789 protein-coding genes, 6 tRNA genes, 1 other RNA gene, 5 pseudogenes and 2 riboswitches (1 of these 803 running past the window's edge) are annotated in these 852531 nt (G+C 63.4%); of the genes and pseudogenes, 348 read left to right on the top strand and 453 right to left on the bottom strand.

Going from position 1 to position 852531, the window contains the following annotated elements; genetic code table 11:
* The coding region (locus AC1DYJ_RS08670; protein WP_477426026.1) for a YncE family protein at positions 1–971 on the top strand (971 nt) is incomplete at its 5' end.
* A 99-nt stretch (positions 972–1070) separates the two neighbouring features.
* Here AC1DYJ_RS08670 and AC1DYJ_RS08665 read toward each other — a convergent pair.
* Complete coding sequence (locus tag AC1DYJ_RS08665) at positions 1071–2816, bottom strand: adenylate/guanylate cyclase domain-containing protein (RefSeq protein ID WP_477283407.1); 1746 nt, start codon at positions 2814–2816, stop codon at positions 1071–1073.
* 494 nt (positions 2817–3310) lie between these two features.
* Positions 3311–3395 (bottom strand) — tRNA-Leu (locus AC1DYJ_RS08660).
* A gap of 205 nt (positions 3396–3600) precedes the next feature.
* Here AC1DYJ_RS08660 and AC1DYJ_RS08655 point away from each other — a divergent pair.
* Both AC1DYJ_RS08655 and AC1DYJ_RS08650 read left to right on the top strand, forming a co-directional pair.
* Entirely contained in the window at positions 3601–4185 is a 585-nt protein-coding gene (locus tag AC1DYJ_RS08655; RefSeq protein ID WP_477283409.1) for a YqaA family protein, read from the top strand.
* A gap of 30 nt (positions 4186–4215) precedes the next feature.
* The gene (locus tag AC1DYJ_RS08650) at positions 4216–4734 is read left to right on the top strand and encodes a disulfide bond formation protein B (protein ID WP_477283411.1); all 519 of its coding nucleotides are present in this window, start codon (positions 4216–4218) and stop codon (positions 4732–4734) included.
* Positions 4735–4896: 162 nt separating this feature from the next.
* On the opposite strand, the gene AC1DYJ_RS08645 is transcribed toward AC1DYJ_RS08650, so the two are convergent.
* Both AC1DYJ_RS08645 and AC1DYJ_RS08640 read right to left on the bottom strand, forming a co-directional pair.
* Positions 4897–5454, bottom strand: coding sequence for an HNH endonuclease (locus AC1DYJ_RS08645; protein ID WP_008874122.1), 558 nt, complete (start codon positions 5452–5454; stop codon positions 4897–4899).
* A gap of 128 nt (positions 5455–5582) precedes the next feature.
* Positions 5583–6224, bottom strand: a complete 642-nt coding sequence (locus tag AC1DYJ_RS08640) for a DNA-3-methyladenine glycosylase family protein (protein WP_477283413.1) — start codon at positions 6222–6224, stop codon at positions 5583–5585.
* Between the two features lie 75 nt (positions 6225–6299).
* Between AC1DYJ_RS08640 and gluQRS the strand changes: the two genes are divergently transcribed.
* Complete coding sequence (gene gluQRS, locus AC1DYJ_RS08635) at positions 6300–7175, top strand: tRNA glutamyl-Q(34) synthetase GluQRS (RefSeq protein WP_477283945.1); 876 nt, start codon at positions 6300–6302, stop codon at positions 7173–7175.
* A 78-nt stretch (positions 7176–7253) separates the two neighbouring features.
* Here gluQRS and AC1DYJ_RS08630 read toward each other — a convergent pair whose 3' ends face one another.
* A complete protein-coding gene (locus AC1DYJ_RS08630) occupies positions 7254–7541 on the bottom strand; it encodes a hypothetical protein (RefSeq protein WP_112562263.1) in 288 nt (95 codons plus the stop codon).
* Between the two features lie 223 nt (positions 7542–7764).
* Here AC1DYJ_RS08630 and AC1DYJ_RS08625 point away from each other — a divergent pair, with 223 nt between their 5' ends.
* Complete coding sequence (locus tag AC1DYJ_RS08625; protein WP_477283415.1) at positions 7765–8640, top strand: DMT family transporter; 876 nt, start codon at positions 7765–7767, stop codon at positions 8638–8640.
* 75 nt (positions 8641–8715) lie between these two features.
* On the opposite strand, the gene AC1DYJ_RS08620 is transcribed toward AC1DYJ_RS08625, so the two are convergent.
* A complete protein-coding gene (locus tag AC1DYJ_RS08620; RefSeq protein WP_477283416.1) occupies positions 8716–9567 on the bottom strand; it encodes a YihY/virulence factor BrkB family protein in 852 nt (283 codons plus the stop codon).
* Positions 9568–9627: 60 nt separating this feature from the next.
* Here AC1DYJ_RS08620 and AC1DYJ_RS08615 point away from each other — a divergent pair, with 60 nt between their 5' ends.
* The 7 genes from AC1DYJ_RS08615 (at position 9628) to AC1DYJ_RS08585 (ending at position 15061) form a co-directional block, all read left to right on the top strand.
* On the top strand, positions 9628–10494 hold the full coding sequence (locus AC1DYJ_RS08615) for an SDR family oxidoreductase (RefSeq protein WP_477283418.1): 867 nt from the start codon (positions 9628–9630) through the stop codon (positions 10492–10494).
* 23 nt (positions 10495–10517) lie between these two features.
* A complete protein-coding gene (locus AC1DYJ_RS08610) occupies positions 10518–10709 on the top strand; it encodes a twin transmembrane helix small protein (RefSeq protein ID WP_477283420.1) in 192 nt (63 codons plus the stop codon).
* A gap of 19 nt (positions 10710–10728) precedes the next feature.
* Entirely contained in the window at positions 10729–11310 is a 582-nt protein-coding gene (locus AC1DYJ_RS08605) for a cob(I)yrinic acid a,c-diamide adenosyltransferase (RefSeq protein ID WP_477283422.1), read from the top strand.
* 31 nt (positions 11311–11341) lie between these two features.
* Positions 11342–12142: a rhomboid family intramembrane serine protease gene (locus AC1DYJ_RS08600; protein WP_477283424.1), complete on the top strand. Its 801-nt coding sequence runs from the start codon at positions 11342–11344 to the stop codon at positions 12140–12142.
* Between the two features lie 217 nt (positions 12143–12359).
* The gene (locus AC1DYJ_RS08595) at positions 12360–13109 is read left to right on the top strand and encodes an electron transfer flavoprotein subunit beta/FixA family protein (RefSeq protein WP_477283426.1); all 750 of its coding nucleotides are present in this window, start codon (positions 12360–12362) and stop codon (positions 13107–13109) included.
* Positions 13110–13132: 23 nt separating this feature from the next.
* Positions 13133–14062, top strand: a complete 930-nt coding sequence (locus tag AC1DYJ_RS08590; protein ID WP_477283427.1) for an electron transfer flavoprotein subunit alpha/FixB family protein — start codon at positions 13133–13135, stop codon at positions 14060–14062.
* Between the two features lie 120 nt (positions 14063–14182).
* Positions 14183–15061 carry a 3-hydroxybutyryl-CoA dehydrogenase gene (locus AC1DYJ_RS08585; protein WP_477283429.1) on the top strand — a complete coding sequence of 293 codons (879 nt, stop codon included), beginning with the start codon at positions 14183–14185 and terminating at the stop codon, positions 15059–15061.
* Between the two features lie 31 nt (positions 15062–15092).
* Here AC1DYJ_RS08585 and AC1DYJ_RS08580 read toward each other — a convergent pair whose 3' ends face one another.
* The 3 genes from AC1DYJ_RS08580 to AC1DYJ_RS08570 form a co-directional block, all read right to left on the bottom strand.
* Positions 15093–17042: a PAS domain S-box protein gene (locus AC1DYJ_RS08580; protein ID WP_477283431.1), complete on the bottom strand. Its 1950-nt coding sequence runs from the start codon at positions 17040–17042 to the stop codon at positions 15093–15095.
* Positions 17043–17246: 204 nt separating this feature from the next.
* Positions 17247–17885 (bottom strand): NrsF family protein, encoded by a 639-nt coding sequence (locus AC1DYJ_RS08575; protein ID WP_477283433.1) that lies wholly within the window; start codon positions 17883–17885, stop codon positions 17247–17249.
* A 1-nt stretch (position 17886) separates the two neighbouring features.
* Positions 17887–18423, bottom strand: a complete 537-nt coding sequence (locus tag AC1DYJ_RS08570; RefSeq protein WP_112562252.1) for a sigma-70 family RNA polymerase sigma factor — start codon at positions 18421–18423, stop codon at positions 17887–17889.
* 204 nt (positions 18424–18627) lie between these two features.
* On the opposite strand from AC1DYJ_RS08570, the gene AC1DYJ_RS08565 reads away from it, so the two are divergent.
* The 3 genes from AC1DYJ_RS08565 to AC1DYJ_RS08555 all read left to right on the top strand — a co-directional run bounded on the left by AC1DYJ_RS08565 (position 18628) and on the right by AC1DYJ_RS08555 (position 22440).
* A complete protein-coding gene (locus AC1DYJ_RS08565) occupies positions 18628–19635 on the top strand; it encodes an iron ABC transporter substrate-binding protein (protein WP_477283435.1) in 1008 nt (335 codons plus the stop codon).
* A 154-nt stretch (positions 19636–19789) separates the two neighbouring features.
* The gene (locus tag AC1DYJ_RS08560) at positions 19790–21361 is read left to right on the top strand and encodes an ABC transporter permease (protein ID WP_477283437.1); all 1572 of its coding nucleotides are present in this window, start codon (positions 19790–19792) and stop codon (positions 21359–21361) included.
* Positions 21358–22440: an ABC transporter ATP-binding protein gene (locus AC1DYJ_RS08555; protein ID WP_477283439.1), complete on the top strand. Its 1083-nt coding sequence runs from the start codon at positions 21358–21360 to the stop codon at positions 22438–22440. The genes AC1DYJ_RS08560 and AC1DYJ_RS08555 overlap by 4 nt, the downstream gene beginning before the upstream one ends.
* Before the next feature lie 66 nt (positions 22441–22506).
* Here the strand turns inward: AC1DYJ_RS08555 and AC1DYJ_RS08550 are convergent, their stop codons facing one another.
* The 5 genes from AC1DYJ_RS08550 to AC1DYJ_RS08530 all read right to left on the bottom strand — a co-directional run bounded on the left by AC1DYJ_RS08550 (position 22507) and on the right by AC1DYJ_RS08530 (position 27759).
* Positions 22507–23310, bottom strand: coding sequence for a phosphodiesterase (locus AC1DYJ_RS08550; RefSeq protein WP_477283441.1), 804 nt, complete (start codon positions 23308–23310; stop codon positions 22507–22509).
* 73 nt (positions 23311–23383) lie between these two features.
* A complete protein-coding gene (gene ugpC / locus AC1DYJ_RS08545; RefSeq protein WP_477283443.1) occupies positions 23384–24484 on the bottom strand; it encodes a sn-glycerol-3-phosphate ABC transporter ATP-binding protein UgpC in 1101 nt (366 codons plus the stop codon).
* 10 nt (positions 24485–24494) lie between these two features.
* Positions 24495–25409: an ABC transporter permease subunit gene (locus AC1DYJ_RS08540; protein WP_477283445.1), complete on the bottom strand. Its 915-nt coding sequence runs from the start codon at positions 25407–25409 to the stop codon at positions 24495–24497.
* 7 nt (positions 25410–25416) lie between these two features.
* Positions 25417–26301 (bottom strand): carbohydrate ABC transporter permease, encoded by an 885-nt coding sequence (locus AC1DYJ_RS08535; RefSeq protein ID WP_477426025.1) that lies wholly within the window; start codon positions 26299–26301, stop codon positions 25417–25419.
* 105 nt (positions 26302–26406) lie between these two features.
* A complete protein-coding gene (locus tag AC1DYJ_RS08530; protein WP_477283449.1) occupies positions 26407–27759 on the bottom strand; it encodes an extracellular solute-binding protein in 1353 nt (450 codons plus the stop codon).
* Between the two features lie 281 nt (positions 27760–28040).
* Between AC1DYJ_RS08530 and AC1DYJ_RS08525 the strand changes: the two genes are divergently transcribed.
* Both AC1DYJ_RS08525 and AC1DYJ_RS08520 read left to right on the top strand, forming a co-directional pair.
* Positions 28041–28211 carry a hypothetical protein gene (locus tag AC1DYJ_RS08525; protein ID WP_477283451.1) on the top strand — a complete coding sequence of 57 codons (171 nt, stop codon included), beginning with the start codon at positions 28041–28043 and terminating at the stop codon, positions 28209–28211.
* Between the two features lie 125 nt (positions 28212–28336).
* Positions 28337–30784, top strand: a complete 2448-nt coding sequence (locus AC1DYJ_RS08520; RefSeq protein WP_477283453.1) for a bifunctional diguanylate cyclase/phosphodiesterase — start codon at positions 28337–28339, stop codon at positions 30782–30784.
* A 98-nt stretch (positions 30785–30882) separates the two neighbouring features.
* On the opposite strand, the gene tlpA is transcribed toward AC1DYJ_RS08520, so the two are convergent.
* Entirely contained in the window at positions 30883–31563 is a 681-nt protein-coding gene (gene tlpA / locus AC1DYJ_RS08515; RefSeq protein WP_477283455.1) for a thiol:disulfide interchange protein TlpA, read from the bottom strand.
* Between the two features lie 33 nt (positions 31564–31596).
* On the opposite strand from tlpA, the gene argH reads away from it, so the two are divergent.
* The 6 genes from argH to AC1DYJ_RS08485 all read left to right on the top strand — a co-directional run bounded on the left by argH (position 31597) and on the right by AC1DYJ_RS08485 (position 38751).
* Positions 31597–32997: an argininosuccinate lyase gene (gene argH / locus AC1DYJ_RS08510; RefSeq protein ID WP_477283457.1), complete on the top strand. Its 1401-nt coding sequence runs from the start codon at positions 31597–31599 to the stop codon at positions 32995–32997.
* Positions 32998–33067: 70 nt separating this feature from the next.
* The gene (locus AC1DYJ_RS08505) at positions 33068–33274 is read left to right on the top strand and encodes a hypothetical protein (RefSeq protein ID WP_477283459.1); all 207 of its coding nucleotides are present in this window, start codon (positions 33068–33070) and stop codon (positions 33272–33274) included.
* Positions 33275–33339: 65 nt separating this feature from the next.
* Positions 33340–34608 carry a diaminopimelate decarboxylase gene (lysA, locus tag AC1DYJ_RS08500; RefSeq protein WP_477283461.1) on the top strand — a complete coding sequence of 423 codons (1269 nt, stop codon included), beginning with the start codon at positions 33340–33342 and terminating at the stop codon, positions 34606–34608.
* Positions 34609–34648: 40 nt separating this feature from the next.
* Positions 34649–35587, top strand: a complete 939-nt coding sequence (locus AC1DYJ_RS08495; protein ID WP_477283463.1) for a threonine/serine dehydratase — start codon at positions 34649–34651, stop codon at positions 35585–35587.
* 137 nt (positions 35588–35724) lie between these two features.
* Entirely contained in the window at positions 35725–38337 is a 2613-nt protein-coding gene (locus AC1DYJ_RS08490) for a TIGR02302 family protein (protein ID WP_477283465.1), read from the top strand.
* Positions 38338–38379: 42 nt separating this feature from the next.
* Entirely contained in the window at positions 38380–38751 is a 372-nt protein-coding gene (locus AC1DYJ_RS08485) for a glyoxalase superfamily protein (RefSeq protein ID WP_477283467.1), read from the top strand.
* Positions 38752–38773: 22 nt separating this feature from the next.
* Here AC1DYJ_RS08485 and AC1DYJ_RS08480 read toward each other — a convergent pair whose 3' ends face one another.
* Positions 38774–39637, bottom strand: a complete 864-nt coding sequence (locus AC1DYJ_RS08480; protein WP_477283469.1) for a LysR substrate-binding domain-containing protein — start codon at positions 39635–39637, stop codon at positions 38774–38776.
* A 281-nt stretch (positions 39638–39918) separates the two neighbouring features.
* Between AC1DYJ_RS08480 and AC1DYJ_RS08475 the strand changes: the two genes are divergently transcribed.
* On the top strand, positions 39919–40869 hold the full coding sequence (locus tag AC1DYJ_RS08475) for a DMT family transporter (protein ID WP_477283471.1): 951 nt from the start codon (positions 39919–39921) through the stop codon (positions 40867–40869).
* Positions 40870–40973: 104 nt separating this feature from the next.
* On the opposite strand, the gene AC1DYJ_RS08470 is transcribed toward AC1DYJ_RS08475, so the two are convergent.
* From AC1DYJ_RS08470 to AC1DYJ_RS08460, 3 genes are all read right to left on the bottom strand, one after another.
* Positions 40974–41345 carry a response regulator gene (locus AC1DYJ_RS08470; protein WP_477283473.1) on the bottom strand — a complete coding sequence of 124 codons (372 nt, stop codon included), beginning with the start codon at positions 41343–41345 and terminating at the stop codon, positions 40974–40976.
* Positions 41346–41409: 64 nt separating this feature from the next.
* Entirely contained in the window at positions 41410–41952 is a 543-nt protein-coding gene (hpt, locus tag AC1DYJ_RS08465) for a hypoxanthine phosphoribosyltransferase (RefSeq protein ID WP_477283475.1), read from the bottom strand.
* Between the two features lie 79 nt (positions 41953–42031).
* Entirely contained in the window at positions 42032–42670 is a 639-nt protein-coding gene (locus AC1DYJ_RS08460; protein ID WP_477283477.1) for a hypothetical protein, read from the bottom strand.
* A 180-nt stretch (positions 42671–42850) separates the two neighbouring features.
* Here AC1DYJ_RS08460 and ftsE point away from each other — a divergent pair, with 180 nt between their 5' ends.
* The 3 genes from ftsE to AC1DYJ_RS08445 all read left to right on the top strand — a co-directional run bounded on the left by ftsE (position 42851) and on the right by AC1DYJ_RS08445 (position 45345).
* Entirely contained in the window at positions 42851–43510 is a 660-nt protein-coding gene (gene ftsE, locus AC1DYJ_RS08455) for a cell division ATP-binding protein FtsE (protein WP_477283478.1), read from the top strand.
* Positions 43503–44492 carry a cell division protein FtsX gene (locus tag AC1DYJ_RS08450; RefSeq protein ID WP_477283480.1) on the top strand — a complete coding sequence of 330 codons (990 nt, stop codon included), beginning with the start codon at positions 43503–43505 and terminating at the stop codon, positions 44490–44492. Before ftsE ends, AC1DYJ_RS08450 begins: the two co-directional genes overlap by 8 nt.
* A gap of 133 nt (positions 44493–44625) precedes the next feature.
* Positions 44626–45345: a YdcF family protein gene (locus AC1DYJ_RS08445; protein WP_477283482.1), complete on the top strand. Its 720-nt coding sequence runs from the start codon at positions 44626–44628 to the stop codon at positions 45343–45345.
* A gap of 5 nt (positions 45346–45350) precedes the next feature.
* Here the strand turns inward: AC1DYJ_RS08445 and AC1DYJ_RS08440 are convergent, their stop codons facing one another.
* Entirely contained in the window at positions 45351–45983 is a 633-nt protein-coding gene (locus AC1DYJ_RS08440) for a pyridoxamine 5'-phosphate oxidase family protein (protein ID WP_477283484.1), read from the bottom strand.
* A gap of 115 nt (positions 45984–46098) precedes the next feature.
* Between AC1DYJ_RS08440 and AC1DYJ_RS08435 the strand changes: the two genes are divergently transcribed.
* Together AC1DYJ_RS08435 and AC1DYJ_RS08430 are read left to right on the top strand one after the other, a co-directional pair.
* A complete protein-coding gene (locus AC1DYJ_RS08435) occupies positions 46099–47004 on the top strand; it encodes a LysR family transcriptional regulator (RefSeq protein WP_477283486.1) in 906 nt (301 codons plus the stop codon).
* A 90-nt stretch (positions 47005–47094) separates the two neighbouring features.
* Positions 47095–47895 (top strand): lysophospholipid acyltransferase family protein, encoded by an 801-nt coding sequence (locus AC1DYJ_RS08430; RefSeq protein ID WP_477283488.1) that lies wholly within the window; start codon positions 47095–47097, stop codon positions 47893–47895.
* A gap of 19 nt (positions 47896–47914) precedes the next feature.
* Here AC1DYJ_RS08430 and AC1DYJ_RS08425 read toward each other — a convergent pair whose 3' ends face one another.
* The 3 genes from AC1DYJ_RS08425 to AC1DYJ_RS08415 form a co-directional block, all read right to left on the bottom strand.
* The gene (locus AC1DYJ_RS08425; protein ID WP_477283490.1) at positions 47915–48541 is read right to left on the bottom strand and encodes a LysE family translocator; all 627 of its coding nucleotides are present in this window, start codon (positions 48539–48541) and stop codon (positions 47915–47917) included.
* A gap of 93 nt (positions 48542–48634) precedes the next feature.
* Entirely contained in the window at positions 48635–49582 is a 948-nt protein-coding gene (locus AC1DYJ_RS08420) for an aldo/keto reductase (RefSeq protein ID WP_477283492.1), read from the bottom strand.
* A gap of 158 nt (positions 49583–49740) precedes the next feature.
* Positions 49741–50709: a GlxA family transcriptional regulator gene (locus tag AC1DYJ_RS08415; protein ID WP_477426023.1), complete on the bottom strand. Its 969-nt coding sequence runs from the start codon at positions 50707–50709 to the stop codon at positions 49741–49743.
* A 159-nt stretch (positions 50710–50868) separates the two neighbouring features.
* Here AC1DYJ_RS08415 and AC1DYJ_RS08410 point away from each other — a divergent pair, with 159 nt between their 5' ends.
* Positions 50869–51849 carry a quinone oxidoreductase family protein gene (locus AC1DYJ_RS08410; RefSeq protein WP_477283496.1) on the top strand — a complete coding sequence of 327 codons (981 nt, stop codon included), beginning with the start codon at positions 50869–50871 and terminating at the stop codon, positions 51847–51849.
* On the opposite strand, the gene AC1DYJ_RS08405 is transcribed toward AC1DYJ_RS08410, so the two are convergent.
* Entirely contained in the window at positions 51839–52369 is a 531-nt protein-coding gene (locus AC1DYJ_RS08405) for a gamma-glutamylcyclotransferase (RefSeq protein ID WP_477283497.1), read from the bottom strand. The two genes, AC1DYJ_RS08410 and AC1DYJ_RS08405, sit on opposite strands and share 11 nt — an antisense overlap.
* A gap of 124 nt (positions 52370–52493) precedes the next feature.
* Between AC1DYJ_RS08405 and AC1DYJ_RS08400 the strand changes: the two genes are divergently transcribed.
* Positions 52494–53492, top strand: coding sequence for a DUF2125 domain-containing protein (locus tag AC1DYJ_RS08400; RefSeq protein ID WP_477283499.1), 999 nt, complete (start codon positions 52494–52496; stop codon positions 53490–53492).
* 60 nt (positions 53493–53552) lie between these two features.
* The gene (locus AC1DYJ_RS08395; protein ID WP_477283500.1) at positions 53553–54476 is read left to right on the top strand and encodes a sugar kinase; all 924 of its coding nucleotides are present in this window, start codon (positions 53553–53555) and stop codon (positions 54474–54476) included.
* Positions 54477–54482: 6 nt separating this feature from the next.
* Here AC1DYJ_RS08395 and AC1DYJ_RS08390 read toward each other — a convergent pair whose 3' ends face one another.
* Both AC1DYJ_RS08390 and hisC read right to left on the bottom strand, forming a co-directional pair.
* Entirely contained in the window at positions 54483–55406 is a 924-nt protein-coding gene (locus AC1DYJ_RS08390; protein ID WP_477283502.1) for a prephenate/arogenate dehydrogenase family protein, read from the bottom strand.
* Positions 55407–55442: 36 nt separating this feature from the next.
* On the bottom strand, positions 55443–56552 hold the full coding sequence (hisC, locus tag AC1DYJ_RS08385) for a histidinol-phosphate transaminase (protein ID WP_477426021.1): 1110 nt from the start codon (positions 56550–56552) through the stop codon (positions 55443–55445).
* Between the two features lie 128 nt (positions 56553–56680).
* Positions 56681–56758, top strand: a riboswitch (SAM riboswitch).
* 60 nt (positions 56759–56818) lie between these two features.
* On the opposite strand from hisC, the gene metX reads away from it, so the two are divergent.
* From metX to AC1DYJ_RS08370, 3 genes are all read left to right on the top strand, one after another.
* Complete coding sequence (gene metX, locus AC1DYJ_RS08380) at positions 56819–57988, top strand: homoserine O-acetyltransferase MetX (RefSeq protein WP_477283506.1); 1170 nt, start codon at positions 56819–56821, stop codon at positions 57986–57988.
* On the top strand, positions 57985–58599 hold the full coding sequence (metW, locus tag AC1DYJ_RS08375) for a methionine biosynthesis protein MetW (RefSeq protein ID WP_477235979.1): 615 nt from the start codon (positions 57985–57987) through the stop codon (positions 58597–58599). Before metX ends, metW begins: the two co-directional genes overlap by 4 nt.
* Before the next feature lie 531 nt (positions 58600–59130).
* Entirely contained in the window at positions 59131–60000 is an 870-nt protein-coding gene (locus AC1DYJ_RS08370) for an N-acetylmuramoyl-L-alanine amidase (RefSeq protein WP_477283508.1), read from the top strand.
* Positions 60001–60088: 88 nt separating this feature from the next.
* Here the strand turns inward: AC1DYJ_RS08370 and AC1DYJ_RS08365 are convergent, their stop codons facing one another.
* Positions 60089–60409: a DUF1330 domain-containing protein gene (locus AC1DYJ_RS08365; RefSeq protein WP_477283510.1), complete on the bottom strand. Its 321-nt coding sequence runs from the start codon at positions 60407–60409 to the stop codon at positions 60089–60091.
* 241 nt (positions 60410–60650) lie between these two features.
* Here AC1DYJ_RS08365 and AC1DYJ_RS08360 point away from each other — a divergent pair, with 241 nt between their 5' ends.
* On the top strand, positions 60651–61586 hold the full coding sequence (locus AC1DYJ_RS08360; RefSeq protein ID WP_477283512.1) for a glycosyltransferase family 2 protein: 936 nt from the start codon (positions 60651–60653) through the stop codon (positions 61584–61586).
* A gap of 28 nt (positions 61587–61614) precedes the next feature.
* On the opposite strand, the gene AC1DYJ_RS08355 is transcribed toward AC1DYJ_RS08360, so the two are convergent.
* From AC1DYJ_RS08355 to AC1DYJ_RS08345, 3 genes are all read right to left on the bottom strand, one after another.
* On the bottom strand, positions 61615–62409 hold the full coding sequence (locus AC1DYJ_RS08355) for a DUF1194 domain-containing protein (protein ID WP_477283947.1): 795 nt from the start codon (positions 62407–62409) through the stop codon (positions 61615–61617).
* Positions 62410–62573: 164 nt separating this feature from the next.
* The gene (locus tag AC1DYJ_RS08350; protein WP_477283514.1) at positions 62574–64397 is read right to left on the bottom strand and encodes an ABC transporter ATP-binding protein/permease; all 1824 of its coding nucleotides are present in this window, start codon (positions 64395–64397) and stop codon (positions 62574–62576) included.
* Between the two features lie 129 nt (positions 64398–64526).
* Positions 64527–65309 carry a class I SAM-dependent methyltransferase gene (locus AC1DYJ_RS08345; protein ID WP_477283949.1) on the bottom strand — a complete coding sequence of 261 codons (783 nt, stop codon included), beginning with the start codon at positions 65307–65309 and terminating at the stop codon, positions 64527–64529.
* A gap of 134 nt (positions 65310–65443) precedes the next feature.
* On the opposite strand from AC1DYJ_RS08345, the gene gloB reads away from it, so the two are divergent.
* The gene (gene gloB, locus AC1DYJ_RS08340; RefSeq protein WP_477283516.1) at positions 65444–66211 is read left to right on the top strand and encodes a hydroxyacylglutathione hydrolase; all 768 of its coding nucleotides are present in this window, start codon (positions 65444–65446) and stop codon (positions 66209–66211) included.
* 20 nt (positions 66212–66231) lie between these two features.
* Positions 66232–66684, top strand: coding sequence for a cupin domain-containing protein (locus AC1DYJ_RS08335; RefSeq protein ID WP_477283518.1), 453 nt, complete (start codon positions 66232–66234; stop codon positions 66682–66684).
* Here the strand turns inward: AC1DYJ_RS08335 and AC1DYJ_RS08330 are convergent.
* From AC1DYJ_RS08330 to AC1DYJ_RS08320, 3 genes are read right to left on the bottom strand one after another with little or no spacing between them, the layout of a single operon-like run.
* Positions 66659–67333, bottom strand: a complete 675-nt coding sequence (locus AC1DYJ_RS08330) for a lysoplasmalogenase (RefSeq protein ID WP_477283520.1) — start codon at positions 67331–67333, stop codon at positions 66659–66661. The genes AC1DYJ_RS08335 and AC1DYJ_RS08330 overlap by 26 nt on opposite strands.
* Positions 67330–68217, bottom strand: a complete 888-nt coding sequence (yddG, locus tag AC1DYJ_RS08325) for an aromatic amino acid exporter YddG (protein ID WP_477283522.1) — start codon at positions 68215–68217, stop codon at positions 67330–67332. The genes AC1DYJ_RS08330 and yddG overlap by 4 nt, the downstream gene beginning before the upstream one ends.
* 45 nt (positions 68218–68262) lie before the next feature.
* On the bottom strand, positions 68263–69063 hold the full coding sequence (locus tag AC1DYJ_RS08320) for a DUF3108 domain-containing protein (RefSeq protein ID WP_477283524.1): 801 nt from the start codon (positions 69061–69063) through the stop codon (positions 68263–68265).
* A gap of 263 nt (positions 69064–69326) precedes the next feature.
* On the opposite strand from AC1DYJ_RS08320, the gene rpmB reads away from it, so the two are divergent.
* From rpmB to AC1DYJ_RS08305, 3 genes are all read left to right on the top strand, one after another.
* Positions 69327–69623 carry a 50S ribosomal protein L28 gene (rpmB, locus tag AC1DYJ_RS08315; RefSeq protein WP_023670682.1) on the top strand — a complete coding sequence of 99 codons (297 nt, stop codon included), beginning with the start codon at positions 69327–69329 and terminating at the stop codon, positions 69621–69623.
* Between the two features lie 122 nt (positions 69624–69745).
* The gene (locus tag AC1DYJ_RS08310) at positions 69746–70426 is read left to right on the top strand and encodes a queuosine precursor transporter (protein WP_477283526.1); all 681 of its coding nucleotides are present in this window, start codon (positions 69746–69748) and stop codon (positions 70424–70426) included.
* Between the two features lie 4 nt (positions 70427–70430).
* Entirely contained in the window at positions 70431–71102 is a 672-nt protein-coding gene (locus AC1DYJ_RS08305) for a hypothetical protein (protein WP_477283528.1), read from the top strand.
* Between the two features lie 5 nt (positions 71103–71107).
* On the opposite strand, the gene AC1DYJ_RS08300 is transcribed toward AC1DYJ_RS08305, so the two are convergent.
* From AC1DYJ_RS08300 to AC1DYJ_RS08285, 4 genes are all read right to left on the bottom strand, one after another.
* The gene (locus tag AC1DYJ_RS08300) at positions 71108–72133 is read right to left on the bottom strand and encodes an esterase-like activity of phytase family protein (RefSeq protein WP_477283529.1); all 1026 of its coding nucleotides are present in this window, start codon (positions 72131–72133) and stop codon (positions 71108–71110) included.
* Positions 72130–74028: a cobaltochelatase subunit CobT gene (gene cobT / locus AC1DYJ_RS08295; RefSeq protein WP_477283531.1), complete on the bottom strand. Its 1899-nt coding sequence runs from the start codon at positions 74026–74028 to the stop codon at positions 72130–72132. Before cobT ends, AC1DYJ_RS08300 begins: the two co-directional genes overlap by 4 nt.
* An 11-nt stretch (positions 74029–74039) precedes the next feature.
* The gene (gene cobS / locus AC1DYJ_RS08290; protein ID WP_023670677.1) at positions 74040–75026 is read right to left on the bottom strand and encodes a cobaltochelatase subunit CobS; all 987 of its coding nucleotides are present in this window, start codon (positions 75024–75026) and stop codon (positions 74040–74042) included.
* A 123-nt stretch (positions 75027–75149) separates the two neighbouring features.
* Positions 75150–75779, bottom strand: a complete 630-nt coding sequence (locus AC1DYJ_RS08285) for a J domain-containing protein (RefSeq protein ID WP_477283533.1) — start codon at positions 75777–75779, stop codon at positions 75150–75152.
* Between the two features lie 168 nt (positions 75780–75947).
* Here AC1DYJ_RS08285 and AC1DYJ_RS08280 point away from each other — a divergent pair, with 168 nt between their 5' ends.
* Positions 75948–76250 carry a BolA family protein gene (locus AC1DYJ_RS08280; protein WP_477283535.1) on the top strand — a complete coding sequence of 101 codons (303 nt, stop codon included), beginning with the start codon at positions 75948–75950 and terminating at the stop codon, positions 76248–76250.
* A 6-nt stretch (positions 76251–76256) separates the two neighbouring features.
* Here the strand turns inward: AC1DYJ_RS08280 and AC1DYJ_RS08275 are convergent, their stop codons facing one another.
* The 5 genes from AC1DYJ_RS08275 to AC1DYJ_RS08255 form a co-directional block, all read right to left on the bottom strand.
* Positions 76257–77810, bottom strand: coding sequence for an acetolactate synthase large subunit (locus tag AC1DYJ_RS08275; RefSeq protein ID WP_477283537.1), 1554 nt, complete (start codon positions 77808–77810; stop codon positions 76257–76259).
* A gap of 175 nt (positions 77811–77985) precedes the next feature.
* On the bottom strand, positions 77986–78786 hold the full coding sequence (locus AC1DYJ_RS08270) for an alpha/beta hydrolase (protein ID WP_477426019.1): 801 nt from the start codon (positions 78784–78786) through the stop codon (positions 77986–77988).
* 375 nt (positions 78787–79161) lie between these two features.
* Positions 79162–80052: an HlyC/CorC family transporter gene (locus AC1DYJ_RS08265; RefSeq protein WP_477283541.1), complete on the bottom strand. Its 891-nt coding sequence runs from the start codon at positions 80050–80052 to the stop codon at positions 79162–79164.
* Position 80053: 1 nt separating this feature from the next.
* Positions 80054–81184, bottom strand: coding sequence for a 3-dehydroquinate synthase (gene aroB / locus AC1DYJ_RS08260; RefSeq protein WP_477283543.1), 1131 nt, complete (start codon positions 81182–81184; stop codon positions 80054–80056).
* Complete coding sequence (locus AC1DYJ_RS08255; RefSeq protein WP_477283545.1) at positions 81181–81792, bottom strand: shikimate kinase; 612 nt, start codon at positions 81790–81792, stop codon at positions 81181–81183. The genes aroB and AC1DYJ_RS08255 overlap by 4 nt, the downstream gene beginning before the upstream one ends.
* Positions 81793–82007: 215 nt before the next feature.
* On the opposite strand from AC1DYJ_RS08255, the gene AC1DYJ_RS08250 reads away from it, so the two are divergent.
* The 5 genes from AC1DYJ_RS08250 (at position 82008) to AC1DYJ_RS08230 (ending at position 85938) form a co-directional block, all read left to right on the top strand.
* The gene (locus AC1DYJ_RS08250) at positions 82008–82160 is read left to right on the top strand and encodes a histidine kinase (protein WP_477283547.1); all 153 of its coding nucleotides are present in this window, start codon (positions 82008–82010) and stop codon (positions 82158–82160) included.
* A 43-nt stretch (positions 82161–82203) separates the two neighbouring features.
* Positions 82204–83115: a site-specific tyrosine recombinase XerD gene (locus AC1DYJ_RS08245; protein WP_477283549.1), complete on the top strand. Its 912-nt coding sequence runs from the start codon at positions 82204–82206 to the stop codon at positions 83113–83115.
* 98 nt (positions 83116–83213) lie between these two features.
* A complete protein-coding gene (locus AC1DYJ_RS08240) occupies positions 83214–84164 on the top strand; it encodes an acetyl-CoA carboxylase carboxyltransferase subunit alpha (protein WP_477283551.1) in 951 nt (316 codons plus the stop codon).
* A 240-nt stretch (positions 84165–84404) separates the two neighbouring features.
* A complete protein-coding gene (locus AC1DYJ_RS08235) occupies positions 84405–85700 on the top strand; it encodes a L,D-transpeptidase family protein (protein WP_477283553.1) in 1296 nt (431 codons plus the stop codon).
* A 4-nt stretch (positions 85701–85704) separates the two neighbouring features.
* A complete protein-coding gene (locus AC1DYJ_RS08230; RefSeq protein ID WP_477283554.1) occupies positions 85705–85938 on the top strand; it encodes a sulfurtransferase TusA family protein in 234 nt (77 codons plus the stop codon).
* Between the two features lie 15 nt (positions 85939–85953).
* On the opposite strand, the gene AC1DYJ_RS08225 is transcribed toward AC1DYJ_RS08230, so the two are convergent.
* On the bottom strand, positions 85954–87075 hold the full coding sequence (locus tag AC1DYJ_RS08225) for a CobW family GTP-binding protein (protein ID WP_477283556.1): 1122 nt from the start codon (positions 87073–87075) through the stop codon (positions 85954–85956).
* A gap of 4 nt (positions 87076–87079) precedes the next feature.
* Complete coding sequence (locus AC1DYJ_RS08220) at positions 87080–88252, bottom strand: D-alanyl-D-alanine carboxypeptidase family protein (protein ID WP_477283558.1); 1173 nt, start codon at positions 88250–88252, stop codon at positions 87080–87082.
* A 234-nt stretch (positions 88253–88486) separates the two neighbouring features.
* Here AC1DYJ_RS08220 and AC1DYJ_RS08215 point away from each other — a divergent pair, with 234 nt between their 5' ends.
* From AC1DYJ_RS08215 to AC1DYJ_RS08205, 3 genes are all read left to right on the top strand, one after another.
* On the top strand, positions 88487–89650 hold the full coding sequence (locus AC1DYJ_RS08215; protein WP_477283560.1) for a M20 aminoacylase family protein: 1164 nt from the start codon (positions 88487–88489) through the stop codon (positions 89648–89650).
* 107 nt (positions 89651–89757) lie between these two features.
* Positions 89758–89834, top strand: a tRNA-Arg gene (locus AC1DYJ_RS08210).
* Positions 89835–90004: 170 nt separating this feature from the next.
* A complete protein-coding gene (locus AC1DYJ_RS08205; protein ID WP_477283562.1) occupies positions 90005–90652 on the top strand; it encodes a class I SAM-dependent methyltransferase in 648 nt (215 codons plus the stop codon).
* A 63-nt stretch (positions 90653–90715) separates the two neighbouring features.
* Here AC1DYJ_RS08205 and AC1DYJ_RS08200 read toward each other — a convergent pair whose 3' ends face one another.
* From AC1DYJ_RS08200 to AC1DYJ_RS08165, 8 genes are all read right to left on the bottom strand, one after another.
* Positions 90716–91735, bottom strand: coding sequence for a methyltransferase (locus tag AC1DYJ_RS08200; protein ID WP_477283564.1), 1020 nt, complete (start codon positions 91733–91735; stop codon positions 90716–90718).
* A gap of 27 nt (positions 91736–91762) precedes the next feature.
* Entirely contained in the window at positions 91763–92689 is a 927-nt protein-coding gene (locus AC1DYJ_RS08195; RefSeq protein ID WP_477283566.1) for an ATP-grasp domain-containing protein, read from the bottom strand.
* 146 nt (positions 92690–92835) lie between these two features.
* Positions 92836–93912 carry an ABC transporter ATP-binding protein gene (locus AC1DYJ_RS08190; RefSeq protein ID WP_477283568.1) on the bottom strand — a complete coding sequence of 359 codons (1077 nt, stop codon included), beginning with the start codon at positions 93910–93912 and terminating at the stop codon, positions 92836–92838.
* A 28-nt stretch (positions 93913–93940) separates the two neighbouring features.
* Positions 93941–96049, bottom strand: a complete 2109-nt coding sequence (locus tag AC1DYJ_RS08185; protein ID WP_477283570.1) for an ADP-ribosylglycohydrolase family protein — start codon at positions 96047–96049, stop codon at positions 93941–93943.
* Between the two features lie 51 nt (positions 96050–96100).
* Positions 96101–96934 carry a carbohydrate ABC transporter permease gene (locus AC1DYJ_RS08180; protein WP_477283572.1) on the bottom strand — a complete coding sequence of 278 codons (834 nt, stop codon included), beginning with the start codon at positions 96932–96934 and terminating at the stop codon, positions 96101–96103.
* Entirely contained in the window at positions 96931–97776 is an 846-nt protein-coding gene (locus AC1DYJ_RS08175) for a carbohydrate ABC transporter permease (RefSeq protein WP_477283574.1), read from the bottom strand. The genes AC1DYJ_RS08180 and AC1DYJ_RS08175 overlap by 4 nt, the downstream gene beginning before the upstream one ends.
* Before the next feature lie 70 nt (positions 97777–97846).
* The gene (locus AC1DYJ_RS08170) at positions 97847–99166 is read right to left on the bottom strand and encodes an ABC transporter substrate-binding protein (protein ID WP_477283575.1); all 1320 of its coding nucleotides are present in this window, start codon (positions 99164–99166) and stop codon (positions 97847–97849) included.
* A 33-nt stretch (positions 99167–99199) separates the two neighbouring features.
* Complete coding sequence (locus tag AC1DYJ_RS08165) at positions 99200–100207, bottom strand: LacI family DNA-binding transcriptional regulator (protein ID WP_477283577.1); 1008 nt, start codon at positions 100205–100207, stop codon at positions 99200–99202.
* 212 nt (positions 100208–100419) lie between these two features.
* Here AC1DYJ_RS08165 and AC1DYJ_RS08160 point away from each other — a divergent pair, with 212 nt between their 5' ends.
* Both AC1DYJ_RS08160 and AC1DYJ_RS08155 read left to right on the top strand, forming a co-directional pair.
* The gene (locus AC1DYJ_RS08160; protein WP_477283579.1) at positions 100420–101394 is read left to right on the top strand and encodes an ABC transporter substrate-binding protein; all 975 of its coding nucleotides are present in this window, start codon (positions 100420–100422) and stop codon (positions 101392–101394) included.
* A 163-nt stretch (positions 101395–101557) separates the two neighbouring features.
* Entirely contained in the window at positions 101558–103159 is a 1602-nt protein-coding gene (locus AC1DYJ_RS08155) for an ABC transporter permease (RefSeq protein WP_477283951.1), read from the top strand.
* A gap of 59 nt (positions 103160–103218) precedes the next feature.
* Here the strand turns inward: AC1DYJ_RS08155 and AC1DYJ_RS08150 are convergent, their stop codons facing one another.
* From AC1DYJ_RS08150 to AC1DYJ_RS08135, 4 genes are all read right to left on the bottom strand, one after another.
* The gene (locus AC1DYJ_RS08150; protein WP_477283581.1) at positions 103219–104262 is read right to left on the bottom strand and encodes an ABC transporter ATP-binding protein; all 1044 of its coding nucleotides are present in this window, start codon (positions 104260–104262) and stop codon (positions 103219–103221) included.
* 139 nt (positions 104263–104401) lie between these two features.
* A complete protein-coding gene (chrA, locus tag AC1DYJ_RS08145; protein WP_477283583.1) occupies positions 104402–105793 on the bottom strand; it encodes a chromate efflux transporter in 1392 nt (463 codons plus the stop codon).
* A complete protein-coding gene (locus AC1DYJ_RS08140; protein ID WP_477283585.1) occupies positions 105790–106608 on the bottom strand; it encodes a chromate resistance protein ChrB domain-containing protein in 819 nt (272 codons plus the stop codon). Before AC1DYJ_RS08140 ends, chrA begins: the two co-directional genes overlap by 4 nt.
* Before the next feature lie 154 nt (positions 106609–106762).
* A complete protein-coding gene (locus AC1DYJ_RS08135) occupies positions 106763–107551 on the bottom strand; it encodes a 3-hydroxybutyrate dehydrogenase (protein WP_477283587.1) in 789 nt (262 codons plus the stop codon).
* 220 nt (positions 107552–107771) lie between these two features.
* On the opposite strand from AC1DYJ_RS08135, the gene AC1DYJ_RS08130 reads away from it, so the two are divergent.
* Both AC1DYJ_RS08130 and AC1DYJ_RS08125 read left to right on the top strand, forming a co-directional pair.
* Positions 107772–108554, top strand: coding sequence for an acetoacetate decarboxylase (locus AC1DYJ_RS08130; protein ID WP_477283953.1), 783 nt, complete (start codon positions 107772–107774; stop codon positions 108552–108554).
* Positions 108547–109707, top strand: coding sequence for a patatin-like phospholipase family protein (locus tag AC1DYJ_RS08125; RefSeq protein WP_477283589.1), 1161 nt, complete (start codon positions 108547–108549; stop codon positions 109705–109707). Before AC1DYJ_RS08130 ends, AC1DYJ_RS08125 begins: the two co-directional genes overlap by 8 nt.
* 345 nt (positions 109708–110052) lie before the next feature.
* Here AC1DYJ_RS08125 and AC1DYJ_RS08120 read toward each other — a convergent pair whose 3' ends face one another.
* A complete protein-coding gene (locus tag AC1DYJ_RS08120) occupies positions 110053–111654 on the bottom strand; it encodes an inorganic phosphate transporter (RefSeq protein ID WP_477283591.1) in 1602 nt (533 codons plus the stop codon).
* A gap of 38 nt (positions 111655–111692) precedes the next feature.
* Here AC1DYJ_RS08120 and AC1DYJ_RS08115 point away from each other — a divergent pair, with 38 nt between their 5' ends.
* On the top strand, positions 111693–111905 hold the full coding sequence (locus tag AC1DYJ_RS08115) for a hypothetical protein (RefSeq protein ID WP_477283593.1): 213 nt from the start codon (positions 111693–111695) through the stop codon (positions 111903–111905).
* Positions 111906–111982: 77 nt separating this feature from the next.
* On the opposite strand, the gene AC1DYJ_RS08110 is transcribed toward AC1DYJ_RS08115, so the two are convergent.
* The 6 genes from AC1DYJ_RS08110 to AC1DYJ_RS08085 form a co-directional block, all read right to left on the bottom strand.
* Entirely contained in the window at positions 111983–142189 is a 30207-nt protein-coding gene (locus AC1DYJ_RS08110) for an LEPR-XLL domain-containing protein (RefSeq protein ID WP_477283595.1), read from the bottom strand.
* Between the two features lie 107 nt (positions 142190–142296).
* Complete coding sequence (locus AC1DYJ_RS08105) at positions 142297–143079, bottom strand: SapC family protein (RefSeq protein ID WP_477426017.1); 783 nt, start codon at positions 143077–143079, stop codon at positions 142297–142299.
* 98 nt (positions 143080–143177) lie between these two features.
* Positions 143178–144116: a radical SAM protein gene (locus AC1DYJ_RS08100; RefSeq protein ID WP_477283599.1), complete on the bottom strand. Its 939-nt coding sequence runs from the start codon at positions 144114–144116 to the stop codon at positions 143178–143180.
* An 18-nt stretch (positions 144117–144134) separates the two neighbouring features.
* Positions 144135–144998, bottom strand: a complete 864-nt coding sequence (locus tag AC1DYJ_RS08095) for a hypothetical protein (protein WP_477283601.1) — start codon at positions 144996–144998, stop codon at positions 144135–144137.
* Positions 144991–146427, bottom strand: coding sequence for a nucleoside/nucleotide kinase family protein (locus tag AC1DYJ_RS08090; protein WP_477283603.1), 1437 nt, complete (start codon positions 146425–146427; stop codon positions 144991–144993). The genes AC1DYJ_RS08095 and AC1DYJ_RS08090 overlap by 8 nt, the downstream gene beginning before the upstream one ends.
* Positions 146424–147446 carry a methyltransferase gene (locus tag AC1DYJ_RS08085; protein WP_477283604.1) on the bottom strand — a complete coding sequence of 341 codons (1023 nt, stop codon included), beginning with the start codon at positions 147444–147446 and terminating at the stop codon, positions 146424–146426. The genes AC1DYJ_RS08090 and AC1DYJ_RS08085 overlap by 4 nt, the downstream gene beginning before the upstream one ends.
* Positions 147447–147670: 224 nt before the next feature.
* Between AC1DYJ_RS08085 and AC1DYJ_RS08080 the strand changes: the two genes are divergently transcribed.
* The 6 genes from AC1DYJ_RS08080 (at position 147671) to AC1DYJ_RS08055 (ending at position 156503) form a co-directional block, all read left to right on the top strand.
* The gene (locus AC1DYJ_RS08080; protein WP_477283606.1) at positions 147671–148975 is read left to right on the top strand and encodes an outer membrane protein; all 1305 of its coding nucleotides are present in this window, start codon (positions 147671–147673) and stop codon (positions 148973–148975) included.
* Between the two features lie 279 nt (positions 148976–149254).
* A complete protein-coding gene (locus tag AC1DYJ_RS08075) occupies positions 149255–149578 on the top strand; it encodes a DUF3467 domain-containing protein (RefSeq protein WP_477283608.1) in 324 nt (107 codons plus the stop codon).
* Positions 149579–149589: 11 nt separating this feature from the next.
* The gene (locus tag AC1DYJ_RS08070) at positions 149590–151473 is read left to right on the top strand and encodes an efflux RND transporter periplasmic adaptor subunit (protein WP_477283610.1); all 1884 of its coding nucleotides are present in this window, start codon (positions 149590–149592) and stop codon (positions 151471–151473) included.
* Positions 151474–151512: 39 nt separating this feature from the next.
* Positions 151513–153666 carry a PqqD family peptide modification chaperone gene (locus tag AC1DYJ_RS08065; RefSeq protein ID WP_477283612.1) on the top strand — a complete coding sequence of 718 codons (2154 nt, stop codon included), beginning with the start codon at positions 151513–151515 and terminating at the stop codon, positions 153664–153666.
* Positions 153659–155647: a preprotein translocase subunit SecA gene (locus AC1DYJ_RS08060; RefSeq protein WP_477283614.1), complete on the top strand. Its 1989-nt coding sequence runs from the start codon at positions 153659–153661 to the stop codon at positions 155645–155647. Before AC1DYJ_RS08065 ends, AC1DYJ_RS08060 begins: the two co-directional genes overlap by 8 nt.
* Positions 155648–155675: 28 nt before the next feature.
* Positions 155676–156503 carry an efflux RND transporter periplasmic adaptor subunit gene (locus AC1DYJ_RS08055; RefSeq protein WP_477426015.1) on the top strand — a complete coding sequence of 276 codons (828 nt, stop codon included), beginning with the start codon at positions 155676–155678 and terminating at the stop codon, positions 156501–156503.
* A gap of 1 nt (position 156504) precedes the next feature.
* Here the strand turns inward: AC1DYJ_RS08055 and AC1DYJ_RS08050 are convergent, their stop codons facing one another.
* Complete coding sequence (locus AC1DYJ_RS08050) at positions 156505–157041, bottom strand: TetR/AcrR family transcriptional regulator (RefSeq protein ID WP_477283618.1); 537 nt, start codon at positions 157039–157041, stop codon at positions 156505–156507.
* Between the two features lie 149 nt (positions 157042–157190).
* Between AC1DYJ_RS08050 and AC1DYJ_RS08045 the strand changes: the two genes are divergently transcribed.
* Together AC1DYJ_RS08045 and AC1DYJ_RS08040 are read left to right on the top strand one after the other, a co-directional pair.
* On the top strand, positions 157191–158495 hold the full coding sequence (locus AC1DYJ_RS08045; RefSeq protein ID WP_477426013.1) for an efflux RND transporter periplasmic adaptor subunit: 1305 nt from the start codon (positions 157191–157193) through the stop codon (positions 158493–158495).
* The gene (locus AC1DYJ_RS08040) at positions 158492–161575 is read left to right on the top strand and encodes an efflux RND transporter permease subunit (RefSeq protein WP_477283620.1); all 3084 of its coding nucleotides are present in this window, start codon (positions 158492–158494) and stop codon (positions 161573–161575) included. Before AC1DYJ_RS08045 ends, AC1DYJ_RS08040 begins: the two co-directional genes overlap by 4 nt.
* Before the next feature lie 163 nt (positions 161576–161738).
* Here the strand turns inward: AC1DYJ_RS08040 and AC1DYJ_RS08035 are convergent, their stop codons facing one another.
* Together AC1DYJ_RS08035 and AC1DYJ_RS08030 are read right to left on the bottom strand one after the other, a co-directional pair.
* Positions 161739–162200 (bottom strand): L,D-transpeptidase, encoded by a 462-nt coding sequence (locus tag AC1DYJ_RS08035; RefSeq protein WP_477283621.1) that lies wholly within the window; start codon positions 162198–162200, stop codon positions 161739–161741.
* A 58-nt stretch (positions 162201–162258) separates the two neighbouring features.
* Positions 162259–162732 (bottom strand): hypothetical protein, encoded by a 474-nt coding sequence (locus AC1DYJ_RS08030; protein WP_477283623.1) that lies wholly within the window; start codon positions 162730–162732, stop codon positions 162259–162261.
* Between the two features lie 178 nt (positions 162733–162910).
* Between AC1DYJ_RS08030 and AC1DYJ_RS08025 the strand changes: the two genes are divergently transcribed.
* Positions 162911–163081 (top strand): hypothetical protein, encoded by a 171-nt coding sequence (locus tag AC1DYJ_RS08025; protein WP_477283625.1) that lies wholly within the window; start codon positions 162911–162913, stop codon positions 163079–163081.
* A 71-nt stretch (positions 163082–163152) separates the two neighbouring features.
* On the opposite strand, the gene AC1DYJ_RS08020 is transcribed toward AC1DYJ_RS08025, so the two are convergent.
* Entirely contained in the window at positions 163153–163857 is a 705-nt protein-coding gene (locus AC1DYJ_RS08020; protein ID WP_352766275.1) for a response regulator transcription factor, read from the bottom strand.
* A gap of 45 nt (positions 163858–163902) precedes the next feature.
* Between AC1DYJ_RS08020 and AC1DYJ_RS08015 the strand changes: the two genes are divergently transcribed.
* Positions 163903–164679, top strand: a complete 777-nt coding sequence (locus AC1DYJ_RS08015; RefSeq protein WP_477283627.1) for a response regulator — start codon at positions 163903–163905, stop codon at positions 164677–164679.
* Between the two features lie 115 nt (positions 164680–164794).
* The gene (locus tag AC1DYJ_RS08010; protein ID WP_477283629.1) at positions 164795–166882 is read left to right on the top strand and encodes a PAS domain S-box protein; all 2088 of its coding nucleotides are present in this window, start codon (positions 164795–164797) and stop codon (positions 166880–166882) included.
* Between the two features lie 258 nt (positions 166883–167140).
* Here the strand turns inward: AC1DYJ_RS08010 and AC1DYJ_RS08005 are convergent, their stop codons facing one another.
* A complete protein-coding gene (locus AC1DYJ_RS08005) occupies positions 167141–167521 on the bottom strand; it encodes a hypothetical protein (protein WP_477283631.1) in 381 nt (126 codons plus the stop codon).
* Positions 167522–167757: 236 nt separating this feature from the next.
* Here AC1DYJ_RS08005 and AC1DYJ_RS08000 point away from each other — a divergent pair, with 236 nt between their 5' ends.
* Positions 167758–168000 (top strand): hypothetical protein, encoded by a 243-nt coding sequence (locus AC1DYJ_RS08000; protein ID WP_477283633.1) that lies wholly within the window; start codon positions 167758–167760, stop codon positions 167998–168000.
* 26 nt (positions 168001–168026) lie between these two features.
* Positions 168027–169229, top strand: coding sequence for an aromatic ring-hydroxylating oxygenase subunit alpha (locus AC1DYJ_RS07995; protein WP_477283634.1), 1203 nt, complete (start codon positions 168027–168029; stop codon positions 169227–169229).
* 205 nt (positions 169230–169434) lie between these two features.
* Here the strand turns inward: AC1DYJ_RS07995 and AC1DYJ_RS07990 are convergent, their stop codons facing one another.
* The gene (locus AC1DYJ_RS07990) at positions 169435–170847 is read right to left on the bottom strand and encodes an aminotransferase (protein WP_477283636.1); all 1413 of its coding nucleotides are present in this window, start codon (positions 170845–170847) and stop codon (positions 169435–169437) included.
* A gap of 148 nt (positions 170848–170995) precedes the next feature.
* Between AC1DYJ_RS07990 and AC1DYJ_RS07985 the strand changes: the two genes are divergently transcribed.
* The 4 genes from AC1DYJ_RS07985 to AC1DYJ_RS07970 are packed head-to-tail and all read left to right on the top strand — an operon-like array spanning position 170996 to position 174027.
* A complete protein-coding gene (locus AC1DYJ_RS07985; RefSeq protein ID WP_477283638.1) occupies positions 170996–171166 on the top strand; it encodes a hypothetical protein in 171 nt (56 codons plus the stop codon).
* Positions 171163–172080, top strand: a complete 918-nt coding sequence (locus tag AC1DYJ_RS07980) for an ABC transporter permease (protein WP_477283640.1) — start codon at positions 171163–171165, stop codon at positions 172078–172080. The genes AC1DYJ_RS07985 and AC1DYJ_RS07980 overlap by 4 nt, the downstream gene beginning before the upstream one ends.
* Positions 172077–172901 carry an ABC transporter permease gene (locus AC1DYJ_RS07975; RefSeq protein WP_477283642.1) on the top strand — a complete coding sequence of 275 codons (825 nt, stop codon included), beginning with the start codon at positions 172077–172079 and terminating at the stop codon, positions 172899–172901. The genes AC1DYJ_RS07980 and AC1DYJ_RS07975 overlap by 4 nt, the downstream gene beginning before the upstream one ends.
* 52 nt (positions 172902–172953) lie before the next feature.
* A complete protein-coding gene (locus AC1DYJ_RS07970; RefSeq protein ID WP_477283644.1) occupies positions 172954–174027 on the top strand; it encodes an ABC transporter ATP-binding protein in 1074 nt (357 codons plus the stop codon).
* A 40-nt stretch (positions 174028–174067) separates the two neighbouring features.
* On the opposite strand, the gene AC1DYJ_RS07965 is transcribed toward AC1DYJ_RS07970, so the two are convergent.
* The 5 genes from AC1DYJ_RS07965 to AC1DYJ_RS07945 form a co-directional block, all read right to left on the bottom strand.
* Positions 174068–175363, bottom strand: a complete 1296-nt coding sequence (locus AC1DYJ_RS07965) for a flavin monoamine oxidase family protein (RefSeq protein WP_477283646.1) — start codon at positions 175361–175363, stop codon at positions 174068–174070.
* Complete coding sequence (locus tag AC1DYJ_RS07960; protein WP_477283648.1) at positions 175360–176436, bottom strand: extracellular solute-binding protein; 1077 nt, start codon at positions 176434–176436, stop codon at positions 175360–175362. Before AC1DYJ_RS07960 ends, AC1DYJ_RS07965 begins: the two co-directional genes overlap by 4 nt.
* A 115-nt stretch (positions 176437–176551) precedes the next feature.
* Complete coding sequence (locus AC1DYJ_RS07955) at positions 176552–177634, bottom strand: ABC transporter substrate-binding protein (protein ID WP_477283650.1); 1083 nt, start codon at positions 177632–177634, stop codon at positions 176552–176554.
* A 51-nt stretch (positions 177635–177685) separates the two neighbouring features.
* Positions 177686–178351: a transcriptional regulator BetI gene (betI, locus tag AC1DYJ_RS07950; RefSeq protein ID WP_477283651.1), complete on the bottom strand. Its 666-nt coding sequence runs from the start codon at positions 178349–178351 to the stop codon at positions 177686–177688.
* Between the two features lie 27 nt (positions 178352–178378).
* Positions 178379–179779, bottom strand: a complete 1401-nt coding sequence (locus AC1DYJ_RS07945; protein ID WP_477283652.1) for a GNAT family N-acetyltransferase — start codon at positions 179777–179779, stop codon at positions 178379–178381.
* Positions 179780–179951: 172 nt separating this feature from the next.
* Here AC1DYJ_RS07945 and AC1DYJ_RS07940 point away from each other — a divergent pair, with 172 nt between their 5' ends.
* The 4 genes from AC1DYJ_RS07940 to AC1DYJ_RS07925 are packed head-to-tail and all read left to right on the top strand — an operon-like array spanning position 179952 to position 184635.
* Positions 179952–181571, top strand: a complete 1620-nt coding sequence (locus tag AC1DYJ_RS07940; protein ID WP_477283654.1) for a phytoene desaturase family protein — start codon at positions 179952–179954, stop codon at positions 181569–181571.
* Positions 181558–183123, top strand: a complete 1566-nt coding sequence (locus tag AC1DYJ_RS07935) for a phytoene desaturase family protein (RefSeq protein ID WP_477283655.1) — start codon at positions 181558–181560, stop codon at positions 183121–183123. Before AC1DYJ_RS07940 ends, AC1DYJ_RS07935 begins: the two co-directional genes overlap by 14 nt.
* A gap of 4 nt (positions 183124–183127) precedes the next feature.
* Positions 183128–184384 (top strand): aminomethyl transferase family protein, encoded by a 1257-nt coding sequence (locus AC1DYJ_RS07930; protein ID WP_477283657.1) that lies wholly within the window; start codon positions 183128–183130, stop codon positions 184382–184384.
* A 2-nt stretch (positions 184385–184386) separates the two neighbouring features.
* Positions 184387–184635: a hypothetical protein gene (locus AC1DYJ_RS07925; protein WP_477283659.1), complete on the top strand. Its 249-nt coding sequence runs from the start codon at positions 184387–184389 to the stop codon at positions 184633–184635.
* Here AC1DYJ_RS07925 and AC1DYJ_RS07920 read toward each other — a convergent pair.
* The 4 genes from AC1DYJ_RS07920 to AC1DYJ_RS07905 form a co-directional block, all read right to left on the bottom strand.
* A complete protein-coding gene (locus tag AC1DYJ_RS07920; RefSeq protein ID WP_477283661.1) occupies positions 184632–185690 on the bottom strand; it encodes a dipeptidase in 1059 nt (352 codons plus the stop codon). The two genes, AC1DYJ_RS07925 and AC1DYJ_RS07920, sit on opposite strands and share 4 nt — an antisense overlap.
* A gap of 280 nt (positions 185691–185970) precedes the next feature.
* Positions 185971–186270: a GNAT family N-acetyltransferase gene (locus AC1DYJ_RS07915; RefSeq protein WP_477283663.1), complete on the bottom strand. Its 300-nt coding sequence runs from the start codon at positions 186268–186270 to the stop codon at positions 185971–185973.
* On the bottom strand, positions 186263–186895 hold the full coding sequence (locus AC1DYJ_RS07910; protein ID WP_477283665.1) for an alpha/beta hydrolase: 633 nt from the start codon (positions 186893–186895) through the stop codon (positions 186263–186265). The genes AC1DYJ_RS07915 and AC1DYJ_RS07910 overlap by 8 nt, the downstream gene beginning before the upstream one ends.
* 4 nt (positions 186896–186899) lie before the next feature.
* Positions 186900–187832, bottom strand: coding sequence for a VOC family protein (locus AC1DYJ_RS07905; protein WP_477283667.1), 933 nt, complete (start codon positions 187830–187832; stop codon positions 186900–186902).
* Positions 187833–188052: 220 nt separating this feature from the next.
* Here AC1DYJ_RS07905 and AC1DYJ_RS07900 point away from each other — a divergent pair, with 220 nt between their 5' ends.
* Positions 188053–189597, top strand: coding sequence for an alkaline phosphatase family protein (locus AC1DYJ_RS07900; protein ID WP_477283669.1), 1545 nt, complete (start codon positions 188053–188055; stop codon positions 189595–189597).
* Positions 189598–189696: 99 nt separating this feature from the next.
* On the opposite strand, the gene AC1DYJ_RS07895 is transcribed toward AC1DYJ_RS07900, so the two are convergent.
* Positions 189697–191025 (bottom strand): PRC-barrel domain-containing protein, encoded by a 1329-nt coding sequence (locus tag AC1DYJ_RS07895; RefSeq protein WP_477283671.1) that lies wholly within the window; start codon positions 191023–191025, stop codon positions 189697–189699.
* Positions 191026–191276: 251 nt separating this feature from the next.
* On the opposite strand from AC1DYJ_RS07895, the gene AC1DYJ_RS07890 reads away from it, so the two are divergent.
* Complete coding sequence (locus AC1DYJ_RS07890) at positions 191277–192197, top strand: diacylglycerol/lipid kinase family protein (RefSeq protein WP_477283673.1); 921 nt, start codon at positions 191277–191279, stop codon at positions 192195–192197.
* Positions 192198–192223: 26 nt separating this feature from the next.
* Here the strand turns inward: AC1DYJ_RS07890 and AC1DYJ_RS07885 are convergent, their stop codons facing one another.
* On the bottom strand, positions 192224–192412 hold the full coding sequence (locus AC1DYJ_RS07885; protein WP_477283675.1) for a hypothetical protein: 189 nt from the start codon (positions 192410–192412) through the stop codon (positions 192224–192226).
* 157 nt (positions 192413–192569) lie between these two features.
* Between AC1DYJ_RS07885 and AC1DYJ_RS07880 the strand changes: the two genes are divergently transcribed.
* The gene (locus AC1DYJ_RS07880; RefSeq protein ID WP_477283677.1) at positions 192570–194096 is read left to right on the top strand and encodes a sensor histidine kinase; all 1527 of its coding nucleotides are present in this window, start codon (positions 192570–192572) and stop codon (positions 194094–194096) included.
* A 21-nt stretch (positions 194097–194117) separates the two neighbouring features.
* Here the strand turns inward: AC1DYJ_RS07880 and AC1DYJ_RS07875 are convergent, their stop codons facing one another.
* The 3 genes from AC1DYJ_RS07875 to AC1DYJ_RS07865 form a co-directional block, all read right to left on the bottom strand.
* Positions 194118–194579 (bottom strand): hypothetical protein, encoded by a 462-nt coding sequence (locus AC1DYJ_RS07875; RefSeq protein WP_477283679.1) that lies wholly within the window; start codon positions 194577–194579, stop codon positions 194118–194120.
* A gap of 12 nt (positions 194580–194591) precedes the next feature.
* A complete protein-coding gene (locus AC1DYJ_RS07870) occupies positions 194592–194918 on the bottom strand; it encodes an ElaB/YgaM/YqjD family protein (protein WP_477283681.1) in 327 nt (108 codons plus the stop codon).
* 121 nt (positions 194919–195039) lie between these two features.
* Entirely contained in the window at positions 195040–195801 is a 762-nt protein-coding gene (locus tag AC1DYJ_RS07865) for a Crp/Fnr family transcriptional regulator (protein ID WP_477283683.1), read from the bottom strand.
* A gap of 351 nt (positions 195802–196152) precedes the next feature.
* Here AC1DYJ_RS07865 and AC1DYJ_RS07860 point away from each other — a divergent pair, with 351 nt between their 5' ends.
* On the top strand, positions 196153–196470 hold the full coding sequence (locus AC1DYJ_RS07860; RefSeq protein WP_477283957.1) for a response regulator: 318 nt from the start codon (positions 196153–196155) through the stop codon (positions 196468–196470).
* 51 nt (positions 196471–196521) lie between these two features.
* On the opposite strand, the gene AC1DYJ_RS07855 is transcribed toward AC1DYJ_RS07860, so the two are convergent.
* Together AC1DYJ_RS07855 and AC1DYJ_RS07850 are read right to left on the bottom strand one after the other, a co-directional pair.
* Positions 196522–197073 carry a sigma-70 family RNA polymerase sigma factor gene (locus AC1DYJ_RS07855; RefSeq protein ID WP_023670095.1) on the bottom strand — a complete coding sequence of 184 codons (552 nt, stop codon included), beginning with the start codon at positions 197071–197073 and terminating at the stop codon, positions 196522–196524.
* A 3-nt stretch (positions 197074–197076) separates the two neighbouring features.
* On the bottom strand, positions 197077–197280 hold the full coding sequence (locus tag AC1DYJ_RS07850) for a NepR family anti-sigma factor (protein ID WP_352759402.1): 204 nt from the start codon (positions 197278–197280) through the stop codon (positions 197077–197079).
* 212 nt (positions 197281–197492) lie between these two features.
* Between AC1DYJ_RS07850 and AC1DYJ_RS07845 the strand changes: the two genes are divergently transcribed.
* From AC1DYJ_RS07845 to AC1DYJ_RS07820, 6 genes are all read left to right on the top strand, one after another.
* Entirely contained in the window at positions 197493–198287 is a 795-nt protein-coding gene (locus AC1DYJ_RS07845; RefSeq protein ID WP_477283684.1) for a response regulator, read from the top strand.
* Positions 198288–198497: 210 nt separating this feature from the next.
* On the top strand, positions 198498–198665 hold the full coding sequence (locus AC1DYJ_RS07840; RefSeq protein WP_023670098.1) for a DUF1328 domain-containing protein: 168 nt from the start codon (positions 198498–198500) through the stop codon (positions 198663–198665).
* 166 nt (positions 198666–198831) lie between these two features.
* Positions 198832–199872, top strand: coding sequence for a sensor histidine kinase (locus AC1DYJ_RS07835; RefSeq protein WP_477283686.1), 1041 nt, complete (start codon positions 198832–198834; stop codon positions 199870–199872).
* Between the two features lie 134 nt (positions 199873–200006).
* Positions 200007–200189: a hypothetical protein gene (locus AC1DYJ_RS07830; RefSeq protein WP_477283688.1), complete on the top strand. Its 183-nt coding sequence runs from the start codon at positions 200007–200009 to the stop codon at positions 200187–200189.
* A gap of 154 nt (positions 200190–200343) precedes the next feature.
* Positions 200344–200670, top strand: coding sequence for a hypothetical protein (locus AC1DYJ_RS07825; protein ID WP_477283690.1), 327 nt, complete (start codon positions 200344–200346; stop codon positions 200668–200670).
* Positions 200671–200753: 83 nt separating this feature from the next.
* Positions 200754–200996: a YMGG-like glycine zipper-containing protein gene (locus AC1DYJ_RS07820; protein ID WP_112559509.1), complete on the top strand. Its 243-nt coding sequence runs from the start codon at positions 200754–200756 to the stop codon at positions 200994–200996.
* Positions 200997–201036: 40 nt separating this feature from the next.
* On the opposite strand, the gene AC1DYJ_RS07815 is transcribed toward AC1DYJ_RS07820, so the two are convergent.
* The 4 genes from AC1DYJ_RS07815 to xylF all read right to left on the bottom strand — a co-directional run bounded on the left by AC1DYJ_RS07815 (position 201037) and on the right by xylF (position 206271).
* On the bottom strand, positions 201037–202683 hold the full coding sequence (locus AC1DYJ_RS07815; protein ID WP_477283691.1) for a CHASE domain-containing protein: 1647 nt from the start codon (positions 202681–202683) through the stop codon (positions 201037–201039).
* Between the two features lie 163 nt (positions 202684–202846).
* Positions 202847–203656 (bottom strand): ATP-binding cassette domain-containing protein, encoded by an 810-nt coding sequence (locus AC1DYJ_RS07810; RefSeq protein ID WP_477426010.1) that lies wholly within the window; start codon positions 203654–203656, stop codon positions 202847–202849.
* Positions 203657–203671: 15 nt separating this feature from the next.
* Positions 203672–204988: a sugar ABC transporter permease gene (locus tag AC1DYJ_RS07805; protein ID WP_477426008.1), complete on the bottom strand. Its 1317-nt coding sequence runs from the start codon at positions 204986–204988 to the stop codon at positions 203672–203674.
* Positions 204989–205230: 242 nt separating this feature from the next.
* The gene (gene xylF / locus AC1DYJ_RS07800) at positions 205231–206271 is read right to left on the bottom strand and encodes a D-xylose ABC transporter substrate-binding protein (protein ID WP_477283697.1); all 1041 of its coding nucleotides are present in this window, start codon (positions 206269–206271) and stop codon (positions 205231–205233) included.
* Positions 206272–206542: 271 nt separating this feature from the next.
* Here xylF and AC1DYJ_RS07795 point away from each other — a divergent pair, with 271 nt between their 5' ends.
* Positions 206543–207778: an ROK family protein gene (locus AC1DYJ_RS07795; RefSeq protein ID WP_477283699.1), complete on the top strand. Its 1236-nt coding sequence runs from the start codon at positions 206543–206545 to the stop codon at positions 207776–207778.
* A gap of 24 nt (positions 207779–207802) precedes the next feature.
* On the opposite strand, the gene phoB is transcribed toward AC1DYJ_RS07795, so the two are convergent.
* The 7 genes from phoB to AC1DYJ_RS07760 all read right to left on the bottom strand — a co-directional run bounded on the left by phoB (position 207803) and on the right by AC1DYJ_RS07760 (position 219043).
* Positions 207803–208492 carry a phosphate regulon transcriptional regulator PhoB gene (gene phoB / locus AC1DYJ_RS07790; RefSeq protein WP_010911896.1) on the bottom strand — a complete coding sequence of 230 codons (690 nt, stop codon included), beginning with the start codon at positions 208490–208492 and terminating at the stop codon, positions 207803–207805.
* Positions 208493–208508: 16 nt separating this feature from the next.
* Complete coding sequence (gene phoU / locus AC1DYJ_RS07785) at positions 208509–209213, bottom strand: phosphate signaling complex protein PhoU (protein WP_477283701.1); 705 nt, start codon at positions 209211–209213, stop codon at positions 208509–208511.
* 41 nt (positions 209214–209254) lie between these two features.
* Positions 209255–210079: a phosphate ABC transporter ATP-binding protein PstB gene (gene pstB, locus AC1DYJ_RS07780; protein WP_112393380.1), complete on the bottom strand. Its 825-nt coding sequence runs from the start codon at positions 210077–210079 to the stop codon at positions 209255–209257.
* A 17-nt stretch (positions 210080–210096) separates the two neighbouring features.
* Entirely contained in the window at positions 210097–211413 is a 1317-nt protein-coding gene (pstA, locus tag AC1DYJ_RS07775; RefSeq protein ID WP_477283703.1) for a phosphate ABC transporter permease PstA, read from the bottom strand.
* Positions 211410–212870, bottom strand: coding sequence for a phosphate ABC transporter permease subunit PstC (gene pstC, locus AC1DYJ_RS07770; RefSeq protein ID WP_477283705.1), 1461 nt, complete (start codon positions 212868–212870; stop codon positions 211410–211412). The genes pstA and pstC overlap by 4 nt, the downstream gene beginning before the upstream one ends.
* Before the next feature lie 96 nt (positions 212871–212966).
* On the bottom strand, positions 212967–213995 hold the full coding sequence (locus AC1DYJ_RS07765; protein WP_477283707.1) for a substrate-binding domain-containing protein: 1029 nt from the start codon (positions 213993–213995) through the stop codon (positions 212967–212969).
* A gap of 494 nt (positions 213996–214489) precedes the next feature.
* Positions 214490–219043 carry a PAS domain-containing hybrid sensor histidine kinase/response regulator gene (locus tag AC1DYJ_RS07760; protein WP_477426006.1) on the bottom strand — a complete coding sequence of 1518 codons (4554 nt, stop codon included), beginning with the start codon at positions 219041–219043 and terminating at the stop codon, positions 214490–214492.
* Positions 219044–219232: 189 nt separating this feature from the next.
* On the opposite strand from AC1DYJ_RS07760, the gene AC1DYJ_RS07755 reads away from it, so the two are divergent.
* Positions 219233–219589, top strand: coding sequence for a hypothetical protein (locus AC1DYJ_RS07755; RefSeq protein WP_477283711.1), 357 nt, complete (start codon positions 219233–219235; stop codon positions 219587–219589).
* A 79-nt stretch (positions 219590–219668) separates the two neighbouring features.
* On the opposite strand, the gene AC1DYJ_RS07750 is transcribed toward AC1DYJ_RS07755, so the two are convergent.
* A complete protein-coding gene (locus AC1DYJ_RS07750) occupies positions 219669–220574 on the bottom strand; it encodes a DUF2865 domain-containing protein (protein ID WP_477283713.1) in 906 nt (301 codons plus the stop codon).
* Positions 220575–220861: 287 nt separating this feature from the next.
* On the opposite strand from AC1DYJ_RS07750, the gene AC1DYJ_RS07745 reads away from it, so the two are divergent.
* Complete coding sequence (locus tag AC1DYJ_RS07745) at positions 220862–221077, top strand: hypothetical protein (RefSeq protein ID WP_477283714.1); 216 nt, start codon at positions 220862–220864, stop codon at positions 221075–221077.
* Between the two features lie 165 nt (positions 221078–221242).
* Here the strand turns inward: AC1DYJ_RS07745 and AC1DYJ_RS07740 are convergent, their stop codons facing one another.
* The 3 genes from AC1DYJ_RS07740 to AC1DYJ_RS07730 are packed head-to-tail and all read right to left on the bottom strand — an operon-like array spanning position 221243 to position 223038.
* A complete protein-coding gene (locus AC1DYJ_RS07740) occupies positions 221243–221566 on the bottom strand; it encodes a hypothetical protein (protein ID WP_477283716.1) in 324 nt (107 codons plus the stop codon).
* A gap of 11 nt (positions 221567–221577) precedes the next feature.
* The gene (locus tag AC1DYJ_RS07735) at positions 221578–222429 is read right to left on the bottom strand and encodes a glutathione S-transferase family protein (protein WP_477426004.1); all 852 of its coding nucleotides are present in this window, start codon (positions 222427–222429) and stop codon (positions 221578–221580) included.
* Between the two features lie 27 nt (positions 222430–222456).
* Positions 222457–223038 carry a VOC family protein gene (locus AC1DYJ_RS07730; RefSeq protein ID WP_477283720.1) on the bottom strand — a complete coding sequence of 194 codons (582 nt, stop codon included), beginning with the start codon at positions 223036–223038 and terminating at the stop codon, positions 222457–222459.
* Between the two features lie 101 nt (positions 223039–223139).
* Here AC1DYJ_RS07730 and AC1DYJ_RS07725 point away from each other — a divergent pair, with 101 nt between their 5' ends.
* Together AC1DYJ_RS07725 and AC1DYJ_RS07720 are read left to right on the top strand one after the other, a co-directional pair.
* On the top strand, positions 223140–223289 hold the full coding sequence (locus AC1DYJ_RS07725; protein ID WP_477283722.1) for a hypothetical protein: 150 nt from the start codon (positions 223140–223142) through the stop codon (positions 223287–223289).
* A gap of 421 nt (positions 223290–223710) precedes the next feature.
* The gene (locus tag AC1DYJ_RS07720) at positions 223711–224421 is read left to right on the top strand and encodes a pentapeptide repeat-containing protein (protein ID WP_477283724.1); all 711 of its coding nucleotides are present in this window, start codon (positions 223711–223713) and stop codon (positions 224419–224421) included.
* Between the two features lie 24 nt (positions 224422–224445).
* Here AC1DYJ_RS07720 and AC1DYJ_RS07715 read toward each other — a convergent pair.
* From AC1DYJ_RS07715 to AC1DYJ_RS07705, 3 genes are all read right to left on the bottom strand, one after another.
* Positions 224446–224520 (bottom strand) — tRNA-Glu (locus AC1DYJ_RS07715).
* A 193-nt stretch (positions 224521–224713) separates the two neighbouring features.
* Positions 224714–225121, bottom strand: a complete 408-nt coding sequence (locus AC1DYJ_RS07710) for a VOC family protein (RefSeq protein WP_477283726.1) — start codon at positions 225119–225121, stop codon at positions 224714–224716.
* 54 nt (positions 225122–225175) lie between these two features.
* The gene (locus AC1DYJ_RS07705) at positions 225176–225559 is read right to left on the bottom strand and encodes a fimbrial protein (protein WP_477283728.1); all 384 of its coding nucleotides are present in this window, start codon (positions 225557–225559) and stop codon (positions 225176–225178) included.
* 26 nt (positions 225560–225585) lie between these two features.
* On the opposite strand from AC1DYJ_RS07705, the gene AC1DYJ_RS07700 reads away from it, so the two are divergent.
* Positions 225586–226626 carry an RluA family pseudouridine synthase gene (locus AC1DYJ_RS07700; protein ID WP_477283730.1) on the top strand — a complete coding sequence of 347 codons (1041 nt, stop codon included), beginning with the start codon at positions 225586–225588 and terminating at the stop codon, positions 226624–226626.
* Between the two features lie 188 nt (positions 226627–226814).
* Positions 226815–227726 carry an RNA polymerase sigma factor RpoH gene (rpoH, locus tag AC1DYJ_RS07695; RefSeq protein WP_477283732.1) on the top strand — a complete coding sequence of 304 codons (912 nt, stop codon included), beginning with the start codon at positions 226815–226817 and terminating at the stop codon, positions 227724–227726.
* A gap of 293 nt (positions 227727–228019) precedes the next feature.
* Here the strand turns inward: rpoH and AC1DYJ_RS07690 are convergent, their stop codons facing one another.
* The 4 genes from AC1DYJ_RS07690 to AC1DYJ_RS07675 form a co-directional block, all read right to left on the bottom strand.
* The gene (locus tag AC1DYJ_RS07690; RefSeq protein ID WP_477283734.1) at positions 228020–228892 is read right to left on the bottom strand and encodes an MBL fold metallo-hydrolase; all 873 of its coding nucleotides are present in this window, start codon (positions 228890–228892) and stop codon (positions 228020–228022) included.
* Positions 228893–229135: 243 nt separating this feature from the next.
* On the bottom strand, positions 229136–229795 hold the full coding sequence (locus tag AC1DYJ_RS07685) for a peroxiredoxin (RefSeq protein WP_477283736.1): 660 nt from the start codon (positions 229793–229795) through the stop codon (positions 229136–229138).
* Between the two features lie 199 nt (positions 229796–229994).
* On the bottom strand, positions 229995–230360 hold the full coding sequence (locus tag AC1DYJ_RS07680; protein WP_023670127.1) for a cell division protein ZapA: 366 nt from the start codon (positions 230358–230360) through the stop codon (positions 229995–229997).
* A 12-nt stretch (positions 230361–230372) separates the two neighbouring features.
* The gene (locus tag AC1DYJ_RS07675) at positions 230373–230645 is read right to left on the bottom strand and encodes a DUF4164 domain-containing protein (RefSeq protein ID WP_023670128.1); all 273 of its coding nucleotides are present in this window, start codon (positions 230643–230645) and stop codon (positions 230373–230375) included.
* Positions 230646–230907: 262 nt separating this feature from the next.
* Here AC1DYJ_RS07675 and tkt point away from each other — a divergent pair, with 262 nt between their 5' ends.
* From tkt to AC1DYJ_RS07625, 10 genes are all read left to right on the top strand, one after another.
* Positions 230908–232899, top strand: a complete 1992-nt coding sequence (tkt, locus tag AC1DYJ_RS07670; RefSeq protein ID WP_477283738.1) for a transketolase — start codon at positions 230908–230910, stop codon at positions 232897–232899.
* Between the two features lie 157 nt (positions 232900–233056).
* On the top strand, positions 233057–234067 hold the full coding sequence (gene gap / locus AC1DYJ_RS07665) for a type I glyceraldehyde-3-phosphate dehydrogenase (protein WP_477283740.1): 1011 nt from the start codon (positions 233057–233059) through the stop codon (positions 234065–234067).
* 195 nt (positions 234068–234262) lie between these two features.
* Positions 234263–236140: a potassium/proton antiporter gene (locus tag AC1DYJ_RS07660; protein WP_477283742.1), complete on the top strand. Its 1878-nt coding sequence runs from the start codon at positions 234263–234265 to the stop codon at positions 236138–236140.
* Between the two features lie 124 nt (positions 236141–236264).
* Positions 236265–237461, top strand: coding sequence for a phosphoglycerate kinase (locus AC1DYJ_RS07655; protein WP_477283744.1), 1197 nt, complete (start codon positions 236265–236267; stop codon positions 237459–237461).
* Positions 237462–237589: 128 nt separating this feature from the next.
* Positions 237590–238615 (top strand): class I fructose-bisphosphate aldolase, encoded by a 1026-nt coding sequence (locus AC1DYJ_RS07650; RefSeq protein WP_477283746.1) that lies wholly within the window; start codon positions 237590–237592, stop codon positions 238613–238615.
* 178 nt (positions 238616–238793) lie between these two features.
* A complete protein-coding gene (locus AC1DYJ_RS07645) occupies positions 238794–239534 on the top strand; it encodes a DUF899 domain-containing protein (protein WP_477283748.1) in 741 nt (246 codons plus the stop codon).
* 144 nt (positions 239535–239678) lie between these two features.
* On the top strand, positions 239679–240392 hold the full coding sequence (locus AC1DYJ_RS07640; protein ID WP_477283750.1) for an SGNH/GDSL hydrolase family protein: 714 nt from the start codon (positions 239679–239681) through the stop codon (positions 240390–240392).
* A 215-nt stretch (positions 240393–240607) separates the two neighbouring features.
* Positions 240608–241282, top strand: a complete 675-nt coding sequence (locus AC1DYJ_RS07635) for a hypothetical protein (protein ID WP_477283752.1) — start codon at positions 240608–240610, stop codon at positions 241280–241282.
* A 156-nt stretch (positions 241283–241438) separates the two neighbouring features.
* Complete coding sequence (locus AC1DYJ_RS07630; RefSeq protein ID WP_477283754.1) at positions 241439–242296, top strand: hypothetical protein; 858 nt, start codon at positions 241439–241441, stop codon at positions 242294–242296.
* Positions 242293–243927 carry a Dyp-type peroxidase gene (locus tag AC1DYJ_RS07625; protein ID WP_477283756.1) on the top strand — a complete coding sequence of 545 codons (1635 nt, stop codon included), beginning with the start codon at positions 242293–242295 and terminating at the stop codon, positions 243925–243927. The genes AC1DYJ_RS07630 and AC1DYJ_RS07625 overlap by 4 nt, the downstream gene beginning before the upstream one ends.
* 61 nt (positions 243928–243988) lie before the next feature.
* On the opposite strand, the gene AC1DYJ_RS07620 is transcribed toward AC1DYJ_RS07625, so the two are convergent.
* Positions 243989–244150 carry a hypothetical protein gene (locus AC1DYJ_RS07620; RefSeq protein WP_142869984.1) on the bottom strand — a complete coding sequence of 54 codons (162 nt, stop codon included), beginning with the start codon at positions 244148–244150 and terminating at the stop codon, positions 243989–243991.
* 203 nt (positions 244151–244353) lie between these two features.
* Between AC1DYJ_RS07620 and AC1DYJ_RS07615 the strand changes: the two genes are divergently transcribed.
* The 3 genes from AC1DYJ_RS07615 to AC1DYJ_RS07605 all read left to right on the top strand — a co-directional run bounded on the left by AC1DYJ_RS07615 (position 244354) and on the right by AC1DYJ_RS07605 (position 245904).
* Entirely contained in the window at positions 244354–244524 is a 171-nt protein-coding gene (locus AC1DYJ_RS07615) for a hypothetical protein (RefSeq protein ID WP_477283758.1), read from the top strand.
* 183 nt (positions 244525–244707) lie between these two features.
* The gene (locus AC1DYJ_RS07610; RefSeq protein ID WP_477283759.1) at positions 244708–245118 is read left to right on the top strand and encodes a hypothetical protein; all 411 of its coding nucleotides are present in this window, start codon (positions 244708–244710) and stop codon (positions 245116–245118) included.
* 66 nt (positions 245119–245184) lie between these two features.
* A complete protein-coding gene (locus tag AC1DYJ_RS07605) occupies positions 245185–245904 on the top strand; it encodes a helix-turn-helix transcriptional regulator (RefSeq protein ID WP_477283761.1) in 720 nt (239 codons plus the stop codon).
* A gap of 56 nt (positions 245905–245960) precedes the next feature.
* On the opposite strand, the gene AC1DYJ_RS07600 is transcribed toward AC1DYJ_RS07605, so the two are convergent.
* From AC1DYJ_RS07600 to AC1DYJ_RS07590, 3 genes are all read right to left on the bottom strand, one after another.
* Positions 245961–246656: a DUF1013 domain-containing protein gene (locus AC1DYJ_RS07600; protein WP_454573094.1), complete on the bottom strand. Its 696-nt coding sequence runs from the start codon at positions 246654–246656 to the stop codon at positions 245961–245963.
* Positions 246657–246985: 329 nt separating this feature from the next.
* Positions 246986–247126: a DUF1127 domain-containing protein gene (locus AC1DYJ_RS07595; protein ID WP_112393407.1), complete on the bottom strand. Its 141-nt coding sequence runs from the start codon at positions 247124–247126 to the stop codon at positions 246986–246988.
* Positions 247127–247424: 298 nt separating this feature from the next.
* Positions 247425–248435, bottom strand: a complete 1011-nt coding sequence (locus AC1DYJ_RS07590; protein WP_477283764.1) for an NAD(P)H-quinone oxidoreductase — start codon at positions 248433–248435, stop codon at positions 247425–247427.
* Positions 248436–248582: 147 nt separating this feature from the next.
* On the opposite strand from AC1DYJ_RS07590, the gene AC1DYJ_RS07585 reads away from it, so the two are divergent.
* From AC1DYJ_RS07585 to AC1DYJ_RS07570, 4 genes and pseudogenes are all read left to right on the top strand, one after another.
* Positions 248583–248777: a DUF1192 domain-containing protein gene (locus AC1DYJ_RS07585; RefSeq protein WP_477283766.1), complete on the top strand. Its 195-nt coding sequence runs from the start codon at positions 248583–248585 to the stop codon at positions 248775–248777.
* A 96-nt stretch (positions 248778–248873) separates the two neighbouring features.
* Positions 248874–250139, top strand: a pseudogene (locus tag AC1DYJ_RS07580) (MFS transporter); the annotation flags it as partial.
* 32 nt (positions 250140–250171) lie between these two features.
* Positions 250172–250435 carry an ArsR/SmtB family transcription factor gene (locus tag AC1DYJ_RS07575; RefSeq protein WP_477283768.1) on the top strand — a complete coding sequence of 88 codons (264 nt, stop codon included), beginning with the start codon at positions 250172–250174 and terminating at the stop codon, positions 250433–250435.
* Positions 250436–250501: 66 nt separating this feature from the next.
* Positions 250502–250891, top strand: coding sequence for a hypothetical protein (locus AC1DYJ_RS07570; protein WP_477283770.1), 390 nt, complete (start codon positions 250502–250504; stop codon positions 250889–250891).
* An 18-nt stretch (positions 250892–250909) separates the two neighbouring features.
* On the opposite strand, the gene AC1DYJ_RS07565 is transcribed toward AC1DYJ_RS07570, so the two are convergent.
* Together AC1DYJ_RS07565 and AC1DYJ_RS07560 are read right to left on the bottom strand one after the other, a co-directional pair.
* Entirely contained in the window at positions 250910–251566 is a 657-nt protein-coding gene (locus AC1DYJ_RS07565; protein WP_477283772.1) for a glutathione S-transferase family protein, read from the bottom strand.
* A 92-nt stretch (positions 251567–251658) separates the two neighbouring features.
* Entirely contained in the window at positions 251659–252492 is an 834-nt protein-coding gene (locus AC1DYJ_RS07560) for an alpha/beta fold hydrolase (protein ID WP_477283774.1), read from the bottom strand.
* A gap of 102 nt (positions 252493–252594) precedes the next feature.
* Between AC1DYJ_RS07560 and AC1DYJ_RS07555 the strand changes: the two genes are divergently transcribed.
* The 3 genes from AC1DYJ_RS07555 to AC1DYJ_RS07545 all read left to right on the top strand — a co-directional run bounded on the left by AC1DYJ_RS07555 (position 252595) and on the right by AC1DYJ_RS07545 (position 254049).
* The gene (locus tag AC1DYJ_RS07555) at positions 252595–253122 is read left to right on the top strand and encodes a winged helix-turn-helix transcriptional regulator (protein WP_477283776.1); all 528 of its coding nucleotides are present in this window, start codon (positions 252595–252597) and stop codon (positions 253120–253122) included.
* Between the two features lie 79 nt (positions 253123–253201).
* Entirely contained in the window at positions 253202–253441 is a 240-nt protein-coding gene (locus AC1DYJ_RS07550) for a hypothetical protein (protein ID WP_477283778.1), read from the top strand.
* 176 nt (positions 253442–253617) lie between these two features.
* On the top strand, positions 253618–254049 hold the full coding sequence (locus tag AC1DYJ_RS07545; protein ID WP_477283780.1) for a GlcG/HbpS family heme-binding protein: 432 nt from the start codon (positions 253618–253620) through the stop codon (positions 254047–254049).
* Between the two features lie 12 nt (positions 254050–254061).
* On the opposite strand, the gene AC1DYJ_RS07540 is transcribed toward AC1DYJ_RS07545, so the two are convergent.
* The 4 genes from AC1DYJ_RS07540 to AC1DYJ_RS07525 form a co-directional block, all read right to left on the bottom strand.
* The gene (locus AC1DYJ_RS07540) at positions 254062–254463 is read right to left on the bottom strand and encodes a hypothetical protein (RefSeq protein ID WP_477283782.1); all 402 of its coding nucleotides are present in this window, start codon (positions 254461–254463) and stop codon (positions 254062–254064) included.
* 162 nt (positions 254464–254625) lie between these two features.
* Positions 254626–255573 (bottom strand): agmatinase, encoded by a 948-nt coding sequence (locus tag AC1DYJ_RS07535; protein WP_477283784.1) that lies wholly within the window; start codon positions 255571–255573, stop codon positions 254626–254628.
* Positions 255574–255785: 212 nt separating this feature from the next.
* Entirely contained in the window at positions 255786–255968 is a 183-nt protein-coding gene (gene rpmF, locus AC1DYJ_RS07530) for a 50S ribosomal protein L32 (protein WP_008834724.1), read from the bottom strand.
* A 153-nt stretch (positions 255969–256121) separates the two neighbouring features.
* The gene (locus AC1DYJ_RS07525) at positions 256122–256829 is read right to left on the bottom strand and encodes a biosynthetic peptidoglycan transglycosylase (protein ID WP_477283960.1); all 708 of its coding nucleotides are present in this window, start codon (positions 256827–256829) and stop codon (positions 256122–256124) included.
* 131 nt (positions 256830–256960) lie between these two features.
* Here AC1DYJ_RS07525 and AC1DYJ_RS07520 point away from each other — a divergent pair, with 131 nt between their 5' ends.
* Complete coding sequence (locus AC1DYJ_RS07520; protein WP_477283786.1) at positions 256961–257878, top strand: polyprenyl synthetase family protein; 918 nt, start codon at positions 256961–256963, stop codon at positions 257876–257878.
* Positions 257879–257917: 39 nt separating this feature from the next.
* On the opposite strand, the gene AC1DYJ_RS07515 is transcribed toward AC1DYJ_RS07520, so the two are convergent.
* Together AC1DYJ_RS07515 and AC1DYJ_RS07510 are read right to left on the bottom strand one after the other, a co-directional pair.
* On the bottom strand, positions 257918–258919 hold the full coding sequence (locus tag AC1DYJ_RS07515; RefSeq protein ID WP_477283788.1) for an NADP-dependent oxidoreductase: 1002 nt from the start codon (positions 258917–258919) through the stop codon (positions 257918–257920).
* Positions 258920–258987: 68 nt separating this feature from the next.
* On the bottom strand, positions 258988–259803 hold the full coding sequence (locus AC1DYJ_RS07510; protein WP_477283790.1) for an oxidoreductase: 816 nt from the start codon (positions 259801–259803) through the stop codon (positions 258988–258990).
* A 103-nt stretch (positions 259804–259906) separates the two neighbouring features.
* On the opposite strand from AC1DYJ_RS07510, the gene AC1DYJ_RS07505 reads away from it, so the two are divergent.
* The gene (locus tag AC1DYJ_RS07505) at positions 259907–260491 is read left to right on the top strand and encodes a TetR/AcrR family transcriptional regulator (RefSeq protein WP_477283792.1); all 585 of its coding nucleotides are present in this window, start codon (positions 259907–259909) and stop codon (positions 260489–260491) included.
* A gap of 38 nt (positions 260492–260529) precedes the next feature.
* On the opposite strand, the gene AC1DYJ_RS07500 is transcribed toward AC1DYJ_RS07505, so the two are convergent.
* The 3 genes from AC1DYJ_RS07500 to AC1DYJ_RS07490 all read right to left on the bottom strand — a co-directional run bounded on the left by AC1DYJ_RS07500 (position 260530) and on the right by AC1DYJ_RS07490 (position 262949).
* Entirely contained in the window at positions 260530–261423 is an 894-nt protein-coding gene (locus AC1DYJ_RS07500; RefSeq protein ID WP_477283794.1) for an aminoglycoside phosphotransferase family protein, read from the bottom strand.
* Positions 261424–261612: 189 nt separating this feature from the next.
* Positions 261613–262470, bottom strand: a complete 858-nt coding sequence (locus tag AC1DYJ_RS07495) for a sigma-70 family RNA polymerase sigma factor (protein WP_477283796.1) — start codon at positions 262468–262470, stop codon at positions 261613–261615.
* Positions 262470–262949, bottom strand: a complete 480-nt coding sequence (locus AC1DYJ_RS07490) for a carboxymuconolactone decarboxylase family protein (RefSeq protein ID WP_477283798.1) — start codon at positions 262947–262949, stop codon at positions 262470–262472. The genes AC1DYJ_RS07495 and AC1DYJ_RS07490 overlap by 1 nt, the downstream gene beginning before the upstream one ends.
* Positions 262950–263138: 189 nt before the next feature.
* Between AC1DYJ_RS07490 and AC1DYJ_RS07485 the strand changes: the two genes are divergently transcribed.
* On the top strand, positions 263139–265481 hold the full coding sequence (locus tag AC1DYJ_RS07485; protein WP_477283800.1) for a response regulator: 2343 nt from the start codon (positions 263139–263141) through the stop codon (positions 265479–265481).
* Here AC1DYJ_RS07485 and AC1DYJ_RS07480 read toward each other — a convergent pair.
* The 6 genes from AC1DYJ_RS07480 to AC1DYJ_RS07455 all read right to left on the bottom strand — a co-directional run bounded on the left by AC1DYJ_RS07480 (position 265478) and on the right by AC1DYJ_RS07455 (position 270760).
* Complete coding sequence (locus AC1DYJ_RS07480) at positions 265478–266233, bottom strand: Stf0 family sulfotransferase (protein WP_477283802.1); 756 nt, start codon at positions 266231–266233, stop codon at positions 265478–265480. The two genes, AC1DYJ_RS07485 and AC1DYJ_RS07480, sit on opposite strands and share 4 nt — an antisense overlap.
* 74 nt (positions 266234–266307) lie before the next feature.
* The gene (locus AC1DYJ_RS07475; RefSeq protein WP_477283804.1) at positions 266308–267444 is read right to left on the bottom strand and encodes a sterol desaturase family protein; all 1137 of its coding nucleotides are present in this window, start codon (positions 267442–267444) and stop codon (positions 266308–266310) included.
* Between the two features lie 168 nt (positions 267445–267612).
* Positions 267613–268164: a chloramphenicol phosphotransferase CPT family protein gene (locus AC1DYJ_RS07470; protein ID WP_477283806.1), complete on the bottom strand. Its 552-nt coding sequence runs from the start codon at positions 268162–268164 to the stop codon at positions 267613–267615.
* A gap of 15 nt (positions 268165–268179) precedes the next feature.
* A complete protein-coding gene (locus AC1DYJ_RS07465; RefSeq protein ID WP_477283808.1) occupies positions 268180–269040 on the bottom strand; it encodes a transglycosylase SLT domain-containing protein in 861 nt (286 codons plus the stop codon).
* 3 nt (positions 269041–269043) lie between these two features.
* Entirely contained in the window at positions 269044–270297 is a 1254-nt protein-coding gene (gene ispG / locus AC1DYJ_RS07460; RefSeq protein WP_477283810.1) for a flavodoxin-dependent (E)-4-hydroxy-3-methylbut-2-enyl-diphosphate synthase, read from the bottom strand.
* Between the two features lie 289 nt (positions 270298–270586).
* Positions 270587–270760, bottom strand: a complete 174-nt coding sequence (locus AC1DYJ_RS07455; protein ID WP_477283812.1) for a YdcH family protein — start codon at positions 270758–270760, stop codon at positions 270587–270589.
* A 238-nt stretch (positions 270761–270998) separates the two neighbouring features.
* Here AC1DYJ_RS07455 and AC1DYJ_RS07450 point away from each other — a divergent pair, with 238 nt between their 5' ends.
* Positions 270999–271202, top strand: a complete 204-nt coding sequence (locus AC1DYJ_RS07450) for a YdcH family protein (protein WP_112559568.1) — start codon at positions 270999–271001, stop codon at positions 271200–271202.
* Positions 271203–271226: 24 nt separating this feature from the next.
* On the opposite strand, the gene AC1DYJ_RS07445 is transcribed toward AC1DYJ_RS07450, so the two are convergent.
* Positions 271227–272030, bottom strand: coding sequence for an IclR family transcriptional regulator (locus AC1DYJ_RS07445; RefSeq protein ID WP_477283814.1), 804 nt, complete (start codon positions 272028–272030; stop codon positions 271227–271229).
* 116 nt (positions 272031–272146) lie between these two features.
* Here AC1DYJ_RS07445 and AC1DYJ_RS07440 point away from each other — a divergent pair, with 116 nt between their 5' ends.
* The 13 genes from AC1DYJ_RS07440 to AC1DYJ_RS07380 all read left to right on the top strand — a co-directional run bounded on the left by AC1DYJ_RS07440 (position 272147) and on the right by AC1DYJ_RS07380 (position 283325).
* Positions 272147–273016, top strand: coding sequence for a transporter substrate-binding domain-containing protein (locus tag AC1DYJ_RS07440; RefSeq protein WP_477283815.1), 870 nt, complete (start codon positions 272147–272149; stop codon positions 273014–273016).
* Positions 273017–273124: 108 nt separating this feature from the next.
* Positions 273125–273790 carry an amino acid ABC transporter permease gene (locus tag AC1DYJ_RS07435; RefSeq protein ID WP_477283817.1) on the top strand — a complete coding sequence of 222 codons (666 nt, stop codon included), beginning with the start codon at positions 273125–273127 and terminating at the stop codon, positions 273788–273790.
* 1 nt (position 273791) lies between these two features.
* Positions 273792–274442, top strand: a complete 651-nt coding sequence (locus AC1DYJ_RS07430) for an amino acid ABC transporter permease (RefSeq protein WP_477283819.1) — start codon at positions 273792–273794, stop codon at positions 274440–274442.
* A 4-nt stretch (positions 274443–274446) separates the two neighbouring features.
* Complete coding sequence (locus AC1DYJ_RS07425; protein WP_477283821.1) at positions 274447–275241, top strand: amino acid ABC transporter ATP-binding protein; 795 nt, start codon at positions 274447–274449, stop codon at positions 275239–275241.
* Between the two features lie 90 nt (positions 275242–275331).
* The gene (locus AC1DYJ_RS07420; RefSeq protein ID WP_477283823.1) at positions 275332–275793 is read left to right on the top strand and encodes a RidA family protein; all 462 of its coding nucleotides are present in this window, start codon (positions 275332–275334) and stop codon (positions 275791–275793) included.
* Positions 275794–275813: 20 nt separating this feature from the next.
* Positions 275814–277019 (top strand): aminotransferase class V-fold PLP-dependent enzyme, encoded by a 1206-nt coding sequence (locus AC1DYJ_RS07415; protein ID WP_477283825.1) that lies wholly within the window; start codon positions 275814–275816, stop codon positions 277017–277019.
* Between the two features lie 378 nt (positions 277020–277397).
* Entirely contained in the window at positions 277398–277937 is a 540-nt protein-coding gene (locus AC1DYJ_RS07410) for a sigma-70 family RNA polymerase sigma factor (protein WP_477283827.1), read from the top strand.
* The gene (locus AC1DYJ_RS07405; protein WP_477283829.1) at positions 277934–278824 is read left to right on the top strand and encodes an anti-sigma factor family protein; all 891 of its coding nucleotides are present in this window, start codon (positions 277934–277936) and stop codon (positions 278822–278824) included. The genes AC1DYJ_RS07410 and AC1DYJ_RS07405 overlap by 4 nt, the downstream gene beginning before the upstream one ends.
* Before the next feature lie 78 nt (positions 278825–278902).
* Positions 278903–279892 carry a sugar phosphate isomerase/epimerase family protein gene (locus AC1DYJ_RS07400; protein ID WP_477283831.1) on the top strand — a complete coding sequence of 330 codons (990 nt, stop codon included), beginning with the start codon at positions 278903–278905 and terminating at the stop codon, positions 279890–279892.
* Entirely contained in the window at positions 279889–280764 is an 876-nt protein-coding gene (locus AC1DYJ_RS07395) for a MurR/RpiR family transcriptional regulator (protein WP_477283833.1), read from the top strand. Before AC1DYJ_RS07400 ends, AC1DYJ_RS07395 begins: the two co-directional genes overlap by 4 nt.
* Entirely contained in the window at positions 280761–281654 is an 894-nt protein-coding gene (locus AC1DYJ_RS07390) for a ribokinase (RefSeq protein ID WP_477283835.1), read from the top strand. The genes AC1DYJ_RS07395 and AC1DYJ_RS07390 overlap by 4 nt, the downstream gene beginning before the upstream one ends.
* 100 nt (positions 281655–281754) lie before the next feature.
* Entirely contained in the window at positions 281755–282252 is a 498-nt protein-coding gene (gene purE / locus AC1DYJ_RS07385; protein ID WP_181057916.1) for a 5-(carboxyamino)imidazole ribonucleotide mutase, read from the top strand.
* Positions 282249–283325 (top strand): 5-(carboxyamino)imidazole ribonucleotide synthase, encoded by a 1077-nt coding sequence (locus tag AC1DYJ_RS07380; protein WP_477283837.1) that lies wholly within the window; start codon positions 282249–282251, stop codon positions 283323–283325. The genes purE and AC1DYJ_RS07380 overlap by 4 nt, the downstream gene beginning before the upstream one ends.
* 48 nt (positions 283326–283373) lie before the next feature.
* On the opposite strand, the gene AC1DYJ_RS07375 is transcribed toward AC1DYJ_RS07380, so the two are convergent.
* Positions 283374–283802, bottom strand: coding sequence for a lysozyme inhibitor LprI family protein (locus tag AC1DYJ_RS07375; protein WP_477283839.1), 429 nt, complete (start codon positions 283800–283802; stop codon positions 283374–283376).
* Between the two features lie 243 nt (positions 283803–284045).
* Here AC1DYJ_RS07375 and ykgO point away from each other — a divergent pair, with 243 nt between their 5' ends.
* From ykgO to AC1DYJ_RS07355, 4 genes are all read left to right on the top strand, one after another.
* On the top strand, positions 284046–284171 hold the full coding sequence (gene ykgO / locus AC1DYJ_RS07370) for a type B 50S ribosomal protein L36 (RefSeq protein ID WP_006327841.1): 126 nt from the start codon (positions 284046–284048) through the stop codon (positions 284169–284171).
* A gap of 113 nt (positions 284172–284284) precedes the next feature.
* Positions 284285–284884, top strand: a complete 600-nt coding sequence (locus AC1DYJ_RS07365) for a tetratricopeptide repeat protein (RefSeq protein ID WP_477283841.1) — start codon at positions 284285–284287, stop codon at positions 284882–284884.
* A gap of 210 nt (positions 284885–285094) precedes the next feature.
* A complete protein-coding gene (locus tag AC1DYJ_RS07360; protein WP_477283843.1) occupies positions 285095–286162 on the top strand; it encodes an alpha/beta fold hydrolase in 1068 nt (355 codons plus the stop codon).
* 5 nt (positions 286163–286167) lie between these two features.
* A complete protein-coding gene (locus tag AC1DYJ_RS07355; RefSeq protein WP_477283845.1) occupies positions 286168–286632 on the top strand; it encodes a hypothetical protein in 465 nt (154 codons plus the stop codon).
* Positions 286633–286640: 8 nt separating this feature from the next.
* Here AC1DYJ_RS07355 and pyk read toward each other — a convergent pair whose 3' ends face one another.
* Positions 286641–288086: a pyruvate kinase gene (pyk, locus tag AC1DYJ_RS07350; RefSeq protein ID WP_477283847.1), complete on the bottom strand. Its 1446-nt coding sequence runs from the start codon at positions 288084–288086 to the stop codon at positions 286641–286643.
* Positions 288083–288571 carry a DUF1036 domain-containing protein gene (locus tag AC1DYJ_RS07345; RefSeq protein WP_477283962.1) on the bottom strand — a complete coding sequence of 163 codons (489 nt, stop codon included), beginning with the start codon at positions 288569–288571 and terminating at the stop codon, positions 288083–288085. The genes pyk and AC1DYJ_RS07345 overlap by 4 nt, the downstream gene beginning before the upstream one ends.
* A 245-nt stretch (positions 288572–288816) precedes the next feature.
* Between AC1DYJ_RS07345 and AC1DYJ_RS07340 the strand changes: the two genes are divergently transcribed.
* From AC1DYJ_RS07340 to AC1DYJ_RS07330, 3 genes are all read left to right on the top strand, one after another.
* Positions 288817–289614, top strand: coding sequence for an N-formylglutamate amidohydrolase (locus AC1DYJ_RS07340; protein WP_477283849.1), 798 nt, complete (start codon positions 288817–288819; stop codon positions 289612–289614).
* A 10-nt stretch (positions 289615–289624) separates the two neighbouring features.
* The gene (locus tag AC1DYJ_RS07335) at positions 289625–289933 is read left to right on the top strand and encodes a DUF1244 domain-containing protein (protein WP_477283851.1); all 309 of its coding nucleotides are present in this window, start codon (positions 289625–289627) and stop codon (positions 289931–289933) included.
* 325 nt (positions 289934–290258) lie between these two features.
* Positions 290259–291434, top strand: coding sequence for an MFS transporter (locus AC1DYJ_RS07330; RefSeq protein WP_477283853.1), 1176 nt, complete (start codon positions 290259–290261; stop codon positions 291432–291434).
* Here the strand turns inward: AC1DYJ_RS07330 and AC1DYJ_RS07325 are convergent.
* The gene (locus AC1DYJ_RS07325) at positions 291398–292306 is read right to left on the bottom strand and encodes a LysR family transcriptional regulator (RefSeq protein WP_477283854.1); all 909 of its coding nucleotides are present in this window, start codon (positions 292304–292306) and stop codon (positions 291398–291400) included. The genes AC1DYJ_RS07330 and AC1DYJ_RS07325 overlap by 37 nt on opposite strands.
* A gap of 96 nt (positions 292307–292402) precedes the next feature.
* On the opposite strand from AC1DYJ_RS07325, the gene AC1DYJ_RS07320 reads away from it, so the two are divergent.
* The 5 genes from AC1DYJ_RS07320 (at position 292403) to AC1DYJ_RS07300 (ending at position 297517) form a co-directional block, all read left to right on the top strand.
* Complete coding sequence (locus AC1DYJ_RS07320; RefSeq protein ID WP_477283856.1) at positions 292403–293359, top strand: SDR family oxidoreductase; 957 nt, start codon at positions 292403–292405, stop codon at positions 293357–293359.
* A 259-nt stretch (positions 293360–293618) separates the two neighbouring features.
* On the top strand, positions 293619–294479 hold the full coding sequence (locus AC1DYJ_RS07315) for an FAD binding domain-containing protein (protein WP_477283858.1): 861 nt from the start codon (positions 293619–293621) through the stop codon (positions 294477–294479).
* Positions 294479–294955 (top strand): (2Fe-2S)-binding protein, encoded by a 477-nt coding sequence (locus AC1DYJ_RS07310; protein ID WP_477283860.1) that lies wholly within the window; start codon positions 294479–294481, stop codon positions 294953–294955. Before AC1DYJ_RS07315 ends, AC1DYJ_RS07310 begins: the two co-directional genes overlap by 1 nt.
* Before the next feature lie 5 nt (positions 294956–294960).
* Positions 294961–297231 carry a xanthine dehydrogenase family protein molybdopterin-binding subunit gene (locus AC1DYJ_RS07305; protein WP_477283862.1) on the top strand — a complete coding sequence of 757 codons (2271 nt, stop codon included), beginning with the start codon at positions 294961–294963 and terminating at the stop codon, positions 297229–297231.
* Positions 297232–297271: 40 nt separating this feature from the next.
* A complete protein-coding gene (locus AC1DYJ_RS07300; RefSeq protein WP_023828363.1) occupies positions 297272–297517 on the top strand; it encodes a MoaD/ThiS family protein in 246 nt (81 codons plus the stop codon).
* Between the two features lie 127 nt (positions 297518–297644).
* Here AC1DYJ_RS07300 and AC1DYJ_RS07295 read toward each other — a convergent pair whose 3' ends face one another.
* On the bottom strand, positions 297645–298538 hold the full coding sequence (locus tag AC1DYJ_RS07295) for a LysR family transcriptional regulator (RefSeq protein ID WP_477283864.1): 894 nt from the start codon (positions 298536–298538) through the stop codon (positions 297645–297647).
* A 117-nt stretch (positions 298539–298655) separates the two neighbouring features.
* Between AC1DYJ_RS07295 and AC1DYJ_RS07290 the strand changes: the two genes are divergently transcribed.
* From AC1DYJ_RS07290 to AC1DYJ_RS07275, 4 genes are read left to right on the top strand one after another with little or no spacing between them, the layout of a single operon-like run.
* Positions 298656–300092, top strand: coding sequence for an MFS transporter (locus tag AC1DYJ_RS07290; protein ID WP_477426002.1), 1437 nt, complete (start codon positions 298656–298658; stop codon positions 300090–300092).
* A gap of 16 nt (positions 300093–300108) precedes the next feature.
* A complete protein-coding gene (locus AC1DYJ_RS07285; protein WP_477283867.1) occupies positions 300109–301101 on the top strand; it encodes an aldo/keto reductase in 993 nt (330 codons plus the stop codon).
* 47 nt (positions 301102–301148) lie between these two features.
* A complete protein-coding gene (locus AC1DYJ_RS07280) occupies positions 301149–302303 on the top strand; it encodes an aldo/keto reductase (protein WP_477283869.1) in 1155 nt (384 codons plus the stop codon).
* A complete protein-coding gene (locus tag AC1DYJ_RS07275; protein WP_477283871.1) occupies positions 302303–302920 on the top strand; it encodes a flavodoxin in 618 nt (205 codons plus the stop codon). The genes AC1DYJ_RS07280 and AC1DYJ_RS07275 overlap by 1 nt, the downstream gene beginning before the upstream one ends.
* 98 nt (positions 302921–303018) lie before the next feature.
* Here AC1DYJ_RS07275 and gloA2 read toward each other — a convergent pair whose 3' ends face one another.
* Together gloA2 and AC1DYJ_RS07265 are read right to left on the bottom strand one after the other, a co-directional pair.
* Positions 303019–303423 carry an SMU1112c/YaeR family gloxylase I-like metalloprotein gene (gene gloA2 / locus AC1DYJ_RS07270; RefSeq protein ID WP_477283873.1) on the bottom strand — a complete coding sequence of 135 codons (405 nt, stop codon included), beginning with the start codon at positions 303421–303423 and terminating at the stop codon, positions 303019–303021.
* A gap of 348 nt (positions 303424–303771) precedes the next feature.
* Complete coding sequence (locus AC1DYJ_RS07265) at positions 303772–304734, bottom strand: cupin domain-containing protein (protein WP_477283875.1); 963 nt, start codon at positions 304732–304734, stop codon at positions 303772–303774.
* Between the two features lie 214 nt (positions 304735–304948).
* Here AC1DYJ_RS07265 and AC1DYJ_RS07260 point away from each other — a divergent pair, with 214 nt between their 5' ends.
* Positions 304949–305719: an alpha/beta hydrolase gene (locus AC1DYJ_RS07260; protein ID WP_477283877.1), complete on the top strand. Its 771-nt coding sequence runs from the start codon at positions 304949–304951 to the stop codon at positions 305717–305719.
* Between the two features lie 72 nt (positions 305720–305791).
* On the opposite strand, the gene AC1DYJ_RS07255 is transcribed toward AC1DYJ_RS07260, so the two are convergent.
* A complete protein-coding gene (locus tag AC1DYJ_RS07255; protein ID WP_477283879.1) occupies positions 305792–306100 on the bottom strand; it encodes an EthD family reductase in 309 nt (102 codons plus the stop codon).
* Between the two features lie 96 nt (positions 306101–306196).
* Entirely contained in the window at positions 306197–307078 is an 882-nt protein-coding gene (locus AC1DYJ_RS07250) for a metal-dependent phosphohydrolase (RefSeq protein WP_477283881.1), read from the bottom strand.
* A gap of 180 nt (positions 307079–307258) precedes the next feature.
* Here AC1DYJ_RS07250 and AC1DYJ_RS07245 point away from each other — a divergent pair, with 180 nt between their 5' ends.
* On the top strand, positions 307259–308326 hold the full coding sequence (locus tag AC1DYJ_RS07245; protein WP_477283964.1) for a cyclic nucleotide-gated potassium channel: 1068 nt from the start codon (positions 307259–307261) through the stop codon (positions 308324–308326).
* A gap of 70 nt (positions 308327–308396) precedes the next feature.
* On the opposite strand, the gene AC1DYJ_RS07240 is transcribed toward AC1DYJ_RS07245, so the two are convergent.
* The 7 genes from AC1DYJ_RS07240 to AC1DYJ_RS07210 all read right to left on the bottom strand — a co-directional run bounded on the left by AC1DYJ_RS07240 (position 308397) and on the right by AC1DYJ_RS07210 (position 317312).
* Entirely contained in the window at positions 308397–308810 is a 414-nt protein-coding gene (locus AC1DYJ_RS07240; protein WP_477283883.1) for a DOPA 4,5-dioxygenase family protein, read from the bottom strand.
* A gap of 279 nt (positions 308811–309089) precedes the next feature.
* Positions 309090–309248 carry a DUF3309 family protein gene (locus tag AC1DYJ_RS07235; protein WP_477283885.1) on the bottom strand — a complete coding sequence of 53 codons (159 nt, stop codon included), beginning with the start codon at positions 309246–309248 and terminating at the stop codon, positions 309090–309092.
* A gap of 120 nt (positions 309249–309368) precedes the next feature.
* Positions 309369–312536 (bottom strand): efflux RND transporter permease subunit, encoded by a 3168-nt coding sequence (locus AC1DYJ_RS07230; RefSeq protein ID WP_477283887.1) that lies wholly within the window; start codon positions 312534–312536, stop codon positions 309369–309371.
* Positions 312537–312609: 73 nt separating this feature from the next.
* On the bottom strand, positions 312610–313794 hold the full coding sequence (locus AC1DYJ_RS07225; RefSeq protein WP_477283889.1) for an efflux RND transporter periplasmic adaptor subunit: 1185 nt from the start codon (positions 313792–313794) through the stop codon (positions 312610–312612).
* 175 nt (positions 313795–313969) lie between these two features.
* A complete protein-coding gene (locus AC1DYJ_RS07220; protein WP_477283891.1) occupies positions 313970–314578 on the bottom strand; it encodes a hypothetical protein in 609 nt (202 codons plus the stop codon).
* Positions 314575–316848 (bottom strand): xanthine dehydrogenase family protein molybdopterin-binding subunit, encoded by a 2274-nt coding sequence (locus tag AC1DYJ_RS07215; RefSeq protein WP_477283893.1) that lies wholly within the window; start codon positions 316846–316848, stop codon positions 314575–314577. The genes AC1DYJ_RS07220 and AC1DYJ_RS07215 overlap by 4 nt, the downstream gene beginning before the upstream one ends.
* A 2-nt stretch (positions 316849–316850) precedes the next feature.
* Entirely contained in the window at positions 316851–317312 is a 462-nt protein-coding gene (locus AC1DYJ_RS07210) for a (2Fe-2S)-binding protein (RefSeq protein WP_142869292.1), read from the bottom strand.
* Positions 317313–317431: 119 nt separating this feature from the next.
* Between AC1DYJ_RS07210 and AC1DYJ_RS07205 the strand changes: the two genes are divergently transcribed.
* Entirely contained in the window at positions 317432–318028 is a 597-nt protein-coding gene (locus AC1DYJ_RS07205) for a TetR/AcrR family transcriptional regulator (protein WP_477283895.1), read from the top strand.
* Here the strand turns inward: AC1DYJ_RS07205 and AC1DYJ_RS07200 are convergent.
* Together AC1DYJ_RS07200 and AC1DYJ_RS07195 are read right to left on the bottom strand one after the other, a co-directional pair.
* Positions 318019–319149 (bottom strand): patatin-like phospholipase family protein, encoded by a 1131-nt coding sequence (locus tag AC1DYJ_RS07200; RefSeq protein WP_477426000.1) that lies wholly within the window; start codon positions 319147–319149, stop codon positions 318019–318021. The two genes, AC1DYJ_RS07205 and AC1DYJ_RS07200, sit on opposite strands and share 10 nt — an antisense overlap.
* A gap of 363 nt (positions 319150–319512) precedes the next feature.
* Positions 319513–320601, bottom strand: a complete 1089-nt coding sequence (locus AC1DYJ_RS07195; RefSeq protein WP_477283899.1) for a citrate synthase/methylcitrate synthase — start codon at positions 320599–320601, stop codon at positions 319513–319515.
* Between the two features lie 92 nt (positions 320602–320693).
* Between AC1DYJ_RS07195 and AC1DYJ_RS07190 the strand changes: the two genes are divergently transcribed.
* Complete coding sequence (locus AC1DYJ_RS07190; RefSeq protein ID WP_477283901.1) at positions 320694–321833, top strand: citrate/2-methylcitrate synthase; 1140 nt, start codon at positions 320694–320696, stop codon at positions 321831–321833.
* A gap of 21 nt (positions 321834–321854) precedes the next feature.
* Here AC1DYJ_RS07190 and ftrA read toward each other — a convergent pair whose 3' ends face one another.
* Positions 321855–322853 carry a transcriptional regulator FtrA gene (gene ftrA / locus AC1DYJ_RS07185; RefSeq protein WP_477283903.1) on the bottom strand — a complete coding sequence of 333 codons (999 nt, stop codon included), beginning with the start codon at positions 322851–322853 and terminating at the stop codon, positions 321855–321857.
* A 90-nt stretch (positions 322854–322943) separates the two neighbouring features.
* On the opposite strand from ftrA, the gene AC1DYJ_RS07180 reads away from it, so the two are divergent.
* Positions 322944–323363 (top strand): rhodanese-like domain-containing protein, encoded by a 420-nt coding sequence (locus AC1DYJ_RS07180; protein ID WP_477283905.1) that lies wholly within the window; start codon positions 322944–322946, stop codon positions 323361–323363.
* Between the two features lie 71 nt (positions 323364–323434).
* Positions 323435–323890 carry an N-acetyltransferase family protein gene (locus tag AC1DYJ_RS07175; protein WP_477283906.1) on the top strand — a complete coding sequence of 152 codons (456 nt, stop codon included), beginning with the start codon at positions 323435–323437 and terminating at the stop codon, positions 323888–323890.
* 46 nt (positions 323891–323936) lie between these two features.
* Here the strand turns inward: AC1DYJ_RS07175 and phaR are convergent, their stop codons facing one another.
* On the bottom strand, positions 323937–324551 hold the full coding sequence (gene phaR, locus AC1DYJ_RS07170) for a polyhydroxyalkanoate synthesis repressor PhaR (protein ID WP_477283908.1): 615 nt from the start codon (positions 324549–324551) through the stop codon (positions 323937–323939).
* A 300-nt stretch (positions 324552–324851) separates the two neighbouring features.
* On the opposite strand from phaR, the gene AC1DYJ_RS07165 reads away from it, so the two are divergent.
* The 6 genes from AC1DYJ_RS07165 to AC1DYJ_RS07140 all read left to right on the top strand — a co-directional run bounded on the left by AC1DYJ_RS07165 (position 324852) and on the right by AC1DYJ_RS07140 (position 332986).
* Entirely contained in the window at positions 324852–326036 is a 1185-nt protein-coding gene (locus AC1DYJ_RS07165; protein WP_477283910.1) for an acetyl-CoA C-acetyltransferase, read from the top strand.
* An 88-nt stretch (positions 326037–326124) separates the two neighbouring features.
* Positions 326125–326850 carry an acetoacetyl-CoA reductase gene (gene phbB / locus AC1DYJ_RS07160; RefSeq protein WP_477283912.1) on the top strand — a complete coding sequence of 242 codons (726 nt, stop codon included), beginning with the start codon at positions 326125–326127 and terminating at the stop codon, positions 326848–326850.
* Between the two features lie 709 nt (positions 326851–327559).
* Positions 327560–331003, top strand: a complete 3444-nt coding sequence (locus AC1DYJ_RS07155) for a helicase-related protein (protein WP_477283914.1) — start codon at positions 327560–327562, stop codon at positions 331001–331003.
* A 102-nt stretch (positions 331004–331105) separates the two neighbouring features.
* Positions 331106–331492, top strand: a complete 387-nt coding sequence (locus AC1DYJ_RS07150) for an RNA-binding S4 domain-containing protein (protein ID WP_477283916.1) — start codon at positions 331106–331108, stop codon at positions 331490–331492.
* Between the two features lie 149 nt (positions 331493–331641).
* Positions 331642–331980 (top strand): ferredoxin FdxA, encoded by a 339-nt coding sequence (gene fdxA / locus AC1DYJ_RS07145; RefSeq protein WP_142869280.1) that lies wholly within the window; start codon positions 331642–331644, stop codon positions 331978–331980.
* A gap of 424 nt (positions 331981–332404) precedes the next feature.
* Positions 332405–332986 carry a CarD family transcriptional regulator gene (locus AC1DYJ_RS07140; protein ID WP_111544498.1) on the top strand — a complete coding sequence of 194 codons (582 nt, stop codon included), beginning with the start codon at positions 332405–332407 and terminating at the stop codon, positions 332984–332986.
* Between the two features lie 166 nt (positions 332987–333152).
* On the opposite strand, the gene AC1DYJ_RS07135 is transcribed toward AC1DYJ_RS07140, so the two are convergent.
* The 3 genes from AC1DYJ_RS07135 to AC1DYJ_RS07125 form a co-directional block, all read right to left on the bottom strand.
* Positions 333153–333917 carry an amino acid ABC transporter ATP-binding protein gene (locus tag AC1DYJ_RS07135; protein ID WP_477283918.1) on the bottom strand — a complete coding sequence of 255 codons (765 nt, stop codon included), beginning with the start codon at positions 333915–333917 and terminating at the stop codon, positions 333153–333155.
* Positions 333914–334594 (bottom strand): amino acid ABC transporter permease, encoded by a 681-nt coding sequence (locus AC1DYJ_RS07130; protein ID WP_477283920.1) that lies wholly within the window; start codon positions 334592–334594, stop codon positions 333914–333916. The genes AC1DYJ_RS07135 and AC1DYJ_RS07130 overlap by 4 nt, the downstream gene beginning before the upstream one ends.
* Before the next feature lie 141 nt (positions 334595–334735).
* Positions 334736–335509 (bottom strand): amino acid ABC transporter substrate-binding protein, encoded by a 774-nt coding sequence (locus AC1DYJ_RS07125; protein WP_477283922.1) that lies wholly within the window; start codon positions 335507–335509, stop codon positions 334736–334738.
* A 343-nt stretch (positions 335510–335852) separates the two neighbouring features.
* On the opposite strand from AC1DYJ_RS07125, the gene AC1DYJ_RS07120 reads away from it, so the two are divergent.
* The gene (locus tag AC1DYJ_RS07120; RefSeq protein WP_477283924.1) at positions 335853–336716 is read left to right on the top strand and encodes an RNA polymerase factor sigma-32; all 864 of its coding nucleotides are present in this window, start codon (positions 335853–335855) and stop codon (positions 336714–336716) included.
* Between the two features lie 167 nt (positions 336717–336883).
* Positions 336884–339178, top strand: coding sequence for a caspase family protein (locus tag AC1DYJ_RS07115; protein WP_477283926.1), 2295 nt, complete (start codon positions 336884–336886; stop codon positions 339176–339178).
* 95 nt (positions 339179–339273) lie between these two features.
* Here the strand turns inward: AC1DYJ_RS07115 and AC1DYJ_RS07110 are convergent, their stop codons facing one another.
* The 4 genes from AC1DYJ_RS07110 to thiB form a co-directional block, all read right to left on the bottom strand.
* Positions 339274–340680 carry a M48 family metalloprotease gene (locus AC1DYJ_RS07110; protein ID WP_477283966.1) on the bottom strand — a complete coding sequence of 469 codons (1407 nt, stop codon included), beginning with the start codon at positions 340678–340680 and terminating at the stop codon, positions 339274–339276.
* Between the two features lie 336 nt (positions 340681–341016).
* On the bottom strand, positions 341017–341778 hold the full coding sequence (thiQ, locus tag AC1DYJ_RS07105; RefSeq protein WP_477283928.1) for a thiamine ABC transporter ATP-binding protein: 762 nt from the start codon (positions 341776–341778) through the stop codon (positions 341017–341019).
* The gene (gene thiP, locus AC1DYJ_RS07100) at positions 341775–343340 is read right to left on the bottom strand and encodes a thiamine/thiamine pyrophosphate ABC transporter permease (protein WP_477283968.1); all 1566 of its coding nucleotides are present in this window, start codon (positions 343338–343340) and stop codon (positions 341775–341777) included. The genes thiQ and thiP overlap by 4 nt, the downstream gene beginning before the upstream one ends.
* A gap of 193 nt (positions 343341–343533) precedes the next feature.
* On the bottom strand, positions 343534–344541 hold the full coding sequence (thiB, locus tag AC1DYJ_RS07095) for a thiamine ABC transporter substrate binding subunit (RefSeq protein WP_477283930.1): 1008 nt from the start codon (positions 344539–344541) through the stop codon (positions 343534–343536).
* 44 nt (positions 344542–344585) lie between these two features.
* A riboswitch (TPP riboswitch) is annotated at positions 344586–344700 on the bottom strand.
* A 104-nt stretch (positions 344701–344804) separates the two neighbouring features.
* Between thiB and AC1DYJ_RS07090 the strand changes: the two genes are divergently transcribed.
* From AC1DYJ_RS07090 to AC1DYJ_RS07075, 4 genes are read left to right on the top strand one after another with little or no spacing between them, the layout of a single operon-like run.
* Complete coding sequence (locus tag AC1DYJ_RS07090; RefSeq protein ID WP_477283932.1) at positions 344805–345464, top strand: thiamine diphosphokinase; 660 nt, start codon at positions 344805–344807, stop codon at positions 345462–345464.
* A gap of 1 nt (position 345465) precedes the next feature.
* A complete protein-coding gene (locus tag AC1DYJ_RS07085) occupies positions 345466–347286 on the top strand; it encodes an ABC-F family ATP-binding cassette domain-containing protein (protein WP_477283934.1) in 1821 nt (606 codons plus the stop codon).
* Positions 347287–347343: 57 nt separating this feature from the next.
* Positions 347344–347586 carry a type II toxin-antitoxin system CcdA family antitoxin gene (locus AC1DYJ_RS07080; RefSeq protein WP_477425998.1) on the top strand — a complete coding sequence of 81 codons (243 nt, stop codon included), beginning with the start codon at positions 347344–347346 and terminating at the stop codon, positions 347584–347586.
* Positions 347586–347885, top strand: coding sequence for a CcdB family protein (locus tag AC1DYJ_RS07075; RefSeq protein ID WP_477283938.1), 300 nt, complete (start codon positions 347586–347588; stop codon positions 347883–347885). Before AC1DYJ_RS07080 ends, AC1DYJ_RS07075 begins: the two co-directional genes overlap by 1 nt.
* A gap of 28 nt (positions 347886–347913) precedes the next feature.
* Here AC1DYJ_RS07075 and AC1DYJ_RS07070 read toward each other — a convergent pair whose 3' ends face one another.
* Together AC1DYJ_RS07070 and AC1DYJ_RS07065 are read right to left on the bottom strand one after the other, a co-directional pair.
* Positions 347914–349578, bottom strand: a complete 1665-nt coding sequence (locus tag AC1DYJ_RS07070; protein WP_477425996.1) for a hypothetical protein — start codon at positions 349576–349578, stop codon at positions 347914–347916.
* Positions 349579–349654: 76 nt separating this feature from the next.
* A complete protein-coding gene (locus tag AC1DYJ_RS07065; RefSeq protein ID WP_477286664.1) occupies positions 349655–350953 on the bottom strand; it encodes an adenylosuccinate synthase in 1299 nt (432 codons plus the stop codon).
* Positions 350954–351165: 212 nt separating this feature from the next.
* Between AC1DYJ_RS07065 and AC1DYJ_RS07060 the strand changes: the two genes are divergently transcribed.
* Complete coding sequence (locus AC1DYJ_RS07060; protein ID WP_477286662.1) at positions 351166–352068, top strand: DMT family transporter; 903 nt, start codon at positions 351166–351168, stop codon at positions 352066–352068.
* 54 nt (positions 352069–352122) lie between these two features.
* Here the strand turns inward: AC1DYJ_RS07060 and serA are convergent, their stop codons facing one another.
* From serA to glmM, 5 genes are all read right to left on the bottom strand, one after another.
* Entirely contained in the window at positions 352123–353724 is a 1602-nt protein-coding gene (serA, locus tag AC1DYJ_RS07055; protein ID WP_477286660.1) for a phosphoglycerate dehydrogenase, read from the bottom strand.
* A 59-nt stretch (positions 353725–353783) separates the two neighbouring features.
* Entirely contained in the window at positions 353784–354959 is a 1176-nt protein-coding gene (locus AC1DYJ_RS07050) for a phosphoserine transaminase (RefSeq protein ID WP_477286658.1), read from the bottom strand.
* 202 nt (positions 354960–355161) lie between these two features.
* Entirely contained in the window at positions 355162–355935 is a 774-nt protein-coding gene (locus AC1DYJ_RS07045) for an outer membrane protein (protein ID WP_477286656.1), read from the bottom strand.
* A 228-nt stretch (positions 355936–356163) separates the two neighbouring features.
* Positions 356164–357000: an outer membrane protein gene (locus AC1DYJ_RS07040; RefSeq protein WP_477286654.1), complete on the bottom strand. Its 837-nt coding sequence runs from the start codon at positions 356998–357000 to the stop codon at positions 356164–356166.
* Positions 357001–357377: 377 nt separating this feature from the next.
* Positions 357378–358730: a phosphoglucosamine mutase gene (gene glmM, locus AC1DYJ_RS07035; RefSeq protein ID WP_477286652.1), complete on the bottom strand. Its 1353-nt coding sequence runs from the start codon at positions 358728–358730 to the stop codon at positions 357378–357380.
* A gap of 374 nt (positions 358731–359104) precedes the next feature.
* On the opposite strand from glmM, the gene AC1DYJ_RS07030 reads away from it, so the two are divergent.
* Positions 359105–360094, top strand: coding sequence for a hypothetical protein (locus AC1DYJ_RS07030; RefSeq protein ID WP_477286650.1), 990 nt, complete (start codon positions 359105–359107; stop codon positions 360092–360094).
* A gap of 239 nt (positions 360095–360333) precedes the next feature.
* A complete protein-coding gene (locus AC1DYJ_RS07025) occupies positions 360334–360786 on the top strand; it encodes a hypothetical protein (protein ID WP_477286648.1) in 453 nt (150 codons plus the stop codon).
* Positions 360787–360859: 73 nt separating this feature from the next.
* Here AC1DYJ_RS07025 and ppk2 read toward each other — a convergent pair whose 3' ends face one another.
* The 10 genes from ppk2 to ybgC all read right to left on the bottom strand — a co-directional run bounded on the left by ppk2 (position 360860) and on the right by ybgC (position 371988).
* The gene (gene ppk2 / locus AC1DYJ_RS07020) at positions 360860–361789 is read right to left on the bottom strand and encodes a polyphosphate kinase 2 (protein WP_477286646.1); all 930 of its coding nucleotides are present in this window, start codon (positions 361787–361789) and stop codon (positions 360860–360862) included.
* Between the two features lie 180 nt (positions 361790–361969).
* Positions 361970–363895, bottom strand: coding sequence for an ATP-dependent zinc metalloprotease FtsH (ftsH, locus tag AC1DYJ_RS07015; protein WP_477286644.1), 1926 nt, complete (start codon positions 363893–363895; stop codon positions 361970–361972).
* 119 nt (positions 363896–364014) lie between these two features.
* A complete protein-coding gene (tilS, locus tag AC1DYJ_RS07010; protein WP_477286642.1) occupies positions 364015–365397 on the bottom strand; it encodes a tRNA lysidine(34) synthetase TilS in 1383 nt (460 codons plus the stop codon).
* A 52-nt stretch (positions 365398–365449) separates the two neighbouring features.
* Positions 365450–366532, bottom strand: coding sequence for a tol-pal system protein YbgF (gene ybgF, locus AC1DYJ_RS07005; protein WP_477286640.1), 1083 nt, complete (start codon positions 366530–366532; stop codon positions 365450–365452).
* A 213-nt stretch (positions 366533–366745) separates the two neighbouring features.
* Positions 366746–367252, bottom strand: coding sequence for a peptidoglycan-associated lipoprotein Pal (gene pal / locus AC1DYJ_RS07000; RefSeq protein WP_477286638.1), 507 nt, complete (start codon positions 367250–367252; stop codon positions 366746–366748).
* Positions 367253–367515: 263 nt separating this feature from the next.
* Positions 367516–368820, bottom strand: a complete 1305-nt coding sequence (gene tolB, locus AC1DYJ_RS06995) for a Tol-Pal system beta propeller repeat protein TolB (RefSeq protein WP_477286636.1) — start codon at positions 368818–368820, stop codon at positions 367516–367518.
* Positions 368821–368860: 40 nt separating this feature from the next.
* On the bottom strand, positions 368861–370018 hold the full coding sequence (locus AC1DYJ_RS06990; protein WP_477286634.1) for an energy transducer TonB family protein: 1158 nt from the start codon (positions 370016–370018) through the stop codon (positions 368861–368863).
* Positions 370019–370025: 7 nt separating this feature from the next.
* Positions 370026–370478, bottom strand: a complete 453-nt coding sequence (gene tolR, locus AC1DYJ_RS06985; RefSeq protein ID WP_181057782.1) for a protein TolR — start codon at positions 370476–370478, stop codon at positions 370026–370028.
* Positions 370479–370489: 11 nt separating this feature from the next.
* Positions 370490–371200: a protein TolQ gene (gene tolQ, locus AC1DYJ_RS06980; RefSeq protein ID WP_477286632.1), complete on the bottom strand. Its 711-nt coding sequence runs from the start codon at positions 371198–371200 to the stop codon at positions 370490–370492.
* Between the two features lie 314 nt (positions 371201–371514).
* The gene (ybgC, locus tag AC1DYJ_RS06975; protein WP_477286630.1) at positions 371515–371988 is read right to left on the bottom strand and encodes a tol-pal system-associated acyl-CoA thioesterase; all 474 of its coding nucleotides are present in this window, start codon (positions 371986–371988) and stop codon (positions 371515–371517) included.
* A gap of 65 nt (positions 371989–372053) precedes the next feature.
* On the opposite strand from ybgC, the gene AC1DYJ_RS06970 reads away from it, so the two are divergent.
* Positions 372054–373304 (top strand): glycoside hydrolase family 5 protein, encoded by a 1251-nt coding sequence (locus AC1DYJ_RS06970; protein ID WP_477286628.1) that lies wholly within the window; start codon positions 372054–372056, stop codon positions 373302–373304.
* A gap of 11 nt (positions 373305–373315) precedes the next feature.
* Here the strand turns inward: AC1DYJ_RS06970 and AC1DYJ_RS06965 are convergent, their stop codons facing one another.
* The 7 genes from AC1DYJ_RS06965 to AC1DYJ_RS06935 form a co-directional block, all read right to left on the bottom strand.
* Positions 373316–374224, bottom strand: a complete 909-nt coding sequence (locus AC1DYJ_RS06965; RefSeq protein ID WP_477286626.1) for a metallophosphoesterase — start codon at positions 374222–374224, stop codon at positions 373316–373318.
* A 133-nt stretch (positions 374225–374357) separates the two neighbouring features.
* Positions 374358–375392, bottom strand: coding sequence for a Holliday junction branch migration DNA helicase RuvB (gene ruvB / locus AC1DYJ_RS06960; RefSeq protein WP_477286672.1), 1035 nt, complete (start codon positions 375390–375392; stop codon positions 374358–374360).
* Between the two features lie 39 nt (positions 375393–375431).
* Positions 375432–376556 (bottom strand): RNA ligase, encoded by a 1125-nt coding sequence (locus AC1DYJ_RS06955; RefSeq protein ID WP_477286624.1) that lies wholly within the window; start codon positions 376554–376556, stop codon positions 375432–375434.
* Positions 376557–376793: 237 nt separating this feature from the next.
* Positions 376794–377414, bottom strand: a complete 621-nt coding sequence (gene ruvA / locus AC1DYJ_RS06950; RefSeq protein ID WP_477286622.1) for a Holliday junction branch migration protein RuvA — start codon at positions 377412–377414, stop codon at positions 376794–376796.
* 10 nt (positions 377415–377424) lie between these two features.
* A complete protein-coding gene (ruvC, locus tag AC1DYJ_RS06945; protein ID WP_477286620.1) occupies positions 377425–377934 on the bottom strand; it encodes a crossover junction endodeoxyribonuclease RuvC in 510 nt (169 codons plus the stop codon).
* 68 nt (positions 377935–378002) lie between these two features.
* On the bottom strand, positions 378003–378533 hold the full coding sequence (gene rcdA, locus AC1DYJ_RS06940) for a protease adaptor protein RcdA (protein ID WP_477286618.1): 531 nt from the start codon (positions 378531–378533) through the stop codon (positions 378003–378005).
* Positions 378534–378919: 386 nt separating this feature from the next.
* Positions 378920–379300, bottom strand: coding sequence for a hypothetical protein (locus AC1DYJ_RS06935; protein WP_477286616.1), 381 nt, complete (start codon positions 379298–379300; stop codon positions 378920–378922).
* Between the two features lie 307 nt (positions 379301–379607).
* Between AC1DYJ_RS06935 and AC1DYJ_RS06930 the strand changes: the two genes are divergently transcribed.
* The gene (locus AC1DYJ_RS06930) at positions 379608–380159 is read left to right on the top strand and encodes a DUF2269 family protein (protein ID WP_477286614.1); all 552 of its coding nucleotides are present in this window, start codon (positions 379608–379610) and stop codon (positions 380157–380159) included.
* Between the two features lie 43 nt (positions 380160–380202).
* On the opposite strand, the gene AC1DYJ_RS06925 is transcribed toward AC1DYJ_RS06930, so the two are convergent.
* Positions 380203–380973 carry a sulfite exporter TauE/SafE family protein gene (locus tag AC1DYJ_RS06925; RefSeq protein ID WP_181062220.1) on the bottom strand — a complete coding sequence of 257 codons (771 nt, stop codon included), beginning with the start codon at positions 380971–380973 and terminating at the stop codon, positions 380203–380205.
* Between the two features lie 197 nt (positions 380974–381170).
* Here AC1DYJ_RS06925 and AC1DYJ_RS06920 point away from each other — a divergent pair, with 197 nt between their 5' ends.
* The gene (locus tag AC1DYJ_RS06920; protein WP_477286612.1) at positions 381171–381629 is read left to right on the top strand and encodes an N-acetyltransferase family protein; all 459 of its coding nucleotides are present in this window, start codon (positions 381171–381173) and stop codon (positions 381627–381629) included.
* Between the two features lie 12 nt (positions 381630–381641).
* On the opposite strand, the gene AC1DYJ_RS06915 is transcribed toward AC1DYJ_RS06920, so the two are convergent.
* The gene (locus tag AC1DYJ_RS06915; RefSeq protein WP_477286610.1) at positions 381642–382079 is read right to left on the bottom strand and encodes an Lrp/AsnC family transcriptional regulator; all 438 of its coding nucleotides are present in this window, start codon (positions 382077–382079) and stop codon (positions 381642–381644) included.
* Positions 382080–382213: 134 nt separating this feature from the next.
* On the opposite strand from AC1DYJ_RS06915, the gene AC1DYJ_RS06910 reads away from it, so the two are divergent.
* The 3 genes from AC1DYJ_RS06910 to AC1DYJ_RS06900 all read left to right on the top strand — a co-directional run bounded on the left by AC1DYJ_RS06910 (position 382214) and on the right by AC1DYJ_RS06900 (position 385044).
* Positions 382214–383125: a DMT family transporter gene (locus tag AC1DYJ_RS06910; protein ID WP_477286608.1), complete on the top strand. Its 912-nt coding sequence runs from the start codon at positions 382214–382216 to the stop codon at positions 383123–383125.
* A gap of 145 nt (positions 383126–383270) precedes the next feature.
* Complete coding sequence (locus AC1DYJ_RS06905; RefSeq protein ID WP_477286606.1) at positions 383271–383918, top strand: thiamine phosphate synthase; 648 nt, start codon at positions 383271–383273, stop codon at positions 383916–383918.
* A gap of 46 nt (positions 383919–383964) precedes the next feature.
* Entirely contained in the window at positions 383965–385044 is a 1080-nt protein-coding gene (locus AC1DYJ_RS06900) for a tetratricopeptide repeat protein (protein ID WP_477286604.1), read from the top strand.
* Between the two features lie 9 nt (positions 385045–385053).
* Here the strand turns inward: AC1DYJ_RS06900 and AC1DYJ_RS06895 are convergent, their stop codons facing one another.
* Positions 385054–386070: a zinc-dependent alcohol dehydrogenase family protein gene (locus AC1DYJ_RS06895; protein WP_477286602.1), complete on the bottom strand. Its 1017-nt coding sequence runs from the start codon at positions 386068–386070 to the stop codon at positions 385054–385056.
* Positions 386071–386170: 100 nt separating this feature from the next.
* Here AC1DYJ_RS06895 and AC1DYJ_RS06890 point away from each other — a divergent pair, with 100 nt between their 5' ends.
* From AC1DYJ_RS06890 to AC1DYJ_RS06860, 7 genes are all read left to right on the top strand, one after another.
* Positions 386171–387031, top strand: a complete 861-nt coding sequence (locus AC1DYJ_RS06890; RefSeq protein WP_477286600.1) for a LysR family transcriptional regulator — start codon at positions 386171–386173, stop codon at positions 387029–387031.
* Between the two features lie 162 nt (positions 387032–387193).
* Entirely contained in the window at positions 387194–387760 is a 567-nt protein-coding gene (efp, locus tag AC1DYJ_RS06885; protein WP_112559678.1) for an elongation factor P, read from the top strand.
* A 25-nt stretch (positions 387761–387785) separates the two neighbouring features.
* Positions 387786–388586 carry an inositol monophosphatase family protein gene (locus tag AC1DYJ_RS06880; RefSeq protein ID WP_477286598.1) on the top strand — a complete coding sequence of 267 codons (801 nt, stop codon included), beginning with the start codon at positions 387786–387788 and terminating at the stop codon, positions 388584–388586.
* A gap of 98 nt (positions 388587–388684) precedes the next feature.
* A complete protein-coding gene (gene trhA / locus AC1DYJ_RS06875; protein ID WP_477286596.1) occupies positions 388685–389389 on the top strand; it encodes a PAQR family membrane homeostasis protein TrhA in 705 nt (234 codons plus the stop codon).
* 177 nt (positions 389390–389566) lie between these two features.
* The gene (locus AC1DYJ_RS06870; protein WP_477286594.1) at positions 389567–390592 is read left to right on the top strand and encodes a MotA/TolQ/ExbB proton channel family protein; all 1026 of its coding nucleotides are present in this window, start codon (positions 389567–389569) and stop codon (positions 390590–390592) included.
* Between the two features lies 1 nt (position 390593).
* A complete protein-coding gene (locus tag AC1DYJ_RS06865) occupies positions 390594–391625 on the top strand; it encodes a peptidoglycan -binding protein (RefSeq protein ID WP_477286592.1) in 1032 nt (343 codons plus the stop codon).
* A gap of 238 nt (positions 391626–391863) precedes the next feature.
* A complete protein-coding gene (locus AC1DYJ_RS06860; protein ID WP_477286590.1) occupies positions 391864–392292 on the top strand; it encodes a hypothetical protein in 429 nt (142 codons plus the stop codon).
* A gap of 179 nt (positions 392293–392471) precedes the next feature.
* Here AC1DYJ_RS06860 and AC1DYJ_RS06855 read toward each other — a convergent pair whose 3' ends face one another.
* Positions 392472–392825 carry a DUF1304 domain-containing protein gene (locus AC1DYJ_RS06855; RefSeq protein WP_477286588.1) on the bottom strand — a complete coding sequence of 118 codons (354 nt, stop codon included), beginning with the start codon at positions 392823–392825 and terminating at the stop codon, positions 392472–392474.
* Positions 392826–392976: 151 nt separating this feature from the next.
* Between AC1DYJ_RS06855 and AC1DYJ_RS06850 the strand changes: the two genes are divergently transcribed.
* The 4 genes from AC1DYJ_RS06850 to AC1DYJ_RS06835 all read left to right on the top strand — a co-directional run bounded on the left by AC1DYJ_RS06850 (position 392977) and on the right by AC1DYJ_RS06835 (position 398323).
* Positions 392977–394461, top strand: a complete 1485-nt coding sequence (locus AC1DYJ_RS06850; protein WP_477286586.1) for a carboxypeptidase M32 — start codon at positions 392977–392979, stop codon at positions 394459–394461.
* 167 nt (positions 394462–394628) lie between these two features.
* The gene (locus AC1DYJ_RS06845; RefSeq protein WP_477286584.1) at positions 394629–395291 is read left to right on the top strand and encodes a GntR family transcriptional regulator; all 663 of its coding nucleotides are present in this window, start codon (positions 394629–394631) and stop codon (positions 395289–395291) included.
* A gap of 81 nt (positions 395292–395372) precedes the next feature.
* Positions 395373–396056, top strand: a complete 684-nt coding sequence (locus AC1DYJ_RS06840) for a nitroreductase family protein (protein ID WP_477286582.1) — start codon at positions 395373–395375, stop codon at positions 396054–396056.
* Between the two features lie 257 nt (positions 396057–396313).
* Positions 396314–398323, top strand: a complete 2010-nt coding sequence (locus AC1DYJ_RS06835) for a DUF3857 domain-containing protein (RefSeq protein ID WP_477286580.1) — start codon at positions 396314–396316, stop codon at positions 398321–398323.
* Positions 398324–398344: 21 nt separating this feature from the next.
* Here AC1DYJ_RS06835 and AC1DYJ_RS06830 read toward each other — a convergent pair whose 3' ends face one another.
* A complete protein-coding gene (locus AC1DYJ_RS06830) occupies positions 398345–400147 on the bottom strand; it encodes an ABC transporter transmembrane domain-containing protein (protein ID WP_477286578.1) in 1803 nt (600 codons plus the stop codon).
* Between the two features lie 204 nt (positions 400148–400351).
* Between AC1DYJ_RS06830 and rpmE the strand changes: the two genes are divergently transcribed.
* On the top strand, positions 400352–400573 hold the full coding sequence (gene rpmE / locus AC1DYJ_RS06825; RefSeq protein ID WP_112559687.1) for a 50S ribosomal protein L31: 222 nt from the start codon (positions 400352–400354) through the stop codon (positions 400571–400573).
* Between the two features lie 183 nt (positions 400574–400756).
* Here the strand turns inward: rpmE and AC1DYJ_RS06820 are convergent, their stop codons facing one another.
* Entirely contained in the window at positions 400757–401398 is a 642-nt protein-coding gene (locus tag AC1DYJ_RS06820; RefSeq protein WP_477286576.1) for a TetR/AcrR family transcriptional regulator, read from the bottom strand.
* 117 nt (positions 401399–401515) lie between these two features.
* Between AC1DYJ_RS06820 and AC1DYJ_RS06815 the strand changes: the two genes are divergently transcribed.
* Together AC1DYJ_RS06815 and AC1DYJ_RS06810 are read left to right on the top strand one after the other, a co-directional pair.
* The gene (locus tag AC1DYJ_RS06815) at positions 401516–402343 is read left to right on the top strand and encodes an NAD(P)H-binding protein (protein WP_477286574.1); all 828 of its coding nucleotides are present in this window, start codon (positions 401516–401518) and stop codon (positions 402341–402343) included.
* Position 402344: 1 nt separating this feature from the next.
* Complete coding sequence (locus tag AC1DYJ_RS06810) at positions 402345–402821, top strand: anthrone oxygenase family protein (RefSeq protein ID WP_477286572.1); 477 nt, start codon at positions 402345–402347, stop codon at positions 402819–402821.
* 32 nt (positions 402822–402853) lie between these two features.
* On the opposite strand, the gene AC1DYJ_RS06805 is transcribed toward AC1DYJ_RS06810, so the two are convergent.
* The 8 genes from AC1DYJ_RS06805 to ssrS form a co-directional block, all read right to left on the bottom strand.
* A complete protein-coding gene (locus AC1DYJ_RS06805) occupies positions 402854–403183 on the bottom strand; it encodes an Rdx family protein (protein ID WP_477286570.1) in 330 nt (109 codons plus the stop codon).
* Positions 403180–403935 (bottom strand): RDD family protein, encoded by a 756-nt coding sequence (locus tag AC1DYJ_RS06800; protein WP_477286568.1) that lies wholly within the window; start codon positions 403933–403935, stop codon positions 403180–403182. The genes AC1DYJ_RS06805 and AC1DYJ_RS06800 overlap by 4 nt, the downstream gene beginning before the upstream one ends.
* A gap of 93 nt (positions 403936–404028) precedes the next feature.
* Positions 404029–404778, bottom strand: coding sequence for a YebC/PmpR family DNA-binding transcriptional regulator (locus AC1DYJ_RS06795; protein ID WP_112559692.1), 750 nt, complete (start codon positions 404776–404778; stop codon positions 404029–404031).
* A 200-nt stretch (positions 404779–404978) separates the two neighbouring features.
* Positions 404979–405740, bottom strand: a complete 762-nt coding sequence (locus AC1DYJ_RS06790) for a TerC family protein (protein ID WP_477286565.1) — start codon at positions 405738–405740, stop codon at positions 404979–404981.
* 68 nt (positions 405741–405808) lie between these two features.
* A complete protein-coding gene (locus AC1DYJ_RS06785; RefSeq protein ID WP_477425993.1) occupies positions 405809–406633 on the bottom strand; it encodes a TIGR00282 family metallophosphoesterase in 825 nt (274 codons plus the stop codon).
* A gap of 55 nt (positions 406634–406688) precedes the next feature.
* Complete coding sequence (locus AC1DYJ_RS06780; RefSeq protein ID WP_477286561.1) at positions 406689–407216, bottom strand: hypothetical protein; 528 nt, start codon at positions 407214–407216, stop codon at positions 406689–406691.
* A gap of 120 nt (positions 407217–407336) precedes the next feature.
* Positions 407337–407915, bottom strand: coding sequence for a 5-formyltetrahydrofolate cyclo-ligase (locus AC1DYJ_RS06775; protein WP_477286559.1), 579 nt, complete (start codon positions 407913–407915; stop codon positions 407337–407339).
* Positions 407916–408010: 95 nt separating this feature from the next.
* Positions 408011–408166, bottom strand: a non-coding RNA gene (gene ssrS, locus AC1DYJ_RS06770) — 6S RNA.
* Positions 408167–408317: 151 nt separating this feature from the next.
* Between ssrS and AC1DYJ_RS06765 the strand changes: the two genes are divergently transcribed.
* Both AC1DYJ_RS06765 and AC1DYJ_RS06760 read left to right on the top strand, forming a co-directional pair.
* Entirely contained in the window at positions 408318–409157 is an 840-nt protein-coding gene (locus AC1DYJ_RS06765; protein WP_477286557.1) for an AAA family ATPase, read from the top strand.
* A 2-nt stretch (positions 409158–409159) separates the two neighbouring features.
* Positions 409160–409510, top strand: a complete 351-nt coding sequence (locus AC1DYJ_RS06760) for a hypothetical protein (RefSeq protein WP_477286555.1) — start codon at positions 409160–409162, stop codon at positions 409508–409510.
* Between the two features lie 75 nt (positions 409511–409585).
* Here the strand turns inward: AC1DYJ_RS06760 and AC1DYJ_RS06755 are convergent, their stop codons facing one another.
* Positions 409586–411130 (bottom strand): MFS transporter, encoded by a 1545-nt coding sequence (locus tag AC1DYJ_RS06755; protein ID WP_477286553.1) that lies wholly within the window; start codon positions 411128–411130, stop codon positions 409586–409588.
* A gap of 145 nt (positions 411131–411275) precedes the next feature.
* Here AC1DYJ_RS06755 and AC1DYJ_RS06750 point away from each other — a divergent pair, with 145 nt between their 5' ends.
* The 5 genes from AC1DYJ_RS06750 to msrB all read left to right on the top strand — a co-directional run bounded on the left by AC1DYJ_RS06750 (position 411276) and on the right by msrB (position 415139).
* A complete protein-coding gene (locus AC1DYJ_RS06750) occupies positions 411276–412139 on the top strand; it encodes a LysR family transcriptional regulator (RefSeq protein WP_477286551.1) in 864 nt (287 codons plus the stop codon).
* A 55-nt stretch (positions 412140–412194) separates the two neighbouring features.
* A complete protein-coding gene (locus AC1DYJ_RS06745; protein WP_477286549.1) occupies positions 412195–412641 on the top strand; it encodes an N-acetyltransferase family protein in 447 nt (148 codons plus the stop codon).
* Positions 412641–413438 (top strand): hypothetical protein, encoded by a 798-nt coding sequence (locus AC1DYJ_RS06740; protein ID WP_477286547.1) that lies wholly within the window; start codon positions 412641–412643, stop codon positions 413436–413438. The genes AC1DYJ_RS06745 and AC1DYJ_RS06740 overlap by 1 nt, the downstream gene beginning before the upstream one ends.
* A gap of 2 nt (positions 413439–413440) precedes the next feature.
* A complete protein-coding gene (locus tag AC1DYJ_RS06735) occupies positions 413441–414631 on the top strand; it encodes a vWA domain-containing protein (protein ID WP_477286545.1) in 1191 nt (396 codons plus the stop codon).
* Between the two features lie 103 nt (positions 414632–414734).
* Positions 414735–415139 carry a peptide-methionine (R)-S-oxide reductase MsrB gene (msrB, locus tag AC1DYJ_RS06730; protein WP_142869739.1) on the top strand — a complete coding sequence of 135 codons (405 nt, stop codon included), beginning with the start codon at positions 414735–414737 and terminating at the stop codon, positions 415137–415139.
* Between the two features lie 121 nt (positions 415140–415260).
* Here msrB and AC1DYJ_RS06725 read toward each other — a convergent pair whose 3' ends face one another.
* From AC1DYJ_RS06725 to AC1DYJ_RS06675, 11 genes and pseudogenes are all read right to left on the bottom strand, one after another.
* The gene (locus tag AC1DYJ_RS06725; RefSeq protein ID WP_477286543.1) at positions 415261–415569 is read right to left on the bottom strand and encodes a hypothetical protein; all 309 of its coding nucleotides are present in this window, start codon (positions 415567–415569) and stop codon (positions 415261–415263) included.
* Positions 415566–416012, bottom strand: coding sequence for a hypothetical protein (locus tag AC1DYJ_RS06720; protein ID WP_477286541.1), 447 nt, complete (start codon positions 416010–416012; stop codon positions 415566–415568). The genes AC1DYJ_RS06725 and AC1DYJ_RS06720 overlap by 4 nt, the downstream gene beginning before the upstream one ends.
* A 53-nt stretch (positions 416013–416065) precedes the next feature.
* Entirely contained in the window at positions 416066–416326 is a 261-nt protein-coding gene (locus AC1DYJ_RS06715) for a DUF2312 domain-containing protein (protein WP_477286539.1), read from the bottom strand.
* 357 nt (positions 416327–416683) lie between these two features.
* On the bottom strand, positions 416684–420142 hold the full coding sequence (pyc, locus tag AC1DYJ_RS06710) for a pyruvate carboxylase (protein WP_477286537.1): 3459 nt from the start codon (positions 420140–420142) through the stop codon (positions 416684–416686).
* A 293-nt stretch (positions 420143–420435) separates the two neighbouring features.
* A complete protein-coding gene (locus tag AC1DYJ_RS06705; RefSeq protein ID WP_477286535.1) occupies positions 420436–421557 on the bottom strand; it encodes a branched-chain amino acid ABC transporter substrate-binding protein in 1122 nt (373 codons plus the stop codon).
* A 137-nt stretch (positions 421558–421694) separates the two neighbouring features.
* The gene (locus AC1DYJ_RS06700; protein WP_477286533.1) at positions 421695–422042 is read right to left on the bottom strand and encodes a DUF6867 family protein; all 348 of its coding nucleotides are present in this window, start codon (positions 422040–422042) and stop codon (positions 421695–421697) included.
* Between the two features lie 17 nt (positions 422043–422059).
* Positions 422060–422788: an ABC transporter ATP-binding protein gene (locus tag AC1DYJ_RS06695; RefSeq protein ID WP_477286670.1), complete on the bottom strand. Its 729-nt coding sequence runs from the start codon at positions 422786–422788 to the stop codon at positions 422060–422062.
* A gap of 11 nt (positions 422789–422799) precedes the next feature.
* Positions 422800–423906: pseudogene (locus AC1DYJ_RS06690) on the bottom strand (ABC transporter ATP-binding protein); the annotation flags it as partial.
* Positions 423906–425501 carry a high-affinity branched-chain amino acid ABC transporter permease LivM gene (gene livM, locus AC1DYJ_RS06685; protein ID WP_477286531.1) on the bottom strand — a complete coding sequence of 532 codons (1596 nt, stop codon included), beginning with the start codon at positions 425499–425501 and terminating at the stop codon, positions 423906–423908. The pseudogene AC1DYJ_RS06690 and the gene livM, both read right to left, overlap by 1 nt.
* A 4-nt stretch (positions 425502–425505) precedes the next feature.
* The gene (locus tag AC1DYJ_RS06680; RefSeq protein ID WP_477286529.1) at positions 425506–426408 is read right to left on the bottom strand and encodes a branched-chain amino acid ABC transporter permease; all 903 of its coding nucleotides are present in this window, start codon (positions 426406–426408) and stop codon (positions 425506–425508) included.
* A 447-nt stretch (positions 426409–426855) separates the two neighbouring features.
* Entirely contained in the window at positions 426856–427242 is a 387-nt protein-coding gene (locus AC1DYJ_RS06675; protein WP_477286527.1) for an ectoine synthase, read from the bottom strand.
* A gap of 113 nt (positions 427243–427355) precedes the next feature.
* Here AC1DYJ_RS06675 and AC1DYJ_RS06670 point away from each other — a divergent pair, with 113 nt between their 5' ends.
* Entirely contained in the window at positions 427356–428261 is a 906-nt protein-coding gene (locus AC1DYJ_RS06670) for a LysR substrate-binding domain-containing protein (protein ID WP_477286525.1), read from the top strand.
* Here AC1DYJ_RS06670 and AC1DYJ_RS06665 read toward each other — a convergent pair.
* From AC1DYJ_RS06665 to AC1DYJ_RS06655, 3 genes are all read right to left on the bottom strand, one after another.
* On the bottom strand, positions 428254–429255 hold the full coding sequence (locus AC1DYJ_RS06665; RefSeq protein WP_477286523.1) for a 4-hydroxyproline epimerase: 1002 nt from the start codon (positions 429253–429255) through the stop codon (positions 428254–428256). The genes AC1DYJ_RS06670 and AC1DYJ_RS06665 overlap by 8 nt on opposite strands.
* Positions 429256–429270: 15 nt before the next feature.
* Complete coding sequence (locus AC1DYJ_RS06660) at positions 429271–430521, bottom strand: NAD(P)/FAD-dependent oxidoreductase (protein WP_477286521.1); 1251 nt, start codon at positions 430519–430521, stop codon at positions 429271–429273.
* Between the two features lie 182 nt (positions 430522–430703).
* Positions 430704–431597, bottom strand: coding sequence for a dihydrodipicolinate synthase family protein (locus AC1DYJ_RS06655; protein WP_477286519.1), 894 nt, complete (start codon positions 431595–431597; stop codon positions 430704–430706).
* Between the two features lie 69 nt (positions 431598–431666).
* Here AC1DYJ_RS06655 and AC1DYJ_RS06650 point away from each other — a divergent pair, with 69 nt between their 5' ends.
* Positions 431667–432356 (top strand): GntR family transcriptional regulator, encoded by a 690-nt coding sequence (locus AC1DYJ_RS06650; protein ID WP_477286517.1) that lies wholly within the window; start codon positions 431667–431669, stop codon positions 432354–432356.
* Positions 432357–432359: 3 nt separating this feature from the next.
* Here AC1DYJ_RS06650 and AC1DYJ_RS06645 read toward each other — a convergent pair whose 3' ends face one another.
* Entirely contained in the window at positions 432360–432755 is a 396-nt protein-coding gene (locus AC1DYJ_RS06645; protein ID WP_477286515.1) for a winged helix-turn-helix transcriptional regulator, read from the bottom strand.
* Between the two features lie 79 nt (positions 432756–432834).
* Here AC1DYJ_RS06645 and AC1DYJ_RS06640 point away from each other — a divergent pair, with 79 nt between their 5' ends.
* Positions 432835–433164, top strand: coding sequence for a nuclear transport factor 2 family protein (locus AC1DYJ_RS06640; protein WP_477286513.1), 330 nt, complete (start codon positions 432835–432837; stop codon positions 433162–433164).
* A 55-nt stretch (positions 433165–433219) separates the two neighbouring features.
* Here the strand turns inward: AC1DYJ_RS06640 and AC1DYJ_RS06635 are convergent, their stop codons facing one another.
* Entirely contained in the window at positions 433220–434716 is a 1497-nt protein-coding gene (locus AC1DYJ_RS06635; RefSeq protein ID WP_477286511.1) for a CoA-acylating methylmalonate-semialdehyde dehydrogenase, read from the bottom strand.
* 376 nt (positions 434717–435092) lie between these two features.
* Between AC1DYJ_RS06635 and AC1DYJ_RS06630 the strand changes: the two genes are divergently transcribed.
* Positions 435093–435974: a LysR family transcriptional regulator gene (locus AC1DYJ_RS06630; RefSeq protein WP_477286509.1), complete on the top strand. Its 882-nt coding sequence runs from the start codon at positions 435093–435095 to the stop codon at positions 435972–435974.
* A 4-nt stretch (positions 435975–435978) separates the two neighbouring features.
* On the opposite strand, the gene AC1DYJ_RS06625 is transcribed toward AC1DYJ_RS06630, so the two are convergent.
* The gene (locus AC1DYJ_RS06625; RefSeq protein ID WP_477286508.1) at positions 435979–436542 is read right to left on the bottom strand and encodes a hypothetical protein; all 564 of its coding nucleotides are present in this window, start codon (positions 436540–436542) and stop codon (positions 435979–435981) included.
* A gap of 212 nt (positions 436543–436754) precedes the next feature.
* Here AC1DYJ_RS06625 and AC1DYJ_RS06620 point away from each other — a divergent pair, with 212 nt between their 5' ends.
* Positions 436755–437195, top strand: a complete 441-nt coding sequence (locus tag AC1DYJ_RS06620; protein ID WP_477286507.1) for a hypothetical protein — start codon at positions 436755–436757, stop codon at positions 437193–437195.
* Positions 437192–439351, top strand: a complete 2160-nt coding sequence (locus AC1DYJ_RS06615) for a phospholipase D-like domain-containing protein (RefSeq protein WP_477286505.1) — start codon at positions 437192–437194, stop codon at positions 439349–439351. Before AC1DYJ_RS06620 ends, AC1DYJ_RS06615 begins: the two co-directional genes overlap by 4 nt.
* 157 nt (positions 439352–439508) lie before the next feature.
* Here the strand turns inward: AC1DYJ_RS06615 and AC1DYJ_RS06610 are convergent, their stop codons facing one another.
* The 8 genes from AC1DYJ_RS06610 to rsfS form a co-directional block, all read right to left on the bottom strand.
* Positions 439509–440765 carry a D-amino acid dehydrogenase gene (locus AC1DYJ_RS06610; protein ID WP_477286503.1) on the bottom strand — a complete coding sequence of 419 codons (1257 nt, stop codon included), beginning with the start codon at positions 440763–440765 and terminating at the stop codon, positions 439509–439511.
* A gap of 84 nt (positions 440766–440849) precedes the next feature.
* Entirely contained in the window at positions 440850–442001 is a 1152-nt protein-coding gene (gene alr / locus AC1DYJ_RS06605) for an alanine racemase (RefSeq protein ID WP_477286501.1), read from the bottom strand.
* Between the two features lie 87 nt (positions 442002–442088).
* A complete protein-coding gene (locus AC1DYJ_RS06600) occupies positions 442089–442604 on the bottom strand; it encodes an RNA pyrophosphohydrolase (protein WP_477286499.1) in 516 nt (171 codons plus the stop codon).
* A gap of 50 nt (positions 442605–442654) precedes the next feature.
* Positions 442655–443833, bottom strand: a complete 1179-nt coding sequence (locus AC1DYJ_RS06595; protein WP_477286497.1) for a divergent polysaccharide deacetylase family protein — start codon at positions 443831–443833, stop codon at positions 442655–442657.
* Between the two features lie 181 nt (positions 443834–444014).
* Positions 444015–445340 carry a S41 family peptidase gene (locus AC1DYJ_RS06590; protein WP_477286495.1) on the bottom strand — a complete coding sequence of 442 codons (1326 nt, stop codon included), beginning with the start codon at positions 445338–445340 and terminating at the stop codon, positions 444015–444017.
* A 1-nt stretch (position 445341) separates the two neighbouring features.
* Positions 445342–446685, bottom strand: coding sequence for a murein hydrolase activator EnvC family protein (locus AC1DYJ_RS06585; protein WP_477286493.1), 1344 nt, complete (start codon positions 446683–446685; stop codon positions 445342–445344).
* A gap of 122 nt (positions 446686–446807) precedes the next feature.
* Positions 446808–447290, bottom strand: a complete 483-nt coding sequence (gene rlmH / locus AC1DYJ_RS06580; RefSeq protein ID WP_477286491.1) for a 23S rRNA (pseudouridine(1915)-N(3))-methyltransferase RlmH — start codon at positions 447288–447290, stop codon at positions 446808–446810.
* 27 nt (positions 447291–447317) lie between these two features.
* Positions 447318–447695 (bottom strand): ribosome silencing factor, encoded by a 378-nt coding sequence (rsfS, locus tag AC1DYJ_RS06575; RefSeq protein ID WP_112559829.1) that lies wholly within the window; start codon positions 447693–447695, stop codon positions 447318–447320.
* A 253-nt stretch (positions 447696–447948) separates the two neighbouring features.
* Between rsfS and AC1DYJ_RS06570 the strand changes: the two are divergent.
* Positions 447949–448803 (top strand): annotated as a pseudogene (locus AC1DYJ_RS06570) (mechanosensitive ion channel family protein).
* A gap of 15 nt (positions 448804–448818) precedes the next feature.
* Here AC1DYJ_RS06570 and AC1DYJ_RS06565 read toward each other — a convergent pair.
* The 5 genes from AC1DYJ_RS06565 to obgE form a co-directional block, all read right to left on the bottom strand.
* Positions 448819–450099, bottom strand: a complete 1281-nt coding sequence (locus AC1DYJ_RS06565) for an MFS transporter (RefSeq protein ID WP_477286489.1) — start codon at positions 450097–450099, stop codon at positions 448819–448821.
* Positions 450100–450362: 263 nt separating this feature from the next.
* Positions 450363–450950, bottom strand: coding sequence for a nicotinate-nucleotide adenylyltransferase (locus tag AC1DYJ_RS06560; RefSeq protein WP_477286668.1), 588 nt, complete (start codon positions 450948–450950; stop codon positions 450363–450365).
* Between the two features lie 250 nt (positions 450951–451200).
* Complete coding sequence (locus AC1DYJ_RS06555; protein ID WP_477286487.1) at positions 451201–452487, bottom strand: glutamate-5-semialdehyde dehydrogenase; 1287 nt, start codon at positions 452485–452487, stop codon at positions 451201–451203.
* 3 nt (positions 452488–452490) lie between these two features.
* Complete coding sequence (gene proB / locus AC1DYJ_RS06550) at positions 452491–453633, bottom strand: glutamate 5-kinase (protein WP_477286485.1); 1143 nt, start codon at positions 453631–453633, stop codon at positions 452491–452493.
* A 2-nt stretch (positions 453634–453635) separates the two neighbouring features.
* Positions 453636–454667 carry a GTPase ObgE gene (gene obgE / locus AC1DYJ_RS06545; protein WP_477286483.1) on the bottom strand — a complete coding sequence of 344 codons (1032 nt, stop codon included), beginning with the start codon at positions 454665–454667 and terminating at the stop codon, positions 453636–453638.
* Between the two features lie 170 nt (positions 454668–454837).
* On the opposite strand from obgE, the gene AC1DYJ_RS06540 reads away from it, so the two are divergent.
* A complete protein-coding gene (locus tag AC1DYJ_RS06540) occupies positions 454838–455701 on the top strand; it encodes an endonuclease/exonuclease/phosphatase family protein (RefSeq protein WP_477286481.1) in 864 nt (287 codons plus the stop codon).
* A gap of 207 nt (positions 455702–455908) precedes the next feature.
* Here AC1DYJ_RS06540 and AC1DYJ_RS06535 read toward each other — a convergent pair whose 3' ends face one another.
* From AC1DYJ_RS06535 to AC1DYJ_RS06525, 3 genes are all read right to left on the bottom strand, one after another.
* Positions 455909–456496: a GNAT family N-acetyltransferase gene (locus tag AC1DYJ_RS06535; RefSeq protein WP_477286479.1), complete on the bottom strand. Its 588-nt coding sequence runs from the start codon at positions 456494–456496 to the stop codon at positions 455909–455911.
* 133 nt (positions 456497–456629) lie between these two features.
* Positions 456630–456899 carry a 50S ribosomal protein L27 gene (gene rpmA / locus AC1DYJ_RS06530; RefSeq protein WP_015315190.1) on the bottom strand — a complete coding sequence of 90 codons (270 nt, stop codon included), beginning with the start codon at positions 456897–456899 and terminating at the stop codon, positions 456630–456632.
* Positions 456900–456999: 100 nt separating this feature from the next.
* Entirely contained in the window at positions 457000–457713 is a 714-nt protein-coding gene (locus tag AC1DYJ_RS06525; protein WP_477286477.1) for a 50S ribosomal protein L21, read from the bottom strand.
* 369 nt (positions 457714–458082) lie between these two features.
* Between AC1DYJ_RS06525 and AC1DYJ_RS06520 the strand changes: the two genes are divergently transcribed.
* A tRNA-Ser gene (locus tag AC1DYJ_RS06520) sits at positions 458083–458172 on the top strand.
* An 87-nt stretch (positions 458173–458259) separates the two neighbouring features.
* Here AC1DYJ_RS06520 and AC1DYJ_RS06515 read toward each other — a convergent pair.
* Complete coding sequence (locus AC1DYJ_RS06515; RefSeq protein ID WP_477286475.1) at positions 458260–458907, bottom strand: hypothetical protein; 648 nt, start codon at positions 458905–458907, stop codon at positions 458260–458262.
* 193 nt (positions 458908–459100) lie between these two features.
* On the opposite strand from AC1DYJ_RS06515, the gene AC1DYJ_RS06510 reads away from it, so the two are divergent.
* The 3 genes from AC1DYJ_RS06510 to AC1DYJ_RS06500 all read left to right on the top strand — a co-directional run bounded on the left by AC1DYJ_RS06510 (position 459101) and on the right by AC1DYJ_RS06500 (position 460489).
* On the top strand, positions 459101–459430 hold the full coding sequence (locus AC1DYJ_RS06510) for a hypothetical protein (protein ID WP_477286473.1): 330 nt from the start codon (positions 459101–459103) through the stop codon (positions 459428–459430).
* Positions 459431–459519: 89 nt separating this feature from the next.
* Entirely contained in the window at positions 459520–459981 is a 462-nt protein-coding gene (locus tag AC1DYJ_RS06505) for a hypothetical protein (RefSeq protein ID WP_477425991.1), read from the top strand.
* The gene (locus AC1DYJ_RS06500) at positions 459926–460489 is read left to right on the top strand and encodes a sunset domain-containing protein (protein WP_477286469.1); all 564 of its coding nucleotides are present in this window, start codon (positions 459926–459928) and stop codon (positions 460487–460489) included. Before AC1DYJ_RS06505 ends, AC1DYJ_RS06500 begins: the two co-directional genes overlap by 56 nt.
* A gap of 16 nt (positions 460490–460505) precedes the next feature.
* On the opposite strand, the gene AC1DYJ_RS06495 is transcribed toward AC1DYJ_RS06500, so the two are convergent.
* From AC1DYJ_RS06495 to AC1DYJ_RS06470, 6 genes are all read right to left on the bottom strand, one after another.
* Complete coding sequence (locus tag AC1DYJ_RS06495; RefSeq protein ID WP_477286467.1) at positions 460506–461753, bottom strand: hypothetical protein; 1248 nt, start codon at positions 461751–461753, stop codon at positions 460506–460508.
* A 184-nt stretch (positions 461754–461937) separates the two neighbouring features.
* The gene (locus AC1DYJ_RS06490; RefSeq protein WP_477286465.1) at positions 461938–462678 is read right to left on the bottom strand and encodes a hypothetical protein; all 741 of its coding nucleotides are present in this window, start codon (positions 462676–462678) and stop codon (positions 461938–461940) included.
* 2 nt (positions 462679–462680) lie between these two features.
* Positions 462681–463364, bottom strand: a complete 684-nt coding sequence (locus tag AC1DYJ_RS06485) for a hypothetical protein (RefSeq protein ID WP_477286463.1) — start codon at positions 463362–463364, stop codon at positions 462681–462683.
* Between the two features lie 487 nt (positions 463365–463851).
* On the bottom strand, positions 463852–464115 hold the full coding sequence (locus tag AC1DYJ_RS06480; RefSeq protein WP_477286461.1) for a hypothetical protein: 264 nt from the start codon (positions 464113–464115) through the stop codon (positions 463852–463854).
* A gap of 246 nt (positions 464116–464361) precedes the next feature.
* Positions 464362–464571 (bottom strand): hypothetical protein, encoded by a 210-nt coding sequence (locus AC1DYJ_RS06475; protein WP_477286459.1) that lies wholly within the window; start codon positions 464569–464571, stop codon positions 464362–464364.
* A 12-nt stretch (positions 464572–464583) separates the two neighbouring features.
* Positions 464584–464763, bottom strand: coding sequence for a hypothetical protein (locus AC1DYJ_RS06470; RefSeq protein WP_477286457.1), 180 nt, complete (start codon positions 464761–464763; stop codon positions 464584–464586).
* Positions 464764–464899: 136 nt separating this feature from the next.
* Here AC1DYJ_RS06470 and AC1DYJ_RS06465 point away from each other — a divergent pair, with 136 nt between their 5' ends.
* Complete coding sequence (locus AC1DYJ_RS06465) at positions 464900–465160, top strand: hypothetical protein (protein WP_477286455.1); 261 nt, start codon at positions 464900–464902, stop codon at positions 465158–465160.
* Between the two features lie 260 nt (positions 465161–465420).
* Here the strand turns inward: AC1DYJ_RS06465 and AC1DYJ_RS06460 are convergent, their stop codons facing one another.
* Positions 465421–466134, bottom strand: coding sequence for an SOS response-associated peptidase (locus tag AC1DYJ_RS06460; RefSeq protein ID WP_477286453.1), 714 nt, complete (start codon positions 466132–466134; stop codon positions 465421–465423).
* 83 nt (positions 466135–466217) lie between these two features.
* Here AC1DYJ_RS06460 and AC1DYJ_RS06455 point away from each other — a divergent pair, with 83 nt between their 5' ends.
* Positions 466218–466691, top strand: a complete 474-nt coding sequence (locus AC1DYJ_RS06455) for a hypothetical protein (protein WP_477286451.1) — start codon at positions 466218–466220, stop codon at positions 466689–466691.
* Between the two features lie 395 nt (positions 466692–467086).
* On the opposite strand, the gene AC1DYJ_RS06450 is transcribed toward AC1DYJ_RS06455, so the two are convergent.
* The 5 genes from AC1DYJ_RS06450 to AC1DYJ_RS06430 form a co-directional block, all read right to left on the bottom strand.
* Positions 467087–467671 (bottom strand): recombinase family protein, encoded by a 585-nt coding sequence (locus AC1DYJ_RS06450; protein ID WP_477286449.1) that lies wholly within the window; start codon positions 467669–467671, stop codon positions 467087–467089.
* 314 nt (positions 467672–467985) lie between these two features.
* Positions 467986–469020 carry a hypothetical protein gene (locus AC1DYJ_RS06445; RefSeq protein WP_477286447.1) on the bottom strand — a complete coding sequence of 345 codons (1035 nt, stop codon included), beginning with the start codon at positions 469018–469020 and terminating at the stop codon, positions 467986–467988.
* The gene (locus tag AC1DYJ_RS06440) at positions 469020–470864 is read right to left on the bottom strand and encodes a DUF3696 domain-containing protein (protein ID WP_477286445.1); all 1845 of its coding nucleotides are present in this window, start codon (positions 470862–470864) and stop codon (positions 469020–469022) included. The genes AC1DYJ_RS06445 and AC1DYJ_RS06440 overlap by 1 nt, the downstream gene beginning before the upstream one ends.
* 81 nt (positions 470865–470945) lie before the next feature.
* Positions 470946–472277 (bottom strand): DUF6538 domain-containing protein, encoded by a 1332-nt coding sequence (locus AC1DYJ_RS06435; RefSeq protein ID WP_477286443.1) that lies wholly within the window; start codon positions 472275–472277, stop codon positions 470946–470948.
* A 176-nt stretch (positions 472278–472453) separates the two neighbouring features.
* Positions 472454–474433 (bottom strand): putative bifunctional diguanylate cyclase/phosphodiesterase, encoded by a 1980-nt coding sequence (locus tag AC1DYJ_RS06430; protein WP_477286441.1) that lies wholly within the window; start codon positions 474431–474433, stop codon positions 472454–472456.
* 266 nt (positions 474434–474699) lie between these two features.
* On the opposite strand from AC1DYJ_RS06430, the gene AC1DYJ_RS06425 reads away from it, so the two are divergent.
* Positions 474700–475746, top strand: a complete 1047-nt coding sequence (locus AC1DYJ_RS06425; protein ID WP_477286439.1) for a class I SAM-dependent methyltransferase — start codon at positions 474700–474702, stop codon at positions 475744–475746.
* Between the two features lie 197 nt (positions 475747–475943).
* The gene (locus tag AC1DYJ_RS06420) at positions 475944–477548 is read left to right on the top strand and encodes a caspase family protein (protein WP_477286437.1); all 1605 of its coding nucleotides are present in this window, start codon (positions 475944–475946) and stop codon (positions 477546–477548) included.
* Positions 477549–477600: 52 nt separating this feature from the next.
* Here AC1DYJ_RS06420 and AC1DYJ_RS06415 read toward each other — a convergent pair.
* Together AC1DYJ_RS06415 and AC1DYJ_RS06410 are read right to left on the bottom strand one after the other, a co-directional pair.
* Positions 477601–477711 (bottom strand): annotated as a pseudogene (locus AC1DYJ_RS06415) (LysR family transcriptional regulator); the annotation flags it as partial.
* A 453-nt stretch (positions 477712–478164) separates the two neighbouring features.
* Positions 478165–479058, bottom strand: a complete 894-nt coding sequence (locus AC1DYJ_RS06410; RefSeq protein ID WP_477286435.1) for an SDR family oxidoreductase — start codon at positions 479056–479058, stop codon at positions 478165–478167.
* A 130-nt stretch (positions 479059–479188) separates the two neighbouring features.
* On the opposite strand from AC1DYJ_RS06410, the gene AC1DYJ_RS06405 reads away from it, so the two are divergent.
* Positions 479189–480130, top strand: coding sequence for an AraC family transcriptional regulator (locus AC1DYJ_RS06405; RefSeq protein ID WP_477286433.1), 942 nt, complete (start codon positions 479189–479191; stop codon positions 480128–480130).
* 20 nt (positions 480131–480150) lie between these two features.
* Here the strand turns inward: AC1DYJ_RS06405 and AC1DYJ_RS06400 are convergent, their stop codons facing one another.
* Both AC1DYJ_RS06400 and AC1DYJ_RS06395 read right to left on the bottom strand, forming a co-directional pair.
* The gene (locus AC1DYJ_RS06400) at positions 480151–480789 is read right to left on the bottom strand and encodes a glycoside hydrolase family 25 protein (RefSeq protein ID WP_477286432.1); all 639 of its coding nucleotides are present in this window, start codon (positions 480787–480789) and stop codon (positions 480151–480153) included.
* A 323-nt stretch (positions 480790–481112) separates the two neighbouring features.
* Complete coding sequence (locus AC1DYJ_RS06395; protein ID WP_477286430.1) at positions 481113–482159, bottom strand: alpha/beta fold hydrolase; 1047 nt, start codon at positions 482157–482159, stop codon at positions 481113–481115.
* 234 nt (positions 482160–482393) lie between these two features.
* Here AC1DYJ_RS06395 and AC1DYJ_RS06390 point away from each other — a divergent pair, with 234 nt between their 5' ends.
* From AC1DYJ_RS06390 to AC1DYJ_RS06380, 3 genes are all read left to right on the top strand, one after another.
* Positions 482394–482807 (top strand): organic hydroperoxide resistance protein, encoded by a 414-nt coding sequence (locus AC1DYJ_RS06390; protein WP_477286428.1) that lies wholly within the window; start codon positions 482394–482396, stop codon positions 482805–482807.
* Positions 482808–482941: 134 nt separating this feature from the next.
* Complete coding sequence (locus AC1DYJ_RS06385) at positions 482942–483679, top strand: response regulator (protein WP_477286426.1); 738 nt, start codon at positions 482942–482944, stop codon at positions 483677–483679.
* Positions 483680–483684: 5 nt separating this feature from the next.
* Positions 483685–485022 (top strand): ATP-binding protein, encoded by a 1338-nt coding sequence (locus tag AC1DYJ_RS06380; RefSeq protein WP_477286424.1) that lies wholly within the window; start codon positions 483685–483687, stop codon positions 485020–485022.
* On the opposite strand, the gene recQ is transcribed toward AC1DYJ_RS06380, so the two are convergent.
* The 9 genes from recQ to uxaC all read right to left on the bottom strand — a co-directional run bounded on the left by recQ (position 485023) and on the right by uxaC (position 494300).
* Complete coding sequence (gene recQ, locus AC1DYJ_RS06375; RefSeq protein ID WP_477286666.1) at positions 485023–486855, bottom strand: DNA helicase RecQ; 1833 nt, start codon at positions 486853–486855, stop codon at positions 485023–485025. It abuts the gene before it with no gap.
* A 264-nt stretch (positions 486856–487119) separates the two neighbouring features.
* Positions 487120–487458 carry a cupin domain-containing protein gene (locus AC1DYJ_RS06370; protein WP_477286422.1) on the bottom strand — a complete coding sequence of 113 codons (339 nt, stop codon included), beginning with the start codon at positions 487456–487458 and terminating at the stop codon, positions 487120–487122.
* Between the two features lie 10 nt (positions 487459–487468).
* The gene (kduD, locus tag AC1DYJ_RS06365; RefSeq protein WP_477286420.1) at positions 487469–488236 is read right to left on the bottom strand and encodes a 2-dehydro-3-deoxy-D-gluconate 5-dehydrogenase KduD; all 768 of its coding nucleotides are present in this window, start codon (positions 488234–488236) and stop codon (positions 487469–487471) included.
* On the bottom strand, positions 488233–489090 hold the full coding sequence (gene kduI, locus AC1DYJ_RS06360) for a 5-dehydro-4-deoxy-D-glucuronate isomerase (protein ID WP_477286418.1): 858 nt from the start codon (positions 489088–489090) through the stop codon (positions 488233–488235). The genes kduD and kduI overlap by 4 nt, the downstream gene beginning before the upstream one ends.
* A gap of 19 nt (positions 489091–489109) precedes the next feature.
* A complete protein-coding gene (locus tag AC1DYJ_RS06355; RefSeq protein WP_477235250.1) occupies positions 489110–489886 on the bottom strand; it encodes a FadR/GntR family transcriptional regulator in 777 nt (258 codons plus the stop codon).
* Positions 489887–489927: 41 nt separating this feature from the next.
* Positions 489928–491208 carry a TRAP transporter large permease gene (locus AC1DYJ_RS06350; protein ID WP_477286416.1) on the bottom strand — a complete coding sequence of 427 codons (1281 nt, stop codon included), beginning with the start codon at positions 491206–491208 and terminating at the stop codon, positions 489928–489930.
* A gap of 3 nt (positions 491209–491211) precedes the next feature.
* Complete coding sequence (locus AC1DYJ_RS06345; protein WP_477286414.1) at positions 491212–491802, bottom strand: TRAP transporter small permease; 591 nt, start codon at positions 491800–491802, stop codon at positions 491212–491214.
* Positions 491803–491873: 71 nt separating this feature from the next.
* Entirely contained in the window at positions 491874–492851 is a 978-nt protein-coding gene (locus AC1DYJ_RS06340; protein WP_477286412.1) for a TRAP transporter substrate-binding protein, read from the bottom strand.
* Positions 492852–492890: 39 nt separating this feature from the next.
* Positions 492891–494300, bottom strand: a complete 1410-nt coding sequence (gene uxaC, locus AC1DYJ_RS06335) for a glucuronate isomerase (protein WP_477286410.1) — start codon at positions 494298–494300, stop codon at positions 492891–492893.
* 185 nt (positions 494301–494485) lie between these two features.
* On the opposite strand from uxaC, the gene AC1DYJ_RS06330 reads away from it, so the two are divergent.
* Positions 494486–495988 (top strand): mannitol dehydrogenase family protein, encoded by a 1503-nt coding sequence (locus AC1DYJ_RS06330; protein WP_477286408.1) that lies wholly within the window; start codon positions 494486–494488, stop codon positions 495986–495988.
* 44 nt (positions 495989–496032) lie between these two features.
* Here AC1DYJ_RS06330 and AC1DYJ_RS06325 read toward each other — a convergent pair whose 3' ends face one another.
* The 8 genes from AC1DYJ_RS06325 to AC1DYJ_RS06290 all read right to left on the bottom strand — a co-directional run bounded on the left by AC1DYJ_RS06325 (position 496033) and on the right by AC1DYJ_RS06290 (position 502929).
* Positions 496033–496413, bottom strand: coding sequence for a hypothetical protein (locus AC1DYJ_RS06325; protein WP_477286406.1), 381 nt, complete (start codon positions 496411–496413; stop codon positions 496033–496035).
* A 553-nt stretch (positions 496414–496966) separates the two neighbouring features.
* Entirely contained in the window at positions 496967–497374 is a 408-nt protein-coding gene (locus tag AC1DYJ_RS06320) for a F0F1 ATP synthase subunit epsilon (RefSeq protein WP_477286405.1), read from the bottom strand.
* Positions 497374–497637 (bottom strand): hypothetical protein, encoded by a 264-nt coding sequence (locus tag AC1DYJ_RS06315; protein WP_477286403.1) that lies wholly within the window; start codon positions 497635–497637, stop codon positions 497374–497376. Before AC1DYJ_RS06315 ends, AC1DYJ_RS06320 begins: the two co-directional genes overlap by 1 nt.
* Positions 497637–499220, bottom strand: coding sequence for a F0F1 ATP synthase subunit beta (gene atpD / locus AC1DYJ_RS06310; protein WP_477286401.1), 1584 nt, complete (start codon positions 499218–499220; stop codon positions 497637–497639). Before atpD ends, AC1DYJ_RS06315 begins: the two co-directional genes overlap by 1 nt.
* Positions 499221–499290: 70 nt before the next feature.
* The gene (locus AC1DYJ_RS06305; RefSeq protein ID WP_477286399.1) at positions 499291–500175 is read right to left on the bottom strand and encodes a F0F1 ATP synthase subunit gamma; all 885 of its coding nucleotides are present in this window, start codon (positions 500173–500175) and stop codon (positions 499291–499293) included.
* A 33-nt stretch (positions 500176–500208) separates the two neighbouring features.
* Positions 500209–501738 carry a F0F1 ATP synthase subunit alpha gene (gene atpA / locus AC1DYJ_RS06300; RefSeq protein WP_477286395.1) on the bottom strand — a complete coding sequence of 510 codons (1530 nt, stop codon included), beginning with the start codon at positions 501736–501738 and terminating at the stop codon, positions 500209–500211.
* On the bottom strand, positions 501738–502298 hold the full coding sequence (locus AC1DYJ_RS06295) for a F0F1 ATP synthase subunit delta (protein WP_477286393.1): 561 nt from the start codon (positions 502296–502298) through the stop codon (positions 501738–501740). The genes atpA and AC1DYJ_RS06295 overlap by 1 nt, the downstream gene beginning before the upstream one ends.
* Before the next feature lie 235 nt (positions 502299–502533).
* A complete protein-coding gene (locus AC1DYJ_RS06290) occupies positions 502534–502929 on the bottom strand; it encodes an AGROH133_08824 family phage infection protein (RefSeq protein WP_477286391.1) in 396 nt (131 codons plus the stop codon).
* Positions 502930–503290: 361 nt separating this feature from the next.
* Here AC1DYJ_RS06290 and AC1DYJ_RS06285 point away from each other — a divergent pair, with 361 nt between their 5' ends.
* The gene (locus AC1DYJ_RS06285) at positions 503291–506269 is read left to right on the top strand and encodes a hypothetical protein (protein WP_477286389.1); all 2979 of its coding nucleotides are present in this window, start codon (positions 503291–503293) and stop codon (positions 506267–506269) included.
* A gap of 21 nt (positions 506270–506290) precedes the next feature.
* Here the strand turns inward: AC1DYJ_RS06285 and AC1DYJ_RS06280 are convergent, their stop codons facing one another.
* Positions 506291–506986: an aspartate/glutamate racemase family protein gene (locus AC1DYJ_RS06280; protein WP_477286387.1), complete on the bottom strand. Its 696-nt coding sequence runs from the start codon at positions 506984–506986 to the stop codon at positions 506291–506293.
* A 65-nt stretch (positions 506987–507051) separates the two neighbouring features.
* Between AC1DYJ_RS06280 and AC1DYJ_RS06275 the strand changes: the two genes are divergently transcribed.
* Together AC1DYJ_RS06275 and AC1DYJ_RS06270 are read left to right on the top strand one after the other, a co-directional pair.
* The gene (locus AC1DYJ_RS06275; protein WP_477286385.1) at positions 507052–507297 is read left to right on the top strand and encodes a type II toxin-antitoxin system Phd/YefM family antitoxin; all 246 of its coding nucleotides are present in this window, start codon (positions 507052–507054) and stop codon (positions 507295–507297) included.
* Between the two features lie 76 nt (positions 507298–507373).
* On the top strand, positions 507374–507742 hold the full coding sequence (locus AC1DYJ_RS06270; RefSeq protein ID WP_477425989.1) for a PIN domain-containing protein: 369 nt from the start codon (positions 507374–507376) through the stop codon (positions 507740–507742).
* 107 nt (positions 507743–507849) lie between these two features.
* Here AC1DYJ_RS06270 and AC1DYJ_RS06265 read toward each other — a convergent pair whose 3' ends face one another.
* From AC1DYJ_RS06265 to AC1DYJ_RS06250, 4 genes are read right to left on the bottom strand one after another with little or no spacing between them, the layout of a single operon-like run.
* Positions 507850–509184: a lysine N(6)-hydroxylase/L-ornithine N(5)-oxygenase family protein gene (locus tag AC1DYJ_RS06265; protein ID WP_477286381.1), complete on the bottom strand. Its 1335-nt coding sequence runs from the start codon at positions 509182–509184 to the stop codon at positions 507850–507852.
* The gene (locus AC1DYJ_RS06260; protein ID WP_477286379.1) at positions 509168–511000 is read right to left on the bottom strand and encodes an IucA/IucC family protein; all 1833 of its coding nucleotides are present in this window, start codon (positions 510998–511000) and stop codon (positions 509168–509170) included. Before AC1DYJ_RS06260 ends, AC1DYJ_RS06265 begins: the two co-directional genes overlap by 17 nt.
* A complete protein-coding gene (locus AC1DYJ_RS06255; protein ID WP_477286377.1) occupies positions 510997–512061 on the bottom strand; it encodes a GNAT family N-acetyltransferase in 1065 nt (354 codons plus the stop codon). Before AC1DYJ_RS06255 ends, AC1DYJ_RS06260 begins: the two co-directional genes overlap by 4 nt.
* Positions 512058–513836, bottom strand: coding sequence for an IucA/IucC family protein (locus tag AC1DYJ_RS06250; protein ID WP_477425987.1), 1779 nt, complete (start codon positions 513834–513836; stop codon positions 512058–512060). The genes AC1DYJ_RS06255 and AC1DYJ_RS06250 overlap by 4 nt, the downstream gene beginning before the upstream one ends.
* Positions 513837–513940: 104 nt before the next feature.
* Between AC1DYJ_RS06250 and AC1DYJ_RS06245 the strand changes: the two genes are divergently transcribed.
* A complete protein-coding gene (locus tag AC1DYJ_RS06245; RefSeq protein WP_477286373.1) occupies positions 513941–515107 on the top strand; it encodes an MFS transporter in 1167 nt (388 codons plus the stop codon).
* An 11-nt stretch (positions 515108–515118) separates the two neighbouring features.
* On the opposite strand, the gene AC1DYJ_RS06240 is transcribed toward AC1DYJ_RS06245, so the two are convergent.
* The 4 genes from AC1DYJ_RS06240 to AC1DYJ_RS06225 form a co-directional block, all read right to left on the bottom strand.
* Entirely contained in the window at positions 515119–516405 is a 1287-nt protein-coding gene (locus AC1DYJ_RS06240; RefSeq protein WP_477286371.1) for a RhtX/FptX family siderophore transporter, read from the bottom strand.
* Positions 516402–516782, bottom strand: a complete 381-nt coding sequence (locus AC1DYJ_RS06235) for a hypothetical protein (RefSeq protein WP_477286369.1) — start codon at positions 516780–516782, stop codon at positions 516402–516404. Before AC1DYJ_RS06235 ends, AC1DYJ_RS06240 begins: the two co-directional genes overlap by 4 nt.
* Positions 516783–516791: 9 nt before the next feature.
* Positions 516792–519011, bottom strand: coding sequence for a TonB-dependent receptor (locus AC1DYJ_RS06230; RefSeq protein ID WP_477286367.1), 2220 nt, complete (start codon positions 519009–519011; stop codon positions 516792–516794).
* Between the two features lie 266 nt (positions 519012–519277).
* On the bottom strand, positions 519278–521461 hold the full coding sequence (locus AC1DYJ_RS06225) for a primosomal protein N' (protein WP_477286365.1): 2184 nt from the start codon (positions 521459–521461) through the stop codon (positions 519278–519280).
* Positions 521462–521551: 90 nt separating this feature from the next.
* On the opposite strand from AC1DYJ_RS06225, the gene fsa reads away from it, so the two are divergent.
* A complete protein-coding gene (gene fsa, locus AC1DYJ_RS06220; RefSeq protein ID WP_477286363.1) occupies positions 521552–522208 on the top strand; it encodes a fructose-6-phosphate aldolase in 657 nt (218 codons plus the stop codon).
* Between the two features lie 75 nt (positions 522209–522283).
* On the opposite strand, the gene AC1DYJ_RS06215 is transcribed toward fsa, so the two are convergent.
* The 3 genes from AC1DYJ_RS06215 to leuS all read right to left on the bottom strand — a co-directional run bounded on the left by AC1DYJ_RS06215 (position 522284) and on the right by leuS (position 528367).
* The gene (locus AC1DYJ_RS06215) at positions 522284–524815 is read right to left on the bottom strand and encodes a DNA translocase FtsK (RefSeq protein WP_477286361.1); all 2532 of its coding nucleotides are present in this window, start codon (positions 524813–524815) and stop codon (positions 522284–522286) included.
* Positions 524816–525174: 359 nt separating this feature from the next.
* The gene (gene lptE, locus AC1DYJ_RS06210) at positions 525175–525753 is read right to left on the bottom strand and encodes an LPS assembly lipoprotein LptE (RefSeq protein ID WP_477286359.1); all 579 of its coding nucleotides are present in this window, start codon (positions 525751–525753) and stop codon (positions 525175–525177) included.
* Positions 525740–528367, bottom strand: coding sequence for a leucine--tRNA ligase (leuS, locus tag AC1DYJ_RS06205; protein WP_477286357.1), 2628 nt, complete (start codon positions 528365–528367; stop codon positions 525740–525742). Before leuS ends, lptE begins: the two co-directional genes overlap by 14 nt.
* 148 nt (positions 528368–528515) lie before the next feature.
* Here leuS and AC1DYJ_RS06200 point away from each other — a divergent pair, with 148 nt between their 5' ends.
* Positions 528516–529178: a YggS family pyridoxal phosphate-dependent enzyme gene (locus tag AC1DYJ_RS06200; RefSeq protein ID WP_477286355.1), complete on the top strand. Its 663-nt coding sequence runs from the start codon at positions 528516–528518 to the stop codon at positions 529176–529178.
* Positions 529179–529289: 111 nt separating this feature from the next.
* Positions 529290–530339 carry an aldo/keto reductase gene (locus AC1DYJ_RS06195; RefSeq protein WP_477286353.1) on the top strand — a complete coding sequence of 350 codons (1050 nt, stop codon included), beginning with the start codon at positions 529290–529292 and terminating at the stop codon, positions 530337–530339.
* Positions 530340–530387: 48 nt separating this feature from the next.
* On the opposite strand, the gene AC1DYJ_RS06190 is transcribed toward AC1DYJ_RS06195, so the two are convergent.
* Positions 530388–531296, bottom strand: a complete 909-nt coding sequence (locus AC1DYJ_RS06190) for a LysR family transcriptional regulator (RefSeq protein WP_477286351.1) — start codon at positions 531294–531296, stop codon at positions 530388–530390.
* 126 nt (positions 531297–531422) lie between these two features.
* Here AC1DYJ_RS06190 and AC1DYJ_RS06185 point away from each other — a divergent pair, with 126 nt between their 5' ends.
* Positions 531423–532604 (top strand): MFS transporter, encoded by a 1182-nt coding sequence (locus AC1DYJ_RS06185; RefSeq protein ID WP_477286349.1) that lies wholly within the window; start codon positions 531423–531425, stop codon positions 532602–532604.
* Between the two features lie 38 nt (positions 532605–532642).
* Entirely contained in the window at positions 532643–533677 is a 1035-nt protein-coding gene (locus tag AC1DYJ_RS06180; RefSeq protein WP_477286347.1) for an aldo/keto reductase, read from the top strand.
* A gap of 155 nt (positions 533678–533832) precedes the next feature.
* On the opposite strand, the gene AC1DYJ_RS06175 is transcribed toward AC1DYJ_RS06180, so the two are convergent.
* Complete coding sequence (locus AC1DYJ_RS06175; protein WP_477286345.1) at positions 533833–534105, bottom strand: usg protein; 273 nt, start codon at positions 534103–534105, stop codon at positions 533833–533835.
* A gap of 302 nt (positions 534106–534407) precedes the next feature.
* Here AC1DYJ_RS06175 and acs point away from each other — a divergent pair, with 302 nt between their 5' ends.
* Both acs and AC1DYJ_RS06165 read left to right on the top strand, forming a co-directional pair.
* A complete protein-coding gene (gene acs, locus AC1DYJ_RS06170; protein WP_477286343.1) occupies positions 534408–536363 on the top strand; it encodes an acetate--CoA ligase in 1956 nt (651 codons plus the stop codon).
* Between the two features lie 33 nt (positions 536364–536396).
* Positions 536397–537149, top strand: coding sequence for an MOSC domain-containing protein (locus tag AC1DYJ_RS06165; RefSeq protein ID WP_477286341.1), 753 nt, complete (start codon positions 536397–536399; stop codon positions 537147–537149).
* Between the two features lie 24 nt (positions 537150–537173).
* On the opposite strand, the gene AC1DYJ_RS06160 is transcribed toward AC1DYJ_RS06165, so the two are convergent.
* From AC1DYJ_RS06160 to AC1DYJ_RS06150, 3 genes are all read right to left on the bottom strand, one after another.
* Positions 537174–538442, bottom strand: coding sequence for a class I SAM-dependent methyltransferase (locus AC1DYJ_RS06160; protein ID WP_477286339.1), 1269 nt, complete (start codon positions 538440–538442; stop codon positions 537174–537176).
* Positions 538443–538807: 365 nt separating this feature from the next.
* Positions 538808–540169 carry a TadE/TadG family type IV pilus assembly protein gene (locus AC1DYJ_RS06155; RefSeq protein WP_477286338.1) on the bottom strand — a complete coding sequence of 454 codons (1362 nt, stop codon included), beginning with the start codon at positions 540167–540169 and terminating at the stop codon, positions 538808–538810.
* 293 nt (positions 540170–540462) lie between these two features.
* Entirely contained in the window at positions 540463–541332 is an 870-nt protein-coding gene (locus tag AC1DYJ_RS06150) for a transglutaminase-like domain-containing protein (RefSeq protein WP_477286336.1), read from the bottom strand.
* A 184-nt stretch (positions 541333–541516) separates the two neighbouring features.
* On the opposite strand from AC1DYJ_RS06150, the gene AC1DYJ_RS06145 reads away from it, so the two are divergent.
* Positions 541517–542182 carry an HAD-IA family hydrolase gene (locus AC1DYJ_RS06145; protein WP_477286334.1) on the top strand — a complete coding sequence of 222 codons (666 nt, stop codon included), beginning with the start codon at positions 541517–541519 and terminating at the stop codon, positions 542180–542182.
* Between the two features lie 8 nt (positions 542183–542190).
* Here the strand turns inward: AC1DYJ_RS06145 and AC1DYJ_RS06140 are convergent, their stop codons facing one another.
* The gene (locus tag AC1DYJ_RS06140) at positions 542191–542397 is read right to left on the bottom strand and encodes a DUF1674 domain-containing protein (RefSeq protein WP_477286332.1); all 207 of its coding nucleotides are present in this window, start codon (positions 542395–542397) and stop codon (positions 542191–542193) included.
* A 105-nt stretch (positions 542398–542502) separates the two neighbouring features.
* Between AC1DYJ_RS06140 and htpX the strand changes: the two genes are divergently transcribed.
* The 4 genes from htpX to purH all read left to right on the top strand — a co-directional run bounded on the left by htpX (position 542503) and on the right by purH (position 548692).
* A complete protein-coding gene (gene htpX / locus AC1DYJ_RS06135) occupies positions 542503–543525 on the top strand; it encodes a zinc metalloprotease HtpX (protein WP_477286330.1) in 1023 nt (340 codons plus the stop codon).
* Positions 543516–544901 carry an RsmB/NOP family class I SAM-dependent RNA methyltransferase gene (locus AC1DYJ_RS06130; RefSeq protein WP_477286328.1) on the top strand — a complete coding sequence of 462 codons (1386 nt, stop codon included), beginning with the start codon at positions 543516–543518 and terminating at the stop codon, positions 544899–544901. Before htpX ends, AC1DYJ_RS06130 begins: the two co-directional genes overlap by 10 nt.
* A gap of 344 nt (positions 544902–545245) precedes the next feature.
* The gene (locus tag AC1DYJ_RS06125) at positions 545246–546970 is read left to right on the top strand and encodes a heparinase II/III family protein (RefSeq protein WP_477286326.1); all 1725 of its coding nucleotides are present in this window, start codon (positions 545246–545248) and stop codon (positions 546968–546970) included.
* Between the two features lie 105 nt (positions 546971–547075).
* Positions 547076–548692 (top strand): bifunctional phosphoribosylaminoimidazolecarboxamide formyltransferase/IMP cyclohydrolase, encoded by a 1617-nt coding sequence (gene purH, locus AC1DYJ_RS06120; protein WP_477286324.1) that lies wholly within the window; start codon positions 547076–547078, stop codon positions 548690–548692.
* A 136-nt stretch (positions 548693–548828) separates the two neighbouring features.
* On the opposite strand, the gene AC1DYJ_RS06115 is transcribed toward purH, so the two are convergent.
* Entirely contained in the window at positions 548829–550208 is a 1380-nt protein-coding gene (locus tag AC1DYJ_RS06115; protein ID WP_477289503.1) for an MFS transporter, read from the bottom strand.
* A 190-nt stretch (positions 550209–550398) separates the two neighbouring features.
* On the bottom strand, positions 550399–555189 hold the full coding sequence (locus AC1DYJ_RS06110) for an NAD-glutamate dehydrogenase (RefSeq protein ID WP_477288865.1): 4791 nt from the start codon (positions 555187–555189) through the stop codon (positions 550399–550401).
* Positions 555190–555320: 131 nt separating this feature from the next.
* On the opposite strand from AC1DYJ_RS06110, the gene AC1DYJ_RS06105 reads away from it, so the two are divergent.
* On the top strand, positions 555321–555884 hold the full coding sequence (locus AC1DYJ_RS06105) for a peroxidase-related enzyme (protein ID WP_477288863.1): 564 nt from the start codon (positions 555321–555323) through the stop codon (positions 555882–555884).
* Between the two features lie 147 nt (positions 555885–556031).
* Here the strand turns inward: AC1DYJ_RS06105 and AC1DYJ_RS06100 are convergent, their stop codons facing one another.
* Complete coding sequence (locus AC1DYJ_RS06100; protein WP_477288861.1) at positions 556032–556643, bottom strand: LysE family translocator; 612 nt, start codon at positions 556641–556643, stop codon at positions 556032–556034.
* 246 nt (positions 556644–556889) lie between these two features.
* Between AC1DYJ_RS06100 and AC1DYJ_RS06095 the strand changes: the two genes are divergently transcribed.
* From AC1DYJ_RS06095 to AC1DYJ_RS06085, 3 genes are all read left to right on the top strand, one after another.
* On the top strand, positions 556890–557399 hold the full coding sequence (locus AC1DYJ_RS06095) for a toll/interleukin-1 receptor domain-containing protein (RefSeq protein ID WP_477288859.1): 510 nt from the start codon (positions 556890–556892) through the stop codon (positions 557397–557399).
* On the top strand, positions 557375–558463 hold the full coding sequence (locus AC1DYJ_RS06090; protein ID WP_477288857.1) for a cobaltochelatase CobT-related protein: 1089 nt from the start codon (positions 557375–557377) through the stop codon (positions 558461–558463). Before AC1DYJ_RS06095 ends, AC1DYJ_RS06090 begins: the two co-directional genes overlap by 25 nt.
* A 332-nt stretch (positions 558464–558795) precedes the next feature.
* Complete coding sequence (locus tag AC1DYJ_RS06085) at positions 558796–559416, top strand: DUF1062 domain-containing protein (protein WP_477288856.1); 621 nt, start codon at positions 558796–558798, stop codon at positions 559414–559416.
* A 60-nt stretch (positions 559417–559476) separates the two neighbouring features.
* On the opposite strand, the gene typA is transcribed toward AC1DYJ_RS06085, so the two are convergent.
* Entirely contained in the window at positions 559477–561306 is a 1830-nt protein-coding gene (gene typA / locus AC1DYJ_RS06080; protein ID WP_477288854.1) for a translational GTPase TypA, read from the bottom strand.
* A gap of 197 nt (positions 561307–561503) precedes the next feature.
* Between typA and AC1DYJ_RS06075 the strand changes: the two genes are divergently transcribed.
* Complete coding sequence (locus tag AC1DYJ_RS06075; protein WP_477288852.1) at positions 561504–561782, top strand: hypothetical protein; 279 nt, start codon at positions 561504–561506, stop codon at positions 561780–561782.
* 211 nt (positions 561783–561993) lie between these two features.
* Here AC1DYJ_RS06075 and AC1DYJ_RS06070 read toward each other — a convergent pair whose 3' ends face one another.
* Together AC1DYJ_RS06070 and AC1DYJ_RS06065 are read right to left on the bottom strand one after the other, a co-directional pair.
* Positions 561994–563568 carry an alkaline phosphatase D family protein gene (locus AC1DYJ_RS06070; RefSeq protein WP_477288850.1) on the bottom strand — a complete coding sequence of 525 codons (1575 nt, stop codon included), beginning with the start codon at positions 563566–563568 and terminating at the stop codon, positions 561994–561996.
* A gap of 253 nt (positions 563569–563821) precedes the next feature.
* Positions 563822–565105 carry an MFS transporter gene (locus tag AC1DYJ_RS06065; RefSeq protein ID WP_477288848.1) on the bottom strand — a complete coding sequence of 428 codons (1284 nt, stop codon included), beginning with the start codon at positions 565103–565105 and terminating at the stop codon, positions 563822–563824.
* A gap of 73 nt (positions 565106–565178) precedes the next feature.
* Between AC1DYJ_RS06065 and AC1DYJ_RS06060 the strand changes: the two genes are divergently transcribed.
* Both AC1DYJ_RS06060 and AC1DYJ_RS06055 read left to right on the top strand, forming a co-directional pair.
* Positions 565179–565796: a TetR/AcrR family transcriptional regulator gene (locus AC1DYJ_RS06060; protein ID WP_477288873.1), complete on the top strand. Its 618-nt coding sequence runs from the start codon at positions 565179–565181 to the stop codon at positions 565794–565796.
* Between the two features lie 44 nt (positions 565797–565840).
* Positions 565841–566434, top strand: a complete 594-nt coding sequence (locus tag AC1DYJ_RS06055) for a hypothetical protein (protein ID WP_477288846.1) — start codon at positions 565841–565843, stop codon at positions 566432–566434.
* A gap of 238 nt (positions 566435–566672) precedes the next feature.
* Here the strand turns inward: AC1DYJ_RS06055 and ppa are convergent, their stop codons facing one another.
* From ppa to AC1DYJ_RS06020, 7 genes and pseudogenes are all read right to left on the bottom strand, one after another.
* Positions 566673–567206, bottom strand: a complete 534-nt coding sequence (gene ppa, locus AC1DYJ_RS06050) for an inorganic diphosphatase (protein WP_477288845.1) — start codon at positions 567204–567206, stop codon at positions 566673–566675.
* Positions 567207–567335: 129 nt separating this feature from the next.
* The gene (locus AC1DYJ_RS06045) at positions 567336–567842 is read right to left on the bottom strand and encodes a GNAT family N-acetyltransferase (RefSeq protein ID WP_181062087.1); all 507 of its coding nucleotides are present in this window, start codon (positions 567840–567842) and stop codon (positions 567336–567338) included.
* Positions 567843–568006: 164 nt separating this feature from the next.
* Positions 568007–568645: a TPM domain-containing protein gene (locus tag AC1DYJ_RS06040; protein WP_477288842.1), complete on the bottom strand. Its 639-nt coding sequence runs from the start codon at positions 568643–568645 to the stop codon at positions 568007–568009.
* Positions 568646–568651: 6 nt separating this feature from the next.
* Positions 568652–569551, bottom strand: a complete 900-nt coding sequence (locus AC1DYJ_RS06035) for a TPM domain-containing protein (RefSeq protein ID WP_477288840.1) — start codon at positions 569549–569551, stop codon at positions 568652–568654.
* Positions 569552–569586: 35 nt separating this feature from the next.
* A pseudogene (locus AC1DYJ_RS06030) lies at positions 569587–570099 on the bottom strand (TPM domain-containing protein); the annotation flags it as partial.
* A gap of 1 nt (position 570100) precedes the next feature.
* The gene (locus AC1DYJ_RS06025; protein WP_477288838.1) at positions 570101–570949 is read right to left on the bottom strand and encodes a TPM domain-containing protein; all 849 of its coding nucleotides are present in this window, start codon (positions 570947–570949) and stop codon (positions 570101–570103) included.
* Positions 570950–571127: 178 nt separating this feature from the next.
* Positions 571128–571760, bottom strand: coding sequence for a LemA family protein (locus AC1DYJ_RS06020; protein WP_477288836.1), 633 nt, complete (start codon positions 571758–571760; stop codon positions 571128–571130).
* A gap of 151 nt (positions 571761–571911) precedes the next feature.
* Between AC1DYJ_RS06020 and AC1DYJ_RS06015 the strand changes: the two genes are divergently transcribed.
* From AC1DYJ_RS06015 to AC1DYJ_RS05990, 6 genes are all read left to right on the top strand, one after another.
* Complete coding sequence (locus AC1DYJ_RS06015; RefSeq protein WP_477288834.1) at positions 571912–572163, top strand: hypothetical protein; 252 nt, start codon at positions 571912–571914, stop codon at positions 572161–572163.
* A gap of 8 nt (positions 572164–572171) precedes the next feature.
* Positions 572172–573056, top strand: a complete 885-nt coding sequence (pdxY, locus tag AC1DYJ_RS06010; RefSeq protein WP_477288832.1) for a pyridoxal kinase PdxY — start codon at positions 572172–572174, stop codon at positions 573054–573056.
* Positions 573053–573823 (top strand): DUF429 domain-containing protein, encoded by a 771-nt coding sequence (locus AC1DYJ_RS06005; RefSeq protein WP_477288830.1) that lies wholly within the window; start codon positions 573053–573055, stop codon positions 573821–573823. Before pdxY ends, AC1DYJ_RS06005 begins: the two co-directional genes overlap by 4 nt.
* Before the next feature lie 284 nt (positions 573824–574107).
* On the top strand, positions 574108–574752 hold the full coding sequence (locus AC1DYJ_RS06000) for a carbonic anhydrase (RefSeq protein ID WP_477288828.1): 645 nt from the start codon (positions 574108–574110) through the stop codon (positions 574750–574752).
* Positions 574753–574757: 5 nt separating this feature from the next.
* The gene (locus AC1DYJ_RS05995) at positions 574758–575171 is read left to right on the top strand and encodes a nuclear transport factor 2 family protein (protein WP_477288826.1); all 414 of its coding nucleotides are present in this window, start codon (positions 574758–574760) and stop codon (positions 575169–575171) included.
* A 151-nt stretch (positions 575172–575322) separates the two neighbouring features.
* Positions 575323–577377 (top strand): M3 family metallopeptidase, encoded by a 2055-nt coding sequence (locus AC1DYJ_RS05990; protein WP_477288824.1) that lies wholly within the window; start codon positions 575323–575325, stop codon positions 577375–577377.
* Between the two features lie 166 nt (positions 577378–577543).
* Here AC1DYJ_RS05990 and AC1DYJ_RS05985 read toward each other — a convergent pair whose 3' ends face one another.
* From AC1DYJ_RS05985 to AC1DYJ_RS05970, 4 genes are all read right to left on the bottom strand, one after another.
* Complete coding sequence (locus tag AC1DYJ_RS05985; RefSeq protein ID WP_477288822.1) at positions 577544–579094, bottom strand: M81 family metallopeptidase; 1551 nt, start codon at positions 579092–579094, stop codon at positions 577544–577546.
* A 78-nt stretch (positions 579095–579172) separates the two neighbouring features.
* Complete coding sequence (locus tag AC1DYJ_RS05980; protein WP_477288820.1) at positions 579173–579997, bottom strand: carbohydrate ABC transporter permease; 825 nt, start codon at positions 579995–579997, stop codon at positions 579173–579175.
* The gene (locus AC1DYJ_RS05975) at positions 579994–580863 is read right to left on the bottom strand and encodes a carbohydrate ABC transporter permease (RefSeq protein ID WP_477288818.1); all 870 of its coding nucleotides are present in this window, start codon (positions 580861–580863) and stop codon (positions 579994–579996) included. The genes AC1DYJ_RS05980 and AC1DYJ_RS05975 overlap by 4 nt, the downstream gene beginning before the upstream one ends.
* 389 nt (positions 580864–581252) lie before the next feature.
* A complete protein-coding gene (locus tag AC1DYJ_RS05970; protein WP_477288816.1) occupies positions 581253–582485 on the bottom strand; it encodes an ABC transporter substrate-binding protein in 1233 nt (410 codons plus the stop codon).
* Between the two features lie 179 nt (positions 582486–582664).
* Between AC1DYJ_RS05970 and AC1DYJ_RS05965 the strand changes: the two genes are divergently transcribed.
* From AC1DYJ_RS05965 to AC1DYJ_RS05955, 3 genes are read left to right on the top strand one after another with little or no spacing between them, the layout of a single operon-like run.
* The gene (locus tag AC1DYJ_RS05965; protein WP_477288814.1) at positions 582665–583435 is read left to right on the top strand and encodes an SDR family NAD(P)-dependent oxidoreductase; all 771 of its coding nucleotides are present in this window, start codon (positions 582665–582667) and stop codon (positions 583433–583435) included.
* A gap of 2 nt (positions 583436–583437) precedes the next feature.
* Positions 583438–584505, top strand: a complete 1068-nt coding sequence (locus tag AC1DYJ_RS05960) for an ABC transporter ATP-binding protein (protein ID WP_477288813.1) — start codon at positions 583438–583440, stop codon at positions 584503–584505.
* Between the two features lie 27 nt (positions 584506–584532).
* Positions 584533–585414: a MurR/RpiR family transcriptional regulator gene (locus AC1DYJ_RS05955; RefSeq protein WP_477288811.1), complete on the top strand. Its 882-nt coding sequence runs from the start codon at positions 584533–584535 to the stop codon at positions 585412–585414.
* 118 nt (positions 585415–585532) lie between these two features.
* Here the strand turns inward: AC1DYJ_RS05955 and AC1DYJ_RS05950 are convergent, their stop codons facing one another.
* Positions 585533–585841: a DUF167 family protein gene (locus tag AC1DYJ_RS05950; protein WP_477288809.1), complete on the bottom strand. Its 309-nt coding sequence runs from the start codon at positions 585839–585841 to the stop codon at positions 585533–585535.
* 7 nt (positions 585842–585848) lie between these two features.
* The gene (locus AC1DYJ_RS05945; protein WP_477288807.1) at positions 585849–586139 is read right to left on the bottom strand and encodes a YggT family protein; all 291 of its coding nucleotides are present in this window, start codon (positions 586137–586139) and stop codon (positions 585849–585851) included.
* 164 nt (positions 586140–586303) lie between these two features.
* Between AC1DYJ_RS05945 and AC1DYJ_RS05940 the strand changes: the two genes are divergently transcribed.
* Positions 586304–586379, top strand: a tRNA-Ala gene (locus AC1DYJ_RS05940).
* 62 nt (positions 586380–586441) lie between these two features.
* Here the strand turns inward: AC1DYJ_RS05940 and AC1DYJ_RS05935 are convergent.
* From AC1DYJ_RS05935 to AC1DYJ_RS05925, 3 genes are all read right to left on the bottom strand, one after another.
* The gene (locus AC1DYJ_RS05935; RefSeq protein ID WP_477288805.1) at positions 586442–588406 is read right to left on the bottom strand and encodes an acyltransferase family protein; all 1965 of its coding nucleotides are present in this window, start codon (positions 588404–588406) and stop codon (positions 586442–586444) included.
* A gap of 87 nt (positions 588407–588493) precedes the next feature.
* Positions 588494–590455 (bottom strand): acyltransferase family protein, encoded by a 1962-nt coding sequence (locus tag AC1DYJ_RS05930; RefSeq protein WP_477288803.1) that lies wholly within the window; start codon positions 590453–590455, stop codon positions 588494–588496.
* A 103-nt stretch (positions 590456–590558) separates the two neighbouring features.
* Positions 590559–591167: a TetR/AcrR family transcriptional regulator gene (locus AC1DYJ_RS05925; RefSeq protein ID WP_477425984.1), complete on the bottom strand. Its 609-nt coding sequence runs from the start codon at positions 591165–591167 to the stop codon at positions 590559–590561.
* Positions 591168–591275: 108 nt separating this feature from the next.
* On the opposite strand from AC1DYJ_RS05925, the gene AC1DYJ_RS05920 reads away from it, so the two are divergent.
* From AC1DYJ_RS05920 to AC1DYJ_RS05910, 3 genes are all read left to right on the top strand, one after another.
* Positions 591276–591962: a PspA/IM30 family protein gene (locus tag AC1DYJ_RS05920; protein ID WP_477288800.1), complete on the top strand. Its 687-nt coding sequence runs from the start codon at positions 591276–591278 to the stop codon at positions 591960–591962.
* Between the two features lie 94 nt (positions 591963–592056).
* Positions 592057–592344 (top strand): YiaA/YiaB family inner membrane protein, encoded by a 288-nt coding sequence (locus AC1DYJ_RS05915; protein ID WP_477288799.1) that lies wholly within the window; start codon positions 592057–592059, stop codon positions 592342–592344.
* Between the two features lie 93 nt (positions 592345–592437).
* Entirely contained in the window at positions 592438–595863 is a 3426-nt protein-coding gene (locus tag AC1DYJ_RS05910) for an acyl-[ACP]--phospholipid O-acyltransferase (protein ID WP_477288798.1), read from the top strand.
* A gap of 69 nt (positions 595864–595932) precedes the next feature.
* Here the strand turns inward: AC1DYJ_RS05910 and AC1DYJ_RS05905 are convergent, their stop codons facing one another.
* The 14 genes from AC1DYJ_RS05905 to exbB all read right to left on the bottom strand — a co-directional run bounded on the left by AC1DYJ_RS05905 (position 595933) and on the right by exbB (position 611025).
* Positions 595933–596931: a nitroreductase family protein gene (locus tag AC1DYJ_RS05905; RefSeq protein WP_477288796.1), complete on the bottom strand. Its 999-nt coding sequence runs from the start codon at positions 596929–596931 to the stop codon at positions 595933–595935.
* A gap of 1 nt (position 596932) precedes the next feature.
* The gene (locus AC1DYJ_RS05900; protein ID WP_477288794.1) at positions 596933–598144 is read right to left on the bottom strand and encodes a hypothetical protein; all 1212 of its coding nucleotides are present in this window, start codon (positions 598142–598144) and stop codon (positions 596933–596935) included.
* Entirely contained in the window at positions 598141–599034 is an 894-nt protein-coding gene (locus tag AC1DYJ_RS05895; RefSeq protein ID WP_477288792.1) for a ThiF family adenylyltransferase, read from the bottom strand. The genes AC1DYJ_RS05900 and AC1DYJ_RS05895 overlap by 4 nt, the downstream gene beginning before the upstream one ends.
* Positions 599022–599972, bottom strand: coding sequence for a hypothetical protein (locus AC1DYJ_RS05890; RefSeq protein ID WP_477288790.1), 951 nt, complete (start codon positions 599970–599972; stop codon positions 599022–599024). The genes AC1DYJ_RS05895 and AC1DYJ_RS05890 overlap by 13 nt, the downstream gene beginning before the upstream one ends.
* 417 nt (positions 599973–600389) lie before the next feature.
* Entirely contained in the window at positions 600390–602156 is a 1767-nt protein-coding gene (locus AC1DYJ_RS05885) for an ABC transporter ATP-binding protein (RefSeq protein ID WP_477288788.1), read from the bottom strand.
* A 163-nt stretch (positions 602157–602319) separates the two neighbouring features.
* The gene (locus AC1DYJ_RS05880) at positions 602320–603264 is read right to left on the bottom strand and encodes an acetamidase/formamidase family protein (RefSeq protein ID WP_477288786.1); all 945 of its coding nucleotides are present in this window, start codon (positions 603262–603264) and stop codon (positions 602320–602322) included.
* Positions 603254–604897, bottom strand: coding sequence for an ABC transporter substrate-binding protein (locus AC1DYJ_RS05875; RefSeq protein ID WP_477288784.1), 1644 nt, complete (start codon positions 604895–604897; stop codon positions 603254–603256). The genes AC1DYJ_RS05880 and AC1DYJ_RS05875 overlap by 11 nt, the downstream gene beginning before the upstream one ends.
* 43 nt (positions 604898–604940) lie before the next feature.
* On the bottom strand, positions 604941–605861 hold the full coding sequence (locus AC1DYJ_RS05870; protein ID WP_023815305.1) for an ABC transporter permease: 921 nt from the start codon (positions 605859–605861) through the stop codon (positions 604941–604943).
* Positions 605862–605874: 13 nt separating this feature from the next.
* The gene (locus AC1DYJ_RS05865; RefSeq protein WP_477288871.1) at positions 605875–606741 is read right to left on the bottom strand and encodes an ABC transporter permease; all 867 of its coding nucleotides are present in this window, start codon (positions 606739–606741) and stop codon (positions 605875–605877) included.
* Positions 606742–606760: 19 nt separating this feature from the next.
* A complete protein-coding gene (locus AC1DYJ_RS05860; protein WP_477288780.1) occupies positions 606761–607375 on the bottom strand; it encodes an ANTAR domain-containing response regulator in 615 nt (204 codons plus the stop codon).
* On the bottom strand, positions 607372–608466 hold the full coding sequence (locus tag AC1DYJ_RS05855) for a transporter substrate-binding protein (protein WP_477288778.1): 1095 nt from the start codon (positions 608464–608466) through the stop codon (positions 607372–607374). Before AC1DYJ_RS05855 ends, AC1DYJ_RS05860 begins: the two co-directional genes overlap by 4 nt.
* Positions 608467–608665: 199 nt before the next feature.
* Entirely contained in the window at positions 608666–609604 is a 939-nt protein-coding gene (locus AC1DYJ_RS05850) for an energy transducer TonB family protein (protein WP_477288776.1), read from the bottom strand.
* Positions 609601–610062 (bottom strand): TonB system transport protein ExbD, encoded by a 462-nt coding sequence (gene exbD, locus AC1DYJ_RS05845; RefSeq protein WP_477288774.1) that lies wholly within the window; start codon positions 610060–610062, stop codon positions 609601–609603. Before exbD ends, AC1DYJ_RS05850 begins: the two co-directional genes overlap by 4 nt.
* Positions 610063–610068: 6 nt before the next feature.
* Entirely contained in the window at positions 610069–611025 is a 957-nt protein-coding gene (gene exbB, locus AC1DYJ_RS05840) for a tonB-system energizer ExbB (RefSeq protein ID WP_477288772.1), read from the bottom strand.
* A gap of 344 nt (positions 611026–611369) precedes the next feature.
* Here exbB and AC1DYJ_RS05835 point away from each other — a divergent pair, with 344 nt between their 5' ends.
* A complete protein-coding gene (locus tag AC1DYJ_RS05835) occupies positions 611370–612038 on the top strand; it encodes a cysteine hydrolase family protein (RefSeq protein WP_477288869.1) in 669 nt (222 codons plus the stop codon).
* 199 nt (positions 612039–612237) lie between these two features.
* Here the strand turns inward: AC1DYJ_RS05835 and AC1DYJ_RS05830 are convergent, their stop codons facing one another.
* Positions 612238–613194, bottom strand: a complete 957-nt coding sequence (locus tag AC1DYJ_RS05830) for an LLM class flavin-dependent oxidoreductase (RefSeq protein WP_477288770.1) — start codon at positions 613192–613194, stop codon at positions 612238–612240.
* A gap of 163 nt (positions 613195–613357) precedes the next feature.
* Positions 613358–613513: a hypothetical protein gene (locus AC1DYJ_RS05825; protein ID WP_477288768.1), complete on the bottom strand. Its 156-nt coding sequence runs from the start codon at positions 613511–613513 to the stop codon at positions 613358–613360.
* 233 nt (positions 613514–613746) lie between these two features.
* Here AC1DYJ_RS05825 and AC1DYJ_RS05820 point away from each other — a divergent pair, with 233 nt between their 5' ends.
* A complete protein-coding gene (locus tag AC1DYJ_RS05820; RefSeq protein WP_477288767.1) occupies positions 613747–614514 on the top strand; it encodes an SDR family NAD(P)-dependent oxidoreductase in 768 nt (255 codons plus the stop codon).
* 210 nt (positions 614515–614724) lie between these two features.
* On the opposite strand, the gene AC1DYJ_RS05815 is transcribed toward AC1DYJ_RS05820, so the two are convergent.
* The 8 genes from AC1DYJ_RS05815 to AC1DYJ_RS05780 all read right to left on the bottom strand — a co-directional run bounded on the left by AC1DYJ_RS05815 (position 614725) and on the right by AC1DYJ_RS05780 (position 624014).
* A complete protein-coding gene (locus AC1DYJ_RS05815) occupies positions 614725–615669 on the bottom strand; it encodes an ABC transporter permease (protein WP_477288765.1) in 945 nt (314 codons plus the stop codon).
* Positions 615666–616721, bottom strand: a complete 1056-nt coding sequence (locus AC1DYJ_RS05810) for an ABC transporter permease (RefSeq protein WP_477288763.1) — start codon at positions 616719–616721, stop codon at positions 615666–615668. Before AC1DYJ_RS05810 ends, AC1DYJ_RS05815 begins: the two co-directional genes overlap by 4 nt.
* Positions 616721–618211, bottom strand: coding sequence for an ABC transporter ATP-binding protein (locus AC1DYJ_RS05805; protein WP_477288867.1), 1491 nt, complete (start codon positions 618209–618211; stop codon positions 616721–616723). Before AC1DYJ_RS05805 ends, AC1DYJ_RS05810 begins: the two co-directional genes overlap by 1 nt.
* A 213-nt stretch (positions 618212–618424) precedes the next feature.
* Positions 618425–619450, bottom strand: a complete 1026-nt coding sequence (locus AC1DYJ_RS05800) for a BMP family protein (RefSeq protein ID WP_477288645.1) — start codon at positions 619448–619450, stop codon at positions 618425–618427.
* 109 nt (positions 619451–619559) lie between these two features.
* Positions 619560–620507 (bottom strand): ABC transporter permease, encoded by a 948-nt coding sequence (locus AC1DYJ_RS05795; protein WP_477288643.1) that lies wholly within the window; start codon positions 620505–620507, stop codon positions 619560–619562.
* A 2-nt stretch (positions 620508–620509) separates the two neighbouring features.
* A complete protein-coding gene (locus AC1DYJ_RS05790; RefSeq protein WP_477288641.1) occupies positions 620510–621481 on the bottom strand; it encodes an ABC transporter permease in 972 nt (323 codons plus the stop codon).
* 1 nt (position 621482) lies between these two features.
* Positions 621483–622952: a sugar ABC transporter ATP-binding protein gene (locus tag AC1DYJ_RS05785; RefSeq protein WP_477288640.1), complete on the bottom strand. Its 1470-nt coding sequence runs from the start codon at positions 622950–622952 to the stop codon at positions 621483–621485.
* Positions 622953–623000: 48 nt separating this feature from the next.
* On the bottom strand, positions 623001–624014 hold the full coding sequence (locus AC1DYJ_RS05780; RefSeq protein ID WP_477288638.1) for a substrate-binding domain-containing protein: 1014 nt from the start codon (positions 624012–624014) through the stop codon (positions 623001–623003).
* A 204-nt stretch (positions 624015–624218) separates the two neighbouring features.
* On the opposite strand from AC1DYJ_RS05780, the gene AC1DYJ_RS05775 reads away from it, so the two are divergent.
* From AC1DYJ_RS05775 to AC1DYJ_RS05745, 7 genes are all read left to right on the top strand, one after another.
* Positions 624219–626633, top strand: coding sequence for a glucan 1,4-alpha-glucosidase (locus tag AC1DYJ_RS05775; RefSeq protein WP_477288636.1), 2415 nt, complete (start codon positions 624219–624221; stop codon positions 626631–626633).
* Positions 626634–626665: 32 nt separating this feature from the next.
* The gene (gene gnd / locus AC1DYJ_RS05770; RefSeq protein ID WP_477288634.1) at positions 626666–627679 is read left to right on the top strand and encodes a phosphogluconate dehydrogenase (NAD(+)-dependent, decarboxylating); all 1014 of its coding nucleotides are present in this window, start codon (positions 626666–626668) and stop codon (positions 627677–627679) included.
* 23 nt (positions 627680–627702) lie between these two features.
* Positions 627703–629076: a glucose-6-phosphate dehydrogenase gene (gene zwf / locus AC1DYJ_RS05765; protein WP_477288632.1), complete on the top strand. Its 1374-nt coding sequence runs from the start codon at positions 627703–627705 to the stop codon at positions 629074–629076.
* Between the two features lie 118 nt (positions 629077–629194).
* Positions 629195–629899, top strand: coding sequence for an ROK family protein (locus AC1DYJ_RS05760; protein ID WP_477288630.1), 705 nt, complete (start codon positions 629195–629197; stop codon positions 629897–629899).
* A gap of 215 nt (positions 629900–630114) precedes the next feature.
* Entirely contained in the window at positions 630115–630579 is a 465-nt protein-coding gene (locus tag AC1DYJ_RS05755) for a Ros/MucR family transcriptional regulator (RefSeq protein WP_477288628.1), read from the top strand.
* A 127-nt stretch (positions 630580–630706) separates the two neighbouring features.
* Complete coding sequence (locus AC1DYJ_RS05750; protein WP_477288627.1) at positions 630707–631807, top strand: aminotransferase class I/II-fold pyridoxal phosphate-dependent enzyme; 1101 nt, start codon at positions 630707–630709, stop codon at positions 631805–631807.
* 159 nt (positions 631808–631966) lie between these two features.
* The gene (locus AC1DYJ_RS05745; RefSeq protein WP_477288625.1) at positions 631967–633208 is read left to right on the top strand and encodes an MFS transporter; all 1242 of its coding nucleotides are present in this window, start codon (positions 631967–631969) and stop codon (positions 633206–633208) included.
* Between the two features lie 71 nt (positions 633209–633279).
* On the opposite strand, the gene AC1DYJ_RS05740 is transcribed toward AC1DYJ_RS05745, so the two are convergent.
* Entirely contained in the window at positions 633280–635013 is a 1734-nt protein-coding gene (locus tag AC1DYJ_RS05740; RefSeq protein WP_477288623.1) for an adenylate/guanylate cyclase domain-containing protein, read from the bottom strand.
* A 491-nt stretch (positions 635014–635504) separates the two neighbouring features.
* On the opposite strand from AC1DYJ_RS05740, the gene AC1DYJ_RS05735 reads away from it, so the two are divergent.
* Positions 635505–636608 (top strand): efflux RND transporter periplasmic adaptor subunit, encoded by a 1104-nt coding sequence (locus AC1DYJ_RS05735; protein WP_477288653.1) that lies wholly within the window; start codon positions 635505–635507, stop codon positions 636606–636608.
* Entirely contained in the window at positions 636605–639808 is a 3204-nt protein-coding gene (locus tag AC1DYJ_RS05730) for an efflux RND transporter permease subunit (protein WP_477288621.1), read from the top strand. Before AC1DYJ_RS05735 ends, AC1DYJ_RS05730 begins: the two co-directional genes overlap by 4 nt.
* Positions 639809–639834: 26 nt before the next feature.
* On the opposite strand, the gene AC1DYJ_RS05725 is transcribed toward AC1DYJ_RS05730, so the two are convergent.
* The 8 genes from AC1DYJ_RS05725 to hemC all read right to left on the bottom strand — a co-directional run bounded on the left by AC1DYJ_RS05725 (position 639835) and on the right by hemC (position 647109).
* Complete coding sequence (locus AC1DYJ_RS05725; protein WP_477288619.1) at positions 639835–640470, bottom strand: LolA family protein; 636 nt, start codon at positions 640468–640470, stop codon at positions 639835–639837.
* A 57-nt stretch (positions 640471–640527) separates the two neighbouring features.
* Positions 640528–640791 carry a YMGG-like glycine zipper-containing protein gene (locus AC1DYJ_RS05720; RefSeq protein WP_477288617.1) on the bottom strand — a complete coding sequence of 88 codons (264 nt, stop codon included), beginning with the start codon at positions 640789–640791 and terminating at the stop codon, positions 640528–640530.
* A gap of 188 nt (positions 640792–640979) precedes the next feature.
* On the bottom strand, positions 640980–641696 hold the full coding sequence (locus tag AC1DYJ_RS05715) for a glutamine amidotransferase (RefSeq protein ID WP_477288615.1): 717 nt from the start codon (positions 641694–641696) through the stop codon (positions 640980–640982).
* A 14-nt stretch (positions 641697–641710) separates the two neighbouring features.
* The gene (locus AC1DYJ_RS05710; RefSeq protein WP_477288613.1) at positions 641711–642190 is read right to left on the bottom strand and encodes a tellurite resistance TerB family protein; all 480 of its coding nucleotides are present in this window, start codon (positions 642188–642190) and stop codon (positions 641711–641713) included.
* Between the two features lie 76 nt (positions 642191–642266).
* A complete protein-coding gene (locus AC1DYJ_RS05705) occupies positions 642267–643874 on the bottom strand; it encodes a heme biosynthesis HemY N-terminal domain-containing protein (protein ID WP_477288611.1) in 1608 nt (535 codons plus the stop codon).
* Positions 643875–643884: 10 nt separating this feature from the next.
* Positions 643885–645363, bottom strand: a complete 1479-nt coding sequence (locus AC1DYJ_RS05700; protein WP_477288609.1) for a COG4223 family protein — start codon at positions 645361–645363, stop codon at positions 643885–643887.
* A gap of 113 nt (positions 645364–645476) precedes the next feature.
* Positions 645477–646184, bottom strand: coding sequence for a uroporphyrinogen-III synthase (locus AC1DYJ_RS05695; RefSeq protein WP_477288607.1), 708 nt, complete (start codon positions 646182–646184; stop codon positions 645477–645479).
* A 1-nt stretch (position 646185) separates the two neighbouring features.
* Positions 646186–647109 carry a hydroxymethylbilane synthase gene (gene hemC / locus AC1DYJ_RS05690; protein WP_477288605.1) on the bottom strand — a complete coding sequence of 308 codons (924 nt, stop codon included), beginning with the start codon at positions 647107–647109 and terminating at the stop codon, positions 646186–646188.
* 120 nt (positions 647110–647229) lie between these two features.
* On the opposite strand from hemC, the gene tsaD reads away from it, so the two are divergent.
* Both tsaD and AC1DYJ_RS05680 read left to right on the top strand, forming a co-directional pair.
* Entirely contained in the window at positions 647230–648315 is a 1086-nt protein-coding gene (gene tsaD, locus AC1DYJ_RS05685) for a tRNA (adenosine(37)-N6)-threonylcarbamoyltransferase complex transferase subunit TsaD (protein WP_477288651.1), read from the top strand.
* Complete coding sequence (locus AC1DYJ_RS05680) at positions 648312–649328, top strand: NAD(P)H-dependent glycerol-3-phosphate dehydrogenase (RefSeq protein ID WP_477288603.1); 1017 nt, start codon at positions 648312–648314, stop codon at positions 649326–649328. The genes tsaD and AC1DYJ_RS05680 overlap by 4 nt, the downstream gene beginning before the upstream one ends.
* Here AC1DYJ_RS05680 and AC1DYJ_RS05675 read toward each other — a convergent pair.
* The 6 genes from AC1DYJ_RS05675 to AC1DYJ_RS05650 are packed head-to-tail and all read right to left on the bottom strand — an operon-like array spanning position 649325 to position 655178.
* A complete protein-coding gene (locus AC1DYJ_RS05675) occupies positions 649325–651034 on the bottom strand; it encodes a DUF7056 domain-containing protein (RefSeq protein ID WP_477288601.1) in 1710 nt (569 codons plus the stop codon). The genes AC1DYJ_RS05680 and AC1DYJ_RS05675 overlap by 4 nt on opposite strands.
* A complete protein-coding gene (locus AC1DYJ_RS05670) occupies positions 651027–652193 on the bottom strand; it encodes a glycosyltransferase family 4 protein (RefSeq protein WP_477288599.1) in 1167 nt (388 codons plus the stop codon). The genes AC1DYJ_RS05675 and AC1DYJ_RS05670 overlap by 8 nt, the downstream gene beginning before the upstream one ends.
* Complete coding sequence (locus tag AC1DYJ_RS05665; RefSeq protein ID WP_477288597.1) at positions 652190–652858, bottom strand: methyltransferase domain-containing protein; 669 nt, start codon at positions 652856–652858, stop codon at positions 652190–652192. Before AC1DYJ_RS05665 ends, AC1DYJ_RS05670 begins: the two co-directional genes overlap by 4 nt.
* On the bottom strand, positions 652855–653247 hold the full coding sequence (locus AC1DYJ_RS05660) for a GtrA family protein (RefSeq protein ID WP_477288595.1): 393 nt from the start codon (positions 653245–653247) through the stop codon (positions 652855–652857). Before AC1DYJ_RS05660 ends, AC1DYJ_RS05665 begins: the two co-directional genes overlap by 4 nt.
* Positions 653244–653933 (bottom strand): class I SAM-dependent methyltransferase, encoded by a 690-nt coding sequence (locus AC1DYJ_RS05655; protein ID WP_477288594.1) that lies wholly within the window; start codon positions 653931–653933, stop codon positions 653244–653246. Before AC1DYJ_RS05655 ends, AC1DYJ_RS05660 begins: the two co-directional genes overlap by 4 nt.
* Positions 653934–653942: 9 nt before the next feature.
* Positions 653943–655178 (bottom strand): glycosyltransferase family 2 protein, encoded by a 1236-nt coding sequence (locus AC1DYJ_RS05650; RefSeq protein WP_477288592.1) that lies wholly within the window; start codon positions 655176–655178, stop codon positions 653943–653945.
* 390 nt (positions 655179–655568) lie between these two features.
* Here AC1DYJ_RS05650 and AC1DYJ_RS05645 point away from each other — a divergent pair, with 390 nt between their 5' ends.
* The 4 genes from AC1DYJ_RS05645 to AC1DYJ_RS05630 all read left to right on the top strand — a co-directional run bounded on the left by AC1DYJ_RS05645 (position 655569) and on the right by AC1DYJ_RS05630 (position 657501).
* A complete protein-coding gene (locus AC1DYJ_RS05645; protein WP_477235464.1) occupies positions 655569–655865 on the top strand; it encodes a YciI-like protein in 297 nt (98 codons plus the stop codon).
* A gap of 29 nt (positions 655866–655894) precedes the next feature.
* Complete coding sequence (locus AC1DYJ_RS05640; RefSeq protein WP_112621800.1) at positions 655895–656320, top strand: EVE domain-containing protein; 426 nt, start codon at positions 655895–655897, stop codon at positions 656318–656320.
* Positions 656275–656973 (top strand): class I SAM-dependent methyltransferase, encoded by a 699-nt coding sequence (locus tag AC1DYJ_RS05635; RefSeq protein ID WP_477288590.1) that lies wholly within the window; start codon positions 656275–656277, stop codon positions 656971–656973. Before AC1DYJ_RS05640 ends, AC1DYJ_RS05635 begins: the two co-directional genes overlap by 46 nt.
* Before the next feature lie 105 nt (positions 656974–657078).
* Positions 657079–657501, top strand: coding sequence for a DUF1761 domain-containing protein (locus tag AC1DYJ_RS05630; RefSeq protein ID WP_477288588.1), 423 nt, complete (start codon positions 657079–657081; stop codon positions 657499–657501).
* Between the two features lie 24 nt (positions 657502–657525).
* On the opposite strand, the gene gcvA is transcribed toward AC1DYJ_RS05630, so the two are convergent.
* Complete coding sequence (gene gcvA / locus AC1DYJ_RS05625) at positions 657526–658476, bottom strand: transcriptional regulator GcvA (protein ID WP_477288586.1); 951 nt, start codon at positions 658474–658476, stop codon at positions 657526–657528.
* Positions 658477–658606: 130 nt separating this feature from the next.
* On the opposite strand from gcvA, the gene AC1DYJ_RS05620 reads away from it, so the two are divergent.
* Positions 658607–658864: a DUF1127 domain-containing protein gene (locus AC1DYJ_RS05620; protein ID WP_477288584.1), complete on the top strand. Its 258-nt coding sequence runs from the start codon at positions 658607–658609 to the stop codon at positions 658862–658864.
* Between the two features lie 141 nt (positions 658865–659005).
* On the opposite strand, the gene AC1DYJ_RS05615 is transcribed toward AC1DYJ_RS05620, so the two are convergent.
* Entirely contained in the window at positions 659006–659542 is a 537-nt protein-coding gene (locus tag AC1DYJ_RS05615; protein WP_477288649.1) for a L,D-transpeptidase family protein, read from the bottom strand.
* Between the two features lie 145 nt (positions 659543–659687).
* Here AC1DYJ_RS05615 and AC1DYJ_RS05610 point away from each other — a divergent pair, with 145 nt between their 5' ends.
* Together AC1DYJ_RS05610 and AC1DYJ_RS05605 are read left to right on the top strand one after the other, a co-directional pair.
* Positions 659688–660371: a response regulator transcription factor gene (locus AC1DYJ_RS05610; protein WP_112561232.1), complete on the top strand. Its 684-nt coding sequence runs from the start codon at positions 659688–659690 to the stop codon at positions 660369–660371.
* 119 nt (positions 660372–660490) lie between these two features.
* A complete protein-coding gene (locus AC1DYJ_RS05605) occupies positions 660491–660946 on the top strand; it encodes a cyclic nucleotide-binding domain-containing protein (protein ID WP_477288582.1) in 456 nt (151 codons plus the stop codon).
* Positions 660947–660990: 44 nt separating this feature from the next.
* On the opposite strand, the gene AC1DYJ_RS05600 is transcribed toward AC1DYJ_RS05605, so the two are convergent.
* The 7 genes from AC1DYJ_RS05600 to tesB all read right to left on the bottom strand — a co-directional run bounded on the left by AC1DYJ_RS05600 (position 660991) and on the right by tesB (position 669451).
* Positions 660991–661629 carry a GNAT family N-acetyltransferase gene (locus tag AC1DYJ_RS05600; RefSeq protein WP_477288580.1) on the bottom strand — a complete coding sequence of 213 codons (639 nt, stop codon included), beginning with the start codon at positions 661627–661629 and terminating at the stop codon, positions 660991–660993.
* Positions 661630–661653: 24 nt separating this feature from the next.
* Complete coding sequence (locus AC1DYJ_RS05595) at positions 661654–662460, bottom strand: exodeoxyribonuclease III (protein WP_477288578.1); 807 nt, start codon at positions 662458–662460, stop codon at positions 661654–661656.
* Between the two features lie 179 nt (positions 662461–662639).
* The gene (locus AC1DYJ_RS05590) at positions 662640–663320 is read right to left on the bottom strand and encodes an outer-membrane lipoprotein carrier protein LolA (RefSeq protein ID WP_477288576.1); all 681 of its coding nucleotides are present in this window, start codon (positions 663318–663320) and stop codon (positions 662640–662642) included.
* A gap of 151 nt (positions 663321–663471) precedes the next feature.
* Positions 663472–666144, bottom strand: coding sequence for a DNA translocase FtsK (locus AC1DYJ_RS05585; protein WP_477288574.1), 2673 nt, complete (start codon positions 666142–666144; stop codon positions 663472–663474).
* A gap of 485 nt (positions 666145–666629) precedes the next feature.
* Complete coding sequence (locus tag AC1DYJ_RS05580; protein WP_477288572.1) at positions 666630–667988, bottom strand: ammonium transporter; 1359 nt, start codon at positions 667986–667988, stop codon at positions 666630–666632.
* Positions 667989–668019: 31 nt separating this feature from the next.
* Positions 668020–668358, bottom strand: coding sequence for a P-II family nitrogen regulator (locus AC1DYJ_RS05575; protein WP_023670499.1), 339 nt, complete (start codon positions 668356–668358; stop codon positions 668020–668022).
* A 217-nt stretch (positions 668359–668575) separates the two neighbouring features.
* Positions 668576–669451 (bottom strand): acyl-CoA thioesterase II, encoded by an 876-nt coding sequence (gene tesB / locus AC1DYJ_RS05570; RefSeq protein WP_477288570.1) that lies wholly within the window; start codon positions 669449–669451, stop codon positions 668576–668578.
* A gap of 210 nt (positions 669452–669661) precedes the next feature.
* Between tesB and AC1DYJ_RS05565 the strand changes: the two genes are divergently transcribed.
* Positions 669662–670918, top strand: coding sequence for a ubiquinone biosynthesis hydroxylase (locus tag AC1DYJ_RS05565; protein ID WP_477288568.1), 1257 nt, complete (start codon positions 669662–669664; stop codon positions 670916–670918).
* Between the two features lie 248 nt (positions 670919–671166).
* Here AC1DYJ_RS05565 and AC1DYJ_RS05560 read toward each other — a convergent pair whose 3' ends face one another.
* The gene (locus tag AC1DYJ_RS05560; protein ID WP_477288566.1) at positions 671167–671697 is read right to left on the bottom strand and encodes a hypothetical protein; all 531 of its coding nucleotides are present in this window, start codon (positions 671695–671697) and stop codon (positions 671167–671169) included.
* Here AC1DYJ_RS05560 and AC1DYJ_RS05555 point away from each other — a divergent pair.
* From AC1DYJ_RS05555 to AC1DYJ_RS05510, 10 genes are all read left to right on the top strand, one after another.
* Positions 671696–672022, top strand: a complete 327-nt coding sequence (locus AC1DYJ_RS05555) for a hypothetical protein (protein WP_477288564.1) — start codon at positions 671696–671698, stop codon at positions 672020–672022. The two genes, AC1DYJ_RS05560 and AC1DYJ_RS05555, sit on opposite strands and share 2 nt — an antisense overlap.
* A 40-nt stretch (positions 672023–672062) precedes the next feature.
* Positions 672063–673082 carry a substrate-binding domain-containing protein gene (locus AC1DYJ_RS05550; RefSeq protein ID WP_477288562.1) on the top strand — a complete coding sequence of 340 codons (1020 nt, stop codon included), beginning with the start codon at positions 672063–672065 and terminating at the stop codon, positions 673080–673082.
* Positions 673083–673149: 67 nt separating this feature from the next.
* Positions 673150–674682: a sugar ABC transporter ATP-binding protein gene (locus AC1DYJ_RS05545; protein WP_477288560.1), complete on the top strand. Its 1533-nt coding sequence runs from the start codon at positions 673150–673152 to the stop codon at positions 674680–674682.
* A 17-nt stretch (positions 674683–674699) separates the two neighbouring features.
* Positions 674700–675686 carry an ABC transporter permease gene (locus AC1DYJ_RS05540; protein ID WP_477288647.1) on the top strand — a complete coding sequence of 329 codons (987 nt, stop codon included), beginning with the start codon at positions 674700–674702 and terminating at the stop codon, positions 675684–675686.
* Between the two features lies 1 nt (position 675687).
* Complete coding sequence (locus AC1DYJ_RS05535) at positions 675688–676668, top strand: sugar-binding transcriptional regulator (RefSeq protein ID WP_477288558.1); 981 nt, start codon at positions 675688–675690, stop codon at positions 676666–676668.
* Entirely contained in the window at positions 676658–677653 is a 996-nt protein-coding gene (locus tag AC1DYJ_RS05530; RefSeq protein ID WP_477288556.1) for an aldo/keto reductase, read from the top strand. Before AC1DYJ_RS05535 ends, AC1DYJ_RS05530 begins: the two co-directional genes overlap by 11 nt.
* A 76-nt stretch (positions 677654–677729) precedes the next feature.
* A complete protein-coding gene (locus tag AC1DYJ_RS05525) occupies positions 677730–679538 on the top strand; it encodes a glycerol-3-phosphate dehydrogenase/oxidase (protein ID WP_477288555.1) in 1809 nt (602 codons plus the stop codon).
* The gene (locus AC1DYJ_RS05520) at positions 679450–680292 is read left to right on the top strand and encodes a class I fructose-bisphosphate aldolase (protein ID WP_477288553.1); all 843 of its coding nucleotides are present in this window, start codon (positions 679450–679452) and stop codon (positions 680290–680292) included. The genes AC1DYJ_RS05525 and AC1DYJ_RS05520 overlap by 89 nt, the downstream gene beginning before the upstream one ends.
* On the top strand, positions 680285–681802 hold the full coding sequence (locus AC1DYJ_RS05515; protein WP_477288551.1) for an FGGY-family carbohydrate kinase: 1518 nt from the start codon (positions 680285–680287) through the stop codon (positions 681800–681802). Before AC1DYJ_RS05520 ends, AC1DYJ_RS05515 begins: the two co-directional genes overlap by 8 nt.
* Complete coding sequence (locus AC1DYJ_RS05510) at positions 681799–683403, top strand: GMC family oxidoreductase (protein ID WP_477288549.1); 1605 nt, start codon at positions 681799–681801, stop codon at positions 683401–683403. Before AC1DYJ_RS05515 ends, AC1DYJ_RS05510 begins: the two co-directional genes overlap by 4 nt.
* A 38-nt stretch (positions 683404–683441) precedes the next feature.
* Here AC1DYJ_RS05510 and AC1DYJ_RS05505 read toward each other — a convergent pair whose 3' ends face one another.
* Together AC1DYJ_RS05505 and AC1DYJ_RS05500 are read right to left on the bottom strand one after the other, a co-directional pair.
* On the bottom strand, positions 683442–683798 hold the full coding sequence (locus AC1DYJ_RS05505) for a YciI family protein (protein ID WP_477288547.1): 357 nt from the start codon (positions 683796–683798) through the stop codon (positions 683442–683444).
* Positions 683795–684016, bottom strand: a complete 222-nt coding sequence (locus AC1DYJ_RS05500; RefSeq protein WP_477288545.1) for a hypothetical protein — start codon at positions 684014–684016, stop codon at positions 683795–683797. The genes AC1DYJ_RS05505 and AC1DYJ_RS05500 overlap by 4 nt, the downstream gene beginning before the upstream one ends.
* 221 nt (positions 684017–684237) lie before the next feature.
* Here AC1DYJ_RS05500 and AC1DYJ_RS05495 point away from each other — a divergent pair, with 221 nt between their 5' ends.
* Entirely contained in the window at positions 684238–684663 is a 426-nt protein-coding gene (locus AC1DYJ_RS05495) for an OsmC family protein (protein ID WP_477288543.1), read from the top strand.
* Between the two features lie 211 nt (positions 684664–684874).
* Here the strand turns inward: AC1DYJ_RS05495 and AC1DYJ_RS05490 are convergent, their stop codons facing one another.
* The 8 genes from AC1DYJ_RS05490 to AC1DYJ_RS05455 form a co-directional block, all read right to left on the bottom strand.
* Positions 684875–685504, bottom strand: a complete 630-nt coding sequence (locus AC1DYJ_RS05490; RefSeq protein WP_477288542.1) for a YceH family protein — start codon at positions 685502–685504, stop codon at positions 684875–684877.
* Entirely contained in the window at positions 685501–686313 is an 813-nt protein-coding gene (locus AC1DYJ_RS05485; protein WP_477288540.1) for a nucleotidyltransferase domain-containing protein, read from the bottom strand. The genes AC1DYJ_RS05490 and AC1DYJ_RS05485 overlap by 4 nt, the downstream gene beginning before the upstream one ends.
* Before the next feature lie 7 nt (positions 686314–686320).
* On the bottom strand, positions 686321–687100 hold the full coding sequence (locus AC1DYJ_RS05480; protein WP_477288538.1) for a succinate dehydrogenase iron-sulfur subunit: 780 nt from the start codon (positions 687098–687100) through the stop codon (positions 686321–686323).
* The gene (locus tag AC1DYJ_RS05475; protein WP_477288536.1) at positions 687100–687537 is read right to left on the bottom strand and encodes a DUF3052 domain-containing protein; all 438 of its coding nucleotides are present in this window, start codon (positions 687535–687537) and stop codon (positions 687100–687102) included. The genes AC1DYJ_RS05480 and AC1DYJ_RS05475 overlap by 1 nt, the downstream gene beginning before the upstream one ends.
* Before the next feature lies 1 nt (position 687538).
* Positions 687539–689371 carry a succinate dehydrogenase flavoprotein subunit gene (sdhA, locus tag AC1DYJ_RS05470; RefSeq protein ID WP_477288534.1) on the bottom strand — a complete coding sequence of 611 codons (1833 nt, stop codon included), beginning with the start codon at positions 689369–689371 and terminating at the stop codon, positions 687539–687541.
* 2 nt (positions 689372–689373) lie between these two features.
* The gene (sdhD, locus tag AC1DYJ_RS05465) at positions 689374–689772 is read right to left on the bottom strand and encodes a succinate dehydrogenase, hydrophobic membrane anchor protein (RefSeq protein ID WP_477288532.1); all 399 of its coding nucleotides are present in this window, start codon (positions 689770–689772) and stop codon (positions 689374–689376) included.
* Complete coding sequence (gene sdhC, locus AC1DYJ_RS05460) at positions 689772–690191, bottom strand: succinate dehydrogenase, cytochrome b556 subunit (RefSeq protein ID WP_477288530.1); 420 nt, start codon at positions 690189–690191, stop codon at positions 689772–689774. The genes sdhD and sdhC overlap by 1 nt, the downstream gene beginning before the upstream one ends.
* Before the next feature lie 384 nt (positions 690192–690575).
* Positions 690576–690935, bottom strand: coding sequence for a hypothetical protein (locus AC1DYJ_RS05455; protein ID WP_477288528.1), 360 nt, complete (start codon positions 690933–690935; stop codon positions 690576–690578).
* A gap of 300 nt (positions 690936–691235) precedes the next feature.
* Between AC1DYJ_RS05455 and AC1DYJ_RS05450 the strand changes: the two genes are divergently transcribed.
* Positions 691236–691607, top strand: coding sequence for a hypothetical protein (locus AC1DYJ_RS05450; protein ID WP_477288526.1), 372 nt, complete (start codon positions 691236–691238; stop codon positions 691605–691607).
* Here the strand turns inward: AC1DYJ_RS05450 and AC1DYJ_RS05445 are convergent.
* The 9 genes from AC1DYJ_RS05445 to rplS form a co-directional block, all read right to left on the bottom strand.
* A complete protein-coding gene (locus tag AC1DYJ_RS05445; protein ID WP_477288524.1) occupies positions 691591–692814 on the bottom strand; it encodes a GGDEF domain-containing protein in 1224 nt (407 codons plus the stop codon). The two genes, AC1DYJ_RS05450 and AC1DYJ_RS05445, sit on opposite strands and share 17 nt — an antisense overlap.
* A 166-nt stretch (positions 692815–692980) precedes the next feature.
* On the bottom strand, positions 692981–694177 hold the full coding sequence (locus AC1DYJ_RS05440) for a GGDEF domain-containing protein (RefSeq protein ID WP_477425982.1): 1197 nt from the start codon (positions 694175–694177) through the stop codon (positions 692981–692983).
* 162 nt (positions 694178–694339) lie between these two features.
* Positions 694340–695749: a 3-isopropylmalate dehydratase large subunit gene (gene leuC / locus AC1DYJ_RS05435; RefSeq protein ID WP_477288521.1), complete on the bottom strand. Its 1410-nt coding sequence runs from the start codon at positions 695747–695749 to the stop codon at positions 694340–694342.
* A 563-nt stretch (positions 695750–696312) separates the two neighbouring features.
* Entirely contained in the window at positions 696313–696948 is a 636-nt protein-coding gene (locus AC1DYJ_RS05430) for a class I SAM-dependent DNA methyltransferase (protein ID WP_477288519.1), read from the bottom strand.
* A 58-nt stretch (positions 696949–697006) separates the two neighbouring features.
* A complete protein-coding gene (locus AC1DYJ_RS05425) occupies positions 697007–697822 on the bottom strand; it encodes an amino acid ABC transporter permease (protein WP_477288517.1) in 816 nt (271 codons plus the stop codon).
* Between the two features lie 169 nt (positions 697823–697991).
* On the bottom strand, positions 697992–698792 hold the full coding sequence (locus tag AC1DYJ_RS05420) for a transporter substrate-binding domain-containing protein (protein WP_477289399.1): 801 nt from the start codon (positions 698790–698792) through the stop codon (positions 697992–697994).
* 237 nt (positions 698793–699029) lie between these two features.
* On the bottom strand, positions 699030–699527 hold the full coding sequence (locus AC1DYJ_RS05415) for a MarR family winged helix-turn-helix transcriptional regulator (RefSeq protein WP_477289397.1): 498 nt from the start codon (positions 699525–699527) through the stop codon (positions 699030–699032).
* Positions 699524–699955 (bottom strand): organic hydroperoxide resistance protein, encoded by a 432-nt coding sequence (locus tag AC1DYJ_RS05410; protein WP_477289395.1) that lies wholly within the window; start codon positions 699953–699955, stop codon positions 699524–699526. Before AC1DYJ_RS05410 ends, AC1DYJ_RS05415 begins: the two co-directional genes overlap by 4 nt.
* A 155-nt stretch (positions 699956–700110) precedes the next feature.
* Entirely contained in the window at positions 700111–700662 is a 552-nt protein-coding gene (gene rplS, locus AC1DYJ_RS05405; protein WP_477289393.1) for a 50S ribosomal protein L19, read from the bottom strand.
* A gap of 339 nt (positions 700663–701001) precedes the next feature.
* Here rplS and AC1DYJ_RS05400 point away from each other — a divergent pair, with 339 nt between their 5' ends.
* Complete coding sequence (locus AC1DYJ_RS05400; RefSeq protein WP_477289402.1) at positions 701002–701754, top strand: sulfite exporter TauE/SafE family protein; 753 nt, start codon at positions 701002–701004, stop codon at positions 701752–701754.
* Between the two features lie 15 nt (positions 701755–701769).
* On the opposite strand, the gene AC1DYJ_RS05395 is transcribed toward AC1DYJ_RS05400, so the two are convergent.
* From AC1DYJ_RS05395 to rimM, 3 genes are read right to left on the bottom strand one after another with little or no spacing between them, the layout of a single operon-like run.
* Positions 701770–702204 (bottom strand): DUF4279 domain-containing protein, encoded by a 435-nt coding sequence (locus tag AC1DYJ_RS05395; RefSeq protein WP_477289391.1) that lies wholly within the window; start codon positions 702202–702204, stop codon positions 701770–701772.
* On the bottom strand, positions 702197–702895 hold the full coding sequence (gene trmD / locus AC1DYJ_RS05390; RefSeq protein WP_477289389.1) for a tRNA (guanosine(37)-N1)-methyltransferase TrmD: 699 nt from the start codon (positions 702893–702895) through the stop codon (positions 702197–702199). The genes AC1DYJ_RS05395 and trmD overlap by 8 nt, the downstream gene beginning before the upstream one ends.
* Positions 702892–703491, bottom strand: a complete 600-nt coding sequence (rimM, locus tag AC1DYJ_RS05385) for a ribosome maturation factor RimM (protein WP_477425980.1) — start codon at positions 703489–703491, stop codon at positions 702892–702894. The genes trmD and rimM overlap by 4 nt, the downstream gene beginning before the upstream one ends.
* A gap of 118 nt (positions 703492–703609) precedes the next feature.
* Here rimM and AC1DYJ_RS05380 point away from each other — a divergent pair, with 118 nt between their 5' ends.
* Positions 703610–704548 (top strand): tyrosine recombinase XerC, encoded by a 939-nt coding sequence (locus tag AC1DYJ_RS05380; RefSeq protein WP_477289387.1) that lies wholly within the window; start codon positions 703610–703612, stop codon positions 704546–704548.
* A gap of 61 nt (positions 704549–704609) precedes the next feature.
* Positions 704610–705677: a TraB/GumN family protein gene (locus AC1DYJ_RS05375; RefSeq protein ID WP_477289385.1), complete on the top strand. Its 1068-nt coding sequence runs from the start codon at positions 704610–704612 to the stop codon at positions 705675–705677.
* 801 nt (positions 705678–706478) lie between these two features.
* Here AC1DYJ_RS05375 and lpdA read toward each other — a convergent pair.
* The 11 genes from lpdA to mdh form a co-directional block, all read right to left on the bottom strand.
* Entirely contained in the window at positions 706479–707912 is a 1434-nt protein-coding gene (gene lpdA / locus AC1DYJ_RS05370) for a dihydrolipoyl dehydrogenase (RefSeq protein WP_477289383.1), read from the bottom strand.
* Positions 707909–708664, bottom strand: a complete 756-nt coding sequence (locus AC1DYJ_RS05365; protein WP_477289381.1) for an SDR family oxidoreductase — start codon at positions 708662–708664, stop codon at positions 707909–707911. Before AC1DYJ_RS05365 ends, lpdA begins: the two co-directional genes overlap by 4 nt.
* Positions 708661–709113, bottom strand: coding sequence for a hypothetical protein (locus AC1DYJ_RS05360; RefSeq protein ID WP_477289401.1), 453 nt, complete (start codon positions 709111–709113; stop codon positions 708661–708663). The genes AC1DYJ_RS05365 and AC1DYJ_RS05360 overlap by 4 nt, the downstream gene beginning before the upstream one ends.
* 65 nt (positions 709114–709178) lie before the next feature.
* Entirely contained in the window at positions 709179–709760 is a 582-nt protein-coding gene (locus tag AC1DYJ_RS05355; protein ID WP_477289379.1) for a hypothetical protein, read from the bottom strand.
* Between the two features lie 10 nt (positions 709761–709770).
* Complete coding sequence (gene odhB, locus AC1DYJ_RS05350; RefSeq protein WP_477289378.1) at positions 709771–711054, bottom strand: 2-oxoglutarate dehydrogenase complex dihydrolipoyllysine-residue succinyltransferase; 1284 nt, start codon at positions 711052–711054, stop codon at positions 709771–709773.
* Positions 711055–711085: 31 nt separating this feature from the next.
* Complete coding sequence (locus AC1DYJ_RS05345) at positions 711086–714073, bottom strand: 2-oxoglutarate dehydrogenase E1 component (protein ID WP_477289376.1); 2988 nt, start codon at positions 714071–714073, stop codon at positions 711086–711088.
* Positions 714074–714275: 202 nt separating this feature from the next.
* Positions 714276–715178 carry a succinate--CoA ligase subunit alpha gene (gene sucD / locus AC1DYJ_RS05340; RefSeq protein ID WP_477289374.1) on the bottom strand — a complete coding sequence of 301 codons (903 nt, stop codon included), beginning with the start codon at positions 715176–715178 and terminating at the stop codon, positions 714276–714278.
* 12 nt (positions 715179–715190) lie between these two features.
* Positions 715191–715688 carry a DUF1579 family protein gene (locus AC1DYJ_RS05335; RefSeq protein ID WP_477289373.1) on the bottom strand — a complete coding sequence of 166 codons (498 nt, stop codon included), beginning with the start codon at positions 715686–715688 and terminating at the stop codon, positions 715191–715193.
* Between the two features lie 3 nt (positions 715689–715691).
* Positions 715692–716063: a cupin domain-containing protein gene (locus tag AC1DYJ_RS05330; protein WP_477289371.1), complete on the bottom strand. Its 372-nt coding sequence runs from the start codon at positions 716061–716063 to the stop codon at positions 715692–715694.
* 4 nt (positions 716064–716067) lie between these two features.
* Positions 716068–717261, bottom strand: a complete 1194-nt coding sequence (sucC, locus tag AC1DYJ_RS05325) for an ADP-forming succinate--CoA ligase subunit beta (protein ID WP_477289369.1) — start codon at positions 717259–717261, stop codon at positions 716068–716070.
* Between the two features lie 31 nt (positions 717262–717292).
* Positions 717293–718261, bottom strand: coding sequence for a malate dehydrogenase (gene mdh, locus AC1DYJ_RS05320; RefSeq protein WP_112560100.1), 969 nt, complete (start codon positions 718259–718261; stop codon positions 717293–717295).
* 233 nt (positions 718262–718494) lie between these two features.
* On the opposite strand from mdh, the gene AC1DYJ_RS05315 reads away from it, so the two are divergent.
* A complete protein-coding gene (locus AC1DYJ_RS05315; RefSeq protein ID WP_477289367.1) occupies positions 718495–718923 on the top strand; it encodes an N-acetyltransferase family protein in 429 nt (142 codons plus the stop codon).
* A 204-nt stretch (positions 718924–719127) separates the two neighbouring features.
* Here AC1DYJ_RS05315 and zapE read toward each other — a convergent pair whose 3' ends face one another.
* The 3 genes from zapE to AC1DYJ_RS05300 all read right to left on the bottom strand — a co-directional run bounded on the left by zapE (position 719128) and on the right by AC1DYJ_RS05300 (position 722627).
* The gene (gene zapE / locus AC1DYJ_RS05310; protein ID WP_477425978.1) at positions 719128–720321 is read right to left on the bottom strand and encodes a cell division protein ZapE; all 1194 of its coding nucleotides are present in this window, start codon (positions 720319–720321) and stop codon (positions 719128–719130) included.
* A 178-nt stretch (positions 720322–720499) separates the two neighbouring features.
* Complete coding sequence (locus AC1DYJ_RS05305; RefSeq protein WP_477289363.1) at positions 720500–721039, bottom strand: AprI/Inh family metalloprotease inhibitor; 540 nt, start codon at positions 721037–721039, stop codon at positions 720500–720502.
* A 169-nt stretch (positions 721040–721208) separates the two neighbouring features.
* On the bottom strand, positions 721209–722627 hold the full coding sequence (locus tag AC1DYJ_RS05300; RefSeq protein WP_477289361.1) for a hypothetical protein: 1419 nt from the start codon (positions 722625–722627) through the stop codon (positions 721209–721211).
* 152 nt (positions 722628–722779) lie between these two features.
* Here AC1DYJ_RS05300 and AC1DYJ_RS05295 point away from each other — a divergent pair, with 152 nt between their 5' ends.
* The 8 genes from AC1DYJ_RS05295 (at position 722780) to AC1DYJ_RS05260 (ending at position 730155) form a co-directional block, all read left to right on the top strand.
* On the top strand, positions 722780–723790 hold the full coding sequence (locus AC1DYJ_RS05295; protein WP_477289359.1) for an MBL fold metallo-hydrolase: 1011 nt from the start codon (positions 722780–722782) through the stop codon (positions 723788–723790).
* Positions 723791–723853: 63 nt separating this feature from the next.
* Positions 723854–724015, top strand: a complete 162-nt coding sequence (locus AC1DYJ_RS05290; RefSeq protein ID WP_112397876.1) for a DUF1328 family protein — start codon at positions 723854–723856, stop codon at positions 724013–724015.
* Positions 724016–724088: 73 nt separating this feature from the next.
* Complete coding sequence (gene dapF / locus AC1DYJ_RS05285) at positions 724089–724973, top strand: diaminopimelate epimerase (RefSeq protein WP_477289358.1); 885 nt, start codon at positions 724089–724091, stop codon at positions 724971–724973.
* Positions 724973–726277 (top strand): tRNA (N(6)-L-threonylcarbamoyladenosine(37)-C(2))-methylthiotransferase MtaB, encoded by a 1305-nt coding sequence (gene mtaB / locus AC1DYJ_RS05280; RefSeq protein ID WP_477289356.1) that lies wholly within the window; start codon positions 724973–724975, stop codon positions 726275–726277. The genes dapF and mtaB overlap by 1 nt, the downstream gene beginning before the upstream one ends.
* A 12-nt stretch (positions 726278–726289) precedes the next feature.
* A complete protein-coding gene (gene ftsY / locus AC1DYJ_RS05275; RefSeq protein ID WP_477425976.1) occupies positions 726290–728215 on the top strand; it encodes a signal recognition particle-docking protein FtsY in 1926 nt (641 codons plus the stop codon).
* A 60-nt stretch (positions 728216–728275) separates the two neighbouring features.
* On the top strand, positions 728276–728950 hold the full coding sequence (locus AC1DYJ_RS05270) for a septation protein A (RefSeq protein ID WP_477289213.1): 675 nt from the start codon (positions 728276–728278) through the stop codon (positions 728948–728950).
* A gap of 11 nt (positions 728951–728961) precedes the next feature.
* Positions 728962–729582, top strand: a complete 621-nt coding sequence (locus AC1DYJ_RS05265; RefSeq protein ID WP_477289207.1) for a pyridoxamine 5'-phosphate oxidase family protein — start codon at positions 728962–728964, stop codon at positions 729580–729582.
* Between the two features lie 42 nt (positions 729583–729624).
* A complete protein-coding gene (locus AC1DYJ_RS05260) occupies positions 729625–730155 on the top strand; it encodes an NADPH-dependent FMN reductase (protein ID WP_477289205.1) in 531 nt (176 codons plus the stop codon).
* Positions 730156–730318: 163 nt separating this feature from the next.
* Here AC1DYJ_RS05260 and AC1DYJ_RS05255 read toward each other — a convergent pair whose 3' ends face one another.
* Both AC1DYJ_RS05255 and AC1DYJ_RS05250 read right to left on the bottom strand, forming a co-directional pair.
* A complete protein-coding gene (locus AC1DYJ_RS05255; RefSeq protein WP_477289203.1) occupies positions 730319–730525 on the bottom strand; it encodes a tautomerase family protein in 207 nt (68 codons plus the stop codon).
* 180 nt (positions 730526–730705) lie between these two features.
* Positions 730706–731626, bottom strand: a complete 921-nt coding sequence (locus tag AC1DYJ_RS05250; protein WP_477289201.1) for an SMP-30/gluconolactonase/LRE family protein — start codon at positions 731624–731626, stop codon at positions 730706–730708.
* Between the two features lie 287 nt (positions 731627–731913).
* On the opposite strand from AC1DYJ_RS05250, the gene AC1DYJ_RS05245 reads away from it, so the two are divergent.
* The gene (locus tag AC1DYJ_RS05245) at positions 731914–732081 is read left to right on the top strand and encodes a hypothetical protein (RefSeq protein ID WP_142867213.1); all 168 of its coding nucleotides are present in this window, start codon (positions 731914–731916) and stop codon (positions 732079–732081) included.
* A 156-nt stretch (positions 732082–732237) separates the two neighbouring features.
* Here the strand turns inward: AC1DYJ_RS05245 and AC1DYJ_RS05240 are convergent, their stop codons facing one another.
* The 4 genes from AC1DYJ_RS05240 to ccmA all read right to left on the bottom strand — a co-directional run bounded on the left by AC1DYJ_RS05240 (position 732238) and on the right by ccmA (position 734547).
* Complete coding sequence (locus AC1DYJ_RS05240; protein ID WP_477289199.1) at positions 732238–732816, bottom strand: DsbE family thiol:disulfide interchange protein; 579 nt, start codon at positions 732814–732816, stop codon at positions 732238–732240.
* Positions 732813–732980, bottom strand: a complete 168-nt coding sequence (gene ccmD / locus AC1DYJ_RS05235; RefSeq protein WP_477289197.1) for a heme exporter protein CcmD — start codon at positions 732978–732980, stop codon at positions 732813–732815. The genes AC1DYJ_RS05240 and ccmD overlap by 4 nt, the downstream gene beginning before the upstream one ends.
* A gap of 105 nt (positions 732981–733085) precedes the next feature.
* A complete protein-coding gene (gene ccmB / locus AC1DYJ_RS05230; protein WP_477289195.1) occupies positions 733086–733751 on the bottom strand; it encodes a heme exporter protein CcmB in 666 nt (221 codons plus the stop codon).
* A gap of 193 nt (positions 733752–733944) precedes the next feature.
* Positions 733945–734547, bottom strand: a complete 603-nt coding sequence (gene ccmA, locus AC1DYJ_RS05225) for a heme ABC exporter ATP-binding protein CcmA (protein WP_477289193.1) — start codon at positions 734545–734547, stop codon at positions 733945–733947.
* 285 nt (positions 734548–734832) lie between these two features.
* On the opposite strand from ccmA, the gene acnA reads away from it, so the two are divergent.
* The 3 genes from acnA to AC1DYJ_RS05210 all read left to right on the top strand — a co-directional run bounded on the left by acnA (position 734833) and on the right by AC1DYJ_RS05210 (position 739597).
* A complete protein-coding gene (gene acnA, locus AC1DYJ_RS05220; RefSeq protein WP_477289191.1) occupies positions 734833–737523 on the top strand; it encodes an aconitate hydratase AcnA in 2691 nt (896 codons plus the stop codon).
* A 334-nt stretch (positions 737524–737857) separates the two neighbouring features.
* Positions 737858–738637 carry a DUF1223 domain-containing protein gene (locus AC1DYJ_RS05215; protein WP_477289189.1) on the top strand — a complete coding sequence of 260 codons (780 nt, stop codon included), beginning with the start codon at positions 737858–737860 and terminating at the stop codon, positions 738635–738637.
* A 570-nt stretch (positions 738638–739207) separates the two neighbouring features.
* Complete coding sequence (locus AC1DYJ_RS05210) at positions 739208–739597, top strand: DUF2794 domain-containing protein (protein ID WP_477289187.1); 390 nt, start codon at positions 739208–739210, stop codon at positions 739595–739597.
* Here the strand turns inward: AC1DYJ_RS05210 and AC1DYJ_RS05205 are convergent, their stop codons facing one another.
* From AC1DYJ_RS05205 to AC1DYJ_RS05190, 4 genes are all read right to left on the bottom strand, one after another.
* The gene (locus tag AC1DYJ_RS05205) at positions 739598–740170 is read right to left on the bottom strand and encodes an N-acetyltransferase family protein (protein ID WP_477289185.1); all 573 of its coding nucleotides are present in this window, start codon (positions 740168–740170) and stop codon (positions 739598–739600) included. It abuts the gene before it with no gap.
* Between the two features lie 120 nt (positions 740171–740290).
* Entirely contained in the window at positions 740291–741031 is a 741-nt protein-coding gene (locus AC1DYJ_RS05200) for a Bax inhibitor-1/YccA family protein (RefSeq protein ID WP_477289183.1), read from the bottom strand.
* A gap of 240 nt (positions 741032–741271) precedes the next feature.
* Positions 741272–743821 carry an ABC transporter permease gene (locus tag AC1DYJ_RS05195; RefSeq protein ID WP_477289181.1) on the bottom strand — a complete coding sequence of 850 codons (2550 nt, stop codon included), beginning with the start codon at positions 743819–743821 and terminating at the stop codon, positions 741272–741274.
* Entirely contained in the window at positions 743821–744519 is a 699-nt protein-coding gene (locus AC1DYJ_RS05190; RefSeq protein WP_477289179.1) for an ABC transporter ATP-binding protein, read from the bottom strand. The genes AC1DYJ_RS05195 and AC1DYJ_RS05190 overlap by 1 nt, the downstream gene beginning before the upstream one ends.
* A gap of 103 nt (positions 744520–744622) precedes the next feature.
* Between AC1DYJ_RS05190 and AC1DYJ_RS05185 the strand changes: the two genes are divergently transcribed.
* Positions 744623–745267 (top strand): arylesterase, encoded by a 645-nt coding sequence (locus tag AC1DYJ_RS05185; protein WP_477289211.1) that lies wholly within the window; start codon positions 744623–744625, stop codon positions 745265–745267.
* Between the two features lie 137 nt (positions 745268–745404).
* Complete coding sequence (gene thpR, locus AC1DYJ_RS05180; protein WP_477235534.1) at positions 745405–746001, top strand: RNA 2',3'-cyclic phosphodiesterase; 597 nt, start codon at positions 745405–745407, stop codon at positions 745999–746001.
* On the opposite strand, the gene AC1DYJ_RS05175 is transcribed toward thpR, so the two are convergent.
* Positions 745905–746417 carry a low molecular weight protein-tyrosine-phosphatase gene (locus tag AC1DYJ_RS05175; protein ID WP_477289177.1) on the bottom strand — a complete coding sequence of 171 codons (513 nt, stop codon included), beginning with the start codon at positions 746415–746417 and terminating at the stop codon, positions 745905–745907. The two genes, thpR and AC1DYJ_RS05175, sit on opposite strands and share 97 nt — an antisense overlap.
* A gap of 102 nt (positions 746418–746519) precedes the next feature.
* Here AC1DYJ_RS05175 and AC1DYJ_RS05170 point away from each other — a divergent pair, with 102 nt between their 5' ends.
* Positions 746520–746816 carry a 4a-hydroxytetrahydrobiopterin dehydratase gene (locus AC1DYJ_RS05170; RefSeq protein ID WP_477289175.1) on the top strand — a complete coding sequence of 99 codons (297 nt, stop codon included), beginning with the start codon at positions 746520–746522 and terminating at the stop codon, positions 746814–746816.
* A gap of 132 nt (positions 746817–746948) precedes the next feature.
* On the top strand, positions 746949–747362 hold the full coding sequence (locus AC1DYJ_RS05165; protein ID WP_477289173.1) for a YkvA family protein: 414 nt from the start codon (positions 746949–746951) through the stop codon (positions 747360–747362).
* Here the strand turns inward: AC1DYJ_RS05165 and AC1DYJ_RS05160 are convergent.
* Entirely contained in the window at positions 747347–747496 is a 150-nt protein-coding gene (locus AC1DYJ_RS05160; protein WP_477289171.1) for a hypothetical protein, read from the bottom strand. The two genes, AC1DYJ_RS05165 and AC1DYJ_RS05160, sit on opposite strands and share 16 nt — an antisense overlap.
* A 121-nt stretch (positions 747497–747617) precedes the next feature.
* Between AC1DYJ_RS05160 and AC1DYJ_RS05155 the strand changes: the two genes are divergently transcribed.
* The 4 genes from AC1DYJ_RS05155 to AC1DYJ_RS05140 all read left to right on the top strand — a co-directional run bounded on the left by AC1DYJ_RS05155 (position 747618) and on the right by AC1DYJ_RS05140 (position 750574).
* Complete coding sequence (locus AC1DYJ_RS05155) at positions 747618–748121, top strand: invasion associated locus B family protein (RefSeq protein WP_112560070.1); 504 nt, start codon at positions 747618–747620, stop codon at positions 748119–748121.
* A gap of 119 nt (positions 748122–748240) precedes the next feature.
* A complete protein-coding gene (rlmN, locus tag AC1DYJ_RS05150) occupies positions 748241–749476 on the top strand; it encodes a dual-specificity RNA methyltransferase RlmN (RefSeq protein ID WP_477289169.1) in 1236 nt (411 codons plus the stop codon).
* A complete protein-coding gene (locus AC1DYJ_RS05145) occupies positions 749473–749934 on the top strand; it encodes a hypothetical protein (RefSeq protein WP_477289167.1) in 462 nt (153 codons plus the stop codon). The genes rlmN and AC1DYJ_RS05145 overlap by 4 nt, the downstream gene beginning before the upstream one ends.
* Before the next feature lie 136 nt (positions 749935–750070).
* The gene (locus AC1DYJ_RS05140) at positions 750071–750574 is read left to right on the top strand and encodes a hypothetical protein (protein WP_477289165.1); all 504 of its coding nucleotides are present in this window, start codon (positions 750071–750073) and stop codon (positions 750572–750574) included.
* On the opposite strand, the gene AC1DYJ_RS05135 is transcribed toward AC1DYJ_RS05140, so the two are convergent.
* On the bottom strand, positions 750546–751187 hold the full coding sequence (locus AC1DYJ_RS05135) for a LysE family translocator (protein ID WP_477289163.1): 642 nt from the start codon (positions 751185–751187) through the stop codon (positions 750546–750548). The genes AC1DYJ_RS05140 and AC1DYJ_RS05135 overlap by 29 nt on opposite strands.
* Before the next feature lie 172 nt (positions 751188–751359).
* Here AC1DYJ_RS05135 and AC1DYJ_RS05130 point away from each other — a divergent pair, with 172 nt between their 5' ends.
* Positions 751360–752583: an argininosuccinate synthase gene (locus AC1DYJ_RS05130; RefSeq protein WP_477289161.1), complete on the top strand. Its 1224-nt coding sequence runs from the start codon at positions 751360–751362 to the stop codon at positions 752581–752583.
* Between the two features lie 150 nt (positions 752584–752733).
* Positions 752734–753162: a hypothetical protein gene (locus AC1DYJ_RS05125; protein ID WP_477289159.1), complete on the top strand. Its 429-nt coding sequence runs from the start codon at positions 752734–752736 to the stop codon at positions 753160–753162.
* Between the two features lie 114 nt (positions 753163–753276).
* Here AC1DYJ_RS05125 and AC1DYJ_RS05120 read toward each other — a convergent pair whose 3' ends face one another.
* Entirely contained in the window at positions 753277–754074 is a 798-nt protein-coding gene (locus AC1DYJ_RS05120; protein WP_477289157.1) for a lytic murein transglycosylase, read from the bottom strand.
* Between the two features lie 141 nt (positions 754075–754215).
* Here AC1DYJ_RS05120 and AC1DYJ_RS05115 point away from each other — a divergent pair, with 141 nt between their 5' ends.
* From AC1DYJ_RS05115 to rpsP, 8 genes are all read left to right on the top strand, one after another.
* Entirely contained in the window at positions 754216–755463 is a 1248-nt protein-coding gene (locus AC1DYJ_RS05115) for a flavin monoamine oxidase family protein (protein WP_477289155.1), read from the top strand.
* A 104-nt stretch (positions 755464–755567) separates the two neighbouring features.
* Positions 755568–756665, top strand: coding sequence for a zinc-binding metallopeptidase family protein (locus AC1DYJ_RS05110; protein WP_477289153.1), 1098 nt, complete (start codon positions 755568–755570; stop codon positions 756663–756665).
* A gap of 64 nt (positions 756666–756729) precedes the next feature.
* Entirely contained in the window at positions 756730–757329 is a 600-nt protein-coding gene (locus AC1DYJ_RS05105) for a DUF1236 domain-containing protein (RefSeq protein ID WP_477289151.1), read from the top strand.
* Between the two features lie 117 nt (positions 757330–757446).
* The gene (locus AC1DYJ_RS05100) at positions 757447–758421 is read left to right on the top strand and encodes a lysostaphin resistance A-like protein (protein ID WP_477289149.1); all 975 of its coding nucleotides are present in this window, start codon (positions 757447–757449) and stop codon (positions 758419–758421) included.
* A gap of 36 nt (positions 758422–758457) precedes the next feature.
* The gene (locus AC1DYJ_RS05095; RefSeq protein ID WP_477289147.1) at positions 758458–759399 is read left to right on the top strand and encodes a glycosyltransferase; all 942 of its coding nucleotides are present in this window, start codon (positions 758458–758460) and stop codon (positions 759397–759399) included.
* A 291-nt stretch (positions 759400–759690) separates the two neighbouring features.
* The gene (gene ffh, locus AC1DYJ_RS05090) at positions 759691–761286 is read left to right on the top strand and encodes a signal recognition particle protein (protein WP_477289145.1); all 1596 of its coding nucleotides are present in this window, start codon (positions 759691–759693) and stop codon (positions 761284–761286) included.
* Between the two features lie 7 nt (positions 761287–761293).
* Positions 761294–761620 carry a chorismate mutase gene (locus AC1DYJ_RS05085; protein ID WP_454575617.1) on the top strand — a complete coding sequence of 109 codons (327 nt, stop codon included), beginning with the start codon at positions 761294–761296 and terminating at the stop codon, positions 761618–761620.
* Positions 761621–761669: 49 nt separating this feature from the next.
* The gene (gene rpsP / locus AC1DYJ_RS05080) at positions 761670–762071 is read left to right on the top strand and encodes a 30S ribosomal protein S16 (RefSeq protein ID WP_112560130.1); all 402 of its coding nucleotides are present in this window, start codon (positions 761670–761672) and stop codon (positions 762069–762071) included.
* Positions 762072–762136: 65 nt separating this feature from the next.
* On the opposite strand, the gene AC1DYJ_RS05075 is transcribed toward rpsP, so the two are convergent.
* From AC1DYJ_RS05075 to AC1DYJ_RS05060, 4 genes are all read right to left on the bottom strand, one after another.
* On the bottom strand, positions 762137–762400 hold the full coding sequence (locus AC1DYJ_RS05075) for a glycine zipper domain-containing protein (protein ID WP_477289143.1): 264 nt from the start codon (positions 762398–762400) through the stop codon (positions 762137–762139).
* Between the two features lie 123 nt (positions 762401–762523).
* Entirely contained in the window at positions 762524–763051 is a 528-nt protein-coding gene (locus AC1DYJ_RS05070; RefSeq protein ID WP_477289142.1) for an SRPBCC family protein, read from the bottom strand.
* A gap of 17 nt (positions 763052–763068) precedes the next feature.
* On the bottom strand, positions 763069–763479 hold the full coding sequence (locus tag AC1DYJ_RS05065) for a DoxX family protein (protein ID WP_477289140.1): 411 nt from the start codon (positions 763477–763479) through the stop codon (positions 763069–763071).
* Positions 763480–763596: 117 nt separating this feature from the next.
* On the bottom strand, positions 763597–764502 hold the full coding sequence (locus AC1DYJ_RS05060) for a bestrophin family protein (protein ID WP_477289138.1): 906 nt from the start codon (positions 764500–764502) through the stop codon (positions 763597–763599).
* A 188-nt stretch (positions 764503–764690) separates the two neighbouring features.
* On the opposite strand from AC1DYJ_RS05060, the gene AC1DYJ_RS05055 reads away from it, so the two are divergent.
* Positions 764691–765098 carry an ACT domain-containing protein gene (locus AC1DYJ_RS05055; protein WP_477289136.1) on the top strand — a complete coding sequence of 136 codons (408 nt, stop codon included), beginning with the start codon at positions 764691–764693 and terminating at the stop codon, positions 765096–765098.
* Positions 765099–765225: 127 nt separating this feature from the next.
* Here AC1DYJ_RS05055 and AC1DYJ_RS05050 read toward each other — a convergent pair whose 3' ends face one another.
* The 3 genes from AC1DYJ_RS05050 to AC1DYJ_RS05040 all read right to left on the bottom strand — a co-directional run bounded on the left by AC1DYJ_RS05050 (position 765226) and on the right by AC1DYJ_RS05040 (position 767006).
* Entirely contained in the window at positions 765226–765555 is a 330-nt protein-coding gene (locus tag AC1DYJ_RS05050) for an N-acetyltransferase family protein (RefSeq protein ID WP_477289134.1), read from the bottom strand.
* A 183-nt stretch (positions 765556–765738) separates the two neighbouring features.
* On the bottom strand, positions 765739–766773 hold the full coding sequence (locus AC1DYJ_RS05045) for an aspartate-semialdehyde dehydrogenase (RefSeq protein WP_477289132.1): 1035 nt from the start codon (positions 766771–766773) through the stop codon (positions 765739–765741).
* Between the two features lie 107 nt (positions 766774–766880).
* The gene (locus tag AC1DYJ_RS05040; protein WP_477265864.1) at positions 766881–767006 is read right to left on the bottom strand and encodes a hypothetical protein; all 126 of its coding nucleotides are present in this window, start codon (positions 767004–767006) and stop codon (positions 766881–766883) included.
* A gap of 191 nt (positions 767007–767197) precedes the next feature.
* On the opposite strand from AC1DYJ_RS05040, the gene AC1DYJ_RS05035 reads away from it, so the two are divergent.
* Positions 767198–769039, top strand: coding sequence for a DEAD/DEAH box helicase (locus tag AC1DYJ_RS05035; protein WP_477289130.1), 1842 nt, complete (start codon positions 767198–767200; stop codon positions 769037–769039).
* Positions 769040–769184: 145 nt separating this feature from the next.
* A complete protein-coding gene (locus AC1DYJ_RS05030; protein ID WP_477289128.1) occupies positions 769185–769916 on the top strand; it encodes a DUF805 domain-containing protein in 732 nt (243 codons plus the stop codon).
* Here AC1DYJ_RS05030 and AC1DYJ_RS05025 read toward each other — a convergent pair.
* The 6 genes from AC1DYJ_RS05025 to leuD all read right to left on the bottom strand — a co-directional run bounded on the left by AC1DYJ_RS05025 (position 769913) and on the right by leuD (position 774273).
* Positions 769913–770404 (bottom strand): N-acetyltransferase family protein, encoded by a 492-nt coding sequence (locus AC1DYJ_RS05025; protein ID WP_477289126.1) that lies wholly within the window; start codon positions 770402–770404, stop codon positions 769913–769915. The genes AC1DYJ_RS05030 and AC1DYJ_RS05025 overlap by 4 nt on opposite strands.
* Positions 770397–771500: a 3-isopropylmalate dehydrogenase gene (gene leuB, locus AC1DYJ_RS05020; RefSeq protein WP_477289124.1), complete on the bottom strand. Its 1104-nt coding sequence runs from the start codon at positions 771498–771500 to the stop codon at positions 770397–770399. Before leuB ends, AC1DYJ_RS05025 begins: the two co-directional genes overlap by 8 nt.
* Before the next feature lie 87 nt (positions 771501–771587).
* Positions 771588–771938: a VOC family protein gene (locus AC1DYJ_RS05015; RefSeq protein ID WP_477289122.1), complete on the bottom strand. Its 351-nt coding sequence runs from the start codon at positions 771936–771938 to the stop codon at positions 771588–771590.
* 13 nt (positions 771939–771951) lie between these two features.
* Complete coding sequence (locus tag AC1DYJ_RS05010) at positions 771952–772335, bottom strand: RidA family protein (RefSeq protein WP_112393842.1); 384 nt, start codon at positions 772333–772335, stop codon at positions 771952–771954.
* A 306-nt stretch (positions 772336–772641) separates the two neighbouring features.
* A complete protein-coding gene (locus AC1DYJ_RS05005; RefSeq protein ID WP_477289119.1) occupies positions 772642–773595 on the bottom strand; it encodes a hypothetical protein in 954 nt (317 codons plus the stop codon).
* A gap of 72 nt (positions 773596–773667) precedes the next feature.
* On the bottom strand, positions 773668–774273 hold the full coding sequence (gene leuD / locus AC1DYJ_RS05000; RefSeq protein ID WP_477289117.1) for a 3-isopropylmalate dehydratase small subunit: 606 nt from the start codon (positions 774271–774273) through the stop codon (positions 773668–773670).
* 152 nt (positions 774274–774425) lie between these two features.
* On the opposite strand from leuD, the gene AC1DYJ_RS04995 reads away from it, so the two are divergent.
* Positions 774426–774851 (top strand): GNAT family N-acetyltransferase, encoded by a 426-nt coding sequence (locus tag AC1DYJ_RS04995; RefSeq protein ID WP_477289115.1) that lies wholly within the window; start codon positions 774426–774428, stop codon positions 774849–774851.
* 177 nt (positions 774852–775028) lie between these two features.
* Here AC1DYJ_RS04995 and AC1DYJ_RS04990 read toward each other — a convergent pair whose 3' ends face one another.
* From AC1DYJ_RS04990 to AC1DYJ_RS04975, 4 genes are all read right to left on the bottom strand, one after another.
* Complete coding sequence (locus AC1DYJ_RS04990) at positions 775029–776195, bottom strand: NAD(P)/FAD-dependent oxidoreductase (RefSeq protein ID WP_477289113.1); 1167 nt, start codon at positions 776193–776195, stop codon at positions 775029–775031.
* 85 nt (positions 776196–776280) lie between these two features.
* Entirely contained in the window at positions 776281–777876 is a 1596-nt protein-coding gene (locus AC1DYJ_RS04985) for a sensor histidine kinase (RefSeq protein WP_477289111.1), read from the bottom strand.
* On the bottom strand, positions 777864–778559 hold the full coding sequence (locus AC1DYJ_RS04980) for a response regulator (RefSeq protein ID WP_477289109.1): 696 nt from the start codon (positions 778557–778559) through the stop codon (positions 777864–777866). The genes AC1DYJ_RS04985 and AC1DYJ_RS04980 overlap by 13 nt, the downstream gene beginning before the upstream one ends.
* A gap of 4 nt (positions 778560–778563) precedes the next feature.
* The gene (locus AC1DYJ_RS04975) at positions 778564–780087 is read right to left on the bottom strand and encodes a DUF4153 domain-containing protein (RefSeq protein ID WP_477289107.1); all 1524 of its coding nucleotides are present in this window, start codon (positions 780085–780087) and stop codon (positions 778564–778566) included.
* A 568-nt stretch (positions 780088–780655) separates the two neighbouring features.
* On the opposite strand from AC1DYJ_RS04975, the gene AC1DYJ_RS04970 reads away from it, so the two are divergent.
* Complete coding sequence (locus tag AC1DYJ_RS04970) at positions 780656–781552, top strand: HpcH/HpaI aldolase/citrate lyase family protein (RefSeq protein WP_477287967.1); 897 nt, start codon at positions 780656–780658, stop codon at positions 781550–781552.
* Positions 781553–781611: 59 nt separating this feature from the next.
* Complete coding sequence (locus AC1DYJ_RS04965; protein WP_023699283.1) at positions 781612–781818, top strand: DUF1737 domain-containing protein; 207 nt, start codon at positions 781612–781614, stop codon at positions 781816–781818.
* Positions 781819–781834: 16 nt separating this feature from the next.
* Here the strand turns inward: AC1DYJ_RS04965 and AC1DYJ_RS04960 are convergent, their stop codons facing one another.
* Together AC1DYJ_RS04960 and AC1DYJ_RS04955 are read right to left on the bottom strand one after the other, a co-directional pair.
* The gene (locus AC1DYJ_RS04960; protein ID WP_477287981.1) at positions 781835–782116 is read right to left on the bottom strand and encodes a helix-turn-helix domain-containing protein; all 282 of its coding nucleotides are present in this window, start codon (positions 782114–782116) and stop codon (positions 781835–781837) included.
* 269 nt (positions 782117–782385) lie between these two features.
* Complete coding sequence (locus tag AC1DYJ_RS04955) at positions 782386–782808, bottom strand: metallopeptidase family protein (protein ID WP_477287964.1); 423 nt, start codon at positions 782806–782808, stop codon at positions 782386–782388.
* Positions 782809–782960: 152 nt separating this feature from the next.
* Between AC1DYJ_RS04955 and AC1DYJ_RS04950 the strand changes: the two genes are divergently transcribed.
* From AC1DYJ_RS04950 to AC1DYJ_RS04935, 4 genes are all read left to right on the top strand, one after another.
* Positions 782961–783593, top strand: coding sequence for a LysE family translocator (locus AC1DYJ_RS04950; RefSeq protein WP_477287962.1), 633 nt, complete (start codon positions 782961–782963; stop codon positions 783591–783593).
* Positions 783594–783713: 120 nt separating this feature from the next.
* Entirely contained in the window at positions 783714–784754 is a 1041-nt protein-coding gene (locus tag AC1DYJ_RS04945) for an ImuA family protein (protein WP_477287960.1), read from the top strand.
* Positions 784696–786168: a DUF6504 family protein gene (locus tag AC1DYJ_RS04940; RefSeq protein WP_477287958.1), complete on the top strand. Its 1473-nt coding sequence runs from the start codon at positions 784696–784698 to the stop codon at positions 786166–786168. Before AC1DYJ_RS04945 ends, AC1DYJ_RS04940 begins: the two co-directional genes overlap by 59 nt.
* The gene (locus AC1DYJ_RS04935) at positions 786165–789443 is read left to right on the top strand and encodes an error-prone DNA polymerase (RefSeq protein WP_477287956.1); all 3279 of its coding nucleotides are present in this window, start codon (positions 786165–786167) and stop codon (positions 789441–789443) included. The genes AC1DYJ_RS04940 and AC1DYJ_RS04935 overlap by 4 nt, the downstream gene beginning before the upstream one ends.
* A gap of 225 nt (positions 789444–789668) precedes the next feature.
* On the opposite strand, the gene AC1DYJ_RS04930 is transcribed toward AC1DYJ_RS04935, so the two are convergent.
* From AC1DYJ_RS04930 to AC1DYJ_RS04915, 4 genes are all read right to left on the bottom strand, one after another.
* A complete protein-coding gene (locus tag AC1DYJ_RS04930; protein ID WP_477287954.1) occupies positions 789669–789923 on the bottom strand; it encodes a Trm112 family protein in 255 nt (84 codons plus the stop codon).
* A 30-nt stretch (positions 789924–789953) separates the two neighbouring features.
* Entirely contained in the window at positions 789954–790625 is a 672-nt protein-coding gene (locus tag AC1DYJ_RS04925) for an LON peptidase substrate-binding domain-containing protein (RefSeq protein WP_477287952.1), read from the bottom strand.
* A gap of 214 nt (positions 790626–790839) precedes the next feature.
* Positions 790840–791835, bottom strand: coding sequence for a thioredoxin (gene trxA / locus AC1DYJ_RS04920; RefSeq protein ID WP_477287950.1), 996 nt, complete (start codon positions 791833–791835; stop codon positions 790840–790842).
* A gap of 86 nt (positions 791836–791921) precedes the next feature.
* The gene (locus AC1DYJ_RS04915; RefSeq protein WP_477287948.1) at positions 791922–792419 is read right to left on the bottom strand and encodes a prolyl-tRNA synthetase associated domain-containing protein; all 498 of its coding nucleotides are present in this window, start codon (positions 792417–792419) and stop codon (positions 791922–791924) included.
* Between the two features lie 211 nt (positions 792420–792630).
* On the opposite strand from AC1DYJ_RS04915, the gene AC1DYJ_RS04910 reads away from it, so the two are divergent.
* Positions 792631–792705: transfer RNA gene (locus AC1DYJ_RS04910), tRNA-Gly, on the top strand.
* A gap of 192 nt (positions 792706–792897) precedes the next feature.
* Here AC1DYJ_RS04910 and AC1DYJ_RS04905 read toward each other — a convergent pair.
* The 3 genes from AC1DYJ_RS04905 to AC1DYJ_RS04895 all read right to left on the bottom strand — a co-directional run bounded on the left by AC1DYJ_RS04905 (position 792898) and on the right by AC1DYJ_RS04895 (position 797584).
* Complete coding sequence (locus AC1DYJ_RS04905) at positions 792898–793371, bottom strand: hypothetical protein (RefSeq protein WP_477287946.1); 474 nt, start codon at positions 793369–793371, stop codon at positions 792898–792900.
* A 14-nt stretch (positions 793372–793385) separates the two neighbouring features.
* Positions 793386–794957 (bottom strand): peroxidase family protein, encoded by a 1572-nt coding sequence (locus AC1DYJ_RS04900; protein ID WP_477287944.1) that lies wholly within the window; start codon positions 794955–794957, stop codon positions 793386–793388.
* A 140-nt stretch (positions 794958–795097) separates the two neighbouring features.
* A complete protein-coding gene (locus AC1DYJ_RS04895; RefSeq protein ID WP_477425973.1) occupies positions 795098–797584 on the bottom strand; it encodes an adenylate/guanylate cyclase domain-containing protein in 2487 nt (828 codons plus the stop codon).
* Positions 797585–797658: 74 nt separating this feature from the next.
* Between AC1DYJ_RS04895 and AC1DYJ_RS04890 the strand changes: the two genes are divergently transcribed.
* Both AC1DYJ_RS04890 and AC1DYJ_RS04885 read left to right on the top strand, forming a co-directional pair.
* Entirely contained in the window at positions 797659–798912 is a 1254-nt protein-coding gene (locus tag AC1DYJ_RS04890) for a YcaO-like family protein (RefSeq protein WP_477287940.1), read from the top strand.
* A 254-nt stretch (positions 798913–799166) separates the two neighbouring features.
* Complete coding sequence (locus tag AC1DYJ_RS04885; protein ID WP_477287938.1) at positions 799167–801335, top strand: SAM-dependent methyltransferase; 2169 nt, start codon at positions 799167–799169, stop codon at positions 801333–801335.
* A 13-nt stretch (positions 801336–801348) separates the two neighbouring features.
* Here AC1DYJ_RS04885 and AC1DYJ_RS04880 read toward each other — a convergent pair whose 3' ends face one another.
* Positions 801349–802029, bottom strand: coding sequence for a redoxin domain-containing protein (locus AC1DYJ_RS04880; protein WP_477287936.1), 681 nt, complete (start codon positions 802027–802029; stop codon positions 801349–801351).
* Between the two features lie 18 nt (positions 802030–802047).
* Positions 802048–805326, bottom strand: a complete 3279-nt coding sequence (locus tag AC1DYJ_RS04875; RefSeq protein ID WP_477287979.1) for an adenylate/guanylate cyclase domain-containing protein — start codon at positions 805324–805326, stop codon at positions 802048–802050.
* A 223-nt stretch (positions 805327–805549) separates the two neighbouring features.
* On the opposite strand from AC1DYJ_RS04875, the gene AC1DYJ_RS04870 reads away from it, so the two are divergent.
* Entirely contained in the window at positions 805550–807322 is a 1773-nt protein-coding gene (locus AC1DYJ_RS04870; protein ID WP_477287934.1) for an adenylate/guanylate cyclase domain-containing protein, read from the top strand.
* A gap of 98 nt (positions 807323–807420) precedes the next feature.
* Here AC1DYJ_RS04870 and AC1DYJ_RS04865 read toward each other — a convergent pair whose 3' ends face one another.
* The 3 genes from AC1DYJ_RS04865 to AC1DYJ_RS04855 all read right to left on the bottom strand — a co-directional run bounded on the left by AC1DYJ_RS04865 (position 807421) and on the right by AC1DYJ_RS04855 (position 810217).
* Positions 807421–808749 (bottom strand): hypothetical protein, encoded by a 1329-nt coding sequence (locus tag AC1DYJ_RS04865; protein WP_477287932.1) that lies wholly within the window; start codon positions 808747–808749, stop codon positions 807421–807423.
* Between the two features lie 50 nt (positions 808750–808799).
* Complete coding sequence (locus AC1DYJ_RS04860; RefSeq protein ID WP_477287931.1) at positions 808800–809318, bottom strand: GNAT family N-acetyltransferase; 519 nt, start codon at positions 809316–809318, stop codon at positions 808800–808802.
* 74 nt (positions 809319–809392) lie between these two features.
* Positions 809393–810217, bottom strand: a complete 825-nt coding sequence (locus AC1DYJ_RS04855) for a hypothetical protein (RefSeq protein ID WP_477287930.1) — start codon at positions 810215–810217, stop codon at positions 809393–809395.
* A 205-nt stretch (positions 810218–810422) separates the two neighbouring features.
* Here AC1DYJ_RS04855 and AC1DYJ_RS04850 point away from each other — a divergent pair, with 205 nt between their 5' ends.
* Positions 810423–811838, top strand: coding sequence for a DUF5939 domain-containing protein (locus AC1DYJ_RS04850; protein ID WP_477287928.1), 1416 nt, complete (start codon positions 810423–810425; stop codon positions 811836–811838).
* Between the two features lie 30 nt (positions 811839–811868).
* Here the strand turns inward: AC1DYJ_RS04850 and AC1DYJ_RS04845 are convergent, their stop codons facing one another.
* From AC1DYJ_RS04845 to AC1DYJ_RS04810, 8 genes are all read right to left on the bottom strand, one after another.
* Positions 811869–812348 (bottom strand): class I SAM-dependent methyltransferase, encoded by a 480-nt coding sequence (locus AC1DYJ_RS04845; RefSeq protein WP_477287926.1) that lies wholly within the window; start codon positions 812346–812348, stop codon positions 811869–811871.
* Between the two features lie 147 nt (positions 812349–812495).
* Positions 812496–813677, bottom strand: coding sequence for an ABC transporter permease (locus AC1DYJ_RS04840; RefSeq protein WP_477287924.1), 1182 nt, complete (start codon positions 813675–813677; stop codon positions 812496–812498).
* Between the two features lie 8 nt (positions 813678–813685).
* Positions 813686–814684: an ABC transporter permease gene (locus AC1DYJ_RS04835; RefSeq protein ID WP_477287922.1), complete on the bottom strand. Its 999-nt coding sequence runs from the start codon at positions 814682–814684 to the stop codon at positions 813686–813688.
* A 2-nt stretch (positions 814685–814686) separates the two neighbouring features.
* Positions 814687–816585 carry an ABC transporter substrate-binding protein gene (locus AC1DYJ_RS04830; protein WP_477287920.1) on the bottom strand — a complete coding sequence of 633 codons (1899 nt, stop codon included), beginning with the start codon at positions 816583–816585 and terminating at the stop codon, positions 814687–814689.
* Positions 816582–818477 carry an ABC transporter ATP-binding protein gene (locus tag AC1DYJ_RS04825; protein WP_477287918.1) on the bottom strand — a complete coding sequence of 632 codons (1896 nt, stop codon included), beginning with the start codon at positions 818475–818477 and terminating at the stop codon, positions 816582–816584. Before AC1DYJ_RS04825 ends, AC1DYJ_RS04830 begins: the two co-directional genes overlap by 4 nt.
* Before the next feature lie 155 nt (positions 818478–818632).
* Positions 818633–819973 carry an adenylate/guanylate cyclase domain-containing protein gene (locus tag AC1DYJ_RS04820; protein WP_477287916.1) on the bottom strand — a complete coding sequence of 447 codons (1341 nt, stop codon included), beginning with the start codon at positions 819971–819973 and terminating at the stop codon, positions 818633–818635.
* Positions 819974–820204: 231 nt separating this feature from the next.
* Positions 820205–821548: a nucleotide sugar dehydrogenase gene (locus tag AC1DYJ_RS04815; RefSeq protein ID WP_477287914.1), complete on the bottom strand. Its 1344-nt coding sequence runs from the start codon at positions 821546–821548 to the stop codon at positions 820205–820207.
* A 113-nt stretch (positions 821549–821661) separates the two neighbouring features.
* Positions 821662–822840 (bottom strand): DUF3095 domain-containing protein, encoded by a 1179-nt coding sequence (locus AC1DYJ_RS04810; RefSeq protein WP_477287912.1) that lies wholly within the window; start codon positions 822838–822840, stop codon positions 821662–821664.
* A 74-nt stretch (positions 822841–822914) separates the two neighbouring features.
* Between AC1DYJ_RS04810 and AC1DYJ_RS04805 the strand changes: the two genes are divergently transcribed.
* Positions 822915–824003 carry a glycosyltransferase family 4 protein gene (locus tag AC1DYJ_RS04805; protein ID WP_477287910.1) on the top strand — a complete coding sequence of 363 codons (1089 nt, stop codon included), beginning with the start codon at positions 822915–822917 and terminating at the stop codon, positions 824001–824003.
* Positions 824000–824791, top strand: coding sequence for a polysaccharide deacetylase family protein (locus AC1DYJ_RS04800; protein ID WP_477287908.1), 792 nt, complete (start codon positions 824000–824002; stop codon positions 824789–824791). Before AC1DYJ_RS04805 ends, AC1DYJ_RS04800 begins: the two co-directional genes overlap by 4 nt.
* Positions 824792–824835: 44 nt before the next feature.
* Here AC1DYJ_RS04800 and AC1DYJ_RS04795 read toward each other — a convergent pair whose 3' ends face one another.
* Genes AC1DYJ_RS04795 through AC1DYJ_RS04785 form a run of 3 tightly spaced genes read right to left on the bottom strand, consistent with a single transcriptional unit; the run spans position 824836 to position 828902 of the window.
* Positions 824836–825690 carry an MBL fold metallo-hydrolase gene (locus tag AC1DYJ_RS04795; RefSeq protein WP_477287906.1) on the bottom strand — a complete coding sequence of 285 codons (855 nt, stop codon included), beginning with the start codon at positions 825688–825690 and terminating at the stop codon, positions 824836–824838.
* A gap of 16 nt (positions 825691–825706) precedes the next feature.
* A complete protein-coding gene (locus AC1DYJ_RS04790) occupies positions 825707–826153 on the bottom strand; it encodes a cyclic nucleotide-binding domain-containing protein (RefSeq protein WP_477287904.1) in 447 nt (148 codons plus the stop codon).
* A gap of 34 nt (positions 826154–826187) precedes the next feature.
* Positions 826188–828902 (bottom strand): ABC transporter transmembrane domain-containing protein, encoded by a 2715-nt coding sequence (locus AC1DYJ_RS04785; protein WP_477287902.1) that lies wholly within the window; start codon positions 828900–828902, stop codon positions 826188–826190.
* A 272-nt stretch (positions 828903–829174) separates the two neighbouring features.
* Here AC1DYJ_RS04785 and AC1DYJ_RS04780 point away from each other — a divergent pair, with 272 nt between their 5' ends.
* The gene (locus AC1DYJ_RS04780; RefSeq protein WP_477287977.1) at positions 829175–829861 is read left to right on the top strand and encodes a class I SAM-dependent methyltransferase; all 687 of its coding nucleotides are present in this window, start codon (positions 829175–829177) and stop codon (positions 829859–829861) included.
* A gap of 37 nt (positions 829862–829898) precedes the next feature.
* On the opposite strand, the gene AC1DYJ_RS04775 is transcribed toward AC1DYJ_RS04780, so the two are convergent.
* From AC1DYJ_RS04775 to AC1DYJ_RS04765, 3 genes are read right to left on the bottom strand one after another with little or no spacing between them, the layout of a single operon-like run.
* Complete coding sequence (locus AC1DYJ_RS04775) at positions 829899–831050, bottom strand: glycosyltransferase family protein (RefSeq protein WP_477287900.1); 1152 nt, start codon at positions 831048–831050, stop codon at positions 829899–829901.
* The gene (locus tag AC1DYJ_RS04770) at positions 831047–832291 is read right to left on the bottom strand and encodes a glycosyltransferase (protein ID WP_477287898.1); all 1245 of its coding nucleotides are present in this window, start codon (positions 832289–832291) and stop codon (positions 831047–831049) included. The genes AC1DYJ_RS04775 and AC1DYJ_RS04770 overlap by 4 nt, the downstream gene beginning before the upstream one ends.
* Position 832292: 1 nt before the next feature.
* Complete coding sequence (locus AC1DYJ_RS04765; RefSeq protein WP_477287896.1) at positions 832293–833507, bottom strand: glycosyltransferase family protein; 1215 nt, start codon at positions 833505–833507, stop codon at positions 832293–832295.
* Between the two features lie 541 nt (positions 833508–834048).
* Here AC1DYJ_RS04765 and AC1DYJ_RS04760 point away from each other — a divergent pair.
* Positions 834049–834843, top strand: coding sequence for an NYN domain-containing protein (locus tag AC1DYJ_RS04760; protein ID WP_477287894.1), 795 nt, complete (start codon positions 834049–834051; stop codon positions 834841–834843).
* 282 nt (positions 834844–835125) lie between these two features.
* Entirely contained in the window at positions 835126–836406 is a 1281-nt protein-coding gene (locus tag AC1DYJ_RS04755) for a M15 family metallopeptidase (RefSeq protein ID WP_477287892.1), read from the top strand.
* 323 nt (positions 836407–836729) lie between these two features.
* Here AC1DYJ_RS04755 and AC1DYJ_RS04750 read toward each other — a convergent pair whose 3' ends face one another.
* Positions 836730–837170: an Lrp/AsnC family transcriptional regulator gene (locus AC1DYJ_RS04750; RefSeq protein ID WP_477287890.1), complete on the bottom strand. Its 441-nt coding sequence runs from the start codon at positions 837168–837170 to the stop codon at positions 836730–836732.
* A gap of 142 nt (positions 837171–837312) precedes the next feature.
* On the opposite strand from AC1DYJ_RS04750, the gene rocF reads away from it, so the two are divergent.
* Positions 837313–838248, top strand: a complete 936-nt coding sequence (gene rocF, locus AC1DYJ_RS04745) for an arginase (RefSeq protein WP_477287888.1) — start codon at positions 837313–837315, stop codon at positions 838246–838248.
* Positions 838245–839303 (top strand): ornithine cyclodeaminase, encoded by a 1059-nt coding sequence (locus AC1DYJ_RS04740; protein ID WP_477425971.1) that lies wholly within the window; start codon positions 838245–838247, stop codon positions 839301–839303. The genes rocF and AC1DYJ_RS04740 overlap by 4 nt, the downstream gene beginning before the upstream one ends.
* Positions 839304–839481: 178 nt before the next feature.
* On the opposite strand, the gene AC1DYJ_RS04735 is transcribed toward AC1DYJ_RS04740, so the two are convergent.
* The 4 genes from AC1DYJ_RS04735 to AC1DYJ_RS04720 all read right to left on the bottom strand — a co-directional run bounded on the left by AC1DYJ_RS04735 (position 839482) and on the right by AC1DYJ_RS04720 (position 844055).
* Positions 839482–840483, bottom strand: coding sequence for a LacI family DNA-binding transcriptional regulator (locus AC1DYJ_RS04735; RefSeq protein WP_477287884.1), 1002 nt, complete (start codon positions 840481–840483; stop codon positions 839482–839484).
* Positions 840484–840494: 11 nt separating this feature from the next.
* The gene (locus AC1DYJ_RS04730) at positions 840495–841511 is read right to left on the bottom strand and encodes an ABC transporter permease (RefSeq protein WP_477287882.1); all 1017 of its coding nucleotides are present in this window, start codon (positions 841509–841511) and stop codon (positions 840495–840497) included.
* Positions 841508–843010: a sugar ABC transporter ATP-binding protein gene (locus AC1DYJ_RS04725; RefSeq protein ID WP_477287881.1), complete on the bottom strand. Its 1503-nt coding sequence runs from the start codon at positions 843008–843010 to the stop codon at positions 841508–841510. The genes AC1DYJ_RS04730 and AC1DYJ_RS04725 overlap by 4 nt, the downstream gene beginning before the upstream one ends.
* Positions 843011–843146: 136 nt before the next feature.
* Positions 843147–844055: a substrate-binding domain-containing protein gene (locus tag AC1DYJ_RS04720; RefSeq protein WP_477287975.1), complete on the bottom strand. Its 909-nt coding sequence runs from the start codon at positions 844053–844055 to the stop codon at positions 843147–843149.
* A 272-nt stretch (positions 844056–844327) separates the two neighbouring features.
* Here AC1DYJ_RS04720 and AC1DYJ_RS04715 point away from each other — a divergent pair, with 272 nt between their 5' ends.
* The gene (locus AC1DYJ_RS04715; RefSeq protein WP_477287879.1) at positions 844328–845077 is read left to right on the top strand and encodes a COG4280 domain-containing protein; all 750 of its coding nucleotides are present in this window, start codon (positions 844328–844330) and stop codon (positions 845075–845077) included.
* Positions 845074–845289 carry a hypothetical protein gene (locus AC1DYJ_RS04710; protein ID WP_477287877.1) on the top strand — a complete coding sequence of 72 codons (216 nt, stop codon included), beginning with the start codon at positions 845074–845076 and terminating at the stop codon, positions 845287–845289. The genes AC1DYJ_RS04715 and AC1DYJ_RS04710 overlap by 4 nt, the downstream gene beginning before the upstream one ends.
* A 70-nt stretch (positions 845290–845359) precedes the next feature.
* Here the strand turns inward: AC1DYJ_RS04710 and AC1DYJ_RS04705 are convergent, their stop codons facing one another.
* Complete coding sequence (locus AC1DYJ_RS04705; protein ID WP_477287876.1) at positions 845360–845992, bottom strand: methyltransferase family protein; 633 nt, start codon at positions 845990–845992, stop codon at positions 845360–845362.
* Positions 845993–846178: 186 nt separating this feature from the next.
* On the opposite strand from AC1DYJ_RS04705, the gene AC1DYJ_RS04700 reads away from it, so the two are divergent.
* The 5 genes from AC1DYJ_RS04700 to AC1DYJ_RS04680 all read left to right on the top strand — a co-directional run bounded on the left by AC1DYJ_RS04700 (position 846179) and on the right by AC1DYJ_RS04680 (position 850571).
* Positions 846179–846973, top strand: a complete 795-nt coding sequence (locus AC1DYJ_RS04700) for a COG4705 family protein (RefSeq protein WP_477287874.1) — start codon at positions 846179–846181, stop codon at positions 846971–846973.
* A 93-nt stretch (positions 846974–847066) separates the two neighbouring features.
* Complete coding sequence (locus AC1DYJ_RS04695; protein ID WP_477287872.1) at positions 847067–847744, top strand: winged helix-turn-helix domain-containing protein; 678 nt, start codon at positions 847067–847069, stop codon at positions 847742–847744.
* Positions 847745–847801: 57 nt separating this feature from the next.
* Complete coding sequence (locus AC1DYJ_RS04690; RefSeq protein WP_477287870.1) at positions 847802–848182, top strand: YkvA family protein; 381 nt, start codon at positions 847802–847804, stop codon at positions 848180–848182.
* A gap of 4 nt (positions 848183–848186) precedes the next feature.
* Entirely contained in the window at positions 848187–849566 is a 1380-nt protein-coding gene (locus AC1DYJ_RS04685; RefSeq protein WP_477287868.1) for a HAMP domain-containing sensor histidine kinase, read from the top strand.
* Between the two features lie 696 nt (positions 849567–850262).
* Positions 850263–850571: a DUF1236 domain-containing protein gene (locus tag AC1DYJ_RS04680; RefSeq protein ID WP_477287866.1), complete on the top strand. Its 309-nt coding sequence runs from the start codon at positions 850263–850265 to the stop codon at positions 850569–850571.
* 418 nt (positions 850572–850989) lie between these two features.
* Here AC1DYJ_RS04680 and AC1DYJ_RS04675 read toward each other — a convergent pair whose 3' ends face one another.
* A complete protein-coding gene (locus AC1DYJ_RS04675) occupies positions 850990–851859 on the bottom strand; it encodes a helix-turn-helix domain-containing protein (protein ID WP_477287864.1) in 870 nt (289 codons plus the stop codon).
* Positions 851860–851965: 106 nt separating this feature from the next.
* Here AC1DYJ_RS04675 and AC1DYJ_RS04670 point away from each other — a divergent pair, with 106 nt between their 5' ends.
* Positions 851966–852531, top strand: partial view of an ABC transporter substrate-binding protein gene (locus tag AC1DYJ_RS04670; RefSeq protein WP_477287862.1) — the 5' portion only. 703 nt of this gene lie beyond the right edge of the window; the window shows 566 of its 1269 coding nt (coding positions 1–566); the start codon lies at positions 851966–851968; the stop codon falls past the right edge of the window.

Below are 852531 nucleotides of genomic sequence, written 5' to 3'. Positions count from 1 at the left end.
TCTATGTGCCGAACCGCTCCTCCAACAGCGTCACGGTGATCGACACCCTGACGCTCAAGGAAGTCGACAGGATCTCCGTCGGCAGCAAACCGCAGCACGTGGTGCCGTCCTGGGATATGAAGACGCTCTGGGTCGCCAACAACGGCACCGGCAAGAACGGCAGCCTGACGCCGATCGACCCGATGACCGGCAAGCCCGGCCCGCAGATCGCGGTGGACGATCCATACAATTTGTACTTCATGCCGGATGGCAGCGCCGCGATCGTCGTCGACGAAGCCCTGGAGCGGCTCGATTTTCGCGATCCCCACACCATGGCGCTGAAGTCGACCCTGTCGACGCCCAACTGCCCCGGCATCAACCACGCCGATTTCTCGGTCGATGGCTCCTATGCGATCTTCACCTGCGAGTACGGCAATGGCGGAGTGACCAAGATCGACCTGAAGAACCAGAAGGTGCTTGGCCATCTCGACTTCTCGAGAATGGGCATGCCGCAGGACATCCGCCTCTCGCCCGATGGCAAGGTCTTCTACGTCGCCGACATGATGAATGACGGTATCTTCCTGGTCGATGGCGACAGCTTCAAGGAGATCGGCTTCATCCCGACCGGCATCGGCACGCATGGCTTCGTCGTCAGCCGCGACGGCAAGCGGCTCTATGTCTCGAATCGCGGCTCGCACAAGATGGAGCAGGGCAAGGCAAAGGGTCCGGGCAGCGTGACGGTGATCGACTTCGCCACCCGCGCGGTCGTCGCGCAATGGCCGATCCACGGCGGCGGCAGCCCCGACATGGGCAATGTCAGCGCCGACGGCAAACAACTGTGGCTGTCCGGCCGCTTCGACAGCGCCGCCTACATGATCGACACGACCTCAGGCGCCGTCACCAAATTCCGCGTCGGCGCCGAACCGCACGGCCTGACAGTCTGGCCGCAGCCGGGGCGGTACTCGCAGGGTCATACGGGGAATATGCGGTAAGGTGCGTCTACGGGAAAAATAGCGCTTTTAGCCAGACCATAAACACATGAAGTCGAGCACCTACAAAAAGTGGAACAAGTAGGTTAGCAACCGCGACGATCACTCCGGCACACCGGCGATGCCCAGCGCCTCGACGTAGCGCTCGGCGAACACCTTGTCCCGCCATGGGTTGATCTGTCTCTGCAGGGTGAGCGTGAAGGTCGGGAACGCCTCCATCAGCCGCCGCGCCGCAGCCTGCGCCTCGACCAGCCGGTTGAGTTTGACCAGCGCCATGATCACCACCCGGTGCGAGGAGCCGTAGTTCGGCATTTCGTACAGCGCGCGCTCTCCCCATGCCAGCGCTTCGTCGTAACGCTCGAGCATCAGGTAGCTCATCCCGATGCCGGAGAGCGCGATGCCCTTCTCCGGGTCGACCGGGCTCAGCCGCATTGCCCTGTGAAAGTGCTCTATCGCGACGAGCGGGCGGCTGGAATGTGCGTTCACCCAGCCGCTGCTCGTATGGCCCTGCGCCGAATTGGGGTTGAGCAGCAGGGATCGTTCTATCGTGCCCAACGCCATCTCGTAGTCCTTCGCGCTGTAGGCGAGCACCTGCGCGGCGAAGCGCAGGCTCGTGGGGTCGTCGCGCGCTTCGGCTAGTACCTCGCGCGCCATGCGCACGGCGACCCGGCCATCGTCCGGCTCATGCCAGCACTGGCTCACGGATACGCTGCGGATATAGGCGCCGAGCCCCTTTGCCAGGTTGAAGCCAGGGTCGATGCTGAGCGCCTCGTTGGTGAGCCGGCGCACGTCGGCGAAGCCTTCGCGCGTCATGCTGTAGAAGCGCGGCAGCGCGCGAAGATAGAGGTCGTAGGCGCTCATGTAGTCGGTCGGCTTCATGCGCGCCTGCTTGATCTGCTCCAGCCGGATGCTCGGCTCGACAGCGCCGACGACGCTCTCGGTCACCTTGTCCTGCAGGTCGAAGATGTCGCTCAGGTCGCCCTCGAAGCGGTCGGTCCAGACATGGTGCCCGCTGATCGCATCCACCAGCTGCCCACTGATGCGCACCCGCGATCCTGCTCTGCGGATGCTGCCTTCGAGCACGTAGCGGACGCCCAGCTCGCGCCCGACCTGGCGCAGGTCCACCGCCCGGCCCTTGTAGGTGAAGGACGAGTTGCGGGCGATCACGAAGAAGGAGTTCACACGGCTCAATCCGGTGATGATGTCCTCCACCAGCCCATCGGCAAAGTATTCCTGGTCGGGGTCTCCGCTCATGTTGGTGAAAGGCAGGACGGCGATCGAGGGTTTCTCGGGCAAGGGAGGCGGCGCAGCCACCGCGGCGCTGGCGTCGGTCTCGACGCGATAGGCGCGCACAGGCCGCTCGATATTCTTGAGGCGCAGTTCGCCGAGCGGTGTGAACCCGAAGTCAAGCTTGCCCTGAAGGTGGTCGTAGGCCGTGCCCGAGACGATCACGGTGCCGGGATCGGCGATGCTTTCGAGTCGGGCGGCGATGTTGACCCCGTCGCCGTAAAGGTCGCCGTCCTCCTCGCAGACCACGTCGCCGAGATTGACGCCGATGCGGAAGCGAATCCGCTCGTCCTCGGGCGTCTCCGCCTCATGGTCTGCCAGAGCCTGCTGGATCGCCATCGCCGAGGTCACCGCGTTGACGACGCTAGCGAACTCGCACAGCATGCCATCGCCGGTAAGCTTGACGATCCGGCCATGGTGCCCGGAGACCAGCGGTTCGAGGAGGTCCTTGCGGTAGATCTTCAATCGCTCGAGCGTGCCGCGCTCGTCGCGCTCCGTCAGGCGCGAATAGCCGACCACGTCGCAAGCCAGAATCGCGGCGAGGTGGCGCTGCGTGATCATTGCACCGCTCAGCCGAGCGCCTGCACGGGAATCGTCCCGCGTCGATGTCCTGCCAACCTCCAGACGCCTCACCTGCATGGTATCCCATCTCTCCCTGTCTCCGCCCGTTGCCGATACAGGACGGAGAACGCAGCTTGACGTTGCCTTCACGAGATTTCGCTATGCGCTTGACAGGCGTGGAGCGTTCCAGTCGAGGCGCTAACAGCCAACCGACGACACGCTCACGCAGCCTCTGGGGACACTGACACGCCACTCCCAGAAGGCTGGAGATATTTCCTGTTTTTGTAACCGGCTGACGTCACCGTGGCGGTGCTTTTGTATCGGGCATCACCCCAGACGCTTGCGCTTGGAGGGTAGTGAGGCCAGCAAGTGGGGTAAGCGGGACTGGTCAATCTGATGACCGACGCCTTCGCCCTGTCGGCCAAGGCACGGGCTGGACGCGACCCCTCATAGTGGTGGCCAACACTGGAAATAAGCATGTCCAAGAGAGAAAATGGTGCCCCTAGCCGGAATCGAACCAGCACTCCTTGCGGAACTCGATTTTGAGTCGAGCGCGTCTACCAATTCCGCCATAGGGGCTCAGGCCGCAGGGCCTGGATGGGCGCGGACTATACGGTTGGAGGCCTGTTCGTCAACTGGCCAAATGCGCCGCCCTGCCCTGTTGCGGCAAAAGCCCGCCTTTCGGTTTCATGAAGCTCCTGCCATTGTGCAGCGCGGAAAATCTTTCTAGACAGACGCGCATCAAAGCGCGTTGCGTCTGGGCAACATGCATCCAGGAGAGCCGATGCTTCGCGGACTTTACGATTGGACCTTGTCGCTGGCGGCCCGCAAATCCGCCGAATGGTGGCTGGCCTTCATCGCTTTCGTCGAAAGCTCGGTGTTTTTCATACCTGCCGACGTTCTGTACCTGCCCATGGCGTTGGCGCGGCCCGAACGCGCCTATCGCTACGCGCTGACCGCCACCGTTGCGTCCGTGCTTGGCGGCATTGCGGGGTGGCTCATCGGTTACTATGCCTACGACACGATAGCACGGCCGATGCTGGAGCACTTCGGCGGCCTCGACACGTTCGAGAGATGGCAGTCGGCCGGCACCGGGCTGATGCTGGTGCTGCTCGTCACATCCGGCGCCGCCCACTTGCCGCCGATCAAGGTGGTCACCATTCTGGCCGGCGCGCTTCACGTCAATCTTGTCGTCTTCATCGTCTCGGCCATCCTGGCGCGCGGCGCTCGTTTCCTGCTTCTCGCCTGGCTGCTGCGCCGCTATGGCGAAGAGATCAAGGAATTCATCGAGAAGCGTTTGGGATTGATCGTGGGCGCCGGCGCCGCCGCCCTGATTTTGCTCTATATCGTCGTCAAATACGCCTTCTAGACGGGCGGCGAGCGCAACGGACGAAGACCCATGACAGCGACCATGAATGCCGATACCGGACGCCAGCGGACGCGCGCCGCTTTGTTTCTCGCCGTCGCCATGGCCGCCACGGTCGGCTCCGCGCTCGCCTTTCAGCACATTGGCGGCTACATCCCTTGCCATCTCTGCCTGGAGCAGCGCACACCCTATTACATCGGTGCGCCGCTGATGCTTCTGGCGGTGATAGCCTCGATGCTCAGCGCGCCGGCCTGGCTGACGCGCGGCCTGCTCGCCATTGGCGGCCTGCTGATGCTCTACGGGCTTTATCTCGGCGTCTATCACTCCGGCGTCGAATGGGCCTGGTGGCAAGGTCCGGCCGACTGCACGGCCGGCGCCGGCCCGGTCGACACCGGTGGCAAGGGCGTGCTCGACGCGCTCGACAAATTCGTGCCGCCGTCCTGCGACAAGGCAGCACTGCGCATCCTCGGCCTGTCGCTGGCCGGCTGGAACGCCATCGCCAGCTTCATCCTCGCCGCCGTCGCCTTCCGCAGTGCCTTGGCCCGCGATTAATCAGGTCTCAAGCGCCGACGCGAGATCGTTCACAGAATTCGGCAGGCTGAGTCGGATGAAGTGATTTTCGAGAACCGGAGCGCAGCGGACATTTGAGTCCGAGAGCACCGGAAGCGCAGAAAATCGCTTCAGGCGGCCAGCCTCCCGAATTCTCGAACGATCTCAGGGTTCCAGTTCGACATCCCAGTAGAGATAATCCATCCAGCTTTCATGCAGATGGTTGGGCGGGAACAATCGGCCGTTGTTGTGCAGATCGTGCACCGTCGGCTGGTAGGGCTTCTGCAGCGGCCACATTTTGGCGTGCGCCGGCATCATGCCGCCCTTCCTCAGATTGCAAGGCGAGCAGGCGGCAACGACATTCTCCCAGGTCGTCGCCCCACCACGATGGCGCGGGATGACATGGTCGAAGGTCAAATCCTCGGGCGTGCCGCAATACTGGCACTGGAAGCGGTCGCGCAGGAAAACGTTGAAGCGGGTGAACGCCGGGTGCCTCGACGGCTTCACATAGGCCTTCAGGCTGACGACGCTGGGCAGCTTCATCGAGAAAGTCGGCGAAGACACCGCGTGCTCGTATTCGGCGACAATGTTGACCCTGTCGAGGAACACCGCCTTGATGGCGTCCTGCCAGGACCAGAGCGACAAGGGGTAATAGCTGAGCGGACGATAATCCGCGTTCAGCACCAGCGCAGGAAGCCCATCCGGAGATACGGCAACCGTCACCTTGTTGACCTCCTCGTTCTAGAACCGATCGGCGCGGATACTGTAAGCCCGACATGACAGGGATGTGAAGCGGATTGTCGCTCGCCAAAAGCGGCAAAAATGCAGGATTTTCATGCTTTTTTGCGGTTTCAGGCGGGAGGTGCTGCGTCCCTGCCCCTGGTTTCGCGGTAATAGGACCAGAAAAGCCGCGATGCGACACCTCGCCACGGGCTCCATGATTCGGCCAGGGCGATGAGTGTTTTCTCCGGCGGACGCGGTTCGATGCCCAGCGCATGGCCGACCGCGCTCTGCAGCGCGACGTCGCGCGCGGGGAAAATATCGGGGTGGCCGGCGGCGAACAGAAGGTAGACTTCCGCCGTCCACGGGCCGATGCCCGGCACCGCTGTCATCGCCGCAATCGCCTCCTCGGCATCGAGCGAACAGAGGTGGTGTAGGTCGAGCCCGTCGACCACGGCCTGGGCAACCGCGATCAGGCCGCGCTGCTTCGGCCGCGACAGGCCGGCCTCGCGAAACATGTCCTCACTGGCGGCAAGGATGGCCTGCGGCGTCAGCGGATCGACCAGTTTCACCAGCCGGCCAAAAATGGCATCGGCGCTGGCGCGGGAGACCTGCTGCGAGACGATGATCGAGGCGAGGCTCCTGAAGCCGGGTTCGGAGAGCCGCAGCGGCACCTCGCCGGCCATGCCGCGTACCTTTTCCAGGCGCGGATCGATCGTGCAAAGCGCATCCAACCCCCGCGCAATGTCGTCCAGTGTCGCGATGCGTTGCATGGTATCCTTGTCCGCCGATGAGCAGCAAAGTAGCAATTGGCAAAACCGCTGCACAACCGGATTGCCGCCACAGAGATGACGCTCCTGACATTTCGCTTCGCGCCGAGCCCGAATGGCGAACTGCATCTTGGCCATGCCTATTCGGCGCTGCTCAACCAGCAAATGGCAAATGCAGTGGGTGGCCGCCTGCTGCTGCGCATCGAGGACATCGACACGACGCGCTGCACGCCGGAATTCGAGGCCGGCATTTTTCGCGACCTCGAATGGCTTGGCCTCGAATGGGAACAACCGGTGCGGCGTCAGGCCGACCATTTCGCCGACTATCAGGCCGTGCTCGACCGGCTGATCCGCGAAGAACTCGTCTACCCCGCCTTCATGAGCCGTGGCGAGATCAGGGCCTTCATCGCCGACAGCGAAAAGCGCGGCCGCGACTGGCCGCGCGACCCCGACGGCGTGCCGCTCTATCCCGCTGCCGACAAGGCGCTGCCGGTCGGCGAACGCAACCGCCGGATATCAGACAATGCGCCCTTCGCCTGGCGCCTTGACGTCGATGCCGCGCTGACCCGCGTCGGCACCGATCTGTCCTGGCGCGAATTCACCGACGAGACGCTGTCGGCGACGCGAACTGTCGAGGCGCGTCCGCAGGACTGGGGCGACGTTATCCTGGCGCGCCGCGACATTCCGACCAGCTATCACCTGGCTGTCGTCACTGACGACGCCCTGCAAGGCGTCAGCCATGTCGTGCGCGGCCGCGACCTCTATTCGGCGACCGGCATCCAGCGCCTGCTGCAGGAACTGCTTGGGCTGGCCCAGCCGGACTATTTCCACCACCGTCTCGTTCTCGGACCGGACGGGCGCAAACTGTCGAAGAGTCTTGGCGATACCGGCCTTGCCGCGCTCAGGCAGGCAGGCGCTTCGCCGGACGATGTCCGGCGGCTGGTCGGCCTCTAGCTATAGCAATTCCAGGAAAAGTGTGAGCGGTTTTCCCGGGAAAAGCGCGTAGCGCTTTCCCTTGGGAATTGCGTTACTCTAAAGTCGGGCAAGCCCCGCCTTGAGCAGCGCCAACGCGGCGATAAACGCGAAGGCGCCGCCCAGTCCCCAGGCAACCGCAAGCTTCAGATCTCTAAGGACGATGCCATGTTCGTTCGCGACCATGATCGCGACGAAAAAGCCGAGCGTGAACAGCAGCGTGTTGCCGGTCGACCCAAAACCGTCCTCCTGCATGATGGCGTCGAGCGCCGAGCCGAAGAAGAAGCCGAACACGGCCACGCTCGCAACCGTCATCAACAGCCAGCTTGTGTCGAGATGCAACAGCATGCGCGCTCCCTGTCGAAGCCGAAACGCCGTATCGCCGGATCGATCGACAGAGGTCGATTGCCCCCGGCGCCGCCCTTTGAATTCGGCCGCCCATTACATTCCGGCAAGCTTATGTATCAATTGTTTCGCTTTGCTTGCCGGATTGAACCGCATTAGAGCAATTGCCGTAGTTGACTCTTCACCCAATCGGGCCTCCTCACCGACACGAACGGCTTCCCCAAAAATGCACAGTCTCAAGCGGTTCATCCCCGCCTCCTTCGTCGTCCTGTGGGCGACCGGCTTCATCGGTGCGCGTTATGCCATGCCATGGGCGGAGCCCTTCACCTTCCTGGCGGCCCGCTTTGTCATCGCCGCCTTGCTGCTCGCCGGCCTGATGCTCGTGCTTGGCTCCAAGCGAGCCACAAGGGCCGAAGCGCTTCACGCCACCGTCGCCGGCATCCTCATGCATGGCGTCTATCTCGGCGCGGTGTTCTGGGCGATCCACAGAGGCATGCCGGCCGGGCTTTCAGCGCTGATCGTCGGCCTGCAGCCGCTGATCACGGCGGTGCTTGCCGGCAAGTTCCTCGGCGAGGCTATCTTGCCACGGCACTGCGCCGGCCTGGCCGTTGGCCTGATCGGAGTGGTCATCGTGCTGTGGCCGAAGCTCGGCGCGCTCGGCGGCGGCGTCACCCCGGAAACGCTGACAGCGTCGCTGGTCTCGGTGCTGGGCATGAGTGCCGGCACCATCTGGCAGAAACGCTATGCGTCGGGCGGCGACCTGGTGGCGGCGACGATGTGGCAATATGTCGGTGGCGGCGCGCTGATGATCCTGGCCTCGCTTGCCCTTGAGACGCACACGGTCGTCATCAACGGTGAACTGATCTTCGCCATGGCCTGGCTGGTGCTGGTGCTGTCGATCGGCGCCATCTTCCTGTTGATGGTGATGATCCGCGACGGCGAGATGTCGAAGGTCGCATCGCTGTTCTACCTGGTGCCGGCCGTCACCGCTGTGATCGCCTGGGCGCTGTTCGGCGAACAGCTCAACCTCCTGCAGATCGTCGGCATGGCCATCGCAACGCTCGGTGTCGGCCTGGCCACGGCCCGGCCGGCCAAAGCATGATCCCGAAAAGTGGGTACCGGTTTTCTCGGACAAACGGGAACCGTTTTGTCCAAGGATCATGCTCAAGAAAATGCCTTAGCTACCGACCCGCGCCCTCGCTTCGAGATAGCGGCTGATCGCGGCGTTGAGTTCGCCGCCGAGGATGAAGATCGCCGACAGCATATAGAGGAAGACCACCGCGATCATGATCGACGCCAGCCCGGCATAGGTCGTGACATAGGACGAGAAGTGATCGAGATAGGTGGCAAAGACGGTTGATCCGATAAGCCATGCGGCAAGCGTGAACAGGATGCCCGGCACGATCGAGACGAGACGGCGCTTGCCCGCCGGCAGCCAGAAATGCACGGCAAACAGCCCACCGACAATGACGGTCGAAGCGATGACGAACCGCCATAGCGTGATCGTGCCCATATAGGGCTTGATCCCTTCGATATGTGCTTCGGCGAGCCGCGCGAGCAGCGGCGCGAACACCAGAAGCACGCTGATCGCCAGGAAGCCGGCCGTGGCGATCAGGACGAAGATGATGCTCTGCACCCGACGGTAGATGATGCCGCGCGTCTCGGCGACGCGGTAGGCGCGGTTGAGCGAGGTGCGCAGCGCCTCGATGCCGTTGGAGGCGAAATAGGCGGCAAGCAGCACGCCGTAGGTCAAAAGATCGGTGCGCCGCACGGTCAGCACGTTGAGCACCTCGTGCGCGATCGGCTTGGCGATCTGATCGGGCCAGGTGTCGAACACAAGGTGCACGGCGGTATCGGCGAACGCCTGCGCGCCGAGGAAGCTCGCCAGCGTGGTGGCAAAGATCAGGAACGGAAACAGCGCCATCAGCGAGGTGATCGCCAGATGGCTGGCCATCGCCCAGCCGTCGTCGGTGTTGAAATGGCCCAACGCGTCATAGAGGACGCGGCGCAGCACGACGATATTCCGCATCAAGAGCCGCGTTCCCTTCGATTGTCTCGACGCCGCGAATATGGGAAGGGATTGTGGCAAATGGCAACCCTTGCTCAAACCACGATCCCGCCGGCGAAAGCGATGCGCACCATCATCGTCACCGGCGCTTCGTCCGGAATAGGCGCCTATTGCGCCCGCGCGCTGAAGGCGGATGGCTGGCGCGTGTTCGCGACGGCGCGCAAGCCTGAAGACATCGCCGCACTCGAGGCCGACGGCATCGAGGCGTTTTACCTCGACTACCGCGAGCCGGAGTCGATCGCCGCCCTTGCGGCATCGGTGCTGGAGCGGACAGGCGGACGCCTCGACGCCCTGTTCAACAACGGCGCCCACGCACAGCCGGGTGCGGTCGAAGACCTGCCGGTTGCGGCATTGCGGGAGCAGTTCGAGGCCAATTTCTTCGGCTGGCATGACCTCACCCATCGCATCGTGCCGGTGATGCGCCGCCAGGGGCACGGTCGCCTCATCCATTGCTCCTCGATCCTCGGCCTGGCGCCGGTGCGCTTTCGCGGCGCCTATTCGGCCTCCAAGCATGCGCTCGAAGGGCTGATGCTATGCATGCGGCAGGAATTGCAGGGCAGTGGCATCCATGTCTCGCTGATCGAGCCGGGGCCGGTGACATCGAAGATCGCCAGCAACGGGCTGTTCTGGTTCCTGAAGAACATCGACCACGAGAATTCCGTCCACCACGTCGCCTATGCCGCGCAACTGGCGCGGCTGCGGGCCGGCGGCAGCTCTTCGCGGCTGAAAAAGGGGCCGGAAGTGGTCTATGCGGCCTTGCGCCATGCTCTTCTGTCGCGGCGCCCACGCCCGCACTATGTGGTAACAGTGCCGGCTAAGATCGGCGTGGTGCTGAAACGCATCTTGCCGGCGTCCTTGCTCTATCGCGTGCTTGCCAGGCGCGCCTGAGCGAAACGAACTGGAGCCGCCAGATGGTCACCGTCCTCAAAATCCTCGCCGTTGTGGCCATGGCCGCGGTCCTGATCGTGCTGGTCCGCGGCCTCATCAACATGATGCGCGGCGGCGACGGCGTCACCTCCAACAAGCTGATGCAGGCCCGTGTGCTATTGCAGGCCCTGGCCTTGGCGCTGATCCTGCTGGTGGTGTATTTCACCCGCAAGTGACGGCCGTTCGGGAGGCGACGTGGTCAAGCTCAACAAGATCTACACCCGCACCGGCGACGACGGCACCACCGGCCTCGGCACCGGCGAACGCAGGCTGAAATCCGACCTGCGCGTCGACGCCTATGGCACGGTCGACGAAGCCAACGCCTGCATCGGCATCGCCCGCCTGCACACCGCGGCAACCCATCCCGCGATCGACGCCATGCTGTCCCGCATCCAGAACGACCTGTTCGATCTCGGCGCCGATCTCGCCGTTCCAGACAACGGCAAGCCGCTCGGCTACGAGCCGCTGCGCATCATCGCCTCGCAGACCGACCGCGTCGAAAAGGACATCGACCTTCTCAACAAGGATCTGCAGCCGCTCAAATCCTTCGTGCTCAATGGCGGCACGCCGGCCGCGGCCGCTCTGCATCTTGCCCGCACCGTGGCGCGGCGGGCCGAGCGGATCATGGTGGCGCTGGCCCAGGACCCGGCCGAGCACGTCAACCGCGAGGGGCTGAAATACATCAACCGCGTCTCCGACTTTCTGTTCGTCGCCGCCCGTGCGGTCAATGACAACGGAAATGCCGACGTGTTATGGGTGCCCGGCAAGAACCGCTGAATTTGCTCGAAAGCGGACGAGGGACCGGGGCATGTTCATCCCGCTTTACGACACCAACAGGCTGCGCCACATAAGGCTGCAATATGTGACGATCGGCCTGATCGCGGCCAACGCGCTGGTCTTTCTCATCACCACGGTCGGCGGCGAGAATTTCAACAACGCCGCCGTGCTCGGCCTCGGCTTCATTCCTTCGGTCGTCCACAACACGGCCGAGCTCTCGCCCCAGTTCGTCATCATTCCGGAGAGCCTGAGCTATATCACCTATGCCTTCCTGCATGCCGATATCTTCCATCTCGGCGGCAACATGCTGTTCTTGTGGGTGTTCGGCGACAATGTCGAGGATGCGCTCGGCCATATCCGCTACCTCATCTTTTACCTGCTGTGTGCCATCGCCGGCGCCGCTTTTCAGGGGCTCGTCGCCTGGGATTCGCAAACGCCGCTGATCGGCGCCTCCGGCGCCATCGCCGGCGTCGTCGCCGCCTATCTGGTCCTCTATCCCCGGGTGAAGGTGTGGGTGCTGGTCTTCGCCCGCATTCCGCTGCGCATCCCGGCCTTCATCCCGCTGATCCTGTGGATTGGCTTCCAGGTGGTGATGTTTGCCGCCGGTGGCGAAAACCAGATCTCCTGGGCCTGCCATATCGGCGGCATCATTGCCGGCGGCGTGCTGGTGCTGATCATGCGCAGCCGCGGCGTGCCGCTGCTTGCCGGCGATGACGGCGAGCCTGAACCCGCCGATCAGCCGCCCGTTTCCACCGGGCCGGCGCCAACCGAGCCCGCGCCCACGCAGCCGGAGACGCGCTGGGGTCGGGGTGGCGCTTCCGGTCAGAACTGAACCGATTTGAGTGGTTTGCCTCTTGCCGTGGCATATTGACGTGTTGCGCTGCCACAACTAGGGAGGACGCCACCGTTAGGCGGCACAACATAAGAATTCCGTCTGGCCAGAAATTCCGTTTGGCCGGATTTCAGTCAGGAATGTCGGCTTTCGACAACTCTGCACAGGCGCACGCTGCTATAGCGCGCCCGAATATCTCAGGAGAGGTGACAGGCAAATGAAGATCCTTGTACCCGTGAAGCGGGTTGTGGATGCGAACGTCAAGGTTCGCGTGAAGGCTGATGGTTCGGCGGTGGAACTCGCCAACGTCAAGATGGCGATGAACCCGTTCGACGAAATCGCAGTGGAAGAGGCGCTGCGGCTGAAGGAAGCCGGCAAGGCCGAAGAGATCATCGTCGTTTCCATCGGCCCGCAGCAGGCGCAGGAAACCTTGCGCACCGCGCTCGCCATGGGCGCCGACCGCGCCATCCTGGTCAAGACCGACGAGCAGACCGAGCCGCTCGGCGTCGCCAAGGTGCTGAAGGGCGTCGTCGAGGCGGAACAGCCCGGCCTCGTCATCCTCGGCAAGCAGGCGATCGACGACGATTCCAACCAGACCGGCCAGATGCTGGCCGCCCTGCTCGGCTGGGCACAGGGCACCTTCGCCTCCAAGGTCGTGCTCGACGGCGACAAGGCCAAGGTGACGCGCGAAGTCGACGGCGGCCTGCAGACGGTCGAGCTGAAGATGCCGGCGATCATCACCGCCGACCTTCGCCTCAACCAGCCGCGCTATGCCTCGCTGCCCAACATCATGAAGGCCAAGAAGAAGCCGCTCGACGAAAAGAGCCCGGCCGATTACGGCGCCGACGTCAAGCCGCGCCTCAAGGTCATCAAGACCGAGGAGCCCAGCGGCCGCAAGGCGGGCGTCAAGGTCAAGAGCGTCGCCGAACTGGTCGACAAGCTCAAGAACGAAGCCGGCGTATTGTAAGCGATCGGGAAAGGAACAGAAAAATGACCATTCTCCTCATCGCAGAACACGACAACGCAACCCTTTCCGATCAGACCGCCAAGGCGCTCTCGGCGGCCCTGCAGATCGGCTCGGACGTGCATGTGCTGGTTGCCGGCAAGGGCGCCAAGGGCGCTGCTGACGCCGCCGCCAAGCTGAAGGGTGTCAGCAAGGTACTGCTCGCCGAAGCCGACGAGCTGGTCGAACGCCTCGCCGAACCGACTGCGGCACTCGTTGTCTCGCTGGCCGGCGCTTACGACACCATCATCGCGCCGGCGACCTCGTCGGGCAAGAACGTCGCCCCGCGCGTCGCGGCCCTGCTCGATGTCGCGCAGGTGTCGGAAATCATCGAGGTGGTTTCGCCGGACACTTTCAAGCGTCCGATCTATGCCGGCAACGCCATCCAGACGGTGCAGTCGAGCGACGCCAAGAAGGTGATCACCGTGCGCACCGCCTCCTTCCAGGCGGCACCCGAAGGCGGTTCGGCCGCAGTCGAGACCGTCAACGCGGCGGCCAACCCAGGCCTGTCCACCTTCGTCGAGAACAAGCTGTCGGAGACCGATCGTCCGGAACTGACCTCGGCCAAGATCATCATCTCGGGCGGCCGCGCGCTCGGCTCGGCGGAGAAGTTCCAGGAAGTCATCCTGCCGGTCGCCGACAAGCTCGGTGCCGCCGTCGGCGCTTCCCGCGCTGCCGTCGATGCCGGCTATGCGCCGAACGACTGGCAGGTCGGCCAGACCGGCAAGGTCGTGGCCCCGGACCTCTACATTGCGGTGGGCATTTCGGGCGCCATCCAGCATCTTGCCGGCATGAAGGATTCGAAGGTCATCGTCGCCATTAACAAGGACGAAGAGGCGCCGATTTTCCAGGTTGCCGATTACGGCCTGGTCGGCGACCTGTTCGTCATCCTGCCGGAGCTGCAAAAGGCGCTTTGACGCTTTCTGCCAAAGCGTATTAAATTGTGAAAGGGTGGGGTAGACGAAGCTGCCCCACCCTTTTAGTTTGCACTGCACAAAAAGCAGGCCGCAAAGGCCTTTTCGACGGGATCGCTGTAAATGGCCAAGATCGAGACGATCGGCATTATCGGCGCCGGCCAGATGGGCGGCGGCATCGCGCATGTGTCAGCGCTTTCGGGCTTCAAGGTGCTGATCTACGACCTCTCGCCCGACCGTATCGAGAAGGGCATTGCCACCGTCAGCGGCAACATGGCCCGCCAGGTCGGTTCCGGCAAGCTTGACGAAAAGCTGCGCAACGACGCGATGGCGCGCATTTCGGCGGCTCCCGCCATGGCCGATCTCGCCGGTGCGGATCTGGTGATCGAGGCGGCGACCGAGGACGAAACCGTCAAGCGCAAGATTTACGCCCAGCTCTGTCCGCAGCTCAATCCGGAAGCCATCCTGGCGACCAACACGTCTTCCATTTCGATCACCCGGCTGGCGGCGCAGACCGACCGTCCCGAGCGTTTCATCGGCATACATTTCATGAACCCGGTGCCGGTGATGAAGCTGGTCGAACTGGTGCGCGGCATCGCCACCGAGGACCAGACCTTCGAGGCCGCCAAGGCCTATGTGAAGCAGCTCGACAAGACGATCACCGTCTCTGAGGATTTCCCCGCCTTCATCGTCAATCGCATCCTGCTGCCGATGATCAACGAGGCGATCTACACGCTCTATGAGGGCGTCGGCTCGGTCGACGCCATCGACACCGCCATGAAGCTCGGCGCCAATCATCCGATGGGGCCGCTGCAGCTCGCCGATTTCATTGGCCTCGACACCTGCTTGTCGATCATGCAGGTGCTGCATGACGGCCTGTCGGATTCGAAATACCGCCCCTGCCCGCTGCTGGTGAAATATGTCGAGGCGGGCTGGCTCGGCCGCAAGACCGGGCGCGGCTTCTACGACTATCGCGGCGAGCATCCGGTCCCGACGCGCTAACCCGTTAGAACGCTAAAGTTCCCGTTCCCCCTCAGGACGCCGCCGCAAGCGGCGGCTCAGCTTGGCCTTTTGACCCGCTGTCGTCAGGCGCCACGGAAACACAGCCGCGGCCGGCGGCCTTGGCCGCATAGCAGGCGGCATCGGCCCGGGCGATGATCTCGTCGACTTCGCCCCTGCGGATCGGCGCTACCCCGATGCTGGCGTCGATCGCATGCGGCCGGCCGTCCCAGGTGAACTGCAGGCCGCGGATGGCGTCGATGATCGAGCGCGCGGCAATCCTGGCGCCGGCGCCCGATCCGGATTTCAGGATGACGGCGAATTCATCGCCGCCGAGCCGGGCGACGATATCCTCCGGACCAAGCGCGCCGCGAATGGCCACGGCAACCCGCTTCAGCAAGGCGTCGCCGGCGGCGTGACCGCCCGTGTCGTTGACCAGCTTGAAATGATCGAGATCGATGAACATGAAGTGATGCTCGCCGGTCGACCCGGTCGTACCGCCCGCCGGCTTTGCCGCGCCGGCCTTGCGGTTCCGATCGACCAGCTCCTCCATGGTGCGGATGAAGCTTGAGCGGTTGGCAAGGCCGGTCAGCGCATCATGCGCGGCGGCGTAGGCGAGCTGGCGCTGCAAGGCGCGCGCATCGGTGAAATCCTGAAAGACGATGACCAGGCCGCCGAACTCCTGGCGCTCGTTCATGATCGGCGACATCACCTGGCGGATGCTGCAGCGCGTGTCGTCGCGGCGGATCAGCACGGCGCGGCTGTTCTGATCGGCGGGGCTGGAGCCGCCGAGCGCCGGCCGCGTCATGCCGATCCTTTGCCCGGTTTCCTCGTCCACTGCCCAGTAGACATGGCCAAGCGTCTTGCCGAGCGCCTCTGCGCCGGCTACGCCGGTCAGCTTTTCGGCGATCGGGTTCATGAAGGTGATGCGATTGGCGGCATCGGTGCAGATGACGGCGTCGCCGATCGACTGCAGCGTCACCCTCAGCCGCTCCTTCTCGTCCGCCAGCGCCGCCGCCGATGCGATCAGGCTTTCCTCGGCCTGCTTGCGCTGGGTGATGTCGGTCAGGCTGCCGATGGCCCGGATCAGCCGGCCCTCCCTGTCGCGTTCGAGCGTCTTGCCGCGATCGAGGATCCAGACCCAGTGGCCGTCCTTGTGGCGCATCCTGAACTCGGCCTCGAAAAACGGCGTCCTGCCCTCAAGATGCGCGCGGTCGGCTTCGGCCACGTTTTCGCGATCGTCGGGGTGGATCATCGTCAGCCAGCGGTCGGGGTCGCCGTCGAGCTCGCCCTCGTCATAGCCCAGCATCTTCACCCAGGTGGCGGAATAGGTGGTGCCGCCCTTGCGCATGTCGAGGTCCCAGACGCCCTGTCCGGCGCTGGCCAGGGCAAAGTTCCAGCGGGTTTCGGCTTCGGCTATGCGCGCCTCGGATTGCTTGCGCGCGTCGATATCCTCAATCTGCGAGACGAGGTAGAGTGGGCGGCCGCTCTTCTCGTCGCGAATGACGGAACCGGCAAGATGGGCCCATACCGGCGTGCCGTCCTTCTTGAGGTAGCGCTTTTCGAAGTGGAAGGCGTTGACGGTGCCCGCCCGCATGCCGTCCATCGTTTCGCGGCCGATCTGCACATCGTCGGGATGGGTGATCTGGAAGAAGGTCAGCGCCTCGATCTCTGCCTTGCTGTAGCCGAGCATGGCGGCGAAGGCCGGATTGGTTTCGTGGATACGGCCATCGAGGCCGACAATGGCGATGCCGATCGCCGAATCCTCCATGGCGCGGCGGAAGCGCTGCTCGCTCTCGGCGATCTGCCGGCGGTCGTCGAGTATCCGGTAAATGAACAGCGCGGCGAGCATCAGCGCCACGGCGGCGACCGGCACCGATATCTGCAGGCAGAGCTTCAGCACATCGGCGCTGACGTCGAGCCGCGACAGCAGCAGCGCCATGACGGCGGCGCAGAAGCCGCCGGCGGCGAGCACCAACGCCACTTGACTGTCAGCCCGCAGGCTTTTGCGTTTCCATCGCATCACTGTGCATGCCACCCCGTGCGCAACACATTTCTGCAAAAAACACTGGATGATCGATTTTAAGGAAAGGTTGCGCCAGAGCCACCGGCAACACGGTTAACCCGCAAACAATTGCCAGCATGATTAAGGATCGGTGATTATTGCGGGCTATCTCAGGCGGGCCGGTTACCAGCGCACGAAGAACCGCCCGCCGAGCGCGCCGAGCCCGGCAAGGACGGCGATCGCGAGCGTATACCAGGTGGCGACGAACAGCGGCGAATCGTCGAAGCAGTGCGCGGCGTAGAAGGTCGCCGCCAGGCCGCCGGCCAGCAGGCCTGCGACCGCGCCGGCAAGCACCGGCCGCGTCGGCGCGCCATAGCGCAGCATCCACAGAAAGACGGCAAGCGGCCCGATGCCGATCAGCGGGATGAAGCCCATGCAGATCATCATGTTGGAGCCGACCATGCGCGTGCTCCACATCGGCTCCGGCACCATGAACAGTTCGAGCGCCACGGCCACGGCCACCAGCAGCGGCGCCGCAAGCATCCAGGCTGCGGCTCTCGCCGTCGAAGCGCCCGGCGTCGACAGCGCCCGGATCAGGCCAAAGGCGGTGATGGCAAGCACGAGGGTGAAGACGAATTTCGCCAGGAACCGCATCGTGTGCATGGCGATCATGATGTCGGGGCGTGGGCCGATGGTGAGAAAGAACACCACCGCTGCGATCACCACCGCGGCTGCCGCAGCCATCCACCAGGCCGAGCGCAGCGGCATCGCCTTGCTGCTGATATCAGCGTCGAGTGCCTTGATGAGATCTTCGGTTCTCATGTCACTGCCGCCCGAACCGTTTGGCGATCGCGGCAAGCCCGCGATGCAGCGATACCCTGACCGCCGTCTCGCTGACGCCGAGCTTGGCCGCCGTCTCGCCGATCGAGCGGCCGTCGACAGAGATGGCCGAGACCACGGAACGCTGCGCCGGCGGCAGGCCGTCCAGCGCCCGGTTGATGTCGCGTTCGCTGACGGTCTCGGTTTCCGGCTCGGCAAAAGTCTCGGCGATCTCGTCGATCTCGATCTCGATCCGCCGGCCGCGCCGCCGGAACGCATCGATCAGCTTGAAGCGGGCAATCGCATAGATCCACGGCAACACCGGCGCATCCTGGCGCCAGGTATGCCGTTTCACATGAATGGCCAGCAAGGTTTCCTGCACGACATCCTCGGGGTCGACCCCGCCCTGTACGATCTTGCGCCTGACGAAGCCGCGAACCAGCGCGGCGATCCGGTGCAGAAAGTCGGCGTAAGCCCTTTCATCTCCCGCAATCGCGGCCCGCATCAGCCGGGAAAGCTCGGCCTCATCCTTGCCGCTCACAAGAGTTCACTCCCCGATCTTCGCGCTTCGGCGCTGATTTGTTACGTGGCCAACGAAATAATGTCCAAGCCAAAGTGCCGCAAAATCACGAAAGTTTGCGGCCCGGCGACGGATTGAAGCAGTCCACCAATGTTGACTATGGTATTCAGGTATAGGTAGGTGCGGCCGTGCAAAACCAGAACCGCCGAGATTGAGGATGACGCCATGAAATACACCCTTTCCACCCTGGTCGGCGCCACCGCGCTGGCAATCGGCATGATCGCCGGTCCCGCAATGGCCAAGGATGCCGGCATCATCGTCTACAACGCCCAGCATGAGAGCCTGGCCAAGGAATGGGTCGAAGGTTTCACCAAGGAAACCGGCATTAAGGTCACGCTGCGCAATGGCGGCGACAGCGATTTCTCCAACCAGATCGTCGCCGAGGGTGCTTCTTCGCCGGCCGACGTGTTCCTGACAGAAAACTCCCCGGCCATGACCCTGGTCGAGGCTGCGGGCCTTTTCGCGCCGGTCGACGCCGATACGCTGGCCCAGGTTCCGGCCGAATTCCAGCCGAGCAGCGGCAAATGGGTGGGTGTCGCGGCGCGCAGCACCGTCTTTGCCTACAACAAGACCAAGCTCACCGCCGACCAGTTGCCCAAATCGATGCTCGATCTCGCCGATCCCGCCTGGAAAGGCCGCTGGGCCGCCTCGCCCTCCGGCGCCGATTTCCAGGCCATCGTCAGCGCGCTGCTTGAGCTCAAGGGCGAAGCCGCCACCGCCGACTGGCTGAAGGCCATGAAGGAGAATTTCACCGCCTACAAGGGCAACGGCACGGTGATGAAGGCGGTCAATGCCGGCGAGATCGAAGGCGGCGTCATCTACCACTATTACTATTTCGGCGATCAGGCCAAGACCGGCGAAAACAGCAAAAACGTCGAACTGCACTACTTCAAGAACCAGGATCCCGGCGCTTTCGTCTCGATTTCAGGCGGCGGCGTGCTGGCCTCGAGCAAGCATCCGAAGGAAGCCCAGGCGTTCCTGAAATGGGTAACCGGCAAGGGCGGCCAGGAGGTGCTGAAGACCGGCACGTCCTTCGAATACGCGGTCGGCAAGGGCGCTGAGTCCAACCCGAAGCTGGTGCCGTTGGTCGATCTTCAGGCGCCGAAGGTCGATCCGGCGACCCTGAACTCCAAGAAGGTGACCGACCTGATGACGGCAGCCGGCTTGCTTTAGTCCGGGTTCGTCCTAAAAGGGCAACGTTTGCGCTCCTGCGAGGTTTTCCGCAGGAGCGCTCTGTTTTCGAGATCGCACCGTCCATGACGACACATTGCGTTTCCGGCCGCACTCGCGGCGCCCCCGCCCCGGCGGCAGTGGCGCGGCCGAGCTGATGCAGTCTGCGGTCGATCTCGCACGTTCAGGCCAGGCAGCCGGGCGGTCCCGCCGGCAGCCCATGTCCTGGATCGCGCTTGCCGCCATCATCGTCTCGCTGCTGTCGTTGCTGCCGCTTGCCTTCATCATCTGGATCGCGGTGCAGACCGGCTGGGATACCGTCTCGGCCCTGGTTTTCCGGCCGCGCGTCGGCGAACTCCTGGTCAACACCGTGCTTCTGGTGGCGCTCGCCGTCCCCATCGCCATCGTGCTGTCGATGGCGCTGGCCTGGCTGACAGAGCGCAGCGACCTGCCCGGCGCTCGCCTCTGGGCCTGGCTGTCGGTGGCGCCGCTCGCCATCCCCGCCTTCGTCCATTCCTATGCCTGGATTACCCTGGTGCCGGGACTGCACGGCCTGTGGGCCGGCGTGCTGGTGTCGGTGCTTGCCTATTTCCCCTTCCTCTATCTGCCGATCGCGGCGTCGCTGCGCCGGCTCGATCCCGCTTTGGAAGATGCTGCCGCAGCGCTCGGCCTCGGACCGTGGCGCGTGTTCGCACGTGTCGTGCTGCCGCAGCTGAGACTCGCCATTTGCGGCGGCGCGCTGCTGGTCGGTCTGCATCTGCTTGCCGAATACGGCCTCTATGTCTTCATCCGCTTCGACACTTTCACCACCGCGATCGTCGACCAGTTCCAGTCGACCTTCAACGGCCCCGCCGCCAACATGCTGGCCGGCGTCCTGGTGACCTGCTGCTTCGTGCTGCTTGCTCTGGAGGTGCTGGTACGTGGCGAAGAGCGCTATGCCCGCGTCGGCTCAGGTGCGGCGCGCCACCGGCAGCGCTCGAGGCTCGGGCGCGCCACGCTGCCTTGCCTTGCTCTGCCTGTCATCACCACGCTGCTCGCCATCGGCGTGCCCTTCGTCACCATCGGCCGCTGGCTGGTCGCCGGCGGCGCCGATGTCTGGCGTTTCGACGAGATCGGCCTCGCGCTTGGCCAGACGCTGTTCCTGGCGCTCGCCGGCGCCCTGCTTGCGACCGTGGCCGCCATGCCGATGGCCTGGATCTCGATCCGCGCGCCGGGGCCGCTGCAGCGGCTGCTCGAGGGCTGCAACTACATCGTCGGCTCGCTGCCCGGCGTCGTCATTGCGCTGGCGCTGGTCACCATCACCGTGCGCATCGCCATGCCGCTCTACCAGACGCTGTTCACCATCCTCGTCGCCTATGCGCTGATGTTCCTGCCACGCGCCTTGATCAGCCTGAGGGCGTCGATCGCGCAGGCGCCGGTCGAGCTCGAACGCGCCGCCGCCAGCCTTGGCCGGCCGCCGCTGAAAGCGCTGTGGTCGACGACGATCCGCCTGTCGGCGCCTGGCGCCGCCGCTGGCATGGCGCTGGTCGCGCTCGGCATCATGAACGAACTGACCGCCACCCAGATGCTGGCGCCCAACGGCACGCGCACGCTGGCCATGGCGTTCTGGTCCTACAGCGGCGAGATCGACTATGCCTCTGCAGCGCCTTACGCCTTCATCATGGTGGCGATGTCGCTGCCGCTGACCTGGCTGCTCTATGTCCAGTCGAAACGGATGGCCGGACGATGAGCTTTCTCGAAATCAGCGGCCTCACCAAGCATTACGGCCCGGTCGCCGCCCTTGCCGGCGTCGACCTCAGCGTCGCCAGCGGCAGCCGCACCGCGATCGTCGGCCCGTCCGGCTGCGGCAAGACCACCTTGCTGCGGCTGATCGCCGGCTTCGAGGCGCCCGACCAGGGGCGCGTCGTGCTCGACGGCGAGGTGCTTGCCAATGGCGGCCATGCGGTGCCGGCGCATCGCCGCGGCATCGGCCTGGTGGCGCAGGACGGCGCGCTGTTCCCGCATCTCAGCATCGGCGACAATATCGGCTTCGGCATGGCCCGCGGCGAGGACCAGCGCACTGAGCGCATCGCCGAGCTCGCCTATACGGTCGGGCTCGACAAGGCGATCCTCAAACGCCGCCCACACCAGCTCTCCGGCGGCCAGCAGCAGCGCGTGGCGCTGGCCCGCGCCATGGCGATGAAACCCAGGCTGATGCTGCTCGACGAGCCGTTCTCGGCGCTCGACACCGGCCTGCGCGCCTCGATGCGCAAGGCGGTCGCCGAATTGCTCGAAGCCGCCGGGATCACCACCATCCTGGTCACCCACGACCAGGCCGAGGCTCTGTCCTTCGCCAGCCAGGTCGCGGTCATGCGCGAAGGCCAGTTCTCGCAGGTCGGCACGCCGCGCGAGCTTTATCTGCAGCCGAAGGACCGCATGGTCGCCGAGTTCCTCGGCGACGCCATCATCCTGCCGGCAAAGATTTCAGGCGGCTTCGCCACCTCCTCGCTTGGCCGCATTGCCGTCGACTCGAAGGAGCGCCGCGATATAGCCCGCATCATGCTGCGGCCGGAGCAGGTGCAGGTGAACCGCACCGCGCGCGAAGGCATGTCGGGTCCACCGGGCACGATCTTCGCCGAGGTGACGGAATCGGAGTTCGCCGGCTCGATGTGCACCATTGCGGTGCGGCTGTTGAACAACCCCGATCCGCCCGACGCCGCGGCCATCGGCAACACGCCGCTGATGCTGCGCAAGCCGGGCATCGATGCGCCGGCGGTCGGCGAGATCGTACGGCTGACCGTCTCAGGCAAGGCGCATGTCTTCGCCTGACCAGAGCAATTCCAGGAAAAGTGTGCAGCGGTTTTCCTGAGAGAATTGCGGCAAGCAAAATTTTTCCTATCGGACTCTCTGACCCGTCGCCGGTGACCAGAGCGGCCAAGTCTCAAGGAAGTCGTTGTTGTGCACGACCACGCGTCGGGCGGCAGCGTCGATGAGAACGATGCCGTAGGTCGGCGGCGCCTGCTCGACAACCTCATCGCCGACGAGGTCGAGCATGAAGCGGGCATGCAGGCCGCGCTGCGCGGTGAACGGAATTCCGGCGACCGTGCCGGCAATGTCGCGATGGACATGGCCGAAGAAGATATGGCCGACATTGCCATGGCGCGTCAGCACTTCGAGGAAGCGCTGCTTCTGTTCCAGGCCGAGCGGGTCGAGCAGCGGCAGACCGAGCTCGACCGGCGGATGATGCAGGAAGATGTAGGCCTGCCGTCCCGCCGCCTCAGTAAGCCGCGCGTCGAGCCAGGCGAGCCGCTTGTCGCAGAGTTCGCCGGTGACGCGGCCTTCGGCCAGGCTGTCGAGGAGCAGCAGCGATGCCTCCGGCGTATCGAAGACCGACTGCACGAAGCCGCTTTCGTCGGTCGGATTTTCAGGGAAGGCCGAAATGAGATTGGTGCGCCGGTCGTGATTGCCCGGCAGCAGCCGATATGGCAGCGAAAGCCGGCTCAATGCCTCTTTGAGATCGGCATAGCTTTCCGGCGCTCCGGTCTCGGTCAGGTCGCCGCTGAAGACGCAAAGCGCGGCATCGCCATGCCGGGCATTGATGTGGTCGATGCAGCGGTCGAGCCGCTCATGCAGATCGACGCCAAAGCGGATCTCGCCGCGCCGGCCCAGATGGACATCGGTGACCTGGATGATTTTCATGCGACATTTCCTTGGGAACTGCTTTCCGTCCATCCGAAGCGGACGGCAACTTGCTAGCCGATGGTTCTGAAAATCAGAGCGCCGGTTCCGGCACCGAAGCCTTGAACACGTCGAGGCGGCTGCCGGTCTCCGACGAGAAGAAATGCAGGTCGGCTTCCGAGAACTGCAGGCCGACTGTGCTGCCCGGCACCGGGTGGACCGTCTCCGACGTCACCACCGAGAACGACGCGCCGTCGAGATCGACATAGACAACGCGTCCGGCGCCGAGTTCCTCGACCAGATCGACGGTCGCTTCGAGAGCGCCCGGCGTGCCGGCCGCGACCAGCCGTACGGACTCCGGCCGGATGCCGACCGCGACCTTGCTGCCGACCGGCAGGCCGGCGCGTGAAACGTTGAGCTTGCGGCTGTCGCCAAGCAGCGACAGGCCGTCGAGCGTCACGGTGCCCTCAAGTATGTTCATCGCCGGCGCGCCGACGAAGGTGGCGACGAAGCGGCTCGCCGGGCGGCTGTAGACTTCGGCCGGCGTGCCGACCTGTTCGACGCGGCCGCCATTCATCACCACCAGCCGGTCGGCCAGCGTCATCGCCTCGACCTGGTCGTGGGTGACGAACACCGAGGTGGCGGCGAGCCGGCGGTGCAGCTTGCGTATTTCCGAGCGCATCTGCACGCGCAGCTTGGCGTCCAGGTTGGACAGCGGCTCGTCGAACAGAAACACCTTCGGCTCGCGGATCATGGCGCGGCCCATGGCGACGCGCTGGCGCTGGCCGCCGGACAGCGCCATCGGCTTGCGGTCGAGCAGATGCTCGAGCTCCAGCGTGCGCGCAACTGCCTGGATGCGCTGTGTGCGCTCGGCGGCGGGAACGCCCGATACTTTCAGCGAATAGCCGATGTTCTGCGAAACACTCATATGCGGATAGAGCGCGTAGTTCTGGAACACCATGGCGCAGCCGCGCTCGCGCGGCTCGAGCTTGTTGACCACGGTGCCGTCGATAGCGATCGTGCCGCCGGAAATGTCTTCCAGGCCGGCGATCATGCGCAGCAGCGTGGACTTGCCGCAGCCGGATGGCCCGAGAATGACGACGAACTCGCCGGACGCGAAGTCGAGGTCGACACCGTGCACGACCTGCGTCTTGGCGTAATTTTTCTTGACGCCGCGGATGGTGATGGAAGCCATTGCTTGCTCCTTATTTCTCGGTGGCGATCAGGCCGCGCACGAACCAGCGTTGCATGAGCACCACGACGACCAGCGGCGGCAGCATGATGATCAGCGTGCCGGCCATGGCGATGTGCCATTCAGGGGCGCCGCCGACATTGGGGATGAGCTGCTTGAGTTCGGTCACCGCTGTCGCGTGCGACTGGTCGGTGGTGATGAGCAGCGGCCACAGATACTGGTTCCACGCCCACAGGAACATGATGGTGCCGAGCGCGGCCATATTGTTTCGCGACAGCGGCAACAGAATATCGATGAAGAAGCGCAGCGGACCGGCGCCGTCCATGCGTGCGGCCTCGGTCAGCTCGTCGGGAACGGTCAGGAAGAACTGCCGGTAGAGGAAGGTGCCGGTGGCTGTCGCGATCAGCGGCAGGATCAGGCCGGGATAGGAATTGAGCATCCCCAGATTGAGCGCCACATGCACGCCCGAAACCTTCTCGATCAGCCAGGATAGACCGGTCAGATCCATGATCGTCTGGTAGGGTTCGAGCACATTGGCGACGACCGCATAGGTCGGCACTATTCGCACTTCCAGCGGCAGCATCAGCGTGATGAAGATCAGCCAGAAGATGAAGGTGCGTCCGGGATAGCGGAAATAGACGAGAGAGAAGGCGGTGAGGGCCGAGATGATGACTTTGCCGGCGGCGACGCCGGTCGCCATGACGAAGCTGTTGAAGAGCTTCGGCCCGAGGTCGGCCGTTACCCACGCCGTCTTGATGTTGACCCAGAAGTCGCTGCCCGGCAGCAGCGACATCGGCACGTCGTTGACGTCCTTGATGTTGTGCGACGCGGCGATGGCCACGATGACGAACGGCGCGATGCAAAATACGAAGCCGACGAACAGGATCACATGCGTGAAGAAATTCAGGAACGGGGTGCGCTCTACCATGGCCATCTCACCTGTAGTGCACGCGCCGCTCGATGAAGCGGAACTGGAAGATGGTCAGCACGACGATGAGCAGCATCAGGATGATGCTCTGTGCGGCGGCACCGGAATAGTCCAGCCCTTTGAAGCCGTCGGAATAGATCTTGTAGACCATCAGATTGGTGGCGTTCGCCGGCCCACCAGAGGTCATGATGTCGACGATGCCGAAGGAATCCTGGAAGCTCTCGGTGATGTTGATGACGAGCAGGAAGAAGATCGTCGGCGTGATCAGCGGGAACTGGATATCCCAGAAGCGCCTGATGACGCCGGAGCCGTCCATCGCCGCCGCTTCGATCAGCGAACGCGGAATGGCCTGGAACGCGGCCAGGAAGAAGATGAAGTTGTAGCCGACATATTTCCACGAAAAGGCGACGATGATCGAAGCCATGGCATCAGCGCCGTCAAGGCCGGGATCCCAGAAGCCGGGCCACATCTGGTTAACGACGGCCATGAAGCCGGCTTCCGGCGCCAGGATGAAGCGGAACGCCAGCGCCAGCGCGGGCGCGGCGATGCCGTAGGGCCAGATCAGCACCACACGGTAAAGGCGCGAGCCGGCAAGCTGGCGATCGGTGAGCGCGGCAAGCACAAGCGCGATGAACATCGCCAGGCCGGTGCTGATGCCGGCGAAGATGAGGCTGGCGCTGATCGAATTCCAGTAGTCTGCGTTGGACAGGATCGAGCGAAAATTGTCGAGCCCGACCCAAATGTTACCGCCGCCCCAGGGCTGCTGCAGCGTCAGCGACCAATACACGGCCTGGCCGGCAGGCCAGTAGAAGAAGGTGAAGATCAACAAGAGCTGCGGCACCGCGAAGAGAATGCCGATAGTCCACCTGCTGAAGGTAACGCGCTTTTCCATCGATCCGCCGATGCCGTTGAACCGCCGGCCCGTTTTCCTGGGTGAGACTAGATACGAAATGGCCGCCCGTCGATTCTTGGCGGGCGGCCATACCGGTATCCGGGGTTAGGGCAGGGTCTTGCCCGGATAGGTCTGCTGGAAGCGCTCGAGAATGGCGTCGCCATTCTTGACCAGCGTGTCGAGGCCTTCCTGGACGCTGACCTTGTTGGCGAAGATCGCCTGCATCTGGGTGCCGAACTCGGCGCGGATCTGGGTGAAATTGCCCAGGCGGATGCCGCGGGTGATTTCGCTCGGCTCGGACGCGGTCAGGCTGGCGATCGCGACTTCACGGCCCTTGTAGGGCGCCTTGTCGTAGAAGCCCTGGGACTTCAGGTAGTCGAAGCCCGACTTGGTCACCGGGATGTAGCCGGTGTTGGTCGACCAGAACAAAGCGGTCTTGGGGTCGTGGATGAAGTTCAGGAACGCGGCTGCGCCCTTGTATTCCGCATCCGACTTGCCGGAGAGCACCCACAGCGAAGCGCCGCCGACGAGCGAGTTCTTGCGCTCGGTGCCGGCATAGACCGGCAGCTCGGCGACATCCCAGTTCATGCCTTCCTTCTGCGTGCGGCCAACGGTGCCGTGGTCACCGACCGAGGTCAGGATGACCTGGCAGGTGCCGGTGGCGAAGGACTGCACCATATCCTGACCGAGGTCCTTGGACTTGATCTTGACCAGGCCGGCGTCATACCACTTCTTCAGATCGGTGACGTACTGGACGAACTTGGTCTTGTTGACTTCCAGACGGGCGTCGAGACCGTCATAGCCATTGTTCTTGGTGGCGATCGGCTGGTTGTGCAGCGCCGAGAACTGCTCCATCAGCTGCCAGCTTTCATTGGCCGAGATGTTGATCGCCATCGGGCACTCATAGCCGGCGGCCTTCAGGGCCTGGAGATCGGCGGCGACATCTTCCCAGGTCTTGGGCGCTTCGGTCTTGCCGATCTTGGCGAAAGCGTCCTTGTTCCAGTACATCAGCGGCGTGGACGAATTGAACGGGAACGAGAGCATCTCGCCCTTCGACGTCGCATAGTAGCGGGCGATGCCGGGGAAATAGTCGGCGTAGTCGATCTTGTAGCCGTTTTCTTCCATCAGCTTGTCGGCGGGCTTGTACGCGCCCGACAGCATCATGGTGGCGGTGCCGACGTCATAGACCTGGACGATGGCGGGCTGTTTGCCGGCGCGGAAGGCGGCGATGGTGTTCTGCAGCGTGGCGTCATAATTGCCCTGGCTGGTGCAGACGACTTCATAGTCGGCTTGCGAAGCGTTGAAGTTCTTGCACAGCGTATCGACGACGCGGGCGAGATCGCCCGACAGGCCGAACCAGAAATCGAATTTGACCGGCTCCGCGGCAGCCGGCTGCGCCAGCGCAATGCTGAAGGCCCCGGCGGCAAGGGCCGCAAGGCCCTGCTTGAAGATCGACATGGATTTTATCCCTCTTGAGTGGCTGATGACATCAGGCTTTGCGCAAGTCCCTTGCCGCTCTCATAGAGAAGGTATGTGACAGTTCTGTTGTGCCCTTTCGGGCCTGTGGACAGCCCGTCTCTCCTCCTCGACGGCCACGCCGGCATGAAACCGTCACATCGGCGCTCTAGGTAGCTAGGGCGCTTCGGAACGGCGAAAAGGCCCGGCCGAAAGAATGATTATCCGGCTAATGTGTCTTGCCGGATGACGGGCCAGATGACAGGCCTGGAGTGGAGAGACGAATGCTGGTCCGGCAATTGACGCATGTGCCCGTCGCCGACCGCCAGGCGATGCGCGAAGGCCCGCTCGACAGCGCCACCCATCTGCGTCATGCAGCCGCCATTCCCGCGCTCGGCCAGATCGAGGTCGGCGGCACGGCGTCGCGCGAGAAGGCCGGCGAGAGCCTGGAGTGAAGAAGATCGCCGCAAGGTACAACCCGAAAAACCCGCTGTAGTTGTGGTGCGCATAACTGATTCTTCAAGCGCCCCGTACTAATCAAGTCGATGGCTTGATTGCCGGGGAGAGCAGGTGGGGCGAGATGCTGACGGTCTATAATTGCATCGTGCACGAGCACGATCTGAGACTGGTCGCACTGGCAGCCCTTATTTGCGGTATTTCTTCCTTCTCGGCGGTCAATCTGCTTCGCCATGTCGACCGCTCAAGCGAGCGCAACCGCTATACCTGGCTGATGATATCAGCCACTTCCACCGGCTTCGGCATCTGGGCGACGCATTTCATCGCTATGCTTGCCTTCTCTCCGGGAATACCAAACGCCTACAATGCCGAACTGTCGGCCCTTTCGCTTGCCGCTTCCGTTGCCCTGACCGCCGCCGGCATGTGGATTGCCACCTTGCGCCGGAGCATCGACTACGCCCTGGTCGGCGGCGCGATCCTCGGTGCCGGCATCGCCGCCATGCATTATATCGGCATGGCCGCTTTCGAGGTCGAAGGGCGCATCGTCTGGAACCCGCTGCTGGTCGCCGTCTCGCTGCTGGCAGGTATCACCCTCGCCGCGCTGGCGCTGCTGGTCGTGCTGCGGCGCCCGTCGATGCAGGCGACCATCGGCGCCGCCATCCTGCTGACGCTGGCGATCTGCACCCTGCACTTCATCGCCATGGGCGCGGTGTCGATCTTCCCGGACTCCTCAATCGAGATATCGCAGTTCACGGTCGAACCGGTGTCGCAGGCCTTCGCCGCCGCTGCGGTCAGCCTGGCGATCCTGGTGCTTTCGGCAGCGGCGCTGTGGATCGACCTGCGCTTCCGTCGTCACAAGCTCGAGGCCGAGCGCATGCACGGCCTCGCCAACGCCGCCGTCGAGGGCCTGATCGTCTGCGACGGTGCCCGCATCGTCAGCGCCAATGACAGCATCGCCGCGCTGACGGGCATGGCGCCGGAAGTATTGAACGCGATGCTGCTCGGCGACCTCTTCGGCGAACGCATCGCGGCGGGCATATCCGACTGCACAGGACAGGCATTGGAGGCAGAGCTCAGAGCCCATGACGGCACCGCCATCCCCGTCGAACTGATCGCCAGGAGCATCGACTATTGCGGCAAGCCGCACAATGTCGTCGCCGTGCGCGACATCCGCGAACGCAAAAAGGCCGAGCAGGAGATCCTGCGCCTCGCCCATTTCGACCCGCTGACCGGGTTGCCCAACCGCCGCAGTTTCTCCGGCCGGCTCGAGGCCGAAATTTCCGCAATGGGCCGCAGCGGCAAGCGCGAGCATCTAGCACTGCTGTTGCTCGACCTCGACCGCTTCAAGGAGGTGAACGACCTGTTCGGGCACGGTGCCGGCGATGCCATGCTGCAGAAGGTGGCGCTATGCGCCTCCGGCGTGCTCCGCCAGGGGCAGATGCTGGCGCGTCTCGGCGGCGACGAGTTCGCCATCATTGTCCCTAACCTTCCCGATCCGCAGGCGGCCGGCCGAATTGCCGAGCAGGTGTTGGCGGCGATGCGCGAAGAAAACCGGCAGTCGGTCGGTGGCGGCCTGGTGTCGGCCAGCATCGGTATTGCGCTTTATCCGCTCGACGCCGACGAGCCGACAACCCTGGTCAGCCATGCCGACACCGCGCTCTATCGCGCCAAGGCCGAAGGCAAGGACACCTACCGTTTCTTCGAGGCCTCGATGGGCGCCGAGGCGCGCGACCGGCGCGTGATGGAGCACGAACTGCGCCAGGCCATAGCGCGCAATGAGTTTCGCCTCGTCTACCAGCCGCAGAAGGAGATCAGCAGCGGGCGGATGCTCGGGTTCGAAGCGCTCATCCGCTGGCGCCATCCGCAGCGCGGCGACGTGTCGCCGGCGACCTTCATCCCGGTGGCCGAAGACAGCGGCGTCATCATCCAGATCGGCGAATGGGTGCTGGCGACCGCCTGCGCCGAGGCTGCGCGCTGGAAGAACCCTTTGACCGTCGCGGTCAATGTTTCGGCGGTGCAGCTCCACAACCCCAATTTCAGCCGCAATGTGCATGAAGTCCTGCTCCGCTCCGGCCTGTCACCCGGCAGGCTCGAACTCGAGATCACCGAAACAGCGCTGGTCAAGGACATGCCGCGCGCGCTCGCCACCTTGCGGCAGGTCAAGGCGCTGGGCGTGCATGTGGCGATGGACGATTTCGGCACCGGCTACTCCTCGCTGTCCAACCTTCGCGCCTTCCCCTTCGACAAGATCAAGATCGACGGCTCGTTCATCAAATCGGTCGACAGCAACGGCCAGGTGGCGGCCATCGTGCGCGCGGTGCTCGGCCTTGGCCGTGGTCTCGGCCTGCCGGTTCTGGCCGAGGGCGTCGAGACACTGGGCGAGTTGAAATTCCTCGACGCCGAGGCCTGCGAGATTGGCCAGGGCTATTATATTGGCCGGCCGAGCCCGATCGAGGCGTTCAGCGAACTGACCGGCGTCACTGCACCGCCAGTTGAGACCGACACCCCGGTCAAACCGCGCGGCGGCAGCATCCTGATGCTCGAACCGGCGGCGGCGCTTCGCTCGGCCTAGAGCAATTTCAGGAAAAGTGTGAAGCGGTTTTCCGTCCGGAATTGCGTCAAAACAAAGAGTTAGGGTGGGTCGCCGTTTCCATGAAACGGTGAACCGCCCTAATGGGCGAGTGCGGCCTCTACGAGCCGCTTGGCATCCGGCCCCGACCATTCGGCGGGCCCGTTCATGTGCGCGACCAGGCAGCCTTCGCCGTCGATCAGCATGGTGACGGGAAGGCCGAGCGCCAGGCCACGCGTCTTGACGTCGTTGAACAGCGCCAGCGTCGAATCCCGGTAGTAGCCGAGCGACCCGATGCCGATATCGGCGAGGAACTTCTTCGGCTTCACATCGTCGCCGGCATCGACATTGACCGCGACCACCTCGAAGGCGTCGCTGCCCTTTTCCTTCTGCAGCGCGTCGAGCGCCGGCATTTCGGCACGGCAAGGCGCGCACCACGTTGCCCACAGATTGAGCAGCACCGTCTTGCCGGCGTGGTCGGCGATCGTCATCGGCTTGCCGTCGGGACCGTTGAAGGCGAGGCTTTTCAGCGATTGCGGCGGATCGGCCGGCAACAATGCGGCAACCTGGCCCGTAGCCGCGGCGGCGACCTTCTTGGCGCGGTCGCTCTTGGCGGCGCAGGCGACATCATCCTTGCTGGCGCCGGCGGCACCGCCAGAGGCTGCGTTGTTGCCAGAACCGCTCTCGCTGACATATACCGCGACCGCGCCGGCCAACACGCCCGCCACCAAAGCGGCGAGGATCAGGCGCGGGGCCGGGAAGTATCTATTGCCGTCTGCCATTTTCTAAACTGCTCCGGAGCACGGGTTATAGCGATGAGCGACAAGAAGGCCAGCAACCAGATGTGGGGCGGACGTTTTGCCTCGGGTCCGGCCGCAATCATGGAAGCGATCAACGCGTCGATTTCGTTCGACCGCAAACTCTATGCGCAAGACATAAGAGGTTCGATCGCTCACAGCGAAATGTTGGCGCAAACGGGCATTATTTCGGCGGCCGATCAAGAAAAAATCGCTCACGGCCTGAACACGATCCTGAAAGAGATCGAGGCCGGGACGTTCGAATTCTCGACCCGGCTGGAAGACATTCACATGAATGTCGAGGCACGCCTCGCCGATCTGATCGGCCCGGCCGCCGGCCGCCTGCACACCGCCCGCTCGCGCAACGACCAGGTGGCGGTCGACTTGAGGCTCTGGGTCAAGGACGAGTGTTTTCGCGTTGCCGCGGCGCTGAAGGGGCTGATCGCTGCTTTCCTCGATCGAGCCGAGGAACATGCGGCGACCGTCATGCCGGGCTTCACCCACATGCAGGCAGCGCAGCCGGTAACCTTCGGCCACCACTGCATGGCCTATGTCGAGATGTTTGCGCGTGACCTGTCGCGCGTCCGCGACGCCATCGAGCGGATGGACGAAAGCCCACTCGGTGCGGCAGCCCTGGCCGGCACCAGCTTCCCGATCGACCGTCACCAGACCGCCAAAGCGCTCGGCTTCCGCGAACCGATGCGCAATTCGCTCGACAGCGTTTCCGACCGCGATTTCGCGCTGGAGTTTTTGAGCCTGGCAGCGATCTGCGCCACGCATCTGTCGCGGCTCGCCGAAGAGATCATCATCTGGTCGACGCCGCAATTCGGCTTCGTCAGGCTGTCGGATTCCTTCTCCACCGGCTCCTCGATCATGCCGCAGAAGAAGAACCCGGACGCCGCCGAACTGGTGCGTGGCAAGACCGGCCGCGTCACCGGCCATCTGGTCGGCCTGCTGACCGTGATGAAGGGCATGCCGCTGACCTATGGCAAGGACATGCAGGAAGACAAGGAATCCGTCTTCGACGCCGCAGAGACGCTCGACCTGATGCTGGCGGCGATGACCGGCATGGTGCGCGACATGACGGTGAACGCGGCCGCCATGAAAAAGGCCGCCGGCTCCGGCCACGCGACCGCAACCGACCTCGCCGATTGGCTGGTGCGCACGCTGGGCCTGCCCTTCCGCGAGGCGCATCACGTGACCGGTCGCGCGGTGGCACTTGCCGAAGAGAAGAAGGTCTCCCTGGAGAAGCTTTCGCTGGAGGAGCTGCAGTCGATCAATCCCGGCATCACAACGGATATCTTCTCGGTGCTTGCCGTGCAGAATTCTGTGAAGAGCCGCACCAGTTTCGGCGGCACCGCGCCATCGGAAGTCAGGAAGCAGATCCGCTACTGGAAAAAGCGCATTCCAAAGGCATGATGCCGGGGTGCAATGCACCGAAAACTCGGTTAAAAGCTGCAGCACGTAAAAGTTTCGGACGGATGGATCGATGACCGCACGCAGGATTTTGGTGACGCTGACCCTGCTGGCAGCGATGGCTGCCGTGACCGCCTGCGGCCGCAAGGCCGGTCTCGACACGCCCTATGAAGCGGCCGTCCAGGCCCGCAAGGACGCCGCGCGGGCCAAGCAACCGGTGCCGCCGGAGCCGGAAAAACCGGTCGTGGACAAGAAGTTCATCCTCGACCCGCTGCTCTAGAGTCGATGAGACCGGCTTAGGTCCGCTAAGCCAGGTCTCCTGCTCCAACTTCCGGAAACACTCTCGTGAACCATTTCGATTACCGCGACGGCGTGCTCCATGCCGAGGACGTGGCAATACCAGACATCGCCGCAAGCGTCGGCACGCCGTTCTATTGTTATTCGACGGCCACGCTGACCCGGCATTTCCGCGTCTTTGCCGATGCCTTCGCCGGGCTCGACACGCTGGTCTGCTACGCCTTGAAGGCGAATTCCAACCAGGCGGTGCTGCGCACGCTGGCAAAGCTGGGCGCCGGCGCAGACACCGTCTCTGAAGGCGAAATGCGCCGCGCGCTCGCCGCCGGCATCCCCGCCAACAAGATCGTGTTTTCCGGCGTCGGCAAGACCGCGCGCGAAATGGATTTCGCGCTCGAGGTCGGCATTCTCTGCTTCAACGTCGAATCCGAGCCGGAGCTGGAATTGCTGTCGGCCCGCGCCACGGCACTCGGCAAGGTGGCGCCGGTCTCGCTGCGCATCAACCCGGATGTCGACGCCAGGACGCACCGGAAGATCTCCACCGGCAAGGCCGAAAACAAGTTCGGTATCCCCTGGCAAAGGGCGCGCCAGGTCTATGCCCGCGCCGCCGGCTTGCCGGGCATCAAGCCGATCGGCATCGACACCCATATCGGCAGCCAAATCACTGAGCTGCAGCCCTTTGACGACGCCTTCGCGCTTCTGGCGGAACTGGTCGGCGCGCTGCGCGCCGATGGCCACGCCGTCGAGCACGTCGATGTCGGCGGTGGCCTCGGCATCCCTTACCGTACCGACAACAGCCCACCGCCCTTGCCCGATGCCTATGCCGAGATCGTCAGAAAGCAACTCACCAAGCTTGGGGTAAAGGTGATGTTCGAGCCGGGCCGGCTGATCGTCGGCAATGCCGGCATCCTGGTCTCGGAAGTGATCTTCGTGAAGGAAGGCGACGCCAAGAATTTCCTCGTCGTCGATGCCGCCATGAACGATCTGATCCGGCCGACGCTCTACGATGCCTTCCACGACATCAAGCCGGTGGTGCAGCCGCCGGCCGACACGCCGCGCATGGCGGTCGATGTCGTCGGCCCGGTCTGCGAGACCGGCGACTATCTCGGCCTCGACCGTGACTTGCCGAAACTCAGGTCCGGCGACCTGATCGCCGTCTCGACGGCCGGCGCCTATGGCGCGGTGCAGTCCGGCACCTACAACACAAGGCTTCTGGTGCCCGAGGTTCTGGTCGACGGTGACCGTTTCCATGTCGTGCGCCAGCGCCAGACCTATGACGAGCTGATCGGCCTGGATTCGGTGCCCGACTGGCTGAAATAGGCGGCGCCCGCCCGACCTGCGCCGCTCCAAGGAGAACGCAATGCCACACAGCAACATCACGCGCGAACGCATCGCGGCGATGGAACCGCGCATCCGCCCCTACATCAGGCACACACCGGTGCTGCGGGTCGACATGGCCGATTTCGACCGGCCGCCGCTGGCGGTCGACCTCAAGCTCGAATGCCTGCAGCATTCCGGCTCGTTCAAGGCGCGCGGCGCCTTCACCAATCTGCTCGAACGGCCGGTGCCCGCGGCCGGCGTCGTCGCGGCTTCAGGCGGCAACCATGGCGCCGCTGTCGCCTATGCCGCCATGCGGCTCGGCCACAAGGCGACGATCTTCGTCCCCGAAGTCAGCCCGGCGGCCAAGCTGCAGCGCATCCGCGGTTACGGCGCCGAACTGGTCGTCGGCGGCGCCCGCTATGCCGAAGCGCTCGCCGCCAGCGAGGCTTTTGCTGAAAAGACCGGCGCGCTGCAGATCCACGCCTTCAACCAGGAGGAGACGCTGGTCGGCCAAGGCACGCTCGGCCTCGAAATCGAGCAAGACCTGCCTGAGATCGACACGCTGCTGGTCGCCGTCGGCGGTGGCGGCCTGATCGGCGGCATCGCTGCCTGGTTTGCCGGCCGCATCAGGATCGTCGCCATCGAGCCTGAGGGCGCACCGACGCTGCATCGCGCCTTCGAGGCCGGCCATCCCGTCGATGCGCCGGCCGAAGGCGTCGCCGCCGATTCGCTGGCGCCCAAGCGCGTCGGCGAAATGATGTTCCCGATCGCCGAGGCCTTTGTCGAGCGCTCCATCCTGGTCACCGACGACGCCATCATCGAAGCGCAAAAAACGCTGTGGGAGCGGGTGCGGATCATCGCCGAGCCAGGCGGCGCCGCAGCCTTTGCGGCCCTTTTGTCCGGCCGCTACACGCCGGCGCCGGGCGAACGGATCGCTGTCCTGGTCTGCGGCTCGAACACCGATCCGGCGAAATTCTGAACCTTGCTTTGACTGAATTGCTGGTGGAAACCCGCCAAAGCTCTTCAAGTTTTCCGGAACCGCCTCGCCTTTGCCGTGTTTGCTGGTAAACTTGCATTGGTTGAGTCCGGGCTATCCCGCCCGGGCAGGAAGGGCCGATGACGGAAAGCCCCATTTCCAGCGGCGATCGCAGCCTGGCCGGGCGGCTTGCCCTGAGCCGGCTGGCAACACGCCTCTCGATGACGGTCGAGCGCGGCTGGCCGCTGCTTCTGCCTCTGGTCATCGTCGCCAGCCTGTTCCTCAGCCTCTCCTGGCTCGGCCTCTTTCCTCGCCTGCCTGACGTTGCGCGCATTATTCTGGTCGCGGTGTTCGGCATTGCCACGCTCGCTGCGCTCTATCCGCTGCGTTTCTTCAAGCTTCCGTCCGCCGCCGAAGTCGACCGCCGCATCGAGGCCGCCAACCAGTTGCAGCACAGCCCGGTGCTGGTGCAGACCGACCGTCCGAGCGGCAAGGAAAGCATCTTTTCCCAGGCGCTGTGGCGCGAACATCAAAAGCGCATGGCCGACAAGCTCGGCAGCCTCAGTGGCGACCTGCCGCGCACCCTCGTGCCGGAACGCGACCCATGGGGGCTGCGCGCCATCGCGGCGCTGCTTCTGGTTACCGCTTTTGCCTTCTCCTTCGGCCCGTCCGGCGGCAGGCTCTCCGATGGCTTCCGCGCCCATGCGGCACGCGACATCGTCCCGCCGCGCATCGATGCCTGGGTGACGCCGCCGGCCTATACCGGCAAGCCGCCCATCTTCCTGACCACGCCAGTGCTTGATAACAATGCCAAGCAGGCGACCGCCACCTTCACCGTGCCGCAGGGCAGCGACGTCTCGCTGCGCGTCACCGGCGGCTCCGGCGAGGAAACGCTGAGCTTCGCCGACAAGGGTGGCAATGCCCGCACCATCGACCCGACGGGTCCGCAGGCGGCCGCGATCAAGGCAGCTGCAGTGAACCCGGCGACGCCCAAGTTGCGCCAGTTCACCGGCAAGCTGACGGCCGACGGCACGTTGACGCTGAAATCGGGCGAAGCCGATCTCGGCCAGTGGGCATTCGCGGTGATCCCCGACAAGCCCCCGACGATCCGCTTCGTCGGCGAGCCCAAGCGCGCCGTCAACGGCTCCTTCGAGCTCAACTACCAGATCGACGACGACTATGGCGCGGCGACCGCCAAGGCGGTTTTCGCCCTGGCCGATCCGGCAGCGCCCGATGCGCATCCGCTCTACGGTCCGCCTGAAATGCCATTGGCGCTACCGCGCCGCGGCGGCAAGGCGAACGCCGCCAAGACCACCAAGGACCTCACCGAACACGTCTGGGCCGGCGCCAGCGTCAAGCTGTCGCTGGTCGCCACCGACGATGCCGGACACACCGCGACCAGTGAAACCAAGACCATCTTGATGCCCGAGCGGCCCTTCGCCAATCCGCTGGCGCGGGCGGTGATCGAGCAGCGCCGCCTGCTGGCGCTCGATGCCAACGCAAAGCCGCGCGTGCTCGACCTGATGGACGCGATCACGCTTCGGCCCGAAGACACGTTCGACAACATGTCGCATTACCTCGCCATCATGAGCGCCCGCAGCCGGCTGAAGATGTCCGACAGCGACGACCAGCTGCGCAGCGAGGTTGCCTATCTCTGGGAAATCGCGCTCGGCATCGAGGAAGGCAACCTGTCGGCCGCCGAAAAGCGCCTGCGCCAGGCGCAGCAGGCGCTGCAGGACGCCATCAAGCGTGGCGCCAGCGACGAAGAGATCGAAAAGGCGATGAAGGAACTGCGCGAGGCGATGAACGAATTCCTGCAGGAATTCGCCGAGCGCGCCAAGCAGAACCCGAACGCGCCGCAAATGCAGCAGAATGGCCGCGAGCTGCGCCAGAGCGACATCGACCGCATGATGGACCAGATCGAGAACCTGGCGAAATCAGGCGACCGCGACAAGGCGCAGGAGCTGCTGTCGCAGCTGGAAAACATGATGAACAACCTGCAGGCCGGCCGTCAGCAGCAAGGCGGCGAGCAGGACAGCGAGATGCGCCAGCAGATGGACAAGCTGGGCGAAATCATGCGCCGTCAGCAGGAGATGATGAACGACACCTACCGCATGGACCAGATGCAGCGCGGCCAGGGCCAGCGAGATCAAGACCAGCAACAGGATGGCGACCAGCAGCTCGGCGGACAGGATCAGGACAAACCCGGCCCCGGTGACGATCGCGATCCACTCGCCCGCAAGAAGCCGATGACGGCGCAGGAATTCGCCGAGGCGATGAAGCAGCTGCAGGAAGGTCAGGGCCAGCTGCAAAGCGAGCTCGACAGACTGAAGAAGGGCCTGGAGGGCATGGGCATGCAGCCCAATGAAGGGTTCGGCGAAGCCGGCAAATCCATGGGCAATGCCGAAGAGTCGCTTGGCGAAGGTGAAGGCGACCAGGCTGTCGGCCATCAGGGTCGTGCGTTGGAAGCGCTGCGCAAGGGCGCCAAGGAGATGATGAAGCAATTGCAGGCGATGCAGGGCGACCAGGGCGGTAGCCAGGAAGGCGGCCGCCAGCAGGACGCCGACCGCGATCCGCTGGGCCGGCCACGCGCCAGCCGCGGGCCTGATTTCGGCGATTCGGTGAAGGTTCCCGACGAGATCGACGTGCAGCGCGCCCGCCAGATCCTCGAAGCTATCCGCAAGCGGCTCGGCAACGCGCTCAGCCCCGACATCGAGCGCAGCTATCTCGAGCGGCTGCTCGAACTGAAGTAGCGTCGCCCGGGGCGATCCGAATCCAACCGAAATGGTGACGCCATGCCCAAACTCGGTGCTGTAACGCCCATCTTGCGCATCTTCGACATTGCCAAGGCGCGCGAGTTCTACCTCGACTTCCTCGGTTTCGAGGTCGAGTTCGAGCACCGCTTCGACGACAATGCGCCGCTCTATATGGGCGTAATCCGCGACGGCTGCGTGCTGCATCTGAGCGAACACCACGGCGACGGCGCGCCGGGCGTGGCCATGCGCATCCAGGTCGAGGACATCGCGGCGCTTCATCGCGAACTGATCGGCAAGAAGTATCGTTTCGCCCGGCCGGGTCTCGAAACCACGCCCTGGCAAAGCCGCGAAGTATCGGTCGCGGACCCCTTCGGCAATCGCCTGCATTTCTACGAAGATACGGCAGGCTAGGCAGTTCCGGGAAAGAGCCGCTCTAATCGGACCTGTTGACGAACGCTTCGCGGATCGCTTCCTGCATGCCGTCGATCGCCTCACCTGAGGCATTGGGGTTGCGATGCATCACCACATTCGAGGAATCGATGTGGCCGAACCCGTCGGCGGCGGTGAGCTCGCGGCAGCCGTCCGGAATGTTGCTGTGCGAGATCGGCGCGATCGCCAGGCCAGAGGTGACGGCGAGCTTCAGGCCGCCGGTGGTGTCGCTGGTATAGGCGACACGATAGGCCAGCCCGCGCTGCTCCAGCGATTTGATGGCAAAATCCTTGCACCAGCCGGCCCGGTTGTAGAGCGCGATCGGCACCGGCCGCTCCTCATGCATGTGATGCAGGCTCGATGTCACCCACACCGTCGGATCGTGCATCAGCACCTCGCCGCCACCTGGATCCTGCCATTCGAAGACCACGGCGAGGTCGAGCTCGCCGGCGGCAAGTGCGGCCAGTTGCGCGCCCGAATGCGCATAGCGCACCGTGACCTCGACCTTGGTGTGGCGCTTGGAGAAAGCGCCGAGCGCGCGCGACAGGATGGCGTGGCCATATTCCTCCGGAATGCCGATACGAACCGGCCCGCCGAGCGGCGCCGCCGCCATTGAGGCGGCCGTCTCGTCGAGCAGCGAAACGATGCGGCGGGCATTGACGATCAGCTCGCCTCCGCGGCGCGTCAGCGCGACGCCGCGCGAGCCGCGTTCGAACAGGCTGTCGCCGACCAGCTCCTCGAGCTTCTTCATCTGCATCGACACAGCCGACTGGGTGCGGCCGGCCTGCTCCGCCGCCCGGGTGAAATTGCCAGCTTCTGCAATGGCCACGAAGGTGCGCAGAAGATCGCTGTCGAGGGTTGGTCGCATCGAATCCGTCATAAGCAAATTTGATTGCTGGTATCATTCCAATTCGTTTGCAACATGTCAAACGCCGGACGATAGTCAGCCTACCCATTGGATATGCGACCGCGAAATCGGTTGCGGGCCAATCGAAGAGTCCTCACTCATACCCGCTGCCCGAAACGGTGGCGGGTTCTTTTTACTCCGCGGCCGGGCGGTGGCGGGCAGTTCAAATGGAAAGAGCACGATGTCGTCCGAAAACCGCTTCGCACTTTTCGGCATCATGCTCTAGGGGCCGGCAACAACGCATGCGCAACCGGATCGTTCTCGGCATCATCAGCCTGTGCCTTGGCGTGCTGGTGTTCTCGCTCCAGGACCCGCTCGTCAAGGCGGTGTCGGGCGGCTATCCCGTCACCGAAGTGATGTGGATCCGCTCGATCGTCGCTCTGCCGATCCTGATCGTTCTCGTCCATGCCGATGTCGGCTTGCGGGCCATCGCCTCGAAGCGGTTCGGCCTGCTGACGATCCGTGCCTTCATCCAGTTCAGCTCCTATACCGTCTACTACCTGGCGATCGCCGCCTTGCCGCTCGCCGACGCGGTGGCGCTCTACTTCATGGCGCCGCTGTTCATCATGGCGATGGCGGGACCCTATCTCGGCGAGCGCGTCTCCTGGCAAACGCTCGCCACTGTGCTGATCGGCATGCTGGGTGTCGTGGTGATGCTGCGCCCGGGCGCCGGCCTGTTCGACTGGGCGGCTTTCTTGTCGCTGGGTTCGGCGCTGCTCTACGGCTTTTCGCAGCTGATGGCGCGCAAGATCGGCGACACCGAATCCTCCACCGTCATGGCCTTCTACCAGAACGGCGCCTACCTCGTCGGCGCCGCCGCGGTTGCTGGCACATTCTGGCTCGCCGGCATTACCCACGCTGTCCACCCCAGCCTCGAATTCCTGGTGCGGCCATGGGTCTGGCCGACGACACCGGATTTCCTCAAGATGGCAGCCTGCGGCTTCGTCGCCTCGGCCGGCATGATCCTTCTATCGCAGGCCTATCGGCTGGCGCCGGCCAACCGCGTCGCCACCTTCGAATACACCGGGATCATCTGGTCGCCATTGTGGGGCTTCCTGTTCTTCGACGAAGTGCCGCGCTCAACCACCGCCATCGGCGCCGCGCTGATCATCGGCGCCGGGCTGCTCGCGCTCAACACCGAGCGGCGCAAGGGCGTCACCCCAGTCCTTGCAGCAAGCCAGGATGCGGCTTGAAGCTAGAGCAATTCCAGGAAAAGTGTGAAGCGGTTTTCCGTCCGGAATTGCGTAAAAACAAAGACATAGAGCAGTTCTGCGTTTCCGTGAAACGATGAACTGCTCTATGCGAAGCAGGCCAGTGCCTGTTCGACGCGGGAGCGGATTTCGGCCAGCGTGAACGGCTTTTGCACGACATCGATAATGATGCCGTTCAATTCCTCGGCGCGTTCGCGCTGATCGGCATAACCGGTCATCAGCAGGATCTTCATATCAGGGAAAAGCCTGGCCGCCGCGATCGCCATCTCGATGCCGTCCATCTCCGGCATGCGGATGTCAGAGACGACGAGGTCGTAACCGCCGCCTGCGGCACTGATCATCGCCAGTCCTTGCGCACCGTCGGCGGCAATGTCGATTGAATGCCCGGCGCGTTCGAGCGCGCGGGCGGCGAGGGTGCGGACGGACTCATCGTCCTCGACGATCAGAAGCTTTGCCATGGGCCGGAATTTGGCGGGCAAAAGTTGACTTTTTCTGAAAATTTGAAGCGTCGGACGCCTTTTCTCAGGCATCCCCTTTGACGACGCCGACGAATGGCAGTTCGCGAAAAGCGTGGGCGACGTCCATGCCGTAACCGACGACGAAATAATCGGGACAGTCGAAGCCGACATAGTCGGCATTGAGCTCGGTCTGGCGGCGCATGCGCTTGTCGAGCAGCACCGCGATGGAACAGCTTTTGGCGCCGCGGGACAGCATCAGGTTGCGGGTGAAGGAGAGCGTCTTGCCGGATTCGAGGATATCGTCGATCAGCAGCACGTCGCGGCCGGCAACCTCATTGTCGATGTCGCGCAGCACCCTTACCTCGCCGCTGGTGGTGCCGGCGCCATAGCTGGAAATGAAGATGAACTCGACCTCCGGCGACAGCCCGACATCGTGCATGGCGCGGATCAAGTCGGCGGCGAAGATGAACGAGCCCTTCAGCACCGAAATCACCAGCAGGTCGTGATAGTCGTGCTCGGCAATCTCCTTGGCGAGTTCGAGATTGCGCCGCGCGATCGCGGATGCCGAAAACAGGACCTCGATGTCCTTGCCGCGCACAACTGGCATTTATTGCCCCTTCAGAATGGAACACCGATCTTGGTGCGTTGAGAGGCCACGGGCCAATCTCACCTGAATATCAACAAAACTAGCCGGCGAAAGTGACCGCGACAGCTTTGACGCCGGTTCTAGGCACATCGAGGCGGCTGGAAAAGCCGAATCTTTCGCCGGGCGCCAGCGAACGGTTGGATGTCCCCAACGTATAGCGGGTGATGCGGCTGTCATTGCCGGTGACGCGGATTTCCAGCGGCGGCAACGGCCCGGCTCTCACCCCGTCATTGACGGCTTCGCCATCGACGAACAGCACCGGAGTGGCGCCAGACGTGTCGACACGCGAGGTGACGCCGGCAATGCTGAGTACGGTGCCCGCCGGCTGGTCGACCGTCCAGAACGGCGTCTGGCGCACCAGAGCGTGGCCGCCCGAGACCCAGAAGGCGGCGAGCGCCGCACCGACGCCGGCGATCCAGAAGACCGGCCCGCCACGCGACGCCGGCGGCCGCACGGTTGCGGCTTCCGGCTTGCGCAGCATCTCCATGCCTTCGATCGACGGTGTGGCCATGCTGCGCGCAGGCGGCTGGATGGCATCCGCCCTTGAGACACCACGTGGCAGCACCTCATAATCGGCATCGACGATGTCGGTCGCCAATGGACGCAATTCCGGCGCGACACTTGTCCCGGTCATGATTTCGCCGGAAACCGGGCGCGCGGTTCGTTGCTCAGCCATCATGGCCCCGCTGTTCGCTCTTCGTTTCTTTTGCGTAAATGGAAATGGTTAACGCTTCCCCACCGGAACCCTTGTGACGCATTCAAAAACAGCGAAAATTAACCGACGGTTAACCATGGCGGCCGATGGTCGTTTGACAGAAAGGGCTGGCACGCCGCCGCCACAGATTCCAGGTCGTCGCACGTGATCCGCTTCGAAAATGTCGGCCTCCGCTATGGCATGGGTCCGGAAATCCTCCGCGACATCTCCTTGCACATCCCGGAGAGCTCCTTCCAGTTCCTGAGCGGGCCCTCCGGCGCCGGCAAGACGACGCTGCTGCGCCTCTTGTTCATGTCGCTGAAGCCGACGCGCGGGCTGATCACCATCTTCGGCAAGGATCGCTCGCGCATCTCGCGCGCCGAACTGCCGCATCTCAGGCGCCGCATCGGCGTGGTCTTCCAGGATTTCCGCCTGCTCGACCACATGACCACCTATGAGAATGTCGCCCTGCCGCTGCGCGTGCGCGGCCGCGAGGAATCAAGCTACCGCACCGACGTCACCGAACTTTTGAAATGGGTTGGTCTGGGCGAGCGCATGCATGTGCTGCCGCCGGTCCTGTCGGGCGGCGAAAAGCAGCGCGCCGCGATTGCCCGCGCACTGATCGAGCAACCCGAAATCCTGCTGGCCGACGAGCCGACCGGCAATGTCGACCCGCCGCTGGCGCGCCGTTTGCTAAGGCTGTTCATCGAACTCAACCGTCTCGGCACCGCGGTGGTTATCGCCACCCACGACCTCGGCCTGATGGAGCAGGTCGACGCGCGCCGCATGATCCTGGCCGGCGGAAGGCTGGATATCTATGACTGAGCTATCCGCCGAACAATTGCATGAAGAGGCTGCGGAGCCGGCGGCGACGACGCAGCGCGTCCAGCGCCGCATGGCGCCGATCGTGCCGGCGCAGAACATTGCTGGCCGCGCTCTGGTGCTGGTCATCGCCATCATGACCTTCCTGTCCTGCCTGACCTTCGGCGCCGTCACGCTGGTGCGCGATACCGCCTCGGTCTGGGAGAACCAGATCTCGCGCGAGGCGACCATCCAGATCAAGCCCGTCGACGGCCTCGACATGGAGGCAGCCCTTGCCCAGGCCTCGCAGATCGTCGGCGAATTCCCCGGCGTGAAAGAGACCAAGATCATCGACCGCGACGCAACGGCGCGCCTGCTGGAGCCGTGGCTGGGCACCGGCCTCAACATCGACGAACTGCCGGTGCCGAGGCTGATCATCGTCACGATCGACGAAACCAGCCCGCCCGACTTTGCCGCCATCCGCGCGGCGATCACGCCCAAGCTGCCGAGTGCTTCGCTAGACGATCACCGCACCTGGGTCGACCGGCTGGTCGCCATGGCCCGCACCACGGTCACCATCGGCATCGCCGTCTTGGTGCTGATGCTGTCGGCGACAGTGCTGACGGTGGTGTTCGCCACCCGCGGCGCGATGGCCGGCAACGGCCACATCATCGAGGTGCTGCATTTCGTCGGCGCCGAGGCACGCTTCATCGCGCGCGAATTCCGCTGGCATTTCCTGGTCACCGGCATGAAGGGCGCTGCCGCCGGCGGCGCCGCGGCGATCCTGGTTTTCATCGTCTTTTCCTGGTGGTCGTCGCGCAACATGGCAACGCCGCAGGCCGACCAGGCGACCGCTTTGTTCGGCAATTTCGCCATCGGATCGGCAGGCTATCTCGGCGTCGGCCTGATGGTGCTGGTGATCGGCGGGCTGACGGCGGCGACATCGCACGCCACCGTCGTCGCCTATCTCAGCGACATCGATGTCCGTCAGCCGGATGCGGGCTGAGCAATGACGGCAGAAGCGAAACAGCCTAGCGAGGCAAGGACAGGAACAAAGGGGCGATCACGGATCGAAAACTGACGTAACGCAATGTGCGCTTTTTTCCTTATCAAGGCGGCATTTCAGGATTAACCATAGGATGATGAACGCGCGGGAATCGACCGGAACGGCTGGGCAGATGCCAGTGGTGGGTGCGCGTGTGCGCACCGGGCCGAGCCGTTTGCGCACCGCCCTTCGTCTCGCCTCCCTGTGTCTGCTCCTGCTGGTGGCGCTGTTTGCCGGCGGCTTCGGCTGGTTCGCCAGCAAGGTCAGTCACATGACCACGCCTGCCAATCCGGCCAAGGCCGACGCCATCATCGTCTTGACTGGCGGCCAGGCGCGCCTCGACGCCGCACTCGACCTGCTTGCCTCGGGCAAGGGCGAGCGGCTGCTGATCTCAGGCGTGCATCCCTCCGCCAGCCGTCGCCAACTGCAGGCTGCAACCGGCGGCGACAAGGCGCTGTTTTCCTGCTGCGTCGACATCGACCGCGCCGCGCTCGACACGATCGGCAATGCCCAGGAGAGCGCCAAATGGGTGGAGAGCCACGCCTATGGCAGCGTCATCCTGGTCACCAACAATTATCACATGCCGCGCAGCCTGCTGGAGATGGGCCGCCTGCTGCATGGCGCCAGGCTCGAACCCTATCCGGTGGTCAACACCAATCTCGACAATGGCGACTGGCTGACCAAGCCGGAAGCGCTGCGCGTTCTCCTGACCGAATACAGCAAATACCTGCTGGCGCTGGCGCGCGGCATCGTCCCGATCCGCCAGACCGCCGGCAGCGTCGCGCTGGCCGAGGTTTCGACCGCCAAGGACTGAACCTGTTACCCCTTGACCGCGCCGTCCGAGGCGCCACGCAGCCGGGCAATTTCCTGTTCAAGCTTCTCAATCCGCTTGTCGCGTTCGGCAAGTGCGGCCGCCACGTCGGCGGCCTCGAAACGCTGCGGTATGTGTTGCGGGCAATTGGCATCCCAGGCCGAGACGGTGAACAGGATGACCTGCTCGGGACGCGCCTTGTAGTCCTGCGGCATCAGCTTTGCCAAAAGCTCGGCATCGTCCTCGACGACGCGCGCCGTGCCCCAGATCTTGACGCGCTGCCGATGCGCATAGTCGATCAGGAACAGGAACGCCTGGTTGTTGTCGGCAAGATTGCCCTGGGTGATGAACTGCCTGTTGCCCGAGAAGTCGGCAAAGCCGATGGTCTTCTCGTCCAACACCTTGAGGAAGCCGGCAGGCCCGCCGCGATGCTGGATATAAGGCTGGCCCTCGCCATTGGCCGTCGACAGGAAGACACTGGTTTGCGCGCCGATGAAGCCGGCAAGATCTGGCGTGATAACGGCACTCCATCCACCGCGCTCCTCGGCGCTGGCATAACCCCTGCGCGATCCTTTACGGGTCTGGATTGCCTTGACCGTCGGCGTGAAGGCGACATCGCTGGTGAAGGTGTGAGCGTTCATGGAAACCTCCTCGAGGCCAAACCTCTGGCCACCGTAGCCTCTGATGTAGAGGCTTCCATCTTCCGGATGTAGATGGCATATTCGTAACCTGTCCTTCCATTTTCTGGAACAAGTGATGGATCGCTTCGAAGCCATGTCGCTGTTCGTCGCCGCGGTGGAAGCCGGCAGCCTTTCCGCCGCCGGTCGCCGCTTCGGCATTCCGCTGGCGACGGTCAGCCGCAAGGTCTCCGACCTCGAGAAGCATCTGAACACGCGACTGCTGAACCGCTCGACAAGGCAGCTGACGCTGACCGATGCCGGCCAGGCCTATCTCGCCGCCTGCCGCCGCATCCTGGGCGAGGTCGGCGAGGCCGAGCGCACCGCCGCCGGCGAATACAGCGCGCCGACCGGCGACCTGTTCATCACCGCGCCGGTCGTCTTCGGCCGACTGCACGTGCTGCCGGTGGTCACCGAGTTCCTGGCCGCCTATCCCCAGGTGAACATCCGCCTGACGCTGGTCGACCGGATCACCCAGCTGACCGAGGAGCATCTCGATCTGGCCCTCCGCATCGGCGAACTTGCGCCGTCGAGCCTGGTCGCCATCCGCGTCGGCGCGATCCGCCGCGTGGTGTGCGCCAGCCCCGCCTATATCGCCGCGCACGGCATTCCACAGGAGCCGGAGGATCTGGCTGCGCATGAATGCATCAGTTTCGAAGGGCCCTCCGCCCTCGCCAGTTGGAGCTTTGCGGGCGAAAAGCGGGAGATCATCGTACCGATCCGCTCACGCCTTCGCATCAACACGGCGGAAGCGGCGATCGATGCCGCGATTGCGGGCACCGGCCTGACGCGGGTGCTGTCCTACCAGATCGCGGATGCGGTGCGTTCGGGCGCGCTTGTCCCCGTCTTGCAGTCGTTCGAGCCGCCGCCCTGGCCGGTGAGCCTCGTCCATGCCGGCCAGGGCTTGCTGCCGGTGAAACTGAGGGCATTCCTCGATTTCGCCGCTCCCCGGCTGAAGCAGCGGCTGCTGCAGGCGGCGTGGTAAACTGAGGGCTGGCTGCGGCCATTGCGGCGTTTCCTTTTTGCCCGCGCTTGGTGTAACCAACGCACACCTCCTCAACGGGCCTTTCCCCGCATGCTCTATATCCGCTCGCTGGCGTTCAACTTCGTCTTCTACGTCAACCTGATCGTCCAGATGATCTTCTGGACCCCGTATTATTTCCTGTCGCCGCGCCACCGCGCCTGGTTCGTGCCGAAATTCTGGTCGGGCACCTGCATGTGGCTCTACGACAAGATCGCCGGGACGAAGAGCGAGATCACCGGCCTGGAGAACCTGCCCGAGGGCTCCTTCATCCTGGCGCCGAAACACCAGTCGTTCTGGGACGCGATCGCCTTCTTTCCGTTTCTTCAGGACCCGCTTTACATCCTGAAGCGCGAGCTCACCTGGATCCCCTTCTTCGGCTGGTACATCCTGAAGATGCGGATGATCCCGGTCCACCGCGGCAGCCGCTCCAAGGCGTTGAAGCAGGTCGTTGCCTCGACAAAGCAGGAGATGGCACGCAATCCGCGCCAGCTGATCATCTATCCCGAGGGCACGCGCCGGGCGCCGGGCGACGAGCCGGCCTACAAATACGGCATCGTCGAAATCTATGCGCAGCTTGGCGTTCCGGTGGTGCCGGTCGCCCATGTCGCCGGCCTCTATTGGCCGCGCCGGAAGTTCCTGCGCTTTCCCGGCACGGTCAAGGCGCGCTTCCTGCCGCCGATCCCGCCTGGCCTAGGCAAGGATGAGTTCATGCAGCGGCTGATCGGCGACACCGAAGCCGCCTGCGACCAGTTGCTCATCGAGGCATCGCAGGCACCGAACGCGCCACCAATGCCGCCAACGGCGGTGAAGCGGCTGGCCGAACTCGCCGAAGCTACAAAAACCAAGGCCTGATCTCCGGCGCCGCTTGGGCTCAAGGCCACGCCGCCAATGCCGTTGTCACCACCAGCGTTGCGGCGAACACCAGGTTGATGATCCGCGACGCCAGCGGCTGGCGCAGATACCGCGCGAAGGCAGCACCCGCCAGTAACCACAGCACATGGATGGCGACGATCATCAGGGTGAGAACCGCGAGCCTCGCTGGGACACCGAGAGCGTCAGTGCCGGCCGCTGTCGCGGAGCCGGCAAGCACGGCTGCAATCGCCACATAGGCCTTTGGGTTGGCGACAGCGAGCAGGAAGCCCCCGAGGAAGGTTGGCAGCACCGCCCCGCTCTCGCGTGCCGCCAGCGGCGGCGCCGTCGCTATTTTATAGGCGAGATAGAGGATGTAGGCGGCGGAAGCGACCGCCAGCACCGGCGCCACTCCCGGCATCGAGGTGAGGATAGCCGTGATGCCGGTGGCCACCACCAGCAGCACCGCGACCGTGCCGAGAATGATCCCTAAGGCGTAGCGCAGCGAATTGCGCAGGCCAAAGGCGGCGCCTATCGCCGTAACGCTGATCGTCGCCGGGCCTGGACTACCCATGACGACGCTTGCCGCCAGCACCAGCGCCAGCAATTGCTGCCAGGGCTGCACCTGCGAAAGGATTTCTGTGGCCATGCTGCTCCCTCTCCCACGATAGTGGAGAGCAGTGTGGCGAGCCGGACTTCCGTCGTCTTGAACGATCGTGCCGAACCTGATCGGCAGCCTTCGCTAGGCGCTGGCCTTGTCCAGCGCCGCGATATCCTCGGCAGAAAGCTTCAGCGATGCGGCGCGCACCAGGCTGTCGACCTGGTCCAGCGTCGTGGCGCTGGCGATCGGCGCGGTGATGCCGGGCTGCGCCATCACCCAGGCGAGCGCCACTTCCGCCTGGCTGGCCGAATGCCGCGCCGACACAGCGTCGAGCGCCGCCAGGATGCGCATGCCGCGCGCATTGAGATAGCCCTTCACGCCACCGCCGCGTTCACTTTTGCCAAGATCGGCCTCGCTGCGGTATTTGCCGCTCAAAAACCCTTTGGCGAGAGCGAAATAGGTGATGACGCCGATATCCTCCGCCGCGCACAGATCATGCAGCGGCCCGTCGAAGGACGAGCTATCGTAGAGATTGTATTCCGGCTGCAGCACGGCATAGCGCGGCAGGCCACGCAGGCTGGCCACATCGAGCGCCGCACGCAACTGGCCGGCGTCGAGGTTCGAGGCGCCGATATGGCGGACCTTGCCGGCGGCGAGCAGCTTCTCGTAGGTGCCGAGCGTTTCCTCGTAAGGCGTGGTCGGGTCTGGCCAATGCGACAGATAGAGGTCGATCACATCGGTCTGCAGCCGCTTCAGCGACGCCTCCACCGCCCTTTCGATATGGGCGGCCGACAGGTCCTTCTTGCCTTGCCCCATATCCGAGCCGACCTTGGTGATGACGACGATCTTGTCGCGGTTGCCACGGCTTTTCATCCATTTGCCGATGATCGTTTCGGACTCGCCGCCCTTGTTGCCGGGCACCCAGCGCGAATAGGCATCCGCCGTGTCGATGGCGTTGAGGCCGGCGCCGGCGAAGCGGTCGAGCAGGTCGAAGGAAGTCTTCTCGTCGGCGGTCCAGCCGAACACATTGCCGCCCAGAACCAGCGGCGCGATGGAAAGGTCGGTTTGACCGAGACGGCGTTTCTGCAAGATTGGCTCCGTGGGGCTAGGGGCGGCAGGCGAACCCGAATGCTTCGGGCCGCAGCTAAGCTAGGTCTCGCCGTGCCGAGGTCAAAGGCCTCAGCGAATTTTCCAGCGGACCAGCGCTTCACAAAGGCGCGACCGTTTCGCCCAAAACCTCGCCATTTCTACTGGCTTTGACGCCGGTATTCACCGGGTGGCAGTCCAACTGTGCGGTTGAAAAGCCGGCTGAACGAGGCCGCATCCTGGTAGCCGACCTGATAGCATATCTCCGCAACACCAAGCCTGGTGCCTTCGAGAAGCGACTTGGCGGCCTCGAGCCGTTGGTCCTGGATCCATCGGCCGGGAGTCGTGTGCAACTCATCGGCAAACCGGCGCGCCAGCGTTCGCGGCGACAGGCCGAGATGCGCGCCAAGCAAGGCAAGGTCGAGCGTTCTGAGTTGGCTTCTTGCCAAGACTTCGAGGCGGTCACGCAACGGCTCATGCAAGGGCAGCAGGTCGGTCAGCGGGAATTCATAGGGCGCCTGGCTCTGGCGCGACGGCGGCAGCACCAGGAGTTTACGGACCAGCCGCTCCTCCTTGGCGAAGCCAAGATCCTTAAGAAGCGCCTTGCCGAGCTCGAGGCCTGAAAAGCCTCCGCCGCACGTATAGATCCGGCCGTCCCCGACCAGGACACGGGACGCGTCCCAGCGCACTTTCGGAAAACGGCGCTGGGCATCGGCCTTCAGCCACCAGGAGATCGTCGCGCGTTTTCGATCGAGAAGGCCGGCATCGGCCAGGAAATAACCAGCACCGCAATGCGCGGCGATAATGGCGCCGTCACGCTGCGCCCTGGCGATCAGCGGCGCGGCATGACGGCTCTCTTCCTCCAGTGCTGTAACCAGCTCCGGTATTTGCATGCCGGGCATGGCAAGCAGGATCAGCAGGTCCATCCGCTGCGAGGGTTCGCGTCTGGTGTGAAAGGAAATTCCCGGCGTCGTCGTGGCGTCTGCCTGCCGTGCCACGAATTCGAAGGAAATCGCCGGCGCACCGCGAAGGGTGTTCACCAGATCGAACATTTCGACGAGCGTGGCGGCGACCGCCGAATAGAAAGTCGATGGCAGCCAGATCACGGCGTGAACAGGGCGTTTTTCCACAATTCGTCCTCGAACCAATGATATGGCAAGTTTAGCACATAGATTGTCAATTCTGCCAATTCTGGTTTTTGCCGGCCGAACCTAGGTTCCGCGGCGCCGATGCAAATGTCGGCGCTCGCGGTCTGGTCGCCTCCAGACCGCTGCCATTTGGAGACCGGCATGAAAGCAATTCTATTCGACGAGATCGGCTCACCGCGGGACGTGCTCTATCTCGATGATGTCCCCTCCCCGCGCGTCGGCGATGGCGAAGTGCTGGTCAGGATGGTGTCGGCCTCGGTCAACCCGGGCGACTTTCTGTTCATCCAGAACCTCTATCCCGAACCAAAGAAGCCGCATTTTCCCCGGCAGATCGCCGGAAACCATGGCGCCGGTATTGTCGAAGCGGCAGGGGCAGGCGTCGCCCTGGAACCCGGCACGCTGGTCGCGTTCAGCTACTACAACAGCTGGGCCGAGTACGCGGTCATCCCCGCCGAATGGCTGATCCCTTTGCCCGCCGACTATCCCGCCGAACGCGCCGGGCAGATGGTGAACCCGATCACCGCCTGGGATCTGTTGGGGGATTCCAGGGTGCAGCCTGGCCAGTGGCTGGCGGTCACGGCCGGCTACTCATCGATTTCAACCATGGTGATGCAGTTCGCCCAACGGCGCGGCATCAACGTCATCGCGGTGGTGCGACGCCAGCATCAAAGGCTGGACTTGAAGGCGCTTGGCGCCACCGCCATCCTCGACCTGTCGGACGTGAAGGGCGGCATAAGGGAAGCTGTCATGGACATGACTGCCGGCGCGGGACTGAACGGCATCATCGACAATGTCGGCGGGCCGGCCAGCGGCGAGTTGATCCGCACCCTTGCTCTTGGCGGGCAGATGGTCATCAACGGCGGCATGAGCGCCGAGCGTTTCGAACTGCACAATTTCGACGTGCTGCTGAGCGGCGCCGAAATCAGGGCAAACATCTATCGCTACTTCTTTTCGCCGCCTGTCGAAGCCGACCGGCCGATGCTACGCGAGATTGTCGACATCTTCGGCCAGCCTGGCTTCCACATCCCTGTCGGCGGCATCCATCCGCTGAGCGAGTTCAAGCTTGCCGTCACAAACAGCTTGGATCGCGCCGATCTCGGGAAACAGATCTTCACGATGTAGCGTTGGGCGCGACCCGTCTCGCCACCTCTTCCAGCCAGTGATCGCTGATACCGAGCGCTTCGAGGTGTTCGACCGTGCTCACCACATAGTCCTCATTGTTTCCGGACTGGCCGACGGCGCCGCGGATGACGCTCGCCGCATGTTCTGCATCGAGCCCGCCGGCATACTGCTCATGCTGGCGGTCGACGATGTAGGCGACCGCCGGAACCGTTTCGCCGCCGTCGAGGCGGATGTCGAGCACACGCTCGAGATAGACGCTGGTCACCAGTTCGCGCTCGCGCAGATAGGCAAGCACCTCATCGCGCAACTCGCCGGGCACGCGAAAAGCCAGCCCGATGCAGGAGCCGCCGAGGTCGAGGCCGAGCACCAGGCCCGGCCGCTCACGCGTGCCGCGATGCACGAAGGAATAGACGCAGAGCGACCGCCGGTAGCCGTAAAGGCGGGCGCGCCGGGTCTCGACATGCGCAAATCCGGGCCGCCAGATCAGCGAGCCGTAGCCAAAAACCCAAAAATCGCCCATATCGCCAAGCCTGATTGCACGAGAGTGACGCCGCCGCATCGGAATCGGTGCTCTCTTCTGTCTTTTTGCTTGTTGCGTAAACCACAGTCCACCCGCAACACGCCGCGTTAATGAAAGCCGCAGCATGACGTCAACTGACGAGCGTCCGTCAAAATTTCGCCGCCGGCTGTTCTGGCTCACCGCTTTCGTCGTCATGCTGTTCGGCGTCTACAGCGCCGTCTGGTTCTATGTCGCAGGCCGGGTCAGAAGCGAGGCTGACAAGGCGGTGGCGCAGCTCAACGCCAAAGGCATCGAGGCCGGCTGCGCCAATCTCACCGTCAGCGGCTACCCCCTGAGCTTCGTCGTCTCCTGTGACACGCTGGCCTACGAGGATGACACCAGGAACGTCGCCGCCTCGACCGGCAGCTTCAATTTCGTGGCCGAACTCATCCGCCCCCTGTCGCCCGCCGCCGAGTTGCGCGGACCGCTACGCACATCGGTGCCGGGAATGACGCCGCTATGGATCGACTGGGACAATCTGCAGGCCGGTGCAAAGCTGTCCTGGCCCGTGCCCCGCAGCATTTCGCTGCAGGCCGAAGGCCTGTCCGGCCAGACCGACCCGGCCGACGACACCGACCCGGTTTCGCTGTTCAGCGCGGGAACCGCGGCGGGCGAGCTGCGGCCCGACGGGCAGGACCTCGGCTATGTCGGCAGCTTCACCGATCTTGAGATCGACGCCGACGCGATCGGCGGGCGCGTGCTGCCGCCGCTCGACGGCAGCGGTGACGCAACGCTGAAGAACGGGGTGGCGCTGATGCAGACCGAAGCCAGGAGCCTGCGTGGCCAGGCCGCCGACATCCACAAGCTCGACCTGTCGTCGGGAACCGCGCGCATCACCGTCTCCGGCCCGGTGTCGGTCGACGCCAATGGCCTGATCAATGCCGATTTGACGATCAAGCTGCAGGACCCGAAAGCCGTGGCGGCAATCCTCGCCACCGCAATCCCGGAGCAGAAGAGCCAGATCGAGCAAGGCTTTGCCGGCCTGGCGCTGCTCGGCAACGAACCGTCGATGCCGCTCAAGGTGGTCAAGGGCAAGGCCTCGCTCGGCTTCATTCCGCTGGGCAAGATCAAGCCACTCGACTAGACCATGATCCCAAGGCGGGAACCGCTTTTGGGGGAAGATCATGCTTAGCCAAGCCAATCCATGAGCCTGCCGATAAAATTGCTGAGCGTTGGTGCGCTGACGCTGGACACAATTCTGCGCGTCGAAACCTTGCCCACGCATCAGGGCAAGTTCATCGCCTCGGACGGCGTCCAGATCGCTGCCGGCATGGCGACGAGTGCGGCCTGCGCCGCACGCCGTCTCGGCGCCGAGGTGTTTTTGTGGGCAAGCGTGGGTGACGATGGCGTCGGCGACCAACTGCTGGCAGGCGTCGAAGCCGAGGGCGTCGATTGCAGCTTTGTCCGCCGCGTCAAAGGCGCGCGTTCGGCGCTGGCCTCGATCGTGGTCGACGCCCATGGCGAGCGCATCATCGTGCCCTTCTACGACCCGAACGCCCAGGCCGACCCCGAGGCGCTGCCGGCCACCGACCTCGCCGCCTTCGACGCCGTGCTGGTCGACGTGCGCTGGCCGGGTGCTGCGGCGTTCGCCTTGACCGCCGCGCGCAGCGCCGGCCGTCCGGCGATCCTCGATGCCGACACCGCGCCGCTCGATGTGCTGGAGCGTCTGTTGCCGCTGGCCTCGCACATCGTCGCGTCGGAGACGGCGGCGCGCATCGTCTGCGGCCACGCGCTCGATCCCGAAACCGCCTGCGCCGACCTCGCCAGCCGCACCGATGCCTTCGTCGCGGTCACCGGCGGCGCGGCGGGAAGCTGGTGGCATGACCGGTCCGCCGGCTGCGTTCGCCACATCGCGGCGCCGAAGGTCAAGGCGGTCGACACGCTTGCCGCCGGCGACGTTTTCCACGGCGCCTTTGCCGTTGGGCTTGCCGAAGCCATGCCGCTCGGGCAGGCCCTGCGCTTTGCCAGTGCGGCCGCCGCGCTCAAGTGCCAGCGTTTTGGTGGCCGGCTGGGCGCGCCAAACAGGGACGAGACGCTGGCCATGGTCGCAGCGACCTGGCCCGCCTGAGGAGACTTAGCCCTTCGCCGGATGCTCCACGGCCTGACGGCCGAAGTCCGGCACATCAATATCCTGGCCGGCTTCGATGATCGAGCGGCGCACGGCGCGGGTGCGGGTGAACAGGTCGAACAGCTTGTCGCCATCGCCCCAGCGGATTGCCCGCTGCAGGAAGGCCAGATCCTCCGAGAAGCGTGCCAGCATTTCCAGGATGGCGTCCTTGTTGTGCAGGCACACGTCGCGCCACATGGTCGGGTCCGAGGCGGCAAGACGGGTGAAGTCGCGGAAACCCGAGGCCGAATATTTGATGACCTCGGTCTTGGTCACCGATTCCAGATCGTCGGCGGTGCCGACAATGTTGTAGGCGATGATGTGCGGCAGATGCGAAACGATGGCCAGCGTCATGTCGTGATGCTGCGGGTCCATCGTGTCGATGTTGGAGCCGCAGTGCCGCCAGAACTCCGACAGCTTCTCCAGCGCGGCAGGGTCGGTGCCCGGCAGCGGCGTGAAGATGCACCAGCGGTTTTCGAACAGCTCGGCGAAGCCGGCATCGGGGCCCGACTTCTCGGTTCCCGCCAGCGGATGGCCCGGGATGAAATGCACGCCTTCCGGCACGTGGGGCTGCATCTGCGCAATCACCGAGGCCTTGGTCGAACCCACATCGGTGAGGATGGCGCCCTTTTTCAGCGCCGGCGCGATCTCTTGCGCCACCTCGCCCGACGATCCCACAGGCACCGAGACGATGATCAGGTCGGCGTCACGTACTGCCTCCTTGGCGTCGGTGGTGTAGGACTCACCGAGACCGAGTTCCTTCGCCCGCGCCAGCGTGGTCGGGCTGCGCGTCGCGATGGCGACATGGCGGGCCAGGCCCTCGCGGCGGATGATGCGGGCCAGCGACGAGCCGATCAGGCCGATGCCGACCAGCGCGATCTTTTCGAACATCGGTGATGCCTCATGCTTCGATGAAGTCATGGTGTCTCAGCTTTTCAGGAATGTCGTGAGGGCGTCGATGACGCCGCGATTGGCTTCTTCGGTACCGACGCTCATGCGCAGCGCATTGGGGAAGCCATAGCCGGTAACCCGCCGCAATATATAGCCGCGCTGGGTGAGATAATCGTCTGCCGCCTCTGCCGAATGCTTCTTGTCCTCAGGGAAATGGATGAGAACGAAATTGCCGACGCTCGGCGTCACCCTGAGACCAAGCTTCGTCAGCTCGTCATTCAGCCAGGTCAGCCATGTCTCGTTGTGCACGGCGCTGCGCTCGACATGGGCGCGGTCGCGGATCGCGGCAATACCGGCCTCGATCGCCGTCGCGTTTACATTGAAAGGGCCACGGATGCGATTGATGGCATCGACGATGTGCAGAGGACCGTACATCCAGCCGATGCGCGCACCGCCAAGGCCGAGCTTCGAAAAGGTGCGGGTCATGACCACGTTCTGGGCGCTGCCGGCCAGCTCGATGCCGGCCTCATAGTCGTTGCGCCGGACATATTCGGCATAGGCGCCATCGAGCACCAGAAGCACGTTGCCAGGCAGGGCGGCATGCAGCCGGCGGACCTCCTGGAACGGCAAATAGGTGCCGGTCGGATTGTTGGGATTGGCGAGGAAGATGATTTTGGTCCGCGGCGTCACCRCGGCCAGGATCGCGTCGACATCGGCGCGCTCGTTGGTTTCCCTGACCGTCACCGGGACCCCGCCGGCCGACTGGATGTAGATCTTGTAGATCATGAAGGCGTGTTCGGTGATGATGGCCTCATCGCCGGTCGCCAGATAGGTCTGCGCCAGCAGGCCCAAAATCTCGTCGGAACCGTTGGAGCAGATGATGTTTGCCGGGTTGAGGCCATGCACCTCGGCGATCGCCTCGCGCAGCCGGCGGGCGGTGCCGTCGGGATAGACGTCGAGCTTGGCGGCAACTTCACGAGCCGCCTCGATCGCCTTCGGCGACGGGCCGAGCGGGTTCTCGTTCGACGACAGTTTATGGACCTTGGCGATGCCAGCCGGCGCCGTGCTCTTGCCGGGCACATAGGCGGCGATGTCCATGATGCCCGCGCGGGGCGTTGGCCGTGCCTTGTCCGCTGTCTTGTCCATGTCACAAATCCGTCGAGAATGCCTCCGTCCGGAGGCCGCAGCGGAAATACAAGCCGTGGCTGCGAATGTCGAGAGGCCCGGGCAATAGCTTGCCGTTGACGCCGGGCGGCGCGAGTTCTAGAAGAACGTAACAGTTCCGTGGTGATTTGGCCGGTCGGCTTGCAGCCACGTTAAACAACTCGCTAAAGGGCCGTTTGCGTGACGTAACCGGCTTTGCGATCGCATTGCCGGTTTTTTATTGCCTGACGGCGGGCAAGGAGAGTCACATGACCGCGCTCCGCGCTGCAAAAACCAACAACGAGGCCGACAATCCGTCGAGCCCTGTGTTGCGTTTCGGCCCCGACAAGCCGCTGAAGCTCGACGCCGGCTCGCTGCTGTCGCCGTTCCAGATCGCCTACCAGACCTACGGCACACTGAACGACGCCCGCACCAACGCCATTCTGGTCTGCCACGCACTGACCGGCGACCAGCATGTCGCCAACACCAATCCGGTGACCGGCAAGCCCGGCTGGTGGGAAGTGCTGATCGGGCCCGGCAGGATCATCGACACCAACCGTTTCTTCGTCATCTGCTCCAATGTCATCGGCGGCTGCCTGGGCTCCACCGGCCCGGCCTCGACCAACCCGGCCACCGGCAAGCCCTACGGGCTCGACCTGCCTATCATCACCATCCGCGACATGGTGCGGGCGCAGCTGATGCTGGTCGACCATTTTGGCATCGAGAAACTGTTTTGCGTGCTCGGCGGCTCGATGGGCGGCATGCAGGTGCTGGAATGGGCCTCGTGCTATTCGGATCGCGTCTTCTCGGCGCTGCCGATCGCCACCGGCGCGCGCCATTCCTCGCAGAACATCGCCTTCCACGAGGTTGGCCGCCAGGCCGTGATGGCCGACCCGGACTGGCATGGCGGCAAATATTTCGAGCATGGCGCGCGCCCGGAAAAGGGGCTGGCGGTGGCGCGCATGGCCGCCCACATCACCTATCTCTCGGAAGCCGCCTTGCATCGAAAATTCGGCCGCAATCTGCAGGACCGCGAAGCGCTGACCTTCGGTTTCGACGCCGATTTTCAGATCGAAAGCTATCTGCGCCACCAAGGCATGACCTTCGTCGATCGCTTCGACGCCAATTCCTATCTCTATATGACCCGTTCAATGGATTATTTCGACCTCGCCGCCGACCATGGCGGCCGGCTGGCCGATGCCTTTGCCGGCACAAAGACGCGCTTTTGCCTGGTGTCCTTCACCTCGGATTGGCTGTTCCCGACCGAGGAGAGCCGCTCCATCGTGCACGCGCTCAACGCCGCCGGGGCCTCGGTCTCTTTCGTCGAGATCGCCACCGACCGCGGCCACGATGCCTTCCTGCTCGACGAACCGGAATTGTTCGCCGCCATCAATGGCTTCATCGGCTCGGCCGCGCGCGCCAGGGGGCTCGCCTCATGAGCGTCAACGGCAGCCAGCGCGTCGACCTCGAGGTCGTCGCCAACCTCATCCCGCCGCAGTCCAGGGTGCTCGATGTCGGTTCCGGCGACGGCCTGCTGCTCGAACTCCTGCAAGAAACCAAGCAGGTCGACGGCCGTGGGCTGGAGCTGTCGCAGCGCGGCGTCAATGAATGCGTGGCGCGCGGCCTGTCGGTCATCCAAGGCGATGCCGACACCGACCTCGAATTCTATCCCGACAAAGGCTTTGACTTTGTCGTCCTGTCGCAGACCTTGCAGGCGACCCGCAACCCGAAGCTGGTGCTCGACGAGCTGTTGAGGATCGGCAACCGCGCGATCGTCTCCTTCCCCAATTTCGGCCACTGGCGGGTGCGGCTGTCGCTGTTCTTCAAGGGACGGATGCCGGTGACCGAGGACCTGCCCTATTCCTGGTACGACACGCCCAACATCCATTTCTGCACCATCCGCGACTTCGTCAACCTGGTCGAGGAGCTCGGCGCCTCGGTCGAGAAAGCCACCGCGCTCGACGGCAACGGCCAGAAGATCGGCCTGTCGATGCCATGGTGGTTCTGGAATTTCTTCGGCCAGCAGGCAGTGTTCTTGCTGAAGCGCTGATTTCGAAAGCGAAGCTGACACACGTATTCGACAAGGTGTGATCTTCGCCGGCAAGCTCGTCCTCGCTGCTTTGTCGACAGCGCGAGACCTTTGCCCATCGCGCACAGGTCGGCTGATTTGCTTTTCGTACGTCCGTTGGGACATTGTGCTGCAGCATCTTCGACATTTGAGTCACACTCAGACTGCATCGCAACTTGGAAGTCGGCGTTAACCAAAGTTCAGTGGCATGACCTTGCGTCACCTGTCCTTGCTTTTCGTTAAACTTCATGAGAGTGTTCTGCGCCTGGGTCGCAGCTCGACTATCTGATTACTGCGAGCGCTGGGGGAGATTAAAGGTGATTCTATGCTCTCGCGAGCTGGTCGCAAGCAGCGGCCGGCGGCGGTTGGCTATTATCGCGGCCGGGCTCGTCCCGGCCGGCGCGCCACCCGTGCTCGTCTTCACCGGCGAAAGAAAACCGGGAGCAGAGGTCTTCACCGCCGAATGCAAAGGAAAACTGCCCAACCGTAAATGATTGTGCCTTGGGAGGGACCATGACGATCACGAACAACTTCATCGTCGGATTGCCAATCCAGAAGCTGAAACACGTCGGCACGACCCAGACGCCGCGTCTGCTCGTGATCCATTACTCCGTGACAAACACCGTCGCTCAGGCAGTAACCGCACTGAATGGACCGCCGGCGCTCGGCTATCACATCCTGATCGAAAAGAACGGCAAGGCGTTCCAGACACGAGAATTCACCGAACACGCCGCGCATCCCGGCCGCAGCAACTGGAAGCCCGAAGGCGGGCTGACGATGGGGTCGTCGTTGCAGCGCGGCTCAATTGGCATCTGCTTGATGAACAAGGGCTTCGCCGGCGACCCTGGAGTTCCCAAGAAGAGAGCCAAACTCATCTACAATCCGGATGACCCGTCCATGCAGGAATGGGAGGTCTACCCGGCCGCACAGATAAAAGCCTGCATGGACATCGCACGCGAGATCCTCGGCGCCTATCCAATCACCGAGGTGGTTGGCCACCACGACATCGCGATCAATGGAAAGTTCGATCCCGGGCCATTGTTTGACTTCGCCCCCCTCAACGCACTCACGCCATCGCCGAAGCCGCTAGGGTTCGAGACCAAAGTGAAGACGGGGACCGCTACTTTGAGTGTCCGACGCCTGCCCAACGCCGGCGCAACGGAAGTGGCGGCGCTGCCGAACGGCACGAAGATTCACATTCGCACCGTCGTGTACACCGGCAAGAAGGCCGATTCCCTTGACCCATCTACCGAGACGAACAAGCGCTATCTGTCGCGCTGGGCATCGGTGGATATCGACGGCAGCAACAAGCACGCAGGCTTCGTGAACATGAAGTTCCTCACGAAGACGCCACTCTCTCCGGCCCTGGCCGCAAATCTGTAGGGGAGCGCTCGATCGTCAAGCCAAGCTGGGTTTTCCATAGCGGTCGCAGCAGTCAACCTTTCCAGCGTTGGCGCCAATCTGCCGCAGCCTATCCCAGCACGTCGGTAGCCTTGTGCGGATGCCGGACACCCTCGGCGAGGACCACGTCGGCGTAGGAGTTGTCGGTGCGCAAGGCCAGTATCTGCCGGTAGGCGGGTGAATTGTACCAGCCGCGCGCATTTTCCCTGTCCGGAAACTCGATGACGATCAGATGGCCGGGCCATTCGTTCTCGAGCACGTCCATGTCGCCGCCATGGACAAGAAAGCGCCCGCCAAACGGCTCCAGCGTGGCGTCGATCCTCTGCAGATATTCGACGATCTGCGGGCCCATTGTGACTTGGCGCATATGGGCGACGGCGTAGGCGGTCATGGCTGAACTCCCTGTTCGATCGAGGCCGAACAACCCGGCTTCATGCTGCAATCTGTCGGGATACTGGTGGCCGGTCGATTACGTCAGGAGTAATCGAATGCCTTACACACGTCCGCCTCGACAGTTTGTGATGACATTCCCGTTGCTTTTTTGTAGCGTCGAATCGAACGCAATCCTGAGGCGGGGCAAGGAAGCGGCCGTCCATAGGCCGCTGCGATATCCGGGGCACAGCCGAAGCAACATGTCAAAAACCGCCGACCTCGCTCCGCTGATCTCGGTGATCACGCCGACGCACAATCGCCGCAGCAAGGTGGTGCGCGCCGTCGAGAGCGTGCTGGCGCAGAATTTTGCCCGGTTCGAGCACATCGTCGTCGATGACGGCTCGACCGACGGCACAGCCGCCGCACTCGCCGAAATCCGCGATCCGCGGCTGATCTATGTCGGTTCGAAATGGCGTGGCGCCAATGCCGCCCGCAACGCCGGCATCGAGCGGGCGCGGGCGCCGGTGGTGACGTTCCTCGATTCCGACGACGTCTATTTGCCGGACCGGCTGGTGCGGACGCTGGAGCAGTTCGACAACAATCCCTCGCTCGAAGTGCTGATCAGTTCCTTCGTGTCGGTGAAGGGCAATCGCCGCACCAATTGCGTCAACCGCGAGGCTCTCCTGAGCCGCGACTCGCTGGAACGGGCGCTTGTCGCGCAGACCATTTTCATTGCAGGCTCCGCAATCACCGCCCGGCGCGAGTCGCTGCTGGCCATCGGCGGCTACGACAGCGACGTCACGCGCATGCAGGATCGCGAACTGTTGCTGCGCTTTGCCCGGCGCAGCGGCGCGCAACTGTCCGAAGTGATCGACTGGAAAAAGTACAATTCGGAGAATTCGATCTCCGGCCGCCGCGACGGCTATGTCGAAGCCTATGCCAGTTTGATCGACAAGCACCCCTATATCGCCGACCGCTACCCCCACATTCCGCCTTACATGATCGCCCGGCAGCTCATCGCCGACGCGCTCAAGGGCAGGGTTTCGCAGGCGTTCTCCGGCTATCTGGCCAACCGTTCGTCGAAGGCGCTCGGCTATTCGCTGCCGCAGCTGTTTCGCGGCTATGTCGGCGGCCGGCGCTGGCGCCGCGATCTCTACGCCGAATTTCGCGACAAATACGGTGCGCGGCCAGCTTAGAGCTCCCCTCGGGAACTGTCCCAAAACCTCATTTATCGAGCTCCGGGAAATACGGGTCGGAATAAAGCCGCCGGTCGCGTTCGCCCTGCAGGCAGTCCATCGGCGCTGCCGCGTCGATCGGGACCACGGTCGCATCGGCAATGCCGCTCACCTCCAGGATCAGCTTGCGGCGTATGGCGGTGGCGAATTCCGAGGCCGCGTAGATCGGCAGCACGAAGGAGCCGGGTCCGCCGGTGACGCAGTCGTCATAATACTGGTCGAGATGGCTGAAGGTCGGCGAAGGGCTGATCAGGATCGGCAGGCCGTTGATGACGATGCCCTTGGCCACCGCCGCATCGCGTGTGATGGCGACCGGCAGCCCGGTGTTGTTGGGGCCATCGCCGGAAATGTCGATCACGCTGCGTGGCGCATCGAAGCCGGTGCCGTCGAAAAGCCCGGCGCCGAAGGCCAGCGCGCCGGAAATCGAGGTGCCGCGAAAGCTGCGGAACGGCCGCGCGGCGATCTTGTCGGCGAAGGCGTTGGCGCTCTCCGCGCTGTCGATCACCTGCCAGGCAATGACGCCATCCTCGCGCACGACGCCTGCCCATTCGAAATAGGCAAGCGCGATCCGGCCGGTCGTGCCCGAGCGCACAGCCCTGATGAAATCGGGATGCCTCAGCGCCTCGACATAGCCGGCGCGCTGCAAGGCGAACTCCCGCTCATCCATCGACTGGGAGATGTCGACGGCCAGCACCAGTTCGACATCGACGGCAACGGTATTGGCCGGAGCAGCCACGGGCGTGGTGCAGGCGAGGCAGGCAAGCAGGCTGAGCGCGTCGAGCATGGCCGGACCCACGATGTTTCCATCGGAATCTTGGCCGCGATCGCGGCGAAATAAAGCCTAATGCATGTCGCCCAAAAGTGGCCCCGGTTTTGAGAAAACGACATGCATAAAATTGAGACCTAAAGCGCGTCGCGTGGATCCGCTCAGATGCTACGCGCTTTAGGCTACTTCTTTCGCCGGTTGGTCGGCTTTGGCGGCGGGTCGATGGCGCCGGCCCTGACGTGGGCGCGCTTCAGCGCCGGCGCGCCCGTATCCTTCACGATGCTCAGCGCGCGGGGAAAGAAATGACTATTGTGCAGGCCGCGCCCAATGTTGAGGATCGTGGTGTCGGGCAGGCGTTTTTCCAGCATCGACAGCACGCGCCGCAGCGACGGACCGTCGAACGCATCCATCGCCTCGTCGATGATCACCCATTTCGGCTGCCGCAAGGCAAGCCTGGCGAAGGCGAGCGCACGCTGCTCGTCATCGCCCAGTTCGTGATCCCACCGCGCCGTGCGGCCGAGTGAGGACGACAGCCGCTCGAGACCGACCTCGGCGAGCACCGCCGAAATGTCGGCATCGCTCGCCGGCGCCGGTCCATTCGGGTGGTCGAGGACCTCGCGCAACGTGCCGACCGGGAAATACGGCACGCGCGGCACGAAGATCGGGACCTCTCCCGCCGGCAGGCCGATGCGTCCGCTGCCCCATGGCCACAGGCCGGCGATGGCGCGGAAGAACAATGTCTTGCCGGCGCCTGGATCGCCGGTGATCATGACGCGCTCGCCTGGATGGATTTCGACATGGCTGTCGGCAAGCTTGGTGCAGCCCTCCGGCGAGGCCACCTGGAGCTTTTCGAACGTCAGGCTGCCATTGGCATTGTCGCCGAATTCGATGCGCCTTTCCTTGTCGTGCAGCACATCGGTTTCATCGAGCGCGATGCGGAAGTCGGCGACACGCATCAGCGTGGCGCGCCAGTCGGCGATGCCACCGATATTGTTGATGAACCAGCGCAGCGACGAGTGCACCTGGTTGAAGGCGCCAACCGCCATCATCAGCCCGCCGAAGCTGATATCGCCCGAGAAATAGACCGGCGATGCCACCAGGATGGGCGCCACCACGGTGATCCAGCCATAGGTGTCGGTCACCCAGGACAGGTTGATCTGCGCGGTGTAGATGCGCCGCATGGCGCCCAGCACCGTACCGAGGTCGATTTCGAGCCGTCGTTTGGCATCGGCTTCACCATGGTAGAGCGCAATGGCGTCGACATTTTCGTTGACCCGCACCATCGAGGAGCGCAGCTCGGCCTCACGCGTATAGCGATCGCTGTTGAGGCGGATCAGCGGCCGCCCGACCAGCCAGCTGAGCCATGAGGCGATTCCGGCATAGAGGAACGCGGCCCAGACCATGTAGCCCGGTATCGCCAGCGACCAGCCATTGATGTGGAAGACGAAGCCCGACGACAATTGCCACAGCACCCCGACGAAGGACACCAGCAGGATGAAGGACTGCAGCAAGCCAACGCCGAGGTCCGTCGTCAGGTCGGACAGATGCGCGGCATCCTGCTGCATGCGCTGGTCGGGATTGACGCCGATGGCGCCGGCATTGGCGAGGCGAAAGGCCCGCGCCGGCCGCATCCACTGATCGATCAGGTCGAGCGTCAGTGCCTCGCGCAGCTTCAGCCGGATCATCTGGTTGAGCCAGGTCTGAGCGATGTTGAGCAGCAGCAGCGTACCGGCGATCATCGCAAAGATCATGAGCTGGTGCAGGAAGGCCGCCATGTCACGACGCGCCAGCGCATCATAGAAAGGCTGGTTCCAGCGGTTGAGCAGAACCTGGCCGATCGACGTCGCGACGATGACCGCCATGATGCCGACCGACGTCCACACCAGCCATTTGCGCACCGGCGAGCTTAACAGCGCGCGTTTGATCGTCGCCACCTGGTCACGCAGGCTGCTGGCTTCGACGGTTACCGGCTGGGCTGCGGCGTTCGTGTCCAGTTGATCAGCCATGGCCTGGGTCCTTGCGTTCAAAAGCGGTGCCGAAGCCGGATGGAGAGACTTGAAGGCATCCGCCGCTCAAACGGCTCGCGAATGCGTCTGCGACAGATAGGTGGGAAAACCCAGCGCAACACCCCATGATCACGAATGTGTCACCTGGCGCGTGGTCGAGGTCACCGCTTCGGCCTGGCGGCCAAGCCTTGTCGCGCCGTGCGGCGACAGCACCGGCACGAAGACGCGCCGCGAAGCGCGCTGTGCGACCGGCACGCCCTGATAGAGCCGCTTTTGCGCCTCGACCACGATGACGCCGGAAAAGATCGGCCAGAACCGCCGGCCGGCGCGCTCCAGCACATTGTGGAACCGCATCATGAAGCGCCGCGGCGATGGCGGGAAGAACAGCGCGTCGGACCAGGAGGCCGGCGTGAAGTTCGCCTCGCGCAGCAATTCGGTGAGCTGGCCGCGCGAGAACGGCCGGCCATTGCCGAACGGCGTGTGCTCGAACCGGGCCCAGACGCCGCGCCGGTTGGGCACGACGATGACGACGCGGCCCGCCGGCGACAGCACCCGCCAGATCTCGTTCAACGTCTCGCGCGGGTTTTCGACATGTTCGAGCGAATGGACCAGCAGCATGCGGTCGATGCAGGAATCGACCAGCGGCAGTTCCTCGTCGAAGACCAGCGCCGTCGACGTCGGTCCGTTCGCCGGCCAGACCACCGCACCCTGGGTGGCCGGCATGAAGGCAAAGACCCGCTCGGCATCGGTGCCGAACCGCTCCAGCCACGGCAAGGTATAGCCGAGCCCGACCAGCCGCTCATTGGGCACGGTCGCCCATAGCGACGACAGCGCCATGGTGATCGAGCGTTCGGCCAGGCGGCCGAGCGTGGTCGAATAGAAGGAACGGAGATCGACGATATCGGAATGCATGCGCCGGACGGTAGCTGCGATGCCGCTCAAGTTCAACAAAGGCGCCGAGCCGAACAGAAGCTAAGTTCAACAAAGCCGGATGACATCAGGGGCCAAGCGCCCTATGTCTGCGGCGACAGATGGAGAGATCAGAAATGCCGGTCGAAATCGAACAGTTCATGTGCCGCAGCGACAATTTCGGGGTGCTGGTGCACGACCCCAAGAGCGGCGAGACCGCCATCATCGACGCGCCCGAAGAGGCGCCGATTCTGGCCGCGATCGAGCGTACCGGCTGGAAGCCGACGCTGATCCTGACCACCCACCACCATGTGGACCATGTCGAAGCCAATCTGGCGCTGAAGGAGCGCTTCAAGCTGCGCATCGTCGGACCGGAGGCGGAAAAGGAAAAGATTCCCGGCATCGACGAGACCGTCGGCCAGGGCTCGGTCGTCCACCTCGGCGGCGAGCGGATCGATGTCATCGCCACGCCCGGCCACACGGCGGGCCACGTATCCTATCATTTTCCGGCCTCGAAAGTGGCGTTCACCGCCGACACGCTGTTCGCGCTCGGCTGCGGCCGGCTGTTCGAATGCAAGCCGCCGGTGATGTATGACTCGCTGAAGAAGCTCGCCGCACTGCCGGCCGACACGGTCATCTATTGCGGCCACGAATACACGCTTTCCAATGCCCGCTTCGCGCTGACCGTCGACCCGAGCAATTCTGCGCTGAAGGAGCGGGCGGCGAAAATCGAGACGCTGCGCGCCGACAACAAGGCGACGCTGCCGACCACGATCGGCGAGGAACTGTCGACCAATCCGTTCCTGCGCTGGCACGACCCGGCGATCCGCAAACATCTCGGCATGGAAAAGGCCAGCGATGCCGACGTGTTCGCCGAGATCCGCAAGCGCAAGGACAATTTCTGAGCATCGTTGCGGGAACAGCCATGACCAGCGCCGCTGAAATCATCGCCACGCTTGGCCTCAAGCCGCATCCGGAAGGCGGCTGGTATGCCGAGACCTTTCGCGATGGCGCCGGCGGCGCGCGTGGCCATTCGACAGCGATCTATTTCCTCCTGGAACAGGACCAGATTTCGGCCTGGCATCGGGTCAAGGACGCGGCCGAGGTCTGGCATTTCCATGCCGGCGCGCCGCTGGCGCTGTCGATGTGCGAGGAAGGCAGTCCAAGGGTTAACCAGGTGATCGAGCAGGTGCTCGGCATTGAACTTGCGGCGGGCGAGCGGCCGCAGATCGTGGTTCCGGCCGGCTGGTGGCAATCGGCGCGCAGCCTCGGCGAATGGACGCTGGTCGGCTGCACCGTGGCGCCAGGCTTCGACTTCGCCGCCTTCGAAATGGCCGAACCCGGCTGGGAACCTAGCCCAGCAAAAAGCCAAGCGTGATTGCCAACTGAGCGGCATAGTACAGCACCCAGACCGTATAACGGATACCGGCGCGATAGGGCGCTATTGCCGGCACCAGGAATTTTTCCGTGGCAAGCAGTCCGTCCGACGCCATGAACAGGACGGCGCCGGCGATGACCCACCGATTGTCGAGCGTCAGCGCCGAAATGCCCATCGCCAATATGGCTGCGATATAGACGGCGATTGGCACCCGCAGGCTTGGGCCGACACGGCGCCAGAGTGCTGCCAGCATGACGACCACGAAGGCGGCCATGGCGAGTGCGATGGCGCCGCGCCATGTTTCGGTGCCCAGCACATCCAGCCCGCCGCCGCTGCGCAGGAAGAGCGGCACATAGAGAATATGCGCCACCAGGAAGCTGGCCAGACCGCCGAGGAAAGCCTGTTCGCCGTCACGCGACAGGAAGGCGTCGCCGACGGCGCTGAGCGCCAGTGCCGCGACAAGCAGCAATGGCCCGCCTTGCATGAAGGCGAGCACGGCAAGCATGCCGACCGCCAGCGTCTTTGCCGCCGAACGGGCCAGCGTCGGCCGCATATCCAGGGTGAAGGCGTAGATCACCGCCGCCACCAGCGAAAAAATCAAAGTCGCATTGGCGTTGGCGTCGATGCCGCCGGCAAACGGCATCGTCATGCCTTGGCTCCGATCTCAGCCGGCTTGCGCAGGAACAGCGACTTCGCCGCAAGGGCTGCTCCGCCGGTTATCAGCACACAGGCGGCGAGGATGCGCAGCGATGGTTCGGCGACGCCGGCCGCGATCAGCACCAGCGTCGACAACAGCGGCGCCGCATAGCTCGCCGCGCCGAGCACCTGGATGTTGCCGCGCTTGACGCCGATATCCCAGGCGTAGAAGGCCGCACCCACCGGCATCAGCCCCAGACCAAGCACGGCCAGCCACTGGCCCGGACCGTCGGGCAGCACTGTCTTTTCCAGCAACAGATGGCAGACGAGGGACAGGGCTGCGGTGGCTGCGCAGAACCAGGTGACGATCGAGGTCGGCACCGCCGGAAAACGCCGCGACAGCAGCGAATAGGACGACCATAAGAGCGCGCAGACCGCCGCCATCGCATAACCGAAGGCATAGCGCGCATCGAAGGCAAGCCCGCCGCCCTTGGTGACGATGAGGACCGTGCCGGCCAGCCCGAGCAGCGCGCCGACGACATGGTTCCAGGCCAGTTTTTCGCCCGGCATCAGCGCCGAGCCGAGCACGATCAGCAGTGGCCACAGATAGGCGATCAGGCTTGCCTCCACCGCCGGCGCGTTGCGCAGTGCGGTGAAGTAGAAGAAGTGGTAGCCGAACAGGCCGGCAATGCCGATCAGCCAGACCTGGCGCGGGATCTGCTGGCTTTTGTCAGTCGCCGGCATGAACAGCCGGGCGACCAGCCCGACCGCGGTGCCGATGGTGAAGGTGATGGCCGACAAAAGGAATGGCGGGACAGCGCCCGACGCGTCGGTGAGCAACGCCAGCAGCGCCCACATGGCAACCGCCGAGAAGCCGATCAGTGTTGCGCGCCCCATGCCCGTCTCCGGCGGCGCGCCCCATTTCTATTCGGGTGGGAGCGCCTATTCTGTTGCTTCGAACCGCCCCGCGCTGACGGTCAAGGTGCCGATCTGCGTCCCGACCGTGGCGTGGATCGGCGCATATACGCCGGTTTGGCCGAGCGGTGCAAACGTCACCATCATCTTGCTCTTGTTCTTCAGGTAATTCAGCGCCTTGCGGCCCTTGCGGTAGCCCGCCACCGGCTCGAAGCTCATCTTGCAGGTGATGGTGTCACCCTTGTAGCCCTTGACCGAGATCGAGCCTTTCGAAGCGTAGGTCAGCGTCAGGTCGGCGCGCATCTCGCCGTCATAGAACTTCACCTTGCGGCCGCACACCTGGTCGAGGCTGTCGGCATGGATGACGGTGGCGGCCATCGGATCGAGCACCGACCTCAGATCGTTGCCGCCCAGCGGTATCCAGGTCTTGGGGTTGCGCTTTTTCGGCTCGGGGATGACCTGGGTGGCGGTAACCGCGCCATTGGCAAAGCGGATGTCGACGACGGAGGCCTTCTTGCCGGACTTGTAGTCGGCGCGAAACGCCTGCGGCTGCATCTGCTTGCCCAGGATCTTGCCCTTCGACGAGATCGTGCCGCTCGTATCGTCGAACAAAGTGGCGAGACCAGCGGCCGCGACGGTGCCGTCGATGGCATAAGTGTCCCCCTGGTATCGGCTGGAGAATGTCGCCTTGGCCACCGAGAGGCCGAGGAACGACACCGTGTATTCGCCCTTGAAGGACTGTGGGGCAGCTGCCGGCGCGGCTGCAAGGGTTGAAGTCGGCAAGGCAACGGCAAGCATGGCGACAACGGCATGTGACGGACGAAGCATGGCGGGGATCGGTCCTTGATCTTTAAAAGCCGGAGGCGGGCGACCCCGGCTTGCAATGTCCCTGTGCGACCGCTTATAGGCTGAATTCCGGCCTTTATGTGAAATGCCCGTCACAGGCATGGGCAAGCCGGAGCTTGACGCCCCGGCGAAATGCAACTATGGAACGCCAACTTTTTCCATAAGGCCGCCTGACTAAAACCGCGCGCCGCCCGGCGCGGGCGAAAATGGTTTGGCAGGCTTAGAAAGAACTGAAGGTTAGAACCATGTCCCGTACCTGCGAACTCACTGCCAAGGCAGTCCAGACCGGCAACAATGTGAGCCACGCCAACAACAAGACCAAGCGCCGCTTCCTGCCGAATCTCGTCAATGTGACGCTGATTTCGGAAGCGCTGAACCAGAATGTGCGCCTGCGCATTTCGGCCAACGCCCTGCGTTCGGTCGAGCATCGCGGTGGCCTCGACGCCTTCCTGGCCAAGGCCGACGCCAAGGAACTGTCGCAGCGCGCGCGCCTGTTGAAGAAGCAGATCGCCAAGAAGCTGGCCGACCAGCCCGCAGCGTAAAGACTTTAAGGCGGGGGACGACCGCCTTTTGAGCATCGGAGCAATCCGGTGCTCAAACTATTAGGCAGCGCGATCCTGATTTCGGATAGCGGCTGGCTGGTTCCATTACCCAGGATAAAAAAATGATTTCCTTCTCGCGATATCTGCCCTTTGTGGCCGCCATGGCGCTTGTCGTCGTGGCATCGAACATCCTCGTGCAGTTCCCGATGCAGGGCCAGGTCGGCGGCCTGTCGCTGGCCGACATCCTGACCTGGGGCGCCTTCACCTACCCCTTCTCCTTCCTGGTCACCGACCTTGCCAACCGTCGCTACGGCCCGACCGTCGCGCGCCGCATCGTCTTCGTCGGCTTCATGACCGCAGTGATCTGCTCGATCCTTATCCCGCCCTTCCTGTTTCGCCACGGCCTGATCGAGTTCGAGACCGCTGCCGACCGGCTGGTGCGCATTGCGGCGGCTTCGGGTGCGGCATTCCTGTGCGCGCAATTGCTCGACGTCACCGTGTTCAACCGGCTGCGCCGGCAGAGTTGGTGGCGCGCGCCGATCGTCGGCACGCTGGTCGGCTCGGTGTTCGACACCGTCGTGTTCTTCAGCATCGCCTTTTCGGCCCTGTTCGCCTTTGCCGGGCCCAACGACAGCTTTGCGCTGGAGACGGCGCCGCTGATGGGCGTGCTGCCGGTGGAAACCATGCGCTGGGTCTCCTGGGCGCTGGGCGACCTCTCGGTGAAGCTGATCATCGCCGTGGTGGCGCTGATCCCCTACCGGCTGCTCGCCGCCCGCTGGAGCCAGCCGGCCGTGGCCGCTTAACGCTGTGATCCCCTGGGTCCAGCTCGACTCGGCCAAAACGCCTGACGGCGGGCAAGAACTGCGCCTCAAGCAGCGCGGCAGCGAATTCTCGATCATGCTCGGCACCAACGAGCTGATGAACAGCCGCCTCAGCGGTTCCGAGGAAGCGCTGGCAAAACTCTCCTGCGACAGGATTGCTGGACACAGCCGACCGAAAATCCTGATCGGCGGCCTCGGCATGGGCTTTACGCTGCGCGCCGCCCTTGCCGAACTTGGCAATGACGCAGGCATCACCGTCGCCGAGCTTGTCCCGGCGGTCATTGCCTGGGCACGCGGCCCGATGGCAGCACTTTTCGCCGGCTCTCTCGACGATCCCCGTGTGATCGTCCGCGAGGCCGATGTCGGGCACATCATAAGATCCGACAAGGCGACCTGGGAGGCCATCCTGCTCGATGTCGACAATGGCCCCGAAGGCATCGTCTACAAGGCAAACGATGCCCTCTATGGCGCCGCCGGCCTCGGCGCGGCGCGTGCCGCGCTGAAGCCCGGCGGCGTGCTGGCGGTGTGGTCGCAGGGGCCTGACAGCGGCTTTACGCGGCGGCTGAAGCAGGCAGGTTTTGCGGTCGAGGAGGTCAAAGTGCGCGCGCATGGCAAACGCGGCGCGCGCCATGTCATCTGGATCGCGACCAATCCTTAGTACGTTCAATCCTTGTGCAGGATGAATTCCAGATAGAGGTTGCGCTGCAGGATCGAATGGTTGTCGTCCGAGATCAGCGACACCATCACCGCGCCGTCGTCGCGGGTCCAGACGTCGAGCCCTTCCATATTGTCGATCTGGTAGCCCATGTCGGCTTCCATCAGCACCGGTCCGTCGGCGACAGCGCCCTTCTCGACGCTTTCGCCATAGATGCGTCTGAGCCGCATCTTCACGCCGCCGGCCATCGAAAAGCTACGCTCCAGGAGCAGCAGGTCGCCATCCGGCAGGAAGGCGCCGTCGGTGATGTCGAAATCGCCATTGCGCTTGACGGTGAAGACGCCCTTGTGCGGCCCTTCGATAATGGCGGCATAGATGTTGCCGGCCTTGTCCAGGCTCTTTTCCGAGACAACGACCAGCCCGCCCTCGTGTTGGCCGTAAGGATTGGCATGGGTGACGGTCTCGAAGCCGCGGTTCTGCCGGAGCTCCCGGGCCGGAACCAGGAAGTTCAGCTGCTTGAACGGCGCCTTCATATTGTCGGGATCGATCTTGAACTGGGCGACGCGGTGGTTGCGCTCGAAGCCTACCGTGGCGATGCCGTCCTGGACGGCCAGGCCCTCGGCGTCGACCTGCCATTTCTTGTCGATCGGCCGGCCCTGCTCATCGACCATCTGCTGCATGCGGAAATTCTGGACGCCCGACGGTCGCTTGTCGGCATCGTGGGTGATGGTGCCAAAAAACCAGAAGCCGGTGTCGGCGACGCCGACGAAATCACCGCCAGGCTTGAGGAAGCGAAATGCGGACAGCGCGCCGAAATCGCGCGTCGGCGAGGTCATTTCCAGCCCACCGACAAATTCCAACGGCCCGAACTGTTTGTCGGTGCTGCCGATATGGAAGACGGTGATCGGCCGTGCCGAGACTTCGACCGGCTCGACCGCGTTCGGCCCGGCGGCGATAGCCGGCGTCAAAGCCAGACCGAGCAGCGCCGTTGCGGCGAAAAGCGTCTGCCGGAGGCAGGCTGGCAAAAGGATCATCCGGCGCGCCGATAGCCGCCGCGGCGTGTGTCGCGCGCGTTTTCCTCGGCAAACAGCGAGGCCAGTTGCTCGGTCATGGCGCCGGCCAGTTCCTCGGCATCGACGATGGTGACGGCGCGGCGGTAGTAGCGGGTGACGTCGTGACCGATGCCGATGGCCAAAAGCTCCACCGGCGAGCGCGTCTCGATCAGTTCGATGACGGCGCGCAGATGGCGCTCGAGATAATTGCCCGGATTGACCGACAGCGTCGAGTCGTCGACCGGCGCGCCGTCCGAGATCATCATCAGGATCTTGCGCTGTTCGGGCCGGGCGATCAGCCGGTTGTGCGCCCACAACAGCGCCTCGCCGTCGATGTTTTCCTTGAGCAGGCCCTCGCGCATCATCAGGCCGAGATTGCGCCGGGCGCGCCGCCACGGGTGGTCGGCGGACTTGTAGATGATGTGGCGCAGGTCGTTGAGCCGGCCAGGGTTCGGCGGCTTGCCGTCCTTCAGCCATTTTTCGCGCGCCTGGCCACCTTTCCACGCCCGCGTGGTGAAGCCGAGGATTTCCACCGAAACACCACAGCGCTCCAGCGTGCGCGCCAGAATGTCGGCGCAGGTGGCGGCGACCGTGATTGGCCGGCCGCGCATCGAGCCCGAATTGTCGAGCACCAGCGTCACCACCGTGTCGCGGAACTTGGTGTCGCGCTCCTGCTTGAACGACAGCGGCTGCATCGGGTCGATGACGACGCGCACCAGTCGTGCCGGATCGAGATAGCCTTCCTCGAGGTCGAAATCCCAGGAGCGGTTCTGCTGCGCCATCAAGCGCCGCTGCAAGCGGTTGGCGAGCCGCCCGACGACGCCGGAAAGATTGGCCAGCTGCTTGTCGAGGAAGGCGCGCAGCCGGTCGAGTTCTTCCTCTTCGCACAGCTCTTCCGCGCCGACCGTCTCGTCGAAGGCGGTGGTGAAGATCTTGTAGTCGATCTCTTTCGGCAGATTGGTGAAGGGGTTGTCGTTGCGGCGGGCTTCGCCCGGCGTCTCGGCATCCGCATCGTCATCGTCGGACAAATCGTCGGCGGTGGCGTCTGAGGCCTCCGTCTCGGATGACTGTTCGTCGTCGGCTGATGCCTCGGCATCCTCGGACTGCGACTGCTCGGAGCCGGAATCGTCTTCGCCGCCCTCCTCGCTCTGCTCCTCGCCCTGCGGCTGGTTCTCGTCATTGTCCTCGGAGTCTTCGGTCTCCTGGTCGTCGCCGAGTTCCTCGGCCATCTCCATGGACGCCAGCATCTCACGTACGACGCGAGCGAAGGCCTGCTGATCGCCGAGCTTGGCCGACAGTCCGTCGAGATCGGCCTTGGCCTTCTCCTCGACCCAGGACCGCCAGAGTTCGACCAGCCGCTCGCCGCTCTTCGGGATCGGCCGTCCCGTCAGCTTCTCACGCACCATCAGCGCAAGCGCTTCCTCGATCGGCGCGTCTGCCTTGTCCCTGACGTCGACGAGATTGGCCTTGGCGTATTTGTCCTCCAGCATCGAGCCGATATTGTCGGCGACGCCCTGCATGGCGCGGCTGCCGATCGCCTCGACGCGGGCCTGTTCGACGGCGTCATAGATCGAGCGCGCCAGCTTGCCTTCCGGCGCCAGCTTGGTGTGGATGCGCTGATCGTGGCAGGCGCGCTTCAGCGCCATGGAATCGCCGAGACCGCGGGTGATGGCGATGTCCTCTTTCGAGGCTTTCTTCGGCAATTCCGGCAACCGGGCGCGGCTGCCGGCGAGTGCCGGTCGGTCCTTAGCGAAACCGACTTCAAGCTCCTTGTCGCCGGCAATGGCCCGCATGCAGACGGTGACGGCGCGCTTGAAGCTGTCGGCCTCAGACCCCGTCTTCGACTTGTTGCGCGTGTTGTCGCCCGGACCCGCCATTGAGGCTCTGCTTAGCCCAGCACCACGTTGGCGGCGCTCTCGGGCAGATCCTCGCCGAAGGCGCGCTGGTAGAACTCGGCCACCACCGAGCGTTCCAGTTCGTCGCACTTATTGAGGAAGGTCAGCCGGAACGCCATGCCGATATTGCCGAAGATCTCGGCATTTTCGGCCCAGGTGATGACAGTACGCGGGCTCATCACCGTCGACAGATCGCCGTTGATGAAGGCCGAGCGCGTCATGTCGGCGACACGCACCATCTTGTTGACGATATCCTTGCCCTTGCCGTCGCGATAGTGCTTGGCCTTGGCCAGAACGATGTTCACTTCATTGTCATGCGGCAGATAGTTCAGCGTCGTGACGATCGACCAGCGATCCATTTGTGCCTGGTTGATCTGCTGCGTGCCGTGATAGAGGCCGGTGGTGTCGCCGAGGCCGACCGTGTTGGCGGTCGAAAACAGCCGGAACGCCGGATGCGGACGGATAACCCGGCTCTGGTCGAGCAGCGTCAGCCGGCCCGACGATTCGAGCACGCGCTGGATGACGAACATCACGTCCGGGCGGCCGGCGTCATATTCGTCGAAGCACAGCGCGACATTGTGCTGGTAGGCCCAGGGCAGGATGCCGTCGCGGAATTCGGTGATCTGCAAGCCGTCCTTGACGACGATGGCGTCCTTGCCGACGAGGTCGATACGGCTGACATGGCTGTCGAGGTTGACGCGCACGCAAGGCCAGTTGAGGCGGGCGGCGACCTGTTCGATATGGGTCGACTTGCCGGTGCCGTGATAGCCCGACACCATGACGCGGCGGTTGTAGGCAAAGCCGGCGAGGATGGCCAGCGTCGTCGCCTTGTCGAACAAATAGTCCGGATCGATGTCCGGCACATGCTCCGATGTCACCGAATAGGCCGGCACCACCATTTTGGACTCGAAGCCGAATTTGTCCTTCACCGAGACTGTCGTGTCGGGCAAATTGGCGATGTCGCGATCGACCTTGTTCATCTCTATCCACGTCTCCACGGGCGAAATGCCTCATTTCGCCGGCAATCGATTTTGTCCGGGGGCGGTCTTAGAGCCTTTTCCACCCTTATGAAAGTTGGAAAACGACACGAACCGTTGGGTCGCTCAGCACAAACCCGCCTGCTTGAGCACGCGATAGGCCTGCAGCACATCGCGGAACCGATCTTCCGAACCTCTGTCGCCGCCATTCGCATCCGGATGGTGACGCTTCACAAGTTCCTTATAGCGCGCCTTGATATCCTTGCCAGTCGCCTTTGTATCAAGGCCAAGCGTTTCCAGCGCCTTGGCCTCAAGCGGCTTAGCCTTGCGTTCGCGCGCCTCGCGCGGGTCTTTCGGCCCCTTGAACAGGTCGAAAGGGTCGCGCATGCGGTTGTAATAGCCGGCGCGGCCGGAGCGCATCTGCGCCATATCGGGCGAGGAGCGAGTCGAGGCGCCGGCCAGGCCCATCTTCCAGGTCGGCCGGTGGCCGGTCATCGCTTCCTTCTGGAAGCGGGCGACCTCGGTATCCGGCACGCCGGAGAAGTAGTTGAAACCCTTGTTGTATTCGCGCACATGGTCGAAGCAGAACTGAAAGTACTCGCCTTCCTTCATGCGGCCGACCGGTGCGCGATGGGTGCCGGCCTCCTTGCAGCCGTCCCACTGGCAGATCGGCGAGCGCGATTTCAGCTCCGCGTCCTTTTCGGGACGGATCCGAATCTTCTCGAAATATTTGGGGTACGGTTTCATCTCACCCATTTATGGGCTGTTCGCACGTGCGAAACAAGAATTGACATTTTCGCGATGATCGCTCTAACCGCTGAATCGCGGCATAAAGCAGGGCGAATGGTGATTTTTGAGGCGGCCCGGCGAGATCGATCCCGATTTCCCGATCACGCCATGCAGATATGGTGAAGGGAGACCGCGATGTCCATACAGGCGACGATGGAAGACAAGCTGAACAAGGCGTTTTCGCCGGAGCGGCTGGTGATCGTCAATGAAAGCCATCTTCATGCCGGTCATCACCACCATGGCTCCGACCATCACGGCGCCTATGACGGCACCGGCGAGACGCATTTTCGCGTTCGCATCGTCTCGCCCGTCTTTGCCGGCATGAGCCGCATCAACCGCCACCGTGCCGTCAACGAATTGTTGGCGGCTGAGTTGCAAGCCGGCGTTCATGCGCTGGCCATCGAACCTGCGGCACCCGGCGAAAAGACCCGCTGGTAGGCCGTCTCAGATCACCGCTTCGATCAGAAACGGTCCGGGCCTCGAGAGTGCGCTGTCGAGCAGCGCGTCGAAGCGCTCGCACGTGTCGGCGCGGGCCGCTTCCACACCCATGCCGTTGGCCAGCGCAACCCAGTCCAGCGCCGGGTGGTCGAGATCGAGCATGCGTCTGGCGTTCTCGCCGATCGCATTGACGCCGACATTCTTCATCTCGCCATGCAGGATGGCGTAGGTCCGGTTGGAAAAGATGATCGTGACCACATCGAGCTTTTCCCTGGCCTGCGTCCACAGGCCCTGCACCGTATACATCCCACTGCCGTCAGCTTCGAGATTGATCACCTTGCGGTCCGGGCAGGCAATCGCCGCCCCGGTCGCCATCGGAATGCCGCCGCCGATCGATCCGCCAGTGCCCATCATGTAATCGTGCGGCGCCGCATAGGCCGACAGTGCGAAGAACCGCCTCGCCGAGGTGACCGCTTCGTCGCAGACGATGGCATTCGCGGGCAGTTTGCGCGCCACCGAAAGAGCGATCGCGTCGTCCGTCAGTGTTCCGCTCGGCGTCGGTTCGTCTGGAAAGGCTGTTGCGGCGGTGAATTGCTGCGTCGGCCTGATACCAAGCTCGTCGGCAAGCTCCTCCAGCGCCGCCTTCAGATCCTGGCCATGCGCCGCCAGCGAAAGCACCTGACAATCGTCCCGGACCAGCCGTCCCGGCTTGCCCGGATAGGCAAAGAAGGCGACTGGCTCCTTGGCGCCAACCAGCACCAACACGTCGATATCCGTGAGCGTGGCCGTCGCAGCATCGACCGGATAGGGAATGCGTGTCGGCGCGAACCGCCCGCGACCGCGCTGCATGCGGGCAATCAGCACCTCGCTGAACAGGCTGACATGGCCAGCCGCCGCGATTTTCCCAGCAATTTCAAGCGCATCGGCCCGCGCTGCCAGCCCGCGCACGACCATACCGACGCGGCCCGGACGGGCACGGATCGCTTCAGCGACCTTGCGCACGGCATCTCTATCGACGGCGGGCGGCGGCGCCAGCTTGACCTTACCAGGCGAAACCGCGTCGACCTCGCCCCAGGCGGCATCCGCCGGCAGGATCAGCGTCGTGACGCCAGGTGGTGTCAGCGAAGCACGGAAAGCCGCCTCCGCGGCAGGTGCGATGTCGGCCGGACCCTTGACGCGGCCAACCCAGTTCGACATCGGCGCCGCCAAGCCTTCGATATCGCTGGTCAGCGGCGCATCGAGCGGCAAATGGTAGGAGGCGTGGTCGCCGACAATGTTGATCATCGGGCTGCGCGCGCGCCTTGCGTTGTGCATGTTGGCAAGGCCATTGGCCAGACCCGGTCCGGTATGCAGCAGCGTCGCCGCAGGGCGGTCTGTCATGCGCGCATAGCCGTCGGCGGCACCCGTCACCACGCCTTCGAACAGGCCGAGCACGCAACGCATCTGAGGCTTGCGATCCAAGGCAGCGACGAAATGCATTTCTGAGGTACCGGGATTGGCGAAGCAGACCGTGACGTCATTGGCCAGCAGCACGTCACACAGCAGGTCGGCGCCATTCATGAAAATTCTCTCCCGTCGACAGTCAGGAGCAATTCCAGGAAAAGTGGGAAGCGGTTTTCCGCCCGGAATTGCGTCTAAACAAACAGATTGTGCAATAGCACCTGCAAGTGCCGACGCGGCAATATCCCGCCGGCGCTTTTGGTCTGATCCAGGACTTCTCGCGGGGGTTAGGCGACTAGGCGACCGTCGATTTCAGGAACGCCAGGGCGGCGGCGGTCAAAGCATCGCCGTCTTCACCAAAGTCATGATTGATCGACATATGCGTGTAGGCGCTGCCGTCGAACAGCGTCACCGCAGTGCCGGTGGCGCGCAGGCGCTCGGCAAAGGCCGTCGATTGCTCGTCGCGCCCATCGGCGCGCGAATAGGCGATGAAGGTCGGCGGATGCTTGCGCCCATCGACATAGCTGGCCGGCGACAGGGCTGCCCATTGCGTGGGGTCGGAAAAAACGCGGGCATAAGCCCGGACCATGCCGCCACTTTTCTCAAGTGCCACAAGGTCATAGGCCCTGGTGTCGTCGAGGATTAGCCCGGCAACCCCGGGCAGCCCGCCGCGCATGCCGGTCAGTGCGATCAGATGGCAGCCGGCCGAATGGCCCATGCCGACAATGCGGTTGGGATCGCCGCCATGCTCGGCGATGTTGGCCCTGACATAGGCATATGCCTTTTCGACATCGCCGGCCTGGGTGGCGACATCGGCTTCGGGCAGCATGCGATAGTCGATGGAGACGAAGCAGAAGCCGTTGGCGAGCAGAAAGGCCGGCTTGGCGCCGACCTGGCTGCGTTTGCCGAACTGCCAGGTGCCGCCATGGACGAAAAACACCACCGGCAGGCCGCTGGCGCCCTCGGGCGCATAGATGTCGAGCTTGGCCGGTCCGTAGTCGAATGTCTGGGGAGACGACCGCTCCGAGGCTGCGAAGGCGCCCGTCGGCAGAAAAGCTGCCGTGGAAGCCAACAGCAATGTTCGCCTGTCGATCATTATCATCTCCTACTCGCCCGTCGCAGAATGCATCGTGACGCCGCGGAGTTCCAATGAAGGATTGGTAACCTAGGTCCTCGGCACGGAAGTTGGATGGGGTCGCATCCCTTGGCGATTGGCCGTCGCGCCCCATCGCTTCGTCATCCTGGGGCGTAGCAAGGAGCGAAGCGACGCAGCGAAGACCCCGGGATCCATGCCGGGACTCCTGAGCGATGCCACGGTGCAGAATTCTGCTCCGCTGCACCTTACGGCAAACGTCACGGCATGGATCCTCGGGTCTTCGCGACGCCGCTTCGCGGCTGCTCCGCCCGTGGATGACGAAGTTAAGGGCTGCGCCAATCCCAAGTGCGCCTATGGTGGCGCTGGTCGCCGTAGTTAGGCGTCGCCCGCCGGCCTGATCCTGATCCTGGCGATCCGGTTCTTGTCGCGCTTCATCACCACGAAGCGCTTGCCGTGGAAGGTAAAGGCCTGTTTTTCCTCGGGGATCGACTGCGTCTCGTGGATGACCAGGCCGGCAATGGTGGTGGCTTCCTCGTCCGGCAGGTTCCAGTCGAGCGCCCGGTTGAGATCGCGGATCGGGACGGTGCCATCGACCACAACGGAGCCGTCGGCCTCCTGCTTGACGCCCTGAATGTCGACATCGTGCTCGTCGGCGATCTCGCCGACGATCTCCTCGATAATGTCCTCCAGCGTCACCAGTCCTTCGACCTCGCCGTACTCGTCGACGACGATGGCGAAATGCGCCTTGGCGCGCAGGAAGGCGTTGAGCTGTTCCTGCAAGGTCGTGGTGTCGGGCACGAACCACGGCTTCGACGCGATCTTCATCACGTCGATTTTGGTAAAATCGTTGCCGACCTCGTTCAGCGCCCGCAGCAAATCCTTGGCGTGCAGCACGCCGACAATGTTGTCGAGCGAGCCCTTCCATAGCGGCATGCGGGTGTGTGGGCTCTGCAGGATCTCACGCACCACGGCTTCCGGCGCATTGTCGGCATTGACCGAGCGCATATTGGTGCGATGGACCATGATGTCGGAGACTTCGAGCTCGTCAAGGTCGAACAGGCCGCCGACACGGTCGCGCTCCTCGCGCACCATCTGGCCGTCACGGCGGAAATCGTCGACCGCGCCGCGCAACTCGTCCTGGGTCGAGCGCTGCGGCTCGATGCGCGACAGCTCGTAGCCGAACAGGGCAAGCAGGCGCGTGCGCACGGACATGAAAAACAGGATGAGGATGGCGAGGACGGCGACAACGATCCAGCCGGTATCCATCTCAGCCGGCTTTCCTGCTGGCCGGATGATTTTCCCTGAGGAAGGACAGCACTTCCGACGCCGGCACGTCCTTGGCGATAAAAGCCTGGCCGATGCCGCGCGTCAGGATGAAGGTCAGCGCGCCGCGCGACACTTTCTTGTCCTGGGTGATGAAGCCAAGCAGCGCCTCGGCGTCGGGCAGTTCACCAGGGATGTCGGACATCCGCCACGGCAGGCCGACGGCACGAAGATGCGCCTCGACCCGTGCCGCGTCATCCGGGCTCGCCAGATTGAGCCGCGCGGAGAACCGGTGCGCCAGCGCCATGCCGATGGCGACGCCTTCGCCATGGACGAGACGGGAGCCGTCATACTGTGTGGCCCCTTCCAGCGCATGGCCGAATGTGTGGCCGAGGTTGAGCAGCGCGCGGTCGCCGGTTTCGAACTCGTCGCGGGCGACGACATCGGCCTTGGCGCGGCAGGCTTCTGCGATGGCCTCAGCCCGCTCCGCACCGCCGGCGAATACTTTTGTCCAGTTCTCTTCCAGCCAGGCGAAAAACGCCGGCCGGTCGATCAGCCCGTATTTGGCGAGTTCGGCATAGCCGGCGCGAAATTCACGGATCGGCAGCGTGTCGAGCACTTCGGTGTCGGCCAGCACCAGCTTCGGCTGGTGGAAGACGCCGACCAAATTCTTGCCGCGCGGGCTGTTGATGCCGGTCTTGCCGCCGACCGAGGAATCGACCTGCGCCAGCAGCGATGTCGGGATCTGCACGAAATTCATGCCGCGGCGCACAATGCCGGAGGCGAAGCCGGTGAGGTCGCCTATGACCCCGCCGCCGAGCGCGATGACGACGTCGCCGCGCTCGAGTTTCGCGGCAAGCACGCCGTCGACCACCTCTTCGAGATGGGCAAAGCTCTTGGTCTTTTCACCGGCCGGCAAGGTGATGACCGCCGGCTGGATGCCGCCTTTTTCGAGGCCAGCCTTCAGCGCTTCGAGATGTACCGACGCTACATTGTTGTCGGTGACCACGGCTGCCCTCGTGCCCGGCAACCGGCGCGATATCTCGGCGCCGGCACGCGCCAGAAGGCCGGGGCCGATCAGGATGTCATAGGCGCGCTCGCCAAGACCGACCTCGACTATGACTGGTTCGCTCATGGCCTCACCTCGTCCGGCGCCGTGGTGACAGGAATGCCAAAATGCCCGCACAGCGAGTCGACGACCTCGGCCGCAATGACCTCCTTGCGGTCGTCGCGCGTCGGCACTGTGACGTCGGACGTGGCATAGACCGGATAGCGTTCGTCCATCAACCGCTCCAGCACGGCGCGCGGATCGGGGCTTTTGAGCAAGGGCCGGTTCTGCTTCTTGGAGACGCGCTCCATCAGCAGATCGAGCTCGGCCTTCAGCCACACCGAAACACCATGCGACGCGATCGCCTCACGCGTCTGCGCATTCATGAACGCGCCGCCACCGGTCGAAAGCACCTGCGGGCCGTGTTCCAACAGGCGCAGGATGACGCGCTGCTCCAGCGCCCGGAATTCGATCTCGCCATAACGCTCGAACAGTTCCGGCACGGTCATGCGCGATACGCTTTCGATCTCCTGGTCGCTGTCGATGAACGGCAGCGACAGCATGGTCGCCACCTTGCGGCCGATCGCAGTCTTGCCGGCGCCCATCAGGCCGACAAAGACAATCGAACGACTGCCCAGACTGTCGAGCAGCGCGGCATGGCTCTCGCCAGGAGGATTTGGTGGTAACCCGTTCATGAGTCCATGCTGTTTTCAAGCCGTCTTTGCCGGCGTATCGACATCAAAAGCCCGTTTGCGTCAAGCATGGCGCCCTGGGCAGGTCCCGGAAAGTGCAGCGGTTTTCGCGTCGGGACCGGCGTCGAACAACACCCTTCGTCCTTGAATTGGCCGGATTGGCGTCCCATAAGGGCGCAGGGTTTGGAATCGCAGAACAAGAAGACGGGCGAAAATTGATGCCGACACTGTTCCGCTTTGTCGTGACGATGATGATTCTTGCCGGCATTGCCTATGGTACGATGGTGGCGCTGGCGATGTTCGTTGAGCCGAAACAAGCGGAAATCACCGTGCGCATTCCGCCGGAAAAGCTGAACCCCAAGAAGAACTGAACAACAAGAAAACTGACCCAAAAGCAGGCTGACTTCAGGAAAAATGAACAGCGCGGCTCGCATCGAAGCCTTTCTCGAAATGATGAGCGCCGAACGCGGTGCCGCCGAAAACACGCTGTCTTCCTATCGCCGCGATCTCGAAGATGCCTCGCAGCAGATTGGCGGCGGGCTTGCCGGTGCTGCCGCGGCCGACATCCGAGCCTATCTCGACGACATCGCCGCACGCGGTTTTGCGCCGACCTCGCAGGCGCGCAAACTGTCGGCGATCCGCCAGTTCTTCAAATTTCTCTATGCCGAGGGCCTGCGCGGCGACGACCCGACCGGCACGCTCGACAGCCCAAAAAAGGGCCGGCCGCTGCCCAAGACGATGAGCGAGGCCGATACCGGCCGGCTGCTCGACCGCGCAGCAATTGAGGCCGCCGATGAGGGCGACGGCGACCGGTTGGCGGCGCTGCGCCTGCACGCGCTGGTCGAAGTGCTCTATGCCACCGGCCTGCGCGTCTCCGAATTGGTCGGCCTGCCGGTGACCGTTGCCCAGCGCGACGACCGGTTCTTCATGGTGCGCGGCAAGGGCGACAAGGAGCGCATGGTGCCGCTGTCGGCCAAGGCGCGCACGGCGATGCGGGCCTGGCTCACGGCCCGGGCGACGGTGCCGGCTTTCGCCGACAGCCCGTTCCTGTTTCCGGCGGCCGGCGACAGCGGCTATCTCTCCCGGCAGGTCTTTGCCCGCGACCTGAAGGGCCTTGCGGCACGGGCCGGCATATCGGCGGTGAAAATATCGCCGCATGTGCTGCGCCATGCTTTTGCCAGCCATCTCTTGCAGAACGGCGCCGATCTCCGGGCGGTGCAGCAGCTGCTTGGCCATGCCGATATCTCGACCACGCAGATTTACACGCATGTGCTGGAGGAGCGGCTGGTGCGGCTGGTCAACGATCATCATCCGCTTGCCGACTAGGCCTCATATCGTTATGTGAGGGCGACGTTCCACCCCACGGCGCCCCGGTTTTCAGGTTCCGTCAGTCTTTGCCTTCCGACGCATCGGTCCGCTCAAGAATGTACAATTACCTCGATTTCGAAAAGCCGGTGCAGGACCTTGAACTCAAGATCCTTGAGCTGAAGAAGCTTGCCGAAAATGGCGAGGCGGTCGATGTCGGCGACGAAATCAGCCGGCTCGAGAAGCGCGTGCGCGACGCGCTGCGCGACATCTACAAGGCGCTGACGCCGTGGCAGAAGGTGCAGGTGGCGCGTCACACCGACCGGCCGCATTGCCTCGACTACATCAAGGGCCTGTTCAGCGATTTCACGCCGCTGGCCGGCGACCGCAATTTCGGCGAGGACCAGGCGATCATCGGCGGCTTCGCCCGCTTCCGCGGTGAACCGGTGGCCGTCATCGGCCAGGAAAAGGGTTCGGACACGGCGAGCCGGCTCAAGCATAATTTCGGTTCGGTGCGGCCAGAAGGCTACCGCAAGGCGGTACGGCTGATGGAGCTTGCCGACCGCTTCAAGATCCCGCTTCTGACGCTGGTCGACACCGCTGGCGCCTATCCCGGCGTCGGTGCGGAGGAACGCGGCCAGGCCGAAGCCATCGCGCGTTCGACCTCGGCCTGCCTCGGCCTCAAAGTGCCGTCCATCTCGGTCGTCATCGGCGAAGGCGGCTCGGGCGGCGCCATTGCGATTGCCACCGCCAACCGCGTCTACATGCTGGAACATGCCATCTATTCGGTGATCTCGCCCGAGGGCGCCGCCTCGATCCTGTGGCGCGACACCACGCGTTCGAAGGATGCGGCGACCAACATGAAGATCACCGCGCAGGATCTTCTGGAGATGAAGATCATCGACGCCATCATTCCCGAACCGCTCGGCGGCGCCCAGCGCGCCCCCGAAACGGTGATCGCCGCCACCGGCGACCTCATCGCCAAGACGATGAAGGAATTTGCTGGCGCCAACACCGATTTTCGCGAGCAGCGCCGCGAAAAATACCTGGCGATGGGCCGCAGCCTCTGATTTCAGGCCGGCCGCGGGCCGCAATGTGGCGTCAGCGAGCAATTTCGCCACAAAAATGCCGCCGCGTTCGGCTCAATGAAAACTCCGTGAGACGGAACGAATTGCCGCGGGGGAAGCCGCCCGGAGCTTGCGGTAAGGAATTTTCAAGGTTAACGGGCTTAGGGTTCGTGAAGGTTTAGTGTGCTGGCACTGCGGCTGCGAAGCTCCAGGTGCCCCGAGAAAAAAGACATAGCCGTAATCATGTTCGCCAAGCTTGCCCGCACCGGAATCCTGATCGCCGCCCTTGGCGTCGCCGGCTGCAACGATTCTTCGATGAAGGATTTCGCGCCGGAGGCCAACAAGCCGCTGCCGGACAAGATCCTCGCCGATATGAAGGCCAAGGGCATGGTCCGCACCTCGTCGGTGATGGCCCGCATCTTCAAGGAAGAGGGCAAGCTCGAGATCTGGAAGGCCAAGACCACCGGCCGCTACGAGATGGTCGCCAGCTACGACATCTGCAAATGGTCGGGCAAGCTCGGGCCGAAATACACCGAGGGCGACCGCCAGGCGCCGGAAGGTTTCTACACGGTTCGCCCGTCGCAGATGAACCCGCGCTCGAACTATCATCTGTCCTTCAACATCGGCTACCCCAACGCCTACGACAAGGCCAATGGCCGTACCGGCGCCAATCTGATGGTGCACGGCGCCTGCTCGTCGTCGGGCTGCTATTCGATGACCGATCCGCAGATCGAGCAGATCTACGCTTTCGGCCGCGACGCCTTCCAGGGCGGCCAGACCGAGTTCCAGATCCAGGCCTTCCCGTTCCGCATGACCGCCGCCAACATGGCGCGCTATCGCAACGACCCGAACTACGAGTTCTGGAAGATGCTGAAGGTCGGCTACGACAATTTCGAGATCACCAAGGTGCCGCCGAAGGTCGACGTCTGCGAGAAGCGCTATGTCTTCAACCAGGTGGCCCCCGAAGGCACAACCTTCAATCCGACCGGCGCCTGCCCTGCGACCACGCAGCCGGATTCGCTGAAGAGCGCCTACAACGCCTATCAGAGCAGCTATGACGCGGCCTTCACCGGCGCGGTCAAGGCCAGCGTGCCGGCGCCCAAGCCGACCATTGCCGGCATCAAGGAAGCCAGCATCGTTTCCGACTGGTCGAAGCGGCGCGCCCGCGGCGAGCGCGTGCCGATCGATCCGCCGTCGCTGAATTCCGACGGCACGGTGACCGAGACGGCGCGCATGGGCCGCATCGATTCGCCGGCCGGCCGCAAGATGGCCGCGCTCGACGCCGAGAAGGAAGCCAAGCGCAAGGCCGAGGAACAGCGGCTTGCGGCCATCGAGGCCGCGAAAGCCGCCAAGGCCCAGGCGCTGGCTGAAAAGGAAGCGGCCAAGGCTCAGGCGCTGGCCGATGCGGCCGCTGCCAAGCAGGCCGCCCAGCAGCCGGTCGCAACCGCCAGCGTCGAGGCGGCGCCTGCCGAGCCGCCGGCCGACGAAAGCCGGATGTCAAAGATCAAGAACAAGCTGCTCGGCATGTTCGGCGGCTGAGCTTTTGGCCAAACGCGCTTCCGTCTACGATCTCAAGGGGCTGAACTGCCCCCTGCCCGTTCTCAAAGCAAAAAAGCGCCTGGCGGCGATGCAGCCGGGCAGCCGGCTGTGGCTGGAGACCACCGACCCGCTGGCGGTCATCGACATCCCGGCTTTTTGCGCCGACGCCGGCCACCAGCTGGTTGAAACTGCGGCCGTCAGCGGCGGTCATCGTTTTCTTGTCGAGCGCGGCGCGTAGCGCCTTAGGCCTGCTCTAGCCTCCGGCAATCGCCAGCGGATTGTTCTCCAGCGCCGCACGATCGGGCGTGTCGATCGACGGCCGGTTGGTGAAGGCGACAAACAGCCGGCGCACATAGTCTTCCGGCATGTCGAGCGTGATCAGCACCAGCCTTGTGCCGCGCTGGCCGTCCGGCCAGGAAGGCAGCCGCGCCGGCGGATGCAGGATTTTCTGCACGCCATGGACGACCAGCGGCCGCGACGGGTCTTCCGCAAGCTCGATGACGCCCTTCATGCGCAAGAGCTTGTCGCCATGCGCCGAGCGCAGCAGGTCGAGGAACATCTCGATCGCCGAAAACGGCACCGGCCCGTCATGCACCAGCGAATAGGAGCGCACACGGGAATCGTGGCGATGCGCATGATCATGATCGCCGTGCCCATGCTGGCCGTGATGGTGGTCGCCGTGACCATGGTGGTGGTCATGGGCAGCTTCTTCGCCGAGCCAGCGCTGGACGTCGGCGGATTTGGTCGCCGGATTGTAGAGGCCGCAATCGAACAGCGCCGCGACGCCGGTTCCGCTATCGCCAGCTTCGAGCACCACGGCGCCCGGATTGAGCTGACGCAGCCGCGCCCGCAGGGCCTCGAGATCGGCGGGATCGCCTGCCAGATCGACCTTGGTCAGCACGATGCGGTCTGCCACCGCCACCTGCTTGACCGCCTCGACGTGAACGTCGAGCGTGGCATTGCCGTTGACCGCGTCGACCAGCGTGATGACGCCGTCGAGCCTGAACGCCTGGACAAGGGCTGGATGCGCCATGATCGACTGCAGCACCGGCGCCGGATCGGCGAGCCCTGTGGTTTCGACAACAACGCGGGCAAGGCGGGCGATGCGGCCAGTCTGCAGCCGGTCGACGAGGTCGGCCAGCGTGTCGACCAGTTCGCCGCGCACCGTGCAGCACAGGCAGCCATCGGACAGCTGGATGATGCCGTCGGAGGCCTGTTCGACCAAGAGATGGTCGATCGCCACGTCGCCGAATTCGTTGATGATGACGGCGGTGTCGACCAGCGCCGGGTCTTTGAGCAGCCGGTTGAGCAATGTCGTCTTGCCGGCGCCGAGGAAGCCGGTGAGCACCGTGACGGGTATCGGAAAGCCCGCCATCGCCCTAGTTCGCGGCCTTGACCGGCTGGTCGCCCTGGACCGGGGTTGCCGAACCCACCACGACCGGTTCCGACCCCTTTGGTGCCGGGATATCGGGCCGCCAGCTCGGCAGCGGCACATCGGCGAATTCCTGGCCGCCCTGGTCGAGCATCGCCTTCGGCGCCGGCCCGGTGGCGCCGCCAAGGCCGACGGCGACCAGCGTCGGCACGTGGTCCAGCTTTTCCTGATAGGGCGATTTCGGCACGTCCTTCGCGGCGACCGGCGGCGCCGCCTCGGACTGCTCTTCGGGCGCCTTCTTCTTGCAGATTTCGTCATGCATGTCGTTCACCGACATGGTGTCGCCATAGGAAGGCATGGCCGCGACCGTAAGCCAGTTCGGCTCGGGCGCGGCAAAACCCTGGTCGAGCAACTTAGCGGCTGTCTCGGCGCGGCTAACCGCCGATTTTTCGCCAAGCACGACAGCGACCAGCGTGCGGCCATTGCGCGTCGCCGAGCCGATCATGTTGAAGCCCGAGGGACAGACGAACCCGGTTTTCATGCCATCCGCGCCGGGATAGCGGCCGATCAGGAGATTGTAGTTGGGGAGCGCCTTCTTGCCGACGGCAAGGCCTTCTATCGAGAACCAGGGCGCGTATTGCGGGAATTCCTTGCGGATCGCCATCACCAGCAAGGCAAGGTCGCGCGCCGTCGTATACTGCTCCGGCGAAAACAGCCCGTTCGGGTTGACGAAATGCGTTCCGGTCATGCCGAGGCGCGCGGCTTCAGCGTTCATGCGATCGGCGAAGGCGGCCTGCGAGCCGCCTATATTCTCACCGATGGCCATGGCGATGTCGTTGGCCGATTTGACCAGCATCATCTTCAGCGCATTGTCGAGCCGCATCACCGAACCCGGCTTGAAGCCCATCTTGCTCGGCGGCTCGCCGGCCGAATGCTTGGTCACCTTGATCGGCGAATCAAGCTGGACCTCGCCGGCCGCAATCGCCCGGAAGGTGACATAGGCGGTCATCAGCTTGCTCAGCGAAGCCGGATACCAGCGGCTGAAGGCATCCTGATGCTGCAGGACCTTGCCGCTGTTCAGGTCGAACAGGACTATCGGATTGGCCGAAGCCGGCCCGGCCAGCATCGGCAGCGCCAAGGCGCCCGTTAGCAGTAATTTGAGGATATGGCTGTGCCGCATCATGGAATCCGAAATCGCCTCTTGCCGTAGTCGCCCCTGGCTCCGTAAGATTTCGTTACGCGATGGCCAGCATAATGAGATCCGGCCCTCAATTTCCGGATCACGTTGTTTGCGGTGCTATTTACCCTATGTGACGCCAAGATGGCAAAGTGCCAAGATGGCAAAGAGCTTGGCAATCGCAATTGCAAAAGCAGCAGGCCAGACCGTCTGCTCCAACAGCGAAATGGAACCATTATGCCGATTCTCAACCGCGCCGCCGAGATGCAGGATGAAGTTGCCGGCTGGCGACGTCATCTGCACCAGACGCCAGAACTGAATTTCGATGTCTTCAAGACCGCCGCCTTCGTCACCGAGAAGCTGAAGGAATTCGGCTGCGACGACGTGGTGACGGGCCTCGGCAAGACCGGCGTCGTCGGCATCATCCATGGCCGCAAGGGCGAAGGCGCGACCATAGGCTTGCGCGCCGACATGGACGCGCTGCCAATCAACGAGATCACCGGCAAGTCCTACGCCTCGACCGTTCCCGGCAAAATGCACGCCTGCGGCCATGACGGCCACACGGCAATGCTGCTGGGCGCCGCCAAGTACCTGACCGAAACGCGCAATTTCGCCGGTTCGGTGGCGGTCATCTTCCAGCCGGCCGAAGAAGGCGGCGGCGGCGGCAACGAGATGGTCAAGGACGGCATGATGGAGCGTTTCGACATTTCGAGGGTCTTCGGCATGCACAATATGCCCGGCCTGCCTGTCGGCCAGTTCGCCATCCGGCCGGGCCCGATCATGGCGGCGACGGCCGAGTTCACCATCACCGTCAAAGGCCGCGGCGGCCACGCGGCCATGCCGCACGGCACGATCGATCCGATCGTCATCACCAGCCAGCTTGTCGGCGCCTTGCAGACGGTTGCCTCGCGCAGCACCGACCCGGTCGAGGCCGTGGTGGTGTCGGTGACCAAGTTCCACGCCGGCGACGCCTACAACGTCATTCCCGAGACCGCCGAGATCGCCGGCACGGTGCGCACGCTGAAGAAGGAGATCGCCAAGAAGTCGGAGGAGCGCATCCGCGCCATCTGCGACGGCATTGCCATCGCTTTCGGCGCGACGATCACCGTCGATTATGACGCCAATTACCCCGTGACCTTCAACAATCCGGAAGAAACCGTCTTTGCCGGCGATGTTGCGGCAAACGTGGCCGGCGACACCCAAGTCCACCGCGCCATCCAGCCGGTGATGGGCGGAGAGGATTTCTCCTACATGCTGGAAGCCCGCCCCGGCGCCTTCATCTTCATCGGCAATGGCGAGACCGCCGGCCTCCACCACCCGGCCTACGACTTCAACGACGAAGTCATCCCGCACGGCATGAGCTACTGGGTGAAACTGGCCGAAACAGCGCTCGCCGCCTGACCTATGCCGCCAAGAGGCCGGTCGAGTTTCCTTCGGCCGGCCTCTTGATTTGCCTTCGGCGAGCCTCTTGGCGAAACGATCCGAAGCGGCTATGTGTCGGGCCGCGTGGTCCCGTAGCTCAGTAGGATAGAGCGGCAGATTCCTAATCTGTAGGTCACAGGTTCGATTCCTGTCGGGATCGCCATTCGGTAGGTAGACCGCATCCGCGAAGTTCAGGCCACCTGATCGCCGGCCGGCCGACAGCGCCTCATGGCACCCGATCGGTCGCTTTCGGACCTTGCAAACCGCCGATATCCGAGATCATAGCGAAGCCGGAACGACAATCACGAATACACTGAAGGGGCGTCTGATCGAATGGATTTTGATTGGCAGAGCATCAACGCTTCCGGTTCGTTTGCCGAGCGCGACTATGTGACGAACAAGCTCCCGACCTGGATGCCCATTCTTGAACCGCTGCGGGATACGCCGCTTTCAATTCTGGAAATCGGCTCCATGGAGGGCCGCTCCGCGCTTTTCTTTGCCAGCTATTTGCGAAAGGCTGTCATCACCTGCGTCGATCCCTTCCACAAACGGGGGCAAAGGTTCGACAGGAATTTGAAGCGCTACGCCGATCGGGTGACGAAGATTCGCGACTTCTCGCTGCCTGCGCTGATCAGGTTGCGCCAGGCAGGAGCGGAATTTGACCTGGTTTATGTCGATGGTTGTCACGAGCGCGAGAGCGTCATGATGGATAGCGTCCTGGCATGGGGCATGCTCAAGCTTGGCGGCATGCTCATTTGGGACGACTACACCGACTACAAGGACGACAAGGCGAACTGGGAGCGTCCCACGTCCGCCGTCGATGGCTTCCTGGTCGCCTACGCGCATGAGTTTCAGGAGATCTCGCGCACCAAACAGCTCATCGTGAAGAAGACTGCCGATACCCCGCGTTGCCCGGTAAGGGGAAAGATCGGCTCACGCCGCCTCCGGACCTTGGTGCAATCCATCCAGGGTTGGCTCTGAAAGCCACGGCGACGGGACGCCTCGGACAGGCTTTCCGTCCGAAAACCAGCCATTCCGCCGCGATCAGCCCGCAAGCCGTCCACGAAACAAGGTGGTGCCGTCCGCCAGGCGCGACCTGGAGATATCCCGGAATCCAGCCTCGGTCATCCACGCGCGATACTGACCTTCCGTGTAGGATTCGCCTGCGCGATAGAGGTTCAGGAAGGTGAGATTGAGAAAGACACCGTCATGCGGGCCGAGGCGGTCGTCATCGACGACGCCCCACCCCGCAATTGCGATCTCGCCTCCTTGTGTCAGGCAGCGCGCCGCGTTCAGGATCGAACTGCGCGCCTGATCCGGCGGCAGCACCTGGACGACGGCCTTCAGGATCGCCAGATCATGCCGGCCGATCGACGGCGCGACCGTGATGTCACCCTCTTCGACAACAACGTCGCCGGCGCCGTATTCCGCCAGGATGGCTGGCGCGACCGCTGCGACCGTCGGCAGTTCCATCAGCGTCGCGGCAATATGCGGCCAGCGCTCGCGAAGTCCGACGAGAATGGTCCCGGCGCCGCCGCCGATGTCGATCACCGAACCGATCGCCTGGAGGTCCAACGCGCGGGCCAGATGTCGGCCGAAAATCACCCCGCCCGGGGCGAGCATGCGGCTGAAGGCCGCCGCGGATTCAGGCCCCGCCTCGGAAAAGTCGTGCAGCGCAGCCGGCCGGTTCTGCCGCAGCGAGTCCGCGGTCAAAAGGTCGGCTCCCCAGAGTTCGCGCAGCAGCGCGTGATCGCCGCCGCGATAGGTCGGCTTGGACGCGTCGAGGAACTCCGCCGCTTCGGCGCCGTTGCGAAATTGACCATCGTCGACGTCGAGGAGACCGATGCTGGCGAGCGCATAGAGGAGCCGCGACAGACGATCGGGCCCGACTTTGAGCGCGGCCCCAAGGCTGTCGGCAGTCATTGCGTCGCGGCCGAGCTGGGTGAAGATGCCAAGGTCCAGCCCGGCGCGAAGCGCGAGCGCAGGAGGCACCCCTGCGATCAGCTTGTCGATCCGCTCAGAATCCACCATGTCACGTCCCTTTGCTCGCCAGGCGATGCGCATCGCCGGTGCCGAGAACTCCTGTCCCCGTCACGGAAATATTTCAACCGCCTTCCTGGCGATAGCCCGGCCGATGGCTGCCATGAGGTCGAACTGACTCTCGTAGTTGATCCCGTTCGCCTTCTGGATCGAGGCCTGGATTGCGCTCGAGAACGGCCAATAGGGAAAGTACGGATGACATTCGAAAATGCCAATCTCACCGGTCTCGATGTCCCTGGCCATGTCGAAGGTCAGCAGCGGAACGTCGGGGAAAGCGGAGCGGTGGGCTGACCTGGCGGTTTCCATCATCTCTGGATTGGCGTCCAACACAACTTCCATACTTCGCGTGTTGGAGACTATGGCCGTGCCGCCGCCCTTGCCGAAGTCCCATCTCGCCTTCAGCGGCTCACCGCGCCGCGTGATTTGCCGGATGCAAAGGACGACTTCCCCGAAGACGGTGATCACACGATAGCTGACTGGCCATTCGCCCGTGTAGACGAATTTCTGAACAATCATCGGTCCGCGCCGGCCGAGATGGTCCGGCGGGTATGAAGCGCGGTCAGCAAACTTCACCCGTCCGATCTTCCTGATCCTGATATTGGCGCCTGCCCGTCCGACAGACGGCTTTTCGACGACGTAAGGCCCCCATTCGGCCGGGTCGAGCTTGGTATCCGGGCGCAGCTCTTCCCACCGCGGCACCGATACACCGGCAGCGGAAAGCGTCCGGTATTCGTCTATCTTGTTGCCTATCACACCTGAAAAGAACTTGCCTGGGAGCAACTTGCGGTCGGTCCGTCGAACCATGGCGATGGACATGGATCGAGAAAGCCAAAGGGGCAAAAGTGGAATCTGCTCCGATCGTTTGTGACGGACAAGGCGGGCAGAAATTCCCTGTGACCTGATTGCCGCTGCGATGCGATGAAAATCCTGCTTCGTCTTCGGATTCTCGTCCGGTACGACCAACACCACCGTCGTCAAAGCCGTTCCCCCGCGTCCCTACCGCGGCGATATTAGACGACATTCAATTTGCCGAACAACTGATGCCCCTTTCAGGGCAGTGCCTCATGCGCGGGCATTCGATGGCCGACCGTGCTTTGCCGTACCGATCCGCCGACGGCGTCAAATCACCTTTCCAGCGCCCGCCCGCTCTCGGCGTCGAACAGGTTCAGCTTGGCGGTGTCGGGTTCGACGTAAAGCGTATCTCCCGGACGCGCGCTGATCCTTTCGCGAAACACGGCAACCGCCGGCACGCCGGCGATCGTCAGATGAACCTGGGTTTCGGAGCCCATCGGTTCGACCACGTCGATCGTCGCGGCAATCCCCTTGCCGGAGGGAGATATGCTGAGATGTTCCGGCCGGAAGCCGTAGCGCACCCGCATCCCTTCCGCTGCGCTGAACCCCGGTGCGACCGGCAAGAGCGTGCCGTCGCCCGCCCGCACAACTGGCGCGCCATTGTTGCGCGCGACCACCCCGTCGATGATGTTCATTGACGGCGAGCCGATAAAGGTCGCGACGAACAGATTGGCCGGATGATCGTAAAGCTCGAGCGGGCTGCCGATCTGCTCCACCCGACCGTCATTCAGGACGACAATCTGGTCGGCCATGGTCATGGCTTCGACCTGGTCGTGCGTGACATAGACCGTGGTGGTGCGCAGACGCTGGTGCAGCGCCTTGATCTCGGCACGCATGGCTACGCGCAGTTTGGCGTCGAGGTTCGACAGCGGTTCGTCGAACAGGAAAACCTGCGGGTTGCGCACGATGGAGCGGCCCATGGCGACGCGCTGGCGCTGGCCGCCTGACAACTGCCTGGGGTAGCGGTCGAGCAGCGGCGTCAGGCCGAGGATTTCCGCCGCTTTCGCCACCCGCTCGTCCTTCTCGGCCTTGGGCGCCTTGGCAAGCGTCATCGAGAACGCCATGTTCTCGGCGACCGTCATATGCGGGTAGAGCGCATAATTCTGGAACACCATCGAGATATCCCGCTTCTTCGGCGGCAGGTCGTTGACGACCTTGTCGCCGATGCTGATCGTGCCGCCCGAAATGTCCTCCAGCCCGGCAATCATGCGCAGCAGCGTGGACTTGCCGCAGCCGGACGGGCCGACCAAAACCACGAACTGGCCGTCCGGTATCTTGACCGAGACGCCGTGCAGTACGGCGTGCCCGGCGTAGGATTTCAGGACATTGGCGATTTCGACTGAAGCCATCGAGGTCTTCCCTATGATCGTGGGGCGGTCAGGCGCCGCTCACATGCAGTTCGTCGGTGGACAGCGCGCCTTCGGCGATCAGCAGTCCGATGCCGCCATCGCTCAGCGCTTCAGCAGTCGCGTCGTCTGCCTCGATCGCCACACCACCGAACAGCGCCTCGATCCGGCTGCCCTTGACGGTCAGCGTCACCGGGATCTTCTTCTCGAAGACGAGGTCGTACGCCGTCTCCGCCAGCACGACCGTGTCGGCATCCCGTGTGCGCACGATCTGCAGCTTGCCGTCGCGGGTGGCGCGTACGGCGTAGTAGCGCCGCAGGCCCTGGACGCGAGCGCAGACGCCGCCGTAGTTGCCGAGGTGAATGGCGATGTCGGCGGAGACCTTGTAGTCGGTCCATTGCCGCGTGCCGTGAATGACGATGCCTTCGTCGTGGCTTTGCGAAATGCGGAAGCTCGGCGGATAGCGCTTGGAAAAGAAGCTGACGCCGTTGACCCAGGCCATGCGCCAGAAATCGCTTTCGCCGGCAGGACGGTGCAGCGTGAGTTCCGGCGCCCCATCCCACCTGAGATAGTCTAGCAACACACGGCCATCGGCGCGCTTGCCCTCGCTGGCCAGAACGATGCCGATCTCGGCGATCGGCTGGCCGGCGAGATCCGGCAGGCGCCATGACAGGACGCGCTCTTCGCCCGCCTTCAGGATGACCGCATCGCCATCGATGTCGCGCAGCCGGTCCTCGCTATCATAGGCGCGGATGCGCAGCCGCACCGACACCGCGCCCTTGTTGTGGCGATCGGCGACGACACGCGCCTTGACCACTTGCCCGGGATAGACCAGCGGCGTCGCCATAAGATCGTAGGTGCGCATCGACAGCACTTCGCGCGGCGAGAAGGTCGGCGTCGTCACCGCGGCGCTCAGGCCGGGCGCCAGCGCCTCGTAGTTTATGGTCAGCGCACGCGCATTCTCGAACTCGACATTGCCGACGCGAACATGGTTGGCAGCGCCGTGACCTTCAACCGGCCGAAAACCCTGCTGGCTGCCGGAGAGCGAGAAATGGAACTGCGCGCCGGCCTTCGGCGCATCGAGCGGAGTGCCGCCGGCGAGCGTCATGCCGAGATTGGCGATGTAATAGGCGGTGCGTACCGCGTCGTTGATCGAGTTGCCGCCATCGGCCGAGGAGATCAGCAGCCGGTCGGCGATCGGGCCGCGCCAGTCCGGGCCGGCCTCGATGCCGTCCAGGCCGAGCATCAGCGCGAGCAAGCAGCCGACATTGCCGGCGTTGCAGTCGGTGTCCCAGCCCGACGTGTTGACGATCATCTGCGCCTTCTGGAAATCGTCGGGCGCATAAAGCACGGCCATCACCATCAGCGCGTGGTTGGGCACGACATGGCAATTGCCGGGATATTTGTCGTAGCCGTATTTGTCCTCGATCTTCTGGCGCGTGTCGTGCCAGTCGGGGTGTTGTTTCACCCAGCCTCTGATATCGGCGATCAGCTTGGCGATCAGGCTTTCGCGCGGGATAACCGACAGGCCGGTGTCGATGAGATGGTCGATGTCGCTGGACACGAAGGCCTCGGCCTCCATCGCCGCCCACAGCATCGCCGCATAGACGGATTCGCCGTCATGCGAGACCTTGCCGGCCTGCTCGGCAAGTTTTGCCGCCAGAAGCGGCTGCCCCGGCGCCACCATGGCCCAGCCGTCGATGAAGATCTGTGCGCCGATCTGTTCGGCCACCGTCGCGCCATTGGTGGCGATCGAACCTGAATGCGGGGCGGCAATGCCCTTCTTGAGATTGAGCCAGGCGGTGTGCTCGGTCGAATTGCCTGAGCCGCCCCACCACAGGATCGACCGCTCCTCGACGATATAGTTGAGCCATGCCTTGCCGATGGCCTCGGCCGACAGGTCCGGCGAGATGCCGTAATCCTCGAGCGCGCGGATGAAGGTGAAGGTGCCGGCGACATCGTCGTCGGTCACCACCAGCGGCTGGTTCAGCCGCTCATGCACGTAGTAGTCGATCGGGCCGAGCTCTTTCATGATCTTCTGGTAGGTCCAGCCCTCGAACGGCCGGCCGAGATAAACCCCCACCAGCTTGCCAAGCACGCCGGCATAGACCCGTTCCAGATAGTCATTGGGTAACTGCATGTTCTGCTCCAGATACTCGTAAAATTTCAGCCCGGGTTTCAGCCCCAGGTTTCAGCCCTTGACCGAGCCGCCCGCCATGCCTTCGATGAACCGCTTCTGCATGGCGACGAACAGCACCACCACCGGCACCACGATGATCAGCGCAGCGGCCATGATCTCACCCCAGTCGGAGCTGTATTGCCCGCTGAGCAGGTAGAAGCCGATGACGGCGGTGACCTTGTCCGCCTTCTGCAGGAAAGTCGTCGCGATCAGGAATTCGTTCCAGGAATTGAGCCCGATGATCAGCGCGACTGTCAGAATCCCGGGAGACACGATCGGCAGCATGACCTTGGAAAACACCTGCCAATGGGTGGCGCCGTCGATCAGCGCGGCTTCCTCGAGCTCCTTCGGCACGGCGATGAAATAGGTCCTGAGCAGCATCACCGCGAAGGGGCTGTAGAGCGCGGTATAGATCAGCGCGACGCCGAAGACATTGTTGATCAGCCCGAGCTTGGCGAAGCCGAAATAGAGCGGGAAAATGTAGAGCTGGATCGGCGCCGTGGTCGTTGCCAGGAGGTAGAACGTCCAGATCTTCCACGAGGCGACTTTCTTGCGCGCCAGCACATAGGCCGACAGCGAGCATGTCGTGCAGACGAGGACGATCGTGGTGCCGGACAACAGCAGCGAATTGATGAAGGTTTTCGAAAACTTGGCGTGCGTCCAGGCGTTGGTGAAATTCTCCCAGCGGATCGGGTTCGGCAGTGACAGCGGGCTCTGCACGATCTGCGCCGCCGGCTTCAGCGCATTGAGCACCAAAAGCGCAATCGGGAACAGCGCGATGAAGGCGCCGATGCCGAGCACGATGTAGGAGACGGTAAGCGTCGCCCGGCTTTCGACCATTCTCATTGTTCGCCCTCCTGCGTCTGCAGGCGGACATAGAAGAAGGTGCCGACGAGGCCGAACAGGCTGATCACCAGGGCGGCCGCCGCTGCCTGGCCGACATTGAGGTCGTAGAAGGCGTGGCGATAGGCGAGCGTCGACAGCACCTCACTGGAAAACGCCGGGCCGCCCTGAGTCAGGATGTAGACGAAGTCGAAGGCGAGAAAGCTCCAGATCACCGTCATGATCAGCATCAGCATGATGGTCGGCCGGATCGCCGGCAGCAGCACATAGCGCATCATCTGCGCGTAGCTGGCGCCCTCGATGCGCGCCGCCTCGATCTGCTCCTGCGGCACTTGCCTAAGTGCGGCAAAGAAGATGACGCACAGAAATCCCCACCAGTGCCATAGGTCGACGGTCGCCACACCGAACAGCGCGGTCGATGGCTGCGCCAGCGGGTTGGCGACCGGCAGGCCCATGCGCTGCAGCATGCCGAACACACCGGTGACCGGGCTGTAGATCATGCCTTGCCAGACGCGCGCGGTGATGACCGTGGCGATGACGACCGGCAGGAAATAGACGACCTGGAAGAAATTGCTGCCGCGCCGCACGATCAGCAGCATCGAGGCCGCCAGCAGCCCCATGGCGATCGGCACCACAAGGAAGATGCCGGTCCAGATGATGTTGTTGGTCAGCGCCGACCAGAACACGCCGTCGGCAAGCAGCGCCCGGAAATTGTCTAGGCCGGAGAAAGTCGGCGTCGAAATGCCGTCCCAGCTGCAGAACGCCAGGACAACCGTCAGCAGTGCCGGAACCAGCACGATGACGAAATTGATGATCAGCGTCGGGACGAGATAGAGCCGGTGCATGGACATTGCCCTGGGTTTTGGAGGGCGCCGGTCAGGCGCCGCTCCGTCGTTGGTTCGCGGGTGTTATCCCTCAGGCCCGCTTCGGCACCGCCGGCACCTTGCCGGCCGCCTTTTCCTGCTGGAAGGTTTCGTCGAGCTTTTTCAGATAGTCCTTCGAACTGATCTTCTTCAGCCAGACCTCTTCCATGCCGCTGACCAGATAGGTGTCGGTGGCGGGCGGCAGGAAGGTCCATGTCGTGTAGCCGTACTGGCCGGCGCCGACGGCGGTCGACAGGTTCTTCATCGACTCGATGTAGAGCGGCAGCACCTTGTCGGAGAGCTTCGCCCCCGACAGGTCCTTCAAAGGCAGGTTCCATTCGCCCTGCCAGGCCGAGTTCATGGCGCCGTAGAATGTGTCGCTAAAGATATAGTCGAGCACCGCCGCCGCGCCGTCTGGATTTTCGGATTTCGCGTTGACCGAGAGCGTCGAGCCGATGCCGAGCGCATAGACCGGCGGGCCGCTCGTGCTCGGGAAACCAACGAAGGCCGGCTCGGCATTGTTGGGCGGGAAATAGGTCGGGACGTTGGTAAAACTCCAGGTTCCGCTCGGCGCCATGCCGGCCTGGCCGGTCGCCACCTGGGCGAAGGCCTGCTCCAGCGTCAGCGAGAAATAGTTGGGGCCGAAATAGCCCTTCTGCCACCACTCATCGAGCTTATCGATGGCTGCCTGGATGGACGGGTCGGTCCACGGAATGGCGCCGGTCAGCGCCTTGTAGACATTGTCCGGACCAGCCACCGAATTGAGCACGATCGAGACATGGTGTTCGTTGGCGGGTCGCCAGTCGGCATTGCCGGCGCCGAACGGAACCAGGCCTTTGGCCTTCATCTCGTCGGCCAGCGCCTCGAGTTCGGCGATGGTGGTTGGAGCCTTCCAGTTGTTCTTGTCGAACAGCGTCTTGTTGTAGAACAGGCCGAGCGTCTCGTAGGTCTTGGCGAGCGCATAGAGCTTGCCCTCATATTTGCCCAGCTCCATGAACAGCGGCAGCAGCCGGTCGTTCCAGCCGAGCTTTGCGGCGTAATCGTCGAGCGGCAGCAACTGCCCGGCCTGCGCCATCGACGCGACATAGCTCGGGCCGGCGGTGAAGACGACATCCGGGCCATTGCCCGACAGCATGGCGATGCGCAACTGCTTGTCGAGGTCGGAGCCGCGGAAGTCGATCGACAGATCATCCTGCGGGTGCGCCGCATTGAAGGGATCGATCAGAATGTTTTTGAGACTGTCCTGATTTTCCGGCGAGGCGGATTCGTACCAGAAACCGACCGGCTTCTTGTCGTCGGCAAAGGAAAGGCGCGGCAGCAGCGGCAGGGCGGCAAGCCCGAGGCCGGTCTTGAGCAATGTACGGCGTTGCATGGTGTTCTCCTCCGATATCGTTTCTTATGGCAGTCAGGTCGAACCGCGTTCGATCAGGCTGTAGGGCATTTCGAGCGCGGTCCCCGCGCCCGGTGAGGCGCCGCGCAGGCGCTCCATCAGGATCTGTGCAGCCTTGACCCCCATGTCGCCCTGGAATTGCGCGACCGTGGTCAGCGATGGCGTCACCAGCCGTGCCGCCGAAATGTCGTCGAACCCGGCAACGGCGATATCGCCAGGAATGGCGATGCCGCGATCGCGCAGCGCCTGCATGACGCCGATGGCCATCAAATCATTGGCGGCAAAGATCGCCGTCGGCGCATAGCCGCTGGCCAGCACCGCCTCGGCTGCCCGGGCGCCGCCGGTCTCGCTGAATTCCTCGTCGACGACGATGTAGGGCGTGCCGCCGGCCTCGGTCAGCGCCATGCGATAGCCTTCGACCCGCACGCCCTGGGGGCCACCGCGGCCGGCGACCATGGCGATGCGCTTGTGGCCACGGCCGATGAGAAACTGCGTCACCGAAAAGGCGGCGGCGTAGCTGTCGACGAAGATGTCGTCGATGGCGATGTCGCCGCCGCGCTTCTTGCTCGATTCGATGCGCACCACCGGCACGCCGGCATCGAGCAGCGGCTTGAAGTCGACGGCCCGCAAGGTGAAGAACACGCCGATCACGCCGTCGACCCGGCCCTGCCGCGACCAGTCGAGAAAATGCCGCTCGCGCTCGGCCGAGCCGTCGGTGCTGACCGCGATGACATCATAGCTGAGGTTTTCGGCCACCGACTGGATGCCGCGCATCAGCGCCGGATAGAACGGATTGGTGATGTCCGGCACGACGCAGGCGATGGTCATGGTGCGATTGGTCTTGAGCGCCTGCGCGAACCGGTTCGGCGTATAGCCAAGTTCAGCCGCCGCCTTGGTGATCCGCTCCCAGGTCTCCGACGATATCGCCGGCGAGCCGCCGCCGCTCATCACCATCGACACGCTCGCCTGCGACACACCCGCCAGGCGCGCAACGTCCTTCTGTGTGGCCCGCGAGCTTTTCATAAGGTTCCTTATACGTATCACTTATACGTATCAACACCAATTAAGAGCATGGAGTCAAGAGCTCTGTTGACGAGGTCGTCGCTGAGGAAAGTCCCCAGCCCTTGCCGTCCACCGTCCTGTCACAATAGGTTTATCCTGCAGCGATACGGAAAACGCTCTCTCGTCCGGTGCCGTTCACGCCGGTGCTCATTTCATCCATTTTGAGGTTTCCCATGCGCAAGATCCTTTTCGCCGCCATGTTGCTGGTCTCGGCCGCCTCCGGCGCTTTGGCTGCCGACGGCAGACTGGTGCTCTATACCAGCCAGCCCAACACCGACGCCCAGCAGACCGTCGATGCCTTCATGGCCAAGAACCCCGGCATCAAGGTCGAATGGGTGCGCGACGGGACGCCGAAGATCCTGGCCAAATTGCGCGCCGAGATCGAAGCCGGCCAGCCACAAGCCGACGTGCTTCTGATCGCCGACGTCGTGACCATGGAAGGGCTGAAGAAGGAAGGCCGCCTGCTCGCCTATCCCGGCGCCGACGTTTCCGGCATCGATGCTACCCTCTACGACAAGGACAAGACCTATTTCTCGACCAAGCTGATCACCACCGGCATCGTCTACAACACCAAGGCGCCGTTCGTGCCGACGAGCTGGGAAGATTTGACCAAGCCGGAGGCCAAGGGCCTCGTCGCCATGCCGAGCCCGCTGACCTCGGGCGCGGCGATGATCCACACGGTGACGCTGACCGGCAATCTGGCTGAAGGCTGGGATTACTATAGCGCGCTTGCCAAAAACGGCGCCCAGGCAAGCGGCGGCAATGGCGATGTGCTGAAGGCCGTCAGCGGTGGCGACAAGCTGTTCGGCATGATCGTCGACTACATGCCGATCCGCGAGAAGGCCAAGGGCGCTCCGGTCGAGTTCGTCTTCCCCAAGGAGGGTGTCTCGGCCGTCACCGAGCCGGTCGCCATCCTGTCCACCGCCAAGGACACCGATTCCGCCAAGGCCTTCGTCGACTTCCTGCTGTCGAAGGACGGCCAGGAGGTTGCCGCCAAGATGGGTTATATCCCGGCGCGCGCCGATGTCGCTCTGCCGGCCGGCTATCCAGACCGCGCGTCGATCAAGGTGCTGCCCTATGACGCCTCAGCCGCGCTTGCCAATGACGCCGCCAACAAGGAAAAGTTCGGCGCCGTGATGAGCCAGTAAGCGCTCCAGCAAACCCGAAGTGACATCGGCGCAGGACATCTTCCCAGCACCAGACCGGGCCGCTTTGGCCCGGTACGGACGAGTGTCAGGCGCCGGAACGCCCGGCCTCCGCGCGGCTTCGCTGGCGGTGCTTCTGATAATTGCGCTGCTCAGCCTCTTGCCGATGCTGCGGCTGCTTGTGGCGGCGGTCGCACCGGGCGGCGAACTGGACTTCGCCGCCTTCGCCGACCGCCTCGCGAGACCCGCCGCCTTGCGGGCGATGTGGCACACGCTGGACACCGCCGTCTTCGGCGCCGTGTTTGCCGTCTGCCTCGGCGCGCCTTTTGCCGTCGCCGTCACCATGACCGATCTGCCGGGCCGCAAGCCGCTCGGCTTCCTCTTGCTTTTGCCGCTGATGATCGCGCCGCAGGTCACGGCGCTGTCGTGGCTGCATCTGTTCGGCCCCTCCTCGACGCTGCTCGGCATGTTTGGTGTGGCGCCGCCGCCGGGAACGCCAAACCCGATGCTCGGCCGCAACGGCATCATCCTGCTTTATGCCGTCCAGCACGCGCCGATCGTCTTCATCACGCTGCGTGCCGGCCTGTCGCGTGTGCCGCGCGATCTCGTCGAGGCCGCGCGGGCTTCCGGTGCAACGCCGCTCCTCGTCTTGTGGACCATCGTGCTGCCGGTCGTGCGCCCCTACATCGTGGCCGCCGCCGCCCTCGCCTTCGTCTCCGGCGTCGGCAATTTCGGCATTCCCGCTCTGCTCGGCATGCCGGTCAACTATCTGACGCTGCCGACCCTGATCTACCAGGACCTGTCGAGCTTCGGTCCCGGCGTGCTGCCGCAGATCACAGCACTTTCGGTGCTGGTCGCCATGCTGGCGTTGGCCGGCGTCGCCTGCCAGTCGTTGGCCTTGCGCGGCGCCGGCCACCGTTTTGCCGCCGGCACGCCGGCGCGCTTTTCGCTTGGGCGTGCCAGCCTGCCGCTCGCCGGCCTTGGGTGGTTGGTCATCGGCCTCATGCTCGTGCTGCCGGCCTGCGCGTTGCTGGCGACCTCGCTGGTGCCGTCCTTCGGTGTGCCGCTTGGGCTGAAGACGATGACTGCTTCCAACTATGCGGAAGTTCTGGTTCGCCAGGCCTCGACGGTTCGCGCTTTCCGCAACTCCCTGCTTTTCGCCGGCAGTGCTGCGCTGATCCTGGCCGTCGGCGTCATTCCGGTGACCGCGGTGCTCGAGCGCTTCAGCAAGCGCTGGCAGCGGCTGTTGAGCGGCATTGTCGACCTGCCCTATGCCGTCCCCGGCGTCGTGCTGGCGATTGCCTGCATCTTGCTGTTCCTGCGCCCGCTGCCGCTGATCGGCAGCCTCTACGCCACCGCCGCGATCATCCTGATCGCCTATGCCATGCGCTTCTTCACGCTGGCCATGAAACCGGTGGCGACCGCGGTCGGCCAGATTCCACGCGACCTCGACGAGGCAGCGGCGGTGTCGGGAGCCGGAATCCTTCGCCGGCTAATGACGATCACTGCACCATTGGCGGCGCCCGCGGCGGTGGCCGGCGGATTGCTGGTGTTCATGAGCGCCTTCAACGAGCTGACGGTCTCAGCCCTGCTCTGGTCGAGCGGCAACGAGACGCTGGGCGTCGTGCTGTTCAGCCTCGAGGAGGCCGGCCTGGGAACGCAGGCCGCCGCAATCGCGGTCTCGACGATCGTGGTCGTCATCGTCCTGCTGCTGGTGCTCGACCGCTTCGGACGGCGGCTTCCGGCAGGCGTGCTGCCCTGGCGCTAAAGCAATTCCAGGAAAAGTGCGCAGCGGTTTTCCGTCCGGAATTGCGTCAACAAGAGACTCTAGGCGTTCGGGATCACCCAGGCATCCGAGACCGCCACATGCACCGTCTCGCCCGCTGCAACCGCCTCGGTGCTGTCGAGCAGCAACTCCTGCCCTGGCGTAGCCAAGGCCAGCCGCACCTCATGCACCGGGCCGCGATAGATGCTGCCCAACACTTTTGCCGGCAGGCCTTCCGGCGCAAGCCGCAGCGCTTCCGGCCGCAACAGGATTTTCACCGGTCCAGCCAGTGCTCCGGTGCTTCTCGCCGCGATGCGATGGCCGGCTATCTCGACCGTCGCAGCGCCATCGGCATGGCCGATCGCCGTTCCCGAAACGATGGTTCCGCGGCCGACGAAACCGGCGACCGTCGCATTGGCCGGCGCGCGATAGACCTCCTGCGGCGGTGCCGCCTGCAACACCTTGCCCTGGCTCAGCACCGCGACGCGGTCGGCGAGCGCCAGCGCTTCGGCCTGGTCGTGGGTAACGTAGACGATTGTTGCGCCGGTGCGACGATGGATGTCCCTGAACGCCTCAACCATCGACGCGCGAAGATGCATGTCGAGATTGGCCAGCGGCTCGTCGAACAGGATGATTTTTGCGTCGGCGATGAGGCAGCGCGCCAATGCAACGCGCTGGCGCTGGCCGCCCGACAATTCCTCGATGCGGCGCTTTTCAAAACCGCTGAGGCCGACGACCTCGAGAACCGCACTGACGCGGCCTGGGATCTCGCCCTTTTTGACGTGCCGGGCCTTCAGTGGATAGGCGACGTTTTCAGCCACATCCATATGCGGCCACAGCGCATAGGACTGGAAGACGACGCCGACACCGCGCGCTTCCGGCGGCACCTGCCGCCGCGGATCGGCCATCACCGTCTCGCCGAACAGCACGCGGCCTTCGCTCGGCGCCTCGAAGCCGGCAATCAGCCGCAGCATCGTCGTCTTGCCGCAGCCCGAGGGGCCGAGCAGCGCGGTGAAGGAGCCGGCCGGGAAATCCAGCGAGACAGCGTCCAGTGCGGTCGTTTCATTGAACCGCTTGCTGAGGCCTTCGACCCTGATTGCGCTCATGCCTGTTCCATCGTCATGTCACTGCACTTGTCCGGTACTCACGTCCGTCATGCGTCGGCCCGGCAATACGTTGGAAATCCGGCCGTGACAATGAGCGTGGTCGAGCATGGTTGCCGATCGAGTTTTGCTTGCGCCGGCGCTACGCAGGCAAAGCCAGCAGCGCCAGTCCGGCCAGCGCCGAGCCGGCTAATGTCGGCAGCATACCGATCTTCAGTCTCAGCATGGCGACCATGGCGGCCGCCGCCAGGAGCGCGGCGCGCCAGTCCAGCGACGACAGCACCGGCACCTCCATCCCGAGGCCAACGGTCTGCACCGCGCCGAAGACGACATGCAGTGCGAACCACAGCGCAAGGTTCATTATCACCCCGACGACGGCCGCGGTGATGGCGCCGAGCGCTGCCGACAGAGCCCGGTTCTGCCGCAACTGCTCGATGTAGGGCGCGCCGAGGAAGATCCAGAAGAAGCAGGGCACGAAAGTCACCCACAGCGTCAGCAGCGACCCCAGCGATCCGGCAAGCAACGGGTTCATGATGCCGGCGTGCCGATAGGCGGCGACGAAGCCGACGAACTGCAACACCAGGATGAGCGGCCCAGGCGTTGTCTCGGCAAGGCCGAGGCCGTCGACCATCTCGCCCGGCGCCAGCCAGCCGAAGGAGGTGACGGCTGCTTGCGCGACGTAGGCGAGAACCGCGTAAGCGCCGCCGAAAGTGACGACCGCCATGACACTGAAGAAGCTACCGAGTTGCGTCCAGACACTGGCCGAGCCGGTCAGCGCCCAAATCAGCAGAACCGGCGCGAGCCAGATCGGCAGCCAGATCGCGATGGTGCGCGGCGCGTGCCATTTCGTCGGCCTGGTATGGGCAAGTTCGCCGCGCTCGAACATCAGGTCGACCGCGCCTCTGAGATCGGGCAAATTGTCCTTGCCATGTGCGGCTCCGGAAAACCGCCCCGGCGCCAGGCGGTTGCCGATCCAGCCGGTCAGCCCCGCAGCCAGGATGATCAGCGGAAACGGCAGCCTGGCGACATAGATGGCAAGGAAGGCGGCCACCGCGATCGCCACCATCACCCGGTTCTTGAGCGCCCGTTTGCCGATGCGGATGACCGCTTCGACGACAACGGCCAGCACCGCTGCCTTGATGCCGAAGAACAGCGCCTCGATGACAGGCGCATCATTGTAGAGCACGTAGAAGGTGCTGAGGCCCAACATGACCAAGGCGCCGGGCAGCACGAACAGGATGCCCGCAACAAGGCCGCCGGCTGTGCGGTGCAACAGCCAGCCGATATAGATCGCCAGCTGCTGTGCCTCGGGTCCGGGCAACAGCATGCAATAGTTCAGCGCATGCAGAAAACGCTGCTCGCCGATCCAGCGCCGTTCCTCGACCAGTTCCTTGTGCATCAGCGCGATCTGCCCGGCCGGCCCGCCGAAGGAGAGCAGGCCGATCTTCGCCCACAGTTTCGTGGCTTGTCTGAAGGTCGGGGCGGCAGGTGGATCGACAGGACGCGCCTTGTCGTCCGCTGCAAGGGCGCTCATGGCGTTTTGCCCCCGCTCGGCCAGTTATGCGTTTCGTCGGTGGCGTCGCGACACCACCTGAAAAACGCGTCATAGACCAGCATGCCGGCCTCGAGCTGCTCGAGATCGTCGCGGAACATACGCGACAGTCCGAGCGATACCGCGAGGAACCCTGCCGCCTGCGGTATGAGATCGAGGCGCGCCGTGTCGGCCGCACGCACGATCAAAGCAAGACGGTCGAGCGCCTCGGAGCGCAGCCCGAATTCCTCGATCATGGTGTCGAAGGTGCAGCGCTCGCCGCGATGGCTCCAGAACACATCGTCGATGTCGAAGGGAATCGCCGCGAAGCGGTCGGCGGCAGCCAGCACTTCGGCCGGTTCGACGAACAGGAACACCGCCGAAGGATCGATGAAGCGGCGGATCAGCCATGGGCAAGCAATGCGGTCGACCTTGGGGCGGGCGCGCGTCACCCAGACCGTGCGGCCCTTGTCGTCGCGGCGCGGCATCGTCTCGGCCTTGACCAGAACCCCCTTGGCCGCCAGCCAGGCCTCGAAACCGCCTTCGAGCGATTCAGCGGCGATGCCCTCATGGCGCAGCCAGGCGGCAACGCCTTGCGAGAGCTTTTGGCCCCTTTGACAGATGACGACGACGTGGCGTCCGGCGAACTCGGCCGCCCAGGTCGAAACGGACTTGAAGTCGCGCCGGGATGAGGCCGGCAGCAGGCGCGGATCGGCGTCATAATCCTCGTCGATGCGGACATCGACAAGAACAGGCGCGTCCGGCAGGCCGACGAGACGGGAGAGCTGCGCTACGGTGATTGCGGTTGTTGACGGCATGGCGTCCACCTCCAGAGTGAGAGTTTGGACGCGATCATTGGGCTGACGCCTCACGGGGTCGTCGCGAAGGAACCCCTTATCACTATGCTGGAGCGATCCTTCGCACTTGTCAAGGAAGCGCTGCGTTCCGCGGCAGACGTGCCGGCCTCGGCATCTACTGCGCCGTCCAGCCGCCATCCATCGGCAAGGTCGTGCCGGTGATCTGCCTGGCCGAATCCGAGCACAGGAACAAGGTCAGCGCCGCGAGTTCCTCGACGGTGACGAATTCCTTGGTCGGCTGTGCCGCCAGCAGCACGTCGTGCTTGACCTGCTCCTCGGTCATGCCGCGCGCCTTCATGGTGTCGGGGATCTGCTTTTCGACCAGCGGTGTCCAGACATAGCCGGGCGCGATCGCATTGACGGTGATGCCGTCCTGCGCGACTTCGAGCGCCACCGTCTTGGTCAGGCCGGCGATGCCGTGTTTGGCCGAGACATAAGCCGACTTGAACGGCGAGGCGACCAGCGCATGCGCCGACGCGGTGTTGATGATGCGGCCCCATTTGCGTGCTTTCATGCCCGGCACCACAGCCTTAATCGCGTAGAAGGCGGCCAGCAGATTGATGCGGATGATGGCTTCCCACTTGTCGTCAGGGAAGTCTTCGATCGGCGCGACATGCTGTATCCCGGCATTGTTGACCAGAATGTCGAGGCTGCCGAAGGCAGCTTCAGCCTCGTGCACCATGGCGGTCACTGCCGCGCCGTCCATCATGTTGGCGCTGGAATAGCGGCACTTGACGCCGAAATCCTTCTCGATGCCGGCGCGCTCCTGCTCGATCGCGGCGGCATCGCCGAGCCCGTTGATGGTGACGTTGGCGCCCTCGGCGGCAAAGGCGCGGGCTATGGCCAGGCCGATGCCGCTGGTCGAGCCGGTGACGAGCGCATTCTTCGAAGACAGGGAACCCATGGAGATCTCGCGACTGGTGGGAGGAGCTTTGACGCAGATGGTTTGTGCATCGCAACATAACAATGGCATGACCATATGTCATTGCGATTACAATGTTGTGATCCTTCACACGCGCCTTGCGCTGGCGTCGAAGTGACACGACATGGCACTGTCATGCTGCCGTGCAACATAATCGTACTGCACGTCCGCAAGATCATTCCTGAACCGATGGGTGGGCAATTTGGAAATCGCCGATGTCGTGAAGCGCGCCTATGCGATGCCGCTGACCAACCCGTCCTTCCCGCCCGGCCCGTATCGCTTCTTCGACCGCGAATACGTCATCATCACCTACCGCACGACGCGCGAGGCGCTTGCGGCCGTGGTGCCGGCGCCGCTGGAGATCGACGAGCCGCTGGTCAAATACGAATTCATCCGTATGCCTGATTCCACCGGCTTCGGCGACTACACCGAGACCGGCCAGGTCATTCCGGTGAAGTACAAGGGCCAGCATGGCGGCTACGTCCATTCCATGTATCTCGACGACGATGCGCCGATCGCCGGCGGCCGCGAGCTCTGGGGTTTTCCCAAAAAGCTCGCCAGCCCCAAAATCGTGCATGAGGGCGAAGTTATCGTCGGCACCTTGCATTACGGCAGCGTTCTCTGCGCCACCGGCACAATGGGTTACAAGCATCGCGAGGCCGACCACGATCAGGTGCTGGCCTCGCTCGCCGCGCCAAACTTCCTGATCAAGATCATCCCGCATGTCGACGGAACCCCGCGCATCTGCGAGCTGGTGCGCTATTACCTCACCGACATCACGCTGAAGGAAGCCTGGACGGCGCCAGCCGCGCTCGATCTTCGCCCGCACGTCATGGCCGACGTGGCGAAACTGCCAGTGCTAGACATCGTCTCGGCCGTTCACTTCAAAGCCGATCTGACACTTGGCCTCGGCGAAGTCGTGCATGATTACCTCGCCGACCAGTCTGCTGCCGGCGCGACCAGACTGGAGAAAGTCAGTGCTTGAGCGTAACCGCAGCAAGGCAGCTGCCGCCACGATCGCGGAGATCACCGCGCAATACGATCGCATCGCTCTGGTGTTCCAGGGCGGCGGCGCGCTCGGCGCCTATCAGGCCGGCGTCTATCAGGCGCTGGCCGATGCCGGCTGCGAGCCGACCTGGCTGTCCGGCGTCTCGATCGGCGCCATCAATGCCGCCATCATTGCCGGCAACGAACCAAGCCGCCGGCTGCAGCGGCTGGAGCAGTTCTGGCAGACGGTCTCGGGCCGCAAGATCTGGCCCTATACGCCCGAAGGCGACATCTACCGCGACATCCGCAACCAGACCTCGTCATTCATGACCATGGCGATGGGCCAGCCCGGCTTCTTCAAGCCGCGCTCGCCCAATCCCTGGCTCCAGCTGTCGGGCGCCGAAGGCGCTACCTCCTTCTATGACACCGCCGAGCTCAAGGACACGCTGGAAAGCCTGATCGATTTCGACGTGCTGAATGACGGCAAGAAGCGGCTGAGCGTCGGCGCGGTCAATGTCCGCACCGGCAATTTCGTCTATTTCGACACCGACAAGGTGCGCATCGAGCCGGAGCACATCATGGCCAGCGGCGCGCTGCCGCCGGCGTTCCCGTCGATCCGCATCGAGGGTGAATATTACTGGGACGGCGGCATCGTTTCCAACACGCCGCTGCAATATCTGCTCGACCAGGAGGAGGACCGCTCCTCGCTGGTGTTCCAGGTCGACCTGTTCAGTGCCCGCGGCGTGCTGCCGCGCGGCATGGCCGACGTGCTGTCGCGCCACAAGGACATCATGTATTCAAGCCGCACGCGCCAGAACACCGACAATTTCGAGCGCATCCATGCGCTGAAGATGAAGCTGCTCGATGCGCTGAAGCGCGTGCCGCCCGAGCAGCTGAAGGACGGCGAGAAGGAATTGATCGCCGACTATTCGGATGCCGGCGTGGTCAACATCGTTCACCTGATCTATCAGCACAAAGGCTACGAAGGCCACGCCAAGGACTATGAGTTCTCCGGCACCTCGATGCGCGAGCACTGGGAGATGGGGCAGGAGGACACGGAACGCACGCTGCGCCACAAGAAGTGGCTGATGCTGCCGACCAATGCCGACGGCGTCACCATCCACGATTTGCACCGCGAGGATCCGACTTAAGGTCGAGCCTGTCAGCCCGGTATCGAGCCCTTTGGCGTCGAGTTCCGTCACCCCCTCTGTCCTGCCGGACATCTCCCCCTCAAGGGGGAGATTGGCTGGCGCGATCGCTTTCGCCAATCGCCAATGTTGCAGGGAAAGCGCCTTCGAACGAACCGCTGATCTCCCCCTTGAGGGGATCGAGGAGTGGTCCGCGTAGCGGACGGGAAGCCAATTGCTTGGCTTTCCGAGCGACGAAAGCCGGCAGGCCAGAGGGGGGTGCTGTCCCGCCGACATTTCCCAATGAGCAACAAAAAAGGCAGCGCCGGTCGCCCGGCGCTGCCTTTTGTTTGAGAACTCCTGCTCCGCTCAGAACACCTGGCGGAAGATGATGAACAGCACGAAGGCGAGCGTGATCGAGCACGGCAGCGTCAGCACCCAGGCAAGCAACAGGTTGCGGACCGTCGACCATTGCAGGCCCGACCCGTTGGCCGCCATGGTGCCGGCAACGCCCGAGGACAGCACATGCGTGGTCGACACCGGCAGACCGAAACGGTCGGCCATGCCGATGGTGATCATGGCAACGAGTTCGGCGGCGGCACCCTGGCCATAGGTCAGGTGGCTCTTGCCGATCTTCTCGCCGACCGTGACGACGATGCGCTTCCAGCCGACCATGGTACCGAGGCCGAGCGCCAGCGCGACCGCGATCTTGACCCAGAGCGGGATGAACTTCGTCGCGTTGTCGACGGCCTTGTGATAGTCGGTCACCGCCTTGAGATCGGCCTCCTGCATCGGCAGCAGCTTCTTCTTGTCGATCAGCTTCAGCGCCTCGCCGATCAGATAGATGTCGTTGCGCGCGTTGCTGACCAGGTCCGTCGGCACATTGTCGACCGAGGCGTAGGGCTGCAGCGAAGTCGTGGTGTTGTGGATGTAGGTCTGCAGCGCAACGGTCGTCTGGTCGCTCCAGCTCCGGGTGCGCACCGCGTCCTGGACGGCCGCCTTGGCATCGGTGACGGTGACGCCCGGCTTGGCGTATTTGCCGAGCGCCGTCTCGACGCTGACCGAGGCCGCCTTGTAGGCCTCGAGATAGTTGATGTCGGGCGTGCGGTTGAGCGCATAGGCTGTCGGCACGACGCCGATCAGGATCAGCATGATCAGGCCCATGCCTTTCTGGCCGTCATTGGAACCGTGCGCGAAGCTGACGCCGGTGCAGGTGAAGATCAGCAGGCCGCGGATCCACCATGGCGGCGGCGTGTTGCCCTTCGGCGCCTCATAGAGAGCAGGATTACGGACCAGCAGCTTCATCGCATACAGCAGGGCGAAGGCGGCGAAGAAGCCGACGATCGGCGACACCAGAAGCGTGATGCCGACATTGGTCGCCTGACCCCAGTCGACGCCGCTGGTGGCGCTGCCGGCCGGCGCCATGAACTGGTTGGCGAGGCCGACGCCGATGATCGAGCCGACCATCGTGTGCGAGCTGGACGCCGGCAGGCCGAGGAACCAGGTGCCGAGGTTCCACAGGATCGCCGCCACGAGCAGCGCGAACACCATGGCGAAACCCGAGGAAGAACCGACCTGAAGGATGAGCTCGACCGGCAGCAGCGACAAGATGCCGAACGCCACCGCACCGCTCGAGGTCAAAACGCCGAAGAAGTTGAAGACACCCGACCACATGACGGCAAATTCGGCCGGCATGGAGCGCGTGTAGATGACGGTTGCCACCGCATTGGCGGTGTCGTGGAAGCCGTTGACGAACTCGAAGCCCAACGCAATCAGCAGGGCAATGCCGAGCAGGATCCACGGCACGGTCTTGGCCACCGCCAGATCCTGGCTGAGCGCGTAGCCGACATAGATGACACCGACGAGCACCAGCACGCCGAAGGCCGGCAGGAACCACTTCGCGCCGCCCGATTGATTGAGCGGATGGTCCGGTCTCGGAATCCCCGCTTCGCTAGAAACAACGTCCACCATCGTCCCACTCCGTTTTGCACTGCAGCAAAGAACTCGGAATGACGCTATGGCTGGTCGATGAAGCTGATGTGACGGCTATGGTCTTTTTGATCGCGCAAGGAGCGCTGCAGCCTTTGCTTCGGCGCGCGATGCGGATCACGTTTCTTTGCCGGCGCAAAAGCAATGCCAGGAAAAATGCGAAGCGCTTTCCCTTAGGAATTGCGAAAAAACAAAAAGAGATAGAGCGTTTCGCCGTTTCAGTGAAACGGTGAAACGCTCTAGAGACGAGTGAGGAGAAGATCGCCGATCCGGTTCATCAGCCCAGAGGCGGATGAACCGGATTGCGGATCTAGTGGAACGCTATGTCATCGTCAGCGTCGGCATGCGTTTCGAACCGGCCTGTCTCGGCATCGAAGAGCAGCACGTCCAGATCGACGTAAGGTGTCTCCTCCGAAACCTTGACCGCGACCTTGTCGACGCCGCCGATGAGGTCGGACCAGTTGGTCCAGGCAAGGGTCGTGCCCTTGATGGCGATGTCGCCATTGCGGATGCCCGATATCAATTCGGCGGGTCCGGCAGCACTTTTCTTCGCCTGCGGAGCGGTGGCGGCAAACGCCATGAACAGCCCGGCATCGCCTGCGTCCGGCGCCAGCGCCATCCGCATGAACGGCACAACATCTCCGCCGGGCAAGGTCGTCTGGTCGAAGCCCTTGATGAAGTTCAGATCCGTCGTGGGCCGGAGCAGCGCCTGCGCGACGGTATTGATCACTTTGGGCGTTGCACTGATGCCCGCGGCCAGTGCTGGCGCGGCGCCGACCCTGACCGAAGCCAGTCCGGTCGGATCGAGCGTTGCCGCGGCGGTCCTGGCGTTTGCGCCAAGCAGCGTCATCAGCGGGCTGACCCAGGAGCTGCCCAACACCAGGCTGGAAGACCCTGCATCCAGCGACTGGCGAACCACATCCGTGCCGCCGCCGGCCTGGACCGTGTCGCGCGTCCGGTCGAAGGCATAGATGTTGGTGCCGGTGCCGCCATTGACGATATCGAAGCCATTGCCACCGGAGAGCTGATCGTTGCCGTTGCCGCCCAGAATGTAGTCGGCGCCGAGCAGGCCATAGAGGATATCGTCGCCGTCATTGCCGATCAGCCAGTCAGCATCGACCAGGAACGACGAGCGCACGTTCACATCCGACGTGACGACGCCATGCAGCGGGCCGTACGCTCCGTAGTTGTAGACGTAGCGCAGCGTCGCGGTCAGCGTTGCGGCAGTCTCGCCGACGGGCAGCACCCGCATGCTCTGGATCATGCCGGCGCCGGTGGTGTTGGTGATGATCGGGATGACGGCCGCCATGTCGCCGAACACCAGGTCATTGCCGATGCCGCCATCTGCGTAGTCGCTGTTGAGAACGATATAATCGGCGGCGGGTCGCTGTGCCTGGCGCTTGTCCTGGGTGTCGAGCAGCCACGAGCTGACCGAACCGTTTTTCGACCAGTCGGCGGCGTTCGATGCGGCGAGCGTCGATTGCACGCCCCAGGCCTCGGCACGCGCCTGCGCCGCGCTGATGGTGCCGAGATAGAGCCGGTCGATGGTCTTGAAGAAGGAGTTCTGCAGCCCGTCGGCTATGGACTTGGTGGTCGCGGTCGTGCTGGCGATCGTCAGCATCGGCTGCTCGATCAGCCCGACATCGCCGATCAGCACGTCATTGCCTTCGTCGCCGTAAAGCTGGTCGTTGCCGACAGAGAGCGAGTAACCCAGACCGTTGCCGAACAGCCAGTTGCCAACCTTGTTGGCATTGGCGTTGATGGCGTGATCGCGGCTTATGTGGCCCGTCAGTGCCGCTGTGCGCGCGTTGTCCTGCGCGGCGAGCGCGGCATTGACGGCCGCGAGTTCGGCGGTGGAGATGCCGGCAAGCGTGGCGGAGTTCGCTGCGCTCACCACCGGCAACACGACAACGCCATGGTCGCCGACGACAAAGTCGTTGCCGAGGCCGCCACGGATATAGTCGTTGCCGATGTTCAGCCGATGCGTGGCAGGCCGCAACACGGACTGGCCGGCTACGAAGGTAGCGTTCGTCGTGCCAGTCTTGACGCCGTAGTCGGCGATGACCTGTTCGCCCGCCGCATGCGCGGTATACGACGTGTCGGCAACGATGGTCTGGAAGTCCATCAGCCAGTTGTGCAGGCTGAGCGCGCCTGCGGTAAGGTTGGCGCCGACCACGGTCAGCGCCGTCGCAGGAACCACGATGGTCCCGGTGTCGCCGAAGATGGTATCGTCGCCGTCGCCGCCAACGATCCAATCGGCGCCTACCGTCACGCTGACAACTGGCGCATTCGGCGCTGTATCCAGCGCATCCTTGGCAAATCCCAGCGACGACAGGTCGCGCAGCAGGTCGCTCAACGAGACCGAGAGGCCGGCAACCTCCTTGTCGATGACCGCCAGACCGGTTTCGGGGATGCTGGTGATATGTCCGTCGTCGCCGAAGATGCTGTCATTGCCGGAACCGCCGTCGATGCCGTCATTGCCATAGGCAAGGTCCTTCAGCCGCGTCACGTCGGCCAGCACCGAGGCAAATACCTGGAAGTGGTTGCCGTTGCCGCGCAGCATCGTGTTCTTCGCCGAGAACTCACCGAGGAATCCGGCTGCGCCGGGCATGATCTCGATCTGCGGCAACGCATTGGTCAGTTCCGAAGGCAGCAGATTGACGCCGGGCACCACCACCAGTCCGTCGATGGGAACCGTGACGTTAACGGTGGGATCGGTCACCGCGATGATCCGGAAAGCGTTTACGATCTTGGGCAGATCGGTCTGGAAGCCGCTGCCGTTGGAGGCGCGGTCACCGAAGATGGTGTCGTTGCCGGCGCCGCCGAGCAGCGTATCGTCGCCGCGCTGGCCGAACATCACGTCGTCGCCGTCGCCGCCATCGATAAAGTCGTTGTAGGCGGCTTCAAGATCGATGCCGAGGGCCTTCGTATTCCACGCCGGACCGTTGATGACCGGGACGTTGTTGGGATCGTACACGCCTGCGAGCAGCAGCATGTCGGGATCCAGCAACTGGGATGCGAGCTGCGTGCGCGGCACGCCCGTGTTGGAATAGAGGGTGACCATGCTGACGATGGTTGCCACTTCTTCCAGCACCACGTCGCGATGCCATCTGCCATCGCTGTTGAGCAGAGCCGAACCGTCGGCATTGAACGCCCGCAGGATCTGGCCCTCGTCGCCGAGCAGATAGTCGAACCCTGCGCCGCCTTCGATGTGGTCGGCACCCAATCCGCCGACAATCTCGTCGATGCCATTGTCGCCGTACAGCCGGTCGTCGCCGCGCTGGCCGAAGATGCGGTCATCGTCGTCGCCGCCATGGACCTCGTCCTTGCCGCCGACACCATCTATGAGATCGAAACGGATCACGTCGCGCATCAGCGATGGCGCTTTGCCCGGAACCGCCGGATTGAGCTGCCAGATCGTGCTCCGCCAGTCGGTGCCGCCCACGACCTTGCGCGCGATCAGGCCATTGTCGCCGAGCACGACGTCTTCGCCGGTCCCGCCTTCGATGTAGTCGTCGCCATCGGCGCCGCCGACCACATTGTGACCGCCGGTGATGTCGTCATCGCCGTCGCCGCCGAACAGGCGGTCATTGCCTTGCTGGCCATCGATGATGTCGTTGCCGGCATCGCCGTAGATCTTGTCGTTGTCGGCGCCGTCGGCATCGGTGGTGTAGATCGAGATGACGCGCTGGTTGTTTGGCAGCGCCCGGTCGAACAGGGCATGGTCGCCGAACAGGCGATCGTTGCCTGCGCCGGCATGGATCTCGTCTGCGCCGGTGCCACCGGCGACGACGTCGTTGCTGCCGCCGGAATTGATGAGGTCGTTGCCGCCGTCGAGCGGGCTGATCGTGAAGCCGCGTTGCAGATAGCCGAAGAGGAATTCGAACCGCGCATTGTCGCCGAAGATGATATCGGAGCCATTACCGGTGGTGATGATATCGCCAAAGGCGCCGCCGGCGACGATATTGTCGCCGTCACCTGTGGTGATCGTGTCGACGCCGCCCTTTGCAGTGTCGATGGAATAGGCCAGCGTCGGCAGGCCGTTAGCGAATTCGCCATGGCCGCTGTCGCCAAACACCACGCTGTTGCCGGTGCCGATCGTCACCTTGTCGCCGGCGCCGCCGCCGAACACGACATGGCTGCCATTGCCGGCCTGGATGTCGTCAATGCCGTCATAGTCTGTCCACTCGCTGCGCACCTTGGTCATCTTGCCGTCGACGTAAAGCGCAATGCCGTTGTCGCCCAGGATGACGTCGTTGCCGCCGCCGGCTGTGATCTTGTCGGCGAACGAGCCGCCCATCAGCACGTGGTTGCCGCTGGCGATGGTGATGGTGTCGTTGCCGCCATAGGCAATGTCGGTCGTCTCGACCGAGACGCGCAGGCCGGTGGCGCCGAAGATCGCCAGCCCGTTGTCGCCGAGGATGACGCTGTCGCCGTCGCCGGCAGTGATGTCGTCATCGCCATTGCCGCCGAACACGACGTTGCGGCCCGATCCGGCCTTGATCGTATCCTTGTAGCCGATGATCACCGGCACGCCGTTCAGCGTCGGTGCGAAATCGGCGAATGTGCTCTCGATCCGGCGCAGGATGTTGTTTTCGAACGTTGCCTTGCCATTGTCGCCGAGGATGACGTCGTCGCCGCCTTGCGAGGTCACCTTGTCGTTGCCCGAGCCGGCAATGACGATGTTGTCGCCGGCGCCCGTCTCGATGACATCGTCGCCGTAATAGATCGGGTCCGTGCTTTCGATGCTGGTGACGTTGCCAAAGGCGTCGAACAGGATCACGCCATTGTCGCCGAGCACGACGTCGCCGATGTCGAGCACGCTGCCGCCAAGCACCTTGATCGAGTCGGCGGCCGAACCGCCGACCAGTATGTTGCGGCCGCCGGCGCTGGTGATCTGGTCGGCGCCGCCGAACTCCGGCGACGTGGTCTTGATGATCGTCGGCAGGCCATTTGCAAATTCGGCGCTGCCATTGTCGCCGATAACCAGGTCCTGGCCGCCGGTGCTCTTGATGATGTCGGCGCCAAAGCCGCCGAAGACGATGTTGGGCCCTTTGCCGGCGTCGATCTGGTCGTCGCCGCCGACCGACGGGTTCGATGTCTCGACCTTGATGACCGCGCGGTCGAGCATCATGTCGAGTGTGCCGGGCACCAGCACCAGCGTCGAACCATTGACCGTCGCCACCTGGGTGATGGTGCCGTGATCGCCGATGATGACGTCACCGGTGTCGCCGCCAGTGATGATGTCGGCGCCGGCGGTTTCGGTGATCCCTTGAGCGTTCTTGCCGTCATGGTCGATGATGACGGTACGGTTGCGATAGTCGACGTCGAACGACGAGTCGCCGATGATCCAGTTCTTGCCGGTGATGCCGCCGAAGATGTGATCGGCATCGGCGCCGCCGGCGATGAAGTTGGTGCCGTGGCCGCCGGTCAGCGTGTCCGTGCCGGCGCCACCGTCGATGACCACGACGCCATGGGCGCCCGAGGCATCGATGATGTCGTTGCCGGTGTTGAGGAACGAATAGGCGGTGCCGTTCGGCGTGCCCGGCGTCGAGGAGTAGCGCAGGCCGTTGGCGGACGTGTCGCCGAACAGGACGACCGGTCCGGTGCTGTTGTGGACAGTCAGCGTATCGCTGCCGCCGCCGCCATGCACGACCGTCAGCGTCTGGTCCTTGGTGCTCTCAATGGTGAAGTTGTCGTTGGCGACGCCAAGCAGGACTTCGACCACTTGCAGATTGGTGTAGGTGATGCCGCGCGCAACATCGACCGGCGGATTGCCGTCATTGTAGTCGACCGACAGCGGGTTGGATGGCATGCCGAGGCCCGAAATATGGGTGTCGGTCAAAACGCCCGTCAGCGGCGCCTGTGCGGTGTCGCTGAACACGACCAGCTGGTCGACATCGGTGCCGTCATCGACCTCGATTTGCCGGACAACTTGCGGGTTGAATTCGTCCGGCAGTGCCACTGAAGGCGTGAGCGAACGGTCTTCCGGTCCGACGCCGCCCTCGACGAACAACGGCCCGCCGATGCGCGTCAGGTCATGCGGCTGCTGCGAGAACACGCGGATGCCTTCGGGCGGCGCCTGCACGGTGCCGTCGAAGACGAGATTGACGGTGACCGGCTGGTCCCAGTTGGTGCCGTCGAAGACGACGAAGTAGCCGGTGGCGTCCTGCTGCACACCGGGTGAGGCGCCGAGATCGACGCTGGCCTGGCCGTCAATGGTGATGTGGACCGTCACCGGCGCAGTCGGCTGTGTCGACAGCACGATCTGGTAGCTGTCGGTTTCGCCGGCCTGCGATACCGTGGTGTTGCCATTGGTCTCGATGATCCGGACAGCGGCGGTGTCGGAATCGACCACCTCGACGCTGACCTTCTGGCTGTCGACATCGGCATAGACGCCATCCGCCTTGTCGGAGGTGACGGTGTTGCTGATGGTAGCGACGATGCGGTTTTCGGGCGTGCCGTCGCTCGGAGAGGAGACGAGCACGGTTTGTGCGTCGTCCCAGGCAAAGATGCCGTTCGGGATATCTGCGACCAGCCCGAACTTGATCGTCGTGCGCGACAGGTTGACCTGGTTGCTGCTGGAGGCGAGCGTCACGGTGACGATCTCGCCGGCGGCCGGCGCCTTGCTCAGCACAACTGTGTAATCGTCGGTGGCGCCACCTTCGAACACGCTGGTCGAGCCGCCGCTTTCGGTGATGATGGCGTCCGGCTTGTCATCGTCGATGATGGTGACCAGCACGTTCGGGATCTCGTAATTATCGAGCGGCTGGGTGACGCCGTTGCTGTCGACATTGATGACCGAATGGCTGATGGCGACGACCGTCTTGCCTTCCTCGGCGCTGTCGGAGATCGCCTTGACGTAGATGCGTTGTCCAGCAGCCCAGTTGACGTCGTCGAAGGCGACGGTGACGGCTTCGGCGAAGTTGATGCCGTCCAGCGAAACCAGGATGGTCTGGCCCTGCTTGGCGCGCTGCTGGGCCGAAGCCTGCGCGGCCGAGACAGTGACATAGGCGATGGTGCCGGCAACCGGCGCCATCGGCAGCGTCAGCGTGTAGCTGTCCACCGATGTCGCATCGTCTTCCTTCACCTGCAGGCCGTCGTCGATATCGACCGCAACGGCGGTGCTGCCCTTGGTGGTCAGATCGATGCCGGGCGTGAACAGGCCGTTGAAGCGCGGGTCGGCGCTGCTTACCGTATGGGTGATCGTGCCGCTGTCGCCATTGGCGTCGTCCGACACCACGGTCTGCGTCACATCGCCCGCGACATTGAACGTGTCGCTGCCAAGGCCGCCGATCAGCGTGGTGACGATATCGTCGGCGGTCGACAGCACATAGAACGTGTCGTCGCCTTCGAGGCCGTCGACGTCCATCGCCTCGGCATTGCTGATCTTGATCGTCAGCCCGGCGCCGTAGACGCCGTCCTTGGTGATGACGAAGGTGTCATCAAGTTCAGTGCCCAGCACCACGACCCGGTCGAAGCCGGCGCCGCCGTCGATGTTGACCGGTGCGTTGACATTGTACTGGATGACGTCGTCGCCATTGCCGCCATTGACCTTGACGTTGACGCCCTCGGCCAGCGCGAAGGCGCGGATGACGAACTCGTCATTGTCGTCCTCGCCCTCGAGCCTGAGGTCGGCATGGTTGGAATAGACGACGAACATGTCCTCGCCGCTGCCGCCATAGAGCACGGCCGGAACGGTGATGCCTTGCGACAGGTAGCCGAGGGTCGTCTCGATCGTCGCGAAGCGGTCTTCTTCCGAGATGATGGCATAGGCGCCGTTCGGATCGAGCTTGCCATCGGCATCGACCTTCTGGTCGCGCGAGCTGCCGAAGATCTGGCCAACCTGGAAGAAGTCGTTGCCGACGCCGCCGTCGACGGTGAGGATCGCCGCATTGTCGTCGAAATAGAAGCGGTCGTTGCCCTCATTGCCCTCGACGATGACGCGTCCGTTGCTGCTGGCGTCATAATTGATGCGCTCGACTGCAGGCAGGTAACCACCGGTGCCGTCCGGCACCATATGGGCGATGAAATTCTTGCGGAACAGGAAGGTGTCCGCAATGTTTGTGCCCTCGATGGTCAGCGTGTCGACGCCATCGTCGCCGGCGCCGCTGTCATGGATGTTCATGACATAGTCGGCGTCGCCCTCGATGTTGACGACAACGGCATCGGTGCCGCCCTCACCGTCGATCGTCAGTTCGTCGCGGATGATGCGGCCGGCAGCATTGCGGCCGAAGGCCGGCAGGCCGTTGGCGCCCGGCGCTACGTCCTGACCCAGATAGGTGGTCATCGACGGCAGCTTGTTGACCGTGATGAGGTCCTCGCTCTCGCCGCCATGGACAAATGTGTTGCCGCGCAGCGCGGCGACGTCGATCAGGATGCTGTCCCTGTCGAGGCCGCCGACGATCTCGATCTGCGGCGCCTGCAGCGCGCCGTGCAATTCGATGTAGGTGCCGACGCCCGGATCGGGGTCGGTGACGCCTGAGGCCTGATAGTCGCCGGCAATCAGGATCTTGGTTGGCGAGATGATGACCGAGGTAGCGTTGGTGTGGACGTCGTCGCCTGCAAGAAGGCGCACATCGCCCAGCGACGCTTGCAGCGTCACGCCGGCTGCAACGGTGATGTCGTCGGGAAGGTCGTCGTCGCCGATATGCGTGCCTTCAAGGTCGTCCTCGGCCCAGAATTCAAGCTCGGCTTGCTCGGCAATGCTGCTTTCGGTGATCAGGATCGGGCTCGATGCCTTGATATAAGCGCCGCCGCCGGCATTAACGCCGGAGGTCTCGGCCCGCACGCCGCCAACTTCCAGCGCGCCGAGATTTTCGACCCAGGTGTCGTTCGCAAACGACCAGGATTCGAGATTGGCGACTGCCGTGGTGAGACGCTTCGAGCTGGTGCCGATGCTCTTGGAGGCGAACAGATAGGTTTTCTTCGAGACAACGTTGGCAAAGCCATCGGTGCGGCCGTTGAGGATGCTGCCATTGACCGCGGTGATGAAGGCCACCGCATCGGCGAACGCCGCCGCATTGGCGGTACCCGCGCCGACTTCGTTGAGGATCAGATCGCCCGCGGTCTCGATCAGATAGATGCTTTCGAGGTCGGTGTGCGCGCTGACCGTGCCCGCTGCTGAAGCGGAACTGTCGATGTCGAGTTCGTTGGCGACGGAACCGATGCCGATATGGGCCGTCAGGTTGACATTGCGGCCGATTACGTCGGCCTTCGGCAACACCAGCGCCCGCGTCGGATGCAACGGGTCGTTGTTGGAGTCCGGAATGCTGAGGTTGTAGTTCGGATCCGGCAGTTCGGCGTCGACGATCGATCCTTCTTCCGCCACCAGCGTGACGTCGCCATTGATCGACTGGATGCCGCGGAGATTCATGTCGCCATGCGTCTCGGTCAGGAAGATCGAGCCGCCCGCCACCGCGATGATCGTGCCGCGGTTGGTGGCGTTGATGGCCGGATCGCTCGACAGGCTGCCGGTGACATCGATCTCGAGCGCGTTGGTGCTGGTGCCGATGCTGCCGCCGGCGCTGAGCCAGATATGCTGCGCCTGCACCTTGGTTGCGGTCGAGCCGGGCAGCGCGTCGACGATCGACTGGGCAGTCGCGGTCAGATACGCGTTGCCGCCCTTGGAATAGACGGATTCGATCCTGAGATCGCTGGTCGGAGCGGTGATGCGAACATTGTCTTGGGCCCTGGCGATGAGGCCGCCGTCGCCGCGCATGGTGACGGTGACGGCTTTGCCGTCCTCGCCGATATGGCCCTTGCTGGCTTCCAGCAGGATGTTGGCGCCGTCGAGATTGACGCCGCTCGCCGCCGCATTGACCAGACTGCCGCTGGTCTTGATGCGGATGTCGTCGCCATTCGCCGTGCCCTCGCCGGCGACCACATTGTTGAGCTTGATGGTCGCTTCGGAGCCGAGATAGATGGCGCCGCCGGCCTTGGCCGTCAAAAGCTCGCCGACCGTCAGGTCGACGTCCTCGCGGCGGTTGACGATGACGCGGGTGATGCGCTCGGTCGTGCTCATCGGGTCGTCGACCACCTTGGCCAGCGCGACCGTGCGGCCGAGCTCGGTGACGAACGACTGATCCGGGCCCACACTGACCGTGATGACGTTGCCGATCACCGAAACGACGGTGAAATAGGCATTGTCCTCGGTCGTGTTCTGGGTGTTGCCGGCGATGTAGAGCAGGTCGCCGGCCTTGAACATGCCGGTCGGCCAGTTGGCGCCGCCGGTGATGGTGCCTTGCGTGCCGCCCGCCAGCGCGGTGAAGTTGACCACCGTCGAGGCGATGTATGAGCTGGCGACGACGCCGGGCGAGGTCTCGTAGCCGCCGACATAGACGATGTCCTGCCGCTCGGCGGCGGCAAGCGCCACCCGCTGGTCGTCGGTCAGGATGATGTGCTGGTTGCCGTCACCGAGGTCGAGCTGGAGCTCGGCCTGCACGGTGCCGATGTTCTGCTTGGCGTGGATCTCGACATTCTTGCCGACGATGTTGGCGCTTTCGATCACCACTTCCGTGTCGGTCACCGACTTGGTCAGGCCCGACCCGAACGCATTGAGCAGCTCTTCCTCGGACCAGACCTTGATCGTGCTGGTGAGCTCGGTCGCTTTGTTGCCGACGGCAAACAGGAGCCTGTAGCCGAAGGTCCGCGCGGCGTCCTTCTGCGTTTCGTTCAGCGTGCCGAACTGCTCGTTGAGCTTGCGGTAGTCTGCGGTGCGGATATCGCGCTCAGTCTGGATGCCGTCCGCCACATAGGCGCTGAGCGCGCTGCCGGACAGGCCGCTGAGCGTCCCTTGCGTGGTCAAGGTGGCGGTGAGCGTGGTCAGCTCGGAGCCGGTGATGGCTACGACATATTCGGGGTCGAACTTGGTCGGATCGGTCTGGCCGCTGCGGTAGCTCCAGTACTGGTCGTAGTCGGCCTTGATGTCGGCGCTCATGAACAGCGTCGCATCCTGCTGGGTCTGGCCGAGGCGGCCGAACATCTTGTCGAGGTCGGCATAATCGGCGGTCAGCCTGTCGGATTCCGAGTCGAGCGCATCCTGCAGATGGGCGTCGACATAGGCCTGCAGCCCGGCATCAACATAGGCGCCAATGTGATCGGCGATATAGGACTTGATGTAGGATTCCAGGGCGTCGCCCGCAAGCGGATCGGTGGCAGCGTCGTTGAGGTCGTTCGCCTCGGCACGCAGGTCGATCGCGCCCTGCGCCTGCAGGGCCGCGGTGCCGCTGGCAGTTACCTTATCTGCTACAGCTGCGCTCTGGCCGGCCGTCAGCACGATCTGGTGGTTGGGGTCGAATGCCGTCGGATTGGCCTGCGTGTTGCGGTAAGCCCAGTACTGCTTGTAGGCCGCCTCGATGTCCGGACGGTAGGTGGAACCGTAACCGGCATAGATGGCGCTTAGGTTGATGTACTGGGCCGTGCGATTGGCTTCCAGCGTCGCGATCGCGGCGGCGGCATCCGCTGGCGAAAGCGTGTCTTCGTAGTACTGGCGTTCGGCGTCGCTCAGCTTCACCGTGCCCGAGACCGGGTCGAGGCTCGACTTCAGACGCCAGTAGGTGTCGTACTCGCCGCGCTTCAGCATCTCGTAGCCGAGCAGCGTCGCGTTGATCTTGTCCTGTGCGCCGGTGGTTCCGGTCAGCTGCAGGTCGGTCCAGACGCCTGCCTTCAGCTCGTCATAGGTGCGCTTGTCCTTGACCGAGATATCGTCGGAATCGATCAGTGAGCCGTTCTGGACCTCGATCCAGACATTGCCAAGCGTGGTCAACCGCTCGAGATGCATGTTGCCAGCAGTCTCGGAGACAAAGACATCGCCCTGCGCGGTGATGTTGACCTTGTCGTCATTGCCGTCGCCGGAATCGATCTGCAGCGCATGTGTCGTCGAATTGCCGACGCCGCCCTGGGCGCCGGCCGGCAGTGCGCCTTGGCCGTCGACATAGGTGTCGGCGGTCAGCGTGATCTTGGCGCCTTTGACCAGGCCCTGCAGGTAGGTGCCGGGGCCCGAATCGGCAACGACGATGCCGGCTTGCCCGATCAGCGTCACATTGCCCTTGTCGGCGACGACCGACTTGATCGACATGTCGCCGGTGCGTTCCTTGATGTAGATGTCGCCATTGGCGGAGTGGCCGGTCAGGTAGGCATAGGCGGTCGACTGGCCGGCGACGCCCTTGTAGCCCTCGGGATATTTATCGACGAGGTCGATCTGCAGCGGCCGCTCGTCGGTGCCGATGCCTTGCTTGCCGTCAAGCGTGACGCGCACGCCCTGGACGACCGAATTGTCGTTGCTGGCCTCGATCACCGTGTTGGAGACGACCTGGGTCAGGCCGGTGTCGTTGTAGATGCCGTTGTCGACGATGACCTTGCCCGAGCCGGTCGAGTTGATCTTAACCGTGGCTTCCTCGTAGCCGATGAAGCTGATCTGCACCGGCAGGTCGGCCTTGATCGAATTGGTCGCCGTCGTCTGCGTACGGCGCTCGACCGTGAACTTCTGGTAGTAGGTCTTCTTGCCGTACCAGGTGCTGGTCGTCCACTTGTCGCCCGGCACTGGATCGGTCTGGCTCAGCGTAACGGTCGCCGAGCTATGCGCATACGGGTCGGAGACGTTGCTCTGGTAGAAATAGTCGCTGCCGGGAACCAGCGTCGGCTGTTCGAGCAGCTTGTATTCCGTCTTGACGACGTTGTTCGGATCCAGAGCGAGGGCATCGATGCCGAGCCAGGCTGACGTACCGTAGGTGGTCGTCACGCTCTCCAGCGTCTTGGTGGCCACCGACCAGCCGTAGCGCCATCCGGCCTGCGGATTGTACTGCGTGACGTAATCCCAGCTGCCATTGTGCTGGCCGGTAACGGTGTTGAGCGTGACCGCCCCGGTCTCGACCATCTGCTTGGTCGCCACCGGCTGGCCGTTTGCGCCGAGCGCGCCCACTACCGGCTTGAAATCGACGACGCGCACGTCGACCGTGCCGTCGATCTGCGTCTGGTACCAGGTCTGCGTATAGCCGCCGTCGCTGCGCTTCGACTTGTCGTTGAGGATGATCGTGCCGAGACCGCGCTCCGTGACATCGATGCGCTTGATCAGAACGTCATAGTTCGAGGCGTTGTTGACGGTGACGTTGACATAGGCGCCGAGCGCCTTGATCTGGCCTTTGCCGGTGTTCATCAGCTTGCCGGTGATGGTGATCGACCCGGCCGGCGTGCGGAATTCCTGGATGACGATCTTGCCGAGGTCCGAATCCCAATACGCCTTGAACTCGTTGTACTGGGCGGTCTTCAGCATGATCTTGCCGGGCTGGATCTTGCCGCTGGCAATGTCCTTCTTGATCTGCTCAATTTCGGCGATCGTGTCGGCGCCGATGTTCAGCACATAGTCGCTCGAGCCGCTCTGGATCAGGCCGTTGAGGTTCACATATTCGGCGTTGATCGAGATCAGGCTGGCATAGATGCCACTGGTCGGTGCTTTTGCGAGTTCGGCATCGCGGTCGGCATTGGTCGCCGCACCCATTCCGTCCGGATTGGTGATCTGCTTCCACGCCAGATAGGGGTCGCCGCCGGTGTTGAGCACGCTGCCGGGCGGCAGGTCGATCACCACCATGCCGGCAGTGATGACATGCAGCGAGGCGCTGTGGATGTTGCCGGTGATGGTGATGTCGCCGGAACCGATGCTGTTGTCGAGCGTAACGCTGGCCGAGATCGCATCGATATCGCCGGAGACGGTGATTCCGGGCCACGGATTGTGGGATGTGTCGACGATCAGCGTGTTCTTGATCAGCACCGTGTTGACCGGCGCAACGCCGAAGGTGCGGGTGATGTCGAGATTGACCAGGCCCGGAACCAGCACCGGCTCGCCGCCGCGCTGGTCGTCCGAATTGTCGTCATTGGCGTTGGCCTGGTTCTGCCCGGCGATCACGCCGTTGAGCAGGCCGCGCACGATGGCCGGATCGGTTTCCGCGCTGTCGATCTTCGAGATCTCGTTCTGGAAGCCGTTGAAAAAGACGCCGCCATTGTTCTCGGGGATGTAGATGCCCTGAATGTCGAGGAAGGCGGTCGTGTTGTTGGTGATCTTGACGCTGACATTACCGGGCGCGTCGAGCTTGCCCGAGCCCTGCAGCACGTCGCCATTGATGTTGATATAGCCAGCTGCGGCCAGGATCGGTTTGACGTGGATGGTCAGCACATTCTTCTGGACCGGCAGCAGCCCGGTCTGGGGCACGCCGTTGATGACCACCTGGTGGCCCTGGGCATCGAGAATCGGCATCACCTCGACCAGGCCGAGGAACTGCAGCTCGCTGACCATCCGCTTGATCTCGCGATTGTAGAAAGCGACGAGGTCGGGATTGGAGGAATATTCGAGCTTCTTGGCTTCGGCGTCGGCGATCAGGTCGAAATAGCTGGAAACCAGCGGTGCCTGGTCGATGCCCAGTTCGACGGAATCCGAGCCGGCCCCGCTATAGGTGACGGTCGGTTTCGCCGTCGTCCCGCCGATCGCGGTGATGGTGATGTCGATGTTGCGGTTGAGGCCCGTGCGCACGGTGCCGTCAACGGTGACAATCGCATGCGAATCGGTATGCGCCAGGCCGTCGAACTGCGCATAGGCGTTGCCGCCCAGCGCCTTGTCGATGGCGCCCGACAGCGCCGAGGCCCAGTTCACCGCCTTGCCTTGCGACGTCATGTTGGCGAAGGCCGACTTGTCGGCGAACAGCCTGACATTGCCGCCGGTCTCGACCAGCGCGCCGGCGAAGATGGTGATCAGGTTCTCCTGGTAGAGCAGCGCGTCGGACACGACATGGTCGATCGGGATGACGCTGCCGGCGAACGTGTCGCTGTAGACGGCGACGCGATAGACGTCGTGGTTGGAATTGGCATCCATGCCGACCAGCACATTGACGTCGCTCAGCGCCTTGATGTGCGAGCCGTTGCCGACGAGCACGCTGTTGGTCGGGCTGAGGTCGATCGTGGCATCCGCCACCGACACGGTGACGCCGCCGTAATTGTCGACGCTGACATGCAGCTCGGCATCGGCATTGGTGTCGGCCTTGAGGTCGATCTCGCCGACCGTGTTCAGCTCGACATTGTTGTCGACCGCCGTATTGGTTCCGATCTGGACGGTGGCGAAGACATTGTCGGCATCGAATTTGCTCGATGCCCCGATGCCGGAACCGAGGCCGCCGCCCTTGTAGGAGACGTTCTCGTAGAAGTGGATGTCGTTGCGCGCCGCCAGCGTGAACTCGCCGGCGGTAAGGGAGGTGCCGATGACCGTGAGCTGCGCGTTGTTCTTGACCAGCGTCTTGGTGTTCAGCGTCAGATGCGTGTCGCTGCTGACGCCGGCGCCGGCGACCAGGCCGCCCGTGCTGCCATTGACGTTGTCGCCGATGTTCGGCTTGTCGAAGCGGTTGAGCGAGGTGGCGTTGATGGCGTAGGCGGTGACCTTGGCGCCGTCGCCGACAATCACGTTGGAGGTCGAAGTGATGTTGTTGTCGGCCTCGGCGCCCGAGCCGGAAAGCACGCCATAAGCGCTGGTGACGATCACCGTATTGGCGCGCGCCAGATGATCTGACGTCATGGCGAAACGGCCGGCGTTGGCTTTGTAGAGGGTGAAATTCGCCGCGCTCTCGCCGGCAAGCTGCGTCGCCGCATTGGTGAGTGTGATCTGCGCATTATCGCCCAGTACGGCCTGGGTCACCGCATTGGAAGTCGTATCCGCCACCGCCGCGGCGATGCCGACAAGGCCGCCGGCGCCGGGCGAACTCGTCGCCTGGTTGTCGTCGCTGCCCAGCGCCGAAATGCTCATCGTACCGGCATTGATGGTGATGCCATTCGCCACCTGGGCTGTGGTGTTGGCGACGGCAACGCCATTGTCGAAATGCTGCAGCGACTGCGCCTTGGCCTTGGTGGCGCCGGCAGCGACCAGGCCGTAGGCGGCGCTGTTGGAATCGGCGCGCTGGCGGCTGTCGTTCTGCGCCGCGACGCTGACGCCGCGTGCCGCGGTGATCAGCGTGCCGGTGCCGATCAGCGCCACCACCGTGCTGGTGTTGATCGCTTCGGTGATTGTCGCGTCGACGCCGATCAGGCCGCCGGCAAGGCCTTGCGCCTTGGCGTTCGCGGTATCGCCGACGCTGGGCAGCGTCTGGCTGGCGGAGACGCGCAGGCTGTCGACATTGAACGTCGTGCTGCTTGTCTCGGCGCTGATGTGGGTGTCGACATTGGCCTTGGCGACCGAAACGCCGACCGCGGCGGTGCCGGCATTGACGCCCTTGGCTTCGGACCGCGCCTTGGGTGTTGCCACGGCCTCGATCACGACCGCGCCGGCCGTGACGTTCGATCCCGAAACATCGGCCGAAACGGTCGAGCCGATGTTGGATGTAGCCGATGCGCCACCGGCCGCCAGGCTGAAAATGCCGATCGCCAGCGAAATGGCGTCGACCGTGGAGACGACTTTGGTCACGTCATGCGCGCTGATCGTCAGCGTACCGTTGACGTTGAGCGTGCTGTCGGTGATCCGCACCCCGGTGGTGGAAGAGACCGTGTTGGTGACCACCGCGCCGCCGCCGGCGACAGTGACGCCAAGATCCGTCGACGCCGCAAGCGATGCCATGATGGCGCGCGACGTCAGCGTGGCGCTCTCATTCGCGGTGATCGACATCGAGCCGCTGTTGGCGGCATAGGCGGGCATGACGCGCGGCAGGAAGGTCGGCCCCGCGCCCGGCACGGTGTAGATATAACCATTGGCCCGCACCGGAATGTCGCCGGTGACGGTGATGTTGGCATCCTCGGCGTAGGCGGAAATATCGTTGTCGATCAGATTGTCGGCAAGCGCGACGCCAAGCGCGATCGCGCTGCTGCCGGTGGCAAAGCCGACCGAGATCGCCACCGCAGCAGCACCGGCGAAGGCATCGATCTTCGACGTATCCTGCGCCTGGACGGTGACGTCGCTGGCCTTGATGGTGCCGCCGTCGATGAAGGCGCTGGCGTCGACGCCCACTTTGTTGACCGTCACAGCCGCCGCTCCGGCGGCACTGAAGGCAAAACCGCCGACGGCAAGCGCGACCGAGGCCGCCGCCACATTGGCGTCGATCGTCTGGCTGGATGTCGACGACACGCCGAGCGCGCCGTAGCTGTCGACATCGGTGTCCTGGAGATAGGCAGAGACCTCGACGCCCGAACGCGTGCCGTCGCCCTTGAACCCTATATTGTTGAGCGCGACGCCGAAACCGAGCGAGGCGCCGACCGCAACGCCACCGATCGCTACGCCGACTGCAGCCGCGAGCACATGGGCGTTGATGACAGAGGTATTCGACGCGCTGAAGCCGATGGCGCCACCGGCATCCAGCACGCTGTCCGTCGCATAGGCACGCGTTCCGCCGAGAATGGTGTTTAGCGCTACCGCGCCGCCGCCGGCGACCGACACCGACACCGCACCGCCGGAAATGGCGACGGCAGCGGCAGCCGTAATCGCGTCGATGGTGGCGCCTTCGCTGGCCGAGACAGTGATCGTGCCCGGTGCTGCCGCATGTGCCGGCACATTGGTCTCGACGCCGGCGGTGTAGGTCGGATTGTGGACCGGTATGTCGGTCACCTCAACGTCGGCGAAATCGAGATAGGCGCTGACATCATTGGCGATGGTGTTCTTGGCGACCGCGACGCCGAAGCTGACGCCGACGCCGACCGAACCAATGGCCGCCGAGATCGCGGCAGCGCCGGCATTGGCGGTGATGTGCGAGACGTCTTCCGCGCTCACATTCACATTGGCTGCGCGGATCGTTGCCTTGTCGAAAGAAGACGCGCCGGTGATGGAAGCTTCGGTCAGAACGCCGATCATGTTTTCGGTGTAGACGCCGGCGCCGGCGACGCCGACGCCGACAGTGCCGGCGCCAAGCGCCACGGCGCCGGAGATCACCAGCGCATCGATGGTCTGCCCTGCCTTGGCGTGAACCGTGAGCGTATCGTCCGCCGTCACGCCGCTATTGATGATCGTGGCGCTGACGCCGCCGCTGTTGGCCGCGTTGAAGGTCGGCGCCCGGGTCGGATCGGGCGTGCCGTCCGCCTTGACGGGATTGACGGGAACCGTCCAGTTGCCGATCTGGTTGATCGCAACCGACACGCCGATGGCGGCGCCGACGCCTGGCCCCGCCGAGGCGCCGACCGCGAGCGACAGCGCGGCGATCTTCGCGGTGATCTTGGAGGTCGAGATCGCTTCCACGGTGACGGCGCCGTCACTGTCCAGCGTGCTGCCGACGACCGTGGCGATGGTGTTGTCGTTGATCGTGTTCTTGGCCGTGGCGCCCGCGCCTGAGAACGCGATGCCGGCGCTGGCGCCGATGCCGATGCCGATCGACGCCGCTACCGAGAGCGCATCGATCGTGGCGTCTTGTGTCGCCTTGACCGAGAGAGCGCCTGACGTCGAGGTCAGCGTCTGGCCGTCCAGTACGCCGGCATAGGTCTCGTTGTGGATGTCGTTGAGCGCTATCGAAACGCCGATGGTGACAGCGACACCCGTGGCGCCGAAGCCTGCGGCCAGCGAGGCTGCCCCGACATTTGCGGTGATGTGAGAGGTGTCGGTGGCGCCGATGGCGGCCGAACCGACGGTGATGACGGATCCGGTCTGGTCGTCCGGATCGTCGAGGAAGGCCGCGGTGCGCACCGCAATCGTGTTGCGGGCGCCGGCGCCAGCGCCACTGATGCCGACACCCGTGCTGCCGGCGCCGATCGCCGCCGATCCGGCCGCCACGAGGGCGTCGATGATCTCGGTGGAGGTCGCGTCGACAGTGAGTGCGCCGGTGGCTTCGATGGAGCTGCCGCGCACATAGGCCTGGACCTGGTCGCGATCGGCTTCGCCATGGCCGATCTCGTTGATCGCAACGGCCGCGCCGAACGACGCTGCGCCGCCGACAGTGCCGCCGACGCCGAGCGACAGCGATACGGCAAGTGTATCGGCCTTGATGGTCGAGGAGGCCTTCGCGGTGACCGAGACGGTATCAGCTTCGGTGATCGTGCTTGCCTCGATGAAGGCGTTGGTGTCGGTGGCGATGTTGTTGAGCGCCACCGCGCCGCCGCCGCTGAACGAAATGCCGTTGGTGCCGCCGATGGCCACCGAAATCGATGCGGTGGCGACGGTGGAGTGGATCTTGGCGCCGTTCTCGGCGCTGACTTCGATGGCGCCGCTCGCTTCGGCGTCGTCGATATCTTTGAGATAGGCGGCGACATTGTTCTGGATCTTGTTTTGCGCCATGGCAAAGCCGATCGACACCGCAACGCCATTGGTGCCGGCCATGCCGGCGGCAACGCTGGCCGCGCCCGCCAGCACATCGATGCTGCTTTCGTCGAGAGCCCCGACATCGATCGATCCGACATTGATCTCGCCGCCGCTCGGCGTGTCGGTGATGTAGGCCTGCGTCGCCACGGCGACGAAATTGAGCGTGTAGACGCCGCCGACGCTGACGCCGAAGCCGGTCGTACCGCCGCCGGCGATCGCCACCGAACCGGCGGCCACAAGGGCATCGATATCCTGCTTGGAATGGGCGTCGACCTTCACCTGGCCGTCGCTCTCCACGCTGGTTTTGCTGATGAAGGCACGCACGCCCGTGGTGCCGTCGGTGGCAAGCGTTGCATTGCCGGTGGGCAGTTTGCGGCCGCTCGTTGTGTCGACCGCTTCTCCGATCGTCCAATCGCCGATCCGGTTGATCGCGACCGCGGCGCCGATCGAGGCGCCGATGCCGGTCGTGCCACCGCCGCCGACCGCTGCCGAAGCCGCCAGAACCGTGGCGGCGATGGTCGACTGGCTGAGCGCCTCGACGGTAACGCTGGCGCTGTCGAGGATGCTCGAGTCGGTGATCGACGCCTTCGTGTCGACGCCGATAAGGTTGGAGATCCCTGCACCAGCGCCGCTGATGGCCATCGAAGACGTGCCGGAGAAGGCAACCGTCATCGACGCCGCCGCGCCCTTGGCATCGATCAGCGCGTGATTGTCCGCCTTGACCGTGATGGCGCCATCGGTGGCGGTAAGGTCGGCATGATCAGCATTGGCTTCGACGCTGCCCTTGATGTCGTTGAGCGCTACCGCAAGGCCTATCGCGATCGCCTTTGCATTGGTGGAGGCAAACGAAGCCGCAACCGTTGCGGCCGCGGCAAACGAATGGATCTGGCTGGTGTTGAGCGCCTCGACATCGATGCCGCCGGCACCGCTGGTGATGGTCGATCTGTCGTCGGCGACGGTGCCGCCGTCGATCAAGGCCGTGGTGTCGGCGGCGATGCTGTTCTGCGCAAAGACGCCGCCGGCGCTGAACGCCGTGCCGTTGCCGGACGCCGAAAGACCGACTGCGACGGATGCCGCCACGGTGAGTGCATCGATGGTCTGGTTGGAGGTCGCGGTAACCCCGACCTTGTTGCCGCCGACCGTCGAATGACGGATGCGCGCTTCGGTCTTCAGCGGCGTCGCAACGCCAGGCGCTTCGATGCTGCCGGCATAGCCGACATAGTTGAAGGCAAGCACGATGCCGACCGCAATCGCGGTGCCGTTGGCCGAGAACCCGCCGGCGAGCGAAGCGGCCGCCGCGGCAATCTTGGCGTCGATGTCGGCTGTGTTCGTCGCCGAAACGGTGACGTCGCCGGTCGCGCCGACGTCGCTGTCCAGGATCAGTGCGTCGACCGCGCCCAATATGGTGTTGAAGGCGATGGTGCCGGCGACGCCGACGGCCAGCCCGCTGCCGGTGCCGGCAGCCACCGACACGGCGGCAGCCGCAGCCGTGGCGTCGATCTTGCCAGCCTGCGAGGCGCTGACGGAGACACTGCCGGCATTGAGGTCGGCGACATTGTCGATGGTGGCGGAAACCGTGGCGTCGACCGCATTGCGCGACACCACCAGCCCGATCGAGACGGATTTGCCGTTCGGATTGGCGCCGTATGTATAGTTGATGGAAATCACCGGCGCGATGACATGCGAGGTGATCTCGCTGGTGTTGCTGGCCGAGACGGTCAGTGCACCATCGGCATCGATGTTGGCGGAATCCTCGATCGAGGCGCCCACCACCATCTGCACGCGGTTCAGCGCAAAGACGCCGCCGACGCTGACTGAGTTCGGCGCGCCGCCGCGCAACGTCTTGACGTAATTGGAGATTTCCGAATTGATTTTCTGCGAAGCGGTAGCCGACACCGTCACAGCGCCGGTCATGTCGACCTTGGAATTGTCGATCTTGGCCTCGATCGCCGCGTTCTCGTCATGGCCGTAAATGGTGTCGACGAGATCGGTGCCGACCAGGGCGTCGACGGTGTTGAACAGGAAGTTCTGGCCGGCAATGCCGATCGTGTTGAAGGCGAGCGTGATACCGACCGCCGTCGCCTTGGCGATGGTGTCGGCGTCGATCGACGCGTCGATGTCGGCCGAGCTCTCGGCCTTCACGCCGAGATCGGCGCCGGAGATATCGCTGTCGATGACGTTCGCCTTGGCGTGGCTCACCACATTGTTGGTGGCGATGACGCCGTTGACGGCGATCGACTTGCCTTTAGCGCTGCCGGTGACTTCGACGCGTGCCTTGATGTCCGCCAGGATGGCGCTGGTCTGCAGCGCCGAAACCAGCACATTGCCGGTGGCGATGATCGTCGCCGCATTGATGGTCGCGGCCGCGCCGCTGTCGATGTCGTTGCGGATCGCCATGCCGCCGACGCCCACGGCGTCACCGCCGGCCAGGCTCGGCACGATGTTGTCGTTCACCCAGTCGATGACATCGTTGACGATGTATTTCGACCACTCGCTGCCGGTGAAATCCTCGGTCGAGAAGTCGACGACGGCGCCGTCCGGGCCATCATAGACCCAGGTCTCGCCGGCGGTCGCATCGCCCTTGTCGGCGTCGATATAGACCAGGTCGCCGTCATTGAGCGTCTGCACCCCGGACTTGGTGGTGAACTGGTAGCTGCCCAGCGCCGTCTTGGCCAGATTGGCCAGCACGCTGATGCCGTAGTCGTTCTTGATCTCGGCCAATGCCAGCAGATTGCCGTGCGAGGTGATCGACGCATCGTCGGTCGCGGAGACCTCGACGCTGGCGCCGTTGACCTCGAGGTCCGCCCCGCCGCTATTGTCGATCTTGGCGGTCGCTTCGCTGGCGACCTTGTTGGAGGCGATGATCAGGCCGACGGCCTTGCCGTTGGTGCCCGAGATCGAGGTAGCCGAGGACGTCGCCTCATTGCTGACCGTGGCATCGATCGACGCCTTGTTGTCGGATGTGACCGACACCGCGCCGTCGGCGTCGATTTCGGAATCGATGATCGAAGCCGATGTCATCGCCGGGTTGCGGCCGCCGAAAGCGTCGGCGATCAGATCGTCGCCGAGTAGCGCATCGACGCCGTTGAACAGGATGTTGGTCGCCCGCCAGCCGATCGAATTGAAGGCCATCGTCACGCCGACGGTGTCGCCGCCGCTGGAATAGGCCGAGCTCTTGGTGTCGGCGACGATCGACGACACATTCTGGGCCGCGACATCGACGTCGCCACCGCTGGTCACATCGCTGTTTTCGATGGTGGCGGTGGCGCTCGACTGCACGATGTTGGTGGCGATGGTGCCGTTGATGGCCAGCACCTTGTCCTTCACCGTCTCCTGCTTCGGGTCGGTCGGCGTTTCCGGTGTCGTCGGATCGGGCGTGGTGGTGCCGGGCGTCGTTGCCGGATTGGTGTCGGCCGCACCGGTCTTGCTGTCGCCGTCCCAGTCGACCGAGCTGCCGCCGGATGCCGAAACCGATGTGTCGACCTTGGCTTTGATGTCGGCGCTTTCCAGCGCCACCACCTGGACGTCGCCGGCGGTGCTGGTGACGGTTGCGTTCTTGATCGAGGCGTTGGAGCCGCCACGCACGTCGTTCATGACGATCAGGCCGCCGACCGCCTTAGCGGGCGCCGCCGACAGGTTGAGGTCCTGCAACAGGATCGTCGCTTCCGGCGCTTCCTTCCAGAAGCCGAGATTGGTGAAATCCGTGTTCGCGAGGTCGAGGCCCTGCCCGCTCGCATTGTCACCCATGTAGATGTAGATGCTGCCGGCATTGCCACCGACACGGGTCCAGTCGGGATCGGTATCGAGGTTTTCCGTGCCGTCGGCGATCGCCGCCACCAGCGCCTCTAGATCGATGACGCTGTTTTCGCCATTGTACTGGTAGACCGGACCGCTTTCCTCGTCGCCCGTCGCTTCGAACTGCACCATGTCGCCGGTCTTGATCGGGAACTTCGACGGCGGCAGCATCTGGTCGAGATTGATGACGACGTTGCCGGCATAGTCGTCGGCGAGCCGTATGCGGTCACCGAACTTGACGTTGCGGATCTTGGTGCCCCCGCCGGCATCCGGCTTGGTGTCGTAGTCGGCATCGTAGAGATCGTTCAGCGTCTCCTGGATGATGGCCGCGCCGCCGTCGCTGCTGACCGTGGTGTCCGAAACCAGCTTCGAATTGGAGTAGACGCCCGACGAATCGTTGGCGGTGACCTGGATGCCGTCGCCCGCGACGATGGTCTTGCCGGTGGACCCGGTGTTGTCGATCGTCGCCTTGGCGACACCCGACACCTTGTTGGAAGAAATGATGACGCCGTAGGACGAACCCGAGGCGCCGTGGATGGCGGCGGATTCCGTCACCGCCGCATTGCTGACGGTGGCGTTGATCTGGGCGTTGCTGAGCGCCGACACGTCGATCGCGCCGTCGACGTCGACCGAACTCGTCAGGATCGACGCGGTGGCGCCGGCGCCGATATTGTCGCCAAAGCCCTGGTCGGAGATGTAGGGCGCGCCGATCAGCGTATCGATGGTGTTGAACAGCAGGTTCTGCGCGTCCCAGCCGACCGAATTGTAGGCCAGCGTGACGCCGACGGCAGTCGCGCCCGAAGAGCCGGACGAATACATGCGCGCGTCGATGCGTGCCTCATTGTCGGCGGTGACGTCGATATCGCCGCCGCCGGTAACCGTGCTGTCCTGGACAGTCGCGGTGGTCTTGCCTAGCACGACATTGGTGGCGATCTGGCCGCTGAAGCCGAGCACCTTGCCCGAACCGTCTATGCCGCTGCCGCCCGAGGCCGACACGGTGTTGGTGGTGTAGGCGGTGATTGTCGAAACGCCCTTGGCAGCGACCTTCACGTCGCCGGCCGCGGCGTCGACCGTGGCTTTCTTGATGTAAGCCTGGGAATCGCCGCGCACGTCATTGTAGGCGATGCTGAGCCCGATCGACTTGGCATTGGTGGTGACGACATTGCCGACATTGGGGAAGAAGATGTCCTCGAAGTCCGAGGTCTTCAGCTGCTGCCATTTCGTCGTGTCGGAATAGTCGATGACCAGCGGGTCGTGGCTGCCGAGATTGACGTCGGTAAGCGGCGTCTCACCGATATATTTGTAGACCTCGCCCGAATTGACGTCGAGCGCCTTCCACGTCGCCGTGTCGGTCAGCACGATGCCGGTATTGGCCGTGATCGGATCGGCCCCGAGATAGCGGTACACGGTGCCGCCCTTCTCGACGAGATCGCCATGGACGATGTCGAGCGGACCGTCGGCCGCGACGGTATCGAGGTCGACCTCTGCCTTCAGATAGTCGAGCGCAACACGAACCTTGTCGTCTTTCTCAACCGTCCGAACGCCGGACTTGGTGGTGAAATCATAGTCGCCGGCGCCGAGCTCCTCGGCCGCCCTGCCGACAGCACCTTTCAGCGCGTCGAGCGTGTTTTCCGGCAGTGCGGTCGACACCACGGTGATGTCGGCCGATATCTTTGCCGCATTGGACGAATTGACGTCGATGGACCCGTCCGCCTCGACCTGCCGGGTCGTGGTCCCGCTGTTGTCGATATAGGCCGAGGCGCCGGCGCTGACCTTGTTGCTGGCGAGGATGACGCCGGCAGCCATGCCCGAAGCGCCATACTTGGCGGAAACGCCAAAGCCGTTGTTCCACTCCTGCTTGGCCTCGCTGCCGGTGATCGCCGAGATCTCGGCAGTGGTGTCGGCCGAAAGCGCGATGCTGCCGGCAATGTCGACATCCGAATTCTTGATGAACGCGGTCGTCTGGAACGGATTTTCGCCACCCAGCGCCTCGCTGACTTCGGGCGAACCGATCAGCGTGTCGGCGGCGTCGAAGAAGATGTTCTGCGGCTCCCAGCCGATGGCGTTGAACGACAGCACGAAACTGGCCGCCTTGCCGCCGGCATAAGCGGCGCTGAGCGCAGTCGAATCGATCTTCCCGTCGTTGATCGCACTAACGATAAGGTCGTTGCTGGCAGCAGCACCGGTGCCCTTGGCGATCGTGCTGTCCGTCACGGCGGCGGTGGTGCTGCCCAAAATGGTGTTGGCGACCGAGACGCCGCTGGCGGCCAGCGACGCATTGCCGGAATCGTTGAGCGATTCAAAATGGCTGGTGTCGATGGCGGTGATCTTGGCGCTCTGCTTCGCGGTCACCGAGACCGCGCCGGAGGTGGTGACGCTGGTCGAGACGAGTTCGGCGTCGACCGTCGTATTGATCTGGTTGCGGGCGAAGATGCCGCCCAGCGCCTTGCTCTTGCCGTCGATGATCTTCTTGCTGACGCCGGCCGCCAGCAGCCCGGTCTTGACCAGTTCGGCCGGCAGCAGGGCTTCGGTGTTGATCTTCTTCCACAGGCCGAAATCGGTGAAGTTGGTCGTACCGAGGTTCACCGCCGTGCCGTCGGCGCCCATATATGCATAGACCGCGCCCGGCTCGCCTGTCGTCTTCACCCAGTTGGCATTGGTGGCAAAGTTGATGCCGGTCAGATCGGTGAGTGTGCCGCCGCCGGTGTAGCGGTAGATGACGCCGTCCTTCTGGACACGATCGCCCGTCGTGATCTGGACGCCGGTCGCGACAGCGCCTTCTTCGTCGAGATCCACTTCCGGCGTTTCGACCCTGACGCGGTCGCCGAGGATCATGGCCGGCGTGCCGGACTTGCTCGTGTATTTGATGTCGTCGAGGACGTTGCCGGCGATGGTGTTCAGGACGTCGGTGCCAAGCGTGTTTTCCACCTTGTTGTCGGCGCCGAGATTGGTCGTCGCTTCGATCGACGCGGCATCCTGGGCATGGACGTCGACGCTAACTGCGTCCGTCGAGCCGCCGGTGATCGTCGCCGTCGCGCCACTGCTGACCTTGTTGCCGGAGATGACCAGGCCGAGCGTCGACGACGACGCTTGCGCCAGCGCCTCGAATGCTGCCGAGGCATTGGCGTCGGCTGTGGCCACGATCTTTGCGCTCGAGATCGCCTCGACGACGAGCGCGGCGTCCGAAACAATGCTGGAACTGGCGATCGAAGCCTCGACCACGAACGGGTGCTGCTCGCGCAGCTGGGTATCGCCGGCGCCGACCGGTTCGGCGATGTTGTCAACCACGTCGCCGAGCAGCGTTTCGAGCGTGTTGAACAGCAGGTTGCTGCGCTCCCAGCCGATCGTGTTGTTGGCGATCTGCAGGGCTGCCGCCTTCTTGGCGCCCTCGCCGGTCGCGACCGTCGAATTCTCGGAATTGATGAAGGAGCTGTTCTCGGCGTGCACGGTGACGGCGCCGACCTTGTCGGCAACGGTGCCGACCGTGGCATCGACGATCTTGGCCGAGGTCTCGCCCTGGATAAGATTGGTGGTGACGACCGCGCTTTGCGACTTGGTTCCGCCGGCGGACGCAAGTTTCTTGAAGATGAAGCCCTTCGCACCCTTGGGCGCGATCTGCTCCATCAGCTTGTCCTGGTCGAACGGCCCGCCGCCCTTGGCGCTGTTGTAGACGTCGGCATTAGCCTCGATCGTGCCGGCCGAATCGGCTGAAACCGTAACCGTGTCGGCATGCACCGTCGCCCGCGTCAGCAGCGCCTTGGCGCCGCCGCGCACATCATTGAGCACGATGGCGATGCCGGTCGAGCCGGCGCTGGCCTGGCGCAGATTGTACTTGTCGGTGATCACCGAATAATCGAGATCCGGCTTCCACAGATCCTTGTCGGTGAAATCGACCTTGGTCAGGTCGAGCGACGGGTTGTCGGCGCCGAGATAGGTATAGACATCGCCCGGTTCGCCGGGAATCTCCTCCCAGTAGGTCTCGTCTGTGAAATCGTTGGCCGGGTCGGAAACCTTGAAGTCGACATGGTGCGGTCCGACGCCGACATATTTGTAGAGATGGCCGATGCTGCCCGGCGAGGACAAAAGCACGATGTCGCCGGTGTTGACGTCGAGCGGTGTCTTCTTGCCGTCGGTGACCAGATCGTAGTCGAGGCCGACCGTTGTGCCATAGGCAACGGGCTTGATGATGCCATCGGTGACCTTGCGGTCGGATTCGAGTTGCACGCCGAGCCCGTCTTCGACGAACCGCTCCAGGCTGTGCAGGCCGCCGTCGCTGCTGGCTTCGGCCGAGCCGGTGATCTTGATGTTCGAATGCACCGTCGAATCGTCGTTGGCCGAAACAGTGATCGCGCCGCCGGCGCTGACGGATTTCTTGGTCACGCCGCCATCGATCGTCGCGGTGGCCAGACGGTTGACCTGGTTGTTGGCGAGCACTGCGGCCATGTTCTTGGCGGCCGCCTTGAGGATGCCGACATCCGTCGTGTTCTTCGAGATGTTGGTGACGGTGGTGTTGGCGACGCCCTTCGACATCGCGCTGACCAGCAGCGCACCCGCGGCCGCAACGACAGAGTCGGTGACGTTGGCGCTGACCAGCACCGGCGTTTCATTCTGGAAGAACTGCGTGCCGATCAACGCATCGAGCGTTGCCTTCTGCAAGGCCAGCGTGTTGCCGTTGAGCGTCGGCCCGGCGCCGAGCGTGAAGCCGATGATGTTCATCGCTTCGAGGCCGGTCGTCGACTTGGTGCCGCCCTTGAACAGCCTGCCGAGCTTGCCGCGGCTGTCGATGTTGACGAAGATCGTGGCGTCGATGAACGTGTCGTCGGTCGCCGAAACCTTGACGTCGGCCGCATTGCTGGTGGTCACGGTGCTTTGCGATACCGAGGCCGTGGTCGAGCCGTTGACCACGTTGGCGGCAAGCACGCCGCCCATGATCTTCTTGGCGCTGAGCGGATCGGTCAGGTCGTCGGCGGCATCGTCCTCGAGCGGGATCGACTGCGCATAGGCGGCAATGTTGGTGGCATTGATCGCCGCGACGCTGACGGTTCCGGACGACGTGATGGTCGACTGCTCGATCGAAGCGGTCGTGTTCTTCAACACCTCGTTGATGACGCTGACCCTGGCGATCAGCTTCTTGGCCGGTGCATCGGCCGGCGTGATGTTGGGCTGGAACGGCTCGGCATAGGCCGCCATGGTGGAACGGTCCGCCGCCGCGACGGTGACGCCGCCCGCGCCCGCGGTGATTACGCTCTCATCGATCCCGGCCGATGTATCGCCGGTCACCCGGTTTTCGGCATCGAGGCTGCTCGACGTGTAGGTGGTGTTGCTGTCGGCGGTGACGCTCAAGCCGCCTGCCAGCACGGCGACGCCGCGCACCAGCGCCTTGGTGCCTTCCGACGCTTCGTTGGTGACCGAGCCGACCGAATCGGAAACCACCTCGTTGCGCACTTCGCCGCTGTTGGCGGCGGCGATCGAGGCATTGCCGTCGGCATCGATCACCGTCGGATGCGTCGACACCACGGCGCTTTCCGGACCGACGATAACGCCGGTCGTGCGCTGAACCAGCGTGTCGGAATCAAGCGCCGAGAACACCACGATCGTCGATAATGTCGGCAGGAACGCGTCTTTTTCGGTCTGCAGCGAAACGCGCACGAGGCTGTTGTCGCTCGCCGCCAGCGTCACTTCGGCGGTGCCGGTCGCCGTACCGCCATTCTGGATGATCTTGGCGGCGCCATCCACCGTCACCGTGGTGATGTTGGTGACGTTGACGTCGGAATGAACCTGCGAATTGCTGAACCCGGCGACGACGTTTTTCGCCATCGTCTCGAGGTCCTGCTCCACGATCTCGCCACGCGCCAGCGCGTCGGTGAAGGCCTGCGAAGCGGTGCTGAAGGCGCCGGTGGGATTGGTTGGCGAGACCGCCTTGATCTCATTGATGAGATCGGTCGAGATGCTCGTGAGGTTAAGGACGCTGTCGGGGATCTCGACCTCGGTCAGTCCCAGGAAATTGGGGATCGGCACACGGGTGACGATGATGTCGACATCGACGTCGGTATCGGCCGTGGCGCTCACCGTCGAACCTGTCAGCGAAGCGGTCGCTGCCAGCGACACCGTCGATGTGTCGGCCAGGGTTGCAACGATGGTGCGCAGCGTCGTCTGGGCGACGCCATGCGCCTTCACCGTATTGACGGCGAGTGACGAAACGGTGATCGCCCCGGTCGCGGTCAGCGAGCCGGCGATGTTGACGGTTGCAGCCGCGCCGACGACCGCATTCAGCGCATTGCTGACCGTGGCCGCGTCGATCGACGTGCGCGCCCAGTCGATGGCCTCGAAGTCGATCGACTGCGCGCTGATGACAGCCGAAGCGCCGATGTTGATGTCCTCGGCGCTGAGGCCGAGGCTGCCCGCGGTCGACACGGCTGAATTGACGGCGATCTCCTCACCGGCATCCAGCATCAGCGAGAAGCCGGCATTGCTGGGCAGCGACGACAGCGTCGTCACATTGGCGCTGTCGCCGAGGTAGAGCCAGACTTTGCCGGTCGCAGCGGAATCGTAGTTGGTCCCGTCGATGATCACGCGCAGCGAGTTCGCGCCATTCGCCTGCACGGCGACGTTCTTGTTGGCCGCACCCGCCACAGTCGCCGAGCGATCGACGACAAGCACGTCGCTGCTGACGGCGAAGGGCTCCATGTTCTCGAAGGCCAGCGTCGAACCATTCGGATTGGCGAAGGTGACTTTTCCGGAGCCGTTGGCGCCGAGCGTGGCGCTGCTGGCGGCCAGGCCGCCCGAATAGACGATGGTATCGTGGCCGCCAAAGCCGCCATCCATCGTGCCGCTGAGCTTGCCGGCAGCCGCGATCGTAAACGTGTCGGTGTTGCCGTCTGCGCCCTTCAGGTTCTCCGTGCTGGAGAAATTCACGTCGACATGGGCACCATTGATGCTGCCGGCATTGTTGCCGCTCAGCGTCCAGGCGGCGTTGGCGGAGCTGTCGAACACCACCTTGTCGCTGCCGCCGGCGCCATTGAACGAAATGACCGGCACCAGCGTGTGGGTGCCGAACGAATCCTCGTCGATCTTCAGCGTGTCGTTACCGGCACCGCCGGCTATCGAAATGCTGTTCATCGTGCTGAGGTCGCCGAAGGCCAGCACCTTGCCGCCCTCGGTCTGATCGATGATCTGGACCTGCTGGATGGTGGTGGCGACGTTGTTGACCGTCTGCACCTCTTCGAGCAGCCGGACCAGGATTTCATGGTCGACGCTCGGGCCGTCGGTTGCCAGGTTGACGTTGAGGTCGGCGTTGAGCAGCAGGCGCGGCTCAAGCGGGTCGAAAATCAGCCGCACGCGGTCGGCAAGCTCGCGCTGCACGCGCGAGCCCTTGGCCAGACGCGCCAGCTTGGCTTTCAGGATTTCGGAAAGCTTCGCCCGCCTATGCGAGATTGGCCGACCGGAAATGCCTTCCGACTTGAACGGAAATGCCATCTTGGCTCACCCCCCGTCCGCCGGCCGCTTTGCAGCCGTCGAACGCCCCTGCCCAATGCCCAATGCCCAAGCACTAAAAAGGGCGCAACGCTGCGCCCTTCCTCAAATCACGCGTCCGCAGGTTCCGGAGCTGTTTCCGGTTCAGGCACGTCATCCTTGCCCTTGAGCGCCCCCGCACCCATTCGTTCGGCTGTCGCCGACAGATGACGCATCGACTGCAGATGCAGATAGATCAGTTCCAGGTCGTCTGACCTGGCAAGCTCCGCCAGCTGGTCGCCCGACAGCGCCTTCAGCCGCTCCCGGTTGACCGCGAAGAAGCCGGACAGCGTCAGCACCTTGCCGTCACGCAAGGTGAAACGCGCCTGCATGGATTCGAAAAGATTGAGGTCGTTGAGGCGCTTGGTCAGCGCCTGCGTGCGCTGGAATTGCACCTGGTAGGCCTGCAGGAAGCCGAGCACGTTCTGCAGATAGAGCGTGCGCTCACCGTCGCCATCGAACAGCCGTTCGCCACGGCCCTTGCGGTTGCAGCCATCGAACTCCTCATCGACGCACAGCGTGAAGTTCATGCCGTCATCGGTGCTGGAGAACACGAAGGGATAGCGGCGCAGGAACGCCGGCACGTAGCGTCCGGCCCAGGATCCGTCTTGGTTGACGAACAGATTTTCGCCATCGCGCACGCCAAGCAAGACGACTGGAATGATGTTGTCGCCCTGGCCGGCGAACACCACCGAATATTCGGCGGCGGCATTGTCGAATTCGGCGGCCATCAGCGGCACCGAATTGACCTCGCGCGCAAATGAAAAATTGTTGCCGGTCCTGACCGACAGGTCGCCATGGCTTCGTTGCGATACTGGTACCGCACGCTCATATATTAGTAATTGCTTAACCATTAGCCGACCTCGAAAGCACATCGCCCTTAAAAAGGAATGCCATCAAGCGCCCCCGCCTGATTCATTTCTCCTGCGATTCAGGATATTCTTAATTAGGATTAGACTATGGTTTCCCCGAGGGCAACACCTCGTTTTGAACAATCATTCAGCGGCATCAACCTATCGGCGTGGTCACCATGTCTTTTGACATAGGCGGTGTTGAGCCCAAGGCATTGAGTAGAGGCGCAATTGTCCCTGTAGGGGCACTGATAGAAGCCGTTCTTGGCAAATTCGTCCCAGAACGCGGGATCGATGTAAAGTTGCGGTTGATCGTTAACCAGAAGTAAAGAATCTTCGCCGAGCAAGCATTCGGGGAAGTTCTTTATTTCCACCGAACGGCCAAGTGCCTGGGCCCGGCGCACCGCTTCCTTGAGGAACGGCAGTACATCCAAGTAGTTGGCAGCCAACCCTTTTTCGTCGGTTTCGGCCATCGGCCAGTACAGCCAGAACTCCATCTGCGTCAGCCGCTTCAGATGCGCCAGCCTGTCGACGACGGCCGGCAAAAGTCGATAGCTGGCTTCGGTCACGACGGTGTTTGTGATGGTCGCAACATCTGGATACTCGTCGAGAATCTCGAGTCCACGTACGGTCTTGTCGAATGATCCTTTGACCGTCGTAATCGTGTCATGGCTTATAGCGTCGCTTCCGGCGACGCTCACAAAAAATTCATCGACCCCGGCTTCGACGAGGCTGTGGCTGTAGGCCCGCCGTCCCAGATGCATGCCGTGGGTCTGAATCCGGACATGTTCGAAGCCCGCCGCGCGCGCCTGCCGGGCGAGATCGGGAAGGTCGCGCCGAAGCGTGATTTCCGAGCCGGTGAGGATCAGGCCGGTCCATTGCCGCGTGCGGCTGTTGTGGGCGAGCAGATCGTGAAAGCTTTCGTCGCTTTCGGGCGCCAGGCGATCCATCGTGCCCTCGATCATGCAATGCACGCATTTGAGGTTGCAGCGGAACTCCATCGTCAGCGAGACGTATTTGCTGTGGTCGTAGATCGACATCAAGCGCCCATCGGAAATCTACACCACGCCGTAATAGGCGCTCTTGAGGATTTCCACCCTGCCGTCGATCATACGATAATCGATGCCGACATCATAGAGCATGTGGTCGAGCCGCGTCCGGTGAGCGACGAGGAAGGCGCGGATGGCTTCGGGATAGCCCAGCCTCTCGACGAACCAGATCAGCTGGTCGATGCGGATACGGGAGAAATAGACGCCGTCATTGTACTTCTTGTTGGCGACGACGATGATGCCGCAATCCGTCAGCTCCGGCCACAGCACGGACGAGACGTCGAGCCCGTCGAGATCGAGATGCGCCGATGCCGCCACCTTGCCGACAATGTCCTCCCAATCGTCCTCGGCGTCGAAGAAGTAATAGAGGTTGTCGAAGCGCAGGCCGGCCGCGCTGAGCTGGTAGCAGAGGCCGGATGACACCATGCTGCTTGGGTTGCCGAGATAGACGCTGATTTCTTCGATGCCCCGCTTGCGTTCGCCAAGGGCCTTATCGAGATCGATCGAGAACATGAAATAGGGGCGCTTCGGCGAGAGGGCGAGCGCCGACGGCGCATAGGGCTCCAGGGCACCCATCACCCGCTCGATCGAGACCTCGCGCTCCAGCCGCTCATAGTCGTAGAAATAGAGCTCCCAGCTGAAATCGGCGCCCTTCTGCTTGACCCCCCAGACAGTCTTGAACGGACCGATCTCGGCGCCGATCGCATTCACCATCTCGGCAAGCAGCGGCGGCGCGCCGAGCACGTCGAACGACTGCCAGAGCAGGGTCGAGGAGCGCAGCTTGCCGACGGTGGCGGCCACCGGCTTGTAAGGCCACAGGCAGTAGTCGAAGAGCGGGTCGTCCGGCAGGGTCCAGTCGAGACGGTCAGCCACGGCCAGCCCCCTTTCTGGCTGCGGCGCCGAAATAGAGCGTGGCGAAATCCTGGCCGTTTCGGCCGAGACCCCCGGACAGATGGCCGAGCGGCTGGCGTGCGATGCGCGACAGGAACGCGCCTAACTTAGCCGGCTCGATATCGTAGGCGTTGCCCAGGCGCCTGATCGCCGGCTCAACCGCCTCGACCTCGAGGCCGGCGGAATAGAAGTTGATGTCGAAGGACTGCCGCGGCGAGCCGTCCTCGCGCACCTCCATGAAGAAGATCCGGTCTTCCGGACAATGGGGAAGCGCCGCCTCGATCATGTCGAACGCCGCATCGACGGAAGGCAGCGTGCCGTTGTCCGGATGCAGCTTGCCGAGCCGGTTCCTGATCGCCGCGACGCCGCGCGCCTCCGCCGGCCAGAAATAGCGCGAGACCCGTGCCGATTGCGGATCGTCGGGCCGCCATTTGACGGCGACATGGACCAGTTCGGTGGCGGTCACGGCACCTTTCGCCAGGCCGCGCCGGACCCGTCCGGAAAACTCCACATAGATCTTGTAGAGGCCGGCCTTGCCACCCTCATAGCCGAAATGCACGATCTCGGCCTCGCCCAGGTGCTCGCTCAACATGGCCAGCATGGCCTCCGGCAGCGCCAGCGCGCGGGCGATGCGGGTAAGCCCGGCCTTGGCATCGGGGCCGAGCGAATCCTTGTGCACGATGGCAAGGAAGCGATCCTCATTGATCTCGCCATCGCCGAATTTGGCCGAGCGCTCCAGCCCGAACGGGCAATTCAGCGCCTCGATCAGCGACAGCATGCGCCTGCCCGGCGCTTCGATCGGCGTCTGCTTCGGATCCCCCGCCTTGGCGAACAGGTCGATCCGCTGCAGGATCGCAACCATCGCCTCGTCGGCCAGCTGCTGCACCGGCGCGCGGCCATCCAGGATGATGTCGGCGGCCGGCCGCACACGCTCGCTCTGGACGGCATAGGTGCCGGCGATGAAATCCGTGTAGTGCCGAAGATAGGAATCCAACCAGCCCATGAAGGCCGGCGCTTCGCCCGGCGTCGCGCGCGCCCTGCCGGCGGCCTCGCCGATCTTGCGGGCCAGCGCGATGTCGGGTGGCGTGTCGACCCAGATCAACGTGTCGATGAGCTTGCCGGTGGCGGCGTGCGCGCGCCCGAGCAACGTGTCTAGCAGCACGCATTTCGGCCGCGGCGTCGCCTCGGCAAGCCGGATCAACTCCCGCACCAGCGGCTCCAGCATGATCTCGTCATAGTCCGAACCGCGCTCGATCCAGTCCCTGATCCTTTCCGGCGGCAGGCTGGTGACCATTTCGAAATCGTCATAGTGCAGCGCCGGCACGCCGAGCCGTTTCTGCAGCGCCTTGGTCAGCGAGGTCTTGCCGCTGCCTGGATGGCCTGAGATCGCGACGATGGGCGCGCGCGTCATGGCTTTCTCGCGGTGATGAGGGCGAACGGCATCTCCATGCCGACGGACTGGACGGCGATATCTGCGAAGCCGTGCCTGCCGAGTTCGCCCACGTAGAAATCCGGGCTGCGGAAGAATGGCAGGAAGACGAGGTTGGCGACCATCGAATAAGGCAGTCTGGCGCCTTTCAGCTCGATCGGCATGCGCTCGAAGATCACCATCCTGCCACCGGGATCGAGCGCATCGGCTGCCTTGCCGATGAAAGCGGCGGCATCGTCCTGCGGCCAATCATGCAGGACCGATTTGAAGCTGATGAGGTCGTGGCCAGCCGGCAGCGGATCGCGCCGGAGGTCRCCCTCGCAAAATGCGATCCTCGCCGCCTGCGGCGACCCCTGGACATGGCGGCGCCCGAGTGCGCAGACGACGGGCAGGTCGAAAACCGTCGCCTCAATAGAAGGGGTGCGCTCGCAGATCTGCCGGGCGAATTCGCCGCTGTTGCCGCCGACGTCCAGCACGCGGCTGCTCTGCGCGAGATCGAGCCGGTCGAGACAGGCCGGCGCCTCGTATCGGCTGAGCGTCGTCGTGTAGCCCACCCATTGCGCCGCGGCATCAACGTTTTCCGGCGTCACCTCGAGGCAGCGGTCATAGCGGAAAAGCTCGAACACTGCGGCGCGCGCCATGAACTCGGGGATGTCGGACAAAAGCTCGGCAAAAAGCCCGTGCACGTCCGGTGCGACCAGATTGGCGAACCAGAGCTTGGCCTCGAGCAAGGCGCGATGGGCGAGCGCGTCGCGGAAATCCGCGGTCAGGCGAACCGGGTCGCCACCGCGAATCACGCCGTTGCCTGCCAGCAACTGCAGAAAGAAGCCGAAAGCGTTTTCAGGCATCCCGGCCAACCCGGCAAGCTCGCTACGATCGACCGATTGGCGGCCGATGAGCCGGTCGATCAGCCCGCACGAAAAGGCAAGCGCCAGAGCCCGCGCCTCGATCTCGGTTTCGAGGAAGCGATCGACCTGCCGTATGGGATCGGAACGGCTCACGTCCGCTTCCTGCCTGATTTCGCGCCGACCAACCGTCATCCGTTTTCAGCTTTCCGTCGTCGTGTGCCAGCGGCGCTGCCAGGCAAGATAAGCAATCGTATTGTGGCAGATACGACACAGTACAAGGCAAGCTTATACAATCGGCCCGATCCCCGTGCCAATTTTTTGGCACATTTCAGTATCGCGTGATACTCGCAAGATGGCGCTTATGGGGAGAGACTTGAATGGTTCGCAGTCTGTTTGCAGCATCGGTCGCGGTCGCTGCGCTCCTTTGCGCCACCTCGCTGTCACAGGCTGCCGACACCGTCGCGCCGGCGGCGGAGATCAGCGGACCGTCCTGGACCGGGTTTTTCGTCGGTGTTCACGCCGGCGAGGCCTTCGGCAATATGGGCTACGATCAGCTTCCCGTGCTCCCCGGTGACTCCACGGTCAGCTATAATTTTGGCGCCGAGGACTTTGCCTACGGCGTGCATGGCGGCTTCGACTACCAGTTCTCCAATCGCTGGGTCGCCGGTTTCGAACTCGACTACACGCAAATCGACTCTGATTACTCCCCGTTCTCGTCTGGCGGTCTCGGAACCTTGGTCAAGGCCGACTCGATCTATTCGGCGTCGGGCCGCCTCGGCTATTTGATAACGCCGCAGACATTGATCTATGGCCGCCTCGGCTACGCCGGCATCAAGCTCGAAGCCGAACAGGGTTTTGCCGGCACCGCAAGCAAGACGGTTGGCGCAACCGAAATCGGTGTCGGCGCGGAAACCTTCCTGTTCGGCAACCTGACCGGCCGCATCGAGGCCAACTACTACCAGGCGACCGACAAGTTCACCCTTGCTACCGACGGCGAAGCCTTCGATCCGCACTATCTCCTGGTGACGGCCGGCCTGTCCTACCGCTTCAACGCGGACAGGGGCTCCGCCTATCCTGTCGAGGCAGCGCCCGACATGAACTGGAACGGCTTCTATGCCGGCCTCGACGGCTCCTACAATTTCGGCGTCATGCATCTCGACGTCGCCGTGGCCGGCTCGACCTCCGGCCCGTACGGCGCGCAGAGCTTCGGCGGCGGCGTCTTTGCCGGCTACAATTTCGTGCTTGGCTCGTCCTATCTGCTCGGTGTCGAAGCCGGTGCCGACTATGTCGATTTGAAGTTCGAGGATCCGGCGCAGAATTCGTCCGATCCGACCGCGCCAAAACTGTTCGGCACCGTCGAGGGCGTCTTCGCGCTGACGGCGCGCGCCGGCTACTTCGCCACGCCCTCGACCCTTGTCTATGCCAAGGGCGGCTTTGCCGGCCTGAAGGTCAAGGCCAATGAAGCGTTCTTCGGCCTTGATGGTGGCGGCAGCAAGACGTTGTCGGGCTACCAGGTCGGCGCCGGCGTCGAAGCCGCCTTGACCGACAAGCTCAGCCTGCGCGTCGAAGGCCTCTACACCAAGGCGGTCGATGGCTTCACCGTTGCCAACAGCCAGCCGAACCAGAACGAGCTGAAGCCGTCGCTGCTGACCGGCACGGTCGGTCTCGCCTATCATTTTTAGCGCGCGATCCCGGACAAGCCGGGTCATGCGCAAGATCAAAATACTGGCGCGCAATCCCGGTAACTGTAACCGCTAACTGTAGCGGCTGGTTTTGGCCCACGCGCCGCGAAGACAGCTTTCGGTCCAGTTCTATTTGAACTATTGTTTGCCCGGGCGCGCCGCCTGAATCAGGACCGGCGCCTTTCTCGGGGCGAGAAAAGATTAGAAACGGCAGTGCATGCGACAACCGTGGTTTCGGCCGCGGTTTTCAGGCAACGGCGACAAAGCGTGGGAGAACAAATGGCCAAGGCAGTATCGGCAAAGGCGGCAAAATCCGCGGCACCCGCCAAAGACGGCGGCAAGGAGCGCAAGGGCGTCCAATGGCTGGAAGACCAGATGGCCACGCATTTCGCCAATGTCGTCAATGTTCAGGGCACGCGCGAGCAGGTCGACCTGTTCTTCGGCACCAACCGCACCTGGAACGTCGAGGACGGCGGCTCGGTTTCGGTCGAACTGTCCAACCGCATCATCCTGACGCCGCTCGCTGCCAAGCGCCTGTGGACCGTGCTCGGCGGTGTGCTGCGCGAGCATGAATCCCGCTACGGATCCCTCATCGTCGAGTAGCAGCCCGGACAATGGCCAAGGTCACGCAGAGCGACGATGCAGGCATGGCGGAGGATGCCTCGTCCGCCAGCTCTTTGACCTTGCTGGCGCCAGCGCTCTGGAAGCGGCTTTCCGAAGCCGGCACGTCTGAAGACCTCGCCACCGCGTGGTTGGCCCTGCAATGCAGCATGATCCCCGGCGCGACGAAGGGCATTGTGCGCGTCGAGGCGCCCGGCGGGTACCGGCTTTTGTCGTCATGGCCCGAAGTTGGTGACGAAGCCGCCGACCTCAAGGCCACGACCGAACTGGCGCTCACCGAACGCCGCGCCGTGGCGCGTGGCGCCACCGCCGAATCCGGCGCCAGGCCGTCGGTCGCCTTTCCGGTGCTGCTCGACGACACCATCATCGCCGTGGTCGCGGTCGGCATCGACGTCGCCAAGCAGTCGCAGGCCAAGGACGCGATGCGGGCCGCCATCCGCCAGATCCAGTGGGGCTCGGCCTGGCTGCGCGACCATCTGCGCGGCCAGCGCGCCAGCACCAATGTGCGCCAGCTCGACCGCTCGCGCGCCACGCTCGACCTGATCGCCTCGGTTCTCGATCATCAGCGCTTCGGTCCGGCTTGCATGGCGGCCGCCACCGAGCTGGCCATCCGCTTCGACTGTGCCCGCGTCAGCATCGGCTTTGTTCGCCGCGGCGCTGCCCGTGTCGCCGCCATTTCACACACCGCGCAATTCGGTCGCCAGATGGGCCTCGTGCGCGCCATCGGCGCAGCCATGGACGAAGCCATCGACCAGCGCTGCTCGATCCTCTATCCGACCCGCGCCGACGAACCGATTGCCACCCACGCTCATGGCGAGGTTTCCCGGCTGCAGCATGGCGGACAGGTTCTCACCGTACCCATGTTCGTCGTCGATGCCTTCATCGGCGCCGTCACCTTCGAGCGCCGGAACGGCCACGCCTTCGAGGCGGAGATCGTGCAGATCCTCGACATGATCGCCACCGCCATCGGTCCGATCCTCGACGAAAAACGGCTGAACGATCGCTGGCTGATCACCAAGGCCGCGGAATCGCTGTGGCAGCAGATCAAGCGGCTGCTTGGGCCGGGCTATACCGGGCGCAAGCTGGCCGCGATCGCCCTGGCGGCAGCCGTCGCCTTCGGCTACTTCGCCACCGATACCTACCGCGTCAACGCCGACGCCCAGATCGAAGGTTCGGTCCGCCGCGCCGTCATCTCTTCCTATGACGGCTTCATCCAGGAGGCCAAGGCGCGCGCCGGCGATGTGGTGAAGTCCGGCGACGAACTGGCGACGCTCGAGGATCGCGAACTGGCGCTCGAGCGGCTGCGCTGGGCAACCCAGCGCCAGCAATACAGCTTTGAATACGACAAGGCGCTGGCGACCCGCCAGCCGGCCACCATCAATGTCGTCAAGAGCCAGATCGACCAGGCCGACGCGCAGCTCAAGCTGATTGACGAGCAGATCGCCCGCACCCGGATCGTGGCGCCGTTCGACGGCCTCGTCGTCTCCGGCGATCTCAGCCAGCGCATCGGCGGCTCGGTCAGCCGCGGCGAGCTGCTTTACGAGATCGCGCCGCTGACCGACTACCGTGTTGTCATGCAAGTGGACGAGCGCCAGATCGCCGACGTCAGCGAAGGCCAGAAGGGAGAGGTCATCTTCGCCTCGCTGCCGGAAGAGCATTTCGATGTCGTCATCGCCAAGATCACGCCGGTCGCGCAGGCCAAGGACGGCAAGAACCTGTTCCAGGTCGAGGGCAGCCTGACCAAGGCGTCGCCGCGGCTGCGCCCCGGCATGATCGGCGTCGCCAAGATCGCGGTCGACGAGCGCCGGCTGGTCTCGATATGGATGCGGCCGGTGATCGAATGGTGGCGTCTGGCCAGCTGGCGCTGGATGCCGTGACCATGAGCCGCGCCGCGCAACGAATCGCCGGGTGCTGACGTGGCCAAGTCGCTGTTCAGCCCATCCTGGTACCGCGTCGCCGAGCTGAAGCTGAGGCTGCGCCGGCACGCCGAGATCCACAGGCAGAAATTCCGCGGCGAGATCTGGTACGTCCTGCAGGACCACCAGACCGGACGTTTCCACCGCCTGTCGGCGTCGGCCAATCTGATGATCTCGCTGATGGACGGACGGCGCACGCTGCACGAGATCTGGGACCTCGTCGGACGCCGCGCCGGCGACGATCCGCCGACGCAGGACGAAGCTATCCACCTGCTGGCCGAACTGCATGCGTCCGACCTTCTGCAGGGCGAACTGCCGCCCGACTTTCAGGAGCTGAGCGACCGCTCGGCCAAGCAGGCGCGCAACGAGGTCATGAACAGGCTGCGCAACCCGATGGCGCTGCGCCTGCCGCTGTTCGATCCCGACCGCTGGCTCGATCTGACCATGCCGCTGGTGCGGCCGCTGTTCACCATCTATGGGCTGCTCGCCTGGCTGGCGCTGGTCGGAACCGGCATTGCGCTGGCGGTGCTGCACTGGGCCGAGCTTACCTCCGACGCGTCGGACCGCCTGCTCAGCGCCGGCAATGTCGCTTTGATCATCGCCATCTATCCGCTGGTCAAGACATTCCACGAAGCCGGCCACGCCTATGCCACCAAGGCCTGGGGCGGCGCGGTGCACGAAGTCGGCATCATGCTGCTCATCTTCGTGCCGGCGCCCTATGTCGACGCCACCTCGTCGACGGCGTTTCGCGAGAAATGGCGCCGCATCGTCGTCAGCAGCGCCGGCATCATGGTCGAGTTCGCGCTGGCCGCAGCCGCCATGATTTTCTGGGTCAACGCCGAGCCCGGCCTGGCCCGCGCCGCAGCCTTCAACGTCATGGTGATCGGCGGCGTCTCGACGCTGTTCTTCAACGGCAATCCGCTGCTGCGTTTCGACGGCTATTACATCTTCGCCGACCTGATCGAGGTTCCCAATCTCGGCACCCGCGCCAACCGCTACTTCTGGTACCTGGTGCAGCGCTATTGCCTGGGCATCGCCAACATCGACAATCCCGCCTCGGCGCCGGGTGAGCGCAAATGGCTGTTCGGCTATGCCGTGCTGTCCTTCTGCTACCGCATCATGCTCAGCCTCACCATCGCGCTGCTGGTCGCCACCAAACTGTTCTTCATCGGCACCTTGCTGGCGCTGTTCACCGTGTTCGGCACCGTGGTGATGCCTATCTTCAAGGGCCTCAAATTCCTGACCACGACGCCGCGCCTGCAGGGCCAGCGCGGCCGCACCATAACGCTGGTCGGCACCGCTGTCGCCGGACTGGCGACGCTGATCCTGCTGGTGCCAATGCCATACGGAACGGTGGCGCAAGGTGTCGTCTGGATACCTGACCGCGCCGAAGTCCGAGCCGACACAGCCGGCATCGTCGCCGAGATCCTCAGCCCGCCGGATTCGATGGTGTCGGCTGGAACGCCGCTGCTGCGGCTGGAAGATCCCGGCATCAGCGGCCGCGTCGCGCTGATCGAAGCACAGCGGCACGAACTGCAACTGCGCTACGAGGCGGTGCGGTTTTCTGATCGTGTCGAGGCCGACGTCGTGCTCGAGCAGATCAAGAACATGGACGGCGTGCTCGCCTCGGTGAAGCAGCGCCGCGATGGCCTGATTGTCAGCGCCCACGATGCCGGGCGCTTCATCCTGCCGAAGGCGGCAAACCTGCCCGGACGCTTCCTCAACCAGGGTGACCTGGTCGGCTATGTCGTGTCCAGCGCCACGCCGCAATTGCGGGTGATCGTGCCGCAAAGCGAAGTCGACCTGGTGCGCGCCCGCACCGACAGCGTCGACGTCCGCTACGCCGGTGAGACTGGAGCGCCTGTGCCGGCCCATATCAGCCGCGAGGTGCCGGCCGCGCAGTTCGACCTGCCGAGCCTGGCGTTGTCCGTCGAGGGCGGCGGCAGCGTCGCCATGCGATCGGGAAACCAGGCCGGCGACAAGCCCAAGACACTCGAAGGGCTGTTCGTGTTCGACGTCGCACCGGAGCGGGCCGAAAAGCATCTTCTGCTCGGCAGCCGCGTCTTCGTCCGCTTCGGCCATGGCAGCGAGCCGCTGATCTGGCGCTGGGTGCGCAGCGTGCGCCAGACCTTCCTGAGCCGCTTCAATGTCTGACGCCGCTTTGATCAGGCCGCCGCTGCCGGTCCTCTACGCCGAGCGCGAATACATCAAGAAGGCGCCGCTCGACGACTATGCCTCACGCATCCTGGCCTTCGGCGTGGTGGCGGGTGCTTCGCGCCGCGCCCGCCGGCTGGCCGACATTGTGCCCAAGGCGGATGCCTTCGACGCCGAAATGCGGGCACTGTCGGACGAGGCGCTGCGCCTGCGGGCAAGACAGATATCGCTGTCGCTGAGACGCAAGCGCGGCTTTCCCGAAGCCCTCGTCGCCGAATGCTTTGCCGTCATCCGCGAGCTTTCGGCGCGCTTAAGCGGCAGACGCCATTATCCGGTGCAGATGATTGGCGCCTACGCGATGATCCGCGGCTACCTCGCCGAGATGGCGACCGGTGAAGGCAAGACGCTGACGGCCGCCCTTGCCGCCGGCACCGCCGCCCTTGCCGGCATGCCGGTGCACGTCGTCACCGTCAACGATTACCTCGCCAAGCGCGACGCCGAACTCACCCAGCCGATCTACGATGCGCTGGGACTGTCGGTCGGCGTCGTCATCGGCGGCCAGTCGATGCAGGAGCGGCAGGCCGCCTACCGCGCCGACATCACCTACTGCACCAACAAGGAGCTGGCCTTCGATTATCTGCGCGACCGCATAGTGTTGGGACAGCGTGACGGAAACCTGCGGCTGAAGATCGAAGGTTTGCAGGACGAGACGCCGCGGCTGACGAAACTGCGCCTGCGCGGCCTGCATTTTGCCATTGTCGACGAAGCCGACAGCGTGCTCGTCGATGAAGCGCGCACGCCGCTGGTCATCTCCGGCGAAGCCAAGGGCGAGATTTCGGCCGAAGCCGCGCAGGAGGCGCTGGAGCTTGCCGCCACGCTCGAGGCCGGCACCGACTACCACATGCTCAGCGAACAGAAGCGCATTGTGCTGACCGACGCTGGCCGCGAGAGGATCGCCGACTTCGCCGAGTCGCATGGCAAGGAATGGCGCGGCGTCATCGTGCGCGAGGAATTTGCCCGCCAGGCGCTGTCGGCCTTGCATCTTTTCCATCGCGGCGAGGAATATCTGGTGCGCGACGGCAAGGTGCAGATCATCGACCAGCACACCGGCCGCCTGATGCCCGACCGTGCCTGGACCGACGGCCTGCACCAGATGATCGAGGTCAAGGAAAGCTGCAAGCCGTCAGCGCGGCGCACCACCATCGCGCGCATGACCTATCAGCGCTTCTTCCGCCGCTACGGCCACCTCTCGGGCATGACCGGGACGGCGCGCCAGGTGGCGCGCGAATTCTGGAACGTCTACCGGCTGCCGGTGGTGACGATCCCGACGCACCGGCCCAGGCAGCGCAAAAACCTTGTCGACCGCGTGCTGCCTGACGAAGAGACGAAATGGCAGGTCGCCGTCAAGCGCATCGCCGAACTGCACGCCAAGGGCGTGCCCGTTCTGGTCGGCACCGGCTCGGTGGCCTGCTCGATGGTGGCCAGCGAGCATCTTGACCGCGCCGGGCTTCCGCACCTCGTGCTGAGCGCGGCGCAGGACAGCACCGAGGCTGCCGTCGTCGCCCAGGCCGGCGAGCTCGGCCGCATCACAGTCGCCACCAACATGGCCGGACGCGGCACCGACATCCATCTCGCCGACGGCGTCGAGGAACTTGGCGGACTGCACGTCATCATGATGGAGCGGCACGAGGCGCGGCGCATCGACGATCAGCTCGCCGGCCGCAGCGGCCGGCAGGGCCAGCCCGGCTGCTTCCAGGCGATCCTGTCGCTGGATGACGCGCTTGTCGATTTCGCCGCCAGCCGGCCGCTGAGGAGCTTGTGCCGCGCGGCCGCCACCATCCTTGGCGAAGGCCCGTCGCGCTGGTTGCTGCGCCATGCGCAGCGGCGCGCCGAACGCATTCACGCCGGCATGCGCAACGACCTCTTGCGCTCCGACGAAAAACAGAGCCGTACCCTTGCCTTCTCCGGCCGTCCGGAGTGAGCAACGTCAATCCATGAAGCATGACCCCATGAAGCCGATCGCAGCTATTGCCACCGTCATCCTTTCTCTTGCCGCCACTGCCGCGCGCGCCGAGGAGATGACGTTCGACTGCCTGGCCGAGCCGACGCAGCGCGTCCAGATCGGCAGCCCGGTCACCGGGCTGCTGGCGTCGGTCGATGTCGGCCGTGGCGCCCGCGTCAAGCCGGGCGACGTGGTGGCGCGGCTGGAATCGACGGTCGAGGAAGCCAATGTCGCGCTGGCCCAGGCGCAGGCCGAAGCCGACGAGGCGATGCAGGCGCAGCAGACGCGGCTGACGCTTGCCGAAGCCGATCTGGCGCGTTCGAAGAAGCTGGTCAACTCAGGCAACGTCGCCACCTCCAAGGTCGAGGAGCTGGAGGCCAATGTCGAGATCGCCAAGCGCGACCTCGATACCGAGAAGCGCAAGATGCTGCTGGCCGGGATCGAGCTTCGGCGCCAGCAGGCCTTGCTCGACCGGCAAAGCATCCGCAGCCCGATCAAGGGCTTCGTCGCCGAACAGAGCCTGCGCGCCGGCGAGTTCGTCCGCCAGGACAGCCCGATCATGACGATCGTGCAGATCGATCCGCTCTATGTCGAGGCCTATGTGCCGGTCACGCTTTGGGGAAAGATCGTCGTTGGTTCACATGGCGGCGTTGTTTTGGACCAGCCGGACCACAAGCGCCGCGATGCCTTCGTCACCGTCGTGGACAAGGTTTTCGATGCCGCCAGCGGCACCTTCGGCGTGCGCCTTGAACTCGCCAATCCCGACGATTTGATCCCGGCCGGCCAGCGATGCCAGCTCTCTTTCGACGCCGCGCCAGCGGGCACGACGCCCTGAGCTAATCCGCAATCTCAAGCAGCGCCGATACCAGCAGGCGGCGTTCGTCGGCGGAAAGCACGTCGGAATCGAACAGGTTCATGCTGCGCAGCCCTTCGATGGCCAAAAAGCAGACCAGCAGCGCCTTGAGATCCGGCGTCTCGCTCTTCAGCCGCTGCAGCAGCTGCGACTTGAAGGCTTTTATCGGCGTCAGGAAATCCGGATCCTCGGCGATCGCCGAGAAGATCCATGAGGCGGTCGGCTTCGGCTCCTCGCAGTCATCCGCCGAGAGCCGGATATAGGTGGCAAGCAGGCTCTCGCCGCTGGCGCCGGCGACGCGGCCCGATTCCAGCGCCAGCTCGAAGGCGCGCAGGTAATTCTCCACCAGGCCCTGCATCAATTTGGCCTTGGTCGGAAAGTTGTAGAGCAGGCCGCCTTTCGACACGCCGGCGCGGCTGGCGACGGCATCCAATGACAGGCTGCCAGGCCCAGCCTCGCGTGCTACGTCGGCAGCTGCGGCGAGTATCTTTTCGCGTGAATTTGCCCTTCGGGTTTTCATCGTTCCCTTCCCCCGCATGAGCCTAGGCGGAATTGACAAGACCGTCCAGACGGTACAGTAAGTTCGCCGTCATTTGTAATCGGGACCCGCCCGCGGATAGGTGTCCCGATATACGGCTATTTTGCCGGACACCGCCGAGGGGACTGTTCGTGAAGCGCTTCTTCATCATCGCCGGAATTCTGCTGCTGCTCATCCTGGTGTGCGGCGGCGTTGTCGGCTTCAACCTGTTCCGCGACCACATGATCAAGGAATTCTTCGCCACCATGAAGCCGCCGGCGACAACCGTGTCGACGGTTGTCGTCAAGCCTTCGGACTGGACGCCGGGCGTCGAGGCGATCGGCACGGTGCGCGCCGTGCGCGGCGTCGACCTGACTGTCGAGACCAGCGGCATCGTCAAGGACATCCTTTTCCACGCCAACCAGAAGGTGCCTGTCGATTCGGTCCTGCTGCAGCTTGACGATGCCGTCGAGCGCGCGGATCTCGCCTCGGCGCAGGCGCAATCCGTATCCGACCAGACGGCGCTTAAACGCGCGCTGGAACTGCAACGGCGCGGTGTCGGCACGGATGCCACACTGGACACGGCGCAGGCAGCCGCATCGGCCTCCGCTGCGCAGGTCAACAAGCTGCAGGCTGTGCTTGATCAGAAGCAGTTGACGGCGCCATTCGCCGGCACGGTCGGCATTCCCAAGATCGACCTCGGCCAATATCTTTCGCCCGGCACGGCGGTGGTGACCTTGCAGGATCTGGACACGATGCGGGTCGACTTCTCTGTGCCCGAACAGCAACTGCCGCTGCTCAAGATCGGCCAGACCGTGCGGCTCGGCATCGGCGGCAGCGGCGGCGGCGCCGACATGCCGTTTGCCGGCGCCATTCGCGGCATCGACCCCAAGATCGACGCTTCGAGCCGCCTGGTCTCCGTCCGCGGCGAAGTCGCCAACCCTGACGGCAAGCTGACGCCCGGCCAGTTCGTCCAGGTTCGCGTCGAGCTGCCGCAAGAGAAAAATGTCCTGTCCTTGCCGCAGACGGCATTGACGTCGAGCCTCTACGGCGACTTCGTCTTCGTCGTCGTTCCGGCGAAGCCGGCGGAAGGCGCCCCGGCCGCGGAGCCCACGGAAAAGCCTGCTGCAGGGGCCGACGCAGCAAAGCCGGCGGCAGATGCAAAGCCGGCCGACGCGAAGCCGGCCGCCGAAGACGCCGCGGCGAAGCCTGCGGACAAGCCGGCTGTCGACCCCGCGAAGCCCGCGGCAGAACCGGAGAAGCCGGCGCTCGTCCTGTCGCAGGTGTTCGTGAAGCCCGGCCGCCGCAACGACGGCATGGTCGAGATCATCGAGGGCATCAAGGCCGGCGACGAGGTCGTCACCGCCGGCCAAAACCGTCTCTTCAACGGCATGTCCGTTGCTGTCGACAACACCATTGACCCCAGCAAGTCGGCTAACCAGCAGGCTCAGCAATGAACGTTTCCGACATCTTCATTCGCCGGCCGGTGCTCTCCACCGTGCTGGCCTGCATGATCCTGCTCCTGGGTTTCCAGGGCATCTTCAACCTGTCCATCCGGCAATATCCCAAGGTCGACGAGACGGCGATCACCATCACGACCGCCTATCCCGGCGCCAGTGCCGACCTGATACAGGGCTTCATTTCGGCGCCGATCGCCCGCGCCGTCGCCTCGACCGAAAACATCGACTACGTCACCTCGTCGAGCCGGCCGTCTTCGAGCACCGTGGTCGTGCAGATGAAGCTCGGCTCCAACCCCGATGTCGCGCTGACCGAGGTGCTGTCCAAGGTGCAGGGCGTGCGCGGCACCTTGCCTGATGCCTCGAAGGACCCGGTCATCGTCAAGGGCACGGGTCAAGAGTTCGCGATGATGTACATCTCGATGCAGAATCCGAACATGAGCAAGGAGCAGCTCACCGAATATATCGAGCGGGTGGTGCGGCCGCGCATATCGACGGTGGAAGGCGTCGCCGACGTGCAGATCTTCGGCGCCGAGGAATATTCGATGCGGGTCTGGATCGACCCGATCAAGCTCGCCGCGCGCGGCGTGACAGCGGCCGAAGTGCTGACTGCGATCAACAACTCCAACTTCCTGTCGGCGCCCGGCAACACCGAGAACGAATATGTCGTGTCCTCGATCACCGTGCGCTCGACATTGCAGACGCCGGAGGCCTTTGCCGAGCTGCCGCTGCGTTCGGTCGATGGCCAGGTGGTACGGTTGCGCGACGTCGCGCGCGTCGAACTCGGCGCGGAGAGCACCGACACCAGGGTGAGCTTCAACGGCAAGCCCGGCACCTTCCTTGCCATCTTCCCGACGCCGGCCGCCAACCCGCTGACCACAGCTGCGGCGATCACCAAGATCGTGCCGGTGATCCAGGACACGCTGCCGAAAGGCATGACCATCGAGGTCGTCTACGATTCCACCGAGCAGATCAGCGCCTCGATCGACGAGGTGTTCAAGACCATCGCCGAGGCGGTTGCCATCGTCATTGTCGTCATCCTGCTCTTCCTCGGTTCGTTCCGCTCGGTGATGATGCCGATCGTGACCATCCCGCTGTCGCTGATCGGCGTCTGCTTCCTTTTGTTTGCGGTGGGATATTCGATCAATCTTCTGTCGCTGCTGGCCATGGTGCTGGCCATCGGCCTTGTCGTCGACGACGCCATCGTGGTGGTGGAGAACATCCATCGCCACATGGAGGAAGACCACATGTCGCCGATGCAGGCCGCCTTCAACGGCATGCGCGAGATTTTCTCCGCCATCGTCGCCATGACCATTACGCTCGCCGCCGTGTTTGCGCCGCTGGCCTTCACCGGTGGCCTGACCGGCGCGTTGTTCCGCGAGTTCGCGGTCACGCTGGCCGGCTCTGTGGTGCTGTCCGGCGTCATTGCCGTCACCATCACGCCGATGATGTCGGCGCGCCTGCTGAAGGCCGGCGCCCCCGGCCGCTTCCAGCGCATCGTCGACGGCACCTTCAGCCGTGTCGAACATGTCTACGAGCGGGCGGTCACCGCCTCCTTGAGAAATCGGCCGGTGACGCTGCTGATGGTCGTGGCGCTGGTTGCGCTCACCGGCTTCATGTTCACCAAGACCTCGAGCGAACTGGCACCGGAAGAGGACCAGGGCTTCCTGCTGTCGATCGTGACAGCGCCGCGCTATGCAACGTCCGACTACACCGAAACCTACGTCAACCAGATCCTCGGCCTGGTGAAGGACATTCCCGAAACCCGGGCGCAGTTCTCCGCCGTCGCCTTTGGCGGGGCGACCAACAGCGCCTTTGTCGGCTTCGCCTTCAAGGACTGGGCCGAACGCACGCGCAGCTCGAAGCAAATCCAGGAAGACATCCAGGGACGCCTCGCCAAGGTTGCCGGCGTCGAGGCCTTCGTCTTCGCGCCGCCGACGCTGCCCGGCTCCGGCGGCGGCTTGCCGATCTCCATGGTGGTGCGCTCTACCGGCAACTCCGCCGAGGTCTACGAGGCGGCCGAGCAGATCAAGAACAAGGCGCAGGCCTCCGGCCGCTTCATCGTCGTGCAGAACTCGATGTCCTTTGACGCGCCACAGGTGACGGTGACCATCGACCGCGACCGTGCCGCGGCTCTCAACCTGCCGATCGCCGACATCGGCCAGACGCTGACGCTGCTGGTCGGCGGCGCCGAAGTGGCGCAGTTCGACCGCGACTCCAACAGCTACGACATCATTCCGCAGGTGCCGAAGGAATTCCGCGCCAATCCCGAAAAGCTCGGCGAGTATTTCGTGCGCAGCGTGACCGGCGAGATGGTGCCGCTTTCGGCCGTGGTGAAGATTTCGACCAACGCCTCGCCGGCCGCGATCGAGCAGTTCAACCAGCTGAATTCGGCAACTATATCGGCGCTGCCGCTTCCCGGCGTCACCACGGGCGACGGGCTGCAGACCCTGGAGAACCTTGCCAAGGAGAGCCTGCCCGAAAACTTCTTCATCGATTATTCCGGCCAGTCCCGGCAGGAGAAGGAGCAGGGCAACACGATCCTGATCGCGTTCGCGGCCGCCGTTATCGTCATCTACCTGGTGCTGGCGGCGCAGTTCGAAAGCTTCCGCGATCCGCTCATCATCATGATGGCGGTGCCGCTGTCGATCTTCGGCGCCATCGTGCCGCTCAATCTGGGGCTTGGAACGCTTAACATCTACACGCAGGTCGGCCTCATCACGCTGATCGGCCTCATCACCAAGCACGGCATTCTGCTGGTCGAGTTCGCCAATCAACAACGCGACAAGCACAAGATGTCGCGCAGGGACGCCATCATCGCCTCGGCCAAGGTGCGCCTGCGGCCGATCCTGATGACGACGGCCGCAATGGCGCTCGGCGTCGTTCCGCTGATCGTGTCCAGCGGTGCGGGTGCGGCGGCGCGCTATTCGATGGGCCTGGTGATCTTCACCGGCATCCTGGTCGGAACCATGTTCACTTTGTTCGTGGTGCCGATGTTCTACACCTACATCGCCAGCAAGGACCTGCCACACCATGCCGAGAAGCCGGACCCGAAACTGATGCCGGTCCCTGTGGATTAAGCACTCCGTGGAACTGCCAAGCGCAAAAAAAAGAGGCCGGAAATTTCCGGCCTCTTTTTTTGACTGGATTGATTACCGCGAAGCCCTATGGAGCTTCAGGCGGGAGCTTGCGGTGCGGCACGGCCGCCTGGCTGCGTCGCACAACCGCTCCAACCGCAGTCTGCTACTTGACGATGACAATGCTGGTGTTGGTCGGGCCGAAAGTTTGGACCAGCTGGTAGAAGTCGGCGGCGTTGTCGGGATGCAGCCGCACGCAGCCATGCGACGCCGGCTGTCCCAGGCGCTTGATGGCATAGGTCGCATGCACGGCATAGCCGCCGCTGAAGAACACCGAATGCGGCATCGGCGCGTTGTCGTATTTCTTCGAATACCACATCTCGTGCATGCGGGTCGGCTTGAACGAACCGGTCGGCGTGACATGCGCCCTGTCGCCGGTCGAGACCTTCCAGGCGAAGGTCGGCCGGCCGTCGACCAGCACTTCCATGGTCTGCTGCGACAGCGAAACACGCGCCACGATCTGGTTTGCCGCGGCATGGGCCACGCTGTTGGCGGCGCCAAGCAGGAGCGTTGCGCCGGCAGCGGCAGCGGTGACGTTGATGAGTTTGGCGGAAATGGCTTTGTACATGGTGGCTCCCCTTTGCCGGCCCGGCCGGCGTCAATTCGATGACCGCCTTATCCCTGCGTCATGTTTCAGCCTGACTTCGCTTGATGCTCGTTTGTGTTTCGAATCTGTTTCCTCTGGTTAACGAGCAAGAGGTCGAGGGGAGAAACCAAGGAGGAGCTTCCCGTCTTTCCTGGGCACTCCCGGCTGCGACCAGACTGTCAAATGAAAGTGCGGATATCCTTATATGAAAGCCGTTTGAGTTCGCTCGAAACCCACCTGCAACAAAGCACGGCGCGGGCGGCATGATCTGGTTACAGGCCAACGGCACAGTCATCCCAACGAGAACAGCCGGCGCGAAAACGAAAATGAGCATCAGATCGATCACCCTGTCCTGGCTTTTCAGGATCAGCATTGCCGCGCTTGTCGTCGGCGGCATCGGCACAGTCGCCGGCACCCCGATGACGAAACTGGCGGTGATGAATTCGGGTGAGATTTCGACGCTGCATGCCGCGCTGTTCATAGCCTTGGTCTGGATCGTCTCCAGTCTGCGCATCAACCGTCTCCGGGCCTTCTGGCGGGTCGGCCTTGGGTTGAAGTGGATGCGCGGCCCTCCGGCAACTTGCTGCCGAGAGGACCGAAGGCCCGCGCCGCAGCGGGGGGCTCCGTGGGCGGCGCGGGCACTTCGGGTTTATCCTGAAGCACCCGCGATTTTGATTTTTGGGGAATAACCGATGAAGACGAAATCTGCTGCCACGGTGCTTTCGGCACTGCTCTACGCACAGGGCCTGCTCGGCTTTGCCGGTCTCGTCACCGTTCTCTTGAAGGACCGCGCACAGGCCTCCAGCGAAATCGTGGTCGCCAGCGAATTGCCGCCGGGGCCATCGCTTCTGGTGGTGCGCTGACGCCTATGCATGCCGCCCAAAATTGCACAGCGGTTTTGGGCAAGCCGCGTAACAATCCAGCCTTGTTGCTCTCAGTCGGCGCGCTGCGTCGGCGGGTCGAACCGGTAGCCGGCGCCGCGTATGGTGATGATGGTTTCGGTGTCGAGCTTGCGACGCAGCCGCACGATGCGCGAATCGATCGAGCGGTCGAAGGCATCGGCATTTTCAGCCGGCGCCGCCGCAATGATGTCGTCGCGCGTCAGCACCTTGCGCGGGCTGGCCAGAAACAGCCTGAGCAGCGCCACCTGACCCGGCGACAGCTGCTCTTCCGCACCCGAGCGGTGCATGACGATGGCCGACCGCAAATCGACGGTGGCATTTTCCAGCACGATCAGTTCCTGGGCGGACCTGCCGCGCCGTGTCAGCAGGCCGCCAATGCGCGCGGCAAGTTCCCTGACATTGAGCGGGCTCTCGACGACGTCGGCCGCGCCAAGCTCGAGCGCCAGCACCTTGTCGACCAGATCGGCCGGCCGGCAGATCAGGATGAAATCCGGCCCGGCTTTCCCGTCCACGCTCTGGCCGCCGCCATAACGCCTGAGCAGGTCCCGCCCCTCCGCCTGGCTGACGCTGTCGCCGACGATGACGACATCTATGCCCCCGGCCGAAAGCAGGGATTCGGCTTCCCAGGGCTGCCTCGCCTCGCGCACGTCATGGCCACGCCGGTCGAGATGGTCGGCGAGATCGCCGGCCACGACATCGGCGACGGAAACCAGCGCGATGACGGATCGTGCAGCCATATTTTCTTCCCCTGCCCCTGCAACCGGATATGAGTGCTGGACATCATGTTTATACCCAATCTACTTTCTGCTGAAAGCGGGAGCGAGGCCATAGTGCGGGCACGAATTGTCATCGTCGAGGACGAGCCCGATCTCAGGGACGCGGTCGCCGAGTATCTCGGCGCCAATGGTTACGATGTGACCCAGGCCGGAAGCGCTGCCGAGGCGCGCACCTTGCTGGAGACCGAATCATTCCATCTGGCCATCCTCGACATCGCCATGCCCGGCGAGGACGGCCTGTCGCTCGGCCGCTGGCTGCGCTCGAAAATGCCGATCGGCATCATCTATGCCACGGCTGCCGGCACCGCGCTCGACCGCATTGTCGGGCTGGAGCTCGGCGCCGACGACTACATCGTCAAGCCCTATGAGTTGCGTGAGGTGCTGGCCCGTGTCCGCTCCGTGCTGCGCCGCGTCCCGCAACCGACCCCGCCTCAGGCCGCGAAGGCGCAGGCCGATGGCGGTCGCCGCATGAGCTTCGGTCAATTCCAGGCTGACCTCGACGGCAGGCTTGTCACAGGCGCCAATGGCGCCGTCATCGACATGGCCAAGAGCGAGTTCGACGTGCTGGAGGTTTTCCTGACCCGCGCCAACCGGCTGTTGACGCGGGCGGCGATCTCCGAGGCGATCGGCTTCGTCGAAGACCCGGAATCGTCGCGTGCCGTCGACATCCGCATCATGCGGCTGCGCAAGAAGATCGAAGCCGACCCGGCCAATCCGAAATTTTTGCGCACGGTGCGGGGCGAAGGCTATATCTTTTCGCTGCCGACCGGCGACGGACACTAGCAATTCCAGGAAAAGTGCGTAGCGGTTTTCCGTCCGGAGTTGCGTCGGAACAAAGAGATGGAACGGTGCACCGTTCTAGAGCCCTACCACCCACGGCCCTGTACAGATGGCTGAGATGACCGCTGACCCAGCACGCATGGACCTGAAGGGCGTTCGCCAGGGCGCCGCGATGGCGGCAGTGCGTGTCGTGCGCCGGCTGCGCGAGGCCGGCGACTGGCAGCGCGAGATGGACACCATCCTGGAGACGCTGTGCATCGCCATGCACTGCCAGCGCGGCATTCTGTTCAGGCTGCGCGAATTGCCCGGCCAGGGCTTTGCCCAGTCGGTCGCCGCCTACTGGATCGACCCGCGCTTCGGCGGCGAACTGGCCTCGCCGACGGTGATCATGCAATCGATCGTCGACAACGACCCGCTGCTGGAGCGAGTTGCGGAGGACGAACGGCAAGGCAAGATTTTCGCCGGCCACACACGCAACCTCGACGGCTTCCTCAGGACCGATTTCGAAAAGCAGCACATCAAATCGTTCCTGTCGGTGTCGGTATTCGCCCACGGCCATCTGTGGGGCACGCTTGCGGTCAATGACTGCGTCAGTGAGCGTGAGTGGACCGACGAGGAAGAGGCGGCGCTGCACATCGTCGCGCTTGCCATCGGCGACGCCATCGAGCGGTCGCCGTCGGATGCCCATGCCAGCGAAGTCATCCGCCGCACCATGCTGCAGGCCTCGCTCGACGCCATCATCGTCATCGATGAGACCGGATCGATCATCGAATTCAATCCGGCCGCCGAAAAGATGTTCGGCTTCCAGCGCAGCGACATCCTCGGCAAGGACCTGCTCGATACGGTGGTGCCGGAATATTACCGCAAGGGCTATGTCTCGGGGGCAGAGTATATGTCCGGCCGCGGCGCGCCGATGGTCGGCCAGCGGCTGGAGACGGTGACCCAGAATGCCGCCGGCGAGGTGTTTCCCATCGAATTGACCGCGACCGAGATGCGGGTTGGCGACCGCCACCTCATCTTCGGCTCGATCCGCGATCTGCGCGACAAGCTGCGCGCCGAAGAGGAGATCAACCGCCAGCGCGAGAAACTGCACCAGAACGAGAAGATGGCGGCGATGGGTTCGCTGCTGGCGGGCGTTTCGCACGAGCTCAACAACCCGCTCGCCGTGGTCGTGGCGCAATCGACACTGCTGCATGAATTCGCCACCGACCCGCAAACCAAGGTGCGCGCCGAAAAAGTGCGCGCCGCCGCCGAGCGCTGCGGCCGCATCGTCAAGAGCTTCCTGTCGATGGTGCGCCTGCACCCGGCGGCCCAGGCCGAGACCGATCTCAACCAGGTCATCCGCGCCGCACTCGAAGTGACCGCCTATGGCGCGCGCTCGAGCGGCATCATCATCGACACCGATTTCGCGCCCGGCCCGCTGCTGGCGATGGCCGATGCCGACCATGTGACGCAGGTGGCCGCCAATTTTCTCATCAACTCCCAGCACGCTCTGGCCGGCATCGGCGGCGACCGCCTGATCAAGGTGCGGACGTTCCGCAGCGACCGCGGCAATCCCGGCTTTTCGGTCGAGGACAATGGACCGGGCATTCCGGAGGCGATCCGCGGCCGCATCTTCGAATCCTATTTCACCACCAAGCCGGTCGGCGTCGGCACCGGCATCGGCCTGTCGATCTCGAAGTCGATCATCGAGCGGCACAATGGCAATGTCTGGTTCGAGGAGGTGCTACCGCGCGGCGCGCGCTTCGTCGTCCAGCTGCCGGCGATCACCAGCGGCGCGGCCGCGGTTGGCGACAGCCCGACCCGTTCCAGCGGCTTGCGCCATGCACTGATCATCGACGACGAACCCGACGTCGCCGGCTCGCTCTCAGACATCCTGGAATTGATGGGCATCAAATCGCGGATCGTGCCGGCCTGGACGTCCGCGGCGGCGACCTTGACCGGTCATATGCCACCCGACATCGTCTTCTCCGACCTGCGCATGCCCGGCACCAGCGGCATTGCCATCTACCGCGAATTGCTCGCCGAAAACCTGGCGCTGGCCAAGCGCTTCGTGCTGGTCACCGGCGACCTGATCGGCGCCAAGGCCGAGATCGAAGCCTTGCCGGTCCAGCAGCGCCCGCAGATCCTGGAAAAGCCGTTCTCGACGCTCGACGTCCGCGGCGTCCTCTCGGCAATCGCCGACCAGGTCGCCGCCGCCGGCTGAACTCTTCGAGCTGCGGGCTGAGTTCTTGTCGAGGCGCCGCCCGGGGGCAGCCGAGATTCAGGTCAGGCCGCGGCGAGAATGGTTGATACCGAGAACCGGAGCGGAGCGTACTTAAGTACGTGAGCACCGGAAGCGCAGGTATCAGCCATTCGCAGCCTGGCCTCACCTGAATATCGACTGCCCCCAAAAAAAGAGGCTCCCGACCGGCAGGGGCCGTCGGGAGCCAAGAAAGAGCGCGGGAGGAAGCGCTCGGGAGGTTCAGAAAACGTTCGGTGTCGTGGTCAGCGGCGCCGCGTTGGCGGTCATGCGGATGGCGCGCGCCTTGTGCACGCCGGACTGGGCGGCGATGACGCGCAGGCACTCCGCGCTCTCGGCGCCCCAGGCCTGGCCCTTGCAGGCAACATCGATTTCCGGCTCGGGCAGCCGGGCGGTCTTGATGGTGGTCGGCGCACCCTCGACGACATTGGCCGGCGGGTTGAGCGAAGCGAAGGCCGGGCCGGAGGCCGGCGTCAGGAACAGGACGGCAAGCGCGCAGGCGCCCAGCATCGAGAACATCGCGACCGGATGGTCGCTGGCGCGCTGGCGCAGCGCCAGTTTGGCGCGCTGTTCATTGCTGGCGATCTCGGCTTTCGTATACATGTTGCTCCCCTTCGATTTCTTATGAAACGAACTTAAACGCGCCTGGTAACGGGCGAATGATGCGCTTGGCTTGCCCGCGTAACAGGTTTGAAACAAGAAATTCGGGCATGTCCGGGCAGATCCGGTCATGTGCCGACGGCAGGGTTCGTTTGCGGTGCTGTTTCATGCGCGCAATCAAAACGTTGACGACAGGCGGGCCGTGAACGCAGCAAAGCCTATTGCTGGCCAGTCGAACTATGAACAAGCTCACACTGCGGATTGAATTTGCGACGGCAGGCATTTTTTCGTCCCTGGGCGGGCCGCTTTTGCACGCCCAGCGGGGCAAGATCCACACGCCGAATAGCGATTTCAGGACCTCGGTTAACGCCCGGATTTTCCGGGATTTTCTGCCTTCGGATTGGCTCATTTGCACCATCATGGAAAATCCTGTTTTCCACAAACCATTGCATTTCAATGCAAAATATGATTTTATTGAATGAGTATTCAACAAAAAGAAGAGCTTTCCATGAACCCGCACCTCCGTGACGTGGCGATCCCCAATGATTGGGACCGGCGGGGCCTGCCAGGCTGGGCTTATCACTCCGACGCGCTTCTCGAACTTGAGAAAGAATACGTCTTCCGCAACCATTGGCAGATCGCCGGACACGTCTCCGACGTGCCGAATGCCGGCGACTATCTGACCATGGACGTGGTCGGCGAGCGGGCACTGATCGTGCGCGGCAAGGACGGCGTCGTGCGCGCCTTCAACAATATGTGCCGGCATCGCGGCAGCCGCGTCGTCGCCGACAGCCAGGGCAGCTGCAAGAACGCGCTGGTCTGCCCGTTCCATGGCTGGGTCTACAATCTCGACGGCACGCTGCGCGGCGCCGCCCGCCCGCGCTCTTTCCCCGAACTCGACAAGACCGAGTTCGGCCTGATGCCGCTCGACCTCGAGATCTGGATGGGCTTCATCTTCATCCGCTTCCGCAAGGGCGGACCTCAAGCCTCGGTGGCCGAGCTGTTGAAGCCGATCGAGGCCGAGATGGCCCACTACAATGTCGCCGAGATGGTGCCGTCCTGGGGTATCTGGACGCAGAAATCGCCGGTCAACTGGAAGTCGGTGCGCGACGTCGACAATGAAGGCTACCACGTCGCCATGGCGCATCCGGCGCTGCAGGATCTCTATGGCGCGACCTATTTCGACGAGCCGTTCATCAACGGCGTGTCGCGTTCCTTCGCCACCTACAATCCGCATGCCGGCCGGCGCTGGAGCGTGCGCGAATACATCAAGCTCACGCCCGATGCGTCGCATTTGCCGGAGCATCTGCGCCGGGCCTGGATCTATTACGGCATCTTCCCCAACAACGCCCTGTCGATCATGCCGGAATCGGTGCAGTTCTACCAGGAGTTCCCGCTGTCGACCGGCGAGACGCTGCTGCGCGGCGCCATCTACCGCTACCCCGACGAGACCAGGGAACAGGCCGCGGCCCGCTACCTCGCCTACCGCATCGATCGCGACACCATGAACGAAGACGTGCAGCTTTCCGTGTGGTCGAACGAGTCGATGATTTCAGATGCCTTCGAGGGTTTTTATCTCTCCGACCTCGAATACGGCGTGCGCACCCACCACGACCATCTGCGCAAGCAGATCCCGGTGCTGGGCCTGGAAACGGCGCCAGAGGAGAAGGACATGTGGAACCTCAACGAGGCCATGCGGTCGCAGGTGTAGGGCGGCGGGTTGAGAGCGCCCCTCTCCCCGTTCTACGGGGAGAGGATGCCGGCAGGCAGGTGAGGGGCAGCGCCGGCTTGTGAGGTTGTCACCTCAAGCAAATGGCAGCGGACCGTGACGGCACTGCCAATCACGAACGTCAGCGCCGCCCCTCATCCGCCCTCCGGGCACCTTCTCCCCGTGAAACGGGGAGAAGGGAGAAACCTCACCCCTGCCAGACCCCTTCTTTCCTCAGATCATCCATGGTCCGCGAAATGCCCTCGCGCAGGATCGCCACCATGTCGTCGATCTGCTCGCGCGTGATGATCAGCGGCGGCGACATCACGCACATGTTGATCAGCGGCCGCACCAAAAGGCCAAGCTCGTGGCAGTGCGCGTCGATGCGCTTGCCGACATCCTTGTCGAGCTGCAGCGGGTCCTTGCTTTCGCGGTCGGCGACGCATTCGACGCAGCCCATCAACCCCATGCCGCGGACTTCGCCGACCAGCGGCAGTTCCTCCAGCGTCTTCAGCTGCGCCTGGAAATAGGGCGCGACATCGCGCGTATGGGCAAGCACGCTGTCTTCGAGGATGTCGAGGTTCTTCAGCGCCACCGCGCAGCCGATCGGATGGCTGGTGTAGGTCAGGCCATGGCCGAACAGCGCGTCGGGATGGTTGGAGCGGCGCATGTCCTGAAGCAGCCGTTCCGAGATGATGACGCCGCCGAGCGGGAAATAGCCCGAGGTGACGCCCTTGGCGAAGGTGATCATGTCGGGGTCGATGCCGAACGCATCGCCCGAGGCAAAGACATGGCCGAGCCGGCCAAAGCCGGTCACCACCTCGTCGGAGACATAGAGGATGTCGTTCTCGCGGCAGATCTCGCGGATGCGCTTGAGATAACCATCCGGCGGCACCACGACGCCGCCCGAGGCCTGCACGGGCTCGCCGACGAAAGCGCCGATCTTCTCAGGCCCGACGCGGGCGACCGTGTCGCGCAACTGATCGACCAGGAAATCGCAGAAGGCGGCGATATCCATACCCTTCGGCCGCCGGAACGGGTCGGGCGAGGACAGTTTGACCACCAGATCGTCGGCGCCGTCCATCCAGTCGCGGTCGCGCGGCCGGCCATTGAGTGAGGCCGACAGATAGGTCGAGCCGTGATAGGCGCCGCCGCGGCTGAGGATCAGCTTCTTTTCCGGGCGTCCGCGCACATTGTTGTAAAACTGCATGAAACGCAGCGCCGTCTCGACAGCCGACGAACCACCGGTGGTGAAGAAGGTATGGCTGAGATCACCCGGTGCATGATCGGCGATGCGCTTGGCAAGCTCCGCCGACGGCGCGTTCATCGTGTACCACGGCGTGTTGTAGGACAGCATCATCGCCTGGTCGTACATCACTTTGGCCAGTTCCTCGCGGCGATGGCCGACATTGATGCACCACATGCCGGCGGGACCGTCGATCAGCCGCTTGCCCGTGACGTCGGTGATATAGATGCCGTCGCCTTCGCCGATCAGCGCGCGTGCTTCATTGCCGACCGAGCCGGCATAAGGCCAGGGTTGGACGAGATGGCGCTTGGCCAGTTCGACCGAATCGGCGTCGCCATCCAGTTCAATCGCTCTTAGGTCTCTTGCAGCCGCCATCATTGCCTCGCAGGTCTGGAACGTAATTTTCGCCGGACACGAAACGAAGCGCGAAGCCTTGAAAAGCGGGCTTTCTTCACTTCATTTTGAATGTCCGTTCAATCAATATTACAGAAATAGCGCTTGATTTCAATCCACGGATGCGCTCATGATGAAAGAAAGCCGGCAAGCTTGGAGCGCGACCAGCAAAAGCGGTCATCGGTTTGGTTCGATCGCGCTCCGCAAGAATTGGGAACAGGCAGCCGGCCCGGTCAATGGGAGCATCATGGCGGGACAGTTCGAGCCAGCAACCGAGATCACGCCCGGAGCGCTGCAATGACAGCGGCTGCCGAAGGGTCGCCCGTATTCGGCATGACGCGGGCCAGGCGAAACGCCCTTCTGCAGTCCGAATCCGTCCAGGGCTTTGCCCTGATCAGCCCGACGTTTCTCTATGCTCTGATCCTGCTGGTGCTGCCGATCCTTGTGGTCTTCGCCCACTCCTTCTGGTCGCAGGATTACCTCACCATCGATCACACCTTCACGCTGGAAAACTATCGCATCGCGCTGACCGAGCCGATCTACCGCGATCTGCTCTGGCGCTCGCTCTACATCTCGCTCACGGTAAGCTTCTTCACCGTCATCCTCGCCTATCCCATTGCCTATTTCATTTCCTTCCATGGCGGCCGACACAAGAGCCTGTGGCTGTTCCTGATCACCATCCCGTTCTGGACCAGTTACCTCCTGCGCGTGATGTCGTGGAAGGTGATCCTCGGCTACAATGGCGTGCTGAATTCCGGCCTCATGGGCCTCGGCATCATCGATGAGCCGTCGACCGCACTGCTCTACAATTCCAGCGCCGTCATCATCACGCTGACCCACGCCTGGGCGGCCTTCGCCATCCTGCCGATCTTCGTTTCGCTGGAGAAAGTCGACCGCACTCTGGTCGAGGCCGCCACCGATCTTGGCGACGGCCCGCTGCGCTCCTTCCTGCGCGTGACCTTGCCCTTGTCGGCGCCGGGCGTCCTGTCGGCGGCGCTCATCGTCATGATCCCGACGGTCGGCGACTACGTCACGCCGAAGCTGGTCGGCGGCAAGGACGGCGTCATGATCGCCAACGCCATCCAGGCGCAATTCGGCAAGGCATCGAACTGGCCGCTGGGCGCGGCACTGTCCGTCACCACCATGCTGGTCGTCTCACTGATGGCCGGCGCCACGGTGCTGATCATCCGCGCGCTGCAGAGGCTGGCGCGATGACGGCGATGCGGCGCTTCTTTTCCGGCGGCTGGCTGACCGCCTACGCCTTCCTGTACGTCGTCTTTCTCTATCTGCCCGTGATCTTCCTGCCGATCTTCTCGATCAACACCGCGCCGACGCCGAAATTTCCCCTCACCGGCTATACGCTGAAATGGTACGAAGATCTGCCCAAGACGCCGGCGCTGCTCGACGCCGCCTGGAACAGCCTGATCGTCGGCGTCTCTGCGTCGGTGCTGGCGACGCTGCTGGGCATCCTCGCCGCCCGTTCGATCACCCGCTACCGCTATCCCGGCCGCCGCACCATCAACGGCCTGATCATGGCGCCGCTGGTGCTCCCGGAAATCATCCTCGCCATCTCCATGCTGCTGGTCATGCTGCAGCTCGGCCTCAGCCTGTCGCTGTTCACCGTCGTGCTCGGCCACGTCCTGATCTGCATTCCCTATTCGATGACGGTGCTGACCGCGGGTTTCGAAGGTTTCGACCGCAGCCTTGAAGAGGCCTCCGCCGATCTCGGCGAGAGCGCCTTCGGCACCTTTCGGCGGGTGACGCTGCCGATGGTGGCGCCGGCGATCATTTCCAGTCTGCTCGTCTGCTTCACCATCTCGCTCGACGAGTTCGTCATCGCCTTCTTCCTCACCGGTACCGAGACGACGCTGCCGATCTATATCTGGGGCCAGTTGCGCTTCGCTGCCAAGCTGCCGGGCGTGCTGGCGCTGGGCACGCTGCTCTTGGTCGCATCCTTTGTCTTGATGACCGTTGCCGAGATCCTGCGCCGCCGTGCGGCTAGGCGCACCCAGAACGAGGGAGGCCTCTATGCCTGAGCCAACCCAGGCCGAACGGCCCCAATCCGAGCGGACCCAATCTGATCGGTCTATGATCGAGATCCGCAGCGTCACCCGCAGCTACGGCGCCTTCAAGGCGCTCGACGACGCGACGCTGACCATCAGGGAAGGCGAGTTCTTTTCGCTGCTCGGTCCCTCCGGCTGCGGCAAGACCACGCTGCTGCGCATGATTGCCGGTTTCGACAACCCGACCAGCGGTTCGATCTCGGTCGGCGGCCAGTCGATGGAAGGCATCCCGGCCAACCGCCGGCCGACCAACATGGTGTTCCAGAGCTACGCCATCTTCCCGCATCTCAATGTCGAGCAGAATGTCGCCTATGGGCTGAAGCGGCTGAAGCTGGGCGCGGTGGAAGAAAAGCGCCGCGTCGAGGAGGCGCTGGCGCAGGTGTCGCTGACCGGCCTCGGCAAGCGCCTCGCCACCGAGCTTTCCGGCGGCCAGCGCCAGCGCGTCGCGCTTGCCCGCGCTTTGGTGATGCGGCCCAAGGTGCTGCTGCTCGACGAGCCGCTGTCGGCGCTGGACAAGAAATTGCGCGAGCAGATGCAGGTCGAACTGCGCCGCCTGCAACAGGCGGTCGGCATCACCTTCGTGCTGGTCACTCACGACCAGTATGAGGCGCTGGCAATGTCGGACCGCATCGCGGTGATGTTCGGCGGCAAGATCGCCCAGGTCGCCTCGCCCAAGGAAATCTACCAGCGGCCGGTCAACCGGCAGGTCGCCGACTTCCTCGGCGGCATGAATTTCGTCAAGGCTCAGATCGTCGAGGAGAATGCCGCCTCGCTGGTCGTCGACACGCTGGGCTTCGGCCGCGTCCGAACCGACAAGCCGAAGGCCTTCGTGCGCAATGGCGGCGGCGCCACGCTGGGCATCCGGCCGGAGCGGCTGCGTGTGCTGTGGGACAATGCGACGGCGAAGTTCGAGGTCGCCGGCAAGGTGGTCGAGCGCCACTATTTCGGCGAGATCACCCATCTGATCGTCGAGATACCCGGACTGGAAAAGCCGCTGTCGGTGACCGAGACCAATGATTTCGGCGCCGATGACATTCCGGTCGGCACCTCCATCCGCCTCGCCTACGATCCCGAGGCCCTGGTGGCTATGGCGGACTGAGCATGATCCCGAAAAGTGGGAACCGGTTTTCGGAAAAAGATCATGCTCTGCTAAGAATCTGAAGCTCGGCCACGATCTCTTTGGCAGCGATGCGCCCCATCACAATCGCACCCTCGACATAGCCCGGAAAGGACGGCGACAGTTCCGATGATGCGAAATGGACAGGGGCCGCGCCGGCACGGATCGTGCGCTCGGCATCCCGTGCCGTCACATCGACAATGAGGTCGCTGTAGGCACCACCGCTCCAGCGGTCCTGGATCCAGTCGCGCTGGCTGAAATCGATAATGTCGGCAGCATTCGGACCAAGGGCGCTCATCAGCCTTGCCGTCACTTCCGCGCGCAGCGCAGCATCGTCGAGTGGGCGCCAGCGTAGCGCCAGCGGTCCGCCGACGAAGACGACCAGCGCGGCGTAATCGATATCCTTGCTGGCGTCACAGGCAAACAGGCCCGGCAAATCGCGCCACATCACCATGCCACACAAGTCACGATCGCGCCAAAACGGCGTGGGATAGCGCACCAGAATCTTGATCACCGCGCCGCTTTCCCAGACGCCAAGCGCCTTGTCGAGGGCCGCCGGCAAGGCCGGCGCGAAATCGAGCTTCGCGGCCGTCACCGGCGGTACAGCAACCAGCACTTTTCGCGCTTCGACGGCGCTGCTTGCCGAGACGACACGAACCCCGTGCGGCCCGTGCTCGATGCGCGTCACCGGTTCGTTCAACCGCACCCGGTCGCCCAGATCGCCAGCCAGATCCTCGGCCAGCGACTGCATCGTCTCACGCAAGGAATATTGCAGCTCCGGCACCTCGTTGGTGATGCGGCGGTCATTGTCGATCAGGTGCCACAGCGGCACTCTGTCCATCGCCAGGCACCACAGGCCTTCGATCATCGACCGGAAGGCCGTCTTGGCGTCGGTGGGATCAGGCTGGCGTTCGAGCCAGGTGGCAACGCTCATGCCGGCGATCGAAGGGTCGTCCGGCTCGATCGCATTCATGCGCTCGCGGATCGCCATCGCGCCGTAATAGGTCCGCTCGGCCTGCTCGACCGACAGTGACGGATGGGTGATGAAATCGCCATCCACATAGGTCTCGACGAAGGCCTTGCCGCGGGCCGCGGCCAGCGCCGTCACCTCCGGCATGTCTTCGCAGAAAAACTGGCCGCCGCTGTCGATCCGTTCGCCAAGGCCGTTGCGAACCGCTTCGACCCTGCCACCGACACGGTCGCGCGCCTCGAGCAGCACGACATCGATGCCGGCCTTTCTCAGCGCAAGCGCCGCCGACAGGCCGGTGAAGCCGGCGCCGACGATGACGACGTCGGTTCTTTCGATCTTGTCGCTCAATAGCCGGCCTTGATCTTCTCGAACTCCGTGACCATGCGCTGCTTGAGCTCGGGCGGCACCGGCTGCTGGAACAGGGTTTTGTCGAGGAACTTGTCGAGATTGTCGAAGCCGCGGTCGGTCAGCACCTGATGGTCGATCGCCGCCATGCCGGCGCTGTTGCCGTGACCGTAGCCGAAGGTCTTGACCAGATAGTCGGACACGGCATGCGCGTTGACCGCGCTGAGGAAATCATAGGCCTGATCAAGCTTGCCCGGCGCGTCCTTCATCAGCACATAGCCGCACACCCAGGTCGAAATGCCTTCCTTGGTGTCGCGGTTCATGGCGATCGGCATGCCTTGTCCCTTGAGCGTCACGAAGGTCTCGTTCCAGCCCCAGACGAGGTCGACCTCATTGCCGGTAAAGGCCTGGTTGAGATCGGTGTCGTCGGTCCAGTAGAAGCGGATATTCTTGTGCACGTCGCGCAGGAAGGCGGACGCCTCCTGGAACTGCGCGTCCGTCATCTTGGTCCAGTCCTTGAGGCCGATGACCAGGCTTGCCAGCGCGTAGGCGTCGTCGACATTGTCGCCGATGGTGACGCGGCCCTTGAACTTAGGGTCGGCGAAAATCCTCAGCGACTGCGCCTCGTCAGCCGTCACCTTGTCGGTGCGGTAGAGCAGCGATGTGTTGCCCCAGTCGAACGGCATGAACCAGGCCTTGCCGTCGGCGGTGGTGGCGAGATCCTTCATCGCCATGATGCCGGGATTGAGATCCTTCCAGCCGGCAATACGGCTGGTGTCGAGCGGCTGCAGAATGCCGGCCTCGCGCCACTTGACCACGCTCTGCGAACAGGGATGCGCGATGTCGGCCTTGAAGCCGGCCCGCATCTTCTGGAAGGCTTCTTCCTCGTCGCCGAAGAAAGCGAAGGTCGGCTCGGCGCCGTATTTGGCGGTGTAGTCGGGATGCAGCAGCGGATCCTCATAGCCCGACCAGTCGAACACGACGAGGTCGCCACCGCCCTCGGCATAAGCCAGCACGGCGCCGGCGCCCACTGTTATGGCAGCGGCGAAGGCAAGGCGGCGAAGCATGGAATTCATGGCGCGAAACTCCTCATCGCTGAAAGCGGCCGGGCGACGTTACGGAATTTCAGCGGCCTTGGCGAGACCGTCTGCCCGCCCGAGCGACGGGCAGACGGATGAGGCCGGACGGGCTTTAGTAGCCCGCTTTGATCTTCTCGAATTCGGCGATCATCTTGAGCTTGAGCGCAGACGGGACAGGCGACTGAAACAGCGTCTTGTCGACGAATTTCTGCACGTCGTCATAGCCCTTTTCTTTCAGGATCGCCTGGTCGACACCGGCCATGCCCTTGGCATTGGCCTGGCCATAACCCCAGTCCTTAACCAGCACCTTGGCGGTTTCCGGATCGTTGACGGCGTTCAGAAAGTCATAGGCCTTATCGATGTTGCCGGGCGCGTCCTTGAACAGGACGTAACCGCAAACCCAGGTCGAGATACCTTCGTCAGTGTCTTTCTTGGCCTTGATCGGCACACCGGCCGCCACGGACTGGACCGTCGCATCGTTCCACGCCCAGGCGAGATCGACCTCGCCGCCGGAGAGCAACTGCACGACGTCGGTGGTGTCGGTCCAGTAGGAGCGGACATTCTTGTGCACCTGGCGCAGGAAGTCGGAAGCCTGCTTGAACTGGTCGTCCGTCATCGTGGTCCAGTCCTTCAGCCCGATGGCAAGGCTGGCCAGCGCATAGGCGTCGTCGACATTGTCGCCGATCGAGACCCGGCCCTTGAATTTGGGATCGGCGAAAGCCTTCAGCGACTGCACATCCTTGGCGTCGATCTTGTCGGAGTTGTAGGTGAGCTGGGTGTTTCCCCAGTCCCAGGGCATGAACCACGCCTTGCCGTCCGACGTGGTGGCCAGATCCTTCATCGCCATGATGCCGGGATTGAGGTCTTTCCAGCCGGTGATCTTCGACGTGTCGAGCGGCTGCAGCAGGCCTGCCTCACGCCACTTCGTCACGCTCTGCGAACAGGGATGGCCGAGGTCGGCCTTGAAGCCGGAGCGCACCTTCTCGAAGGCTTCGTCCTCATCGCCGAAGAAGGCGAAGGTCGGCGAGTCGCCGTCCTTCTCGACATATTTCGGGTGGAAGCTCGGGTCCTCATAGCCGGACCAGTCGAACACGGTCAGATCCTTGTCGGCGGCAACAGCCAGCGCTGCGGCGGAAGCCGCCAGCGTTGCCGTCAGTGCCAATGTCAGTGTCAGGCGTCGGGTTATTCTTTTCATGCTGTTCCATCCTCTTTGTCGTTGTTGCCGGCTCGACTGGCCGGCTTCTGGTTATCCGTAGTGCTTGGGAAAGGCCGCCGCGAGGAACACATTCGCCGCCTGCAGGGCGGTTTCGCGCGTGGTGTCTTCGGTTCCCATCATCAGCCGCAGCCACAAGCCTTCCAGCATGGCCGACAGCGCCAGCGCCATCACCTGTGGCTCATAGGCATAGCCGCCGCTCTCTTTGAGCGTTGCACAAAGATCGATGAAGACCTGCTGGTAGTAAGCGTCGCGGGAACTGCTCAGCGCCTGATAGACCGGCCGCGACTTGGCCTCGCCCCAGAAGGCGAGCCAGGCGGCAAGCTTGCGCTTGTTGCAGATCGAGCGGTCGAAGTCGGCCCAAACCAGCACCTGCAGTTGTCGGGCCGGATCATCACCGGCTTTCTGCAGAGAAGCACGCCAATGCGCCGAATACTCGTCATACATGTGCTGCAGCGTCGCTATCAGCAGCTTCTCCTTGCTTTCGAAGTGAAAGTTGACGATGCCGCGCGACAGGCCGGCGCCATCGGCGACATCGGCCATCGTCGTCTCTGCGTAGCCGCGCTTGGCCAGCGAATCGATGGTCGCCTCGATCAGCTGCAGCTGCCTGACCTCCTTCGACGCCTTGCGGCCGCGTTTTTCCGGTTCGATTTTTCCAGACGTGTCGGAGGATCGCTCTTCGCGCGCTGCAGCTTTCATCGGTGCCGTCATGCTCCACATTGCCGGCTATCCCACCATAGCCGGCTTCCACCCGCGAAGATGAGTGGGACGGTGCTCGCCACTGTCAAGCACCTTCTGCATGGCTTCCCAGGTCTTGATGTTCTTGTCGACATAGGCGGCCCCGACCGCGGCAGCCGCCGTCTGGTAGAGCGGGCCTTTCAGCCTTTCGAGCTCACCGCGCGCGACCTCGCGATACCACGGGTTGCGGTCTTTGACGGCGACATCGGCAAAGCCGGCGCGACGCATCGCTTGCGCATAGCGCTCAGGCGACGCCATGGCGAAGGACAGGCCTTCGGCCGCGACATAGGCCTTCATCTCCGACGATGGCTCGCCGTCATGGCCGATCAGCCAGTCGGACGCGGCAAAGACACCGCCCGGTTTCAGCACGCGAAAGATATCGGCAAACAGTGCGTCCTTGTCGGGCACGTGCAGCAGCGCATCCTTGGAGAAGATGACATCGAACGAAGCGTCGGCAAAAGGCAGCGGCCCCGGCGGGGCCTGAACGAAACTGGCGCGGTCTGAAAGCCCGCGTGCGGCGGCGCGCTTCCTGGCGGCATCGATCACCGGCCGCTCGATGTCGAAGCCGGTGGCATGGGCTGCGCCGTGGCGCTCAAGCAGATGCAGCGCGATGCCGCCTGAGCCGCACCCAATATCGAGGATGGTTTTGCCCTTCAGCGAGAGCCCTTCGATCACCCGGTCGACTTCGTCCGGCCCGCCCGGCGACAGATAACCTTCGCCCCACAGCGCCTCGAGGAAGCGGATGGCAGCGTCGTCGTACTCGGCTTCGTCATGGGACGTGGTCGGGCTTTTCAGAGGGGGAATTTCGGGAAGCGAACGCGCACCCGTCAGTCGATCGAATTCCATGACATGGCCAAACTCCTTGCCGTCGCCCCACTCGAATTCCATCCGCGCGATCTTCCTGAAGCCATGCTTGACATAGAAGGCGATGGCGCGGTCGTTGCGATGCCAGACATTGAGCCAGACGCGGCGGACAGCAAGCCTGTCGGCTGCGCCGAAGACCTCGGCCAGCAGCGCTTTCGCCAGACCCGTCCCCTGCCAGGTTCGATCGACATAGATGCGCTGCAACTCGACCGATTCCCCTTCCTCCTCCAGATGATGCGAGAAGCCGACGATCGGATGCTGTCCGCCGGCCTCGGCAGGAGCGGAACGGTCCTCCGCCAGCAGGATGGTTGCTTTGGGATCGGCGATCTCGGCCGCCTGCAGCCCGGGACCATAGGATTCACCGACATAGCGATCCATGTCCTCGGCCGTCGCCGTGTGGGCGAACGTGTCGCGGAAGACACGCGCTGCGAAGGCGGAGAGCCGGTCGGCATCCGTCGACTCGGCCCTGCGGAATCTTACCTTCGCCAGCGACCGTTCGGTGACGGCCCCTCTTCGGTTAGACACGAAATCCAACTCCGGTTCTCTGCAAAGCCTAGCTCAACATGGCGAAATTGCAATATCATTTGTTGAACATTCATTCAGAATGACTGGACAAGATAATCATCGCCATGCCAAATTCCGCGCATTCGGGAACAAGATCACGCAAAAATGAACGCGGATCGCAAGGGAACACTGAATGAAAGCTTGGGATGCGATCATCATCGGCGGCGGACACAATGGCCTGGTCAACGCCTGCTACCTGCAGCGCGCCGGGCTCGACGTGCTGGTGGTGGAGAAGAACGACTGGGTCGGCGGCGCTGCCACATCTAGAGAACTGACGCCGGGTTTCCTCTACTCCAACTGCTCCTATGTCTGCTCGCTGTTCCGCCCCGAAATCATGCGCGACCTCGAACTGCCGCGCTTCGGCCTGCAGGTCATCTCCTATGAGGGCGGCGCGGTGTTTACCCGCGACGGCGACTACCTCGCCAACTACCGCGACCATGATGCTCACCGGCGCGAATTCGCCCGCTTCTCCAAGCGCGACGCCGAAGCCTATGACCGCTATTCGCGCGACGTGACGCGGCAGTGCCGCTTCATCCAGCCGCTGCTGATGCGCACCGCCCCCGACCCGACCAGTTTTCGGCCACGCGATATCGGCGAGTTGCTCTATCTCGGCAAGAAATTTGCCGGCCTGTCATCCGAGGAAATGGCGCTGACCCTGCGCTTCTGGACCATGTCGATCTCGGAGTTCCTCGACGAGTATTTCGAGACCGACGTCATCAAGGCGAACTTCGCTCTGTCCGGCATCATCGGTACCGCGCTCGGGCCGATGTCGCCCGGCACGGCCTATGTGCTGCTGCACCACTATATGGGCGAGGTCGACGGCTCGGTCGGCGCCTGGGGCTATGCGCGCGGCGGCATGGGCGCTGTCACCAAGGCGCTTGCCGCCTCGTTCAAGGCGAGCGGCGGCACCATCCGAACCGGCGCCGAAGTCGACCATGTGCTGGTTGGCAGGGGCAAGGCCAAGGGCGTCGTGCTGGCTGGCGGCGAGGAGATTTACGGCAAGCTCGTCGTCTCCAACGCCGACGTCAAACGCACCTTCCTGAAGCTGGTCGAGGAAAAAGAACTGCCCGACATTTTCCTGCGCCGGGTCAAAAACTTCAAGATTCGCGGCTCCTCCGGCAAGGTCAACATCGCGCTGGACTCCCTGCCTGAGTTCCCGGCGCTGCCGAAGGATTCGCCGGTCTATCGCGGCGACATGCACTTCACCGATTCGATGGAGCGCATGGAACGCGCCTATGACGACTGGAAGGCCGGGCGCTGGTCGGCGGACCCGTTCCTCGACATGGTCATCCCGACGACGCTCGACCCGACCATGGCGCCGCCGGGCAAACACTTCATGAGTTGCTTCGTGCAATACGCGCCGCCCAAGGTGAACGGCCACGACTGGACCGATGCCGACCGCGACGGTTTTGCTGAAAGCGTGGTCGCGCAGATCGCCGAATACTCGCCGGGTTTCCGCGACCGCATCGTCCATATGGAAGTGCGCACGCCGCGCGAGATCGAGGCCGAAGTCGGCCTCACCGAAGGCAACATCTTTCAGGGCGAGCTGACCTTCGACCAGCTGCTGTTCAACCGGCCGGTGCCGGGCTACGCGCAATACCGTTCGCCAGTCGGCGGTCTCTATATGTGCGGCTCCTCGACCCATCCCGGCGGCGGTGTCATGGGCGCACCCGGCCGCAATGCCGCCGCCGAGATCCTGCGCGACCTCGCCAAGTTAACCTCGCATATGAGCCCGGCCCATGACGTCATTTGATGCAATCGTCATTGGCGGCGGCCATAACGGCCTTGTCGCCGCCGCTACGCTGGCCAAGGCCGGCCGCAAGGCGCTGGTGCTGGAAGCAGCAGTCGACGTCGGCGGCGCGGCGCGCACCGGAGAGTTCGCGCCAGGCTTTCGCGTCTCCTCGATCGCCCATGTGTTGAACCGCCTGCACCCCGATGTGGTGAAAACACTGGAGCTGGAGAAGCACGGGCTGCAATTTGCACGCACCGACTTCATGCCGTCGGTTGCCTTGGCGAAGGACGGCCCGCCGCTGGTGCTACATGGCGCCTATGGCGAAGTGCTGACCGGCTCCACTCCCTCCGAGCAGTCGGCCTGGAAGGAATTGCGCGCGCAGCTGTTGCGCTATGCAGGCATATTGAAACCGTTCCTGTCGCGACGCCCGCCCGATCTCGCGGGCATGTCGCTGCTTGAGACAGCGGCGCTCGGCCAGAGTGCTTTGGCATTGAAGAAGCTCGGCAAGGAAGACATGCGCGATTTCCTGCGCGTGCTGCTGATGAACGTCGCCGACCTGCTCGACGAACAGCTTGCCGATATCAGGCTGAAAGGACTGCTCGCCTTTGACGCAACGCTTGGCAGCCATCTCGGTCCACGCTCGCCGACCTCGCTGCTCGGTCTCTACTACCGGCTGGCCGGCGAGACCGGCGGTGCGGCCGGCGCCCAGATGTTGCCGAAAGGCGGCATGGGCGCGGTCGTCGCCGCCATTCGCGCGGCGGCGGAGAAAGCCGGCGTCACCATCCGCACCACGTCGCCGGTAGCAAAGATCATCGTCGAGAAAGGCCGCGCCGTCGGCGTCGCACTCGACAGTGGCGAAATGCTGCGCGCCAGAACGATCGTCTCCGCCATCAATCCGGGGGCCACCATGCTTGACCTCGTCGGGCCACGCGAAATCGACACAGGTTTCGTGCGCAAAGTGAAAAACATCCGCATGAAGGGCGATGCAGCCAAGCTCCATCTGGCGCTCGACCAGCCGCCGCAATTCACCGGCGTCGATGCCGCCGGTCACAAGGGACGGCTGGTCATCGCGCCCTCGCCCGACCATGTCGAACGCGCCTTCAACCCGTCGAAATATGGCGAGTTCTCAGCCGAGCCGGTGATGGAGATCACGCTGCCCTCGCTCTCCGGCCCATCGCTCGCGCCAAGCGGCGCCTGTGTGCTGTCGGCGGTGGTGCAATATGCGCCCTATGCGCTGAAAGAGGGCTGGGAGACCGGCAAGCCGAAATTCCTGAAGGCGATCATGACGCAGCTTGAGACCTACGCGCCAGGCATCGGGAAATCCGTGCTGCATACAGAGCTTTTGACGCCGGCCGACATCGAGGCGCGCTACCGCATGCCGGGCGGCCACTGGCACCATGGCGAATTGCAGGCCGACCAGATGCTGATGTCACGACCCGTGTCCGGCTGGTCGGGTTACGACACGCCGGTCGAAGGGCTGTTCCTCGCCGGGGCCGGCTCGCATCCCGGCGGCGGCGTTTCGGGTGCGCCGGGCCTGAATGCCGCGAAGCGCATCATTGCGATGAAGGGGTAAGGTCATGGCGCAAGCAACCAAGAGGAAGCCCAGCGCAAAGGCGGACTCGATCATCCCGGCCCGCACCGCAGCACAAGTCCATTTCCGCACCTTGCGTCTCGGCACGCCGTTCCAGCCACGCATCGATGCGCTAGCGAAGACCCAGGACTGGTACAACTGGGCCGGCTACCGCGCGCCGCATTCGCTGTGGGACGAGGAGCTCGAATATTTCGCCATCCGCAGCCAGGCGGCGTTGTTCGACATCTCGCCGATGACGAAGTACCGCATCGAGGGACCCGACGCCGAAGCCTTCCTCGATCGCGTCACGCTGCGCGATGTGACCAAGCTGAAACCCGGCCGCGTCCACTACACCGCCTGGTGCGACGACGAAGGTTTTGTCCTCGACGACGGCACGCTGTTCAGGCTGTCGCCGACGCGCTTCCGCCTGTGTGCGCAGGAGCGGCATCTGCCCTGGCTGCTCGACAGCGCGATTGGCTTCGATGTCGCAGTCGAGGAGGAGACCGAAACCGTTGCCGGCCTCGCGCTGCAAGGCCCGACCTCCTTCGCCGTGCTGCGAGATGCCGGTTTTGCCGGTGTCGAGAAATTGAAAATCTTCGACCTCGCCGAGTTTGCACATGACGGCGGCACGGTGACCATCTCGCGCACCGGCTTTACCGGCGATCTCGGCTACGAACTGTTCGTGCCGGCTGAAAAAGCGCTGAGCCTCTGGGACCGATTGATGGCGGCCGGCGAACTGCGCGGCATCCGCGCCATAGGCTACAACGCGCTCAACCGCGCCCGGCTCGAAGCCGGGCTGATCGTCGCCAATGCCGACTTCACCACCGCCGAGCATGCCATCCGCGCCGACCGCCTGCGCATGCCCGACGAGATCGGCCTCGGCTTCATGATCGACCTGGAAAAAGGCCATTTCAACGGCCGCCGCACCATCCTCGAAGCCCGCGCCAAGCGCAAGCTGCGCCATGTCCTGGTCGGGCTGGAGATCGAAGGCAATATCCCGGCCGAGCACGCCATCGTCTACCACAAGAAAAGCCAGGAGGTCGGCCTGGTCAGCGCCGCCATGTGGTCGCCGATGGCCAAGCGCAACATCGCCATTGCTTCGCTGGCGCGGCCTTACGGTGATACGATGGTGGAGGACCTCTGGGTCGAGATCTACGCCATGCGCGAACTGCAGTACCAGAAGCTTATGAAGCGAGCCAAGGTGGTGGCGCGGCCGTTCATCAAGCTCGACCGCCGTACCGCCAATCCGCCAGCGGATTTCTGATCATGGCCGACGAACCGGATGATGCGGCGGAAGCCGCCGAACAGTGGCAGCTGGTCAACACGCCGCTCGGCGAAAAATGGTCGGGCCGCACGCGCTATGCCGCCGCCATGTACTTCTACAAGCGCGGCGAGATGAGCGCCGAGACGCTCGAGGTCTACCGCATCTGCGCGCGTCTCGATTCCGAGAACCCGCTGCCCATCATCAGGGATCGCGGCACCGGCCAGGACTGGCTGAAGCGCATGGGCGCCTAGCCGATCGTCCTCTCCAGAACGTTCAGCCAGTTCTTGTAAGCGATCTTCTCGATCAGCGCCCGGCCGAAACCGCGCGCGGCCAGTGCATCGATCAGCTTCGGCAGGCCGGCAACGTCGCCAATGACGGCGGGGATCATCGCCCCGTCAAAGTCCGAGCCGAGACCGACACCGTCCTCACCCAGCGCCTGCAGCAGCGAATCGACATGGCGCACCATGATGTCGAGGCTGGTGTCCGAGTTCATCCTGCCGTCGTCGCGCAGGAAGCCGGTAGCGAAGTTCAGGCCGACCATGCCGCCGGTCTCACGGATGGCGCCGAGCTGCCAGTCGGTCAGATTGCGCGAATGAGTGCACAGCGCATGCACGTTCGAATGGGTGGCGACCAGCGGCGCGTCGATGAGTGCTGCGACATCGCGAAAGCCTTTTTCGTTGAGATGCGACAGATCGATCATGATCTTCAGCTGGTTGCAGGCCTTGACCAGCGCCTTGCCGGCATCGGTCAGCCCCGGACCGGTGTCGGGCGAGGACGGAAAACGGAACGGCACGCCGTGGCCGAAAGCATTGGGACGGCTCCAGACAATGCCGAGCGAGCGCAGGCCGGCTTCATAGAGCACGTCGAGCAGCGTGAGTTCAGGGTCGATCGCCTCGACGCCTTCGATGTGGAACACCGCGGCGATGGAGTCTTTCGCCATCGCCGCGCGAATGTCGCCGGCGCTGCGGCAGACAGTGAGCGCGCCCGCCCGCTCGAGCCGAAACAGGATCGAGGCCATAGCGATGGTGGACGTCAGCGCATCGGCACGCGGCAGTTCCGGCGGCAACGGCTCATTGTCGCTCGGCGCCGGCGGCACGGCGCTGCGCTTGGCCTTCTCAACCGGCGGCGGGAAGATCGCGAACATGCCGCCGGCGAAGCCGCCCTTCCTGGCCCGCGGCAGATCGATGTGACCGCCCTGCGTCCCCTCGATGAACAGCTTTTCGACGTCGGTGTCTTTCGACTGGTAAAGTCTGAGCAGCGTGTCGTTGTGGCCGTCAAAGACGGGGACGAGATCGGATTCGGTCATCAGGAAGCCATTCGGTCAGTTGGCAGGAGCGGACGAGCCGCAGCGAACTGTGTACTTAGGCAAGAAGGCCGAACTGCGCAAATGCCAGAGATGTGTTCGCTCTTGTGGCTGAGCGGGGGCGGCTTCTCCTTCTCCCCTTGTGGGAGAAGGTGGATCGGCGCGACAGCGCCGAGACGGATGAGGGGTGTTCCAGCGGAATGAAACGCTGGCATTCCCGGAGCACCCCTCATCCGTCGCCTTCGGCGACACCTTCTCCCACAAGGGGAGAAGGGGAAGAAGCCTATTGCTTCAGCACATCGGCCCATTCCGGATGGCGGCGGAACTGGGCGTTGGCGAAGGGGCAGAGCGGGATGATCTTCTTTCCCACCGCCCGCGCGTCCTCGACGGCACGGGTGACGAGCCGAAGCCCGGCGCCCTGGCCGCGAAACACGTCCGGCACTTCGGTGTGATCGATGATGATCTGGTGCTCCCCGATCTTGGTGAAGGTCATCTCCGCCTCGGCGCCATCAGGCCCGCGCAGGACGTAACGGCCCTTCGAGCCGCGGTCCTCCAGTTCGATTTCAGGCAGTTGGTCAGGCATTGCTTGCTCCTTCAACCGGCGCGGCAGCAAAAAGCCGCCTTGCCGCTTCGATCTCGTTTGGCCGCACCTCGTGGCCGCCATCGTGCCATTCCACTGTGACATCGGCGCCATCGGCGCGCAAATACGCTTCCAGCCGCGACGTCAGATTGGGCGGGCAGATCGGGTCGCGCTTGCCGGCGGTCACCAGAATACGACGGCCGGCGAGGCTGCCCTTCACCTCAGGTTCGAACGGGATCAACGGGTGCATCAGCACCGCCGCATCGAACAGGTCAGGCGCTGAGAACATCACCGAGGCCAGAATGTTGGCGCCGTTGGAATAGCCGAGGCCGAGCACCGAAGACGGCTTTGCCGCTTCCACCTGTGCCTTGATGAAGCCGGCCATCTTGCCGGTCGCCCGCGCGAGGTCGTCCATGTCGTAGACGCCCTCGCCGGTGCGGCGGAAGAAGCGCGCAGCGCCGTGCTCGGAAACGTCGCCACGCGGTGACACAATCGTTGCCTGGGGCGCGAGATCGCGCCCCAGCGACAGCAGCTGGTTTTCGTCAGCTCCGGTGCCGTGAAAGACGAAGAGCAGCGGGCCGCCGGGCGAACCCAGCAGCGCCTTGTGGATGTAAGCGTCCTTGCTCATCGTCTCAGCCTTCCAGCTTCTGCAGATGCTCTTCGAGATAGGGCCTCAGATGCTGATGCTGCGTCGGCAGCTTCAGCGCCTGGCCGAGATGCGCGGTGTCCTCGTCACGGTCGAAACCAGGCTCGTTGGTGGCGACTTCGAACAACACGCCGCCCGGCGTGCGGAAATAGATCGCCCAGAAATAGTCGCGGTCGATCACCGGCGTCACGCCGTAGCCCGTATCGATCAGCGCCTTGCGCACTTCGAGCTGTTTGGCGCGGTTCTCCACCGCGAAGGCAACGTGGTGGACCGAGCCCGCACCGAGATTGGCGAAGCCAGCCGTCGGCAGCGATTCGATGTCGACGACATCGGCGCCATTGCCGTTCTTGATCGCCAGCCGGCTGACATTGCCCGACTTGTCGACCTGCTCATAGCCCATGAATTTCAGCAACTCCTCGGTAGCACCGCCGTCCTTGAGGCGCAGCGACACCGAATGAAAGCCGCGGATCGCTTCGTCGGCGGGAATGCCGCCTTTCAACCACGGCGCGCGGCTGTCCGCCTTGTCTTCGACGAGCGCGAAGCCATCGCCATCGGGACCGGCAAAAGCGAGTCGCTTTTCGCCGAACGTCTCTGCGCGGGAGACACCCGCAACGCCTTCATCGGCGAAGCGCTTTTCCCAATAGCCGAGCGTACCCGCCGGCACCGAATAGGCCGTGGTGCCGACCTCGCCGACGCCGTGCCGGCCCCTGGCAATGTCCGGGAACGGGAAATAGGTCATCACCGAGCCCGGCGTACCGTGCTCGTCGCCATAATAGAGGTGATAGACATCGGGCGCGTCGAAATTGACGGTCTTTTTGACCCGGCGCAGGCCGAGCTTGTGGGTGAAGAAATCATTGTTCTGGCGCGCATCGCCGGCCATTGACGTAACGTGATGCAGGCCCTTGATCTGGTCGAGCATTGTCTTGCTCCTTCCCTTGGTGTTTGCGGCCCTTGCCGCTGTCCACGCCTATATGAGGGGTCGCACGGCAGCGGCAAAGGCGGCAAACTCAGAATGGACTGTATCCTAATAGTGAACAGCAGAAAATTTACGTTCACCATTTCAGCAACGTCAGCGGGCTTGCGCCACCGCCAAAATTCGGCTCACTGGAGCCTCTTCCCAGCATGAAGGATAGCGCAATTTGGCCGCGAAAAGCAGACGTCCGAACATCCTCCTGATCTCCTGCGACCAGTGGCGCGGCGACTGCCTGTCGGCTGCCGGGCATCCCACGGTGATGACACCCAACGCCGACGCGCTGGCCGCCGAGGGCGTCCTTTTCAAACGACACTACGGCGGCGCGGCGCCCTGCTCGCCGGCACGCGCCTGCCTCTACACCGGCCTCTACCAGATGAACAACCGCGTCTGCCGCAATGGTACGCCGCTCGACGCCCGTCACGGGAACATCGCGCTTTCGGCCCGCGCCCTCGGCTATGATCCGACCTTGTTCGGCTACACCGACGTCTCGTCCGATCCGCGCACGATGGCGCCGGGCGATCCCCGGCTGAAAAGCTACGAGGGTGTGCTGCCCGGCTTCAGCGTGCGCCAGTTCCTGCCCGAGCATCAAAAACCGTGGCTGTCATGGCTTAAGGCACGCGGCGTCGACACCAGCGCGGGCTCTCCCGGCATTCATCGTCCCGTGGGTGAATCGACGGGCGACGCCGTCACCAACGCGCCACCGGTCTATTCCAGGGACGAGACGCCGACGGCCTTTCTCGCCGGCGAATTCATCCGCTGGCTGGGCGAACAGGATGCGCCCTGGTTCGCGCATGTGTCGTTCATCAGCCCGCATCCGCCCTTCATCGTGCCCGAGCCCTACAACACGCTGTATGATCCCGCGGACGGCCCGGCCTTCCGTTGTGGCGCAAGCTGGCAGGCGGAGGCGGAAAGCCATCCCTATCTGGCCTACGATCTCGGCCGGCAGAAGCGGAGAAGCTTCCGCCCCGGCGTTAACGGCAAGGTGTGCGATTGGGGGGACGACAATCTCCGCGCCATCCGCGCGATCTATTACGGCATGATCTCGGAGGTCGATGCGCAACTCGGCCGCATCTGGCAGGCACTCAAGGCCGCTGGCGCCTGGAACGACACGGTCATCGTGCTAACCTCAGATCATGCCGAGATGATGGGCGACCATTTCATGCTGGGCAAAGGCGGCTTCTTCGACAGCAGCTATCACATCCCGCTGATTGTCCGTGACCCGCGCCGCGGCAAGGCGGCCGGCTCGACCGTCGATCGCTTCACCGAGGCCGTCGACATCTTCCCGACCTTGCTCGATCTGCTGGATGCCGGCGCCCAGCCGCATCTCGATGGCCGCTCGCTGAAACCGTTCCTGGACGGCGAGGCATCAGGGGATTGGCGTGACGCGGCGCATTGGGAATTCGATTTCCGCTCTATTGCCGAAGGCGAAGCCGAACGGCATTTCGGCATCGCCTCGCGCCAGTGCAACCTCGCCGTCATCCGCACGGAAAAATTCAAATACGTGCATTTCGGCGGCGGTCTGCCGCCGCTGTTGTTTGATCTGGCCAACGATCCAGGCGAACTGACCAACATCGCTACCGACCCGGCCTATCTCAGCGTGCGGCTCGAATTCGCCGAACGCTTGCTTGCCTGGCGCGCCGAGCATCTCGACCAGTCGCTGGCGCTGGCGGAGCTGACGGACGATGGGGTGGTGGGGCACGTGGGGCAGTAGGCAGTAGGCAGTAGGCAGTAGAACACCTCAAGCGGCTGGACGCTTGGCCAGATCATTCTCTGCCTACTGCCTAATCCCTACTGCCTACTCACTATTTCCTCACTGCACCATCATCCGCTGCTCATCCCGCTTCTCGGCATAGCTGCCCTTGTCGTAGGCGGCCTGCGCCTGCAGCTGCTCCTTGGTGAAGTTGGTGTAGAGGTACTTCTTGCCGTCCTTGTCGGTCATGAATTTGAGCTTGTCCATGCCGACCGCGACCTCCTTAGCGCCGATGCCGAGGAAGCCGCCGACATCGACGATGACAGCATCCGGCTTGCTGTCGGGTGCCAGCACGACGTCGCCGATCTCGCCAACCTTTTCGTCGTTGGCGCCATAGACGGTCGTGCCTTTCAGATCATCGCCCCTGATCTCACCGACCGGCATTTCGGTCAGCGTCGACTTGTCGATGGCCGCCGTCTGCGTTGGGTCGGTGGCCTTCACGTCAGGCGACTCGGCCGCCGGAGCCTCGGCCGTCTTGTCCATTGGCGCAGCCGTGTCAGCCGGAGCGGTAGCCGCAGGGGCCATGGCTGCCGGAGCAGCGGGCGTCCCGGCGTCGGACATCGTCGTCACCGGCACCGGATCATAGATCTTGCGGTCGAAATCAGGCTGTGCCTGCAGTTCCTCCTTCGTGGTTTGCGCCACCAGCCAGCGATCGCCGTTCTTCTGCGCCCACTCGGCCTTGGCGAAATCATAGGTGACATTCTTTTCGCCCAGGCCGAGGAAGCCTCCGACGCCGATGACCAGCGACTGCGCCTTGCCCTCCTTGGTCAGCACGATGTCGTTGACGTCACCGATATTCTGCGCATCGTCGGCGGTGCCGTTATAGACGCTCTCGCCGATGATGTTGGTGGCGAGATTGCCGTCGGCGCGTTTCACCACCGGCTCTGACGGCGCGGCGTTCAGATCGACAGGCTTCTGTGGATCGTTCTGCGCGCTGTCCGTCGTGGCGGGCGCGGTTGCCGGATCATAAGGTTTGCGGTCGAAGTCCGGCAGCGCCGTCAACGCTTCCTTGGTTGTCTCCGCAACCAGCCAGCGGTCCCCGTTCTTCTCGACCCATTGCAGCTTGCCGTAGTCGAAGGCGACATCCTTGCTGCCTATGCCGAGAAAGCCGCCGACGCCAATGATGGCGTATTTCGCATGGCCGTGTTCATCGAAGACGACATCGCTGACGTCACCGATCTTCTGCGCATCGTCGGCGGTGCCGTTATAGACGGATTCGCCAATGATATTGGTCATCAGGGCGCCGTCGGCCTGCTGCGCTGCTGGCGCGATGGTGGCGGGGGCTTCAGCCGGCGCCGGGGTTGTCGCCGGCGCTGTCGTTGACTGCGCAAAAGCACCGGTGGCGATCAGCGTTGCAAGCGCGGTCGTCGCGAACAAAGTGCGGATCATGATTACGTCTCCTCTTGCGTGATCTCGTGCGCGCCGCAACCGGCATCCATTGCCGGGAGACCGAAAGCGGCGCCTCCAATGCGTTCACAACGTTGTGACAAGGCGCTTGTTCCGAAAAAACGGGGTTCTTGCCGCACCTCGGGCAAGTCCGTGGAATCGCCCGACATTTCGGGCCGACCTATGGAACCTTTGCAAGGCTTGCCCGTTTCAGCCTGTGGCTGGGCATTCCGGCAGAAGAATACGGAGCGGGCATGCGATTTGCAGCGGTGCTGAACCGGGACGGCGGCACCTTGCGGACGACCGATCTGTCCGCGTTTTCGGACCGGATGCGCCAGACGCTTGAGGCGGCCGGCCATACCATCGATATCGACATCGTCGAAGGCAAGGACATTGTCGCAGCGCTCGACAAGGTCGCGTCGCGGCGCGGCATCGAGGTGGTGCTGGCCGGTGGCGGCGACGGCACCATTTCGGCCGCTGCGGCGCGGCTGATGAACACGAAGAAGGCACTGGCTGTCCTGCCAGCCGGGACCATGAACCTGTTCGCCCGCGGCCTGGGCATACCGCAGACCCTCGATGCGGCGCTGAAGTCCTTCGCCGACGGCGAGGTCATCGCGATCGACATCGCCAGCGCCAATGGCCGGCCTTTCGTGCACCAGTTCTCCATCGGCCTGCATGCCAGGATGGTCAAGCTGCGCGACGCCATGGACTTTGCTTCGCGCCTGGGAAAGATCCGCGCTTCGGCAAAGGCCGCCTGGACGACGATCAACAATCCGCCCGCCATGAAGGTGACGTTGATGGTCGGCGACGCCGAGATCGTCACCCGCATCAGCGGCATCGGTATCTCCAACAATCTGTTCGGCGAGGGCCACCTGCCTTATGCCGACAATCCTGCCGGCGGCGTGCTCGGCATCTATGTCACCGTGGCGCGGCAGCGCGGCCAACTGGCCAGGTTCTTCCTCGACGTGGCGCGCGGCAGATGGCGCGACAGCGACCATGTCGAAATCCATCAGGCCGACAAGGCAGTCGTGAAAATCCACACCGGAAGCAAGAAGTTCGGCGCCGTCATCGACGGCGAACTGGTCAAGCTGGAGCGGGAAACAGCTGTGCAGATTCATCCCGGCGCTTTGAACGTCCTGGTGCCGGCAAGCGCCGCCCAGGCGAAGGCCGCCTGATGCGAAGGCCGACGATATCGCACGCTCTAGCCGCCGGCCGGTTGGCCGGCGGGCGCGCTTTGGGTCGCGGGAGCGCTGCTGTCGATCTTCTGGCCGTAAATCTCGGCGACACCCCAGGCGATGAAGGCCAGCAGCAGTGCTGCGATCAGGATGCGCAGGCCGTGCCAACCCCAGCCCCCCTGACGGGCTTTGTTCTCAGGGATGATCTTGGTCATTGGCGACGTTCCCATCGTGCGGCTGCAAGCGTGGCGGATAAAACCACGCCTGGCGAAACATGGTCGGGTAACGATTGCTTGCTACAAAAGTTCCGGGTCCCGACCGCTGCGCGCGCCGCGCGGCACGGCGGCGGGGACCTGCAAGCGAGGGGACTTGGTGGATAAGAAGGTGGAGAAGGGTCTGCCGGTCGAGGTCCGCCGCGCCGTGGCGGCGCCGGAGCGGCTTGCCGTGCTGCACGGGCTTGAGGCGATCGACACCGCCGCGGATCCCGACTTCGATCGCATCACCGGTCTTGCCGCCGCCGTGATGCGGGCGCCAATCGCCCTGGTCACGTTGCTCGATACCGAACGACAATGGTTCAAGTCCTGCGTCGGCCTGGACGAGACCGAGACCGCCACCGACATCTCCTTCTGCGCCCACGCCATTGCCGCTGGCGACGAGCCTATGGTGGTGACCGATGCCAGCGTCGATCCCCGCTTCGCCGCCAATCCGCTCGTGACCGGCGAGCATCATCTGCGCTTTTATGTCGGCGCGCCGATGGTGGTGGCCGGTGCGCGCATCGGCACCGTATGCGTGCTCGACCGGGAGCCGCATGAATTTCCGTCCACCGCCGCGCTTGATCAGCTGAAGGCGTTGGCCAGTCTCGCTGCCAGCCTGTTTACGCTCAAGGACGCCACCCGCAGCGGCGCCATTGCCGAGGCGGCTTTGGCGCAGGAGGAAAAGCGCCGCGCCATTGCGCTCGATGCCGCCTCGCTGGCCAGCTGGGCCTGGGATATCCGCACCGACATGATCGAATGCGATGTGCGCCTTTCGGAACTGTTCAACCTGCCGCGCTCGAACCGGTTGCGGGCGCGCGACATTCTGAGCGCCATCGACCCGCGCGACGTCTACCAGACCGAGACGCGCTTCCGCGACGCCTTGACCGGCAGCGATGATTATTTCGGCGAATACCGGGTCAAGGGCTTCGATCCGCCGCGCTGGATCGCCACCCGGGGCCGCGTCATCGAGCGCGACGGCGAAGGCAAACCGACGCTGATCTTCGGCGTCAATTATGACATCTCGGAACGCAAGCTCGGTGAGGAGCGGCAAAGGCTGTTGCTGCGCGAGCTGAACCACCGGGTCAAGAACACACTGGCGACGGTGCAGGCGCTGGCGACGCAGACCGTTCGCCACGCCCGCCGCCCAAGCGAATTCCTCGAAGCCTTCGGCGCCAGGCTGCAGGCGCTGGGCGCTGCCCATAACCTCTTGTCCGATCGCGAATGGCGCGGCATCGGCATTCGCGAACTGATGCAGATCGAGGTCAAGCCGTTCGACTCTGTAGAACAGCCGCGCATTGCGATTTCCGGCCCCGATCTGCTGCTTTCGCCCGACCAGGCGGTGGGGCTCGGCCTGATCATGCACGAACTGGCCAGCAACGCGCTGCAATACGGATCGCTGTCGGTGGGCTCGGGAAAGGTCGACGTCGACTGGAAAGCGCTGGGCAAGAAAGGCGGGCGCCGCCTTGTGCTGACCTGGCGCGAAAGCGGTGGGCCCAAGGTCGATCAGCCCGAACGCCAAGGCTTCGGCTCGATCTTGATCCGCCGTAGCCTCGCCAAGGTTTTGTCGAGCGAGGTGGTGCACGAATTCCGTAGCGAAGGCGTGTTCGCTCAGATATCGATGCCGCTTGAAGATTTGCCCAGTTGAAGGGATTTCGTTGGAACTGGCCTACTCGGCCTCGTCGTCCGGATCGCGCGGCCCCGGTTTGACGTTTTCCTTGTAGATGGCATAGGCCACCAGCGCGATAACAGGTCCAAGGACAAGTTCCTTGCCGCCTTTCCCCTTGAGCAGCGACGGCAGTAAGGCAAGGGCCGCCGTGATGCCGAGCGCCTTGAGGTCGGCATTGCGCCTTCGTGCACGCCGGCGGGCGCGGGTGCCGGCCGCGAGTTGATGGATGAGCAGGATGAGCCCGGCCAGGACCACGAAGCCTGCCGCGAAGCCGAGGCAGGCCGCCATCGGACCATAGCGGTCGGCCGCCCAGATATAGGCGGCCCCCAGGAGAAATCCGAGGCCGCACAGAGCGGCAACCGCGGCGAGCCCATAGACGATTGCCGCCGTGCGCGCGCGGCGCATGGCGGCAATGGCCTCACCCGAGGCCAAGGCCGAAATCAGCGATGCCAGCGTCCCCATCTCTAGCGAAAACTAGCGCCGAGCGAGAAGCGCGAACAGGAAGCCGACGCCGGCTGCGATCGCCAGCGAGGTCACCGGCTTTTCGCGCACATTGGCGGTAATCTGGGCCTCAAGATCCTTGGCGTTGCCGCGCAGGTTGTCAAAGGCGGCTTCGCCCTGGGCGCGCAACTGCTCGACGCCTTCGGCGGCGGCCCGCCTGGCCGTCCCGTAGCCATGCTCGCCGGTCTTGGCCAATTGCTTGGTTAGCTTTTCGATATCGGCCTTCAGCTGCCTGATATCGGCTTCGAGGTCGGCATTCGTCTGGCTTTCGCCAGCGGTTTTTCCTGCAGCAGTTGCCATTCCCATAACTCCTTGCGTTTGCTTGGTTTCAAACGCCCGAGACATCTCAAGGTTCCGAAATCGGAGACCCTGTCATGAAAGGGTGTTTGCTTCTGTGAGTCCAGCCCCGGCTGAACCCAGGTCAGATCAATGGCCGGCGACCCTCGCCCAGCCCTTCCCAGCGCGCGAGGTCCTTCAGCGCGTCCCTGTCGATCACTTCACAACCGCCGTCGCGCCAGGCGATCAGCTTGCGGTCAATCAGCTTGCGGATTGTCTTGTTGGTGTGCACCAGCGACAGGCCGAGTGTATCGGCGATGTGCTGCTGCGTGATCGGGATTTGCACCGGCGCCTTGCCGTTGAGCCCGACTACCGCCGCGCGGCTGGCGATGAAAGCGATGAGATAGGCGGCGCGCTCGAGCGCCGTGCGCCTGCCGATGCTGAGCAAATTCTCGTCCAGCATGCGTTCCTCGCGCGATGCCAGCCAGGTGATGTCGTAGGCAAGCCCCGGATGGTTGCGGTAGAGTTCGTGCAGGTTTTCGCGCTCGAAGACGCACAGCAGCATCGGCGACAGCGCCTCGATCGAGTGCTGCATTTCACCCATCACGCTGCCTTGCAGGCCGATGAGATCGCCGGGCATCGAGTAGTTGAGGATCTGGCGCCTGCCGTCCGACAGCAATTTGTAGCGGAAGGCCCAGCCCGAAAGCACCGTATACAGATGAGCGCTGTGACTGCCTTCGACCAGCACCGTGGCGCCCTTGTCGACGGCCAGTTCGCCCTTCTTGAACTTGCTGACGAAGGCAAGCTCCTGCTTTTCGAAGTCCCGAAACACTTGCAATGGCCGCAGTGGGCACTTCTCACACGGATATTGGCGGCTGGAAAAGGAACGACCGTTCTGGCCAGACATTTCGACCCCTCTTCGAAAGCCTCTTTGACAGAGACTGAGTGCAACGCCTTGCAAGGGCCACGGTTCCACCGCCAGCGGTGGGCATGTCTTTTTTAAATGACAGGATGGCAAATACCGATCATGACTCGCTGCGATCCAGTAAGGCGAATTCGAAACTCGCCTGACATTGAAACAGACCCGGCGAGCGAATTTTGGATTAAAAGCCATGGGCGGATCCCCTAAGGTCCGCTGCGGTTTTGATTTGAAGTCTCAAGGACCCCGATGCCGCAAGAACTAAGGAGAAACTGCCCGGTGCCCCCATTGCTTGAGGGATTGCGAATTCTTGTCCTGGAGGATGAGTTCCTGATCGCCATGGATGTCGAGCAGCTTTGCCGCGACCATGGCGCTGGCGACGTGGTGATTGCTCGCGACCTGGCAGAGATCGACCAGCAGACGGTCACCGACAGGTTCGACGGCGTTATCGTCGACCTGATGCTGGGAGGGACGTCGACGCTCGACTTCGCCGCGCAACTGCAACAGACGGGCACACCCTTCGTCTTTGCCTCCGGCTATTCGGACGCGGACGAGATCAAGGCGTCTTTCCCCGGCGTCCGACTGGTGACCAAGCCATATTCGGGAGACGATCTCGTCGAGGCGCTGGCCGTGGCCTGCGGCCGCGCGCCAGTCTGAAATGCCTTCGATCCGGATTTAGGTAGCGGAGCCCACAAACGGGCTCCGCTGTCAGGCGGCGTTTGAGCCGGTGACCTGGGACGAGATGGCATCAGGCCCGTATTCGTCTTCGCCGGAGATTTTCAGGATCTCCTGCAACCGCGTGCGGGCCCGGCTGACCCGGCTCTTGATCGTTCCGACCGCGCAGCCGCAGATCTCGGCCGCTTCCTCATAGGAGAAGCCGGAAGCGCCGATAAGGATGATGGCTTCGCGCTGATCCTCTGGAAGTTGCTCGAGCGCGCCGCGAAAATCCTTAAGGTCGAGCTGGCCATGCTGGGCCGGATGGACGGCAAGCCTGGCGGTCATGATGCCATCGCTGTCCTGCACCTCGCGGCCGCGCTTGCGCATCTGCGAATAGAACTCATTGCGCAGGATGGTGAACAGCCATGCCTTGAGATTGGTGCCCGGCTGGAAGCTCTCATGCTTGTCCCAGGCCTTGACCAGCGTCTCCTGCACCAGATCGTCGGCCTTGTCGGCATTCTGCGTCAGCGACACGGCAAAGGCCCGCAGGCTCGGGATCGAGCCGAGCAGATCGGTCTTGAACCCTTGTGAGACAGCTGCCATGCCTCAGTCCTTCTTCTGCGCGGGTTCTGCCTGTTCCAATTGGCTGAGCAACTGGGCGAAGCGATCCGGCACATTGTCGGAGACGAGCTCGTCATAATATTGTTTGAGTTTGCGGCCGATTTCCGAGTTGGCCCCGAGTGGGTCGCCGGAATTGGCCCGGCGCCTGTCAGCGGCGCCAGCCAGTGTTTCTTTATTCATGTCCTTCATTTCGCCCTTATAGTCCAGCGCCCCGAGCCGCCCTATTACACAACGCGAAGCGGCCCCCTCGTCTGGTTGCCCATCGCCCCACAACGTCGCCCGCACAGATTCGTTCCACAAGCCTCGGAACTTTTTCGCAAAACCCGCGTTTGTTCCCCGGGGCTTGCAATCAGCTTGACCTGGAACCTATGCAATCACGTCATCTGAGGGAGACGTCTATCATGAGCCTTTCCGCAACCATTGCTCCGCACCTGCCGTTCCTGCGCCGCTTCTCGCGCGCCGTTTCGGGATCGCAGGAGAGTGGCGATGCGCTGGTCGCCGCGATGCTCGAAGCCATCATCGCCGATACCGACATCTTCCCCGAAGCGTCGAACGACCGCATCGCTCTTTACAAGGTTTTCGCCAAGCTCTTCACCTCCATTGCCATTCGCGTTCCGCAGGAGCAGGCGCAGTCGGCGTGGGAGCAGCGCGCCGCCGCCAATCTGAACGCCATTGCGCCGCTGCCCCGCCAGGCGTTTCTGCTGGTCGCGGTCGAAGGCTTTAGCGAGGACGAGGCAGCCGAGGTTCTCGATGTCGACAGCAAGGAATTCTCCGAACTGCTTGCCCAGGCAAGCAACGAGATTTCCCGCCAGGTGGCGACCGATGTCCTGATCATCGAGGACGAGCCGCTGATCGCCATGGACATCGAGGAAATGGTCGAGAGCCTCGGTCACCGCGTCGTCGGCACCGCCCGCACCCATGCCGAGGCGGTGGCGATGTTCGGCAAGACAAGGCCGAAGATGGTGCTGGCCGACATCCAGCTTGCCGATGGCAGCTCGGGCATCGATGCGGTCAACGAGATCCTGTCGTCAACCTCGGTGCCGGTGATCTTCATCACCGCCTTCCCCGAGCGCCTGCTGACCGGCGAGCGGCCCGAACCCGCTTTCCTCGTCACCAAGCCGTTCAATCCGGACATGGTCAAGGCGCTGATCAGTCAGGCGTTGTTCTTCGACCGGCAGGCCAAGGCCGCCGCTTAACACAATCTCCAACGTTGCCGCATCCTGGCGGCGTAGCCAGCCAACTGGCGATCGTCACCCGGCGATCGCCAGTTGGCGGTCGCTCCATGTCGCGCTCATACTTGAATCAATTCGCGTCCGGAGCCCTTCCAAAGGCGGTCTTTTTCGGCAAAGGGTGGAACAAACACCAACCACCCACGTTCTTATCTCAGCATCGGAAGGAGACAGATCATGCTCTACTGGGCGCTCGTATTTCTGGTTGTGGCGATCATCGCCGGCGCGCTTGGTTTCGGCGGTATCGCCGGTACCTCGGCCGGCATCGCGCAAATCCTGTTCTTCATCTTTCTCGCCTTCCTCGTCATCTCGCTTCTGGCCGGCCTGTTCAGGCGGGCGTCGTAAGACCGGCAGCGAGCCAACACTGGAAGCCGCACCCCTCAAACGGTTTCCAGCCACCGCCGGGCGGTGTCCTTCAACGGACACCGTCCGGCGGGCCTGTTTAGGGGCTTATTTCAGGAACTGATTTCAACCTGGATCGTTCAGCCTGAGAGGGTGGACAGGTGGACTGATGCGTTCCAGAAGCGGAGATACAGGCGAAAGCGGGCGGAGTGACGAAGTCATCGCCCTGCATCCCGCCGAAAGCGGTATGCAACTTGGCCGTGCCTTGCTTCACGCTCTGCACAATGCCGGCATTTCCGTTCTGTATCAGGACCGCGAGATGAAGACCGTGTGGGCGCGCAACATGCGTGAGCCATGGGCTTCCGACACTGCGGACAGCAACGGCATCCTCCCGCCGGCCCAGCTCGAACACATCGACGCCGCCAAACGCCACGTCATCGCTTCCGGCAATCCCGAACGCCTCGAGCTCAGCGTTCCCACTGCCGAAGGCATCCGTTGGTTCCAGGTGTGGGTCGATGCCGATCGCGGCGATGGTGGCGACGTTCAGGGTGTTGTCACCACAATGGTGGAGACAACCGATCAGAAACGCCGCGAGCAGACGCTGAAGACGCTGCTGCGCGAGGTCAGCCACCGCTCCAAGAATCTGCTGGCCATTATCCAGAGCATTGCCACCCAGACCGGCCGCTATTCCGAGACATCGGACGATTTCCTGACGCGCTTTCGCGGCCGGCTGCAGTCTCTGGCCTCGTCCCAGGATCTTGTGACCTCGTCGAACTGGCGGGGGGCTGCATTGCGCGAGCTTATCCGCGGCCAGGTCGTGCGCTACGGCGCCGATCCCGCACAGAGCCTGCGCTTCAATGGCGTCAATCCATACCTCAATCCCAACGCCGCGCTTCATATCGGCCTGGCCATGCACGAACTCGCGGTCAATTCATTCAGCTACGGCGCTCTCGCCCGGCCGGATGGGTTTGTCGAGGTAACCGCCAACCTGTCGAGCGGCGCTGAAGCCGCTGATAAGCCGGCTTTGTCACTGACCTGGGTCGAGGCCATCGTCGCCAATGACAACAGGCGCACCGAGAAACGTTTCGGCAGCGTCGCACTCGAACGTGTCGTGCCGGCATCGCTGAACGGCACGGCGACGCTCGAAATCACCAGCAACCGTCTCGAATACCGGCTCGTCGTTCCGCACGGCAATTTCGAAACCGAGTAACGGCTGCCTCAAGCGACGGAATCCTTAACCGGCTGTTCACCATAAAGTCCGATGCTGTGGTTCCCAGAGATTGCTGGATTCTGACCGATTCCACCGACGCTTCGGCCGCGGCCTGCAAGGCAACGATGGGAGGAATGATCTTGACGGTTGCCGATATGAACAGGCTGGAACAGGCCGCGCGCGTCTCGATGAGCGGCTTTCAGGATCCGGACGCTGCCACCACGCCTGCGCCGCACCCCTGGCATCCCTTGCTTCGTTTCGCCGCTGTCGCGCTCGTCGCAGCCATCGTGCTGATCGTGGCGTCGCAGCTGGGTTGAGCCAGGATCGCACGGGTTCACGCTGCTCCCAAGTCAGGCTGAACTGAGAGGCTGGTCTGGCTCCCTGGCCAGCCAATTATTAACGTCCCCAGCTTTCATCACAGGAACTTTGACGGCTGCCGACCGTTCTTATGGCGAGAGAGGACCTTTCGCCGTGGAACACATCGCCGCTTTGCTTCTGGTTATCGGCTGTTCAAACAGCATGACCGAATGCCGCGAACTGCCGGTGCCGGTCAGCGTATTCGAGACCGCGCAGGCGTGCACCGCCGAGCGGCCCTTCGCCATGGCTGACGTGCAGGGTCAGGCCCAGCACGTCGTTGCCAAATGTCTCGCCGTCGACCCTGCCCTGGAGGACGACTACGACCAGATCGTCTGGAACGTGCGTCCCGATGGTTCGCTCGAAGCATCCTTGCAGATTTCCAACGTCGTGGTTGCGTCGAATGTGACGCGCCCCGAAAAAGACTATCTTCGCCAACAATAAAATCGAGCGGGCAAAAGCCTCCATTTCATGCTAAATGGCGGCTGGAGCTTATTTAAGTGAGGACGAAAGTGAGGAGAGACTCAATGCGGAAATTGATTATTGCCATGGTTGCCGTGGTTGCCGTCAGCGGCTGCAGCACGACCGAACAGGACGTGGGTGTCGGTACGTTGGTTGGCGCCGGCGTCGGCGGCCTGGTTGGCGGCGGCAAGGGTGCGCTCATCGGCGCCGCCGTTGGTGCCGGTTCCGGTCTGCTCGTGCGCAACCTGCGCAATGGTTATTGCCAGTATCGCGACAATCGCGGCCGGCTCTACACCGCTCGCTGCTGATCCGCTTTTAAAAGCGTCAAACAATCGAGACGGAGACCGGTCAGCCGGTCTCCGTTTGTTTGCCGGTGTCAGGCGGCGGAATCCTGATTTCCACCGTAAGCCCGTCGGCACGAAAATCCCTGCTGATCGTGCCGCGCAATTCGCGCGTGACATTGAGATCGATCAGCTTGGTTCCGAAGCCGGTCTTGGCCGGCGCTTCGAGTTGCTTCTGCCCCGCCTCGCGCCAGTTCAGGACCAGCATCCTGCCGGCCCCGCGCCCCTCGAACGACCAGTCCACTTTAAGCGCGCCGACGGAATTGCCGGCCTCGCCGTACTTCAGCGCATTCGTCGCCAATTCGTGGAAGGTAAGGCCAAGCGCCTGCGTCGTCGTCTCGTCGAGCAGCACCTGAGGCCCTGACAATATCCCGTCCGGAAGCTCCTTGCCGAACACCTGGCCAAGCTCGATGCGAAGCAGATCGCCAAGGTCGGCCTTCTGCCAGCGCGACCGCGTCAGCATGTCTTGGGAAGCCGCCATTGCCTGCAGGCGGGCCGAGAAGGAGGAGGAGAATTCCTTTACGTCGGTGGCGTGCGCTGCCGTCTGGCGCGCGATCGCCAGCACCCGGGTGATCGAATTCTTGATCCGATGCTTCATCTCCTGCAGCATCAGATCCTTTTCGAGCAGGCTCTTTTCCGTCGTCTCGTGCAACAGCGACTTGGCGTCATAGGCGCGCTCCTGGTAGCGCGCCACCAGCGCGATGGCCCCGGCCAGAAGGAGCCCGAACAGACCGAGCATCACTGGAATGGCGCGCGAGGACGGCTGCGAGAAAGCGCTTGTCGGCCGAAACAGCACCGTCCACGCCCGGCCGGCGACGATGATCTTGCGCGTTACCAACAGCCTGTCGCCAAAGCTCGCAACCGGCGGCGTTTCCGACTGGAACAGAAGATTGTCGGCGTCGACCGTGCCGTCATAGACCTCGGTGTTGACCGGCAGCAGAGGCGTGCGGCTGAGCGCGGTCTGGAACAGGTCGCGGGCACGGAAAGCGGCATAGAGAAAGCCTGAAGTCGATGATCTCGACGCGTTGATGCCATCCGGCGCGGTTTCGACATTGAGCCTGACGAAGACCAGGAAGCCGGTAAAGGTCTGCGCCGCGCCCGTGCCCTGGCCGAGTTGGACGAGACCGCTTGCATGCTGCGCGTCATCGGCCATCGCCTTTTCGATCGCTTCGCGCCGCACCGGTTCGGTGAACATGTCGTAGCCGATGGTCGACTCGTTGGAAGGGTCGAGCGGCTCGAACAGCACGATAGGCGTGCGCCAGGACTGTGACGAGTCCGGATAGATGGCGTGGGGCACGCCACGGTCGCGCAACATGCCACGCTCGACCGCCGCTTCGTCGCCGGCTTTGGCCAGCCTGAGATAGCCGATGCCGCGCAGGCCGGCGAAATTGCTGTCGACATCGAGCGCGCTGAAGAAGGCCTTGAATTCGCTTCGCGAAATCTCGCCATTGCGGGCGTCGAACAGCGCCTGCGTCGAGCGCAGCAGCGACAGATGCAGGTCGATGCGGCTTTCGATGCGGTTGAGCGCATCGTCGGCCGTCGCCTCGAACTTGATCCGTGCCGCCTCCTGGGTGGCGAAGTAGGCGAAGCCCGCCATCGTCAGGCTGATCAGCGCGACGGCAATGAAGGCGAGGATCGGAAAAAGCTTCTTCAACGCAGACCCATGAACGGTTCGGGAACCTTTATGGGCAAGTCGCCGCGGCAACACAATGGCGCGGCCAAACCATCATGACGGCTGGCACATCAAGTTCCAGAAATTTAGCCGGCTTATGATCGTGCACCGGGAAAGATGACGTTCAGCCGATGACAGCGCTTGCTCAGGCGGCGATCTTCAGCGCACCCGGACCCGGAATGGCGCCGGGCGGGCATTTGCCGAGGATGATCATGCCGAGCACCTCGTCCTGGGTAACGTCGGCGGTCCGCGCGGTACCGACGACCTGGCCGTTCTTCATCACGCAGACGCGGTCGGCAAGTTCGAACACGTCATGGATGTCGTGGCTGATCAGGAAGATGCCGATGCCGTCGGCCTTGAGTTGCTTGACCAGCTCGCCGACCTGCGCCGTTTCCTGCGGACCGAGTGCCGCCGTCGGTTCATCCATGATCAGGATGCGGGCGTTGAACAGGATGGCGCGTGCGATCGCCACCGACTGCCGCTGGCCGCCTGACAGCTTGACCACCGGCTCCTTGAAGCGCTGGAAGCGCGGATTGAGACGGCCCATCACCTTGCGCGCTTCGGCCTCCATGGCGACATCGTCGAGCGTGCCCCAGGCCGTCATGATTTCGCGGCCGAGGAACAGATTGGCGGCGGCGTCGACATTGTCGGCCAGCGCCAGCGTCTGGTAGATGGTCTCGATGCCGTACTTCTTGGCATCGCGCGGGTTGGAGATGGAGGCCTCCTGACCACTGACGAAGATGTGGCCGGCATCGCGCTTGTAGGCGCCCGACAGGATCTTGATCAGCGTCGATTTGCCGGCGCCGTTATGGCCGAGCAGCGCGACGACCTCGCCTGGAAAGAGATCGATCGACGCATCGTMGACAGCGCGGATGCCGCCGAAAGCGATCGAGATGTTGCGCATGTCGATCAGCGGTGTGCCGCTAGGCGCACTGGTGGGAGCAGTCTTTTCCATGATCGTATCTCCTCCCTAAACGCGCTTGCGATAGACGGTGTCGAGAAACACCGCGATGACCAGCACGGCCCCGACGACAATGCTCTGCAGCGGCGAGTCGACGCCGAGCAGCACCATGCCGGACTGCAGCGATTGCATCAAAAGCGCGCCCAGCATGGCGCCGATGACGGTTCCCGAACCGCCGGCAAGCGAGGTTCCGCCAATGACGGCGGCGGCGATGACCAGCAGCTCGTCCAGCGTGCCGAGCGCATTGGTTGCCGAATTCAGCCGGGCCGAAGAGATCGCCGCGGCGATCGTTGCCAGCACGCCCATGATCATGAACACCTTCATGGTGATCCAGCGCGTGTTGATGCCGGCGAGATTGGCGGCCTCTGGATTGCCGCCAATGGCAAAGACATAACGCCCGAAACGCGTGCGGTTGGAGATGAAGGTCATGACGATGCCCACCACCACAGCCATCAGCACCGGAATGGCGATGCCGTGGGCGATGAACAGCCCGCCTTCCGGCACGGTGATGTTGTTGGCCTCCGCATACCGCTTCACAATGCCGACCGGCCATGGATAGGAGTTGGCAACCCACACCGCGCCCAGGATGATTGCGCAGGTGACGGTGCCGAGCAGCATCTCGGCCCAGATGGGACGCAAGGGGAAATGGAAGCGTTTGCGCTGCACGCGCCCGTTGAACAACGCGAACACCACGGCAAGGCAGGCGACGATGCCGACGACCCAGCTCCAGGTCGCGCCGATCGATCCGGCGGGACCGCCGCCCATCAGCTGGAAGGTGGCGTCGAGCGGCGCCACGGTCTGGCCGCTGGTCACCCACCAGGCCGCACCGCGCCAGACCAGCAGGCCACCCAGCGTGACGATGAAGGCCGGTACTTCGAGATAGGCGATGATGAAGCCCTGAAAGGCGCCGATAAGCAGGCCGAGCGCCAGACCAATGACCAGCGCCAGCACCCAGATCCACGGATTTCCCAATTCAAGCCCGACGAACCGCACCAGGAAATGCACCTGGGCGAAGCCCATCACCATACCGATCACCCCTTCGGCCGATCCGACCGACAGGTCGATGTTGCGCATGACGATGACCAGCACCATGCCGGAGGCCATGATCGCCACGGCTGAGGTCTGCACCGACAGGTTCCACAGGTTGCGCGGCGTTAGGAAAAGACCACCCGACAGGATGTGTATGCCGATCCAGATGACCAGCAGCGCACCGACCATGCCGAGCATGCGCGTGTCGATCTCGGTCGCTTTCAGGAACCGGGCGACCGCGCCGAGTTCCGACGCACGCGCGGTGTCGGCCTGCGAAGTCGAGGTCGTGTCGGTCATGATGTCCTCCCAGCGGCTTGCCGTCTGACGCGGATGCCGGACCACAGCCTAGAAGTTAGCCGCCTATGGCGGAAACACAAATCTTGTTGAGAAAACGCCGCGGCTTTGAAGCAATTCCAGGAAAAGTGCGTAGCGGTTTTCCGTCCGGAATTGCGCAAGATAAAGAAACCGGAGCGGTTCAGTGATCAATCACTGAACCGCTCCAAGCCGCGGCGTCGATATCGAAGGGAAACAAGCCAAGCTTAGTTGCAGGCCGCGACGCTGCCGGCGGCGACGCCCGTGCAGACTTCGTCCTTCTTGATCCAGCCGGCATCGATGACAACGTTGAGGTTGTCCTTGGTGATCGCGACCGGGGTGAGGAACAGCGATTTGACGGTGTTGCCGCCAGGCGTGGTGAAGTCCTTGGCGCCGGCGATGTCGCCGGTCTTCTTGCCGTCGGCGAGCTGCGAGGCGATCTCGGCGGCGTTCTTGCCGAGTTCGCGCGCATCCTTCCACACCGACACAGTCTGCGTGCCGAGCGCGATGCGGTTCAGAGCGGCATGGTCGCCGTCCTGGCCCGAGACCGGAACGGTTCCGGCAAGACCCTGCGCCGTCAGCGCGGCGACGACGCCGCCGGCGGTGCCATCATTGGCCGCGACCACCGCATCGACCTTGTTGTCATTGGCGGTCAGGAACTGTTCCATGTTCTTCTGGGCGTTGGCGGGCAGCCAGCCGTCCGTGTAGGCCTCGCCGACATTCTTGATCTTGCCCGAGTCGATGGCTTCCTTGAGCACTTCCATCGAGCCCGAGAACAGGAAGTCGGCATTCGGATCAGAGCCCGAGCCCTTGATGAAGACGTAGTTGCCTTCCGGCTTGGCTTTGAACACTTCGCGGGCCTGCATGCGGCCGACTTCCTTGTTGTCGAAGGTCAGATAGAAGACGTCCTTGTTCTCGATCAGGCGGTCATAGCCGACGACCGGAATGCCTTCGTCCAGCGCCTTCTGCACTGCCGGGCCGATGGCCGAGGCGTCCTGCGCCAGGATGATCAGCGAGTTGGCGCCCTGCGAGATCAGGCTCTCGACGTCGGTCAGCTGCTTACCCGGATTGGACTGCGCGTCGGCGGAAATGTACTTGTCGCCGGCAGCTTCGATCGCGGCCTTCATCGCCGCTTCGTCGGTCTTCCAGCGCTCTTCCTGGAAGTTCGACCACGACACGCCGATGACCTTGTCCTTCGCCTGCGCGACCGACACCAGCGTCAGCGACATGGCGACACCCGCCAGCATGGCGGCTGCAAATCTGTTCATGATAATCCTCCCTGCGCCGCGCACGGCGCGACAAAACTGGCCCGAAGGCCGGCACACAGAGGCTCCATTTTTTCGAGCCTCGAAAAAATACTGGTCCAACGGCGGGGCGCTGTCAACATCGATTCTGATGGAATCTGATGGCCTCAACGAATTTTTTCGAGACTCGCAATAAACAATGACAGCACGGCCGGCTTCTGCCAATATTTGGCTGGTGCCGCCAAATGCCTCCACTATCATTGAGGCGCGAGGAGGACCGGGAGGAAGATAAAAGATGTCGGTTGGAATCCGCCACGACGATTTGCGCCGTCGCAACCGTGCGATGGTGATTTCGGCCGTGCGCCGGGCCGGCCAGCCGTCGCGGACCGAGATTGCGGCGACCACCGGTCTCAGCCACTCGACCATATCGGCTATCTCCTCGGATTTGATTGCGGAAGGCATCCTGGCCGAGAGCAAGCCCGGCGAGACCGGCGCGCTGAAGCGCGGCAGGCCGCAGGTCGGCCTTGGCCTCAACCCGGAGGCAGCGGCGGTGATGACCGTGGTGCTGTCGCTGAACTTCCTCTCCGTCACCGTCATCGACTATGCCGGCCAGGTGGTCGCCGAGGAACAGCGCCGGCTGGACACGCTGACCATGCCGCGCGACGAGCTGATCGGCGAATGTACGGCAATCGTACGCCGGCGGCTCGAGGATCCCGACCTCGATGTGCAGAGCGTCGCGCGCATTGCCATGGGCATCCAGGGCATCACCGATTCGCATGCGCGCGCCATGCTATGGTCGCCGATCACGCCGCTGACCGACATTGGCTTTGCCGACATATTGGAAGCGGAGTTCGGCATTCCGGCCACCATGGAGAACGACTGCAACATGATGGCGGTGGCGTTGCAATGGCGCCAACCCGAGCGCTACCGCGACGATTTCATCGCCATCCTGCTCTCGCACGGCATCGGCATGGGGCTGGTGCTCAAGGGCGAGCTGTTCACCGGCACCCATTCGTCCGGCGGCGAGTTCGGCCACATGATCCACCGTCCCGGCGGCGCGCTCTGCCGCTGCGGGCGGCGCGGCTGCGTCGAGGCCTATGCCGGCAATTACGCCATCTGGCGCAGCGCCAAGATGATGAGCGAGGATGCCGAACCGGTCGATGTCGGCGATGCCGATATGCGGGCGCTGGCCGCACGCGCCCGCGAGACGGATGGCCCGGAGCGCGAGGCCTATCGCAAGGCCGGCGAGGCGCTCGGCTTCGGCCTTGGCAGCCTGTTTGCCCTGATCGATCCCGCCCCTGTCGCCATGGTCGGCGTCAGCGCCGCCGCCTTCGATCTGATCGAGCCGGCATTGCGCGAGGCCATCGCCCAGACCGCCGGCGGCCAGCACTCGAAGTCGATCTCCTTCGACACCGAGCCCAACGAACTGCCGCTGATCCGCGAAGGCTGCGCCATGCGCGCGCTCGGCTTCGTCGACCAGGAGATTTTTGCGCCGGGGATTCAGGCGAAGACCGGCAAGCACGTCGCCTGAGAGGCCGGCGACGGCGCGGCGCGCCTAATCTTCCCGGATAGCGTAGCCGGCGCCGCGGATGGTGCGGATGACATCCGGCATGCGGCCATTGTTGACCGCCTTGCGCAGGCGCCCGACATGAACGTCGACCGTGCGCTCGTCGATATAGATCGTCTCGCCCCAGACATTGTCGAGCAGCTGGCTGCGCGAGAACACCCGGCCGGGGTGGCGCATCATGAATTCGAGCAGGCGGAATTCGGTCGGCCCGAGCCGGATCTCGCTCTTCTTGCGGTAGACGCGGTGCGATTCACGGTCGAGCACAATGTCGCCGACCTTGAGCACGCTGGACAGGACTTCCGGCTTGGCGCGGCGCAGCAGCGCCTTCACGCGCGCCATGAATTCCGGCGTCGAGAACGGCTTGACCAGATAATCGTCGGCGCCGGTGGACAGGCCGCGCACGCGGTCGCTCTCCTCGCCGCGCGCGGTCAGCATGATGATCGGCAGCCGTTCGGTTTCCGGCCGCATCCTGAGCCGCCGGCAGAGCTCGATGCCGGACACCGCCGGCACCATCCAGTCGAGCACCAGCAGGTCGGGGACGTTTTCCTGCAGCCGGATTTCGGCCTCGTCGCCGCGCGTCACCACTTCGACCTGGTAGCCTTCGGATTCGAGGTTGTAGCGGAGAAGCACGCCCAGCGGCTCCTCGTCCTCCACGACCATGATGCGTGGCGCAATCATCAGCAGTTCACCCTTGTCAGGCCGACGTGGCCATCGCCGTCTCGTCCTGCTTCGGGCGATTGGCGGGGAGTTGCTGGCCGGTTAGCACATAATACGCATTTTCAGCGATGTTGGTGACATGATCGCCGATGCGCTCCAGATTCTTGGCGCAGAACAGCAGATGCGTGCAGGCGGTGATGTTGCGCGGGTCTTCCATCATGTAGGTCAAGAGTTCACGAAACACCGACGTGTATTTGACGTCGATGCGCTCGTCGTCATTCCTGAGCTTCGCCAGCGCAGCCGCATCCGCGGCAGCATATTCCTCGACCACCCCTTGCACCTGGATCAGCACCAGCTGCGCCATTGCATCGATGGAATGCGAGAGGTCGCGCGGCGTGACGCTCAAACCGACGGTACCGACGCGCTTGGCGATGTTCTTGGCCAGGTCGCCGATGCGCTCAAGGTCGCCGGCCATGCGGATCGAGCCGACCACTGCACGCAGATCGTTGGCCATCGGCTGGCGCTTGGCGATCAGCGTGATGGCGCGGTCGTCGAGTTCACGCTGGCGCGCGTCCATGATGGCGTCGTCCGAAACCACACGCTGCGCCAGCGCATTGTCCGAATTGAGCAGCGCCTTGGTCGAGCCGCTGACCATCGAGCCGGCGAGATCGCCCATGTCGCGGATCAGCTTGCTGATCTGCCCCAGTTCTTCATCGAAGGAGGCGACGGTATGTTCACCCATGATCCTGGTCCTCGTGCCTGAAAATTCAACCGCTGGACGGCTCAGCCGAAGCGGCCGGTGATGTAGTCCTGGGTGCGCTTGTCGTCGGGATTGGTGAACATCTTGTCGGTGGCGCCCTCCTCGACCAGGTAGCCGAGATGGAACATCGCCGTGCGCTGCGACACGCGCGCCGCCTGCTGCATCGAGTGGGTGACGATGACGATGGTGTAGTTCTGGCGCAGTTCGTCGATCAGCTCCTCGACGCGGGCGGTCGCGATCGGGTCGAGCGCCGAGCAGGGCTCGTCCATCAGGATCACTTCCGGCGACACGGCAATGGCGCGCGCGATGCACAGGCGCTGCTGCTGGCCGCCAGACAGGCCTGTGCCGGGCTCCTGCAGGCGGTCCTTGACCTCGTTCCAGATCGCCGCCTTCTTCAGGCTGGATTCGACGATCTGGTCCATGTCGGACTTGCGCTTGGCCAGGCCATGGATGCGCGGGCCGTAGGCCACGTTCTCGTAGATCGACTTCGGGAACGGGTTGGGCTTCTGAAACACCATGCCGACGCGGGCCCTGAGCTCAACGACGTCGATGTTCTTGTCGTAGATGTCGTCCTCGTCGAGCGTGATCTTGCCGGTCACCCGCGCCGAATCGATGGTGTCGTTCATGCGGTTGAGGCAGCGCAGGAAGGTCGACTTGCCGCAGCCGGACGGGCCGATCAGCGCCGTCACCTGATTGAGGCGGACGTCGAGATTGACGTCGAACAGCGCCTGCTTCTCGCCATAGAACACGCCGACCTTGTCGCCGCGCATCTTGATGACTTCGTTCGACTTGGCGTTCATTTTGTCGCCCACTGCGTTTTCAAGGGACTGTTCGGTCATGATGTTCATACCAAATTGCCTTTTTTCTACCAGCGCCGCTCGAACCGGCGCCGAAGCACGATCGCGGTGATGTTCATGGCCATGAGGAAGACGAGCAGGATGATGATGGCGCCGGACATGCGCTCGACAAAAGCGCGTTCGGCCTCGTTTGCCCACATGTATATCTGCACCGGCAGTGCGGTTGCCGGATCGAAAGGCGTCTTCGGATAGTCGGCGACAAAGGCGACCATGCCGATCAGAAGCAGCGGTGCTGTCTCGCCCAGCGCACGCGCCAGGCCGATAATGGTTCCGGTCAGGATGCCGGGAGCGGCCAGCGGCAGTATGTGCTGGAACACCATCTGCATCTTGGAGGCGCCAAGGCCGAGTGCGGCCGAGCGGATCGACGGTGGCACCGCGGCAAGGGCGGCGCGCGTGGCGATGATGATGGTCGGCAGCGTCATCAGCGTCAGCACCAGGCCGCCGACGAAGGCGGCGGAGCGCGGCATGCCGAGGAAGTTGATGAACACGGCAAGCCCGAGCAGGCCAAAGACGATCGACGGCACCGCCGCCAGATTGTTGATGTTGACCTCGATCAGGTCGGTGAAGCGGTTCTTCTTGGCGAATTCCTCGAGATAGATGGAGGCGGCGACGCCGATCGGCAGCGCCAAAAGCAGCACGATCACCATCATATAGAACGAGCCGATGATGGCCACGCCCATGCCCGACGTCTCAGGCCGGCTGGAGGCGCCATAGGTGAACAGGCCGGTGTTGAAATGCTCGGCCATCACGCCGTCGGCCTTGAGCTTGGTCATCCAGTCGATCTGCTGGTTGGACACCTTGCGGCGCGCCTCATCGACGCTGAGGTCGATCTGGCCCTTGAAGGCGGAGTCGAGATTGGCCGCGGCCAGGATGTTGACGTCGCGCGTGGTGCCGATCACCGAGGGATCGGCGGCGACGATGTCGCGCAGCTGGACACGGGCGCCTTCCGACAGGAAACCCTTGAGCTTCATGACCATCGGCTTGTTGTTGGGGTCGATGCCGAGTTTGGCCATCAGCGCAGTGTCGGCAAGCTTGGGATAGTTCGCCTTGATCAGTACGCTCGGGTCGGTGGCGCGCTTGTTCGAGGGGTCGATGATTTTCTCGTCGAAAGTGATCGGCAAAGTCACCGTCGTCTGCCAGAAGGCGGTGTAGCCTTTCGAGACGATGGTGATCAGCATGATAGCCAGGAACGCCAGGCCGACCGAGATCGCAATCACACCATAGATGCGGAATCGGCGTTCGGCGGCGTAGCGCGCCTTCAGCCCGATGTCGCGGCGCGGACGCGCGACAGTGCCCGCCATCGTGTCCAGGGGAATGTCGGTCATTCGTACTGCTCCCGGTACTTGCGCACGATGTAGAGGGCGACGATGTTCATCACCAGCGTCAGCGCGAACAGCGTCAGACCGAGCGCGAAAGCGACGAGCGTCTGCGGCGAGTTGAACTCAAGGTCGCCGGTCAGCTGGTTGACGATCTTGACGGTGATGGTCGTCATCGCCTCGAATGGATTGGCGGTCAGGTTGGCGGCGACGCCGGCGGCCAGCACGACGATCATCGTCTCGCCGATGGCACGCGAGGCGGTGAGCAGAATGGCGCCGACAATGCCGGGAAGTGCTGCCGGCAGGATCACCCGCTTGATCGTCTCGGAGCGCGTAGCACCCAGGCCGAGCGAGCCGTCACGCATGGCGCGCGGCACCGCGGTGATGATGTCGTCGGACAGCGAGGACACGACCGGGATCAGCATGACGCCCATCACCAGGCCGGCGGTGAAGATGCTCTGGCCCTGGATGAAGGGGGAGCCGCCGGTGAGTGCCGCCGACAGGTCGCGCAGGAACGGCCCGAGCGTGACCACGGCGAAGATGCCGTAGACGATGGTCGGGATGCCGGCCAGCAGTTCCAGCGCCGGCTTGACCACCGAACGCACGCTGCGAGAGGCGTATTCGGACATGTAGACCGCCGACATCAACCCGACCGGCACTGCGACCAGCAGAGCGACGGCGGCGATGTAGAGCGTGCCGGCGAGCAGCGGGATCAGGCCGAACTGGCCCTGGCTGCCACCGGAACCGGCAGCGGCGAAACGCGGATCCCACACCGTGCCGAAGAAGAAGCTCATCGGCGACACGCTTTCGAAGAAGGTGATGGTCTGGAACAGCATCGACAGCACGATGCCGACCGTGGTCAGGATGGCGATGGTCGAGGCCGCAAGCAGCCCCCACAGCATCAGCCGCTCGACATTGTTGCGCGCTCTGGCGCGCGGCGCGATCTGCCGCAGCGCGTAGAAGGCGCCGGCGATCGACAGAGCGAAGGTGATGACGGCGCCGAACAGCCCAAGCCGGTCCTGAACGGCATTCGCCTCGACCGCGATCGGGATCATGTAGTCCTGGGTATCTGTCGCCAGCGCCACGCCCTTGGCGGCGAGCATCGGCTGCAACTCAGCGAACGTGGCGGGAAGCGGCGTACCGGAATCAAGCCGGCGCAGGCCCTTGGCGAGGCTCTTCACCAGGCTGGCGTCGAGCGCTTCGCTGGCAACCTTGGAGTCGACAGTGCGCTCGGGCAGGGCGGCGTGGATGTGCCGGTCAAGATAGAAGGACGAGCCGATGTCCCAGACGGCGAGCAGCAGGACAGCAGGCAGGACGGCGAGCAGAAAGGCCCACCAGCCGTGATAGTGGGCGCGCGAATGCGGCTTGACCTTGCCGGTTTCGTGCGCCGCGGCGCGCTGGCGGCCGATCACGAAGGCGACCACGCCGATGGCAATGACTATGGCGAGTACGAGCAAGGACGACATCACCCACCCCAGGGAAAATTCAGATCGCCGCCGCCGTTGCGGCAAGCGGCGAAATCAGGGCGCGGATTTGGTCCGCGCCCTGATCCGATAGACTGATTACATCGTCTTTCCGGCGGCGAAGGCGTCGCGCTGGCTCTGACGCTCTGCGTCGGGAGCCGACACCAGGCCGTACTGGGCGAGCGGGCTTTCCGGGCCGATCATCTGGTCGTCAAGGAAGAACTCGACATATTCCTTGAGGCCGGGAACGACGCCGAGATGCGCCTTCTTGACGTAGAAGAACAGCGGGCGCGAAACCGGATACTTGCCGGTTGCGATCGTCTCGGTCGAAGGCACGATGCCTTCCACGGTGGCGACCTTCAGCTTGTCGGCGTTGTTTTCGTAGAAAGCGAGGCCGAACACGCCGACGCCGGTCTTGTTGGAGTCGATGCGGGCGAGCGTCTCGGTGTAGTCGCCGTCGATGTCGACAGCCTTGCCGTCCTTGCGGATGGCGATGCAGGTCTTGCCGATTTCCTTGTCGTCGGCAATGCCGGTGGCCTTGATAGCAGCCTTGTCGCAGCCGGCGTCGAGAAGCTTGGTCTCGAACACTTCGCGGGTGCCGTGCTTTTCACCGGGGATGTAGGCGGCGATATCCCAGTCGGGCAGCTTCGGGTTGACCTGGCTCCACTTGGTGTTCGGATTGTCGACGAGCTTGCCGTCGACGACCAGCTTGGCGGCCAGCGCCTTGTAGATGTCGGCGGGAACCAGCGCCCAATCCGGGCCCTTGATGTCGGTGGCGAAAACGATGCCGTCATAGCCGATGCGGACTTCCTGGACTTCCTTCACGCCGGCGTCGGCGCAGGACTTCAGCTCGTCCTTCTTGATCGGACGCGAGGAGTTGGCGATGTCGATGGTGTCTTCGCCGACGCCCTTGCAGAATTCCTTGATGCCGGCGCCGCTGCCGCCGGACTCGACGACCGGGGTCTTGAAGTTGGTGAAGGTTTCGCCGAACTGCTCGGCGACGATCTTGGCGTAGGGTAGCACGGTCGACGAACCGGCGACCTGGATCTGGTCGCGTGCAGCGGCGACGCCCGACGATGCGGCGAACGCTACCGCCACGGCCGATGCCGTAACGAGGAATTTCTTCATGTGGCCTGCTCCTGTTCGGAAGATGGTCTCTCGGCGCCCTCTTCAGCCGGCGCCCGCTGAGGCCAATAGCCTTCGATTATTACAGTCGCATGACAGTTTCGTGTCAGCCCGGTAACGTCGGATGGACGCACAGAAAGCCGCAGCCGGCCGGCCTCTCCGGGAGAGCCGCAGTTTGCCGCTGGAATCATAAGCTTGCGGGATTTTGCGCCGGCATTTGTCCCGGCGGATCGCAGGCTGCGATGCCGAGAAAGAAAAACCGGACGGAAGCGCGTTGCCCGTGGCCAGAGCGTATCTTGGCCGAGCCATCGCCAAAAACAGGTCCGTTGGGGTAGATTTCGACGCTGTTTCTTGTCGGCGGTCGCTTGCTCCCGCCCGTAACTGAATGAGCGGTTTTGTTGCCGCCATTTTCCTGAATGGGCGCAAGCTTTGATATGGTGCGATCGCACCATACCGCTGGACGCCGCTGAGCTGCCGAATCCCGGTAATAATATGAGTTAGCCGGCGTCGCGTTGGGCTTCGCTCGCGATGCCGGCCCAACGCTCGACCTTTTCCAGCAGCGCCTTGGGACTGATCGGCTTGGGCAGATAGTCGTCCATGCCGGCTTCCAGGCAGCGCTCGCGGTCGCCCTTCAAGGCATGCGCGGTGACACCGACGATCGGGATATGCGTGCCGCTCTCTTCCTCCAGCCGGCGAATCGCGGCCGTGGCTTCGAGCCCGTTCATCTCCGGCATCGAGACATCCATCAGGATCATGCGCGGATTGAGCCGGCCAAACGCGTCGAGCGCCTTGCGGCCGTTGCCGACGATCTCGAAGCTGAAGCCGGTTTCACCGAGGATCTGGGTGAACACCATCTGGTTCACCTCATTGTCCTCGGCAACGAGGATGTCGAGCCCGCGTTCGTTGCCGCCTGCCCGGGCACGGGCGCGAACCGGCGGCGGATGCAGCTGCGCCCGCTCGGATGCCGCTCGCGCGGGCGGCGGCTGTACCATTGCCTGGCCGGAAGCGCCGCTTGCCGCCTCCGGCGCATCGCCTGTCGTGCTGTGGCGATGGCGCTGGATGGTCGCGACCAGCGTCTCCAGCAGCACCGAGGAGCGCGCCGGCTTGATCAGCTGCGCATCGATGCCGAGGTCGCGGTAGCTGGTGTTGGCGAGCGACTGGTCGACCGACGTCAGCATGATGATCGGCGTGTCGGTCAGCCCTGCGGTGTTGCGCACGATGCGCGCCATTTCGGCGCCGCTCATCCCCGGCATCTGGTAGTCGAGCACGACGCAGTCGACAGGCACGCCATAGGCAGCCGCGGCGACCAGCACCTTCAGCCCTTCGGCACCGCTTTCGGCGGCGCAGGAATCGAACGTCCATGACACCATCTGCTCGGTCAGGATCGAGCGGTTGACGGCGTTGTCGTCGACGATCAGCACCCGCGCGCCGGTGACGTCGACGGGCATGATGCGCTGCCCTGTCTGCTGGCCGGCCCTGGGCAGCGTGACGGTGAACCAGAAGGTCGAACCCTTGCCCTCGGCGCTCTCGACGCCGATCTCGCCGCCCATCAGCTCGACCAGCCGCGAGGTGATGGCAAGGCCGAGCCCGGTGCCTTCATGGCGCCTGGTCGACGAGGTATCGACCTGATTGAACTTTTCGAAGACGGCCTTCAGCTTGTCTTCCGGAATGCCGATGCCGGTGTCGGTGACCGAAATGGTGAGCCTGGTTCCGGCCACAACCCTTGTCCCCGTGACATCGACCAGCACATGGCCTTCGTCGGTGAATTTCACCGCATTGCCGAGCAGATTGGTGACGATCTGCCTGATGCGGCCGACATCGCCGATGAACAGGCTTTCCAGGCCCGGCTCGACGCGCACGATCAGTTCGAGGTCCTTCTCCTTGGCGCGGGTCGACACCAACGTCGCCACATCCTCGATCGCCTCGGGCAGGTTGAACGGCGCCGGGTCGAGCACGAGCTGGCCGGCATCGATCTTGGAGAAGTCCAATATGTCGTTGATGATCGTAAGCAGCGCGTTGCCCGACTTGACGATGATGTCGGTGAACGTCTTCTGCTTGGGGTCGAGGTCGGATTTGGCGAGCAGCTCGGCCATGCCCAGCACGCCGTTCATCGGCGTGCGGATCTCGTGGCTCATATTGGCCAGGAATTCCGACTTGGCGCGGTCGGCGAGCACGGCGCGCTGGCGCGCCTCGCGCAGCTCGGCCTCACGCATCTTCAATTCGGTGATGTCGGTGGTCGATCCGATGAGATAGAGCGAACCATCCGAGGCGATCATCGCGCCCTTGCGCGCGAACTGGTGACGCACATTGCCATCGGCAAGCGTCACCGTCTCCTCGATCTCCTGCGTCTCGCCGGTGCGCAGCACGGCCATATCACCGGCGACGAAGGCTTCGCCGTCCGCCCCGAAGATCTCGACGTCGGTCTTGCCGATCGCCTCTTCCTTGCTGAGGCCGGTCAGGTCGCACCAACCCTTGTTGACGTAGAATTGGCGCAGGTCCGAGCGCTTGGCGTAGATCGACACCGGCACATTGTCGATGAGATTGCGGAACACCTCGTTCTCGCGCATGCTCTCTTCCAGCGCCTGCTCGCGCGCCTTGACGTCGGTGATGTCGGTGCTGGAGCCGACCAGATGCACCGAGCCGTCGAGGGCCACCAGGCGGCTCTTGCGGGTCATCAATTGCCGCACGGTGCCGTCGCGATGGGTGACGGGCTCCTCGACCTCGCGACCGCGGCCAGTGACGACGACCTCGGTGTCGTCACGGGTGTAGGTTTCGGCGTCGTCGATGTTGAAAAGCTGGAGATCGGTCCGGCCGATAACCTCCTCCTTGGGGATGCCGGTCAGCGCGCACCAGGCCTTGTTGACGAATTCCATGCTCAGATCCTGCGCCTTGATGAAGGCGGCGACCGGAAGTTCGTCCATGACGTGGCGGAACAGGTCGATCTGACGCATGCTTTCCTGCAGCGCCTTTTCGCGGCTTTTGATCTCCGAAATGTCGACGCGCACGCCGATGAACGTACCGTCCTCGGTGCGCATATCGTAGACCTGGTACCAGCGGCCGTCCGGATTGAGGCGCTCGTAGGAGGTGTTCGGCAAGTGGTAGCGGGCGAGGATGGCTTTGAGCCAGACCTCGCGGTCGCCGTCATAGAGCCTGTCGATCTCCGGATCGCCGCTCGATCGGAAATAGCCGACCGAGTGTCCCAGTTCCAGCGCGTCGCGGAAGGTGCTGCCGGGCTGCCATGCCGGCACCAGTGCCGGCAGCGTATCCTGCAGCTTGCGGTTGGCGAAGACGAACTTGTCGTCGCGGTCGTAGATGATGACGGCCGCAGGCAGCGATTCCAGTACAGTGGCGAGGGTCTTGCGCGCGTCTTCGGCTTCCGTCTCGCGGCGCTTCATGTCGGAGATGTCGAACAGGAAACCGGCGACATAGTTGCGGCCACTCGGCATGCCGACGCGGTTCTTGCGCACGATGCGCGAGCGCCTGGCGCCCTCGACCTCGAAATTCTCCTCGATCTCATAGGGCGTGCCGGTCGCCAGCACGGCGCGTTCGCTGTCTTCGAACAGCGCGGCATCCTTGCCCGGCATGAAGTCACCGCCGGGCCTGCCCAGCATCGCTTGCGGCGTCTGTCCGAACAGCGCCGAGAACGCCTCGTTGACGAAGACGAAGCGCAGATTGTCGTCCTTGACGAAAATCGGGTCCTCGACGGCGTTGATCACCGCCTCGGCAAGGCGCGATTTTTCCAGCGCCTCGGCGAGTTCGGCCTGGCGGTCCTTCATGTCGGTGACGTCGACATAGGAGATCAGCCTTTTGCCGCCGGCGAGCGGCGCCAGCGATGCAATCAGCGTACGGCCGTCATTGCGCGGCAATTGCCTGGAGCCCACCACACCGGCCGTGATTTCTGCTTCGCGCTCGGCGATGTGGCCCTGCCATTCGGCGTCGTCCGCGCCGTAGGGGTCCATATCGCGGCTGGCCTGCATCAGCTCGCGGAAGTCGCAGCCGATCCCGGCGCGTCGGGGATCTATTTCCCAGAAATCATAGAAGGCGCGGTTGATCACCTCGGCGCGCATGTCCGCATCGAGCACAAGCACGCCGATCGGCATCTGGTCGACCATCGTGCGAAGATTGGCGAAGGTCTCGGTGATTTTGGCGTTGGCACTCTCGATCTCGGCGTCGCGACGCTTGAGCTCGGAGACATCGTAGTAGGTCAATAGCCGCTTGCCGCCGGACAATGCCGTCACCGAGAACATCATCGTCCTGCCATTGGCATGGAGAAATTCGCGCGGCGCAACCGAGCCGGCGCGGATCTCCTCGATGCGGGTGGCGAGGTAATGCTGCCACTGCTGCTCATCGAGATCGCCATAGATGCCGTTGCGGCGGTTGAGCTCCATCAAGAGACTGAACGGTGCGCCGACGGTGACGGCGCCGTCGGGAATCCTGGAGAGGTCGCGATAGGCCTTGTTGACGATGAGCGTGTCGAGCTTGGCGTCGAGCAGCACGACGCCCATATGCATGGCATCCATCGTCCGCTCGAGATCGGCAAGATGCTGCGTGCTTTCGTCTGCCGCCGGCTGACGGCTCTGGGTCTGCCGAAGGTCGTCCAATGCGCCGGCCAGAGCCGTGACGTTGCGGCCAATGCCGCGATAGCCGGTAAACTCGCCCTCGCCGTCGAACCGTGGGGAGCCGCTGATCGAAACCCAGCGGCAGCCAGGACGGCCGCCCTTCAATTCATAGACGAAATCGCGAAACGGCCGATGCGCCTGCAGATCCTCCAGATGCGCGGCAGCGTGTCGATTGCCATGCGCCATCTGCTTGAGGAAATCGAAGCGGAAGCGGCCAAGAATGCTGGCGGGATCGATGCCGGTAGCGGCCTGGTAATTCTCCGAGAGCCAGGAAAAGCGCAGTTCGGCGTCGGTCTCCCAGACCCAGTCGGCGTCGGCCTCGACCAGTTCGTGCAGCGCTTCGGGTAACGCCGCGACGGACGTATCCTCGCCGTTCACAGCCCCTTTTCGGGAACCGCGTCCACCGCGTGTTCCAACAGTCCCGTCAGCCATCCCGTTCCCACCCCGAAAGCCAAGGCCGAACCCCCTTAGCGGTTCGCCGGCGGAATGTGCCCGAGAAGCATTAATGATCCGCTAACCATAACGCATCCAGACTGCGCCCAGAGCCCACATTGCCCTGCGGTAATCCGCCGGTTGTCGGCGGAACCCCGGCCGGGCTATAAGTCGGCAGGGGTATTGCGGATGACTGGTTGGATCGTGCCTTGTTTCCTGGGGCTGACGCTGCTTGCGAGCAGCGGCTGCGCGCGCAGCTATGACGGCACGGTTGTGATCCCGAGGCCGCTCGATATCAGGCGGGTCTGGGATCGCGACCCGTCGCAGACCGAGGCCAGCAAGATGCAGGCACAGGCAGGCGTGTTTCCGACGCCGCCGCCGCAGGAGCCGTACCGGCCGGCGGTACGCCGCCACACGACAACGATCGCTTCGCCGAGACGGCACGTCAGATCCAGCCCGCCCGCGATGGCTTCCGAACCGGCCGACCCGCTCACCTGCAAGAATGTCAGCCAACCCGGCAAGCGCTACAAAATGGTCTGCGAATAGGCTCCCGATGCATGTCGCCTAAAGTGACCCGGTTTTGGGATCGCGACATGCATAAAACAGGGAATTTCGGCCCCGCGGGTCAGTCCGCCGGGAAGAATGCCGGCCCGACCATCCTGACCGGCCGCGAGAAAGCTTCGACCGATTGCTGCTGGGCAGCGCCGATAGCCTCCGGGGCATCGGCTTCGGTCCGGGGGATTTGCGCAACGGTGCCGAGATCCGGCTTGGCCGATGGCAAGGGAATGATGGCGTTGCTCATATTGGCTGGCGTCACCGTGCGCGCTCTCAGTTCGGCGACACGCCTGGAGTAACGCTTGACGTCACAGGCTTTGAAAGTCGCGTCGTCGCGGTATTTGAAGGCCGCCGGGAGGTCCTTGTAAGGTTTGCGCGTATCGAGCGCGACCATCTCTTCAGTTTCAAGGCTTGGATCACTGAGCGTGTACAGGTCGACGCCGGCATCGTCGCAGATGTAGCGGCACTGATCGACCATCTGCTTGACATCGTCGCCTTGCACGAACTGCGATTTCGGCGCCGGGAAGAAATAGCCGTCGGACAGGCGAACGCAAAACAACATCGAATTTCTGCCGATCATGGCACCCGCCGGACGCTGTTTCTGTTGCCCGGCAGCGGGCGCGCAGCCGAGCGCGACGAGCCTGGCCTGCAGCCCGGACGTATCCCTGCCCGACATCGCGGCGCCGGCGATCTGGCGTTGCACCTGCGCGCGGCTTCTGGCGAGATCGGCGCAAGCGTTGAAGAAGCCGCCCGAAGCACTTTGCGCCGTGCAGCGGCGCTGCCTCTCCAGACCCTGGATTGCCGCCAGCTGGCGGCGCAGCTGCGCAAGCTCGGGGCTGATCCCACTGCCACGGCCGGACGAGGTCATCTGGCCCCTGAGCGCCGCGCATGGATCGGCAAGGGAAGGCGAGCTTCCAAGCACGGTCGCCGTCAGCGACACCAGGGCGAAGATCACGGCCAGCCACAAACGCATCATCGGCGACCCCGATCCTTGTACCTGTGGAGCCGATAGCCGCTCCGGCCGATTGAGCTTCAATATATAAGGCAAGTCTAATTAAGAGAAGCCAGCAACGGCCAGGTATTTTACATCTCCTGTATTATGCCGGCTCCTGTAAATTCGCTATTACACTTTTGTTTCAAGATTGAGACGAAGCCAGGCATCGGCGATGGCCAAGCGGCGCCATGATCAATCCCGCATTATCGGCCCTTGCGGTTGAAACCTTTCTCCGGTGTCCCGCGTTATGTGGGCAAAGGAGACCGAAGATGTCTATTCACTTCACTGTCTCTGGCTTGACCCGGAACCTGTTCCACTCGCTGGGGCTCGACCATGAATGGGGGCTGAGACCGCTCGATCCTGAACAGAACCTGCTTTTGGAATGCTATCTGGCCGGGCAGATACCGGAATCTGCCTGGGCCGACTACGTCTTCGAGATGCCGGAGTTGCAACGGCACGTCAATTTGCGGCGCGCCCATCACTGATTGTCGGTGAAGGCCGCACTGGCAAAAAAGCAAAAAGGCCGGCATTGCGCCGACCTTTCCTACCTCGACATTTGCGCCAGTACATCCGTGGTCGCGAGCCGAAAGCTGGTTGCCTGCAATAGACAGGCTTTTGGTAAACGAAACCTTAATTTCACGCGACGCGCTTCAGTTCAGAAATTTAATCTTCTTGAACGCCATCATCTCTCCCATGACATTGCCGCTGTCGTCGACCTGCTGCCCTTGCCCAACCGTGACTTTTACGCGCTTGCCCTTGTAACGGGATGGCATCGCGGCCTCCTCGTTCCAGCTCGCGCATTCGGGCGCGGCACAAAGGCCAACCTGCTCGGCCTTCTTGCTGTCGACAATGGTCAGGTAGCAATTGTCGCCGCATTCGAAACTTCGGATGCTGCCGGTAATCGTCCTGTCCTTGGCAAGGGACGGGCCGCTCAGGGCAATCGCAAGCACAGAAACCACAACGGCCAGAACCATGGATCGCTGTTTCACGCGGACGCCTGCGACTTCACATAGGCGATATAGCCTCTGACGTCGCCGGCCGGCTCGGCATAGGCCTTGCCGAGTTTCTTCTCGATCGCCGCGACATACTCTTTCGCCCATTTGGGCAGAGCGTAGTCGATGACGGCCAGGAACTCGAGCGTCGATGCCAGGCGAATGTCGGCGATCGACGGGTGCTTGCCGCCGATGAACGGCTTGCCGTCCCGGAAGAAGGAATGAAACACCTCCAGCGGCTCGGCAATCGCCGCCATCGCCGCCTTCTGCGCCTCGGATTTCTTGTCGGGATGTGCATCGCTGTGGCCGACTTCGCCGGCATATTGCGGGAAGTTGAGTGCCGGATAGGTGGCGCGTGCCACATAGGGATAGAGCGTACCGATGAGGTAGAACATGGCGCTGTCGACCATCGCCCGCTTGGCCGGCGCCTTGGGATAAAATTTCTCCAGCCCGTGCTTGTTGGCGAGATACTGCATGATGGCGCAGCTTTCCCAGAGCACGCCGCGCGGCAGCCCCTTGTCCTCGATCATCGGCGTCAGATRCGCCGGGTTGCGCGCCATATATTCGGGCGAGCGCGTGTGGCCCCAGGCATCGGTCTCGGCGGCGTCGAACCCGGCCGCACGCGCAAACACCCGCACCGTCATGTTGTTGACGCTCGGCTTCAACATGCTGATCTTCAATGCCGGCTTTTTCGACTTGGCCGGCTTTGCCGCGGCTTTCGCAGCAGGCTTTGCCGATGCCTTTGCCGCTGGTTTGGCAGCCGCTTTTGCTGCCGGCTTGGCGGCGGCTTTCGGCGCTGCCTTGGCCGCCGGCTTCTTCGCGCTCTTGGTCACTGTCTTTGCCATTGTGGTTCCTCCCCTTTTTGTTGGCCGTCAGTATGGATTCTTCGGCGTCCGGTCGTCCGACAAGGTCGCGCGGGAACTCTCCACCAGCGTCTGGATCGCGTCGGCGAGATGCACTTCGGCGATGTTGTAGTCGCCGCGCGCGACGCGCAGCTTGTGCGCCTGCATCAAGACGTCGGCATGGGTGAAGCCTGTGGGCGGCTCGAAGCGGTAGGATGCCAGTTCGATCAAAAGGCCGAGCGGATCCTCGAAATAGATCGAATCCATAAAGCCGCGATCCTTGACGCCGCTGTGCTTGATGGCGCGCTCGTCGAGCCGCGCGACCGCCTGCAGGAAGGTGACGCGCGACACCGAGAAAGCGATGTGGTGGACGCAGCCCGGCTCGGTCGGCGTGCGCCGCGCCACCGCGGTGCGGCTCTCGTCGGTGAAGACGGTGATCAGCCTGCCGTCGCCCGGATCGAAATAGAGGTGGCTCTCCTTGGGCTTGTCGAGATTGGGCTGCTCGAAGATGAACGGCATGCCGAGCACGCCCTCCCAGAAATCGATCGAGGTCTGTCGCCCCGCGCCGACCAGCGTGATGTGATGGACGCCCTGCGACTGCAGTTTCTGCATCGGTCTTCTCCCCGCAGGCCCCTCGCCTTCTTGGGCGAGCTTGGATCATCTTGCCAAATCATACCATCGCCGCACGCTATGCGCGCGGCGGATGTGCAGGCATGGCGGCTTTTCCCGATCCGTTCCCCGGCGTTCTGCGCGCCGCCAACGAGCCTTTGCTGCAAAGCTTCGGCCTTGATGCTAGTGCAATTGTCGGCACCACGCCAGAAGCTAGCAGAGCCTGCGGGCGCTCGACCGTGAAAAAGCCTTGAGGGCGCAGGATATTGGCTAAGCGACAGCCCTGAACTCGGCCTCCGCCAGCGCGCCGAGACCCGCGCATTCGGCGCACGCCATGGTCTGGCCGGGGCAACCGGCCCGATGCGTGCCTTGCGGGCAGCAATGCCCTTTTGACGCGCGCCATCTGGAGCAATCGAAAACCTTGCCGCTGCCGTAACAGCGCGGACATGTCATTTTTACCGAACTCATAGCCGCTCTACCCAACCCAAATCCGCGTTGCCGCAGATGCTATCCCCACGCGTTAAGTAACAGAAATTGCTTCGCTTCCAAGCGTGGCGCCCTGACTTAAATTGGGTGTATCCGGCCACACGGACGAGCGGTCAAAACGCCGTCGCTTTCGAGTGTCAGCGGATGTGGTAAGGTTGATTGTCGGCGAGTAGCAGAGGTCCAGCAACAATGACTTTGAGACGAACCATAGCTCACGGCGCATCCGGCTTGGTTCTAGCGGCTTGCATTGTATTCGCCTGGCAGAACGCCGCTGCCGCTCAAAATTGCGACGCAGCCGCGGCGGCTGGCGTCAATTGGCAGGACTGTGACAAAAAGCTTCTCATCCTGGAAGGACAGGACCTGAGCGGGGCGAACCTGATCAGTGTTGATTTCACGTCGACCGACCTCAGGAACAGCAATCTCCTTGCGGCAAATTTTGAGAAGGCAACGCTTGTGCGTGCTTCTCTGGCCGGCTCGACCGCAAAAGGCGCCCGGTTCGACAAAATCGAGGCCTACAGGACCGACTTCAGCCATATGGACGCGCAGGGCGCTGTGTTTACGGGCGCGGAAGTGCAGCGCTCGAATTTCCAGGACGCCAATCTGACCAACGTTGATTTCACAAAGGCGGAATTGGGGCGAGCGCAATTCCATGACGCCGATATCAGCGGCAGCCGCTTTTCGTTTGCCAATCTCGCGCGGGCGGACTTCCGAGGAGCGACGTTCACCGCGCCGATAGACTTTGACCGCGCTTTTTTCTTTCAGACCCGTATCGAGGGCCTCGATCTTTCCAATTCGACGGGTCTGTCCCAGTGGCAGCTCAACATGGCTTGCGGAGACGCCCGGACCGAGTTGCCTTCTGGCTTGACGAGGCCTGAAGATTGGCCCTGTAGCGAGCCATAGGCTCGGCGGATGGATTGAAATCCTTGGTACGCCCAAGGGGAATCGAACCCCTGTTCCCGCCGTGAGAGGGCGGTGTCCTGACCGCTAGACGATGGGCGCGTTCAAGAACCGGCGATATAGGCTGACGGTTTGGAAAAAGCAACTGGGCTTCGAACGGCCGGACCGGTTCTATGGAATGTCGGTTTGCGGACCTAGAGCAATTCCAGGAAAAGTGTGAGCGGTTTTCCGTCCGGAATTGCGTCAAAACAAAGAGATAGAGCGGTTCGCCGTTTCCGTGAAACGGTGAAAAGCTCTAGCGTTTCGGCTCGATCAGGTCCCAGAGATTGCCGTAGAGATCGGCGAAAACCGCCACCGTGCCGTAGGGCTCATGGCGTGGCGTTTCATGGAAGTCGACGCCGTTTTTGAGCATCGCCGCATGGTCTCTGGCAAAATCATCGGTTTCGAGGAAGAAAGCCACCCGGCCGCCGGTCTGGTCGCCGACGCGGCTTTTCTGCAAATCGTCCGACGCTTCGGCCAGAAGCAGCCGCGGGCCTTGCCCCGCCGTCGGCGTCACCGTCACCCAGCGCTTGCCGTCACCGAGATCGATGTCGTCGATGAGCGCAAAGCCAAGCTTGCCGACATACCAGGCGATCGCCTCGTCATAATCGGCGACGACGAGCGTGACGGTGGCAATGCGGCGGCCTTCGGCAAAACCGGTCATATCTGCTGCAACCTTGTTTGCTGCATTTGCGGCCCAGCTATTTGTTACGCCCAGTTATTTATTACGAATGGCGAAGCGCCCGATCATGCGTCGCTCGGCGATGTCGTAGACGAAGATCGCGCGGCTGCCGTCGGCAAGCTCGGCGTCGATCGAGATACGGTTGCCCGACAGCGACTGGCTGATCACCTTGGCCCCGACCGGCAGCACGATGTCCTCTGCCAGCGGCTCGCCACCCGGCACCTGGATGTCGCTGGCCAGCGGCGGGTTCGCAGGCGGCGCTTTGCGCGATTTGTAGACAATGGCCGCGATCACCACCATAAGGGCCAGCAAAAGCAGGCCGAGATTGATGGCCATGAAGCGGATGAGCCTGCCGCGCACCTTTTCGATCTCGGGGTCGAGCGGCTTTTCCTGATCTTCGTCGTCGGCGGGCCGGGCCATGGCAGAACATTCCGGAAGTTTTTTCGATGAGCGCTCATAGCGAAGAGACCAGACAATTCATAGAGGCGGAACCAACCGTGCTCGAAGCCGGCACGGATGCCGCCGGCCAGCGCCTCGACCAGTGGCTTGCGGCGAGCCTCGGCCCCGACATGTCGCGCAGCCGCGTGCAGATGCTGATCAAACAGGGCGCTGTCACGATCGACGGCAAACCGGTCGACGAGACCAAGCGCAAGATGAGCGCTGGCGAGCGCGTCTCGGTCGTCATGCCCGAACCCGAACCCGCCGAACCGCAAGGCGAGGCCATCGCGCTCGACGTGCTTTATGAAGACGACGAGCTGATCGTCATCAACAAGCCGGCCGGCCTCGTCGTCCATCCCGGCGCCGGCAACTGGACCGGCACGCTGGTCAACGCCCTGATCCACCATTGCGGCGACAGTCTCTCGGGCATTGGCGGCGTCAGGCGCCCGGGCATCGTCCATCGCCTCGACAAGGAGACCAGCGGCGTCATGGTGGTGGCCAAGACCGACCGTGCCCACAAGGCGCTGTCCGAGGCCTTTGCCGACCATGGCCGCACCGGTGACCTCGAACGCGCCTATCTGGCGCTGGTCTGGGGCATCCCGCCCCGGCCGACCGGAACGGTCGACGCGCCGCTCGGCCGCGCCGCCGACCGCGTGCGCCGCGCCGTGGTGCCCGAAGGCCGCGACGACGCCCGCCACGCCGTCACCCATTTCACCGTCAAGGAGCGTTTCGGCGAGGACCAGCAGGCGTTCGCCACCGCCAGCCTGGTCGAATGCCGGCTGGAAACCGGCCGCACCCACCAGATCCGCGTCCACATGGCCCATATCGGCCATCCCGTCATCGGCGACCCGGATTATGGCCAGGCCTTCCGCACCAAGGCCAACCGGCTGCCCGAACCGCTGAAAAGCCAGGTCAAGGCATTTTCCAGGCAGGCCTTGCATGCCTGGCTCCTTGCATTTCGTCACCCGACTACCCATTTATCGATGAGGTTCGAGGCGCCGATACCGGGGGACATGGAGGAACTCGTCGGCGGCTTTCGCAAGCTCTGAACCCGCCATCTAAAACCTGAGCGGCATTGTTCACTTTGGCGTGACACACTGTTTCGTGTTGAACAAATGCCTGTCTTTTCTGGTTTTGTTCCTATATAAATCGGTTGTCGCGGGCGAGCCTTTTGGTGCTCGCGTCACATGCCCGCCGCGTTTCGGGGGCATCACTCCAATAGAGAGGGGGCGCTATCATGGCCCAGTCACTACCCAGTATCGTTTCCGGCGAAGGCGGCCTCAGCCGCTACCTGGAAGAAATCCGCCGCTTTCCCATGCTTCAGCCGCAGGAAGAGTACATGCTCGCCAAGCGTTACGCCGAGCATGAAGACACTTCCGCTGCGCACAAGCTCGTTACCAGCCACCTTCGGCTCGTCGCCAAGATCGCCATGGGCTATCGCGGCTACGGCCTGCCGATCGGCGAAGTGATTTCGGAAGGCAATGTCGGCCTGATGCAGGCCGTCAAGAAATTCGAACCCGAGCGCGGCTTCCGCCTCGCGACATACGCCATGTGGTGGATCAAGGCCTCGATCCAGGAGTACATCCTGCGCTCGTGGAGCCTGGTCAAGATGGGCACGACCGCCAACCAGAAGCGCCTGTTCTTCAACCTACGCAAGGTGAAGGGCAAGATCCAGGCGCTGGACGACGGCGATTTGAAGCCCGACCAGATCACCGAGATCGCCACCAGGCTGAACGTCTCCGAAGCCGAAGTCGTGTCGATGAACCGTCGCCTGTCGGGCGATGCATCGCTCAACGCGCCGATCCGCGCCAGCGAAGGTGAATCAGGCGAATGGCAGGACTGGCTGGTCGACGACCACGAAAACCAGGAAGACATGCTGATCGAGCAGGACGAGCTGGAAAACCGGCGCGGCATGCTGTCGGGCGCTCTTGCCGTGCTCAATGATCGCGAGCGGCGCATCTTCGAGGCCCGTCGCCTCGCCGAAGAGCCGCTGACCCTGGAAGAGCTGTCGGCCGAGTTCGACATCAGCCGCGAGCGCGTGCGCCAGATCGAGGTGCGCGCCTTCGAAAAGGTGCAGGATGCGGTCAAGGCCGCCGCCAAGCGCCAGATGCAGGCCCTGCGCACCATCGAGGCACAGCCCGCAGCTTAAGCCGGGTTCGGTGTACGAAACAAAAGGCGGCGTCGGGAAACCGGCGCCGCCTTTTTGTGTCTAATGGTGATGGGCGAAAACCGAGATGACTGCTRATCTCCCCCCTTGCGGGGGAGATGTCCGGCAGGACAGAGAGGGGTGTGAAGGAGCGCCAAATTTCGGCGTCAGTCACGCCAACCGGCGATTAAAGGCACGGCTCCAATTAGCTGATATGCCGGCGGGACAGCACCCCTCTCTGCCCTGCCGGGCATCTCCCCCGCAAGGGGGGAGATTAGCAGTTCAAGCGGCAGCCCTCACAGCCCATCCAGCGGAAACTTCAGATATCGCCGTCCATTGGCTTCCGGTTCCGGCAGCCTGCCGCCATTCATGTTGACCTGCAGCGCATGCAGGATCAGCCGCGGCATCGGCAATGTCTTGTCGCGCGCCTCGCGCAAGGCGACGAACGCGGCCTCGGTATGCGCCGCAACCAAATGGATATTCTTCGCCTTCTGCTCAGCGACAGTGCTTTCCCAACGCGGCTCGCGGCCACCCTCCTGGTAGTCGTGGCCAACGAACACCCGCGTGTCGTCCGGCAGCGCCAAGATCCCCTGGATCGAGCGCCACAGCCGTGTCGCGCTGCCACCGGGAAAGTCTGCCCTTGCCGTACCGCTGTCGGGTATGAACAGCGTATCGTGGATGAAGGCGGCGTCACCTATGACATAGGTGATTGAGGCGAGCGTATGCCCCGGCGAGAACAGCACCTTGACCGGAAGGCTGCCGATCAGGAACGTCTCGCCTTCCCCAAACAACCTGTCCCACTGCGACCCGTCGGCGGGAAAATCCGGCCAGTTGTAGATCGCCTTCCAGAGCTTCTGGACCTCGACGACCCCGTCGCCGATCGCCGTCGGCGCGCCGGTCTTCTCCCGGAGATAATGCGCCGCCGAGAAATGATCGGCATGCGGATGGGTATCGAGAATCCACTCGAGCTTCAGCCCATTTGCCCGGATGAAGTCCAGCAAGGCATCGGCGCTTTTCGTCGCCGTGGCGCCGGACCTTTCGTCGAAATCGAGGATCGGGTCGATGATGGCGCAGCTTTTCGTCGCCGGATCGGCGACGACATACTGTATGGCTCCGGTCGGCTTGTCGTAGAAGCCGCTGACCAGCGGCTTGGCCAAAGCTGCGTCCAATTTCAGTCCCCTGCCCTTCGCTCCGGCAGGAATGATTTTCTCTGCTGGAATGAACCCGGAGCATGGTCTTCCAGCAAGGCGCACCCGTCAAGCACGCCCTGCCGGAAACCGGACAAAAATCGATATGATCCGGTCGCGAAAACCTAGAGCGTTTCACCGTTTCACGGAAACGGCGAACCGCTCTATCTCTTGTTTCTACGCAATTCCGGACGGAAAACCGCCCACACTTTTCCTGGAATTGCTCTAGGCAGACGGCTGCTTGGTCTTCCTCAGATAGGGCAGGATCGTGTCGAACGAACCGAAGCGCTTGATCGCGTCTTCATTGGAGACGGCAGCAGTGATGATGACATCCTCGCCCAGCTTCCAGTTCGCCGGCGTCGCCACTTGGTGCTTGGCGGTCAGCTGCATGGAATCGACCGCGCGCAGGATCTCGTCGAAGTTGCGGCCGGTGGTCATCGGATAGGTCAGCACCAGCTTGATCTTCTTGTCCGGCCCGATGACGTAGACCGAGCGCACCGTGGCGTTGTCGGCCGGCGTGCGGCCTTCCGACGTCTCGCCGGCGCCCGCCGGCAGCATCTCGTAGAGCTTAGCCACCTTGAGATCCTTGTCGCCGATCAGCGGGTAATTCACCGTCTGGCCGGTCGCCGTCTTGATGTCGGCCTGCCACTTGTCGTGGCTCGCAACCGGATCGACGGAAATGCCGATGACCTTGACGTTGCGCTTTTTGAACTCGCCCGCCAGGCCCGCCATCGTGCCGAGCTCGGTGGTGCACACCGGCGTAAAATTCTTCGGGTGGCTGAACAGGATCGCCCAGCCGTCGCCGATCCAGTCATGGAAATTGATCGTCCCTTGTGTGGTTTCGGCGGTGAAGTCCGGCGCGATGTCGTTGATACGAAGGCTCATGGCACATTTCCCCTGCAACAGATTTCGTTAGGAGCAGCACCAAGGCGGCGCTCACGCTCCGGCATTTGCCGCATCTTAGCGCATAAATTGCGGCTGGGAGATAATAGGAAACTCTTGTCGGCGGCGGAACGAGCACTTTCGTGCTACGGACCCGGCGTTGTGGCCGACAATCTTTCGCTTCTGCGAGAACAGCCTGGGCTCAGGCCTTGTTGACCGCCAGCGACGTGGCCAGGTCTTCCATGCGCTGCGCAAGCGCGCCGAGCGCGCTGGTCAGCACGGTGTCGTTCTTGTCGGCCTTGGTCAGCGCTTCGTCGCGCGTCTTGCGCAGCGTCTGCACCTCGGTCTCCATGCCCTTGACCCGCTTCTGCAGCTCCGACAGCTCGTCCATCACCATGATGCCGGCCATCACCGTCAGCCGCTGGTCGCCGATCTCGCCGAACGAATCCTTCAGATGCGAGACATAACGGTCGAAGCGCTCGGCAAGGTCGATCAGGTGCTCTTCCTGGCCCTCGTCGCAAGCCATGCGGTATTGCTTGCCGTCGATGGAAACCGTGACCTGTGCCATGGCCTGCAGCTCCTACCTGTCCAGCACCGCGCGGATGGTTTCCATGGCGGTCACCAAGCGGCGCGACACTTCCTTGTTGGCATCTTCCAGCCGTTCGGCGCGGGCTTCGGAATTGTCGAGTTCCTGCGCCAGCCGGGACCGGTCGGCGTTCATGCGCTGCACTTCAGCCTCGGCTTCGGAATAGTCGCGCTCATGCTCGAGCTTGGCCGCGACGGCGTTTTCCAGGCCCTCGATGGCCTTGCCCAGCCTGTGGATGACTTCCTTGAGTGTGGTTTCCCCGGTCATGGCCTTCGTCCTGTGCCCTGCCCATCACCGAATCGCTCGCGTTCAGAACGCGTTATCCCGGAAACATTAGGCACCGGGTGAAGGCAACGTCAACAAAGCTCTCGCGACTGTCCCCCGCTAACGCTAATGTAGGCCTGCCGCCGGCATCACAAGACCGGCAAATGTGCAGCCGATTTGTTGACTAAAAACCCGCGCCTGCTATGTGTCGCGCACCCTTTCCAGGGCTCGCCCAAGCCCGCAAATCCCCACCCTTGGAGGTACCATGACGTCGCGTGAACAACATGACCGGATGGCCAATGCGATCCGTTTTCTCGCCATGGACGCTGTCGAAAAGGCCCAGTCCGGCCACCCAGGCCTGCCCATGGGCTGCGCCGACATCGCCACCGTGCTGTTCACCAAGTTCCTGAAATACGATCCTCAGAACCCCCATTGGCCGGACCGCGACCGCTTCATCCTGTCGGCAGGCCATGGTTCGATGCTGCTCTATTCGCTGCTGCACCTGACCGGCTACGAGGACATGACCCTCGACCAGATCAAGCACTTCCGCCAGCTGGGGTCGAAAACCGCCGGCCATCCCGAATACGGCCATGCCACCGGTATCGAGACGACGACCGGCCCGCTCGGCCAGGGCCTTGCCAATTCGGTCGGCTTCGCGCTCGGCGAGCGCATCATGAACGCCGCTTTCGGCAACGACCTCGTCAGCCACTACACCTATGTGCTGGCCGGTGACGGCTGCCTGATGGAAGGCGTGTCGCAGGAAGCCATCGCGCTTGCCGGCCACCTCAAGCTGAACAAGCTGATCGTCTTCTGGGACAACAACAACATCTCCATCGACGGCCCGGTCTCGCTTGCCGACAACACTGACCAGGTCGCCCGCTTCCAGGCTAGCGGCTGGAACGCCAGCCACATCGACGGCACCGATCCTGAGGCAATCGCCTATGCCATCGAGGCCGCCCGCCATTCCGACAAGCCGACGATGATCGCCTGCAAGACGACCATCGGCTTCGGCGCGCCGACCAAGGCCGGCACCAACAAGGCGCATGGTTCGCCGCTCGGCGCTGACGAAATTGCCGGCGCGCGCAAGTTCTTCAACTGGGACTCGCCGCCCTTCGAGATTCCGGCCGACATCCTCGACGCCTGGCGCACCGCCGGCAAGGCCGGCGCCAAGCCGCGCACCGACTGGGAAGGCCGTCTGGCCAAGGCTGAGCCCAAGCTCAAGGCCGAGTTCGAGCGCCGCCTCGCCGGCAAACTGCCGTCGAACTTCGATGCCGTCATCGCCGACTACAAGAAGAAGCTGTCGGCCGACAAGCCGAAGGTCGCCACCCGCAAATCGTCGGAAATGGCGCTTGAAGTCATCAATGGCGCTGTGCCCGAGACCATCGGCGGTTCGGCCGATCTCACCGGCTCCAACAACACCAAGACCAGCCAGACCAAGAACATCACGCCTGACGATTACGGCCAGCGCTATGTCCACTACGGCATCCGCGAGCATGGCATGGCGGCCGCGCTCAACGGCCTGACGCTGCATGGCGGCCTCATCGCCTATGGCGGCACCTTCATGTGCTTCTCCGACTATGCCCGCCCGTCGATGCGGCTGGCCTCGCTGATGGGCATCCGCTCGATCTTCGTCATGACCCATGATTCCATCGGTCTCGGCGAAGACGGCCCGACCCACCAGCCGGTCGAACATCTGGCGGCGCTGCGCGCCATTCCCAACCACAATGTCTTCCGACCGGCCGACGCGGTGGAAACCGCCGAATGCTGGCAGATTGCCATTGAGACGGAGAAGACGCCGTCGACCCTGGCGCTGACCCGCCAGAACCTGCCGACGGTGCGCACCGAATACGCGGCCAAGAACCTGTCGAGCCAGGGCGCCTATGAACTGGCCGCGGCTAGCGGTGATGCCGCGGTGACGATCTTCGCCACGGGCTCAGAGGTCGAGATCGCGCTCGGCGCCCGCGACCTGCTTGAAAAGCACGGCCATCCGACCCGCGTCGTGTCGGTGCCTTGCTTCGAGCTGTTCGACCAGCAGAGCGATGCCTACCGCAAGAAGACCATCGGTGACGCGCCGATCAAGATGGCGATCGAGGCCGGCATTCGCCAGGGCTGGGATCACCTGATCGGCTCCGACGGCATCTTCATCGGCATGCATGGCTTTGGCGCTTCCGGCACCATCGAGCAACTCTACCCGCATTTCGGCATCACCGCCGAAGCGGCAGCCAAGGCAGCGGAAGCCCGCCTGCACGCTAAGTAATCACTGCCCAGCCTCGCGAACCGCTCAAGGCGGTTTCGCGGGACTGGACCAACCTAATCGATTTAAATTCAGCTTTCTGCGGCTGGATTCTTGTCCCATCCGCAGCTATGAAGCTGCGGACCCATCTGCCGCCTTTCGAGCTCCCAGGGAGAGTAAAATGACCGTCAGAGTTGCCATCAACGGATTTGGCCGCATCGGCCGCAACATCCTGCGCGCCATCCATGAATCCGGCCGCAAGGATATCGACGTCGTCGCCGTCAACGATCTCGGCCCGGTCGAGACCAACGCCCACCTGCTGCGCTATGACAGCGTGCACGGCCGCTTCCCGCATGAAGTGAGCGTCGATGGCGACCAGATCACCGTCGGCAAGGAAAAGTTCAAGGTTACCGCCATCAAGGACCCGGCGCAGCTGCCGTGGAAGGAACTGGGCGTCGACATCGCGCTCGAATGCACCGGCATCTTCACCGCCCGCGACAAGGCCGCAGCACACCTGACCGCCGGCGCCAAGCGCGTGCTGGTCTCGGCGCCGGCTGAGGGCGCTGACCTCACCGTCGTCTACGGCATCAACCACGACAAGCTGACCAAGGACCACATCGTCATCTCGAATGCGTCCTGCACCACCAACTGCCTGGCGCCGCTGGCCGCCGTGCTGCACGAGACCGTCGGCATCGAAAAAGGCATGATGACGACGATCCACTCCTACACGGGCGACCAGCCGACGCTGGACACCATGCACAAGGATCTCTACCGCGCCCGCGCCGCAGCGCTCTCGCAGATCCCGACCTCGACCGGCGCCGCCAAGGCGATCGGCCTTGTTCTGCCCGACCTCAAGGGCAAGCTCGACGGCATCTCGATCCGCGTGCCGACCCCGAACGTCTCGGTCGTCGACTTCAAGTTCATCGCCAAGCGCGCCACCACCGTGCAGGAGGTCAACGAAGCCGTGATCGCTGCCTCCAACGGCAAGCTCAAGGGCATTCTCGGCGTCACCCATCACCCGAATGTCTCGATCGACTTCAACCATGATCCGCGCTCCTCGATCCTGGCGCTCGACCAGACCAAGGTCATGGACGGCAACTTCGTTTCGGTGCTGTCCTGGTACGACAATGAGTGGGGTTTCTCGAACCGCATGGGCGACACCGCGGTCGCCTTCGGCAAGACCATCGCCTGATCGCAGACCCACGTCTGACAGCTTCAAACGCCCGGCTTTGCCCGGGCGTTTTCATTTGCCGGGACAGGAACGTCCCTATCGTTAGAAAATCAGCGGCATAGGGCAAAAAACCACCCTCCCGCCTTGCACTGGCCATGCCTTCGCCCCACTCTCCCGTAAATCGGGAGAAAGAGGAATTCGAGGGGCAAGTCACGGATGGAGCATGCGATCTATCTCGTCACGCTGGTCGGCACAGCGCTCGTCGTCGCCGCCGCGTTTTCGAGCCTGATCGCCTTCCGCTTCGGCGCCCCGCTGCTGCTCTTGTTCCTCTGCATCGGCCTCGCCACCGGCACTGACGGCCTCGGCATCGAATTCGACAATGCGCGCGTGGCATATTTTGCCGGCTCACTGGCGCTGGCGGTCATCCTGTTCGATTCGGGTTTCGGCACGCCGCTCAACGCGCTGCGCCAGGCGGCCGGGCCGGCATTGTCGCTGGCGACCTTCGGCGTGATCCTGACCACCGGCCTGTTCGGCGCCGCCGCCTATTATCTGCTCGACCTCAGCTGGCTGGAATCGTTCCTGCTGGGGGCCGCCGTCGCCTCGACCGACGCGGCCGCGGTGTTCTTCCTGCTGCGCGCCGGCGAGATCAATCTGCGCGAGCGCGTGCGTGCGACCCTGGAAGTCGAATCCGGCACCAACGACCCGATCGCCATCTTTCTGACCATCACCCTGGTCGAGGTCATCGCCGCCCATGCCAATCCTGAGACCCATGTGCTGGTCACCAATCTGGTCCTCGGTTTCGTGCTCAATATGGGCCTCGGCGCCATTGTCGGCGCGCTTGGCGGCCTTGCCATCGTACGCCTCGTCGACCGGCTCAACCTCGACCACGGCCTGTTGCCGATCTTCGTGCTGACCTTGTCGCTGATGGTGTTTGCCGCCGCCGGCGCCATTGGCGGCTCCGGCTTCCTGGCGGTCTATCTCGCCGGGCTGATCGCCGGCAATTCCGACATCCGCGCCGTCACCATCCTGAAACGCTTCCAGGACGGCATGTCATGGCTGGCGCAGATCATCATGTTCCTGATCCTCGGCCTGTTCGCGACGCCGTCGCAATTTCCGGCGATCCTGGTGCCGGCGGTGCTGCTTGGCCTGTTCCTGATGTTTGTGGCGCGCCCGGTCGCCGTCTGGCTCTGCCTGATCCCGTTCCGCCTGCCGCGCCCCGAGGTCGCTTTCGTGTCCTGGGTCGGCCTGCGCGGCGCGGTCTCCATCCTGCTTGCCATCACCCCGCTGCTCGGCGGACTGGAGAACGGCCGCGTCATCTTCAATGTCGCCTTCATCATCGTGCTGGTGTCGCTGGTGGTGCAGGGCTGGACGGTCGGCCCGCTGGCGCGCCGCCTCGGCCTGATCGTACCGGCAAGACTGGGTCCGCTGGACAAGGTCGAGCTAGAACTGCCGGGCTCGGCCCACCACGAGCTTCTCGCCTACCGCGTCGCACCCGGCAGCCCGGTGGCGCGCGGCGAGCGCATCCCGCGCTGGGCCAGGCCTTCGCTGGTGCTGCGCGACGGCCGCTCGATGCGCTTCCAGGACATGGGCCGGCTCGCCGCCGGCGACCAGGTCTATATCTTCGTGCCCGACCGCTATCCGCGCCTGCTCGACAAGCTGTTCGCCAGCCGCGCCGTGGTCGACCCCGAGGATGCCGATTTCTTCGGCGCCTTCGCCGTCGATCCGGCCCGCTCGGCCGGAGAACTGGAAGCAGCCTACACGCCGGGCCTGACCGAGGCCGAGCAGAAGCTGACCGTCGGCGCGCTGGTGGCGGCAAGGCTCGGCGGCCATGCCGAATATGCCGACCGGGTGCTGATCGGCCCGATCGAGCTGATCGTCCGCGACGTCGACGACAAGGGCAAGATCACAGGGCTCGGCCTGTCCTTCGAGCCGACCGCGCCGGTGGCGCGGGTGCCGGTTTTCTTGAGCGCCGGCGAGATGGGCGATCGTCTCTCTGCCTTCATCCGCAACTGGCGCAAGCCGGTGGAGACTGCAGAGGCGCGAGCCGACGAGAAGCCGGCTCCGGAGCCGGAAAAGGCAACGACAGAGAGCTGACAAGGCAACCGTCCGCGCTGCCTTCGATCAAAGCTTCAAATTTTCGCTGCCGCCCCGGCTCAAGCCTTGCATCGTCATCGATGCAAGGTATGGTCCCGGCGATTTTTCACCGAAAGGAACCAGCATGGCCGCCTTCAAGACACTCGACGATATCGGCAATATCAGCGGCAAGCGCGTGCTGGTGCGGGTCGACCTCAACGTGCCTGTCGCCGACGGCAAGGTCACCGACGCCACCCGCATCGAACGCATCGCGCCGACCATCGCCGAACTGTCCGGCAAGGGCGCCAAGGTCATCCTGCTCGCCCATTTCGGCCGGCCGAAGGACGGCCCCACGCCGGAATTCTCGCTGGAGCCGATTGCCAAGGCGACGGCAGAGGTGCTTGGCCGCCCCGTCGGCTTCGCCTCGGATTGCGTCGGCGACACGGCCGGAAGCGCTGTCGCTGCCATGAACAAGGGCGATGTGCTGCTGTTGGAAAACACCCGTTTCTACAAGACCGAGGAAAAGAACGATCCTGATTTCACCGAGCGGCTTGCCGCCAATGGCGACATTTTCGTCAACGACGCGTTCTCGGCTGCCCATCGCGCCCACTCCTCGACCGAAGGCCTGGCGCGGCTGTTGCCGGCCTATGCCGGCCGCACCATGCAGGCCGAGCTCGAGGCGCTGGAGAAGGGGCTCGGCAATCCCGTCCGTCCGGTCGTTGCCATTGTCGGCGGCGCCAAGGTCTCGACCAAGATCGACCTGTTGATGAACCTGGTGAAGAAGGTCGACGCGCTGGTCATCGGCGGCGGCATGGCCAACACCTTCCTTGCCGCGCGCGGCACTGCTGTCGGCAAGTCGCTGTGCGAGCATGATCTTGCTCCGACCGCCAAGCAGATCATGATCGAGGCCGCCGAGGCCGGCTGCGCCATCATCCTGCCGGTCGACGGCGTCGTCGCCAAGGAATTCAAGGCGGGCGCCGCTTGCCAAACCGTCGCCATCTCGGACGTGCCGGCCGACGGCATGATCCTCGACGTCGGCGAAAAGACCGTGAAGGCGATCGGCGAATGGATCGACCGCGCCGCGACACTGGTCTGGAACGGCCCACTCGGCGCCTTCGAGATCGAGCCTTTCGACCACGCGACGGTAGCAGCAGCAAAGCATGCGGCGGCCCGCACCACGGCCGGAAAGCTGGTCTCGGTCGCCGGCGGCGGCGATACGGTGGCCGCGCTCAACCATGCCGGCGTCGCCGACGACTTCACCTATGTCTCGACCGCCGGCGGCGCCTTCCTGGAATGGATGGAAGGCAAGCCGCTGCCCGGCGTCGACGTGCTGAAGCACTGAAGCGATCAACATAGAGAGAGCCCCGGGAGGCAGCTGAGACTTTCAATCGATTCGAGCTTTCCGATGCCATTCCTTTGGCGGTAGACTTCCGTTAAGCGCGGAACAACACCGTCCAAGGAGAAGCAAGAATGAGCGAACGTCTCGAAGACATTGCCGCCGCGATCGTGGCCGGCGGCAAAGGCCTGCTGGCAGCCGACGAAAGCTCCGGCACCATCAAGAAGCGCTTCGACGTCATCGGTGTCGAATCGACCGCCGACAGCCGCCGCGACTACCGCGAGATGATGTTTCGCGCCAAGGACGCGATGACGAAATACATCTCTGGCGTCATCCTCTATGACGAGACCATCCGCCAGAAGGCCGCCGACGGCACGCCGCTGGTCGACATCATCAAGGCCGCGGGCGCCATTCCCGGCATCAAGGTCGACGCCGGCGCGAAGCCTTTGGCCGGCTTTCCCGGCGACACCATCACCGAAGGCCTCGACGGCCTGCGCGACCGCCTTGCCGACTACTACAAGCTCGGCGCCCGCTTCGCCAAATGGCGCGCGGTGATCGACATCGACACCGGCAAGGGCGTGCCCTCGGCCAATTCGATCGCCTCCAACACCCACGCGCTCGCCCGCTATGCGGCACTTTGCCAGGAAGCCGGCATCGTGCCGATCGTCGAGCCGGAAGTGCTGATGGACGGCGCCCACGACATCGACACCTGCTACGCCATCTCGAAGGCGACGCTGATCAAGCTTTATGATGAACTCCATGCGGCCGGCGTCGTGCTCGAAGGCACGATCCTGAAGCCCAACATGGTGCTGTCGGGCAAGAAGTCCGGCACCGTGGACAGTCCCGAAAAGGTCGCCGAGATGACCATAAAACTGTTCCGCGAGACGGTACCCGCGGCTGTGCCGGGCATCGCCTTCCTCTCCGGCGGCCAGGAGGACGAGGAGGCGACCGCCAACCTCAACGCCATCAATGCCATCGGCCCGCATCCGTGGAAGCTGACCTTCTCCTACGGCCGCGCCCTGCAGGCCGCCCCGCAGAAGGCCTGGAGCGGCAAGGCATCGAACGTCGCCGCCGGCCAGGCCGCCTTCACCCATCGCGCCCACATGAACCATCTGGCGGCCTTGGGAAAATGGAAGGCGAACCTCGAACAGGCCGCCTGACCCACATCTTCTTTTCCTCTTTCAAACCCGGGCCGATGCGCCCGGGTTTTTGTTTGTGCCGAGCCCGGCCTTGGGGCCGAGCCTGCCCGTCCTTATCTCCCTTTCGGCAAAAACCGCTGGGCGATGTCGGTTCGCGCCCATCCCAAACGTCCTTGGGGTGACAGACAGGGAGAAATTCATGCCTCGCAACAAGGTGGTTTCGCGCGAAGACTGGTTTCAGGCACACAAGGCGCATCTGGCGCGCGAGAAGGAGCTGACGCGGTTGCGCGAGCGCATCGCGGCCGAACGACGTGAATTGCCCTGGCTGAAGATCCGCAAGGATTACGTCTTCGACACCGAGCAGGGCCCGAAGAACCTGGCTAGCCTGTTCGGCGCCAACAGCCAGCTCATCGTCTATCACTTCATGATGACGCCAGGGTCGGATCATCGCTGCGAAGGCTGCTCTTTCCTCGCAGACCACATAGACGGCGCCAACCAGCATCTCAGGCATCACGACGTATCATTGGTGGTGATCGCGCGCGCGCCGCTGGCGGAGCTGCTGCCCTACAAGCAGCGCATGGGCTGGAAGTTCGACTGGGTGTCGTCCTATGCCTCGGATTTCAACTTCGACATGCAGGTCTCCTTCACCGACAAGCAGATCGCCGCCGGCGACACCACCTACAATTTCGACACGCGTCCGCGCACGTCGAAGGACCTTCCCGGCACCAGCGTGTTCTACAAGGACGAGAACGGCGACATTTTCCTCACCTTTATGTCGCGCGCCCGCGGCGGCGAGGCGCAGATCGGTACCTATGAGTATCTCGATATGACGCCGAAGGGCCGCGACGAGACCGGCCCCTACCAAAGCCTGATGGACTGGGTGCGGCTGCATGACGAGTATCAGGACAGGCAGGCCGACAAGCCCAGCTGCTGCGACTAGAGCAATCCCAGGAAAAGTGTGAAGCGGTTTTCCCGGGAAAAGCGCGTAGCGCTTTCCCTTGGGAATTGCGTCAAGCAAAGAGATGCGCGTTCACCTCAGCTCGAACATGCGCTAAGCCTGCCGCCAATCTATAACGGTACCGCCATGCGCTTCCCGGCCCTTCTCACCTGGCTCGCTTACCCTGTCTATGTCTGGCAGGGGCTCGGCGTGCGTCGTCGCACCACCCGCATGCTGCCGGCACAAGGGCCGGTCATGCATGAGATATCGGGCAAGGCGCCGGCAATCTCGCTGCTGGTGCTGGGCGATTCCTCAGCCGCTTCGGTCGGCATCGGCAATTCCGAGGATGGGCTGGCCGCGCAGCTTGCCGTGATGGTCGCGCAGCGCACCGGCAACGCCGTGCGCTGGCGCGCCGCCGGTTTCAACTCGGCAACGTCGGGCCAGATCCGCGACCATGTGCTGCCCAATCTGTCGGCCGATCCGTGGACGCATATCGTGCTCGCCATCGGCACCAACGACACCAAGAATTTCCACTCGGTGCCGCGCTTCAAGAAAGAGTTCGGTGGCCTGCTATACGCACTTCGGGCCAAATGGCCGGAGGCGCGCGTCGTCTGGTCGCCGGTGCTGGAATTCACCCGCGCGCCGGCCATGCCGCCGCTGCTGGGCAAGATTCTCGAGATCCGCGCCACTGCAATGAACCGCATGGGCGAGCGCCTGTGTTTCGAGCGCGGCGCCGTACCCGCCCCGCGGCTGCCGATCACCAATCCGGAAGAGGGTTTTGCCTCCGACGGTTTTCATGCCTCGGAAGCAGGCTACCGGGCCTGGGCCGAACATCTGCTTGGGCAGGTCCTCGCCGATTGACCAGAGCGCGCACCGGCTCAGGCTAGCCGGTTCGGAGAACTGGATCGGTTATTTTCGAAATACTGTTGATTGCAGGCTGCCTCCAATGGATTGGCAGCAGAATATTTCAAGTCAAAACAACAGGGATGCGCCAAACAGGCGTTACTTCTTCAACACCGCCTTGCGGATTCACTACTGCTGGGTCATTCTGCCATTGGGCAAGGGGGTTGGGTGGCATGTCGAACATTGCCGGCAAAGCATATGCCATGAATGTGCTGACGCCGATGCGGCCTCGGTGGACCTGGATCCAGCACCTGATTTTCATGGTGGCCCGCGCCGGGCCCGCGCAGCTGTCGGGTTTGCTTGGACTGAAGCTCATTCATTTCGCGCGTTGGGTGATCATCCGGCGCGACCAATGGCCTGATCTCGGCCAGGGCAAGCAGGCCATCCAGAACGACTACATGCTGTTCCTGTCCAACTTCAACGGCACCTGGGACCAGTATATCGACGCCTTCGCCGACGGCATTCCGAGCGGCCTGGACATGTTCTGGTACGCCAGCACCAAGTATCCGCACTCGATCCCGATCTCGAGCTTCAAGGACTATATCGGCGCCAACCAGATCCATACCAACTACTATTACAACGCCACGCCGGGTGCCGCGCAGCGCGACATCAAGGCAGCGCTGCGCGTGCGCAATGAAGTGCTAAAGCTCGCCAGGCTTCATGCCGGTGGCGACCCGAAGGCGTTCGCGCAGGCTTACAGGCAGGCGCTTGTGAAGGTGGCCAATTCGCTGGCCTCGCCCGGCTTTGCCCCGATCGCCTCGGTGGCGACGCGCAAGGCCGACAAGGCGCGGCACGAATTCATCGACATGCTGAACAAGAAGCATGGGGCGGCCAATGCCAAACCTTGACGGCGGCCACTATTTCCTGACGGTCCTGGCTCCCATCCGGGTCGACATGATGATCGACCCGGAAATCGGCCGTTCGCGCTCGCACCGGCAGATGCTGGCGCAGAAGCTGGCGCTGATGGCCACGGGAAAGCAGACGGCGGTATCGCCGCCGGATGCATGGCCGTCGCCCTTCTCGCGCAACACGCTGAACCATCTCGCGCGCTTCGTCATCATCAACGGCCAGCCTTCAACGGACGCATTTCGGGCGATGCGCTGGTCGGCGCCATACGCAGCGTCAATCCGCTGGCGCCGCAGTCTGTCGACCAGCTGGGCACGCCCTTTCTGCTGTTCGCGGCCGATATTGACGCACAGGCGAAGGGCGATGCGCTGCGCGCCTACACCGATCAATTGTGGGCGACGATGCAAAGCGATCTGACGGTCATTTTCGGCCATTGCGTCGGCTTTGACGGTGTCAAAACGGCCGAGGATTTTCACGCCTATATCAAACGCTGCCAGATCGAGACGACGATGCCGTTCAACGACTACTGGCCGGACGGCCTCGACGTCAAAGACAAGAAGCTGGAGATCGGCGCGCTCAAGCCCGTTGGCATCGCCACGGCAGGCGCGATCGCAATCTGGCTTGCGATCCTCCTCCTGCACGGCATCTTCGCTGTCTTCGGCGTTCACAATGCTTTTGCGCAATGGATCGCGACGGCAGCCACATGGGGCGTCGCCGTGGTTTCGCTGCTGGTCCTCGTGACGTTGCTCATGGCCTGGAGCCTGTATCGCAAGGTCTTCCAACAGGGCATGACGCCGTTTCCAACCGCACCCGGCGCCGACCTGCCTTCGGTGCTGAAATCGCTGTTCATCCAGCAGCATTTCACCCGCTTCGCCATCGAAGCGCAGGGCCTTGACGACACAGCACTTCACGCCCGCTTCGGTGCCTTTCTCGGCGCCATAAAACCGGAGGATCCGACGGGACCCACACAGCAGGCCGGAGAAATCCGGGCGCCGGCGGCGGAGTGGGCAAGATGATCGAGCTCGACCTTCCCGACATCCAGGGCAACATCCATCGCCCCTATGGCCGTTTTGGCTTTCCGCACAGCCGGCATCTGTTTTTCACCATCGCTGACGCTGCTGCCGGCCGGCTGTTCGTGCAAGGCATCCGGCCGCGCATCACCACCGCCGAGCCATGGGGCAAGTCGGAGGCTGGCGGCGCCGGACCCACACTGCTGCCCAAGCCGCCGATCACGCTCAACATCGGCTTCACCTTTCTCGGCCTGCGCGCGCTCGATTTGCCGACCCGTACGCTGCGACTTTTGCCCGACGAGTTCATCGACGGCATGGGCTGCCGCGCCGACATCCTCGGCGATGTCGAAGGCAGCGCGCCGCAGCGGTGGGACCCGGTGTGGCGCTCGCATCTCGACGGCGCCGTTCGGCCGGTTCATGTCTGGGTGTCGCTCAATGTCGGCGCCAACCCCGACGGCACGCCGCTGCCTGAACTTGCCCAGTGGACGACATGGCTGCAGGAACTCGCGGCAAAGTCCAGTGGCGGCGTGGCTCTCCTCGCAGGGCACGGAGCCGACGGACAAGGCTTTTGGCAGGATTCCGCCGCGCTGATGGACCCCGGTCCCGACGGCACGATGGTCCCGCAGCCGAAGGAGCCCTTCGGCTTCACCGACGGCATCAGCGATCCGGTCTTTCGCGGCCAGTTTCAGGCCGACGCAGAGGCGCGCGCCGTCATCGGCGCCGGCAAGATCGCTGAGGGCCCCTACGATCCCAAGACCAGCTGGAAAGCGCTGGAAACCGGCGAGTTCATCCTCGGTCAGGTCGACGAGGGCCAGGAATTTCCGGTCGCCACGCAGCCGCCCGGTTTTGCCCGCAACGGCACCTTCATGGTCTGGCGCAAGCTGCGCCAGGACGTGCCGGGGTTCGAGGCCGAGATGCGGCGGCAGGCGGCCCTGTGGAAGCAGGTTACCGGCATTGCCGACGACGTGGAGGCCTATGAGACCGTCTCGGCCAAGCTGGTCGGCCGCTGGCGGTCCGGCATTCCCCTGCTGGCCGCGCCGAGCTGGGCCGACCATCAGCGTTTGATGGTCGAATGGGCGGATTGCATCGATCCCGCGTTGCGCAAGCCGCGCGAAGACGCCAAGCACCAGGAACGGCTCGCCGCCTTTGCCCGGCTGCTCACCGGCTTCCGTTACGGCGATGATCCCGACGGCGCCAAATGCCCGTTCGGCGCCCACATTCGCCGCGCCAATCCGCGCGACATGCTCGACCCGCTGCTGAGCGACACGCATGGGGCAAGCACGCTCACCAACCGCCGCCGCATCCTGCGCCGCGGGCTGCCCTATGCCGATCCCGACGGCGAACGGGGCGTCATCATGATGGCGATCTGTTCGAGCATTTTCCGGCAGTTCGAATTCATCCAGCAACAATGGATGAGCTACGGCCTGGATTTCGAAGCCGGCAATGACACCTGCCCATTGACCGGCAACCGCGCAGAATCCAGCAAGCACGTCATTCCGGCCGGGCCGGCCAATGCCACACCCTTCATCGCGGCGAACCTGCCTGAATTCGTGACGACGCGCGGTGGCGATTACTTCTTCGTCCCCAGCCTCACCGCAATTCGCATGATCGCCATGGGAACGGTCGACCCGACCTGATCGCGACCGGCTGAGGGCAGAAGCGCCCGGAACCGCTGGCGAAAGAGGCGAGAGATGCGCTCTATGTCCAGTGCCCCAGCGCGCCGGCCAGCGCGATGGCGGCCATGGCAAGCAGCGCCAGCTTCCAGAAATCGCCGCGCCGCCTCAAGCCCGGCCAACCGAGCGGCTTGATCAGCTGAATGGCCATCATGCCGATGATGACAAGGGCGAGCAGTTTCGACATGCAGCCTTTGACCAGCATCGCGGACGGCTGTCAAAGCGCTTCTTGCATGGTCTTTGCCAATCCGGCCATTCCTGACAATCGGCTCGGTTCCGGGCCGCTCGCAAAGCACCTCGCAGCTTTCTTCAGCGACCTGACAGGCTCCTGACAGACTGCTGTCAGGAGGGGTGTGCGATAGTGTCTCCATCAGAGAAGAGGAGACGGTCATGAACAGCTTCGGTATTTTGAACAGCGTACAGCACTATGTCGGCAAGATCCGCACGATGCGCAATGAAGTCCGTACCCAGCGCTTCATGAACTCCTTGCCGGCAGACATCCGCAAGGACATTGGCTGGCCCGATATGTATGAAGGTCACCGCCGCATGCGTGAGATCTGAGGCTTTTTTTCATGGCAATGCTTGGATACGGCCCCTGCCACGCCCAGATCATTGACATGAACCTTGGGCAGCGATGCCTCGTGACTGGCGGAACACCTTTCGACGGTCGCCACGCACAATGCTGAAGGCTCCTGACAGAATGCTGTCAGGAGCGCCATGCCATAAACGTGTCAGGAGACATGAATGGTGAAGAGCTGGAACGACAGGCTGAACACGCCAGGCATCAATGGCGTGAAACCGACGCCGCGCACGATGGGCGACGTCGTCGAGGGCCAGCCGATGCTGGTGCCGACGGCCCGTCAGGTCGATGATTTCATCCGCTCCATACCCAAAGGCGTCGAGATGGACGTCCGCGCCTTGCGCACGGCGCTCGCCATCGAGCACGGGGCGCAAGTGACATGTCCGGTCACCATCGGCTATCATCTGCGCACTGTTGCAGAAGCCGCCAACGAGGATCTCGAACGCGGCATGACGTTGAGCGATATCGCACCGTTCTGGCGCGTGCTCGACACCAACGCGCCGACGACGAAGAAACTGTCCTTCGGCGCGGAATTCGTCGCCGCGCAGCGTAAGCGCGAAGGATTGAAACCATAATGGATGTCGCCCGGGCCCGGTTCAGGGACCACGACATTCATAGAAACGCAGCCGAGGGACCATACGATGCGCCGTGCCGACAGGCTCTTCCAGATCGTGCAGCATCTGCGCGGTGGCAGATTGGTCACCGCCCAGAAGCTTGGCACCTGGCTCGAGGTTTCCGAACGAACCATCTACCGCGATATTGCCGATTTGCAGTCGACCGGGGTGCCGATCGACGGCGAGGCGGGCGTTGGCTACATGATGAGGGAGGGTTTCGACCTTCCGCCGCTGATGTTCACCCGTGACGAGATCGTGGCGCTGGTTGCCGGCGCCCGGATGGTGCGCGCCTTTGGCGGTGCTGCCATGGCGCGGGCCGCCGACGAGGCGCTGGTCAAGATCGGCGCCGTGCTGCCCGACGCCGAAAAGGACCGCATCGCCCGCACCGAGATCCATACGCCCATGTGGGTGGTGAGCGATGCTGCCCGTGAGGCGATCGACCTGATCGAGCGCGCCGTCGAGAAGCGCCAGGTGCTGACCATCGACTATCGCGACGAGGCCGGCCGCAGCACCGGGCGCGATATCCGCCCGCTCGGCCTGTGGTTCTGGGGCAAGGTGTGGACGCTGATCGCCTGGTGCGAGATGCGCGAAGATTTCCGCGCCTTCCGCATCGACCGCATCGCCTCGGTGGTCATCGCCGGCCGCATCTTCAAGCCGGAGCGCGGCAAGCAGCTCGCCGATTTCTACCGCGCGGTCGAACGTTCGGAGGATTACGGCATGACGCCGGACCGGGCGGCGCGAAGCTGAGATCGCAATAAAAAAGCCCGCTCGAAGCGGGCTTTTTTATTGGTCTGTCGCAGACCTTATTCCTCGTCGTCGGAATCTTCTTTCTTGGACTTGAGCGCCGACAGCTTGGCGAACACGGCATTGGCGTCGAGCTCGGCATCCTCGTCCTTCGGCTTCTCCGGCGCCGGCACCAGGCGCTCGGTCAGGGCCGCCGGCAGCAGCGTATCGCCGACAGGCTGCGCCTGTTCGCGGCCGCGCGAGGCGCGGTTGACTTCCATGTCGAGGTCGATCTGCGAGGCGAGACCCAGCGTCACCGGATCCATCGGCTGCAGATTGGCCGAGTTCCAGTGCTTGCGCTCGCGGATCTGCTCGATCGTCGACTTGGTGGTGCCGACGAGGCGCGAAATCTGCGCGTCCTTCAATTCCGGATGGTTGCGCACCAGCCACAGGATGGCATTGGGCCGGTCCTGGCGCTTCGACAGCGGCGTGTAGCGCGGACCTTTGCGCTTGGATTCCGGCACCCGCACCTTCGGATCGGACAGCTTCAGGCGCTGGTTCGGATCCTTCTCGGCGCGCGCGATCTCGTCGCGGGTCAGCTGTCCGGTCATGATCGGGTCCATGCCCTTGATGCCTTGCGCCGATTCGCCGTCGGCGATCGCCTTGACCTCGAGCGGATGCAGCCCGCAGAACTGCGCGATCTGCTCGAAGGAGAGCGCGGTGTTGTCGACCAGCCAGACGGCGGTCGCCTTGGGCATCAGCAGCGTATTGGCCATTTCAAAAATCCTTCTCGTTCGCCCGCGTTCCCGCGCGGGCGGTGGTTTAGAGCCACCAAAATGGGAAATTCGCGGCCTGTATAACCGCTCCGCTGCCGTTTCGCAATGTTTTTGGCAGGAGGGCGCAGCCGCCGGGCGCGAGACCGCGTGGAGGTCGGAAAAGGCCTCAGCCTCGGCGATCGCTGATGCGGAGTCGGTAAAAGGCGGTCCAAAACGACAAAACCCGCCGGACAAGGTCCAGCGGGCTCGGAACCGGCGACGGGAAACCGTCTGCGGCGGCTCTTGCTTCTGCCGCGTGGTCAAGCCTTAGCGGCCGACCATGCTTCGAGTTAGATCGCCTTGCGGGCGATCCGCTCGATATCGCCACGGCTGATGCCGAGGTCGTTGAGCTGACGGGCGTTGAGCTTGTTCAGCTCGCGCACGGTCTCGTTGTACATACGCCAGTTACGGAAAGCGCGGATCGGGTTCATGGTATTCCTCCATTTGGTGGATCAATTCGTTTCGATGACGCTTAGATAGGCAGTGCTGCCCACGAATTGAACAGACGTCTTTGCATAGCCGCAATGCAAATGCTGCATTGCACAATTAAGGTTCTGTTCATCTTGCCGGCAGGCGACACACGCCCAGGGCGTGTCGAGATTCAGGTCAGGCCGAGTCGAAAATGGTGGCGTCCGAGAACCGGAGCGGAGCGTACTTTTCGTACGTGAGCACCGGAAGCGCAGGACGCCATCATTTGCAGACCGGCCTCACCTGAACCCTCGATATGCCCTAGCCGACGTCGAGAACGATCTTGCCGATATGCTCGCCCTCTTCCATGCGCTCATGCGCGCGCCAGGCATCAGTCAGCGGGAAGATCATGTCCATGACCGGTGACACCTTGCGGGTGCCGAGCAGCGGCCACACCTGCGCTTCCAGCGACGCGGCGATCGCTGCCTTGAACTCGACCGTGCGTGGCCGCAGAGTCGAGCCGGTATGGGTCAGCCGCTTGACCATGATTTTTGAAAAGTCGGCGCTCGCCACCGCACCGGCCTGGACGGCGATCTGGACGATCCGGCCCTCGACCGCCGCCGCCTCGTAGTTGCGCGCGACATAGTCGCCGCCGACCATGTCGAGGATGACGTCGGCGCCCTTGCCGCCGGTGGCATCCTTGACCGCGGTGACGAAATCCTCCTCGCGGTAGTTGATCGCCCGGTCGGCGCCAAGCTTCAGGCAGGCGTCGCACTTTTCCTTCGAACCGGCGGTGGCGATGACAGTGGCGCCGAAGGCCGAGCCCAGCTGGATCGCCGTGGTGCCGATGCCGGACGAGCCGCCATGGACGAGCAGCGTCTCGCCTTTCTTCAGGCCGCCGCGCTCGAACACGTTGTGCCAGACGGTGAAATAGTTCTCCGGCACGGCGGCGGCTTCCGTATGGGTGAAGCCGGCGGGCAGCGGCAGCACGCTGCCGGCATGAACCTTGACATATTCGGCATAGCCGCCACCGGGGGTGAGCGCGCAGACCCGGTCGCCGATGCGCCAGCGCGATATCTCGTCGCCAAGGGCCGCCACTTCGCCCGATGCCTCGAGGCCCGGCAGGTCGGACGCGCCGGGCGGTGGCGGATAGGCGCCCTTGCGCTGCTGCACGTCGGGCCGGTTGACGCCGGCGGCACGCACCCGGATCAGGATTTCGCCGGGGCCGGGCACCGGCACGTCGCGCGTTTCCGGTTTCAGCACCCGCGGCCCACCGGGCTGCGAAATTGCGATGGCCGTCATCCTGGCCGGAATTTTGTGTCCGCTCGCCATGAAATTTCCCGTCTCGATCTTGCCGGTCTGTCGCCGGCTGCCAGTTTCTTGCCGACTGTTTGCATCAGCACCCCTGCCCTATGTATGCTGATTGCCGGATCAGGCAAATGCTGAAATCAGGCCAATACTGATCAGGGAGGAGCGACGATGGCGATCTTCGACGACGAACCCAAAAAGAAAGCCCGGCCGCATGAGATCGGACAGGATCTGTCGCTGCTTTCGGTCGGTGACCTGACCGAGCGGATCGGCATATTGCGCGACGAGATTGCCCGGCTGGAAGCCGAACTCCAGGCCAAGGGCAGCACCAAATCGGCGGCCGAAGCCCTGTTTCGCCGCGGCTAGTTTTTGCGCTAGTTTTCAGCGCCGAAGCATTCGCCGCCGAAAAGCCCGAATGCGCCTGTCTTCAAAGCTGCCCCCGTTTTCAGAACTGACAAGCCCCTCGAGCCGGATCAAAACATGTTTGCAAGCTACAGACCGATCCTCTCGCTGCTTCGCGGCACCGCTTTCCTGCTTGCGGCATCGGGGTTGCACGGCCTGCTGCTGCCGCTGCGTGGCCAGCTCGAAGGATTTTCAACCGCGTCGCTCGGCCTGATGGGCACGGCCTGGGCCGGCGGCTTCGTCACCGGCTGCTTCTTCGCACCGCGCCTGGTACGCCGCGCCGGCCACGTCAGGGCCTTCGGCGCCTTTGCCGCGTCGGGCGCCATCGTCGCTTTGCTCACCGGTCTGATCATCGACGAATATGTCTGGATCCTGCTGCGCGCCTTCACCGGCTTCACCATGGCCGGCGCCTTCATGGTCATCGAAAGCTGGCTGAACGAGAAGGCCACCAATGAGAACCGCGGCACCGTTTTCGGCCTCTATATGATGGTCACCTATGCCTCGATCATGGGAGGCCAGATGATCGTTGCCGGCGGCGACGTCAGATCGGCATCGCTGTTCATGATCACCGGCATCTTGTTCTGCCTGTCGCTGATCCCGACCGCCGTGTCGTCGGCTTCGTCTCCCAAACCGTTGCAGGACGTCAAGCTCGACGTCAAAGGGCTTTATGCCAACTCACCGGTGTCGGCGATCGCTTGCCTGCTGGTCGGCATCGCCAATGGCGCCTGGGGCACGCTGGGTGCGGTCTACGGCGCCCGCATCGGCATTTCCACGGCCGAGATCGCACTGATGATGAGCCTTGTCGTCGTTGCCGGCGCGGCCATGCAGCTTCCGGCCGGCCGCCTCTCCGACAAGACCGACCGCCGTTTCGTGCTGGCCGGCGCCGCATTCGGCGGGGCGTTGGTTGCGATCCTGATTTTCCTGTTCGAACCGCGCTCGGCTGTCTTTGTCATCGTCTTGACCGCCGCTTACGGCGCCTTCGCCTACACGCTCTATTCGATCGCCGTGGCGCATGCCAACGACCACGCGCGGTCGGAGGACTTCGTCAAGGTCTCGGGCGGCCTGCTGCTTCTGTACGGCTTCGGCACCATGATCGGGCCCTTGCTGGCCGCCGCTTTGATGGGTTGGCTCCGCCCCGAAGGGCTGTTCCTGGCCACCGCGCTGGCGCATCTGAGCCTCGCCGCCTACACGCTGCTGCGCATCAGTCGCCGCGCGCCGGTGCCGATCGAAGACCGCGATGCCTTCAAGACCCAGCCGGCCGACCGCTCGGTCACCCCTGAAGCATTGCGGCTGGACCCCAGAAGAAAAGCTGAAGTCGACGGTTGAGATTCGAAAAGCTTTGCCTCACAAATACAGGCATGATCTTTTCAGACGCCTTCATGGCGATTGCCGATCCCAACCGGCGCTATCTCTTAGAAGAGCTCCGGCGCGGCCCGAAAACCGTCAACGAGCTGGCCGCCGGCCTGCCAGTCTCACGCCCGGCCGTTTCCCAGCACTTGAAAGTATTGCTCGACGCCGGCCTGGTCCACGCCAAGGCCGAAGGCACGCGGCGGGTCTATACGGTCAGCAATGCCGGCTTCCTCAGGCTCAATATTTGGCTTGATCAGTTCTGGGAAGCATAGGCCGGCGCGACGCGGAAAATACAGCCGGTCCTAGCTCCCCTGGTTTCATGACAGGAGGACCAGCCGATGCGACGCGAAGTGATACTTGGTGCCGTGACTGCGGCTAATCTGGTGCTGTTTGCAGCAACCGCTTTGATGCAGATTCTTCCGGCCAAAGCGCAGGACGCCGTCGGCATCTTGCGCGGCAGCGGGCTTGAGATCGTCGATGGCGAGGGCCGCCTGCGCTCCAGCATTTCCATCCTGCCGGCGGCGGCGGGCGAGGCCGAGACCGTGCTGTTTCGGCTGATCACGCCAAACGGCCAGCCCTCGGTCAAGATCGCTGCCTCGACCGCCAGCGCCGGATTGAGTTTCGTCGGCGGCGATGATTTGAGCTACGTCATCCTGGACGCCGACGGCGCCGAAACCCGGCTCAAGATGGTGGAGCCGGAAGGACGCGAGAAGCTGATAGCGCCATAACTCGGCGCAGCATCGCGATCAGCCGTTGTTGTAGGGGAAGAACTTGAAATAGGGCTGCGCCTCCTCGATCACCCTGGCGAAAGAGGGCCGCTTGAGCAGGCGGTCGTGATAGCGTTTCACGGCCGGATATTTGTCGCCGAACGGCTCGACCTTGTTGGCATAGAACAGCGCCGGCGAGGCCGCACAGTCGGCCATGGTGAAAGTGTGTCCGGCCGCCCAGATTTTCAAGCGCATCTCCTCTTCCACAATCGCATAGGCGTTGCGCAGTTGCGCGCGCGCCTCCTCGACCCCGAACGGATCGGTCTTGTCCTGCGGCCGCAACCTGTCGCCGACGATCTTCTGCATCGGCGCCTGCACATAGAAATCGTAGAAACGGTCGGCCTGGCGGACCTGAAGAGCGAGGTCAACCTCGGCCGGTATGAGCTCGACCGGCCCCGGATAATGCGCGGCCAGATATTCGATGACGATGGTCGATTCCAGCACCGTGCGGTTTCGCGCGTCATCGCGCAGCGCCGGCATCTTGCCAGTCGGCGACACCTTCAGGAACGCCGCGCGCGACTGCGCGTCGCCGAGATCGACGATGATCGGCGTGAAGGGCGTGTCGTTTTCATAGAACGCAATCAGCGGCTTCCAGCAGAACGATGCCAGCGGATGAAAATGGAACGTCAGGGACATGCTTTGCTCGCTTGTTTTCGAATTCGTTGACACTGCCTGACAACACCGAAATGTCACCTGGCTTTTCCGCAGGGGAGCCTGTCAAGCCTCTGTCAGGGCTTGGTATGGGCGACGATGGCGGCGGCAATCGTGTCCCAATCTTGGGGATGCAGTTCGTGGCCACCGCCTTCGATGCGGACAAGCCGTGCCCCGGCTACAGCATCGGCAAGGGCTGCGCCATGTTCGACCGGAAAGATCGGATCCGATGTCCCATGGATGACGAGCAGCGGCGCCTCGATCTCGTGCAGGCGCCCTTTCAGATCCTCGCCGCCTTTCAGCATGAAATGGTTGGTCGCGCTCAAAAAGCCGCCGGACCGGTCATAGTCTCGTTCAATGAAGGCCCTCATCGCCTTCGCGTCGAACGGATGCGCGGTGCTTGCGATGGCGTGCGCGTCCTTGACGACAAAGCCGACCACCTGTTCGCGGTCCGACCAGTCGACTTTTGCGCCGTCGGCCGAGTGCTCCATATAGGCCTCGGTCGTCCCCGGTAGATGCGATGTGTCGATGCCCACCGGCGAACTGCTGATCACCGTCAGCGAGATGACACGCGAGGGATGTTTCAAGGTCAGCCGTTGCGCGATCATGCCGCCCATTGACATCCCGACCACATGCGCCTTGCCGATGCCGTAGCTGTCGAGGACGCCGACGGCATCGTCCGCCATGTCATCGAATGTATAGGGCGGCTCGCCCGCCGCATATTTGGTCGAAAGGCCGGTATCGCGGTTGTCGAAGCGGATCACGAAGCGGCCTTCGCCGGCGAGTTTCTTGCAAAGCACCTCCGGCCACCACAGCATCGAGGCCATGGAGCCCATGATCAGCAGCATGGCTGGATTCCCGGGATCGCCAAACGTCTGGGAGACGATTTCGGGTGCAGCGGCCTTTGTCATGGGAATGTCCTCGCTTATGCTTCAATCTGATTGCGTTTTGCAATCGGTTGCACGATAATAAAACTGATACGATAATGCAACTGGTTTTTTGGGGAGAGTCGGATGAAAACCGAACACCGCTCGGGATGCCCGATCAATCTGTCGCTGGAAGTGTTTGGCGACCGCTGGAGCCTGATCATCCTGCGCGACATGATTTTTGGCGGCAAACGCCATTTTCGCGAACTGCTGAATCGCTCGATCGAGGGCATCGCTTCCAACATCCTGGCCGACCGGCTGAAGCGGCTGATGGAACTTGGCATGCTGACCAAGGCCGACGACCCCTCGCACAAGCAGAAGGCGATCTACAGCCTGACCGAGATGGCGATCACCCTGGTGCCGATCATGGCTCATCTCGGCGCCTGGGGCCGCGTCTGGCTGCCGGCCAGCGAAGAGCTTTCGGTTCGCGCCGAGCTTCTGGAGAAGGGCGGGCCGCCACTGTGGGAGCAGTTCATGGACGAGCTGCGCCATGAGCATCTGGGCGCGCCTGCCACCGGGCCGGGGCGGCCTTCAGTTCGCGCCACATTGCAGGCCGGGTATGAGGCGGCGGTGGCTCGCAAGGCGTCCAGCGCCGGCCAGGCCCCGGCCTCCTGACCAACTTATTTTCCCATTTATGGGGCGGCTCTGCTATCAAGGGGCCGAAAAACATAATTTATGGGATTGGATAACGCTCTTGGTTGAGAACTCTAAGGATACTGCCCGCGCCCGGGCAGATATGCGTTTCAAGAAGCAGGAAGAAGCAGCCACGGTGCGGCAAAAGGCGATGGCGGAGTATGTCGCCGAGGCAGACGCCCGCCAGGCCAAGACCAACAAGCTCAGGGCATTGCGCCTTGCCAAGGAAGCCGAAGACCTCGCCAACGCCCCTGCCGCCCCGGTCAAGAAGCCGACCCGGGCCAAGAAGAAAATCGCCTGACGGCCCCAATAGTCGATGGCTGACTGGAGCGGCTGGCGGCCGGATGCCGGTCAACGGCACGCCGCTATAGCAACCTGCCATTCCGCTTTCCCACGCGAAGCAATTTCAACCGCAACCGGGATTTCGCATCTCGCGTGTCAGGTCGATGATCGACGTGTTTTGAACAGGAGACCGCCATGACCGCACTGACCCTCGAAAAGGCCAAGCACATCATCGACGCCGCTTTCGCCAAGGGCGCCGAGCTGAAGCTCAAGCCGCTCGGCGTCTCCGTGCTCGATGCCGGGGCTCACCTCGTCGCCTTCCAGCGCCAGGACGGCGCCTCGTTCCTGCGCCCGCAAATGTCGGCCGGCAAGGCCTATGGCGCGCTTGCCGTCGGCATGGGCTCGCGCCGCGTCGAGGCTTTCGCGAAGGAGCGCCCACATCTCGTCGCCGGCATTTCCGACGTCTCGGGCGGACGCGTCCTGCCGGTCGTCGGCGGCGTCTTGATCCGCGATAAGGCCGGCACGGTCATCGGCGCCGTCGGCATTTCGGGCGACACGTCGGACAATGACGAGGCCGCCGCCATCGCCGGCATCGAAGCCGCAGGCTTCACGGCCGATCCGGGCTGACCGACCCTTCGGCTAGTTGAGGTTGATATCCCGGCTGGCCGACCGCATCGACACCGAGAAACCGGCCAGCACGTCGAACAGGGCGATCACCATCAGTGTGAAGAAGACGGAGTGCGCCGCGCCCTTCACCAGCAGGAACTCGACCAGGAACGCCACGAAGACCAGTGTCGACAACAGGTGGTCCATGATCGAGGCATTGGTGGTGCGCACCGACTTCACCATTTCGAGGAACAGGAAGATCAGCCCGATCAGCACCATCAGGTCGCCGAGCGTCATCGAAAACACCCCGCCCGACATCATATGGAACGAGAAGATCTCGGTCGCCCAGGGGTCGTCGCCGCTGCCGAATATTCCGAGGAGTCCGAGATTGTAGGCCACGAAGGGCACGATCAGCAGCGGGATGGCACCGAACATCAGGCGTCTCCTCTGGCAATTCCGGGAAAGCGTGAGCGCTCCGGAACTGCGTAAACGATGGGGGCACCTTCTGTAGAATGCTCCGCAGGCACGCCGTCAAGATTTTTCGCTAACAGCCGTGAACACGGTCGAAGACCGGGTGCAACAACCGTGTCACCCGGCTCAACGCCTGAACTGCCCGGTGCGCACCGCAGCGCCGATGGCATTGAGGATGAAAAGGCCGGCGGTCATCGATGTGATCTCGTTGACGTCGCGCGCCGGCGCGATCTCGACGATGTCCATGCCGACGACGCGCCCCTTGGCGAACAGTCCCTTTATCAGCTCGATCGTCTGCCGGTAGCTGATGCCGCCAGGCGCCGGTCCCTCGACCGCCGGCATTACCGCGGGATCGAGGCCGTCGGCGTCGATGGTGAGGTAGTAGCGGCCACCGGCCGGGATGCGCTCCAGCAGCGCCGCCGTGCCGATATCCTGCCATTCATTGGCGGTGACGATGTTGGAGCCATAGGCGCGGGCCGCCTCCACCTCCTCGACGCGGGCGCTGCCCTGACCACGGATGCCGAGCTGGAAAATCTCGGCGATATGCGCCATCTCCGAGGCGCGGCGGATGGGGCTGGAATAGCCTTCCCTGACGCCGTTGACATTGTCGCGCCAGTCGAGATGGGCATCGATCTGCACCAGGGTGATCGGCCCTTCGCCGTCAAGCGCCCGGAAGATCGGGATCGGAATGCCGTGATCGCCGCCAATGGTGATCGGCAAGGCACCGGCGGCGCGGATCTTGCGGATCGCCGCCTCGGCCCGCCCGTAGTGCCCGCCCGCGGCATCGCCGGGGACATCGCCGACATCGACCACCCTGACGTCCTGCCCGTCGAACAGGGTTCCGCCAATGTCGAAATCATAGCGGTCGAGCCCCAGGCTGATGCGTTGCGAGGCGCGCCGCACTGCGGTCGGCGCGTTGGTCTGGTCGTTGACCAGCTCGTCGATCGTGTAGGGGGTGCCGTAAGGCATGCCGATGATGGCGACATCGGCCTTCAGCGCATCGAGATCCTCGACCAGCGGGAAATTCATGAAGGTCTGGAAGACATCACGCGGTGCGGTGGTGAGCTTGGCCATACTTGTCCTCCAAAGCCGGTCGGTCGTCTCGCGGAAGCGCCACGACAAGGCATGCGGACCCAATACAGCACTGCCGTTGTAGCGAGTATCGCCACGGACGCCCCGGTCTTTGGCATAGAAGGCGCTCAGCTTGACGCCAGTAGGCCGCCAAACGCAAAAAGACCGGCCATTGGCCGGTCCTTCGCTATGTCAAACCGTCGAAAAAGCTGGGCTCAGCTTTCCTTGGGCGTCAGAACCTGGCGGCCGCGATACATGCCGGTCTTCAGGTCGATGTGGTGCGGGCGGCGCATTTCGCCGGAATTCTTGTCCTCGACATAGGTCGGGGCCTTGAGAGCGTCGGCCGAGCGGCGCATGCCGCGCTTGGACGGAGAGGTTTTTCGTTTCGGAACGGCCATGGATATGCTCCACTACATGGTCAAAATGCCCCGATAGCCCTCGTGAAAGGGCCGCGTCAGGGCCATAATCTGAGAAAGTCGGGTGCCTATACACGCCCTACGCCGTTTTGGCCAGCGTTGAGGCAAATTTTTTTGAGCCGGCAGCGCTTCGTCCTAATCCAGACACCCGACATATGCGCCAGAGCGCCCGGCGCGGCGTTCGATCAGCGACGCCAGCCGCCGCAGACCTGGACCGGGCTTGGCCGGATTGCGGGCGATCGGGTTGGGCAGCGAGACGGCCAGCAGGGCCGCCTGCCGCCGCGACAGCTGCTTGGCCGAAACGCCGAAATGATGCTGGGCCGCCGCCTCGATGCCGTAAATGCCCGGCCCCCACTCGGCGATGTTGAGGTAGATCTCCATGATCCGCCGTTTCGACATCACCGCGTCGAAATAGACGGCCAGCGGCAGTTCGACCACCTTGCGCACCGAGCCCAGCGGCCGCGACCACAGGAAAAGGTTCTTCACCGTCTGCATGGTGATGGTCGAGGCGCCGCGCGTTGCCTCGCCGGCCAGCGCATCGTCGACGACGCCGCGCAATTCGCCGAGGTCGACGCCGCGATGGAAGCAGAACTGCCCGTCCTCCGACATGATCACGGAATTGGCCAGCACCGGCGAAACATCGTCGATCGAAACCCAGCGCCGGTCGTAGCCGGAAAACGTCGCCAGATCTTTGACCATCAAGGTCGATATCGGATGCACGAAGGACGGCAAATAAAGGAAGGTCAGCACAACGGGTATCGCCGCCAGCACGGCGGCGACGACCAGGCAGCGCCGACCCAGGCGCTTCAGACCGGCGCGGTTCACGCGCCTCGGTCGCGCCATGTCCAGCCCTTCGGTTTCATGATCGACGATAGGTTCCGTCAAGCCGCCCCACCCGCGCCATTCTCCCGCCTCCGGCATAATGGCGCGAGGCTTCTTGCGCAACGTCTGAGTGTCGGCTACCGCTCCCGGCCATGACGAAAGACGAGCAAATAGCCTTTGAAGCCGCACTTTTGGTGCGAGCGGCGGCAATCGAGACCGAACTGCGGCTGTTGCTCGACGGCCGTACGCTTGCCGGCGAGATCGCCCGGCCGGAGCGCCTGATGGCTGCCATGCGCCATGGCGTGCTGAACGGCGGCAAGCGACTGCGGCCCTTCCTGGTCATGGAAAGTGCCGCGCTTTTCGACGCCGATGGCGAGGCGGCACTCCGCGTGGCGGCCGCACTCGAATGCGTGCACTGCTATTCGCTGATCCATGACGATCTGCCGTCCATGGACGACGACGATCTGCGCCGCGGCCAGCCGACGGTGCACAAGGCTTTCGACGAGGCCACCGCCATCCTGGCCGGCGACGCGCTGTTGACGCTTGCCTTCGATATCCTCGCCGACGAGGCGACGGCCTTGCCGGCGGAACGCCGTGCAGCCCTGGTGCTGGCGCTGGCCCGTGCCGCCGGCGCCGGCGGCATGGTCGGCGGCCAGACGCTCGACCTCGACGCCGAGCGCAACAGGCCCGACGAGGCCGGCATCATTCGGCTGCAGGCGATGAAGACCGGCGCGCTGATCCGCTTCGCCTGCGAAGCCGGTGCGATCATTGCCGGCGCCGCCCCGCAGGACCGTGACCGGCTGGCCGAATTCGGATCGGCGGTCGGGCTTGCCTTCCAGCTTGCCGACGATCTGCTCGACCTGACCGCCGATGCCAGCCAGATGGGCAAGGCGACCGGCAAGGACGCCGCCGCCGGCAAGGCGACGCTGGTGGCGCTGCACGGCACGAATTGGGCGCGCAGCCAGCTCCATGGGCTGGTCAAGCAGGCGCATGAATTGCTTGAGCCTTACGGCGAACAGGCAGCCTTGCTGAAGGCTGCGGCAAGTTTCGTGGCAATCCGCAACAACTGAGGTTTTGGCTATTGGCAGATGGGCGCTTGCGTGAGCTCGCTATCTGACCTTAACCACGACCTTGCCCTTGGCACGTCCTGTTTCGACGTACGCCAGCGCCTCATTGGTCGCTTCAAAGGGAAAGACCCTGTCGACAACCGGACGGATCGCCCCGTCTTCGATGAGGGACGTGATTTTGCTCAGCTGCTCACCTTGCGCCCACATGAACAGGAACGAAAATCCCACGCCTCGGCGCTTGGCTTTGGTCCGGATACCGCGGCTCAGCAGGCGCAGCACCAGCCTTAGCGCCAGGTTCAGTCCCTGTTTTCTGGCAAATTCGGGATCCGGCGGACCGGAAATGGAGATCAGCTTGCCGCCCGGCTTCAGCACATTCAGGGACTTTTCAAGCGTCTTGGCGTCCTGGCTGTTCAGGACGACGTCATAGCCCGACAGAATTTTCTCGAAGTCGTCTTTCTTGTAGTCGACGACGACATCGGCGCCGAGACCCTTGACCAGATCGGCACTCGCCGCGCTCGCCGTTGTCGCAACGGTCGCGCCGAGATGCTTTGCCAGTTGGATGGCGAATGTCCCCACGCCGCCGGAGCCAGCCTGGATGAAGACTTTCTGGCCTTTCTTCAGGCCAGCCCTCTCGATGAGAGTCTGCCACGCGGTCAGACCGACCAGTGGGATTGAAGCCGCTTCCTCCATGCTGAGGTTCGCGGGCTTCAGGGCCACATCGGCTTCGTCGATTGCGATGAATTCGGCAAATGTTCCGATCCGGCCGTCGCGCGGCCGCGCATAGACAGCGTCGCCGGGTTTGAATTTGCGGACTTTCGAGCCCACCCTGACAACCCGCCCAGCTACGTCGTGGCCAAGGATGAAGGGCCGGCGATAGGGCAGGATGAGCTTGAATTCGCCGGTCCTGACCTTGGAATCCAGCAGGTTCAACCCTGCGGCATGGACCTCGACCATGACATCATTGTCCAGTAGCTCCGGCTCCGGCATCTCAGCCAGCCGCAGAATGCCTTTCTTGTTATATTTATCGACAACGAATGCCTTCATGGCAGTGACTTTCTGAAAGTGTCTGTTGCTGTCTCGTTTGCGCGTGAAATTCGCCGTCTTGCCGTTGTTCAGACCGGCAAGCGGAACTGCTTGCGCAAGGTCTTGTCGAACATCGCCGCTGGGGCGAAGCGGCGCAGCAGGCTGACCTGGCGCGCTGCCTTCCCTGCGGTATAGCGCCGTCGCGGACGGGCATCGGTCGCCGCCTTGACGACCACATCCGCCACCACTTCCGGCCGATCGGCTTTGGGCATCACATCGGCAAGCAGCGCCTTGAGCCCGGCTCGCGCCTGATCGTATTCCTTCAAGAGAGAATCCGGCTCGATGCCGTTCTGGTCGAAGACGGTACGCACGAATGCCGGCTCGATGACCGAGACGCGAATATTGAAGGCACGCACCTCGTGATCGAGCGATTCCGAATAGCCCTCGAGCGCGTGCTTGACCGCCGAATAGTGGGCTGAATATGGCGCGGGTACCAATCCCAGAATCGAGCCGATGTTGACGATGCGCCCTCCGCCTTGCTGCCGCATCCACGGCAACACCGCATTGGTCATCCGGATGACGCCGAACAGATTGACGTCGAACAGGGCCTGCACCTGTGCGATCGAGAATTCCTCGGCGCCGCCAAGCAGGCCGATACCGGCATTGTTGACCAGGAGGTCGATCCGCCCGGTCTGCGCCAGCACGGTTGAAACGAGGGCGCTAACGGAGTCGCCATCGGTCACGTCGCACGTCAGCATGGACACCTGCGTCGGACCGTTGCCGGACTTGCCACGACTTGTCCCGAAGACGGTATATCCTGCCCGCGCCAAGGCCTCGGCGCTGGCGCGGCCGATGCCCGATGAGGCTCCGGTCACGACGGCGGTTCTTCCCGAAAATGCACTCATTTGATACTCCGGAGACATGAGGGCTAGCTTTTTGCCAGCGGTTGAATTACGATCATAATATCAAATTACGAGCATAATGCAATAGCAGAAGGGAAACGTCGCCATGCGCTACGAGAAGGGCCGAAAGGACGCGTCACGCGATCGGATCGTGGAGGTCGCCGCCCAGCGTTTTCGCGGTGACGGCATCGCCGCGTCCGGACTGGCAGCCATCATGGGCGACGCCGGGTTGACGAACGGAGCCTTCTATCCGCATTTCCAATCCAAGGCGGAGCTTGTGCGCGAAAGCCTGGTGGCGGCCATGGAGATCCAGTCGCAGCAACTGCACGAGGTATTGGCCGCCGGTGGCCCGGAGATGGGCATAGCGGCGTATCTGTCGGCTGAGCACCGGGATAATCCGGGAACGGGCTGCGCCAACGCCGCGCTGCTGCCGGAACTCGCGCGTCAGCCGCTCGAAACGCGCGAAGTCTACACCGAACGCTTGTTGGTTTTGGTCCGCCAGTTGTCTGCAGCGCTTCCGCACACCAAGGATCCGGAAGGCGCCGCCATGGGTGTCTTTGCGACCCTCATCGGCACGCTTCAACTGGCCCGCGCGGTGGCAGGGACGGATTTGTCGGATCGCATCCTTGCCGCAGGAGCAGATGCGGCGCGAAGGCTGATCCAGCCAGGTGAGGATCAGAAGGCATCCTAGAGATCGGAGTGCGCCATACTGGAACCGAATGTCGCGGACTAGACTGCAAGATCCTCAAGCAGACGCGAGATCGTGCTCCGCCCCAGAGCACTCATGGTCGGATTGGTCACCCGATAGTACCAGACGAGACCCATCGCCTGCTGGAAAGCCCATGCGGCGCCACGCCTCCATTCCAACTCACCGGCTTGAGTGGCTTCGCGAAAGGCTGCCCGACGGGCCCGGTCGAGGAGGTGCCATGCAACGACGAGATCGAGCGCCGGATCGGCTGGGCCGAAGCTGCCACCGTCCAGAACTCCGACCAGCCTTTCCCCTTCTACCAAGAGGTTTGCTGGGATGAGGTCCTTATGGCTCATTACCTCGGAACCTGCAGGAGGCAGTTCGCGCAGGACAGCCCAGAGGTGCCGGAGACGCGCGACGTCGAGAAGGTCTTCACTTTTGGAGAAGCAGACCTCCATCCAATCGTCATGATCTGAGAGGTTCCCGCCTCGCCCTCGTCCATCGAAACGTCGCCCCTTCACATCTCCCCTGCGAAGCGAGGTCACGAGATGAGCAAGATCGAGTGAGAAGGCTGTTGAACCGCTCAGCCCGGTGGGCGTCGCCGTTTCGCCCTCTATCCAAGTCTGTACGAGCCAAGGCATGGGGTAGGCTGGGCTCGGTCTGCCTAGCCCAATCGGTTGAGGCGTTGGAAACGGGCAATATTCCTCCAATTCGTTCATCGCAGCCGCTTCCGCCCTCAGCAGGATGGTGCATTGGGTTTGGTCCATCAATCGCAAGGGGAAGCGTACGGCGTATTTCGCGCCGATGCGGAAAATTGCGTTGACGGTACCTGCTGTTACCAGCGGCACGATCTTCTGATCTCCATACTGAGGAAACTGATCGCGGATCAGGTCTCGCGCGAGGTCGATTTCGATGCGCACCTGGTCGCTATGCATGCGCTGCCGCTCTCCCGTTTGACCGCATATGCAGCGATTGTATGTCCTCTAGTTGCCCTGTTGGCACGGGTGACCAATAGCCGGAATGAGGTCGTTTGCCGACTGGCTGCGGTAGTGTCTCAGTTGAGACACTACCTTGGCTGCTTCACATTGCGCCGGATTCTGATTCAGGGCCTATGAGTCTACGCTCTAATGCAGATGCCTAAGCTTGTCGGGATTGCGCATGACATAGATGGCCGCGATCTTGCCGTCCTCGATGTCGAGGGCGGTGGTCTGCAGTTCGCCATCGGCTTCCAGCGTGATGAACCCCGGCAATCCATTGATGAAACCGACGCGAACCAGTGTCGACCCCTTCTCGCGCAGCCAGACCGCCACCTGCTCGTACTGCTTCATGACGGCATCGAACCCCAGCAGCGGTTGCATGGCCGCCGGACGCTTGCCGCCGCCATCGGCATGGCCGCTGACATCGGCGGTCAGCAGCGCGCCGAGCGCCTGCATGTCGCCGCTGCGCGACGCCGCGAAGAATGCCTCGGCGATCTCGAGGCCGCGTTGCTTCTCCACCTTGAAGCGGGGCCGCGCCTCACGGACATGGCCGCGTGCACGGGCCGCGAGCTGGCGGCAGGCGGCGGAGTCGCGATCGATGGCAGTAGCGACTTCCTCAAACTCCAGCCCGAACACATCGTGCAACAGGAAGGCTGCCCGCTCGAGCGGCGAAAGCCGTTCCAAAGCCAGCATCAGCGGCAAGGTGACGTCTTCCAGATCGTCCTCTTCGACGATCGGCTCGGGCAGCCAGGGGCCGATATAGGTTTCGCGCTGGCGCCGCGCGGATTTGAGCTGGTCGACGCAAAGCCGCGTCACCGTGCGGCGCAGGAACGCTTCGGGTTCGCGCACCTGCGACCGGTCCGTCCCCATCCAGCGGATGAAGGCCTCCTGCACGACATCCTCGCCGTCGCTTACCGAACCCAGCATACGGTATGCGACGCGCATCAGCGTCGGCCGCAGCGGGCCGAAGCCCGCTGCCGCATCCCCGGTTTCAGCCTCAGTCATCAAGCGGCTGCCGCCTTGGCGCTGGATCGGATCGCTGCCGCATCGGTGTAAAGCCCGAAGCCAACGGCGATGCGGTTCCAGCCATTGATGATGTTGATCAACAAGGTGAGCTTGACCTGCTCTTCGTCGGTGAAGTGCGCCTTCAGATCGGCATAGGCGCGTTCGCGGTCCTGCCCTTCCGAGAGGCGCGTGAGCGCATCGGTCCAGCCGAGCGCGGCACGCTCACGATCGCTGTAGCAGGGCGCCTCGCGCCAGGCCGGCAGCAGATAAATGCGCTGCTCGGTCTCGCCATTCTCGCGGGCTTCGGTCGCATGCAGATTGATGCAGTTGGCGCAGCCATTGATCTGCGACGCCCGAAGCTTGACCAGCTCGTTGAGGCTATGCTCGAGCCCGGCGGCGACAGAGAGCTCGGTGGATGCGCGCTGCCATTGCTTAATCAGCGCAGGGGCGGCGGCGAAGAGGTCAATTTTGGCAGTCATGATTGCAGTCCTTGTTGTTGGGTACGCTCTCATGACGAGGCAACATGGTCTGATGTGACATCCATGCCAGGTTTTTTATGCATGCCGCCATCCTGCAGGAGATGCGGGACGACCGGCACGAACGAAATTTTAATGTAAATCAAGCGTAATCCCGACCGTTAAAATGATGCGTATGTGTTGGGGTTGCGCATGCCGGAATACTCTTCCTTCATCCGTTCGATCCGGATCCGCTACATCTCGGGATTGCTGATCTTTGCGCTGGCCTCGGCCGCCGTGATGTTCGCGCTCAATCGCGTCAACTCCTTCCGGCACGATGTCGATGCGCTGAGCAGCAATCTCGTCGTCTTCACCCGCGACCTGCGCAACGCCTCAAGTTTTGCCGAAACCGCCAGCACCGCCTGGCGCACGGAAACCCGTGACGGCCTTGCCGCCGCCGCGCGCGGCCATTCGCAACGCCTGACTGGTGAGATCGAAACGCTGACCGCCCAGCTTGCCGCGATCAAGCCGAGCCTGTCGGCCAGGACCCTCAACGAACTTTCCTCCGCTTCCGTCAACGGCGACCTGTTCTGGTCGTCGCGCGATATTGTGCGCAACTTCAACCTGATGTCGGCGGCGCAAAAGACCGACGAATGGAGTTCGCGCGAAATCGTCAACCAGAACGATCTGTTCGTCCAGCCGATGCTGGTGCGGGTGCGCACCGCCATGGACAGTGAACGCCATCTGGCCGACGCCTCCAGCGACCGGCTGCTTTTGTGGGCAAGCGGCCTTTTGTTTGCGGTTCTTGCCATCGCCGCAATGTGGATCTTCCGGCCGATGGAAAAGGCGATCCGCCGCGCTTTCACCGAATCCGCCGCATCCTTGTTCAAGGCCGAAGCCGCCGACCGCGCCAAATCGGAATTCCTGGCCAATATGAGCCACGAGATCCGCACGCCGATGAACGGCGTGCTGGGCATGGCCGAACTGCTCGCCAAGACCGACCTGACCCCGCGCCAGAAGACCTTCACCGACGTCATCGTCAAATCCGGCAATGCACTGCTCACCATCATCAACGACATTCTCGATTTCTCAAAAATCAATGCCGGCCAGCTGACGCTCGATCCCGCGCCTTTCCGGCTTGCCGAAGCCGTCGAGGACGTGGCCACGCTGGTGTCGGCGCGCGTCGCCGAAAAGAACCTCGAACTGATCGTGCGTGTCGACCCGCGCCTGCCGGCCCATGTCGTGGGCGATGCCGGACGCTTCCGCCAGATCGTCACCAATCTGCTCGGCAATGCGGTGAAGTTCACCGAAAAGGGCCATGTGCTGATCGATGTCGGCGGCGAGGTGGTCGACGGCCTGGTCCAGCTCAAGGTTCGCGTCGAGGACACCGGCATCGGCATTCCGGCCGAGAAGCTGGAGAACGTGTTCGAGAAATTCGCCCAGGTCGACGGCTCGTCGACGCGCCGCCATGAAGGCACTGGCCTCGGCCTTGCGATTGCCGCCCGCCTCGTCGACCTGATGGGCGGCAAGATCGGCGTCGAAAGCGAAATCGGCCGCGGCTCGGTGTTCTGGTTCGCCGTGCCGCTGCCGGCGCATCAGCAGGACTCGCGCGACGAGATCGTGCCGGTCGACGTCACCGGCGCCCGCGTGCTGGTCATCGACGACAACCCGGTCAACCGCGAGATCTTGCTGGAGCAGCTCAGAAGCTGGGGCTTCGACTGTGCGGCAGCCGAAAGCGGCGCTGTCGGCCTCGCCTTCCTCGACCGCGCCAGCCAACTCGGTGCCGCGGTCGATTGCATCATTCTCGACTACCAGATGCCGGGCATGAACGGCGCCGATGTCGCCAAGGCGATTTCCGCCGACAGCCGCTTGTCCGCCATCCCGATGGTGCTGCTGACCTCGGTCGACCAGGTCGATTTCGGCAAGATGGTCATCGATTTCGGCATTGCCGCGCATCTGACCAAGCCGGCGCGCTCGGCCATCCTGCTCGGCACCGTCATCTCGGTCATCCAGAGGGCCCGCGCGCAGACCGGCAAGGCCCACTTCGTTCGCGAGCCCGTCGTTGTGCAGGCGGCGCCCGTAGCGCCACCGGCCTTCACCGTCATTCGCGGCCCGGTGATGCCTGCGGCCACTGTGCCCGAATCGGTGACCACGCCGAACGGCCCGATCGACATCCTGATTGCCGAGGACAATGACGTGAACCAGCTGGTCTTCGGCCAGATCCTCAATGGCCTTGGCCTCAGCTACCGCATCGCCGGCAATGGCCGCACCGCCGTCGAAATGTACCGGGCGCTGCGGCCGAAGCTGATCCTGATGGACGTCTCCATGCCGGAGATGAACGGCTACGAGGCGACCCGCGCCATCCGGGCGGCGGAGGCAGCGACAGGCGACCACACGCCGATCATCGGCGTCACCGCGCACGCGCTGAAGGGCGACCGCGACAAATGCATCGAGGCCGGCATGGACGACTATCTGCCCAAGCCCGTCTCGCCCGACCGCCTCGGCAGCAAGATCGGCACCTGGCTGAGCGAGACGGTGGCGGCGAAGACGGCTTAATCAAATCGCTGCCTCAGACGATAGCGGCGCATCCAGTCGAGGCTGATCGCGTCCGAGAGCTTTGCAACGCCCGGCTTTACCTCAGTGGCATTGGGCGATGGAACGCCCAGGGCCTCGCAGATCGACGCCAATGTCGCGGCCGGATTGGCTGACAGGCTTTCATAGCCGATGCGCAGCGGAGTTATTCCCTGCTCCGTGAACCAGATGTTCCAGGCTGCATCATAGGCTTCGAGTTTGGCGAGTTCATGCTGGATCCGCTCGAAATCGTAGCGCGGTTCCTGCGGCGGCGCGACGCGTTCGATCTCGGTTCCGTCAGGCGCGATATGCCAGAGACCGGTCTGCTCCGCCTTGATCAGCGACACCGCCTGCGCCAGCTTGTTTTCGCGCGAAAGATGGATGTAGAGGACACGGCCGAAGGCCGTTTCGAAACGCGCTTTGTCCGATGGTAGGCCTGAGAAAATCCGGTCGAGGATCGCCGAAAGCTCGTCCAGATTTTCCCGCATCAGGCGCAGGCCGAAAACGCTTGTTCCGCCCTTCCCGGCCCGGATTGCCGCTTCGAGATAGGCGACATCGAAGCCATGCGCGCTCATCGTCTCGGGACGCGGCAAATGCCACTCTTCGGCCCACTCCTCTATGTCCTGCCGCCGGTAGAACGAATGAGGATCGCCGGTCGTCTTTGTCGAGGCCAGCAGGCCGCACAGCAAAGTGCTTCCGGTTCTGGGCGTGCCGCAGATTATATAGCCGTCAAGCATCTCGGACCCTATCGCTTGTCACAGGCTGGGCAATCAGGCCAAGCGCGATGACACGCTACGCCTGGCGAAACCCTTTACCCGCGCCGAAATGGATAGAGGAATTGCCGCCAATATCCGTTCGGAACGGGGTGCCCATGAATCCCGTAGCCCTTCGGCCAGCGTCCCTCGGGCATATGGTAGGTGCCGAACAGCCGGTCGAGCAACGGGAAATGGATGGCGAAGTTTACGTCGATCGCCTCTTTCTCGAGGCCGTGATGCCAGTGATGATAGCGCGGTGAAACCAGCAGTTTTTCGGCCGAGCCGAAACTGGTTCCGATGTTGGAATGGATGAAGGACGAATAGACGTAGACGATCAAAATATACGTCTGGATGGCCGATTCATCGAAGCCCAGCACGAACATCGGCGTTGCGGTCAGACTGCGCAGCACGATGATCTCCAGGAAATGCATGCGCGCACCGGCAATCCAGTCCATCGACTTGGCGGAATGATGCACGGCATGAAATTTCCACAGCCAGGGAATGCGGTGGAAAGCCCGGTGCACCCAATATTGGGCAAGATCGGTCAGAAACATCACCGCCAGCAACTGCACCACCCAAGGCAACTGGTGGACCCACGCGCGCACCGACCCAAGGGCGCCCTGCGCATTGACGAGGTTGGACGGTGCCAGAGTGAGATACGTCAAGATCTGCACCAGCAGCGACGAGACCAGATAGTAGAACAGGTCCTCGCGCCATTCGTCGCGAAACACTGTCTGATCCTTGTTGCGAGCGAACAGGCGTTCGAGCGGAACGAACAGCACGCCCATGAACAGGGCGTTCAGGATGAAGAAATCAAGGCCGAAGAATACCCCATCGATTTGAAGCTGGTGCCGAACCGGAAGCATGCCGATCAGCGATGCAAGGAGCACCGTGAACATGGCCGCCGCGCCAAGTGTCTTTTGCCTGCGCAGCATCATGCTCAATATGGCCAGGATGTATCCTGAGATCAGCACGAAATAGAGCACCGGCTTGAAGAACAGCATCTGGTGGATGGGCGCCAGATCCGGCATTGAGGTCAGCGATGGATAGCGCAGCACGATGACCATCAGCAGGGCGGTGACCCCGGCAAGCAGCGCGATCGAACCGGACAGCCAGCCGGAACCGAATGGCCGCTTGGCACGCGGTGTTTCAAGCTCGCCGACAACCCTTCTGAGGAAATTCATCACCGGCATGCTGCCCCCCTTTAGCGGCTGCAGAAGTTCTGCGCTGGAGATTACCGAATGCTCTTACTACGGCAGGGCTCATTAATATCTAGTCGACTCGGTGCTGAGCCATCCGCGACTGACCAACGGTTCGCCGGCGAAAAGAGAAGCCCCGATCGCGATAAAAGACGCCGGCCACTATAGTTGGAATCTCTCCCGGATGCGACGGGCGCATTCGAGTGGTGTAAGCCGACTGCTGTCGACTTCGAGATCGTAGTCGACGCCCTTGTGGACGCGTGGATACTGCCAGCGCGCCAGGCCAGGCAGCCTGTCGCCGCGCGCGGCTTCACGCGCTTCCAGCACCTCCAGCGGCGCCGTCACGCCGACCAGATGCAGTTCGAAGCCTGACAGCAATTCGCGATATTCCGCGATCTCGTCACTGAAGATCACGTCGTCGACGATGAGGTTGTTGCCTTGCCCGGCCATGGCCGCGATGGCGTGGCGCATGCCGCGCATGGTGCGCGCGCCGACCGGTCCGCTCCTGATCACCACCGACGGCCTGCCGTCTTCCAGCACGGTCTCGAACGAGAACCCGTCGGCATGGTTCTGCAGTGCCTCCGGCAACATGTCGAGGAAGGCGTCCATCTGGACATGCAGGAAGGGCTCGGTGGTGATTGTCTGCAGGGCTCTCGCGATCGAACTCTTGCCGGCACTGCCGACGCCGTTGAGCAGGACGATTTTGGCCGTCATGTCGCCCCCTCGTGCCTACCGGTTGCGCACGACGATACAGGCACCGCCGACGCTCTGCAGTTTCTGGCAGATGACATTGGCTGCAGCACGGTCGTCGACACCGATCCTGACGGCATAGATACCGCGCCGGCCGATCGGCGTGCGCACCCGGCTGACCACTGGATCACGGCTGGCGAGCAGGGCCGGAAACCGACCCCGGACCCGCAGCCATTGATTGATCGCCGCACCCCGGCGGAAATTGCCGGCCACCTGCACGCCCCATGGCTTCACATTGATCGAGGCCATCGCCACGGTTCTCGACATGATCACCGGCAGCTTGCGGCAGGCGACGGCAAAGCTTGTCTTGGCATCGAGCGGCTCGACCGTTCCGGCGTAGGCACTGTCGGAAAACTTGTCGACCGGCTCGCCCATGACATCGAAAACGTAGCTTTCCGTCTCCATCGGCAGGAAACCGCCGGAGGCGAGCCAGCGCGACACCCGGTTCTCACCGGCATTGTAGGCGGCGGCGGCCAGGCCGAGATTGCCGTAGCTGACCTTCATCTCGCCGAGATATTTCGCCGAGGCCGGGATCGCCTGCTCGATGTCGAAGGGGTCGGCCAGCCCGCGCATCTTGGCGGTTCCCGGCATGAACTGGGCGATGCCTTCGGCACCGACAGGGCTCACCGCATTGGGATCGAAGCGGCTTTCCTTCCAGATCAGCCGGGCGAAGTAATCCTTGGGCAGACCGTTCTGCTCGGCATGCGCCTCGATCAGATCGCAGACGCGGCCGATCAATCGTTTCGCCGCCGAGCGCGATTGCGGTGGATCGGCCTGGACGGCCGTCGACCATGACAGTCCGCAAAGCAGGATCAGCGTCGCCCTGGCGAAACGCCGCATCGCTTACTCCGCTGCAGCTTTGCCGTGCTGTCCAAACCGCTGCTCGACATAGTCGGCGACCATTTTCTCGAAATCGGCGGCGATCGACGGGCCGCGCAGCGTCGCCGCCTTCTTGCCGTCGACGAAGACCGGCGCCGTCGGCGTCTCGCCGGTGCCGGGCAGCGATATGCCGATATCAGCATGCTTGGATTCGCCGGGACCGTTGACGATGCAGCCCATCACCGCGACCTTGAGGTTTTCCACGCCGGGATATTTTTCGCGCCACACCGGCATGTTCTTGCGCAGGTCTGCCTGGATGTTCTGCGCCAGCTCCTGGAACACGGTGGATGTCGTGCGGCCGCAACCGGGGCAAGCGGCGACGATCGGCACGAACTGGCGGAAGCCCATGGTCTGCAAGAGTTCCTGCGACACTTGCACCTCGCGCGTGCGGTCGCCATTCGGCTCCGGCGTCAGCGAGATGCGGATGGTGTCGCCAATGCCTTGCTGCAAAAGAATGCCCATGGCGGCCGACGAGGCGACGATGCCCTTGGAACCCATGCCGGCTTCGGTGAGGCCGAGATGCAGCGCATGGTTGGAGCGGGTGGCAAGCTCGGTATAGACAGCAATCAAATCCTGCACGCCACTGACCTTGGCCGACAGGATGATCTTTTCGCGGGCCAGGCCGATTTCTTCGGCCATTTCGGCCGACAGGATCGCCGACTGCACGATCGCCTCGCGGGTGACCTCCTGCGCCGTCATCGGAAAACCCTGGCGCTGGTTTTCGTCCATCAGCCGGGTGAGCAGCTCCTGGTCGAGCGAGCCCCAATTGACGCCGATGCGCACCGGCTTGTCATGCTTGATCGCCATTTCGACGATCGCCGCGAACTGGCGGTCCTTCTTGTCCTTGAAGCCTACATTGCCGGGATTGATGCGGTATTTGGCCAGCGCCTCGGCGCAGGCCGGATGATCGGCAAGCAGCTTGTGGCCGATATAGTGGAAATCGCCGACCAGCGGCACGTTGATGCCGAGCCGTTCGAGCCGCTCACGGATGCGCGGCACGGCGGCAGCGCTCTCGTCACGGTCGACCGTGATGCGCACAATCTCGGAGCCGGCGCGATGCAGCGCCGCAACCTGCGCGACCGTCTGGTCGATATCGGCCGTGTCGGTGTTGGTCATCGATTGCACGACGACCGGCGCGCCACCGCCGACGATCACGCCGCCGACATCGACGCCGACCGAAGTCCGGCGTGGAAAGGGGGAGGAAAAATATCCGGTCATGCCGGCAGCCTCTTGATCACCCGAGCGGCGTGCGATGACGCACAACTACGCTCAAACAGTTGCCAGCGCGTTGCGCTGAGGTCCGGGCATGAGGTGGAGGAGCAAAGATGGCTTGTCAATGGCGACAGGCCGGCCGAGCCGCCAAATCGCCGCGGCGCGGCGACCCGTCACAAACGGATCCGGCCGGCCAACGGTGTTGGAATCAATAACAAGGACAGGTCTCCGGCGGCGTGTCGCCACCGGAGCGAAGGATAGGCGCCGGAGTGGCGCGTCTAATCCAGAAAGAGCGTCAGTGTTTCGTCGCCTTCAGTTTTTCAATCTCGTCCTTGAGTGCCAGCTTGCGTCGCTTGAGATTCACGATTTCGAGGTCGTCGACCGATGGATGGTTCATCGCGTCATCGATCTCGCGTTCGATGTCACCGTGTTTCCGCTGCAACTCATCAAGATGGGATGCAAGAGACATGATTGGTTCTCCCTTTCATGGTTTCCTCGATTGCAGCCGTCAAAGGCACGTCCACCGCGGGGGTTCTGTGACGGCACCATGACACTCTGCCACCATCTGGCGGCGATGTCGAATGCTGCGTGGTAGCATTCCACGACAATGTGAAATGTGGTATTGGCTGCGCGCCGGCTACAAAACCCCGCCGGTCCCGCCCAATCAGGCCCATCATTGGGCGCCGCAGACGTGCAGACGGTAGATAATGTCCGAACAGGAACAGGCTGATATCCGCCTCGAATTTTCTCGGCTGAAACAAGAGCATGCCGATTTCGACGCGGCCATCAATGCGATGATCGCCATGGGCTGTGATCCCCTGCAGATCCAGCGCATGAAGAAGAAGAAGCTGTTCCTCAAGGACCGGCTGATGGCGCTGGAAGACAAGATCATTCCGGACATCATCGCCTGAGCGATAGCCTCAGAGCCTGACCCCTTATCCCGGGATCGAAAGCCTTGCGGCGCGTTCACGCAACAGCGCAATAAGCGCGTCGGTTTTTTCCTTGGCGGTGTCGATCGGCACCACCAGGCACATGGTCGCCTCGACCTTGCCGGCGGCCGAAAAGACCGGGGCAGCCAGGCATTTCGTGTAGGCGTCGACCAGCCCCGACGTGATGCAATAGCCCGTCGTCCTGGCCGTCGCGATATCGGCGATGAAATCGTCGAGTTGGAGCCTGCGGCCGTCCGGCAGCAACAGGTCGTCTTCCGACACCATGTCCTGGATGCTGGCCCTTTCGAACCCGGCCAGAAGCAGCCGCCCGGATGCCGTCCATGGCAAAGGGATCTGCAGGCCGGTGGCCGAACTGATGCGGAACGGCCTGGTGCCGGGGCTGGAATGGACGATGGTGTAGCGGCCGCTTTGCAGCATGCACAATTCGGAGGTCTCGCCGGTCTCGCGCGACAGATTGTCGACCTCCTGGCGGCCGCGCCGGAGCAGGTCGTTGCCCCGGACATAGTCCATTCCGTAGAGGTAGAGCTTCTTGCCGAAATAGACCCGGTTGCCGTCGCCTTCCATCTCCAGCAGCCCGGCATCGACCAGCGAACGCACCAGTGTGTAGGTGGTGGAGCGCGGCGCATTCACCCCCTTCGCGAGGTCGCCAATGCCGATGGCGCGCTGGGTGACATGCAGGAACTCCAGGATCTCCAGCACCCGGTTGAGACCTTTTTCGCGCGAGCCTGAGGTCTTGTCCGCGGCTGGGCCAAGAACTGCCTGATCGGTGACGTCATTGCCGTCTTGCATTGTCGATTCCTAATGTTAGTATCTGTCTTGTATAGGATACATGTGTCTTTTGTAAGAGACAAATCGCATGCGACACATGTGCCTGTAAGGGGAACTCAGACAAACAGGAGGTCGCAGTGAACGACACATCCAAGCGAGATTTTCTGAAACTGGGCATGGCCGGACTGGCAACGGCCGGCGTTATGACCGCGGTCAGCGCCGAAAAGGCCGCAGCACAAGCCGCATCCGACAGCGTGCTTCGCACCGCGCTGGACCGCGGCAAGCTGATCGTCGGCACCGGCAGCACCAACGCGCCCTGGCATTTCGAAAACGATGCCGGCGAACTGGTCGGCATGGACATCACCATGGGCCACATCCTGGCCAAGGGCCTGTTCGACGACCCGACCAAGGTCGAGTTCGTCATGCAGGATCCGGCGCAGCGCATTCCCAATGTCACCACCAACAAGGTCGACATCACCATCCAGTTCATGACCATGACAGCGCAGCGCTCTCAGCTGATCAACTTCTCCAGGCCATACTACGTAGAAGGCGTCGCGTTGCTGACGCTTCCGACAGCCGAGAACAAGACATTCGACAAGCTGCTCGCCGGCGGTTCGGCAACCCGGATATCCATCCTGCAGAATGTCGATGCCGAGCAAAATGTGCACCTCGTCCTGCCGCAGTCACAGGTGATGCAGATCGACACCCAGGCCAACGTGCTGCAGGCGCTGGAATCGAAGCGCGTCGACGCCGCCGCCGTCGATCTCTCGACGGTCCGCTGGCTCGCCTCGCGCAATCCCGACAAATACTTCGATGCCGGCAAGAGCTGGTTCTCGATGCTTTACGGCGCGGCGCTCCGGCAAGGCGATCTCGACTGGCTGACCTTCGTCAACACAACCTTCGCGACGGCGATGTTCGGTCATGAAACGGCGCTCTACGACGCGGCATTCAAGGACTATTTCGGGTTGGAGCCGCCGGCGCGGCATCCCGGTTTTCCGGTCATCTGACAAGCCGGCGGAAGGATGCGCCAGCGTCCTTCCGCCTCTTTTTCCTCGACACGGCTCCGGAGCGGGACGAATTTCAGATTCGTCTCACCTGGCTATTGAGGCGAACGCATGGGCTATGCCCTCAACTTCAATCTGATCTGGCGCCATTTCGACAAGCTCTGGGGCGGCCTGCTGCTCAGCCTCGAGCTTGCCGTGATTTCGATTGCCATCGGCATCGTCATCGGCCTGGTGCTGGCGGTCTGGTATGTCTCGGCCGGACGCGTGGTGCGCGCCATCATCGCGGCTTATGTCGAATTCATCCGCAACGTGCCGTTGATCTTGCTGGTCTATCTCGTCTTCTACGGCGTGCCGACCGTGGTTGATCTCGCCTACGACGCACCGACCTCGTTCGTGCTGACGCTGTCGGTCTATAGTGGCGCCTATCTGGTCGAAGTGTTCCGCTCCGGCCTGGAAGCCGTGCCACGTGGCCAGCTCGATGCCGGCAAGGCGATCGGCCTGACGCCCTGGCAGCGGCTGGTTCATGTGCGCCTGCCAACGATGCTGCGCATCACCCTGCCGGCGCTGTCCAACACCTTCATCTCGCTGTTCAAGGACACGTCTATCGCCTCGGTCATCTCCGTGCCCGAGCTGACCTATGGCGCCCAGTGGATCAACTTCAACACGTTCCGCATCGTCGAGGTCTATCTGGTGACGACGGCGATGTATCTGCTGACCGGCTACGCCTTGCTCTTCGGGCTGCGGCTGGCCGAGCGCCGGTTCAGGGCGGCGCGCTGACATGCTGAGCCAGATCCTCTACGCCGTACCGTTCCTTGCCCAAGGCTTCGCCATCACTCTGTGGGTGTCGCTGCTGGTCGTGGTGCTGTCGCTGATTGCCGGCGTCGCGCTCGGTGTCGGCCTGGTCTATGGCCCGGCGCCACTGCGCTGGGCGGTGCGCATTTTCTCGGACACCATCCGTGGCATCCCGATCCTGGTGCTGATGTTCTTCGTCTATTACGGCCTGCCCGCCGCCGGGCTGCACCTGCAGTCCTTCTGGGCCGCCGTGCTGGCGCTGACCTTGTTCAAGACGGCGCAGGTCGTCGAGTATGTGCGCGGCGCCGTCGGCTCCATTCCCAAAGGCCAGTCCGAGGCGGCGATGGCGATCGGCCTCACCTTTCGCCAACGGCTCACCTCCGTCATCTTCCCGCAGGCCTTCCGCCGCTTCCTGCCGCCCTGGATCAACGGCGTGACCGATGCGGTCAAGGGCAGCGCGCTGGTCTCGCTGCTCGGCATCACCGACCTGATGCAGGCGATCAACCAGGTGATCGGCCGCACCTATGAGGCGATGCCGCTCTATATCCTCGGCGCGCTCATCTATTTCGCCGTCAATTATGCGCTTTCCTACGCCAGCCGGCGGCTGGAACGGCGCTTCGCCTTCATCCGGGACTAGCACGATGGCCACAAGCTCGAACGACACAACAGCGCTTCTCGACATTGCCGGGGTTTCGAAAGCCTTCGGTTCGGTCGAGGTGCTGCGCTCTGTCAGCCTCAAGGTCGAGAAGGGCGAGGTGGTCACCGTCATCGGCCCTTCGGGCAGCGGCAAGACGACCCTTTTGCGCTGCGTCAACTTCCTCGAAAGCTATGATAGCGGCTCGATCCGCATCGACGGCAAGGAGGTCGGTTTTCGCGAGGCAGGCGCGCGCCAGCGGCGCAGCGAGCGCGACCTGGCCGCCATGCGCGCCGAGACCGGCATGGTGTTCCAGAGCTTCAACCTGTTTCCGCACCTCACCGCCGCCGGCAACATCATGCTCGGCCTCACCAAGGTGCGCGGCAAGAGCAAGGCCGAGGCGCGCCAGATCGCCGAGCATTGGCTGGGCCGCGTCGGTCTCGCCCACAAGGCCGACAGCCTGCCGGCGGAACTCTCTGGCGGCCAGCAGCAACGCGTCGGCATAGCGCGTGCCGTCGCCATGGAGCCAAAAATCCTGCTGCTCGACGAGATCACCTCGGCACTCGATCCCGAACTGGTCGGCGAGGTGCTGGCTGTTGTGCGCAGCCTGGCCGAAGACGGCATGACCATGGTGATGGTCACCCACGAGATGGCCTTTGCCCGCGACGCTTCGAGCCGCATCGTCTTCATGGCCGATGGCAGTGTCAGCGCTGTCGGTCCGCCGAAGGAGATCCTCGCCCAAGAGACCACCAACGAGCGCCTGCGCTCTTTCCTGGCGCGCTTCCGCGCCTCGCATTTCTGACATGGGCGGCCCAAAGCAATTCCAGGAAAAGTGTAAGCGGTTTTCCGTCCGGAATTGCGCAAAACAAGCCGCCCCAAGGAGAATTCTTTCATGACGCCTTACATCCGGCTCGCCGAACTCGGCCTGACGCTGCCCGAGCCGCCGACACCGATCGCCAATTTCGTCACCCATGCCGAAAGCGGCCGGTTGATCTTTCTTTCGGGCCAGGGGCCGCTGCGCGCCGACGGCACGCTGTGCACCGGCAAGGTCGGCGACGACGTCACCGTCGAGCAGGCCTATGAGCATGCCCGCCTCACCGGCCTCAATCTGCTGGCCGTCATGCATGCCGCCGCCGGCGATCTCGGCCGCATCGTGCGCGTCGTCAAATTGCTCGGTTTCGTCAACGCGACGCCGACCTTCAGCGACCACCCGAAAGTGGTCAACGGCTGCTCGGACCTGTTTGCCAACGTCTTCGACAGAATAGGCGGCCATGCGCGCTCGGCGATCGGCGTCGGCTCGCTGCCTGGAAACATCACCGTCGAAATCGAAGCGGTCGTCGAGATCGCTGTCTGACAGTCAAGGGATTGCTGAACATGAAAACCTATTCCGACACCGGCTCCAACACCACGATCCGCGAACGGCTGGGACTGCGGCCGATCATCAACGTCTCCGGCACGATGACGACGCTCGGCGCCTCGATCATTGTTCCCGAGGCGATCAGCGCCATGGCCGAGATCGCCTCGCAATGGGTGGAGATGGACGATCTGCAGCGCGCCGCAAGCGTGATCACTGCGCGCCTGACCGGCGGCGAAGCCGGCTTCATCACCGCCTGCTGCGCCTCGGGCATCACCATGGCGATCGCCGGGGCGATGACCGGCACCAATTTGCTGGCGATCGAACGGCTGCCCGACGACACCGAGGGACTGAAGTCCGAAGTCGTCATCCAGCTTGGCCACATCGTCAATTACGGCGCGCCGATCGACCAGTCGATCCGCGTCGCCGGCGCCAAGGTCATCCCGGCGGGCACCGTCAGCGTCACCCAGGACTATCATGTGCGCGAGGCGATCAACGAGCGCACGGCCGCAGCGCTCTACGTCGTCGCGCACCACACCGTGCAGTACGGCATGCTGTCCCTCGAGGAATTCTGCGAGATCTGCCACGCCAGGGGCGTGCCGGTGATCGTCGACGCGGCTTCCGAATATGATCTGCGCAGTTTTCTGGCACGCGGCGCCGACATCGTCGTCTACAGCGGCCACAAATTCCTCTCGGGGCCGACCAGCGGCATCGTCACCGGCCGCAAGGATCTTGTCCGCGCCGCTTATCTGCAAAACCGCGGCGTCGCCCGCGCCATGAAGGTCGGCAAGGAAAGCATCGCCGGCACCATGGCGGCGCTGGAAGCCTGGGAAAAGCGCGACCATGCCGGCATCCGGCGGCGCGAGGAAGCGGCGCTCACTCTGTGGAAGGGCGCGCTGCAGGGGATACCGGGCATCGCCGCCCACATCATTCCCGACCCGACCGCCAATCCGCTCGATCGGCTGCAGATCTTCGTCTCGCCCGAAAGCCGCTTCACCGCCGCCGGCCTCGCCTCGGCACTGGCCGCCGGTTCGCCGCCGATCATCGTGCGCAACCACGAGGTCGAGCGCGGCCATTTCTTCCTCGACCCGTGCAACCTGCACCCCGGCGAGGCCGAGATCGTCGCCGAGCGCCTGCGCGCCGTGCTGACTGCGGCCGAGCGGCCGGCGGATGCGATGAGGCAGCCGCGAAAGGATTCGTCCGGCGCCTTGCGCTGGCCGGATTGAGCATCAAGCGGGCCAGACAAAGCTGATGCAACCGGCTGATCACGCGACTGTGAACAGTCGGATTTGTCCGCTGTGGGAATAAACCGCCGCGATGACGGGTCTTCTCGGCATACGCCTCTGCTGGCGTTGAGGAGACCGGATTGTCCGATCGTTGCGAACACAGAGACCCTGACCACAGCATCAGCCTTGGTCGCGTGCTGGACCGTATGATCGTCATCAGCGTCTCCTGCCTGGCGCTTGACACTGGTGACGCAGATGACTTCTCTTTCGCCGCAGCAGGCGGCCTTGCCTGTTCCCGCGGGGTTCGCCCGCAGGGCGAGATCGCCGTCGCTGCCTGACAGCGCCGTCCGCCCCGGAGTATCGGATCATGGTGCTGCTTTGAGCGAGAGGGCCTTGGCCGAACGCTTCAACGAGGTGGTGCTGCCGCATCTCGGCGACGCGCTTGCGCTTGCGCGCTGGCTGACCGGCAATGCCGCCGATGCCGAGGATGTCGTGCAGGATGCCTGCATCAAGGCGCATGCCGGGATGGCGGGCTACGCCGGCGGTAACCCACGCGCGTGGCTGCTGACCATCGTGCGCAACACCGCCTACACCTGGATGTCGCGCAACCGGCCGCGCGTCATGATGGCCGTCGGTGACCTCGGCGATCTCGACGAGATGGCGGCGGCACGCGGTACGAGCGTGCCGGACGAGAACGGCCCGGAGGCGAGCCTGATCGCCAAGGCCGACACGGCGGCGCTGGAAGCCGCGATCGCGGCGCTGCCGCAGCCGTTCCGCGAAACGCTGGTGCTGCGCGACATTAACGGGCTCAGCTACCGCGACATATCGGTGATGCTCAGCGTGCCGATCGGCACGGTGATGTCACGGCTGGCGCGGGCCCGCGGCCTGCTTGCGTCCGAACTGGGGAGAGCGCCATGACCGCCCATGATGACGGACTGCCCAACGATCCCGAAGGCATCAGGCTGATGATCCACGCTCTGGTTGATGGTGAACTCGATGCGGCTGCCGCACTCGCGGTGGAACGCCGCATCGCCGCTGATCCGACGCTTGCCGCCGAACACGCCCGCATCCTTGCCGTGCAAGGCGCGGTCAGCCGCTTGCCTCGCCCCGATGTCAGCGATGCCTTTCGGGCCCGCATTGCGGCGATCGGTGCGGCATCGTCAGAACAGAAGACGCAAGACGAGGAGCGGAGCGCAGCGCCGGCGCTGCCCGGATTGACCGCCGCTGCAGCCCAGCCACGGCGAGCGACCGATACGCGGCTGTCCCGGGCGCGGCCGGCGGCGCGTCGCTTCGGCTCGTTCGACTGGCGCGCCATGGCGGCGTCGATCGTCATGACCGCAGTGCTGGCCAGCGGCGCCACGCAATGGGTGATGTTCAACAGCGCCTCCGACAGTATCGCAGCCGAGATCGCAGGCGACCATCGCCGCAGCCTGCTTGCCGCCAGCCCGATCGACATCGTCTCCTCCGACCGCCACACGGTGAAGCCATGGCTCGATGCCCGTATCGGCGTCTCGCCGCCGGCGCCCGATCTTGCCACGGACGGCTTCGCGCTGATCGGCGGCCGGGTCGAGGTGGTTTCGGGCCGTCCGGTGCCGGCGCTGGTCTACCGCCACCGCGAGCACCTGATCACGCTCGTCGCCGAACCGCAGCAAGGCGGCCGTGTCACCGAGCCGAAGGACGTTTCCTCGGGCGGCTTCTCCATGGTGCACTGGAGCGACGGCGCCTTCTCCTACTGGGCGATCTCCGACATGGAGCGCCCAGAGCTCGACGATTTCGTCGCCCGCTTCCGCAAGGCAGCGGTGTAGCGCCAGTCCTGCCGTTCAAGTCAGAACTTTACAAAACTCTTCATTTGTGTGAAGTAACGGTCGCCACAAGGGTCGACCATGACAGCCAGTCGTTTCGCCACGCGCCTGAATTCCTTTGCTTCGCGCCCACAGGCGGAGTGGCCCGGCCTCACCGGAAAGCCGTCCCTGATGCAGATGGCCGCGCGCGCCGCGAAGGTTGCCGGGCTGACCGACGTCGATCTGAATTTTCCCGACCATGTCGGCGAAAAGCCTGCCGAAATTGCCCGCAGACTTGGCGATCTCGGCCTTGGCATCAATGGTTTTGCCATGCGCTACTATTCCAATCCGGCTTTCAAGCTCGGCGCCTTTACCAATCCGGATCCGACGGTGCGCCGCGAGGCCATCGACATGACCAAGGCCGGCATCGATGCTGCGCGCGAGGCCGGCGCCAGCCTGATGACTCTGTGGCTTGGCCAGGATGGTTTCGACTATGCCTTCCAGGCGGACTACGCGGTGATGTGGGAACACGAGATTGAAGGAATTCGTGAAGTCGCGGCGCATGATCCGGATTGCCAGATCAGCCTGGAATACAAACCCAATGAACCCCGCTCCTACAGCCTGATGCCGGATGCGGCGACGACACTGCTGGCGATCCGCGATGTCGGCCTTCCCAATCTCGGCGTTACGCTCGACTTTGCCCATGTGCTCTATGCCGACGAGCAACCGGCCTTTGCCGCCGCTCTGGTGGCGCGTCACAGCAAGCTGCTCGGCGTGCATCTCAACGACGGCTACGCCAAGCGCGACGATGGGCTGATGGTTGGCGCCGTGCATACGCTGCAGACCATCGAACTGCTGCGGCAGATCCGCCGGGACGGCTACGTCGGCGCAATCTATTTCGACACGTTCCCCGACATGACGGGGCTCGATCCGGTCCACGAATGCGAAGTCAACATCGCCACCGTCAAACGCATGCTGCACATCGTCGACCGGCTCGACCGCGACAACCGTCTGTCCGCCGCGATCGGCAGCCAGGACGCGGTGACATCGCAGGCCATCGTCCAGGAAATCATGCTCGGAGCGAACACATGAGCCTGAGCGGGCTGGACCTGAAAGCGGTAGGTCCGCGCATTCGCATGATGATGCCGAACCTCACTCCGCTCGAAGCGAAGGTGGTGGAGACCGTCTTCGGCCGACGCCGCTTCGACGAGAGCATTCCCCTGAAGGAGATCGCCGGGGAGTCGGGCGTGTCCGAAGCGATGGTGGTCAAGATCGCCAAAAAGCTGGGCTTCTCCGGTTATCGCGAGTTCCGCACCGCCGTCTATGAATACAGCCGCCTGCCGACGGCGGAGATGCACCGGGAGCTGTCGTTCGACGACGGCCCTGCGGAAATCGTGCAAAAAGTGTTCCGCACCTCGATCCAGGCTCTGGAGGAGACGCTGGCGATCCTTGATATCGCAGAGTTCGATCGCGCTGCCGATTTGCTCTACAGGGCAAGGAATCGTGACTTCTATGGGGTCGGCGGTTCGGCGCAGATCGCGCGCGACGTCTCGCACAAATTCCTGCGCATCGGCATCCGCGCGTCCGTGTATGACGATTCGCACATGATGCTGATGTCGGCATCGCTGCTCGGCGCTGATGATATCGCCGTCGGTTTCTCGCATTCCGGCAACACGTCGGCTGTGATCGACGCCATCCAGTTGGCCCGCAGCAACGGCGCACGCACGCTGGCCATCACCAACTACGACAGGTCTCCACTCGCTGGGCTGGCCGACATCGTGCTGTGTTCGACTGCGCAGGGCTCGCCATTGATGGGAGAGAATGCGGCGGCACGCATTGCACAGCTGAATATTCTCGACGCGCTGTTCGTGGCGGTGGCGCAGCGCGATTACCAGGCGGCGGAGCGCAATCTTGGCCGCACCATGTCGGCGGTGAAATCAAAACGAAAAGACCGCGGCTCATGAGCAATCCGCCCCTGGTCACCGTGTTTGGCAGCCTGCATTACGACATCATGGTCGATGCGCCTGACCGACCACGCAAGGGCGAGACGGTAACCGGCCACGCCTGGCACCCGAAATGTGGCGGCAAGGGCGGCAACCAGGCGGTCTCGGCGGCGCGCGCCGGCGTGCGTGCGGCGATGATCGGAGCCGTCGGCGACGATGATTTCGGCACGGCTCTGCTGGCCAATCTCACACGCGCCGGCGTCGACCACAGCTGTGTGTGGGTGGCGCGGAATACAGGCTCCGGCATGAGCGTCGCGATCTTCGACGCAGAAGGCGACTACGGCGCAGTGATCGTCTCGGGCAGCAACCTCACTTTGGGCGAGGCCGACATTGCCTCGGCTTCCGAAATGGTGGCCCAAACGGCGGTGCTGCTGCTGCAGAACGAAGTGCCCGAGGCCGCCAACATCGCCGCCGCGCGCGCGGTGAAAACGAGGGGCGGCCGGGTCGTGCTCAACGCGGCTCCGGCCCGCAAACTCTCCGATGATCTGATCGCGCTGGTCGACATCCTCATCGTCAACGCCATCGAGGCCGAATTCCTGGCCGGCATGGCGGTGGTCGAAACGCTCGACGGTGCGGCGCAGGCAGCGCGACGCCTTGTCGATCTCTGCCCCACGGCAATTGTCACGGCGGGCGGCGAAGGTGTCGCCTGTTGTGAGCGGAGCGGCGAAGCCTTCGCGCTCCCTGCCATTCCGGTCAAGGTTGTCAGCACGCATGGCGCGGGCGACGAATTCGTCGGTGCGCTGGCCGCAGCCCTTGCCAGGGGACAGGCCATGCGGGCGGCCCTGGCCGCCGCCAACGCCGCTTCGGCCGTGCTGGTCTCGGCGCCGCGGGCCGAACGTGCCGGTAGCTAACGGCCGGTTTTGACATCCCCAAAAGACACCAGGCGCCACGCATCCTTGCCGTCGATGCCGAATTCCGCTAAGGGGCGCCTTTGCCGCCGGGAGCATGCGCTTGACCGATCACCGCGCCGACGTCGCCATCATCATGGGCAGCCAGTCCGACTGGGCGACGATGCGCCACGCCGCCGAAACACTGGAAGCGCTTGGCATTCCGCACAAGCGGCTGATCGTCTCCGCCCACCGCACCCCCGACCGGCTCTATGATTTCGCCAAGGGCGCCAAGGCGGCCGGCTACAAGGTGATCATCGCCGGCGCCGGCGGCGCCGCGCATTTGCCCGGCATGACCGCGGCGATGACCCCGTTGCCGGTGTTCGGCGTACCGGTCGAATCCAAGGCGCTGTCGGGCCAGGATTCGCTGCTTTCCATCGTCCAGATGCCGGCCGGCATTCCGGTCGGCACGCTGGCGATCGGCAAGGCGGGTGCGGCCAACGCCGCCCTTCTGGCGGCCGCCGTGCTGGCACTCAACGACGAGCGGCTCGCCGCCCGGCTCGATGCCTGGCGCGCCGCCCAGACCGCCAAGGTCGCCGCAGAGCCGACGGACGCGCCGTGAGCCTGCCGGCGGGATCGACCATCGGCGTCATCGGCGGTGGCCAGCTCGGCCGCATGCTGGCCATGGCTGCAGCACGCCTTGACTACGGCACCGTGATCCTCGAGCCGCAGGCCGATTGCCCGGCCGCGCAGGTCGCCAACCGGCAGATCACCGCCGCCTATGACGATGCCGCCGCCCTTGCCGAACTGGCAGCCGTCAGCGCCGTCGTCACCTACGAATTCGAGAATGTGCCGGTGGCCGCCGCCAGCGCGCTTGCCGCCAAGGTGCCGGTCTATCCGCCGCCGCGGGCGCTGGAAGTGTCGCAGGACCGGGTCACGGAAAAGCAATTCCTCAACGGCATCGGCATCAAAACCGCGGATTTCCGTGCCGTCGACAATGACGACGAACTGACGGCGGCGCTGCGGGAATTCAGCGGCAGCGGCATCTTGAAAACGCGGCGCATGGGCTATGACGGCAAAGGCCAGCGTGTCTTCCGCAACATGGAGACCGGCGGCTTTGCCGGTACCTGCGAGGCCATGGGCAATGTGCCGCTGATCCTGGAATCCTTCGTCGCTTTCGAGCGCGAGATTTCGGTGATCGCCGCGCGCGGGCTGGACGGCGCTGTCGCCGCTTACGATCCGGCCGAAAATGTCCACCGCGACGGCATCCTGCACACCTCGACCCTGCCGGCCCAAATCGGGCTGGAAACGGCGGCGGCGGCACAAGCGGCGGCGGCAAAAATCCTGTCGGCCCTCGACTATGTCGGCGTCATCGGTGTCGAGTTCTTCGCCCTTGCCGACGGCACGCTGCTGGCCAACGAGATGGCGCCGCGCGTGCACAATTCCGGCCACTGGACGGAAGCCGCCTGCATCGTCTCGCAGTTCGAGCAGCATATCCGCGCCATTGCCGGCCTGCCGTTGGGCAATCCTGGCCGGCATTCCAACTGCGTCATGGAAAATTTGATCGGCGACGACGTCCTGCGCGTGCCTGCTCTGCTCGCCGAGCCCGATCTGATGCTGCATCTCTACGGCAAGGCGGAAGCCCGCCCCGGCCGCAAGATGGGCCATTTCACGCGCATCAGCCGCCGCGCGTAAAGCAATTCCAGGAAATCGCGCGACGCTTTGCCTGAGGGGTGTGGACCCCTATTGCAGCTCGTCGTTCAGATCCCCACCCTCGTCAGGGTTGGCGCAACTAGCATCACCTTCCTGGCAGTTAGCGCCCGAGATCAGCTGCTTGGTGCGCAGGTCCGTCAGTTCGGTCAGGCATTGCGAGACCTCCATCGGATGGATGGAGCCGCCCTCGCTGTCCGCGGTCGTATATGCGCATTCGGCGTCGCGAAAGACGATCCAGGCGCGTTGCGCGACCTGCAGCAGCTTCCTGTTGTTGTCGTCATTGCGGCCGACGAGATCCTTGTAGGCCTGGTTGAGCTTGGCATCGGCCGCCTGAAAGTCCTCGCCGGCACAGATATTCATCATCTGCTGGCTGTCGTCGTTGCGGTCGCATTCCTGCGCCTGCGCCGTGGAGGCCGCTGCCAGAACGGCAAGGCAGGCGGACGCAAACAACAGGCGCATGGACCCTCTCCAAATCAGCGTGCAGGCGCCGCACCATTCCAGCCCGCCTTCGGCGGCGCAATGGCGTCGAGCCGAGATGGCGGATATTTGATGGCCAAAGCCGTTCTTGGCCTCTATGCAGCACGCCTGCGGTTGACACGGATGCGGCTCCTCGTTTATGAGCCACCGCAAGTTCAAAGGCGCGTCTTCTGGCGCGCCTTAAATAGTTCGGCCCGAACCGGGCCCAGACCGACGGGCAAGACCATGAAGATCAAGAATTCGCTCAAGGCGCTGAAGGCGCGTCACCGCGACAACCAGCTGGTTCGCCGCAAGGGCCGCGTCTACATCATCAACAAGACCGCTCCGCGCTACAAGGCGCGCCAGGGCTGAGTTTTCGGCCGGAGGCTCGTTGCCTCCGTCCCTGTGATGTTATTTGCCTGATATCAGGCACTTTCACGCTAATTTCAGTTTGACGATCCGCCGTCCGGGGTTAGATTCCGGCGATGCGGATTCTTTTTTCATTTTTCTCGGCCTTTTTGCTGTTCGGCACCATTGCCGCGCGTGCCGACGATCCGCCGGCACCGCCGCCGGCCGCCACGACGCCGCCGGTTGCCGTGACCAGGGAAGCCCGGCTCGACCAGCTGTTTGCCGACTTGAAGCGCGAGCGCAACGAAAAGGCGGCCCAGCGCATTGCCGGGCGCATCTGGGGCGAATGGTTCCAGTCCGGCAGCGCCTCGATCGACCTGATGATGCAATGGTCACAAAAGGCGATGGACGACCAGAAGTTCGACGTCGCCCTCGACTTCCTCGATCAGGTCGTCATCCTGCAGCCGAAATACGCCGAAGGCTGGAACCGGCGCGCCACCGTCCATTACATGATGAAGAATTTCGGGAAGTCGATGTCCGACATCGACCAGACGCTGCAGCTCGAACCACGCCATTTCGGCGCGCTTTCCGGCCTGGCCCAGATCATGGCCGCCACCGGCCACAAGCAATCGGCGCTCGAAGCCTGGCAGAAGGTGCTCGCCATCTATCCGATGATGCGCAGCGCCCAGGACCAGGTCTCGGCACTGTCGGAAGAGCTTGCCGGCGAAGGAATTTGAGTCAGGGGAATAAGGCAGTAGGGCAGTATGTGAAGGGCCGGGAATGGCTCACCCCTACTGCCCTACTGCCCTACTGCCCTACTGCCCTACTGCCCTACTGCCCTGCTGCCCTGCTGCCCTGCTGCCCTGCTGCCCTGCTGCCCTGCTGCCCTGCTGCCCTCCTGCCCTACTGCCTAGAACTATTCCCCCTCCACCCCCGTATCTCCGCGCATGAACCTCATTTACGCCGCCTGCGCCTTCCTCCTCGCGCTCGTCTTTGCCCTTGCCGGTGTCACCCGCGCCGGGGCGTGGCTGATCGAGTGGCGCAACCCGCCGGCCGGCGAATTTGCCGACATTGACGGCGCCCGCATCCACTATGTCCACGTGCCGGCGCCGCAAAAAGCCGAGCTGCCGGCGATCGTCTTCATCCATGGCGCCAGCGCCAACCTCAGGGATCAGATGCTGCCGATCACGCCGTTGCTCGAAGGCCGCGCCGAGATGGTCTTCCTCGACCGGCCCGGCTTCGGCTGGTCGGAGCGCGGCCCCGGAAACAATGAGAGCCCGTCGGCGCAGGCGAACACCATCGCCAGGCTGATGGACCGCCTCGGCATCCGCAAGGCGATCATCGTCGGCCATTCCTTCGGCGGCGTGATCACCGCCGCATTCGGCCGCGAACACCCAGATAAGACGCTCGGCCTGGTGTTCCTGTCGCCGGTCAGCCATCCCTGGCCGGGCGGCGCAACCGCCTGGTACTACAAGCTGACCGCCACCCCCATCATTGGCTGGCTGTTCTCGGAGACACTGACGTATCCGGCCGGCACGCTGCAGATGAGCAGCGCCACTGCCTGCGTGTTTTCGCCCAACAAGGTGCCGGACGGCTACGTCGGCAATGCCTCGATCCCGCTGGTGCTACGTCCCCGCGCCTTCCGCGCCAACGCGATCGATGTCGCCGGCCTCTACGACTATGCGCTGAAGGCTGCGCCGCACTACCGTGACATCACGGCGCCGACGATCGTCATTTCGGGCGATCGCGACAAGGTGGTCTATGCCTCGATCCATTCGGTCGGCCTGGTCCGCGACATTCCCGGCGCCGAACTGATCTGGGTCCACAATCTCGGCCACAAGCCGGACTGGATCGCCCCAGACCTCGTCGTCGGCGCCATCGAAAAGGTCGCGGGCCAGGACGTCGACCTCGAGGTGCTGGCGAAAGCCGTGGAGGCGCGGATCGCCGGCGATGCCTATTACGACGCACAATGCCCCGACATCACGGTGCCTGACGCGGAACTCGCGCCCACCTGATCGCCATGTATGTCCTGAAGCACGGCATCAAGAAAAACCCGGAGAGGCGGTGGGCATTGCCGGACCGCATCTTCTTCGGTCACGGCGCCTGCGCCATTCTCGCTGGCGTCTTTCTCGAGCATCCCCCGCTGGAGGGATTTTACGGCGAGCGCATCCTTCCAGGCGAAGGCTTTTCCGGAAACCACATCTATGTGACGAACGGCGTGATCGCCTTCGACTACCACGGCTATTCCGCCCGTGGGCGGTTGCTGGAGCACCACGAAAGAGGCTGGGCATCGCACAGTCCCGGATGGCACTGCACGCTGGAGACGGTCGATTTCGATCTGCTCGACACAGTCGAACTCAACCGGCGAACGATACTGGGTCCGGACCAGTATCTGCACGACCCCATTCCCCGGGCCCTCCTATTCCTTCGGCGCATCGATCACGCCGAAGCCGCGGCAAGAGCGCTGCGGACTGTGACGAGCTGAAGCCTCTCTCAGCCTATGTTGCGGGTGGCCTGCACGTCCGATCCGACATAGGCGATGCGCAGCATGTTGGTCGAACCCGGCGTCCGCAGCGGCACGCCCGCCGTGATGATGACGCGGTCGCCCGGTTGGCCAAACCCCTCTTCGAAAGCGATGCGGCAGGCACGGTCGACCATGTCGTCGAGATCGACGGCATCGGGCGAGACGACGCAATGCGTGCCCCACAGCAGCGACAACCGCCGCGCCGTGTTGAGGATCGGCGACAGCGCGATGATCGGCACTTGCGGCCGCTCGCGCGCGGCGCGCAGGCCGGTGGTGCCCGACGCCGTATAGGTGATGATCGCAGACAGTTTCAGCGTTTCGGCGATCTCGCGCGCGGCGAGCGAAATGGCATCGGCGCCGGTTGCTTCCGGTTCCGAGCGCTGCGCGTTGATGATGCCGGCATAGGTCGGGTCGGTTTCGACCTTGGTGGCGATGCGGTTCATCATCGCCACCGCCTCGACCGGATAGGCGCCGGCCGCAGACTCGGCCGAAAGCATGATGGCATCGGCGCCCTCGAACACGGCAATCGACACGTCGGAGACCTCGGCGCGGGTCGGCACCGGCGCGGTGATCATCGATTCCAGCATCTGGGTGGCGACGACCACCGGCTTGCCGGCTCGGCGCGCCGCGCGCGTGATCTGCTTCTGGATGCCGGGCACCGCTTCCAGCGGCATTTCGACGCCGAGATCGCCGCGCGCGACCATCAGCGCGTCGGAGAGTTCGATGATTTCCGCCAGCCGGGCAACGGCCTGCGGCTTTTCGATCTTGGCCATGATCAGTGCCCGGCCGCGCGCGATCTTGCGGGCTTCGGCGAGATCCTCCGGCCGCTGCACGAAGGACAGCGCCACCCAGTCGACGCTTGCCGCCAGCACCGCATCGAGGTCCTTGCGGTCCTTCTCGGTCAGCGCGCCGACCGGCAGGTCGGTGTCGGGCAGGCTGACACCCTTCTTGTCGGAAATCGTCGTGCCGGCGACCACCGTGCAGGTGATCGACTTGCCGTCGCTCTTCAGAGCCTTCAGCTCCAGCTTGCCGTCGTCGATCAACAGACGGTGACCGGCCTCGACCGAGCTCAGGATTTCGGGATGCGGCAGGTAGACCCTGGTCGAATTGCCGGGCTCGGGATTGTTGTCGAGCGTGAAGGTCTGGCCAGCGGTCAGCACCTCCTTGCCGTTGGCGAACTTGCCGACGCGCAGCTTCGGCCCCTGCAGATCGGCCAGGATGCCGATCGGACGGCCGACCTTTTCCTCGACGGCACGGATGCGGGCGACCAGCGTGCGCATCAGCTCGTGGTCGGTGTGGCTCATATTGATACGGAAGACATCGGCACCGGCTTCGAACAGCTTCTGCAGCATCTCCTCGGACGAGGAGGCCGGACCGATGGTGGCGAGGATCTTGACCTTGCGGCTACGTCTCATTGACTGTTTGTTCCCGGGGCGGCTGGTGCGCCTCCCGTTGTGGACTCATCGGTCAGCTGGACCATCCAGCTTGCCTGCTCGCCCGTGTCATATTCCTGGAATCCGGCGCGCTGGAAGCCCCGGGCGACGCAATCGGTTACGCCGGCGATCTTGAACTCTTTTTCGGCCACGCACATGTTGATCGGGCCATCCCAACGCCCGCCACGCTCGGCGTCTTCTGCATAAAGATAGTAAAACCTTGATGACAGCGGCCCTTCGATCAGCGTCTTGCAGGTCGATCCTTCGATGTGCCACCAGCCCTCGGTGATCCAGCCGGCCTTGGCGCGGTAGCCGATGCCGACGCCGACCAGGTTCTGCGTCGCGTTGCAGACGCGGAAATCGGCGCGGGCGGGCGAGGCCGCGACCAGCGCGGTAAGCCCCACGGTCAAGGCCAGGAGCGGCACGGCAAAGGCGCCGCGCGCGCGCGGCCTGCCGGCGGAACCCATTCCGAAACCCCTCAACAACGTCATCTGCATCTCTCAACGCCCCTTTTCGGAAAAGTCCGGGCGCATGTCAACGCGCCGTTCTGTCCAATTCCAATCGATTTAGAAAGGCCCCCGACACGCAATTTGCCGCGTGTGACCGGATTTTCGCAGAAACCGTGGCCAAACAACGGCATTGCGCCGGCGTCCTCTTCGTGGAATGACGATACCACCCTCCCCGGACGCCAGCGAACAGACCTTTTCAGCCAATGACCCGATCCACAGTTTTCGCGCCTTTCGATCTTGTCGAGGGCGACCGCAAGCGGGGCATCGTGCTTGTCGCCGACCATGCCCGCCGCGACCTGCCGGAGGAGTATGGCAGCCTCGGCCTGCCGGCGGCGGAACTCGAGCGTCACATCGCTTACGACATCGGCGTCGAGATGGTGACGCGCGAACTGGCGGCAGCACTCGACGTGCCGGCGGTGATCGCCAATTTTTCGCGCCTGCTGATCGACCCCAATCGCGGCGAGGACGACCCGACGCTGATCCGTCAGCTCTATGACGGCACCGTGGTGCCGGGAAACTACCCGATGGCGGCGACAGAGCGCGAAAGGCGGCTCGACGGTTTCTATCGGCCCTATCACGACGCCGTCGGCGCCATGATTGCTTCGGTGGCGCAGGCCTCGGGCAAAGCGCCTTTCATCTTCTCCGTCCACTCCTTCACCCCGGTCATGCAAGGCGTTGCGCGCCCGTGGCACGTCGGCATTCTGTGGGACCTCGACGACCGCGTGGCGCGGCCGCTGATCGACATGCTGGGCGAGGATAAAAACCTCGTCGTCGGCGACAACGAACCCTATGACGGCGCGCTGCGCGGCGACACCATGTTCAAGCACGCCATCGTCAACGGCTTTGCCCATGCGCTGATCGAGATCCGCCAGGACCTGATCGCAGACAGCAAGGGCGCGCTGGCCTGGGCCGAACGGCTGGCGCCGATCGTTGACGCCATCGATCGTCGTCCCGATATACATCAGGTGAAGATGTTCGGCTCGCGCACCGGGCCGCTGTGAGGATCGAGACATGACCGAGCTCAGCGACGAACAGAAACGCGATTTCGAGGCCGCTGCCTTCCGCCGGCTGGTCGAGCATTTGCGCGAGCGCAGCGATGTCCAGAACATCGACCTGATGAACCTCGCCGGCTTCTGCCGCAACTGCCTGTCCAATTGGTACCGCGAGGCAGCCGAGGCCGAGGGCCTTGCATTGTCCAAGGATCAGTCGCGCGAGATCGTCTACGGCATGCCTTACGCCGAGTGGCAGGCGCTGAACCAGACCGAGGCTTCGGACGCCAAGAAGGCGGAGTTTGAGGCGAGAAGGCCAAGGGATCACTGAGCTAGCGGCGCGGTTCACAGGATTTGACGGCGGCRGGACAGCGCCCCCCTCTGTCCTGCCGGACATCTCCCCCACAAGGGGGGAGATCAGCTGTCATCCTGGCTTTCGCCAATCTCCAGCGGTGCAGAAAGGACCGAAGCGCCAAAGCTGCTGATCTCCCCCCTCGTGGGGGAGATGTCCGGCAGGACAGAGGGGGGCGCGAAGGAACGCTGTCGACTACTTTGTCCCTTCGACTTGGCCTAAATGCTTTCGCAGCCAGGCGCTTGACTGAAAGTTGAATCGATCTAATTTGCCGCGCAAAGCCATTTTTGACCGGATTCCAACCATGAGCGCGCAAAACGCGATGCAGAGCGCCGTTCGCGGGCGATGGGCGGTCGCTGCCATCTTCCTCGCCAACGGCTTCCTGACCGGCAGCTGGGCGCCGCAGATTCCGGTGTTCCTGACCCGGCTCGACATTTCGAAATTCACGCTCGGCCTGCTGATCCTTTTGTTCGGCGTCGGCGCGGTCGGCGCTATGAGTTGGTGCGGGCATCTGATCTCCAAACATGGCTCGCGCACCGTGCTGCGCTGGTTCGGCCTGTGCGGCAGCCTCGGCCTGCTGGTCGTGGCGCTGGCGCCCAATGTGCCGCTGGCGGCGATCGCCATGGTCATCTTCGGCGGTTCGATCGGCGGCATGGATGTCGCCATGAACGCCAATGCCGTGGTGGTCGAGCGCCGGCTGTCCCGCGCCATCATGTCCTCGTCGCATGGGTTCTGGAGCCTCGGCGGTTTTGCCGGTGGCGGCTTGGGCGGTTACGCCATCCAGACTTACGGCCACCTCGCCCATGCGGCTGTCGTCACGGTCATCGCTTTTGCCGTCATTGCGGTCGCGGTCGGCTACCTCATCGCCGAAGACAGGCCGCAGGCGGCCGAGCATCACAAATTTGCGCTGCCCTCCAATCCGCTGGTCTATCTGGTCGGGCTGATGGCGCTGCTGACGATGATTTCCGAGGGCGCCGTGCTCGACTGGGCAGCGCTATATCTGCGACAGGAACTCGGCGCCGACCTCGCCATTGCCGGCCTCGCCTACGCCGCCTTCTCCGGCGTCATGGCGGTCATGCGCTTCTTCGGCGACGGCGTGCGCAACCGTTTCGGCGCGGTGGCGACGCTGCGCGGCTCGGCGGTGGTCGCCGCCGCCGGCATGCTGGTCGCCGGCCTGTCGCCTTCGCCATGGATCGCCATCGCAGCCTTTGCTCTTTGCGGCTTCGGCATCGCCAACATGGTGCCGATCATCTTTTCGGCCGGCGGCAACCAGGAAGGCATGTCGTCGGGCACCGGCATGAGCGTCGTCACCACCATGGGCTATTCCGGCATATTGGTTGCGCCGTCGGCGATCGGCTTCGTCGCCGAGCATTTGAGCTTCGGCCCGATCTTCGTCGCCATGTCGGGTCTGCTGATCGTCGTGCTGTTGATGGCTGGACTCGCTCAACGCGCCGAATTCGCGCCCGCCCCGGCCGAATAACGCTTCAACTCCTCGTAGAGGAAATCCGCGACGCGGCGGATGCGCACGCTGGTGCGCACGTCGCGATGCATGGCGAGCCACACCGGCAGGCTGGGCAAGGGCAGACCGGGCAGCAGTTTTTCCAGCAACGGGTCGCTGTCGGCGAGCGGCTCCTGGCCGAGACCGATGCCGTTTCCCGCCCGTAGCGCTTCCCACAAAACGATCTGGTTGTCGGTCCTGAAACGAAAATTGCTACGGGTGACCGGTATGCCGAACTGGGTAAAGCCGCGGATCATCTCGTCGCTGCGGTCGAAGCCGATCAGCGGGTGGCCGACAAGGTCGGCGGGCACAAGCGGCCGGCCGTGCCGGTCGAGATAGGATGTGGCCGCGCAGCAGCAGAGCGGAATGTCGCAGACCTTGCGCGCCGTCAGTTCGTTCTGCGCCGGCTTGACCATGCGGATGGCGATGTCGGCATCCCGGCGCAGCAGGTTCTCGACCTGGTTCGAGGCGACGATCTCGACCTCGATGCCGGGCTCCTCGATGCCGAGCCGCGCCGTCATCTTCGGCAGCACATAGGCCGCCACCACCTCGCTGGCGGCAATGCGCACCGTGCCTTCGATCGCCTCGACCGAGCCCAGCGCCAGCAGCGAAAAGGCGCTCGCCTGCTCACTTACCGCCCTGCCGCGTTCGAACAGCGTGGCGCCGGCTTCCGTCAGCGCATAGCCGCGCCGCCCGCGCCGGAACAGCGTGACGCCCAGCGCCTGTTCGAGCTCACCGATGTGGCGGCCAAGCGTCGGCTGGCTGGCCGACAGCTTGCGCGCCGCGGCCGACAGGCTGCCGGTCTCCGCCACGGTGACGAAGCTCTTGATCAGGTTCCAGTCGATTTCAGCCATACATTTATGAATATCAGAACGCCAATCTCAGTCAATTTTCATTCGAAGATGAAGGCATCATATTCGGCCTGCAAACACGAAACACGGAGACGAAAAATGACCAAGATCGCAATTCTGGGCGCCAATGGCCGGCTCGGCCGCGTGGTTGGCAAGGCCTTCATCGACGCAGGCTTCGACGTCCGCGCCGTCACCCGCACCGGCAAGGTCCCGGCCGAACTCAACGGCGCCACCGCCGTCGCCGGCGACGCCATGGACCGCCAGTCGCTGATCCACGCCACAGAGGGCGTCGACATCGTCTTCAATGGCCTCAACCCGATCTACACCGACTGGGGCAAGTGCCTGCCAATGGCCGAGAACGTCATGGCCGCCTGCCACGCCAATGGCGCGCTGCATCTCTTCCCCGGCACTGTCTATAATTACGGCTCGCCATTGCCGCAGGTGGTGACGGAAGACACGCCGTTCCGCCCGACAACCGAGAAGGGCCGCATCCGCTGCGCCATGGAAGCGCTGTTTCGCGCAGAGGCCGATGCCGGCCATGTCCGCACCATCATTTTGCGCGCCGGCGATTTCTTCGGCGGCACCGGCAGCGGGTCATGGTTCGACCTGGTCGTCGCCGCCAAGATGAACAAGGGCGTCTACACCGCGCCCGGCCCGGCCAACCTCGTGCATGAATGGGCGTATTTGCCGGACTTCGCCGTGGCCTTCGTCGGGCTGGCACGCAACCTCGACAAGCTCGGCTTCTACGAGGCGCTCAACTTCCCCGGCCATGCCATCACCGACATGGACATCAAGGCCGCCGCTGAAAGGGCGCTGGACCGTCCGCTGAAACTGACCTTCATGCCCTGGTGGGTGCTGCGCGCCGGCAGCCCGTTCGTCGCGATGTGGCGCGAGATCGTCTCGATGTCTTATCTGCGCTTCGAACCGCACCGGCTCGTGTCCGACCGGCTGGAAGGCATCATCGGCGAAGTCCCGCACACCCCGCTGGACCAGGCTGTGGCCAAGGCGCTCGAGGACATCGGCCTCACCACTCATCATGCAAAAGAGGCAGCCTAAGCAATTCCAGGAAAAGTGTACGCGGTTTTCCCGGGAAAAGCGCGTAGCGCTTTCCCTTGGGAATTGCGCAAAAAGAAGGAGCTAGAGCGGTTCGCCGTGAAACGGTGGACCGGTCTAGCCATACTGGGCCAAGCGTCAGTCGCGGTTGGTACGAAACCCACCTCGCGCCTGGCCCAATCGCGGAAATGACCAACCGGATGGTCATTATGAGGAGACAGTTTATAACGGTCGCCGAGATCATGATCACCAAGGGGAGACGATGCGTTACATACGTCCGCTTTCAATCGAAGATGCCGTTGGCCTGCTGGCCGGCTCTTCCGGCACATCAGCCATTCTGGCGGGAGGCAGCGACCTTCTGGTGAGGATGAAGGGCGGGTTTGTCGAACCCGACCTGATCGTCGACATCAAGGCAATCGAGGGCCTGAGCGAGATAAGGCAGACGCCTGACGGCTTCAGCATCGGCGCCGCCGTTCCCTGCGCGGTGCTGGGAGAAAACGCAGCCCTGAAGAAGGCCTGGCCCGGCGTCGTCGAAGCGGCGAAGCTGATCGGCTCTAAGCAAGTGCAAGGCCGTTGTACGATAACCGGTAATCTCTGCAACGCCTCTCCGGCCGCCGACAGCGTCCCGGCTTTGGTGGCCGCCGGCGCAAAGGCAGTGATTGCCGGTCCCTCCGGCAAGCGCACCGTTGCCGTTGAGGCCGTGCCGGTCGGTCCGGGCAAGACCTCGCTCGCCAAGGGCGAGATCATCGAGGCGATCCTGCTCGACAAACGCGCACCGCGTTCGGGCGACGCCTATCTGCGCTTCATTCCACGCACCGAGATGGACATCGCGGTGGTCAGCGCCGGCGTCAACCTGACGCTTGACGAGCATGGCGTCATCACAGCCGCCCGCGTCGCGCTGGGCGCGGCCGCTCCGACCGTGCTTCTGGTCGAAGAAGCCGCCGAGGCTCTCATCGGCCGCAAGCTCGATGACGCAGCGCTTGAGCGGCTGGCAAAAGTCTGCGCGGGGGCCTGCCGGCCCATCGACGACAAGCGCGGCACCATCGAGTTCAGGCGAAAAGTTGCGGGCGTGCTAGCCAGACGTGCCGCGACGACCGCCTACGCACGTGCAGGAGGCAAATGATGGCCGGTATAGCAGTTTCAACGACAATCAACGGCGATCACGTCGAGTACCTTTGCCAACCCGACGAGACGTTGCTCGACGTCCTGCGCGACCGGCTCGGCCTGACCGGCGCCAAGGAAGGCTGCGGCACCGGCGACTGCGGCGCCTGCTCGATCATCCTCGACAACCGGCTGGTCTGCTCGTGCCTGGTGCTGGGCGCGGAGGCTGAAGGGCGGCAGGTCGAGACCGTCGAGGGCATGGCACATGGCGAGAAGCTGCACACGCTGCAGCAGAAATTCCTCGAACATGCCGCCCTGCAATGCGGCATCTGCACGCCGGGGTTCCTGATCGCGGCGAAGGACCTGCTGGCCAAAAACCCAGATCCGTCGGAAGAAGAAATCCGCTTCGGCCTTGCCGGCAATCTCTGCCGCTGCACCGGCTACGACAAGATCGTGCGCGCCGTCCAGGACGCCGCCATCGTGATGAAGGGAGCTTGAAGACCATGAATTTCGATCCGCGCTTTTCGGGCCGCAAATTTGCATCCGTCGGCACCCGCCCCCTCCGCCCTGACGGCATCGACAAGGTGACGGGACGCGCCCGCTACGGCGCCGACTTCAACATGGCGGGACAGTTGGTCGGACGCGTTCTGCGCAGCCCGCATGCCCACGCAAAGATCCTGAAGATCGACACCTCGAAGGCGGAAAAGCTGGCCGGCGTGAAAGCGGTGATCACGGCGAAAGACCTGCCGGACCTCACCGATGGCGATGCCGGCATGTACGACGTCCTCGACAATTGCATGGCGCGCAGCAAGGCGCTCTATGACGGCCATGCCGTGGCCGCGGTTGCCGCCGTCGATGCCCACACGGCGCGGCAGGCGCTAAAGCTGATCGTGGTCGACTATGAGCTGTTGCCGCATGTCACCGATGTCGACGAGGCGATGAAGCATCATGCCCCGCTGATCAACGACACGATCTTCACAGAAGGCCTCGAGGAAAAGCCGGTAAAGCCTTCCAACGTCACCAAGCGCAGCCAGTTCGGCCATGGCGATGTCCATCAGGGTTTCGGCCATGCCGATTTCATCGTCGAGCGCTCCTTCAAGACCGAGCAGACGCATCAGGGCTATATCGAGCCGCATGCCTGCGTGGCGAACGTGAACCTCGACGGCACCGCCGACCTCTGGGTCTGCACGCAGGGCCATTTCGTCTACCGCCAGCATTGCGCGCAACTGCTCGGGCTGGAAGCCTCGAAACTGCGCGTCACCTCGTCGGAGATCGGCGGCGGCTTTGGCGGCAAGACCCATGTCTGGGCCGAACCGGTGGCGCTGGCGCTGTCGCGCAAGGCCGGCCGCCCGGTGAAGCTGGTGATGACGCGCGACGAAGTGTTCCGCGCCTCGGGTCCGACCAGCGCCACCTCGATCGACGTGAAGATCGGCGCCCGCAAGGACGGCACCATCACCGCCGCCGAGGCGACGCTGCGCTATTCCAGCGGCCCCTATGCCGGCACCTGGGCCGAGATCGGCGCCATGACGGCGTTCGCCTGTTACAAGCTCGATAACGTCAAGACCGTCGGCTACGAAGTGCTGGTCAACCGGCCGAAGACCGCGGCCTACCGTGCGCCCTCCGCCCCCATGGCGGCGTTTGCCGTGGAAAGCGCTGTCGACGAGCTCGCCAAGGAAATCGGCATGGACCCGGTCGAGTTCCGCATCAAGAACGCCGCGCAGGAAGGCACCCGCTCCTCCTACGGCCCGGTCTACGGCCCGATCGGCATCGGCCCGACGCTGGAGGCGGCAAAGACCCATCCGCACATGAAAGCGCCGCTCGGCAAAAACCAGGGCCGCGGCATGGCCTGCGGCTTCTGGTTCAATTTTGGAGGCCAGACCTGCGTCGACCTCAACATCGGCATGGACGGATCGGTGTCGCTCGCTGTCGGCACGGTGGACGTCGGTGGTTCACGCGCGTCGCTGTCGCTGGTGGCGGCCGAAGAGCTCGGCATCGACTATGCCCAGCTCAAAGCGGTGGTCGCCGACACGTCTTCCCTCGGTTACAACGACATGACCGACGGCAGCCGCGGCACCTTCTCGTCCTCGATGGCGACGATCTCGGCCGCCCGCAACGCGATAAAAATCCTTAGGGATCGCGCAGCGCAAATGTGGGACATCCCCGTCGACGACGTCATCTGGGAAAACGGCCACGCCATCGCCAAGGGCGAGAAGTACGGCAACCTTGCAGCCCTGTCGCTGAAGGAGATCGCCGCCAAGTCCGGCACCACGGGTGGGCCGATCGCCGGCCACAGCGAGCTCGTCGCCGACGGCGCCGGCGTCTCCTTCGCCACCCACATCTGCGACATCGAGGTCGACCCCGAGACGGGTGCCGCGCGCGTGATCCGCTACACGGTGATCCAGGATGCCGGCAAGGCGGTGCACCCGACCTATGTCGAGGGCCAGTACCAGGGCGGTGCCGCGCAAGGCATCGGCTGGGCGCTCAACGAGGAGTATATTTACGGCAAGGACGGACGTCTCCAGAACGCCGGCTTCCTCGACTATCGCATCCCGGTCTGCTCGGACTTGCCGATGATCGACACGCAGATCCTGGAAATACCCAACCCCAACCACCCCTATGGCGTGCGCGGCGTCGGCGAAACCTCGATCGTGCCGCCGCTGGCGGCGATCGCCAACGCGATGTCGAACGCCGCCGGCGTGCGCATGACCCACATCCCGATGTCGCCGCCAAGGGTTCTCGCTGCGATCGAAGCGGAACGGGAAGGCAGGGCATGATGCCGAACATCATGCTCCATCAAGAATAGGGGTCGAGCGGATGGTCGAAGTCACCCTATGGGGTGCGCTGGGCCAGCTCGCCGGCGGCCAGAGCAAGGTCGAGGTCGAGGCCAAGGACATCAGGGAGCTGTTCAGGAAACTGGCTGAACAGTATCCCGGCATAGAGCCCTGGATCGAGAAGGGCATCGCCGTGGCCATCGACGGCACGATCTATCGCGATACCTGGTCAAAGGAATTGCCAAAGGGCGCGGAGATTTTTCTGCTGCCAAGACTGGCTGGGGGGTGAGTGCCTCCGCCATCGCCTGGCATCAGGGCCTCGAACGTCTTGGATTGGGCCGAAAGCAGACTGGCGCCTGACAACTCAGACATTTTCGAAATCAGTCTTTTTGGACGCTTGCTCTAAAGCTTATGATTCAGTTTCGGTGGCGCAGCAGTTCGACGACGGTCTGGAACGCCGGCGAATTCTGTCGCCGGCTTGGATAGTAGAGATGAAAACCCGACGTGGGCGGACACCATTCGCTGAGTACCCCTATCAGTGTGCCGTCGGCTAGGTACTCGGCGACGCTGTCCTCGGGAACGAAAGCAATGCCGTAGCCGGCGATTGCCGCCGTCACCAGAGACCTGATGGTGTTGAAGGTCAGCTGCCCATCGACGCGAACCCGCTGGGCGCGGCCGTCCTTTTCAAATTCCCAGGCGTAAAGACCACCCAACGTGGCCAGGCGCAAATTGATGCAATTGTGCCGGATGAGGTCTTGCGGAACCTCTGGCCGGGGGGTCCGTGAGAAATAGCCGGCAGATCCTACCGGCACGAGCCGTACGTCGGGCCCGATGCGCACGGCAATCATGTCCTTTTCCAGGCTCTCTCCCAGGCGCACACCGGCATCGAAGCGCTCCGCAGCAATGTCTGTGAAGCCATGATCGATGTAGAGCTCAACCTTGATGTCCGGAAACCCGGCGAGACCTGCAGCCAGCTTCGGCCACACGACTGTATCGGCTGCGTTTTCGCTGCAGGTGATGCGCACCGTGCCGGCTGGCTTGTCCCGCAAGTCGCTTAACGCCGCCAATTCCGACTCGATCTCTTCCAGTCGCGGCGCAGCCGCCCTGATCAGCCTCTCGCCGGCTTCCGTGGTGGACACACTGCGGGTGGTGCGCGTCAAAAGCCTGATCCCGAGCCGATCCTCAAGCCCGCGTATGGTTTGGCTCAGCGCAGACTGAGAAACTCCCATCTGGGCGGCCGCCCGGGTGAAGCTGCGCTCCCTGGCGACGGCCACGAGCGCGAGCAGGTCAGTCATGTCCTCTCGCCGCATTCATTAGCCCCTCTTATTGGTCCTTGCCGATATTAGCACCTAATCGAATGAATGAAATGGACCTAGATTGCTGACACGAGATGGGCGGACGTGCCGCCGGCAACGAAAGCAACGCCAATGACTTCGCGAACTGGGCAAGTAGCGACTCCCAACACGGTTCTCGCCACTGTGCTGACCGTGTACCTGATGATCCTGCTGGACCTTTCCATCGTCTACACGGGCATGCCGGAAATTGGCCGCACCATGGCCATGAGCGCAATCATGCAGACGTGGGTTCAAAATGCCTATCTGCTGTTTTTCGGCGGCTTTTTGCTTTTGTCGGCTCGTCTCGGCGACACGTTCGGTCGGAAGCGAGCCCTGCAACTGGGCGTCGTCCTGTTCACGCTGGCTTCGCTCGTCATAGGCCTCTCGCAATCGTCTTATGAGCTGATCGCTGCGCGCGCCGTGCAGGGTCTTGGGGCTTCGATCCTGGCGCCGAGCGTGCTGGCGGTGATCTCGGCCACCTTCGCCGAAGGCAGCGAGCGCACCCGCGCCCTGTCATGGTACTCGGTCGTCGCCGGCGCCGGTGCCAGTCTTGGCATGGTCCTGGGCGGGATTTTTGCGGGGCTGCTGTCGTGGCGTATTGGCTTCCTCGTCAACCTTCCGATCGGCATCGGCCTCCTCTTCGCGATCAATCGCATCATTCCGGACGGCGAACGCATGCAAGGCCGCTTCGACATTGTTGGCGCCATCGCCTCGACACTCGGCATGGGCCTGCTGGTCTATGGTTTGGTAAATTCGGCCGCTCAGGGCTGGCACACCCCTGTCACGTGGCTTTCCTTAGGTGCAGCCGTAGTCGTCCTGGCTTTCTTTGTGTGGTTCGAAAGGCGTGTCGCCTTCCCAGTGCTGCCCCTGCGTCTTTTCGCGAGCCGGGAGCGGTCGGCCGCCCATGCCGGGCGCATGCTGTATATCGGCTCGATGGTGTCGTTCTTCTTCTTCACCACGCAGTTCATGCAGCAGGTGCTGGGTTACACAGCACTGCAGGCCGGGCTGGGTTTCCTGCCGATGACTGTTCTGACCTTCGGCTCGGCGGTGACGATTCCACGACTGACCCGCGTCGTGGGTGGGCCCGCGCTTCTCATCGGTGCGCTGGCCTCCATGGCAGTCGGCCTGGTCTGGCTGGCCCAAGCCGGAGCCACCGCAACCTATTGGCAGCTGGCGCTTCCGATGATCCTCATCGGCATCGGGAACGGCACCGCCATGGCGCCGCTGACCGCTGCGGGCGTCCGCGGCGTCGAACCTCGCGATCAAGGTGCAGCCTCAGGGGTAGTCAACGTTGCCCACCAACTCGGCGGATCGATCGGTCTCAGCGTTCTAATTGTGGTCTTCGCTACCGCGGCCGATCCCGCTGCCTCGGGAGTGGCGGCGATAGGCCACCAGATCAATGCCGCGATGCTGGGCGCGGCCATCATGAACATCGTCGCGATAGCCCTGGCGGCAGCGTTCATCCTGCCGGCCAGCAGGAGCGCCGGCGCCGCGCGGCCTGCTTCCGGCATGCTGCCGCAGGCAGACTAAGGAAACGGAGAAAGACATGAAGAAGCGCACAATTGGAAAAGACCTGGAAGTCTCGGCGATCGGCCTTGGCTGCATGAGCTTCGCGTCGACTTACGGTCAGACGGGCGACCACCAGGAGGCAATTCGCATCATTCGTGGTGCCTTCGATCTCGGCGTTACCCTTTTCGACACCGCTGAAGCCTACGGGCCTTTCACCAATGAGGAGCTGGTGGGCGAAGCCCTCCAACCGATCCGGGATAAAGTCGTCATCGCCACCAAGTTCGGCTTCGACATCGATCTCGCGACCGGCAAACGCAATGGCGGGACCAACAGCCGCCCGGAGCATATCAAGGCCGTCGCGGAGGCCGCCCTCAAACGGCTGCGCACTGACCATATCGACCTGTTCTATCAGCACCGCGTCGACCCGAATGTGCCGATCGAGGACGTCGCCGGTGCCGTGAAGGATCTCATCGCCGAAGGCAAGGTGAGGCACTTCGGGCTCTCGGAAGCCGGTGTCGGCACCATCCGCCGCGCCCACGCGGTTCACCCGCTCACGGCCGTTCAGAGCGAATACTCCCTGTTTTGGCGCGGCCCTGAGACCGAGCTGCTGCCGGTGCTTCAAGAGCTTGGGATCGGCTTTGTGCCGTTCAGCCCGCTCGGCGCCGGTTTCCTGGCTGGCAAGATCGACGAGAACACGAAATTCGAGGCAGGTGACTTCCGCAACTCGGTGCCCCGGTTCTCGCCTGAAGCGCGCAAGGCCAATATGGCGCTGGTCGATGTGGTCAAAACAGTTGCCGAGCGTAAGGGCGACACGCCTGCCCAGGTCGCACTGGCCTGGCTGCTGGCGCAGAAGCCCTGGGTCGTGCCGATCCCCGGCACGAAAAGGCTTTCACGTGTCGAAGAGAATGTCGGCAGCGCCGATGTCGAGCTGACCGACGCCGACCTTTCCGAGATCCGCGTCGGTCTGTCCAAAATCGAAGTGCAAGGCGAGCGGTTGCCGGAGGCGGTCCTGAAAATGACCGGGCTCTGAGAACGCATCGCCCGCCTTGGATGAACTCACGAAGGAAGGAATAAGCAATGCGATCAGAAAACACCCGGGTAAGCCGTCGCAGCCTGCTTGCAGCGGCAGGCCTGCTGGCGGCCGCACCGTTCGCAAGCGATGCCTACGCTCAGTCGAATGGAGCTTCGCCAACCATCGCAAATGCGCCGCAGGCAGGAGTGTCAAAGCGCCGGAAACTGGGCTCCCTTGAAGTCTCGGCCGTCGGGCTTGGTGTCCAGAATATGAGCCGCACCTATCAGATGACGGTCCCTACACGAACCGAGATGCACAACATCATCCGGGCCGCCTTTGATCACGGTGTAACCTTCTTCGACGCGGCCGAAGCCTATGGCCCCCATGAGGTCGAGCGGATCCTGGGCGAGGGTATCGAGGGTTTCCGTGACAAAGTCGCGATCACCTCGAAATTTGGTTGGAACATCGATCTGGAGACCGGCAAACGCCTCCCGGGGCTCAACAGCAAGCCCGATCACATCAAGCTCGCTGTCGAGGGCATGCTCAAGCGGCTGCGCACCGACAGGATCGATCTGCTATACCAGCATCGCATCGATCCGGAGGTGCCGATCGAGGACGTTGCCGGCGCCGTCGGAGATCTCATGGCAGAGGGCAAGGTCCTCCATTGGGGCCTCAGCGAAATGGGTCTCAAGACGCTTCGGCGCGCCCATGCCGAACGGCCCGTGACGGCGGTGCAGAGCGAATACTCGATGCTGTGGCGTGGACCGGAGGAATCGGTCCTTGCGACTTGCCAGGAGCTCGGCATCGGCTTCGTCCCATGGAGCCCGCTGGGGGTTGGCTTCCTGACCGGAGCTATTGACCAGGCTACACGTTTTGCTCCCGGCGACATCCGGGCCGTTGAGACCCGCTTTTCGCCGGATAACCTGCCGAACAATCTTGCGCTGGTTGCCCTCGTCAAAGACTGGGCCAAGCGCAAGAACGCAACGCCCGGTCAGATCGGCCTTGCATGGCTCATGGCGCAGAAGCCGTGGATTGTCCCCATCCCCGGCACCACTCAAATGGCCCACATGCTCGAGAACATAGGAGCAGCCTCGATTGAATTTTCGCCGTCAGAGGTTGCGGAGCTGAATGCAGCGGTTGCGGCGATCGAGGTGTACGGTCAGCGGTTGCCCGATGCAGTCCTGGCCTATTCGGGCGTGGAAGCGGCGCCGAGATCGTGATGCGTACCAAGCCGAGCACGATGATGCCCAACTCCACGAAAACGACTCGACGAGAGATGCTTGTGTCTTCGCTGCTTTTTCCGCTGGTCGCCGTCAGCGCTGTCTCCGCTGCATCGGCTGGCGCAGGCGGCAAGCCGCTGGTCGCCTATTTTACACGCAGCGGCAACACCCGCACCATTGCCGCCCTGCTCAGCCGTGATCTCGGCGGCGACCTGTTCGAGATAGAGCCGGCCACGCCCTATCCCGCCGACTATTTCGAGACGGTCGACCAGGCGACGCAGGAACGCGAGAGAAATTTCCTGCCGCCACTCAAAGCGAGCGTCGGCAATCTCAGTTCTTACAACACGGTGTTCCTCGGTTTTCCAATTTGGGGCGCTTCGGCTCCACCGATTGTTCGTTCGTTCCTGGCCAATCAGGACTTCTCCGGGAAGACCATAATCCCGTTCAATCTGCACGGAGGCTACGGTCTTGGGAACAGCCGCGAAATTATAGCAATGGCCGCGCCACAGGCGAGTTTTGCCCCAGGGTTCGTCATGGAGGGCCTTCAGGAGCGGCGGACCACCGAGCAGGTGCGAGACTGGCTGACAAAGTCGGACCTGACCCGGCAAGAAAGGTAGACGGCGCGAAAACGGCGCGCCTCACGACTTTCAATATGCGTCGCGAACGGATGACTCGACTACCATTCCCGCGTCACCGCCATTCCACGTCGATGACGTTACGAAAGCGACCCGTTCCTCACAGGGACTTCGTACAATTCCAGCGGCAAGTCGTCTGGGTCTCTGAAAAATGTAAACCGTTGATCCGTATATGGGTCGATCCGGATTGGCTCAACGGCAACGTTGGCGGCTTCCAGCCGCGCTATGACCAGATCGAGATCAGCCACAGCAAATGCCAGATGTCTCAAGCCTGTCGCCTCTGGATGGGAGGGCCGCATCACGGGTGCGGGGAAGGAGAACAGTTCCAGCTGGAGCGATCCGATCCGCAAATCCGCCTTCCATGACTGCCGCTCCTCCCGATAGACCTCTCGGATCAGATCGAGGCCGAGGAGTTCGACGTAGAACCGTCGCGACCGGTCGTAGTCGGTGCAGATGAGCGCGACGTGGTGGATGGCATTTAGCATGGTGCCAACTTTAGCCAACCTGGGGTTTGAGGCCAAGGTCGCCAAGTTCTGAGTTGGCTTCTTGCCACCGCCATGAGCCAGCTTACTAAACGTCGATCGAGTAGTGTCGGCTTTTGAGGAGACGGTGAAGCTAGCTTGTATGACCGCCGTGAGGCGTAAAGCGGCCGGTCATGCATGACGGAACCAAACTGTAGGCGAATGCGGTTTCCGAGGCCGAGGCCCGACCCTCGTCACTCTCTTAAGCCTCCAGCGTCGGCTCGGTATCCACTTCCAGCGCCTCTTGCGCCTCCTACCGGTGCCGCCCGCCGCCCATCGCCCCAGACCTTCGGGAAGCCAGCTCTATTGAGGTCAGTTGGCGACTTCTGCTTCCAGCACCGCCCCTTGCCTTCGACCACCGTCACCCCGGCGAGCTGCTCGATAGCGACCGGGCGATAGGCCATGATGGCGTTGGAACAGCTTCGAAAACGCGGCCGCGGTCTCGTAGCCGACACGGGTCGCGATCCGTGCAATCCCCTCGTCGCTTGTTTCGAGCAGAAACGCGGCCTCGGACATCCGGCGTGCGATCAGATAGCGGTACATGGACTGGCCGACGAGCTTGGTGAAGCGGGCCGAAAACGCCGAGCGACCAAGTCCCACGCGCTGTCCGAGGTCGCCAAGCGTCCAGGGCTGATCCGGTCGTTCGTGGATCAACTGAAGCGCCGGTCCTATGTGCGGGTCCGCCATCGCCCCCAGCCACCCGCCTTCCCCCGAATCGAGAGACTTGATCCAGCTTCGCAGCACCTCGACGAAGAGCACTTCCGTCAGCCGGGAGAGGGCGACGTCCTGGCCGGGGCGCGCAAGCGCCGACTCGCTCACCATGCGTTGCAGGATAGAATCGAGCCATCCGCCGTCTTCCGTCGGCCTCAGGAGAAGCAGGGGCGGAAGCAATTCCAGCACGCTGCCGCGCGAGGGCCGCTCCACGGTGAAATTGCCGCAGATCATCGTCGAGAGCGGCTCCCCGTCGCCGCCATGACGAACGACGCCAAGACGTCCGGCCGGTCGATCGAGATCAATAATCAGCAGCGGCGTGGTGCGGCTATCCGAATAGATCACGTGAGGCTCGCCGCGTGTGATGACGACAAAGTCGCCCTCGCTCATGTGGAGTTCTCGTCCCTCATCGAGCGCAAGGGTAGCCGAGCCGCGGCTGAGATAATGGAACAGCGCGTAGGGGCGCGCCGGCAATGCCAGATTCCATGGATGGCCGAGCTCGAAGTGGAAGAGCAGGGTTCCACCGAGGCGAACGCGATCCAGCACCTGGCCGAGGATGTCCATCCGCTCGGATGCTACTACGACGGACGGTCCGACACAATATTCGGACGATTGAGGCCTAACGTCCAAATGCTCCCCGTACTAACTGATCGCAGGTCGAGCCAACGGGTCGCGCGGCAAACCATCACGCCAACGGCGTACGGGGGAACCCAAGACTCTTGTCGACACGCCTGCCTCCCAGGACCCCCGTCGTCCGTCATCCCAACAGGAGCATTGAATGCGAAATCTTCTACTCTCAGCCGCCGCTGTCCTCATGGCCGGAGCAACGTTTGCCGCCCCCGCGCAATCAGCTCAACTGCCCAAGGGGGCGGCGCACAACATCGTGCTCGTCCATGGCGCTTTCGTTGACCAGACGAGCTGGCAGCCGGTTGCCGATATCCTGACCAAGAAGGGCTACAACGTAACGCTGGTCGAAAACCCGCTCACCTCGCTTCAAGCCGACGTCGATGCCACCAAGCAGGCGCTCGCGAAACAGACCGGCAAGACCGTTCTTGTCGGCCACTCCTGGGGCGGTGTGGTCATCACGCAAGCAGGTGACGAACCAAATGTCTCGGCGCTCGTCTACGTCTCCGCATTCGCGCCCGACGTAGGCGAATCCCTGGCCAGCCTGTCCAAGAGCGGTCCGGCAACCGAAGGCGGCGCTGCTATCCATCCCGACGAAAAGGGCGATCTCTACATCGATCCCAAAGTGTTCCCCTCGGCTGTCGCGGCCGACCTTCCCAAGGAGATCGCCGAATCCCTGGCAAACCATCAGCTGCCGTTGAACCACACGGCGTTCGAGGCTCCCGTCGACACGGCAGCCTGGCACGACAAGCCGAATTTCTATGTCATCAGCACGAAGGACAAGGTCATCGCCCCCGAGGTCCAGAAGATCTTCGCCGAAAGGATGAAGGCGCAGACCACGGAGGTCGCCGGCAGCCATGCCTCCCTCGTCGTCCACGCCAAGGAAGTCGCCGCGGTGATTGAAAAGGCCGCACTGGTGAAGTGACGATACCGCTCCCGGCACTTTCGTGCCGGGAGCGCCACGCGTGCCCGGCGGACAAACCTCTTGGGGCGCGGCTCAGACTTCGCTGGTCTCGAACAGCAAAAGCTCCACGCCGCCACCGGCGAAATTGCCGAGATCGGCCGCCGTGGCCTGTCCCTCGGGAGAGGCAAACGCGGCTTGAATGTCGGCGAGGGAACCGAAGTGGAGGATCGCCATCAGATGATAGGCTGAGGGTCCTTCCGGGGCATGCACCCCGCCATCGCTGACCTCGTATTTCGTCAAGCCGGGAATGGTTTTGGCCAGCGGAATGTGGGTCGAAAAATAGTATCGGTCGAATGCGGCCGGGTCCTTCGGCGTCTTGTAGAGTGCGACAAGTCTGGCCATGCCTCCCCCCTTTTGAAACGGCACCCACCGCCGGCTACGTGGGCAATAATCTACCCATCAGCGAAGATGGCACCGGCGGAAAACAACCCCCCGCTCTCAGGTCACCACCGCAAGGCTCGCCGGCTGCGCCACGCCGGGGAAYGGTCCGATCCTGGCGGGCCGCAGCCCGGACTGGAACAGGTTGCTGTGCAGGTTGGCGACCCACTGCTTGCCTTCGGTCGTCAGCTCCAGATAGCGGATCGCGTCGCCGATATAGGGCTCGACCTTCAGCGTGAAGAAATCGCTGAAGCAGGCGCCGAGATCGGCGGCGGTCTTGCAGCCGAGTTTTTCCACCATCCCGGTCTCGCAGAACTCGGCAAACAGCGCCGGCAGCTTGCGGTGGTAGAAGGGATCGGCGAGCTGGCCGATCAGATCCGCGGCCCGGACCAGCGCCGGCTCGGTGTTGGTGGCCTGATAGGCCGGATCGTCCGGTACCGGAAAGCGCGTCATCTCGATCGCCGCGACGATGCGCTCCTCGTCGATGAACTTCGAGGACCCGAAGCGCTGGCGCGCATAGATCTTGGCGCGCTCGATATGATAGGGCGCAAGCACCGCGTCGGAAGCGCCGCGCGGTGGCGTATGGCGCTCGCCGGCCTCGTTGATGATGAAGCTGTCGTCGCTGTCGCCCGGGCATATGCCGTGCACCATGCCGATGTCGTGGACCAGCAGCGCGCAAGTGTAATGCAGCCAGTCATCGGGGGTCAGGGATTCCGAAAGCAGCCGGCCGCGGATGATCTGCTGGCCGGCGAGCGTAACCATCAGCGTGTGCTCGATGTTGTGATACAGCGCGTTCGAATTGCCGATGCGCTCCAGGACAAGGCGGGCCGCGCCGCCTATGTAGGCCGCATACTCCGAATTGCGATGCGAGAAATACTGCAGATAGAGTTCCGACAGATGGTCGCCGAGCCGGTCGGCCATGATGGAAATCGGATTGAGCATGACAATCGTTCCTGGCCAATTCGAAGCACGACAGATCGCGTGCGGCAGGCATCCTAGCACGGTTCCGGTGTGGATTTTATCACAGCGTTGGTGATGCACATCGCGGCGGCGGCAAGCACCTTTTGCGCTTGCCTTGAAGCCATCCTATTCTGCAGGATAGTCGCCGCGCGTGGGCATGAAATGTCGGTACTGCGATCCCTAAGAATTTACGCGCCGCTCAACGCGGTGCTGGCTGCGCCCGGGCTGCTGGCGGTGGCTGCGCTCACGACACCGAACATGTCGGGACGAAGCAGACTGGCACTGGTTGCCCTGCTCGCTGTCATTTGGGCCGCCTATCTTGTGCAGCTGGCCGCGACGCTGCTCAAGCGCCGGGCCGGAGACGTAAGCAGCAGCACGGCCGAAATCACCATAGATATGATCGCGGTCCTGGTTCCACTCGCGGCATTCCTGCTTATCCGCACGCCCGACCGGAGCCTCTATTGTGCCGTCTGGCTGCTGAAACCGCTGCGCGACTCGACCTTCTTCCCGGTGCTGGGCAGGGTGCTGGCCAACGAGGCGCGCAACCTGATCGGCGTCACCACGCTGTTCGGCGTCGTTCTGTTTGGCGTCGCGCTCGCGGGCTATGTCATCGAGCGCGACATCCAGCCGGACAAGTTCGGCAGCATCCCGCAGGCCATGTGGTGGGCGGTGGTCACGCTGTCCACCACCGGCTATGGCGACGAAATTCCGCAAAGCTTCGCCGGCCGCGTCCTTGCCGGCGCAGTCATGATGAGCGGCATCGGCATCTTCGCGCTGTGGGCGGGCATTCTTGCCACCGGCTTCTCTCAGGAAGTTCGTCGCGGGGAATTCGTCCGCAATTGGCAATTGGTCGCCGGCGTGCCGTTGTTTCAAAAACTCGGCCCGGCCGTGCTGGTCGAGATCGTGCGCGCGCTAAGACCGCGCACGGTGCCGGCGGGCGCCGTGATCTGCCGCAGAGGCGATCCCGGTGACCAGATGTTCTTCGTCGTCGAGGGGCGCGTCACTGTCGCGACGCCGAACGCGGTGGAGCTTGGCGCCGGCGCCTTCTTCGGCGAGATGGCACTGATCAGCGGCGAACCGCGTATGGCGACCGTCAGTGCCGCAACGGCGGTCTCACTCCTGTCGCTGCACGCGGTGGACTTCCAGATGCTGTGCTCGAGCAGCCCGGAGATCGCGGAAATCATCCGCAAGACCGCGCTCGAGCGGCGCAGCGCAGCGCCGACGGCTTGACCGTACCCCGGAGAAGCGAGGCCAATAAGGGTGCGGCTGAATGACGGCCATCCGCCGTCGACTCGTACCCCTAAACCCCCAGCGTCGGCTCCGTATTCACCTCCAGCGCCTCTTCCGCTTCATCCTCCTCGCCCAGCACCTCGCCATGCACCCCCAGCGGGCGGCCGATCCAGATCGGATCGACCAGATGGTCGCGCTTGGGGTTGGTCGTGTTGGGGTGGATGAGGATGCTTAAGCCGCCATGGTTCAGCATCAGCCATGGAACCAGCGAGGCAAAAATCTCGGTGGCGAAGGAGACCTGGTACATGGCCTGCTCATGCGGGCCGACCGGCTCGTCGCGCCAATTGCCCAGCCGCACGCGGAAACGCTCGCCGATGCGCAGGCGCAGCCATTCGGCATGTTGCCGCTCGGCCGGCCCGCCATAGTAGATATGGGCGTGATAGCTGGCGATCTCAGCGAGAGGCCTTGGAGTGGCTTCGGTCACGGCGATAGCTCCCGCGATGATTGTTCTGCGGGCAGCGTATACGCAAGGGAGCTACGCGGCCAAGGGGGGGCGGCGCACGGCTATCGGACTCTTATGAAGAGGACCCCCACCCTAACCCTCCCCACAAGGGGGAGGGAACGCTGCCGCGCGCCCTTATTTCAGTGTGGAATCCACGCAGTCTGCTTGAGGTCAGCACCGGCGAGAGTCCTCCTCCCCCTTGTGGGGAGGGTTAGGGGTGGGGGGTACTCGTAGGGCGACAACCAAACGCGATTGCCCCGATCAAATCCTGCCCATCAGCACCAGGATCAGCAGCACCACCAACACGACGCCGGCGATGCCTGAGGGACCGTAGCCCCACGAGCGCGAGTGCGGCCAGGCCGGCACGGCGCCGATCAGGATCAGGATCAAAACAATGATCAGGATGGTGGTGACGGTCATTAGGAATCCCTCGCCTTGCACTGCAGATACGAGACGATGCTTCGCATCGCTCGGATGGCACAATGCAAAAGGCCGCCCGGTTGTTCCGGACGGCCTTTTGTCTGAGCGGTGAAAGCGGACCTATTCGGCGGCTTTCGGGAAGGCGATAGCCGGCCCGTCGCCGGCATCCGTGTCGGGCGCGGTCGCAGCCTTTTTCCTCATGTCGCCGCCGAATTGGCCGCGGAAGAACGCGTAGAAGCGGCTGTTCTTGCTGCGGGTGAAGATCATCAGCATGGACGGCGTCACCACCAGCGTCAGCAGAGTGGCGAAGGACAGGCCGAAGACGATGGCCGAGGACAGCGAAATCCACCATTGCGTCGACGGCGCGTTGATCGTCGTCTCGTGGTGGAAGATTTCGAGCCCGAGGCCAAAGGCGATCGGCAGCACGCCGAGGATCGCCGACACCGCCGTCAGCACCACCGGCCGGGCACGCTCGCGGCAGGTCTGCAGCACCGCCTCCATCTTGTCCCAGCCCTCTTCGCGCAGCCGGTCATAGGTGTCGATCAACACGATGTTGTTGTTCACCACCACGCCGGCAAGCGCAATCACGCCGATGCCCGACATGACGATGCCGAAGGCCTCGCCGGTCAGGAGCAGGCCCAAGAACACACCGATCGTCGCCATGACCACGCAGGACAGCACCAGCAGCACGCTGGTGAACTTGTTGAACTGCATCAGCAGCACGAGGAAGATCAGGAAGATCGCCGCGCCAAAAGCCTTGCCGAGGAAGGCGCTGGCTTCGGCGCTGTCCTCGTTCGAGCCTGCCAGCTTCCAGCGTATGCCGTTGTCGAGCTTCATGTCGGTGACCGCCTTGGTCACCTCCGCCTGCACTGCCGCGACCTGGGCGCCGGCGCTGACATTGGCCTGGACGACCACGGTGCGCGCACCGTCGATGCGGTTGAGGATGCCGACCGTCGGCTCGGGCTTGCGCACGACGAAATTCGAGATCGGCACCGAGCCTTGCGAGGTCTGCACGCGAAGCTCGTCGAGTGTCGACAGCGTACGACGGTCTTCGGGCAGACGCAGCCTGATGTCGACGGCATCGTCGGCGCCGGCAGGCCTATACTCCGACAGCTTCAACCCGTTGGTCACCAATTGCACCACTGTGCCGACCGCCGTCGGGCTGATGCCGTACTGCGCCGCCTTGGCGCGGTCGACCTCGAGCGCCCAGTCGACGCCGGGCGGCGGCAGGCCGTCGGAAATGTCGATTACGCCGGGCACCTTGGCGATGCGCGCCGCAACGGCACGGGCCTGGTCGTCGAGCCCCTTGGGATCGACGGCCGAAAGCCTGATCTGGATCGGCTTGCCTGTGGGCGGGCCGGCCTCCGGCACGCGCACCTCGACATCGACGCCGGGAATGCCGGCCATGACAGTGCGCAACTCGTCCAGGATCTGGTTCGCCGACTTGCGCTCGCGCCAGTCGATGAATTCGTACTGGATGACGCCGACGACATCTTCCGGCACATCCTGGCCGCCGCCCTGCGTCTTGCCGACGCGGGTGTAGACCGATTTCACGCCGGGCCAGCCGAGCAGCCGGTTTTCCGCGATCTTGGTTGCGGTGTCCATTTCGTCCAGCGAAAGATTGCCGCGGGCATGCACATAGAGCAGGCCATAATCCGGCTCGACGCTGGGGAAGAACTCGACGCCGGCGCCATATTTCGAATAGGCGAAGACGATGCCGGTCAAAAGCACGGCGGTCATCACCAGCACGGTGATGGGGAAGCGCACCGCCTGTTTGACCAGCGCCATATACCAGCCGTCGCGGTTTTCCTCATGATGCTCCGGCGCCTTGGCGAAGAGCGCGCCGAGCGTCGGCGCGAACACCAGCGCGTAGAGCATCGACGCCGACAGCGTGACGATCAGCGTGATCGGCATGTATTTCATGAAGTCGCCGATGATGCCGGGCCAGAACAAGAGCGGCGAGAAGGCCGCGATGCGCGTCATGGTCGCGGCGATGACCGGACCGGCCATGCGCTTGGCGGCCAGCGCGAAGGCTTCCGCCTTCGGCATGCCTTCGCCCATGCGCCGTTCGGCGAACTCGGTGACGATGATGGCATCGTCGACCAGCATGCCGACCGCCAGGATGAGGCTGAACAGCACGATCATGTTGATCGTGTAGCCCATCATCGCAAGCAGCAGGATGCCGATCAGGAAGGATGACGGAATGGCAAGCCCGATCAGCAGCGAGGCGCGGCCCGACAGCGCATAGAGGATGACGATGAACACCAGGATGACGGCGATCATCACGTGGTTCTGCAGGTCACCCAGAAGCTGATTGACGAAGACCGACTTGTCCTGTGTGTAGGTGACGTTCATGCCTTCCGGCATCGTCTTGACGAAGCCGTCGGACACTTCCCGCACCTTGGCCAGCGTGTCGATCAGATTGGCGCCGATGCGCTTCTTGACTTCGATGGCGATGGCCGGCTTGCCGTTGAGGCGGGTGATCGTCTCGGCGTCCTTGAAGGTCGAACGGACCGTGGCAATGTCCTTGGCCTGCACGACGGCATTGGGGCCGGCGACGACCGGCAGGGCAGCCACATCCTCGGGCGTCTCGATCAGCGACGGCACCTTGACCGCGTATTTGCCTTCCGAGCCCTCAAGATTGCCGGCGGCAACCAGGCTGTTCGAGGCGCCGACAGCGCCGATCAGCTGGTCGAGCTGCAGGCCGTAGGACGACAGCTTCATCGGATCGATGACGACTTCGACGAGATCGTCGCGCGAACCCTGCAGCGAGCCTTCGAGAACGCCCGGCACCTCCTCGATGCGGTCGCGCAATTCGCGCGCGGCGGCCGTCAGCACGCGCTCGGGCAATTCGCCCGACAGCGTCACCACCAGCACGGGGAATTCGGAGATGTTGACCTCGGTGACGACAGGCTCTTCGGCGGCCTGCGGCAGGTCGGCCTTGCCGTCCTGCACCTTGGAGCGCGTGTCCTGCAGCGCGGTCGCCAGATTGGTCTGCGGCTGGAACTCGACCAGCACATAGCCGCCGCCCTGGAAGGCGGCCGAGCGCATTTCCTTGAGGCCCTTCAGGCTCTTCAGCTTGCTTTCCATCGGTCGCAGCAGAAGACGCTCGGAATCCTCAGGCGAAATGCCCTGATAGATCAGGCTGACATACATCATCGGAATCGGAACGTCGGGTTCCGCTTCCTTCGGTGTCGATTCATAGGCAACCCAGCCGGCGACCAGCAGGAACAGCAGGGCCGAAATGGTCAGCCGGGCATTGTTGATCGCGAGTTTGACGATATCCATTGGCTAACGCCTGTTCTCAAAATTTCAGGAGCCGCATTGCGGCCGGCTGTCCCCGCCCGGAGACATCCCGGCGCTACTGCGTTGTCGCTTCGCCCAACAGTTTCTGGATGATCGCCTGGTCGGCCTCGACCGGCTTGACGACATCGCCTTCCTTGACCAGTTCCTGGCCGGCGACGATGACGCGGGCGTCCGCAGGAATGCCGCCAAGCACGAGGCCTCTAGGCGAATCGTCGACCAGGTCGATCGGGAAGAACACCACCTTGTTGTCCTTGTCGACGGCGCGGATGCCGAGGTCGCCCTTGTCGCTCAGCGTCACCACCGAGCGCGGCAACATGACGGCGTCGGTCGGCAGCGCGCTGAGCGCAATCTCAGCCGTCATGCCAGCCGGCACCGAGCCGTCGCCATTGGGGATGGCGATCTCGACGCGGAAGGTACGGGTCGCCGTCGAAGCGTCGCGGCTGATGTAGCGCACTGTGCCTTCGACGGTCTGGCCGCTGACGAGGCGCACGGCGGCCTTGTCGCCGAGCTTGAGATAGCCGAGGTCGCGTTCACTGATTTCGCCGCGCGCAATCACCGGATCGAGCTTGAGGATGGTGGCGACTTCGCCGCCCTGCATGACGGAGCTGCCAAGCTCCACCGGCACGCGGTCGATGACGCCATCGAAGGGCGCCTTGACCAGATTGCGGTCGAGTTCGGCCTGCGCCGTCTCCAGCTGCGACTGCGCCGCGGTCAGGTTCGAGCGCGCGGTGTCGAGCTGCAGCTTGGGCAGGTTGCCGGTCTTCATCAGCTTCAGCGATGCCTCCAATTCGGCCTGGCGCTGCACGACCAACTGCTTGGCGTTGTCGACCATCGAGATCTTTTCTTCTGCCGCCAGCATCAGCACCAGATCGCCGGTCTTGACGTGATCGCCCTGCTTGACCGGCAGCTTCTCGATGACGCCGGCGACGCGCGTGGCGAGCACTGCGCGCTTGTCGGCCTCGGTCAGCCCGGAAATACGGATGGCGCGGGCATAGGTCTTGCGCGGCGGCGTCACCACCGCGACGGTGCGCAGCGGTGCCTTGGGCTCTGCCTCGGCGGCCTTCGGCTTGGCAGCATCCGGCGCCTTGGCCTGATCGCCTGGCTTGGCCTGATCGCCGGCCTTCGCCGCGCCTTCCACAGCGGCGCTGCCTACGGACGAGAACGCGCCTGTTCCCATCCAGGCAGCAAAGCCGATGAGCACGACTATAGCGGCAAGCTTGTGAAACCTGATTTTCGGCATCATCGTTTTTCCACTGTGGGGTTCGGCCAAACCGTCTTGTAGGTGCTTCCGCGTCTTTCAACTCGGGCGCGTCGCCGATATGGGTGCGCGCTAGGCCGTGTTCAATTTGCCGTGAACGGCGACCCGCGCTTCTACATCAAAGTTGCAGCGCAATATAGTCACAAAAGTTGCGCGATCATTGCGTCACGGGACACGGCGCGCCTGCCGCCATCCAGTTCTCGATTGCTTGATAGGTCGCTTCGGCCGAGCCGGGCGCCGGCTCGCGACCTGCACCTGGCGCCCAGCCCCAGGCGACCAGTTTGTCGTCGCGCACATGCAGCGCAACATCCTCCAGGCTGCGGTCGCCATTGCGGTTGCGATCCTTGATCTGGGCGCAGATTTCCGCCGAGGATTTGCCAAACCAGACCATCTCGGCGGGCGCCAGACGCCAGTTCTCAGCACCGGGCGGTCCGTGCAATGCACTGGAATTGCTGGCGAAATGACACGTCGTGCAGCGCAGGCCCGGATTGCCGAAGCCGGAGCCGTCGGCGCCACGCTGGACGTTGAAGGCATGAACGCGCGTGCCGCCATAATGAGCGCCAGACCAGCGCGGCCGGTCGTCGGCGACATGGCAGTCGGCGCAGCGCGGATGCGAGAACACGGCGTAGATCTTGTTCCATTCGGGCAAGCCTTTGGCGGGGTCGACCGCCGCCGGCGCCGGTGTCTGGCTTTCTTGTGCGGTTGCGAAGAGCGACCCTGACAACAGGGTGGCAACAGACGTCAGGATGATGAGGAGCTTTTTCATGCGAAGGCCACCGCCTTCGACAGCGGCAGTGTCCGGATGCGTTTGCCGGTGAGCGCGAAAATGGCATTGGCCAGTGCGGGCGCCGCCGGCGGCGTGCCGATCTCGCCGACGCCGCCCATCTTATGGAAATTCTCCAATATCGCGACTTCGAAGGCCGGGCACTGGAAGATGCGCATGGCATCGAAGTCGTGAAAATTCGACTGTTCGACCATGCCGTCGGCGAAGGTGATTTCCTGGCCCATCGCCGCCGACAGACCGTAGATGGCGGCCGAGATGAGCTGCGCCTCGATGATGCCTGGGTCGAGCGCGGTGCCGACATCGGCAGCGATCCACACCTTCTCGATGCGGATGCCGGCCGGCGTGTCGGCCACCTGGACGATCTCGCCGACCCAGCTGCCGAAGGACAGCGTGAAGGCCATGCCCTTGGCCTTGCCGGCTGGCAACGCCTCACCCCATTTCGCCATCGCGGCGACCTTCTCCACCACCGCGACCGCTGAGGGATAGGCGGCCATCAGTGTCTTGCGCAACGCGACCGGGTCGGTCTTTCCGGCCACGGCGATTTCGTCCAGAAATCCTTCGTGGAAGAAGCCATTGATCGAACTGCCGACCGATCGCCAGGAACCGACGGGGATGGTGACGGGTGCCGCGATGCCGGTCACCCGATAGTTCGGGATGGTGTAGGGCTGGTCGTAGGCGCCATCGACGATGGATTTGTCGGGGCCGAGTGGCGATATCGAGGGAAACAACCGGCGCAAGGTGCCGGCGATCACCGATGGCGAGGCGATCGTCATGTCGACGGCGACCGGCAGGCCGTCATCGCCAAGCCTCGCGCGAAATTTGCCGACGGCCGCCGGCCGGTAGGCGTCGTGGCGCATGTCCTCTTCGCGCGTCCACGTCACTTTGACAGGGCGTCCGTCGGCCGCTTTCGCCATCAGCGCCGCGCACAGCGCATAGTCCATCTCGACTCGGCGGCCGAAGCCACCGCCCATGAAGGTGGTGTGCACCGTGACGTTGTCTTGTTCTATGCCGAGGACATTGGCGCAGAGCTGCCGCACCAGCGTCGGCGCCTGGTTGCCGCACCAGATGTCGAGGACGCCATCCTTCAGCCGCGCCGTGGCATTCATCGGCTCCATCGTTGCGTGTGCCAGATAGGGCACAGCATAGTCCGCCTCGATGATCTTTTCGCGCGGCGCATCGGCAAAAGCCTTGGCAATATCGCCATCGTCGCGCAGCGCCGAACCTTTGGTGGCCAGCGCCTGCTTCAGCACTTCGGAGATGGCGGCGCTGTCCAGCGGATATTCGGGATCGGCCCACTTGGCGTCGATCGCATCGGCCGCCTTGAACGCCGCCCAGGTGTTTTCCGCGATGATGCCGAAGCCATGGCCGTAGTTCGTTTCGAGTGGCACGATCTTGATCACGCCCGGCATTTTTCCCGCCTCGGCTAGGTCCGCCTTGACCGGCTTTGACCAGAAGCGCGGGCTCATCTTCACCGTGCCGTAGAGCATGTCCGGCAGCCTGACATCGATGCCGAAGATCGGCGCGCCGGTGACCTTGGCCAGCATGTCGATGCGCTTTTGCGGCTTGCCCAAAAGCTTCCAGTCGGCCTTGTCCTTGAGCCGGACTTCGGCCGGCGGCGCCATTGCGGCAGCGCTCGCGGCGACCTCGCCATAGGTCAGCGACTTGCCTGATGCCTTGTGCAGGATCGAGCCATTGGCCGTTTCCAGATCGGCTGCGGCGACGCCAAGCTTCTGCGCCGCCGCCGCGATCAGCATCTGCCGCGCGGCCGCACCCGCCTGCCGCATCTTGACGAAACCGTCGCGGGTCGAGGCCGAGCCGCCAGTGCCTTGCAAGGCGAGGAATTTGCCGACCACGCCCAGACCAGAACGCACCGCCTCGGCGGTCATGCTCTCGTCGAAGAAAGCGAACGGGCCGCCCTCTTCCAGGATCGCCGCATTGTAGTAGGCGTAGGAGGCCGGTCCGTGTTCGACCTTGACCTGGTCGAGGCTGACATCGAGCTCTTCGGCGACCATGACGGCAAGCGTCGTCGAGATGCCTTGCCCCATCTCGGCGCGCGGCGCGACTATGGTGATGGAGTTGTCGGCGCCGATCTTCACATAAGGATTGAAAGTCGCCTCGCCGGCGGCGAGATCGCCTTCCAGCGGGTTCGGGTAGGGCTTGCGGTAATAGTAATAGCCGACGGCGACGCCACCGGCGATGGCCGCCGCGCCGATGAGAAAACTGCGCCGCGCGATCTTTCCGACACTGGCCATGATCAGAGCCCCGCCGTCTTGAGGACAGCCGCCTTCTTGATGGCGGCGCGGATCTTCGGATAGGTCCCGCAGCGGCAGAGATTGCCGCCCATGGCGTTGTCGATGTCGGCGTCGGTCGGGTCGGCAACCTCGTCGAGCAACGCCACCGCGCTCATGATCTGGCCGGCCTGGCAATAGCCGCATTGCGCGACCTGCTCCTCCAGCCAGGCCTGCTGCACAGGATGCAGCTTGCCCGGCGTGCCGATGCCCTCGATGGTGGTGATGGCGCCTGTCGCCTGGCCGACCGGCAGTGAGCAGGAGCGGACCGGCTGGCCGTCGACATGGACCGTGCAGGCGCCACAAGCGGCGATGCCGCAGCCGAATTTCGGTCCGGTCTTGCCGATGAGGTCGCGCAGCGCCCACAGCAGCGGCATTTCGGGATCGGCATCGATGTCGAACGACTGGCCGTCGACCGTGAGGCGCATGGGGATACCCTTCGTTGTCGTCCATAGCCCGGGCGAAATGGCTGACTGCCATCTCGCCTTTACAAGTTGACAAATTTCGTAATTTTGTCAATAGAGGTTCCGCAGATAGTGTCGCAGCCGTGAATCAGATCGAAGACATCACCACCACAGACCCCAGGCGCATCCGTATTCTGGACGGCGCCTTGAAGGTGTTCCTGGCCTATGGTTTTTCGCGCACCACCATGGACGACATTGCGCGCGCCGCCGACATGTCGCGGCCGGCGCTCTATCTGCTGTTCAAGAACAAGACCGACATTTTTCGCGCCATAGCGATGATGATCTTGTCGCGCTCGGTCGAGGCGGCAAAAATCGCGCTGGCCGGCGAAGGCGCTTTTGCCGAGCGCGTCATGCGGGCCATCGACGAAGCGCTGATCTCGATGATGCGCACCGTCATTGCCTCGCCGCACGGCGCCGAACTGCTCGACATGAAGTCGAGCCTTGCCGACCTCGTCGGCTGCTGGCGCGACGGCCTTGGCGCGCATATCGCCGCGGCGATCGACAGCGAAGCCAGGCGCAACGGCGCCGATCTGGCGGCCAAGGGCCTGTCGGCGCGTCTGCTCGCCGACATGCTGCTTGACGGGTTGGAAGGCATGAAAGCGCGCATCAGCGACCCGGACGAACAGCGCACGGCCGCGGCCGCGCTGGTCAAGGTGATCGACCTCGCCCTTCAGGCCTGACGGCGTTCCGCTTCCGGCTTCTTGCGCGCAGCGAGGAATTCCTTGACCCGGCGGCCCGGCGCAGGGCCGCGCACCGGCTTGAAGCCGTCGTCCAGTTCGCCGGAGAGATCAAGCGTCGGCCGCTTGCCCACGGCGTCGTAATTCTCCTCCAGCCAGTCGCTGGCTGCCGTGCGGCCGAGATCTCTGAGATAGCTCAGGAACGCCCATTCGGCATTGACCTTCGACGACGCCGACAGATCCTTGAACGCCTCGTCGGCATCGATGCGGTGCATGCGGATGTCGCGGTATTCGCCGCGCGGCAGACGGCCGGCGGCGATCAGCTCCTTGACGAAGGCGATCGAACGGAACTCGTTCAGCAGCCCGGCATTGAAGGTGATCTCGTCGATGCGGTTCTGGATTTCATTAGCGCTTTTTGGCGTGCCTTCGCGCACCACCGGATTGATCTGCACCAGAAGCACATCCTCGGTCGCCGCCGTCTTGAAGAACGGGTAAAGCGCCGGATTGCCGCCATAGCCGCCATCCCAATAGGGCACGCCCTTGATCTCGACGGCGCGGAACAGTTGCGGCAGGCAGGCCGAGGCCATCACCGTGTCGAGATCGATCTCGCCATCGGAAAACACCCGCAGCTGGCCAGTCTCGACATTGGTCGCCGAAATGAACAGCTCCATCGACTTGCAGGCGTGGACATTGGCGAAATCGATCTCCTGCTCGACCACGTCGCGCAGCGGGTTCAGCCCGAGCGGATTGGCGACATAGGGCGAGAACACCCGCGACATGGTGTCGAAGAAGAAATAGCCGGGCGTGTTCTCGATCGACCAGTTGCCCCAAGCGACGTCCCACGGCATGCGTTGCACCGGGCTGAAGCGGCCCTTCGCCGCCACCGCGCGCCAGAAATCGTCGAGCTTCTTGCGTGCGCCTTCAACGCCGCCGCGCACAAAACCGTCGGCCAGGGCCACGGCATTCATGGCGCCGGCGCTGGTGCCGGAAACCGCCGAAATATCGAGCCTGCCATCCTCCAGCAGCCGGTCGAGCACGCCCCAGGAGAAAGCCCCGTGCGAGCCGCCGCCCTGTAGCGCAATGTTGATCTTTTTCGTTTCCTCCGCCTTGCCGTTTTTCGTCATGGCGTTCCTGTATCGGTTTGGTCGCTGCTGTCTCATCCCGCCCGGGAATCGAGAGGGTTCGACGGCAGTGGACTTATGTTGCAGTGCAGCATGTAAGTGATGACCGAGGCAAGAACACGAACACGGTCGCGTGATCACATGAAATTTTGGTCATGAGGAAAATGTTCTTCCCGCCGAAGTCCCCGCCTTACGAATACCCCCACCCTTAATCCCTCCCCACAAGGGGGAGGGAGACTTGGTAGGCGCTCATCTCCGCAAATCGCCGAGGTTCGACGCCAAAAAGCATGGCGTGCGGCAGCTTCCCTCCCCCTTGTGGGGAGGGCTAGGGTGGGGGTCCTCTTCGCAAGAATCTTTCTTGAGGTCTCAGGCCACAAGCTTCGGCACCGGCCCGATATAGCGCGACTGCGGACGGATCAGCCGTCCGGTCGTCTGCTGTTCGCGCGCATGCGCGATCCAGCCGGCGACGCGGCCGGCGGCGAAGACATTGCTGAAGGCCTGCGGCGGAAAACCCGCCGCTTCCAGCACGAGCGCGGTGTAGAACTCGACATTGGTCTGCAGCGAGCGCTGCGGCTTGGCGATGCGAAGCACCTCGAGCGCCGTCTGCTCGACCTTTTCGGCGAAGGCCAGCCGGCGGCCGGTTTCGCCTTCGCTGCCGAGTTGCCGCACGACCGCTTTCAGCACGTCGGCGCGCGGATCGCGCACGCGGTAGATGCGGTGACCAAAGCCCATGATGCGCCTGCCCTGCTGGATTTCGTCGCGCAGCCAGGTGGCGGCATCGCCATGCGCCTCGATTGCATCGAGCATCTCGATCACCGGCCCGGGCGCGCCGCCGTGCAGCGGCCCCTTGAGCGCGCCGAGCCCGGCCAGGATGGAAGATGTCAGCCCGGCCTGCGTCGAAGCAACGACGCGGGTAGCAAAAGTCGAGGCGTTGAGGCCGTGGTCGCAGACGGTGACCAGATAGGTGTCGAGCGCTTTTGCCAAAGCCGGCGACGGGACCGACTCCTTGAGCATCCGCAACATGTCGGCAGCATGATCGGCCTTGGCATCCGGCGTGATCGGCTGCACGCCGCGCTTGAAGCGCAGCAGGGCCGGCGTTAGCACCGCGGGCGCCGCTATCAGCCGCAAGGCGTCCGTCAGCGTCTCGCCGTCCGGCAGCAGCGCCATGCCGGCGCGCATGGCGCTGTAGATTTCGAGCGGCGCTAAAAGTGGCAGCGAAGGCTTGAGCCGTTCGAACACCTCGACGCGAGCCTCGCCCAGTCGCGCTGCCAGTTCGGCATCGCCGGGAAGGTCATCGAAGAAGGCATCCAGCAGCAGGCGCACCACCTGCGCGTAGCGCCAGCGACCGGCGAGTTCCGGTAGCGAATGACCGCGGATCGTCAGATGGCCGCCGAGGCCATCAACATCGGAGAGCACGGTCTCCGCAGCCACCACATCATCGAGCCCGTTTGCCATGTCTCATCTCCTTGCGACTTTTCTCCACAAGAGATAAGGGTCGAACCGCGCCATAATCAATCTTGATCAATATAATCAATATCAGGCTCGAAATGTCCGAATGGCTGTCGCGGGAAGAGGCGCTGGAAAGGCTGAAAGTCCGGCCGCAAACGCTCTACGCCTATGTCAGCCGTGGACGCATCGGCATGCGGCCGGATGAGACTGATCCGCGCCGCAGCCAGTACCGTGCCGACGACATCGCCGCCCTGGCAACCCGCCGGGCGCGCGGACGCAGCCCCTCTGCCATCGCCGAGAGCGCGATTGCCTGGGGCGAGCCGTCGATCGCAACGGCGATTTCGACCGTTCTGCATGGTCGCCTCATCTATCGCGGTCAGGATGCCGTTGCGCTCGCCAGATCGGCGACGTTAGAGGAAACCGCCGCCGTGCTCTGGGCTTCGGCCGAACCGGTGGCGTTCAAGGCACCGTCGTCTGAGCCACCTCATTCAGCCGGTCGCGCTGCCGCCTTTGCCCAGCTTGCCATGCTGGCCGGCCAGGCGCGGCCTTCGCTGGGACGCAGCGCCGCCTCACTGTGCGCCGAGGCTGCGCACACAATAGCAGCGCTGGCGCAATCGTTGGGTGCTGCAGCCGGCACAGCGCCTGTCCATCGACGTCTGGCGCAGGGCTGGTCGGTGGATGATGCCGGCGCGGAGGCGATCCGCTGCGCCCTCGTCCTGCTCGCCGATCATGAACTCAACGCATCGACCTTCACTGCCCGCGTCGCCGCCTCGACCGGAGCTTCGCCTTCCGCCTGCCTGCTGGCGGGCCTGGCGACGCTGACCGGCCCGCGCCACGGCGGCGCCGGGGAAGCGGTGCTGCAACTGGCGGAGGATGCGGCTCGGCACGGCGCCGAGGCGGCGATCCGCCGCTGGCTTGGCCATGACCGGCCCTTGCCGGCATTCGGCCATCCGCTCTATCCCGAAGGCGATCCGCGAGCCACCGCACTTCTGGCAGTCATCCCCGTCGACGAGACACTGCAACAGTTGGAAAAGGCCGCCTTCGCCGCGACCGGCACACACCCGAACATCGACTTTGCCCTGGCCGCGCTGACGCGCAGTTTTGGCCTGCCGCGCGATGCGCCATTCCAGCTGTTTGCGCTTGGGCGCAGCGTCGGCTGGGCCGCGCATATGGTCGAACAGATCATGAGCGGCAGCATCATCAGGCCGCGTGGCCGCTATGAGGGGTCGTTGACCTGACAGCGCATTGTTTGACCGGCGTCAGGCCGACTTGGCATTGGCCCCGAACCGCGCGCGATACGCGACGGGGGTCGTGGAAAACTGCTGACGGAAGTGATGCCGCAATGTCCCGGCCGCGCCAAAGCCGGCGGTCTCGGCAATCAGCTCGATCGGCATGGCGGTGTCTTCCAGCAGCGTGCGCGCCCGCGACAGCCGTTCCGAAAGCAGCCAGCGTGCCGGCGTGACGCCGGTTGCGGCCGCGAACCGGCGCAGAAATGTCCGCTCGCTCATCCCGGCAAGCCCGGCCAGAGTGGCGACGGAATAGTCGGCGGAAATATCGGCGCGCATCCTGTCGATCAGCGGTCCAAGTCGGCTGCGCTCGTGCGGTTCGGGAACCGAACTCTCGACATACTGCGCCTGACCGCCGTCGCGATGCGGCGGCACCACCAGACGACGCGCCACCATGTTTGCGGCTTTGGTGCCGAAGTCGCGCCTGACCAGATGCAGACAAAGGTCGATGCCCGCGGCACTGCCCGCCGACGTCAGCACATTTCCCTCATCGATGTAGAGGACATCAGGAACCACGGTGATGTCGGGGTACAGCTCCGTCAGCTTCTCGCTGTAGCGCCAATGCGTGGTCGCCCTTTTGCCTGCAAGCAGGCCGGCAGCGGCAAGCACGAACACGCCCGAACAGATCGACAGAATGCGGGCGCCGCGCTCGTGTGCCTTGCGAAGCGCCTCGATCAGCACCGGCGGCACCGGCGCCTCCGATCCGCGCCATCCGGGAACAATCACCGTGCTGGCCTGGCCGATCAGATCGACCCCGCCATCGGCGACGATACGCACGCCGCCCAGCGCGCGCATTTCACCGGCATCGATCCCGGCGACGGCAAAACGGTACCAATCCTTGCCCATTTCCGGCCTGGGCAAGGCGAAGACTTCGACTGCCACGCCAAACTCGAACGTGCACAAGCCGTCATAGGCAACTGCTACGACGAGCGGGTTGGCAGGACGCGGGTGGGCGGAGAGCACATTTGGCATGATCTTGACGATATATGGCAAAGCTGCCAGCTGCAATCACTCTATCAGGTGCTTTATCTCTCCGTCGCATCAGCAACGGAGATAAGCGAAATGAGCTACGTCACAGACATTCCGGCGGCATCGCCGGACATCGCCCGCGACCATTTCCTGCGCCGGCTTTCCGTCGAGACCGACTGTTCCGATGTCGCAGCAGTGCTGCGCAGCGGCGAGCAGGATTTTGTGCTTCTGCATGTGGTCGGTTCGCCGGACGCCTATGAACGCCGCCATGTGCCGGGCGCGCTGCATCTGCCGCACCGCGAAATATCAGCCGAGCGGATGGCGCAGTGGCCGGCGCAGACGCTGTTCGTCGTCTATTGCGCCGGACCCCATTGCAATGGCGCGGATCGGGCGGCCTTCAAGCTGGCCAGCCTCGGCCGTCCCGCAAAGATCATGATCGGCGGCATCACCGGCTGGCAGGACGAGGAACTCCCCTTCGCTTCTGGCAAGGAGCCCGGCGTCTTTAGTGCATGATCGCTAGCTGGCGCGGGAGCGTGTACGCGATATGGTCGACCTGGCAGACAAGCGAAAGAATGCAGAAGACGATGGCTACAGTTCGTCCGTTCGCGCGGCAGGATGTCGGCGCGGTGCTCGTTCTCATGCGGGCGCTGGCCGTCTTCGAGGGCTATGACGACAAGTTCCGCCTCACCGAAGCGGACCTCATCGAGCACGGGCTGGGGCCATCGCCCCGGTTCGGCGTGCTCGTGGCGGAGCAAGAGGACGTCATCGTCGGCATCGCCGTCCACTACATCATCCCCTGGACTTACGATCTGAAGCCGATTGTCTGGCTGAAGGAACTCTACGTCGCCGAGGCAGCTCGAGGCATGGCGGTCGGCCATGCCCTTGTTGAACACCTTCGCCAATACGCCGCCGACATTGGCGCCTCCGCCATCAAATGGACGGTGCTGAAATCCAACCTGCCGGCGAAGGCCTTCTACCGCTCGCTCGGCGGGCAGCCCGATGAAATCTGGGAACCGTGGCAGCTGAAAATCGACCCGTGACGGCAAGGCCCAACCGGGTTGAACCGGTCAGGCCATACGGCCGCCGCTACGACATAGTGTCGAGCTTGCGTTGCATGGCGGCGATCTGTTCCTTCAACTCCTGAAGGTCGTCGCCGCCTTTTTCCGGCGCTTCCTTGCGGGCCGGCTCGGGTGCGGCCGCGGCAGCGCCGTTCGAGGTGGCTGACGGGAACGGCGTGAACAAGCGCATGGCGTTCTGGAACATTTCCATGTTCCGACGCGTCTGCTCTTCCAGCGCCTTGATCGGCGTGGCGATCTTCATCACGTCGAGTGGCGACTTGCCGATCGCGCCCTTCATCTGCTCGCGGAAGCGTTCCTGTTCCTTGGAGAAGGCGATCATCGACTGTTCGAGGAAGCTCGGCACGATCATCTGCATCTGGTCGCCGTAGAAGGCGATCAGCTGGCGCAGGAACGGAATCGGCAGCATGTTCTGCCCGTCCTTGTTCTCCAGCTCGAAGATGATCTGCGTCAGCACCGGATGGGTGATGTCGTCGCCGGTCTTGGCGTCCTGGACGGTGAACTCCTCGCCCTTCTTGACCATCTCGGCCAGATCCTCGAGCGTCACATAGGTGCTGGTGCCGGTGTTGTAGAGACGGCGGTTGGCATATTTCTTGATAATGATTGGGTCGTCTTTCGCGGCCATCAGCATCCTCCCGGGGACACCGGCGCGCCTGAGTAAGCCGCCGGTAACGATTGCGCCATTTTTAAGGATATGCGCAAAAGCTCCATAATTCCAAGCGCTTTGTGCAGTGCGGCATCATTTATTGCTGCATGGCGGGCCAAATATGCTGCGCAGCAATGGCCAAGCGATCGCGCCGGCCGCTCGTGCCCTGCTTGCGGCGCATGGCCGGCATGCCCATTTCCGGTTTGACTTGGGGTGTGGAACGGGCAAGAAAAGTCCCAACAACACTAGAGAATACGACCTCGAAGTCTGGAGAGAAACATGTCCGCTGCCAATTCAATCGTCGTCGCCAGCGCCGCCCGCACCGCTGTCGGCTCCTTCAACGGCGCCTTCGCCGCCACCCCGGCGCATGAGCTTGGCGCCGTCGTCATCAAGGAGCTTCTGTCGCGCGCCGGCGTCGAGCCGGGTGAAGTCGACGAGGTCATTCTCGGCCAGGTGCTGACGGCAGCCCAGGGCCAGAACCCCGCCCGCCAGGCATCGATCAATGCCGGCCTGCCCAAGGAGACCACCGCCTGGGGCCTCAACCAGGTTTGCGGCTCGGGCCTGCGCGCCATCGCGCTCGGCATGCAGCAGATCGCCACTGGCGACGCCAAGGTGATCATCGCCGGCGGCCAGGAATCAATGTCGCTGTCGCCGCACGCCGAGCACCTGCGCGCCGGGGTCAAGATGGGCGACTACAAGATGATCGACACCATGATCAAGGACGGCCTGTGGGATGCCTTCAACGGCTACCACATGGGCAACACCGCCGAGAACGTCGCCCGCCAGTTCCAGATCACCCGCGATGACCAGGACCAGTTCGCATTGGCCTCGCAGAACAAGGCCGAGGCCGCGCAGAAGGCCGGCAAGTTCAAGGACGAGATCGTCGCCGTCACCATCAAGGGCAGGAAGGGCGACACCGTCGTCGATCAGGACGAATACATCCGCCACGGCGCCACCATCGACGCCATGACCAAGCTGAAGCCGGCCTTCGACAAGGACGGCACGGTGACCGCCGCCAATGCTTCCGGCATCAATGACGGCGCCGCCGGCGCGCTGCTGATGACCGAGGCCGAAGCCACCCGTCGCGGCATTACCCCGCTGGTGCGCATCGCGTCCTGGGCAACCGCAGGCGTCGATCCGGCGATCATGGGCACCGGACCTATTCCCGCTTCGAAGCGGGCGCTGGAGAAGGCCGGCTGGTCGGTCAAGGACCTCGACCTCGTCGAGGCCAACGAAGCCTTCGCCGCCCAGGCCTGTGCCGTCAACAAGGGCATGGGCTGGGATACTTCGATCGTCAACGTCAATGGCGGCGCCATTGCCATCGGCCATCCGATCGGCGCGTCGGGCGCACGCGTCTTCAACACGCTGGTTTTCGAGATGCGCCGCCGAGGCGCCAAGAAGGGTCTCGCCACGCTCTGCATCGGCGGCGGCATGGGCGTCGCCTTGTGCGTGGAAGCGCTGTAATAACGACAATTAGGTACCAACGGAAGCGAGTGGGGAAAGAGGAATTACCCACTCGTTCATGCGACAACCTTAATGCCTGGGAGGACACATGACCAAAGTAGCGCTCGTCACCGGTGGATCGCGCGGCATCGGCGCCGCCATTTCGATCGGCCTGAAAAATGCGGGTTACACCGTTGCCGCCAACTATGCCGGCAATGACGAGGCTGCGGCGAAATTCAGCGCCGAGACCGGCATCAAGACCTACAAATGGTCCGTCGCCGACTACGACGCCTGTGCGGCCGGGATCAAACAGGTCGAGGCCGATCTCGGCCCCGTCTCTGTGCTGGTCAACAATGCCGGCATCACCCGCGACGCCATGTTCCACAAGCTGACGCGCGAGCAGTGGAAAGAGGTCATCGACACCAACCTTTCGGGCGTCTTCAACATGACGCATCCGCTGTGGGGTGGCATGCGCGACCGCAAGTTCGGCCGCGTCATCACCATCTCGTCGATCAACGGCCAGAAGGGCCAGGCCGGCCAGGTCAACTATTCCGCCGCCAAGGCCGGCGACATCGGCTTCTCCAAGGCGCTCGCCCAGGAAGGGGCTCGCGCCGGCATCACCGTCAACGTCATCTGTCCCGGCTACATCGCCACCGAGATGGTCAAGGCGATCGACGAGAAGGTGCTCAACGAACGCATCATCCCGCAGATCCCGGTCGGCCGCCTCGGCGAGCCCGAAGAGATCGCACGCTGCGTCGTCTTCCTCGCCTCCGAAGACGCCGGCTTCATCACCGGCTCGACCATCACCGCCAATGGCGGCCAGTACTTCGCCTGAGACCAAGATGTTCGGCTGAGAGAAAAACGGGCCGTTGACTGGCCCGTTTTTTTGTCGCCGACGGACATGCTCCCAGACTTCCTCGTGGAGGTACTGCCCCATTCCGGCACGCAAAGATTAACGGCGGCCGCTGGCCCCTGTGCGAAACCCGCTTCACAAGCTGTGAATTCTCGGTGGGTAAGCTGTGGATAACACAACATATTGGGGTGAACAAACCGGGAAAATCCTGACATCCCTGATTTGTCGTCGATTTGTTCCGGCTTTGACCGAAACGTTAATGGCGAACGCCGAATTGCCCGGCCAAATGGTTAGGGCTCGTTAAAAAAAGTCAATAATTTCATAATCTTGGCCAATAGCAGTTGACCGATGACCAAGCTTCGCCGGCCAAGGTTAATGGCTAAGCTCGCCTTGCATGAATCGGGCCAGTTCAATGGATTCAGCATGTGGTGAGACTCGCGGTCGCAAAACCCACATGTAGCCGTGAACAAAAAGTGAATCTGCTTGAGTCACTGATTCGTCGCCGATTCGTTCCAGACTCGTTCCAACTGTTAATCGGCAGCGAATCCAGACCTCGAAGACGACTCCGCAACTGACGGCCGGAACATTCCGCTTTCGCTTCGCGGCTGAAATCCCTATGTGTCGCCTGTCATACGCGCCATTTAAGGTGCGCTCCCGACAACACGATGCAGAAAGCCTCATTTCCGGGCCGATGAACATCCAGCCGAAACATACCGAACCGCTGATCCTGTCGGGCCGCGACGTGACCGCTGTGCTTGGGCCGACCAACACCGGCAAGACCCATCTCGCCATCGAGCGCATGGTCGCGCATGAGAGCGGCATCATCGGCCTGCCGCTCCGCCTTCTGGCACGAGAAGTCTACGCCCGCGTCTGCGAAAAGGTCGGCGCCCACAAGGTGGCGCTGATCACCGGCGAGGAAAAAATCCAGCCGCCCGGCGCGAAATATTCGGTCTGCACCGTCGAGGCGATGCCGCGCGAGACCGATGCCGCTTTCGTCGCCATCGACGAGGTGCAACTGGCCGGCGATCTCGAACGCGGCCATATCTTCACCGACCGCATCCTGCACCTGCGCGGCCGCCAGGAAACGCTGCTGCTCGGCGCCGCCACCATGCATGGCATCCTGCAGCGCCTGCTGAAGGGCGTGTCGGTGGTGACGCGGCCACGGCTTTCGCATCTCGCCTATGCCGGTTCGAAGAAGCTGACCCGTTTGCCGCGCCGCACCGCCATCGTCGCCTTCTCCGCCGACGAGGTCTATGCCATCGGCGAACTGATCCGCCGCCAGCAAGGTGGCGCCGCCGTCGTGCTCGGCGCGCTCAGCCCACGTACCCGCAACGCTCAGGTGGCGATGTTCCAGGCGGGCGACGTCGACTATCTCGTCGCCACAGACGCCATCGGCATGGGTCTCAACCTCGATCTCGACCATGTCGCCTTCGCCCAGAACCGCAAGTTCGACGGCTACCAGTATCGCAATCTGACGGCTGCCGAGCTCGGCCAGATCGCCGGCCGCGCCGGACGCCATCTGCGCGACGGCACTTTTGGCGTCACCGGCCAGGTCGATCCACTCGATGAAGAACTGGTCAAGCGCATCGAAGGCCATGAATTCGACCCGGTGAAGGTGCTGCAGTGGCGCACCGCGCATTTCGATTTCGCCAGCCTCGACGCGCTGAAACGCTCGATCGAGACCAACGCGCCGGTCGAAGGCCTGACGCGGGCGCTGCCGGCAGTCGATGCGCAGGCGCTCGAGCATCTCTCCCGCGACGAGGAGATCCGCGCGCTCGCCACCAATTCCAAGCGCGTGGCGCTGCTGTGGGAGGCTTGCGCGCTGCCCGACTACCGCAAGATCGCGCCGGCCCAGCACTCCGACCTGATCGCCTCGATCTACACGGACCTCGCCAAACACGGCCATGTCGACGAGAACTACATGGCCGAGCAGGTGCGCCGGGCCGACACGACCGAAGGCGATATCGATACGCTGTCGCACCGCATTGCTCAGATCCGCACCTGGACATTCGTGTCCAACCGGCCGGGCTGGCTGGCCGATCAGGCACACTGGCAGGAAAAGACGCGCGAAATCGAAGACAGATTGTCGGATGCGCTGCATGAGCGGTTGACGAAACGGTTTGTAGACCGCAGGACTTCCGTCCTCATGCGGCGCCTTAGAGAAAATACAATGCCTGAAGCCGAAATCAGTCCTACCGGAACCGTCCTTGTCGAAGGCCATCATGTCGGCGAGTTGCAAGGGTTCCGCTTCACCGCCGACCAGAGCGCCGGCGGCGAAGACGCCAAGGCCGTGCGCACGGCAGCGCAAAAAGCGCTGGCCGCCGAGTTCGACGCGCGCGCCGAACGCTTCGGCGCCTGCGCCAATGGCGACCTGGCACTCGGCTCCGACGGCACGCTGCGCTGGATCGGCGCGCCGATCGGCACGCTGGTCTCCGGCGAAGACGCGCTGAAGCCGCGCCTGGTGCTTTTGGCCGACGAGCAGCTGACCGGCCCCGCCCGCGACAAGGTCGCCGCCCGCGCCGAGCGCTTCGTCAATTTCCAGATCGAGTCGCTGCTGAAGCCGCTGGTCGACTTGAAGAATGCCGAGCAGATCACCGGCATCGGCCGTGGCATCGCCTTCCAGCTCGTAGAGCATTTCGGCCTCATCAACCGCCGCGACATCGCCGAAGAGATGAAGTCGCTCGACCAGGAGGGACGCGCGGCACTCCGCCGGCTCGGTGTCCGTTTCGGCGCCTACCATGTCTTCGTGCCGGCGCTGATCAAGCCCGCACCCGCCGGACTGATTACACTTTTGTGGGCGCTGAAGAACGACGGCAAGGATAAGCCCGGCTTTGGCGACGTGGTGCACGCGCTGGCCTCCGGCCGCACCTCGGTGGTCATCGACCCGGCCTTCGACAAGACTTTTTACAAGCTCGCCGGCTATCGCAATCTCGGCCGCCGCGCCGTGCGCATCGACATTCTGGAACGGTTGGCCGACCTGATCCGCCCGGCGACCAACTGGAAGCCCGGCCTCGGCCAGCGCCCGGACGGCGCCTATGACGGCCAGTCCTTCATGGTGACGCCGCCGATGATGTCGATCCTCGGCGCCACCGCCGACGACATGGAAGAGATCCTGAAAGGCCTTGGCTACCGCGCCGAGCCAAAGCCGCCCGCAGAGGTCAAGGCGCGGCTGGAAGCGCAGGACAATGCCGCGCGCGAAGCCGCGGCCGCCAAGCTGGCTGAAGCGGCTGCAAAGGCCGAACAGGCCCAGGCGGCGGAAGCAGCGGCCAATGCCGACGCCATTGTCGACGCGCCGGCCGAGGGCACTGAGCCGGATGCGGCTATTGAAGCTACCGCCGCAGAGGGTACGTCAGAGGATACCGTAGAGCCCGCAGCCGAACCCGCAGTGGAGGCTGTTGCGGAAGTGCAGGTCGAAGCTCCGGCAGAAATAGCGGACGACGTTCCGGTCGCCGCAGAAGCTGCCGCTGACGCCACCGTCACCGAAAGCGCCGACGCCCCTACCTCCCCCTCGATGGGGGAGGTCGCGTCGCAAAGCGACGCGGGTGGGGGTGATAGCGCAGACGAAGCAGGCACAGCCGACGCTGCCGACGCCGGCGCGGCCCCCGCCCCGGCGCTGCGCGCCGACCCTCCCCACGAGGGGGAGGGTGGAGCCGTCGAGCCTGCCGCCGAAGCGGAGGCCCCAAAGCCGATCCTCCTGTGGCGCCAGGGCCGTTTCGAGCAGCGCCCGCGCCATCGCCAGGACAACCGCCGCGACAATCGACCGCGCAATGGCCAGGCCGCGCGCGGCGAGGCACCTGCGGACGCCGCCGGCGGACAGCCCGCAACCGGCGAGCGCCCAGCCTATCAGGGCCGGCGCGACCAGCGCGACGGTGCTGCCAAGCCGCGCTTCGACCGCTCGAAGTTCAAGCCAAAGCCGCAGGCCGAAGGCGAACAGCGCCGCGAGGGCAAGCCGCAAGGCGAGCGTCCCCGCGAAGGCCGCCCCGACTGGAAAGGTGGCAGGCCGGAAGGCAAAGGCGGCCCGCAAGGCGGCAAGCCGGCGTTCCAGGCCAAGCCGCGCGAGGAACGTCCCGTGCGCTTCGACCCGGACTCGCCCTTCGCCAAGCTCGCCGCCTTGCGCGACCAGCTGAAGAAGTAGGCTCCGAGCATGATCCCGAAAAGTGGGAACCGGTTTTCTCAGACAAAACGGGGACCGTTTTGTCCGGAGATCATGCTCCCCAAAAAGAGATAGCACGGCGCGATGGTCGCAGAAGGCCGGCAACGCATCGACAAGTGGCTGTTCTTTTCGCGTGCGGTGAAATCGCGCTCGCTGGCGGCCAAGCTGGTGGTCGCCGGACGCGTTCGCATCAACAGCGACAAAGCAGCGCAGGCATCGGATCTGGTCAAGCCTGGCGACGTTTTGACCATCACACTTGATCGCCGCATCTCCGTCTGGAAGGTGCTGGCGACAGGCGTGCGGCGTGGCCCGGCCGAAGAAGCCCGCACGCTCTACGAGGACATGTCCCCGCCGCCGGTGCCAAAAGGCGAGGCTGTTCCCGATGCCATTCCCGCGTTGCGCGAGGCCGGCAGCGGCCGGCCGACCAAGAAAGAACGCAGGCAAACCGACCGGCTGTTCGGTGAAGACTGAAGCCTTGGCGCTCTTCGCCATGGCGGTGATCTGGAATTCCATTTCGGAAGCGCCGGTCCCGCCAGGCATGGCCGCCCTTGCAAGCGGCAGGCAAAGGCGTTACCTCACCAAAAAAGCCTGACAAAAACGGGACATCCCGGAGCCGACCAATGACCTATGTCGTGACCGACAACTGCATCAAATGCAAGTACATGGACTGCATCGAGGTCTGTCCGGTCGACTGTTTCTACGAAGGCGAGAACATGCTCGTCATACATCCCGACGAGTGCATCGACTGCGGCGTCTGCGAACCGGAATGCCCGGCCGACGCGATCAAGCCCGACACCGAGCCGGGTCTCGACAAATGGCTGCAGGTCAACACCGAATACGCCGAGAAGTGGCCCAACATCACCGCCAAGAAGGAGCCTCCGGCCGACGCCAAGACCTTCGATGGCGAGACCGGCAAGTTCGAGAAATATTTCTCCGCCGAGCCAGGCGAAGGCGACTAGCGCATGGCCCCGAAATCGGAATCGATTTCGGAAAGGACCATGCGCAAACTGGAAAACAAGAGGGCCGATCGGCCGTCATAACGCTGCGTAACGCCGATGACACAATAACTGCCTTGACAGGCGGCGACGGCGCTCGACCTTCGCGTTTGCAGCAAAACCTTGATTCTTCCGACTTTTTGTGTTACACAGACTGAAACATGCCGGTGACACAACGTCGATTTATGGCGCAAGCGCCCAAAATCATCGAAAGGTGAAATCCCCAATCGGACCAGAGCAATCTGGGCCAGGCAGTCGCTATGCAGGCGGTGCCGGTCCCGGCTTTTTCCGATGGGTTCATCTGTTGTGCGGCTAACGATCGGTGTCCCCGGTCGCAGGCGTTCGGACCGGCAGGCCGCCGGTACCACAACAAGGAGTTCAGGGCGTAATGGCAACGATCACCCCGCAGAAGAAGTCCAGCGCGGCACGTCACGGTTTCAAGACCGGCGAGTACATCGTCTATCCGGCGCACGGCGTCGGCCAGATCGTCTCGATCGACGAGCAGGAAGTAGCTGGCCACAAGCTGGAACTGTTCGTCATCGACTTCCAGAAGGACAAGATGCGGCTGAAGGTGCCGGTCGCCAAGGCGACCTCCATCGGCATGCGCAAGCTGTCGGAAGAGGATTATGTCGAGCGCGCGCTGAAGGTCGTGCAGGGCCGCGCCCGCGTCAAGCGCACCATGTGGTCGCGCCGCGCCCAGGAATATGATGCCAAGATCAATTCGGGCGATCTGATCTCGATCTCGGAAGTCGTGCGCGACCTCTACCGCGCCGACAACCAGCCGGAGCAGTCCTATTCCGAGCGTCAGCTCTATGAGGCGGCACTCGATCGCATGGCTCGTGAGATCGCCGCGGTCAACCGCATGTCGGAAACCGAAGCCGTGCGCCTGATCGAGGTCAACCTCAACAAGGGCCCTAAGCGCGGCGCCAAGGCCGACAATGAGGAAGCCGAACAGGAAGAAGCTGCCTGATCGCTTCCACCGTCGAATTCATGAAAAACCCGGCCTTGTGCCGGGTTTTTTGTTTTTACCCTCCCCCTTGTGGAGAGGGTGGCTGCGAAGCAGCCGGGTGGGGGTGCGGCACCGACCCCCACCCGGACCTTCGGTCCGACCTCCCCACAAGGGGGAGGTAGGGAACTCAGCTACCTTCCTTCTCGGCTTCCTGCTTCAGCGTGGCGATAAAACGTTTCGTCCGTTCGCGCTCCGGGTTAGCGAACACCACGGAGGACGGCCCCTTCTCGACGACGACACCGGCGTCGAGGAACACCACCTCCTGCGCGATCTTGGAGGCGAGGCGCAGATCGTGCGTGGCCATCACCATGGTCGTGCCTTCGCTGGCGAGCTTTCCCAGCACGTCGACCACTTCCTGCGCCAGTTCGGGATCGAGCGCCGAGGTCGGCTCGTCGCAGAGCAGCACCTTTGGCGACGGCGCCAGCGCGCGGGCAATCGCCACGCGCTGCTGCTGGCCGCCTGACAGCGTCGCCGGCCAGGCATCCGCCTTGTGCGCCATGCCGACCTTCTCGAGCAGCGCCAGCGCCCGCTCCCGCGCCTTTGCCGTTGGCCATTTCAGCACCGTCACCAGCCCCTCCATGACATTCTCGATGGCGGTGCGGTGCGGGAACAGCTGGAAATTCTGGAACACCATGCCGGTCTGCAGCCGCAGGCGCTGGATGTCCCGGCTGGGGATCTTGATGCCGGGGCGGAATTGCAGCGTCTCGTCGCCGATGCGCACCGTGCCCGAGGTCGGGATTTCCAGGAGGTTGATGCAACGCAGCAGCGTGCTCTTGCCGCCACCGGACGGGCCGACCAGCGCGGTGACGCTGCCTTCGGCGATGGTGACCGTAACACCCTTCAGCACGAGATTGTCGCCGAAGCGCTTTTCGATGTCGGTGAGGCCGATCATGAGCGCGCCTCCAGGAAGCCGCCATAGCGGTTGAGCCGCGTTTCAAGCCGCGTCTGCAAGGCCGACAGCACCGAGCTCATCGCCAGATAAAGGATCGCCGCTTCTACATAGAGGATCAGCGGCTCATAGGTGGTGGCGACGATGCGCTGCGCCGCCTGGAACATCTCCGGCACGGTGATCGCCGCCGCCAGCGACGTGTCCTTGACCAGCGAGATGAACGTGTTGGAGAGCGGCGGCACCGCGACGCGGCCGGCTTGCGGCAGGATGGTGCGCCGCATCGCCTGGCTCCAGGTCATCCCGATCGAATAGGCGGCTTCCCACTGCCCCTTCGGCACCGAGCCGATCACCGCGCGGATGATTTCGGAGCTGTAGGCGCCGATGTTGAGGGTGAAGCCGATCAGCGCCGCCGGAAACGCATCGAGCAATATGCCGACCGAGGGCAGGCCGTAGAAGATCAGGAACAGCTGCACCAGAAGCGGCGTGCCGCGAAAGATCCAGACATAGAAGCGAACCACGGCGACCAGCGGCTTCGGCCCGAACAGCCGTACCAGGGCGACAACCAGCCCGACGAACAGGCCGAGCGCGAACGACAGCAGCGTCAGCGGTACGGTGAAGATCAGTGCCGCCCACAACAGCGTCGGCAACGAATCCAGCATCAGATGCAGCCAGTGCGGCACGAACGGCTCCTTCGCTCACAGACCGCCGGCGATGACCGGCAGTGCGATTATGTGCTTCTCATATCATGCGAAAAACGGCGAGCCGTCAAAGACGGCCCGCCGCTCTTGTGTCGTTGCCGGCAAACCGCCGGGAGACCTTCGTTACTGCGAAACGTCCTGGCCGAAATAGGTATCGGCGATCTTCTTGTAGGTGCCGTCGGCCTTGATGTCGGCCAGCGCCTTGTTGATAGCGGCCACCAGTTCCGGATCGCCCTTGCGCACGATGACGCCGGAATAGTCGGCGTTTTCTTCCTGCGCGGCGATCTTCACATTGGCATCGGGCTTGTGCTTCTTGAAGTCGAGGAAGGACAGGCTGTCATTGATGGTGGCGTCGGCGCGGCCGGTGAGCAAAAGCTGGATCGACTGGTCGAAGCCGTCGGTGCCGACGAGTTCGGCGCCATTGGTCTCGGCGAGCTTGCCGAAATTCGAGGTCAGCGACTGCGCCGCCTTCTTGCCCTTGAGATCGGCAAAGGTCTTGATGGCGGTGTCGTCGCCGCGCACGATCAGCACCGCCTTGGAGGCGATGTAGGGATCGGAGAAGTCGTACTTCGCCTTGCGTGCGTCGGTGATGCCGACCTCGTTGATGACGGCGTCATAGCGGTTGGCGTCGAGACCGGCGATCAGCCCGTCCCATTTGCCTTCGAGGAACTCGACTTTCACGCCGAGCTTGTCGCCGATCGCCTTGGCGATCTCGACGTCGAAGCCGACCAGCGCGCCTGAATCGTCATGATAGGTGAAAGGCGCATAGGTGCCTTCCGTGCCGACCTTGATGGTGCCGGCCTGCTTGATCTGGTCGAGATTGGCGCCGGCATGACCGGATGTGACAGCCAGAACCTGCAGCGTTCCGGCGACGATGAGCGAATTGAGCCATTTCATTTTTCTGTGATCCCGTCCTTGGCCGGCGTCCGGCGCTTGTGAGAGCCGGAAACTGACAGATAGAGAGCCGCAAAATAAGGAACCAGATTTCAAAAAAATGGCGATCCAGAAATCAGATTCTCAAAACAAATCTTATCCGTGCCAATCGGCCCGCTCGGCGCTGTCGGCGCACTCTGTCGCACGGCACAAAACAACCGCCATCGGCGGCGGAACCAATCCCCGGTGTGGCACGTTCATGCCGTGTTGTAGGGCGCGGCGTTGCCATTTCAAGAACCCTCGCTGCACCTGATTACAGATAGCGGCCGCCAGGCCGTCCGAAAATGTCCGAGAGCAGGAGCGCGGCATGATCGAAGACACGGCAGGACGGACCATGGTCCGAGCGGCGATGAAAGCCCCCTATCTCGAACGTGACGAGGAACATGTCCTCGCCTTGCGCTGGAAGGAAGACCAGGACCAGCAGGCGCTGCACCAGATCACCGTCGCGCATATGCGGCTGGTCATCTCGATGGCTTCGAAATTCCGCCACTACGGACTGCCGCTCGGCGATCTGGTCCAGGAGGGCCATGTCGGGCTGCTGGAAGCGGCGGCGCGCTTCGAGCCGGAGCGCGAGGTGCGCTTCTCGACCTATGCGACCTGGTGGATCCGTGCCTCGATGCAGGACTACATCCTGCGCAACTGGTCGATCGTGCGCGGCGGCACCTCTTCGGCACAAAAGGCGCTGTTCTTCAATCTGCGGCGCTTGCGTGCCCGGCTGGCCAATGGCGCCGAGCCAATCTCCAACGCCACGCTCTACCGCGAAGTCTCGGTGGCGCTCGGCGTCTCCGAGGCCGATGTGGCGATGATGGATTCCAGGCTTTCCGCGCCTGACTCCTCGCTCAACGCGCCACTCGCCGACGATACCGGCACCACCGAGCGGATGGACTTCCTGATCTCGGACGATCCGCTGCCGGACGAAGTCGCCAGCGACACCATCGATTTCGAACGCCGCCTGCTCTGGTTGAGGGCAGCGCTCGGCGCGCTCAATGCCCGTGAACTCAGGATCATCGAGGAACGCCGGCTGAGCGACGACGGCGCGACACTGGAAGCGCTCGGCGAGACGCTCGGCATTTCCAAGGAGCGTGTCCGCCAGATCGAGGCCCGCGCGATGGAAAAGCTCAAGGTCGCGCTGGTCAAGCAGAACCCGGAGTTTCAGACGCAGGCAGCCTGAACGCACCTGCGATTTTTCTGAGGTGATAAGTAAGAATTTGATTAAGTAATAATGTATCGCCGTCATGGCGGCATTCCTCTACAATATATTTGCAGATTGTGACCCGCTTTACAGACCGGCCGCTGCGTTCGTGCGACCGAACCGGTCATAGCGGATGGAGGTTTGTCATGTTGCGATGCTATGCGATCCTTGCGGCCTTGGTCCTCGTGGGCCTGACGACATTCGATGCTCGCGCCGATCGACGGGTTGCCTTTGTCATCGGCAATTCCGAGTACCGGAACATTCCCGCTCTCAAGAATCCTGACAACGACGTCGACGATGTGTCGAACACTTTTCGGCAGGCTGGCTTCAATGTATTCCTTGCCAAGGACGTCACCAGACTTCAGTTCGAGGAGCAGTTCCGCAACTATCTCGCGGCCGCGGACGGCGCCGATCTGGCCGTCGTCTACTACTCCGGCCACGGCTTCCAGATCGGCGGCGAGAATTTTCTGATCCCGGTCGATGCCTCGCTCAAGGATGCAGCCGACATCGAGGTCCAGGCCGTCAAGCTGGATGATGTGCTTGAGCAGCTGCGCTCGAAATCCAAGATCCAGGTGATCATTCTCGATGCCTGCCGCAACAATCCGTTTCCACGCAAGGACTATTGGCTGCGCGATCAATTGATCGCCACCAGCGGCACCGGCCTCGCGCAAGTCAAAAGCTCGCAGAACACGTTGATCGCCTTTGCCACGGAACCTGGAGCGATCGCCTATGACGGGTCCGGCAATCTCAGCCCTTTCTCGTCGGCATTCTCGCGCCGGGCGCTGGCGCCGAACCAGGAGATACGCACGGTCATGGCCGCGGTGCGCCGTGATGTCGTCAAGGCCACGGATGGCAAGCAGGTTCCGTGGGAAAACTCCTCGCTGATCGACGACGTCGTGCTGATGCGTCGTGTGACCCGGCCCTCGCTGCCGCCAGTGCTGGAGAAGGTCGTGCCGTCCGGCGTCGGTCCTGTCGCGCTGGACCTGCCGCAGCCTGTAGACGTCGACGGCGGCGCGGTCACCGTCAGCATTGAAAGCCCGCCGACGCTCGGCCGGCTGACGCTGGATGGCAAACCTGTCAAAGTGGGCCAGCCGATCCAGAGCAAGGATCTGCCGCGTCTGAAGATGGAAGTCCCCAAGGGCGTCGGCGCGCAGGAACAAGTCGACACGCTGGCCTACGCCACGCACGACGACTGGGGCGGCGAATCCAAAGGCGTTCTGGTGCTGCGGGTCAAGAGCGGCGAGGGCGCCGACGGCAAGCAGATCATCGCCTCGCTCAAGGATGAGCAGAAGCAGCGGGTGCTGGAGCGCGGCATCCATATTTCCGGCGCCGCCGAGGCGATCGGCGATCGCGATGTCAAGGTTCCGGTCGGAATAGGCCCGGTGCCGCTGAAGCTGGATCTGCCGGCAAAGGATCCAGGCATCAGCCTGAAGCTCGCCAGCTATCCGGCAACGGGAACGCTGTCGCTGCCGGACCGCATCCTGTCGCTACAATCGAGCATGATGGCCAATGAAGTCGGTGATCTGCGTTATGAGCCGCAGGTCGGCTCGACAGCTGCCGTCAAGATCGGCTTCGAAATCCGAGCCAACAATTCGTCGAAACGGGCGACGATGACGCTGTCGCCAGAGGTCGACCCTTGCGACCAGGCGGCAGGCGAACCCCTCGACCTGCAAGGCGTGGTCCCAGGACTGCTGCCCAACGAGATCGGCGGCAACGCGGTCGAGCTTTGCCAGGCGGCGGTGAAGGCCTACCCCGACATCGCCCGCTTCCACTATGAGCTGGGGCGTGCCTTGCTGGCGTCAGGCAAGGTCGACGAAGCCAGCAAGGCGATCCAGTTGGCTGCCGACAGGGGACATGTCCGGGCCGTCTTCGAACTCGGCCGCATCGCCTCGTCCGGAATAGGGACGACTGCGGATTCCACGAAAGCCAATGGCCTCTATTCAGAAGCGTCCGCCAAGGGCGACCCTTACGCGATGACGGCGTGGGGACGAGCCTTGTTCAATGGCCTCGGCGTGAAACGCGATACCGGCAAGGGATTGGACCTGCTGCTCAAGGCGGCGGCGATGGGACATAGCAATGCCATGAACGATCTCGCCGTGATCTTCAAGGACGGTCGCAATGGCGTGCCCGCCGACTCGGCCCGTGCCGTGGCCTTCCTCAGGGCCGGTATCGAACGCCAGAACATCTATACGATGAGCATTCTCGGTCCTGCCGGGCGCAATGCCCTGGCGATCGCAGCCTGCAAGCCCGAAACGAAAACGATCATCAAGACAAAGGTCATTCGCACGAAGCCGCCCAAGGTCGCCAAGCCGAGAAGGGAGCCCCTCCCGAAACTGCTCGGACCCGTGCCGATGCCGAGCGAACCCGATCCATTCACTGTGCCCTGGCGGGGCGGTGGCAGCGGCAATGGCGGACAAGGCGGCGGCGGCAGCCCTGGCTGACCGCGGCGGTCATTGGTGGCCGACCAGACAATGTGGGTGGAATCACCTTCGCCACCACCGGCTGCGACCGGCAGCGCCGCCTGCCTGCCCAATTCTTACTTGTCGGTGACGATCTTGACCTTGTCGCCGGCCGAAACCGAGGCGCCCGGCGACATCGCGTTGAGCACCCTGAACAGGTCGAGCTTGCGGTCGACGCCGACCATTTGCGCCGAGAGTGAACCCATGGTCTGGCCGGCCTGAACGGTGACGACGCGGATATGCAGTGGCTTCAGCGCCGCCTTTTCGGCCGCACTCAGGATGCGGAACGAGCCGCTGACCGAGCGCGCCACCGGGTCGAGTGTCGTGCTGGCCGAGGGGGCCGCCGTCAACAGCCGGTAGACCTGGCCGCCGGCACGGATCACCGCAATGTCGAACTGCCAGCCGTCGGCGCCGGCATGCGCGGTCGCCGCCTCATTGCCGTTGATGGTCTCCTGGCGCACGCTGGTCTCGTCGAGACCGGCCACCCAGCCGCTTTTGATATAGTCGGTCAGCGCGCGGTCCTTGTCGATCGACACGCCGTCGAAGCGGACCGCCATGTCGCCCGGGCCGGTCGCCGTCACCGCCGCAGCCGTATTGTCGATGAGGAAACCGTCCGGCACGGTGAACGATACGCCGAGCCCCGGATGCAGGAAGGTCTGGCCGCGCACATAGCCTTCTTCCGGCGTGTCGCCGTAGAGCAGGCCGTCAATGCCGGCCAAGAAGGAATCGCGGTCGCGCGTACCGACGCCCGGCGCGCCGAACTGGCGGGCATGGCGCTGCGCCAGGTCGATGCGCTGCGGCGTGTTGGGGTGCGTGGCCAGGAAGTCGAGGCTGGCATCGGTGGCGCCTGATATCGAGCGGAAATCGGTATAGGCCGACATCGACTGCAGGAAGCGGCCGGCGGCATAGGGATCGTAGCCCGCTTCGCCGATCGACTTGATGCCGATGGCGTCGGCCTCCAGCTCCTGGTTGCGCGAGAACTGCGCCAGCCTGAGCTTGCCGCGGATCAACGCCGCCTTGGCGGTCGGGCTGTCGCCGAGCACATCGGAGACCACCTTGGTCGCCAGGCCTTCCTCGGCCTCGAGCTGCTGGCGCTGCAGGCCGTGATTGGCGGTGACGTGGCCCATCTCATGCGCGATGACGGCGGCGAGTTCGGCCGAATCATTGGCCAGCGCCAGGAGGCCGCGAGTGACGTAGAGATAGCCGCCCGGCAGCGCGAAGGCGTTGACGTTGGGCGAATTGAGGATGGTGATGCGATAGGTCTGGGTCGGATTGGCCGACACCACGGTCAGGCTGCCGACGACTTTGGCCACCATGCGCTCGAGCTTGGGATCGGAATACTCGCCGCCATAGGTGGCGAGGATGCGCGGGTGCTGCGCCTTCGCCAGTTCGGCGAGCTTGCTGTTGGCGGCGACATTGTCGACCGTGATCGGCTTGTCGGAAGGCTGGAAGCCGGATTCCTGCACTTCCGGAGGCGTGAACATCTGGCAACTGGCCAGCGCCACGGCAAGGCCGGCCAGCGCCAGGAAGCGCGCCAGCGGCCTGCGTCTCAAAGTGTCAGTGCCGGTCGACAGCACGGCGTCCCTTCAGCTCTCGGCGCATGACCTGGACCCAAGGGGTCCGCGCCAGCGAAAAAACGAATTTTCGGTGGCAATCCTGCACAAATCAAAAAACCTACAGCGTTTTACGCATCCGGATGGATGCGGCGCTGTAGGGGGCAAATCACGGCTTGTGCCGGACCAATACTGGGCGGACCTAGCCACATCAGCTGGACCATGGCAAGCAAGCGCCACATCACCTGTAGCCGGTTTGGTCGTAAATTATGTCCGCTTCCGGGCAATATCGCGTGATCCGCCCGAACTTGCGCCGATATAGCGCCGAAATGCTTCAGGGCCAGTGCCATCGAAAAAATCAGCCGCAGTTCCCGTTACGGCAACCCTGCCATTGTCGAGAAAAACCATGTCCTCGCCGATGCGGCGCGCGTCTTCCGGCTGATGCGTGACGAACAGCACCGTCATCGGCCGCTCGGCATGGACGCCGGCCACCAGGTCGAGCATGTCGTCGCGCAATGCCGGTCCGAGCGAAGCGAACGGCTCGTCGAGCAGCAGCACCGGCCGGTCGCGCACCAGCACGCGGGCGAGCGCCACGCGCTGCCTTTCGCCGCCGGAGAGTTCGCGCGGCAGGCGCTTTTCCTTGCCGGCAAGGCCGACACGCTCGAGCGCGTCGGCGATTGCAGCGCGATCGGTTTGCGTCAGGCTAAGCGATGGCGAGCGGCCGAGCCCGACGTTCTTTTCCACCGAGAGATGGGCAAAGAGGTTGTTCTCCTGGAACACCATCGAGACCGGCCGTGCCGAAGGCGCGGAAGCACCAACATCAGCGCCACCGATCAGCACACGGCCGGATTGCGGCGTCTCGAAGCCGGCCACCAGGTTGAGCAAGGTCGACTTTCCCGAACCGCTCGCGCCCATGATGGCGGTGATCTTCGAGGCGGCGAATTCGACATCGAACAGGAACGGCGTCTCGCCATAGCTGAATGCGACCTTGTCCAGCCGCACGGCCGCGCCCTTGTTGGCGGAATTCACGATCTTTCTCCCCGTCCCAACCAGTCCGCGGCGACCACCAGTGCGAGGCAGATCAGTCCAAGCAGCAAAGCCAGTCCGGCAGCATCCGCGGTGCGATAACTGCCCATGCGCGCGAGGAGCAGAAAAGGCAATGTCTGCACCGAATCGCTGCCGAACAGCGCGATGACGCCGAGATCTCCGAGCGACAGCGCCATGGCGAAGGCAAAACCGGTGGCCAGCGGCCGCCGCAGCGACGGCCAGTCGATCAGACGCAGCCGGCTCCAGCCCGAAATGCCGAGCTGTGCGCACAGCTTTTCGTGGCGTTCGCTCGCCGCATCATAGGCGGGGCGCATGGCGCGGATGGCAAAGGGCATCGCCATCACCGCGTTGACGGTGACGACCATGACCGGCGCGATGGCAAAGACATCGCTGATCGTGCGCAGCAAGAGAAACCAGCCGGCACCGATGACGATGGGAGGCACGACGAGGACAAAACCGGCGCCGGTGTCGGTGACATATTCGAGCAACGGGCGGGCACCGACGCGGCGGCGCAGGGACAGCGCCCGGCGCGCCATGATCAGCGACAGCGACAGCGCCACCGAAAGCAGCGCCGCCAGCAGGCCCAGGACGGCGCTGGTCAACGTCGCCTGTCGCACGGCGCTCTCGCCGGCCAGCCGGCTGAGATCGGCGCCAAGGCCAGATGCGACAGTTGCCGCCATCGGCCCAGCGACGAACAGCAAGGCGAGCACGATCAGGGCAGCGTTGAGCGCCGTCTCGGCTCTACCGGCCGGGAGATAGCGGCGCGGCGCCACCGGCAGGTTGGCGTCGCCGGTGACATTGGCGCCCAGCCGCGCCAACGCCAGCACGACGGCAAAGGTCAGTGCAATCTGCAGCACCGTCAGCGTCACCGCTCGGGCCGGATCGAAGTCGAAGCGCAGTGCCTGGTAGACGGCGACCTCCAGCGTCGTCGCCGCCGGCCCGCCGCCGAGGATGAGGACGATGGTGAAGGAAGTGATGCAGAGCATGAAGACAAGGCCGGCCACGCCCGGCAGTGCTGCCCGCAGCACCGGCCATTCGATCAGCCGGAAGGCTGGCCTAGCCCCCATGCCGAGCTGGCTCGCCAGCCGCCATTGATCGGTCGGCACCGTGCCCAGTGCCTCAAGGAACAGCCGCGTCGCCAGTGGCAGGTTGAAGAACACATGCGCAACGAGGATGCCCGACAGCCCATAGATATCGGGCCAGCTTTGGCCGCCGATCGCGGCGAAGTAGCCGGCCCGGCCATAGAGCGCCAGTATGCCCAGCGCCGCAACGATAGCCGGCAGCGCCAGCGGCACGGTGAACAGCTGCAGGATGAAGCCGCGGCCGAGGAAGCGCGGATGCCGCGACAGAGCGCGGGCGACGAACAGCGCCGGTACGACGGAAAGCAGCGTCGAAAGCACGGCCTGCCAGAGCGTGAAGCGGACGACGCGCAGGAGATAGAGATCGAAGGCGGATAGGGCGCCGGAGAGGTCGTGCGCGCCTTCGCGGATGAGCCCGGCAAAGGCGCCGCCGATCAGCAGCGCGATGGCCGCGAGCGCGACAATGCCAGCGGTGACGCGGGGATCAGAGGCTGCGCGCCTTCCACCCTCCCCCTTGTGGGGAGGGTCGGAGCGCGGATGCCGCGAAGCGGTGTCCGCGAGCCGGGGTGGGGGTGAGGCTGGGTTCAACGTCGCTACCCCCACCCCGCTCCGCTTCGCGGATCGACCCTCCCCACAAGGGGGAGGGTGAAGAGGGCGCTCATTTGCTCATCACACCCAGCCACTCATCCACCCAGGCCTTGCGGTTGGCCGCAACCTCTTCCGGGCTGAACAGCAGCGTCTTCGCCGGCTTGACCAGTTTGTCGAACGCCGGGTTGAGCGGCTTGTCGGTCTTGCCCGCCGGGAACATCCAGTTGGTTTCGGGAATGACATTTTGGAATTTCGGCCCGGTCATGAAGGCCAGGAACTTTGCCGCCAGCGGGTTTTTCGCACCCGTGGTGGTGATGCCGGCGACCTCAATCTGCAGATACTCGCCCTCCTCGAAGGACGCCGCCTGGTAGCGCTCGGTGTTCTCGGCCACCATGTGGTAGGCCGGCGAGGTCGTGTAGGACAGCACCATCGGCGCCTCGCCTTTGGTGAACAGGCCATAGGCCTCGCTCCAGCCCGGCGTCACCGTCAGCACCTTCGGCTTGAGCTTCGCCCAGGCTTCCGGCGCCTTGTCGCCATAGACCGACTTGACCCACAGCAGGAGGCCGAGACCCGGCGTCGACGTACGCGGATCCTGGATGACGATCTTGTCGGCAGCAGCGCCTTCGACCAATTCCTTCAGGCTCTTCGGCGGGGTCTTCAGCTTCTCGGTGTCGTAGACGACGGCGAAATAGCCATAGTCGAAGGGGACGAAAATATCGTCGCTCCAGCCGCCCGGCACGCTGTTTTCAGCCACCGGGCCATGCGGGACAAACAGGCCGGAGGCCCTGGCTTCGGCGGTGAGGTTGGTGTCGAGGCCAAGCACGATATCCGCCTTGGTCGACGCCCCTTCCAGCTTGACGCGGTTGAGCAGCGCGACGCCGTCGGCGACCGAGACGAAATCGACGCTGCAGCCGCATTCGGCTTCGAATTCCTTCTTCACCGCAGGACCCGGGCCCCAGTCGGCAGTAAAACTCTCATAGGTATAGACGGTGAGTTTTTCCTGCGCGGACGCAGGCGCAGCGAGAAGCGAAACGGCAAGACCCAGGGCTGGGACAAGACGGGACAAGAACATGCGCATCGGCGCCTCCTTCATTCGTGTTGAAAGGAATTGAGGCGTCGGTTCTGTCCGAAGCGTCTAATCCCTCCGCCGGTACAAGCCGGATCAGGTTCAGCGGGTTGGCGAGACTGCCTCTCAGCCGGTCCGCGAAGATCGCGTCCGGCACCCCGTTAGAGCGTTTCGACACATAGGCCCGGCCAAGGTGCCACGCAAGTGGAAGTTTGCCGACAGCAATACCGGCCGGCCTTCCGTTTCATTCGCCGGGCTGGTAAGGGCCACCGGATATGAGCACATTCACCATCCTGCTTGGCGGCGATCTCATCCGCACGCCGCGGCTCGACCGTCAGGTCGAGGGCACGCGCGTCATCGCCGCCGACGCCGGCATCGGTCATGCCCGGATGCTCGGCCTGATGCCGGAGCTATGGGTGGGCGACTTTGATTCCGTTCCGGCGGACCTGCCCGCCGATCTCGCCGCCGTGCCGCGCCAGGTATTTCCGCCAGAAAAAGACAAGACCGACGGCGAACTGGCCATCGCAGCCGCTCTGGAACGCGGCGCCACCAGCCTGGTTCTGGCCGGCGCTTTCGGCGGTAAGCGCGCCGACCACGCTTTCCTGCATCTGGCGCTCAGCCTGCGGCTGGCCGAGGCCGGCACGAAAGTGCTGTTGACCAGCGGCGCGCAGGAGGGGGTGCCCTTGCTACCGGGCAAGGCTGGCTTCGACTATGCCGACGGCACGCTGTTCTCCGTGCTCGGCTTTTCCGATCTTTCGGGCCTCACCGTGTCCGGCGCCAAATGGCCGCTCGACCATGTCGAGGTCGCCTTCGGCTCGTCGCTGACCATCTCCAACGAAGTCAAGTCCAACAAGTCCGGGGGCCGGCTCGAAATCGCGCTCGGCCACGGCCGCGCGCTGCTGCTTGCTCACCCCTTCCCCTTGCCTGAAAGCTGACATGGCCCCGCCCCTTCTCAATCTCGACGGGATAAGACTGACCTTCGGCGGCGCACCGCTGCTCGATGGCGCCGAACTCACCGCATCCGCCGGCGACAAGATCGCGCTGGTCGGCCGCAACGGCTCGGGCAAGTCGACGCTTTTGAAGATCGCCGCCGGGCTGATCGAGCCGCAGGACGGCGAGGTCTTCCGCCAGCCTTCGGCGACGGTGCGTTATCTCCCGCAAATGCCCGACATGGAGGGCTTTGCCAATGTGCGCGCCTATGTCGAGGCGGGGCTGGGACCGGCCGACGATCCCTACCGCGCCACCTATCTGATGGAGCATCTCGGCCTTGCCGGTACGGAAAGTCCCAACGACCTCTCCGGCGGCGAGGCGCGCCGCGCGGCACTTGCCCGCGTCATGGCGCCGGAGCCTGACATTCTGCTTCTTGATGAGCCGACCAACCATCTCGATTTGTCGGTTATCGAGTGGCTGGAAGAGGAGCTCGTCCGCACCTCTTCGGCGCTGATCGTCATCTCGCACGATCGCCGCTTCCTCGAACGCGTCTCGCGCGCCACCGTCTGGCTGGATCGCGGCCAGACCCGCCGCCTCGACAAGGGTTTTGGCCATTTCGAGGAATGGCGCGACCTGGTGCTGGAAGAGGAAGAGCGCGAGCAGCACAAGCTCGGTCGCCAGATCGTGCGCGAGGAGCACTGGCTGCGCTACGGCGTGACGGCGCGGCGCAAGCGCAACATGCGCCGCCTCGGCGAACTGCAGACCATGCGCCAGCGTTTTCGTGGCCATCGCGGCGCTGAAGGCACCGCCACCATGGTGGCCAGCGATGCCGCCGAATCCGGCAAGCTGGTGATCGAGGCCAAGAACATCGAGAAGAGCTTTGGCGACCTCACCGTGGTCAAAGGCTTTTCGACCCGCATCCAGCGCGGCGACCGCGTCGGTCTGGTCGGGCCGAACGGCGCCGGCAAGACGACGCTGTTGAAGATGCTGACCGGCGAGATGAAGCCCGATGCCGGCTCGGTGCGGCTCGGCACCAATCTGGAGATCGCTACGCTCGACCAGAAGCGCGAGGCGGTCGATCCCCAGGAGACGCTGGCGCAGTATCTCACCGACGGTCGTGGCGAGAACCTCGTCATCAATGGCGAGCAACGCCATGTCGTTTCCTACATGAAGGATTTCCTGTTCAAGCCGGAGCAGGCACGCACACCGGTGCGCGAGCTGTCCGGCGGCGAGCGGGCGCGGCTGATCCTGGCCCGCGTGCTGGCGCGGCCGGCGAACCTTCTGGTTCTTGATGAGCCGACCAACGATCTCGATATGGAGACGCTGGAACTGCTGCAGGAGCTGGTCGCCGGCTTTGCCGGCACCGTCATCCTGGTCAGCCACGACCGCGACTTCCTCGACCGCACGGTAACCAGCATCATCGCGCCGGACAGTGGCGGCCGCTGGGTCGAATATGCCGGCGGCTATTCCGACATGCTGGCGCAGCGCGGCGGCACAAGGCTCGATGACCGCAAGGCGCGGACCAAGACTGAGGCCGGCGACCCACCGGCTGCGCCCAAAGGCGAAACGGCAGCACCTAAAGGGCCGGCAAAGAAACTGTCGTTCAAGCAAAAATTCGCGCTGGAATCGCTGCCCAAGAAAATCGAGGCGGTGACGGCCTCGATCTCACGGCTGGAAAACAACATCGCCGACCCCGCCTATTACGAGCGCGACCCCGCCTCGTTCCAGAAGACCATCGCCGCCCTCGACAAGGAACGCGCCACGCTGGCAGCGCTGGAGGAAGAGTGGCTGGAACTCGAGATGCTGCGCGAGGAGATGGAGGGGTGAGCGATTGCATGCGGCTCTTTATGCGCGTATATTATGCGCATAAAGAAGGGCATCATCATGCTTCAATCGACGTCAAAGACTCAGCGAACATCCGTCAATACGTCAATTGATTCTCAGTTGATCAAGGACGCCAAAGCGCTGGGCATCAACATCTCCCGGGCTGCCGAAGCAGGCATAGCGAAAGCGATTGCAGCGGAAAAAACGCGCCGGTGGCAGGAAGAAAACAAGGAAGCCATCGAAAGCTCCAATGAGTATGTCAGAAAGAACGGGCTGCCATTGGCCAAACACCGGCCGTTCTGATGGCGCGTTACGATTTCTATCTGAATACCGAGAGCGGCGGCTATCTTCTCGACGTGCAGTCAGACATCCTCGAAGGACTGAGCACTAGGGTAGTCGTCCCTTTGATGCCACCCAAGATAGCCCCGGTTCCCGGTCGCCGACTAAACCCGACCTTCGCCATAAACGGCAAAGATCATGTGATGGTCACGCAATTTGTCTCGGCCTTCAGCGTTTCCGAACTGCGTAACCCTGAGGGAAATCTTTCCAGGCATCACGACGACATCGTCGCCGCGCTCGACATGCTGTTTCAAGGCTTCTGAGCGAGGCCAACCCGTTACGGCGGCCCTATCAGCCCGCCGTCTTCGCCTGCCAGGCCTTCAGCGCCTCGTCGAACACCTTCTCGCCGGGAATGCCCTTTTCCATGGTCAGCAGCGCCCGGCGGCCGGTCTTGTAGACCACCGGCACGTCGATCCAGTCCTGGCCCCTTAGCAAGGTCAGGTTGGCGTCCTCGTCGGCTTTGGTGTCGTTGAGCGCGACCAGGAAGAAGCCGTCGGCGATTTTGGCCGGGATGCCGATCAGCGGGCTGCCGGCGTCCTGTTCCGAACTCTTCATGGCAACGCGCAGGATGTTGTCGACGCCACCGCCGTCAAAGCCTTCGGGCGTCAGGAAGATCATCTCGATGATATGGCTCGCCGGCAGCGTCTGGTCGGTGTTGCGGCGGATGGTCATGCGCAGCTGGATGTTTTTGCCGGGAATGCTTGCCTCGGCGCGGATCGCCGGCTCCGGCGGCAGGTCGCCGCCGGGTGATTCCTGCACCAGCGACCAGACGATGCTGCCGGGTTCGGCCGAACCCTGCGCGGTCGAGGTACGCTCCTCATAGAAAATCGCCTTCTGGCCGACCGCAACGGTCGGCTCGGGCGCTGCAGCCGTCGGTGCCGCTGGCGGCGTGCCAGCAGCGGGCGCCGGCGGCGTGGCCGCGGAATCAGCCGGTGCCGCCCCATTGGCCGGCGGCGCGGCGCCATCGGCTGGCGGCGTTGCCGGTGGCGTAGCGGAAGCGTCAGGCGCCGGCGTGGCAGGCGCCGCCGTGGCTGCGGCATCGCCGGGCGGCGGGGTCGCAGGCGCTGGCGCCGCAGCAGGGGCCGGAGCCGGTGGCGGCGGCGTGGTCAGCGCTGCGACGGACTCGCCCTCGCCAATGCCGCTTTGACCGGCCGCGGGACCTGGGTCGGTCTCGCCGCCTTCGGGCGTCAGGCGCTGCGTGAATTTCGTTCCCTCGCCGGCGGCAGCCGGTGCGGGCGCTTCGGCCGCGGGCTTGGCCGGTGCCGGCTTGACCAGCGGTTCGGTCGAGACCGTCTTGGCGTCGCCGCCAAAACCGAGCATCGAGCCAAACGCATCCTTGTTCAGCCAGATGCCATAGCCGCCGCCGGCGACCACCAGCAGGGCGACGCCAGCGGCGATCAGCCCGCCATAGCTGCGCTTGCGCTCGGCCGGGCGCAGGCGCTGGAAGGTGTCCGTGGCCGGCTGCTCGTCATTGGCAAACACATCGGCGCTGTCGTCGTCGGCGTCCAGCTCCGCGACCGGCTCGTTGACGCTTTCGGCACGCGCAGCGGGCGGCGGTGGTGTCGTTGCGGGCCGCTGCCAGCTCGGCTCCGTCCGGGCAACCGGCGCCGACGGCGCAGGTTTCGCCGGCTGCCAGGCAGGTGCAGGCGTGGTGGACGGCTTTATGTGGCTGGGCTGGTTCTTGTTGCGGTCGATGGAGGAGAAGATGTGCTCGAGTTCAGCCAGCGGATCGGATGCCGGCGTAGCCTTGGCATAGTCCCGCTCGACACTTGAGATGGCGTCTTCCAGGGAGCGTTTCTGCTTGGCGATGACGTCGGCGGACAGCGGCGGCGAAAAATCCGCAAGCTTTTTGACCAGCGCCGCACGGGCGCCGTCATAGGTCCGCGTGCGCACGTCGAGCGCCGGCTCGCCATATTTGTCGAGCGCCTTTTTCAGAACAGCAACGAAATCTGCCATGCTTCAGTCGACCTGTAGTTTGTTTCCGCGCCGGCCCCCGCAAATCGGCCGCGATGCCCGGAAAGGCTTCAGAAAACTAGTCTTGAAACGGATCGGTCACAAGTATTGTGTCGTCCCGTTCCGGGCTGGTGGAAAGGAGCGCGACGGGTGCGCCGATGAGCTCCTCGATGTAACGGACATATTTGACGGCCTGCGCCGGAAGGTCGTTCCAGCTGCGTGCGCCGGCGGTGGTGCCTTTCCAGCCTTCCAGCGTCTCGTAGACCGGTTCGACGCGCGCCTGCGCGCCTTGGCTCGCCGGCAGATAGTCGATCGCCTCGCCGTCGAGCCGGTAACCGGTGCAGACCTTGATCTCATCCAACCCGTCGAGCACGTCGAGCTTGGTCAGCGCAATGCCCTTGATGCCATTGACGGCGACGGCCTGGCGCACCAGCACGGCGTCGAACCAGCCGCAACGGCGCTTGCGGCCGGTGACGACGCCGAATTCGTGGCCACGCGTGCCGAGGAATTCGCCGATTTCGTTCTTCTGCTCGGTCGGGAACGGGCCTTCGCCGACGCGCGTCGTATAGGCCTTGGTGATACCCAGCACATAGCCGATGGCGCCGGGGCCGACGCCTGAGCCGGCAGCGGCCTGGCCGGCGACGGTGTTGGACGAGGTGACGAACGGATAGGTGCCGTGATCGATGTCGAGCAGCGTGCCTTGCGCGCCCTCGAACAAAATGCGCTCGCCGGCGCGCCGCTTGTCTTCGAGGATTTTCCAGACGCGGTCCATATAGGGCAGGATCTCATCGGCGACCGAAGTCAGCTCGGTCATGATCGCCTCATGCGTGACTTCGCTATGGCCAAGCCCGCGACGCAGCGCATTATGATGCGTCAGCAGCCTGTCGACCTTGAGGGGCAGCGTTTCCAAATCCGCCAGATCCATCACCCGAACCGCGCGCCGGCCCACCTTGTCCTCATAGGCGGGGCCGATGCCACGACGGGTCGTGCCAATTTTCGTCCCGGAATTGGAGGCGGCGTCCTCGCGGAATCCGTCCAGCTCCCGGTGCAGCGACAGGATAAGCGCGGTGTTTTCGGCTATTTTCAGGCGGTCCGGAGTCACCTCGACGCCTTGCGCCTTGAGTTTTGCCACTTCGGCGACAAAGGCGTGCGGGTCGAAGACGACGCCATTGCCGATGATCGACAGCTTGCCCTGCCGCACCACGCCCGACGGCAGCAGCGACAGTTTGTAGACCTTGCCGTCGACGACCAGCGTATGGCCGGCATTGTGGCCACCCTGGAAGCGCACGACCACGTCGGCGCGCTCCGACAACCAGTCGACGATCTTGCCCTTGCCTTCGTCGCCCCATTGCGAGCCGACGACCACCACATTGGCCATGTTTCTTTTCCCTTGAGATGCCGCCCTGGCGGCCTGGATATGGTTCGAAACGACAGGCCTCTATAGCGTCAAGACCTCGCAAGCGCGACCTTTCTTTGCCGCCGAAAATGCCCTGAGGCACAACAATTTTCGGCTTTGCCATCATTTACTTGGGTGGGCGGGGGCAATAGGCCGGCAAACGCCACAGCTCTTGCGGCGGCCGGAATCCCTCAATGCACCGACGCGCCTACCTGTTCCTGCTGATCACCACCTTGCTGTGGGGCGGCAATTCCGTCGCCGGCAAACTGGCGGTCGACCATGTCTCGCCGATGATGCTGGTCTTCCTGCGCTGGGTGCTGGCGGTGGCGATCCTGCTGCCGATCGGCTGGCGCACGATCAAGGAGGACTGGCCGGTGGTGCGCAAACACTGGTTCGTCCTGGCTGCACTTGGGGCCAGCGGCTTCACCTTGTTCAACACCATTTTCTACACAGCGCTCAACTACACCACGGCGATCAATGTCTCGATCGAACAGGCGGCGATGCCGGTGCTGATCATGACAGCCAATTTCATCTTCTTTCGCCTGCGCGTGAGCTGGGCGCAGGTTGCCGGCGTGGTGCTGACCATTTTCGGCGTCATCCTGACCGCTTGCCACGGCGATCCACGCCGGCTGCTCACATTGGAACTCAATTTCGGCGACGCCATCATGCTGGTCGCAGTCGTCCTCTACAGCGGTTATTCGGTCGGGTTGCGGCTGAAACCGGTGATGCGCTGGCAGAGCCTGATGCTGTCCCTTGCGGTTGCGGCGCTCATCACGTCTCTGCCCTTCGTCCTGTGGGAGATCGCGGCCGGCAAGGTCATCGTTCCCGATATCAAGGGCTGGTCCGTCATCGTCTACACCGCGATCGGCGCTTCGGTCATCTCGCAAGTGACGTACATCAGGGGAAACGAGCTGATCGGCGCCAACCGCGCCGGCCTGTTCATCAATTTGGTGCCGATCTTCGGCACGCTGCTTTCGGTGATCATCGTCGGCGAGACATTCCAGCTCTACCAGGCGTTGTCGCTCGTCCTGGTGTTGGGCGGAATCTCGCTCGCCGAATATCGCGGGCGCAAGACGGTGACCTTGCCGGCGGCTTAAACGAAAAAGGCGCGGCCTGGGCCGAGCCTTTCGATCTGTCGCGAGAAGTGCGGATCACATCGCGTTGACGTCGAACTGCAGCCGTTTGGCCGAGTCGATCGACTTGTGCGCCTTGACCTGTTCCAGCACATTCTCCGGGAACGGCGCATCGAGATAGAGCAGCGCGATGGCGTCGCCGCCTGGCCGGTTGCGGCCAAGCTGGAAGTTGGCGATGTTGACGCCGTTCTCGCCGCACACCGTGCCGAGCAGGCCGATAATGCCGGGCGCATCGGCATTGGTGGTGTAGAGCATGTGCTGGCCGACCTCGGCGTCGAGATTGATGCCCTTGATCTGGATGAAACGCGGCTTGCCGTCGGAGAAGCAGGTGCCGGCGATCGAGCGCGTCATGTGCTCGGTCTTCACCGTGAGCTTGATGTAGCCGTCGAACACGCCCGACTTGTCGCGCTTGACCTCGGCGACGATGATGCCGCGTTCCTTCACCATGATCGGCGCCGACACCATGTTGACGTCGGCGACCTGCGGCCGGATCAGTCCGGCGAGCGTCGCACTGATCAGCGCCCGCGTGTTCATCGTTGCGGTCGAGCCGTCGAACAGGATCTCGACCTCCTTGATCGGATCCTCGGTGACCTGGCCGACAAAGGCGCCGAGCACTTCGGCGAGCTTGACGAAGGGCTTCAGCCGCGGCGCTTCCTCCGCCGTGATCGAAGGCATGTTGATGGCGTTGGACACCGCACCCTTGATCAGATAGTCGGCCATCTGCTCGGCCACCTGCAGCGCAACATTTTCCTGCGCCTCGGCCGTCGAGGCGCCGAGATGCGGCGTCGCCACCACATTTTCCATGCCGAACAACGCGTTGTTCTCCGCCGGTTCGACCTCGAACACATCGACGCCGGCGCCGGCCACCTTGCCGCTCTTCAGCGCCGCGACCAGATCGGCCTCGACGATCAGCCCGCCGCGAGCGCAGTTGATGATGCGCACGCCGTTCTTCATCTTGGCGATCGCCGCTGCGTCGATGATGTTGCGCGTCTTGTCGGTCAGCGGCGTGTGCAGCGTGATGAAGTCAGCGCGGGCGAACAGTTCGTCGAGCTCGACCTTCTCGACACCGAGTTCCTCGGCGCGGCTGTCCGACAGGAACGGATCGAAGGCCACGACATGCATCTTCAAGCCGACGCCGCGTGTCGCGACGATCGAGCCGATATTGCCGCAGCCGACGACGCCCAGCGTCTTGCCGGTGATCTCGACGCCCATGAAGCGGTTCTTTTCCCACTTGCCGGCATGGGTCGAGGCATTGGCTTCGGGAATCTGGCGGGCGAGTGCGAAGATCATCGCCACAGCATGCTCGGCCGTGGTGATCGAATTGCCGAAGGGCGTGTTCATCACGATGATGCCCTTGCGGCTTGCCGCCGGGATGTCGACATTGTCGACACCGATGCCGGCGCGGCCGACGACCTTGAGTTTTGTCGCGGCGTTGATCAGCTTTTCCGTGACCTTGGTCGCCGAACGGATGGCAAGACCATCATACTGGTCGATGACTTCGAGCAGCTTTTCCTTGTCCTTGCCGAGATCGGGCAGATAGTCGACCTCGATGCCGCGGTCTTTGAAGATCTGCACGGCGGTGGTGGAGAGTTTATCCGAGACGAGAACGCGGGGCGCCATGGCGGCCTCCTTAAATTGGATTGTCGGGGAAATGGCGGCCCGCGGGCCGCCATGCAATCTCAGGCCGCTGCCTTCAGCGACGCCTTCTGCGTGGCGAAGGCCCAGTCGAGCCAGGGCAGCAGCGCTTCGAGATCGGACGTCTCGACAGTCGCGCCGCACCAGATGCGCAGGCCGGGCGGAGCGTCGCGATAGGAGCCGATGTCATAGGCGACGCCTTCCTTGTCGAGCACAGAGACGATCGCCTTGGCGAAAGCCGCCTGCCCGTCGGCATCGAGCGCCGCAACTTGGCTATCGCTGAAGGACAGACACACGGAGGTGTTGGACCGTGTCGCCGCATCGACTGCGAGATGGCCGAGCCATGCGGATCTGTCGACAAAGCCGTCGAGCACCGCGGCATTGGCATCCGCTCTGGCAATCAACGCATCGAGACCGCCGATCGATTTCGCCCAATGAAGCGCATCGAGATAATCCTCGACGCACAGCATCGACGGCGTGTTGATGGTCTCGCCCTTGAAGATGCCTTCGATCAGCTTGCCGCCCGAGGTCAGGCGGAAGATCTTCGGCAGCGGCCACGCCGGCTTGTAGGTTTCCAGCCGCTCGACGGCGCGCGGGCTGAGGATCAGCATGCCATGCGCACCCTCGCCGCCCAGCACTTTCTGCCAGGAGAAGGTGACGACATCCAGCTTCTGTAAATCGAGCCTCTGGGCGAAGGCGGCCGAGGTCGCGTCGCAGATGGTCAAGCCGCCGCGGTCGGCCGGAATGAAATCGCCATTCGGCACCCGAACGCCTGAGGTCGTGCCGTTCCAGGTGAAGACCACGTCGCGGTCGAAATCGATCTTGGCCAGATCGGGCAGCTCGCCATAACCCGCTTCGATCTTTCTGGTATCGGCGAGCTTCAGCTGCTTGACGACATCGGTCACCCAGCCGGAGCCAAAGCTTTCCCAGGCGACCATATCGACGCCGCGCTCGCCAAGCAGCGACCACAGCGCCATCTCGACGGCACCGGTGTCCGACGCCGGCACGATGCCGATGCGGTAATCCGCTGGAACCTGGAGAACTTCCCGCGTCAGCTCGATCGCCTGTTCGAGCTTGGTCTTGCCGATCTTGGCGCGGTGGGACCGGCCGAGCGCAGCATTCTTCAGCGCTTCGACCGACCAGCCGGGGCGCTTTGCGCAGGGACCTGAAGAGAAATTGGGGTTTGCCGGACGGAGTCCGGGCTTCGTATGCGTCGTCATCGTGGTCTATCCTTCCAGATAGTGGCCCCTCGTTGGGGAGGGGTGGCCCACGGACGGCGATATGCGTTCAGCCATCAGGCGTCAAGAGGAAAGTTTTTGTCGCTGACAAGATACTGGCAAATCCGCGATCAGGATGTCGTGACCTCAAACGCAAACGGCGGATCGAAGAGATCCGCCGTCGGGCTTGATGTCCTTGGCCAGCCTACCAGAGGTCGTAGCGCAGCCCGAGTTTGACCTGATGATTGCTGATGCCCTTGCGGACCGGATAGGAGTTCAGGCTCGCGGCCGTGACATATTCGGCATCCGGCGACGAAAAATACTGATAGCCGAGATCGACGGAAACATTCTTGGTCACCTGATAGGCCAGGCCCGCATCCAGCGTATAGGCCAAGGCATACTGGGTCTTGTTGTCGCTCCGCTCGAAGTCATCCGTAGGGTCGAGATTGTCGGTGAAGTAACTCGCCGACAGCTTGTATTTGTTCCGGGTGAGCCCGATGCCGGCGCCCAGATAGGGCGTGATCCCGACATAGGTGCCGAGATCGACATAGCCGTTGACCATCCCCGACAGGGAATAGTTCTCCAGGGATGCCGACGCCACCGTTGCCGTGGCCGGCACTACCACGATCGCGCTGTCGTCGTAGTGGATGCCGACCTTGTTGCCCGGCAGATAGCCGAGATTGATGTCGGCGCGCAGATAGTCGTTGAAATGATAACCGAAGCCGATGCTGGCGAAGGCCGGATCCTGCTTTTCACTGAAGCTCGCCGGCGCGAAGGTGAAATCCTGATCCTGGTAGCTCTTCTGCGCCAGATAGGAGACGTCGCCGCGCAGATACCAGCCCGAGCCGACCTCGACCGGTTGATAGTCCGGTGCCTGATCGACATAGACCGGCGGATCGTAGTCGGCGGCCTGCGCCGGCGTCAGCGGAGCAAGCATGAGTGCGGCGAGCGCCGGCACTGTCAGCAATTTGAAATTCATGGGTCCCCGGCTCCTGAAATTGGCGCACGTCATTTGATTGCAAGCGCCGTTTCAGCAGGCATTGTTAACCATAGTGGTTAAGTGCGGGTTAAGGATAACGCGGCGTTACCGAATTGATTTCGATAGGCTTTCTTCAGCGCACGCGGCCGATTGAAATGCACCGCAATCCGCAAACGAAAACCGCCCGGCTTTGCCGGGCGGTTCGCGAATTCCAGGATTTCGAAGCGACTACTTGGTGTAGATCGGCTCCGGCTCGGGCTGATAGGCCACCACCGGCGCGGCGCACCCATTGTTGCCGCCGAACTGGTAGCGCAAGCCACCGCGCACTTCGTGCGTATTGAAGCCACGATCGTGGCCTGGGCCGGAACTGCTTGCATCCCATTCGAACATGCGGCCGCCCTGAATATGGGAGAAGCGATAGCCCGCATCGAAGATGATTTTGTCGGTAAGGCAATAGGAAGCGCCGGCCATGAGCGCATAGGCGAAGCGCCAGTTGGACGAGCCGGGATTGGTCTCGGTGGTATTCGGATCGTGGACCGTATCCCACTTGATATGCGCGCCACCGATACCGGCGCCGACATAAGGCGTCACGCCATGCCAGGTGCCGATATCGACATAGGCGTTGGCGAGCAGCAGCAAGGCGCTCATCTCCGACACTTCGACCGAAGTCCCGTTGATATCCGAGGTCGAGCCGTTGAATTTCGACTTGAACCAGTAGTCGGCCGTCAGATCGGTACGGAAGTGTTCGTTGATCTTGTAACCGACGCCGGCACCGAGCGAGAAACCGGCCTTGAGCTTGGCGGTATCAAAACTTCTTTCGCCAGGCGTGATGAGGTTGGTGACGGGATCGATTGTATAAGTCGTATAGTTGACGCCGCGTAGATCCGACTTGTGGTAATCGAGATCGCCACGGATGTACCAGCCACCGACATCTGCCGGCTGCTCGTAAACCGCCTGCGGCGGTGCTTCCTCAACTTGCGGCTCCGCCAGATCAGCGGCGAATACCGGCCCGGCCACGCCTGCGAGCAGCGCGGCAAGGAGAGCCTTTTTTGCTGTATTGAACATGCTTGTCACCCCTGAGAACCGTCGGGAAAGTCCAGCCCGCCCGAATATGATTGACCTCAGTTGTGGATAATGAATTGCAAAAGTTAAAAGGCGTTTAACCCTGTCGATTAACCACGAATTCTCGATATTTTAGCAAATAGCCTCTGCCGGCATCATGCCGGGACCGCCCTGGCCAAAACAAAAAGCCCGCCTGGAGGGCGGGCCTTGAGGTCTTTGAGCCGGCAGTTCGCGCCTGCCGCTGGAGCAATTCCAGGAAAATGTGAGCGGTTTTCCCGGGAAAAGCGCGTAGCGCTTTCCCTTGGGAATTGCGTAAAAACAAAGAGATAGAGCGTTTCGCCCTTTCCGTGAAACGGCGAAACGCTCTGGAGGCAGCATGATCAGGCGGCGCTGCGCGTTTCCGAAATGATGTCGACGATGTCGTTGACCACGGCTTCGACGAGTTGTGGGTCGTCGCCTTCGGCCATGACGCGGATCAGCGGCTCGGTGCCGGAGGGCCGGATGACCAGTCGCCCGGCCTTGCCGAGACGGTTGCGCGCATCTTCGATCGCCGCCTTGACCGGGGCTTCCTCGAGCGGCTTGCCGCCGGCGATGCGGACATTCTTCAACAGCTGCGGCACCGGCTCGAACTTCTTCGACAATTCGCTGACCGGCCGGTTCTGCCGCTTGATGCAGGCCAGCACCTGCAGCGCCGAGACAAGCCCGTCGCCAGTGGTCGAGAAATCGGACAGCACGATGTGGCCTGATTGCTCACCGCCGACATTCAACCCATGCGCGCGCATATGCTCGACGACATAACGGTCGCCGACCTTGGTGCGGTGCAACTGCAGCTTGATGTCGCCGAGAAAGCGTTCGAGGCCGAGATTGGACATCACCGTCGAGACGACGCCGCCGCCGGCGAGCCGCCCGCTCTGGTGCCAGGACTCGGCAATCAGCGCCATGATCTGGTCGCCGTCGACGATCGTGCCGTTCTCGTCGACAATGACGACGCGGTCGGCATCGCCGTCGAGCGCGATGCCGATATCGGCGCGCACTTCATGCACCTTCTTCTGCAGACCGGCCGGATGGGTCGAGCCGCATTCCTTGTTGATGTTGAAGCCGTTCGGCTCGACATTGATGGCAATGACCTCGGCGCCCAGTTCCCAAAGGGCGGCCGGCGCCACCTTGTAGGCGGCGCCATTGGCGCAATCGACGACGATCCTGAGACCCGACAGAGACATCGAGCGTGGCAGCGTGCGCTTGGCGAATTCGATGTAGCGGTCATGCACGCCGTCGACGCGCTTGGCGCGGCCAAGCCCGTCGGAATCGGCCAGCGCCAATTCGATGTCCTTGTCGAGCATGCTCTCGATGCGCTCCTCGATCTCGTCGGAGAGCTTGTAGCCGTCAGGCCCAAACAGCTTGATGCCGTTGTCGAAGTAAGGATTGTGCGAGGCCGAGATCATGACGCCGATATCGGCGCGCAGCGAGCGCACCAGCATGGCCACCGCCGGCGTCGGAATCGGGCCGAGCAGGAACACATCCATACCGGCGGCACAAAGGCCGGCCACCATGGCATTCTCGATCATGTAGCCGGACAGCCGCGTGTCCTTGCCGAGCACGACGCGGTGGCGATGGCTGCCGCGCTGGAACGACAGGCCGGCGGCCATGCCGACCCGCATCGCGATCTCAGCCGTCATCGGAAATTTGTTGGCGCGCCCGCGAATGCCGTCGGTGCCGAAATATCGTCCTGCCATGTTAGCCAGAATCCCCGTCGGTTTTTCAGCCGGCTTCTAATGCCACAATCGGGCGGGCCTTACGATCACATTGTGTGATTGTATATTACGAATTCTTAGAAAATCATTGTAGCGGGCTGTCTAGGCCCGTTCGCCGCGCAGCACGATGACACGGTCTCGCCGCAATATACCAGTCACACTGGACCGCTCGGCGCAGTTTGATCCGGCAAACCCTGCTGTTGGAGGCCGCAGATCGCAATGATTTCATCACCTTGTCGAGAGCACGCGCTTTCCAGGGGTATCGGCGCGGGTTGGCATCTGGCGCAGCCTAGCGTTGAGAGCTATTGATTCACCAAAGGGACACCATCGGCGGCGGCAGCAACGGGAGAAACGCCATGCTCATCCATAAACTTGCAACTTTGACGGGTCTTGCCGTCGCAACCTTGTTCATGGCGGCGCCCGCCAGCGCGCTGACCATGGCCGAGTGCAGTACCAAGTATAATGCCGCCAAGGACGGCGGCACGCTGAACGGACAGACCTGGAATCAATTCCGTAAGGCCGAATGCGGCACCGACGCGGCCGCCACCACCGAGACCGCCAAGCCGGCCAAGAAGGCCGCCGCGGCCAAGGCGGACACGACCAAGGCAGCCGCTGCCGCCGACGACGGCGCCAAGGGCCTGACAGCCAAGGAATGCAGCGCCAAATACCAGGCGGCAAAGGCCGCCGGCACGCTCAACGGCGCGAAGTGGAACGACTTCCGCAAGACCGAATGCGCCGCCGGCGCATCCGCGGCGGTAGAACCCGCCAAGGCGACGACCAAGGCAGCAGCCGCAGCCGACGATGGCGCCAAGGGCCTGACATCAAAGGAATGCAGCGCCAAGTACCAGGCCGCCAAAGCTGCCGGCACGCTCAACGGCGCGAAGTGGAACGACTTCCGCAAGACCGAATGCGCCGCTGGCGCATCCGCGGCAGTACAACCGGCCAAGGCAGCTGCCGACAGCAGCGGCAAGGGCCTGAGCATGGCCGATTGCAGCGCCAAGTATCAGGCGGCCAAGTCTGCCAACACGCTGGGCGGCAAGAAGTGGAACGACTTCCGCAAGGCCGAATGCGGCGCAGGTGCAGATGACGACGACACCGTGCCGGCTCCGAGCGAGGCGAGCTACAAGGCCGATCCGGAAGCCCCGACCGTCGTTGCTCCCAAGGGCGTGAAGTTCCCGACCGCGATCTCCAAGAAATATGCCAGCGAAACCCCCGGCAAGGCCCGCATGCATACTTGCCTCGAGCAGTACTATGCTCTCAAGGACGCCAATGCGTTGAAAGGCCTGAAGTGGATTCAGAAGGGCGGCGGCTTCTACAGCCTGTGCAACGCCAAGCTGAAGAGCTGACCGCGTAGCCATATTCTCCAGACAAAGGCCCGCGCATGGCAACATGCGCGGGCCTTTTTGTTGCGCTCGAAGATGCCCGGCTTTGCTCGCGTCTACATGGCGGAAGCTGTCGGCATCATCTATTCGCCCACACTGCCCACCGCCAGACTTATCGATGGCTCGCAAAGATTCCGATTGAACATATACGGAACAAACAGTATACAAAAAGACATCGAACTTTTGTCAACCAGGAGGGTCTTATGTCCAGATTGAAATTGGTGGCATTGGTTGTGACGGCATGGGTTGCTTGGAGCGTCGCCCCCGCAAGCGCACTGACGATGAAGGAATGTGGCGAGGCCTATCGCACAGCCAAGGAAAGCGGCACTCTGAACGGCATGGATTGGAACGCTTTCCGCACGGAGAAATGCGCGACGTCCGCTGCGGAGAGTGCCAGCGCGGATACGGTCAAAACCGAGCCGCAGCCAAAGAAGGAAACCAGCGCGGCGGTCGCCCCCACTGTAGCACCGGAGGGCGTGACATTCCCGACCACCCTCGCCGCCGAGTTCAAGACCGAAAAGCCCGCGAAGGCGCGGATGAAGACCTGCCTGCAGGGTTACCACGGCAACAAGGACGCAGGTACGTTGAACGGCCTGCGCTGGATCCAGAAGGGCGGCGGCTATTACAGCCTGTGCAATGCACGGCTGAAGAGCTGATTTCCCAAGCTTCGAGCTGATAAAGGACCCCGCGGACCTGTCCAGGTTCGCGGGGTTTTTCTTTTGTGCAGGATCAGTAGACGGTCGGTACCCAGTGCTGGCTGGTCTTGGGCGGACGGACATAGCCGTCGTCCTTCTGACGCGGGCTCAGCTTTATCTTTGCCGGGCGGATCTCTTTATACGGAATCCGCGTCAGCAGATGACTGATGCAATTGAGCCTTGCCTTCTTCTTGTTGTCGGCATCGACGATGTTCCACGGCGACTGATCGGTATCGGTGAATTTCTGCATCATGTCCTTGGCCCGGGAATACTCGACCCAGTGTTCGCGCGACTTGAGGTCCATGGGCGACAGCTTCCAGCGCTTGATCGGGTTGTCGATGCGCTCCTTGAAGCGGCGTTCCTGTTCGTCGTCCCCAACCGAGAACCAGTATTTGATCAAGATGATACCGGACTTGATCAGCATTTCCTCGAACAGGGGGCAGGAGCGCAGGAACTCGCTGTATTCGTCGTCGGTGCAGAAGCCCATGACGCGCTCGACACCGGCGCGGTTGTACCAGGAGCGGTCGAACAGCACGATCTCACCCTTGCCGGGCAGGTGCTGGACATAGCGCTGGAAATACCATTGGCTGCGTTCGCGCTCGGTCGGCGTGCCCAACGCCACGACGCGGCAGATGCGCGGATTGAGGCTTTCGGTGATGCGTTTGATGACACCGCCCTTGCCGGCCGCGTCGCGGCCTTCGAAGATCACGACGACCTTCAACCCTTCCTTCTGGACCCAGTCCTGCAACTTGATCAGTTCGAATTGCAGCCGGACCAGTTCGTCGACGTAGCGGTAGGATTTTTTTGCGTCGGCGTGCTTGGCTTTCTTCTTCTTTTTCTTGCCGTAGCCGGCATCACCGTTCGGCAATTTCCAGGCTGCTTCCTTTGCCTCGCCCTCAACGGCGTCGAGATGGACCTCACCTCCGACCGGCGCATTTCTGGCCCGCTTGTCCTTCTTGCCCATGATAACCTCCCACGCACCCGCGTCGGTTGACCCGACGACAGCCGGCTAAATCAATACCGACTGTGAAAGGAGTCAAGCGAATGGATGCGACGTCGGTCCGGCCGGGAACTCTTGCGCCCAAAAACCAAAAACGCCGCGGTCAGACCGCGGCGTTTTTCCGATCGATGTCCGGGCCGTACCTCAGCTCGAAGGCTGAGGTTCCATGCCGCCTTCGGGCTCCGGGCCCTTCTTGCGACGGCCGGACTTCGGCACGGCCGAGCCACGGCTTGGCGGGGTATCATCGCCCAGATCGCGCGCCGGCTTCTGCCCGGCGATCAGCTGCTTGATCTCCTCGCCGGAGAGCGTCTCGTATTCGAGCAGGCCTTGCGCCAGGGCGATCCATTCCTTCTTCTTCTTGGTCAGGATGGACTTGGCCGAGACATAGGCCTCGTCGATCAGCCGGCGCACTTCGGCGTCGATGATCTGCGCGGTCTCTTCCGAGATGTTCTGCGTGCGCGCCACCGAATGGCCGAGGAAGACCTCTTCCTGGTTGTCGCCATAGGCGACATGGCCGAGCTTGTCGGAGAAGCCCCAGCGCGTGACCATGGCGCGTGCCAGCTTGGTTGCCTGCTCGATGTCGGAGGAAGCGCCCGAAGTGATGTTCTCCTTGCCGAACTTGAACTCCTCGGCGACGCGGCCGCCCATCATGATGGCAAGCCGCGAGACCATGTACTTGTAGCTCATCGAATAGCGGTCGCCTTCCGGCAGCTGCATGACCATGCCGAGCGCACGGCCGCGCGGGATGATGGTCGCCTTGTGCAGCGGATCGGCGGACGGCACGTTGAGCGCCAGAATGGCGTGACCGGCCTCGTGGTAGGCGGTGAGCTCCTTCTCGGCCTGGGTCATGGCCGACGAGCGGCGCTCGGCGCCCATCATGATCTTGTCCTTGGCGTCCTCGAACTCGGCCATGGTGACGAGGCGCTTGTTGCGCCGCGCCGCCATCAGGGCGGATTCGTTGACCAGGTTCATCAGATCGGCGCCGGAGAAGCCCGGCGTGCCACGTGCGACCACCTTGAGGTCGACATTGGGCGCCAGCGGCACGTTGCGCACATGCACCTTGAGGATCTTCTCGCGGCCGACGATGTCGGGGTTCGGCACCACCACCTGACGGTCGAAACGGCCCGGGCGCAACAGCGCAGGATCGAGCACGTCGGGCCGGTTGGTGGCGGCGATCAGGATGATGCTCTCGTTGGATTCGAAGCCGTCCATCTCGACCAGCAGCTGGTTCAGCGTCTGCTCGCGCTCGTCATTGCCGCCGCCGAGGCCCGCGCCGCGATGACGGCCGACGGCATCGATTTCGTCGATGAAGATGATGCAGGGCGCGTTCTTCTTGGCCTGATCGAACATGTCGCGCACGCGGCTTGCGCCGACGCCGACGAACATCTCGACGAAGTCCGAACCCGAAATGGTGAAGAAGGGCACGTTGGCTTCGCCGGCGACCGAGCGGGCGAGCAGCGTCTTGCCGGTGCCGGGAGGGCCGACGAGCAGCACGCCGCGCGGGATCTTGCCGCCCAGGCGCTGGAACTTCTGCGGATCGCGCAGGAACTCGACGATCTCTTCCAGATCTTCCTTGGCCTCGTCGACGCCGGCGACATCCTGGAAGGTGACACGGCCATGCGCCTCGGTCAGAAGCTTGGCCTTCGACTTGCCGAAGCCCATGGCGCGCCCGGAGCCGGACTGCATCTGGCGCATGAAGAATATCCACACGCCGAGGATCAGGATCATCGGCAGGTAGGAGATGAGATAGCTGAACAGCGAGCCGGAGCCGTCCGATTCAGGACGTGCGTTGATGGTGACGTTCTTGTCCTGCAGCCGCGAGACCAGCTGCGGGTCGCCAGGCGAATAGGTCTGGAAGCCGTTGGCGTTGTCGGCGTAGGTGCCGGAGATGCGGGCGCCGGCGATGACCACGGTCTTGACCCGGCCGGCCGCGACCTCCTGCAGGAACTGCGAATAGGGAACGTCTTGCGAGGCTCCGCGCGTCTGCGGCGTCTGGAACAGATTGAAGAGAGCAATGAGCAAGACCGCTATGATCGCCCAGAGCGCGAGATTGCGATAATTCGGATTCATCAATTGTCCCGTTGGTACCTGGTGGGGCACGCGTATGAGGAAACTTGGGCCTAACATAGGGAGAGCGCCTCCCCTTGCCAAGCATAACAGCACGTCTGGGTTAAGCTTTCACGCCACCATCAACCGGCACTGTGGCGGCTGGAAGGCAAGGCCGGGACGGGCGGCGCGCCCGTCAGTTCGGCGATGGCCCCGGCCAGCGCCAGATCGAAGCACGGCAGGAAGCGTGCAAAAGGCGTCACGGCCGGGCTGAGGGCATTTGCCGGCACCGTCGTTGCATCCCCGGCAAAGCCAAGGCATTCGCCGCCGCGCCACAGCGCCGGTTCCGCAGCCAAAGCGGCGCGGACAAGGCTCGGCGGTGCGCCATTCCCGGCAATCGCTTTGGCGGCGGCGGCAGCGCCGAGCGGCGCGATCAACAATGCCCCGGACCTGTCGCCCAATGTGATCGCCTCTGCTTCGGTGACCCGCCTGCGACCGTCCCAGAGTCCCACCGCCAGCGGTGCGGCGGGCGGCAGGTCGCGCGATTCACGGTACAGGAAGATGCCGGTGCGCCTGCTATCGACGACCGTCCGCGACAATGTGGCGCAAAGCGGTCCGGCCCGCATTTGCTCCAACAGCGCTTCGCTACGCGCCTGGTCCGGCAACAAGGCGACGCCGCCGGTCGCCGCCAGCAGAACACGCAGCGCATAGACCGCTGCATCCGCGTCGTCGGCTTTGACCAATCCGGGATCGAGGCGGATGAGACCCTTCGCCGGCCGGCTGGCAAATTCACCGATCAGCCCGGCGGCGCGGCGGCCGAGTTGTTCGCGCTCGGCTGCGGCACGCCTGGCCAGGCCGATCGCCTCGGCAAAACGCTGCCCGCTCCGGTCTTCGCCGAGCACGCTGCGAATGCGCGGCCGCTCGAAATGCGCATCCGTGTTGGTCGGGTCGTCCGCCCAGCCGACATGTTCGCGCCGCAGGAAGGCGCGCAATGCCGCGCGCCGTACACCGAGCAGCGGCCGCGCGATCCAGATCCGCCAGTCATAAAGGGTTGCCGGCGCCATGCCGGCGAGGCCTCGGCCTGCCGTTTCACCAGGCTCGTGACCATCATTTCGCGCGGCTCGCATCAGCACGGTCTCGGCCTGGTCGTCCGCGGTGTGTCCGGTCACGATCACACCGATGCCTAGCGCTTGCGCGGCCTCGGCCAGCAGCCGGTAGCGTGCCTCGCGCGCCGCGGCGGGCAGGCCGGTCGACGGCTTGGCGCCGGACCAGTTGAGCGTGCGGTGCATGATGCCGCGCTCGGCACAGAGCTTTGCCACCGCGTGTGCTTCCGCCGCCGCTTCCGGACGCAGACCGTGGTCGATCGTCACCGCCAGCAGCCTGGCTGTCGGGGCGCTGCGGTCGAGGTGAGCTTTGAGGAGAAGAAGGAGGGCGGTCGAGTCGCTGCCGCCGGACACGGCCGCAACAGCGCCGTTGGAAAAGTCTATCGTTGAAAAGTCCGAAAGGTCAGGCTCGGTATCGAGCATCAATGCATGTCGCCCAAAACTGGTCCCCGGACGCCGACACGCAAGGCGAAGACTAGCACGCCGCCAGCGCCCTTTCCTGTTTGACGCGTTCCTTGAGCGCGGCCGAAATATCGGGATAGCGCTTGCCGATCTCGCCGAAAGTGGCGCAGGCGACATCCTTCTGCTTAAGGCCGACCAGCGACACACCGAGCTTCAAAAGCATGTCGGGCGCCTTCTTGGCCTTCGGATAGTCCTTGCTGGCCGCGAGGAAAACCTCGGCCGCGTCATGATACTTCTGCTGGCCGAGCAGGGATTCACCCAGCCAGTAATGCGCATCCGCCGCCTTGGCGTCCTTGGGGAAGCGGGAGATGTGGTCGCGAAACCCCTGCTCCGCGGTGCTGTAGTCGCCCGACAGGATAAACTGGTAGGAGTTGCGGTAGATTTCTTCCGGATCGTTGGTGGAAGGCAGCGCCGCCACCACCGTGCCGTTGGACTTGCCGGTCTTGGGGCCGGTCGCCGGCGCCTCGGCGGCAGGCGCCGCACCTTCCGCCGGCGCGATCGCCTGCGTGTTGCCGCCAGCGTCGACCACATTGCCGTTCTTGTCGACAGTGATGGTGCCGAAGGTCTTTGGCGGGGTGCCGGTGATCACCTTGCCGGGATCGCCGGTCTGCGATTCGACGATGACTTCGCCGACGCTCTGGCCGCCATCCGATTGTGCAGCCGAATCGGCCGGCGCCTGCGTTGCCGGGGCTTCGGCAACGCTGTTGCCGGTATCGCCATCCTGCGGCGCGGCCTCTGACTTCTTCTGCGCCGGCGGCTGCCCGCTGGAGCCGCCTTCCAGCTGCTGGAAGCGGAACTCGTTGTCTTCCTGCTGCTTGCGCATCTGCTCCTGCATCTGCAGGACCTGGAAATTGAGTTCCTCGATCTTGCCGTTCATCTGCCGCAGCTGTTCTTCGAGGCTGGCGGCGGTGGTGCCGTCCTGCTGCTGCGCGATCTGTTGCTGCTCCGGCTTCTCCTTCTTGCCGAAAATGCCGAGCGTCGGCAGATGGAAGGAAAAGCCGCTATCGGCGGGTTGTCCGGTGCCGCTCGCAGTAGCCGCGAAGCCTGATAGGAGCAGCAGCGCAAGCGTGCCGCTCAAGACCGATCTGAAATGCATGTGCCTCTCGCCGTGTAATTCGTGAGCCTGTTCGCGCCTTCCAATCACAGTGGGACCAGCCAGGCGCCCTCGGCTCTTAGCAGGAGGCGAGACTTCGGCCAAATTTTGTTTCCGCATTTTGTTTCCGGGACCAGAACTGAAAAAGGCGGCCAATGGCCGCCTTTCGCATGGAGGTGTTGCAATTATGCGACTAAAGCGCCGCCATCTTGCTTATCAGGAGCCGGCGCCGGAGAGCGTGGTGACGGCGCGGCGATTCTGCGACCAGCAGGAGATGTCGTCGCAAACCGCGACCGGGCGCTCCTTGCCGTAGGAAATCGTCTTAAGGCGGCTTGCCGAAACGCCCTTGGCAACCAGGAAGTCACGGGTGGCGGCCGCGCGGCGGGCGCCAAGCGCCAGATTGTATTCGCGCGTGCCGCGCTCATCGGCATGGCCTTCGACGACGATGGCATACTGCTTGTACTGGTTGAGCCACTGCGCCTGGCGCGACAGCGTCGTCTGCGCATCGGCGCGGATCGCGGTCGAGTCGGTGTCGAAGAAGATACGGTCGCCGATGTTGACGGTGAAGTCCTGCGCCGAGCCGGGCGTTGCGGCACCCGCGCCATTGAGGCCGAGGTCGGCGGCGTTGTTCGGGGTTTTCTTCGAGGCGCAACCGGTGATGGCGAGCATCGCGATCAGCGCAATCATCGCCGGGTTTCTGGTAAGTGCTGCGATACGGCCCATGCCGCCTCTCCTTCGTATTTCGAGTGATTTCGTTGATCACCCAGTAACCACGTTTGGGTTAACCGGCATTCAAGAAACACGGTTAAAATTTGGTTTCAGCCGCCCGTCCGCAGCCGAAATCACCTGATGCCACAATGGTCGCGGACCGTAGGCGGAAATGCGGCCAAAAGGCGACTTTGGCGTGAAAAAAGCCCCGAAACGGGGCTTTTAGGGCACTGTTGCCAAGTTGCAACGAGGCGCGCAGCGGCTCGGCTGAAACGTGGTTACTCCAGCAGCGGCGACCAGGCCGGGTCCGAAGCGAAATTCGCGGTCGGTATCGACTGCTCGTTGCGGCCGGTGAGGTCGACCGAAACCAGTTTTGGGCCACCGGCGGAGTCGCGGAAGAACATTAGCACGCGGCCGTTGGGCGCCCAGGTCGGTCCTTCCTGCTGGAAGCCCGAGGAGAGGATGCGCTCGCCCGAGCCGTCGGTCTTCATCACGCCGATCTGGAATTCGCCGCCGGTCTGCTTGGTGAAGGCGACGAGGTCGCCGCGCGGCGACCACACCGGCGTCGAATAGACGCCGTCACCGAACGAGATGCGGGTCTGGCCCGAGCCGTCGGCACCCATCACATAAATCTGTGCGCGACCGCCACGGTCGGAGGTGAACACCACCTTGCTGCCGTCCGGCGAATAAGAGGGCGAGGTGTCGATGGCGGTCGAGTTGGTCAGCCGGGTTGTCGAGCGGCTGCGCAGATCCATGGCGAAGATGTTGGAATTGCCGTCATCGCGCAGCAGGCTCATGATCACCTTCTGGCCATCGGGCGAAAAGCGTGGCGCAAAGGTCATGCCGGGAAAGTTGCCGACCAGCTCGCGCTGCCCGGTCTCGATCTGCAGCAGATACACCCGCGGCTGGCCGCTTTCGTACGACATATAGGTGATTTCCTGCCGGTTCGGCGAGAAACGCGGCGTCAGCACGATCGATTTGCCGTCCGAGAGATAGCGGACGTTGGCGCCGTCCTGGTCCATGATGGCGAGGCGCTTCTTGCGCGCATTCTTGGCGCCGGATTCGTCGATGAAGACGACGCGGGTGTCGAAATAGCCTTTCTCGCCGGTCAGCCGCTCATAGATCGCGTCGGCGATGATGTGGGCGACGCGCCTGGTGTTGGCGTCGTTGGCGAAGAACTGCTCGCCCGACATCTGTTGGCCGGCAAAAGTGTCCCACAGCCGGTACTGGGCGCGGATACGGCCGTCCGCCTCCTTGCCGACGCTACCGGTAACCAGCGCCTGCGCATTGATCACCTTCCAGTCGTCGAACCGCGGCTGCGCATCCGGATTGGCGATCTTCTCGATGAAGGCGTTCTTGTCTATCGGGGCGAACAGGCCGGAGCGTTTCAGATCTGCGCTGACGATATCGGAAATCTGAGCGCCAATCTCACCTTGAAAATCGGTGATGGCGATTGGCAACGGCTCGACATTGCCCTTGTTGACGTTGATCTCGACGAGTGCTCGCGCCGGCAAGGTGGCAACGGCAGTCATGCCCAGCGCCATGGCTGCAATCGTCAGGAGCGACTTGAGGATGGATTTCATGTCTTCTCGCTTCTCTTAACTGATTTGGTGGACGCCAGGCCTAGAGCCCAAGCATCTCCCTAGGATCGAAGGTGACCCGAACCTGGGCCCAGATATCCTGCTTGCCGGCGGGAACTTGCAGACCAGCCATGTTTGCTTTCTGGACGGCACGCACCGCACTCTCGTCGAATTGGCGGTTTCCGCTCGACTTTTCGACGGTCGGACGGCCGTCAAGCTTGCCGGAGGCATCCAGATTGAACACGATCACGGCGACGAAGTTTTCCGAGCCTTCGAGCCCGGCCGGAAGGGTCCAGTTATTGCCGAGCTGATCCGACAAAGTGCCCATTTCGGCCTGCGACAGTTTCTGGCCCTGGGTCTTGTCGGCGCCGAGCGACGCCTGCTGCGTCGAGCGCTTGTCGCCGCCGCCAGAAGGCTTCTGCTTGTCGAGCAGCTGAGTGATCTCACCTTCATTGAACTGCTTTTCCTCGGACTTCGGCTTCGACGACGCTTCCTTGACCGGCTTCTCGGCATCCTTGCGGTCCGGCGCCTTGGCGCTTTCAGCCTGCGCAGGTTGCGGCTTCGGCCGCGCTTCGGGCGCGGGTGCGGAATTCGGCAACTGCGCCTCCTCCGGAGGCTGTTGTTCCGATATGGCGTCGGCGACAGCGTCGGGCTTGACCTCGGGCTTCGACTGGATGGCGGCAGTCGTGTCCGGCTGTGGCGCGGGCGCCGGCTCCTTCACCGGCGTCGGCTTCGGTTCAACCTGCTTCACCGGCTCGGGCTTGACCTCTTCCTTCGGCTGCGGCGTTGGCGCCACTTCCGTTGCCGGTGTCGGCTTCGGCTCTTCCTTTGGCTTCGGCGTGTCCTCGGTCTTCGGCTTTTCGGTCGGCGTCGGCGCCGGGGCAGCCGTCGCTGTTTTCTCGACCGGCTTCGGCTTGGGCTCGTCCGTCACCGGCTTGTCGGTGTCGACGCTGTTCTCACCAATCGTCTGTGCCGCCGGCACGATATCGGGCCGCTTGGTCGGGGTGGGGGCCGGCTTTTCGCGCATCACGGCTTTCTTGTCGCCCTGCAGCGTCTGCGCGACGGCCTCCACCGGCACGATGGCGACCGAGACCGATTCAGCATCGGACGCCGGCATGGCAGGCGGCGACGACAGCGTGAACAGCCCGAAGGCCAACGCTACCGTATGCAAGATCACCGATGTGGTGAGGCCGGTCCGCATCTTGGTGCTACTGTTCCTGTTCCTGCAGTGAAACCAGGCCGATGTTCTTGTAGCCAGCGGCCGAAATGCGGGCCATCACCTTCATAGCGGTGCCATAGTCGGTCGACTTGTCGCCGCGGATGAAGATGCGCTCCTCATAACCCGTCTTGGAGATCGCCTGAAGCTTGGCCACCAGTTCTTCGATCGGGATTTCGGTCTCTTGCAGATAAATCTGGCCCGCGGCGTTGATCGAGACAGTGATCGGTTGCGTGTCGGCGTTCATCGCCTTGGCCTGCGTGTCCGGCAGGTCGATCGGCACGCCGACCGTCAGCAGGGGGGCCGCGACCATGAAGATGATCAACAGCACCAGCATCACGTCGACCATCGGCGTGACGTTGATTTCCGATATCAGCGCGTGATGGCGGCCGCGCCGCCTGTGGCCGCGCCCGCCGCGTCCCGAGATGCCTACGGACATACCCATCTTGCTGCTCCTCAGGCCTTCGGCGCTACTTTTTCATCGATTTGGCGCGAGAGTATGGCGGAGAACTCGTCCGAGAACCCTTCCATCCGCACCGCGATCTTGTTCGCGTCCGATGACAGCTTGTTGTAGGCGATAACAGCCGGGATGGCGGCGAGCAGGCCGATGGCCGTTGCCAGCAGCGCCTCGGCGATGCCCGGCGCCACCACCGAAAGACTGGTATTCTTGGAAGCAGCAATGGCCTGGAAAGAAGTCATGATGCCGATGACGGTGCCGAACAGGCCGATGAAGGGTGCGGCGGAACCGGTGGTGGCGAGGAAGCCGAGCCGTCCCTCCAGCCGCTCCATCTCGCGCGTCAGCGCCAGATCCATGGCCTTGTCGATACGAGTCTGCAGGCCGAGCGGCGATTTGGCGCCCTTCTCAAAGCTCTTCTTCCATTCGCGCATCGCGGCGACAAAGATCGCGCCCATGCCCGTGGTCTTGCGATCGGCGAGCGTGCGGTAAAGCTCCTCCAGCGACTGTCCCGACCAGAACACCTGTTCGAAACGGTTGAGCGACAGCCGCATGCGGGCATAGCTGACCAGCTTGTCGACGATGATCGCCCAGGTCCAGACCGAGGCGCAGAGCAGACCGATCATGACCAGCTTGACCACCCAGCCGGCCTGCATGAACAGCGCCCAAATCGACAAATGCGCTGCCGGGTCGGCGAGTGCGATATTTTCCATCGTTCAAGTCCTTAAGATTTTCCGGGCATCGCTGGCGGCTGGCCCATGGGCATCCCTTGTGGTCCGTTCGCGCTGGGCTTGCGGATTACCCCAAAATGCACCGTTAGCGGCCTTTTCAGGGCAAATATTGGTGAAAGGAAGGCGCGCGGATTCTTCCAATCTTCACCGATCTCTTCATGAACCGTTATGGTTAAGGATGGGTTAGGAAATATGGCGCGGCGCATTGCCGCGCCCCGGGTGGAGTCGCGGCGGCCACGCTTCTTGTTCTGCAGGTGCACTCAAACGCCGCTCGGAGTCGCCGGCGACACGCAGCCTTACCCGTTTGCCTTCGGTATGAAGGCTGCTATCCATTCTTTCGGGAAGCGTTTCGGCCGGCCATTCTCGCCGATGATCGCCGCCTGGACCTTCGCCTCGACCAGCACCTCGTCGCCGCGCTTCAATTGCTGAGCCATGACGATGCGGGCGCCGGAAATGTCTTCGGTGCGCGTGTCGATGGTCAGGATATCGTCCATGCGGGCGGGCGAACGAAAATCGATCTCCATGCGACGCACCACCCAGACGATGCGCTCGCCGTGCTTGCCCTCGTGAAGTTCGGTGTGGTGGACGCCGGCCAGCCTGAGATAGTCGGAGCGGCCGCGCTCGAAGAATTCGAGATAGCGCGCGTGGTAGACGACGCCGGAGAAGTCGGTGTCGGCATAATAGACCCGCGCCATCAGCCGATGGCCGAATTCCGTCAGCGCCCCGGATAGCCCGGCAGTGAGCGCCGCCGATTCACCATGATCGTCCATCGCGCTTTCCTTTTTGCCCCCGGCGGGGCACCTGTCTTGCCAAAATCACCAGCGCAGCAAACCGGATGGCACTGTTGACGGCGATGATCAAGACCTTGATGGCGGCGCTGCTGGTGCTGGCGGCGTCCGCGCTGCCCGGCCAGGCCGCAAGCTTTTCGATGAAGCGCGGCCTCAACCTCGACCAGTGGACGACCTGGGTCGGGGAAGACAAATGGAACGACCCCAAAGCCATCCTGCCCTATCCGGAATGGCGCAAGTTCCTCAACGAGGACGACCTCAAGGCGCTGAAGGCCGCCGGCTTCGACTTCCTGCGCATGCCGGTCGACCCCTCGCCGTTCATGTCGGACCAGACCACGGCGCTGCGCGACGACCTTTATGCCAGCGTGCGGGACTCGGCCCGCATGATCAACCGCGCCGGCCTGAAAGTGATCGTCGACATGCACCTCATACCGGCTGGTGGTGGCCGCGAGATCGGCATGGGCCAGGTGATGGACGATCCCGCCATTTTCGACGCCTATGTCGAGGTCATCCGCAAAATGGCGCGCACGCTCGCCGCAGAGGATCCGACGCAGGTCGCTTTCGAGCCCATGAACGAGCCGATCGTCGACTGCGACAGTGACGGCACCAGCCTGTGGCCGGAGCGTCAGCAGAAACTGTTCGCCGCCGCGCGCGCCTCGGCCACCAGGCTGACGCTGATCCTGACCGGCGCCTGCTACTCAAATGCGACTTCGCTGGTGAAGATCGACCCGAAGACGATCCCTGACGACAACATCATCTGGACGTTCCACTCCTACGATCCGTTCCTGCTGACCCATCAGGGCGCAACCTGGGCCGGCGATTTCATTCCTTATGTCACCGGCCTGCCCTATCCGCTCACCGCAGTGCCGCGTGCCGAACTCGATGCAAAGCTGGACGCGATCCGCGCCAAGATGAAGGCTGAGGCGCCGTGGACCAGGCGCAATGGCCTGCTCGCCTATCTCGACGAGCAGGTGGCGAGCATGGACACGGACGAGAAGCTGCTTGGGGTCATGGATGCACCCTTCGAAAAGGTCGATGCCTGGGCCAAGGCCAATGGCATCAAGCCGGAAAACATCACGCTGGGCGAGTTCGGCATGATCCGCCAGGAGTATGGCAATCACTATGTGATGCCGCCGCAATACCGCGCGGCTTACGTCAAGGACATGATCGCGCGCGCCGAGGCGCACGGTTTCTCATGGTCGGTGTGGAGTTTTGGCGGCGCCTTCGGCATCGTCGATGCCTTCAACGGCGAAAAAGCCGAGCCTGCCGTGATGGATGCGATCCGATCGCTTCCCTAGCAGAGCGGGCGCTAGGCTGAACCTAGATCGATCTGCAGAATCTCCGGCCGCATACCAAAGCGCACCGGTGCAATGCTGAAGCCGAGCCCGCCTGAGACAATCAGGTTACGGTCATTCTCGACGACATGGCCATAGGCGAAACGATTGCCGAAGCGGGACGGCACCACCGGCGAATAGCCGAACAGCCTGACCTGTCCGCCATGGGTGTGGCCCGACAGCGTCAGCGAGACCCGCCATGGCACTTCAGGGAAAATGTCGGGCTCGTGGGCGAGCAGGATGATCGGCGCCTGGTCGGTGATCTTGGCCAGCGTGCCGTCGAGATCGTCCAGGCCCTTGCCACGGCTGCGGCCCCAGGCCCGGCCGGGGAGCAGCGCCAACTGATCGGCAAGACCGGCGAGCCAGAAGCCGTGCCCGTCCTTTTCCAGGCGCACGACATCGTTTTCCAGCACCGGAATGCCGACGGCCTCCAGCGCCTTGCGTGAAATCGTCGGTCCGGCGCCGGCCTTTTGCGCGGTGCGGTCTTCCCACCAGTCATGGTTGCCGAGGACAGACCACACGCCGAGCGGCGCCGTGAGGCCGGAAAGTGCCGGCGCCCATTCCGAGGCATCCACCCAGCCCGTCACCATGCGCGTCCCGGCCGGATAGTCGCCAAGCATGAGGATCACATCCGGCTTGAGCGCATTCGCCTCGGCGGCGAGCGAAGCGATCCGCTCCGGCGTCATCCAGGGGTGGCAGGCATGGATATCGGAAAGCACCGCGACGCGCAGCTTCAAACCCGCCGGCCAATGCGGCGGCGTCAGATGATAGCGCTTCACATGCGTCAGCAGCATCGGCTCGATGCCAACCGCATAGGCGCTGAGCGAAGCCAGCGAGAGGAACGAACCCCCGACGAATTTCAGGAACCCGCGTCTGGTGATCACTTTCCCGGCTCCGGCGCTTGATCGGAGCGGTCCGCGCCGACATTACGCTCGATAAAATCCAGGAATGCGCCTTCACGCTGGCAGGCTTGAGGAGATTCTGCGCAGACAAACCGTTCCGGAGAACAAATCTCCGTTACTCCTCCTGGAACAGGTTGATCTGCTGCTGGGCCAGGTCCTTCGGCACATCGAGGCCGAGATGGCGCCAGGCATTGGCGGTCAGCACGCGGCCTCGCGGCGTGCGCTGAATGAAACCCTGCTGGATCAGATAGGGCTCGATAATATCCTCGATGGCGTCGCGCGGCTCCGACAGGCCGGCGGCAATGGTCTCGATGCCGACGGGACCGCCGCCGAAATTGCGGGCGATCATCGAGAGATAGCGGCGGTCGAGCGCGTCGAGGCCGAGCCCGTCGACCTCCAGCCGCGTCAGGGCTTCGTCGGCAATCTGCCTGTCGACATGACCGTCGCCGGCAACGGAGGCGAAATCGCGCACCCGGCGCAGCAGCCGGCCGGCGATGCGCGGCGTGCCGCGGGCGCGGCGCGCGATCTCGAGTGCACCATCGTCGCCGAGCGGCATTTGCAGGATACGGGCGCCACGGCGCACGATCTGCTCCAGCTCCTCGACCGAATAGAAATTGAGCCTCACCGGAATGCCGAAACGGTCGCGCAGCGGATTGGTCAACAGCCCAAGCCGCGTGGTGGCAGCGACCAGCGTGAAGCGGGCAAGGTCGATCTTGACCGAGCGCGCCGCCGGCCCCTCGCCGATGATCAGGTCGAGCTGGAAATCCTCCATCGCCGGATAGAGGATTTCCTCCACCGCCGGATTGAGTCGGTGGATCTCGTCGATGAACAGCACGTCGCGGTCTTCGAGATTGGTGAGCAGCGCCGCGAGGTCGCCGGCCTTGGCGATGACCGGGCCCGAGGTCGAACGGAAATTGACGCCGAGTTCGCGCGCCATGATCTGCGCCAGTGTCGTCTTGCCCAGTCCCGGCGGACCGACGAACAGCACATGGTCGAGCGCCTCGCTGCGGCCCTTGGCAGCCTCGATGAACACTTTGAGATTGGCCCTGACCGCTGCCTGGCCGACGAAATCGGCAAGCGTCTGCGGCCGCAAGGTCTGCTCGGCATCCTCGCCGCGTTTGTCGGGCGCAATGAGACGCTCGTTCACAATCTATCCTCGTCCTTGCTCGGGCATTCCAAACTCATCCGGTCAACCGGCCTCCACGATCACAGCAGGAGACTTCCATGACATGCCATAGAGATCGCGGATGCTTTCAAGCCGCGACTCACTGAAGCTGGCCCAGAGTAATTGTTTCCTGAGCACTTCGCTGCCGTCTTTTCCATCGAACATGGCAAAGGCGACTGGCTGAAGTCTCTTGTCGAGATTTGAGCCAACAGCAGCGGCGAACTCCTTCCGCCCCCGGCCCGAGTGTTCGGCAACGAAGGATTCAACCTCGCGAAGGTGACTGTTGAGACCGTTGGCCACCACGAGTTGGTAGGCCTTCAGGGCCTCGGCGAGGTCAGGCGCCAGGAGGGGGACGACATCGTCGACCGCCCCTTCCGCCACCCATGCGAGAATGTTTTTCTCGAAGGCGAGGCCGGACAGCGCTTTATGCCGCAAAGCATAGAACGCGGTCTTGAGCTTGAGTCTGTGGCCATCCTCGAAAGCGATGACATAGCCCTCGATACCTTCCTGGCCTCGTGCAAGCGTTGCGAACTCCTTCGTTGAGCCCGCATACTGAAGCGGCTGGATCAGCGGCACGTCGAATTGATCGGCCAGCGATTGAAGTTCCTGGTGCGACGAATAGCGTCCGGTTCGGTTATCGCGTGCGGCCAGGAGCGTCAGCGACGGCTGATCATAAGCGATGACGACCCTGTTTTCGGACGATGTAAATTCGAAAAGCGCCGTCATACCTGCTTCAATAGCGGCTTTCGAAAGCTTGAGAACGTTCTCCCCGGCATACGACAAGGCGATCTTCGACTGCGTCGTGATACCCATCCGCGTCATGAACACCAGTTCACCACTGATGACACAGGGATGAACCATCGAGCCGTCGAGCTTTGACATGACGATGTGAGGCAATGCCCAGTCGATATCTTCCGGACGCTGCCTCTCTCCGAGATTGAAGAACTTGTGGAACGGACGAGCCATAAGCCGTCCATCCTTGGTGAACTTCAGGCCACGGCACTCCAGCGCCATGGGGCTCCGGAAAGTCTCGTCACCCACAAATCCATAGTCGATGACATCGTAGTTATCGAACCGCGTTACAAAGAACCCGATATTGCCCTGAATATGCGGCAAAACATCATCTATGGTTTCGATTATCGGGAACATTTCCCACCCCAAAATAAAAAGGCCGCTTCTTTGGAAGCGGCCTGACGAACGGATTGCTGTGGTAAGCTATCTTCGACAATGCCGCAGGCGCGCGCGACGTTCGGACTCGGCAAATGCCGGTCCCGAATTTACCTGATTGTTGATGGCGAAAAGGCGCACGTCGGATACTCTTGCAAAATCGATAACATTAAGAAAACCAAACCACACGCGAAGTCAATCCGGCGTTGCGTTTCACACTCACCGCGCCAGTTCCTTCAGTCCAAATCGAATGAGCTTCGAGGCATCCGCATCCTCGCCGGCAGTCTTCAGCGCCGCCGCCACCGCATTGGCTGCGGTGTCACGCGAATAGCCGAGATTGACCAGCGCCGAGACGGCGTCGGTGATCGGCGCCGGCGCGACGCCTTCGCCGAGTTCCTGTTTGAGGCCGATCGTGCCGGAGGCGGTTCCGGCATAGGCCGGCGCCTTGTTCTTCAATTCGGTGACGATGCGCTCGGCGACCTTCTTGCCGACGCCGGGCGCTCTGGAGACCATGGCAATGTCGCGCAGCGCGATCGCATTGGCGAGGTCGGCCGGAGCCAGCGTCGACAGGATGGCCAGCGCCACCTTGGCGCCGACGCCCTGCACATTGTTCATCAACAGCCGGAACCATTCGCGTTCCAGCACCGACTGGAAGCCATACAACCGGATCATGTCCTCACGCACATAGGTTTCGATGAACAGCACCACCGCCTCGCCGGGCGAAGGCAGCGACGCCAGTGTGCGCGCCGAACAATGGGCGACATAGCCGACGCCATGCACGTCGACGAGGCAGAAATCCTCGTCGATCTCGTCGAGCGTGCCTTTCAACTTGCCGATCATGCCAGATCCCTCATGCCAGCGCCGCCATCCGGTAGGCGACGCTTTGCCGGTGATGCGCGTGGCAGATGGCGATGGCCAGTGCGTCGGCGGCATGTTCGGTATCGAAAGTGGCTTTCGGCAACAGCACCTTGACCATCATGTGGATCTGCTTCTTGTCGCCATGGCCAACGCCGATCACCGCTTTCTTGACGGCATTGGGGGCATATTCGGCGACGACAAGGCCCGCGCGCGCCGGCACCAGCATGGCAATGCCGCGGGCCTGGCCGAGCTTCAGCGTCGCCACCGCATCCTTGTTGACGAAGGTCTGTTCGACGGCCGCCTCGTGCGGCATGGCTGCATGCAGGATCTCGGCCAGCCCGTCATGCAACTGACAAAGCCGTGTCGCCAACGCCGCCTTGTCGTCGGAGCGCACGGTGCCGGAGCCAATAAAGCGCAACGAATTGCCGAGGCTTTCGACAATGCCCCAGCCGGTGCGCCTAAGCCCCGGGTCGATACCGATGATGCGAATCGCTTGCCCCATGTGCCCGAGTCTACCTCCGGCGGACAGCGATGCCAGCGAAATGTGAACAAACCGGAAACGGGAGGCGTTTAACCCCGGGCGAAAGCCGTGTTGAGCAGCGTGATCTGGTCTGAAACCGGATTGGCGCGGCGGACGGCCGACGGCGCCTCGGCGAACGCCCCACCATAGATCTCCTCGTCCATGCGACGCACCAGCGCCTGCAGGCGCAGCGAGCGGGTGACGAGGTCGAGGAAATCCTTCGGCAGTTCGTTCCAGCCGGCAGCTTCGTCATGCGCCGAAGCGGTATCGAGGCGCACCTTGGATTTTTCCGAAGCGACCTGGTCGCGGGTCATCTCGCCGGAGTTCGCCGCCCGCTGTAAAAGCAGCCAGGAAGCAACCTGCATCAGCCTGGTGGTCAGCCGCATTGACTCGGCCGCATAGAGCGTCGCTGCCAGCCTGGACAGCTTTTTCGCCTCAGCCCGGCCCTTGCCGTCGAGATATTCGGCTGCTTGCTCAACCAGGCCCATGCCTTCCTGGTAAAGCGGTTTGAAGGATTGGGAGAAAACCCGGCGTTCCGCCAGCTTGATGGTTTTCGCGCTGCCCTTCGAAGGCTCGTTCATCGTACGCCCCTGCACTGCCCCGTCGGCTGATTCGGCTTCTTCGCCGTCACGCCGGCACCCTAGATGACTGAAGCTTGAAAATGCGCTTCGCGATTGGCGAAGGCAAGCACATGTTTAACAAACGGTTAACGCCGGCGCATGGGTGCTGTGTTGCCTGAAATGCGGGCAAAAAAAGAGCCGCGGATAAGGCGGCTCTCAGGAGTTTAACAGGGAGGCGTCAAACGAAGTGGCTCCAACCACTCGGTAAGAATCCAGATAACTGGATGGACATAGTAAACACCTGTAAAGCTTAATGAACCCTTAACGGAGCGGATATTTCTTGATCGACCGCTGCCCTTCTGTGCCGTATCAGCACAACGGCCGGCGGAACCTGATCGTCGGGTTGCTCACGCCTTCTTCCAGATCGCCGGCAAGGAAATGAAGGCGAAGAGCAGCATTCCCGCATAAAAACCGATCGAGGAAGAGGCCAGCACCGGCTCGATCTCCGGATGGCCGGCAAGTTCAAAATAAAGCCCGATCATCAGCGCGATGCCGCTGATTGCCGTCAGCCAGAAATGCACGACGGCAATCGTCTTTTGCCCGACAGCCGGGAACAAATGGTAGAAGAAGGCGAACACCGCCGACATCAGCCAGCCCGCCACCATGGTGTGCGCATGGGTCGGCATCTGCCCGTGATCATTGGTGATCGCCATGTGCAGGCCCAGGGCCATGCCGCACAGCGAATAGATGACGGCCAGGGTGAAGAAATTTCGTGCTACGCCTTGCATGGGATACCCTCGTTGATTGCCGCAGACTTGGTCCGATCGCACGCGGCCAAAATGAAACGTCGGTCGCCAGCGGCTTAGTCCCGGCAGGTTTCAGAATCATGCCGCGAAACTAGCCAAACCCGACAAGACGTCTATCCGGCAAATGCCGGGTATTCTCAGGGCTCGCGGCAAAACCGGTGATCGCGCCGCCGCAACAAACCGGCACCCGTGCGGCATCTCCTGGATACATGTACGGCGATAATTCGCCCTCCTTTGGCAGCAGACGCGCAACCAGCGTTTGCCCTGGAACGACGCAAAAGGAGCGGCAATGGACTGGTATTCGATCGTCAAATTTCTCCACATCGTTACGGCCACCTTGTGGGTCGGAGGCGGGTTCGTGCTGTTCCTGCTCGGCATGCTTGCCGAGCGTGCCGGCAACATCGAGGAAAAGCTGCAGGCGATCCGCGCCAGCGGCCAGCTGGGCGGCAGGTTTTTCGCGCCGATGTCGATGCTGACGCTGATCTTCGGCTTGATCATGTGCAGCTTCTGGGTGGGGTTCGCCGATCTGTGGATCGTCATTGGCCTTGTCGGCTACGCCACCACCTTTTCGATCGGCATGTTCGTCTTCAAACCGATCGGCGAGCGCATGGGAGCCGCGATCGCCAAGGAGGGCATGTCACCTCTCGTCCTTGCCATGGGCCAGCGCATGATGAGCGTGGCACGCTTCGACTATGCCGTGATGCTGGTCGTGGTCGCGGACATGGTGCTCAAGCCGTCCGAGCACGACATCGGTATTCTCGCTGCCATGGTTTTGGTTGTCGTCACCGGCGCCGCACTGGCCTTTGGCGGCAACCGCCGCCTCGTGCCGAGCGCTGTCTAACACCCGAGAGTATGGAGGCGACCGTGCGGCCGCCTCGCGCCGCTTACATCAGGCCGGCGATCCCGTCCCACAAAAGCTTGACCGCGACCACGGCCACGGTCGCGTAGGTGAAGGGATAAAAGATCTCCGGCCGCATGCGCCGCACCAGCCAGGCGCCGGCAATGGTGGCCAGCGGCGCCAGCGGCATCAGCACGGCGGATGCCGTCAGATTGGCGGTGTCGAACTGGCCAAGCGCGAAATAGGGGATCAGCTTCAGCGCATTGGTGGCGGCAAAGAAGATTGCCGATGTCCCCGACAGCACTTTCGGGTCGAGCCGGATCGGCAGCGCATAGACCTGGAAGGGCGGTCCACCGACATGGGCGACGAAGCTGGTGAAGCCGGCGACGGTGCCCCAGAAGGCGGCGGCGATGCGGTTGGGCGCCGCCGCATGGTCCGAACCGTGGCGAAACTGCAGATAGAGCCAGCGCAGCACGAAGATGAGCGCGACAGCGCCGACGATGAGCCGCACCATCTCTTCGGTGACCAGGGCTGCCGTCAGCCAGCCAAGCCCGATGCCGATCACCGCGCCCGGCATCATGTCGACCAGCATCTTGCGGTCATAGACGCCCCACCACGTCCACACCGAAACGATGTCCATCAGGCACAGGATCGGCAGCAGGATGGCGGCCGCCTGCACCGGTGGCATGGCCAGTGCCATCAGCGGCACGCCGACAAAGCCGACGGCGCCGCCGAAGCCGCCTTTCGACAAGCCGACAAGGATGACCGCCGGAATGGCGGCGGCATAGAACCACGGATCGGCGAGCAGACCTGACATGGGATGAAGGGGGCTGGAGGGAAATTGTCGCCTGCCATAGCTCAGAAACCTGTGCGCCGCGACAGCGAAAATGCCGGCCGGCGATGTAAGCTATCAACTGTCCGTAATTTGACCGTTCGGGATTTGCGGCAAGATCGCCCCCGATGCATAAGGGCGCCATCCCCCGATGCACCAGCTTTTGACCCCAGGTTTTGACAATGAGCGAACCCAACATCCGCCGCGCCGAAGCAGCCGACCTGCCGGCCATTGTCGCCATGCTTGCGGACGATCCCCTCGGCAGCAGCCGCGAGGACGCCAGCGAACCGCTGGCCAAAGCCTATCGCGATGCCTTTGCGGCTGTGAGCGCCGACCCCAATCAGTTTCTCGCCGTGATGACGGACGACGGCAAGGTGATCGGCACGCTGCAGATCAGCTACCTTGCCGGCCTGTCGCTGCAGGGCGCCTGGCGCGGCCAGATCGAGGCCGTACGCGTCGCCGCTGACCGGCGCAGCGAAAGGCTGGGGCAGCGCCTGCTGGAATGGGCGGTCGAGCAATGCCGCGCACGCGGCTGCAAAATTGTCCAGCTGACCACCAACAAGAGCCGCCACGACGCGCATCGCTTCTATGACCGGCTCGGCTTCAAGGCCAGCCACATCGGCTACAAACTGGAGCTATAGCTCGAAAGCCGTTTACCCGAGCGGTGGCGGCCGGCGGCGGATCGGCTGCGCCTTGATGATGGCGGTGCTGGTTTCGGCCTTGTCGGCGATGCGGTCGAGCAGCTTGTCGAGTTCGCCCATCGAACGCACATAAAGCCGCGCCACGAAACAATCGTCGCCGGTGACCTTGTCGCACTCGCCGAATTCGGGGATCTCTTCGATCAGCTGCTGCACGATATGCAGCTTGCCCGGCAACGGCCGCACCCGCACGATCGCTTGCAGCGGAAAACCCAGCGCCTCCGGATCGATCTCGACGGTGAAGGCGCGGATGACGCCGCGCTCCTCCAGCCGCCGCAGCCGCTCGGACACACTCGGTGACGACAGCCCGACCTGCTGCGCCAGTTCCTTCAACGAGGTCCGGGAATCCTTGACCAGTATATCGAGAAGCTTTCTGTCCAGCTCGTCCAGCATTTTTCGTTTCCTCGCAAAAGGCAGAGATCGCCTTATTAAATTAGGTGATACACACATATCACCTTTCATAGATCATATAAACCCTCAGAATCGCATGAGATTATCCCGCCTCAACAGATATCGGAGGTATTGTCATGGACAGCACGGTGCGCGGCACGATCGAAATGACGGCGGCGATGACAATCATCGGCACGATCGGCTGGTTCGTCGTCATGTCGGGCCAGCCGGTCATGGACGTGGTGTTCTGGCGTTGCGCCTTCGGCGCGGTAGCGCTGCTCATCACCTGCGCAGCACTCGGGCTGCTGCGCGGCAGGCTGACGCTTCGCATTGTTGCCATCGCCGCGCTCGGCGGCGCGGCCATCGTCATCAACTGGCTGTTGCTGTTCAGCGCCTTTTCCCGCGCCTCGATCTCGATCGCCACGGCAGTCTACAACACCCAGCCCTTCATGCTGGTCGGCTTCGGCGCGCTGTTCTTCGGCGAGCGCCTGACCCTGACCAAGCTGACCTGGCTCGGCATCGCCTTCGCCGGGATGCTGCTGATCGTGCAGACAGGGCCTGATGCCGGTTCCGGCATCGTCGGCACCGATTATGTCACCGGCATCGGCATGGCGCTGGGTGCTGCCTTCTTCTGGGCTGTCGCGGCCATCGTCGCCAAGAAGCTCAAGGGCACTCCACCGCATCTGATCGCGCTGATCCAGGTCTGCGTCGGCGTCATCATGCTGGCGCCCTTTGCCAACCTCTCACATTTGCCTACCGACAGCTGGAGCTGGGCCATGCTGGTCACGCTCGGCGTTGTCCACACCGGCCTGGTCTACATATTGATGTATGGCGCCATCCAGAAACTGCCGACGCATCTGCAGGGGTCGCTGTCGTTCATCTATCCGGTCGTGGCGATCCTGGTCGACGTCATGGCTTTCGGCCATCGGTTGCACCCGGCCCAGTTGGTTGGCGCCGCTGCCATCCTGATCGCCGCCGCCGGCATGAATCTCGGCTGGACTTTGTGGAAGGCCAAATCGCCGGCCGAAAGCCCGCAAGCCGTCAAATGAGCCGCGGACCGGCTGCTCGCCGGCGATCGTAAACCAAGCCGTCGCATCGATCCCCGCCCGCCTGTTCAAGGCGGGCGCTTTGCTCTATGCCGCCGCAATGCAACCATCTTCGCCCGGCATAGGCGAATTCCCGGATCGAAAGCCAATGAACGACGCAACACCCCCCAATCGCTGCCGCATCGTGCTGATCGCGCCCAAGGACGCAGAGGCGCAGCGCATTACAGCTGCGTTCGAGGGCGGCGATATCGCTTCGCTGATCCTGCCTGAAAACGGCATGGACGAGGCTGCCTTCCAGGCCTTTGCCGAACAGATCGTGCCGGTGGCGCAAGCGGCCGGCATCGCCGTCATCATCGCCGGCGACACCCGCATTGCCGGCCGCGTCCAGGCCGACGGCATTCATGTCGAGGTCTCCAAGGACGCGCTCGCCGAAACCATCGAACACTTCCAGGGCAAGATGATGGTCGGCGCCGGCGGCGCCAAGACCCGCGACGACGCGCTGGAGCTCGGCGAAACCAGGCCCGATTACATCTTCTTCGGCCGCTTCGGCTACGACAACAAACCGGAGCCGCATCCGCGCAATCTGTCGCTCGGCCGCTGGTGGGCCGACATGATCCAGATCCCTTGCATCGTCATGGCCGGGTCGGACCTTGCTTCGGTCGAGGCAGTGGCCGACACCGGCGCCGAATTCGTAGCCCTGTCGAGCGCCGTCTTCGCCGACGGCGCCGATCCGAAGGCGGCGATTGCTGCCGCCAATGCGCTACTCGACGAAACCGCGCCGCGCTTCGAGGACTGACGTGCGCCGACCCGGACTTCCGATCGCGGTTCTGGTTGCGGCCTTGATGAGCGGGGCAGCGATGGCGGCGGAGCCCGTTCCGCTGCCGCAGCCGAGGCCCGACACGAGCGCACCCGATACCGGCGCGGCTGATGCGAACGCCCCCGATGCTGGTGCCGCAAAGGCCGGTGCCACAAAGACCGATGCCACGAACTCCGGCGTTCATGTCGACAAGCCGATCGAGACCCCGCTGCCGCAGCCCGCGACGACCGCGCCGCTGCCGTCGGCCGACGCCATCAACCCCGAGCGTTTCGGCGCCAAGCCGGCGGACCCCGCCTATGGCGCTTTTCAGCGCGGCCTCTACAAGACCGCCTACAATCTGGCGCTGGTGCGGGCCCAGAATGGCGACCCGGCGGCGCAAACGCTGGTGGCCGAGATCCTGTCGCGCGGACTGGGCGTGCCGCTCAACCCGGCCGAGGCCGCCAAATGGTATGCGCAGGCTGCCGAACAAGGGATTCCTGAATCGCAGTTCCAGTATGCGCTGATGCTGCTCGACGGCCGCTACGTCAAGAAGGACGAGAAGGGCGCGTATGCGCTGATGCAGGCCGCCGCCGAGGCCGGCAACCGCCTGGCGCAGTTCAACTTCGCGCAGCTGCTGGTCCAGCAGGATCCGGGCGACGCCGGCATCGCCAGGGCCGTGCCCTACTATGAGCGCGCCGCGGCGACCGGCCTTGCCGATGCCCAGTATGCGATGGCGCAGGTCTATGCCAATGGCGTCGGCGGCAAGCCGCACGACGATGCCCAGGCACGCCGCCTGCTGACGCAGGCCGCCAGGCAGAACTACGACACCGCGCAGATCGATCTTGCCGCCTGGATGATCGAGGGCCGCGGCGGTGCTCGCGACCTGAAATCTGGCTTCAACTGGATGAAGCAGGCCGCCGAAGGCGGCAACGTCGCCGCCCAGAACCGGCTGGCAAAGCTTTACATGGGCGGCATCGGCACCGACCCCGACCTGATCCTGGCCGGAGCCTGGTACGTGGTCGCCCGCCGCGCCGGCCTTATCGATCCGGAGATGGACGATTTTCTGCAAGGGCTGACTGACGACCAGACCAAGCAGGCCTTGCAGAAGGCCAACCGCCTGCCCTGACGGGCGACGTCACCTGACATGATCGAGCACGACCTTGCCGAAGGGCGAGCCATGTTCGAGATGGCGAAAGGCCCTTGCCGCCTCTGCCCAGGGAAAAACCTGGTCGATCACCGGCCGCAGCCGGTTGACGGCGAGCGCCCGGTTCATCGCCTCGAAGGATTCGCGCGAGCCGACCGGAATGCCGCGTGCTTTCACCTGGCGGCGGAAGATGTCGAGCGGATTGATCGCCCCTTCGCTGCCGCCGAGATAGCCGATGACATTGATCTGGGCGCCCCGCGCCGACGCCTTGAGCGACTGCGCGAAACTTTGCGGGCCGCCGACTTCGATGATGTGATCGGCGCCACGGCCATCGGTCAGCGCCAGCACGGCTGACGACCAGTCCGCAGTGTCGCGGTAGTTGACGCCGTCATGCGCGCCAAGCTCTTTTGCCCGCGCAAGTTTCTCATCGCTGCTCGACGTAACGATGACGCGCGCGCCGGCGACCTTTGCGAACTGCACGGCAAACAGCGACACGCCGCCGGTGCCGAGGCTGAGCACGGTTTCGCCCGGCTTGAGCTTGCCTTCGGTGAACAACGCATGCCAGGCGGTGACGGCGGCGCAAGGCAATGTCGCCGCCTCGACATCGCTGAGATACGCCGGGACCGACACGGCCGCCTGTTCGTCCAGCCGGGCGAATTCGCTGAGCAAGCCGTCGATCGGACCGCCGCGCTGGTAGGAGGCTTCCGCCATCGCGAAGCCGCCGCCGACCCAGCGCTGCCAGAACGTGCCGCAGACCCGGTCGCCGACCTTGAAGCGGCTGACCTCGGCGCCGACCGCAACCACCTCGCCGACGCCGTCGGAAAGTGGCACCAGCGGCAGCGGGAATGTCGTGTGATAGCTGCCGCGCGCGATCTCGACATCGCGGTAGTTGAGCGCCGTCGCCTTGACCCTGATGATCATCTCCTGACGGCCGGGTTCCGGTATCGGTCGTTCGACCATCTTGAGATTGTCGATGCCGCCCGGGCTCTGCAGTTCGATTGCCTTCATCTCATCGTCCTTTGCTTTGAACGGAAAATCGCTTGCCAGACGATGGATTTCAAATTCATAATGTTGAGAATAATTATGTCCATTGAACATGACTTCTGAGATGCTTGAGGAACTGCGCACGCTTGCTCTTTTTGCCGAGGAAGGCTCGATCCAGAAGGTCGCCCGGCGCCTGCCGCTGACCCAGCCGGCCGTGACAAGGCAGATTCAACGGCTGGAGGACATGCTTGGCACGACATTGCTCGACCGCCGGCAAAAGCCGCCGCGACTGACGCCGGCGGGTCTGGAAGTGCTGGCGCGCGGCCGCGACATCCTGGCTTCGGTGGAAGCGCTGAAATCCTTTGCCGGCAAGGCCGAGCCGGAAGGCCTGCTTCGCCTTGGCCTCGCCCATGGCCTCTCCGACCGCGACGTTGCGGAAGCCATCGCCAACGCCGCGGCGCTCTTCCCAAAAGTGTCGTTGCGGCTGAAGACCGGCTGGAGCGCCGAACTGGTCGATCAGTTCGATCGCGGACAACTCGACCTCGCTATCGTGCTGCGCGCGGGCGGCAGCGAGCACGGCGGTGCCTGCATCGGCACCGAACGTCTCGGCATCGTGACGAACGAGCAGGCGGGGCAGATACCCGACCTCAAAAATGCAGCCTGGATTTTGAGCCCTGCGCCCTGTGATGCGCGCCAGCGTCTGCTTGCTGCTCTTGGCGATGACGGCCGCAGACTATCCATTGCCGCTGAAATCCAGGATCCGACCATGCAGCTGGAATGGGTGCGCCGCGGCCATGGTGTTGGCCTGATGCCGATGCGCCTTTTCGGCAAGCAGGTGCCGCAGGGCGTGACGCTCGTCGAAACGAAGGCACTCGACCTGTCGCTGCAGGTCGTTGTCCTGCGCTCGCCGCACATCCATCGGTTGGCGAAGGTCGCCCAGGCCATCGCCGACGCGGTCGGTTCGGTTGTCAATCAGCCCGACTGATCGTGTCCGTGTCGGCGCCGTATCCAGTGCCCGACATGCGCATATCGATGCCTTCCGGTCGGCGCCAACCTGCCGGCTCCCTTGCCTCTTCGGGTGATTTGTGGTCTTGGGAGCCCGAAATCGCTTGTCCAGCGACCATCTCATTCCCGGATCAACATCATCATGGCCAAGATCAATGGCAACGAAATCCGTCCCGGCTATGTCATCGAGCACGATGGCGGCCTCTGGGTGGCGGTCAAGACCAACACCGTCAAGCCCGGCAAGGGCGGCGCCTACAACCAGGTCGAACTGAAGAACCTGATCAACGGCACCAAGCTCAACGAGCGCTTCCGCTCGGCCGAGACCGTCGAGCAGATCCGGCTCGACCTGAAGGATTTTTCCTTCCTCTACGCGCAGGACGACGCGCTGGTGTTCATGGACACGCAGAGCTACGAGCAGCTCGAACTGGCCAAGGATTTCGTCGGCGACCGCGCCGCCTTCCTGCAGGACGGCATGATGGTGACCGTCCAGCTCTATGAGGACAGGCCGATTGGCATTTCGCTGCCCGACCAGGTGACGCTGACCATCACCGAGGCCGACCCCGTGGTGAAGGGCCAGACCGCGGCGTCCTCCTACAAGCCGGCGGTGCTGGAAAACGGCATCCGCGTGCTGGTGCCGCCATTCATCGGCGCCGGCGAACGCATCGTCGTCGACACCAACGAACTCACCTACATGCGCCGCGCAGACTAAGGCGCAGCAGCAGGAAGAAAATACGATGGCACGCTCAGCACTTCTCAATGTCATGGTCCAGGCCGCCATGAAGGCCGGCCGTTCGCTGGCGCGCGACTTCGGCGAGGTGCAGAACCTGCAAGTATCGATGAAGGGGCCGGGCGACTATGTCAGCCAGGCCGACCGCAAGGCCGAGGACATCCTGTTTGCCGAACTGTCGAAGGCGCGCCCCGGTTATGCCTTCCTGATGGAAGAGCGCGGCGCGGTCGAAGGCGAGGACGACCAGCACCGCTGGATCGTCGACCCGCTCGACGGCACCACGAATTTCCTGCACGGCATCCCGATCTTTTCCATCTCGATCGCGCTGGAACGCCAGGGCCAGCTGGTCGCCGCCGTCATCTACAATCCGGCAATGGACGAACTCTACACCGCCGAGCGCGGCGGCGGCGCCTTCATGAACGACCGCCGGCTGCGCGTTGCCGGCCGTATCAAGCTCACCGACTGCGTGATCGGCTGCGGCATCCCGCATCTCGGCCGCGGCCAGCACGGCAACTTCCTGGTCGAGTTGCGCAATGTCATGGCCGAGGTCTCGGGCGTGCGCCGCCTCGGTTCCGCCGCGCTCGATCTCGCCTATGTCGCTGCCGGCCGCGTGGACGGCTTCTGGGAAACCGGCCTGTCGGCCTGGGACATTGCCGCCGGTCTGCTTTTGGTCCGCGAAGCTGGCGGTTTCGTCTCCGACATGGATGGCGGCCAGGACATGCTCAACGCCGGCTCGGTCGTTGCCGGCAACGAAGTGATCCAGCGCGCGCTGCTCAAGGCGGTGAAGAAGCCGATCTCGGCGCGCTGACAGGACTGGCGCGCTGAAGCGCCGCAGTCGTAAAACCGCAACCGAAGCTTGAAATACTGGCCGGCGACCTCCCAGATAGGGATGACGCAGGACCTTTGATGACGAGCACGCCGCCAGTATCCCCGCAAGAATCGCCGGTTGAGATCCCCTTCATCGGCCGCTGGCACTATTCGCGTGCGGAAATGATCGCCGATGGCATCGTGCATGCGGTCGGCATTGTGCTGGCGATAGCGGCCGGCTCGGCACTGCTGGCGCTGGCCGCCTTCCATGCCGGTCCCGGCGAATATGTCGCCGCCGTCTTCTTTGTGGTGTCGCTGCTGACCGTGCTGTCGATATCGCTGACCTACAATCTGTGGCCGGTGACGTCGCCGGCGAAATGGATCTTGCGGCGGTTCGATCATGCCGCGATCTATCTCCTGATCGCCGCGACCTACACGCCCTTTCTGGCTCAGCTCGACGGCTCGCCGCTGGCGTTGCCGATGATTGTCCTCGTCTGGACCGCGGCCGTGACCGGCATCGCCATCAAAGTGTTCCTGCCCGGCCGCTTCGACCGCCTGGCCATTGTCTTCTATCTCGCCATCGGCTGGAGCGGCATCGTTCTGGTCAAGCCGCTGGTCGCGACGCTGCCGACAACGTCGATCGCGCTGATCGTCGCCGGCGGCATCGTCTATTCCTGCGGCGTCATCTTCTTCGCCTGGAAGGGGCTGCGTTTCCACAATGCCGTCTGGCACGGCTTTGTCATCACCGGCGCCGGGCTGCATCTTGCCGCCATGGTCGACTGCCTGGTCATCAACCGCCTCTGAACGGCGGAGCGCGGCCCGCCCTGTCGGGCAATATTGCCAAGCGCCATTCAATTTGGTCACAATTCCGTTTAGAGTCGCGAATTACGTGATCGGCGGCACTGGAGCAATTCCAGGGAAAGCGGTTTCCCGTTCGGAATTGCGTCAAGGCAAATAAAGAGCATCGGAAACGGGGCACGGATGGCTTTTCTCAGATCCTTCGGCGTGGGCAGACGCTCTGATGTCCTGATGTACGATCCGCACAAGCTGTCGAGCCCGCAGGTTTTCCTCCTGACCATGGTCATCTTCCTGGTCATCGTCGCCTTCATCGCCGCCATCCTCACCCGCCAGATCTCGACCGCCTTCGGCAGCAATCCCGGCCTCAACGGCCTGATCGTCGGCGTGCTGGTGGTCGGCATCCTGCTTGCCTTCGCCCAGGTCGGGCGGCTGTTTCGCGAAGTGCGCTGGGTCAATTCTTTCCGCGCCGGCTCCGAGACCACCGAACCGGTGCTGCTGGCGCCGATGAAGGCGATGATCGGCCGCTCCTCGACCGTGGCCTTCTCGACCTCCTCGATGCGCACCATGCTGGATTCGATCGCCACCCGCCTCGACGAAAGCCGCGATACCTCGCGCTACCTCGTCGGACTGCTGGTGTTCCTCGGCCTGCTCGGCACCTTCTGGGGCTTGTTGAACACCATCGGCTCGATCCGCGAGACCATCGAATCGCTCGATCCCGGCACCGGTGATGCCGCCGCCGTGCTCGATTCGCTGAAGCAGGGATTGTCGGCGCCGCTGGCCGGCATGGGCACCGCCTTCTCGTCCTCGCTGTTCGGCCTGTCCGGTTCGCTGGTGCTCGGCTTCCTCGACCTGCAGGCCGGCCGCGCCCAGACCCGCTTCTACACCGAGCTCGAAAACTGGCTGTCGTCGGTCACCGATCTCTCCTCCGACATCGTCGTTGCCGATCCGGCCAAGAGCGAACCTTCCGACGAGATCCGCCTTCTGTCGGAACGGCTGCGCAGCATGCAGGAAAGCGGCGGCGGCTCCAATCCGCGCGTCGCCACCGCCATGGCCAATCTCGCCGACGGCATTTCCGGCCTGGTCAAGAACATGCGCTCCGAGCAGCAGATCATGCGCGACTGGGTCGAGGCCCAGTCGGACGAGCAGAAGGCGATGCGCAACACGCTGGAAAAGATCGCCGACGCGCTGAAGAAGCCTGGGGTGCACTAGCATGGCGCTTGCCAGGGGCCGGCGCACCGACCGCCGCATCGACTATTGGCCGGGCTTCGTCGACGCGCTGTCGACGCTGCTTCTGGCCATCATGTTCTTGCTCACCGTCTTCGTGCTGGCGCAGTTCCTGCTCGGCCGCGAACTCTCGGGCAAGGATACCGCGCTCACACGCCTCAACTCGCAGATCAACGAACTGACCCAGTTGCTGGCGCTTGAGCGTTCGACGACGCAGGACAAGGACGATTCGCTGGCCAACCTGCAGGCGTCGCTGTCGGCGGCGGTAGCGGAGAAGAGCCGGCTGGAGCAATTGCTGGCGCAAGGTGCGGGCGCCGGCGACGCCGCCAACCAGCGTGCGGCTGAACTGGGCGGCGAACTCGACAACCAGCGCCAGATCAGCCAGCAGGCGCTGAGCCAGGTCGAGATCCTCAACCAGCAGATCGCAGCACTGCGCAAGCAGATCGGCGCGCTCGAGGACGCCCTCAACGTCTCCGAAACCCGCGACCGCGATTCCAACACCAAGATCGCCGATCTCGGCCGTCGGCTGAACGTCGCGCTGGCGCAGCGCGTGCAGGAGCTGAACCGCTACCGCTCCGACTTCTTCGGCCGCCTGCGCGAAATCCTCGCCGACCGCGAGAACATCCGCATCGTCGGCGACCGTTTCGTCTTCCAGTCGGAAGTCCTTTTCCCGACCGGATCCGAAGAGATCAACGATGCCGGCAAGGTCGAGATGAAAAAGCTCGCCGACGCCATCATCGAATTGCAAAAAGAGATTCCGCCGGAGATCAACTGGGTGCTGCGGGTCGATGGCCACACCGACAACAAGCCGCTGTCCGGCGCCGGCCGCTACCGCGACAATTGGGAATTGTCGACGGCGCGCTCGACCTCGGTGGTGAAATTCCTGATCGAGAACGGCGTGCCGGCAAACCGGCTGGTCGCCGCCGGCTTCGGCGAATTCCAGCCGCTCGATCCCGCCGACACCGAAGAGGCCCGCAACAAGAACCGCCGCATTGAACTGAAGCTCACCGAACGGTGATTTTCAGTCACGCGAATTTGTTCGTCGGCTCAACTCTAGGGCGCAAGACAGCCTCGGCAAGGCCTGAAAACATTATCTTTTTTTAATTACACTTCGCTTTTTCGGGCTCCTAATTTGCCGCGCAGGGCCGAGAACCGCCGGCGATGCCTCCCATCGCGACGCGACGGGACCGACGGCCCGCGTCCGGAAGGCGGAGCGAAAGCGCTTGCCCCTTCCACAGCAGGAGGAGACGCACATCATGCGCTCTTTGAAGACTCTCAGGACTGCAGCCCTCACGACACTTCTGATCGCCGTTCCGCTCGCCGGCGCCTATGCCGCCGGTGACCACCACAAGGGCGCCCTCGACGCCAGCTCCCCGACCGACATGACCGGCCCGCGCGTGACCGGCCTCATTGAGCAGGCGCAGGGCGTCGAACAGGGCATCACCGATGCAAGGCAGGCCAACACGATCACGGCGGCCGAGGCGCAGAGGCTGCACATGCGGGCCGCCCATATCACCCAGGCTGCCGAGCGGACGGCCGCCGCGGATCATGGCAGGATCCCGGCCGCGAAGTACCGCGATCTGCTGCGCCGTCTCGACAATGTCGACCAGGCGCTCATGTCCGACACCGGCAGCGGCTTCATGATGGGTGACGGCTCCGACGGCGGCAACTATCCGAACGGCTGAGCTCCGCTCTTGATATTCCCGGAATGAGGAAGGGACTGTCTGACGCCCTCGGGATCTAGAGCAATTCCAGGAAAAGTGTGAAGCGGTTTTCCGTCCGGAATTGCGTCAAGCAAGAGACAGAGCGGTTCGCCATTTTCGTGAAAACGGTGAGCAGCTCTGCCCCAAGGGCGTCCTTTTTGTCACCAGCCAAGCCACAGCGCGGCGAGCGCCAGCACTGCCGGAACGGTCTGGATGTACAGGATTTTCCTGCCAACAGTCGCCGCGCCATAGACCCCTGCGATGGCGACGCAAAGCAGGAAGAACACCTTGATCTGGAATCCGGCCGCGCCGAGGTAGAGGCCCCAGATCAGCCCGGCGGCAAGGAAGCCGTTGTAAAGGCCCTGATTGGCGGCCAGGACCTTCGACGCACTGGCAAAATCCGGCTTGAGGTTGAACGCCTTGTGGCCGCGCGGCGTGTCCCACAACACCATTTCCAGATAGACGATGTAGAGGTGGATCAGCGCCACCAGCCCAACCAGAATATTGCCGATCATATTGCTCTCCCCTCATGGCGGTGTTGCGCCGCTGGCCAGCATTCCATGCACGCCCTCGCCTGTGCAAGCTGCATCGGCGAGAGCAACCTTTGAGGGTTGCCAAGCCTGGCGCATTGGTATCTTTTCCCGCCGTCCAAACGCGGAACCTGCCATGTCCTTTGAGAAACTCGATGATCTCGGCCACAAGCTCGAAGCGCTGGAACATGCGCTCGCCATCCTCGGCGCCGACGAGGCGACCCACATGGCTGTCGGCGGCGGCGAGAAGCGCGCCGAAGCCATGTCTTCGCTTGCCGGCATGCTGCATATCAGGGCAATGGCGCCGGAAATCGCCGACTGGCTCGCCTCCGCCGAACAGGAGGCGTTGAATGAGGAGCAGCAGGCGGCGGTGCGGGAATTGCGCCGTCAATACACCAACCTGACCTGCCTGCCGGTCGAGTTCGTCGAGCGCCAGACGGTGGCGCGCATGCGCTCCGAGCAGCTCTGGCGTGACCTGCGCGCCAAGAACGACTGGGCAGGTTTCCTGCCGGCACTCGAAGGTGTGATCGCGCTGGTGCGCGAGGAGGCTGCGCTGCGCGCCGACGCGCTCGGCCTCGATCCCTATGACGCGCTGATGGAGCAATACGATCCCGGCAACCGCGCCGCCGATATCACGCCGGTCTTCACCGAGTTGAAGACGTTCCTGAAGTCTTTCGTGCCAGAGGCGCTGGCCGTGCAGGAAGCACGTCTGGCCAAGCGCTCGCTTAAGCCGCTCTCGGGCAGCTATGCGATCGACCGGCAGCGCGAGCTTGGCCTTGCCATGATGGCGGCGGTCGGCTTCGACCTCACCCATGGCTCGCTGTCGGTGTCGCATCATCCCTTCTGCGGTGGCGTGCCGAGCGACGTGCGCATCACCACCCGCTACAAGACCTCGGATTTCCTTTCGGCGCTGATGGGCGTGCTGCACGAGACCGGCCACGCGCTCTACGAGCAGAACCTGCCGAAGGCCTGGGCGCACTGGCCGCTGGGCAAGGCGCGCGGCATGGCCGTGCACGAAAGCCAGAGCCTGTTCGTCGAAAAGCAGATCGGCCGCAACCCCGAATTCTGGCGCTGGGCGCTGCCGGTGGTCGAAAAGCATCTCGGCGAGGCCTGGTCGCTCGACGACATCCTGCCGCATGTGCACCGGGTCGAGCGCGGCCTGATCCGCGTCGATGCCGACGAGGTCACCTATCCGCTGCATGTCATCCTGCGCTACGAGCTGGAGCAGGAGCTTGTCTCGGGTCGGCTGCAGGCCGCCGACCTGCCCGAGGCGTGGGACGCCAAGATGCGGGAGTATCTTGGCCTGTCGACCATAGACAATCCGGCCGACGGACCGATGCAGGACGTGCATTGGCCAGGTGCGGCCTTCGGCTATTTCCCGTCCTATACGCTGGGCGCCATGATGGCGGCGCAGCAATGGGCGGCGCTGACCAGCGAACATCCTTCCGCCGACGACGATTTGGCAAAAGGAAACTTCGCCGCCATCAACGGCTGGCGCCGCGACAAGATCTGGTCGCAGGGCTCTCACTGGTCGACGCCCGACCTGCTCGAACGCGCCACCGGTGAAAAGCTCAACGCCGCGCATTTCACCCGTCACCTGCAGCAGCGCTACGGCGGGTAAGATCGCTGCCGGGATCCACAGCCCGGCCGGAAAGTGTTTCCGCAGGCGATGGTGGCTGTCAGCCATTTGCCGAAGCAATGGGGGTGCGGTAGTGCTCTCATCCCGCACCGCTGGTGGAATTTGAGTTGTCGGAAACGCGACCGGCAAAGGTGCGGACGGGGGGACCATTGGTCGATCAGCAGAGTGCTTCAACCGTCCAGCAGATCGCGTCCGCGATCACGGCTGCGGTGCGTGGCGGCCATCTGGCGCCGGGGCAAAGGCTGACGGAAGCTGAGTTCGTGCGCCGGTTCAATGTCTCCCGGTCATCGGTCCGCGAGGCCTTTCAGCGCCTCGCCGCGGACGGCCTGCTGACCTTCGAACCGCATCGCGGTGTCATTGTGCGCCAGCTGTCGCGCAAGGAGGTCGACAATCTGTTCGAGGTTCGCGGCGCGCTCGAGGCCCTGGCCGTCAGCCTTGCGGCGCACAAATTACGCGCCGCTCCGCAACAGCTGCTCATTCTGCAAAATGAAATGGACCGCGCCGTCGAGGCAAACGACATGGCTGGCTTCTCGGAACTCAACCGTCGTTTCCATGGCTTGTTCCCGCAACTCGCTGAGAACACGCTTCTGGAAGAATCGCTCGCGCGGCTTTCCAATTCGATCTACTGGCTGCAGTTCCGGTTGCTGGTCAACCGGCAAGACGTTTTTCAAAGCAATGCCCAACATCGGCTTGTCGTCGAGGCGATCATCGCCGGCGACGTGCAAGCTGCGCAGGCGGCAATGCGGGACCATGTCGACACGTCGCGGCAACTGGTCCAGCAACTCTCCGACGAGCATTTCGCTTCCGCCTGACGCCCGCGAGCAAACAGCGGTCTTGCGTTCTGCAGGATTGTCTGACAATATTGTCTGACAATTTTCAGAGGCATTGAAACCATGACCGCAACACAAGCCTATCTGCCGATCCCGCTGCCCGACTATCGCGAGATCCCGGTCGAGACGATGCGCGCCAATGCCGAGGCCTTCTATACCGAGCTGCGTGCGCGCCACACGGTGCGCGAATTCTCGGCCAGGCCGGTGCCGCGCGACATCATCGAAACCTGCATCCTTGCGGCAGGCACGGCGCCGAATGGCGCCAACCATCAGCCTTGGCATTTCGCGGTGATCGGCGATCCCACAATGAAGAGGAAAATCCGCAATGCAGCCGAAGCCGAGGAGCGCGCCTTCTATGCCGGCCGAGCCGGCGAGGAATGGCTGGCCGCCCTGGCTCCGCTTGGAACCGACGAGAACAAACCATTCCTGGAAGAGGCGCCGTGGCTGATCTGCATCTTCGGCGAGCGCAAAAGCCGCTCGGCCGACGGCGTGCTGCGTAAGAACTACTACGTGCCGGAATCAGTCAGCATCGCCACCGGCTTCCTGATCGCGGCGCTGCACCGGGCAGGCCTTGTCATGCTCACCCATACGCCCAACCCGATGAGCTTCCTCAATGAAATTTGCGGACGCGACCCACACGACAAACCCTATATCCTGATGGTCGTCGGCTATCCCAAGGAAGGGGCGACAATTCCGGCGCACGCGCTGGAAAAGCGGCCGCTCAAGGACATAGCGACGTTCCTGTAGAGAAAAATCGCAAATTACTCTGCCGCGAAAAGCGATACGGCGTTTGAGCCCTTCCGGTTCGCGCCTCGCCCAAAAACATCGTCGCATGGTCTTTACTTCCGTTGGAAAGCCTCTGACAAAAGGGCTCTTCGGCGGTAGCGAAACTGAAAATGTCGGCCTGTATTGGTTTTCGTATGATCAAGTCTTGCTGGCGGCTCATTGCTTTCGCCCTGTTTCTGGTCAACTCGAGTTCTCCGGCCCTGTCCGACGACGTGGTCTTGATCGGACCCGCACCGGACTGGACCAGGCTGGTCGATGTTCCCTCGGCTGACGCCACCCGTTCCGACCAAATCAGGAACGGCATCTCGTGGCTGCTCTCGGACGACCAGATCGTCCATCGCAGCGGCGGCTACGACCAGTACTCGCGCACGGTCTACAAGATCGTCGACCGGCCCGGCCTCGAGCAGGGCGCCGGGATCAACCTGCAGTTCGATCCGTCGCGCCACAAGGTCACCTTGAACCATTTGCGCATCATCCGCGGTGGCGCCGTGATCGACCGGCTGGCAAGCACGAAATTCGATATTTTCAGGCAGGAAAAGGACGCCGAGAAAGGCCTGTACGACGGCTGGCTGACGGCCCATATCAACGTCGAGGATGTGCGTGTCGGTGACACTGTCGATTATGCGACGACCTACGAGATCACGCCGCTTGTCGGCAAGGATCTTTTCTTCTTCAGCTTTGCGACCGAGTGGGAAGAGCCGGTGGCGCTCATCCACGCAAGCATCACCTGGCCCGCCAGTCAGCCGCTGCAGATCAAGCCAAGGGGAACGGAACTCAAGCCGGCGATCTCGTCGTCGGGATCGGACACGGTCTATGTGTGGGAAGCCCGCAATCCCAAGCCGGTCAAGGTCGAGGACAACCTGCCGGTGCAGTATCCGGCCTGGGGCTCAATCGACGTGGCGTCGACAGCAGACTGGCAAAGCGTCGTCGACGCCATTGCGCCCCACTACAGGCCGGTGACCGATTTTCCCGCCGACTTCGCAGCCAAGCTCGACGACATCGCCGTCAAGCATCCCATGGCAGAAGACCGGATGATCCAGGCGACACGGCTGGTGCAGGACCAGATCCGTTATGTCAGCCTGTCGATCGGTGCGGGATCCTACATTCCGCGCGATCCGGCGACAGTCCTGCAAAGCGGGTTTGGCGATTGCAAGGACAAGGCATTGCTGCTTGCCTCGTCGCTCGTGCGACTTGGCATTTCTGCCGACGTCGCCTTGGCCGATCTCGACCATGGCCGGGCTCTCGACCAGCACCTGCCGGCGCTGCGCGATTTCGACCACGCCATCGTCAAGGCGAAGATCGGAACCAAGACATACTGGCTGGATGCCACCAACGACCTTCAGGGCGGCAAGGCATACAATATTGCGCAGGCCGATTATGGCTTCGCGCTGCCGCTTTCCAGCACCGGCGGATTGGAGAAGATGCCAACCCCGGAACTGACCAGCCCATCGATCCAGGTCGCCGAAGAATTCGACTTCCCCGAGAAGCCGGGCGATCCGCTGTCGCTGACTGTCTTTTCCATGTACGAAGGCGCCGACGCCGACTCGATGCGCAACAGGCTGGCTGGCCAGTCGCTGACCGAGCTGGCGGACAACTACCTGAAATATTACAGCAAGCAGTATCCGGGCATTCAAAGCACCGCAAAGCTGGAAATCCTGGACCAACGCGACGGCAACGTCGTCAGCGTGAAGGAGAGCTACTCACTGCCGGCGCAGGCGCTTGCCGCCAACGATCTTGCCAAGAGTTTCCCTATCCAGGCGGCGGATCTCGGCAGCTATCTCCCGACCCCGACCATCGTCGGCCGCCGCGGCCCGATATCGCTCGGCAGTCCATATTACCGCCGTCACAGCGTGACCGTGCGCAACCTCAAGGCCAGGTTTTCCGGCGAGGAAATAAAGAACATCGTGACACCCTACGTGTCGCTGAAGACGTCCTGGAGCAACACACGCACCGAGTTCCGGGTGGAATGGAATCTGCAGACGCTGGCAAGCGAAGTTCCCGCCAACGCGATTGCGGATTATCTGAAATCCGTCGAGGACATCTCCAAGGACGTTCAGTGGCAGTATGACTTTACCTACGTCGATCCGCCGCCCGCCGAAGTGAAGGTCAGCGATCCGGCCACGCAGCAGCGGCAGGTCATCGCCAGCATGTTCCTGTTGACCTTGTTCGTCGGCGTCCCGGTGTTCATCGCTGTCCGGCGCGGCCGGCGCCAGCTTGCCCGCGGCTGAACTCTATCTGCGCAGCAGCACCTACTCCGCGGCACCCCTGAACGCGCTGGCTCCGGTTTCGAACTGCAGCTTGGCCAGTCGCGCATAGATGCCGCCCTTGGCGACCAGGCTCTGATGCGTGCCTTCCTCGACGATGCGGCCGCCATCCATGACCAGGATGCGGTCGGCTTTCAGCACCGTTGCCAGACGGTGGGCGATGACGATGGTGGTGCGGCCCTGCATCAGCCGTTCCAGCGCCTTTTGCACCAGCGTCTCGCTTTCGGCATCAAGTGCCGAGGTCGCCTCGTCGAGCAGCAGGATCGGCGCGTCGCGCAGGATGGCGCGGGCGATCGCCACGCGCTGACGCTGGCCGCCGGACAAGGTCACGCCGCGCTCGCCGACCTGACTGTCGTAGCCCTTGTCGAGTTTAAGGATGAATTCGTCGGCCAGCGCGTCCCTGGCGGCCGCCTCGATCTCGGCATTCGTGGCGCCCGGCCGGCCGAAGCCGATATTGTCGCGCGCGCTCGCGGCAAAGATGGTGACATCCTGCGGCACAATCGCGATGCGCTCCCGGACAGCAGCCGGATCGGCCTCGCGGACGTCGACGCCGTCGATGGCGATGCGGCCGGTCTCGGGATCGTAAAACCGCAGGATCAACGAAAAGACCGTGCTTTTGCCGGCGCCCGAGGGCCCAACGATCGCCACCGTCTCGCCCGGCTTGACCTGAAAACTCAGGCCATGGACGGCGGCGCGGTCCGGCCTTGCCGGATAGGAGAAGGAGACATCGTCGAAGCTGATCGCGCCTTTCGCCTTGGCCGGCAGCGGCAGCGGTTCGGCGGGCGCCAGGATCGCCGGCTTCTCGTCGAGGATCTCGGTCAGCCGTTCGGCAGCACCTGCCGCCTGGGAGAGCTCACCCCAGACTTCCGACAGTGCGCCGAGCGCCCCGGCGGCAAACACCGAATAGAGCAGGAACTGGCCGAGCGTGCCGGGCGACATCGTGCCGGCAAGCACATCGCGCGAACCGAACCACAGCACCGCCACGACCGAGGAAAAGATCATGAAAATGGCAAAGAAGGTGAGGAAAGAGCGGGCGAAAATCGACGAGCGCGCCGCCTGGAAGGCGGCTTCCACCGCGGCCGAAAACCGGCCGGTGACCAGCGTCTCGTTGGTGAAGGCTTGCAGCGTGCGCACCGCGCCGATCTGCTCGCTGGCATAGGCGATCGCCTGCGCCAGCGTGTCTTGCGCCTGCCGCGACCGGCGCCGGACCGAGCGACCGAAGGCGACCAGCGGCAGCACGATCACCGGAATGGCTGCGATGACCAGGCCGGACAGTTTCGGGCTGGTGACGACCATCATCGCCACCGCGCCAAGGCCGAGGATGACGTTGCGCAGCGCCACCGAGGCGGTGGCGCCGACGGCGGATTTGACCTGCGTCGTATCGGCCGCAAGCCGCGAGACGATCTCACCCGACTGCGCCGTATCGAAAAAGGAAGGCGACAGCGTCGTGACATGGGAAAACACAGCGCTGCGGATGTCGGCAACGACCCGCTCGCCAAGCGTGATGACGAAATAGTAGCGGCCGGCCGATGCCGCCGCCAGAATGGCTGCCATCGCCACCAAAGCGGCGAAATATTCGGCGATGAAGGTGGTGCCGGACGCGCTGAAACCGTGATCGATCATGCGCCGCACGGCGAGTGGCAACGCCAGCGTGGTCGCTGCCGCGATGGCCAGCGAAATGACCGCGCCGACGACCAGTTTGCGATAGCGGGCGATGTAGGGATAGAGGCGCCTGAGCGGTCCGAGCGAGCGTCTGCGCTCGTTTTGCTCGCCGCTGATATCCGCCATGACCGTTTCCTCTGGCCGTTTCCAGGTGAGCGCTTCAATATGCGCCTGCCGCGGCCTTGTGATTCAATTCCGGCTGATGTATAGGCTCGCCGACCGTTTTAGAAGCCGTGGCTTTTCAATAGCTGCGGCTTCGAGTTTTAAAAAGGGGCGCATCGACGCAGGCCACGGGCCCGTCGGCAGCGCCACAAGCCAGGAAAAACGACAATGAAGGCTGACATCCATCCCGATTACCACACCATCAAGGTCGTCATGACCGATGGCACCGAATACATGACCCGTTCGACCTGGGGCAAGGAAGGCGATACGATGAACCTCGATATCGACCCGACCACGCACCCGGCCTGGACCGGCGGCCAGCAGACCCTGCTCGACCGCGGCGGCCGCCTGTCGAAGTTCAAGAAGCGCTTTGAAGGTTTCGGCCTCTAAGTTTTATCTGCATCGCAGAACCAGGAACCCGCCCTTGTGGCGGGTTTTTTGTTGCTGCAGCTCGCACCTGGCCTCTACCTCCCCCTTGTGGGGAGGTCGGACCGAAGGTCCGGGTGGGGGTCTGGCGCCGCCCCCACCCCGCTGCTGCGCAGCGACCCTCCCCACAAGGGGGAGGGTGGGCGCCTACCCCTCCAGCAACTCCCTCAACGCCATGCGCTTGTAGGCTTCGACCAGCCTGTCGCCCTCCTGCCGGTCGACCGAGATCGCCAGCCGCACCGCGGCCTCGCCCATCTGCCAGACCAGAAACGCCGTCGTCTCCAGCGCCACCGGATCGGCGCCGGGTTGCAGCCGCTTCAGCACCGCAGTCAGGAATTCGGCATTGGCGCGGCTGTCGGCGAGTTCGAGCTGGCGCAGCGCCTTGTCGGCCTGGGTGCCCGACCATATGTCGCGCATCACCGGCTCGGCCAGGAACAGCCGGTAGTAGATATCGACCAGCTCCGAAAACGCCTGCCGCAGACCTTCGGCGTCGCCGACATCCTTGAGTGCCGAGGAGATACAGGCCTGGCTTTCGGCGGTGTAGCGCTCGGCCAGCGCCCAGACGATCGCCCGCTTGTCGGGAAAGAACTGGTAGAGCGAACCGATCGACACCTCGGCCCGTTCCGCCACCTCACCCATGCGCATGGCGTCGCTGCCCTGCTCGGCAATCAGCGCCGAGGCGGCGGCCAGCATCCGTTCGACCCGCTCGCGGCTGCGTTGCTGCGTCGGCGCCCGCCGCGGCGATGCGACCTGTTCCTGGGCAGATGCAGGCGTTGCTGTGTCGTCCATGACTGTCTCCGGTCTCGAAAAAATTGCCAACAAGCGGCTTGACTCGCAAAATACGAGGGTTTATCACGTTTTGCAAATGTGAGGATTGCTCATATTTTCAAACAGAGGAAAACCACAATGACTGACACCAAACCAATCCTGATCCTCGGCGGCACCGGCAAGACCGGCCGTCGCCTCGCCGAGCGGCTAACCGCGCGGGGCGTTCCCGTGCGCATCGGCTCGCGCTCGGGCAGCCCGCGCTTCGACTGGGAAGTTCCCGCGACCTGGGGCCCCGCCATGCAAGGTGTGAGCGCCATCTACATCAGCTACTATCCCGATATCGCCGTGCCGGGTGCCGCCGATACCGTCGGCGCCTTCGCTAGGCTTGCAGGGGCCAGCGGCATCACCCGCCTGGTGCTGCTCTCCGGACGCGGCGAGACGGAGGCCCAGCGCGCCGAAGAGATGGTCAAGGCTTCGGGCGCCGACTGGACGATCCTGCGCTGCGCCTGGTTTTCGCAGAACTTCAGCGAGGGCTTTCTCATCGAGTCCTTGCTCGGGGGCGAAGTTGCCCTGCCGGTCGGCACTGTCGGTGAGCCCTTCATCGATGCCGACGACATTGCCGACGCCGCCTTTGTCGCGCTGACCGAACAAGGCCATGTCGGCCAGCTCTACGAACTGACCGGGCCGCGCCTGCTGACCTTCGCCGACGCGGTCGCCGAGATCGCCAAGGCGGCCGGCCGCGACATCCGCTTTATCAAGGTCTCGCATGACGAATTCACCACCGCGATGGCCGCATATGAACTGCCGCCTGAGATCACCTGGCTGCTCAACGAGCTGTTCACCGAAGTGCTTGACGGCCGCAACGAGACGTTGACCGATGGCGTCCAGCGCGTGCTCGGCCGCGCGCCGAAAGACTTTTCCGCCTACGCAAATGAAACCGCCGCAACCGGCATCTGGAGCAACTGAGATGACCAAGCTTCTTCCCGCCCTCACCATCATTGCCGCAATCGGTTCGGGCGTCGTCGGCGGCGTGTTCTTCGCCTTTTCCAACTTTGTCATGGCAGCACTTGCCCGACTGCCCGTCCCGCAAGGCATTGCAGCGATGAATTCGATCAACATCACGGTGATCACGCCTACCTTCATGACGGCGCTGTTCGGCACCGGCCTGCTCTGCCTGGTGCTTATCGCCGCCGCCATCATGGGCTGGAGCCAGTCCGGGTCGTACTGGCTGCTTGCCGGCGCGGTGATCTACCTGATCGGCAACCCGATCGTGACCATGGTCTTCAATGTGCCGCTCAACGATGCGCTCGCCGCCGTCGACCCGGCCAGCGCCAACGGCGCCGCCGTGTGGGCGAACCATCTGAGCCAATGGGTGATGTGGAACCACGTCCGCACCATCACCGCCATCGTGTCGATGGCCTGCTTCATCTTCGCATTGCTCTGAAGATGGCACGTCGCAAGTGCAAAAGACCCCGCTCAGGCGGGGTCTTTTTGCGTGTGGCCCTTTGATGTGTGACCCTTGCGATCGGAGTGGCCGAGGTCGCGATCCGGATCGATAACATCGCGAACCAGTTGCTTGAGTTTTGCTGCCTCCGGGAAACCCCCGTCGCGCTTGCGATCCCAGACCAGCACGTCGTTGCAGGAAATGGTGAAGATGCCGCCGGTGCCCGGCACCAGCGTCACTTCGCCGAGATCGGTGCCGAAAGTAGAGAGCAGCTCCTGCGCCATCCAGCCGGCACGCAGCAGCCACATGCATTGCGTGCAATAGGTGATGACGATCCGAGGTTTCTTCTGCGGCAGGCTCATTGATAGATCTCGCGCGTGCGGACGGTCGTGCCAGCGATCCGATCATGGATCGGCTCATGGCCCGACGCTATCGAAATTCCGATCCAGGCGGGCCAGACCAAAGCCAACGTAGTAACGATTTCCAGCCAGGAATAGCTCGGCGCAGGTGTCGGAACGCTCCCCCAGGTCTGAAAGGCGGACCAGGCTCCCGTCAGTACGAGGGGGAAAGCGCCGAGAAACTTGATAAGCTGTCGATGAAACGCCTTTTGCAATGGCAGGCCTCTCCTTTGCCAGTGATCCTGGTCATAGACGACGAGCACCAAAGCCCGCTTGCCGACCGATTGGCCAAAGGCCATCTCCATGACAAGAAGATAGATCGCCAGAGCGGGTAACTGGAGGAAACCCTGATCCAATGTCGTAAGTCGAAACGTCTCCTCCGAACCAACTTTGATCGAAACCGTCTCGGACTTTGCAAGCTGGGCCATCTTCGCTTTTTCGACCGCCCAATCGGCAACTGGAACGTCGAAGTTATAAGATTTGCACACTTGCCGACGTTCGGGCAACAGACCGCCATGCACCTTGCCCGACCTGCATATTTCTACGAAGTGATCCTTCACCCCACCGCCGGCCACCACGAACAGGCCAGCAACCAGAAAATAGAGGGGTATGATCACGACAAGATAGTCGATGACCAAAGCTAGGAACCGACGCCATATGCCACCCCGGCGAGGCCAAGCCATCGCAGTGGCAACTTCAATCCTGTCGCCAGTCATCTCCCCTCCCGTCGACAACTCACTGAGCTATACGTTGGGCTGGGAGTCCTTGACTACGGTGTTCCTCTACACTTCCGCGTGACGGTCAAAAACTCACGCCGCGCTGAGCTTGGCCATGGTCTCGTCGTCGACCTCGAAATTGGCGTAGACGCTCTGCACGTCGTCATCGTCCTCGAGCGTTGCCACCAGCTTCATCAGTGACTGCGCGCGCTCTTCGTCGACCGGAACATTGTTCTGCGGCTGCCAGATCGGCTTCACCGATTCGGCTTCGCCCAGCGAGGCTTCCAGCGCCTTCGACACTTCGCCCATGCTCTCGAAGGCACAGTAGATGGTGTGACCTTCCTCGTCGGACTCGACGTCATCGGCGCCGGCCTCGATAGCGGCGTCCATGACCTTGTCGGCGCTGCCGACTGAAGCTGGATAGTAGATCTCGCCGGCGCGGTTCCACATGAACGACACCGAGCCGGTTTCGCCGAGTGCCCCGCCGGCCTTGGTGAAGGCGGCGCGCACATTCGAGGCCGAACGGTTGCGGTTGTCGGTCAGCGCCTCGACGATCAGCGCCACGCCACCCGGGCCGTAGCCTTCATAGCGCACCGCTTCGTAATTCTCGGCATCGCCCATCGACGCCTTGTTGATGGCGCGCTGGATGTTGTCCTTCGGCATCGACACCGCCTTGGCGTTCTGGATCGCCAGGCGCAGGCGCGGGTTCATCGACGGATCCGGCGTCCCGCTCTTGGCGGCGACGGTGATTTCGCGCGCCAGCTTGGAAAACATTTTCGACCGCACCGCGTCCTGGCGGCCCTTGCGGTGCATGATGTTCTTGAACTGTGAATGGCCAGCCATGGCACCCCTGTCGTCTTCGGCTAGAGCATTCCGAGGCGAGGCGTTCCCGCCTCGTCCTCTGCATGCTCGAATTTAATTTTCAGAACGTCTCTCGCATGCCTGCGAAGGCATACGGCGCTCTTTGTCGGAATGGCCGGCTTATAGATAAATCGGCTCAATTCGTCCAGACACGGCGTTCACTGTGCCCCGGCGAACCAGCTTCAGTGCCCGCCGCCGGATTTCTTCTTCCGCCGCGTCAGCATGTTGAGGCCTTCGACCAGCGCGGAGAAACCCATGGCGGCGTAGATGTAGCCCTTGGGCACATGGTAGCCCATGCCGTCGGCGATCAGCGTCATGCCGATCATCAGCAGGAAGCCCAGCGCCAGCATGACGATGCTCGGGTTCTTGGCGATGAAATTGGCCAGCGGTCCGGCCGCCAGCATCATCACGCTCACCGCCACGATGACGGCGATATACATGATGGCGATCTCGTCGGTCATGCCGACGGCGGTGATGATGGAATCGATCGAGAAGACGAGATCGAGCAGCAGGATCTGGAAGATCGCGCCGGCAAGCGAGATCTGCAGCGTCTCGCCCAGCATATTGTCCTTGTGGTCTTCCGGATCGACCGTGTGATGGATTTCCTTGGTCGCCTTCCATACCAGGAACAGGCCGCCGGCGATCAGGATCAGGTCGCGCCAGGAAAAGCCGTGCCCGAAAGCGGTGAACACCGGCGTCGTCAACTGGACGATGATGGAAATGGTGGCCAGCAGCACCAGCCGCATGATCAGCGCCGCCGAGATGCCGAGACGGCGGGCGCGGGCGCGCTGCGCTTCCGGCAATTTGTTGGTCAGGATCGAGATGAAGATCAGATTGTCGATGCCGAGCACGACCTCGAGCACAATCAGCGTCAGCAACGCGACCCACGCGGTTGGATCGGAAACAAATTGAAAATGCGGCGCCAGGAATTCAATGAGCTGCATGGAGGTCGTCCCCTACGATCTAGAGCAGTGTCGCCGGCAGTTAGGTATTGCGTGCGCCCATATCAATGTCACGACCAGAAGGATGGCGCGGTTTCTTCAAGCCGCGGCCCGCGACGAAACGGCGCGATCTTCTCGGTCAGGCCCGTACGATCGGAAAGTGTGACACCGACACCGCACAATGTCGCCGGTCCGGTCGCCGCCTCGAAGCGGCCTTTCGGCACTTTCGACAGGAACCGGTTGAGCGGTTCTTCCTTGTCCATGCCGAGCGAGGAATCATAGTCGCCGCACATGCCGGCGTCGGACATATAGCCGGTGCCGCCATTGAGGATCTGGTGATCGGCGGTCGGCTGGTGCGTGTGGGTACCGATGACGAGACTGGCGCGGCCGTCGACGAAATGCGCGAAGCACATTTTCTCCGAAGTCGCCTCGGCGTGGAAGTCGATGACCACGGCGTCCGCCTGCTCGCCCAGCGGACAGGCGGCCAGCTCGCGCTCGCCGGCCTGGAACGGATCGTCGAGCTCGGGATGCATGAACACCCGGCCCATAATGTTGGCGACCAGAACGCGCGCACCGTTTTTGGCGATGTAGACGCCGGAGCCGCGCCCCGGCGTGCCCTTGGGAAAATTGGACGGGCGCAAAAAGCKCTCCTCGCGCGGCGCGAAGGCCAGCGCGTCACGCTGGTCCCAGACGTGGTTGCCAGTGGTGACGACATCGGCGCCGGCGGCAATCGTGTCGCGGAAAATGTCTTCGGTGATGCCGAAGCCGCCGGCTGCGTTCTCACCATTGACGATGACGAAGTCGAGTTTGAAATCGGATATCAGGCCGGGCAGTTGTTCCCACACTGCCGTACGTCCCGATTTGCCTACCATGTCGCCGAGGAAGAGAAGTCTCATGCCCACTTCTATCCAGAGGTATGGACGCTAGGCAAGCGCTACGGAGCGATTGGTTCTAACCCCGGCCGAAAGTGCCACGCCGCTGTTGGGACGGCTTTGCGCTGGGGCCTGCCGAAGACATCATCGGCGACGCCGGTGGGGCCTTCCGGCCCCGCAGCCAGAAGAACCAGACGTAGAGAACGGTGAAGCCGCCGGTGGCGGCCAGGAGCAGCAGCCCGCCGCGCCAGCCCTTCATCGCGGCGGTATCGAGGGTCGATGGATTGGCAGGGTTGTAATACAACTCCACCGCGTCGCCCTTGGACGCGGTGTAAAGACCAATGTCCTTTCCCTTGCCGGACCAGCTCATCGGCGCATCGTTGGCGATATAGGCGACAGCGACGTTGATGCCATTCGTGGTGAGGCCGTTTTTCTGCTTCTCGGTATAGGGACTGACATCCGTCACGGTGGCAACCGTCTGATGCCAGGCGATCTGATGGTGCAGGGCGGTTCCAACGATGTGCAATGCCATCGCGAACAGCGCCACCGCGATGAGCGCGAACGGCATCAGCAGGTAGCGTGCTAAGACAAACATGACGACCGCCATCGGCTCGGATTGTAGTGCGAAAATACTATCCGGCATGTCTTGGAAACGCGTTAATGCATGTCGCTCAAAAGTGGCCCGGCTTTGAGACAACGACATGCATCAAACCAAGATCGCGACCTTTTAAGCGAAACGGCGCAGCCCGCTCTCGGTGAGTATTTCCGGGACGATGACATCATGTGGCTCGTCCGGCACCAGCGCCACCTCCTGGCAATCGAAGGCGATGCCGATCAGCCGTGGCGGCTGGCCCTTGTCGACCAGCCTGGCGATGGCGCGGTCGTAATAGCCGGCGCCGTAGCCGATGCGGTGGCCGCGCGCATCGAAAGCGGCGAGCGGCACCAGCATCACCGCGGGGTCGAGCACCTCGGCCTCCGCATGAGGTCCCACGGTGCCGAAGCCCATCTCGACCATCGGCGCGCCGCGCACCAGTTCGCGAAAGACGATGGTGGTCTTGTCGAGAATCGCCGGCAGGCAAAGCCTGGCTCCCTTCTCGCGCAAGGCAAACATCAGCGGCCTGACGTCGACTTCCGATCGCATCGGCCAAAAGGCTGAAACGATCTGGCCGGGCTCGATAGCGAGGTGATCGCGCGCCGTCTCGGCCATCTCAAGCGCGATCTCCACCCGCCACATCGGATCGAGCGCATCGCGGCGGCCGAGAGCTTCGCGGCGCAGTTGTTTCTTCAGGTCTTTTGAGGATGTCATGCGCTGAACGATAGAAAAGGTCGGTTTCTGGCGGCGTTTTAGGAGCGACGTTTTCTACCGCATGATCCACCAAATGCGTGGATTGAGGCAAGAAGTGACGATCCACACAACCGGTGGAGAGAGCGATCCCGGGAACCTACAAAGTAGGTGGGCGCCGTATGAGAAAACCCACGGGTCTTCCCAGGGACAGCTCCCTAAGGATCGTTAAGGCCCCGGGGAAAATGTTCTCCTGCCGGGAAGCACAGACCGTCCTCCCCAATATAGGCCGCGGGTCGGCTAAGCGCCAGTGACACTGAGCCGATGTTTCCATTTCGGATGCACGCCCTTTTCGTCGCGACCGGCTCGCCCTTGCACAGGCCAGGCGGCGTCCTTACGGTCGCGATGACCAACCGAGGAGCAAGCATGCGTTTTGAAGGCACGGCGGCCTATGTCGCCGACAAGGACCTGATGGTGGCGGTCAATGCGGCGATCGCGCTGGAGCGGCCCTTGCTGGTCAAGGGCGAGCCCGGCACCGGCAAGACCGAGCTCGCCCGCCAGGTGGCATCAGCACTCGGTCTCGACCTCATCGAATGGCACGTCAAGTCGACGACGCGGGCGCAGCAGGGCCTCTATGAGTATGACGCGGTCTCGCGGCTGCGCGACAGCCAGCTCGGCGACGAGCGCTTTAACGACATCAAAAACTACATCAAGCGCGGCAAGCTCTGGGAAGCTTTTGCAGCCGGCAAGAAGGTCGTTCTTCTCATCGACGAGATCGACAAGGCCGACATCGAATTCCCCAACGATCTGTTGCTGGAGCTCGATCGGATGGAGTTCTTCGTTTACGAGACCGGCGAGACGATCCGTGCTGCCGTCCGGCCGATCGTCATCATCACCTCCAACAATGAGAAGGAGCTGCCGGACGCCTTCCTGCGCCGCTGCTTCTTCCACTACATCCGCTTTCCCGATGTCGAGACGCTGCACAAAATCGTCGACGTCCACTATCCCGGCATCAAGCAGAACCTGGTGCGCGCGGCCCTCACCCAATTCTATGAAATCCGTGACGTCCCCGGCCTGAAGAAGAAGCCGTCGACATCGGAAGCGCTCGACTGGATTCGTCTGCTGGTCGCCGACGACATCGCACCCGAAGATCTGCGCGCCGATCCCAAGAACGCGCTGCCGAAGCTGCATGGCGCGCTCTTAAAGAACGAGCAGGACGTGCATCTGTTCGAACGCCTGGCTTTCATGGCCAGACGGCAAGGTTAGGCATGTCCAAAGAATATGCGGACATAGCAGTTTCAATAACGCGATGGATCGACATCGATCCCCAACCGGGAATCGTTGAATTCGAGTTCAGCGACCGGTTTGGCCGCCAGTGGCGGTTCCACGAAAAGCAGACCTATGTTTCGTCTGAATGGCTGGATGCAAATAGCAGCTATCCTCGACCCGGTGACGTGCGTTGCTTGGTGCTATCCCGAGAGCAGGACGAGGAAGGCCGGCAGATCGCAGAAATCGATACGTTTCAACCGGACTCTGTCGAATCGCTCGAGGAGGTCCATCGCTTCGAAATCTTCGCCAGTCAGCTCCTATCGAAGCGCCAGGCAAACCAGAGCGGTTGAACGTTTGGTCGTTTCGTTAAACCGCTCCTGTATTACCCAAGACCGCCTCACCTTCTACAGGCGGGCTTCGGCCGCTCACTCGGCAGGAGCAAACTCTGTCTCCTGCGGCGCGACACGCTTCGGTCCGAAGATGACGAAGCCGATGACCGACAAAGCGAGAACGCCGATCCCGCAATAGAGCATGACCCAGCTAAAACCGTTGACCAGAGCGTCGTGCACAATGGCGCCGGAGGGATCGACGGTTGCGAGCTCAGGCGTCCCCTGCGCAAGGTCGTGGAGATTGCCGGTGGCGATCCTTTCTGCCAGCGCGCGCACCGCGGTGGGGCTCAAAGCCGTGCCAAATGCGTTGCCGAGGTAAGAGGCGATCCCCTGCGTCAGCAGCAGGCCGAGCACCGCAATGTTGATGGCGAGCGTGATCAGGCGTGCGCTGATGTCGATGCCGGACGCCATGCCGGCGCGATCCGGCGACACCGCGCCGGTCGTGGTGTTGGTGGTCGGCGAATTGGTGAGGCCGATGCCGATGCCGGCGATCAGCGTGCCGGGCAGCATGGTCAGCCAGGTCGCGCCTTCGAGCCCGGAGCCGATCCACATGGCGATGAAGCCGATGCCCAATGTCAAAAGGCCGAGCGGGATGGCGATCCGCGCCTGGTAGCGGGCGCGAATACGCTCGGCGATCGGCGGCATCACCATGAAGGGCAGCGTGTAGACGAGCAGCAGCAATCCGGTCGTCGTGCTGTCATAGCCGAGCACACCGGAGTAATAGATCGGCAGATAGATGATGAACGGCCAGTAGCTGAAATTCATGCCGATAGCGCCCATGATCGCACCCGAAAACTGGCGGATGCGGAACACTGAAAAATCGAACATCGGATAGGCATTGACCTTCTCGGCGACGAGGAAAGCAATGAAGGCCGCCAACGACGCGGCAATCACGCCGATACGGGCGGTGGCTCCGAGGTCTGCACCTTGCGTGATCAGATAGGAGAAGCCGAACACTGCCGCCGACAGCGTCAGCATGCCCGCCCAGTCAAGCTTCTGGGCGTTGTGATCGCGCGATTGCGTGACGCCGGCGCCGATGAAGGCAAGCGCCAGGATCGACAGCGGCACATGGATGAGGAACACCCACTGCCAATTCGACAGCGCCACGATCAGGCCGCCGATGGCTGGCCCGAAACCGAGCCCGATGCCCGCGACGACGCTCCAGGCGACAAAAGCCCTGCCGCGCGCCTTTCCGTCCTGGAACTGGTGCGACAGCACCGCCACGCTGCAGGTCAGCATCGCGCCGCCGGCAAGGCCTTGCAGAAAGCGGGCGGCGATCAGCAGCGGCGCGCTGGGGGCGAGACCGCACAGCAGCGAGGCGAGGCCGAAGGCGACGGTGGTGATCACCATCACGCTCTTGCGGCCGAACCGGTCAGCCAATGTCCCCGTCGCCATCAGCACCGTCGTGCAGGCAATGGTGTAGGCATTCATGATCCACTGCAGGTCTTTGAAATCGGCGGCGAGCACGCTTTCCAGTTTCGGCAGGATTACCGGCACGCTGGAGATTTCGAGCCCGAACAGCAGCGACGCCAGGCACACGCCGGTCAGCGCAATGGTGTTTCGTTGAATTGGCAACGGCATATCGATCTCTCTCCATCGGAACATGGGCGGCGATGCTCTTCAAACCGCGATCAGCCTGAAATAGAGGAGACTTGATCATGAAAAAAGGCTATGGTTGGCTATATCAGAAATGACAAATTGGCATGCTGCCAATGGAAGGTTGTAAATGACCAGCCTCGATGTCGATGCCGTCCGCACCTTCGTGATGGTGGCCGACCTGCAGAGCTTCACCCGTGCCGCCGCAGCGCTTGGCAGCACCCAGGCAACGATCAGCGTCAAGCTGCGCCGGCTCGAGGAAAAGCTCGGGGCGCGGTTGATTGAACGCACACCGCGCCGCGTCAGCCTGTCGGCCAAGGGCGCCGTGTTCCTGCCCTCCGCACGCGATTTCCTGGCCGCGCATGAGCGCGCCATGGCCGAGTTTGCCGAAGCCCCTTGCCGGCTCGCGCTCGGCTTTGTCGATCATGTCGCCGGCCCCGAGCTTTCCGTCCTGATCGCCCAGCTCCACGCGCACGATCCATCGCTCACGCTGAGTTTGAGGATCGACACCAGCACCATTCTCAAAGAGGCGTTCGATCGCGGCGAACTCGATGCGATCATCGTACACCGCGAAGGCGACAGCCGCCCGGGCCGGACCTTGTCGCGCAATCACTATGGCTGGTTCGCGACCCCCTCCTTCGAATGGCAGCGTGGAACGCCGCTGCGCCTGGCGCTTCTGAGCACAATATGCAGCTGCCCGGATCGTGTGCGGGCGGTCGAGACGCTGGACAAGGCAGGCATCGCCTGGGAAGAGGCCTTCGTCGGCGGCGGCGGCGCGGCCGTCAACATTGCGGTGTCGGCGGGCTTTGCCATTTCGGCGCTGGCCCACCGCGTCGTTCCTCCCGGCCTGGTCGAGGTTGGCCGCAAGCTTGGCCTGCCGCCGCTTGACCCGTCCGAAGTGGTCCTGCATTCACACACACTGGCGCCGCGGGCGCGTGAGGCGCTGCATGTGCTGGCGACCGCATTTCGCGAGTACAAATCGGCGGCTGCCTAGGCCAAGCTGTGCGATCTGATTCCGTCGCAAGGGATCGGGCTTTGGAGGAAGCAAAATGACCGAGATCACTGTCCGCCCGCTGGCGCAGTCCGACCATGCCGACTGGCGGCGGCTGTGGACCGCCTATCTCACCTTCTACGAAACCAAGCTGCCGGACGAGGTCTACGATATCACCTGGAAGCGGCTGTTCACGGCAGGCGAATTCGAGCCGAAAGGTTTTATCGCCACCCTCGACGGCAAGGCCGTCGGCCTGACCCACTATCTCTATCACCGCTCCGGCTGGTCGGAGAAAAACAACTGCTACCTGCAGGACCTGTTCGCCGACCCCGACGTGCGCGGCAAAGGCATCGGTGCGGCGCTGATCAAGGCCGTGCGGGACGAGGCAGGCAAGATCGGCGTCAAGAACGTCTACTGGATGACCCACGAAACCAACGCCACCGCGCGCAAGCTCTACGACCATGTGGCGCGGCGGACGGGCTTCATCGAGTATGATCTGCTGTAATGAAGTCGCCGGCAGAGCGCGCTCGGCTGATCTGGAACGCTGACCGATTTGCAGCGTTGGAGCGCATATCTGCCGCCTTGCAGGAAAGCGAGTTCCAACCGCTCTATGCCAACTACATCGGATATGTCGAATTGCGGGAGCGTGGGCTAAGAAGACAATCCTTCGCGCTGCTCGATGCCTTCATCGAGCAGATTGCATCGGATCCATTTGAAGTTCGACTGTCAGTCGTCCGGCATCTCATCGGAGCAATCGAAGCCTACTGGGATCGTTGGCCCGCACCGGACAACTGGCAAATGCCTGAACAACTACTGCGGCGCCTGATTGGGCCGCTGTGGCAGGAATGGCGGCAGCGGGAGCCCTCCAATCCAGAAGCTTGGGTTTATGGCTTTGGCACTCTGTCCTCTGACGTCGATGGCACGGAGGTCGCATTTCTGCTGGACCCAACCAATCCACGCTATCAATACGCTCACCTGGATGGCCTATGTCGGCAGTTGAAATACGAACTTCACGAACTCCGGCACATTGAACGTATTCTCTGCGTCCCGGAGTATTTCAGCGAGTTGACCAATTTGGTGTCTGCTGTTGCGCAAGCTATCGGCGGCAACATGGCAGATGAGGTCATGCAAACGCCTGCAAAACTAAACGAATTGGCCGCCGCCTATCGCGACCATCGGGAGGATAGCGGCACTTTCCTGCAGGAACTCCTGCTGCTCGGCCGCCAGGATCTCGTTGACTTCCCCATACTGCCTGCCAGACGATGGTTCCGCGTTTTGCCAACTTTCCTCTTTGGTCAATAGCCATGTTCCTCCCCTTCTTTCTCGAACTGAAGGCCGCGCGGGTTCCCGTTTCGCTCCGGGAATATCTGTCGCTGCTGGAGGGGCTGGAGGCCGGGTTGGTCGACTATGACGTCGAGGGTTTTTATTACCTCGCCCGCGCCGCCCTGGTGAAGGACGAGCGTCATATCGACCGCTTCGATCAGGTATTTGCACATGTCTTCAAGGGCATCGAGGCACTCACCAGCCCCGATGCTGTCGATGTCGCCAACATCCCTGAGGAATGGCTGCGCCGGCTCGCCGAGAAGCACCTGACCGAGGAAGAGAAAAAACTGGTCGAGGCGCTCGGTGGTTTCGAGAAGCTGATGGAGACCTTGAAGCAGCGGCTCGAGGAACAGAAGGGCCGCCACCAGGGCGGCTCGAAATGGATCGGCACCGGCGGCACCTCACCTTTCGGCGCCTATGGCTACAATCCCGAAGGCGTGCGCATCGGCCAGCATGAAAGCCGCAACCGCCGTGCAGTGAAAGTCTGGGACAAGCGTGAGTTCAAAAATTTCGACGACGCGGTCGAGCTCGGCACCCGCAACATCAAGGTGGCGCTGAAGCGCTTGCGCCGCTGGGTGCGCGAGGGCGCGGAGGAAGAGTTAGATCTGCCCGGCACCATTCACGCCACTGCCGAGCACGGCTATCTCGATGTGCAGACGCGGCCTGAACGGCGCAACGCCGTAAAGCTTCTGATGTTCTTCGATGTCGGTGGCTCGATGGACGACCACATCAAAGGCGTCGAGGAGCTGTTTTCGGCCGCTCGCGCCGAATTCCGCCAGCTCGAGTATTTCTACTTCCACAACTGCCTCTATGAAGGCGTGTGGAAGGACAATCGCCGCAGGCATGCCGAGACGATTCCGACCTTCGACCTGCTTCACAAATACGGCCCGGACTACAAGGTGATCGTCGTCGGCGACGCCTCGATGAGCCCCTACGAGATCGCCCATCCCGGCGGCTCGGTCGAACACTGGAACCCGGAAGCGGGTGCGGTCTGGCTCGGCCGCCTGTTACAGCAATGGCCGAATGCGGTCTGGCTGAACCCTGAAAACCCCAAGAACTGGGGCTTTACGCATTCGATCGCTATGATCCGCGATATCTTCGGCGGCCGCATGTTCCCGCTGACGCTGGCCGGGCTGGAGGGCGCGACGAAACAGCTTTCACGCAAGCATTGAGGCTCCGGCACATCGTTGCGCTGGTCGAACCAGTAACAAACCCCTATCTCTAAGCGAATACAGCTTGCAACCAACAACAAGCCGCCAAGGCTGAGGAGATCAAATGGACACCCACACCTATCCCGTTACCCGCACCGACGCCGAGTGGCGTGCCCGGCTGACGCCGGAGCAATATGCCGTCATGCGCGGCCATGGCACCGAACGTCCCGGAAGCTGCGCCCTGCTCTATGAAAAGCGCGCCGGCACGTTTTCCTGCGTCGGCTGCGACCAGCCGCTGTTTGAATCCAAGCTCAAGTTCGAGAGCGGCACCGGCTGGCCGAGCTTTAACGACCCGGTGCCCGGTTCGGTCGAAAACACCGTCGACCGCAGCTACGGCATGGTCCGCACCGAATGCCACTGCTCGCGCTGCGGCAGCCATCTCGGCCATGTCTTCGATGACGGCCCGCCGCCGACCGGCCTGCGCTACTGTATCAACGGCGTGGCGCTGAAATTCGAGCCGGCGGCTTAAAGCAATTCCAGGAAAAGTGTGAGCGGTTTTCCGTCCGGAATTGCGTCAAAACAACAGCTAACCGGTCATCATCTCTTGCAAAGGGCGGCTCCGCCGCCCTTTTTCGTGCCCGGCTGGCGTTTCAGACGACGACCACCAGGATCAGCCAGAGCGCGGAGCCGAGCATCATCACCGAGGCCTTTGCGCCGCCGGCCTTTTCCGCAATTCGCCAGACGGCCAGCGTCAGGAAGATGTTGTAGGGCACCGGCGCGAAATGTACGGCCAGCACCACTACCAGCGGCAGCTTCAGCCCGAGCAGGATGAGCGCGACCACTGACGACGCGACGTTGATCGCAGTGCCGACAACAACCATGTCGCGCCAGAACAGCCGGTCGAGCGGTACCAGCCCTTGCCAGCGCGAGCCGAAGAAGGACCCGATGGCGGATATCATATCTTGCTCGGCCCCAGCACCTCGGCGACGGCGCGCTCGAAGCGAGAGCATTCCGTCACCAGCCAATCGGCCATGGCCGGCCAATTGTCCTCGGCAAAGCAGTTCACCCGCCATATCGAATTGATGCCGAGGCCCTCGCTGCTCTGTTCCGGTCTGAGTTTCAGCCTGTCTTCGATTGCCGGCTGGAAAGGCTTCAGCCGCGACCAGCTTTGTGTGGCGCCGAACTTCTCGTTGCGGCCGAAGAAGACGCCGACATGGTTCTGCGCCGGCGCGACATACATGGACAGGACCAGGGCGAAGTCCGGCAGCCCGCGCTGCCAGAACCAGGGTCCGCGCCGCGCCATGGATGCGCGTTCCTCGGGATGCCGTTCGGCGAACAGCGCCCAGAAGCTGCGTTGGCGGAATTCAGAGGCGCGGCGGGCGCCAAAGTCGAATTCGCTCATGGTTCAACCTGTCGAAGGGCGCCGCTACCGGCGCCCGGAGGCTGCGACCAGCCTTACACCATGCCGAGCGCGGCCATATACAGATCGAGGATGGCGTCCTCTTCCTGCCGCTCGGCCTGGTCCTTCTTGCGCAGCCGGATGATAGTGCGGATCGCCTTGGTGTCGAAGCCGGTGCCTTTGGCCTCGGCGAACACTTCCTTGATGTCGTCGGCGATGGTCTTCTTTTCTTCCTCGAGCCGCTCGATGCGCTCGATGAAGGCGCGCAACTGGCCGGCGGCAACAGTCTGGCTGGTATCTGTGATGTCGTCGGCCATGTTTTTTCTCCGCTAATTTCTAAGCACCGCGATTCTGCCGCGGCGAAATTGGAGCGGGTTCGATGCCCGAGCGGGCGCGGCGGGTCAAGCCATTATCGATGCTTCGTGGACGGCTGCTGCCAACCGTCCCCTTCATAATGACGCGCCTTAAGGCGTGTTGAGATTCAGGTCAGGCCGAGCCGAAAACTGTGGCTTCCGAGAACCGGCCTACGCCGTCCGGAGCCTTTCATAGAGCGGAGGCACTTATGAGGGCTTCGGCCGGCGAAGGCCGGAGCGGAGCGTACTTTTCGTACGTGAGCACCGGAAGCGCAGGAAGCCGCTGTTTGCAGGCCGGCCTCACCTGAATATCAATACGCCTCAGGTGAAGGCGATCAACAGATCCTTGGCATCGATCTGGTCGCCGGCCTTGACCAGCACTTCGGCCACTGTGCCGTCGCGCTCGGCATGCAGCGCCGTCTCCATCTTCATGGCTTCGATCGACAACAGCACGTCGCCGGCCTTGACCGCCTGGCCGGGGGCAACTGCAAGCGCGGAGACCACGCCCGGCATCGGCGCGCCGACATGCGCCTCATTGCCGGGCTCGGCCTTGCGCCGTGCCTTGGCGGCGGACGCACCATGCGCCCGGTCCGGAACCTTGACCCTGCGCGGCTGACCGTTGAGCTCGAAGAACACGGTGACCATGCCCTTCTCATCGACATCGCCGATCGCAAGGCAGCGCACCACAAGGGTCTTGCCTTTCTCAATGTCGAGGAAGATCTCGTCCTCGGACTTCATGCCGTAGAAATAGGTCGGCGTCGGCAAGACGCTGACCGGCCCGTAGGTCTCCTGCGCGGCGGCGAAGTCGGTGAACACCTTCGGATACATCAGCCAGGACGCGAATTCGTACTCCGAGAGCGTGCGCTCCAGCTTCGCCTCGATCTCCTTGCGGCTGGCCTTGAGATCGGCCGGCTTGAGCAGCGAGCCCGGTCGCACGGTGATCGGCTTGTTGTCCTTCAGCGCCTTCTTCTGCAGCTTCTCAGGCCAGCCGCCCGGCGACTGGCCGAGATCGCCGCGCAGCATCGAGACGACAGAGTCCGGGAAGGCGATGTCCTTGGCCGGGTTTTCGACATCGGCGACGGTCAGGTCCTGGCTCACCATCATCAGCGCCATGTCGCCGACCACCTTGGACGACGGCGTCACCTTGACGATGTCGCCGAACATCAGGTTGACGTCATGATAGGCTTGGGCCACCTCGTGCCAGCGCGTCTCCAGCCCGAGCGAACGCGCCTGCTCCTTGAGGTTGGTAAACTGGCCGCCCGGCATCTCGTGCAAATAGACCTCAGAGGCGGGCCCCTTGAGATCGCTTTCGAAGGCAGCGTACTGGTTGCGCACTGCTTCCCAATAGAAGGAAATGTTGCGGATCCATTGCGGGTCGAGGCCGGGATCGCGCTCGGTTCCCTTCAGCGCCTCGACGATCGAGCCGAGGCAAGGCTGCGAGGTGTTGCCGGAGAAGGAATCCATCGCCGCATCGATGGCGTCGACGCCGGTTTCGACCGCCGCCAGCACCGTCGCCGCCGACAGGCCTGACGTGTCGTGGGTGTGGAAGTGGATCGGCAAATCGGTCGCCTCGCGCAGCGCCTTGAACAGCACGCGTGCGGCAGCCGGCTTGAGCAGCCCCGCCATGTCCTTGACGGCGATGATGTGGGCGCCGGCGGCCTGCAATTCCTTGGCCAGCCCGACATAGTATTTGAGGTCGTATTTGGCGCGTGCCGGATCGAGGATGTCGCCGGTGTAGCAGATCGCCGCTTCGACCAGCTTGCCCTCGGCGCCCACCGCGTCCATGGCGACGCGCATGTTCTCGACCCAGTTCAGGCAGTCGAAGACGCGGAACAGGTCGACGCCGCCGCTCGCCGCTTGGCGAACGAAATGCTGCACCACATTGTCGGGATAGTTGGTGTAGCCGACGCCATTGGCGCCGCGCAGAAGCATCTGCAGCAAAAGGTTCGGGGCGGCCTCGCGCACTTTGCTCAGCCGCTCCCACGGATCCTCGGTGAGGAAGCGCATGGCGACGTCGAAGGTGGCGCCGCCCCAGCATTCCAGCGACAACAGCCGCGGCAGCGCCCGCGCATAGGTGCCAGCAATACCGGCAATGTCATGCGTACGCATGCGGGTGGCGAGCAGCGACTGATGGCCGTCGCGCATGGTCGTATCGGTGACCAGCACCTCTTTTTGCTCACGCATCCAGGCGGCAAATTTCTCCGGGCCGAGCACGTCGAGCTTCTGCTTGCTGCCACCAGGCACATTGCCGTTGAGATAGGGCACGACGGGCGCGGCCGCATCGGCCTTCGGCATCGGCCGGCCGCGGGTTTCGGGATGACCGTTGACCGACACGTCGGCCAGGTAGTTGAGCAGCTTGGTGGCGCGGTCCTGCCGCTTGACCTGCTGGAACAATTCCGGCGTCGTGTCGATGAACTTGGTCGTATAGGAATTGTCGGCGAAGCTCGGGTGATTGATGATCGCTTCGAGGAAGGTGAGGTTGGTGGCGACGCCGCGGATGCGGAATTCGCGCAGCGCCCGGTTCATGCGGGCGATCGTCTCGGCCGGCGTCGGCGCCCAGGCCGTCACCTTCTCCAGCAGCGGGTCGTAGAAGCGGGTGATGACCGCGCCCGAATAGGCGGTGCCGCCATCCAGCCGGATGCCGAAGCCGGTGGCGCCCCGATAGGCAGTGATGCGGCCATAATCCGGAATGAAATTATGTTCGGGATCTTCGGTGGTGATGCGGCACTGCAGCGCGTGGCCGTTCAGCCTGATGTCGGCCTGCGCCGGCACGCCCGACTCTTTCGTGCCGATGGCGAAACCGTCGAGGATGTGGATCTGCGCCTTGACGATGTCGATGCCGGTCACCTGCTCGGTGACGGTGTGCTCGACCTGGATGCGCGGATTGACCTCGATGAAGTAGAATTTGCCGGTGTCGGCGTCCTGCAGGAATTCCACCGTGCCGGCGCCGATATAGCTGGTCTCGCGCGCGATCTTGAGCGCATAGCCGCAAAGCTCCTGGCGCAATGCCTCGCTTAGATAGGGTGCCGGCGCCCGTTCGACGACCTTCTGGTTGCGGCGCTGGATCGAGCAGTCGCGCTCGAACAGATGCACCGCGTTGCCGTGGGTGTCGCCGAGCACCTGGACCTCGACATGGCGGGCGCGCTCGATCAGCTTTTCGAGATAGACCTCGTCCTTGCCGAAGGCAGCCTTGGCCTCGCGCTTGCCTTCGGTCACCTCGCGCAGCAGGTCGGCTTCCGAGCGGATCGCGCGCATGCCGCGGCCGCCGCCACCCCACGACGCCTTGAGCATGATGGGATAGCCAACCTCGGCAGCAAGCCTCTTGATCGCCTCTGCGTCGTCCGGCAGTGGGTCGGTCGCCGGAATCACCGGGACGCCGACCTCGATGGCGAGATTGCGCGCGGCGACCTTGTTGCCGAGCCGGCGCATCGTGTCGGGCTTCGGCCCAATAAACGTGATGCCGGCCTTAGCGCAGGCATCTGCGAATTCGGGGCTCTCCGACAAAAGGCCATAGCCCGGGTGGATGGCGTCAGCGCCGGACAGCTTGGCGACGCGGATCACTTCCTCGATCGACAGGTAGCTTTCGATCGGCCCCATGTCCTTGTTGAGATGCGGCCCGCGCCCGACCTGATAGCTTTCATCGGCCTTGAACCGGTGCAGCGAATATTTGTCCTCCTCGGCCCAGATCGCCACGGTTTTGAGGCCGAGCTCGTTGGCCGCGCGAAAGACGCGGATGGCAATTTCGGACCGGTTGGCGACGAGGATCTTCGTGATGGCCAAGGAAGAAGGCTCCGGACAGGGAGGGATGGGGGCTCAGCAATGATTAACGCGAAAATGCTGCAGTGCAACCAAAATCGAGGGACGATTAAACCGATTTAAATGGATTCTAGCACCGCAAAGCGAAAGACTGCGTGCGAATGGCGTCGCCAAGTGACGCGAATTGTCATCCCGCGCACAATCCGCTTCCGGCTAACGGTTGTTTTTTAGCCAACGCAACCGCTCCGTCTCCGACCGGTCAAAGAAAAATGCCCGGCGCAAGCGCCGGGCATTTCGTAGAGGTTGAGCTAAATCGATCAGCCCTTCGGCAGCCAGGTGATCTTGCCGTCCGGACCCTTCTTCCACTCGTACATGATGTAGCCCGGGAGCTTCGGATCGCCCTTCTCGTCATAGGCGAGGTCGCCCAGAACGGTCTTGAACGGACCCTTCTCATGCATCGCCTTCGCCACTTCCACCGGGTCATTCGACTTGGCCACGGCAGCGGCCGCAGCAATGACCTGCATGGCAGCGTAGGAGTAGAGCGTGTAGGCTTCCGGCTCAAAGCCCTGGGCGCGGAACTTCTCGACCAGTGCCTTGTTCTCGGGGATCAAGCGCGGATCCGGACCGAAGGTGTTCAGCGTGCCGATAACCGCGTCGCCGGCGATCGCAGCCAGCTCGTCGGTGACGATGCCGTCGCCCGACATCAGGGTTGCCTTGAGGCCCTGGTCAGCCGACTGGCGGATGATCAGGCCGGCTTCGGTGTGCAGGCCGCCCCAATAGATCAGGGTGACGCCGGCGTCCTTCATCTTGGCGATCAGCGCCGAGAAGTCCTTATCGCCGACATTGACGCCTTCGTACATGACTTCCGTCAGGCCGGCTGCGTTCATTGCCTTCTTGGTCTCATCGGCAAGGCCCTGACCGTAGGGGGTCTTGTCGTGGATGACGGCAACCTTGGCATCCTTGAAGTTGGCCGCAATATAGGCGCCGGCGATGCCGCCCTGCTGGTCGTCGCGTCCGCAGGTGCGGAACACGTTCCACAGGCCGCGCTCGGTGAATTTCGGGTTGGTCGCAGCCGGGGTCACTTCGACAATGTTGTTGTCGACATAGACTTCCTGCGACACCGGAATCGAGACGCCCGAGTTGAAGTGACCGACCACGAACTTGACGCCGTCGCCGACGAACTTGTTGGCGACCGAGATGCCTTGCTTCGGATCGGAGACGTCGTCGCCGACTTCAAGCTTGATCTGCTCGCCATTCATGCCGCCTGCTGCGTTGATATCGGCGACAGCCGCTTCCGCACCCTTCTGCAGCTGCGCACCGAAGGCCGCATTCGGACCGGTGATCGGACCGGCGACGCCGACGAGGACATCAGCCCATGCGTTACCGCCGAACGCGACAAGCGCGGTCAGGGCAACGGCGGACAAAAGTGATTTCTTCATTTAAACGCTCCCATTTACGAGGTGGGCGTGGATGATACTTTCATGCGATGCCCACCCTTATCGCAGAAAGTGTACTTTGCCGATTTTCAGGCCCTTGTCACGCCGATTCATCCCCGAGACGGCGTTAATGGTGAACGTCAAGCTTTCGGTTTCCAGCTTAAGATCGAAGCCCGTTCGTAAAGCCAATTATACTGCGTCACCATCTGGTTGGTGCGCGTGTATTGATAGCCGACAAACCCCAATATCATGAGCACGATTGTGTCCACGACATAGTATTGCAGTGAAAACATCGTGCCGCCGAACAGGGCATGATGAATGAACCTTATGCCGATGCCGAGCCCCAGCAGATAGACGAACAGCACCGGCAGGCTGCGCCATGTCTGGGCGCTGGCCTTACCGGTCATCCATGCCGCCCAGCCGCCGAGCAGGCAGGTGACGAAGAAGAACTGCCAGATGGAAGGTTCCTCGTGAAGAATGCCTTGCATGGTGAAGACTCCTGAAATCAGTGATGGCCGCCTTCGAGATAGGCCGCGCGCACTTCCGGATTGGCGAGCAATTCCTTGCCGGTGCCGCTCATGGTCACGTTGCCGTTGACCATGACATAGCCGCGCGTGGCGAGCTTGAGCGCGCCGAAGGCGTTCTGCTCGACCAGGAACACGGTCAGCCCTTGCGTGCGATTCAGCTCGCGGATGGCGTCGAAGATCTGCTTGACGATCAGCGGCGCCAGGCCAAGCGACGGTTCGTCGAGCAGGAGCAGCTTCGGCCGCGCCATCAGCGCGCGTCCGATCGACAGCATCTGCTGCTCGCCGCCCGACAGCGTGCCGCCGCGCTGGGCGATGCGCTCCTTGAGGCGCGGGAACAGCGTGAACACCTTCTCGGCATCCTCGTCATAGTGCTTGAGGTTGTCGAGACCGGCGCCCATCTGCAGGTTTTCCATCACCGTCATGCGCGGGAAAATGCGCCTGCCTTCCGGCGACTGCGCGATGCGCATGCGTGCGATCTCGTGCGTCGGCATCTGGGTGATGTCGGTGCCGGCGAAAGTGATGGTGCCGGAACGGGCCCGCGGCGCTCCGAAGATGGTCATCATCAGCGTCGACTTGCCGGCGCCGTTGGCGCCGATCAGGGCGACGATCTCGCCCTGGTTGACGTGCACATCGACGCCGTTCAGCGCCTTGATGTTGCCGTAGTAGGTCTCGACGCCCTTGATGTCGAGCAGCTTAGTCTCGGCCATCATTTACGCCCTCCGCGCGGCTTGGATGTCGGGGATTTCCCGGCGGGCTTGGCCGTTGCCCGCTCGGTCGGTTTTCTCGGCGCGGTGTTGGCCCTTGCATCGAACTGAGCGGCCTTCGAGGCTCCCTTCGACACCGTGACCCGCTCGCCCTCGCTGTGGCCGATCGTGTCGCTCACCGGGCCGGCGAGATAGGACGACGACGTGCCTGGTCCGTGCGCCGTATCAGGCCCGATGTCCAACTGCTCGATGACGTCTTCATCGCCGACCTCGGTCAGCACCGTCTCGACCTCCTCGTCGTCGACGCCGAGATAGGCGGCGATGACGCGCGGGTCGGTGCGCACCGATTGCGGGCTGCCGTCGGAAATCTTGCGGCCATATTCGAGCACCACGACATGGTCGGAGATCTGCATGACCACCGACATGTCGTGCTCGATCAGCAGGATCGAGGTGCTGCTCTTGATGTCCATCAGCAGCGAATTGAGCGCTGCCGATTCCTTCGGATTGAGACCGGCCGCCGGCTCGTCGAGACACAGAAGCTCGGGCCCCGTGCACATGGCGCGCGCGATCTCGAGCCGCCGCTGCGCACCATAGGGCAGGTCGCCGGCCGGGTCGTCGGCGCGATCGACGAGATCAGCCTTCTCCAGCCAGTGCTTGGCAAGCTCCACCGATTCGGCCGAGGCCCTGCGGTAGCCGCCGATCCCGAACAGGCCCAGGATCGTATAGCCCGATGCCTTCATCAGCTTGTTGTGCTGGGCAACCAGCAGATTCTCCAAGAGCGTCATGCCCGAGAACAGGCGGATGTTCTGGAAGGTACGCGCCACCTTGGCGCGCGCCGGGATTTCGTGGTTGGGCAGGCGCTCGAGCAGGAAGCTCGAGCCGTCCTGCCGGTTCAGTGTGATCATGCCTTCGGACGGCTTGTAGAAGCCGGTGATGCAGTTGAACACGGTGGTCTTGCCGGCGCCGTTGGGTCCGATCAGCGCGGTGATCTCGCCGCGCTTGGCCTGGAACGACAGGTCGCCGATGGCGACCAGGCCGCCGAACTTCATCGACAGATGCTCGACCTGGAGGATGGCGTCTTTCATGCCCGGATTGGCCTTCTGAATCGAACTCGCATTCATCAGCCGTGTCCTTCCTTGGTGAAGGAAGAGGAGACTGCTCTTCGCTCCTTGAGGAAGGCTGTCGGTTCACGACTGCCGACGAAGCCGCGCGGCTTCCAAAGCATGACGATGACCATGGCCATGCCGAACAGAAGCATGCGGTAAAGCTCCGGCGTGAAGTCCTTGCCGAAGACCTGCTTGAGGAAGTCGAGCTCGCGCAACGCCTCAGTGCCGCCGATCATCACCATTGCGGCGACGGCAATGCCGACCAGCGAGCCCATGCCGCCGAGCACGACGATGGCCAGGATGATCGCCGATTCCAGGAAGACGAAGGATTCAGGGCTGACGAAACCTTGCCGTGCGGCGAAGAAGGCGCCTGCAAAACCGCCGAACATGGCGCCGGTGGCAAAGGCGGTGAGCTTGGTGGTGGTGGTGTTGATGCCGAGCGAGCGGCAGGCGATCTCGTCCTCACGCAGCGCCTCCCAGGCGCGGCCGACCGGCATGCGCCGGAGCCGGATCGTGACGAAGGCGGTAAGCAGCGCCAGCGCCAGGATCAGATAGTAGAGGAAGATCTTGTAGTAGGCGCTCGACTGGGCGATGTGCAGCACCTTGCCGATATAGTTCGGGTCCGCCGAATTGAACGTCATCAGGCCGAAGAAGGTGACTTTCGGGATACCGGAGATGCCGGCGGAGCCGTTGGTGACTTCACGCCAGTTGATCAGCACCAGGCGGATGATCTCGCCGAAGGCCAGCGTGACGATCGCCAGATAATCGCCGCGCAGCCTGAGCACCGGAAAGCCGAGCATCACGCCCCAGAAGGCGGCCATGGCGCCGGCGGCCGGCAGCAGGATCCAGAACGACAGGCCATAATGCGAACCGAGCAGCGCATAGGCATAGGCGCCGACCGCGTAGAAGGCGACGTAGCCGAGATCGAGCAGGCCGGCGAGGCCGACGACGATGTTCAGCCCCCAGGCCAGCATCACATAGATCAGGATCTGGATGCCAAAATTGTCGATCCACTTCAGCGAGCCCTGCAGCCCGCCGACGAACGACCACGACATCAGCGTCAACACGCCGACGACCAGGATCGGATAGAGCACCAATGCGGTGATCCCGAGCTTGGTGAAATTGTCATGGATGTAGGCGCGGAAGTAAAAGATCACGCAGGCCAGTGCATAGATGACGGCCAGCGCGCGCAGGAACTGCAGATAGCCGGCCAGACCATCGCCCAACAGCCCCGGCAAGGCGCCGCCGAACACGAACAGCACCCCCGCCAGCACGATGGCCCCAATGAAGGCTGGAAGCAGGAAGAAGCGCGACGCCACGCTGGCCGGCAACAGGCCGGTGGCGACATTGGCGATCTTCTGATTGGCCATGAAGGGCTGGCCATAGGCAATGTAGAGAAAGCGGCCAAGCATGGTCAGCACGACCACGGTGATGAGCAGCCACCAGCGCGTCACCAGGATCAACTGGTTGCTGATGTTCTGGTCGGTCTTCAGGCCGATGAAGAGAACGAACAGGCCCAGCGAGATGGCGCCGGCATAGAGCGCCTCACGAAATGCGCGCTGCACGGGGGAGGCGACGGTGTCGCGCTCCGAGGATACGGTAACCGCCATTGTCTCAGACCTTTTCGACTTCTGGCCGGCCCAAAATGCCGGAAGGCAGGAAGATCAGCACGATCGCCAGGATGGAGAACGCCGCGACGTCCTTGTAGTCGATCGAGAAATAGGCCGACCACATGCTCTCGATGAAGCCGATCAGCAGCCCGCCGAGCACCGCGCCCGGCAGAGACCCGATGCCGCCGAGAACGGCCGCGGTGAAGGCCTTGACCCCCGGCACGAAGCCGTCGGAGAAGGCGATGACGCCGTAATACATCAGGAACAGCGTGCCGGCGACGGCCGCAAGGGCGGCGCCCATGATGAAGGTGATCGAGATCGTACGATCGACATCGACGCCGAGAAGTGCAGCCATCTTGCGATCCTGTTCGCAGGCGCGCTGGGCGCGGCCAAGCGAGGTCCTGTTGACCAGGTACCAGAACAGCGCGAGCAGCAGCGCGGTGACGATGACGATGATGATCTGCTTCAGCGATATGCTGATGCCGTTGATGTTGTAGACCTGGCTGACCATCGGCGGGATCGGCTTGTTGCGCGGACCCTGCGTCACCTGGATGAAGTTCGACAGCGCGATCGACATGCCGATGGCGGTGATCAGCGGCGCCAGCCGGAACGAACCGCGCAGCGGCCGGTAGGCCACCTTCTCGATCGTCCAGTTGTAGAGGCTGGTGAGCAGCATCGCCACGATCATCATGATCAGCAGCGCCAGGACGACCGGCACCGAATAGAACAAGGAGCCGAGGATGAGGAAGACGACGAGGGCGGCGAATGCCCCGACCATGAAAATGTCGCCGTGGGCGAAGTTGATCATGCCGATGATGCCGTAGACCATCGTGTAGCCGATTGCGATCAGCCCATAGATCGATCCCAGCGTCAGCCCATTGATAAGCTGCTGGACAAAGTACTGCATGTGTACATGGCTCCCCTGGAATGTCGCCCATGCAGACGCATTCCTTTTCGTATTTCCCCTAGTCGTAAAGTTTCGAGCCCGGATTGCAACGTGATTTTTCAAACGTCGTGCGTGTTTTGCCGGCACGCCTTCCGATTGCCCGTTTTTTGCTCCCGACCCCTGGACTATCGCGGACCCTATCATTGGCATAACGCAATGTCTTTGACGATTCAGCCGGACGATGCACCTCATTTCGAAGAAATCACCGTCAAAATTAGGTGTTGAGACGAATCCTTGCGTTGTTGAGAGGCTTCGTTTTTTAGCCACATTCCTTTCCACAGAGGCAAGATTCTTGCTGCTTGGCTACGGACTCGCGCCGGGCGAACCACAATGGCCCGTGGAAGACAGTGTTGAAACCGAGCGCCCAGGCTTGGCCGCCAGGCCCTGGACGCGGCTGCCGGTCTTCGATCAGTAGGCGGAGCCGCCGTCCTCGCTCAGCGCATGCCGCTCGGTGCCTTTCAAGGGCGGATTGAAGACGCTGACCAGGATCATGTCGCCTGCGGCGTCGGCCCGCAGATAATGCTCGTCATGCTCATTGAGCACATAGATCGTGCCCGGCTCGATGCGATGCACGGCACCTGACATGTCCTCGACCTCGCCGGCGCCGGCGATGCAATAGCAGGCCTCGAAATGCCGCCGATAGTGAAGGCGCGATTCGCTGCCCGCACGCACGACAGTGTGGCAGACGGTGAAGCCCATGCCGTCCTGCTGGGTCAGCAGCCGGTGGCTGGTGCCATTGCCCCAATTCACGAAGAAGTCAGATTTTTCTACATCAGCCAATTGCCTGGTGAACATGATTGCTTTCTCTGCGGTGTGAACAAAATCCCATTGTCTGGCTCAAAAGTGGCGCAGAACGCATCGACCTTCAAATGATTGCTTCTCACCGATCATGTTAGTAAATCTTACAGATGGACTACATTCCGCTGAATGCCATCCGTGCCTTCGAGGCTGCTTCCCGTCGCCTGAGCTTTTCGGCTGCCGCCGAAGAGCTGCATGTGACCCATCCCGCGATCAGCCACCAGATCAGGCGTCTGGAGGAATGGCTGGGCGTGCCTCTCTTCCACCGCGACGGACGCAAGGTAAGGCTGACCGATGCCGGCCTGATCCTGCAGGCTTCGGCGAGTGCCGCGCTTGCCGAGCTCGGCGCCACCTGCCGGCGCATCCGGCGCAACGCCGCCGCAGCGACGATTTCCGTCGGCTGCATCCCGTCCATCGCCAGCCGCTGGCTTGTGCCTCGCCTGCCCGCCTTCACCGCCAGCCATCCCGACATCGGCATGCGCGTCGCCTATGCCAAGGCCGAGGACAAGCTTGGCGATGGCGACAATGACGTGCTGATCACGCTCGGTGCCGATCCGACGCCCGGCGTCACCAGCCTGAAACTGTTTTCGCGGCTCAACCGGCCGGTGTGCAGCCCCTATTACTTGGCCGACAGGGAGCATCTGCGCACCCCTGCGGGGATCGCCGCCGCCGACCTGCTGCATGACGAAAACCATCAGGGCTGGGGCGAGTGGTTTGCCGAGGCCGGGCTGGCCAAGGTCGATGTCGGCAACGGACCCGTCTTTGCCGACTTCAACATTCTGGCGACAGCAGTCATCGCCGGCCATGGCGTGGCGCTGTGTCCGGTCGATGTTTTCCGCGATGAGCTGAAGCGCGGCGACCTCGTGGTCCTGTCCGACATCTCGACCAACCGCGACAAGGCGTACTTCCTGACCATGGCGTCGAATGCCTTACCCGCCGCACGCACCTTTGCCGACTGGTTTCGCCGTGAGGTGTCTGTCGGGCCGGATGATCAGCAGCCCGGCAATCTCACTTGACCACAAAACCATGCGCGAACGGATCGCGGTCGTCGATGAAGATGGTGTTCAAGCCGGTCATCCGCGCCCAGCCGCCGATCGAAGGGATGATGGCCGGCTTGCCGGCGACGATGACGTCCCTTTCGACCTTGCCCTTGAACAGCGAGCCGATGATCGATTCGTGGACAAAGCTGTCGCCTGCCTTGAGCTTGCCCTTGGCGTGAAGCTGCGCCATGCGCGCCGACGTGCCGGTGCCGCAGGGTGAGCGGTCGATCGCCTTGTCGCCATAGAAGACGGCGTTGCGCGCATCAGCACCTTCGACCGTTGGTTTGCCGGTCCACAGCATGTGCGACAGCCCGACGATGCCGGGGTTTTCAGGATGCACGAACGAGTACTTTTCGTTGAGCCGCTGCCGCACCACCGGGCTCCAGGCGATGAAATCGCCGGCGGAGTAGTCAGCCATGTCGCGATAGTTCGCCTGCGGCTCGACGATGGCGTAGAAATTGCCGCCATAGGCGACATCGACCGTGATTTCGCCAAGCTGCGGGCACTCGACCGTCAGTCCCTCGGCATGGAGGAAGGACGGCACATTGGTGATGCGCACCTCCTCGACATAGTCGCCGACCTGTTTGTATTCGGCGATGACCAGCCCGGCCGGCGTGTCGAGCCTGAGCACGCCCGGCGTCTTCGGCTTGATCAGCCCATGCTCGATGGCCATCGTCACCGTGCCGATCGTGCCGTGGCCGCACATCGGCAGGCAGCCCGACGTTTCGATGAACAGGATGGCAATGTCGCAATCCTCGCGCGTCGGCGGATAGAGGATCGAACCCGACATCACGTCATGGCCGCGTGGCTCGAACATCAGCCCGGTGCGGATCCAGTCATACTCCGCCAGGAAATGCGCCCGCCGTTCCATCATCGTCGATCCCTCGAGCAGCGGCCCGCCGCCGGCGACCAGCCGCACCGGATTGCCGCAGGTATGGCCGTCGATGCAGAAGAAGGATTTTTTGGCCATGATTTCCTCGAACTCTCAAAACCGTTGCGGGCTGAAGGGGGCAAGATCGATCGGCGAAGTCTGCCCGAGAACGAGATCGCGGATCAAGCGGCCGCTGGCCGCCGCCTGGGTCAGGCCGAGATGGCCGTGGCCGAAGGCATAGACGACGTTGGGTGCAGTGCGCGCCGTGCCGATGACGGGCCGCGAATCCGGCAGCGACGGACGATAGCCCATCCACTCGCGGCCACCTGAGGGATCGAGCCCCGGCAGGAATTGCTTGGCTTTTTCCAGCATGGCCTTCGAGCGCGCAAAATTCGGCGGCCGGTCGAGTCCGCCCAACTCGACGGCGCCGCCGACGCGCAGTCCAGTGTCGAGCGGCGTGATGACGAAACCGTGGCCGGAGAAGATCAGCATCCGCTTCACGGCAAAGGCGGCCTTCGGCAATGTCGTGTTGTAGCCGCGCTCTGTCTCCAGCGGAATGGCATCGCCAAACGCCTTCGCCAGCAGATGCGACCATGCGCCGGCGGCGACGACGAGATGCCTTGCCTGCCTGGTCGTACCGTCGGCCAATGTCAGCGTCGCGCCGCCATCATTGGTCGCGACGCGCTCGATGCGTGCTTTCTCGAAACGCGCGCCCAGCCCTTCGGCATAGGCCCACACGGCCTTGCCGAGCAGTTTCGGGTCGGCAACGGTCCTCCATCCCGGCACGAACGTGCCCTTGATGAAGCGCGGCGAAAGTCCCGGCTGCAGCCGCGCCAGCTCCTCGCCTTCGACATGGCGAAAGCCGATATCGAAGCGCGCGCGCGCCGCCCAGCCGGGGAGCCCGCTCTGAAACTCCGCCTCGCTTTCGTAAAGCTCCAGCGAACCGTCCTCGTGCAGCATCGGCCGCGTGCCCGACCGATCGAGCAGTCCCATCCATTCGGCCTCGGCGAGCTTCATCATCCCGGCCTGGGCAGCAAGGCTCGCCTCGTAGTGCCTCGGCGCCCCGGCGCGCCAGAAGCGGAACAGCCATGGCAATAGCTTCGGCAAATAGGCCGGCGGGATGCTGAGAGGCCCGAGCGGGTCGGCAAGCCATTTCGGCAATTGCCGCATCATGCCCTTATGCGCCAGCGGCAGCACGTCGGAAAAGGCGAAGGCGGCGGCATTGCCGGAGCTGGTTTCCTCGCAGATGCCGGTGCGGTCGAAGACCGTGACGCTGCGCCCGGCCTCGGCCAGCATGGCCGCCGCGCAAATGCCGACAATGCCGCCACCGACAATGGCGACGTCGATCGCAGCATCGCTATTCATGACCGCGCGCCGTGCAAAATGGCCAATCTCGGGTCTCCGAGCCAGCCCCCTCATCCGGCCCTTCGGGCCGCCTTCTCCCCGAGGGGAGAAGAGTTCGCCAACGCTGGCGCCAGTCTCTTCTCCCCAACGGGGAGAAGGTGGCCGCGAAGCGGCCGGATGAGGGGGTCTGCGGCATTGACAATTCAGAACGTCGGCAGCTTCGGGCGTAACGCCAGCGCGTCCCTGACGATTTTCTCGACCGCCTTGCGGCGCTCGCCCGACAGAGGCTGGCGCGGCATGCGGACGCGGTCGTTGGTGTTGATGGCGAGCACTTCGGCAAGCTTGATGTTCTGCACCAGATAGGTCGACACGTCGAGATCGAGCAGCGGCCGGAACCAGCGATAGATCGAAAGCGCCTCTTCGCGGCGGCCCTGCTTCATCAGCTGGTATATGGCGACGGTCTCGCGCGGGAAGGCGACGACCAGACCCGCCACCCAGCCGATGGCGCCGACCGACAGCGCCTCGAAGGCGAGATTGTCGACGCCGGTGAAGAGGTCGTAGCGGTCGCCGAAGCGGTTGATGATCTCGGTCGAACGCCGGATATCGTCGGACGATTCCTTGATGGCGACGAAGCGCTTGTCAGCGGCCAGCTCCTCCATCTGGTCGACGGTGACGTCGACGCGGTAGGCGAGCCGGTTGGAGTAGATCATCACCGGCAGGTCGCCGGCCTGGGCGACGGCGCGCAAGGCGGCGACCGTCTCTTCCGGATTGGTGTGGTAGATCGGGCTCGGCACCACCATCAGGCCGTTGGCACCTTCCCGGCTCGCGCGTTTGGCGATGCTTGCGGCCTCGCGGGTGCCGGCCTCATTGACCGTCAGCAGCACCGGCTTGTTGCCTGCGACCTTCTGCGCCGTCTTCAGCACTTCGATCTTCTCGTCATGCGACAGCATCGGGCCTTCGCCGAGCGAGCCGCAGACGATGATGCCGTCGCAGCCAGCCTCCATCTGCAAGGCGAAGCAGCGCTCCATCTCGGCATGGTCGAGGCGATCGTCGGCAGTGAATTTGGTCGTGACGGCGGGGAAAACTCCGGTCCACATAGCTGTCTCTCCATCTGATATATCAGCCGTATATCTGATAGGAATTCCGCTGTCAATGCGGAATGTGTTATGATATATCTAAAATATATCAGGAGCGGACCTTTGATATCCACCGACACTGCATCCCCGGAGCCGGCTGCCACCAAGGCCTATCGCATGCTCGAGCATATGATCGTGACGTTGGAACTGGCGCCGTCGAGCTTTGTCACCGAGGGCGCCCTGATCGAAAGGCTCAGCCTTGGCCGCACGCCGGTGCGCGAGGCGATCCAGCGCCTGGCCTGGGAAGGCCTGCTCGACATAAGGCCGCGCGCCGGCATCGCCATTGCGCCGCTGCATCCGGGCGACTGGCTGCGCGTGCTTGACGCGCGCCGCGGCGTCGAGGTGGTGCTGGCTCGCTCGGCCGCCCGCTTCGTCACCCGCGAAGCTGCCGACATGTTTCACGACGCAGCACTTGCCATGCAGAAGGCGGTCATCTCGGGCAATGTGCTGGCCTTCATCCAGGCCGACAAGGCGCTGGACGAGGCGCTGGCGCTCGCTGCCGACAACCCGTTCGCGGCGCGGCTGGCCGCACCCCTGCAGACCCACAGCCGCCGCTTCTGGTTCCGCTACAAGGCCGACACCGGCCTTGCCGAGTCCGCCGAGCACCATGTCGCGCTGATCCGCTCGATCCTGGCCGGCGACGAGGAAGCCGCCGCCAAGGATGCCAAGCGCCTGATGGCCCTGCTGCGCGGCCATGCCGAGACGGCGGCGACGCGATAAGTCTCAGCCCTCGACAGGTTCTTTCTTGGCCGCCCACGTCAACAGCGCATCGAGCGCCGGGCACAGCGACTGGCCCCAGTCGGTCAGGCAGTACTCCACCTTCGGCGGCACCTGGTGGTGCACGATACGGCGCACGATGCCGTCGGCCTCCATCTGCCTGAGCTGCTGGATCAGCATCTTCTGCGAGATCGCCGGGATCGCCCGTTCGAGGTCGGAGAAGCGCAGCACCTTGCCGCCGAACAGGTGAAACAGGATCACCAGCTTCCAGCGGCCTTCAAGGATGCGCAGCACATTCTCGACGCCGCTCGCCGCGGATGACGGCGTGAGCAGCTCAACCTTGCTTTCAGCCCCAACCTTACTTTCGGGTAAGTACCTTACTTTTTCGTCGGTTCTTGTCATTTCCGCAGCATACCTCACCTTAGAGACCGAGCAAGCACCTCCGACGTCAAGCCGGCGGGCGACAACCGGAGACGAGACCATGACCGTGAAACTTCCTCAGCCGCTGGCCGATTACTTTGCTGCCAAGAACCAGCACGACATCTACGCAATGCTCATCCCCTTCGCACCGGATGCGACGGTTCGCGACGAAGGCGAAGTCCATCAGGGGTCCGCCGCCATTCGCGACTGGATGGATGCAACGACACGCAAATACCGGGTGACGGTCGACGTCACCGACGCAAAGGTTAACGGCAACGCGTGGCGGATCGCCGGTCTCGTCTCAGGGAACTTTCCGGGCAGCCCGGCGACGCTCCACTACAACTTCACCTTGGCCGAAGACCAGATCAAGCGATTGGAGATCGGCGCATGACGCAAAAAGGGCGCGACCGAAGCCGCGCCCTTTTTATGGTTTCTCTCTTGATGGATCAGTTCATCGTCGGGATGACGAACTCCGCACCATCCTTGATGCCGGACGGCCAGCGCGACGTCACCGTCTTGGTCTTGGTGTAGAAGCGGAACGCGTCCGGGCCGTGCTGGTTGAGGTCGCCGAAGGACGACGCCTTCCAGCCGCCGAAGGTGTAGTAGGCGATCGGAACCGGGATCGGCACGTTGACGCCAACCATGCCGACCTGGACGCGGGAAGCGAAGTCGCGCGCGGCGTCGCCGTCGCGGGTGAAGATGGCAACGCCATTACCCATTTCGTGGTCGTTGGCGAGCTTGATGGCGCTCTCATAGGTCGGCGCACGCACCACCGACAGCACCGGTCCAAAGATCTCTTCCTTGTAGATGCGCATGTCGGCGGTCACGTTGTCGAACAGGCAACCGCCCATATAGTAGCCGTCCTCGTAGCCCTGCATGGAGAAGCCGCGGCCGTCGACGACCAGCTTGGCGCCTTCCTTGACGCCGGTGTCGACATAACCCTTGACGCGTTCCAGCGCCTGGCGTGTCACCAGCGGGCCGAAATCAGCGCCCGAATCGGTCGACGGGCCGACCTTGAGGCTCTCGACGCGCGGCACCAGCTTTTCCATCAGCCGATTGGCGGTGTCGTTGCCGACCGGAACCGCCACCGAGATCGCCATGCAGCGCTCGCCGGCCGAGCCGTAGCCGGCGCCGATCAGCGCGTCGACGGTCTGGTCCATGTCGGCGTCGGGCATGATGATCATATGGTTCTTGGCGCCGCCGAAGCACTGCACGCGCTTTCCCGCCGCCGTACCGCGCGAATAGATGTAATGCGCAATCGGCGTCGAGCCGACAAAGCCGATGGCCTTGATGTCGGCATCGTCGAGAATGGCGTCGACGACGTCCTTGTCGCCGTTGACCACGTTGAGGATACCGGCAGGCAGGCCGGCCTCGATGAACAGTTCGGCGATGCGCATCGGCACGCCCGGATCACGCTCCGAAGGCTTCAGGATGAACGCATTGCCGCAAGCGATTGCCGGCGCGATCTTCCACAGCGGGATCATCGCCGGGAAATTGAACGGGGTGATGCCGGCGACGACGCCGAGCGGCTGGCGCATCGAATAGACGTCGATGCCGGGACCGGCGCCATCGGTGAATTCGCCTTTCATCATATGCGGCGCACCGATGCAGACTTCGACCACTTCGAGGCCGCGCTGGATGTCGCCCTTGGCGTCGGGAATAGTCTTGCCATGCTCACGCGCCAGGATGTCGGCCAATTCATCATAGTCGCGAGCGACCAGTTCAAGAAACTTCATCAGCACGCGCACGCGGCGCTGCGGGTTGGTGGCGGCCCATTTCGGCTGCGCTTCCTTGGCGTTTTCGACCGCCGCGCGCAGTTCCGCCGGCGAAGCCAGCGCCACCGTGCCGCGCACCGAGCCGTCCATTGGCTGCATCACGTCCTGCTTGCGCCCGCTGGTCCCGGCGACATGCTTGCCGCCGATGAAATGACCGTATTCGATCATGATTTCTCTCCCTGAGTTTGTGATGATGCATTCAACGCCTTTGCGCGGGCGAAGGCAACGCGAGGGAGAACGCAACCGTTGTGCAGAAAATAGACAACGAAGGATGAGTGTGCATTAATTGCCGCAAATGATGACATCTGAAGACGTTCGCAAAAGGACAACAGGTTGAGTTCCTTCACACCCCCCTATGTCCTGCCGGACCCGGCCTTCACCCTCCCCCTTGTGGGGAGGGTCGGCGAGCGGTCGGAGCGAAGCGGAGATCGTTCGCCGGGGTGGGGGTCTGGCGCCGGCGTCACCCCCACCCCGCTCCGCTACGCGGATCGACCGACCGGGGCAAGCCACGGGTCTAGCCCGTCCTTTGGAGGGGGAGGGTAAGATGAACTGGGATGACGTGCGCATCTTCCTCGCTGTCGCCCGCGCCGGGCAGATCCTGGGCGCCGCCAAGCGCCTCGAGCTCAACCACGCCACCGTCTCGCGCCGCATCGCGGCGCTCGAGGATGCGCTCAGGACAAAACTCTTTCGCCGGCTTACCACCGGCAGCGAACTGACGCCGGCCGGCGAGCGCTTTCTCGACATTGCCGAGCGCATGGAGGGCGACATGATCGCCGCGCGCTCGACCGTGTCGGGCGAAGGTGACGATATCTCGGGCACCGTGCGCATCGGCGCGCCCGACGGGTTCGGCGTCGCCTTCCTCGCCACCCGCCTCGGTGAGCTGACGGCGATGCACCGCGAACTGACCATTCAGCTGGTGCCGGTGCCGCGCTCCTTCTCGCTGTCGCGGCGCGAGGCCGACATCGCCATCACCGTGGAGCGGCCAAGCGAAGGCAGGCTGGTGGCGGGAAAGCTGGTCGACTACACGCTGGGGCTGTTTGCCTCGCGCGACTATGTCGAGGCGCATGGCCTGCCGCGGACATCAGCGGAACTGAGCCAGCATACATTGATCGGCTACGTGCCGGACCTCATAGTCAGCCCGTCACTCGACTATGCCGCCGAGTTCAGCCCGGACTGGCGCACCAGTTTTGCCATTTCCTCAGCGCTTGGCCAGGCCGAAGCGGTGCGCTCGGGCGCCGGCATCGGCATCCTGCACACTTTCGTCGCCCGCTCGATGCCGGAACTGATCCCCGTCGACATCGTCGCGCCGATCCGCCGCGCTTATTGGCTGGTCTATCACGAATCGGTCCGCCCGCTGCGCCGCGTCCAGATTGTCGCCAACTTCATCACCAAGGCGGTGGAGCGCGAACGCGGGCTGTTTGTCTAGTGGATCACGGCCTTTCGAGAACAAACGAACTCACCACCTTCCAGGCCGGGCCGGCCACCCATATCCACTTCTCCGCCACCCGTTCCACGTTTTCACCCATCACCATGCAGTTGACATAACCAAAGCGTGCGCCGCGGATGGAAAAAGCAATCCTGGAATGGCCGTGTAGGCCGGACTTCTTGTCGCCGAGCGTGAAATCCACGTCGGCCACACGCACAGGGTAGCCATCGGGAAACCACTCCAGTCTTTCATTGCTGAAATTGGCGGTGCTGTAGGTTGTACCGATCACTTGCCTCCAGTTCTCGGTTGACCAGTCCTTCTCGATGAATGTTTTCGGGTCGGAAGGCTTGCCTGACGCAGACTTGTCGTAGAGGGAAGTTGACACTTGGCAGATCAGCTCGCCGGCCTTTATCTTTAGGCGTATCGCCTCGCCAGTAACAGGTTCGATGCCCCAATCTCCCGGAAACGTCAGTGAAAAGCCGTTGTCGGTGTCATGCACAGCCTTGTAAGGGCCCATTTGGACGCTAAGCAGAATTCCGCCGGCCATTGCCGGAAACAAAGGATGCATCACTGCCGCTCCCCTCGCCTAAGCCCTCGCATCGGACAACCCTTGCGGACCGATCCATATCGAGGCAGATCGTAGCACGCGCGGGCCACGATCGCGCCGCCTTTTCCTTGCCACAAAATCCGCCAGTGTGGCGGCAAGCGCGATGTCGCCGATCACATAAGGACTGGCTGCGCCGGGTGGGACATGTTTTTGCAAAGCTGGCACGGATCAAATTGCGAGCCGTTCTTGCCATCCTGCCACTTGTCGTGTTTTCGGCCTGCGCCAATCCATGGACCGAAGTTCCGGAAGCCGAATTGCCCAAGCCGGTCCGCACCGCGATGGCCCGCCCCTCGCCTTTCGTCTTCGGCAATTATTGCGGCCCGGGCACCCGCACCGGCGACCTGTCGGCTCGTCCGGTCAACCGGCTCGACAGCGCTTGCCAGACCCATGACGCCTGCTACATCGCGCGGCACAACCATTGCGACTGCGACGGCGCTCTCGTCGCCTCGGCAAAGGCGATCCGCGACGACAGGACGGCGCCGAAAAAGATGCGCGGCGAGGCCGAACTTTTGATCGCCACCTTCGCGCTTCCCGTCTGCAAGGTCTTTCCGCAAGGCTTCCTGCCGCCGCGCGACCCGGCCGAACTGAAGACAATGAACAGGGCGACCGGATGAATCGCGCCATTTGCCTGGCGATCGCCGGGCTGGCGCTCGCAGCCCTCGCCGCCTGCGCCGGTCAGCTCAAACACAGCTGCGATTTTTTCCCCGGCGCGACGGATTGCGAGCGGCCGTCGCTATCGGCTGGCACGCCGGGGCCGCGGACCGCCGCCGCCGCGTTTTTCGGCGATGCCGATACCAGTGACTATGAAAGACAGTTTCTGGCGCTGCTCGCCCACAACCAGATCGGCGCCATGGACAGGGCGAACGGCACCGGTCCGTTCGGCCATGACCGCCACGCCATCGCCAACAGCGATTTCCAGGCCACCTATCGGACGCTGGAACAGCTGGCAAAGCCGGTTGGCGCCGAACAGATGCCGGCGGCGAGCGGCATGGCTGGCGAAGGCCATTTCGGCGGCCGCTGGCGCGTGTCGCGCCAGACGCTCTATATCGACGCCGCCGCCCGGCCTTCCGCGCCAAAGACGTTCAGCTTTTCCGGCCTGCAGGCGCGCTCGGTCGAGATCGTGCTGCGCCAGTCGGGAAAGCAGGCGGTCGACCTGGCAGGCGCCTGCGATGGCGCGCTGGCAATCCGCGCCGGCGGCGGCTCGCGCTCTCTCACCGCAGGCGCACCGTTTCGCTTCCACCTTTCGGGAGAAGAGCCAGCCACGGTCTCCCTGTTTCCCGGTGACAGTCTGAACCGTTGCGATCTCAAGCTCAGCTCCAGCCTGTCCCCGGCGGGAACGCAGCTCACCATCCTGCGCGAAGAGGTCGCCTATCCGGCGATTGCCGCGCTCGACAGCCGCTACGAGCGCTGTCCGGTGCCCGATCCCTCCGGGCTGGAGGAACTCGACCGCGCCTTTTATGCCGGCCGCTGGCTGTCGCAGACCTGCTCACTGCCGCTCGGTTCACCGCGCCTTCTGCGCAAGTCCCGCGACGGCTTCAACGCCAAGGTCGAGGCGCTGCTCGGCGCGCCGCTGCCCGACAGCGCCTTCGACAAGGCCGACCCCGAACTGCCGCTCGACTTCTCGCGCGCGCCGAAACTCAAGCTGATCTATTTGTCGTCGCTGGAATTCAAGGCCGACTTTTCCGGCCGCGTCCTCGAGCGGCTGATCCGCCATCACGCCGCCCTCGGCACCAAGGTACGCATCATGGTGACCGACGTGCTGGAGCGCGACAAGGACGACGCGCTGCTGCACCGGCTGGCTGCCGACTATCCCAATGTCGAGCTGCAGGAATATCGCTGGCGGGCCGACCAGGGCGCGCCGATCGACGAGCAGCTGTCGCAGTTGCACAAGACCCATCACGTCAAGATGCTGGCGACGCTTGCCGAAGATCCCGCCCGCTCGCGCGTCATCATCGGCGGCCGCAACATCCATGACGGCTTCCTGTTCCACAAGCCGATCGACCTGTCGCGCTATCCGAACCTGGAACAATACGGCAAGACCGACGGCTTCTCGTTGAACTACTATTCGAACTGGAGCGATTTCGACATCGAGTTCGCCGATCCGGCAACGGTCGAGACGCTGGCCGCGCATCTCTCGACCTTGTGGCTGCGCGACGCCGACACCAACATCATCAGGCCCTTCTCCATCCCGCTGCGCACCGACGGCCGACGGCCGTCAGGCACGGTGCGCCATTTCATCTCCGTGCCCTATGAGGACAACCACGCGCTGGAGACCTATTTCGTCGAGATGATCGACACCGCAGAGCACCATATCGAGATCGTCAATCCCTACCTCAATCTGACGCCGAAGCTCAGCCTGGCCATCGAACGGGCGCTGGCGCGCGGGGTCAGGATCGACATTGTCGGCCGCATCGACCTCAAGGGCGACATTGGCGGCAAGTTGCTGACCGCGCTCAACAAGCTGTTCGTCGAGAAATATGGCGACCGCATCAACATCCGTGAATTCAAGGCGCCCGATGTCGTGCTGCATTCCAAGATCATGATGATCGACGAAAGGCTGGTGACGATCTCGTCGGTCAACCTCAACAACCGCAGCTTCTTCCACGACCTGGAGAACGGCATGACGGTGCTCGACCCCGCCTTCTACGCCAGGATGCAGCCGGTCTATGACGACTATGTCGCCCATTCGAACCCGGTCTCGACCAAAGTGACGATACCCTGGGCCTATCGATGGCTATTCTTGAAGGGCTGGGTGAAGGAGGCGTTCTAGCCAGAAGAGCCGTTCGGTGGCGATCCTTCACCAGCATCTGCGATTGGCGAAAGCCGAAGTGAAATCCAATCTCCCCCCTTGAGGGGGAGATGGCCGGCAGGCCAGAGGGGGGTGCTGTCCCGCCAGCGTTGGATGACTTGGGCAGTTGCCCTCCGCCCTACCGCAAATATCGTTCCGGCCCCAGCTCTCGCACATCGATGTCGGGCACCTTGCTGGAGATGATATCGGACAGCACCTTGGCCGAGCCGCAGGCCATGGTCCAGCCGAGCGTGCCGTGGCCGGTGTTGAGATAGAGATTGGAGAACTCGGTGCGGCCGACCAGCGGCGGCCCGTCAGGAGTCATCGGCCGCAGGCCGCACCAGAACGACGCGGCCTTGAGGTCGCCACCGTCCGGGAACAGATCGCCGACCGAATGTTCGAGCGTGCGACGGCGCGATTCGTGCAACCTGAGATCGAAGCCCGAAATCTCTGCCGTGCCGCCGACGCGGATGCGGTCGCCGAGCCGGGTGATCGCCACCTTGTAGGTTTCATCCATCACCGTCGATTCCGGGGCAGCCGCGGCATTCTTGATCGGCACGGTGATCGAATAGCCCTTGACCGGATAGACCGGGATCGGCCGCCTGAGCAGCCGCATGAAGCGGGCCGAGTAGCTGCCCAACGCCAGCACATAGGCGTCGGCCGCGCGCGAGCGCTGGTCGGTGCCGAAGCTGACGATGCGATTGCGGTTCTTGGTGAAACGCCTGATCTGCGTGCCGTATTCGAAGGTGACGCCGCGCGCCACGCAGAGCTCGGCCAGCCGGTCGGTGAACATCTTGCAGTCGCCGGTTTCGTCGCCGGGCAATCTAAGGCCGCCGACGAACTTTTCCCTGACGCCGGCCAGTGCCGGCTCGGCCGCAATGCAGCCATCGGGATCGAGCAACTCGTAGGGCACGCCATATTTCTTCAGCACCTCGACATCGCCGCCAGTGCCGTCGAGCTGCTTTTGCGTGCGAAACAGCTGCAGCGTGCCCTTGGTGCGCTCGTCATAAGCGATGCCGGTCGCCTCGCGCAGCGCCTTCAGCGTGTCGCGGCTGTATTCGGCGAGCGGCACCATGCGCGCCTTGTTGATGGCGTAGCGATCGGCCGTGCAATTGCGCAGCATCTTGATGAGCCACGTCCACATATGCGGATCGAAGGCCGGCCGCACCACCAGCGGGCCATGCTTCATCAACAGCCATTTGATCGCTTTCAGCGGTATGCCGGGACCGGCCCAGGGCGAGGCATAGCCGGGCGACACCTCGCCGGCATTGGCGAAGCTGGTTTCCAGCGCCGGCCCCTTCTGGCGGTCGAACACCGTCACCTCGTGGCCGGCCTCGGCGAGATAATAGGCGGTGGTGACCCCGATAACGCCGCCGCCCAACACGAAGATCTTCATCGCATCACTCTCCAAGACGCCATCTGTCAGAAGGCCGACGTCTCTTGTCTGCCGGATTTTGCGGCGTCCGCCAAGGGGCCGCTTCTAGCCGTTGACATAGCGGCGATGGAAGCGGGGGCCGAGGCTGGTCAGGATTTCATAGCCGATAGTGCCGGCATGGCCGGCGGCGTCATCGACGCTCTGCGACGGACCCAGCAGTTCGACAAGGTCGCCCTCGCGCAGCCGGCCGGGCGGCAGCGCCGAAATGTCTAGAATGATCGAATCCATCGACACCCGACCGACAAAGGGCAGCCTGACACCTTCGAACCAGGCGGCCGACGCGGCGCGCCGGTGCCAACCATCGGCATAGCCCAGCGAGATTGTCGCCGCCCGCAACGGACCGCTGGTGCGAAACGCATGGCCGTAGCCGACGCCCGCCCCGCTTTCAAGGCTGCGCGTCTGCACGACCTTGGCCTGCAGCCGCACCACCGGCAGCATCTGGTTCGGTTCGCCCGGCATCGGGTTGATGCCATAGAGCGCGGCTCCCGGGCGGGCGAGGTCGAAATGAAAGGCCGGCCCGAGGAAAATGCCGGAGGAATTGGCGAGCGAGGCGGGAGCCTCGGGCAGCATCTTGCGCAGCCGTTCGAAGACCAGCCATTGCCGCTCGTTGGCCGGATGCTCCGGCTCGTCGGCGCAAGCGAGATGACTCATGACGAGGGTAACGACGATGCCGTCGAAGGCATGCGGATCAGCAGCAATCGCTTCCACTTCCGCACGTGCCATGCCGAGCCGCGACATGCCGCTGTCGACCTGGATGGCGGCCGGCAGCTTGCGTCCGGCTGCATGAGCGGCTTCGCCCCAGGCTTTGAGCTGGCCAGCGCTGTTAATGACGGGAACAAGGTCCGCCGCAACCGCTTCTGGTTCCGAACCGGGCGGCAGGCCGTTGAGAACATGCACCACTGGTTGGGGTCCGAGAGCCTTGCGCAGCGCCAGACCCTCGGCCAGAAGCGCGACGAAGAAGATCGTGCAGCCTTCGGCCGTCAGCGCCCGTGCGACTGACGCTGCGCCCAGACCATAACCGTCGGCCTTGACGACACCGGCGCACCGCACGCCGCCCAGTTGCGCCTTCAATCGCCGGTAGTTTTCCCTGATGGCACCAAGGTCGATGGTCAGAATCGCGCCGGCCGCCGCTTCGCTGACCGGCTCGCCGGCAGTGTCGACAGGTTCGGGGAAAGACCCTTCGGCGGCGTTGCTCATGCCAGCCCCTTGTTGCATCAAACCATCAATAGGGCCGCCGCCCCGACGCGGCAACCGTGGCCGCTGCACTCGACGCCGGCGGCAGCTCTACGCCGACAGATGCCGGAACGCCGCCACCACGTCCTCATAGACCTTGCGCTTGAACGGCACGATCAGGTCGGGCAGGTCCTGCATCGGCCGCCAGGCCCATTCATCGAATTCGGCGGTATGGCCGCCGGGTGGCGGATTGATCTGGATCTCGCTGGTCTCGCCATGAAAGCGGTAGGCGAACCATCTTTGTGTCTGGCCGCGATAACGCCCCTTGAAGGCGATGCCGACGAGATCGGCCGGCAGGTCGTAGTTGATCCAGTGCGGCGCTTCGGCGAGCAGAGTGACCGAGCGCATGCCGGTCTCCTCATAGAGCTCACGCCCGGCCGCCTGCAGCGGCTCCTCGCCTTTGTCGATGCCGCCTTGCGGCATCTGCCAGAGCTGTTTCGTGCCGGCGAATTCGCTGTCCGGTTCGGCGATGCGGTGGCCGACCCAGACCAAGCCGTCGCCGTTGAGGATCATCAGCCCGACACAGGGGCGATAGGGCAGCGTTTCGGGATCGATCTTTTTAGCCATCTGTCAGGTCCAGCCGTTTTCCAGAGTTCGCGCCGGTGCGGCAGATAGCGCTAATTCTTTTGCGGGTCGATGGCCACCGCCGAGATCGGCACGATCTCGATGCCGCGCTTTTTCGCTTCGAGCACCCACGCCGCAACCGTGTCGACGGTGAGGTCGAAGGCCGAACCTATGCCGACGGCGGAACCTTTGGCGCGCGCGGTCGCTTCCAGCGCATCGAGCTTCTTCAGGATGGCACCGCGATCCTGCACGGCATCGATTGCCATATCGCCGGCGACGAACGGCACGCCGTCCTTCAGGGCCAGATCGGGCGCAAGGCTGCGCGCCGACGAGCCGTCATCGATATAGGCAAGGCCGCGCTTGCCGAGTTCGGCCATGAACGGTCCCATTGCGGTGGCGTCGGCGGAGAAGCGCGCGCCCATATAGTTCATGACGCCGGTGTAGTTGGTGGTCCGCGACAGTGCCCAGCGCAGGCTCTTCAGATTGTCGTCCGGGCTTGCCGTCACCGTCAGCGTGTTACGGCCGGGATTGACGTTGGGATAGTCGAACGGTTCGAGCGGCACCTGCATGACGACCTCATGACCGCTCTGCCGTGCCGCCTGCATCCAGCGGCCGATGCTGTTGCCTTGCGGCGCGAAGGCCAAGGTCACTTCCGCCGGCAGCTTGGCGATCGCCGCCTGCGTGCCGGTCTGCGACACCGCAAGCCCACCGATGACAATCGCCACGCGGGCGCCGCGGGAACCTGACCACGGCCTGGCATAAACATCGAAAGGCCGCCGCCCGTCGGCGGCGCGGACCGGCAGCGGGCCGGTGTCGCTGGCCTCGATTAGCGCCTTGTCGGGAATATGCGCGACCTTCAGATTCTGACCGATCGTCGACGGGTCCTGAATGACGATGGCAGCATTTGGCGGACTGTCGCCCTCCTGGGTCTGCACATGAATGATCTGCGGCCCGGCTGCCTTGGGCGGCGTTTCAGCCTTCGGCGCGGCGGGCGCGGCAGTTGGCGCCGCTGCGGCGGGCTCCGCTGCCGCCGTCACCTTCGGCGTCGAGACCACCGCCTGTTCGGGCTTGCGGAACGGCTTTTCGCGCAGCGCGATCGCGCCGGAAATGCCTAGCGCGGCCAGCACGACCAGCGTGGTGGCAACAGCACCGGCGCTCAGCCTGCGCGACGCGGCGCGCGGCCGGGCGGTCTGTCCGAGTGGGCGTTCTATGTCTTTGCCGATGTCAGCCAAGCCGCATCCCCGTGCGCATGATCGGCGAAACTTTTCGCCATGCGCAAAATTCCAAACTCTAGGCGCCTTCCCCGGCGCCGTTTTTTGGGGCGCGGCGCCCCGCCGATCCCCCGAATCAAACTGCCGGAACCTTGCGGTCCCGGCAGCATTGCATTGCTTCGATCGGGCAGCCAGAGCCGCCTTACTGGTTGAGCACGGCCTTCTCCGGATTCGGCGGGAACGCCGGATCCGTCTTCTGGCCGCGCAGCAGCTGCTCGGCGTAGATGAGCTGCAGATCGTCCTTCGGATCCGGCGGCACATAGGCAGCCGAGCCCGAACCGGTATCGCTCTCGTCGGCACCCTTGATGTGGCCCTTGAGATCCGATTCGCCGCGCGTCAGGTCCTTGCCCTGCAGTTCGGGCGGCAGCGGCTGGTCGACCTTGATGTCGGGCGTGATGCCCTTGCCCTGGATCGACTTGCCCGAGGGCGTGTAATAGAGCGCCGTCGTCAGGCGCAGCGCGCCGTTCTCGCCAAGCGGGATGATGGTCTGCACCGAGCCCTTGCCGAAGGACTGCGTGCCCACCACGGTGGCGCGGCGCAGGTCCTGCAGCGCGCCGGCAACGATCTCCGAAGCACTGGCCGAACCGCCATTGACCAACACGATCAGCGGCTTGGCGTTGATGTCGTCGCCCGCCTTGGCGTCGAAGCGGGTGACGTCCTTTGGATCGCGGCCGCGGGTCGAGACGATCTCGCCACGGTCGAGGAAGGCGTCGGACACGCTCACCGCCTGGTCGAGCAGGCCGCCCGGATTGAGGCGCAGGTCGAGCACATAGCCCTTGAGCTTGTCGTTCGGCACCTGCTTCTTGATGGTGTCGATGGCGTTCTCGAGGTCGTCATAGGTCTTTTCGGTGAAGGAGGTGATCTTCATGTAGCCGATGTCGTTCTCGACCCGGAACTTGACCGCCTTGACTTTGATGATGTCGCGCACGACCGTCAGTTCGATCGGCTTGTCGGCGCCCTGGCGCAGAATGGTGAGCTTGATCGGCGTGTTGACCGGGCCGCGCATCTTTTCGACCGCGTCGTTGAGCGTCAGGCCGCGAACCTCTTGGCCGTCGATCTTGGCGATATAGTCGCCGGCCAGCACGCCTGCCTTGGCAGCCGGGGTATCGTCGATCGGCGTGATCACCTTGACCAGGTCGTTCTCCATGGTGACCTCGATGCCGAGGCCGCCGAACTCACCCTTGGTCTGCACGCGCATGTCCTGCGCCTGCTCGGCATTCATGTAGGAAGAGTGCGGATCGAGCGAAGCAAGCATGCCGTTGATGGCGTTTTCGACCAGCGACTTGTCGTCCGGCGGCGTCACATACTGCGCCCGCACGCGCTCGAAAATGTCGCCGAAGATCGCCAGTTGCTTGTAGGTTTCGGAGCCTGCAGCGTTCGCCGTCGAGCCGGGCGCGCCATAGACCAGGCTCATCGCTGACGCGCCCATCAGCGCACCGGCAATAAGAAGCGACAGTTTCCGCATCATTTCACGTCCTTCCAGAGAAGCGGTCCGCCCACCATGGGGTCGGATCGACGGGTTTTCCATCCTTGCGGAACTCGACGTAGAGCTCCGGCGTGGCATTTCCATTCTTCGAGGCCGAGGTGCTTGCCACCCGGGCCTCTCCCATCGCGCCGACCGGCTCTCCTGCGAGCACCGACTGGCCAGACGCGACGCTGATTCTGCTCATCCCCGCCAGGACGACATGATAGCCGTCTCCCGCATTGAGGATCAAGAGTTGACCATAGGAGCGAAACGGCCCCGCATAAAGCACATTTCCGTCCGCCGGTGCCGTGACGATGGCTCCCGATTGTGTCGCAACCATGTCGCCAAGCATCACCGCGCCGTTACCGTCATCGGCCCCGAAACGGCGCTTGATCTTGCCGGTGACCGGCAGCGAAACCTGACCCTGAAGCGCCGAAAACGGCGCCGAGGCGGTGAGGCGGTTGCCTTCCGGCACCGGCAAAGAGGCGAGCTCGGTCGACGCCGTTGTGTCCGCGTCCGGCCTGTCGCCGTCGGCCGCCTTCTGTTCGCCTGCCTTGGCCGCATCCGCCGCCTTGCGGCTCTTGTCGGCCTCGAGCGAAGCGATCAGCTCCTTTAGGCTGCCGGCCTTGGCCGCAAGCTCTTGCGATCGCTTCTTCTCGGCCGCCATCGCGGTCCAGGTGTCCTCCTCAAGCTTCTGCTTGGCCTCGAGCAGCATGGAGAGGCGTTTCTTCTCCGCCGTCTGTTCGCCGACCGCCGCCGTCAGCCGCGTCCGTTCGGCTTCGATCGAGGCAGTCACCCGCGACTGTTCCCTAAGGTCGGCCAGCAATTTGTCGGTCTGCTGGCGCAGTTCCGGCACCACGGCGCCGAGCAGGATGGCGCTGCGCACCGACGACAGCGCGTCTTCCGGCTTGACCAGGATCGCCGGCGGCGGATTGAGCCCCATGCGCTGCAGCGCGCCCAGCACCTCGGCAAGCACGTCGCGCCGCGCCGCCAGCGAGACGCGGATCTTCTGTTCCTCGCCCTTCAGGCCTTCGAGCCTGGCGCCGATATCCTCGATGTCCTGGCCGAGCTTCTGCTCGGTCATCGCCGACTGGATCAGCGCCGCGGTAATCGAGGCATGGTCCTTCTTGACGGCCGCAATATCGGCGGCAAGCTTGGCAAGCCGCTCCGCCGACAGCGTGATCTCGGCCGAAACCTTCTCATACTCGGCGCGGCTTTGATCGGGATCGGGCGCGATGTCGAGCGCGCTCTGCGCCCGCGCAAACCCAAGCGACAGCAACAGCACCGCGACAGCGATGCCGCAGCGCGCGCGCCGGTAGCCCGTTCCTGATTCCCTGCTGTCAGCCATTGAAGCCCGACTCTATGCGTGGCTTCGTTAACGAACCATCAACCATGATCGAGATCGAAGCCTAGCATAAAACAGCGGTGCATTGGGGCGGAAATCCGTACGATTGACCTCAACCCACTGGTTTAAGAACGATGATAGGGATGTCCCGAGAGAATCGTCGCCGCGCGGTAGAGTTGCTCGCCCAGCATGACGCGCACCAGCTGGTGCGGCCAGGTCGCCGCGCCGAACGACAGCACCAGATCGGCCTGGTCGCGAACCGATTGGTCATGCCCGTCGGCGCCGCCAATGGCGATCACGAGCGCCTTGCGGCCGCCGTCGCGCAGCTGACCGATACGGCTGGCGAAATCGTCAGAGGACAGGTTCTTGCCGCGTTCGTCGAGCAGGAACAGCGCCGTGCCCGGCTGTAGCTGCGCCTGCAGCTTCTGGCCTTCCTCACGGCGGCGTTCATTGGCGTTCTGGGAGCGTCCCTCGACAATCTCGGTCACACCGGAGAATTCGAGCCCGATCGCGGGCCCGCTCTTGGCGAAACGCTCGAAATAGCGGTCGCCGAGTTCTCTCTCGGGGCCGGTCTTCATCCGGCCCACGGCATGAACTGATACTTTCATCCCGCCTCTATAAGCCGCGCGAGCGGCTTAGTGGAGGGTCTCTTCCTCGAGATCCGGCGCCTGCCACATCTTTTCAAGATTGTAGAATTCGCGGACTTCGGGGCGGAAGACATGGACGATGATATCGCCCGAATCGATCAGGACCCAGTCGGCGCCGGACAATCCCTCGACGCGCGCCATGCCGAGACCGGCATCCTTGAGCGCCTTGAGGAGATGGTCGGCGACAGCCGAGACATGACGGTGCGATCGGCCCGATGCGACGACCATATAGTCGCCGAGGCTCGATTTCCCCTGAATGTCGATTGAGACAATATTTTCGGCCTTGGAGTCTTCCAGACTGGCAAGGACTGTCTTGATGGCGCGGGATACGGCGTCGTCTACGCTGATCCTGGCCGGCGAAGGCACGATGTCGGCCTTCTTCCGCAGTGCTGTTCTCAGTGTATTTCCTTTCGCAGCAAGAACAACCAAATCACCCATGAAATCAGGTGACACCCCATAGATAGGCAGAGTTCCGTTGCAGTTTCAAGACGGAGGCTCTGCGAGCGCGAACGTGGCGCCCGCCTTCCGGTTCCGCCGGGCATCAAAAAAAGACGGAACCCATGGCGTCCGCGAGGGTTATCGACACGTTATCGACCCATCCCCCAACCGGATTTTCCTGATGCCTATCGACCCCCAGAACACGCTTCTCACCGTGCAGGCCGGGCTTGCGCAACTGAGCACCCTGATCGTTTCCTATTCCTTCTCCGCCATCGGCGCTGTCATCCTGCTGGTTGTCGGCTACCTCGTAGCCGGCCTTGCCGAACGCTCGATCTCGGCCGGGCTCGGCCATATCCATGGCTTCGACGCGACGCTGCGGCATTTCTTCTCCAAGATCGTCCGCTACGCCATCCTGATTCTGGTCGTCATCATGGTGCTCGGCCAGTTCGGCGTGCAGACGGCCTCGATCATCGCCGCCATCGGTGCGATCGGCCTCGCCATCGGACTGGCGCTGCAAGGCACGCTGCAGAACATCGCCGCCGGCATCATGCTCCTGGCGCTCAGGCCATTCCGCATCGGCGAGTATGTCGAGGTCGGGCCGATAGCCGGCACCGTCGAGGAAATCGGCCTGTTTGCCACCAGACTGCGCACAACGGACGGCGGATAGGTGCCGGCGCCCAATTCGACGCTGTGGAACCAGCCGGTTCGCAATTTCACCCGCAATGGCGTGCGTCGCAGCGACATTACGCTGACCATCGGCTCGTGGAACGATATCGACCTGGCGCAGAAGACCATGCTCGGCGTTGCCAACTCCGAGCGCCGCATCAAACGCGAGCCCGCGCCGATCGCTTTCGTCGCCACTGTCGGCGACGCCAATGTCGCCATCACCTTGCGCTACTGGGCGTCGGCGGCGGATTTCTTCGCCACCCAGATCGATCTCACCAAACGCGTCAAGCAAGCCTTCGACGCCGAGGCCATCTCGGTTCCGGCGCCACCGCCGGAGGCCCGGCAGGAGGCTTCGGCCACCAGGCAGTAAATCTCTGAAACTGGTTTAGCGCTGCTCTTCCGGCGCGTAGGCGAGTTCCACCGGCAGCGGCGCCTGCGCCGACATCGGCGCGAAACTGCCGGTCTCCGTGGCAGGCACGGCGCGAGTCGTCGCCACCCGCCACAGCACGAACAGACAGAAGACGGTGGCGATGACGATCGCCACATAGATGAAGGCCTGCGTGCCATAGACGGCCGACAGGGCCGTCACGATGCCCGGCACAATGAAGCCCGCCAGAGACCAGGCAAACAAAAGCGTACTCGACAGCGCCACCATGTCGTCCTTCCCTGCACGGTCGGCCGCATGCGCGCTGGCCAGCGAATAGATCGATTCCGAGGCGCCGTCCCAGATCACATAGATCACCACCAGAACCATCAACGCGCCGCCGTCGAAGCCGATGGCGAGCAGGCCGGCGATGGTGGCAAGTGCCGCAGCACCGGCCAGCACGTAGCGGCGGTCGGTGCGGTCGGAGATCCAGCCGAGCGGAATCTGCAAGATCAGCGTGCCGACAGGCATGGCTGACAACAGCAGCGCCACGTCAGCCTGGCTGTAGCCCTTGGCCGTGGCATGGATCGGCGCAAAGCCCGAAATCGCCATCGACAGGCCGCCGACGGCCAGCATGCCAGCCACGCCCACCGGCGAGATCCGCCAGGCGCGGCCGAGCGCCACCGAGGCCGCGCGGGGCGGTGGCGGCTGGGCGAGCCGCGTCATCCCGACCGGCAGGATCGACACCGCGGTGAAGGCGATGCCGATCAGCGGCGCTTCAGCCGTCGCAATGTCGACGGCTGCGAGCAGGGCATAGCCAACGCCGAGCCCGGCGACATAGGCGACGTAGAACACCGCCATCACCCGGCCTCTGATGGCGTTGGCGACGGCATCGTTGAGCCAGCTCTGGGCGACGATGAACAGGCCGCATATGGCAAAACCGTAAAGCGCACGCGCCGCAATCCACAGCAGCGGATAGGTGCCGGCGCCGATTGCGGCGTTGGACAGCGCAATCAGCGCCGACAGCACCATGAAGGCGCGGGCGTGCCCGACCCTTCTGACGAGAGGTCCTGTCAGGATACAGCCGGCAAGGCCGCCGGCGGATAGGCCGGTGATGATCAGCCCGGCCCAGGTTGGATCGAAGCGCTCGACGCCGAGCCGGACCGGGATATAGGCAAACATCAACCCATTGCCGACCGCAATCAGCGCCATCGACACGACGACACTGGCAATGGCGATCACCGGCGCTGGTGGCGCGCTGTGGTCGTCAGAGTCGGTCTTGGTATTAGCGAGAGTGGCCATATCAAAGCATCGCCTACCCAATGGAGAAAGGCCGCTGCAAAAGCGACATCAGCGGTTTTCCCCTTCTCCCCCTGTGGGAGAAGGTGGATTGCCGCGAAGCGGCAAGACGGATGAGGGGTGTTCCAGCGGAGTGAGACTTGGAAAGATAGAGGGATTCCAAGCGCTTAATTCTTGAAAGCCGCGATCCTTCCAATACCCCTCATCCGACCGAGCTTCGCTCGGCCCCCTTCTCCCACAGGGGGAGAAGGGGGAGCCTTCCATTCCTACCCCTTGGCCTGCCTCCGAATGGCGCTCGATGACAGCGACGAGCGCGGGCCGTGAATGAAAGTCCAGGCCGGAGCCTTCATGCGTGCAAGCCGGGGCGCGTCGCCCTCGTCGACGCGGGCATAGTCGAAGGTCTTGGCGACGACCGAAGACAGGAAGGACAGCGTCGCCCCCGGGCGGTCGATGACGGCGATCGGGAAGGTCATGACGATCTGGCGCCAGCGCTGCCAGCGGTGGAAATCGCGAAGTGAGTCAGCGCCCATGATCCAGACGAAATCGACGCCGGGATTGCGCGCCTTGACCAGCGCCAGCGTGTCGGCGGTGAAGCGGATATGATGCGCCGCCTCGAAGGCGGTGACCTTGATCTTCGGGTTCTTGGCGATCTGTTCCGACTGAGCCAGCCGATGGCTCAGCGGCGCCAATTCCCTGGTGCTCTTCAGCGGATTGCCTGGGGTGACCATCCACCACAGTTGGTCAAGCGCCAGCCGCCGCAGCGCAATCTCGGCCACCAGCGCATGACCGGCATGCGGCGGGTTGAACGATCCGCCGAACAGGCCGACGGCAAGGCCTTTTTCGGCGTGGGGCATGCGGAGGTAGTGGGAGGGGATGGCGGGTTCAGAAAGGGAAAGCATGGTGCTAGGCCCCCCTCTCTGCCCTGCCGGGCATCTCCCCCTCAAGGGGGGAGATTAGCAGCTCGTTCGCAGGCGCAAATCTTGCAACGTCGGCGATTGGCGAAACCTTGCATGCCAGCTCATCTCCCCCCTTGAGGGGGAGATGGCCGGCAGGCCAGAGAGGGGGGCCTGGGCGCAAGCTGTCAGCCCTTCAAGGCGAAAAACGTCAAGGCCTCACCTGTCCCGACCCACGCACGCGGTATTTGAACGAGGTCAGCTGTTCGACGCCGACCGGTCCGCGCGCATGCATCTTGCCGGTGGCGATGCCGATTTCGGCGCCCATACCGAACTCGCCGCCATCGGCGAACTGCGTCGAGGCGTTGTGCAGGAGGATCGCCGAATCGATCTCGTTGAAGAAGCGCTCCACCGCTTTGGCATCGTCGGCGATGATCGCCTCGGTATGGTGTGATGAAAACGTCTCGATATGATCGATGGCGCCGGCTATGCCGTCGACCAGCTTCACCGCAATGATGGCGTCGAGATATTCGGTCACCCAGTCGGCATCGGTCGCCGGCTTGGCGTCGAAAAACAGTTTTAGCACCTCTTGATCGGCATGGATTTCGCAGCCGGCAGCGCGCAGCGCGTCGAGGATCGGCACCAAGTGGGTCGACGCGACCGCGCGGTCGACCAGCAGCGTCTCGGCCGCGCCGCAGACGCCGGTGCGGCGCATCTTGGCGTTGACGGCGATTTTTATCGCCATGTCGAGATCGGCAGAACGGTCGATATAGAGATGGCAGATGCCTTCGAGATGGGCAAAGACCGGCACCCGCGCCTCGTTCTGCACGCGCCCGACAAGACTTTTGCCGCCACGCGGAATGATCACGTCGAGATTGCCGGAAAGCCCCTTCAGCATCTCGCCAACAGCGGCGCGGTCGGTGGTCGGCACCAACTGGATGGCGTCTTCCGGCAGGCTAGCCGCCTTCAGCCCTTCGACCAGGCAGGCATGGATGGCGGCGGATGAATTGAGCGAATCCGAGCCGCCGCGCAGGATCACCGGATTGCCGGCCTTGAGGCAAAGCGCGCCGGCATCCGCCGTCACATTCGGCCGGCTTTCATAAATGACGCCGACGACGCCGAGCGGCGTGCGCACGCGCTCGATCTGCAGGCCGTTGGGGCGCTTCCAGGCGGCAATGACGTCACCCACTGGATCGCGCAGAGCGGCGATTTCGCGAATGCCGTCGGCCATTGCGCGGACGCGCGCCGGATCGAGCTTCAGCCGGTCCATGAACGAGCCGGAGAGCCCGGATTCGTGGCCATTCGAGACATCGATGGCGTTGGCGTCGAGAATCTCCTGCTGGCGCGCGATGATCGCGTCGGCCATGGCGACCAGTGCGGCATTCTTGGCGGCGGTGGTGGCGATGGCCAATGGTCGGGCAGCAGTGCGGGCGCGGCGGCCGATATCGGCCATCAGCGCGATCGTGTCATCTCCGGATTTTTCATGCAGCTTCAGCATGGCTCATCCTCCGTCTGTGTCGCCTCCGGCGTGACTCACCACCAGGTCATCCCTGTGGATCATCGCAGAGCGCGCCTCGTAGCCGAGCACGGTTTCGATCTCGGCGGTCTTCAGGCCTGCGATCCTTACGGCATCGGCGGCATCATAGGCAACCAGCCCGCGCGCGATCTCGCGTCCTTCAGGCGACAGGATCGCCACCGTATCGCCGCGCGAAAAATTGCCGCTGACCAGCCTGACGCCAGCCGGCAGCAGCGATTTGCCCGACAACAGCGCGCCGATGGCGCCGGCATCGACGGTGAGCCGCCCCGCCGGTTCGAGCTGGCCGGCGATCCAGGTCTTGTAGCCCTTCACCGGATTGGCGCTCGGCTTGAAGAAGGTGGCGCGCTCGCCGCGCTCGATCGCCATCAGCGGCGACAGCCTGGTGCCGGAGGTGATGATCATGGCGGTGCCGGCGGCAGTTGCAATCTTGCCGGCGTCGAGCTTCGTGCGCATGCCGCCGCGCGACAATTCAGACGCGGCAGCACCCGCCATCGCCTCGATATCGGGCGTGATGCGGTCGACCACCGGAATGAATTTGGCATCGGGGTCGCGCGCCGGCGGTGCGGTGTAGAGCCCGTCAATGTCGGACAACAGGACAAGCAGATCGGCGCCCATCATCGTCGCCACCCGCGCCGCCAGCCGGTCATTGTCGCCATAGCGGATTTCGGAGGTTGCCACCGTGTCGTTCTCGTTGATGACCGGCACCGCCTTCATCTTGAGCAGTGTGGAGATCGTGGCGCGCGCATTGAGATAGCGGCGGCGCTCTTCGGTATCGCCTAGGGTAAGCAGGATCTGGCCCGATTTCAGCGCGCCCTTGCCCAGCGCATCCGACCATGCGCCGGCCAGCGCGATCTGCCCGACGGCCGCCGCCGCCTGGCTCTCCTCAAGCTTCAATGCCCGCTTGCCGAGGCCCAGAATGGTGCGGCCAAGCGCAATAGCGCCCGACGACACAACCAGGATCTCGGCGCCGCCATTGGCCAGCACCGCAATGTCGTCGGCCAGCGAGGCCAGCCAGTCGCGCTTCAGGCCGCTGGTGCGGTCGACCAGCAAGGCCGAACCGATCTTAACCGTGATGCGCCGGTATTTTGTCAGCGATTGCGCCGTCATCGTTATGAATTCCAGCGGGTCTCGACGGGAGCGGTAGCTCTGTCGCGCGCTTCGCCCACCACCGCCATCAGCGCGCGCAGCACCGCTTCGACGCCTTCGCCGGTGACCGCCGACAACAGCATCGGCGCGCGGCCCGCTGCGCGTTTCAGCGACGCGGCCTTCTTCTTGCGCGCATCGGCGTCGAGAATGTCGACCTGGCTGAGCGCCACGATCTCGACCTTGTCGGTCAAACCGTTTCCGTAAGCCTCGAGTTCGGCGCGCACCGTCTTGTAGGCCTTTCCAGGATTTTCCTCCTGCGCCGAGACCAGATGCAAAAGCACCCGCGTGCGCTCGACATGGCCGAGGAAACGGTCGCCGATGCCGACGCCCTCATGCGCGCCTTCGATCAGGCCCGGAATGTCGGCGATGACGAATTCGCGCGCATCGATGCGGGCAACGCCGAGGCCGGGATGCAGCGTGGTGAAGGGATAGTCGGCGATCTTCGGCTTGGCCGCGGTTACCGCCGCCAGGAAGGTCGATTTGCCGGCATTGGGCAGCCCGACCAGGCCGGCATCGGCAATCAGCTTCAGCCGCAGCCAGACATTCATCTCCTCGCCGGGCAGGCCCGGATTGGCGCGGCGCGGCGCCTGGTTGGTCGAAGTCTTGAAATGCTGGTTGCCGAAGCCGCCATTGCCGCCTTTGGCCAGGAGGTAGCGCTGGCCGACCACGGTCAGGTCGCAGATCAGCGTCTCATTGTCCTCGGCAAAGACCTGGGTTCCGGCCGGCACTTTCAGCGTCACGTCGGCGCCCTTGGCACCGGTCATGTTGCGGCCCATGCCGTGGACGCCGGTCTTGGCCTTGAAATGCTGCTGGTAGCGATAGTCGATCAGCGTGTTCAGCCCGTTGACGGCTTCCAGCCAGACATCGCCGCCGCGGCCGCCGTCGCCGCCATCCGGGCCGCCGAACTCGATGAACTTTTCGCGCCGGAACGACACCGAACCGGCGCCGCCGTCGCCGGAGCGGATATAGACCTTGGCCTGATCGAGAAATTTCATTGGATTACGCAGTTTGTGCTGTTGGACTTGCGGCTTTGCTCTAACCTTGCGCCTTGCTCTAAACCAAGGCGGACCGAAGGGCGAGGCCGATTTGCGACTAAAGCGCCGGATGCCCTTTTGCCGGGGAAGCGGTAGCACTGTTCCCGGGACGGAGCGTGGGGGGCGTGGGAATGAAGGCAGTCACCTATAACATCCAGTACGGCATCGGTCTCGATGGCCGCTACGATCTCGGCCGCATCACCGATGCGGTGCGCGGCGCCGACGTGATCGCGCTGCAGGAAGTGACCCGCAACAATCCGCGGAACGGCAACCGCGACATGGTGGCCGAGATCGGTGAGGCGCTGCCCGAGTATTTTGCCGCCTATGGCAGCAATTTCGAGGTCAATGTCGGCTCGCGCCTGGAGGCCGGCCGCGCCATCACCACCACCTTCCAGCTCGGCAACATGGTGCTGTCGAAGACGCCCATCCATCTGTCGCGCAATCTGCTTTTGCCGCGCAGCCGCAGCCTGGAGGCGATGAATTTCCAGCGCGGCGCGCTCGAGGCGCTGATCGAGACCCCGCTCGGCTTCGTCCGCTTCTATTCCACCCATCTCGACCATCGCAGCCCGGTTGAACGCGCCAGCCAGATCCGCTTTCTGCGCCAGCGCCTGCTGAACTATGCGCTCGAGGGTGGCGGCCTCTCCGGCATTCCCGAGATCGGCCTGCCGGACCTGCCCTACCCCGAAGCCTTCATCGTCATGGGCGACTTTAATATGCTGTCCGGCTCCTCGGAACATGTCGAACTGGTCGGCCGACCGGACCACGAGTTCGGCATGCCGTTGACCGCCGATCTCGCCGTCGATGTCGCCCAGCGCCTCAACGCGTCGGACATCGTCACCTGGGTCGATCCCAACCGGCCGCAAGACACAAGCCGCCACAAACGCATCGACTACATTTTCACCTCGGCCTCGCTCGCCGGATCGCTGAAGCGCCTGTGGGTCGACGAGAAAGCCGTCGGATCGGACCATCTGCCGGTCTGGGTTGAGATGGGCTGAGCGTCGCCAATCGCTCAAGTGGTCTGCCCCCTCATCCGGCCGCTACGCGGCCACCTTCTCCCCGCTGGGGAGAAGAGACTGGCGCCAGTCCCTCAGACCTCCTCTCCCCTTGGGGAGAGGTCGGATTGCCCCGAATTGCTCTTCGCAATTCGGCTGGCAATCCGGGTGAGGGGGCACTTTGCTCAGGCGATCACTTTCAAAGCCTCATTAAAAGTGCACCCAGTTGCGCAAGCTGATCCACGTCTTCCTATCTAACCGGTACCTTTCAACCGGCACCTGGCCGGCGACGATCGAGTTCAGCATGCCCTGGCCGGCATACTGGAAGCCGCACTTGTGGATGACCCGGCGCGAGGCCGGATTGATCACCCGCGTCGAGGCTTGCAGCACCTGCGTCGAGGTCCGCTGGAAGGCGAGGTCGACCAGCGCGTGCGCGGCCTCCGTCGCATAGCCGCGCTTCCAATAGGGCTCGCCGATCCAGTAGCCGAGCTCCAGCCCGCGATCGGTCATGTTGAGGCCGGCGCAGCCGACGAAGGTGTCGGTGCCGGCCAGCATCAGGGCGTAAGCAATGCCGGCCCGGCGCGACCGGGTCATGGCCAGGAAGGCGCGCGCCTCGGCCTCGCGATAGGGGTGCGGCATGCGGGCCAGCATTTCGGCAACATGACGGTTGTCGGCAAGCTCGACCAGTTGCGCAATATCGGCTTCGCAGGGCGCCCGCATCACCAGCCGCTCCGTGGCCAGGACCGGGCAGTCTATCGCGTAACTTTCGTCTTCGGTGTCTTCCGCTTCGGCAACCATTTTAGTCCTCCAGGCAAGAAAAAAGGGGAGATGGAAAACCCATCTCCCCTGATCCTTTTCCTGGCTTATCCATTCGCTGGTTGGCCAGACACCGGTTCCCGAGATGGGCGCCGGTTTTGTAGTGCGGAACCGGCTACTCCGCGGCTTTGGTAATCGGATTGACCGATACGTAGGTTCGGCCGTTGGCTTTTTTGTTGAAGGTGACTGCGCCGGTCTCAAGCGCAAAAAGGGTGTGGTCCGTGCCCATGCCGACATTGACGCCGGGATGCCAGGTGGTGCCGCGTTGACGGATGATGATGTTGCCCGGGATGACGGCTTCGCCGCCGAACTTCTTCACGCCCAGACGCTTGGAATGCGAGTCGCGACCGTTGCGCGACGAGCCGCCAGCTTTCTTGTGTGCCATCTAACTAACTCCGATGCGCCCTGGGGGCGCTTGAATGGTCTTATGAACGCGTTCGCGTTCCGTTTCAAGTCCGATCCGGCGACGCTGTCGCCGGTTCTTTTTACTTCTTCGCCAGTTCCTTGGCCTGCTCGCGCCAGTCCTTGATCTGGTCGGCGCTGAAGGGCATGTGCTCGTCGATCTTGGCGACATCCTTGTCGGTCAGCTTGGCCAGCTGCGCGAAGGTGATGATGCCTTGCTCGTTGAGATCCTTGGCGGCGACCGGGCCGATGCCCTTGATCACGGTCAAATCGTCCGGCTCGCCCTTCGGCGCCTTGAACAGCGGCGCGGCGACGGCGGTCTCGGCCTTGGCTTCTGCCTTCGGGGCAGCCTCAGCCTTGGCTTCCTTCTTGGCCTTGGCTTCCTTCGGCGCGGCCTCGGCCTTCGCCTCGGATGCGACCTCAGCCTTGGCTTCCGGCGCCTTGGCTTCAACCTTGGCGGCAGCCTTCTTGGAAGGCTTGGCACCACCCAGCAGGATCTCGGCGATCCGCACGGTGGTCAGAAGCTGGCGGTGGCCGATCTTGCGGCGCGAATTCTGCCGGCGGCGCTTCTTGAAAGCGATGACGGTACGGTTCTTGCCCTGCTCGACGACTTCCGCCGTGACCAGAGCGCCATCGACGAACGGTGCGCCGAAGGTGACATTTTCGCCCTCGCCATGGGCGAGAACGCTGCCGATTTCGACGATATCGCCGACATTGGCTTCAAGCTTTTCGATCTTCAGGAGATCGTTGGCGGCAACGCGATACTGCTTACCGCCCGTTTTAATGACTGCGAACATTTTTTGCCTTTCGCTGTTCGGTCGGCCTTGATGAACCGCTTCACGCGGTTCGGCCGTCTTTTTGTCAGTCTGCGGGTTCAAAAAACAAGCGGCGTGGAAGAACCCTCCACGCCGATTGCGCGCTTCCCCTAACCGAAGGTTTGGTGCAAGTCAAGGCAAACAGCCGGATTCCTTAGCCATGCCGGATCCTTGCCGTGCCCGATCCTCGTGCTCGAAGACTGGTCGGCCTCACCTGTCGATGCGACCGCAACACAGCTCTCCCGACAAGGCCCGCACAGGAAGCTGAATTTCCTCGTGGATTGGGCCTTGTAACCTGCCCGCCCAGCCGTTATCTAGTGCGCCGCGCCGGCAACGGCCGACCATGACCGCGGAGAGGTGGCAGAGTGGTCGAATGCACCGCACTCGAAATGCGGCATGGGTGCAAGCCCATCGGGGGTTCGAATCCCTCCCTCTCCGCCATTCTTCCGGCAATCGTCTAAGTGCCTGAAAAGGTTCTAACATCCGGGGAGTTATAAAGTTGCGGTGCCCCACGCGGGTGCCCCAAGATTAGTCCTCTGTGCCCTCGTTTGTCTTCGCCACCTTCGGTTTCCTGGGGGATTTCGTGAAGCTTTTGCGCTGCGCCTCCAGTCGCCTCCGTTCTTTCTCGCGATCATCGCCAGAGTAGCTATCCGTCTGGACTCGACGGGACCCCCTTGCCACCCACTCCCAGTCTTCCCGAAGCTTTTTGAGTTGCTCCGCCATTTGAATAAGCGGCGAACGAGCACCCAGATGGCCATAGTTCTCATAGTCGCCCATAGACAACACGTAGGAAAGAGATTGGTGCTCACGCTCACTCGGCTGGTGCTTCCAACTGGTCGAGACTTCAAAGGTCTTGTCGTGAAAGAGATCGTACTCGCCCACGTAACTCGACAACGATTGCCCCGGCTTCAGCACGCTGATGTGCGTCAAAGGCCGACCCTTGTCTTTGTGGCCGTCCTTCTCAAACTCCGGGCTAAAGCTCACTGCCACGTCATGTGCGGCGGCGTTCCCTGTGTTCGTGACGATTAGATCAACATGCATGAGGGACCAGGCGTTAGGTTCAAGGGTTGCCACAACGTGGGCCTGTGCCGTTGCCCTTGAGAGCCTCTTCGTTTCCCGCGCCAGAACCCAGGTGAAGAACCCAAGGGCTATGGTTGCAACTGCGGTGACCACCATGGACCACGTCTGTGCGTCCTTTCGCAAACTGTCCCACAAGCCCGCCAAAAATTCCCAAGTCATACTGAGTCCCCAGCTGCGGGGACATAGTATGGGCCACAGTCGGCATGTCCAGTGGACAGTCTCAATGGGCACTTGAGCGGTGACTCATCCTATGGCTGTATGCGGCCGCGAAGTGCAAAAGGGGGCCAAAATGAAGAACCGAAGCGCGGTACTTGCCGCATGCTTGATGCTCGGCGGATGCGCCATGACGTTGCCGGTTAGGGGACAGGCTGGCGACGGCTCAGAGACCTTCACCGGGAGCGCAACAGGCTACGCGGATGGCGCTGGAAACCTCACCATAAAGAGCAACAAAGGTCGTAGCTGCAAAGGCGACTTTGTCTACGTGACCCAGCGCGAGGGCAGCGGGACGTTCACCTGCAGCGACGGCTCAAGCGGGCCGTTCACCTTCGTCTCGACGGGCATGCGCGGAACTGGCACGGGCACTCTAGGCGGTAAGCCCTTCACGTTTTCATTCGGATGAACGGTCCCTCGCAATACTTGAAAAGTCGGCTCACACGCAGCTTGCTCTGCGGGGGGCTCGGCTGCTTCATTGGTCTTAGCACGGGTGTCGTGGCATTGGGCGGCGGCGTCAATGGAGCGGTGGTCTTTGGCCCCATCGGGTTTGTCATCGGGTGGTTGATGCCGACGAGATGGTTGGGCACCGACGCGGAGCCGAGCTCGGTGGTGGACCCGGCGGTGGTTGAGGTCAAGGCAACCCAAGACTCCATTGAGCAGCCTGAGGCTCCGCGCAGCGACTATCAGCGGGTCGAGGATTCCTTGAGTGAGATGATGCCCATTGTCGGGCGTATCCTCGGCTCTGTCTGGAACCTAGAGATGCGGCTGCTGATAGCTATCGGTCTCATGCCCTACCTAGTGCGCCACGGCTGGCTGCTGTTCGGCATTGCCTTCGTGCTACTCGCAGTGGTGTTCCCTCTTGGGATTATCTTCACAGTCACGGGGGTTGCCGCGATGAACTATGGCGCAGAGGCGGGTAACAATTTCATCATCGACCTCAAGCGCCCCGTGGTCTGACTTTAGCGGATGCCACCCTCCTCTACCCGCCGGACGCCAACCTCATCCTTCCGGAGGCGAGACGCCTCTCCCCAGCACGAGAAGCATGGCGGCTTCTTCTGGACTCCCCGTGGCAACGGACGCATTCTATCGCTGGGGAGAGGCGATGGGCAAAACAGTTCATCCCAACTGGGCAAGGCGCCGAAGGCCACTGTGGCGCTTGCTTCTTGCGGCTCGCCTTCCTATAGCCCTGGCGCTGCTGGCGGCTGCTTCCGCTGCCTACCTCACAGTTGGTGGCCAGCCCCGCCTTCCAACAGTTCACTCGCCCGGTGCATCCTCCAGCCAAATCGCTTTCCACCAGTCCGGCTGCGACATCAAGGGCAACATCAACGAGTGGGGCGAGCACATCTACCATATGCCCGGCCAAGCGTATTATTTGGCGACCCGCATAAACCCTGCTCGGGGGGAGCGATGGTTCTGCTCGCAGTGGGAGGCTTGGTGGGCAGGTTGGCGCAAGGCGAAGGTGTGATGGGCTGACCTCGGTCTCATTTGACCACCACCGGAATCGACGTGCCCCCTCTCATGGCAGCCAATTCAGTCATCACCTTTTTGGCCACCTCGCAGTGTCGAGAGGCCACCATTATCCCATCATGCATCGGTAGGGCCGCTATTCCCATCCTCGCCAGCCGCAGCAAGACGGCAACCAAGATGCTGCTTTCGGTGAACATCAGGTCCATGGCGATGTCTTTGCCAAAGAGAGGCACAAGAGCCGGATGCTTTTCAGCGACCGCTTTGCGGAACCCTGAAGCTGTCCATCCTGCTGGCAGGCCCTCTTTCACCTCATGGGGCAACCGGGTCATCTCGGTCTCAGTCGACAGGAGCGCGGAAAGTCCCGCTTTGACGCCTGGTCTGTAACCCTCAAGGCCAGGAATGGCGTAGAGGTCCCCTAATGGCGGCTCACTGCCCACCCGAGCATACGCTAGCCTCGGGAACATGCTGGCATAGTCCAGGTCTGCTATCGGCTCACCGTTGACTGTCAGGCCCCCTCGCAGCGCCCTAGGCATCGATATCCAGAAGGCACCGTAGAGCCTGCCGTGCAGGTTGAAACCTCTCGGGTCCGATGGTGACCGCAAGAGGAAGCGCCGAGTCAGCTTGTAGGCAGCCTGTCGCTCCCCGTAGACCTCGATGCGTTGGGTGGCGAGGAAGGCATTGATCTCTTCCATCTCCGTCCTCAGTCTCAAGGTCTCCTCTGTGTCCTCATAGTCCACCATCACGGAAAGCCTGCTGCCGTACTGGTCCCTTCCCGCCCGTGCGGAGAGCTTGATGACCTCCTCACCCTCGGCTCGCCCTATATCGGCAACGGGGACCTCAGAGGCCATCAGGGCAGCTCTAAGCCAGCCGGTAGCCTCTATGCCTGTCCTCCGCACATGGGGCCTAGGAGGATGCACCATGATGAGCCCAGCTAGCTCCATCCCCTCCACCACCCTTGGCATGATGCCGAGCCCCGGGCGGTCATAGCGGGTCCTAGCAGTGTGCTTCATGTCCATGGCGAGGTACTGCCCCCAACGATGGTTTCCATGGAGGAGCTTAAGGTTGGCGATGACGGAGGAGACTATCATTGCAGTCCTCTCCACCACCTCGGCCTTGGGGCGCCTTATGCGGCTTCCCGCTTCCTTTGAGGTGGCATCAAGTACGGCCTGCGTCACCTCTGCGGCGATGGCGGAAAGCTTAGGGCCGCTTGAAGTTGCCCAAGGGTCGAACAAAATGTCTTGGGTGGTGAGGGAAGCTGACAATTCATCCCCATCTCCCTTGGCTCTGAGGCGTGCCTTTGCTCGGCTGCTGAGAGGGAGCATCAGGGAACCACAAGGCATATGGGGGGACCTAAGCTCCTGATAGGCCGCCTTGAGTTTCCAACATGTGAGCACCCGTAGTGCCCAACCAAGTCACTCGATAGTTTGCCCTCTGCCACCATTCTGGCTATTGCCGCCGCCTATCCCAAGCCGGTCGCCAACCGGGAAGATGGGACGGGTGTTCGCCGAAAAGTTTTGTCTTCATCGCGATGATTTCCGGCACAGCCTCGCGAGCCAGGAACTCCCCCGCCTTCTCTAACTTCTCGCCCATCTTTCGGAGCACTATGCCGGAAGACCTCGGGTAAGCGTGAAGTTCGGTATGCACCGCAGGCCCCAACGGGTTGAACATTTCCCAACGCCTATGGGTGCCGCTGGCCAGCCGATGGACCGCCTTCGCCGCCTGAACGATCCTGAACTCGCGAGTGCGATGAGACCCACCGTCATCCTCAATCAACGCGCACACGCCCAGATAGATGGCCAACAAGCGGCGCGGCGAAACGCCGGCCTCACGCAACCGCGCGAACGCAATATGCGCCCTGTAGGCTGCCGGCTGCCCTCGCAGGTTCATCGCTGGGTCAACGCGCCCCGCAAAGGCCAAGGTCCTGCTTAGCTCCTGCACCGTCGCGGCTACCGCACCGACATGCCGCTCGCCATCGAGCCAACGCGATGCCGCAATGACGTATGGCTTGAGTTCAGCGGCGCGATAGGTTTTGCACCAGTGCGACCCGTGACGGGCCTTGTGCTGCACATGGTAGCGGCAATGGAAGGGAGCACGCCCGATCCCGGTTGCCAGCGCTGTTGGCCGCCGACATCCCGGAACTGAACAATGGGCGACACCATCCTCCAATGGGTTGATCCCGATGCCCAAGGCTATTCTGCTGCGTCCAGCCAATCCTGTTGTTCGCCGTCAAGGGCTTCAAGGAGAGTGGCGAGATTTGCGAGATACGCACTAGCGTCTTGCGTCGTGAGTTGGGCCTGGGCAAGGGCTTTCACGTGAACCATAACTTCCTCGCGAGCGGCTCTCTTGGCGTGACCATCGGGCACGAAGTAGGCGTTGGCGGCGCTGTAGTCGGTCTCAATTTCGAGTGCCTTGGCCGCACTGCCCTCATCCGCACCCGAAAGATATCGCCTGACAGTTGGGTTGCGGTCGGCCGCATCTCTCAGCGACAGCTTTGCGTAGGTCCGAGCAGCGGCGCCGCTGCCGTTCGTATTGGTCACAATGCCGTGGCCGAGCCGAGTTGTCTCCGCCAGCACCGCCATCTCTAGCGGCGGCAGAAGCATGGGGATGCGATGTTTGACGCCCACAACCACGGCAACTCGGTCGGGCAGGAAAACATGAAAACTCGCCCATTCCGGGACTACTGCCAAAGCTGCCTTCCAGCCGATTTTGAGGCGATCGATTGTAACTAGAGGTGCGTCCCGAAAAGAGAGGCCCTGATCTGCTGACTTCACGTTCAATTCCTTTTTTGTTGGCGTATTCCTCCCATCATCAATTCGACTACTCGATTGCGGCGATTTGATGGTATATCTGCAATTTCTATTCGATATTTTCAATACAACTTGCCTTCATGCGGTGTCGAGAGTCATGGAGGCAGGTATGACCTTCAGTCATTGTGGCACTTGACCCCAACCTATGCTTCAAGGAGACAAGGGGCTATGAGGCCCTATCTCCAACCATGGGAGCAAGAGCAAGGTCACGACTGCACCTTACCTTACCTACCCCCTTGGACCACAAGCATACTTGCCACCTCGACCCAGGGCGGCACCACCCTCTCCTACCCATGGGCCCACCCCCCAGCCACCATAGGCTCGCCCCCTAGGTCAGGCGTCGGACTACGAGCGAGACACCCCTAACCTCAGGCAGGTGCCCTCCCTTCGACCACCAGCTCTAGGGAAGCCGCTCGGCAACAGAGCCTACCCACCACAGACCACGGCCTCGGTCAGGCACACACCGGCACATCCGGCCATAGACCTAGCTCCCGCAAGGCCTTCATCGGAGCCACCAAAGAGGCAGGCGTCTTCATTCGGTAGGACTAGGGCGTCACTCCATGTCTGGCACGTCGCCGCCATGGAAGAGCGTCGTCGGCTCGCCATACTCCCCAAGCGACGGGTTGGCTTCACGTGACCACGCTATGACCCCCGCGTGCTTCGACGCCAAGGCCTTTGCGGTGCGTATGGCCCGGTCCTCGGTCTGATGCTCAGCAGGTCCATAGACTGCATATAGGTCGCCACCCTCATCCCGGTCGAAGGCCGTGACAACGATCAGCTTCGGCATCTTCTGCTGCGGGAGGATGTTGTCTGACATAGTGGGTACTTTCCTAGGAGACTCGTTACTCGGTCTCTCCACGCCTTCGTCGGTGCCACCCCCGGCTGAAGCCATAGCTCACCGCCGGAGCCCATAAGGCCACCTCGCGCTCTAAGGATGCATTGGTGGCAAGGAGCGCCTGCACAGCCGCCCTAGCGTCACCACCGTGGGCAGCAATAGCCTCGTCGGCAGCAAGCTCCCATTCACTGGACGGCGACATCGGGTCCGATAGGATGCCCGCGGCTGTCATCCGACAACAGGCGGCGTATCGTCGTACCCGATAGAAACTATCCCCGGATGCCGGTGGGCGATGGCGAGTATCTGAGTCTCAAGCTCGCAGTTGTAGGCCATGAGCGCCTTCACGGTCTCAAGCGGGCTGGCGTAGCGGGCGATGAGCTTCTCAGCTTCAGAGTGCAGTTCGGCCTTGGCTACGGCGTCTAGGTGCATGATGCCCATTGCGGTGCCCTCCTAGCGTGTTGCGCGGCGTGGTGCGGTGAGCGCGTCCAAGCGGTCCTGGAGGTGACCATTGAGTACGATCATCTCCTTGAGGGCTTTCACCGAGTCCCCCTTATGCTGGGCAATGAACTTGTCTGCGATTGACTGGAGGGCGGCTTCTTGGCGGCTGTCCAGCGTCACAATGCGGTCCATGGCGATTGCTCCAAAAGCTTGATGGGCGCAGTGAACAAAAACGGAACAAAATTGTCAAGCTGGAATTGACTCAGCGAGGACTGTGTTCCTATTTGACGATGGGTGGGGCGGTTACTCACAGGCATGGAGAGCCGCGATGGGCAGACGAAAAAGTCGATACGACAGGCTATTCGCACGTAACGCGGAGGCGATCATTTTGGACGCGCTTCACCTTCGAGAAACGCTGCTGGCGGCGCAGTTGCATCTCAATCCGAGCGGCCCGTTGTTCTGGCAGCTTTACGGGCTTGTCGAGAAGTTGCACGAGGTGCTCGCCACAGTGGCGGAGAAGGAGCCCGACTACCGGGCAGCGCATCTTGGCCTGCTTCCGCTCCCCGAGGACTACTCTACGCGGAAGTGACCTATGGCCGGGCCAATGGACAGCGTTGGGCGGGCCGCTAAGGCCAACATGCTGCTAATCGTGGAATGCGGCCATTGCTACCACGTGGGCCGCTTTAAGGCGAACGATGTGGCCAAGGTGGTGGGATGGAACAAGCCGTTGGAGGGCATCAAGTTCAGATGCAAACGGTGCAGTCGAATGGACACATCAGTCAGGACTCAGTTCATTGACCAAGACCACCCACCGAAGGGCTACATTTGGGTCCTACAGAAGGCGAGAGGCTAGAACAGCGAGCCTTGAGCCGGAGGTGGTGGCACTTGAGTGGGAAACTTGATCTGCGTGGCCGGCTTCTCGACAATCATAAGGGCGTCGTCCGGGGCAGTCCGCTGTAGCCGCTTCGCTTCCGACCATGGCGCGGTCAGCCACGTCTCGGCTTCCTCAGGCGTGGTCAGGATCACCGGCATGGCCTTCTCATGGATCGGCTTGATGAGAGCGTTAGGCGCTGTCGTCATAAACCCGTAAAGCTCGAAGTCGCCTGGGCCGTCCTTGACCCTGCGAACCCCATGCCACGGCGTCCAAAGGCCAGCAAAGAAGAACAGCGGGCAATCTTCGCCACGGGCAAACCAGTAGTTTCGCTGAATGCCTGTTTCGGGGTCCCTGTCTCCAGGGGTTGGGCTGGGCTCTGCGAAGCTCGTCACCGGCACCACACAGCGATGCTCGACGCCAACATACTGCTGCCAATGGCCATACTGCGGATTGCGAATGTTGGTGGTGCCATAGTCCGCCTTGCCCTTCACCCGCTCGGCCGGCGTCGGCATACCCCAGAGCAGCTTGGCAAGCTCACGCTGCCCATCGGGGGCATTGCGGACCACTACGCCCGGCATGTTGGGATAGACGTCTAGCGAGGGCTCAAGGTTGCCCATGATGTCCCGCATGGCGCGGGTCCACTCACGGATGGCGTCTTGGCTGGTGGTGATGTTGTAGAGATTGCACATTTTTCCGAAGGTCGTTCCCTCAAGTATCTCGCACCCCTAATGGCTCCATGCTAGACCATCGCATTATGGGGGCAATACGCAACTTGATCGACGCGCTTCTGTCCGACGCGGCGGTGGGGATAGTCACATGGGTTGGCACCATCCTTACTGTCGGAGGTCTTTTCTTTACGTTTCGGCAGGCAGTCGCAGCCAAACGATCCGCGAACAAGGCAGCAGACTCAGTCTCTCATCTCAAAGTTCAGATCGACACGGCCAACGTTGCATACGCAAGCGCCGAGTTGATTACCTTTTTACAGATGATCCACTCGCGTGATTTCGGTCTTGGTTCCGCCTTCTTCGGACCCCTGAAGCGGTCTCTTCGTCTGCAATGCCACGGCGATCCCGGAAGGTCGCACGAGATTGAATCGGTCAACCGCGCAATCGGCACGATTGAGAAGCATTTGGCTTGGGCTCGCGCCGGCGACACCAAATACCAAGAAGCCCACGTCTACCGTGCGGTGGATGGCCTAATGCAGACCGTTACCGGTTGGGAAAGCTCGCTGGCGCGGTCAAAGTAAGGAATAAAATAGTGAAAACAATTGAAGAAATGCTTCCTGCCGTCCAAGCCGCGACCGAGGATGGCCGCCTACAATGGACTATCCGAAACATGGCATTTTACGTGAATGTTGGTAAATATACAATATCGACTTGGGAGTGGTCTGATCAAGAGAACGATGTCGAGGGATACTCGGTCGGGATATACGAAGGTGAAAAGCAGTTAGATTTCGTTAGGGCCGACCCATACAGCCCTCGTTATTCACGGCTAGAGGACTTTTATCGGATGGCGCGTAGAAGCGCGTTGAACGTTGAGAGCATAATCGACGAAATCGAGAAGACGTTGGGAAAGTTGCAACCCAAGAAATAGCCCGCCGCCAGCTCTTTGTGAAATGCATCATAACCGCAAATACGCCTACTAAGCTGTAACGTGTCGCTGCGCGTTGTCCGCCAGAATCCGAAAAACTGAGGCACGACTGATTCCCAAAGCCGCCACGATGTCGTTGGCGGACTTCCCTCCGGCCTTGAGGCGCAACACCTCGTCGGCTTGACGGCGGGCTGTAGGTTGGCGGCCAGCATACTTCCCTTCGGCCTTGGCCTTGGCGATGCCTTCCCGTTGCCGCTCTAGCATCAGCTCCCGTTCGAACTGAGCAATGGCCGCAAACACATTCACCATTAGCTCGCCTTGAGCGGTAGCGGTGTCTAGGTTCATGCCGAGAATGCGCAGGCCCACGCCTTTGGTTTTAAGTTGCTTGGTGATCTCCACAAGGTTGGTCACAGAGCGTGCCAGTCGGTCCAGCTTGGTCACAACCAGCGTGTCGCCGTCGCGAACCCATTCAAGCACGGCGGCAAGTTGTGGCCGCTTGGTCGCCACAGACGAAATCTCTTCGCGAAACACCTTGGTGCATCCGGCTTGCTCAAGGTCGCGAAGCTGGGCCTCAAGGCCTGCCTTTTGGTCAGTGGTGGAAGTGCGGGCGTAGCCGACTAGTGCGGATGTGGTCATAGCATTGGGTCTCCCATTGGCGATCAAGTGAGACTATTATGTGAGACACAACGGGAAGATGTCAAGAGACCATTCATGTGAGACATCGCAGCGGGCCATTTGGCAGACTCACATGGGCTTGCCCGAGTGAGACTGCGTCTCGCCCCGAATTGCTGCCCGAAAGGCCATCACCACACAGACAGGGTCGGTCTCGACATTGATGAATTCTGGCAAATCCAGCGACCAACAGGGGGGCGGGGGGGGGGGGGGAAACCAGCATTCCCCACACGATAGTGCCCTCTGACATAAGAGCCCCCTTTTTTCGGCCGCCGGCCTTAAGGGTCTCCATACAAGATTATCAGTTCGTTCTTGGGTCCCACATTTGCCAACTCGATGGAACCGTCCGCAAGCTCCCAGAAAAGGAGTCTCAGTCCAGCGTGTCCAGTAGTCAGGTGACACCGCTTTGCTCGCGCACCGTCTCTCGGCCTAGTTCTAGCAGGCGATTGCTGTGAGCCGGTCTCCCTAAAATCTTCAACACTGAGGTTCGGCGCCGCAGCAATCAATTGGGCGCACTTACTCAGCGTCAAAGATGAGGAACCTCCATTCAAACAAGCATTCGCATCGAGAGAACCACAAAACCCTGTCCCAATTGCAAATTTGACAGGCGGCCCGATCTGTCCAGGTAAGTTGGCCACAGCTGCGGCGATCGCAATCGCTATTTCGCGGTCAGACTGCGCATTTTGCCAGATTGCAAGCGGATCAAGCAGGCTAGCGATTTGCCGGGGCGAATTCGCCACCATGACATCGGACGCAACTATTCCGCCCAAATTCTCCGACTCATCTTCGGGATCGACCGCGACGACCCTCAACGTTACCGCGACACCGTCAATCTCATTACCTGCCCTCGGAAATGCGTAGATGAATCGCGGTGGAGCAACAGCTTGGTTTGCGGCTACGAAAGCGATGCTATCAAGAGATAGCTCGCGAAGGTCGTCAGGAATCACCTCAGCGGTGATGTCCTCAATAACTGTCACATCTTCAAAAAGAGCGTAATTTATCCAGCCAACGTCTAAGAGATCGGGAAGATTGGTGAGCGCCCGATTGATCACAGCAGCAAACTCACCCGCGTTGATCACTTCGGAAAGATCGTGTTGAGCGAACATGGTCCTCAGGTGCGACTCGATCGGCAAAAAACCTAAATCGAATATCTTATGCACAGCAGTGAATGGAACCAAAACTGGTAGACCATGTGCGAGCCCGGACGTTAGCCAAGCAAAACAATTAGTAAGCCACTCCTGCCGATTATCCCCAGAATCGCTGTCGTCAAGTATCCAGAAAACAGATGGGTCAAGGACCACGGACGGCAGCACTAAACTGTCCTGCCTCTTTTCGCGGACTCTATTCGGCGCCGCTCAAGCGCCTTCGACATGATCCTCTCTGTTTCCTTCTGCGACTGATCAAAGAAGTCCTCTGGCCAATCGACTATCGCACCGAATTTTGTGAGCTCTACGCTCTTAAGAACAGTATTACCAAACCTCTTTTTGAAGAAGTAAATTCTAGTCATCTCCCGTATCGAGTCATCCATGTCCGACACCACGCGAAGCCGAAACCGTTCTATTATGTGTTCGCCATGTGTCTCTATAATGCATTGCTTACCCAGCATCCCCATCGCTATGAAAAAGTCGGCCAATCGAGCCTGAGTGCCCGGGTGAAGATGCAGTTCCGGCTGCTCCAATACGATAGTGGAGCCTCTCGTAGCCAAGAAACAGCTAACTAGTATAGGCAGAACCTGACTTACTCCGACGCCTACGTTAGTGAGATCTTGAAATTCCATACCGTCATCAGTTTTTATCCTAAGCTCATGACCAAATTTTCCTTTTTCCGAGGTTTGGAAATCGAACGCTATGCCCAAATAAATCAACCAGTCGAGAAGAGCCTCCCTTAGAGTCCCAGTTTTGACAACTTCTCTAACTTCATCTTCCGCAAAGGAGCTTGCCGCAACGTAGGTGATTGGTCGGCGTTCATTCAAGTGCAGAACAGCCGCCGTCAGTTCACCCTTTGGCCCAACATCGGTCGGGCTCGACAGTGCCTGCAGTGCATACAGCGGTCGTGGCTCATCTCGCAATGGACCGACATAGTGGAGGGAGAAGCGGAAAAAAGCGTCATTCATCTGCCAGGACTCGCGCAAGGTATCGAGCCGCGAGGCCGTTATGAGCAACTCCGAACCACAATAATTTAGCAGCGCCCGTTCAATTCGAACTTTGTTCTCGTCAACAGCACTTAGAAAGCGGCGGCGATACCCAGGGTTAAAGCCAGAGATAGCTGCGGTATAGTCCGAGATTACTAAGGGATGGTCGGCATTTCCGAGAGGTGAATGGTCTATCGGAAGTAGCGGGGAAGCAATTTCTTTTGCGATGTCACGCAAGATATTTGCGACGATAGCTGGTATCTCCAAGCTGTAGAGCCGCCTGCTCGCTCGTCCGACTGAGATGGCGTTGTATAATTGCTGAGCCGTCAGTTTTCCTCTATCAAATCGAACAAACAGCGCAGAAGGCATGAAATACCTTAGCTGGCAACCAACAATTTTTCCTTTTGGATAGCCTTCGGTTGCTCTTGCTTTGGTTTCGTCATCCAAATCGCGCACGGTATAAGCGAAAGGATCTGACACACCCTCTAGAGAAGATTTGCTATAATTGAATTTTCGACCTTTTCCCGACGATCTACAGACATTGATACTAAAATTGTGATCGTTACCCTCTGAGTCAAAAAAATGCCCCGAAGTCTGGACACCGGTTAAGTTCGGCTGAAGTTCCAAAGCCTCTCGATCTTGCTTTGCACCCGAGACATCAATCGAGAAGGAAACCTTGAGGTCATCGATGGATTCGAGTCCCGAAACTAACAAGTTATTTGGTTGGTTTTCATCAGTTGGACGACTAAGATGCCAACCTAAGCCCAGCGAATGATGAGTAGCAGTCTGCTTCGAAGAGAAGTTCTCGATGTCGCTAAAGCTTCCTAATCGGACCAAAGGTCCATTGAGCGCAATTGCTCGTCCAGCCGCCGAATGTTGCAGCGTCTGTTTTATGAGCAACATGGATTGTATTACGCTGCTCTTGCCTGAGCTATTGGCACCACAAAGTATTGTTATCGGAGCCAACGGAAATTCGTTGTGGCCTTTAAAACTTTTGAAATCGCGTATCTGCCAGTTAAGTAACATGGCCCCATCCTTTCTTGCCAGAAAAGACGGTTGCGTGAGGAAAGTAAAGTCCACCCTCATCAAAGCTACCAGTTATTTTCTTCAGGTTGCGCTTCTTAGGCTAGGTAGCTTCACGGCCTCCACAAGCGCCCTCTTCGCCTGCTCAGGGTCCTGCCCGGCGTAGCCGAGCTGGCTTAGGTCTAGGCTCTTGGCCCGCTCGCTATCGGTGTGCCCTACTACCCACGTGATGGTCCACTCGTCAAAGCCCTCGGCTCCCGTAAGCTTGGCATCACGCGCCTTCCGGATGAACCAGCGGCGGAACGAGTGGAAGTCCACGTTGCTCTTGGCCTTGTCGTTCGGGCGCTCATCAACCCCAACCTTGCGGCGATACCGCGTGAACTGCTTGGCCGCCGGGTCAGAGCGTGTCTCACGTGACTTGGGGATGGGCGGCAAGTCATCAAACAGATAGTCGCTGTCCTTCTTGCCTGCCGTACGCCGGTTTACGATCTCTTTAAGGCCGCTGTGGATCGGCACGGTACGGCGGGCGTTGTCAGTCTTTCCTGCCCACACGCTGAACATCTCATGGCGGCAGTCGGAAACGTGGAGCTGGCAAATCTCCTCGATGCGCATTCCGCTCAGCGCTCCGATAGGCATCAGGTCATTGAGCAGCGGGCCGGCGTCACCCGCCAGTAGGGTTGCCACCTCACCATCCGCAAAGGGCCGCTTGCCTTTGTCTGGTTCGGCCTCACGCCGTTGTCTGGGCGCTGATGGAAGCGATTGGCCAGCCCACGGATTTTCGCCTGCCAAATGCCCCTTGCTAAGGAGCCAAACCCAATACTGCTTTATGAACCCGAGATAGGCGGTTGCCTTCTGCCGGCCCCTCCCCACCACAAGGGATTCCGAGATAAAGTTACCGGCCTCAACGCGTCGCACCGTTTCAAGAGCAACTGGGAGCCGGCTGTCCCGTAGCCAGTCACCGAGCCATCCCAGAACTCTCCGGAAATCCCCCTCAGATTTGAGGCGGTAACCCTGGTGTTTCAGAAACTCGGCTGCATGGTGGTCAAGCGGGGTGACCTGCCCGCTGGCGAGCGCGAAGAACGCTTTAGCCGTGTCTAGGCCCTTGGTCTCCTCGATCTGATGGGCCCGCAAATTGATTGCGTATTGAGTGCCCTCATCGTCCATCGAAAGCCGATGTCGCAGCGCCTCCGCCTCCAACGGATCATTCGTCCCCAACACTTTCTCGGCTGCCGCAATGGCCCCCTTGAGGCGAGACACAATGGGCCATTTGCGGGCATCCGCATCCTTAAGGTCGGCGGTGTGGAGAGGATGAGTTAGCTTGCCTCGACCAATCAAATCCCGCACCTTCGCCGGCACCTTAATGCGGACTCGCCACTGCTGTCCGTGCCATTCAAGATATTGCTTTGGATTGGCCATTTTGTACCCCGGTGCCCCACGATGGTGCCCCACAAATGAGTCCCCAATGGCCGGATGTCAAGGGATGCAAGGGGTTCAGCGCCTTGGAGGAGAGTGTCCCTCCCTCTCCGCCATCTTGCTTTCCGGCCATCGGAAGATCCCGCTTAGTGCTCATTTCGATCTTTGATCGGCGGCTGCTAGGCAACGAGTCCTTGCCTGATTTGCTCTACTTCTTCGATCGGGACCGGATGCCCGGTGAGGAAGCCCTGCATCAAATGCACCCCCAGGCGCTGCAGCAACATGTACTGCTCTTCCGTTTCAACGCCCTCGGCGAGCACGACATGACCGAGATTGCGAAGCAGTCCGACCATGTCCCGCAACAGGCTCAAGCCGCGAGAGGTCTGGCAATCGTGAAGGAAGCTGCGATCGATTTTGACAACGTCGAATTTGAACCGGCGGAGCCATGTAAGGCCGGCAAATCCCGTTCCGAAGTCGTCCAGCCAGATCTGAACGCCCAATTTTCGCAGCCGCTCCACGTTTCTTACCGCTTGCGCCTCCAGAAAGATGTCACTGCCTTCGGTGATTTCGATGGCCAGTTTCTGTGGCGCAAGGCCGTGCCGAGCAAGGATTTCGGTGACCCGCAGTGAAAAGTTGGGAACCTTGAGTTGGAGAACAGATACGTTCACGGTCACGACCGAGCCCAATCCGTATTCTGCCATGTCACCGCAGGCTCGATCGATCAGCCACGTGCCCAGTTCCACGATCGCTCCGGTCTGCTCGGCAACGGGTATGAACACCAACGGACTGATCATGGTGCCGTCGAAGTCACATATCCGCATCAGAGTCTCGTGGCCCAGCACTCGTCCAGACGTCAGGTCGCGAATTGGCTGGTAGGCGACAGAAACAAGCTGGTTGGAAATTGCCAGCTTCAGTAGTTCTGAAAGATTTTCGCCGGAGCGATCCGGCCCGGTGGCGTGCGGGTCGTAAATTGTGAACGTAGCCCGACCCGCAAACTTGGACGCGTAGAGTGCACGGTCAGCTTCCTGCAGCAGGACTCTAAGTTCTATGCTCTGATCGGCGCGCGTCATCGAGGCTCCGGCACTGATCGTGACGATGTTGAGCTTGTCACCCCGATCGGGGTGGTAGATATCCAGGTCCTCCACAGCGCGACAGAATTGCTGCGTTATGTCACGAAGGTGAGCTCGCCCGGTGACCTTGCAGAGAATGACGAATTCTTCTCCGCCATAGCGGGCCGCGACGGCGTTGTTGGAAGCCGCCAGCTCGGAAAGGATGTGGGCGAGTTTGATCAGACAATCGTCGCCGGCCTGATGACCAAGTCCGTCGTTGAATCTCTTGAAGTAGTCGACGTCGATCAGAATGAGGCCGATCTCATCGTCGTCCGCCGCCCAGTCTTCGCGCAGCTCCGAGAATTCTCGAATGATCGCCCTGCGGTTTTTCATTCCCGTGAGCGGATCGGTGTCGGCGATCTCGGTTAGCTTCTGCCCCTTCCTTATCGCAGCCTGTTCCTGGAGCTGTGCCCGAAGTGCGTGCAGGAACGTCTGATATCGCTCCAGGCTCAGTCGCCAGGAGAGATACAACGACAACACCAGAGAATTCACGAAATAGGCCGACAGCACGACCCGGCCCACGATATCGGCCTGGAGGAAGAACAGCGCGGCGCACACAAAGCTTGCGGCGACCGTCGCGGAGGCAATCGCTGAAAGCCAAAACCGGAAGTTGAAGAACAGATTCGCACCGAGGATGAACACGGTGCCAAAAATCATGAAATGGGAGAGAGCTTCCTGATGCTCTGTTCCAAGAGCGGATACGAGCCATCCAAGGGCGCCGGATACAATCGCCAGCGCTGCTACAAGGTGCAAGGTGGTAAGGGCGAAGCCGCGTCGGGCGACAAATTCGACAAGCGCCAGGGACGTGATCCCAAGCGTAACGCGGGTCAAAACAAGCCGACCGGCTATATCGGGAAAAAGAAACCAATCGAAGAGGCCATAGGCCACATAGCTGATTACAGCAGCCGCAATGCCCCATCGCACCAGACTGCGATTTTCATCGGCATCTTTCTGCAGGAACAGCGCCAGGAGTTCCGGATCGGCCGAATGCCACCGCGGTCGGGCAATCGCTGCCGCCACCTTCTGGGCAACGTCCTCGCTCAGTTGCATTGCAACGCTCCTCCGCGATCTGCAGTAGCGAATGCAATAGCCGAGGTCGCCCGCCGTCGGAGAATGAAGGCACCACTGTCCGCAGGAAAAGTCGGATGTCGCTAACCGATGGTAAACGGGCGGTTAGGATTTAGCCGGTTCAGGAGGTGGATGACCGTTCGATTGGCTAAAGTTTTATTAAAATTTTATTAAAATTGTTCGCATCATGCGGCGACGCACCTATGCTGTTTGCCGTGGACCGGGCGGGGGTAACCCGGAGAAACGGCATGCCCATCGACCCAAAATTGCAGCTCGACGAATACAGCCTCGTCACCACCAGCCGGATGAAGAAACATGCCGCCACCTCTGGAGAGACGGTTGACGCCGACGAGTTGAGGAACAGCGCGGCCCAGTTGGCGCTGATACTGGATCTTGCCGATCAAGCCTTCGCGCGGCACAAACCGGCCGCCCTCACCGTCGACCGCCTGGCAGGCAGGCTCCATAAGCTCCGCCGGCAGGTAGCTCCCGCGGTCTGGCAGAAACTCGTCCCTTTGGCTCAGCAACACCGGGTGGCGGAATATTTGATCCAGGACCCGTTCACGCGTTGGTCGGTCGAAAAGCCGCGCGGGTATTCAGGCGATGCGGGCCTGCTGGACATTTACTACAAGCATCCCGCTGCCGACGACACCGTGGCTTCATCGACCTTACTTGGTCGGCGAATTTACGCGTACACCAGTGAAGCTGCCAGTTCGGTGGCGGGGCGCGAGCGGCGCGATATTCTGGCCAGGACGGTGGACGAGACGGCCGGCTGTGTAGAAAAGGCGGAGATACTGGCGATCGCCTGCGGCCACCTGCGGGAAGCCGAACGCTCCGACGCGTTGGCCAAGCGCAAACTGCAACGTTGGATCGGCCTGGACCAGGACCCCGTCAGCGTAGCCACGGTGAACAACGACTTTGCCGGCACGGCAGTCGAGGCAATCCACGGCTCTGTGCGCGGCATTCTTCGTCGCGCCTACCCTCTTGGCACATTCGACCTCGTCTACGCATCGGGCCTTTACGATTACCTGCCGCGTGCCATCGGCGTCCGCCTGCTGCAAAGAGCCATGGAACTCGTCAAGCCTGGTGGCGAATTCCTGTTTGCCAATTTCAGCGACGAGATCACGACGGATGGCTACATGGAGACCTTCATGGATTGGCCGCTCATCTTGCGCTCGGCTGACGACATGCGAGACATCATCGATGCCGCCCTCGGCGGGAGCTCTTTCGAAGCGCACGTATATTATGGCTCGAACCGGAATATCGTTTACGGCAAGGTCAGGAAGAGCGATCTCTAGCTGGCCACAGCGCGGGAAATCGCGCGGGCATCATAGGAACGAAGTTACTGGGCCTCCTATGGGCCGAGAGTGGCCAGATACGCGAAGCTTGAGGCACCCCCAGCCACTGGCCCACGAGAGAGTGGGCTATTTCATATACGAAATGCACGGCAGAGGTTATGTTAGCAGAACCGCATCTTTGATTGTGGGCACGATCGATGAGGTTCTGGGGCGTCATTGCTGGCTTGCTTTTGCTGGTCGTAGCCGACCTGATGCAGGCAACAGCCTTGGCTGCGGGCGGCAGTCGGGTCGCGCTGGTCATCGGCAACAGCAAATATGTCTATGCGCCGACGCTCGCCAATCCCGCCAGCGACGCACGGCTGATGGCCGAGACATTGCGCCGGGCCGGATTCAAGGTCGTCGAAGGCGTCGACCTCGACTATGCCGGCATGCATGACCGGCTGAACCGCTTCACCGAAGCCTCCTACGATGCCGACCTTGCGGTGATCTACTATGCCGGCCACGGCATGCAGGTGAATGGCAAGAACTACCTGGTTCCGGTCGATGCCGAGTTGACGGCGCCGGCGCACCTCAGAACCCGCACCATTCAGATCGACGAATTGCTTGACGCCCTGCCGCCCGATCCGGGCGTCGGCGTCGTCATTCTCGACGCCTGCCGAGACAATCCTCTGGCCAGGACGCTCGCCGCCTCGTTGCCGAAGACCCGCTCGACTACGGCTCCCGGACTTGCAGCGGTCGACATCGCGTCGAGCGATGTCGGCACGGGCGGCGTGCTGATCGCCTACGCGACCGATCCCGGTGCGGTGTCCTATGACGGCAATGGCGCCAACAGCCCCTATACGAGGTCGCTTGCCAAACACCTGGCGGAGCCCGGCGTCGATATCCAGAGCGCGCTGACCCGCGTGCGGGGCGAGGTGACGGCCGAAACCAATGGCCGCCAGCGGCCGTGGCACAATGCCTCGCTCGGCCGCGAGGTGTTCATCGGCCCGCAAGCGCCGGCAGCACCCGCAGCGCCCGCTCCATCTTTGCAGGCTGCGGACAGCAAGACGCCGAGCCAGGCCGCTGAGCCCGACCCGCGGGGATGGGAAGTCGAACAGCGCGTGTGGGACGAAGCCTCCAAGCGCAACACGGTGGCCCACTACGAAGCCTATCTGCAGCAGTTTCCCAACGGCGCCTTCGCCGCGCTTGCCCGCATCAACATGGATGAACTCAAGAAGGCGCCGCCGGTCGTGGCCAACGCGCAAGACGACGCGTCGCGATCCACCACCGCGAATGAAACACCGGCAGCGACGGGGGCCGACAACGAGGCCGGAACGGCATTGACGGAAGAGACGATCGGGCTCGATCGCCGGGAAAAGATCGATCTGCAGGAGAGGTTGCTGGCGCTGGGCTACGACCTGGACGATGCCGACGGCACGTTCGGCGCCGCAACGCGCCGGGCTATCGGCCGCTGGCAAGAGGAAAACAGCCTGCCCGCGACAACCTTCCTGACCCGCAAGCAATATGTCGCCCTGCAGCTTGAGTCCGACGAGGCCGTGAAGAGCTACCGCGCCCGGCAGGCGACAGAAGCGGAACCGAAGCGGCAGGACAACGCCACGCCGCAAAGGGTGCGAAAGCCTGCCCCGGTGGTCCGCGTCAAGCCGAGACGGGAACAGCGCCAGGCGGCAAAGCCACGGCCGCCAGCGAGATCAAAGGCGGCGCAAACACCACGAGGATTCCGCAACTGCAAAGGCGTAGACGGCACCTTCCAGGTTCCCGCCTCCCAAAGATGTCCGTTGAGCGGCTACGCAAATGTCAATTGAGCGGCAACGCACATTGTTGAGCCGCCACTACAGCAGTCGCCCATTTTAGGCATCATCGTTGCCAACGTTTCAGATGGTCGATCAGCACGCGCAGTTTCGGCGCGACGTTCCTGCGGCTTGGGTAATAGAGGTAGAAGCCGGCAAAGCGCGGGCAATAATCCTCGCACGCCAGCGACGGGAACGGATTTCTAAGCCATTGCTGCTACACGGTCGTCAGTTGGCGGAGTTCCCGGCAGTGTCGCAACGCGCATTCATTATCCTGCTCATCCTGCTGGCGGTGGTGGTCGCGCTGTCGGCAGCATCGGGTCCCGGCGCGATGATCGGCTTCCTGTTCGGCATCACGGTCGCCTTCTTCATCGCGATACCCGGAGCAGCCATCGGCGATGCACTGCATCGCGCCGGTGTTCCGGTGACGGGCGAGCAACTCGTTTGGGCTGCAGGCGGGCTCTACGCCGTGTTCGTCCTTGCCGCAGCCGTGCAGGCCTGGCTGCGGCTCCGGCGCGGCGACATGGACGGAGCGCGATCAGCGGGGTTGCGAACGGCCATCCTGCTGGCGCTGCCGCTGATCGCCTGGCTGTCACTCAATGCAATGCAACGCAGCTGGCCCTGACCCCATTCAGCTCTCGAAATAGCTGACACGGTCGAGATCGGCGATGAGCCCCGGCCCAGTCGGCAGCCATCCCAGCGCGTTGCGGGTCTGCTCGCTTGACGCCGACAGATCCCTGCCGATGAAATGGCCGAGAAAGCCGAAATGGCCGGCCGCCTCCTCAGGGCTCTTGGAAACGACCGGCAGGTTCAGGCGGCGGCCGATGACCTCGGCGATCTCCCTGGTCGCCACCCCCTGTTCGCCAACCGCGTGATAGCTGGCGCCGCCGGTGCCCTTCTCCAGCGCCAGCCTGTACAGCGTGGCGGCGTCGGACCGGTGCACCGCTGCCCAGCGAGTCTTGCCGTCCCCGACATAGGCCGAGACGCCCTTTTCGCGCGCAATGGCAATCAGCATGGGCATGAAGCCATGGTCGCCATCGCCATGGACGGTCGGCGCCAGCCGCACCGTCGAGGCGCGCACGCCTCGCGCGGCAAGCGCAAAAGCCGTCGCTTCCGAAGCGCGCGGCATGGCGGCGGAAGGAGGCGCAGGCTTGTCGTCCTCGGTCGTCGGCCTTCCCTGCGCAAACCCGGCGAGCCCGGAGGTGACAAGCAACGGCCGCTCGGAACCCTCCAGCACCGCGCCGAGCGTTTCGATGGCGCGCTGGTCCGCGGCGCAACTGGCGGCAAACTTCGAAAAGTCGTGGTTGAAGCCCGTATGGATGACGCCATCCGCGTGGGCGGCGCCGCTGCGCAGACTGTCCAGGTCCTCGATATCGCCGCGATGCGCCTCGGCACCCGCTGCCACGATCGCCTTCGCCCCCGCTTCCGAGCGCGCGAGGCCGAGCACTTGATGACCCGCCTGAAGCAATTCCCGCACAACCGCCGAGCCGACAAAACCGGTGGCGCCGGTAACGAACACACGCATGCTGATGTCTCCTTGGGTTTTCGTCGTAGGCCGCTTGAGGCGGCCCGCTTGCCGAAGGAGATAGGCCGTTGAGATCATACGATCTATGCTGTAAAATCCGAGGTACCTTCGCAATCGTCCGAGAACGCTTATGGATCCGCTGTCAGACGTGCTGTCGCTGCTGAAGCCGCGCAATTACCTGTCCGCCGGCCTGGAGGCCGGTGGCGACTGGGCGATCCAGTTCCCCGACCAGCAGGCCGCCATCAAATGCGGCGCCGTGGTCTCCGGCCAATGCTGGCTGTCGGTCGAAGGCGTCACCGACGCGGTGCGGCTGGACGCGGGCGACTGTTTCCTGCTGCCGCGCGGCCGGCCCTTCCGGCTTGCCAGCGATCTCGGCCTGCCGATGGTCGATGCAAGCACGATCTTTTCACCAGCGCGCACCGGCGGCATCACCTCTTACAATGGCGGCGGCGAGTTCCTGCTGGTCAGCAGCCGCTTCGCGCTGTCCGGCGACCATGCCGGCATCCTGCTGCGGATGCTGCCGCCGATCGTTCACATCCGCGCGGAGAGCGACCATTCGGCGCTGCGTTGGCCGGTGGAACGGATGATGCAGGAACTGCGCCAGCGGCGTCCTGGCGGCTTCCTCATCGTCGAGCATCTCGCCCACATGATCCTGATCGAGGCCTTGCGCCTGCATATGGGAGCGCGCGACAGCGTCGGCTGGCTGTTCGCGCTGACCGACAGGCAGATCGGCGCCGCAATCGCCGCCATGCACGAAGACCCGGCGCACGGCTGGACATTGCAGACGCTGGCCGAGCGCGCCGGCATGTCGCGATCGACCTTTGCGCTGAAGTTCAAGCAGACGGTCGGGGCGTCGCCGCTGGATTATCTGACCCGCTGGCGCATGATGCTGGCCGGCGACAGGCTGATGCATTCGAACGATCCCGTGTCGGTCATCGCGCTATCGCTCGGCTACGAATCCGAAAGCGCCTTCAGCACGGCGTTCAAACGCGTCATGGGCTGTTCGCCGCGACAATACAGCCGGCGCCTGGAGACGGACGCGCCTGCGCAGGGCGAACGCGAGGCCGCCTGATCACGCCGGATCGCCGTCCCTTACAGGCTGTAGCGCGAGCGAAATTCGGCGAAGGACATCGCCAGATGGTTCTGGTCGACATGGCCGGTGATCCCGTAGACGCTGCCCGAGTCGCTGAATTGCCAGATGGCATAATTGGTGAAGCCCGACGGTATCGGCGGCGGGCTCGAGCTGTAGCGAGCAAGCCAGAGCGGGCAGTTGCCGAAACCGCTCGGGTTGCCCAACTGCTGCCAGATGTTGGCGCGGGTGTAGATGCACGGCCAGCGACCGCCATGGGCCGACCGCACCGCCGCGACCCAATCCTTCGCCTTCTGGACATAGGCGGCCCGCGCCGCCGGCGTTGCCGGAATGAGTTCGATGTCGAGCGAGGGAATGAGGTCGCCACTGCCGAACGACACCGTGTTGAGGAAGGCATGCGCCTGGTCGGCACCCGAAGCGGTGTTGCGCAGAAAGTGGTAGCCCCCCACCAGCAATCCCGCTGCCTTGGCATCGGCAACATTGCGCACCGCGAATGCGTCCTTGCTGGTCTTGTCGGATATCTTGACGAAGGTGAACTTGACCCCGGCATTGGCGACCCGCGTCCACCTGATGGCGCTGGCACCGCTGCCCCCAGCCTCGTTCTGATAGTGCGAAACGTCGATCCCCTCACGCGTCGGCATGCCCCTGCTCCCATAGCCAAGCGGGCGCCGAAAAATCCGGCGCGCCTCGTTCGTTTGATGCAAGCTGTAAGAACTTCCCCCGAAGCTCAGCAAACACAGGTGCGGAATAGAGATCCTGACTCTCTTGCTTCGCTGCGTTCATACATACTAGCCCTATCCAAGGTCGCCTCTGTGAACCCTTTCACACAGTTCTGCTTTGCAAGAACTGGACGATCCGGTCGTTGACGGCCTCGGGTTGCGCCATGGCGGCGATATGGCGTGACCTGCCGGAGCGACAAGCGGGCGGCCTTTGGCCGCCCGCTTCGTTTTCGTCCGCGACTGGATCAATAGCCGTCGACGTCGATGACGGCCTGGGCGAAAGCCTGCGGCGCTTCCTGCGGCAGATTGTGGCCGATGCCGCCCTCGATGTTTCGATGCGCATACTTGCCCGAAAACTTGTTGCGATAGGCCGTCGGGTTGAGATGCGGCGCGCCATTGGCGTCGCCCTCGAGCGTGATTGTCGGCACGCCGATGACCGGGCCGGCGGCAAGCCGGTTTTCCAGATCGTCATAGCGCGGATCGCCCGCCGCCAACCCGCCGCGCCAGCGGTAATTGTGAATGACGATGGCGACGTGGTCCGGATTGTCGAAGGCAGCCGCGCTGCGGTCGAAAGTGGCGTCGTCGAACGCCCATTTCGGCGACGCCGTCTGCCAGATCAGCTTGGCGAAATCATGCCGGTATTTCTCGTAGCCGGCCGCGCCGCGCTCCGTGGCGAAATAGAACTGGTACCACCAGTCATGCTCGGCACTTGGCGGCAGCGGCACCTTGCCGGTCTTGATGTTGCTGACGAGATAGCCGCTCACCGAGACCAGCGCCTTTACACGTTCCGGCCACAGCGCCGAGATGATGCAGGCGCAGCGCGCGCCCCAGTCGAAACCGGCAAGGATCGCCTTCGGTATGCTGAGTGCATCCATCAGCGCGACGATGTCCTGGGCGACCACCGATTGCTGACCGTTGCGCATCGTCTCGGCGGACAGGAAGCGCGTCGTGCCGTAGCCGCGAAGATAGGGCACGATCACCCGGTAACCTGCCGACGCCAGCAGCGGCGCGACATCGACAAAGGCGTAGATATCGTAAGGCCAGCCATGCAGGAGAATCACCGGTGGCCCGTCGGCCGGACCGGCCTCGGCATAGCCGATTTCGATATCCCCGGCCTTGATCTGCTTCAGCGCGGCGAAGGACGTGTTCGTCCCTGGCTTGACCGTGGGCAAGGTCGCCGCCTTTGCCGTGCCGACCAGTGCGCCGGCCGAGCCAACGAGGCCGGCAGCGGCGAGGGTCAGGGCTGCCGTACCGAAGAAGCGGCGGCGGTCGTGGTTGATTTCGTCGGTCATGGGTTTCTCCTGCTGAGTTGATACCGCTGGAAAGGATGGGCTGGGTGTATCTCCCATGTGTCCTCATCCGTTCGAATTGAAAGCTGAAGTAGCGAGGCGGCACCCGGATACACTGGGATACATTTCCGGCCGATCAGCACACATTCGGGATACGTCGCATGCCTCTTATGCGGATGTCGCTGGCCTCCGGGCCATTGCGGCTCAACGCGATCCTCCCCTAAGGACATTATCCCCATGACCACGATCGAAAAAGTCCTCTACACCGGCAAGACCCACACCACGGGCGGCCGCGACGGCGCCTCCCGCAGCTCGGACAGCCACCTCGACATCAGGCTTTCACCGCCCGGCACCGGCGCCGGCACCAATCCGGAGCAGCTGTTCGCCGCCGGCTGGTCGGCGTGCTTCATCGGCGCCATGGGCCTGGCGGCCCGCAAGATGAACGTCGCTTTGCCTAGCGATCTCGCCGTCGATGCCGAAGTCGACCTGGCCACGGGAGAGGGCGGTTATCTGCTGCAGGCCCGTCTCAATGTCAGCCTTCCCGGCGTGGATCGGGACGCTGCCCGCGCCGTGGTCGACGCCGCGCATCAGACCTGCCCCTACTCCAAGGCGACGCGTGGTAACATCGGCGTCACGATCGAGCTGGTCTAGCTGAAAAAGAACAACGGCATAGCCGCCGGCAGCCTGTCTCGTCACGCGAACACGCTGCCGGCGGCACCTGATGCACTTTCCCCGGGGAAAATGTACTGGTGGCGTCAGGCGAAGAAAGACAGGAAGCATCCACGATGGATCATGTCGATCACATCCTGATCGTCGATGACGATCGCGAAATCCGCGAGCTTGTCTCCGGCTATCTCAAGAAGAACGGCCTGCGCGCCACCGCCGTGCCGGACGGCCGGCAGATGCGCGCCTTTCTCGATACCGATTCCGTCGATCTCATCATCCTCGACGTGATGATGCCCGGCGACGACGGGCTGGTTCTGTGCCGGCAGTTGCGCGCCGGCAAGCACAAGGCAACGCCGATCCTGATGCTGACCGCGCGCAACGACGAAACCGACCGGATCATCGGCCTGGAGCTGGGCGCCGACGACTATCTGGTAAAACCCTTCGCCGCGCGCGAGCTTCTGGCGCGCATCAACGCCGTGTTGCGGCGCACCCGCATGCTGCCGCCAAATCTCCAGGTGACGGAGACCGGGCGGTTGCTGAAATTCGGCGCGTGGCGCCTCGACACGGTGGCGCGCCATCTTCTCGACGAGGATGGAACGGTGATTGCGCTGAGCGGCGCCGAATACCGGCTTCTGTGTGTCTTCGTCGATCATCCGCAGCGTGTTTTGAACCGCGACCAGCTGCTGAACCTGACGCAGGGGCGCGAAGCCGAAATCTTCGACCGCTCCATCGACCTCTTGGTCAGCCGCCTGCGCCAGCGCCTGCGCGATGATGCGCGCGAGCCGGCCTACATCAAGACGGTGCGCAGCGAAGGCTATGTGCTGTCGATGCCTGTCGAAGTGAGCGAGCCGGGTTGAGCCCGATGGCAACACCCCGGCGCTTCCTGCCATGGCCGCGCACCTTGCGCTCGCGGCTGTTCCTGCTCCTGCTGGCCGGCCTGATCGTGGCGCAGGGCCTGTCCTTTGTGCTTTTGATTACGGAGCGCTTTGCCTCGGCCCAGACAATCATGTCCGATACGCTGGACAGGGATGTGCGGTCCGCGATCGCCATCCTCGACCGCGTCCCCGCGGTGGAACGGCCGCAATGGCTGCCGCTGCTCGACCGGAACACCTATCGCTATGTGCTGGGGCCGGGACTGCCGGGAGTTCCCAAGCTGACCGGCCCCGGACCTTTGATCGCGACAACCATAAGCGCAGCTGCCGGCCCGCGTTTCCCGGTGATGTTCGAATCCATTCCCGCCGACGGAGAGCGTCTTCAGGCGCATTTGACGCTGAGCGACGGTGAACCGCTCACCATCGATATCCACCCTTCGCTGATGCCGCTCGCGCGGTGGCTGCCTTATGTGCTGGTGGCGCAGCTGCTTCTGCTGGTGCTGTGCAGCTGGTTCGCCGTCCGGCTGGTGATACGTCCGCTTGTCAATCTCGCCAACGCCGCCGACACGCTCGATCCGGGCAAGCCGACGCCGCGTCTGAGCGAATCAGGGCCTCTGGAGGTCGCGCATGCCGCAACCGCTTTCAATTCGATGCGCGAGCGCATTGCCCAGCATCTCGAAGAGCGCATGCAAATCCTGGCCGCGATCTCGCATGATCTGCAGACGCCGATCACGCGCATGAAGCTGCGCGCCGAACTGTCCGACGAGACGCCGGGCAAGGAGAAGCTGATGCACGATCTGGCCGAGATCGAGAACCTCGTGCATGAGGGCGTGGCCTATGCCCGCAGCGCCCGCGGCAGCCTCGAAAAGCCGTCGCGGATCGACCTCGGCTCCTTCGTCGAAAGCCTGGTGTATGACTACCAGGACACCGGCAAGGCCGTGTCATCCGGCGCGGAAATCGATGCCGCCGTGGTGACGCGCCCGCAGGCGTTGCGGCGCATCCTCACCAACCTCATCGACAATGCGTTGAAGTTTACCGGCGAGGCGGAAGTTTTGGCGGAAAAGGGGCCCGGCGATCACGTCGTCATCAAGGTGCTCGATCGCGGCCCCGGCATTCCGCACGACCAGCTCGAGGCCGTCCTGCAACCGTTCTTCCGGCTTGAACAATCGCGCAACCGCGGCAGCGGCGGCGCCGGATTAGGACTGGCAATCGCCTATCAATTGTCGCTGGCGATCGAAGGCAGGCTCGAGCTGAAAAACCGGCCCGGCGGCGGATTGATCGCCGAGATCCATCTGCCGCACCAGATGCAAGCGGGCCGTAACCCGTAATCACCCACCCGATTGGTGCGCGGCAATGGCGCTCAGGAAAACCTTGCCGAACTCCTTGAGCTTGGCCGCACCGACGCCGTTCACTTCGGCGAAGTCGTCGAGGTCTTGCGGACGACGCTCGGCCATGTCGATCAGCGTGCGGTCGGAGAACACCACATAGGCCGGCACCTGACGTTCCTTGGCCAGCCGCAGCCGCAGCGTCTTCAGCGCGGCGAGCAGCGACGCATCGACATTCTCACCCTGGGGAGTCTGGCCAGCACGAGCCGCGCGGCGCGCGGCGCGCGTGCGCGTCTCGACGCGATACTGGAACGGCACCTCGCCGCGGCCGAGCGCATGGCCTTTTTCGGCGATGGCCAGGCCGCCATGGCCGCCCGGATCCGGCATCAGGAAACCGTTCGCGACGAGCTGACGGATCAGCGACAGCCAGAAATCCTTCTTGTGCGCGGCACCGCTGCCGAAGGCGGCCAGCCGGTGATGACCCCTGCCCGCCACTTTTTCGGTCTCGTGGCCAAGCAGGATGTCGATGACATGGCCGGCGCCGAAGCGCTCGCCGCTCTGCGCCACCGCCGCCAGGATGAGGCCTGCCTCGGCGGTGCCGTCGGCACGCGGCGCCTGTTCCAGGCAATTGTCGCAATTGCCGCAAGGGGCCGCCTCTTCGCCGAAATAGCCGAGCAGCACCTGCCGGCGGCACTCGGCCGTCTCGCAATAGCCGATCAGCGTGTCGAGCCGGCCATGCGAGCGGCGCTTGTGCTCGACGGCGGCGTCCTCATCGTCGATGAACATGCGGCGCATGCGGATATCGCCGAGGCCGTAGAGCATGTGCGCCTCCGCCGCCCTTCCATCGCGGCCGGCACGGCCGATTTCCTGGTAATAGGCCTCGAGGCTGCCCGGCAGGTCGGTGTGAAAGACATAGGCGACATCGGGCTTGTCGATGCCCATGCCGAAGGCGATGGTCGCCACCATGACGACGCCCGACAGCGTCATGAAAGCGTTCTGGTTGGCGTCACGTGCCTCCTTGCTCATGCCGGCGTGATAGGCGAGCGCGGTGACGCCGTTCTTCTCGAGGAAGGCCGCCATCTCCTCGGTCTTCTTGCGCGACAGGCAGTAGACGATGCCGCTCTTGCCCTGATGGCGCTCGATGAAATGGAGCAATTGCCGCTTGCTGTCCTGCTTGGGCTCGATGGCAAGCTTGATGTTGGGCCGGTCGAAGCCAAGCACCTGCGTTTCCACGCGCCCGCCAAACAGACGCGTCTCGATGTCTGCCCGCGTCGTCTCGTCCGCCGTCGCCGTCACCGCAATGATCGGCACATCGGGAAAGATGCCGCGCAGCTGCGACAGGTCTTCATATTCGCGCCGGAACGCCGGCCCCCATTGCGAAATACAATGCGCCTCGTCGATGGCGATCAGGCTGACATCGAGCCTGGCCAACGCATCGAGCATGCGCTCGGTCATCAGCCGTTCCGGCGCGAGATAAAGCAGGCGCGTCTCACCCGACGCGACGCGGCGCCATGCCGCGACATTGGCGTCGCGCTCGATGGAAGAGTTGATCGTATCGGCCGCAACGCCGGCAAGGCGCAAGGCGGCGACCTGGTCCTGCATCAGCGCCACCAGCGGCGACACGACAATGGTCAGCCCACCCTTGACCAGTGCCGGGACCTGATAGCAGAGCGACTTGCCCGCGCCCGTTGGCATCACGGCCAGCACATGACGACCGGCGAGCAAAGCCTCCATCACCGAGGCCTGTCCCGGGCGAAAATCATCGAAGCCGAACACGTCCTTGAGGACGCGCCGTTTGGGATCGTGCGCCGGAACGCTCGTCGTCGATATCTGCATCACGGATGTTTTCGATCGGCCGCCCGAAGCAGCGGCATGGGGCAACGATTAGCGCAGCCCTCGTCCGACCACAACAAGCAGCAGCAACATCCCACCGATGATTGACCTGGCCGGTGCCGTTAAACCAATCTTCATCATGTTGCGGCACCGTCCAAACCCTGCGGCGATGTTTCGAGTACCGCTGCGCTATGAGCGCACAGGCAACAGGCCCGCGCCTTCTTCGAGGCGCGGGTTTCCTGTTTCTGGAATTGCCGAAAAAGAGACTCAGGCCAGGAAATCGGCGCGGTGCGGGGTAAAGCTGTCGACCAGCCGCCCGGCTTCCAGCGCCTTGACGCCATGCACCAGATTGGACGGCACGATGAAGCTGCCGCCTGTCTCGATGATTGCGGTGCGGCCGTCGATGGTCACCTCGAAGCGGCCTTCGGCGACATAGCTTGCCTGGACATGCGGATGCGAGTGCAACGCGCCGACGCCGCCCTTGTCGAAACTGAACTCGACCATCATCAGCTCGTCGGTGGAGAGGAGAACCCGCCGCCTGTTGCCGTCCGGCGTCGGCGTCCAGGCGCTCTCGCCGGGCTGCGCGAAGATCTTGGCTTCAGTCATGACCGTCTCCTCATCGCGCCAGCCAGCCGCCGTCGACCGGAACCACGGCGCCATGCATATAGTCGGACGCCGGCGCCAACAGGAAGACGGCGGCGTCGCCTATGTCTTCCGGCCCACCCCAGCGGCCGGCCGGGATGCGCGCCAGTATGGCGGCGCTGCGATCGGGATCTGCGCGCAGTGCTTCCGTGTTGTTGGTTTCGATATAGCCCGGCGCAATCGCATTGACGTTGATGCCCTTGGCTGCCCATTCGCAAGCGAGCAGCCTTGTTATGCCGAGCGCGCCATGTTTCGACGCGGTGTAGGACGCGACGCGAATGCCGCCCTGAAAACTCAGCACCGAGGCGATGTTGACGATCTTGCCGCGCCGCCCCGGATCGGCCAGCACGCGTCTGGCAAAAGCCTGACTGAGGAAGAACAGCGTCTTCAGATTAACGTCGATGACGTCGTCCCAGTCGGCCTCGGAGAAATCGACCGCATCCGCACGCCGGATGATGCCGGCATTGTTGACCAGCCCGTCGATCGGCCCGGTTGTTTCCCAGACATGATCGAGCATCGCCTTGGCGGCATCATGATCGGCCAGATCGCTGCGCACGGCTTCGAACTGTCCGCCGACGTCGGCAACCTTCTTTTGCGTATCGTTCATCGCCGAGCGGCCGACGCCGACGACAGTGCCGCCGGCGCGCGCGATCGAGACGGCGATGCCCTGGCCGATGCCGGTGTTGGCGCCGGTGACCAGGACGCGCTTGCCGGCCAGGCTGAAAGCGGACGGCCCGCTCAACGCAGTTCGCCCAGCGGCACAGGGTCGACGTCGGTGTAGTCGACATTGTCGCCCGCCATCGCCCAGATGAAGGCATAGTTGGACGTGCCGGCGCCCGAATGGATCGACCAGCCCGGCGACAGCACCGCCTCCTCATTCGCCATCACCAGATGGCGGGTTTCGTCCGGCTCGCCCATGAAATGGAAGACGCGCGCCGTCTCCGGCAGATCGAAATAGAGATAGGCCTCCATGCGCCGATCATGCACGTGGCAGGGGATAGTGTTCCACACCGAGCCCGGCGCCAGTTGCGTCATGCCGACCACCAGCTGGCAGGTTTTTGCGCCATCGGCATGGATGAACTGGAAGATCGAGCGCTCGTTGCAGGTCTCCTTGCTGCCGAGGTCGAGCCGCTTGGCGTCGCCGATGCGGATCAGCCGGTTTGGATAGGTGTGATGCGCCGGCGCGCTGAGCAGGTAGAACTTCGCGGGCGCAGATTTGTCCGCCGAAGCGAACGCCACATCGGTGCTGCCCATGCCGAGATAGAGCATGTCGCGCGCCTGCAATGGATGGGTCTCGCCGTTTGCCGTCACCGAGCCGGCGCCGCCGATGTTGACGATGATCAGCTCGCGGCGGTCGAGAAAATTCTTGGTCCCCGTCGGCTTGATCGCTTCCAGCGGCAGCGGTTCCGCCACAGGCACGGCGCCGCCGACGATCATGCGGTCATAGTGGGTGTAGGTCAGGCTGACGCGCCCGGGCTGGAACAGGTCGTCAATATGGAAATTGTGCCGCAGTTCATCGGTGCCCATGGACGCCGCGGCGACCGGGTCGATGGCGAAACGCGAAGTGTAGTCGGTATGCGGGTGACTTTGAGACATTACTGCTCCAGCTGAATGGTTATTCGGTTTCCGCCGCCTTGACCGAGTCGGCATAAAACACCTGGCGGGCGTGCAGGCGCTCGCGGTAGCGCTGCTGGCTGGCGGTGAGATGGGCGCGCATCGCCTCGCGCGCCGCTTCCGCGTCGCCCGAGGTGATCGCATTCAGGATCACCAGATGCTCGCGCTGCAGCCCGCGCTGATAGCTGTCGGACTGCACCAGTTCGGTCGACCAGGGCGAGGTCACGTCGCAAGGAATGGCGCGGCGTCCGAGCACATCGAGCATCTCGACATAGAACGGGTTATTGGTGGCGCTGGCGATCGCCCGGTGGAAGGCGAGATCGGCCGGACCGGTCGGCTCGCTGTTGAGAAGCAGCCGTTCGAACTCGAAGAAGGCCTCCTGGATCGCCGCCTCCTGCGCGGCGTTGCGGCGGATGGCGGCGAGCCCGGCCGATTCGATTTCGACGGCCAGGCGCACTTCGAGCACGTTGAGCGCGATCGAGTCCTTGCTGCCCATATCGGCGGCTAGCGCTCCGAACATCGTCGAGATGTGTTCGGTGACGAAGACGCCGGCGCCCTGGCGCGCCTCGACCAGGCCGTCGGCGGCAAGCTTGGCCAGCGCCTCGCGGATAACGGTGCGGCTGACGCCGAAAGTCTCGGTGAGCTGTCCCTCGGTCGGCAGTTTGTGGCCGGGCAGGATCTCGCCGGCATGAAGCTGCTTGCGGATCGCCGCGACCACGGTCTCCGACAGTTTGGGTTTTCTCTCGACCCTGAGATCTACAGCGCTATCCGATGCCATGTCGCACCCCTGTTTGAAGACGCCCCTATTTGAAAACGCCCCTACTTGAACACGCTCGGCAGCCAGAGCGAGATCGCCGGAATATACGTCACCAGCCCGAGGACCACGATACCCGCGCCATAGAACGGCCAGATCGAGCGCATCGCTTCCCACACCGTGATCTTGCCCACCGCACAGGCGACGAACTGCACCGTGCCGACCGGCGGCGTGTTCAGTCCGATGCCGAGATTGAGGATGGTGATGACGCCGAAATGCACGGGGTCGACGCCGTAGTGCGTGACCAGCGGCAGGAAGATCGGCGTGCAGATGATGATCATCGGCCCCATATCCATGAAAGTGCCGAGTAGCAGCATCAGGACGTTGAGCAGAAGCAGCACCGCCAGCGGGTCGGTGGAGATGGCGTTCATGCCGGCGATCAATGCCGCAGGCACCTTGAGATAGGCCATCAGCCAGCTGAACGAAGCGGCCATGCCGATGATCAGCAGCACCATTGCCGTGGTGCGCACCGCACCCATCGTGGCGTGCACGAAATCGTCCCAGCGCATCGAGCGATAGCCCAGCACAGTGACCAGCAGTGCGTAGATGACCGCGATGCAGGAGCTTTCGCTGGCCGTGAAGACGCCAGAGCGGACGCCACCGAAAATGATGCCTATAAGCAGCAGCCCAGGTATCGAAATGAGGAACAGACGGCCGGCCCTGGCAAAGCCCGGAAAGGGCTCGGTCGGATAGCCGCGGTGGCGCGCAACGAGATAGGCGGTGACCATCAGCGACGCGGCAAGCAGCAGGCCGGGCAGGATACCGGCGGTGAACAGGTCGGCGATCGAAATCTTGCCGCCGCCGGCGATGGAATAGATGATCATGTTCTGCGAAGGCGGCAGCAAGAGCGCGATCAGCGCCGCCATCGAGGTGACATTGACGGCATAGTCGGCGCCGTAGCCGCGCTCCTTCATCTGCGGGATCATCAGCCCGCCGACGGCTGCTGCCTCGGCAACCGCCGAACCGGAGATGCCGCCGAACATGGTGGCGGCGATGATGTTGACCTGGCCGAGCCCGCCGCGCATGTGCCCGACAAGCGAGCCGGCGAAGGAGACGATGCGCTGGGCGATGCCGCCGCGCACCATCAGGTCGCCGGCATAGATGAAGAACGGGATCGCCATCAGCGAAAAGACGCTCATGCCGGAGTTCAGCCGCTGGAACACCACCAGCGGCGGCAGGCCGAGATAGAGGATGGTGGCGAAGCTGGCGGCGCCGAGGCAGAACGCGATCGGCGTGCCTATGAACATAAGCAGCGTGAAGACGCCGAACAGGATCCAGATCTCCATGACCTAGGCCTCCTGCACGGCTGGCATTTCAGGTACTTCTTCGAGATTGATGTCCTTGTCGACATCAACCCCGGCCCATCTGAGCATGATGCGCTCCAGCGAAAACAGGCTGATCAGCACGCCGCCCACCATCAAAGGCAGATAGTCGAAACCGCCGGGGAGCCCGAGCGCCGGGATGGTGGCCTGCCAGGTCAGCGCAACCAGCTTGGCGCCGTACCACACCATGCCGATGCCAAAGGCCAGCGCGACAAGGTCGGAAACGGTGCGCAGCGCACCTTTGCTGCCCTTGGGCAGGATATAGAGCAACACGTCGAACCCCATGTGGAAATTCTCGCGCACGCCGACGGCGGCACCGAGGAAGATGAACCAGCTCATCACCATGATGGCGCTGGTCTCGGTCCAGCTCGGCGATGCGTTGAGGATAAACCGGGAAAAGACCTGATAGGCGACGAGCGCCGTCATGACGACGAGCCCGGCGCCGGCCAGATAGAGAGAGAGATCGCACAGCCTGGTCAGAATGGCGCTGAAGCGTCGTAACGCCGACGCGTCCGGAAGCGACGCAGCGCCTCTTCTTGTAACGTTCCTGTCCGCCATCGATACCCTCCTCTGATTGCCCTGCGACAGGCAGATGATCGGGAGCGCAAAGGCTCCCGATCTGCAAGAAATCACTCGGTTGCTTGGATGCGCGCGGCGAGGTCTTTCAGTTCGGGGGTCGAGAGATATTTCTCGTAGACCGGCTTCATGGCGTCGATCAGCGGCTGCTTGTCGATCTCGCTGACCTTGACGCCGGCGGCTTCGACGATATCGCGCGACTTCTTCTCGCGCGCATCCCATAGCTCACGCATCTTGACGACGCTGTCCTTGGCTGCCTGGCGCACGATCGCCTGGTCTTCCGGCGTCAGCTTGTCCCAACTGGCCTTCGACATCACCAGAACTTCCGGCACGATCTGGTGCTGGTCGAGCGTGTAGTGCTTGGCGACCTCGAAATGCTTGGCCGATTCGAAGCTCGGCCAGTTGTTTTCGGCGCCGTCGATGACGCCGGTCTCGAGCGCCGAATAGACCTCGCCATAGGCCATCGGCGTGGCGTTGGCGCCGAGCGCGTTGACCATGTCGACGAACACATCAGACTGGATGACGCGGAACTTCATGCCCTTGAGGTCGGCGATCGAGGTGATGTCCTTCTTGGTGTTGTAGAAGGAGCGCGCGCCGGAATCGTAGAAGGCAAGACCGACCAGATTGTGCGCCTCAAAGGCCTTCAGGATCTGATCGCCGATCGGCCCGTCCATGACATGGCGCATGTGGTCGACCGAGCGGAAGATGTAAGGCAGTGACGGCACCGCCGTCTCGCGCACGATGCCGTTGAACGGCCCCATCGAGACACGGTTCAGATCGATCACGCCGGTCTGCGTCTGCTCGATCGTGTCCTTCTCCTCGCCGAGCTGCGCCGAATGATAGACCTCGATCGAATAGCGCCCGGCGGTGCGTTCCTTGATCAGATCGCCCAGATATTTGACCGCATCGACAGTCGGATAGCCATCTGGATGCGTGTCGGCCGAGCGCAGCACGGTCTGGGCGCTGGCAACGCCGATCATCAGCGAGCCGAAAGCGAATGTGGCTGCCATCAGTTTTGAAAAATGCAACATGACTGTCTTCCTCCCTTTGTAAAAATCAAAGCGCCCGGTTCAAAGCCGGTACGCCTTCTTGGCAAGCGTGTAGGCCAGCGCTCGCGCCAGCTCATGCGCCTCGTCCTCACGCAGCCGATGCTCGGCGACGAGGCGGGCGAGAAACGCGCAGTCGACCCGGCGCGCTACATCGTGGCGAGCGGGTATCGATGGAAAGGCACGGGTGTCGTCGTTGAAGCCGACGGTGTTGTAGAAGCCGGCGGTTTCGGTGGTCATCTCGCGGAAGCGGCGCATGCCTTCCGGGCTGTCATGGAACCACCACGCCGGCCCGAGCTTCAGCGCCGGATAGACGCCGGCGAGCGGCGCGAGTTCGCGCGCATAGCTGGTCTCATCGAGCGTGAACAGGATGATGGAGAGGTCACGCTCCAGCCCGACGCAGTCGAGCAAGGGTTTGAGCGCCGCCGCATAGTCGGTGCGGGTCGGAATGTCGAAGCCCTTGTCACGGCCGAACTTCTGGAAAATGCCGGGCGAATGGTTGCGCCAGGAACCGGCATGGATCTGCATCACCAGCCCGTCGTCGCGGCTCATCTTGCCCATTTCGGTCAGCATCTGGGCGCGAAACAGCTTGCGCTCGCGCTCGTCGTCGGAGCCGCGGCGGATGCGGTTGAACAGCTCTTGTGCCGCCGCGTCGGAAAGATTGGCGGTCTCGGCCGTCGGATGGCCATGGTCGGACGAGGTCGCGCCGAAGCTTTTGAAGAACGTGCGGCGCTGGCGATGTGCGTCGAGATAGCCGGCCCATGTGCCGGTGTCGCAACCGCTGATCTCGCCCAGCCGGTCGAGATTGGCCAGGAAGCCCTCAAAGTCGGGATCAACCACCGCATCCGGCCGGTAGGCAGTGACGACGCGGCCCTGCCAGCCGCTGTCGCGGATCGTCTTGTGCCATTTGAGATCGTCGAGCGCGCCTTCGGTCGTCGCGATGACTTCGATGTTGAAGCGCTCGAACAGCGCGCGCGGGCGATAGTCGTCGCGCTGCAGCAGGCCGGCGATGGTGTCGTAGTGCGGGTCGGCGGTCTCAGGGCCGAGTGGCTCGTCGATGCCGAACAGATGCTCAAACACATGGTCGAGCCAGAGCCGCGTCGGCGTGCCGCGGAAGAGGTAGTAGTGCTCGGCAAAGCGCCGCCAGATCGCCCTTGGGTCGCTCTCGACCGGTGAACCGTCGAACGGCGATATGCCGAGGTCCTCCAGCCGTACGCCCTGGCTGAACAGCATGCGGAAAATGTAGTGGTCGGGCACGACCAGCAACTGCGCCGGGTCGGGGAACGGCTCGTTCTCCGCATACCAGCGCGGATCGGTATGGCCGTGCGGGCTGACGATCGGCAGGTTCTTGACCCCGGCATGGAGATCGCGCGCGATCGAAAGCGCTCGGCCTTCGGCGGCAAACAGCAGATCCGGGTGGGTCAATCCTGCCACGTCTATCCTCCCAAGGGCGCTATCGGTAGGATTGGAAAGAAGTAATGTCAACATACAAAAATCAGATTGTTGTATGATGACTTTTAGCCGACATCGGGTCATTGTGCGGCGGAGGAACGGATGGTACGCCGCTAGCCTCCCGACCGAAGCCGAGCCCGACAAGCCAAGCCCGACGAAGCAAAATCATGACAAGCAGACGCCTTTCCAACGACGCGGTGCAATCCTTGCCGGCCTCGGTTGCGATCCCTGCCTATGACCGCGCCGCCATCACGCCTGGCATTGTCCATCTCGGCGTCGGCGCCTTTCACCGCGCCCATCAGACAGCCTATGTCGATGACTGCCTGGCCGCCGGTGAGACCGGCTGGGGCATTGTCGGCGTCTCGCTTCGCAGCCCCGACACGAGGGATGCGCTGGCACCTCAGGACGGGCTCTACACGCTGGCGGTCAGGGATAGCGGCGGCGAAAAGCTCCAGGTCATCGGCTCGATCCAGTCGATGCTGGTGGCGCCGGAAGATCCCGGCGCGGTGCTGGCCGCGCTGACCGATCCGCGAACCCGCATCGTGACCCTGACCATCACCGAGAAGGCCTATCTCCGGGCTGCTGACGGCAGTCTCGACGAGAACCATCCCGATATTGTGCACGATCTCGGTAATGCCGGATCGCCAAAGACCGCGCACGGCCTCCTGGCCGAGTCGCTGGCGCGACGCCGCGCCGCCGGCACCCCGCCCTTCACCGTGCTGTGCTGCGATAATTTGCCGGCCAATGGCGCCACACTGCACCGGTTGCTGGTCGCCTTCGCGAAACTGCGCGATGCCCGGGCCGCTGCATCGGGCGGTGCGCCGCTCGCCGGCCACATCGCCGACGAGGTCGCGTTTCCGTCAAGCATGGTCGACCGCATCGTGCCGGCAACCACCGATGCCGATCGCGTGCGCATCGCCGGCGAACTCGGCGTCGAGGACGGCTGGCCAGTGATGACCGAACCGTTCCGGCAATGGGTGATCGAAGACAGGTTCCCGGCCGGACGACCTGCCTGGGAAAAGTTCGGCGTCACCATGGTCGAGGATGTCGGGCCGTTCGAGGACATGAAGCTCAGGCTGCTCAACGGCGCCCATTCGGGCATCGCCTATCTCGGCCTGCTCAGCGGCCACGCCACCGTCGACCGCGCCTTCGCCGATCCGGCGATCCGTGAATTCGTCGACCGGCTCTGGGCCGAGGCGATCCCGACCTTGCCTGATGACGCCGGGCTCGACACGTCAGCCTACACGGCAGAACTTGCAGAGCGTTTCTCCAACACCGCGCTCGCCCACCGCACGGCGCAGATCGCCAATGACGGCAGCCAGAAATTGCCGCAGCGCATTGTCGCTTCCGCCATCGAGCGCATCCAGGCCGGGCTGGTGCCCGAGCATCTGACGCTGGTGATCGCCGCCTGGATCGCTGCTTGCGAGGCGCGCGGCAAAAGCTTGCCGGAAGCCCACTTCACCGACCCGCTCGACGCCGCACTGGCAGCACTCGGCAAGCGGCGGACGCAGGAACGCGTGGCGGCGGTGTTCGACCTCGCCGGCTTCGCCAGCGGCAAGTCGGAGAGGCAGACGCTGATCGACCTGGTCGCCGCTCACAGCGTCCATATCCGCCAGGGCGGGATAGCGCTTGCGCTCGCGGCACTCGGCATAGGTGGCGAACAATTCTGAGAAATGTCTGGCGCCAGTTCAACAAGAAACTGCTTAGGAACCCATCAGGCAGCGCCCCATTTCTTGCTGGCACCTTCTAGCCTTTCATCAAGGCCACGCTTGTCGATAAGGCGAATAAAATCAATAACATTTCGAAGAATTCGCTGTAGCCTGATTTTTCTAAAATCTTTGTCGCTATCTTCGAGATCTGCGAGAAAATTGAGAACAACCTGCGACCACAGCTTGGTCGAGTTCCCATCATTGCTATTTATCAGATCGACGAAGCGTCCATACCCGACAATCGACCTGCTCGACCCTCTACTTTCAATCATCGATTCGCCAATCGCCCGTAATTCTTCGCGAAATATAAGCGTGTCACGCCAGCTATCCCAGTCGCTAGCAGTGTTGATGTGCCCGTCTGCAAAAGCGGATCTTATCGCATACAAGGATTCATCCACCTTGGCAGTGTGATGATTTTCGGATGTCTGATAGAATGTAAGCTCTTGTCGGTACAGCTCTAACCAGCCCAAAAAGGCAGCTATACGATAGATAGTACTAATAAATTTATATCTCTGATAATACGGATCTTGGTCACTTTTTTTTCTTGCTTTAGCGGCCGGGATTCGAAAACCCTCTGTGATAAGAACACGGTCGGATAGTTGTCACAAATTTCGGTCAGTCGATACCCAAGCTCTCGTGCAGAAAGCCTGAGCGGATCCCGGTACTTTTGATAAATTTGTTCGAGTGTTCTGTCTTGCTTCCACAACTCAAAGGACCGAGAGAAGAAGTACTCTTTTATAACAATTCCGAGAATTGACCCTATGGTCGATACCATCGCGCCGACGACGCCAAACCCCAACCAAGTTTTAAAGTCCAAGCCAAACATAGAAATATCCCCGCAAGTTTGTGCTCCGAGGATAACAAAGCTCAACAAGATTTTGAATTGCCAAGACGCACCTACGTCGACAATTGCAGAAGCCCGCGCTTGTAAGGGCCGGCTTAAGCTGCCAGCAGCGCGCTTTCGAGCGTGGTGAGCTGGGCGAGGAACTGCTCGGCCTTGCTGCGGGACTGATCGTCCTTGGCATCGGCCGCATCTTCCTTGGCGTCCTGGATGCGGCGGGCGAGGTCGGCACGGTCGATGTCGCCGACGGCAACCGCCGATTCGGCCAGCAGCGTGCAGCCGGCCGGAACGATATCGGCAAAGCCGCCGAACACCACATAGCGCTCTTCCTTGCCGCCGACGGTCTTCACCGTGACGACGCCCGGCTTGATCGTGGTCATGACCGGTGCGTGATTGGCCATCACGGTCATCTCACCCTCGGCGCCCGGAATGACGACGGCTTCGACCTGCTCGGAAACCAGCAGACGTTCCGGCGAGACCAGTTCGAATTGGAAAGCTTCAGCCATTATACTATCCGTTCAATCCATTCGGGCGGTACCCAGATCCACTCCAGCGGCGTTGGCGCTTTCGGAGGGTGTTTGAATACGATGCCAATCGTGCCCGTTTCGATATGCCAGTCCTCAACGGTCCACGTCAAACCAATGAGGCTTTTCAGTCTGGCTACGACCTCAGGGTCCATTTCGGCAACCATCCCCGAAAAGAACTCTTCTTCTAGCCGGAGTAAACGGACCCGATCGCCTGAAGCGTATTCGGGTCCGCCATTTTTCATCAGGCCGCTTCAGCTGCCAGGCGCTGTGCCTTCTCGACGGCTTCGTCGATACCGCCGACCATGTAGAAGGCGGCTTCCGGCAGGTGATCGTAGTCACCGTTGCAGAGGCCCTTGAAGCCCTTGATGGTGTCGGCGAGATCGACCAGCTTGCCCGGCGAACCCGTGAACACTTCGGCGACGAAGAACGGCTGCGACAGGAAGCGCTCGATCTTGCGGGCGCGGGCCACCGTCTGCTTGTCCTCTTCCGACAGTTCGTCCATGCCCAGGATGGCGATGATGTCCTGCAGCGACTTGTAGCGCTGGAGGATCGACTGCACCTGGCGGGCGACCTGATAATGCTCTTCGCCGACAACCATCGGATCGAGCATGCGCGAGGTCGAATCGAGCGGATCGACGGCCGGGTAGATGCCCTTTTCCGAGATCGCGCGGTTGAGCACGGTCGTCGCGTCGAGGTGGGCGAACGAGGTCGCCGGCGCCGGATCGGTCAAGTCGTCGGCGGGCACGTAGATCGCCTGCACCGAGGTGATCGAGCCCTTGGTCGTCGTCGTGATGCGCTCCTGCAGCGCGCCCATGTCGGTGGCGAGCGTCGGCTGATAACCCACGGCCGAAGGAATACGGCCGAGCAGCGCCGACACTTCCGAGCCGGCCTGCGTGAAGCGGAAGATGTTGTCGACGAAGAACAGCACGTCCTGGCCCTGGTCGCGGAAATACTCGGCGACCGTCAGACCGGTCAGGCCGACGCGGGCGCGCGCGCCCGGCGGTTCGTTCATCTGGCCATAGACCAGTGCCGCCTTGGAGCCTTCGCCGCCGCCCTTCTTGTTGACGCCGGACTCGATGAACTCGTGATAGAGATCGTTGCCTTCGCGGGTGCGCTCGCCAACGCCGGCGAACACCGAGAAGCCGCCATGCGCCTTAGCGACGTTGTTGATCAGTTCCTGGATCAGCACGGTCTTGCCGACGCCGGCGCCGCCGAACAGGCCGATCTTGCCGCCGCGGGCGTAGGGTGCCAGAAGGTCGAGAACCTTGATGCCGGTGATCAGAATCTGCGCTTCCGTCGACTGCTCGACGTAGGACGGAGCCGGCTGGTGAATGGCGCGCATTTCGATGCCGTCGACCGGGCCTTCTTCATCGACCGGTTCGCCGATGACGTTGATGATGCGGCCGAGCATGCCCGGACCGACCGGCACGGTGATCGGCGCGCCGGTGTCATAGACGTCCTGGCCACGCACCAGACCTTCGGTGGAGTCCATGGCGATGCAGCGCACGGTGTTTTCACCGAGGTGCTGGGCAACTTCGAGCACCAGGCGATTGCCGACATTGGTGGTCTCGATGGCGTTCAAAATGGCCGGCAGATGGTCGCCGAACTGGACGTCGACGACGGCGCCGATGACCTGGCGGACCTTGCCGACAACACCGGTCTTCTTGACGACGGTGGCCGTCGTCTTGGCTGCCGCAGCCTTGGCCGGGGCCGCTGCCTTGGCGGGCGCAGCCGCCGTCTTGGCCGAAGCGGCCTTCGCCGCTGCTGCCGGAGCCTTTGCCGCCGCTTTGGGAGCTGCCGCCTTCGGGGTCGCTGCTTTCGCCATCGTCTTTACCCTTTTCGTCCTTTGTTTCTCACGCTCCACCAGAAGGTCGATAACCCTCTGGCGGTCGCGCCTAGAGCGCCTCGGCGCCCGAAATGATTTCGATCAGTTCCTTGGTGATCTGCGCCTGCCGCTGGCGGTTGTAGGTGATCGACAGCTTGTTGATCATGTCGCCGGCGTTGCGCGTCGCATTGTCCATGGCGCTCATCTTGGCGCCCATCTCGCCGGCTGCGTTTTCAAGCAGCGCGCGGAAGACCTGGACCGAGATGTTGCGCGGAATGAGGTCGGTCAGGATTTCGCCCGGCTCCGGCTCGTATTCGTAGACGGCATTGCCGCCGGCGGTCGCCTCGGCCGGGGTGGAAGCGATGCCGGCCGGGATGATCTGCTGTGTCGTCGGGATCTGGCTGATCACCGACTTGAACTGCGAATAAAACAGCGTGCAGATGTCGAAACCGCCCTCGTTGAAGAGGTGGATGACCTTGCGGGCAATGGCGTCGGCATTGACGAAGCCAAGCGTCTTGACCTCGCGCAGATCGACGCGTTCGAGGATCATCGAAGCATAGTCGCGGCGCAGGATGTCGAAACCCTTCTTGCCGACGCAGATGATCTTGACCTGCTTGCCGTCGGCCAAAAGCCGGCGGATATGGTCGCGGGCGAGACGCGCGATCTGCGAATTGAAGCCGCCGCACAGGCCGCGCTCGGCCGTGCAGACGACGAGCAGATGCACATCATCCTTGCCGGTGCCGGTCATCAGCGCCGGGGCATCGCCGCCGCCACCGATCGCCTGGGTGATGTTGGCCAGCACCGCGCCCATCCGCTCGGAATAGGGTCTAGCTGCTTCCGCAGCTTCCTGCGCGCGGCGCAGCTTCGCCGCGGCGACCATCTGCATCGCCTTGGTGATCTTCTGCGTCGCCTTGACCGAGGCGATACGGTTACGAAGGTCTTTTAACGAAGGCATGCTTCAAACCTGATCCCGTGCGTCCGGCTTTTCTCAAGCAAAGGTCTTGGCGAAGGCGTCGATCTCGGCCTTCAGCTTGGCCCGCAGATCGTCCGACAGCGCCTTTTCCTTGCGGATGCCGTCCAGCACGTCCTTGCCGGCCGAGCGCATGTGGTTGAGCAGGCCATGTTCGAACTTGCCGACCTGGTTGATCGCCAGCTTGTCGAGATAGCCATTGACGCCGGCGAAGATCACCGAAACCTGTTCCTCGACCTTGAGCGGCGAGAACTGCGGCTGCTTCAGGAGTTCCGTCAGGCGCGAGCCGCGGTTGAGCAGGCGCTGGGTGGCGGCATCGAGGTCGGAGCCAAACTGCGCGAACGCAGCCATTTCGCGGTACTGCGCGAGCTCGCCCTTGATCGAGCCGGCAACCTGCTTCATCGCCTTGATCTGCGCCGACGAACCGACGCGCGACACCGACAGGCCGACGTTGACCGCCGGACGGATGCCCTGGAAGAACAGGTTGGTTTCGAGGAATATCTGGCCGTCGGTGATCGAGATCACGTTGGTCGGAATGTAGGCCGACACGTCGTTGGCCTGCGTCTCGATGATCGGCAGCGCGGTCAGCGAACCGCCGCCCAGATCGTCGTTGAGCTTGGCGGCGCGCTCGAGCAGGCGCGAGTGCAGATAGAACACGTCGCCCGGGTAGGCTTCGCGGCCCGGCGGGCGGCGCAGCAGCAGCGACATCTGGCGGTAGGCGACGGCCTGCTTCGACAGATCGTCATAGCTGATCAGCGCATGCATGCCGTTGTCGCGGAAATATTCGCCCATGGTGGCGCCGGTGAACGGCGCCAGGAACTGCATCGGCGCCGGATCGGAAGCGGTGGCGGCGACGATGATCGAATATTCAAGCGCGCCGCGCTCTTCGAGAACCTTCACGAACTGCGCGACGGTCGAGCGCTTCTGACCGATGGCGACGTAGACGCAGTAGAGCTTTTCCTTCTCCGGGCCATTCTCGTGGACCGCTTTCTGGTTGAGCATCGTGTCGAGGATGATGGCGGTCTTGCCGGTCTGACGATCGCCGATGACCAGCTCGCGCTGGCCGCGGCCGACCGGGATCAGCGCATCGATAGCCTTGAGGCCGGTCGACATCGGCTCGTTCACCGACTTGCGCGGGATGATGCCGGGCGCCTTGACGTCGACGCGCTTGCGTTCGGTCGCCTTGATCGGGCCCTTGCCGTCGATCGGGTTGCCGAGCGCGTCGACGACGCGGCCGAGCAGGCCCATGCCGACGGGCGCATCGACGATGGCGCCGGTGCGCTTGACGGTGTCGCCTTCCTTGATGTCGCGGTCGGCGCCGAAGATGACGACGCCGACATTGTCGGCTTCGAGGTTGAGCGCCATGCCACGGATGCCGCCGGGGAATTCGACCATCTCGCCGGCCTGGACATTGTCGAGGCCATAGACGCGGGCGATACCGTCACCGACGGACAGCACCTGTCCAACTTCGGAGACCTCGGCCTCCTTGCCGAAATTCTTGATCTGGTCTTTCAGAATTGCGGAAATTTCCGCGGCGCGGATGTCCATCAGCCGACCTCTTTCAGTGCAAGCTTGAGCGAATTGAGTTTGGTTTTGAGCGACGTATCGATCTGGCGCGAGCCCATCTTGACCACCAGCCCGCCGAGCAGCGAAGGATCGACGGTGACCGAGATGGCCACGTCCTTGCCGGCGACGCCTTTCAGCGTGGCCTTGAGTTCGGTCTGCTGGGCCGCCGTCAGTTCATGCGCCGAGGTGACTTCGGCGGCGGTCTCGCCGCGATGCTCGGCGGCGATCTGGCGGAACGCCTTGATCATGCCGGGCACGGCGAACAGGCGCCGGTTGCGGGCGACGACGCGCAGGAAATTGCCGGTCAGGCCGGTGATGCCGGCCTTGTCGGCGATCGCCGCGATGGCCTTGGCCTGGTCCTCGCTGGAGAACACCGGGCTGTTGATGAGGCGGGTCAGGTCGGCGCTGCCATCCAGCATCGTTGCGAAGCTGTTGAGGTCGGCCTCGACCTTGGCCACCGAATTGGACTGCAGCGCGAGTTCGAACAGCGAACCCGCGTAGCGTTCTGCGACACCTGAGATTGGCGATGACGATTGAGCCACGGACCGTCTTTTCTCTTGTCTGACAGGCCGCAGATTGTTGGCGCGAGCAAAAACTCTGGCTAAATCTTTGACCTTACTAAGTTTTTCCAAGCACGGAGACGCGGCTTCCGCTATCCCCGGCCGAAAGTCGATTGCCGTCTAGCACAGGCATTTTAAGACCGCAATGCGTCGTTCCGCATGCTTTTCAGGCACTATTGTCGCATCCGGCGGCAGAGTTCAACCGAAGCCGTTGGATTCAGGGCAGAAAGCCGAAGACGAAGGCGAGCGGCAGTGCGGCCAGCACCAGCTCGACAATGATCGAAACCCAGTTGAAAGGCGTGTTGGCGCCATCAGACATCATCGACAGCAAGCGGCCGAAAGCGGTGAACAGCCAGGAGAAGCCGAGCGCCATATAGAGCCATGGCTGCGCCAGCAGGATGCAGCACAGGCTGACGCCGAGATAGAAGCCCGACATGCGGCCGCGCGCTTCGGCGATCGCCGCTGCCTTTTCCGGTCGAACCTGCAGCCGCAAAATCTTGAAGGCCAATCCCGGCATGAGGAAAAACAGCAAACCCAGCGCCAAGGTGACCACGGCGCTCGACCACGCCAGCCATTCGCCCTGGCTGGTTGGCCACGGAAACGCAAATTCCATTGTGTCTCCTCCCCTACAACAATTGCAGTGCATTGAATGTCACCCTTGGCGGAAGTCAAGCGTGCAGCCGACGCGCCGGGACTTCGCCAAAGCCTTGCTGGACGTGCACACCACGAACGGCCGTCCTCGCAGGGCCGATTTGACTGTTGCGCAAGCAAATTCAGCCAGGCAAGCATCCCCGGCGCAATTTCTTCACCAGTATAGATGGCCGGACTTGCCGCTGGGGAAGCCAAGTATTATCGTCTCGATATTTGTTTCGCCGACCACTTGTTCACATTAGCAGCTTCACATGTTTCACGATCACTTGCGAAATCTGCGTGGACAAAGTGTGGCAGGCAGGATCTCAGATGCGGAGACGATCATGCCGGTGCTTTTCCGGGCCTTGAAGCTGGCCAGACTCTGGGTCGCCGCGGCAGCGCTTGCCGGGATAGCGCAGGGCGCCAGCGCCGGCTGCATCGCCGAACGGCCGACAGCCATGGTTCCCGCCGACCCCTCGGTCTGCCGGCAGCTCGAGCCCACGATCAGGAAACCATCGGCGCTGTCCCTGGGAGACTACGAAAACAAGCTCAACCAATATCTGGGCAGCTACTGCTACCGCGACGAGGCCGCCGGATGGGTGCACGACAAATTCGTCCGCCAGGCTGGACCGCGCATCGCGACCCTGGTCAACGGCGCCTGGCAGGGCAAGGATTTCGGAACTCACGCGCCTGTCATGATCTGGTATTCGCCCGAGATGGCGGACTGGCTTCGCAAGAACCGCCCGGCCGAGGGCGAGGTTGGTCATCCGCCGCCGGTACCCGACGGCGCCATCATGGTGAAGGAGATGTTCTCGGAGCCGGCATCCGATTGCCGGACGGTCGATCCCGTCAGGCTTTTTCCAACCAGCGGCGCCGCTATCATGATTCGCGATGCCGGCGCTTCTTATGATGGCTGGTTCTGGGGTTGGTACGGCTTTGGCAGCCAGAGCGGCTGGACTCCGGATTGGCCGGCCCTGCCGGCCGACAACAACAGCCTGCCCAATATGGGTTTCGCCCAGTACTGCATGAACTGTCATGCCTCGGCGACCGACAATCTGACCTTCGCGTCTCCCAAGAACATCGCCGGCGAGCCGGGCAAGCCGCTCAACTATCTCGCACAGGATTTCTTCACCAGCGAGCCTGCTCCGACCTTGCATCAGACCGTCGTTTTGCCGGTCAATGCCAGCCCGCGCCTTGGCCAGCCGCTTTACAGTCCGAACGCCGATGTTGTGGCGGCGCTGCGGGCCTATGTGCGCGAGATGCCGACTTTTGACACCGTCGCGCGAATGCCATCCGAGACCTATGACAACACCTGGGTCGGCGCCAAGGGGCCCGACGCATCCGACACCTTCCTGACCTCCAGCCAGTGTCTTGGCTGTCATGATGCCGGCAGCACCGGGCTGCAATTCGACATGACCAAGCCAAACCCGCATGGCGACGGCCTGATCAATATGTCGCCCTTTGCGACCTGGCGAACCTCACCGATGGGGCTGGGCGGCCGCGACCCGATATTTTTCGCGCAGCTGGCCAGCGAGACACAGAGCTTCCACCCCAAAATGTCCGGCGTCGTTCAGGATGTCTGCCTTGGCTGTCATGGCATAGGCGGTGAGCGCCAGTTCCATATCGACGAGAAGGCGCGCACGGGCAAATGCGAACTGTTTTCCCGCGACATGGTCGATGCGGTGCCGTGGCCTGCCGGCAATCCGGGTGCCGCGCATGCCAATTACGGCATGCTTGCCCGTGACGGCATCACCTGCACGACCTGTCACCGCATGGTGCTTAACAGCAAGGCCAGCGAACCGCTCGGCGATCGGCCGCAGAACGCTTGCGTCGACGAGCGCCAGGCGCTGCTCAATCCGCATGCGACCGGTTTTGCCAAGACCTTCACCGGCAGCTTCATGGTCGGTTCGCCTGACACGCTCATCGGCCCCTTCGAGAAGCCGGAGGTCGGGCCGATGCATACCGCTCTCGGCATCAAACCGGTTCACGACGCCACGATCATAAGTTCCGAAGTTTGCGGGACATGCCACACGGTTCATTTGCCGGTTCTGCAAGGCACCGAAACGCTGGCGCATATCTATGAGCAGACCACCTATCCGGAATGGGCGTTCAGCGCCTATCGAACCGGCAGCACTCCCGACGGGCCGCTTCCGCTTGGCCCCGGCGCCACGCCACAGAGCTGCCAGGGCTGCCATATGTCGTCGAAGGAACCCGACGGATCGCCGACGACGAGCAAGATCGCCAGCATCCAGGAGAACCTCAATTTCCCGCAGACCGAATCCAGCAACGCGCCCGACCTTGTGGCCCGCGAACACTTTGCCCGCCACACGCTGGTTGGTCTCAATGTCTTCCTGGTCAAGATGGCGCAGCAGTTTCCCGACGTCTTCGGCATCAGGACGCGCGATCCGATGATGGGCAAGAAGGCCATAGATCCGCTCGTGCTCACCGAGCAGGCGATGCTTGACCAGGCCTCACAGGCAACCGCCACCGTCGCTGTCAGCGATCTCGCCATTTCAGCCGGCACGCTTGACGCCAAGGTGACGGTGAAAAACCTGGCCGGTCACAAATTTCCCTCTGGCGTGGGTTTCCGGCGCGCGTTTTTGACCTTCAGCGTGTTCGACCAGAACGGCGAGCCGCTCTGGGTCTCCGGCCGCACCAACGCCGCCGGTGTTATCACCGACCCGGACGGCAAAGCGCTCGATGGCGAGCTCTGGTGGAAAGACGATTGTTCCGGCCGCCTCCATCCCGGCGAGCGGCCGCACCAGCCGCACTACCAGAAGATCACGCGCCAGGATCAGGTTCAGATCTATCAGGAACTGGTCTCGACGCCGCCAGCCGATACGCCCAATCCGATCTGCAATGCGCATTCGAAGCCGGAAGGCGAACTGACCACCAGCTTCCTGTCGATCTGCACGGAGGTGAAGGACAACCGCATATTGCCTTCGGGCTTCCTGCCGCTCCCAAGCCGCCTCGAGATCGCCAAGGCCCTTGGCGCGGATGAAGAGCTCGCCGTCGATGTCGGAACCACCGCCGTCGAGGACGATCCCGACTATGTCGATGGCAGCGGCAGCGACACGCTGAGCTATTCGATACCGCTTGCCGATCTGCCGAAGGGCGCACGGCCCGCCAGCATCGAGGCGGATCTCTACTACCAGGCGACGCCGCCATCCTATCTGCAGGACCGGTTTTGCACCGCCAAAGGCCCCGACACCGATCGCCTGTATTTCCTGACCGGGCATCTCAATCTCGCCGGCACGGAAGCCGACGGATGGAAGCTGAAAGTGGTCGGCAGCGGAACTGTCGCCGTCGCCGCGCCGCCCTGATGAAGCTTTCCTGGAACTGCGTCAGGGCAGCATGAATTCCACCGCCGCCTCGGCATGGATGCGCGTGGTGTCGAACACCGGAATGTCGAAATCGCGCGCGCCGATCAGCATGGTGATCTCGGTGCAGCCCATGATGACGCCGTCGATCTGTTCATCGCGCCGCAGGCGCGCGACTTCATCGATATAGGCCGCCTTCGACGGCGCGCTGACGATGCCCTGGCAGAGTTCGTCATAGATCACCCGGTGCACCATGTCGCGCCCAGCCTGGTCCGGCACCACCGGCTCGAGGCCATATTTGTCCACCAGCCGGCCCTTGTAAAAATCCTGCTCCATGGTGAAGCGCGTCGCCAGCAGCGCCGGCCGCCTGACGCCGGCGCCCTTGACCGCCACTGCCGTGGCATCGGCAATATGAATAACCGGGATCGACACCGCCGCCTGCACCTGGTCGGCGAGCTTGTGCATGGTGTTGGTGCAGATCAGCAGCCCTTCGGCGCCGCCCGCCTCCAGCTTGCGCGCGGCATCCGCCAGCAGCACGCCCGCACCGTCCCAGTCGCCATGATGCTGCCGTTCGGCGATTTCGGAAAAGTCGAAGGAATGGAGCAGCAGCTTGGCCGAATGCAGCCCGCCCAACCGCTCGCGCACGATCTCGTTGAGCAAGCGATAGTAGATGGCGGTCGATTCCCAGCTCATGCCGCCGAGCAAGCCAAGGGTTTTCATGCGAGCTGTTCCTTTTGCTGGCAATTCCTATGTTATGACCACATGAGACCACAAGGAGAGCCGGTATGAAAACCATGCAGCTTCGAGAGGCTAAGGCAGGACTCTCGGCACTGGTCGAAGCGGCTGGAAAAGGCGAGCCTACTATCATCACCAAGCATGGCAAACCGACCGCCATGGTCGTCCCGATCGATGAGGGGCGAAAGCTCTATCCGCAGGACAGCCAAAAGGCCTTTGTCGACTTCCTGCTCCGGTATCCGGGCGGCATTGAGCTTGAACGCAACGAATCGCCATCGCGGGAAGTCGAATTTTGAGCGGCCACCTGCTTGATACATCTTTCCTCTCGGCCTTCGCACCTGAGCGTGCCCCGCTTCCCGCTCGCATTCACAAGTGGGTTGCAGAACAACGAGAGCGCGGCACCTGTCGTCGATCGTTGTTCTGGAAGTGGAAAGAGGCATTGCGAAACTGATGCGGTCTGGCGGGGGCGCAAAAGCAGAACGCCTCAGCCTTTGGTTCGAGAGCCTGGTCATTGATTTCGACCAACGCATCATCCCGGTCGACGCGGCCGTCGCGCGGGAAGCTGGACGACTGGAAGATGCCACGATCGGCAGAGGCTTCAATCCGGGCTTGGCAGATGTCTTGATCGCAGCGACTGCCCGTTTGAACGATCTTTCCGTGCTGACAGCCAACGTCCGGCATTTTGCCACTCTGGGTGTGCCTTACTTGAACCCGTTCTCCGAGGACGACCCAAAAGTTTAACCTGCTGTCCACAAAAGCCATGTCGGGTCGATGTCAATCTGAACGCGCACCGCGCAGCTTCAGTCTGTCCACCGACCCCGACGATTCAGCCCTGCCCCGCCCAAACATCACCGCGCGCCCGATTCGGTCATCCTTGCACCGGTACCGAGATGATGCAGGCTTTGCGTCGTGTGCCTCGAACTCCAGGCAACCGGCGGATCGGGCAGATCGAGGTCGAAGTGCGCCCGTCCTAGCAGCGAATTGACGATCTTGGCGCTGCGCCAGGCCATCAGGCTGAGCTGCGGCTCGGCTATGCCATGGCTGAGGCGACCGGCATTGAGCGCGTAGATGCGCCGGTCATCGGGCCCGTCCCATTCAACCTCGAAGCTGGCGTCGAGCCGGTAGTGGCCACGCTCGTCCAGCGCGATCCTGTCCATGAGCGGCGCCACGCAATCGGGAATGGCGAAGGCATAGCCGGTGGCCAGCACCACCGCATCGACCGTGCGCGTCTCGATGGCGCCGTCGAAGCCGTTGCGCATGATCAGCCGGTATTCGCTGCCTTCCCGCGTCACGTTCAGCACTTCGCGGTGCGGCGTCATGTTGACCGCCGTCGTCTCCTCGGAGAGATGCCGCAGCGTGTAAAGCTGGCGGTAGATCGCCTTCAGCGTGCTCGTCGATGCGCCGTCGCCGGCAAGCAGCTGCTGTTCCAGGATGGTCTCACGCCGCCCTTGCGGCAGCCGATGAAAATTTTCCACATAACCCGGTGTGAAGAGCTCGTCGGTGAAAGGCGAGTCATCCAGCGGCAGGAAATTCGGCCGCATCGAGATCCACTCGATCTCGCGGCCGGCGAAGCGGTCGGAGGAGATCAGATGCAGCAACACTTCGGCGCCGCTCTGGCCACCGCCGATCACGGCGATACGCTGTCCGCTCAGGCGATCAAGGCGGTTGGCGGCCTGGGCGTTGTGGAAACATTGGTCGCCCGCCGCCGCTCGCGCCCAGGCAGGGATGTTGGGCTTCAGCCCGACGGCGATGGCAAGATTGCGCGCGCTCACCGCCTCACGACCGATGCGGAGCCTGAAATTCGTTCCGTCGAAGTCGATCTGGTCGACGGCGCTGGAGAAGCGCAGCGATGACAAGTTCTCGCCGACCCAGGCGAGATAGCGGGCGAATTCCGGTCGCGGAATGGCGGAGAAATCCGCGTTGAGGAATTCGTAGAACCGCTTCTGCGCCACCAGATAGGACATGAACGACCACGGGCTGGTCGGATGCGTCGCGGTGACGAGATCCTTGAGGAAGGACGTCTGCAGTTCGACGCCCGGCAGCATCATGCCGGGGTGCCATTCGAGCCGCGTCGCCCGGTCGAAGAAGCGGGCTTCAAAACCGTCCACCGCATCGAGATGGGCGGCAAGGCTGAGGTTGAACGGCCCGATACCGATGCCGGCGAGGTCAAGCGTGTGTGTCATGGCGAACTCCTTCTGGAGCTGGCTGGGCTGATGGGAGGTCGCCGGGCTTGCTCGGGTTGAGCGGATTGTCGAGCGGTGTGCCGAGGTCGGGCAGAGGGCGTTCGCCGCTATCGCCATAACCGATCGCGAAGCGCACCTTGTTGATGGCGATGCGCGGAATCTTTGGTTCGAAGAGATCGAAAAGCGCGAACCGTTCCGCCAGCTCAGGGTTCTGCGCCTGGTAGCGCCGGATCACGCCGGCGAGGATGGCGTAGAACATCCTCTCGTCGAAGCGGTCATAGGCGGCCAGCGCTTCGGACAGGAAGCGCAGGACGCTGACGATGTGGCCGGTCTGCAGATGCTGGAGAAGATGCGCCGGCGGCCGGCGCTTCAGCGTCGACAGGATTTTTGCGTCGAGGCCGGCCAGTTCCGGAAACGGCTGGTCGACGAGGTCGAGGTCGCCCTGAAAGTCCTTGACCGCCACGCCGACGGGCGTCGCGCCGTCGAGAATGATGGTGACGTTCTGGCCGTGCGCGATGAAGCCGACGCCATAGCGGCACATGAAGTGGTAGAGCGGCACATAGACCGTGGAGAACAGGCGGTCCAGCCAGGCCTCCGGGCCAAGGCCGGATTGTTCGATCAGGGCGCTGGCGATCGGCCTGCCATGCGCATCGCGCTGCGGCAGCGCACCCATCATCATGGGGCGCTGGCCCGTGGCCAAATCCTTTTCCGGGCTTTCGCGCCAGATGGCGCCCAGCATCTCGCAAAACTGGTAGGGCGCGCCTTCAACGCCAATGTAGTGCGGATGCGGATAGAAGGCGCCGGCGACTTCCTTCAACACCTTGACGTTGTTGAGCACCGGGTCCGCGGCCGCCACCGTGCCCAGCCAGCGCGACAGATCGGCGCCGATCTCCATGTATTTGCCCGGCACGCCGCGCCAGGCCGAGGTGTTGAGGATCGTCAGCGGCAGCTTGACGTGCAGCGCCTCCGGCCGTGCCGCATTGGCAAGCGTGCGCAGCGACTGCAAAGGCAGGAACGGGTCGCCGAACGGGCCAAGCGGCACCAGCCGGCCGGCGGCAATCTCGCCGCCATATTGCGAGGCGATCATCGCCTGCCATTGCCAGGGGTGGACCGGCAGCAGCCGGTGCGTCGACCGGGAGACCCCGGCGGCGCTGAAAGCCGCTTCGAGCCTTGCGCGCTCCGCGCCGCCAAGCGCCGCCTGCAACAGCGTCTCTTCGTCAATCTCGCAGTCGAGCGCCAGCTGACAACGGTCGCGCGCAGCGGCAAGCCAGAAGAGCTGGATGGCGGCGGCCGATTCAGGCGCGTAGCGCTCGAAGTCGTCCCGCCCCCAGCCGAGCCGGCCCTTGTTGGCGGGCGCCTTCGGATGGCCGTCGAGCAACGCCTGCAACTCGGTGTCCGGCAGGTCGGCGAGTTCGGCGGCCGGCCGGCTGCCGCGCGCCTTGGCGATGCGCATGTCGGCCATCAGCGTGTTGTAGAGTTCCTTCGCATAGGTGCAGAACGTTGCCGGCGACATGCCGAGCGTCTCGCGTGCGTCAGCGAAGAAGGCGACCGCATCGTCGACCGGCAGTTCGATGCCGGCGTCGCGCGTCAGCGTCTCCGGGCGGAGAGAGATCTGGCCCCACAGGCGCCTTGTTGCAGCAAAGCGATAGGTCACGCCGGGACTGGGCGTCAGCTCCCATCGGCCGGGCGAGAGCGCGCGCGGCGCCAGGCACTCCTCGAAGGTCAGTTCGGAAATGGCCTTGGCGACGGCGTCGCGGTTGATCGCGGTCCAGTGCGTCACCTCCCCCGCCTTGGCGATCGGTTGCTGCACCGTCACAGCGGCACCTCGCGGAAGAAGCGCTCGCGTTCGCAGCACACCAGCGCCGCGCGCTTGTGCGGAAAGTCGAACTCCTTGACCTTGTCGTAGGCGGCATCGGCGCAATAGCTCAGCATCTTCTGGTGCGCGGCGCGCGGCTCGCCGACGATGCGCTGCGTGCGCGGCTCATCCAGGAACAGATAGTGGGTGACGGAGCGGAACAGAGCCAGCGTCTTCGGCCGCCCGAGATGGCGCGTATTGCCGATCAGCCCATGCCAGCCGCGGTCCCAGTCGAGCGGCTCGTAATAGGGTCCGAGCCGATCCTCCTTGGCCCAGTAGAACTCGAAATAGCCGGTCGGCTCGCCGTCGAAGCTGGCGATGACGCCGAAAATATGCGGATCGCTTTCCTGCTCGGCGAGATATTTGTCGAGCTCCTCATGGCTCTGGGCAAGCTCCCAGAAGAAGGCGACGCGGCCATCGTTCATCCAGCGATGGAAAAGATCGAGATCGGTCCGGCGGTCGATCGGACGCAGCGACACGGTGAGGCCGATCTCCGGGATCCAGCGCTCATACATCGGGCCGCAGGGCCGCGGTTGCCGCAATGGCGGCAGCCGGTCTTGCGGGCCGATCGTGGTGGTCAGCGCAGGATAGGTGACATGCGAGGCCTGGCTGCGCCACAGCAGCGGCAGCTGGCGCAGGACCGAGCGATGGATGATGGCGCGTTCCGGTTCACCCGCTGCCGTCTCGGTGGCCAGCGTCGAAACCGGCCACAGTGTCTTGGCCGCCGGCAGGAAGGCGCGGTCGACGGAAGGATGCAGGCGCAGCGCCGCATCGACGAGACCTGCCAGAATCTGCGGCTGGTCGAGACGGCCAGCGGCGAAAGCAACGTCGTCGATGAGCAGGCGGCCGTCCGCGACCGAGATGCGGGCCTGTCCGAGCGCTGTTCCCTCAGCATTGACCAGGCTGACATGCCCATCCCCGGCGCGGATGGCCAGCGGCTCGGCGGCGGAAGCCAGATGCTGCCATCCGTCGTTGCCGGCAGCAGTGGCGGGTGACCAGTTTTTCATAGCCTCGATGTTCATGCGTACTCTCTCACATGCAGGGGGTTGGGAAGCTCGACGTAACCGGCCAGCGGGTCGGTCACCTCGGTGTTCTCATTGATGTCGCGCAGTGCGATCAGGAAATTGCCTTTGGCGGCAAGCGTCGGCGCGTTGAGCAAATAGTCGACGCAGGACCGGTCGGTCATCGGCGTGGCAGCCAGTCGCTCGAGCGAGCGGCGGAATATCGCCAGCAGGTCGTCTTCCCTGCTGAGGCCGGCGGCAGCAAGCGCTGCGACGGCGGCGAAGGCGCCGTTGACGATCAGGTAGTAGCCGAACAGCTTGGCGGCCGCTTCCGCCGGGAAGACATGGTCTCCCGCCTGACCGGCCTCGGGCAGGAATTCGCGCAGCCTGGGCAGGAATTCCTTGACATAGCCGGTGCCCTGGCAGTCGCGGAAATAGAGCGCATTCGGCCAGCCGCCGGAAAGGCCGACGACAAGGTTCTGCTGGTGGGCGCCGAACAGCAGGCCGAATTCCGAGAAAGCGACGATGAACGGCTCGATGGCGGTTTCGAGGAACCGCTCGAACCACAGACGCGCTGTCTCCCCGACCGGCCTTTTCTCACCGCGGGCGATACGGTGGATCAGGTCGGACAGATGGCTCTCGCTGCGGCCGGGATGGCGCTCACAAAGCGCGCCGAGAACCGCAGCCCGCGGACTGCCGGTGCCGCGAAACGGATTTTCGCGAAACGAGACGATGGTGTCCGTCATCAGCCGGCCGTCTTCGTCGCGCAAGCCGAACCAGGCCGGCTCGCCCAGCACGGTCATGGTCGGGCAGCGCCGCTGCAAGGCATCGCCGAGCTTGCCCTTGACCAGCCGGTGGACTGAAAGGCCGCGACGGCACTCATGCTCCTCGACGATGCGCCGGGAGTTGGTCAGGCGCAGGCTGAGCGAGAATTTCAGCATCCACTCGGTTTCGGCTGAATGAATCGTGCGCAGCGAGGTTGTGGCCCGCCAGGCCGGTCCACCGAGCCCAAGATCGACGATGCGGCCGGCGCGAAACAGCCTCTCGACGCGGTCTTCCACCATCAGCCGTGCCGCCTGCCACGGATGCATCGGAACCAGAACCTTGCCCTGCTGTTCGCCGGCACGGGCCAGCAGCTGCCGGTCGCTGACGGCAAGCCCGCGGGCCATCTCAGTGATATCAAGCGGTTCGACACTGCCGCCGGCAAGGATGGCCGGGTCGACGGCCCACCAGCGCAGTTTGAACGCATTGCCGTATTCATGCCCGAAGCGCTCGGAGTCCGACTGCGTGAACTCTTCGCGGCTCATCGGCGCCGGGTGCACGGCGTGGCCGAAGCGCAAAGCGCTTTCGGCTTCGATGAAATCCGGATCACTTTCTGAGAAGGGCCGCGACGATCCACGCGCCGCAGTCGCCTCGGCAATCGCGGCGATGCTGGCCAGGCTGCGGCGCAGAAAGGTCAGCCGGCTTTTCGCTGTCGCCCGGCCGGCGATGTCGGGTTCCGCCAGGACCAGCGCCAGAAGACTGAAAAGATCGATCTCGGTCGCCTCGCCATCGGCATCGAGTCGCCACAGCGGCATCGCAAAATCGTGGTAGCCGACCTTCGAGCGATGCCGCGCCTCGACAAGCACCGCCGCGCGCGAGGCAGGGAAATTCAGGCGCAACACGGGCGTCTGCGGCCGGAACAGCCCGGTTTGGTCCCCGTCGATGAATCCCCAGCCATCCCATTCCCGCAGCAACGCGTTGAGGAACGGGCTTAGTGCAGAGGAAGGTTCTGGTTTTACATTCTCCATATTCATCCTCATCATCCGATTTAGTACTATATTATACTTTTGTTACTTTAAATATTTCTATTGATTATTTAGATAAAACTAGAAATAAGCTTTTCGTTGTGATGGGCAATATGAAAAATCGAACTTCGCTTCTTCGCCGCCTGGCAATCGCGGTCTCCGCGATCGGCTTCGGCCAGTCGGCCTTCGTATCGCTCGTTCCCATGGTGATGGAGCGGCTGCGGCTCGACACATTTGCCGTCGGCGCGGCGACCGCTGTCGGCGCGGCGGCCTTCCTCGTCGGCTCGCCGCTGTGGGGCCGCATGGGCGAGCGGCTTGGCCACGCCAGGCTGCTGCGCCTGCTTGGCCTCGCCATGCTGGCAGGCCAGGCGGTGTTCGCCATGCTGCTGATAGCCGGGACCGGTGCCGCGCTCGGCATCGCTCTGCTGATGCTCTCGCGCTTCGTCTACGGCTTCGCTGCATCGGGCGTCATGCCGACGGCGCAGGTCTGGGCCAGCCGCTCGGTCGCCGACGACCGGCGGCAGGCCGCGCTGGGGCTGCTCGGCGCCGGCGTCAGCATGGGACGGCTGGCCGGCGCGCTGCCGGCTGCGGCCGCCGTGCTGTCGCCGCTGCTGCCGCCCATCCTGTTCCTGTTCAGCCCGCTGCTGCTGTGGCTGGCGCCGGGCAGAGAGCAAAGCGGCGGACAGACCGACGACAAGGCGGCCGATGCCGGCCGCGGAATATCGCCCTTCGACCGTCGCGCTTTGCCTTGCCTGGCCATGGGCTTGTGCCTGACGCTGGGCTTCGGACAGGTGCAGATGATGCTCGGCCCGATGGTCCAGCAGCGCTTCGCCCTTGGCGCGACGCAGGCGACGACAGTGACCGGCCTCGCTTTGATGCTGGTGGCCGTCGTCATGGTTCTGGTTCAGGGCATGATCGTGGCGCGCCTGCGGCTGGCTGAGCGCAACAGCGTCGTCGTCGGCTGCCTTCTGGTCTGTGTGGGCATGACAATGCTGGCCGTCACCGCGGGCCATGCCGTCTCGGCTGCTGCCCTGGTGGTAGCGGCGGCCGGCATTGCGCTGGCGACGCCCGGTTACACCGCCTGGCTGATGAAACGCCTGGAGCCTGGCGAGCAGGGCGCCGCGGCCGGTTGGCTGACCAGCACCCATGTGCTCGGCCAGAGCATCGGCGCGGTAGCCGGCGGCTTTGCCTTCACGCTCTGGCCCTTTGCGCCACTGGCCGGCTGCGCGGCGCTGGCTCTGGCCGCCGCCTGTCTCGCCGCCATGGTCCGCAGGCACTAGCCAAACCGCGCTCATTCGGCGACCTCCGGCAGCGACTGCATCGGATCTTCCGGCCGGGCTTTTGCGGCATCGGCAAAATGGGCGTTCAGCATGCGATAGGTCGCCACCACGGCAATGCCCGACAGCACGGTCGCCAGGGTGAACAGCGCGGAGTAGCCGAGCATGTCGGCGAGGCGCCCGGCAAGCATGGAGCCGACGAGGTAGACGATGAGCTGGGCGCAAGACAGGATGGTGAAATCGGTGCCCGGCTGGTCCGACGAAGTGACGGCCATGAACAGGCTGTAGAGCGCCACGATCTCCATGTAGCGCACCAGCGTCTGCAGGAACGAGGCGCCGAAGATCGGCCAGAAGCCGGCGATGGCGCCGAACGCATGCAGCGCGAAGATCAGGAAGCAGATGGTGCGCAGCGCGCCGAGCAGGCCGAGCACCGAAGCGGCGCCCCTTTTGTGCAGCAGCCACGCCGCCAGCGCCGAGCCGCCAAGCCCGACGGTGAGCGCGGCGCCGCCCGAGAGATAGCCGATGATATCGAGCGGCACCCCGGCATCGACGAGATAGGAGCCTTCCATCGACTTCACCAGCCCTTCGCTGGCGCGGTAGATAAGCGCGATCCACAGGATCTGGCGCGCCTCCGGCCGGCGCAGGAAACGCAGGATGGAGGGGCGGTCGATGGCCGCCTGCGGGCCGCTCGCGACAGGATCGGTCTCGCGCATGGCCAGGGCGGCAAACAGCGGGATGACGGACAGTGCGGCCACCATGGCCACCATGGTTTGCCAGCCGGCATGATGATAGGCTAGCAGACCGAGCGTGCCGCCCAGAACGACGCCGAGCGCGACGGAGCCGCCCTGGATCGCATTGCCGATCGGCCTGTCCTTCGGGTCGAGATATTTGGCCGCGTAGCCGTCGGTGGCGATGTCCTGCGTCGACATCAGCAGGCTCACAACAAGGCCGACCGCGAAGATGCCGGCGACATCGGTCGGCTCGATCCACAGCATGGCGGCGATGCCGGCGATGACGCCGATCTGGGTGATGATGACCCAGCCGGCGCGATGCGCGCGGGCCAGCGGCCGGAAGCGGTCGACCAGCGGCGCCCACAGGAATTTCAGCACCAGCGGCAGCATCAGCAGCGCCATCATGCCGATGGCGGTGCGCGACACGCCCTGCTCGCGCAGGATCGGCGGGATCGCCGCCGCAAACAGGTAGCTCGGGATGGCCTGCGCCAGATAGAGGCAGGCCAGAACGACGAAAAGCCGCAGGCGCGAAAGCCCGGCAGGCGCCGGCCGTTCTACGTCGCGGCTCATTTGGCATATTCCTTCGGCGCGTAGCCGTTGAGGAAAGCGTCGGCCTCCTTCCGGCTGCGGGTGACGAGCACCGGAAAGCCGAACAGGCTTTGCCAGACGCGCTGCATGGTCCCGTCGACGGCGGAGCGCACCAGGGCGCAGGCGCGGCAGGTCTTTTCGAGCTGCTCGCGTTCGGCCTTGTACCAGAGGTTTTGCGCCTTGCGCTGGGCGTTGCTCAGCGCGATCTCGATGCCGATCTCAACCAGCAGAACGAACGGCTCTTGTTCCTTGGAAAGGCGGCCGAGCGCCTCGACGTAGGCTCCGCCATCCGCCGGATCGGCGGGCGCCATTGCCAGCAGCGAGACCAATGCACCGTTTCGTTGGAGAGACACCGCCATCGCCGCCCCTCAGAAGGTGATCTGGTACGACAGCGCGACGGAACGCCCCAGACCCGGAACGTCGGCGCCGCGCGTCGCAGATGCGGACGGGTTGATGTAGTAGGTGTCGAACACGTTGCGCACGGCAAGGTTCAGCACGCTCTCATTGGCGAACTTCTTCGAGACGGCGAGATTGACCAGCGCAGCGCCGTCCAGTTCCTGGGTGGCGATGCGGTCGCGCCCGGAGAACAGCTCCAGCTCGCTGCGCAGGGTCAGCTCGTTCTCGAAACGGGTGGTGAGATAGACCAGGCCCTTGTAGGTCGAGGGAATGCGGTTGTTGGGCAAATATTCGTTGGCCTCGATGTGGCCGTCGCGATCCGCATCGTATTTGCCTTCGACGTAGCCGACCGATCCGCCCAGCGTGAACATGCCGCTGAGGTCGGCCTCGAGATTGGCCTCGACGCCCCAGATGCGTTCCTTCTGCTGCGACACCCGGTTGTTGACGATGTCGTAGCTGACGCCGTTGTCCGAGGTCGACAGATAGGTGCTGACGCCGCCGCGATAGTCGCCCCAGTCGCCGCGCAGGCCGGCTTCCCAGGTGTTCACCAGCTGTGGCTCGGGCGCGATATCGGCATAGCTGATCGCATAGTCCGGCGCGTTGGTGCAGGGCAGCAGCGGCCGGATCGCCGTGCCGTAGGCGTCGCAGGTTTCAGCGTTCGAGTTCAACCCGGCACGACGGGTGAAGCCGCCAATGTCGGTCAGGCTGTAGCCTTGCGAGAAATTGCCGAAAAGCTGCATCCTTTCGGTCAGGTCGTAGACGGCGCCGGCATTGAAGGTGACGGCATCGTAGTCGAACGAGCCGCCGGTCACCCGGATCGCCGGCAGGCCGATAATGTTGCGGCCAAGCAGAACGGCAGCGGCAGGCCGGGTGAAGTCCTCGACATTGAGGTAGAACTGGTCGTAGCGCGCCCCGCCGCTGATGCGAAAACGATCCGTCACCGGAATTTCGCCCTGCGCAAACAAGGCCACCGAGTTCTGGGTCGTGGGCGAAATGGCGTCCTGGCCGTTGGTCAGCTGCTGATCGGTGGAATCGAAGACATAGTCCGCGCCCCAGGTCAGCGTGCTGCCCTGGGTGATAAAATCCATCGGCGTGTTGACGGTCAGGTTGACGCCGCTGCGCCGCGACTGCAGCGCCGTCTGGTTGAAGTCTGCCGTCGGGTCGCTGCCCGGCGGCAGGATCACCGGACGCGTCGGATTGAACGGCAAATACACCTGGCTGTTGACGGCCGAGAATTTGGTGAAGGGCGACTGCTTGAAGATGTCGTTGTAGAACGCCTTGACCTCGAGGTTTCCGAGCGCGAAGTCGCTGTCGGTGTATTTGGCGGTCAGGTATTTCGAATCTTCCTTCAGCGGCTTGCCTTCATAGGGGTCATCGAAATCCGGGGAGACGGGATTGGTCGTGTAATCGGTGAACCAGTCCGGCTTCTGGTTGGCATAGGTCCAGTCGACGCTGACCTCGAAGCGCTTGGCATCGAACTGGTAGCCGGCCACGCCGAACAGATTGCCCGTGCCGGTGCGGTCACCGCCGCCTTGCCCGAGCATGGCGTCCGAAGCCATCTCGTTGCCGTGGCCGTCATAGGTGCGGCGCGACAGATCGCCCGAGGCCGAGAAGAAATAGTCGAAATCGCCTTTCTTGCCCTCGACCGAGACGCTGGTACTGGGCCCGGTCGATTTGCCGGGATTCTCGGTGAAGGCGGTGACGCCGGTGCGCACCGTCACCTTCGGCTTGTCGCTGTCGCCGCGTTTGGTGATGAAGTTGATCGTGCCGCCGGTGGCGCCGGCGCCATAAAGGCTGGAAGCGCCGTTGATGACCTCGATGCGCTCGACCGAATTCAGGTCGATCATCGACAGGATGCGTGATACGTCACGCAGCGGCGTGTTGCGCGGCACGCCGTCGACCATGATGAGAACGCTGCGGCCGCGGAAGGTTTCCGAGGCGCCCGAAATGGTCTGGTTGCGTGGCGCATAGCCGGGGACGATGCGGCTGATCAGGGTCGCGGCGTCGATGTTCTCCTGCGCGGCTTCCTCAACCTGTTCCCGTTCCACGACCTGGACAGACTGGGCAACGCTGGAAATGGACCGTTCGTTGCGGCCGGTGACGAGGATCTGGTCAAGCACGGTGGCCCCTTGCTTGTCTGTCGGGTTGGCCTCCTGGGCGAAGGCCGTGCCTGCCAGGATCGACGAACCCAAGGCCGATGACCAAAGAAGTGAAATGTACAATCTGCGCATGCTGACCCCATCCATGCCCTGGTCCCCAGTGCCAAAGCGGAAAGGCCCAGTTATAATTCATGATAAAACGAGTCAACATTTATTTTATGAGTTTTTTGATCAGGATTAGTCAGCAAACGAAACGGGAGTTGGATACATCAGCCGCGAGCGTTTTAGCGGATGCTAAGACACTGAGCTTTCTTGACAAAACGGCTTCGGGGCGCTGGCGTCGGCACTAGCCTTTGAGCTTACAGAAAGCTCTGCGGATCGATGTCGACCTGCACGCGGACAGAGCCGCGTGGCTTCGGCCCTTCGGCGAGCATGGTGCGGATGAAACCTTGCATGTCGGCGCGGCGCTCGCCCTGGATCAGCAGGCGGAAGCGATGCCGCCCGCCAAGCAGCGACAGCGGCGCTTCGGCCGGGCCGAGCACGAACAGGTCGCTGGCCTGGGGTGCTGCACGGCGCAGGCCGCGCGCATGGCCCTCGGCCTCGGCCCGGGTCACCGCGCTGACGATGACGCCGGCGAGCCGGCCGAAGGGCGGCAGTGCGGCCCGCTCGCGCTCGGCGATCTCGCGCTCGTAGAACGCCTCGGCGTCTCCGGAGACGATCGCCCGCATCACCGGATGGTCCGGCTGGAACGTCTGCAGCAGGCCGAGGCTCTTCTTGCCGGTGCGCCCGGCGCGGCCGGTCACCTGGCTGAGCAACTGAAAAGTGCGCTCGGCGGCGCGCGGATCGCCATTGGCGAGACCGAGATCGGCATCGACGACGCCGACCAGCGTCATGTTGGGGAAGTTATGGCCCTTGGCGACCAGCTGCGTGCCGATGACGATGTCGGCCTCGCCATTGGCGATGGCCTCCAGTTCAAGCCGCAGCCGCCGCACGCCCCCCATCAAGTCTGATGACAGGACGATGGTGCGGGCATCGGGGAAATGCGCCACGACCTCCTCGGCAATGCGCTCGACGCCAGGACCGCACGCCACCAGATGGTCGAGCGTGCCGCATTCCGGGCAGGCATCCGGCCGCCTCTCATTGTGCCCGCAATGGTGGCAGACGAGCTGGCCGCGAAAGCGATGCTCGACCAGCCAGGCCGAGCAGACAGGGCAGCCGAAGCGGTGGCCACAGACCCGGCACAGCGTCAGCGGCGCATAGCCGCGCCGGTTGAGGAACAGCAGCGATTGTTCCTTTTTCTCAAGCGTGCGTTGCATCTGATCGATCAGCAGCGGCGACAGGAAGCCGCCGCGCGCCGGCGGTGCGCGCCGCATGTCGATTGTCTTCAGATCGGGAAGGGCGGCCTCGGCAAAGCGCGCTGACAGCACCGCCCTGCTGTAACGACCCTGTTGTGCATTGACCCGGCTTTCGACCGATGGTGTCGCCGATGCCAGCACCACCGGAAAACTGCTGATATGGCCGCGCACCACCGCCATGTCGCGCGCATTGTAAAAGACGCGGTCCTCCTGCTTGTAGGCAGGGTCATGTTCTTCGTCGACGACGATCAGGCCGAGCTCCCGGAACGGCAGGAACAACGCCGAGCGCGCGCCGGCGACGACGCGAACGCCACCTTCCGCCACTTGCCGCCAGACCTTTTCGCGCATCCGGGGCGGCAGGTCGGAATGCCATTCGGCCGGCTTGGCGCCAAAACGCTGCTGGAAGCGCTCGAGGAAAGCATGCGTCAGCGCGATTTCCGGCAAAAGGATCAGCACCTGCTTGCCCTGGTCCAGAGCCGCCGCCACCGCTTCGAAATAGACTTCCGTCTTGCCCGATCCGGTGACGCCGTCGAGCAGCGTCACATTGAAAGCGCCCGCCGCGACATTGGCGCGCAGCATGGCGGCCGCGTCGGCCTGGTCGGGCATCAGCTCCGGCAGGGCGTAGGCGGGATCGGGCGCTGCGACCACCGGACGCGGCGGGATCATCACTGTCTCGAACACGCCTTGCGCCTTGAGCCCCTCGATCACCGTCGACGACACGCCGGCGGCATGCGCCAGCCCGGAGCGTGTCCAGGCCAAGCCGCCTTCCGCCGTCTCCAGCACGCGTGTCCTCGCATCCGTCATCCGGTCGGGCATGAGAAGGGTTCGCTGCAGACCCTCGATCCACGGTTCGGGATCGAGGGCTTCCGGCGCGCGCAGCAGCATGCGCGCCACCATGCCGGGCGGCGACAGCGTGTATTGCGCGATCCAGTCGACGAAGCGGCGCATGCCGCGATCGATCGGCGGGCAATCGAAAACCTGCTCGATCGGCCGCAATTTCCTGGCATCGACCTTTTCAACCACGCCGTCCCAGACGATGCCGGCAACCTGGCGCGGACCGAGCGGCACGCGCACGATCGAGCCCGGCACCACGCGCATGCCGGCAGGCACCGCATAGGTGTAGGGCCGTTCGGCCGGCATCGGCACCAGCACCGGCGCGGCTGCGACAAAGGGCGAATCTTCGATCATCGGGCGTGACCTTGCCCCGACTTTGGTCTAGATCAAAGGGCAACCCCGAATGTGCATGGCATGCACATGGAAATCTTTCAGGAGACCCCCATGAAATTTTTTGTCGACACCGCTGACATCAAGGACATCAAGGAACTGAACGACCTGGGGCTGCTCGACGGCGTCACCACCAATCCCTCGCTGATCCTGAAATCCGGCGGCAAGATCGCCGAAGTCACCAAGCAGATCTGCGACATCGTCAAGGGCCCGGTTTCGGCCGAGGTTGTCGCGTCCGAGTACAAGGACATGATGGCCGAGGCCAAGATCCTGGCCAAGATCGCCGACAATATCTGCATCAAGGTGCCGCTGACGCTGGACGGCCTGCGCGCCTGCAGGACGATCCGCACCGAGATGAACCGCCTGGTCAATGTGACGCTGTGCTTCTCGGCCAACCAGGCGCTGCTGGCAGCCAAGGCGGGCGCCTCCTTCATCTCGCCCTTCGTCGGCCGCGTCGACGACACCGGCGCTGACGGCATGGAGCTGATCCAGGAGATCCGTCAGATCTACGACAATTATGATTTCGACACCGAGATCCTCGTCGCTTCGGTTCGCACCGTGAACCACGTCAAACAGGCAGCCCTGATCGGCGCCGATGTCGTGACCGCGCCGGCGGCAACGCTGAAGGCACTGGTCAAGCACCCCCTGACCGACAAGGGTCTGGATCAGTTCGCCGCCGACTGGGCCAAGACCGGCCAGAAGATCGGCTGAGATCAGGATTCGATATCAAAAAAGGCCGGGAAACCGGCCTTTTTTATTGCGCTTCAGAAGAAGCCCCTTCGCCGATCAGTCCGTCCCCTTATCGTCAGGCGCGGCCGCCGGCGGGCGCCGCCCCATGATGATCTCGCGTTTGCCGACATGGTTGGGTGCGCCGACCAAGCCTTCCTTTTCCATACGCTCGACCAGGGAAGCGGCGCGGTTGTAGCCGATGCCAAGGCGGCGCTGGATGTATGATGTCGAGCACTTCTTGTCGCGCACCACCACCTTGACCGCTTCGTCATAGCTGGAATCGCCGTCCTCGGCCGCGATGGATCCCTTGTCGAAGACCGCGCCCTCGTCGTCTTCGATTTCTTCCTCATCCTCGTCCGCCGTCACGGTTTCCAGATATTCCGGGCGGCCCTGCGCCTTCAGATGCGCCACGACATGTTCGACCTCCGCGTCGGAGACGAAGGGGCCGTGAACACGTGAGATACGCCCGCCGCCCATCATGTGCAGCATGTCGCCCTGGCCGAGCAGTTGCTCGGCACCCTGCTCGCCCAAAATAGTGCGGCTGTCGATCTTGGACGTGACCTGGAAGGAGATGCGGGTCGGGAAGTTGGCCTTGATCGTGCCGGTGATGACATCGACCGAGGGACGTTGCGTGGCCATGATCAGATGGATGCCGGCGGCGCGGGCCATCTGTGCCAGGCGCTGGATCGCGCCTTCGATCTCCTTGCCCGCGACCATCATCAGGTCGGCCATCTCGTCGACGATGACGACGATGTAGGGCATCGGCGCAAGGTCGATTTCCTGCTGCTCGAACAGCGGCTCCCCGGTGCCCTTCTCGAAGCCCGCCTGCACCGTCATGACGACCGCCTCGCCCTTGTCGCGGGCTTGGGCGGCGCGCTCATTGTAGCCGTCGATATTGCGCACGCCGAGCCGTGCCATCTTGCGATAGCGGTCCTCCATCTCGCGCACAGCCCATTTGAGCGCGGTGACCGCCTTCTTGGGGTCGGTGACGACGGGGGTCAGAAGATGCGGGATGCCGTCATAGACGGAGAGCTCGAGCATCTTGGGATCGACCATGATCAGCCGGCATTCTTCCGGCTTCAGCCGGTAGAGCAGCGACAGGATCATGGTGTTGATGGCGACCGACTTGCCGGAGCCGGTGGTGCCGGCGACCAGCAGATGCGGCATTTTCGCCAGTTCGGCGATGACGGGCTCGCCGCCGATCGTCTTGCCGAGGCAAAGCGCCAGCTTGCAACTGGTCTTGCGAAAACCCTGCGATTCGATCAGCTCGCGGAAATAGACGGTCTCGCGAGTCTCGTTCGGAAGCTCGATACCGATGACGTTGCGGCCGGGCACGACGGCGACGCGTGCCGAAACCGCCGACATGGAACGCGCTATATCGTCGGCAAGCCCGATGACGCGGGACGATTTGACGCCCGGCGCCGGCTCGAATTCATAGAGGGTGACGACCGGACCTGGACGAACATGGATGATTTCGCCGCGCACGCCGAAATCCTCGAGCACACTTTCCAGGAGGTCGGCATTCTGCTCGAGCCGCTCCTGCGACATGTAGAAGCCTTGCCCTTCCGGCGGCTGCTGCAGCAGCTCTTCCGAGGGGAGCTCGTATGCTCCATCGGTCGTGGCGGACACGATCTTGCCCGCCATGGGCAGCGGCGCCGGCACGCGCATGGCCGGGGCCTGTACGGTATCTTCCGCGCCTTGCGCGACCCGCGCCGGAGCGGCCTTGCCCGCAGCGGCGGGAACCGCCGCCCGGGCGCGCTGCGGCGTGCTGCTCGCCGCAGGCCGAGCCGCGGCCTGGTTCGAGTTGGCCGGACGGACCTCCGGCGCGGCAGACGGCGCCTGCAGACCTGGAAGGCAGTCGATGACACGGAACGATGCGGTGGGATCGGCCGCCGTCACGGCACGGATGTCGACCCGTGGGCCGGCAACGGGTGCGGCCGGACGCGGAACCGCCTGCGGAGCCGGCAACGAGCTCTCGATCATGTAGGGCGCCATGAGTTCGAAGAAGACGTGATCCGACAGATAGGGCCAGCGCGGATTCCCGCGGCTTGGTGAGCGGACCGATGCCGCCGTTCCCTGGGCAGGCGCTTCAGGTGTGCGTGCCGCGGCGGCCGTCCCCGCCCTTGCCTTATCACCGGGATGACCGGGCGAGGCAGGCTGCCTTGCGTTGCCATGGGCATGGGCCGCGCTGCCGGCGGGTGGCCGAGCGGCGTCCAGGGCAGGATTGCGATCGCTCGTCGGCGCGGGCAAATCCGGATGCGACGGCGCGATCGCCCGTGCGGTTGCTTGCGGCGCCGGCTGCGCCGTTTGCTCGTGCTGCCCGGCATCACCCTGCTCACGCGGGCGTGTGCTGGCTTCATAGTCCGGCGTGCGCGTGAACCGCACATTGGGCGCCAGGAAGAAATAATCCTGCCAGGCAGGGCTTTCATTGCCGGCGAGATCGACGGGGGGCGCAAGATTGCCGGCCCTGGTCGCACCGGCCTGCCGGCCATCCATCTTGCCGCTGATGCCGTTTGAACGCTTCCCCTCGGGGTCATCGGTCGAAGCTGGCTTCAATGAATTGACCCGAGGAAAACGCCTGGATTCCATACTCAAGACTCACTCTGAAATGTCTGCTGAGACATAGGGAGCGAGTGGTTAACAGTTGCTTCCCGTCAGCGCTTTTGGAGCGGCCGAAATGTATCTTTCACGGCGACGGTGCGTGGGACGGATTCGAGCCGACGATCGTCGTCCCACGATCATCCTCTCATCCACATGCGTCGGGTCAAAAGGAAGAACCTCGGCCATCGCGAAGCGGGCCGGGGCGCTAACACATGTCGCTCAAAAGTGGTTCCGGTTTTGAGAGAACGACATGCGTCAAAAAAAGACCTAAAGCGCGTCGCATGAATCCGTTTCAGCGCGACGCGCTTTAGAATCGAAATGGCGTTTCCCGTGTACCGAAAGCGGCGCTAGCCAGCCTTTTTGCCGTGCTTGACCAGATCCTGGGCGACCGACAGGCTCACGATTTCAGCCAGTTCGCGCGCGGCACGGTTCTCGGCGTCGATCTGCGCCCGGTAGGAAGCGAACTCCTGCGTCGGTTTGTCGAAGGATGACGGGATCGAGCGTTTGCCGGTGGCGATGACCGCACCGGTCTTGGCGTCGGTCAGCACATAGTTTGCCGTCAGCGTCACCGTGCCTGCGGTCGGCTCGTCCTCGTCGGTCTGGATCTGCACTTGCGCCGCCGATTCCACCAGCTCCGTGACGCCGAGATCGAGCATATAGACCGGTGCCGGCGGCTCGCCGGCGCCCTGGCCGAAGGCAAAGATCAGATTGTTGCGGACCTGCTGGGCGTAGCGGGTCTTGACCGGCTTGACCGCGATCGACGCCATTTCGGCGGAAGCGCTGAGCGTCGAGCCTGCCGTCAACGGCGCGCTGGAATAGAGCGGCCTGACCGTGCAGGCCGAAACCAGCACCAGCGAAGCGACCATGCCGTACATCGCGGCGCGGCGCAGTGCATGCATCGTCTTTCCGGAATCAAGTGACGACATTGACGATCCTCTGCGGCACGATGATCACCTTGCGGGGCGCCTTACCTTCCAGCGCTTTCTGCACGAAGTCGAGAGCCAGAACCGCTTTTTCGATCGCACCTTGGTCCGCGTCGCGGGCAATTGTCAAATAGCCGCGCATCTTGCCGTTGACCTGGACCGGCAGCACAACCTCGTTGTCGACGACCAGCGCCGGATCGTAGACCGGCCATGGCCGTTCGGCGACCAGATCGGTGCCGCCCAGCGTGTGCCAGCACTCCTCCGCCAGATGCGGCATCACCGGCGCGACCACATGCACCAGGATCTCCACCGCATCGCGGCAGGCGCCTTTGAGCGCCGCATCGGCCTTGCCTTCGGCAACGTCGTTGAGCGGCGTGGTCAAGGCATTGGCCAGTTCGTAGATGCGGGCGATCGCACGGTTGAAGCCGAGTTTCTCGATATCCTCGCCGATCGCCTTCAGGATCTTGTGCGCGGCCTTGGACACGGCGCCGGCCTCGCCATCCGTCGCTGCCTGCGGCTTCACGCCGCCAAGCGTCTCGGCGGCGATCGACACCAGGCGCCAGATGCGCTGGATAAAACGATGCGCGCCGGCGGCGCCATCGTCGGTCCATTCGACATCGCGCTCGGGCGGGGAATCCGACAGCATGAACCAGCGCGCGGTGTCGGCGCCGTAGCCATCGGTAATGTCTTCCGGGCTCACCGTGTTCTTCTTCGACTTCGACATCTTTTCGAGCGAGCCGATTGCCGCCTCTTCGCCTGTGGCGATCTCGATGGCGCGGCGCTTGCCGCCGACATCCTCGATCCTGACCTCAGCCGGTGACAGCCAGCGGCCATTGGTCGAAGCGCCGCCGACCCGGTAGGTCTCGTGCACCACCATGCCTTGCGTGAACAGGCCCTTGAACGGCTCGGCGAGATCGAGATGCCCGGTCTCGCGCATCGCCCTAGTGAAGAAGCGCGAATAGAGCAGATGCAGGATCGCGTGCTCGATGCCGCCAATATACTGGTCGACCGCCAGCCAGTCATCGGCGGCCTTCGGCTCGGTCGGCTCATTGGCCCAGGGCGCGGTGAAGCGGGCGAAATACCAGGACGAATCGACGAACGTGTCCATCGTGTCGGTCTCGCGCCGCGCATCCTTGCCGCATTGCGGGCATTTGACGTGCCGCCAGGTCGGGTGGCGGTCGAGTGGATTGCCGGGACGGTCGAACTCGATGTCGTCGGGCAGCTTGACCGGCAGGTCGGCCTTCGGCACCGGAACCACGCCGCAATCCTCGCAATGGATCATCGGGATCGGGCAACCCCAATAACGTTGCCGCGAAATACCCCAGTCGCGCAGGCGGAAATTCACCTTGCGCTCGGCCATCGGCCTGCCGCCGATCGTCTTCTGCTCCAGGAGCTTCGCCACCTCGTCGAAAGCCTGCTCCGGCTTCATGCCGTCGAGGAAGCGCGAATTGATCATCACGCCATCATCGACATAGGCCTCTTCGGTGATCTGGAAGGTCTTGGCGTCGGCGCCTTCCGGCATCACCACCGGGATGACCGGCAGGCCGTATTTGTTGGCGAAGTCGAGGTCGCGCTGGTCGCCCGACGGGCAGCCGAAAATGGCGCCGGTGCCGTATTCCATCAGCACGAAATTGGCGACGTAGACCGGCAGCGTCCACGAGTCGTCGAACGGATGGACGACGCGGATGCCGGTGTCGAAGCCCTTCTTCTCGGCCGTCTCCAGTGCAGCCACCGAGGTGCCCATATGGCGGACCTCGTCGATGAACTTGGCCAGCTCGACATTGGTCTCGGCGGCCTTTTTGGCCAGCGGATGGTCGGCGGCAACGGCCATGAACGACGCGCCGAAGATGGTGTCGGGCCGGGTCGTGTAGACTTCCAGCTCTTTCGTGTCGCCGACGGGTGCTGCCAGCGGCCAGCGGATCAGCAGCCCTTCCGAGCGGCCGATCCAGTTCTGCTGCATCAGCTTGACCTTTTCCGGCCACTCGCCGAGACCGTTCAGCGAATCCAGCAGGTCCTGCGCGAAATCGGTGATCTTGAAGAACCACTGCGTCAGCTCGCGCTGTTCAACCAGCGCGCCCGAGCGCCAGCCGCGCCCGTCGATGACCTGCTCGTTGGCGAGCACCGTCATGTCCTCCGGGTCCCAATTGACCTTGGAGGATTTGCGCGTCACCAGCCCCTTCTTGACGAAATCCAGGAACAGCATCTGCTGGCGGTGGTAATAGTCGACGTCGCAGGTCGCGAATTCGCGCGACCAGTCCAGCGACAGGCCCATCATCTTGAGCTGCTCGCGCATGGCGGCGATGTTGGCGTAGGTCCATTCCTTGGGATGAACCTTGTTCTGCATGGCGGCGTTTTCGGCCGGCATGCCGAACGCGTCCCAACCCATCGGGTGCAGCACGTTGAAACCCTTGGCCCGCTTGTAGCGCGCCACCACGTCGCCCATCGTGTAGTTGCGGGTGTGGCCGATATGGATCTTCCCCGACGGATACGGGAACATCTCCAGCACGTAGTATTTCGGCTTGGGGTCGTTGTTGTGCGCTTCGAACAGCTTCTTTTCAGCCCAGGCTTTCTGCCATTTGGGCTCTGACGCGCGCGGATTGTATCGTTCGGTTGCCATCGGATGATTTTCACTTAAAAGCAGGCGCAGACCGCCGGACAAGGCCCGGTGGCCAAGGTAAATGTCGTCGCGGTGTTCACCATGGATTGCCGGACCCGTCAACTGCGGCGAGCCGGCCAGGACGATTAAAGACAGGCAGGATATAGGCATGGCCAGCGCCGTCGAACAGTTTTTCGCCGTCAAGACGAGGATCACTGCTGCCGAGCGCGAGGCCGGCCGCGATGCCGGTTCCGTGACCCTGGTTGCCGTGTCGAAGACTTTTGAGGCCGAGGCCATCCGCCCGGTCATCGAGGCCGGCCAGCGCGTCTTCGGCGAAAACCGCGTCCAGGAAGCGCAGGCCAAATGGCCGGCACTGAAGCAGGAATTCCCCGACATCGAGCTGCATCTGATCGGCCCGCTGCAGTCGAACAAGGCCAAGGAAGCCGTTGCGCTCGCCGACGTCATCGAGACGGTCGACCGCGAAAAGATCGCCGCCGAGCTCGCCAAGGAGATCGTGCGTCAGGGCCGCACGCCAAAGCTCTATGTCCAGGTCAACACCGGCTCGGAACCGCAAAAGGCCGGCATCGAGCCGCGCGACGCAGTGGCCTTCGTGGCTCGTTGTCGCGATGTCCATGGTCTCGCCATCCAAGGCCTGATGTGCATCCCGCCGGCCGACGAAAACCCTGGCCCGCATTTCGCCCTGCTGGAAAAGCTCGCCAAGGAGGCCGGCGTGGCAAAACTGTCGATGGGCATGTCCGGCGACTACGAAACCGCCATCGCCTTCGGCGCCACCAGCGTCAGGGTTGGGTCGGCAATCTTCGGCAGCCGCTGACAAGCCGCAGGCTTTAGACCAACTTACCAAGGTCATTGCGCCACGACTAGAAACGAAACGTACCGTTCCTATTTGATTGGCGTCATCACACATCTGCTGGAGCCGCTACCCATGCGCTACAATCAACTCGGAAATACGGGGATGTTCGTCTCCGAACTCTGCCTCGGCACCATGACCTTCGGCGCCGCCGGCGAGAATGCCCAATGGGGCCTGATCGCAAGCCTCGACCAGAAGGGCGTCAACGACATCGTTGGCCGTTCGATCGCCGCCGGCGTCAATTTCTTCGACACCGCCGACGTCTATTCCTTTGGTGATTCGGAACGCCTGCTCGGCCAGTCGCTCAGGGATCTCGGCGTCAAGCGCTCGGACGTCATCATCGCCACCAAGGTGCATGGCGCCATGGGCCAGGGCCCGAACGAGCGCGGCTCCTCGCGCGGCCACATCATGGATTCGGTCGAAGGCAGCCTGGAGCGGCTGCAGCTCGACCATATCGATCTCTACCAGCTGCACGGCACCGACACGGTGACGCCGATCGACGAGACGCTGCGGGCGCTAGACGATCTCGTTGCCAGCGGCAAGGTGCGTTATGTCGGCGTCTCCAACTGGCAGGCCTGGCGCATCGCCAAGGCGCTGGGCATCGCCGAGCGCAAGGGCTTTTCCCGCTTCGAGACCATCCAGTCCTATTATTCGATCGCCGGCCGCGACCTCGAGCGCGAGATCGTGCCGCTCATCAACGAGGAAAAGCTCGGCCTGATGGTATGGTCGCCAATGGCCGGCGGCCTGCTGTCCGGCAAATACGGCCCCGGCGCGCCCGGCAATGGCGAAGGACGTCGCGCCGCCTTCAACTTCCCGCCGGTCAATGAGGACCGCGCCTGGGCGGCCGTCGCCGTCATGCGCGACATCGCCAAAAAGCACGACGTCAGCGTCGCCACCGTCGCGCTCGGCTACGTCCTGGCAAAACCCTTCGTCATGAGCGTCATCATCGGCGCCAGCCGCATGGAGCAGCTGGAACAGAACCTTGCCGCCGCCGAGGTGAAGCTCGACGCCGACGATCTCGCCAAACTGGACGAGGTCAGCGCCCTGCCGGCCGAATATCCCGGCTGGATGCTGGAGCGTCAGGGCGCCGGCCGCCGCCCGGCGCCGTTCGTGCCGAAGAAGTAGGCGCATCTCGGCCTGAGGCTTCGGGAGCCAGCTGGCTCCCGAATGTCTTCAGTTCATCCGCACGCTCTCGACCAGAAAGTCGAGAAACGCCCGCACCCGTGCCGGCAAATGCCGGCCCTGGCCGACATAGACGGCGTGGGTCGGCTCCTCGTCGCCGGGATTGAAATTTTCCAGCAGCGCCACCAGCCGGCCCGCTGCAATGTCATCAGCTACATGCCAGTAGGCCAGCCGGGCGATGCCGGCGCCGCCAACCGCCATCAGCCGCATCGACTCGCCATCGCTGACCACTGTGTTTCCCGTGATCGGCACCATGATGGCGTTGCCGGCTGCGTCGACAAACTGCCAGCCATCGACATGCCGGACGAAGCCGAAAGCCATGCGATTGTGCCGGTCGAGGTCGGCCGGCGTCAGCGGCGTGCCATGGGTGGCAAGGTAGGACGGCGCGGCAACGACCGTCATCCGGCATTGCCCGAGCTTGCGTGCCACCAGTCGCGATTCGCCGAGCGGTCCGGCGCGGACGGCGACATCGGCGCGCTCCTGCATCAGGTCGATGACGCTGTCGGTCAGCACCAGATCGACCGAGATCTCGGGGTAGCGTTCGAGGAAGCGCGGCAGCAGCGGGATCAGCCGATGCACGCCGAACGGCACATAGCTGTTGACGCGCAGCCGTCCGCGCGGTGCGGCACCCACGGCGGCCTCGCGTTCGGCCGCCGCCATGTCGGCCAGGATGCGCACCCCGCTGTCATAGAAGGCCGTCCCTTCCGGCGTCAGCTGCAGCTTGCGCGTCGAGCGGCTGACCAGCCGCGCGCCGAGCCGGGCCTCCAGCCGCGCGATCAGCTTGCTGACCGCCGACGGCGTCATGCGCAGGGCACGAGCGGCCGCCGAGAAGCTGCCGGCCTCGACGACGCGCACGAACACTTCGATCTCGCCGGAGCGGTTGATGTCGGGTCTGGCCATCTGTGAATCTATTTCACAGGAAATATGCCTAAGGCAAGTCTGGTTCACAAGGCATGGCAACACGATCTGTCGGGTCGGGGCGCGGATTGGACAAGGCGCTCATCCGTCTTGGAAGTGGAAACCGCCATGCCTCTCGCTCTTTATGCCCTCGCCGCCGGCGCCTTCGGCATCGGTGTCACCGAATTCGTCATCATGGGCCTGCTGATCGACGTCAGCAAAGACCTTGGCGTCTCGATCTCGGCCGCCGGCCAGCTGATTTCCGGCTATGCGCTGGGCGTCGTCATCGGCGCGCCGCTTTTGACCATCGCCACCGGCAACTGGCCGCGCAAGACCGTGCTGTTGGCGCTGATGGCCATCTTCACGCTCGGCAATCTCGCTTGTGCGATCGCGCCCGACTACTGGACGCTGATGGGGGCTCGCATCATCACCGCTTTTGCCCATGGCACTTTCTTCGGTGTCGGCTCGGTGGTCGCCACCGGCCTGGTCGCGCCCAACAAGAAGGCCTCGGCGATTGCGCTGATGTTCACCGGGCTGACCATCGCCAACATACTCGGCGTGCCCTTCGGCACCTGGCTTGGCCAGGCCTTCGGCTGGCGTGCCACCTTCTGGGCCGTGACCCTGGTCGGCCTGGCAGCCTTCGCCGTCATCCTGCTTCTGGTTCCGCGCAGCAAGGAAGCACCCGAGAAGACCAACCTGCGCGCCGACCTCGCCGTGCTGCGCCGCACGCCGGTGCTGCTCGGCCTTGCCACCACCGTGCTCGGCTATGCCGGCGTTTTCGCCGTCTTCACCTACATTGCCCCGCTGCTGACCGAGATCACCGGTTTCAAGGAAGCCGCCGTGTCACCGATCCTGCTGGTCTTCGGCGGCGGCCTCATCGCCGGCAATCTGCTTGGCGGCAAGGTCGCCGACCGCTGGCTGGTGCCGGCCGTGCTCGGCAGCCTCGTCGTGCTGGCGCTGGTGCTGGCAACCATGACCTTCGCCGTCCACAGCCAGGTTCTGGCGGTGATCTATGTCGGCCTGCTGGGTGCTGCCGCCTTCGCCACCGTGGCGCCGCTGCAAATGTGGGTGCTGGAGAAGGCGCAAGGTGCGGGACAAAGCCTCGCCTCGTCCTTCAACATCGCTGCCTTCAACCTCGGCAATGCCGCCGGCGCCTGGCTGGGCGGCGCGGTGATTGCCCATGGCCTCGGTCTCGGCTCGCTGACCTGGATCGCTGCCCTGCTGCCGGTGGCGGCACTCGGCGTCGCCGCCCTGGCCCTGCGCCTCGATCGCACCCCGGCGCTCGGCGCGCCGGTCTGCGCCCAGTCATGAGCTTCACTCGCAAATCGACATCATCAAGGAGAAAAACTATGGATTATCGACGTCTCGGCGCATCGGGCCTGAAAGTGCCCGCACTCTCCTTCGGCGCCGGAACTTTCGGCGGCTCCGGCCCGCTGTTCGGCGCCTGGGGCAACAGCGACGCCAAGGAAGCGCGGCGGCTGATCGACATCTGTCTCGAGGCCGGCGTCAACCTGTTCGACACGGCCGATGTCTATTCGAGCGGCGCTTCCGAAGAGGTGCTTGGCGAAGCCATCAAAGGTCGCCGCGACGCGGTGCTGATTTCGACCAAGACGTCTTTGCCGATGGGCGACGGCCCGGCCGATTGGGGCTCGTCGCGCTCGCGGCTGATCAAGGCCGTGGACGCTTCCTTGAAGCGCATGGGCACCGACTACATCGACCTCTTACAGCTGCACGCCTTCGATGCCGGCACGCCGATCGAGGAGGTGCTGTCGACGCTGGACGATCTCGTGCGCGCCGGCAAGCTGCGCTATGTCGGCGTCTCCAACTTCTCCGGCTGGCAAGTGATGAAGTCGCTGGCCGAAGCCGACAAGCATGGCCATGCCCGGTATGTCGCGCACCAGGTCTACTATTCGCTGCTCGGCCGCGACTATGAATGGGAACTGATGCCGCTCGGCCTCGACCAGGGCGTCGGCGCGCTGGTCTGGAGCCCACTCGGCTGGGGCCGCCTGACCGGCAAGATCCGCCGCGGCCAGCCCCTGCCGGAAAAGAGCCGGCTGCACGACACCGCCGATTTCGGCCCGCCGGTGGCGGATGAGCATCTCTACCGGATCATGGATGCGCTCGATGCGGTGGCGCAAGAGACCGGCAAGACCGTGCCGCAGATCGCGATCAACTGGCTGCTGCAGCGTCCGACCGTTTCGTCGGTCATCATCGGCGCCCGCAACGAGGAACAGCTGCGCCAAAACCTCGGCGCCGTCGGCTGGTCGCTGACGTCGGAGCAGATGAAGAAGCTCGACGCGGCAAGCGAAGTCACCGCGCCCTACCCGTACTTCCCCTACCGCCGCCAGGAAGGCTTTGCGCGGCTGAGCCCGCCGGCGGTGTGAAACCAGCGTTGGTTGGGTGTGCCGAGATTCAGGTCAGGTCGAGTCGAGAATGATGGCTTCCGAGAACCGGAGCGGAGCGTACTTAAGGTACGTGAGCACCGGAAGCGCAGGAAGCCGTCGTTCGCAGGCCGACCTCACCTGAATATCGGCGCACCCTAGTGCAGCACGAACTCCCCATCGACCTTCCGCCATTCATTCGGCGCGATCAGCTTCTGGTGCGTGTAGACAACCGAGTGCAGCGGCCCGTCGAGCTTGGCCTTCCAGAACTCGATGAAGCGGACCAGCACCGGGAACTTCGGCGCCAGATCGTAATCCTGCCAGATGAAGCTCTGCAGGAGATGCGGGTGGTCGGGAAAGTGATAGAGAATCTTGGCCGTGGTCAGCCCATAGCCTTTGAGCATCAGGTCCATTTCGGCATGGTCGCGCATTGCGGTCCCCAGGTTGATTAACCTCGCCTCCCAACACCGAATTGTGCGCGCCGTTTCTTAACTGTCTATTGATTTTTCCTGATCGCAAACGGGTTTTCCGCGCGAAAACATGCAGTTAGCAGCGACCGCCGCCGAGTGCTGATACCACCGGAAACAGGGACTGCGGCATCCCGCCACGCGAATCCAACGTCTAATGTTGCCGTCTCGGCGGAACTGGTAATAATGCCGCCGAATTCGCGGCTGCGTCGCCGCGAAACCGTTGGCGACAAGCCGGCGGAACAGTTCGGGAGGAATGCTGAGAAATGTCCGAGGTTCATGTCCACCGCGTCCAGCCGGCGTGGAAGAAGAACGCGCTGATCGACAACGACACCTACCTGAAATGGTATGCCGACAGCGTGAAGAATCCGGACAAGTTCTGGGGCAAGCACGGCAAGCGCATCGACTGGTTCAAGCCTTTCAGCAAGGTCAAGAACACCTCCTTCGACGGCAAGGTCTCGATCAAATGGTTCGAGGACGGCGAGACCAACGTCTCCTACAATTGCATCGACCGCCACCTGAAGAAGCGCGGCAACCAGACCGCCATCATCTGGGAAGGCGACAATCCCTACGACGACAAGAAAATCACCTATAACGAGCTGTACGAGCACGTCTGCCGGCTGGCCAATGTGATGAAGAAGCACGGCGTCAAGAAAGGCGACCGCGTCACCATCTACATGCCGATGATCCCGGAAGCCGCCTACGCGATGCTGGCCTGCACGCGCATCGGCGCCATCCATTCGATCGTCTTCGGCGGCTTCTCGCCGGACGCGCTGGCTGGCCGCATCGACGACTGCAAGTCGACCTTCATCATCACCGCTGACGAGGGGCTGCGTGGCGGCAAGCCGATCCCGCTGAAGGAAAACACCGACAAGGCGGTCGAGATCGCCGCCAAGGCCGGCACCAAGGTTGAAAAAGTGGTTGTCGTGCGCCGCACCGGCGGCAAGACCGGTTGGGTCCAGGGCCGCGACGTCTGGTACCATGACGAGATCGCGACCGTGAAGGGCGACTGCAAGCCGGAGAAGATGAAGGCCGAGGATCCGCTGTTCATCCTCTACACATCAGGCTCGACCGGCAAGCCGAAGGGCGTGCTGCACACCACCGCCGGCTATCTCGTCTACGCCTCGATGACGCACCAGTATGTCTTCGACTACCATGACGGCGATATCTACTGGTGCACCGCCGATGTCGGCTGGGTCACCGGCCACAGCTACATCGTCTACGGGCCGCTCGCCAACGGTGCTACCACGCTGATGTTCGAAGGCGTGCCGAACTACCCCTCGCAGTCGCGCTTCTGGGAAGTGATCGACAAGCACAAGGTCAACATCTTCTACACCGCGCCGACGGCGTTGCGCGCGCTGATGGGCGCCGGCGACGAGCCGGTGAAGAAGACATCGCGCAAATCGCTGCGCGTGCTGGGTTCGGTCGGCGAGCCGATCAATCCTGAGGCATGGCAGTGGTATTTCAACGTCGTCGGCAACGGCAAGGTGCCGATCGTCGACACATGGTGGCAGACCGAAACCGGCGGCATCCTGATCACCCCGCTGCCCGGCGCCACCGACCTCAAGGCAGGTTCGGCGACGCGGCCCTTCTTCGGCGTCAAGCCGCAACTGGTCGACGGCGAAGGCAAGGTGCTGGAAGGGGCGGCCGACGGCAATCTCTGCATCACCGATTCCTGGCCCGGCCAGATGCGCACCGTCTATGGCGATCACGACCGCTTCGTGCAGACCTATTTCTCGACCTACAAGGGAAAATACTTCACCGGCGACGGCTGCCGCCGTGACGCCGACGGCTACTACTGGATCACCGGCCGCGTCGACGACGTCATCAACGTCTCCGGCCATCGCATGGGCACGGCGGAAGTCGAATCGGCGCTGGTCAGCCATGACAAGGTTTCGGAGGCCGCCGTCGTCGGCTATCCCCACGACATCAAGGGCCAGGGCATCTACAGCTATGTCACCTTGATGAAAGGCGTGGAACCGAGCGAGGAGCTGCGCAAGGAGCTCGTCGCCCATGTCCGCAAGGAGATCGGCGCCATCGCTTCGCCAGACAAGCTCCAGTTCGCGCCAGGCCTGCCGAAAACGCGTTCCGGCAAGATCATGCGCCGCATCCTGCGCAAGATTGCCGAGGACGATTTTTCCGCGCTCGGCGATACCTCGACCCTGGCCGATCCGGCTGTCGTCGACGATCTGATCGCCAACCGCCAGAACAAGAAGGGCTGACGGTCATTCGGTCCCAGGCTTGGCAAGGCACGAATGGCAAGACGCAAAATGGCTGAGCTTGGCTCCGTCATCGAACTCTGGCGCTATCCCGCGAGCTCGCTCGCCGGTGAGCGCCAGGACGCCATTTCGGTCGGCCTTGAAACCATCGACGGCGACCGCCTGTTCGGTCTCGTCGATGTCTCTGACAACGAAATCGCGCGGCCCGATCGCGACGCGAAGTGGCACAAGGTGCCGCGCATCCGCACCCGGCTGAGCAACGACCGGAAGCTTGAGATTGCCGTTGCCGACGGCGACTGGCTGGCCGCACCTAGCGCGGAATGCGACCGCGCCATCTCGGCCTATCTCGGCTTCGCCACCTCGATCCGGCCGTTCAGCCAGGAGATCGCGCCGGGCTACACCGGCCCGCTGACCGCCGAGCGCTACCATAAGGCGCCGATCCATCTCTTGACCACCGCATCGCTGGCGCGACTGAAGGCACTGCACCCCGAAGGCACGCCCGACCCGCGCCGCTTCCGCCCCAACATCGTCGTCGACATGGCGGCGGTTGAAGGTTCATTTCCCGAGACCGAATGGATCGGCCGCAAGCTCGCAATCGGCGACCTCTTGGTGACCATCTCGGCACCGTGCCGCCGTTGCGGCTTCACCATCATCTCCCAGGACGGCTTCGACCCCGACCCCGGCATCCTGCGCAACCTGGTCCGCCACAACGCCCATAATCTCGGCGTCTATTGCACGGTGGACCGGCCTGCCCGCGTCGAGATCGGCGCGCCGATGCGGTTCGTGTAGCGCGGGGTTCGGATCAGGCCTTCGCTACCGATACAGATCCGCGCGTGTCGGCGGCAGGCCGCTCGGGCCGCGTGCGCGTTTGGTGACGACGGTCTGAAAAATCTGCGCCGAGGCGCGCTCGAAGGTGATCGAGCAGCCGGTGAGATAGAGCAGCCACAGCCGCGCCTTGGCCTCGCCGACCTCCGCGACCGCCTCGTCGAAGCGGGCCTGCAGCCGCTCGGCCCACAGCCGGCAGGTGCGTGCATAGTGCTCGCGCAAATTCTCGACGTCGTAGACCAGGAAGCCATGCGCCTCGAAATTGCCGAGCGTCATGCCGATTGTGTCGAGTTCGCCGCCGGGGAAAATGTATTTGAGCAGCGCCTTGAACTCCGGCCCCTTACGCAGGGTCTTCTTCAAATCGCCCTTGCTGCGCCTTGTGATGGCGTGGTGCAGGTAGATGCCGCCCGGTTTCAGCAGCCGATGGACGGTCTTGAAATAGGTGTCGTGGTTGGCAAGCCCGAGATGCTCGAACATGCCGATCGACGATATCTTGTCGAAGGAGCCGGTAAGCTCGGCATAGGACTTGATCTCGATGGTGATGCGGTCTTCCAGTCCCTCGGCGCGAATGCGTTCGCGGGCGAGGTCGGTCTGCGCCTGCGACAGCGACACGCCATGGCCGACGACGCCGTAGTTCTTTGCTGCATGAATCAGCATCGCGCCCCAGCCGCAGCCGATGTCGAGCAGCTTTTCGCCAGGCTTCAGCCGCAGCTTGCGGCAGATATGGTCGAGCTTGTCGGCCTGCGCCTCGTCGATGCCGTTGGCGAAATCCTTGAAGTAGCCGCAGCTGTAGACCATGCGCTCGTCGAGGAAGAGTCGGTAGAAGGCATTCGAAATGTCGTAGTGATGCTGGATCGCTTCCTGGCTCGAGCCGCTGACATAGGGATTGCGCCCCGACAGATCGGTCCGCGCGCTCATCTGCTTGCGTGACAACAGCACCGCCGGCAGGTCGCGCAGGATCGCCAGCTTCGGCAGCGACTTGATCTTGGTTCTCAGCTTGCCTTGCGACGGCAGGGCGTAGAAATCGAAAATTGTCCCGTCTTCGATGTCGATCGTCTTGGAAATCCACATCTCGATCAGCGTCGACAGAGACGGCCGCTTCACCACCTGCCAGACAATGTCCTGGTCGTTGATGGTGAGCACCGGACCGGTGGCGGGGCCAATCCGCTCGCCGGTCCACAGCCTGACCGCAAAACCCGGCTTCAGCGTTTCGATAACCGTTCGCACGATGCGCGCGGCCTTTTCCGCTGCCTCCATGCCATTCCTCCGAATGCTGGTCCCCCAGCGGGAGTTTGCCCGCCCCGGCGGCCGTTCGCAACCCGGCGCACGGACGGAGCCCCCCGGCTATTTCAAACCGGCATCTTGTCTTTTGCTGCGACGCACCCCATCATCTCTGTTGTGTTCAACAAATCGAAAGGAGGTGATCCGATGTCGAGTGATTTCGTTTTCCAGAACGTGGCCTCAGCGGATTGCACTTTCGGGAAGCAGACTTCCCGTTAAGGCGCGAGAAGCGCGGTAGGTGACTTCGGTCGCCGCCATCGGCCGCGCCATGGACGGAAACACGGAAGGCCGCCGGCTTCGTCAAGAAGCGGCGGCCTTTTCCTTTGCAGCCAGCCGAACCGCTACTTGGTCAGCGCCAGATTCTCGATGTTGCGGGCGATGGCCTGGAAGGCATCGTTGAGTTCGGTACCGCTGGCAACCTGGTAGAAATGCTTGATGCTGCCGGTGTCCGGGCTGGCGCAATCCTGCAAGGTCGCCTTTGCGTTCTTCTCGGTGAGATCAAAGCCGATGGTGAAGATCTCGATGCCCTTGTTGCGCATCGCGCCGCACAAGGTCTTGGCTGCCGTACGGGTCGGTTCCTTGCCGGCGTCGTTGTAGACGTCATTGACCGTGGTGGCATCGAAATAGGACAGGTTGAACTCGCCGTCGGTCATCAGGATCGCGAATTTGGCGACCTTCTTCGGATCCATCTTGGCTGGCCGCTGCGAGGCCTTCATCACGCTGCCCCAGTTTTCCGACAGCATGTACCAGGCCCATTGCACCCCAATGTGGCCGGCGGTGCCGCCCGAGGCGGCGAAGTTCTTGATCACACTCTTGAGCGCGTTGGCGTCGGCCGTCAGCGGCATCAGCGCCGCTGCCGGGCAGGCCGCCGTTCCGGTGTTCAGCGCGAAGGACGACAGCAAATAATCGCGATTGACCATGCCTACATCGGGGCCGGCGTCTGTATACTGGTTGGCGCCCTTGCGCTCGGTGGCGCAATTGTCCGGACGCGCCGATGACGAGACGGCCTGCGGGTCGTCATTGGCGGGAGCCTGCTTGCGCTGGCTGGACTTGGTTTCGACGAACACGCTGCTGGCGGCAAGCGTGCCGGCATTGACCGAATTGGCGTAGGGGACGATGGCGACGCGCACCCGCGGCTTCGACATGTCCTGACCGGCGAGGAACGCATCGACGGCATTGCTGGCCGCTGCCTTCAAATCCTTGATCTTCTGGCCGGCCATCGAGCCGGTGACGTCGAGCATCATCGAAACTTCGATGGTCTTGTCGGAATAGAGCGCGGTGGTCGAAGCGCCGACACGCTGCATGTCGCCGATGCTGAACAACGGAAAGTAGAGCGCGACATCGGCATGTGCGTCGGCCGTCACTGTATTGGCGGTCCTGTCGACGGTCAGCTTGTCGAGAACGACCTGGTTGGCCTGCAGTATGCCGGCCATGCTGTTGGCGTCGAGAAAGGCCTGCACCGACTTGTTGGCATCGGCTTCCTTGATCACCCCGGTGGTCAGGTCGCGCGCTGTCGAGGTGACAGCGGCATCGACCACGCCCTGCAGGCTCGATTTGGCATTGTAGATCTGGGCGATGTTGACGGAAAAGCCTACGCCGAGTGCCAGCACCGAAGCGGCAAGGCCGAACAGCACCGCGAAACTTCCACCGCGATCCCTGGCGAAATCGCCAGCGGCGTGAACAAGACCCTCGTAATTCCGCATCCTTTAGCCCCCGATCACCTCGGCCTCGTCGCCGCAGGAAGCCCAATGCAGGATTCCGGCCGGATCGCGCGGTTGCCTCCGCGCAAGCAGCCAGCCATCGGTCAAGCCATTGTTTTTGCTTCGTTCTGGATCGCCGCAAGGTGAACGAGCGGTAAACGGAAATTCACCGAAGCGACTTCGTTTACGAAGTGCTTACCATGACCCGCCGCATGCCAAATCCCGGTCCCGATCCGGCACAGATGTCCGGGAGACACAGTGTGTCGAAGCGGATCAATTCTCGGTCGCGAACCGCTCTAAGCCAGCATGTGCGCGCTGACCGTCTTGTCGACGCCGTGATAGGGCGGATTGAACAGCTTGCCCTCCTGCTCATAGGTCCAGACCTTGAACAGGCTGAGTTGATGCGGGCCGAAACTGTGCAACAGGGGCACGTCGGTCGCATCGCGGCCGCGCGCGATGACGACGCGACCGATCCTGGGTTTGTTGTGGCGGGGATCGAACGTGTACCACTTGCCGTCGAGATAGACTTCCATCCAGGCCGAGAAATCCATCGGCGCCGGATCAAGCGGCACGCCGATGTCGCCGAGATAGCCGTTCACGTAGCGGGCCGGGATATTCATGCAGCGGCAGAGCGTAATCGCCAGATGCGCGAAGTCGCGGCAGACACCGACGCGCTCCTCATGCGCCTGTGCCGCGGTGCGCGTCGGCCGTGCGTAGCCGTAGCCGAAGGACAGCCGGTTATGGACATAGTCGACGATCGCCTGCACCCGCGCCCAGCCGGACGGCAGATGGCCGAAAAGCTGCCAGGCCAGCCCGCTTAGGTGATCGGTCTCGCAATAGCGGCTGCCGAGGAGATAGCCGAGCACATCGTCCGGCAGTTCCGCCACCGGCACTTCCCTGGCCAGCGTGTTGACCGCATCGGGCTCGCCGCTGTCCTCGACGGCAGCATCGTAGAGGATGCGGAAATTGCCGGCGGGCGCGACAAAGCGGCGGCAGGCATTGCCGAACAGGTCGTGATAGAGCCTGCTCGGCACCGAAGGTGAGGTCAGCACGCGCGTCTGCCGCTTGATGTCGGCTTGCCGTTCGCTGTGGATTTCGAGCAGCGAGATGACCGGCGTGGCATTGGTGCATTCAATGGCGATTTCGTAGCCGAGCCGGATCAGCATGGCGATTCCCCCGTCATTTCGTCGTGGAAGACAGTTTGGTTCAAACGCCAGAAGCCGGGTCATGGTTCCCTGGAGCGATCGAAAAGACTGCCCGCGCCTTCCCAGGCACACGCCATGGCGTTACGGTCGAAAGACAGGTTTTGACCCTCCCCGAAACACTCCCGAAAACCCTTTGGATAATTTGATGTTTGCAGGCAGAAAATTCGCCGCCTTCCTCTTCGATATGGACGGCACGGTGCTCAATTCGATTGCTTCGGCCGAGCGCGTCTGGGCGGCGTGGGCGCGCAAGCACGGTCTCGACGTCGAAACGTTCCTGCCGACGATCCATGGCGTGCGCGCGGTCGAGACCATCACCAGGCTGGCGCTTCCCGGCGTCGACCCGGTGCACGAGGCGCTGGTGCTGTTGCAGGCCGAGTCCGACGATGTCGAAGGCGTGCTGCCGATCGCCGGCGCCGTGCCGTTCCTCAACGCCCTGCCGGCCGAGCGCTGGGCGATCGTGACCTCGGCGCCGCGCCCGCTAGCGCTGCTGCGCATGCAGGCGGCCGGCATCCCGGTTCCGGCCTTGATGGTCGCGGGCGAGGATGTTTCGCACGGCAAGCCGGCACCCGACTGTTTTCTGCTGGCGGCAAAACGGCTCGGTGTCGATATTGGCGACTGCCTGGTCTTCGAGGATGCGCCGGCCGGCATCGCCGCGGCGGAAGCCGCGGGCGCGTCAGTGATGGTGATCAGCGCCACCCACCAGCACCCAATGGCTACGCAGCATAATTCGATTGCAGGCTACGACGCCGTTTCCATTGCCATCGACGACAGCGGCTGGATGTCGCTGGAGGCGCAACGCAGCGCGGCTTAACACTGCGCCTAAAAGTCCGTAGCCAAACCTTTCACCTCCCAGTCGCCATAGCGGCCGGGTTCCTTGCCACCGCGGCCGCCGATTTCCTTCGGCAACGTGGCTTCCTTCTGGCTATACGCTTCACGGCGCGCCTTGGCCTCGGCCAGCGCGCGGCGCGCAGCGGGTGTCAGGTCCTTCTCCCGGTCGGCGTCGGCTTTGCTGGTTTCTTCGGTCATGCGATAGTTCCGGCGGATTGAAACGAGAGGTGGCGTTTCCCATCATATAGCGATGATGACACCCGGATCGACCCCTTTTTGCCACGGCCGCAAACGGAGCAGACGATGAGCACGCTACGCACCGCCATGCTTCTGGCCGCCATGACGGCGCTGTTCATGGGCGTCGGCTTTCTGATCGGCGGCACCGGCGGCATGATGATCGCCTTCCTGGTCGCCGCCGCCACCAATCTGTTCAGCTACTGGAACGCCGACAAGATGGTGTTGTCGATGAACCACGCCGTCGAGGTCGACGCGAAGAACGCGCCCGAATTCTATGCCATCGTCGAAGCGCTGGCCAAGCAGGCCGGCCTGCCGATGCCGAAGACCTATCTGATCGACAATCCGCAGCCCAACGCCTTCGCCACCGGCCGCAATCCCGAGAACGCTGCCGTCGCAGCCTCGACCGGGCTGCTGGAACGGCTTTCGCATGAGGAGGTGGCGGCTGTGATGGCGCATGAGCTTGCCCACATCCAGCACCGCGACACGCTGACCATGACCATCGTCGCGACGCTCGCCGGCGCGATCTCGATGCTCGGCAATTTCGCCTTCTTCTTCGGCGGCAACCGCAACAACAACCCGCTCGGCTTTGTCGGCGTGCTGGTGGCGATGCTGGTGGCGCCGTTCGCCGCCATGATCGTGCAGATGGCGGTCAGCCGCACGCGCGAATACGAGGCCGATCGGCGCGGTGCCGAAATCGTTGGAAATCCGCTCTGGCTGGCATCAGCGCTTGACAAGATCGCCCGCGGCGCCGAACGCATCCGCAACCCGGATGCCGAGCGCAACCCTGCGACCGCGCATCTCTTCATCATCAATCCCTTGCACGGCGAGCGTATGGACAGCCTGTTTTCGACCCACCCGAACACCGACAACCGCATCGCCGCGTTGCAGGCGATGGCGCGCGACATGGCTGGCGGCCAGCAGGCGCCGCGCCAGGCGCCGCCGCCCGAGCCGGCGGAAGACTTGCAGGCGGATACCCAGCAAGGTCCATGGGGCAAGGCTGCGCAGCCTGAGCTGCCGACGGAACCGGCCAAGCCAAAGCCCAACCCGTGGGGCCGTAACCCGACCGGACCCAAAGGTCCGTGGTCGTGAGCGGCGCCAAAGGCCGGCCCGCACATTCAGGCAATCGTGAAAACAGCCCGGATGAGTCCGTCGCCGGCCTTGCCGCGCGCAAGGCGGCGGCGCGGCTGCTCGCCGCGGTCATCGATGCGCGCACGCCGCTCGATGGGCTGACCGATCACGAAAACGGCCATCCGCAATACAAGGCACTCGACCTGCGCGATCGCGGCCTGGTGCGCGCCATACTGGTGACGGCGCTGCGCTACCGCATGACCATTGCCGGGCTCCTCGCCCGTCGGTTGGAAAAGCCGCTGCCGCCCAACGCCACGGCCCTGTCACACATACTGCATGTGGCGGCGGCGCAGATCCTGTTTCTCGACATTCCCGACAGCGCTGCTGTCGATTTGGCTGTGACCCACGCCAAGTCCGATCCGCGCACGCAGCGCTTTTCCGGCCTCGTCAACGGCGTGCTGCGCACATTGGCACGCGCCAAGGACAGCGAATTGCCGGCAGCGCTGGCCGCCACCGACGAAGCGCCAAAATGGTTTTCCGACCGGCTGAAGGCGGCCTATGGCGCCGACAGGACGAAACAGATTCTCGCCGCGCATCGCGTCGAGGCGCCAGTCGACTTCACGGTCAAGGCCGATCCGGAACTCTGGGCCGAAAAGCTCGGCGGCATCGTGCTGCCGACCGGCACGATCCGGGTGGAAAAGCTCAGCGCCTCCGTCACCGAACTGCCCGGCTTTGAGGAAGGCGCCTGGTGGGTCCAGGATGCCGCCGCCAGTTTTCCGGCGCGGCTGTTCGGCAATGTCAGCGGCTTGCGCGTCGCCGACCTCTGCGCCGCCCCGGGCGGCAAGACCGCACAGCTGATCCTTGCCGGCGCCAAGGTCACGGCGGTCGACACCTCGAAGAACCGGCTGGCACGACTAACGCAGAACCTCGAACGTCTCGGCGTGTCGGCGGAGATCGTCCAGGCCGATCTGCTGAAATACCAGCCGGCGGAGCTATTCGACGCGGTTCTGCTTGACGCGCCCTGCTCTTCCACCGGCACGGTGCGCAGGCATCCCGACGTGCCGTGGACGAAGACCATGGCCGACGTCGAAAAGCTCGCCGACCTGCAGGCAAAGCTGCTCGCCCGCGCCGTCACCTTGGTCAAACCGGGCGGTCGGATTGTTTTTTCCAACTGCTCGCTCGACCCGATCGAAGGCGAAGATCTTTATCGCGCCTTTCTGGCCGGCACAAAGACCGTCGCCGACGATCCGTTGCAGCCGGGCGAGATCGCCGGCCTCGATGCTTTCCTGACCAGCCAGGGCACGCTGCGCACCACACCAGCCGATCTCGATCTCGCCTCTCCGGGCATTTCCGGCCTGGACGGCTTCTTCGCTGCCCGCATGCGGCGTGTCGCCTAGGATTTGTCGGCACGGACCACGGACCGCACAGTCCGGAATCCATGCCGTGGCGCATATTCGTCTGCGTTGTTCGGCCGATCGCAAAACTTTTGCTCGGCGAGTTTCGTTCTCTCTACAACTGCAAGACAATACCGGATTGCAGCTTTAGCCCCGGAAATCGCTCGACTTTTTTCGGGGTAGGTTGGCCGCCGGCAGCGTGAAGCCCTTCACGTCGGCCGAATTCGACTTCGCATAAGTTCTTGAATCATATAAGCTTGTGCTGGGGTACTGGAGCATGATGCCTAAAAGTATGACGCGGTTTTCGGACAACATCGCGCTCTATCACTAGGTGACGAGGAGGGGTTTTGGCACTGGCTGCCGGCAGTACGACACGTCTGTGGACGCTTGTCGCCAAGGAGTTTTGGCGCAAGACGCGCCGGCGCCTGCGCGCAGGGCCGGTCTATCGCTGGCGCTATTCCGGACGCACGCCGGAGCGCGTCCTGATTGCTCCGCCGGACCTCAGGCTCGCCGACCCGCAGATCGCGCTAGAGATTTATTATGGCCGCTACCCGCTGTCGGGCCACCTGGTCGAGACCGGCGGCAAATCGCCGTTTCAGATCGACGTTCCCAATCGCGGCTGGGTGAAGACGCTGCACGGCTTCCGCTGGCTGCGCCACATGCGCGCCGCCGGCACCGAGCTTGCCGCCGCCAATGCCCGTGCGCTGGTTTCCGATTGGATCGCCATGCACGGCAACCAGATTTCCGGCATCGCCTGGGAGCCCGGCACCACCGCCAAGCGTGTCATCGCCTGGCTGCAACATTCCTCGGTTGTCCTACAAGGGGCCGAATTTCCGTTCTATCGCGCCTTCCTGAAATCGCTTGCGGTGCAGATCCGCTACCTCCGCTCGATGGCGCGCGAAATGCCGGATGGCAAGGACAGGCTGCGCGCCCGCATTGCGCTGGCTTTCGCCGCTTTGTCGCTGCCGGCGCCGGCCTCGGCGTTGCGTGGCGCCACTCGCAATCTGGCGGAAGAGCTCGACCGCCAGATCCTTCCCGACGGCGGCCATATTTCGCGCAATCCGATGGCTGTGCTCGAGCTTCTCGCCGACCTTTTGCCGCTGCGCCAGACCTATGCCAACCAGGCCGAGACGCCGCCGGCAGCCCTTATGGGCGCCATCGACCGCATGCTGCCGGCGCTGCGCTTCTTCCGCCACCAGGACGGCAGCCTCGCCCGCTTCAACGGCATGGGAGCCACCATCCACGATCGCATCGCCACCATATTGCGCCATGACGACACCGCCGGCGCACCGCTGCTGCACGCGCCGCATTCCGGCTATGAGCGGCTGTCGATGGGCGGCGTGACCGTGATTGCCGATACCGGCGCGGCGCCGCCCGTCGACGTCTCCAACGCCGCGCATGCCGGGTGCCTCGCCTTCGAACTGTCCTCGGGCCGCCAGCACTATGTCGTCAATGCCGGCATAGACACTTACGGCGCCGCCGAATTCCGGCCGCTGGCCCGCGCCACCGCGGCGCATTCGACCGCCACCATCAACGACACCTCGTCGGCGCGCTTTTCCCATTCGCTGCGCGTCAACGACCTGCTCGGCACGCCATTGCTCGGCGGCCCGCAGCAGGTGCCGTGCAAACGCATCGACCAGAAGGGCACGCAAGGCTTCATCGCCCGCCATGACGGCTATATCCAGCGCTTCGGCTTCCTGCATGAGCGCGAGATGAAACTGTCGAGCGAGGGCAATGTGCTCGCCGGCAGGGACCGCTTTTTGCGCCCCGGCGGCGCCGCCATCCGCAACAATGGCCGCGACTTCGTCGTGGTGCGCTTCCACATCCACCCCGACATCAACCTTTTGCAGGACGAGCATGACCGCCTGGTGCTGACCGCCGACCAAGCCGACACCTGGGTGTTCACCTGCTCGGAAGTGATACCGGAGGTGGAGGAATCGATCTATTTCGCCGGCCTTGGCGGCCCGCGCCGCTGCCGCCAGATCATGCTGGCGTTCAAGGCGTCCGAGATTGCCGAGGTCCATTGGCAGCTGACGCGCACCCGCATCGCCGGCTACCCCGAAAACAACTGAGTGTCATTGCCGGCGCCGGCTGATCGAGCTTCCGGCTTGATTTCCTGACCTCATGTGCTACGGCCCGGCAACGCTCTCCAATCAGCCCTGAAAGGCCGCCAGCCCATGGCCGTCGCCGCCAAGAACATTCCGGCACCTGACCTCGTTCCGGTCCGCCGCGCGCTGCTTTCGGTTTTCGACAAGACCGGGCTGATCGACTTCGCCAAAGGCCTGGCCGCGGCTGGCGTCGAGCTGGTCTCGACCGGTGGCACGGCAAAAGCGATTGCCGAAGCCGGCCTTGCCGTGCGCGATGTCTCCGAACTGACCGGTTTTCCCGAGATCATGGACGGCCGCGTCAAGACGCTGCACCCCTCGGTGCATGGCGCGCTGCTCGGCGTGCGCGACGATCCTGAGCATATCAAGGCGATGCACGATCACGGCATCGAGCCGATCGATCTTCTTGTCTCCAACCTCTACCCGTTCGAGGAGGTCCGCCGCTCCGGCGCCGACTATGCCGCGATCGTCGAGAACATCGACATTGGCGGCCCGGCGATGATCCGCGCTTCGGCCAAGAACCACGCCTATGTCGCCATCGTCACCGATCCCGGCGACTATGCCGCGGTGCTCAATGCGCTGGAGATGAACATCGGCTCGCTGTCGCTGGATTTCCGCAAGAAGCTGGCGGCCAAGGCCTTTGCCCGTACTGCCAGCTACGATGCGGCGATCTCCGGCTGGTTCGCCGAGACGCTGGAGATCGAGCATCCCACCTGGCGCGCCTTTGGCGGCCGGCTGGAGAGCGTGATGCGCTATGGCGAGAACCCGCATCAAAGCGCCGGCTTCTATGTCAATGGCGACAAGCGTCCGGGCGTCGCCACGGCCCGCCAGTTGCAGGGCAAGCAGCTGTCTTACAACAACATCAACGACACCGACGCCGCCTTCGAACTGGTCGGCGAATTCGACCCCAACCGCTGCGCCGCGGTGGCGATCATCAAGCACGCCAACCCCTGCGGCGTTGCCGAAGGCGATTCGCTGACGGCGGCCTATGCACGGGCGCTGGCCTGTGACCCGGTCTCGGCCTTTGGCGGCATCGTCGCCATGAACCGCATCCTCGATGCCGAAGCGGCCGAGGAGATCGTGAAAACCTTCACCGAGGTGATCATCGCGCCGAACGCCTCGGAAGACGCAGTCCGCATCGTTGCCGCCAAGAAGAATTTGCGCCTGCTGGTCACCGGCGGCCTGCCCGATCCACGTTCTGCCGGCACAACGGTGAAGTCCGTCGCCGGCGGCATGCTCGTCCAAGGCCGCGACAATGCCGTGGTCGACGACCTCGAACTCAAGGTGGTGACCAAGCGCGCGCCGACGGCGGCTGAGCTGGCCGACCTGAAATTCGCTTTCCGCATTGCCAAGCATGTCAAGTCGAACGCCATCGTCTACGCCAAAGACGGCGCCACGGTCGGCATCGGCGCCGGCCAGATGAGCCGCGTCGATTCCTCGCGCATCGCCGCCCGCAAGGCGCTCGATGCGGCGGAAGCGGCAGGTCTGGCGGAGCCGCTGACCAAAGGCTCGGTGGTTGCTTCCGACGCCTTCTTCCCTTTCGCCGACGGGCTGATCTCAGCCATAGAAGCCGGCGCCACGGCGGTGATCCAGCCCGGCGGCTCGATGCGCGACGACGATGTGATCGCCGCCGCGGATGCGCATGGCATTGCGATGGTGTTTACGGGCGTCAGGCACTTTAGGCATTAGCGCCTCTTTACCCTCCCCTCGATGGGGAGGGTAGGTGCGCCCGCTTGCGAGCGCACCGGGGTGGGGTGACTGGCGCCGCACCCCCACCCCGATCCGCTTCGCGGATCGACCCTCCCCACAAGGGGGAGGGTAATGCTCACTCCACCGGCTGATCCGCCGGATAGGGCGTCCAGATCAATATCGCGATCCCCACGCCCAGAAACAGCACAATGGCAGCCATGCCGAGCCGTGCGGAGCCGCTGGCGAGCGTGATCGACGCCACCATGAACGGCGCCAGGAAACTCGTGGCGCGTCCGGCCAGCGCATAGATGCCGAAATAGCGGCCGGATTCGGCGGCAGTCACGCTGCGCGCCATGTAGGAACGCGACGACGCCTGCACCGGCCCGAAGGCCAACCCGATCAACAGGCCGTAGAAGATGTAGGCCTTTTCCGCCGCAGTGCCGAACAGGCCGCCGCTGTCGGCGCCCGGCATCATCCAGGCGCCGAACAGCGTGTAGCCAGGTCCGGTCGAAACGATGCCGATGGTGGCGAGGCTGAGCAGGACAAGCGAGATCATCACGATGGTCTTGGAGCCGAGCGCGGTGTCCAGCCATGCGGCAACCAGGCAGCCGACAATGGCGACGACATTGAGGATGATGCCGAACATGCCGATCTCGGTGATCGACCAGTGGAACATCGCCGCCGCAAAGGTGCCCCCCAAAGCAAGCAGCGCGTTGACGCCGTCCTGGTAGATCATGCGGGCGACGAGGAAGCGGAAGATGCCTTTGCGCTGGCGCACTTCGGTCAGCGTCGACTTCAGCTCCGACAGGCCTTCGCGCACCGCAGGCCCGATCGGAATGCCTTTGATGGCGTCCGGCGTGAAGAAGAACATCGGCAGGATGAACAGGAAATACCAGCCAGCCGACAGCGGCCCGGTGGCGCGCGCATCTTCGCCGAGTTTCGGGTCGAGCCCGAACAGCGGATCGATGCCGATGATCGTCTTGCCGGTCTCGGCCGAACCGGCGAGGCAGGTGACGACGAAGATCAGCGCGATCATGCCGCCGAGATAGCCAAGGCCCCAGGCCATATTCGAGATGTGGCCGATCTCGCTCTTCGGCACCAGGCGCGGCATCATCGAATCGTTGAACACCGTCGAGAATTCCGCCGCCACTGATGCCAGAGAGAAGAACAGCACCACCAGGAAAAGGTTCGAGCCCGGCGCGGCGAACCACAACAGGCAAAGACTGACGATCTTGATCGAGGCGAAGAAGGCGATCCAGGGTTTGCGCGGGCCGGTCTGGTCGGCAATCGAGCCGAGGATCGGCGACAGAACGGCGATGACCAGCCCTGCCGCGGCGATGCCATATCCCCAGGCGGCCTGCCCGCTTTCCGGATTGCTGGCCATGCGCGAGACGAAATACGGGCCGAAGATGAAGGTGGTGACGACGGTAAAAAACGGCTGCGCCGCCCAGTCGAACAACATCCATCCCCAGATGCCGCGTCCCGATGCCCGCTGCACTGTTTCTACCGCCGCCATGCTGAAAATCCCTGCTCCGCCCGTGTCGGGCGCCATGTCTGCATGTTTCGAATGCTCATGCAAATAACAAGCGCGACGCCCTACCTCCCCCTTGTGGGGAGGTCGGACCGCAGGTCCGGGTGGGGGTCGGTGCCGCACCCCCACCCCGCTGCTTCGCAGCGACCCTCCCCACAAGGGGGAGGGTAAGGCCTCACATCCCCGTCAGATCGCTCATCAGCCCCGACGCCACCGACAGCCGCGACACAGTGATGTCGCCGCCTTCGGTCAATGCCTGCAGCCGCTCACGGATGCGCGCCACGCGCTCGCCGCCAGCTTCCAGCCATGCCGCCACCGGGTCCGCCGTGCCGGCATGGCCGGTGAGAGCCGCCACCGCGATACCGCGGCGGGCGGCGCCGATCGTGTCGGTGGCGCGCGACAGCGCCAGCTGGTCGTAATAGTCCGACGGCGTGATCGACCGCGCCGCGTCCTCGACGCGCGGAATGCGGAAGGCGTCGCTGACGGCGAAGAACGCCTTGGCCGCCGCAACGATGTCGGCATTGGCCATGCGCGACGTCAGCGCGATATCGGGGATCAGTTCCGCCAGATCGGCCAGCGCAAGCTTTTCGGCCAGTTTCTCCGGCGCGCCGGCCTTGAACAGGCCGTGCCGCCGCTCCTCGATCCGTTCACGCGAGAAGGCCGGCAGCAGCGAGACGAGCTTCGGCTCCAACGCCTTGCGCGCCTCCTGCAGTTCGGCGATGCGCTGGCCGAGCGCCGCGGTGCCGGCATCGTTCTTCAGATACCAGCCGCTGGTCACAAAGATAAGCCGGCTGACGGACTGGTAGAGGTCGAGCTGTGCCTGGCCGTCGATCTGGCTGTCCAGCGCGTCGATCTCGCGGTAGAGCGCCGGCAAGCCAAAGCCGTCGCGCACCACGGCAAAGGTGCGCACGACGTCGGCGGCGGTGCGGCCTGTCGCTTCCTGCAGCCGGTTGACGAAGGACGGACCGCCGCGATTGACGAGGTCGTTGGCGACGACACGGGCGATGATCTCGCGGCGCAGCCGGTGACCGTGGATCTCGGTGGCGTATTTCTTCGCCATCCGGTCGGGGAAATAGCCCATCAGGTCACGGTCGAAATGCGCATCGTCCGGCACGTCGCTGGCGACGATGTCGGAGAACAGCACGATCTTGGCGTAGGCAAGCAGCACGCCGAGCTCGGCCCGGGTCAGCGGCTCGCCGCGCGCCTCGCGCTCGGCAAGGGCGGCCGGCGACGGCAGTGTCTCGACGGCGCGGTCGAGCAGCCCGCGCGCCTCCAGCGCCGTCATGAACCGGCTCTGATGCGCGATGTCGGCGAGGCCACGCTTGCGCGCGATGGAAAGCGCCAGCGTCTGCTCGTAATTGTTGGACAGCACCAGCCCGGTGACCTCGTCGGTCATCTCGGCCAGCAATTTGTTGCGCGCCGGCCGGGTCAGCGATCCCTTGCGCATGGCGGAAGCCAGCGCGATCTTGATGTTGACCTCGACGTCGGAACAGTTGACGCCGCCGGAATTGTCGATGGCGTCGGAGTTGCAGCGGCCGCCGGCAAGCCCGAACTCGATGCGGGCGCGTTGGGTGACGCCGAGATTGGCGCCTTCGCCGATCACTTTCGCCCGGACATCGAGCGCGGTGATGCGGATGGCGTCATTGGCGCGGTCGCCGACTTCGGCGTTGGTTTCGCTGGAGGCCCTGAGATACGTACCGATGCCGCCGAACCAGAGCAGGTCGACATTCGCCTTGAGGATGGCGGTCATGATCTCTGCTGGCGTTGCCGTGGTCTTGGTCAGCCCAATCGCCGCTGCCGCGGCCGGCGGCAGCGTGATCGACTTCTGGCTGCGCGAGACGATGACGCCGCCTTCCGACAGTTTGGTCTTGTCGTAATCCTGCCAGGACGAGCGCGGCAGCGCGAACATGCGCACGCGCTCGGCCATCGAGGCCACCCTGTCCGGATCGGGATCGATGAAGATGTCGCGATGGTCGAAGGCGGCGATCAGCCTGGTCTGCGGCGACAACAGCATGCCGTTGCCGAACACGTCGCCCGACATGTCGCCGACGCCGACGACGGTGAAGGGTGAGGTCTGGATGTCGCGGTTCATCTCGCGAAAATGCCGCTTGACCGCTTCCCAGGCGCCCTTGGCGGTGATGCCCATCTTCTTGTGGTCGTAGCCGGCCGAGCCGCCGCTGGCGAAGGCGTCGTCGAGCCAGAAGCCGTGCTTCTCGGAGATAGCGTTTGCGGTATCGGAGAAGGTCGCCGTGCCCTTGTCGGCGGCAACGACGAAATAGGGATCGTCGGGGTCGCGCCTGACAACGCCGGCAGGCGGGATGACGCCGTCCAGGCCGATATTGTCGGTGATCGACAACAGGCTGGAGACGAAGTTCTTGTAGGCCGACGTGCCGGCCTCGAAGATGGCGTCGCGGCTGCCGCCTGCGGGCAGGCGCTTGGGGAAGAAGCCGCCCTTGGCGCCGACCGGCACGATGACGGCGTTCTTGACCTGCTGCGCCTTGACCAGGCCGAGCACTTCGGTGCGGTAGTCCTGGGCGCGGTCCGACCAGCGCAGGCCGCCGCGTGCCACCGGGCCGAAGCGCAAGTGCACGCCCTCGACTTCGGAACCGTAGACGAAGATTTCGCGCCATGGCCGCGGCGCCGGCAGGCCTTCGACGGCTTGCGAGTCCAGCTTGATCGCCAGCGATTGGCCTCGCGCCTTCGTTTCGGCAACGAAATGGTTGGTGCGCAGCGACGCCTGGATCAAATTGAGATAGCGGCGGATGATGGTGTCGTCATCGATGTTGGGCACCTCTTCCAGGGCGTCCTTGATCTTGGCCTTGAGGTGCTTGGCGGCGACGACGCCTTCCGTCGCGGCCGTCGGGCCGAGGCGGGCGACAAACAGCGCATGCAGGCCGCGCGCGATGTCGGGATAGCGGTTGAGCGCGGCGGCAATGAAATCCTGGCTTTGCGGAATGCCGGCCTGCTGAAGGTAGCGGCCATAGGCGCGCAGGATGGTGACTTCGCCCGACCACAGGCCGGCGGTCTGGGCAAGGCCGTTATAGCTGTCATTGTCGACATCGCCGCGCCACACCGACAGGAAGGCGTCCTCGAACAGTGCGCCGCCGTCAGTGAGGTCGATCGGTTTGCCGTAGCTGTTCTCCAGTTCCATGTCGTGGACGAAGACGGTGTCGCCGCCCTCCTCGTCGACTTCGAACGTGCGCTCGCTGATGACGCGGAAGCCGATGTTTTCCAGCACCGGCACACGCCGCGACAGCGCCACCGGGCTGCCGTGGTGGTAGATTTTCAGCGCCGCCTGGTGCGGCTTCTGCTCGGCATGCCGGTAATAGTCGATGGCGATCGGATTGCTGGCGCTGATCTTGGCGATGCGCCCGGCGTCGGCCAGCGCCACGGCCGCGCTGAAGGAGTCGCGATAGCTCTCGGGAAGCCGCGCGGCGATCGCCTTCAGCGACGGATCGCTGCCGCCGTCTTCCGCCGCCTCGGCCAGCGCGTCATCCCAGGTGCGCACGATGTCGCGGATGGCCGCCTCGATCGCCGCCTGATCGACCTTCGGCGTCTTGCCGCCGGAACGGCCGATGATGAAGTGGACGCGCGTCAGCCCGCCTTCGGGGAAGGCCGGATAGTAAGCCGACAAACGGCCTTCGAACACAGTCTTGAGATAGGTGCCGACCTTCTCGCGCACGACGCTGTCATAGCGGTCGCGCGGCACGAAGACGAGGATGGAGACGAAGCGGTCGAACTGGTCGACGCGCACCAGCGCCCGCACCCGCGGCCGCTCGATCAGGCCGAGAATGGCGCCGGCGTGCTTCTTCAGGACCGGCACCGGCACCTGGAACAGTTCGTCGCGCGGATAGCTTTCCAGCACGTTGATCAGCGCCTTGCCGGAATGGTCGTGGCGGTCGAAACCGGACTTGGCGATGATGGTTTCGGCCTTCGACCGCAGATACGGGATCTTCATCACCGAGCGCGTGTAGGCGGTCGAGGTGAACAGGCCGACCATGCGCAGTTCGCCGGCAAGCGTGCCCTTGGCGGTGTAGGTCTTGACGCCGATATAGTCGAGATAGATGCGCCGGTGCACCAGCGACTTGGCGTTGGCCTTGGTGACGATCAGCGGCTCCGGCCCGTGCAGGAAGGCGCGGATTTCCGGCGTCGTCGTCACCGCCTCGGTGCCGCGCCTCAGCACCAGCACATCCGGGTCTGAGAGGATGCCGAGACCGGGCTTGTCGGCGCGTTCCAGATTGCCGCTCTCCGCGCCGCCGGTGTATTTGAACTCGCGCATGCCGAGGAAGGTGAAATTGTCGTCGCGCAGCCATTCCAGGAAGGCGATCGCTTCGGCGACGCTCTTCTTGTCCAAAGGCACCGCTGAATAGCGAAACTCGGAGATCGCCTGGTCGAGACGGGCCAGCATCGGCTTCCAGTCGCTGACCGCGGCGCGCACCTGGTTCAGCATCTTGCGCAAGCGTTCGGCCAGCGCGTTCGCCTGTTCCGCCGTCAGGCGCGGGATGTGGACATGGACAACGCTCAGCCGGTCGTGATTGCCGTCGTCCTTGAGGATGCCGCCGTCGCCGAGGACCTCGTCGACGCCGGCCTTGCCATGGCGCACGACGATGACCGGATGGGTGACCAAAGTCGGTTCGCCTGATGTCTCGGTGATCTCGCCGAGGATCGAATCGAACAGGAACGGCATGTTGTCGTTGACGACGGTGATGACCGTCACCGGCCGACCCTCGCGGGAGACGCCGGAATCGGCATCGACGGCAACGACGCTGTGGCCCTTCTTGTGGACCGCGACCGCTTGCCCCGCAAGATCGGCGGCACGCTCGAGGTCGGCGGCGTCGTAGGTTGCAATGTCTTCAGCCGGCGCGCGGGCCAGCAGATAGTCGGCAAGCCTGCCCGGCCTGTCCTCGGATTTCACCGCCGCTGTGGCTTTTTTCTTCGACTTAGCTGCGGATTTCACGCTCGCCATGATGTCCTCCCGTCATATGCTTTTACGACTATGGTAGCAGATGACCGCCGTTTGGCGACAAAGGTTTGACGGCTTGCCGAGAATTATCCGAATTCGGCGGTCAGGTGGTAATGAACGAGGAGGAGCACCCCATGTCCGGCAAAATCAGCGCACTCGATCTCGGCATCGCGGAGCTGAGCGAGGCGACAAAAGCCTATTTCGCCAAATGCGAGGAAAAGCTCGGCCTGGTTCCCAACGTGCTTCTTGCCTATGCCTTCGACGAGAAGAAGCTGCGCGCCTTCACCGACACCTACAATGATTTGATGCTGGGTGAATCCGGCCTGTCGAAGCTGGAGCGCGAGATGATCGCGGTCGTCGTCTCCTCCATCAACCATTGCTACTACTGCCTGACCGCGCATGGCGCGGCGGTGCGCCAGCTGTCGGGTGACCCCGCCTTCGGCGAAATGATGGTGATGAATTTCCGCGCCGCTAATCTGTCCCCGAAGCAGACGGCGATGCTCGAATTCGCGGTGAAGCTGACCGAACAGCCGGCAAAGATCGTCGAGGCCGACCGGGCAGCATTGCGTGACGCCGGCTTCACCAACCGCGACATCTGGGACATCGCCTCGACCGCCGCCTTCTTCAACATGTCCAACCGCGTAGCGGCGGCGATCGACATGCGGCCGAACGACGAATACCACGCCATGGCGCGGTGAAGGCTTCCTTCTCCACGTTTACGGGGAGAAGGTGCCGGCAGGCAGATGAGGGGCGGCATCACCCTTTGTCAGTTGGGTCGAGCGCTGCGCTGCCCCTCACCCGACCCTTCGGGCCACCCTCTCCCCGTAAACGGGGCGAGGGGAAGGTTATCGCGCCGCGATGGCCGCTGCGGCGCCGGCCATCGTCGTGGCGCTGAGGCGGTTGGCGATCTTCATGGCGCGCTTGCTTTTCAAGAGCTTGCGCGCCTGCGAGGCCGCGAGCACCCAGGCGAGATCGATGGCGATGAGAACCACCGCCATCGTCGCCGTCAGCTCGACCCAGCCGACAATGCTGACCGAAGCGAGGTCGATGATGGTTGGCAGCAGCGCCAGATAGAACATCATGATTTTCGGATTGCCGAGCGTCACCGCCATGCCGGCAAAGAACAGTTTTGCCGGCGAATCCTCGCGTGGCATCTCGCCTTCCCTGGCGTCGACCGGCGCCGTCCACATCTTGAAAGCAAGGTAAGCCAGATAGGCGACGCCAACCCATTTCACGACCACGAAGGCGAAGTGAAAAGTCTGCGCAACGACGGCCAGTCCGAACACCGCCAGCGACAGCCAGATGCCCTCGCCAATCCACATGGCGAGCAGGAACGGAAACACATCGCGGAAACCCTTGGAGATGACGCGCGCGACGAGTGCTGCGATCGACGGACCAGGCGAGCCTGCGGCGACGAACAAAGCGGCGGCGAAGATGAGCAGCGAGGTGAGGTGCATGGCCGAGGGTCTCTAGCTGAGAAGGTCTGTTCAACTTTGACGTTAGCGCAGTTGCTCCCGCGACGGTAGCACCGGCGGGGCGGAACTCTCCTTTGGGCGGCGAACTGGGCTGGAACTCGACCAGCATTCCCTCCAAAATAGGAGGATGCTCCAACCCGTTTAGATCTAACTCGCGGAGCAGAGTGTCTATTGCGACCGTACAGACATAGCTATAGTCGCAACGAAGAATTTTGCTGGGCAGGGCAGATGGCGACGAAGCAACCGATTGCGTTTCTCAGCTACGTGCGATCAGACGATGACCACGATTCTGGTCGAATAACCGAGCTACGCCAACGCCTCGAGGGTGAGGTCAAGATACAGACTGGCGAAGACTTTCCGATCTTTCAGGATCGCAATGATATTAAATGGGGTCAGGTCTGGAAGGAACGAATCGAGACCACGATTCTGGACATCACCTTTCTGATCCCGATCGTCACACCGACCTACTTTAGAAGCGAGATGTGCCGAAAAGAGTTTGAGACCTTCCTTATCCGTGAAAACGCACTAGGTGAGGATCGGCTTATCTTGCCCATCTACTATGTACAAACGAAGCAGCTGGAAGCCGGCTTCCTTGTGGGGACGGACCCAATTGCCGACGTATTGAAGACACGCAACTGGGCCGATTGGCGTCAGTACCGATTTGATCCACTTAGCACCCTATCGCCGGAATGGCTTCAACCATTGGAACGGCGATGGATGAACTGCGTGAAGTTCTGAGAGTTGCAACAGCGAAACCTACGGCAGAAAGAATCCTTCCGTCGCCTCCAAGTCCACCGTCTGAAATACAAATGACCAAATACTCCCCAGTAGTGGAGGCAGCAAGAGAGCAAAAGGATGAAAATTCACAGTTGACGGACATAAGATCCATGACTTACTTCGCTTATACCACTATATTTGATGAACTAATTACCCCTACTACGATCTCTGAGCCGTCAGACACTCTTAAACTCCAATCTTTACTCCTAGTAAGATCAAGAATTCAGCTTAAAGCTCATGATTCAGCGATAAAAGCCGCAGAGCATCTGCTCGGATCAATGCCCGACCGGACCAAGATCGCAATCACAATTTTGATCGACAACTCCGGGAGCATGCGCGGGAACAAAATAAGCACTGTCGCTACCTGGATTTCGATAGTCAGCAATGTGCTCCAAAAGGTGGAAATCCCGCACGAGATTCTAGGCTTCACCACCCGAGCATGGAAGGGAGGACAATCACGCGAGCTTTGGCTCAAGGACGGCAAGCCGCGGTCACCAGGTAGATTGAATGACGTCAGATATCTTCTGTACAAAGAGTACAGGAATTCATTCCAAGAGAGTTTACCAAACTTTGCAATCATGTTACGCGAAGGGCTTTTAAAAGAAAATATTGACGGAGAAGCGCTACTTTTAGCCCGCTCTCGTATATTAGAACAGACCGCTAACAGAAGAATTGTTCTTGTCATAAGCGACGGAGCTCCAGTAGATGACTCAACACTTTCTGAGAATGACCCTAGAATACTCGATGACCATCTCATGACGACCACTAAATGGATTAGAGATCAGGGAGACATCGAATTATTTGGTGCAGGTATAGGGCATGATGTTTCGAGATACTATGACAGAGCCAGCTTTACCCTAGAAGAGGAAGGCTTTGGAACACAGTTGCTAGGCTCGGTTGTGCGAGCGATCACTCAGGACGATACATTGGCAGCAAGATTTGATCCACCAACGCCAAAACCTCCAAAGGGCAAAGGATTAGCCAAGAGGGCAATGAGGACGACAAAAGTCGATCCGCTACGGTAGTGATGCGAACGAAGTGGCTTGTCGGTTCGACATCTCATCGCTAGAAAACCTGCCGCGAAACAATTTTCGAGCTTGATTTTGCCTCAGTAACCGCCGGTCTCGCCAACTCCCCTGATCACACTGGCAGGGCGCCGCATTAGCGGTGTCTGCTTTATTTTCATGTGTTCCTCAGGCGGCGGTTCGAGACCGGTTTGGCACTGCTGAACCGCTGTCGCGTGGCCCCGCCCGTGACACCTGACTTCCTGAAATAGCTAGCTCTCGCCACGCCGTGCCCGCATGGGCATCTCGACATTGCCGGCCTGAAGAACTTCCGCATTGGAAGGTTTCTCGGCTTGTCTCAACATCTCGCTATTCGCTGGACGGTCGCGCCCGGCACCGCACCTCGGCCTCTGATCAACTGCAACCGTTGCGGCACGGTGAAAGCCTATCGCTGCAGCGACAAATTCCGCGTCAACGCCAATGGCAAGCGCATCGACGTCTGGCTGATCTATCGTTGCGTCGACTGCGACAATTCCTGGAATTTCGGCATTTTCGAACGCTGCAACCGCCGTGACATCGAACCGGCGCTGCTTGCAGCCCTTGAAAGCAACGATCCGGCCCTCGCCCGCCGCCACGCCTTCGATGTCGTGACGTTGCGAAGCCGGGTCGGACGCGTAGAGGAATTTTCCGATGTCGCCGTTCACAAGCAGATGATCTACGAGGGAAGCGCAACCGCGCTCGAACTCAGGCTCGCGCTCGAAATGCCGACATCGCTGCGGCTCGACTGGCTGCTCGCCGGTGAACTCGGCATCTCGCGGTCGAGGCTTCAGGCGCTGGAGGAGAAGCGATTGCTGGTCGTCACCCCCGACGGCGCCAAGGCTCTGCGCAAGCCGGCCCGCCACGGCACCACCGTGCGAATTGATCTCGCCGGCGAAGCTGACCGGGAAGCCATCATCTCTACGGCCAGCGGATAAACGAAAAGGGGCGAAGCATGTTGGTGCTTCGCCCCGTTCCAAATCTGCAAAATCAGATGATTACGCCGCGCCGACCACTTTCGCCGACTTCTCGAAGCGCTTGCGCTCGTTCGGGTCGAGATAGAGCTTGCGCAGGCGGATGGTCTTCGGCGTCACCTCGACCAGTTCGTCGTCCTGGATCCAGGCCAGCGCGCGCTCCAGCGTCATGCGGATCGGCGGCGTCAGCTTCACCGCCTCATCCTTGCCGGCGGCGCGGATGTTGGTCAGCTTCTTGCCCTTCAGCACGTTCACTTCGAGGTCGTTGTCACGGCTATGGATGCCGATGATCATGCCCTGATAGACCTTGACGCCCGGGTCGATGACCATCGGGCCGCGGTCTTCCAGGTTCCACATGGCGTAGGCGACGGACTCGCCCTGCTCGTTGGAGATCAGCACGCCATTGGTGCGGCCGGGCAATTCGCCCTTGTAGGCCTCGTAGGCGTGGAACAGGCGGTTCATCACGGCGGTGCCGCGCGTGTCGGTCAACAGTTCCGACTGGTAGCCGATCAGGCCGCGCGTCGGTGCGTGGAAGACGATGCGCTGGCGGTTGCCGCCGGAGGGGCGGAGTTCAACCATCTCGGCCTTGCGTTCCGACATTTTCTGCACGACGACGCCGGCATGCTCCTCGTCGACGTCGATGACGACTTCCTCGACCGGTTCCAGCAATTCGCCGTCCTCGCCCTTCTGCATGACGACGCGCGGACGCGACACGGCGATTTCGAAGCCTTCGCGGCGCATCGTCTCGATCAGCACGGCCAGCTGCAATTCGCCGCGGCCGGAGACGAAGAACGAATCCTTATCCGGCGATTCCTCGATCTTCAGCGCGACATTGCCTTCGGCTTCGCGCAGCAGGCGATCGCGGATGACGCGGCTGGTGACCTTGTCGCCTTCGGTACCGGCGAGCGGCGAATCGTTGACCAGGAAGGACATGGTGACGGTCGGCGGATCGATCGGCTGCGCATGCAGCGGCTCGGTCACTGACAGATCGCAGAACGTATCGGCGACGGTGCCTTTCGACAGGCCGGCAATGGCGACGATGTCGCCCGCCTGCGCTTCGTCGATCGGCTGGCGCTCGAGGCCGCGGAAGGCGAGGATTTTGGAAATACGTCCGGTTTCGATCTGGGTGCCGTCATGGTGCAGCACCTTGACGGCCATGTTGGACTTCAGCGTGCCGCTCTCGATGCGACCGGTGATGATGCGGCCGAGGAAGGGGTTGGCTTCCAGGATGGTGCCGATCATGCGGAACGGGCCGGGATGAACGGTCGGCTCCGGCACATGCTTGATGACGAGGTCGAACAGCGGCGCAAGCTGCTGATCCTTGGGGCCTTCGGGGTTCTCCGAAACCCAGCCATCGCGACCCGAACCGTAGAGGATCGGGAAGTCGAGCTGTTCGTCAGTGGCGTCGAGTGCGGCAAACAGGTCGAACACCTCGTTGACCACCTCGACATGCCGGGCGTCCGGACGGTCGATCTTGTTGATGACGACGATCGGCTTCAGGCCGACCTTGAGCGCCTTGCCGACGACGAACTTGGTCTGCGGCATCGGGCCCTCGGCGGCGTCGACCAGCACGATGGCCGAATCCACCATCGACAGGATGCGCTCGACCTCACCGCCGAAATCGGCGTGGCCGGGTGTGTCAACGATGTTGATGCGGGTATCCTTCCAGTCGACCGAGGTCGCCTTGGCCAGGATGGTGATGCCGCGTTCCTTTTCGAGGTCGTTGGAATCCATGGCGCGCTCGGCGACGCGCTGATTGTCACGGAAGGAGCCGGATTGCCGGAGCAACTGGTCGACGAGGGTGGTTTTTCCATGGTCGACGTGCGCGATGATCGCGATATTACGAATTTTCATGTTGTGGTCTCGGGAGCGTTGCAGGCAGCAGGCCAAAAGGCGCCGCCTCTTTCGGTTGCGCGGCTCATACAGGGTTTTTCGCAATTGCGAAAGAGGAGGCGCATCACCAAATACTCATCAAATCTTAAGCATCTCGGTGTGAGATGGTTTTGTTAACCAAGGCGGGAACCTTTAGGGGCCCGGGCAGTTCGAAATTCATGACCGACAAACTCAACCGATTTTGGCCACTCATCGCTTCGGTCGCATTCGCTGCCCTGCTGGCGGCCAATGCCGCCCAATCGGCCGCGACGCTGAAGGAAGCCAATCCCGCTTCGTCGTCCGACCAGACGGCCGAGCAGATGTTTGCCGACGCCCCTGACGGCGTCGACCCCGTGGTCACCGGCCCGGTCAGCGCCTCCTTCAAGCAGAGGCAGCAGGTAGCCGGCTGCGACAGCGCGGTTTGGCCAAAGATTCCAACGGCTTGCTATCCGGATTGACCGTCGCTCTGCCACAGGCGTAGCGATCCTTCACACCCCCCTCTGCCCTGCCGGGCATCTCCCCCGCAAGGGGGGAGATCAGATGCCGCGTTGGCTTTCGCCAATCTCCAACGAGGAAGAAACGGCGCTAGCGCCAAAACTGCCAATCTCCCCCCTTGCGGGGGAGATGTCCGGCAGGACAGAGGGGGGTGCCTCGCACCAACCTATCTGCCTACGCCGAGCGCACCGGATCGAGCGTCACCTTGTAAAGCTCGTTGTCGTCGCGATCCATCAGCCGCACCGTCAGCTGCTCGGTCGCGCCTGAAATATCCACCAGCCCGAAGAACTGCAGGCCGGCTGAGGGCGGCAGGTTTTGGCCCTGTTCGGCGGTCGGCGCCTTGATGAATTTCAATTCCGGCCCGAAGGTCATGTCGAAATCATTGGGGCCGAAGGTGCCGGCGTGGATCGGGCCGGAGACGAATTCCCAGAACGGGTTGAAGTCCTGGAACTGCGCCTTGTCGGGGTTGTAGTAGTGCGCGGCCGTGTAGTGCACGTCGGCTGTCAGCCACACCGTGTTGGTGATGCCGGCGTTCTTGATGTAGCGCAGCAGGTCGGCGATCTCGAGTTCGCGGCCCTTCGGCAGACCATTGTCGCCATTGCTGACCGCTTCCGCGCCGACCTTCTTGGCGCCGTCATCCCAGACGACGAGGCCGAGCGGCATGTCGGCGGCGATGATCTTCCAGGTCGCCTTGGAATTGGCCAGCTCGCGCTTCAGCCATTTCGTCTGCTGTTCGCCGAGCATGCGCGATTCCGGCGTCATCGTGTCCTGCATGTCCGGGCCATTCGGGCCGCGATAGGAGCGCATGTCGAGGAAGAACGCGTCGAGCAGCGGCCCGTGGGATATCTTGCGGTAGACGCGGCCGGGTTCCGACGGTTCGTAGCGGATCGTCGTCATCTCATGGAAGGCGCGCGCCGCACGCGCTGCCAGCACATGGATGGACTTTTCGGTGTAACGGCTGTCGGCGCTCAGATTCTTCGAATCCGACCAGTTGTTCAGCACCTCGTGATCGTCCCACTGGTAGAAGGTCGGGCAGATGGCGCTCAGAGCGAGGACGTTCTTGTCCATCATGTTGTACTTCCACTGGTCGCGGTACTCGTCCAGCGTCTCGGCGACCTTACGCTTGCCGTCGATGAGGACGACGTTCTTCCATTTGCCGCCGCCGGGCAGGTCGACCTCATCCTTCATGGCGCCATCGGCATAGATCGTGTCACCGGAATGCAGGAAGAAGTCAGGCGTGTGCTTGGCAATGGTGGCGTAGGTCTTCATGCCGGTCTCGTCGATGCCCCAGCCCTGGCCGGCGGTGTCGCCCGACCAGGCGAACTTGATGTCGCGCTTCGAGGCGGGTGCGGTACGGAAGCGGCCGACGATCGGCTCGGAAACGACATTGATGTCGGCGAGATCGGCCGCCGTCATGCGGTAGAAGATGTCCTGGTCGGAAGCGAGGTCGGTGAGCAGCCGCTTGACCGTAAAGTCGCTGGCCGGCGAGGTATCGAGCGGCGCCAGCCGGGTGGCGTTGGCGAAATTCTCCGTCGACGACACCTCGAACATGACGCGCGAGGGACGATCGGTGCGCGTCCACACCATGCCGCTCGAGGCATCGACATCGCCGGACTGGACGCCATGGGTGAAGGCCGGGCGCTGGCTGGCGCGCGAATAATAGGGCAAAGCGAGGCCCGATGCGCCGAGCAGACCGGCCGCACTCGCCGATGTGACGAAGGCGCGGCGGGTCAACGAGATCTTGTTCATGGCTGTCTCCTGATGGCTTGAACGTCCGCCACCAGCGTCCAGCCTCAATGTTTCATCCGCATCTCGGAAAGATGAAGTTTTGATAACAACCAACAGACAGCAACGCCCTCGAAGGCGTTTAGAGATTCAGGTCAGGCCGCGCCGAAAATGGTTGATCACGAGAACCGGAGCGGAGCGTACTTTTCGTACGTGAGCACCGGAAGCGCAGGGATCAGCCATTTGCAGGCCGGCCTCACCTGAATATCGATACGCCTCAAGCCGCCTGCGGTTCCGGATCGAAAGCCGGCTTGCTGGTATTGATCAGCAGCGACAGACACGCCGCCACAATCGCCGTCATGCCGGCGATCAGGAAGGCCAGTTCGTAATTGCCCTGCAATTCCCGCATGGTGCCGCCGAAGGCAGCGGCAGCGGCGGCGCCGACCTGGTGTCCGGCGACGATCCAGCCGAAGACGATCGGACCGCTGCGGTCGCCGAAGGCTTCGTTGGCCAGCCGCAGTGTCGGCGGCACGGTGGCGATCCAGTCGAGACCGTAGAGCACGGCGAAGATGATCAGGCTGGTCGCCGAGAAGCCGGAATAGGGCAGATAGATCAGCGCCAGGCCGCGAATGCCGTAGTAGACGCCGAGCAGCTTGCGCGGGTCGAAACGGTCGGTAAGCCAGCCCGACAAGGTCGTGCCGATCAGGTCGAATATGCCCATCAGCGACAAAAGGCCGGCCGCCTGCACCTCACCGATGCCCATATCGCCGCAGAACGAGATCAGGTGCGTGCCGACCAGCCCGTTGGTGGTGAAGCCGCAGATGAAGAAGGTGGCGAACAGATACCAGAAGACGCGAGTGCCGGCGGCGCGGCGCAGCGTGTTCAGCGTGTGCGCGAGGAAGTTGCCTTGCGATGCCGGCGATACCGGCGGCACGTCATCGGCCTCGGCGCCATAGCGCACCATGCCGATCGAAGCCGGGCGCTCCGGCACCAGCAACCAGACCAGCGGCAGAAGACAGGCGGTGGCGACAGAGACAGCGATGGCGACCGGCTGCCAGCCGCCAGACTGGGCGAGCGAGGCGAGCAGCGGCAAAAACACCAGCAGGCCGGTGGCGCTGGAGGCCGACATCAGCCCCATGACGAGACCGCGATTGGTCTTGAACCAGCGATTGACGATGGTGGCGCCAAGCACGGTGGCGACAGCGCCCGAGCCGATGCCGGAAAACACGCCCCAGGTGAGGAACAGATGCCAGGGCTCGGTCATCAGCAGGCTGAGCGCGGTCGAGCCCGACATGATCACCAGCGAGGCGAGCAGCGTGCGGCGCAGGCCGATCCGCTCCATCAGCGCGGCGGCAAACGGCCCGGTCAGGCCGTAGAGGAAAATGCCGATAGCGGCGGCAATCGAAACGGTATCGCGCCCCCAGCCGAAGCTCTTATCCAGCGGCAGCATCATCACGGAGGGGGCCGAACGCAGACCGGCTGCGATCAGCAGGCAGAGGAAGATGACGCCGACCACGACGAAAGCGTAGCGCTGGCCAAAGGGACGGGATTGAGCTATCATGTTACTGACCGGTACGTTGCAGGGTGGAGGTATGTATACGTACCGATCGGTAACACGTCAATCGAGTCATGCCATGCCTACTGACAAAAATATTGAACTGAGCATCAGCGGCGATCATGCATCTGCGCCGCCGAAGGCTGCCAAGAAGATCCTCGACGTCGCCTACGACCTGTTCTACCGGCGCGGCATCAGGGCGATCGGTGTCGACGAGATCGTCAAGCGCGCCGGCGTCACCAAACCCAGCCTGTACCGCAGCTTTCCGTCAAAGGATGAGTTGGCCGCTTCGTATCTCAGGCAGTATGACCGTGAGTATTGGGAGCGTTTCGACGAAGCCGTGGCCGCCCATCCCGGCGATCCGCGCGCGCAGCTCAAGGCCTTTTTTACCCGCATCGGCAAGCGCACGCAGACGCCGGACTATCGTGGCTGCGGCATGACCAACGCGGCGGTGGAATACCCCGAACACGGCCACCCGGCGCGTGTCGTCAGCGAGGACAACAAGCAGGAACTGCGCCGCCGCCTGCGCGCCATGGCGGCCGCAATGGGCGCGCAAGATCCCGACACGCTCGGCGACGGTATGCTGCTCCTGATCGAAGGCGCCTATATCAGCGGCCAGCTCTTCGGTCTCGGCGGCCCAGCGGCATCGGTCGCTCGCAACGCCGACCTGCTGATCGAAGCAAGCTTGAAGAAATAGCGCTAGGCGATAGGCTGCGGCGGCTCGAAACGGAGTTGTCCGCCATGCGTGTGCTTCTGGTCCCGCTTGCCCTCGCCGCCCTGTGCCACGTCGCCCGTGCCGACGGCATATCCAGCGTCTACACCGATCTCGACTCGCAAAAGGATTGCGTGACCTATGCGCAGTCCGAGGAAGGCGACGGCGACTGGGCCGAACTCGCCTGTTCCGGCTATCGCGGCTATCCCGTGCTGATCGCCTATGACGATGCCCGAGAATCGCTGTTTTACGGATTTCCGCCCGGCGGCGACATGACTTCGGTTTGGGAGAGCTTTTCCGGCTTCAACTCGTCCGGCGCCAAGGTCGAATGGCGCATCGAGACTAAGGGCGACGTCGTCGTTCCCTTCGCCGCCATCCACCGCCGCTCGATCAGCAATCCCGAGGATGAGAACAAGCCGACCGAAGTGCTGCTCGTCGCCAAGGTCGCCCAGATGGATGCCCGCGACGGCTGCACCGTCGGCCTGGTGCTCGCCACCGGCAACCCGCAAGCCAACGACCAGGCGCGCAAGCTGGCCGACGAAAAGGCCAGGACGTTTGCCTGCGGTAAGGACAGACACACCGTCATCGGCAAGGTGCCGGCCTTTGGTAGGGTGGATAATTAGGCGCGTCAGCGCGAGGCACCCCCCTCTGCCCTGCCGGGCATCTCCCCCTCAAGGGGGGGAGATTGGCAGCTTCGCTGGCGGCACTTTTTCTTTCGGCGCTGAAAATTGACGAAAGCCGTGGCGACATCCGATCTCCCCCCTTGAGGGGGAGATGGCCGGCAGGCCAGAGGGGGGTGCCTCGCGCCAGTGTTTTGAAGATACCACCGCTTCGCCCGAAGGAAGCGAGGCCCAGCGTCGCCTACTTCGACGCCTTCGCCCGCGCGATGGCGTCGACGATCATCTTCTTGGCGTATTTGGAATCGTGCCAGCCTTCGATCTTGACCCATTTGCCGGGTTCGAGATCCTTGTAGTGCTCGAAGAAGTGCTGCACCTGCTGGCGGGTGATGTCGGGCAGCTGCGTGTATTCGGTGACGTTTTCGTAGCGCAGCGTCAGCTTGGGCGACGGCACGGCGATGATCTTCTCGTCCTGGCCGGCATTGTCTTCCATGATCAGGACGCCGATCGGCCGCACATTGATGACGCAGCCCGGCACCAACGCGCGGGTATTGCAGACCAGCACGTCGATCGGGTCGCCATCGCCCGACAGCGTGTGCGGCACGAAGCCGTAATTGCCGGGATAGCGCATCGAGGTGTGCAGGAAGCGGTCGACGAACAGCGTGCCGGCCTCCTTGTCCATCTCGTACTTGATCGGCTCGCCGCCGATCGGCACTTCGATGATGACGTTGACGTCGTCAGGCGGGTTCTTTCCGCTGGCAATGGCTTCAATGCGCATGGCTCAAATCCCTCTCTCGATTTTAGAGATCGATAGCGGGCGAAGCGCAAGCGCGCAATGCGGCGATTGGTACGCAGCGCTCACGGAAGCGCACAGTTTGTGAATGGGCTGTAACCGAGGTGGTGCTGGTTATTCCCAGACGAAGGCGACCTTCTTCAGCGCCCTCTGCTCGAAAACCTCCACGCCCTCAGCGACGTCGCGGCCACCGGCGCCGGCATAAAAGGCGAGCGCGTTCTGGTTGTCTTCCAGCGCCCACACCACCATGCCTTTCAGCCCGTGGTCGGCAAGCCGTGCTCGCGCCGCCTTGAACAGCCGGCTGCCGAGCCCGATGCCCTGATATTCCGGACGCAGATAAAGCTCGTAGATCTCGCCCTGCTGCCTGAGTTCGCGAGCGCGGTTCTTGCCGATCGTGGCGTAGCCGGCAATGGTGCCGCCGATCTCGACCACCAGCACGGTGGCGGCACGGCGGATGGCGTTCGCCCACCAGTCGGCGCCGCGACGGTTGATCATCGAGGTCAGCGAGCGATGCGGGATGATGCCGGAATAGGCGCCCTCCCAGGCCTGCTGATGCACGTCGGCAATGGCGCCGGCGTCGCGCGGTTCGGCTTTCCTGATGTCGATGCTCAGCGTATTCATGATTTGTTAACCATAAACCCGCATCGGCCATTTGCAAGAGTCGAGGCCAGCCCGCCAACCGCTTTCTCACAGCCGATCACGACACCTGCTGACATCAGGCAAAGCCTGCCTGAAAACGCGCTCAGCCGAGGCGGTCAGCCGTCCGTCTGGATAGTGCTTGCGGCTCAGATCTCGACCAGATGGTCGTCAAGCTCATTGGTATCGCCCGATGTAACCGGGAAATGCTCGGCCAGCACCGCGCCGACCTGCTCGATCGCCTTGACGAAGCCGTCGGCGAGCCGGTCGTCGCCGGCATGCTGGGTAAGGTCGCGGATAACGCCGTCCCAGACATGCTGGCCGACCTTGCTGTTGATGCCCGCGTCGGCGACCACCTCGGCATAGCGCTCGGCGATCGACACGAACACCAGCACACCGGTGCGCGCCGTGGTGCGATGGACATTGCGGGCGAGGAATTGCCGGAGCGCATTGTCATGCGCAGCCTTATAGCGCTGACGGCGTGGCACCAGATGAATGCGCAAGGCAGGCAGCGCCCACAACAGAATGAGCACCGATGCCAGTGCCAGAAGCTGCGCGAGCACGAAATGCGGCAGCCGGATCGACAGCCACCAGGCTTCCAGCCCATAGGCGACGGCGAGGCTGACGATCAGCATGCCGGCCATCGCCATGAAGGCGGCGGTAAAGAAATAGCCGTCGCTGGCATGCGCGACGACGCAGTAGATCTCGCCGTCGGTTTTCGATTCGGCGGCGCGGATCGCGCCGGCGATGCGCTCATGGTCCTGCGGGCTGATCGGTCGTGTTGCCATCTTCTCTCACCAGCTCCCTGAAGATCCGCCGCCGCCGGACGAACCGCCGCCGCCTGAAAACCCGCCGCCGCTGCTCGAGCCAGACGACCAGCTGCTGCCCGAACTTCCTGATGACCAGCCACTGCCCGACGACCAGCCCGACGACGAACTTGTTGTCCAGCTGCTGCCCGATGACGACCCGCTCGGCCCCTGGCCATAGCGAAAGGTCATGCCCAGCCATTTATACACGCCCGGCGACAGCTTGGTGCCGAAGATCGGCGGCAGGAATGCCATCGCCAGGCCGCCGAAGAACATCGTCCCCCACAGGATCAGGAAGATCGCGACGATGGGATCGATGGGCGTGCCGTGGTCGGCCGGGTTGCGCTTGCCGCGCGCTTCCAGCTCTTCCGGATTGCCTTGCAGCACCATGATCATGTCGTTAACGGCTTTGGCAATGCCGCCGGAGAAATCGCCGGCGCGGAAGGCCGGCACCATATCGTTTTCGATGATCAGCTTGGTGTGCAGGTCGGTCAGCGTGCCTTCCAGCCCGTAGCCGACCTCGATGCGCATCTTGTGGTCGTTCTTGGCCACCAGCAAAAGCACGCCATTGTTCTCGCCGGCCTGGCCGAGCTTCCAGAACCGAAACAGCCGGTTGGCGTAGGGTTCGATCTCCTCACCGTCGAGACTGTTGATGGTGGCGACGACGATCTGGTCGGAGCCTTTGGCCTCGAAATCGGCGAGCCTTTGGGTGAGCGCCGCCTCGGTTCCCGCATCGATGATGTCGGCATTGTCGACGATGCGGCCAGTGAGTGCGGGCAACTCCGCGGCAAAGGCGGCGAACAGCATTGCGATCATCGCCAACAAGGCGATGCCGATCGTCGCGGCTGCACGGCCGGGTTCTGGAGGATTGAAGACGCGTCCTGTCATGCGGTCACCAGCTCGCCTCAAGTGCCATGACTGTCCTCGATCACCATGATCATGTCGTCGACGGCTTTGGAAATACCGCCGGAGAAATCGCCGGCGCGGAAGGCCGGCACCATGTCGTTTTCGATGATCCGGGTAGCGTGCTGGTTGGTCAACGCGCCCTCCAGCCCATAGCCGACCTCGATGCGCATCTTGCGGTCGCCCCTCGCCACCAGCAGAAGCACACCATTGTTCTTGCCGGCCTGGCCGAGCTTCCAGAAATTGAACAGCCGGGTGGCGTAGGGTTCGATTTCTTCGCCGTCGAGACTTGGAATGGTCGCGACGACAATCTGGTCGGAGCCTTTTGTCTCGAAATCCGCCAGCTTCTGCGTCAGCGCCGCCTCGGTCGCGGCATCGATCATGTCGGCATTGTCGACGACGCGCCCGGTGAGTGCGGGCAGGTCTGCTGCCAGCGCCGCGAAGCCGACGAACAACACGGACAAGCCCAGCAAGACAGCGCCGGTCGTCGTGACGAGACGGCCATGCCAGGAGTTGATGATGCGAGCGGCCATGTCACCAGCTCCCCGACGAGCCGCCACCGCCGGACGAACCGCCACCGCCGGAAAAGCCGCCGCCACCGCTTGAGCCCGACGACCACCCGCCACCCGAACTGCCCGAAGACCAGCCGCTGCTGGATGACCGCTTGTGTGGCTCGAATGTCATGCCCAGCCAGCGGTAGCGGCCGGGGCCGAGTTTCTTGCCGAAGATCGGCGGCAGGATGGAGGCGGCCATGCTGCCGAAGAATATGACCGCCCAGATGGTTATGAAGACGCCAAAGAACAGATTGTCCATGTCGATGGGCGGCTGCTCGTTGCGCTTTCCGCGCGCCTCCAGTTCCTCCGGATTGCCTTCCAGCACCATCACCATGTCGTCGACGGCTTTGGAAATGCCGCCGGAGAAATCGCCGGCGCGGAAGGCCGGCACCATGTCGTTTTCGATGATCAGCTTGGTGTGCAGGTCGGTCAGCGTGCCTTCCAGGCCGTAGCCGACCTCGATGCGCATCTTGCGATCGTTCGGCGCCACCAAAAGCAGCACGCCATTGTTTTCCTTTGCCTGGCCAAGTTTCCAGAACCGGAACAGCCGGTTGGCGTAGGGTTCGATCTCCTCGCCATCGAGACTGGGGATGGTGGCGACGACGATCTGATCGGACCCTTTGGCCTCGAGGGCGGCAAGTTTTTGGGTGAGTGCGGCTTTGGTGCCGGCATCGATGATGCCGGCATTGTCGACGACACGGCCGGTCAGCGCCGGGAGATCGGCAGCGAAGGCGGTGAGGGGAAGGAAGAGGATGCTGGCAAGAAGGCAAAGAAGGGTGAGGTAAGCGCGAGGCCCCCCTCTCTGTCCTGCCGGACATCTCCCCCTCAAGGGGGGAGATTGGCAGTTTCGAGCGCGTCGCTCATCCTTTTGCGTCGGTGATTGGCGAAGGCCAGCGTGACGTCCAATCTCCCCCCTTGAGGGGGAGATGTCCGGCAGGACAGAGAGGGGTGTTTGCACGCCAGCAGTCCGTCTTTTCGCGGGATTGTCTTGCGACGACAGTCGCCGTTCACCCGCCCTGCTTCGTGCCGAAATCGACCTTCGGCGGCTGCATCTTGTCTTCGTCGACGGTGAAATTGGCGAAGGGCTCGTTGCTGCGGAACCAGAAGGTTGCCCACAGCACCGACGGGAAGGTCTTCAGCGTCAGATTGTAGTCCTTCACCGCCAGGATGTAGTCGCGCCGCGCCACCGCGATGCGGTTTTCGGTGCCTTCGAGCTGCGCCTGCAGCGCCAGGAAATTCTGGTTGGCCTTGAGGTCGGGATAGGCCTCCGACACCGCAATCAGCCGCGACAGCGCGCTGGTCAGCCCTGACTGGGCATCCTGGAACTTCTTCAGCGCTTCGGGATCCTTCAGCGTTTCCGGCGTCACCGTGATCTGCGTCGCCTTGGCGCGCGCCTCGACCACCGCATCGAGCGTATCCTTTTCATGCGCCGCGTAGCCCTTGACCGTCTCGACCAGGTTGGGAATGAGGTCGGAGCGGCGCTGGTATTGGTTCAGCACCTCGCTCCAGGCCGCCTTGGCGTTTTCTTCCGCTGTCGGGATGGTGTTGTAACCGCAGCCGGCAAGCAGCGGCAGCACGATGGCCATCATCAGCACGGCCGGCAAATTGCAGAAGGGGAAGGCAAGGCGCTGGGCAATCATGGTGTGGTCCCTCGACAGAAAGTTGCATGCGAAGCATTAGCACAATCCGCGCTCAAGAAAATGTCTGCGGCTGGCGCCCACTCATGCGCTCGCCAGGCCCTGTGATTGACCGCGCGAACGCGATATGGTCGCCGCGAAACAGGACGGGATCATGGCGGAACGCCGCGACGAAGACAGCGAATCGCGCCGCATTCTCGAGCGCGTGGCGAACGAGGGCGGCCTTGGCGGCGCGTCATTGGTGTCGCAGGTCGCGAAAAGCGCGCGCGATCACGTCACCGCCGCTGAAGCCGATCGCTCCGATCCGATCGAGGTCTGGGGCACCCGCATCGGCCGCGCACTTGGTCTCATTGTCGCTCTCGGCCTGTTGATCTGGCTCGTCTACTACGTCTCCCGGGGCAGCTAGGAATTTCAATGAACAGCGAAAAAGCCGACGCGCCGCGCGCGGTCATCGTCATTTCCAGCCATGTCGCCCGCGGCTCGGTCGGCAACCGCGCCGCCGTGTTTGCTCTGGAGACGCTGGGCTTTCCGGTCTGGGCGGTGCCGACGGTGATCCTGCCCTGGCATCCCGGCCACGGCCGCGCGACGCGCATCGTGCCGCCGCTCGACCAGTTCAAGGCGCTGATGGCCGATCTCGAACGCGCGCCATGGCTGGGTGAGGTCGGCGCCGTGCTGTCGGGCTATCTCGGCGAGGCCGGCCAGGCCGAGGCCGTTGCCTCGCTGGTTGCCGCGGTCAAGGCCAAGACGCCGGACGCGGTCTATATATGCGACCCGGTGATGGGCGATTCCGCCGGGCTGTACGTGCCCGAGCCGACGGCGGCTGCCATGCGCGACCGGCTGATGCCGATCGCCGACATCGCCACTCCCAACCGCTTCGAGCTGGAATGGATGGCGGGCGCGCCTTTGCCCGACCTGAAATCGGTGATCGCGGCGGCACTTCATGCCGGACCGCGCACCATGCTGGTGACATCGGCGCCGTCGATGATGACGGGCGGCACCGGCAATCTGCTGCTCGACGCCAGCCAGGCGCTGCTGGCCGAACACCGCCTGATCGACAAGCCGCCGAACGGGCTGGGCGACCTGACGGCCGCCGTCTACCTCGCCCGCATCCTGTCGGGACAGCCGCCGATCAAGGCGCTGCAGTCGACCACGGCGGCGGTCTACGAGATCCTGGCGCGCACCGCCAAACGCGGCGGCGACGAGTTGCAGCTCGAGACCGATGCGCAAAGCCTGTCGCACCCGATGGCGATGGTGCAGTTGCGCCATCTCACACACCCAGGGCGGGACCGCCGGGCGTGACATCCCGCAATGGTGTGCTTGTCGGCGTCGACGGCTGCAAGGCCGGCTGGATAGCCGTCCGCCGCGATCTGGATGCCGCGACCTCAGTCGGCGTCTTTCCTACCTTCGCGGCCCTGCTCGACGCTTTGCCAGCCGATGCGACAGTAGCCGTCGACATGCCGGTCGGCCTGCCGGACTTTTCGCAGAAAGGCGGTCGCGGACCCGAGGCGCTGGTGCGGCCGCTGCTGGGACAGCGCCAGTCCAGTGTCTTCTCTATCCCGTCCCGCGCGGCCCTGTACGCCGACACCAGCGACTTCACCACGGTCGAGGCCTGGTATGCAGCGCATCGCCGCGCCAGTGACGTGGCCAAGGCGACCTCCGATCCGCCGCGCGGCGTCTCGATCCAGGCCTTCGGCATCTTTGCCAAGATCCGCGAAATCGACGCGCTGCTGATCGCGCGGCCCGATTTGCGCGCCCGCGTCTACGAATCGCATCCGGAAGTCGCATTCTGCCGGCTGAACGGCGAAAAACCGATGACGCTGCCGAAGAAGGTCAAGGGCGCCGTCAACCCGGCCGGCATGGAAGAGCGCAAGGCGCTGCTGTGCCGCCACGGCTACGAAAAAGCCTTTCTCGACCAGCCGCCACCGAAAGGCGCAGCACCAGACGATTTCCTCGATGCGGCCGTAATGATGCTGATTGCCGCACGCATCGCCGGCGGCGAAGCAAAGCCGTTTCCCGACCCGCCGCTTGCCGACCGTTTCGGCATTCCCATCGCCATCTGGGCGTGAAGCAAGCCCGGAGCCATGCATGCCGCATGGCGATTTGCGACGGAGCCATCCGCAATTCGGCATTGCCCGCGACAGGCTTTTGCCGTTAGAGGCTTTTTTCAGAGTTAGGTCTGTCGAGATTCAGGTCAGGCCGAGTCGAGAATGGCTGATGCCGAGAACCGGAGCGGAGCGTACTCTAGTACGTGAGCACCGGAAGCGCAGGCATCGGCCATTCGCAGGCCGGCCTCACCTGAATATCGATGGACCGTGCCGCATCCAACCCGGAAAGGGTCTAGACGCCGCCCATGTCCCATCTCCCCGAACATCTGCTGAACGGCTACCGCAACTTCATGAACGGCCGCTATCTCACCGAGAGCGGACGCTATCGCGAGCTCGCCCGCGAGGGACAGGCGCCCGAAACCATGATCGTCGCCTGCTGCGATTCCCGCTCCGCGCCTGAAGCCATCTTCGACGCCGGTCCCGGTGAGCTCTTTGTGGTGCGCAACGTCGCCAATCTGGTGCCACCCTATGCGCCCGATGGCGAGTTCCACTCGACTTCGGCGGCGCTCGAATTCGCGGTGCAGAGCCTGAAGGTGAAAAACATCGTGGTCATGGGCCATGGCCGTTGCGGCGGCATCCGCGCGGCGCTCGACACCAATTCGGCGCCGCTGTCGCCAGGCGACTTCATCGGCAAATGGATGAGCCTGATTGCGCCGGCGGCCGAGACCGTGTCGTCCAGCACCATGATGACGGCCTCCGAACGGCAGACGGCGCTGGAGCGCATTTCGATCCGCTATTCGATCGCCAACCTGAGAACCTTCCCTTGCGTCTCAATCCTCGAGGGCAAGGGGCGTCTCGCCCTGCACGGCGCCTGGTTCGACATTTCGACCGGCGAACTCTGGGTGATGAACAAGGACACCGGCGACTTCGAGCGGCCGGATTTGGGGTAGCAGATATGCGGGATCGCCATTCGATCGTTTTCGCCGTGGCGGCGCTGCTGTTTTCGCTCACCCCTGCCCGCGCCGATGACGGCGCCATCATCGACCGCTGGTATTCGGCGCTGCTGGTCGCCGACCGCACCGAATTGTCGGACCTGCTCGCCGACGATGTCCGCATAAAACTCGACGATCTCGGCGTCGTGCAGTCGAAGCAGGAATTCATCGCCTCGATCGACGAGTGGAAAGGGGCCGTCGCCGGCGCCGCGATCCGGCATCGCATCGAAGAGAGCGAGGCCGGCGTCACCACGGTGATCGCCTGCTATGATTTCTCCAACAACGACATGCTGATGCAGGAGACGTTTGCCGTCACCGGCAACCGCATCACCGCCAGTTCGCAAGCAGCGATCGCGGAAAATTGCGACGGCTTCTAAGCAATTCCAGGAAAAGTGTGTGCGGTTTTCCGTCCGGAATTGCGCAAAACATATACCAGATCTTGAAGAACCGCGCTGTTGCGCCGGGCAAGGCAGCGCCCTACATCGGTCACCAGCCCACCTTGCTCGCAATCATCGAAAAGAGTTGCTCATGCCGTCTGCAAAAACCCTCGACCTTGCCGCCCATCCGCTGACCAAATGGCAGGGACCGCTCGGCCTGCCGGATTTCGCCAACATCGGCGACGACGATTTCTCTCCGGTGTTCGACGCAGCGCTCAAGGCGCATGAGGCCGAGATCGACGCGATCGCTGGCAACAAGGAGGCGCCGACCATCGACAACACGCTGGCGGCACTGGAGCTAGCCGGCGAGCCGCTCGACCATGTCTCGTCTATCTTCTGGTGCCGGGCCGGCGCCCACACCAACGATCAGATCCAGGCGCTGGAGCGCGAGATTTCGCCAAAGATGTCGAGGCATTTCTCGGCCATCTCGATGAACGAGAAACTGTTTGCCCGCATCGACGATCTCTACCAGCGCCGTGAGAGCCTGAAACTCGACGCCGAGACGCTGCGGGTGCTGGAAAAGACCTGGAAAGGCTTTGTCCGTTCAGGCGCCAAGCTCGATGCCGATGGCAAGAAGCGGCTGGCCAGCATCAGCGAGGAACTGTCCTCGCTTGGCACCACTTTCGGCCAGAACGTGCTGGCCGACGAGCGCGACTGGGCGCTGTTCCTTGACGAAGCAGACCTCGCCGGCCTGCCCGACTTCGTGAAGAGCTCGATGGCCGAGGCCGCCGAGACGCGCGGCCAGAAAGGCCGCTACGCCGTCACGCTGTCGCGCTCGATCTATGAGCCGTTCACCACCTTCTCCGAGCGCCGCGACCTGCGCGAAACCGCATTCCGCGCCTTCACCATGCGCGGGCAGAATGGCGGCGCCAGCGACAACACTGCCGTTGTGCGCGACATGCTGAAGCTGCGCGCCGAAAAGGCCAAGCTGCTCGGCTATGGCTCTTTCGCCGCGCTGAAGCTCGACGACACCATGGCCAAGACGCCCAAGGCCGTGCACGATTTGCTCGACCCCGTCTGGGAAAAGGCGCTGGAGAAGGCGGCGGCCGACCAGAAAGAGCTGGAGCGACTGGCGACAGAAGCCGGCAGCAACGAGGCCTTCGCCGCCTGGGACTGGCGCTATTACCAGGAGAAGTTGCGCGCGGAAAAATTCGCCTTCGACGAGGCTGAGCTGAAGCCATACCTGCAGCTCGACCGCGTCATCGACGCCTGTTTCGACGTTGCGACAAAACTGTTCGGCATCACTTTCGAGGAGAAGAAGGGCATTGCCGCCTGGCATCCCGACGCGCGCACTTTCGTGGTGAGGAATGCCGACGGCAGCGAGCGCGGCCTGTTCCTCGCCGACTATTTCGCCCGGTCCTCGAAGCGCTCCGGCGCCTGGATGAGTGCGCTGAAGTCCGGCTACAAGCTTGGCGATGGCTCGAAGCCGGTGATCTACAACATCATGAACTTCGCCAAACCGCCGGCCGGCGAAGCGGCCCTGCTGTCGGTCGATGAGGCCAAGACGCTGTTCCACGAATTCGGCCATGCCCTGCACGGCATGCTGACCGATGTCACCTGGCCGTCGGTCGCGGGCACCTCGGTCAGCCGCGATTTCGTCGAACTGCCCTCGCAGCTCTACGAGCACTGGCTGACGGTGCCGGCGGTGCTCGAAAAGCACGCCCTGCACGTCAAGACCGGCAAGCCGATGCCCAAGGCACTGCTCGACAAGATGCTGGCCGCCCGCACTTTTGGGGCCGGCTTCGCCACGGTCGAATTCACGGCGTCAGCGCTGATCGACATGGCTTATCACGCGAGTTCGGATGCGCCGGCCGAGCCGCTTCAGTTCGAAGCCGATACGCTGGAAAAGCTTGATATGCCTGACACGATCGCGATGCGTCACCGCACCCCGCATTTCGGTCATGTCTTCTCCGGCGACGGTTATTCAGCCGGCTACTATTCCTACATGTGGTCGGAAGTGCTCGACGCCGACGCCTTCGCCGCCTTCGAGGAGACCGGCGACCCCTTCAACCCGGCGCTGGCCGAAAGGTTGCGCAAGAACATCTATGCTGCCGGTGGGTCGAAGGACCCGGAGGAGCTCTACACGGCCTTCCGCGGCAAGATGCCTTCGCCGGAAGCGATGATGGTGAAGCGGGGGTTGGTGTGATTGGCTAATCCCCCCTCGTGTGGGGGTTGAGGAGAGGTCCGCGCAGCGGACGGAAAGCCAACTGCTTGGCTTTCCGAGCGACGAAAGCCGGCAGGCCAGAGGGGGGCGCTGTCCCGCCGACGTGTCAGTGACGGCAAGTGCGCCGTCAGAATTGCTTCGTACCATTCTATGAAGAGGAGGCGTCGCGTTCCTTCGCGCCCCCCTCTGCCCTGCCGGGCATCTCCCCCACTTGGGGGGAGATTGGCTGTTTCCACGGATCCTCCACCCTAGGCCATACCGGCCGCGTCAGCTTCTTGTAATCCGTCACCGCCGGATTGCTCGGATAGGAACTCGGCGCCGACAGATAAATGATCTCCGCTGCGATCGGTTCGAAGCCGGCGTAGAAATGGTTGGTCGACTTGATCAGCAAAATGTCCTTCGACATCGGATCGACGCCGATGTTGGAAAAAATGTCCGGCTCGAAGGTCTGCGTGCGGTTGGTGTTGAGGATGATGTCGACCTCGGTGCCTTCGATGCGCACCAGCGCCGTCGGCCCGAGCGTCACCCGGCTTGGCCCGAAACTCTGCCAGCCCTCCGAAACCGCCTTCAGCACCCGCACCTTCGCGTCGATTGGTTCGCCGGCCAGCGGACCGGCCTTGCCGCCGAAGCGCAGATCGATGACGGCGCCTTCACCCGCTGCCTGGCAGAAGGTGACGGCGATCGGGTCCCAGATCGTCGCCACGCCAATTTTGTCGAGGCCGCGCTCCAGCATGGCGCGCAGCACGACGGTGCCGTCGCCGGCGACGCCGCCGCCGGGGTTGTCCCAGATGTCGGCAATGACAACCGGCTTGGCTTGATTTTCCCGGCGAACGGCCAAAGCCCGCGCAATGCCGTCCGCGGTGTTCAGCATCGTCATCGCCGTCTTCTCGCGCATGGCGTAGAGCTCGCGCCCGAGCCTCTCCGCCAGCGCATCGCCCTTGGCCTTGTCATTGTCGGTGACGACCAGAATGCGCGTGCCCATTTCGGGCACGTCCGCCGCCATGAAGCCATGGATGACCGAGACCGACAGCACGCCATCCTTGCCGTGGAGCGCCTTGATGCGGTCGACGAAGGAGCGCATCGGCTCGCGGCTGGTCGGCAGCACCTGGATCATGCGGCAGTCGAAGGTCGAGATCACAGGCTTGATCTTTCCACGCGCGGCAGCCAGGCCAAGCTCGACCACATGCTCGCCGCGCTCATAGAAATCGGTGTGCGGGAATTCGAGAAAGTAGGCCATGATGTTGGATGCCGCCACGCGCTTCGGCGTCAGATGGCTGTGCGGATCGAGTTCCACCGCGACCACCACATCCGGCCCCACCATGGCGCGAACCCGTTCAAGCAGGTCGCCTTCGCAATCGTCATAACCTTGCGCCACCATGGCGCCGTGCAGGCCGAGGATGACGGCATCGACCGGCAGCGCCGCCTTCAGCTGGCCGAGAACCTCGTCGCGCAGCGCCTCAAAAGTCTGGCGCTGTACCAGGCCACCCGGTTCCGCCCAGGTGGCGGTGCCTTCAATGACGGTCAGCCCTTCGTCCGCCGCGCGCCGGCGCAGCGCGACCATAGGCGAGGAGCATAATGTCGGCGTGTCCGGATGCCTGCCCGGGCCTGCATAGAAGGCCATCTCGAACGACGCCCGGTCAGTTGGCACTGGCGAGAAGGTGTTGGTTTCCGTCGCCAGCGAGGCGGTGAAGATGCGCATGAAAACTCCGTAGAGACGCTAGGCTTTTGTTTGTCGCAATTCCTAGGGAAAACCGCCGCACACTTTTCCTGGAATTGCTTATTTGACCGCCCCGAGCGCCAGTCCGCGGACAAGATAGCGCTGCAGCCAGATGAACAGGATCGCCACCGGCAAGGTCGCCAGCAGCGTCGCCGCCATCACATGGTGCCATTCGATCGTGTAGCGGCCGGCGACCAGCGAAAACACCTGGATCGGCAGCGTGTAGCTTTCCTGGCTGCGCAGCATGGTGAGGGCGACGACGAACTCGTTCCAGGCGTTGATGAAGGTGAAGATGGCGGTGACAGCGATCGCCGGCAGGCAGAGCGGCAGGAACACCTTTCGCAGCGTCAGCCAGCGGCCGGCGCCCTCCATCCAGGCGGCTTCCTCGAGATCGCGCGGAATGGTGTCGAAATAGCTCTGCAGCATCCATACGGTGAAGGCGACGTTGAAGGCCATGTAGATGACGCCGAGTGCGGTCGTCGATTCGATCAGGCCCCAGGCCGCCATCAACCGGAACAGGCCGAGCACCAGCACGATCGGCGAGATCATTTGCGAGATCAGCAGGAACTGGCGGAAGGCGCCGTAACCGGCAAAGCGAAACCGCGACATCGCGTAGGCGGCAGGCACCGAGATCAGGATCGCGCCGGCCGTGGCGATGACCGAGACATAGAGCGAATTGGCCAGCGCCTGGCCAAACCCGGTCGCCACCCACATGTCGGCAAAATTCGACCAATGGAACTCGCTCGGCCACCATGTCGGCGACAGCACTTCCGCTCGCGGCTTGACCGCGGTCAGGAACATCACCGCGAACGGAAAAATCGTCACCACCAGCAGCGGCGACAGCAGCAGCCAGGCAATGATCGTGCGCTTCAGCTTGGACGTCATGTCCGCTGCTCCCGCATGGCCAGCCGCACATAGATTATAGTGAAGATCAAAAGGATGGCGAACATCAGCAGCGACACCGCCGACGCCTCTCCCAGCTTGCCGATGCGGAAAGCCAGTTTGTAGAGGTGCGTGACCAAAATGTCGGTCGAATTGGCCGGCCCGCCCTGCGTCATCACCCAGATGATCGGGAACGAGTTGAAGACGTAGATGGTGTTGAGCACGATGGCGATGTTGATGAACGGCTTCAGCAACGGAAAGGTGATCTCGCGGAATTGTTGCAGCGGCGTCGCCCCTTCGAGCGCCGCAGCCTCATAGAGGTCGTCGGGGATCGACGACAGGCCGCCGAGGAAGATCGTCGTCGTGAACGGGACCGTTACCAATATGCCGATCAGCACCTGCATCGGGAATGCCGTCTCGGCGCGCGCCAGCCACTGGATGTTTTCATGGATCAGGCCGAGCCCGATCAGCGCCGAGTTCAGCATGCCGCTTTCGCCGTTGAGCGCCCAGCGCCAGACCACCGCCGTCATCGTCAGCGACACCGCCCAGGGCAGCATGATGATGACGCGGGCAATGCCGCGGCCGTAGAAATCGGTGTTGAGGATCATCGCGACCGGCACCGACAAAAGCAGCGCACCGCCGACCACCAGCACGGTCCACAGGCCGGTGCGCCAGAGGGCTGCCAGGAAGTCGGGATCGGCGAGGAAGGCGGCGTAATTGGCGAAATTGTTGAAGTCGCGCAGCTGGCCGAAACGGCTGACATCATGCGTCGAAATCTGGATCAGGTCCCAGACCGGCCAGAAGATGACGACCGCCGCCAGCAGCAGGCTGGGCAAGGTCAGCAGATAGGGCAAGAAGCGATTTTGCATCGGCCGGTTTTGTACCGTGTTGGACATCAGTTGCGCTGGCACCCCAGCTCGGATCAATCTTGCATATCGGTCTAGAGCAGCGCTTCAGGATTTGAACCTCCTGCGGGCGTTTGCGCTGCCCGTCCTCCGCAGCGGCTGCGGAAGGCGGCCTTTCCTCTCCCCCATCGATCGGGGGAGAGGTGTCGAGCGAAGCTCGACGGAGTGGGGGTCGACTCCTGGGCGCAAAGCAAGACGATGCTTGCGCCTAGTGCCCTTGTGTCCTGTTCACGGCGAAGGTGGTTCCCCCACTCCGTCTCGGCTTCGCCGAGCCACCTCTCCCCCCTCCGGAGGGAGAGGAAAAGTGGCGCGCCCCGATCTTTAGGGGCGCGCCGGGCGCAGGGAGATACGCCCTATTTCTTCAGCACCGCGTTGGCCTTGTCAGCCGCTTCCTTCAAGCCTGCCTCGGGGTCGCCGCCGAGATAGATTTTCTGCATGGCATCCGAGGTGATCTGGGCGACTTCTTCCCAGCCCGGAATGACCGGCGCGAAGCGGGCGTCGGGCAGAAGCGCGGTGAAGGCGGCCAGATCGGCGTTGTTGACGTAGTAGTCCATCTTGGCCTCTTCCTTGTTCACCGGCAGGAAGCCTTCGCCTTGCGTGAACTTGGCGCGCTGTTCGGTGGTGAACAGGAAGTCGAGCAGCTTCCAGGCCTCATCCTTGTTCTTGGAATTCTTGAACATGATGATGGAATCGGTGACGCCGTAGGTGCCGCGCGCACCGCTCGGACCGGCTGGGATCGCGGCCACGCCATATTTCAGGTTCGGCGCCTCGTCCTTGATCTGGTTGGACAGGAAGGGGGCAGTGATCATCATGCCGACCTTGCCCTGCTTGAACAGGTTCTGCACATCCTCGCGGTTGTTGGAGGTGACGCCCGGCTCGGTCAGCCCTTCATCGATCATCGACTTGTAGAGCTTGGCGGCTTCAAGCGCGCCGGGCGTGCTGAGGCCCGACGAACCGTCCTTGTTGAGGATCTCGGTGCCTTGCGACCACATCGCATAGTAGTAGTAGACGTCGGTCTCGATCTCCTTGCCCTGCAGGCCGAAGCCGAACGTGCCGGTGCCCAGCGCCTTGATCTTGCGCGCGTCTTCCTGCAGCTCTGTCCAGGTTGCCGGCGGGTTGGCGATGCCGGCCTTCTCGAACAGTTCCTTGTTGTAGTACATGGCCCGCGCCGAAGCGGCGATCGGCAGGCCGTAGGTCTTGCCGTCCATGATCGAGGGCGACAGGAAGGTGTCGATGAAACGGTCCTTGAAGTCGGGTTTGATGTAGCCGTCGAGCGGCTCGGCGACATCCTGCTGGACGAAATCGATCAGCCAGCGCGTGCCGATGATGGAGAGATCGGCATTGGTGCCGGCGGTGATGTCGGTGGTCAGCTTCTGCAGCAGCACCTCCCACGGCACCACTTCGAACTTGACGGTGATGCCCGGGTTGGCGGCTTCGAATTCCTTCTTCACCGCTTCGAAATACGGTCCGGTCTTGGCGCTGTATTCGGCGACGGTGACGCGCACTTCGCCGGCGTCCGCCTGCGCCGTCAGCGCCAGCATGCTCATTCCGGCCATCAGGCCTATGGTCCATTTCGCAAGCGTCATATGATCTCTCCCATTTGGTGCGGGCCTGCGCTTTTGCGGCTTTCAGGCGGCACAAGCTTTATGTGACTTTCCTACATTATCCATCATTTCGCCCTGCGCAAGCGGATTTTCCTGTTGCTTAATTACATTTCTTAAAATAGCGTTTTCCGACTATCGTAGACCCCGGGGAGACGCGCAGGGTGGTTTCAAAGGCCGAATTTGCAGGCAAGACTGCGCTGGTGACCGGCGCCGGCGGCGGCCTCGGCTCAGCCATCGTGGCGCTGCTGGCGGAACGCGGCGCACGGGTGATCGGCTGTGACCAGTCGCAAGACCAGCTTGGCAGTCCGCATCTGGCCTCGCGCCATGTCTTCGACCTCCTCGACCGGGCCTCCATCGAAGCAGCGATGCCGGCGATCCTTGAGAAGGACGGCGTCCCCGACATCCTGATCAACAATGCCGGCTGGACCCGCGCCGAGACGCTTGCAGCATTAACCCCCGACAAGATCGAGCACGAGCTCGACCTCAATCTGACCGGGGTGATGCTGTTCGCCGATCCGCTGATCAAGGCGATGGCCGCCCGTGGCTCGGGCAGCGTCGTCTTCATCTCCTCGGTCAACGCCATCGCGCATTTCGGCAACCCGGCCTATGCCGCGGCCAAGGCCGGCATCAACGCCTATGCGAAATCGGTCGCGGTCGAGCTCGGCCGCAGCGGCCTGCGCGCCAACGTCGTCTGCCCCGGCTCGATCCGCACCGCCGCCTGGGACCATCGCCTGGCCAAGAACCCTGATATTCTCGGCAAGCTGCAGCGGCTCTATCCGCTCGGCCGCATCGTCGACGCCACGGAAGTGGCCGAAGCGGTGGCCTTCCTTGCCTCGGAGCGAGCATCGGGCATAACGGGCGCGGTGGTGCCGGTCGACGCCGGACTGACCGCCGGCTTCTTGCCTTTCATCGACGATATTTTGGGAGCCTGACCATGACCGATGTCGAGTTCCGCGACCTGTCGAAATCGTTCGGACGCCACAAGATCCTCGAGAACATCAGCCTCGACATCAAAAGCGGCGAGTTCGTCGTGTTGGTCGGCCCTTCCGGCTGCGGCAAGTCGACCTTGCTGCGCATGCTGGCCGGACTGGAGCCGATCACCTCGGGCGACCTCCTGATCGGCGGCGTGCGCGCCAACGATTTGCCGCCGCAGCAGCGCAACATTGCGATGGTCTTCCAGTCCTACGCGCTGTTTCCGCACCTGAAGGCGGCAGACAATATCGGCTTCGGTCCAAAGATCCGCGGCGAGGCACGCCCGGCCATCGATGAGAAGGTCAGGAAGGCGTCGGGCATCCTCAACCTGTTCTCCTATCTCGACCGCTATCCCCGGGAGCTGTCGGGCGGCCAGCGCCAGCGCGTCGCCATGGGCCGCGCCATCGTGCGCGAACCCTCGGTGTTCCTGTTCGACGAGCCGCTCAGCAACCTCGACGCTCAGCTACGCGTGCAGATGCGCACCGAGATCAAGGCGCTGCACCAGCGGCTGAAATCGACCATCGTCTACGTCACCCACGACCAGATCGAGGCCATGACCATGGCCGACCGCATCGTGGTGATGGACCGCGGCAAGATCCAGCAGGTCGGCGCGCCGCTGGAACTCTACGACCGTCCCGCCAACAAATTCGTCGCCTCCTTCATCGGCTCGCCGTCGATGAGCTTTGTCTCCGGAGCGCTGAAGACCACACCCGAGAAAAGCTGGTTCGAATCGGCCGGCGGCGGACGTCTCGCGCTCGACGGCAAGACGGTGCCGCCAGGCAGCACGGTCGAGGCCGGCATCCGGCCCGAACACTTCGTCATCGGCGAGGCCGCCGACGCCATGGCGATCAAGGTCGATGTCGTCGAGCCGACCGGCTCGGAAACCCATATCTATGGTGCCATCGGCACTGATACGGTGCGCGCCGTGTTCCGCGACCGGGTGCAGGTGAAACCGGGCGAACTGCTGCCGGTCTCGGTCGCGCCGGCCAACATCCACCTGTTCGACAAGGCCACGGGCCTGCCGCTATGAAGGCGCCATGAAAACGAAACCCCAGAGATGAAAACGCCGGCCGACATCATCACGCGCCTGCAATTGATGTCGCAGGACGGCACCAAATCGGACCGCCGCCTGGCCGGCCTTGTTCTGTCCGACCTCGATTTTGCCTCCAAGGCGGCAATCTCGGAGATTGCCGCGCGTGTCGGCGTCAGCGAGCCGACTGTCACCCGCTTCTGCCGCAATCTCGGCTGCGAAGGCCTGCGCGATTTCAAATTCTATCTGGCGCAGGCGATCGCCATTGGCGGCCAGTATCTGTCGCCCGAGCCGCTCAGCCGCGACGCCCGCGAGCAGCGCATCGCGACCGCCATCACCGAAGCGGCGATCGCCGCCATCCAGCGCGCCAGCGAAAACCTCGACATGAAGACGCTTGTTGGCGTCGCCGCGCGCATCGTCAATTCGGGCAATGTGCTGTGCATCGGCTCCGGCGGCATTTCCTCGATGATGGCGACGGAGATGCAGAACCGGCTGTTTCGGCTGGGCGTGCCGGTGCTGGCGCAGGTCGACGGGCAATTGCAGCGCATGTATGCCGCCGTCGCCACTTCGGAGACGACGCTGATCGCCTTCTCCGTCTCCGGCTATGCGCGCTCGGTCATCGACGCGGTGCAGGTCGCCCAGCAATATGGCGCCACCACCATCGCCATCACACCGCCGGACTCAGCACTTGCCAAAGCCGCCGACACCGTCATCCAGTTCCAGTCGCTGGAAGACGGCAACATCTACAAACCGACCTCGTCGCGCTATGCGCTGCTGTCGATCGTCGACATGATCGTCACCTCAGTCGCCGAGACGCGCGGGCCCAGGGTTCTTGAAAACCTGCGCCGCATCAAGCAGAGCGTGAACACGCTGAAGGTAGATGATCCGAAGTTGCCACTGGGGGATTGAGGGGCGACGCCGAAGCTGCCAATCTCCCCCCTCGTGGGGGAGATGTCCGGCAGGACAGAGGGGGGGCGCTGTCCCGCCGACAGCTCAAGGCCTGCATGCCGCGACGCTGGATCTTCGATCAGCCGCCGAGCGCTTCAACGCGCCGCGCCAGCAACGCTGGATCACCCGCGACACGCAATGTCTTCAGCCGTGAAGTAGCTCCCGCCACGACAGACGCCGCCGATACCGGCACGCCGAGAGCCTTGGCCACCAGCCGCTCCAGCGCCGCATTGGCCGCGCCATTCTCCGGCACGGCGCGCACGCGGGCTTTGAGGTGGCAGCGCCCGTCGGCCGCTGTCTCCACGCCTTCGAGCCTGTCCACCGCTGCCTTGGGCGTCAACCGCACGAACAGGTCGATACCGTCGTCACGCAGGCGAAACGGCGTCACCGGGGACTTAAAGGAACAGCGACCTGACCGTGCTGTCGAGAAAGCGCTCCAGGAAGAACAGGATCACCAGCACGACGATCGGCGAAATGTCGACGCCGCCGAGATCGGGCATATAGCGGCGGATCGGCCGGTAGACCGGTTCGGTCAGCCGGTACAGCATGTTGCCGACGCTGCCGACAAACTGGTTTCGCGTGTTGACGACGTTGAATGCATACAGCCAGGAAAAGATCGCCGACAGGATGACGATCCATCCATAAATGCTCAGCGCGTAGATCAGCGTATCGATAACCGCGTTCATTCGAGGCTCCGTTGAATTGCGCGACATGTAGCCATTGCATGCCGAACCGGCAAGGCCCGCGTTCTGCCGCATGCCGGCAGGCTATAGCCGCCAGCTCGGCGTTTCGGCAAAACCGCGCCTTGACAGGAAAGCGCAGCCTTCGATAAATGCGCCATCCGCTGGACGGGGCTGTAGCTCAGCTGGGAGAGCGCGTCGTTCGCAATGACGAGGTCAGGAGTTCGATCCTCCTCAGCTCCACCAGCGGAATTTTCCACTCCTTGCTCGTCCGGAAAAGCGCATCGCGCTTTCCCTGAGGAATTGCGTCAAAGCCCCAGCCTGGAAGCGAGATAGGGCGCGAGCGCGAGCGAATAGGTGGCCGTCAAATGACCATTGTCGCGCCAGACGATCATATTACCGACAACCGCCGCGCATAGGTCCGGCCCGCATATGGCGTCGGTCATATCGACGACGCGGACGTTTTTCTGACCCTCTGCGGCGACCGCCAACACGTCGTTGAGCTCGGCATCGCTTCTTTTGGTGAAGCATTTTGCAGGCGTGGCGCTCAGGCAATCGCCGGGCTCGAATTGCATCAAGGGCGTGTTGCGGATGACGATGATCCGGGAGCCCGCTTGCGTCAGTCTGCCCCAGACGTCGCGCAGCCCCTCGATCATCAGGTCATCCGGAACCGATCCGGCATTGGACTGGCTGGTGATGACGGCGAGCGGCCTGAGCTTTAGAATCTCAGCCAGCACTTTCTCCCGCCACTCGTAGCAAGATGGATACGGCTTGCCGTCCGACATGGTGGGCGCACGCGCGAATGCGCAGGCGGCTTTCGTGAAAGAAACCAGTTTGAACTTCCGGTCCTTGGCGATCTTGTTCAGGGCCGAACCCCATTGGGCAGCGTGAGAATCGCCCACGAGGACGATGGTTTGCGTGCCGGCGGGGTCGCCCAGCACGCATCCCACCGGTTTGGCGCCTCTCAGGTTCTGGTGACATCCGGCTGCGAACAAGCCCGACACGTCCCGCCTTAGCCGGGCCAGCGGCGGCAGCAGGTCCACACCGTCCGGAACCGCCGCGCCGGTCAGCAAAGCGGCAGGCCCGGGATAGGCAGGCGTGCCGATCAGCGTAATGTCGGTGCGTTGCGTCGTCACGAAATGCAGCAGCCCCTCGGACGCCGCCACGCATGCCAGGACCGCGATGGTGCCGTATCCCAGCGGCTTCCACCACGCGCCGCCTCGGGACTGCCTATAGGGTTGTTCGACATAACGATAAGACAGGTCCGACAGCACCAGGATCACCGCCATCAGGCCGACACCACTGGCAAATGTCAGCGAATAGCCCTGCCCCAGGAAGAATGTGATCAGCGGCCAATGCCAGAGATAGATCGAGTAGGACCGATCGCCGATGAAGCGAAGCGGCCACAAATCGAGCCCATGAAACCGGCCGACTTGGACTTCTCCAGCCAGGATGACCAGCACGGTGGCCAGGGTTGGCAGCAACGCGCTGGCGCCGGGAAATGGCGTTGTTGCGGAAAACAGCAAGGCGGAGGCAAGGATGCCCACGATGCCGGCTATCGCCAGCAGCCGGCTTGCACCCGCGCCCAATCGAAACCGGTGCTCGCCAAGCACCAGCAGGCCGCCCAGCGCCAATTCCCACAGGCGCGTATGGCTGACGAAATAGGCTTGCGCCGGGTCTGTTTTCGTCAGGACAATCGACGCGACCAGCGATGCAGCGAAAACGAGCGACAATGTCATCGCCAGGCATCGTCTCAGGGAGAGCTGCCATCGCCGCGCCAGCCAGATCACACCGATCATGAGCACCGGCCAGACGATGTAGAACTGCTCTTCGATGGAAAGCGACCAGTAGTGCTGCACCGGCGTCGGCAGATTGTCGGCGTCGAGATAGCTGACAGCCTGATGGGCCAGACGCCAGTTCTCGACATAGAGCGCGCTGGCCAGGATCTGCTTGGCGGTTTCCTCCCAACGCGCCTTGGAAATGAACAGCAGCGTGCCGAGCAGCGTCACCAGAAGCACCAGGATCGCTGCCGGCAAAAGCCTGCGTATCCGTCGCGAGTAGAATTCTATCAGCGAGACGCGGCCGTCGCGCAGCGCCATCTGCGCCAGCAGGCCGGTGATCAGGTAGCCCGAGATGACGAAAAAGACGTCGACGCCGATATAGCCGCCGGGAAGAGCATAGGGCCACAGGTGAAAGATGACGACCAGAGCGACGGCCAGTCCGCGCAACCCTTGTATTTCGGGTCGAAACCGACGTCCCTGATTAATTGTCACCTGATGTTCCCAGAAATAGTTCACCGGCCTGAACCCGTAGGGGCAATCCGGCCATATGGCCCACTTCTGGGCACGTCGACAATCTCGTCAAAGCCCCGCCTTGGCTGCGAGATAGGGCGCCAGGGCAAGCGAATAGCTGGCCGTCAGATGATGATTGTCCCGCCACACGATGATGTTGCCGACGACTGCCGGGCAAAGTTGCGGCCCGCATATGGCATCGATCATGTCGATGGCGCGCACATTTTTCTGGCCCTCCGCGGCCAGCGCCAACACGTCGCTCCGCTCAATGTCGCTGAGCTTGGTAACGCATTTCGTTGGTGTTGCGCTCAGGCAGTCGCCTGGATCGAATTTCATATAGGGCGTATTGCGGATGGCGACGATTTGCGAGCCGGCGTCCGTCAGCCTGCTCCAGAGACCTCGAAGCCCCTCGATCATTTTGTCTTGTGGGATCGATCCGTAGTTGGACTGGCTGGTGAAGACCAGATCCGGCTTCAGCTTGAGTATCTCGACGAGCACCTTTTCGGGCCATTGCGCGCACAAGACGTTGGGTTTGCCATCCGCCATGGTGGCCACGCGGCTGAACGGGCAGGCCGACTTTGTAAAGCTGACCAGTTTGAAGTTGCGGTCCTTGGCGATCTTGTCCAGAGCCGGCACCCACTGGGCTGCGTGAGAATCTCCGACCAAGACCATGGTTTTCGCCCCCGCCGGATCGCCGAGAGTGCAGTTTTTGGGCTCCGAGCTTTCCTCCTGATGACACTTCGAAACGTACACAACCGGCACGTCTCGTCTCAGCCGGGCCAGCGGTGGGAGAAAGTCCACGCCGTCCGGAACCGCAGCGCCGGAGACGAGAGCGGCAGGTCCAGGATAGGAAGGCGTGCCGATCAGTGCGGTGTCGATCCGTTCGGTTTTCAGAAAAAGCAGTAGGCTGCCGGATGCTATCACACAGGTCAGAACCGCTGCGGTGCCATATCCCAATGGCTTCCACCACGCACTGGTTCTGGCTTGCCGATAGCGCTGCTCGACATATCGATAGGACAGATCCGACAGAGCCAGGATCACAGCAATCAGGCCGAAACCGCTGGCAAGCGTCAGCGAATAGCCCTGCGCGAGAAAGATCGTGATCAGCGGCCAATGCCAGAGATAGATCGAGTAGGAGCGATCGCCGATGAAACGGAGTGGCCACGAATCCAGACCATGAAACCGGCCGACTTCAACCTCGCCGGCCAGGATAATGAGCGCGGTGGCCACGGTCGGCAGCAGCGCGCTGGCGCCAGGAAATGGCGTTGTCGCGGAAAACAGCAAGGCAGACGCAAGGATGCCTGCGATGCCGGCTATCGCCAGCCACTGTCTAGTGAGGATCGTCAGTCGAAACCGCTGTTCGGTCAGCACCAGCAGACCACCCAGCGCCAATTCCCACAGGCGGGTGTGGCTGACGAAATAGGCTTGGGCAGGGCCCGTCGCCGTCAAGACGACGGAGGCAAGCAGCGACGCAACGAAAATAAGCGATAACGCCCCGATCAGGCAGGCCCTCAGGGGGAGGCCACGGCGACGCGACAGCCAGGTCACGCCGATCATGACCAACGGCCAGACGATGTAGAACTGCTCTTCGATGGAAAGCGACCAGTAATGCTGCACCGGGCTCGGCAAAGTGTCAGCCTCGAGATAGCTGACGGAGACCGCGGCCAGCCGCCAGTTCTCGACATAGAGCGCGCTCGCCAGGATCTGGTTGCCTATTTCCTCCCAGCGCGCCTTTGAGACGAAAAGCAGCGTGCCGAGCAGCGCCATCAACAGCACCAGGGTCGCCGCCGGTAACAGCCGTCGCACCCGTCGCGAATAGAATTCGATGAGCGAAATCCGGCCATCGCGCAGCGCCATCTGCGCCAGCAGGCCGGTGATCAGATAGCCCGAGATGACGAAAAATACGTCGACGCCGACATAGCCGCCGGGAAGAACATTGGGCCACAGATGGTAAATGACGACCATGGCGACGGCCAGTCCGCGCAAGCCCTGTATTTCGGGCCGAAGCCGACGTTGCTGATCGATTGTCACGGGAGATTCCTGGTTGTTTCCGCCGGCCTGAATCCATAGGGCATTCCGGCCATCATCTTCTTAAGGGCAGAGATCGGCGCGGCAAAGAGCCGATCGTGGCAGCTCATTCTCTTTCCGTCTTCAGCCCGCTCACCAGCGTGTCGACGAAACCCAGCAGCTCGCTTTCGAGGTCGGTGGGCGCGAGGCCGATAAACCGGTCCTCGAGCGAGATGGCGACGATGCCGTGGACGGCGGAAAACAGGGTGCGTGCGCGGGCCAGCAAATCGTGCGATCCCACCGTTGGCAGCAACTGGGCAAGCGGCTCGACCAGATGCTGGATCAGCACCGCATGTTCAGCCAGATGCCATTCGGGCACCGGCACACCGGGCGCCATGCGGTGTTCGAACAGCGCTTTCCACGCCATGCGGTTGTCGCGGGCGAAGCCGAGATAGGCTTTGGCCAGCGCCTTCAGCCTGGCTCTCGGCTCAGCGGCGCCCGTCTCTTCCTGTTCCAAGGCCGCCCCCAGCCGCGCCAGCGTGATCGAATTGACGTGCAGGATGAGCTCGTCGAGGTCGGCGAAGGCTGTATAGAGCGCACCCAGCGCGCAGCCGGCATCGGCCGTGATGTCGCGTGCGCGCAGCCCGGCGAGCCCCGAAGCTTGAATGCGCGCCTGCGCGGCCTCGATCAGCCTGCCCCTGAGATCCTCGCGTTTGGCGTCCCGTTTTGCCGTCATTAACCATCCTTATCCAAAATTTATGAACATCGTTCATTTTTCTCTTGAACGCCGTTCACGATGTGTTACGTTGCATTCGTGAACAACGTTCATAGAGGAGAAACGGGAATGTTGAAACAGTTTTTTGCTCTCGTCCGCGGCCGCAGCTACGAAGCCGCCGAGACTGTCGTCGACCGCAACGCCCTTGTGATCCTGCGCCAGCAGATCCGCGATTGCGCCGATGCGATTGCCGCTGCCCGCCGGGCCGTCGCCATTGCCATCGCCCAGAACGAACAGGAAGTCGTGCAGTTCAAGAAGCTGGTCGTCCGCATCGACGATCTGGAGAAGCGCACCATCGCCGCGATCGAGCAGGGACAGAATGAACTGGCCCGCGAGGCCGCCGAAACCATCGCCATGCTGGAAGCCGAACGCGACGCTTCCAGCGAGGCGCAGAAAAGCTTCAGCACCGAGATCGAGCGGCTGAAGCGGATCATTCGCGTCTCTGAAATGCGCCTGCGCGAATTGCAGCGCGGCCAGCGCATCGTGGCCGCCGTCGACTCGACCCAGCGCCTGCGCGAAAGCGCGCCCGGCTCCAGCCTCTCGGCGCTCAAGGACGCCGAGGAGACGCTGCTGCGCCTGCGCACGCGGCAAAAGCAGATCGACGCCACGGCAGCCGCCATGGCCGAGATGGAGCAGTCGGGCGATCCGGCCGCGGTCTCGGAAAAGCTCGCGGCCGCCGGCTGCGGCGCGCCGCTGAGAAGCAGCGCCGACGACGTGCTCGAACGGCTCGCAGCCAGGATGGCCAAGCCAGCCTGATGTTGGACGGCCTGATCATACCAGCTCGATTGTATCCAGCCTGAAACAGACAAACACCCAACCAACCTAACCCTGAAACGAAAGGACCATACCAATGACCCCCAACACCTACGCACCCAAGGACTCAAGCGCCTGGAAGACCTTCACCATGGCCAGTTTCGCCGTTGCCGCCACGATGATGGCCGGCGGCATCTACTTCATGGAGGCAAGCTTCGCCGCCAAGGGGTTCTATGCCATGGCCGCCATCATGCTCGTGCACACCTCGATCACCATCACCAAGACGCTGCGCGACTCGGAAGAGGCAAGCCGCTTCATCAACCGGCTGGAAGACGCCAAGACCGAGAAATTGCTGATGGAAGTCAGCCGCAGTAACGAAGTGTAATCGGGTTCCCGCTAAACAAGGCTCAAACCGCGCAAGACCGCTGATCAATCCAGACAGGATTTTCGACGGTCTTGCCCAATGGAAGTCGCCGCTATGGAAATCGCTCCGATCAACCGTCCCACAGCTCATCTGATGACGTCCCGGCGCTTTGCGCCTTTGTTCTGGACGCAGTTCCTGTCCGCCTTCAATGACAATTTCCTCAAGAACACGCTGGTGTTCCTTATTCTGTTCACGCTGGCGGCGGACCAGGCGGCATCCCTGGTCACCCTGGCGGGCGCCGTCTTCATGGCGCCCTTCCTGCTTCTGTCCGCCCTTGGCGGCGAGATCGCCGACCGCTTCGACAAGGCCCTCATCGCCAAGCGTCTGAAGTTCGCCGAGATCGCCGCGGCGGGCGTTTCCGTCGTCGGCATCGCGCTGTCGTCCATTCCCGTGCTGATGGTGGCGCTGTTGATGTTCGGCATCATCTCGGCGCTGTTCGGGCCGATCAAATACGGCATCCTGCCCGACCACCTCGAGCGCAAGGAACTGCCCAAGGCCAACGCCTGGATCGAGTCCGCCACCTTTGCCGCCATCCTCGGCGGCACCATTGCCGGCGGCGTCGTTTCGGCCGATGGCATCGGCGTCGCGGTGTTCGGACCGATCATGATGGCGCTCGCCATCGGCTGCTGGCTCGTCAGCCGCTACATCCCATCCACCGGTTCGGCTGCACCCGACCTCGTCATCGACAAGAACATCTTCCGCTCGACCTGGCGTCAGGTCGCCGAATTGCGCACCGACATGCGCATCTGGCGCGCCGGCCTGATGACGTCGTGGTTCTGGCTGATCGGCGCCATCGTGCTGTCGATCCTGCCGACGCTGATCAAGGATTCGCTCGGCGGCAACGAAATGGCGGTCACCGTCTATCTCGCCGTCTTCGCCGTCTCGATCGCCATCGGCTCGGCCATCGCCGCCTGGATGTCGCAGGGCCGCATCGTGCTGTTGCCGGCGCCGGTCGGCACGGCGCTGCTGGCGCTGTTCGGCCTGCATCTCGCCTGGACCATTTCAAGCATGACGCCTTCGCCGGCGGCCGAAACCCTCGGCGCATTCTTCGCCGGCCCGAACACCATCCGGGTCGCGATCGACCTCGCCGGCATGGCTATTGCCGCCGCCTTCCTGGTGGTGCCGACCTTCGCCGCCGTGCAGGCCTGGTCGCCCGAGGCGCGCCGTGCCCGTGTCGTTGCGGCGGTCAGCATCGTCAATGCCGGCTTCATGACGGTCGGCGGCATTGTCGTCGCCGTGATCCAGACGAAAGTCTCCACCGGCGGCATTCTGTTCGGCCTCGCCGCGGCCAATGCGATTGCTGCCTGGCTGATGCTGAAATTCCTGCCGACCAATCCCTTCCGCGATTTCGTCTCCATTCTGTTCCGCGCCTTCCTGCGCCTGGAGGTCGAGGGCATGGACAACCTCAAGGCGGCCGGCAAGGCGCCGATCCTGGCGCTCAACCATGTCAGCTTCCTCGACGGTCCGCTGGCGCTGACGCTGACCGATGAAGAGCCGGTCTTCGCCATCGACTACTTCATCGCCCAGGCCTGGTGGATGAAGCCGTTCATGAAACTTGCCCGCGCTTTGCCGCTCAATCCAGCCAAGCCGATGTCCACCCGCACGCTGATCAAGGTCGTGCAGGGCGGCGATCCGCTGGTCATCTTTCCGGAAGGCCGCATCACTGTCACCGGCGGCCTGATGAAGGTCTATGACGGCGCCGCCATGGTCGCCGACAAGACCGGCTCGATGGTCGTGCCGGTGCGCATCGACGGGCTTGAGAAGACCTACTTCTCGCGGCTGAGCTCGCAGCATGTGCGCCGCCGGCTGTTCCCGAAGGTCAAGGTAACCATTCTGGAGCCGGTCAAGCTCGAAGTGCCGCAGGAGTTGAAGGGCCGCAAGCGCCGCGCCGCGGCGGGTTCCGCCCTCTACCAGGTGATGTCGGATCTCGTCTTCCGCACCCAGGACATCGACAAGACCGTGCTGGAAAAGATCATCCAGACCGCCAACGAACGCGGCATGGGTGAACTCGCCGTCGAGGATCCGGTCACCGGTTCGCTGACCTACGGCAAGCTTTTGACGGCCGCCGCCGTGCTCGGCGAGAAGTTCCAGAACATGTATGCCGACCAGCAGACGCTGGGCGTCATGCTGCCCAACGCCAACGGCGCCTGCGCCGCCCTGCTTGGCGTCATGTCGGCCGGCAAGGTGCCGGCGATGATGAACTTCACCGCGGGTGCGGCCAACATCCTGTCAGCCTGCAAGGCGGCCGAAGTGAAGACCGTGCTCACCTCTCGCGCCTTCGTCGAACAGGCAAAGCTCGGTGCTGTGGTCGAGGAACTCGGCCGTTCGGTGAACATCGTCTGGCTTGACGATCTCAGGAAGACCATCAGCCTGAGGGAAAAGCTGCTCGGCCTGCTGCGCAAGTCGACGCCGCGCGCCAAGCGCATGCCCGACGATCCGGCGGTGATCCTGTTCACCTCGGGTTCGGAAGGCACGCCCAAGGGCGTCGTGTTGACCCACCGCAACATCCTGGCCAATGCCGCCCAGGCGGCGTCGCGCATCGACTTCCATTCGGGCGACAAGGTGTTCAACGTGCTGCCGATCTTCCATTCCTTCGGCATGACGGCGGGCACGGTGCTGCCGCTGATTTCGGGCGTACCGGTCTATTTCTACCCCTCGCCGCTGCACTACCGCATCGTGCCGGAACTGATCTACGCCTCCAACGCGACGATCATCTTCGGCACCGACACCTTCCTGTCGGGCTATGCGCGCACGGCGCACCCCTACGACTTCCGCTCGATACGCTATTGTTTTGCCGGCGCTGAACCGGTCAAGGCAGCGACGCGCATGACCTATATGGAGAAGTTCGGCGTGCGCATTCTCGAGGGCTATGGCGTCACCGAGACGGCGCCGGTGATCTCCATCAACACGCCGATGTACAACCGCTCCGGAACCGTCGGCAAGATCATGCCCGGCATGGAATATCGCCTCGACCCGGTTCCCGGCGTCGACGATGGCGGCCGGCTGTTCGTGCGCGGACCCAATGTCATGGCCGGCTATCTCCGGGCCGAGAAGCCCGGTGTGCTCGAACCGCTGGAAGACGGCTGGCATGACACAGGCGACGTCGTCGCTATCGACGAGGGCGGCTTCATCACCATTCGCGGCCGTGCCAAGCGCTTTGCCAAGATCGGCGGCGAGATGATCTCGCTGGCGGCTGTCGAAGCGCTGGCCGGCGAATTGTGGAAGGGCATGCTCTCGGCTGTCGCCACCGTGCCGGACGCGCGCAAGGGCGAAAAGCTGATCCTCATCACTGAGGCACCCGGCGCCACGCGGGCGGACTTCCTCGCCTACGCCAAGGCCAATGGCGCCATGGACCTGATGGTACCGGCCGAAGTGCGGGTCGTGCCGAAAGTGCCGGTGCTCGGCTCCGGCAAGCTCGACTTCGCCGCCGTGACCAAAATGGTGCGTGACGAAGAAGCCATGAAGACCAAGGCCGCCTGACCGGGCCACTCGACAGAACACAAACGGGCCGGCGCACGACGCCGGCCTTTTTGTTTGTGCTCCGTGCGTTTATGCGATGACCTGCTGAACCGCCAGCCGTGCTCGTTTCGGCACCGCGCCGGCAACCCCGGCGCGCAGCACATTGATCAGCCGCCGCTCCGATGGGATGGCGAAATGCCGGCTGCAAATGAAGGCGCTTTCCGCATGATCGGCCAGTGCTGCCATCGGCCAGGCCGCGAAACCCAGCCGCGTCAGGTTCAACCAGAACCGGTAGAAGGCGCGGCCGGACTCGACGGGCGACTCCTCGCGCGGCCTGTGGAACAGCGCGATGGCCGTCGCTGATTGCGTCTTCGATTTCTCGCCGGTCAGCGCTTTGCCGAGCCCCAGTGCGTCAAGCGCCTCGAACAAGCCGGTGCCGAGAACCATTTTTGCCCCGAGCCCTTCCAGTGCGCTCACGCGCAGCGCATCAAGATTGAGGCCGTCGGCGTCGTAGCGCGGATCGGAACGCGTCAGCCGCATCCAGCCGACCAGCTCGCGGCGAAACGCGCGGTCGCGCAGAAAGACCATGCCAGCATCATCGGCCAGCGCCGCCAGCATGGCGATGTCGCCAGGCGTATGGGCAAGCGTTACGTCTTGCGTCTCCTTCGCCCAGGCCTGTAGCGCCTGGCTGGCGTCCATGGCTGCCGGTTTGAAATGCGAGCGCCAGGTAAACCGGCTCGCAACATGGCTGTTCAGCGGCGAGGCCTGCGCCGTGCCACCGGGAACAATCCGCGCCGCCAGCCGGTGGCCGGGAAAGGCCACAGTGTCATTCACCGCCCAGAGATCCTCGACAGCGGCGACGTCGATACCCGCGTCGGCCAACGCCATCACCGTGCCTTCGACGGCAGTGCCGCAGGAGACGCCCATGTCGCGCCGGTAGGGGTCGCCGGCCGACAGATGCCGCGCCAGGTCCGCCATGACCAGGATGGAGCCATCGCTCGCCGCATGCCAGCGCGCCGGCTGCGTGTTGTGCACCGAGGGCGCCAGATTGGCGGTGGCGACGACACGGGAAAGCAAGGCGTTGTCCATCCTACAGCTTCGCCTCCCGTTGCGAGATCAGCATCGCCATGCGCTGGACGGCGCGCAGCTCCATCTCCAGCCCCGGCGATGAGGCCAGTGCCGGCATGTTGAGCGCCACGATGGTGAACGGCTCGAGCGTCGCCAAAAGCACATGCGTCGCCTCGTATTTCTCGAACAGCCAGGCCAGCTGCTCGCGAATGTCCTGGTCGACCGGTGCATCCAGCTTCATATCGGCGACCGAGCGCACGGGCTCTTGTTCTAGGGCTCGGGACAGCACCTTGAGGTCGAAATCGCCGAGGTCGGCGGCCGGCAGGATCAGCGCGCCGTCGACAAGGATATGGTGCTGCAACCCGCGCAAAAAACGCGCCGAATCGGTCAGATCGCCCTCCGCCATATGCTTCAGCAGCGAGTCGCGGCGCTTCTCTGCTGCGAGGCTGACGCTGTCATTGTAGATGACGGCGAGCAGCGTCGCCGAAAGCACGATCACCACGCCCTGCACGCTGCCACGCCAGCCGAGATCGTCGATACCGCCCAGCGCCAGCCCGGCAAAAACCGAGCTCAGCGCGACGACGGCGAAGGCGCCGATCGTGTCGCGATGGCCGAGGCTGGCGCGCCCAAGCCCGATCGTCAGCCAGCACAGGAACAGGATGGCGATGCCGCCGAGCCGCACCGGCACCTCGAACAAGCCGGGCCGGTAGTCGGTGACCATGAAGGGAAGGATCAAGAGCAGCGACAGCGCCATGCGCTCGACCGTGCGGTTTTCGGCCGCCGACAGGCTGTCGCGGTCGCGCGTCACCACCAGCCAGCCTGTGGCGAGAAAACCACCGAACTGGAAGGCCAGAAGGATCGCCATCCGCCATGGCTCGGCGAAGCGTTCCGGGATCAGCGCCAGCAGGAGGAATAGCACGGCACCACCGGCGACGAAGAATTTGAGCGCAAACGGTGCATGCCGGCGCAGCAGGCCTTCGGTCAGCAGAAGTGCTGCCAGCGGCAGCAGGCCCGCCGCGGCGATGGTGACGAAGCGGAAGAGGGCGAGGCCGGTGGTCCAGTCGAGGATGCGGCAGGCGAGCAGCACCGCCAGCACCCTGAGCCCAAACAGGAAGCGCCGCGACAGCGGATCGCCAGTGTCGCGCCCGCCGACGATCGATATCACGATCAGCAGCCCGGCCAGCGCCGCCAGCGAGGTGATGGTGTCGGCGACGAGCGTGTCGTCGAAGCTCATGGCTCCGCCGCCATCAGCTTGAGCATGAAACGACGCACCAGCGGGCGCAGAAGTGCCGCGACCAGCGCATTGCGCGGCCGCTCGACACGGCCCTTGTAGGGATTGAAGAACCAGCCGCGGCAATCGGCGGCATGCGGATTGCCAAGGATGCCGGCGACGACCTCATAGGCCATCAGCATGCCGGTGGTGACGACCATCGGCGCAAACGACATGCGGCTGCGCTTTCCCGCCGCCACCTCACCGGCCATGGCGAGGTCGACATGGTGGCGCGACGAGGAGTTAAGCACGACATATTCGGCTTCGCGCAGGAAGGCTGTGGCGCGCTGCTCCGGCGTGAGTGCATCCCAGCCGGTGCCACGCGTCGGATAGCCGAGACGCTCCTCCGGCATCGGGTCACTTGGCCTGGTCACATAGACCGACGGCAAGGGCGAGGCGTAGGCGTCGATGACCGTGCGGCCGAGTTCCCTTGCCGTGCGGTAGAGCAGCAACGAGGCGCCCAGATCGTCGGTGCCATTGACGACGACGGCGCTGTCGCGGATCGCGGCGCTGGCGTGCTGCGGCCAGTCCTTGCCATGCACCTCGATCTGCATCTGCGGGTTGATGGTCAGGCAGAGGTCGCGCGTCGCCTCGGCCTTCTCACGGCCGACCGTGCCCGTGAAGGCGAAGACCTGGCGGTTGAGGTTGGAGATGGCGAAGGTGTCGAGATCGGCAATGATCAACCGGCCGACGCCGGCGCGCGCCAGCGCCATGATGCAGGCCCCCCCCATGCCACCGGTGCCGCAGACGAACACCGTCGCGTCCCGCAGCCTGGCCTGCTGTGCCTCCGTCACGAACCCGATGTTGCGGGTCGTGAATTCCTCATAGGTGAACGGCGGCATCAGCGTGTCCATGGTCGCAACACATTCCACTGGCGGCTCGAATCGGCCCAGTGAACCACCGGCAGCACCAGCCGCTGCAGCGTGGCGGCGGCGCCCGCCACTGCAAGGGCGGCAAGCGAGCCGCGCGGCACCGCGTCGGCGAGATAGGTGCGCGCCGCCTGAAAACTCATCTGGCCGATCTGCAGCACATCGTCGCCGCGCCCGTAATCGAGCTCTTTCTGACAGAACTCATTAAAGGCCTCGTCGCGGTGCTTGGCCGCCTCATCGAACGTCTTTTTCAGATCGTCCGAGCCGCCCGTATAGGCATTGGTGATGACGAAGCCTTCTTCGTCGAAACCGGCTTCGGGGCCGACACCGAAGACATGGCGATGGCGCGCCATGATCTGCCGCGCCAACAGCACATGGGTCAGCGAGCGCCGCGCGCCGGCATGCGGTCCCGGAAACACATTGCTGAAGGCTTCCGCGACCATGCCGACCACAGCCGGCACCTGGGTGACGTTGGAGATCCAGATTGGCCTGAGCTGATTGCGCAGGAACATCAGGAAGCAGGTCAGGCCGTAGAGGATCCAGCTCAGGCCACGGCTGCGCTCGTCGGGATCGACCATGACGAGGCCGAGATGCAGCACCTCATAGGGTTTGCCGGCCAGCGTGATGTCCATCAACGCCAGTGCGTTGAAGGCGATCGGCCGCCCGTCACTGCGCCGATAAACGATGGTGATGATGGAATGCTCCAGCCGGCTGCGATCGCCGGAAAACACGCCATAGGTTAGGCTGCCGGCCTTCAGCGTCTTCGACGCCACCAGCCGCAAATCGCTGCTCAGCTGCTCCAGTTCGGCAGCCTTCATCCAGCGCCCCGGCCGCTCCACCACGCGCGTCTCGTAGCCATCGGACACGCGCATGCGCACATCCATGAACCGACCCGGCAGCAGCTGCAGAACCGCCTTGAGCAAGATTGTCTGTCCCCTTGGGCTCCGACGCCTAATCTATCATGGCCGGGTCAGCCTAAGGTGCGGTAAACCCGAAGACGACAACGCCTGGTTGGTGCGAACACGGTAAAAGAATAGCTGCAATACCGGTATTCCGATGGCGGCATACTTTAGCAGTTGCAAGAATTGCGGCGTATCGTCGTTACTATCTTGCGCCGGCCGTGGGTTTCATGAACGCCTTCCCCCACTCCGTCGCCGCTTCGCGGCGCCACCTCTCCCCCCTCCGGAGGGAGAGGAAAGGCGCCAGCCCCGCATAAGTTCGCGCCATTCCTCTCCCCCATCTATCGGCTGGACACGAGCGAAGCTCGACGGAGTGGGGGTCGACCGTTCATCAACACAGATGATTAGAAAATCGGTCGCAAACGCCGCACCGAACCGGCCTCAGCCCTCGGCGGCTACCAGATGTCCGCCGCCAACATCGTTCAGAGCCAGTTTCAGCGGCGCCTCGCCGATCTTGCGCGTGGCGCTCGGGATCTCCTGGTCGAGGCGGGCGAAGCGGCTTCTGCGCTGCGCCGGGTCGGGCACCGGCACGGCTTCGATCAGCCGCCTGGTGTAGGGATGCCGCGGGTTGGAAAACACCTGGTCGCGCGTACCCATCTCAACGATCTGGCCGAGATACATGACGGCGACGCGGTCTGAGATGTTTTCGACCACCGCCATGTCGTGCGAGATGAAGAGATAGGCGACGCCGAATTCGCGCTGCAATTCCTTTAGCAGGTCAAGCACCCGCGCCTGCACCGAGACGTCGAGCGCCGAGACGCTTTCATCGGCGATGATCAGTTTCGGCCGCAAGGCGAGCGCGCGGGCGATGCAGACGCGCTGGCGTTGGCCGCCGGAGAATTCGTGCGGATAGAGCTCCATCTGGTCGGCCGACAGGCCGACGCGCTCGAACAGCGCCGCCACGCGGTCGCGACGCTCGTCCTTCGAGGCGATGCCATGGATCACCAGTGGCTCGGCAACGAGATCGCCGACACGCATGCGCGGGTCGAGCGAGGCGAAGGGGTCCTGGAAAATCATCTGCACGTCGCGGCGCACCGCCTTGCGCTCGTCGCGGCCGAGACCGGCGAGATTGCGCCCACCAATGACGATGTCGCCGCTATACGGCACCAACCCGGCCAGTGCCTTGGCGGTGGTCGACTTGCCGCAACCGGATTCGCCGACCAGCGCCAGCGTCTCGTTGGGCGCGATCGAAAAGCTGACGCCTTCGACGGCGTGGACGCGGCGAGTGACCTGGCCAAAAATGCCGCCGCGCAGATCGAAGCGAACATGCAGGTCGTTGACCTCAGCGACATTGACCGGCTTCGAGATTTCAACTGCATCCCGGGATTTCTCGCGGCCGACACCGCTGCCGATGCGTGGCACGGCGGCCAGCAGCTCGCGCGTGTAATCAGCCTGCGGCCTGGCGAAAATGTCCGATGTCTTGCCCTCTTCGACCATGCGGCCATGCCGCATGATGATGACGCGATCGGCCATTTCGGCAACCACGCCCATATCGTGGGTAATCAGAATGACGCTGGTGCCATGCTGGCGCTGCAGGTCGCGCAGCAGCTCCAGCACCTCGCCCTGCACGGTGACGTCGAGCGCCGTCGTCGGCTCGTCGGCGATAAGCACGTCGGGTTCGAGCGCCAGCGCCATGGCGATCATCACCCGCTGGCGCATGCCGCCGGAGAGCTCATGCGGAAACTGCTTTAGCCGGCTTTCGGCTTCCGAAATGCGCACCGCCTTTAAAGCTTCGATGGCGCGCTGGCGGGCTTCAGCCTGCGACAGGCTGGTATGTGCCTCGATGGACTCAGTGAGCTGCCGCCCGATCGACAGCACCGGATTGAGCGAGGTCATCGGCTCCTGAAAGATCATGGCGATGCGGTCGCCGCGAATGCGGCGCATCTGCCGCTCGTCGAGCGTCGCCAGGTCGGTGTCACCGAGACGGATAGCGCCCGACGATATGCGCGCCGCCGGCTGCGGCAGAAGCTGCATGATCGCCAGCGCGGTCATCGATTTACCGGAACCGGATTCGCCTGCAATGCAAAGCGTCTCGCCGCGCGCCAGCGTCAGCGAAAGGTTGGACACGACCTCGCGCTCGCCATCCTCGCCGCGCACGCTGACGGAGAGGTTGGCGATGGAGAGGATGGGTTTGGTTTCGCCGGTCATTGCAGAGGTAGTCCTGCGAGGGATGCGCTTTGTCGCGCCCCCCGCCCCGCTGCTTCGCAGCGACCCTCCCCACAAGGGGGAGGGTATAACGCCGGAGCCTTACCTCCCCCTTGTGGGGAGGTCGGACCGAAGGTCCGGGTGGGGGTGCGGCGCCAACCCAAAATCATTCAAACACGCAGCGCGGAAAATAGAACGACACCACCCAGTTAGGCATGTCGACGATCTCGCTGATGCGGAGATCGCCGCAGACAGAAGCCAGCATGTAAGCCTCGACCGGATCGATCTTGTAGCGCCCGGCCAACAGATCGACCATCTGCGCGACCGCTTCCTTCGCCCCGCTCATCAAATCCGGCCCAATGCCGGTCGTCACCTCATAGCCCTTGGCGTCGAGATGGCGCGTCACCGGACCCGATGTGGTGAAGCGCGGCGTCTTCAGCCTGGCGTCCTTGACCAGGTCGAGCTTGAGCACGACATCCATCGGGCTTTCGATCGCCGTGCCGCAGACTTCGCCATCGCCTTGCGCGGCATGCGTGTCGCCGACCGAAAACAGCGCACCGGCCACCTCCACCGGCAGGTAGAGCGTCGTGCCGGCGGCGAGGTCGCGTATGTCGAGATTGCCGCCGACCCGCCTTGGAGGCACCACTGAGTGAAGCCCATTCTCGGCTGGCGCATTGCCGATGGTACCGGCAAAGGGTTTCAGCGGCACACGCGCTTGTCTGCCGAACAGCGCCGGCTCAAGCGATGCGGCATCATACTTCCAGATGTTCAGCGCCGGCTCCGTAAAATCGTCGGCGAGCAGCCCGAAACCGGGAATGTTCGCCGTCCAGCCGAAGCCGGACGGTTTGAACATCTCGATCGTCACCTTGAGCGCGTCGCCCGGCTCGGCGCCCTCGACGAAGATCGGCCCGGTCACCGGGTTGACCTTTTCGAAGTCGAGCTTGGCGACGTCGGCGACCGTGCTGTCGGGGTTCAACTGGCCGCCGGCGGCATCGAGGCACTGGAACTCTATGGTCGAGCCGGGCGCCACCCGCTCGGCCGGAACAAAGGAATTGTCCCACCCGAAATGATGATGGCGCCCGTGGATGGTGTAGTCGCAGCTATTGCACATCTTTTACATACACATTGTCGTAGTTGATGAAGACATGGACCGGGTCGACATAGAGATTGTCGGCGCCGCCCATGCGCGCGGATCTAATCGTAAAGCGCTGTTCGTTGAAGACCGGCGCCCAGGGCGCATCCGCCATGATCTTGTCGTAGATATCGCTCCACATCTTGTTGCGCTCTGCAGACTTCGCCGGATCGGTCATCGAGTCGGCCTCGGCCGCCTTGGCGTCGAGATCCTTGTTGCAGTACCACGACCAGTTCCAGCCGCCGGGCACAGCACCGGCACAGCCGAGGATCGGGCCATAGAAGTTGGACGGGTCCGGGAAGTCGGCGATCCAGCCCATGCCGCCCGACCAGATCATCGGCGCACCGGTCTTGTCGCCGCCTGCGGCAATGACGTTCGCCTGGGCCAGCGCTTGGATACTGGCCTTGATGCCTATCGCCGCCAGATCCTGCTGGATCGCCTGGGCGATGCGCGGATTGGGATCGGTGTTCATGGCGAACAACTGCGTCTCGAAGCCCTCGGGATGGCCGGCCTCGGCAAGAAGCGCCTTGGCCTTGGCGACGTCATAGGGATAGCCTTTGAATTCCTTGTCGTAGCCCGGCATCGATGGCGGCAGCGGTTGGTTGGCCGGCACCGCGCGGTTATTGATGATTTGGACGATGCGTGCCTTGTTGATCGCCATGTTGACCGCCTGGCGCACCTTCACATTGTCGAACGGGGCCATGGTGGTGTTCATGGTGATGTAGCCGGTGTGCAACTGGCCGCCCTCGATGACATGCGACTTTTGCTCTGGATCGGACATCACTTCCTGGAACTTAGCCGGCGGAATGCCGTCGAGAGCCAGGTCGATCTCGCCCTTCTGCAGGCGCAACAGCGCCACGATTGGCTCTTGGCCAACCTCGAAGGTGATCTTGTCCAAATGCGGCAGGCCCTTGTGCCAGTAATCCGGGTTGCGCTCGAAGACGATGCGCTGCCCCAGCGTCCATTCGGCGAGCTTGAAGGCGCCTGTACCGACCGGATGCTTGCCGAAATCGGCGCCGTATTTCTCAACCTCTTCCTTCGGCACGACATGAGCGAAGTTGATCGCCATGACATGCAGGAAGGTGGCGTCGGGACGAGTCAGCTCGAACTTGACTGTGTAGGGGTCGACGACGGTGACGCCCGACAGGCCTTCGGCCTTGCCGGCGGCGACATCATCATAACCCTTGATCGAGCCGAAGAAGCCGGCGCCGGGGCTCTGCGTCTTCGGGTTGGTGACGCGGTCGAGCGAGTATTTCACATCGTCGGCGGTCATTTCGCGGCCATTGTGGAACTTCACCCCGTGGCGCAGCTTGAAGGTGAAGGTCTTGCCGTCGGGCGAAATCTCATAGCTTTCTGCAAGGTCCGGCTTCAGATTGGTCGTGCCCGGCTCGTAATCCATCAGCCCGTCGAACAGGCTCTTGATCATCGACCAGTTCTGCCAGTCATAGCCGATCGCCGGGTCGAGCGTCGTGACGTCGTCCTTGTATGTGGCGACAATCTCGCCGCCCTGCTTGGCGTTCGGATCGACGGCGTCTTCGGCGCGTGCGCTTGCCATGCCGAGCATCAGCGCGAGCGCTGAGGCCGCGACGGTGGATGTCAGAAATCTCTTCATCACATGTTCCCTTTCTCTGTTTTGTTATTCGGTTTGTTGTTTTTCATCTAAGCTTGATGCGGGGGTCGATGAACGGCGCGATGATGTCGGCCAAGAGATTGCCGAGCACGATGGCGAAGGCTGAGACCAGCGTGACGCCCATGATGATCGGGATGTCGACGCGCTGGATCGCTTGCCACGCCAGCTGGCCGATGCCGGGCCAGCCGAACACGCTTTCGACGACGACGATGCCGCCCATAAAAATGCCGATGTCGATGCCGATCATGGCGATGACCGGCAAGATGGCGTTGGGCAGTGCGTGGCGGAAGATGATGGCGCTGCGCGCCAGGCCCTTGGCGCGGGCGGTGCGGACATAGTCCTGGCGCAGCACGTCGATCATCGACGAGCGCATCATGCGCGCGTACCAGCCGGCGCCGAGTATGCCCATGGTCAGCGACGGCAGCACCAGATGCCGCCAGGTGCCGTAGCCGCCGATCGGAAACCAGCTCAGCCGCACCGCAAAGACGTAGAGCAGCAAAAGCCCGACGACGAATTGCGGTGCCGAGACGCCAACAAAGGAAGCGACCATCAGCGTCTGGTCGGTCGCGGTGCCGCGCTTGACGGCCGCGATCAGGCCCATCGAGAGCCCGATCAGCAACTCGCACAAGATCGCGCCGACCATCAGCAGCAGGCTGGCCGGCAGGCGAGAGACGATGAGCTCGGTAACCTCCGAGCGCTGGATATAGGAGCGGCCGAGATCGCCGCTCACGAGCTTGGTCAGGTAATGCCAGTACTGGACAACGAAAGGCTGGTCGAGGCCGAGCTGCTGGCGGATGTTCTCCACTGTCTGCGGCGTCGCACTGCGGCCGGCGATCTGGCGTACGGGATCGGCCGGCAGGAGATAAAGCAGCGCGAAGGTGATCAGCGACACGCCGAGAAGGATGAGCAGCGACTGGATCAGCCGGCGGCCGAGATAGGCGATCATGACCGGCCTCCCATCATGCCCGGCCCCTTTGCGTCGGATCGAGGATGTCGCGCAGTGCATCACCGATCAGGTTGAAGGCCAGCGCCAGTGCCAGGATCGCGGCACCGGGGAAGAACACCAGCCAGGGTGCTGCCTGGAAATAAGTCTGGTTCTCGAAAATGATGTTGCCCCACGACGCCGTCGGCGGCTGCACGCCGATGCCGAGGAAGGAGAGCGTCGCTTCGAGCAGCACCGTGGTCGATATGCCGAGCGTGCCCCAGACGATGATGGTCGGCAGGAGGTGCGGCAGGATGTGGCGAAACAGGATGCGCGGTGCGCCGGCGCCGATGGTGCGTTCGGCATCGATGAATTCGCGCTCGGCGAGCGAGGACGTCTCGGTGTAGATGACGCGCGCGGTCTGCACCCAGTTGACCAGCGCGATGACCATGGCGACGATCCACAGGCTGGGCTGGAACACTGCCGCCAGACAAATGGCGAGCAGCAGTGCGGGGAACGCCATCATCAGATCGGTGAAACGCATCAGCGCGCTGCCGATCCAGCCGCGAAAATAGCCGGCGGTGACGCCTACCAGCGTGCCGATCAGAAGCGCCACGCCATTGGCGACAATGCCGATGATCAGCGAGGTGCGCGCGCCGTAGAGGATGCGGGTGAGCAAGTCGCGGCCGAGCAGGTCGGTGCCGAGCCAATACTGCGCGCTCGGCGGCAAAGGCGAACCCTCGATGGTCAGCCCGTCGAACATCTGTTCGTTAGGATCATAGCCGGTCAGCCATGGCGCCAGCACCGCGCCAGCGACCACGATGGCGACGATGACCAGGCCAAGCATTGCTAGGCGGCGCTTGAGCAACCGGCGCAAGACACCAGCACGCGGTTTGGCCGGCATGCGCGCGGGCGCAGGGAGATCAGGCGCGATGGGACTGGTCATCGCCGCCTTCCTCGCCCGTTGTTTCCTCATCCGTCATCGCCACGATCCGCCGCGCCGCATCCTCGACGCTGATCTGCCAGCTCATTGCCAGCGAGCGGAGCTGCGCATAGGCGCGCTCGTCATCGCTGCCTTTCGACAGCGCCGCCACCGCCCGCACGATGGTCTGGCGCTCGGCAACGCGCTGGCGCAGCGAGGCGATCTCGCCGGCTAAATGTTTTCGCGCCTCGAAACTCTGCCTGGCGATCAGCAGTGCGCTGTAGACGCCGGCATTGCCGACCGGCTTCAGCAGCTGCGCATCGGCCTTGTGCGACAGCGCCCATTCGATGCGGCCCGGCGCCTCCGAACCAATCAGCGCCACAAGCGGCATCGGCGCTTCGCCGGCCTTCCACGGAAATTGCTCGTCAAAGCCGAGATCGGCGTCGAAGAAGACGAAATCGGCAGCGAGCACTTCCGGCGACAGTTCCGGCCAGCAGTCGACCGTGACCAGGCCGATGGCCGACAATTGCCGGGTGATCGCCTGCACCGTCGGGTGCGGGCGATGCAGGATGAAAGCCCTGGCGCCGCCGAGATTGGGGATGCGTGTCCTGGTCACGACACCACCCTCAGGCGCGGCCGGCCGAACGTTTTGGCAGGGTCGTAGCGCGACAGATAGGGATCCGGCGCGACTTCGTCCTCGCGGCTCACGACGTCGAAGAAGCCGTCGGCGATTCGCCCGATGATCACCGGCAGCGTCGCGTGCTGGGAGTGGGCGTCGATGGCGATCGGCCCGAGCCGGGTCGAGAAGCGCCGCTCGGCGAAGGCTTTGGAAAATTCTGCCGGGCCGGCATCGGCATTACGCGACAGCACGTCGGCCATCACCTGCACCGAGGCATAGGCGGAGGCCTCGAAGGATGAGGCGAACGCGGCCGGCCGCGGCGCGAAATACGGCCCGACCGACAGATGCCCCTTGCCGGTTTCGCCGATCGCCGGCAGTTCGCCCTCGGTGAGATTGCAGGAAATGACCGGGCAGTTTTCGGGTCGGAAGGCGGCATCCTCGTCTCCCAGGTCGCGATAGGCCGCCAGGAAGGCGTAGGACGAAGTGCCGATCAGATTGTTGAGGATGAAGCTTGGCCGCGTCGCCCGGATCTCGGCGATCAGCCGCGACACGTCGGTCTCGCCGATGCGCAGATAGCGCTCGCCCAGCACCTTGCCGCCGGCGTCGGCGATCAGGTCGCGCGCCACGCGGTTCATCTCCCAGCCCCAAATATAGTTCGATCCGAGCAGGAAGCCGTTGGCGCCGAAGCGCGGAACGACATGCGCCATCAGCGGCACCAGGTGCTGGTTGGGACAAGCGTGCATGTAGACGACATGCTCGTTGGCCTCGAACCCCTCATAGGGGCAGGCATACCAGAGCATGCCGCCGGCCTTCTCCAGCACCGGGATCGTTTCCTTGCGGCTCCACGAGGTGACGCAGCCGACGACATGGCGAGCGCTGCTGGTCCTGAAAATGTCTTCGCACAGCGTCGCATAGCGGTCGGCATTGCTTTGCGGATCGCGCTCGACCGGCACCAGCTCGATGCCTGAGCTGCGATCGACATTGATATCGGCAATGGCGCGCATGGCGCCCATCCGGCACGCATCGGAGACCAGCTGGTAGCTGCCCGAGCGAGAATAGAGGATGCCGATCTCGATACGCCGTTTCAAACACAACCCCAGAAATGACAATGCCCCGCAGCCAGCGCCGGAGGGCGAGGCATACGAGGCATATTTGCCGCCCGGCGAGCAGGGCCGGTATTTTGCGCTAGCGTATTCGCTCCGGCTGGTCAGTCAAGCGGGAAAGTGGGCGAGCCGATACGGGTGGCGCGCCCGAGCGATGGGGTCGGCCCTGTCCAGCTGATTCCAGTCAGCGCAGGGTGAACGCGAAAGGGGCAACGACAGAGGTACCGGCTTTCTCGGGCGGTGGCGCCGGCACCGTGGCGCCCTGCAGGACGCTGAGCGCAGCACGGTCGAGGTCCGCGTCACCCGAAGATCGCGTCAGTCGGGCGGAGGTCACCTTGCCCGAGCTGCTGACGACGAAGGTCACATTGGCGGTGCCCTCAGCCTTTCTGGACCTCGCCGCGGAAGGGTAACGCTTGTGCCGGTTGATCCATCCGATCAATTGCGAGTTCCACTTGGCCGGGCTGACGGATGACCCACTCGACTGCGACGCCTTCGGCGCGGATGCTTTGGCAGCCGCCTTCGCATCGACGCTGGCGGTCACGACCGATTTCGCCGGCGCGGCCTTTTCCTTCTTTTCTTTCTTCGGGCGCGGTTTGGGTTTTTCGACCGCTTGCTTCGCCTTTTCGACCGGCTTGTCCTCCACTGGCTTGGCCTGCGGCAGCGGAATGACCACGTCCGGCGCTACGGCCGGGACGATGTCGGGTACGACCTCGTCCAGCGGCGACTGGTCAGGTTGTTCGGCCGCGGCTGTCTCAACCGGTGCGGGTTCGTCGGGCTGGACCTGTTCAGCCTCCTCGGTGACCGGCTCCGGCTGATCAGGCTCCGGCTCCAGGACGGGCTTTAGTTCGGTCTCCTCGATCAGGGTCGGCTGATCGGGCGTCACTACGTCGGGGACCGAATCCTCCGGCACTGCCGGTGCGACCATCATCGGCGACAGCTCGATCGCCACCGCCGGCGGCGGGCCGCCATCAATCTCGTTGGCCAGGCTAAAACTCTGCACGGCATAGGCGATCGCCACATGCGCGCCGACAATGAGCACGGCTGCCACTGTCCACAAGCCGATCTCGCGCACGCCGGTTCGCGGCGAATCGGCCATGGGAACGGCGGCAGCCAGATGCGTCATGGGGCAGCGCCTGGTTGCGGCGGCGCGGCCGAATCCACAGGCACCGTCTCCAGCCCGACCAGCGCGATCTTCAGGTAGCCGGCGCCGCGCAGCAGATTCATCACCTCCATCAGCTCGCCATAGCCGACCGCCTTGTCGGCGCGCAGGAAGATGCGTGTCTGCTTGTCGCCTTTGGTCTTGCCGTCAAGCACTGCGGCAAAAGCGGCACGCGGCACGCTGTCATTGCCGATTGCCAGCGTCAGATCGTCCTTCAGCGTCAGGAACAGCGGCGTTTCCGGCCGCGGCGCCGGCGTTGCGGTCGAACCCGGCAGGTCGACATTGACGTCGACCGTCGCCAGCGGTGCCGCGACCATGAAGATGATCAGCAGCACCAGGATGACGTCGATGAACGGCGTGACGTTGATCTCGTGGTTTTCCTCGAGATCGCCATCGATGTTTTCGCGAACTCTAGACGCCATGCTCCATCACTCCGCCGCCAGCGCGGGCGCTTGCGGCACCGTGCGGAAATCGAGGTCGCGGCTGACCAGCCGTTCGACGCCGGCCGAGGCATCGGCAAGGATCTGCCTGTAGCCGGATATGGAGCGCGCGAAGACGTTGTAGATGACGACAGCGGGAATAGCCGCGACCAGGCCCATGGCGGTCGCCAGCAGCGCCTCGGCGATGCCGGGTGCGACGACGGCGAGGTTGGTGGTCTGCGCCTGCGAAATGCCGATGAAGGCGTTCATGATGCCCCAGACGGTGCCGAACAGGCCGACGAAGGGTGCCGTCGAGCCGATCGTCGCCAGCACGCCGGTGCCGCGCGACATGCGCCGCGCCGCCGCCGCCTCGATCCGCGACAGGCGCGAGGTCACGCGTTCCTTTAAGCCTTCGCCGGTGACGTGGTCGAGCGCACCGGCCGAAAGCGCTGCCTCTTCCTCGGCTGCTTGCACCAGCAGCGCGCCGGGGCCGCCGCTGTTGCCAAGCGCGCGCCCGGCCTGCAGCAAGGTGGCGGCATTGCCGATGGCGCGCGCGGCGCGACGGGCGCTGAGCTTGCCGAACAGGATTTCCAACGACTTGGCCAACCACACCGTCCAGGTGACGAGAGAGGCGAAGGCGAGCCCGATCATCACCGCCTTGACGATGATGTCGGCGGCCATGAACATGCCCCAGGGCGACAGATCGTGCGGCAGGGTCAGCGAAACAGCCGAAGGCTCGGACGGCGCTGCTTGCCCGGCGGCTGGCGCGGTGGGCACGACAGGCGCAGTCGGTGCCGCCTGTTCTGCTGCCGCTGGCGGCGAGACCGGCGCTGGCTGGGTGGTTGCGGCTGGCGCGACCGGTTCCGTCGTCACCCGAGGCTGCGTGGCGGGCTGCTCTTGCGCCACAACGCTGCCGGCCGACAGCACAACCGCGGCCAGCGCCGCCAAAAGACCGTTTGTGGACACGCTTCGTCCTCGCTTCGTCGTTGCACGCACCGATGGGCCGGCCGATGACGGGACGGGCAAACACCCCATCTCGACCCTGAAAAATACCAGCCACGGATTCTGGCCTTCTCTCAAACGTGGCACAGCCGCTGGAAACCACTTCAGGCGGCCGTGCCCCCGCTTGACTATAAAACATGAGTTTACTAGTCAACAAACAAGATGGCTTTTTGGCCAACAGTCTTTGGTGCGATGTGTCAACCGGTGCATCGTCTTTGTGTCGGTCTGGCATGCCGCGTCGCACTGCGGGATGGACGGCGGCGGCGTTGCTGGGCCACGATGCCAGGCAGCAATCGAGGCACGCATCGATGATCAAGGCAACGCCGTTCGATTTCCCCTATGACGGCCGGCTGGTGCCGGCAAACACCGCGCTGCTGGTCATCGACCTGCAGGAAGATTTCCTGTCGCCGACAGGCTATTTCGCCAGGAAGGGTTATGACCCTGCACCGCTGCGCGCGATCCTGCCGACGGTAAACCGGCTGATCGCGGCCGCACGGTCGGCGGGCCTGACCATCATCCACACCAGGCAGGGCTACCGCGGCGACATGGCCGACATGACGCCCTATGAGAAATGGCGGCGCCAGCGCGCCGGGCTCGACGGCACCGACGTGCTGCTGCGCTCCGGCCCTGGCTTCCAGATCGTCGCCGACATCGAGGTCAAGCCCGAGGACATTATCGTCGACAAGACCTGCAACAGCGCCTTCACCTATACGGACCTGGAGCTGGTGCTGCGCGCGCGCAACATCACTCACTTGATGTTGTCGGGCTGCACGACCGATGTCTGCGTCCACACAACGCTGCGCGAGGCCTGCGACCGCAATTTCCAGTGCCTGACGATTAGCGATGCGTGTGCGAGCGGCGACCAGTACGCGCATGAAGCGGCGCTGCATATGGTGACGGTGGAGGACGGCGTTTTCGGCGCGCTGGCGGAATCGGGTGCGGTACTGGAGGCGCTGGCGAGTTTGAAAGCTGACTAGAGGTTGGGAGGGTCAGCACCCCCCTTTGGCCTGCCGGCCATCTCCCCCACAAGGGGGGAGATTGGCTGTCATCACTGCCTCCGCTAGTCACTAATGTTGGAGGAACGGCGGCGCGGTCAAAACTGCTGATCTCCCCCCTTGAGGGGGAGATGTCCGGCAGGACAGAGGGGGGTGCTGTCCCGCCAGCTTTGGCAAGTTGCTACCCGGCGTGAATGTCCGACCCGCCCCGCGATGCAAACGCACCCGGCTGCGGCACTTCGGCTTCACGGCGCGCCAGCGAGTTGCGCGTTAGCGCGATCGTCTCGCGGGCGATGCTGGCAATCTCGCGCGGCCTGTCGACGCCGACGATCATGAACTCACTGATGCCGAGCGCCGCATAGGGCAGCAGCGACAAAGCGATCTGCGCCGGCGGTCCGGAAAGCTCGACCGCCTTGTGGCCGGCCGCGGACGCATCGCCCTCCGAGCGAATTCGAATCGGAAGTGCAAAACGCAGCTTGCCGGCGCGGCCGTGCTCGGCGGCGGCGCCGCGCGCCCGTTCCATCAACTGGCGGATCTCGTCGAGCGAGCCCGGCGCCAACTCGAAGACGTCGGCATGGCGGCCGGCGACGCGAAGGGCTGTGCCCGACTGGCCGCCCATGCGTATGGTCACGGCAACGCCATCCGGTCCCTTGCGCGGCACGTAGCCGCCCTTGATGCTGTAGAAAGCGCCTTCATGGTCGAACGGCCGGTCATTCGACCACAGCCGCTTCAACAGCACCAGATACTCGTCGATGCGCTGCCAGACCACCGTGTGGCCGACCGGGCGCGTTTCGGCATCGTCGTCGTCCAGCGGCTCGCTCAGCATCCTCAGCGACAGCCGGCCGCCGCTCCTGGCGTCGAACGCCGCCAGTTGCCGCGCCGCAACCGCGGGCGCGATCACGCCGGCCCAATGCGTCAGCACCACTTCCAGCGACGAGGTGCGGTCGAGCGCCTGGGCGGCAATGTCCATATTGGTCAGCAGCCCGGCCTGGTCGTCGACGACGATCTTCTGGAAGCCGGAATCCTCGATCAGCGACAGCTTTGTCGCCGTCTCGACGAAATCATAGAAGAAAGGCACGGCCGAACCGGCGTCGGCGGCCTGCGTTTTACCGGGAACATGCGTGAACTCGATCGGCATTGCCATCTCCTCCATCACGTTGGATGCATGTCGCCCACATGCATAAAACAAAGCGGCCCACGCCAAAGCGCATCCGCGTTCGGTTCATCAACTCCGGTCACTCACTTGACGGCGGTAGGTCGCCACCCTTCTTAGCCTGGACAGATCAGGCGGCATGAACGGATCAGGGGATCAGGCCGAGCACGACTGCCCCGGTGAACGCGAACGCAAGGGCAAAGACGAGATAGGCGAAAGCGCCTGCATAGGCCGGGCGGAAACCCTGGGCATTGGCCAGCCTCTGGCTGCTGCGATCCGTCTCGGCGTTCTGGATATAGGACATATCGACCTCCGTCTCGCCGGTTAATCTATAAAATCAGTAGACTTTGTCGATTGCTATTTTCCGGCAATACGCAGAACAATTTTCTCAATCTTCAGTGCGAATTGGTTTGAGATTGCTGGGAGGTCGCGATTCGCGGCAAGCGACCAGCCAGCTTGGCCGGCCTTCGCATCGGGGATAGCATCACCATTCCGGCGTAAAGCGGACGATTTCAATCAGGGCATGGGGAACAAAACATGGGTGCAAGACTGGCCGGCAAGGTCGCCATCATCTCGGGCGGCGCGACGGGCATGGGCGGAGCGGCCTCGGAGTTGTTTGCGGCCGAGGGCGCCAAAGTGGCGATCATCGACCGCAATGGCGAGGCAGCGGCCGCCACCGCAGCCGCGATACGCGCGCGCGGGCACGTCGCCGAACATTTCGTCGCCGACGTCTCGGACGAGGCACAGGTCGAGGCGGCGGTGAAAGCCGCAACAGCCAAGCTTGGCCCGGCCACCGTGCTGTTCAACCATGCCGGCACCATCGTCATAAAGCCGTTCCTGGAAACGACGGTGCAGGAATGGGACTGGCTGCACGCCGTCAATGTCCGCTCGATGTTCCTGATGACCCGCGCCGTGCTGCCCGGCATGATCGCGGCCGGCGGCGGCTCGATCGTCTGCACCTCGTCGATCTCGGCGGTGGCGGCGACACCGATGGAGGTGCTCTACGACACCACCAAGGGCGCCTGCCACATGTTTGCGCGCGCCATTGCGGTGGAGTTCCGCGACCGTAACATTCGCTGCAACGCCGTCTGCCCCGGCTTCATCCGCACCCCACATGGGCTGCGTGAGGTGGCCGATCTCGGCAAACTCGGCGTCGACGTCTCGGACGCCGCATTGGCCGCGCAGCAGGGCCGCATCGGCGAGCCGGAAGAGGTCGCAAGGGCCGCGCTGTATCTGGCCAGCGACGAGTCCAGCTTTGTCAACGGCACGCATCTGTTCGTCGATAACGGCTTTACCGCGATGTGAGGGTTTCCAGGTTTGGCGCCCTTCCTCTCCCTCCGGAGGGGGGAGAGGTGGCGCTGCGAAGCAGCGACGGAGTGGGGGAACCACCTGGCAACCGTCGCCAACGGATGCACAAGAATCTCTCTACATCGCGCTGAGGGTCGACCCCCACTCCGTCGAGCTGCGCTCGACACCTCTCCCCCGATCGACGGGGGAGAGGAAAAGGGCCAAGTTCTACCGCTCTTCCCTTCGAAACGGCTTCAGCAGCGCGGACGGCGCGACCGCGTTGCGCGACATCACCGCCATCGCAACGATGGTGAAGATGAAGGGCAGCATCAGGAATGCCTCATAAGGGATATGCCCGAGGCCGCTCGCCTGCATACGCAGTTGCAGCGCATCGACGAAAGCGAACAGCAACGCCGCGCCCGCAGAGCGCCATGGATCCCAGCGGCCGAACACGACCAGCGCGATCGCCACCCAGCCGCGCCCGGAGACGACGCCGAAGGTGAAAGCGTTGAACTGCGCCATGGTGAGGAAGGCGCCGGCGAGCCCCATCAGCGCGCCGCCGAGGATGACGGCCTGGAAGCGCGTGGCGATGACGCTGACGCCGGCGGAATCGGCCGCGCGCGGGTTTTCGCCGACCATGCGCACCGACAGACCCCAGGGCGTGCGGTAGAGTATGAAGGCGGCGAGCGGGATGGCGATGATGGCCATGTAGACCAGCGCGAACTGGTTGAACACCGCCGGGCCAAGCACCGGAATGTCGGAGAGCAGCGGGATCGGCAGCGTCTGGAAACCTTTGATGCTGGGCGGCACCGATTGCTGGCCGAAGATCAGCCGGTAGAGGAAATAGGCAAGGCCCGACGAGAACAGCGTCACGCCAATGCCACAGACATGCTGGCTGAGGCCGAGCGCCACCGTGAACAGCGCATGCAGCGCGCCCATCGCCATGCCCGTCAGCACCGCAGCCAGCACGCCAAGCCACAGGCTGCCGCTGAGGCTGGCGGCGGTGAAGCCGGTCATCGCGGAGAGCAGCATGATGCCTTCAATGCCGAGATTGAGCACGCCGGCGCGCTCGGAGAACATTTCGCCGAGCGTGGCAAAGGCCAGCGGCGTGGCGATGCGGATGATGGCGGCGAGGAAGCCGACCTGAAAAATCTGTTCGAACACCGCGCTCATGAGGCGGCTCCGACGCGGCGGACGCGATAGGCCGTGAACAGCAGCGCCACCAGCATGGCAAGCAGCGCTGTTCCCTGGATGACATCGCTGAGGAAGGCCGGCACGCCGGTCGCTCGCGACATCGCTTCGGCGCCGGTCATCACGGCGGCAAGGAAGATTGCCGCCGGCACCACGCCGAGCGGGTTGAGCCTGGCCAGCATGGCGACGACGATGCCGGAATAGCCATAGCCCGGCGAGATGTCGCTCATCACCTGGAAATGCACGCCGCCGACCTCGCCAACGCCGGCGAGCCCAGCCAGCGCGCCGGAGAGCAGCGCGGTGGAGATCAGCACGCGCTCGACATGGATGCCGCCATAGCGGGCGGCTTCCGGGCTTTCGCCGGTGACCCGGATGCGGAAGCCAAGCGTGGTGCGCACGATCAGGAACCAGATCAGGGGCGCGGCGATCAGCGCCGCGACGACGCCGAGATGCAGCCTTGTGCCTTCGAGCAGCACCGGGAAATTAGCCGAATCCTCGATCGGCGGCGAGATCGGATAGCCGCTGAAACTATCCTTCCAGGGTCCCTCGATCAGCGCCATCAGCGCGTAATAGATGACCGAGTTGAGCAACAGCGAACTGACGACGTCGTCGACCTTGAATTTGACCCTCAGCGTCGCCGGCACCAGCGCTACCGCCGCACCGGCAGCCGCGCCGGCAATCGCCATCAACAGGATCGCGAGCGCGCCCGGCATCGGGATTGCGCCGACGAAGCAGCTGGCGACGGCGCCGGCCAGCAATTGGCCTTCGGCGCCGATGTTCCAGAATTTGGCCCGAAAGGCGACGGCAACCGCCAGCCCGGTGAAGATCATCGGCGCGGCCCGCACCAGCGTTTCGGTAATGGCGTAGCTGTCGCCGAATGAGGCCGACAGCATCACGCCATAGGCCTCGAGCACCCCGGCGCCGGCCAGTGCGATGAGGCCGCTGCACAGGATGAGCGTGGCGGCAATCGCGATGAGCGGCAGCGCCAGGTTGAACCAGGCGGGGGTAGACGTCCGGGCTTCCAGGCGGAACATCAGCTATGACCCTCCGCCCCGGTCATCAGCAGCCCCAGCCGCGCAATCGTCGCATCGGCGCTGTCGAGCGTGCCGGCGATACGGCCCTCATACATCACCGCGATGCGGTCGCAGAGCACCAGCAGCTCCTCGAGATCCTCGCCGATGACGACTATGCCGCAGCCCTTGCCGCGCATGTCGAGAAACTTTTCGTGGATGAAACGGGCGGCACCGATGTCGAGGCCGCGCGTCGGTTGCGACACAATCAGCACCTTCGGGTCGAAAGCAAGCTCGCGCGCCAGCAGCGCCTTTTGCAGATTGCCGCCGGACAGCGCACCGGCGCGGGTCATCGGCCCGGGGCAGCGTATGTCATAAGCCTTGATCTGCTCTTCGGCGAAGGCGCGGATCGCGTCGGGCCTGAGCAGGCCTTTGCGGCTGAAGGCTTCGGTGCCGATGCGCGGCAGCACCATGGAATCGGCAAGCGGCAGATTGGTCACCAGCCCGGTCGTCATGCGGTCTTCCGGAATGCGGCCGAGGCCGAGCGCCTGCACCTCGCGCGGCGAAAACCGCGTCACCGCTTTGCCGGCTATCGTCATGCGGCCGGCGTCAGGCGAGCGCACCCCGGAGATGACCTCGGCCAGCGCCCGCTGGCCATTGCCGGAGACGCCGGCAATGCCGAGGATTTCCCCCGCGCGGACCGAAAGCGATACATCGCGTAGCGCCATGCCAGAGTGCTGCGATGTTGAGATACCGTCGAGCGTCAACACCGCCGCACCCGGCGTCGACGGCCCCTTTGCCGGCGGCACGATCTCGTGGCCGCACATCAACTCGGCCATGGCAGCCGACGTCGTGTTGGCGGGGTCATCGACGCGGCCGGCAACGCGGCCATGCCGCAGCACAGTGCAGCGATGCGTCAGCGCCCGAACCTCGTTCAGCTTGTGCGAGATGAAGATGATGCCGAGCCCTTGCGCTGCCATCGAGCGCAGCGCCGAAAACAGCCCGTCGACCTCGCTCGGCGCCAGCACCGCTGTCGGTTCGTCGAGGATCAGGAGCCTGGCGCCGCGAAACAGCGCCTTGACGATTTCCAGCCGCTGCTGCTCGCCGACCGACAGCGCCGACACCGGCAGGTCGGGGTCCAGCGTCAGCCCATGCTGCCTGCTGATGTCGGACAACCGGGCAAGCCCACCGGCGCGATCGATGCGGCCGGATTTGCCGGGAATGCCTATCAGCAGGTTTTCCAGCACCGTCAGCCGCGGCGCCAGATGAAAATGCTGATGCACCATGCCGATGCCGGCCGCCAGCGCATCGGCCGAACTGGTGATGCGTACCGGCTTGCCCTGGATGAGAATCTCGCCGGCATCCGGCGCATAGGTGCCGAACAGCACGTTCATCAGCGTCGTCTTGCCGGCGCCGTTTTCGCCCAGCAGCCCGAGGATTTCACCGGGCGCGACGCTGAGATCGACCGCCTCGTTGGCAGTAACGGCGCCGAAGCGTTTGGTGATGCCGCGCATTTCGATGAGAGGGGCGGACGTCGGCAAGGGCCTTTTCCCGTTGAGAGGTGGCGCTGAAGCTGCTCCTCACCCTCCCCCTTGTGGGGAGGGTCGGCTCGCAGTCGTAGCGAAGCGGAGAATGCGAGACGGGGTGGGGGTGCGCCCTACGAGGACCCCCACCCCGATCCGCTTCGCGGATCGACCCTCCCCACAAGGGGGAGGGTAAAGGAGCTCTCAATCCGAAACCGGCGTGTTCTCATCCACATCGACCCGGAAATTGCCTTCCAGGATCTCGGCCTTCTTCTTCTCGACCAGATCCTTGACCTCAGCCGGCAAGGTCTTGTCGAACTTGTGGTAGGGAGCCAGGAACGAGCCGCCCTTGGCCATGCGCGAGAAATCGCCATAGTCCTGCGCGGTGAAGACGCCGGCCTTGACCAGTTTGATCGCCTGCTCGACCGTTGGATACATGTCCCATACCGGGCCGGTGATGACCGTGTCGGGGCCGAGGCTCGACTGGTCGGACATGTTGGAGATGGCAAGGATTTTCTTCTCCACCGCCGCTTCGATGACGCCGAAACGCTCGGCGTAGATGACGTCGACGCCGGCATCGATCTGGGCGACGGCCGCTTCCTTGGCCTTGGGTGGATCGAAGAACGAGCCGATGAAGGCGACCTTCTTCTTGATGTTCGGGTTGACCTCTTTTGCGCCGGCAAAGAAGGCGTTGACCAGCCGGTTCACTTCCGGAATGCCCATCGCCGCCACGGCGCCGACCGTGCCCGACTTCGACATCTTGCCGGCGATGATACCGGAGAGGTAGGCGGGCTCATGGATCCAGTTGTCGAAAACGCCGAAATTGGGTTCGGCCGGGCCGGCGCCGGAGCCGAACAGCCAGGCGGTCTTCGGGAACTGTTTGGCCGTCTTGCGCGATTCGCGCTCGGCGGCGAAGGCGTCGCCCAGCACCAGTTGATAGCCGCCTTGCGCATATTCGCGCATGACACGGCTGAAATCGGCGGTCTGCACCTTCTCCGACCATTTGTATTCGATGCCGAGTTCCTTCTCGGCCTTCTGCAAGGCGACGTGGATCTGGTTGTCCCACGGCTCCTCGATCGGCGTGGCGAAGATCGCCGCCACTTTCAGCTTCTTGTCCGTGGCGAAAGCCACGCCCGGCAGCATCGCCGCAGCCAGGCCAAGCGCGCCGAGTTCCAGCACGTCGCGCCGCGACAGGCCGGTCGATTGCGATTTGTTTTTCCGGTTTTCCATCTAGTGCCCCTCTGTTTGACAACCGTGTCGAGCCGGCTGTTCTGAAATCAGACGCGGAACTATGGAACGGGTGCGGACTTTTGTCCACATGGTCAAATTTGGGGGCGATTTATCGCAAAGCCTTCTCGCCACCGGCCACGGTGATGACGCCGACGATGATCAGCCCGGTCAGCAACAGCCGGACGCCGGCGCTGACGCCGAATGTGTTGAGCATGGTCAACAGCAGCACCAGGAACAGCGCCGCCCCCCAGACGCCGGGCACATTGGCCTTACCGCCGGCGACCGAGGTGCCGCCGATCACGACGACCGCGATGGAGGCCAAGAGATACTCATTGCCGATGTCGACATTGGCGCCGCGGAAATAGCCGGCAAGCAGCGCGCCATCGATTCCGCCGAGCGCGCCCGACAGCGTGTAGGTGAGGAAGCGGATGCGGCCGACATTGACGCCGGCCAGCCACGCGGCGCGGATGTTCTGGCCGATGGCCAGCACCGAGCGGCCATAGATCATGCGCTGCAAGGCGATGGCAGCAGCAATGGTGAACAGGACGGTGAGGATCGCCAGCACCGGAATGCCAAAAATCTGCCAGTTGGCGAAATCGGCGAAGCCGGGTGGCGGCTTGATCTGCAGGCCGCGTCCGTAGCTGATGTCGATCGACTGGATGATGAAGCTGGCCGACAGCGTGGCGATGATCGGCGGGATGCGGAGCGCCCAGATCAGCAGATAGTTGACGGCACCGATGGCAGCGCCGCAGGCGAGCGCGGCCAACAGCCCGACCACGATCATGGAATCGCTGCCATCCATCACCTTCATGGCGACGGCGCTGGCGAGCCCGATATTGGCCGGCAGCGACAGATCGACATTGCCAGGCCCGAGCGTGATGACGAACATCTGGCCGACGCCAACGATGACGGTGAAGACGGCGAGCGAGAGGGCCGCCGTGACCATGCCGCCGGCGCCGTAGCCGCCGGTAAACGCGATGGTTGCCAGCCAGACCAGCAGCGCGCCGAGGAAGGACCAGATCCAGGGTTTGGCGGTGAGCGTTCGCAACAGGGCCATCGCTACCTCTCCCTGCGGCTGATCAGCACCCGGGCCGCCAGCACGATGATCAGGATGGCGCCGTTGGCGGCGACCTGCCAGTCGGGCGGAATGTGCATGAAGGTGAGCAGCGGCGATGCCGCCAGCGCCAGCGTCAGCGCGCCGAGCACGGCGCCGATCGGCGACACCCGGCCGCCGACGAATTCGCCGCCGCCGAGGATGACGCCGGCGATCGCCAGCAGCGTATAGCCATTGCCGATATTGGCGTCGGCCGAAGTGGTGATGCCGATCAGCGCCATGCCGGACAAAACGCCGAACAGGCCGGTCAGCGCAAACAGCACGATCTTGGTGCGCAGCAACGACCAGCCGGCGCGCCTCAGCGCCGCCGGATTGCCGCCGGAGCCGCGCAGGATCACGCCATAGGAGGTGCGCATCAGCCCGAAATGCACGACCGCCGCGATGACCAGCGCTGCGATGATCGGGAACGGGATGAAGGGCGGCTTGAAGGCCATCAGCCCCAGCAGCCAGTCCGGCGCCTTGCCGCCGGGTTTGGGCAGGACCAGAATGGCGAGCCCCTGCCAGACAAAACTCATGCCCAGCGTCACCACGATCGACGGCAGGTTGCGCAGATGGATCAGGGCGCCAAGCAGCGCGTAAACGCCAATGGCGCCGAGCAGGACAATCACGCCAAGCAGCGGCGCATCCTTCAGCCATGTCGCGGTGACGCAGCCGACGAAACCGACGAAGGTGCCGATCGACAAATCGAGCTCGTTGCCGGCGATGACGAACATCTGCGCGATCGTCGCCAGCGCGATCGGGATCGCCAGGTTGAGCATCAGGCTGAAGCCGAAATAGCTGATGGCGCGCGGGTTGAGCCAGGCAATGGCGATGAGCACCAATGCCAGCGACAGCGCCGGCAACATGCTGCGCAGCATGCGGGCGCGGGCGGCACTGCCGCGCGGCGAGGAAGTTGGGCCGGGAGCGATTGCCGTCATCTCAGGCCGCGTCGCCGAATGAGGACTGGATGATCTTTTCCTCCGTCAGCTCGTCGCGCCCAAGATTGGCGACGATGCGGCCGTTCTTGAAGACATGGATGTGGTCGCAATTGTCGAGCTCTTCGGTCTCGGTCGTGTACCAGAGGAAGGTCCTGCCCTTGGCCGCTTCCTCGCGCACGAGATCGTAGACTTCGAGCTTGGTGCCGATATCGACGCCGCGCATCGGGTCGTCCATCAGCACGATCTGCGCATCCGAGCCCAGCGCACGGGCAAACAGCGCCTTCTGCTGGTTGCCGCCCGACAGCGAAAAGATGTTGTTGGTCATGTCAGGCGTGCGGATACCGATCTTCTGCTTCCAGAATTCGGCAAGTTCAGCCTCGCGCTGCGGTGAGATCAGCAGCCCTTTGCGCAATCGCGAAAGCGAGCGGATACCGATGTTTTCAGAGATCGACCATTGCGGGAAAATACCGTCCGACTGGCGGTCGCCGGCCACCAGCGCCACCGGTGCGGTTACCTCGATGCCTGGCCTTCTGCGCGACGCGGCGGCAAAGATCGCCAGCAGAAGATCCGTCTGGCCGTGGCCGGCAAGCCCGGCAAGGCCGATGATCTCGCCAGCGCGGGCGACAAGCTCCTTGCCGTCTTCCTGCCGGGCCGGCCGCGCCCGCACCCTGACGGGACTGTGTGCCGGCCTGGCGGCGGCGATCTCCGCCGCGATCTTCTCGCGTGCCGCGGCGCCGCCCATGGTCGCCACCAGCCTATCGCGGTCGAAGGCCTTTGCCGCGTCCGTGGCGACGACTTTGCCGTCGCGCATCACCACGATGCGGTCGGCATTTTGCAGGACTTCGCCCAGCACGTGCGAGATCAGGATGCAGCTGCCACCGCCGGCGACGAAACGGCGCACGAAGGCCAGCAGTTGGCCGGCCGTGTGTGCGTCGAGCGAAGAGGTCGGCTCGTCGAGAATAACCAGGTCGAGCGGGTCGCGCGTCACCGTAAAGGCGCGTGCCACCTCGACCATCTGCCGTCGGCCGATGGAGAGGTCACCGGCAATGTCGTCAGCGGAAATGCCGTGATCCGGAAAGATTTCATCCAACTTGGCGGCGATGAGCGCGGCCGCCTTGCGCCGCCAACCGAAGCCGGTCAGCGCCGGGTGGTTGATGCGCGTGTTCTCGGCGATGCTGAGGTTCGGGCACAGCGACAGTTCCTGGAACACGCAGCGTATGCCGAGTTTTAGCGCGCGCGCCACCGAGTATTCGATTTCGACATTACCGCGCACCGCGATCTCGCCGCCATCCGGCCGCAGCGTGCCGGCCACCATATGCATCAGCGTCGACTTGCCGGCGCCGTTATGGCCGACCAGCCCGACGCATTCGCCTGTGACAACATGGAAATCGACGCCGTTAAGCGCCCGAACGGCGCCGAAATGTTTTTCGGCGCCGTTCAGTCTGATGATGTCAGTCTTGGCCTCAGGCATGCCCAACGATATCCGGTCGATCATGCCACTGGCAATGAATGCAAAGCGTCACTTGATGTTGGCTTTGATCGCCGCGAGGGCGTCTTCCTGCGTGTATTCGTGGGTGGCGACGCCACCTTCCTTGATCTTCGGCAGGGCTGCCTCGAAATCGTCCTGGGTGAAGGCGAGATAGGGCACCAGAAGGTCGTGCGGAATATCCTTGCGGCCATCGAGCACCTGCTGCGCCACCCAGAAGGCCAGTGACGAGACGCCCGGCGCGATCGACGCCGACCAGGTCTGGTAGCCGTCCTTTTCCTTCTGCTCCTTCCACCATTTCAGTTCGTCCTGGCGGTTGCCCATGATGATGGTCGGGCGCGGCTTGCCGGCGGCGGCGAAGGCTTGGGCTGCGCCATAGCCGTCACCACCCTGGTCGACGATGCCGACGATGTCGGGCAGCGACGGCAGGATGGTTGCGACCGCCTTCTGCGCCGTCGTCTGGTCCCAGTCGCCGGTCACCGAGCCGACGATCTTGAACTCGGGATGAGCGGCGACGCCTTCGAGAATGCCGGCATGGATGGCATCGTCGATCGAGGTGCCGGCCAGGCCACGGATTTCCAGCAGATTGCCGCCCTTGGGCTGGAACTTGGCCATCTGCTCGACTTCCTGCTTGCCCATGTCCTTGAAGTCGACGACGACGCGGTAGGCGCAGGGTTCGGTCACCGTGCCGTCGAAGGAGACGACGACGATGCCGGCATCGCAGGCCTGCTTGATGGCGCCGTTCAGCGCATCCGGCGACGCCGCGTTGATGACGATGGCGTCATAGCCTTGCAGGATCAGGTTCTGCACCTGCGCGGCCTGGGTCGGCACTTCCTTGTCGGCGGTGGTGAAGATGTCGGCGGCACCGACCACCTTGTCGTCGACCGCCTTCTTGGTGACGATGCCGTAGCTGTCGAGCATCGCCTGGCGCCATGAATTGCCGGCGTAATTGTTGGAGAAGGCGATCTTCTTGCCGCTTGTGTCGGCCATTGCCGTGCCCGAGGCGAGCATGGCCGCCAAGGCGCTCAGGACGAGCAGTTTCTTCATATGATATTCCTCCCGTGGATTGTCGGCCCCGCCGACTGTTGCTGATGGTTTTGGCGTTAGCTGCCTGTTTTTTATCTATTGTCAGACAAATGCAGATGCGCCCGCTTGTCAACTGCGATCGGTGACGCTTTGGCGATCAACTTCAGGTGCGATGATTGAAAAGCCTTCGTATGCTGGTCTAGGGAAGGGTCCAGGAGACCATGCATGGCAGCAACGCCGCCAATTCTAGCCGAAGGCGCGCCCGGAATTCCGGCGCGCTGGACGTCGAGCGCCAAGAGCGGCGTTGGCGCAGCGCTGTCGCCGGCGAGCCGTGTCTGGTTCACGCTCAGCCACGGCATCGTCAATGAGGTCTATTATCCCGGCCTCGACAGCGCCTGCACGCGCGACATGGGGCTGCTGGTCACCGGTCCAGACGGCTGGTTCTCAGAGGAGAAGCGCGACGCCACGCATGTCATCGAACCGTTCGAGGACGGCGTGCCCGCCTACCGGCTGGTGAATACCTCCGCCGCCTACCGGATCGAGAAGCGCATTCTCGCCGATCCGGCGCGCCCGGCGCTGCTGCAGGAGATCATTTTCACACCGCGTCAGGGCAAAGCCGCCGACTACCGCGTCTACGCGCTTTTGGCCCCGCATCTGGTCAATGCAGGCATGGGCAACACCGCCTGGGTCAGCGAGCACAAGGGCAAACCGATGCTGTTCGCCTCCGGGCGCGGTACTTTCCTGGCGCTTGCCTCCTCCCTGCCCTGGGGTGACTGCTCGGCCGGCTATGCCGGTTTCTCCGACGGCTGGCAGCAGCTCAGCCGCGAAGGCCGGCTCGATCCGGCATGCCAACGCGCCGAGGACGGCAATGTCGCGCTGACCGGCGAGATCCGTTTTTCCGCAGGCAACAACAAGGCCTTGCTGGCGCTCGGTTTCGGTTCGACCCCCGACGAAGCCGCCGAAAATGCGGCCGCCAGCCTGAAGCGCGGTTTTGAGCCTGCGGCAAAGACCTATGTCGCGAAATGGCGGAAATGGCAGGCCGGCCTGCTGCCGCTCGACCGCCATGATGTATCCGGCCTCAACACCTACCGCGTCAGCACCGCGGTGCTGGCGACGCACCTGTCGCTGGCCAGACCCGGTGCTGCAGTCGCCAGCCTGTCGATCCCCTGGGGTTTCAGCAAGGGCGACGACGACCTCGGCGGCTATCATCTGGTCTGGCCACGCGACCTGGTTGAAACCGCGGGCGGTTTCCTCGCTGCCGGCGATCCTGAACAGGCGCTGCAGATCCTCACCTATCTCCGTTCCATCCAGCAGCCCGACGGCCATTGGCCGCAGAATGTGTGGCTCGACGGCTCGCCCTATTGGCCGGGCATCCAGATGGACGAATGCGCCTTCCCGCTGCTGCTGGCCGACGCGCTGCACCGCGCCGGACATTTTCCGCGCGCCAAACTCGCCGCCTTCATGCCGATGATCGGGAAGGCAGCGTCCTATGTCGTGCGCAACGGCCCCGTCACCGGGCAGGACCGCTGGGAAGAGGACGCGGGATACAGCCCCTTCACGCTCGCCGTCGAGATTTCGGCACTGCTTGGCGCCGCCGATCTGTTCGACGTCTGCGGAATGCCAGAGCCGGCTAATTATCTGCGCGAAATCGCCGACTGCTGGAACGACCAGATCGAGCGCTGGACCTATGTCAGCGGCACGCCGGAGTGCCGGCAAGCCGGCGTCGACGGCTATTATGTCCGCATCGCGCCGGCCGATGATGCTGGCGCGGCTTCACCGAACGACGGTTTCGTGCCGATCAAGAACCGGCCGCCGGGCGATACCGACAAGCCCGCCGAGGCGATCGTCAGTCCGGATGCGCTGGCGCTGGTTCGCTTTGGCCTGAGGGCAGCCGACGATCCGCGCATCGTCGACACGGTGAAGATCATTGACGCGCAATTGCGCTGCGACCTGCCGCAAGGGCCTCTCTGGTATCGCTACACCGACGACGGCTATGGCGAACATGCTGACGGCGCGCCTTTCGACGGCACCGGCCAGGGCCGTCCCTGGCCGTTGCTCGCCGGCGAGCGCGCCCACTACGAGCTGGCCGCCGGAAACAAGGACAAGGCGGCAAGCCTGCTCAAGACATTTGAAGCGTCCGCCGGGCAAGGCGGGCTGCTGCCGGAGCAAGTCTGGGACGGCCCCAACAAGCCGGAGCGCGAATTGTGGCTGGGCAAGCCGTCGGGCAGCGCCATGCCGCTGGTCTGGGCGCATTCCGAACACATCAAGCTGTTGCGCTCATTGCGCGACAACGCCGTCTTCGACATGCCGCCGCAAGGCGTCAAGCGCTATATCGAGGACAAGACCGGCTCGCTGCTGAGGATTTGGCGCTTCAACAACAAGCTACGCATCATGGATGCCGGCAAGACGCTGCGCGTGGAACTGCTGCAGCCGGCGCAGATCCGCTGGAGCAGCGACCATTGGCAAACCGCCCATGAAATCCACACAGCCGAAAACGCGCTTGGCGTTCATCTGGCGGACTTGCCCGTGGCCCAAATTCCGCCAGGTAACACCATCGTCTTCACTTTTTTCTGGCCCGACGGCGACCGTTGGGAGAATGTCGACTTCACAGTCGGCATTGAAGAACCAGCTCGCACATAGTTTTCCTTTCCTCCAGCGACTAGGACAAGACCATGCAGATCGGAATGATGGGACTGGGCAGGATGGGCGCCAACATGGTGCGCCGCCTCATGCGCGACGGCCATGAATGCGTCGTCTACGACATCAACCCGGCAAGCGTTGCCGGCCTGGTAGCCGACGGCGCCATCGGTGCCACCTCGATGGAGGAGTTCGTCGGCAAGCTGTCCAAGCCACGCAGCGCCTGGCTGATGCTGCCGGCGGCGATCACCGGCAAGATCGCCGACCAGGTCGCAGCGCTGATGGAACCCGGCGACATCATCATCGACGGCGGCAATTCCTACTATCGCGACGCTGTCGACCAGGCCGCCGAACTCGCCCCCAAGGGCCTGCACTATGTCGACGTCGGCACCAGCGGCGGCGTCTGGGGCCTGGAGCGGGGCTACTGCCTGATGATCGGCGGCCCTGATACGGCCGTCAAACATCTCGATCCGATCTTCGCTACGCTGGCGCCCGGCGCCGATGCCGGCGCCACGCCGGACAAGGCTGCGGGCACAGCACCCTTCGGCTATCTGCATTGCGGACCGAGCGGCGCCGGTCACTTCGTCAAGATGATCCACAACGGCATCGAATATGGCGTCATGGCCGCCTATGCCGAAGGCATGAACATCCTGAAATCGGCCAATGCCGGCAAAAGGCCGCGCACGGCAGACGCCGAGACCAGCCCGCTGGAAAATCCGAAATACTACCAGTTCGACATCGACCTGCCGCAGGTCGCCGAAGTCTGGCGCCATGGCAGCGTTATCGGTTCCTGGCTGCTCGACCTCACCGCCGGCGCGCTGAAGAGCGATCCGGGGCTTGCGCAGTTCGGCGGCCGCGTCTCGGATTCCGGCGAGGGCCGCTGGACGCTGAAGGCAGCGATCGACACCGGCGTGCCGGCGCCGGTGCTGTCGTCGGCATTGTTCGACCGCTTCTCCTCGCAAGGCGAATCCGAATTCTCCGACAAGCTTTTGTCTGCCATGCGCTATGCCTTTGGCGGCCATGTCGAAAAGCCGAAGGCCGGCAAGTGAAAGCGGCAGGGGAGACGCGCAAAATGAGCCCGGAACGGTCCGACACGCTGGTGCTCTTCGGAGCCACCGGCGACCTCGCCCACAAGAAGATATTCCCGGCCCTTTACCAGATGGTCGCCAAGGGGACGCTGACCGAGCCGGTGATCGGCGTCGCCTTCGACGCCTGGGACATCAAGCAACTGCAGGCGCGCGCCCGCGACGGCATCGTCAACGCAGTCGGCAAGATCGATGAAAAGATCTTCGCCAAGTTCGCCAACCTTTTGCGCTATGTCAGCGGCGACTATCGCGACGGCGCCACCTTCGAGAAACTGAAGACCGCGCTCGGCTCGGCGCAGCGGCCGCTGCACTACATGGCGGTGCCGCCGACCATGTTCGAAACCGTGGTCCAGGGTCTCGAACAATCAGGAACCGCACATGGCGCGCGGCTGATGGTGGAAAAACCGTTCGGCCACGATCTGCAATCGGCGCGCTGGCTGAACCGGGTGCTGCATCTGGTGTTCGACGAGCAGTCGATCTTCCGCATCGACCACTATCTCGGCAAGGAAGCGATCCAGAACCTGCTCTATTTCCGCTTCGCCAATGCCTTCCTTGAGCCGATCTGGAACCGCAACTTCGTCGAGAGCGTGCAGATCACCATGGCCGAGGATTTCGGCATCGATGGCCGCGGCAAATTCTACGACGATGTCGGCGCGATCCGCGACGTGATCGAAAACCATCTGCTCAACATCCTGCTTCTGCTCGCCATGGAGCCGCCGGTCGGCCGCTCCGCCGACGATCTGATCGACGAGAAGGTGCAGGTGCTGCGCGCCATCCGCACCCTGACCAAGGACGACGTCGTCCGCGGCCAGTTCACCGGCTATCTCGCTGAGCCCGGCGTGAAGCCGAACTCGCCGGTCGAGACCTTTGCCGCGGTGCGCTTCATGGTCGACACCTGGCGCTGGCAGGACGTGCCGTTCTTCATCCGCGCCGGCAAGAACATGCCGGTGCACATCACCGAAGTGATCGTGCGGCTGAAACGGCCGCCGCTCGACGTCTTCGATCCTATCAAGCCGAGCGATGCCAACTATGTCCGCTTTCGCATCGATCCGCAGGTGGCGATCTCGATCGGCGCCCAGCGCAAGGCCCCCGGCGACGACATGGTCGGCGAGCAGGTCGAACTCACCGCGCTCGACGATTCGAAGGGCGACATGCCACCCTATGAGCGGCTGATCGGCGACGCCATGAACGGCAATGGCCAGCTGTTCACCCGCCAGGATGCCAGTGAACTTGCCTGGCGCATCGTCGGCCCGGTGCTTGGCGACACCACGCCGCCCCACATCTACGAGCCGAAGACCTGGGGCCCGGCCGACGCCATGGCCAATTTCGGGCCACCCAACGGCTGGATCAATCCGACTTGAGCAATTCCAGGAAAAGTGTGAGCGGTTTTTCCGCCCGGAATTGCGTAAAAACAAAGAGTTGGAGCATTCCCCGTTTCCCTGAAACGGGGGATCGCTCCAAGTGAGCGGAGGAGACGACATGGCCAAGGCAGCAAAGCCCGCGACGACTGAGGCCGAACCGATCGTGCTGACGATCGATGTCGGCGGCTCGCATGTGAAGATTCTCACCACGGCCGGCGGCAAGGAGCGACGGGCCGACTCCGGGCCGGGCCTGACGCCGCAGCAGATGATCGCCACGGTCAAGACGCTGGCCGAAGGGTTGGCCTATGATGCCATCGCGATGGGCTATCCCGGCCCGGTGCGCAACAACAAGCCATCGCTTGATCCCGCCAATCTCGGCAAGGGCTGGGACGGCTATGATTTTGCTGCCGCCTTCGGCAAGCCGGTCAAGGTTGTCAACGACGCGCTGCTGCAAGCCGTCGGCAGCTATGATGGCGGACGCATGCTGTTCCTCGGCCTCGGCACCGGTCTGGGCGCGGCGATGATCCTCGACAATGTCGGCCAGCCGATGGAACTGGCGCATCTGCCTTACCGTAAGGGCCGCAGTTTCGAGGACTATATCGGCGAGCGCGGCCTGGAGAAATACGGCAAGAAGAAATGGCGCAAATACGTCTTCGACATCGTCCAACGGCTGAATGCCGCCCTGCAGCCGGATTACATCGTCATTGGCGGCGGCAATGTCGACAAGCTCGATGAATTGCCCGCCAACTCCAGGCGCGGCGACAATACCCGCGCCTTCGAGGGCGGCTTTCGACTATGGCGCGACAAGGCGCTGATCGTCTGATAGTATTAAGATTCAGTATAGTTGTTCAAAATGACGTGTGATGCGATGCGAAGTCATTGCGTTACGCAGATTTGGCGATTAGAGCGATTGCACCGGATGGAATCATCTGGGTGCAACCGTACAAATGCGGCAAGACAAATGACTAGAGCGGATTTCCGGCTCCGCTGGGACAGCTCTGGAAGTTTCCGCCACCCCCCTAGCGACGGAGAGATAAATTGGCCGACGACAGCAACGACTCTGACAAGGACATCGACCTGCTCGAATTAACCGCCCATATCGTGTCCGCTTATGTCGAGAAGAACCGCTTGCCCGTTGCCGGCCTGAGCGATCTCATCGCCAGCGTTGCGGCGTCGATCGGCGGGCTCAGCCAGCCGCCGGCGCCGGTGGCGCCGCCGCAGGTCCCGGCCGTCAATCCCAAGCGCTCGGTGACGGCGGACTACATCATCTGCCTCGAAGATGGCAAGAAGTTCAAATCGCTGAAGCGCCATCTCGGCGTTCATTTCAACCTGACGCCCGAGGCCTACCGCACCAAATGGGGCCTGCCGGCCGACTATCCGATGGTTGCCCCCAACTATGCGGCGTCGCGCTCCGAACTGGCCAAGTCGATCGGCCTCGGCCGCAAGGCCGCCGCGGTCGCACCGGCCAAGGCCAAGGGTCGCAAGGCCAAGGTTCCGGCCTGATCATCGGCGCGCCTCGGCGCTGAGCCAACAGTTTGGACGACTGGAACAGAAGCCTGCCGGCGAATGAGCCTTGGCAGGCTTCATGCTTTTGTGGCTTGGATATCAGTGCAAGCTAGGGGGAGCGGCCATGAACTACGCCAGAATGGTGATCGAGAAAGAAGCGCCGGAGGAATACGGTTACGACCGCATCCGCTACAACCTCTCCGAAAGCTCGATCGCCGACCAGAAGCTCTCCGATATCGGCCTGTCGCTGCCGGATCTCACGCTGTTCTATGGCGAGCATCGCGGCGACAAGGAGCTGCGGGCGCTGATCGCGGCGCAGGATTCCGGTATTTCGCCTGACGACGTGCTGGTCACCGCCGGTGCGGCCGGCGCCCTGTTCATCATCTCGACCTCGCTTCTGTCGGAGCGCGACCATCTCGTCGTCGTCCGGCCCAACTACGCCACCAACATCGAGACCCCCAAGGCGATCGGCTGCGCCATCTCCTATGTCGACCTCGACTTCGACAACGGCTTTGCCGTCGATGTCGGCCGCGTCGCAGCCCAACTGCAGTCGAACACCAGGCTGATCAGCGTCACCTGCCCGCACAACCCGACCGGCACAATGATGGCCCGCGCCGATCTCGATGCGCTGATTGCGCTCGCCGAAGCGAACGGCTGCCATCTGCTGGTCGACGAGACCTATCGCGACCTGTCCTATGGACAGCGCCTGCCGGCGGCGGCTTCGCTCAGCCCCAAGGCAATCAGCGTCTCGTCGCTGTCGAAAGCCTTCGGCATTCCCGGCATCCGCATCGGCTGGCTGATCACCAGGGATGCCGAATTGCAGGAGCGCTTCCTCGCCGCCAAGGAGCAGATCGGCATTTGCGGCAGCGTCATCGACGAAGGCATTGCGCGCGGCATGCTGGAGCGCCGTGACGCTTTCCTGGCCGCGTTGCTGCCCGACATGGCCAAGCGCCGCGACATCGTCCAGGCCTGGATCGACCGCGAGCCGCTGGTCGACTGGGTCAGGCCGCAAGGTGGCGTCGTTGGCTTTCCCAGGCTGAATGTCGATGCCAGCTTCGACCTCGACCGCTTCTACGTCAATCTGCTGGAAAGCCACGGCACCTATGTCGGCCCGGGCCACTGGTTCGACATGCCGAAGCGGTTTTTCCGCATCGGTTTCGGCTGGCCGAAAGAGGCGGAATTGCAGGGTGGTTTGCAGGCTATCTCCGCCGCGCTGAGGCAGTAACTTCCGCGTGCAATCGGGCGAGCGGGTTGAAAACTGCTTGATCCAGACCCGATTTTCACGCATACGCGCCCCGAACTTTGATAAGTCTCATTGGCCGGAACAGCGCCCATTTCTGGGAAGTGCCCCGCCGGCCAATGCAAAGCAACGGGGCCTATATCCATGACATCTCCTTCCCAGACGCAGCCCGACCAGCGCTACGCCGCCTTCCGCCACCGCTCCTTCCTGAGCTATTGGGCGGCGCGGTTTCTCACCACCTTCGCCACCATGATCGTGTCGGTCGCCGTCGGCTGGCAGATCTACGATCTGACGCGCGATCCCTTCGATCTCGGCATTGTCGGCATCGTCCAGTTCCTGCCGTCGCTGCTGCTGGTGCTGGTCACCGGCGTCGTCGCCGACCGTTTTGGGCGCCGCCTGATCATGGCGCTGGCGACGGTGACCGAGGCGGGCTGTGCGCTTGTTCTGTTGTATTTCACGCTGCGCGGCCTCGTCAGCCCGCTGCCGATCTTCGTCGTGCTGGCGCTGTTCGGCATGGCGCGCGCCTTTTACGGACCGGCCTCGTCTTCGCTGTTCGCCAATCTGGTGCCGCCGGAGGACTTTGGCAACGCGATCGCCTGGAACTCGTCGGCCTGGCAGACGGCGACCATTGTCGGCCCGGTCGCCGGCGGCCTGCTCTATGGCGTCTCCGCCGAAGCCGCCTACGCCGTTGCCTCGATGCTGATGCTGGTGGCCGGCCTGCTGATCTTCACCATTCCCAAACCGGCCCAGCAGAGCGCCACCGACAAGCCGACGATGGAGACACTGTTTGCCGGCTTCCGCTACATCTGGAGCGAGAAGATCGTGCTCGGCGCCATCTCGCTCGACCTCTTCGCCGTGCTTCTGTCCGGCGCCTCGGCGCTGCTGCCAGTCTATGCCCGCGATATTCTCGAGCTCGGCCCTTGGGGCCTCGGCCTCTTGCGCTCGGCGCCCGGCATCGGCGCCATCTGCGTCGCTGTCTGGCTGGCCGGGCACCCGTTGCGCGACAATGCCGGCAAGATCATGCTCGGCTTCGTCGCAGGCTTTGGCGCCTTCACCGTGCTGTTCGGCGTTTCCACCATCACCTGGCTGTCGATCCTGGCCCTTGCCGGCCTCGGCGCCACCGACATGTTCAGCGTCTATATCAGGGAGACGCTGATCCAGCTGTGGACGCCCGACGAGGTGCGCGGCCGCGTCAACGCCGTCAACCAGGTCTTCGTCGGCGCCTCCAACGAAGTCGGCGAATTCCGCGCCGGCACCATGGCGGCCCTGATCGGCACCGTGCCGGCCGTGGTGATCGGCGGCATCGGCGCGATTGCCGTCGCCGGCCTGTGGGCGGTGCTGTTCCCGCAGCTGCGCCGCGTGCGGCATCTCAACAGCCGCAACTGATCGAGCAAGCCGCTGGGTCCGGCGCTTCGGTCCACCGACAACGGCTGAGATGAGCCGGAAGCGGGATGCGCCTACTCCGACAGGCCTGCCAGACGCCAGCCATCAAGAAAGGGCTGCGCAGAGTTCGGGCTCTTGAACGGTGAGTTCGCTGCGAAATCAGCAAACCTCCAACTTGGATTACCCGCAAGAAATAGGCGGGCTTCCCCCTGCGCCTCAGGAACGCGACCGGCAAGGGCAAGCGCGGGAACCAGGTGCTCCCTCGAGCCCGTCCCGTAGGTTTCTTCCCGGCTCAAGGTCGCAACAGCTTCTTCGTAGCGACCGGAGGAGATCTGAGCCGCTCCAATAATCCAGAAATACCAACCGGGAGGATGAGGATTTAAGCGCAGCGCCTCCGCGCACGCCTTCAGCGCTGCTTGCGGGTCGCCCAAGTAGGTCTGAAGCTCTCCCGTCCATGCTACAGCATCTGCATTGTTGGGATTTTGCCTGGTGGCGGCATCGAACTGAAAATGCGCTTCATCCCAATTCCGCTCGTGGAGATGGACGCAGCCCAGAGCCATGCGAGCGTGAGAGTCGCTGGGATCGATTTCCACCGCCCTTTGCGCGTGCACTAGCGCCTCTGCGCGACGAGGTAGCTGTGGGCCGCCCCAGATAAACCAGCTAAATAGCAGTGAGATGGCAAGATTGCTGTGCCCCTCGCAGTAGTTTGGATCGAGCTGAACGGCACGTTCCAAATCAGCGCACGCCTCACTGGTATCTGATCGCGAAATATTCCATTTGCCTCGCGACCTAACACAGAGATCATAGGCTTCGAGATTTGACGGTCTGGAACGAGCAACAATATTCTTATCACCAAGCTTGCCAGAAATCGCTTCAACAACGCGTCGCGTGACCTCGTCCTGAACGTCAAAGATGTCGGCGATATCGCGATCGAACCGCTCAGCCCAGATGTGATTGCCGCCTTCCAACCCATTGATTAGCTGCACATTGACACGCAAACGTTTGTCGGCTCGTCGTGCGCTGCCCTCAAGTATGTACTTCACCCCTAGATCGCGCGCGATCTGACGGACATCACTGGGCTTGCCCTTGTAGGCGAAGGTGGAGTTGCGGGCGATTACGAAGAAGCCCGGTACATTTGAGAGATCGGTGATGATGTCCTCTGTCAGGCCGTCGGTAAAAAACTCCTGTTCAGCGTCGCCGCTCATGTTGATGAAGGGCAGCACGGCGATGGACGGCTTGTCGAGAAGAGCAAGCGGAGCCGGTGTTGCTCCGCGGCGGGCAGGCACACCGAGCTCCAGCGCATAGACTTGGATCGGCTCGGCAATGTTCTTAAGGACTCTCTCCCCGAGATCACAAATCGCGAGGTCGAGCCGGCTCCGCACCTGACGGTAGGTATCTTCGGACAGGCAGATGGTTCCGGGTTTCGCTATGCCCTCCAAACGAGCAGCGATATTGACGCCGTCGCCCATCAAGTCGCCATCCGCTTCCTCGACAACATCGCCGATATGAATACCGATGCGCAGTTCGATTCGACGCTCTGCCGGCAATCCGGAATTGCGCTCGATCATGCCTGCCTGCAGCTCCATTGCGCAGCGGACAGCGTCAACGCCGCTCCGAAACTCGCATAGCACGCCATCGCCCGTGCTCTTCACGACTCGACCCCGATGAACTGAGATGGCCGGATCGACAAGGTCGCTTCGCAGCGCGCGGACGCGTGCGAGCGTCCGATCCTCGTCGCTAGCCGTCAGACGGCTGAAACCGACAATGTCCGCCACCAGGATTGCCGCGAGCTTGCGTACTTCGGTCATTGCCTGCCCATACCCGAACCTATCACAGCTACGGTCGGGGTAGCCGCGAAGTTTGTGGCCTGCGAGATACGATTGCAATCCGTTCCATTTCTGAACAAGTCGCTCAAGCTGGCCGATCCGGGGTTGAGCGAATGAGGTTTGAGCCTGGAGGGCGCGCACTTCTGCTCAAAAGGTGAGCCGATGCGGCCATACCGTGGAGTCGCCGGTATCGCGCCTCAGCAATCTGGCTTGGCACTAGACCGATGGCGGGGCAGTCACAGGGTGGACATTTCGGCGCACATGGAAAATGATCATGTTGCCCTGCACAATACCGCAGGGCTCTGATCTCGACGACAAGCCTTAAGCGTAGAAGCGGATCAACCGACCTCCGGGTCCAGCGAGGGGGACGCAAAATGGACAATGGGCAATTCCATCGCGAGGCGGGCGGGCAACCCCGTCGAGCGGCCGGCTGGCTTGCCCGGGCCGCCGTGCCGGCGGCTTTCCTGCTCGGCATGGGTTTGAGCAGTGCTTTTGCGCAGGACCAGCAGCTGCCCGTGGTGACGGCGGCCAAGCCGGTGGTCCGTGAAATCGTCGAAGACGACGAGTTCGTCGGCCGCTTCGAAGCTGTCGACCAGGTCGCCATCCGTTCGCGCGTCAGCGGCTATCTGGACAAGGTCAGTTTCCAGGACGGCGCACTGGTCAACAAGGGCGACCTGCTCTTCACCATCGACCAGCGTCCGTACCAGGCGGCTTATGATGCCGCCAAATCGCAAGTGGACGTCGCCAAGTCACTGCTCGAATTCTCCAAGATGCAGCTGGATCGTGCCGACGAACTCGCCAAGACCGGCAACATCTCGGCCGCGACGGTCGACGACCGCCGGCGGGAATATCTTTCGGCACAGGCGCAGATGCAGGGCGCAACGGCTGCGCTGACGTCGGCCAGCCTGAATCTGGAATTCACCGAGATCAAGGCGCCCTTGTCCGGCCGCATCGACCGCCGGCTGGTGTCGGTCGGCAACCTCGTGCAGCCGGATTCCACCTTGCTGACGACCATCGTTACGCGCGATCCGATCGACTTCTATTTTGACGTCGATGAGCGCCTGTATTTCAGCTACGCCCGCGACGCGAAGGAGCGCGGCGGGTCGATGCAGGAAGGCGCCGGCGGGCTCGAGGTGGTGGTTCGCGTCGCCGACCGCGCGGAGGCGGTGTTCAAAGGCAAGCTCGATTTTGCCGAGAACCGGATCGACAACGCGACCGGCACCATGCGGGTGCGTGCAACGTTTCCAAACGCCGACGGCGTTCTCCAGCCAGGCATGTTCGGGCGCATCAACGTGCCGGGGTCGCTGCCGCATAGCGGTGTGCTGGTGCCCGACGAGGCGATCGGCGCCGATCAGGATCGCCGCATCGTGTTTCTGGTGGATGAGGCCGGCATGGTGTCGGCGAAGCCCGTGCGCACCGGCCCGCTTCTCGACGGCTACAGGGTGATCCGCTCTGGCCTGACCGGCAACGAGACGATCATCGTCAACGGACTGATGCACGCCAGGCCCGGCACCAAGGTGAAGGTCGAGATGGTGACGTTGCCGCCCAAGGTCGAAACCGCCGGGTTGCCGCAATGAGGTTCGCCCATTTCTTCGTCGACCGTCCGATCTTCGCATCGGTCGTTTCGATCGTCCTGCTGATCCTCGGCGGGATTGCCTATACCCAGCTGCCGGTCGCGCAATATCCCGAGATCGCGCCGCCGACTATCGTCGTTCGCGCGCAGTATCCGGGCGCCGACGCCGAGACGGTCGCAGCGACGGTGGCAACGCCGATCGAGCAGGAGATCAACGGCGTGGAGGGCATGCTCTACATGTCGTCCTATTCGTCGGGCGACGGGGCGATGGCGCTGACCATCACCTTCAAGCTGGGCACCGATCTCGACCAGGCGCAGGTGCTGGTGCAGAACCGCGTGTCGGTCGCCGAGCCGCGCCTGCCCGAAGAAGTCCGCCGCCTCGGCATCACCACCACCAAGAGCTCGCCCGACCTGATGATGGTCGTGCACATGCTGTCGCCCGACAATACCTACGACCAGCTCTACGTCTCGAACTATGCCCGCTCGCGGGTGCGCGACATACTGCTCAGATTGGACGGCGTCGGCGACCTCATCATCTTCGGCGAACGCGAATATTCGCTGCGCATCTGGCTCGATCCGGAAAAACTGTCCGCCCTGGGGATGACCTCGGGCGATGTGGTGCAGGCGCTGCGCGACCAGAACGTCCAGGTGTCGGGCGGCTCGATCGGCGCGCCGCCGACCAACATGGGCACCGCGTTCCAGTACACGGTCACCACGCAAGGCCGTTTCAACGACGCACGCGACTTCCGGTACGTGATCGTCAAATCGGCCGAAGACGGCCGCCTGATCCAGCTGCAGGACGTGGCGCGCATCGAGCTCGGCGCCAAAGATTACGTCACCAACTCCTATCTCAACGGCAAACCGGCGGTGGCGCTCGCCATCTTCCAGCGGCCGGGCACCAACGCGCTCGCCGCGGCCGAGGAGATCCAGGACAAGATGAAGGAGCTGTCCCAGGATTTCCCGAAGGGACTGAGCTACGACATCGTCTACAATCCGACCGAGTTCGTCGCCGAGTCGATCCAGGAGGTCTACAAGACGATCCTCGAGGCGATGGTGCTGGTCATCATCGTCATCATCGTCTTCCTGCAATCGTGGCGCATGGCGATCGTGCCGATCGTGGCGATCCCGGTGTCGCTGATCGGCACGCTGGCGGTGCTTTACGCCGCCGGCTTCTCGCTCAACATGCTGACGCTGTTCGGCCTCGTTCTGGCGATCGGCATCGTCGTCGACGATGCCATCGTCGTGGTCGAAAACGTCGAGCGCAATATCGCCAGAGGTCTGGCGCCCAATCCGGCGTCGCACCTGACCATGGACGAAGTCGGAACGGCGGTCATCGCGATCTCGCTGGTGCTGATCGCCGTGTTCGTGCCGACAGCCTTCATCCCCGGCATTTCCGGGCAGTTCTACCTGCAGTTTGCGATCACCATCGCGGTGTCGACGGCGATCTCGGCATTCAATTCGCTGACGCTTTCGCCGGCGCTGGCCGCACTGCTGTTCAAGCCGCACCACACTGCTGCGGCGCCGCCGCGCTTTTTCCTGGCGCGGTTCGGACAGTCGCTCGCCGACGGCTTCAATCGAGGCTTCGACAGGCTCGCCCATTGGTATTCGAGCATCGTGCGCGTGCTGGTCGGCTCGCGGATAGCGATCGGCACCATGCTGGCCGTTTTCGCGGCCCTCATCTACGCCACGGTCTACATGGTGCAGACGGTGCCGCGCGGTTTCATCCCCTCGCTCGACCAGGGCTATGCGATCGTCGTCGTCCAGTTGCCGGACGGCGCGTCGCTGTCGAGGACCGATGCGGTCATCCAGCAGGCGTCGCAGATCATCCAGAAAACCCCAGGCGTCGACTACGCAGTCGCCTTCGCCGGCTTCTCCGGCGCGACCTTCACCAACGCCAGCAACGCGGGCGTGATCTTCGCCAGGTTCAAGCCGTTTGACGAGCGACTGAAAGAAGGCCAGTCGGCGACCAAAGTCATTGGCAATCTGTTCGGCAGCCTGCAAAGCATCAAGGAAGCCTTCATCATCGCACTGCCGCCGCCGCCGATCCGCGGCGTCGGCAATGCCGGCGGCTTCAAGCTGCAGATCCAGGAGCGCAACAGCGCCGACATGCGACAGATCCTGGCGCTTGCCTACGAAATCGCCGGCAAGGCAAACAAGACGCCAGGGCTGACGGGCGTGTTCACCACCTTCTCGGCGTCGAGCCCGCAATTCTTCCTGGCGATCGATCGCGACAAGGCGCGCATCCTGAACGTGCCGATCCCCAACATCTTCGAGACGCTGTCGATCAATCTGGGCACCGCCTACGTCAACGACTTCAACGCTTTCGGGCGCGTCTACCAGGTGCGGGCGCAGGCCGACCAGGCGTTCCGCCTCGATCGCGCCGACATCTTGAAACTGAAGGTGCGCTCGGCGACCGGCGCGCTGGTTCCGCTCGGCACGTTGATCGAGATCCGCGACGTCACCGGCCCGGCGCTGGTCCAGCGCTACAACATGTACGTCTCGGTGCCGCTGCAGGGCAACGCCGCGCCCGGCGTTTCCACCGGCGATGCGCTGGCCAAGATGGAAGCGATCACGGCACAGACGCTGCCGGCCGGTACCTCCTATGAATGGACCGAGCTCGCCTATCAGGAACGCAACACCGGCAATGCCGCTGTCTATATCTTCGGACTGTCGGTGCTGTTCGTGTTCCTGGCGCTGGCGGCGCAATATGAAAGCTGGGTGCTGCCCTTCGCCATTGTGCTGGTGGTGCCGCTCGGCGTGCTCGCGGCATTGCTCGGCGTGTCTTTCCGAGGGCTGGACAACAACATCCTCGTGCAGATCGGCCTCATCGTGCTGATCGGGCTTGCCGCCAAGAACGCGATCCTGATCGTCGAATTCGCGCGGCAGGCGCAGGAACGCGGACTGTCGGTCACTGAAGCTGCCGTCGAAGCCTGCCGGCTCAGGCTGCGGCCGATCCTGATGACCGCCTTCGCATTCATCCTCGGTGTCGTGCCGCTGATGATCGCGACGGGCCCGGGCGCCGAAATGCGCCAGTCGCTCGGCACCGCAGTGTTCTCCGGCATGCTCGGCGTCACCTTCGTCGGCCTGTTCCTGACGCCGGTGTTCTACGTCACGCTCAGGTCGCTGTTTTCACGGCGCACGCCGCATGCCGAGGCCGAGCCTCCCGCACCGGCAGAGGCGCCATCGGAGACAGCCGCCGAGTAGGGTTCCACGGGTCGTCGCGCTGCTGATTATTTCGTTTTGGTGTTGAATTCACGGTTTGCCGCATAGTCGATGGTGAAGGTGCCCGCAGGAGCGCTAACGCCCTGCTTCACGTTGGATATAGTGACTGTCGTGGTAAGGCCCTTCTCGTCAGTCAGGCTCCATCTGCGTAGATCGAGCGATTCCCTGTCAAACACCATCGTGATGTTCGAATTGCCGAAGGCCGACTTGTCGGCCAGCTTGATGATCACTTGGGCGCCATCTTCCCTGATACTTTTGAGGCGATTGCCGGAAAAGTTGACCTGGTTGTCGAGGAGCAGCTTAAGCGGCGTCTTCGAGAGAGCATAAAGCCGCGATGTCTTGAGCTTCTTGTTATAGACCACCAGGGATTTTCCATCCGCAATTACGCTGACTCCTGATTGGCCTGCATAGTTGAACCGGATCTTGCCCGGCCGCTGAAGAAAGAATCTTCCTTTGGTCCTTTCCCCTCTTGGGCCCGACTGGACAAAGTCCCCGGACATGGACTTTACCGATGAGAAGTGATCGGCAATCGTCTTCGCTTCTACCGGTGCGGCCGAGACCGCGGTCGCAAGTTCGACGTCTATCGCGACAGCGCTGACAACGGCAAACCAGAAAGCCAGCAGTCTTTTGATGTTATATGCCATTCAGTTATCCTACCCCGAGCAGGCGCGTGATCGAAAGAGATCACGCGCCCTTTGAAATCAGTAGCCGTCCGGGCACTGTGCAACGTAAACTCGACCGTTCCGATCGCGATATCTGCACTGGCCGGCCTCGCTGGCGTGCCCGATGACCGCCCCGGCCAGCGCTCCGACCGCCCCGCCAACAACCGCCCCTTTCACCGGGTCGCCGGCCACTGCTGCGCCTATAGCTGCGCCACCCAAACCACCGACGGCAGCGCCTTGTTCGGTGCGGGAGCATGCCGCGAGCGGTATGAGTAGGCTCAAAATGAGCAGCGTCTTCTTCATTGGTTCTCTCCTGGGGCCATTATTAGCCGAAGCTTAAATGCGCCACGCAGTTTTTCGATCCATCAGCGTGTTTGGAGCGCAATCCGAACCTACGGGAACGGGTTAAGGTCCCGGATCCATCATCCACGCATACCGGACCTAAGTCGTCTTTGGACAAGCTCGACCGTTCAGAGTAGTTGGATTTTACTCTATCCCTCAGCCGGCTTGCCGAAGATCAGGCCCAAAAACTCGCTTAGCCAGCGCTTCAGATGCATGTCCCAGATCAGCCGGCCGCCGAGATGGTCGCGGCCGGGCTGCGCGCCGGGCAGCTCGAAACGATGCGCGCCGCGCACCACCCAGCGCTGCATCATCAGCCGGGTCAGCTCGCCATGGAACTGGATGCCCCAGGCATTGTCGCCATAGCGAAAGGCCTGGTTGGGATAGGTTTCCGCCGTCGCCAGCAGCGTCGCATCCCTGGGCAGCGAAAAGCCCTCACGGTGGAACTGGTAGACCATGTCGGGCCAGTGCAGCAGCTTTTTGCCGGCTTCGGTGGATTTGAGCGGATACCAGCCGATCTCGACCAGGCCTTCGCCGTGGCCCTCGACCTTGCCGCCGAGATGGTTGGCCAGCATCTGTGCGCCAAGGCAGATGCCGAGGAAGGGCCGGTTCTCGCGCAGCGGCACATTCAGCCAGTTGGTCTCGCGGCGGACGAACTCATCCTCGTCATTGGCGCTCATCGGCCCGCCGAACACCACGGCGCCGGCATGCCCTTCCAGCGTTTCCGGCAGGCTGTCGCCCAGCGGCGGCCGGCGGATGTCGAGATCGAACCCTTCCTCGAGCAGCATATGGCCGACCCGGCCGGGGCTCGAAGTCTCCTGATGCAGCACGATCAGGATCTTTGGTTTCGAGCTCGGTCTAGGCGGCATGGAGAGCTGGGATCCTATTCGTCGCTCGACGTTCCGCTGGCGCCGGGCGCGGCGGCCGCCGCCTTGCGGCGCGCCTCGATCCGGTCCTGTCGCTCGACGCCGATCAGTTCGGCGACGCGCCAGACGGTGTTGTCTTCCAGCTCGTGCAGTTCGCCGTCGGCATAGACGATCTCCCACATCAGGCCGATAAAGGCCTTGCGCGCCTCGGCGTCGAGATGGCGTTTCAACACGCTGGTGAAGGCATAGAGGTCGATCGCCTCATTGTCGGCGCGCTCGCCCGCTGCGGCCAGCGCATCGAGTTCGTTGCCGCTGATCGAATAGCTCTCACCCAGCACCTGCTTGAACCGCTCCCACTCGACATCCTGGCGCACGCCGTCGGCGTTCATCACATGATAGAGCAAAGCCGACGCGGCAACGCGAGGATCGTCCGCATTGGCGCGAGTTCCAGCGGCACCCGGCAGGTCTTTCAGAAAGGACAGAACGCGTTCGAACATGGTGCTCACATCACTTTATTGGAGCATGATCTTTTCCAAAAACCGGTATCCACTTTTTGGGATCATGCTTCAGGGTTCAAAACAGGCGGAACCGCCGCGGTGACTTCTCCGCTTCGTCATCGGGGTCGACACCGGGGTCGTCCGGCAACCGGATGACCTCCTCGGCCGGCTCGACCGCTTCGCTATCCGCCGGCACGGCGGCAAAAGCGGCGGCAGTGACCGGCGTGACATGGTCGTCGCCCGCCACAGGCTTCGGCTCAATTGGCGCCTCGCTGGTCGTTTTGGCGACGGCTGGATGGTCGATCACTTCGGCTTCTTTTGCCGGCTTGGCGGGGGCCGCAAGCACGGGCACAGTGGCTTCCGGCGTTTCCTCATGGCTGTCGATGAGCTGGCCGAGCCGCTCCATCGGCGCGCGCCAGGCGAAGGCGTCGAGCTTGCCGCTGACCGGCGACACCGGCGCCCAGCGTTCGGAGACGACGCCGTCGGCGACCCAGGCCGGATCGCGCGGCGCCCGGACCGCCTTGGACAGCAATTGCCTGATCTTGCCCTGGTCGCCGGTCTCTGCCTCCTCGATGTCGGCCAGAAGCAGGTAGGCGCCTTCCCGCCGATCCATGCGGATCGCCGCCTCCGCCTCGCGGCGGGCGGTGGAAAAATCCTGCGCGTCGAGGGCCGCGCGGGCGACGGTCATCGACGATTCGGCGTTGTTGCGCTTCAGCTCCTGCAACTTCTTCGCCCGGTTCAGGCGGTCGACCACCGCATCCCCCGGTCGGGCATGAGTATAAAGTTCGGATATTTCCGGATGCGGCTCGGCCTTCCAGGCGGCTTCGAGGATCTTCGAGCCTTTGCGCACATCGTTCTGCTTGAACAGCAGGCTCGCCGCCGCAACCGCGGCCGGCGCGAAATCGGGCGCCAGCTTGTTGGCCTCAATGGCCGCTGTCCTGGCCGCATTGGGGTCGCTGTCGGTCAGCGCCTGCGCCTTGGCGGTCAACAGCACGGCGCGGCGGCGGTTGGCAGCGTCGCGTTCGATCTGGCGCGTCGATTTCTGGGCCTCGACCAGCTTCAGCGCGCCGTCCCAGTCGCCGCGTCCGGTCAAATCTTCCAGCGTCGATTCGGCGGCCCAGGCCAGTTGCGGCGCCACGGCTGCGGCGCGGCCGGCATAGTGGCGCGCCGCGTTACGGTCGCCGAGCCGCTCGGCTTCGAGATAGAGCCCGCGCAGGCCGAGCAGCCGCATTTCGGGATCGTCGAGCATGGCTTCGAATTTCTCGCGCGCGCCTTCATGGTCGCCTTCGAGCAGCGAGGCTTGCGCTTCGAGCAGATGAATCAGCGGCTCCTGGTCGGAGCGGATCAGCTTGGCGGCTTCCTTGGTCTTCTTGCGCGCCAGCGCGCCATCGCCGGCGCCGGCGGCGATCATGCCGGTCGACAGCGCCTGGTAGCCGCGGTCGCGGCGCCGCACGCGGAAATAGCGCGAGATCGTATACGGGCTGTTCCACAGCGACTTGATCAGCCACCAGACGATCATCACCGCGGCGACGACGGCAACGATCGCCACCGCCGCCACCATCAGGCTGACCTGATACTGGTAGCCGTTGAAGGTGACGACCATCTCGCCGGGCCGGTCGGCCAGCCAGGCAAAGCCGAGGCCGAGCGCGAAGACGGCGGCGAGGAAGATGAGAATGCGGATCATCGTGTCGTCCTCATGCCTTCATCGCGCCGGCTATGAGCGCATCGACCTGCGTTTCGACCTCGATGCGCGCCTTCAGTTTGCCGGCAAAGTCGGCGCCGGCCGCCTTGACCGCGTCCGGTAGCGACGCATATTCGCTGAGCGCCTTGGCGTAGTCGCCCTGGTTGACCGCCACTTCGAGGCGCGCCACGGTTTCGGGCGCCCCGGCGCCTTCTACGGCACCGATCGGCCGCACCTTGACCAGCGATTCGGCGCTCGACAAAAGGTTCTGGAAGAAGCCGGCATTTTCGTCGACCGGGGTCGCGGCAGCGACCATCGCATTGGCTGCGGCATCGACCTCGCCGGCGATTTCGGTGCGGGTTGGCACGCCTTTCTCGGCATAGGGACGCAGTGCCGCAATCTCAGGTGCATTGGGCGAGATCGTCGCAAAAGTCTCCAACTCGGCGGCGAACGGCGCGCCGCGGTCGAGCGCCGCCTTCAGCGCCGAAGCGGCGATGGCCATCGCGATCTTCGGCTGCGACGCCTGCGCATCGACCTTGCCGGAGAGCTGCGTCACCGACTGTTCAAGTGCAGCGATCTTGCCTTCCTGCGTCTTGGCTGCATCGCCGGCCGATTTCACCAGCGCATCCAGACTTGAAAGCTTCTCGTTGAGCGGCGCGAGATCGACCGGCGCCGCGTTGCCGGCCTGGCCGAGCGCGGCGACCGCCGTCTCGATCTGCTTGACCTTGTCGCCGAGCGCGGCAAGCCCGGCATTGTCGCCCGCGCCGCCTTGCTCAACCGCCGATTTCAGCGCCGTGACATCGGCCTTCACCTGATCCAGCGCCGTCGACAGACCGTCGACCTTGGCCGTTGCAGCGCCATTGCTGCTGGCTTCCCTGAGGTCGGCGATTTCGCTCTTCAGCGAGGCGATCTCGCCATTGACGCCGTCGAGCGAGACGGTGCTTGCGCCCGAACCCGGAGCGCCGAGCACGCCGGCGAACTGTAGCCCGCCGGCGGCAGCCAGCGCGATGACACCGCCAATGATGCCGGCGGCGATACCGTTCGAACGCTTCGGCTGCGCTGCCATGGGCTGGCTCCTCACCTCGGCTGTCTTCGGCGTTTCCTTAGCTACACCCGGCTTGGGCGAGGCATCCTCGAAACTGTAATCGGAGGTCTTGGCGCGTGGCGGCGCGTCCGAGGCGGCGGGATAAGGCTTTTCCGGTTCGGACATCTTGGCTTCGGCGCCCTCCAACGCCGCCTGGGCCGCGGCGTCGGAATGTTCCCACGGCTCGAGATCGGCCTGGTCGGCATGAACCGGCTCGTCTGGCGTCTCCGCCTGCGCATCGGCCACGGCAGCCGCTTCCTCGGGCATGACCGATTCGGCGGGGGTCTCGACTTCATCTGCCTTGGCGGCATCCGCATCGACAATGCGCGAGACGGCGCCGGGTTCGAGTTCGATGGTCACCGGCTCGCGGCGGCTCTTCGAATGTCGCATCTTCGGCGTCTTGACCATGCCTGGGGCTCCGCAATCCTGCTTCGTCTGGGCGCCCGATGGCGCGTGATGGTTTAAAAAATGGTCTAGCACATCATCATCAGGTGAAAAGGGGCGGCGTGATGACACGGGGTTCAGGCGCCGTCGTGCAACAGCTCAAGCAGCGCCTCCTCCTGCGGTTCCCGCGCAACGCGGATTTTTTTGCCGGCGGCATCGCCGAACGCTGACGCTATGCGCTCGGAGAGAGCAAAAACCTGTGTAGCTTCAAAGAGATCGCGCAGGTCCGGTCGCTTTGCCAGAACCTGCATCGCCGCCGCCGCCTTGGCCGAATAGAGCAGCACCGCATCGACCGCCCGATCGGGCAGGCGCGCACGGATTTCACCGTCGGAATAATCGAGCGAAATCGTGTCATAGGTCTCGATGGCGCGAACCTCGACGCCGGCCTGGCGCAGCCGTGCCTCGAAGGCCGGAAACCGCACGCGTCCCGTGAGATAGACGATCGCCTTGCCGGAAAGACCGGCGGCAATCGCTTCGGCCAGTTTCTCGGCGTCGCCCGGCCCTTCGCTGACGGACAAAAACCCTGCCGCGCGCGCCGCTTCGGCCGTTCTGTGGCCGACCGCATGGCAAGGCAAGGCGGCGAGCGCGGCGATGAGGTCTGCCGGCGCATGGCGTAAGGCATTGGCGCTGGTCACCGCGACGGCATCGCCGCGGATCGCATGGGCGCCGACTGGCAGCGCCACCGTTTCGGTCAATGGCAGAAGAATCGGCTCAAATCCCAGCTCCTGCAGCCGCCGCACGGTGCGCGATGCCCCGGGTTGTGGCCGCGTCACCAGGATCCGCATGTCATACCCAGCCGTCGAAGAAGCTTTCGCCGGCCTTGACGCGAACCATCCTCGCGGCGTCCGCGCCGATATCAACGGCATCCAGCGCCAGGCCTTCGGCCTTGACCTCATGCGATTGCGTGCCATCGGGCGAAATGATCAACCCGGCGAAAACCAATTTTCCACCCGCTATCGTCGCATAGCCGGCGATCGGCGTGCGGCAGGAGCCGTCGAGCGCCGCCAGAAAGGCGCGTTCGCAGCCCAGCGCCTGGCCCGTCGGCACGTCATGGATGGCGCTCAGTATCTTTTCGACGGCGCTGTCGCCGATGCGGGTCTCGATGCCGATCGCACCTTGCCCCGGCGCCGGTGGAAAGGCGTCGAGCGGCATCAGATCGGTGACGACGTGGCCGAGTTCCAGCCGCTTCAGCCCGGCATGGGCCAGGATCGTGCCTTCGGCGACGCCCTCATCCAGCTTGCGCAGCCTGGTCTGCACATTGCCGCGAAACATCACCACGTCGAGATCCGGCCGCATGCGCCGGATCAGCGCCTGGCGCCGCAGCGACGACGAGCCGACCTTGGCGCCCCGAGGCAGGTCGATGATGCGCTTCGCGGTCTTGCCGATAAAGGCGTCGCGCGCATCCTCGCGCGGCAGAAAAGCGGAGAGTTCAAGCCCGTCCGGCAGCACCGTCGGCATGTCCTTGGAGGAATGCACGGCGATGTCGATGGCCCCGGCCAGCAGCGCCTCTTCTATTTCCTTGGTGAACAGGCCCTTGCCGCCGGCTTCCGACAAAGGCCGGTCCTGGATGCGGTCGCCGCTGGTCGAGATGACGACGACCTCGAACGCTTCCGCCGGCATGCCATGCGCTGCCATCAGCCGCGCCTGCGTCTCATGCGCCTGGGCGAGTGCCAGCGGGCTGCCGCGTGTTCCGATTTTCAAAGTTTGCATGGCGCGCGGTCCGTGATAACCCCCGGCTGGCTTTGCGTTTCCGGCGCTCTCCCTAACGAGGCCCGCCTCTACTAACTAGGAAAGTCCGGCGACACAATCTCTGGAGACAGCGACGAATTGATCCGCGTTCTGGGCATTGAAACGAGTTGCGACGAGACCGCCGCCAGCGTGGTGACGCTGGACGGCGCGTCTGCGCCTATCATTGCGTCCAACATCGTGCTCAGCCAGATCGAGGAGCACGCGGCCTTTGGTGGCGTGGTGCCGGAGATTGCCGCGCGCGCCCATGTCGAGGCGCTCGACGGCATTGTCGAGGCAGCCCTTGCCGATTCGGGCGTTGCCCTCACCGACATCGACGCCATTGCCGCCACCGCCGGTCCGGGCCTGGTCGGCGGGCTGATTGTCGGCCTGATGACGGCCAAGGCAATTGCCGCCGCGGCCGGCAAGCCGCTGATCGCCATCAACCATCTCGAAGGCCATGCACTGACCGCAAGGCTGACCGACGGGCTCGACTTTCCCTATCTGCTGCTGCTGGTCTCCGGCGGCCACACCCAGATCGTCGCCGTGCGCGGCGTTGGCGACTACCAGCGCTGGGCGACGACCATCGACGATGCGCTTGGCGAAGCTTTCGACAAGACGGCCAAAATGCTCGGCCTGCCCTATCCCGGCGGCCCGAATGTCGAGAAGGCTGCAGCAGCGGGCGACGCGACCCGCTTTGCCTTTCCAAGGCCGATGAAGGGTTCGGCCCAGCCCGATTTCTCCTTCTCCGGCCTCAAGACCGCGGTGCGCCAGGCCGCAACCGCCATCCAGCCGCTGAGCGAGCAGGACGTCGCCGACATCTGCGCCTCGTTCCAGGCGGCGGTAGCGGATGCGTTGGGCGACCGCGTGGCCCGGGCGCTGGCCCGCTTCCGCCTGGAATTTCCTGATAAAGCCACGCCCTCGCTGGTCGTTGCCGGCGGCGTCGCCGCCAACAGCACCATCAAGGCGACGCTGCAGAAGCAGTGCGCCGAGGCCGGCTTCGCCTTTGTCGCGCCGCCACTGAAACTGTGCACCGACAATGCAGCGATGATCGCCTGGGCCGGCATCGAGCGGCTGCGCGCAGGCATAGCGGACGAGAACGCTGCGGATTTCGTGCCGCGTTCGCGCTGGCCGCTGGACTCGATCTCGGCGCCGATGGTCGGCTCCGGCCGGCGCGGAGCGAAAGCATGACCGGCAGCAAGACAAGCGACAGGGACAAGACCGGCTGGCGTGTCGCCGTACTCGGCGGCGGCGCCTGGGGCACCGCGCTGGCACTGGCGATGCTGCGTGCCGGTCATGATGTCCGGCTCTATGCACGCGACGACGAAACGGTCGCAGCACTTCACCGCGGTGAGAACCCGCGCTACCTCCCCGGCATCGCCATCGAGCCTGGCATTGCGGCGACGAGTGATATCGCTGCAGCGCTGACCGAGGCCGATTGCGTGCTGGCCGTGGCGCCGGCGCAAGCGCTACGCGCCATGCTGACGACGGCAAAGCCGCATATGCCGAAAGGCGTCCCACTGGTTCTCTGCGCCAAGGGCATCGAGCGCGATACCGGCGCGCTGCTGTCGGCGATCGTCGCGGACATTTTGCCGAAAGCCCCGGTCGCGGCCCTGTCCGGTCCGAGCTTCGCCGCCGATGTCGCCAGGGGCCTGCCGACCGCTGTCGTCGTCGCCGCTCGCGACGAGGTTTTAGCTGCCGGGCTTGCCGCCCGGTTTTCGGCGCAGAATTTGCGCTGCTATTCCAGCGACGATTTGATCGGCGTCGAGATCGGCGGCGCGCTGAAGAATGTCTTCGCCATTGCCGCCGGCGCCGTCACCGGCGCCGGGCTCGGCGCCAGCGCCCAGGCCGCCATGGTGACACGCGGCTTCGTCGAATTGCGCCGCATCGGCGCGTCCTTCGGTGCGAAACCGGAGACGCTGATGGGCCTTTCCGGCCTCGGCGATTTGCTGCTCACGTGCTCGTCCGCCCAGTCGCGCAATTTCGCCTACGGGCTGGCGCTTGGCCAAGGCAAACCCTTGGCCGGCCTGCCGCTGGCCGAAGGCGTGCCGACGGCTGCGATCGCCGCCCGCATCGCCACCGAGCGCGACATCGACGCGCCGATCATCGCGGCGGTGTCAGCGATACTGGATGGCACGATCACCATACGGCAGGCTGTGTCCGCCCTGATGACGCGGCCGTTGAAGACCGAAGCTGATATTTAATTGTACACGTCTTTGAACAGTTCGGCATTGTCCTCACCGGCGACGATGAGGTTTTCGTAGTCACCTTCCGGAAGCAGCAGCGCCTCGGCCGGACCGCTGCGCAGAACAACGTCGCTGACACCGGCCTCCAGGGACAAAGGCAAGGAACGCGGGGTGCCATTGATCTCGACCTCGCCATCTGCAGGCAGCCCGTTCGTTGTATAGAGGTTGTACCGTCCGGCGACCGGCACCTTGAAAACGTCCACACGACCGGAGCGAAGGCGACGGCCGGCCATTCTGATGTTGGGAGCGATCTGGACGTAGCTGTCGCGGATAAAAGGGGCGATCACGGGATCGATCATATCCATGCGATATGACCAGATGATCAGCTTTGGCGGCGTGTTCGCGAGGATTTTGTAGGCTTCCGATTCGCTGCCTTCCCGCAATGTTTTCAAGATGTAGTACTGGTCGAGCCAGAGGGTGGAGGGCTCGCGTCGATTGGGCAGCATTCCGATGCCGTCGAAATAGACCTCGTCCGGTTTGACCATCGCTTCGGCGCGGGCGATCAGCGCAAGCTGCGCCGGATTGTCAATGCGCAGATAGAGTACGTTGCTGATGAAGCTGATCGCTCCGGCAAACACGAGCGACGCCCGCGCCAAACGCATGGGCAATGCATCGGCCGCGTTGCGATCGGGCACCGCAAGCGACCACAGCGCCATGAACGGCAAGGCCATGAGGAAGACATAGGGCCATGGCTGATCATGAACGAAAACCAGGACCGTGATGACGGCGGTGAACGTCAGCGCGATCCGCTGTCTTCCGTCCAACGCCCGGATACGCACCAACCCAAGGACGATCCCGCCGAAGCAGAATGCGTAGAGGATTGCGTTGCGAACGAGCGTCTGGAGCACAAAATGTCGCAAGCCGCCATATTCGACTCCGCCGCGGCTGGCGACCTCAACTGGGCCGAATATCAGGCCTCGGGCGATCGGGAGGGGATCGGCGCCACCAAATATGAAGCAATACGCGGCGACGGGCACAATCCAGCCCAGCACCAGGGCCGCGCCACGCTTGATCCCGGCTGCGTATTGTCGTGCAATGAAGGCGTTGGCAAGCAATCCCATGCCAAGCGCGACATTGAAATAGATGGATTTCTGGGTCGTCAGGAAGGCGAGGCCGCTAAGCATGCCAGCGAAGACGATCCGTCTCGCGCTTGCCGAATTCCCGCTGATGACCACCAACAGCGCCGCGACCGCGAAGAACAGCGCCAGCGGTTCCGAGATCGTGCGGAAAATTCGTTCCATGAAGTTGGAGAAGCACAGCAGGATCAGGACAATTGCCAAGGCATGCGGCCTGTCCTGGCCGAGCGCCCGCGCGCATGCATAAATCATGGCGATGGTCGCACAGGCGAGCAGCGCCATCTGGAAGCGGCCCACGAACATGATGGACGTCGCATCCCAGCCAATGAGAATGGCCAGCTTGCTAAAAACCGTGAAACCTACCGCCTTGGCCGGTTGGACAGTGTCAAACAGGCCGTTGCCGAGATATTTCGCGTAACCGACCTGGCCGAACTCATCCATGACGAAGCGGCTGCGATAGGCCAGCGCGAAGAGAAGGACGATTTTGAGTGCAATAAGCACGCTCAGGCCGATTGTGGCCGGGCGTTCGGCAATTCCGAAAAAGTCCCGGTTGCCGAGGTCGGTTTTCACGGCGGACCGGTCATCCATCGGCAACGCTCCCTTGCCGGTTCTCGGTCGGTGCCACTGCTTGGCTATTGCCCGCCAAGGCGATCACGCTGCGGGCCATCTTGTCCCAATCGTAATGCGCCAGGGCATGGGCAGCCATCGCATCGCGCTCGGCGTCGGTCAGGGCAAGGCCGTCGATCGCCTCGGCGCAACGACGCGCTGACCCCAGGCGATCTCTCAGGTCGATGTTCACACCACGCAGCCAGACCGCTGCATCGGGGTCGGCAAGGTGGACCGGAGCGCCGCAGACCACCGGGAGGCCGCAGGCCATCGCCTCTTGTATGACAAGCGGATACCCTTCGCCGACGCTTGGCAGCAGCAAAAGATCTGCCGTGCGATAGAGGTCCGCCAACTCCATGGGCGTGCGAGCGCCCAGGTCGCGAACATTGCCCAGCCCCCAGGCGCCGGGCCTGATCGAGCCGGCGCCCGCCAGCGATATCTCGAGATCGGGCCGCAAGGTCGCCAGCGCCCGGATCACCGACAGTCCCTTTTTCTCGACGTAGCGGCCAACGAACAGAACGCGACGTCCGCGCGCCGGAGTGCCGCCATCGCCGGTCGAGTGCCGCGATGGATGGAAAATGCCGCGGTCGACCCCGTTGAAAAGCAGGCTGTAAGGGAGCCGCGCGGGCGTTCCGAGCAATTCATGGCGCACCGTGTCGCTGATGAAGACTCTGGCATCCGCCGCCCTCAGCATAGGCCGCGTCACCAGGCGGTTTGCGAGCGCCATCGCCAAGCGCAGGATACGCGAAGAAAACGGAACGCCGGCAATGTGTTGAACAAGCACTGTTGGCTTGCGGTAGATCTTGGCCGCCACCATTGCCAGGATCGACGTGGCGTAAAGCGCATCGTGCATCACCACCGAATCGCTGCCGCGTACCGCGCGTGCCAATGCCGCTATTCCTCGCATCCGAGGTATAGGCATCGGCAGGCCGTTGCGTTTTTCCATCAGTTGGAGACAGGCAATCGGCACCGCAACCACTTTTCCCTCGGGCGGCAGGTCGGCATCGCTTGCAGCCCAGGACGCTTCGATGCCGTTATCCACGAAGCGGCGGCAAAGATGCCCGGCGACGCGTTCTATGCCGCCGCCATGCGCCTCGAAGAAGTGGCTTACCGTCAAAATTCGCAAGGGCGCGCCTGTCAAACCCGCTCCAGACGGAGCGTAATCTCAAGGCGGTTCGGAAACAGCCATGCGTACAGGCCGTTGCGGTATCGCAACGGCGCCGCGCGTGCGGCAATGCGATAGCCGCTCTCGGCGGCGAGCCTCTCCCATTCGGCACGATCAAGGTAACGCGCCCAGACCATTCCGCCGAACGGGATGTTTCCAATGGCGTCCATTGCCATGAGGCGCAGACGATCCACCGCATGGAGGCTTTCATGGTCCTTGATGTAGAGCGGCCCATCCACCACCCGCCGGATCTCCCTGAGAAGCGCTGCTCGCGCCGCAAGCGGCACGTGATGCAGGACGTTGTTGAGCGTTGCCGCATCGAACGCATCGTCCCTGAAGGGCAACGTCTTGCCGTCATACTGGCGCGTGGACACCGTTAGCGACGGGCAGAAACGGTCGACAATATCCACTGTTTGTACTTCTTCCAGCGGAAACAGCTCGGACATGGCTTGCGCAATCACGCCTGTACCGCCACCGACATCCAGCAGCCTGCGATGATCGCCGGCCCACACTTGACGCAAGCTGTCGAGCATCGTGGCTTGATAGAACGGCACTTTGCTCCGGTACATGGCGAGATGGCGCGACATGATACCCTGCAGGAGGTGCGGATCGATGGAGGGCATCGTCATCTGGAGATTCATGGGTTTCTGACGGATGTGGATTTTGGCGCGCCGATCGCCCAGCGGCTGAGCGCAAAGTTGATCGCCAGCATGCAGACCGACGCAAGCGGCGCCGCGATAGGCATCGCCAGACCTGTCCAGTCGCGCCAGAACCAGGTGAAGATGAACGCCAGCGGGACGTTAGCCGACATCGCCAGCAGATATCTGGCAAAGCCGGGCAGAGCCAAAGGCTGCCGGAACGTGAAGAGGCCATGCAGGGCGTAGCCGGTTGCCGCTACAATCCCGAAGGACAACAGGACGGCCAGCCATAAAGGCGATCCGGCACGGTCCGAAAGAATCATCACCGTGTTGTGGAGCGCCAGACACAGCGCCGCCACGACGACGTAAGTGGAAGGCGCACGCATGTTCATGCGATCGCCTTATGTGCCCGAACGAGGAACACGCAGCCATTGTCGTCGCGTATCGACGCTGGCGTGATGGCGTCTTCCAGCAGCGCGCGCAGGTTCATGAGCACGGCCAGCAGCGACGCGAAAGCGCCCCCAAAAACTGGGATGCGGCGCAGGAAGAAGGCAAAGCCTGTCAGACGGATCAGCGTGGTCGTGGCCAGCGGACCGGCGATTGCCTTGACATCCTCGACAACCAGGCCGCGATCCCCGAGATCGGCAATCAGGCCTGTTCGTGTCCAGCGGCGATGATCTTCCGGGTGAGGATGGTACAGCCAGGTGCCGTGCGTGGATAACAACAGAACGCCGTCATCGCGCAGCAGCCGGTTGATTTCGGCACAATAAGCGTCGAGGTCGCGCACATGTTCCAGGACCTGGACGGAGAGGACAGCGCCCGCGGCGCCATCGGCAAGCGGCACCCGGCCACGCTCGTCGATCCGCAGCGATCCGCCATCGTCGATATCCGCGCCCCGATAGTCGATCCGCATCTCCCGCATCATCCGGGCATAGGGCATGTCTCCGCAACCCAGATCGACCATCAGTGTTTCCGGCCTGACATGGGCGCGTGCCTGCTCCTTGAGCAGCCTGGCGAGCCCGCGCAGTATCAGCCAGTCGGTATCCCAGATACGCGGAGAAGCCCTGCTTGCTTTCATGATGCGAGCTTACCTTCGGAAAGAACCGGGATCGCCGAGACTATCAAGCAGCAGCTTCAGCACGAAACCGGAGAGCGTCATCAACACGCCGGCCACGCACGCGGTGCTGCTGGTGAATATGAGGTGCACGGACTGCTCCATCGGTTCGTTGACAAACAACCATTGCAGAGCGAGGAGCAGGTTTACCGTGAACCCTCCGGCAAAGATCAAGACACCTCCGCCAACCAGCCATTCCAGCGGGCGTCCCCGTTTAAGCCAGGGGACGACGCGTCCCTTCTGAACCGGGTGATAGATGGCGATGGCCACTTTGGCCAACATGCCGAGCAGTGTCGCGGACAGGCCGATCAGCGTTGACATGGACGCAAGCGCGACAAAATGGATGCCGAAATAATGCCCGTCGAACTGAATTGGGCCGGACGAAAGCAAGGCTAGGCCGACAATGCCCGTCACCAGCAGGGTAAGGCCAGGGATCAGGTAGAGCGTGTCCGGTGCATGAGCGATGATGAGCCGCAAATGGCGCCAGCCGTCGCGGAAGGAACGCAGATGCGGCGGGCGGTTTCGCTTGTCGGGGTAGAGCTTGATCGGCACTTCGCGAATGGTGAGCCCGGCGCGATGCGCATTGATGATCATTTCCGAGGCGAATTCCATTCCCGGCGAGCGTGCGCCGATTCTCTGAAATGCCTCTCGGGTGAAGCCGCGCATGCCGCAATGGAAGTCGCGGATCGGCGATTTGTGCAGCCAGCGAGCGATGGTGGACAGGACAGGATTGCCCAGGTAGCGATGCAATGGCGGCATGGCGCCCGGCTCGATACCGCCGGCGAACCGATTGCCCATGACAAATTCCGCACCCAACTCCAGCGCATCGACGAAATCGCCGAGCTGGCTCCAGTCGTAGGAATCATCGGCATCGGCCATGACGAGATATTTGCCTTCGGCCGCTTCAGCCGCGGCGCTGATTGCCGCGCCATAGCCCTTCACCGGCTGATGGACGACCCGGGCTCCCAGCTTTTGCGCAATCTCCACCGACTTGTCCGTGGAGCCATTGTCGCCGACGACGACTTCCCCCTTGATGCCGCGCCTCGAGAAGGCATCGAAGGCTTTGCGGATGCAGATGCCAATCGTCAATTCTTCGTTCAGGCAGGGAATGATTGCAGAGACGAGAACAGGCTCTGTCTCCATGCTGGCTGTGGAAGCAGGCGTGGCGTCGTCGAACTTGGCTGTCGTGTCACCCGCGATGCTGTCCATTGCGTCCCCTATTCAGGCGTTCTGGAACAACCAGCCCATTCCCACACCTGACCCGCTGGGAGCGTAGCATATCGAAAATTGCTTATCTTTGACTTACGAAATATCCAGTCGCGTCTTCTTAGGCGGTAGTCGCAAAGGCCTGGCGCTGTCTTTTCGCGATGCAGCGCTGTTACCTTGAGTCTGCTCTTTTCGGGTGAAGCGATATCGTCCGTGACTGTCGCCAAACCCAAGTGGATCAATCATTTCAATGCCTTGGCCTTGAGCCGTGGCCGAGATTCAACGCGATAGATCGTCATTTGGCATTTACCCAAAGCCCGCATAAAAGCAAAACCGCGGTTTCCGCAGTTCGAGGCGAGCTGTTGCCGCAATCCCAAACCGGAGTTTGAAAACATGCTGTTTGCGTTGATTTGCAAGGACAAGCCGGGCAGCCTGCAGGTGCGCGTCGACACGCGGCCTGCCCACGTCGCCTTTCTCGAAGGTCTGAACGCCGACAAGAAACTGGCCTTTGCCGGCCCGTTCCTCGATGCCGACGGCAAGCCGAACGGCAGCCTCGTCGTCGTCGAGGCGCCTGATATGGCCGGCGCGCAGGCATTGTCTGCCGCCGACCCCTATGCCAAGGCAGGCCTGTTCGAAAGCGTCGAAATCCGCCAGTGGAACTGGACCTTCAACAAGCCGGCGGCTAGTTAAATCGGGCCGCGTCAAGGAGGAGCAAAGACATGAACTACTGGCTGTTCAAATCCGAACCTTCGGTCTTCTCCTTCGAGGCGCTGAAGGCCAAGGGCAAGGCCGGCACGCAATGGGACGGCGTGCGCAACTATGCGGCGCGCAACAACATGAAGGCGATGCAGATCGGCGATCTCGGCTTTTTCTACCACTCCAATGAGGGGCTGAACGTCGTCGGCATTGCCGAAGTCTGCGCACTTGCCCATCCCGACTCGACAACCGACGATCCGCGCTGGGAATGCGTCGACATCCGCGCCTTCAAGGACGTGCCGAACCCGCCGACGCTGGAACAGGTCAAGGCCAACCCGAAGCTCGCCGAGATGGCGCTGGTGCGGCTTGGGCGGCTTTCCGTACAGCCGGTGACTCCGGCCGAATGGAAGGAAGTCTGCCGCATGGGCGGCCTTACCCCCGCTCCGTGACGGTCCTCACACCGAACAGCGCAAAAAAGTTCATTCTCGACAACACGGCGCTGATGGCGCCGCCGCATGTGCCGGAAATTCTTCTGCGCCTTGCCGACGAGGCGCACGACCTTTGGCAGCGGACGGAGGACGAGCTGACCGAAATCGGCCTGCCGCCGCCGTTCTGGGCCTTTGCCTGGGCCGGTGGCCAGGGCCTTGCCCGTTATGTCCTCGACAACCCGTCTGAAGTGCACGGCAAACGCGTGCTCGACTTCGCCTCCGGCTCCGGGCTTGTCGCCATCGCCGCCGCCAGGGCGGGTGCTGCGCAAGTGATCGCCGCCGACATCGACCCGTTCTGCGAGACGGCGATCCGCCTCAATGCCGAGGCCAATGGCGTTGCCATCGACTTTTGCGGCACGGACTGCATCGGCACCGATGCCGGTTGGGACGTGGTGCTGGCCGGCGACGTATTCTACGACCGATCCTTTGCCGACACGCTGATGCCGTGGTTTTCGACCCTGAAGGCACGCGGCGCCGACATCCTGGTTGGCGATCCCGGCCGCTCCTACATGCCGAAGGCAGGACTGGAGCCGCTGGCCGTCTACGAAGTGGCGGTGACGCGGGCGCTGGAGGATGCGCTGGTCAAGCGCACCACGGTCTGGCGCTTCGCTTGACGGCGCTGGCGAACAGGCGTTCCATCGCGAGATTGATTTGAAGAATACGCACGTCGTTGTCCCAAATCGCCAAGGCGTTGGGCGACATGCTTGAGGGGAGGATTTATGGATTTTTCAGTGGTGAACTGGCTGGCGGTGGTTGTCGCGGCCGTGGCGGTGTGGCTGTTCGGCGCCGTCTGGTACACGGCCCTCAGCAAGCCCTGGATGAGGGCGGCCAGGATCGATCCGTCAACGGCGAAGAAATCGATATTGCCCTTCATCATCTCCTTTGTCACCGAACTGATCATGGCGCTCGTCTTTGCCTTGGTTGTCGGCGCGATGACCGGCGGCGAGCCGACCCTTGTCGCCGGCCTGGTCTTCGGCTTCGTCCTTTGGCTGGGTTTTGTCGCCACCACGCTGACGGCCAACCACCGCTACGAGAATTTCGGCTGGGACCTGACCCTCATCGACGGCGGCCACTGGCTTGGCGTGCTTCTGATCATCGGTGCGGTGATCGGCTGGTTCGGCGCACCGGTCGTCCCCGGCTGAAGCCTTTCCAGAGTCGGCGTTGACCTACAGCTCGTCCCAGGCCCGGCGCGTCGGATCCGGTTGCGGGTTGTGGACTTCGCCCAGGATCCAGTCCTTGAACGCGATGATCCTGGCGTCGTTTGCCGACCCTGTGGGATAGACCAGGAAATAGGCGAATTCGGCCGCCACCTTGAGGCCGAGTTCGAATGGCCGCACCAGCCGTCCCTCGGACAGATCGTTGGCCACCATGGCGAAATCGGCGAGCGCCACCGCATTGCCGTCGAGCGCCGCCTGCACGGCATCTGATGAAGAGCCGAAAACGATGGTGCGGCTGTCATCGAAATCGTCGATGCCGGCCGCCGCCATCCACATGCGCCAGTTCGGCCAGGTCACGCCCTGGCGCGCCCACACGATATGGGCAAGCGTGTGCCGGAACAGATCGCGCGGCTCGCGCAGCGGCGGACCGGAGGTCAGCAAAGCCGGGCTGCACACCGGAATGATGATGTTGTCGAACAGCCGGTGGCTGACAATGCCCGGATATTTCCCGGTGCCGAAGCGAATGCCAATATCGACGTCGTCGCGATCGAAATCGCGCACCTCATAGGTGATGTCGAAGCGAAGTTCGATGCCGGGCTGGTGCTTGCGGAAATCGTCGACACGCCGCATCAGCCATTTGGTCGCAAATTGCGGGTCGAGCGTTATCTTCAGGAGCGCCAAGCCGCGCGTCATCTTTTGCGCCCGCGACACCGCCCGGTTGAGCCGGTCGAGCGCATCGATCGAGGCCTCGAACAGCACCGTGCCTGCTTCCGTCAACCGGATGGTCCGGCTGGTGCGGGTGAACAGCACGATGCCGAGCTGATCCTCGATTTCCTTGATTTGGTGGCTGACAGCGGCCGGCGTCAGCCCGAGCTCGTCAGCCGCGCGGGTGAAATTGAGGTGCCGGGCCGCCGCTTCCAGCGTCCGCAAGGCACGAGTTCCAGGCAGCAGGCGGGCCAATCGATCTCCAAATAAAACTTGATGATATGGAGAAAACTACTCGTTTCTCCTTTGTCTTTCAATCCGCCAAGATGGGCGCAATCGAAACACCATCAAACCGGATTTGATATCCGGAGGAACGGATCACACCATGTCCATCATCACTTTCAATTCGCCAGCCCCTCGCTCGACCTGGTTTGTCGCCGTCACCGATTGGCTTCGCCAGGCCAGAGTCGCGATCAAGCTGCCACGCCAGGATGTCGAGGAGCTGTCGGATCGCCAACTGCGCGACATCGGCGCCCAGCGCAAGGACGTCACGCAGGCAGTAGACCGGGAACTCGGCCGCTTGGGACTGCTGGATATCGGCTGGCAGCACCCTCGCCGCGCAGGCCGTCGAGACAGGTTCTAGGATATGTTGAGATTCAGGTCAGGCCGAGTCGAGAATGATGGGTTCCGAGAACCGGAACGGAGCGTACTTTCGGGTACGTGAGTACCGGAAGCGCAGGAACCCTTCATTCGCAGGCCGGCATCACCTGAATATCAGCGTATCCTACCGCACCACCCTCACCACCGTGCGATCCGACACCAGCGGCAACAGTCGCGCCATCGTCCGCGCTGTCACCGCCACGCAGCCTTGCGTCGGCGTGAAGCCGGGACGCGCCAGGTGGAAGAAGATGGCGCTGCCACGGCCACGCCGGCGCGGCGCCATGTTCCAGTCGAGCACCAGGCAGGCGTCGTAGAGGCGGTCGTCGCGCCGCATGCGCTCATGGCTGGCGCCGTAAGGAATCGTCACCGGCCGGTTGTAGTTGCGGTCGTCCGGCACCTCGCACCAGCCGAGATCTGGGCTGATCGGCGCCATCGCCAGCCGGGTTTTTCGGCCGGCCGGGAAATGATCGCCGCGAAAATATCCCGACAAAATCCGCATCTCGCCAAGCGGCGTCGCGCCGTCGCCTTCGCGCTTGTTGGCCGAGATGCCACCGCGCCCCAAGGCGCAGGCAAACACCTTGCTGCCGGCCTGCAAAATGCCCTGGCTGGGGTTGCCGGGCCTTGCCCGCACCACCAGCACACGCAGCCCTTTAGGCAAAATTGCGCCGGCTGCATTGCGATCGCGTTTTTTCTTGTATGATCGTGTCACGGAACAAATCACTGTGATCGGACTGTTGCGCCGGTCAGCTTCCGCATAAATGGGGGTCGGTCAACTGAAAATTCTTTTCAAAACAACGGATTGATCCATGACATCACGTACCATTCTTATCGTTGACGACGATGACGACCTGCGCGGAACCCTCGTCGAGCAACTTGCCCTTTACGAAGAATTCGACGTCCTGCAGGAAGCGACCGCCGCCAAAGGCGTCGCTGCTGCGCGCGGCGGCCTCATCGACCTGCTCATCATGGATGTCGGCCTGCCCGATATGGATGGCCGCGAGGCGGTGAAGATCCTGCGCAAGGGCGGCTACAAGGCGCCGATCATCATGCTGACGGGCCACGACACCGATTCCGACACGATCCTGGGCCTTGAGGCCGGCGCCAACGACTATGTCACCAAGCCGTTCCGCTTCGCCGTGCTGCTTGCCCGCATCCGCGCGCAACTGCGCCAGCACGAGCAGAGCGAGGACGCCACCTTCTCGGTCGGTCCGTATACGTTCAAGCCCAGCCAGAAGCTTCTCATCGACCAGCGCGGCGCCAAGGTGCGGCTGACCGAGAAGGAGGCCTCGATCATCAAATATCTCTACCGCGCCGACCAGAAGGTGGTGACGCGCGACGTCCTGCTTGAGGAAGTGTGGGGCTACAATTCCGGCGTCACCACGCACACGCTGGAAACCCATGTCTATCGGCTGCGCCAGAAGATCGAGCGCGATCCTTCCAATGCCGAAATCCTTGTGACAGAAAGCGGCGGCTACAAGCTTGTTCCTTAAGCATTTTGTTATCTAATAGACGGTCGGGGCGGGACTGTTTTCGGGTACGATCCAGCTGGAGGGCATGGATCGGCCCGTAGAGGAGGGATTGGACTGACCGTTCGGGGACGCAGCTAGAGATGGCGCTGGATGACGACATCCGCATCCTGTCCGCTGTGAAGCTCTTTGAGGGCTTCACGCAGGAACAGCTGCGCCTGCTCGCCTTCGGCGCCGAAGCCACGCACCTGCAGGCCGATCGCAAGCTGTACCGCGAGGACGACGAAGCCGATTCGGCCTATATCGTGGTCAGTGGGACGATCGTGCTCTACCGCGAGCAGGATGGCGACCGCATCCCGATCGGCACCGCCGGCCCCGGCACGATTCTGAGCGAACTGGCGCTGATCGCCGACTCAAGGCGGCTGACCAGCGCCTCGGCCGAGACCGATTCGGAAGTGATAAGGCTGAGCCGCAAGATGTTCCGCCGCATCCTCGAAGAGTATCCCGACGTGGCGGTGAAACTGCACCAGCGCATCCTCGACGATTTCCAGGCCATGATCGCCCGCATCGAGAAACTGGCGCCGCGGTTTGGCGGGTGAGTCTATCTCTTTGATTTGACGCAAATTTCGGACGGAAAACCGCTTCACACTTTTCCTGAAATTGCTCCATTACCGTCTCGACCGGGTTTTGGCCTGAACAGGCACCAGAATGGCTTCCCGGGCGCAAGTTCACCTTGGCCGCGGAGTTGAAACCCGCAATGCTCATAGAAAGCCAAATTCTTGCCTTGTGCGGTTTCGAGAAACGTTCCTGCCGAGACAGGATCTCCTTCGGCAAGGTCGCAATAAGCCTTGATGAGCGCGCCGCCGGCCCCCTTTCCCTGCATTGAGGGGTGAACGCCAAGGACGCCAAGATAGAAATGCGGTTCCTGCGGCTTGTATTTCTCGCTGATGGCGTCAGCTCTCTCGAAGCGCGAAGCCATCGATACCTGCCTTTGCTGAAGCAGGGCCCACCTCTCTTGGTGAGTCGGAAGCCATTCGGGCCGCTGCGTATCATAGCCCATCGCCGCGCCCAGGATGCGACCTTCGCTCTTCAACAGCAGCACAGGCATTCCAAGCGCCAAGCGCGCCGCCATCAGGATCGAGAAGAACTCCGTCACCAGGTCCCGACGCTGCGCAGGATCGCCCGAGAAGAAAAAAGCCATCTGCGGATCATCGGCAAAGGCAGCCGCCAGGCAGCCGGCCGCAGATGTCACATCCGGCTCTTGTGCTGCTGCTATCTCCATTCAACGACCTCTTTGGCTCGGAGCCTAATCCAGATCAAACCGCGCAATCACCGGCACATGGTCCGAGGGCCGATCCCAGCCACGTGCGGCGCGCAGGATTTCGTAGCCGGCAAAACTGGGCACAAGGTTCGGCGACGACCAGACATGGTCGAGCCGGCGGCCGCGGTTCGACGCTTCCCAGTCCTGCGCGCGATAGCTCCACCAGGTGTAGAGCTTTTCCTCGGACGGCACGTTGAGCCGCATCAGGTCGACCCAGTCGCCGGCGAGCCGCATCGCCTCGAAATTTTCGGTCTCGACCGGCGTGTGGCTGACGACATTGAGCAATTGCTTGTGCGACCAGACATCATGCTCCAGCGGCGCGATGTTGAGGTCGCCGACCAGGATCGAGGCTGAAACCTCGTCATGCGCGGCGGGGATGGCATTCATCTCGTCGACGAAGTCGAGCTTGTGGCGGAATTTGCGGTTGATCTCCGGATCGGGCTCGTCGCCGCCGGCCGGCACATAGAAATTGTGGATCAGGATCGCCTTGCCGCCGGCCTGCACTTTCACCGACAGATGGCGGCTGTCGTCGATCTCACAGAAGCGCCGCTTCTCGACCACCTCGATCGGCCGCCGCGCCACCGTCGCCACGCCGTGGTAACCCTTCTGGCCATGGAAGGCGATGTGCTCGTAGCCGGCCTTGCGGAAGGCTTTTTCCGGAAACAGCTCGTCGGGAACCTTGGTCTCTTGAAGGCAAAGCACATCCGGCGCCTGCTCTTTCAGCAGCCGCTCGACAATCGGCATGCGCAGGCGCACGGAGTTGATGTTCCAGGTGGCGATGGAAAAGGGCATGCGGCGGTCCGGGGCAGCGCAAGACCTGCCAGGCACCGGAATGGGCCTTGACGGGAAATGACGCCTTTTTTGAAAGAGCGATCCCGGAAACTACTGCCAGCCACAGCCGGCAAAGACAAGCCTCGCACCAGTCATCAAGTTTGGCACGGCAAACCTGGAGAAGTGTGCCCCGCAGACCCTTACCGCGTCTTGGTGTTGATCTCGCGATTCGCCGTATAGTCGATGGCAAATGTATCCGCAGGGAAGCTGACGCCTTCCTTTGTGTTGTAAATCATCACCGTGGTGTCCTTGCCCTGGGCGTCGGTGATGGTCCACTGGCGCAGGTCGAAGGATTTCGCATCGAACATCATGGTGATCTTCGAGTTGCCGAACACTGATTTGTCGGCAAGCTGGATGGTGGTCACGTCGGCCTCTTCCTTGATATCCTTGACGCGTCCGCCGGAAAGGTCGATCCGGTTGTCGAGCAACAGCTTCAGCGGCGTCTTCGACAGCGGATAGAGATCGGAGGTGTTCAGCCGCTTGTTGAGGATGACCACCGACTTGCCGTCGGAAATCACCCGGAAATTCGACTTGCCGTCATAGTTGAAACGGATCTTGCCCGGCCGCTCGAGGAAGAACTTGCCGCCGGTCTGCTGGTTGTTGGGGCCGAACTGGACGAACTCGCCGCTCATCGATTTGACCGAGGAGAAATGGTCGGCGATCTTTTGCGCCGTCGGCGGCACCGCGGCTTGCGCCGAAGCCAAAAGCTGGAACCCCGGTATGACGTTGACGGCAGCGGCGCCGGCAAGCATCAGGCCAAGGCCGAGCAGCTGGCGACGGTTTGGGGCGAAATCGCTGAGCGCGGAAGGATCGTTTTTCATGCCGGTCACTCTCGTGTGGTGTGTGTCTCGTTGCAGTCCGTGGACCCCCAGTTAGACTTAAGTTTGACGGCCGAACGGCCCTCCGTCGCTTGAACGCGCCAAAAGGTTCAAGGTTGCCGCCGGGCGGTTTTTGCCCTGCCGTATTGTCCAATCAGAACTTGTCGTCCTCCGTCGGCACCAGGATCTCGCGTTTGCCGGCATGGTTGGCCGGGCCGACAATGCCTTCCTTCTCCATCTTCTCGATGATCGAGGCGGCGCGGTTGTAGCCGATGCCGAGCCGGCGCTGGATGTAGCTGGTCGAGGCCTTGCCATCGCGCAGCACCACCGAGACCGCCTGGTCGTAAGGATCGTCGGAATCCTCGAAATTGCTGTTGCCGCCACCACCGGAACCGCCCTTGCCAGACGGTTCGTCGTCATCGTCCTCGCCGTCATCCTCGGTGATGGCGTCGAGATATTCCGGCACGCCCTGCAGCTTCAGATGCGCGACGATCTTCTCGACCTCGTCGTCGGAAACGAACGGGCCGTGCACGCGCTGGATGCGGCCACCGCCGGCCATATACAGCATGTCGCCCATGCCGAGCAGCTGCTCGGCGCCCTGCTCGCCCAGAATGGTGCGGCTGTCGATCTTCGACGTCACCTGGAAGGAGATACGGGTCGGGAAGTTGGCCTTGATGGTGCCTGTGATGACGTCGACCGACGGGCGTTGCGTGGCCATGATCACATGGATGCCGGCGGCACGCGCCATCTGCGCCAGGCGTTGCACCGCGCCCTCGATGTCCTTGCCGGCGACCATCATCAAATCGGCCATCTCGTCGATGATGACGACGATGTAGGGCATCGGCTCGAGGTCGAGATTCTCGGTCTCGTAGATCGCCTCGCCGGTCTGGCGGTCGAAGCCGGTCTGCACGGTGCGCGAGATCTTTTCGCCCTTTTTCTCCGCCAGTTGCACGCGCGCGTTGAAGCCGTCGATGTTGCGCACGCCGACCTTGGACATCTTGCGGTAGCGGTCCTCCATCTCGCGCACGGTCCATTTCAGCGCCACCACCGCCTTCTTCGGATCGGTGACCACCGGCGTCAAAAGATGCGGGATGCCGTCATAGACGGAGAGTTCGAGCATTTTCGGATCGATCATGATCAGCCGGCATTCCTGCGGCGTCAGCCGGTAGAGCAGCGACAGGATCATGGTGTTGATGGCGACCGACTTGCCTGAACCGGTGGTGCCGGCGACCAGCACGTGCGGCATCTTGGCGATGTCGACGATGACAGCTTCGCCATTGATGCTTTTGCCGAGCGCCAGCGCCAGCTTCATCTTGGTCGTCTCGAAATCACGGCTGGCCATGATTTCGCGCAGATACACGGTCTCGCGCTTGGCATTCGGCAGTTCGATGCCGATGGCGTTGCGGCCGGGCACCACGGCGACGCGGCAGGCAATCGCGCTCATCGAGCGGGCGATGTCGTCGGAGAGGCCAATGACGCGCGACGATTTGATGCCGGGCGCCGGCTCCAGCTCGTAGAGCGTGACCACCGGGCCTGGCCGGACGGCAATAATCTCGCCCTTGACGCCGAAATCCTCCAGCACGCCCTCCAGCAGCCGCGCATTCTGCTCCAGCGCGTCCTTCGACAGGCTGGCATCCTTGGCGATGTTTTTCGGTTCGGACAGGAAATGCAGCGACGGCATCTCGAACGTGTCGGAACCGATGAGCGAGGTCTGCGCTTCGCGCTGGACGCGGGCGCCCGGCACGGGGCGCGCCGCCGGTGCTGCAACACGGGTCGCCGCATCGGAGCGGAAGTTCTGTACCTTGCCATTCGGCGCGGCACGGCGCTGGACCGGCTCGTCGTCGAGTTCAACGTCTTCATCACCACTGTCGAAACCGGCATCGAGGACGTCGTCATCGTCCGGATCGACGGAAACGCTGCGGTCATTGACCATGGCGGCGAAGAATTCCGGTTCGACGCGGGCGCGGCCATCCGGGCTCATCCGCGCTTCGGCGAATTCGGCGGATTCGACCCGTTCGGCGGCGCGACGCCATGCCGTGGAGCGCTGCTCCATCTCCGGCTCGAACTCGTCGCGCTCCTGCTGGCGGCGTACGGATCGGCGATGCAGGTAGGCGCGGAACGACAGCCACCAATGGGTGATGGCGCCAAGCGCCAATATGCCCTCGTCGCCCTCGTCCTCGTCTTCGTCGAAGAGAAGATCGTCCTCCCGGGGATCGGGCTCGGCAGTGCGCTCCATGACGGCAAAGCCGTTCTTGCGCGCAATCAACGCCGAGCCATAGGCAAACAGCCACACCGCCGGCGCCACGAGCACCATGGCAATGATGCTGGCAACGATGCCGGTCGGGTAGCCGCCAATGAGCAGGCCCGGGATGTTGAGCACCATGTCACCGAACACGCCGCCGAGGCCGGTCGGCAGCGGCCAGGTCTTGGGCGGCACCACGCAGCCGGCGATTGCGGCGGCAAGCAGCGCAAAGCCGAACCAGGCGAGCCCGCGCTTCGGCAGCCTGTCGACGCCACGCGCCGAAAACAGGAGAAAGCCCCAGATCACCGCCGGCACCAGCGCGGCGACGGCGGCAAGGCCGAAGAACTGCATGGCGAGGTCGGAGAACACCGCGCCGGCATAGCCCATGGCGTTGGTGACGATGTTGTCGGTGGCGTGCGAGAAGCTCGGGTCGGCGACGTTCCAGGTGGCCAGCGCCGCGACGCCGAAGGCGACCAGCGCAAACAGGCCGGCGCCGACCAGCCGCCCGACCTGGCGCCGCGCGAATGCCTGGATGCCGTGCCCCGTATCGGTCAGCGCGAGCGGTGCTGAAGCCCCTGAACGCATGCTCTTCCCCGTCTGTTTTTGCCTGGCCGGGCGCATGACGCACTCCGGCAGATTCGAACGCCAGACTATCGGGGGGAAGGTTAAGGCCGCATTAACTATAAGGCCGTGGGCAACGATCTTGCGCAGCGCGCGCCACGGCCGTTTCGGCTCATGCCTGCTGCGACAAGGGGATGCCAGCGGTCACACGGGACAGTTTTTCGCGCTTTGACAGCGTCGGCTTTTCGTAGATTTTTTTCACGCGTGCTTCCTGTTCGAACAATGTCGCGAGCCTGGATGTCACAACCGTCCGGCGCTTTCATCCCCCGAGCGGGGGATGCGGACGACAATGGTGAGCCCCGGTTCGCAGGAACAGTTTGCAAAAAAGAGGCCCGGAATGACCCGGGCCTCAATGCGTGAGCCCTTTTCGGGAGCGTCACGACGGGATTCTGAAGCAAATTGGGGGACCGGCGGGAGGAGGGTTCCGCCGGTCCCGTTGGCAGGTGGCCTTACGGAACCACCTCGCCATGCTGGGTGACGTCGAGACCTTCGACCTCTTCCTGGGTGCTCGGCCGCAGGCCGACTAGCGCCTTGACGATGTAGAGGATCACGAAGGTAGCGACCGCCGTCCACACGATGGTGACGGCAACGCCGTAGAACTGCTTGATGAACGAGGCGCCCTCACCGAGACTGTTGATCGCCGGGTCGGCGAGCACACCGGTGAGCAGGGCGCCGATGATGCCGCCGACGCCATGCACGCCGAACGCATCGAGCGAGTCGTCATATCCGAACATGTGCTTCACCTTGACCGCCGAGATGTAGCAAAGCACGCCGGCGATGATGCCGATGATGAAGGCGCCGGTCGGGTTGACGAAGCCGGAAGCAGGTGTGATCGCGACGAGGCCGGCAACCGCACCCGAGATGATGCCGAGCACCGAAGGCTTCTTGGCGACGATCCATTCGGCAAACATCCAGGCCAGAGCCGCCGCAGCGGTGGCAACCTGGGTGTTGAGCATGGCAGCACCGGCAAGGCCGTCAGCCGCCAGCTCCGAACCGGCGTTGAAGCCGAACCAGCCAACCCACAGCAGCGAAGCGCCGATCACCGAATAGACCAGGTTGTGCGGCGCCATGTTGACGGTGCCGTAGCCTTCACGCTTGCCGAGGACCAGGGCGCAGACCAGGCCCGCGACACCGGCATTGATATGGACGACCGTGCCGCCGGCGAAGTCGAGAACGCCCCAACCGGCGAGGAAACCGCCACCCCAGACCCAATGCGCGACCGGCACGTAGACGACCAGCAGCCACAGCGCCATGAAGATCAGCAGCGCCGAGAACTTCATGCGTTCGGCGAAGGCACCGGCGATCAGCGCCGGCGTGATGATGGCGAACGTCATCTGGAACATCGAGAAGACGAATTCAGGAATGTTCGCCACGCCCGGCGCCCACAGCGACGAGGTGGTGATGCCATGGTGGAAGAATTTCGAGGCGCCGCCGATGAAGCTGTTCACGCTGGCGGAATCATTGGTGGAGAAGGCCAGCGAATAGCCGAACATGAACCACAGGATCGTCACCAGGCAGGTGATGGCGAAGCTCTGCATGACGGTGGCGAGCACGTTCTTCTTGCGCACCATGCCGCCATAGAACAGGGCGAGGCCCGGAATGGTCATCATCAGCACCAGCGCTGTCGAAGTCAGCATCCAGGCGGTGTTGCCGGTATCGAGCACGGGCGTCGGCGCCGCCGGGGCGGCAGCTGCGGCCGCGGGGGCTGCTTCCTGCGCGAAGGCGGCGACGCTGCCCAATGCTGCGAGAGCGAGCGAGCCGAGTGCGGCCGCGCGTCCCGTCGTCTTCAAGGTGGAAGGAATATTCATTGAACTCTCCATTGGAATACGTGTTCGCCGCTCAGAGCGCGTCGGTGTCTGTTTCGCCGGTACGGATACGCACCGCCTGATCGATGCCGAAGACGAAGATCTTGCCGTCGCCGATCTGCCCGGTCTTGGCGGCCGCCGTGATGGCTTCGACGGCCTTGTCGACCAGGTCGGTGCTGACCGCGACTTCGATCTTGATTTTCGGCAGGAAACTGACCGCGTATTCCGCTCCGCGATAGATTTCCGTATGTCCCTTCTGACGCCCGTAGCCTTTGACTTCGGTGACGGTCAGGCCTTGGATGCCGACGGCGGTGAGCGCTTCGCGCACCTCGTCGAGCTTGAACGGCTTGATGATTGCCATCACGATTTTCATAAGGTTTCACCCTTTGCTGTTGCGGTCCCCCGCGTTTGCACACCTTCACCGACCCAAAGAGCCCGGAGAGTGCCCAACAAGATTCAAGCTCCGTGCCAGTTGCCGAAGCAGTGTGTTAACTCATTGTAAACAAACGGGTTGCGCGATGCGCGGCGACACAGCGCGCACTGTCATCGGACAGTCACTGATTAAAAAATAGGCAATTTCTCAAAAATGCCTATTCGGAAGGCGGGCGTTTCAGGCGGATCAGGCCTTCCTGGGCAACCGAGGCGATCAGCGTGCCGTCGCGGGCAAACAGCGAGCCGCGGGTGAAGCCGCGCGACCCTTGCGTCGACGGGCTGTCCTGCGTGTACAGGATCCAGTCGTCGAGCGGATGGCTGCGGTGGAACCACATGGCGTGGTCGAGGCTCGCCGCCTGGATGTCGCGGTCGAAAATGGCGCGGCCGTGCGCGAAGGTCGAGGTGTCTAGCAACGTCATGTCGGAGAGGTAGGCAAGCACCGCCGCCTGGATGCCGCGGTCGGCCGGCACCGGGCCGGTGGTGCGGATCCAGATGTTCTGCTGCGGCTCCAGCTTTTCGCGGCTGGTGTAGTGCTTCAGCATCACCGGCTTCATCTCGATCGGCCGGTCGCGCTCCCAGTAGCGCTTGATGCCTTCCGGCACTGCTTCGCCGAACTTTCCGAGCAATTCACGCTGCGACAGCAGGCTGTCGGGCGCCGGCACGTCGCGCGGCATCGGCAGCTGATGTTCAAGCCCGACCTCGTCCTGCTGGAACGAGGCTTCCAGCGAAAAGATCGCCTGGCCGTGCTGGATCGCCACCACGCGCCGCGTGGTGAAGGAGCCGCCATCGCGAATGCGGTCGACCTCGTAGACGATCGGCACCTTGGTGTCGCCCGGCCGCATGAAATAGCCATGCAACGAGTGCACATGACGCTCGGGCTCGACCGTGCGCTGCGCGGCGACCAGCGCCTGGGCGATGGTCTGGCCGCCGAAGACCCGCTGCCAGTCGAGCTTGGGGCTGCGACCACGGTACAGATTGTGTTCCAGCTGCTCGAGGTCGAGAATGCTGAGAAGCTCGTCCATGGCCGCTGTCATGCTTCGTGACCTCGCCTTAAGCAATTCCAGGAAAAGTGTGAGCGGTTTTCCGTCCGGAATTGCGAAACAAAGACTTAGAGCTGTTCTGCGATTCCATGAAACGCAGAACAGCTCTAAGATGATATGGCGGTTTCGGACAGGAATGGCGGGCAGTCAAGGCCGCAATGGCCCCGCAGGGGCATGACGGTCATGGCTTCGAAAGGAATTGACATGGCAGACCGCAAGACGGACGCAAAAAAACCGCTCGACGTGCTGGTCGCCGGCGCCGGCTATGTCGGGCTCGCCGCCGCCGTGTCGCTGAAACAGGCGCGGCCGAACCTGGCGGTTGCCGTCGTCGATGCAGCGCCTGCCGGCGTCTGGCAGAAAGACGGCCGCGCCTCGGCGATCGCCGCCGCCGCATGCCGCATGCTCGATCAGCTCGGCGTCTGGCAGGAAATCGTCGGTCAATCGCAAGCCATCACCGAGATGATCGTCACCGATTCCCGCACCGCCGATCCGGTGCGCCCGGTGTTTCTGACCTTCGACGGCGAAGTCGCGCCCGGCGAACCCTTCGCCCACATGGTCGCCAACAAGGATTTGAACGGCGCCTTGCGCCGCCGCGCGCAAAAGCTCGGCATCGAGATCCTCGAAGGCGCCGCTGTCAGCGCCTTTGATGCGGACGGCGCCGGCGTCACCGTGCATCTGGCCGACGGCGGGGCACTGAAGGCGCGGCTGCTGGTCGCCGCCGACGGCGTCAATTCGAAATTGCGCGACATGGCCGGCATCAAGACGGTGAAGTGGGAATACGGCCAGTCCGGCATCGTCTGCACGGTGGCGCATGAGCGGCCGCACAATGGCCGCGCCGAGGAACATTTTCTGCCGGCCGGCCCGTTTGCCACTTTGCCGCTGAAGCCGACCGAGGACGGCACCAACCGCTCGTCGCTGGTCTGGGTCGAACGCTCCGAGGATGCCGAGAAACTGGTTTCGGGCGATGACCTGGTCTTCGAGCATGAGCTGGAACTGCGTTTCGGCCTGAAACTCGGCGAAATCCGCGTCACCGACAAGCCGCGCGCCTGGCCGCTCGGCCTGACCATCGCGCGCGCCTTCGTCGCGCCCCGCATCGCGCTTGCCGGCGACGCCGCCCACGGCATCCACCCGATTGCCGGCCAGGGCCTCAATCTCGGCTTCAAGGATGTGGCGGCGCTGGCCGAAGTGGTGGTCGAAGCCGACCGCCTCGGACAGGACATCGGTGCGCTCGACGTGCTCGAGCGCTACCAGCAATGGCGCCGCTTCGACACCGTGCAGATGGGCGTCACCACCGATGTGCTGAACCGGCTGTTTTCCAACGACATCGGCCCGCTGCGCCAGATCCGCGACATCGGCCTCGGGCTGGTTGAGCGCATGCCGCGGCTGAAGGAGTTTTTTATCCGCCAGGCGTCCGGTCTGTCCGGCGACACGCCACGATTGCTTAAGGGCGAGGCGATCTAGCGGTTTGGCGTCATCCCCCACTTCGTCATCCTAGGGCGGAGCAGTCGCGAAGCGACGTCGCGGAGACCCTAGGATCCATGCCGTGACCTTCGCCGAAGGATGCAACCGCGCAGAATTCTGCACCGCGGCGGCGCTCGTACGTCGCGGCATGGATCCTCGGGTCTGCGCTGCGTCGCTACGCTCCTTGCTTCGCCCGCGGATGACGAAACGATAAGCGCTTCGGCTAATCACCGACCCAAGCGAAGGTCTCAATTAACCTCGAAACCCAGCTTCTGCCGCAGCCGCAGCATGCGCTGGTCGGTGACCCGAAAACTCTGCTCGCCGCCTTGCGCGACGCGGTTCAGCATCTGCAGCAAATCTTCCCGCTCGTGCGGATCGAGGCGCTCGCGCAGGAACGGCGCCAGCTTGTCGATGACGATGGTCGTGTCGTCGATCTGCGCCGAGGCCCACTTGGCGTAGACGACGGCCTCGTCGGTTTTCTTCTGATTCTCGGCGATCTGCGAGATCACCTCGCGGATGACGGTTTCGCGCTTCGGCAGGATCGGGCCGTGCTCCGCAGCCATGGCGGTGATCAGCGTTGCCGCTGCCACCACCGGATCGTCGATCGCCGTCAGCGGCGACAGCGCCGCCTGCTTGCGCAGCTTCTTGCGGCGGATGTTTCCCTGGACGCGCCCGACGACATCGGCGACCTCGCGCGCGGCGTCGTTCATGGCCTTCATGCGGTACCACCAGAACGCCGCCGCTCCCAGCAAGCCGAGAAGAGCAATCAGGAAAGGCATGTCGAAAATTCCCCCGAAAATCCCGGCGACGATAGGAGAACTCAGACGTTGCTTCAACACGCAAGAATTGTGGCTGGTTAAGAAAACAGAGGGTTTGCCCTCGGAGCACCTACACCGAGACCGAACATCCTGGTTTCAGGTTGCCGGCCGCAAAGCCAATCAGACGATGCCCCCTGCGATGGATGCCACCACCCGGATCAATGGGCATTGTCTGCAAGAAATTTCACTGAATGATATTTCGTGCATAGCGATTGACACGCAAAAAATCCCGGCCTATTCAAACTCGCCAGAGATTTCACGTGATGAAATTTCTTGCAAAAGCTGACGCGACGAGGCTTACATCGTCGGGGAACCCGGAGGAGAGAATGAACAGGATTGGGCTGGCGGGCGCATTGAGCGCCGCCGTGATGACGCTGACCTTGGCAATGCCAGGTGCCGCGTCGGCAGAGAGCAAGTTTCAGTGCAAGCCGGACGAGACCTATGTGATGAACGTCATGGTCTCCGCGCATCCCTATTGGGTGCCGGTCTATCAGGGCTTCAAGCAGGCTGCGGCGGCGATGGGTTGCAAGACCGTGTTTTCGGGCACGCCGGACTATGACATCGCCAAGCAGATTGCGTCCTTTGAGCAGGATCTGATCAAGAAGCCGGCCGGCGTGCTGCTGCACCCGATGCAGGCCGATCCGTTCATCGAGCCGATCGACCGCGCCATCGAGAACGGCACCACCGTCGTCACCTTCGCTGCCGACTCGCCGAAGTCGAAGCGCGTGTCCTACATCACCTCGGACAATCTGGCGGAAGCCAAATTCGCTGCCGAGGAGATCGTCAAGCAGGTCGGCGACGATGCCGAGTATGGCGTGCTGGAGAACCCCGGCCAGAGCAACCACGATCTGCGCGTCACCGCCTTCATCGACTATCTCGCCAAGAACTATCCGAAGATGAAGCTGGTCGGACGCCAAGCCTCCAACCAGGACGCCAATGTCGCCAACAAGGCGGTGGCGTCGATGCTGCAGGCCAACCCGAACCTCAAGGCGCTGTGGATTCCGGAGGCCGGTTCGGCCGAAGGCGCGGTCGCTGCCGTTCTGGAAGCCAAGGCCAAGGTGCTGATCATGCACGCCGACATCACGCCTGCGACGCTGGAGCAGATCAAGGCCGGCAACATCCACATGGCGCTGAGCCCCAACCAGGGCATGCAGGGCTATCTCGGCTTCGTCGCCACCTTCATGGCGGCGCATCCGGAACTGATCGACCCGTTCAACGACTACAAGGCGTCGGGCTACAACCCGATGCGCATCCCCTTCGCCGATAACGGCTTTGCCGTCATCACCAAGGAGAATGCCGACTCGTTCGACCTGAACAAGTACATGCAGGGCCGCGATCCCAGCTGATCCGACCATCAGGCAGCCGCGCCATCCGGCGCGGTTGCCTCACCCCCCTGAGCAGGCGAGCACCGCAGTGGAAACCCCGGCCCTTCTCACAATATCCGGCCTCAGCAAATCGTTCGGTCCTGTCCGGGCGTTGCGCGATGTGTCCTTCGAGCTGCGTGCCGGCGAAATCCACGCCATTGCCGGCGAGAACGGCGCCGGCAAGTCGACGCTGATGAAGGTGATCGACGGCATCCTGCCGCCCGACAGCGGCGACATCCAGGTCGATGGCCGCTCTGTCTCCATCCCCTCGCCGCTGGCGGCGCAAAAACTCGGCATCGGCTTCGTGCACCAGGAGATCGCGCTCTGCCCCGATGTCTCGGTGGCCGAAAACATCTTCATGTCGCTCACCAATGCCAGCACGGCGCTGCTGATGAATTACCGCAACCTCGAGAAACGCGCCGAAACGATCCTGGCGCGGCTCGGCAACATCGATCCGACCGCCATGGTGCGCAGCCTGTCGATTTCCCAGCAGCAGCTGGTCGAGATCGCCAAGGCGCTGACGCTCGATTGCCGCATCCTCATTTTCGACGAACCGACGGCCGCGCTGACCGAGCGCGAGGCCACGAACCTGTTCGACATCATTCACCAGCTTGCCGGCGAAGGCATTGGCATCATCTACATCTCGCATCGCATGGCCGAGATCTTCGACAATTGCGACCGCGTCACCGTGCTGCGCGACGGCCAGTACATCACCACGCTCGAGATAGCGGCGACGACGCCCGAACAGGTGGTGGCTTCCATGGTCGGCCGCGTCATCGACAGCCTCTATCCTGAAAAGCTGCGCGACGACGAGCGATCCGACGAGATCCTGCTCGAAGTCGCCAACCTTTGCGAGACGACAACCTTCCACGACATCAGCTTCAAACTGCGCAAGGGCGAAATCCTCGGCATTGGCGGCCTGATCGGGGCCGGCCGCAGCGAGATCGTCAGAGGCGTCTGCCGGCTGGAAGGTCAGGTGACCGGCGATGTCAGCCTGCACGGCAAGCCGCTGTCGCTGACCCATTATGGCGACAGCATCGCCGCCGGCATCGTCTACCTCTCCGAGGATCGCAAGGGCGATGGCCTGTTCCTCGACATGTCGATCGCTGCCAACATCTCGGCTCTTGCGGTCGACCGCATCGCCACACGCTTCGGCCTCATCAACGAACGGCGCGAGAAACAGCGGGCGGAGACGATCGGCAAGCAGCTGTCCTTGAAATGCGGCCATGTCGGCCAGCCGGTCTCGACGCTGTCGGGCGGTAACCAGCAGAAGGTGGCGATCGCCAAGATGCTGTCGGTCGACCCGAAGGTGATCTTTCTCGACGAGCCGACGCGCGGCGTCGATGTCGGCGCCAAGGCGGAAATCCACCGCATCCTGCGCAGACTGGCGCGTGACGGCGTCGGCATCGTCGTCATCTCTTCCGAACTGCCGGAACTGATCGGCGTCTGCGACCGCGTGCTGATCGTGCGCGAGGGACGCATCACCGGCGAGGTCGCCGGAGCGGAAATGACCGAAGAAAACATCATGGTCCTGGCATCGCTTGTCGATGAGCAGCGGACAGATGAACGGAGCGCCGCATGAGCATCGTGGGGGAAAGCATGGACAGCGCAACGCAACCGGCCCGGATCGGTCTCGGGGAAAGGCTCGGCGGCCTGATCAGGATGCGTGAGACCGGCCTGATCCTCATCATCGCCGTGCTGTTTGTGGTGATGTCGTTCGCATCGCCCTACTTCCTCACCTGGGACAATATGCGGGCGATGGCGATGGCTTTTGCTGTCGAAGGCATCGTCGTGGTCGGCATGACGATCCTCTTGATTTCCGGCGGTATCGACCTTTCGGTCGGCTCGGTCACGGCACTCGCCATGGTGATCGCCGGCCTGCTCTTCCTCGCCGGCGTCGACCCCTGGCTGGCATCTCTGGTTGCGATCGCGGCCTGCGGCGGCATCGGCGCCTTCATGGGCTTCTTCGTCACCCGGGTAGGGCTGCACCACTTCATCGTCTCGCTGGCAGTGATGGTGATTGCGCGCGGCCTCTGCCTGCTCGGCACCGGCGGCCGCCCGCTCGGGCTCTATACCTTGCCGCCCGAGTTCAAATTCATCGGCCAGGGCGCCATTGCAGGCATTCCAGTCGTCATCATCATCTTCATCGTCTTCACCGTCCTGTCCGACTTCATGCTGCGCCGCACGACGATGTTCCGCAAAGTCTTCTACACCGGCAGCAACGAGAAGGCGGCCGCCTATTCCGGCATCCGCACCAAGAAGGTCGTGTTCCTGACGACGACGCTCTGCTCGACCCTGTGCGGCTTTGCCGGCGTCATCTACATGGCCCGCTTCGGCTCGGCCCAGCCGACATTCGGCGCCGGCATGGAGCTGAACGTCATCGCCGCGGCTGTCATCGGCGGCGCCAGTCTGACCGGCGGCTCCGGCACCATTCTCGGCGCCATCCTCGGCACGATCCTGCTCTCCGTCGTTTCAAGCTCGCTCGCTCTGCTCGACGTGTCCGTCTATTGGCAGGACATCATCCGCGGGTCCATTCTGCTGACGGCGGTGACCGCCGATTACTACTTCAACAAGCGGCGGGGTTGAGATGGCCGACGGCAGGGAAGATTTCGAGGCGATCCGGCAGATCCACACCGTGCTGGTGCTGCATTTCGTCGACGGCATGAAGCAGAACGACATTGCGGCGGCGCTCAATCTGTCGCCGTCCAAGGTCAATCGCCTGATCGCCCAGGGCCGCAAGCTCGGCATGCTGAGGATCGCGGTCGAGAGCCCGTTCCAGCGCCTGGTCGATATCGAAAAGCAATTGATCGAGATCGCGCAACTGGCGGGCGCGATCGTGACGCCGACCGTGGCCGGCAGCCCCGACAGCACGTTGCAGCAGGTGGGTCGCGCGGCCGCCAACCAGCTGCTCGAGACCTTGCGCGACGGCGATGTCATCGCCATCACCGGCGGCAAGGCGATCAGCGCCCTGGTCGAGAACCTGCAGCCGGAACGCGCCTTCGACGTCACCGTCGTGCCGTTGACCGGCGGCGTCCAGGGCAAGCACTATACCGACGTCAACCATCTGGCGACGCGGCTGGCCGAACGGCTCGGCGGCTCCAGCATGCTCTTGCATGCACCACTGTTCGCCGAGAGCCGCGAGCAGCGCGACCTGCTGCTGGACATGGCCTCGGTGCGCGAGATCTTCGACCTCGCCCGCAAGGCGGCGATCGCACTCGTCGGCGTCGGATCGATCCAGACGCCGGGCTCCAGCTATTACGACCTTCACCCAGGCCTCGATCCCGACCGCGAAAAACTCGCCGCCAGCGGTGCGGTCGGTGAGTTCCTGGCTCACCTGATCCGCGACGACGGCACGCTTGCCGACTATCCGCCCAACGACCGCCTGGTGGCGCTTGCGCCTTCCGAACTCGGCCGCTGCCGGTCGGTGATGGGGGTGGCCAGCGGCGCCGAAAAAGTCTGGCCGATCCGCGCCGCGCTGCGCGGCGCCTATCTGAAATCACTGGTCGTCGACGAAGAGACGGCCAACGCAGTCCTGAACAACGCGGAGAGCATACGCAATGTCGCCTGAAATGTTGACGCGCACCATTGGCGCGTCGGGAATCTCCGCCTCCGCGATTGGCCTCGGCACCTGGGCCATAGGCGGCTGGATGTGGGGCGGCACCGACGAGGCGCAGTCCATCGACACCATCCGAGCCTCGATCGACGAAGGCGTTTCGCTGATCGACACCGCGCCGGCCTATGGCCAGGGACTGTCGGAGGAAATCGTCGGCAAGGCGATCAAGGGCCGCCGCGACAAGGTCGTGCTCGCCACCAAGCTTGGCCTGGTCTGGCATACGAAGAAGGGCAACCATTTCTTCGACTATGACGGCGCGCCGGTGCATCGCTATCTCGGCGCCGGCTCGGTGGTCTACGAGGTGGAGCAGAGCCTGCGCCGTCTCGGCACCGACCATATCGACCACTACATCACCCACTGGCAGGATCCGACGACTCCAGTCACTGAAACCATGGAAGCGCTCGACCGCCTCAAGACCCAGGGCAAGATCCGCTCCATCGGCGCCAGCAATGTCAGCATCAGTGATGTGAAGGCTTACCTCGCCGCCGGCCAGCTCGATGCCGTCCAGCAGGAATACAGCATGGTGGTGCGCGACATAGAACAAGACCTGTTGCCGTTCTGCGCGGAGAACAACGTCTCGGTGCTCAGCTATTCCTCGCTGGCGCTCGGCCTGCTCTCCGGCAAGGTCGGTCCGGACCGCGTCTTCACCGGCGACGACCAGCGCAAGGACAATCCCCGCTTCTCCTTGGCCAACCGCTGCAAAGTGGCGGCACTGATGGAAGCAATCCGGCCGATTGCCGCGGTGCATGGCGCCAGCGAGGCACAGGTGGTCATCGCCTGGACGCTGCAGCAGCCGGGCATCACCTTCTCGCTCTGCGGCGCCCGCAGCCCGCAACAAGCCAAGGAAAACGCGCAAGCCGGCCGCATCCGATTGTCCGGCGAAGAGTTGAAACAGATCAGCGAGGCCGCCAGCCGCCATCTGACCGATCTCGCCGCCTGACGCCATCCATAACCGAAACCCAGTTGAGCTGCCGTCCACCGGACGGCAGAACGGCCCAACTTTGCCCGGCGAAGCCATGCCTGACCAGAGAACCGTCATCCTCGACACGATCCGCCGCAACGGTGCGTTCGATGTCGTCGTCGTGGGCGGCGGCATCAACGGCATCGGCGTTTTTCGCGAACTGGCGCTGCAGGGCCTGAGGGTGCTGCTGGTCGAGCGCAATGATTTCTGCTCCGGCTGCAGCGCCGCCCCCTCGCGCATGATCCATGGCGGCCTGCGCTATCTCGAAAATGGCGAATTCGGCCTGGTGCAGGAATCGTTGCGCGAACGAGACGCGCTGCTGGCCAATGCGCCGCATATGGTGCGGCCGCTGCCGACGACAATTCCGATCCGCTCCGTCTTTTCCGGGCTGATGAATGGCGCGGCGGGCTTTCTCGGGCTTTCGGAAACCCCTTCCAGCCGCGGCGCATTGGCGATCAAGGCCGGCCTGGCGCTCTATGACTGGACGACGCGCAAGCGCCGGGTGCTGCCGCGCCACAGTTTCCGCAGCGCCAGGGCGACCTTCGCGCAATGGCCGGCGCTTGACCCCAAACTGCGCTTCTCCGCCACCTATTACGACGCCTGGATCAGCTATCCGGAACGGCTCGGTATCGAATTGCTGCTCGATACCGCACGCCTGGTGTCCGACTGCCTGGCGCTCAACCGCGCCGAGATCGCGCGGGTCGGGTCGGCCTTCGAACTCACCGATACAGCGGGTGGAGAACGTTTCGTCGTGACCGCCAAGGCAATCGTCAACGCGACGGGCGCATGGCTGGATTCGGCAATCGCCCGGCTCGACGCATCCGAAAAGCCGGCGGCGCCGCTGGTCGAGGGCACCAAAGGGTCGCACCTGATCCTCGACAATGAGCCGCTCTGCCAGGCACTCGGCGGCCACATGATCTTCTTCGAGAATGCCGATGGCCGCGTCTGCATCATGTTCCCCTATCTCGGCAAGGTGCTGGTCGGCTCGACGGATATCCGCGTCAGCGAGGCCGGGCGCGTGCGCTGCGAACCGGCCGAAGCCGAATATATCTTGGCGGCGGCTCGGCTGGTGTTTCCGTCCATTCCCGTCCATGCCTCCGATGTCGTCTTCACCTATAGCGGCATCCGGCCGCTGCCGAAGAGCGACCACGCCTTCACCGGCCGGATCTCGCGCGGCCATTCGGTCCATCGCATCGCCGGCGACATCCCGCAATTCTGCATGATCGGCGGCAAATGGACGACCTTCCGCGCCTTCGCCGAACAGGCGGCCGACGAGGTGCTTGCCGAGCTAGGCCGCGAGCGCCTTAGTGGCACACTCACGCTGCCCATCGGCGGTGGGCTCGGCTTTCCCGCAGACCCGGCATCGCTGGCGGCCGAGCTGGCTGGGGAGTTTGCGATCAGCAGCGAGCGCGCCGCCTATCTCGTCGATCGCTACGGCTGCGGCGCGCGCGACGTCATCCTGTTCTGTCTCGGGCGTCCCGACGATACCAGGCTCGACGGCAGGACCGAAACCACGGCGGCCGAGATCGTCTACCTCATCAGGCATGAGTTCGTGACCGGCCTGTCGGACCTTGTCTTGCGCCGCACATCGCTTGCCATTGCCGGCGACATCTCGATGGGTTCAATCGATCGCATCGCCGATGCGCTGGCCGCCGAGCACGGTTGGACCCACCAGCGTCGCGACGACGAGATAGAAAACCTGATTGCTGAACTCGACACCTATCACGGGGTCTCGCAAGAGATGCTCGACCAACGCACGATCTCAGGAGCAGAACATGAAAGTCAGCGCCAAAGCCCGGATGAACCGGATGTTCACCAACGGCAATTGCCTCGACGTGGCGCTCGATCACGGCGTGTGCAATGAACCCGGCTTCCTCGTCGGCCTGGAGGATATGCCCAGGGTCATCGACACGCTGATCGCGGCAGGCCCCGACGCGCTGCAGCTCGCCTACGGCCAGGCCGATCTGTTGCAATCGCGGCCCGACAAGGACAAGCCGGCGCTCGTCATGCGCATCGACATGGGCAATCCCTATAACGCTGAGCGCCACCGCGTGATGTGGTCGATGCTGCAGAACCATGACGAGCCGATCATCGGCGCGCTGGAGATGGACGCCGCCTGTGTCGTCGTCAATCTGTTCATGCTGCCCGACGAGCCGGAGCTGTTTCGCCAATGCGTTGAAAACATCAGCAAGGTCCGCGCCGCCTGTCACCGCTACGGCATGCCGTTGATGATCGAGCCGCTGGTCATGCTGCCCAACGATATCAGGGGCGGCTACCAGGTCGATGGCGACGCCGAAAAGATCGTCACGCTGGTGCGGCTCGCCGCTGAAATGGGCGCCGACATCATCAAGGCCGACCCGACCGAGCGGCCGGAAGATTTCCACCGCGTCGTCGAGGCAGCGCGCGTGCCGGTACTGGTGCGCGGCGGCGGCAAGGACGACTTGAAGACGGTGCTGGCGAAATCCTCGGCGCTGCTCAGACAAGGCGCCAAGGGGCTGGTCTATGGCCGCAACATCTATCAGCATGCCAACCCGAAGGCGGTGGTCAACGCGCTGATGGCGATGATCCACAACGATGCCGGCGGCGAAGAGGCCTGGGATATCTACAACAATGGCTGATCAAGCCGCATATCTGCTCGGCCTCGACGCCGGCAACACCATCATCAAAGCGGTGCTGTTCGATCGTGGCGGACGGCAGCTCGCCATGCATGCCGTTGCCGGCCGCTCGCACACGCCGCAACCCGGCTATGTCGAGCGCGACCTCGGCGGCATGTGGGCCGACGCGCGCGACGCCATTCGCGCCTGCATTGCAGAGGCCGGCATCGATGCGCGTGAAATCGCCGCCATCGGCTGCGCCGGCCACGGCAACGGGCTCTATCTGGTCGACCGCGTCGGCACACCGCTGATCGGCATCCAGTCGCTCGACACCCGCGCTGCGTCCACGGCGGCGACACTGGCGTCGAGCAACGCCGAAGCGCTGCACGCCATCTGCCTGCAAAAGCCGTGGCCGGCGCAAACGCCGACCTTGCTGGCCTGGGTCAAAGAGCATGCGCCTGACCTCTATGCTGCGACCGGCACGGCGATGCTGTGCAAGGATTTCATCACCTACCGCCTCACCGGCGAGCGGGTGAGCGACGTCTCCGACATGTCCGGCTGCGGTCTCGTGCGCATGCCGGATGGCGTCTACGATGCCGAACTTCTCGCGCTCTATGGCATCGAGGATGCGCAGTCCAAACTGCCACGCCTGCTCGACAGCGCCGACATTGCCGGCACGATCACCGCACAGGCGGCAGCCGAGACCGGACTGGCGGCAGGCACGCCGGTCATCGCGGGCTATTTCGATGTCGTCGCCAGTGCCATGGGCGCGGGCGTCGTGCGTCCCGGCGAAGCCTCTGTGATCGCCGGCACATGGTCGGTCAATCAGGTGTTCTCTACCGCGCCGGTTGTCGACCCCAGTGTTTTCATGGTGGCGCGCTTCGGCCCCGGCCGCTTCGTCAACATCGAATCCAGCGCGACATCGGCCGCCAATCTCGAATGGTATGTGCGCGAATTCGTCGAGCGCGGCGCCCATCATGACGATCCTTTCGGCCACTGCAACGCAGCGGTCGGCGCGATAACGCCGGCCTGGGATGATCCGATCTTTCACCCGTTTCTCTACGGATCGGGACAGGGTGCGGAATTCCGTGCCGGCTTCTACGGCCTAGCCGGCTGGCACAAAGAAGGCCATCTGCTGCGCGCACTGTTCGAGGGCGTGATGTTCGAGCACAGGCGCCACATCGACGTCTTGAAAAACGCCGGCGTCAGCTTCGACAAGGCAGTGCTTTCGGGGGGCGGATCGCGCAGCGAGCACTGGCCGCAAATTTTTGCCGACGGGCTCGGCGTGCCGATCACCGTCCCCGAGGCGCGCGAGACCGGTGCGCTGGGTGCTGCGATCGGCGCCGGCGTGGCGGCCGGTCTGTTCGCCGACTATGAAGCCGGGGTCGATGCCATGACCCGGTCGAGCGCCGCCTACCGTCCGGACCCGTCCATGGAAGAACACTACAACAGGCGTTATCGCGCCTATTGCGGCCTCGCCGATACGCTGCGATCGTTCTGGGCCGAACAGGCCGCAGGACAAGCACCGCAATGACCCAACGGCTCGAAGGCGACTACGACTACATCATCGTCGGCGCAGGCACGGCCGGCTGCGTGCTGGCCAACCGCCTGAGTGAAAACCCGGCGACGCGCGTGCTGCTGCTCGAGGCCGGCGGCAGCGACAATTACCACTGGGTGCACATCCCGGTTGGCTACCTCTATTGCATCGGCAATCCGCGCACCGACTGGATGATGAAAACCGCGCCCGAAGCCGGCCTGAACGGCCGCTCGCTGGTCTATCCACGCGGCAAGGTTCTGGGCGGCTGCACCTCGGTCAACGGCATGATCTACATGCGCGGCCAGGCGGCCGACTATGATGGCTGGCGGCAGATGGGCAATGTCGGCTGGGGCTGGGACGATGTGCTGCCCTATTTCCTCAAATCCGAAGACCATCACGGCGGCAAGACCGAGCTGCATGGTTCCGGCGGCGAATGGAAAGTGGCGCGGCAACGCCTGTCCTGGCCGATCCTGAACACGGTGCAGGAGGCCGCCAAGGAATTCGGCATCATGCCGCGCGAGGATTTCAACGACGGCGACAATGAAGGGTCGGGCTTTTTCGAGGTGAACCAGAACAAGGGCGTGCGCTGGAACACAGCCAAGGCCTTCCTACGCCCGGCGCTGCGGCGGCCGAACCTCCGGCTGGTCGTCAACGCGCATGTGGAGAAGGTGCTGTTTGACGGCAAGCGCGCGACCGGCGTCCGCTACCGCGTCGGCGGCGACACCGTCGAGGCCAAGGTCAAAAGCGAGGTGCTGCTGACGGCCGGCTCGATCAACACGCCAAAACTGCTCGAGCTGTCAGGCGTCGGCCAGCCGGACCGCCTCGCCGGACTTGGCATCGACGTGGTTCACGCCAGCCCCGATGTCGGCGAGAACCTGCAGGACCATCTGCAGATCCGCACTGTCTACAAAGTGTCGTCGGCGCTGACGCTCAACACGCTGGCCAACAGCCTGACCGGCAAGGCGCGGATCGCGCTGCAATATGCCTTTGCCCGATCGGGGCCGATGTCGATGGCGCCGAGCCAGTTCGGCATGTTCTCGAAATCCGATCCGTCGATGGCGACGCCGGACCTCGAATACCACGTTCAGCCGCTGTCGACCGACCGGCTGGGCGACCCGCTGCATCCGTTCCCGGCGATCACCATGTCGGTCTGCAATCTGCGCCCCGACAGTGTCGGCTCCGTGCACGCCACGACGCATGAACTGGCCGTGCAGCCGGAGATCCGGCTGAACTATCTCTCGACGGTGCGCGACCGCGAAATCGCGCTACGCTCGGTGCGGCAGGCGCGCTCGATCATGACCGCCAAGGCGCTTGAAGCCTTCCATCCGGAGGAGATTCTGCCCGGTCTCGGCCACCAGTCCGACGACGATTTGCTGCACCAGATCGGCTCGATCGCCACGACGATCTTCCATCCTGTCGGCACCTGCCGCATGGGCATCGACAACCGAGCGGTCGTCAGCCCGGACCTGCGCGTGACCGGTGTCGAAGGCCTGCGTGTCATCGACGCCTCGATCATGCCGCGCATCGTTTCCGGCAACACCGCCTCGCCGGTGGTGATGATCGCCGAGAAGGCGGCGGACCTGATCCGCCGCGCGTGAGCCTGCCGACGCGCAGCCGACGAGGCGCTCCGTCCTTCTTATGACCCTGGCACGTCGTAGATAGCCCGCACCTCGATGGTGCCGATTTCGGCCAGCGGAATCTCGCCGGCGATCTCCAGCGCCGCGTCGAGCGTGTCGGCTTCGATCATGACAAAGCCGAGCAACTGTTCCTTGGTTTCGGCGAAGGGGCCGTCGGTGATCAGCCGCTTGCCCTGGCGCCGCCGGACCGTCTTCGACGTCTTCACCGATTTCAGCGCCTGCGCGATGATCAGCTTGCCTTGCTGATCCAGCGACCGGTCATAGGCCATCGAATCGGCGTCGAGCTTGGCAAGACGCTGCGGCGTCATGGCATGGAGGTCTTTTTCCTCGCCATAGACCAGACAGACATATTTCATTTCCAGCTCCCTTGCTCGGACGAACCATAGGCGATCACGGTATCAGTTGCGCTCATCCCGACAGCCGCATGGTCGAGAAGGATGACCGCAATGCCGATGATGGCAATTGCCGCGAGCAGCCGGCCAAAGCCGGAAGGCGGCACATGCAGCGGGTCGATTTCTTCTGTGGCACACCTTCGGCCGGTGCCATTCCAATGGGCAGAAAACAGATTGTTCATGGGTACCTCCATCCGCCACGAGAATCCGTGGCCGCCCGCAGGACGGTCGGCGCCAGGGCAAGTCGACATTTTTGCACGCAGATTTTTTGAAAATAATTTTGGCCGCATCGTTGGATCCCCACGGGCGCACAAACAAGTGCGGTGGTCTTCCCCTCCCGCCGCGCTATAGTTGGGAGGAACGCCGCCTGGCCGGCGCCATCGCTGCAATCAAGGAGGATTTTATGGACCGCACCGCAAACGCCGTCTGGAAGGGCAATCTGAAAGAGGGCAAGGGCACGCTCGACAGCCAGAGCGGCGCCTTGAAAGGCACACCCTATTCGTTCAAGGCGCGCTTCGAGGACGAGAGCGGCAAATCCGGCACCAATCCCGAAGAGTTGATCGCCGCGGCACACGCCGGCTGCTACGCCATGCAGCTGTCGCATTTCCTGGCCGAGAACGGCACGCCCGCCACCGAGCTCGACGCCAAGGCGGTGGTGACGCTGGTGCCCGGCACCGGCATCACCGGCAGCGCCATCACTTTGGTCGGCAAGGTGCCGGGCATCGACGCGGCGAAGTTCAAGGAATTGGCCGAGAAGGCCAAGGCGGAGTGCCCGGTGTCAAAGGCGCTCGGAGCGATCAAGGTTTCGCTGGACGCGAAATTGGGGTGATAGGCGTTTCTATCTGAGGGGCCGCGATTCGTCGCCTCCCTCTCTGCCCTGCCGGGCATCTCCCCCTCAAGGGGGGAGATCAGATGTCACGCCGGGTTTCGCCAATCGCCGTTGTTGTAGCAAGAGCGCCAGCGTTGGAACTGCCAATCTCCCCCCTTGAGGGGGAGATGTCCGGCAGGACAGAGAGGGGGGCCTCGCGCCGACCTCTCCGTTAAGCCCCCAGCGCATCAAGCCGGGCGCGCAGGGCCGCCACTTCCTGCTCCAGCGATTCAATCCGGGCTTCCAGATCGGAAGCAGGCATGGCCGGCGCGCTCCGCTGCGCCGACAGCGCAGCAACATCCACCGCCCCGGCGAGCAGATGCACGTAACGGTCCTCGCGCTGGCCCGGCCCGCGCGGGATCTCCTGGATGAGCGGCGGCCTACGGCCGATCAGCATGTCGAGTTCAGCACGCAGATCCTCGATCGACGAAAACCGCGCCATCCGCTCGGTTCGCGCCAGCAGCTCATGCGCCGTCTGCGGGCCGCGCAGCAGAAGCAGGCCGATCACCGCGGTCTGCGGCGTGGTCAGCGAGAAACGCTGCGCCATCTGATGCTCATAGCGCTCGACGCGCGAGCCGAACATCTGCCGCACCAGTCCCTTCTGCTCGAGCAGCTTCAGGCCGCGGTGCACCTCCGTCTGCTCCAGCGCCATGACAGGCTCGCGCGCCGTCTTCTGGTTGGCCGCCGCAAGTGCCGCATTCAGCGTCAGCGGATAGACATCCGGCGTCAGCTCCTTCTTCTCGATCAGGCAGCCGAGCACGCGGGCTTCGACGGGATTGAGGATTGGAAGCTCGTCGCTCATTGCAGTTCAGCCTCCCGGCGGTAAAATTCGGTCGCAACTTCATGTTTGCGCGCCTGGCCGGCTTCGTCCCTGACGGCGCCGGCAAGGTTCATTGCGTGGTGACCATAGCGCGCTTCGAGATAGCGCGCGATTGCGGTCGGGATGAGACCCGAGCCCATTTCGCGCGTGCGGCTTTTGCGCTCGATCAGGCCGCGGATTTCGGCGCTGGCCTCAGCCGGTACCTCGGTCTGGTCAAGGCATTCGCCAAGGTTCATCGGCGGCAGGCCGGCAAAGCCGCGCTGTTCCATCCAGTCGAGCGCCACCAGCGGGCGGATCAGATAGAACAGCTTCTTCAGCTTCACCTCATCGGCAAAGCTGCCGATCTTGGCGACATGCGAGCGCGCAAGCCCGAGATAGTGGTGCGATACCTTCGCCGGATCGACGATCTCGGCCAGCAAATCGAGAAGCCGGCGGCGAAAGCCGGAAAGCTCTTCGTAGACGATCGGCGATTTCGCCCATTCGACGATGACGGCATTGCCGCCGAGCGCCAGCAGCAGCGCTTTGCGCAAATCCCAGCCGCCGGCATCGATCTCGCCTTCGATCGGAAATTCGATGACGTCGCGCGGCTGCTGCAGCACGAGGTGATCGCTCACCGGCCTGACATAGACGAAGCGGCAGTCATAATCGCTGTCGGGAGACGGGAAGCCCCAGGCGCGGCTGCCGCTTTCGATGGCGAACAGGATTTTGACACCCTGGCCTCGCACCAGATCGAGGCGGTCGCGCAAGGCCGCGACGGCGTCGGGCGAAAAGTCCGCGGGTAGTGGTCCCATCCGGTAACTAAACTCGCCGCTCCACCATCATCTTCTTGATTTCCGCGATCGCCTTGGCCGGGTTGAGGCCCTTCGGGCAGGTCTGGGCGCAGTTCATGATGGTGTGGCAGCGGTAAAGCCGGAACGGGTCTTCGAGATTGTCGAGCCGCTCGCCCTTGGCCTCGTCGCGGCTGTCGATCAGCCAGCGATAGGCCTGCAGCAGCGTTGCGGGGCCGAGATAGCGGTCGCCGTTCCACCAGTAGCTCGGGCATGACGTCGAGCAGCAGGCGCACAATATGCACTCGTAGAGCCCGTCGAGTTTTTCGCGATCCTCATGGCTCTGCAGCCATTCCTTGGCCGGTGTCGGCGACACCGTCTGCAGCCAGGGCTGGATCGAGGCGTGCTGGGCGTAGAAATTGGTGAGGTCGGGCACCAGGTCCTTGACCACCTGCATATGCGGCAGCGGATAGACTTTGACCGCGCCGGAAATATCGTCGCAGCCCTTGGTGCAGGCCAGCGTGTTGGAGCCGTCAATGTTCATGGCGCAGGAGCCGCAAATGCCTTCACGGCAGGAGCGGCGCAAGGCCAGCGTCGGGTCAATCTTGTTCTTGATCCACAAAAGCGCGTCGAGCACCATCGGCCCGCAATCGTCCATGTCGACGAAATAGGTGTCGATGCGCGGGTTCTCGTCATCGTCCGGCGACCAGCGGTAGATGCGATATTCGCGCAGGTTGGTAGCGCCCTCCGGCTTCGGCCAGGTCTTGCCCGGCTGCACCTTCGAGTTCTTGGGAAGCGTGAGTTCGACCATTACCGCAGGTCCTTTCGGATGACGAGCTTCAGCCCGGACCAGATTTCGTTGACGGCGGCGACCTTGACGTCGACCAGATCGCGCTTCAGCGCCTCAGTGCGAACGACGCCTTCGGTGACGTCGGTCGGCACTTTCGACGCTTTCTTCGGCCAGGACACCCAGACCATGCCGTCGCGTTTGATCGCAGCTTCGATATCGCCAAGGCGATCCTCGATCTCGGCGCGCTGCCGAGTGAAGGCGTGCACGGCGTCATATTTCAGAGACGCGCCAGAAATGTCAGACCACTCGCCCAGCCGGTCGACCTGAGCGAAGTCGACCGCATCGGCGAGATCGCTGAGATCGTCAGGCAGCGCGATGAACGCCGCGACCATCCCGTCCTTCAGGCCAAGCTTGGCCGGAAGCGGCGTGCCCGAATAGCCTGAGGCCGCCAGCGCCATCTCAATACACCCTGGCCTTGGGCGCGATCTTGGCGAGGCTGATGCCGCCGTCCTTTTCGGCCAGCAGCGGTTCGGTGTGGACGGGACGGTAGCTGAGCGTCACCTTGCCGTCTTCGCTGAGCCTGGCCAGCGTGTGCTTGCGCCAGGTGGCATCGTCGCGCGAGGCAAAATCCTCACGCGCATGCGCGCCGCGGCTCTCCTTGCGGGCTTCGGCGCCGTAGACCGTGGTGATGGCGTTGGCCATCAGGTTTTCCAGCTCCAGCGTCTCGACCAGGTCCGAGTTCCAGATCATCGAGCGGTCAAACACCTTGATGTCCTTCAGTTCGGTCCAGATCTCCGAAATGCGCTTGCAGCCGTTCTCCAGCGATTCCTGCGTGCGGAACACGGCGGCGTCTTCCTGCATCGCCTTCTGCATTTTTTCGCGCAGCACCGCGGTTGGCGTCGAACCGTTGGCGTGGCGCAGCCGGTCGAAGCGATCCATGATCTTGTCGACCGAGGCTTCGTTGGGCGAAGGGATCGCCGAGTTGCGGTCGATGACCTGGCCCGCACGGATCGCAGCGGCGCGGCCGAACACCACCAGATCGATCAGCGAGTTCGAGCCCAGCCGGTTGGCGCCGTGCACCGAGGCGCAGCCGGCCTCGCCCACCGCCATCAGCCCCGGCGACACCCGGTCGGGGCTTTCCGCCGTCGGGTTCAACACCTCGCCCCAGTAATTGGTCGGCACGCCGCCCATATTGTAGTGCACCGTCGGCAGCACCGGGATCGGCTCCTTGGTCAGGTCGACGCCGGCAAAGATTTTTGCCGATTCCGAAATGCCCGGCAGCCGCTCATGCAGCACGGCGGGATCGAGATGGTCGAGATGCAGGAAGATGTGGTCCTTCTTCTTGCCGACGCCGCGCCCTTCGCGGATTTCAAGCGTCATGCAGCGCGAGACGACGTCGCGCGAGGCCAGGTCCTTGGCCGACGGCGCGTAGCGCTCCATGAAGCGCTCGCCCTCGGAATTGACGAGGTAGCCGCCCTCGCCGCGCGCGCCCTCGGTGATCAGGCAGCCGGCGCCATAGATACCGGTCGGGTGGAACTGCACGAATTCCATGTCCTGCAGCGGGAAGCCGGCGCGGGCGGCCATGCCGCCGCCGTCGCCGGTGCAGGTGTGCGCCGAGGTAGCCGAGAAATAGGCGCGGCCATAGCCGCCGGTCGCCAGCACCACCATCTTGGCCGAGAAGCGGTGGATGGTGCCGTCGTCGAGGTTCCAGGCGACGACGCCGGTGCAGGTGCCATCCGGCTCCATGATCAGGTCGAGCGCGAAATACTCGATGAAGAACTGCGCGTTGTTCTTCAGCGACTGGCCGTAGAGCGTGTGCAGAATGGCGTGGCCGGTGCGGTCGGCCGCCGCACAGGTACGCTGCACCGGCGGGCCGTCGCCATAATTCATCATGTGGCCGCCGAACGGCCGCTGGTAAATCTTGCCCTCTTCGGTGCGCGAGAACGGCACGCCGTAGTGTTCGAGTTCGTAGACCGCGGCCGGAGCTTCGCGCACCAGATATTCCATGGCGTCGACATCGCCCAGCCAGTCCGAGCCCTTGACGGTGTCGTACATGTGCCACTGCCAGGAATCCGGACCCATATTGGACAGCGACGCGGCAATGCCGCCCTGGGCCGCCACCGTATGCGAGCGGGTCGGGAACACTTTGGTGATGCAGGCGGTGCGCAGGCCCTGTTCGGCCATGCCGAGCGTGGCGCGCAAGCCGGCGCCGCCGGCGCCGACGACCACCACATCGAATTTGTGGTCGACATAGGTGTAAGCCGGGTTGGCTGATTTCGCGTCCTTGGCCAAAATCAGCCTCCAAATGCCAGCTTGAGCAGGGCGAAGATCGAGGCGACGCCGACCGCTATGGTGAAAAATGTGCTGAGCGCGATCGTCAGCAGCTTCAGGCCTTCGCTGATCACATAGTCCTCGATGATCACCTGCATGCCGAGCCGCATGTGGTAGAGCCCGGAGATCAGGAAAAGGATCATCACCAGCGCCACGAATGGATTGGCGAGTGCGGCCCGCACCTCGGCATAGCCGGCGCCGTTAAGCGCGATCAGGAAGCCGACGAAGAACAGCGTCAGCGGGATGTTGGCGAGCGCCGTCAGCCGCTGGCGCCAGAAATGCTGCGTGCCTTCGTGGGACGAGCCGAGGCCGCGGACCTTGGCCATCGGCGTGCGCATGTCGTTGCTGTTGTTGCCGCTCATCACAGGGCTCCCCGCGCCATATAGCCGGCGACCCAGATCAGCAGCGTGAGCAAAACCGAGCCGGCGAGCGTCGCCCAGGCGATCTTCGATGCCGTGTGTTTCTCGAGCCCGGCGCCGGTGTCCCAGATGAAGTGACGAATGCCGCCCAGCATGTGGTGCATCAGGGCCCAGGTGTAGCCGAACAGAATGAGGCGGCCGAGCCAGGTGCCGAAGGCCCAGTTGACCCAGTCGAACGTGGCTTGCGAGCTCGCCGCAGCCATCAGCCAGGCAGCGACCAGCAGCGTACCGAAATACAGCGCGCCGCCGGTGATGCGATGGATGATCGACATCGTCATGGTGATTGGCGGCCGGTAGATCGTCAGATGCGGCGAGAGCGGCCGTTCACGTCTGGCGGTTCGGGTGGCTGGTGATTTGCTCATGGCTGCCCCAGTTCGATGTCCGGAGCCGCGGTAGAAAGCGGCATTTACCGCCTCGATATATGACTTCAGACAGCCGGTTTCTAATGCTCTTTTTGCACCGCGTCAAAGCCAGAAAATCGTTTTGAAAACGTCATTTAGTCTGACAAAAGCCCGGCTTTCCGCTTCAATCGATTAGGGATCGGCCCGAAGCCGGCGCACCGTTCGCTGCACTGCGAAATTTAAGTCCGGTACAAGCTCTACGGGCGTGTTGAGATTCAGGTCAGGCCGAGCCGAGAATAGTGGCGTCCGAGAACCGGAGCGGAGCGTACTTTTGGGTACGTGAGCACCGGAAGCGCAGGACGCTGCTGTTCGCAGGCCGGCCTCACCTGAATATCAATACGCCCGTCAGCGCTTGCAGGTCACGGGCGTCTTCCCACCCTTCATCACCAGCGCCTCGCGTCCGTCGATCACGATTGCGTCATGGGCCACGCCATAGCGGCTGTTCTGGTTGGCCGGCGAGGCCGGCAGATCCTCCGCTGTGCCGTCGGCGCTGAGCACATGCAGCGATGTGCCGAGATTCTCGATGGTGATCCTGTCGCCCCCGGCGCAATTGTAGGTCGCGGTGCGCGGTTGCGGCGCGGCCGTTTCGACGGTGATGGGAGCAGCCGTCACGGGTGCGCCGGGCGCCATCGAGACGGGAGGAGCGGCAGCGCTTGCGGCCTTCGGTCCGTTGTTTTGCGGCACGCAGGCAGCTGTGCTCAGCATGGCAACAACCGCAAGCGTTATCCGATAGGTCCGGCGTAACGCCATATGGTTGTCCTCCGCGCGGCAAATCAGCCGCGATGCTGCGCCAGGATCAAGCTCACCCGGCATCATTTCAATTGCTGTGCCCTAAGGCTCGATGGTGCGGCCAAGCATGGCCGAAAGATGGCCGACGGGTTTTCCATCCGGTCGGATATTAACCATGTTTATCAAGAGATCGTCGCCGGATGCCCCTGCCCTCTTAACAAAGGTTAATAAAAGGTTAATTTCGGATTCGAACGGGTCCAGAGCAGAGGGGACACCATGCTTTCGAATTCAGGAAGAACGCGCCTTGCCGCGCTTGTGCTGGCCGCAGCCAGTCTCGGCTTCGCCGCCCCGGCAATGGCCTGGTCGCGTCATCATGACCGCGTCTATGCCGATTCCTTCGGCAATCTCGTCATCGACAGCGCCGCCGGCTACAAGCGCATCATCGTCGGCGAAGGCAAGCTGGCCAGGAAATTGTCCGACTACACCAGCGCTGGCCAGCCGGAAGCAGAACCCGAAGTCCTTTATGAAGATGAGGCGGACCACGTCTCCAGACGGGGCTGCTACCAGCCGCCGGTGTTCGTGAAGGGCCGGTCCTATATGTACGGCCTGTCCGATGGCGAGATGCCCAACCTCAGCCCTTGCCGCTAGACCAATCGGTTTGGCCGGCCTTGGTGCCCGGCTGCCGCACGACGGTTAGCCCGGTCGAGACGCGCACGCAGTTGCGGCCTGAACCCTTGGCCTGATAGAGCGCGTCGTCCGCGCGCCGCAGCAGGTGGGAAAAATACTCCCCCACATGAAGTTCGGCGACGCCGAAGCTGGCACTGCAGCGGTGGTCGGCCGGCAGGCCCTCGATCGGCAAAGCACCAAAGGCGCTGCGCGCGCCCTCGGCAAACAGCCTTGCAGCGGCAAGGTTGGTGCCCGGCAGGATGATGGCGAATTCCTCGCCGCCGATGCGGCCGGCGACATGATGGTCGGCAGCGGCGTCGCGCAGGAAGCCGGCAAAGGTCTCGATGACGCGGTCGCCGGAAGCGTGGCCAAAACTGTCGTTGATGCCCTTGAAATGGTCGAGATCGGCAATGACCAGCGCCACCGGAACACCCTGGCGCGCGGCGTCGCGCAGCGCCAGCTTGGCTTGGCGCTCGAAGCCGCCGCGGTTGAGCAGCTGTGAGAGCATGTCCGTTTCCGACCTTGACGTCGCCTCGGCCAGGACGTCGCGAACCAGCACGGCCAGGATCAAGAGCGCCAGCGCCAGCGCGAACACGGTGCCCAGCGACTGCGACACCAGAGCGTAGCTGCTTTGCAGATAAGACTGCGGGTTGGCACCCCAGCCGCCCAGAGCGCCCGCAATGAATGGCTTTGAGGCGAACTGCACGGCACTGGCCGCCAGCACGATCATCAGAGCCGTGTCGAGCCACCCGCGTCTTTGCCTGGACAACCAGACGATGGCCAGCCCGACGAATTGCATGGCGGCATAGGGAAGCTGGTAAGCCATCATGCGGACGAGCGATTGCCGTGGCAGGTCCTGCACGAAATAGACGGCGACGGTGGCGAGGACCAGGAAGAACAGCATCGGCGCCCAGGGCGACGTCACCTCGTATTTGCGCGCGAGCCCGCCATTGAAGGCAATGGTGGCGCCGAGGAAAACCGCAAAGGCGGCGACGACTGGGGGCCGCGCATTGGCAAAGGCCGGGATGCTGAACTCGATGACACAATAGACTATGCCCAGGACATAGCCGAACGCCAGCCAGCGCGCCGCCGCACGCCCCACGCCATGAACAGCGATGGTCATGAAGGCCGCGGCCAGCAGGCCGGCGACGCACATGTTGATGACAAGAATGACGTCTGCGCTGCTCATGACCTCTTTCGCGCTCTGGCCAACAGCAAATCATCGACGCGCGAAAAAGACGTTAACACAGTCCTTTAGAGCAGTTCACCTTTTCACGGAAACGGTGAACTGCTCTATCCCCTTGCTTTGACGCAATTCCGTACGGAAAACCGCTCACACTTTTCCTGGAATTGCTTTAGCTGGCGCTGCCGGAATCCGGAATGAACACCGTTTCAGCCCGCTCATAGGACAATCGCACGCTGTCGCGGCCGTTTTTCTTGGCCTTGTAGAGCGCCTCGTCGGCGCGTCGCATCAGCGGTTCCAGCCCTTCTTCGCCGGTGCGCGCCGCGACGCCGAAGCTCGCGGTCACCTTGGTGCCCGGCGGCAGCCCATCGACGCTGCCGGCCGAATAGTGCGTGCGCACGGCCTCGGCAAACAGCCGCGCCGTGGCAAGGTCGCTCAGCGACAAAAGCACGGCGAACTCCTCGCCGCCGATGCGCCCGGCAACGGCGCGCGCGCCGGCGGCGGCGCGAAGCTTGGCGGCGAAGTCGGCGATCACCTGGTCGCCCGCGGCGTGTCCGTAGCGGTCGTTGAGCGCCTTGAAGTGGTCGAGATCGGCCAGCACCAGCGCGACCGGCACCTTGGCGGCGGCGCAATGCTCCAAAACCAGCAAGGCGCGCTCTTCAAAACCCCTGCGGTTGAACAGGCCGGACAGCGGGTCGGTATGCGTCTCGGTCTTCAGCGCCTTCATCACGTCGAGCGCTGCGGCCGAGAACAGACTGAGCGCGATCAGCAGCGACAGCAGCGCGTGCGTCAAAAGCGCCGTCGTCCAGTAGGACGAGCCGTAGAAGCCGTCATAGCTGGTGAAAGGCCCGTGCGAGATGACGACCAGAAGCGTCCGGCCGATGAAATTCAGCCCCGACAGCAACGACAGCACGAACAGGATCTTTTCGGTCGGGCCATTGTTGCGCACGGCACGCAACTCGGCGGCGACCAGCAGGCTGAGGCCGCCAAAGCCGAAATTGATGGATAGGATGCGCCAGGTGAGGTCCGGCTCCACGAACAGGAACCAGCAAAACGCAGCCAGCCCGCCACCCGCCAGAATGCCGATCGCGATATAGGGGACACGCCTGCCGTAGCGCGCGATGACCGCGCCGACAAGGCAGCAGGCGGCAAAGGTGAAGCAGAGGTTGGAGGCGAGCTTGGTCAGCACCATGCCGACAGGCAAGGTAAAATACTGCAGCAGGAAGCCGGGCGCGGACGCGCAATAGCTTACGCCGAGCACGGCCAGATAAGGCCGGTGGCGCTGATAGAACCACAGCACAAGGAACGCCGCGCCGAGCGCCAGCGCGATCGTCGGATTGAGCAGCGCAATGAACAGACCGGTGTCCAAAGGACAGTGACTTCCCCGCTTGACGTCAGGGAAGACCATACGGCGCAAGCCCCAACAAGCGGTTAAGCGTGAGCGAATATGCGGGCAGTTCGGATGAAAAAAGACCCCGGTCCGCGATGCGGTCCGGGGTCTGACAAGCGTTCTGAACTGCGTGCCGGAAGCCTATTTCCAGTCGCGGATGTCGACGAAATGGCCCGCGATCGCCGCTGCTGCCGCCATTGCCGGCGACACCAGATGGGTGCGGCCCTTGAAACCCTGCCGGCCCTCGAAATTGCGGTTCGAGGTCGAGGCGCAGCGTTCATGCGGCTTCAGCCGGTCGTCGTTCATGGCCAGACACATCGAGCAGCCCGGCTCGCGCCAGTCAAACCCGGCGGCGATGAAGATCTTGTCCAGACCTTCGGCCTCCGCCTGTTCCTTGACCAGGCCGGAGCCCGGCACGATCATGGCATCGACATGCGCACTGACGGTCTTGCCTTCGACCACCTTGGCCACGGCGCGCAGATCCTCGATGCGGCCATTGGTGCAGGAGCCGATGAAGACACGGTCGAGCGTGATGTCGGTGATCCTGGTTCCCGGCGTCAGGCCCATATAGTCGAGCGCGCGGATCTTCGAGGTGCGCTTGTTCTCGTCGGTGATCTCTTCGGGATTGGGAACGACGCCCTGCACCGAAACCACGTCCTCGGGCGAAGAGCCCCAGGAGACGATCGGCGGCAGTTTGGCCGCGTCGAGCACGATCACCTTGTCGAAATGGGCGCCCTCGTCGGACTGCAGTGTCTTCCAGTATTCGAGGGCAGAATCCCACGCCGCACCTTTCGGCGCGCGCGGCTTGTCCTTGACATAGGCGAAGGTGGTCTCGTCGGCGGCGATCAGGCCGGCGCGCGCGCCGCCCTCGATCGACATGTTGCAGATCGTCATGCGGCCTTCCATCGACAGCGCGCGGATCGCCTCGCCGGCATATTCGATGACGTAGCCGGTGCCGCCGGCAGTGCCGATCTCGCCGATGATGGCCAGGATGATGTCCTTGGCGGTGACGCCTTCCGGCAGCTTGCCGTCGACACGCACCAGCATGTTCTTGGCCTTGCGCTGGATCAGCGTCTGTGTGGCCAGCACATGCTCGACCTCCGACGTGCCGATGCCATGCGCCAATGCTCCAAAAGCACCGTGCGTGGACGTGTGACTGTCGCCGCAGACGATGGTCATGCCGGGCAGGGTAAAGCCCTGCTCCGGGCCGATAATGTGGACGATGCCCTGGCGGATATCGTTCTCGGAATAATACTCGATGCCGAAATCCCGGGCGTTGGTGGCCAGCGCCTCGACCTGGATGCGGCTTTCCTCGTTCTTGATGCCGAACTTGCGCTCGGGCGAGGTCGAGACATTGTGATCGACCACGGCCAGCGTCTTTTCCGGATGCCGGACTTTGCGGCCGCTCATGCGCAGGCCTTCGAAGGCCTGCGGGCTGGTCACTTCATGGACGAGGTGGCGGTCGATGTAGAGCAGGCAGGTGCCGTCGTCCTGGCGGTCGACGACATGCTCGTCGAATATCTTGTCGTAGAGGGTGCGCGGTGCGCTCATGTGCGTAAATCCGTCGATTTGCAAAAGGGAAGAGGAGAAGCGCCGGACAACGGCCGGCGCGCCGAAGGGCTCAGCTAAGTCGGCTGGTAAGCGCGCCGGAAACGCGCGCGGAGAAACGCGACGGCAGGCGTTTTCTGTCCTGCAGCACGAAACCCTTGTAGGCCGGATCGCCAAAAAGCTCTTCCATGGCGTGGCTCATACCAATGTTTTGGCTTTTCGGCAATTGCGGAGAGCGGTACGGCAGGACTTGGGTTCCTCGCCCTCACTCCCACACCTTCGGGGGAGGAAGAGCACCAAGGTCAGCGAGCTCGCGCCTTTCCTCTCCCCCGTCGATCGGGGGAGAGGTGTCGAGCGAAGCTCGACGGAGTGGGGGTCGACCTGGCTAGGCCATGCCATTGTTGCTTCAAGCCGGGATGATACCTCGCGTTGATTGAGGCCTTGTGGTGAGTTGTCAGCGGCGCGCGATTGACGACCGGCTTCCCCCACTCCGTCGCTGCTTCGCAGCGCCACCTCTCCCCCCTCCGGAGGGAGAGGAAGGGTACCAAGGTGGGCGAACTCGCCGCTCAAAGCACCTCGAACACGAAAGTCTTCACCAGTGCATCCGGCTCCGCAATGGCGTAGCAGCGGAACCATGGGCTTTGCTCGACCGGCCGCCATTTCCCGGCGCGCTCCAGGTCATCGAACACCGCCTGGAAGCCGCCGCTTTCGAACACCTGGTCGCGCACGGTGAAGATGGCGTGGCCGCCCTTCTTCGTGATGCGGACAAGCTCATGCAGGCCGGACGCCGGCGCATGGCTGATGGTGAACACCCCGGTCGAAAAGAAAGCGCGGAAATGTCCGGCCGGCCAGGGCAGCGGGCCGCCAAGCATGGCCTTTCTCAGATCGCCATAGGCATTGCGGCTGCCGGCGATCTTCAGCATGTCGTCGGAGAGATCGAGCCCGGCAATGTCGGAATAGCCCAGCGCCTTGAGCGACGGTCCGGACAGGCCGGTGCCGCAGCCGGCGTCGAGCAGCGGACCTTCGCCCGCCGGCACATGGCGCGCCACCCAGGCGGTGATCAGGAACGGCAGCAAATAGCCGAGCGAGGCGGTTTCGCTGTCATAGGTCGCGGCCCAGTCGGCATAGGCCTTGGCCAGCCCTTCCGGCGTGTCGGCCGAATAGACAGAATCCAGCGCCGCATTGGCCTTGTCGACATTCATCGCTTGCATCCTCCCGGCACGGTCTTTTCGCGATCGTAGCCCGGTCGTCGCGGAACTTCTATTCCTCGTGCGCCCGCCGCAACCGCTGCTCCAGCGCCCGCAGCGCCAGCGACAGGCCGACGGTCAGGATGAGGTAGATATAGGCGACGATCGAATAGGTCTCGAAGAAGCGGAACGAGCCGGCGGCGTAGATCTTGCCCATCTGGGTGATGTCGGCGACGCCGAGCACTGAGACCAGCGACGAATCCTTGACCATGGCGACGAAGTCATTGCCGAGCGGCGGCAGGATGGTTCGGATCGCTTGCGGAAACACGATCAGCCGAAAGCGCTGCGTGCGCGAAAGACCCAGCGCCTTGGCCGCCTCGATCTGCCCCTTCTCGACCGACTGGATGCCGGCGCGAAAGACCTCGGAGATGAAGGCGGAATAGCCGATGGTCAGCGCCATGATGGCGCGCCACAACAGCGAGACATCGCGCACCAGCAGTTCGCCGAAAAAGCCGGCATTCTGCAGCGGCGCGGTCAGCGCGTTCCACGCCGCGACGAATGCCGGCGCTCCGGCAAAGGCGATCCAGAACAACAGCACCAGGATAGGCACGCCGCGGATGATCTCGACATAGAAGCGGGCGATCTGGCTCAGCCAGCGCGACCCCGACAGCCCCATCAAGGCGATGCCGAGCCCAATGGCCGAGGCCAGCGCAAAGGCGACCACGGTGACGAAGACGGTGATGCCGATGCCTTTGGCGACAGTGGCGAAAACCTGGGCATAGAGATCGCTGGCGGCAATAAAGAGCGCGGCCAGGACGGCAAGCACGATCGCGGCGGCAAGCCACCAGGGGAAGTCGGATTTTGAGGTGGCGGCGGGAGGCGTGGCCATCAGGGCGCTTCACCCTCCCCCTTGTGGGGAGGGTCGGCGAACAAGCTTTGCATTGCAAAGCTGGTGAGCCGGGGTGGGGGTGGTGACAGGGCGCCAGCGCTGGCACCCCCACCCCGCYCCGCTTCGCGGATCGACCCTCCCCACAAGGGGGAGGGTAAGGCGACGGAACTCACTGCCCCATCTTGTAGTCAAGAAACCACTTCTTGTTCAGCGCATCCAGCGTGCCATCCGCCTTGAGCGCGGCGATGGCGGCGTTGACCGGCTTCACCAGGTCCGAGCCCTTCGGGAAGATGAAGCCGAAATCCTCGGTGCCGAGTGGGCCGCCGATCAGCTTGAGCTTGCCTTCGGAGGCGTCGACATAGCCCTTGCCGGCGGTGCCATCGGTCAGGACGACATCGACGTCGCCCGACTTCAGCGCCTGCACGGTGGCGCCGAAGGTCTCGAACAGTTTGATGCGCGGGTTCTGCTCATTGCCGTCGAGCACGCTGTAGACGGCGGTGTAGAAAGGCGTCGTGCCGGCCTGCGCGCCGATCAGCCCGTCCTTGAAGGCGCCAAAGGTCTTGGCGTCGGTGAAGCGGCTTTCGTCGCCGCGCACCAGCATGAACTGCTCCGAACGCATATAGGGGTCGGAGAAGTCGACCTTCTCCTTGCGGTCGTCCTTGATGGTGATGCCGGTCATGCCAATGTTGTACTGGTTGTCGGAAACCGCCTGGATCATCGCATCCCAGGAGGTGTTCTGGTACTCGACCTTGAAGTTCAGCCGCTTGGCGATCTCGTCCATCGCGTCATATTCCCAGCCGATCTGTTTTCCCGTCTTGGCGTCGATGAACTGTAGCGGCGGATAGGCGTTTTCCGTCACCACCACCACCTTCTTGCCGCCGAGGTCAGGCAGCGCATCGGCCGCCCATGCAGCGACGGGCGCGAGAAGACAGGCCGCAAGTGCGGCCAACAGCAGTTTCGATTTGGTCATGACACACTCCAGGGTGAGAAGCCCGTATGCAGGCGGGCTCGCATGAAATCCGGGCGCGACTTTAGCGGTCCGCAGACGGCTTGCAAGCCGGTCCGGTGCTTAAGGCCGGGTGAAAGTGGATTTCAATGCCTTGAACCGGCGCGGTTTTAGAACTCTTCGCGGCCGGCATCTATTCCCTGACTGCGCGACGGCAAACTAAGCCGCTCCCGGATAGAAGGGAAACCGTCAAATGACGGGTCACGGCGTTGACGTGGCGTCACGCAATTTGGCGACAAACCCGGTCAAGGTGCTGTGCAGCGACCTTAGCTCCTCGACGTCCAGCGGCATGGCGCAGGCGAGCCCCGCTGACACATCCTTGATGCTGGCGCGCAGCGCCTGGCCCTTGGCGGTCGGTTCGACCAGCACGCGGCGCTCGTCGGCCGGATCGCGCCGGCGGGTGACGAGGCCGCTCAGCTCGAGCCGCTTGAGCAGCGGCGTCAACGTCGCCGAATCCAGCCCCAGCGCCTCGCCGAGGTCGCCGACCGTGCTCGGCGCATGCTGCCACAGCGCCAGCATCGCAAGATATTGCGGATAGGTCAGGCCGAGCGGGTCGAGCAGCGGCCGATAGAGCTTGGTCATCAACCCGCTTGCCGAATAGAGCGCGAAGCAGAGCTGCTGGTCGAGGCGCGGTACAGCGATCGTCCCGGCGGTATCCGCCGGGACTTCGCTGGCTCTGGTTTCGGTCTTCGTCGTCATGCTGCCTTTGCCGGAAGCGCCACTGTCGAAAGCGCCACCTCGATATTGCCCTTGATGGCATTGGAATAGGGGCAGATCTTGTGCGCTTCCGATACAAGCGCTTCCGCCGCCGCCTGATCAAGGCCTTTCGTCTCGGCGGCGAGCGCGACACCGAGCTTGAAGCCTTCGCCATTGGGAAGCAGGCTGACGGTCGAGGTCACCGACGCATCGGTCAGTGGCAGCTTCTGCTTGCGCGCGACGAAGCGGATGGCGCTTTCGAAGCAGGCGGCATAGCCGACCGCGAACAGCTGCTCGGGATTGGTGGCGCCACCGGCTCCGCCGAGCTCCTTTGGCAAAGCGAGGTCGACCTTGAGCAGGCCGTCGCTGGTCTCGCCATGGCCGGCGCGACCGCCGGTGACGTGAGCCTGTGTGGTGTAGAGTGCGGACATTTCAGTTCTCCAATTAGCTTGTGCACGATTATTTAGTGTACAAGATAATTTGCTGTCAACAGCCGCGACCGACTTTTCGGTCGACAATCGCTCACAGTCCGGTGAAACGAAAAAAGGCGGCCGAAGCCGCCTTTTCGAAATCCTTGGCCGAGATCTTATTCGGCCGGGGTCGCTTCCGCGGCAGCCTTGGCTGCTGCCTCAGCCTCGGCGGCGGCCTTCTTCTCGGCGGCTTCCTTGGCGGCCGTCTCGGCGGCCAGCGCCTGGGCGGCAGCGACCTTCTCGGCCTCGATGCGGGCCTTCTCGGCGTTCAGCGCATCGCGCTCCTCATCGTTGAGCTTGCGGGCGCGCACGCCGGTGTTTTCCGAAATACGGGCCGACTTGCCGCGACGATCGCGCAGGTAATAAAGCTTGGCGCGACGCACCTTGCCGCGGCGCACGATCTCGACGCCCTCGACCATCGGCGAGTAGACCGGGAAAACGCGCTCGACGCCTTCGCCGTAGGAGATCTTGCGGACGGTGAAATTTTCCTGGAAGCCGGCGCCGGAGCGGGCGATGACGACGCCCTCATAGGCCTGGACGCGGGTGCGGGTGCCTTCGGTCACGCGGACCTGGACGCGCACGGTGTCGCCGGGCTGGAATTCGGGAAGCTTGCGCTTGGCTTCGATCTTGGCGGCCTGTTCGGCCTCGAGCTGACGGATGAGATCCATCTAAAAATCCACTTCTTGTTCTTCCGACAGTCAGAGCGTCCGACACTCGCCTTGCAGTTCCATTGACCGCTCGGCTATGCCCTTTGTCTCCGAGACATCTGTCTTCCGGACATCGGGCAGGGGCGACTACACCGTCATTGTTGACGGGTCTGGGAGATTTTTCTCGCCAGTACGGGCGGGCACATACAGCTATTTCACGCACTTGTCACGCCTTGGCCCTGTCTTTTTTGGTCGCATGCCACCACGCAATCGTCCAGTACAGGGTTGCGCCGGCCCCGCAAGCTTCCTAAGCCGGAGGAAGCATTGTTGTCCGGCGCCAGTTTCATGACAATTTTCGACATGTCCGTTCTCGACGCGGTCCTGCTGTTTGCGGCAGGCTTTCTGTCTGGCGCATGCAATGCGGTCGCCGGTGGCGGCACCTTCATCACCTTCGGCGCCATGTCGCTGGTCGGCGTGCCGCCGATCGTCGCCAACGCCACCTCCTCGGTGACGCAGTTTCCCGGCTATGTCACGTCGACGCTGGCCTACTGGACCGACATCAAGCATTTCTGGCGCGGCGCCCTGCTGCTCTGCCTGATTTCGGCCGCCGGCGCGCTGGCCGGCGCCTTCATCCTGCTGGCGCTGTCCAACCCGTCCTTCCGCGCCATGGTGCCGTGGCTGTTGCTGGCCGCGACGGCGCTGTTTGCCGCCGGACCGTGGCTGAAGCCGGCGCCCAAGCCGGGACACGAGGCCGCGGTCGGTTCGCTCGCCGGGTCGCTGGCGCAGTTTCTTACCTCCGTCTATGGCGGCTTCTTCGGCGCCGGCATGGGCGTGATGATGCTGGCGACGCTCGGCCTGACCCAGTCCGGCGATTACCACCGGCTGAACGCGCTGAAGAACATGCTGGCCGTGGTCATCGCGGCGGTGGCGATCATCGTCTTCGTCTCCGGCGGCGTCGTCGCCTGGCCGCAAGCGATCGTCATGATCCCCGGCGGCGCGCTCGGCGGCTATGCCGGTGTGTGGATCGCCAAGCGCGTGCCGCAAAACGTCGTGCGCGGCTTCGTCATCGCCGTCGGCCTGTTTCTGGCGTTCTACTATTTCAGCAAGGGCTGAGGCGGATCAGTCTGATCACGAATCGTAGTCGCTGTGCCCTGACGGTGCGTAGTAGATGTCGAGTTCCAGTTTGATGCCACGCTCGCCCAGCATTTGCAGCGTAGTTGGGGTCAATGCCAAACCCTGATTTTCTTCATCAAGCCACACGCCGCAGAACATATCCGGCTCGAACCGCCGCACGAGATCAGCCCAGACCACAAGATCCGACGTGAGCATGTTCAGGATCTTTGCGATCTGATGATCCAGTTGATCACCTTTGACGCGTCCTGACGACAGCCTCCAGGACCCCTTGAGAGCCACACGAGGTGGCTGGTTTGGGGGATGTGTATGAAAATCCCCTTTTCGAACGGCGTAGGTCGGTTGGCCTGCCAAAAGGTTCGTGAGTTCGGCTGGATTGAGATCATCGCCGAAGAACCGCAGCGACGCTGAACTCTGGGCAATCTCAGCCATTCTGGCCGCGCTCATCCAGCAAATCCGGCCGCCGCTCCTTCGTCAGCTTCTCGGACTCCGCCCGCCGCCATGCCGCGATCTTCTTGTGATTGCCTGACACCAGCACGTCGGGGATCGGCCTGCCCTCGAATTCCTGCGGCCGCGTGTAGTGCGGATGCTCGAGCAGGCCGTTCTCAAAGCTTTCTTCCTCGCCCGACACCGCATTGCCCATGACGCCGGGCAGCAGCCGCACAACCGCGTCGAGCAGCACCAGTGCCGCCGGCTCGCCGCCGGAGAGGATGAAATCACCGATGGACACTTCCTCCAGCCCACGCGCCTCGATCAAACGTTGGTCGACGCCTTCGAAGCGGCCGCAGACGATAACCGCGCCCGGCCCGGCCGCCAGTTCGCGCACACGCGCCTGCGTCAGCGGTTTGCCACGCGGGCTCATCAGCAGTTTCGGTCGCGGATCGCCGGACGGCGCCGTGTGGTCGATCGCCTTGGCCAGAACATCGGCGCGCATCACCATGCCGGCGCCGCCGCCAGCCGGCGTGTCGTCGACCGTGTGGTGGCGATCCTCAGCGAAGGTACGGATCTGGACCGCTTCCAGTGACCATGTGCCTGCTTCGAGCGCCCGCCCGGCCAGCGACAGGCCAAGCCCACCCGGAAACATCTCGGGATAGAGCGTCAGCACCGATGCCTTGAACGTCACCGGTTGCCTCCGGCGTCGCGCGGCCCGCGCGGCCTGCCCTTCGCGTCGAAGTTCTCTTCGCGCGGCGCCTCGCCATCCTCGTCCTCGACCAGCCCGGCGGCGACCGGGTCGACGCGGACGAAACCCTCGGCGACCGCCACTTGCGGCACGGCGGCCTGTGTGAACGGGATCAATACGCCTTTGCGCCCACCGAGCGTGACATCGAGAATGTCGCCGCCGCCGAAATTGTGCACGGCGACCACCTTGCCGAGGACCGCATCCTTGTCGTCACGGACCTCGAGCCCGACGAGATCGGCATGGTAGAACTCGTCCTCCTCGCCATCGTCCGGCAGCATCGAGCGGTCGACGAACAGTTCGGTTCCGGCCAGCGCCTCGGCGGCGTTGCGGTCGCTGATACCCTTGAAACGCACCACGACGACGGTGTTGGCCGGCCTTATGTCGATGATCTGGAAGGCGCGGCCATCCTTGGCATAGAGCGGGCCATAATCGGCCAGCGCCAGCGGTTCGCCGGTGAAGGTCTTCACCCTGAGTTCGCCCTTGATGCCATGGGCGGCGCCGATCACGGCCATCTGGACGGGGTTCTGGGGCTTCGACATGGCTGATATCCTTTGCCTTGCTCTACCGCCCTACCGGCGTCATTTCAATGATCGCCCGTGGCCATTTCAATGACGGGTTCTTCACCGCTTCCTAACCCGACCACCGGATAATGGCCGCATGCAGGAATTCCTCATCCCGGCAAAACCTGACCTCCAGGCAGCGCGCGAAAGCTGGCTGAAGATGCTGGCGCGCGAACGCCGGCTGTCGCCGGCGACGGTCGAAGCCTATGAGCGCGACACGCGCCAGTTCCTGCATTTCCTGACCGGACATTGCGGCGGCTCGCCCGGCATTTCCGACATCGCCTCTCTGCGTCCAGCCGACCTGCGCGGCTTTCTTGCCGCGCGGCGTAATGCCGGGGCCGGCGCACGTACGCTTGGGCGCGGCTTGGCGGGCATCCGCTCGCTGCTGCGTTTCCTCGAACGGCGCGGTCTCGCCAACGCCGCGGGAGCAGCAGCGCTGCGCGCGCCGCGCCAGCCGAAATCGCTGCCCAAGCCGCTCACCGCCAGCGACGCCAAACATGTCGTCTCGGTGGAAGGCCAATTGGCGGAAGAACCCTGGATTGCCGCCCGCAACGCCGCTGTGCTGACGCTGCTCTACGGTTCGGGCCTGCGCATTTCCGAAGCACTTGGCCTCAGTGCCGCCGACCTGGCCTCGGAGACCGATACCGTGCTGCGTGTCACCGGCAAGGGCGGCAAGACGCGGCTGGTGCCGGTGCTGCCGGTGGCGCTGAGGGCCATCGCCGAATACCGAAAGCTTTGCCCCTATCATCTCGACCCCAAGGGCCTGCTGTTCCGCGGCGCCAGGGGCGGACCGCTCAATCCGGCCATCGTCCAGCGCGACATGGCCAAACTGCGCTCGGCGCTCAACCTGCCGGATACTGCCACCCCACACGCGCTGCGCCACTCCTTCGCCACCCATCTGCTCGGCCGCGGCGGCGACCTGCGCACCATCCAGGAACTGCTCGGCCATGCCAGCCTGTCGACGACGCAGGTCTATACCGGCGTCGACACCGCAAGGCTGCTCGAAATCTACGAGTCCGCGCATCCAAGGGCGTGAACCGTTCAATTTCCCGCCATCGATTAACCGTTTCGCCGCTTTTCCGTCCTAGAAAGCGATCATGAAACGCGTCATCGCCATTGCCGACCGCGCGGCCCTTGTGTCGCTGAAGCTGCTCGCGGCGCTCAACGCCCTGTTTTTCCTGTCTTTCCTCGTCGTTCTGCTGCTCGCCATGGGCAAGGCACATGCCGAAGCCCCGGTCTGTGCCGGGTCGGACCTGATGTCCACCTTGCAGAAAGACGACCCTGCCGCCTATGCCAGGATCGAGACCGAAGCGGCGGCGACGCTCAACGGCAAAGGTCTGTTGTGGAAGCTGGAAAAATCCGGCGAAAAGCCGTCCTTCCTGTTCGGCACAATGCACATGACCGACCCGCGCGTGACCACGCTGCCGCCTGCCGCCCAAAAGGCCTATGACGCCGCCGGCACCATCATCATCGAGACCACCGACGTGCTCGACAAGCAGAAGATGATGGAGGCCATGCTCAAGGAGCCCGAGCTGATGATGTTCACGGACAGCACGACGCTGTCGTCGCTGTTGTCGCCGCAGGATCTGGCGGTGGTGAACAAGGGGCTCGATGCGCGCGGCATTCCGCCGGCGAGCGTCTCCAAGATGAAGCCGTGGCTGCTGTCGGCCATGGTCGCGCTGCCGGTCTGCGAGGTCGCCCGCCAGGCAGGCGGCGCACCGGTTCTCGACGTCAAGCTGGCTGAGGACGCCAAGGCTGACGGCAAGCCGGTGGAGGGGTTGGAGACCGCCGCCGGCCAGCTCCGCGCCATGGCTTCGCTGCCGCTCGCCTTTCACATGAAGGGGCTGGTTGAAACCCTGAAGCTCGGCGACAAGATCAACGACATCAACGAGACCATGATCGTGCTCTACCAGCGCGGCGATACCGGCACGTTCTGGCCGCTGATGCGATCAATGTCCCCAGGCGAAGAAGACGACGCCGGAGGCTACGCCGCCTTCGAGCAGGCCATGGTCACCGACCGCAACAAGGTCATGGTCGACCATGCGCAGCCGATCCTGGCCAAAGGCAATGCCTTCATGGCGGTCGGCGCCCTGCATCTTCCCGGCCCCGAAGGTCTGATCGAGGATTTTCGCAAAGCCGGCTACACTGTCACCGCCGTCGACTGACTTGCGCCGTCGCCTCTCGCGCACCGAATCACCCAAGACCCGGCTCGTCCGTATTCGCAGCTGATTCGCGGCCCGAAGGCAGGTTGGCCCTATTTTTGGCGAAAAAGGCCAGCTAAGCTCGCTTCCACCCGTTCGTGATTGATTTTGCGGGGGAAATACTGGCCAACAAGAGATTGCGAATCAGAATTTTCCTGCGTTCGGCAATTTCAAGGCCTAGTATGAAACCCGTTCAACGGTTGCGCGTTGATGGGTGTTGATTGATGCTTTTCATCCACGGAGGACACTTTTATGGCGAACCCTAACGACCCAGCTCCTAAGTCGGGTGGTGGCAGCGGCTGGCTGATTGCGCTGGTCGTCGTCATCCTTGCGATTGTTGCGTACTATATTTTCGGCAGAAGCGGCGAGCATCCGGCACCCGCCGAGCCGCCGGCAGCCAGCACACCGGCGCCCGCGCCTGCACCGGCTGAACCGATGAAGCCCGCCGAACCGGCTCCCGCACCAGCCCCTGCGCCCGCACCGGCTCCTGCGCCAGCTCCCGCCCCGGCACCTGCTCCCGCGCCAGCTCCGGCGCCCGCACCGGCCAACTGATCTGGCCCCTGATTCCAACGAAGAACGGCCCGCTGCAAAGCGGGCCGTTTTGTTTTGGGCAACCACGCGAAAGGCCGATTAGAAACTCGCTCCGGTGAGTCAGCTGGCGTGGCTTTCGAGAACCGGAGCGCAGCGGACATTCAAGTCCGTGAGCACCGGAAGCGCAGAAAGTCGCGTCAGATGGCCTCCGGAGTAGAGTTTATGATTGGCCTTTCAGATATGGATCGGCTTGAAGAAGGTGGCCAGCGCCGCTTCCTTGACCGCTTCCGACATGGTCGGATGCGCGTGGCAGGTGCGGGCGAGATCTTCGGACGAGCCGCCGAACTCCATCAGCACCGCCGCCTCGTGGATCATCTCACCGGCGCCGAAGCCGACGATGTGGACGCCGAGCACGCGGTCGCTGGTCTTGTCGGCGAGGATCTTCACAAAGCCGTCCGTGTGCAGCATGGCGCGCGCCCGGCCGTTGGCGGTGAACGGGAACTTGCCGATCTTGTAGTCGATGCCGGCCTTCTTCAGTTCCTCCTCGGTCTTGCCGACCGACGCGATTTCCGGGCTGGTGTAGACGACGCTCGGGATGACATCGTAGTTCACATGGCCGGCCTGGCCGGCAATGGTCTCGGCCACCGCCACGCCTTCATCTTCGGCCTTGTGCGCCAGCATCGGTCCGGCAATGACGTCGCCAATGGCGTAGATGCCGGCGACGTTGGTCCTGAGATGCCCGTCGGTCTTGACCCGGCCGCGCTCATCGACCTCGACGCCGGCTTCCTTCAGCCCAAGACTGTCGGCATAGGCGCGGCGTCCGGTCGAAATCAGCACCGCGTCGGCCTCGATGGTCTCGGCCGCGCCGCCCTTGACCGGCTCGAAGGTGACCGTCGCGCCCTTCTTGGCCTTGGTCACGCCTGTCACCTTGGCGCCGAGCTTGAACTCAAAACCCTGCTTGGACAGCAGACGCTGGAACTGTTTTGACACCTCGCCGTCCATCCCACCCAGGATCGTGTCGAGGAATTCGACCACGGTGACCTTGGCGCCGAGCCGCGCCCAGACCGAGCCGAGCTCGAGACCGATGACGCCGCCGCCGACCACCACCAGCCGCTCCGGCACCTTGGCCAGCGACAGCGCGCCGGTCGACGACACGATCACCTTCTCGTCGATATCGACCTTGACGCCGGGAATGCCGGCGACGTCGGAGCCGGTGGCAATGACGATGTTTTTGGTCTCGATCTCCTCGACCTTGCCGTCCTCAGCCGTGACCGAGACCTTGCCGGCGGCGACCACCTTGCCGGTGCCGCGGAAGGAGTCGATCTTGTTCTTCTTGAACAGGAAGGCGACGCCGTTGACGTTGGCCGCAACGGTCGCATCCTTGTGCGCCATCATCTTCTTCAGATTGAGTTTTGGCGCCGGTATCTCGACGCCGAGCGTATCGAAGGAATGGCCGGCCTCGGCGAACATTTCCGAGGCATAAAGCAGCGCCTTGGACGGGATGCAGCCGATGTTGAGGCAGGTGCCGCCGAAAGTGGCGTTCTTCTCGACCACCGCGACCTTCAGCCCAAGCTGCGCCGCCTTGATGGCGCAGACATAGCCGCCCGGTCCCGATCCGATGATAACGACGTCATAAGCCATGATGGTGTCCTTTTGCTTGGCGCTCAACGGCCGCCGCTGACATTCAGGATCGCGCCCGTCGTATAGGACGCTTCATCCGACAAAAGATAGAGAACCGCATGCGCGACTTCATCCGCCGTGCCGGCGCGTTTCATCGGCAGCATGTCGCGGAACCTCTCGACCCGGTCCGGTTGACCGCCGGATGCGTGGATCTCGGTGTCGATGATGCCCGGACGTATCGCATTGACGCGCACGCCTTCGGTTGCGACTTCGCGCGCCAGGCCAAGCGTGAAAGTGTCGATCGCCGCCTTGGACGCGGCGTAGTCGACATATTCTCCGGGCGAGCCATGTATCGACGCCGCCGACGAGATGTTGACGATGGCGCCGCCCTTGCCGCCGTTCTTGCTCGACATGCGTCTGACCGCTTCGCGGGCGCACAGAAACGAGCCGATGACGTTGATGCGCATCATGCGTTCCAGCCGCGCCACGCTCATCTCGTCGACGCGCGCCTTGACGTCGACGACGCCCGCATTGTTGACCAGGCCATCGAGCCGACCGAAGCGGCTGTCGACCGCCTCGAACATGGCGACGATGTCGGCCTCCGTGCCGACGTCACCCTTGACCGCAAAAGCCTCCCCGCCCGCCGCCTCGATCTCGGCGACCAGCGCCTTGGCGGCGGCCTCGTTCGAGGCATAGTTGACGGCGACGCGGTAGCCAGCGGCGGCGCCCAGCCGGCAGACGGCAGCACCAATGCCGCGGCTGCCGCCGGTGACCAGCAGCACTTTCTTGGACGCGCTCATTCCTGGCAACCTTTCAGCAGAAACACGTCCCACGGCAGTTGAGAAAATCCACCAGGCCCGAAGGCCGACGACATCTGCAGCGACGGCCCGAGGTCGGGGAAGATCAGGCTCTGCGGCGCGTCCGTGCCTTCGGCCGACAACAGGGCGATGTTGCCCTTGTCGTCGGCGCTGTAGACGACGCCCTGCCAGACCGTGCAGGCAGCAAGCTCATCACCGGTGACGTCGCCGGTCGGGCATTTGTACATCAGCGATCCGTGCGGCCGCGAAACGCCTGAAGTCCACATGACGATGCCGTCGAGCACGACACCCTTGTCGAGCACCATCTTGAAGGAGTTGGTGACGGTGACCGCATCCATCGTCGGCCGGAAATCGATGCCGGCATCGCTCTCGGCATCGCCATAGACGGCGAGCGCCAGCGGACAGGCGGCGTACGCGGCTGCCGGGATCATTGCCACGCCGACCGCTATCGATGCAGTCGACAGGCTTTCGGACAAGAAAGAACGTATCGTCACTGCTATCCGCCTTCAACAGCTTGATCGAGGATGAAGACGTTCGAAAGAAAATAGTCGATCTCGAACGCTACGCTTTCATTCCTGTCGACCGGAACCGCATTCACCTCGTATTTGAGGGTCAGGATGCGAGTACTCTCTGACAGCTCAATATAAACGTCGCGCTCGCGGCCACCGCCGATTGCCCATTTGAATTCGCTTTCGTTGAGGAACTGCAATGCCTTGGGCAAGGTATGAATCGCTATCGGCTTTGTGCCGGCAAAAGTCACGGGATGCCGGCCAACATCGACATCCAGATGGCCGTGCCAGGTCGCCATCATTCCACCCGGTTGCATTCTTCCGAAAACAGGCTCGATGCTGATCGATCGCAAGCGAAAATCGGGGCTGAAGAAGAATTCGCAATTCGTGCCGTATATGCACCAGGCGGATCCGGTGTCACCGTGGCGAACATGATTGTCCGCCCGCACATCCTCCGGATCGATCAAGCCTCGAATCGTTTCACGGCTGCTTTTGCCGATCTCAACGGGCCCCGCCCGGCCTGTCGTCACAAGCTCGAACAGATCGATTGGCTCGGCAGTTTCAGCCACCGACCCGATCCTAGAGGTCGAGCACCAGCCGTTCCGGATCTTCCAGGCTATCCTTGACGCGGACCAGGAAGGTCACGGCTTCCTTGCCGTCGACGATGCGGTGGTCGTAGCTCAGCGCCAGATACATCATCGGCCGGATGACGATCTGGCCGCCGACCACCACCGGCCGGTCCTGGATCTTGTGCATGCCGAGAATGCCCGACTGCGGCGCATTAAGGATTGGAGTCGACATCAGCGAGCCGTAGACGCCGCCATTGGAGATGGTGAAGGTGCCGCCCTGCATGTCGGCGACCGACAGCTTGCCGTCACGCGCGGCAATGCCCAGCCGGCCGATCTCCTTCTCGATCTCGGCAATCGACATCTGGTCGGCGTCGCGCACCACCGGCACGACGAGGCCCTTTTCGGTGCCGACGGCGACGCCGATATGGGCATAGTTCTTGAAAATGATGTCGGTGCCGTCGATCTCGGCATTGACCGAGGGAATCTCCTTCAAAGCGTGGGTCACGGCCTTGGTGAAGAAGCCCATGAAGCCGAGCTTCACGCCGTGCTTCTTCTCGAAGATGTCCTTGTATTTGGTCCTGAGCGCCATCACCGCGGACATGTCGACCTCGTTGAAGGTGGTCAGCATGGCGGCGGTCGACTGCGCTTCCTTCAGCCGGCGCGCAATGGTCTGGCGCAGCTTGGTCATGCGCACGCGCTCTTCGCGCGATGCATCGTCACCCGAGGACGGCGCACGCACCGCGACAGGGGCCGGAGCCGCCCTCGGCGTCTCGGCCGGCTGCGACGGCGCGCCCTTGGAAATCGCATCGAGCACGTCGCCCTTCAGCACCTGGCCTCGCTTGCCCGAGCCGGAGACCTGGTCGACCGACAGATTGTTCTCGGCGATCAGCTTGGCTGCGGCCGGCGCCGGCGGCATGGTGCGCGCCTCGACCTGGCTGTCGCCGGCGATCTTGGCGGTCTCGGCCGCGGCCTGCTTGGTCGTGTGCGCGGCGTCCGGGCTCGACGCCTGCGCCACCGCCTTGGTCTCCTGCTTGCTTGCCGGAGCTGCGGCCGCACCACCGGCCGAGATCGACCCGAGCAGCGCGCCGACGCCGACGGTCTCGCCTTCCTTGGCGACGATTTCACCGAGCGTGCCGGCGGCGGCGGCAGGCACCTCCACCGTCACCTTGTCGGTTTCGAGCTCGACCAGCGGCTCGTCGACGGCAATGGCATCGCCGACCTTCTTGAACCACTTGCCGATGGTCGCCTCGGTGACGGATTCGCCGAGAGTGGGAACGCGGATTTCGGTAGCCATTGTGCCTGTCCGTTTCTTCTCTGTGTGAGTTCTATTCGCCGAGCGCGTCTTCGAGCAGGGCAGCAAGCTGCGCCAGATGCTTCGACATCAATCCGGTCGCCGGCGATGCCGCCGCCGGCCTGCCGGTGTAGCGCACGCGCTGATGCTTGGCGTCGATATGCGCCAGCACCCATTCCAGATACGGATCGATGAACGACCAGGCGCCCATGTTCTTCGGCTCTTCCTGGCACCACACCATCTCGGCGTTACGGAAACGCGACAGTTCGGTGATCAGCGCCTTGGCCGGGAACGGGTAGAGCTGTTCGACGCGCAGCAGGTAGATGTCGTTGATGCCGCGCTTCTCGCGCTCCTCGTAAAGGTCGTAATAGACCTTGCCCGAGCACAGCACGACGCGGCGGATCTTGGAATCCTTGACCAGCTTGATCGCCTGGTTCTCCAGCAGCTGGGCGTCGTCCCACAGCAGCCGGTGGAACGAGCTTTCGCCCGACATTTCCGGCAGCGTCGACACCGCCCGCTTGTGGCGCAGCAGCGACTTCGGCGTCATCAGGATCAACGGCTTGCGGAAGTCGCGCTTCAGCTGCCGGCGCAGGATGTGGAAATAGTTGGCCGGCGTGGTGCAGTTGGCAACTTGCATATTGTCTTCGGCGCAAAGCTGCAGGAAGCGTTCGAGACGCGCCGAGGAGTGTTCCGGACCCTGGCCCTCAAAACCATGCGGCAGCAGGCAGACCAGGCCCGACATGCGCAGCCACTTGCGTTCGCCCGAGGAGATGAACTGGTCGAACACCACCTGGGCGCCGTTGGCGAAGTCGCCGAACTGCGCCTCCCACAAGGTCAGCGCCTTCGGCTCGGCCAGGCTGTAGCCATATTCGAAGCCGAGAACCGCCTCTTCCGACAGCATCGAGTTGATGACTTCGTAGCCGGCCTGCGCCGCCGACAGATTGTTGAGCGGGATGTAGCGGGTCTCGTCGCGCTGGTCATAGAGCACCGAATGGCGCTGCGAGAAGGTGCCGCGTTCGGAATCCTGGCCCGACAGCCGGATCGGATTGCCGTCGAGCAGGATGGCGCCGAAAGCCAGCGCTTCGGCCGTCGACCAGTCGATGCCTTCGCCCGAGTCGATCGCCTGGCGGCGATTTTCGAGGAAGCGGATGATGGTCTTGTGCGCCTCGTAACCCTTTGGCACCTCGGTCAGCTTCTTGCCGATCTCCTTCAGCACCTTGACTGGCACGGCGGTCTTGCCGCGGCGCTGTTCGTCCTGGTTGTCGGCGGTGCGCAGGCCCGACCAGGCGCCATCCAGCCAGTCAGCCTTGTTGGGCTTGTAGTGCTGGCCGACTTCCCATTCCGATTCCAGATGCGCGCGCCAGTCGGCCTTCATCTGATCGACTTCGGCCTGGGTGATATGACCCTCGGCAATCAGCCGGTCGGCATAGACCTGCACCGTCGTCTTATGGTTGCGGATGTTGGCGTACATGATCGGCTGGGTGAAGGACGGCTCATCGCCCTCATTGTGGCCGAACCGGCGGTAGCAGAACATGTCCACGACCACCGGCTTGTGGAACTTCATGCGAAATTCGATCGCCACCTTGGCGGCATGGACCGTGGCTTCCGGATCGTCGCCATTGACGTGGAAGATCGGCGCTTCGATCATCTTGGCGACGTCGGACGGATAGGGCGACGAGCGCGAGAAGCGCGGATTGGTGGTGAAGCCGATCTGGTTGTTGATGATGAAATGCAGCGTGCCGGCGACGCGGTGGCCGCGCAGGCCCGACAGGCCGAGGATTTCGGCGATCACACCCTGGCCGGCAAAGGCGGCGTCGCCATGCAGCAGCAGCGGCAGCACCTTGGCGCGTTCTTCCAGCGGCACGATTTCCTCGCGGCTGCGGCCGAACAGATAGTCCTGCTTGGCGCGCGCCTTGCCCATCACCACCGGATCGACGATTTCCAGATGCGAGGGATTGGCGGTCAAGGACAGATGCACCTTGTTGCCGTCGAACTCGCGGTCCGACGAGGCGCCGAGATGGTACTTGACGTCGCCCGAGCCTTCGACCTCGTCGGGAGCGGCCGAGCCGCCCTTGAATTCGTGGAAGATGGCGCGGTGCGGCTTTGCCATCACTTGGCTGAGCACATTGAGCCGGCCGCGATGCGCCATGCCGAGCACGATTTCCTTCATGCCGAGCTGGCCGCCGCGCTTGATGATCTGCTCCAGCGCCGGGATCAGCCCTTCGCCGCCATCGAGGCCGAAGCGCTTTGTGCCCTTGTACTTGACGTCGATGAACTGCTCGAAGCCTTCGGCCTCGACCAGCTTCTGCAGGATCGCCTTCTTGCCTGTGGCGGTAAAGGAAATCTCCTTGTCAGTGCCTTCGATGCGGGCCTGGATCCAGGCCTTCTCCTCGGGGTCGGAGATGTGCATGAACTCGACGCCGAGCGTCGAGCAATAGGTGCGGGTGAGAATCTCCAGCATCTGCCGGATGGTGCCGAATTCGAGGCCCAGCACATTGTCGAGGAATATCGGCCGGTCGTAATCGGCTGCGGTGAAGCCATAGTTCTCCGGCGACAGCTCGTTGTAGTCCTCGAGCGGCTTGGCGATGCCGAGCGGGTCGAGATTGGCGTGCAGATGACCGCGCATGCGATAGGCGCGGATCATCATGATGGCGCGCACCGAATCGCGGGTCGCCTGGTGCACGTCGGCATCGGACAGCACGACGCCGTTGGTGACCGCTTTGTCCTTGACCTTCTTTTCGACGGTTCTTTCGACCAGGCCCCAATTGCCGTCGAGCGCTGACACCAGTTCGCCATTGGCCTGCAGCGGCCATGAGGGCCGCGCCCAGGAGGCGCCCTTGGCGTTCTTGCGCACATCGCCGGCGTCGTCCTTCAGCGCCGCGAAGAAGTCCTGCCATTCGGGGTTTACCGACTCCGGATCATCCTCATAGGACGCGTACAGCGCGTCGATGTAGTCGGCATTGCCGCCATAGAGAAACGAGGTGAGCGAAAATTGGTCGTTGGCCTGATCTTGTCTTGCCATGTCACTTAGCGGAGCCGCGCTCCGTCTCCTTACGTTTGCGGCACTGCCGCGATGTCGACGGTTTACCCGTCCTTTTCCCCCTCAAAGCCAACGAACCGCCGTCGGCTTTCATTCCATTTCCGGGCCTTCGCTATCGCTCCGGGCGTTCGAAACTCGAAAAGCCAAGCAGTTGGCTTTTCGTCGGCCTGCGGCCGACCGTTTCTCACCCCTTGATCGCCTCGACAAGCGTCGTGCCCAGCCGTGCCGGCGATGGCGATACCTTGATCCCGGCCGATTCCATGGCCGCGATCTTGTCTTCCGCGCCGCCCTTGCCGCCGGAGATGACCGCGCCCGCATGGCCCATGGTGCGGCCGGCCGGCGCGGTGCGCCCGGCAATGAAGCCCGCCATCGGTTTCTTGCGGCCGCGCTTGGCCTCGTCCTTGAGGAACTGCGCGGCGTCTTCCTCGGCCGAACCGCCGATCTCGCCGATCATGATGATCGACTTGGTCTCGTCGTCGGCGAGGAACATCTCGAGCATGTCGATGAACTCGGTGCCTTTGACGGGGTCGCCGCCGATACCGACAGCGGTGGTCTGGCCGAGGCCGACATTGGTGGTCTGGAACACTGCCTCATAGGTAAGTGTTCCCGAGCGCGAAACAACGCCGACCGAGCCCTTGCGGAAGATGCTTCCGGGCATGATGCCGATCTTGCATTCGTCGGGGGTGAGCACGCCTGGGCAGTTCGGGCCGAGCAGCCGCGAGTTGGAACGGTCGAGCCGCGCCTTGACCTTGACCATGTCCATCACCGGAATGCCTTCGGTGATGCAGACGATCAGCGGGATCTCGGCCTCGATCGCTTCGAGGATCGCTTCGGCAGCGCCCGCCGGCGGCACATAGACGACAGAGGCATTGGCGCCGGTCTTTTCCTTGCCCTCGGCGACAGATGCGAAGATCGGCAGCGTCTCGCCCTTGGCGCCGGTCCAGGTCTCGCCGCCCTTCTTGGGGTGGATGCCGCCGACCATCTTGGTGCCGTGATAGGCCAGCGCCTGTTCGGTGTGGAACGTGCCGGTCTTGCCGGTCAGGCCCTGAACCAGCACCTTGGTGTTCTTGTCGATGAGAATGGACATCGGAGCCCTTTTCTAAAAACCGTTGATCGAGGAAGGCGAGACGCGCCGGTAGACGCCGCTCACCATGTCTTGCCAGCTGTCGCTGCCGGCAGGTTTGAAATGCAGTCGCATGCGGTAGGCATCGGCATCGTCGAAAACATATGTGACCCGCGCAGAACCGCGCGGCGACGACCGCTCCAGAGTAAGTTCAGTGCCGTTCCACGCGCCCGTGGCCGGCGAGGCCGGCACAAAGCCCATCGAATCGAACTGATGCATGGTGACGAGGCTGTTCTGCTGGTCGAAGCCGAACACGCTGTGCGAGCCGAACGAGACCGTGCCGTCGCGGCGCTGGCGATAGCGCTGCACCACGAACAGGCCGCCGAACTGCGCTTCAGCCAGCACTTCCGACGTCGCTATGCCGCCATCAGCCCATTGTGTCTCCGCTACCTCTTCCTCGCCACGCCACGCGCCGACCAGCGCCTGCAGGCGTTGGTGATCGGCTGAGAGCGAGGAGAAGGAAGCCGCGTTCATGGGTCAAAGCCGCTTCAGGTCGGTGACGGTGAGGTCGCTCTTGGCATTGCCGGTGTTGAGCGTCGTTGCCGGCTCGAACATCAGCACGACCGGCTCCGCGGTCAGCGACCGCGGCCGGTGCTCGACGCCCTTCGGCACGACGATGAAATCGCCCTCGCCGAGCTCGACCGGACCGTCGCGAAAATCGATGGCGATCCGCCCACGTAGCACGAGGAAGGCTTCATCCTCATGCTCATGCGCGTGCCAGTCGAAGGTCTCGCCGAACTTGGCGACCTTCGCCTGGCTGTCGTTGACGTCGCCAGCGACATGCGGATCGAAGACCTTCTTGATCTTCGCATCCGCCGCCTCGATGAGGTTTATCTTGCGCGGAGGCATCCGCTCAGCCCTTCACCGCCGCCACGATCTTCTTGGCTGCGTCGTCGAGATCATCGGCCGACACGACATTCAGGCCGCTGTCGTTGATGATCTTCTTGCCGAGCTCGGCATTGGTGCCTTCGAGGCGCACCACCAGCGGCACTTGCAGGCCGACTTCCTTGACCGCGGCAATGACGCCCTCGGCAATGATGTCGCACTTCATGATGCCGCCGAAGATGTTGATCAAAATGCCTTTGACGGCCGGATCCTTGGTGATGATCTTGAACGCCGCCGTCACCTTCTCCTTCGACGCGCCGCCGCCGACATCGAGGAAGTTGGCGGGCTCGGCGCCGTAGAGCTTGATGATGTCCATCGTCGCCATGGCAAGGCCGGCGCCGTTGACCATGCAGCCGATATTGCCGTCGAGCGCGACATAGGCGAGGTCGTATTTCGACGCCTCGATCTCCTTCTCGTCCTCTTCGGTGGTGTCGCGCAGTTCCATCAGTTCGGGATGGCGAAACAGCGCATTGTTGTCGAACGACACTTTTGCGTCGAGCACGCGCAGCCGGCCGTTCTTCATCACGATCAGCGGGTTGACCTCGAGCAGGCTCATGTCCTTCTCGACAAAGGCCTTGTAGAGGATCGGGAACAGCGTGCCGGCGTCCTTGGCGGCATCGCCGGTAAGCCCCAGCGCTTGCACCAGAATGTCGACGTCGATGGTCGTCACGCCGGCCAGCGGGTCGATGGCGCGGGTAATGATCTTTTCCGGCGTGTCGTGGGCGACGCCCTCAATGTCCATGCCGCCTTCGGTCGAGACGACGAAAGCGATGCGGCCGACCGAGCGGTCGACCAGGATCGACAGATAGAGCTCGCGCTCGATGTCGGCGCCGTCCTCGATATAGAGCCGGTTGACCTGCTTGCCGGCCGGGCCGGTCTGCTTGGTCACCAGCGTGTGGCCAAGCATCTCATTGGCGTTGGCGACGACATCGGCAACCGACTTCGCCAGCCGCACGCCGCCCTTGGCGTCGGGCGACAGTTCCTTGAACTTGCCCTTGCCGCGGCCGCCGGCATGGATCTGGCTCTTCACCACATAGAGCGGGCCGGGCAGCGCTTGTGCCGCGGCTTCCGCCTCGCTTGCCTTGAATACCGGCACGCCTTCGGCCACCGGCGCGCCAAAGCTCTTCAGCAGCGCCTTGCCTTGATATTCATGGATGTTCATCTGGATGGTCTCCGGATCGGCTTCTGAGGGATCACTTCGAGGCGAGATGCGGGGCGATCTTGACGCAGGCCTCGGTCAGGCCCTGCACCGTCGCCACCGACGCGTCGAACATCTTCTGCTCGCTCTTGTTGAGGTCGATCTCGATGATGCGCTCGACGCCGCCGGCGCCGATGACGACGGGAACGCCAACATAGGTGCCCTTGACGCCATACTGGCCAGAGAGATGCGCGGCACAGGGAAGCACGCGCTTCTTGTCCTTGAGGTAGGATTCAGCCATCGAGATGGCCGAAGCGGCCGGGGCGTAGAAGGCCGAGCCGGTCTTCAAGAGGCCGACGATCTCGGCGCCGCCGTCGCGGGTGCGTTGCACGATCTGGTCGAGCTTTTCCTTGGAGGTCCAGCCCATCTTGATCAGGTCGGGCAGCGGAATGCCGGATACCGTCGAGTAGCGGATCATCGGCACCATGGAATCGCCGTGACCGCCGAGCACGAAGGCGGTGACGTCCTCGACCGAAACCTTGAACTCCTCGGCCAGGAAATAGCGGAAGCGCGCGCTGTCGAGCACGCCGGCCATGCCGACGACATGCGTCTTGGGCAGGCCCGAAAACTTCTGCAGCGCCCACACCATGGCGTCGAGCGGATTGGTGATGCAGATGACGAAAGCCTTGGGCGCGTACTTCTTCAGGCCGGCGCCGACCTGTTCCATGACCTTGAGGTTGATGCCGAGCAGGTCATCGCGGCTCATGCCCGGCTTGCGCGGCACGCCGGCGGTGACGATGCAGACATCGGCACCCTCGATGCCGGCATAGTCGTTGACGCCGGTCAGCCGGGAATCGAAACCGTCGACCGGCGAAGACTGCGCGATATCCAGCCCCTTGCCTTGCGGAATGCCCTCGGCAATATCGAACAGCACCACGTCGCCGAGGTCCTTGAGGCCGATCATGTGAGCCAGCGTGCCGCCGATCATGCCGGAGCCGATGAGCGCTATCTTGTTGCGTGCCATGTGAGGAAATTTTCCCTTTGTCTGTGACGACGCCCAAATCTCTGGTGATCTGGTTGACGGCGTCGAGGAAGAGGCCGGAATGCTGTGGTATCAGCGGATTTCGCCGCATCCAGTAGCCCCGGCGGAAATAATATTCAATCGATTATTTTCGAGTGAATAATTTCAATCGGTTAGAAACATTGGGATTTACGTAAACGTCAAAGTTTGTAAGCCGACTTGAGAGGTTTTACACAATGAACGTGGAAATCAGAAGACTATATGCCGGCGATGACGCCCTTGTGAAGCGGATCGCCGAAGACGTGTTCGACGAGCCCGTGCGCCCCGACAGGCTTGCCGCCTACCTCGCCTCGCCGGGTCATTTCATGATTGTCGCATTGTCCGACGGCATCGTCGTCGGCCAATGCGCCGCCGTCATCCACCGCCATCCCGACAAAGTCAGCGAACTCTACATCGACGAGGTCGGCGTCTCGCCCGCCTATCAGCGCCAGGGCATCGCGCGAAAAATGCTCGACGCGATGTTCGCGCTCGGCCGCGAGCAAGGCTGCGGCGAAGCCTGGGTCGGCACCGAGCCCGACAATCTCGCGGCGCGCGCGCTTTATGAATCGCGCAAGGAGGCGCATGGGCCGGCGGAGACGTTTGTGATGTATGTGTATGAGCTGTAGGCGTCGGCGTGACGGCGCCCCCCTCTGTCCTACCGGACATCTCCCCCACATGGGGGGAGATCAGACGTCACGTCGGCTTTCGCCAATCTCCAACGTCGTAGAAATAGGCGAGGCGTCGAAGCTGCTGATCTCCCCCCTCGTGGGGGAGATGTCCGGCAGGACAGAGGGGGGCGCGAAGGATCGCTACGCTACGAGCCGGGCAAACTACGCCTGCACCTGCTGCACCTCGGCATTCGCCTTCTGCCGTTCCGCCCAGTCCTCCAGCCAGTCGCGGCTTTGCATCTCGATCAGGCGCGAGGCCGTGCGTTCGAATTCGAACACCTCGTTACCGCGCTTGGCCGTGTAAAGCTCGGGCGGTGGCGCGGCGGCGCTCACCACCAGCCGCGTGTGATGATCGTAGAGCGTGTCGATCAGCAGGATGAAGCGTTTGGCCTCGTTGCGCCTGCCTTCGCCGAGCACCGGGATGTGGTCGATGAAGATGGTCGAGAAGCGGCCGGCAATGGCCAGGAAATCACGCGCGCCAAGCGGTTTTTCGCAGAGATCGGCAAAGGAAAACCGCGCGGCGTCGCCGGCAGCGGCAGGTATCGCCACCTGCCTGCCCTTCACCGCCACGGTGGTTTCGGCGACCGGCGCGCCGCGCGTGATCGCTTGCCAGGCCTCGTCCAGCATACGGTCGGCGTCGGCATCCGCGGGGGTGACATAGACCGGCGTGCGGGCGAGTTTTTCCAGCCGGTAGTCCTTGTCGGCATCGAGCGTCAGCACATGGGCGTGGCGCTCGAGAATGCTGATGAAGGGCAGGAAGAGCTGGCGGTTCAGCCCATCGCGATAGAGATTTTCGGGCGCGACATTGGAGGTGGCGACCAGCACCACGCCATTGGCAAACAGTGCCGAAAACAGCCGCGACAGGATCATCGCATCGGCAATATCGGTGACCGAAAACTCATCGAAGCACAGCACCCAGGCCTGTTCGGCCAGCTGGAGCGCCACCGGCGGGATCGGATCGTCCTCCTTGACGTCGCCGTTCTTGCGCGCCTGCCGGTGCTTCTGGATGCGGTCCTGCACATCGGCCATGAAATCGTTGAAATGGACGCGGCGCTTGCGGCGGACCGGCAGCAGCTCGAAAAACATGTCCATCAGCATGGTCTTGCCGCGGCCGACGCCGCCATGGATGTAGAGGCCCTTGACGACCTCGCGCGTCTCGCGCTTGCGGGCAAACAGCCAGCCGAGCGCGCTCGATTTGTGCGCCAGCCGCTTGGCGGAGATCTCGTCCGTCAGCCGGTCGAGTGCGGCGGCGATGCGCTCCTGCGCCGGATCGCGCTCGATGGCGCCGGTCTCGACCAGATGGTCGTAGCGCTGCCTGACGGTCGCATGGGTCTGGAGGCCGTCACGCAGATGCATCGGTCACGTCGCTTAGTTTGAGCAAATGCTCCAAGAGAGGTCAGGGTGTGTTGAGATTCAGGTCAGGCCGAGCCGAGAATGGTGGCTCCCGAGAACCGGAGCGGAGCGTACTTGAGTACGTGAGCACCGGAAGCCGCCGTTCGCAGGCCGGCCTCACCTGAATATCTGCATACCCTGCTTATCTTGTAAGCGAAATCGGCAGGCCGGTGGAAGTCTGGCCGTCGAATTTCGAACCGCCCGACGAGTAAAGCCGCGCCAAGGTGCCGCCATTCTCGTCATAGAGCGTCAGCTGCTTGCCGGCGACGTTCCACGACTTGATGCCGTCGATGGGTGCCGGGCAATGCAACGGTCCGGCGCGATAGCCGGCGCCGAATTTGGTCTGTGGCGTCGCCACCTTGCAGCTCTGTCCGGACACGCTGGCGTTCCAGACGCCGGCGACGCTGGCAGCGGTGAGGTCCGCAGCACCTGCCGGCGCCGATCCATCCGGTGGCAGCGCGGCGACCTGGGTGCCGGCCGGCGCTGTCGGGAATTGCGACGGGTCGGTTGTGCCGGGCGCTGCCGGCGGCGGCAGCTGGCTTCCGCTCACCGTGCCGGCGGGCGCGGGCTGCAGCGGGGCGGGCTGCTGATCATCCATCGATGAAAAACGCGAGGTCGAACAGCCGCTTGCAAACAGCGCTGCCAGCGATACGGCCACCAGGCCGCTTCTCGAAAAAGTCATGTCAACCTCCGTCGGATCCGGCTGGGGGGAAGCCGTCCGCACACTCTCACCCTCACCAAGATGGAGAAGGTGGCGAAATTTCAACCCGATATGGTTAAGATAGGGTTTGCAGCAAGAATTGTTGCAAATTTATCGCAAAATGGCTGGCGGACGAAGGCGCTCCTTCGCTCTAGCGCGGGTCGAACCGGTAGATCGGTTGCGACAGCGGCATTGGCCGCCGCAGCAGGTCGGCGCATCGGCGGTCCAGCCTAAGCGCCAGCTCATGAGAGCGCCGCACCGCCGTCTTCCAATCGCCGGCCGTTTTCAGCATGGCCAACGCATCCGCAGGACGATCGGCTGCGATCATGAGATCGGCCGCAGCGATTCGATCTTCCGGCGCGATAGCTTCGCCGGTCTTCAGCTTGCCGGCCAATGCGACCCACTGTTCCCAGGGGAAGGTCGCTGTGAGCAGATCCGGGCGACGTGGCGGTTCGGCCCCGTTGTCCAGCATGAAGGGGGCCAACATCACCCGGGCTAATGCCCTGTCCATGAACGACTCCGCCGTTTCGCCCTGCATTTCGGAGATTGGAGCGTCGCGCAAATTATGCTCACGGTCGCGGCGGCCAAGAACGTAGTCGATCCCGTCGAGCATGGCTGCCGTGACCGTATCGGGATTGTTGATCGGATCGAGCTGTTTTGCGGCAATCTGCGCGTTGATCGCCCCTGCCACCGCTGTGCCGAGGCTCAAATTGCCGGTCTGGTTCACGAGGGGCAGCAAGATCGCGGCCTGAGGTGCAGAGTTCATCAGCTGCCCGATTTGTCGGATAGCTGGGCCCATATCGGTTTGACGGTCGAGCGCCTGCACTTCGGCTGGCTGTTTGGAAATATCGAAGGAAGGGCGGAGATAGGCTGAGTAAAGGGCATTGCGGATAGAGCCTGTGCGATTGCCCTTCTGGGGTGGAAGCTTGTCGAGGTACGCAACGTAGTCTGAGAGGTCATCCTTGACGGCCCGCATCTCGAGAGCTAGCGGCCAAATGCCTGCATTCTCGGCCCTTTGGGCGAACTCAGTCTTTGCCGAATCATCAAGAGTGGACAGCGCTCCCGCAATTGTCTTGGCGACGTCTGACGCCTGATCCAGATCCAACGTCTGCAAGCGCCCCAGTTCGCCTAGCAGCCAATCGCCGCCATCCTCGGTAACAAGCACGCGGAAGGCAGGTAGCCCAAGCTGAGGCAGAATCGACTTCGCGTTGGGCAGCGGTTGCATGGCCGCGATCATCGCCGCCCGCTCCGCCGGCTTTGCATAGGCAAGCCTGAGTTCGACAATGCGCTGCGGCGGATGGCTGCGTTTTTCCAGATCGGCCAGCAATGCGGTGCCCTCGGCGTAGCCGAGGCCGCCATAGCTTATCTTCAGATAGGCCGCGTCGTCGCCGAAACGATCGCGCCAGAAATTCGGAAACGTCGCCGGCTCGGCAAGCAGGAAATCGCCAGCCGCCAGGATGGTTGGCGTGTGGGCGCAGGCGCTCGGCTCTGACTGCGCGGCGGCGGCCGGCGATATCGGCGCGATCCCGATGATCGCCGCCGTGATTGCAAGAACTGCCTGCCAACGCATAGTGGAGCCCTCCGCGACGTGATCGTACACCGGAAATCATCGCCCGCACCAGCGCATGGCCTGGCCGTGGGCACGCATCCACCCGGCAAATGCTTGTGCCGGAGGGCCTCGTCCCTATCTAGCAAGGACAGCAACCTGCCGGAGCCGAAACCTTGGCCGCGAGAAAGAAAGCCGCCAACCGCTATTACAGCGGCCCGCCCAGCGACCATTTCGACGGCACTCTTTTCTTCAACCCCGACGGCCAGCCGCCCGGCCGCTTCACCGATCTGCTGAAATGGCAGCTGAGCGGCGAGCGTTCGAAATGGCCGGCGGCCAATCCGAGTCCGTTTGAGCCTGCAGAGCCGGCGGCGCGTATCGATGGCAGCGGGCTGCGCCTGACCATGGTCGGCCACTCCACGCTGCTGATCCAGACCGCCGGCCTCAACATCCTGACCGACCCGGTGTGGTCGCCGCGCGTCTCGCCGCTTTCCTTTGCCGGCCCCAGGCGCGTCAATCCACCGGGCATCGCCTTTTCCCAATTGCCGCCGATCGATCTCGTGCTGGTCAGCCATAATCATTACGACCACCTCGATCTCGCCACGCTCAAGCGGCTGAAGGCGAAGCATGACCCGCAGGTGCTGACGCCGCTTGGCAACGACGCCATCATCGATAGCGCCGTGCCCGGCATGCGGCTGACCGCGCATGACTGGGGCGATCGTGTCGACATCGGCAACGATGTCGCAGTCCATGTCGAGCCAGTGCACCACTGGTCGGCGCGCGGCGCACGCGACCGCCGCATGGCATTGTGGGCCGGCTTTGTGGTCGAAACGCCGGCCGGAAAGATCTATTTCGCCGGCGATACCGGCTTCCATGGCGGCGCCAATTACCGGCTGATGGCCGAAAAACATGGCGGCTTTCGCCTCGCCATCCTGCCGATCGGCGCCTACGAGCCGCGCTGGTTCATGGCGCCGCAGCACCAGAATCCGGAAGAAGCGGTGCAAGGCATGCAACTGTGCAACGCGGCTCACGCCGCAGGCTGCCACTGGGGCACCTTCCATCTTACCGACGAGCCGATCGATGAGCCGGTCCGAAAACTGGCCGAGGCGCTGGAGGCGCAGCGCGTGCCACAGGAGCGGTTTCGCGCCTTGCGGCCGGGCGAGATCTGGGACGTGCCGGACGCCTAGGGAAGGAACCCGACAAGCCGAAACGCGTTGCTTCTCCAACGCAATTTGGCCGGGAGCCTTTCCATGATCAAATGGATCATCATTCTGCTGATCGTCGCTGCTGCCGCGAGCCTGCTCGGCATGCCGGCGCTGGCGGGCGCCGCCGCCACCGGCGCGCGCGTGCTTATCGGCATCGTTCTCGTCATCTTCCTGCTGATCGTGCTGGGTGTCTTTGCGATCACCTAGACGCAGGCCACACTGGTAATTCCCGCCCGTTTCCGCCATATAGCGGCAAAACGGACAGGAATAGCTGAGAGCCATGGCAGGCACGGCCCCCTTCGCCAAGATGAACGGCATCGGCAACGAGATCATCGTTGCCGACATGCGCGGCCGTGCTGACCGGGTTACGCCGGCATCGGCTGTCGCGCTGAATGCCGATGCGGCGACGAAATTCGACCAGATCATGGCGATCCATGACGCCCGCACGCCTGGCACCGCCTATTATATCGACATATTGAATTCCGATGGCTCGGGCGCGCAGGCCTGCGGCAACGGCATGCGCTGCGTCGTCCAGGCGCTGGCCGCAGAGACCGGCCAGAAGAATTTCACTTTCGAGACCCGCGCCGGCATCCTCAACGCCGTCGAACATGCCGACGGCACCATCTCGGTCGACATGGGCACGCCGCGCTTCGGCTGGCAGGACATTCCGCTGGCCGAGGAGTTTCGCGACACCCGCATGATCGAATTGCAGATCGGCCCGATCGACGCGCCGGTGCTGCATTCGCCCTCGGCTCTCTCGATGGGCAACCCGCACGCCATCTTCTGGGTCGACAACGACGTCTGGTCCTACGAGCTTGAGCGTTTCGGCCCGCTGCTCGAAAACCACCCGATCTTCCCCGAACGCGCCAACATCACCATCGCCCAGGTGACGTCGCCGGAAACGATGATCATCCGCACCTGGGAGCGCGGCGCCGGCTTGACCAAGGCCTGTGGCTCGGCCGCTTGTGCAGCGGTCGTCGCGGCCGCCCGCACCCGGCGCACCGGCCGCAGCGTCACGCTGATGACGCCCGGCGGCGGCTCGCTGCATGTCGAATGGCGCGACGACGACCACGTCATCCTGACCGGCGCTGCCGAATGGGAATTTTCCGGCAGTTTTGACCCGTCGACCGGAACCTGGGCCCGCGACACCGAAAGCGCGGCCTGATGTCTGCTCTTGCCAACGCGAAAGGCGTAGACATCGTCACCTTCGGCTGCCGTCTCAACACCTATGAATCCGAGGTGATGCGCCGCGAGGCCGAAAGCGCCGGGCTCGGCGCGCTCGAAGGCGGCGCCATTATCTTCAACACCTGCGCCGTCACCTCGGAAGCGGTGCGCCAGGCCAAGCAGTCGATCCGGAAGGCCCGCCGCGAAAATCCGGCGGCGCGCATCATCGTCACCGGCTGCGCGGCGCAGACCGAGCCGCAGAATTTCGCCGCCATGGACGAGGTCGACCTCGTGCTCGGCAATGAGGAGAAGCTGAAGGCGAATTCTTACCGCGCGCTCCCCGATTTCGGCGTCAACGATACCGAGAAGGCGCGCGTCAACGACATTTTTTCGGTGCGCGAGACCGCCGGCCACATGGTCGACGCGATCGAGGGCCGGGCCCGGGCTTTCGTCCAGGTGCAGAATGGCTGCGACCATCGCTGCACCTTCTGCATGATCCCCTATGGCCGCGGCAATTCGCGCTCGGTGCCGATGGGCGCCGTGGTCGAACAGGTCAAGCGTCTCGCCGGCAACGGTTATGCCGAGATCGTGCTGACCGGCGTCGACATGACGTCTTTCGGCGCCGATCTGCCGGGTGCGCCGAAGCTGGGCAAACTGGTGAAGACCATCCTCAGGCAGGTGCCCGACGTGAAGCGGCTGCGGCTGTCCTCCATCGATTCGATCGAGGCCGATGACGAATTGCTCGATGCCATTGCCACCGAGCCCAGGCTGATGCCGCATCTGCATCTGTCGCTGCAGTCGGGCGACGACATGATCCTGAAGCGCATGAAGCGCCGCCATCTGCGCGACCAGTCGATCCGCTTCTGCGAAGATGTGCGCAAATTGCGCCCTGCAATCGTCTTCGGCGCCGACATCATTGCCGGCTTCCCGACCGAGACCGAGGACATGTTCGAAAATTCGATAAAAATCGTCGAGGAGTGCGGGCTGACGCATCTGCATGTCTTCCCGTTCTCAGCCCGCGAAGGCACGCCCGCCGCGCGCATGCCGCAGGTCCGCCGCGAACTGGTCAAGCAACGCGCCGCAAGGCTGCGTGCTGCCGGCGAAGCCGCCTATCGCCGTCATCTGGCGTCGCTTCCCGGCACGCGCCAGTCGATCCTGGTCGAGCGCGACGGGCTTGGCCGCACCGAAGGGTTTACGCTGACCGCCATCGCCGCCGGTCAGCCGGGCGAGATCGTCGAGGCCACCATTACCGGCCATGACGGCGCACGCTTGCTTGCTGCCCCGCTCACCGCCCGCGCCGCCTGAGACTGATAAAGCATGGCCGGTTTTTTCAAGAAGATATTTTCGTTCGGCAAGAAGGAAGTCGTCGAGGGGCGCGTCGACGAAACTGCCCCGCTGCCGCCGATCAAATGGGACGCGCTCGAGGCCCTGAAGCCGGCCGCCGAACAGGTCGTTCCGGAGTTCTTGAAGCGCGACGAACCCGAAGCGCCAGCGCCCCACCCTCCCCTCGATGGGGAGGGTCGCCACGAAATGGCGGGGAGGGGTGAGAGCGCCGACGCCGGCGCCAGTCACCCCCACCCCCAAGCTTCGCTTGGGACCTCCCCCATCGAGGGGGAGGTAAAGCCTGCGCCCACGCTAGCGCCCGAGGAGCCGAAACCCGAGCCTACACCGGCCATTCCGCCGGCACCTGAGCCCGTCGTTCCCTCCGAACCGGAACCGCTGCCGGAGCCAGCGCCGGAAGAAGAACCCGAACCTGAGACTCCTGCTGAGCCGCCAGCGCCCGAGGAAATCCCAGCACCGCCTGCCGCTCCTGAGCCTGCTCCAGAACCGCAGCCGCAAGAGGTGCCGCCCGCACCGGTCGAGCCTGAAGTCGAACCGGTGCGCCCGGAAAGGCTGCCGGAGCCGGCGCCTGTCGAAGTGCCGACACCGGCCGAGACTCCAGCAGAACCGGTCACTCCGATCGAAGTGCCGCCACCAGCCGCGCCTGCCACACAGCCAACCTCTGAGGCCGGCGCTGCCCCTCATCCGCCTGCCGGCACCTTCTCCCCGTATAGAGACGGGGAGAAGGAAGAAGCACCAGCGCCTCACCCTCCCCTCGATGGGGAGGGTCGACGCGAAGCGGCGGGGTGGGGTGATGGCGCAAACGCTGGCGCCAGTCACCCCCACCCCCAAGCTTCGCTTGGGACCTCCCCCATCGAGGGGGAGGTAAGGCGCACGCCGGCCCCGCCAGTTCCGCCAAAGCCGCAACCCGCGCCCGGCAAAGTCACCGTCACCAAAAAGGTCGAGCAGAAGGCCGAGCCGGTCAAAGCGCCGGAGCCGGCGCCGCGGCGTTCCTGGTTCCAGCGCATGCGCGATGGGCTGGCGCGGTCGTCGCGCGAACTTACCGGCAACATTGCCGGCGTGTTCACCAAGCGCAAGCTGGACGAGGACACGCTGCAGGATCTGGAAGACGTGCTGATCCGCGCCGATCTCGGACTGGAGACCGCGCTGCGCGTCACCGATGCGCTGGCCTCCAGCCGCTACGGCAAGGATGTCTCCGACGCGGAAGTGCGCGCCGTGATGGCAGCCGAGGTGGAGAAAGTGCTGACCCATGTCGCCATGCCTCTGGAGCTCGACCTCTCGCACAAGCCGCATGTCATCCTGGTCGTCGGCGTCAACGGCACCGGCAAGACCACGACCATCGGCAAACTGGCGGCCAAGCTTACCGATGGCGGCCTGTCGGTGATGCTGGCGGCCGGCGACACATTTCGCGCTGCCGCCATCGAACAATTGAATATCTGGGGTGAACGGACGAAATCGCCGGTCATCGCCTCCAAGATCGGCGCCGATGCCGCCGGCCTCGCCTATGACGCTTTCGAGAAGGCGAAGGAGGCCGGCTCCGACGTGCTGATCATCGACACCGCCGGCCGGCTGCAGAACAAGACCGAGCTGATGGCCGAACTGGAAAAGATCGTGCGCGTGCTGGGCAAGCTCGACCCGGAAGCGCCGCACACCGTGCTGCAGACGGTCGACGCCACCACCGGCCAGAACGCGCTCAACCAGGTCGAGATCTTCCGCAATGTCGCCGGCGTCAACGGCCTGGTGATGACCAAGCTGGACGGCACGGCGCGCGGCGGTATTCTGGTGGCAATCGCGGCAAAGCACAAATTGCCGGTCTATTTCATCGGTGTCGGCGAACAGGTCGACGACCTCGAGCCATTCTCGGCCAGCGAATTCGCCAGGGCGATCGCAGGCGTAGCGTAACAGGCATGATCGCGAAGAGCTGACGGCTTTTTGGACAAGATCATGCGTCAGAAGGACGTCATGAACCCACCCATTCTCGAACGCGACCCGTCCGACCCGCAGAAGCAGAAGAAAGAAAGCGTCAACCCGCTGCTCAAGCTGGTGCTGGAACTCGGGCCGCTGATGGTGTTCTTCTTCGCCAATGCGCGCGGCGCCTGGCTGGTCGAGAAATTCCCGGTGCTGGCCGAATTCGGCGGGCCGCTCTTCGTCGCCACTGCCCTGTTCATGGCGGCGACCGCAGTCGCGCTGATCGCCTCCTGGCTGCTGATGCGCACCTTGCCGATCATGCCGCTGGTCTCGGGCGTCGTCGTCTTCATCTTCGGTGCGCTGACGCTCTATCTGCAGGACGACGTCTTCATCAAGATGAAGCCGACCATCGTCAACACGCTGTTCGGCGGCGTGCTGCTCGGTGGCCTGTATTTCGGCCGCTCGCTGCTCGGCTATGTCTTCGATTCGGCCTTTCGCCTGGATGCCGAAGGCTGGCGCAAGCTGACCTTCCGCTGGGGCCTGTTCTTCCTGTTCCTGGCTCTTGCCAATGAAGTGGTATGGCGAAATTTTTCGACCGACTTCTGGGTTACCTTCAAGGTCTGGGGCATCATGCCGATCACGCTGTTGTTCACCTTCAGTCAGATGCCGCTGATCCTGCGCCATTCGATCGAGGATAAGACCGAGAAGGTGGAAGAAGCCGGCAAGTAGGGAGTGGGGCCATGGAATTCGTCACCAGCCATGACGAACTAAGGACGATCTACAAGACGCCGCGACCGACCGACGCCTCGATGCGCAAGGAACTCAAGGCGCTCGATGGCCACTGCCGCTCCTTCATCGGCAAAAGCCCCTTCGTGCTGATCGGTTCTTCCGACAATTCCGGCAATGCCGACGTGACGCCGAAAGGCGACAAGCCCGGCTTCGCCCTTGTCCTTGACGACAAGACCATCGCCATCCCCGACCGTCCCGGCAACAACCGCCTGGACACACTGGAAAACATCCTGCTCAACCCTTCGGTCGGGCTGCTCTTCCTCATCCCCGGCATGAACGAGACGCTGCGCATCAATGGCGACGCCCGCATCACCGTCGATGCGGATTTGCGCGAGCGCCTCGCCGTCGACGGCAAGCAACCGCAAAGCGTTGTCGTGGTGAGCGTCAAGGCCGCCTACATGCACTGCGCCAAGGCCTTCATGCGCTCCGAATTGTGGAAGCCGGACAGCTGGTACGACCGCGCGACATTGCCGACGCTCGGCAAGATCCTGTCCGACCAGATGGCGCATGCCGAAACGGTCGACGATTTCGACCGCTCGCTGGACGACGCCTACAGCAAGACCATGTGGTAGGATTTCGGGCACGATTCGTACGTCCCATTGCCCGGCTTCCCTTTGATCGAACTCCTCGCCATCTCCGGCAGTCTGCGCGCCGCTTCGACCAATTCGGCGCTGCTCGCTTCTGTCGTGCGCCACGCGCCGCCCGGATGCCGCGTCAGCATCTATGACGGGCTGGGCCTCTTGCCGATCTTCAATCCCGACGACGAAGGCGAGCGCACCCCACGCGAGGCCGCGCGGCTGATCGAAGCCGTCACCAGCGCCGACGGCATCATCGTCTCCAGCCCCGAATATGCGCATGGCGTGCCGGGCGGCATGAAGAACGCACTCGACTGGCTGGTCTCGCGCGACGCCGCCGTCGGCAAGCCGGCCATGCTGGTGCACGCCTCCGCGCGCTCGCTCTACGCCCGCGCCGCGTTGGCCGAAATCATGCGGACGATGTCGTTTGCTATGTATGAGGATGCGCTCGAAATCGCGCTGCTGGGCAAGAAGCCGCCGGAGTTGGAAGCGATCCTGGGAGAGGACGCGAACCGGCAGGCAATGCGCGACGCGATGCAGGGCTTCGTGGGGTTTATTGGCGGGCGGTGAGCGGTCTTGCCTTCTCCCCATGTGGGAGAAGGTGGCCTCGCGAAGCGAGGTCGGATGAGGGGTGTTCCAGCTTGGCAAGGACGGCGATCCTTCACGCACCCCTCATCCGTCTCGGCGCTACGCGCCGATCCACCTTCTCCCACAAGGGGAGAAGGAAGAGACCCTACCCCTTCCGCAGCGTCTCGACATCGGTCACGCCGACATACCAGTCGCGCGCGTTGACCTCTTCGAACACCACCCAGACATCGTCATTGCCAAGCCCGGTGGCGTCCATGATGGCCGCCGTGACTTTTTTGGCGATGTCAGCCTTCTTGCCCGCCGGGTCGGCGGCGATCACTTCCTTGACGATGCGGATGTTGACGAATGGCATGACGTCCTCCCCTTCATTTTCTGCAAACAGCGCCGAGAGACTGCTTCGAAATTCGCTCTGGTGAGTCATATGATGGTGGTTTCGAGAACCGGAGCGCAGCGGACATTCGGTCCGTGAGCACCGGAAGCGCAGAAAACGCCGTCAGATGGCCGCCAGAGTAGAATTTCCAAGCAGTCTCGCTCAATAGGTCTTGGCTCCGTTCACCATCAGCCGCACCATGTAGAGCGACGTCGTGCCGGCGATGTAGAGGCAATTCAGCTTGTTGCCGCCGAACACGCAATTGGCGGTCACTTCCGGCACCTTGACCTTGCCGATCAGCGTGCCGTCGGGATCATAGCAATGGATGCCGTCGGCGGCGCTGGTCCAGATGCGGCCGGCCTCGTCGAGCCGGAAGCCGTCGAACAGGCCAGCCGTGCAGTCGGCGAACACCTTGCCGCCCGACACCTTCTTGCCGTGCTTGCCGACGTTGAAGACCCGCATATGCGCCGGGTTTTGCGCGCCATGAGTGCGGCCGGTATCGACGACATAGAGCTGGCTTTCATCCAGCGAAAAGGCAAGCCCGTTCGGCCGGACCATGTCGGTGATGACGGCCTCGACCTCGCCGCTGTCGGGATCGACCCGGTAGACGTAGCAGGCGCCGATCTCGCTTTCCGCCTTGTCGCCCTCATAGTCGGTGTCGATGCCGTAGCTCGGATCGGTGAACCAGATCGAACCGTCCGAGCGCACCACGACGTCGTTGGGCGAATTCAGCCGCTTGCCTTTCCATTTGGCCGCGAGGGTGGTGACGGAGCCGTCATGCTCGGTGCGGCTGACGCGGCGGCCGGAATGCTCGCACGTCACCAGCCGGCCCTGCCGGTCGACGGTGTTGCCGTTGGAATTGCCGGAAGGCTGACGGAACACGCTGACATTGCCGTCGGTCTCGTCATAGCGCAGCATGCGGTTGTTGGGGATGTCCGACCAGACGACATAGCGGCCGGCGGCGAACCAGGCTGGCCCTTCCGCCCACTGACAGCCGGTGAACAGCTTTTCCACCTGGGCGTTGCCATTGAACAGCCGCGCGAAACGCGGATCGAGAATTTCGTAATAATCTGCAGCCGCCATGCTTTTCCTCCGGGCATCACGCAAGGCGTGGATCAAGCCAGCCTGCGGGCGAGAAGGCAAGATGGCGCATGCGCAATTTGTAAGACAAAAGACCCACACCCAGCATTGGCTCGGAAACGTGTCTGGCCGTGCATGGTGCTGTTAGCGCTGCATTAACCGGCTATGCGCTCCGTGCAATGGTGCATTGCAACATCTTCTTTTTGCATCGCACCATACCTATGTCATGCTGCGTACAGTCAAGGGAGGAACAAATTCGCCGCGAAATGCGGCACGAAAGGACCCTTGCTATGATCTTCGACAGTCTCATGACCCGCGCTCGCACCTCGATTGCCAAGCGCAAGCACTACAACCGCCTCGTCGCCGAAATCGAGAACCTCTCCGGCCGCGACCTCGCCGACCTGCGCGCCGACCGCTCGGAAATGCTCTACCAGGTCCACAAGCAGATCTACGGCTGATTGCTGAATGACTCGGGCGTCGCCTAGGCGCGTTGAGGTTCAGGTCAGGCCGAGACGAAAACGGTGGATGCCGAGAACCGGAGCGGAGCGTACTTTTCGTACGTGAGCACCGGAAGCGCAGGTATCCGCCGTTTGCAGGCCGGCATCACGTGAACATCAATGCGCCGCCAGTGCCTTCTCGATTTCAGGCATTAGCACCGTCTGCGCCGACTCCCCGGCCAGCGGCCCGACATATTTGTAGGCAATCTTGCCGTCCTTGCCGATGACGAAGGTTTCCGGCACGCCGTAGACACCCCAGTCGATGGCGGTGCGGCCGGCTTCGTCGACACCGATGGCCTGGAACGGATTGCCGAGATCACCGAGGAACCGGCGCGCGTTTTGCGGCTCGTCCTTGTAGTTCAGCGCTGCAAGCGTGAAGCGCTTGTCCCGCGACAGCGCCAGTAGCACCGGATGTTCTTCCCGGCACGGCGCGCACCACGACGCAAAGACATTGACCAGCGTCACCTTGCCGGCGAAGGATTTCGAATCCAGCCCAGGCAGGTTTGACCCTTCCAGCGCCGGCAGATTGGTCTGCGGCGCCGGCAGGCCGATCAGCGCCGACGGCACTTCCGCCTCGTCGCGTCCCGACAAAAGCTGCAGCAGGAACAATCCGGCCAGGCCAAGGAAAACCAGCAGCGGCAATAGCACGATCAGGCGGCGGCGCGGCGGCGCCGGCGTTTCGCTTTCCGTGCTCATGGTTTGCTGGCCTTATCGGAACGACGCCGCACCCCGGCGGCTTCCAGTTCGGCGAGTTCGCGCTTGCGGGCGCGCTGGTCGAGCAGGATCCAGCCGATCAGCCCGGCCAGCACGATTGCCGTGATGCCATAGGCGGCGGTGACATAAAGGGCGTGTGCGCTCATGCAGCCCGCTTCCCTTCCGCTGTCGCTTCGCCGTGCTCGATCATCGCCTTCCCATAGCTTTGCCGCTTCGGCTTCGCAATCGGCCGCTGCGCCGCAGCCGCCACATCAATCCGTTCCATGCCGCAGCGCCAGCGCTGCCGCCACTGGGCCGAGCACGGCAAGAAACAGCGTCAGCGCGGCAAGAATGAGGAAGGGCTGCAGGAACGGGTCGGGATCGGCCACCGCGCCGTAGCTGGCCGACACGCCGAAGATCAGCACCGGGATGGTCAGCGGCAGCACCAGCACCGAAATCAACAGCCCGCCGCGCGGCAGCGCCACCGCCACCGCCGCGCCCACCGCGCCGATGAAGGTGATGGCCGGCGTGCCGACCAGCAGCGTCAGCGCGGTGGCGCCGATGCCGAGCGGTTCCATATTCATGAACAGGCCGAGCAAAGGGGCCGCGACCACCAGCGGCAGAACGCTGCCGGCCCAATGCGCCAGGCACTTCACCAGCACCGTCAGCGCCAGCATGTGGCGGTCGTGGCCCAGCACCAGAAGATCGAGCGAACCGTCCTCGCGGTCGGCCTGGAACAGCCGGTCGAGGCCGAGCAGGCAGGCGAGCAGCGCGCCGATCCACAGGATCGCCGGTCCGATGCGGGCGAGCAGCTTCAGGTCCGGCCCAACGCCGAAGGGGATGGTGGCAATGACGGCGAGGAAGAAGATGACGCCGGTGAGTGCACCGCCGCCGGCACGGATGGAGAGGCGGATGTCGCGCAGGAAGAGGGCTAGCATGATGTGAGATGCTCGCGCTTGAGCACCCCCCTCTGGCCTGCCGGCCATCTCCCCCTCAAGGGGGGAGATTGGATGTCGCCCTCGCTTTCGCCAATTACCGGCGTTTGAAGGCTGGCAGAACACACAAACTGCTGATCTCCCCACTTGAGGGGGAGATGCCCGGCAGGGCAGAGGGGGGTGCCTCGCGCAGACATCAAACTCCCATCCTCAATGCCTGTGCCCCATCCAGTCCCAGCGGCAGGTGCGTCGCCGCAACGACAATCCCGCCCTCCGCGCAATGCCTCTCCATCAACCCCGCAAACCGTTCCTCCGAAGCCTTGTCCAGCCCCGCCGTCGGCTCATCCAGCAGCCACAGCGGCCGATGGCTGACCAGCAATTTGGCAATCGCCGCGCGCCGCCTTTGCCCGGTCGAGAGATAGCCGAACGGCAGATGGCCGATGCCGCCAAGCCCGACCGTCTCCAGCGCCTCTTCGACACCCAACTGGCCATCTCCGTTGAAATCGCGCCAGAAGCGCAGATTCTCCGCCACGCTCAGCGCCGTCTTCATTGCATTGAGATGGCCGAGATAGTGGACGGCCGAAGCAATCGTCGGAAACGTCTCGCCGCCACCTTCGATGCGCACATCGCCTTCGGCTTTCGGCAGCAGCCCGGCGATGACCCTGAGCAGCGTCGATTTGCCTGATCCGTTGGGTCCCGTGACGACCAGCGCCTGACCCTTTTCGAGCGCAAAGCCGATGCCGGAAAAGACCCTGTCGCCGCCGCGTTCGCCGCCCAGATTTTCGGCAATCAGCCGCATGCCTGCCCGTCCCGAAAACTTTACCGCGCGATAGCTGCCGCATCGCACAAATTTGCTCCGCAACTGTCTAGAACTATTCCAGAAAATTCTCTATATGCGGGACATCCGTGCCAGCGGTCGGCACGGGAACAGAATTTGCGCCGAACCAGCGCACGCGCCGCCTTGAACGGCTCGGGTTGCTTGGGAGCGGACAGCGGAAATGGCCGTACCCGCACCTTTGCGCGTGATTGCATGCCCATCGGCGTCCGTTCCCTTTCAGGCTGAACAGACAAGGACGGACCGCACGTGTCAAAATCCCTCGACAGTTTCAATTGCCGCCGCACCCTCACCGTGGGTGGCGCGGACTATGTCTATTACAATCTGGTCGAGGCCGAGAAGAACGGCCTCACCGGCATCGCCCAGCTGCCTTATTCGATGAAGGTGCTGCTGGAGAACCTTTTGCGCAACGAAGACGGCCGCTCCGTCACCAAGGAATCGATCCAGGCGGTTGCCGGCTGGCTGACCGACAAGGGCACCGCCGGCGTCGAGATCGCCTATCGCCCGGCCCGCGTCCTGATGCAGGATTTCACCGGCGTTCCGGCGGTGGTCGATCTGGCTGCGATGCGCGACGGCCTCAAGGCGCTCGGCGGCGACCCGCAGAAGATCAACCCGCTGGTGCCGGTCGACCTCGTCATCGACCATTCCGTCATCGTCGACGAATTCGGCACGCCGATGGCTTTCGCCCGCAATGTCGAGCTCGAATATGAGCGCAACGAAGAGCGCTACAAGTTCCTGAAATGGGGCCAGCAGGCGTTCCGCAACTTCCGTGTCGTGCCGCCCGGCACCGGCATCTGCCACCAGGTCAATCTCGAATATCTCGGCCAGGTCGTCTGGACCAACACGGAAGACGGCGAAACCACCGCCTATCCCGACACCTGCGTCGGCACCGATTCGCACACCACCATGATCAACGGCCTTGGCGTGCTCGGCTGGGGTGTCGGCGGCATCGAGGCCGAGGCCGCCATGCTTGGCCAGCCGGTCTCCATGCTGTTGCCGGAAGTGATCGGCTTCCGCCTCACCGGCAAGCTGAAAGAGGGCGTCACCGCCACCGACCTCGTGCTCACCGTCACCCAGATGCTGCGCAAGAAGGGTGTCGTCGGCAAGTTCGTCGAGTTCTTCGGCCCCGGCCTCTCCAACATGACGCTGGCCGACCGAGCCACCATCGGCAACATGGCGCCTGAATATGGCGCCACCTGCGGCTTCTTCCCGGTCGACGGCGAAACCATCCGCTACCTCACAATGTCCGGTCGCGAGGAAAGCCGCATCGCTCTGGTCGAGGCCTATGCCAAGGCGCAAGGCATGTGGCGCGACACCGGCTCGGCCGATCCCGTCTTTACCGATCTGCTCGAGCTTGAACTCAGCGAGGTCGTGCCGTCGATGGCCGGCCCCAAGCGCCCCGAAGGCCGCGTTGCACTGGAAGGCATTCCAGCCGGCTTCGCCAAGGCGATGGAGACCGAATACAAGAAGGCCGCCGAGATCTCGAAGCGCTACGCCGTCGAAGGCAGCGACCATGACCTCGGCCATGGCGACGTCGTCATCGCTGCCATCACCTCGTGCACCAACACCTCGAACCCGAGCGTGCTGATCGGCGCCGGCCTGCTGGCCCGCAACGCCAACCGGCTCGGCCTCAAGCAGAAGCCGTGGGTAAAAACCTCGCTGGCCCCCGGCAGCCAGGTCGTGGCCGAGTATCTGGAAAAGTCGGGCCTGCAGAAGGAACTCGACCAGATCGGCTTCAACCTGGTCGGCTTCGGCTGCACCACCTGCATCGGCAATTCCGGCCCGCTGCCGGCGCCAATCTCCAAGACCATCAACGATAAAGGTTTGATTGCTGCCGCGGTCTTGTCCGGCAACCGCAACTTCGAAGGCCGCGTCTCGCCTGACGTGCAGGCGAATTACCTGGCGTCGCCGCCGCTGGTCGTCGCGCATGCGCTGGCCGGCACGGTCACCAAGGATCTGACCACCGAACCGCTCGGCGAAGGTCGCGACGGCAAGCCGGTCTACTTGAAGGACATCTGGCCGAGCTCGGCCGAGATCCAGGAGTTCATCGAGAAGAACGTTACGCGAGAGCTGTTCGCCCGCAAATATGCCGACGTCTTCAAGGGCGACGAGTATTGGCAGAACGTCAAGGCGCCGGAAGGCCAGACCTATGCCTGGGACGACAATTCCACCTATGTGCAGAACCCGCCCTACTTCGCCGGAATGACCGCCGGCTTCGGCAAGATCGGCGACATCAAGGGCGCGCGCGTGCTGGGTCTCTTCGGCGACAAGATCACCACCGATCACATCTCGCCGGCGGGTTCGATCAAGGCGGCGTCGCCGGCCGGCAAGTACCTTACCGACCACGGCGTCGGCGTTGCCGACTTCAACCAGTACGGCACGCGGCGCGGCAATCATGAGGTGATGATGCGCGGCACCTTCGCCAACATCCGCATCCGCAACCACATGCTGGGCGAGAACGGCCGCGAGGGCGGCTACACCATCCACTACCCCAGCAAGGAAGAGGAATCGATCTACGACGCGGCGATGGCGTACAAAAGCGAAGGCGTGCCGCTGGTCATCTTCGCCGGCGTCGAATACGGCAACGGCTCGTCACGCGACTGGGCGGCCAAGGGCACCAACTTGCTCGGTGTCCGCGCCGTCATCGCCCAGTCCTTCGAGCGTATCCATCGCTCCAACCTGGTCGGCATGGGCGTCATCCCCTTCGTCTTCGAGGAAGGCACGTCATGGGCCTCGCTCAACCTCAAGGGCGACGAGATCGTCGAGATCGACGGCCTGAGCACCATCAAGCCGCGCCAGACGATGATCGCAAAGGTCACCTATGGCGACGGTACGGTGAAAAACGTGCCGATCATCTGCCGCATCGATACGCTGGACGAGCTCGACTACTTCAAGAACGGCGGCATCCTGCAATACGTGCTGCGCGATCTGGCGGCTTAAGGGCAGGGACTAGGCAGTAGGGATTGGGCAGTAGGGGAACGACACCCTACTGCCTATTTCCCAGTCTTTCCAAAGCATAAGCCGGCCCAAGCCAAAGTTCCGCTCTGTCCACCCGCAGTAGAGACCGGCCGGACTCAGCAAAGTCTCTCACAAACTTTTGATGCCATGCTCCCGATCGAACCGGGCAGCAAAGTGCTCCGTCGTCTTGCAGCCCACCAGCGGTTGCAGGGCTAAAAATTTCACCGCAACGTGACTTCCCGTTGACTGTCGCTTCTGCCACAAATCTGGGCAACCAGAACAAGGCCGGCGTCACCGGCGGGAAATCGGAACGACCATGGCACCTCGACAACCTCTGCGGCTTGCGGCTTTCGCGCTGGCCTTCTCGGCACTTGCCGGGACCGGGTTTGCCGAGGAATCGGGAACGACCCAGGCCGGCAAGCCCCAGATCGACAAGCCCCTCGGTGTGGTCGAGCTGTTCACCAGCCAGGGCTGCAACTCCTGTCCGCCGGCCGACGCTCTCTTTGCCGAGCTGGCGGCCAAGGACAACGTCGTCGCGCTCGCCTACCACGTCAATTACTGGGATTATCTCGGCTGGCAGGACACGCTGAGCAGCAAGGACAACACCGACCGGCAGTATGACTATATGCGCGCCTTCGGCACGCGCTCCGTCTACACGCCGCAAGCCGTTATCAATGGCCGCAGCCATGTCAACGGCGCCAGCCGCAAGGAAGTCGACGGCGCGCTCGCCCGCATGGAGAAGTCCGGCGAAGGCATGCGGGTCTCAATCAAGGTCAGCCGCACCAGCGACCGCGTCATGATCGATGCCGGCGACGCCGGCAGCGGCCCGAGCGACGCCCATGTCGTCATCGTCTATTTCGAACCGCCGCAGACGGTCACCATCGCCAAGGGCGAGAACACCGGCCGCTCGATGACCTACTGGAACGCCGTCACCGGCATCCAGACCGCCGGCATGTGGCACGGCAAGGCGCAGCGCTACGAATTGCCGATGACCGAGATCGCCAAGAAGGGCGGCTGCGCCGTGCTGCTGCAATCGGTCGGCAAGGACGGCCTGCCCGGCCCGATTTTGGGTGCCGCGTTTATTCACAAGCCGTAAGAGGCCCCCTCATCCGGCCGCTTCGCGGCCACCTTCTCCCCGAGGGGAGAAGAGGCAGAAGCAGCGCCAGCGCGAACTCCTCTCCCCTCGGGGAGAGGTCGGATTGTCCCGAATTGCCCTTCGCAATTCGGCTGACAATCCGGGTGAGGGGGGACGCGGCGCTCCTGAAGAAGCGTACCCGAGCCCCAAAAACAAAAAACCGACGTCAGCTTGCTTCTGACGTCGGTCATTTAGGTTTTGGGATCGTCGCACCCGGTCTTTCCCTGGGGAAAGTCCGAGGTTGGTTCGATCCGACGCAGACCCGTGGGCGGGGGGCTTGGGGTTTACGAGCCGGTGCCGGACCGAACCGTCTCAGGCAACGCCGGTAAATTCGTCGGACATTGGGGCATGAGCGCGGATAAAATAAGGCAGGAATGTGGCGGAGCATCACCAATTCAAACACCGCGTTTTATAAAAGTGACTGGACGTTGCGAAAACAGCGCAGCCCCGGGATGGTTAGCCGGGTCTTGCAATTCCACGGCGAACACGCCAACTTCTGCAAGCGAGATTCATTTTTAAAGGGATCGCGGTATGACCGATCGCAGCAGCGGTGGAGCGGAGGATGGGGACGCATCCGCAATATTGATCCCGCTGCACGAGGCGCGACACGAACGCCTCGACCAGCCGGTCCGTTTCGACCGGCGCGAGCTCGATGAGATCCTGAGACTCTACGGACGCATGGTCGCCGCCAATGAATGGCGCGACTACGCCATCGATCATCTATCTGATCGTGCTGTGTTTTCCGTCTTCCGCCGGGCCAGCGAAGTGCCGTTGTTCCAGATCGTCAAGGACCCGAAACTGGCGCGCCGGCAAGGCGCCTTCGCCGTCATCGCTGCCGGCGGCCGCATCCTCAAGCGCGGCCAGGAACTCGGTCGCGTGCTCGGCGTGTTTGACAGCAAGTTGAAGTTGGTCACAGGCTAACTAATTATTTTGCTTGCGAAATTTCCGCTCCGGCAGCGAATCCGGATCGGGCGGCGCCGTTGCCCCGCCATTCAGCGACAGCTGCATGAACACCGTGTCCAGCCAGCGCCCGTGTTTGTAGCCGGAGCCTTCCAGGCGGCCGGAATGGCGAAAGCCGAGCTTTTCATGCAGCCGCACCGAGGCGCTGTCGGCGTGACCGTCGCCGATCACAGCTATGATCTGGCGAAAACCCGCCACCCGGCAGGCCTCGATCAGCGCCTGCATCAGCTTGAGCCCGACGCCCTGGCCCTTGGCGTCTGGCGCGACATAGACCGAATCCTCGACGATGAAGCGGTAGGCCGGGCGTGGCCGGAAGGCGCCAGCATAGGCATAGCCGAGCAGCACGCCATCCTTTTCCGCCACCAGATAGGGAAAGCCGCCCGTCGTCAGGCTGTCGAAGCGCACGCCCATCTCGGCGCGGCTGGGCGGCTCCAGCTCATAGCTCGCCGTGCCATGCGTCACCGCATCGGCGTAGATCCCGGTGATTCGGTCGAGGTCGCTCTCCAGGGCCGCGCGTATGGAAATAGTGCTCACAATTTGTGCAAGTGGTTTCATCTGCCTGCCATAACAGCAAAGGCCGGCATAAAAGAAAAGGGCGGCCGTTGGGCCGCCCTTCGCAAACTCTATGGTCCAGTTGCCTGGATGGAAGACCGCCTAGCGGCGATCGCCCATGAACTGCAGCAGGAACATGAACAGGTTGATGAAGTCGAGATAGAGCCTCAACGCGCCCATGGTGGCCTTGCGGCCGGCCACGTCGGCGCCATCGCCCTCATAGTACATGTCCTTGATCGTCTGCGTGTCATAGGCGGTGAGGCCGGCGAAGATCAGCACGCCGATCGCCGAGATGGCGAAACCGAGCGCCGACGACTGCAGGAAGATGTTGATCACCATGGCGATCACCAACCCGACCACGCCCATGACCAGGAACGAGCCGAACGCCGAAAGGTCGCGCTTGGTCGTGTAGCCATAGAGCGACAGCGCGCCGAAGGCGGCCGCCGTGGCGAAGAAGGTCTGGGTGATCGAGGCGCCGGTGTAGACCAGGAAGATGGTCGACAGCGACAGGCCGACCAGGCCCGAATAGACCCAGAAGGTTGCCTGCGCCGCAGCCACGCTCATCGACTGGATCCTGAACGACAGGAAGAAGACGGCGGCGAGCGGAGCCAGGATGACCACCCAGCGGAAGGCGCTGGCATAGATCAGCGTGCCGAAAGCGGTCAGCTGTCCGTCGCCGGTGACGGCGAGCTGGAAAGCGCCCCAGGCGGCGATGCCGGTGATGAGGAGACCAAGCCCCATCAAATTGTAGACCTTCAGCATATAGCTGCGCAGGCCCTGGTCGATGTCGGCGCGCGCGCCTGGCACGGCCGAAGTCTGGTAATTGCGAATGGGCTCAGCCATTGGAATCCTCTGTTGCTTCTGCCCCGTACGGTGTCAGGTCCATCCGGACCTGGGCGCCGCTGGCGGGGCTCCAGCATGCCTGTGGCGAAATATGATGGTTCTTGACGTCAAGAACAAGACCGTAACGGCCTGCAACGCTTGGTGAATCGCCGGAAGCCGGTTTTCCAGGCTTTCGCGGACGCTGCATTACCAAGATTTAATCGGAAACGGCCGGATTCGGCCGGCTTTGCCGCTTGAAACCTAGAGGTCGCGCAGCACCGGCGCCGCCTTGTGGCCGAGCACCCGCCATGTCCCGGCAAGGCCGATGCCGACGGTGATCGCCAGCGCGAAGATCAAGGTCGCCACGGCCACCTCCGGCATGAAATGCGATGGCAGCGTCATGATGCGGGCAACGATGTACCAGGCCGCGATGCCGCCGGCGGCCAGGGCGAACACCGCGGTGGCGAGCCCAATCAGCATATATTCGAGCGAAAACGCCGTGATCAGCGTCCGCCGCGTTGCGCCCAGTGTCTTCAGCACAACCGCATCGTGGATGCGGGCGCGATTTCCCGCGGCGAGCGCGCCGGCCAGCACCAGCACCGAAGCGATCAGCGCCACGCCGGCCGCCGCCCGGATCGCCGTGCCGAGCTGGCCGACCAGCCGGTTGACGACATCGAGCGCATCCTTGACCCGTACCGTCGTCACCGCAGGGAAAGCGCGAGTGACGGCGTTGAGCAGGCGGGCATCATCTGCTGCCGTGGCATCCTTCTCGGTCAGCGTCGCCAGCCAGCCATGCGGGGCGCCGGCAAAGGTGTTGGGCGAGAACACCATGACGAAATTGATGCCCATCGTCTCCCATTGCACCTCTCGAAAATTGGCGATCCTGGCCGTCACATTGCGGCCCAGCACATTGACGGTGACGGTGTCGCCGAGCTTCAGCCCGAGCGCCTTGCCTTCATCGTGGGAGAACGACACCAGCGGCTCGCCGGTATAGTTGTCGGGCCACCAGCTGCCTTCGGTCAGCGTCGCATTGGCCGGCTGTTTGGCGTCATAGGTCAGGCCGCGGTCGCCGCGCAGCACCCAGGCGCCTTCTGCCGGCACATTGGCCTTGTCGACATCGACGCCGTTCAGCGCCATCACCCGGCCGCGCAGCATCGGCACCTTGACCAGCGTGCCCTTGGGCGCCTCTTTTCCGACAAGCGCCGAGAAGGCGTCGACATCGCCGTTCTGGATGTCGACGAAGAAGAAGTTCGGCGCCCGCTCCGGCAGGCTGCCGGAGATTTGCTGCCGCAGATTCCCGTCGATCAGCGCCAGCGTCACCAAAAGCGTCAAGCCGAGCCCCAGCGATAGCACCACGGACGGCGTCAGCGCGCCGGGCCGATGGATGTTGCCGATGGCGAGCCTCAGCGCAACCGAGCGCACGCGCGGGCTTTTGCGCGCCACCCATTGCACCAGCGCGCCGACGAGACGCAGCACCAGAAAGGCAAAGATGGTGGCACCGACGAAGATGGAGGCAATGCGCTGGTCGCCGGAAAACAGGATGGCCAAAGCCGCCAGAGCGAGCGCGATGCCGACCGCTGCCACTAGGTAGGGCAGGCGCGGAAAGCCGCGACCCTCAAACCCCATTTCGCGAAACAGCGCCGTTGCCGGCACGTCGCGGGCGCGGCCCAGCGGCAACAGCGCGAACGCCAGCGTCACCAGCAGTCCGAACAGCGCTGCCATGGCCAGCGCGCCCGGATAGAAGCCGCCTTCCGCCGGCACCGGAATGACCGATTGCAGCGCGGCACTCGCCGCAAACGGCATGGCGGCGCCGAGGATCAGGCCAAGCACGATGCCGAGGCCGGCGATCATCAGGATCTGCACGAGATAGACGGTGAAGACGAAGCCGCCCGAAGCGCCGAGGCTCTTGAACGTGGCGATGACGCCGCGCTTGCCGTCGAGATAGGCGCGCACCGCGTTCGCCACGCCGACGCCGCCGACCACCAGCGCCGTCAGCCCGACCAGCGTCAGGAATTGCGAGAAGCGTTCGATGTTGGAGGACAGCGCCGGTGCAGCGTTGGAGCGCGTGCGGATCGACCAGCCGGCTTCGGGGAAATCGCGCGCCGCCTTGTCCTGGATGGCCTTGAGATCGGCCTCACTGGCGCTGGCCGGCAGCCGCACCTTGTAGGCATTTTCGACCAGGCTGCCCGGCTGGATCAGCCCGGATGCGGCAAGACCTGCGGTCGAGACCATCAGCCGTGGCGCGAAACCGAACCCATCCGACACCGCGTCCGGCTCACCGGTCAGCCTGGCGCGCAGTTCGAAGGTCGCGCTGCCGAGCTTCAGCCGGTCGCCGATCTTCACATTGAGCCGGTCCAACAGAAGGTCGGGGGCAGCGGCGCCGAAGACACCCGATTTTTCGCCGAACAGATCCTGTCTCGAAAGTGCCGGCTCGGTCTGCAGTGCCCCATAGAGCGGATAGGCATCGTCAACCGCCTTGGCCTCGACCAGCGATTGGTCGGAGCCGTCCTCCAGCCGCGCCATCGAGCGCATGTTGGCGCTGTGCGACACAGCACCTAGGCCATTGAGGAAGGCGCTTTCGGCCGGCACCGTATCGCGCTGGTTGAGCTGGAAGCGCAGATCGCCGCCAAGCAGCGTCTGGCCCTGGTCGGCGACCCCGGCGGTGATCGCCTGCGCCACCGAATTGACGCCGCCTATGGCAGCCACGCCGAGCGCAATGCAGGCCAGGAAGATCATGAAGCCGGACAGCCCGCCGCGCATTTCGCGCAGCGAAAAGCGGAACGCCAGTTTCAGCGTCTGCGACAGCGGCATCAGGCCGGGACCTTGACGTGCAGAGGCGCATCCTCGATGCGGCCCGAGCGCATCGACACCTGGCGCGAACAGCGCGCCGCAAGGGCCGGATCGTGCGTGACCAGCACCAAAGTCATGCCGCGTTCGGCTGCCTTGGCGAACAAAAGGTCGGCAACCTGCCGCCCCGTCGCCTGGTCGAGATTGCCGGTCGGCTCGTCGGCGATGAGAATGCGCGGCGCCGGCGCCAGCGCCCGAGCGATCGCTACGCGCTGCTGTTCGCCGCCGGAGAGTTCACCGGGATAATGCGTGACGCGATCGCTCAGGCCGACGGCTGCGAGTTCGCGAGCCGCGACGCCGAACGGATCGGCATGGCCGGCCAGCTCCAGCGGCACCGCGACATTTTCGAGCGCCGTCATGTTGGGAATGAGATGGAACGACTGGAAGACGATGCCGATGTTTCGGCCCCGAAACGATGCAATCTGGTCCTCGCTTTTGCCGTTAAGCGATTCCCCGGCGATGCGCACCGTGCCCGAATCGACCCGCTCCAGCCCGGCCAGAACCATCAGCAAGGTCGACTTGCCGGACCCCGAGGGGCCGACAATGCCGGTCGCCTCACCGCGCACCACATCGAGGCTGACGCCTTTCAGCACATGGACGGACGACGCGCCTTGGCCGAGGGTCAGGGAAACGTCTTTCAGCTCGATGACGGCTTCTGTCACAATTAAAGCGTCCTATATCAGGATGAAGGCTCTGCTTGCCGGAAGCCGTCGCCGGAAGAATTCTTGGTCATATGGGGCCTGCCGCATGTCTTTCAAACGCAAGATGTCTTTCAAACGCTCGATTGCCGCAGGGCTCATCCTTTTCCTCACCTTTTGCGGCGCCATTTCGTCGGCGCGGGCCGAGACATTCACCATCGTCGGCTTCGGCGACAGCCTGATGGCGGGTTTCGGCCTCGGCCCCGGCGAAGGCTTTACCGACAAATTGCAGGCAGCCCTTCGCGCCAAGGGCCATGACGTCACCGTCGCCAATGCCGGTGTTTCCGGCGATACGTCGAGCGGAGGCCTGTCGCGGCTCGACTGGTCGGTGCCGGATGGCACAAGGCTGGTCATCCTCGAACTCGGCGCCAACGACATGCTGCGCGGCGTCTCGCCCAACATTACTGAAAAGAACCTGGACGAGATGCTGGCGAAGCTGAAAGCGCGCAAGATCGCCGTGCTTCTGGCCGGCATGCGCGCCGCGCCCAATCTCGGTGCCGACTACCAGAGCGCCTTCGATGCGATCTATCCGAAGCTGGCCGCGAAATACGATGTGCCGCTTTATCCGTTCTTTCTCGACGGCGTTGCCGGGCAGCCCGGCCTGCGGCTGGAAGACGGCTTGCATCCCAACCCGAAAGGCGTCGATGCGATGGTCGAGCGCATCCTGCCGACCGTGGAAAAGGCAATTGCAGCGGTCGAGGGCGGTGCCTGAGGCCGGGCATTCGCTCCTGGTACGACTTTCCGTAAGGGAAACATTAGGGAAAGCCTGCGACCAACAAACCACTTGCCCTGCTTGAATATCGATGATTCGGTAGGGACATAGTTCGATTCGAGGAAGGGAGGCTCACCATGCCGCGTCTTTTCACCGCCCTCGAAATGCCGCGTGACGCCGCCCTTTCGCTGTCCCTGCTCCGGGGCGGCCTGCCCGGGGCGCGCTGGATCGATGTCGAAAACTATCACATGACGCTGCGCTTCATCGGCGATGTCGAGGGCCATGTCGCCGACGAGATCGCCAACGCGCTCGACCGGGTTCACCGCCCATCCTTCTCGCTAACGCTGTCCGGGGTCGGCGCCTTCGGCCAGAAAAAGCCACATGCCGTCTGGGCCGGCGTTTTCGCCTCGCCTGACCTTTCCGCCCTGCAAGGCGAGATCGACCGCATCTGCCAGCGGCTCGGCCTGCCGGCCGACCCACGCAAGTTCACGCCGCATGTAACGCTGGCGCGGCTTCGCAATTCGAGCCCGCTCGACGTCGCGCAATATCTGTCGGCGCGCGGCAATTTCTCGACGCTGCCATTCCGCGTCGGCCGCTTCGTGCTGATGTCGTCGCGCGATTCGGTCGGCGGCGGCCCCTACATCGTCGAGGAAGCCTGGCCGCTGTCCGGCGCCGATGCGCGCTCCTCGAGCAGCTTTGCCAGCGCCTCCGACGCTTCGCGGATCATGCGGTAGACCGAAGCGAAGGCTTCCTGTCCGTCGTAATAGGGATCCGGCACATCGCGGGTTTTGCCCTGCGCGAACTCCGCCAGGAGATGGATGCGTTCGTGGGCCGCGACAGGCGCCATGGCTCTGAGATCGCGGACATTCTGCCGATCCATGCCGAGGATCAGGTCGAATCGCGAAAAATCCTCCGGCCTGACCTTGCGCGCCCGCTGCCCGGAAATGTCGATGCCGTGGCGGACGGCAATCGCAACCGAGCGCGGGTCGGGAGCTTCGCCGAGGTTCCAACCGCCGGTTGCCGCAGAATCCAACACCATGTCGCGGCCGCGCTCGACCAGCACGGCGCGAAACACGCCTTCGGCCAGTGGCGAGCGGCAGATGTTGCCGAGGCAGACGAACAGAATGGAATTTATCGGCCTTGTGCTCATTCGATATGCGCCGTTCGTGCATTTGGAACCCCAAAACGCAAGGCATGTTTGGGTGACTTGCATTATGGTGAGATCAAAATCGGGATAGCACGGGAAATCATCATGACGAGAGAAAAACTCAGCAAGGACGCCATCGCCGCAGCACTGGCCGAACTCGGCGGCTGGTCGCTGGCCGCGGACGGCGCCTCCATCAAGCGCAGCTTCGTCTTCAAGAATTTCTCCGAAGCCTTTGCCTTCATGACCCGCGTCGCTTTGGCGGCGGAGAAGATGGACCATCACCCCGACTGGTCGAATGTCTACAAGACGGTCGACGTGACGCTGAACACGCACGACGCCGGCGGCGTCACCGCGCTCGACATCGCGCTGGCGAAGAAGATGAACGGCTATTTCGGCGGCTGACCGCCCGGCGCCGCGACGCGCCGGCACCGGCAAATCGGCGCCATCCTCTTGCAGCGGGGTTCGGCTTTCACCACATTTTCCGATGGCGGCCGCGCGCAACACGCTGCGCTTCGGCCTGCAAAGGAGACATTGATGGCGCAACAACCCGGTTTTGACTTCTTCGGCTTCGGCAACAGACTGGGCGATGAAAGCGAAGTGCGCGCCAAATTCTGGCGCACGGCCAAGAAGGCCGCGCGGCAGATTCCGTTCATGGAAGAGGTTGTCGCCGCCTATTACTGCGCGCTCGACAAGAAGACGCCTTTGCGCGCCAAGGGCATATTGCTCGCCGCGCTCGGCTATTTCGTGCTGCCGGTCGATGTCATCCCGGATTTCGTCCTCGGCCTCGGCTTCACCGACGACATCGCCGTGCTGACCGCCGCAATCACCGCCGTCAGCGCCCATATCACGCCTGCTCACCGCCAGGCCGCCAAGGAGGCGATCGCCGACAAAGCTGACCGGCGGCCATCTCAGCAGGACATTGTTTCCACCGCTCAAACAGGGCGATAGCACCCGGCCTCGGCTTCCGCTGCGGCCGTTGAAAAAGTCAAACTCTTGCCGCTTTCGTGGCCTCCAAGTCGCCGCAGGGACATTGCGAAAAGCCGTTTTTCAACAAGCGGCGCGGAAATGGCGGTGGTTTCCATGGGTGAATGTCCTTTTCCGAGGGAAATTCACCGTTTGGTAACCCAGATTAAATCAAAATGAAGCGACGGGCAGGACGCCAAGCCGGCCTGCCCCCGCACCATATGGAATACGGGAAAAACGATGCGCGGATTGATTGCACTAGTCTCGAGCCTGGTCCTGGTGGCCTCTGCAGCGCCGGCGCTGGCGCAGCAGGCGACCAAGATCGGCCAGCACAACGCTTGGGGCACCTACAGCTACCAGGCGCAGGGCGGCAAGGTCTGCTACGTCTTGACCGTGCCGACCGACAAGCAGCCGCCGACGCTCGACCATGGCGACATGTTCTTCTTCGTCAGCCAGCGGCCGGGCCAGCAAGTGTCCTACGAACCGCAATTCATCGCCGGCTACACCTTCCAGGAAGGCTCCAAGGCCACCGTCACCATCGACAAGAAGTCGTTCTCGATGTTCACCCGCGGCAAGTCGGCCTGGGTGGAGAATGCCGCCGAAGAGCCGGTGCTGATCGCCGCCATGAAGACCGGCACCGACATGAAGGTGTCGGCGAAGTCGGGCCGCGGCAACACGACAACCTATGTGTTTTCGCTGAAAGGCATTTCGGCCGCGCTGTCGTCGATCGCCAAGTGCAAGTAGGCTGACGGGGGCCGCGTGTGCGGCCCCGCATGACTCTCACCGCAACCTGTGCTATGCGCCGCGCTTCTTTTCGGCACGATGGATGAAATCGGCCGCAATTCGCTTATATTGGCGCTGATATGACCCTTTCCTTCGATCTCACTACTGAGGGCGCACGCGATGCGTTGCGTGCCCGCGCTGCTTCGGCCGAAAAGCCGTCGCTGATCGGCCTGACCCGGGCCGAGCTCGGCGAAGCTCTTGTTAGCGCCGGCATCGTACCCGAGCGCCAGGCAAAGATGCGCGCCCAGCAGCTGTGGCACTGGATGTATGTGCGCGGCGTGTCCGACTTTGCCGGCATGTTCAACATCTCCAAGGATCTGCGCGGCGAGCTCGACAAGCATTTCACCGTCGCCCGGCCCGAAATCGTCGAGGAGCAGATTTCCTCCGACGGCACCCGCAAGTGGCTGTTCCGCTTTCCGCCGCGTGGCGCCGGCCGTCCGGTCGAGATCGAGACCGTCTATATCCCCGAGGAAGGCCGCGGCACGCTCTGCATCTCCTCGCAGGTCGGCTGCACGCTGACCTGCTCCTTCTGCCACACCGGCACGCAGAAGCTGGTGCGCAACCTGACGGCGGAAGAAATCCTCGCACAATTGCTCACCGCGCGCGACCGTCTCGGCGATTTCCCCGACCGCGACACGCCCGACGGCGCCATCGTGCCGGCAGAGGGCAGAAAAGTCTCCAACATCGTCATGATGGGCATGGGCGAGCCGCTGTACAATTTCGAGGCGGTGAAGAAGGCGCTGCTCATCGCCTCCGACGGCGATGGGCTGTCGCTGTCCAAGCGCCGCATTACGCTGTCGACCTCCGGCGTGGTGCCGGAAATCCTGCGCACCGGCGAAGAGATCGGCGTCATGTTGGCGATCTCGCTGCACGCCACCAATGACGACCTGCGCGACTTGCTTGTGCCGATCAACAAGAAGTATCCGCTGAAGGACCTGATCGCGGCCTGCCGCGCCTATCCCGGCCTGTCCAACGCCAAGCGCATCACCTTCGAATATGTGATGCTGAAGGACGTCAACGATTCCATCGAGGACGCCAAGGGGCTGATCAAACTGCTCAAGGGCATTCCAGCCAAGATCAATCTGATCCCGTTCAACCCGTGGCCGGGCACCAACTACCAGTGCTCGGACTGGGAAACGATCGAGAAATTCGCCGACTACATCAACAATGCCGGCTACGCCTCGCCGATCCGCACGCCCCGCGGCCGCGACATCCTGGCCGCCTGCGGCCAGCTCAAGTCGGACTCCGAGCGCATGCGCAAGGTCGACCGGCTGGCGCTGGAAGCCATGATGATTGCGGGGCACGGCGAGGCGTGAGCCGCCTCATCGCCTATCTCGTCCGCTTCGCCGTCATCCTGTTCGGCTATATCGTCGCCTCGCTGGCGGCGAGCGCCTTTCTCAACGTGCTGTTCCTGGCCTCGCTCGGCTACGCGCCGGAACATGCCCACCCGACGGCCACCGCATCGCTGTATTTTTCAATCCCCTTCGTGGCGCTGTTCATCGCTTATTTCGCCTTCATGCCGGCGGCCATCGTCATCCTGATCTCGGAAATCTTCCGCCGCCGCGACTGGCTGTTCTATGCGCTTGCGGGCGGCGTCGTGGCCGCGGTGTTCCTCGGCTTCGTCCACCGGAATGCCGACATCAATTTCGACATCACCGATCCGCGCGCCATCGCCGCCGTGATCGGCTGCGGCATGGTCGGCGGCATCTTTTACTGGCTAAGCGCCGGCCGCTGGGCCGGAAGCTGGTGGCAGAGTGACGCCTCTCTTCGCTGATCGATAAAGTCATCCTGGCAATAACAATACCAACCTTTGACCAGCAACCCGCTCGCGACGTGGGGCAACCTATCTTAACGGTTCTGGCCTACGGAGTGGGGGCGACCATCTCGCTTCAACCTCTTGGGTTTCAGCTTTGGCACAATTCATCGCGACCCGGTTTGCAACCGTAGTGATCGGTTTCATCGCGGCGGTGTTGGCGTCCAGCGTGACAGTCGCCGCCGCAATAACAGCACTCACTGTCTGGACAGAGCCTGGGTCGTCGCTGTCGGCGGATCTGTTGCCGTTATCGGTGATAGCCCTGTTCATGGCTTTCTACCTGTCGATGGGCGTCGCCATCTTCAGTTTTCTGCCTTTCTGTCTGATGGTTCTGATCGCCGAGACCAGATCGATCAGGATACCAATCTACTATGCGATCATGGGCGGCTTGTGCGGATTGGCCGGCAGCGCGCTCGTGTTCTGGGTAGCGTCGTCCAGACATGTCCACCCACACGAAATGCCCGTACAGATTGTCCCCCTTTTAAGGTCCGGCCGAACGTTGTTTGTCGTCGGCCTGATCGCCGGCCTGGCCTATTGGGCGGTTGCCGGGCGTAGCGCAGGCCGGCGCGGGCCTACTTCGCCTGAGCGGTCAGAATCTTGAGCGCGAAGGCCGAAAACACCCCGGCAAAGAGATAGTCGACCACCCGCGTCACGCGCGGGCTGGCCTTCATCGCCGCCGAAAACTTTTCCGCGGCAAACACCATCGGCGCCGTCACCGGGATCGACAGCACGATGAACGTGACGCCGAGGAAGAACAATTGTCCCGCCGCGTTCGGGTCATGCGCCGAAACGAACTGCGGCAAAAACGTCATGAAAAACAGGATGATCTTCGGGTTGAGCAGATTGACACCGAGCCCGGCGGCCCAGCTGCGGGACAGCGAAATCTCAGGGCCGCTCTTCTTCTCCGGTGAAAACGCCGAGCCCTTGGCGAGAGCCTGCCAGGCGAGGAAGACGAGATAGGCGGCGCCGAAGATTTTCAGCACGAGGAAGGCCATCGGCGAGGCGACGATCAGCGCCGAGATGCCGACGGCCACCAAAGTGGTATGGATCAGCGTGCCGGTGAGCGCCCCGGCCAGCGAGGCAAAGCCGGCGGCGCGGCCCTGGCTCAGCGTGCGCGAGACGAACAGCGTCATGTCGGGCCCCGGCGTGATCGCCAGGATCATGGTGGCGATGGCGAACGGGATCAGCGTCGTGGTGTCGGGAATGAAGGACATTGGTCACCTCTGCGCGAAGGATGCGCCGCCCTATAGCGCAGGCGCCGCGCCCGGGCCAGCTTCTGCCAGCCGCAGCATCTGGTCCAGCCTTGATCGGCGTTCGTCCCTTGCGCTGGCCGGAAAGCCCGTGATACCTCGCCCGCGAAGAACCCTTGTCGCGGAACCCGCCAACATGTCGAAGACAAAAGACGTCAAGAAGGTCGTGCTCGCTTATTCCGGCGGTCTCGACACCTCCATCATCCTGAAATGGCTGCAGACCGAACTCGGCGCCGAAGTCGTCACCTTCACTGCCGATCTCGGCCAGGGCGGCGAACTGGAGCCGGCGCGCAAGAAGGCCGAGATGATGGGCATAAAGGATATCCGCGTCGTCGATGTGCGCGAGGAGTTCGTGTCCGACTTCGTCTTCCCGATGTTTCGCGCCAACGCCGTCTATGAAGGCACCTATTTGCTCGGCACCTCGATCGCCCGGCCGCTGATCTCCAAGCATCTCGTCGAGATCGCCAAAGAGACCGGCGCCGACGCGATTGCGCATGGCGCTACCGGAAAGGGCAACGATCAGGTCCGTTTCGAGCTGTCGGCCTATGCGCTGAACCCCGACATCAAGGTCATTGCGCCCTGGCGCGACTGGTCGTTCAAGTCGCGTACCGACCTGATCAACTTCGCCGAGCAGCACCAGATCCCGGTGGCGAAGGACAAAAGAGGCGAAGCACCCTTCTCGGTCGACGCCAATCTGCTGCACTCCTCCTCCGAGGGCAAGGTGCTGGAAGATCCGTGGAGCGAGCCGCCGGAATTCGTCCACCAGCGCACCGTCTCGCCGATGGATGCTCCGGACAAGGTCACCGAGATCGAGATCGAGTTTTTGAAGGGCGACCCGATTGCGCTGAACGGTAAGAAACTGTCGCCGGCCGAGATGCTGACGGCCCTCAACGATCTCGGACGCGACAATGGCATCGGCCGTCTCGACCTGGTCGAGAACCGCTTCGTCGGCATGAAGTCGCGCGGCGTCTACGAAACGCCCGGCGGCACCATCCTGATCGTGGCCCACCGCGCCATCGAATCGATCACGCTGGACCGGGGTGCGGGCCACCTCAAGGACGAGTTCATGCCGCGCTATGCCGAGCTGATTTACAACGGCTTCTGGTTCTCGCCCGAGCGGCTGATGCTGCAGGCGATGATCGACAAGAGCCAGGAAGACGTCGAAGGAACGGTGCGCCTGAAGCTCTACAAGGGCAATGTCATGGTCACCGGCCGCAAGTCGAAGAAGACGCTCTATTCCGATGCACTGGTTACCTTCGAGGACGACCGCGGCGCCTATGACCAGAAGGACGCCGCCGGCTTCATCCGCCTCAACGCGCTGCGGCTGAGGACACTGGCCGCACGCAACCGCAAGGGTTGAGCCCAACTACTATCTTGGAAAAACCCGGCGGAGACGTCGGGTTTTTATTTGCTGCCTCTAATATAAGAAAAGTCAAATCGGCCAGGCGGCTCCTGTTGACCTGCCGAAAGCTTGATCTAAATTCCCTCGCGGGACGGAGGGATTCTGATAGTGAAAAAAGCCATTTTTCTCCTGCTTGCGGCGGCCATCGTCTTTGCCGGAGGCCAGTCCTCGCAGGCGGCCGCGAAACGCGAGCAGAATTCGGACGGGTGCATCTCCGCTGTCCATTTGTGGAGCATCTCGTTCAAGCACGAAATCGCCTCTTTCATGGGCGTCTCGCAAGAGCGCATGCCGGCCTTGTTCTGCCAGCGCCTTGGCGAAGGGATACGCAGTGGGCGGATTACCTACTCCGACCTGAACCGGCTGCAGCTCGACCAATCGACCGAAATCTGGCTGGTCATCAAGGGCAAGTCAAAGGCTGCTGCTAAGGCCGCACCGGTGCCGCGAAATTCCAAATACCGTAGCTGCAAAGGTACCGAAGGCACCTTCCAGGTTCCCGTCTCCCAAAAATGCCCGTTGAGCGGCTACGCGCATTATTGAGAGCAATGTGCAGGGAGCGATCTGGTCGTTTTCGCGCCATTGGATACTGACGCTGCCCATAAACAAAAAAAGCCCGGCACATAGCCGGGCTTTTCCGTTGAACGGGATTGTCGCTCAATTGCCGTCGATTGCATCGGCGATCTGGGCGATGGCCTGCTGGTAAACGCTGGCCGAATTCCAGCCGGCAATGGCGCCCATATTTGAACTGGCGCTCGCGCCCGCCCGCCAGCCATGAGCCTTGAGGAAGTTGGCGGTGGACGCCAGCGCGGTCGCCTTGTCGCGCAGATTTCCGTTGCCGACGCCATATTTCAGGACATTTCCAGGCAGGAACTGGGTATGGCCGATCTCACCATGCGCAGCGCCGACCGACGAGGAGCTCAGCGCGCCGCGATCGACCAGCTTCAGCGCCGCAATGGCATGCGGGTAGAAGAATGCCGGGCGGCGGCAGTCATAGGCCAGCGTCAAAATGGCGGAGACCGTGTTCTGGTTGCCCAGGGAGGCGCCGAAGCCCGTCTCCATGCCCCAGATGGCGAGCAACACGCCCGGCGACACGCCGTAATTGCTCTCGATCCTGTCGAACATCGCCGCGTTCGACTTCTTCAGCGAACGGCCCTTGGAAATGATCGCAGCCCCGCCACGGCGCTTCATGAAAGCATCCACCGAGCCGCTGAACGCCTTGTGAATGGCGCGGTCGACGGAGATCGTCTTTGTCGCGTAGTTGGCACCGGCCAGAGCGGCCAGGCCCTTGGGGCCAACGCCTTCAGACTTGGCCTCTGCGGCGAACTCCGGCTTCCACGCCTCGAAACCGGCGCCGGTCTTGCCGCAGCTGGCCGCCGCCTGTGCGCCCGTCGCCAGCGCAAGCACCGCCACCACCGTGGCAGCAAAAATCTTTCCCTTGGCAAACAATGCCATGTTTCTCTCCTGATTGCCTGAATCACGTCCCGGTTGTGAACTTGCCAGTGAAACGCGCCATTGTCACCGTACCCCCGGCGCTACGCTGGCCAATGCAGCGGAATTTGCCTACGATCAAGTGCTTATTGTGGCGGGGAAACCATGGAAGACGTTGATGTCGTCATCATCGGCGCCGGCTCAGCGGGCTTGGCTGCCGCCAGGACCATTCGTGCCGCAGGCCTTTCCTTCAAGCTGCTCGAAGCCATGGGCCGTATCGGCGGCCGCGCCTGGACCAGCGACCAGCATTTCGGCGTCCCCTTCGACATTGGCTGCGCCTGGCTGCATGCCGCCGACCGCAATCCCTACTTCCCCGAAGCGCAGGAAGCCGGCTGGACGCTGCACCACCACGACATGAATGTCGACCATCTCTACTACCGCCAGCGCAAGGCGAGCGAGCAGGAAGAGGCAGAGATGAAGGCCGCCGATGCGCGGCTGTTCGAGCTGCTGGCCACGCATCAGGTCGAAGAAGGCGATGACGACCGGCTATCGACGCTGCTGGCCAAGGGCCAGGCGCCGCGCGCCGCCGCCACTTTCGCCGGACCGATGGATTTCGGCGCCGATGAGGACGAGATCTCGATCCGCGACTTCCAGGCCGCCGCCGACCTCGACCCCAACTATTTCAGCAAGGAAGGTTTTGGCGCGCTGGTCGCCCGTTTCGGCGCCGACCTGCCGGTCGAACTGTCGACGCCGGTGCGCAAGATCCTGTGGGATGTGCCGGGCGTCGCCTGCGTCACCGATCGCGGCACCGTGCGCGCCAAGGCGGTGATCGTCACTGCTTCGCCGGCCGTGCTCGCTTTCGAGGAGATCGAATTCTCGCCCACGCTTCCTGACACGCATTTCGGCGCCTTTTTCGACCTGCCGATGGGCATGCTGACCAAGCTGCCGGTGGAGATCCGCGGCACCAGGCTGGGCCTGGAACCCTTCGACGACCTTCTGATCGAACGCATGGCCCGGCACGACATTTATTTCCTGTGCTTTCCCTTCGACCTCGATCTGATGGTCGGCTTCGTCGGCGGCGACTTCGCCTGGGAAATGTCGGCGGCGGGCGAGGCGGCCGGCATCGACTTCGTCGTCGACCGGCTGTGCGGCATTTTCGGCAGCGACACCAGAAAGCATGTGGCGCGCGCCATGATGACCAATTGGGGCGAAGAGCGCTTCGTGCGCGGCGCCTATGCGGCGGCCCGCCCCGGACGCTCGCACGCCCGCGCCACGCTCATGCAGCCGGTGGCGGACAAGATCTTCTTCGCCGGCGAGCATCTGGCCGGACCGCTGATTCAGACCTGCGGCGGCGCGCGCCTGTCGGGCGAGAACGTGGCGCGGCAGGTGATCGCCCGGCTTGCGGCAAAATAGCACCGCGGACACGCGGAACGGCCCGCCGGCTGCCGGCGTTTTGGGCAGCACGCCGCCGCGCACTATGTATGCTGGCCCTGAATACTCGCCGAATTGAGATCGACATGAAACTGTTCGACTGTCCGCATTGCGGCCACCGCCTCTATTTCGAGAACGCCCAGTGCCTGAGCTGCTCGAGCCTCGTGCTCTACGATCCCGAGCATGCGCGTTTCGCCTTGTCTGATGTCGACGGCATCTTCCACTGCACCAATGCCGATGAATGCGCCTGCAACTGGATGGCCGAGCCCGGCCACCCCTTTTGCCGCGCCTGCGTGCTGAACCAGCTGATCCCTGACCTCTCCGTCGACGGCAACCGCCGTCGCTGGATCCGCGTCGAGGCAGCCAAGAAGCGCGCCATATATTCGCTGCTCGCCTTCGGCCTGCCGGTGGCGCCCAAGCAGAACCCCGGCGACGAAATCGGCCTTGCCTTCGACTTCCTGGCCGACCCGATCGGCGGCGGTCCAGGCGGCGAGCGCATCCTCACCGGCCATGACAACGGTCTGATCACGCTCAACGTCGCCGAGGCGGACTCGGCCGAGCGCGAGCGGCGGCGCGTCGAGATGGGCGAGAACTACCGCACGCTGCTCGGCCATTTCCGCCACGAGCTCGGCCACTACTATTGGGACCGGCTGATCCGCGACGACCCCCAGAGGCTCGATGCCTTTCGCGCGCTGTTCGGCGACGAGCGCGCCGACTATGAGCAGGCACTGCAGACCTACTATGCCAATGGCGCGGCGCCCGACTGGCAGCAGAGCCACATTTCAGCCTATGCGACGTCGCACCCATGGGAGGACTGGGCCGAGACCTGGGCGCACCATCTGCACATCACCGATACGCTGGAAATGGTGCACGCGCTGAACTTTCCGCTCGGCCAGCTGGAGACGATGGAGGCCAATGTGCTGCCGCTGGGCGACACCGGCGGCCGCCTGCAGCCCGCACCGGCCGAGCCTGACGCCGTGCCCGAGCCTTTCGAAAAGGTCCTCGCCCGCTGGCTGGTGCTGTCGGAAGCCTCCAATTCGATCAACCGTTGCATGGGCCTGCCCGACCTCTATCCCTTCGTCATTTCGGACGTGACGGCACGGAAACTCGCCTTCGTGCATGATCTTTTGACCGCTTTGCCGAAAGAAACCGGAACAAATCGTGAGCCGGCACCGGCATTTTAGCCGGAACGCATAGGCTCCGCTTTCGTTTGGGCTCGCGAGGGACCAACGAAAACGGAGAGAAACCATGAGACGCATACTGTTTCCGGCCGTCGCCGGGGCGCTTGTCGCCATGTCGGGTGCGGCATTGGCCGATACTGCTGTCTCGGCCGTCACCGATCTTAACGTGCGCGCCGGCCCCGGGCCGCAATATCCGGTGATCGGCGTGCTTGCCGCCGGCCAGTCGGCGACACTCAATGGCTGCATCGAAAACAGCAAATGGTGCACCATTGCCGAGGCTGGCGGTCAGGGCTGGGTCTATTCCGACTATGTGACGGCCGATTTCGGCGGCAGCCGTGTCGTGCTGACGCGCCGCCCCGCCGACGCCGCTATCACCGTCGTTGCACCGCCGCAGGATGATTATCCCGACACCTATACCGGCGCGATCCTGTCCGACGACGGCCCCATCGACGCCATCGACAGGCCGCCGGCGGAAGTCGGCACCTATGTCAGCACGCACCGGCTCGACCCCGTCTATCTCGACGGCGAGGTGGTGACGGGCGCGACCTTGCCCGACACCGTCGAGCTGCGCGAAATCCCCGACTACCGCTACCGCTATGTCTATGTGAACGGCCAGCAAGCGCTGGTCGACCCCCAGACACGGCGCATCATGTACGTCGTGCGCTGACTTTTGCCTGGAGTAACCAACGAGTGAACTTTGTGCCGCCCTCCTGCCTTGATTGAGGGCGGCACCAATGCTCGCCCAACAGCAGCGATTGCGCGCAACCCGCCGATCCCCTAGATCATGCGACCCGATGCGTTCGGCAGAGGAATTCGCGTGACACCAGATCCAGCCGCCTTCGAGCGCTATCGCAACACGACCACCGAAAAGACAAACCTGCCGCGCCTGATCGTCGGGACGGCCATCGTCGTCCTGTTCTGGGTGGCGATCACTTTGGTGGTGGTGCTTGGCGGCACCTATCTCGCCATCATCTGGCATATATTGCCGGGCGATCCGCGCGGGCCGCTACAGGGCTTTCTGGCCTCGCCCATCGGGATACTCACCGCGCTCACCTCGTTTGCCGGCATCTGGATCGGTCTGTGGCTTGCCATGCGTTTCGTCCATGGCGAGCCGCTCACGGCACTTTTCGGCGCCAGCCGCCGTGTCTCCTTGCCGGGTTTCGTCAAAGGCCTGATCGCGGTGCTGATCACCTCGGCGCTCTCCGAGATCCTGCTCTATGGCCTGCAGCCCGAAATCGCGCGCGGCGCGATCAGCCTGTCAACCTGGCTTCTGTTCCTGGTCCCGATCGTAGCGCTGACCCTGCTGCAGACTTCGTCCGAGGAGATGCTGTTTCGCGGCTATCTGCTGCGCGGCCTGGCCAAGCGGTTTCAGAGCCCCTACGTCTGGGCGCTGCTGCCTGTTTTGCTGTTCACCTCCTTGCACTGGAGCCCGGATTCGAGCCTCGCCATCAACGCCTGCGTGCTGGCCTCGATCGCCGCCTTTGCCGTTCTGCTGACGCTGCTGGTCTATGTCACCGGCAATCTCGGCGCCGCCTTCGGCGCCCATCTCGGCAACAATCTCACCGGCTTCCTGCTGATCTCGCATCAGGAAAGCTACAATTCCTTCGCTTTGTTCAACGCCAAGCCGCTGGAAGGCCCCGGCTGGACGACTATGGATGCGGTCATCATCGCCGCGATCGGCATTGTGTGCACCTTGCTGACGATCCTGCTGCTCCTGCACCCACGCTCGCCGCTGAAGGTCGAGCCGGTCTCCGGATAAGGCCATGATCAGGCAAGAGGCAGGAGGACGGGGCTGATGCGCATCACGCTCGTGGTGGCCGGGACCATCCCGTCCAGAGGCTATGGCGGTACCCAGCGGCAGGTCGAGTGGCTGGCGGCGGAACTCATTCGCCTTGGCCACCGCGTCGTGCTGGTCGCTGGCGCCGGCTCGAGCAGCCCGCTTTGCGAGGTTCGGCAGGCATCGTCGGAAGCGCAGTGCCGGGCTGCCATTCCGGCCGACACCGACATCGTGCATTTCAACGGCTGGTACATCGAGGTTCCCTTTCCGACCCTCAACACCGAGCACGGCTATTCCCCGCAAGACCCCAGGCCGCTGCCAAACTGGAGCTTCGTCAGCGCCAGCCACGCCCGCAACCACGGCCGGCACACGTTTGTCTACAATGGCTTTCCGACGGATGCCTATCGGCTGGCCGGCTCGAAGAATGACCGGCTGCTGTTCCTCGCCGGCATCGCGCGCGCCGGCAAGAATCTCAATCGCGCCGTCGACCTTGCCAAAAAGTTCGATTTTCCCCTCGATATCGCCGGCGGCTCGCGCTGGAAACTGCTCGGTCGCAGCCAGACGCGGCGGCAGGGCGTCTTCTTCAAGAGCCTGAGCAGCCGCTACCGCTACCATGGCGTTGTCGATGGCGACGACAAGCTCCGCCTGCTGGGCGAGGCGAAGGCCTTCCTCAACCCGATCGCCTGGGAAGAGCCGTTCGGCATGGCGCCGGTCGAGGCGATGCTGTGCGGGACACCGGTGCTGACCACCGCCCGCGGCGCCCTGCCCGAGATCGTCGACGCCGACACCGGGCGGTTCTTCGACACGGACGCGGAGTTCGGCACAGCGCTAGGCGAGATTGCCGGCCTGTCCCCGCAACGCTGCCGTGAATCCGCCGCCGATCGGTTCCCGATCGCCAGAACCGCCAAGGGCTATCTCGACCTCTATACGCGCCTCGTCGAAGGCGAGGCGCTGCCGTGAGCTGTCCATTCCGGCCCTGATCTTGACTCTCCGCCCGTTTTCCTGTCTACAGCCCCCGAATTCCGCGACGAGTATCCCTCCGAGCAAGCCGACCAGGACGCCAAACCTCTTTGAGGTGGGTGCTGTAAACAGATCCTGGAGGCCAACACCCGGCAGCGCTGAGCGCCCCCGGGTGCTTTTTGGCTTTGCGCTTGCACGGGGCCTTGTTTGGACAAGCGCTTTTGTTTGGACACTTGGCGCGAACGCATTACCTCTCGGGCACCATCCGGGTGCCTGAGAAAAGGAAACAGAATGTTTGAATCGCTACAGGAGCGCCTTGGCTCCATCCTGAACGGCCTGACCGGCCGCGGCGCGCTGTCAGAGGCGGATGTCTCGGCAGCGCTGCGCGAGGTGCGCCGTGCGCTGCTCGAGGCGGACGTGGCGCTGGAAGTGGTGCGTTCCTTCACCGACAAGGTGCGCGAGAAGGCAGTCGGCGCCGCGGTCGTCAAGTCGATCAAGCCGGGACAGATGGTCGTCAAGATCGTCCATGACGAGCTGGTCGACATGCTGGGCGCCGAGGGCGTCGCCGTCGACCTCAATGCGCCCGCCCCGGTCGTCATCATGATGGTGGGCCTGCAGGGCTCCGGCAAGACGACAACCTCGGCCAAGATCGCCAAGCGGCTGACCGAGCGGCAGAACAAAAAAGTCCTGATGGCCTCGCTCGACACGCGGCGTCCGGCCGCGCAGGAGCAGCTCCGCCAGCTCGGCGAGCAGGTCAAGGTCGCGACGCTGCCGGTTATTTCAGGCCAGAATCCGGTCGACATCGCCAAGCGCGCCGTGCAGGCGGCCAAGCTCGGCGGCCACGACGTCGTCATCCTCGACACTGCCGGCCGCACCCATATTGACGAGCCGCTGATGGTCGAAATGGCCGACATCAAGAAGGTGTCGAGCCCGCACGAAATCCTGCTGGTCGCGGATTCGCTGACCGGCCAGGACGCCGTCAACCTGGCCAAGAGCTTCGACGAGCGCGTCGGCATCACCGGCCTGGTGTTGACCCGCATGGACGGTGACGGCCGTGGCGGTGCAGCCCTTTCGATGCGCGCCGTCACCGGCAAGCCGATCAAGCTGATCGGCACCGGCGAAAAGATGGACGGGCTGGAGGAATTCCACCCCAAGCGCATCGCCGACCGCATCCTCGGCATGGGCGACATCGTCTCCCTGGTCGAGAAGGCAGCCGAGAACATCGACGCCGAGCAGGCGGCGGCGATGGCCAAGAAGATGCAGTCGGGCAAGTTCGATTTGAACGATCTCGCCGGCCAGCTTCAGCAAATGTCGAAAATGGGCGGCATGGGCGGAATCATGGGCATGATGCCCGGCATGGGCAAGATGAAGGACCAGATGGCCGCCGCCGGCCTCGACGACAAGATGTTCGGCCGCCAGCTCGCCATCATCTCGTCGATGACCAAGGCCGAGCGCGCCAACCCCGATATTTTGAAACATTCGCGCAAGAAGCGCATCGCCGCCGGCTCCGGCACCGACGCGGCCGAGATCAACAAGCTGCTCAAGATGCATCGCGGCATGGCCGACATGATGAAGGCGATGGGCGGCAAGGGTAAAGGCGGCGGCCTCATGCGCGGCATGATGGGCGGCCTCGCCTCCAAGATGGGCCTCGGTGGCATGATGCCGGGTGGCATGGGTGGCGGCATGCCCGATCTCTCTAAAATGGATCCCAAGCAGCTCGAAGCCTTGCAGAAGCAAGCGCAGGCCGCCGGCCTCGGCGGCATGAAGGGCCTGCCCGGCGGTCTTCCCGGTGGCGGCGGCCTGCCGGGTCTGCCCGGCGGCATGAAACTTCCGGGGCTTCCCGGCCTCGGCGGCGGCGGACTGCCCGGTTTGGGCAAGAAGAAGTGAGGACGCTATGAACGAAGAAAAGGACATGGCCGACGCCCGCACCATCCTGGCCGGCTACCGTGCTTCGATCGACAACATCGACGCCGCCCTCATCCACATGCTGGCCGAGCGTTTCCGCTGCACCAAGGCGGTCGGCGTTCTGAAGGCTGAGCATGGCCTGCCGCCGGCCGACCCGGCGCGCGAGCAGCAGCAGATCACCCGCCTTCGCCAGCTGGCGAAGGATGCCCATCTCGACCCCGATTTCGCGGAAAAATTCCTCAACTTCGTCGTCCGCGAAGTGATCCGCCATCACGAGCAGATCGCCGCGTCCAACGGCGCAAGCAAAGCCGGCTAAATATTAGCCAAACCCTATCAATGAAATCAGAGCTTTTAGGAGAAATGAAATGGCACTGAAGATCCGACTGGCCCGCGCGGGCTCGAAGAAGCGTCCTTACTACCACGTCGTCATCGCCGACGCCCGTTCGCCGCGCGATGGCCGGTTCATCGAGTCGATCGGCTCGTGGAACCCGCTGCTGCCGAAGGACGGCGAGCGCGTCAAGGTCGACGCCGACCGCGTCAAACATTGGCTGTCGCACGGCGCCCAGCCGACCGACCGCGTTCTGCGCTTCCTCGACGAGGCCGGCCTGCTCAAGCGCGAAGCCCGCTCCAACCCGAAGAAGGCCGAGCCGGGCAAGAAGGCGCAGGAACGCGCCGCTCTGCTGAAGAAGGCCCAGGAAGACGCAGCCGCCGCCGTTGCCGCCGCTGCCGCTGCCCCGGCCGAGGCGGAAGCCGCTACCGCCGAGTAAGCATTCGCTTCATCGAAGAAGACAAAACGGCGGGCCTGTGCCCGCCGTTTTTCGTTGACGTCCGCTCAATAGCCATCCGGGCAGCGGGCGATATAGACGCGCCCGTAGCGGTCCCGATAGCGGCAACGGTCCGGTTCGTTGGCCCGGCCGATCAGTGCTCCTGCGACGGCACCAACCGCGCCGCCAACGACGGCCCCTTCCACGGGATCATTTGCGACCGCAGCGCCTATGGCCGCTCCGCCCAGGCCGCCGACAGCCGCGCCTTTTTCCGTTTGCGAACAGGCGCCGAGCGCCGTTGCCAAGACCATAATGGTAAGAATTTTCTTCATTGTCGTTCCTCTCCAACGGAAAGGCGCCTCCACGCGCCTTGGCTCGACAACGCATGACACCGTGGATTGATCCCATTGGAGGAAACAATGCGTTCCGGCCCATCCCGGCCGGTGCGGCTCGTCCTACTTCTCGGTAGCCTTCTTCAGGTTGGCGAGGCCCGCCTCGAAATCCTTGCCGATCAGCGTATCGAAATTCATGAACAGGCCCATCAGCTTGGCAATGAAAGGCCGCCTGCCGCGCATCGCCCAGGTGACATTGGTGGTGTCGCCAGACGGCTTCAGGCTGAAGTCGACACTGTTGTTGGCCCGGAACGGTTTTTCGAAGTCGAGCTTCAGCGACACCAGCGAGGACGGCACGGAATTGACGATTTCCATGCGTCCCTTGCCGGCCTTGGCATTGCCTTCCCAGGCATAGGCCGCACCCTTGCCGGCATCGGTGCCGGACAGCGTGCGCTTCATCCCCGGGTCGAGCTTTTCGTAGGGTGACCATTCGGGCCAGCGCTTGAAATCGTTGATCAGCGGAAAGATCGCTTCCGGCGCGGCCTTGATGCTGGCCGTGCGGCTGGTGACGAAATCATTCGGCCGTGTCGCGGCATAAATGAGGACGGCGGCGATGATGACGACCAGTATGATGAGGATGGTGGTGAGCATTTTTCTCTCCGTCTGGTTTAGCGGATGAACGGGATCAGGGCACGCACCCGTGGGTCGCGCAGATAGAGGCCGCCCCACAGCATGATGCCGAGATAGACGCTGAACAGCGTGTGCGAAAACAACGGGCTGCCGACGCGCATATTGGTGGCGATGGCGCCGCCGAGATAGCCGGTGAGCAGAATGGCGCCGAGCACCGAGGTGCGCGGCAACGCATAGAGCGCCGTCGAGATCAGCCCGATAATGCCGAGCAGGCGCGCGACGTTGACGTCGGCCGGCCAGCCGAGCGGCACCATGGTCTGGGTGACGACATCGAGCGGCGGCAGCTTGATGACGCCGTCGAAGATCATGAACAGGATGATGAGGCCGCTGAGCACGCGGCCGGTCCACAAAGCGCCCGACGAAACGGGCGCGGTTTGAGAAATGCTCATGGTAGTTCCCTCCTGGGTGATTTGAGCCGTTTGCTGGCTTCGGACCAAGGACGGGCCACGAGGCGGCGATCCTACAGGGGTGAGATTCTTTTTGGGCGCGGCGGCGTCACTCAAGGCCTAGGAAAAGTAAAACTTCTCGGCCGGGATCATTTTCGGCGGCGTTTCGCCCAGCGCCTCGAACACCGAGATCTCGCAGACGCGGCAGAGGCCGTCCAGCGCAAGGTCGTTGGGCTGAGTGCCGAACGGATCCTCGAGCTCTTCCGATAACGCATCGAGGCCGAAGAAAGTGTAGGCAATCAGCGCCGTGAGCAGCGGTGTCGCCCAGCCGGCGGCGGAGGCCAGCCCGAATGGCAACAACAGGCAGAAGATGTAGGCGGTCCGCTGCAGGAGCAGCGTGTAGGCAAAGGGCAGCGGCGTCCCGGCGATGCGCTCGCAGCCGGCCTGCGCGGCGGCGATTTCCGACAGCCGCTCATCGAGGATGCGGTAGCCGATCGTATCGATGGCACCGGCCTTGCGGAGTGCCGCGATCCGTCCGCCCATCCGCCGCACCATGGCGTCCGGTGCGTTGGCGGCCTTGGCGGCGCCTTCAACGTCGTCGCCGATGAAGGTGCGGGCTTCCGCCGTGGCGTCGACGCGCCTGAGCAGGCCGCGCAGGAAGTGACAGAAGGCGGTCGCTTCCATCAGCAGGCCGCGCAGTTCGGTGCGGTCCTCGATCAGGCCGCTCGAGGCGCGCGCGAGGTTGCGGATGTCGAAGACCAGTTGGCCCCACAGCTTGCGCGCTTCCCACCAGCGGTCGTAGGCGGCGTTGTTGCGGAAGCCGAGATAGATCGACAGCGCGACGCCGAGCAGTGCGAAGGGTGCCGTGCCGGCATTGCCGAAGTCGAGCTTCAAGGCCCTGACGATGACCACCACCATCGCGCCATAGGCGGCAAAGCCGAAGATTTGCGGCAGGATGCGCGGCACCACGGAGCCGCGCATGATGAAGAACAGGTGCAGGAATCCCGGACGCGGACGAACGATCATGGAAACCCCTTTCACGGACCGCTCTGGTCCTCAACTCGCCGATTGTGCGATGCGGCGGCCCCGGCCGGCCCAGCCGCCAGCGACATCGCGATGTCGTCTGCGCGGTCCGTGCCGGCTATCGGCATTGGCCGGTCGCGGCTATTGAAGACGTGCAAGCCACGCGCTTCTTGCATCAGGCGAGGACAGGAATGACCGGCGAGACCGATCTGAAAAAGCTGCTGGCGTCGATGACGCCCGAACTGCTGCCGGCCATCCATGTCTTCGTCACACTGGCGCCTGGCGCTGCGCAGCCGCAAGGCCTCGACCCGGTGATGGTCTTTCGCGAACGAGAGGGTGTGACGCTGATTGTGACCGAGGACGCCGCAAGAGCAGCCGGGATGGCCGCTTCGTTCCGCTGCCGCATGATCGCGCTAAACATCCACTCCTCGCTGGAAGCCGTCGGCTTCCTCGCCGCCATCACCACCCGGCTGGCCGCCGCCGGCATGGGCGTCAATCCGGTCTCGGCCTTTTATCACGACCATCTGTTCGTGCCCGCCGACCGAGCGGAGGAAGCGATGGAGTTGCTGCGCCAGTTGACTGAGGATAGCGCCGGCTGAGCTATCAGGCCCTGCGGACGTAGAGAATATCCGGCAGGCCTTCCTCATTGCCGGTGCCATCGCCGAAACTCTCGGCCACGAACCCATGGCGCTCGTAGAAGCGACGCGCGCCGGTGTTGGCCTGGAATCAATAGAGTTTAATCACCGGCAGCGCCGCGGTCGCTTGCGTCAACAGCCGGCTGCCGATGCCTTGTCCTGTCCAGGCCGGATCGAGATAGAGCTGTTCCACCCAATCGCCGCTGACCGCAATGAAGCCGGCAACGTTCTTGCCGGCCTCGGCGACGGTCACTTGCTGTCGCGGCAGCACGACGTCGCGGATAAAGACAAGGTCGTCAGCAGGCGTGTGGATGACCGGCATCCAGTCGAACGAGCCAAGCGCTGCCCGCATGAGCCGGGCGATGGCAGCGGCGTCGGAGCTGGTTGCGGGGCGCAGGATGACTCTGGTGGAATCGTTCATGGACGTTTCTCAGCAGCGGCCGCGCCGCCCCTCATCCGCCTGCCGGCACCTTCTCCCCGTATAGTGACAGGGAGAAGGAATGCTCCGGCCGGAGGCCGAGCCCGCGACTGCGGGCCGCCGGTCGTCCGGCGCCCTCGCGGGGGCCCGCCGCGGCAGCGGCGGAACAGCCCGTGAGCGATAAACCTAGGCCGCCTTCTTCTTTGGCTGGATCAGGCCGCGCTCGACCAGCAGCTCGGCGATCTGCACCGCGTTGAGCGCCGCGCCCTTGCGCAGATTGTCCGACACGATCCACATCGACAGACCGTTATCGATGGTCGAGTCTTCGCGGATGCGCGAGATGAAGGTGGCGTCTTCGCCAGCCGATTCCAGCGGCGTGATGTAGCCGCCATCCTCGCGCTTGTCCAAGACCTGGCAGCCCGGCGCCTCGCGCAGGATGTCGCGCGCCTCATCCGCGGTGATCGGCTTTTCGAACTCGATGTTGACCGCTTCCGAATGGCCTATGAACACCGGTACACGCACGCAGGTCGCCGTCAGCTTGATCTTGGGATCGAGCATCTTCTTGGTCTCGGCGACCATCTTCCACTCTTCCTTGGTGAAACCGTCATCGAGGAAGACGTCGATATGCGGAATGACGTTGAAGGCGATGCGCTTGGTGAACTTCTTGACGTCGACCTGGTCGGCGACAAACACGGCGCGGGTCTGCGTGAAGAGTTCGTCCATGCCTTCCTTGCCGGCGCCGGACACCGACTGGTAGGTGGCGACGACGACGCGCTTGATGGTGGCGAAATCGTGCAGCGGCTTCAGCGCCACGACCAGCTGCGCCGTCGAGCAGTTCGGGTTGGCGATGATGTTCTTGCGGGTGAACAGCGAAATCGCGTCCGGGTTCACTTCCGGCACGATCAGCGGCACGTCCTGATCGTAGCGGAAGGCCGACGAATTATCGATGACCACGCAGCCCTGCTTGCCGATCTTCGGCGACCATTCCTTGGAGACGTTGCCGCCGGCCGACATGATGCAGATGTCGGTGTCGGAAAAATCATACTGTTCGAGCGTCTTGACCTTCAGCGTGCGGTCACCGAACGACACTTCGGTGCCCTGGCTGCGCCGCGAGGCCAACGCCACGACTTCGCTTACCGGAAAGCCGCGCTCTTCCAGAATGTTGAGCATTTCGCGGCCCACATTGCCCGTGGCGCCGACTACCGCAACCTTGAAACTCATAAAGATCTCCTGTCCCTCTCCGCTTGGTTTGTTGGAGAAAACCCGCCGGCCAATGCGGGTTCCGTCCCCCGGGCCGTACCCGGGAGAGGGTGGTTAGGCCAAGGGAATCACACCGTTTTGGTGGTGGTTTTGGCCATAGTTTTGCTGGAACGGTAAGACGCGCCAACGCGCCCGGCCAGATGATTGTGGCCGGGGAAGTCGAAGGCAAGAAGAGCCATCAGAAGGCCGCGCATCGAAAATGATCCCGTTCGATGCCGGCTTTTACGCGGTTTGCGGCAGGAGTCAATTGCGCAGAGGCGCCGCCTGCTCTGTACAATGGCGGCCGCAGGAAGTAGGAACGCGCGAAATATCGTTTGGCTGGTGCAGTGCCAGCCCTGGATGTGCTTGCGAATGAGCACATCCCCTCGAATTCCGAAAGAAGAAGATGTCCAATTTCGAAGGTATCGTTCCTGCGCTGGCAGAGGCGCTGGAAAAACGTGGCTATGTCGAACTGACGCCGGTGCAGAAGGCGGTGCTGGAGCTCGGCGAAGCCGACGCGCTGGTGTCGGCGCAGACCGGCTCCGGCAAGACCGTCGCCTTCGGCCTGGCCTTGGCGCCGACGCTGCTCGAAGGCGCCGAGCGCTTTGGCCCGGCAGGCCGGCCTTTGGCATTGGCCGTGGCGCCGACGCGCGAACTCGCTCTGCAGGTGATGCGTGAGCTGCAATGGCTCTACGCGCCGACCGGCGCCACCGTCGCCTCCTGCGTCGGCGGCATGGACATGCGCTCAGAAAGGCGCGTGCTGGAGCGCGGCGCCCATATCGTCGTCGGCACGCCCGGCCGCCTGCGCGACCACATCACCCGCAACTCGCTCGACATGTCGGCGCTCAGGGCCGTGGTGCTGGACGAGGCCGACGAGATGCTCGACCTCGGCTTTCGCGAGGATCTTGAATTCATCCTCGACGCCGCCCCCGCCCAGCGCCGCACGCTGATGTTTTCGGCCACCGTGCCGCGCTCGATCGCGACGCTGGCGCAAGGCTATCAGCGCGATGCCGTGCGCATCTCGGCCGGCGGCGAGGAAAAGCAGCATCTCGACATCGAATACCGGGCGCTGAATGTCGCCTATCCCGACCGCGAGAACGCCATCATCAACGTGCTGCGCTTCTATGAGGCGAAGAACGCGCTGGTGTTCTGCAACACCCGCGCTGCGGTCAATCATCTCACTGCTCGCTTCAACAATCGCAATTTTTCGGTCGTGGCGCTGTCGGGCGAACTCAGCCAGAACGAACGCACCCACGCGCTGCAAGCGATGCGCGACGGCCGCGCAAAAGTCTGCATCGCAACCGATGTCGCGGCGCGCGGCATCGACCTGCCCAATCTCGAACTGGTCATCCACGCCGATTTGCCGACCAATCCCGAAACGCTGCTGCACCGCAGCGGCCGCACCGGCCGCGCCGGGCGCAAGGGCGTCAGCGCGCTGATCGTGCCCAACGGCGCGCGCAAGCGCACCGAACGGCTTTTGCAGAATGCCGGCCTCAAGGCGACCTGGGCGAGCCCGCCCTCGGCCGACGACGTGATCAAGCGCGACGACGAGCGCATTCTGGCCGATCCGGCCTTCGACGAACCGGTGACTGACGACGAGCGCGGCTTCATCGATGCGCTGCTGGCCAAACATGGCGCCGAACAGGTGGCGGCCGCCTTCGTGCGCCAATGCCGCGCCAGCCGCTCGGCGCCAGAGGAACTGACGGAGGTCGCAGCCTTCACGCCGTCGCGAGACAGATCTGGCGGCGAAAAATTCGAGCGTCGGGACGAGGCGCCAAGCCGGCGCGACGATTTCGGCGACAGCGTCTGGTTCTCGCTGTCGATCGGGCGCAAGCAGAACGCCGAGCCGCGCTGGCTGATCCCGATGCTGTGCCGGACCGGCAACATCTCCAAGCGCGAGATCGGCGCCATCAAGATGCAGCAGGATGAAACTTTTGTGCAGATCGCGGCCGACTGGGCCGACCGCTTCCTGGCCGCCATCGGCCCCGACAAGAAGCTGCAGGGCAACATCGTGGTGAAGCGCCTGGACGGCACGCCCGACCTGTCGCGCGCCGGCTATCAGGCGCCGAAGCCCGACAAGAAGCCGCATCGCGGCAAGCGCCCGTTCGAGGCGCCGCAAAGCGCCCACAAGCCTAAATTCGAGAAGCGGGAACGCCCGGCCGGTGATGCAAAGCCGTGGGCCGGGAAGCCGAAATTCGACAAGGCTGGACCGCCGAAGACCAAGAAGCCGAAGAAGCGACCGGTTTGAGGTTTAGACCGACGGCGTCTTCATACGGCAGCCGCAACGAAGTGTGGTTGCCTGCCCCCGCCAATCGCAAATGACGGTCATGAGTCGCTGAGCCTTGCGATCCGCCGCAACTTTGAACAGTCTGTGCCAACACGGGGGTGGCAAAATGCGCGGCGAAGTTCTGCATTATGACGAGGCCCAGGGTTTCGGTTTCATCACCGGGGCGGACGGCAACCGCTACACCTTCGCGCGCGAGGATTTGCGCCGCGATACGGTGATTGCCAAGGGCGCCGTGGTCGAGTTCCTGCCGGCAAGCGGCCAGGCGCGCGACGTTTTCTCGATCCGCGCCCAGGCCGCCGCTCCGGCGACCGCTGCTCCGGCGGCAAGCGCCGCACCACCCAAGGCGGCTGCCGCTGCTCCAGCAACGCCGCAGCCGCAGCATTTCGGCCGCCTGGCCGAGGACGGCGCGGTTCATGACAGCGGACTGACGGGTTATTTCTGGCGAGGCGTGACGCGCAACTACATCAACTTCGCCGAGCGCGCCCGCCGCAAGGAATTCTGGGGCTACTGTCTGTACTGGACGGTTGCCTTCATCCTCGTCGGCCTTGCCGGGGCTTGGGCCGACCAGTCGATGGGCAATTTCGACGGCGGCAACTGGCCGATCGTTATGGTCGGCGTCTGGGGGCTGTTTTGGCTGGCAACGTTCCTGCCCTGGGTCGGGCTCGTCGTGCGCCGCTTGCACGACATCGGCCTGACCGGCTGGCTGGCAATCCCTTACTTCGCACTCTCCTTCATGTTTGCTCCGGCCACGTTCATCCTCGCGCTGATCCTCGGACTGATCCCGACCCAGGGCCACGAAAACCAGTGGGGGCCGGTGCCGCAGGGTGTCAGGGTCTAGCGAACTCGCTTAAGCGCCTCGCCCGACAGCCGGAGAAACACCTTCTGGCCGTGGCGCTCGGCGCCGAGCCGGTCGTAGAAACGCAACGCGCCTTCGTTCCAGTCCTCGGTGGTGAGATCGATGCGGCCGATGCCTTCCCTGAGGCAATGGCCGGCGAGAAAGCCGAGCAATGCCCGGCCGGCGCCCGCATTGCGGGCACCCTCGCGCACGAACAAATCTTTCAGGAACATCAGCCGCTCGAGATCGATGCCGGGATGCGCGATCGCCACCGAGGCAAGGCCCGCTACCGCGCCGTCGGCGAAGGCGAGCGCGAAATGCGGATAGGCCGGGCTTTCATCGCCAAGCCATTTTCGCGCGGTGGCCGCCGCGCGGGCATGATCGAGCGGCGCCTGCCGGTAGTGCGCCGCCATTTCGCAAAGCACAGTGGCAAGCGCTCCGGCATCGTCGGTCGTCGCCCAGCGGACGTCGACCGCCACCGGATCAGCCAAGGAACTTCGCGATGATGGCATCGCCCATCTCGACAGTGCCGACCTCGGTCATGCCTTCGGACAAAATATCCTTGGTGCGCAGGCCATCGTCGAGCACGGCGGCGATTGCGCCTTCGAGCTTGTCGGCCTCGGCGACCATGCCGAAGGAATAGCGCAGGCACATGGCGAAGGACGCGATCATGGCGATCGGATTGGCGATGCCCTGGCCGGCAATATCGGGCGCCGAGCCATGCACCGGCTCGTACAGCGCCTTGCGCTTCTTGGTCTTCACGTCAGGCGCGCCGAGCGAGGCCGACGGCAGCATACCGATCGAGCCGGTCAGCATGGCGGCGATGTCGGACAGCATGTCGCCGAACAGATTGTCGGTGACGATGACGTCGAACTGCTTTGGCCAGCGCACCAGCTGCATGCCGCCGGCATCGGCCAGCATATGGTCGAGCTTGACGTCGGCGTAGCGCGCCTTCTGGGTCTGGGTGACGACCTCGTTCCACAGCACGCCCGACTTCATGACGTTGCGCTTTTCCATCGACGTCACGTGGTTCTTGCGGGTCCGCGCCAGTTCGAAGGCGACGCCCGAAATGCGCTCGATCTCGAACGTGTCGTAGACCTGCGTGTCGATGCCACGCTTCTGGCCGTTGCCGAGATCGATGATCTGCTTCGGCTCGCCGAAATAGACGCCGCCGGTCAGCTCGCGCACGATCAATATGTCGAGGCCTTCGACCACCTCCTGCTTCAGCGAAGACGAGGCTGCAAGCGCCGGATAGCAGATGGCCGGACGCAGATTGGCAAACAGCTCCATGTCCTTGCGCAGCCGCAAGAGCCCGGCCTCGGGGCGCACCTCGTAAGGCACCTTGTCCCATTTCGGCCCGCCGACGGCGCCGAACAGCACGGCATCGGCCGCCATCGCCTTTGCCATGTCGGCATCGGAGATCGCCGCGCCATGCGCATCGTAGGCGCAGCCGCCGACCAGGCCTTCATCGGTGGCAAAATCGCTGCCGAGCTTGGCGTTCATGGCCGCGATCAGTTTCTTCACCTCGGCCATCGCCTCGGGGCCGATACCGTCGCCGGCGAGGAGGAGAAGATTTTTCGAAGCCATCAGAACCGTCCCGATACTGTTTGGAGAAACCGCGGCCTTGCTAAACGCCAAGCGGGCCGCATGCAAGCCTGCGGTTGGCAAGCGCAATCACCGATGCGAGAGAATATTCACCAATCTGCCGAACGGATCGCGCACATAGAATCGCCTTACGCCCCAAGGCTCGTCGGCCGGACCGTATTCTATGGCGAAGCCGGCGGCCTTCATGGCGTTGAGCGTAGCATCGACATCATCGACCTCGATCGAGAGGTCCGGGACCGGCGTGCCCGAGCCGCCTTGCGCCATGAAGCTGATCTGCACCTGCATCCGTTCGTCAGAACCGCAGGTGACGATCCAGCCCTGATCCATCAGCACATCGAGGCCAAGCACGTCCTGGTAGAAGCGTTTCGCCGCTGCCGCGTCCGCTGTGGCGATATTGGCTACGATGCGCCGCACCGTCATGGCTTTGGCCTCCTCAGGCGGTGCGCCGCAGCGCCGTGACCTCGATCTCGATCTTCATCTCGGGCTTGTTGAGCTGGCACACGATCATCGTTGCCGCCGGGCGGATGTCACCGAACGCCTCGCCGAGGATCGGGAAGACGACATCCACGAAAGCCTGATCGGTGATGTAATAATGCGCCCGCACCACATCGGCCATCTCGAAGCCGCCGTCTTGCAGCGCCTTGGCGATGGTGGCCAGGCAGTTGCGCGTCTGCGCTTCGACCGTCTCCGGCATGGTCATGGTCGCATAGTCGTAGCCGGTGGTCCCCGACACAAAACACCAGTCGCCCTGCACCACCGCGCGCGAATAGCCGGCGGTCTTTTCGAAGGGCGAACCGGTGGAGATGAGTTTGCGCATGGGGCCTCCTTGCAATCGCAGGCGCTCGTCTAGCAGAGGGAAGCTGGGCTAGTCGTGGGCCAAGCCGAACGAAGTGTTGTCACGAGGCAAAGCGCAAACGTCGAAGATTGGTCCGAAACATCTCCGCGGTCGTCATCCCAGGGCGAAGCAAGGAGCGAAGCGACGCGGCGCAGACCCTGGGATCCATGCCGTGACTTTGAGGCGTTGCTACTTTTCAGAAGGCTGCACCGTTGCACTCTACGGCAACGGTCACGGCATGGATCCTCGGGTCAAGCCCGAGGATGACGAAGTCACGACGGTTGCGCCCTAATTCGCCGATCCCTGCGCGTCGTCCATCGCCTTCTTGATATCCGCCGGCCAGGTCTTCACGTCCGGCCAGGCCTGCGGCTGGCCATCGTCGCCGCGGCGGGCGAAATAGAGCGTGTGCTTGGCCGGGTCGACCGCCATGAAGCCGTCATTGCCGCCGCAGTCATGCGGCACGCAGCCGCTGGCATAGAAGGCGCCGGACGCCGTCTTTTCTGTGCCGCCGCCGACCAGCAGGCTGGTCGCCATGTCGGGCATTGTGTCGCCGAGCAGTGTCTTCGCCGCCTTGTAGACGGCCTCGTTGTGGAAGGCGTCGATGATGTTCTGGTATTTCGACGGATCGATGTCCTTCCAGTCGGTGCCGGGCTCGGGCGCGTAGGTCAGGTCGCCTGAAATCGTCAGCCCTTCGGTAGGCGACCATTGCAGCGCCTGCTGCGAAGCCCCCGGCAACAGATAGGGCACGAAATAGATGGCATTGTCGGCCACCGCCGCCGGCGGCGCGCCGCATTCGTCCTGCTCGACGGTAAGGCTCTGGATCTCGCCACCTTCCGGCTTCCAGACGATGACCGTGGCCGGGCCACACTGGTTGCCGCCATCGCCGACATTGACCAGCGCCACATTGATGCCGCCGACCTTGACCACCTTGTCGAAGAACACGTCGTAATTGCTGGCAAGCTGCTTGCCGTCATAGGCCAGCACCTTCTCGCCATCCTGCTCCGGCTGGGTGATGGTCAGCTGCCCACCCTCGAACGGGATCGGCGCCTGGCTGTCATCCTCGGTGGCCGCGTCGTCGCTGCCGGTCCCTTGATCCTGCTGGTCAGTCGCGCCTTGATCGGCCGCCGGCTGATCGGCCGGCTTCTGGGCGGTAGCGGCCGGCGTCTGCGTTTGCGCAAAGCCCGCCACCGGCATCAGTATCCACGCCAGCGCGCAGGCCCCGGCAAGAAGCAAACGTGCCATGACTGTCCCCTCCGTTCAGCCGTCACGAACCCGGCCGGCAGCGGCCGGGCTATCCATTCAAGACCGTACTGCTCAGGCCCAGGGGCGCTCGGCGGCGTTCTTCTTCTCGAACGAGGCGATAGCGCCGGCCTTTTCCATGGTCAGGCCGATATCGTCGAGGCCGTTGAGCAGGCAGTGGCGCTTGAAGTCGTCGAGGTCGAACTTGACCACGCCGCCGTCCGGCCCGCGGATTTCCTTGGCTTCGAGGTCGACCGAGACCGTCGCGTTGGAGCCGCGCGAGGCGTCGTCCATCAGTTTGTCCAGATCTTCCGGGCTGACGGTGATCGGCAAAATGCCGTTCTTGAAGCAGTTGTTGTAGAAAATGTCGGCGAACGAGGTCGAGATGACGCAGCGAATGCCGAAATCGAGCAGCGCCCACGGTGCGTGCTCACGGCTCGAACCGCAGCCGAAATTGTCACCGGCGACCAGGATCTGCGCCTTGCGGTAGGCCGGCTTGTTGAGCACGAAATCCGGGTTTTCCGAACCGTCATCGTTGTAGCGCATTTCTGCGAACAGGCCGCTGCCGAGCCCGGTGCGCTTGATCGTCTTGAGATAATCCTTGGGGATGATCATGTCGGTGTCGACATTGACGATCGGCATCGGTGCGGCGACGCCTGTGAGCTTGGTGAATTTGTCCATGGCTTTTGCCCGTAGTCTTGTTGCGGGAGATTGCTGATGCACCGTTTACACAAAGGCGCTGGCAAATAAAAGGCAACTGTTCGTGTGCCTGGATCGAAGGATCGGCGCGGCACTATCTTCAAAACCGGCCGCTGCTGGTGCACCTTGCGCTCATGACCACACGATCGAAGATAATCTATGCCAGCGAGCCGGAGCTCGACGTCGCCGAGTTACGCCGCGTGCTGGTCGAATCCACACTCAGCGAAACGCGTCCCGTCGACGACGAAGCCCGCCTGCAGGCGATGCTTTCAGGCGCCAACCTGGTGCTGACCGCCCGGCTCGACATCGAAGGCCGACCACTGATTGGCGTTATCAGGGCCATCACCGACTTTTCCTGGGTCTGCTATATCTCCGAACTTGCCGTGTCCCAATCGGCGCAAGGGCTTGGCATCGGCAAGGGTCTTATGGACGAAGCCCGCCGGCAACTCGGCCCATCGGTCGCCATCAGCCTGATCTCGATGCCCGACGCCGTCGGCTTCTATGAGCGCATCGGCATGAAGCGCATGCCGGACGCCTTCTGGTTCGGGCGTAAGGCCTGAGGCCGTGAGGCGCCTTGCCTTCTCCCCTTGTGGGAGAAGGTGGATCGGCGCGCCAGCGCCGAGACGGATGAGGGGTGTTCCAGCGGAGTGAGGCGTTGGTGTTCCCTGGAACACCCCTCATCCGTCGCCTTCGGCGACACCTTCTCCCACAGGGGGAGAAGGAAGGCCGACGCGCCCTCAAATCACATTCAATTCCCGAAACGCTGTGCCCTCGGCCACCCGTTCGTACCCAAACGCCGAGCAATCCACCGTCCGGTAGCCGCCATGCACCAACAACTCCGCCAGCGCCTTGCCGACCGCAGGCGCCTGCTGCAGGCCGTGGCCTGAAAATCCGTTGGCGAAGATGAAATTGCCGACTTCCGGGTGCGGCCCGATCACCGCGTTCTGGTCGAGCGTGTTGTAGTCGTAGTGGCCGGCCCAGGCGCGCGTCGGCTTGATCGCCTCGAAGGCCGGGATGCGGGTCGCCAGCACCGGCCAGATCACCTCTTCGAACAGCGGCCAGTCGACGTCGAAATCGCTGGGATCGGCAGGACCGTCGCCCTCTTCCGGCTCGGCGCCGCCGGTGAGATAGACCGAGCCTTCCGGCCTGACATAGATGCCGGAGGGGTCGACCAGTAGCGGCATGTCGGCATATTTCTCACGCGCCTCGAAGACGAAGACGTTGCGCTTGCGCGGTTCCACGGGCAGCACGAGCCCGGCCATGCCGGCCACCTTGCCGGCATTCGGCCCGGCGGCGTTGACGACGATGCCGGCCTCGAGTCTTTCGCCATTGTCGAGGGTGACGCCGGTAACGCGACCACCCTGCCGCTCGATGCCGGTGACATCGGCGGCGATGAAATCGATCTTCTTGTCGCGCAACGCCTTGCGGAACAGCGTCAGCATGGCATGCGCATCGAACCAGCCCTCGCCGCTACGGCCAAAGGCGCCGGCGCTGATGCCTTCCGTCGACAGCCAGGAAAAACGCTTTGCCAGTTGGTCGGCATCCTCGAGCAGAATGTCGGCGCCCTCGGCGACCTGCGCCTCGTGGTTGGCTTTCAGGATCGGCAACCCGGCCTCGCCGGCCAGGATCAGATAGCCGCCCTCGCGAAAGCCGATATCGGCATCTGCGCCAAAGGTTTCCTTGAGCCGCCGGAAAAGGCCCAGCGTGAACTGCGACAGCCGGATGTTTTCCGGGATCGAGAATTGCTGGCGGATCGAGGCCATGGACAGCGTCGTTGCCGCATGGGCGAATTGCGGATCGCGCTCGATCAGCGCGATGGAGCCGGAAAAGCCTTCCTCGCGCAGATAGTAGGCAACCGAGGAGCCGACGATGGCTCCGCCGATGATGACGATGTCGTAGCGCACTTTGTTCTCCGACTTGAGCGTGATGCCGAAAAGTGTGAAGCGGTTTTCGGACTACATCATGCTCTATTGATTAGACTACCGGCCATCACGCAGCCGGCAAGGAAATCTCGAAGCGCGTGCCGCGCCCGGAGTCAACCAGGCTGATCGTGCCATCATGCGCTTTCAGGAGGGCCAGCACGATGCCGAGGCCCATGCCGGTGCCGCCGGACTCGCGCCGCGTGGTGAAGAACGGCTCGAAAATCCTGCTGCGATTGCTCGGCGAAATGCCGGCGCCGTCGTCGCTGACGGTGATGGTGACCTTGTCCTCAGCAACGGCGGCCGCGAGCACGACCTGCGTCGCACCGTGTCTGGCCGAATTGTCGATCAGATTGGCAAGCACGATCGCCGCATTCTCGGCCGATATGCGCAAACCGATCGCGCCGCCTGTCTCGATGCTGACCGTCAGCCTGCCATCCACCGGCAGCAGGGCGAGCGCCGCATCGAGCGATGTGCTTTCGCCGCTCGGCGCCAGGTTTTCGGCGCGCGCCAGGTCGAGCAGGCGCCGCACCAGAAGATTGAGCCGGCCGGCATCGTTGACGATGTTGCCGGAAAACCGCTGGCGCTCGGCGGCGTCCATCGCCTCGCCGGAATCGCGCAACAGCTCGGCCGCGCCCTGGATCGCCGTCAGCGGCGATTTGAGCTCGTGCGAGACATGGGTCGCGAAGGTCTGGATGCTGTCGGAACGTGCCTGCAGCTTCTCGGCCATGTCGAGGAAGGCGGCGGACAGTTCGGCCATTTCGCGCGTGCCGTGATGGTCGAGCGGCCGGATCGCGTCGCGGTCGCCGGCGGCGATGCGCCTGGTGCGCTCCATCAGTGCGTAGATCGGCCGGCTGACCGTGCGCAGGAAGACCAGCGCGATCAGCAGCGTGCCTGAGAGCATGGCGATGGCCGCGAGCGTCACCTTGCCGCGCTCGCCGTAGAGATGTTTGATGATGTTGTTCGGCGTTCGCGACAGATAGATCACGCCGGCGACATGGCCGTCGACCGCAATCGGCATGGCGACAAAGACGCGAACCTTGGTGCCGCGACTGACCGAATAGAGTGGCGGCGGCGGCTGGTCGGGAATGCGTTGCCTCAGAACGCTGGCATAGTGGCCGGCAAGGGCCTCGCGCACCTCCTCGACATGGGCGAGCGACAGGCCGACCTCATCGCCCCCGGCAATGACGACGCCTTTCGGATCGAGCAGCCGGAAGCCGGCCAACGTGGTCTTTTGCGTCGTGTCGAGAATGCCGGACAGGTTGGCGCTGATCGCCGCAAAGGCCGGATCGGTGGTGGCGGCGATGCCGGCCGGCCGCGTCGGCAGCAGATAGTCGGAAGCGAGATCCAGGCTCGGCTCGATCGGCTGGTAAGGCGAATCGTCGCCGCGGCTGGCATCATCGCTCTCAACGTCGACCGGCCCGCCGAGCTTGTCCTGGGAAATGCCGGCGTCGCGGACATCCTGCGCATAGATGGCGGCGATGACGGCGCCTTGCGCGATCAGTTCGCCTTCGGTCTGGCGGATCAGCTGGTTCTCATAGAGCCGGAAGAAGAACAGGCCGACCAGCGGCAGCGCCAGCACCATGATGAGGATGGCCAGCACCACCGTGGCCAGCCTTGGCCGCCATTTAGTGCCGATCCATTTGCGGTCGCTCAGGCGCCGCATCGGCCGAGCCGGAAGCCGACCCCATGCACGGTTTCGATGGCGTCGTGGCAGCCCACCGCCGCCAGCTTGGCGCGGATGTTGCGGATATGGCTGTCGACGGTGCGGTCGGCGACATGGATGTTGGCGGCATAGGCGCTGGCCACCACCAGGTCGCGGCCGAGCACATGCGCCGGACGCGCCAGAAACCCTTTCAGGATCGAGAATTCGATCGCCGTCAGCGCCAGCGCCTTGCCGTCGAAACTGGCGCCATGGCTGGCCGGCGTCAGGTTGAGTTTGCCATGCGCGAAATTCCTGTCGTCGGCCGGGTCGGGCGCCACAGGGCGGGCGCGGCGCAAAATGACGTTGACGCGCGCCACCAGTTCGCGCGGGCTGAACGGTTTTGTGACATAGTCGTCGCCGCCCATTTCGAGCCCGAGGATGCGGTCGATCTCCTCGTCGCGCGCCGACAGGAATAGCACCGGTACGTCGGAGCGTTGCCTGAGCCGGCGGCAGACTTCCAGCCCGTCCATCTCCGGCATGCCGATGTCGAGTACGACGAGGTCGGGCTCGCGGCGCTCGATGGCCTGCAAAGCGGCGGCGCCGTCAGCCACGGCTTGTGTCTTCATCCCTGCTTTTTCCAGCGCAAAGCAGATGATCTCGCGTATGTGCGGATCGTCGTCGGCGACCAGGATTTGATGCGGCATGGGTCTAGCGGTCCGGCGTGGATGGCATGGCAGGCGGTTGCTGTGCCGGAGGAAGCACGAGCGGGCCTCTCTTGTCGAGAATTTTGGCCAGGCGCCAGCCGCGAAAGCTCCAGGCGCGCCAGTTTTTCTGTTCGGCGATATAGTCGTCGATCATCAGCTGGTCGGCCAGATAGGTGATTTGGTTGCCGAATTTATGCATGTAGAAGCGGTCCAGCGCCGGCATGGCGACGGCGCCGAACGAGCGCAGATATTGCGCATCGAGCGGCGTGCCGGAGCCGGACATTTCAAGCGAGTGGTCCACATTGAAGTTGGCGATGGTTGCTGCGAAGTTGACGAAGCAGCAGGCATAAAGCGTCGCCGATAGCGTCGCAAGATTGGCCGAAAACAGCCATTCGTTGGACTTTCTGAGCGCAATGCGGGCGATGATCAGCGCAAGCCCCGCCGCCACCAGCCCCATCCAGACGAAAGCGGCGATGCGCCAATAGGTCAGCGCATAGACGCCGATATAGAGGTCGAGCCGCAGGATCGACGAGATGACCAGCAGGATGTTCTGCGCCACCCAGGCGTAGACCAGCCGGCGGATCAGCGGATCGCCCGAGGTTTCGCTGCCCGGCCGCAGCGCCGCCAGCACGAAGCCTGCGGCAAGCAGCGCGGTGACGATCAGCGGATAGGCGCCGCGATGCGCATAGGTCGCGTAGCTCATGCCGGCGGGAAGGGCGACGCCGCCCCAGAGGTAGGCCGCGTCGAGCCCGGTCTGCAGCGCAAACAGTGCGTTGAAGACGAGCAGCGCGCGCAGAATGGCGCCCTTGCCGAAGATGATATCCTCGACGACATGCCGCTCCGCTTTGGCCGCCGGCTGGGCGCCGGCAAGCTTCGGCCGCGGGATAAGGCGCGGGAAGCGCGGCAGGCGCGGCCGCAGCAGGGCCCAGACACAAGCGAGCACAAACAGCCAGAAGGCAATCCGCGCCAGCTGGATGAGGTCGAGGAGCTTCATCAGGTCGATCAGCGACAGCCAGTAGTCGATAACAGGATTGGCGGCGCCGAACAGCGCGAGGAAGACGGCGCCCAGCGTCAGCGGCATCACCCAGACCGCGATGGATGCAAACCGGATCCGGCGCCGGCCGAACCGCCGCGCCGTTTTGCGCCAGCGGATGAAATCGCTGACGAACCGCAGCGGCACCGCCACCAGGAACAATGCGATCTGGCCGGCAATGCGGGCGATACGGCGCCGCAGCCGCCCGGCCAGCGACAGCGCAAACACCACCATGGCAACGAGCGCGACCGAGACCGACAGCGGGCTGACATTTTCGGCCAGCGGCAGCAGCGCGACGAACAGGCAGGCAGGCCTGAGCCACGGCATCCGGGAATTGAGGGCAGCGGGATGCACGGCGACGACCGCGCCGGCCGTCACGATGGCGAACAAAAGAACGGTGATACCGGCGGGCTGGTCGTAGAAGAAAAAATCCGCCAGCGCGACGAGCAGGACGGCGATACCGAAGCGGCTGCAAAAGCTGACGAACGATGTCATGCCAGGACTTTCCTGGTGGGCTGGATCCGACCGACGGGTGGGCGGATAAAAGGGAGCAGGCTTGCCTCGGGGCGGGCCTCCGGCCGCGGCGGATCGACCAGCCACCAGCTTTCGCTGCTGAGACGATAGGGCAGGGACCAACGGTGGATGTTTCGCTGTTGCATGCCGCCCTTGTCGTGGGCCTGCATGGACACGGCGGGGCGCTGCGGAGGAGGTTTTCCGCAGAACCGTGCAGTTTTCGTGCAGCCAGGCTCCTTTCCTCTCCCTCCGGAGGGGGGAGAGGTGGCTCGGCGAAGCCGAGACGGAGTGGGGGAACCACCTTCGCCGCGAACGGACATAAGGGCACAAGCATCGCCTCGCCTTGCGCCCAGGGGTCGACCCCCACTCCGTCGAGCTTCGCTCGACACCTCTCCCCCGATCGACGGGGGAGAGGAAAGGCCCCCTTCCGCAACTGCTGAGGAGAACGGGCAGGTGAGGGGCAGCGCCAGCTTCGGCGATTGGCTGGCACCCCAGCCGAAGCGACTGAACCACCCTTGCCTCACCCGCCCCCAGGCGGCATAGATCGCGTATGACAAGCGAACCCTACCGCCCGCGCCGTTCGGTGCTCTACGTCCCGGCCTCCAACGACAAGGCGCTGGCCAAGATCGCGCAGCTTGCCTGCGATGCCGTCATCATTGACCTCGAAGATGCCGTCGCACCCGCCGACAAGCTCGCGGCGCGGGACAAACTGGCCGGTATTTTCGCCAGCCGGCCAGTTGCCAACCACAATGGGCGCCGCTGCGAAATGATCGTGCGCGTCAACGCACTGTCCTCAGAATGGGGCGCCGATGACCTGCTGGCCGCGGCGAAATTCGAGCCCGACGGCATCCTGTTGTCCAAGGTCGCCACGCCGCGCGACATCCTTGAAGTCGGCGATGTGCTCGACGACAATTTTGCTCCTGACAGCATAAAACTCTGGGCGATGATCGAGACGCCAAAAGCCATGCTCAACATTGGCGCCATCGCCGAACTCGGCCGCGATCCGGCCTCACGCCTCGCTTGTTTCGCTGCCGGAACGAACGATCTGGTCAAGGAGACCGGCATTCTGGCGACGCCCGACCGGCGCTATCTCGTGCCATGGTTGATGCAGATGGTGCTGGCCGCGCGCGCCGGCGGCATCGACATGCTGGACGGCGTCTCCAACGATTTTCGTGATCCTGACGCTTTTGCACGCGAGTGCACGGAAGCCGCCGCCATGGGTTTTGATGGCAAGACGCTGATCCACCCGGCCCAGATCGACGCCGCCAACCGCGCCTTTGCGCCGGCGCTAGATGCCCTGGTCGAGGCGCGGGCGGTGAAAGATGCTTTCGCCTTACCGGAAAATGCCGGCAAGGGCGTGATTGCGCTGAACGGCAGGATGGTCGAGCGGCTGCATCTGGCGCAGGCCGAAAAACTGCTGGCGAAAGCTGCCGCCATCGGCGCATGATTGGCTAAGCCGGCTTCGGAATATCCCCGACAGGACGAACTTACGACAGGACCCGCCCCATGAGACTCTACCGCTTTCTATCCGCCCCCGACGATTCCACCTTCTGCCACAAGGTGACGGCAGCGCTGAACAAGGGCTGGCACCTCTATGGCTCGCCGACCTACGCCTACGACAAAAAGACCAAGTCGATGCGCTGCGGCCAGTCCGTGGTGAAGGATATCGACGGCCAGGAGTACGGGCCGGATACGAAGCTGAGCGATTGGTAGGGGGAACCTTGCCGGCCTAGGCTGCCTCGGCGATATCGAGACGCACGGTGAGCCCGGCCTGTGTGGCCAGGTTGATCAAGGTGTTCAGGCTGAAATTCGCGATTCTGCCCCGCAGCAGGTCGCTAAGGCGTGGCTGGGTAATCCCGAGCCGGTTGGCTGCTTCGGCTTGGGTAACGTCCCAGCTTCGCACCCGCTGTTCGATCGCGATCAGCAGGTTGGAGCGCATGGTCATGTTGGCGGACTGGGCCGGCGTATCTTCCAGCGCGTCCCAGACATTTTCAAAACTTTGACGTTCCATGGTCATGCGTCTCTGGCATAGCGGATCTTATATCAAAACTTGTATAATTTACAAACGATAGCGAAGAAGCCTCGCATGACAGATAGCTCGAACGAGCGGTTTGCGGATGTGCGAAAAGTGCCAGCGCAGGATGTGTTGAGATTCGGGTCAGGCCGCGCCGAAAATGGTGGCCTCCGAGAACCGGAGCGGAGCGTACTTGAAGTACGTGAGCACAGGAAGCGCAGGAGGCCGCCATTTGCAGGCCGGCCTCACCTGAATATCGGCACAGCCTACTCGGCCGCCTCTTCGAGCTTTTCCATATCATCGTCCGACAGGCCGAAATGGTGGCCGATCTCGTGGATCAGCACGTGGGTGACGATGTCGCCCAGCGTTTCTTCGTTCTCGGCCCAGTAGTCGAGGATGGCGCGGCGGTACAGCGTGATGCGGTTCGGGCCCTCGCCGGTCTGCGGGTTCCAGCGTTCGGCAATGCCGCGGCCCTCGAACAGGCCAAGCAGGTCGAACGGCGTTTCCAGCGACAGATCGTCCATGATCTCGTCGGTCGGGAACTCGGCGATCTGGATGACGATCTCGCCGGTCAGCTTGCGAAAATCCTCCGGCAGATGCGCGTAGGCCTCCAGCGCCAGGAACTCCATCTCCTCGATCGCGGGAGAGAGTTCGTCATGCCAGGTGCGGGTCTTGTAGATGCGGGCCATGCTTTGTCCTTTGATCCCGGCATATAGGCTTTCCCTCGGGTCGAGGCAAATGCGTGGGCCGCTCTGGTCCAAGGCTGATCGTTGTGGAGACCTTACCCTTCCCGCGGGAATCGGCTATGCGTCGGGTCCGGCCATGGACAACAGGAGTTCTCATGCCGGACCTTTCAACACTAGGACTTTTCGCCATTGCCTGCCTCGCTCTGACGGCGACGCCGGGGCCGGATATGCTGTTGATCGCCTCGCGCAGCGCCAGCCAGGGACGCGCGGCGGGGTTTGCCACCTATGCCGGCATCGCCGCCGGCACCTATTGCCATGCGCTGGCGGCCGCCTTCGGCTTGTCGCAGCTGTTCCTTGCCGCACCCATCGCCTACGACATCGTGCGTTATGCCGGTGCTGCCTATCTGGCCTGGCTCGCCTGGAAAGCCTTCCGCTCCGACGGCACGGCGCTGGCGCCGGTCGCCGGCCTGCCGCGTTATTCGAAGCTGCGCATCGTCCGGCAGGGACTACTGACCAATCTGCTCAACCCGAAAATGGCGCTATTCGTGCTGGCGTTGTTTCCGCAGTTCGTTCATCCCGAAGCTGGGGCTGTCGCAGCGCAGATCCTGGTGCTGGCAACCGTGCTCAATGCGATCGGGTTGGTGGTCAACGGGCTGGTCATCCTGACCGCCAGCCGCATCGGCGCAGCCCTGTCCAAACGCACACGCTTCCAGCGCGCGCCGCAGATCCTGCTTGGAACCGTCTTTGCCGGGCTGGCGGCGCGGCTGGCGTTTGGCGGTCAGCGCTAGGCTAAGAGCGTCGCCCTGACAGTCAAGGAATAAATTCCTTCTGACTCCGCTTGACTCTTCAGTCACCCTCTGGAATCTATAGGAACATAACAGGAACAAATGTGAGAGAAACTGACCGTCATGGCGACATCAGCCGTGGCGCGGGAGACTGTTTTTGCCCTGCGCCGCCAGATCGCGAAGATCGAGGGAACGCTGCCCGAGCGCCTTGCCGCGCCGGCTGGCGAGCGGCCTCGTGCGCATGCTGACGGGAATGTTGGTGCGCCCGACCTCGATGTCGCTCCGGATGTCACCATCATCCGGCGCGGCCTTGCCGCAGCTTTGCCGGATGCCTTCCTGCCCACCGGCGTCGAACGCCTCGATGGGGCGCTGAGCGGCGGCCTGCCGAAAGCCGCCCTGACCGAAATCCACGGCCACGAGACCCGCAATGCCGGGGCCGTCGCCGGCTTTGTGCTGTCGCTCGTCAGCCTGATCCTCAGGGGGCAGAACCTGCCCGTGCTGTGGATCGGCACGTCGGAGATTTTTCGCGAGGCCGGCTTTCCCTATGCCAGGGGATTGCAAAGCCTGTTCGGCATCGCGCCGGAGCAATTGCTGTTTTCCGAGGCGCCGAAACTCAGCGATGCGCTGTGGGTGGCCGAGGAAGCTGCCCGCATGACCGCGCTCGCCGCCATCATCCTCGAAATCCGCGGCAGCCCGCAGCGGCTCGACCTCACCGCGACGCGCCGGCTGCATGCGCGCGCCCAAAACGCCGGACGGCCGGTGTTCCTGCTGCGCCAGGCCGGCGAGGCCGAACCGACCGCCGCCCCGGTGCGCCTCATCGTGTCGGCCGCACCGGCGGCATCGCGCCGGACCATTGCCGGCCCGCTCGCCGGCTCGATCGGCCGCCCCGCCTTCACCGTCAGCATCGGCAAGAGCCGCACCGCCCTGCCCGGACAATTCACACTGGAGTGGAACCCCGATGAACACCGTTTCGAAGAAAGACGGCCACACAACGAGCAGTCAGAGAATTCTGTCGCTGTGGTTCCCGCATCTCGGGGCGGAGCGGATCCTGCGCCAGCGCCTGGGACGGTCGTGGCGTTCCCGGCCGTCGGATCATTTGCCTTTGGTGATCAGCCATCGCGACCGCAACGCCCAGCGCATATCGGCCCTCGACGAGCGGGCTGAGGCGCTGCATCTGAAGCGCGGCATGGGCATTGCCGACGCGCGTGCCATGCATCCCTCGATCGACATTGTCGAGGCCGATCCGGAGGCCGACCGAAGGCTGCTCGAAGGCCTCGCCGACTGGTGCGACCGCTACACGCCGCTGGTGGCGCTCGACGGCGCCGACGGGCTTTATCTCGACGTCACCGGCTGCACGCATCTGTTCGGCGGCGAACGCGCCATGCTGGATGACATTCTTGCGCGCTTTTTCCAGCAGGGTTTCGATGTCCGCGCCGGGCTGGCCGCGACGCCGGGCGCGGCCTGGGCGGCGGCGCGCTTTTGCGGCGATCGCATCGTTGCCTCGGGCGAGGAGGAAGCGCTGCTTGCCCCCTTGCCGCTGGCCGCTTTGCGCATTGAGCCGGATATCCGTGCCAGCCTGGAAAGTGTCGGCCTGCGCACCGCCGGCGCTGTCATGGCCGCGCCGCGCGCGCCGCTCGCCCGCCGCTTCGGCGCCACCTTGCTGTTGCGTCTCGACCAGGCGCTCGGCCGCCTCGATGAGGCGGTATCGCCCCGCCTGCCGGTGGCGCCGCTTTCGGTCGAGCGCCATCTCGCTGAGCCGATCGTGCTCACCGCCGAGATCGAGCGGCTGGTGGAAATGCTGGCGATAACGCTGAAGGTCGACCTTGAGCGCCGCGGCGAAGGCGCCAGGATGCTGGCGCTGCTGTTGTTTCGCGTCGACGGCGCCGTCAGCCGGATCGCTGTCGGCACCTCGCGCCCGTTGCGCGAACCGAAGCTGATCCAGCGCCTGTTCCACGAGCGGCTGACGGCGCTCGAACAGGATATCGACGCCGGCTATGGCTTCGACCTCGTACGGCTTTCGGTGCTGGCGGCGGCCGCCTTCGACATGCAGCAGGCCGATTTGACCGGCGAGACCGAGGATGACGGCGCCGACATCGCGATGTTTGCCGACCGCATCCGCGCCCGGCTCGGCGACAATGCGGTGCTGAAAGCGGTCGCCGTCGAGAGCCATCTGCCGGAGCGCGCCGTCGCCACCATCCCCTTCTCGGAGGCGCCGCGACGGACCACGCCGCCGAAACGGCCGGACCGGAAGGACGCACCGCCGGCAACCACCTTCCCGCCGGAGCGGCCGATCCGGCTGTTCCGCTCGCCCGAACCGATAGAGGTGCCGGCCACCGAAATGCCGGAGGGGCCGCCGATGAACTTCCGCTGGCGCCGCGCGCTCTACCGGGTCGCCCGCGCCGAAGGGCCGGAGCGCATCGCGCCGGAATGGTGGCGACAAGGCGAGGAGGACACGCCGACGCGCGATTATTTCCGCATCGAGGACAGCGACGGCCGCCGTTACTGGCTCTACCGCCAGGGTCTCTACGGCGCCGGCCAGCCTTCGCCGCGCTGGTTCATGCATGGGGTCTTCGCATGAACGCGCTGACCGTCATCCCCTATGCCGAATTCGGCATCCAATCGAACTTCTCCTTCCTGCGCGGCGCCTCCAAGCCGGAGGAGCTGGTGGTGGCGGCGAAATTCCTCGGCTTCTCGTCGATCGGCCTGGCCGACCGCAACACGGTCGCCGGCGTCGTGCGCGCCTGGCAGCAGGCCAAGGTCGAGAAGCTCGCCTATCACCCCGGCTGCCGGCTGGTGTTCAGCGACGGCACGCCGGACATTCTCACCTATCCGCAGGACCGCAAGGGCTGGGGGCATCTTTGCCGCATGCTGACGCAAGCCAATCTGCGCGACGAAAACGAGAAGGGCGCAACCCTTCTCCAGCGCAGCGACCTGCTCGAATGGGGCGACCTGCTGTCGCTAGCGGTGCTGCCCGATCTCTCTGGAGATGCGGGCGATCCCCTCGCAATGATCCGTCAACTGAAAGACCGTTTCGGCGCCAATTTGCGACTTGGCGTGGCGCCGGACTATCGCGGCAATGACCGTTTTCGCATGGAGCAGGCGGCCGCTATTGCCCAAGCCGCCGGCGTGCCGCTGATGGCGACCAATGATGTGCTCTATCACAGCGCCGAGCGGCGCTCGCTGCAGGACGTGCTGACCGCCATCCGCCTCAATCAACCGGTCGCCGAGGTCGGGCTGGAGCTGACGGCCAATGCCGAGCGCCATCTGAAGCCGCCGCTGGAAATGGCGCGCCTGTTTCGCCGCCATCCGCAGGCGCTGGCCGAGACGCTGCGCTTCGCCGGCGAGCTGACCTTCTCGCTCAGTGATCTCCAGTACAATTATCCCGACGAGCCAACGCAATCGGGCCTCGGGCCGCAGGCCGAACTCGAGCGTCTGGCCAGGGAGGGGGCCGCCACGCGCTATCCGGCGGGCGTCCCCGCTTCCGTCACCCAGCGCATCGGCGAAGAGCTCGCTTTGATCGAGCGCCTGAACTATGCGCGCTATTTCCTCACCGTCTACGACATCGTCCAGTTCGCTCGAAGCCAGAAGATTCTGTGCCAGGGCAGAGGTTCGGCCGCCAATTCGATCGTCTGCTTCTGCATCGGCATTACCGAGGTCGGCCCCGAGCGCATCGACACGCTGTTTGAGCGCTTCATTTCCGAGGAGCGCAACGAGCCGCCCGATATCGACGTCGATTTCGAGCATGAGCGGCGCGAGGAGGTGATCCAGTACATCTACTCCAAATACAGCGCCAAGCGCACCGCGCTGGCGGCGGCCGTCATCAGCTATCGCGGCCGCTCGGCGCTGCGCGAAGTGGCGAAAGCCATGGGCCTGTCGGACGATGTCCGCAGCGCGCTCTCCAGTTCGATCTGGGGCTGGTCGACCTCGGAACTCGGCGAGAAGGAGGCCCATGCCGGCGGCCTCAACCACAACGAGACCTCGACCCGTCACGTGATCGCCCACGCCAACGAGATCATGGGCTTTCCCCGGCATTTGTCCCAGCATGTAGGCGGCTTCGTCATCACCAGGGACCGGCTCGACGAGATCGTGCCCATCGTCAAGACGGCGATGGAGGCGCGCAAGATGGTCGAGTGGGACAAGGACGATCTCGACGCGGTCAAGATTTTGAAGGTCGACGTGCTGGCGCTCGGCATGCTGACCTGCCTGAAACGCGCCTTCACGCTGCTTACGGATCATTATCCGGATGCGCGCGACCCGCATGGCCAACCCTATGTGCTGGCCACTCTCCCGCCCGAGGACAGCCGCGTCTACGACATGATCGGCCGCGCCGACACGCTCGGCGTCTTCCAGATCGAATCGCGTGCGCAGATGTCGATGCTGCCAAGGCTCAAGCCAAAGGATTTCTACGACCTTGTCATCGAGGTGGCGATCGTGCGGCCCGGCCCGATCCAGGGCGACATGGTCCACCCATACCTGCGCCGCCGGCAAGGCAAGGAGAAAGCCGAGTATCAAAAGCCGGAGCTTGAGGCGATCCTCAAGAAGACGCTGGGCGTGCCGCTGTTCCAGGAACAGGCGATGAAGATCGCCATCGTCGCCGGCGGTTTCAAGCCGGGCGAAGCCGACGAACTGCGCCGCGCCATGGCCACCTTCAAGCGCACCGGCACCATCGGCAATTACCGCCAGCGCATGATCGACGGCATGATCGGCAAGGGATACACCAAGGATTTCGCCGAGCGCTGCTTCAAGCAGATCGAAGGCTTCGGCGAATACGGCTTCCCCGAAAGCCATGCCGCTTCCTTCGCGCTGCTCGTCTATGCCTCGTGCTGGTTCAAGACCTTTTATCCAGACGTGTTCTGCGCCGCGATCCTGAACTCGCAGCCGATGGGGTTCTACCAGCCGGCGCAGCTGGTGCGCGATGCACGCGACCATGGCGTCGATATCCGCGATGTCGACGTCAATTTCTCCGTCTGGGACTGCACGCTGGAGGAAGACGAATTCGATCCGGACCGTATTCTCCGGCGCCACGGCGAAATGCGCGGTGTCATCGAGACAAGGCACGCCGTGCGGCTCGGCTTCCGGCAGATCAAGGGCCTGTCCAAGGAGCGCATGGAGCAGTTCACCGAGCGGCGCGGTTCCGGCTATTCAAGCGTCAGGGATGTCTGGCTGCGCTCCGGCCTCGATGTCGGCGAGATCGAAAGGCTGGCGCAGGCCGACGCTTTCCGCTCGCTCGGCCTCGACCGTCGTGAAGCCTTGTGGGCGGTGCGCGCGCTGGACGGCAAGAGTGCGGCCGAGAAACTGCCGCTGTTCGACCAGCCGGCGATCCGGCTGCGCGAGCTCGAACCCGAAACGAAACTGCCGACCATGCCGCTGGGCGAACATGTCATCCACGACTATCGCGCGCTCGGCCTGTCCTTGAAGGCGCATCCGGTCGCCTTCCTGCGCGAGCGGCTCGATCGTGCCGGCGTCATCCCCAATGCCAATCTTGGCTCGGTGCGCGACGGCAGGCGGGTCTCCGTCGCCGGTCTGGTGCTGGTGCGCCAGCGCCCCGGCAAGGGCAATGCGATCTTCCTGACGCTGGAGGACGACAAGGCGGTCGCCAATGTCATTTTCTGGGAGAGAACCTTTACCCGCTTCCGCCCCATCGTCATGGGCGCCCGCTTCGTCAAGGTCACCGGCAAGCTGCAGTCGGAATCCGATGTCATCCACATCGTCGCCGAAAAGATCGAGGATTTGACGCCCTGGTTGACGGTGCTGCTGGAAGAAATGACGCCGGCCGTGCCGGTCCGGCCGGATATCGCAGCACTCTCGGACAAGGCCGAGAGGGTCATGCCCAAGGGAAGGAATTTTCAGTAAGGCGCTTCGCGATTAGCCGAGACACCTATCGCTTCGTCATCCTGGGGCGAAGCAAGGAGCGAAGCGACGCGGCGCAGACCCCGGGATCCATGCCGTGACGCTAAGGCGTTGAAACGGTGCAGAATTCTGCTCCGCTGCATCTTTCGATCAAGGTCACGGCATGGATCCTAGGGTCTCCGCGACGCCGCTTCGCGGCTGCTCCGCCCTAGGATGACGAATGGAGGATCAGCGGCCAGCCTGCGCCGGCCCACTCGGCCGCGGCGGCGACAGCACATCTTCCGCCGAAATGCTCCGCGCCTCCGAGGGCAGCATGATCGGGATGCCGTCGCGCACGGGATAGGCGAGCTTGGCGATCCGCGAGATCAGCTCGCCGCGTTCCGGGTCCCAGGCCAGCGGCCCCTTGGTCAGCGGGCAGGCGAGCAGCTCCAGCAGCTTTGGATCGACATTGGCCGTCTTGCTGTCACGTCCGTCCGCAGCCATCGGATCCCCTTTCAGCCACCGGCTCAGCCTTTACTGCAAACTCGAACCAAAATCCTCATTCTCGCGCGCCAGCGCCATTTCGGTGATGGCGATCAGCGTTTCCGCGCGTGCCCTAAGGTCCGGCGCCTCCAGCAGCGCCTGTTTCTCGGCCGGCCCGTAGGGCGCCATCATCGACAGCGCGTTGACCAGCATGGCGTTTTCAGCGCGGCTGACGCTTTCCCAGTCGGCCTCGAGCTCATTGGCCTGCAGATAGGCGCGAAACGCTTTCAAGAGCGCCGGACGGTCGACCTCGCTCGCCGCTTGGTCTTCTCTAAGATCAGTAAGGAACGGCGCCAGCTTGCATTGCCGGAACGGCGTCTTCACCGCCAGCTCATGCGTGATGCGGAACCGGCACACACCCTGCAGCGAGATCAGGTAGCGGCCGTCGCCACTCTCGGCCATCGAGATGATACGTCCGGCGCAGCCGACATTGCACAGTTCCGGCTCGCCGTCGGCGCGCAGCGCGCCATTGAGGCTGGGCTGGATGATGCCGATCAGCCGCGACCCGGCGATTGCCTCATCCACCATCTGCAGATAGCGCAACTCGAAAATGTTGAGCGGCATGCGGCCGCCCGGCAAAAGCAGCGCGCCGGCAAGCGGAAACAACGGGATGGTCGACGGCAGATCCTTGCCGACCCGGTAATGTGCGTTTCCGACCTGCACCTTCACTCCTCCGATGGCTTCGGACGCCACCTCTATCGGCCTAATCTGGCGCGACGGCGGCCGACCGCAAGGCCCTAGAACCGTTCCGCCGGTTATTTCGCCGGCGAACGGCTATTCGTTGATGCATGATCTCTGGACAAAACGTTTCCCGTTTTGTCCGAGAAAACCGGTTCCCACTTTTCGCTGGCGCGGTCCTTCGGTTCGGGATCATGCACTAGGAAAACAACAGCGACGACAATTTGCGCCGTGCCGCCAGCGTCGCCTCTTCGGTCATCCCCCACGCCTCGAACAGCTTCAACAACTGCGCCCTGGCGCCGTCCTCGTTCCAGGTGCGGTCCGCCTTGATGATGGCCAGCAGATTGTCGGCCGCCGCATGGCGATCGCCGCGCGCATTCTGGACCATGGCGAGATCGAAACGCGCCTGATGGTCGCCGGGATTGGCGGCCAGGCGCTGCTCGAACTCGGCCGGATTGCCAAGCGCTGCCGCTTCCGCCGCCAGCGTCATCTTGGCGCGCAGTGCGGCAAGTGCGGGCGCATCTTTCTTGGCCTCCGGTGCTGTTGCCAGCAGCGCCTCGGCGCCTTGCGCGTCGCCGGCCTCGAACAAAAGCTCGCCCAGCCCGGCGATCGCCTCGATCGTCTCCGGCGCCTGCGCCAGTATGGCGTCATAGATATCGGCGGCGGTCTGTGCATCGCCCGCCGCATGCGCTTCGGCTGCCGCGGCCAGCGCTTCGGCGACCGGCGGCGCGCCATTGCCCTTGCCGCCGACCTTGGTGATGAATTCGCCGATCTGGCTCTCGGGGATGGCGCCCATGAAGCCGTCGACCGGCTGGCCGTCCTTGAAGGCGATGACCGCCGGGATCGACTGGATGCCGAGCTGGCCGGCGATCGAGGGATGGTCGTCGATGTTCATCTTGACCAGTTTGACCTTGCCGCCGGCGGCCTTGACCGCCTTTTCCAGCTGCGGCGTGAGTTGCTTGCAGGGCCCGCACCACGGCGCCCAGAAATCGACCAGCACCGGCTGTTTGCGCGATTCCTGGATGACGTCGGCCGCGAAGGCAGCCGTCGTCGTGTCCTTGATCAGGTCGCCACCAGCAGGGACGGCGCCGGCTGCGGCCTTGGCCGGCTCGGCGCCGCCATATTGCACGGACGTGGTGTACTGGCCGGAATTGCCGCCGAATTGGCCGCCAAACGGATTGTTGTTGTCGCTCATGTCGTCGCCCTTCCGGTCGCGCCCCTCGCCAGCGGAGCAGGCGCGACATCCATGCTAGAGGTCAGTTTTCGCCATCCATGTGGCGATCAAGCCGAGACTTTCAAGATAGCAGCATCGTGTCCGGTTGCCTCGACGAATCTGATGAGGTCGGCGGATGCGATCGAGGTCGTCGCCTCATTGGTCAGCGGATGTGCATTGATGACGTCATGCGCCATCAAATCCTGGTCGAGCACCACCTTGACCCGTCTTTCGGTGTCGTTGATCAGGCCGAACACGGTGACGGCGCCCGGAATGACGCCGAGCAGCTCCATCAGCATCTCTGGTCTGCCGAAGGAGACACGGCTGGCGGCGCCGATGATCGTGTGGATCTGCTTCAGGTCGACAGCCGCATCCTCGCCGACGCTGACCAGGAAGAAATTGTCCTTCTTGTCCTTGAGGAACAGGTTTTTCGTGTGGCCGCCCGAAATCTCGCCGCGCAGCGACTGCGAATCGGCGACCGTGTAGAGCGGCGGATGGCGCACGGTCGACACCGCTATGCCGAGGTCGGCAAGAAAGGCGAAAAGCTCGGCTTCGGTCTTCGGCATCGGTGGTCTTCCCTTATCTTGGCGCGGGGCAAAGCCGTTTACGGCCAATGATGCCGCCGAGACAAGACCGTCATGCGGGAAGTCAGCCACCAGCGTGGCCGACGAGGTTCGGCCAGGCAATTTGCCGCGACCAAAAAGCCCGTCATTTCCCTGTTGCAATCGCCGCGCTCTTCAGCCATATAGGCCCGGCTTGCGGCCCAAGGCCGTGTGAGCGGGTGTAGCTCAGGGGTAGAGCACAACCTTGCCAAGGTTGGGGTCGAGCGTTCGAATCGCTTCACCCGCTCCAAATCTTCTTTAGATTTGAAAAGCAAAAAGGGCCCGGGAAACCGGGCCTTTTTGCTGTCTGGCGCCGGGGAGCGCCAAGGGGGAGTTGCCTCGGCTCGCCACCTAGCGGGGCTGAACTCCGCATTTTGAGGAGCCCGCGCCGGCGACCTCCCGGGGCGATGCTCCGAGAGGAGCTGCACTGCGAAACATAACGTCAGCGGCAGCGGGTTAGCAGCATCATGCCGAAAAGGAATTGACAGGCACGCTCCAGCCTCTTGTCAGCGTCAGGCTCGCTTGGATCATTCAATATGTCACTAAGTACCTGCACATACGGCTTGAGATAATTGACCGTTAGCGGCCGCTCTGGCGGAAATCCGATATTAAACTTTGAGTTGCCCCCATTTGGCTTTTTCTGATCCTCGGTGACCTCGATCTTACAATTTCCGTCTGCAATTTCCTCAGAACCGCCGAGTTGCAGCTCGTGATAAACTTTTAATTTTGTGCCTGCCCCGTCGTATCCGGCGTGGCCGGTCAGCAGGCCAGGCCTCTCCGCCTTGTGGTTGTTTGCTCTGAAATAGTCATAATTGCCGGCGTTCAGGATGAGGTTTTTCGTGACATTCACATACCCGTCCGCGCTCGGAATTTCAGCGTTGAAGTTGTTGTCCTTAAAGATTTTAAGCTTAGCCATTTTCCTCCCTCCATTTAGCCAATCGGATTCGGATGTCCCGCCATAGCAATCAGGTCGGGCATAGAGAAATATCTCAAATTCGCGGATGGCAGCTCTGGTCGCCACGCCGGCTGAGAAAGAATTGAGTTTGCGCTTGATTCAATCGCGGCGTGAACTGTTTCCATCACGATGCGACTTCCCAGCGGACCCAGGTGGCACCCACCGCCGAAATGCTCTGCCTCTCTCAGGATGTAATACCAAAGGGGCGTTCGAGTTAGCAGCTTGGGGTGGTCGGCGAAGGCCTGCCGGATCGATGGGTCGTCCGTCGGAATTTGTTCCGGCAAAAGGTAGGCCAGGGGCGGCTGCTGCTTTGAAACCAATGCAGCGTTGGTCAATGAGACAGCATGTTGCGCAGTGGCGAGGCCCAGTTCATGGCCCGTTTTCATGGTCTCCTCAGCCAGTCCGAACACGTCCCCCGGAGCCGGGTTGCAGCACAATTCGTCGAACAGGCAGCTGGGCAAGCTTGCCAATGCAGGGGAGAGGCTGAGATCGATCTTGTTTGCCTTGATCGGTTCGACCGCCAGCGCATCATACGCGGTGCCAGAAAAGTCCAGCAACAGAAACCAGTTCGTGACCCAGTTTCTTAGCAGGCGGTGAGCTGATGAGTTCAATTTGTCGCCGGAATTTGCGTAGCTGGATTCCATAAATTCGGACAGTCGCGCCAACCCCTCGATCCGGTTCCACGGTCGGTATGCATCCCTGATCATGCTGTGGCCAAAACGTGCGACCGCTGCTCCAAATTCGATAGGAAGCCAATCTGGATTTTGAGACGACGCTCCGGCCTTAACGATGCAGCGGCCGTGTTGCATTACACTGCGAAAAGCGGATCGATCTACGATGCGGGGTAGATAGTCGTGCAAGACCGCAGATTGAAAATGCTGCAGCCAAATGCGACGAACGTTCTGCCACCACACTTTGTCGTAAGAACCCTTCTTGGCGGGGTCGTAGCCTTCTCGTTTCGCAACGGCATTGAAGAACTTTAACAAGGCCACGTGACACTGCGCCAACGGCAAGAAATCATCGTTGCGGTTGTCCATTATCAGCGGCTTGCCTTCCTCGGGCAGTCCGAAATCGACACGAGGCAGGTCTTCAGCCATGACCACGCTGCCTGACGTACAGCCTATCGGCAACGGTCCGGAGTCATGACAGCCGGCCCCCGGCATAACGGATGCGTCAATCGGGAGCACGCTGTCGAGGTCGAGAGCGGGTGTTCTATCGTTGGCGGGGTCCTTACCCGGTCCCATAAAACTGATGTCGTGGAAAATAAACTGGCCGAAATATGTGTACCCTGCCGGGATATCGCTATCATCCGACGAGGCATAGGGCTTGTGGGCAAGTGCCTCTCCAAGCGCCACCAGATCCTTTATGGACGGAAGCGTCTTGCCTTGATGCCGTCCGAAGATGTGCTTGTAGGCGGGCGTATTGGCTGCGCGGACCAACGCCAGGAATTCTTCGTGGCCAACGTCCTTTGGCGTCTTGCGACGCTCAAATAGCAAGATACGGTCGTTGGCGCTGACGAGATAAGCTTTTTGAGCATGGCGGGCCATAGTATTCCCCCCTGGCCGTATTTTAGTATGAGCTTATCAAACGATCGGCACAAGTCAGCAGTTTCTAATTTGTCTCATCGGGCTCAAAAGCCTGCGAGTATTGGAACGGAGTCGATGACGGCGTAGCGCTGGCTGATGGATCAAGAGAGCTTTTGCGTGTGCACATCTACCTGGCATAGCCGTGCCAGCTCGCGCCGATCCTCGTCCCGCTTGATCGGGAAGGCGCCTAGAAACCAGTCCAGGATGTCCTTCAGCGTCGGCGCTGCAGGCCCTGCCCAGGCTGCAGCAATGGACGTGTGCAACTGCATCAGCGCCGCACGAGCTTCATCCGTCCTGCCCAACTTGCGCAGGGCGGCAGTTTTCCAACCGGCGGTGTCGACGATTGCGTTCTTGGACCGATCGGCCGCCGCGATTGCGCCTTCGAAATCTCCGGCAAAATAGCGGATTACCGCGATGTGCGACCACTGATAGTCCAAAAACATGGTTGTCAGATCCATCGCGCGCTCCAGCAGACGCGACGCAGAATCGACGCGGCCCATGAACGCCATGCCCAACGCAGCCGACACCAGTGTCTTGGGACTGTTGGGGTTGAGTTCGGCGGCCAGTTCGTAGTGCACTTCCGACTGTTCGAAGTGTCGGGTCATGGCTGTCGACCAGGCGACGACCAAATGATTGCGTGCATCCAGGGGATCGAGCGCCACGGCGCGTTGAGCCAGCTCGGCAGCCCTCTCCGTTATGGCAGGATCGGCAGCAATCCCCGGCCGGATGAATTGTCGCGAATTATGGATGCTGGCCAAACTGGCGTAGGCAGGAGCGAAGTTCGGGTCGGCAGCGATCGCGCCTTCGAACAGCCGTTGCGCCTCGTCTTCGGCATCTGGCGTCCAGCGAGTGAGCAAGTCCTCGCCGCGCAACCAGGCATCATAGGTATTGAGATTATCCGGGAGGCCCCTGACCTGACGCGACAGCCTGTCATGCGACAGGTAAACCTCTAAGGTGGAAGCAATCTTTCCGACCAGCTGCCTCTGCAAAGCGAGCCAGTTTCCAAGCGAAAATCGAAACGAATCGCTCCAAATGACCTGGTTCGTGTTGGCATCGCTTACCGAGACGATCAACTGCATGTCGTCCTGGTTGTCCACGCATTGGGCCGCCAGCAGATAGTCCGTGTCGGGACTTTCGATTGCAGCATCTTTCAACTCGATGACTGTGAACTCCCGGAACTTGGACAGATTGGCGATCAGTTCGGAGCGGAATCCCCAGACCAGAAGAGAGATTTTCTTTGTTCGAGCCTCAAATTTTGCGACCGCAAGCGTTGGCGCCGGCCCGCTCGGCCGGGGTGGTTTCTTTCTGTTGAACAACAACGGCTCCGGACCCTTGAGGGCCTCGGCCAAAGCCGTCGTTTCCGTGCTCGGCAGCAACTGATAACGTTCGCGCAGAAGATCGCGCAGATTTTCGTAGACGCGCATTGCGGCGGCGACATTCTGCAGTTCCGCATGGTGGCGGATGAGACAGCGCGCAGCGCGCTCATGGCTGGGCTCGAGCACCAAGAGGGCATTTGCCGCCCTGCGCATTGCAGGCTCGGATATCTCGAAGCGTTCCAGCATGGCCTCCAGGGCTTCCAATGCGTGGTCACGCCAGTTGTGCCTGGTGACGCTCAGCCACGCGCTGAACAGGTCGCTGGTGTCTTCCAGGCCAAACAGGATCGCGTCGGACCAATCCGATCGTCGAAGCAGCAGGTCGTCGATCTTGCCCTCTCCAAGATCCTTCAACATGCGAACGACATCGACGGTTATGCGCGAAGGGCTCAACCCGATAAGGTTTCCGCGCCTGAGAATGCCTGCCGCCGAGTTGCCCGCAATCGATCTTTCGGCGGTCTGCAGGCAGTTCGCCATCGCACGCCGGGCGGCTACCGGGCTTCGTTCTGGCCAGATCAGGGTCGCCACCCGGTCGTGCACCTCCTGAAAATTACTGGACAGTGCGAGATATCCGATCAGGGCCTGCGCTTTCAGGGAACGCAATGCGATTGCTTCGCCATCTTCCCTGTAAAGGCCAAGTCCATCGATGACCGAAATCAGTCGCTGATGGCCGTTGTCCGGGACATCGGCGAGGTTGGAGGCAACCACGTTGTAGAGCGTCAGCGGCTCAGGCATGTTCTTTAGGGCGGGCCGACCGGCGAACCGAAAACGCCATCGCCCGGTGTTGCGGGCCGCCCAATAGACGTCCTGGGTCACACACACACCGCCTGACTCGGCCATAGCCTGCACCCGGGAAGCCACATTTATCGCATGGCCGAACACGTCGCCGTCACGGCGATGAACCTCTCCAATATGCAATCCGATCCGGAATCGACTGTAAAACGCTCGCCTGTCCAGGAGGTCAGCCAGGCTGTCCTGCATGAAAATGGCGTAGTCGATGGCGTTCGATACACCGTCGAACAGTATCAGGACCCCGTCGCCTGTCGTCTTGATGAACTCGGCGCCGAATTCCTCGCAATGGGTCTGGAAGAGCTGGAAACATTGCGAAACGAGATCCAGTGTTCCAAGTTCGTCGGCCGCGGTTAGCCGGCTATACTGGGCCAGGTCCGCAAACAGGATTGACTTGAGGGTCGCTCGCTCCGATCTCGCTTCCATAGTCGCCGCCGATGCCCCATCGATTATGGTATTGTGCTCCCCAATGCAGGCTTAGTCGACGGCACAATGAACTGATGGCAAATGCTTTCATGAACGGCTTTAGCAAACTCGCCAGGGTCGGCGAATTGTTCGACGTAATTGACCTGCCCGTGATGGATGTTCCGGCTCATTTCGCCATCGCAATCCCCAGGGATGCTCTGTTGCAGATGCCGGCAGCGCCGCGCGCAGCAAGGCCCGAAACGGGGAGGCTGGCGAGCGGCCGAGGATTGACCATCGACGATTGCCGGGCGAGTTGCCTTGGCGAGGCAGCCGAACTTTTCAGTTGCTGCGCGTGGGGTGACGAGCCGTTGATCACCGCGACGGTCGGCGAGATCGGATCGGCGGCAATCTCTCCTGAAAGCCTGAACGGCTTCAGTCCCGATCAACTCGCCGCCCGCGCTGCGTGGAACAAGGAAAACACCGGCTTCGATTGGCGGCCGCCGATCAGGGATGAATCCGCCCCGCTGAGCTGGCTGCGGGTTGAAGACGCATTTGGAGGGGATGGCGCGTTCATACCAGCAGACTTTGCTTTCATAGGACGCAAAGAGGCTGGCGAGGAGGGCGCGGTCGCCATCGGCGATAGCAACGGGTGCGCTGCAGGACCGAGTGCGGATGCAGCGAAACTGGCGGCCATCTTGGAGCTGGTCGAGAGGGATGCGACGGGTCGGTGGTGGTATGGAAGAAGGCAGCGCCGGACAATCGATCCGTCCTGTCTCTCGGGCATCGACCCGCTTGTCGACTGGGTGTGGGCTCGCGAGCGTCGAACCCGGCTCTTCGACATTACCTCGGACATCGACGTCCCGGTGATTGCCGCTGCTTCTGCCGAACAGGACGGCAGCGACGTCTCGGTAGGCTTTGCCGCGGGCAAAAGCTTGCAGTCTGCCGCGACAGCCGCCTTGACCGAGATGCTTCAAATGGAGATTTCGCTCGGGGCTTCACGAGCGCTTGGCGACAAAGCTGGCACGTGGTCGCGATGGCGAGAGAAAGCCTCGATGAAGACGCGGCCGCTGGATATGGCGCTGATCCAACACGTCGCGCCAAATCTATCTCATCGCGCGGTTGAACGTGACCTGCCGGGCGTGCTCGACGCCTTGGCGCGGAGAGGAACCGATTTGTGGTTTGCCGACATGACCCGCGCGGAAATCGGCATTCCCGTGTTTCGCGCCGTATCTACCCGGCTCTGTCATTACAAACCACGGTTCGGACGCGCACGACTCCTTGCGCCCGACGCCCGCGATCTAAGCTTCGACCCCAGTTCGCCCGCGGACCAGCCGCTGCTTTTGGTTTAGTCTCGGCAGCATATCGGGGGCCTCCACGTCGCCCTGTTTTGGGCGGCGTCATGGCATTCAGGTCCTTGTTTCGTCAGTTGCTTCTTGCTGGTCGTAGCCATTTGCTCCCCCGTGCGTTCGGGTTTAAGGAGTGAATCGTCCACCGGGTTTCCGAGGGAAGCCGCAAGCGCGGTTTTCCCGGGAAAAGCGCGTAGCGCTTTCCCTTCGGAATTGCGTAAAAACAAAAAGATAGAACCAGACGCGGGTAAGACGGCGTGGCGCATAATCCCTCCAGTTCGGCGAACGGCGGCACCGCTGACGAAGCACGCGCGTGGCTCGCGCTGCAGAACGCCTCGTCGGATTGCGGCTCAGGCTTGCGCTCGATCGACCCGCAGCCCCTGCGCGCGCTCCCGGCAGGACGCAAGTGGGCGGATGAGACCGCCAGGGTGATCGTCGACGGCCTTATGGCGGGAAGCCTGTCGGCGCCGGCGCAATTGGCTGCCGGATGGGACAGGTTCGGCGCCGCCATTACCCGGTTGATCGTCGAGCTGGGCAAGATCTGGGACAATCCCGGCGCGGCTCGCCGCATCCAGTATCAGCTGGAGCAAATGCTTCTCGACGCCGACGATCTTGCCGCGCCGCGCATTCTGGCGCGAACGCTTGGAATTCGCGTCGACGCCCGCAATCCGGCCGCAACCGAACTGCCTGAGGGCGTCGATCAGATCTACGCCCATCTGATGATCGATGGCCAGGTCGAAGCCGTGGCACAGTTCGGCGTGCTCGGGACTGTGACGAGGGATCATTGGATTGAATTGATCCAGACTATCGTTCCCGCCGGGCGGCTTGGCGCTGCAGCCGAGGCATCGTTGCCCATGGCGGAAGGCCGGTCCGATCCGGACAGTCACTTCGGCAAACTCGCGCAATTGGCGGCGGAAGCGCAGGAACTGGTTCGCTCGAGCGCCGAACCTGCACCACCTCCTTCAGCGCCGCGCCGGGCACGGACCGCGGACAGGAATGATCGCACCGCGTTCTGGAACAGCTATTTCGCGACCGAGGACCCCTGGAACTACACTTCGCTCTATGAGCAGGAAAAATACCTGCGGCAGCTCGAGATCCTGCCTGCCGGTCCCATCGGCCGGGCGCTTGAGCTGGCCTGTGCGGAGGGCCATTTCACGCGGCAGCTGGCGCCGCGCGTGGGCCATCTGACCGCAACCGACATCTCCGCAATAGCCATCGAGCGGGCCCGTGCGCGATGCAGCGATCAGCCGAACATCACGTTCGGCGTCCTCGATTTCGCTGCCGACTCGCTGCCGGGCGGGATGGATCTGATCTTCTGTTCGGAGGTGCTCTACTATCTCGACGATCTCGCCGAGTTGCGGCGCATCGCCAAGAAATTCGCTGCGGCGTTGGCGCCTGGCGGCAGTTTCATCAGCGCACACGCATTCGTGCTGCGTGACAATGTCGAAAAGACGGGCTTCGACTGGAACACATTCGGTGCCCAGGCGATCTGCGAGACGCTGGCAGCGACCGAAGGCCTCGTGCTCGAGCAATCGATCCAGACCGAGCTCTACCGCATAGACCGCTTCCGCCGCCTGTCGCCGGACGAAGTGGCGACGGAACCGGTGATCGATCACGTGCCGATCCGCGCGCCCATCGACATCGGGGTGGCGCGAAATATCGTCTGGGGCGGGGCGCGGGCCTTGCGCCGCGATGTCGCGCGCAGCGAGCGGCGCCAGCGTATCCCTGTCCTCATGTATCACGGCGTCGCCGATGAAGGTCCGGCCGCGCTCGCCCGGTTTCGACTGACGCCCGCCGCATTCGCCAGCCAGATGGCATGGCTGCGCGCCAATGGCTTTCACGCGATCGGATCCGAGCAGCTGGAAGGGTTCATCGCCAACCGTCAGCCTTTCGCTGGCCGGCCGGTGTTCATCACGTTCGACGACGGCTTCCAGAACTTCGCCGACCATGCCTGGCCGATCTTGCGCGCCAACGACCTGACCGCGGAAGTGTTCCTGGTGACGGACCTGGTGGGGGAAACGGCGCGATGGGACGCCTACAACGGTCCGCCGGCACCGCTTATGGACGCCGGGACGGTGCGACGCCTCGCCACCGAAGGCGCGTTCTTCGGCAGCCATATGGCGACGCATCGCGCCATCGATGGTCTGTCGAGCGCTGACCTGGCCGCCGAACTCTTGCGCTCTCGCATGTTCATCGAACGGTGGACCGGTCGGCCAACCGCCGCGTTCGCGGCACCCTTTTCGGTCACCGACCGACGGCTCGGCCGGCTGGCAAGGGAGTGCGGCTATCGAGTGGGGTTCGGTCGCAAACACGGTCCGGCGGACCTCGATAGCGATCTCATCGACCTTCCGCGCATCGAGATTCGCGGCGACCGCACGCTCGATGACTTTGTTGCCACTGTCGAGGCCGTGCTCGATGAAGGCTGAACGTGTCAGTTCATTATTGGGCGACTTGCGACACGGCTGACATCAGCTCCTTCGGGTTTGGCGCGCCAAACATGTATCGCCCACCCTCTGGAACCTCGGTGAAGCTCCAGCGGACGATCCCCTGCCGGTCCAGCAGGAACTGACCGACGAGTTGTCCGTGTCCCGTTGCCATCATCTGCTCGTCGGCTTCGGTCAGTTCGTAAGGGTCCTTCTTGTCGAGAATTGCGGCGGCTGCCATAGGATCCATAGGACCGGGCAATTCGCCAGGTATGTCGACCCGCAGATCCTGTGCCGCTGCCATCGCGACCTTGTATGGCCAGTTCGTCTCGTTCTCGGTGAATTCGAGATTGGGCAGCCCAAAAGCACGATGTGAAGCGCGTTCCGGGTCCGAGGCCGCAAGCAGGTTCGGCATCGGATGGTAGCGGAAATAGAGGCGCGCCCGTTCGATCGGCGTGTTGACCACGGTCAGGCTCTCCACGCCCCTTTCGCGCAGCTCCGGATCGAGCCGCGCCTGGGCGGCGATGTGGCGCCGGCAAAATGCACAATGCAGACCTCGAAACAGGCCGACCAGCACCGGCTTTTGGCCGCGAAAGTCGTCAAGCGCGATCTTGCCTTCCTGGGTAATGGCGTCGAGGATTACGTTCGGCGCACGGTCGCCCGGCTGAAGCGGCAACAAGTCAACACGCGCGGACATTTCAACCTCCCACCCCGGCTAGTCGAGAAACGGCAGCACCACAAGCCCTTCCGGGTCGAGCCCGTGCTGGGCGCATATGCCCTGCGCCAGGGAAAAGTAGCGTTCGGCCTCGGCCAGATTGTCGAGGTCGAGATTAAGCGTTGCGAGGCCATCATAGCACGGAAACAGCAGTTGCGGCTCGCCCGTTTCGCGGGCTACGTCCAGCGCTTCGTGGAACAGGCCGACCGCCAGTTCCGGACGGCCGTTGCACTGGTGGATCTGGCCAAGCACGATCAACGGCACCGCCAGGTGCTCGCGCTGGTCGAGCGCCCGGTCGATCTCGATGGCCTTCTCGGCGGCAGGCACGCCCTCCGTTGGACACCGATCCGTGAAGGTACAACAAGCCACCGCCAGATTGGCAAGCAGGCGCGCCTGGAAACCCAAATCGCCAATACGGCGCGCCACTTCAAGACCGCGCCGGCAAACCTGCATCGCCCGGGCCGGATCGATGGTCGTGTAAAGCACGCCGAGATTGGCGTAGCCGCGGCAGGCCGCGCCCAGCAGGCCGGCGGCTTCGGCCAGTTCAATGCTGCGCTCAACCTCCCGCACGGCTTCATGGTTTCGGCCAAGGCGAGCCAGTGCAACGGCCTTGGTATTGAGTGCCTCGGAGGTCACAACAGTGGCATCCTCGGAGACAGCTGTCAGAGTGCGCAGGCAATCCAGCGCCGCGTCCGCCCATTGTGCCGCGCGTGCATGATCTCCGCTGCGGAACGCCTGTCGGCCACGCTCCTGCCACAGATGCGCCTGCTCGATCGGGGCATCCGCTCCATCGAGGAGCGCTGCCGCTTCAACATAGCGGGATTCTGCGTCGTCCCGCTTGCCCACGTCCCAGAGCAGCCGGCCGATCTTGCGCAAAACGCGCGCCGAGGCGACACGATCGGCTGACTGGCGGTAGGCCTGCAACACCGTCTCGTAGTGGCGGTGCGCGATCTCGCGGCGGCCTGCCGAGCCGCTCAAATCGGCAATGTGCTCCGCAATTGCCAGTTTGAGCGGTGTTTGCCCGATCGCGCCCAACGCAGCCAGTGCCCGCTCGTAGAAACGAAGGGCGTCGTCATTGGCGTATATCATGCGCGCGCGATCACCCGCCGCCTGCAGATAATGCGCACCCTTCTCCCGCTCGGCGCTCTGCGCGAAATGATGGCCGAGCACGGCCAAATCCTCGAACCGTTCCGGCCTGTCGCCGCACAGCTTCTCCAGGGCAGCACCGACCCGGCCGTGGATGTCGGTCCGGCGTTGCAGGAGCAGGTTCTGGTAGATCACGTCCTGCAGCAATGTTTGCGTAAAGCGGTAGCTTTGCGACGAGACCGAGCCCGATCCGGCAACTTCCTCGATGATTTCAGCATCGCAAAGCAGCTCGCAGCCAGCGTCCAGCCGGCCGGGGTCGGCCGTCACGGTCTTCAGCAGCGTGGCATCGAAGCGCGGGCCGATGACCGCGGCTTCCTGGGCCAGCCGGCGCACCTCTTGCGGCAGGCGGTCGACGCGAGCGAGCAGCATGGCCTGGATCGTGGCGGGGATGCCGGTTGCGCCTTCGCCTGCCACGGTCCGCCATTGCTGGCCCTCGCGCACCAGCACACCGCGATCGATAAGGCCGCGAACGATCTCCTCGATAAAAAGCGGGTTGCCGCCCGCGCGCTCGAGGATCTGGTCGAGAAGCCCTCCCGCGGCGTTTACCCAGCTCTCGCCGAAAAGCGCCGCCACCAGGCTGCGTCCGTCATCGCTGTTGAGCGGCGAAAGCCGAAGCGCCGTGTGGCTGACCCGACTTGAGTCGAGCTGGTCGTTGTCCGGCGCCGGACGATGCGTGACCAGCAGCATCAGCCGCGTGCGCTCCAGCCTGTCCATGACGAAACGCAGTGCTTCGAGCGACACGGCGTCGGCCCAGTGCAGGTCTTCCACGACAATCAGCAGCGGCGACAATGCAAGCCGCCGTTCGATGATTGTGCGGACTGCGTAGAGAATTTGCCGCCGCAGCTGCTCGGGCTCGACATGCTGCAAGGTGGCATCGGGGTCGCCAAGGCCAAGCACATGGTAGAGCAAAGGCATCAGCCGCTTCGCCTCCTCGCCCTGCAGGCCGAGACCGGCAAGCAAGGCTGCGAGCTTGCCCCGCATTTCGTCGCCATTGTCGCTTTGCATCATCCCGGCGGCGCTGCGAACCACTGCGCCCAGAGCGCCGAATGATTGTTCGCCCAGTGGTGAGCACGTGGCCTGCCGCACCGCGACATTGCGAAAACGATCGTCATCGCCGACACGGGCGACGAACTCCTTCACCAGCCGCGATTTGCCGATACCGGCTTCGCCGACGAGGCGGACAAGCTGGGCCGAGCCGCCGCACGCCTGGTCAAGGCTCGCCAGCATTCTGCCTAACTCCACATCCCGGCCTATTATCGGCGCATTGAGGCCGAGCGCCTCGAGCCCACGTGCTGCCCGCGGCGCGGCAAGCGGTGCATCCAGTCGATGGACGAGCACGCTGCCGGCCTTGCCGCGAAGCACGACATCGCCCAGCGAGTCGTAAGAGAAGGCATGCCGGGTCAGCCTGTGCGTGAGCTCGCCCACCAGCACCTCACCCGGGGCGGCCAGCGATTGCAGGCGTTGCGCCGTGTTCACCGTGTCGCCGGTCACCGAATAGGATTTGGCGGTGCCGATGCCCAATCCGCCGGTAACGACCGGACCCGTGTTTATGCCGATATGGAGCAACAGAGGCGAACCGGAATGGGCGGTGCTTTCACCGAGCCGCGCCGTCCGGGCGATCATGTCGAGCGCGGCGCGAAGCGCACGTTCCGGATCGTCCTCATGCGCGACCGGCGCACCGAACAAGGCGAGCAGCGCATCGCCGATGAATTTGTCGACGAAACCACCAAAGTTTCGCACGGCCGCCGTCAATTCCTTGAACAGCTCGTTTTGCAGCGCTTGCATGACCTCGGGGTCGAGCTGCTCGCTGAGTGTCGTAAAGCCGCAGAGGTCGGCGAACAGCACCGTTACCGTCCGTCGATCGGCGTCGGAGACGGGAAGCGGCCCGTCTTCGCTTTCGATGTTCGGCGACGGAGCTGGAGGAGGCGGCATAATGGTCCGGCTTGGTGCCGGATCAGGCAGTTCGGCGGCCTTTGCGGACGCACCGACGCTTGCCCCGCATTTCGGACAGAACTTGAAATCAGGTGCGCAGGCGTAGCCGCAGCTGGCGCATGGCACGGGCTGGCGCCGGCCACACTTCGGACAGAAGGCGAAACCGCCCTCGATCTCGAAACCGCAGCCCGAGCAGTCCATGGACACCTCACTTGGGCTGTGATGGCGCGATCTCGCTACGCTCTTCACGGCCACGACATGCACAAGGATGAACCGATAGCCGTCAACCGGCAAGCGGCGGCGAAAATGGGCGTCCGTGCGGGTTCGGCGGCCGAGCGCCGCCAATACGGGCGGTTAGCCGTCGTTTGCAAAAAATCCCTCCTCCCTTTGTCTTCCTGCTATCTTGGAGATGAGGAGCGGAGCCATGAGCGAGAACCGTAAGCTGGCCGCAATCCTGGCTGCAGACGTGGTCGGATACAGCCGGCTCGCGAGTGCGGACGAAGACCGTACCTTGGCGAGGTTGCGGGCACTGCGCAGCGACCTGATCGATCCGACCATCGCAGTGCACAACGGGCGGGTAATCAAGCGCACCGGCGATGGGGCGCTGGTTGAGTTTCGCAGTGTGGTCGATGCCGTGCGCTGCGCCGTTGAGGTTCAGAACGGCATGGCTGAGCGCAATGCGGGCGTGCCGCAGGACCGCCGCATCGAGTTCAGGATCGGCATCCATCTGGGCGATGTGGTCGAAGAAAGCGACGGCGACCTGATGGGCGACGGCGTCAACATCGCCTCGCGTCTGGAGGGCGTCGCGGCGCCCGGCGCCATCTGCCTGTCGGAGGACGCTTATCGCCAGGTCAAGGCGAGGCTCGACCTCTCGGTCAGCGATCTCGGCAGCACACAGCTCAAGAACATCGCCGAGCCGATCCGGGTCTATTCGCTGCAAGTCGGCAGCGCCGGGACCAAGGCGGCAGCGACGCCGGAAACCGCAGCCAGCCGGCCGGCCGCGGCAACGCCGCCGAAGCTGTCGATCGCCGTGCTGCCGTTCGCCAACATGAGTGGTGACGCCGAACAGGACTACTTCGCCGACGGCATCTCCGAAGACATCATCACGGCGCTGTCCAAACTGTCGCAGCTCTTCGTCATCGCACGCAATTCGTCGTTCACCTTCAAGGGCCAGAACGTCCATGTGCAGGACGTCGGCGCGAAGCTCGGCGTGCGCTATGTGCTTGAAGGCAGCGTGCGCAAGTCGGGCAACAGGGTGCGAATCACCGCGCAGCTCATCGATGCAAGCTCGGGCGGCCATCTGTGGGCCGAGCGGTTCGATCGTGACCTGACCGACATATTCGCCGTGCAGGACGACGTGACGCAGCAGATCGTCGGTGCGCTGGCGCTCAACCTGACTGATGGCGCCCGTCTGCGGCTGACGCCGGAGCCCCCGCGCAGCACAGAGGCGTATGACTGTTTCCTGCGCGGCCGGGAGCTGTGGCATCGGCTGACGAAGGAGACGAACACCGCGGCCCGCGACCTCTTGCAGCGTGCCATTGAGCTGGACCCGAACTTTGCCTCTGCCTACGCCTTCCTTGCCCTCACGCACGGCATCGACTACCTCAACAGGTGGGGTGCCTCACCGCCGGGATCGATGGCGCAGGCCGAAGAAGCCGCAACGCGAGCGGTAGCGCTGGATGACAACGATCCCTGGGCGCACTGGGCGCTGGCGATAGCCAAGCTGTACACACGACGGCACGATGAGGCCGTTGGCGAAGTCGAGCGCGCGCTGGTCCTCAATCCGAACTTCGCCGAAGCGCATGTCTGCCGCGGCGAGGTGCTGTATTATTCGGGCAGACCTGAGGAGGCCCTTGAGAGCTTCGCCCGGGGAAAGACCTTGAACCCGTACTTTCCGGATGTGGTTCTGCACTTCCAGGCTTTGGCGTTGTTTCAACTGGGACGGTACGACGAGGCCGTTGACCTCTTGCTGCAACGGCTGGCTCGCAACGCTACCACCGACGTTTCGCGTGCGCTGCTGGCCGCCAGCTACGGCCAACTGGACCGTTTGGAGGAGGCCCGCGCGGCATGGCAGGAGGTACTTCGCGTCAATCCCGATTTTTCGCTGGAATACCGTCGCAAAGTCTTGCCTTACAAGAACCCTGCCGATTTCGAACTCTTGGTCGACGGCCTCCGCAAGGCCGGTGTGGTGCAATGATCGGCTAGAGCAATTCCAGGAAAAGTGTGAGCGGTTTTCCCGGGAAAAGCGCGTAGCGCTTTCCCTTGGGAATTGCGTCAAAAAAAGAGATCGCCTGCTCAGAGGCCAAAGGCCCGGCCGATCTTGCGCCATCGGGCGTTTTCGCGAACCAGTTTCAGGTCCTCGGTCGTCTCGGCAAATGTCCGCAACCGGTATTGCCGCAGCAGTTCCGGGAAGAGCGCCCCTTCCGGCAGGCCGGCAAGCTGCTCGCGGACCGAGATCTGTTCATCGATGACCCGCATGCCCCAGGCGTTTTCCCGAACCGCAAGCTCAGCAGCCAGATCGCGCTCCTCCGGAGCATTTTCATCCAGCGCATTGAGCAGGATCTGATGGAAAAGCGCGACATAGCCAATCTGTCTCAGGCCACCCACGACCCGCACCCGCGGCAATATGGCGAGCACAAGGAACATCAGGAACAAGTTCGGCAAAAGCACGCCGTCCAGCAGCGCCTGCCTGAGATGCTGCCGCTCGAACGGGATGGAAAGACCGTGCGGCCGATCAGGCTCGATCAGCTGCCCGTTCTCAAGGACGAGCTTGCGCGCGCGCTGTTCGCGGATGCCCCAGAAATAGGCCGTGGCATTGGGCAGGAATTTGCCGAATAGGCCTGATGCGGCCTCGTGCAGGGCATGGTCGAGACGCTGGCGCCTTGCGGGCTCCAAGAGCAGCCTGGAAAGCAGGCTGCCGTCATCGTCCAGATGCCGCGCCATGGCGGCAGCGGCGAGCCGATCGTCGATGAAGACCGGCCGGGCCGTACCCGAACGATCCCAATCGGCGACCAGATCCTCGTTGAGTTCCGTCAGCGCATCGGCGGCGGTTGCAAACACCTTGTCCTGGCTGGCGAGCAGTGTACCCAGCCAGCTTCTGGCATCCGTCTCATCGCCCACCGCTTGAAGCGCTTGGCTGTTGAGGGAGACGGGACCGGCCGCGCAGACGCTTTTGCGGCACAGTTTGTGGCGCCCCATGCCAAACAAATTGACCTTGTCGTCGCCGACATCGAGCCATCCCGGCCCCTCCTGGCCGACGGTTTCCATGGTCATCGTCGTTCCCATGAAGCCGACGAAGGCCGACAGCCCGTTTTCGACGGCGCCGAGCCAGGCAAGCAGGAGGGCATCAAAGGTGATCCGGTCCATCAGCAGCAGGCAGTGCAGGCCGGACTGGATCACCGATCTGTGCTCGAATTCGTCGAGCGCCTTGCCGATCTCTTCGGGCTGCATGATTGCGCCAAGGCGCTGCTGCAGGACGTCGCGCAGGATCGAGCGGGCAGCGATCGCCGGCCCCGATGCAGGCCTTGCCACCGGCCGCCACAGATGGCGGGCATAGGCGGAAACCGGTGCATTCCAGTTCTGCTCGATGTCCCGCACGACTTCCGGGCAGAGCAGCGACAGCACGGCCAGAGTTTCCGCCGGAGGCGCAGAGGCTGGGGCAAAGACGGCTGTCATCAGAAACGCAGCCGCGCCATGCTCAGGAGGTCGTGGTACTGCCCGTCGGTAAAACCGGCCTTCACGTGCCGGCCTTCAACCTCGAAGCCGTGGCTGGTGTAGAGGCGAATGGCCGGTTCGTTGTCGGCATAAACGGTCAATTCGACCCGCTTCAGCGCGCGCCAATTGTCGGCCACGTCAAGCAGTGCACCAAGTATCGCAGAGCCGATCCCCTTGCCGACAAAGCCATCGTCAAGGCCGATGTTGATCTCGCCTATATGCGAACGGCGCGGCGAACCCTGCACGACCAGGCTGCCATGGCCGACGACCTTGCCGTCCAGCTCGGCAACGATCCAGGTGGTTTCCGGGCCGGATTTGGCGATGCGCCGCTCCACCTGCTCCACCATCTCGAACGGCATCCTGAGCGTGCCCCAGCGAAAGCCCGGCATGTTGAAGATAGCGCAAAGCGCCTCGGCATCGCTTGGCCGGACGGCGCGGAGCTGCGGCTGGATTTTCTCTAGGGAGGTCGTGCTGGTCATGGCGTCTCTGGCGAATGCAATCGGCCCGGCACGATGCACCGGACGTCACCTGAAAATCCAGCCGTCTTTGCAGCCTAGGATGCCGATTGCGCGCTGAAATGGCGGGAGGCGGCGGTGAGTTTGAAGGCACCGCTGATGCCGATCCAGCCGAAAAGGGCGAGCCAGCACAATGTCTTCGTCGCCGCCCAGTCGATCTTGTGCACTTGGGCGTCGGTGATCACGAGGCCAAGTATGGCAAGCAGGCCAACCAGGAACTGCGCCAGGCCGAGCACCAGCAGCTCCTCGCGCGGCGCGCTCTTCCAGACGAGATAGGTGCCGCCTGCGCCGGCGAGGAAGATGGCGCTGTAGACCTGGGCGTGGAAGGGATCGACCGGCCACGGCCAAGTGCTGCTGACCACCAGGGGGAACAGCAACATGCCGACTCCATAGAGCCCGAGGATCGCCGTTTCCGCCGCCATGTAGCCGCGCCATGCGGGGTTCAGGGTCACACCTCTTGCGGAAGGACGGCCCCTGGCGCGCCACAGGAACAGCCCGGATACCGCGGCCGAGGCAAGATAGACCAGGAACCAGAGCCAGGCCGCTTTGCGCCCGAAGTTGAAATAGCCGAGATTGATCAACGAGACCGCCGACACGACGACGGTGAAGATGAAGGCCATGACGAGCACCAGCCGGCCAGGCGACCAGCGATTCCAGAACAAGAGCGCCGCCATCACCGCCATTTCGGCGGTGTAGAAGCCGCCGAGGAAGCGGGCACTGAACGGCGTGACAGGCCACGGCCAGCGCGGCTTGACCAGTGCCGGCGCGAAAAACAGGCCGGCGCCTACGATCAGGACGATGATAACCCCTGCGGAGAAAAGGCGCAGAGCCGCCGGAAATGGCGGGTTGTCGGATGTCGGCATGGGAGAACGCCCCAAAGATGAATGCCCAATGTACCATCATAGGGCCGCTTGCGGCCGCTGAAAATCGGTGGACGGAAACTGGACTGTCACCAGTCTCCTCTATTCGAATGGCCGTACGGCCCTTTTCGACGTAAAATGGCGGACTCGGGCCAAGGAACGGTCCGGTCAACCCGCCTCGGGTGGCGCATTTTCCGGAGCCTGCACGATGAACGAAGCTCAGGATCTGTTTTCGCTTCTGCGGCAATCGACCGATGTCGATCCGCGGGCAATCGACGCGATCCGGCAAACCATCGCCGAGGGCAAGGACCGCGAACTTTGCCGCATCAACGCGCTGGCCTTCGCCAGCAAGCATGGCCTCGATGAGGAGCGCGCCATCAGCGCCTTTCTCCATGCGGCGCGGTTGGGCATCTTCGACATTTCCTGGAATGTCCTGTGTCCCGGCTGTGGCGGCGTGCTCGACACCAACGCCACGCTGAAAACCATGCAGAGGGACGAATACACCTGCGCGCTGTGCTCCCAGGACTATTCGCCGACCCTCGACGAGATGGTCGAGGTGACATTCACCATCAGCCCCCGCATACGCAGGATTGCCGCCCACAATCCACACGAACTGCCGTTGGTGGAATATTACCGGCAGATCTACTGGGGGTCCGGCGCCGATCTTCCGGAAGACGATCTGGCCAAACAGATAGAATCGTTCTCGCTGGAGGATCTCGAGCTTGCGCCCGGTGAAAAGGCGGTTCTGCACATACAGCTTCCGTCCCAATTCATCATCGTCTTCGAGGCGGTCACCCATTCGGCGCAGTTCATCGACGTGAAGGGGGAGCCGGTGACAGAGCGACGAAGCCTGTCTCTGGTCTTCGACCGCGACCATGTTCAGAACCAGACGCTGGAGATGCAACCGGGCCCGTTGCGCATTTCGCTGGAAAACAGGACCGACACCCGCGTGCTTCCGGCGGTCTTCATCGCCGGCCATGCATTGCATGATTTCCTGGGCAAGCGCCGGCCCTTCCTGACCGCCAAGCGCCTGCTCACCAACCAGACGTTCCGCGATCTCTATCGAACCGACACACTCGACATCAACCAGCGCCTCAAGATCACCAGCCTGACCTTCCTGTTCACCGATTTGCGCGGATCGACCGAGCTTTACGAGCGGGTGGGCGATCTTTCAGCCTTCGATCTCGTGCGCGAACACTTCCAGGTGCTGCACGAGATCGTCGCGGCCGAAGCAGGCGCGGTGGTGAAGACGATCGGCGATGCGGTGATGGCGACCTTCGCGACGCCAGATCGGGCGATTGCCGCGGCCCTCAGGATGCGCGATGCCATGCGTGCGCTCAATGACAAGAGTGGGCGCGAAGACCTTCTGCTCAAGATCGGCGTCCATGCCGGGCCCTGCATCGCCGTGTCCATGAACGAGCGGCAGGACTATTTCGGCCAGACGGTAAACATTGCGTCACGGGTCCAGAATCTTGCCAAGGCACAAGCGATCTTCGCCACGCGTGCGGTGGTCGAAGACAATCTCACCGCCGACCTGTTGCACAGGAACGCGCTGACGCCGGTGCCTCATGAGGTCTCGCTGCGCGGCATCGAGCGGGAGATAGCGGTGTATACGATCCCTTGAAGACTGGTCCCTAAAGACTCGTCTCCACCCTCACACGCGCCTGCAGAGAAAATAACGATCGGCGGGCTCCGAAGTCGGCGCCGGCAGGCGCAGCAGCTGCGGGTGATCGAGCGGCGTGCCGCTCACCGCGTAGCCGCCGACGCGAAGCATGCCCGCAATCAGATCGGGAAGCCAGGTGGCCGTCACTGCATCGCGATCATCATAGCCGGTGCCGATGTCGGCATGGACAAGAGCGGCGTCGATGCCAATGAACCTCCTCGCCGTCTCGCGTATATCGCCGAGTACGAGATTTTCAGCGTCGGGAATTGAGCTGGTGTGTGCGCCAACTTCGCGGTCGAACACCACGATCTGGCGTCCGGGCAGGCGCTCACGCAGATGGTGGAACGTCCGGCCATTGCCGAGCCCTAGCTCGAGCACAAGCCCCTCCATCTTCGCCACCTCGGGGCAGATTTGATTGAGAATGTCGCGCTGTGCGGTCATCCTGCTGATGAAATTATCGAGGCGACTCATATGCGATTGTATGTCCTGAACCAGCAGCCTCGATCGAGGCTTGCCGCATATAGAGGCGAAAGGCGAACCCTGCAACAACCGCACAGGTTGCCGACAAGCGTCATACCGGGTGGCATGTGCGGCAGGCCGCGCGGCGGAACAGCGATCTCACTTGTAGGGGTCCGCGGCGTCCCGCAAGCCGTCGCCGAGGAAGTTGAACGCCATGATGACGAGAATGACCGGGAGCATCGGCAACAGCAGCCATGGATAGAACGCGATCACGCTGACGCTGCGCGCCTCGGTGAGCAGGATGCCCCAGCTGGTTATCGGCGCCCTCAAGCCGAGCCCGAGGAAGCTCAGCGCCGTCTCGCCCAAGATCATGCCGGGAATGGACAGCGTCGCCGTCGCGATCAGATGCGACATGAAGCCGGGAATGAGATGCCGCCTGATGATGCGGCTGCTCCCGGCGCCCATCAATTGCGCGGCCAGAACGTAATCCTCCTCGCGCAGAGCCAGAAGCTTTGAACGCACGGCCCGCGCCAGTCCGGTCCAGTCGAGCAGCCCGAGGATGACGGTGATGCCGAAATAGATCAGGATCGGACTCCAGGTTATCGGCATGATCGCCGCCAGGGCCAGCCATAGCGGAATGCTGGGGATCGATTGCAGAACTTCGATTATCCGTTGAACGACCAGGTCGAAGATGCCGCCGTGATAGCCGGCCAACCCGCCGATGACGATGCCGAGCAGGAAGCTGAAACTGATGCCGACGAGGCCGATTGTCAGTGAAATGCGTGCGCCGTAGATCATGCGCGAGAGCACGTCGCGCCCCAGCCTGTCGGTGCCGGCCAGAAAGAGCTGGCCGTTTTCGGCAGGGCAGACAAAATGCCTGTCACCTTCGATCAGGCCCCAGAACTCGTAGCTGTCGGCCTTGCAGAAGAACCGGAGCCGTTGGACGTCATCGTGGTTGTCGATGTAGTTCCGCTTGAGCGTGTCCATATCCAGCATCATCTGGCGGCCATAGACGAACGGCCCGATGAACTCGCCATTGTGGAACAGGTGTACCTGCTGCGGCGGCGCATAGATGTAGTCCATGTTGCGCGTGTGCAGATTGTATGGCGCCAGGAACTCGCAGATCAGGATGCCGAAATAGAGCACTGCCAAGAATATGCCGGATACAAGCGCAAGCCGGTGCTTGCGGAATTTCCACCACATCAGCCGCAGCTGCGACGCCTGAAAGACCTTCGACTGCTCCGGCGTCATCGCCTCGACCGACTGCAGGTCGAAGGGAGCGCTGGAAACGTAGTGTTCTAGTGGAGCACCCGGAGCGGGCAGCGGCGAATCCAGGTTCATTTGCTGGTTCATTTGGTGCTGCCGCCCTGCAAACGAATTCGTGGATCAAGCAACGCCAGCGCCAGATCGGAAATCAGCACACCGATGACCGTCAGGAAGGCGAGGAACATCAGGAACGACCCAGCCAGATACATGTCCTGGCTTTGCAGCGCCTTGATCAGCATCGGCCCGGTCGTTTCCAAAGACAAAACGATCGCCGTGATTTCGGCGCCGGAGATGATGGCCGGCAGGATCGAGCCGATATCGGAAATGAAGAAATTGAGCGCCATGCGCATCGGATATTTGACCAGCGCCTTGAACGGATGAAGGCCCTTGGCACGCGCCGTCACGACATATTGCTTGTGCAGCTCATCAAGCAGATTGGCGCGCAGCCGCCGGATCATGCTTGCCGTACCCCCGGTGCCGATGATCAGGACCGGGATCCAGAGATGGGCGAGGATCGACTTCGCCTTGGCCCAGCTCATCGCCTCGCCGAGATATTGCTGGTCCATGAGATGGCCGATGGACGTACCGAACCAGATATTGGCGAAATACATCAGGATCAGCGCCAGCATGAAATTCGGAATGGCAAGGCCGAGAAGGCCGACGAAAGTCAGGCCGTAGTCGCCCCAGCTGTACTGATGTGTGGCGGAGTACATGCCGATCGGAAAGGCGATGAGCCAGGTGAACATGATCGTGACGAAGGAAACCAGCACGGTCAGCCACATTCGGTCGCCGACGACGTCACGAACCGGCAGCTCATATTCGAAGGAATAGCCGAAATCGCCGTGCAGCATCCCGCCGACCCAGTAGAAGTAGCGAATGACCGGCGGCTGGTCGAAACCATATTCCTTGCGCATCATCTCGATGCGATCGGAATCCACCGCTTCGCCCTGGGCCCGAAGCTCGGCGACATAGCTGTCGAAATAGTCACCCGGCGGGAGTTCGATAATGGTGAAGACCAGCGCCGATATGACCAGCAGCGTTGGAACCATGACGGCGATGCGCCAGACAAGATATCGAAGCACGCTCAGGAGCCTCCAAGCCAGAATGTATCCGGCATGTAGACACCGAAATAGGCGGTCGGGTCGTAGCCGTAGAGCGCCTTGTCAGGCAGGTTGCGCAGCCGCGAGGACGTCAGCACCGGCTGATGCGTTGCATTCACGGTGCCGATCGAAAACACCTGATCGGTGTAGATCGACAGCATCGAATTCCAGATTTCGGCGCGTTCCGTGGTGGCGGTCGATGCGTTCCAGCGTTCGAGCAAAGCCATCAGCTCGATCACTTCGGGAAGATCGGGCGCCTCACCCATCTTGCCATGAGACAGGTAGTGCGCACCCCAGAGCGGCCATTGCAGCTGATCGTCGATGGTGGGAGCCAACTGGTACGGGTTCATGTCGGCGGTCGCCACGCCATTGTCGATGCCCGACCACATCGACATCATGATCTGGCCACCAAGCGCGCGGCTGCGGAAGATGTCGCGCTGCGACGTCCGGATGAACAAGGCGATGCCGATCTTGCGCCAGTGATCGGTGATGAGTTCGAGCGCATCGGTTTCCAGCGTGCTTTCGCCGGCCGTTTCCACGATGATCTTCGCCGAGCGTCCATCGGGAAGCATCCGCAGGCCTTCATCGTCACGGGCCTGAAGACCGGCCTCGTCAAGCAGGGCATTGGCCTGGTCGGGATCATGGGCGACCCAGGCTTTGGCGAATTCCGGCCGGTAGAGCGGGCTCTCCGGAAGGACCGTATCGGCACTTTCCTGCGCCAATCCGTAGAACACGGCCAAATTGATCTCGCGCCTGTCCACGGCGAGTGAAAGGGCACGGCGCACGCGCACGTCACGCAAAAGGCCACGCCACACCTGATCGGCACAGTTCAGATTGGGCAGCAGCGCCAGCCGCGAACCCTGCGTGCGTTTCCACAGATGCATCTTCACCGGGTAGCGCTTCTCGGCGTCCTTCAGGAAAGCGTAATCCGTGAAGTCAATTCCCATGCCTTGCAGGTCGCTCTCGCCCGCACCGGTCTTGGCTGAAATGATCGCCGACGAGCTGACATTCAGGACAAACTGGTCGACATAGGGCAGTTGCCGGCCATTCTCGTCTATTCGATGAAAGAACGGGTTGCGTTCGAAGATGAACTGCTCGGCCGGCGGCTTGGTCCGATTCTGCCAGGGATCGAGCGTCGGCAGATCAGGGTTCTCCGGGCGATACTGCCGCGACATGCGGATATGCAGGAGCGTCCATTTCTTGGCCCGGTTCTCCTTCATCAGGCCGGCGAGCCGGAATGGGTCCTGGTATTTCTTGTGGAACTGCTTGAGATAGGCGGCCGGCAGAACGAGCGATAGCGGCGCGGCGGCAGCGAGCTTGGGCAGGAAGTCGGGATTGGGCGCATCCCAACTGTAGCGCACGGTCAACGGATCGACGATCTCGAACTTTGGCGGCTTGCCGTCCGCCATCAGGGATGGCGCGAGCCCTCCCTGCGAAAGCTCATCGTTCAGCCATACATCTTCCCAGCAATAGCGGAAATCCTCCGGTGTCAGCAGACTGCCGTCGGACCATTTGTGTCCTTCGCGTATCTTGAAGGTGAAGACGCGATCGTCCGCGACGTCGAAACTTTCCAGAATGTCGGCTTGCAGGTTGAGTTTTTCGTCATAGCCGACCAGCCGGGAATATCCGTAGATCGTCATCATCCGGATATCTTTCTGGCTGCCGATGATCGTGCGCAGCGTGCCGCCATACTGGCCGGGCTGCCGGCCCATCGCAGCGAGATTCACCACGCGCGGACTCTTGGGCAAGCGCTCGGCGAGCGCCGGCAGTGTCTTGGCCTCCAGTTGCGGCCCAAAAATATCCGGCTCCAGACCGGCGGCACGCGACGTGCCCGGCAGAAGTGCCGAAGCCATAAGCCCAAGGACGGTGCGACGGTTGATCAATGGCGCAACTCGCTGATATCGGCCGAAGGTCGGGCCAGCACCAGGTGGCCGCCGCCAAGATCGAGCGGCGACAGTGCATTCTCTTCGCCCTCATCGCGGAACTGCGGTCCCCATGCGCTGGTGTCGGAAGCGCCGCCGAGCTTCAGCGTCTTGAAATCCATCGGCCGGTCGAGATCCGGGAAGGGGACTGCGGCGACCAGCGAGCGCGTGTAGGGATGGATCGGCTTCCTGAGCAGGATTTCGCGCGGCGCAAGCTCGACGATACGCCCGCCGCACATCACCGCGATGCGATCCGCCATGTAGTCCACCACCGCCAGATTGTGGGATATGAACAGGTAGGTCAGGCCCAGTTCCTTCTGCAGGTCCTTCAGAAGGTTCAGGATCTGCGCCTGGACAGAGACGTCGAGCGCCGAAACCGGCTCGTCGCAGATCAGCAGCTCGGGCCCCAGCGCCAAGGCGCGCGCGATGCCGATACGCTGACGCTGACCGCCGGAGAAACTGTGGGGATAACGCTTGATGAAGCGCGGATCGAGGCCGATTGCCTGCATCAGGCTCTTGACCGTGGCCAGCCGCGACGCGGAATTGCCACGTTGATGGATTTCCAACGGCTCGCTCAGGATGTTCTCCACCGTCATGCGCGGGGAGAGCGAGGAAACCGGATCCTGGAAGACCATCTGGATTTTCGCGCGCAGCAACCGCAGCGCGTCTCCCTCGGCGTCCAGGACGTCGATCGGCCCTTCGCGGCCGTTGAAGACCACGGAGCCGCCGTTGGGGGTGACAGCCCGCATCAGGATCTTGCTGACGGTGGTTTTGCCGCAGCCGCTTTCGCCGACCAGACCCAGGCACTCACCCCGCCTGATATCGAAGCTCACGCTGTCCACGGCGCGAACAGAGCTTTGCTGGCTGCTGCCGAACCATGCGGAGTTGCGGGTGGTGTAGATCTTTTTCAGATCCCTGACCGAGAGCAGGATGTCGTCCGCCCCCTTCGATACCGGCGCAGTCTGCTTGCCCAGCAGGTTCTCGACATTCACCGGCACCTCGCGCAGCGCCTTCAGCCTTTCGCCAGGCTTCAGGTCGAAATGCGGAACGGCTGCCATCAGGCCCTTCAGGTAGGGGTGGCCTGGCCGGCGGAATATCGCCTCCACAGGTCCCGCTTCCATGATCTCGCCATGGTACATGACCACCACCTCGTCGGCGACATTGGCGACCACGCCGAGGTCGTGCGTGATCAAAAGCATCGCCATGTTCAGCTTGGTCTGAAGCCCGCGCAGCAATTGCAGGATCTGCGCCTGGATGGTGACGTCCAACGCCGTCGTCGGCTCGTCGGCGATCAACAGAGCGGGCCGGCAGATAAGAGCCATGGCGATCATGGCGCGTTGCCGCAATCCTCCCGAAAGTTCAAACGGATACATGTCATAGGCGCGCTTGGGACTGGGAAAGCCGACGAGGCTGAGCATTTCCTCGGTCCGCGCCTTGCGCTCCGCTCTGGCCATGGGCGTATGAATCTGCAGGGATTCGCTGACCTGATTGCCGATCGTGTGCAGCGGCGACAGCGATGTCATCGGCTCCTGAAAGATCTTGCCGATGCGGCTGCCTCTCAAGGCCCGGATTTCGGGTCCGTCACGCGACATCTGCAGGATATCCTGCGTCGTGCCGGGCTTTTCAGGATCGGAAAACAGGATACGGCCGCGAACACGGGCTGTGTTCGGCAAAATGCCCATCACTGCCTGGCTGAGAACCGATTTTCCAGAACCGGACTCGCCCACAAGCGCGGTAACCTTGCCGGGCAAGACGCGAAGATTTGCACGCCTGACGGCATGCAGCGGTCCCCCGACAATGGCAAAAGAGATGCCAACATCCTCGATCCGCAGCAGATCAACGCCTGCACTCATTCCCACACACCAGCCCCCACTCTGGCGGCCCTCCCGGCCTGCCCAGAAGCAAGACTAGCGCATTGTCAGCCCAGAGCAACTTGGATTCGAAACGAGTTTGCCGGCGGACGGCGACCGCACTGCCGACCCAAGGCGTTCGGATCCGATCGTGACGGTTACTGGAGCTTCCTGCGGTCGCCCGCCAACAGCCGCGCGGCATCGCGATGAAGCAGCATGACCTGCTCGGCGTCGGATCTCCGGTCGTGGAAAGGCTCCAGCGTAGCATCCTCATCGAGTGCGAGAGCACCCGACAGATCGGGTGAAAGCACCGTCAGCTTCTGCTTGATGCCAGCCAGTTCCTCCTTGCCGAGCGTCAGCCAGCTGCTGGTGCCGCAATAGCCGGCGAAGTCCTTGCTGGCGAGAACGCTGTGCGGATATTTCTTGGTCAGGGTCTGCAGGCGCTGGACCTCGTTTACAGCCGAGCCGAAGACAGAGAATGTGAGCCGGTCGGTGAGCCCGACATTGCCGAACATCACATTGCCGACATGCAGGCCGATACCGAATTTTATGTCGCCCAACCCCTGCTTGTTTCTGCGCAGATTGAGCTCCATCATGCGCGCGCTGGCCTCGTGCGCTGCCGACAGCGCAGCCTGGCAGGCGATCTCCGACTGTGCGCGGTGTCTTTCGCAGGGGTAGACGGCAATGAAGCCATCCCCCAGGAAACTCATGATCTGCCCGCCTCTGCGATTGAAAGGTGCGGCAATGGCATCGAAAAACTGGTTCAACGTGTCGATATAGAGCTCCCGGCCGGACGTCTCGGCAAGCCTGGTCGACCCGCGCATATCGCCCATGACCAGTGCGGCCCGGATTGTGTCGCCTTCGCCGCGTTTGATCTGGCCATCCAGCACGCGCCTGCCGGCGTCACCGCCGAGATAGGTGGTCATCATGTTGTCGGCGAGCTTGGTGAGCACCGCCATCTTGGCTGCGATGGCGAGATGGTTTTGGACGCGCAGCAGCGCCGAAATCATGCTGTCGCTGAAGCCTGAGGCACTGTCGGTGGACCAGGAGCCCATCATGCCCTGACTGGTATCGCCGTTGAAGGGATGGATGAAAGCCATATAATCGGTGACGCCCATAAGCCTCAGGTCATCGAAAACAGGAAATTCCGACGGCACCGACGGGTCGAGTCGGCGCCGCAGATGGTCAAGCTTGTTGCTGAGCAGATGGTAGTACGGGCTGGTCAGGAATCTGTCGGAGTGGACGCCGTTCTCGCTGCGGAAGCCTTCCACTTCCAGGCCCTGGCCGCGAAGCCAGGTGAAGCCAAGCGCGTCATAAAGCGGATGCAGCATCGAGAAGCTCAAATGCACCCGCTTCAGCGGCAGGCCGGCAGCAGCCAGCCGTTCACAAAAGCCCTTTACCAAGGTCTCGAGATCATCGCCAGCCAGCGCCGATTGGGTCAGCCAATCGGCGACCTTGTCCATCAGAATGTTGGAAATTTCTGCTTGCGTTGTGCTCATGCTGTCTCGAGACCCGTCCAGGACGAGCCATCTCCTTGGCCCGTCAAAACCTTGAAATCAATGAAGCCGGCTTCGGGGGCAAAAGCCGGTGAAGAATTTCCCGAATGGCTGTCCTTGCAGGAAGGAACCGCCGTAACTGCGTTTACTCGCGAAACATTATGTGGCGAGGCTGTCGTCGGAGTGCAATCCCAATCCTGACATCGGGCAAAAAATTCGCCGGCCAGGCCGCGGTCAGGCCTTCACCACCGTATCCCGGGCGAGCCCGAGGCGGCCAAAAACATTGCGTGTGTCGACGATCAGAAGCGCGTGATCGGCGATCGCCTGATAGTCGATCGCGTCGTGGTCGGTTGCAATGACGACGGCATCGAAATCCTTCAAGGCCGCCTCGGTCAATTCGACCGAGCGACGCCCCTTGATAGCCATATGCTCACGTGTGGTCGGAATCTCGGCAACATGCGGATCGTGGAATTCCGCCTTGCCGCCCCATTCCTCGATGAGTTCGATGAGCCGCAATGAGGGGCTTTCGCGGATGTCGGGCACGTTCTTCTTGTAGGCGAGCCCGATGATGAGAATGCGCGAGCGGCTGAGCGCCTTGCCGCAGCGCCGGTCCAGCGCCTTCGCCAGTTCATCGACCACATGACGCGGCATCGCCGTGTTGATCTCTGCCGCCAGCTCGATGAAGCGGGTCGGCAGTTCGTATTCGCGCGCCTTCCACGTCAGGTAGAAGGGATCGATCGGAACGCAGTGCCCGCCAAGTCCGGGGCCAGGATAGAAAGGCATGTAGCCGAAGGGCTTGCTCTTGGCCGCCTCGATCACCTCCCAGATATCGATGCCCATGGCACCGAGCACGACCTTCAACTCGTTGACGAGGGCTATGTTGACCGAGCGGAAGATGTTTTCCGTCAGCTTGACCGCCTCGGCGGTCGCCGGACTGGAAACCGGAACGACGGTCTTGACCACGCTCTGGTAGAAAGCCTGCACGAGACCGGCTGCTTCGACGCCATCGCCTGCCACGACCTTGGGGATCGTCGCGACTTCGAAGTTGCGGTTGCCGGGATCCTCGCGTTCGGGTGAGAAGCCGAGGAAGAAGTCCGTCTTCGACTGCAAGCCGGTTTCTTCCAGTATCGGCTTGATCACATCGTCGGTGGTGCCGGGATAGGTGGTCGATTCCAGCACGATCAGCTGGCCGGGACGCAGATGCCTGGCGATGGTGCCTGCCGTGTTCCTGACAAAGGAGAGGTCCGGCTCACGGTGCTTCGTCAGCGGTGTCGGAACGCAGATGATGACGACATCGCAGACGGCCAGTTCGGTAAAATCCGCGGTGGCGCGGAACCGTCCGCTCGCCACATGGCCGGCAAGGGCCGTCGACGTCACCGCCTCGATATAGGATTGGCCATTGTTCAGGCTCTCGACCTTCTGGCTTTCGATGTCGAAGCCGAAAACCGGGAAGCCGGCGCGTGCGATCGCAACCGACAGCGGCAGCCCGACATAGCCCAGCCCGATCACCCCGACTTGCGCGGCGCGCGTCGAAATCCGGTTGAGAAGGCGGTCATATGTCGATTGTGAGGCGTCCAAAAATCTGCTTTCCCGTCAATTCGGACAGACTATGCGCTCCATGGCGAGGCTCACCTGGTCCCGAGAACCGTGGCCGAGGCATATTGCGGAAAACCGATTTCCGCAAGCCGTCATCAGGCCGCCGCCTTCGCCTTCAGGCTTGCCGCAGCCATCGCATAGCCGCCGTCGGCGCCATCGATGAAATGAACGTGATCGGGCTGCAGCGGCGAGATGACGAGGCATGTCATCAACGCCGATTTCTGGCGGTGCAGGCCATAGCTGCAAATGCCCGCTGCTTCCGCCTGTTTCAGCCTGGCCTCGATCCGTTGCAACACATCCGCGTCGACATCGATGGTCATCTTCAAGCCGTCGTCGAACTTGCGGAAATCCGAATTGCTGGCCACCTCGCGTTTGTAGACCTTCGGATCGAAACGGCCGATCGTCCAGCCAAATCTGTCGGTGACAGCCGTCAGCGTCATCAGGAACATCACCCACAGTTTCACCCGCCACCGCCGCCCTGGCGGCGCCGTGGCCCGCGCCTCGACATCGAGGCCGGCGGGCAGCAGACTGTAGCCCGGCCCGTCCACCGGCACCGGGTGGCCATCGCGTTCCTGCCTGCCGGCAAGGGCAATGATGTCGGACGCCAGAAACTGAAAACCGCGCAAGTCTCGCGACACCCCCGGTATGGCTATGATCGAGACGATTTCGCCGTGCCGGGCCTCGATCGGGTTCCAGCGGCAGGACAGGCCGGTCAGGTCCGGCCGCGCGCCGGGCGGCGCGGGCTCGATGCGGTAGCGCCCCGCTTTCATCTCGGCTTCCGCCCAACTGCCGCCGCCGCCGGCGAACATGGCATAGAAGGCCGCTTCGGAGGCCTGGAACCGCGCCACGCGAACGTCGAGGCCTTGCGCTCTTATGTCCTTTATCGGCACGATAGCCGCACGCAAGGTCAGGTCCAGTTCGTCAGCTACCCATCGCTGGACGGAAGCCAGCGCGTTGCGGGCGATTTCCAGCGCCGAGCCGGGAAACGCCACCAGCGCGCCGTCGCCGCCGAAGACATAGGGAAGATCTTGCCGGCCCAGCGCATTGAGCAGCGCCGAAATGACGCTGGCGCCGGCCATATTGACGGTTTTATAGCGCCCGGCGCCGATCGCCTTGGTCGAGCCGACAATGTCGGCGGTGGCCAGCGCCCAGCCATCGGGCAGCGGCCGATAGTTGTCGATATCGGCAACGCTTTCGAACTTTGCGAAGACCGGCAAAGAAGCGACAAACGGGTCGGACAGGACAGCTGTTTCCATGAGCATCTGATAGCACATTCCAGCGCTTGAAGGTGAGGTCGATCATGCGTCGAAATTGACTTGAGCAGGCTTTGCGATGATAGGATCGCGCGATGCGAATTGCCTTCTACGCGCCGCTGAAGTCGCCCAATCATCCCGTTGTCTCCGGCGACCGCCAGATGGCACGGATGCTGGTCAAGGCGCTGCAGCATGGCGGGCATAGCGTCGAACTGGCATCGGAGTTGCGCTTGTATCTACGCCAGCCGGAGCCGAAAAGTTTCGATGCGCTCAAGATCGAGGCCCGCGACGAAGCGGCACGGCTGACAAGGCTTTGGCACCGCGACGGCAAGCCCGATCTCTGGCTCTGCTATCATCCCTATTACAAGGCTCCCGACCTGATCGGGCTCGAGCTGGCGTCGGCCTTTGCTGTCCCCTACGTGACGGCGGAAGCCTCCTATTCCGGTCGGCGCAACACCGGCTTGTGGGCCGATAGCCAGGCGCTGGTGGCGCGAGCCATCGAAAAGGCGGCGCTGAACATCTGCTTCACGCAAAGGGATCGGCAGGGACTGGCGGAAGCGATTCCCAACGCCGCTTTCGGCATGCTGTCGCCCTTCATCGACATATCGGCATTCCAGGAAATGCCGGCACGGGCTTGCCCGACCCGCCTCGTCACCGTCGCCATGATGCGCCCGGGCGACAAGCTCGATAGCTATCGCATGCTGGCGCAAGCGCTCGGTTCGATCGGCCACGTGCCCTGGACCATGTCTGTCGTCGGCGACGGCCCCGCCCGTGACGAGGTCAAGGCGCAATTCTCCGGCTTGCCCGCCGACCGTATCGAATGGCTTGGTGAGGTCGAGCCGGCCGCTGTGCCGGATGTCCTTTATGGCGGGGGAATTTACGTCTGGCCGGGTTACGGCGAGGCCTATGGCGTTGCCTATCTTGAAGCACAGGCCGCCGGCCTGCCGGTGGTGGCTCAGGACATTGCCGGCGTGCCGGAGGTCGTGCGCGATGGCCAGACCGGCTTTCTCACCCCGCCGGGCGATGTCGCGGCGTTCGCTGCCGCCATTGCAAGGCTTCTGGCCCACAATGACGAAAGAACCATCATGGCCGCAGAGGCCAGGCGTTTCGTCCTCGAAGAGCGCTCGCTGGGCGGCGCGGCGGTGCGTCTGGCCGAACTTCTCAACAAGATCCCGGTCTCATGACATCCGATCCGATTTGGCAGCCCCTGGTGGAAGAGCTGGCGCGCTGGCAACAAGCCGGCCGCAGGGCAGAGTTCTGGCTGCGCGACGATGACGCCGTGGATCCGACGCCTGCGCTTGACCGGCTGCTCGATTTGACCGGTGAATTCGCGGTTCCCGTCACCCTGGCCGTCATTCCGGCCAACACCGACGGCAAGCTTGCCGTCCGGCTTGACGAGGCGCCACATGCCACGGTTGCCATCCATGGCTGGGCGCACCGAAATCATGCCCTCGCCGACCAGAAAAAGCAGGAACTCGGCGCGCACCGGCCACGCGAGACGGTGCTCGACGAGCTGGCGCGCGGGCTGTCGCACGTAACCGGCCTGCACGGCGCCCGTGCTGTTCCGATGCTGGTGCCGCCCTGGAACAGGATCGACCCCGGCCTGATATCCGACCTTGGATCGATAGGATTTGCGGCATTGTCGGTCTTCGGGCCGCCGAAGCCGGCTTCCCTGGCGATCATCAACAGCAATGTCGACATCATGGATTGGCATGGCACCCGCGGCTGCCGCGACCATGGCGTGTTGGTTCAGGCCATCGTCGCGCAATTGCGGCGTGCATTCGACGGCGGCCAACCGGTCGGCCTGCTCACCCACCATCTCGTGCATGATGAATCGGCCTGGCTTTTCCTCGAACGGCTGTTCGCAGTCACCGCACAAAGCGAAGCCTGCGCATGGCTTCCGATCGGGACATTGATAGCGCGCAGCGATTCCATCGGGTTGGGCTCTACAGCAATTCCAGGAAAAGTGTGAGCGGTTTTCCGTCCGGAATTGCGTCAAAGAGATAGGAAAATAGCTCAGCGCTTTTTGTGGGCCGGGAATTTGAGCGTCTGGCCATCCCGCGCGGCAAAAGCGCCGGCAAACCTGTCCTTGGCCAGTTTCTCCATCTCGTCCAGGTCATCGTCGGTGCGAAACGGATCGTGGTGAAACAGCGCAAGCCCGCGCGCGCCGGCGGCCTCGCAGAGCTTGACGCCTTGTTGCCATGTCGAGTGCCCGTTGCCGCGGTAGCGCTCCATTTCCGCCTCGGTGTAGGTGCAATCGTAGATGACGAGGTCGGCATCTCTGATCAGGTCGAGCACCGCCTGGTCGAGTTTGCCCGGCTCGTGCTCGGTGTCCGTGATCACCGCCACGACGCGGCCACCCCATTCGACGCGGTAGCCTATGCAGCCGCCCGGGTGGTTGAGACTACCGGTCCTGACCTCTACGCCTTCGCGTGGGCGCAGCACGTCTCCGGAAGCGAAATCGCGGAAGTCCAGGCTTGCCTTGCAGATATTCAGTTTGATCGGAAACCACGGCGGCCGGATGAATTCATCGACCATCTGGCGGGTTGTCATGCGTCCGGCGAGATGTCCGGACCAAAGCGTCAGCTTGATGCCCCGTTCGTAGATAGGCTTGAAAGCCGGCAGGCCGATAATGTGATCGTAATGGCAGTGGGTGAAAAACAGGTCGAAATCGGTGACGCCCGAAGCCCGAAGCGCCTTTCCGGCAGGCCGCAGGCCGGAGCCCGCATCGAACAGAAGCGTATGCTTGCCGCATCGCATCTCAATGCAGATTGTGTTGCCGCCATAGCGGGCGAATTCTGGCCCGGATACCGCAATGCTGCCGCGAACGCCCCAAAATCGGACCAGCAAATCGTCGTCGTCGTCGTCCATGCTACTTTTCGCCCATCTAGGCGTTTCGTGCGTCGATCAGATCCGCGGTCGTATGGCTTAGCCGATCGGCAAGAACCCGCAATATCTCGATGGTCATTTCCGGGAACTCCTTCATAAGCCTCAGGAAATGGTCCTTGCGGATTCTCAAGGCCTCCAGATCAGTTGCCGCTCTGACGGTGGCGGTGCGGGAGCTGTTGCACAATATGGCGATCTCGCCGACGATCGAATTTGGCAACAACTCGGCAACTGTTATCGGTCCGCTGTCGGAATCGACCAGAATATCCGCCTTGCCTGAAAGAATGACATAGGCGGCGTCCGCTTCGTCGCCCTGCCGGAAAAGTATCTGGCCGGCATTGTAGTTCACACGATCGGATGTGAACGCGAGCAACTTGAGCTTTGCCGGCTCGATGCCAGAGAATAAGGGAACGCGTTGCAGCATTCCAACTTCATCCTTGAGCAGCATTGTCGCAAACCTTCCTAAATTCGCGTCTGCCAGACTATGACAGAAGTTCCTTGAAGATACCGTTCTCTGCCAAAAGTGTCTCGTGTGTACCGTCTTCCACCAATTGACCGGAGTCAAAGACGATAACGCGGTCGAACATCATCGCCATCGCCGGACTGGTCACCACCCACACAATTGCCGGCGAATGGTCGTCGCGCCTGGCTTCCTCGAGCACGTTTCGCAGCACCTTGTCCTGCACGCGCTGGTCGATCGCCGACAACGGCCGGTTGAGAATGAGAAAATCGGGACGTTTGAGCAAGGCTCGGGCAACGTCGAGCTTCTGTCGCTGTCCTCCGGTCAGCCGCCTGCCGGCGGCGCCGACGTTGAAGTCCAGGCCGACATCCAGAAGCTCGGCATAAAGCCCCAGCTCGTCAAGAATGTCATAGACGATGGAGCGTATGCGGTCCGGCGCGTCGGGATGGTTGTTGCCCACGCGCCCGAACAGGACATTGTCCATGACGGTGGCCGCGGCAATGTATTTGGCGGGATCATACCGTTCGATCGCGTTCTGCAGCTCGGGCGGCAGGTTTTCATAGAACTGGTTGCGCGCAGCCACGATCTTGCTCATCAGCTCGTCGGTCAGCAGGCCGAAGCGGTGCCGGGGCTCGATATAGGCAAAGCTTAGGGTGACGATCATGGCCCGGTCGGCCTCCGAAACCGTCTCGTAGGGACGGTTCTTGAGCCGCTGCAGCAAGCTTTCGTAGGCGGGTATCTCCTCGGCGCTCATGAAGGCGAGCTGCTGGAAGAACTGGTGATCGGGCGGCAGGTCGGCAAACAGCTCGATCGCCTGTTCGGCGATCTCCATACCCATTTCGTAGAACGTGCGGTCGAGGCCGGCTTGCTTCAGCACCGAAGCGAAATAGGGATTGGACGCCAGAGCCTTGTCGGCCAGTTCGGGGCCAGCGGCGGCACCGAAGAGCAGGTTCTGGCCGATCGTCGCTTCCTTGTTGTAGGCGCCCGGCTCGAAAGGAACCACCAGTTCGGTCAGCTTTTCCTGTTCCAGCCGGGTTCGCAGCGCCGCGCGCAGTTCGACGATCCGACCGGCAAGCTTCGTATGACGCGTGAGGTCGGCCGAAGAGCGCAACCCAAGATCCAGAATGTCGCTCGACAGAAGGACCGCGTCGAGCACACGGCGCACGGCTTCGAAGAGGTCGTGCGGGCCGGTAGCGCCGGCGGAAGCATAATTGATCCAGTCGCTGTGGACATCGAGATCCGGATTGCCCGACCGTTGCGCCTCGGTGATGTTCCAGCGACGCTGGTCTGCCGCCGCACCTTCATAGGTCACCTCTGTCAGCGGTGCATGTTTCAACCCGTAGAGCAGGTTATCGCGCAGGCTTGCCTGGAACAGGAAAACATCCGACGAGGCGTAGGACATGCGCCGGCCGGTCACCGCTTCGGGGAGGTCAAGCAGGTCGTCGGCGCCCGAAGCGACCTTGCCGCTGTCCGGCCAGTTCAGCCGCGCGAAGGCTTCCGCGAGCGCCTCGGCGCCACCTGTTGCGGTGCTGACCAGCGCCACCGTCTCGCCCGGCTTGACCTGCAGGGAGATACGGTTGAGGAGCATTGCGCCGCCATCGTCTGCTATCGACACACCGATCGCCGACAGCGGGTTGGTCATCGGACCGGGATCGGCGATCGTCAATGCCCCGATATCAGGCGCAATGATATCCTCGACGCTGAACTGTTCGACGACCTGTTGATATTTGACCTGGACGTCCTGGCGATCCTGATCCCAGTCGATCAGCTCCTTCATCGGGCCGGGCAGGTCCTTGTAGGCGCCGATCACGGCCACCAGCTGGCCGACGTCAAGGCGCCCCGCTATGACCAGATAGCCGCCGATCATGTAGAACAGGAAGGGCGTGAGCTGCGCGAGAAAATTGTTCAGGAACTTTACCATGAATTTCCATTGGTAAAGATCGAAGCGGATCTTGAAGATGAGCCCGAGCCGGGCCGCTATGTCGGCGCGCTCGTAGTTTGACGTGTCGTGGACGTGAACCGTGCCGATGCCGTCGACGATTTCACCCACCCGGCCCGAAAGCGCGCGCGCCGTCAACTGCCGTTGGCGCCCCAGCACGAGCAGCCGCCGCCGCATGCGCGGGATAAGGACGATCTGGATCACCACGATCACCAGCGCTATCATTCCGAGCCAGACGTTCTGGACCATGATGAACAGCATGGCCGTCAGCGCCTGGCCGCCGAGCAGCACCGGCTGCAGGAAGGCATCGCCGATGAAGCCGCCCAGCGGCTCCACCTCGTCCTTCACCATGGTCGCCACTTCGGCCGATTTCACCCGCTTGAAGTAAACCGGCGGAAACCGCAGCACACGATCGATCAGATCGAAGCGGATACGCCGCAGCATGCGTTCGCCGAGGCGGCCCTTGTAGGTGTTGATGTAGAGTTTGAACAGGCCGTTGATGACGACCAGCAACAGGAACACGAAGCTGAGCGCAAGCAGCGTCTCCTTGCGGTCGAGCTGAAACCCGGAGAAGAACTGGACCTCGCCAATGAATGGCAAATTATAGTGAAGCCGCATGAAGGGCAGGGTCGCGCCCGGCTGCTCGAAGCCCTTGCCCTGGATCGGGCCGTTGACGATCAGCTTCGGCAGATCGAAGGACATGAAATACGGGATCATCGAAAGCACGACGATCACCAATATCCAGATCTGCTGCTTCCTGGTGTGCCTCCAGATATAGCGGGCTAGGCTGGGTTCCATATGCGACTGTCAGGTTGAAGGCTGCAGGATGTGAAAGCACCTGCTGGCAAGTGGTGTATCGGCTATGTCTTCGCCGCCAACGACAAGCTCGAAACTGCAGCTGCGAGCCTGGTGGATGGACACCGATGATCCGGACAGATGCAACAGCCTTTCTCCGGCGCCGGGCAATAGCGAAGCGGCTCGCGGCACAATCATGTCCGCGAACCAAACAGCCTTGCCGGAGCCAAGATAGCGTTGTGTCGCCCGAAATCCCAACATAGAAGAGGAATATGATGGATGTCACGCAACCACGCAATGCCGGTTTGGCCAATGCCAGCCTGGAGGGGCACGAGCAAGCCCTGGACCTCACGCGGGGAATTGCGGCCTATGTCGACAATCCTCTCGTGACCGGGCTGGCGCGCGTCATCGCCAAGCATCCGCAGGCCGATATCGCCAACGCCTTCAACCACAAGCAGGTCGCCTGCAAGATGTGGGCGCTCGACAACCTGTTCGAAAGCTGCGGCGGCCGGTTCGAGCGCATATGGGTTCTGGGTGGATGGTACGGCGTGTTGCCGGCAATGCTTTTCAACGACGCCCGTTTCGACATAGCGGCGGTCGACAGCATCGACATCGATCCCGACGTCGGAGCGGTCGCCCGGACCCTCAACCGGGAAGCCGGCGACCGGTTCCAGGCGCTGACGAACGATATGTACGCACTCGATTATGCGGCCGGAGGGGCCGACCTGATCGTCAATACGAGCTGCGAACACATAGCCGACCTGCCCGCCTGGCTTGCCCTGCTTCCGCGGGGCACGACCGTGCTGCTGCAATCGAACGATTATTTCAGCGAGCCGACGCACATCAACTGCGTGGCTTCACTGGCAGCCTTCGAAGCCATGGCGGCGCTGCGGGAGATCAGGTTCTCCGGCGAACTGCCGACAAAAAAATACACGCGCTTCATGCTGATCGGAACTGTTTGAAGCGCGTTGCGCCAATCCAACCCAGACGCGACCCGCGTTACGTTTTCAGGGACCAGCTTCGATACCGCTCGCGCAGGATTTGCGCCGAGCGGTGCGCGCCGTCCAGATCGAGACGATGCGCGGCCGGCGCCGGTCCCGCAAGCGCCCGTTCGATCGCTTGCCCCAGACCTTCAGGCGTCAGGTCCTGTTCCGTCAGCACCGTTGCCAGGCCGAGCTCTTCGAGCATCAGGGCGCGAACCGTCTGTTCGGTTTCGCCGCCGGCCGCAAAGGGAACGAGCAACGAGCGGCACCCCGCACGCAAAACATCGCAGACCGTGTTGTAGCCCGCCTGCGAGACCGACAGCCGGGCGCCGGTCAGCAGACTGGCGAAATCCTCGCGGAACCGGAAGATGGACAGGCCCGGCGTGGCATCGCCTGAAATCGCGTCGAACTCGTCCTTCGGCAGGTTTGGGCCGGTGATCAAACACCATTTCCAGGCGTTTTTGGCATTGCGCGCCGCCGCGATGGTGGATCGGACGAGGCTTTTTCCGGCGGCACCGCCGCCAACCGAGACCACAACGTCGAAGCGCTCGGAGGCCGCGGGCGCCGGCGGCGCGGCAACGAGCCCGGTGTAGGCGACCTCGGCCCTGATCGCCCCGGCCTGAGGAAAGGTCTTGTCGAGGGTTGCGAAATCCGGATCGCCATGGACCATGACAAGGTCGAAATGCCTGTTGACGAGATCGACCGTTTCCTCGTTTCGGCCCGGCTTGACACGCTCCTGAAGGATATCGCGCACCGACGTCGCCAAAAGCGGTCTGGGCGATGTTGCGTCGATCGCCTCGATCAGCGGCAAGAGTTCGAAACGCACCTGCCGGCGTCCAAAGGGAAAGGCCTCGATGATGACGATGTCAGGCCTGCAGTCGCGGAATGCCTGCAGCAGCATCTCGCAGCGCAATTTCTTGAAATCATCGTCGATGGGCTTGCCCTGCAGGTCGACAAGTCCGGAAAATCCTTCATCGCCGGAGGTGACGGGTGGCAGGGTGACGGAGTTTACATCAGGTCCCGGAAAGCCCGCGATCGGCGCTCCGCCGGTCACGACGGTGACGTTGAACCCGTCATCGGCCAGAGCCGCCGCAATGCGGCTGGCGCGCGCCAGATGGCCGATGCCGAGCAGGTGCTGGACATAGAAGAAAACGTTGAGCCGCTTCATTCGGCGGCCCGCCACTCCCGCTCGAACAGGTCCTTGAGCTGTCCGATGCTTGCCAGATGATCGAAATTGCCGCGCACGCGCTGTTCCGCGGCGTCGCCGAGGCGGCCGCGCAGCGCGGGATCGCGGATCAGGCGCTCCAGCGCCTGTGCCAGGGCAGCGGGATCTTCCGTGGGGACCAGCAGCCCGGTTTCATCCGACGACAAAAGCTCCGGCACGCCGGAAACATCGGTCGACACGCAGGCAAGCCGCTGGCTGGCTGCCTCCACCAGAACATTCGGCAGGCCGTCCCGGTCGCCATCCGCGGTGATTCTGCAGGCCAAAGCGAAGATATCGGCGCTGCGGTAGTGCTCAAGCACCTCCTTCTGCGCCAGCGCGCCTTTCCAGGAGATGCGACCCTCCAGTCCGAGCTTTCGCGCCAGCGCCTTGAGCCGTTCCAGCTCCTCGCCGCCGCCAATATGCTCGAAACGCCAGGCCAGATCGCCAGGCAGGAGGGCAAGAGCCTCCAGCAAAGTGTCGTAACCCTTCTTTGCAACGGCGCGCCCGACACTCAGAACGATGACCGGTTCGTCCGGCGCCGAGCCGTCATGCTGCTGTCGCGCCGCGTCGAAACTGCCGAAGCGATCGAGGTCGAGCCCATGATAGCTCAGATGCACCGACGAGTTGCCGTTGGCGAGTTTTTTCAGGTGGTCGAAGCCGGTTCTGGTGCAGGTGACCGTCCAGCGCGCCGAGGAAAGCTTGCCGGCCAGATCCCAGTCCGCAGACGTCCAGATGTCCTTGGCATGGGCCGAGCAGCTCCAGGGCAGGCCACGAATCTGGCTGGCATAGCGCGTCACCGATGCCGGTGTGTGCGCGAAATGGGCGTGCAGCCAGCCCGCGTCCTGCGGCCATTCGGCCGCCAGCACGAGCGCTTGCCCGAAGCGGCGCACGCGGTTGCGCGTAAAGTCGCGGGGGATATCGGCAGCCAGCGATTTGAGCGCGCGCCAGAAGCCCGGCCGCGGCAAGCAGGCAAACAGCGAGCGAACCACGCGCAGCGGCTCCCTGTGCAGATATTCCGGCAGGTAATGGACCGGCGCTTTGATCTCGTCATGCACGGGGTGGCGTTTTGCGTCGGTCGGCCGCCTGAGCGCGAAAAGTATGAGGTCGAACCCCGCACGCTCCAGACCGAGCAGTTCCTGCGCGATAAACGTTTCCGACAGCCGCGGATAGCCCTTCAGAACCACGACGATCTTGCGGTTTTGCAACTCAGTTCATGCCTTCGATGACCGAAAGGTAATGGCCGGCCCGGCGGTCGAGCAGTTCCGCGACGATTTCGGAAATATGAGGCAGCCCTTCCAGCGTCAGATGCGGATTGCTCTGCGAGGGGCGGGGCCGGTCCGACAGCACCTTCAGTGCATCGGCAAACCGCTGGGCGTCCTCGGCTTCCTCCGGCAAAAGCATCTCGATAAGGCCGAGTTCGGCTGCGCGCCGTGCGCGGATCAGCTGTTCCTCGCGCGGCGTGACGCGCGGCACGATCAGCGCCGGCTTGTCGAAGGACAATATCTCGCAATAGGTGTTGTAGCCGCCCATCGCCACCACCGCCTTGGCGCCGGCAATCAGCTCTTCCATGCGGTTGTCGAACTCGATGATCTTGATATAGGGGATCCTGGCTCCCTTCCTGACGAGCTTGTTGCGCTTGCGCGCAGGCATGTAAGGCCCAAGCACGATCAGCGCCCTGTGCTGCAATCCCGGATCCTGCTGATAGGCTTCGATGACATTGTGGATCAGGTCGGCGCCGTCGCCGCCGCCACCGGTGGTGACCAGTATATAGTCGCCCTCGGGCCGATGTCCGGGCAACTCGTTCTGCTGCAGGCTGCGTTGCAGGAAGCCGACGAACTTCATCTTTGCCCTGACCGCAGGCGGCACATCCAGGCCGGTCAACGGGTCGTAGAAATCCGGCGGGCCATAGACCCAGACCTTGTCGTAGAACAGGCCGATCTTGCGCATCACATCCCTGCGCGCCCATTCCGCTTCGAGTAGATGCGGCGCATCCATCACCTCGCGCAGGCCAAGCACGAGCGTGGTGCCCCGCGTCTTGAGGTAGGACAGCGTGTCCTCGATCTCACCGCGCAGGCCGAGCGGTTCCTTGTCGACGATGAAGATGTCCGGCCGGAAGCTCTCGGCGGTGTGGCGGATGATCGACTGCCGCATCCTCAGCGTTTCATGCAGATCGATATCCTTTTCCAGCGAGGTGTATTCGCCGTTGCGCAGCTTGATGACGCTGGGGATTTTCACGAAGTCGACACGGGCGCGGTAGTCGAAGGCGCCGGCGATGGTCGCACCCGAAATGATAAGCACCTGCAGTCCGCGGAAATCCCCGACCAGCGAATGCGCGATCGTTCGGCACCGCTGCAGGTGGCCGAGCCCGAACGTGTCGTGGCTGTACATAAGAATTCGGGCGTCTTTTGCGTGCTGTGTCATGTTGAGCGTCTTTTAGAATTCTCGCCGGACCGTGGGCAACCCCGCAAGCTTCAAAATAATCCGCGGATCTGCCGGCCTGTTTTGAGGCATGAGGGGGTACGCAACGGCGTTCTTCACCTGGAAACGAATGCCAAGGGGCGCTGATGTGACGCCATGCCTTGTCTTCGTCGACGACATACGGCTCGAGCACAAATCTCTGTCATGAGGCTTGACCCCGTGGAATTACAGGCCTGCGGCCTGAGGCAGGCAGAGCGCATATTGCGAAAAGTTGAGGGCGACAAGGGGAAACGAGGTTGCCGCACATTGTGAGGAGAACCCCGCACCTTGGGAAAATGCTTCATAATCCATTGGAACGCAACGACCGCCAGAGGCCGCACGTTGCGGCCTTTTATCCTGCCATCAGCGTAGGCCGGTGGCAAGCGCCCGGTCCCTGCGCTTGTTCAGGGGTGCATTTGACGCAATTCCCTGAGGGGAAGCGCTACGCGCCCTTCCCGCAATTCCGCCAGATCGACGCCGGCGGGTGGATACGATAGTTTGCGGAATGACGAGCGATCCACTTGCGCTTTTAATCGACGGCGACAACGCCTCCCCGAAGATCATTTCGGGGCTTCTCGCGGAGATCGCCAACTATGGCACAGCAAGCGTCAAGCGAATCTACGGTGACTGGACGAAGCCAAACCTCAACGGCTGGAAGGAGTGCCTGCTTAAGCATTCCATTCAACCTGTACAGCAGTTCGCCTACACGACGGGCAAGAATGCGACCGACGGTGCGATGATCATCGACGCGATGGACCTGCTCTACACCGGGCGGTTTTCCGGCTTCTGCATCGTCTCGAGCGACAGCGATTTCGCAAGGCTCGCGTCACGCATCCGCGAACAGGGCATAACCGTTTACGGGTTCGGCGAACGCAAGACGCCTCGACCATTCATCACTGCCTGCGACAAGTTCATATATTTCGATGTGCTCGGCGGCGCGGCAGCAGAGCCGCAGACACCCTCGATCATCCCAGAGAAGGCCGTAGCAAAGCCAGCTCCTGCGATACCCGTCAAAATCGAACCGAAACAAAGCCGGCCAACGCGAGGTGGAGCGGCGAATGGCGGGCTGGACGACGTCGCTCTCGGCATGCTTCAAGAGGCAGTGAAGGCATCGGCAGATGAGGACGGCCGTGCAAATCTCGGTCGCGTAGGCACTCATCTGTCAAAACAGTCTCCAGACTTCGACGCCAGAAACTACGGCTATGCGCGACTAAGCGACCTAGCGGTCGCTTCTGGTATTCTCGACGTGGAGCGTGTCGGTGACCAGAAGGTCGTCATGGTTCGACTGAAAGCAAGCTGACCCGGCGGGGACAGGGATCGGACGTTTCGCGTCTGATTGCACGCTATCCCGACCGATTCCGGGGCCATGGCAAGCCACATGGGAACTCACTGTTCCCCGAATTCCGCCAGGTCGACGCTATCGGGCGAATACGATACTATCTCATCAGATGTTTGCGACTGCTTGACCGGGGGGTGCAGTGGATACGTCTTCTTCCAAGCGCTGGATGACAAGACCGGAGGCCCGCGATCCCGCGGCCTTTCAGTCTGCCGCGCGCCATGTCTAAAAGGGGGAGGATTTGCCGTGACCGCCAATGTCGATCGGATTTCCAAGGCCGGGGTCGAAGCGATTGTCGCGGCGATCACGGCGCGTGTCACGGATCGCGAGACGCTGATCTGGCTGTGGCCGCAGCTTGAACAACAGCTGTTGGCCTATGACGGCCATCTCCAGACGACGCTGTTTCCGGGGTTCGAGGCGCCGGCCGTGACGGCGCTGCCGCAGGCGCTCAACCGGCGCGAACTCTCCGCCACGCTAAGGCTGGCGCTGCTGACGGCACTGGACCGGATCAGCCCGCTCGAGGCCGCCGGGTCCACAAGTGCTGCCGACATACTGGCGGAATGGAACAAGCTTTCGGCCTTCGTCAGAAACAACATCAGCGATGGCTTTTCCGGTTTTCAGAATATTCGCAGCCGGCTCTATGCGCAGTTCGGCGCGCCCAGCAATCCGGCCAAGGCGATCGACCGCGTCAACGCCTATTATAGCCAGCTCTCGGGCGCCGGCTTCCCCAAGGCGAGCTTCAAGTCGCCGGTGCATCCGGTGCTCAAGACCAGGCTGGCGAACACGGTGGCGCTGCTGACGGCCAAGGGCGCCACGGCCGCGCTGACCGGGATCAAGAGCGTCGGCGGCTTCAACATCAGGCCCAATGTCAACTCGCCCACGCAGCTCAGCAATCATTCCTTCGGCTGGGCGGTGGACATCGATCCGGCGATCAACCCGAACGTCAAGAAGACCGTTTTGCCGCTGACCATCATCGCCGCCTTCACCGGCGTCGACCTCTACGGCGCCGAGAGCGCCACGCTGCGCGCCGGCGGCCCTTATGACACGCTGCTGCCGGCCGCTATTGTGCTGTCGAAGGCCAACGCCGCTGTCGTTGCCGCATTCGCCAATGCCGATGGCCTCAAGGCCGCCATGGGCAACGCCATAACACGGCTGGCCGGCGTGACATTGCCGGCGGCGAAGCTCGCCAATGCCCATGCGCTGGCAACCGCCGTGCCAGCCAAGCAAACCGATCTCGCCACGCTGCTGCAAGGTGCCGGCGCCACGCCGGCCAAGGCCAAGTCGACCGCGAAGCTGCTGGCCGATGCCGCCGACCTGTCACGCAGGGCGGCCAGAGTCGCCACGCCCAAGATCATCGGCACCGACGCTTCGGTTGCCCGCTTCGGCTTCTTCAACCTGGCGCCGCAAGCCGCAGCCGGGCTCGCCGCCAGCGACGGCGGCGGCCTGCGCTGGCTGGGCGCGGCTACCGGCACCAAGGACTACATGCATTTCGAGCTTGCAGCCGCCGACCAGCCGAAGCTGTTCTGACCATAAGCTTGGCAATTTCTCGATATTTCAATCGTTAATCGAGTTTTATCGATTAAAGACGGAACGACCGACCTCCTCAAAAATTGAGATGCGCCGATAAGAGGAGCGCCAATGAGATTCGCAGCCATGCAAGATCCATGTGACCACTGGCTTGTCTACGATTTGCTGTCAGCGCTGCCTGCGGAGGTGGAAGGACGATTGCTGATGGGGCTGACGCGGCGCGAAGCCGAGCAGCTTGCCGCGCAAGCCAACGCGGGGTCGGTCAGGCAGGCGACCCGTTCGCCAGTTCCGTGCCCAATCTTCGCGTGAACACGCCGGCCTGACTACGCCAGCCTTGCCCTTGTCGTCCGCGGCGTCGCCAGCAGCAGGCTGGTCTCGCTGCCGGTTATCCCGGGGATCAGCCGTATCCGCCGCAGCACCGCGTCGAAATCGGTGAGCGAGGCCGTGCCGAGCTCGACCACCAGGTCCCAGCGGCCATTGGTGGTGTGAATGGTCGAGACTTCGGCGAGGCCGCCGAGCGCCCGCACCACGCGATCGGCGGCATGGCCCTCGATCTCGATCATCATCACGCCGCGTATCCGCTGGTCGACGGCGTCGGCGCGCAGCACCACGGTGTAGCCGATGATCTCACCCGTCTTTTCCAGCCGCTCCATGCGCGCCCTGACCGTGGCGCGCGATACCCCGAGATCGACCGCGAGATCGGAGATGCTGCGCCGGGCATCGTGCCTGAGCAGAGTGACCAGCCTTTCGTCGAGCACGTCCATAGCTGCTATCCAATTTGATCAATCTGACTGAGCGGAATGATAAATCAATCTTCTCGAAATGCCAATTTCGCCTGTTCAAACTGCCGGGCAGGGATGGTTCATTCCACCCATCAATCGCCCAATCAATCACGGGGACAAAAGAATGCGCTGCAGGATCGTTGGCGCGCCGGTGCAGGACGGCGCAGGCAGGATGGGATGCGAGATGGGGCCGAGCGCGCTGCGCACGGCGGGACTTGTCTCGGTTCTGTCGGAACTCGGCCATGAGGTCGAGGACTGGGGCGCCGTGCAGCCGGCTGCGGCGCGCGCCATCGTCCACGGCAATCTGGCGCTGAAGGCGCTGCCGGAGATTTCCGCCTGGACGGCGGCGATCGCCGAGACCGCCTATGCGGCATCGAAGGACGCCATACCGGTCTTTCTCGGCGGCGACCATTCGATCTCCGCCGGCACCGTGTCCGGCGTGGCGCGCCGCGCTGCCGAACGCGGCCGGCCGCTCTTTGTGCTGTGGCTCGACGCGCATCCGGATTTCCACACGCTCGACACCACCGCAAGCGGTAATCTGCATGGCGTGCCGCTCGCTTATGCCAGCGGCCGGTCGGGCTTCGAGGGCTATTTCCCCGATTTGGACGTCGCGGTCGATCCCCGCCGCATCTGCGCCATGGGCCTGCGCAGCGTCGATCCCGCCGAGCGTCGCGCGCTGAACGAAGCAGGCGTGACCGTGCACGACATGCGCTCCATCGACGAGCACGGCATCGCCTCGCTGCTGCGCGCCTTTTTGGCCAATGTGGAGAAGGAGAACGGCCTGCTGCATGTCAGCCTCGACGTCGACTTCCTCGATCCCTCGATCGCGCCGGCCGTCGGCACCACCGTGCCAGGCGGCGCCACGTTCCGCGAGGCGCATCTGGTGATGGAGATGCTGTCCGACAGCGGCCTTGTCTCCAGCCTCGACCTGGTCGAGCTCAACCCGTTCCTCGACGAGCGCGGCCGCACCGCGACGCTGATGGTCGATCTCGCCGCCAGCCTGATGGGCCGCCGCATCATGGACCGTCCGACCCGCAGCCATTCCGGAAGCATTGCATGACCCAGCCATCCCGCCTTGCCATCGTTCCCTTCGTCAGCGTCGACCGCATGATGAAGCTGGTGCTGACCATCGGCGTCGAGCGGTTCCTGACCGAGCTCGCCGCCTATATCGAGGAGGATTTCCGCCGCTGGGAGCTGTTCGACAAGACGCCGCGCATCGCCTCGCACAGCCATGACGGCGTCATCGAGCTGATGCCGACCAGCGACGGCAAGATGTACGGCTTCAAATATGTCAACGGCCATCCGAAAAACATGCGCGAGGGCCGCCAGACCGTCACCGCCTTCGGTGTGCTCGCCGATGTCGGTTCCGGCTATCCGATGCTGCTGACCGAAATGACGATCCTGACGGCACTGCGCACCGCGGCCACTTCGGCAGTCGCGGCCAAATATCTGGCGCCCAAGGGTGCGCGCTCGATGGCCATCATCGGCAACGGCGCCCAGTCCGAATTCCAGGCCGTCGCCTTCAAGGCGCTGCTCGGCATCGACCGGCTGCGGCTTTACGACATCGACCGCTCCGCTTCGGAAAAATGCGCCCGCAACCTCGCCGGCAAGGGCTTTGACATCACCATCTGCACGACAGGACAGGACGCTGTCGAAGGCGTCGACATCATCACCACGGTGACCGCCGACAAGCAGTACGCCACCATCCTGACCGACAACATGGTCGGCTCCGGCGTGCACATCAACGCGGTCGGCGGCGACTGCCCGGGCAAGACCGAGCTGCACCGCGACATCCTGTTGCGCTCCGACATTTTTGTCGAATTCCCGCCGCAGACGCGCATCGAAGGCGAAATCCAGCAGCTCGACGCCGACCATCCGGTGACCGAGCTGTGGCAGGTGATGACCGGCCAGGCCGAAGGCCGTACGTCAGCCAAGCAGATCACGCTGTTCGATTCCGTCGGCTTCGCCACGGAAGATTTCTCGGCACTCCGCTATGTCCGCGACCAGCTCCAGGCCACCAGCCTCTATGAGGAGCTCGATTTGCTCGCCGATCCCGACGAGCCGCGCGACCTCTTCGGCATGCTGCTGAGGGCAGGTTTGGAAACGGCGGCATAGTTTTTCCCTTCTCCCCGTTCACGGGGAGAAGGTGCCCGAAGGGCGGATGAGGGGCAGCGCCGGCTTCAACGATGAGCGCGTTGCAGCCTCGTCGGAAAGACAATCTCGCGGCCTCAGCGCCGCCCCTCATTGTCCTGCCGGACATTTCTCCCCGTAGAACGGGGGAGAAAGAGGCTAATCACCCCCGCAACGCCGCGCAGCTCTCCCTCTCCACCAGCACCGGCGTCAGCACTTCGCGGCGCGAGTGCGCCGCCGGTTCGGCGACGCGGGCGAGCAGCAGACTGACGGCGCGTGTGCCGATTTTTTCGACCGGCTGTGCGATCGTCGTCAGCGGCGGCCAGGTGGTGACGGCATAGGGTATGTCGTCGAAGCCGATCATCGACATGTCGTCGGGAACCCGCAATCCGCGCGCCCGCAGCACCGTCAGCGCGCCCATGGCCATCAGATCGTTGCAGGCGAAAAGCGCCGTGATCCCAGGCGCCTGCGCCATCAGCCGTTCCATCGCGGTGCGGCCGCCGGCGAAGTGATAGTCGGAATCGACTATCGTATTCGCCGGCAGGTCGAGGCCGGCTTCCTGCAGCGCCCTGGCGAAGCCGCGCAGGCGGGCGGGGCTCGAGCTGGAATCGCGCGGGCCGCCGATGACGCCGATCTTCTGATGGCCGAGCCCGACCAGATAGCGGCCGGCGAGATAGCCGCCATGATCGTGATCGACCAGCACGGAATCGACATTGACCGAATGGATCTCGCGGTCGAGCAGTACCGCCGGCACGCCGGGCAGCACGCTGGAGAACACCCGCGCATGGTCGGACGAGCCGGCGAAGATCAGCCCGTCGATCTGCTTGGCCATCAGCACCTGGAGGTAGCGCTCCTCCTTCTCGGCGCTGCCGTCGGAGTTGCACAGGATCACCGTATAGCCGGCGAGGAAGCCGGCATCCTCGATCTGGCGCGCGACGCTGGCGAAGAACGGGTTGGAATTGTCCGGCAAAAGCAGGCCGATGGTCTTGGTCTCGCCGCGCCTGAGACTCCGCGCCAGCGTGTTGGGGCTATAGCGCAGGGCGGCGATGGCCGAACGCACGCGCTCGGCCGTCTCCGGCTCGACATGGCGCGTGCGGTTCATCACATGCGAGACGGTTGCGACCGACACTCCGGCATGGCGTGCGACATCGGCAATCGTCGTCATCGGTTATTCCCCTAGCGGATCACCCTCAGAAGCCGCTCCCTGTACGCGTCTAGGATGACGGCAAGCACAATGACAAGGCCTATCACGATCGGCTTGAAATTGTCGCCGACGCCGAGCAGCTGCAGTCCGGTCGACAGCACCTGCAAAATGCAGGCGCCGACCAGCGTGCCGATGATCGAGCCCTTGCCGCCGCTGAGGCTGGTGCCGCCGATGATGACGGCCGCAATCGCGTTGAGCTCGTAGCCGACGCCGGCGATCGGGCTGCCGATGTTGAGGCGCAACAGATAGACCATCGCCGCGATGCCGGCGGTCAGGCCGCTAATGGTGAAGGCGGCGACCTTGTAGAAATCCGGATTGTGGCCGGACAGCCGCACCGCCTCGTCATTGGTGCCGACGGCGAAGATCATGCGGCCGAAGACGGTGAAGCGCAGCACGAACCAGCCGGCCGCGATCACCAGCACGGCGATCAGGAAGATCGACGGCAGGAAGCCGCCGATGATGAGGTTGCCGAAATCGACGAAACTCTGCGGCAGGCCGGTGATGGTCGAATTGTCGCTGACCACGCGGGCCGCGCCCGCCGCCATATTGAGCATGCCGAGCGTGACGATGAAGGACGGGATCTTCCAGCGCGTCGAGATCCAGCCATTGAGGAAGCCGCAGACGGCACCCGTGGCCATGCAGGCGAGCAGCGCCAGCAGGATCGCTACCCCCGGCGACAGGCTCTCGTCGATCATGACGGTTGCGCCGACCACCGTGCACAGCGCCAGCACCGATCCCACAGAAAGGTCGATGCCGCCGGTGAGGATGACGAAGGTCATGCCGGCGGCCAGCACCGTGTTGATGGCGATCTGCACGAAGATTTTCAGCGCGTTGCCCGACGTGGCGAAATAGGGCGCCGTCGCCGAGAAGAACACGGTGATCAGCACCAGCGCCAAAAGCACGCCGGCATCGCGCACCAGAAAGCGGATGAATTTCGCCCGGCCCGGCGAAACGGGCGCCGAAATAGTCACTTGCGACGTCTCGCTCATGGTCGCACATACTCCTGATAGGCGAGCGACAGGATGTGTTCCTGGTCGAACGCGGCGCGCGGCACGTCGCCGACAATCTTGTTTTTGGAAAAGACGATGATGCGGTGGCACATGCCCATCAGCTCGGGCAGGTCGGACGACACCATGATGATGCCCTTTTTCGCCGCCGCGAGCATCCACAGCAGCTGGTAGATCTCGCGCCGCGCGCCGATGTCGACGCCGCGCGTTGGCTCGTCGAGGATCAGCGTCGAGGTGCCCCTGAACAGCCACTTGGCCAGCACCACCTTCTGCTGGTTGCCGCCCGAGAGATTGCGCACCGCCTGTTCGATCGAGCTCGCCTTGACGCGCAACTGGCCGACCAGATCGTTGGCGGCTGCGGCCTCGGCACGGCGGTTGATGAGCCCGTTGCGCGAGACCTTGCCGAGATCGGTGATGGTGATGTTCTTGTCGACCGCCATGTCGAGTAGCAGGCCCTGGCCCTTGCGGTCTTCGGTGAGCAGGCTCAAGCCGTGCCGCACCGCATCCTTGGGCGCCGCGATCGCCACCGGCCTGCCGTCGATCTCGACGACGCCGTCGAGTTTCGGATCGGCGCCGAACAGCGCCCGCATGGCTTCGGTGCGGCCGCTGCCGACCAGCCCGGCGACGCCGAGGATTTCGCCATGGCGGACGGCGAATGAAATTTCCGGCGTCTCGGCGCTGCGTTTGAGATTGGCGACGCTGAGCGCCACCGTGCCCGGCACGATGGACGCGTCGAAGCCATATTCGTCGGCAATGTCGCGGCCGATCATCATGCGCACCAGGTCCGGCACGGTGAGGCCTTGCAGGTCGCGCGTCGCGACCAGTTTGCCGTTGCGCAGCACCGTCACCCTGTCGCCAATCTCGAACACCTCATGCAGCCGGTGCGAGATGTAGATGATGGTGACGCCTTTGGCCTTCAGCCGCTTGATGATGGCAAACAGCCGCTCGATCTCCGGCGGCGTCAGCGTCGCCGTCGGCTCGTCGAGGACAAGCAGCTTTGAGTCATTGCTCAGCGCCTTGGCGATCTCGACCAGCTGCATCTGCGCGACGCCAAGCGCCTCGACGCGGGTGCGCGGATCGATGTCGAGGCCGACCTCCTTCAACAGCGCCATGGCGCGGCTGTTGAGCGCCTTGCCGTCGACAATGCCGAAGGCGCGGCGCGGCAGCTTCTCCAGCATCAGGTTCTCGGCGATGCTGAGGTAGGGCAACAGGTTGAGTTCCTGATGCACGATGCGGATGCCGGAGAGCTGCGCGTCATGCGGCGTCTTCGGGCGATAGGGCTGGCCGTTGAAGGCGATCGCGCCGGAGTCCGGCTGGTAGATGCCGGCCAGGAGCTTGATCAGCGTCGACTTGCCGGCGCCGTTCTCGCCCAGGATGATGTGGGTTTCGCCGCGCGCGATCGACAGCGACACGTCGCTGAGCGCGACGGCGCCGGGAAAGATCTTTCCGACCCCCTCGAGGGCAAGAATTGCATCGGTCATGCAGCGGAATCCTGATTTGCGCCCTTTTTGCCGTCAAGGCATCATAGACGCGTCGTCGCCGCCGCCGACAGTTTGCCGGCGGCGGCGATGAGACAAGCGGAAACGCCGGAGGGAGTACCGGCGCGGTTCGCTCGTCTCAGCCGGTGATCAGCTTGATGTCGGTCTTGACCCAGCCGGAGAACTTTTCGCCGGCCATTTCGCGCAGGCCGTAATCGATGCCCATGGCGGCCATCTGCGCGCCATACTGCTCGACGGTGGCGAGCATCTTGCCTGCCTTGAGCAGCGGGCCGACGGCCGGGATGTTGTCGAAGCCGACGACCTTGATCTGGCCCGACTTGCCGGCCGCGTCGAGTGCCTTGACGACACCGAGCGCCATTGAGTCATTGGCCGCCATCACACCCTGTATGTCCTGGTACTGGGTGAGGAAGTTGGTCATCAGCGTGTTGGCTTCCTCGGTCTCCCAATGCGCCGTCTTGGAGTCGAGCAGCTCGAGGCCGTTTTCCTTGACCGCATCGTCGAAGCCGAGCTTGCGCTCCTTGGCATTGTCGGCTTCCGGATTGCCTTCAAGGATGACCACCTTGCCGCCCTTGCCCAGCGCCTTGCCGAGCGCATCGCCGGCAAGCTTGGCGCCGCCGCGATTGTCCGGACCGAAGAAGGCGAGGTCGATGCCGGCCTTCTTCTTGGCTTCGGTGTCGAGCGCGACGTCGATGTTGATGACCTTGATGCCGGCCTGCAGCGCCTTGGAGATCGGCGTCACCATGGCCTTCGAATCGGCCGGCGCGACGACGATGATGTTGTAGTTCTGGGTGATGAAGTTCTCGATGGCGTCGACCTGGGCGGCGAAGTCACGCTCGTCCTTCATGCCGACGGCGGCGAAATCGAACTTGTCCTTGTTCTTGGCGGCATACTCCTCGGCGCCGGCCTGCATCTGCTTGAAGAACTCATTGGCGAGCGACTTCATGACCAGCCCGACCTTCGGCTTGTCGGCGGCGAACACCGGTCCAAGCGGCAGCGCGAGTGCGCCCGCGGCCATGGCGCCGGTCATCAGGAACTGGCGGCGCGAGAACGGGCCGAGCCCGTCCGTAATTGTTTTCTTGCTCATGATTTCCTCCTCTGTGATCCCTGGTAATCGGTTACGTAACCGATTACGCCGCAGGTTAGTGCCTGGCTTTGCCAGGTGTCAATATCGGCGGTCGAACTCATGCCACAGCGTATCCCGTATCGACTGTCCGCCTGAGCGCTGTATCGTTCCCAACGCCCAATGATTCCCGGCCTGGTGATTCTGGACTTGGTGACCCCGGCAGACAGGAAGCCTTCATGCACGACCTGACACCCATTCTGTCGACCGTGACCGCCTCGTTCCTCGCTTCCTTCGTCGAAGTGGTCGAGGCCTTCACCATCGTTCTGGCGGTCGGCGTCACCCGCAGCTGGCGGCCGGCGCTGACGGGCGCGGCGTTGGCGCTGGCGCTGCTGGCGGCTTTGGTGCTGGCCTTCGGACCGCTGCTGGCGCTGGTTCCGATTACCGTGCTGCAGTTCGTCGTCGGCGTGCTCCTGATCCTGTTTGGCATGCGTTGGCTGCGGAAAGCCATTTTGCGCAGCGTCGGCGTCATCGCCCTGCATGACGAGGACGCCGCCTTTTCCAAGGAAACCGCCGCCTTGCAGCAACAGGCCAATGACCGCCGCGCCGATTATCTCGCCGGGCTCGCGGCTTTCAAGGCGGTGCTGCTCGAAGGTGTCGAAGTGGTGTTCATCGTCATTGCCGTCGGCGCCGCGCATGCGCAGACCTTCTATGCCAGCCTTGGCGCGCTGGCCGCCTTCATCCTGGTAACGATCATCGGCCTGGCGGTGCACCGGCCGCTGGCGCGGGTGCCGGAAAATGCGCTCAAATTCGCCGTCGGCCTGATGTTGACCAGCTTCGGCATTTTCTGGACCGGCGAAGGGCTTGGCGCCGACTGGCCGGGCGCCGATCTGGCGCTGCTGGCCATCTTCGCCATCATCGCCGTCGCGTCCTTCGCCATCGTGCGCTGGTTGCGCGACCCCAGGAGTGCACAAGGAGCCGCCCGATGACTATCCTGCGCCTCATCCTTAGGGAACTCGTCGGTATGTTCATCGACGACGGCAGCCTGGCGACGCTGGCGCTGGTGCTGATCGTGGCGATCACCGCGGCGGTGAAGTTGCTGGCGCTGCCGCCGCTTGCCGGCGGCATCCTGCTTCTGGCGGGTTGCCTCGCCATCCTGCTCTACAGCGTGCGCCGCGCGGCGCGGCGCTTCGGTCAGTAGAGCAATTCCAGGAAAAGTGTGTAGCGGTTTTCCGTCCGGAATTGCGTAAAAACAAATACTTAGAGTCCGGTCAGTAGAGGGTGAAAAACACCGGCAGCACGCCGCTGATCCGCAAGTGCTCGATCATCTCGATGGCCGGGAACAGCGCCAGGAAATAGAGCCCGTCGACGAATGTCCGCCGCAACGCCTTTGTCGAGAAGTGGCGTTCGGCCTGGTCGTGAAACAGCAGCGGGTTCGGCCAGAAAGGCGGCGTGCGCTCGGCATAGGCGGCGTAGGCGGGACCGAACTTTCCAAACAGGAACTCGGCCTCCTTGCGCGCCGTCACCCGGAACACAAGGTAGCTCATCAGGGCGAGCGCCGCCGCCACCAGCACCGAGCCATACATCAACCCGATGCCCGCGGCGCCGACCGTGGAAAAGAAATAGAGCGGGTTCCGGCTCATCGAGAACGGGCCGATGGTGACCAGCTCTTCGTTCTTCCTGCCGCCGACATAGAGAATGCTCCACAGGCGGCCGAGGAAGCAGATTAGCACCAAGCCCATACCCAGCGTTTCGATGTACTCGTGCCCTTCCGAGCCTTCGACAAAAACGGGCTTGGCGAACAGCAGCGCCGCAATGGCGAGGACGGCGGCCACCTGTACGACGATCAGGCGCTTGTGCTGGTCGAAGGCCTTCGCCGCCGGCTTGAGGGGAGCGTAGCTCATCATCGTTCCTGCTCTCCGGCAGAGCCTATCGCGCCGGTGTCTCGCAATCCACTAGCGCTTCCATGCGGCGAAGGCGAGGCGACCGGCAGGAGTTTGGGCCATTCTTACGAATTTGTAAGCGGACGGACAGATGGCGGCGAGGTCGCCTGCCTATGGTCGCTCTGCCGAAACACCAAGGATACCGTCATGCTCCCGTCAACAAGCACAGCAGCAGCCGCCCTGGCATCGCCCAACAGGGTCCCTGATGTCACGGTCGAATTCTGGCTGATCAAGCTTTTGGCGGTGACCATGGGCGAGACGGCGGCCGACTATCTCGCCGTCAACCTCGGCCTCGGCCTGACCGTGACGTCGCTGATCATGACCGGCATTCTCGTCGTCGCGCTGGCGCTGCAATTCGCGCAGAAGCGTTACGTGCCATGGGCCTATTGGCTGGCGGTGGTGCTGATCAGCGTCGTCGGCACCTTGATCACCGACAATCTGGTCGACAATTTCGGCGTCCGCCTGCAAACCACCACCATCGCTTTCACGGTCCTGCTCGCCGCGACATTCGCCGTCTGGTACGCCAGCGAAAGGACGCTCTCCATCCATACCATCGTCACCACCAGGCGCGAGATCTTCTACTGGCTGGCGATCCTCTTCACCTTCTCGCTGGGCACCGCGGTCGGCGATCTGGTCGCCGAACAATTTGACATCGGCTATCTCACCACCGGCTTCCTGTTCGGCGGGGTCATCGCTCTCATAGCCCTCGGATATGTCGCCTTCGGCCTCGACGCCATCCTTGCCTTCTGGCTGGCCTATATCCTGACGCGGCCGCTTGGCGCCTCGTTCGGCGACCTGCTGTCGCAACCGGTTGAGTATGGCGGTCTCGGCTTCGGCACCACCTTCACCAGCATTGCCTTCCTCGGCTGCATTGTCGCGGTGGTGGTCTATATGACGTTGAAGAAGAACGCCGACGCGGCCGATCCCATGCTGGTTGAATAGGCAAGAAACCGCTTTTTGGCCGGAATTGCGCCAGAACAGGGCGTTAGAGCGGGGCGCCGGGGAGCGGTGAACCAGCCAGCGATCGGAACAACAATGCGCCTTCTGCTTGTCGAAGACGACCCCAGGACCGCCGACTATGTCGTCAAGGCCCTGAGCGAGGCCGGCCACATCTGCGACCTGCTGCGCGATGGCCGTGACGGGCTGTTTGCCGCAACCCGCGATGCCTATGACGTGATCGTCGCCGACCGCATGCTTCCCGGCCTCGACGGCCTGTCGATGATCAAGGCGGTGCGCGCCGCGGGCGTGCGCACGCCGGCGATCTTTTTGACCTCGGTCGGCGGCGTCGACGACCGCGTCGAGGGGCTCGAGGCCGGCGGCGACGATTATCTGGTCAAACCTTTCGCCTTTTCCGAACTGCTTGCCCGCATCAACGCGCTCGGCCGCCGCCCGGCGGCGCAGGAGCAGAAGACGACGCTGCGCATCGCCGACCTCGAAATGGACCTGATCCAGCGCCGGGTGACCAGACAGGGCCAGGCGATCGACCTGCAGCCGCGCGAATTCAGCCTGCTCGAAGTGCTGATGCGCGGCGAAGGCCGGGTGATCACACGCACCATGCTTCTGGAGCGCGTCTGGGATTTCCATTTCGACCCCAAGACCAGCGTCGTCGAAACCCATATCAGCCGGCTGCGGGCCAAGATCGACCGGCCGTTCGAAACCGCGTTGATCCACACCGTGCGCAACACGGGCTACAGCTTGCACGCGCCGAGTTGAATGGGCCATGCTCGATCGCATCTCACACGTCCAACCGGCTGTACGTATATAAGCGAGATGTCGATGCTGGACTCTGCAAAGCGATGGGCGCGCGGCATCACCCGCGACACGGTGGCATTGTGGCTTGCCGCCCGCGATCCTCGTGTGCCTTGGTACGCAAAGGCCGCTGCCGGAGCGGTTGCGGCGTATGCTCTTAGCCCTGTCGACCTCATTCCTGACTTTATCCCGGTCATCGGCTATCTGGATGACCTGCTGATCGTCCCTCTCGGCATCATGCTTGCGGTCAAGCTGGTGCCAGCAGCTCTCATGCAGGAATTCCGTGATGCGGCCACGCGCCGCGACAGGCCGGTTGGCAAGGCCGGACTGGTCTTCATGATTGCTGTCTGGATACTGGGGGCGTTGGCGCTGCTATGGCTGTTCTGGCCGAAGTCCGCCTAAAGCGATGAAGGAAACAAGCGCCAGCCTGCTGCGCAGCACGCCGTTCCGGCTGGCTTTGACCTTCGCCTTGCTGTTCGTGCTCGCCTTCATCCTGTCAGGCGCCATTGTCTACCAGCTGATGAGCGCCGACCTTGCCGAGCAGCTCGACCAGTCGGTCAAGGAGACCTATTCGGTCGTGGCGGTGACCTATGCCGGCAACGACCAGGAGGATCTGGTTTCGGCGGTCGACAGCCATGCCGCGCTCAGCCCGAGCAAGGAGCAGCTGTTCTCGCTGACCGATGCCGCCGGCAATCATCTGGCCGGGAATTTCACCGCCGCCGACTTGCCCGACGGCTTTTCGGATTTTGCCGCGTCCCTGCCGGGCGTGCCGCCCGGCACAATGTACCGTGCCTGGTCCGGTTCGGTTGGCCCCGACAGCCTGACCGTCGCTTTCTCGCTGTCCGAGATCAAGGAGCTGGAGAGCATCGTGCTGATGAGCTTCGGCTGGGCAACCCTGATCATTTCGGGCCTTGGCGTGGCGGGCGGCGCGCTTCTGGCGTCGCGGGTGCAGCGCCGCCTCGACGGCATCGCCGCGACCATGGACGATGTCTCCAACGGCCGGCTCGACGCCCGCATTCCGCTGCTTGGCAATGGCGACGACATCGATGGCGTGTCGCGCCAGGTCAACGCCGCGCTCGAACGGCTGGCATCCCTTGTCGACGGCATGCGCCAGGTCAGCGCCGACATCGCGCATGATCTAAAGACGCCGCTGAACCGGTTGCAAATGATCCTCGAGTCGGCGGCCGACAAGACGGGGCGCGGCGAGGCCGTTGCCGACGAGCTGGCGGAGGCGCGCGGCGAGAGCCTGCAGATCAACGAGACCTTCGACGCGCTGCTGCGCATCGCCCAGATCGAGGCCGGCGCCCGCAAGGCGCGCTTTGTCGACCTCGACCTCAACGGCGTCGTCGAAGCCATTGCCGAGATCTATGCTGGCGTCGCCGAGGATGACGGCAAGTCGCTGTCGGCGGAGATTGTTCAAAGCACGCACTGCCTGGTCCACGGCGATCGCGATTTGCTGACCCAGCTATTCGCCAATCTGGTCGAGAACGCCCTGCGCCATTGCCCGCGCGGCACAATCATCAAGCTGTCGGTGTCCAGGCAAGGCGACCGCATCGTCGCCAGGATTGCCGACAACGGCCCCGGCATTCCGGCGCAAGAGCGCGAAAAAGTGTTCCAGCGGCTCTACCGGCTGGACTCCAGCCGGACCACGCCCGGCAGCGGCCTAGGTTTGAGCCTGGTGCGCGCCATCGCCGATTTGCATGGCGCAACGATCGCGCTGGAGGATCGCCGGCCCGGGCTGGCGGTGATGGTCGGTTTCCCTGCAGCGAAGGCATCGCTGGCCTGAGAGGGCCGTCAGCCCAGATCCTGAACGTCACATCAAGGGCGCCCTACTCCGGCGCGAAGGGTGGCTGAACGAAGCATTTGTCTTTCGCGGTGATGGCGGCGCGATCCTTGTCATCGCAGCGTGCCGCTGCTGCGGACGCAAAAACGGGTGCCGCTGCCGGGGGACAACAGCGAGCACCCGGTGACCGCCGATGAAGGGACTTTACCCGGCGGCTGGCTACCAATGTCTTGGCAAGGACTTGGTTGCCGCACCCAGCCCTCTGCCTTTGACGTTAAGACTTCAGTCTGATGCCTCCTGGGACCGTGGTCCACGGGCGGAACGATCGCACCGGGGCGCCGTTCTGCCTGCAGTGAATCCGGCTAACAAGGAGCCAAGGCAATGGACGATCGAAACACCAGCATTATGGAAGCGCGGTGGCTTCTTGCTGTACCCGCCTCCCTTATCTTGACGGTGCTTTTCGCCGGCTTCTGGCTTACGTGAGTGGCCAGCGGCAAAGGCTCCGCCGCCCGATCTACCGTGTAAAGATGCTCGACGAACAACCGGGCGGGCAGAAGTGTCAACAGTGGCGTTTAGCTGGTCACAGAACAGATTCCAATAATTAGAAAACTTGCGGAACGATATATACCTGGCTGAGTTTGTTGTTTGGGCATTCAATACACAGTTGTGAAATCAGCCCTTAACATAGAAAGGCTCGTCATGAAAAAGTATCTTGTCACTATCGCCGCAGGTCTTGTCCTGGTCGCCGGAATTGGCGCAGCCGTAGCCGACACTGTCGTCGTTCTCAAACCTGAGCAGCAGACGGTGGTCCGCGAATACATCCACAAGCAGAAGCTCGCATCGGTAAGCCTGCTCGGTGTGGAACTCAACGTCGGCACCGCCCTGCCGGATACGGTCGAACTTCACGCAATCGACGTCCCTGACGTGAAGTACAAGTACACGGTCGTCGGCGACCATGCAGTCCTCGTTGACCCGGATACGCGCAAGATCGTTCAGATCATCGAGTAGCAACTTCGGCCGGATGTCCCTCAACGTCCGGCCGCTGGCAGCCCGCTTCCAGAGTTGTCCTTTGGAAGCGGGTTTTTCGCGTTGAATAGCCGTTGCCGGCGCCGGCGCGACAGGTCGACCCCCACTTCGTCGAGCTGCGCTCGACACCTTGCCGGGGCGAGCCACGGGTCTCGCCCGTCCTTCGGACCCCCCGATCGACGGGGGAGAGGAAGGGCGCGAACTTGTGCAAGGGCGCGAGCTTACGTCGCCTGGCGCCTTTCCTCTCCCTCCGGAGGGGGGAGAGGTGGCTCGGCGAAGCCGAGACGGAGTGGGAGAAGCCGCTCGTCAATCGCGCCGCCGCCGCAAACTTTCTCCGGGTTGACGGATCGCACCCGACAAACGTTGGCCGCGATTAGCCTAGCGCCATACCCGAGAAAACCTATCGGCCCACAGCCCCCCGGCGAAAATCCGACGGCGACATGCCGGCCAGTTTGCGGAAGGATTTGTTGAAGGCGCTTAGCGAGCCGAAGCCGGAATCCATGGCGACGCGCAGCACATTGGCATCTTCGTGCATCAGCAGCGCCTGCGCGTAGCTCAGCCGCAGCAGGTTCATATATTCGTTGAGCGTCATTCCGGTCGACTTCTTGAAAATGTTCATCGCGTATTTCGGATGAATGTCGGCGGCCGCGGCAATGTCGACGCAGTCTATGTCGTAGAGGAAATTCTCGGCGATGAAATCGCACATGCGCCCGACATTGCGCAGCCATTGCTGGTCGAAAGGACCGCCCGTTTCCGCGCCGGCGGCCGTTTCCGGCACCAGCCGGTAGGGTTCGAACCGGATCCGCTCCAGCCGCAGCAGCAACTCGTTCACTGCATGCTCGGTCGTGGCGGGATCGCCGGAGCGGAAATAGCGGTTCCAGCGCTCGAAATTGTGGTGGTCGGCCTCATCGGTCGCCGACGTCACCAGCGTGGCGCCGGTCATCAGCCGGTGGCGGACATCGGTCGGCAGATGCAGGCGGAAGAAATGCACCAGCGGCAGATGCGCACCGGTGTAGATCGCGTCGTCCGAGAGATCGTCCATCTGGTGCGGCAGCCCGCCCCAGAACAGGCACATCTCGCCCGCCGACAGCGAAATCTCATGCTCGGCCATGCGGTAATGCACGTTGCCGCGGACGATGAAATTGACCTCGACCTGGGCATGCCAGTGCGGCTTGAGCATCACCAGCGGGTGATTGTGAAACAACTGCAAGGCCATCGGCAGGCCTTCGACGCTGCTGGCGCCAGGCTGGTAAAACGGCCGTTCCGGCATCTTACTTTCCGCCCATTCTTCATTCCCGTTATCGGGGACAAGCCTTCCGCGCTGCGTAGTTTAGCCATGCTCGCGAAGAGAGAGCAAATGAAATGGGAGGATTTCAATGCGCACGACACTGATCTGTGCCGCGCTGGCGCTTGGCCTGGGCTCGGGCCCGGCCCTGGCGCAGTCTGGCGAAATCACGATCTGGAGCTGGAACATCGCTGCTTCGTCCCTGAAGTCGACGATCGCCGGCTTCAACAAGCAGTTCCCCGACGTCAAGGTCACCGTCCAGGATCTCGGCAACCAGCCGACCTATGACAAGTCGATCGCCGGCTGTGCCGCCGGCGGCGTCGGCCTGCCCGACATCGTCTCGATCGAAAACGGCGAGGCCGAGAATTACTGGAGCCAGTTCCCCGACTGTTTTGTCGACCTGCACACGCTGGGCTACACCGCGGAAGACCAGAAGAAATTCCCCGATTTCAAGCGCACCGAACTCGAAGTGGGCGACAAGGCCTACGCCATGCCATGGGATTCCGGCCCGGTCGCCGCTTTCTACCGCCGCGACTTCTACGAGAAGGCGGGCGTCGATCCGGCCTCGATCAAGACCTGGGACGATTTCATCGCCGCCGGCAAGAAGATCCAGGCCGCCAATCCGGGCGTCACCATGACCAACGCCGATTTCAACGG

Source organism: Mesorhizobium sp. P2_B11 (assembly GCF_056404855.1).
This window is presented reverse-complemented; position numbering and strand designations above follow the sequence as displayed.

Bases quoted from the DNA above. Each gene is read 5' to 3' on its own strand.
- AC1DYJ_RS08665 (WP_477283407.1), bottom strand. From the start codon at position 2,816: ATGATCACGCAGCGCCACCTCGCCGCGATTCTGGCTTGCGACGTGGTC.
- AC1DYJ_RS08655 (WP_477283409.1), top strand. From the start codon at position 3,601: ATGCTTCGCGGACTTTACGATTGGACCTTGTCGCTGGCGGCCCGCAAA.
- AC1DYJ_RS08650 (WP_477283411.1), top strand. From the start codon at position 4,216: ATGACAGCGACCATGAATGCCGATACCGGACGCCAGCGGACGCGCGCC.
- AC1DYJ_RS08640 (WP_477283413.1), bottom strand. From the start codon at position 6,224: ATGCAACGCATCGCGACACTGGACGACATTGCGCGGGGGTTGGATGCG.
- gluQRS (WP_477283945.1), top strand. From the start codon at position 6,300: ATGACGCTCCTGACATTTCGCTTCGCGCCGAGCCCGAATGGCGAACTG.
- AC1DYJ_RS08630 (WP_112562263.1), bottom strand. From the start codon at position 7,541: ATGCTGTTGCATCTCGACACAAGCTGGCTGTTGATGACGGTTGCGAGC.
- AC1DYJ_RS08625 (WP_477283415.1), top strand. From the start codon at position 7,765: ATGCACAGTCTCAAGCGGTTCATCCCCGCCTCCTTCGTCGTCCTGTGG.
- AC1DYJ_RS08620 (WP_477283416.1), bottom strand. From the start codon at position 9,567: ATGCGGAATATCGTCGTGCTGCGCCGCGTCCTCTATGACGCGTTGGGC.
- AC1DYJ_RS08615 (WP_477283418.1), top strand. From the start codon at position 9,628: ATGGCAACCCTTGCTCAAACCACGATCCCGCCGGCGAAAGCGATGCGC.
- AC1DYJ_RS08610 (WP_477283420.1), top strand. From the start codon at position 10,518: ATGGTCACCGTCCTCAAAATCCTCGCCGTTGTGGCCATGGCCGCGGTC.
- AC1DYJ_RS08600 (WP_477283424.1), top strand. From the start codon at position 11,342: ATGTTCATCCCGCTTTACGACACCAACAGGCTGCGCCACATAAGGCTG.
- AC1DYJ_RS08595 (WP_477283426.1), top strand. From the start codon at position 12,360: ATGAAGATCCTTGTACCCGTGAAGCGGGTTGTGGATGCGAACGTCAAG.
- AC1DYJ_RS08590 (WP_477283427.1), top strand. From the start codon at position 13,133: ATGACCATTCTCCTCATCGCAGAACACGACAACGCAACCCTTTCCGAT.
- AC1DYJ_RS08585 (WP_477283429.1), top strand. From the start codon at position 14,183: ATGGCCAAGATCGAGACGATCGGCATTATCGGCGCCGGCCAGATGGGC.
- AC1DYJ_RS08575 (WP_477283433.1), bottom strand. From the start codon at position 17,885: ATGAGAACCGAAGATCTCATCAAGGCACTCGACGCTGATATCAGCAGC.
- AC1DYJ_RS08565 (WP_477283435.1), top strand. From the start codon at position 18,628: ATGAAATACACCCTTTCCACCCTGGTCGGCGCCACCGCGCTGGCAATC.
- AC1DYJ_RS08560 (WP_477283437.1), top strand. From the start codon at position 19,790: ATGCAGTCTGCGGTCGATCTCGCACGTTCAGGCCAGGCAGCCGGGCGG.
- AC1DYJ_RS08555 (WP_477283439.1), top strand. From the start codon at position 21,358: ATGAGCTTTCTCGAAATCAGCGGCCTCACCAAGCATTACGGCCCGGTC.
- AC1DYJ_RS08550 (WP_477283441.1), bottom strand. From the start codon at position 23,310: ATGAAAATCATCCAGGTCACCGATGTCCATCTGGGCCGGCGCGGCGAG.
- ugpC (WP_477283443.1), bottom strand. From the start codon at position 24,484: ATGGCTTCCATCACCATCCGCGGCGTCAAGAAAAATTACGCCAAGACG.
- AC1DYJ_RS08540 (WP_477283445.1), bottom strand. From the start codon at position 25,409: ATGGTAGAGCGCACCCCGTTCCTGAATTTCTTCACGCATGTGATCCTG.
- AC1DYJ_RS08535 (WP_477426025.1), bottom strand. From the start codon at position 26,301: ATGGAAAAGCGCGTTACCTTCAGCAGGTGGACTATCGGCATTCTCTTC.
- AC1DYJ_RS08530 (WP_477283449.1), bottom strand. From the start codon at position 27,759: ATGTCGATCTTCAAGCAGGGCCTTGCGGCCCTTGCCGCCGGGGCCTTC.
- AC1DYJ_RS08525 (WP_477283451.1), top strand. From the start codon at position 28,041: ATGCTGGTCCGGCAATTGACGCATGTGCCCGTCGCCGACCGCCAGGCG.
- AC1DYJ_RS08520 (WP_477283453.1), top strand. From the start codon at position 28,337: ATGCTGACGGTCTATAATTGCATCGTGCACGAGCACGATCTGAGACTG.
- tlpA (WP_477283455.1), bottom strand. From the start codon at position 31,563: ATGGCAGACGGCAATAGATACTTCCCGGCCCCGCGCCTGATCCTCGCC.
- argH (WP_477283457.1), top strand. From the start codon at position 31,597: ATGAGCGACAAGAAGGCCAGCAACCAGATGTGGGGCGGACGTTTTGCC.
- AC1DYJ_RS08505 (WP_477283459.1), top strand. From the start codon at position 33,068: ATGACCGCACGCAGGATTTTGGTGACGCTGACCCTGCTGGCAGCGATG.
- AC1DYJ_RS08495 (WP_477283463.1), top strand. From the start codon at position 34,649: ATGCCACACAGCAACATCACGCGCGAACGCATCGCGGCGATGGAACCG.
- AC1DYJ_RS08490 (WP_477283465.1), top strand. From the start codon at position 35,725: ATGACGGAAAGCCCCATTTCCAGCGGCGATCGCAGCCTGGCCGGGCGG.
- AC1DYJ_RS08485 (WP_477283467.1), top strand. From the start codon at position 38,380: ATGCCCAAACTCGGTGCTGTAACGCCCATCTTGCGCATCTTCGACATT.
- AC1DYJ_RS08480 (WP_477283469.1), bottom strand. From the start codon at position 39,637: ATGCGACCAACCCTCGACAGCGATCTTCTGCGCACCTTCGTGGCCATT.
- AC1DYJ_RS08475 (WP_477283471.1), top strand. From the start codon at position 39,919: ATGCGCAACCGGATCGTTCTCGGCATCATCAGCCTGTGCCTTGGCGTG.
- AC1DYJ_RS08470 (WP_477283473.1), bottom strand. From the start codon at position 41,345: ATGGCAAAGCTTCTGATCGTCGAGGACGATGAGTCCGTCCGCACCCTC.
- hpt (WP_477283475.1), bottom strand. From the start codon at position 41,952: ATGCCAGTTGTGCGCGGCAAGGACATCGAGGTCCTGTTTTCGGCATCC.
- AC1DYJ_RS08460 (WP_477283477.1), bottom strand. From the start codon at position 42,670: ATGATGGCTGAGCAACGAACCGCGCGCCCGGTTTCCGGCGAAATCATG.
- AC1DYJ_RS08450 (WP_477283480.1), top strand. From the start codon at position 43,503: ATGACTGAGCTATCCGCCGAACAATTGCATGAAGAGGCTGCGGAGCCG.
- AC1DYJ_RS08445 (WP_477283482.1), top strand. From the start codon at position 44,626: ATGATGAACGCGCGGGAATCGACCGGAACGGCTGGGCAGATGCCAGTG.
- AC1DYJ_RS08440 (WP_477283484.1), bottom strand. From the start codon at position 45,983: ATGAACGCTCACACCTTCACCAGCGATGTCGCCTTCACGCCGACGGTC.
- AC1DYJ_RS08435 (WP_477283486.1), top strand. From the start codon at position 46,099: ATGGATCGCTTCGAAGCCATGTCGCTGTTCGTCGCCGCGGTGGAAGCC.
- AC1DYJ_RS08430 (WP_477283488.1), top strand. From the start codon at position 47,095: ATGCTCTATATCCGCTCGCTGGCGTTCAACTTCGTCTTCTACGTCAAC.
- AC1DYJ_RS08425 (WP_477283490.1), bottom strand. From the start codon at position 48,541: ATGGCCACAGAAATCCTTTCGCAGGTGCAGCCCTGGCAGCAATTGCTG.
- AC1DYJ_RS08410 (WP_477283496.1), top strand. From the start codon at position 50,869: ATGAAAGCAATTCTATTCGACGAGATCGGCTCACCGCGGGACGTGCTC.
- AC1DYJ_RS08405 (WP_477283497.1), bottom strand. From the start codon at position 52,369: ATGGGCGATTTTTGGGTTTTTGGCTACGGCTCGCTGATCTGGCGGCCC.
- AC1DYJ_RS08400 (WP_477283499.1), top strand. From the start codon at position 52,494: ATGACGTCAACTGACGAGCGTCCGTCAAAATTTCGCCGCCGGCTGTTC.
- AC1DYJ_RS08395 (WP_477283500.1), top strand. From the start codon at position 53,553: ATGAGCCTGCCGATAAAATTGCTGAGCGTTGGTGCGCTGACGCTGGAC.
- AC1DYJ_RS08390 (WP_477283502.1), bottom strand. From the start codon at position 55,406: ATGTTCGAAAAGATCGCGCTGGTCGGCATCGGCCTGATCGGCTCGTCG.
- metX (WP_477283506.1), top strand. From the start codon at position 56,819: ATGACCGCGCTCCGCGCTGCAAAAACCAACAACGAGGCCGACAATCCG.
- metW (WP_477235979.1), top strand. From the start codon at position 57,985: ATGAGCGTCAACGGCAGCCAGCGCGTCGACCTCGAGGTCGTCGCCAAC.
- AC1DYJ_RS08370 (WP_477283508.1), top strand. From the start codon at position 59,131: ATGACGATCACGAACAACTTCATCGTCGGATTGCCAATCCAGAAGCTG.
- AC1DYJ_RS08365 (WP_477283510.1), bottom strand. From the start codon at position 60,409: ATGACCGCCTACGCCGTCGCCCATATGCGCCAAGTCACAATGGGCCCG.
- AC1DYJ_RS08360 (WP_477283512.1), top strand. From the start codon at position 60,651: ATGTCAAAAACCGCCGACCTCGCTCCGCTGATCTCGGTGATCACGCCG.
- AC1DYJ_RS08355 (WP_477283947.1), bottom strand. From the start codon at position 62,409: ATGCTCGACGCGCTCAGCCTGCTTGCCTGCCTCGCCTGCACCACGCCC.
- AC1DYJ_RS08350 (WP_477283514.1), bottom strand. From the start codon at position 64,397: ATGGCTGATCAACTGGACACGAACGCCGCAGCCCAGCCGGTAACCGTC.
- AC1DYJ_RS08345 (WP_477283949.1), bottom strand. From the start codon at position 65,309: ATGCATTCCGATATCGTCGATCTCCGTTCCTTCTATTCGACCACGCTC.
- gloB (WP_477283516.1), top strand. From the start codon at position 65,444: ATGCCGGTCGAAATCGAACAGTTCATGTGCCGCAGCGACAATTTCGGG.
- AC1DYJ_RS08335 (WP_477283518.1), top strand. From the start codon at position 66,232: ATGACCAGCGCCGCTGAAATCATCGCCACGCTTGGCCTCAAGCCGCAT.
- AC1DYJ_RS08330 (WP_477283520.1), bottom strand. From the start codon at position 67,333: ATGACGATGCCGTTTGCCGGCGGCATCGACGCCAACGCCAATGCGACT.
- yddG (WP_477283522.1), bottom strand. From the start codon at position 68,217: ATGGGGCGCGCAACACTGATCGGCTTCTCGGCGGTTGCCATGTGGGCG.
- AC1DYJ_RS08320 (WP_477283524.1), bottom strand. From the start codon at position 69,063: ATGCTTCGTCCGTCACATGCCGTTGTCGCCATGCTTGCCGTTGCCTTG.
- rpmB (WP_023670682.1), top strand. From the start codon at position 69,327: ATGTCCCGTACCTGCGAACTCACTGCCAAGGCAGTCCAGACCGGCAAC.
- AC1DYJ_RS08310 (WP_477283526.1), top strand. From the start codon at position 69,746: ATGATTTCCTTCTCGCGATATCTGCCCTTTGTGGCCGCCATGGCGCTT.
- AC1DYJ_RS08300 (WP_477283529.1), bottom strand. From the start codon at position 72,133: ATGATCCTTTTGCCAGCCTGCCTCCGGCAGACGCTTTTCGCCGCAACG.
- cobT (WP_477283531.1), bottom strand. From the start codon at position 74,028: ATGGCGGGTCCGGGCGACAACACGCGCAACAAGTCGAAGACGGGGTCT.
- cobS (WP_023670677.1), bottom strand. From the start codon at position 75,026: ATGAACAAGGTCGATCGCGACATCGCCAATTTGCCCGACACGACAGTC.
- AC1DYJ_RS08285 (WP_477283533.1), bottom strand. From the start codon at position 75,779: ATGGGTGAGATGAAACCGTACCCCAAATATTTCGAGAAGATTCGGATC.
- AC1DYJ_RS08280 (WP_477283535.1), top strand. From the start codon at position 75,948: ATGTCCATACAGGCGACGATGGAAGACAAGCTGAACAAGGCGTTTTCG.
- AC1DYJ_RS08275 (WP_477283537.1), bottom strand. From the start codon at position 77,810: ATGAATGGCGCCGACCTGCTGTGTGACGTGCTGCTGGCCAATGACGTC.
- AC1DYJ_RS08270 (WP_477426019.1), bottom strand. From the start codon at position 78,786: ATGATCGACAGGCGAACATTGCTGTTGGCTTCCACGGCAGCTTTTCTG.
- AC1DYJ_RS08265 (WP_477283541.1), bottom strand. From the start codon at position 80,052: ATGGATACCGGCTGGATCGTTGTCGCCGTCCTCGCCATCCTCATCCTG.
- aroB (WP_477283543.1), bottom strand. From the start codon at position 81,184: ATGAGCGAACCAGTCATAGTCGAGGTCGGTCTTGGCGAGCGCGCCTAT.
- AC1DYJ_RS08255 (WP_477283545.1), bottom strand. From the start codon at position 81,792: ATGAACGGGTTACCACCAAATCCTCCTGGCGAGAGCCATGCCGCGCTG.
- AC1DYJ_RS08250 (WP_477283547.1), top strand. From the start codon at position 82,008: ATGCCGACACTGTTCCGCTTTGTCGTGACGATGATGATTCTTGCCGGC.
- AC1DYJ_RS08245 (WP_477283549.1), top strand. From the start codon at position 82,204: ATGAACAGCGCGGCTCGCATCGAAGCCTTTCTCGAAATGATGAGCGCC.
- AC1DYJ_RS08240 (WP_477283551.1), top strand. From the start codon at position 83,214: ATGTACAATTACCTCGATTTCGAAAAGCCGGTGCAGGACCTTGAACTC.
- AC1DYJ_RS08235 (WP_477283553.1), top strand. From the start codon at position 84,405: ATGTTCGCCAAGCTTGCCCGCACCGGAATCCTGATCGCCGCCCTTGGC.
- AC1DYJ_RS08225 (WP_477283556.1), bottom strand. From the start codon at position 87,075: ATGGCGGGCTTTCCGATACCCGTCACGGTGCTCACCGGCTTCCTCGGC.
- AC1DYJ_RS08220 (WP_477283558.1), bottom strand. From the start codon at position 88,252: ATGCGGCACAGCCATATCCTCAAATTACTGCTAACGGGCGCCTTGGCG.
- AC1DYJ_RS08215 (WP_477283560.1), top strand. From the start codon at position 88,487: ATGCCGATTCTCAACCGCGCCGCCGAGATGCAGGATGAAGTTGCCGGC.
- AC1DYJ_RS08205 (WP_477283562.1), top strand. From the start codon at position 90,005: ATGGATTTTGATTGGCAGAGCATCAACGCTTCCGGTTCGTTTGCCGAG.
- AC1DYJ_RS08200 (WP_477283564.1), bottom strand. From the start codon at position 91,735: ATGCGCATCGCCTGGCGAGCAAAGGGACGTGACATGGTGGATTCTGAG.
- AC1DYJ_RS08190 (WP_477283568.1), bottom strand. From the start codon at position 93,912: ATGGCTTCAGTCGAAATCGCCAATGTCCTGAAATCCTACGCCGGGCAC.
- AC1DYJ_RS08185 (WP_477283570.1), bottom strand. From the start codon at position 96,049: ATGCAGTTACCCAATGACTATCTGGAACGGGTCTATGCCGGCGTGCTT.
- AC1DYJ_RS08180 (WP_477283572.1), bottom strand. From the start codon at position 96,934: ATGAGAATGGTCGAAAGCCGGGCGACGCTTACCGTCTCCTACATCGTG.
- AC1DYJ_RS08175 (WP_477283574.1), bottom strand. From the start codon at position 97,776: ATGCACCGGCTCTATCTCGTCCCGACGCTGATCATCAATTTCGTCATC.
- AC1DYJ_RS08170 (WP_477283575.1), bottom strand. From the start codon at position 99,166: ATGCAACGCCGTACATTGCTCAAGACCGGCCTCGGGCTTGCCGCCCTG.
- AC1DYJ_RS08165 (WP_477283577.1), bottom strand. From the start codon at position 100,207: ATGAAAAGCTCGCGGGCCACACAGAAGGACGTTGCGCGCCTGGCGGGT.
- AC1DYJ_RS08160 (WP_477283579.1), top strand. From the start codon at position 100,420: ATGCGCAAGATCCTTTTCGCCGCCATGTTGCTGGTCTCGGCCGCCTCC.
- AC1DYJ_RS08155 (WP_477283951.1), top strand. From the start codon at position 101,558: ATGCTGCGGCTGCTTGTGGCGGCGGTCGCACCGGGCGGCGAACTGGAC.
- AC1DYJ_RS08150 (WP_477283581.1), bottom strand. From the start codon at position 104,262: ATGAGCGCAATCAGGGTCGAAGGCCTCAGCAAGCGGTTCAATGAAACG.
- chrA (WP_477283583.1), bottom strand. From the start codon at position 105,793: ATGAGCGCCCTTGCAGCGGACGACAAGGCGCGTCCTGTCGATCCACCT.
- AC1DYJ_RS08140 (WP_477283585.1), bottom strand. From the start codon at position 106,608: ATGCCGTCAACAACCGCAATCACCGTAGCGCAGCTCTCCCGTCTCGTC.
- AC1DYJ_RS08135 (WP_477283587.1), bottom strand. From the start codon at position 107,551: ATGGGTTCCCTGTCTTCGAAGAATGCGCTCGTCACCGGCTCGACCAGC.
- AC1DYJ_RS08120 (WP_477283591.1), bottom strand. From the start codon at position 111,654: ATGGTGGACGTTGTTTCTAGCGAAGCGGGGATTCCGAGACCGGACCAT.
- AC1DYJ_RS08115 (WP_477283593.1), top strand. From the start codon at position 111,693: ATGACGCTATGGCTGGTCGATGAAGCTGATGTGACGGCTATGGTCTTT.
- AC1DYJ_RS08110 (WP_477283595.1), bottom strand. From the start codon at position 142,189: ATGGCATTTCCGTTCAAGTCGGAAGGCATTTCCGGTCGGCCAATCTCG.
- AC1DYJ_RS08105 (WP_477426017.1), bottom strand. From the start codon at position 143,079: ATGGTTAAGCAATTACTAATATATGAGCGTGCGGTACCAGTATCGCAA.
- AC1DYJ_RS08100 (WP_477283599.1), bottom strand. From the start codon at position 144,116: ATGTCGATCTACGACCACAGCAAATACGTCTCGCTGACGATGGAGTTC.
- AC1DYJ_RS08090 (WP_477283603.1), bottom strand. From the start codon at position 146,427: ATGACGCGCGCGCCCATCGTCGCGATCTCAGGCCATCCAGGCAGCGGC.
- AC1DYJ_RS08080 (WP_477283606.1), top strand. From the start codon at position 147,671: ATGGTTCGCAGTCTGTTTGCAGCATCGGTCGCGGTCGCTGCGCTCCTT.
- AC1DYJ_RS08075 (WP_477283608.1), top strand. From the start codon at position 149,255: ATGGCCAAGGCAGTATCGGCAAAGGCGGCAAAATCCGCGGCACCCGCC.
- AC1DYJ_RS08070 (WP_477283610.1), top strand. From the start codon at position 149,590: ATGGCCAAGGTCACGCAGAGCGACGATGCAGGCATGGCGGAGGATGCC.
- AC1DYJ_RS08060 (WP_477283614.1), top strand. From the start codon at position 153,659: ATGTCTGACGCCGCTTTGATCAGGCCGCCGCTGCCGGTCCTCTACGCC.
- AC1DYJ_RS08055 (WP_477426015.1), top strand. From the start codon at position 155,676: ATGAAGCCGATCGCAGCTATTGCCACCGTCATCCTTTCTCTTGCCGCC.
- AC1DYJ_RS08050 (WP_477283618.1), bottom strand. From the start codon at position 157,041: ATGAAAACCCGAAGGGCAAATTCACGCGAAAAGATACTCGCCGCAGCT.
- AC1DYJ_RS08040 (WP_477283620.1), top strand. From the start codon at position 158,492: ATGAACGTTTCCGACATCTTCATTCGCCGGCCGGTGCTCTCCACCGTG.
- AC1DYJ_RS08035 (WP_477283621.1), bottom strand. From the start codon at position 162,200: ATGTACAAAGCCATTTCCGCCAAACTCATCAACGTCACCGCTGCCGCT.
- AC1DYJ_RS08030 (WP_477283623.1), bottom strand. From the start codon at position 162,732: ATGCGCAGACTGGAGACGATCCAGACCAAGGCTATGAACAGCGCGGCA.
- AC1DYJ_RS08025 (WP_477283625.1), top strand. From the start codon at position 162,911: ATGAAGACGAAATCTGCTGCCACGGTGCTTTCGGCACTGCTCTACGCA.
- AC1DYJ_RS08020 (WP_352766275.1), bottom strand. From the start codon at position 163,857: ATGGCTGCACGATCCGTCATCGCGCTGGTTTCCGTCGCCGATGTCGTG.
- AC1DYJ_RS08015 (WP_477283627.1), top strand. From the start codon at position 163,903: ATGTTTATACCCAATCTACTTTCTGCTGAAAGCGGGAGCGAGGCCATA.
- AC1DYJ_RS08010 (WP_477283629.1), top strand. From the start codon at position 164,795: ATGACCGCTGACCCAGCACGCATGGACCTGAAGGGCGTTCGCCAGGGC.
- AC1DYJ_RS08005 (WP_477283631.1), bottom strand. From the start codon at position 167,521: ATGTATACGAAAGCCGAGATCGCCAGCAATGAACAGCGCGCCAAACTG.
- AC1DYJ_RS08000 (WP_477283633.1), top strand. From the start codon at position 167,758: ATGAACAAGCTCACACTGCGGATTGAATTTGCGACGGCAGGCATTTTT.
- AC1DYJ_RS07995 (WP_477283634.1), top strand. From the start codon at position 168,027: ATGAACCCGCACCTCCGTGACGTGGCGATCCCCAATGATTGGGACCGG.
- AC1DYJ_RS07990 (WP_477283636.1), bottom strand. From the start codon at position 170,847: ATGGCGGCTGCAAGAGACCTAAGAGCGATTGAACTGGATGGCGACGCC.
- AC1DYJ_RS07985 (WP_477283638.1), top strand. From the start codon at position 170,996: ATGATGAAAGAAAGCCGGCAAGCTTGGAGCGCGACCAGCAAAAGCGGT.
- AC1DYJ_RS07980 (WP_477283640.1), top strand. From the start codon at position 171,163: ATGACAGCGGCTGCCGAAGGGTCGCCCGTATTCGGCATGACGCGGGCC.
- AC1DYJ_RS07975 (WP_477283642.1), top strand. From the start codon at position 172,077: ATGACGGCGATGCGGCGCTTCTTTTCCGGCGGCTGGCTGACCGCCTAC.
- AC1DYJ_RS07970 (WP_477283644.1), top strand. From the start codon at position 172,954: ATGATCGAGATCCGCAGCGTCACCCGCAGCTACGGCGCCTTCAAGGCG.
- AC1DYJ_RS07960 (WP_477283648.1), bottom strand. From the start codon at position 176,436: ATGAATTCCATGCTTCGCCGCCTTGCCTTCGCCGCTGCCATAACAGTG.
- AC1DYJ_RS07955 (WP_477283650.1), bottom strand. From the start codon at position 177,634: ATGAAAAGAATAACCCGACGCCTGACACTGACATTGGCACTGACGGCA.
- betI (WP_477283651.1), bottom strand. From the start codon at position 178,351: ATGAAAGCTGCAGCGCGCGAAGAGCGATCCTCCGACACGTCTGGAAAA.
- AC1DYJ_RS07940 (WP_477283654.1), top strand. From the start codon at position 179,952: ATGAAAGCTTGGGATGCGATCATCATCGGCGGCGGACACAATGGCCTG.
- AC1DYJ_RS07935 (WP_477283655.1), top strand. From the start codon at position 181,558: ATGACGTCATTTGATGCAATCGTCATTGGCGGCGGCCATAACGGCCTT.
- AC1DYJ_RS07930 (WP_477283657.1), top strand. From the start codon at position 183,128: ATGGCGCAAGCAACCAAGAGGAAGCCCAGCGCAAAGGCGGACTCGATC.
- AC1DYJ_RS07925 (WP_477283659.1), top strand. From the start codon at position 184,387: ATGGCCGACGAACCGGATGATGCGGCGGAAGCCGCCGAACAGTGGCAG.
- AC1DYJ_RS07920 (WP_477283661.1), bottom strand. From the start codon at position 185,690: ATGACCGAATCCGATCTCGTCCCCGTCTTTGACGGCCACAACGACACG.
- AC1DYJ_RS07915 (WP_477283663.1), bottom strand. From the start codon at position 186,270: ATGCCTGACCAACTGCCTGAAATCGAACTGGAGGACCGCGGCTCGAAG.
- AC1DYJ_RS07910 (WP_477283665.1), bottom strand. From the start codon at position 186,895: ATGAGCAAGGACGCTTACATCCACAAGGCGCTGCTGGGTTCGCCCGGC.
- AC1DYJ_RS07905 (WP_477283667.1), bottom strand. From the start codon at position 187,832: ATGCTCGACCAGATCAAGGGCCTGCATCACGTTACGTCAATGGCCGGC.
- AC1DYJ_RS07895 (WP_477283671.1), bottom strand. From the start codon at position 191,025: ATGATCCGCACTTTGTTCGCGACGACCGCGCTTGCAACGCTGATCGCC.
- AC1DYJ_RS07890 (WP_477283673.1), top strand. From the start codon at position 191,277: ATGCGATTTGCAGCGGTGCTGAACCGGGACGGCGGCACCTTGCGGACG.
- AC1DYJ_RS07885 (WP_477283675.1), bottom strand. From the start codon at position 192,412: ATGACCAAGATCATCCCTGAGAACAAAGCCCGTCAGGGGGGCTGGGGT.
- AC1DYJ_RS07875 (WP_477283679.1), bottom strand. From the start codon at position 194,579: ATGGGGACGCTGGCATCGCTGATTTCGGCCTTGGCCTCGGGTGAGGCC.
- AC1DYJ_RS07870 (WP_477283681.1), bottom strand. From the start codon at position 194,918: ATGGCAACTGCTGCAGGAAAAACCGCTGGCGAAAGCCAGACGAATGCC.
- AC1DYJ_RS07865 (WP_477283683.1), bottom strand. From the start codon at position 195,801: ATGTCTGGCCAGAACGGTCGTTCCTTTTCCAGCCGCCAATATCCGTGT.
- AC1DYJ_RS07860 (WP_477283957.1), top strand. From the start codon at position 196,153: ATGGATGTCGAGCAGCTTTGCCGCGACCATGGCGCTGGCGACGTGGTG.
- AC1DYJ_RS07855 (WP_023670095.1), bottom strand. From the start codon at position 197,073: ATGGCAGCTGTCTCACAAGGGTTCAAGACCGATCTGCTCGGCTCGATC.
- AC1DYJ_RS07850 (WP_352759402.1), bottom strand. From the start codon at position 197,280: ATGAAGGACATGAATAAAGAAACACTGGCTGGCGCCGCTGACAGGCGC.
- AC1DYJ_RS07845 (WP_477283684.1), top strand. From the start codon at position 197,493: ATGAGCCTTTCCGCAACCATTGCTCCGCACCTGCCGTTCCTGCGCCGC.
- AC1DYJ_RS07840 (WP_023670098.1), top strand. From the start codon at position 198,498: ATGCTCTACTGGGCGCTCGTATTTCTGGTTGTGGCGATCATCGCCGGC.
- AC1DYJ_RS07835 (WP_477283686.1), top strand. From the start codon at position 198,832: ATGCGTTCCAGAAGCGGAGATACAGGCGAAAGCGGGCGGAGTGACGAA.
- AC1DYJ_RS07830 (WP_477283688.1), top strand. From the start codon at position 200,007: ATGATCTTGACGGTTGCCGATATGAACAGGCTGGAACAGGCCGCGCGC.
- AC1DYJ_RS07820 (WP_112559509.1), top strand. From the start codon at position 200,754: ATGCGGAAATTGATTATTGCCATGGTTGCCGTGGTTGCCGTCAGCGGC.
- AC1DYJ_RS07805 (WP_477426008.1), bottom strand. From the start codon at position 204,988: ATGACCGACACGACCTCGACTTCGCAGGCCGACACCGCGCGTGCGTCG.
- xylF (WP_477283697.1), bottom strand. From the start codon at position 206,271: ATGAACAGATTTGCAGCCGCCATGCTGGCGGGTGTCGCCATGTCGCTG.
- AC1DYJ_RS07795 (WP_477283699.1), top strand. From the start codon at position 206,543: ATGTCGGTTGGAATCCGCCACGACGATTTGCGCCGTCGCAACCGTGCG.
- phoB (WP_010911896.1), bottom strand. From the start codon at position 208,492: ATGATTGCGCCACGCATCATGGTCGTGGAGGACGAGGAGCCGCTGGGC.
- phoU (WP_477283701.1), bottom strand. From the start codon at position 209,213: ATGGGTGAACATACCGTCGCCTCCTTCGATGAAGAACTGGGGCAGATC.
- pstB (WP_112393380.1), bottom strand. From the start codon at position 210,079: ATGAACATCATGACCGAACAGTCCCTTGAAAACGCAGTGGGCGACAAA.
- pstA (WP_477283703.1), bottom strand. From the start codon at position 211,413: ATGACCGACATTCCCCTGGACACGATGGCGGGCACTGTCGCGCGTCCG.
- pstC (WP_477283705.1), bottom strand. From the start codon at position 212,870: ATGTCGTCCTTGCTCGTACTCGCCATAGTCATTGCCATCGGCGTGGTC.
- AC1DYJ_RS07765 (WP_477283707.1), bottom strand. From the start codon at position 213,995: ATGAAGAAATTCCTCGTTACGGCATCGGCCGTGGCGGTAGCGTTCGCC.
- AC1DYJ_RS07760 (WP_477426006.1), bottom strand. From the start codon at position 219,043: ATGGCTGACGGGACTGTTGGAACACGCGGTGGACGCGGTTCCCGAAAA.
- AC1DYJ_RS07755 (WP_477283711.1), top strand. From the start codon at position 219,233: ATGACTGGTTGGATCGTGCCTTGTTTCCTGGGGCTGACGCTGCTTGCG.
- AC1DYJ_RS07750 (WP_477283713.1), bottom strand. From the start codon at position 220,574: ATGATGCGTTTGTGGCTGGCCGTGATCTTCGCCCTGGTGTCGCTGACG.
- AC1DYJ_RS07745 (WP_477283714.1), top strand. From the start codon at position 220,862: ATGTCTATTCACTTCACTGTCTCTGGCTTGACCCGGAACCTGTTCCAC.
- AC1DYJ_RS07740 (WP_477283716.1), bottom strand. From the start codon at position 221,566: ATGGTTCTGGCCGTTGTGGTTTCTGTGCTTGCGATTGCCCTGAGCGGC.
- AC1DYJ_RS07730 (WP_477283720.1), bottom strand. From the start codon at position 223,038: ATGCAGAAACTGCAGTCGCAGGGCGTCCATCACATCACGCTGGTCGGC.
- AC1DYJ_RS07725 (WP_477283722.1), top strand. From the start codon at position 223,140: ATGGCGGCTTTTCCCGATCCGTTCCCCGGCGTTCTGCGCGCCGCCAAC.
- AC1DYJ_RS07720 (WP_477283724.1), top strand. From the start codon at position 223,711: ATGACTTTGAGACGAACCATAGCTCACGGCGCATCCGGCTTGGTTCTA.
- AC1DYJ_RS07710 (WP_477283726.1), bottom strand. From the start codon at position 225,121: ATGACCGGTTTTGCCGAAGGCCGCCGCATTGCCACCGTCACGCTCGTC.
- AC1DYJ_RS07705 (WP_477283728.1), bottom strand. From the start codon at position 225,559: ATGGCCCGGCCCGCCGACGACGAAGATCAGGAAAAGCCGCTCGACCCC.
- AC1DYJ_RS07700 (WP_477283730.1), top strand. From the start codon at position 225,586: ATGAGCGCTCATAGCGAAGAGACCAGACAATTCATAGAGGCGGAACCA.
- rpoH (WP_477283732.1), top strand. From the start codon at position 226,815: ATGGCCCAGTCACTACCCAGTATCGTTTCCGGCGAAGGCGGCCTCAGC.
- AC1DYJ_RS07685 (WP_477283736.1), bottom strand. From the start codon at position 229,795: ATGAGCCTTCGTATCAACGACATCGCGCCGGACTTCACCGCCGAAACC.
- AC1DYJ_RS07680 (WP_023670127.1), bottom strand. From the start codon at position 230,360: ATGGCACAGGTCACGGTTTCCATCGACGGCAAGCAATACCGCATGGCT.
- AC1DYJ_RS07675 (WP_023670128.1), bottom strand. From the start codon at position 230,645: ATGACCGGGGAAACCACACTCAAGGAAGTCATCCACAGGCTGGGCAAG.
- tkt (WP_477283738.1), top strand. From the start codon at position 230,908: ATGACGTCGCGTGAACAACATGACCGGATGGCCAATGCGATCCGTTTT.
- gap (WP_477283740.1), top strand. From the start codon at position 233,057: ATGACCGTCAGAGTTGCCATCAACGGATTTGGCCGCATCGGCCGCAAC.
- AC1DYJ_RS07660 (WP_477283742.1), top strand. From the start codon at position 234,263: ATGGAGCATGCGATCTATCTCGTCACGCTGGTCGGCACAGCGCTCGTC.
- AC1DYJ_RS07655 (WP_477283744.1), top strand. From the start codon at position 236,265: ATGGCCGCCTTCAAGACACTCGACGATATCGGCAATATCAGCGGCAAG.
- AC1DYJ_RS07650 (WP_477283746.1), top strand. From the start codon at position 237,590: ATGAGCGAACGTCTCGAAGACATTGCCGCCGCGATCGTGGCCGGCGGC.
- AC1DYJ_RS07645 (WP_477283748.1), top strand. From the start codon at position 238,794: ATGCCTCGCAACAAGGTGGTTTCGCGCGAAGACTGGTTTCAGGCACAC.
- AC1DYJ_RS07640 (WP_477283750.1), top strand. From the start codon at position 239,679: ATGCGCTTCCCGGCCCTTCTCACCTGGCTCGCTTACCCTGTCTATGTC.
- AC1DYJ_RS07635 (WP_477283752.1), top strand. From the start codon at position 240,608: ATGTCGAACATTGCCGGCAAAGCATATGCCATGAATGTGCTGACGCCG.
- AC1DYJ_RS07630 (WP_477283754.1), top strand. From the start codon at position 241,439: ATGGCCGTCGCCCTTCTCGCGCAACACGCTGAACCATCTCGCGCGCTT.
- AC1DYJ_RS07625 (WP_477283756.1), top strand. From the start codon at position 242,293: ATGATCGAGCTCGACCTTCCCGACATCCAGGGCAACATCCATCGCCCC.
- AC1DYJ_RS07620 (WP_142869984.1), bottom strand. From the start codon at position 244,150: ATGTCGAAACTGCTCGCCCTTGTCATCATCGGCATGATGGCCATTCAG.
- AC1DYJ_RS07615 (WP_477283758.1), top strand. From the start codon at position 244,354: ATGAACAGCTTCGGTATTTTGAACAGCGTACAGCACTATGTCGGCAAG.
- AC1DYJ_RS07610 (WP_477283759.1), top strand. From the start codon at position 244,708: ATGGTGAAGAGCTGGAACGACAGGCTGAACACGCCAGGCATCAATGGC.
- AC1DYJ_RS07605 (WP_477283761.1), top strand. From the start codon at position 245,185: ATGCGCCGTGCCGACAGGCTCTTCCAGATCGTGCAGCATCTGCGCGGT.
- AC1DYJ_RS07600 (WP_454573094.1), bottom strand. From the start codon at position 246,656: ATGGCCAATACGCTGCTGATGCCCAAGGCGACCGCCGTCTGGCTGGTC.
- AC1DYJ_RS07595 (WP_112393407.1), bottom strand. From the start codon at position 247,126: ATGAACCCGATCCGCGCTTTCCGTAACTGGCGTATGTACAACGAGACC.
- AC1DYJ_RS07590 (WP_477283764.1), bottom strand. From the start codon at position 248,435: ATGGCGAGCGGACACAAAATTCCGGCCAGGATGACGGCCATCGCAATT.
- AC1DYJ_RS07585 (WP_477283766.1), top strand. From the start codon at position 248,583: ATGGCGATCTTCGACGACGAACCCAAAAAGAAAGCCCGGCCGCATGAG.
- AC1DYJ_RS07575 (WP_477283768.1), top strand. From the start codon at position 250,172: ATGATCTTTTCAGACGCCTTCATGGCGATTGCCGATCCCAACCGGCGC.
- AC1DYJ_RS07570 (WP_477283770.1), top strand. From the start codon at position 250,502: ATGCGACGCGAAGTGATACTTGGTGCCGTGACTGCGGCTAATCTGGTG.
- AC1DYJ_RS07565 (WP_477283772.1), bottom strand. From the start codon at position 251,566: ATGTCCCTGACGTTCCATTTTCATCCGCTGGCATCGTTCTGCTGGAAG.
- AC1DYJ_RS07560 (WP_477283774.1), bottom strand. From the start codon at position 252,492: ATGACAAAGGCCGCTGCACCCGAAATCGTCTCCCAGACGTTTGGCGAT.
- AC1DYJ_RS07555 (WP_477283776.1), top strand. From the start codon at position 252,595: ATGAAAACCGAACACCGCTCGGGATGCCCGATCAATCTGTCGCTGGAA.
- AC1DYJ_RS07545 (WP_477283780.1), top strand. From the start codon at position 253,618: ATGACCGCACTGACCCTCGAAAAGGCCAAGCACATCATCGACGCCGCT.
- AC1DYJ_RS07540 (WP_477283782.1), bottom strand. From the start codon at position 254,463: ATGTTCGGTGCCATCCCGCTGCTGATCGTGCCCTTCGTGGCCTACAAT.
- AC1DYJ_RS07535 (WP_477283784.1), bottom strand. From the start codon at position 255,573: ATGGCCAAGCTCACCACCGCACCGCGTGATGTCTTCCAGACCTTCATG.
- rpmF (WP_008834724.1), bottom strand. From the start codon at position 255,968: ATGGCCGTTCCGAAACGAAAAACCTCTCCGTCCAAGCGCGGCATGCGC.
- AC1DYJ_RS07525 (WP_477283960.1), bottom strand. From the start codon at position 256,829: ATGGCGCGACCGAGGCGCGTGAACCGCGCCGGTCTGAAGCGCCTGGGT.
- AC1DYJ_RS07520 (WP_477283786.1), top strand. From the start codon at position 256,961: ATGACGAAAGACGAGCAAATAGCCTTTGAAGCCGCACTTTTGGTGCGA.
- AC1DYJ_RS07515 (WP_477283788.1), bottom strand. From the start codon at position 258,919: ATGAAGGCATTCGTTGTCGATAAATATAACAAGAAAGGCATTCTGCGG.
- AC1DYJ_RS07510 (WP_477283790.1), bottom strand. From the start codon at position 259,803: ATGAGTGCATTTTCGGGAAGAACCGCCGTCGTGACCGGAGCCTCATCG.
- AC1DYJ_RS07505 (WP_477283792.1), top strand. From the start codon at position 259,907: ATGCGCTACGAGAAGGGCCGAAAGGACGCGTCACGCGATCGGATCGTG.
- AC1DYJ_RS07500 (WP_477283794.1), bottom strand. From the start codon at position 261,423: ATGCATAGCGACCAGGTGCGCATCGAAATCGACCTCGCGCGAGACCTG.
- AC1DYJ_RS07495 (WP_477283796.1), bottom strand. From the start codon at position 262,470: ATGACTGAGGCTGAAACCGGGGATGCGGCAGCGGGCTTCGGCCCGCTG.
- AC1DYJ_RS07490 (WP_477283798.1), bottom strand. From the start codon at position 262,949: ATGACTGCCAAAATTGACCTCTTCGCCGCCGCCCCTGCGCTGATTAAG.
- AC1DYJ_RS07485 (WP_477283800.1), top strand. From the start codon at position 263,139: ATGCCGGAATACTCTTCCTTCATCCGTTCGATCCGGATCCGCTACATC.
- AC1DYJ_RS07480 (WP_477283802.1), bottom strand. From the start codon at position 266,233: ATGCTTGACGGCTATATAATCTGCGGCACGCCCAGAACCGGAAGCACT.
- AC1DYJ_RS07475 (WP_477283804.1), bottom strand. From the start codon at position 267,444: ATGCCGGTGATGAATTTCCTCAGAAGGGTTGTCGGCGAGCTTGAAACA.
- AC1DYJ_RS07470 (WP_477283806.1), bottom strand. From the start codon at position 268,164: ATGACGGCCAAAATCGTCCTGCTCAACGGCGTCGGCAGTGCCGGCAAG.
- AC1DYJ_RS07465 (WP_477283808.1), bottom strand. From the start codon at position 269,040: ATGCGGCGTTTCGCCAGGGCGACGCTGATCCTGCTTTGCGGACTGTCA.
- ispG (WP_477283810.1), bottom strand. From the start codon at position 270,297: ATGACCGGATATTTTTCCTCCCCCTTTCCACGCCGGACTTCGGTCGGC.
- AC1DYJ_RS07455 (WP_477283812.1), bottom strand. From the start codon at position 270,760: ATGTCTCTTGCATCCCATCTTGATGAGTTGCAGCGGAAACACGGTGAC.
- AC1DYJ_RS07450 (WP_112559568.1), top strand. From the start codon at position 270,999: ATGTCCGAACAGGAACAGGCTGATATCCGCCTCGAATTTTCTCGGCTG.
- AC1DYJ_RS07445 (WP_477283814.1), bottom strand. From the start codon at position 272,030: ATGCAAGACGGCAATGACGTCACCGATCAGGCAGTTCTTGGCCCAGCC.
- AC1DYJ_RS07435 (WP_477283817.1), top strand. From the start codon at position 273,125: ATGGGCTATGCCCTCAACTTCAATCTGATCTGGCGCCATTTCGACAAG.
- AC1DYJ_RS07430 (WP_477283819.1), top strand. From the start codon at position 273,792: ATGCTGAGCCAGATCCTCTACGCCGTACCGTTCCTTGCCCAAGGCTTC.
- AC1DYJ_RS07425 (WP_477283821.1), top strand. From the start codon at position 274,447: ATGGCCACAAGCTCGAACGACACAACAGCGCTTCTCGACATTGCCGGG.
- AC1DYJ_RS07420 (WP_477283823.1), top strand. From the start codon at position 275,332: ATGACGCCTTACATCCGGCTCGCCGAACTCGGCCTGACGCTGCCCGAG.
- AC1DYJ_RS07415 (WP_477283825.1), top strand. From the start codon at position 275,814: ATGAAAACCTATTCCGACACCGGCTCCAACACCACGATCCGCGAACGG.
- AC1DYJ_RS07405 (WP_477283829.1), top strand. From the start codon at position 277,934: ATGACCGCCCATGATGACGGACTGCCCAACGATCCCGAAGGCATCAGG.
- AC1DYJ_RS07400 (WP_477283831.1), top strand. From the start codon at position 278,903: ATGACAGCCAGTCGTTTCGCCACGCGCCTGAATTCCTTTGCTTCGCGC.
- AC1DYJ_RS07395 (WP_477283833.1), top strand. From the start codon at position 279,889: ATGAGCCTGAGCGGGCTGGACCTGAAAGCGGTAGGTCCGCGCATTCGC.
- AC1DYJ_RS07390 (WP_477283835.1), top strand. From the start codon at position 280,761: ATGAGCAATCCGCCCCTGGTCACCGTGTTTGGCAGCCTGCATTACGAC.
- AC1DYJ_RS07375 (WP_477283839.1), bottom strand. From the start codon at position 283,802: ATGCGCCTGTTGTTTGCGTCCGCCTGCCTTGCCGTTCTGGCAGCGGCC.
- ykgO (WP_006327841.1), top strand. From the start codon at position 284,046: ATGAAGATCAAGAATTCGCTCAAGGCGCTGAAGGCGCGTCACCGCGAC.
- AC1DYJ_RS07365 (WP_477283841.1), top strand. From the start codon at position 284,285: ATGCGGATTCTTTTTTCATTTTTCTCGGCCTTTTTGCTGTTCGGCACC.
- AC1DYJ_RS07360 (WP_477283843.1), top strand. From the start codon at position 285,095: ATGAACCTCATTTACGCCGCCTGCGCCTTCCTCCTCGCGCTCGTCTTT.
- AC1DYJ_RS07355 (WP_477283845.1), top strand. From the start codon at position 286,168: ATGTATGTCCTGAAGCACGGCATCAAGAAAAACCCGGAGAGGCGGTGG.
- pyk (WP_477283847.1), bottom strand. From the start codon at position 288,086: ATGAGACGTAGCCGCAAGGTCAAGATCCTCGCCACCATCGGTCCGGCC.
- AC1DYJ_RS07345 (WP_477283962.1), bottom strand. From the start codon at position 288,571: ATGGGTTCCGCCGGCAGGCCGCGCGCGCGCGGCGCCTTTGCCGTGCCG.
- AC1DYJ_RS07340 (WP_477283849.1), top strand. From the start codon at position 288,817: ATGACCCGATCCACAGTTTTCGCGCCTTTCGATCTTGTCGAGGGCGAC.
- AC1DYJ_RS07335 (WP_477283851.1), top strand. From the start codon at position 289,625: ATGACCGAGCTCAGCGACGAACAGAAACGCGATTTCGAGGCCGCTGCC.
- AC1DYJ_RS07330 (WP_477283853.1), top strand. From the start codon at position 290,259: ATGAGCGCGCAAAACGCGATGCAGAGCGCCGTTCGCGGGCGATGGGCG.
- AC1DYJ_RS07325 (WP_477283854.1), bottom strand. From the start codon at position 292,306: ATGGCTGAAATCGACTGGAACCTGATCAAGAGCTTCGTCACCGTGGCG.
- AC1DYJ_RS07320 (WP_477283856.1), top strand. From the start codon at position 292,403: ATGACCAAGATCGCAATTCTGGGCGCCAATGGCCGGCTCGGCCGCGTG.
- AC1DYJ_RS07315 (WP_477283858.1), top strand. From the start codon at position 293,619: ATGCGTTACATACGTCCGCTTTCAATCGAAGATGCCGTTGGCCTGCTG.
- AC1DYJ_RS07310 (WP_477283860.1), top strand. From the start codon at position 294,479: ATGGCCGGTATAGCAGTTTCAACGACAATCAACGGCGATCACGTCGAG.
- AC1DYJ_RS07305 (WP_477283862.1), top strand. From the start codon at position 294,961: ATGAATTTCGATCCGCGCTTTTCGGGCCGCAAATTTGCATCCGTCGGC.
- AC1DYJ_RS07300 (WP_023828363.1), top strand. From the start codon at position 297,272: ATGGTCGAAGTCACCCTATGGGGTGCGCTGGGCCAGCTCGCCGGCGGC.
- AC1DYJ_RS07295 (WP_477283864.1), bottom strand. From the start codon at position 298,538: ATGCGGCGAGAGGACATGACTGACCTGCTCGCGCTCGTGGCCGTCGCC.
- AC1DYJ_RS07290 (WP_477426002.1), top strand. From the start codon at position 298,656: ATGACTTCGCGAACTGGGCAAGTAGCGACTCCCAACACGGTTCTCGCC.
- AC1DYJ_RS07285 (WP_477283867.1), top strand. From the start codon at position 300,109: ATGAAGAAGCGCACAATTGGAAAAGACCTGGAAGTCTCGGCGATCGGC.
- AC1DYJ_RS07280 (WP_477283869.1), top strand. From the start codon at position 301,149: ATGCGATCAGAAAACACCCGGGTAAGCCGTCGCAGCCTGCTTGCAGCG.
- AC1DYJ_RS07275 (WP_477283871.1), top strand. From the start codon at position 302,303: ATGCGTACCAAGCCGAGCACGATGATGCCCAACTCCACGAAAACGACT.
- gloA2 (WP_477283873.1), bottom strand. From the start codon at position 303,423: ATGCTAAATGCCATCCACCACGTCGCGCTCATCTGCACCGACTACGAC.
- AC1DYJ_RS07265 (WP_477283875.1), bottom strand. From the start codon at position 304,734: ATGGACATCCTCGGCCAGGTGCTGGATCGCGTTCGCCTCGGTGGAACC.
- AC1DYJ_RS07260 (WP_477283877.1), top strand. From the start codon at position 304,949: ATGCGAAATCTTCTACTCTCAGCCGCCGCTGTCCTCATGGCCGGAGCA.
- AC1DYJ_RS07255 (WP_477283879.1), bottom strand. From the start codon at position 306,100: ATGGCCAGACTTGTCGCACTCTACAAGACGCCGAAGGACCCGGCCGCA.
- AC1DYJ_RS07245 (WP_477283964.1), top strand. From the start codon at position 307,259: ATGTCGGTACTGCGATCCCTAAGAATTTACGCGCCGCTCAACGCGGTG.
- AC1DYJ_RS07235 (WP_477283885.1), bottom strand. From the start codon at position 309,248: ATGACCGTCACCACCATCCTGATCATTGTTTTGATCCTGATCCTGATC.
- AC1DYJ_RS07230 (WP_477283887.1), bottom strand. From the start codon at position 312,536: ATGGATATCGTCAAACTCGCGATCAACAATGCCCGGCTGACCATTTCG.
- AC1DYJ_RS07225 (WP_477283889.1), bottom strand. From the start codon at position 313,794: ATGCCGAAAATCAGGTTTCACAAGCTTGCCGCTATAGTCGTGCTCATC.
- AC1DYJ_RS07220 (WP_477283891.1), bottom strand. From the start codon at position 314,578: ATGAAAAAGCTCCTCATCATCCTGACGTCTGTTGCCACCCTGTTGTCA.
- AC1DYJ_RS07215 (WP_477283893.1), bottom strand. From the start codon at position 316,848: ATGGCCAGTGTCGGAAAGATCGCGCGGCGCAGTTTTCTCATCGGCGCG.
- AC1DYJ_RS07210 (WP_142869292.1), bottom strand. From the start codon at position 317,312: ATGCGCCTCACGGTCGACGGCCAGTCGTTCGACATCGATGCCGATCCC.
- AC1DYJ_RS07200 (WP_477426000.1), bottom strand. From the start codon at position 319,149: ATGACGAAAAACGGCAAGGCGGAGGAAACGAAAAAGATCAACATTGCG.
- AC1DYJ_RS07195 (WP_477283899.1), bottom strand. From the start codon at position 320,601: ATGGCAAACGGGCTCGATGATGTGGTGGCTGCGGAGACCGTGCTCTCC.
- AC1DYJ_RS07190 (WP_477283901.1), top strand. From the start codon at position 320,694: ATGTCCGAATGGCTGTCGCGGGAAGAGGCGCTGGAAAGGCTGAAAGTC.
- ftrA (WP_477283903.1), bottom strand. From the start codon at position 322,853: ATGCCAAATGTGCTCTCCGCCCACCCGCGTCCTGCCAACCCGCTCGTC.
- AC1DYJ_RS07180 (WP_477283905.1), top strand. From the start codon at position 322,944: ATGAGCTACGTCACAGACATTCCGGCGGCATCGCCGGACATCGCCCGC.
- AC1DYJ_RS07175 (WP_477283906.1), top strand. From the start codon at position 323,435: ATGGCTACAGTTCGTCCGTTCGCGCGGCAGGATGTCGGCGCGGTGCTC.
- phaR (WP_477283908.1), bottom strand. From the start codon at position 324,551: ATGGCCGCGAAAGACGACCCAATCATTATCAAGAAATATGCCAACCGC.
- AC1DYJ_RS07165 (WP_477283910.1), top strand. From the start codon at position 324,852: ATGTCCGCTGCCAATTCAATCGTCGTCGCCAGCGCCGCCCGCACCGCT.
- phbB (WP_477283912.1), top strand. From the start codon at position 326,125: ATGACCAAAGTAGCGCTCGTCACCGGTGGATCGCGCGGCATCGGCGCC.
- AC1DYJ_RS07155 (WP_477283914.1), top strand. From the start codon at position 327,560: ATGAACATCCAGCCGAAACATACCGAACCGCTGATCCTGTCGGGCCGC.
- AC1DYJ_RS07150 (WP_477283916.1), top strand. From the start codon at position 331,106: ATGGTCGCAGAAGGCCGGCAACGCATCGACAAGTGGCTGTTCTTTTCG.
- fdxA (WP_142869280.1), top strand. From the start codon at position 331,642: ATGACCTATGTCGTGACCGACAACTGCATCAAATGCAAGTACATGGAC.
- AC1DYJ_RS07140 (WP_111544498.1), top strand. From the start codon at position 332,405: ATGGCAACGATCACCCCGCAGAAGAAGTCCAGCGCGGCACGTCACGGT.
- AC1DYJ_RS07135 (WP_477283918.1), bottom strand. From the start codon at position 333,917: ATGATCGGCCTCACCGACATCGAAAAGCGCTTCGGCGACAATCTCGTG.
- AC1DYJ_RS07125 (WP_477283922.1), bottom strand. From the start codon at position 335,509: ATGAAATGGCTCAATTCGCTCATCGTCGCCGGAACGCTGCAGGTTCTG.
- AC1DYJ_RS07120 (WP_477283924.1), top strand. From the start codon at position 335,853: ATGATCGAAGACACGGCAGGACGGACCATGGTCCGAGCGGCGATGAAA.
- AC1DYJ_RS07115 (WP_477283926.1), top strand. From the start codon at position 336,884: ATGTTGCGATGCTATGCGATCCTTGCGGCCTTGGTCCTCGTGGGCCTG.
- AC1DYJ_RS07110 (WP_477283966.1), bottom strand. From the start codon at position 340,680: ATGTTCACGCCTCCGGAAGTGCAGGAATCCGGCTTCCAGCCTTCCGAC.
- thiB (WP_477283930.1), bottom strand. From the start codon at position 344,541: ATGCGCATGTTCTTGTCCCGTCTTGTCCCAGCCCTGGGTCTTGCCGTT.
- AC1DYJ_RS07090 (WP_477283932.1), top strand. From the start codon at position 344,805: ATGAGCACATTCACCATCCTGCTTGGCGGCGATCTCATCCGCACGCCG.
- AC1DYJ_RS07085 (WP_477283934.1), top strand. From the start codon at position 345,466: ATGGCCCCGCCCCTTCTCAATCTCGACGGGATAAGACTGACCTTCGGC.
- AC1DYJ_RS07080 (WP_477425998.1), top strand. From the start codon at position 347,344: ATGCTTCAATCGACGTCAAAGACTCAGCGAACATCCGTCAATACGTCA.
- AC1DYJ_RS07075 (WP_477283938.1), top strand. From the start codon at position 347,586: ATGGCGCGTTACGATTTCTATCTGAATACCGAGAGCGGCGGCTATCTT.
- AC1DYJ_RS07070 (WP_477425996.1), bottom strand. From the start codon at position 349,578: ATGGCAGATTTCGTTGCTGTTCTGAAAAAGGCGCTCGACAAATATGGC.
- AC1DYJ_RS07065 (WP_477286664.1), bottom strand. From the start codon at position 350,953: ATGGCCAATGTGGTGGTCGTCGGCTCGCAATGGGGCGACGAAGGCAAG.
- AC1DYJ_RS07060 (WP_477286662.1), top strand. From the start codon at position 351,166: ATGCACCGACGCGCCTACCTGTTCCTGCTGATCACCACCTTGCTGTGG.
- serA (WP_477286660.1), bottom strand. From the start codon at position 353,724: ATGGCGCCCCGCGTTCTCGTCTCGGATAAACTCTCCACCACCGCCGTG.
- AC1DYJ_RS07050 (WP_477286658.1), bottom strand. From the start codon at position 354,959: ATGACGACGCATACGAAGCCCGGACTCCGTCCGGCAAACCCCAATTTC.
- AC1DYJ_RS07045 (WP_477286656.1), bottom strand. From the start codon at position 355,935: ATGAATTTCAAATTGCTGACAGTGCCGGCGCTCGCCGCACTCATGCTT.
- AC1DYJ_RS07040 (WP_477286654.1), bottom strand. From the start codon at position 357,000: ATGTTCAATACAGCAAAAAAGGCTCTCCTTGCCGCGCTGCTCGCAGGC.
- glmM (WP_477286652.1), bottom strand. From the start codon at position 358,730: ATGGCAGGACGATATTTCGGCACCGACGGCATTCGCGGGCGCGCCAAC.
- AC1DYJ_RS07030 (WP_477286650.1), top strand. From the start codon at position 359,105: ATGCTCATCCATAAACTTGCAACTTTGACGGGTCTTGCCGTCGCAACC.
- AC1DYJ_RS07025 (WP_477286648.1), top strand. From the start codon at position 360,334: ATGTCCAGATTGAAATTGGTGGCATTGGTTGTGACGGCATGGGTTGCT.
- ppk2 (WP_477286646.1), bottom strand. From the start codon at position 361,789: ATGGGCAAGAAGGACAAGCGGGCCAGAAATGCGCCGGTCGGAGGTGAG.
- ftsH (WP_477286644.1), bottom strand. From the start codon at position 363,895: ATGAATCCGAATTATCGCAATCTCGCGCTCTGGGCGATCATAGCGGTC.
- tilS (WP_477286642.1), bottom strand. From the start codon at position 365,397: ATGCTCGATACCGAGCCTGACCTTTCGGACTTTTCAACGATAGACTTT.
- ybgF (WP_477286640.1), bottom strand. From the start codon at position 366,532: ATGCATTTCAGATCGGTCTTGAGCGGCACGCTTGCGCTGCTGCTCCTA.
- pal (WP_477286638.1), bottom strand. From the start codon at position 367,252: ATGGGCCGTATCGCAGCACTTACCAGAAACCCGGCGATGATTGCGCTG.
- tolB (WP_477286636.1), bottom strand. From the start codon at position 368,820: ATGAAATCCATCCTCAAGTCGCTCCTGACGATTGCAGCCATGGCGCTG.
- AC1DYJ_RS06990 (WP_477286634.1), bottom strand. From the start codon at position 370,018: ATGCGGACCGGCCTCACCACATCGGTGATCTTGCATACGGTAGCGTTG.
- tolR (WP_181057782.1), bottom strand. From the start codon at position 370,478: ATGGGTATGTCCGTAGGCATCTCGGGACGCGGCGGGCGCGGCCACAGG.
- tolQ (WP_477286632.1), bottom strand. From the start codon at position 371,200: ATGGAAAATATCGCACTCGCCGACCCGGCAGCGCATTTGTCGATTTGG.
- ybgC (WP_477286630.1), bottom strand. From the start codon at position 371,988: ATGGACGATCATGGTGAATCGGCGGCGCTCACTGCCGGGCTATCCGGG.
- AC1DYJ_RS06970 (WP_477286628.1), top strand. From the start codon at position 372,054: ATGGCACTGTTGACGGCGATGATCAAGACCTTGATGGCGGCGCTGCTG.
- AC1DYJ_RS06955 (WP_477286624.1), bottom strand. From the start codon at position 376,556: ATGTTCCCGATAATCGAAACCATAGATGATGTTTTGCCGCATATTCAG.
- ruvA (WP_477286622.1), bottom strand. From the start codon at position 377,414: ATGATCGGCAAGTTGAAAGGCACGCTCGACGAGATCGACGAGGATTTC.
- ruvC (WP_477286620.1), bottom strand. From the start codon at position 377,934: ATGGGGCAAGCGATTCGCATCATCGGTATCGACCCGGGGCTTAGGCGC.
- rcdA (WP_477286618.1), bottom strand. From the start codon at position 378,533: ATGAACGAGCCTTCGAAGGGCAGCGCGAAAACCATCAAGCTGGCGGAA.
- AC1DYJ_RS06935 (WP_477286616.1), bottom strand. From the start codon at position 379,300: ATGCAAGGCGTAGCACGAAATTTCTTCACCCTGGCCGTCATCTATTCG.
- AC1DYJ_RS06930 (WP_477286614.1), top strand. From the start codon at position 379,608: ATGGACTGGTATTCGATCGTCAAATTTCTCCACATCGTTACGGCCACC.
- AC1DYJ_RS06925 (WP_181062220.1), bottom strand. From the start codon at position 380,973: ATGTCAGGTCTGCTCGCCGATCCGTGGTTCTATGCCGCCGCCATTCCG.
- AC1DYJ_RS06920 (WP_477286612.1), top strand. From the start codon at position 381,171: ATGAGCGAACCCAACATCCGCCGCGCCGAAGCAGCCGACCTGCCGGCC.
- AC1DYJ_RS06915 (WP_477286610.1), bottom strand. From the start codon at position 382,079: ATGCTGGACGAGCTGGACAGAAAGCTTCTCGATATACTGGTCAAGGAT.
- AC1DYJ_RS06910 (WP_477286608.1), top strand. From the start codon at position 382,214: ATGGACAGCACGGTGCGCGGCACGATCGAAATGACGGCGGCGATGACA.
- AC1DYJ_RS06905 (WP_477286606.1), top strand. From the start codon at position 383,271: ATGAACGACGCAACACCCCCCAATCGCTGCCGCATCGTGCTGATCGCG.
- AC1DYJ_RS06900 (WP_477286604.1), top strand. From the start codon at position 383,965: ATGAGCGGGGCAGCGATGGCGGCGGAGCCCGTTCCGCTGCCGCAGCCG.
- AC1DYJ_RS06895 (WP_477286602.1), bottom strand. From the start codon at position 386,070: ATGAAGGCAATCGAACTGCAGAGCCCGGGCGGCATCGACAATCTCAAG.
- AC1DYJ_RS06890 (WP_477286600.1), top strand. From the start codon at position 386,171: ATGCTTGAGGAACTGCGCACGCTTGCTCTTTTTGCCGAGGAAGGCTCG.
- efp (WP_112559678.1), top strand. From the start codon at position 387,194: ATGGCCAAGATCAATGGCAACGAAATCCGTCCCGGCTATGTCATCGAG.
- AC1DYJ_RS06880 (WP_477286598.1), top strand. From the start codon at position 387,786: ATGGCACGCTCAGCACTTCTCAATGTCATGGTCCAGGCCGCCATGAAG.
- trhA (WP_477286596.1), top strand. From the start codon at position 388,685: ATGACGAGCACGCCGCCAGTATCCCCGCAAGAATCGCCGGTTGAGATC.
- AC1DYJ_RS06870 (WP_477286594.1), top strand. From the start codon at position 389,567: ATGGCTTTTCTCAGATCCTTCGGCGTGGGCAGACGCTCTGATGTCCTG.
- AC1DYJ_RS06865 (WP_477286592.1), top strand. From the start codon at position 390,594: ATGGCGCTTGCCAGGGGCCGGCGCACCGACCGCCGCATCGACTATTGG.
- AC1DYJ_RS06860 (WP_477286590.1), top strand. From the start codon at position 391,864: ATGCGCTCTTTGAAGACTCTCAGGACTGCAGCCCTCACGACACTTCTG.
- AC1DYJ_RS06855 (WP_477286588.1), bottom strand. From the start codon at position 392,825: ATGATCGGCAATATTCTGGTTGGGCTGGTGGCGCTGATCCACCTCTAC.
- AC1DYJ_RS06850 (WP_477286586.1), top strand. From the start codon at position 392,977: ATGTCCTTTGAGAAACTCGATGATCTCGGCCACAAGCTCGAAGCGCTG.
- AC1DYJ_RS06840 (WP_477286582.1), top strand. From the start codon at position 395,373: ATGACCGCAACACAAGCCTATCTGCCGATCCCGCTGCCCGACTATCGC.
- AC1DYJ_RS06830 (WP_477286578.1), bottom strand. From the start codon at position 400,147: ATGGCGGATATCAGCGGCGAGCAAAACGAGCGCAGACGCTCGCTCGGA.
- rpmE (WP_112559687.1), top strand. From the start codon at position 400,352: ATGAAGGCTGACATCCATCCCGATTACCACACCATCAAGGTCGTCATG.
- AC1DYJ_RS06820 (WP_477286576.1), bottom strand. From the start codon at position 401,398: ATGGACGACACAGCAACGCCTGCATCTGCCCAGGAACAGGTCGCATCG.
- AC1DYJ_RS06815 (WP_477286574.1), top strand. From the start codon at position 401,516: ATGACTGACACCAAACCAATCCTGATCCTCGGCGGCACCGGCAAGACC.
- AC1DYJ_RS06810 (WP_477286572.1), top strand. From the start codon at position 402,345: ATGACCAAGCTTCTTCCCGCCCTCACCATCATTGCCGCAATCGGTTCG.
- AC1DYJ_RS06805 (WP_477286570.1), bottom strand. From the start codon at position 403,183: ATGAGCCTGCCGCAGAAGAAACCTCGGATCGTCATCACCTATTGCACG.
- AC1DYJ_RS06800 (WP_477286568.1), bottom strand. From the start codon at position 403,935: ATGACTGGCGACAGGATTGAAGTTGCCACTGCGATGGCTTGGCCTCGC.
- AC1DYJ_RS06795 (WP_112559692.1), bottom strand. From the start codon at position 404,778: ATGGCTGGCCATTCACAGTTCAAGAACATCATGCACCGCAAGGGCCGC.
- AC1DYJ_RS06790 (WP_477286565.1), bottom strand. From the start codon at position 405,740: ATGCAGCTCATTGAATTCCTGGCGCCGCATTTTCAATTTGTTTCCGAT.
- AC1DYJ_RS06780 (WP_477286561.1), bottom strand. From the start codon at position 407,216: ATGGCGGTCGTCATGTTTGTCTTAGCACGCTACCTGCTGATGCCGTTC.
- AC1DYJ_RS06775 (WP_477286559.1), bottom strand. From the start codon at position 407,915: ATGACATCCTCAAAAGACCTGAAGAAACAACTGCGCCGCGAAGCTCTC.
- AC1DYJ_RS06765 (WP_477286557.1), top strand. From the start codon at position 408,318: ATGCGTTTTGAAGGCACGGCGGCCTATGTCGCCGACAAGGACCTGATG.
- AC1DYJ_RS06760 (WP_477286555.1), top strand. From the start codon at position 409,160: ATGTCCAAAGAATATGCGGACATAGCAGTTTCAATAACGCGATGGATC.
- AC1DYJ_RS06755 (WP_477286553.1), bottom strand. From the start codon at position 411,130: ATGCCGTTGCCAATTCAACGAAACACCATTGCGCTGACCGGCGTGTGC.
- AC1DYJ_RS06750 (WP_477286551.1), top strand. From the start codon at position 411,276: ATGACCAGCCTCGATGTCGATGCCGTCCGCACCTTCGTGATGGTGGCC.
- AC1DYJ_RS06745 (WP_477286549.1), top strand. From the start codon at position 412,195: ATGACCGAGATCACTGTCCGCCCGCTGGCGCAGTCCGACCATGCCGAC.
- AC1DYJ_RS06740 (WP_477286547.1), top strand. From the start codon at position 412,641: ATGAAGTCGCCGGCAGAGCGCGCTCGGCTGATCTGGAACGCTGACCGA.
- AC1DYJ_RS06735 (WP_477286545.1), top strand. From the start codon at position 413,441: ATGTTCCTCCCCTTCTTTCTCGAACTGAAGGCCGCGCGGGTTCCCGTT.
- msrB (WP_142869739.1), top strand. From the start codon at position 414,735: ATGGACACCCACACCTATCCCGTTACCCGCACCGACGCCGAGTGGCGT.
- AC1DYJ_RS06725 (WP_477286543.1), bottom strand. From the start codon at position 415,569: ATGATATCCGCCATCGGGTCCTTCTTCGGCTCGCGCTGGCAAGGGCTG.
- AC1DYJ_RS06720 (WP_477286541.1), bottom strand. From the start codon at position 416,012: ATGAGCGAATTCGACTTTGGCGCCCGCCGCGCCTCTGAATTCCGCCAA.
- AC1DYJ_RS06715 (WP_477286539.1), bottom strand. From the start codon at position 416,326: ATGGCCGACGACATCACAGATACCAGCCAGACTGTTGCCGCCGGCCAG.
- AC1DYJ_RS06705 (WP_477286535.1), bottom strand. From the start codon at position 421,557: ATGAAGAAATCACTTTTGTCCGCCGTTGCCCTGACCGCGCTTGTCGCG.
- AC1DYJ_RS06700 (WP_477286533.1), bottom strand. From the start codon at position 422,042: ATGCAAGGCATTCTTCACGAGGAACCTTCCATCTGGCAGTTCTTCTTC.
- AC1DYJ_RS06695 (WP_477286670.1), bottom strand. From the start codon at position 422,788: ATGGCCGAGACTAAGCTGCTCGACATCAAGGGCGTCGAGACCTACTAC.
- livM (WP_477286531.1), bottom strand. From the start codon at position 425,501: ATGGCGGTTACCGTATCCTCGGAGCGCGACACCGTCGCCTCCCCCGTG.
- AC1DYJ_RS06680 (WP_477286529.1), bottom strand. From the start codon at position 426,408: ATGCAGTACTTTGTCCAGCAGCTTATCAATGGGCTGACGCTGGGATCG.
- AC1DYJ_RS06675 (WP_477286527.1), bottom strand. From the start codon at position 427,242: ATGTTCACCAGGCAATTGGCTGATGTAGAAAAATCTGACTTCTTCGTG.
- AC1DYJ_RS06670 (WP_477286525.1), top strand. From the start codon at position 427,356: ATGGACTACATTCCGCTGAATGCCATCCGTGCCTTCGAGGCTGCTTCC.
- AC1DYJ_RS06665 (WP_477286523.1), bottom strand. From the start codon at position 429,255: ATGGCCAAAAAATCCTTCTTCTGCATCGACGGCCATACCTGCGGCAAT.
- AC1DYJ_RS06660 (WP_477286521.1), bottom strand. From the start codon at position 430,521: ATGAATAGCGATGCTGCGATCGACGTCGCCATTGTCGGTGGCGGCATT.
- AC1DYJ_RS06655 (WP_477286519.1), bottom strand. From the start codon at position 431,597: ATGTGGACCGGAGTTTTCCCCGCCGTCACGACCAAATTCACTGCCGAC.
- AC1DYJ_RS06650 (WP_477286517.1), top strand. From the start codon at position 431,667: ATGATATATCTAAAATATATCAGGAGCGGACCTTTGATATCCACCGAC.
- AC1DYJ_RS06645 (WP_477286515.1), bottom strand. From the start codon at position 432,755: ATGACAAGAACCGACGAAAAAGTAAGGTACTTACCCGAAAGTAAGGTT.
- AC1DYJ_RS06640 (WP_477286513.1), top strand. From the start codon at position 432,835: ATGACCGTGAAACTTCCTCAGCCGCTGGCCGATTACTTTGCTGCCAAG.
- AC1DYJ_RS06635 (WP_477286511.1), bottom strand. From the start codon at position 434,716: ATGATCGAATACGGTCATTTCATCGGCGGCAAGCATGTCGCCGGGACC.
- AC1DYJ_RS06630 (WP_477286509.1), top strand. From the start codon at position 435,093: ATGAACTGGGATGACGTGCGCATCTTCCTCGCTGTCGCCCGCGCCGGG.
- AC1DYJ_RS06625 (WP_477286508.1), bottom strand. From the start codon at position 436,542: ATGCATCCTTTGTTTCCGGCAATGGCCGGCGGAATTCTGCTTAGCGTC.
- AC1DYJ_RS06615 (WP_477286505.1), top strand. From the start codon at position 437,192: ATGAATCGCGCCATTTGCCTGGCGATCGCCGGGCTGGCGCTCGCAGCC.
- AC1DYJ_RS06610 (WP_477286503.1), bottom strand. From the start codon at position 440,765: ATGAAGATCTTCGTGTTGGGCGGCGGCGTTATCGGGGTCACCACCGCC.
- alr (WP_477286501.1), bottom strand. From the start codon at position 442,001: ATGAGCAACGCCGCCGAAGGGTCTTTCCCCGAACCTGTCGACACTGCC.
- AC1DYJ_RS06600 (WP_477286499.1), bottom strand. From the start codon at position 442,604: ATGGCTAAAAAGATCGATCCCGAAACGCTGCCCTATCGCCCCTGTGTC.
- AC1DYJ_RS06590 (WP_477286495.1), bottom strand. From the start codon at position 445,340: ATGATGCGGAAACTGTCGCTTCTTATTGCCGGTGCGCTGATGGGCGCG.
- AC1DYJ_RS06585 (WP_477286493.1), bottom strand. From the start codon at position 446,685: ATGGCTGACAGCAGGGAATCAGGAACGGGCTACCGGCGCGCGCGCTGC.
- rlmH (WP_477286491.1), bottom strand. From the start codon at position 447,290: ATGAAAGTATCAGTTCATGCCGTGGGCCGGATGAAGACCGGCCCCGAG.
- AC1DYJ_RS06565 (WP_477286489.1), bottom strand. From the start codon at position 450,099: ATGGCCACTCTCGCTAATACCAAGACCGACTCTGACGACCACAGCGCG.
- AC1DYJ_RS06560 (WP_477286668.1), bottom strand. From the start codon at position 450,950: ATGCCCCACGCCGAAAAAGGCCTTGCCGTCGGCCTGTTCGGCGGATCG.
- AC1DYJ_RS06555 (WP_477286487.1), bottom strand. From the start codon at position 452,487: ATGCTGAAGCTGCATGAAAAATCCGGAGATGACACGATCGCGCTGATG.
- proB (WP_477286485.1), bottom strand. From the start codon at position 453,633: ATGACGGCGCAATCGCTGACAAAATACCGGCGCATCACGGTTAAGATC.
- obgE (WP_477286483.1), bottom strand. From the start codon at position 454,667: ATGAAATTTCTCGATCAGGCCAAGGTCTATATCCGCTCCGGCGACGGC.
- AC1DYJ_RS06540 (WP_477286481.1), top strand. From the start codon at position 454,838: ATGAAGGCAGTCACCTATAACATCCAGTACGGCATCGGTCTCGATGGC.
- AC1DYJ_RS06535 (WP_477286479.1), bottom strand. From the start codon at position 456,496: ATGGTTGCCGAAGCGGAAGACACCGAAGACGAAAGTTACGCGATAGAC.
- rpmA (WP_015315190.1), bottom strand. From the start codon at position 456,899: ATGGCACACAAGAAAGCTGGCGGCTCGTCGCGCAACGGTCGCGACTCG.
- AC1DYJ_RS06525 (WP_477286477.1), bottom strand. From the start codon at position 457,713: ATGTTCGCAGTCATTAAAACGGGCGGTAAGCAGTATCGCGTTGCCGCC.
- AC1DYJ_RS06515 (WP_477286475.1), bottom strand. From the start codon at position 458,907: ATGGTGGTCACCGCAGTTGCAACCATAGCCCTTGGGTTCTTCACCTGG.
- AC1DYJ_RS06510 (WP_477286473.1), top strand. From the start codon at position 459,101: ATGAAGAACCGAAGCGCGGTACTTGCCGCATGCTTGATGCTCGGCGGA.
- AC1DYJ_RS06500 (WP_477286469.1), top strand. From the start codon at position 459,926: ATGGCGCAGAGGCGGGTAACAATTTCATCATCGACCTCAAGCGCCCCG.
- AC1DYJ_RS06480 (WP_477286461.1), bottom strand. From the start codon at position 464,115: ATGTCAGACAACATCCTCCCGCAGCAGAAGATGCCGAAGCTGATCGTT.
- AC1DYJ_RS06475 (WP_477286459.1), bottom strand. From the start codon at position 464,571: ATGGGCATCATGCACCTAGACGCCGTAGCCAAGGCCGAACTGCACTCT.
- AC1DYJ_RS06470 (WP_477286457.1), bottom strand. From the start codon at position 464,763: ATGGACCGCATTGTGACGCTGGACAGCCGCCAAGAAGCCGCCCTCCAG.
- AC1DYJ_RS06465 (WP_477286455.1), top strand. From the start codon at position 464,900: ATGGGCAGACGAAAAAGTCGATACGACAGGCTATTCGCACGTAACGCG.
- AC1DYJ_RS06460 (WP_477286453.1), bottom strand. From the start codon at position 466,134: ATGTGCAATCTCTACAACATCACCACCAGCCAAGACGCCATCCGTGAG.
- AC1DYJ_RS06450 (WP_477286449.1), bottom strand. From the start codon at position 467,671: ATGACCACATCCGCACTAGTCGGCTACGCCCGCACTTCCACCACTGAC.
- AC1DYJ_RS06440 (WP_477286445.1), bottom strand. From the start codon at position 470,864: ATGTTACTTAACTGGCAGATACGCGATTTCAAAAGTTTTAAAGGCCAC.
- AC1DYJ_RS06435 (WP_477286443.1), bottom strand. From the start codon at position 472,277: ATGGCCAATCCAAAGCAATATCTTGAATGGCACGGACAGCAGTGGCGA.
- AC1DYJ_RS06430 (WP_477286441.1), bottom strand. From the start codon at position 474,433: ATGCAACTGAGCGAGGACGTTGCCCAGAAGGTGGCGGCAGCGATTGCC.
- AC1DYJ_RS06425 (WP_477286439.1), top strand. From the start codon at position 474,700: ATGCCCATCGACCCAAAATTGCAGCTCGACGAATACAGCCTCGTCACC.
- AC1DYJ_RS06420 (WP_477286437.1), top strand. From the start codon at position 475,944: ATGAGGTTCTGGGGCGTCATTGCTGGCTTGCTTTTGCTGGTCGTAGCC.
- AC1DYJ_RS06410 (WP_477286435.1), bottom strand. From the start codon at position 479,058: ATGCGTGTGTTCGTTACCGGCGCCACCGGTTTTGTCGGCTCGGCGGTT.
- AC1DYJ_RS06405 (WP_477286433.1), top strand. From the start codon at position 479,189: ATGGATCCGCTGTCAGACGTGCTGTCGCTGCTGAAGCCGCGCAATTAC.
- AC1DYJ_RS06400 (WP_477286432.1), bottom strand. From the start codon at position 480,789: ATGCCGACGCGTGAGGGGATCGACGTTTCGCACTATCAGAACGAGGCT.
- AC1DYJ_RS06395 (WP_477286430.1), bottom strand. From the start codon at position 482,159: ATGACCGACGAAATCAACCACGACCGCCGCCGCTTCTTCGGTACGGCA.
- AC1DYJ_RS06390 (WP_477286428.1), top strand. From the start codon at position 482,394: ATGACCACGATCGAAAAAGTCCTCTACACCGGCAAGACCCACACCACG.
- AC1DYJ_RS06385 (WP_477286426.1), top strand. From the start codon at position 482,942: ATGGATCATGTCGATCACATCCTGATCGTCGATGACGATCGCGAAATC.
- AC1DYJ_RS06380 (WP_477286424.1), top strand. From the start codon at position 483,685: ATGGCAACACCCCGGCGCTTCCTGCCATGGCCGCGCACCTTGCGCTCG.
- recQ (WP_477286666.1), bottom strand. From the start codon at position 486,855: ATGCAGATATCGACGACGAGCGTTCCGGCGCACGATCCCAAACGGCGC.
- AC1DYJ_RS06370 (WP_477286422.1), bottom strand. From the start codon at position 487,458: ATGACTGAAGCCAAGATCTTCGCGCAGCCCGGCGAGAGCGCCTGGACG.
- kduI (WP_477286418.1), bottom strand. From the start codon at position 489,090: ATGTCTCAAAGTCACCCGCATACCGACTACACTTCGCGTTTCGCCATC.
- AC1DYJ_RS06355 (WP_477235250.1), bottom strand. From the start codon at position 489,886: ATGGCATCGGATAGCGCTGTAGATCTCAGGGTCGAGAGAAAACCCAAA.
- AC1DYJ_RS06350 (WP_477286416.1), bottom strand. From the start codon at position 491,208: ATGGAGATCTGGATCCTGTTCGGCGTCTTCACGCTGCTTATGTTCATA.
- AC1DYJ_RS06345 (WP_477286414.1), bottom strand. From the start codon at position 491,802: ATGGCGGACAGGAACGTTACAAGAAGAGGCGCTGCGTCGCTTCCGGAC.
- AC1DYJ_RS06340 (WP_477286412.1), bottom strand. From the start codon at position 492,851: ATGTTGCATTTTTCAAAACTGATGGCAGCCACATTCGCTTTCGGCTCG.
- AC1DYJ_RS06330 (WP_477286408.1), top strand. From the start codon at position 494,486: ATGACAAGCAGACGCCTTTCCAACGACGCGGTGCAATCCTTGCCGGCC.
- AC1DYJ_RS06320 (WP_477286405.1), bottom strand. From the start codon at position 497,374: ATGGCTGAAGCTTTCCAATTCGAACTGGTCTCGCCGGAACGTCTGCTG.
- AC1DYJ_RS06315 (WP_477286403.1), bottom strand. From the start codon at position 497,637: ATGAAAAATGGCGGACCCGAATACGCTTCAGGCGATCGGGTCCGTTTA.
- atpD (WP_477286401.1), bottom strand. From the start codon at position 499,220: ATGGCGAAAGCAGCGACCCCGAAGGCGGCAGCTCCCAAAGCGGCGGCA.
- AC1DYJ_RS06305 (WP_477286399.1), bottom strand. From the start codon at position 500,175: ATGCCTTCGTTAAAAGACCTTCGTAACCGTATCGCCTCGGTCAAGGCG.
- atpA (WP_477286395.1), bottom strand. From the start codon at position 501,738: ATGGACATCCGCGCCGCGGAAATTTCCGCAATTCTGAAAGACCAGATC.
- AC1DYJ_RS06290 (WP_477286391.1), bottom strand. From the start codon at position 502,929: ATGGAATTTGCGTTTCCGTGGCCAACCAGCCAGGGCGAATGGCTGGCG.
- AC1DYJ_RS06285 (WP_477286389.1), top strand. From the start codon at position 503,291: ATGCCGGTGCTTTTCCGGGCCTTGAAGCTGGCCAGACTCTGGGTCGCC.
- AC1DYJ_RS06280 (WP_477286387.1), bottom strand. From the start codon at position 506,986: ATGAAAACCCTTGGCTTGCTCGGCGGCATGAGCTGGGAATCGACCGCC.
- AC1DYJ_RS06275 (WP_477286385.1), top strand. From the start codon at position 507,052: ATGAAAACCATGCAGCTTCGAGAGGCTAAGGCAGGACTCTCGGCACTG.
- AC1DYJ_RS06265 (WP_477286381.1), bottom strand. From the start codon at position 509,184: ATGACACACACGCTTGACCTCGCCGGCATCGGTATCGGGCCGTTCAAC.
- AC1DYJ_RS06255 (WP_477286377.1), bottom strand. From the start codon at position 512,061: ATGAACATCGAGGCTATGAAAAACTGGTCACCCGCCACTGCTGCCGGC.
- AC1DYJ_RS06250 (WP_477425987.1), bottom strand. From the start codon at position 513,836: ATGAATATGGAGAATGTAAAACCAGAACCTTCCTCTGCACTAAGCCCG.
- AC1DYJ_RS06245 (WP_477286373.1), top strand. From the start codon at position 513,941: ATGAAAAATCGAACTTCGCTTCTTCGCCGCCTGGCAATCGCGGTCTCC.
- AC1DYJ_RS06240 (WP_477286371.1), bottom strand. From the start codon at position 516,405: ATGAGCCGCGACGTAGAACGGCCGGCGCCTGCCGGGCTTTCGCGCCTG.
- AC1DYJ_RS06235 (WP_477286369.1), bottom strand. From the start codon at position 516,782: ATGGCGGTGTCTCTCCAACGAAACGGTGCATTGGTCTCGCTGCTGGCA.
- AC1DYJ_RS06225 (WP_477286365.1), bottom strand. From the start codon at position 521,461: ATGATCGAAGATTCGCCCTTTGTCGCAGCCGCGCCGGTGCTGGTGCCG.
- fsa (WP_477286363.1), top strand. From the start codon at position 521,552: ATGAAATTTTTTGTCGACACCGCTGACATCAAGGACATCAAGGAACTG.
- AC1DYJ_RS06215 (WP_477286361.1), bottom strand. From the start codon at position 524,815: ATGGAATCCAGGCGTTTTCCTCGGGTCAATTCATTGAAGCCAGCTTCG.
- lptE (WP_477286359.1), bottom strand. From the start codon at position 525,753: ATGTCGTCACTTGATTCCGGAAAGACGATGCATGCACTGCGCCGCGCC.
- leuS (WP_477286357.1), bottom strand. From the start codon at position 528,367: ATGGCAACCGAACGATACAATCCGCGCGCGTCAGAGCCCAAATGGCAG.
- AC1DYJ_RS06200 (WP_477286355.1), top strand. From the start codon at position 528,516: ATGGCCAGCGCCGTCGAACAGTTTTTCGCCGTCAAGACGAGGATCACT.
- AC1DYJ_RS06195 (WP_477286353.1), top strand. From the start codon at position 529,290: ATGCGCTACAATCAACTCGGAAATACGGGGATGTTCGTCTCCGAACTC.
- AC1DYJ_RS06190 (WP_477286351.1), bottom strand. From the start codon at position 531,296: ATGGCCAGACCCGACATCAACCGCTCCGGCGAGATCGAAGTGTTCGTG.
- AC1DYJ_RS06185 (WP_477286349.1), top strand. From the start codon at position 531,423: ATGCCTCTCGCTCTTTATGCCCTCGCCGCCGGCGCCTTCGGCATCGGT.
- AC1DYJ_RS06180 (WP_477286347.1), top strand. From the start codon at position 532,643: ATGGATTATCGACGTCTCGGCGCATCGGGCCTGAAAGTGCCCGCACTC.
- AC1DYJ_RS06175 (WP_477286345.1), bottom strand. From the start codon at position 534,105: ATGCGCGACCATGCCGAAATGGACCTGATGCTCAAAGGCTATGGGCTG.
- acs (WP_477286343.1), top strand. From the start codon at position 534,408: ATGTCCGAGGTTCATGTCCACCGCGTCCAGCCGGCGTGGAAGAAGAAC.
- AC1DYJ_RS06165 (WP_477286341.1), top strand. From the start codon at position 536,397: ATGGCAAGACGCAAAATGGCTGAGCTTGGCTCCGTCATCGAACTCTGG.
- AC1DYJ_RS06160 (WP_477286339.1), bottom strand. From the start codon at position 538,442: ATGGAGGCAGCGGAAAAGGCCGCGCGCATCGTGCGAACGGTTATCGAA.
- AC1DYJ_RS06155 (WP_477286338.1), bottom strand. From the start codon at position 540,169: ATGCGGAATTACGAGGGTCTTGTTCACGCCGCTGGCGATTTCGCCAGG.
- AC1DYJ_RS06150 (WP_477286336.1), bottom strand. From the start codon at position 541,332: ATGCTGATCCGGCTCGGCTACGAAATCGCCATTGAATGCACCAATGCC.
- AC1DYJ_RS06145 (WP_477286334.1), top strand. From the start codon at position 541,517: ATGTTTGCAGGCAGAAAATTCGCCGCCTTCCTCTTCGATATGGACGGC.
- AC1DYJ_RS06140 (WP_477286332.1), bottom strand. From the start codon at position 542,397: ATGACCGAAGAAACCAGCAAAGCCGACGCCGACCGGGAGAAGGACCTG.
- htpX (WP_477286330.1), top strand. From the start codon at position 542,503: ATGAGCACGCTACGCACCGCCATGCTTCTGGCCGCCATGACGGCGCTG.
- purH (WP_477286324.1), top strand. From the start codon at position 547,076: ATGGCCGTCGCCGCCAAGAACATTCCGGCACCTGACCTCGTTCCGGTC.
- AC1DYJ_RS06115 (WP_477289503.1), bottom strand. From the start codon at position 550,208: ATGGCGGCGGTAGAAACAGTGCAGCGGGCATCGGGACGCGGCATCTGG.
- AC1DYJ_RS06110 (WP_477288865.1), bottom strand. From the start codon at position 555,189: ATGGCGAGCGTGAAATCCGCAGCTAAGTCGAAGAAAAAAGCCACAGCG.
- AC1DYJ_RS06105 (WP_477288863.1), top strand. From the start codon at position 555,321: ATGTCCGGCAAAATCAGCGCACTCGATCTCGGCATCGCGGAGCTGAGC.
- AC1DYJ_RS06100 (WP_477288861.1), bottom strand. From the start codon at position 556,643: ATGCACCTCACCTCGCTGCTCATCTTCGCCGCCGCTTTGTTCGTCGCC.
- AC1DYJ_RS06095 (WP_477288859.1), top strand. From the start codon at position 556,890: ATGGCGACGAAGCAACCGATTGCGTTTCTCAGCTACGTGCGATCAGAC.
- AC1DYJ_RS06090 (WP_477288857.1), top strand. From the start codon at position 557,375: ATGGATGAACTGCGTGAAGTTCTGAGAGTTGCAACAGCGAAACCTACG.
- typA (WP_477288854.1), bottom strand. From the start codon at position 561,306: ATGAAAATTCGTAATATCGCGATCATCGCGCACGTCGACCATGGAAAA.
- AC1DYJ_RS06075 (WP_477288852.1), top strand. From the start codon at position 561,504: ATGACCGACAAACTCAACCGATTTTGGCCACTCATCGCTTCGGTCGCA.
- AC1DYJ_RS06070 (WP_477288850.1), bottom strand. From the start codon at position 563,568: ATGAACAAGATCTCGTTGACCCGCCGCGCCTTCGTCACATCGGCGAGT.
- AC1DYJ_RS06065 (WP_477288848.1), bottom strand. From the start codon at position 565,105: ATGATAGCTCAATCCCGTCCCTTTGGCCAGCGCTACGCTTTCGTCGTG.
- AC1DYJ_RS06060 (WP_477288873.1), top strand. From the start codon at position 565,179: ATGCCTACTGACAAAAATATTGAACTGAGCATCAGCGGCGATCATGCA.
- AC1DYJ_RS06055 (WP_477288846.1), top strand. From the start codon at position 565,841: ATGCGTGTGCTTCTGGTCCCGCTTGCCCTCGCCGCCCTGTGCCACGTC.
- ppa (WP_477288845.1), bottom strand. From the start codon at position 567,206: ATGCGCATTGAAGCCATTGCCAGCGGAAAGAACCCGCCTGACGACGTC.
- AC1DYJ_RS06045 (WP_181062087.1), bottom strand. From the start codon at position 567,842: ATGAATACGCTGAGCATCGACATCAGGAAAGCCGAACCGCGCGACGCC.
- AC1DYJ_RS06040 (WP_477288842.1), bottom strand. From the start codon at position 568,645: ATGGCAACACGACCGATCAGCCCGCAGGACCATGAGCGCATCGCCGGC.
- AC1DYJ_RS06035 (WP_477288840.1), bottom strand. From the start codon at position 569,551: ATGACAGGACGCGTCTTCAATCCTCCAGAACCCGGCCGTGCAGCCGCG.
- AC1DYJ_RS06020 (WP_477288836.1), bottom strand. From the start codon at position 571,760: ATGATTGCCCAGCGCCTTGCCTTCCCCTTCTGCAATTTGCCGGCCGTG.
- AC1DYJ_RS06015 (WP_477288834.1), top strand. From the start codon at position 571,912: ATGGCGGAACGCCGCGACGAAGACAGCGAATCGCGCCGCATTCTCGAG.
- pdxY (WP_477288832.1), top strand. From the start codon at position 572,172: ATGAACAGCGAAAAAGCCGACGCGCCGCGCGCGGTCATCGTCATTTCC.
- AC1DYJ_RS06000 (WP_477288828.1), top strand. From the start codon at position 574,108: ATGTCCCATCTCCCCGAACATCTGCTGAACGGCTACCGCAACTTCATG.
- AC1DYJ_RS05995 (WP_477288826.1), top strand. From the start codon at position 574,758: ATGCGGGATCGCCATTCGATCGTTTTCGCCGTGGCGGCGCTGCTGTTT.
- AC1DYJ_RS05990 (WP_477288824.1), top strand. From the start codon at position 575,323: ATGCCGTCTGCAAAAACCCTCGACCTTGCCGCCCATCCGCTGACCAAA.
- AC1DYJ_RS05985 (WP_477288822.1), bottom strand. From the start codon at position 579,094: ATGCGCATCTTCACCGCCTCGCTGGCGACGGAAACCAACACCTTCTCG.
- AC1DYJ_RS05980 (WP_477288820.1), bottom strand. From the start codon at position 579,997: ATGACGTCCAAGCTGAAGCGCACGATCATTGCCTGGCTGCTGCTGTCG.
- AC1DYJ_RS05975 (WP_477288818.1), bottom strand. From the start codon at position 580,863: ATGCAAAATCGCTTCTTGCCCTATCTGCTGACCTTGCCCAGCCTGCTG.
- AC1DYJ_RS05970 (WP_477288816.1), bottom strand. From the start codon at position 582,485: ATGACGCTTGCGAAATGGACCATAGGCCTGATGGCCGGAATGAGCATG.
- AC1DYJ_RS05960 (WP_477288813.1), top strand. From the start codon at position 583,438: ATGACCGATGTCGAGTTCCGCGACCTGTCGAAATCGTTCGGACGCCAC.
- AC1DYJ_RS05955 (WP_477288811.1), top strand. From the start codon at position 584,533: ATGAAAACGCCGGCCGACATCATCACGCGCCTGCAATTGATGTCGCAG.
- AC1DYJ_RS05945 (WP_477288807.1), bottom strand. From the start codon at position 586,139: ATGAACGCGGTTATCGATACGCTGATCTACGCGCTGAGCATTTATGGA.
- AC1DYJ_RS05925 (WP_477425984.1), bottom strand. From the start codon at position 591,167: ATGACGGCAAAACGGGACGCCAAACGCGAGGATCTCAGGGGCAGGCTG.
- AC1DYJ_RS05920 (WP_477288800.1), top strand. From the start codon at position 591,276: ATGTTGAAACAGTTTTTTGCTCTCGTCCGCGGCCGCAGCTACGAAGCC.
- AC1DYJ_RS05915 (WP_477288799.1), top strand. From the start codon at position 592,057: ATGACCCCCAACACCTACGCACCCAAGGACTCAAGCGCCTGGAAGACC.
- AC1DYJ_RS05910 (WP_477288798.1), top strand. From the start codon at position 592,438: ATGGAAATCGCTCCGATCAACCGTCCCACAGCTCATCTGATGACGTCC.
- AC1DYJ_RS05905 (WP_477288796.1), bottom strand. From the start codon at position 596,931: ATGGACAACGCCTTGCTTTCCCGTGTCGTCGCCACCGCCAATCTGGCG.
- AC1DYJ_RS05900 (WP_477288794.1), bottom strand. From the start codon at position 598,144: ATGAGCTTCGACGACACGCTCGTCGCCGACACCATCACCTCGCTGGCG.
- AC1DYJ_RS05895 (WP_477288792.1), bottom strand. From the start codon at position 599,034: ATGGACACGCTGATGCCGCCGTTCACCTATGAGGAATTCACGACCCGC.
- AC1DYJ_RS05885 (WP_477288788.1), bottom strand. From the start codon at position 602,156: ATGACCGGCGAAACCAAACCCATCCTCTCCATCGCCAACCTCTCCGTC.
- AC1DYJ_RS05880 (WP_477288786.1), bottom strand. From the start codon at position 603,264: ATGTGCAATAGCTGCGACTACACCATCCACGGGCGCCATCATCATTTC.
- AC1DYJ_RS05875 (WP_477288784.1), bottom strand. From the start codon at position 604,897: ATGAAGAGATTTCTGACATCCACCGTCGCGGCCTCAGCGCTCGCGCTG.
- AC1DYJ_RS05870 (WP_023815305.1), bottom strand. From the start codon at position 605,861: ATGATCGCCTATCTCGGCCGCCGGCTGATCCAGTCGCTGCTCATCCTT.
- AC1DYJ_RS05865 (WP_477288871.1), bottom strand. From the start codon at position 606,741: ATGCCGGCCAAACCGCGTGCTGGTGTCTTGCGCCGGTTGCTCAAGCGC.
- AC1DYJ_RS05850 (WP_477288776.1), bottom strand. From the start codon at position 609,604: ATGACGCATCTGGCTGCCGCCGTTCCCATGGCCGATTCGCCGCGAACC.
- exbD (WP_477288774.1), bottom strand. From the start codon at position 610,062: ATGGCGTCTAGAGTTCGCGAAAACATCGATGGCGATCTCGAGGAAAAC.
- AC1DYJ_RS05835 (WP_477288869.1), top strand. From the start codon at position 611,370: ATGATCAAGGCAACGCCGTTCGATTTCCCCTATGACGGCCGGCTGGTG.
- AC1DYJ_RS05830 (WP_477288770.1), bottom strand. From the start codon at position 613,194: ATGCCGATCGAGTTCACGCATGTTCCCGGTAAAACGCAGGCCGCCGAC.
- AC1DYJ_RS05825 (WP_477288768.1), bottom strand. From the start codon at position 613,513: ATGTCCTATATCCAGAACGCCGAGACGGATCGCAGCAGCCAGAGGCTG.
- AC1DYJ_RS05820 (WP_477288767.1), top strand. From the start codon at position 613,747: ATGGGTGCAAGACTGGCCGGCAAGGTCGCCATCATCTCGGGCGGCGCG.
- AC1DYJ_RS05815 (WP_477288765.1), bottom strand. From the start codon at position 615,669: ATGAGCGCGGTGTTCGAACAGATTTTTCAGGTCGGCTTCCTCGCCGCC.
- AC1DYJ_RS05810 (WP_477288763.1), bottom strand. From the start codon at position 616,721: ATGTTCCGCCTGGAAGCCCGGACGTCTACCCCCGCCTGGTTCAACCTG.
- AC1DYJ_RS05805 (WP_477288867.1), bottom strand. From the start codon at position 618,211: ATGCGCGGCATCACCAAACGCTTCGGCGCCGTTACTGCCAACGAGGCG.
- AC1DYJ_RS05800 (WP_477288645.1), bottom strand. From the start codon at position 619,450: ATGGAAAACCGGAAAAACAAATCGCAATCGACCGGCCTGTCGCGGCGC.
- AC1DYJ_RS05795 (WP_477288643.1), bottom strand. From the start codon at position 620,507: ATGGCCCTGTTGCGAACGCTCACCGCCAAACCCTGGATCTGGTCCTTC.
- AC1DYJ_RS05790 (WP_477288641.1), bottom strand. From the start codon at position 621,481: ATGACGGCAATCGCTCCCGGCCCAACTTCCTCGCCGCGCGGCAGTGCC.
- AC1DYJ_RS05785 (WP_477288640.1), bottom strand. From the start codon at position 622,952: ATGCCTGAGGCCAAGACTGACATCATCAGACTGAACGGCGCCGAAAAA.
- AC1DYJ_RS05780 (WP_477288638.1), bottom strand. From the start codon at position 624,014: ATGAAGAAACTGCTCGTCCTGAGCGCCTTGGCGGCCATGCTCGCCTCG.
- AC1DYJ_RS05775 (WP_477288636.1), top strand. From the start codon at position 624,219: ATGGCAGCAACGCCGCCAATTCTAGCCGAAGGCGCGCCCGGAATTCCG.
- gnd (WP_477288634.1), top strand. From the start codon at position 626,666: ATGCAGATCGGAATGATGGGACTGGGCAGGATGGGCGCCAACATGGTG.
- zwf (WP_477288632.1), top strand. From the start codon at position 627,703: ATGAGCCCGGAACGGTCCGACACGCTGGTGCTCTTCGGAGCCACCGGC.
- AC1DYJ_RS05760 (WP_477288630.1), top strand. From the start codon at position 629,195: ATGGCCAAGGCAGCAAAGCCCGCGACGACTGAGGCCGAACCGATCGTG.
- AC1DYJ_RS05750 (WP_477288627.1), top strand. From the start codon at position 630,707: ATGAACTACGCCAGAATGGTGATCGAGAAAGAAGCGCCGGAGGAATAC.
- AC1DYJ_RS05745 (WP_477288625.1), top strand. From the start codon at position 631,967: ATGACATCTCCTTCCCAGACGCAGCCCGACCAGCGCTACGCCGCCTTC.
- AC1DYJ_RS05740 (WP_477288623.1), bottom strand. From the start codon at position 635,013: ATGACCGAAGTACGCAAGCTCGCGGCAATCCTGGTGGCGGACATTGTC.
- AC1DYJ_RS05735 (WP_477288653.1), top strand. From the start codon at position 635,505: ATGGGTTTGAGCAGTGCTTTTGCGCAGGACCAGCAGCTGCCCGTGGTG.
- AC1DYJ_RS05730 (WP_477288621.1), top strand. From the start codon at position 636,605: ATGAGGTTCGCCCATTTCTTCGTCGACCGTCCGATCTTCGCATCGGTC.
- AC1DYJ_RS05725 (WP_477288619.1), bottom strand. From the start codon at position 640,470: ATGGCATATAACATCAAAAGACTGCTGGCTTTCTGGTTTGCCGTTGTC.
- AC1DYJ_RS05720 (WP_477288617.1), bottom strand. From the start codon at position 640,791: ATGAAGAAGACGCTGCTCATTTTGAGCCTACTCATACCGCTCGCGGCA.
- AC1DYJ_RS05715 (WP_477288615.1), bottom strand. From the start codon at position 641,696: ATGCCGCCTAGACCGAGCTCGAAACCAAAGATCCTGATCGTGCTGCAT.
- AC1DYJ_RS05710 (WP_477288613.1), bottom strand. From the start codon at position 642,190: ATGTTCGAACGCGTTCTGTCCTTTCTGAAAGACCTGCCGGGTGCCGCT.
- AC1DYJ_RS05705 (WP_477288611.1), bottom strand. From the start codon at position 643,874: ATGATCCGCATTCTCATCTTCCTCGCCGCCGTCTTCGCGCTCGGCCTC.
- AC1DYJ_RS05700 (WP_477288609.1), bottom strand. From the start codon at position 645,363: ATGGTCAAGACGCCGAAGATGCGACATTCGAAGAGCCGCCGCGAGCCG.
- AC1DYJ_RS05695 (WP_477288607.1), bottom strand. From the start codon at position 646,184: ATGCGGATCCTGGTGACGCGGCCACAACCCGGGGCATCGCGCACCGTG.
- hemC (WP_477288605.1), bottom strand. From the start codon at position 647,109: ATGCAAACTTTGAAAATCGGAACACGCGGCAGCCCGCTGGCACTCGCC.
- AC1DYJ_RS05680 (WP_477288603.1), top strand. From the start codon at position 648,312: ATGACCGGCAGCAAGACAAGCGACAGGGACAAGACCGGCTGGCGTGTC.
- AC1DYJ_RS05675 (WP_477288601.1), bottom strand. From the start codon at position 651,034: ATGGATGACCGGTCCGCCGTGAAAACCGACCTCGGCAACCGGGACTTT.
- AC1DYJ_RS05665 (WP_477288597.1), bottom strand. From the start codon at position 652,858: ATGAATCTCCAGATGACGATGCCCTCCATCGATCCGCACCTCCTGCAG.
- AC1DYJ_RS05660 (WP_477288595.1), bottom strand. From the start codon at position 653,247: ATGAACATGCGTGCGCCTTCCACTTACGTCGTCGTGGCGGCGCTGTGT.
- AC1DYJ_RS05655 (WP_477288594.1), bottom strand. From the start codon at position 653,933: ATGAAAGCAAGCAGGGCTTCTCCGCGTATCTGGGATACCGACTGGCTG.
- AC1DYJ_RS05650 (WP_477288592.1), bottom strand. From the start codon at position 655,178: ATGGACAGCATCGCGGGTGACACGACAGCCAAGTTCGACGACGCCACG.
- AC1DYJ_RS05645 (WP_477235464.1), top strand. From the start codon at position 655,569: ATGCTGTTTGCGTTGATTTGCAAGGACAAGCCGGGCAGCCTGCAGGTG.
- AC1DYJ_RS05640 (WP_112621800.1), top strand. From the start codon at position 655,895: ATGAACTACTGGCTGTTCAAATCCGAACCTTCGGTCTTCTCCTTCGAG.
- AC1DYJ_RS05635 (WP_477288590.1), top strand. From the start codon at position 656,275: ATGGAAGGAAGTCTGCCGCATGGGCGGCCTTACCCCCGCTCCGTGACG.
- AC1DYJ_RS05630 (WP_477288588.1), top strand. From the start codon at position 657,079: ATGGATTTTTCAGTGGTGAACTGGCTGGCGGTGGTTGTCGCGGCCGTG.
- AC1DYJ_RS05620 (WP_477288584.1), top strand. From the start codon at position 658,607: ATGTCCATCATCACTTTCAATTCGCCAGCCCCTCGCTCGACCTGGTTT.
- AC1DYJ_RS05610 (WP_112561232.1), top strand. From the start codon at position 659,688: ATGACATCACGTACCATTCTTATCGTTGACGACGATGACGACCTGCGC.
- AC1DYJ_RS05605 (WP_477288582.1), top strand. From the start codon at position 660,491: ATGGCGCTGGATGACGACATCCGCATCCTGTCCGCTGTGAAGCTCTTT.
- AC1DYJ_RS05600 (WP_477288580.1), bottom strand. From the start codon at position 661,629: ATGGAGATAGCAGCAGCACAAGAGCCGGATGTGACATCTGCGGCCGGC.
- AC1DYJ_RS05595 (WP_477288578.1), bottom strand. From the start codon at position 662,460: ATGCCCTTTTCCATCGCCACCTGGAACATCAACTCCGTGCGCCTGCGC.
- AC1DYJ_RS05590 (WP_477288576.1), bottom strand. From the start codon at position 663,320: ATGAAAAACGATCCTTCCGCGCTCAGCGATTTCGCCCCAAACCGTCGC.
- AC1DYJ_RS05585 (WP_477288574.1), bottom strand. From the start codon at position 666,144: ATGCGTTCAGGGGCTTCAGCACCGCTCGCGCTGACCGATACGGGGCAC.
- AC1DYJ_RS05580 (WP_477288572.1), bottom strand. From the start codon at position 667,988: ATGAATATTCCTTCCACCTTGAAGACGACGGGACGCGCGGCCGCACTC.
- AC1DYJ_RS05575 (WP_023670499.1), bottom strand. From the start codon at position 668,358: ATGAAAATCGTGATGGCAATCATCAAGCCGTTCAAGCTCGACGAGGTG.
- tesB (WP_477288570.1), bottom strand. From the start codon at position 669,451: ATGACAGCGGCCATGGACGAGCTTCTCAGCATTCTCGACCTCGAGCAG.
- AC1DYJ_RS05565 (WP_477288568.1), top strand. From the start codon at position 669,662: ATGGCAGACCGCAAGACGGACGCAAAAAAACCGCTCGACGTGCTGGTC.
- AC1DYJ_RS05555 (WP_477288564.1), top strand. From the start codon at position 671,696: ATGTCGAAAATTCCCCCGAAAATCCCGGCGACGATAGGAGAACTCAGA.
- AC1DYJ_RS05560 (WP_477288566.1), bottom strand. From the start codon at position 671,697: ATGCCTTTCCTGATTGCTCTTCTCGGCTTGCTGGGAGCGGCGGCGTTC.
- AC1DYJ_RS05550 (WP_477288562.1), top strand. From the start codon at position 672,063: ATGAACAGGATTGGGCTGGCGGGCGCATTGAGCGCCGCCGTGATGACG.
- AC1DYJ_RS05540 (WP_477288647.1), top strand. From the start codon at position 674,700: ATGGACAGCGCAACGCAACCGGCCCGGATCGGTCTCGGGGAAAGGCTC.
- AC1DYJ_RS05535 (WP_477288558.1), top strand. From the start codon at position 675,688: ATGGCCGACGGCAGGGAAGATTTCGAGGCGATCCGGCAGATCCACACC.
- AC1DYJ_RS05530 (WP_477288556.1), top strand. From the start codon at position 676,658: ATGTCGCCTGAAATGTTGACGCGCACCATTGGCGCGTCGGGAATCTCC.
- AC1DYJ_RS05525 (WP_477288555.1), top strand. From the start codon at position 677,730: ATGCCTGACCAGAGAACCGTCATCCTCGACACGATCCGCCGCAACGGT.
- AC1DYJ_RS05520 (WP_477288553.1), top strand. From the start codon at position 679,450: ATGAAAGTCAGCGCCAAAGCCCGGATGAACCGGATGTTCACCAACGGC.
- AC1DYJ_RS05515 (WP_477288551.1), top strand. From the start codon at position 680,285: ATGGCTGATCAAGCCGCATATCTGCTCGGCCTCGACGCCGGCAACACC.
- AC1DYJ_RS05510 (WP_477288549.1), top strand. From the start codon at position 681,799: ATGACCCAACGGCTCGAAGGCGACTACGACTACATCATCGTCGGCGCA.
- AC1DYJ_RS05505 (WP_477288547.1), bottom strand. From the start codon at position 683,798: ATGAAATATGTCTGTCTGGTCTATGGCGAGGAAAAAGACCTCCATGCC.
- AC1DYJ_RS05500 (WP_477288545.1), bottom strand. From the start codon at position 684,016: ATGAACAATCTGTTTTCTGCCCATTGGAATGGCACCGGCCGAAGGTGT.
- AC1DYJ_RS05495 (WP_477288543.1), top strand. From the start codon at position 684,238: ATGGACCGCACCGCAAACGCCGTCTGGAAGGGCAATCTGAAAGAGGGC.
- AC1DYJ_RS05490 (WP_477288542.1), bottom strand. From the start codon at position 685,504: ATGAGCGACGAGCTTCCAATCCTCAATCCCGTCGAAGCCCGCGTGCTC.
- AC1DYJ_RS05485 (WP_477288540.1), bottom strand. From the start codon at position 686,313: ATGGGACCACTACCCGCGGACTTTTCGCCCGACGCCGTCGCGGCCTTG.
- AC1DYJ_RS05480 (WP_477288538.1), bottom strand. From the start codon at position 687,100: ATGGTCGAACTCACGCTTCCCAAGAACTCGAAGGTGCAGCCGGGCAAG.
- AC1DYJ_RS05475 (WP_477288536.1), bottom strand. From the start codon at position 687,537: ATGGCGCTGGCGGCCTCAGGCTATTCGGGCACGCCGCTTCCGGCCAAG.
- sdhD (WP_477288532.1), bottom strand. From the start codon at position 689,772: ATGAGCGGCAACAACAGCAACGACATGCGCACGCCGATGGCCAAGGTC.
- sdhC (WP_477288530.1), bottom strand. From the start codon at position 690,191: ATGAGCAAATCACCAGCCACCCGAACCGCCAGACGTGAACGGCCGCTC.
- AC1DYJ_RS05455 (WP_477288528.1), bottom strand. From the start codon at position 690,935: ATGCTGAGCACAGCTGCCTGCGTGCCGCAAAACAACGGACCGAAGGCC.
- AC1DYJ_RS05450 (WP_477288526.1), top strand. From the start codon at position 691,236: ATGCTTTCGAATTCAGGAAGAACGCGCCTTGCCGCGCTTGTGCTGGCC.
- AC1DYJ_RS05445 (WP_477288524.1), bottom strand. From the start codon at position 692,814: ATGAGCAGCGCAGACGTCATTCTTGTCATCAACATGTGCGTCGCCGGC.
- leuC (WP_477288521.1), bottom strand. From the start codon at position 695,749: ATGAGCGCACCGCGCACCCTCTACGACAAGATATTCGACGAGCATGTC.
- AC1DYJ_RS05430 (WP_477288519.1), bottom strand. From the start codon at position 696,948: ATGAATGTCGACAAGGCCAATGCGGCGCTGGATTCTGTCTATTCGGCC.
- AC1DYJ_RS05425 (WP_477288517.1), bottom strand. From the start codon at position 697,822: ATGGCCACGCCTCCCGCCGCCACCTCAAAATCCGACTTCCCCTGGTGG.
- AC1DYJ_RS05420 (WP_477289399.1), bottom strand. From the start codon at position 698,792: ATGACCAAATCGAAACTGCTGTTGGCCGCACTTGCGGCCTGTCTTCTC.
- AC1DYJ_RS05415 (WP_477289397.1), bottom strand. From the start codon at position 699,527: ATGACGACGAAGACCGAAACCAGAGCCAGCGAAGTCCCGGCGGATACC.
- AC1DYJ_RS05410 (WP_477289395.1), bottom strand. From the start codon at position 699,955: ATGTCCGCACTCTACACCACACAGGCTCACGTCACCGGCGGTCGCGCC.
- rplS (WP_477289393.1), bottom strand. From the start codon at position 700,662: ATGGATCTCATCCGTCAGCTCGAGGCCGAACAGGCCGCCAAGATCGAA.
- AC1DYJ_RS05400 (WP_477289402.1), top strand. From the start codon at position 701,002: ATGTCCGTTCTCGACGCGGTCCTGCTGTTTGCGGCAGGCTTTCTGTCT.
- AC1DYJ_RS05395 (WP_477289391.1), bottom strand. From the start codon at position 702,204: ATGGCTGAGATTGCCCAGAGTTCAGCGTCGCTGCGGTTCTTCGGCGAT.
- rimM (WP_477425980.1), bottom strand. From the start codon at position 703,491: ATGTCGAAGCCCCAGAACCCCGTCCAGATGGCCGTGATCGGCGCCGCC.
- AC1DYJ_RS05380 (WP_477289387.1), top strand. From the start codon at position 703,610: ATGCAGGAATTCCTCATCCCGGCAAAACCTGACCTCCAGGCAGCGCGC.
- AC1DYJ_RS05375 (WP_477289385.1), top strand. From the start codon at position 704,610: ATGAAACGCGTCATCGCCATTGCCGACCGCGCGGCCCTTGTGTCGCTG.
- AC1DYJ_RS05365 (WP_477289381.1), bottom strand. From the start codon at position 708,664: ATGAGCGCGTCCAAGAAAGTGCTGCTGGTCACCGGCGGCAGCCGCGGC.
- AC1DYJ_RS05360 (WP_477289401.1), bottom strand. From the start codon at position 709,113: ATGATCCCGGCAGCCGCGTACGCCGCCTGTCCGCTGGCGCTCGCCGTC.
- odhB (WP_477289378.1), bottom strand. From the start codon at position 711,054: ATGGCTACCGAAATCCGCGTTCCCACTCTCGGCGAATCCGTCACCGAG.
- AC1DYJ_RS05345 (WP_477289376.1), bottom strand. From the start codon at position 714,073: ATGGCAAGACAAGATCAGGCCAACGACCAATTTTCGCTCACCTCGTTT.
- sucD (WP_477289374.1), bottom strand. From the start codon at position 715,178: ATGTCCATTCTCATCGACAAGAACACCAAGGTGCTGGTTCAGGGCCTG.
- AC1DYJ_RS05335 (WP_477289373.1), bottom strand. From the start codon at position 715,688: ATGAACGCGGCTTCCTTCTCCTCGCTCTCAGCCGATCACCAACGCCTG.
- AC1DYJ_RS05330 (WP_477289371.1), bottom strand. From the start codon at position 716,063: ATGCCTCCGCGCAAGATAAACCTCATCGAGGCGGCGGATGCGAAGATC.
- sucC (WP_477289369.1), bottom strand. From the start codon at position 717,261: ATGAACATCCATGAATATCAAGGCAAGGCGCTGCTGAAGAGCTTTGGC.
- mdh (WP_112560100.1), bottom strand. From the start codon at position 718,261: ATGGCACGCAACAAGATAGCGCTCATCGGCTCCGGCATGATCGGCGGC.
- AC1DYJ_RS05315 (WP_477289367.1), top strand. From the start codon at position 718,495: ATGAACGTGGAAATCAGAAGACTATATGCCGGCGATGACGCCCTTGTG.
- zapE (WP_477425978.1), bottom strand. From the start codon at position 720,321: ATGCATCTGCGTGACGGCCTCCAGACCCATGCGACCGTCAGGCAGCGC.
- AC1DYJ_RS05305 (WP_477289363.1), bottom strand. From the start codon at position 721,039: ATGACTTTTTCGAGAAGCGGCCTGGTGGCCGTATCGCTGGCAGCGCTG.
- AC1DYJ_RS05300 (WP_477289361.1), bottom strand. From the start codon at position 722,627: ATGCGTTGGCAGGCAGTTCTTGCAATCACGGCGGCGATCATCGGGATC.
- AC1DYJ_RS05290 (WP_112397876.1), top strand. From the start codon at position 723,854: ATGATCAAATGGATCATCATTCTGCTGATCGTCGCTGCTGCCGCGAGC.
- dapF (WP_477289358.1), top strand. From the start codon at position 724,089: ATGGCAGGCACGGCCCCCTTCGCCAAGATGAACGGCATCGGCAACGAG.
- mtaB (WP_477289356.1), top strand. From the start codon at position 724,973: ATGTCTGCTCTTGCCAACGCGAAAGGCGTAGACATCGTCACCTTCGGC.
- ftsY (WP_477425976.1), top strand. From the start codon at position 726,290: ATGGCCGGTTTTTTCAAGAAGATATTTTCGTTCGGCAAGAAGGAAGTC.
- AC1DYJ_RS05270 (WP_477289213.1), top strand. From the start codon at position 728,276: ATGAACCCACCCATTCTCGAACGCGACCCGTCCGACCCGCAGAAGCAG.
- AC1DYJ_RS05265 (WP_477289207.1), top strand. From the start codon at position 728,962: ATGGAATTCGTCACCAGCCATGACGAACTAAGGACGATCTACAAGACG.
- AC1DYJ_RS05255 (WP_477289203.1), bottom strand. From the start codon at position 730,525: ATGCCATTCGTCAACATCCGCATCGTCAAGGAAGTGATCGCCGCCGAC.
- AC1DYJ_RS05250 (WP_477289201.1), bottom strand. From the start codon at position 731,626: ATGGCGGCTGCAGATTATTACGAAATTCTCGATCCGCGTTTCGCGCGG.
- AC1DYJ_RS05245 (WP_142867213.1), top strand. From the start codon at position 731,914: ATGATCTTCGACAGTCTCATGACCCGCGCTCGCACCTCGATTGCCAAG.
- AC1DYJ_RS05240 (WP_477289199.1), bottom strand. From the start codon at position 732,816: ATGAGCACGGAAAGCGAAACGCCGGCGCCGCCGCGCCGCCGCCTGATC.
- ccmD (WP_477289197.1), bottom strand. From the start codon at position 732,980: ATGAGCGCACACGCCCTTTATGTCACCGCCGCCTATGGCATCACGGCA.
- ccmB (WP_477289195.1), bottom strand. From the start codon at position 733,751: ATGCTAGCCCTCTTCCTGCGCGACATCCGCCTCTCCATCCGTGCCGGC.
- ccmA (WP_477289193.1), bottom strand. From the start codon at position 734,547: ATGCGGCTGATTGCCGAAAATCTGGGCGGCGAACGCGGCGGCGACAGG.
- AC1DYJ_RS05215 (WP_477289189.1), top strand. From the start codon at position 737,858: ATGGCACCTCGACAACCTCTGCGGCTTGCGGCTTTCGCGCTGGCCTTC.
- AC1DYJ_RS05210 (WP_477289187.1), top strand. From the start codon at position 739,208: ATGACCGATCGCAGCAGCGGTGGAGCGGAGGATGGGGACGCATCCGCA.
- AC1DYJ_RS05200 (WP_477289183.1), bottom strand. From the start codon at position 741,031: ATGGCTGAGCCCATTCGCAATTACCAGACTTCGGCCGTGCCAGGCGCG.
- AC1DYJ_RS05195 (WP_477289181.1), bottom strand. From the start codon at position 743,821: ATGCCGCTGTCGCAGACGCTGAAACTGGCGTTCCGCTTTTCGCTGCGC.
- AC1DYJ_RS05185 (WP_477289211.1), top strand. From the start codon at position 744,623: ATGTCTTTCAAACGCTCGATTGCCGCAGGGCTCATCCTTTTCCTCACC.
- thpR (WP_477235534.1), top strand. From the start codon at position 745,405: ATGCCGCGTCTTTTCACCGCCCTCGAAATGCCGCGTGACGCCGCCCTT.
- AC1DYJ_RS05175 (WP_477289177.1), bottom strand. From the start codon at position 746,417: ATGAGCACAAGGCCGATAAATTCCATTCTGTTCGTCTGCCTCGGCAAC.
- AC1DYJ_RS05170 (WP_477289175.1), top strand. From the start codon at position 746,520: ATGACGAGAGAAAAACTCAGCAAGGACGCCATCGCCGCAGCACTGGCC.
- AC1DYJ_RS05165 (WP_477289173.1), top strand. From the start codon at position 746,949: ATGGCGCAACAACCCGGTTTTGACTTCTTCGGCTTCGGCAACAGACTG.
- AC1DYJ_RS05160 (WP_477289171.1), bottom strand. From the start codon at position 747,496: ATGGAAACCACCGCCATTTCCGCGCCGCTTGTTGAAAAACGGCTTTTC.
- AC1DYJ_RS05155 (WP_112560070.1), top strand. From the start codon at position 747,618: ATGCGCGGATTGATTGCACTAGTCTCGAGCCTGGTCCTGGTGGCCTCT.
- rlmN (WP_477289169.1), top strand. From the start codon at position 748,241: ATGACCCTTTCCTTCGATCTCACTACTGAGGGCGCACGCGATGCGTTG.
- AC1DYJ_RS05135 (WP_477289163.1), bottom strand. From the start codon at position 751,187: ATGTCCTTCATTCCCGACACCACGACGCTGATCCCGTTCGCCATCGCC.
- AC1DYJ_RS05130 (WP_477289161.1), top strand. From the start codon at position 751,360: ATGTCGAAGACAAAAGACGTCAAGAAGGTCGTGCTCGCTTATTCCGGC.
- AC1DYJ_RS05120 (WP_477289157.1), bottom strand. From the start codon at position 754,074: ATGGCATTGTTTGCCAAGGGAAAGATTTTTGCTGCCACGGTGGTGGCG.
- AC1DYJ_RS05115 (WP_477289155.1), top strand. From the start codon at position 754,216: ATGGAAGACGTTGATGTCGTCATCATCGGCGCCGGCTCAGCGGGCTTG.
- AC1DYJ_RS05110 (WP_477289153.1), top strand. From the start codon at position 755,568: ATGAAACTGTTCGACTGTCCGCATTGCGGCCACCGCCTCTATTTCGAG.
- AC1DYJ_RS05105 (WP_477289151.1), top strand. From the start codon at position 756,730: ATGAGACGCATACTGTTTCCGGCCGTCGCCGGGGCGCTTGTCGCCATG.
- AC1DYJ_RS05100 (WP_477289149.1), top strand. From the start codon at position 757,447: ATGCGACCCGATGCGTTCGGCAGAGGAATTCGCGTGACACCAGATCCA.
- AC1DYJ_RS05095 (WP_477289147.1), top strand. From the start codon at position 758,458: ATGCGCATCACGCTCGTGGTGGCCGGGACCATCCCGTCCAGAGGCTAT.
- ffh (WP_477289145.1), top strand. From the start codon at position 759,691: ATGTTTGAATCGCTACAGGAGCGCCTTGGCTCCATCCTGAACGGCCTG.
- AC1DYJ_RS05085 (WP_454575617.1), top strand. From the start codon at position 761,294: ATGAACGAAGAAAAGGACATGGCCGACGCCCGCACCATCCTGGCCGGC.
- rpsP (WP_112560130.1), top strand. From the start codon at position 761,670: ATGGCACTGAAGATCCGACTGGCCCGCGCGGGCTCGAAGAAGCGTCCT.
- AC1DYJ_RS05075 (WP_477289143.1), bottom strand. From the start codon at position 762,400: ATGAAGAAAATTCTTACCATTATGGTCTTGGCAACGGCGCTCGGCGCC.
- AC1DYJ_RS05070 (WP_477289142.1), bottom strand. From the start codon at position 763,051: ATGCTCACCACCATCCTCATCATACTGGTCGTCATCATCGCCGCCGTC.
- AC1DYJ_RS05065 (WP_477289140.1), bottom strand. From the start codon at position 763,479: ATGAGCATTTCTCAAACCGCGCCCGTTTCGTCGGGCGCTTTGTGGACC.
- AC1DYJ_RS05060 (WP_477289138.1), bottom strand. From the start codon at position 764,502: ATGATCGTTCGTCCGCGTCCGGGATTCCTGCACCTGTTCTTCATCATG.
- AC1DYJ_RS05055 (WP_477289136.1), top strand. From the start codon at position 764,691: ATGACCGGCGAGACCGATCTGAAAAAGCTGCTGGCGTCGATGACGCCC.
- AC1DYJ_RS05050 (WP_477289134.1), bottom strand. From the start codon at position 765,555: ATGAACGATTCCACCAGAGTCATCCTGCGCCCCGCAACCAGCTCCGAC.
- AC1DYJ_RS05045 (WP_477289132.1), bottom strand. From the start codon at position 766,773: ATGAGTTTCAAGGTTGCGGTAGTCGGCGCCACGGGCAATGTGGGCCGC.
- AC1DYJ_RS05040 (WP_477265864.1), bottom strand. From the start codon at position 767,006: ATGCGCGGCCTTCTGATGGCTCTTCTTGCCTTCGACTTCCCCGGCCAC.
- AC1DYJ_RS05035 (WP_477289130.1), top strand. From the start codon at position 767,198: ATGTCCAATTTCGAAGGTATCGTTCCTGCGCTGGCAGAGGCGCTGGAA.
- AC1DYJ_RS05030 (WP_477289128.1), top strand. From the start codon at position 769,185: ATGCGCGGCGAAGTTCTGCATTATGACGAGGCCCAGGGTTTCGGTTTC.
- leuB (WP_477289124.1), bottom strand. From the start codon at position 771,500: ATGGCTTCGAAAAATCTTCTCCTCCTCGCCGGCGACGGTATCGGCCCC.
- AC1DYJ_RS05015 (WP_477289122.1), bottom strand. From the start codon at position 771,938: ATGACGGTGCGGCGCATCGTAGCCAATATCGCCACAGCGGACGCGGCA.
- AC1DYJ_RS05010 (WP_112393842.1), bottom strand. From the start codon at position 772,335: ATGCGCAAACTCATCTCCACCGGTTCGCCCTTCGAAAAGACCGCCGGC.
- AC1DYJ_RS05005 (WP_477289119.1), bottom strand. From the start codon at position 773,595: ATGGCACGTTTGCTTCTTGCCGGGGCCTGCGCGCTGGCGTGGATACTG.
- leuD (WP_477289117.1), bottom strand. From the start codon at position 774,273: ATGGACAAATTCACCAAGCTCACAGGCGTCGCCGCACCGATGCCGATC.
- AC1DYJ_RS04995 (WP_477289115.1), top strand. From the start codon at position 774,426: ATGACCACACGATCGAAGATAATCTATGCCAGCGAGCCGGAGCTCGAC.
- AC1DYJ_RS04985 (WP_477289111.1), bottom strand. From the start codon at position 777,876: ATGCGGCGCCTGAGCGACCGCAAATGGATCGGCACTAAATGGCGGCCA.
- AC1DYJ_RS04980 (WP_477289109.1), bottom strand. From the start codon at position 778,559: ATGCCGCATCAAATCCTGGTCGCCGACGACGATCCGCACATACGCGAG.
- AC1DYJ_RS04975 (WP_477289107.1), bottom strand. From the start codon at position 780,087: ATGACATCGTTCGTCAGCTTTTGCAGCCGCTTCGGTATCGCCGTCCTG.
- AC1DYJ_RS04970 (WP_477287967.1), top strand. From the start codon at position 780,656: ATGACAAGCGAACCCTACCGCCCGCGCCGTTCGGTGCTCTACGTCCCG.
- AC1DYJ_RS04965 (WP_023699283.1), top strand. From the start codon at position 781,612: ATGAGACTCTACCGCTTTCTATCCGCCCCCGACGATTCCACCTTCTGC.
- AC1DYJ_RS04960 (WP_477287981.1), bottom strand. From the start codon at position 782,116: ATGGAACGTCAAAGTTTTGAAAATGTCTGGGACGCGCTGGAAGATACG.
- AC1DYJ_RS04955 (WP_477287964.1), bottom strand. From the start codon at position 782,808: ATGGCCCGCATCTACAAGACCCGCACCTGGCATGACGAACTCTCTCCC.
- AC1DYJ_RS04950 (WP_477287962.1), top strand. From the start codon at position 782,961: ATGCCGGACCTTTCAACACTAGGACTTTTCGCCATTGCCTGCCTCGCT.
- AC1DYJ_RS04945 (WP_477287960.1), top strand. From the start codon at position 783,714: ATGGCGACATCAGCCGTGGCGCGGGAGACTGTTTTTGCCCTGCGCCGC.
- AC1DYJ_RS04935 (WP_477287956.1), top strand. From the start codon at position 786,165: ATGAACGCGCTGACCGTCATCCCCTATGCCGAATTCGGCATCCAATCG.
- AC1DYJ_RS04930 (WP_477287954.1), bottom strand. From the start codon at position 789,923: ATGGCTGCGGACGGACGTGACAGCAAGACGGCCAATGTCGATCCAAAG.
- trxA (WP_477287950.1), bottom strand. From the start codon at position 791,835: ATGAGCGACAACAACAATCCGTTTGGCGGCCAATTCGGCGGCAATTCC.
- AC1DYJ_RS04915 (WP_477287948.1), bottom strand. From the start codon at position 792,419: ATGCCGAAGACCGAAGCCGAGCTTTTCGCCTTTCTTGCCGACCTCGGC.
- AC1DYJ_RS04905 (WP_477287946.1), bottom strand. From the start codon at position 793,371: ATGGCTAAGCTTAAAATCTTTAAGGACAACAACTTCAACGCTGAAATT.
- AC1DYJ_RS04900 (WP_477287944.1), bottom strand. From the start codon at position 794,957: ATGGCCCGCCATGCTCAAAAAGCTTATCTCGTCAGCGCCAACGACCGT.
- AC1DYJ_RS04895 (WP_477425973.1), bottom strand. From the start codon at position 797,584: ATGGAAGCGAGATCGGAGCGAGCGACCCTCAAGTCAATCCTGTTTGCG.
- AC1DYJ_RS04890 (WP_477287940.1), top strand. From the start codon at position 797,659: ATGGCAAATGCTTTCATGAACGGCTTTAGCAAACTCGCCAGGGTCGGC.
- AC1DYJ_RS04880 (WP_477287936.1), bottom strand. From the start codon at position 802,029: ATGTCCGCGCGTGTTGACTTGTTGCCGCTTCAGCCGGGCGACCGTGCG.
- AC1DYJ_RS04875 (WP_477287979.1), bottom strand. From the start codon at position 805,326: ATGGACTGCTCGGGCTGCGGTTTCGAGATCGAGGGCGGTTTCGCCTTC.
- AC1DYJ_RS04870 (WP_477287934.1), top strand. From the start codon at position 805,550: ATGAGCGAGAACCGTAAGCTGGCCGCAATCCTGGCTGCAGACGTGGTC.
- AC1DYJ_RS04860 (WP_477287931.1), bottom strand. From the start codon at position 809,318: ATGACCAGCACGACCTCCCTAGAGAAAATCCAGCCGCAGCTCCGCGCC.
- AC1DYJ_RS04855 (WP_477287930.1), bottom strand. From the start codon at position 810,217: ATGCCGACATCCGACAACCCGCCATTTCCGGCGGCTCTGCGCCTTTTC.
- AC1DYJ_RS04850 (WP_477287928.1), top strand. From the start codon at position 810,423: ATGAACGAAGCTCAGGATCTGTTTTCGCTTCTGCGGCAATCGACCGAT.
- AC1DYJ_RS04845 (WP_477287926.1), bottom strand. From the start codon at position 812,348: ATGAGTCGCCTCGATAATTTCATCAGCAGGATGACCGCACAGCGCGAC.
- AC1DYJ_RS04840 (WP_477287924.1), bottom strand. From the start codon at position 813,677: ATGAACCTGGATTCGCCGCTGCCCGCTCCGGGTGCTCCACTAGAACAC.
- AC1DYJ_RS04825 (WP_477287918.1), bottom strand. From the start codon at position 818,477: ATGAGTGCAGGCGTTGATCTGCTGCGGATCGAGGATGTTGGCATCTCT.
- AC1DYJ_RS04820 (WP_477287916.1), bottom strand. From the start codon at position 819,973: ATGAGCACAACGCAAGCAGAAATTTCCAACATTCTGATGGACAAGGTC.
- AC1DYJ_RS04810 (WP_477287912.1), bottom strand. From the start codon at position 822,840: ATGTGCTATCAGATGCTCATGGAAACAGCTGTCCTGTCCGACCCGTTT.
- AC1DYJ_RS04805 (WP_477287910.1), top strand. From the start codon at position 822,915: ATGCGAATTGCCTTCTACGCGCCGCTGAAGTCGCCCAATCATCCCGTT.
- AC1DYJ_RS04800 (WP_477287908.1), top strand. From the start codon at position 824,000: ATGACATCCGATCCGATTTGGCAGCCCCTGGTGGAAGAGCTGGCGCGC.
- AC1DYJ_RS04795 (WP_477287906.1), bottom strand. From the start codon at position 825,690: ATGGACGACGACGACGACGATTTGCTGGTCCGATTTTGGGGCGTTCGC.
- AC1DYJ_RS04790 (WP_477287904.1), bottom strand. From the start codon at position 826,153: ATGCTGCTCAAGGATGAAGTTGGAATGCTGCAACGCGTTCCCTTATTC.
- AC1DYJ_RS04785 (WP_477287902.1), bottom strand. From the start codon at position 828,902: ATGGAACCCAGCCTAGCCCGCTATATCTGGAGGCACACCAGGAAGCAG.
- AC1DYJ_RS04780 (WP_477287977.1), top strand. From the start codon at position 829,175: ATGGATGTCACGCAACCACGCAATGCCGGTTTGGCCAATGCCAGCCTG.
- AC1DYJ_RS04775 (WP_477287900.1), bottom strand. From the start codon at position 831,050: ATGAAGCGGCTCAACGTTTTCTTCTATGTCCAGCACCTGCTCGGCATC.
- AC1DYJ_RS04765 (WP_477287896.1), bottom strand. From the start codon at position 833,507: ATGACACAGCACGCAAAAGACGCCCGAATTCTTATGTACAGCCACGAC.
- AC1DYJ_RS04760 (WP_477287894.1), top strand. From the start codon at position 834,049: ATGACGAGCGATCCACTTGCGCTTTTAATCGACGGCGACAACGCCTCC.
- AC1DYJ_RS04750 (WP_477287890.1), bottom strand. From the start codon at position 837,170: ATGGACGTGCTCGACGAAAGGCTGGTCACTCTGCTCAGGCACGATGCC.
- rocF (WP_477287888.1), top strand. From the start codon at position 837,313: ATGCGCTGCAGGATCGTTGGCGCGCCGGTGCAGGACGGCGCAGGCAGG.
- AC1DYJ_RS04740 (WP_477425971.1), top strand. From the start codon at position 838,245: ATGACCCAGCCATCCCGCCTTGCCATCGTTCCCTTCGTCAGCGTCGAC.
- AC1DYJ_RS04735 (WP_477287884.1), bottom strand. From the start codon at position 840,483: ATGACGACGATTGCCGATGTCGCACGCCATGCCGGAGTGTCGGTCGCA.
- AC1DYJ_RS04730 (WP_477287882.1), bottom strand. From the start codon at position 841,511: ATGAGCGAGACGTCGCAAGTGACTATTTCGGCGCCCGTTTCGCCGGGC.
- AC1DYJ_RS04725 (WP_477287881.1), bottom strand. From the start codon at position 843,010: ATGACCGATGCAATTCTTGCCCTCGAGGGGGTCGGAAAGATCTTTCCC.
- AC1DYJ_RS04720 (WP_477287975.1), bottom strand. From the start codon at position 844,055: ATGACCGGCGCCATGGCCGCGGGCGCACTCGCGCTGCCGCTTGGACCG.
- AC1DYJ_RS04715 (WP_477287879.1), top strand. From the start codon at position 844,328: ATGCACGACCTGACACCCATTCTGTCGACCGTGACCGCCTCGTTCCTC.
- AC1DYJ_RS04710 (WP_477287877.1), top strand. From the start codon at position 845,074: ATGACTATCCTGCGCCTCATCCTTAGGGAACTCGTCGGTATGTTCATC.
- AC1DYJ_RS04705 (WP_477287876.1), bottom strand. From the start codon at position 845,992: ATGAGCTACGCTCCCCTCAAGCCGGCGGCGAAGGCCTTCGACCAGCAC.
- AC1DYJ_RS04700 (WP_477287874.1), top strand. From the start codon at position 846,179: ATGCTCCCGTCAACAAGCACAGCAGCAGCCGCCCTGGCATCGCCCAAC.
- AC1DYJ_RS04695 (WP_477287872.1), top strand. From the start codon at position 847,067: ATGCGCCTTCTGCTTGTCGAAGACGACCCCAGGACCGCCGACTATGTC.
- AC1DYJ_RS04690 (WP_477287870.1), top strand. From the start codon at position 847,802: ATGTCGATGCTGGACTCTGCAAAGCGATGGGCGCGCGGCATCACCCGC.
- AC1DYJ_RS04685 (WP_477287868.1), top strand. From the start codon at position 848,187: ATGAAGGAAACAAGCGCCAGCCTGCTGCGCAGCACGCCGTTCCGGCTG.
- AC1DYJ_RS04680 (WP_477287866.1), top strand. From the start codon at position 850,263: ATGAAAAAGTATCTTGTCACTATCGCCGCAGGTCTTGTCCTGGTCGCC.
- AC1DYJ_RS04675 (WP_477287864.1), bottom strand. From the start codon at position 851,859: ATGCCGGAACGGCCGTTTTACCAGCCTGGCGCCAGCAGCGTCGAAGGC.